Source organism: Atopobium sp. oral taxon 416 (assembly GCF_018128285.1).
GTDB lineage: Bacteria > Actinomycetota > Coriobacteriia > Coriobacteriales > Atopobiaceae > Olsenella_L.
Genome location: NZ_CP072380.1, coordinates 792618 through 1715363 on the forward strand (window position 1 = coordinate 792618; position 922746 = coordinate 1715363).

Annotated in this window: 927 protein-coding genes, 18 tRNA genes, 3 rRNA genes, 1 other RNA gene, 31 pseudogenes and 3 riboswitches (2 of these 983 running past the window's edge); of the genes and pseudogenes, 633 read left to right on the forward strand and 347 right to left on the reverse strand. The window is 55.5% G+C overall.

Annotated elements, in window-relative coordinates; translation table 11 throughout:
• A protein-coding gene (locus J4859_RS04285; RefSeq protein WP_212333170.1) for a hypothetical protein crosses the window boundary here: on the reverse strand, positions 1-614 show its beginning. The gene continues 775 nt to the left of window position 1, outside the view; 614 of the gene's 1389 nt are visible here — the first part of the coding sequence; it begins with the start codon at positions 612-614; its stop codon lies beyond the left edge, outside the window.
• A gap of 233 nt (positions 615-847) precedes the next feature.
• On the opposite strand from J4859_RS04285, the gene J4859_RS04290 reads away from it, so the two are divergent.
• On the forward strand, positions 848-1453 hold the full coding sequence (locus J4859_RS04290) for an MBL fold metallo-hydrolase (RefSeq protein ID WP_212333178.1): 606 nt from the start codon (positions 848-850) through the stop codon (positions 1451-1453).
• An 82-nt stretch (positions 1454-1535) separates the two neighbouring features.
• Here the strand turns inward: J4859_RS04290 and J4859_RS04295 are convergent, their stop codons facing one another.
• From J4859_RS04295 to J4859_RS04305, 3 genes are all read right to left on the reverse strand, one after another.
• Positions 1536-2759 (reverse strand): aryl-sulfate sulfotransferase, encoded by a 1224-nt coding sequence (locus J4859_RS04295; RefSeq protein WP_212333180.1) that lies wholly within the window; start codon positions 2757-2759, stop codon positions 1536-1538.
• 63 nt (positions 2760-2822) lie between these two features.
• Complete coding sequence (locus J4859_RS04300) at positions 2823-3074, reverse strand: hypothetical protein (RefSeq protein WP_212333182.1); 252 nt, start codon at positions 3072-3074, stop codon at positions 2823-2825.
• A 198-nt stretch (positions 3075-3272) separates the two neighbouring features.
• A complete protein-coding gene (locus tag J4859_RS04305) occupies positions 3273-3530 on the reverse strand; it encodes a hypothetical protein (RefSeq protein ID WP_212333184.1) in 258 nt (85 codons plus the stop codon).
• 234 nt (positions 3531-3764) lie between these two features.
• On the opposite strand from J4859_RS04305, the gene J4859_RS04310 reads away from it, so the two are divergent.
• Entirely contained in the window at positions 3765-4121 is a 357-nt protein-coding gene (locus tag J4859_RS04310) for an ABC transporter substrate-binding protein (RefSeq protein ID WP_212335131.1), read from the forward strand.
• Positions 4122-4257: 136 nt separating this feature from the next.
• Here J4859_RS04310 and J4859_RS16060 read toward each other — a convergent pair whose 3' ends face one another.
• Both J4859_RS16060 and J4859_RS04320 read right to left on the reverse strand, forming a co-directional pair.
• Complete coding sequence (locus tag J4859_RS16060; protein ID WP_249113756.1) at positions 4258-4434, reverse strand: integrase core domain-containing protein; 177 nt, start codon at positions 4432-4434, stop codon at positions 4258-4260.
• A 449-nt stretch (positions 4435-4883) separates the two neighbouring features.
• Positions 4884-5060 carry a helix-turn-helix domain-containing protein gene (locus J4859_RS04320; protein WP_212333188.1) on the reverse strand — a complete coding sequence of 59 codons (177 nt, stop codon included), beginning with the start codon at positions 5058-5060 and terminating at the stop codon, positions 4884-4886.
• A 489-nt stretch (positions 5061-5549) separates the two neighbouring features.
• Here J4859_RS04320 and J4859_RS04325 point away from each other — a divergent pair, with 489 nt between their 5' ends.
• The 13 genes from J4859_RS04325 to J4859_RS04385 all read left to right on the forward strand — a co-directional run bounded on the left by J4859_RS04325 (position 5550) and on the right by J4859_RS04385 (position 15181).
• Positions 5550-5813, forward strand: a complete 264-nt coding sequence (locus tag J4859_RS04325; RefSeq protein ID WP_212333190.1) for a hypothetical protein — start codon at positions 5550-5552, stop codon at positions 5811-5813.
• Positions 5814-5815: 2 nt separating this feature from the next.
• On the forward strand, positions 5816-6589 hold the full coding sequence (locus J4859_RS04330) for an ABC transporter permease (protein WP_212333192.1): 774 nt from the start codon (positions 5816-5818) through the stop codon (positions 6587-6589).
• A gap of 16 nt (positions 6590-6605) precedes the next feature.
• The gene (locus tag J4859_RS04335; protein WP_212333200.1) at positions 6606-7349 is read left to right on the forward strand and encodes an ABC transporter ATP-binding protein; all 744 of its coding nucleotides are present in this window, start codon (positions 6606-6608) and stop codon (positions 7347-7349) included.
• Positions 7350-7661: 312 nt separating this feature from the next.
• Positions 7662-8594 (forward strand): 4Fe-4S binding protein, encoded by a 933-nt coding sequence (locus J4859_RS04340; RefSeq protein WP_212333202.1) that lies wholly within the window; start codon positions 7662-7664, stop codon positions 8592-8594.
• Positions 8595-8604: 10 nt separating this feature from the next.
• Positions 8605-8859, forward strand: coding sequence for a sulfurtransferase TusA family protein (locus tag J4859_RS04345; RefSeq protein ID WP_212333204.1), 255 nt, complete (start codon positions 8605-8607; stop codon positions 8857-8859).
• A gap of 37 nt (positions 8860-8896) precedes the next feature.
• Positions 8897-9103, forward strand: coding sequence for a sulfur carrier protein ThiS (thiS, locus tag J4859_RS04350; RefSeq protein WP_212333206.1), 207 nt, complete (start codon positions 8897-8899; stop codon positions 9101-9103).
• Between the two features lies 1 nt (position 9104).
• Positions 9105-9932, forward strand: a complete 828-nt coding sequence (thiF, locus tag J4859_RS04355) for a thiazole biosynthesis adenylyltransferase ThiF (RefSeq protein ID WP_212333207.1) — start codon at positions 9105-9107, stop codon at positions 9930-9932.
• A 10-nt stretch (positions 9933-9942) separates the two neighbouring features.
• Positions 9943-10362 (forward strand): M67 family metallopeptidase, encoded by a 420-nt coding sequence (locus J4859_RS04360; protein ID WP_212333209.1) that lies wholly within the window; start codon positions 9943-9945, stop codon positions 10360-10362.
• Positions 10352-11134 (forward strand): sirohydrochlorin cobaltochelatase, encoded by a 783-nt coding sequence (locus J4859_RS04365; RefSeq protein WP_212333216.1) that lies wholly within the window; start codon positions 10352-10354, stop codon positions 11132-11134. Before J4859_RS04360 ends, J4859_RS04365 begins: the two co-directional genes overlap by 11 nt.
• A 55-nt stretch (positions 11135-11189) precedes the next feature.
• Positions 11190-12200, forward strand: coding sequence for an ABC transporter substrate-binding protein (locus J4859_RS04370; protein WP_212333218.1), 1011 nt, complete (start codon positions 11190-11192; stop codon positions 12198-12200).
• A 56-nt stretch (positions 12201-12256) separates the two neighbouring features.
• Positions 12257-13252 (forward strand): iron ABC transporter permease, encoded by a 996-nt coding sequence (locus J4859_RS04375; protein WP_212333220.1) that lies wholly within the window; start codon positions 12257-12259, stop codon positions 13250-13252.
• The gene (locus J4859_RS04380) at positions 13245-14039 is read left to right on the forward strand and encodes an ABC transporter ATP-binding protein (protein ID WP_212333222.1); all 795 of its coding nucleotides are present in this window, start codon (positions 13245-13247) and stop codon (positions 14037-14039) included. Before J4859_RS04375 ends, J4859_RS04380 begins: the two co-directional genes overlap by 8 nt.
• Before the next feature lie 197 nt (positions 14040-14236).
• Positions 14237-15181 (forward strand): SPFH domain-containing protein, encoded by a 945-nt coding sequence (locus J4859_RS04385; RefSeq protein WP_249113757.1) that lies wholly within the window; start codon positions 14237-14239, stop codon positions 15179-15181.
• A gap of 271 nt (positions 15182-15452) precedes the next feature.
• On the opposite strand, the gene J4859_RS04390 is transcribed toward J4859_RS04385, so the two are convergent.
• From J4859_RS04390 to J4859_RS04405, 4 genes are all read right to left on the reverse strand, one after another.
• Positions 15453-16832 carry an ATP-binding protein gene (locus J4859_RS04390; protein WP_212333224.1) on the reverse strand — a complete coding sequence of 460 codons (1380 nt, stop codon included), beginning with the start codon at positions 16830-16832 and terminating at the stop codon, positions 15453-15455.
• A gap of 293 nt (positions 16833-17125) precedes the next feature.
• Positions 17126-17671 (reverse strand): carboxylesterase family protein, encoded by a 546-nt coding sequence (locus J4859_RS04395; protein WP_212333225.1) that lies wholly within the window; start codon positions 17669-17671, stop codon positions 17126-17128.
• Between the two features lie 8 nt (positions 17672-17679).
• A complete protein-coding gene (locus J4859_RS04400) occupies positions 17680-18846 on the reverse strand; it encodes a carboxylesterase family protein (RefSeq protein WP_212333227.1) in 1167 nt (388 codons plus the stop codon).
• Positions 18847-19232: 386 nt separating this feature from the next.
• Complete coding sequence (locus J4859_RS04405) at positions 19233-19994, reverse strand: class I SAM-dependent methyltransferase (protein WP_212333234.1); 762 nt, start codon at positions 19992-19994, stop codon at positions 19233-19235.
• 123 nt (positions 19995-20117) lie between these two features.
• A riboswitch (TPP riboswitch) is annotated at positions 20118-20223 on the forward strand.
• Between J4859_RS04405 and thiC the strand changes: the two genes are divergently transcribed.
• The 4 genes from thiC (at position 20212) to thiD (J4859_RS04425) (ending at position 23864) form a co-directional block, all read left to right on the forward strand.
• Positions 20212-21504 (forward strand): phosphomethylpyrimidine synthase ThiC, encoded by a 1293-nt coding sequence (gene thiC / locus J4859_RS04410; protein WP_212333237.1) that lies wholly within the window; start codon positions 20212-20214, stop codon positions 21502-21504. It overlaps the preceding riboswitch by 12 nt.
• 76 nt (positions 21505-21580) lie before the next feature.
• Positions 21581-22411: a hydroxyethylthiazole kinase gene (gene thiM, locus J4859_RS04415; protein ID WP_212333238.1), complete on the forward strand. Its 831-nt coding sequence runs from the start codon at positions 21581-21583 to the stop codon at positions 22409-22411.
• The gene (gene thiE, locus J4859_RS04420) at positions 22411-23100 is read left to right on the forward strand and encodes a thiamine phosphate synthase (protein ID WP_212333240.1); all 690 of its coding nucleotides are present in this window, start codon (positions 22411-22413) and stop codon (positions 23098-23100) included. Before thiM ends, thiE begins: the two co-directional genes overlap by 1 nt.
• Entirely contained in the window at positions 23097-23864 is a 768-nt protein-coding gene (gene thiD / locus J4859_RS04425) for a bifunctional hydroxymethylpyrimidine kinase/phosphomethylpyrimidine kinase (protein WP_212333242.1), read from the forward strand. Before thiE ends, thiD (J4859_RS04425) begins: the two co-directional genes overlap by 4 nt.
• A 106-nt stretch (positions 23865-23970) precedes the next feature.
• On the opposite strand, the gene J4859_RS04430 is transcribed toward thiD (J4859_RS04425), so the two are convergent.
• The 7 genes from J4859_RS04430 to J4859_RS04460 all read right to left on the reverse strand — a co-directional run bounded on the left by J4859_RS04430 (position 23971) and on the right by J4859_RS04460 (position 29318).
• Positions 23971-24246 (reverse strand): integrase core domain-containing protein, encoded by a 276-nt coding sequence (locus J4859_RS04430; RefSeq protein ID WP_212333244.1) that lies wholly within the window; start codon positions 24244-24246, stop codon positions 23971-23973.
• A 449-nt stretch (positions 24247-24695) separates the two neighbouring features.
• On the reverse strand, positions 24696-24872 hold the full coding sequence (locus J4859_RS04435) for a helix-turn-helix domain-containing protein (RefSeq protein ID WP_212331253.1): 177 nt from the start codon (positions 24870-24872) through the stop codon (positions 24696-24698).
• 452 nt (positions 24873-25324) lie between these two features.
• On the reverse strand, positions 25325-25696 hold the full coding sequence (locus J4859_RS04440; RefSeq protein WP_212333246.1) for a gamma-glutamyl-gamma-aminobutyrate hydrolase family protein: 372 nt from the start codon (positions 25694-25696) through the stop codon (positions 25325-25327).
• 184 nt (positions 25697-25880) lie between these two features.
• A complete protein-coding gene (locus J4859_RS04445) occupies positions 25881-26651 on the reverse strand; it encodes an amino acid ABC transporter ATP-binding protein (RefSeq protein ID WP_305852682.1) in 771 nt (256 codons plus the stop codon).
• Positions 26652-26675: 24 nt separating this feature from the next.
• Complete coding sequence (locus J4859_RS04450) at positions 26676-27521, reverse strand: amino acid ABC transporter permease (RefSeq protein WP_212333248.1); 846 nt, start codon at positions 27519-27521, stop codon at positions 26676-26678.
• Positions 27518-28177, reverse strand: a complete 660-nt coding sequence (locus J4859_RS04455; protein WP_212333250.1) for an amino acid ABC transporter permease — start codon at positions 28175-28177, stop codon at positions 27518-27520. Before J4859_RS04455 ends, J4859_RS04450 begins: the two co-directional genes overlap by 4 nt.
• Positions 28178-28316: 139 nt before the next feature.
• Complete coding sequence (locus tag J4859_RS04460; RefSeq protein WP_212333258.1) at positions 28317-29318, reverse strand: glutamate ABC transporter substrate-binding protein; 1002 nt, start codon at positions 29316-29318, stop codon at positions 28317-28319.
• A 363-nt stretch (positions 29319-29681) separates the two neighbouring features.
• Here J4859_RS04460 and J4859_RS04465 point away from each other — a divergent pair, with 363 nt between their 5' ends.
• The 5 genes from J4859_RS04465 (at position 29682) to J4859_RS04485 (ending at position 33304) form a co-directional block, all read left to right on the forward strand.
• Entirely contained in the window at positions 29682-30986 is a 1305-nt protein-coding gene (locus J4859_RS04465; protein ID WP_212333260.1) for a glycoside hydrolase family 3 protein, read from the forward strand.
• Positions 30987-31097: 111 nt separating this feature from the next.
• The gene (locus tag J4859_RS16735) at positions 31098-31703 is read left to right on the forward strand and encodes a DUF3825 domain-containing protein (RefSeq protein ID WP_212333262.1); all 606 of its coding nucleotides are present in this window, start codon (positions 31098-31100) and stop codon (positions 31701-31703) included.
• On the forward strand, positions 31700-31984 hold the full coding sequence (locus J4859_RS16740; RefSeq protein ID WP_212333264.1) for a DUF3825 domain-containing protein: 285 nt from the start codon (positions 31700-31702) through the stop codon (positions 31982-31984). Before J4859_RS16735 ends, J4859_RS16740 begins: the two co-directional genes overlap by 4 nt.
• Positions 31985-32021: 37 nt before the next feature.
• Positions 32022-32663, forward strand: a complete 642-nt coding sequence (locus tag J4859_RS04480; RefSeq protein WP_212333266.1) for an HAD family phosphatase — start codon at positions 32022-32024, stop codon at positions 32661-32663.
• Between the two features lie 110 nt (positions 32664-32773).
• Positions 32774-33304, forward strand: coding sequence for a nitroreductase (locus tag J4859_RS04485; protein WP_212333268.1), 531 nt, complete (start codon positions 32774-32776; stop codon positions 33302-33304).
• Between the two features lie 141 nt (positions 33305-33445).
• Here J4859_RS04485 and J4859_RS04490 read toward each other — a convergent pair whose 3' ends face one another.
• Positions 33446-33640: an iron chaperone gene (locus J4859_RS04490; RefSeq protein WP_371812219.1), complete on the reverse strand. Its 195-nt coding sequence runs from the start codon at positions 33638-33640 to the stop codon at positions 33446-33448.
• A gap of 454 nt (positions 33641-34094) precedes the next feature.
• Between J4859_RS04490 and J4859_RS04495 the strand changes: the two genes are divergently transcribed.
• From J4859_RS04495 to J4859_RS04555, 14 genes are all read left to right on the forward strand, one after another.
• On the forward strand, positions 34095-34481 hold the full coding sequence (locus tag J4859_RS04495; RefSeq protein WP_212333278.1) for a hypothetical protein: 387 nt from the start codon (positions 34095-34097) through the stop codon (positions 34479-34481).
• A gap of 333 nt (positions 34482-34814) precedes the next feature.
• Positions 34815-35309: a 5-oxoproline transporter, DUF979 family subunit gene (locus J4859_RS16745; RefSeq protein ID WP_256436820.1), complete on the forward strand. Its 495-nt coding sequence runs from the start codon at positions 34815-34817 to the stop codon at positions 35307-35309.
• A complete protein-coding gene (locus J4859_RS16750) occupies positions 35306-35455 on the forward strand; it encodes a 5-oxoproline transporter, DUF979 family subunit (RefSeq protein ID WP_256436821.1) in 150 nt (49 codons plus the stop codon). Before J4859_RS16745 ends, J4859_RS16750 begins: the two co-directional genes overlap by 4 nt.
• Before the next feature lie 77 nt (positions 35456-35532).
• Complete coding sequence (pcp, locus tag J4859_RS04505; RefSeq protein ID WP_212333280.1) at positions 35533-36180, forward strand: pyroglutamyl-peptidase I; 648 nt, start codon at positions 35533-35535, stop codon at positions 36178-36180.
• Between the two features lie 223 nt (positions 36181-36403).
• Positions 36404-37168, forward strand: a complete 765-nt coding sequence (locus J4859_RS04510; RefSeq protein ID WP_212333281.1) for a S9 family peptidase — start codon at positions 36404-36406, stop codon at positions 37166-37168.
• 357 nt (positions 37169-37525) lie between these two features.
• On the forward strand, positions 37526-37663 hold the full coding sequence (locus tag J4859_RS04515; RefSeq protein ID WP_212333283.1) for a hypothetical protein: 138 nt from the start codon (positions 37526-37528) through the stop codon (positions 37661-37663).
• Positions 37664-37675: 12 nt separating this feature from the next.
• Entirely contained in the window at positions 37676-37918 is a 243-nt protein-coding gene (locus J4859_RS04520) for a hypothetical protein (protein ID WP_212333285.1), read from the forward strand.
• 91 nt (positions 37919-38009) lie between these two features.
• On the forward strand, positions 38010-38162 hold the full coding sequence (locus tag J4859_RS04525) for a hypothetical protein (protein ID WP_212333287.1): 153 nt from the start codon (positions 38010-38012) through the stop codon (positions 38160-38162).
• A 401-nt stretch (positions 38163-38563) separates the two neighbouring features.
• Entirely contained in the window at positions 38564-38818 is a 255-nt protein-coding gene (locus J4859_RS04530) for an NAD(P)-dependent oxidoreductase (protein ID WP_212333289.1), read from the forward strand.
• 236 nt (positions 38819-39054) lie between these two features.
• A complete protein-coding gene (locus tag J4859_RS04535; RefSeq protein ID WP_212333291.1) occupies positions 39055-39351 on the forward strand; it encodes a type II toxin-antitoxin system RelB/DinJ family antitoxin in 297 nt (98 codons plus the stop codon).
• 2 nt (positions 39352-39353) lie between these two features.
• Positions 39354-39662, forward strand: coding sequence for a type II toxin-antitoxin system YafQ family toxin (locus J4859_RS04540; RefSeq protein WP_212333301.1), 309 nt, complete (start codon positions 39354-39356; stop codon positions 39660-39662).
• A gap of 549 nt (positions 39663-40211) precedes the next feature.
• Positions 40212-40394 (forward strand): hypothetical protein, encoded by a 183-nt coding sequence (locus tag J4859_RS04545; protein WP_212333303.1) that lies wholly within the window; start codon positions 40212-40214, stop codon positions 40392-40394.
• Positions 40385-40555 carry a transposase gene (locus J4859_RS04550; RefSeq protein WP_212333318.1) on the forward strand — a complete coding sequence of 57 codons (171 nt, stop codon included), beginning with the start codon at positions 40385-40387 and terminating at the stop codon, positions 40553-40555. The genes J4859_RS04545 and J4859_RS04550 overlap by 10 nt, the downstream gene beginning before the upstream one ends.
• 95 nt (positions 40556-40650) lie before the next feature.
• Positions 40651-40809 (forward strand): hypothetical protein, encoded by a 159-nt coding sequence (locus tag J4859_RS04555; protein ID WP_212333321.1) that lies wholly within the window; start codon positions 40651-40653, stop codon positions 40807-40809.
• 443 nt (positions 40810-41252) lie between these two features.
• On the opposite strand, the gene J4859_RS04560 is transcribed toward J4859_RS04555, so the two are convergent.
• A complete protein-coding gene (locus J4859_RS04560) occupies positions 41253-41486 on the reverse strand; it encodes a hypothetical protein (RefSeq protein WP_212333323.1) in 234 nt (77 codons plus the stop codon).
• Between the two features lie 289 nt (positions 41487-41775).
• On the opposite strand from J4859_RS04560, the gene J4859_RS04565 reads away from it, so the two are divergent.
• Positions 41776-42051 (forward strand): hypothetical protein, encoded by a 276-nt coding sequence (locus tag J4859_RS04565; protein ID WP_212333326.1) that lies wholly within the window; start codon positions 41776-41778, stop codon positions 42049-42051.
• A gap of 383 nt (positions 42052-42434) precedes the next feature.
• Here J4859_RS04565 and J4859_RS04570 read toward each other — a convergent pair whose 3' ends face one another.
• From J4859_RS04570 to J4859_RS04600, 7 genes are all read right to left on the reverse strand, one after another.
• A complete protein-coding gene (locus J4859_RS04570) occupies positions 42435-43229 on the reverse strand; it encodes a tyrosine-protein phosphatase (protein ID WP_212333330.1) in 795 nt (264 codons plus the stop codon).
• 54 nt (positions 43230-43283) lie between these two features.
• Positions 43284-43355, reverse strand: a tRNA-Ile gene (locus J4859_RS04575).
• Between the two features lie 48 nt (positions 43356-43403).
• A tRNA-Val gene (locus tag J4859_RS04580) sits at positions 43404-43478 on the reverse strand.
• 105 nt (positions 43479-43583) lie between these two features.
• Positions 43584-43656 (reverse strand) — tRNA-Thr (locus J4859_RS04585).
• A gap of 168 nt (positions 43657-43824) precedes the next feature.
• Positions 43825-44115 carry a transposase gene (locus J4859_RS04590; RefSeq protein ID WP_371812220.1) on the reverse strand — a complete coding sequence of 97 codons (291 nt, stop codon included), beginning with the start codon at positions 44113-44115 and terminating at the stop codon, positions 43825-43827.
• 221 nt (positions 44116-44336) lie between these two features.
• Positions 44337-44540 carry a hypothetical protein gene (locus J4859_RS04595; protein ID WP_212333335.1) on the reverse strand — a complete coding sequence of 68 codons (204 nt, stop codon included), beginning with the start codon at positions 44538-44540 and terminating at the stop codon, positions 44337-44339.
• Between the two features lie 752 nt (positions 44541-45292).
• Positions 45293-45463, reverse strand: coding sequence for a hypothetical protein (locus J4859_RS04600; RefSeq protein WP_212333338.1), 171 nt, complete (start codon positions 45461-45463; stop codon positions 45293-45295).
• 174 nt (positions 45464-45637) lie between these two features.
• On the opposite strand from J4859_RS04600, the pseudogene hcp (J4859_RS04605) reads away from it, so the two are divergent.
• From hcp (J4859_RS04605) to J4859_RS04620, 4 genes and pseudogenes are all read left to right on the forward strand, one after another.
• Positions 45638-47259: pseudogene (gene hcp, locus J4859_RS04605) on the forward strand (hydroxylamine reductase).
• Positions 47260-47332: 73 nt separating this feature from the next.
• On the forward strand, positions 47333-47911 hold the full coding sequence (locus tag J4859_RS04610) for a uracil-DNA glycosylase family protein (RefSeq protein WP_212333343.1): 579 nt from the start codon (positions 47333-47335) through the stop codon (positions 47909-47911).
• Positions 47912-48008: 97 nt separating this feature from the next.
• Complete coding sequence (locus J4859_RS04615) at positions 48009-48242, forward strand: hypothetical protein (protein ID WP_212333346.1); 234 nt, start codon at positions 48009-48011, stop codon at positions 48240-48242.
• A gap of 118 nt (positions 48243-48360) precedes the next feature.
• Positions 48361-49095 (forward strand): carboxymuconolactone decarboxylase family protein, encoded by a 735-nt coding sequence (locus J4859_RS04620; protein ID WP_212333349.1) that lies wholly within the window; start codon positions 48361-48363, stop codon positions 49093-49095.
• Positions 49096-49343: 248 nt separating this feature from the next.
• Here the strand turns inward: J4859_RS04620 and J4859_RS04625 are convergent, their stop codons facing one another.
• The 4 genes from J4859_RS04625 to J4859_RS04640 all read right to left on the reverse strand — a co-directional run bounded on the left by J4859_RS04625 (position 49344) and on the right by J4859_RS04640 (position 52422).
• Entirely contained in the window at positions 49344-49559 is a 216-nt protein-coding gene (locus J4859_RS04625; protein ID WP_212333352.1) for a hypothetical protein, read from the reverse strand.
• A gap of 12 nt (positions 49560-49571) precedes the next feature.
• A complete protein-coding gene (locus tag J4859_RS04630; protein WP_212333354.1) occupies positions 49572-51425 on the reverse strand; it encodes a DUF6273 domain-containing protein in 1854 nt (617 codons plus the stop codon).
• Entirely contained in the window at positions 51406-51924 is a 519-nt protein-coding gene (locus tag J4859_RS04635) for an FHA domain-containing protein (RefSeq protein ID WP_212333357.1), read from the reverse strand. The genes J4859_RS04630 and J4859_RS04635 overlap by 20 nt, the downstream gene beginning before the upstream one ends.
• A 96-nt stretch (positions 51925-52020) precedes the next feature.
• Entirely contained in the window at positions 52021-52422 is a 402-nt protein-coding gene (locus J4859_RS04640; RefSeq protein WP_212333360.1) for a hypothetical protein, read from the reverse strand.
• 494 nt (positions 52423-52916) lie between these two features.
• Here J4859_RS04640 and J4859_RS04645 point away from each other — a divergent pair, with 494 nt between their 5' ends.
• Both J4859_RS04645 and J4859_RS04650 read left to right on the forward strand, forming a co-directional pair.
• Positions 52917-53132: a hypothetical protein gene (locus J4859_RS04645; protein ID WP_212333363.1), complete on the forward strand. Its 216-nt coding sequence runs from the start codon at positions 52917-52919 to the stop codon at positions 53130-53132.
• On the forward strand, positions 53123-53293 hold the full coding sequence (locus J4859_RS04650; protein ID WP_212333318.1) for a transposase: 171 nt from the start codon (positions 53123-53125) through the stop codon (positions 53291-53293). Before J4859_RS04645 ends, J4859_RS04650 begins: the two co-directional genes overlap by 10 nt.
• 629 nt (positions 53294-53922) lie before the next feature.
• Here the strand turns inward: J4859_RS04650 and J4859_RS16070 are convergent.
• The 3 genes and pseudogenes from J4859_RS16070 to J4859_RS04670 all read right to left on the reverse strand — a co-directional run bounded on the left by J4859_RS16070 (position 53923) and on the right by J4859_RS04670 (position 55701).
• A pseudogene (locus J4859_RS16070) lies at positions 53923-54801 on the reverse strand (LysR family transcriptional regulator).
• A gap of 328 nt (positions 54802-55129) precedes the next feature.
• Positions 55130-55402, reverse strand: coding sequence for a type II toxin-antitoxin system YafQ family toxin (locus J4859_RS04665; RefSeq protein ID WP_212333368.1), 273 nt, complete (start codon positions 55400-55402; stop codon positions 55130-55132).
• 23 nt (positions 55403-55425) lie between these two features.
• Positions 55426-55701, reverse strand: coding sequence for a type II toxin-antitoxin system RelB/DinJ family antitoxin (locus J4859_RS04670; protein WP_212333371.1), 276 nt, complete (start codon positions 55699-55701; stop codon positions 55426-55428).
• A gap of 571 nt (positions 55702-56272) precedes the next feature.
• On the opposite strand from J4859_RS04670, the gene J4859_RS04675 reads away from it, so the two are divergent.
• The 3 genes from J4859_RS04675 to J4859_RS04685 all read left to right on the forward strand — a co-directional run bounded on the left by J4859_RS04675 (position 56273) and on the right by J4859_RS04685 (position 57819).
• On the forward strand, positions 56273-56746 hold the full coding sequence (locus J4859_RS04675; protein WP_212333374.1) for a flavodoxin: 474 nt from the start codon (positions 56273-56275) through the stop codon (positions 56744-56746).
• A 66-nt stretch (positions 56747-56812) separates the two neighbouring features.
• A complete protein-coding gene (locus J4859_RS04680; protein ID WP_212333377.1) occupies positions 56813-57301 on the forward strand; it encodes a hypothetical protein in 489 nt (162 codons plus the stop codon).
• Entirely contained in the window at positions 57298-57819 is a 522-nt protein-coding gene (locus tag J4859_RS04685; RefSeq protein WP_212333380.1) for a DUF362 domain-containing protein, read from the forward strand. The genes J4859_RS04680 and J4859_RS04685 overlap by 4 nt, the downstream gene beginning before the upstream one ends.
• A 90-nt stretch (positions 57820-57909) precedes the next feature.
• Here J4859_RS04685 and J4859_RS04690 read toward each other — a convergent pair whose 3' ends face one another.
• The 4 genes from J4859_RS04690 to J4859_RS04705 all read right to left on the reverse strand — a co-directional run bounded on the left by J4859_RS04690 (position 57910) and on the right by J4859_RS04705 (position 59745).
• Positions 57910-58269, reverse strand: a complete 360-nt coding sequence (locus J4859_RS04690; RefSeq protein ID WP_212333383.1) for a DUF2252 family protein — start codon at positions 58267-58269, stop codon at positions 57910-57912.
• 119 nt (positions 58270-58388) lie between these two features.
• Complete coding sequence (locus J4859_RS04695; RefSeq protein WP_212333385.1) at positions 58389-58793, reverse strand: transposase; 405 nt, start codon at positions 58791-58793, stop codon at positions 58389-58391.
• Between the two features lie 147 nt (positions 58794-58940).
• On the reverse strand, positions 58941-59117 hold the full coding sequence (locus J4859_RS16075; RefSeq protein ID WP_249113758.1) for a hypothetical protein: 177 nt from the start codon (positions 59115-59117) through the stop codon (positions 58941-58943).
• A gap of 490 nt (positions 59118-59607) precedes the next feature.
• Complete coding sequence (locus J4859_RS04705; protein ID WP_212329948.1) at positions 59608-59745, reverse strand: hypothetical protein; 138 nt, start codon at positions 59743-59745, stop codon at positions 59608-59610.
• Between the two features lie 439 nt (positions 59746-60184).
• Here J4859_RS04705 and J4859_RS04710 point away from each other — a divergent pair, with 439 nt between their 5' ends.
• From J4859_RS04710 to J4859_RS04720, 3 genes are all read left to right on the forward strand, one after another.
• Positions 60185-60418, forward strand: coding sequence for a transposase (locus J4859_RS04710; protein ID WP_371812221.1), 234 nt, complete (start codon positions 60185-60187; stop codon positions 60416-60418).
• A gap of 80 nt (positions 60419-60498) precedes the next feature.
• Positions 60499-60654: a hypothetical protein gene (locus J4859_RS04715; protein ID WP_212333393.1), complete on the forward strand. Its 156-nt coding sequence runs from the start codon at positions 60499-60501 to the stop codon at positions 60652-60654.
• 36 nt (positions 60655-60690) lie between these two features.
• A complete protein-coding gene (locus J4859_RS04720; protein WP_212333396.1) occupies positions 60691-60879 on the forward strand; it encodes a hypothetical protein in 189 nt (62 codons plus the stop codon).
• A gap of 89 nt (positions 60880-60968) precedes the next feature.
• Here J4859_RS04720 and J4859_RS16755 read toward each other — a convergent pair whose 3' ends face one another.
• Positions 60969-61253 carry a type II toxin-antitoxin system RelB/DinJ family antitoxin gene (locus J4859_RS16755; RefSeq protein ID WP_212333398.1) on the reverse strand — a complete coding sequence of 95 codons (285 nt, stop codon included), beginning with the start codon at positions 61251-61253 and terminating at the stop codon, positions 60969-60971.
• Between the two features lie 403 nt (positions 61254-61656).
• On the opposite strand from J4859_RS16755, the pseudogene J4859_RS17500 reads away from it, so the two are divergent.
• The 3 genes and pseudogenes from J4859_RS17500 to J4859_RS17505 all read left to right on the forward strand — a co-directional run.
• Positions 61657-62247 (forward strand): annotated as a pseudogene (locus J4859_RS17500) (DNA helicase); the annotation flags it as partial.
• Positions 62240-62815, forward strand: coding sequence for a hypothetical protein (locus J4859_RS04730; protein ID WP_212333403.1), 576 nt, complete (start codon positions 62240-62242; stop codon positions 62813-62815). The pseudogene J4859_RS17500 and the gene J4859_RS04730, both read left to right, overlap by 8 nt.
• A 21-nt stretch (positions 62816-62836) precedes the next feature.
• Entirely contained in the window at positions 62837-62974 is a 138-nt protein-coding gene (locus tag J4859_RS17505) for a DEAD/DEAH box helicase family protein (RefSeq protein ID WP_212333406.1), read from the forward strand.
• Positions 62975-63378: 404 nt separating this feature from the next.
• Here the strand turns inward: J4859_RS17505 and J4859_RS04740 are convergent, their stop codons facing one another.
• A complete protein-coding gene (locus J4859_RS04740; protein ID WP_212333409.1) occupies positions 63379-63549 on the reverse strand; it encodes a hypothetical protein in 171 nt (56 codons plus the stop codon).
• On the opposite strand from J4859_RS04740, the gene J4859_RS16760 reads away from it, so the two are divergent.
• Both J4859_RS16760 and J4859_RS04750 read left to right on the forward strand, forming a co-directional pair.
• Positions 63536-64006, forward strand: a complete 471-nt coding sequence (locus tag J4859_RS16760; protein WP_212333411.1) for a hypothetical protein — start codon at positions 63536-63538, stop codon at positions 64004-64006. The genes J4859_RS04740 and J4859_RS16760 overlap by 14 nt on opposite strands.
• Positions 63966-64505, forward strand: coding sequence for a hypothetical protein (locus J4859_RS04750; RefSeq protein WP_256436822.1), 540 nt, complete (start codon positions 63966-63968; stop codon positions 64503-64505). The genes J4859_RS16760 and J4859_RS04750 overlap by 41 nt, the downstream gene beginning before the upstream one ends.
• Before the next feature lie 122 nt (positions 64506-64627).
• Here the strand turns inward: J4859_RS04750 and J4859_RS04755 are convergent, their stop codons facing one another.
• Positions 64628-65002, reverse strand: a complete 375-nt coding sequence (locus J4859_RS04755) for a bacterioferritin-associated ferredoxin (protein ID WP_212333416.1) — start codon at positions 65000-65002, stop codon at positions 64628-64630.
• 310 nt (positions 65003-65312) lie between these two features.
• Between J4859_RS04755 and J4859_RS04760 the strand changes: the two genes are divergently transcribed.
• On the forward strand, positions 65313-65597 hold the full coding sequence (locus J4859_RS04760; protein WP_212333420.1) for a type II toxin-antitoxin system RelB/DinJ family antitoxin: 285 nt from the start codon (positions 65313-65315) through the stop codon (positions 65595-65597).
• On the forward strand, positions 65590-65862 hold the full coding sequence (locus tag J4859_RS04765) for a type II toxin-antitoxin system YafQ family toxin (RefSeq protein WP_212335137.1): 273 nt from the start codon (positions 65590-65592) through the stop codon (positions 65860-65862). The genes J4859_RS04760 and J4859_RS04765 overlap by 8 nt, the downstream gene beginning before the upstream one ends.
• 93 nt (positions 65863-65955) lie before the next feature.
• On the opposite strand, the gene J4859_RS04770 is transcribed toward J4859_RS04765, so the two are convergent.
• From J4859_RS04770 to J4859_RS04790, 6 genes are all read right to left on the reverse strand, one after another.
• On the reverse strand, positions 65956-66330 hold the full coding sequence (locus J4859_RS04770) for a bacterioferritin-associated ferredoxin (RefSeq protein ID WP_212333416.1): 375 nt from the start codon (positions 66328-66330) through the stop codon (positions 65956-65958).
• 314 nt (positions 66331-66644) lie between these two features.
• Entirely contained in the window at positions 66645-66791 is a 147-nt protein-coding gene (locus tag J4859_RS04775) for a hypothetical protein (RefSeq protein WP_212333422.1), read from the reverse strand.
• Positions 66792-66800: 9 nt separating this feature from the next.
• The gene (locus J4859_RS04780; protein WP_212332887.1) at positions 66801-67049 is read right to left on the reverse strand and encodes a transposase; all 249 of its coding nucleotides are present in this window, start codon (positions 67047-67049) and stop codon (positions 66801-66803) included.
• Positions 67015-67521 (reverse strand): transposase, encoded by a 507-nt coding sequence (locus J4859_RS04785; RefSeq protein ID WP_249113801.1) that lies wholly within the window; start codon positions 67519-67521, stop codon positions 67015-67017. The genes J4859_RS04780 and J4859_RS04785 overlap by 35 nt, the downstream gene beginning before the upstream one ends.
• 314 nt (positions 67522-67835) lie before the next feature.
• Positions 67836-67964, reverse strand: a complete 129-nt coding sequence (locus tag J4859_RS16765) for a hypothetical protein (protein WP_256436823.1) — start codon at positions 67962-67964, stop codon at positions 67836-67838.
• Positions 67965-68364: 400 nt separating this feature from the next.
• A complete protein-coding gene (locus tag J4859_RS04790; RefSeq protein WP_256436824.1) occupies positions 68365-68496 on the reverse strand; it encodes a LysR family transcriptional regulator in 132 nt (43 codons plus the stop codon).
• A 537-nt stretch (positions 68497-69033) separates the two neighbouring features.
• Between J4859_RS04790 and J4859_RS04795 the strand changes: the two genes are divergently transcribed.
• The 3 genes from J4859_RS04795 (at position 69034) to J4859_RS04805 (ending at position 70363) form a co-directional block, all read left to right on the forward strand.
• On the forward strand, positions 69034-69198 hold the full coding sequence (locus J4859_RS04795) for a hypothetical protein (RefSeq protein WP_212333428.1): 165 nt from the start codon (positions 69034-69036) through the stop codon (positions 69196-69198).
• Between the two features lie 255 nt (positions 69199-69453).
• Positions 69454-69801, forward strand: a complete 348-nt coding sequence (locus J4859_RS04800) for a hypothetical protein (protein WP_212333431.1) — start codon at positions 69454-69456, stop codon at positions 69799-69801.
• A 373-nt stretch (positions 69802-70174) separates the two neighbouring features.
• Positions 70175-70363 (forward strand): DUF2304 domain-containing protein, encoded by a 189-nt coding sequence (locus J4859_RS04805; protein WP_256436857.1) that lies wholly within the window; start codon positions 70175-70177, stop codon positions 70361-70363.
• A gap of 83 nt (positions 70364-70446) precedes the next feature.
• Here the strand turns inward: J4859_RS04805 and J4859_RS04810 are convergent, their stop codons facing one another.
• On the reverse strand, positions 70447-72354 hold the full coding sequence (locus J4859_RS04810; protein ID WP_212333434.1) for a glycosyltransferase: 1908 nt from the start codon (positions 72352-72354) through the stop codon (positions 70447-70449).
• Positions 72355-72768: 414 nt separating this feature from the next.
• Here J4859_RS04810 and J4859_RS04815 point away from each other — a divergent pair, with 414 nt between their 5' ends.
• Both J4859_RS04815 and J4859_RS04820 read left to right on the forward strand, forming a co-directional pair.
• On the forward strand, positions 72769-73146 hold the full coding sequence (locus tag J4859_RS04815) for a hypothetical protein (RefSeq protein ID WP_212333437.1): 378 nt from the start codon (positions 72769-72771) through the stop codon (positions 73144-73146).
• 47 nt (positions 73147-73193) lie between these two features.
• Positions 73194-73475 carry a hypothetical protein gene (locus tag J4859_RS04820; RefSeq protein ID WP_212333440.1) on the forward strand — a complete coding sequence of 94 codons (282 nt, stop codon included), beginning with the start codon at positions 73194-73196 and terminating at the stop codon, positions 73473-73475.
• 735 nt (positions 73476-74210) lie between these two features.
• On the opposite strand, the gene J4859_RS04825 is transcribed toward J4859_RS04820, so the two are convergent.
• Positions 74211-74879 carry a transcriptional regulator gene (locus tag J4859_RS04825; protein ID WP_212333443.1) on the reverse strand — a complete coding sequence of 223 codons (669 nt, stop codon included), beginning with the start codon at positions 74877-74879 and terminating at the stop codon, positions 74211-74213.
• Positions 74880-75408: 529 nt separating this feature from the next.
• Here J4859_RS04825 and ssnA point away from each other — a divergent pair.
• From ssnA to xdhC, 6 genes are all read left to right on the forward strand, one after another.
• The gene (gene ssnA, locus J4859_RS04830) at positions 75409-76752 is read left to right on the forward strand and encodes a putative aminohydrolase SsnA (protein WP_212333445.1); all 1344 of its coding nucleotides are present in this window, start codon (positions 75409-75411) and stop codon (positions 76750-76752) included.
• A 135-nt stretch (positions 76753-76887) separates the two neighbouring features.
• Positions 76888-79896 (forward strand): putative selenate reductase subunit YgfK, encoded by a 3009-nt coding sequence (gene ygfK / locus J4859_RS04835; protein ID WP_212333448.1) that lies wholly within the window; start codon positions 76888-76890, stop codon positions 79894-79896.
• A gap of 108 nt (positions 79897-80004) precedes the next feature.
• Positions 80005-82773: a selenium-dependent xanthine dehydrogenase gene (gene xdh, locus J4859_RS04840; protein ID WP_212333451.1), complete on the forward strand. Its 2769-nt coding sequence runs from the start codon at positions 80005-80007 to the stop codon at positions 82771-82773.
• Positions 82774-83023: 250 nt separating this feature from the next.
• Complete coding sequence (xdhA, locus tag J4859_RS04845; protein WP_212333467.1) at positions 83024-85369, forward strand: xanthine dehydrogenase subunit XdhA; 2346 nt, start codon at positions 83024-83026, stop codon at positions 85367-85369.
• Positions 85369-86247, forward strand: a complete 879-nt coding sequence (xdhB, locus tag J4859_RS04850) for a xanthine dehydrogenase subunit XdhB (RefSeq protein ID WP_212333470.1) — start codon at positions 85369-85371, stop codon at positions 86245-86247. The genes xdhA and xdhB overlap by 1 nt, the downstream gene beginning before the upstream one ends.
• Positions 86248-86249: 2 nt before the next feature.
• Positions 86250-86747 carry a xanthine dehydrogenase subunit XdhC gene (gene xdhC, locus J4859_RS04855; RefSeq protein ID WP_212333473.1) on the forward strand — a complete coding sequence of 166 codons (498 nt, stop codon included), beginning with the start codon at positions 86250-86252 and terminating at the stop codon, positions 86745-86747.
• An 83-nt stretch (positions 86748-86830) separates the two neighbouring features.
• On the opposite strand, the gene J4859_RS04860 is transcribed toward xdhC, so the two are convergent.
• The gene (locus J4859_RS04860; protein WP_212333475.1) at positions 86831-87598 is read right to left on the reverse strand and encodes an IclR family transcriptional regulator; all 768 of its coding nucleotides are present in this window, start codon (positions 87596-87598) and stop codon (positions 86831-86833) included.
• A gap of 183 nt (positions 87599-87781) precedes the next feature.
• Here J4859_RS04860 and J4859_RS04865 point away from each other — a divergent pair, with 183 nt between their 5' ends.
• The 6 genes from J4859_RS04865 to J4859_RS04890 all read left to right on the forward strand — a co-directional run bounded on the left by J4859_RS04865 (position 87782) and on the right by J4859_RS04890 (position 93217).
• Positions 87782-88084, forward strand: coding sequence for a UxaA family hydrolase (locus J4859_RS04865; protein ID WP_212333478.1), 303 nt, complete (start codon positions 87782-87784; stop codon positions 88082-88084).
• Positions 88081-89256: a UxaA family hydrolase gene (locus J4859_RS04870; RefSeq protein WP_212333480.1), complete on the forward strand. Its 1176-nt coding sequence runs from the start codon at positions 88081-88083 to the stop codon at positions 89254-89256. The genes J4859_RS04865 and J4859_RS04870 overlap by 4 nt, the downstream gene beginning before the upstream one ends.
• A 79-nt stretch (positions 89257-89335) precedes the next feature.
• Positions 89336-90127: an SDR family oxidoreductase gene (locus J4859_RS04875; RefSeq protein ID WP_212333483.1), complete on the forward strand. Its 792-nt coding sequence runs from the start codon at positions 89336-89338 to the stop codon at positions 90125-90127.
• Between the two features lie 10 nt (positions 90128-90137).
• On the forward strand, positions 90138-91409 hold the full coding sequence (locus tag J4859_RS04880; protein WP_212333486.1) for an MFS transporter: 1272 nt from the start codon (positions 90138-90140) through the stop codon (positions 91407-91409).
• 8 nt (positions 91410-91417) lie between these two features.
• Positions 91418-92218, forward strand: coding sequence for an amidohydrolase (locus J4859_RS04885; protein WP_212333489.1), 801 nt, complete (start codon positions 91418-91420; stop codon positions 92216-92218).
• A gap of 114 nt (positions 92219-92332) precedes the next feature.
• Positions 92333-93217, forward strand: coding sequence for a dihydrodipicolinate synthase family protein (locus tag J4859_RS04890; RefSeq protein ID WP_212333492.1), 885 nt, complete (start codon positions 92333-92335; stop codon positions 93215-93217).
• Positions 93218-93740: 523 nt separating this feature from the next.
• Here the strand turns inward: J4859_RS04890 and J4859_RS17510 are convergent.
• Positions 93741-93941: pseudogene (locus tag J4859_RS17510) on the reverse strand (transposase); the annotation flags it as partial.
• A gap of 1035 nt (positions 93942-94976) precedes the next feature.
• Here J4859_RS17510 and dpaL (J4859_RS04900) point away from each other — a divergent pair.
• A complete protein-coding gene (gene dpaL, locus J4859_RS04900; RefSeq protein ID WP_212333498.1) occupies positions 94977-96203 on the forward strand; it encodes a diaminopropionate ammonia-lyase in 1227 nt (408 codons plus the stop codon).
• 100 nt (positions 96204-96303) lie between these two features.
• Here the strand turns inward: dpaL (J4859_RS04900) and J4859_RS04905 are convergent, their stop codons facing one another.
• Positions 96304-96606: a hypothetical protein gene (locus J4859_RS04905; RefSeq protein WP_212333501.1), complete on the reverse strand. Its 303-nt coding sequence runs from the start codon at positions 96604-96606 to the stop codon at positions 96304-96306.
• An 86-nt stretch (positions 96607-96692) separates the two neighbouring features.
• On the opposite strand from J4859_RS04905, the gene J4859_RS04910 reads away from it, so the two are divergent.
• From J4859_RS04910 to J4859_RS17515, 3 genes are all read left to right on the forward strand, one after another.
• Complete coding sequence (locus tag J4859_RS04910) at positions 96693-96848, forward strand: hypothetical protein (RefSeq protein ID WP_212333504.1); 156 nt, start codon at positions 96693-96695, stop codon at positions 96846-96848.
• 404 nt (positions 96849-97252) lie between these two features.
• Positions 97253-97948: an IS3 family transposase gene (locus J4859_RS04915; RefSeq protein ID WP_256436858.1), complete on the forward strand. Its 696-nt coding sequence runs from the start codon at positions 97253-97255 to the stop codon at positions 97946-97948.
• A 133-nt stretch (positions 97949-98081) separates the two neighbouring features.
• A complete protein-coding gene (locus J4859_RS17515; protein WP_371812222.1) occupies positions 98082-98738 on the forward strand; it encodes a transposase in 657 nt (218 codons plus the stop codon).
• Between the two features lie 417 nt (positions 98739-99155).
• On the opposite strand, the gene J4859_RS04925 is transcribed toward J4859_RS17515, so the two are convergent.
• Positions 99156-99464, reverse strand: coding sequence for a transposase (locus tag J4859_RS04925; protein WP_212333511.1), 309 nt, complete (start codon positions 99462-99464; stop codon positions 99156-99158).
• Between the two features lie 150 nt (positions 99465-99614).
• On the opposite strand from J4859_RS04925, the gene J4859_RS04930 reads away from it, so the two are divergent.
• The 11 genes from J4859_RS04930 to dpaL (J4859_RS04975) all read left to right on the forward strand — a co-directional run bounded on the left by J4859_RS04930 (position 99615) and on the right by dpaL (J4859_RS04975) (position 107240).
• Positions 99615-99752 (forward strand): hypothetical protein, encoded by a 138-nt coding sequence (locus J4859_RS04930; RefSeq protein ID WP_212333514.1) that lies wholly within the window; start codon positions 99615-99617, stop codon positions 99750-99752.
• Positions 99753-100533: 781 nt separating this feature from the next.
• Positions 100534-100809, forward strand: coding sequence for a hypothetical protein (locus J4859_RS04935; protein WP_212333326.1), 276 nt, complete (start codon positions 100534-100536; stop codon positions 100807-100809).
• Positions 100810-101374: 565 nt separating this feature from the next.
• Positions 101375-102052, forward strand: coding sequence for an ATP-binding cassette domain-containing protein (locus J4859_RS04940; protein ID WP_212333517.1), 678 nt, complete (start codon positions 101375-101377; stop codon positions 102050-102052).
• Between the two features lies 1 nt (position 102053).
• Complete coding sequence (locus J4859_RS04945; protein WP_212333520.1) at positions 102054-102719, forward strand: hypothetical protein; 666 nt, start codon at positions 102054-102056, stop codon at positions 102717-102719.
• A gap of 174 nt (positions 102720-102893) precedes the next feature.
• Complete coding sequence (locus tag J4859_RS04950; RefSeq protein WP_212333523.1) at positions 102894-103061, forward strand: hypothetical protein; 168 nt, start codon at positions 102894-102896, stop codon at positions 103059-103061.
• A 112-nt stretch (positions 103062-103173) separates the two neighbouring features.
• Positions 103174-103371, forward strand: coding sequence for a hypothetical protein (locus J4859_RS04955; protein WP_212333526.1), 198 nt, complete (start codon positions 103174-103176; stop codon positions 103369-103371).
• Between the two features lie 212 nt (positions 103372-103583).
• Positions 103584-103976 (forward strand): hypothetical protein, encoded by a 393-nt coding sequence (locus J4859_RS04960; RefSeq protein WP_212333528.1) that lies wholly within the window; start codon positions 103584-103586, stop codon positions 103974-103976.
• A 544-nt stretch (positions 103977-104520) separates the two neighbouring features.
• Positions 104521-104991: a hypothetical protein gene (locus J4859_RS04965; protein ID WP_212333531.1), complete on the forward strand. Its 471-nt coding sequence runs from the start codon at positions 104521-104523 to the stop codon at positions 104989-104991.
• A 366-nt stretch (positions 104992-105357) separates the two neighbouring features.
• Positions 105358-105576: an ATP-binding protein gene (locus J4859_RS17275; protein WP_305852684.1), complete on the forward strand. Its 219-nt coding sequence runs from the start codon at positions 105358-105360 to the stop codon at positions 105574-105576.
• 51 nt (positions 105577-105627) lie between these two features.
• A complete protein-coding gene (locus J4859_RS17280; RefSeq protein ID WP_305852691.1) occupies positions 105628-105711 on the forward strand; it encodes a hypothetical protein in 84 nt (27 codons plus the stop codon).
• 302 nt (positions 105712-106013) lie between these two features.
• Positions 106014-107240, forward strand: coding sequence for a diaminopropionate ammonia-lyase (dpaL, locus tag J4859_RS04975; RefSeq protein ID WP_212333498.1), 1227 nt, complete (start codon positions 106014-106016; stop codon positions 107238-107240).
• 100 nt (positions 107241-107340) lie between these two features.
• Here dpaL (J4859_RS04975) and J4859_RS04980 read toward each other — a convergent pair whose 3' ends face one another.
• The 4 genes from J4859_RS04980 to J4859_RS16770 all read right to left on the reverse strand — a co-directional run bounded on the left by J4859_RS04980 (position 107341) and on the right by J4859_RS16770 (position 109828).
• Complete coding sequence (locus J4859_RS04980) at positions 107341-107529, reverse strand: hypothetical protein (RefSeq protein WP_212333534.1); 189 nt, start codon at positions 107527-107529, stop codon at positions 107341-107343.
• A 408-nt stretch (positions 107530-107937) separates the two neighbouring features.
• Positions 107938-108102: an integrase core domain-containing protein gene (locus J4859_RS04985; RefSeq protein ID WP_212333549.1), complete on the reverse strand. Its 165-nt coding sequence runs from the start codon at positions 108100-108102 to the stop codon at positions 107938-107940.
• Positions 108103-108637: 535 nt separating this feature from the next.
• Positions 108638-109093, reverse strand: a complete 456-nt coding sequence (locus tag J4859_RS04990) for a hypothetical protein (RefSeq protein WP_212333551.1) — start codon at positions 109091-109093, stop codon at positions 108638-108640.
• A 327-nt stretch (positions 109094-109420) separates the two neighbouring features.
• Positions 109421-109828 (reverse strand): transposase, encoded by a 408-nt coding sequence (locus tag J4859_RS16770; RefSeq protein WP_212333554.1) that lies wholly within the window; start codon positions 109826-109828, stop codon positions 109421-109423.
• A 415-nt stretch (positions 109829-110243) separates the two neighbouring features.
• Here J4859_RS16770 and J4859_RS05000 point away from each other — a divergent pair, with 415 nt between their 5' ends.
• The 6 genes from J4859_RS05000 to J4859_RS05025 all read left to right on the forward strand — a co-directional run bounded on the left by J4859_RS05000 (position 110244) and on the right by J4859_RS05025 (position 114352).
• Complete coding sequence (locus tag J4859_RS05000; protein WP_212333570.1) at positions 110244-110528, forward strand: PTS sugar transporter subunit IIB; 285 nt, start codon at positions 110244-110246, stop codon at positions 110526-110528.
• Positions 110529-110579: 51 nt separating this feature from the next.
• Positions 110580-110906, forward strand: a complete 327-nt coding sequence (locus tag J4859_RS05005) for a hypothetical protein (protein WP_212333573.1) — start codon at positions 110580-110582, stop codon at positions 110904-110906.
• 46 nt (positions 110907-110952) lie between these two features.
• Positions 110953-111768, forward strand: a complete 816-nt coding sequence (gene rhaD / locus J4859_RS05010) for a rhamnulose-1-phosphate aldolase (protein WP_212333575.1) — start codon at positions 110953-110955, stop codon at positions 111766-111768.
• A gap of 155 nt (positions 111769-111923) precedes the next feature.
• The gene (locus J4859_RS05015) at positions 111924-113318 is read left to right on the forward strand and encodes a PTS galactitol transporter subunit IIC (RefSeq protein ID WP_212333579.1); all 1395 of its coding nucleotides are present in this window, start codon (positions 111924-111926) and stop codon (positions 113316-113318) included.
• Positions 113319-113574: 256 nt separating this feature from the next.
• Positions 113575-113826 (forward strand): PTS sugar transporter subunit IIA, encoded by a 252-nt coding sequence (locus J4859_RS05020; protein ID WP_212333582.1) that lies wholly within the window; start codon positions 113575-113577, stop codon positions 113824-113826.
• A 271-nt stretch (positions 113827-114097) separates the two neighbouring features.
• Positions 114098-114352, forward strand: coding sequence for a dihydroxyacetone kinase subunit DhaK (locus tag J4859_RS05025; RefSeq protein WP_212333585.1), 255 nt, complete (start codon positions 114098-114100; stop codon positions 114350-114352).
• Positions 114353-114383: 31 nt separating this feature from the next.
• Here J4859_RS05025 and J4859_RS05030 read toward each other — a convergent pair whose 3' ends face one another.
• The 5 genes and pseudogenes from J4859_RS05030 to amrA all read right to left on the reverse strand — a co-directional run bounded on the left by J4859_RS05030 (position 114384) and on the right by amrA (position 118682).
• A complete protein-coding gene (locus J4859_RS05030; protein ID WP_212333588.1) occupies positions 114384-114767 on the reverse strand; it encodes a hypothetical protein in 384 nt (127 codons plus the stop codon).
• Between the two features lie 129 nt (positions 114768-114896).
• Positions 114897-115019 carry a transposase gene (locus J4859_RS16775; RefSeq protein ID WP_256436825.1) on the reverse strand — a complete coding sequence of 41 codons (123 nt, stop codon included), beginning with the start codon at positions 115017-115019 and terminating at the stop codon, positions 114897-114899.
• Positions 115020-115103: 84 nt separating this feature from the next.
• Positions 115104-115289 (reverse strand): annotated as a pseudogene (locus J4859_RS17520) (transposase); the annotation flags it as partial.
• Between the two features lie 1141 nt (positions 115290-116430).
• Positions 116431-117288: an AmmeMemoRadiSam system radical SAM enzyme gene (amrS, locus tag J4859_RS05040; protein WP_212333591.1), complete on the reverse strand. Its 858-nt coding sequence runs from the start codon at positions 117286-117288 to the stop codon at positions 116431-116433.
• The gene (gene amrA, locus J4859_RS05045) at positions 117285-118682 is read right to left on the reverse strand and encodes an AmmeMemoRadiSam system protein A (RefSeq protein WP_212333594.1); all 1398 of its coding nucleotides are present in this window, start codon (positions 118680-118682) and stop codon (positions 117285-117287) included. The genes amrS and amrA overlap by 4 nt, the downstream gene beginning before the upstream one ends.
• Positions 118683-119081: 399 nt before the next feature.
• On the opposite strand from amrA, the gene J4859_RS05050 reads away from it, so the two are divergent.
• From J4859_RS05050 to J4859_RS05085, 8 genes are all read left to right on the forward strand, one after another.
• Positions 119082-120467: a YgeY family selenium metabolism-linked hydrolase gene (locus tag J4859_RS05050; RefSeq protein WP_212333610.1), complete on the forward strand. Its 1386-nt coding sequence runs from the start codon at positions 119082-119084 to the stop codon at positions 120465-120467.
• Positions 120468-120522: 55 nt separating this feature from the next.
• On the forward strand, positions 120523-121725 hold the full coding sequence (ygeW, locus tag J4859_RS05055; RefSeq protein ID WP_212333613.1) for a knotted carbamoyltransferase YgeW: 1203 nt from the start codon (positions 120523-120525) through the stop codon (positions 121723-121725).
• Positions 121726-121854: 129 nt separating this feature from the next.
• Complete coding sequence (arcC, locus tag J4859_RS05060; protein ID WP_212333631.1) at positions 121855-122796, forward strand: carbamate kinase; 942 nt, start codon at positions 121855-121857, stop codon at positions 122794-122796.
• 41 nt (positions 122797-122837) lie between these two features.
• Positions 122838-123785, forward strand: a complete 948-nt coding sequence (locus J4859_RS05065; RefSeq protein ID WP_212333634.1) for an NTP transferase domain-containing protein — start codon at positions 122838-122840, stop codon at positions 123783-123785.
• 12 nt (positions 123786-123797) lie between these two features.
• Positions 123798-125162: a dihydropyrimidinase gene (gene hydA / locus J4859_RS05070; protein ID WP_212333637.1), complete on the forward strand. Its 1365-nt coding sequence runs from the start codon at positions 123798-123800 to the stop codon at positions 125160-125162.
• 46 nt (positions 125163-125208) lie between these two features.
• Positions 125209-125592, forward strand: coding sequence for a Rid family detoxifying hydrolase (locus tag J4859_RS05075; RefSeq protein ID WP_212333640.1), 384 nt, complete (start codon positions 125209-125211; stop codon positions 125590-125592).
• A 98-nt stretch (positions 125593-125690) separates the two neighbouring features.
• Positions 125691-126980, forward strand: coding sequence for an amidohydrolase family protein (locus J4859_RS05080; protein ID WP_249113760.1), 1290 nt, complete (start codon positions 125691-125693; stop codon positions 126978-126980).
• 1095 nt (positions 126981-128075) lie between these two features.
• The gene (locus tag J4859_RS05085) at positions 128076-128234 is read left to right on the forward strand and encodes a hypothetical protein (protein WP_212333657.1); all 159 of its coding nucleotides are present in this window, start codon (positions 128076-128078) and stop codon (positions 128232-128234) included.
• A 340-nt stretch (positions 128235-128574) separates the two neighbouring features.
• Here J4859_RS05085 and J4859_RS05090 read toward each other — a convergent pair whose 3' ends face one another.
• The 3 genes and pseudogenes from J4859_RS05090 to J4859_RS16095 form a co-directional block, all read right to left on the reverse strand.
• Entirely contained in the window at positions 128575-130311 is a 1737-nt protein-coding gene (locus J4859_RS05090) for an ABC transporter ATP-binding protein (protein ID WP_212333661.1), read from the reverse strand.
• 36 nt (positions 130312-130347) lie between these two features.
• Positions 130348-130989: a helix-turn-helix domain-containing protein gene (locus tag J4859_RS05095; RefSeq protein ID WP_212333665.1), complete on the reverse strand. Its 642-nt coding sequence runs from the start codon at positions 130987-130989 to the stop codon at positions 130348-130350.
• Between the two features lie 494 nt (positions 130990-131483).
• Positions 131484-131606: pseudogene (locus J4859_RS16095) on the reverse strand (IS30 family transposase); the annotation flags it as partial.
• A 155-nt stretch (positions 131607-131761) separates the two neighbouring features.
• Between J4859_RS16095 and J4859_RS05100 the strand changes: the two are divergent.
• Entirely contained in the window at positions 131762-133504 is a 1743-nt protein-coding gene (locus J4859_RS05100; protein WP_212333681.1) for an IS1634 family transposase, read from the forward strand.
• Positions 133505-133782: 278 nt separating this feature from the next.
• On the opposite strand, the pseudogene J4859_RS05105 reads toward J4859_RS05100, so the two are convergent.
• Together J4859_RS05105 and J4859_RS05110 are read right to left on the reverse strand one after the other, a co-directional pair.
• Positions 133783-133938: pseudogene (locus J4859_RS05105) on the reverse strand (IS30 family transposase); the annotation flags it as partial.
• Positions 133939-134058: 120 nt separating this feature from the next.
• The gene (locus J4859_RS05110) at positions 134059-134436 is read right to left on the reverse strand and encodes a helix-turn-helix domain-containing protein (protein ID WP_212333687.1); all 378 of its coding nucleotides are present in this window, start codon (positions 134434-134436) and stop codon (positions 134059-134061) included.
• A 500-nt stretch (positions 134437-134936) separates the two neighbouring features.
• On the opposite strand from J4859_RS05110, the gene yedF reads away from it, so the two are divergent.
• The 8 genes from yedF to J4859_RS05155 all read left to right on the forward strand — a co-directional run bounded on the left by yedF (position 134937) and on the right by J4859_RS05155 (position 142314).
• Positions 134937-135548, forward strand: coding sequence for a sulfurtransferase-like selenium metabolism protein YedF (gene yedF, locus J4859_RS05115; RefSeq protein WP_212333690.1), 612 nt, complete (start codon positions 134937-134939; stop codon positions 135546-135548).
• Between the two features lie 23 nt (positions 135549-135571).
• Positions 135572-136432 carry a selenium-dependent molybdenum cofactor biosynthesis protein YqeB gene (gene yqeB / locus J4859_RS05120; protein ID WP_212333694.1) on the forward strand — a complete coding sequence of 287 codons (861 nt, stop codon included), beginning with the start codon at positions 135572-135574 and terminating at the stop codon, positions 136430-136432.
• Entirely contained in the window at positions 136425-137495 is a 1071-nt protein-coding gene (selD, locus tag J4859_RS05125) for a selenide, water dikinase SelD (protein ID WP_212333697.1), read from the forward strand. Before yqeB ends, selD begins: the two co-directional genes overlap by 8 nt.
• Before the next feature lie 26 nt (positions 137496-137521).
• The gene (locus J4859_RS05130; RefSeq protein ID WP_212333700.1) at positions 137522-138556 is read left to right on the forward strand and encodes an XdhC family protein; all 1035 of its coding nucleotides are present in this window, start codon (positions 137522-137524) and stop codon (positions 138554-138556) included.
• 236 nt (positions 138557-138792) lie between these two features.
• Positions 138793-139740, forward strand: a complete 948-nt coding sequence (gene moaA / locus J4859_RS05135) for a GTP 3',8-cyclase MoaA (protein ID WP_212333704.1) — start codon at positions 138793-138795, stop codon at positions 139738-139740.
• Positions 139741-139743: 3 nt separating this feature from the next.
• Positions 139744-140673 (forward strand): cyclic pyranopterin monophosphate synthase MoaC, encoded by a 930-nt coding sequence (gene moaC, locus J4859_RS17525; RefSeq protein WP_371812186.1) that lies wholly within the window; start codon positions 139744-139746, stop codon positions 140671-140673.
• Between the two features lie 27 nt (positions 140674-140700).
• Positions 140701-141777 (forward strand): molybdopterin-binding protein, encoded by a 1077-nt coding sequence (locus J4859_RS05150; protein WP_212333707.1) that lies wholly within the window; start codon positions 140701-140703, stop codon positions 141775-141777.
• Positions 141778-141789: 12 nt separating this feature from the next.
• The gene (locus tag J4859_RS05155) at positions 141790-142314 is read left to right on the forward strand and encodes a molybdenum cofactor biosynthesis protein B (protein WP_212333710.1); all 525 of its coding nucleotides are present in this window, start codon (positions 141790-141792) and stop codon (positions 142312-142314) included.
• 17 nt (positions 142315-142331) lie between these two features.
• Here the strand turns inward: J4859_RS05155 and yqeC are convergent, their stop codons facing one another.
• Positions 142332-143084: a selenium cofactor biosynthesis protein YqeC gene (gene yqeC / locus J4859_RS05160; protein ID WP_212333713.1), complete on the reverse strand. Its 753-nt coding sequence runs from the start codon at positions 143082-143084 to the stop codon at positions 142332-142334.
• 162 nt (positions 143085-143246) lie between these two features.
• Between yqeC and J4859_RS05165 the strand changes: the two genes are divergently transcribed.
• The 11 genes from J4859_RS05165 to J4859_RS05205 all read left to right on the forward strand — a co-directional run bounded on the left by J4859_RS05165 (position 143247) and on the right by J4859_RS05205 (position 150062).
• Positions 143247-143828 (forward strand): xanthine phosphoribosyltransferase, encoded by a 582-nt coding sequence (locus tag J4859_RS05165; RefSeq protein WP_212333716.1) that lies wholly within the window; start codon positions 143247-143249, stop codon positions 143826-143828.
• Between the two features lie 17 nt (positions 143829-143845).
• The gene (locus J4859_RS05170) at positions 143846-144103 is read left to right on the forward strand and encodes a hypothetical protein (protein ID WP_212333719.1); all 258 of its coding nucleotides are present in this window, start codon (positions 143846-143848) and stop codon (positions 144101-144103) included.
• A gap of 117 nt (positions 144104-144220) precedes the next feature.
• Positions 144221-145378 carry an aminotransferase class V-fold PLP-dependent enzyme gene (locus J4859_RS05175; RefSeq protein ID WP_249113761.1) on the forward strand — a complete coding sequence of 386 codons (1158 nt, stop codon included), beginning with the start codon at positions 144221-144223 and terminating at the stop codon, positions 145376-145378.
• A 288-nt stretch (positions 145379-145666) separates the two neighbouring features.
• Complete coding sequence (locus J4859_RS05180; RefSeq protein WP_212333722.1) at positions 145667-145957, forward strand: hypothetical protein; 291 nt, start codon at positions 145667-145669, stop codon at positions 145955-145957.
• Positions 145957-146214: a macro domain-containing protein gene (locus J4859_RS17530; protein WP_371812223.1), complete on the forward strand. Its 258-nt coding sequence runs from the start codon at positions 145957-145959 to the stop codon at positions 146212-146214. Before J4859_RS05180 ends, J4859_RS17530 begins: the two co-directional genes overlap by 1 nt.
• 569 nt (positions 146215-146783) lie before the next feature.
• Positions 146784-146906, forward strand: a complete 123-nt coding sequence (locus J4859_RS16780) for a hypothetical protein (RefSeq protein ID WP_256436826.1) — start codon at positions 146784-146786, stop codon at positions 146904-146906.
• Between the two features lie 143 nt (positions 146907-147049).
• Entirely contained in the window at positions 147050-147229 is a 180-nt protein-coding gene (locus J4859_RS05190; RefSeq protein ID WP_212333728.1) for a hypothetical protein, read from the forward strand.
• Positions 147230-147306: 77 nt separating this feature from the next.
• Positions 147307-147711, forward strand: coding sequence for a transposase (locus tag J4859_RS05195; protein ID WP_212333731.1), 405 nt, complete (start codon positions 147307-147309; stop codon positions 147709-147711).
• Positions 147653-147775 carry a hypothetical protein gene (locus tag J4859_RS17535; RefSeq protein WP_371812187.1) on the forward strand — a complete coding sequence of 41 codons (123 nt, stop codon included), beginning with the start codon at positions 147653-147655 and terminating at the stop codon, positions 147773-147775. Before J4859_RS05195 ends, J4859_RS17535 begins: the two co-directional genes overlap by 59 nt.
• A gap of 9 nt (positions 147776-147784) precedes the next feature.
• The gene (locus J4859_RS17540; protein WP_371812224.1) at positions 147785-148468 is read left to right on the forward strand and encodes a transposase; all 684 of its coding nucleotides are present in this window, start codon (positions 147785-147787) and stop codon (positions 148466-148468) included.
• Positions 148469-148598: 130 nt separating this feature from the next.
• The gene (locus J4859_RS05205) at positions 148599-150062 is read left to right on the forward strand and encodes a glycoside hydrolase family 25 protein (protein WP_212333737.1); all 1464 of its coding nucleotides are present in this window, start codon (positions 148599-148601) and stop codon (positions 150060-150062) included.
• A 19-nt stretch (positions 150063-150081) separates the two neighbouring features.
• Here the strand turns inward: J4859_RS05205 and J4859_RS05210 are convergent, their stop codons facing one another.
• The 3 genes from J4859_RS05210 to J4859_RS05220 all read right to left on the reverse strand — a co-directional run bounded on the left by J4859_RS05210 (position 150082) and on the right by J4859_RS05220 (position 151173).
• Entirely contained in the window at positions 150082-150429 is a 348-nt protein-coding gene (locus J4859_RS05210) for a hypothetical protein (protein WP_212333740.1), read from the reverse strand.
• A 13-nt stretch (positions 150430-150442) separates the two neighbouring features.
• The gene (locus J4859_RS05215) at positions 150443-150874 is read right to left on the reverse strand and encodes an MFS transporter (protein ID WP_212333743.1); all 432 of its coding nucleotides are present in this window, start codon (positions 150872-150874) and stop codon (positions 150443-150445) included.
• Between the two features lie 149 nt (positions 150875-151023).
• Positions 151024-151173: a hypothetical protein gene (locus J4859_RS05220; RefSeq protein WP_212333747.1), complete on the reverse strand. Its 150-nt coding sequence runs from the start codon at positions 151171-151173 to the stop codon at positions 151024-151026.
• Between the two features lie 589 nt (positions 151174-151762).
• Here J4859_RS05220 and J4859_RS05225 point away from each other — a divergent pair.
• The gene (locus J4859_RS05225; RefSeq protein ID WP_212333761.1) at positions 151763-151969 is read left to right on the forward strand and encodes a hypothetical protein; all 207 of its coding nucleotides are present in this window, start codon (positions 151763-151765) and stop codon (positions 151967-151969) included.
• A 663-nt stretch (positions 151970-152632) separates the two neighbouring features.
• The gene (locus tag J4859_RS05230) at positions 152633-153721 is read left to right on the forward strand and encodes a YdcF family protein (RefSeq protein ID WP_212333764.1); all 1089 of its coding nucleotides are present in this window, start codon (positions 152633-152635) and stop codon (positions 153719-153721) included.
• A gap of 147 nt (positions 153722-153868) precedes the next feature.
• Here J4859_RS05230 and J4859_RS05235 read toward each other — a convergent pair whose 3' ends face one another.
• Together J4859_RS05235 and J4859_RS05240 are read right to left on the reverse strand one after the other, a co-directional pair.
• Positions 153869-154162 (reverse strand): helix-turn-helix domain-containing protein, encoded by a 294-nt coding sequence (locus J4859_RS05235; protein WP_212333767.1) that lies wholly within the window; start codon positions 154160-154162, stop codon positions 153869-153871.
• 7 nt (positions 154163-154169) lie between these two features.
• Positions 154170-154796, reverse strand: coding sequence for a hypothetical protein (locus J4859_RS05240; protein ID WP_212333770.1), 627 nt, complete (start codon positions 154794-154796; stop codon positions 154170-154172).
• Between the two features lie 1644 nt (positions 154797-156440).
• Here J4859_RS05240 and J4859_RS05245 point away from each other — a divergent pair.
• The 4 genes and pseudogenes from J4859_RS05245 (at position 156441) to J4859_RS05255 (ending at position 160492) form a co-directional block, all read left to right on the forward strand.
• Complete coding sequence (locus tag J4859_RS05245) at positions 156441-156929, forward strand: MarR family winged helix-turn-helix transcriptional regulator (protein ID WP_212333772.1); 489 nt, start codon at positions 156441-156443, stop codon at positions 156927-156929.
• 64 nt (positions 156930-156993) lie between these two features.
• Positions 156994-157791, forward strand: a pseudogene (locus J4859_RS16100) (ABC transporter permease); the annotation flags it as partial.
• Positions 157792-157809: 18 nt separating this feature from the next.
• Positions 157810-158694 carry an ABC transporter ATP-binding protein gene (locus J4859_RS16105; protein WP_249113802.1) on the forward strand — a complete coding sequence of 295 codons (885 nt, stop codon included), beginning with the start codon at positions 157810-157812 and terminating at the stop codon, positions 158692-158694.
• On the forward strand, positions 158684-160492 hold the full coding sequence (locus J4859_RS05255) for an ABC transporter ATP-binding protein (RefSeq protein ID WP_212333775.1): 1809 nt from the start codon (positions 158684-158686) through the stop codon (positions 160490-160492). The genes J4859_RS16105 and J4859_RS05255 overlap by 11 nt, the downstream gene beginning before the upstream one ends.
• Positions 160493-160571: 79 nt before the next feature.
• Here J4859_RS05255 and J4859_RS05260 read toward each other — a convergent pair whose 3' ends face one another.
• Positions 160572-162506 carry a YgiQ family radical SAM protein gene (locus J4859_RS05260; RefSeq protein ID WP_249113762.1) on the reverse strand — a complete coding sequence of 645 codons (1935 nt, stop codon included), beginning with the start codon at positions 162504-162506 and terminating at the stop codon, positions 160572-160574.
• Positions 162507-163569: 1063 nt separating this feature from the next.
• Between J4859_RS05260 and nifJ the strand changes: the two genes are divergently transcribed.
• A complete protein-coding gene (gene nifJ / locus J4859_RS05265) occupies positions 163570-167130 on the forward strand; it encodes a pyruvate:ferredoxin (flavodoxin) oxidoreductase (protein ID WP_212333781.1) in 3561 nt (1186 codons plus the stop codon).
• A 164-nt stretch (positions 167131-167294) separates the two neighbouring features.
• Here the strand turns inward: nifJ and J4859_RS05270 are convergent, their stop codons facing one another.
• Positions 167295-167558: a TM1266 family iron-only hydrogenase system putative regulator gene (locus J4859_RS05270; protein ID WP_212333783.1), complete on the reverse strand. Its 264-nt coding sequence runs from the start codon at positions 167556-167558 to the stop codon at positions 167295-167297.
• Between the two features lie 132 nt (positions 167559-167690).
• Between J4859_RS05270 and J4859_RS05275 the strand changes: the two genes are divergently transcribed.
• Positions 167691-168758: an ABC transporter substrate-binding protein gene (locus tag J4859_RS05275; protein WP_212333786.1), complete on the forward strand. Its 1068-nt coding sequence runs from the start codon at positions 167691-167693 to the stop codon at positions 168756-168758.
• Between the two features lie 42 nt (positions 168759-168800).
• The gene (locus J4859_RS05280) at positions 168801-170159 is read left to right on the forward strand and encodes an ATP-binding cassette domain-containing protein (RefSeq protein WP_212333789.1); all 1359 of its coding nucleotides are present in this window, start codon (positions 168801-168803) and stop codon (positions 170157-170159) included.
• 1 nt (position 170160) lies between these two features.
• On the opposite strand, the gene yihA is transcribed toward J4859_RS05280, so the two are convergent.
• From yihA to J4859_RS05295, 3 genes are all read right to left on the reverse strand, one after another.
• Positions 170161-170751 (reverse strand): ribosome biogenesis GTP-binding protein YihA/YsxC, encoded by a 591-nt coding sequence (yihA, locus tag J4859_RS05285; protein WP_212333792.1) that lies wholly within the window; start codon positions 170749-170751, stop codon positions 170161-170163.
• Positions 170752-172929 (reverse strand): UvrD-helicase domain-containing protein, encoded by a 2178-nt coding sequence (locus J4859_RS05290; RefSeq protein ID WP_212333795.1) that lies wholly within the window; start codon positions 172927-172929, stop codon positions 170752-170754.
• Positions 172930-173169: 240 nt separating this feature from the next.
• On the reverse strand, positions 173170-173439 hold the full coding sequence (locus tag J4859_RS05295; RefSeq protein WP_371812225.1) for a transposase: 270 nt from the start codon (positions 173437-173439) through the stop codon (positions 173170-173172).
• Between the two features lie 375 nt (positions 173440-173814).
• Here J4859_RS05295 and J4859_RS17545 point away from each other — a divergent pair, with 375 nt between their 5' ends.
• From J4859_RS17545 to J4859_RS17555, 3 genes are all read left to right on the forward strand, one after another.
• Complete coding sequence (locus J4859_RS17545) at positions 173815-174099, forward strand: hypothetical protein (protein WP_371812188.1); 285 nt, start codon at positions 173815-173817, stop codon at positions 174097-174099.
• 383 nt (positions 174100-174482) lie between these two features.
• The gene (locus J4859_RS17550; RefSeq protein WP_371812226.1) at positions 174483-174887 is read left to right on the forward strand and encodes a transposase; all 405 of its coding nucleotides are present in this window, start codon (positions 174483-174485) and stop codon (positions 174885-174887) included.
• A 19-nt stretch (positions 174888-174906) separates the two neighbouring features.
• Positions 174907-175239: a transposase gene (locus tag J4859_RS17555; RefSeq protein WP_371812189.1), complete on the forward strand. Its 333-nt coding sequence runs from the start codon at positions 174907-174909 to the stop codon at positions 175237-175239.
• 786 nt (positions 175240-176025) lie between these two features.
• Here J4859_RS17555 and J4859_RS05305 read toward each other — a convergent pair.
• Genes J4859_RS05305 through J4859_RS05320 form a run of 4 tightly spaced genes read right to left on the reverse strand, consistent with a single transcriptional unit; the run spans position 176026 to position 181376 of the window.
• Entirely contained in the window at positions 176026-178962 is a 2937-nt protein-coding gene (locus J4859_RS05305; protein ID WP_212333801.1) for a GIY-YIG nuclease family protein, read from the reverse strand.
• Positions 178963-180507 (reverse strand): Eco57I restriction-modification methylase domain-containing protein, encoded by a 1545-nt coding sequence (locus J4859_RS05310; protein WP_212333804.1) that lies wholly within the window; start codon positions 180505-180507, stop codon positions 178963-178965. It lies immediately after the preceding gene.
• Positions 180500-181168: an SAM-dependent DNA methyltransferase gene (locus tag J4859_RS05315; RefSeq protein ID WP_212333807.1), complete on the reverse strand. Its 669-nt coding sequence runs from the start codon at positions 181166-181168 to the stop codon at positions 180500-180502. Before J4859_RS05315 ends, J4859_RS05310 begins: the two co-directional genes overlap by 8 nt.
• Before the next feature lies 1 nt (position 181169).
• Positions 181170-181376: a hypothetical protein gene (locus J4859_RS05320; RefSeq protein WP_249113763.1), complete on the reverse strand. Its 207-nt coding sequence runs from the start codon at positions 181374-181376 to the stop codon at positions 181170-181172.
• Between the two features lie 171 nt (positions 181377-181547).
• Between J4859_RS05320 and J4859_RS05325 the strand changes: the two genes are divergently transcribed.
• Complete coding sequence (locus J4859_RS05325; RefSeq protein ID WP_212333810.1) at positions 181548-183149, forward strand: hypothetical protein; 1602 nt, start codon at positions 181548-181550, stop codon at positions 183147-183149.
• Between the two features lie 362 nt (positions 183150-183511).
• The gene (locus J4859_RS05330) at positions 183512-183655 is read left to right on the forward strand and encodes a hypothetical protein (RefSeq protein ID WP_212333813.1); all 144 of its coding nucleotides are present in this window, start codon (positions 183512-183514) and stop codon (positions 183653-183655) included.
• A gap of 1170 nt (positions 183656-184825) precedes the next feature.
• On the opposite strand, the gene J4859_RS05335 is transcribed toward J4859_RS05330, so the two are convergent.
• Positions 184826-184900: transfer RNA gene (locus tag J4859_RS05335), tRNA-Val, on the reverse strand.
• A 278-nt stretch (positions 184901-185178) separates the two neighbouring features.
• Here J4859_RS05335 and J4859_RS17560 point away from each other — a divergent pair.
• The 4 genes and pseudogenes from J4859_RS17560 (at position 185179) to J4859_RS05350 (ending at position 187003) form a co-directional block, all read left to right on the forward strand.
• A complete protein-coding gene (locus J4859_RS17560; protein WP_371812227.1) occupies positions 185179-185559 on the forward strand; it encodes a helix-turn-helix domain-containing protein in 381 nt (126 codons plus the stop codon).
• Positions 185560-185924: 365 nt separating this feature from the next.
• A pseudogene (locus J4859_RS17565) lies at positions 185925-186188 on the forward strand (hypothetical protein); the annotation flags it as partial.
• A gap of 19 nt (positions 186189-186207) precedes the next feature.
• The gene (locus tag J4859_RS16795) at positions 186208-186435 is read left to right on the forward strand and encodes a transposase (RefSeq protein ID WP_256436827.1); all 228 of its coding nucleotides are present in this window, start codon (positions 186208-186210) and stop codon (positions 186433-186435) included.
• Positions 186436-186595: 160 nt separating this feature from the next.
• Positions 186596-187003 carry a transposase gene (locus tag J4859_RS05350; RefSeq protein WP_212333821.1) on the forward strand — a complete coding sequence of 136 codons (408 nt, stop codon included), beginning with the start codon at positions 186596-186598 and terminating at the stop codon, positions 187001-187003.
• A gap of 1371 nt (positions 187004-188374) precedes the next feature.
• Here J4859_RS05350 and J4859_RS05355 read toward each other — a convergent pair.
• The 8 genes from J4859_RS05355 to J4859_RS05390 all read right to left on the reverse strand — a co-directional run bounded on the left by J4859_RS05355 (position 188375) and on the right by J4859_RS05390 (position 195267).
• Complete coding sequence (locus J4859_RS05355) at positions 188375-188899, reverse strand: DUF1097 domain-containing protein (RefSeq protein WP_212333824.1); 525 nt, start codon at positions 188897-188899, stop codon at positions 188375-188377.
• 147 nt (positions 188900-189046) lie between these two features.
• Positions 189047-191314, reverse strand: a complete 2268-nt coding sequence (gene pflB / locus J4859_RS05360; RefSeq protein ID WP_212333841.1) for a formate C-acetyltransferase — start codon at positions 191312-191314, stop codon at positions 189047-189049.
• Positions 191315-191316: 2 nt separating this feature from the next.
• Complete coding sequence (gene pflA / locus J4859_RS05365; RefSeq protein WP_212333844.1) at positions 191317-192063, reverse strand: pyruvate formate-lyase-activating protein; 747 nt, start codon at positions 192061-192063, stop codon at positions 191317-191319.
• Positions 192064-192153: 90 nt separating this feature from the next.
• Entirely contained in the window at positions 192154-192861 is a 708-nt protein-coding gene (locus J4859_RS05370) for a Crp/Fnr family transcriptional regulator (RefSeq protein WP_212333847.1), read from the reverse strand.
• 82 nt (positions 192862-192943) lie between these two features.
• Entirely contained in the window at positions 192944-193579 is a 636-nt protein-coding gene (locus J4859_RS05375; RefSeq protein ID WP_212333850.1) for a tRNA (cytidine(34)-2'-O)-methyltransferase, read from the reverse strand.
• A 533-nt stretch (positions 193580-194112) separates the two neighbouring features.
• On the reverse strand, positions 194113-194508 hold the full coding sequence (locus tag J4859_RS17570; protein WP_212335148.1) for a transposase: 396 nt from the start codon (positions 194506-194508) through the stop codon (positions 194113-194115).
• Positions 194509-194991 (reverse strand): hypothetical protein, encoded by a 483-nt coding sequence (locus tag J4859_RS05385; protein ID WP_212333853.1) that lies wholly within the window; start codon positions 194989-194991, stop codon positions 194509-194511.
• Between the two features lie 102 nt (positions 194992-195093).
• A complete protein-coding gene (locus J4859_RS05390) occupies positions 195094-195267 on the reverse strand; it encodes a hypothetical protein (RefSeq protein ID WP_212333856.1) in 174 nt (57 codons plus the stop codon).
• A gap of 247 nt (positions 195268-195514) precedes the next feature.
• Between J4859_RS05390 and J4859_RS05395 the strand changes: the two genes are divergently transcribed.
• The 6 genes and pseudogenes from J4859_RS05395 to J4859_RS05415 all read left to right on the forward strand — a co-directional run bounded on the left by J4859_RS05395 (position 195515) and on the right by J4859_RS05415 (position 201330).
• Positions 195515-195901, forward strand: coding sequence for a hypothetical protein (locus J4859_RS05395; protein WP_212333859.1), 387 nt, complete (start codon positions 195515-195517; stop codon positions 195899-195901).
• Between the two features lie 541 nt (positions 195902-196442).
• The gene (gene thpR / locus J4859_RS05400; RefSeq protein ID WP_212333862.1) at positions 196443-197021 is read left to right on the forward strand and encodes an RNA 2',3'-cyclic phosphodiesterase; all 579 of its coding nucleotides are present in this window, start codon (positions 196443-196445) and stop codon (positions 197019-197021) included.
• Positions 197022-197191: 170 nt separating this feature from the next.
• Positions 197192-197257 (forward strand): annotated as a pseudogene (locus J4859_RS17575) (zinc-ribbon domain-containing protein); the annotation flags it as partial.
• 30 nt (positions 197258-197287) lie between these two features.
• The gene (locus J4859_RS05405; RefSeq protein ID WP_249113764.1) at positions 197288-198922 is read left to right on the forward strand and encodes a hypothetical protein; all 1635 of its coding nucleotides are present in this window, start codon (positions 197288-197290) and stop codon (positions 198920-198922) included.
• A 115-nt stretch (positions 198923-199037) separates the two neighbouring features.
• Positions 199038-200192, forward strand: coding sequence for a glycerate kinase (locus J4859_RS05410; RefSeq protein WP_212333868.1), 1155 nt, complete (start codon positions 199038-199040; stop codon positions 200190-200192).
• 862 nt (positions 200193-201054) lie between these two features.
• Positions 201055-201330, forward strand: a complete 276-nt coding sequence (locus J4859_RS05415; protein ID WP_212333870.1) for a hypothetical protein — start codon at positions 201055-201057, stop codon at positions 201328-201330.
• Between the two features lie 411 nt (positions 201331-201741).
• Here the strand turns inward: J4859_RS05415 and J4859_RS05420 are convergent, their stop codons facing one another.
• Positions 201742-201969, reverse strand: a complete 228-nt coding sequence (locus J4859_RS05420; protein WP_212333873.1) for a hypothetical protein — start codon at positions 201967-201969, stop codon at positions 201742-201744.
• Positions 201970-202875: 906 nt separating this feature from the next.
• On the opposite strand from J4859_RS05420, the gene J4859_RS05425 reads away from it, so the two are divergent.
• Complete coding sequence (locus J4859_RS05425) at positions 202876-203073, forward strand: hypothetical protein (RefSeq protein ID WP_212333875.1); 198 nt, start codon at positions 202876-202878, stop codon at positions 203071-203073.
• 103 nt (positions 203074-203176) lie between these two features.
• Positions 203177-205318 (forward strand): VWA domain-containing protein, encoded by a 2142-nt coding sequence (locus J4859_RS05430; protein ID WP_212333891.1) that lies wholly within the window; start codon positions 203177-203179, stop codon positions 205316-205318.
• Positions 205319-205388: 70 nt separating this feature from the next.
• Here the strand turns inward: J4859_RS05430 and J4859_RS05435 are convergent, their stop codons facing one another.
• Positions 205389-205550 (reverse strand): hypothetical protein, encoded by a 162-nt coding sequence (locus tag J4859_RS05435; protein ID WP_212333894.1) that lies wholly within the window; start codon positions 205548-205550, stop codon positions 205389-205391.
• Between the two features lie 83 nt (positions 205551-205633).
• On the opposite strand from J4859_RS05435, the gene lepB reads away from it, so the two are divergent.
• From lepB to J4859_RS05465, 6 genes are all read left to right on the forward strand, one after another.
• The gene (gene lepB / locus J4859_RS05440; protein WP_212333896.1) at positions 205634-206194 is read left to right on the forward strand and encodes a signal peptidase I; all 561 of its coding nucleotides are present in this window, start codon (positions 205634-205636) and stop codon (positions 206192-206194) included.
• Between the two features lie 27 nt (positions 206195-206221).
• On the forward strand, positions 206222-207304 hold the full coding sequence (locus J4859_RS05445) for a Spy0128 family protein (RefSeq protein ID WP_212333899.1): 1083 nt from the start codon (positions 206222-206224) through the stop codon (positions 207302-207304).
• A gap of 6 nt (positions 207305-207310) precedes the next feature.
• Complete coding sequence (locus tag J4859_RS05450) at positions 207311-208093, forward strand: class B sortase (RefSeq protein WP_212333901.1); 783 nt, start codon at positions 207311-207313, stop codon at positions 208091-208093.
• Between the two features lie 41 nt (positions 208094-208134).
• Complete coding sequence (locus J4859_RS05455; protein WP_212333904.1) at positions 208135-208869, forward strand: Spy0128 family protein; 735 nt, start codon at positions 208135-208137, stop codon at positions 208867-208869.
• Between the two features lie 91 nt (positions 208870-208960).
• On the forward strand, positions 208961-209395 hold the full coding sequence (locus tag J4859_RS05460; protein ID WP_212333907.1) for a helix-turn-helix domain-containing protein: 435 nt from the start codon (positions 208961-208963) through the stop codon (positions 209393-209395).
• 83 nt (positions 209396-209478) lie between these two features.
• Positions 209479-210324 (forward strand): IS3 family transposase, encoded by an 846-nt coding sequence (locus tag J4859_RS05465; protein ID WP_212333910.1) that lies wholly within the window; start codon positions 209479-209481, stop codon positions 210322-210324.
• A 167-nt stretch (positions 210325-210491) separates the two neighbouring features.
• On the opposite strand, the gene J4859_RS05470 is transcribed toward J4859_RS05465, so the two are convergent.
• From J4859_RS05470 to J4859_RS05490, 5 genes are all read right to left on the reverse strand, one after another.
• On the reverse strand, positions 210492-210803 hold the full coding sequence (locus J4859_RS05470; RefSeq protein ID WP_212333913.1) for a GTPase: 312 nt from the start codon (positions 210801-210803) through the stop codon (positions 210492-210494).
• A gap of 308 nt (positions 210804-211111) precedes the next feature.
• Complete coding sequence (locus tag J4859_RS05475) at positions 211112-211438, reverse strand: hypothetical protein (protein WP_212333916.1); 327 nt, start codon at positions 211436-211438, stop codon at positions 211112-211114.
• Between the two features lie 496 nt (positions 211439-211934).
• Complete coding sequence (locus tag J4859_RS05480) at positions 211935-212180, reverse strand: GTPase (protein WP_212333918.1); 246 nt, start codon at positions 212178-212180, stop codon at positions 211935-211937.
• Between the two features lie 3 nt (positions 212181-212183).
• Positions 212184-212393, reverse strand: a complete 210-nt coding sequence (locus J4859_RS05485) for an ATP-binding domain-containing protein (RefSeq protein ID WP_249113765.1) — start codon at positions 212391-212393, stop codon at positions 212184-212186.
• A 24-nt stretch (positions 212394-212417) separates the two neighbouring features.
• On the reverse strand, positions 212418-212693 hold the full coding sequence (locus J4859_RS05490; protein ID WP_212335474.1) for a hypothetical protein: 276 nt from the start codon (positions 212691-212693) through the stop codon (positions 212418-212420).
• Between J4859_RS05490 and J4859_RS17580 the strand changes: the two genes are divergently transcribed.
• The gene (locus tag J4859_RS17580; protein WP_371812228.1) at positions 212658-212777 is read left to right on the forward strand and encodes an IS3 family transposase; all 120 of its coding nucleotides are present in this window, start codon (positions 212658-212660) and stop codon (positions 212775-212777) included. The genes J4859_RS05490 and J4859_RS17580 overlap by 36 nt on opposite strands.
• Before the next feature lie 419 nt (positions 212778-213196).
• Positions 213197-213712, forward strand: a complete 516-nt coding sequence (locus J4859_RS05500) for a hypothetical protein (RefSeq protein ID WP_212333926.1) — start codon at positions 213197-213199, stop codon at positions 213710-213712.
• 1007 nt (positions 213713-214719) lie between these two features.
• Here J4859_RS05500 and J4859_RS05505 read toward each other — a convergent pair.
• Together J4859_RS05505 and J4859_RS05510 are read right to left on the reverse strand one after the other, a co-directional pair.
• The gene (locus tag J4859_RS05505) at positions 214720-215013 is read right to left on the reverse strand and encodes a hypothetical protein (RefSeq protein WP_212333929.1); all 294 of its coding nucleotides are present in this window, start codon (positions 215011-215013) and stop codon (positions 214720-214722) included.
• Positions 215014-215116: 103 nt separating this feature from the next.
• The gene (locus J4859_RS05510) at positions 215117-215473 is read right to left on the reverse strand and encodes a helix-turn-helix domain-containing protein (protein ID WP_212330606.1); all 357 of its coding nucleotides are present in this window, start codon (positions 215471-215473) and stop codon (positions 215117-215119) included.
• 251 nt (positions 215474-215724) lie between these two features.
• Between J4859_RS05510 and J4859_RS05515 the strand changes: the two genes are divergently transcribed.
• Both J4859_RS05515 and J4859_RS17585 read left to right on the forward strand, forming a co-directional pair.
• Positions 215725-215877, forward strand: coding sequence for a hypothetical protein (locus J4859_RS05515; RefSeq protein ID WP_212333931.1), 153 nt, complete (start codon positions 215725-215727; stop codon positions 215875-215877).
• 26 nt (positions 215878-215903) lie between these two features.
• The gene (locus J4859_RS17585) at positions 215904-216038 is read left to right on the forward strand and encodes a transposase (protein ID WP_371812229.1); all 135 of its coding nucleotides are present in this window, start codon (positions 215904-215906) and stop codon (positions 216036-216038) included.
• A 68-nt stretch (positions 216039-216106) separates the two neighbouring features.
• Here J4859_RS17585 and J4859_RS05525 read toward each other — a convergent pair whose 3' ends face one another.
• Together J4859_RS05525 and J4859_RS05530 are read right to left on the reverse strand one after the other, a co-directional pair.
• Positions 216107-218974, reverse strand: a complete 2868-nt coding sequence (locus tag J4859_RS05525) for a hypothetical protein (RefSeq protein ID WP_212333937.1) — start codon at positions 218972-218974, stop codon at positions 216107-216109.
• Between the two features lie 33 nt (positions 218975-219007).
• Positions 219008-221140, reverse strand: a complete 2133-nt coding sequence (locus J4859_RS05530) for an RND family transporter (RefSeq protein WP_212333940.1) — start codon at positions 221138-221140, stop codon at positions 219008-219010.
• A 345-nt stretch (positions 221141-221485) separates the two neighbouring features.
• On the opposite strand from J4859_RS05530, the gene J4859_RS05535 reads away from it, so the two are divergent.
• Positions 221486-222013, forward strand: a complete 528-nt coding sequence (locus tag J4859_RS05535; RefSeq protein WP_212333954.1) for a TetR/AcrR family transcriptional regulator — start codon at positions 221486-221488, stop codon at positions 222011-222013.
• Between the two features lie 99 nt (positions 222014-222112).
• Here J4859_RS05535 and J4859_RS05540 read toward each other — a convergent pair whose 3' ends face one another.
• The 8 genes from J4859_RS05540 to J4859_RS05575 all read right to left on the reverse strand — a co-directional run bounded on the left by J4859_RS05540 (position 222113) and on the right by J4859_RS05575 (position 231421).
• Complete coding sequence (locus tag J4859_RS05540) at positions 222113-222430, reverse strand: hypothetical protein (protein WP_212333956.1); 318 nt, start codon at positions 222428-222430, stop codon at positions 222113-222115.
• A gap of 221 nt (positions 222431-222651) precedes the next feature.
• Positions 222652-223170: a cation diffusion facilitator family transporter gene (locus J4859_RS05545; protein WP_256436861.1), complete on the reverse strand. Its 519-nt coding sequence runs from the start codon at positions 223168-223170 to the stop codon at positions 222652-222654.
• A gap of 287 nt (positions 223171-223457) precedes the next feature.
• The gene (locus tag J4859_RS05550; RefSeq protein WP_212333962.1) at positions 223458-223658 is read right to left on the reverse strand and encodes a hypothetical protein; all 201 of its coding nucleotides are present in this window, start codon (positions 223656-223658) and stop codon (positions 223458-223460) included.
• Complete coding sequence (locus J4859_RS05555) at positions 223658-224197, reverse strand: glutathione peroxidase (RefSeq protein ID WP_212333965.1); 540 nt, start codon at positions 224195-224197, stop codon at positions 223658-223660. Before J4859_RS05555 ends, J4859_RS05550 begins: the two co-directional genes overlap by 1 nt.
• Before the next feature lie 152 nt (positions 224198-224349).
• Positions 224350-225345: a bile acid:sodium symporter family protein gene (locus J4859_RS05560; RefSeq protein ID WP_212333969.1), complete on the reverse strand. Its 996-nt coding sequence runs from the start codon at positions 225343-225345 to the stop codon at positions 224350-224352.
• 141 nt (positions 225346-225486) lie between these two features.
• A complete protein-coding gene (locus J4859_RS05565; protein ID WP_212333971.1) occupies positions 225487-227922 on the reverse strand; it encodes a DEAD/DEAH box helicase in 2436 nt (811 codons plus the stop codon).
• Positions 227923-227930: 8 nt separating this feature from the next.
• Positions 227931-229337, reverse strand: a complete 1407-nt coding sequence (locus J4859_RS05570; protein WP_212333974.1) for an ATP-binding protein — start codon at positions 229335-229337, stop codon at positions 227931-227933.
• The gene (locus J4859_RS05575) at positions 229334-231421 is read right to left on the reverse strand and encodes a TerB N-terminal domain-containing protein (RefSeq protein WP_212333977.1); all 2088 of its coding nucleotides are present in this window, start codon (positions 231419-231421) and stop codon (positions 229334-229336) included. The genes J4859_RS05570 and J4859_RS05575 overlap by 4 nt, the downstream gene beginning before the upstream one ends.
• A 3890-nt stretch (positions 231422-235311) precedes the next feature.
• Here J4859_RS05575 and J4859_RS05580 point away from each other — a divergent pair.
• From J4859_RS05580 to J4859_RS05620, 9 genes are all read left to right on the forward strand, one after another.
• On the forward strand, positions 235312-235770 hold the full coding sequence (locus J4859_RS05580) for a PTS sugar transporter subunit IIA (protein ID WP_212333979.1): 459 nt from the start codon (positions 235312-235314) through the stop codon (positions 235768-235770).
• Between the two features lie 67 nt (positions 235771-235837).
• Positions 235838-237187, forward strand: a complete 1350-nt coding sequence (locus J4859_RS05585; protein WP_212333982.1) for a PTS galactitol transporter subunit IIC — start codon at positions 235838-235840, stop codon at positions 237185-237187.
• A 2-nt stretch (positions 237188-237189) separates the two neighbouring features.
• Positions 237190-237483, forward strand: a complete 294-nt coding sequence (locus J4859_RS05590; RefSeq protein WP_212333985.1) for a PTS sugar transporter subunit IIB — start codon at positions 237190-237192, stop codon at positions 237481-237483.
• 302 nt (positions 237484-237785) lie between these two features.
• Entirely contained in the window at positions 237786-238316 is a 531-nt protein-coding gene (locus J4859_RS05595; protein ID WP_212333988.1) for a YjbQ family protein, read from the forward strand.
• A complete protein-coding gene (locus J4859_RS05600; RefSeq protein ID WP_212334004.1) occupies positions 238297-238911 on the forward strand; it encodes an SIS domain-containing protein in 615 nt (204 codons plus the stop codon). Before J4859_RS05595 ends, J4859_RS05600 begins: the two co-directional genes overlap by 20 nt.
• Before the next feature lie 506 nt (positions 238912-239417).
• Complete coding sequence (gene hxlB / locus J4859_RS05605; protein WP_212334007.1) at positions 239418-240017, forward strand: 6-phospho-3-hexuloisomerase; 600 nt, start codon at positions 239418-239420, stop codon at positions 240015-240017.
• A 252-nt stretch (positions 240018-240269) separates the two neighbouring features.
• On the forward strand, positions 240270-240782 hold the full coding sequence (locus J4859_RS05610) for an HTH domain-containing protein (protein ID WP_212334010.1): 513 nt from the start codon (positions 240270-240272) through the stop codon (positions 240780-240782).
• Complete coding sequence (locus tag J4859_RS05615; protein ID WP_212334013.1) at positions 240779-242362, forward strand: PTS sugar transporter subunit IIA; 1584 nt, start codon at positions 240779-240781, stop codon at positions 242360-242362. Before J4859_RS05610 ends, J4859_RS05615 begins: the two co-directional genes overlap by 4 nt.
• A 152-nt stretch (positions 242363-242514) precedes the next feature.
• Positions 242515-243219: a 2-phosphosulfolactate phosphatase gene (locus tag J4859_RS05620; RefSeq protein WP_212334016.1), complete on the forward strand. Its 705-nt coding sequence runs from the start codon at positions 242515-242517 to the stop codon at positions 243217-243219.
• 37 nt (positions 243220-243256) lie between these two features.
• Here the strand turns inward: J4859_RS05620 and J4859_RS05625 are convergent, their stop codons facing one another.
• Positions 243257-243481, reverse strand: a complete 225-nt coding sequence (locus J4859_RS05625) for a hypothetical protein (protein ID WP_212334019.1) — start codon at positions 243479-243481, stop codon at positions 243257-243259.
• A 249-nt stretch (positions 243482-243730) separates the two neighbouring features.
• Between J4859_RS05625 and htpG the strand changes: the two genes are divergently transcribed.
• From htpG to deoC, 3 genes are all read left to right on the forward strand, one after another.
• Positions 243731-245716, forward strand: a complete 1986-nt coding sequence (htpG, locus tag J4859_RS05630) for a molecular chaperone HtpG (protein ID WP_212334021.1) — start codon at positions 243731-243733, stop codon at positions 245714-245716.
• A gap of 288 nt (positions 245717-246004) precedes the next feature.
• Positions 246005-246247 carry a hypothetical protein gene (locus J4859_RS05635; RefSeq protein ID WP_212334023.1) on the forward strand — a complete coding sequence of 81 codons (243 nt, stop codon included), beginning with the start codon at positions 246005-246007 and terminating at the stop codon, positions 246245-246247.
• Positions 246248-246462: 215 nt separating this feature from the next.
• The gene (deoC, locus tag J4859_RS05640; protein ID WP_212334026.1) at positions 246463-247173 is read left to right on the forward strand and encodes a deoxyribose-phosphate aldolase; all 711 of its coding nucleotides are present in this window, start codon (positions 246463-246465) and stop codon (positions 247171-247173) included.
• Between the two features lie 112 nt (positions 247174-247285).
• On the opposite strand, the gene J4859_RS05645 is transcribed toward deoC, so the two are convergent.
• The gene (locus J4859_RS05645) at positions 247286-248266 is read right to left on the reverse strand and encodes a 3'-5' exonuclease (protein ID WP_212334028.1); all 981 of its coding nucleotides are present in this window, start codon (positions 248264-248266) and stop codon (positions 247286-247288) included.
• 764 nt (positions 248267-249030) lie between these two features.
• Between J4859_RS05645 and J4859_RS05650 the strand changes: the two genes are divergently transcribed.
• Positions 249031-249525, forward strand: coding sequence for a hypothetical protein (locus tag J4859_RS05650; protein WP_212334031.1), 495 nt, complete (start codon positions 249031-249033; stop codon positions 249523-249525).
• A 388-nt stretch (positions 249526-249913) separates the two neighbouring features.
• Here J4859_RS05650 and J4859_RS05655 read toward each other — a convergent pair whose 3' ends face one another.
• Both J4859_RS05655 and J4859_RS05660 read right to left on the reverse strand, forming a co-directional pair.
• Positions 249914-251194 carry an IS1634 family transposase gene (locus J4859_RS05655; RefSeq protein WP_212334034.1) on the reverse strand — a complete coding sequence of 427 codons (1281 nt, stop codon included), beginning with the start codon at positions 251192-251194 and terminating at the stop codon, positions 249914-249916.
• Between the two features lie 60 nt (positions 251195-251254).
• On the reverse strand, positions 251255-251737 hold the full coding sequence (locus J4859_RS05660; protein WP_212334037.1) for a hypothetical protein: 483 nt from the start codon (positions 251735-251737) through the stop codon (positions 251255-251257).
• A 271-nt stretch (positions 251738-252008) separates the two neighbouring features.
• Here J4859_RS05660 and J4859_RS05665 point away from each other — a divergent pair, with 271 nt between their 5' ends.
• The 9 genes from J4859_RS05665 (at position 252009) to J4859_RS05705 (ending at position 259110) form a co-directional block, all read left to right on the forward strand.
• The gene (locus tag J4859_RS05665) at positions 252009-252635 is read left to right on the forward strand and encodes a DUF47 domain-containing protein (protein WP_212334040.1); all 627 of its coding nucleotides are present in this window, start codon (positions 252009-252011) and stop codon (positions 252633-252635) included.
• On the forward strand, positions 252628-253620 hold the full coding sequence (locus J4859_RS05670; protein WP_212334043.1) for an inorganic phosphate transporter: 993 nt from the start codon (positions 252628-252630) through the stop codon (positions 253618-253620). Before J4859_RS05665 ends, J4859_RS05670 begins: the two co-directional genes overlap by 8 nt.
• Positions 253621-253766: 146 nt before the next feature.
• A complete protein-coding gene (locus tag J4859_RS16800) occupies positions 253767-253973 on the forward strand; it encodes a hypothetical protein (protein ID WP_256436862.1) in 207 nt (68 codons plus the stop codon).
• Positions 253974-254089: 116 nt separating this feature from the next.
• Positions 254090-254713: a hypothetical protein gene (locus J4859_RS16805; protein WP_212334045.1), complete on the forward strand. Its 624-nt coding sequence runs from the start codon at positions 254090-254092 to the stop codon at positions 254711-254713.
• The gene (locus J4859_RS16810) at positions 254613-255056 is read left to right on the forward strand and encodes a hypothetical protein (protein ID WP_256436828.1); all 444 of its coding nucleotides are present in this window, start codon (positions 254613-254615) and stop codon (positions 255054-255056) included. The genes J4859_RS16805 and J4859_RS16810 overlap by 101 nt, the downstream gene beginning before the upstream one ends.
• Before the next feature lie 72 nt (positions 255057-255128).
• A complete protein-coding gene (locus J4859_RS05690) occupies positions 255129-255275 on the forward strand; it encodes a hypothetical protein (RefSeq protein ID WP_212334051.1) in 147 nt (48 codons plus the stop codon).
• A 145-nt stretch (positions 255276-255420) separates the two neighbouring features.
• On the forward strand, positions 255421-257856 hold the full coding sequence (feoB, locus tag J4859_RS05695; RefSeq protein WP_249113766.1) for a ferrous iron transport protein B: 2436 nt from the start codon (positions 255421-255423) through the stop codon (positions 257854-257856).
• A 202-nt stretch (positions 257857-258058) separates the two neighbouring features.
• Positions 258059-258292, forward strand: coding sequence for an IS3 family transposase (locus tag J4859_RS05700; protein ID WP_212334054.1), 234 nt, complete (start codon positions 258059-258061; stop codon positions 258290-258292).
• 491 nt (positions 258293-258783) lie between these two features.
• Entirely contained in the window at positions 258784-259110 is a 327-nt protein-coding gene (locus J4859_RS05705) for a hypothetical protein (RefSeq protein ID WP_212334057.1), read from the forward strand.
• 498 nt (positions 259111-259608) lie between these two features.
• Here the strand turns inward: J4859_RS05705 and J4859_RS05710 are convergent, their stop codons facing one another.
• From J4859_RS05710 to J4859_RS05730, 5 genes are all read right to left on the reverse strand, one after another.
• On the reverse strand, positions 259609-261366 hold the full coding sequence (locus J4859_RS05710) for an alpha-amylase family glycosyl hydrolase (RefSeq protein WP_212334060.1): 1758 nt from the start codon (positions 261364-261366) through the stop codon (positions 259609-259611).
• An 85-nt stretch (positions 261367-261451) separates the two neighbouring features.
• On the reverse strand, positions 261452-262213 hold the full coding sequence (locus J4859_RS05715) for an ABC transporter ATP-binding protein (protein WP_212334063.1): 762 nt from the start codon (positions 262211-262213) through the stop codon (positions 261452-261454).
• Positions 262213-263316: an iron ABC transporter permease gene (locus J4859_RS05720; protein ID WP_212334066.1), complete on the reverse strand. Its 1104-nt coding sequence runs from the start codon at positions 263314-263316 to the stop codon at positions 262213-262215. Before J4859_RS05720 ends, J4859_RS05715 begins: the two co-directional genes overlap by 1 nt.
• A 23-nt stretch (positions 263317-263339) precedes the next feature.
• Positions 263340-264482 carry an ABC transporter substrate-binding protein gene (locus J4859_RS05725; protein WP_212334069.1) on the reverse strand — a complete coding sequence of 381 codons (1143 nt, stop codon included), beginning with the start codon at positions 264480-264482 and terminating at the stop codon, positions 263340-263342.
• Positions 264483-265029: 547 nt separating this feature from the next.
• Complete coding sequence (locus tag J4859_RS05730; RefSeq protein ID WP_212334072.1) at positions 265030-265326, reverse strand: hypothetical protein; 297 nt, start codon at positions 265324-265326, stop codon at positions 265030-265032.
• Between the two features lie 137 nt (positions 265327-265463).
• On the opposite strand from J4859_RS05730, the gene J4859_RS05735 reads away from it, so the two are divergent.
• Positions 265464-265571: a transposase gene (locus J4859_RS05735; protein WP_212334075.1), complete on the forward strand. Its 108-nt coding sequence runs from the start codon at positions 265464-265466 to the stop codon at positions 265569-265571.
• 255 nt (positions 265572-265826) lie between these two features.
• Here J4859_RS05735 and pyk read toward each other — a convergent pair whose 3' ends face one another.
• Positions 265827-267266, reverse strand: coding sequence for a pyruvate kinase (pyk, locus tag J4859_RS05740; protein ID WP_212334078.1), 1440 nt, complete (start codon positions 267264-267266; stop codon positions 265827-265829).
• A gap of 349 nt (positions 267267-267615) precedes the next feature.
• Positions 267616-268635, reverse strand: a complete 1020-nt coding sequence (locus tag J4859_RS05745; protein WP_212334080.1) for a 2-hydroxyacid dehydrogenase — start codon at positions 268633-268635, stop codon at positions 267616-267618.
• A 558-nt stretch (positions 268636-269193) separates the two neighbouring features.
• Here J4859_RS05745 and J4859_RS05750 point away from each other — a divergent pair.
• From J4859_RS05750 to J4859_RS05825, 16 genes are all read left to right on the forward strand, one after another.
• Positions 269194-271932 (forward strand): calcium-translocating P-type ATPase, PMCA-type, encoded by a 2739-nt coding sequence (locus tag J4859_RS05750; protein ID WP_371812230.1) that lies wholly within the window; start codon positions 269194-269196, stop codon positions 271930-271932.
• On the forward strand, positions 271916-273100 hold the full coding sequence (gene rsgA / locus J4859_RS05755; RefSeq protein WP_249113767.1) for a ribosome small subunit-dependent GTPase A: 1185 nt from the start codon (positions 271916-271918) through the stop codon (positions 273098-273100). Before J4859_RS05750 ends, rsgA begins: the two co-directional genes overlap by 17 nt.
• 202 nt (positions 273101-273302) lie before the next feature.
• Positions 273303-273962 (forward strand): SAF domain-containing protein, encoded by a 660-nt coding sequence (locus J4859_RS05760; protein ID WP_212334089.1) that lies wholly within the window; start codon positions 273303-273305, stop codon positions 273960-273962.
• Entirely contained in the window at positions 273959-275344 is a 1386-nt protein-coding gene (locus J4859_RS05765; RefSeq protein WP_212334092.1) for a hypothetical protein, read from the forward strand. The genes J4859_RS05760 and J4859_RS05765 overlap by 4 nt, the downstream gene beginning before the upstream one ends.
• Entirely contained in the window at positions 275345-276670 is a 1326-nt protein-coding gene (locus J4859_RS05770; RefSeq protein WP_212334094.1) for a CpaF family protein, read from the forward strand.
• Complete coding sequence (locus J4859_RS05775; RefSeq protein WP_212334097.1) at positions 276646-277539, forward strand: type II secretion system F family protein; 894 nt, start codon at positions 276646-276648, stop codon at positions 277537-277539. Before J4859_RS05770 ends, J4859_RS05775 begins: the two co-directional genes overlap by 25 nt.
• The gene (locus J4859_RS05780) at positions 277540-278145 is read left to right on the forward strand and encodes a type II secretion system F family protein (RefSeq protein ID WP_212334100.1); all 606 of its coding nucleotides are present in this window, start codon (positions 277540-277542) and stop codon (positions 278143-278145) included. It begins immediately after the preceding gene.
• 9 nt (positions 278146-278154) lie between these two features.
• Positions 278155-278346, forward strand: coding sequence for a class III signal peptide-containing protein (locus J4859_RS05785; RefSeq protein ID WP_212334103.1), 192 nt, complete (start codon positions 278155-278157; stop codon positions 278344-278346).
• Entirely contained in the window at positions 278343-278786 is a 444-nt protein-coding gene (locus J4859_RS05790) for a hypothetical protein (RefSeq protein WP_212334106.1), read from the forward strand. Before J4859_RS05785 ends, J4859_RS05790 begins: the two co-directional genes overlap by 4 nt.
• A gap of 13 nt (positions 278787-278799) precedes the next feature.
• Positions 278800-278994 carry a hypothetical protein gene (locus tag J4859_RS05795; RefSeq protein ID WP_212334109.1) on the forward strand — a complete coding sequence of 65 codons (195 nt, stop codon included), beginning with the start codon at positions 278800-278802 and terminating at the stop codon, positions 278992-278994.
• The gene (locus tag J4859_RS05800) at positions 278975-279439 is read left to right on the forward strand and encodes a TadE/TadG family type IV pilus assembly protein (RefSeq protein WP_249113768.1); all 465 of its coding nucleotides are present in this window, start codon (positions 278975-278977) and stop codon (positions 279437-279439) included. Before J4859_RS05795 ends, J4859_RS05800 begins: the two co-directional genes overlap by 20 nt.
• Positions 279432-281468, forward strand: a complete 2037-nt coding sequence (locus tag J4859_RS05805) for a hypothetical protein (protein ID WP_212334115.1) — start codon at positions 279432-279434, stop codon at positions 281466-281468. Before J4859_RS05800 ends, J4859_RS05805 begins: the two co-directional genes overlap by 8 nt.
• The gene (locus J4859_RS05810) at positions 281465-281902 is read left to right on the forward strand and encodes a TadE/TadG family type IV pilus assembly protein (protein ID WP_212334118.1); all 438 of its coding nucleotides are present in this window, start codon (positions 281465-281467) and stop codon (positions 281900-281902) included. The genes J4859_RS05805 and J4859_RS05810 overlap by 4 nt, the downstream gene beginning before the upstream one ends.
• The gene (locus J4859_RS05815; protein WP_212334120.1) at positions 281899-282261 is read left to right on the forward strand and encodes a DUF192 domain-containing protein; all 363 of its coding nucleotides are present in this window, start codon (positions 281899-281901) and stop codon (positions 282259-282261) included. Before J4859_RS05810 ends, J4859_RS05815 begins: the two co-directional genes overlap by 4 nt.
• 2 nt (positions 282262-282263) lie before the next feature.
• On the forward strand, positions 282264-282893 hold the full coding sequence (locus J4859_RS05820; protein ID WP_212334123.1) for an FHA domain-containing protein: 630 nt from the start codon (positions 282264-282266) through the stop codon (positions 282891-282893).
• Positions 282894-285335: 2442 nt separating this feature from the next.
• On the forward strand, positions 285336-286127 hold the full coding sequence (locus J4859_RS05825; RefSeq protein WP_212334127.1) for a ZIP family metal transporter: 792 nt from the start codon (positions 285336-285338) through the stop codon (positions 286125-286127).
• 40 nt (positions 286128-286167) lie between these two features.
• On the opposite strand, the gene J4859_RS05830 is transcribed toward J4859_RS05825, so the two are convergent.
• Positions 286168-286398 (reverse strand): hypothetical protein, encoded by a 231-nt coding sequence (locus J4859_RS05830; protein ID WP_212334129.1) that lies wholly within the window; start codon positions 286396-286398, stop codon positions 286168-286170.
• Between the two features lie 834 nt (positions 286399-287232).
• Between J4859_RS05830 and J4859_RS16115 the strand changes: the two genes are divergently transcribed.
• Positions 287233-287436 carry an SDR family NAD(P)-dependent oxidoreductase gene (locus J4859_RS16115; protein WP_249113769.1) on the forward strand — a complete coding sequence of 68 codons (204 nt, stop codon included), beginning with the start codon at positions 287233-287235 and terminating at the stop codon, positions 287434-287436.
• Positions 287437-287671: 235 nt separating this feature from the next.
• Here the strand turns inward: J4859_RS16115 and J4859_RS17590 are convergent, their stop codons facing one another.
• A complete protein-coding gene (locus J4859_RS17590) occupies positions 287672-288106 on the reverse strand; it encodes a hypothetical protein (protein WP_371812231.1) in 435 nt (144 codons plus the stop codon).
• Here J4859_RS17590 and J4859_RS16125 point away from each other — a divergent pair.
• Complete coding sequence (locus J4859_RS16125; protein WP_249113771.1) at positions 288033-288314, forward strand: hypothetical protein; 282 nt, start codon at positions 288033-288035, stop codon at positions 288312-288314. The two genes, J4859_RS17590 and J4859_RS16125, sit on opposite strands and share 74 nt — an antisense overlap.
• A gap of 396 nt (positions 288315-288710) precedes the next feature.
• Here J4859_RS16125 and J4859_RS05845 read toward each other — a convergent pair whose 3' ends face one another.
• Positions 288711-288854 (reverse strand): hypothetical protein, encoded by a 144-nt coding sequence (locus J4859_RS05845; RefSeq protein WP_212334135.1) that lies wholly within the window; start codon positions 288852-288854, stop codon positions 288711-288713.
• A gap of 257 nt (positions 288855-289111) precedes the next feature.
• Here J4859_RS05845 and J4859_RS05850 point away from each other — a divergent pair, with 257 nt between their 5' ends.
• Positions 289112-289531, forward strand: coding sequence for an SDR family oxidoreductase (locus tag J4859_RS05850; protein WP_249113772.1), 420 nt, complete (start codon positions 289112-289114; stop codon positions 289529-289531).
• A gap of 290 nt (positions 289532-289821) precedes the next feature.
• On the opposite strand, the gene J4859_RS05855 is transcribed toward J4859_RS05850, so the two are convergent.
• From J4859_RS05855 to J4859_RS05865, 3 genes are read right to left on the reverse strand one after another with little or no spacing between them, the layout of a single operon-like run.
• Positions 289822-290934, reverse strand: a complete 1113-nt coding sequence (locus tag J4859_RS05855) for an ABC transporter substrate-binding protein (protein ID WP_212334138.1) — start codon at positions 290932-290934, stop codon at positions 289822-289824.
• Between the two features lie 46 nt (positions 290935-290980).
• The gene (locus J4859_RS05860) at positions 290981-291838 is read right to left on the reverse strand and encodes an ABC transporter ATP-binding protein (protein WP_212334140.1); all 858 of its coding nucleotides are present in this window, start codon (positions 291836-291838) and stop codon (positions 290981-290983) included.
• Between the two features lies 1 nt (position 291839).
• On the reverse strand, positions 291840-292937 hold the full coding sequence (locus J4859_RS05865) for an iron ABC transporter permease (protein WP_212334143.1): 1098 nt from the start codon (positions 292935-292937) through the stop codon (positions 291840-291842).
• Between the two features lie 452 nt (positions 292938-293389).
• Here J4859_RS05865 and J4859_RS05870 point away from each other — a divergent pair, with 452 nt between their 5' ends.
• The gene (locus J4859_RS05870; RefSeq protein ID WP_212334146.1) at positions 293390-295231 is read left to right on the forward strand and encodes a DUF2207 domain-containing protein; all 1842 of its coding nucleotides are present in this window, start codon (positions 293390-293392) and stop codon (positions 295229-295231) included.
• 22 nt (positions 295232-295253) lie between these two features.
• Here the strand turns inward: J4859_RS05870 and J4859_RS05875 are convergent, their stop codons facing one another.
• The gene (locus J4859_RS05875; protein ID WP_212334149.1) at positions 295254-295949 is read right to left on the reverse strand and encodes a hypothetical protein; all 696 of its coding nucleotides are present in this window, start codon (positions 295947-295949) and stop codon (positions 295254-295256) included.
• Positions 295950-296596: 647 nt separating this feature from the next.
• On the opposite strand from J4859_RS05875, the gene J4859_RS05880 reads away from it, so the two are divergent.
• The 3 genes from J4859_RS05880 to rrf all read left to right on the forward strand — a co-directional run bounded on the left by J4859_RS05880 (position 296597) and on the right by rrf (position 301513).
• Positions 296597-298110 (forward strand): 16S ribosomal RNA (locus tag J4859_RS05880).
• A 243-nt stretch (positions 298111-298353) separates the two neighbouring features.
• Positions 298354-301303, forward strand: a 23S ribosomal RNA gene (locus J4859_RS05885).
• Positions 301304-301398: 95 nt separating this feature from the next.
• Positions 301399-301513, forward strand: a 5S ribosomal RNA gene (gene rrf, locus J4859_RS05890).
• The 16S, 23S and 5S rRNA genes sit together here, the layout of an rRNA operon.
• A gap of 45 nt (positions 301514-301558) precedes the next feature.
• Here rrf and J4859_RS05895 read toward each other — a convergent pair.
• The 4 genes from J4859_RS05895 to J4859_RS05910 form a co-directional block, all read right to left on the reverse strand.
• Positions 301559-302044 (reverse strand): transposase, encoded by a 486-nt coding sequence (locus tag J4859_RS05895; protein WP_212334152.1) that lies wholly within the window; start codon positions 302042-302044, stop codon positions 301559-301561.
• Positions 302045-302089: 45 nt separating this feature from the next.
• The gene (locus J4859_RS05900) at positions 302090-302353 is read right to left on the reverse strand and encodes a hypothetical protein (RefSeq protein WP_212334155.1); all 264 of its coding nucleotides are present in this window, start codon (positions 302351-302353) and stop codon (positions 302090-302092) included.
• A 1068-nt stretch (positions 302354-303421) separates the two neighbouring features.
• The gene (locus J4859_RS05905) at positions 303422-303559 is read right to left on the reverse strand and encodes a hypothetical protein (protein WP_212334158.1); all 138 of its coding nucleotides are present in this window, start codon (positions 303557-303559) and stop codon (positions 303422-303424) included.
• Between the two features lie 548 nt (positions 303560-304107).
• Positions 304108-304317, reverse strand: a complete 210-nt coding sequence (locus tag J4859_RS05910; protein ID WP_212334161.1) for a hypothetical protein — start codon at positions 304315-304317, stop codon at positions 304108-304110.
• 742 nt (positions 304318-305059) lie between these two features.
• Here J4859_RS05910 and J4859_RS05915 point away from each other — a divergent pair.
• Together J4859_RS05915 and J4859_RS17595 are read left to right on the forward strand one after the other, a co-directional pair.
• Positions 305060-305410 carry a GH25 family lysozyme gene (locus J4859_RS05915; RefSeq protein ID WP_212334163.1) on the forward strand — a complete coding sequence of 117 codons (351 nt, stop codon included), beginning with the start codon at positions 305060-305062 and terminating at the stop codon, positions 305408-305410.
• 27 nt (positions 305411-305437) lie between these two features.
• Positions 305438-305548: pseudogene (locus tag J4859_RS17595) on the forward strand (hypothetical protein); the annotation flags it as partial.
• Positions 305549-305685: 137 nt separating this feature from the next.
• Here the strand turns inward: J4859_RS17595 and J4859_RS05920 are convergent.
• Positions 305686-306906 (reverse strand): glycosyltransferase, encoded by a 1221-nt coding sequence (locus J4859_RS05920; RefSeq protein ID WP_212334166.1) that lies wholly within the window; start codon positions 306904-306906, stop codon positions 305686-305688.
• Between the two features lie 101 nt (positions 306907-307007).
• Here J4859_RS05920 and J4859_RS05925 point away from each other — a divergent pair, with 101 nt between their 5' ends.
• The 5 genes and pseudogenes from J4859_RS05925 (at position 307008) to J4859_RS05945 (ending at position 311058) form a co-directional block, all read left to right on the forward strand.
• Positions 307008-307385, forward strand: a complete 378-nt coding sequence (locus J4859_RS05925; protein ID WP_212333687.1) for a helix-turn-helix domain-containing protein — start codon at positions 307008-307010, stop codon at positions 307383-307385.
• A 578-nt stretch (positions 307386-307963) separates the two neighbouring features.
• Entirely contained in the window at positions 307964-308143 is a 180-nt protein-coding gene (locus J4859_RS05930) for a hypothetical protein (protein ID WP_212334168.1), read from the forward strand.
• Between the two features lie 691 nt (positions 308144-308834).
• A pseudogene (gene rfbA, locus J4859_RS16815) lies at positions 308835-309691 on the forward strand (glucose-1-phosphate thymidylyltransferase RfbA).
• 56 nt (positions 309692-309747) lie between these two features.
• Positions 309748-310767 (forward strand): dTDP-glucose 4,6-dehydratase, encoded by a 1020-nt coding sequence (gene rfbB / locus J4859_RS05940; RefSeq protein WP_212334170.1) that lies wholly within the window; start codon positions 309748-309750, stop codon positions 310765-310767.
• A gap of 99 nt (positions 310768-310866) precedes the next feature.
• Positions 310867-311058, forward strand: a complete 192-nt coding sequence (locus J4859_RS05945; RefSeq protein ID WP_212334172.1) for a hypothetical protein — start codon at positions 310867-310869, stop codon at positions 311056-311058.
• Here J4859_RS05945 and J4859_RS05950 read toward each other — a convergent pair.
• Positions 311055-311273 carry a hypothetical protein gene (locus J4859_RS05950; RefSeq protein WP_212334174.1) on the reverse strand — a complete coding sequence of 73 codons (219 nt, stop codon included), beginning with the start codon at positions 311271-311273 and terminating at the stop codon, positions 311055-311057. The genes J4859_RS05945 and J4859_RS05950 overlap by 4 nt on opposite strands.
• A 782-nt stretch (positions 311274-312055) precedes the next feature.
• Between J4859_RS05950 and J4859_RS05955 the strand changes: the two are divergent.
• From J4859_RS05955 to J4859_RS05990, 7 genes and pseudogenes are all read left to right on the forward strand, one after another.
• Positions 312056-312406: pseudogene (locus J4859_RS05955) on the forward strand (transposase); the annotation flags it as partial.
• Between the two features lie 106 nt (positions 312407-312512).
• Positions 312513-312887, forward strand: a complete 375-nt coding sequence (locus J4859_RS16140; protein ID WP_249113773.1) for a transposase — start codon at positions 312513-312515, stop codon at positions 312885-312887.
• A gap of 457 nt (positions 312888-313344) precedes the next feature.
• The gene (locus J4859_RS05970; RefSeq protein WP_212334180.1) at positions 313345-313875 is read left to right on the forward strand and encodes a PTS transporter subunit EIIB; all 531 of its coding nucleotides are present in this window, start codon (positions 313345-313347) and stop codon (positions 313873-313875) included.
• The gene (locus tag J4859_RS05975; protein ID WP_212334182.1) at positions 313772-314836 is read left to right on the forward strand and encodes a PTS transporter subunit EIIC; all 1065 of its coding nucleotides are present in this window, start codon (positions 313772-313774) and stop codon (positions 314834-314836) included. The genes J4859_RS05970 and J4859_RS05975 overlap by 104 nt, the downstream gene beginning before the upstream one ends.
• 702 nt (positions 314837-315538) lie before the next feature.
• Positions 315539-316981, forward strand: a complete 1443-nt coding sequence (locus tag J4859_RS05980) for a glycoside hydrolase family 1 protein (protein WP_212334184.1) — start codon at positions 315539-315541, stop codon at positions 316979-316981.
• A gap of 110 nt (positions 316982-317091) precedes the next feature.
• Positions 317092-317364 carry a hypothetical protein gene (locus J4859_RS05985; protein WP_212334186.1) on the forward strand — a complete coding sequence of 91 codons (273 nt, stop codon included), beginning with the start codon at positions 317092-317094 and terminating at the stop codon, positions 317362-317364.
• A gap of 468 nt (positions 317365-317832) precedes the next feature.
• Positions 317833-317982: a hypothetical protein gene (locus J4859_RS05990; protein WP_212334188.1), complete on the forward strand. Its 150-nt coding sequence runs from the start codon at positions 317833-317835 to the stop codon at positions 317980-317982.
• Between the two features lie 206 nt (positions 317983-318188).
• Here the strand turns inward: J4859_RS05990 and J4859_RS05995 are convergent, their stop codons facing one another.
• Genes J4859_RS05995 through J4859_RS06005 form a run of 3 tightly spaced genes read right to left on the reverse strand, consistent with a single transcriptional unit; the run spans position 318189 to position 320040 of the window.
• A complete protein-coding gene (locus tag J4859_RS05995) occupies positions 318189-318734 on the reverse strand; it encodes a hypothetical protein (RefSeq protein WP_212334190.1) in 546 nt (181 codons plus the stop codon).
• 20 nt (positions 318735-318754) lie between these two features.
• The gene (locus J4859_RS06000) at positions 318755-319705 is read right to left on the reverse strand and encodes a nucleoside hydrolase (protein WP_212334198.1); all 951 of its coding nucleotides are present in this window, start codon (positions 319703-319705) and stop codon (positions 318755-318757) included.
• A gap of 5 nt (positions 319706-319710) precedes the next feature.
• Positions 319711-320040, reverse strand: a complete 330-nt coding sequence (locus tag J4859_RS06005; RefSeq protein WP_249113774.1) for an acylphosphatase — start codon at positions 320038-320040, stop codon at positions 319711-319713.
• 92 nt (positions 320041-320132) lie between these two features.
• Here J4859_RS06005 and J4859_RS06010 point away from each other — a divergent pair, with 92 nt between their 5' ends.
• The 3 genes from J4859_RS06010 (at position 320133) to J4859_RS06020 (ending at position 325522) form a co-directional block, all read left to right on the forward strand.
• Positions 320133-320834 (forward strand): ABC transporter ATP-binding protein, encoded by a 702-nt coding sequence (locus J4859_RS06010; protein WP_212334200.1) that lies wholly within the window; start codon positions 320133-320135, stop codon positions 320832-320834.
• 2 nt (positions 320835-320836) lie between these two features.
• Positions 320837-324415 carry an FtsX-like permease family protein gene (locus tag J4859_RS06015; protein ID WP_212334202.1) on the forward strand — a complete coding sequence of 1193 codons (3579 nt, stop codon included), beginning with the start codon at positions 320837-320839 and terminating at the stop codon, positions 324413-324415.
• A gap of 177 nt (positions 324416-324592) precedes the next feature.
• Positions 324593-325522, forward strand: a complete 930-nt coding sequence (locus J4859_RS06020; protein ID WP_212334204.1) for a DegV family protein — start codon at positions 324593-324595, stop codon at positions 325520-325522.
• Between the two features lie 49 nt (positions 325523-325571).
• Here J4859_RS06020 and J4859_RS06025 read toward each other — a convergent pair whose 3' ends face one another.
• Both J4859_RS06025 and J4859_RS16145 read right to left on the reverse strand, forming a co-directional pair.
• Positions 325572-325904, reverse strand: a complete 333-nt coding sequence (locus J4859_RS06025; RefSeq protein ID WP_256436863.1) for a transposase — start codon at positions 325902-325904, stop codon at positions 325572-325574.
• Positions 325905-325993: 89 nt separating this feature from the next.
• Positions 325994-326431, reverse strand: a pseudogene (locus J4859_RS16145) (transposase).
• A gap of 347 nt (positions 326432-326778) precedes the next feature.
• Between J4859_RS16145 and J4859_RS06040 the strand changes: the two are divergent.
• Genes J4859_RS06040 through J4859_RS16830 form a run of 7 tightly spaced genes read left to right on the forward strand, consistent with a single transcriptional unit; the run spans position 326779 to position 329331 of the window.
• On the forward strand, positions 326779-327060 hold the full coding sequence (locus J4859_RS06040) for a hypothetical protein (protein ID WP_212334212.1): 282 nt from the start codon (positions 326779-326781) through the stop codon (positions 327058-327060).
• 34 nt (positions 327061-327094) lie between these two features.
• Positions 327095-327343, forward strand: coding sequence for a hydroxyethylthiazole kinase (locus J4859_RS16820; RefSeq protein ID WP_212334214.1), 249 nt, complete (start codon positions 327095-327097; stop codon positions 327341-327343).
• Complete coding sequence (locus J4859_RS06050) at positions 327312-327884, forward strand: hydroxyethylthiazole kinase (protein ID WP_212334222.1); 573 nt, start codon at positions 327312-327314, stop codon at positions 327882-327884. The genes J4859_RS16820 and J4859_RS06050 overlap by 32 nt, the downstream gene beginning before the upstream one ends.
• Positions 327874-328701, forward strand: coding sequence for a bifunctional hydroxymethylpyrimidine kinase/phosphomethylpyrimidine kinase (thiD, locus tag J4859_RS06055; RefSeq protein ID WP_212334224.1), 828 nt, complete (start codon positions 327874-327876; stop codon positions 328699-328701). Before J4859_RS06050 ends, thiD (J4859_RS06055) begins: the two co-directional genes overlap by 11 nt.
• Positions 328685-328915 (forward strand): hypothetical protein, encoded by a 231-nt coding sequence (locus tag J4859_RS06060; protein WP_212334226.1) that lies wholly within the window; start codon positions 328685-328687, stop codon positions 328913-328915. Before thiD (J4859_RS06055) ends, J4859_RS06060 begins: the two co-directional genes overlap by 17 nt.
• A complete protein-coding gene (locus tag J4859_RS16825) occupies positions 328881-329123 on the forward strand; it encodes a thiamine phosphate synthase (RefSeq protein WP_212334228.1) in 243 nt (80 codons plus the stop codon). Before J4859_RS06060 ends, J4859_RS16825 begins: the two co-directional genes overlap by 35 nt.
• A 7-nt stretch (positions 329124-329130) precedes the next feature.
• On the forward strand, positions 329131-329331 hold the full coding sequence (locus tag J4859_RS16830) for a thiamine phosphate synthase (protein WP_212334230.1): 201 nt from the start codon (positions 329131-329133) through the stop codon (positions 329329-329331).
• Positions 329332-330330: 999 nt separating this feature from the next.
• Here J4859_RS16830 and J4859_RS06075 read toward each other — a convergent pair.
• Positions 330331-331113, reverse strand: coding sequence for a Fic family protein (locus J4859_RS06075; RefSeq protein WP_212334232.1), 783 nt, complete (start codon positions 331111-331113; stop codon positions 330331-330333).
• Positions 331114-331376: 263 nt separating this feature from the next.
• Between J4859_RS06075 and J4859_RS06080 the strand changes: the two genes are divergently transcribed.
• Positions 331377-331871 carry a CarD family transcriptional regulator gene (locus tag J4859_RS06080; protein ID WP_212334234.1) on the forward strand — a complete coding sequence of 165 codons (495 nt, stop codon included), beginning with the start codon at positions 331377-331379 and terminating at the stop codon, positions 331869-331871.
• A gap of 417 nt (positions 331872-332288) precedes the next feature.
• Positions 332289-332468 (forward strand): hypothetical protein, encoded by a 180-nt coding sequence (locus tag J4859_RS06085; RefSeq protein ID WP_212334236.1) that lies wholly within the window; start codon positions 332289-332291, stop codon positions 332466-332468.
• A 93-nt stretch (positions 332469-332561) separates the two neighbouring features.
• On the opposite strand, the gene J4859_RS06090 is transcribed toward J4859_RS06085, so the two are convergent.
• Together J4859_RS06090 and J4859_RS16155 are read right to left on the reverse strand one after the other, a co-directional pair.
• Entirely contained in the window at positions 332562-333326 is a 765-nt protein-coding gene (locus J4859_RS06090; protein ID WP_212334238.1) for a MarR family winged helix-turn-helix transcriptional regulator, read from the reverse strand.
• Between the two features lie 230 nt (positions 333327-333556).
• Entirely contained in the window at positions 333557-333739 is a 183-nt protein-coding gene (locus J4859_RS16155) for a hypothetical protein (RefSeq protein ID WP_249113775.1), read from the reverse strand.
• A 101-nt stretch (positions 333740-333840) separates the two neighbouring features.
• Between J4859_RS16155 and J4859_RS06100 the strand changes: the two genes are divergently transcribed.
• Together J4859_RS06100 and J4859_RS06105 are read left to right on the forward strand one after the other, a co-directional pair.
• Positions 333841-334332 (forward strand): hypothetical protein, encoded by a 492-nt coding sequence (locus J4859_RS06100; RefSeq protein WP_212334242.1) that lies wholly within the window; start codon positions 333841-333843, stop codon positions 334330-334332.
• A 102-nt stretch (positions 334333-334434) separates the two neighbouring features.
• Complete coding sequence (locus tag J4859_RS06105) at positions 334435-334590, forward strand: hypothetical protein (RefSeq protein WP_212334244.1); 156 nt, start codon at positions 334435-334437, stop codon at positions 334588-334590.
• Here the strand turns inward: J4859_RS06105 and J4859_RS06110 are convergent.
• The gene (locus J4859_RS06110) at positions 334587-335831 is read right to left on the reverse strand and encodes an L-2-amino-thiazoline-4-carboxylic acid hydrolase (RefSeq protein WP_212334246.1); all 1245 of its coding nucleotides are present in this window, start codon (positions 335829-335831) and stop codon (positions 334587-334589) included. The two genes, J4859_RS06105 and J4859_RS06110, sit on opposite strands and share 4 nt — an antisense overlap.
• Before the next feature lie 113 nt (positions 335832-335944).
• Between J4859_RS06110 and J4859_RS06115 the strand changes: the two genes are divergently transcribed.
• Positions 335945-337381, forward strand: coding sequence for a cation:proton antiporter (locus J4859_RS06115; protein ID WP_212334247.1), 1437 nt, complete (start codon positions 335945-335947; stop codon positions 337379-337381).
• A 38-nt stretch (positions 337382-337419) separates the two neighbouring features.
• Here J4859_RS06115 and J4859_RS06120 read toward each other — a convergent pair whose 3' ends face one another.
• On the reverse strand, positions 337420-337938 hold the full coding sequence (locus tag J4859_RS06120; protein ID WP_212334248.1) for a nitroreductase family protein: 519 nt from the start codon (positions 337936-337938) through the stop codon (positions 337420-337422).
• A gap of 227 nt (positions 337939-338165) precedes the next feature.
• Here J4859_RS06120 and J4859_RS06125 point away from each other — a divergent pair, with 227 nt between their 5' ends.
• The 6 genes and pseudogenes from J4859_RS06125 (at position 338166) to J4859_RS06150 (ending at position 340529) form a co-directional block, all read left to right on the forward strand.
• On the forward strand, positions 338166-338477 hold the full coding sequence (locus J4859_RS06125; protein ID WP_212333077.1) for a hypothetical protein: 312 nt from the start codon (positions 338166-338168) through the stop codon (positions 338475-338477).
• A 63-nt stretch (positions 338478-338540) separates the two neighbouring features.
• Entirely contained in the window at positions 338541-338762 is a 222-nt protein-coding gene (locus tag J4859_RS06130) for a transposase (RefSeq protein WP_212334250.1), read from the forward strand.
• A 258-nt stretch (positions 338763-339020) separates the two neighbouring features.
• A pseudogene (locus J4859_RS17600) lies at positions 339021-339134 on the forward strand (hypothetical protein); the annotation flags it as partial.
• An 18-nt stretch (positions 339135-339152) separates the two neighbouring features.
• Positions 339153-339440, forward strand: coding sequence for a transposase (locus tag J4859_RS06140; RefSeq protein WP_212330117.1), 288 nt, complete (start codon positions 339153-339155; stop codon positions 339438-339440).
• A 560-nt stretch (positions 339441-340000) separates the two neighbouring features.
• On the forward strand, positions 340001-340270 hold the full coding sequence (locus J4859_RS06145) for a type II toxin-antitoxin system RelB/DinJ family antitoxin (RefSeq protein ID WP_212334252.1): 270 nt from the start codon (positions 340001-340003) through the stop codon (positions 340268-340270).
• On the forward strand, positions 340239-340529 hold the full coding sequence (locus J4859_RS06150; RefSeq protein ID WP_249113776.1) for a Txe/YoeB family addiction module toxin: 291 nt from the start codon (positions 340239-340241) through the stop codon (positions 340527-340529). Before J4859_RS06145 ends, J4859_RS06150 begins: the two co-directional genes overlap by 32 nt.
• A 411-nt stretch (positions 340530-340940) precedes the next feature.
• Here the strand turns inward: J4859_RS06150 and J4859_RS06155 are convergent, their stop codons facing one another.
• From J4859_RS06155 to J4859_RS16840, 10 genes and pseudogenes are all read right to left on the reverse strand, one after another.
• Positions 340941-341261 carry a 2-oxoacid:acceptor oxidoreductase family protein gene (locus J4859_RS06155; RefSeq protein WP_371812232.1) on the reverse strand — a complete coding sequence of 107 codons (321 nt, stop codon included), beginning with the start codon at positions 341259-341261 and terminating at the stop codon, positions 340941-340943.
• 116 nt (positions 341262-341377) lie between these two features.
• Positions 341378-341500, reverse strand: a complete 123-nt coding sequence (locus J4859_RS17605; RefSeq protein ID WP_212335161.1) for a 4Fe-4S binding protein — start codon at positions 341498-341500, stop codon at positions 341378-341380.
• A pseudogene (locus J4859_RS06165) lies at positions 341501-341845 on the reverse strand (hypothetical protein); the annotation flags it as partial.
• A gap of 96 nt (positions 341846-341941) precedes the next feature.
• A complete protein-coding gene (locus tag J4859_RS06170) occupies positions 341942-342538 on the reverse strand; it encodes a hypothetical protein (protein WP_212334265.1) in 597 nt (198 codons plus the stop codon).
• A complete protein-coding gene (locus J4859_RS06175; RefSeq protein ID WP_212334267.1) occupies positions 342495-342740 on the reverse strand; it encodes a hypothetical protein in 246 nt (81 codons plus the stop codon). The genes J4859_RS06170 and J4859_RS06175 overlap by 44 nt, the downstream gene beginning before the upstream one ends.
• A 30-nt stretch (positions 342741-342770) precedes the next feature.
• Positions 342771-342923: a hypothetical protein gene (locus J4859_RS06180; protein ID WP_212334269.1), complete on the reverse strand. Its 153-nt coding sequence runs from the start codon at positions 342921-342923 to the stop codon at positions 342771-342773.
• A 141-nt stretch (positions 342924-343064) separates the two neighbouring features.
• Positions 343065-343229, reverse strand: a complete 165-nt coding sequence (locus J4859_RS16160) for a hypothetical protein (RefSeq protein ID WP_249113862.1) — start codon at positions 343227-343229, stop codon at positions 343065-343067.
• 22 nt (positions 343230-343251) lie between these two features.
• Positions 343252-343305: pseudogene (locus J4859_RS16165) on the reverse strand (hypothetical protein); the annotation flags it as partial.
• Positions 343280-343939: a class I adenylate-forming enzyme family protein gene (locus J4859_RS16835; RefSeq protein WP_212334273.1), complete on the reverse strand. Its 660-nt coding sequence runs from the start codon at positions 343937-343939 to the stop codon at positions 343280-343282. The pseudogene J4859_RS16165 and the gene J4859_RS16835, both read right to left, overlap by 26 nt.
• A gap of 25 nt (positions 343940-343964) precedes the next feature.
• A complete protein-coding gene (locus J4859_RS16840) occupies positions 343965-344504 on the reverse strand; it encodes an AMP-binding protein (RefSeq protein WP_212334275.1) in 540 nt (179 codons plus the stop codon).
• A gap of 494 nt (positions 344505-344998) precedes the next feature.
• Between J4859_RS16840 and J4859_RS06200 the strand changes: the two are divergent.
• A pseudogene (locus J4859_RS06200) lies at positions 344999-345893 on the forward strand (homoserine O-succinyltransferase).
• Positions 345894-345970: 77 nt separating this feature from the next.
• On the forward strand, positions 345971-347257 hold the full coding sequence (locus tag J4859_RS06205) for a class I SAM-dependent rRNA methyltransferase (protein ID WP_212334283.1): 1287 nt from the start codon (positions 345971-345973) through the stop codon (positions 347255-347257).
• 126 nt (positions 347258-347383) lie between these two features.
• Here the strand turns inward: J4859_RS06205 and J4859_RS06210 are convergent, their stop codons facing one another.
• Positions 347384-347713, reverse strand: coding sequence for a nucleoside deaminase (locus tag J4859_RS06210; RefSeq protein WP_371812198.1), 330 nt, complete (start codon positions 347711-347713; stop codon positions 347384-347386).
• A 726-nt stretch (positions 347714-348439) separates the two neighbouring features.
• Here J4859_RS06210 and J4859_RS16845 point away from each other — a divergent pair.
• On the forward strand, positions 348440-348562 hold the full coding sequence (locus J4859_RS16845) for a hypothetical protein (RefSeq protein WP_256436833.1): 123 nt from the start codon (positions 348440-348442) through the stop codon (positions 348560-348562).
• 143 nt (positions 348563-348705) lie between these two features.
• Positions 348706-348966: a hypothetical protein gene (locus J4859_RS06215; protein WP_212334285.1), complete on the forward strand. Its 261-nt coding sequence runs from the start codon at positions 348706-348708 to the stop codon at positions 348964-348966.
• A gap of 413 nt (positions 348967-349379) precedes the next feature.
• Here J4859_RS06215 and J4859_RS06220 read toward each other — a convergent pair whose 3' ends face one another.
• The 4 genes and pseudogenes from J4859_RS06220 to J4859_RS16850 form a co-directional block, all read right to left on the reverse strand.
• Entirely contained in the window at positions 349380-349526 is a 147-nt protein-coding gene (locus J4859_RS06220; RefSeq protein WP_212334286.1) for a hypothetical protein, read from the reverse strand.
• A gap of 9 nt (positions 349527-349535) precedes the next feature.
• Positions 349536-349784, reverse strand: a complete 249-nt coding sequence (locus J4859_RS06225; RefSeq protein ID WP_212334288.1) for a transposase — start codon at positions 349782-349784, stop codon at positions 349536-349538.
• An 89-nt stretch (positions 349785-349873) separates the two neighbouring features.
• A pseudogene (locus J4859_RS06230) lies at positions 349874-350236 on the reverse strand (transposase); the annotation flags it as partial.
• A gap of 333 nt (positions 350237-350569) precedes the next feature.
• Positions 350570-350698: a hypothetical protein gene (locus tag J4859_RS16850; protein ID WP_256436834.1), complete on the reverse strand. Its 129-nt coding sequence runs from the start codon at positions 350696-350698 to the stop codon at positions 350570-350572.
• A gap of 364 nt (positions 350699-351062) precedes the next feature.
• Between J4859_RS16850 and J4859_RS06235 the strand changes: the two genes are divergently transcribed.
• The 3 genes from J4859_RS06235 to J4859_RS06245 all read left to right on the forward strand — a co-directional run bounded on the left by J4859_RS06235 (position 351063) and on the right by J4859_RS06245 (position 353827).
• Entirely contained in the window at positions 351063-351347 is a 285-nt protein-coding gene (locus tag J4859_RS06235; RefSeq protein WP_256436835.1) for a LysR family transcriptional regulator, read from the forward strand.
• A 923-nt stretch (positions 351348-352270) separates the two neighbouring features.
• Positions 352271-352564, forward strand: a complete 294-nt coding sequence (locus J4859_RS06240; RefSeq protein ID WP_212334297.1) for a hypothetical protein — start codon at positions 352271-352273, stop codon at positions 352562-352564.
• Positions 352565-352666: 102 nt separating this feature from the next.
• Positions 352667-353827, forward strand: a complete 1161-nt coding sequence (locus J4859_RS06245) for a pyridoxal phosphate-dependent aminotransferase (protein ID WP_212334299.1) — start codon at positions 352667-352669, stop codon at positions 353825-353827.
• Here J4859_RS06245 and J4859_RS06250 read toward each other — a convergent pair.
• Complete coding sequence (locus J4859_RS06250) at positions 353824-354963, reverse strand: amidohydrolase (protein WP_212334301.1); 1140 nt, start codon at positions 354961-354963, stop codon at positions 353824-353826. The genes J4859_RS06245 and J4859_RS06250 overlap by 4 nt on opposite strands.
• 178 nt (positions 354964-355141) lie before the next feature.
• Here J4859_RS06250 and J4859_RS06255 point away from each other — a divergent pair, with 178 nt between their 5' ends.
• Both J4859_RS06255 and dapD read left to right on the forward strand, forming a co-directional pair.
• On the forward strand, positions 355142-356452 hold the full coding sequence (locus tag J4859_RS06255; RefSeq protein ID WP_249113778.1) for a diaminopimelate decarboxylase: 1311 nt from the start codon (positions 355142-355144) through the stop codon (positions 356450-356452).
• A 2-nt stretch (positions 356453-356454) separates the two neighbouring features.
• Positions 356455-357168, forward strand: coding sequence for a 2,3,4,5-tetrahydropyridine-2,6-dicarboxylate N-acetyltransferase (dapD, locus tag J4859_RS06260; RefSeq protein WP_249113779.1), 714 nt, complete (start codon positions 356455-356457; stop codon positions 357166-357168).
• A 145-nt stretch (positions 357169-357313) separates the two neighbouring features.
• On the opposite strand, the gene J4859_RS06265 is transcribed toward dapD, so the two are convergent.
• Positions 357314-358627: a hypothetical protein gene (locus J4859_RS06265; RefSeq protein WP_212334307.1), complete on the reverse strand. Its 1314-nt coding sequence runs from the start codon at positions 358625-358627 to the stop codon at positions 357314-357316.
• Positions 358628-358960: 333 nt separating this feature from the next.
• Between J4859_RS06265 and fba the strand changes: the two genes are divergently transcribed.
• The 4 genes from fba (at position 358961) to J4859_RS06285 (ending at position 362831) form a co-directional block, all read left to right on the forward strand.
• Entirely contained in the window at positions 358961-359833 is an 873-nt protein-coding gene (gene fba / locus J4859_RS06270; protein WP_212334309.1) for a class II fructose-1,6-bisphosphate aldolase, read from the forward strand.
• A gap of 143 nt (positions 359834-359976) precedes the next feature.
• A riboswitch (TPP riboswitch) is annotated at positions 359977-360069 on the forward strand.
• A 64-nt stretch (positions 360070-360133) separates the two neighbouring features.
• On the forward strand, positions 360134-360697 hold the full coding sequence (locus J4859_RS06275; protein WP_212334310.1) for an ECF transporter S component: 564 nt from the start codon (positions 360134-360136) through the stop codon (positions 360695-360697).
• On the forward strand, positions 360694-362103 hold the full coding sequence (locus tag J4859_RS06280) for an ATP-binding cassette domain-containing protein (protein ID WP_212334311.1): 1410 nt from the start codon (positions 360694-360696) through the stop codon (positions 362101-362103). Before J4859_RS06275 ends, J4859_RS06280 begins: the two co-directional genes overlap by 4 nt.
• Positions 362100-362831 (forward strand): energy-coupling factor transporter transmembrane protein EcfT, encoded by a 732-nt coding sequence (locus tag J4859_RS06285; RefSeq protein ID WP_212334313.1) that lies wholly within the window; start codon positions 362100-362102, stop codon positions 362829-362831. The genes J4859_RS06280 and J4859_RS06285 overlap by 4 nt, the downstream gene beginning before the upstream one ends.
• 13 nt (positions 362832-362844) lie before the next feature.
• On the opposite strand, the gene J4859_RS06290 is transcribed toward J4859_RS06285, so the two are convergent.
• Positions 362845-364065, reverse strand: a complete 1221-nt coding sequence (locus J4859_RS06290) for a hypothetical protein (RefSeq protein WP_212334315.1) — start codon at positions 364063-364065, stop codon at positions 362845-362847.
• Between the two features lie 804 nt (positions 364066-364869).
• On the opposite strand from J4859_RS06290, the gene J4859_RS06295 reads away from it, so the two are divergent.
• From J4859_RS06295 to J4859_RS06325, 7 genes are all read left to right on the forward strand, one after another.
• A complete protein-coding gene (locus J4859_RS06295; RefSeq protein ID WP_212334317.1) occupies positions 364870-365007 on the forward strand; it encodes a hypothetical protein in 138 nt (45 codons plus the stop codon).
• A gap of 407 nt (positions 365008-365414) precedes the next feature.
• Positions 365415-365741, forward strand: coding sequence for a transposase (locus tag J4859_RS06300; protein WP_256436836.1), 327 nt, complete (start codon positions 365415-365417; stop codon positions 365739-365741).
• On the forward strand, positions 365729-366802 hold the full coding sequence (locus J4859_RS06305; protein WP_212334320.1) for a LacI family DNA-binding transcriptional regulator: 1074 nt from the start codon (positions 365729-365731) through the stop codon (positions 366800-366802). Before J4859_RS06300 ends, J4859_RS06305 begins: the two co-directional genes overlap by 13 nt.
• A gap of 337 nt (positions 366803-367139) precedes the next feature.
• On the forward strand, positions 367140-368510 hold the full coding sequence (locus tag J4859_RS06310; protein ID WP_212334322.1) for an NlpC/P60 family protein: 1371 nt from the start codon (positions 367140-367142) through the stop codon (positions 368508-368510).
• A gap of 258 nt (positions 368511-368768) precedes the next feature.
• Positions 368769-368912: a hypothetical protein gene (locus J4859_RS06315; protein WP_212334324.1), complete on the forward strand. Its 144-nt coding sequence runs from the start codon at positions 368769-368771 to the stop codon at positions 368910-368912.
• A 628-nt stretch (positions 368913-369540) separates the two neighbouring features.
• Positions 369541-369828, forward strand: coding sequence for a transposase (locus J4859_RS17610; RefSeq protein ID WP_371812233.1), 288 nt, complete (start codon positions 369541-369543; stop codon positions 369826-369828).
• A gap of 1556 nt (positions 369829-371384) precedes the next feature.
• Positions 371385-371642 carry an IS3 family transposase gene (locus J4859_RS06325; RefSeq protein ID WP_212334328.1) on the forward strand — a complete coding sequence of 86 codons (258 nt, stop codon included), beginning with the start codon at positions 371385-371387 and terminating at the stop codon, positions 371640-371642.
• 263 nt (positions 371643-371905) lie between these two features.
• Here J4859_RS06325 and J4859_RS06330 read toward each other — a convergent pair whose 3' ends face one another.
• The 6 genes from J4859_RS06330 to sufC are packed head-to-tail and all read right to left on the reverse strand — an operon-like array spanning position 371906 to position 377454.
• A complete protein-coding gene (locus J4859_RS06330) occupies positions 371906-372445 on the reverse strand; it encodes an Rrf2 family transcriptional regulator (RefSeq protein WP_212334330.1) in 540 nt (179 codons plus the stop codon).
• A 2-nt stretch (positions 372446-372447) separates the two neighbouring features.
• Positions 372448-372915: a Fe-S cluster assembly sulfur transfer protein SufU gene (sufU, locus tag J4859_RS06335; RefSeq protein WP_212334332.1), complete on the reverse strand. Its 468-nt coding sequence runs from the start codon at positions 372913-372915 to the stop codon at positions 372448-372450.
• Positions 372902-374155: an aminotransferase class V-fold PLP-dependent enzyme gene (locus J4859_RS06340; protein WP_249113781.1), complete on the reverse strand. Its 1254-nt coding sequence runs from the start codon at positions 374153-374155 to the stop codon at positions 372902-372904. Before J4859_RS06340 ends, sufU begins: the two co-directional genes overlap by 14 nt.
• A 1-nt stretch (position 374156) precedes the next feature.
• Positions 374157-375257, reverse strand: coding sequence for a SufD family Fe-S cluster assembly protein (locus J4859_RS06345; RefSeq protein WP_212334341.1), 1101 nt, complete (start codon positions 375255-375257; stop codon positions 374157-374159).
• Positions 375257-376675 (reverse strand): Fe-S cluster assembly protein SufB, encoded by a 1419-nt coding sequence (gene sufB, locus J4859_RS06350; protein ID WP_212334343.1) that lies wholly within the window; start codon positions 376673-376675, stop codon positions 375257-375259. Before sufB ends, J4859_RS06345 begins: the two co-directional genes overlap by 1 nt.
• 5 nt (positions 376676-376680) lie before the next feature.
• The gene (sufC, locus tag J4859_RS06355; RefSeq protein ID WP_212334351.1) at positions 376681-377454 is read right to left on the reverse strand and encodes a Fe-S cluster assembly ATPase SufC; all 774 of its coding nucleotides are present in this window, start codon (positions 377452-377454) and stop codon (positions 376681-376683) included.
• Positions 377455-377869: 415 nt separating this feature from the next.
• Between sufC and gatC the strand changes: the two genes are divergently transcribed.
• The 3 genes from gatC to gatB are packed head-to-tail and all read left to right on the forward strand — an operon-like array spanning position 377870 to position 381214.
• A complete protein-coding gene (gene gatC / locus J4859_RS06360; protein ID WP_212334353.1) occupies positions 377870-378184 on the forward strand; it encodes an Asp-tRNA(Asn)/Glu-tRNA(Gln) amidotransferase subunit GatC in 315 nt (104 codons plus the stop codon).
• 1 nt (position 378185) lies between these two features.
• Entirely contained in the window at positions 378186-379682 is a 1497-nt protein-coding gene (gene gatA, locus J4859_RS06365) for an Asp-tRNA(Asn)/Glu-tRNA(Gln) amidotransferase subunit GatA (RefSeq protein WP_212334360.1), read from the forward strand.
• On the forward strand, positions 379679-381214 hold the full coding sequence (gene gatB / locus J4859_RS06370; protein ID WP_212334362.1) for an Asp-tRNA(Asn)/Glu-tRNA(Gln) amidotransferase subunit GatB: 1536 nt from the start codon (positions 379679-379681) through the stop codon (positions 381212-381214). Before gatA ends, gatB begins: the two co-directional genes overlap by 4 nt.
• A gap of 420 nt (positions 381215-381634) precedes the next feature.
• On the opposite strand, the gene J4859_RS06375 is transcribed toward gatB, so the two are convergent.
• Genes J4859_RS06375 through J4859_RS06385 form a run of 3 tightly spaced genes read right to left on the reverse strand, consistent with a single transcriptional unit; the run spans position 381635 to position 384617 of the window.
• Positions 381635-382492: an ABC transporter ATP-binding protein gene (locus J4859_RS06375; protein ID WP_212334364.1), complete on the reverse strand. Its 858-nt coding sequence runs from the start codon at positions 382490-382492 to the stop codon at positions 381635-381637.
• Entirely contained in the window at positions 382455-383996 is a 1542-nt protein-coding gene (locus J4859_RS06380; protein WP_212334366.1) for a glycine betaine ABC transporter substrate-binding protein, read from the reverse strand. The genes J4859_RS06375 and J4859_RS06380 overlap by 38 nt, the downstream gene beginning before the upstream one ends.
• 15 nt (positions 383997-384011) lie before the next feature.
• Positions 384012-384617, reverse strand: coding sequence for a 4Fe-4S binding protein (locus tag J4859_RS06385; RefSeq protein WP_212334368.1), 606 nt, complete (start codon positions 384615-384617; stop codon positions 384012-384014).
• Between the two features lie 343 nt (positions 384618-384960).
• Between J4859_RS06385 and J4859_RS06390 the strand changes: the two genes are divergently transcribed.
• Both J4859_RS06390 and J4859_RS06395 read left to right on the forward strand, forming a co-directional pair.
• On the forward strand, positions 384961-385311 hold the full coding sequence (locus J4859_RS06390) for an IS1 family transposase (protein WP_212334370.1): 351 nt from the start codon (positions 384961-384963) through the stop codon (positions 385309-385311).
• A gap of 15 nt (positions 385312-385326) precedes the next feature.
• Positions 385327-385695: a hypothetical protein gene (locus J4859_RS06395; protein WP_212334372.1), complete on the forward strand. Its 369-nt coding sequence runs from the start codon at positions 385327-385329 to the stop codon at positions 385693-385695.
• 1100 nt (positions 385696-386795) lie between these two features.
• Here the strand turns inward: J4859_RS06395 and J4859_RS06400 are convergent.
• Positions 386796-387365, reverse strand: a complete 570-nt coding sequence (locus J4859_RS06400; protein ID WP_212334374.1) for a MarR family winged helix-turn-helix transcriptional regulator — start codon at positions 387363-387365, stop codon at positions 386796-386798.
• Positions 387366-387660: 295 nt separating this feature from the next.
• Positions 387661-387825, forward strand: a riboswitch (Lysine riboswitch).
• Between the two features lie 74 nt (positions 387826-387899).
• On the opposite strand from J4859_RS06400, the gene dapA reads away from it, so the two are divergent.
• The 4 genes from dapA to J4859_RS16855 all read left to right on the forward strand — a co-directional run bounded on the left by dapA (position 387900) and on the right by J4859_RS16855 (position 390808).
• Positions 387900-388790 (forward strand): 4-hydroxy-tetrahydrodipicolinate synthase, encoded by an 891-nt coding sequence (gene dapA, locus J4859_RS06405; protein ID WP_212334376.1) that lies wholly within the window; start codon positions 387900-387902, stop codon positions 388788-388790.
• Positions 388783-389511, forward strand: a complete 729-nt coding sequence (gene dapB / locus J4859_RS06410) for a 4-hydroxy-tetrahydrodipicolinate reductase (protein WP_212334378.1) — start codon at positions 388783-388785, stop codon at positions 389509-389511. Before dapA ends, dapB begins: the two co-directional genes overlap by 8 nt.
• A 216-nt stretch (positions 389512-389727) precedes the next feature.
• Positions 389728-390447 (forward strand): iron-containing alcohol dehydrogenase, encoded by a 720-nt coding sequence (locus J4859_RS06415; protein WP_256436838.1) that lies wholly within the window; start codon positions 389728-389730, stop codon positions 390445-390447.
• A 25-nt stretch (positions 390448-390472) separates the two neighbouring features.
• Complete coding sequence (locus J4859_RS16855) at positions 390473-390808, forward strand: iron-containing alcohol dehydrogenase (protein WP_256436839.1); 336 nt, start codon at positions 390473-390475, stop codon at positions 390806-390808.
• 166 nt (positions 390809-390974) lie between these two features.
• Here J4859_RS16855 and J4859_RS06420 read toward each other — a convergent pair whose 3' ends face one another.
• A complete protein-coding gene (locus J4859_RS06420; RefSeq protein WP_212334381.1) occupies positions 390975-391331 on the reverse strand; it encodes a phage holin family protein in 357 nt (118 codons plus the stop codon).
• A 158-nt stretch (positions 391332-391489) separates the two neighbouring features.
• Between J4859_RS06420 and J4859_RS06425 the strand changes: the two genes are divergently transcribed.
• The 26 genes from J4859_RS06425 to J4859_RS06545 all read left to right on the forward strand — a co-directional run bounded on the left by J4859_RS06425 (position 391490) and on the right by J4859_RS06545 (position 423750).
• Positions 391490-391789: a YerC/YecD family TrpR-related protein gene (locus tag J4859_RS06425; protein ID WP_212334383.1), complete on the forward strand. Its 300-nt coding sequence runs from the start codon at positions 391490-391492 to the stop codon at positions 391787-391789.
• 149 nt (positions 391790-391938) lie between these two features.
• The gene (locus J4859_RS06430) at positions 391939-395238 is read left to right on the forward strand and encodes a PD-(D/E)XK nuclease family protein (protein ID WP_212334384.1); all 3300 of its coding nucleotides are present in this window, start codon (positions 391939-391941) and stop codon (positions 395236-395238) included.
• Positions 395235-398729, forward strand: coding sequence for a UvrD-helicase domain-containing protein (locus J4859_RS06435; RefSeq protein ID WP_212334386.1), 3495 nt, complete (start codon positions 395235-395237; stop codon positions 398727-398729). Before J4859_RS06430 ends, J4859_RS06435 begins: the two co-directional genes overlap by 4 nt.
• 79 nt (positions 398730-398808) lie before the next feature.
• Positions 398809-402711, forward strand: a complete 3903-nt coding sequence (gene dnaE / locus J4859_RS06440; protein WP_212334388.1) for a DNA polymerase III subunit alpha — start codon at positions 398809-398811, stop codon at positions 402709-402711.
• A 95-nt stretch (positions 402712-402806) separates the two neighbouring features.
• Positions 402807-403187 (forward strand): desulfoferrodoxin family protein, encoded by a 381-nt coding sequence (locus J4859_RS06445; protein ID WP_212334390.1) that lies wholly within the window; start codon positions 402807-402809, stop codon positions 403185-403187.
• Between the two features lie 88 nt (positions 403188-403275).
• Complete coding sequence (locus tag J4859_RS06450) at positions 403276-405144, forward strand: hypothetical protein (RefSeq protein WP_212334392.1); 1869 nt, start codon at positions 403276-403278, stop codon at positions 405142-405144.
• A gap of 57 nt (positions 405145-405201) precedes the next feature.
• Entirely contained in the window at positions 405202-405837 is a 636-nt protein-coding gene (gene ruvC / locus J4859_RS06455) for a crossover junction endodeoxyribonuclease RuvC (protein ID WP_212334394.1), read from the forward strand.
• Between the two features lie 20 nt (positions 405838-405857).
• Positions 405858-406472, forward strand: coding sequence for a Holliday junction branch migration protein RuvA (gene ruvA / locus J4859_RS06460; RefSeq protein ID WP_371812199.1), 615 nt, complete (start codon positions 405858-405860; stop codon positions 406470-406472).
• The gene (ruvB, locus tag J4859_RS06465; RefSeq protein ID WP_212334397.1) at positions 406473-407534 is read left to right on the forward strand and encodes a Holliday junction branch migration DNA helicase RuvB; all 1062 of its coding nucleotides are present in this window, start codon (positions 406473-406475) and stop codon (positions 407532-407534) included.
• A gap of 10 nt (positions 407535-407544) precedes the next feature.
• On the forward strand, positions 407545-407937 hold the full coding sequence (locus J4859_RS06470; RefSeq protein WP_212334399.1) for a hypothetical protein: 393 nt from the start codon (positions 407545-407547) through the stop codon (positions 407935-407937).
• 120 nt (positions 407938-408057) lie between these two features.
• Positions 408058-408849: a metallophosphoesterase gene (locus J4859_RS06475; RefSeq protein WP_212334401.1), complete on the forward strand. Its 792-nt coding sequence runs from the start codon at positions 408058-408060 to the stop codon at positions 408847-408849.
• Complete coding sequence (locus J4859_RS06480; protein WP_212334403.1) at positions 408824-409351, forward strand: DNA-deoxyinosine glycosylase; 528 nt, start codon at positions 408824-408826, stop codon at positions 409349-409351. The genes J4859_RS06475 and J4859_RS06480 overlap by 26 nt, the downstream gene beginning before the upstream one ends.
• A 54-nt stretch (positions 409352-409405) precedes the next feature.
• The gene (locus tag J4859_RS06485; protein ID WP_212334405.1) at positions 409406-411235 is read left to right on the forward strand and encodes a GNAT family N-acetyltransferase; all 1830 of its coding nucleotides are present in this window, start codon (positions 409406-409408) and stop codon (positions 411233-411235) included.
• 17 nt (positions 411236-411252) lie between these two features.
• Entirely contained in the window at positions 411253-412017 is a 765-nt protein-coding gene (locus tag J4859_RS17615; protein WP_371812201.1) for an HD domain-containing protein, read from the forward strand.
• Positions 411944-412492 carry a hypothetical protein gene (locus J4859_RS17620; protein WP_371812202.1) on the forward strand — a complete coding sequence of 183 codons (549 nt, stop codon included), beginning with the start codon at positions 411944-411946 and terminating at the stop codon, positions 412490-412492. The genes J4859_RS17615 and J4859_RS17620 overlap by 74 nt, the downstream gene beginning before the upstream one ends.
• A gap of 18 nt (positions 412493-412510) precedes the next feature.
• Positions 412511-413860: a replication-associated recombination protein A gene (locus tag J4859_RS06495; RefSeq protein WP_212334406.1), complete on the forward strand. Its 1350-nt coding sequence runs from the start codon at positions 412511-412513 to the stop codon at positions 413858-413860.
• A 55-nt stretch (positions 413861-413915) separates the two neighbouring features.
• Positions 413916-414509, forward strand: a complete 594-nt coding sequence (locus J4859_RS06500) for a DUF948 domain-containing protein (RefSeq protein WP_212334408.1) — start codon at positions 413916-413918, stop codon at positions 414507-414509.
• Positions 414510-414515: 6 nt separating this feature from the next.
• Positions 414516-414902 (forward strand): ATP-binding protein, encoded by a 387-nt coding sequence (locus tag J4859_RS06505; RefSeq protein WP_212334410.1) that lies wholly within the window; start codon positions 414516-414518, stop codon positions 414900-414902.
• A complete protein-coding gene (locus J4859_RS06510; protein WP_212334412.1) occupies positions 414895-415764 on the forward strand; it encodes an RNA polymerase sigma factor SigF in 870 nt (289 codons plus the stop codon). Before J4859_RS06505 ends, J4859_RS06510 begins: the two co-directional genes overlap by 8 nt.
• Before the next feature lie 97 nt (positions 415765-415861).
• The gene (locus tag J4859_RS06515) at positions 415862-417073 is read left to right on the forward strand and encodes an AI-2E family transporter (RefSeq protein WP_212334414.1); all 1212 of its coding nucleotides are present in this window, start codon (positions 415862-415864) and stop codon (positions 417071-417073) included.
• A 14-nt stretch (positions 417074-417087) separates the two neighbouring features.
• Positions 417088-419739, forward strand: coding sequence for an alanine--tRNA ligase (alaS, locus tag J4859_RS06520; RefSeq protein ID WP_371812234.1), 2652 nt, complete (start codon positions 417088-417090; stop codon positions 419737-419739).
• Complete coding sequence (gene ruvX, locus J4859_RS06525) at positions 419736-420152, forward strand: Holliday junction resolvase RuvX (RefSeq protein ID WP_212334421.1); 417 nt, start codon at positions 419736-419738, stop codon at positions 420150-420152. The genes alaS and ruvX overlap by 4 nt, the downstream gene beginning before the upstream one ends.
• Before the next feature lie 310 nt (positions 420153-420462).
• Positions 420463-421449, forward strand: a complete 987-nt coding sequence (locus J4859_RS06530) for a PTS sugar transporter subunit IIB (RefSeq protein ID WP_212334423.1) — start codon at positions 420463-420465, stop codon at positions 421447-421449.
• Positions 421450-421460: 11 nt separating this feature from the next.
• Complete coding sequence (locus J4859_RS06535; protein WP_212334425.1) at positions 421461-422276, forward strand: PTS mannose/fructose/sorbose transporter subunit IIC; 816 nt, start codon at positions 421461-421463, stop codon at positions 422274-422276.
• Positions 422277-422299: 23 nt separating this feature from the next.
• Positions 422300-423250 (forward strand): PTS system mannose/fructose/sorbose family transporter subunit IID, encoded by a 951-nt coding sequence (locus J4859_RS06540; RefSeq protein ID WP_212334427.1) that lies wholly within the window; start codon positions 422300-422302, stop codon positions 423248-423250.
• 86 nt (positions 423251-423336) lie between these two features.
• Complete coding sequence (locus J4859_RS06545) at positions 423337-423750, forward strand: DUF956 family protein (RefSeq protein WP_212334429.1); 414 nt, start codon at positions 423337-423339, stop codon at positions 423748-423750.
• A gap of 989 nt (positions 423751-424739) precedes the next feature.
• On the opposite strand, the gene J4859_RS16180 is transcribed toward J4859_RS06545, so the two are convergent.
• From J4859_RS16180 to J4859_RS06585, 8 genes are all read right to left on the reverse strand, one after another.
• Positions 424740-424916, reverse strand: coding sequence for an integrase core domain-containing protein (locus tag J4859_RS16180; RefSeq protein ID WP_249113783.1), 177 nt, complete (start codon positions 424914-424916; stop codon positions 424740-424742).
• 490 nt (positions 424917-425406) lie between these two features.
• Positions 425407-425544 (reverse strand): helix-turn-helix domain-containing protein, encoded by a 138-nt coding sequence (locus J4859_RS06555; protein ID WP_212334433.1) that lies wholly within the window; start codon positions 425542-425544, stop codon positions 425407-425409.
• Between the two features lie 73 nt (positions 425545-425617).
• Positions 425618-426493, reverse strand: coding sequence for a transposase (locus J4859_RS06560; protein WP_212334435.1), 876 nt, complete (start codon positions 426491-426493; stop codon positions 425618-425620).
• A gap of 101 nt (positions 426494-426594) precedes the next feature.
• Positions 426595-426858 (reverse strand): transposase family protein, encoded by a 264-nt coding sequence (locus tag J4859_RS06565; protein ID WP_212334437.1) that lies wholly within the window; start codon positions 426856-426858, stop codon positions 426595-426597.
• A gap of 84 nt (positions 426859-426942) precedes the next feature.
• Positions 426943-427236, reverse strand: coding sequence for a hypothetical protein (locus tag J4859_RS06570; protein WP_212334439.1), 294 nt, complete (start codon positions 427234-427236; stop codon positions 426943-426945).
• Positions 427237-428759: 1523 nt separating this feature from the next.
• Complete coding sequence (locus J4859_RS06575) at positions 428760-429371, reverse strand: RloB family protein (protein ID WP_212334441.1); 612 nt, start codon at positions 429369-429371, stop codon at positions 428760-428762.
• Positions 429372-430580 carry an ATP/GTP-binding protein gene (locus J4859_RS06580; protein ID WP_212334443.1) on the reverse strand — a complete coding sequence of 403 codons (1209 nt, stop codon included), beginning with the start codon at positions 430578-430580 and terminating at the stop codon, positions 429372-429374.
• A 267-nt stretch (positions 430581-430847) separates the two neighbouring features.
• Entirely contained in the window at positions 430848-431204 is a 357-nt protein-coding gene (locus J4859_RS06585) for a hypothetical protein (RefSeq protein ID WP_212334445.1), read from the reverse strand.
• A gap of 477 nt (positions 431205-431681) precedes the next feature.
• On the opposite strand from J4859_RS06585, the gene J4859_RS16860 reads away from it, so the two are divergent.
• The 5 genes from J4859_RS16860 to J4859_RS06605 all read left to right on the forward strand — a co-directional run bounded on the left by J4859_RS16860 (position 431682) and on the right by J4859_RS06605 (position 433744).
• Positions 431682-431813 (forward strand): hypothetical protein, encoded by a 132-nt coding sequence (locus J4859_RS16860; protein WP_256436840.1) that lies wholly within the window; start codon positions 431682-431684, stop codon positions 431811-431813.
• Between the two features lie 463 nt (positions 431814-432276).
• A complete protein-coding gene (locus J4859_RS06590) occupies positions 432277-432480 on the forward strand; it encodes a hypothetical protein (protein WP_212334447.1) in 204 nt (67 codons plus the stop codon).
• Positions 432481-432489: 9 nt separating this feature from the next.
• A complete protein-coding gene (locus J4859_RS06595) occupies positions 432490-432855 on the forward strand; it encodes a hypothetical protein (protein WP_212334449.1) in 366 nt (121 codons plus the stop codon).
• A 236-nt stretch (positions 432856-433091) separates the two neighbouring features.
• Positions 433092-433199 (forward strand): IS3 family transposase, encoded by a 108-nt coding sequence (locus J4859_RS17625; RefSeq protein ID WP_212335166.1) that lies wholly within the window; start codon positions 433092-433094, stop codon positions 433197-433199.
• Between the two features lie 119 nt (positions 433200-433318).
• Entirely contained in the window at positions 433319-433744 is a 426-nt protein-coding gene (locus J4859_RS06605; RefSeq protein WP_212334451.1) for a DUF362 domain-containing protein, read from the forward strand.
• An 84-nt stretch (positions 433745-433828) separates the two neighbouring features.
• On the opposite strand, the gene J4859_RS06610 is transcribed toward J4859_RS06605, so the two are convergent.
• The 4 genes from J4859_RS06610 to J4859_RS06620 all read right to left on the reverse strand — a co-directional run bounded on the left by J4859_RS06610 (position 433829) and on the right by J4859_RS06620 (position 435159).
• Positions 433829-434275, reverse strand: a complete 447-nt coding sequence (locus J4859_RS06610) for a hypothetical protein (protein WP_212334452.1) — start codon at positions 434273-434275, stop codon at positions 433829-433831.
• On the reverse strand, positions 434250-434732 hold the full coding sequence (locus tag J4859_RS06615; RefSeq protein WP_212334454.1) for a hypothetical protein: 483 nt from the start codon (positions 434730-434732) through the stop codon (positions 434250-434252). Before J4859_RS06615 ends, J4859_RS06610 begins: the two co-directional genes overlap by 26 nt.
• Before the next feature lie 12 nt (positions 434733-434744).
• The gene (locus tag J4859_RS16865; RefSeq protein ID WP_256436841.1) at positions 434745-434879 is read right to left on the reverse strand and encodes a hypothetical protein; all 135 of its coding nucleotides are present in this window, start codon (positions 434877-434879) and stop codon (positions 434745-434747) included.
• A gap of 103 nt (positions 434880-434982) precedes the next feature.
• A complete protein-coding gene (locus J4859_RS06620; RefSeq protein WP_212334456.1) occupies positions 434983-435159 on the reverse strand; it encodes a hypothetical protein in 177 nt (58 codons plus the stop codon).
• Between the two features lie 410 nt (positions 435160-435569).
• Between J4859_RS06620 and mltG the strand changes: the two genes are divergently transcribed.
• The 33 genes from mltG to J4859_RS06785 all read left to right on the forward strand — a co-directional run bounded on the left by mltG (position 435570) and on the right by J4859_RS06785 (position 467788).
• Complete coding sequence (gene mltG, locus J4859_RS06625) at positions 435570-436700, forward strand: endolytic transglycosylase MltG (RefSeq protein WP_212334458.1); 1131 nt, start codon at positions 435570-435572, stop codon at positions 436698-436700.
• Positions 436701-436705: 5 nt separating this feature from the next.
• Positions 436706-437215 (forward strand): YqeG family HAD IIIA-type phosphatase, encoded by a 510-nt coding sequence (locus tag J4859_RS06630; RefSeq protein WP_212334460.1) that lies wholly within the window; start codon positions 436706-436708, stop codon positions 437213-437215.
• The gene (locus J4859_RS06635) at positions 437212-437682 is read left to right on the forward strand and encodes a prepilin peptidase (RefSeq protein ID WP_212334461.1); all 471 of its coding nucleotides are present in this window, start codon (positions 437212-437214) and stop codon (positions 437680-437682) included. Before J4859_RS06630 ends, J4859_RS06635 begins: the two co-directional genes overlap by 4 nt.
• An 86-nt stretch (positions 437683-437768) precedes the next feature.
• Positions 437769-438320: a shikimate kinase gene (locus J4859_RS06640; protein ID WP_212334463.1), complete on the forward strand. Its 552-nt coding sequence runs from the start codon at positions 437769-437771 to the stop codon at positions 438318-438320.
• Positions 438317-439516: a hypothetical protein gene (locus J4859_RS06645; protein ID WP_212334465.1), complete on the forward strand. Its 1200-nt coding sequence runs from the start codon at positions 438317-438319 to the stop codon at positions 439514-439516. The genes J4859_RS06640 and J4859_RS06645 overlap by 4 nt, the downstream gene beginning before the upstream one ends.
• Positions 439517-439532: 16 nt before the next feature.
• Positions 439533-440666 (forward strand): Xaa-Pro peptidase family protein, encoded by a 1134-nt coding sequence (locus J4859_RS06650; protein ID WP_212334467.1) that lies wholly within the window; start codon positions 439533-439535, stop codon positions 440664-440666.
• 106 nt (positions 440667-440772) lie between these two features.
• Positions 440773-441342: an elongation factor P gene (efp, locus tag J4859_RS06655; RefSeq protein ID WP_256436843.1), complete on the forward strand. Its 570-nt coding sequence runs from the start codon at positions 440773-440775 to the stop codon at positions 441340-441342.
• Positions 441343-441486: 144 nt separating this feature from the next.
• Complete coding sequence (locus J4859_RS06660) at positions 441487-441846, forward strand: Asp23/Gls24 family envelope stress response protein (RefSeq protein WP_371812203.1); 360 nt, start codon at positions 441487-441489, stop codon at positions 441844-441846.
• 35 nt (positions 441847-441881) lie between these two features.
• Positions 441882-442367 (forward strand): transcription antitermination factor NusB, encoded by a 486-nt coding sequence (gene nusB, locus J4859_RS06665; RefSeq protein WP_249113785.1) that lies wholly within the window; start codon positions 441882-441884, stop codon positions 442365-442367.
• Complete coding sequence (locus J4859_RS06670) at positions 442354-442575, forward strand: exodeoxyribonuclease VII small subunit (protein ID WP_212334474.1); 222 nt, start codon at positions 442354-442356, stop codon at positions 442573-442575. The genes nusB and J4859_RS06670 overlap by 14 nt, the downstream gene beginning before the upstream one ends.
• A 2-nt stretch (positions 442576-442577) precedes the next feature.
• Positions 442578-443393 carry a TlyA family RNA methyltransferase gene (locus J4859_RS06675; protein ID WP_212334476.1) on the forward strand — a complete coding sequence of 272 codons (816 nt, stop codon included), beginning with the start codon at positions 442578-442580 and terminating at the stop codon, positions 443391-443393.
• A 64-nt stretch (positions 443394-443457) separates the two neighbouring features.
• Entirely contained in the window at positions 443458-444321 is an 864-nt protein-coding gene (locus J4859_RS06680; protein WP_212334478.1) for an NAD(+)/NADH kinase, read from the forward strand.
• A complete protein-coding gene (gene recN, locus J4859_RS06685) occupies positions 444311-445945 on the forward strand; it encodes a DNA repair protein RecN (RefSeq protein ID WP_212334480.1) in 1635 nt (544 codons plus the stop codon). Before J4859_RS06680 ends, recN begins: the two co-directional genes overlap by 11 nt.
• A 102-nt stretch (positions 445946-446047) precedes the next feature.
• A complete protein-coding gene (locus J4859_RS06690; RefSeq protein ID WP_212334482.1) occupies positions 446048-447694 on the forward strand; it encodes a CTP synthase in 1647 nt (548 codons plus the stop codon).
• Between the two features lie 12 nt (positions 447695-447706).
• Positions 447707-448630, forward strand: a complete 924-nt coding sequence (xerD, locus tag J4859_RS06695; RefSeq protein ID WP_212334484.1) for a site-specific tyrosine recombinase XerD — start codon at positions 447707-447709, stop codon at positions 448628-448630.
• A 231-nt stretch (positions 448631-448861) separates the two neighbouring features.
• Positions 448862-449290 carry a division/cell wall cluster transcriptional repressor MraZ gene (locus J4859_RS06700; protein WP_212334486.1) on the forward strand — a complete coding sequence of 143 codons (429 nt, stop codon included), beginning with the start codon at positions 448862-448864 and terminating at the stop codon, positions 449288-449290.
• Between the two features lie 20 nt (positions 449291-449310).
• Complete coding sequence (gene rsmH / locus J4859_RS06705; RefSeq protein WP_212334488.1) at positions 449311-450291, forward strand: 16S rRNA (cytosine(1402)-N(4))-methyltransferase RsmH; 981 nt, start codon at positions 449311-449313, stop codon at positions 450289-450291.
• 118 nt (positions 450292-450409) lie between these two features.
• Positions 450410-450901, forward strand: a complete 492-nt coding sequence (locus J4859_RS06710) for a cell division protein FtsL (protein WP_212334490.1) — start codon at positions 450410-450412, stop codon at positions 450899-450901.
• A gap of 196 nt (positions 450902-451097) precedes the next feature.
• Complete coding sequence (locus J4859_RS06715; RefSeq protein WP_249113787.1) at positions 451098-452882, forward strand: penicillin-binding protein 2; 1785 nt, start codon at positions 451098-451100, stop codon at positions 452880-452882.
• An 11-nt stretch (positions 452883-452893) separates the two neighbouring features.
• Positions 452894-454348, forward strand: a complete 1455-nt coding sequence (gene murF, locus J4859_RS06720) for a UDP-N-acetylmuramoyl-tripeptide--D-alanyl-D-alanine ligase (protein WP_212334492.1) — start codon at positions 452894-452896, stop codon at positions 454346-454348.
• On the forward strand, positions 454345-455355 hold the full coding sequence (mraY, locus tag J4859_RS06725; protein WP_212335174.1) for a phospho-N-acetylmuramoyl-pentapeptide-transferase: 1011 nt from the start codon (positions 454345-454347) through the stop codon (positions 455353-455355). The genes murF and mraY overlap by 4 nt, the downstream gene beginning before the upstream one ends.
• Positions 455356-455373: 18 nt before the next feature.
• Positions 455374-456768, forward strand: a complete 1395-nt coding sequence (murD, locus tag J4859_RS06730; protein WP_212334494.1) for a UDP-N-acetylmuramoyl-L-alanine--D-glutamate ligase — start codon at positions 455374-455376, stop codon at positions 456766-456768.
• 92 nt (positions 456769-456860) lie between these two features.
• On the forward strand, positions 456861-458321 hold the full coding sequence (locus J4859_RS06735; protein ID WP_212334496.1) for an FtsW/RodA/SpoVE family cell cycle protein: 1461 nt from the start codon (positions 456861-456863) through the stop codon (positions 458319-458321).
• 1 nt (position 458322) lies between these two features.
• On the forward strand, positions 458323-459441 hold the full coding sequence (murG, locus tag J4859_RS06740; protein WP_212334498.1) for an undecaprenyldiphospho-muramoylpentapeptide beta-N-acetylglucosaminyltransferase: 1119 nt from the start codon (positions 458323-458325) through the stop codon (positions 459439-459441).
• 44 nt (positions 459442-459485) lie between these two features.
• Positions 459486-460913: a UDP-N-acetylmuramate--L-alanine ligase gene (gene murC, locus J4859_RS06745; RefSeq protein WP_212334500.1), complete on the forward strand. Its 1428-nt coding sequence runs from the start codon at positions 459486-459488 to the stop codon at positions 460911-460913.
• Positions 460914-460950: 37 nt separating this feature from the next.
• Positions 460951-462276, forward strand: a complete 1326-nt coding sequence (locus tag J4859_RS06750) for an FtsQ-type POTRA domain-containing protein (RefSeq protein ID WP_212334502.1) — start codon at positions 460951-460953, stop codon at positions 462274-462276.
• Positions 462277-462639: 363 nt separating this feature from the next.
• Positions 462640-463776 (forward strand): cell division protein FtsZ, encoded by a 1137-nt coding sequence (ftsZ, locus tag J4859_RS06755; protein ID WP_212334510.1) that lies wholly within the window; start codon positions 462640-462642, stop codon positions 463774-463776.
• Between the two features lie 11 nt (positions 463777-463787).
• A complete protein-coding gene (locus tag J4859_RS06760; protein ID WP_212334512.1) occupies positions 463788-464612 on the forward strand; it encodes a polyphenol oxidase family protein in 825 nt (274 codons plus the stop codon).
• Between the two features lie 201 nt (positions 464613-464813).
• The gene (gene sepF, locus J4859_RS06765; protein WP_212334514.1) at positions 464814-465554 is read left to right on the forward strand and encodes a cell division protein SepF; all 741 of its coding nucleotides are present in this window, start codon (positions 464814-464816) and stop codon (positions 465552-465554) included.
• A gap of 15 nt (positions 465555-465569) precedes the next feature.
• On the forward strand, positions 465570-465830 hold the full coding sequence (locus tag J4859_RS06770; RefSeq protein ID WP_249113788.1) for a YggT family protein: 261 nt from the start codon (positions 465570-465572) through the stop codon (positions 465828-465830).
• 61 nt (positions 465831-465891) lie between these two features.
• The gene (locus J4859_RS06775) at positions 465892-466632 is read left to right on the forward strand and encodes a DivIVA domain-containing protein (protein ID WP_212334516.1); all 741 of its coding nucleotides are present in this window, start codon (positions 465892-465894) and stop codon (positions 466630-466632) included.
• A 128-nt stretch (positions 466633-466760) separates the two neighbouring features.
• An RNA gene (gene rnpB / locus J4859_RS06780) (RNase P RNA component class A) lies at positions 466761-467114 on the forward strand.
• A 47-nt stretch (positions 467115-467161) separates the two neighbouring features.
• Entirely contained in the window at positions 467162-467788 is a 627-nt protein-coding gene (locus J4859_RS06785; RefSeq protein ID WP_212334518.1) for a YigZ family protein, read from the forward strand.
• A gap of 10 nt (positions 467789-467798) precedes the next feature.
• Here the strand turns inward: J4859_RS06785 and J4859_RS17630 are convergent, their stop codons facing one another.
• From J4859_RS17630 to J4859_RS16875, 3 genes are all read right to left on the reverse strand, one after another.
• On the reverse strand, positions 467799-467939 hold the full coding sequence (locus J4859_RS17630) for a hypothetical protein (RefSeq protein WP_371812235.1): 141 nt from the start codon (positions 467937-467939) through the stop codon (positions 467799-467801).
• Between the two features lie 284 nt (positions 467940-468223).
• Positions 468224-468358, reverse strand: coding sequence for a hypothetical protein (locus J4859_RS16870; RefSeq protein ID WP_256436849.1), 135 nt, complete (start codon positions 468356-468358; stop codon positions 468224-468226).
• A gap of 193 nt (positions 468359-468551) precedes the next feature.
• Positions 468552-468677, reverse strand: a complete 126-nt coding sequence (locus tag J4859_RS16875) for a hypothetical protein (protein ID WP_256436850.1) — start codon at positions 468675-468677, stop codon at positions 468552-468554.
• 635 nt (positions 468678-469312) lie between these two features.
• On the opposite strand from J4859_RS16875, the gene J4859_RS06795 reads away from it, so the two are divergent.
• The gene (locus J4859_RS06795; RefSeq protein WP_212334520.1) at positions 469313-470206 is read left to right on the forward strand and encodes a patatin family protein; all 894 of its coding nucleotides are present in this window, start codon (positions 469313-469315) and stop codon (positions 470204-470206) included.
• A gap of 89 nt (positions 470207-470295) precedes the next feature.
• On the opposite strand, the gene J4859_RS06800 is transcribed toward J4859_RS06795, so the two are convergent.
• Entirely contained in the window at positions 470296-470445 is a 150-nt protein-coding gene (locus J4859_RS06800) for a hypothetical protein (protein ID WP_212334522.1), read from the reverse strand.
• A 1104-nt stretch (positions 470446-471549) separates the two neighbouring features.
• Here J4859_RS06800 and glmS point away from each other — a divergent pair.
• The gene (gene glmS, locus J4859_RS06805; RefSeq protein WP_212334524.1) at positions 471550-473394 is read left to right on the forward strand and encodes a glutamine--fructose-6-phosphate transaminase (isomerizing); all 1845 of its coding nucleotides are present in this window, start codon (positions 471550-471552) and stop codon (positions 473392-473394) included.
• Positions 473395-474745: 1351 nt separating this feature from the next.
• Here the strand turns inward: glmS and J4859_RS06810 are convergent.
• Complete coding sequence (locus J4859_RS06810; protein ID WP_212334526.1) at positions 474746-475147, reverse strand: hypothetical protein; 402 nt, start codon at positions 475145-475147, stop codon at positions 474746-474748.
• Between the two features lie 497 nt (positions 475148-475644).
• Here J4859_RS06810 and treP point away from each other — a divergent pair, with 497 nt between their 5' ends.
• From treP to J4859_RS16190, 7 genes are all read left to right on the forward strand, one after another.
• Positions 475645-477693, forward strand: coding sequence for a PTS system trehalose-specific EIIBC component (gene treP, locus J4859_RS06815; protein ID WP_212334534.1), 2049 nt, complete (start codon positions 475645-475647; stop codon positions 477691-477693).
• 20 nt (positions 477694-477713) lie between these two features.
• A complete protein-coding gene (locus J4859_RS06820; RefSeq protein ID WP_212334536.1) occupies positions 477714-479441 on the forward strand; it encodes an alpha,alpha-phosphotrehalase in 1728 nt (575 codons plus the stop codon).
• Positions 479442-480712: 1271 nt separating this feature from the next.
• Positions 480713-480877 carry a hypothetical protein gene (locus tag J4859_RS06825; RefSeq protein ID WP_212334538.1) on the forward strand — a complete coding sequence of 55 codons (165 nt, stop codon included), beginning with the start codon at positions 480713-480715 and terminating at the stop codon, positions 480875-480877.
• Between the two features lie 107 nt (positions 480878-480984).
• Positions 480985-481158 carry a hypothetical protein gene (locus J4859_RS06830; protein ID WP_212334540.1) on the forward strand — a complete coding sequence of 58 codons (174 nt, stop codon included), beginning with the start codon at positions 480985-480987 and terminating at the stop codon, positions 481156-481158.
• Between the two features lie 563 nt (positions 481159-481721).
• Entirely contained in the window at positions 481722-482039 is a 318-nt protein-coding gene (locus J4859_RS06835; protein WP_212334542.1) for a hypothetical protein, read from the forward strand.
• Positions 482036-482200, forward strand: a complete 165-nt coding sequence (locus J4859_RS06840) for a hypothetical protein (RefSeq protein ID WP_212334544.1) — start codon at positions 482036-482038, stop codon at positions 482198-482200. The genes J4859_RS06835 and J4859_RS06840 overlap by 4 nt, the downstream gene beginning before the upstream one ends.
• Before the next feature lie 317 nt (positions 482201-482517).
• Positions 482518-482709, forward strand: coding sequence for an ATP-binding protein (locus J4859_RS16190; RefSeq protein ID WP_249113805.1), 192 nt, complete (start codon positions 482518-482520; stop codon positions 482707-482709).
• Between the two features lie 223 nt (positions 482710-482932).
• On the opposite strand, the gene J4859_RS06850 is transcribed toward J4859_RS16190, so the two are convergent.
• On the reverse strand, positions 482933-483118 hold the full coding sequence (locus J4859_RS06850) for a hypothetical protein (protein ID WP_212334545.1): 186 nt from the start codon (positions 483116-483118) through the stop codon (positions 482933-482935).
• Positions 483119-483582: 464 nt separating this feature from the next.
• On the opposite strand from J4859_RS06850, the gene J4859_RS06855 reads away from it, so the two are divergent.
• A complete protein-coding gene (locus J4859_RS06855; RefSeq protein WP_212334547.1) occupies positions 483583-485214 on the forward strand; it encodes an ABC transporter ATP-binding protein in 1632 nt (543 codons plus the stop codon).
• 33 nt (positions 485215-485247) lie between these two features.
• Here J4859_RS06855 and J4859_RS06860 read toward each other — a convergent pair whose 3' ends face one another.
• From J4859_RS06860 to J4859_RS06890, 7 genes are all read right to left on the reverse strand, one after another.
• The gene (locus J4859_RS06860) at positions 485248-485892 is read right to left on the reverse strand and encodes a transposase (RefSeq protein WP_212334549.1); all 645 of its coding nucleotides are present in this window, start codon (positions 485890-485892) and stop codon (positions 485248-485250) included.
• Positions 485852-486451 carry a transposase gene (locus tag J4859_RS06865; protein WP_212334552.1) on the reverse strand — a complete coding sequence of 200 codons (600 nt, stop codon included), beginning with the start codon at positions 486449-486451 and terminating at the stop codon, positions 485852-485854. The genes J4859_RS06860 and J4859_RS06865 overlap by 41 nt, the downstream gene beginning before the upstream one ends.
• Before the next feature lie 524 nt (positions 486452-486975).
• Positions 486976-487392, reverse strand: a complete 417-nt coding sequence (locus J4859_RS06870; RefSeq protein ID WP_256436865.1) for a transposase — start codon at positions 487390-487392, stop codon at positions 486976-486978.
• A 344-nt stretch (positions 487393-487736) separates the two neighbouring features.
• Positions 487737-488018, reverse strand: coding sequence for a hypothetical protein (locus J4859_RS06875; RefSeq protein WP_212334556.1), 282 nt, complete (start codon positions 488016-488018; stop codon positions 487737-487739).
• A 148-nt stretch (positions 488019-488166) separates the two neighbouring features.
• The gene (locus tag J4859_RS06880; protein ID WP_212334557.1) at positions 488167-488358 is read right to left on the reverse strand and encodes a hypothetical protein; all 192 of its coding nucleotides are present in this window, start codon (positions 488356-488358) and stop codon (positions 488167-488169) included.
• Positions 488359-488547: 189 nt separating this feature from the next.
• Positions 488548-489999: a PTS transporter subunit EIIC gene (locus J4859_RS06885; protein ID WP_212334559.1), complete on the reverse strand. Its 1452-nt coding sequence runs from the start codon at positions 489997-489999 to the stop codon at positions 488548-488550.
• Between the two features lie 193 nt (positions 490000-490192).
• Complete coding sequence (locus J4859_RS06890; RefSeq protein WP_212334567.1) at positions 490193-491179, reverse strand: LacI family DNA-binding transcriptional regulator; 987 nt, start codon at positions 491177-491179, stop codon at positions 490193-490195.
• A gap of 146 nt (positions 491180-491325) precedes the next feature.
• Between J4859_RS06890 and J4859_RS06895 the strand changes: the two genes are divergently transcribed.
• The 3 genes from J4859_RS06895 to J4859_RS06905 all read left to right on the forward strand — a co-directional run bounded on the left by J4859_RS06895 (position 491326) and on the right by J4859_RS06905 (position 494289).
• Positions 491326-492777 carry a glycoside hydrolase family 32 protein gene (locus J4859_RS06895; protein ID WP_212334569.1) on the forward strand — a complete coding sequence of 484 codons (1452 nt, stop codon included), beginning with the start codon at positions 491326-491328 and terminating at the stop codon, positions 492775-492777.
• Between the two features lie 551 nt (positions 492778-493328).
• Complete coding sequence (locus J4859_RS06900; protein WP_212334570.1) at positions 493329-493520, forward strand: hypothetical protein; 192 nt, start codon at positions 493329-493331, stop codon at positions 493518-493520.
• 568 nt (positions 493521-494088) lie between these two features.
• On the forward strand, positions 494089-494289 hold the full coding sequence (locus tag J4859_RS06905; protein WP_212334572.1) for a hypothetical protein: 201 nt from the start codon (positions 494089-494091) through the stop codon (positions 494287-494289).
• Positions 494290-494340: 51 nt separating this feature from the next.
• On the opposite strand, the gene J4859_RS06910 is transcribed toward J4859_RS06905, so the two are convergent.
• Positions 494341-494580, reverse strand: a complete 240-nt coding sequence (locus J4859_RS06910) for a hypothetical protein (RefSeq protein WP_212334574.1) — start codon at positions 494578-494580, stop codon at positions 494341-494343.
• Between the two features lie 888 nt (positions 494581-495468).
• Between J4859_RS06910 and J4859_RS06915 the strand changes: the two genes are divergently transcribed.
• Positions 495469-496473, forward strand: coding sequence for a DUF362 domain-containing protein (locus tag J4859_RS06915; RefSeq protein WP_212334576.1), 1005 nt, complete (start codon positions 495469-495471; stop codon positions 496471-496473).
• A 109-nt stretch (positions 496474-496582) separates the two neighbouring features.
• Here the strand turns inward: J4859_RS06915 and J4859_RS06920 are convergent, their stop codons facing one another.
• Together J4859_RS06920 and J4859_RS06925 are read right to left on the reverse strand one after the other, a co-directional pair.
• Complete coding sequence (locus J4859_RS06920; RefSeq protein WP_212334578.1) at positions 496583-497110, reverse strand: flavin reductase family protein; 528 nt, start codon at positions 497108-497110, stop codon at positions 496583-496585.
• Between the two features lie 88 nt (positions 497111-497198).
• Positions 497199-497843 carry a DUF434 domain-containing protein gene (locus J4859_RS06925; RefSeq protein ID WP_212334580.1) on the reverse strand — a complete coding sequence of 215 codons (645 nt, stop codon included), beginning with the start codon at positions 497841-497843 and terminating at the stop codon, positions 497199-497201.
• 516 nt (positions 497844-498359) lie between these two features.
• On the opposite strand from J4859_RS06925, the gene J4859_RS06930 reads away from it, so the two are divergent.
• The 10 genes from J4859_RS06930 (at position 498360) to J4859_RS06975 (ending at position 508947) form a co-directional block, all read left to right on the forward strand.
• Complete coding sequence (locus J4859_RS06930; protein WP_212334582.1) at positions 498360-498632, forward strand: ATP-binding cassette domain-containing protein; 273 nt, start codon at positions 498360-498362, stop codon at positions 498630-498632.
• Positions 498629-499015 carry a hypothetical protein gene (locus J4859_RS06935; protein ID WP_212334584.1) on the forward strand — a complete coding sequence of 129 codons (387 nt, stop codon included), beginning with the start codon at positions 498629-498631 and terminating at the stop codon, positions 499013-499015. The genes J4859_RS06930 and J4859_RS06935 overlap by 4 nt, the downstream gene beginning before the upstream one ends.
• 8 nt (positions 499016-499023) lie before the next feature.
• Complete coding sequence (locus tag J4859_RS06940) at positions 499024-499215, forward strand: hypothetical protein (RefSeq protein ID WP_212334585.1); 192 nt, start codon at positions 499024-499026, stop codon at positions 499213-499215.
• 161 nt (positions 499216-499376) lie between these two features.
• A complete protein-coding gene (locus J4859_RS06945; RefSeq protein WP_212334587.1) occupies positions 499377-499853 on the forward strand; it encodes a hypothetical protein in 477 nt (158 codons plus the stop codon).
• 346 nt (positions 499854-500199) lie between these two features.
• A complete protein-coding gene (locus tag J4859_RS06950) occupies positions 500200-501141 on the forward strand; it encodes a 3-hydroxyacyl-CoA dehydrogenase (RefSeq protein ID WP_212334589.1) in 942 nt (313 codons plus the stop codon).
• Positions 501142-501506: 365 nt separating this feature from the next.
• Positions 501507-503576, forward strand: coding sequence for a DUF4012 domain-containing protein (locus J4859_RS06955; RefSeq protein WP_212334590.1), 2070 nt, complete (start codon positions 501507-501509; stop codon positions 503574-503576).
• A 354-nt stretch (positions 503577-503930) separates the two neighbouring features.
• Positions 503931-506906 (forward strand): ATP-binding protein, encoded by a 2976-nt coding sequence (locus tag J4859_RS06960; protein ID WP_212334593.1) that lies wholly within the window; start codon positions 503931-503933, stop codon positions 506904-506906.
• 27 nt (positions 506907-506933) lie between these two features.
• Positions 506934-507692, forward strand: coding sequence for a DUF5710 domain-containing protein (locus J4859_RS06965; protein WP_212334595.1), 759 nt, complete (start codon positions 506934-506936; stop codon positions 507690-507692).
• A 205-nt stretch (positions 507693-507897) separates the two neighbouring features.
• Positions 507898-508107 (forward strand): hypothetical protein, encoded by a 210-nt coding sequence (locus J4859_RS06970; protein ID WP_212332493.1) that lies wholly within the window; start codon positions 507898-507900, stop codon positions 508105-508107.
• A 162-nt stretch (positions 508108-508269) separates the two neighbouring features.
• Positions 508270-508947: a hypothetical protein gene (locus J4859_RS06975; RefSeq protein ID WP_212334597.1), complete on the forward strand. Its 678-nt coding sequence runs from the start codon at positions 508270-508272 to the stop codon at positions 508945-508947.
• A 197-nt stretch (positions 508948-509144) separates the two neighbouring features.
• Here J4859_RS06975 and J4859_RS06980 read toward each other — a convergent pair whose 3' ends face one another.
• The 5 genes from J4859_RS06980 to J4859_RS07000 all read right to left on the reverse strand — a co-directional run bounded on the left by J4859_RS06980 (position 509145) and on the right by J4859_RS07000 (position 516467).
• Positions 509145-509402: a hypothetical protein gene (locus J4859_RS06980; RefSeq protein WP_212334598.1), complete on the reverse strand. Its 258-nt coding sequence runs from the start codon at positions 509400-509402 to the stop codon at positions 509145-509147.
• A gap of 393 nt (positions 509403-509795) precedes the next feature.
• Entirely contained in the window at positions 509796-511556 is a 1761-nt protein-coding gene (locus J4859_RS06985) for an acyl-CoA dehydratase activase (protein ID WP_212334600.1), read from the reverse strand.
• Positions 511543-512874 (reverse strand): 2-hydroxyacyl-CoA dehydratase subunit D, encoded by a 1332-nt coding sequence (locus J4859_RS06990; RefSeq protein ID WP_212334602.1) that lies wholly within the window; start codon positions 512872-512874, stop codon positions 511543-511545. Before J4859_RS06990 ends, J4859_RS06985 begins: the two co-directional genes overlap by 14 nt.
• Before the next feature lie 2 nt (positions 512875-512876).
• Entirely contained in the window at positions 512877-515828 is a 2952-nt protein-coding gene (locus tag J4859_RS06995; protein ID WP_212334604.1) for an insulinase family protein, read from the reverse strand.
• A 189-nt stretch (positions 515829-516017) separates the two neighbouring features.
• A complete protein-coding gene (locus J4859_RS07000; RefSeq protein ID WP_212334606.1) occupies positions 516018-516467 on the reverse strand; it encodes a universal stress protein in 450 nt (149 codons plus the stop codon).
• 188 nt (positions 516468-516655) lie between these two features.
• On the opposite strand from J4859_RS07000, the gene J4859_RS07005 reads away from it, so the two are divergent.
• A complete protein-coding gene (locus tag J4859_RS07005) occupies positions 516656-517585 on the forward strand; it encodes an undecaprenyl-diphosphate phosphatase (protein WP_212334613.1) in 930 nt (309 codons plus the stop codon).
• 130 nt (positions 517586-517715) lie between these two features.
• Positions 517716-518843, forward strand: coding sequence for a peptidase U32 family protein (locus J4859_RS07010; protein WP_212334615.1), 1128 nt, complete (start codon positions 517716-517718; stop codon positions 518841-518843).
• 145 nt (positions 518844-518988) lie between these two features.
• Here J4859_RS07010 and J4859_RS07015 read toward each other — a convergent pair whose 3' ends face one another.
• Both J4859_RS07015 and J4859_RS07020 read right to left on the reverse strand, forming a co-directional pair.
• On the reverse strand, positions 518989-520668 hold the full coding sequence (locus tag J4859_RS07015; protein ID WP_212334617.1) for an IS1634 family transposase: 1680 nt from the start codon (positions 520666-520668) through the stop codon (positions 518989-518991).
• Positions 520669-520728: 60 nt separating this feature from the next.
• Entirely contained in the window at positions 520729-521241 is a 513-nt protein-coding gene (locus J4859_RS07020; RefSeq protein ID WP_212334618.1) for a hypothetical protein, read from the reverse strand.
• A 398-nt stretch (positions 521242-521639) separates the two neighbouring features.
• Between J4859_RS07020 and J4859_RS07025 the strand changes: the two genes are divergently transcribed.
• The 4 genes from J4859_RS07025 to J4859_RS07040 are packed head-to-tail and all read left to right on the forward strand — an operon-like array spanning position 521640 to position 526175.
• Positions 521640-524129, forward strand: coding sequence for an ATP-dependent helicase (locus J4859_RS07025; protein WP_212334620.1), 2490 nt, complete (start codon positions 521640-521642; stop codon positions 524127-524129).
• Between the two features lies 1 nt (position 524130).
• Entirely contained in the window at positions 524131-524940 is an 810-nt protein-coding gene (locus J4859_RS07030) for a mechanosensitive ion channel family protein (RefSeq protein ID WP_212334629.1), read from the forward strand.
• A 14-nt stretch (positions 524941-524954) separates the two neighbouring features.
• On the forward strand, positions 524955-525443 hold the full coding sequence (locus J4859_RS07035; RefSeq protein ID WP_212334631.1) for an S-ribosylhomocysteine lyase: 489 nt from the start codon (positions 524955-524957) through the stop codon (positions 525441-525443).
• Positions 525444-525464: 21 nt separating this feature from the next.
• Positions 525465-526175 (forward strand): 5'-methylthioadenosine/adenosylhomocysteine nucleosidase, encoded by a 711-nt coding sequence (locus tag J4859_RS07040; protein WP_212334633.1) that lies wholly within the window; start codon positions 525465-525467, stop codon positions 526173-526175.
• Positions 526176-526238: 63 nt separating this feature from the next.
• Here J4859_RS07040 and J4859_RS07045 read toward each other — a convergent pair whose 3' ends face one another.
• The gene (locus J4859_RS07045) at positions 526239-527081 is read right to left on the reverse strand and encodes a carbon-nitrogen hydrolase family protein (RefSeq protein WP_256436851.1); all 843 of its coding nucleotides are present in this window, start codon (positions 527079-527081) and stop codon (positions 526239-526241) included.
• Between the two features lie 40 nt (positions 527082-527121).
• Entirely contained in the window at positions 527122-528372 is a 1251-nt protein-coding gene (locus tag J4859_RS07050) for a DUF349 domain-containing protein (protein WP_212334637.1), read from the reverse strand.
• A gap of 440 nt (positions 528373-528812) precedes the next feature.
• Between J4859_RS07050 and J4859_RS07055 the strand changes: the two genes are divergently transcribed.
• Both J4859_RS07055 and J4859_RS07060 read left to right on the forward strand, forming a co-directional pair.
• Complete coding sequence (locus tag J4859_RS07055) at positions 528813-529151, forward strand: hypothetical protein (RefSeq protein WP_212334639.1); 339 nt, start codon at positions 528813-528815, stop codon at positions 529149-529151.
• A 9-nt stretch (positions 529152-529160) separates the two neighbouring features.
• Complete coding sequence (locus tag J4859_RS07060) at positions 529161-529526, forward strand: hypothetical protein (protein ID WP_212334641.1); 366 nt, start codon at positions 529161-529163, stop codon at positions 529524-529526.
• A 1133-nt stretch (positions 529527-530659) separates the two neighbouring features.
• Here J4859_RS07060 and J4859_RS07065 read toward each other — a convergent pair.
• Positions 530660-530908, reverse strand: coding sequence for a hypothetical protein (locus J4859_RS07065; protein WP_212334643.1), 249 nt, complete (start codon positions 530906-530908; stop codon positions 530660-530662).
• 470 nt (positions 530909-531378) lie between these two features.
• On the opposite strand from J4859_RS07065, the gene J4859_RS07070 reads away from it, so the two are divergent.
• Positions 531379-531849, forward strand: a complete 471-nt coding sequence (locus J4859_RS07070; protein WP_212334645.1) for a hypothetical protein — start codon at positions 531379-531381, stop codon at positions 531847-531849.
• On the opposite strand, the gene J4859_RS07075 is transcribed toward J4859_RS07070, so the two are convergent.
• Positions 531846-532316, reverse strand: coding sequence for a hypothetical protein (locus tag J4859_RS07075; RefSeq protein ID WP_212334647.1), 471 nt, complete (start codon positions 532314-532316; stop codon positions 531846-531848). The two genes, J4859_RS07070 and J4859_RS07075, sit on opposite strands and share 4 nt — an antisense overlap.
• Positions 532317-532470: 154 nt before the next feature.
• On the opposite strand from J4859_RS07075, the gene J4859_RS07080 reads away from it, so the two are divergent.
• The gene (locus J4859_RS07080) at positions 532471-533151 is read left to right on the forward strand and encodes a YdcF family protein (protein ID WP_212334649.1); all 681 of its coding nucleotides are present in this window, start codon (positions 532471-532473) and stop codon (positions 533149-533151) included.
• On the opposite strand, the gene J4859_RS07085 is transcribed toward J4859_RS07080, so the two are convergent.
• Positions 533125-534090 (reverse strand): DMT family transporter, encoded by a 966-nt coding sequence (locus J4859_RS07085; RefSeq protein ID WP_212334651.1) that lies wholly within the window; start codon positions 534088-534090, stop codon positions 533125-533127. The two genes, J4859_RS07080 and J4859_RS07085, sit on opposite strands and share 27 nt — an antisense overlap.
• A 118-nt stretch (positions 534091-534208) precedes the next feature.
• Here J4859_RS07085 and J4859_RS07090 point away from each other — a divergent pair, with 118 nt between their 5' ends.
• On the forward strand, positions 534209-535087 hold the full coding sequence (locus J4859_RS07090; RefSeq protein WP_212334653.1) for a LysR family transcriptional regulator: 879 nt from the start codon (positions 534209-534211) through the stop codon (positions 535085-535087).
• Here J4859_RS07090 and J4859_RS07095 read toward each other — a convergent pair.
• The gene (locus J4859_RS07095; protein ID WP_212334655.1) at positions 535068-535625 is read right to left on the reverse strand and encodes a macro domain-containing protein; all 558 of its coding nucleotides are present in this window, start codon (positions 535623-535625) and stop codon (positions 535068-535070) included. The genes J4859_RS07090 and J4859_RS07095 overlap by 20 nt on opposite strands.
• Before the next feature lie 230 nt (positions 535626-535855).
• On the opposite strand from J4859_RS07095, the gene murI reads away from it, so the two are divergent.
• The 7 genes from murI to J4859_RS07130 all read left to right on the forward strand — a co-directional run bounded on the left by murI (position 535856) and on the right by J4859_RS07130 (position 541523).
• Positions 535856-536635: a glutamate racemase gene (gene murI / locus J4859_RS07100; RefSeq protein WP_212334657.1), complete on the forward strand. Its 780-nt coding sequence runs from the start codon at positions 535856-535858 to the stop codon at positions 536633-536635.
• Positions 536636-536638: 3 nt separating this feature from the next.
• On the forward strand, positions 536639-537313 hold the full coding sequence (locus tag J4859_RS07105; RefSeq protein WP_212334659.1) for an HAD family phosphatase: 675 nt from the start codon (positions 536639-536641) through the stop codon (positions 537311-537313).
• Between the two features lie 32 nt (positions 537314-537345).
• Positions 537346-537798: a hypothetical protein gene (locus tag J4859_RS07110; protein ID WP_212334661.1), complete on the forward strand. Its 453-nt coding sequence runs from the start codon at positions 537346-537348 to the stop codon at positions 537796-537798.
• A 196-nt stretch (positions 537799-537994) separates the two neighbouring features.
• Positions 537995-538909: a cysteine synthase A gene (gene cysK / locus J4859_RS07115; protein ID WP_371812236.1), complete on the forward strand. Its 915-nt coding sequence runs from the start codon at positions 537995-537997 to the stop codon at positions 538907-538909.
• 287 nt (positions 538910-539196) lie between these two features.
• The gene (gene cysE / locus J4859_RS07120; RefSeq protein ID WP_249113790.1) at positions 539197-539826 is read left to right on the forward strand and encodes a serine O-acetyltransferase; all 630 of its coding nucleotides are present in this window, start codon (positions 539197-539199) and stop codon (positions 539824-539826) included.
• Positions 539827-539939: 113 nt separating this feature from the next.
• A complete protein-coding gene (locus tag J4859_RS07125; RefSeq protein ID WP_212334674.1) occupies positions 539940-540971 on the forward strand; it encodes a 3-deoxy-7-phosphoheptulonate synthase in 1032 nt (343 codons plus the stop codon).
• Between the two features lie 135 nt (positions 540972-541106).
• Positions 541107-541523, forward strand: a complete 417-nt coding sequence (locus tag J4859_RS07130) for a GtrA family protein (protein WP_212334676.1) — start codon at positions 541107-541109, stop codon at positions 541521-541523.
• Between the two features lie 7 nt (positions 541524-541530).
• On the opposite strand, the gene J4859_RS07135 is transcribed toward J4859_RS07130, so the two are convergent.
• Positions 541531-542349, reverse strand: a complete 819-nt coding sequence (locus J4859_RS07135; protein WP_256436852.1) for a Cof-type HAD-IIB family hydrolase — start codon at positions 542347-542349, stop codon at positions 541531-541533.
• Between the two features lie 137 nt (positions 542350-542486).
• Between J4859_RS07135 and J4859_RS07140 the strand changes: the two genes are divergently transcribed.
• Together J4859_RS07140 and J4859_RS07145 are read left to right on the forward strand one after the other, a co-directional pair.
• Complete coding sequence (locus J4859_RS07140) at positions 542487-543983, forward strand: C69 family dipeptidase (protein WP_212334680.1); 1497 nt, start codon at positions 542487-542489, stop codon at positions 543981-543983.
• A gap of 272 nt (positions 543984-544255) precedes the next feature.
• Complete coding sequence (locus tag J4859_RS07145; protein WP_212334682.1) at positions 544256-544771, forward strand: YbjN domain-containing protein; 516 nt, start codon at positions 544256-544258, stop codon at positions 544769-544771.
• A gap of 57 nt (positions 544772-544828) precedes the next feature.
• Here J4859_RS07145 and J4859_RS17635 read toward each other — a convergent pair whose 3' ends face one another.
• The 3 genes from J4859_RS17635 to J4859_RS07170 form a co-directional block, all read right to left on the reverse strand.
• Positions 544829-545065, reverse strand: coding sequence for a transposase (locus tag J4859_RS17635; RefSeq protein ID WP_212335178.1), 237 nt, complete (start codon positions 545063-545065; stop codon positions 544829-544831).
• A gap of 200 nt (positions 545066-545265) precedes the next feature.
• Positions 545266-545499: a hypothetical protein gene (locus J4859_RS07155; protein WP_212335476.1), complete on the reverse strand. Its 234-nt coding sequence runs from the start codon at positions 545497-545499 to the stop codon at positions 545266-545268.
• Between the two features lie 835 nt (positions 545500-546334).
• Positions 546335-546814, reverse strand: coding sequence for a hypothetical protein (locus J4859_RS07170; RefSeq protein WP_212334686.1), 480 nt, complete (start codon positions 546812-546814; stop codon positions 546335-546337).
• Positions 546815-547862: 1048 nt separating this feature from the next.
• Between J4859_RS07170 and J4859_RS07175 the strand changes: the two genes are divergently transcribed.
• From J4859_RS07175 to J4859_RS07215, 9 genes are all read left to right on the forward strand, one after another.
• Positions 547863-548015 carry a hypothetical protein gene (locus tag J4859_RS07175; protein ID WP_212334688.1) on the forward strand — a complete coding sequence of 51 codons (153 nt, stop codon included), beginning with the start codon at positions 547863-547865 and terminating at the stop codon, positions 548013-548015.
• 1759 nt (positions 548016-549774) lie between these two features.
• Entirely contained in the window at positions 549775-550962 is a 1188-nt protein-coding gene (locus J4859_RS07180) for an ABC transporter substrate-binding protein (protein ID WP_212334690.1), read from the forward strand.
• A 77-nt stretch (positions 550963-551039) separates the two neighbouring features.
• Positions 551040-551915 (forward strand): branched-chain amino acid ABC transporter permease, encoded by an 876-nt coding sequence (locus J4859_RS07185; RefSeq protein WP_212335182.1) that lies wholly within the window; start codon positions 551040-551042, stop codon positions 551913-551915.
• 15 nt (positions 551916-551930) lie between these two features.
• Positions 551931-553100, forward strand: coding sequence for a branched-chain amino acid ABC transporter permease (locus J4859_RS07190; RefSeq protein ID WP_212334691.1), 1170 nt, complete (start codon positions 551931-551933; stop codon positions 553098-553100).
• Positions 553084-553986, forward strand: a complete 903-nt coding sequence (locus J4859_RS07195) for an ABC transporter ATP-binding protein (RefSeq protein ID WP_212334692.1) — start codon at positions 553084-553086, stop codon at positions 553984-553986. The genes J4859_RS07190 and J4859_RS07195 overlap by 17 nt, the downstream gene beginning before the upstream one ends.
• On the forward strand, positions 553983-554690 hold the full coding sequence (locus tag J4859_RS07200) for an ABC transporter ATP-binding protein (RefSeq protein ID WP_212334693.1): 708 nt from the start codon (positions 553983-553985) through the stop codon (positions 554688-554690). Before J4859_RS07195 ends, J4859_RS07200 begins: the two co-directional genes overlap by 4 nt.
• 355 nt (positions 554691-555045) lie before the next feature.
• The gene (locus J4859_RS07205) at positions 555046-555318 is read left to right on the forward strand and encodes a hypothetical protein (RefSeq protein ID WP_212334695.1); all 273 of its coding nucleotides are present in this window, start codon (positions 555046-555048) and stop codon (positions 555316-555318) included.
• Between the two features lies 1 nt (position 555319).
• Positions 555320-555511: a hypothetical protein gene (locus tag J4859_RS07210; protein ID WP_212334696.1), complete on the forward strand. Its 192-nt coding sequence runs from the start codon at positions 555320-555322 to the stop codon at positions 555509-555511.
• Between the two features lie 470 nt (positions 555512-555981).
• Positions 555982-556347 carry a hypothetical protein gene (locus J4859_RS07215; protein ID WP_212334698.1) on the forward strand — a complete coding sequence of 122 codons (366 nt, stop codon included), beginning with the start codon at positions 555982-555984 and terminating at the stop codon, positions 556345-556347.
• Positions 556348-556402: 55 nt separating this feature from the next.
• Here the strand turns inward: J4859_RS07215 and dtd are convergent, their stop codons facing one another.
• From dtd to J4859_RS07240, 5 genes are all read right to left on the reverse strand, one after another.
• Positions 556403-556855, reverse strand: coding sequence for a D-aminoacyl-tRNA deacylase (gene dtd, locus J4859_RS07220; RefSeq protein ID WP_212334700.1), 453 nt, complete (start codon positions 556853-556855; stop codon positions 556403-556405).
• Between the two features lie 6 nt (positions 556856-556861).
• Positions 556862-558577 carry a carboxypeptidase M32 gene (locus J4859_RS07225; protein WP_212334702.1) on the reverse strand — a complete coding sequence of 572 codons (1716 nt, stop codon included), beginning with the start codon at positions 558575-558577 and terminating at the stop codon, positions 556862-556864.
• Between the two features lie 1107 nt (positions 558578-559684).
• Positions 559685-559846, reverse strand: coding sequence for a hypothetical protein (locus J4859_RS07230; protein ID WP_212334703.1), 162 nt, complete (start codon positions 559844-559846; stop codon positions 559685-559687).
• Between the two features lie 1172 nt (positions 559847-561018).
• Positions 561019-562224, reverse strand: a complete 1206-nt coding sequence (locus J4859_RS07235; protein WP_212334705.1) for a hypothetical protein — start codon at positions 562222-562224, stop codon at positions 561019-561021.
• Between the two features lie 91 nt (positions 562225-562315).
• Positions 562316-562636, reverse strand: a complete 321-nt coding sequence (locus J4859_RS07240) for a hypothetical protein (protein WP_212334707.1) — start codon at positions 562634-562636, stop codon at positions 562316-562318.
• A 149-nt stretch (positions 562637-562785) separates the two neighbouring features.
• On the opposite strand from J4859_RS07240, the gene J4859_RS07245 reads away from it, so the two are divergent.
• Both J4859_RS07245 and hcp (J4859_RS07250) read left to right on the forward strand, forming a co-directional pair.
• Positions 562786-563049 carry a GNAT family N-acetyltransferase gene (locus tag J4859_RS07245; RefSeq protein WP_212334709.1) on the forward strand — a complete coding sequence of 88 codons (264 nt, stop codon included), beginning with the start codon at positions 562786-562788 and terminating at the stop codon, positions 563047-563049.
• A gap of 13 nt (positions 563050-563062) precedes the next feature.
• Positions 563063-564634 carry a hydroxylamine reductase gene (gene hcp / locus J4859_RS07250; RefSeq protein WP_212334711.1) on the forward strand — a complete coding sequence of 524 codons (1572 nt, stop codon included), beginning with the start codon at positions 563063-563065 and terminating at the stop codon, positions 564632-564634.
• A gap of 300 nt (positions 564635-564934) precedes the next feature.
• Here hcp (J4859_RS07250) and J4859_RS17640 read toward each other — a convergent pair.
• Positions 564935-565024: pseudogene (locus J4859_RS17640) on the reverse strand (hypothetical protein); the annotation flags it as partial.
• A 304-nt stretch (positions 565025-565328) separates the two neighbouring features.
• Here J4859_RS17640 and J4859_RS07260 point away from each other — a divergent pair.
• Genes J4859_RS07260 through J4859_RS17645 form a run of 4 tightly spaced genes read left to right on the forward strand, consistent with a single transcriptional unit; the run spans position 565329 to position 566536 of the window.
• Positions 565329-565586, forward strand: coding sequence for a hypothetical protein (locus J4859_RS07260; protein WP_212334713.1), 258 nt, complete (start codon positions 565329-565331; stop codon positions 565584-565586).
• Positions 565552-565818 carry an IS110 family transposase gene (locus J4859_RS07265; protein WP_249113807.1) on the forward strand — a complete coding sequence of 89 codons (267 nt, stop codon included), beginning with the start codon at positions 565552-565554 and terminating at the stop codon, positions 565816-565818. The genes J4859_RS07260 and J4859_RS07265 overlap by 35 nt, the downstream gene beginning before the upstream one ends.
• 12 nt (positions 565819-565830) lie before the next feature.
• On the forward strand, positions 565831-566250 hold the full coding sequence (locus tag J4859_RS07270) for a hypothetical protein (RefSeq protein WP_212335477.1): 420 nt from the start codon (positions 565831-565833) through the stop codon (positions 566248-566250).
• Complete coding sequence (locus tag J4859_RS17645) at positions 566156-566536, forward strand: transposase (RefSeq protein WP_212334717.1); 381 nt, start codon at positions 566156-566158, stop codon at positions 566534-566536. The genes J4859_RS07270 and J4859_RS17645 overlap by 95 nt, the downstream gene beginning before the upstream one ends.
• 250 nt (positions 566537-566786) lie before the next feature.
• Here the strand turns inward: J4859_RS17645 and J4859_RS07280 are convergent, their stop codons facing one another.
• Together J4859_RS07280 and J4859_RS07285 are read right to left on the reverse strand one after the other, a co-directional pair.
• On the reverse strand, positions 566787-568232 hold the full coding sequence (locus J4859_RS07280) for an aminopeptidase C (protein ID WP_212334719.1): 1446 nt from the start codon (positions 568230-568232) through the stop codon (positions 566787-566789).
• A 48-nt stretch (positions 568233-568280) separates the two neighbouring features.
• On the reverse strand, positions 568281-569639 hold the full coding sequence (locus tag J4859_RS07285) for an aminopeptidase C (RefSeq protein WP_212334721.1): 1359 nt from the start codon (positions 569637-569639) through the stop codon (positions 568281-568283).
• 131 nt (positions 569640-569770) lie between these two features.
• Here J4859_RS07285 and J4859_RS07290 point away from each other — a divergent pair, with 131 nt between their 5' ends.
• The gene (locus J4859_RS07290) at positions 569771-571102 is read left to right on the forward strand and encodes a CCA tRNA nucleotidyltransferase (RefSeq protein ID WP_212334723.1); all 1332 of its coding nucleotides are present in this window, start codon (positions 569771-569773) and stop codon (positions 571100-571102) included.
• On the opposite strand, the gene J4859_RS07295 is transcribed toward J4859_RS07290, so the two are convergent.
• The 3 genes from J4859_RS07295 to J4859_RS07305 form a co-directional block, all read right to left on the reverse strand.
• Positions 571099-571527 carry a GNAT family N-acetyltransferase gene (locus J4859_RS07295; protein ID WP_212334726.1) on the reverse strand — a complete coding sequence of 143 codons (429 nt, stop codon included), beginning with the start codon at positions 571525-571527 and terminating at the stop codon, positions 571099-571101. The genes J4859_RS07290 and J4859_RS07295 overlap by 4 nt on opposite strands.
• 152 nt (positions 571528-571679) lie before the next feature.
• Positions 571680-571756: transfer RNA gene (locus J4859_RS07300), tRNA-Glu, on the reverse strand.
• 3 nt (positions 571757-571759) lie between these two features.
• Positions 571760-571833 (reverse strand) — tRNA-Gln (locus J4859_RS07305).
• Positions 571834-572088: 255 nt separating this feature from the next.
• Between J4859_RS07305 and J4859_RS07310 the strand changes: the two genes are divergently transcribed.
• From J4859_RS07310 to J4859_RS07320, 4 genes are all read left to right on the forward strand, one after another.
• On the forward strand, positions 572089-573249 hold the full coding sequence (locus tag J4859_RS07310) for a lysylphosphatidylglycerol synthase transmembrane domain-containing protein (RefSeq protein ID WP_212334728.1): 1161 nt from the start codon (positions 572089-572091) through the stop codon (positions 573247-573249).
• A 461-nt stretch (positions 573250-573710) separates the two neighbouring features.
• Positions 573711-573875, forward strand: coding sequence for a hypothetical protein (locus J4859_RS07315; protein WP_212334729.1), 165 nt, complete (start codon positions 573711-573713; stop codon positions 573873-573875).
• Complete coding sequence (locus J4859_RS16200; RefSeq protein ID WP_371812237.1) at positions 573833-573988, forward strand: transposase; 156 nt, start codon at positions 573833-573835, stop codon at positions 573986-573988. The genes J4859_RS07315 and J4859_RS16200 overlap by 43 nt, the downstream gene beginning before the upstream one ends.
• 187 nt (positions 573989-574175) lie before the next feature.
• Complete coding sequence (locus tag J4859_RS07320) at positions 574176-574391, forward strand: hypothetical protein (protein WP_212334731.1); 216 nt, start codon at positions 574176-574178, stop codon at positions 574389-574391.
• Between the two features lie 166 nt (positions 574392-574557).
• Here J4859_RS07320 and J4859_RS16205 read toward each other — a convergent pair whose 3' ends face one another.
• The 3 genes from J4859_RS16205 to gltX all read right to left on the reverse strand — a co-directional run bounded on the left by J4859_RS16205 (position 574558) and on the right by gltX (position 577772).
• A complete protein-coding gene (locus J4859_RS16205; protein WP_249113792.1) occupies positions 574558-575142 on the reverse strand; it encodes an L-serine ammonia-lyase, iron-sulfur-dependent, subunit beta in 585 nt (194 codons plus the stop codon).
• Positions 575106-576023: an ACT domain-containing protein gene (locus J4859_RS16210; protein WP_249113793.1), complete on the reverse strand. Its 918-nt coding sequence runs from the start codon at positions 576021-576023 to the stop codon at positions 575106-575108. Before J4859_RS16210 ends, J4859_RS16205 begins: the two co-directional genes overlap by 37 nt.
• Positions 576024-576281: 258 nt before the next feature.
• On the reverse strand, positions 576282-577772 hold the full coding sequence (gene gltX / locus J4859_RS07330) for a glutamate--tRNA ligase (RefSeq protein ID WP_212334733.1): 1491 nt from the start codon (positions 577770-577772) through the stop codon (positions 576282-576284).
• 391 nt (positions 577773-578163) lie between these two features.
• Here gltX and J4859_RS07335 point away from each other — a divergent pair, with 391 nt between their 5' ends.
• From J4859_RS07335 to J4859_RS17660, 14 genes are all read left to right on the forward strand, one after another.
• Positions 578164-578910, forward strand: coding sequence for a TetR/AcrR family transcriptional regulator (locus J4859_RS07335; protein WP_212334735.1), 747 nt, complete (start codon positions 578164-578166; stop codon positions 578908-578910).
• Between the two features lie 361 nt (positions 578911-579271).
• The gene (metK, locus tag J4859_RS07340; RefSeq protein ID WP_212334737.1) at positions 579272-580519 is read left to right on the forward strand and encodes a methionine adenosyltransferase; all 1248 of its coding nucleotides are present in this window, start codon (positions 579272-579274) and stop codon (positions 580517-580519) included.
• Positions 580520-580610: 91 nt separating this feature from the next.
• Positions 580611-582935 carry a primosomal protein N' gene (gene priA / locus J4859_RS07345; protein WP_212334739.1) on the forward strand — a complete coding sequence of 775 codons (2325 nt, stop codon included), beginning with the start codon at positions 580611-580613 and terminating at the stop codon, positions 582933-582935.
• Positions 582936-582990: 55 nt separating this feature from the next.
• The gene (gene def / locus J4859_RS07350) at positions 582991-583542 is read left to right on the forward strand and encodes a peptide deformylase (RefSeq protein WP_212334741.1); all 552 of its coding nucleotides are present in this window, start codon (positions 582991-582993) and stop codon (positions 583540-583542) included.
• On the forward strand, positions 583543-584463 hold the full coding sequence (gene fmt / locus J4859_RS07355; RefSeq protein WP_212334743.1) for a methionyl-tRNA formyltransferase: 921 nt from the start codon (positions 583543-583545) through the stop codon (positions 584461-584463).
• Positions 584460-585944 (forward strand): RsmB/NOP family class I SAM-dependent RNA methyltransferase, encoded by a 1485-nt coding sequence (locus tag J4859_RS07360; RefSeq protein ID WP_212334745.1) that lies wholly within the window; start codon positions 584460-584462, stop codon positions 585942-585944. Before fmt ends, J4859_RS07360 begins: the two co-directional genes overlap by 4 nt.
• 249 nt (positions 585945-586193) lie before the next feature.
• Positions 586194-586385 (forward strand): helix-turn-helix domain-containing protein, encoded by a 192-nt coding sequence (locus tag J4859_RS07365; RefSeq protein WP_212334752.1) that lies wholly within the window; start codon positions 586194-586196, stop codon positions 586383-586385.
• Positions 586386-586458: 73 nt separating this feature from the next.
• Positions 586459-586827, forward strand: a complete 369-nt coding sequence (locus J4859_RS07370) for a hypothetical protein (protein ID WP_212334754.1) — start codon at positions 586459-586461, stop codon at positions 586825-586827.
• Entirely contained in the window at positions 586785-587021 is a 237-nt protein-coding gene (locus tag J4859_RS07375) for a hypothetical protein (protein WP_212334756.1), read from the forward strand. Before J4859_RS07370 ends, J4859_RS07375 begins: the two co-directional genes overlap by 43 nt.
• 1260 nt (positions 587022-588281) lie before the next feature.
• Positions 588282-588566, forward strand: a complete 285-nt coding sequence (locus J4859_RS17650) for a transposase (protein WP_371812238.1) — start codon at positions 588282-588284, stop codon at positions 588564-588566.
• Between the two features lie 212 nt (positions 588567-588778).
• Positions 588779-589111: a transposase gene (locus J4859_RS17655; RefSeq protein WP_371812211.1), complete on the forward strand. Its 333-nt coding sequence runs from the start codon at positions 588779-588781 to the stop codon at positions 589109-589111.
• A 595-nt stretch (positions 589112-589706) separates the two neighbouring features.
• Positions 589707-589874: a hypothetical protein gene (locus tag J4859_RS07385; RefSeq protein WP_212334758.1), complete on the forward strand. Its 168-nt coding sequence runs from the start codon at positions 589707-589709 to the stop codon at positions 589872-589874.
• Positions 589875-589961: 87 nt separating this feature from the next.
• Complete coding sequence (locus J4859_RS07390; protein WP_212334767.1) at positions 589962-590144, forward strand: hypothetical protein; 183 nt, start codon at positions 589962-589964, stop codon at positions 590142-590144.
• Between the two features lie 90 nt (positions 590145-590234).
• Positions 590235-590414 carry a transposase gene (locus tag J4859_RS17660; RefSeq protein WP_212334769.1) on the forward strand — a complete coding sequence of 60 codons (180 nt, stop codon included), beginning with the start codon at positions 590235-590237 and terminating at the stop codon, positions 590412-590414.
• Between the two features lie 33 nt (positions 590415-590447).
• On the opposite strand, the gene J4859_RS07400 is transcribed toward J4859_RS17660, so the two are convergent.
• The gene (locus tag J4859_RS07400; protein ID WP_212334771.1) at positions 590448-590630 is read right to left on the reverse strand and encodes an FmdB family zinc ribbon protein; all 183 of its coding nucleotides are present in this window, start codon (positions 590628-590630) and stop codon (positions 590448-590450) included.
• A 1338-nt stretch (positions 590631-591968) separates the two neighbouring features.
• Between J4859_RS07400 and J4859_RS07405 the strand changes: the two genes are divergently transcribed.
• Entirely contained in the window at positions 591969-592664 is a 696-nt protein-coding gene (locus J4859_RS07405; RefSeq protein WP_212334773.1) for a thiamine diphosphokinase, read from the forward strand.
• 90 nt (positions 592665-592754) lie between these two features.
• On the opposite strand, the gene rpmB is transcribed toward J4859_RS07405, so the two are convergent.
• Positions 592755-592943, reverse strand: a complete 189-nt coding sequence (rpmB, locus tag J4859_RS07410; protein ID WP_212334775.1) for a 50S ribosomal protein L28 — start codon at positions 592941-592943, stop codon at positions 592755-592757.
• 967 nt (positions 592944-593910) lie between these two features.
• Here rpmB and J4859_RS07415 point away from each other — a divergent pair.
• The 19 genes from J4859_RS07415 (at position 593911) to J4859_RS07505 (ending at position 611061) form a co-directional block, all read left to right on the forward strand.
• The gene (locus J4859_RS07415) at positions 593911-594255 is read left to right on the forward strand and encodes an Asp23/Gls24 family envelope stress response protein (RefSeq protein WP_212334777.1); all 345 of its coding nucleotides are present in this window, start codon (positions 593911-593913) and stop codon (positions 594253-594255) included.
• Between the two features lie 62 nt (positions 594256-594317).
• On the forward strand, positions 594318-596021 hold the full coding sequence (locus tag J4859_RS07420) for a DAK2 domain-containing protein (RefSeq protein WP_212334791.1): 1704 nt from the start codon (positions 594318-594320) through the stop codon (positions 596019-596021).
• 24 nt (positions 596022-596045) lie between these two features.
• Positions 596046-598208: an ATP-dependent DNA helicase RecG gene (gene recG / locus J4859_RS07425; RefSeq protein ID WP_212334793.1), complete on the forward strand. Its 2163-nt coding sequence runs from the start codon at positions 596046-596048 to the stop codon at positions 598206-598208.
• A complete protein-coding gene (rsmD, locus tag J4859_RS07430) occupies positions 598205-598783 on the forward strand; it encodes a 16S rRNA (guanine(966)-N(2))-methyltransferase RsmD (protein ID WP_212334802.1) in 579 nt (192 codons plus the stop codon). Before recG ends, rsmD begins: the two co-directional genes overlap by 4 nt.
• Before the next feature lie 12 nt (positions 598784-598795).
• The gene (gene coaD, locus J4859_RS07435) at positions 598796-599311 is read left to right on the forward strand and encodes a pantetheine-phosphate adenylyltransferase (RefSeq protein ID WP_212334804.1); all 516 of its coding nucleotides are present in this window, start codon (positions 598796-598798) and stop codon (positions 599309-599311) included.
• A gap of 97 nt (positions 599312-599408) precedes the next feature.
• Complete coding sequence (locus tag J4859_RS07440) at positions 599409-599906, forward strand: ATPase (protein ID WP_212334806.1); 498 nt, start codon at positions 599409-599411, stop codon at positions 599904-599906.
• Between the two features lie 5 nt (positions 599907-599911).
• Positions 599912-600490, forward strand: coding sequence for a DUF177 domain-containing protein (locus tag J4859_RS07445; protein WP_212334807.1), 579 nt, complete (start codon positions 599912-599914; stop codon positions 600488-600490).
• 138 nt (positions 600491-600628) lie between these two features.
• Positions 600629-600808 (forward strand): 50S ribosomal protein L32, encoded by a 180-nt coding sequence (rpmF, locus tag J4859_RS07450; protein ID WP_212334809.1) that lies wholly within the window; start codon positions 600629-600631, stop codon positions 600806-600808.
• A 79-nt stretch (positions 600809-600887) separates the two neighbouring features.
• Positions 600888-601889, forward strand: coding sequence for a phosphate acyltransferase PlsX (gene plsX / locus J4859_RS07455; protein ID WP_212334811.1), 1002 nt, complete (start codon positions 600888-600890; stop codon positions 601887-601889).
• 123 nt (positions 601890-602012) lie between these two features.
• Positions 602013-602672, forward strand: a complete 660-nt coding sequence (gene rnc, locus J4859_RS07460; protein WP_249113808.1) for a ribonuclease III — start codon at positions 602013-602015, stop codon at positions 602670-602672.
• A gap of 34 nt (positions 602673-602706) precedes the next feature.
• Positions 602707-606252, forward strand: a complete 3546-nt coding sequence (gene smc, locus J4859_RS07465; protein WP_212334815.1) for a chromosome segregation protein SMC — start codon at positions 602707-602709, stop codon at positions 606250-606252.
• Between the two features lies 1 nt (position 606253).
• Positions 606254-607177, forward strand: a complete 924-nt coding sequence (gene ftsY / locus J4859_RS07470) for a signal recognition particle-docking protein FtsY (protein ID WP_212334823.1) — start codon at positions 606254-606256, stop codon at positions 607175-607177.
• The gene (ffh, locus tag J4859_RS07475; RefSeq protein WP_212334825.1) at positions 607178-608635 is read left to right on the forward strand and encodes a signal recognition particle protein; all 1458 of its coding nucleotides are present in this window, start codon (positions 607178-607180) and stop codon (positions 608633-608635) included.
• A gap of 245 nt (positions 608636-608880) precedes the next feature.
• The gene (locus J4859_RS07480) at positions 608881-609114 is read left to right on the forward strand and encodes a hypothetical protein (RefSeq protein WP_212334827.1); all 234 of its coding nucleotides are present in this window, start codon (positions 608881-608883) and stop codon (positions 609112-609114) included.
• A gap of 314 nt (positions 609115-609428) precedes the next feature.
• Entirely contained in the window at positions 609429-609677 is a 249-nt protein-coding gene (locus J4859_RS07485) for a hypothetical protein (protein ID WP_212334829.1), read from the forward strand.
• Positions 609678-610004: 327 nt separating this feature from the next.
• A tRNA-His gene (locus J4859_RS07490) sits at positions 610005-610080 on the forward strand.
• 16 nt (positions 610081-610096) lie between these two features.
• Positions 610097-610173, forward strand: a tRNA-Lys gene (locus J4859_RS07495).
• A gap of 33 nt (positions 610174-610206) precedes the next feature.
• Positions 610207-610283 (forward strand) — tRNA-Lys (locus J4859_RS07500).
• A gap of 187 nt (positions 610284-610470) precedes the next feature.
• A complete protein-coding gene (locus J4859_RS07505; RefSeq protein WP_212334831.1) occupies positions 610471-611061 on the forward strand; it encodes an NUDIX hydrolase in 591 nt (196 codons plus the stop codon).
• Between the two features lie 51 nt (positions 611062-611112).
• Here J4859_RS07505 and J4859_RS07510 read toward each other — a convergent pair.
• The 3 genes from J4859_RS07510 to J4859_RS07520 form a co-directional block, all read right to left on the reverse strand.
• Positions 611113-611189, reverse strand: a tRNA-Arg gene (locus tag J4859_RS07510).
• 163 nt (positions 611190-611352) lie between these two features.
• Positions 611353-612579: an IS1634 family transposase gene (locus J4859_RS07515; RefSeq protein ID WP_212334833.1), complete on the reverse strand. Its 1227-nt coding sequence runs from the start codon at positions 612577-612579 to the stop codon at positions 611353-611355.
• Positions 612580-612639: 60 nt separating this feature from the next.
• Positions 612640-613152 carry a hypothetical protein gene (locus J4859_RS07520; RefSeq protein WP_212334835.1) on the reverse strand — a complete coding sequence of 171 codons (513 nt, stop codon included), beginning with the start codon at positions 613150-613152 and terminating at the stop codon, positions 612640-612642.
• Between the two features lie 488 nt (positions 613153-613640).
• Here J4859_RS07520 and J4859_RS07525 point away from each other — a divergent pair, with 488 nt between their 5' ends.
• The 4 genes and pseudogenes from J4859_RS07525 (at position 613641) to J4859_RS07540 (ending at position 617988) form a co-directional block, all read left to right on the forward strand.
• Positions 613641-614099 (forward strand): PTS sugar transporter subunit IIA, encoded by a 459-nt coding sequence (locus J4859_RS07525; RefSeq protein WP_212334837.1) that lies wholly within the window; start codon positions 613641-613643, stop codon positions 614097-614099.
• Positions 614100-614178: 79 nt separating this feature from the next.
• Complete coding sequence (locus J4859_RS07530) at positions 614179-615117, forward strand: 1-phosphofructokinase family hexose kinase (protein WP_212334839.1); 939 nt, start codon at positions 614179-614181, stop codon at positions 615115-615117.
• A 107-nt stretch (positions 615118-615224) separates the two neighbouring features.
• Positions 615225-616928 (forward strand): phosphoenolpyruvate--protein phosphotransferase, encoded by a 1704-nt coding sequence (gene ptsP / locus J4859_RS07535; RefSeq protein WP_212334847.1) that lies wholly within the window; start codon positions 615225-615227, stop codon positions 616926-616928.
• A gap of 266 nt (positions 616929-617194) precedes the next feature.
• Positions 617195-617988: pseudogene (locus J4859_RS07540) on the forward strand (ATP-binding protein).
• 275 nt (positions 617989-618263) lie between these two features.
• On the opposite strand, the gene pdxT reads toward J4859_RS07540, so the two are convergent.
• Both pdxT and pdxS read right to left on the reverse strand, forming a co-directional pair.
• Positions 618264-618905: a pyridoxal 5'-phosphate synthase glutaminase subunit PdxT gene (gene pdxT / locus J4859_RS07545; protein ID WP_212334849.1), complete on the reverse strand. Its 642-nt coding sequence runs from the start codon at positions 618903-618905 to the stop codon at positions 618264-618266.
• 2 nt (positions 618906-618907) lie between these two features.
• The gene (gene pdxS, locus J4859_RS07550) at positions 618908-619807 is read right to left on the reverse strand and encodes a pyridoxal 5'-phosphate synthase lyase subunit PdxS (protein ID WP_212334851.1); all 900 of its coding nucleotides are present in this window, start codon (positions 619805-619807) and stop codon (positions 618908-618910) included.
• 139 nt (positions 619808-619946) lie between these two features.
• Here pdxS and J4859_RS07555 point away from each other — a divergent pair, with 139 nt between their 5' ends.
• The 7 genes from J4859_RS07555 to J4859_RS07580 all read left to right on the forward strand — a co-directional run bounded on the left by J4859_RS07555 (position 619947) and on the right by J4859_RS07580 (position 625031).
• The gene (locus J4859_RS07555) at positions 619947-621443 is read left to right on the forward strand and encodes a PLP-dependent aminotransferase family protein (protein ID WP_212334853.1); all 1497 of its coding nucleotides are present in this window, start codon (positions 619947-619949) and stop codon (positions 621441-621443) included.
• 1013 nt (positions 621444-622456) lie between these two features.
• The gene (locus tag J4859_RS07560) at positions 622457-622684 is read left to right on the forward strand and encodes a helix-turn-helix domain-containing protein (protein ID WP_212334855.1); all 228 of its coding nucleotides are present in this window, start codon (positions 622457-622459) and stop codon (positions 622682-622684) included.
• 218 nt (positions 622685-622902) lie between these two features.
• On the forward strand, positions 622903-623250 hold the full coding sequence (locus tag J4859_RS07565; RefSeq protein WP_212334857.1) for a hypothetical protein: 348 nt from the start codon (positions 622903-622905) through the stop codon (positions 623248-623250).
• 535 nt (positions 623251-623785) lie between these two features.
• Positions 623786-623929 (forward strand): hypothetical protein, encoded by a 144-nt coding sequence (locus tag J4859_RS07570; RefSeq protein WP_212334858.1) that lies wholly within the window; start codon positions 623786-623788, stop codon positions 623927-623929.
• Positions 623930-623957: 28 nt separating this feature from the next.
• A complete protein-coding gene (locus J4859_RS16885; protein WP_256436854.1) occupies positions 623958-624080 on the forward strand; it encodes a hypothetical protein in 123 nt (40 codons plus the stop codon).
• Between the two features lie 142 nt (positions 624081-624222).
• Positions 624223-624375, forward strand: coding sequence for a hypothetical protein (locus tag J4859_RS07575; protein ID WP_212334860.1), 153 nt, complete (start codon positions 624223-624225; stop codon positions 624373-624375).
• A gap of 284 nt (positions 624376-624659) precedes the next feature.
• Entirely contained in the window at positions 624660-625031 is a 372-nt protein-coding gene (locus J4859_RS07580; RefSeq protein ID WP_212334862.1) for a hypothetical protein, read from the forward strand.
• A 137-nt stretch (positions 625032-625168) separates the two neighbouring features.
• On the opposite strand, the gene J4859_RS07585 is transcribed toward J4859_RS07580, so the two are convergent.
• From J4859_RS07585 to J4859_RS07595, 3 genes are all read right to left on the reverse strand, one after another.
• Positions 625169-625244 (reverse strand) — tRNA-Gly (locus J4859_RS07585).
• Positions 625245-625249: 5 nt separating this feature from the next.
• Positions 625250-625326 (reverse strand) — tRNA-Pro (locus J4859_RS07590).
• A gap of 49 nt (positions 625327-625375) precedes the next feature.
• A complete protein-coding gene (locus J4859_RS07595) occupies positions 625376-626179 on the reverse strand; it encodes a hypothetical protein (RefSeq protein ID WP_212334864.1) in 804 nt (267 codons plus the stop codon).
• Between the two features lie 667 nt (positions 626180-626846).
• Between J4859_RS07595 and J4859_RS07600 the strand changes: the two genes are divergently transcribed.
• The 12 genes from J4859_RS07600 to clpX all read left to right on the forward strand — a co-directional run bounded on the left by J4859_RS07600 (position 626847) and on the right by clpX (position 639364).
• Positions 626847-627005 carry a hypothetical protein gene (locus tag J4859_RS07600; RefSeq protein ID WP_212334865.1) on the forward strand — a complete coding sequence of 53 codons (159 nt, stop codon included), beginning with the start codon at positions 626847-626849 and terminating at the stop codon, positions 627003-627005.
• Between the two features lie 582 nt (positions 627006-627587).
• On the forward strand, positions 627588-627761 hold the full coding sequence (locus tag J4859_RS17665; protein WP_212335186.1) for a helix-turn-helix domain-containing protein: 174 nt from the start codon (positions 627588-627590) through the stop codon (positions 627759-627761).
• A gap of 73 nt (positions 627762-627834) precedes the next feature.
• Entirely contained in the window at positions 627835-628011 is a 177-nt protein-coding gene (locus J4859_RS07610; protein ID WP_212334867.1) for a hypothetical protein, read from the forward strand.
• A gap of 296 nt (positions 628012-628307) precedes the next feature.
• Positions 628308-628433 carry a hypothetical protein gene (locus J4859_RS16890; RefSeq protein WP_256436855.1) on the forward strand — a complete coding sequence of 42 codons (126 nt, stop codon included), beginning with the start codon at positions 628308-628310 and terminating at the stop codon, positions 628431-628433.
• Positions 628434-628695: 262 nt separating this feature from the next.
• Entirely contained in the window at positions 628696-628929 is a 234-nt protein-coding gene (locus J4859_RS07615) for a hypothetical protein (protein WP_212334869.1), read from the forward strand.
• 299 nt (positions 628930-629228) lie between these two features.
• Positions 629229-630560, forward strand: coding sequence for an NADP-specific glutamate dehydrogenase (gdhA, locus tag J4859_RS07620; RefSeq protein WP_212334871.1), 1332 nt, complete (start codon positions 629229-629231; stop codon positions 630558-630560).
• Positions 630561-631114: 554 nt separating this feature from the next.
• Positions 631115-632377: a glutamine-hydrolyzing carbamoyl-phosphate synthase small subunit gene (gene carA / locus J4859_RS07625; protein ID WP_249113794.1), complete on the forward strand. Its 1263-nt coding sequence runs from the start codon at positions 631115-631117 to the stop codon at positions 632375-632377.
• Positions 632377-635595, forward strand: coding sequence for a carbamoyl-phosphate synthase large subunit (carB, locus tag J4859_RS07630; RefSeq protein WP_212334878.1), 3219 nt, complete (start codon positions 632377-632379; stop codon positions 635593-635595). The genes carA and carB overlap by 1 nt, the downstream gene beginning before the upstream one ends.
• A gap of 142 nt (positions 635596-635737) precedes the next feature.
• Positions 635738-635824: transfer RNA gene (locus J4859_RS07635), tRNA-Leu, on the forward strand.
• A gap of 70 nt (positions 635825-635894) precedes the next feature.
• Entirely contained in the window at positions 635895-637304 is a 1410-nt protein-coding gene (gene tig / locus J4859_RS07640; protein ID WP_212334880.1) for a trigger factor, read from the forward strand.
• 113 nt (positions 637305-637417) lie between these two features.
• Positions 637418-638038, forward strand: coding sequence for an ATP-dependent Clp protease proteolytic subunit (locus J4859_RS07645; RefSeq protein ID WP_305852688.1), 621 nt, complete (start codon positions 637418-637420; stop codon positions 638036-638038).
• A 3-nt stretch (positions 638039-638041) separates the two neighbouring features.
• The gene (clpX, locus tag J4859_RS07650) at positions 638042-639364 is read left to right on the forward strand and encodes an ATP-dependent Clp protease ATP-binding subunit ClpX (protein WP_212334883.1); all 1323 of its coding nucleotides are present in this window, start codon (positions 638042-638044) and stop codon (positions 639362-639364) included.
• Positions 639365-639441: 77 nt separating this feature from the next.
• Here the strand turns inward: clpX and J4859_RS07655 are convergent, their stop codons facing one another.
• A complete protein-coding gene (locus J4859_RS07655) occupies positions 639442-639711 on the reverse strand; it encodes a hypothetical protein (protein ID WP_212334885.1) in 270 nt (89 codons plus the stop codon).
• A gap of 218 nt (positions 639712-639929) precedes the next feature.
• Positions 639930-640124 (reverse strand): hypothetical protein, encoded by a 195-nt coding sequence (locus tag J4859_RS07660; protein ID WP_212334886.1) that lies wholly within the window; start codon positions 640122-640124, stop codon positions 639930-639932.
• Positions 640125-640247: 123 nt separating this feature from the next.
• Here J4859_RS07660 and J4859_RS07665 point away from each other — a divergent pair, with 123 nt between their 5' ends.
• The 8 genes from J4859_RS07665 (at position 640248) to J4859_RS07700 (ending at position 650807) form a co-directional block, all read left to right on the forward strand.
• Positions 640248-640421, forward strand: a complete 174-nt coding sequence (locus tag J4859_RS07665; protein WP_212334888.1) for a hypothetical protein — start codon at positions 640248-640250, stop codon at positions 640419-640421.
• Between the two features lie 410 nt (positions 640422-640831).
• On the forward strand, positions 640832-643522 hold the full coding sequence (locus J4859_RS07670; RefSeq protein ID WP_212334897.1) for a valine--tRNA ligase: 2691 nt from the start codon (positions 640832-640834) through the stop codon (positions 643520-643522).
• A 608-nt stretch (positions 643523-644130) separates the two neighbouring features.
• Complete coding sequence (locus tag J4859_RS07675; RefSeq protein WP_212334899.1) at positions 644131-644316, forward strand: hypothetical protein; 186 nt, start codon at positions 644131-644133, stop codon at positions 644314-644316.
• Positions 644317-645425: 1109 nt separating this feature from the next.
• Complete coding sequence (locus J4859_RS07680) at positions 645426-647093, forward strand: formate--tetrahydrofolate ligase (RefSeq protein ID WP_212334901.1); 1668 nt, start codon at positions 645426-645428, stop codon at positions 647091-647093.
• A 114-nt stretch (positions 647094-647207) separates the two neighbouring features.
• Positions 647208-647858, forward strand: a complete 651-nt coding sequence (locus J4859_RS07685; protein WP_212334903.1) for a cyclodeaminase/cyclohydrolase family protein — start codon at positions 647208-647210, stop codon at positions 647856-647858.
• Positions 647843-648697, forward strand: a complete 855-nt coding sequence (locus J4859_RS07690) for a bifunctional 5,10-methylenetetrahydrofolate dehydrogenase/5,10-methenyltetrahydrofolate cyclohydrolase (protein WP_212334905.1) — start codon at positions 647843-647845, stop codon at positions 648695-648697. The genes J4859_RS07685 and J4859_RS07690 overlap by 16 nt, the downstream gene beginning before the upstream one ends.
• Positions 648698-648701: 4 nt before the next feature.
• Positions 648702-649367, forward strand: coding sequence for a GTP cyclohydrolase I FolE (gene folE / locus J4859_RS07695; protein ID WP_212334907.1), 666 nt, complete (start codon positions 648702-648704; stop codon positions 649365-649367).
• A gap of 12 nt (positions 649368-649379) precedes the next feature.
• Entirely contained in the window at positions 649380-650807 is a 1428-nt protein-coding gene (locus tag J4859_RS07700; RefSeq protein WP_212334909.1) for a folylpolyglutamate synthase/dihydrofolate synthase family protein, read from the forward strand.
• On the opposite strand, the gene J4859_RS07705 is transcribed toward J4859_RS07700, so the two are convergent.
• The gene (locus J4859_RS07705; RefSeq protein ID WP_212334911.1) at positions 650804-651130 is read right to left on the reverse strand and encodes a transposase; all 327 of its coding nucleotides are present in this window, start codon (positions 651128-651130) and stop codon (positions 650804-650806) included. The genes J4859_RS07700 and J4859_RS07705 overlap by 4 nt on opposite strands.
• Positions 651131-652702: 1572 nt before the next feature.
• On the opposite strand from J4859_RS07705, the gene J4859_RS07710 reads away from it, so the two are divergent.
• From J4859_RS07710 to J4859_RS07730, 5 genes are all read left to right on the forward strand, one after another.
• Positions 652703-653134 carry a zinc ribbon domain-containing protein gene (locus J4859_RS07710; protein ID WP_212334914.1) on the forward strand — a complete coding sequence of 144 codons (432 nt, stop codon included), beginning with the start codon at positions 652703-652705 and terminating at the stop codon, positions 653132-653134.
• A 152-nt stretch (positions 653135-653286) separates the two neighbouring features.
• Positions 653287-653526 carry a hypothetical protein gene (locus J4859_RS07715; RefSeq protein WP_212334916.1) on the forward strand — a complete coding sequence of 80 codons (240 nt, stop codon included), beginning with the start codon at positions 653287-653289 and terminating at the stop codon, positions 653524-653526.
• Positions 653527-654036: 510 nt separating this feature from the next.
• The gene (locus J4859_RS07720; protein WP_212334918.1) at positions 654037-654174 is read left to right on the forward strand and encodes a hypothetical protein; all 138 of its coding nucleotides are present in this window, start codon (positions 654037-654039) and stop codon (positions 654172-654174) included.
• A 12-nt stretch (positions 654175-654186) separates the two neighbouring features.
• Complete coding sequence (locus tag J4859_RS07725) at positions 654187-654342, forward strand: hypothetical protein (protein WP_212334925.1); 156 nt, start codon at positions 654187-654189, stop codon at positions 654340-654342.
• An 82-nt stretch (positions 654343-654424) separates the two neighbouring features.
• Entirely contained in the window at positions 654425-654718 is a 294-nt protein-coding gene (locus tag J4859_RS07730; protein ID WP_212334927.1) for a hypothetical protein, read from the forward strand.
• A gap of 248 nt (positions 654719-654966) precedes the next feature.
• Here J4859_RS07730 and J4859_RS16215 read toward each other — a convergent pair whose 3' ends face one another.
• From J4859_RS16215 to J4859_RS16900, 4 genes are all read right to left on the reverse strand, one after another.
• On the reverse strand, positions 654967-655143 hold the full coding sequence (locus tag J4859_RS16215; protein WP_249113796.1) for a hypothetical protein: 177 nt from the start codon (positions 655141-655143) through the stop codon (positions 654967-654969).
• 446 nt (positions 655144-655589) lie between these two features.
• Positions 655590-655766, reverse strand: a complete 177-nt coding sequence (locus tag J4859_RS07740) for a hypothetical protein (RefSeq protein WP_212328833.1) — start codon at positions 655764-655766, stop codon at positions 655590-655592.
• Between the two features lie 460 nt (positions 655767-656226).
• Positions 656227-656544, reverse strand: a complete 318-nt coding sequence (locus tag J4859_RS16895; RefSeq protein ID WP_256436866.1) for a transposase — start codon at positions 656542-656544, stop codon at positions 656227-656229.
• 17 nt (positions 656545-656561) lie between these two features.
• Positions 656562-656909, reverse strand: coding sequence for a transposase (locus tag J4859_RS16900; protein ID WP_212334933.1), 348 nt, complete (start codon positions 656907-656909; stop codon positions 656562-656564).
• A 145-nt stretch (positions 656910-657054) separates the two neighbouring features.
• Here J4859_RS16900 and J4859_RS16225 point away from each other — a divergent pair.
• Positions 657055-657178: pseudogene (locus tag J4859_RS16225) on the forward strand (fructose-6-phosphate aldolase); the annotation flags it as partial.
• Positions 657179-657292: 114 nt separating this feature from the next.
• On the opposite strand, the gene J4859_RS07755 reads toward J4859_RS16225, so the two are convergent.
• The 6 genes from J4859_RS07755 to J4859_RS07780 all read right to left on the reverse strand — a co-directional run bounded on the left by J4859_RS07755 (position 657293) and on the right by J4859_RS07780 (position 663975).
• A complete protein-coding gene (locus J4859_RS07755; RefSeq protein WP_212334935.1) occupies positions 657293-658120 on the reverse strand; it encodes a MetQ/NlpA family ABC transporter substrate-binding protein in 828 nt (275 codons plus the stop codon).
• Between the two features lie 87 nt (positions 658121-658207).
• Entirely contained in the window at positions 658208-658882 is a 675-nt protein-coding gene (locus tag J4859_RS07760) for a methionine ABC transporter permease (protein ID WP_249113797.1), read from the reverse strand.
• Positions 658875-659615 (reverse strand): methionine ABC transporter ATP-binding protein, encoded by a 741-nt coding sequence (locus tag J4859_RS07765; protein WP_212334937.1) that lies wholly within the window; start codon positions 659613-659615, stop codon positions 658875-658877. The genes J4859_RS07760 and J4859_RS07765 overlap by 8 nt, the downstream gene beginning before the upstream one ends.
• 468 nt (positions 659616-660083) lie before the next feature.
• The gene (locus J4859_RS07770) at positions 660084-661664 is read right to left on the reverse strand and encodes a UDP-glucose--hexose-1-phosphate uridylyltransferase (RefSeq protein ID WP_212334939.1); all 1581 of its coding nucleotides are present in this window, start codon (positions 661662-661664) and stop codon (positions 660084-660086) included.
• Positions 661655-662869, reverse strand: a complete 1215-nt coding sequence (locus J4859_RS07775; protein ID WP_212334941.1) for a galactokinase family protein — start codon at positions 662867-662869, stop codon at positions 661655-661657. Before J4859_RS07775 ends, J4859_RS07770 begins: the two co-directional genes overlap by 10 nt.
• A gap of 26 nt (positions 662870-662895) precedes the next feature.
• Positions 662896-663975, reverse strand: coding sequence for an aldose epimerase family protein (locus tag J4859_RS07780; protein ID WP_212334943.1), 1080 nt, complete (start codon positions 663973-663975; stop codon positions 662896-662898).
• Between the two features lie 202 nt (positions 663976-664177).
• Between J4859_RS07780 and J4859_RS07785 the strand changes: the two genes are divergently transcribed.
• The 5 genes from J4859_RS07785 to thrS all read left to right on the forward strand — a co-directional run bounded on the left by J4859_RS07785 (position 664178) and on the right by thrS (position 672311).
• The gene (locus J4859_RS07785; protein WP_249113798.1) at positions 664178-665197 is read left to right on the forward strand and encodes a LacI family DNA-binding transcriptional regulator; all 1020 of its coding nucleotides are present in this window, start codon (positions 664178-664180) and stop codon (positions 665195-665197) included.
• A 309-nt stretch (positions 665198-665506) separates the two neighbouring features.
• Positions 665507-666772, forward strand: coding sequence for a substrate-binding domain-containing protein (locus J4859_RS07790; RefSeq protein ID WP_212334945.1), 1266 nt, complete (start codon positions 665507-665509; stop codon positions 666770-666772).
• A gap of 128 nt (positions 666773-666900) precedes the next feature.
• Positions 666901-668412, forward strand: a complete 1512-nt coding sequence (locus J4859_RS07795) for a sugar ABC transporter ATP-binding protein (protein ID WP_212334947.1) — start codon at positions 666901-666903, stop codon at positions 668410-668412.
• Between the two features lie 15 nt (positions 668413-668427).
• Positions 668428-670077, forward strand: coding sequence for a galactoside ABC transporter permease (locus tag J4859_RS07800; protein WP_212334948.1), 1650 nt, complete (start codon positions 668428-668430; stop codon positions 670075-670077).
• Between the two features lie 467 nt (positions 670078-670544).
• On the forward strand, positions 670545-672311 hold the full coding sequence (gene thrS, locus J4859_RS07805) for a threonine--tRNA ligase (RefSeq protein WP_212334950.1): 1767 nt from the start codon (positions 670545-670547) through the stop codon (positions 672309-672311).
• An 87-nt stretch (positions 672312-672398) separates the two neighbouring features.
• On the opposite strand, the gene J4859_RS07810 is transcribed toward thrS, so the two are convergent.
• A complete protein-coding gene (locus J4859_RS07810) occupies positions 672399-674678 on the reverse strand; it encodes a DUF3825 domain-containing protein (protein ID WP_212334952.1) in 2280 nt (759 codons plus the stop codon).
• A 420-nt stretch (positions 674679-675098) separates the two neighbouring features.
• On the opposite strand from J4859_RS07810, the gene J4859_RS07815 reads away from it, so the two are divergent.
• The 9 genes and pseudogenes from J4859_RS07815 to J4859_RS07855 all read left to right on the forward strand — a co-directional run bounded on the left by J4859_RS07815 (position 675099) and on the right by J4859_RS07855 (position 683135).
• Positions 675099-675608, forward strand: coding sequence for a hypothetical protein (locus J4859_RS07815; protein ID WP_212334954.1), 510 nt, complete (start codon positions 675099-675101; stop codon positions 675606-675608).
• Between the two features lie 83 nt (positions 675609-675691).
• A pseudogene (locus J4859_RS17670) lies at positions 675692-675826 on the forward strand (hypothetical protein); the annotation flags it as partial.
• Positions 675827-676117: 291 nt separating this feature from the next.
• Positions 676118-676429: an FAD-dependent oxidoreductase gene (locus J4859_RS07825; protein ID WP_212334958.1), complete on the forward strand. Its 312-nt coding sequence runs from the start codon at positions 676118-676120 to the stop codon at positions 676427-676429.
• Positions 676417-676599 (forward strand): hypothetical protein, encoded by a 183-nt coding sequence (locus J4859_RS07830; RefSeq protein ID WP_212334960.1) that lies wholly within the window; start codon positions 676417-676419, stop codon positions 676597-676599. The genes J4859_RS07825 and J4859_RS07830 overlap by 13 nt, the downstream gene beginning before the upstream one ends.
• Positions 676600-677211: 612 nt before the next feature.
• Positions 677212-677499: a serpin family protein gene (locus J4859_RS07835; RefSeq protein WP_256436867.1), complete on the forward strand. Its 288-nt coding sequence runs from the start codon at positions 677212-677214 to the stop codon at positions 677497-677499.
• Positions 677500-677702: 203 nt separating this feature from the next.
• The gene (locus J4859_RS07840) at positions 677703-678599 is read left to right on the forward strand and encodes a tetratricopeptide repeat protein (RefSeq protein ID WP_212334964.1); all 897 of its coding nucleotides are present in this window, start codon (positions 677703-677705) and stop codon (positions 678597-678599) included.
• A gap of 99 nt (positions 678600-678698) precedes the next feature.
• Positions 678699-679496 carry a PLP-dependent transferase gene (locus J4859_RS07845; RefSeq protein WP_212334966.1) on the forward strand — a complete coding sequence of 266 codons (798 nt, stop codon included), beginning with the start codon at positions 678699-678701 and terminating at the stop codon, positions 679494-679496.
• Positions 679497-679636: 140 nt separating this feature from the next.
• On the forward strand, positions 679637-682258 hold the full coding sequence (adhE, locus tag J4859_RS07850) for a bifunctional acetaldehyde-CoA/alcohol dehydrogenase (RefSeq protein ID WP_212334968.1): 2622 nt from the start codon (positions 679637-679639) through the stop codon (positions 682256-682258).
• Between the two features lie 97 nt (positions 682259-682355).
• Positions 682356-683135 carry a phosphotransferase family protein gene (locus J4859_RS07855; RefSeq protein ID WP_212334976.1) on the forward strand — a complete coding sequence of 260 codons (780 nt, stop codon included), beginning with the start codon at positions 682356-682358 and terminating at the stop codon, positions 683133-683135.
• A gap of 180 nt (positions 683136-683315) precedes the next feature.
• On the opposite strand, the gene J4859_RS07860 is transcribed toward J4859_RS07855, so the two are convergent.
• From J4859_RS07860 to J4859_RS07885, 6 genes are read right to left on the reverse strand one after another with little or no spacing between them, the layout of a single operon-like run.
• A complete protein-coding gene (locus J4859_RS07860; protein ID WP_212334978.1) occupies positions 683316-683825 on the reverse strand; it encodes a dihydrofolate reductase in 510 nt (169 codons plus the stop codon).
• Positions 683826-683833: 8 nt separating this feature from the next.
• Positions 683834-684682, reverse strand: a complete 849-nt coding sequence (gene thyA / locus J4859_RS07865; RefSeq protein WP_212334980.1) for a thymidylate synthase — start codon at positions 684680-684682, stop codon at positions 683834-683836.
• 24 nt (positions 684683-684706) lie between these two features.
• Positions 684707-685051: a hypothetical protein gene (locus J4859_RS07870; protein WP_212334982.1), complete on the reverse strand. Its 345-nt coding sequence runs from the start codon at positions 685049-685051 to the stop codon at positions 684707-684709.
• Between the two features lie 8 nt (positions 685052-685059).
• A complete protein-coding gene (locus tag J4859_RS07875) occupies positions 685060-685488 on the reverse strand; it encodes a (deoxy)nucleoside triphosphate pyrophosphohydrolase (RefSeq protein WP_212334984.1) in 429 nt (142 codons plus the stop codon).
• Between the two features lie 2 nt (positions 685489-685490).
• Complete coding sequence (locus tag J4859_RS07880; protein WP_212334986.1) at positions 685491-686210, reverse strand: acyl-[acyl-carrier-protein] thioesterase; 720 nt, start codon at positions 686208-686210, stop codon at positions 685491-685493.
• Positions 686211-686229: 19 nt separating this feature from the next.
• The gene (locus tag J4859_RS07885) at positions 686230-687201 is read right to left on the reverse strand and encodes a diacylglycerol kinase family protein (RefSeq protein ID WP_212334988.1); all 972 of its coding nucleotides are present in this window, start codon (positions 687199-687201) and stop codon (positions 686230-686232) included.
• A 120-nt stretch (positions 687202-687321) separates the two neighbouring features.
• Between J4859_RS07885 and rnd the strand changes: the two genes are divergently transcribed.
• The 5 genes from rnd to J4859_RS07910 all read left to right on the forward strand — a co-directional run bounded on the left by rnd (position 687322) and on the right by J4859_RS07910 (position 691250).
• On the forward strand, positions 687322-688455 hold the full coding sequence (gene rnd / locus J4859_RS07890; protein ID WP_212334990.1) for a ribonuclease D: 1134 nt from the start codon (positions 687322-687324) through the stop codon (positions 688453-688455).
• Between the two features lie 67 nt (positions 688456-688522).
• On the forward strand, positions 688523-689221 hold the full coding sequence (locus J4859_RS07895; protein ID WP_212334992.1) for a zinc metallopeptidase: 699 nt from the start codon (positions 688523-688525) through the stop codon (positions 689219-689221).
• 3 nt (positions 689222-689224) lie between these two features.
• Positions 689225-690574, forward strand: coding sequence for an exodeoxyribonuclease VII large subunit (gene xseA / locus J4859_RS07900; RefSeq protein WP_212334994.1), 1350 nt, complete (start codon positions 689225-689227; stop codon positions 690572-690574).
• Positions 690575-690580: 6 nt separating this feature from the next.
• Positions 690581-690853: an exodeoxyribonuclease VII small subunit gene (xseB, locus tag J4859_RS07905; RefSeq protein ID WP_212334996.1), complete on the forward strand. Its 273-nt coding sequence runs from the start codon at positions 690581-690583 to the stop codon at positions 690851-690853.
• Between the two features lie 43 nt (positions 690854-690896).
• Positions 690897-691250, forward strand: coding sequence for a histidine triad nucleotide-binding protein (locus J4859_RS07910; protein WP_212334998.1), 354 nt, complete (start codon positions 690897-690899; stop codon positions 691248-691250).
• Positions 691251-691331: 81 nt separating this feature from the next.
• On the opposite strand, the gene J4859_RS07915 is transcribed toward J4859_RS07910, so the two are convergent.
• Positions 691332-691568 (reverse strand): transposase, encoded by a 237-nt coding sequence (locus J4859_RS07915; protein WP_212335000.1) that lies wholly within the window; start codon positions 691566-691568, stop codon positions 691332-691334.
• A 1322-nt stretch (positions 691569-692890) separates the two neighbouring features.
• A pseudogene (locus J4859_RS17675) lies at positions 692891-693091 on the reverse strand (transposase); the annotation flags it as partial.
• A gap of 1040 nt (positions 693092-694131) precedes the next feature.
• Here J4859_RS17675 and J4859_RS07925 point away from each other — a divergent pair.
• Together J4859_RS07925 and J4859_RS07930 are read left to right on the forward strand one after the other, a co-directional pair.
• The gene (locus J4859_RS07925; protein WP_212335004.1) at positions 694132-694491 is read left to right on the forward strand and encodes a hypothetical protein; all 360 of its coding nucleotides are present in this window, start codon (positions 694132-694134) and stop codon (positions 694489-694491) included.
• 2 nt (positions 694492-694493) lie between these two features.
• Complete coding sequence (locus tag J4859_RS07930; protein WP_249113799.1) at positions 694494-696254, forward strand: AarF/ABC1/UbiB kinase family protein; 1761 nt, start codon at positions 694494-694496, stop codon at positions 696252-696254.
• Positions 696255-696343: 89 nt separating this feature from the next.
• On the opposite strand, the gene J4859_RS07935 is transcribed toward J4859_RS07930, so the two are convergent.
• The 3 genes from J4859_RS07935 to J4859_RS07945 form a co-directional block, all read right to left on the reverse strand.
• Positions 696344-697390, reverse strand: coding sequence for an RlpA-like double-psi beta-barrel domain-containing protein (locus J4859_RS07935; RefSeq protein WP_212335006.1), 1047 nt, complete (start codon positions 697388-697390; stop codon positions 696344-696346).
• Positions 697391-697623: 233 nt separating this feature from the next.
• A complete protein-coding gene (locus J4859_RS07940) occupies positions 697624-697779 on the reverse strand; it encodes a hypothetical protein (protein ID WP_212335008.1) in 156 nt (51 codons plus the stop codon).
• A gap of 219 nt (positions 697780-697998) precedes the next feature.
• The gene (locus tag J4859_RS07945; RefSeq protein ID WP_212335010.1) at positions 697999-698202 is read right to left on the reverse strand and encodes a hypothetical protein; all 204 of its coding nucleotides are present in this window, start codon (positions 698200-698202) and stop codon (positions 697999-698001) included.
• A 320-nt stretch (positions 698203-698522) separates the two neighbouring features.
• Between J4859_RS07945 and J4859_RS07950 the strand changes: the two genes are divergently transcribed.
• Together J4859_RS07950 and preA are read left to right on the forward strand one after the other, a co-directional pair.
• Positions 698523-699770: an FAD-dependent oxidoreductase gene (locus J4859_RS07950; RefSeq protein ID WP_249113800.1), complete on the forward strand. Its 1248-nt coding sequence runs from the start codon at positions 698523-698525 to the stop codon at positions 699768-699770.
• 1 nt (position 699771) lies between these two features.
• Positions 699772-701049 carry an NAD-dependent dihydropyrimidine dehydrogenase subunit PreA gene (gene preA, locus J4859_RS07955; RefSeq protein ID WP_212335012.1) on the forward strand — a complete coding sequence of 426 codons (1278 nt, stop codon included), beginning with the start codon at positions 699772-699774 and terminating at the stop codon, positions 701047-701049.
• A 353-nt stretch (positions 701050-701402) separates the two neighbouring features.
• Here preA and J4859_RS07960 read toward each other — a convergent pair whose 3' ends face one another.
• The 8 genes from J4859_RS07960 to J4859_RS08000 all read right to left on the reverse strand — a co-directional run bounded on the left by J4859_RS07960 (position 701403) and on the right by J4859_RS08000 (position 710241).
• Positions 701403-701903, reverse strand: a complete 501-nt coding sequence (locus tag J4859_RS07960; RefSeq protein WP_212335014.1) for a hypothetical protein — start codon at positions 701901-701903, stop codon at positions 701403-701405.
• Complete coding sequence (locus J4859_RS07965; protein ID WP_212335016.1) at positions 701900-702202, reverse strand: carboxylesterase family protein; 303 nt, start codon at positions 702200-702202, stop codon at positions 701900-701902. Before J4859_RS07965 ends, J4859_RS07960 begins: the two co-directional genes overlap by 4 nt.
• On the reverse strand, positions 702165-702383 hold the full coding sequence (locus J4859_RS07970) for a hypothetical protein (protein ID WP_212335018.1): 219 nt from the start codon (positions 702381-702383) through the stop codon (positions 702165-702167). Before J4859_RS07970 ends, J4859_RS07965 begins: the two co-directional genes overlap by 38 nt.
• A gap of 471 nt (positions 702384-702854) precedes the next feature.
• The gene (locus J4859_RS07980; protein WP_212335022.1) at positions 702855-704774 is read right to left on the reverse strand and encodes an ABC transporter ATP-binding protein; all 1920 of its coding nucleotides are present in this window, start codon (positions 704772-704774) and stop codon (positions 702855-702857) included.
• Positions 704775-704777: 3 nt separating this feature from the next.
• Positions 704778-706586, reverse strand: coding sequence for an ABC transporter ATP-binding protein (locus tag J4859_RS07985; RefSeq protein ID WP_212335206.1), 1809 nt, complete (start codon positions 706584-706586; stop codon positions 704778-704780).
• Between the two features lie 84 nt (positions 706587-706670).
• Positions 706671-707156 carry a MarR family winged helix-turn-helix transcriptional regulator gene (locus J4859_RS07990; protein WP_212335024.1) on the reverse strand — a complete coding sequence of 162 codons (486 nt, stop codon included), beginning with the start codon at positions 707154-707156 and terminating at the stop codon, positions 706671-706673.
• 136 nt (positions 707157-707292) lie between these two features.
• Positions 707293-708141, reverse strand: coding sequence for an alpha/beta fold hydrolase (locus tag J4859_RS07995; RefSeq protein ID WP_212335026.1), 849 nt, complete (start codon positions 708139-708141; stop codon positions 707293-707295).
• A 78-nt stretch (positions 708142-708219) separates the two neighbouring features.
• A complete protein-coding gene (locus J4859_RS08000; RefSeq protein WP_212335028.1) occupies positions 708220-710241 on the reverse strand; it encodes a class I tRNA ligase family protein in 2022 nt (673 codons plus the stop codon).
• A gap of 108 nt (positions 710242-710349) precedes the next feature.
• On the opposite strand from J4859_RS08000, the gene J4859_RS08005 reads away from it, so the two are divergent.
• From J4859_RS08005 to J4859_RS08050, 9 genes and pseudogenes are all read left to right on the forward strand, one after another.
• A complete protein-coding gene (locus J4859_RS08005; RefSeq protein ID WP_212328751.1) occupies positions 710350-710913 on the forward strand; it encodes a DUF3267 domain-containing protein in 564 nt (187 codons plus the stop codon).
• 44 nt (positions 710914-710957) lie between these two features.
• Positions 710958-711548 (forward strand): epoxyqueuosine reductase QueH, encoded by a 591-nt coding sequence (locus J4859_RS08010; protein WP_212328753.1) that lies wholly within the window; start codon positions 710958-710960, stop codon positions 711546-711548.
• An 87-nt stretch (positions 711549-711635) separates the two neighbouring features.
• Positions 711636-712799 (forward strand): tRNA preQ1(34) S-adenosylmethionine ribosyltransferase-isomerase QueA, encoded by a 1164-nt coding sequence (gene queA, locus J4859_RS08015; protein WP_212328755.1) that lies wholly within the window; start codon positions 711636-711638, stop codon positions 712797-712799.
• Between the two features lie 904 nt (positions 712800-713703).
• Positions 713704-713916: a hypothetical protein gene (locus J4859_RS08020; RefSeq protein WP_212328763.1), complete on the forward strand. Its 213-nt coding sequence runs from the start codon at positions 713704-713706 to the stop codon at positions 713914-713916.
• Positions 713917-714459: 543 nt separating this feature from the next.
• Positions 714460-714609: a hypothetical protein gene (locus J4859_RS08025; protein ID WP_212328765.1), complete on the forward strand. Its 150-nt coding sequence runs from the start codon at positions 714460-714462 to the stop codon at positions 714607-714609.
• Between the two features lie 324 nt (positions 714610-714933).
• Positions 714934-715206, forward strand: a pseudogene (locus tag J4859_RS16905) (transposase); the annotation flags it as partial.
• Positions 715207-715367: 161 nt separating this feature from the next.
• On the forward strand, positions 715368-715526 hold the full coding sequence (locus J4859_RS16910) for a hypothetical protein (protein WP_256436691.1): 159 nt from the start codon (positions 715368-715370) through the stop codon (positions 715524-715526).
• A 361-nt stretch (positions 715527-715887) separates the two neighbouring features.
• On the forward strand, positions 715888-716028 hold the full coding sequence (locus J4859_RS08045) for a hypothetical protein (RefSeq protein ID WP_212328772.1): 141 nt from the start codon (positions 715888-715890) through the stop codon (positions 716026-716028).
• Positions 716016-716186 (forward strand): hypothetical protein, encoded by a 171-nt coding sequence (locus tag J4859_RS08050; protein ID WP_212328774.1) that lies wholly within the window; start codon positions 716016-716018, stop codon positions 716184-716186. Before J4859_RS08045 ends, J4859_RS08050 begins: the two co-directional genes overlap by 13 nt.
• A gap of 567 nt (positions 716187-716753) precedes the next feature.
• Here J4859_RS08050 and J4859_RS08055 read toward each other — a convergent pair.
• Complete coding sequence (locus tag J4859_RS08055; protein WP_212328776.1) at positions 716754-718025, reverse strand: hypothetical protein; 1272 nt, start codon at positions 718023-718025, stop codon at positions 716754-716756.
• Positions 718026-718270: 245 nt separating this feature from the next.
• Here J4859_RS08055 and J4859_RS08060 point away from each other — a divergent pair, with 245 nt between their 5' ends.
• From J4859_RS08060 to J4859_RS08100, 9 genes are all read left to right on the forward strand, one after another.
• Complete coding sequence (locus tag J4859_RS08060) at positions 718271-718546, forward strand: HPr family phosphocarrier protein (RefSeq protein WP_212328778.1); 276 nt, start codon at positions 718271-718273, stop codon at positions 718544-718546.
• A 211-nt stretch (positions 718547-718757) separates the two neighbouring features.
• On the forward strand, positions 718758-719900 hold the full coding sequence (tgt, locus tag J4859_RS08065) for a tRNA guanosine(34) transglycosylase Tgt (protein ID WP_371812008.1): 1143 nt from the start codon (positions 718758-718760) through the stop codon (positions 719898-719900).
• 103 nt (positions 719901-720003) lie between these two features.
• Entirely contained in the window at positions 720004-721500 is a 1497-nt protein-coding gene (secD, locus tag J4859_RS08070) for a protein translocase subunit SecD (RefSeq protein ID WP_212328781.1), read from the forward strand.
• Positions 721493-722440 carry a protein translocase subunit SecF gene (secF, locus tag J4859_RS08075; protein WP_212328794.1) on the forward strand — a complete coding sequence of 316 codons (948 nt, stop codon included), beginning with the start codon at positions 721493-721495 and terminating at the stop codon, positions 722438-722440. Before secD ends, secF begins: the two co-directional genes overlap by 8 nt.
• A gap of 6 nt (positions 722441-722446) precedes the next feature.
• Positions 722447-726049 (forward strand): single-stranded-DNA-specific exonuclease RecJ, encoded by a 3603-nt coding sequence (gene recJ, locus J4859_RS08080; protein WP_212328796.1) that lies wholly within the window; start codon positions 722447-722449, stop codon positions 726047-726049.
• 10 nt (positions 726050-726059) lie between these two features.
• Positions 726060-728369 (forward strand): bifunctional (p)ppGpp synthetase/guanosine-3',5'-bis(diphosphate) 3'-pyrophosphohydrolase, encoded by a 2310-nt coding sequence (locus J4859_RS08085; protein WP_212328798.1) that lies wholly within the window; start codon positions 726060-726062, stop codon positions 728367-728369.
• A 4-nt stretch (positions 728370-728373) separates the two neighbouring features.
• Positions 728374-729003 (forward strand): MBL fold metallo-hydrolase, encoded by a 630-nt coding sequence (locus tag J4859_RS08090; RefSeq protein WP_212328800.1) that lies wholly within the window; start codon positions 728374-728376, stop codon positions 729001-729003.
• Between the two features lie 155 nt (positions 729004-729158).
• Positions 729159-729249, forward strand: a tRNA-Leu gene (locus J4859_RS08095).
• A gap of 2 nt (positions 729250-729251) precedes the next feature.
• Positions 729252-729338, forward strand: a tRNA-Leu gene (locus J4859_RS08100).
• Between the two features lie 89 nt (positions 729339-729427).
• Here J4859_RS08100 and J4859_RS08105 read toward each other — a convergent pair.
• Positions 729428-730177 (reverse strand): hypothetical protein, encoded by a 750-nt coding sequence (locus tag J4859_RS08105; RefSeq protein WP_212328802.1) that lies wholly within the window; start codon positions 730175-730177, stop codon positions 729428-729430.
• 454 nt (positions 730178-730631) lie between these two features.
• Between J4859_RS08105 and infC the strand changes: the two genes are divergently transcribed.
• The 3 genes from infC to rplT are packed head-to-tail and all read left to right on the forward strand — an operon-like array spanning position 730632 to position 731858.
• Positions 730632-731261 (forward strand): translation initiation factor IF-3, encoded by a 630-nt coding sequence (gene infC / locus J4859_RS08110; RefSeq protein ID WP_212328804.1) that lies wholly within the window; start codon positions 730632-730634, stop codon positions 731259-731261.
• A 1-nt stretch (position 731262) separates the two neighbouring features.
• Positions 731263-731460 (forward strand): 50S ribosomal protein L35, encoded by a 198-nt coding sequence (rpmI, locus tag J4859_RS08115; protein WP_212328806.1) that lies wholly within the window; start codon positions 731263-731265, stop codon positions 731458-731460.
• Positions 731461-731498: 38 nt separating this feature from the next.
• Positions 731499-731858 (forward strand): 50S ribosomal protein L20, encoded by a 360-nt coding sequence (rplT, locus tag J4859_RS08120; protein WP_212328814.1) that lies wholly within the window; start codon positions 731499-731501, stop codon positions 731856-731858.
• Between the two features lie 121 nt (positions 731859-731979).
• Here the strand turns inward: rplT and J4859_RS08125 are convergent, their stop codons facing one another.
• From J4859_RS08125 to J4859_RS16915, 3 genes are all read right to left on the reverse strand, one after another.
• Entirely contained in the window at positions 731980-733167 is a 1188-nt protein-coding gene (locus J4859_RS08125) for a glycosyltransferase family 4 protein (RefSeq protein WP_371812009.1), read from the reverse strand.
• Between the two features lie 507 nt (positions 733168-733674).
• On the reverse strand, positions 733675-733989 hold the full coding sequence (locus tag J4859_RS08130; protein WP_212328816.1) for a hypothetical protein: 315 nt from the start codon (positions 733987-733989) through the stop codon (positions 733675-733677).
• A gap of 249 nt (positions 733990-734238) precedes the next feature.
• Positions 734239-734367 (reverse strand): hypothetical protein, encoded by a 129-nt coding sequence (locus J4859_RS16915; RefSeq protein ID WP_256436692.1) that lies wholly within the window; start codon positions 734365-734367, stop codon positions 734239-734241.
• A gap of 668 nt (positions 734368-735035) precedes the next feature.
• On the opposite strand from J4859_RS16915, the gene J4859_RS08135 reads away from it, so the two are divergent.
• The 8 genes from J4859_RS08135 to J4859_RS08165 all read left to right on the forward strand — a co-directional run bounded on the left by J4859_RS08135 (position 735036) and on the right by J4859_RS08165 (position 742752).
• On the forward strand, positions 735036-736016 hold the full coding sequence (locus J4859_RS08135; RefSeq protein ID WP_256436868.1) for a DUF5131 family protein: 981 nt from the start codon (positions 735036-735038) through the stop codon (positions 736014-736016).
• Between the two features lie 252 nt (positions 736017-736268).
• A complete protein-coding gene (locus J4859_RS08140) occupies positions 736269-738182 on the forward strand; it encodes a BglG family transcription antiterminator (protein WP_212328820.1) in 1914 nt (637 codons plus the stop codon).
• Between the two features lie 229 nt (positions 738183-738411).
• Positions 738412-738720: a PTS sugar transporter subunit IIB gene (locus tag J4859_RS08145; protein WP_256436693.1), complete on the forward strand. Its 309-nt coding sequence runs from the start codon at positions 738412-738414 to the stop codon at positions 738718-738720.
• A gap of 46 nt (positions 738721-738766) precedes the next feature.
• Entirely contained in the window at positions 738767-740086 is a 1320-nt protein-coding gene (locus tag J4859_RS08150; RefSeq protein WP_212328822.1) for a PTS sugar transporter subunit IIC, read from the forward strand.
• Between the two features lie 92 nt (positions 740087-740178).
• Positions 740179-740532: a PTS lactose/cellobiose transporter subunit IIA gene (locus J4859_RS08155; RefSeq protein WP_212328827.1), complete on the forward strand. Its 354-nt coding sequence runs from the start codon at positions 740179-740181 to the stop codon at positions 740530-740532.
• An 87-nt stretch (positions 740533-740619) separates the two neighbouring features.
• On the forward strand, positions 740620-740865 hold the full coding sequence (locus J4859_RS17285; RefSeq protein WP_305852651.1) for a family 1 glycosylhydrolase: 246 nt from the start codon (positions 740620-740622) through the stop codon (positions 740863-740865).
• Between the two features lie 127 nt (positions 740866-740992).
• Positions 740993-741943: a family 1 glycosylhydrolase gene (locus tag J4859_RS08160; RefSeq protein ID WP_305852652.1), complete on the forward strand. Its 951-nt coding sequence runs from the start codon at positions 740993-740995 to the stop codon at positions 741941-741943.
• 161 nt (positions 741944-742104) lie between these two features.
• Positions 742105-742752, forward strand: coding sequence for an HAD family hydrolase (locus J4859_RS08165; RefSeq protein ID WP_212328829.1), 648 nt, complete (start codon positions 742105-742107; stop codon positions 742750-742752).
• A gap of 472 nt (positions 742753-743224) precedes the next feature.
• Here J4859_RS08165 and J4859_RS08170 read toward each other — a convergent pair whose 3' ends face one another.
• On the reverse strand, positions 743225-743401 hold the full coding sequence (locus J4859_RS08170) for a hypothetical protein (protein ID WP_212328831.1): 177 nt from the start codon (positions 743399-743401) through the stop codon (positions 743225-743227).
• 451 nt (positions 743402-743852) lie between these two features.
• Positions 743853-744029 (reverse strand): hypothetical protein, encoded by a 177-nt coding sequence (locus J4859_RS08175; protein ID WP_212328833.1) that lies wholly within the window; start codon positions 744027-744029, stop codon positions 743853-743855.
• Positions 744030-744375: 346 nt separating this feature from the next.
• Here J4859_RS08175 and J4859_RS08180 point away from each other — a divergent pair, with 346 nt between their 5' ends.
• The 11 genes from J4859_RS08180 (at position 744376) to rho (ending at position 756066) form a co-directional block, all read left to right on the forward strand.
• Complete coding sequence (locus J4859_RS08180; protein ID WP_212328835.1) at positions 744376-745161, forward strand: ATP-binding protein; 786 nt, start codon at positions 744376-744378, stop codon at positions 745159-745161.
• A gap of 268 nt (positions 745162-745429) precedes the next feature.
• Positions 745430-745645, forward strand: coding sequence for a hypothetical protein (locus tag J4859_RS08185; protein ID WP_212328837.1), 216 nt, complete (start codon positions 745430-745432; stop codon positions 745643-745645).
• A 407-nt stretch (positions 745646-746052) separates the two neighbouring features.
• Entirely contained in the window at positions 746053-746181 is a 129-nt protein-coding gene (locus tag J4859_RS16920; protein ID WP_256436692.1) for a hypothetical protein, read from the forward strand.
• A gap of 249 nt (positions 746182-746430) precedes the next feature.
• Positions 746431-746583 (forward strand): hypothetical protein, encoded by a 153-nt coding sequence (locus J4859_RS08190; RefSeq protein WP_212328839.1) that lies wholly within the window; start codon positions 746431-746433, stop codon positions 746581-746583.
• Between the two features lie 338 nt (positions 746584-746921).
• Positions 746922-746997, forward strand: a tRNA-Ala gene (locus J4859_RS08195).
• 76 nt (positions 746998-747073) lie between these two features.
• Positions 747074-748018: a radical SAM protein gene (locus tag J4859_RS08200; RefSeq protein ID WP_249113564.1), complete on the forward strand. Its 945-nt coding sequence runs from the start codon at positions 747074-747076 to the stop codon at positions 748016-748018.
• Between the two features lie 41 nt (positions 748019-748059).
• Positions 748060-748380, forward strand: coding sequence for a hypothetical protein (locus J4859_RS08205; RefSeq protein ID WP_212328843.1), 321 nt, complete (start codon positions 748060-748062; stop codon positions 748378-748380).
• A 105-nt stretch (positions 748381-748485) separates the two neighbouring features.
• Positions 748486-749967 (forward strand): nicotinate phosphoribosyltransferase, encoded by a 1482-nt coding sequence (locus J4859_RS08210; protein WP_212328845.1) that lies wholly within the window; start codon positions 748486-748488, stop codon positions 749965-749967.
• 130 nt (positions 749968-750097) lie between these two features.
• Positions 750098-751942: an arginine--tRNA ligase gene (argS, locus tag J4859_RS08215; RefSeq protein ID WP_212328852.1), complete on the forward strand. Its 1845-nt coding sequence runs from the start codon at positions 750098-750100 to the stop codon at positions 751940-751942.
• Positions 751943-753368: 1426 nt separating this feature from the next.
• Positions 753369-753506: a hypothetical protein gene (locus J4859_RS08220; protein ID WP_212328854.1), complete on the forward strand. Its 138-nt coding sequence runs from the start codon at positions 753369-753371 to the stop codon at positions 753504-753506.
• A 652-nt stretch (positions 753507-754158) separates the two neighbouring features.
• Positions 754159-756066, forward strand: coding sequence for a transcription termination factor Rho (rho, locus tag J4859_RS08225; protein ID WP_249113565.1), 1908 nt, complete (start codon positions 754159-754161; stop codon positions 756064-756066).
• Between the two features lie 65 nt (positions 756067-756131).
• On the opposite strand, the gene J4859_RS08230 is transcribed toward rho, so the two are convergent.
• Positions 756132-756416 carry an IS3 family transposase gene (locus J4859_RS08230; RefSeq protein WP_371812239.1) on the reverse strand — a complete coding sequence of 95 codons (285 nt, stop codon included), beginning with the start codon at positions 756414-756416 and terminating at the stop codon, positions 756132-756134.
• A gap of 328 nt (positions 756417-756744) precedes the next feature.
• Between J4859_RS08230 and J4859_RS08235 the strand changes: the two genes are divergently transcribed.
• The 6 genes from J4859_RS08235 to J4859_RS08260 all read left to right on the forward strand — a co-directional run bounded on the left by J4859_RS08235 (position 756745) and on the right by J4859_RS08260 (position 762284).
• Positions 756745-757062, forward strand: coding sequence for a hypothetical protein (locus J4859_RS08235; RefSeq protein WP_212328858.1), 318 nt, complete (start codon positions 756745-756747; stop codon positions 757060-757062).
• 31 nt (positions 757063-757093) lie between these two features.
• Positions 757094-757684 carry a tyrosine-type recombinase/integrase gene (locus J4859_RS08240; protein ID WP_212328860.1) on the forward strand — a complete coding sequence of 197 codons (591 nt, stop codon included), beginning with the start codon at positions 757094-757096 and terminating at the stop codon, positions 757682-757684.
• Positions 757681-758361 (forward strand): hypothetical protein, encoded by a 681-nt coding sequence (locus J4859_RS08245; protein ID WP_212328862.1) that lies wholly within the window; start codon positions 757681-757683, stop codon positions 758359-758361. Before J4859_RS08240 ends, J4859_RS08245 begins: the two co-directional genes overlap by 4 nt.
• Positions 758362-758597: 236 nt before the next feature.
• Positions 758598-758879 (forward strand): site-specific integrase, encoded by a 282-nt coding sequence (locus J4859_RS08250; protein WP_212328865.1) that lies wholly within the window; start codon positions 758598-758600, stop codon positions 758877-758879.
• A gap of 834 nt (positions 758880-759713) precedes the next feature.
• Entirely contained in the window at positions 759714-761804 is a 2091-nt protein-coding gene (locus J4859_RS08255; protein ID WP_212328867.1) for a hypothetical protein, read from the forward strand.
• Positions 761805-761813: 9 nt separating this feature from the next.
• Positions 761814-762284 (forward strand): VanZ family protein, encoded by a 471-nt coding sequence (locus J4859_RS08260; RefSeq protein ID WP_212328874.1) that lies wholly within the window; start codon positions 761814-761816, stop codon positions 762282-762284.
• Positions 762285-762291: 7 nt separating this feature from the next.
• Here the strand turns inward: J4859_RS08260 and thrB are convergent, their stop codons facing one another.
• A complete protein-coding gene (thrB, locus tag J4859_RS08265; protein ID WP_249113566.1) occupies positions 762292-763176 on the reverse strand; it encodes a homoserine kinase in 885 nt (294 codons plus the stop codon).
• 11 nt (positions 763177-763187) lie between these two features.
• Positions 763188-764672 (reverse strand): threonine synthase, encoded by a 1485-nt coding sequence (gene thrC / locus J4859_RS08270; RefSeq protein ID WP_212328878.1) that lies wholly within the window; start codon positions 764670-764672, stop codon positions 763188-763190.
• A 44-nt stretch (positions 764673-764716) separates the two neighbouring features.
• Here thrC and J4859_RS08275 point away from each other — a divergent pair, with 44 nt between their 5' ends.
• The 7 genes from J4859_RS08275 (at position 764717) to J4859_RS08305 (ending at position 770793) form a co-directional block, all read left to right on the forward strand.
• A complete protein-coding gene (locus tag J4859_RS08275) occupies positions 764717-765928 on the forward strand; it encodes a homoserine dehydrogenase (protein WP_249113567.1) in 1212 nt (403 codons plus the stop codon).
• Entirely contained in the window at positions 765921-767264 is a 1344-nt protein-coding gene (locus tag J4859_RS08280) for an aspartate kinase (RefSeq protein ID WP_212328881.1), read from the forward strand. The genes J4859_RS08275 and J4859_RS08280 overlap by 8 nt, the downstream gene beginning before the upstream one ends.
• Positions 767254-768267 carry an aspartate-semialdehyde dehydrogenase gene (locus tag J4859_RS08285; protein WP_212328896.1) on the forward strand — a complete coding sequence of 338 codons (1014 nt, stop codon included), beginning with the start codon at positions 767254-767256 and terminating at the stop codon, positions 768265-768267. The genes J4859_RS08280 and J4859_RS08285 overlap by 11 nt, the downstream gene beginning before the upstream one ends.
• Before the next feature lie 173 nt (positions 768268-768440).
• Positions 768441-769010: a hypothetical protein gene (locus tag J4859_RS08290; RefSeq protein WP_212328898.1), complete on the forward strand. Its 570-nt coding sequence runs from the start codon at positions 768441-768443 to the stop codon at positions 769008-769010.
• Positions 769011-769064: 54 nt separating this feature from the next.
• A complete protein-coding gene (locus J4859_RS08295) occupies positions 769065-769319 on the forward strand; it encodes a hypothetical protein (protein ID WP_212328900.1) in 255 nt (84 codons plus the stop codon).
• Positions 769288-769512: a hypothetical protein gene (locus J4859_RS08300; protein WP_212328902.1), complete on the forward strand. Its 225-nt coding sequence runs from the start codon at positions 769288-769290 to the stop codon at positions 769510-769512. The genes J4859_RS08295 and J4859_RS08300 overlap by 32 nt, the downstream gene beginning before the upstream one ends.
• A gap of 450 nt (positions 769513-769962) precedes the next feature.
• Positions 769963-770793, forward strand: coding sequence for an RNA methyltransferase (locus J4859_RS08305; protein ID WP_212328904.1), 831 nt, complete (start codon positions 769963-769965; stop codon positions 770791-770793).
• Between the two features lie 61 nt (positions 770794-770854).
• Here J4859_RS08305 and ftsH read toward each other — a convergent pair whose 3' ends face one another.
• Positions 770855-772744 (reverse strand): ATP-dependent zinc metalloprotease FtsH, encoded by a 1890-nt coding sequence (gene ftsH / locus J4859_RS08310; protein WP_212328907.1) that lies wholly within the window; start codon positions 772742-772744, stop codon positions 770855-770857.
• Between the two features lie 163 nt (positions 772745-772907).
• A complete protein-coding gene (locus J4859_RS08315; RefSeq protein ID WP_212328909.1) occupies positions 772908-774809 on the reverse strand; it encodes a fructose-1,6-bisphosphatase in 1902 nt (633 codons plus the stop codon).
• Between the two features lie 220 nt (positions 774810-775029).
• Here J4859_RS08315 and J4859_RS16925 point away from each other — a divergent pair, with 220 nt between their 5' ends.
• From J4859_RS16925 to J4859_RS08325, 3 genes are all read left to right on the forward strand, one after another.
• Entirely contained in the window at positions 775030-775164 is a 135-nt protein-coding gene (locus tag J4859_RS16925; RefSeq protein WP_256436694.1) for a hypothetical protein, read from the forward strand.
• Positions 775165-775607: 443 nt separating this feature from the next.
• Complete coding sequence (locus J4859_RS08320; protein ID WP_212328911.1) at positions 775608-775811, forward strand: hypothetical protein; 204 nt, start codon at positions 775608-775610, stop codon at positions 775809-775811.
• Between the two features lie 218 nt (positions 775812-776029).
• Positions 776030-776185: a hypothetical protein gene (locus J4859_RS08325; RefSeq protein ID WP_212328913.1), complete on the forward strand. Its 156-nt coding sequence runs from the start codon at positions 776030-776032 to the stop codon at positions 776183-776185.
• A gap of 85 nt (positions 776186-776270) precedes the next feature.
• Here the strand turns inward: J4859_RS08325 and J4859_RS08330 are convergent, their stop codons facing one another.
• Positions 776271-776777: a hypothetical protein gene (locus tag J4859_RS08330; protein WP_212328914.1), complete on the reverse strand. Its 507-nt coding sequence runs from the start codon at positions 776775-776777 to the stop codon at positions 776271-776273.
• Positions 776778-777278: 501 nt separating this feature from the next.
• On the opposite strand from J4859_RS08330, the gene ileS reads away from it, so the two are divergent.
• The 6 genes from ileS to leuS all read left to right on the forward strand — a co-directional run bounded on the left by ileS (position 777279) and on the right by leuS (position 787302).
• A complete protein-coding gene (ileS, locus tag J4859_RS08335) occupies positions 777279-780098 on the forward strand; it encodes an isoleucine--tRNA ligase (protein ID WP_212328952.1) in 2820 nt (939 codons plus the stop codon).
• Between the two features lie 90 nt (positions 780099-780188).
• A complete protein-coding gene (gene lspA, locus J4859_RS08340; protein WP_212328954.1) occupies positions 780189-780674 on the forward strand; it encodes a signal peptidase II in 486 nt (161 codons plus the stop codon).
• The gene (locus tag J4859_RS08345) at positions 780664-781683 is read left to right on the forward strand and encodes an RluA family pseudouridine synthase (protein WP_212328957.1); all 1020 of its coding nucleotides are present in this window, start codon (positions 780664-780666) and stop codon (positions 781681-781683) included. The genes lspA and J4859_RS08345 overlap by 11 nt, the downstream gene beginning before the upstream one ends.
• A gap of 55 nt (positions 781684-781738) precedes the next feature.
• On the forward strand, positions 781739-783025 hold the full coding sequence (locus J4859_RS08350) for a glycosyltransferase family 2 protein (RefSeq protein WP_212335224.1): 1287 nt from the start codon (positions 781739-781741) through the stop codon (positions 783023-783025).
• Positions 783026-783122: 97 nt separating this feature from the next.
• Positions 783123-784637 (forward strand): IMP dehydrogenase, encoded by a 1515-nt coding sequence (locus J4859_RS08355; RefSeq protein WP_212328959.1) that lies wholly within the window; start codon positions 783123-783125, stop codon positions 784635-784637.
• Positions 784638-784725: 88 nt separating this feature from the next.
• Entirely contained in the window at positions 784726-787302 is a 2577-nt protein-coding gene (gene leuS, locus J4859_RS08360) for a leucine--tRNA ligase (RefSeq protein WP_212328961.1), read from the forward strand.
• Positions 787303-787396: 94 nt separating this feature from the next.
• On the opposite strand, the gene J4859_RS08365 is transcribed toward leuS, so the two are convergent.
• The 3 genes from J4859_RS08365 to J4859_RS08375 all read right to left on the reverse strand — a co-directional run bounded on the left by J4859_RS08365 (position 787397) and on the right by J4859_RS08375 (position 789921).
• The gene (locus tag J4859_RS08365; RefSeq protein WP_256436695.1) at positions 787397-787585 is read right to left on the reverse strand and encodes an IS3 family transposase; all 189 of its coding nucleotides are present in this window, start codon (positions 787583-787585) and stop codon (positions 787397-787399) included.
• A 98-nt stretch (positions 787586-787683) separates the two neighbouring features.
• On the reverse strand, positions 787684-787953 hold the full coding sequence (locus tag J4859_RS08370; protein ID WP_212328965.1) for a hypothetical protein: 270 nt from the start codon (positions 787951-787953) through the stop codon (positions 787684-787686).
• A gap of 1017 nt (positions 787954-788970) precedes the next feature.
• Entirely contained in the window at positions 788971-789921 is a 951-nt protein-coding gene (locus J4859_RS08375) for a LysR family transcriptional regulator (protein WP_212328967.1), read from the reverse strand.
• 147 nt (positions 789922-790068) lie between these two features.
• On the opposite strand from J4859_RS08375, the gene rimP reads away from it, so the two are divergent.
• The 9 genes from rimP to rpoD all read left to right on the forward strand — a co-directional run bounded on the left by rimP (position 790069) and on the right by rpoD (position 801450).
• Positions 790069-790590, forward strand: coding sequence for a ribosome maturation factor RimP (gene rimP / locus J4859_RS08380; protein ID WP_212328969.1), 522 nt, complete (start codon positions 790069-790071; stop codon positions 790588-790590).
• Positions 790591-790610: 20 nt separating this feature from the next.
• Positions 790611-791882 carry a transcription termination factor NusA gene (nusA, locus tag J4859_RS08385; RefSeq protein WP_212328971.1) on the forward strand — a complete coding sequence of 424 codons (1272 nt, stop codon included), beginning with the start codon at positions 790611-790613 and terminating at the stop codon, positions 791880-791882.
• 58 nt (positions 791883-791940) lie between these two features.
• Positions 791941-794667 carry a translation initiation factor IF-2 gene (gene infB / locus J4859_RS08390; protein WP_212328973.1) on the forward strand — a complete coding sequence of 909 codons (2727 nt, stop codon included), beginning with the start codon at positions 791941-791943 and terminating at the stop codon, positions 794665-794667.
• Positions 794668-794673: 6 nt separating this feature from the next.
• Positions 794674-795078 carry a 30S ribosome-binding factor RbfA gene (gene rbfA, locus J4859_RS08395; protein WP_212328974.1) on the forward strand — a complete coding sequence of 135 codons (405 nt, stop codon included), beginning with the start codon at positions 794674-794676 and terminating at the stop codon, positions 795076-795078.
• Positions 795071-796126, forward strand: a complete 1056-nt coding sequence (locus tag J4859_RS08400; RefSeq protein WP_212328976.1) for a bifunctional oligoribonuclease/PAP phosphatase NrnA — start codon at positions 795071-795073, stop codon at positions 796124-796126. The genes rbfA and J4859_RS08400 overlap by 8 nt, the downstream gene beginning before the upstream one ends.
• Positions 796123-797049: a tRNA pseudouridine(55) synthase TruB gene (truB, locus tag J4859_RS08405; RefSeq protein WP_212328978.1), complete on the forward strand. Its 927-nt coding sequence runs from the start codon at positions 796123-796125 to the stop codon at positions 797047-797049. The genes J4859_RS08400 and truB overlap by 4 nt, the downstream gene beginning before the upstream one ends.
• Before the next feature lie 131 nt (positions 797050-797180).
• Entirely contained in the window at positions 797181-798104 is a 924-nt protein-coding gene (gene ribF / locus J4859_RS08410; RefSeq protein WP_212328980.1) for a riboflavin biosynthesis protein RibF, read from the forward strand.
• A gap of 15 nt (positions 798105-798119) precedes the next feature.
• Entirely contained in the window at positions 798120-800045 is a 1926-nt protein-coding gene (gene dnaG, locus J4859_RS08415; protein ID WP_212328983.1) for a DNA primase, read from the forward strand.
• 49 nt (positions 800046-800094) lie between these two features.
• On the forward strand, positions 800095-801450 hold the full coding sequence (gene rpoD / locus J4859_RS08420; protein ID WP_212328990.1) for an RNA polymerase sigma factor RpoD: 1356 nt from the start codon (positions 800095-800097) through the stop codon (positions 801448-801450).
• Positions 801451-801565: 115 nt separating this feature from the next.
• On the opposite strand, the gene J4859_RS08425 is transcribed toward rpoD, so the two are convergent.
• From J4859_RS08425 to J4859_RS08455, 6 genes and pseudogenes are all read right to left on the reverse strand, one after another.
• Positions 801566-802213, reverse strand: a complete 648-nt coding sequence (locus J4859_RS08425; protein ID WP_212328992.1) for an HAD family phosphatase — start codon at positions 802211-802213, stop codon at positions 801566-801568.
• Positions 802214-803271: 1058 nt separating this feature from the next.
• The gene (locus tag J4859_RS17680) at positions 803272-803487 is read right to left on the reverse strand and encodes a hypothetical protein (protein WP_371812240.1); all 216 of its coding nucleotides are present in this window, start codon (positions 803485-803487) and stop codon (positions 803272-803274) included.
• Between the two features lie 82 nt (positions 803488-803569).
• Positions 803570-804554: pseudogene (locus tag J4859_RS16235) on the reverse strand (RNA-guided endonuclease TnpB family protein); the annotation flags it as partial.
• Complete coding sequence (locus J4859_RS08445) at positions 804547-805131, reverse strand: IS607 family transposase (RefSeq protein WP_212328994.1); 585 nt, start codon at positions 805129-805131, stop codon at positions 804547-804549. The pseudogene J4859_RS16235 and the gene J4859_RS08445, both read right to left, overlap by 8 nt.
• Positions 805132-805345: 214 nt before the next feature.
• Positions 805346-805789 (reverse strand): DUF1893 domain-containing protein, encoded by a 444-nt coding sequence (locus J4859_RS08450; RefSeq protein ID WP_212328996.1) that lies wholly within the window; start codon positions 805787-805789, stop codon positions 805346-805348.
• 68 nt (positions 805790-805857) lie between these two features.
• Positions 805858-805932 (reverse strand) — tRNA-Asn (locus J4859_RS08455).
• A gap of 216 nt (positions 805933-806148) precedes the next feature.
• Here J4859_RS08455 and J4859_RS08460 point away from each other — a divergent pair.
• The 16 genes from J4859_RS08460 to holA all read left to right on the forward strand — a co-directional run bounded on the left by J4859_RS08460 (position 806149) and on the right by holA (position 822191).
• Complete coding sequence (locus tag J4859_RS08460; protein ID WP_212329004.1) at positions 806149-806982, forward strand: ABC transporter permease; 834 nt, start codon at positions 806149-806151, stop codon at positions 806980-806982.
• An 88-nt stretch (positions 806983-807070) separates the two neighbouring features.
• Positions 807071-807835, forward strand: coding sequence for an ABC transporter ATP-binding protein (locus J4859_RS08465; protein WP_212329005.1), 765 nt, complete (start codon positions 807071-807073; stop codon positions 807833-807835).
• A 31-nt stretch (positions 807836-807866) separates the two neighbouring features.
• Positions 807867-809729, forward strand: a complete 1863-nt coding sequence (locus J4859_RS08470) for a glycosyltransferase (protein WP_212329006.1) — start codon at positions 807867-807869, stop codon at positions 809727-809729.
• A 371-nt stretch (positions 809730-810100) separates the two neighbouring features.
• Positions 810101-810646 (forward strand): bifunctional pyr operon transcriptional regulator/uracil phosphoribosyltransferase PyrR, encoded by a 546-nt coding sequence (gene pyrR / locus J4859_RS08475; protein WP_212329007.1) that lies wholly within the window; start codon positions 810101-810103, stop codon positions 810644-810646.
• A gap of 16 nt (positions 810647-810662) precedes the next feature.
• Positions 810663-811601, forward strand: a complete 939-nt coding sequence (locus J4859_RS08480; RefSeq protein ID WP_212329008.1) for an aspartate carbamoyltransferase catalytic subunit — start codon at positions 810663-810665, stop codon at positions 811599-811601.
• The gene (locus tag J4859_RS08485; RefSeq protein WP_212329010.1) at positions 811585-812880 is read left to right on the forward strand and encodes a dihydroorotase; all 1296 of its coding nucleotides are present in this window, start codon (positions 811585-811587) and stop codon (positions 812878-812880) included. Before J4859_RS08480 ends, J4859_RS08485 begins: the two co-directional genes overlap by 17 nt.
• Entirely contained in the window at positions 812877-813692 is an 816-nt protein-coding gene (locus tag J4859_RS08490; RefSeq protein ID WP_212329013.1) for a dihydroorotate dehydrogenase electron transfer subunit, read from the forward strand. Before J4859_RS08485 ends, J4859_RS08490 begins: the two co-directional genes overlap by 4 nt.
• Complete coding sequence (locus tag J4859_RS08495) at positions 813692-814615, forward strand: dihydroorotate dehydrogenase (protein ID WP_212329015.1); 924 nt, start codon at positions 813692-813694, stop codon at positions 814613-814615. The genes J4859_RS08490 and J4859_RS08495 overlap by 1 nt, the downstream gene beginning before the upstream one ends.
• Positions 814612-815325 carry an orotidine-5'-phosphate decarboxylase gene (gene pyrF / locus J4859_RS08500; RefSeq protein WP_212329017.1) on the forward strand — a complete coding sequence of 238 codons (714 nt, stop codon included), beginning with the start codon at positions 814612-814614 and terminating at the stop codon, positions 815323-815325. Before J4859_RS08495 ends, pyrF begins: the two co-directional genes overlap by 4 nt.
• Positions 815326-815511: 186 nt before the next feature.
• Positions 815512-815820, forward strand: coding sequence for an integration host factor, actinobacterial type (mihF, locus tag J4859_RS08505; RefSeq protein WP_212329019.1), 309 nt, complete (start codon positions 815512-815514; stop codon positions 815818-815820).
• Positions 815820-816395 carry a guanylate kinase gene (gene gmk, locus J4859_RS08510; RefSeq protein ID WP_212329021.1) on the forward strand — a complete coding sequence of 192 codons (576 nt, stop codon included), beginning with the start codon at positions 815820-815822 and terminating at the stop codon, positions 816393-816395. The genes mihF and gmk overlap by 1 nt, the downstream gene beginning before the upstream one ends.
• A 3-nt stretch (positions 816396-816398) precedes the next feature.
• Entirely contained in the window at positions 816399-816671 is a 273-nt protein-coding gene (locus J4859_RS08515) for a DNA-directed RNA polymerase subunit omega (protein ID WP_212329022.1), read from the forward strand.
• Positions 816672-816688: 17 nt separating this feature from the next.
• Positions 816689-817948, forward strand: coding sequence for a tRNA uracil 4-sulfurtransferase ThiI (thiI, locus tag J4859_RS08520; RefSeq protein ID WP_212329023.1), 1260 nt, complete (start codon positions 816689-816691; stop codon positions 817946-817948).
• A gap of 99 nt (positions 817949-818047) precedes the next feature.
• Positions 818048-818797, forward strand: coding sequence for a ComEA family DNA-binding protein (locus tag J4859_RS08525; protein WP_212329024.1), 750 nt, complete (start codon positions 818048-818050; stop codon positions 818795-818797).
• Complete coding sequence (locus J4859_RS08530; RefSeq protein WP_212329025.1) at positions 818790-821132, forward strand: DNA internalization-related competence protein ComEC/Rec2; 2343 nt, start codon at positions 818790-818792, stop codon at positions 821130-821132. The genes J4859_RS08525 and J4859_RS08530 overlap by 8 nt, the downstream gene beginning before the upstream one ends.
• A 75-nt stretch (positions 821133-821207) precedes the next feature.
• Entirely contained in the window at positions 821208-822191 is a 984-nt protein-coding gene (holA, locus tag J4859_RS08535; protein ID WP_212329029.1) for a DNA polymerase III subunit delta, read from the forward strand.
• A gap of 989 nt (positions 822192-823180) precedes the next feature.
• Here the strand turns inward: holA and rpsT are convergent.
• Positions 823181-823447, reverse strand: coding sequence for a 30S ribosomal protein S20 (rpsT, locus tag J4859_RS08540; RefSeq protein WP_212329031.1), 267 nt, complete (start codon positions 823445-823447; stop codon positions 823181-823183).
• Positions 823448-823668: 221 nt separating this feature from the next.
• Between rpsT and lepA the strand changes: the two genes are divergently transcribed.
• From lepA to hflX, 27 genes are all read left to right on the forward strand, one after another.
• Positions 823669-825483: a translation elongation factor 4 gene (gene lepA / locus J4859_RS08545; protein ID WP_212329035.1), complete on the forward strand. Its 1815-nt coding sequence runs from the start codon at positions 823669-823671 to the stop codon at positions 825481-825483.
• Complete coding sequence (locus J4859_RS08550) at positions 825480-826529, forward strand: tRNA-dihydrouridine synthase (RefSeq protein ID WP_249113569.1); 1050 nt, start codon at positions 825480-825482, stop codon at positions 826527-826529. The genes lepA and J4859_RS08550 overlap by 4 nt, the downstream gene beginning before the upstream one ends.
• Positions 826510-827778 carry a coproporphyrinogen-III oxidase family protein gene (locus tag J4859_RS08555; protein ID WP_212329037.1) on the forward strand — a complete coding sequence of 423 codons (1269 nt, stop codon included), beginning with the start codon at positions 826510-826512 and terminating at the stop codon, positions 827776-827778. Before J4859_RS08550 ends, J4859_RS08555 begins: the two co-directional genes overlap by 20 nt.
• Before the next feature lie 111 nt (positions 827779-827889).
• A complete protein-coding gene (locus J4859_RS08560) occupies positions 827890-829017 on the forward strand; it encodes a DnaJ domain-containing protein (protein ID WP_212329039.1) in 1128 nt (375 codons plus the stop codon).
• 111 nt (positions 829018-829128) lie between these two features.
• Positions 829129-830271 (forward strand): molecular chaperone DnaJ, encoded by a 1143-nt coding sequence (gene dnaJ, locus J4859_RS08565; protein ID WP_249113570.1) that lies wholly within the window; start codon positions 829129-829131, stop codon positions 830269-830271.
• Positions 830271-831548, forward strand: a complete 1278-nt coding sequence (mtaB, locus tag J4859_RS08570; protein ID WP_212329043.1) for a tRNA (N(6)-L-threonylcarbamoyladenosine(37)-C(2))-methylthiotransferase MtaB — start codon at positions 830271-830273, stop codon at positions 831546-831548. The genes dnaJ and mtaB overlap by 1 nt, the downstream gene beginning before the upstream one ends.
• A 111-nt stretch (positions 831549-831659) precedes the next feature.
• The gene (locus J4859_RS08575; protein ID WP_212329045.1) at positions 831660-832625 is read left to right on the forward strand and encodes a PhoH family protein; all 966 of its coding nucleotides are present in this window, start codon (positions 831660-831662) and stop codon (positions 832623-832625) included.
• Positions 832615-833118, forward strand: coding sequence for an rRNA maturation RNase YbeY (gene ybeY, locus J4859_RS08580; RefSeq protein WP_212329048.1), 504 nt, complete (start codon positions 832615-832617; stop codon positions 833116-833118). The genes J4859_RS08575 and ybeY overlap by 11 nt, the downstream gene beginning before the upstream one ends.
• Positions 833115-833492, forward strand: coding sequence for a diacylglycerol kinase family protein (locus J4859_RS08585; protein WP_212329050.1), 378 nt, complete (start codon positions 833115-833117; stop codon positions 833490-833492). The genes ybeY and J4859_RS08585 overlap by 4 nt, the downstream gene beginning before the upstream one ends.
• A gap of 9 nt (positions 833493-833501) precedes the next feature.
• A complete protein-coding gene (gene era / locus J4859_RS08590; RefSeq protein WP_212329052.1) occupies positions 833502-834422 on the forward strand; it encodes a GTPase Era in 921 nt (306 codons plus the stop codon).
• Between the two features lie 2 nt (positions 834423-834424).
• A complete protein-coding gene (gene recO / locus J4859_RS08595; protein ID WP_212329054.1) occupies positions 834425-835174 on the forward strand; it encodes a DNA repair protein RecO in 750 nt (249 codons plus the stop codon).
• A gap of 149 nt (positions 835175-835323) precedes the next feature.
• A complete protein-coding gene (rpsO, locus tag J4859_RS08600) occupies positions 835324-835602 on the forward strand; it encodes a 30S ribosomal protein S15 (protein WP_212329056.1) in 279 nt (92 codons plus the stop codon).
• A 139-nt stretch (positions 835603-835741) separates the two neighbouring features.
• A complete protein-coding gene (locus tag J4859_RS08605; protein ID WP_212329058.1) occupies positions 835742-837985 on the forward strand; it encodes a polyribonucleotide nucleotidyltransferase in 2244 nt (747 codons plus the stop codon).
• A gap of 408 nt (positions 837986-838393) precedes the next feature.
• On the forward strand, positions 838394-840055 hold the full coding sequence (locus tag J4859_RS08610) for a ribonuclease J (RefSeq protein ID WP_212329059.1): 1662 nt from the start codon (positions 838394-838396) through the stop codon (positions 840053-840055).
• Complete coding sequence (locus J4859_RS08615; protein WP_212329060.1) at positions 840056-842722, forward strand: DNA translocase FtsK; 2667 nt, start codon at positions 840056-840058, stop codon at positions 842720-842722.
• Position 842723: 1 nt separating this feature from the next.
• Positions 842724-844010 carry a RodZ domain-containing protein gene (locus J4859_RS08620; RefSeq protein WP_212329061.1) on the forward strand — a complete coding sequence of 429 codons (1287 nt, stop codon included), beginning with the start codon at positions 842724-842726 and terminating at the stop codon, positions 844008-844010.
• Positions 844011-844104: 94 nt separating this feature from the next.
• Complete coding sequence (gene rimO, locus J4859_RS08625; protein WP_212329062.1) at positions 844105-845472, forward strand: 30S ribosomal protein S12 methylthiotransferase RimO; 1368 nt, start codon at positions 844105-844107, stop codon at positions 845470-845472.
• A 12-nt stretch (positions 845473-845484) separates the two neighbouring features.
• On the forward strand, positions 845485-846126 hold the full coding sequence (gene pgsA / locus J4859_RS08630) for a CDP-diacylglycerol--glycerol-3-phosphate 3-phosphatidyltransferase (protein ID WP_212329063.1): 642 nt from the start codon (positions 845485-845487) through the stop codon (positions 846124-846126).
• A 14-nt stretch (positions 846127-846140) separates the two neighbouring features.
• Positions 846141-846671 (forward strand): CinA family protein, encoded by a 531-nt coding sequence (locus J4859_RS08635; protein WP_212329065.1) that lies wholly within the window; start codon positions 846141-846143, stop codon positions 846669-846671.
• A 162-nt stretch (positions 846672-846833) separates the two neighbouring features.
• Positions 846834-847943 (forward strand): recombinase RecA, encoded by a 1110-nt coding sequence (gene recA / locus J4859_RS08640; protein WP_212329067.1) that lies wholly within the window; start codon positions 846834-846836, stop codon positions 847941-847943.
• Positions 847944-847948: 5 nt separating this feature from the next.
• Positions 847949-848647, forward strand: coding sequence for a regulatory protein RecX (locus J4859_RS08645; protein WP_212329069.1), 699 nt, complete (start codon positions 847949-847951; stop codon positions 848645-848647).
• 298 nt (positions 848648-848945) lie between these two features.
• Positions 848946-850496 carry a ribonuclease Y gene (gene rny, locus J4859_RS08650; RefSeq protein ID WP_212329071.1) on the forward strand — a complete coding sequence of 517 codons (1551 nt, stop codon included), beginning with the start codon at positions 848946-848948 and terminating at the stop codon, positions 850494-850496.
• 3 nt (positions 850497-850499) lie between these two features.
• A complete protein-coding gene (locus J4859_RS08655) occupies positions 850500-851609 on the forward strand; it encodes an ATP-binding protein (protein ID WP_212329073.1) in 1110 nt (369 codons plus the stop codon).
• Between the two features lie 106 nt (positions 851610-851715).
• On the forward strand, positions 851716-852027 hold the full coding sequence (locus J4859_RS08660) for a stage V sporulation protein S (protein WP_212329075.1): 312 nt from the start codon (positions 851716-851718) through the stop codon (positions 852025-852027).
• A 5-nt stretch (positions 852028-852032) separates the two neighbouring features.
• On the forward strand, positions 852033-853406 hold the full coding sequence (miaB, locus tag J4859_RS08665) for a tRNA (N6-isopentenyl adenosine(37)-C2)-methylthiotransferase MiaB (RefSeq protein WP_212329077.1): 1374 nt from the start codon (positions 852033-852035) through the stop codon (positions 853404-853406).
• Positions 853403-854329, forward strand: a complete 927-nt coding sequence (gene miaA / locus J4859_RS08670) for a tRNA (adenosine(37)-N6)-dimethylallyltransferase MiaA (protein WP_212329079.1) — start codon at positions 853403-853405, stop codon at positions 854327-854329. Before miaB ends, miaA begins: the two co-directional genes overlap by 4 nt.
• Before the next feature lie 3 nt (positions 854330-854332).
• Positions 854333-855652 carry a GTPase HflX gene (hflX, locus tag J4859_RS08675; protein ID WP_212329081.1) on the forward strand — a complete coding sequence of 440 codons (1320 nt, stop codon included), beginning with the start codon at positions 854333-854335 and terminating at the stop codon, positions 855650-855652.
• Between the two features lie 1348 nt (positions 855653-857000).
• Here the strand turns inward: hflX and lexA are convergent.
• The gene (gene lexA / locus J4859_RS08680; RefSeq protein WP_212329082.1) at positions 857001-857669 is read right to left on the reverse strand and encodes a transcriptional repressor LexA; all 669 of its coding nucleotides are present in this window, start codon (positions 857667-857669) and stop codon (positions 857001-857003) included.
• 1766 nt (positions 857670-859435) lie between these two features.
• Here lexA and J4859_RS16930 point away from each other — a divergent pair.
• The 8 genes and pseudogenes from J4859_RS16930 to J4859_RS08720 all read left to right on the forward strand — a co-directional run bounded on the left by J4859_RS16930 (position 859436) and on the right by J4859_RS08720 (position 864876).
• Positions 859436-859567 carry a hypothetical protein gene (locus J4859_RS16930; RefSeq protein ID WP_256436696.1) on the forward strand — a complete coding sequence of 44 codons (132 nt, stop codon included), beginning with the start codon at positions 859436-859438 and terminating at the stop codon, positions 859565-859567.
• A gap of 77 nt (positions 859568-859644) precedes the next feature.
• Positions 859645-859860, forward strand: coding sequence for a transposase (locus J4859_RS08685; RefSeq protein ID WP_256436870.1), 216 nt, complete (start codon positions 859645-859647; stop codon positions 859858-859860).
• A 116-nt stretch (positions 859861-859976) separates the two neighbouring features.
• Positions 859977-860423 carry a transcriptional regulator NrdR gene (gene nrdR / locus J4859_RS08690; protein ID WP_212329086.1) on the forward strand — a complete coding sequence of 149 codons (447 nt, stop codon included), beginning with the start codon at positions 859977-859979 and terminating at the stop codon, positions 860421-860423.
• On the forward strand, positions 860420-860869 hold the full coding sequence (gene dut, locus J4859_RS08695) for a dUTP diphosphatase (RefSeq protein WP_212329088.1): 450 nt from the start codon (positions 860420-860422) through the stop codon (positions 860867-860869). The genes nrdR and dut overlap by 4 nt, the downstream gene beginning before the upstream one ends.
• 101 nt (positions 860870-860970) lie before the next feature.
• Positions 860971-862284 carry an NCS2 family permease gene (locus tag J4859_RS08700; protein WP_212329090.1) on the forward strand — a complete coding sequence of 438 codons (1314 nt, stop codon included), beginning with the start codon at positions 860971-860973 and terminating at the stop codon, positions 862282-862284.
• Positions 862285-862507: 223 nt separating this feature from the next.
• A complete protein-coding gene (locus tag J4859_RS08705; RefSeq protein WP_212329092.1) occupies positions 862508-862771 on the forward strand; it encodes a transposase family protein in 264 nt (87 codons plus the stop codon).
• 239 nt (positions 862772-863010) lie between these two features.
• Positions 863011-863702, forward strand: a pseudogene (locus J4859_RS16240) (transposase).
• Positions 863703-863922: 220 nt separating this feature from the next.
• Complete coding sequence (locus J4859_RS08720) at positions 863923-864876, forward strand: NAD(P)/FAD-dependent oxidoreductase (protein WP_212329098.1); 954 nt, start codon at positions 863923-863925, stop codon at positions 864874-864876.
• A 120-nt stretch (positions 864877-864996) separates the two neighbouring features.
• On the opposite strand, the gene J4859_RS08725 is transcribed toward J4859_RS08720, so the two are convergent.
• The 9 genes from J4859_RS08725 to J4859_RS08765 form a co-directional block, all read right to left on the reverse strand.
• Positions 864997-866634: a ClC family H(+)/Cl(-) exchange transporter gene (locus J4859_RS08725; protein WP_212329100.1), complete on the reverse strand. Its 1638-nt coding sequence runs from the start codon at positions 866632-866634 to the stop codon at positions 864997-864999.
• Between the two features lie 93 nt (positions 866635-866727).
• On the reverse strand, positions 866728-867264 hold the full coding sequence (locus tag J4859_RS08730; RefSeq protein ID WP_212329102.1) for an adenine phosphoribosyltransferase: 537 nt from the start codon (positions 867262-867264) through the stop codon (positions 866728-866730).
• A 20-nt stretch (positions 867265-867284) separates the two neighbouring features.
• Positions 867285-868061, reverse strand: coding sequence for a MerR family transcriptional regulator (locus J4859_RS08735; RefSeq protein WP_212329104.1), 777 nt, complete (start codon positions 868059-868061; stop codon positions 867285-867287).
• 7 nt (positions 868062-868068) lie between these two features.
• Positions 868069-868503: an FHA domain-containing protein gene (locus tag J4859_RS08740; RefSeq protein WP_212329107.1), complete on the reverse strand. Its 435-nt coding sequence runs from the start codon at positions 868501-868503 to the stop codon at positions 868069-868071.
• Between the two features lie 43 nt (positions 868504-868546).
• A complete protein-coding gene (locus tag J4859_RS08745) occupies positions 868547-868927 on the reverse strand; it encodes a RidA family protein (protein ID WP_212329109.1) in 381 nt (126 codons plus the stop codon).
• A 25-nt stretch (positions 868928-868952) separates the two neighbouring features.
• Positions 868953-869834, reverse strand: coding sequence for a hypothetical protein (locus J4859_RS08750; protein WP_212329111.1), 882 nt, complete (start codon positions 869832-869834; stop codon positions 868953-868955).
• Positions 869818-871014, reverse strand: a complete 1197-nt coding sequence (locus J4859_RS08755) for a D-alanyl-D-alanine carboxypeptidase family protein (protein WP_212329113.1) — start codon at positions 871012-871014, stop codon at positions 869818-869820. Before J4859_RS08755 ends, J4859_RS08750 begins: the two co-directional genes overlap by 17 nt.
• An 82-nt stretch (positions 871015-871096) precedes the next feature.
• Positions 871097-871834, reverse strand: a complete 738-nt coding sequence (locus tag J4859_RS08760; protein ID WP_212329115.1) for a CDP-alcohol phosphatidyltransferase family protein — start codon at positions 871832-871834, stop codon at positions 871097-871099.
• A gap of 228 nt (positions 871835-872062) precedes the next feature.
• Positions 872063-872707 (reverse strand): 3-hydroxyacyl-CoA dehydrogenase NAD-binding domain-containing protein, encoded by a 645-nt coding sequence (locus J4859_RS08765; protein WP_256436871.1) that lies wholly within the window; start codon positions 872705-872707, stop codon positions 872063-872065.
• Positions 872708-872948: 241 nt separating this feature from the next.
• Here J4859_RS08765 and J4859_RS08770 point away from each other — a divergent pair, with 241 nt between their 5' ends.
• Positions 872949-873890 (forward strand): patatin-like phospholipase family protein, encoded by a 942-nt coding sequence (locus J4859_RS08770; protein ID WP_212329118.1) that lies wholly within the window; start codon positions 872949-872951, stop codon positions 873888-873890.
• Between the two features lie 125 nt (positions 873891-874015).
• On the opposite strand, the gene glgP is transcribed toward J4859_RS08770, so the two are convergent.
• From glgP to J4859_RS08800, 6 genes are all read right to left on the reverse strand, one after another.
• Positions 874016-876277, reverse strand: a complete 2262-nt coding sequence (gene glgP, locus J4859_RS08775) for a glycogen/starch/alpha-glucan family phosphorylase (RefSeq protein WP_249113571.1) — start codon at positions 876275-876277, stop codon at positions 874016-874018.
• Positions 876278-876354: 77 nt separating this feature from the next.
• A complete protein-coding gene (malQ, locus tag J4859_RS08780) occupies positions 876355-877980 on the reverse strand; it encodes a 4-alpha-glucanotransferase (RefSeq protein ID WP_371812241.1) in 1626 nt (541 codons plus the stop codon).
• A gap of 41 nt (positions 877981-878021) precedes the next feature.
• Positions 878022-879224 (reverse strand): ABC transporter ATP-binding protein, encoded by a 1203-nt coding sequence (locus tag J4859_RS08785; protein ID WP_212329120.1) that lies wholly within the window; start codon positions 879222-879224, stop codon positions 878022-878024.
• A 151-nt stretch (positions 879225-879375) separates the two neighbouring features.
• On the reverse strand, positions 879376-880242 hold the full coding sequence (locus J4859_RS08790) for a carbohydrate ABC transporter permease (RefSeq protein ID WP_212329121.1): 867 nt from the start codon (positions 880240-880242) through the stop codon (positions 879376-879378).
• A complete protein-coding gene (locus tag J4859_RS08795) occupies positions 880242-881150 on the reverse strand; it encodes a carbohydrate ABC transporter permease (protein WP_212329123.1) in 909 nt (302 codons plus the stop codon). Before J4859_RS08795 ends, J4859_RS08790 begins: the two co-directional genes overlap by 1 nt.
• 79 nt (positions 881151-881229) lie before the next feature.
• Positions 881230-882552, reverse strand: a complete 1323-nt coding sequence (locus J4859_RS08800; protein ID WP_212329130.1) for an ABC transporter substrate-binding protein — start codon at positions 882550-882552, stop codon at positions 881230-881232.
• A 368-nt stretch (positions 882553-882920) separates the two neighbouring features.
• Between J4859_RS08800 and J4859_RS08805 the strand changes: the two genes are divergently transcribed.
• The 3 genes from J4859_RS08805 to J4859_RS08815 all read left to right on the forward strand — a co-directional run bounded on the left by J4859_RS08805 (position 882921) and on the right by J4859_RS08815 (position 885263).
• The gene (locus tag J4859_RS08805; protein WP_212329131.1) at positions 882921-883640 is read left to right on the forward strand and encodes a GntR family transcriptional regulator; all 720 of its coding nucleotides are present in this window, start codon (positions 882921-882923) and stop codon (positions 883638-883640) included.
• 457 nt (positions 883641-884097) lie between these two features.
• Entirely contained in the window at positions 884098-884550 is a 453-nt protein-coding gene (locus J4859_RS08810) for a hypothetical protein (RefSeq protein WP_212329132.1), read from the forward strand.
• Between the two features lie 281 nt (positions 884551-884831).
• Positions 884832-885263 carry a hypothetical protein gene (locus J4859_RS08815; protein WP_212329133.1) on the forward strand — a complete coding sequence of 144 codons (432 nt, stop codon included), beginning with the start codon at positions 884832-884834 and terminating at the stop codon, positions 885261-885263.
• A gap of 791 nt (positions 885264-886054) precedes the next feature.
• On the opposite strand, the gene J4859_RS08820 is transcribed toward J4859_RS08815, so the two are convergent.
• From J4859_RS08820 to J4859_RS08870, 12 genes and pseudogenes are all read right to left on the reverse strand, one after another.
• Complete coding sequence (locus J4859_RS08820; RefSeq protein WP_212329134.1) at positions 886055-886249, reverse strand: hypothetical protein; 195 nt, start codon at positions 886247-886249, stop codon at positions 886055-886057.
• Between the two features lie 91 nt (positions 886250-886340).
• On the reverse strand, positions 886341-886565 hold the full coding sequence (locus tag J4859_RS08825; RefSeq protein ID WP_212329135.1) for a hypothetical protein: 225 nt from the start codon (positions 886563-886565) through the stop codon (positions 886341-886343).
• 404 nt (positions 886566-886969) lie between these two features.
• Complete coding sequence (locus J4859_RS08830) at positions 886970-888472, reverse strand: radical SAM protein (RefSeq protein ID WP_212329136.1); 1503 nt, start codon at positions 888470-888472, stop codon at positions 886970-886972.
• Positions 888473-888728: 256 nt separating this feature from the next.
• Positions 888729-889130 (reverse strand): annotated as a pseudogene (locus J4859_RS08835) (transposase); the annotation flags it as partial.
• A gap of 112 nt (positions 889131-889242) precedes the next feature.
• Positions 889243-889437: a transposase gene (locus J4859_RS08840; protein WP_371812242.1), complete on the reverse strand. Its 195-nt coding sequence runs from the start codon at positions 889435-889437 to the stop codon at positions 889243-889245.
• 26 nt (positions 889438-889463) lie between these two features.
• On the reverse strand, positions 889464-889607 hold the full coding sequence (locus J4859_RS08845; protein ID WP_212329140.1) for a hypothetical protein: 144 nt from the start codon (positions 889605-889607) through the stop codon (positions 889464-889466).
• Positions 889608-889623: 16 nt separating this feature from the next.
• Positions 889624-889947, reverse strand: a complete 324-nt coding sequence (locus J4859_RS17685; protein WP_212329142.1) for a transposase — start codon at positions 889945-889947, stop codon at positions 889624-889626.
• 615 nt (positions 889948-890562) lie between these two features.
• Entirely contained in the window at positions 890563-891396 is an 834-nt protein-coding gene (locus J4859_RS08855) for a histidinol-phosphatase HisJ family protein (RefSeq protein ID WP_212329145.1), read from the reverse strand.
• Positions 891383-892471, reverse strand: a complete 1089-nt coding sequence (locus J4859_RS08860) for a DUF4236 domain-containing protein (protein ID WP_371812014.1) — start codon at positions 892469-892471, stop codon at positions 891383-891385. Before J4859_RS08860 ends, J4859_RS08855 begins: the two co-directional genes overlap by 14 nt.
• A gap of 226 nt (positions 892472-892697) precedes the next feature.
• A pseudogene (locus tag J4859_RS17690) lies at positions 892698-892829 on the reverse strand (hypothetical protein); the annotation flags it as partial.
• A 318-nt stretch (positions 892830-893147) separates the two neighbouring features.
• A pseudogene (locus J4859_RS08865) lies at positions 893148-893642 on the reverse strand (transposase); the annotation flags it as partial.
• A gap of 135 nt (positions 893643-893777) precedes the next feature.
• Positions 893778-894155, reverse strand: a complete 378-nt coding sequence (locus J4859_RS08870; protein WP_212329149.1) for a transposase — start codon at positions 894153-894155, stop codon at positions 893778-893780.
• Between the two features lie 47 nt (positions 894156-894202).
• On the opposite strand from J4859_RS08870, the gene J4859_RS08875 reads away from it, so the two are divergent.
• On the forward strand, positions 894203-894367 hold the full coding sequence (locus J4859_RS08875; RefSeq protein ID WP_212329151.1) for a hypothetical protein: 165 nt from the start codon (positions 894203-894205) through the stop codon (positions 894365-894367).
• A 197-nt stretch (positions 894368-894564) separates the two neighbouring features.
• Positions 894565-894641 (forward strand) — tRNA-Pro (locus J4859_RS08880).
• Between the two features lie 465 nt (positions 894642-895106).
• On the opposite strand, the gene J4859_RS08885 is transcribed toward J4859_RS08880, so the two are convergent.
• The 3 genes from J4859_RS08885 to J4859_RS08895 all read right to left on the reverse strand — a co-directional run bounded on the left by J4859_RS08885 (position 895107) and on the right by J4859_RS08895 (position 896075).
• Positions 895107-895580: a hypothetical protein gene (locus J4859_RS08885; protein WP_212329152.1), complete on the reverse strand. Its 474-nt coding sequence runs from the start codon at positions 895578-895580 to the stop codon at positions 895107-895109.
• 73 nt (positions 895581-895653) lie between these two features.
• Positions 895654-895845, reverse strand: a complete 192-nt coding sequence (locus tag J4859_RS08890; RefSeq protein WP_212329154.1) for a hypothetical protein — start codon at positions 895843-895845, stop codon at positions 895654-895656.
• A 5-nt stretch (positions 895846-895850) separates the two neighbouring features.
• Positions 895851-896075: a hypothetical protein gene (locus J4859_RS08895; RefSeq protein WP_212329155.1), complete on the reverse strand. Its 225-nt coding sequence runs from the start codon at positions 896073-896075 to the stop codon at positions 895851-895853.
• Positions 896076-896545: 470 nt separating this feature from the next.
• On the opposite strand from J4859_RS08895, the gene J4859_RS08900 reads away from it, so the two are divergent.
• The 3 genes from J4859_RS08900 (at position 896546) to J4859_RS08910 (ending at position 897794) form a co-directional block, all read left to right on the forward strand.
• Complete coding sequence (locus J4859_RS08900) at positions 896546-896728, forward strand: hypothetical protein (protein ID WP_212329156.1); 183 nt, start codon at positions 896546-896548, stop codon at positions 896726-896728.
• A 445-nt stretch (positions 896729-897173) separates the two neighbouring features.
• On the forward strand, positions 897174-897449 hold the full coding sequence (locus J4859_RS08905; protein WP_212329157.1) for an integrase core domain-containing protein: 276 nt from the start codon (positions 897174-897176) through the stop codon (positions 897447-897449).
• Positions 897450-897506: 57 nt separating this feature from the next.
• Positions 897507-897794, forward strand: coding sequence for a transposase (locus J4859_RS08910; RefSeq protein WP_256436699.1), 288 nt, complete (start codon positions 897507-897509; stop codon positions 897792-897794).
• Positions 897795-897896: 102 nt separating this feature from the next.
• Here J4859_RS08910 and J4859_RS08915 read toward each other — a convergent pair whose 3' ends face one another.
• Together J4859_RS08915 and J4859_RS08925 are read right to left on the reverse strand one after the other, a co-directional pair.
• Complete coding sequence (locus J4859_RS08915; RefSeq protein ID WP_212329159.1) at positions 897897-898220, reverse strand: hypothetical protein; 324 nt, start codon at positions 898218-898220, stop codon at positions 897897-897899.
• A gap of 189 nt (positions 898221-898409) precedes the next feature.
• Complete coding sequence (locus J4859_RS08925) at positions 898410-898613, reverse strand: transposase (RefSeq protein ID WP_212329162.1); 204 nt, start codon at positions 898611-898613, stop codon at positions 898410-898412.
• Positions 898614-899203: 590 nt separating this feature from the next.
• Between J4859_RS08925 and J4859_RS08930 the strand changes: the two genes are divergently transcribed.
• Together J4859_RS08930 and J4859_RS08935 are read left to right on the forward strand one after the other, a co-directional pair.
• On the forward strand, positions 899204-899476 hold the full coding sequence (locus J4859_RS08930; protein ID WP_212329164.1) for a helix-turn-helix domain-containing protein: 273 nt from the start codon (positions 899204-899206) through the stop codon (positions 899474-899476).
• A 655-nt stretch (positions 899477-900131) separates the two neighbouring features.
• Positions 900132-901268 (forward strand): FMN-binding protein, encoded by a 1137-nt coding sequence (locus J4859_RS08935; protein ID WP_212329165.1) that lies wholly within the window; start codon positions 900132-900134, stop codon positions 901266-901268.
• A gap of 61 nt (positions 901269-901329) precedes the next feature.
• On the opposite strand, the gene asrC is transcribed toward J4859_RS08935, so the two are convergent.
• The 5 genes from asrC to J4859_RS08960 form a co-directional block, all read right to left on the reverse strand.
• Entirely contained in the window at positions 901330-902319 is a 990-nt protein-coding gene (asrC, locus tag J4859_RS08940; RefSeq protein ID WP_212329166.1) for a sulfite reductase subunit C, read from the reverse strand.
• A gap of 10 nt (positions 902320-902329) precedes the next feature.
• Positions 902330-903163: an anaerobic sulfite reductase subunit AsrB gene (gene asrB, locus J4859_RS08945; protein WP_212329167.1), complete on the reverse strand. Its 834-nt coding sequence runs from the start codon at positions 903161-903163 to the stop codon at positions 902330-902332.
• Entirely contained in the window at positions 903156-904196 is a 1041-nt protein-coding gene (gene asrA, locus J4859_RS08950; protein WP_212329168.1) for an anaerobic sulfite reductase subunit AsrA, read from the reverse strand. The genes asrB and asrA overlap by 8 nt, the downstream gene beginning before the upstream one ends.
• Before the next feature lie 305 nt (positions 904197-904501).
• On the reverse strand, positions 904502-905095 hold the full coding sequence (locus J4859_RS08955; RefSeq protein WP_212329169.1) for a LysR family transcriptional regulator substrate-binding protein: 594 nt from the start codon (positions 905093-905095) through the stop codon (positions 904502-904504).
• 28 nt (positions 905096-905123) lie between these two features.
• A complete protein-coding gene (locus J4859_RS08960; protein WP_212329171.1) occupies positions 905124-905351 on the reverse strand; it encodes a LysR family transcriptional regulator in 228 nt (75 codons plus the stop codon).
• Between the two features lie 159 nt (positions 905352-905510).
• Between J4859_RS08960 and J4859_RS08965 the strand changes: the two genes are divergently transcribed.
• Positions 905511-905843, forward strand: a complete 333-nt coding sequence (locus tag J4859_RS08965) for a beta-eliminating lyase-related protein (protein ID WP_212329173.1) — start codon at positions 905511-905513, stop codon at positions 905841-905843.
• 408 nt (positions 905844-906251) lie between these two features.
• Entirely contained in the window at positions 906252-906401 is a 150-nt protein-coding gene (locus J4859_RS08970; RefSeq protein WP_212329178.1) for a hypothetical protein, read from the forward strand.
• Between the two features lie 74 nt (positions 906402-906475).
• On the opposite strand, the gene J4859_RS08975 is transcribed toward J4859_RS08970, so the two are convergent.
• Together J4859_RS08975 and J4859_RS08980 are read right to left on the reverse strand one after the other, a co-directional pair.
• Positions 906476-907858, reverse strand: coding sequence for an FAD-dependent oxidoreductase (locus tag J4859_RS08975; RefSeq protein WP_212329181.1), 1383 nt, complete (start codon positions 907856-907858; stop codon positions 906476-906478).
• A gap of 112 nt (positions 907859-907970) precedes the next feature.
• A complete protein-coding gene (locus J4859_RS08980) occupies positions 907971-908525 on the reverse strand; it encodes a cysteine hydrolase family protein (RefSeq protein WP_212329183.1) in 555 nt (184 codons plus the stop codon).
• 327 nt (positions 908526-908852) lie between these two features.
• On the opposite strand from J4859_RS08980, the pseudogene J4859_RS08985 reads away from it, so the two are divergent.
• A pseudogene (locus tag J4859_RS08985) lies at positions 908853-909197 on the forward strand (hypothetical protein); the annotation flags it as partial.
• Positions 909198-909404: 207 nt separating this feature from the next.
• Here the strand turns inward: J4859_RS08985 and J4859_RS08990 are convergent.
• Entirely contained in the window at positions 909405-909551 is a 147-nt protein-coding gene (locus tag J4859_RS08990) for a hypothetical protein (RefSeq protein ID WP_212329185.1), read from the reverse strand.
• A gap of 329 nt (positions 909552-909880) precedes the next feature.
• Here J4859_RS08990 and J4859_RS08995 point away from each other — a divergent pair, with 329 nt between their 5' ends.
• The 4 genes from J4859_RS08995 to J4859_RS09010 all read left to right on the forward strand — a co-directional run bounded on the left by J4859_RS08995 (position 909881) and on the right by J4859_RS09010 (position 911472).
• The gene (locus tag J4859_RS08995; RefSeq protein ID WP_212329187.1) at positions 909881-910048 is read left to right on the forward strand and encodes a hypothetical protein; all 168 of its coding nucleotides are present in this window, start codon (positions 909881-909883) and stop codon (positions 910046-910048) included.
• Positions 910049-910182: 134 nt separating this feature from the next.
• Positions 910183-910332, forward strand: a complete 150-nt coding sequence (locus tag J4859_RS17695; RefSeq protein ID WP_212329189.1) for a transposase — start codon at positions 910183-910185, stop codon at positions 910330-910332.
• A gap of 324 nt (positions 910333-910656) precedes the next feature.
• A complete protein-coding gene (locus J4859_RS09005; RefSeq protein ID WP_212329191.1) occupies positions 910657-910908 on the forward strand; it encodes a hypothetical protein in 252 nt (83 codons plus the stop codon).
• A 342-nt stretch (positions 910909-911250) separates the two neighbouring features.
• A complete protein-coding gene (locus J4859_RS09010) occupies positions 911251-911472 on the forward strand; it encodes a transposase (protein WP_212329195.1) in 222 nt (73 codons plus the stop codon).
• Positions 911473-911881: 409 nt separating this feature from the next.
• Here the strand turns inward: J4859_RS09010 and J4859_RS09015 are convergent, their stop codons facing one another.
• The 9 genes in view from J4859_RS09015 to plsY are tightly spaced (at most 36 nt apart) and all read right to left on the reverse strand, a layout consistent with a single transcriptional unit that may run on beyond the window.
• The gene (locus J4859_RS09015; RefSeq protein ID WP_212329196.1) at positions 911882-913768 is read right to left on the reverse strand and encodes an ABC transporter ATP-binding protein; all 1887 of its coding nucleotides are present in this window, start codon (positions 913766-913768) and stop codon (positions 911882-911884) included.
• Positions 913761-915497, reverse strand: a complete 1737-nt coding sequence (locus tag J4859_RS09020) for an ABC transporter ATP-binding protein (RefSeq protein WP_212329198.1) — start codon at positions 915495-915497, stop codon at positions 913761-913763. Before J4859_RS09020 ends, J4859_RS09015 begins: the two co-directional genes overlap by 8 nt.
• Positions 915498-915504: 7 nt before the next feature.
• A complete protein-coding gene (locus J4859_RS09025) occupies positions 915505-917313 on the reverse strand; it encodes an ABC-F family ATP-binding cassette domain-containing protein (protein WP_212329200.1) in 1809 nt (602 codons plus the stop codon).
• Positions 917314-917349: 36 nt separating this feature from the next.
• Entirely contained in the window at positions 917350-918564 is a 1215-nt protein-coding gene (gene coaBC / locus J4859_RS09030; protein ID WP_249113577.1) for a bifunctional phosphopantothenoylcysteine decarboxylase/phosphopantothenate--cysteine ligase CoaBC, read from the reverse strand.
• Positions 918557-919285, reverse strand: a complete 729-nt coding sequence (locus tag J4859_RS09035; RefSeq protein ID WP_212329202.1) for a zinc ribbon domain-containing protein — start codon at positions 919283-919285, stop codon at positions 918557-918559. The genes coaBC and J4859_RS09035 overlap by 8 nt, the downstream gene beginning before the upstream one ends.
• 15 nt (positions 919286-919300) lie before the next feature.
• On the reverse strand, positions 919301-920470 hold the full coding sequence (locus J4859_RS09040) for a cysteine desulfurase family protein (RefSeq protein WP_212329211.1): 1170 nt from the start codon (positions 920468-920470) through the stop codon (positions 919301-919303).
• A 17-nt stretch (positions 920471-920487) separates the two neighbouring features.
• Positions 920488-921207: a ribulose-phosphate 3-epimerase gene (gene rpe / locus J4859_RS09045; RefSeq protein WP_371812016.1), complete on the reverse strand. Its 720-nt coding sequence runs from the start codon at positions 921205-921207 to the stop codon at positions 920488-920490.
• Complete coding sequence (locus J4859_RS09050) at positions 921173-922186, reverse strand: NAD(P)H-dependent glycerol-3-phosphate dehydrogenase (protein WP_212329213.1); 1014 nt, start codon at positions 922184-922186, stop codon at positions 921173-921175. Before J4859_RS09050 ends, rpe begins: the two co-directional genes overlap by 35 nt.
• Positions 922183-922746 carry the 3' portion of a glycerol-3-phosphate 1-O-acyltransferase PlsY gene (gene plsY / locus J4859_RS09055; protein WP_212329214.1) on the reverse strand. Its footprint extends 117 nt past the window's final position, so only the last 564 of its 681 coding nucleotides appear in the window; its start codon lies beyond the right edge, outside the window — the gene reads right to left on this strand; it ends in the stop codon at positions 922183-922185. Before plsY ends, J4859_RS09050 begins: the two co-directional genes overlap by 4 nt.

Here is a 922746-nt window from a genome sequence, read left to right on the forward strand (position 1 = left end):
CGCCAAGGCTTTCCTGTGTACTCGTCGAGAAGCGTCGCGTGCAGCGTAAGCGTCGGCACCATGAGACCGGCAACCTCGCTCTGTGCCTTCGCATGTGTCACCTCGAGTGGTATGACATAGCCACCCTTGGCAGTCTTGTCGCTCACCAGATAGGAGGCAATCACCCAGGAGTCATGGTAATCGACGAGCTCGTTCGTGCGGTCAAGGATCCTGTCCGCCTGAAGGCACGCAAGATGTTCACGCGCCATATTGAGGGCGGACGTCGCCTTTCTGTTGCCGTTGGGGACAAGAATGACAGATGAGTCAGCAGAGCCGTCAAGGGCTTCATAGCTGAGCTTCAGGTCCTTGCGCATCTGGTACATGGTCTCGAAGCAGCGCTTGAGATGGAGGTCGATAGCCTCGGGCACGATGCTGAGCTCGCCCCACATTCCGCGGATGAAGGAGCCGAAGGTCTTGTTCAGATCGAGGAAGTCCTGCGGCGCCAGCCCTTGTGCTATCACTATCGATCTCATCGCTGCGTTGTAGAGATAGGCCGTGCGGTAGGTATTCGTCAGTGCGGGCTTGCCGGCATGGAGCGGCAAGGAATCCATATCGAGGTTCCAGAGATAGGGCACACGCTCGGGGTGCTCGTCGCACCAGGCCCGAACGCGCTTGATATCTTCCTTGCTATCGACGATGGCAGGGAAGAAGCGATCCTTGCCGATCTCCTAAGCAAGGGCTTCCTTGATAAGTGTCAGGGATCTGGCAGAGCAGAAAACGATCATGGGTGCTCCTTCGGCTGTAGTTATCTGTCCCTTCAGTATATCTTCTCATGGTGAATGGCGCAGCATGAAGGGAGGAGCCTTCGATGGGAAAGAGCGAAAGAGTTGTCCATATCCAGTATGGACGCACTGCGACCTATCTTCTGGAAGGCGCAGAAGGCTCCGCGCTTGTAGATACAGACTGGGCTGGAGCGCTTGGCTCCTTCTTCAAGGCTCTGAAGACTCAGGTGCTTGCGGTTGAAGACATCGGGTACGTGCTCTGCACACACTGGCATCCGGACCACAGGGGCATCGTCGGCGACCTTGAACGCCTCGGCGTTGTCTCTGTCACCTTCGATGTGCAGCTGCCCTATCTCCACACGTCTGACGCGGTCTTTGCAACGGATGCAAAGCATCGCTTCACTTCTGTGGATGATACGGGCATCAAGGTCATGCCGCTCTCTCAGAGCCGTGCGTTCTTTGCCTCTTTGGGCATTGCCGGCGAGGCCGTCTCTACGCCGAGCTATTCTTTGGACAGCATCTCTGTTCTGCTTGATTCCGGGACCTTCTTCGTCGGTGACCTCGCAACGCCCGATATGGTGGCAGCCTATGGAGAAAGCACACCAGAGCAGCTTCTTGCTGACTGGGAGCCTCTGCGTTCCCGCCATCCCCATCGCACCTGCTTTGCGCATGCAGGAGAGCTTGCTTGCTGAGGTTAGATTCTCTTGCTGAAGAGCCGGACAAGGAAAGGGAGCGGAACCATATGGCTCCACTCCCGTGCATCCAGGTGTCTGCCTAAAGCCTGAACTGGGCGCTCTTCCAGCGCGCTGCTTCGCGCTCGTCGATGTCTACTCTTGCCATGCAGAAGTCGGCATATCTCGCTTCGGCGCTGCTGCCTTCGGGTATGCTGTTGCCGTCTGGATCGATGCCTTCCACTGCCGTGGGGCTACAGGTCTCGCTCGAGGCGCCGGGCACGCGGAAGGTGTTCATGTTCAGAGGCTCAATGCTTGTCTCTTCTGGCTTCTCGAGCTGCGGCACCCAGGAGTAGGGGATGCGGTAGGTGCGGTAGACCATGTTCGTCGAGAAGCCAGGCGCGAATTCCCTCGTATAGGGATTGATGAATTCCCAGACGATCTCATGGTTCGGCGTGACCTCGATGATGCGGCCATCGGAGCCTTCGGTGATGAGGGTATTGCCGCTCTCGAGGCGCTGGGCGCTTGAGATATAGGAGGAATAGAATTTCGATCCGTCGGAGAAGGGCATGAACCCTGCTTTGACCGGCGTGTATTCCCATACGACGTCGAAGGTCACGGGGTCGAATTCGAGGACACGCGAATAGTCTCGCCTCACCGCGCTCACGCCGTCGGGAGACATCGCGTTGGGTGCATCGTAGCCGGCCGTGCCGCCATTGTCGAAGACGAGGAGATTGCCGGCACCGGGAAGTCTCTCAGGAATCATGTGCAGGTGGTGCTGGCCGATGATGCAGCCGAGCTTCTTTGCGCCTTCGCTGGCATTCGGTCTAGCGTAGTCGGGGCCGACCTGCCAGACAATCTTTCCAGTCTTCTTCGAGATGATCGCAAGGATATTGGCATTGCGGGAATCGAAGATGATGTTCTTTGGGTCGAAGCGCTCGTCCCCTGCATCGAAGAAGCGGTTCGGTCCGAGGTAAGAGATGCTGTTCACGTGCAGCCAGTCGCCGCCTGCCGTGCCCCTCATGGCAGGATTGGCACGCAGTGCCTTCTTGGCAGCCTCGGAGAATCCAAATTCCTCGAAGTGGTCTGCGCAGCGCCACTCCCAGAGGATCTTGCCGTCCCAGCTGACCTCGACGATCTTGTCGTCGATCAGGAGCTTGTCCGAGATCTCGGGCTTCAGCGTGTTCTCGTGGGTCAGGATGAGAGTCCTGTCGTTGAAAGCGCTTGGCTCCTGGCCAGGTGCATAGTAGCCGACAGGCGACCCTTCGAGCTGGAAGTCATGGTGCTGCCGTACCATCCATCTCGGCTCTGTGCCCTCATCCTCCACGAGCTCGGTATGGTCCCACTTCCAGACGATCTTCCCATGCCAGTCGACTTCGATAAGGTCGAGCTAGTCCTGGTAGGCAGCCTCTCCTGTGTGCCTGCCCGAGCTGCCGAAGACATAGCCGCCTGGTGTCATCTTTGCTGGGAAGCCCTGGAGGCCTGCCCAGCAGCGGACCTCGCGCCCGTTCATATCGATGAGGAGGACACCCTTGGAGATGGGGAAGAGCGTATAGCCGCTCCAGGCATGGTCCTTATCGAAGATGGTGACGCCGGTCGGATAGATGGATGGGTATCCCATGGCTGCTCCTGTTCTCTGCATGTATTGGGGGGATGCTCAGCCTGGCTGCCCTGAAAGCAGAAACCTGCTGAATGTCATTGTCGGCATTCTATATCCAGAACAATCAATTCAGTTGTCCAAGATATAGGTAACTAACCATCGGAAAGAGGTAGAAAGGGAAGCTTCCTGCTGAGCCTAGGCTGAATCCTATGCCCGGACAGAGAGCTGGATAGCAGCATTTCAGCCTTGCCGACGGAAGGAGAGAAGATGCTGGGACGCAATGTGCATACAGCACAGCGGACATTCACGCGCAGAGAGGCCCTCGAGGGCATGGGAGCCTGTGCCATGATGCTGGCTCTCCGGATGCGGCGCCGGTGCACTTGCCGAAGCGGCATCCTCTGGCAGCAGCGCCTCCGCCTCCTCCTCTGCAGGCGGGACCGTCAGGATTGGCTTCCCTTCGAGCGGACAGAGCTTCGATGCGGCAACGCCGCTTGGCATAGCGGAAAGCAAAGGACACTTTGCGACCTACCTCGAACCTCTGGGCTATACGGTCGAGACGTCGAGCTTCGTGGGGCAGCTCCTGCGCTTCATGAGGCACTGATTTCGGGGGACCTCGACCTGGTGGACTATGCCGGCTTTGCCGGCATCCTCGGCAAGTCGAAGGGCATCGATACGACAGCTATCGCCGTCACGCAGTGGGGCTCGGGCTAGTCGCTTGCCGCGGCTCCGGATATCGCCTCCATCGCAGACCTCAAAGGAAAGAAGGTTGCCTATCAGCGCGGAGCGACACCACAGATGTTCCTCATCAAGGTCCTCGCAGAAGGCGGCCTCACGTCTGACGATGTGGAGGCCGTGAATGCGACCGGGCCTGATGGACTCTCGTCGCTTTCGGCCGGTGCTGTCGCGTCCACCGTCTGCTCGTCGGGACAGGAGCAGAGCCTTGTCTCCCAGGGCCTTGCCGAGGCGCTTTTCCATGGCAGGGATGGAAATCCTTCCATCTACTTTGAGCCGTTCACGCTCGTGGCCAGGACCCTGTGGCTGAAGGAGAACGCAGACGCTGCCGTTGCGGTGCTCAAGGCCTATCTCTGAGCCCTGTCAATATAATGGACAGAGAAATCTCAGATTCTATGCGGTCTGCATCGCCTTTGGATCGTATGCAAGGCCTCTCTCGAAACGCTCGAAGAACTCCTGCATCACCTCTTCCGGCACGCGATCTCCTATGGACTTATGCGGGCGGAAGCGGTTGTAGTACGACTCGATTAAACTCGTGTGCCTTGTGCTTGGTCGTGGATGCATCGAAGAGGCGCTTATGGTAGTACCACTCGTTCTTGAGCGTGGCGAAAAGCGATTCGGCGAGCGCATTGTCGTGGCAGCTTCCGGTTCTCCCCACGGAGAGCCTCACGTCGTGCGCGGCTGAGCAGGCGGCTAGCTTTGAGCTTATGTACTGGCTGCCTGGGCTGCTTAGAATATGGCCCCTCCGGCCACGTATCCGCGCGAATATGCCATCTTCAGGGCAAAGACGACAAGCCCTGCCCTCATGTTGTCCTGTATGCTTCAGCCCACCACCATGTGTGTGCACAGATCGTGTGCGACGGTAAGATATATAAAGCCTGCCGTGGTCCTGCGATAGGTTGTGTCTCCCACGAGCTTGGCTGTCGGCACAAGACACGAGAAGCCGCGCCGGGTGAGGTCGGGGCGCTCGGGGGTATCAGGTGCGGGCAGTATCGTTCTCTTGGAGGCATTGGATCAGATGCCGCCTATCCCAGTTCAGCCATGCACCTGCGCACGCGGTAGCGGGTCGTGCCTGTAAATTTTGCGTAACTTTGGATCTCCTGTGAGCTTGGATCAGACCTAGCAAAAGCTAAAGCGCCTGTCGCTTTCCTCCCATATCGCGCAGATGGCTTCCTTGATAGGACCCCATAGGTCCTCACCGCCTTTGGCCTTGAGCCATCTGTAGAAGTGAGCCCTGCTCACCTCCAGTACGCGCGCCATCATCGAGACGCTGTAGGTTGCCCTCTTTGCCAGCATGAGCTAAAACCTGTCCTTCAACAGAGGCTTCCGGCGAAGAAGGCTGCCTCTTTTTTAGGAACTTATTTTCGCTTTCGAGCTCGTGTATGCGCCTGTTGGCCCTGTCGAGCTGCTTGTGCACCTCGGTCCTTGCCTGGGTCACCCTTTTGGTCTTTGAGTGCTTGATGATCCAGTCGTTTAAGGTCTTGTCGTTGGCCTCAAGCTTCGCGGCGCATCCTTTGATGCTCTTCTTCGGGTTGGCCTTACGTGCCTTCCTGTAGTAGTCGATAGCCTCGAGGCAATACTTCCTCAGTGTAGTGTTTGGGTGTTTCCGGCTTCGTGCGGGACTTTGCCTTCTCTATCTCGCTTGCGCTCACCGACATCTCATCTCTTCAATCTGCTGGTGTTGGTAGGTGGGTATCTGGACAGAGCATATCTGTTGCCAGTCCCTGAATCCCACTGTCCACCAAAAGATTACAGCTCAAGGCCTATCTCGCCGCCAAGGCAGAGATGGTGGCAGACCCTGATGCCTTCATCTCCTACGCTGCCGCACAGTCGGGACAGAGCGAGGATATGGTCAGGTCCTGGCAGGACTTCGACGACTTCGGCGCGAACTATCCGCTGAGCTTCGATGGCACCTATCTCGATGCGCTCTCGAGCATCCAGGACTTCGAAGTGGAAAACGACATCATCGCCGAGGAGATCGACATCGCTTCCTGGACAGATTCCTCCTACCTCGAGCGTGCCCAGCAGGAATTTGGAAATGGGGACTAGCTGTGAAAAAGAAGGTCCTTCATTTCCTCGAGATGCTGATTCTGCCTGCCCTGATCCTCGTGCTGTGGCAGTGGGCAACTGTCTTGGGGGCCGTGCCTGCAATCGTGTTGCCGACTCCTGCTGCCGTCGTATCCTCCATCGTCTCGCAGCTTGCCTTGGGCAGGCTCGAGAACGATGTTGCAATCAGCGTCTCGCGCATCCTCAAAGGCTATGCGCTTGCGGTCGTCTTCGGTCTTGCCTTCGGTGTCACGATGGGCATGAGCGAGCACGTAAACCGCTTCTTTGGAGGCCTCTTCAAGGCAATCCGCCAGATCCCGATGATTGCCTGGGTGCCTCTTCTTGTCATGTGGTTCGGTATCGGCGAGGAGTCGAAGGTGGCTGTGATCTTTATCGCTGCCTTCTTCCAGATTCTGCTCAATACGATCAGCGGTATCCAGCGCACGGACAAGAAGCTCGTCGAAGTCGGAAAGATGTACCAGCTCTCGAAATGGCATCTGTTTCGCGAGATCTATCTGCCAAGTGCGCTTCCTTCGATTTTCGTCGGCCTTAAGTTTGGCCTTTCTGTCTCGTGGATGGCTGTCGTCGGCGCAGAGATGATTGCAGCGAGCTCCGGCATCGGCTTCCGCATCAACGACGCGAGAGCGCTGCTTAACTATCCGGTCGTCTTCTCCGGCATGATCGCGATTGCCGTCGCCGGTGTCCTCATGGACCTGATTCTTTCTGCCATCGCAAAGGGCTGCATGCCCTGGGAAAGGGGCGAGAAGCATGCCTCATAAGCTGAGCATCCGAGGTGTGAGCAAGTCGTTTGCTGCCTCGTCGGGCACGCTTTCCGTGCTCGAGGATATCGACCTTTCCGTGGCAGACGGCGAGCTCCTCGTGATCGTCGGCCACAGCGGCTGCGGCAAGTCGACGCTTCTGAAGAACATCGCTGGCTTCGAGGAACCGACGAAAGGCGAGATCCTGCTCGACGGGAAGAAGATCACAGGCCCCGGCCCTGACAGGACCATGATCTTCCAGGAGCACAGGCTCTTCCCGTGGATGACGATAGAGGAGAACGTCGCGTTTGGGCTCCATGACCGTCCGAAGGCAGAGCGCGGGGACCTTGTTCGGAGCTACCTTTCGCTCGTACAGCTCGAAGGCTTCGAGGAATCCTATCCCCATGAGCTCTCGGGCGGCATGAGCCAGCACGCTGCGATCGCACGGGCGCTTGCAACGAAGCCTGAGGTGCTGCTGCTCGACGAGCCGTTCGGCGCCCTCGATGCGCTCACGAAGATGGGCCTCCAGGACGAGCTCCTTTCCATCCGCGACCGCGAGAAGACGACCATGGTCATGGTCACGCACGATATCGAGGAGGCGGTCTATCTCGCTGATCGCATCGTCGTAATGACCGAACGTCCCGGAAAGATCGCGGAGATCGTGCCGATTGAGCTCGGGCGTCCGCGCGACCGTGGCAGCGCCGACTTCGCCTGGTACCAGAAGCGGATTCTTTCCCACTTCGTGAAGCCGAAGGAGAAGCAGCTCGACTACGTGATCTAGGAGCACATCATGAAGTGGGATGCATCTTCGGGCCGGAGGCTCTAGTCTTCCTCTCTGTCGGCCCATCTCTTGCCGCTGACCTCATGGCGCCCGCCATAGCGGCGGCATATGGAGCATGCATGCCATTGCATCCGATCTGCATCTGTTCCTTCCGATGGGGGTTGCTGACCATCAGCCTTCTATATAGGAAACGATGAATTCAGCAATCTGTCGAAGCGATAGCCAAGCATAGGAAAGAGGTAGTAGAGGCAGTCCCTTCAGGCGCATATACTGAACTTTATGACCAGCTCTGGGTTGGAGAGGAGCAAGGACATGGCAAAGATCGACAATGCCGCGCTCAAGAAGGGCGGCTTCATGGCACAGAAGCAGAAGGGGCTCTACTCGCTGCGCCTCCATATCACGGCAGGGCATCTGACGTCGCGTCAGCTTATCGGCATCTCCAAGGTGGCAGACACCTTTGGCCACGGCTACGTCCATCTGACAAGCCGTCAGGCCATCGAGATTCCCTTCATCAAGGTCGAGGACGCAGACGCCGTGAAGGCGATGCTGGCTGAGTACGGCGTCGAGCCAGGCTGCTGCGGTGCCCGTGTGCGTACGGTCACAGGCTGTCAGGGATCGGCTGTCTGCCCCTCGGGCAACATCGACTCCTATCGGGTAGCCACGATGCTCGACGAGCGCTACTTCGGACGCGACCTTCCCGGCAAGTTCAAGTTCGGTGTCACGGGCTGCCAGAACAACTGCCTGAAGGCCGAAGAGAACGACTTCGGCATCAAGGGCGGGCGCAAGGTCCAATGGAAGCCTGATGCCTGCATACACTGCGGCATCTGCTCGAAGGTTTGTAAGTCCCAGGCCATTACGGATGATGGGGAGAAGATCGTCGTCGACTATGCGAAGTGTGTCTCCTGCGGCAAGTGCTCGCAGAAGTGCCCGGTCGACTCGTGGGACTACCAGACGGTCTACAACCTCACATTCGGCGGCCTCTTCGGCAACCACATAACGAAGGGCAGGAAGATCCTACCGCCGGTCGAGTCCGATGAGCAGCTGCTCGCTGTCGCCGATGCGACGGTCCAATGGTACGACGACCACGCGATTGCAAGCGACCGCTTCAAGTTCTGTCTTGACCGCGAGGGATGGGAGAGCTTCGTCCCTGTGGTCAGGAAGGCCTACGACGAGGCAGCACCTGAGGGCTGTCCCAAGGCGGATTCCGTAGAGGTCGAGCCGCCGACACCGACGGCACAGCAGTAAGGAGAGAGCAATGGCACAGGAGCCATATGAAGTCGCAGATACCGTCGATATCACGAATCTGGTGTGCCCGATGACCTTCGTGACGGCGAAGGCAGCGCTCGCCGAACTCGAGATAGGCGAAGTGCTGCGGGTGCATCTCGCGGCAGGCGAGCCGATGGAAAACGTGCCGAGGAGCTTTGCTGACGACGGGCAGAAGGTGCTTGCCCTGAAGGAAGCAGACGATGGCGCCTACGATCTCGATGTGAAGAAGCTCGAAGACGAATAGCGCATATCGGTACCTTGGATAGGCAGGAAGGATAGCCATGAACATCACAGTGGGCGGAGAGAAGAGGAGCGTGCCCGAAGGGGAGACCATAGGTGCGCTCATCAAGGACGAGAAGGTGGAGAACGCGGACTATGTGACCGTAGCCGTGAATGAGGTCTTCATCGACCACAAGGACTTCGCAGCGACCAAGCTCTCCGAAGGCGATACGGTCGAGTTCCTCTATTTCATGGGTGGAGGCCGCTGAGATGGCATTCTCACCTGACGAGCTCGAGCGCTATTCCCGCCATATTATCTTGAAGGAGGTTGGCGTCAAGGGCCAGAAGAAGCTCTGTGCTGCCAAGGTCCTCATCATCGGTGCTGGCGGCCTCGGCGCTCCGGCTGCACTCTATCTGGCTGCAGCAGGCGTCGGCACCCTGGGCATCGTCGATGCAGACGAGGTCGAGCTCTCGAACCTCCAGCGCCAGATCATCCACGGCACCTCGGATATCGGCAAGCCGAAGGTGGAAAGCGCCGCAGAGACCCTGCACGATATCAACCCCGGCGTGAATGTCGTGACGTACCGCGAGTTCGTCGACTCCTCGAACATCGCTGACCTCATCGCCGACTATGACTTCGTTATCGACGGCGTCGACAACTTCCCGACGAAGTTTCTGATCAATGATACCTGCGTGATGGGGAAGAAGCCGTTCGTGCATGCGGGCATCATACGCTTCAAGGGCCAGCTCATGACCTACGTGCCGGGAGAGGGACCGTGCTATCGCTGCGTGTTCCGCGATATGCCTCCTGCGGATGCCGTGCCGACCTGCAAGCAGGCCGGCGTCATCGGCGCTCTTGCTGGCGTCATAGGCTGCCTCGAGGCGCTTGAGGCCATAAAATATATCTGCGGCATAGGCGAGCTTCTGACGGGAGGGCTCCTTACGTTCGATGCGCTCAAGGGAGACTTCCACACGATCAAGCTGCCACCACGAGATTCGAACTGCCCGGTCTGCGGCGACCATCCGACCGTGACTGAGCTCATCGACTACGAGCAGCCGTCCTGCGTGCTTGCGCAGCATGGCACGGCGCTCACCTGAGAGGAGAGGCATGCTCCATCTGAGCGGAGACGATTTCCACAAGATGGCAGAGTGGGCACGAGAGCATATGCCCGAGGAAGCCTGCGGCCTTCTGGCCGGCTATCGCGACGAGGAAGGAGATGCCTTCGTCGAGCGTGTCTTCATCTGCGAGAATGCCGACCACACCTCAGAGCACTTCACGATTTCGCCCCAGGAGCAGTTGAAGGCTCTGAAGGAAGCTCGCAGCTCCGGCATGGAGATCTTGGGCAACTGGCATTCGCATCCGGAGACTCCGGCACGTCCTTCTGCGGAAGACCTGAGGCTTGCCCAGGACCCTTCTGCCCTCTACTGCATCCTCTCGCTCGAAGATCCTGCCTGGCCGGCACTCGTCGCCTATCGCAAGGATGCGGACGGAAATGTTGCAAGGGTGCTGGTGAGCCATGACGCGTGAGGGACTCGTCTTTGCAAGCTACGGGACGCTCGTAGATGAGGCGAGGCAGAGCGACATTGCCCCGGTCGCCGAAGCGCTGAAGGGCGCCTTTCCGGAGGATGCCTTTGCTGAGGTCTATACAAGCGCCTGGGTAAGGGAGCATCTCGCGAAGCGTGGCATTGCCTCCACAAGCCTCGGTGAGGCGCTTGTCTCTCTTGCTGATGAAGGCGTCATGCATGCCACGGTCCAGCCAGGGCTCATCGTCTGCGGCGATGCGTGGGACAAGCTTGCAGCGGAGGCAGCAGCGCTCGCTGGACGCTTTCCGGAAGGGCTTTCTCTCGGACGTCCGCTTCTGGCAGATGATAGAGACCAGAAAGAGGTCGCTTTCGTCATCGCCGAGGCATTCCCTGCACGTCCTTCCCATGCATTCGTGCTTGTAGGACATGGGACAAGAGAGGCGGCAGATGCCGCCTACACAGGCGTCGTCTGGGCGCTCCACGAGGCAGGACGCATCGACTTTGCCCTTGGCCCCATGGAGGGCGCGCCCGATCCGGACGAGGCAGCGAATAAGCTCGTACGCAATGACACGCATTCGGTTACAATTGTCCCGCTCATGCTCACGGCAGGAAGCCATGTGCGCCGCCAGCTTGCGGGAGAGGGCGCGGCAAGCTGGACATCGCGCCTGAGCGCGGCCGGCATTGCCACGGATTGCACGCTGGCGGGCCTTGGCTCCCTGCCGGGTGTGAGTGCCATCTTTGTCCGCCATGCACGGGAAGCCGAAGCTATCCGCTGAGACAGACAGCCTGCATTTCATAGACATCGATATCGACAGAAAAGAGAGCATTCCTATGCTGAATGACAGCCGTCTTGTGCGTCCTGCTGCGGTGGCAGCCACGCTTCTGCTCGCCTCGAGCCTTGTGGCGCTTCCTGCCTGCAGCCAGACCACGTCTTCCACATCCTCGACGGACACTGCCTCGTCGAGTGCATCCACGGCAGAGGCCGACAGCGTCACGTTCACGGACGACCTGGGACGCGAAGTCACGGTCTCGAATCCGCAGCGCGTCGTTGCCTGCATGGGTTCCTTTGCCGGAGCCTGGCAGCTTGCAGGCGGCACGCTCGTCGGCGCTTCCGATGATGCCTTTGCGCACTACGGCGTCGATTCCTCGGCCGTTTCTGGTGTCGGCAGGTCGACCGCGCTCAATCTTGAGTCCATCCTCGACCTCGATCCCGATTTTGTCATCATGACCGGCATCTCTGACGGCAAGCACTCGACGGGCGTCTCGCAGGAGGACATGGAGTCCTCGCTCGACGAGGCAGGTGTGCCGCTTGCCTTCTTCAAGGTCACGACGTTTGCCGACTACGAGCGCATGATGGGGATCTTCTGCCAGATCACGGGCAGGGACGACCTCTACCAGAAGAACGTGACCGATGTGAAGAGCCAGATCGACGAGGACATCAAGACCTACTCTGTTGCCGACAAGGCACCGACCGTGCTCGTCGTGAGCGCCTACTCGAAGGGCCTTGTTGTGCAGAATTCTACGGGCATGACAGGAGCGATCGTGAAGGATCTTGGCGGCGTGAATATCGCAGACGAGAATCCGAGCCTTCTTTCCGACTTCAGCCTCGAGGCAGCGGTCGAGGCGGACCCTGACTACATCCTTGTGCTCGCCGCATCCGACGACGAAGCGACAGCGCAGAAGTACTATGAGGATGCGGTCGGCTCCGATTCTGCCTGGGCAGACATGACCGCCGTGAAGGAAGGGCGTGTCACGATGCTCGATGCAGCGCACTTCCTCTACAAGCCGCTCGACAAATGGGCCGAGTCCTATGAGATCGTGGGCCAGGCGCTCAGCAAGTAGGGATGGCTGTGGGCATAACGCATCAGCATGAGAAGAAGGCAGCAGGGGCAAGAAGCATGCGCTTCGGTGCCCTTGCTGCCATCTCTTTTGCCGTTCTCCTTCTTGCCATGCTTCTGGGCCTTGTCTTCGGTGCTTCCGGCGTCGGTGTGGGTGACGTCTGGACGCTTGTAGCAGGAGGAGACCCACCTGCGAAGGCGAGAAACATCCTCGTCTCGATCCGCATTCCCCGCGTACTGGCAGGTGTCCTGGCAGGCGCTGCCTTCGCGGTATCCGGTGCCCTCATCCAGGAGGTGCTCGACAACCCGCTTGCAAGTCCGAACATCATTGGTGCGAACTCGGGCGCAGGACTCGCCATGCTCACCGTGAGCGCGCTGGCAACGGTCGGTATCACGGTGCCGCTGCCGCTTCCGGCGGCAGCCTTTCTGGGTGCCCTTCTTGCGTCGGCGCTGATCCTTCTTGTTTCGGCCCGTACCGGAGTCTCGCGGTTCACGGTCGTCCTTGCCGGCGTCGCCGTGAATGCGGTCTTCGGGGCCGGCATGAATGCGGTCTTGATCATCGCACCGAATTCCTATGTCGGCTCCTCATCCTATCTCGTGGGCGGACTTTCCGGCATCGTGCTTTTCGATCTCGGGCTTCCTGCCCTCTTCATCGCGCTCGGCCTTGCTTTGGCCCTCATCCTGGCGCCCCGGCTCAACGTGCTTGCCCTTGGCAGCCAGACGGCGCATGCGCTCGGCGTGCCCGTGCGGCTCCTGCGGGTAGCAGGCCTGACCGTTGCCTCGCTTCTGGCGGGTGCTGCCGTGAGCTTCTCGGGCCTCATCGGCTTCATCGGCCTCATGGTACCCCATGTGGCAAGACGCTTTGTCGGGCGTGACCTGAAGCGCGTCATTCCGATCTCTGCTGTCTGGGGTGCGGCATTCACGGTGCTCTCCGACCTTCTGGCACGCACGCTCTTTGCGCCTTATGAGCTGCCGGTGGGGATACTCATGGCGCTTGTCGGCGGGCCCTTCTTCGTCTTTCTGCTCATGAAGGGAAAGGGATACCGCGATGAGTGAAAACGTGCTCGCGTTCAGGGACATCTCGTTCGGCTATGGGGAGCGGAAGCTCTTCGAGGGCTTCTCTCTTGCCATTCCCGAAGGCGGTATCACGGCCGTGCTCGGCCCGAATGGCTGCGGCAAGTCGACGCTCTTTTCCCTGGCAGAGGGGATGCTGAAGCCCTCTTGCGGCACAGTCCTGCTCTCGGGTACCGATACGCATGCGCTCTCTCCGAAGGAGCGGGCGGGACTCATCGCGATGCTGCCGCAGGTGCACAGAACCCCGTCCATGAAGGTAAGAGACCTGGTAGCCTGCGGCCGCTATGTGCACATGGGACCTTTCGGCCAGCTCGATAAGGCTGACTGGGACAAGGTCGACGAGGCCATCTACTTGATGGGCCTGGACTCTCTGGCAGAGAGGAATGCGAGAAAGCTCTCGGGCGGCGAGCGCCAGCGGGCGTTTCTTGCAATGACGGTCGCTCAGGGAGCGCGCACGCTTCTGCTCGACGAACCGACGACCTATCTCGATGTGAGGGCAGCGCACGACCTCATGGCGCTCGTGAGAAAGCTGGCTGGGGATAAGGGCATCACCGTCATCTGCGTGATCCACGATGTGGATCTGGCTCTGCGCTTCTCGGATAGTATCGTCGTTCTGGGAAGCGAGCGGCCGACCTGCCTTCTTTCCACAGGGACACCGGATGCAATTGCAGAAAGCACGGTACTCGCTTCTTCTCTCGGTGTGCGGGCGAAGCGCTTCAGCGATGGCGGGGAGACAGCCTATGGTATATTTCCTGCCAACAGGGCATAAAGGCATTTTGACCTGCTGATTCTTCAATCTGTAAGGACTTCATCAGGCTGAGATCCCAGGCATTGACCTAAGATCAATGTGATATCACAATGCAACCAGATTCAGAGGGCGGGCTGCCAGGTAGGCAGACCCTCTGAGAGAAAGGATGCTCAGCCATGAGTGTCGAGAAGAAGGCCCATGCCGCAAGCGGCTAGCTCATGTTTTTTGTTGTTCTTGCGATGTTCGTGCTCTCTGTCGCACTCTTCATCTTCGATATCACGGCTCTTGTAGGAGCAGATGAAGCAATGCGTCCCGAGCCTGCCTTCGGTATGCCCCTCATGATCATTCTTTTCGTAGCCGCTTGTTTCCTCTCGAACAGCTTCTTCTCGCTCCAGTCGGGACAGGCCCGTGTCTGTGTGCTCTTTGGCAAGTACGTCGACACCGTGAACGATGAAGGACTGAGGTGGGCCAATCCGCTCTACGCAAAGAATCTGGGCCTCGTTGAGGCAGGACTCGACAGCGAGAAGCCGGAGCATGCCGCCATTGCCTCCAAGAGCGTGCGTGGCTCTGTCATCTCGATGCGTCTTCGGACCTTGAACGGTGAGCGCCTCAAGGTCAATGACAAGATGGGCAACCCGATCGAGATTGCTACCGTCGTCTCCTGGCGTGTCGCCGATACGGCCAAGGCTATTTTCGATGTGGACGACTATGAGTCCTATGTCTCCATGCAGACCGAGACCGTCCTTCGCCATGTCGCCTCCGTCTATGCCTATGACCACATGGAGGATGAGTCTACCTCTTCGATCACGCTGCGCTCCAACATCGAAGAGGTGAGCGATGCCCTGAAGGCAGAGCTCGACAGAAGATTTGCGCCGGCAGGTGTCGCTGTCGAGGATGCCCGCCTCACACACCTTGCCTATGCTCCTGAGATTGCCCAGGCAATGCTTCGTCTCCAGCAGGCCGACGCTATCCTTGCAGCACGCAAGAAGATCGTCGAAGGCGCTGTCTCCATGGTGGAGATGGCGGCCGATCGTCTTGCCGAAGGCGGTGCCATCGAGCTCGACGACGAGCGCAAGGCAGCTATGGCACAGAACCTCATGGTCGTGCTCTGCGGCGAGTCCGATGCACAGCTAGTGCTCAATGTAGGAAGCCTCTATGCATAGGGGAAAGAGGGCTCAGGTGTAAGCCACAAGCAGTATCCGCTCCGCACCGATCCGGACATCTGGGATGCCATACAAAGGTGGGCAGCCGATGACATGAGGAGTGTAAACGGATAGGTCGAGTATCTTCTGCGTGATGCCCTGAAGCGGGCAGGACGGCTGCCGAAGAAGAGCAGCCCGAAGGACAGGAGAGGAGAGCAGTAGCAGCAGGGAGGCACCCATGCCAGGTGCCTCCCTGTGCTTGTCTCATTGAGCTCGGTGCGGCTGTCCTGCATCAGAAGACGCTATCGTCTGCTTTCATGAGAGACCACTTCCAGGCAGGGATGGCGCGGATGTGTCCAGCATCGCTCGGAATCTCTGCCTCTTCCCTGAGCGTGATGATGAGGCCGTCTTTGAGATGGGCGATATTCATGGCGCGTTCGAGTGAGGACACCTCTCGCTTGCGGGTCTTGGGACGCGACATGTCCGCCGTGACCTGTATGGGCAGATAGGGCTCTGCGGCGAGCGAGTCGCCCACCAGGAAGTCGACCTTCTCTGTCGTAGGCGCTGTGTAGGAAGTGACCACGTCTGGCCTTGTGCCTCTTGCGCGCCGCATGAGCTCGACATAGATAGCGGTTTCGAGTCTCTTTCCGACATCCTGCTGGCTTGCGCGCGAAACAGCATATGCCATGCCCTGATCGCATGCGTAGACTTTAGGAATGGCGGTCGTCTTTTCTGCAAGCGCGACAGAGTATTCCTTGAGCATGCTGATGAGGTAGGACTGTTCGAGCAGATGCACTCCTTCATTGACGGTATCCCAGGAGGTGTGGTAGCCGACACGGCGCAGCATATCGAGAAGTCGGTTGACTGAGAAATCGCAGGCGGTGTCCCTCAGGGCAAAGAGCGCCATCTGGGTCGCTATTGTCACGTCGAGACGGGTGCTGCGTTCCACGACGTCGCGCGCTATCACATCGCGTACGTAGGACTGGAGCATCAGGGTGCGGGTCGGAGCATCGAGTGCCTGCACACCCGGAAAGCCTCCCTCGATGAGATAGCGGTCATAGGCAGACTCAAGAGATGTCTTCATCTGGGGAGAAACCGAACCCGCATCCTCGAGCTGTCCATCTTCGGGAAGCTCGATGCTGTGGAACCTGCAGTACTCGGCAAATGAAAGCGGGAGCATATGGCATTCGAGGGAACGTCCGCGGAATGTACTCGCAATCTGGTCTGAAGACAGCTTCGAAGATGAGCCGGTGATGACAAGTGTAACCTTCTCATGCTCGGCTACACGCTGGCAGAAGCCCTGCCATCCATCTGACTCCTGCACCTCATCGAGGAAGAGATAGGCACCTTCCTTGCGGGCTTCAGGTACCTGCCGCCAATACTCGTCGAGCACGTCGTTCAGAAGTGTGGTCGAGGCGGGCTTCAGGCGGTCGTCTGCGAAGTTGAAATAGAAGATGCGGTCTCGTGGTACACCAGCAGCGAGAAGACGGTGTATGAGCTGGAACTCGTAGAATGTCTTGCCCGAGCGGCGAACGCCCGTGATGATATGGACAAGATTGAAGAGTGCGGGCTCGGGCAGGCTCGAGATGATGCCCTGACGTGGCCTCACCTTGGGGAATGGGAATTCGAGCGACTCACGTACGAGTGCTCCATAGCCAGGTGTTGTTTCCATGATTCCTCCCGCGCTGTTCCAGATTTCTCTGCTACGTGCTGCTGATGAGCTGGAAGTGCACAGAACTTCTCGCTGTCAATGATAAGTTTAACTCTTAATTTCTCACCAACAACGAGAAGTTATAGATAAAACTTATCTCTGATGACGAGAAGTTCTAACTATATCTTCATTCCATCGGAGAGAAGTATAGGGAAATCTCCCAAGTCCCATTGAGGCCTCTGTAAATGGAGAACGTGCACCTCTCCGGCTCCAGAGAGATGCACGCCAGGTACCAAGAATGGTGAACGCCTCAGCTATGCCTCATAAGCCGTGAGCCACAGATTGGGCGCTTCGCAATGGGCATCATTGGCAGCTGAGAACCAGCGGCCAGCCATATCGTTCTGCTCGACGAGAAGCTTCACGTCGTCGGAGACCGTCGTGTCAGTATCCATAGCAGCAAGGATATCGTCGTAAGTCGTGCTGACATCCTTCTGAGCGATGACTGCGTCGCTCTCGGTTGCGTCGAAGACCATGCTCTCCTTGGTGCTGTTGTCCCAGGCGCCCCACTTGTCGAGTCCGTCGCCATTCGGGCTGCCGGTCTCGAGGAAGTTCTTGAGGTAGGCGTTGAATACCTTTGCCATTGCTTCATATCCAGGCTGGTCGAAGGTATTGGGAATGAGCTTTGCATAGTTGTTCTCGGTGGAGAGCATCGGCACGAAAATGCCGTGGAATGCACCGTAGGTATCAATCTTAACCTGGGAATTGTCGCTGCCGAAGTCGACCTGGCAGACATAGATGTCCTTGTCGTAGGAGCCAGACATCTGCTCGGCAGAGCATTCAGCATTGAAGATGCGGTACATGTCGCAGCCTACTTGATGGCAAATGCCTGGGCAGCCTTGAGCTTGTCTTCTGAGAGCGCGGCCATGGGATCGGACTTCCAGAACGCATCGAAGGCGCTGAACATGCTGAACTCCGTGGAGCCGGTCAACATGATGAGCGGCACAGCGTGATAGGAGGCATTCGCGAAGCCACCCTTGGGAAGCGCGATGTCGTCCTCGTAGAGGTGCGGGAAGACGCTCATGCGGATGGAGGCATTGCCCATAAGGGGTGCAAGCCTCTCGCCGGAGACCGAATAGAGCCAGTCACGCACTGCACTGTCATCAGAGAGGAGCCACTGATAGGCGCTCTCTTCGTCTGCAGCCTTGCCATCCTCCATAGCAAGCGGCACAAGAGCAGCTGCAATCTTTTTCTGGGAAGGCTCGAGCTCTGCTGTCGTCATTCCGCCCGAGAATGCGATGGCCTTGTCGAACTTGCCCTCGAACAGCGGGCTCATGAGCATGGCCATGACATCGCGGCCGCCAGCAGAGAAGCCGGATACCGTGACATTCTCGGGGTCTCCGCCGAATGCCTCGATGTTGCTGCGTACCCAGTCGAGTGCCGCTGCGATGTCGAGGAGCGTGAAGTTGCCGGTATCATTCCCGAGGGCAGGGAGGCAGTTGAATCCGAAGAGGCCCAGGCGGTAGCTCAGCGAGACGTAGACACATGAGTTATTCACGACAAGATCCTTGCCGGGAATCTCCTGCGCATTTCCGGTCTGGTTGTTTCCGCCGTGGATATAGACGAGGACCGGGAGCTTGCTTGCGCCTTCTGTAGCATAGACATCGAGGTTGAGGCAGTCCTCTGTGCCAGTGACCTCGTTGTTCGTATACTGCAGCGCTGGCTGTGCTGGCTGGGTGCAGTCACGCTCTTCCGTCCAGGATTCGGGCTCTTCTGGCGCCTGCCAGCGGAGCTCTCCCTCTGGAGACTTGCCGTAAGGCACGCCGTACCAGATGTTCACGCCGCCCTCGTTCGTGCCCTTGACGGGACCGTATGCAGTCTTTGCGACCAAGCTATCGCTCTTCGCGGCATCTGTCTGATTGGATGAGCCGCTCTGCTGCTGTGTGGTTCCGCAGCCAGCAAGCAGCATCCCCAGTGCTGCTGCCGAAAGGCTGCCTGCTCCGACGAAGCTCCTCCGCGATATCGTTCTCTTGCCCATCTCTGTTTCCTTTCTCCCCTGTATTCCGTTCTTCCGATATCTTTCGCCTGGATGGCCAGACGCTATCGGCATAAAAAACTCCCCGGTGGCATAGCTGCATACATCTGGCATGAGATGTACGAGTAATGCCTCCCGGGGAGTAACAAGCTCGTGTAGAGAGCAATCTATCATCCAAGGCACGATAGCCGGCATAAGAATCCCAACGTCAGCGGCGAGTGGCATCCATTTTGTTTCTGAATGGTATCTGGAATGCGATACAAGCCAGCTTGCCTGTGGTAGGGCGCAGGATGGCAGGTACGACATTGAACCCCAGCAGTGCGCATTCATCTCTCGTTGACGGCAAGGATTCGGGACACAGCGGATGGAGAGAAGTCTTCCGCTATTCTCTATGCCTTGTGCGCCTTCACAGCGAGCATGGTTGGGATATTGAACTCATGAAGCCTGCCCTCGCCGTTCGTGTCATCAGACACATCGTCGATCACGAGGCCGGCATGGAGCATGCCGCCCAGGATCTCTTCGGGAGAATGGGAGAACTGCATGCCGGCATCCTGTGCCGCGAGCTCGTCTGCAAGGGAAGGATCTGCGACGGGGTCGAACGGCAGGCTGTGGATGATGCGCTCTTCTGCTTCATCGACGACGTAGTTGAAGCCACCAAAATCGAAGCCTGCGAGAAAGGCGCCACCCGGTACGAGTACGCGTGTGACTTCTTGGAAGATGGGTGCGCATTCACGCACGTAGCAGAGGCTCACAGGATTCAGGACCATATCGAAGCTTGCGTCCTGAAACGGCAGCGCTTCCGTCATGTCTGTCTTCACGATCTCGATGCTATAGCCTTCACGCTCGGCGACGAGATGCTCGCTTGCAAGCTGTGCCTCCGACTGGTCGAGCACGGTGCATCTGGCTCCTGCGGCAGCAAGAACCGGCATCTGCTGGCCTCCTCCTGCAGCAAGGCCGAGGACTCGTGTCCCTTGAAGAGGCGGGAACCAGCTTCTCGGCACCGGTTTTGTCGGCGTGAGCACGATCTGCCATCTGCCTTCTGTGGCGGCCTTATAGGTTTCATGGTCGATGGGCTTGCCCCATTCCCAGTCCTCGCTGACCCAGCGGTTAATCGTCTCGGCGTTGATGTCCTGATAGCGCTTGGATTCCATGGCTCCTGCGTCCTTCCGTCGGATTTCTCATCGAGTATATCAGCCGCCTCTGCCGTTTTGCTATCTGGCTTTCAGGTGCTACAATCCGGCTTGCAGCTGCAGACGAATTTCTGGAGCATGCAGACATAGAGGGGAGCTGGTGCATAGCCGGCTGAGAGGGGACAGATGGTCCCGACCCTTTGAACCTGATGTGGATAATGCCAACGAAGGGAGCGCCATGACGCAGATGGATGCTGCGCGTGCCGGTACAGTGACCGACGAGATGCACGCGGTAGCAGTGGCAGAACACAGATCCGACGAATTCATCAGAGACAGTGTCGCAAAGGGAACGATCGCGATTCCTGTCAACCCGGCACACAAGAAGCTTCGTCCCTGCGGGGTAGGAGCAGGCCTGCGCACGAAGGTCAACGTGAATCTCGGCATCTCCGGAGACATCCAGAATGCACCGGAGGAGTGGGAGAAGGTAAGGATTGCCGAGCAGTTTGGCGGCGATGCGATCATGGACCTCTCGAACTTCGGCAAGACCCGTCCGTTCCGCAGAGAACTTATAGCCAAGACGCCGCTGATGGTCGGCACGGTGCCCATCTACGACGTGATCGGCTACAAGGACAAGCCGCTCGTCGAACTTACGGCCCAGGACTTCCTGGATGTCGTGGAAGCACATGCAGAAGACGGCGTCGACTTCATGACCATCCATGCAGGCTTCAACCGTTCTGTCCTGAATACGTTGCTCGAGACGAAGCGCCTCACGAATGTCGTGTCGCGCGGAGGATCGCTCCTCTTTGCATGGATGATGACAACAGGGGAGGAGAATCCCTTCTACGAGCACTTCGATGAGGTGCTCGAGATCCTGCATGACCACGACGTGACGATCAGCCTGGGCGATGCGATGCGTGGCGGCTCCACCTACGATGCAACGGATGCCTGCGAGGTGTCGGAGCTTGTCGAGCTCGGCAAGCTCACGACGCGTGCCTGGGAGAAGGGCGTCCAGGTCGTCGTCGAAGGGCCGGGACACATGGCCCTGGATGAGATCCAGGCAAACATGAAGCTCCAGAAGCGTCTCTGCCATGGTGCGCCGTTCTATGTGCTCGGACCCCTCGTGACCGATATCGCACCGGGCTACGACCACATTACGGCTGCCATCGGCGGCGCCGTGGCGGCATCCACTGGTGCTGACTGGCTCTGCTATGTGACGCCGGCAGAGCATCTGAAGCTCCCGAATGCCAAGGAAGTACGCGAAGGCCTCATCGTCACGCGCATCGCAGCGCATGCGGCAGATATCGCGAAGGGCATCCCTGGAGCACGCGACATCGACAACAAGATGAGCGATGCCCGCCGCCGTGTGGACTGGGATGGCATGTTCGAGTGCGCTATCGACCCCGACCGTGCAAAGGAGATCATCGCAAAGGCGCCGCCTGAGGAGGATGGCACCTGCACGATGTGCGGCAAGATGTGCGCTGCCCGTACCGTGAACAGGATCATGGCAGGACTGACGGTCGATCTCGGCTAGAAGCGAAGAGAAGCATAGAAAGCAGCCTGGAGCAGATGGCAGCATCTGCCTTAAGGCTGCATGGAGGAGCATAGTTATGAATACGGAAGGGCTCGGTACCTGTCTCGACAATGTGCGCAAGGCATCGCCCCTTGTGCACTGCATCACGAACTACGTCACGGTGAACGACTGCGCGAATGCGGTCCTCGCAATCGGCGCATCCCCGATCATGAGCGACGAGCCGGACGATGTGGAAGACATCACGTCGATCTGCGCAGGGCTCGACCTCAACATCGGCACCCTGAACCATAGAAGCATCGATGGCATGGACCATGCTGCAGCAAAGGCAGCATCTCTCGGACATGCAATCGTGCTCGACCCTGTCGGTGCCGGTGCTTCGAAGCTCCGCACCGAGACGGCGAAGCATCTCCTCGACACGTACCATCCCCAGCTGGTCCGCGGCAACATGAGCGAGATCCGTGCTCTCGGCGGCGCCTCTGCTTCGACCCGTGGCGTCGATGTGTCTGCTGCCGATGCAGCGACTGAGGAGAACCTCTCCGAGGCAGCAGCATTCGTGGCTGGCCTTGCCAAGGCATGGAAGTGCACGGTCGCCGTCACCGGTGCCATCGATATCGTGAGCGACGGCAAAAGGACCTCAGCTATCAGGAACGGCGTCTCCCTGATGGGACGCATCACGGGCACGGGCTGCATGCTTTCGGCGATGCTTCCGGCCTTCTTGGCAGCAAACGATGATGTGTATGTGGCAAGCGTAGCCGGCATCTCGATGATGGGCATCTGCGGCGAGAAGGCACGCTCCCGTATGGCAGGGGAGGACGGCACCGGATCTTTCCGCACCTACCTGATCGATGCGCTCTCGAATATCCAAGGCAAAGAGCTCGTGGCATCTGCAAAGGTGGCCGATCTCTGATGGCGGCAGATGCAAAGCTCGGACCCTGCCAGCGCGGTCCCTGGTCTGCTGACGCTATCAGGCAGAGCATGCTCTGCTATGCCGTGACGGATAGGGCTTGGCTCCGCGGCAGGACGCTTGCCTCCTGTGTCGAGGCGGCAATTCAAGGCGGAGCCACGTTCATCCAGCTCCGCGAGAAGAAGGCAACGGAGGCGGAGACAGAGAAGCTTGCTCTGGAGCTCAAGGCGATCTGCGCTCGTGCCCACGTTCCCTTCGTGCTCGACGACGCTGTCGAGCTTGCAAAGAAGCTAGGTGCCGACGGCGTGCATGTCGGCCAGGAAGACCTTGCCTGCAGCCAGGCACGCAAGATTCTGGGCGAGGATGCGATCATCGGTGTCTCGGCGCAGACCGTGGGTGAAGCCGTGGCTGCCTGGAAGGCAGGCGCCGACTATCTCGGTGTCGGTGCGCTCCATCCGACGCCGACAAAACCCGATGCAGTCGATGTGTCCTACGAGGAGCTCACGCGCATCTGCGCCGCGGTCCCCATCCCTGTTATCGGTATCGGCGGCGTCGATGCGAAGACGGCTCATGAGCTTGCCGGCACAGGCGTTACCGGAGGAGCGGTCGTCTCTGCCATCTTTGCAGCGGATGACTGCCGGAAAGCTACTGAGGAGCTCAAGGCAGAGCTCGCAAAGGTCGTCTCCGCATGAAGGCGGTCCTCGCTATAGCAGGGCTTGACAGCTCGGGCGGCGCAGGGCTTGCCCAGGATGTGGCTACCATCTCTGGGATGGGTCTTCATCCCAAGGTGGCGGCCACGGCCGTGACGGCGCAGTCGCTTGCAGTGGTACATGCTGTTACGCCGCTTGCGCCCGAGCTTGTGCAGCAGCAGATCTGTGCGGCATTCGAAGACCTGGTGCCCTCTGTCGTGAAGATCGGCATGCTCGGGACGGGCAAGATTGTTGCTGCCGTGGCCAAGAGCCTGGATGAGCTCCATGCGCAGAATATCGTCGTCGATCCGGTGCTTGCCTCGACGACAGGGGCGCTACTTCTCGAGGAGGGTGCACAGGATGCGCTCTTCTCGCTCTTCCGCCTGGCTGCGGTCATGACGCCAAACGTGCCTGAGGCAGAGAAGCTCTTGGGACAGGAGATCTCTGGCCGTCAGGGCATGGAGGAGGCAGCACGGTCGCTCAGACAGCGCTTCGACTGCGCCGTCCTCATCAAAGGCGGACATCTCGGCCTCACAGAGGACTGCCTTGTATGGGACGAAGGCACAGCGTGGATCGGTGTCCCTGCTGTTTCCGGAGGCTCTGCCCATGGCACAGGCTGCATGCTCTCCTCTGCCATCGCATCTGAGCTGGCACTTGGGAGAAGCCTCCCCGATGCGGTACATGAGGCAAAGCTCGTGCTCAGGCACGGGCTCGAGACGAAAACAGCTCTTCCTGAAGGGGCCTATCTCGGGCTGCCTCGCTCCTAGCGGGCAGCGCCGAGGTTGGCTTTCTGTGTGCGGTCCCAGACATCCTCGGGTGCGAGGTCGATGCCTGAGCCCTGTCAATATAATGGACAGAGGAATCTCAGATTTTTTATGCGGTCTGCATCACCTTTGGATCGTATGCAAGGCCTCTCTCGAGGCGCTCGAAGAACTCCTGCATCACCTCTGCGGGCACGCGATCTCCTATGGACTTATACGGGCGGAAGCGGTTGTAGTACGACTCGATAAACTCGTGTGCCTTGTGCTTGGTCGTGGATGCGTCCGAGAGGCGCTTGTGGTAGTACCACTCGTTCTTGAGCGTGGCGAAAAACGATTCGGCGAGCGCATTGTCGTGGCAGCTTCCGGTTCTCCCCACGGAGAGCCTCACGTCGTGTGTAGCTGAGCAGGCGGCGAGCTTTGAGCTTATGTACTGGCTGCCTGGGCTGCTTAGAATATGGCCCCTCCAGCCACGTATCCGTGCGAATATGCCATCTTCAGGGCAAAGACGACAAGGCCTGCCCTCATGTTGTCCTGTATGCTTCAGCCCACCACCATGTGTGTGCACAGATCGTGTGCGACGGCGAGATATATAAAGCCTGCCGTGGTCCTGCGATAGGTTGTATCGCCCACGAGCTTGGCTGTCGGCACAAGACACGAAAAGCCGCGCCGGGTGAGGTCGGGGCGCTCGGGGGTATCAGGTGCGGGCAGTATCGTTCTCTTGGAGGCATTGGATCAGATGCCGCCTATCCCAGTTCAGCCATGCACCTGCGCACGCGGTAGCGGGTCGTGCCTGTAAATTTTGCGTAACTTTGGATCTCCTGTGAGCTTGGATCAGACCTAGCAAAAGCTAAAGCGCCTGTCGCTTTCCTCCCATATCGCGCAGATGGCTTCCTTGAGGGGACCCCATAGGTCCTCACCGCCTTTGGCCTTGAGCCATCTGTAGAAGTGAGCCCTGCTCACCTCCAGTACGCGCGCCATCATCGAGACGCTGTAGGTTGCCCTCTTCTCCAGCATGAGCTAAAACCTGTCCTTCAACAGAGGCTTCCGGCGAAGAAGGCTGCCTCTTTTTAGGAACTTATTTTCGCTTTCGAGCTCGTGTATGCGCCTGTTCACTGCGTCGAGCTGCTTGTGCTCGTCGGTCCTTTCCTGGGTGACCCTTTTGGTCTTTGAGTGCTTGATGATCCAGTCGTTTAAGGTCTTGTCGTTGGCTTCAAGCTTCGCGGCGCATCCTTTGATGCTCTTCTTCGGGTTGGCCTTACGTGCCTTCCTGTAGTAGTCGATAGCCTCAAGGTGATACTTCTTCAGTGTAGTGTTTGGGTGTTTCCGGCTTCGTGCGGGACTTTGCCTTCTCTATCTCGCTTGCGCTTAGCGACATCTCATCTCTTCAATCTGCTGGTGTTGGTAGGTGGGTATCTGGACAGAGCATATCTGTTGCCAGTCCCTGAATCCCACTGTCCACCAAAAGATTACAGCTCAGTGTGGCGCCAGAGCTGCATGCCAGGACGCGGTGTCCTGCTGGGCACATCCATGCAGAGCGTGCCGCCAAGCGCCACGTTCAGAAGCTGGGTGCCGCGGCAGGTCGTGAAGAGCGGCTTGTCGGTGGCAAGGATCTTCTGCACGAGTGGAAGCTCGAACGCATCGCGCTCGGGGCAGAGCGGCGCCTTGTCGTAGGGTGTGGTGTCGCCGAAGCGTGCCGGATCCACATCGGGGCCACCCTGCAGGGCAAAGTCGTCGCAGAGCTCCACGAGCTCATCCATTGCCTCCTCGTTGTCTGTAAGCGGCAGCAGGATCGGCGTGCCTCCGGCATCGATGATTACGTCGGGAAAGCAGCTTGCCATCCCCTCTGTCGGGGCCAGCTGTCGGGGACCTGTGCTGTGGGTTGCTTCTCCTCCCAGCGGGGAGCGATGCCTATGAGCGGACGCTTGGACGTGTGGGACATAAGAGTTCCTTCCAGATGATGAGGCCCCGCATCAGATGCGCGATGTGGGGCCTCTGAAGTGCTGAAACGTATCGGGTACCCTGCTAGTGCCCCATGATGGAGTCGAGGAAGTTGCGGGCACGCTGGCTCTGGGGATGCTCGAAGAACGCATTGGGCGTGCCTTCCTCGACAATCTGGCCATCTGCCATGAAGACGATGCGGTTGGCGACGCGGCGGGCAAAGCCCATCTCGTGCGTCACGACAATCATGGTCATACCCTGCTTTGCAAGCTCGACCATGACATCGAGGACCTCGTTGATCATCTCAGGGTCGAGGGCGCTTGTCGGCTCGTCGAAGAGCATGGCCTTCGGGTGCATAGCCAGGGAGCGGGCAATAGCGACACGCTGCTGCTGGCCGCCGGAGAGCTGTGCGGGGACCTTGTTCGCCTGCTCGGCCACACCGACACGGGAAAGCAGGTCCATTGCTTCCTTCTTCGCCTGCTCCTTCGGCTCATGCAGCACATCGATCGGACCCAAGGTCACGTTGTCGAGGATCGTCATGTGCGCGAAGAGGTTGAACTGCTGAAAGACCATGCCAAGGTCGGCACGCATCGCAGCAAGCTCCTTGCCCTCCTGGGGAAGCGGCTTTCCCTCGATCAGGATCTCGCCCGAGTCGATGGTCTCGAGGCGGTTGATTGTGCGGCACAGCGTCGACTTGCCCGAGCCAGAAGGGCCGACGATCACAAGGACCTCGCCCTTGTGGACGGAGAGGTTGATGTCCTTCAGAACATGGAGGTCTCCGTAGTGCTTCTCGACATGTCTGAGCTCGATGACGGGCGTGGAGGCTGCCTGTGTATCCATATGGCTCCTATCCATTGCCAGTATGCCTTCCTCTGCCTGCTAGACAGGATTCTCGTTCGTGCGTGCGACGATTCCAGAACCCTGCCTTCTGGCGAGATAGACGGCGAGCTGGTTGATGCCGTAATTGATGAGGATATAGATGATTGCGACTACGAAGTAGGTGGAGACGAGTGCGTCGTAGTTTGTGATGAGGACGCGAGCATTCTGCAGAAGGTCTGGGAACGATACGACGTAGGCGACGGTCGTATCCTTCACGACGACGACAAGCTGCGAGATGAGCGATGGGATGACCATGCGGATGGCTTGCGGGAACACGATCTTGAGCTTCACGTGCAGCGGGCTCATGCCGAGAGAAAGTGCCGCTTCGGTCTGGCCCTTCGGGACGGCATACATGCCGGCACGGAAGACTTCGGCTAGGACGCCAGAAGCTGCCAAAGCGACCGGCAGCGTGATCATCCAGAACGAGGACATCTTGATGCCGTACTGGGGGATGACAAGGAAGAAGAAATAGATCAGAAGCAGGCTCGGGACGCCACGGAAGAAGTTGATGATCACGTGGCAGATGTCAGCAAGGATCTTGTTCTCGCTGATGCGGCCCATCATGAGGAGGAGGCCCAGGGCAAGAGCGATGATGCCTGCCGTGACAGCGACCTCGACCGTGCCGGCAAAACCCTCAAGAAGGAAGCGCCAGGTCGTCCAGCGGGCGAAGAAGTCCCAGTATTTCGGGGCGAGCTGGCCTGTGACATAGAAGCGCTGGACAATCGCGAAGATGCCCAGAGCGACAAGCACGAGTGAGATTGCGGTCCAGATATGGATGCGGCGGCGGGTCTTGGGGCCGGGTGCCTCGTAGAGGGCGTCGCGCATGGAAGCAGTCGTGGCACTCATCTCAGGATCCTCGCTTTCTTGTCGATCGCGTTGCCGACAAATCCGATAGCAAGAGCCGTTAAGGCATAGCCAAGAGCGGAGATGAAGAACGTCGCGATACCGCCGGCAACCTGGGTGTTGATTGTCGAGACGATGCCGGTGAGCTCATTTGGATCGAGCGGCACCTGGGAGCCCAGGGCGGTCGTCAGCATGACGGCGATGAGCAGGTTCGTCATCGGCAGCACGGACGAGCGCAGAGCCTGGGGGATAACGATGCGGCGCAGGATCTGCGTGAACGTGAGGCCGATGGAACGCGCCGCCTCGATCTGACCGACGCCGATCGTATTGATGCCGCTCATGAAGTTCTCCGATCCGAAGGCAGAACCTAGAAGGATCGTCGTGATGATCACGCAGTCGCGGTAGGACAGGAGAACCTTGAGATATGGTAGGGCATAGATGCAGATGATCAGAAGCGAGATGCCGGGTATATTGCGGAAGATCTGCACATAGAGGTCACCCACGACGCGCAGGGGCTTTATCAGGCAGACGCGCATGATCGTGACGATGACAGAGAGCAGCATCACGAAGACGAACGAGATGGCAGTCAGCTGCCAGGTCGTGAGAAGGGCTGTGATGTAGTCCGAGCCATAGGCGCTCCAGAGCTCAGCGAAGCTCATACATCCTCTCCTTCCTTTTTATGAAGTGCCTTCCTGGAAGAAGACGTGTGTATCTCTAGAGAAGTATGAGGTTTCCGCCTGGGTGCAGCGGAAACCTCATAGTGTGTTAACAGCTAGGAAATATGCTGGAGATGGGGTGCTATGCGCCGATAGCAGGAGGCTCGGGGGCGTTTGAGAGACCTGTGCGGTCGCCGATAGCGATCCTCCAGAGTTGCTCCCACGTTCCGTCGTCTTCGATGCTCTTGAGCCAGGCGTTCACGAACTCGACGCCGTCGGAGTTGAGCGGAAGGCCGATGCCGTAGGGGTCCTCGGGGCCGAACGGATCGCCTGCGATGCGGTACTTGCCGGGGTTCTTGACGACAGAGCCCATCTGGAGCGTCTCGTCGATCACGTAGGCATCGACACGGCCCTGCTCGAGTGCCTGGCGTGCCTCCTCGTCAGTGCTGAACTCTTGCTGCTTGGCATCAGGAGCAAGCTCGCTCACGATGCTCGGACCCGTGGAGCCAGACTGGACAGCCACATTCTTGCCGGGGAGGTCGTCGACGCTGTTGATGTCCGTGTTGTCGGCGAGGACCAGGATGGCCTGTTGCGAGACAAAGTAGGGGCCTGCGAAGGAGATGACTTTCTTGCGGCTGTCCGTGATGGAGTAGGTGGCGAACACGGCGTCGACCTGGTCATTCTGGAGTACGGACTCACGGGTGTCGGACGTGACCTGTGTGAGGTCGAGCTTCGTCTCGTCGCCCAGGATGTAGCGGGCAAGAAGCTGGTAGAGGCCGGCATCGAAGCCGCGGACTTTGTTGTCCTGCTCGTTCAAGAGGCTGAAGAGGGTGGAGGTGCGGGTGCTGCCGACGCGGAAGGTACCGGCGTCCTTAACTTTCTTGGCCCAGGCATTTGTGGAGATCGTGCTGTCGTCGGCGACGGTGCCGCCTGCAATCAGAGAGTCATAGGCGTCGATATCGAGGTCGGTCGAAGCACTCGACGTATCGGGCGAGCTTGAGGACGAGGATGAAGACGCAGTGCTCGAAGAGGTATCGGAGGAGTCGCAGGCTGCAAGGCCGAAGAGGCTGGCAGCTGCAAGGGTACCGGCACCTGCTGTGAGCGCCTGGCGCCTGGTGAGAAGGAGATTCTCGATCTTGCTCATGTCAGTGCCTTCCTTTCATTGTTCCGGCTTCCGAGACAGGGAAGCCGTGGTAAAAGAGATGACGCTCTAAATTATACCGTCGGGGTGGCAATAAATATTCATCCGCTGGCTGAACGAGTGCCGCTCTGCAATGAATCTTTCAGGCTTCTAGCTATCTCTAACCTAGATATCCTGCTTCTCTTATAGATGTATAGGTAGTGTGGATAAAGCGCAGAGTCTTTGGCTGAAGTCTTATTTTCATTAAATCTGAATAGCGTCTGCCGAAAATGAGCTCCATCATGCTACAAAAGCTGTATGAGCGGGTAACAGGAAAAAGACCTGATAGCGGCAGAACGGGTACGCTGTCTGTACAGGGAGGCGGCAATGGAACCCGGGAACAGCAAAGAAGATATCTGGAAGGTCGGCAGGGGACGTGCGGTGACAAGGAGAGAAGCGCTTGGCCTCGTGGCAGGCATAGCGATGCTCGGCGTTGCCGGATGTACGGGCTGCGGAAAGTCGGACGACACATCTGATGCTGCAGTGGATGCGCAGAATACCTCCGCAGCTGCGGCAGACAGCACAGACACCGATACGCAGGAGCAGGCTGCTCCTGAGCCGACGGCAGAGGAGCTTGCAGCGCAGCATGTGGAGGAGCTTCTGTCCGGACTTACGACGGAGCAGAAGGTAAGCCAGCTCTTCTTCATCCGTCCTGAGAGTATCGTTTCCGACACGATGACCCAGGCGGGAACAGAGGTACAGCAGGCGCTTGCTGCCTACCCCGTAGGTGGCATGTGCTTTTTCGGCAAGAATCTCGAGGATACGGATCAGACGGTTCAGATGCTCTCTGCCCTGAAGACGTATTCGAAAGAGGCCTGCGGCGTCCCGCTCCTGTGCTCTACAGACGAGGAAGGCGGCACGGTCTCGCGCATAGGCGGCACGCCCGGTTTCGGTATCGCCAATGTCGGCGACATGCGCGCTATCGGCGATGCTGGCGATGTCTCGGCTGCCCGCGATGTGGCTGAGACCATTGCAGGCTACCTCCTGCCGCTCGGCTTCAATCTCGACTTCGCGCCGGATGCTGACATCTGCAACAACCCGGACAGCAATACGATGGCGCAGAGGTCGTTCGGAACCACGGCATCTGTCGTCGCACCTATGGTGGCGGCGCAGGTCGAAGGCTTTGTCTCTTCCGGAATCGGGTGCTGCACAAAGCACTTCCCGGGCATAGGAGGAGCGGTAGGTGACTCCGAGACAGAGCCAATCGTCTCAGAGAAGACGGCAGACGAGATGGCAGAAGAGGAGCTCAAGCCCTTCCAGGCAGCCATTGCAGCCGGTGTCCCCATGATCATGGTTGGGCATCTCTCCTGCCCCAATATCACAGGCACGTATGCTCCGGCTTCCATCTCGAAGGAAGTCGTCACAGACATGCTGCGCGACTCTCTCGGCTTCGACGGTGTCATCATCACTGACTCGCTCGAGATGGGTGCAATCGTTCAGGACTATACGATCGAGACTATCGTGCTCTCTGCTCTCGATGCCGGCGTCGATATGCTGCTCATGCCGAGCGATTTTGATAGGGCCTATACGGCAGTGCTCAGTGCCGTGGAGGCAGGAGACATCACAAAGGATCGTATCGACGATTCCTGCCGCCGCATCCTCAAGATGAAGGTCGGCTTGGGGCTCGTGTAGGGACTCCATTTCATCGGCTGCTCTGTCAGGCGTATGATGCAGGAGAAGGCTGATGGCGCAGAGAGGAGCAGCCGATGAAGAAGGGTCGGGAAGAGGTCTCGCTTTTCGATTTTGCCTATCTCGGCGAGGGGGGAGACCTATGCGCGTCTGGCGGGGATGGCTTTGCCCGAGCGGTGGGACTTCGTCGGGACAGAGGTTCGTTGCTACGAGATTCTGAGCGACTACCTGCGCTTCATGTTCTTGTGCCTCGAGCGCAAGAACAAGGTCCTTGTGAGCGATGCAGGGGATTTCTGTGCCTTCAATACGGGCTTTGTCGACGAATCGTTTGAGGACATCTTTGCCTGCTTCACGCCGAATAAGGTGCCGGACAAGCAGCCGTGGTTCCTCGAAGGCTTTGCTGCAGCGGGAGCGGACCGGTTCGGCGACAGACTGCTCAGGAGCTTCCACAACCTGCCCCAGCGTGCATGCTATCTCTTCAAGGCAGAGGACGTGCGCTGCGACGTGGACCAGGTGCCGACACCCGACTATAGCCATATCCTGATCGACGATATCGACCGGCTGCCTGAAGCCTTCCTTGAGTGTGAGCTTGCGGACAGCGATGAGGAGTTTGCTGTCGTGAAGCGCGCCTTTGGCATGCAGGAGAAGGATGTACGCAACGATGCTTTCGATGCACTCGCAAAGCTCCTGGATGCCGACCAGCGCGTTTTCAGCGCTTGAAGGATAGGATCGATGCCATTATCCGGCTCTCGGTCAAGAAGGTCTCCTGGAGCTGGCGCTGGGCCGTGCCCATCTACTATCCCGGCAGGGACTGCGTGAGCCTGCTTCTGCCGCTTGACCTTACGGAAGGCGAGCAGCCCAATATCGCGCTTGTGCTTGAGCGGACGCAGTCGGGCCGCTATATCGGGCAGACGATACTGACGGCTGAGATGGCATACAAGGATGCACGCCTGATCGCGCGCCCAGGAGCCGAGTGGCTCGATGCTTGCTTCGTGCAGTAAGATCTAAGATTGAGATGAGAAGACAGGAGAGAGGCTGATGATAAAGCCGGATACGCCCGCATGCGTCCTCTTCGATTTCGACGGCGTCTGTGCCGATACCGAGAGGTATGGCATAGAGCTTGACAGGGAAGTGTATGAGCTTTACGGCATCAACCCCACGAGAGAGGAGATGCAGTCGCTGGTCGGCACGACCGGGCTCGAGTCTATCCCGGCACTCTTCAGGAAATATGGCCTCACAGTCACGGCGCAGGAGTTCTTTGCAAAGAGACGCGACAATACCTGCATCTACCGCGATTTCCCGCTCGAGGCAGAGCCTGGCCTCATAGGAGTCCTGGCAGATCTCCGTGCCCGCTGCATACCGATTGGCCTCGTCTCCACGACGGCTGCCTCTTCTATCTTCTTTGCGCTCGATCGGCTCCACTTGGCATCTTCCTTTGATGTCATTGTCACAGGAGATATGTGCGAGCGGCACAAGCCAGAGCCCGACCCCTACCTTCTGGCGCTCAGGCTCTTGAACAAGGATGCGAAAGACTCCATTGCTGTCGAGGATTCTCCCGTTGGTATTCATGCTGCCAAGGCAGCAGGGCTCTATGTGATGGGGTATCGAGGTGCGAGCATCAAGCAGGATACCTCCGAGGCAGACGAGCAGCTCGAAGGATTTGTTGCGTTTCGCGTGTAGTGCTCCATTTCTTTCAGGTTCAGCTCGCAGGGCATCTGCGTGCAAGTGGAGAAGCGTTTAGGGTATGAGTCCTATTGAACGATGTTGGTTTTCTCTTTGAGGAGGTATCCATGGAAGATGTGCTTGAAGCGATTCATAACCGCCGCAGTGTCCGTGCCTATGAGGATAAGGCTGTGCCGAAGGACCTTATAGACAAGGTTATCGATGCCGGACTCTGGGCACCGAGCGGCATGGGCAGGCAGTCTGCCATCATAGTCGCCGTCACGGACAAGGAGAAGATTGCCTGGCTCTCCGAGCTCAACAGGAAGATCGGCGGCTGGAAAGAGGGGTTTGACCCCTTCTATGGAGCGCCGGTCGTGCTTCTGGTCCTTGGCAAGAAGGACATGCCGACCTATGTCTGCGATGGTTCTCTCATGATCGGGACCATGGGGCTTGCTGCTGAGGGCTTGGGCCTTGGCAGTTGCTGGATCCACCGCGCCAAGGAAGAGTCGGAAATGCCTGAAGTCCAGGAGTGGCTCTCTTCGCTCGGCGTGCCAGAAGGTTATGAGGGGGTAGGACATCTGATCCTCGGCTATCCCGTGAAGGACAAGGTGTCTGCTCCGCAGACACACAAGGACAGCCGCGTGTTCTGGGCAGAGTAGCCACAAGCTGCATCAGTATGAGTTCGGGCTCTGCATTCTTGCGGGGTCCGGATTTTTTTCTGTGCCGCAAAGCTATCTGTTCTCGAGGCACCAGCGGACGATGCTGCAGACAAGCTTCCCATGGATGTCGCTATACGGCACTTAGAGCGTACCTTTCGATGTCTTGAGACCGGCAGCCGATATCTCGTTTGCAAAATGTTCGAGCGCCTCAGGTCTTGGATAGATGCCGATATGCTTCTTCCAAGCAGCGAGCTGGATGATGATCCTGCCGTCCACCTTGTATGTCGGCATGCTCCAGGAGATGCAGGTTTCAGAGCCTGGCAGGTATATTTCGATGCCAGAGCAGAGGCTTTTGAATGCTGTCTGCTACTTTGGAGCCAAAGCCTCGATATACGTGTTGACGCTTTCGGTCCTGCCGCTGTCTGCCATGCTGCTCCTATCTCCGGTGGGTGGTAACGCAAGTCCGTACCGAGCATCACCGTTTGGTACGGATTTGCGTTACCACCCCATTACAATGAGAGATCTCCTCTTGGGGACTTCTTCGAGCTTTGGGGTTTTCGACAATGAAGTGCCTGCGGATTCCCTAACCTTGTAGATGGCCCTGAAAGGGGCTGCTGGCCGACCTTCCCCGGATAGCCGTGTACCCCTGTCTCTTGCGAAGGCCCGGGGGGTGTTGCTGCTAAGGGATGGTGGTCTGTCTGAGAACGGCTGATAGGGATGTGCCACACGATAAGCAGGGCAGTGTGGATGTCGTCCCTCAGACACGCGGGACAGTAAGGAAAGTACCATCATGGAACACAAGCAGAAAGACTGGTTCGGGCCGCAGCGCTTCTATCTCGGGATAGATGTCAGGAGGCCATTCCTCCGGGCAGTGGGCCTGAAACCGGGTGGCACCATCGCGATCAGCTACAGGCAGGACAGGTGCCAGGAGAACATCGAGGCTCTGCTCGACGAGGCGGAAGAGGGCGCCCTGGTCAATTGTGGACCAGAAGAACAACATAGGCTCGCTTATCGTGTACAGGTGGCGCGCGAAAAGGATCGATGTCGGATACCTTCCGGGGAAGTCCATGAAGCATGCCCGGGAGATGTTTCCCCGGGACGGCGAAGAGTGACCGAACAGATACCGAGGCCATCGCGCAGGCGGGGATCGGGATCAGGACGGCCATCAGGCCCATAGCCGAGACCGACGAGCTGGACGCCTGCGTCTCGCTGGTTGACCTGTATCGTTTTTTCAGACAGTGCAGCTTGAGGAATTATGAGGCTCCTCTTAACTGCAAGACAAGCCGACCGAAAAGACTACAGGTGGCAAACAATCTTGCTACCAAATACAGCGATGAGTAGCGCCTGAAAACAGCTGAGTGTGCTATCTCCACCGGCAAGCCTAAAAGCCACCTTACCACCGAGTTAGGGCTAAAGTCCCAAAACACAGATCCGCTGGGTAAAAGATCGTAGAGATAGGCTATCAGCTGCTTAAGCGCAGCGAGGCTAACGAGGCAGATTGTCAAGCTGAATGCAACATCTCCCTAAAGACTTCGTTGGCTGTCCTGTATTTCAGGACCTTCCTCGCTCTGTCACAGATCAGCTCCCTGTTGGTATCACGGTCGGCGTCTTTGTCGGCATAATCGTCCTGCACTTCATGCGGCCGAAGCAGAACACGATGAGGGTTTATCTCGAGAACTCCCGCCGCATGCTCGATATCGTGGGTAAGCTTATCGTGCTCCTGACGCTTCTTGCCATCCTGGGCTCCGTCTTCATAGCCACAGGCATCGGCACCGTCATCTCCGATATCGTGGGCGCCATCATCCCGCAGGGTAACATGGTCGTCGGTATCGTTGTCTACTGCGTCGGCATGGCCCTCTTCACGGTGATCATGGGCAATGCCTTTGCTGCCATCACGGTCATGACGGTCGGCATTGGGGCTCCATTCGCGATGCCCCTCGGTGTAGATCCTGTCATTGTCGGCTCCCTCGCCCTTACACCTGCGGCTACTGTGGCACGCTCATGACGCCAATGGCAGCCAACTTCAACATCGTCCCTGTCGCAATCCTCGAGATGGACGACGAGTACGGTGCCATCAAGAAGCAGATCGTCCCCGCCCTCATCATGCTTGCCTTCCAGATTCTCCTCATGATCTGCCTCGTCGCGCTGTAGCTGGGTAGAGACCATCTAGACGTATACAACGAGAGCCTGCCTTCGGGCAGGCTCTTCTGGGAGAGAGAAGGATTGCTATGAAGAAGATTCTCGTGACTGGCTTCCAGCCGTTCGGCAGTGAGACCATGAACCCGGCCTGGGAGGCTGTTCGCAGGCTTCCCGACACGATTGCCGGCGCCTCCGTCACGAAGGTCGAAATCCCGGTTGTCTTTGGCAAGGGACCCGAGGCTGTGGACAAGGCAATTGACGAGGTCCAGCCGAACCTCGTGCTCTGCGTCGGCCAGGCAGGTGGCCGCGCGAAGATCACGCCTGAGTTTGTCGGTATCAACTACGCTGATGCCCGCATTCCGGACAACGACGGCAACCAGCCGGTGGCAGAGAAGATCTCGGCTGATGGCCCCGATGCCTACTTCGCGACGCTTCCCGTCAAGTCAATGGTCCAGGCCATGACCGGAGCAGGCATCCCGGCAGAGGTCTCCTATACGGCCGGCACCTACGTCTGCAACGACGTGATGTATTCGTTGCTGCACACGCTGGCAACGAAGCATCCGGGCGTCCGTGGTGGCTTCCTCCATGTCCCGTATGCGACGGAGCAGGCCTGCCATCTGCCATCCTTGACGCCGAGCATGTCGCTCGATATGATGACGCGCGGCATCGAGCTCGGACTCGCAGCTGCCGTCGAGCACGAGGATGATGTGAAGACGGCTACGGGTACAACGCACTAGCACCTCATCTGTGGAGCATCTGTGGGAAGCCCCGGAGATTCGCTCTTCCGGAGCCTCCTTCGTCTTCCGGGCTCTGCATCACCCCTGCTCAGAGCTTCAAACAGACAGCTGTCTCGTCTGGGACAGGCGTCCCAATCATGGGAGATGGGCAAGGGATTGCACATGCATCAGGTAGAATGAATTTGAAAAATCCATCTGACAAGAGACTCTCCAGGAGGCTGCTGTGGGCTATACGGAACGCGAGCATTGGTGCCAGCGCGATGACAAGAAGATCTACGGGAAGCTCTTCCTACCGGATGGCTGGGATGACGGAAGGCCGCGCGCTACTGCCATCTTTGCCCATGGGCTCTCGACGAACCATGGGGACATGGAGCCGTATGCAAGGTGTGCCGCCGAGCGGGGCATGGTGACGTATGTCTTCGACTTCTGCGGTGGTGGCAGCTACTCAAGGAGCAGCTGGCAGGACAATATGTCGCTCTTCACGGAGCAGCATGACCTCGAGGCGGTTGCCTGGGAGCTCTCGCGGGAGTCCTATGTGGACGAGCACAACCTCTTCCTCTGTGGCGCCTCCTTGGGTGCCACGATCGCGCTCATGGCAGCGAGGGCGAACGTACAGCTCGTGAAGGGTTGCCTTCTGCTCTATCCTGCCTTCAACCTGTACGATGCGGTGCACAGTGCCTGTGCGCGGAGGGAGGATCTGCCTGAGCGCTTCCACGTTATGAGCATGGATGTGTCAGGAGATTTCCTGCGCTCCTGCTGGGACTACGACTTCTTCGAGCACATCCCGGCCTTTCCGCAGGATGTGATCATCTTCCATGGGGACGCAGATCAGGTCGTGCCGCTCTCGTACTCCCAGCGCGCCCAGTCGCTCTTCCCGCACTGTGAGCTCCATGTGATTCCGGGCGGCGGCCATGGTTTCGTCGACCCCTACTACTGGCAGGTCGTGAACGAGGCAGCGGAGTGGCTCCGCGCCCATATCTGGCGCTAGGGAAACGATGATTAATTCGGCTCGATGAAATCGCTGGGGCCGCACGCTGTATGCCACCTGCTCAAAATGTCTCGAACCACACAGTGCCCATATCCACATAGATACCTATATGTCTTCTGGATATGGTATAGCTACATCCACACATTCCAGCATATCCAAAAGGAAGATATGGACAGATAGATGAGCTTTGAAGACCGGCGGATTAGCATCCTGAGTGCAACAGGATAGCCCGCTGAATGGAGGTGTGGCACACTCCGGAAGGCTACGATGTTGGTTGGCTCATCAACGTCGAAAGCTGGAAGGAATGTGCCACTACACACATCTTAGCCCTCAGGAGAGGGATTGCATAGCCGAGCTGTGTGGCACAAGGGAAGGCCAATCGGCTATATCGCGGCAGAGATCGGCAAGGACAGCTCCAGCGTCTGCCACAAGCTCAAGAGGAATGGCCGCTACGGCCGCTTTAGGGCATGTGCTGCCCAAAAGGAGGGCGGATGAGCGCTGCAGGAGATGCAGGGCGAAAAGGCGGCTTTCAGACCCTGCGCTTACGCAGAAGGTGCGCTTACTCATCATGGACAGACACTGGTCCCTGGAGGAGATAGACGACATCTCAGGCTCGAGGGTGGCGGCAGGTGCACCGTTGAGCCTGCCGACTACTCTGCAGGCAGGTCCAAGCCATCGCCCTCGACCTGCCGGGATCCGGCCCGCAAGGCCAGGTGCGGCGCCACCTGCGCAGCAAGAGGCCTAAGATGAGGGGTAAGATCGAGATCTTACACACCGTGGAGGAGAGGCCCAAAAGGCCGATGAGAGGTCTCGTCTCAGCGAGTGGGCAGACGACACGCTCGTGGCAGCGGGACCTATGTGCCTGCTCGTGCTTGCCGACAGGGCAGTGAGGCTGCTTCTCGCAAAGAGATGCCACCACGACAGCGAGAGCGTCTCTAAGGCCGAGGTCGGACTACTACAGGGACGTCCCCTCGAGACGCTCACTTCCGGATAGGGGCAAGCAGTTCACAGGGCATGCAGATGTCACAGATGCCCTTTGAAGCGTGCAGTTCTACTTCTGCGACCCCCACCATCTATGGCAGAAGCTAACAGTTAAGAACACTAACGGGCTCCTGCGCAAGTTCTTCCCCTAAGGGCACCGACTTCAGCAAGGTCACAAACGAGGAGGTGCAGCATGCGGTAGAGCTGATCTGTGACAGGCCGAGGAAGGTCCTGAAGTACAGGACAGCCAACGAAGTCTTTAAGGAGATGTTACACTCAGCTTGACAATCTGCCGTCCGAAATATTGACACAGGGCGCACATCGCGCAGCGGCTCGCTGAGATCGTGGAGGCTGCCTTCCGCATGGAGGTGCGCCGCTACAATCCAAGAGAGGATGTAGCTGCGCTTCAAGAAGATGGACACGCTTGAGGAGCTCTTTGGCGCCTGCGATTTCGTGAGCATCCACGTGCCGCTGGTCGACGAGACGAGAGGCATGGTAGGACACAAGGCCCTTGCCAAGTCTGGCCTTATACTCATCAACATGGTACGTGGTGGCATCGTGGACGAGGGGTACTCCTGGATCCTCTTGAGGACGGAATTGTGGCAGGGGCTGGCTTCGATGTCTTCGAAGAGAAGATTCCCTCAGTATGGGATCCCTGCTCCACCTTGACAACTTCATCGGCACTCTTCACATAGGTGGCAGCACAGAGGAAGCGTTCGGGCGGGTCAGCGAAACTGCGGTGGACCACGTCCTGGAGGCGCTTGCAGGCTAAGTCGTGTCTCGAGTTGACTCATCGCTATCTGTGGCAGGATGCCATCTTGTCCTCGTTTCTTGTGGGTATGATAATGCTATGATGCAATATAATGTCACTATGAATTCAACGCAATCAGATGGAGGTGTTCTTTATGGCAACAGTCACTCAGACGACAACGGTACGCTTTGACCGGCGTGACAAGGAAGAGGCAACCTCTATTCTCGAGTCCATCGGTCTCAGCTTTAACAGTTACCTCAACCTGGCTGTGAAACAGCTCATCAACCAGCGGCGGGTTCCCTTCGACCTGGAGCCATCTCCCGCGACACCTAACGAGGAGACGAGGCGGGCTATGGTGGAAGCTGAGGCCAAGGAACTGGGGATCATCCCTGATGATTCGCCGGCCTTCTCTGATAGTGCAAGCCTCATGGCCTACCTAGACAGAAAGTAGCCATGTTCGAAATCAGGGTTGAACATAGGTTCAAGCTGGACTACCAGAGGGTTATACGGGTCCATCCACAGCTCAAGGCAGACTTTGCCGAAGCTGTGGAAGAGCTCATGCAGACCGGCAGGGTGCCTAAAGAGTACCGGCCACATGTCTTAGATAATCCGGGCGGTAATTACAACGGCCACATTGACTTCCATCTGTCGGATGGCAAGATCGATGTCATTGTGCTCTACCTTCCCCATAAGACGAATCCCATCATCCGCCTCGTGCGTATGGGCATGCACGAGGAGCTCTTCCAGGGACCCACACTATGAATTTGGCTGCTGGCACAATCAGATCTTTACAAGGAAGAAGAATTCTGAGAAGAGTCTTTCTTCGTCGCTAGGGAAACGATGATTAATTCGCCTCGATGAGGTAGCTGGGGCCACACGCTGTATGACATCGGCTCAAAATGTCTCGAACCACGCAGTGCCCATACCCACATAGATGCCTATCTGTCTTTCTGGATATGGTATAGCTACATCCACGTATTCCTGCATATCCAAAAGGAAGATATGGGCAGCCAGATGAGCTTTTAGGACCTTAAATCCTAAGGTCCTAGGAAGAAGACCCGGCGAGAGGCATTCCTGGAGCGGATGGATACAATCGTTGTGTGGGATAGCTGGATTGTTCTGGTAGATACCAGCTACCACTGACAGGCTCTTGTCAGGCATGTGCGCGCTGCAAAGACGAAGCTTTAGGATGTAGCCTGCTTTAGGTCATGTTTGCTCTCTTAAGACGAGGGAACTTAAAGATGCTATCCTGGATTACCGCTCCTGGCAGCGCTTCTGTGCACGTAGACCTCATGCAAGCGCAGGTACCAGATGCGACGACACTTGCGAAGATGCGCCATAGCCTTAAAGCGAGAGGAGTTCGGCAAGGCTTGTGCTTTGCGCCTGAACTTAGGACTCGAGAAGGCAGGGATCACGGCGCGGGGCGGCTCTATTGTGGATGCGACCTTCACCTGGGCCTTAAAGCTCCACGAAGAACAAGGACCATGCGCGTAACCCTTAAGGCGCACCAGTCCAAGAAAGGGGGGTCCTGGCGTATCGGATACAAGGCGCATAGCGGCGTGGATGCCGCAGGTGGCCTTGTGCATGCTGTAGAGACGATCGCTGCGAATGTGTCTGACATATCCTGTGGCACATGCACTCGTAAGGGAAGATGACAGGTTCTGCTGCGCAGACTTTAGGCTATATAGGTATAGCGAAGCGCCCTTAAGGACGCATAAAGACCCACACCTCTCATCTGTGCGCTAAAGCGTTGCTAAGAAAGCCTTCGACTACAGAGGGCCTTGCCTGTGCACTCTTGTCCGAGAAGGGTATCGAGTCCAGGAAGGCATCCATCCGCTCAAAGGCAGAAGCACCCTTCCTTATCGTGAAGCGGCGCTTCGGCCCCTTAAGGAAGCGCTACAGGGGATAGAGAAGACCTCCTGTATGCTCGATGTCTTTCTCGCCCTTGCAAACCTTACCCATTTGCATCTTTTACCGGCAGGCTGCACCTCCCGGCTCCCAGCGTCGCTTGATCCGTCTTGGAGCCTCCTTGCGGTGCATGGGGCAGGAGGATGTAAGGATAGCGGCTCCTGCACGTGCTGGATGAGCATCCTTCCCTGCCTTTCCCGCATACCGGACGCGAAAAGTCGTGTGGTCGGTCCCCTCTGACACGTTATGGGGCATTAATCATCGTTTCCCTAGCGTTTGCATTGCTTTGCCAATGAAGTGACTGTTGCATCGATATTCTTCAATGAGACACTTCTTCTAATCTTCTTGATATCTGACAGTCAAGTAAATGGGGGCCGGTTCAGGCTGTCCTGATAGTCCAGGTGATACAATTCCACATGCCAAATGGAGAATGTGCCCTGGAGCTCACCCGGCTCTGTGTTTGGCGACGGTTTTGCCGGGTGCCCTCCAGGGCGAAGCGGGATCGTCAGGATCATGGTATGGGAGAATCCCTCCTGTACCCGCATCGCAGAGGCCGAAGAGCAGAAGATCCGCCAGCTGGAGGAGGCCATAGCCGGTCGCCGCTGCCGTAAGCAGACGGGCTTTGACACCTTCGCCGAGGCCGCATTCCTGCTGCCCGCCATGCGAGTCCGCGCGCACGAAGCGCGACGGCCTCGCGCCGAGTGGCGCACAGAGATTGAGAGTGCCCCGCATGCGGGAGCAAGTATAGCTCGCTTACAGGGACCGTCTTCGAGCATGCCCGCTGCAGGCTGGGTATCGCCCATCCGGCTCATGCGCTACAGCATGCCCCTGGACTGCATCGCTAAATCCCTCCAGATATCTCACCAGAGCGTCTGGGAGTGGGGGTACCGGGTGTTTACCACCGTGGGACGGCTATCAGGACAGGATCGTCCTTAAGAAGCGCGTCTGGATCGGTAAGACCTACATAGTGGATACGGACCTTCCGCACGGATACGGGCAGGCGAGGAAGCGGGGGCTCTCCTCGCAGCAGCTCTGCATAGCGGTTGGGATAGACATCTTCAAGAACCCATACGCCGTGGTCTGCGGACACGGCAAGCCGTCCACGAGAAGGATCAGGGACGCATTCGGCGGCCACATAGCCAAAGGCGCGCTCGTCGTGCACGAGCGGGAGTGCGCCCACAGCGGGGTCATACGCGATGCCGGAGCAGTCTCCAAATCATACCCGAGACCCGGAATACCTTGAGAGCATGGAGCTCGCTAACAACCTCTGCTCCTGGCTTAAGAGATACCTCTGGCGCTTCACGGGCATGTCCCATGTCCGACATGCAAAAGCTACCTCAACTGGTACGTCTACCTGTTCGGTGTCAACCAGGCAAGGGACAGGTGACCCGAGACTGCAAGGGTGGTCCGCCATATGATGATGTCCGATGCGAGTTTCTACAGCTCGACGTAGGTCTGGTGGCCTTCATTTACTTGATTGTTAGATCTTGATACATCTGATACTCCAATCTTCGAGTCAGATGTACGGATTTTTTTATCGGCACCTCCGGGGACGCAAAGCCCATCTGCGAAAACGCCACGCGAAGTACAGGGAAGCGCCTCGAGCTGAGGCTTTGCGCACAGGGCTCAGCTCTCGAGATGCTCCCTTACGGCTCGCCTCGTCTCGGGCATGATGCCGCAGGAGTCGAGATAGGTATCGGCCGAGCCATAGCCTGCTATCAGGAGATCCCAGGTCTCCGATATGGCCTTGATACGGCTCTTGAGCTCCGAACGCACATGCATCTTCTCGGGCGGCTTCCCGGACATGACAGCCTTGTCGACCTCGCGTACGTCGCCGAAGGAATAGGAATAGTCGCAGATGATGTGCGCCCGGTCGACGCCGCAGAGTCCGAGCAGGAGCATCGACGTCACGCCGGTCCTGTCCATGCCGGCTGCGCAGTGGAAGAGGATGCAGTCATCCGCTTCAGCTTCGGCGAAGAACTCGAAAATCTCCTTCATGGCAGGCTTGTTCGCAAGTATCGTGCAGTAGCTCTCGGCAAGGTATCCTGTCGTCCCGGTGCGAGGCATGAGGTAAGGGTCGCTCATGTTGTAGTCGAAGAGCGGCACGTTTATCCAGGCGATATTGGGGTCCTGTGCGAGCAGCCCGTCGCCGTGTGCAAGCTCGGCCGTGCCTCGAAGGTCCACGACACGGCACACGCCGTAGTCCTTGAGGAAAGCGCAATCGGCCTCTGTCGCAGCGTCAAGGGCACCGGAGCGCAGGAACCGGTGCGGAAGCGTGGGGCCAGCCTCTCCCGGATATCCAGCAAGCTCGCGGAGATTGAAGATCGAGGTTGCGCCCTCGAGGCCATACGGATCTTTGCTCTTCGGCTCCATCTCTAAGTCCCTTCCGAGCTTCTTGAAGAAACCGAACATGGCCCTCATGTCCTTCCTACGAAAAGAGATCAGCAGCGCGTGTCGCCGGCCTCGAGCGTCTAGTGGGCCCAGCAGGACTCGAACCTGCACCCAGGGATTATGAGCCCCCTGCGCTAACCGTTGCGCCATGAGTCCTTACATAGAGAAAAAGGCGACGGCCTGAGCCGCCGCCCTCATATTTCCTGGTGGGCAATGCTGGATTCGAATCAGCGGCCTCTTCCGTGTGAAGGAAGTGCTCTACCCTTGAGCCAATCACTCGTGCGGGAGTATGTTAGCAGATTCCGCTTCTCCCGTCTATCAGAAGAAGCCTGTCTGCGCCCCCAAAGCAAGCAGGCCACCTAGTGGCCTGCGGAGTAATCATAGTGGAGAATAGGGGATTCGAACTCCTGACCACATGACTACCAGTCATGTGGTCTCCCAACTGAGCTAATTCCCCATGCGGTGCGGAAATTACTATAACAGAAGCAAGATTTCGGTCACGTATGAATTTGGCAAGTTCCGGCCTTCACGCTAGTTAAGTCCAAATCTGTGTGTAAATTAGCTCATAAGCAACCGCTACCTGCAAGCCATCACGAATTAAGCCTCATCTGCCGCTGCGCGCGGGCTATCTTTGCGAGCGCCTCCTTTTTCCTCTCATAGCTCTTCGACCGCCGGCAGGCAAGTACTGCTTGCTCTTTGCTGCCCATCTGTCGTTCTCCTCGATAAGGTAGGTCCCCACGAGCCTGATGAGTAAGTCCTCGCTCGGGAATATAGCGATGAGCTTCTGGGAGCGCTTCACCTCGGCGTTGAGCCTTCGAGGTCCTGGTGCACCTGCACCTGCGGGAGGGCCATGACTTCCAATTGTGTCCTTAAACCCGGCGACCAGACACTCCAGTGCCTTGGGACACCCCCTCAGTGAGCTTGCAGCACAGGAGGGAGGCGCGCAGCCGCTTTAAGGCGGCAGCAGAGACGTTGTGCGAGAAGTGCGCCTGAAAGCGCTGCCAGGCTACGTTAGGGTAGACCTGCTGCAGCGCACCTGCGAGCCTCCTCGTGGGCATCTAAGGCAAACATGCTCATGCCCGGCTGCCTACAGGCACGCAGCGAGGAGAGGAATCTCTTCCAGGTCTCGTGTGACGCTCACTTCTTGAGCCTAAACCCTATGAGCTCCTTCATCGCGTCCCTGCTAAGTCCCATCGGGTAGATCTTGTAGTTGACCCTGACCTTCAGGTAGGTCGTTCCCACCATGAAAACCAGGTAGTCGTCCTCAATGCGGTACGTACGAAGCTCCTCTACGGCAGCGTCGTACTGTGCGAGTGCCTCGAACACTACCGACTTCGACAACTCCTCTGTTACAGATCGTCTCCATGAGCGTGCTCATCTTCGCCCTCGATGTACCGGCGACGACCATCTCGGCCATAATGGCCACACCGGCAGGCTCGCTTGCGCTTGTAGGTCTAGAAGGGCACATTGCTATGCCTTAGGACAAAGAGATCTATCGTGGTGAAGCGCAGCGTGAGGAAGCGCCTCCTCTATCGCTGCGGCTGTCGCTGCGCTCGCAAGTACCCCGCACCCAGCTGACCCTCCGACTTTGCGTACAGTTGGGCGTTGAGCGACCTTTAGAGCATGAGCTTGAGTGCCTCTTTGCTGGAGTCTTCGAGCAGATGCATTATCTCGTCCTGGTTAAGAGTAAGTTTGATCTGAGCCATGGTTGAACCTTCAAGTCTCTTTGACTTTTGGCAATTGCAAATGATACTTGAAGCTCGAACCTCTGGTTTGTTTCTCTGTATATACCACTTTGCGGAGGTGACCACGCGGCAGCATACTCCAAAGAGGTCAACTATGCTAGGTGCTGCTGGCCCATGAGATTGTTGTAGCAGTAGATGTAGTCATCAACTCTTGCTATGAGCCCATCTATAGTGAGGCTCGATGTCGGTCCCATCTGTTCTTTATGTGTCTCCAGAAGCTCTCGATGCAGGTGTTGTCCCAACGCCGTGCCCTTCTTGACATGGATCAGTTGATCTTAAGTTTCCTTGAGGTTGTCCCGATAGGCGCATGCTGTGTAGGGGGTGCCTTAATCTGAGCAGACCCATATGTCATCCGGCAAGTGCGATGTCTAGAGATTTCGTAAATGCACCGGCTCTCAGGATGAGCTCATCTTTCTGGAAGCACTCCTCATGCATCAGGAGCTCCTGTACTATCTCTTTCAGCCCCTGGGCATCGATGTCCTTGAAGAGTGGGATATCCGTGAGGGCGGCCAGATCCATTGCACCCCCTTACCGGAAAAGCTCAGAATGTGGTCTTGGCAACATACAGTAGCAGGGGAGAGACCAACAATGAAGAGGAAATGATGTCAGATAGGAAACCTATTCGGTGGATGGAGAGGCCTATAGGCCCCGATGCCTGCAGGAACAGAAAGGACCAATAGCATGGATACGCCGATGTTCTGCTTCCAGTGCCAGGAGACTGCCGGTTGCAAGGGTTACACGCCTTCCAGCGTCTGTGGCAAGACCCCCGATGTGGCAGCAATGCAGGACCTGCTCATCTACGTGACGAAGGGCATCTCACAGGTGACATCGGCATTCCGTGCCAAGGGCAAGAAGATCACGAAGGACACGAACCACCTCGTGACGACGAATCTCTTCGCAACGATCACGAACGCGAACTTCGACAAGGAAGCCATCATCAAGCGTATCGAGGACACGCTCGCTGCCAAGAAGCAGCTTTTCGCAGAGTTTTTTCCCACCGACGGACTGTCTGAGACAGCGCTCTGGGAGGGTCCGCACGACAGCTTCGAGGAGAAGGCACGCATGGTCAGCGTCTTTGCCACGGAGAACGAGGACATCAGGTCTCTTCGCGAGCTTATCACCTACGGTTTCAAGGGCCTCGCTGCCTACTCGAAGCACGCGAACGTGCTTAGTCACGATGCAGACGAGATTGATGTCCTCATCCAGCAGGCGCTGGCCAAGGTCACGAACGACAGTCTTACAGTTGACGGCCTCGTGCTGCTGACGCTTGAGACCGGCCCCTTCGACGTCAAGGGCACGGCAATGCTCGATGTCGCCAGCACCAGGAGTTATATCAACCTGGAGGCGACCAAAGTCGAGATCGGCGTCCGCAAGAATCCCACCATCCTGATCTCCGGCCACGATCTCAAGATCCTTGAGATGTTGCTCGAGCAGACGGCTGGCATCGGCGTGGACGTTTACACGCACTCCGAGATGCTCCCTGTTCACTATTATCCTACCTTCAAGGAGTACTCGCACTTCACCGGCAACTACGGCAATGCCTGGTGGCAGCAGAAGACCGAGTTCGAGAAGTTTAACGGCCTTATCCTTATGACGACGAACTGCATTGTGCCGCTGAAGGACAGTTATAAGGGCCGCATGTGGACGACGGCTGCAGCAGGCTATCCTGGCTGCGGTCACATCGAGGCAGACGAGAGCGGCTACAAGGACTTCGCACCGATCATCGAGCAGGCAAAGACGCTGCCTTCTCCGACCGAGATCGAGACAGGTAAGATTGTCGGCGGCTTTGTGCATGAGCAGGTCTTCGCGCTTGCTGACAAGGTCGTTGCCGCCGTCAAGTCCGGCGCCATCCGCGAGTTCGTCGTTATGGCAGGCTGCGATGGCCGCCAGAAGATGAGAGACTACTACACGGAGTTCGCCGAGAAGCTGCCGAAGGACGTCGTGATCCTCACTGCTGGCTGCGCGAAGTACCGCTACAACAAGCTCAACCTCGGCGACATCGATGGCATTCCCTGCGTGCTCGACGCTGGCCAGTGCAACGACTCCTACTCGCTTGCTCTGATCACACTTAAGCTCAAGGAGATCTTCGGCCTCGACGATATCGACGGCCTGCCGCTTGCTTTTAACATCGCCTGGTATGAGCAGAAGGCCGTCATCGTCCTGCTTGCCTGTTTTCCCTCAGCGTCAAGAATATCCACCTCGGTCCTACGCTTCCGGCATTCCTCTCGTCGAACGTCACGAAGGTTCTCGTGGACAACTTCGGTATCGCCGGCATCACGACGGTCGATGAGGGCCTTAAGCTCCTCATTGGCTAGGATCTAGAAAGCAGACAGCTTGCAAGGGAGCTTCCGGCATCTGTCGGGAGCTCCCTTTTCGGGAGGGTACGATATGGATTTCGCAGATATCTTCGAAGCCATCAGGCAGGATGAGCAGAATGCGTCCTATACGGAGCGCGGTATTGACCCGCTCTACACGGCCTCTACCACCTCCCGCATCGTAATCATCGGACAGGCGCCCGGACGCATTGCAGAGGCGACGCATATTCCCTGGAACGACAGGAGCGGAGAGCGCCTGAGAAGCTGGCTCGGGATGGCGGCAGAGACCTTCTACGATCCTGCGAAGGTCGCAATCCTTCCTATGGACTTCTATTTCCCCGGCAAGGGAAAGTCAGGCGACCTGCCGCCGAGGCCCGGCTTTGCCGAGAAGTGGCATCCACTCCTGCTCTCCCAGATGCCGCAGGTCAGGCTCCTCGTGCTTGTCGGGACCTACGCCGTGCACCACTATCTGGAGCTACCGGCAAAGGTGAAGCTCACGGATATCGTGCGCGGCTATGAGGGATACCTGCCCAAGAGCTTCCCGCTCGTCCATCCCTCTCCTAGAAACCAGATCTGGATGAAGAGGAACCCCTGGTTCGAGACAGATGTCGTGCCTGCGCTTCAGAGCGAAGTGGCGCGTGCGCTCTCCTGACATAGCAAACGCTCATTGCAGAGACTGCACAATAGGCATTTCACATCATGATCCTTCCGCCGTACCCTTGTATCAGCAAGAAGGAAGGGGAGCGGCAATGGAAGCGTACACGTCGATCAGGCTCGAGGATGCAGGGCTCGATGCCTCTGGGGCAGCAGCCTTCGCAGAGCTTGATAGCATGGTGGCACGCATCGCTTTTCTGAGCCGCTGCCGGAAAGAGCGGCTCTGCGCGCTTCACGCGGAGCAGGAAAGGCTCAAACATCTGGATTATCTGATCTTCATGCTCAGAAAGCAGGGGATAGAAGAGGTGCAAGGCTTCCTGGATATCTAGGGAAACGATGATTAATGCCTATGCTGGCCGCGAAAGGCCACGTGGCTAGTCCTTTCTGGCACATCATTGGGAATTAATCATCGTTTCCCTAGGAAGGCGAGAGGGGAAAGGGATTGCGATGAAGCAGACAGCAGGACGCGACCAGCTCGGGAACTTCGCTCCGGAGTTCGCCCATCTGAATGACGATATCCTCTTCGGGGAGGTGTGGGATCAAAAGGCGCTGTCCACGAAGACGAAGTGCATGCTCACGGTCACGACCCTCATGGCACAGGGCGTCACGGGCTCCTCGCTGCTCTACCATCTCCAGAATGTAAAGAAGCACGGCGTGACCCGCGCCGAGATCGCTGCCCTCATCACCCACGTCACGATGTATGCCGGTTGGCCGAAGGGCTGGGCTGTGTTCAACCTTGCCAAGCAGGTCTGGACCGAGGACGAGGAAGGCGCTGTGACCTCTCCTGAGGGCCTCCCCGAGGATTTCCCGATGGGAGATCCGAGCACGGCCTATGCGAAGTACTTCATCGGCAACAGCTATCTTGCGCCTCTCGGAGATGTTCAGCTCGGTGCCTGCAACATGACGTTCGAGCCAGGCTGCCGCAGCAACTGGCACGTGCACCACAAGGGCGGCCAGGTCCTCATCTGCATCGCAGGCGAGGGCTGGTACCAGGAGTGGGGCAAGCCTGCCCAGAAGCTCGTGCCCGGCGATGTCGTGAGCATCGAGCCTGAGGTCAAGCACTGGCATGGGGCCCAGAAGGACTCCTGGTTCCAGCATATTGTCCTTGCCGTGCCGGCAGAGGGCGCTACGAACGAGTGGCTCGAGCCGGTCGAGGACAAGGACTATCTGGCACTTGCCTGAGCTGCAGCATGACGGAGACCTGGAAGCAGTGCAGCTTCCAGGCCCCTTGCCTTCTGGGAGAATTTCTCGCCGAGAATTTGTTGCGCAACTTATTAATCTTCGAGTGGTCTATGCTTTCAAGGGCGGACAGAGGAAGGGCTGTCCGTTCAGCCGGCAGAAGTCGGGAATCGATATCCGCCAGGAGACGAGAACGGGGAGAGAGCGCAGAAGCTCTTTCCCCGTTCTTTGTATCTCCGTTTCTGCAGCACTCAGATGCAGAAGCCGGGCAGCATGCATGAAGTGTACTCGTCGCCTGTCGTCACCGTCGCGAAGTCGAAGGCATCGCCGTTCGGGCCGATGCGGTTGAACCAGATCTCGCCGCCGTCTTCCGAGCAGTCGGGGCTCGGCGAGCGTGTCCACCAGTAGCAGTCCTTGCCCTGCCACTTCCGCTGTGTCGCTTCGTTCAGGTGTGCCGTGATGCTCACGCCCTGGTCCTTCTAGCACCCATACTGCGTGTCTTCGGCATTCACGATGTCGGCAAGATAGCCATAACCGGATGCGAACGTCTCGGCCGTGCGCGTGCCGTCAAGCTCTGCCATCGAGAAGAGCCAGATTGCGTCGGTCGTGGATGTGATAGAGCTGGCAGTGCGTGTGGATCTGGCATTGTTCGTGAGCTTCACGGCGGGGACGATGATACCGGATAGCTCGTCCGGAAGGCTGTCCATGAAGTCCTCTGCGAGCCAGCTCCTCATGTTGCACTGCTCCCAGCCGCCTTCGGGCATGGACGCATCTGCCATTGCGCGGGCTGCAATCGGGTTCGTGAAGGCAAATGTGAGGCCTGCCTTTCCGCCATCCTCCGTATCGTCGTGCCAGTAGCCGACGACCTGGGCTGCGGTGGTCGTGCCATCTGCGAGTGCGATGCTCTTCGTGAGGCCGTCTGTGACAGAGCCATCCTCGTCGGCGATTCCCCTGTCATGCGCAATCGAGGCGGCTTCGTCCAGGCTTCCGGCAGAGGCAATGGTGGAAGCGATGTCTGAGATCTCGCTCCAGCTCTTCGGACGCAGCGCCACATAGGCACCGAATCCGGTTACAGCAGCAGCGGCGACGACACCGGCACTGATCAAAAGGCTTCTTCTTGTAATGACAGGATGCCTTGTGGAAGCCTGCGAGGCCACAGCAGAGCTTCCTGCCATTTCTGTCTGGATCTTCTGGAAGCGCTTCTGAGTCTCCTGATGCTCTGAGGTCCAGAGGCGCGTGCCGCTCCTGCGCGATGGAATCTCCTCATGGTGAAGAGTCGAGGCTCTGTCGGTCGTCTCCTTCTGCCAGACAGCAATCTCGCGGAAGAGGATACGGGCATTCGGACGCTCTGCCTGGGATACCTTGATGCAGGACATGATGGCATCCGTGAGGCCACGATCTTCCGGCCCACGCGGCTTCAGGGGAATGGGCTCTGGCTGCGTCTTTATGAGGCAGGCATCCTCGCCGGGATGGCCGGCAAGGCGGAACGGCGTCGTCCCTGCGTACAGCTCATAGAGCACGCTTGCAAGGGCGTAGATGTCGATCGAGGGAGAGCGCCTTGCAAGGATTTGGCTCCTGTCGTTCAGGGCCAGTATCTCGGGCGGTGCGTATTCCGGCGTCGCGGTACGCCACACATCCATCATCGTCGTGAAGCTCGCGTCGTCCCTGCGCATGAAGATAGAGCTGCCGAGGTCGATGAGGCAGCACTCGGGCTCCTTTCCATCTTTGAACGGCACTCCATCGTCTATCTGGATCATGATGTTTTTCGGAGAGATGTCGCGGTGCACGAACGTGCCCTCGAGATATTCGGTCGAGATGAGCGTCTGGAGGATGGAAAGTGCGATGGCGGCAACGGCCGTGCCTGGCGCGTCGCCACCCTTCCCTCGGGGGGGGGTGAGGTCGCTTGCGGCTGCGTCCCTGAGCGTCTGGCCCGCGATCCATTCCATCAGGATGCCGGGGTCGCCGGCATGCGTCACGCCGTAACCGAAGACATCGGGAAATCCCTTGAGCTGCGAGACAGCGAGCTGGTTTCGGTATTCTTCGAAGAGCGCAGCCTCGCGGCCGCGTCGTGCGAACGGATCTGCATCCTGCGGCACGGGGTAGAGGCGCTTCAGCACAAACGATGCGCCCTCCGTGTTCTGCACATGGAGCAGCTGCACGTCGCTCAGGCGCGTTTTCTGGCTGCGCTCTCCTTCTGACTCTGCGAGGAGCGTCATATAGCGGCGCCTTGTCTTCCCCTCATCGGTGGGGCTCACGGCAAACGAGGTATCGAACTGCTCGAACTCGATTATCTCGAGCCCGTCCGTGCCGGGCTTATCGCTCGTTTCCTGCATCGTGCACCTTCCGCGTATCCCTGTCCGATCCTGCAAGGTCCATCACCAAGAACCGTATCGTCGTGCCAAGACAGAGCGTGTCGCTCATGGAGATCTCGACAGGGCCATAGTCCTTGCCCGGCTCTCGCTGTGCGCGGGGAGGCTCGATCGTATAGATCTTCCTGCTGTCGCCCGAGATGGGGGTCGTGCCATTCGTGGAGCTGAGCCCCTTCACCCACCAGGTCCCGTTCTCGCGCCAGATGCGCAGGTAGTTTCGAGATACGTCGAAGCCCACGTTCGTTATTGCATGCGGGCCGGTGGCAAGAGCGCCGATGACCGTGCCGGCAGGATCGCATGTGAGCTCCTCGATTGGGGGCTGTGCCTTGCCATTGACGATGCGCATGAGGCCAAGCTGTGCATCGCTTTCCTGGTCGCTTTCTGCCTTCGGGAAGGCTGGACCGAAATTGGTCTCGGTCGTATTGATCGTGAGCTCGAGGACATTCGATGCATAGTCCTGCACGAACGATATCGATGGCGGCATCAGGCTTGCCGAGGCAGCCGCAGACGATGAAGAGCATGAAGCAGAGCTGGGCTTTCGCGTTGTCGGAAAGCTGGCCTACGAAGGCAATCTTCTGGAGCGCATTCCATAGAGGTTGCTGTCCTCGCCGGCAGCATTGAGCGACTGGCACATCGCATCGGCAGCAGGACCGGCGTAGTGCTCATGGAGCTGCTGATAGGAGCTGTCTTCTCCGCCGAGATGCGACAGGATGACAGCCTCGAGCTCCTGTGTCGCATGGGCGAAATCGGCAAAATCGTCTGTCTGGTATCTGCCTGGCATCGCATGCACGATATCTCTCGAGAGAAAGGTCCTGCCGTTCATGGCACGGGAACGAAGGGGAAACCCCTTCGTGCGCGAGTTCGGACTCAGAAGCACGAGTGCCGCATCGCGGTTCGATATGCGGCCGAATGCCTTGAGATCTGCATAGAGTGTGTAGCTGAGCAGGTCCATCGCAGGCATCAGTCTTTCATCCGGAATTGCAGAGCAGCTTCAGAGGTGAAGCAAAGCCTAGGGAAACAATGATTAATTCGCCTCGATGAGGTAGCTGGGGCTGCACGCTGTATGACATCGGCTTAAAATGTCTCGAATCACGCAGTGCCCATACCCACATAAATGCCTATCTGCCTGCGGATATGTTATAATTACAGCAACGTATTCCAGCATATCCAAAAGGAAGATATGGACAGCCTGATGAGCTTTGGGGACCTTAAATCCTAAGGTCTTAGGAGAAAGACCGGGCGAGAGGCATTCCTGGAGCGGATGGATACAATCGTTGTGTAGGACAGCTGGATTGCACTGGTAGATACCAGCTACCACGGACAGGCGCGTGGCAGGTATGTGCGCGCTGCAAAGACGATGCTTTAGGATGTATCCTGCTTTAGGTCATGTTTGCTCTCTTAAGACGAGGGAACTTAAAGATGCTATCCTGGATTGTCGGTCCTGGCAGCGCTTCTGTGCACGTAGACCTCATGCAAGCGCAGGTACCAGATGCGACGACACTTGCGAAGATGCGCCATAGCCTTAAGCGGCAGGGACTCGGCAAAGCTTGTGCTTTGCGCCTGAACTTAGGACTCGAGAAGGCAGGGATCACGGCGCGGGGCGGCTCTATTGTGGATGCGACCTTCACCTGGGCCTTAAAGCTCCACGAAGAACAAGGACCATGCGCGTAACCCTTAAGGCGCACCAGTCCAAGAAAGGGGGGTCCTGGCGTATCGGATACAAGGCGCATAGCGGCGTGGATGCCGCAGGTGGCCTTGTGCATGCTGTAGAGACGATCGCTGCGAATGTGTCTGACATATCCTGTGGCACATGCACTCGTAAGGGAAGATGACAGGTTCTGCTGCGCAGACTTTAGGCTATATAGGTATAGCGAAGCGCCCTTAAGGACGCATAAAGACCCACACCTCTCATCTATGCGCTAAAGCGTTGCAAGGAAGCCTTCGACCATAAAGGACCTTGCCTGTGCGCTTTCAGCCGAGAAGGGCATCGAGTCCAGGAAGGCCTCCATCCGCTTAAAGGTAGAGCATCCCTTCCTTATCGTGAAGCGGCGCTTCGACCCCTTAAGGAAGCGCTACAGAAGGATAGAGAAGAACTCCTGTATGCTCAATGTCTGCTTCGCCCTTGCAAACCTTGCCATGTGCATCTTTTGCCGGCAGGCTGCACCTCCCGGCTCCCAGAGTCGCTTGATCTATCTTGGAGCCTTATTGCGGTGCATGGGGCAGGACAGATGTAAGGATAGCGGCTCCTGCACGTGCTGGATGAGCATCTTTCCCTGCCTTTCCTGCATGCCGGCCTAGAAAAGTCGTGTGGTCGGTCCCCTCTGACACGTTATGGGGCATTAATCATCGTTTCCCTAGGATAGCGCATGCCATGAGCTTCGCTGTTGTGGCAACTGAACGGCAACGACTCCTTCAGACAACTTTGCAGAACTCTTCAGGTACAGCTGCGGCGCGGAGCGCATCAGGCCCCGTCTGCGACATGGCGGAGCTCGTCGAGGAATGCCTCTCCTGGCTTCGAAAGCAGGCGGAACTTCTTCCAGATCAGGTAAGCACCTGCCGTGAGCGCAGACTCCAGGGGCACAAAGGCTAGATCGGCGTGGCAGACGCTTTCGATCGAGAGGGCCAAGGCAAGGTCTTCGCGCACAAGCAGCAGAGCATTGCCGATCATATCGTGGCGTCCGACGATATAATAGCTTCCCTCCTGGAGCATGCCCTGGGACCAGGTACCGAGGTTGAACGACTTATGCGTCGTGCGGGACGAGACCATGAGGTCGAGACCCTCGAAATCTTCGGGACGGACGCATGCCTTCTGGGTAAGCGGATGGTCAGTCGGGACGATGAGACTGACACGCTCTTCTTACGGCAGCTTCAGATGGTCGTACTTCTCTACCTTGAACGGCTCGAGCACGACGGCGAAATCCACGACGCCACGCTCGAGGCGCTCCTCAATTGCATCGGCATTGCCGGTCGAGAGCTCTATCTGGACCTTTGGATGGAGTGCATGGACCCTGCGGAATGCCTCGACGGCCGATTTCATGGCGCGGGTCTCGGCGGCGCCGATGCGGACCGTGCCCTGGAGCTCGGCTCCCGGCCCTACTTCGGACTCGGTCTGCTCGACCAGTGCCAGGATCTCCTCTGCGCGCTGGCGGAGCCTCATGCCATCCTCGGTGAGCGTCGTCGCGCGGTTCGTTCGCACGAAGAGCGTGCAGCCAAGCTCATTCTCGAGCTCGGCAATCTGGCGCGAGAGTGTCGGCTGCGTCACATGCAGGACGTTGGCTGCCTCTGTCATGTTCTCTTCGCGAGCGACCGCCAAGAAGTATCTGAGGGTCCTTATCTCCATATCGCACCCCGCTCTTTAGCTATGGATGGCAGATTCTGCAGGAAGCATGCTGCTATTGGTTCAGGAGTCTGGATAGCTTCATGATGGCACAAGCTGGTTTGCGGAAGCCCCTTGGACTTTGCCTGAATTGGCAGCGCGTGTTGCGGGGAGATCAAGTGCTTAAAATGCACCATCATTCTTGTGCTGTCTCCTTTTTTTTGCAAAGCAGAGGACATCCAGGAGCGACGTGAGATCTTGTTCAGAACTCAAGCTCTTGGCTGCAATGCCCAATGTCTCGAGCGCTTCGCCTGATATAGAGTCTGATCGGCGGCCGAGATGGGGATTGCCCTCAGCGAAAAAGCTCATCATGTGTGCCAGTGCGCTCCATAAGGGCTATTTCCTCATCCGAAGTCCAGATAAGTAGCCAGTCTCCGGCGTTCGCTGCATGGCATTCTCTGCTTCCTGCCCAGTTGCCGGCGAGTGCGTGCATACGGTGATGCCTGCGCAGCTCTTCCAGAGCCTCTGGGGTATTTTCCGCAATGAGATTGATGACTTCGGAAAGGGGAGCATCATCGAAATGCTTCTTGTCCAGGCGCTTGATATCCTTTCTGAAGGATGGCAAGTACTCGATCCGAAGGTGTCCTATCAGCGTTCCGCTCGTATCGCGGCAAGCATGTCTTCGGCTGTCTCGTATGATTTGCCGGTCCCGCCTCTGGACATGATCTCAGCGCCTTCACGGAGAGCGGCGCTGGTCCCATCATTCGGAATCTCATTGCCCAGATTGAGCGGGATGGTGTGGGTGCGTGCCATCTGCTTCCAGAACGCCCGGGTTACCGAGGAAAGGTCGAACCCGTAGTACTCTGCTACCTCCTGAGCTGCTTTTTTGTCGTTTTCATCGCAGCGGATGGTCATTGTTGTCATTTTAACCTCCTAATATACATCTTATGTATGTACATTGTACTATACCCAATTCATGGGCGTAGACCACATGGTGACGGAAGATTTAAGAACCCTTGTACTAAGAGCGCTTGCATGAACTGTCTCTGTTGCCGAGGGTAACCGGAGAAGCTGCACCTCAATGTCAGAGAAAGCTTTGAGGGGGGGGAAGATCGAGAATGCTTCAGATTGGGCTTTTTCCCAATCAGCATCTTCATCTTGCAATGGAAGAGTCTCGTGCTGTCTGCATGGCTGGCAGATACTCCGTGAGCCGAGGAGGGCTGATGCGCGCCGTAGCCAAGAAATGTAGCTGCGGTGCAGAAGCAAGCGGCACCAATAGATGAGAGCTTTCCGAACACGAAAGATGCGTTGTCTTTGATATGTTCCTCCATGGAGAGCGAATGGCAGAGATTCATTGCAGAAGGACGTCGAGGGTTTCGAGGGCATCTGTATCCTTCTTTCCTGCTATGCCCGCACGTATGGCAAGCTTCCTCACTAGGCGGGCTGGCTGACGGACCTACGCTTGATGCGGGAATCAGGAGAGAAAGGACTTCTCATGGCAAAGGCATTGGTTGCATATTTCAGCGCTTCAGGTACAACGAAGCGCGTGGCAAAGCGTCTGGCCAAGACGGCAGGAGCTGACCTCTTCAGGATCGAGCCTGAAGTGCCCTACACGTCGGCAGATCTCAACTGGCGAGACCGCCAGTCACGTACGACGAAGGAGAAGAACGACCACAGCATCCGTCTGGCCTTGAAGGGTGCGGTGCTCGATGTGTCCGGCTACGACGTTGTCTATGTAGGCTTTCCCATCTGGTGGTACACATCGCCGAACATCGTGAACACGTTCCTCGAGTCTGCCGATTTCTCGGGTAAGACAATCGTGCCGTTCGCGACTTCGGGTGGAAGCAATGCTGCAGCCTCCTCGTGCGATCTGGCTCCCTCTGCGCCAGGCGCCCAGGGAGAGCCCGGCGTGTTCTTGAACGGTGCCACGGACGCCCGTCTGGTGAAGCTTGTACAGCAATATGCCTAATCGGACGAATGGACGTGCAGCTCTCCCTATGATGGGGGCAATGGATTCCGGAGAAAGAGGTGCTTCATGGAAGAGAAGCCAAGACCAGGCACAGGCGGAGACATCTACGTTCCCTATGAGGAGCGCCAGGGCAACGAGTCGATCGTCTACTTCACGCGAGACTTCTCTGCACAAGGGCTTGCCCGTGTCTACGAGCAGGTAAACGGCAATATACATGGGAAGGTCGGCCTCAAGCTTCATACGGGCGAGCAGCACGGCCCCAACATCCTTCCGAGGGACTGGGTCAAGTCTCTTCGAGATAAGGAGTCTGAGCTCAGGGACTCCAACATCGTCGAGACGAACACGTACTACGAGGGCGACCGCTACACGACAGAGCTGTACCGGAAGACGCTCGAGGTCAATGGCTGGACGTTCTGCCCTGTCGACATTATGGACGAGGATGGCATCGCAGACCTGCCCGTTGCGGGCGGCAAATGGTTCGACACGATCGGTGTCGGCGACCATATGCTGAGCTACGACTCGCTCGTCGTGCTCACCACTTCAAGGGCCATATGATGGACGGTTTCGGCGGCTCGAACAAGAACATCGGCATCGGATGCGCTGACGGCCGCCGCGGCAAGGCACAGATCCACACGACGCCCGGTTCCTCCAACATGTGGGATATCGCCGAAGAGGAGCTCATGGAGCGTATCAGCGAGTCCGCGAAGGCGACCGTGGGCTTCTTCTCCTCCGATGGACGCGCGATCACGTTCGTGAACGTGCTCCGCAACATGTCGGTCTCCTGCGACTGCCAAGGCATCCATGCAGCGTCGGCCGTGCCGCCGAATGTCGGCATCCTCGCCTCGACCGACATGCTTGCAGCAGACCAGGCTTCGGTCGATATGGTCTTCGCTATGAAGCCGGAGGAGAACCACGAACCTGACAGAGCGCATGCTAACACGGCATGGCATGAGGCAGCTTTCATACATGAAGGAGCTCGGCGTCGGCAACAACCGCTATGTGCTGATCGACCTCGATCACGATGGCAGGCGCATGAGCGTCGAGGAGGCAGTCGCGAATCTTATGCCGTTTAAAGGCTAGCGGCACAGCTCATAGAGAAGAGGAGCGGAAGGAGCGCCGAGATGGGCTCCTTCCGCTCTCTGTGTCTTCAGGCCTTGTATCTCTCAGCAGAATCTGCCCTGCTTCCTTGCGGCAAGGAAGGTATTGAAGTCTTTCTCCGTCTGGTCGGCATAGGTATGGGCGAACGTGCAGGATGCCTCATCCATAGCATTGTCGTCTCCGAGATAGGAGGCAATCGCGAAGCGGTTACCGGTCCGTGCATGCGCACGGGCAAGCGTCCAGCTGCAGAGGGCAGCCAGATGTGTGAGGCGGTGGGCATCGATCTTCGTGAGGTCGGGTGCACCCTTGCCGTCCCAGAGCTGGCGCACGTAGTAGTCATGCAGACGCCCATCTTCGCCAGGAAGCCTTGTCCAGCCGAGCAGCAGGTCTGAGGAGACCTGGATGGCACGCTGGCCTTCGGCCAAGTCCGAATCCGTGTGTAAAATCGCTGCCGCGTTCCCTGCCTTACGCCTTTGCCATGTCCCTTTGGTTGCGCGCTATCTTTGCGAGCTCGTCTTCCACCTGCAGGAGCTGCACGTAAGTCCTATCCGTAGTAGCTTTTCCTCTGCATCGAGCTGCACTCGTTCTCTTCGGTAAGGACCGACCCGATCATCTTGATCGCCGCCGCCTTACTCGGGAAGACCCCGACAAAGCAGGCGTGCCTCTCTATCTCCCTGTTCAGCCTCTCCAGGTAGTTGGACGTCCTCATGTACAGACGCATCGCGGCGATCAGCACCTTCGCCGCCCTTGAGGCAACGTCGCGCAAGTCCGCCAGTATCTCGTCCCGTGTGCGCCTCGCCTCCGGTGCGCTTGGCAGTTGAGCCTCTCGACCAGCTCCCCCCTTAAGGCCGGCGCACACTCCCTTGGGGGCGGCCTTACACACGTTGCGCAAGTGGGCCTGGCAGCGCTGCCAGGCGGCGCCGGGCAGCACCTCCCTTACGGCCGCCACGAGCCCTGACCCCTGTCAATATAATGGACAGAGGAATCTCAGATTTTTTATGCGGTCTGCATCACCTTTGGATCGTATGCAAGGCCTCTCTCGAGGCGCTCGAAGAACTCCTGCATCACCTCTGCGGGCACGCGATCTCCTATGGACTTATGCGGGCGGAAGCGGTTGTAGTACGACTCGATTAAACTCGTGTGCCTTGTGCTTGGTCGTGGATGCGTCTAAGAGGCGCTTATGGTAGTACCACACGTTCTTGAGCGTGGCGAAAAACGATTCGGCGAGCGCATTGTCGTGGCAGCTTCCGGTTCTCCCCACGGAGAGCCTCACGTCGTGTGTAGCTGAGCAGGCGGCGAGCTTTGAGCTTATGTACTGGCTGCCTGGGCTGCTTAGAATATGGCCCCTCCAGCCACGTATCCGCGCGAATATGCCATCTTCAGGGCAAAGACGACAAGCCCTGCCCTCATGTTGTCCTGTATGCTTCAGCCCACCACCATGTGTGTGCACAGATCGTGTGCGACGGCGAGATATATAAAGCCTGCCGTGGTCCTGCGATAGGTTGTATCGCCCACGAGCTTGGCTGTCGGCACAAGACACGAAAAGTCGCGCCGGGTGAGGGCAGCGCGCTCGGGGGTATCAGGTGCGGGCAGCGTCGTTCTCTTGGAGGCATTGGATCAGATGCCGCAGATGCCCAAGCTTAGCCATGCACCTGCGCACGCGGTAGCGGGTCGTGCCTGTAAATTTTGCGTAACTTTGGATCTCCTGTGAGCTTGGTCCATACCTTGCAAAAGCTAAAGCGCCTGTCGCTTTCCTCCCATATCTAGATGATGGCTTCCTTGATAGGACCCCACGGGTCCTCACCGCCTTTGGCCTTGAGCCATCTGTAGAAGTGAGCCCTGCTCACCTCCAGTACGCGCTCCATCATCGAGACGCTGTAGGTTGCCCTCTTCTCCAGCATGAGCTAAAACCTGTCCTTCAACAAAGGCTTCCGGCGAAGAAGGCTGCCTCTTTTTTAGGAACTTATTCTCGCTTGCGAGCTCGTGTATACGCCTGTTCACTGCGTCGAGCTGCTTGTGCTCGTCGGTCCTTTCCTGGGTCACCCTTTTGGTCTTTGAGTGCTTGATGATCCAGTCGTTTAGGGTCTTGTCGTTGATCCTTAAGCTTTGCGGCGCACTCCCTGATGCTCTTCTTCGGGTTGGCCTTACGTGCCTTCCTGTAGTGGTCGATAGCCTCGAGGCAATACTCCTTCAGTGTAGTGTTTGGGCATCCCTGGCTTCGTGCGGGACTTTGCCTTCTCTATCTCGCTTGCGCTTAGCGACATCTCATCTCTTCAATCTGCTGGTGTTGGTAGGTGGGTATCTGGACAGAGCATATCTGTTGCCAGTCCCTGAATCCCACTGTCCACCAAAAGATTACAGCTCACTCTTCCACCGGCGATGCGCAGGTGCACCAGGACGTCGAACTGCCTCGAGAGGCTCAACGCTAAGGTGAAGCGCCGGGCGAAGGTCATCGGCGTGTTCCCGAGTAAGGGCTCGCTAATAAGGCTTGTCGGGACCTACCTCATCGAGGAGAACGACAGGTGGGCCGCCAAGAGCAAGCAGTACTGGCTGCCGGCGGTCGAGGGGCTATGAGAGGAGGAAGGGGGATCTCGAGGAGATAGCCCGCACGCAGCGGCGGATGAGACTCGCTTCGTGACGGCTCGCAGGGGCGTTTGCTTACGAGGCAATTTACACACGATTTCGGACTTGACCTGGGTGTGAGCGTCCTGCAGACAAGCCTGCAGGACACGCCTGCCGAGGAGGTCTTCGCGCTCTACAAGAAGCGCTGGGCGATTAAGACCTACTTCGACTACTTCAAGAACGGCTAAGACGCGCATACCCTGTGCCAGCAGGACTACCACAGGATGCAGGGGCTGGCGTTCATCCTGCTCGTGAGCGCCCTCGTCCACCAGGAGGTCTCGGAGGCGCTCGAGGCCCGTAAGGTCAAGGCTGCCAAGCGGCATGGTGTCTGGATGGCCTGCAACTGCAAGAAGAGGCGTGTCGAGCTCTTCGAGAAGCTCAACACGCCATTGGAAGTACTCCCCAAATGCTGACTGTCTACCTAGAAATCCTGGTTGCTGTGACTAGATGATCGGCGAAATGAAGATATGCCAGCCAAATCTCCCAAACAGAGGGACTGTCTCTATTCCTTGAGGTGGTCATAGAGCCCATCCTCCTCGTCGTTCATGTCGGCGGGTAGGATGGTAGCTCCGTATCTTGGGTCGGCACGCATGACTCTAGTTGCATCATAGCGTGGGGACTCGTTTGGTCGCATATCAAATGGCAGTCCGCCCACGTCAATTGACTTGATTAAAAAAGTGTTCACTGCGTCCGAAAGGCTCATTCCCCAGTGAGAGTAAATCTCTGTGGCTTTGGCCTTCACGTCGGGAGACACATACGATTTGATTTCGGCAGTTCTGGATACCATAATGAACCTCCTTAATCTATACCTTATCTAGACACAGTATTCTCCCATTTGTCCTATCATATCGAAGGATAATGGTGCTTCTTCGTCAGAGGCACATTAATGTGGTTCGGTGAAGACGGATGAGTAACATGCAGGGGAGGGCTTTAATCATGGCCGAGCCGGGCGACTTGAAGCTTAACGACCGTCCCTTTGCCTTGTAAGCAGTTTTGGACGGCGTAACGCTGCGGTTTGGTCGGGCCGTGCATGGTGCTGGCGGGGTGAAGGACGTCGTTCTGTGCACTGCGGAGGATGGTAGGGAGTTTGCAGTCCTGGCAAGTGAGTGGCCAAGTCAGTTGGACCAGATTGCTACGCGAAAGAGCTCGGCAGCGCATAAGATTACCCTCTTCAGGTCGCTTTTTGTGGAAGGCCGGATGCATTTGCTACTGGCTATCTGCGCAGAGATGGGCGCATGGAATATAGTCCCGCGTGCTCGAATTTGTGGAAGCCCGGTCTATGCGATTGCCGCCATGTGAAGTGCAGCGAATGTCCGAATCGCAACTTGCATGCAATTGGCGACCGTACTCTGATTAGGCATTTCGTGGGCTCGGACTTTCGGCGGAAGGATGTGCTGGGTCTGTATCCCATGACCAAGGACTCTACATGCTGGCTGCTGGTGACGGACTTTGATGACGATGGGTGGCAGAAGGCTGCTGGTGCGTATCGTGATGCATGTCGGCGTCGCGGTCTTTTCTGTGCGATCGAGAGGTCGTGGTCTGGCTGTGGTGCGCATGTTTGGTTGTTCTTTCAGGCAGAAGTTCCTGCGGCGAAGGCGCATTTGTTGGGCACGCTCCTGCTGGACGATGCGCGGCGACACTACTCCAGGATAGGACTCGATTCGTATGACCGACTTTTCCCAACTCAAGATGCTATAACGTCGGATGGCCTGGGCAACCTCATAGCTCTATCCCTGCGGGGTGTCGCTGTTCGGGGAGGGCAACAGCGTATTTGTGGATGATGCGTTTGAGCCATATGACAATCAGTGGGTGTTCCTCTCAACTGTCAAAAAGGTGCCGGCTGTGGTGGCGCATGGGCTGGCGGATGGCTATGTTGTCCCTGGAATAGGAGGAGGTAAATCTCGCTGGAGTAGCGAGAAAAATACGGTAATCCAGAATGACTTGGCCACCCAGAATGGCGCGACTGTTGCCGATAGCGCGGCGCCCGAAACCGCTGCAGCCCAGTGCCTTACGTCGTTACAAGTTGATGTCACGTTGGATGGTATGGTTCAGCTGAGAAAGTACCAGCTGTCGCAACCCTTGCTGGCAGACTTGTCGCAGATGGCGGCTATGGCGAACTCTGAGCTCTTCTTAAAACAGTGTATGCATCAGAGGATTTACGCAAAGACTACCCCTCGCTTCTTGTGGTTTGGTGAGGAGAATGACGATACGTTGTGCCTGCCTCGCGGATGCCAGGGTGCGGCTGTGCCCTACTTGTGTGAATGTGACTGCGAGGTCGATTTGCACGACGAGTGGACTTTTGGGCACATGATTCATTCCAGCTTTGTCGGGACCCTGCGTGAGGGGTAGGACGATGCGATCAATTCGCTTGTGCAGCGCGACGATGGCATGCTGGTGGCTCCCACCGGATTTGGAAAGACCGTGGTTGCTGCAAATCTTATAGCCAGTAAAGGTGTCACCATACTGGTGCTGATACCTAGGGAAACGATGATTAATTCGCCTCGATGAGGTAGCTGGGGCCACACGCTGTATGACATCGGCTCAAAATGTCTCGAACCACACAGCTCCCATGCCCACATAGATGCCTATCTGTCTTCTGGATATAGTATAGCTACATCCACACATTCCAGCGACAGATTGTCAAGCTGAGTGCAACATCTCCCTAAAGACCTCGTTGGCTGTCCTGTATTTCAGGACCTTCCTCGCCCTGTCACAGATCAGCTCCACCGCATGCTGCACCTCCTCGTTTGTGACCTTTCCGAAGTCTGTGCCCTTAGGGGAAGAACTTGCGCAGGAGCCCGTTGGTGTTCTTAACTGTCGGCTTTTGCCATAGATGGTGGGGGTCGCAGAAGTAGAACTGCACGCCTCAAAGGGCATCTGTGAGCCCTGTATGCCCTGCGAACTGCTTGCCCCTATCCGGAAGTGAGTGTCTTAAGGGGACGTCCCTGCAAAAGCCCGACCTCGGCCTTGAAGACGCTCCCGTTATCGTGGTGGCATCTTCTCGCGAAAAGCAGCCTCACTGCCCTGTCGGCAAGCACAAGCAGGCACATGGGTCCCGCTGCCACGAGCGTGTCGTCTGCCAAGTCGCCTTCGGGCTTCGAGGACGAGACGGTCGCTGTGATAAAGGAGTTCTGCTCCGGCTGGGCCGACGTAAAGATGAACTCATTGATGGATGCTCTGATCTATCCGAAGGATTTCAGCGGCATGAAGCCGGCGCTTATGCTCGATGCCCATGGAGACGAGGTCGGCAGCATGGTCCGCTCGATCCACTCGAACGAGACCATGGGCTTCGTCGAGTTCGAACGCTTTTCTCCCCATGTGCTTGCAGGGCAGGATGTCTATGTGCGCACGACAGAAGGACAATGGGTCCTTGCCGTCATCGGCGTGAAGCTGTCACACTTCATGAGCGAAGCAGAGAGGGCTTCCGGCACAGAGGAGCTCATCCTCGACTTGCGGTGCCACCTCGAAGGAAGAGGTTGTCGAGTGCTTCCATATGGGCATGGGCGAGCCGTTCGTGCCGGCGACACAGTCTGTCTATGATGCGGAGTACGGCATCGCCTTCGGCAAAGCCTTCGACTGCAAGGCAGGCGTCACGGTGCTGCTCCTGGCGTTGAGAGAGCTTACAAAGAAGGACCTGCCTTTCGATGTAATGGCCTCGATCGTGTCGATGGAGGAGGTAGGGGAGCGCGGCGTTGCAGCTGCTGTCAGGACCTTCCAACCGAAGCTTACCTTCATGTTCGAAAGGTGTCCGGCAGATGATGCATTCCTTCCGTCCGACGATATCCAGGCGGCGCTCTACAAAGGCCCGATATTTCGCTACTTCGACTGCTGTATGATAACGAACCCGAGATATCAGCGCTATGCGCTTGCCACAGCGAGAGAGCATAGCCTCAGGGTGCAGACAAACGTGCGTGAAGGCGGCAGCGCTGACGGAGAATCTGCGCACATGCTCGATGTGCCGAGCGTCGTGGTAGGAGTCCCGTGCCGCTACGTCCATGCAGGGTGTGGATCTGCGCCCTCGATGATATCGAGGAAGTAGCAAAGGTCTGTGTGGCCGTGGCCGAGTCGCTCACGCTGGAAGAGGCAGAGTACTTCTGACAAGAAGAAGGAGGCAGAGCCTGAGCCCTGTCTCCTTCAGAGTTCTTTACTATTCGTTGAGATCTATGCTGTCTGAGCCAATGCCTCTTTGACCATGACAGCGACTACAACACGGCAGCGTCCGTAGCGGGTGTCTGCTCCGGTTGCGCACTCGACGTCCTCGACGCTTTGTGCTCCTGCCGCCACTGTCTGGAAGACCTCGTCCCTCGTCGTTCCCATGCAGGGGCAGACGAGCCCTTCCTCATCGGCGCTGTAGCCGCCTCCGTGGTGCCCGCGTCTTCCTTCTGCATCGTCGCCGTGGCGATGGCCGTGGGCCTCTTCGTCATTGGCGTGATGATGGTAATGGCGGTGCTCATGCTCATCTCCGGTTGCATCTCCATGATGGTGGTAGCGATGGCGGTCATTTCGCCTTCTCCATCGTGGTGATGGTGGTGGCAATGATGCCCGGCTTTCTCGGCGTCTTCACCGTGATGGTGTCCGTGAGGATGGCAGTCTTCTCCACAGCCATGTTTGTGGCGGGAAGCTTATGCCATCTCGGCAGCTTCGGGGGTGCTCTTCGTGGCTGCATCGCCTGCAGCGAGGTTCTTGATCTCTTCGTTCGTCTTGTTCGTATCCATAAGGTAGATTCCTTCCTTGAATGGGAATTCTCACTTTGTAGTATTGCTATAGTAAAATAATGTTTTGCATTGTGATTACAATACATTGCGAAGGGTATACAAATATAGAAAATAGTGGGGAAGGGGTATCAATGTCGACAGCAAATATCAACGTTCGGGTAGATGCCGATTTGAAGCGGTCTGCCGAGGATTTGTTCAACGATTTGGGATTGAACATGACAGCTGCAATTACCATGTTTCTGAAAAGCGCAGTCAGTCACGATGGCATACCGTTCGAAGTGAAGCGTGTCATTCCCAATGCAGAAACAAAGGCTGCGCTTGCCGAGTATGATGCGATGAAGAATCATCCGGAGAGCTATAAGCGATACAGCTCTTTTGATGCGATGGCTGATGAGGTGCTGGGCAATGATGCTTGAGGTAGTGCCTTCTAATCAGTTTAGAAAGGATTTGAAACTTGCTAAGAAGCGTGGTCTAAGAATCTCAAGACTCAAAGAGGTAGTCGATACCTTGGCGTCGGGGCAGAAGCTTGATGAAAGATACCGAGACCACAATCTGACGGGCGATTTTCGCGGATTTCGTGAATGCCATATCGAACCAGACTGGCTGCTTGTCTACCGCATTGGGGAAGAAGAACTCGAACTCTTTCTGTTCCGTACAGGATCGCATTCAGACTTGTTCTAATCCTTTCTCGAAGCTGCTATCCATCTACCTACTCTCTTCGATGGATTGCTATAGAACCTATCTGGTATGGTGTCATTGTTTATTCGTTGAGATCTATGCTGTCTGAGCCAATGCCTCTTTGACCATGACAGCGACTACAACACGGCAGCGTCCGTAGCGGGTGTCTGCTCCGGTTGCGCACTCGACGTCCTCGACGCTTTGTGCTCCTGCCGCCACTGTCTGGAAGACCTCGTCCCTCGTCGTTCCCATGCAGGGGCAGACGAGCCCTTCCTCATCGGCGCTGTAGCCGCCTCCGTGGTGCCCGCGTCTTCCTTCTGCATCGTCGCCGTGGCGATGGCCGTGGGCCTCTTCGTCATTGGCGTGATGATGGTAATGGCGGTGCTCATGCTCATCTCCGGTTGCATCTCCATGATGGTGGTAGCGATGGCGGTCATTTCGCCTTCTCCATCGTGGTGATGGTGGTGGCAATGATGCCCGGCTTTCTCGGCGTCTTCACCGTGATGGTGTCCGTGAGGATGGCAGTCTTCTCCACAGCCATGTTTGTGGCGGGAAGCTTATGCCATCTCGGCAGCTTCGGGGGTGCTCTTCGTGGCTGCATCGCCTGCAGCGAGGTTCTTGATCTCTTCGTTCGTCTTGTTCGTATCCATAAGGTAGATTCCATTCGGTGATGTCGTGTGATCGCAGCGGTGCTCCTTGGTTCTCAGTACCCGCTGTCTGATTGCATTGTACCTTGCTAATAGGTTTAAAAGAGTCTTCGGTAGTTTGTGTGGCCCGGAGCTCGGCTAGGCAGCCTTCGCCTTGCCTGCCTTCTCCTTCCTCCTCTTCCTGTCGCGTTCCCGGTCCTTCCGCTTGCGCTCGTCCCTCTTCCGCTTCTCCTCCGCCCTGCCCTCCCAGGGCAGCGCAGGCTGCTTATCGGAGCAGCGCAGCATGATCAGCGCTCAGAGGTTGTCAGTGTTGCAAAATCCGTATCCGCTGGCTATGGTGACCTTGATCTTGTTGTTGATGCTCTCGACGCGCCCGTTGCCGGTTCCGAGCTCGACGGCGGCTATCACGTCAGCACGCCTGCGCCTCACCTTCTTCTCGACTGCGACGACGGGCGCGATCCTGCAGTATGCGGTGGCCTTCAGCCAGCTGTCGTGCAGCCCTTGTGCCTCATGCGCATCCTTTGCGCGGAAGATAGCCCTCAAGATCCTCCTTGAGCGTCCATGCACGTGCAAGATGGCCCTCTGCGCGCTTCAGCTCTAAGAGCCGCTCCCTCTGCCGCGCGCTCAGGTCCTTAGGGGTTCTTCGCGAGCGCATAGCTGCTCCCCTTAATGCGAAAGGCATCCGCCGAGAGGCTGCGCGCACGCTCCCTGAGCTCCCCGGTACGTGCTGCGCCCTGGGCTCGGCGGCCCTCGCCTGCCTGTCTGCCTGGCGCGCTGCCTGCCATTCGTCGCGCCTCACCCGCTCGAGCACATCGTTTATCCATTCGACCACATGGAAGGGGTCCATGACCCATCTTGCATTGGGGCAGCGACGCCAGAGTAGCTCTTCTATCCACTTCGCTGCGTCTGCCGTGACGACCTCGATCGAGCTTTTCTGCTCGCGCGTAAGCCCGTCCAGGAAAAGCGACAGCACCTCCTTGCCGTATCCCTCCTGTGCCCAAACGAGGCATCCCAGATCATGGTCGACAACGGCCGTGAGGTATCTGTGGCCCTTCTTGTAGCTCGTCTTGTCTTATGCCTTTGTGCCTCAGGCCGTCGATGTGGCCCTGTCCGCGTGCAGCCTCGATCTCCTCCTACACCCGCCTGCAGATGCCGCCCACGCTCTTCCACTCGATCCTGGCCAGCCTTGCAGTCCATAAGAGCGGGCTGTGAACAGCGAGGCACGCCACCCACTCCTTAAAGTCACGCGTGACCCTCGACCCCGCCCTTGCCCCACAACACCCTCTCCTCATGCACGCCGTGCTCGGGGCAGCTCACGCGTGCGGGGCGCTACTTAAGGTAGCACCTCGAGGAGGCGAGCTCCATCGCCCTCCACCGCCTCGCCGGCACGTGGTCGTGGCAGCTGCAGCAACGCCCACACACCGGGCACCTCAGCTGCTCGCGCCTGTGCGGCCTCACCCGCACGACTATCGAGTCCCCCTTATCGCGGCTCCCACCACGACAGTCTTCACAAGCGACAGGACGTAGTGCAGAATCGTTCCCATGTGCGGTCCTCCCTTCGGATCGGATGCATTTGACGAAGTGAAATCCTTCGGGAAAACGGCGCGGGGCGGCCCCTCGCGGGGCCGTTCGTCTTGAGACTGCGTGTTTTCTGCATGCGAGCTGCGCAAAGCCATGGCGGGCTACCCACACAAACTACCGAAGAGCCAAAAGCATTCAATATTCGGCTGTCAAAGTGTAAAATCCAATAAAACTTACTTACCTAAAACTTCTCCTACAATCTTTTAATCAGGTCTTGACTTCATATAACTGATCTCCTCTGCGTGCTGGCGGAGCCTCATGCCGTCCTCGGTGAACGTCAGCGGTTCGTGTGCCTGAAGAGAGCGCAGCCAAGCTCGGTCTCGAGCTCTACGATCTGACGCGAGAGCGCCAGCTGCATCACATGCAGGACATTTGCCGCCTCTGTCATGTTCTCTTCGCGGGCGACCACCTAAAAGTATCGAAGAGTTCTTATCCACATGTCGTGCTCTATCCTATAGTGCCGAATGGCTGGCTTTGCAGGGAAGATGCAGTTTTGCCCCTAGGGAACCGATGATTAATTCAGCTCGATGAGGTAGCTGGGGCCACACGCTGTATGCCACCTGCTCAAAATGTCTCGAACCACGCAGTGCCTATACCCACATAGATGCCTATCTGTCTTCTGGATATGGTATAGCTACATCCACACATTCCTGCATATCCAAAAGGCAGATATGGACAGATAGATGAGCTTTTAGGACCTTAAATCCTAAGGTCTAAGGAGAAAGACCAGACGAGAGGCACTCTTAGAGCGGATGGATGCGATCGTTGTGTGGGACAGCTGGATTGCACTGGTAGATACCAGCTACCACGGACAGGCTCTTGTCAGGCATGTGCGCGCTGCAAAGACAAAGCTTTAGGATGTATCCTGCTTTAGGTTATGTTTGCTCTCTTAAGACGAGGGAACTTAAAGATGCTATCCTGGATTGCCACTCCTGGCAGCGCTTCTGTGCACGCAGACCTCATGTCTGAGCAGGTGCTAGATGCTACGACACTTGCGAAGATGCGCCATAGCCTTAAAGCGGCAGGGATCACGGCGCGGGGCGGCTCCATGGTGGATGTGACCTTCACCTGGGCCCTAAAGCTCCACGAAGAACAAGGACCACACACGTAACCCTTAAAGCGCACCAGTCCAAGAAAAGGGGAGCCTGGCGTATCGGATACAAGGTGATATTGGCGTGGATGCCGAAGGCGGCTTTGTGCATGGTATGGAGACGATCGCTTAGAATGTGTCCGACATATCCTGTGGCACACGCACTCGTAAGGGAAGATGACAGGTTCTGCTGCGCAGACTTTAGGCTATATAGGTATAGCGAAGCGCCCTTAAGGACGCATAAAGACCCACACCTCTCATCTATGCGCTAAAGCGTTGCTAAGGAAGCCTTCGACTAGAGAGGACCTTGCCTGTGCACTCTTGTCCGAGAAGGGCATCGAGTCCAGGAAGGCATCCGGCCGCTTAAAGGTAGAGCATCCCTTCCTTATCGTGAAGCGGCGCTTCGGCCCCTTAAGGAAGCGCTACAGGAGGATAGAGAAGATACCTGCACACTCGAGTCTCTCTCGCCCTTGCAAACCTTGCCATGTGCATCTTTTGCCGGCAGGCTGCACCTCCCGGCTCCCAGCGTCGCTTGATCTATCTTGGAGCCTTATTGCGGTGCATGGGGCATTAATCATCGTTTCCCTAAAGCTCTTTGGTACACGCCCTGATGTTTCTCTTTAGGTCTACCTGCCGGGCCTTGCCGCAGTACTGGTAACCTTTAAGCGCTACTCATCTATATACTGTCTGGGAAGCTTCGAATTCAACTTGGACTTTGCCTTCTTCTGCCTTACTTGCACTCACTGACAGCTCATGGCTTAAGTCTACAGGTGGTGTTGGGTGGGCATCTGAGCAAAGGATACTTGCCACTAGCTGCTGGTGTCCTCCTGTTCACCAAAAGATTACAGCTTACTGTCTCGCCACGGTGCCTGGCTTGGGGCGTGTCCATCTTCGCGAGGACCCCCCCTCATCTTAGCTTCCTTCCCACGGCAGGCCGCCTGCCCGATGCGCCTGTAGTCTGTGTTGTACTGATGATTCTGTTCGCTATTTTTCCGGAATCGCCTCTTTCTTTGAGGAACTGCTTGGTCTTTTCTTGCCGAGTAACTTTGTCTTCTACAGGATCATCCTCATGTTTGTGAAGCTGCTCAGCATGGCCTGCGACATGTCCAAGTTGACTGACAAGGTGGAGCAGCTGGCACAGGAGTTTGCGATTCATGAGAAGGAGAATGAAGACAAGGGAATGTAGTAGCTGCAGCATAGAACAGAAAAAGAGCGCCTCGAATGCATTTAGCCCGAGGCGCTTGCTTATGCGCTGTGTCTGTTCTGGCGCTAGTCGAGGCCAAGATAGCCCTTCCAGAAGTCGATGGAGGTCAGATATCCCTTCGAGCTCTGGTATTCCTTCTTGAGTCTATCCTTGTTCTGGTTGTAGTACTTGAGGTCGTTCTGGTAGCGGCTCCAGATTTGCTTGGCTCTGTCTGCGTTCTTGTGGCGGATGATGCCCTTCTTGTTGTAGTTGTCGATTGCGATGAGCGTATCGGTACCGAAGAGCTTGCCTTCCTGATAGGACCAGCCTACACCATGGATGACAGGTACGGAATCAGTGAACGGCTTGAGGTTACCCCAGAGCTGGCCGTTCAGAGATTTTCGCTCGAGCGCGCGGAGCGCTATGTTCTCGACACGGCCGACGCTGGCCCTCTTCATCGGAATATCGTCGGTAATAGCGTTAGGGGAGAGGCCGTGGATATCGACCTTACATTCCTTCAGAGCCTGTTCACGGAGCTCGTCGAACGGGAGGAGCTTCTCTTTCTTCTTGTTGGCAGCCATGAAGGTCTTCTCGCCGATACCCTTCTGTGCAATGAACTTTGGACCCTTGAAGAAATCTTCGAGGCCTTCGAGGACAAGTTCTGCGTCGTCGTAGTTGAACTTGCAGAGTTCGATCATGACCTCATGATCGATTTCCTTGAAGAAGTTCGTGAGTGGCGCGACGCCGGTCGTGAACTGGCCGATGAGGCCATTGCGGGTGACCTGGTATCTCTCGACTGCTGCGCTGTAGCGCATGAAGAAGACGAGGTGCCAGACGCAGATACCGTTCATGGACATGAACCTTGGCTTGGCCCTGAGCGCATATTCTGCATCGTCGAAGCGCACGAAGAAGGGGAGAGGAAGCCCAACCTTCTTGATGGTGGAGACAGGAATACAGCAGTACCACCAGCCGGCGTAGCGCTGCTTGAGATCGGCAAAGATCTCCTTTTCATAGGAGAACGTCTCACATGCAATGGCTTCGTTCAAGGCGCTGACGCGCATGGGCGGCTTGTCGGGAAGATAGTTTCCTCGTACCGTCATGTGTCCGGTATCTTCCCAATGCTGATCCGGCTCGTCGTAGTTCATCATGGAGCCGGAGACAAAGGCTTCAAAGTACCTGTCATTCGTGATGGACAGCAGGTTGAACGTACGGATGATGCTCTCTGGGGAGACTTCCACATCGTCGTCCATAAGGAGGATGTTCGTGACATCTCCCGACTCGAGGGCCTTGACCATGCCGAACGTGAAGCCACCCGATCCGCCCACGTTGTCATTCGGGAAGACGGTGATGCTCTTCGAGCTCAGCTTCTCTGCATCCAGGGTGCGTCCATTGTCTACAACGTACATACGGAAATGCTTCGCGATGAGCTCGTCGGTCTCCACGATCTTCGTGCGGACAAGCTCGATGTTGTGGGTGATGAAGTCTTCCTTCTTGAAGGTCGTGGTCGACAGGGCAAGCTCAATGGGACGTACGCTGTTATCGGGAATCTGGGCGGTGTAGTAGGAATTCCTGAGTTCGATCTCTCCCGCCGCATCGATCACGAAAGAATCCATAACATCAGTGTCATGAAGGACAAGTGGCATCTCGATGATCTGCCACTCCTGCGAAGCCTCGATTGCCTTTGTTGTATCGGGAAGCTTGTGGGGGTAATAGTCTAATGGATCAGTGCGGGTCTGCGTGACGGTGCAGGCAGCGCCACGAAGCTCGAGATGCAGTCTGAAGCCCTTGGCGACTGTATATTCCCTCCATTTGTTGATGGAGAGCGCATTGAAGAAGGTCGTGAAGTCGAACGAACCGGGGCCCACAAGCCTCCAGGCACTATCTTCCTTATCGGACGGGAAAATGGCCCTTGCAGAGCGATAGTAGAGAAGCGGCGTCGTATAAAATTGCCGCGACTCATCGAGCAGAATGTTGGCTATCTTGAAGTCTTTCATTGGTACCTCTGACAAGCAACGGGGAACAGCAGCGGTGAGCAGTGTTCCTGCCTCGTTAATAACGGATACAAGTATACCGAGAACCGACAAACCCACAAAGGGCGTACATTCTTCAGGCACATTCTTTTCTCTGGGGTTGCTAGGAATTGTATCCAGCGTTTTGTATGCATGGGCCGTCTGCACGAGACAGTAGCGATATCTGCTTCAGGATTGGAACAATGGTTCTGAAGCGCCATGCATATGCAGACAGCAATCATCAACGTAGGCAATATGTGGATGGGATTTCAGGGGCATCAATTATTGTGGCGGCTTTAAGTTCGTAGCGCCAATAATATGAGAGAGCTTGCATCCAAAGATGGAATTGTCCGACGGAAGAAAGTAGAAGAAGGTAAAGATTTCTGACTGAGGAGCTGCATGAAGATCGAGCTTGCCAACTTTCTTCTGGAGGAATCCCGCGCGTTTTTCGCGGCTTTGCAGCTTTATGTACATGCGGGGGGGCGGATGGACAAGGAGCGAGATGGATGGCATCTGGCTTCGAGCAGCAAATATGACTTCACCGCATTTTTCGATGTCCTCTCGGTTAAGAGATACAGCGAATACACCTCTGCTCATAGCTACCTGCTTCATCTTGAGATAAATGGCAAGACAGCTATCTTCCAGACAGCTGTCAATGCCTGTGACTATGTGCTACAAAGAGATGGCAGGATCATTGAAGCCAATGGAGATAGCTGGGGGCTATCGATATTCTCCTCGCCTATGATCCCTCGGATATCCCCTGTGACTTCGTTATAGCTGCTGCTTCCCCTGTCATCCTGCGGAACAGCTATCGCTGTGCAGAGGTGGCAGACGAAGGCATCCACCCGGTGGAGCTTGTGCTCTTGGCCACGACCTTCAAGAAGGAATCCTATATCATCCATAACAGCGGCCTCGTAAGCAAGGCCATCCTCGGATCGGATGAGGATATTGCCAAGCATTCCCGCGTGTATGCCGTAGATAACGGCAGGATGTTGGGTGCGCAGAAACTCTCTGGTGGAAAAGTGACGGTATCTCCAAACAGGAATATCGACGGTGCCAGTGGCTTTGCCTGTGGCAGGCAGGGCGCACCACTTACCTGGCCCTGACGTGTACCACCCTCACAGGGAGGATGCCCTGCACCCATCTGCGCTCCTTAAACCAGATGCCGAAGAGCTCCATTCGACCCTAAGCCCCATAGGACCTCTTAAAGAGCCTTGCCAGCATGCCTGCCTTAAGCATCCATATCCTACCTTAGGATCGAAGCCTTCCGTCACCAAAATCTTGGCTGTCCGGGTGCCACGTGCTCAAGGGGATGCAGGAGTGCTACCTACCATAAGTAGCGAAGAGCCTGTTTTACCGATGGATGGCAGTATTGCCCTTACATAGTTGTCGACTGTGTAGGCGCCGTCGGTATAGCCTGACTTATGGACCTGCTCGTAGATCTCACGTATCGTGTTATGTCGCTTTCCAAATTCCTGTAGGTCATGTTTCAGGAACTCATCGATCCCTGGCTTGTAGGAGGGTCGAATTTGGTGGCTCTTCTTGGTGGTGGAAACTTAGGTGAGAAGTTCATCTCATTCGGATACTTGAAAAATGTCTTTCGATCGTGTCCGGTTATCTGCGCTATTTCGGTGATGTTCATACTCTATATCTGTCGAGGCCCACTATGAGGTCGACATCGTCCATGCTTATCCTGTACCTTGCTTCGCTACCTTCTTTCGGTTTGCTCGGTGTGTCTGTGTCTTCGATGAACAGCAGCCAAGTATTGATTGAGATCCATGATATAAAAAGTGCCTTCATCCCGCAGGATAAAGGCACAGTATTGTATCGAATATTGTTCGTCAGTTTGCTTTGTCTGGCTTGGGATTGTTCGCGTGTTTTGCTTCATCCATGTAGCTGTAGAGTGTGTATTTGGAGATCCCGAAGTAGTTGCAGACCTTGGGGCCGGACTTGGTGATCAGGAAGGCACCGGCGTCATTCAGGAAGCCGATCGCGCGGACCTTGTCCTCTTTTGTCATGAGCAGCACCGGCTTGCCGACGAGGCGGACGCTCTCGTCGATGAGCTCATCGAGTAGATCGTTTACATTGCGCGGGATGATCTCGGGATTGGACTTGTTGTTGCCCTTCACTTCAGTGAAGTCCTTCAGCTCTTCCGTCATGGTCAAAAACAGGGTGATATCGTAGTTGATCGCGAAGATCGCATAGGGGATGCCTTTTTGGTCACGCAGAAAGATCGTCGTCGACTTCAGGATCTTCCCGTCTTCGGTGCGTGTCAGATATGCCAATTTGTCATGCAGCTTTTTTGGGTCGGTGTCGAGGGCTTTGATTACGACATTGGATGGCCCGTCGCCGATAGAGCGGCCAGAGATGTGGCCGTTTTCGATTGCCACGATCGTATGGTTCAAGTCCTTGGTTGTGAGGTCGTGCACAGCGACCTCACAGTTCTTACCAAACTGTACAGCGATACCCTCCGCGAGACGCTTGAGGAAGTCTAATTGATCTTCATGCATGTTTGGGAACTCCTGGATGCTCATATACCATAGTTCAAACTATATGCTATTCAATTATGCTGCGAAAATCTGCGATATCAAACAAATTTTTATCTGTATTAATAACAAAAAGTTTGAAGACCACAAGTTGCAGTGTGACTGGAACCTGTCGATGGATACAACGGGGCATGATGGTTGAGAAGCTCAGGTATCTCTACGTTGTAGTTTCACTTATATAACGTGATTTGAAACCCCCTTCACTTCTTCCATGCTTCATAACCATTCACACCCAGAATCTGCCCGATGGGCTAAGCGATGCCTTGATCCGGGAAGGGATATGGGATAGTAAAGACAAACATACCTGAAAAAAAGTTAGGTACAATAACGGTAAGTCTGCTTAAGCAAGTTGTCAGCTTGGGCACAGTGATAAACAGTGAGCTTGTCGGACTCTCACTCAAAACGTTCGGCCGGCACGGTCGGAGAGGGCTGCGCCCGTAACGGGAACCATCGTAGCTGAGCTGCGACACTTTGAATCTGGGAGAGGAAAACTATGCTGCTGGTAACAAACGGTAGAGTTATCACCCGCGACGATGCAATGCCTTTTATTCAGGATGGAGCGGTCGCAATTGATGGCGGCACGATCGCTGCGGTCGGACCCCGTGAAGAGTTGGAGCGGACCTATCCGAAGGCGGAACGCCTGGATGCCCAGGGCGGTATCATTATGCCTGGCCTGATTAACTGCCATACCCACATCTATTCCGGGTTAGCCCGCGGCCTCGCAATCAAGGGCTGCAACCCCACGAACTTCCTGGAGAACCTGGAGCAGCAGTGGTGGGCGATCGACCGGCATCTCTACATGGATGAGACCAAGGCGAGCGCCTATGTCACGATCATGGAGTCCCTGCGCAACGGCGTGACGGCGATCTTCGACCACCATGCAAGCTACGCTGAGATCCCGGGATCCCTGTTCACGATCAAGGATGCCTGCCAGGAGCTCGGCATCCGTGCATGCCTCTGCTATGAAGTCTCCGAGCGCGACGGCCAGGAGAAGTGCGACCAGGCAATCGCTGAGAACGCAGATTTTGCGCGTTGGGCAGCCAAGCAGGATTCCGGCATGATCGTCGCAATGTTCGGCGGACACGCCACATTCACGCTCTCCGATGAGACAATGGACAAGATGCGTGAGGCCAACGACGGTCTGACTGGCTTCCATATCCATGTCTCCGAGGGCTTAAACGACGTCGAGGATTCGATGGAGAACCACTATGGCGTCCGCCCGGTGGAGCGCCTCTACAACCATGGACTTCTGGGGCCGGACACGATGCTCGGCCACTGCATCCATGTGACCCCGACTGAACTCGACCTGATCAAGGAAACCGGCACCTGGCTTGTGAACAACCCCGAGTCCAACATGAACAACGCCGTGGGTACCGCTCCGGTGCTCGAGTTCTTCCGCCGTGGCATCCCGGTGTGCATGGGTACCGATGCCTACACCCACGATATGCTCGACTCCCTCAAGGCCTTCATCTGCGTGCAGCGCCTCGAGAGTGGCAGGCCGAACGTGGGCTGGGATGAGGACATGACGATGCTGTTCAAGAGCAATCCGGCGATGGCAAGCAAGTACTTCAAGCGCGACTTGGGCGTCCTGCGTGAAGGCGCAGGCGCGGACCTCGCAATCTTCGATTACAACACCTTCACCCCGCTCTCTGAAGAGAACATCGACGGTCACATTCTCTTCGGCCTGGAGGGCAGACAGTGCCGTACCACGATCGTGAACGGCAAGGTCCTCTACAAGGACCGCAAGTTTGTCGCTTTCGACGAGGAGAAGATCAACGCCTTCTGCAATGAGCAGGCAAAGCGTCTTTGGGGCGACCTGAATGGACGTCAGTACTAAGTAAGTACTACAACTGAGGCTGAGCAGAGATTTGAGAAGGACATGAGAGGGGCCTTCTGTTCAGCGCGTATGGACTGCCCGCGGCGCCATATGCATGCGTGTTCCCGCGGGAGGTACATCTGGAGAGGAACAACCATGAGCGATATTATGCGCCCAATCTCATTTGCACACCTGATGGACTGGATCCTGAACGAGTATGAGAACCAGGGCACCATCTTCGGTGAGGACAAGCTCGTCTTCCACAAGGGCGGAGCCCGCCCGATCTTCAAGGAGAAGATTGAGACCCCGTTCGGCACCGCCGCTGGACCGAACACCCAACTGGCACAGAACCTTATCGCGGCCTATGTGACTGGGGCACGCTTCTTCGAGCTCAAGACGGTCCAACAGATGGATGGCCGTGAGCTTTCCAAGTGCGTGAACAAGCCCTGCATTCTGGCAAACGATGAGGGCTATAACTGCGAGTGGTCCACCGAGCTCACCGTGATTGAGGCGCAGGATGAGTACATCAAAGCTTGGGTCGTCTGCAAGGTACTGGCCAAGGAATTCGGTTTTGGCGATCCGGACGGCTTCGTCTTCAATATGTCCGTGGGCTATGACCTGAAGGGAATTAAGACTCCCAAGGTTGACGGCTTCATCGACAACCTGATGGATGCCTCTAACACCGAGGCCTTCAAGGGCGCGATCGAGTGGCTTGAGGATAACCTCGACCGTTTCAAGCACGTCGATAAGGCCTTCGTTGAGTCCATCACGCCGTACGTCTCAGACTCCATCACTGAATCCACCCTGCACGGCTGCCCGCCTGAGGAGATCGAGCGTATCGCCACACACTTGATCGAGAATAAGCACCTTAACACCTTTATCAAGTGCAACCCGACGCTTGTAGGCTACAAGAAGGCCCGCAAGCTCCTCGACTCGCTCGGCTTTGACTACATCATCTTCGATTCGCATCACTTCGACGAGGACCTGCAGTGGAAGGATGCAATTCCGATGTTCAAGCGCCTGCAGAAGCTCGCCGACGAGCAGGGCCTCGACTTCGGTGTCAAGCTGACCAACACCTTCCCAGTCGATGTGACGCGCAGAGAGCTCCCGAGCGAAGAGATGTACATGTCCGGCTGCGCGCTCTATCCGCTGTCCTTGACCCTGGCGGATATGCTCTCAAACGAGTTTGGCGGAAAGCTGCGCATCTCCTACTGCGGTGGCGCGGATGTCACCAACATTTACGGTCTCATCGATGCTGGCATCTGGCCAGTGACAATGGCAACAAACTTGCTGAAGCCGGGCGGATACGGCAGACAGCAGCAGATCGCCAAGATCCTCGAGGACGTCGACGACAAGCCGTTCAGTGGCGTCGACGTGAAAGCCCTCGACAAACTGGTTGACCAGATCCCATACACTCCACAGTTGCGGCATTCAATCAAATTGTTCCCGGAGCGCCACATCGACAAGCCGCTCCCGCTGCTTGACTGCTTCATAGCGCCGTGCCGCGAGCAGTGCCCGATCCATCAGGATATCCCGGGGTATCTGATGGCTTGCAATAGGGGAGACTACGCGGAGGCGCTGCACATCATCCTCGAGAGCAACGCGCTACCGTTCATGACCGGTACGCTGTGCCCGCATGGCTGCTGCAACGTCTGCATGCGCAACTATTACGAAGAGTTTGTCCATATCCGTGACTACAAACTTCTGGCTGCTCAGAAGGGCTTTGACACCGTAATCAAGGAACTCGCACCGCGCGGTGAGCAGGAGGACAAAAACGTCGCCGTAATCGGTGGCGGCCCGGCTGGCTTGGCCGTCGCTTCCTTCCTCTCCCGTGTCGGCGTCTCCGTCACCGTCTTCGAGCGCGCTATGGTCCTAGGTGGCGTTCCACGCCGTGTAATCCCTGGCTTCCGTATCAGCGACGGCGCAATCGCCCACGATGTGGAGCTCTGCCGTGCCTACGGTGCCCGCTTCGAGACTGGCAAGAACATCAAGAGCGCAGATGAGCTGCTCGACCAGGGTTACACCGATGTCGTAATCGCCGTGGGTGCCTGGGCTAAGGGCAGGGGCGTCCTCTCTGAGGATCAGACCGATGGCTCCGCCAAGCTCCTGGATGCCCTTGAATTCCTGGAGGCCTTCAGAGCGGATCCGTCCTCCGTCGAGCTTGGCACTGACATCGTCGTGGTTGGCGGCGGTAACACCGCAATGGATGTCGCCCGCGCTGCAAAGCGCGTCTTTGGCGTCAAGAATGTCCGTCTGGTCTACCGTCGTAACCGCCGCTATATGCCGGCAGATGAGGAAGAGTTGCAGGAGGCCATCGACGAAGGCGTCGAGTTCCTCGAGCTACTCGCTCCGAAATCCCAGAAGGCCGGCATCCTCACCTGTGAGGTTATGGAGCTCGGTGAGCCTGATGAGTCCGGACGCCGTCGCCCGGTTCCGACCGGCAAGACCCAAGATGTTCCGGCAACCGCGATCATCTCCGCAATCGGCGAGCGCGTCGAACAGGATGTCTTCACTGCTTCCAACATCGAGGTCGACCGTAAGGGTCGCCCGGTGGTCGATGAGAACCTCAAGACTTCCCGTGACCATGTCTACGCAATCGGCGATGCCCGCCGTGGACCGTCCGTGATTGTGAAGGTTGAGGCTGACGCCCAGACCGTCGCACACGTACTCTCCGGCGCCACCTTCGACGGACAGGCTGCGAAGAACATCAATCCTAACTACGACGAGCCACTTGCCTCCCGTGGACACCTGTTTGACAAGTGCACGATAGCAGAGGGACCGCGCTGCTTGGGCTGTCCGACCGTCTGCGAGACCTGCGTTGAGGTCTGCCCGAATCGCGCTAACGTCGCTGTCCGCGTTCCGGGTATGCGCGAGCGCCAGATCATCCATATGGATGGCATGTGCAACGAGTGCGGCAACTGCGCTGTGTTCTGCCCTTATGCGGGCCGTCCGTACAAGGACAAGCTCACCCTGTTCTGGAGCCGTGAGGACTTTGATGACTCTGACAACGAGGGCTTCCTGAAGACCGAGGATGGCATGCTCGTCCGCTTCGATGGAAAGGCCGCTGTCTACAACATCGACGACGAGAGCTGTGGCCTTCCTGAGAACGTGCGCAAGATGATCCAGACTGTCCGTGATTCTTACGGCTATCTGCTTGAGCGCTAAGCGCTGGTCAGGCGAACCCAATGTTCCCTTAACTTTTTCTTTGGTTCTTTTAACTGAGGTAGATTGGTGTGACGAGCGCGCTGATCTACCGCTGAAAGAGGTGTGACTATGGCAGATGAGTACCGTTTTGTGGTAAACGGCGTCGAGCATACGACCACAGAGCAAAAATCGATGCTGCGCTATCTGCGCGATGATCTGGGCCTCCTCTCCGTAAAGGATGGCTGCTCTGAGGGCGCCTGCGGCGCGTGCACCGTGCTCGTGGATGGCAAAGCCATGAAGAGCTGCGTGCTGAACACGAAGCGCGCCAACGGTAAAGAGATCACCACCGTCGAGGGTCTGACCCATGAAGAGAAGGAAGCTTTCGTCTATGCCTTCGGTGCCCGTGGCGCTGTTCAGTGCGGCTTCTGTACGCCAGGCATGGTGATGAGCGGTGTGGCGCTGCTGAGAAAGAATTCGAACCCGACCGAGCAGGACATCAAGAAAGCCATCAACGGTAATATCTGCCGTTGCACCGGCTACAAGAAGATCATCGAGGGTATCGACCTTGCAGGTAAGGTCCTGCGCGGTGAGGAAAAGCTCGACTACGAGCTCGAAAAGGGCGACAAGTACGGCGTTGGTGTCCCGGCCTTCAGAAATGATGTCCGTGAGAAGGTCTTGGGCTACGGCAAGTTCCCCGACGATGTCACCGTGAAGGATTATCCGGACATGGCATACGGCTCCTGCGTGCGTACGAAGTATCCGCGCGCCAAGGTCTTAAAGATTGACACCACTGAGGCAGAAGCGCTGTCGGGTGTGGTCGGCGTCCTTAGGGCTGAGGATGTGCCAGTAAACCAGGTGGGCCACCTGATCCGCGACTGGGATGTCTTTATCGCTGAAGGCGACATCACCCGCTCGATGGGCGATGCGCTGTGCATGGTCGTCGCTGAGACTCCGGAGATCCTGGAGCGGGCCAAGAAGCTCGTCGATGTCGAGTACGAAGAGCTTGATCCGGTCCGCAACATCGATGAGGCGGCAAAGCCGGATGCCCCATTGATCCACACAAGCTTCAATGCTTTTGGCAACCATGTGGTCCTGCACAACAACATCTGCCAGCAGCGCCACATTACTCGTGGTGATACGAAGGAGGCGCTGAGGAACTCCGCCTACACCGTGACCGGGACTTTTGAGACCCCGTTCACCGAGCACGCTTTCCTCGAGCCGGAGTGCGCAGTCGCTTTCCCGTACAAGAATGGTGTCAAGATCCTCTCCACCGACCAGGGTGCCTACGATACCCGCCAAGAGGTCGCCCACATGTTCGGGTGGGACAAGACCCCGGAGCGTGTCGTCGTTCAGACGATGCTCGTCGGCGGTGGCTACGGCGGCAAGGAGGACGTCTCCGTCCAGCACCTCGCGGCCTTGGCAGCCTTCCACTTCAATCGTACGGTGAAGGTGAAACTGACCCGTCAGGAGTCCATCAACTTTCACCCGAAGCGCCATGCGATGCGCTGCACCTATACGCTCGGCTGCGATAAGGCGGGCCTCTTCACCGGCCTCGATGCAGACATCCACTTTGATACGGGCGCCTATGCGAGTCTGTGTGGCCCGGTCCTCGAGCGTGCCTGCACCCACTCGGTTGGTCCATACAAGTACCAAAACACCGATATCCGTGGCTATGGCTACTACACAAACAACCCGCCTGCGGGTGCCTTCCGTGGCTTCGGCGTATGCCAGACTGAGTTTGCGCTGGAATCTCTGATCGACGAGCTGGCGGATAAAGCCGGTATTGACCGCTGGAAGATCCGCTATAACAACGCAATTGAGCCGGGCGCTGTCCTCCCGAACGGCCAGATCGCTGACCGTTCCACCGCGCTCAAGGAGACCCTGCTCGCAATCAGAGATGAATACGAGAAGAACAAAGACCATGCGGGTCTCGCCTGCGCAATGAAGAACTCCGGCGTCGGCGTCGGACTTCCGGATGCAGGCCGTGCGAACATCCACGTAGAGAACGGCAAGGCTGTCATCTACTCCGCCACCTCCGATATCGGCCAGGGTTGCAATACGATCTTTATGCAGGATCTCTCTGAGGCAACCGGCCTTCCGCGTGAGGCGATCCGCAACGGTGAGTGTTCCACTGAAGCCGCTCCGGACTCTGGTACCACCTCCGGATCCCGGCAAACCGTTATCACTGGCGAGGCAGTCCGTGGTGCGGCATTCTTGCTGCGCGACGCAATGGAGAAGGTCGAACGCGGTGAGGAAGTGCCGAAGGGCAAGGTAAGCGCCAAGGGCGACGGCATCCACATGACCTTTGCGGACGGCACCACGTATACGATCAGTGATCCGAAGACCTTGAAAGCGGGTCACACTCAGACCGTGAAGGACCCTGAAGGCGCGCTCAAGAAGCTTGAGGGCTGCCAGTTCGCCTATGAGTACTTTGAGCCGACCGACAAGCTCGGTGCCCACAAGAAGTATCCAAAGAGCCACATCTGCTACGCCTACTCCACGACGCTTGCGGTGCTCGACGAGAACCGTAAGGTCTCCAATATCTATGCTGCGCACGACTCCGGTAAAGTTATCAACCCGATCGCAATCCAAGGACAGATCGAGGGCGGTGTGCTCATGTCGATGGGCTATGCGCTAACTGAGAACTTTGTCCTGAAGGACTGCGTTCCAAAGGTCAAATACGGCATCTTAGGATTGCCGCACGCGACACAGATCCCGAACATCCACGCGATCTATGTGGAGAAGGATGAGCTGCTCCCGGTCGCCTATGGCGGCAAGGGCATCGGTGAGATCTCCTCGATCGGCGCGGCGCCTGCTATCCGCAACGCCTACCGTCAGGTGGACGGCGTCGGGCAGAACAAATTACCGCTCGACGGAACGCCCTATAAGCACCGTTAACGCTTGCCTGTTCCAAAGCAACACACAGTGTGTTGACTTCTAAAGCCCGCTTGTTCCCAATCAGGGGATGAGCGGGCCTTTTGTCAGCAATCGATTTTTGCTTATCGTATCCAGTAAATATTGAGAATAGTAACTTACTAAACAAGCGTTCTCGTTAGCACCGAAGGAAAAGAGCGGTCCCCCTTGCATCTCTGCAAAACTGTGAGCTGTCAAGATAAGTTTATTGCTCATCAGAAAGGAGCGGTAAGCAATGGAGAAGTATCGGGAGGTCGGAAGGTCCCTCAAGCGTGTTGACGCCTACGATAAGGTGACAGGACGCGCGATGTTCACTGACGATCTGTGCCCCAAACCCTGCCTCGATGCAAAGCTTCTGCATTCGACCATCGGCAATGGGCTGGTAAAGTCGATCGATACCTCAGCGGCTGAGAAGGTCTGCGGGGTCGTGAAGATCTTTACCTGCTTCGATGTCCCTGACTGGACCTATCCGGTTGCGGGACACCCCTGGTATGCGGACTCCGCCGCCAGCAAGCGCGATATGGCGGACCGCAAGCTGCTCGATTCCCGCATCCATATCTACGGAGACAACATCGCCGTCGTAGTGGCGCAGAACACGGTCGCCTGCGATCAGGCGCTGCGCAAGATCAAGGTCGAGTACGAAGAGTGGCCGGTGGTCTACGACGCGAAGGAATCGATGAAGGGCACCGAGCACCCCGTTCAGGGCCTTAAGCCGGACAACATCGTCGGCCACTCACTGGCAGTGACGAGTGAAGAGGATCTGGCCAAACATGGCTACAAGGCCGTTGAGGATGCGATCAATGACCCGAAGTACCACTACATCAGGATCCATCCTTCAACCGGTGAGCAGTCCCAGGTGCACCTCGAAACCTGCGTCTCTTACTGCTATGGGGAAGGCGACAAAATCGTCTGCGTGGCTTCTACCCAGATCCCGCACATTATGCGCCGTGTTATCGGTCAAGCTTTGGGTATACCCTGGGGCAACGTCCGCGTGATCAAGCCCTACATCGGCGGCGGCTTCGGCACCAAACAGGATGTCAACTACGAGCCGCTGAATGCCTGGATCTGCCAGCAGCTCGGTGGGCGCTGCGTCCGTATGGAGATCTCTCGCGAGGAGCTCTTCTGGGATACCTCTGGCAGGCAGCCGAAGGAGTTCGACATCGAAGCCTCTTACGACGATGATATGAATCTCCATGCCCGTAAGATCGAAGCGATCTCCAACACCGGCGGCTATGTCCACCACGGTCATGCGCTGGTTTTGAACTCGGTCAACTCCTTCCGGTGGCTCTACCACCGTCAGGAAGTGGCGACGCGCTCTGAGGCCTGGACCGTCTATACTAACGGCCCCCACACCGGTGCTATGCGCGCCTACGGCGTGCCAGAGGGTATCTGGGCGGCGGAGTGCCTGATGGGGGATATCGCCTACGACAATGGCTGGGACGGCGTCGAATTCCGCCTTAAGAACGCTGTCCGCCAAGGCTTCGTCGATGAGTTCATCCCGAATGGTGTGATGGCGGCGCACACCTTTGCGCTCCCGCAGTGCGTGGAGAAGGGCAAAGCGTACATCGAGTGGGATAAGAAAAAGAAAGAGTACACGAACGAGATTGGTCCTATCCGCCACGGTGTCGGCGTCGCCTTCTTCATCTACAAGACCGCCGTTGCCCCCTTTGCGCTTGAGACCGCAACCTCCCGTATCACCCTTAACCAGGATGGTACCTTCCAGCTGCAGATGGGCGCCACCGAGATCGGTCAGGGAGCCGACACCGTCTTCACCCAGATGGCCGCAGAGACGATTGGTGTCAAGTCTGAAAGTATCCACATCGTGTCTTTCCAGGATACCGATGTGACACCGTATGACCCCGGCGCCTTCGCCTCCCGTCAGACCTATGTCTCCGGCACTGCTGTCAAGCAGGCCGGGCAGAAGATGCGCACAAAGATTCTCGGCTTCGCACACCGCATCTATCCGAGTGCGGGGCTCCCGCTCGATCTGCGCGACGACAACAAAATCTATGATTCGACCGGTGCGGTGGTCACCACGCTGCCGTCACTTGCCCTCGAGTGCTACTACAACCTCGACCAGAACGATCAGCTGAGCACCTATGCCACAGTCAATATTCACACCCAGGCACTCGCTACCGGCTGCTCTTTTGCCGACATTACGGTCGATATGCCGCTTGGCAAAGTTACCGTCAACAAGATCATCAGTGTGCAGGACAACGGCCGTGTGATCAACCCGAAGCTCGTCGAGCAGCAAATCCACGGCGGCATGGGACAGTCCATCGGCTGGGCGCTCTCTGAGGAGGTCCAAGTCGACCCGAAGACCGCCCGCGTGCTCAATAACACGCTGTTGGACTACAAGGTCCCGACCTTTATGGACCTGCCTGATCTGAAGGCAGAGAACGTCGAGTGCGATGAGCCGACCGGCCCGTACGGCAACAAGGCGGTCGGTGAGACGCCGATCATCTCCCCGGCGCCAGCGATCCGTGACGCAATCCTGGATGCCACAGGCGTCAAGTTCTATCACATGCCAATGACTCCGCAGCGCCTCGCTGAGGGCTTCAAAAAGGAGGGGTTAATCTAATGTACGATATCGCATCGCTCTATGAAGCAACAAGCGTTGAGGACGCTGTGCGCACCCTGGCAGCCGACGAGCAGTCTGAGGTTATCGCCGGCGGCACCGACGTCCTGGTCAAGATCCGTTCCGGCAAAGATGCCGGAGCGCACTTGGTCTCAATCCACGAGCTGCAGGACGAGCTGACCGGCGTTACCTTGGCGGACGATGGCGCCGTGGAGATCGGGCCACTCTCCATCTTCCATTCGCTCACGGTTAACCCGATCATTCAGAAGACCGTGCCGACGTTAGGGCAGGCCTGTGACACCCCGGGTGGTCCGCAGTTGCGTGTCTCCGGCACGATAGGCGGCAACGTCTGTACTGCTGCAACCTCTGCGGATACCGGTTCGACGTTGTTGGCATACGGCGCAAAGCTCGATCTCGTGAGCGCTTCCGGCAAGCGTACTGTGCCGATCGAAGAGTGGTACACGGGTCCGGGCCGCTGCGTCAGAAAGCACGATGAACTGCTCTATAAGATCTGTATCCCGAAGAAGAACTACGAGGGATGGAGTGGCTATTACTTCAAGTACGGCAAACGCCAAGCGCTTGAGATCGCGACGATGGGATGCTGCTGTCTGGTGAAGTTGGGCACAGACAAAGAAACCATCGATGATATCCGCCTCGCCTTTGGCGTGGCAGCTCCAACCCCGATCCGTGCCCACAGTACGGAAGATAAGGTGCGCGGCATGAAGGTGAAGGATGCCGCAGAGATTATCGGTGAGCTTGCGCAGAAGGATACGCATCCGCGTGATTCCTGGCGCGCTTCAAAGGACTTTCGCTACCAACTCATTAAGGAAATGGCGAAGCGCTCGCTCGTGAAAGCGGCTCAGAATGGAGGGGCTGAATAGCTATGGATATGCGTATTTTGGAGTGCACGATCAACGGGAAGCCCGTCCAGGTCGGCTACGACCCACGTGAATCCCTCTTGGATACCCTGCGTGATCGCCTCCATCTCACTGGCACCAAACGCGGGTGCGAGGTCGGCGAGTGCGGCGCCTGCACTGTGCTGATTAACGGTGTCGCAACGGACTCCTGCCTCTATCTAACCGATTGGGCACAGGGGAAGGATATCGTGACGATCGAAGGTCTGGCAGGGGAGGATGGTACCTTGAATCCGGTTCAGCAGGCCTTTGTAGATGAGTTTGCAGTTCAGTGCGGTTTCTGCATCCCTGGCATCATCATGTCCGCGATGGAGATGTACAACGCTGGCAAGACTTATACGAGGGATGAGATCAGAAAGCAGCTCTCGGGTCACCTTTGTCGCTGTACTGGCTACCAAAACATCGTGAACGCGGTTGAGAAGGCGGTCGATGTGACCCATGATCTCGTCGGAAAGAAAGACGAATGACTGTCACTTCACAGAGTGAAAGCGAAACGCTCTCGGATTGAGTCCGGGGGCGTTTCTCATGCCGCGTCGATGGTGGCCAATCCTCAGGTGTTGAGCGCAGCCTCGAGTTTGGTGCGGGCCTGATCGAGGAGCTTGATCACGGTCTGCTTCTTTTCATCGTCGAACCGATACGCCGGAACTGAGACACCCAGTGCATACTGTATGATGTGATCGACGCGAATGGGTGTAGCGACACAGCGGACCGAAGCGAGTGCCTCTCCATGCTCTGAGGTGATGCGCCGCTCGCGGCAGCTCCGAAGCTGCGCATACAATATGTCGATATCCGAGATGCTGTCCTCCGTGAGAGCCTTCATGCCATGTTTGAAGATCGCCTGGAGCTCTTCTTTTGTGCAATCGAGCAAGAGTGATTTGCCAATCGCGGTGCACTGCAAAGGAAGGCGTCTGCCCACATCGGAGATCAGGCGGATCGGTTGGGGAGAATCAACCTTTGCAATATAGAGGACTCTGTCGTTCTCCCGTATCCCAACTTGACAGGTCTCCAGGCAGCCTTCCTCCACTGCATGCATCTGTGTTCTTAAGAGTTTGATCGTCGCATCGTGCTGATAGAAGGAGTGGCTGATCAGGTACGCCTTGAGTCCGATGCTGTAGGTGTGTGATCTGGGGTCCAACTGAAGGAAGTCTCGCTCAGCGAGGGTGTGGACAATCGGGCTCAATGAGCCCTTTGCGATCTTTGTCGCCCGTGAGAGTTCACTCAACGTCATTCCCTGCTTGGAATTCGCAAGTGTCTCAAGGATATCGAGTATCCGCTTCGTTGGGCGGTGGGGCACAAATGCGGTCTTTACGGTATCCATAAGCGATCCTCCATTTACAGAGAGATTACAGCCGCTCAGTGAGTATTGGGCGTCGAGCTCTTCCATAGGCTGATTTATTCTTATGATTATACTAGTTCGTAAATGAGTATACAGTTCAGATATACGAACAACAATGATAAAAGAAAGGCCAATAAATGCAACACATTGCATATAGGAGGACTTGTGAGAGACGCTCTTGTGATTGAGGATAGAGACAATGTAGCGGTGGCAATCCATCCTCTGAAACAGGGTTCAATTGTACAGTTTGTGTATCCCTCCGGAAAGGCCAGGAAGCTCAAAGTCAACCAGGGTATCCCATTGTTCCACAAGTTTGCTTTAGCCGATATCCCGAAAGGCTCCCAGGTCACCAAGTACGGTGAGTATATCGGAATTGCTACCCAAGACATCAAGGCAGGGGATTGGGTCCACACGCACAATCTTGCAAGCACCGATTCGCTTAAAGGTTCGGCAGGTGAATCCATGTGAGTAAGCACTATCAATTTTTAGGCTACAAGCGTAGTGATGGCTCTGTGGGGATCAGAAACCATGTTTTGATCCTTCCAACGAGCATCTGCGCCTCTGATCTGGCAGAGCGGATCGCACATACGGTGGGAGGCTGTGTGTCTTTTCACAACCAGAACGGCTGTTCTCAGGTTGATGCGGATCGAGATCTGACCTTGAGAACCATCGCAGGCTACGCCGCAAACCCCAATGTCTACGGCGTGCTTGTCCTCTCACTGGGATGCGAGGGCTGCCAGAACGATATGGTCGTCGACGAGATCAGGAAGCGCTGCGACAAACCGCTCAAGACCCTGATTATCCAGCAGGTGGGCGGCACGCTGCACGCGATGGATGAGGGAACGCGCATGGCGCGTGAGCTCGTGGCTGAAGCTGAGCTCTGCAAGCGTGAGCCCTGCGATATCTCGGATCTGATCTTGGGCACTAACTGTGGCGGCTCTGACTCCTCAAGCGGGTTGGGCTCCAACCCGCTGATCGGTGCAGTTTCTGACAAGTTTGTCGAGTCAGGGGCGACTTCGGTCTTATGTGAGACCCCGGAGTTCTTTGGGGCGGAATATGTACTAGCACGTCGCGCTGCAACCCCTGAGATCGGAAAACAGATCCTCAAGATTGTCAAAGACTACGAGACCTATGTAGAGAGCTTTGGCGCTGAGATGCGCGAGGGTAATCCGTCTCCGGGCAACAAAGCCGGTGGCCTTACAACCCTCGAGGAGAAATCCTTAGGCTGCATCCACAAAGGAGGTCACTCTCCGATTAAAGCGGTGTATTCCTATGCAGCCCCGCTGAAGCACCATCAGGGGCTTGTGATCATGGACACCCCTGGCAACGATCCTTCCTCCGTGGGTGGTCTTATCGCCGGCGGTTGCCAGCTGGTCGTGTTCTCGACTGGCTTGGGCACCCCGACGGGTAACGCCTTGGTGCCAGTCTATCGGCTTACCGCGAACCCCAAGACCGCAAAGGCGATGGCGGACAACACTGACTTCGATGCGACCGCCACGATCTACGGACCGGAGACGATGGATGAGCTCAGAGATCGGATGATCGACGAGTTGATGGAAGTGTGCTGCGGCAAGGAGACCTGTGCTGAGTCGCTCGGCTTTACCGAGACTGCGCTGCCACACCTCTGCAACTATATGTAAGTTTTTCTCTTTAGGCACTAGTCCGCGGTATGAGGCAACACCGGGTTGCCAGTTGCGGTGAAAGAAAGGAAGTTTGGTTATGGATTTGCATCTTCAAGGCAAGGTCATCTTCGTTACCGGTGGTTTCAAAGGTATCGGCCGCGCAATCGCTCTGCAGCTCGCGCGCGAAGGCGCGATCCCCATTGCTCTGAACCGCAAAGACGGTGCTGAGGATGCTTTCAAAGAGGATATGGAGAAGATCACCAAGACCTATGAGATCCACTTTATCGACCTCAACAACACCGACGAGATCAAGCCGATCATCGATGATGTCCATGAGCGCTATGGTCACATCGACGGCGTCGTAAACAACGCCGGCAGAAACGACAACCTCGACCTCGAGTCCACCTCCTGGAGAGACTTCGAGAAGTCCCTACACGGGAACCTCACCCACTACTATGAGATGGCCCACGAAGCCTGCCCGTATCTGAAGGAGTCCAAGGGCTCCATCGTTAATATCACCTCAAAAGTCGCCTTCACCGGCCAGGGCAAGACGAGCGCATATGCAGCCGCTAAGGGCGGCATTGCAGCCCTTACCCGTGAGTGGGCGGCCGCACTCGTCGGCGACGATATCCGCGTGAACGCCGTGGTTGTCGCAGAGGCTTGGACTCCGCTCTATGCCAATTGGATCAAGACCTTCGGTGACAAGGCGCACCAGGAAGCACGCCTGCGCCTGATTACCGACAAGATCCCTCTAGAGCACAGAATGACCAAGCCGGAGGAGATTGCAAACGCCGTAGCCTTCCTGCTGAGCGATCGCTCCTCCCACACCACCGGCCAGTGGTGCTTCGTCGACGGCGGATATGCTCATCTCGACCGTGCGCTGAGCTAGGAGTGAGACCATGGCACAAAACGCTTCGGATAGGAGAAGGTCCTCGAAGACAACCTTAGCCATTGTTCTCGTAACCTTCTTATTCTTTGCCTGGGGTTTAACGATGAACCTCGTCAATGCTCTTGATAACCCTATGGCAAACTACCTTGAACTCAACTCCACCGAGTCCTCGCTGTTGCAGGTTGCATACTACGGCGCCTACTTCATTATGGCAATTCCAGCCTCACTTGTCGCGCGTCGTTTCGGCTACAAGGGCGGTATCCTGATGGGATTGATCCTCTTTGTGATCGGCTCCCTGATCACGATCCCCGCGACCAACGTTTTGAGTTACAGCCTGTTCCTTTTTGCGATGTTTGTGATCGCTGCTGGCGCCGCGACGCTCGAGACGAATTGCAACCCGTACATCACCAAGCTGGGCGATGAGAAACACGAGTCAACGCGTCTGAACCTTTCGCAGAGCTTCAATGGTATCGGCAACATCGTCGGTCCTCTGATTCTGGGCCAGATCGTGGGCGAAGCAGTAGCCCCGGGAAACCCGGGCTTTGAAGCGGCACGGGCAGCCTTCATGAGCTCGACACAGCACCTTTACATCTGGATCGCCGTGGTCATGTTCATCGTCCTCATGATCTTCACCTTTGTTCATCTCCCGGAGCCTCCGGGAGATGTGGCTGAGCGTGAGTCCGGCAAGAAGAGTGACACCCCGGTCTCCAAACAGCTGTTCTCAAAGCGTCACTTCGTCCTGGGTGTGATCGCTGAGTGTATCTTTATCGGCCTGCAGGTCGGTGGCATGGCACTGTTCTCGGGTTTCGCAATGAGGCACTGGGACGGTATGAGCGCCGGTACGGCAGCATCACTACTAGCTTTGCTCTCTCTGCTCTTCACCTTGGGCCGCTTTATCACTACCCCATTGATGAATCGCTTTGAGCCCTCAAAGATCTTGGGCGTGTATATGGTCCTGTCTGCGGTATTGATGGCAATCACCGCTATGGGCATTGACTATGTGTCGGTCATCACCTTCCTAATCGCCTACCTCTTTATCTCCATTGGATACCCGACGATCTACTCTCTGGCGCTCAAGGGAATCCAAGGTGACGCTGCGAAAGCCGGCGGCAGTGCACTGACGATGTCTATCATCGGCGCGGCGCTGATCCCGCTTCTGATGAGCGTGATCGCAGACACTGCTGGTATTGAGATCGCCCTGTTGATTGCAGTTCCTGGCTTTCTGTTTGACGCTTGGTACGGATTCAAGAGCTCCAGAGTTGTCCCTGAGAAGGAGGCATAACAAACGATATGGCTAATCTGAAAGTCATTGACGCTCACTTTCACCTGTGGGATTTAAGTAAGCAGAACTTACCGTGGCTTGAGACCACCGACGGCTCCATCACGAAGACTTATACGCTTGACGACTATCTGAGCCAGTATAAAGGATTGTCTAATGTCGACTTCCTGGGTGGCGTGTACGTCGAGGTGGACTGCGACAATTCGATCCAGGAAGACAAAATCGCCTACGACCGTGGATGTGACCACATCCTCGCGTACATGATGCGCTCTGAGGTTTCTCCTTGGATGCGGATCCCGGTCTATGCTACCGGTATCCGTGAGCCGCTCCACGTTCCAAGTCAGCCTAAGGGGCACTGCCTGCGTCCGACCTTTATCCAGGGGCTGAAGGCAATGGCACAGGCAAACAAACCCTTTGATGCTTGCATGCGTGTCAGTGAGCTCGACGACCTCTATCAGGCACTGATTCAGGTTCCGGAGGAGGTCGTGATCCTCGATCACCTCGGCAATCCGGAGAAGCTCGATCAGGGCTATATGGACGCTATGAAGAAGCTCGCTACGCTGCCGAACCTCTACGTGAAGGTCTCGGGATTTCCAACGGCTGACGAGCAGTTTGTCTGCGACCTGCTGTCCTTTGTGCAGGATACCTTCCCGCCCTACAAGCTCATGTACGCGTCGAACTGGCCCGTCGTTGAGACCTACTCGACGTTCGTGGAGAACTTCAGTGTGTTGCGTGATGCCTTCAGCGACGATGAAGGGTTCTTCTGCCAGAATGCCGCACGTGCCTATCAGATTCAATTGCCTGCAGAATAAGCGCGTGTAAGGTTTCAAAAGAAAGGTTAGAGAGGTTAAGCGTCGTTTCGCTACGCCCCCGCGTAGCTGAGCGGCGCTTTGTATGTACGGAAGGAAATAAACGGAAGGAACACTATGAACGTACAGGGAGTGTATTGCCCTGCGATAACCGTCTTCAACGACGATGGGACGATTGACTATAAGCTGTGGGGCAAACAGCTTGACCGGGTGGCGGATGCCGGCATCAGCGGGGTACTCATCTTCGGTAGCATCGGGGAGTTCTATGCGATACCGATCGAGGAGCGTCTCAGGGCAGTGCCGTTTGCGGTGAAGCGCCTGAAGGGGAAATGTAAGGCCTTTATCGGCGTGGGAGATTGCGTCCCCAACGATGTGCGGCGCATGGTTGAAGCTGCCAACAAAGCCGGCGCCGATGCGGTCGTCGCGGTGTGTCCCTATTACTTTGGGCCTTCAGCGGATACTGCAGTTGCCTACTTTAAGGGCATCGCGGCGCTGACCGACCTGCCGATCATCCTCTACAACTTCCCGGACCGGACGGGCTCCGATATTTCGCCAAAGCTGGCGGCGCGGATTGTGCGGGAGGTGCCTTCGGTCGTCGGGATTAAGGATACCGTGGACAGTGCAAGCCACACCCGCCATGTAGTGCAGGCCGTGAAAGCGGTACGTCCCAGCGTGGGAGTGCTCTCCGGTTTTGATGAGTACTATCTGCCGACCCGTACCTGTGGAGGCGACGGTGTACTGTGCGGAATGACGAACGTCGAGCCTGAAACCTTTGTGGCGCTGCACCGAGCCTATGAGGCAGAAGATATGGCAACCGCGGTAGAGAAGGCAAAGCGCATTGTACATTTGGTGCAGGTCTACGATGTGTGCGACCTCTTTATCTCCGGCGTCAAGTGCGCCGTAAAGGCCAAGGGTTTGCCAATCTCAACCAAGATTCAGAACCCGGCCTGTCAAGCGAGTGAGGAGCAGTACGAACACATTAAACAGATCCTCGAATCATAGAGGTACCGATGGGTTGCATTGGGCAAGTGCAGCCCCATTTTTTGTGATGTCTGCGGAGAAGACGTGCCCTTCAGCAAATCAGTTTGCTTAAAGAGTTGCAAAGAAATCAATTCGTGGTGTAATAAGAGCCGCCTACCAAACATATAGTTTGTTATACAAACTATATGTACGGTACTGACAGTTGGGAAATAAGAAAGCGATGGCCACAGGCAGGTGGCTATCGCACAAGAAGGAGACCAGCTATATGAAGTCAAGTAAAAAACCATGATCTTTTGGAGAGATGTCTAACGATTGTTTTTGTAAGTGTTGGATTAGTTGCACTTTGACAGTCGAATATCGAATGCTTTTAGGCGCAATAGATGAAGCAGCTGTGAAACATAGGCACAGCAGCAAACAAAAGTATGCAGTTTTTGATTGATACAAAACAGTTCGGGTTGTAGGCCACCTTGTCTCGCATCACGGCAAAGATGATGAGACAGAGCTTTCTTGCCACGGCAGCTACAGCCACCCTATAGGGTTTGTCTCAATAATCGCTTCTTTCTACAGAACTCTTTGAGCTTAGGAATATAGCTGCTGCAGCAAGCCACAGAGCGCGTCTCAGATAGGAAGACCCTGCTTTGGTGATAGGCAACCCTTTAGCCTCAAGCTTGCCGGATCGATTCGCTCTGTGGTTCAGCCCGGCGTAGTTTACGATCTGAGAGCTGCTCTTAGGCCGAGACACATCACCTGTCTTTGTAGCTGTGTGAACCCTACCTGTGACAAGACTCCAAGGATAGTGATGATGAGGGGCTCCACCTTACATAGCAGCTCTTCTATCATTGCTTTGTCGGTGTCTTTGATGTTGCCTTCCAAATATTCGATCTCAAAGATACAGTGCTTGATCTTAAAACCCACAGCCTTCTTCCCAAGGTGCGCCCCACAGGAGTTTTTGGCGGCCTCTTTGTTATTGCTTTAGCCTCACCAAGGCGCCCCGTTCTTTGTGGGCAGTGAGTCATCTGTGAGAAGCGCCAAGGAAGGGACGCTGAAGATGTTAGTGAAAAGCGGCTCGCACTTCGGGAAATGAGAACCTAAAAGGCAGATAGCCTGTACCTCTTTTAGGGACTGACAAAAACGCATTAAGAATCGCAGAGCCTGTAGAGTATCATCTGCAAGCTTCGTTGGCTTTACCTCACCTACACGGCAGGGTCTTTGCGATGAGAGAGCTGTCGGCTGTATCATTTTTGACCCTGCGAAGCCCTTGAGTTTGCGTAGAGCCTCTACATGCACAGGATCAAGGACACACACTGCCTATCCCTTTTCCACAAGATATGAGTGGCAGGCCATCCAATTCTGGTTCTGCCAGACTTTCTAGCCCACGAGGAGCACCTATCCAAACCTTCGCTGGTACTTCTGAAAGAGATTAGGCACCTATCTTTCCCTTTGTTGTCGATGGTTCCGATTAGGTGGTCTACCTTTGCGATATCCACACCTGCAAAGAGCATAGGTGTATCTCCTTACAAAGCCAGTCTGGCAGACTCCCCGCTATAGCCATTTAGATCTGCACGCTTCTAAAAGAGATGCGAAGCCCAAGCCAAAAGCTTGCCTTCGCCCAGCTTATCTGCGATCTACTCCAGATGGGACAGGATACCAATCTCCTTTACGAGCCGCATAGCTCTTCAGGCAGTATGAAGACATTCCTGCCACCGGAGATTCTCTATTGCATCTAAAAGCATCCGATATGAGGCCAATAAATGCAACGCAGTGAATATAGGAGGGGCGTGTGGATCCAAAGTTCAAGTGGGTTTTAAACCGCATGCCAGAGGATGAGGATAAGAATCTGCAAATCATGAGCCTGGAAAATGTCGCAAAGGCTCGCGCTTTCCACAAGAGCTTCCCGCAGTACAGCGTCACGCCATTGGCTGACCTGAAGGGAATGGCTGAGCACCTTGGCCTGGGTGGCCTCTACGTAAAGGACGAAAGCTACCGTTTTGGTCTCAACGCCTTTAAGGTTCTCGGTGGCTCGTTTGCAATTGCGCGCTACATCGCTGAGCAGACCGGCCGCGATGTTTCCGGCTGCGACTTTAACTACCTCACGTCTGAGCAACTCGAGAAGGATTTCGGTCATGCAACCTTCTTCACTGCCACCGATGGTAACCACGGCCGCGGCGTCGCTTGGGCGGCAAAGCGCCTGCACCAGAAGGCAGTTGTTCATATGCCGAGGGGTTCCACGAAGACCCGCTACGACAACATCGCTAAAGAGGGTGCGCAGGTCACCATCGAGGATCTCAACTACGACGATTGCGTGCGTCTAGCCGCCAAAGAGGCTGAGAACACCGAGCACGGCGTAATCGTTCAGGACACCGCTTGGGACGGTTATACCAAGATCCCGTCCTGGATCATGCAGGGCTATGGCACCATGGCATCTGAGGCTGCAGATCAGCTCCGTCAGCTCGAGATCAACCGTCCGACTCACGTCTTCGTACAGGCCGGTGTCGGATCCCTCGCTTCCTCCATGGTCGGCTTCTTCGCCAACTTGTTCCCCTCCAATCCTCCCAAGTTCATCATTATGGAAGCAGGCGCTGCTGCATGCCTGTACAAGAGTGCAAAAGCTGCTGACGGTGAACCCCGCATCGTTACCGGTGACCTTCAGACCATCATGGCCGGCCTTGCCTGCGGCGAGCCGAACACGATCGGTTGGGATATCCTGAGAAACCACGCGGACGCTTTCATTAGCTGCCCGGATTGGGTGAGCGCACGCGGTATGCGTATGCTTGCAGCTCCAGTCAAGGGAGACCCGGCAGTCACCTCTGGTGAGTCTGGTGCTGTTGGTATGGGCGTCGTGTCTTCCCTGATGACAGATCCAGCCTATAAGGATCTCCGTGACGCGTTGGAGATCGGTTCTGACTCACAGGTCCTGCTCTTCTCAACTGAGGGTGACACCGATCCGGTTCGTTACCGTGAGATCGTCTGGGATGGTGCTTGGGAGTCCATCAAGGACGCAAAGTAGGCCCAATACCCGCATCCTTTGAGATGGAGTAAAAGCAAATCCTCTGCTTCGGTGTGTCCGAGACAGAGGATTTTTTCGTTAGTTTGATAGCGTCGTTTGATCATTGCTGTATCGGTACCGGACAGATCTTATTTACGAAGTCCAGCATGTCGCCGAAGACCTTCTGGAACTCCTTTTCGCGGAGGATCTCATGGTGCAGTCCGAGATAAAGGATGCCGAAGACACCGGTGTAACCGCGCTCCCTGAGGAAGTCCTGTGAGTGGTGCCAGGAATCAACGCCGAGGGTGATGGGATCCTCTTTGCCGGCGAGCAAAAGAATCGGGAGGTCCTTATTCTGCATCGCCCATCCCCCTTTGGTATAAGCCCGCTTCATAAGCAGCAGATTCTTATAATCATTGAGCATAAAGGGGTGGTGCTAGCATATAAATAGGACGTCTTAAATATGACCTTTTCATACAGCATAATATATAAGAGATGGAGGAAAGAGTCATGGCAAAGGGTAAAAGGTATTCTCAACAGTTCAAAAATGATGCTGTCCAGTACAGAAAGGATCATCCAGAGATGACGCTCATCGATACGGCTAATCATCTGGGTGTTAAGCAAATCAGCCCTCAAACACTGGAGTGCATCCGCAAAGCAAAATGATGGAGACGTCATTTCCTGTGGATCCGGTAATTATTCAAGTGATGAGGCAAAAGAGATTGTCCGGCTACGCCGGCAGCTGCGGGATACGAAGGATGCCCTTGAAATCCTAAAAAAGCAATCACTATCCTGGGAAAATGACCGTTACTGTTTATTCTGAGACTCAAAGATATACCGATGAGATCAGACAGAACAATCCGAAACGCCATGTTTTGGTCAGCGGGATACTGTATTATCTCGGCGTTTCCAAATCTGGTTACTATGCCTGGAGGAGCCATACTCCCTCCAGGACAGAAGATACACAGAAATAATAAAATGAAAGGCAAAATTCAGGAAATTTATCAGCAGTCACATCAGATTTATGGCGCTCCGAAAATAGCGGCAGTTCTTCATAAGGGGGGGATCCAATTAGCGAACGGACTACAGGAAAATATATGCGAAAGATGGGGATTTGCGCCCTGTGGGTGCGTCATTGGACGCATACAACAACAGATTCAGACTTTGATCTGAGACTGCAAAATATCCTGGATGAGCAGTTTAGCCCGGATATGCAAAATGCTGTATGGGTATCGGATATCACATATATTTGGACTGAAAAGGGCTTTGTTTACCTCACCAGCGTCATGGATCTGTTCTCCCGTAAGATTTTGGCATGGGTGTTGAGCCGCACACTGGAGGCAAAAAATGTCGTAGAAACAGTACAGAAGGCTGTCGGAGAACGTAATGGAGTGAAACCAAAGGTATTCCATAATGATCGTGAATGCCAGTATGTATCAGATGAATTCCTTGAGGCAACCAGGGAAATGACAAACAGTTATTCAAAGAAAGGCTATCTGTGGGATAACGCATGCATCGAGTCTTTTCATTCACTCATCAAGAGAGAATGGCTGAACAGATTCAAAATCGAGAATTATGACCAGGCATATCGCTATGTATTCGAATATATCAATACGTTTTATAATACGGTTCGGATTCACAGCCATTGTAAATATCAATCTCCAGATGAATATGAAGCAGCATATTCGAAGCGATTGTCTGAGCTCAAGCAGGGACTGGCAGGAGAGGGTGAAAAAAAGTTATGTTTAACCTGCCCGAAAACTTGACATAGGACCAAATCCTTAAAGACTCTCACGAGATACCAGCAGTCGCTCAAAGAACAGGTGTTCGCCATAAAGACTCATGTCATATGTCTCATGGGACACCTACTTTCCCGAATACGACGCTATCTTTTCCAACATGTTCGGGAAAGCATCGCTAACAGTACTTTCAAAGTGCCCACTGCCAGAAGACATCGCACATCTGTGTCAGTCGACACTAGAGAAGGTTATCGTAGAGGCATCCCACGGCAGATCCGCTAGCAATCAGGCTAGCGAGATCAAGCAAAAAGCCAAGACATCTATAGGCTTTTGCCTTGGCTCAGCAGCGGCATCCTTTGAGATCAAGTCCTGCATATCGCAGATAGAGTTCCTGCTCGCCCGCGCTTGTGAGGCAGATGACAAAATAGCCAAGCTGTTAGATTCAATCGAACCTTCAATCCTCACAGTGCCAGGGATTTCTCACACAACAGAAGCTCAGATTGTCGCCGAGATAGGCGATGTCTCTCGATTTAAAAACGTTGCTGCTATCGTAAGCTATGCTAACATCAACCCCTCTATCAACCAATCCGCTAAGTTTGAGCTTAAAGGAGGTTCTATCACAAAGAGAGGATCGCCGTATTTGAGACGTGCTCTTTGCTTTGCTGCCCAAGGGGCCTGCAGGCTCGACCCTGGGCTTCGTGCTTTCTACGATAAAAAAACGAAGCGAAGGCAAGCGCCACAGAGTTGCTGCCATGGCTGTCGCAAGAAAGCTCTGCCATATCATCTATACAATTCTTCAGGACCAGGTTCCATTTGAATCACAGGGCTAGATAACGTAGGTATTCCCATATCCGGGATTCCAATAGCCTTAAGCTCATTGCGCCTAAAAGCATTCAATATTCAGCTGTCAAAGTGCAAAATCCAATACAACTTACTTACCTAAAACTTCTTCTACAATCTTTTAATCAGGTCTTGACTTCATATAACTGGTCTCCTTACAGCCGATGACCTCGCACTATCCCTTTTGGTTGACGCCTATGGCCACACCCTCGCAGGTGCCTGCCTAGTTTCTCTTCACGTATGTGCCGTCCAGCTAGACGTAGGGGGTACTTGCCCGTGAGGGGACGGCACCGAAGGCCTTGCGGTTGAGCTTGGAGACGGTGGCGGGCGAGACGCTTAAGCCCCAGAAGATCTCTGAGACCTCCTGTATCCTTTTGGTGGAGACGCCCGCCAGCTACATCTCCATCAGCGCCTGCTCGAGGAAGCTCTCCTGCCTGTGGTAGCGCTCGATCACCTTCGACGCGAAGGTCGCACCCCCTAAAGCTTCTAGATGCTTAAGCGTCACGTCCCTTAAGGTCGTGGTGAGGTTTTGCCTGTAGTGGCCGAAGCAGCAGGCCTGCCGCTCGTAGCGGCCTGCGTTGACGATCTGGTTTGCCTGCGCGTCCAGCAGCGCGTTCAGTGAGTCCTGAACGGTTTTTCTGACGAGCTCCCCGAGGTAGTCCTGAAGCTTCGGCTCGTCGAATGATACTGTCTCGTGTGGCATGGTTTTCACTTCCTTTGGTCCGTTGGTTTGCTTGGTCGCTTCCAATCGTAGCGAGACGGGGCCATATTTCTCTATGCGGCTATCCGGTTTTCAAAAGTGCGAAAGAAACTGTACGTCATCTCGCTTGGGGTCTTCAAGCACACAGCGAGCGTGGCGAAGAAGGCCGTGCACGGCGAGCTTAGCCTCGTCAATGCGATGCAGCGAAGGCTGCGCGAGTTCCTGCTTTTCTTCCATGGGGTCTTCTACGAAGTGGCTGGGGCACTTGTCTTGCCTGCTTTCTGTGGATAGAGCAGGTAAGGCATTCTGAGCGGGAGAAGAAGGATATGCTCTCAGGCAAGCTTGCAGGAGGCAGATATGTCCATACCAGGCGTGCGCTCATAGACATAGAGCAGCCCTTCTGGAGCTATTGGAAGGACAGGGGCGCCAGGTCAATCATGGTCTAACAGCGAGAGAAGAATATTCTGACAGTCAAGTAAATGAGGGCCGGTTCAGGCTGTCCTGACAGCCCAGGTGATACAATTCCACACGCCAAATGGAGAATGTGCCCTGGAGCCCACCCGGCTCTGTGTTTGGCGACGGTTTTGCCAGGTGGCCTCCAGGGCGAAGCGGAATCGTCAGGATCATGGTACGGGAGAATCCCTTTTGTACCCGCATCGCAGAGGCCGAAGAGCAGAAGATCCACCGGAGGCCATAGCCGGTCGCCGCTGCCGTAAGCAGACGGGCTTTGACACCTTCGCCGAGGCCGCATTCCTGCTGCCCGCCATGCGAGTCCGCGCGCACGAAGCGCGACGGCCTCGCGCCGAGTGGCGCACAGAGATTGAGAGTGCCCCGCATGCGGGAGCAAGTATAGCTCGCTTACAGGGACCGTCTTCGAGCATGCCCGCTGCAGGCTGGGTATCGCCCATCCGGCTCATGCGCTACAGCATGCCCCTGGACTGCATCGCTAAATCCCTCCAGATATCTCACCAGAGCGTCTGGGAGTGGGGGTACCGGGTGTTTACCACCGTGGGACGGCTATCAGGACAGGATCGTCCTTAAGAAGCGCGTCTGGATCGGTAAGACCTACATAGTGGATACGGACCTTCCGCACGGATACGGGCAGGCGAGGAAGCGGGGGCTCTCCTCGCAGCAGCTCTGCATAGCGGTTGGGATAGACATCTTCAAGAACCCATACGCCGTGGTCTGCGGACACGGCAAGCCGTCCACGAGAAGGATCAGGGACGCATTCGGCGGCCACATAGCCAAAGGCGCGCTCGTCGTGCACGAGCGGGAGTGCGCCCACAGCGGGGTCATACGCGATGCCGGAGCAGTCTCCAAATCATACCCGAGACCCGGAATACCTTGAGAGCATGGAGCTCGTGAACAACCTCTGCTCCTGGCTTAAGAGATACCTCTGGCGCTTCACGGGCATGTCCCATGTCCGACATGCAAAAGCTACCTCAACTGGTACGTCTATCGGTTCGGTGTCAACCAGGCAAGGGACAGGTGACCCGAGACTGCAAGGGTGGTCCGCCATATGATGATGTCCGATGCAAGTCTCCGCAGCTCGACGTAGGTCTGGTGGCCTTCATTTACTTGATTGTTAGATCTTGATTCAATGATTCAGTGCGTCGAGGAGTATGGGCTATATATCCCTTGCGCCTGGATTTGCCGTCCCGCACAGTTCTTCTGAGAACGGAAGATAAAGATGGGCATGTTCTTTATCCGTTTGAAACATCCTATTCTATTTGGCTGAGAGGAAAATGATCCAATTCGATTTGTCATTACCCTGAGTGATGTGGCTGCCGGTTTTGAGACACGGATTTGACCATCCTTCCGAATCCCGCAAAGATGTGTTCAGAGTACATAATAATAAGAAAAAGGCTTCACGCGTAAGCGTGATTTGGTTAAAATAAATGACGGAGGATGTTATGGAGTTAGTAAAATTTGATTTGGTTAATAAAGATATTGATGGGAAAAGAATTCTTCAAGATATTAGTTTTTCGATACGCACCGGAGAAATCATAGGGTTAATCGGACCAAATGGAGCCGGCAAGACAACGACTATGAGACTTGTTTCAGGCATCTATAGACCAACGTCTGGTCACATTAGTAGAACATATAAGGAATCTGGTGTAGTTCTAGATCGAGATGGAATGTATGAAAATTTAACTATGAGAGAACAGTTAAATTATATTTCACTGCTAAAAACAGGAAAGACTATAACTGATGAAGAGTACAATACTATAACAAATACTATTGCTTTAGATACGGGATCGAAACGGATCAGTAAATTCTCTAAAGGGATGAAAAGAAGGCTCTCTATAGGATGCCTTTTGATTTCCAAACCGGATTTAATACTTTTAGATGAGCCTTTTATTGGATTAGACCCACAGGGGCAAAAGAGTATGCAAAAGCTGCTTAAGGAGTTGTCTAAAAGTTCTTCATTATTTATTTCATCTCACAATCTCGATTTACTAGAAGGCGTAATTAACAAAGTGATTCTTATAAATAAAACAATACTACTTGAGAAAGAAGCTGTTAATGGGGAATCGCTGAAGCCTATGTATTTTAAGGTGTTTGAAGATATAAATATTGAGAAGGAATAGCATGTCGAATTTTGTCAAGGCCACTTTCTTTAAAGAATTTCATATTTTGAAAAACCGGGGTCGATCCTTTGTGTTCTCAGTGGCTATGTTTTTCATTTTCATAACAGGAATAACTGTCTTTATGAATCGAGAACAAGGCTTTAACATTACAAATGAAGTAGTATACATACAGTTATACATGGGCATTGTTGGTTTCCTTTATTCAATGAGTTTTTGGTCTGAAAAAGTCACTGGGACGCTTGAATACACTTTATCAAATGGAGTTCGGCTTCGTTCTTTTGTGATTTGTAAAATTATGTTTAATCTTATTATCGGATTATGTACATCTATATCCAGTTGGCTTTTAATAATGGCCATTTTCAAACACATTGATTATGTTAGCACTATTATGGCTCTTTGCGCATATATGGTTATTGCTTTTCCATACGGAATCATAAATAGCATTGCCATGACTTGTTATAGAAAAGGAATTGCTTTAATCTTTCAATATATTAGTCTTGCGATAATATTTTCTTCGATTTTATCCATAAAGTTCATTTCAAATAATTTGAACAATATTTATTTTATTTATACCACCATTGCCATCGTAATTATTTTATGGGTAATTAGTTTAGTAATGCTATTATCCTCAAACGAAGAGAAAGCAATTTTAACCGAAATAGAATAACTAATTGAATAGTCAACCAGAGTGCGGATAGAGACGGCCCGATCGGTCTGGCCGCCAGGCACGCCTGATGGTATGATCGCATCGCCAAACACGAGATCGCCAGCGGGCCCATCCGTCTTCGTGTTTGGCGACATCCTGGGCGGATGGGCCCGCTGGCGAACAGGTTGAGTGATCATGCCGTACCGCGAGAACCCCTGCGGCGCCATGGTGGAGGGGCTGTCGGCTGCCCAGTTCGCCGAGCTCACCTCCCATTCGACGAGGCAGCCGATGCCTGAAAGCCCGCTCCCAGATGCCCCTGGTGCCACCACGAGCACAACTGCCACGATTCGTCCACCCCCTTAGGAAGCAGGCGCTGGGTGTACGCCGGATGCGGCAGACCTTCTCGGCGCTTACCGGCACGATCTTCTAGGGGTCCAAGAAGGATTTCCCCACCTGGGTGCTTCTCGTCCGGCTCATGTGCTACAACGCCCAGCTCGGCCTCGCTGCTAAAGGCTGGATAGACGAGATGTACATAGAGGAGTCGACCCTCAAGGACACCGCCGGATACCACGCGATGCGGGAGGGCTGTCGCGCAACCTCATATGCGTCTCCGTGGCGATCGACGTGCATTGCGGTCGTGTTGTATTTGATAGCCTCTGAGTTGGGGTTCTGAGCGCCGGAAGGCTACAGCTTTCATCACGAAGATTTTTCGGGTTTGTGCATGGGCACGCCGGCCATCCCCCAGGATGCCCCTTTCTGTCGCTACTTCGGTATCGACAGAAAGGGGCAGAAGGAAATGATCGGCGTGGACAAGATTTAAGATATACGAGAGATGTACAGGAACAAAGAGCCTGATCGCCAGGATCGCGAAGAAGGCCGGAGTGTGTGAGCCCACTGCGAGGAAGTACGCGAAGATGGAGGACCTCTCGCCAAAGATGCCTAAGGAACAGGGAGGCGAGGCACTCCTCCCTCGAGGCGCTCGGTCGCTTCATCGATAAGATGCTCGGGCAGGAGCGCAGCTGCTGGCGCAAGCAGCACCACACCGGCGTGCGGATCCTCGACAGGCTGAGGAACGATCACAGCTTTAAGGGCTCCTGTCCCACCGTGCAGCGCTACGTGAAGGAGAAGCGCTATGAGATGGCACCCGACAGGGACGCGGAGGGGCCTTGCTGGCTTTTTGCCCTCGAATGGCTACCCGGTAAGTGCCAGGTCGACTTCGGTAAGGCCGACTTCACGGTGAGGGGCGTAACGTTTAAAGGGGGAGATACCTCACCGTGAGCTTCCCCCACTCCAACGTGAGCCTGACGCAGATGTTGTGGGGCGAGACGGCCAAGTGCGTGTGCGAGGGGCTTACCGATGTGTTCGAGTTCATAGGCGACCTGCCCAAGCGCGCGGTCTTCGACAACGCGCTCGGCATAGGAAGGATGGTCGGCGACGAGATCCGCCTGAAGCGAGCTCTTCCGCCTGTTTTGCGCCCACTGTGGCCTCTCGTGCTCCTTCACGAACCCCTATTTAGGCAACGAGAAGGGCAATGTGGAGAACAAGGTAGGCACCCATTGCCGGAACATGTTCGTGCCCATGCCGGCCGTGGGCGACATGGAGGCCCTCAACAGCAGGCTTCTCGAGCAGAGCCTCGCCCTCTCGTAGGGCAAGCCCCACTGGAAGAAGGGCACACCGAAAGGACAAGGCGGCCCTCTCGGCGCTCGCGCCGCAGAGGTTCTCCTGCAGGAGGTGGGAGACGAGGAAGTGCAGCAAGCAGGACACGTTCACACTCGGCGGCATACAGCGCTACTGCGCAGGCTCCGCCTGGGCGGGAAAGGAGGTGGCGGTCTTCTTCGGCGCCTTCCGTGTGGAGCTCTTCGATCCGAAGACAGGAGATAAGATCGCCAGCTACGAGAGGGAATGGGGCCAGGTCCCGACGGACAGCGCGGATCCCGTGGCGCAGCTGTGTCTGAGGCCGGGCGGCTGGAGGGACTGCGTCGTGAGGAAGTCGCTTCCCGAGGAGCTCGTCAGCTTCCTCAACGCTAAGCCGAAGGAGTCGCTCCCCGAATCGCTGAGGATGCTGAGGGACGAGAGCGGCGAGCATGGCTGGAAGGCTGCCGTCGAGGGCATGCAGTACGCGCTCGGGGCGACAGGAGGCCACAGCCAGGCATCGGTGTCGCTGTGCGCGGAGAGCGCCACATCGGGCGATGCGAGGATCGACTACGGGAAGGATGCTCCCGACCTCGGCATGTACGACGTGGCCCAGGGCATCCAGAAGGGAGGCGCTGCAGATGCCGCAGTCGAGCTCTGAGCGCGGGGCAGCGCATTTTGCCTTCAGGGAGGCGGCGCGCTCCCTCTTCATATCGTGCGACACGATAGATACCTTCCTTACCACGGCCACGCCGGGGCAGCTATCGGCCTGCACGTCGATGCTGGAGGGCAAGCTCGCCCACAGGCAGCGCCTGCTCAGGCAGGCCCGCTTCCCCGTGCCGAAGTCAGCAGATGGCTTCGACTGGACGAACGTCTCCTTCCTTGACGGCTGGGGCAGAAAGGGCATGCTCTTACTCGGCTTCGTCGGCGCGGCGCAGGACCTCGTCTTCTTACGGGCAGACGGGCAGGGGCAAGACCCACATGGCCACGGCGGTCGCCATGATGGCCATGGGCCCAGGGCGTCCCCGTGCGCTTCTGCCAGACGGCCCAGCTCGTCTGCGCCAAGCGCGAGGGCACGCTCGACAGGGTCTTCGCCGACATCTTAAAGGCGCGCCTGCTCATACTCGACGAGTTCGGATACGTCCCGTTCGACGTCGATGGGGCAAGGCTGCTCTTCCAGGTCATATCGGAAAGCTACGAGAGGAGAAGCATCATCTTCACGATAAACATCGAGTTCTCGAGATAAGACACGCTCTTCGCTAACGACAAGCTCGCTGCGGCCATCGTCGAGCGCGTCGTGCACCACGGAAGGCTCGTGGAGTTCGGCGGGCCCAGCCACAGGCTTAAGCAGAGCCTCATGCTCGGCAAGTCCGGCAGGTAGAAAGAGATGCGGCGCGCCCGTGACGGAACCCGAAAATATTTCGTGATGAGACCCGAAAGGAGAATCTGCCTAGGACCCAAACTCAGGCTTGACTAAACACAACTCAACGTCTGCGGATAAGCCGTGTCCTTTCAGCAAAACAAGGTGGTATGGGGCTTGCAAAGTAAGCCATTCGTGGTGTAATAGTAGCCGTCTACCAAACAAAAAGTTAGTTGAACAGACTATGTGTGCGATACTAACTGATGGGAATTTTGGAAGTAGCGGCGATCGACAGACGGCTGTCAGAGATGAAGGAGGGGCGTGTGGATCCAAAGTTCAAGTGGGTTTTAAACCGCATGCCAGAGGATGAGGATAAGAATCTGCAAATCATGAGCCTGGAAAATGTCGCAAAGGCTCGCGCTTTCCACAAGAGCTTCCCGCAGTACAGCGTCACGCCATTGGCTGACCTGAAGGGAATGGCTGAGCACCTTGGCCTGGGTGGCCTCTACGTAAAGGACGAAAGCTACCGTTTTGGTCTCAACGCCTTTAAGGTTCTCGGTGGCTCGTTTGCAATTGCGCGCTACATCGCTGAGCAGACCGGCCGCGATGTTTCCGGCTGCGACTTTAACTACCTCACGTCTGAGCAACTCGAGAAGGATTTCGGTCATGCAACCTTCTTCACTGCCACCGATGGTAACCACGGCCGCGGCGTCGCTTGGGCGGCAAAGCGCCTGCACCAGAAGGCAGTTGTTCATATGCCGAGGGGTTCCACGAAGACCCGCTACGACAACATCGCTAAAGAGGGTGCGCAGGTCACCATCGAGGATCTCAACTACGACGATTGCGTGCGTCTAGCCGCCAAAGAGGCTGAGAACACCGAGCACGGCGTAATCGTTCAGGACACCGCTTGGGACGGTTATACCAAGATCCCGTCCTGGATCATGCAGGGCTATGGCACCATGGCATCTGAGGCTGCAGATCAGCTCCGTCAGCTCGAGATCAACCGTCCGACTCACGTCTTCGTACAGGCCGGTGTCGGATCCCTCGCTTCCTCCATGGTCGGCTTCTTCGCCAACTTGTTCCCCTCCAATCCTCCCAAGTTCATCATTATGGAAGCAGGCGCTGCTGCATGCCTGTACAAGAGTGCAAAAGCTGCTGACGGTGAACCCCGCATCGTTACCGGTGACCTTCAGACCATCATGGCCGGCCTTGCCTGCGGCGAGCCGAACACGATCGGTTGGGATATCCTGAGAAACCACGCGGACGCTTTCATTAGCTGCCCGGATTGGGTGAGCGCACGCGGTATGCGTATGCTTGCAGCTCCAGTCAAGGGAGACCCGGCAGTCACCTCTGGTGAGTCTGGTGCTGTTGGTATGGGCGTCGTGTCTTCCCTGATGACAGATCCAGCCTATAAGGATCTCCGTGACGCGTTGGAGATCGGTTCTGACTCACAGGTCCTGCTCTTCTCAACTGAGGGTGACACCGATCCGGTTCGTTACCGTGAGATCGTCTGGGACGGTGCTTGGGAGTCCATCAAGGACGCAAAGTAGGCCCAATACCCGCATCCTTTGAGATGGAGTAAAAGCAAATCCTCTGCTTCGGTGTGTCCGAGACAGAGGATTTTTTCGTTAGTTTGATAGCGTCGTTTGATCATTGCTGTATCGGTACCGGACAGATCTTGTTTACGAAGTCCAGCATGTCGCCGAAGACCTTCTGGAACTCCTTTTCGCGGAGGATCTCATGGTGCAGTCTGAGCACTGTAACCTCAAATTTTACATAACCTAACAGTCTAGATAACGGGTGGATCTGGCACCTCACAGGCATATCCACGGTCAACATGCAAAAGCTACCTCAACTGGTAGGTCTACCTCCTCCAGGTCAACCAAGCCCGTGATAGGTGGCCTGAAGCTGCAAGGGTGATTCGCCATATGGTGATGGTCGATGCAAGCCTCCGCAGCTCGACGTAGGTATACTATCACCCGTTATCTAGACTGTTAGATTACGTAATAAGTCGACGCCGAGCTTATCCAGCATGTTCTTTGTCTTCTTCTGGATTGCGGATACCTTGAACCCCTGCTTGTCTCCGTTATCCACATGGTAAATGTTTGAGCCCTGTCAATATAATGGACAGAGGAATCTCAGATTTTTTATGCGGTCTGCATCGCCTTTGGATCGTATGCAAGGCCTCTCTCGAAACGCTCGAAGAACTCCTGCATCACCTCTGCGGGCACGCGATCTCCTATGGACTTATGCGGGCGGAAGCGGTTGTAGTACGACTCGATTAAACTCGTGTGCCTTGTGCTTGGTCGTGGATGCGTCCGAGAGGCGCTTATGGTAGTACCACTCGTTCTTGAGCGTGGCGAAAAGCGATTCGGCGAGCGCATTGTCGTGGCAGCTTCCGGTTCTCCCCACGGAAGAGCCTCACGTCGGGTACGGCTGAGCAGGCGGCCAGCTCTGAGCTTATGTACTGGCTGCCTGGGCTGCTTAGAATATGGCCCCTTTGGCCACGTATCCGCGCGAATATGCCATCTTCAGGGCAAAGACGACAAGGCCTGCCCTCATGTTGTCCTGTATGCTTCAGCCCACCACCATGTGTGTGCACAGATCGTGTGCGACGGCGAGATATATAAAGCCTGCCGTGGTCCTGCGATAGGTTGTATCGCCCACGAGCTTGGCTGTCGGCACAAGACACGAAAAGCCGCGCCGGGTGAGGTCGGGGCGCTCGGGGGCGTGCGGGCAGCGTCGTCCTCTTCGATGCATTGGATCAGATGCCGCAGATGCCCAAGCTTAGCCATGCACCTCCGTACGCGGTAGCGGGTCGTGCCTGTAAATTTTGCGTAACTTTGGATCTCCTGTGAGCTTGGATCAGACCTAGCAAAAGCTAAAGCGCCTGTCGCTTTCCTCCCATATCGCACAGATGGCCTCCTTGAGGGGACCCCATAGGTCCTCACCGCCTTTGGCCTTGAGCCATCTGTAGAAGTGAGCCCTGCTCAGCTCCAGTACGCGTGCCATCATCGAGACGCTGTAGGTTGCCCTCTTCTCCAGCATGAGCTAAAACCTGTCCTTCAACAGAGGCTTCCGGCGAAGAAGGCTGCCTCTTTTTTAGGAACTTATTCTCGCTTTCGAGCTCGTGTATGCGCCTGTTCACTGCGTCGAGCTGCTTGTGCTCGTCGGTCCTTGCCTGGGTCACCCTTCCGGTCTTGTTGTGCTTGATGATCCAGTCGTTTAAGGTCTTGTCGTTGGCCTCAAGCTTCGCGGCGCATCCTTTGATGCTCTTCTTCGGGTTGGCCTTACGTGCCTTCCTGTAGTACTCGATGGCCTCAAGGCAATACTCCTTCAGTGTATGCCTGGGTGTTTCCGGCTTCGTGCGGGACTTTGCCTTCTCTATCTCGCTTGCGCTCACTGACATCTCATCTCTTCAATCTGCTGGTGTTGGTAGGTGGGTATCTGGACAGAGCATATCTGTTGCCAGTCCCTGAATCCCACTGTCCACCAAAAGATTACAGCTCAGCGCACGTTGCGCACCCAGCGCTCCTGCAAAACCCGTACCAGGAGGTGTAGCTCCTCAAATTCACACACGTGAACCCCACGAAGTGGCGCTGATCGTCGTCGCCGACGCCGATCGCCACAATGAAGGCCTCGCGCCATGCGCCAGCTCACATAGGTGGCGTTAAGGAACAGCTAGGCGAAGCGGAGCGGCGAGCACCCCCTCGCCAGCAACGCGTCCACCTTATCCTCTACCACCGCGTACAGGCACAAGACCTGGTCCTGGGACAGGGAGTCCACCTTCTCGACCTTGCGCGTGGAGGTGGCGGTGACATACATCTCGGCCAGCGCGCACTCGGTGCGCGATGCAGTGCTTGAAGAGCTCGGTCGGGAAGTACGAGCCGCAGCGTTGCTTGGGCACCATCAGCGGGAGCGTTCCGACTGCGGTCTTTAGCTTGCGCTCGCGATAGCCGCAGCGGGTGGCGCCCTCGGCCCCGCACACCTCGTTTGCCTGGATGGACATGATCTCGTTGAGTATGGCGGCCATGGTGGTGTTCATCATGTCGCACAGGCTCGAGGCGCTGTCTAAGAAACCGAGCAGGACCTCCTTCAGCTGCGGGTCCCCACGCTGTATTCTGTTTGAGCTGACCATTGTCGTTCCCTTGTGTCGTCATCGATGCAACCGACATTCTAGGACCGGAGATGGTCTTCTCGTAGCTTCCCTCTCATACACCACTTTTTTCGACACAAACCTCAGGCGATACAATAAGCAAATCTTATGCCCCTGTCAGTTCCCGGCTGACGGGGGGCATTGCCTTGAATCTTGCAATCACTGTTGTAAAGAGCCGATTCTGCCAACGTTAGTGCAGGTATTAGCACTTGGTTTGCAGTCGCTTACACCAGCATACTTCAGTACGAAACATTGTGAAAACAGTTCAACTTGTTTGCCATAACTGACCCCTCATAGAATGCACTTAGGGTCAAAAGAGAGCCCAGACAAAACAATCTGGACTACGTAATGGCCACAGGTAATCGGGCAGCATACCCGTCAAGCAAAGGAGATTCATATGCCTAAGGTAATTTGCGCGTGTGGTTCTGGAGTTGCAACTTCGCAGCTGGTCGCTTCCAAGGTCACTCGTATGCTGAAGGATCGTGGCGTCCAGGCTGATGTTGAGGCCGTTGATCTGAAGTCGCTTCGTCATTACATCAAGGATGCAGATGCGTACATCTCCATCGTCAAGGGCGAGAGCTTTGACATTCCAACGTTTGACGGAATCAAGTTCCTGACTGGCATGGGTGCAGATCAGGAGGCCGACGAGCTGGCGGATCTTCTGAAGTCGCTCAAGAAGTAGTAGCAACTATCCAACGCTATTCGAAGCGGGTGAGTCAGGTTGAGCAGAGGATTGTTTCCAAAGCCAGTATGGGTGTTTCTCGTAATAATCGATTTTTGTCTGCTGCTGTTGGGCTTTATGGCGATGGACTTACCGACGTCTATCCTAGCTCTCTTGCTTGCATTTTTGATTCATCGCTGTGGGCTGGAGACGCTCTTTGAACCGGGCCGGGGAGAGAACATCAATCTTCACGACAAGGCCAAGATAACTCCCGAGCAGCGCAAGGAAATCATAGAAGTCCTGCGTGCTGAGCGTATAGAAAAACGACAAGAGAGACAGCGCGCGAGGAGGTGTGCTTCCAAGCGTTGCAAGCGATCAGTTCGTAGCGAATCTCAGTAGGTGGAGTAGTAATAGCTAAGAACAATAGAAAAGGGGAGGGTTGAGCATGGGAGATTGGAAAGGCCTCCAGGCAGTGAAGGATGTCTCAAAGCTCAGCTACCAAATGTGGCAAAAGGGCTGGGATGAGGCCAATGGAGGCAACATCAGCTATTTGCTCACTGATGATGAAGCTAGGAGTCTGAAGTACGTTCCTGGAACGGGTCGGAAGCTGACTCTTGTTGAGGGTATACCTGATGCAATACGTGGGAAGTACATCCTTGTAACGGCTACGGGTTCCTACTTCCGTGAAATAAAGGACGATGTCGAGCACCTTCTGGGCGTGATTTATCTTCCCGAACAGGGCAATGATTATGAGATTGTTGCTGGACTCGTGGACAACCGTCCAACGTCAGAGCTGGGCTCGCACATTACTACGCATGCCGTACGCCTGGCTGTAGATCCGGACCAGCGCGTCGTTATGCATAATCATGCAACCCATGTGTTAGCCATGACGCATACTGGCCCGACCAATGAGCGCGACTTCACGGTTGCCCTCTGGAGGATGATTACCGAGGGCGTAGTTGTTTTCCCTGATGGTGTTGGCTTGATCCCCTGGTGCGTAGCCGGTACACCGCAGATTGCTAAGGAGACGAATGAGCGCATGAAAACTCGTCGCTGCGTTGTCTGGCAGTATCACGGTGTGTTCACCGCCGGTGATTCTATGCATGATGCATTTGGCCTTCTTGAGACAGTGGATAAGTGCGCTGAGGTTTGGCTGCTGTCTCAGAGCGCAGGTGGAAAGAACCCTGGCATCTCAGATCAGGGGCTTATTGATACTGCAAAGTGGTATGGCACCACCTTGCACGAGGGATACATTTCGTAGGGTCTGTAAAAAGGCCTTGCAAAATGGTCGAGCACTCCTGAGAGCTTTAGTGGGAACAGGCCCGGCAGTCAACCCAAAAAAGCTTTGAATAATTCAAATTTCTCAGAAGTGCTCCCTTCCAGTCTAATACGAAGACTTAGATAGAAAGGCACGCAATGGACGTTCTCTACAACGTAGTCCAATATATTTTGGGCTTTGGAGCAGCTGTTTTTGTCCCGCTGATTATGCTAATTATCGGCATGATTTGCAAGATGAAGTTTAGCGATGCATTTCTGGCGGCACTGACGCTGGGCATTGGCTTCACAGGCATGAATGTTTTGATTAACTTCATGACCGGTGCCATTACCCCTGCAGCACAGGGACTCGCAACGGCAACGGGCATCAGCTTGCCGGCCGTCGATGTGGGATGGCCCGCACTTTCCGCTATCGCATGGGCGTGGCCGTATGGAACGCTTTGCTTCCCGCTGTTGATCGTCATCAACATCATTATGCTGAAGGCAAAGCTCACGAACGTGCTCAACGTTGACCTTTGGAACTGCTGGACCAAACTCTGCACCTGCGTTATCACGTACTATCTCTGCGTTTCTGTTGGCTTCCCCGACGGCACCGCTGTCATCCTGGGCTTCGTTGCTGCTTCGATTCAGATCGTCCTCGAACTCAAGATTGGCGATGCGATTCAGCCGACCATCCAGAAGGTCACTGGTATTCCTGGCGTCACTGTTCCGCATGCTCTGATGCTGTCCTGCGCCATGATTCTGCCCTTTGAGAAGCTCCTGGAGAAGGTTCCTGCCATCGAGAACAACCACGTTGACGCAAAGTGGCTACGCGACAAGATTGGCATCTTTGGCGAGAACTGCGTCATGGGCTTCATCATCGGCACGGTGCTGGGTGCCGTCGCTTATCGCGACCCCCAGAAGGCACTGACGTTGGGCATCCAGGCCGGTACTGCAATGCAGCTGTTCCCGACCGTTTCAAAGCTGTTCATGCAAGCTCTGGCTCCTATTTCTGATGCTGTTGGCTCCTTCATGAAGCAGCGTTTCCAGGGCCGTGAGCTTATCATCGGCCTTGACTGGCCTATCGTTGCCGGTTCGGACGAGCTCTGGGTCTCTATGATTCTTCTGATTCCGTTTGAGTTGATTTGGGCGTTTATCCTTGCTCCTGTGGGCAATGTGGTCCTGCCCTTCGCTGGTATCGTCAACATCTGCCTTGGCCCCTGCCTGCTTATGCTTTCTGGTGGCAACCTCATCAAGATGCTCATCGAGGGCATCATCGTGACCCCCGTGTATCTGCTAGCCTCCAGCTCTTTCGCGCCGTATCTGACGGAGCTTGCCCGCACCTATTCTCCGGATTCTCTCGCTGGCGTTGGGAACAACGCCATGATTACCTGGTCCACGCTTGAGACTCCCGACTTCAGGTGGTCCATCGCTAACGCGCTGTCTGGTCATCCGTCCGGAATCGTTGCCCTCATCGTTTGGCTTGCGCTGTTCGTCTGGATGCTCAAGGAGTTCAAGAAGCGCAACGCAGAGCTGAAGGCAGAGCAGCAGGCATAGGCTTCTAATTCCAAAGGCCTGGATGCAGCTACTGATGCAATAGTTCGCCGCTCCTCGAGGAAAGTAATCGAGGGGTGGCGCTTCTATTCCTTGTAACGATAATTCGCTGCAATTATCGATACCTTACGACGACAATTGGAGACTATATTGCTTGGGAAAGAAACAATAAAGCGCGACCTCACTAGGATTGACGTGTCCGCTTCGAACTGCAACGAGCTCTTTGAGAAGATGAACCAAGTCTTTCTCAGGGGTGGACGTGAACAAGAAGTATCTGCGTACTATCGAAGAGCGCGAGAGCAAGTATCCTACGGCACTTCCTGTAGAGCCTGATCCCATAGCCATTCCTCGCACCGAGGCAGATGCCATCATCATGCCTTTCTTTGCACCTGTGCGGCTGGCAACTGTCATTCCCTGGGGTGACATGTCTGACCCAGCCAATACATTACAGATAAAGCTGGTATTCATATTGGGTTTCAATGAGCCTGGTGTTCACGTTGAGCTTCTGTAGATTCTGGTGCATAACTTCAGCAGATCGGACTGGTTCAACACTCTACATTCGGCAAAGACTGAGGATGCGTTCTATCAGGCTGTCATGGATATGGACTGGAACCACGATTAGCCGATGGCTTTACGCTGATACAAATGCTTCCACTTGAGAGACCTGCCTTAGCTGGAAGGTGGTTATTCGATGCTTTACAATGATCCTAAGTCGTTTCGGGAAGATATGCTGAGCGGCTATGTTGCCCAAGTCCCAGGCGGTTGTCGTTCGTGCCTCTGAAATGCCAGAGAATAAAGTCGTTGTAATCAACAGAGGAGGCTCTGGGCATTACCCTGCGTTTTATGGCTACATTGGCGATGGGCTTATGGATGCCACTGTAGTTGGCAATGTGCTCACGTCTCCGTCGTCGGAAGATGCTCTCAGCGTTGCAAGTTCCGTAAATCAGGGAACAGGGATACTCATCATCGGAGGAAATTACGCCAGCGACAAGAAGAACTTCGATATTGCTAGGGAAACGATGATTAATGCCCCATAACGTGTCAGAGGGGACCGACCACACGGCCTTTCTAGGCCGGTATGCGGGAAAGGCAGGGAAGGATGCTCATCCAGCACGTGCAGGAGCCGCCATCCTTACATCTGTCCTGCCCCATGCACCGCAAGAAGGCTCCAAGACGGATCAAGCGACGCTGAGAGCCGGGAAGTGCAGCCTGCCGGCAAAAGATGCACATGGGTAAGGTTTGCAAGGGCGAGGCAGACTCGAGCATACAGGAGGTCTTCTCTATCCTTCTGTAGCGCTTCCTTAAGGGGTCGAAGCGCCGCTTCACGATAAGGAAGGGATGCTCTACCTTTAAGCGGCCGGATGCCTTCCTGGACTCGATGCCTTTTTCGGAGAAGAGTGCACAGTTAAGGCCCTCTCTAGTCGAAGGTTTCCTTGCGACACTCCAGCGCATAGATGAGAGGTGTGGGTCTTTATGCGTCCTTAAGGGCGCTTCGCTATACCTATATAGCCTAAAGTCTGCGCAGCAGAACCTGTCATCTTCCCTTACGAGTGCATGTGCCTGGGATATGTCAGATACATTCTAAGCGGTCGTCTCCACGGCATGCACAAGGCCGCTACCGGCGTCTACGCCGATATGCGCCTTGTATCCGATACGCCAGTTCTTCCCTTTCTTGGACTGGTGCGCTTTAAGGGTCGCGCGCATGGTCCTTGTTCTTCGTGGAGCTTTAGGGCCCAGGTGAAGGTCGCATCCACCATGGAGCCGCCCCGTGCCGTGATCCCTGCCTTCTTAAGTTCTGAATTCAGGTCGTGAAGCATAGCTTTGCCGAACTCCTCTCGCTTTAAGGCTATGGCGCATCTTCGCAAGTGTCGTAGCATCTGGCACCTGCTCAGACATGAGGTCCAAGTGCATGAAGCGCTGCCAGGAGTGGCAATCCAGGATAGCATCTTTAAGTTCCCTCGTCTTAAGAGAGCAAACATGACCTAAAGCAGGCTACATCCTAAAGCTTTGTCTCCGCACCGCGCACATGCCTGCCACGCGCCTGTCAGTGGTAGCTGGTATCTACCAGTGCAATCCAGCTATCCCACACAACGATTGCATCCATCCGCTCCAGGAATGCCTCCCGCCGGGTCTTCTTCCTTAGACCTTAGGATTTAAGGTCCTAAAAGCTCATCTGGCTGTCCATATCTGTCTTTTGGATATGTAGGAATACGTGGATGTAGCTATACCATATCCAGAAGACAGATAGGCATCTATGTGGGTATGGGCACTGCGTGGTTCGAGACATTTTAAGCCGATGTCATACAGCGTGTGGCCCCAGCTACCTCATCGAGGCGAATTAATCATCGTTTCCCTAGAGGCACTCGTAGTGGAGCTTGTGCAGGACAATGCACCTTCCCTGCTAAAGATATAGGGCTGCGGCCCGCTGCCCTCGGTATCACTGTGCTGCGCGCAGCGGCACCAATCGAGCGGCAAGCCTGTCAGATACCGACTCAACCGACAGGCTTTCCGGGCGCTGTATACCATCGCGCTCAGCTGCATGCGCTACGACAAACGGATGCTGACCTACATCTTCAAAAGGACAGCCGAAGGCACATCGAAGCGCGAGATCACAAGATGTTTGAAGAGATACATAGCTAGACAGGTCTTCCGTGCTCTTTTGAATCCAGGTACCAAAAAGCACGAGTGCGAAAAGAGCCTTAAAGTCGAAGCGGCTGTCGGCACACCTCACCCACAGGGATGCCGCTTTAAGGCTTTAACACCGAGCCCGTCAGGATCAGCGAGATCGAGCGCGAAGCGAGGAAGCACTGCGAGCTTTAGGACAGATACTCGATGCTCCTATCCGAAATATGCAAGAGCCGTGAGATGACTCTTGATACACCATAGGGGCGTCCTTAGGGGGCACTACCGCATGTCTCATATGCAGGACGTGTCCGCAGCGGCATTTGCCGAATATCCCTCATTTATCGGTTCAGGAAAGCCTTGTGGGCGCCTGTTCCGCGATAGCATTGCCACTTGATAAGGGTTTGGGGTCATATGAAAAACGCCGAAGAGCCGAAAAAGAGCCAGGGATCAGATCTCTGGCTCTGTTAGAATCAGCGTGAGCTGATCAACCTCAGATATTGCCGAGCTCGACGTGGTCAAGATATTTGCGTGCGACCTCTGCCAGTGAGTAGAGCGTCTGCTTGGGTGTAGGAGGACGATCTTGCATCCTCCACTGCGGGAAGAAGCGGGTGATGTGCAGGGTGATAGGGTCTCCCTTGACGGGGAGCGCTGCGATCCACTGCGCAATGTCTTCCATATCCGCTGTTGTGTCGTTCATGCCCGGAATAATGAGTGTGGTGAGTTCCAGATGGCAGGTAGGTGTGGCGGCCAGAATCTTGATCGTCTGCTCTACGGTTTGGATATCGCCAGCGCACTGTTTGTAGAAGTCCTGGTTGGAGCCCTTAAAATCGATGTTGGCGGCATCGATCACAGGAGCGATTTCCCATATGACTGCTTCTGTCGCATAGCCGTTTGAGACAAGGATATTGTCGAGGTTGTGCTGATGTGCGAGCTTACTGCAGTCGCGCACATATTCCCAGCCGATCAGGGGTTCGTTGTAGGTGTAGGCGATACCGATGGTGTTGGTATAGACCTTCTGCTCGTTGAGCGTGATCTGTACCAGTTGCTCAGGGGAAACGGTCTTCCAGGGGACCTGATGCTCGTTGGCTTGGGAGATCTCCCAGTTCTGGCAGAAGGGGCAGCGCAGGTTGCATCCGTAGCTGCCCACGCTCACGACATAGCTCCCCGGCTTGTAGTTCGCTAGGGGCTTCTTCTCGATGGGGTCTAAGGCCAGTGAGGTGAGGCGACCGTAGTTCTGGTCGATAACCTTGTCACCTCTACGGATACGTGCCCGGCAGAAGCCGACCTGTCCCTCAGCGAGCTTGCAGGCATGGGGACAGACCGGACAGGTGATCTTCGTGTCACTCAATGGTGCCTCACCACTTCAAAACGCTCGAGGTATATATCGGGATCGTGCGGATTGATGTTGCCCTTTCTGGCAGCGATTGAGATCTGCTGTTCGGCGGTGTCAACGCCATCGAGGTCAGGCAGCAACAGTCCGCGTCTGCCGTCAGGGGTAGAGACAATGACGCCGTATTTCTTTGGATCGAGCTCCTGGGCACTTTCGATGCGCTCCGGGGTCTGCAAGACATCGACGCTGTAGACGAGCTCAGGCAGCTCTTCGGGTCTCACGCTCGGGAAGCGGGGATCGCGGGTGCCGGCAGAGACGGCATTGGAGCAGATTTCTTCGGCGAGGTTGTCCCGGGTCGGCGCGATGGTGCCGATGCAGCCCCTGAGCTCTCCATCCTCCTTAAGGGAGACAAAGCAGCCTGCCCTTGTCTGAGTGAGTTCAGAGGGAAGGTCTGCGGGAAGCCGGACACCTCGGTGCGTAGTTACGTATGTCTCCAGTGCCTTACGAGCCAGAGCAACGAGTGGGTCCTCCCTCGCTTTGAAGCCTTCGAGCTTCTGTTCGTGAAACCGCTCGTAGGTCTTGAGGAACTGGCGGGATTCATCCGGCCCCTTCCCAGTGGGGATGAAAGAGGCGACGCCGTAGCCCACGCCGAACGGCCCCTCATGGGACATCAGTGTGGCTTTGACCGGGATGCCGTCCAAGGCGCCTGCCATGATTTGGAAGCTCCGGAGGCCACACTCTGCGGCGCGATCTGCGAAGCTCCGATCCATCGTCAGCAGGTCGAGGAAGTTACCGGTAGAGAAGATCTCTTCGATCTTCTTGTCGAACTCAGGCCCTTCCGGGGCATAGCCATAGGGTCCGGAGCTCTTCAGCTTGTGGGAGAGGTCGCCGGAGGCCACATAGACGGTGCGTCGTCCTAGTTGATTGGATACCGCTTGTACCGCCATGCCCAGCTTGTAGTGCTCGGCCGGGGAAAGACCGGAGAGTCCGATGCGGACCGCCTTGAAATCGGTATAGTACTTCTGAATGAAGTACAGCGGGATCATCGTCGCATGGTCGAGCGCCGGTTCCCGCTCATAGGCTGTACCCGCAGAGAGCTGATGCTTGTGTGCGTAGGCGTTGAGGGCTGTGGTGAACTCTTCGTCGTAGTTGACCCAGAAGGAGGCTTCAGGCGCCCCAAACTGGGAGAAGGACCCGTGGGCATCCTTGCCGGGGGAGATGTGGTTGTAGTCGCGATACATCGTCGTGTGCGGAGAGGAGATCACGATCGTCTCAGGTTTCAGCTCCGCAATCTGCTTGCCTACCTTGTTGTAGGCTTTAACGGTTTCGGAAATCCCCTTCTCCTCACCACGACCGACCGCCGGGATGATCAGGGGTGGATGGGGGACTGCAAATGCTGCAATGATACTCATATATGATGCACCTTCTTTTTCCAGATTGCTCACACACGGGATCACTTACAGTCTATATACCCATGTCTTCTTCCTGGGGCAAAACTGGGTGAACGTGCAGTAGGAGGTATCGTGTGGGATAGATGCCAAACAAATTTTTAGGTATAGATGACAAGCTGTATGGATCAAAGCATCTGCAGAGGTGAATACGTGGACAAGCTATGCAGAGATAGGCAGCAACAAGTCACCGTTTATCTGCATATTTATACCGCTGACGACAAATCTAACAATCCTTTAGAATTCCTCTTGATTCCTCAGGGATAGCTGCTTTAATAAAGATTGACCAAACAAAAAGTTAGGTTAACGTACAAATTGTCTAGTGTGTTTTAGCATAAAAGATTTCATGCAAGGAGGAACTAAATGAAGAAGCTCAATTACGACAGGATCAAGAAGGTCGCAAACGACTATAACGCTGATATGACTGCTTTTCTGCGTAAGATGATCTCATACCCTAGCGAGTCTTGCCACGAGGGTGAGGTTGTTGCTTGCATCAAAGCTGAGATGGGAAAGCTTGGCTTTGATGAGGTCAAGGTCGATGGCCTAGGCAACGTAATGGGCTTCATGGGCAACGGGGACAAGATCATAGCAATCGATGGCCATATCGACACCGTCGGCATCGGCAACCGCGACAACTGGAAGTTCGACCCGTACAGGGGCTTCGAGGATGACCAGCTGATCGGCGGCCGCGGTAGCTCCGACCAGGAGGGCGGTATCGCCTCCGCAGTCTATGCTGCAAAGATGATGAAGGATATGGACCTCATCCCTCAGGGCTACAAGATCATGGTCGTCGGCTCCGTCCAGGAAGAGGACTGCGACGGCATGTGCTGGCAGTACATCTACAATAAGGACAACATCAAGCCAGAGTTCGTTATCTCCACTGAGCCAACCGACGGTGGCATCTACCGTGGTCACCGTGGCCGTATGGAGATCCGCGTCGACGTTAAAGGCACCTCTTGCCATGGCTCCGCTCCTGAGCGCGGCGACAACGCAATCTACAAGATGGCTGATATTATCAACGATGTCCGTGCTCTCAACAACGACGGCGCTTCCGAGTCCACCCAGATCCGTGGCCTCGTGAAGATGCTCGACTCGAAGTACAACCCGAATCACTACAAGGACGCACGCTTCCTGGGCCGTGGAACCTGCACCGTCTCCCAGATCTTCTACACCAGTCCAAGCCGCTGCGCGGTTGCTGACTCCTGCGCCATCTCTATCGACCGCCGCATGACCGCAGGCGAGACCTATCAGAGCTGCCTCAAGGAGATTGAGGACCTTCCGGCCGTCAAGAGATACGGTGACGACGTGAAGGTCTCCATGTATATGTACAACCGTCCGAGCTGGAAGGGCGCTGTCTACGAGACCGAGGCCTACTTCCCGACCTGGATCAACAAAGAGAGCGCTCCGCACGTCAAGGCGCTCGTCGACGCCCACAAGGCACTCTTCGGCGACAAGCGTATCGGCTGCCCGAAGTCCATGGACAAGCGTGAAGGCAGACCTCTCTGCGACAAGTGGACCTTCTCCACGAACTGTGTCTCCATCCAGGGCCGCTACGGTATCCCCTGCGTCGGCTTCGGCCCGGGCGCGGAGTCTCAGGCACATGCGCCTAACGAGGTCACCTACAAGCAGGACCTTTCCTCCTGCGCAGCCCTCTACGTGGCAGCGGTCAACCTGTACGACCCAAGCAAGGCTAATGTGGACGACGCCACTGAGTACCGTGGAACCCTCACCGGCAACGATATCAAATAGTCAAATCATTCCCTGAAACCAACAATCGGTGTTCATATATAAGGAGAGGAACTACATGGACGCACAGTTAAAGAAGCTTCTCGATCAGCTTCAGACGCTTGATTACTCAAAGATGTACAACGACGACTTCCTGCACACGTGGGACAAAACCACCGACGAGCTCAAGGCGCTCTATCTCGTGGCTGACGCGCTGCGTAACCTCCGTGAGCGTAACATCTCCACGCGCATCTTCCAGTCAGGCCTCGCGGTCTCCAACTTCCGCGACAACTCCACCCGTACCCGATTCTCCTTCGCTTCCGGCTCCAACCTGTTGGGCCTCCAGCTTCAGGACCTCGACGAGGCTAAGTCCCAGATCGCCCACGGCGAGACCGTCCGTGAGACCGCTACCATGATCTCCTTCATGGCTGACGTTATCGGCATCCGCGATGACAAGTTCATCGGCGAGGGCGACGAGTACATGCAGAAGGTCGCCGACTCCGTCGACCAGTCCTGGAGAGGCGGTATCCTGGATCACCGTCCTACGCTTGTGAGCCTGCAGTCTGACTCTGATCATCCGACGCAGTCTTCCGCCGACATTTTGCACCTCATTCATGAGTTCGGCGGCATTGAGAACCTGAAGGGCAAGAAGGTCGCGGTCACCTGGGCCTACTCTCCTTCCTACGGAAAACCCCTTTCCTGCCCACAGTCCCTCATCACCTTGCTTCCGCGCTTCGGCATGGATGTCACCCTCGCCTATCCTGAGGGCTATGATCTGATGCCGGACCTGGTCCAGAAGGGTAAGGACTACTCCGCCGAGACCGCCTCCACCTTCAAGATCTCCCACGATATGGGCGAGGCTTTCGAGGGCGCCGACGTCGTAATCCCAAAGTCTTGGGCAGCCTATGCCGGCATGGAGCAGCGCACTGAGCTCTACTCTGAGGGTGACACCAAGGGCATCGACGAGCTCGAGAAGAAGCTTCTGGCTGAGAATGCCGCCCACAAGGATTGGTGCTGCACCACTGATCTTATGAAGAAGACCGCCCACGGTAGCGACACGATCTATATGCATCCGCTGCCGGCAGACATCAACGTTGTCTCCTGCGAACACGGTGAGGTCGAGAACGATGTCTTCGATAGCCATCGAGTCGGTCTGTACCAGGAGGCTTCCAACAAGCCATATGCTGTCGCCGCGATGATCTTCCTGCAGAAGGTCAAGGATCCAGTTGCCACCCTTGCAGCACTCGAAGAGGCTGACACCCGCCGCTGGTATCAGCTCTAATCAGCGCGATGTGAGCGTCAACACCTAACCAGTCTGATCCGCGCGGGGCTCGTCACTCAACGGGGTGGGTCCCGCGCTTTGTTTTTGTTTGTTCCCCATGTTGTGTATTGAGCGTGATGAGAGGTAACTATGGGAAAGAAAATTGTGATTGCCCTCGGGGGCAACGCTTTGGGCAAGAACCTGCCGGAGCAGATGGTGGCGGTCAAGCACACCGCTAAGGCGATCGTCGACCTGATCGAAGAGGGCAACGAGGTCGTCGTGGCCCATGGCAACGGCCCGCAGGTGGGCATGATCCAGGAGGCCATGACTCAGCTCACCCGTTCCAACCCTGAGAAATACATCCCCTGCCCACTGTCGGTGTGCGTCGCAATGAGCCAGGGCTATATCGGCTACGACCTGCAGAACGCGCTGCGCGAGGAGATGCTCGACCGCGGCATCGATCGCGGCGCTGCAACCGTGCTGACCCAGGTTGAGGTCGACGAGAACGATCCGGCCTTTGAGCATCCCACGAAGCCGATCGGAGCATTCATGACAGAAGAGGAGGCTCAACAGCTCGTCCACGACCGTGGCTACAACGTCGTCGAGGACGCCGGCCGTGGTTGGCGCCGTGTGGTCGCAAGCCCGAAACCTCAGAATATCGTCGAGATCGATACGATCCGTTCCCTCGTGCAGACGAACCATGTGGTTATCGCCTGCGGTGGCGGCGGCATCCCGGTCTACACCACCCAGGGCCATCACCTCAAGGGCGCCGCCGCCGTGATCGATAAGGACTTCGCGGCAGCCCGTTTGGCCGAACAGCTCGACGCGGATGCCCTGATCATCCTGACCGCCGTTGAAAAGGTTGCGCTACACTTTGGGAAGCCGAACCAGCAGTGGCTCGATGAGCTCACCCCTGAGACGGCTGCGAAATACATCAGAGACGGAGAGTTCGCTCCCGGCTCCATGCTGCCGAAGGTCCAGGCCGCGCTGCAGTTTGCGCAGTCCGGGGAAGGCAGAACCTCCCTCATCACATTGCTCGACAAGGCGTCCGAGGGTATTCAGAGCAAGACCGGAACGGTGGTGCACGCTTAAGGCTCCACTGCACCGACGACGCAGTAAGGAGACTTTACGCTATGACTCCATCCTCACACGTTTGGTTGGCGGACGATCTCAATCAGCGCTTCTTTGGCCCCGGCCCCTATGAGCTGCTGATGCGCGTCAAACGGACGCACAGCCTGAATGCTGCTTCCAAGGAGATGGGGATGGCCTACACCAAAGCTTGCCACCTGATCGACCATGCGGAGGAAGGGCTTGGTATCAAACTGCTCAACCGCCGGGCCGGCGGCGTCAGCGGCGGCGGATCCGTTCTTACCCCGGAGGGTGAGGATATCCTCGAGCGTTACGATGCTTGGAGCCAGACGATCCAGCGGGATATGGAAGCGAGCTTCTATACCTGCTTTGCGGGCATCAGGAATGTGAAGCCCTTGGGCTGTGTGGTCATGGCATCAGGGGTGGCGCATCGGTTCGGTCGGCAGAAGCTCCTGGAGCCCTTCCAGGGCGTTCCGGTCCTCAAACGTGTTGTGCAAGCGGCGCAGGCCAGTGTGTTTGACGTGGTCGTCGCCTCTCGGTGGGATGAGGTGAGGGCGCTCGCTCAGCAGAGTGGGGTTGCCGTAACCACCCCGCAAGGCAATGAGATCTCTAGCACGGTCCGTGCCGGCATCGAGGCCTTGGGGAAGCGTGCGGGGTACCTTTTCTTGGCGGGGGATCAGCCCCTCATCACCACCGAGAGCCTCAATGCCCTTGCATCTGCGCTTGAGCGCCATCCCAAGAACGTCGTTCGGCTCTCCTGGGAGGGTAGTGTTGCGGCACCGGTCCTGTTCCCGGGCTACCTGGCGCAGGACTTGAGCAACCTCAAAGGGGATGTGGGTGGCTCCGCGCTGTTGAAGGCAAGGCCGGACTTGCGGCGGTCGACCGTACTCGTGGAGGCCGCCTCTGCGTTGGAAGTGAAAGATATTGATACCCCTCAGGCGCTGAGTGAGCTTGAGCAGGCGTTTGATTCTGAAACAGAGGAAAACAAGTAAAGGGGTAGCGCTATGCAGGTTATTCGAGGTGGCGTGCTCGTCACGCCCAAGGGTTTGCGGTGCGGGGACGTAGTCCTCGACGGGGACCAGATCGTACAGGTCGGTGGCACCTATGCGCAGGCCGCAGACGATCAGGTATTTGATGCCACCGGATGCTACGTGTATCCGGGCTTTATCGATGCCCACACACATATGCAGTGCTGGACGGGCATGGACTGGACGGCGGATTCCTTTGAGACTGGAACGCGTGCGGCCGCCTGTGGTGGCACCACGACGATCGTGGACTACTGCACGCAGGACAAGGGTATGACGCTGCATCAGGCACTGGACGAGTGGCACAAGCGCGCCGACGGTACCTGTATCGCTAACTATGCGTTCCACATGGCGATCGCGGACTGGAACGAGACCACCCGTGAGGAGCTGCCCGACATCTACGAGAAGGGCATCACCTCCTTCAAGTCCTACTTCGCCTATGACCACCTGAAGCTCGACGACGCACAGACGATGGAGCTGCTTGAAGAGATCGGAAAGTTTGAAGGAATCCTCTGCGTCCACTGCGAAAACGGTGCCCTCGTCGATGCGCTGCAGAAGCGCGTCCTCGATGCTGGGATTGTCGGCCCTGAAGGCCATCCGCTGTCCCGCCCCAGCATCGTTGAGGCGGAGGCCATCTCGCGCCTGATGTACCTCTCTGAGCTCACCGGTACCCGCGTGAACGTTGTACACTGCTCCACCAAGGAAGGCTTGGAGCAGGTCCGCATGGCGCGTAAGCGCGGTGTGAGGGTCAACCTGGAGACCTGTCCGCAGTACTTGCTGCTCGACGATACCCGCTACTTCGAGCAGGGGGACGACGGGTTTGCCGGCGCCAAGTACGTGATGAGCCCACCGTTGAGAAAGCCGATGGATATCGCGGCGCTGCGTGAAGCGGTCGAGGACGGTGAGATCGATCAGATCTCAACCGACCACTGCTCCTTCAATCTACATGGACAGAAGGACCGCAGCCGCGGCGACTTCACCAAGATCCCGAACGGTGGTCCGGGCGTTGAGCACCGCCCGGCGCTGATCATGACGAGCTTCGCGGAGAAGCTGGGACCCATGGACTTCCTCAAGCTCTTGAGCGAGGGCCAGGCGAAGGTCTTCAGCATGTATCCGAAGAAGGGTGCGTTGGCCGTGGGATCCGATGCAGATATCTGCGTGTGGAACCCGAACGTTGAGTGGACCATCAGCACAAAGAACCAGCATCAAAACGTTGACTACACTCCCTATGAGGACTTTGAGGTCAACGGCAAACCTAGATATGTCTTCATTAACGGCGAGCTTGCAGTCAGGGATGGGGAGCCTCTGGACAACAAACCCGGCCGGTATGTAGCTCGTTCATGATGGGTAAGTAATAATTTTGACTAGCGAGGACAAAGGAGCGTTATTCATGAGCAAGAAAGCAATCGTTACCGACAAAGCACCTGCAGCACTGGGCCCCTATTCCGCCGCCGTTGAAGCTGGCAACACCATCCATGTCTCCGGCCAGCTCGGCATCGACCCAGTTACCAACAAGCTCGCAGGTGACGATGTGGACAGCCAGACCCGTCAGAGTCTGACGAACATCGAGAACATCCTCGAGGCTGCCGGCTCTTCCATGGCAGACGTTGTTGAGTCCGAGGTCCTCCTCACCGATATCAACGACTTTGACGCAATGAACAAGGTCTATGGTGAGTTTTTCGAGGCTCCCTATCCTTCCCGCTGCGCTTTCCAGGTTGTTGCACTTCCGGGCAATAGCAAAGTCGAGATCAAGGTTATCGCTGTTAAGGGGTAGTTCTCCTACCGAAAAGGGTTATTGTTATGAGAGCTTACCAGCGCGTCTGGTAGGTTCTTTTCATGTGTCGAGCTTTATACGGAAAGGCACGTGCCATCGTGAGTTGTCCTGATTTCGTCCTTAAAGGTGACATCGTTTGGGCCAGATATCCCGATGAACTGAAGTGTTTTCCGGACGGGTATCTGATCGTGAAAGGCGGTGTCACACAGGGCGTGTTCAATGACATACCGTGGGAGTACCGTGATTATCCGCTGATCGACTACACCGGCATGCTCGTTGTTCCCGGTTTGAACGATATCCACCTGCATGCACCCCAGTACAACTTCCGTGGTATCGGTATGGACCTCGAGCTCCTCGATTGGCTCAACATCCATGCTTTCCCGGAGGAAACTAAGTTCGCAGACCTCGACTATGCGAAGCGCTCCTACAAGAACTTTGTACGCAACCTCAGACGCTCCTACACGACCCGCGCCACGATCTTTGCGACGATGCATATGGACGCCACTCTCGAGCTGATGGATTTGCTTGAAACCTCAGGGCTCAAGACGATGGTAGGCAAAGTCAGTATGGACCGCAACAGCCCCGACTATCTGAGGGAGCAGGATGCTCAAACCAGCCTCAAGGAGACTGTACGCTGGCTCAACGCAGTCAATGAGCGAAACTATCTCAATACCCAGCCGATCCTGACGCCACGGTTTACCCCATCGTGCACTGATGAGCTGATGAAAGGATTGGGAAACCTGAGGCACGACTGGCAGCTTCCCCTCCAGTCACATCTGTCAGAGAACCTCTCTGAGATCGATTGGGTCAAAGAGCTCTGCCCTTGGTCGAGCTGCTACGGTGAGACCTACGAACACTTTGGTGAGTTAGCTGGGGAGGAGCCGGTGATCATGGCGCACTGCAACTGGTCCTCCGACGAGGAGATTGAGATCCTAAAGCGCAATGACGTCACGATCGCCCACTGTCCTCAGTCCAATGCACAGCTCGCCTCCGGCATCGCGCCGATCCGCCGCTACCTGAACGAAGACATGCAAGTGGGCCTCGGAACCGATATTGCCGGTGGCGCGTCCTTGAATATGTTCCGTGCCTGTGCGGATGCGGTTATGGTATCAAAGCTGCGCTGGCGTATGGTGGATCAAGATCTTTCGCCGCTCACAACCACTGAAGCCTTCTACCTGGCTACCCAAGGTGGCGGGCAGGTCTATGGGAAGGTCGGCTCCTTTGATTGGGGATACGACGCCGACATCCTTGTGCTGGACGATTCGGCACTTGCGACACCGCTTGAGCTCACCTTGTCGCAGCGTTTTGAACGTTATATGTATCTGGCAGATGAGGGCGGCCATCTCGTTGATAAATTCGTTGCCGGACAGAGGATCGATCTCTCGTAGCATATTGGTCATCGAACGCGATCTGCAGGCTCCGCGAGCGAGAACGGAGCCTGCATGCTTTTGAGAGAGAAGATAGATAGCACCGTACTTTGCAGAGGCGGTCGGGTTTAACGTTCTAAGAAGATAGAATATCAAGTGTGATTTCTCATCAGGGGGCCTGGATATTTTTCCGGATCTAGGGAAACGATGATTAATTCGCCTCGATGAGGTAGCTGGAGCCACACGCTGTATGACATCGGCTCAAAATGTCTCGAACCACGCAGCTCCCATATCCACATAGATGCCTATCTGTCTTCTGGATATGGTATAGCTACATCCACGTATTCCTGCATATCCAAAAGACAGATATGGGTAGCCTGATGAGCTTTCAAGACCTTAAATCCTAAGGTAAAAGGAGAAAGATCAGGCAAGAGGCACACCTGGAGCGGATGGATACAATCGTTGTGTGGGATAGCTGGATTGCACTGGTAGATACCAGCTACCACGGACAGGCTCCTGTCAGGCATGTGCGCGCTGCAAAGGCGAAGCTTAGGATGTATCCTGCTTTAGGTTATGTTTGCTCTCTTAAGACGAGAGAACCTAAGGATGCTATCCTGGATTGTCGGTCCTATCAGCGCTTCTGTGCACGCAGACCTCATGCAAGCGCAGGTACCAGATGCGACGACACTTGCGAAATTCCGCCATAGCCTTAAAGCGAGAGGAGTTCGGTAAAGCTTGTGCTTCACGCCTGAACTTAGAAGCTCGAAAAGGCAGGGATCACGGCGCGGGGTGGCTCCATGGTGGATGTGACCTTCACCTGGGCCCTAAAGCTCCACGAAGAACAAGGACCATGCGCGTAACCCTTAAAGCGCACCAGTCCAAGAAAGGGAAGACCTGGCGTATCTGATACAAGGCGCATATCGGCGTGGATGCCGCAGGTGGCCTTGTGCATGGTGTGGAGACGATCGCCTAGAATGTATCCGACATATCCTGTGGCACACGCACTCGTAAGGGAGTATGACAGGTTCTGCTGCGCAGACTTTAGGCTATATAGGTATAGCGAAGCGCCCTTAAGGACGCATAAAGACCCACACCTCTCATCTATGCGCTAAAGCGTTGCTAAGGAAGCCTTTGACTAGAGAGGGCCTTGCCTGTGCGCTCTTGTCCGAAAAAGGCATCGAGTCCAGGAAGGCATCCGGCCGCTTAAAGGTAGAGCATCCCTTCCTTATCGTGAAGCGGCGCTTCGGCCCCTTAAGGAAGCGCTACAGGGGATAGAGAAGACCTCCTGTATGCTCAAGTCTTTCTTGCCCTTGCAAACCTTACCCATGTGCATCTTTTGCCGGCAGGCTGCACCTCCCGGTTCCCAGAGTCGCTTGATCCGTCTTGGAGCCTTATTGCGGTGCATGGGGCAGGACGGATGTAAGGATGGCGGCTCCTGTACGTGCTGGATGAGCATCCTTTCCCGCCTTTCCCGCATGCCGGCCTAGAAAGGCTGTGTGGCCGGTCCTCTCTGACACGTTATGGGGCATTAATCATCGTTTCCCTAGAGAACATACAGAAGAAGCGCTACCGGATTGTCTTCGATGGTGCTTCTGTCTTTGCTTTGCTCCTACAGTCACATGCTAATGGTATAGAGGGCATGGAAGTAGCCCTCAGGCTCTGCTATGAGCTCGTCGAAGGTGCCTTCTTCGCAGACCTTGCCGTCTTTCAGAACTGTGATGCTGTCAAAACTCTTGAGGAGTCCTGCATCGAGCCTATGTGTCACCATGATCCTCGTCGTGCCGGAAAGCCCCAGGACCGCTCGTGTGACCTGATCTGCGGTCCTCTGGTCGAGGGCACTTGTTGCCTCGTCGAAGAGAAGCGTCCTTGCTCCATGGAGCAGAGCTCTTGCTATGCAGACACGCTGGCGCTCGCCGCCCGAGAGGTTGGCTCCTTCCTCGCCGCACTGGTAGTCGAGCCCATGTGCTGCTACGAAGTCGGCGAGCCCCGCGCGCTCGATAGCGGAGGAGAGGGCATCCTCGTCTGCATCGCCGAACATCGTGATGTTGTCCTTCAAGCTGGTATCGAAGAGGAAAGTATTCTGGCTCACGAGCGACTCTGTCCCGTAGAGGGAGTCGAGGCTGATATCATGGAGCTCGGACCCATCGAAGGCGACCTTGCCTTCATAGCTCCTGTGTGCACCCATGAGGAGCGAAAGGAGCGTCGATTTTCCTGAACCCGATGCTCCTACCACGGCATAGCACTTTCCAGCCTCAAACTCTGCCGTGATGCCTTTGAGGACGGGGTTTCCTTCCTCGTAGCCGAAGGAGACATCCTGAAGCGTGATGTCCTGCGGAAGCTCTGGTGTGAGTGCAAGAGTTCCCTCTTCTGTCTGGGCATGCTCGAGTTCTTGGGCAAGCTTTTCGCAGAGCGCCTTGGAGGCCTTTCTGGCTGCAAAGATGGACGGAAGGTCGGCAATGGGGATGTGGATATAGTTCATGAGTTGCGTCACCATCATGATGCCGCCGATCGTTATCGCCTGCTGCGTCACGCAGAGCCAGGCGCCGAAGAAGAGAACTGATATCTGGGAGATAGAGCCTGTCGTCTCTGCCACAGCCATGATTGCCTTCTCGCAGCGGCGCTTTGCCTGTTTGGCATCTTCGAGCTCAGTGTTGGCAGCAAGGAAGCGTCTCTCTGTGGGCTTTTCTGCCTTGAAGCTCTTGATCTGCGCAAAGCCTGCGATTATGTCATGAACTGCTGCGACGAAATGTCCCATCTCATCCGAGATGGCCTTCTGGCGCGGAGCCAGGCGCTTGCCAGAGACGACAGAGATCCAAAGCGACAGCACGGCGCAGACGATGGCCCAGGTAGCCAGAGGCACGCTCTCCACGAAGAGGAGAATCACAGCAGAGATGAACATCGGGATGTCTGTTGCTAAGGTCTCGATCTTCTCGAGATAGGTCGTCTCGATCGTCGTGATGTCGTTCGTGAAAGCAGATTCGTAGATAGAGGCTCCGCCTTGGTCGAAGGCGCCGATGCCCTTGTCGAGCAGCTTTGCGAAGGAGTGCGTGCGCAAGTTCATGACAGCACGCCTCAAAGATGCCGGTTCGGCCTGCCTCAGAAGGAGCGTATCGACAAGTTCGAAGCCTATCGAGAGGGCTGCAAGGATGGCGGAGAACCTGAGCTGCTCCAGGGAGTTCGAGGCGATAGCATCGAGGATGAGCTTCACGACCCAGGAGAAGAAGCTCCCGATGAGGCCTTCGAAGATGCCAAGCGCTATGACGGCAGCAAGGAGCAGATGGTTGTGCTCGAGCATCGATGCCCAAAGCTCGCTCTCCAGCCCGTCATCTGTGGCAGAGGCTGCTTGTTTCATGGCTATGCCTTTCTTGTGGAATGATATGAAGCGTCGCTAGTCGATCCAGATGCGGACGTGGTCTCCGCCATCCTCCATATCAACGAGCGTGCCTGCCTCGGAGAAGTCCATGGCGGAAGCGGCGCTGGAAAGATCGACGCCGAGGCCTTCAAGGCCTGAGATGCTCGAGACGCCGCTCTTGAGGAGACCTTTTGCGAGGAAGAGCGGGATATTGAGGTTCACGACCTCGTCGGGGTCGTCGCCGTCGATGCACTGGATATGCATGGTCTTTGGTCTCTCGGGGGGCGTGTGTACCTCTTCGCTGTCATCTGCATCCTTGCCAGAAAGGATGAGAGAGATCGGTCCCCTGCGCTTCTTCGGGGATGGCTGGACCTCGACGTTTCCTGGCTCAGACTCGGGTTCTGCCTCCTCTGTGGCAGACACAGAAGGAGTCTCTTCCTCTTTCTTGTTCTCTGCCGGCGCCGTAGTAGGTCCTGCCCCGAGGAGCTCGTCGGTCGTTGTGCCGAGGAATTTTGCCAAAGGCACGAGCAAGCTGATGTCAGGGTAGTTCTGGTCATGCTCCCATTTGCTCACAGCCTGGGCGCTCACGCCCATCTCACGGGCGAGATGTTCCTGTGTCATGCCGTGCTCGATGCGCAGTCTCGCGATGCGCCTTCCCATGGTCTCTTTCTCAGACATTGCTCTCTCCCTCTATATGGCCCGCTGCGGCACCTGCCGCATGGGTTCTGGTTTCATCTTCTTGGGCGACGTCCTTTTCATGTTCCATTCTGACGGGTTGGCAGGATGGTGCAATGACGGAAGGGTTGATGTGGCTCGAGACGCTCTCAACCATGGCTCAACTCTCGGTTGAATGAGCAGCTCATAGGCTCCAAATGTCCAATCTGCTGCAAAATCAGCCGATGCAACAAGTAACCAAGGTTTCGTCCGTGCCATACGCATGTGTGCGCAGGTGCAAGGAAGCTCTGATAGTATGGAAGAAGTAGAGCCGGCTTGGGTGGAGCAAAGCTGGGCTGCGCATGAGGGCAGGTCTTTGCGCTTAGAATTCCCAAGCTCGCAGGGTCAGGCTCGCTGCTGCTTGGACTGCAGCCTTCATGAGCTATCCGGAATCTTTCTGGGGCGAATCTTCAGAGCAAGTACAACGTGACCCCGCAGAAGACCTCCAGCAGGCACTTTCAGCCTAGGCGCTTGCGAGGCCTGCGGTTGAGGGTATCGTGCACCTCCTGGACCTCTTCGCCGCTCACGTCGTCCAGGGATCTGCCCTTCGAGAAGAAGTCGCGAAGGAGCCCGTTGGTGTTCCACAGTTTTGCAGTTTGAATAGCTAACGATTCCGTCGCGTGCCCAGGTAACTGGGCAATTTTTTATATCAAACTTCAAGTATTTTACTTGTTATGTACGGTAATTTACCCTACAATAAGGAAGCAATGTTGCCGCAGGCGGGAGGCGCTTTCACATGTTCCTCAAGAAGACGAAGAGGCCCAACGGCCGGATCACGCTGTCGGCCGTGCAGGGCTATCGCGACCCGAAGACCGGCAGGCCCAAGCAAAGGAGCGTCGAGACGTTCGGCTACGTCGACGAGCTCGAGAAGGAATTCAAGGACCCGCTCGCCCACTTCGCCGAGGTCGTGAAGGCCATGGACGAGGAGCGCCTCGCCGCCGAGGGGCCCCAGACCATCACGATCCACCCGCTCCAGAAGGTGGACAAGCGCGCGGCCAACCGCAAGTGCGTCGGGGACGCGGTGCCTATGGCCTACTACGACGCCTTGGGCATAGAGGGCTCGATCCGCTCCAACATGCGCGGGCGCAAGGTGGCCTTCGACGTCAACTCCCTCCTGCGCCTTCTGGTCTCCGAGAGGCTGCTCTCGCTAGGGTCTGAGCATGCCGCCTGGCAACGCGCCGACAGGCACCTCCTCAAGGCCGACCTCGGCGAGGCGGACGTGTACTGGGGGCTGGGCGAGCTCTCCCGCATGAAGGGGGCGATCGTCTCCAAGATGAACGCCTCCATCGCCGCCGCGGGGATAAGGGACCTCTCCAACGGCTACTACGACTGCACGAACTACTTCTTCGAGAGCGACGGGGACGACTTGCGCCGCCGCGGCGCGGGCAAGGAGCACAGGCCGGTGCCGATCGTGCAGATGGGACTCATGCAGGACGGCAACGGGGTGCCGGTGGACTTCAACCTCTTCTTGGGGAACACCCACGACGACGCCACGCTGATCGACGCCCTCCCGGAGGCGAAGCGCGCCGCGGGCATGGGGCGCGTGGTCACGGTCGCCGACAAGGGCATGAACTGCGCGTGCAACATAATAGCCACCGTGGCCCGAGGGGACGGGTTCGTGTTCTCGCAGTCGATACGCGGCGCCAAGTCGCGCCGCGAGCTCAGGGAGTGGGTCCTTTCCGACGGGGGCTACGACGTGCGGGGGGACGGCGAGTTCAAGATGAAGTCGCGCCAGGACGTGAAGCTCGTCAAGGTCCCAAGGGAGGACTCGCGCGACGGCAAGGCCCACGAGGTCGAGGTCCCGGTCCTCGTGGTGGCGTTTTGGTCGCGCAAGTACGCCGAGCGCGCCCGCCATGAGAGGGAAAAAGTGCTCCAGAAATCCGAGCAGCTTGTCAAATCTCCCGGCAAATACACCAAGGCCACCCACCTCGGCGCCGCCAAGTACGTGCGCAACGTCGAGTTCGACGCCGACACGGGAGAGGTGATCGACAATCCCAAGAAGCCCGAGCTCGACCTGAAGGCGATAGACGAGGATGCGGCATGCGACGGCTACTACTGCATCGTCACCTCCGAGACCTCCTGGGAGCCCGGGCACGTCATCGACACCTACCGGGAGCTTTGGAGGATCGAGGAGTCGTTCAAGGTCACGAAGTCGCACCTGAGGGCGCGTCTTGTGTTCGTGTGGACGAGGGAGCACATCCAGGCCCACTTCCTCACCTGCTACATAGCGCTTACCATCGAGCGCGTCATCGAGCACGCGCTCGGGCACAGGTACTCGGCGGGGGAAATCCTGGACGACCTTCGCGCGCAGGAATGCGTGCACGCGGAGGGCGAGTGGTGGCTCCTGAGCCACCGCACGGACCTCACCGACGAGCTTTTCTCCCTGATAGGGGAAGAGGCCCCGCGCAAGTGGATGACCATGTCCTCGCTCAAGGCCTTGTTCAGAAAGGGCAAGGAAGTTCGCTGGAAGCCCGCGTAACACTACAGAAAATATACAAGGAAAAAAGGCTGTTTTACCAGTTCAGAATAGGTAAAACAGCCTTTTTAACTGCAAAAGTCAGGAAGTAGAGCCGGCTTGGGTGGAGCAAAGCTGGGCTGCGCATGAGGGCAGGTCTTTGCGCTTAGAATTCCCAAGCTCGCAGGGTCAGGCTCGCTGCTGCTTGGACTGCAGCCTTCATGAGCTATCCGGAATCTTTCTGGGGCGAATCTTCAGAGCAAGTACAACGTGACCCCGCAGAAGACCTCCAGCAGGCACTTTCAGCCTAGGCGCTTGCGAGGCCTGCGGTTGAGGGTATCGTGCACCTCCTGGACCTCTTCGCCGCTCACGTCGTCCAGGGATCTGCCCTTCGAGAAGAAGTCGCGAAGGAGCCCGTTGGTGTTCTCATTGGTGTCCCGCTCCCAGGGGATAGCAGGCAGAAGAAGACCAAGCACTGAGAGCCTCCTGAAGCCCCTCGGTGTACGCGAACTGCCTGCCGCGCTCCAGCGTGAGCGTCTCCATCGGCTTGCCGCAAGGCGCCCCTTCGATTGCTGGCTTCACCTGCGCGCACATCTTGCCTTTGGCGAGGATCCCGCTCTTGCAGTCCCGTGACCAGGCACGCGCCACCCTGGGTGAGCAGCGCTGCTCGAAGATCTTCTCGCAGACGATGCGTACGCTTCGGGGTCGCCAGCAGCTTTTTGTGCCTGTACCTCCTGCTTTTGCGCCGTGTGCTCGATAGCGTAGGCGACGCTGTAGCGGCTGCGCTTCCTCACGTGCCATAAGTTGCGCTTGATCTTCCCGGAGACAATCGACTTATCGCAGCCGATGGTGTCTGGGCTGTCTTTGTCGTGGAGCATGATAGCGATGGTCTCGCGCTGGTAGATGCTAAGATGGTAGTAGCGGCTCATGAGATCCTCCCAGTCGGTTTCTTTCACAAGCACCCTTCTAGGAGCCCGCAGGCTGTGGTCTTTTCAGGAGCGTTGCACTAGCAGTGAATAATCACCATCTGTACTCTTTAAAGCTTCTGTGGGGCTTATGCTCACGCCGCCTTCTTGCAACAGAGGGCATAATCCACATCGTGTCCCTGCGAGAACTCGCACGCTGTTTTTCTATCACGTGGGTACCTAGGGAAACGATGATTAATGCCTATGCCGGCTACGAAAGGCCACGTGGGTGGTCCTTTCTGACACATCATTGGGAATTAATCATCGTTTCCCTAGCGTTTGCATTGCTTTGCCAATGAAGTGACCGTTGCACCGATATTCTTCAATGAAGCAGTTCTTTTGGTCTTCTTGATACCTCTGACACTCCAATCTTTGAGTCAGATGTACAGATTTTTGTCGGCCCCTCCTTTGGTACACTAACCGATGCGCATATACTTATCAGTGATCAGTTTAAACACATTTCTTTGACACCACGTGATAAGGAGAGTGCTGTGCGTGTTGATGCAAGAAATCAGACCTGTCCGAAACCGGTTGTTATGGCCCTTGGAGCCTTGCCGAAGCTGCAAAAAGGTGAGAGCCTCGAGGTCATCGTAAATAACGAGGCCGCCGTCCACAACTTGGCCCGCCTGGCGCAGGAGAAAGACTGCGACCTTAAGACCGAGGCGAATGGTGACGAGACGATATTGACGTTGACGCCGCGCGGTGTGATCACCTCTGACCGCTCCGCTCAGGATGAAGCTGCTGATTTCTGCGAGATCCCGGACGTCAATTCCTCCGTTATCGCAATTGGTAAGGACCACATGGGCGAGGGCAACGACGAGCTCGGTAAGATCCTGATTGAAGGCTTGATCTATGCATTCGCTCACCAGGCGAAGGTCCCCAAGAAGATGATCTTCTTCAACGGCGGTGCCTACCTCACCTGCAAAGGCTCTGAGAGCCTCGAGGACCTGAAGGAGCTTGAGAAGCGCGGCACCACGATCCTGACCTGTGGCACCTGCCTTGACTACTACAAGATGCGTGACCAGCTCGCAATCGGCGGCGTCACGAATCTCTATGAGATCGCACAGACCTTCTCCTCCAATCCGGGTGTCACGCTGATCTAAGTCCGAGGTTTATAAGGAACACTATGCTCGTTGTTATCCGTGGCGCAGGGGATATCGCCACCGGGGTGGCGCTTCGGCTTTTTCGGAGCGGTATGCAGATCGTGATGTGCGATCTACCCATCTCAACCTCAATCCGTCGTACCGTCTGCTTCAGTGAAGCGATCCGTTTGGGAAGCTACTCCGTCGAGGGTGTGGAAGCGGTCAAGGCCACCGATCCTCAGGAGGCGCTCAAGCTTGCTCAAAGCCACAAGATCGCCGTTCTGGCAGATCCTGAAGCGAACTGCATCAAAGAGCTCAAGCCACAGGTTGTGGTCGATGCGATCTTAGCTAAGAAGAACCTGGGCACCACAAAGGATATGGCGCCCGTGGTTATCGCCTGCGGCCCGGGCTTTGAGGCTCAGAAGGACTGCGACGCGGTGATTGAGACGATGCGCGGCCACTATCTGGGTCGTGTCTGGTACTTTGGAAAGCCGATTCCCAACACGGCGGTGCCGGGCTTGATCGGCGGCTATGCCGGTGAGCGCGTGATGCGCGCCCCTGCAGATGGCACCTTTGAGGGTGTGGCCTCGATCGGCGATATGGTCCACCAAGGGGATGTGTGTGGCACCGTGGCGGGTAAGCCGATGCTCGCAACGCTTGGCGGCGTGGTCCGTGGCCTGATCCAGACCGGGGCACACGTGCATAAAGGCATGAAGTCAGGCGACGTGGACCCCAGAGGGGTCGTTGCCTATTCTCGCTGTGCCTCGGATAAGGCAATCGCCGTCGGCGGCGGTGTTCTGGAAGCGATTTTGAATCTTTCGGGTGCTCTGGCGGACAGTAAGCCGCTGGTTACCGAACAGGGAGAGCGTCCGGTTCGAGACGACGAGGAGCAAAACCATGAGTGAAGCGAAGGACGACGTAAAACTTACCAAACTCGCTGAGTGTGCCGGCTGTGCCGCGAAGGTGGGCGCCGGAGAATTAGTGGAGCTCTTGACTGGGCTTCCCACACGCCGTGATCCCAACCTGATCGTGGGGTACGACAAGGCTGACGATGCGGCGGTCTATAAGCTGAGCGACGACCTGGCCTTTGTGACGACGCTCGATTTCTTCCCGCCGATTGTGGACGACCCATATACTTACGGCGCCATCGCCGCAGCCAATGCGCTCTCCGACATTTTCGCAATGGGCGGAGAGGCCAAAGTCGCCCTGAACATTATGGCAATACCGGAGGATATGCCCTCTGATATCGTGCACGATATCCTCCGTGGCGGTTACGAGAAAGTCTACGAAGCCGGAGCCTCCATCGCGGGTGGACACTCCATCTACGACAAAGAGCCGAAGTATGGCCTGGCCGTGGTCGGCCTCGTCAACCCCAAGAAGCTCTTAACTAATGCGGGTGCCAAGGTCGGGGACGTCTTGATCTACACCAAGCCGTTGGGTATCGGTCCTACCGTCACCGCCGATAGAGAGGGACTCGCAAAGCCTGAGAGTGAGCAGATGGCGCTCGATGCGATGCTCACGCTCAATCGGGCTGCGTGCGATACGATGGTCCAGTATAAGGTGCACGCAGTAACGGATGTCACCGGTTTTGGTATGATGGGCCACCTGTTGGAGATGGCGCAGGGTGCCGATGTTGACATCAATATCGACGCCGATAACATCCAATTGATCCCGGGTGTCCGCGACATTGCAAAACTCGGCCTGCTTCCCGCTGGTGAGTACCGTAACCGCCATTTTGCGGAGACGGAGGTGGATGCCCCGGGCGTGCCGCTTGATCTGATGGATGTGCTTTTCTGTCCGGAGACCTCCGGCGGTCTGATGATTGCGGTCGATCCTCAGGATGCCCCGGCTTTGCTTGATGCGCTGAAGGCAAATGATAAGGTGATGTACGTGAGCGAAGTGGGCAGCGTTGCCGAGCATACGGCAGGTAAACGCATCCATGTCCACAGCAGTGAGACAACGGCATAACCCACCTGAGAAAGAAAGTTAGATATATGAGTGATTCACACGAGACCCTGCGCGACGAGCAGTTTGTAGGAAAGCTGGCCGCCGAGGTCGAGGCCGGCCATCCGTTTGTTATGTCCTCCATCTTAGCGACGCAGGGCTCAATGCCCCGGCACGCCTCTGCGCGTATGGTGCTGCTCGCAGACGGTTCCTTTATCGGTACGATCGGCGGTGGTCGCATCGAGATGATGGCACAGGAGCGCTCCCAGAAGGTAATGAGCGGAGAAAGGGGTAACTCGATCGAGTGGCTGACCCACGCAAAGACAAAGATGGCCTGCGGGGGCGACGCATTGGTCTCGGTGCGCCATTCGTTCCCGGCGAAGCAGGAGCTCCATATCCTGAAGGATGAGATCTTAGGCTGCCTCAAGGAGGGCAAGCCCTTCCTGCTGGAAGAGGACTGGTCTGATCCTGCAGATGTGAAGATCACGACAGTAGAGTTGGATGAGCTGCCCGCAGATGACAAGCGCGCTAGTGCGGATGTCCCAGTCTGGGATGAGACCACCAAGCTCTACAGTGAGCCCATGGGGGCAGACCCGAAGGCCTTTATCTTCGGTGCGGGCCATGTCGGGCATGCGTTGACCCCGGTGCTCGCGAGCGTCGGCTTCAAGGTGATCATAATGGACGATCGCCCCGACCTCTCCAAGTCGGAGGATTTCCCCCAGGCTGAGAAGGTCCTGGTCGGAGACTTCAAGAAGCTCAACGACTATGTGCACATCACTCCGCGTGACTATGTGGTGGTGCTGACCCACGGCCATAAAGGGGATATCGATGTGCTCGAGCAGGCTCTGAAGAACCACCCCGCATATGTGGGCTGCATCGGGAGCCGTAGCAAAGCCGCGTTTGCGCGTCAGACATTGATTGAGCGGGGGTGCGACCCAACCGATGTGCAGAACATCCATCTGCCAATTGGTGAGGATATCTTGGCGGTAACGCCGTCGGAGATTGCAATCTCGATTGCCGCCCAGATGATTGAGTGCCGTGCAGAGTATCGTCCCGACTGTCCCCATCAGCACATCAAGAACTAGCCAGAGAACACTAGAGACATGAATACCAACGCTTGGGTAGCGGAATCACTCCGTTACCCTGGCGTTTTTGCTTTCAGTTAGCCCAGTATCAGAGATTGCTCCAGTGTGGTGGATCTGACCGTTTAGTGCGTGTTTATTGTTCCAGTGACCGGTCCTGCTCTGGTGCGATAGAGTCAATGGAGTATAACGAAAAGGATGATAGTATACCTTACAAAAAGTAAGAAAGAGTTTGCCTGATGCATGACACTGAAGGAAGACACATTGAATATCTGCGTCTTTCAATCACAGATCGGTGCAACTGTCGCTGTCAGTACTGTATGCCGGCAGAGGGGGTACCCAAGCTCAGGCATCAGGATATCTGCTCATTTGAGGAGTTGGCACACATCACCCAGGTGATGACAGAAATGGGTGTGCATAAAGTGAGGATCACCGGGGGAGACCCGCTGGTGCGGCGTGGGGTCGTCGACTTTGTCGCAATGCTCCACGCAATCCCCGGGATCGACGAGCTCACGATGACTACCAATGGCCTGGGGCTTCCCCGCCTTGCAAAGCCCTTGAAGGAAGCGGGGTTGGATCGGCTCAATATCTCGCTGGATACGCTCAATCCTGAGCTCTATCACCGGATCACTCGGACTGGGACGCTCGATCAGGCATTGGCTGGTATTCAGGCTGCCCGTGAGGCAGGTTTTACCCATACCAAGTTCAATGCGGTGCTGATGGGCGGCATCAATGATACTGAGGTGCCTGAGCTGGTGAAACTCACGAAAGATGGATCCTACGAGATGCGCTTTATTGAGTTGATGCCAATGGGGCCTTGCGCCGTCTGGCCCCGGGAGCGGTTTATCCCAGCTGATACGGTGCTGAGGTTGGTACCGGACCTGAAACCTATAGACCACGAAGGTGTGGCAGAGCTCTACCAGGTGCCGGGCTGGAAAGGCAAGGTAGGCCTGATACGGCCGCTGAGCAACAGGTTCTGTGCCGGGTGTACCCGGGTGCGGGTGACTGCAGACGGAAAGCTGAAACCCTGTCTGCATACCGCCAATGAGATCAATCTGAGGGGACTCAACGACGATGAACTGCGTGCCACAATTCAACGAGGGATTGCACTGAAACCCCTCCACCACGAATTGCTTGAGCACCATCGCTCAGATGCACTGCGCGACATGAACGAAATTGGAGGATAGAGCGTGGATTTGACGCACATCAATGAACAGGGGCGTGCCCGGATGGTCGACGTGTCAGCAAAGGACAAGACTTACCGTATTGCACGCGCTGCTGGAAAGATCCTGATGAATCCGGAGACTCTGAATCTGGTGCGCACTGGTGGCGTCAAAAAGGGAGATGTGCTGGCGGTGGCTCAAGTGGCGGGGATCATGGCAGCAAAGAAGTGCTGGGAGCTTATCCCGATGTGCCATCCGATTCAGCTTACGGGCTGCGACATCGACTTCCAGTTTGAGCCGGATGGGATCTCTTTTGTCGCGGCCACCAAGTGTACTGGGGAGACCGGTGTCGAGATGGAAGCGTTGACCGCTGCGAGCGTCGCAGGCCTCACGATCTATGACATGTGCAAGGCCCTGCAGCGTGACATGGTGATTGAGCAGGTATGCCTACTTGAGAAGGACGGTGGTAAGTCGGGTCACTTCGTTCGGAAAGACGAGAAAAACGACGATATCGCTTCACAGGGCACGGTCGTAGCAACCTGCATCTCGGAGAAGAGAGGGACCCGCAAACACCTGGTGGATGCGATTGAGCTCAAAGTCGGCAAAGGTATCGTGAACGATGCCCACGCCGGCAACTGGCATCGCCAGGTGAGCCTGTTGGGCAATGAGTCGGTGGATAAAATGCGTGCCAAAGGTTTGGACTTACATCCCGGTGACTTTGCGGAGAACATCCTGACTGAGGGTATCGATCTCCCGAAGATCCCGACAGGCTCAATTATTGATGTCGGTCCGGTTCGGATGGTCGTGACGCAGATCGGAAAGACCTGCCACAGCGACTGCGAGATTAAGCGGTTGACAGGCATGTGCGTGATGCCGACCGACGGTATCTTTTGCGTCGTGACGCAGTCAGGTACCGTGAAGGCAGGAGACACAATTTACGTCCACCACACGCATTAAGCGCATTGAATAGTGGAGAGGCAATGTATGAAACTCATTCGCACTGAAGACGCGGTAGGGCAAGTCCTCTGCCAGGATATGACCCAGATCGTGATGGGTGGTACCGACAAGGATGGCAAACCCCAGAAGTCCTTTAAGGGTCCACGCTTCCGTAAGGGGCATGTAGTGCAACCGGAGGACATCCCGGTACTGCTAAGCATGGGCAAAGAGCATCTCTATGTATGGGAGATACAGGAAGGGATGCTCCACGAAGATGATGCCGCAAGGCGCATGGCGGCGCTGTGTCTCGGCAGCAACACCTGCGCTTCAGGGGAACCGAAAGAAGGCAAGATCGGGATCAATGCGGCCTGTGACGGCGTATTCCTCGTCGATACGAAGCGCCTGAATGCGGTCAACAGTGTCGACCAGGTGATGATTGCTACCTGTCACGGTGACTTCCCGGTCAACAAGGGCGACTCACTGGCGGGGACCCGCGTGATCCCGTTGGTGATCGACGAAAAACTTGTCGAGCGGGCAGAGCAGGCCGCAGATGTGGCACACCAAGGTGCGCTCATGCGCGTAGCACCGTACAAGGTAAAGACTGCCGCAATGATCGCGACCGGCTCTGAGATTAAGAAAGGCCTGATCGAGGACAAATTCACTCCGGTGGTGGAGCGAAAGCTTGCAGAGTATGGAGTCAAGACCGTGAGCGTCGTGAAACCCGGAGACAATATGGATGACCTCGTGCGGGTAATCGCGGATGCTCGTCACCTCAAGGTTGATATGATCGTCTGCACCGGCGGTATGAGTGTGGATCCGGATGACAATACACCGGGTGCTATCAAGCACGCTGGGGCTCGCATCGTGACGTATGGCGCACCGGTGTTGCCCGGAGCGATGCTCTGCCTTGGGTACTTCGATACACAAGACGGCGGTGACCCCACCCCAATCATCGGCTTGCCGGGCTGTGTCATGTACAACAAGGCAACGGTCTTCGACCTTGTCTTGCCGCGCCTTGCGGCACGCGTTCCCCTCATGAAGCAGGACTTCGTGACAATAGGTGAAGGTGGCCTGTGCCTCCACTGCGAGCCCTGCACCTATCCGGTGTGCCCCTTTGGCAAATAAGGTGATAGCTCTATGGGCGATGCAGATAACAAAAAAGCGGCTTCTAGCGCTCGGGTGATCACGGTGAGTGACCGCTCTTCACAAGGGGCACGCGAAGACGCTTCCGGTCCCGCGTTAGTGAAGTTGCTGCAGGATGAGGGCTATGCGGTTGAGTCTGAGGTCGTGCTCGTACCCGACAAGCAGGATCAAATTAGAGCAGTGCTCGAGCAGGCGGTACAGGATAAAGTAGCGCTGGTTTTGACGACCGGTGGCACTGGCTTTGCACCGCGCGATGTGACGCCGGAGGCGACCTTGCAGGTCATTCAACGTCGTTGTCCAGGTATTCCGGAAGCGATGCGTGCAGCTTCGCTCGCGATCACCCCACATGGGTGCCTCTCCCGTGAGGAGGCGGGCATCGCCGACCGGACCCTCATTATCAATCTCCCCGGGAGTCCAAAGGCCGCCCGAGAGAATCTACAGGCGGTGCTGCCGGCGCTGCCGCATGGGCTTGCACTGATCAATGCCACCGGACCCACGGACTGCGCTCCTCAGCACTAACAACTGAATAGGTTGCTTCAATCGGCGCGGGTGCAGGTCTTAGCCCGCGCTGATCCGTAATAGATGGGCATATCGGGAAGCGTAGCGTGTAGAGTCTCGGCAAAGAGCTGCACCGCTTCGATGTAGAGGTCTGACACGTCGCACTGGTTCACGAAGACCACGTCGAAGGTGAGATGTTCCTTCTGATGCTCTTGGCCCATCTCCTGGGCGATGAGCTCGGGGGTTGCCTTTGCGTGGGAGCTTAATTTCATGCGGCGGCAAAAGAGCTCCGGGCGGTGGACTACTTCAATCACCGGTTCATTGAAGCCGGAAGCCCCGATGACTGCGATCGTGAAGCAGGGGAGGTCCGGATAGGCGGGCTCCCAGGAGGCATGTGCCTTGAGGGGACGTTCGTGGGATCCATCCGCTTCGATCAGAATAAAATCTGCCAGCGTGGCGAGTTTCTCGACGCCCCAGGAGGGCGCTTCAATCTTTTTGAGGCCCCTGACTTCGCAGTACTCTCCGATATAGGCGAGTCTATCTTCTTTGAGCTCCTCAACCGCTTTGTCTGTGTCATCCTCCGTGATCAGAGGAAGTACCTTAGGCGGCCACACCTTGGTTGTTGTGGTCAGTGCCACGGTTTTTGCAGGAAATGCGCGGTGGAGCTCTTCTCCCAATTCCTCCATCAGCGTCGTCTTGCCACCGCCCCCGATGAAGGCAAGATAACCTCCGCCGGAGGCACAAGAGGTGAGTAATGGGGCAAAGGGCGAGTCTTTTAATGAATAGGTCATACTTCTAAATTCCGTATTGGTCTAAGGGGTTTGTTTCACTATAGCGATTTTTGGTATGCGTACCCCCAAACCACCGTGGAGTATGCTTAAATCTTGAGGTGCTGCTAACAATAAATAAGTAAGTATCGTTCAGATGCTGCATATGCCATACTGGGAGGATGCATGAAAGAGCTGGAAGAGCGTATTCTGCGCGATGGGGACGTAAAGCCGGGAGATGTTCTTAAGGTTGATTCCTTCTTGAACCATCAGATGGACACCAAGCTCTTTGCGGATATGGCCAAGCAGTGGCACAAAGATTTTGCCGATGCTCCGATCAACAAGATCCTCACGATTGAAGCCTCCGGTATCGGTATCGCCGCAATGGTAGCCAACGAGTTCGGGGTTCCGGCAGTGTTCGCCAAGAAGTCAAAAAGTATCAACCTGGATGGGGCGGTCTACACCTCAAAGGTGAAGTCCTATACCCACAAACGGGTCTATGACATTATCGTTGCGCAACGCTTCTTAGGTCTGGATGACCATGTGCTGATCGTTGACGACTTCCTTGCGAATGGCTGTGCAATGGACGGCCTTCTGCAGATCTGCACGCAGGCCGGTGCTACCGTTGAAGGCATTGGTATCGCAATCGAAAAGGGCTTCCAGCCGGGAGGTAAACGCCTGCGCTCTGAGGGCTATAGGCTGGATTCACTCGCAATCGTCGAATCTATGGACTCAGAGACGAACAACGTGACGTTCCGCGAACAATGAGGAAAAAGCTCGACCGCGTGCATAACTTATCCGAAGCAGGTTCCCGCAAGAACCGGAGATCTTCCGGCTACGGGATGGCCGGACAGCAGCGTGGGGAAGACATCCTGGAATACCGGACCTGTGCTCGTAAACGCCGCTTTGCGACGAAGTTTGAAGCGAAGAAAGCCGCAGCCCGCGCTTCCGCAAAGAAAGACGCGCCCAAAATCACCTACTATCACTGCCCCTATTGTGATGGGTGGCATCTGACACATAAACACACTACCAAACGTCGGTAGCGATACATCGCTTCATTGAACGTCCGCTTATATCGGTGAGTGGGGGTAGCTAAGAGGTATGTGTGAGCCGCTCTTTCGAGACTGGTATCCTGAAGATGACCAGTAAGAACGATGTGATTGGAACCATACTCATTGATCTATCTTGACAATGCGGCGACGACCATGCAGAAGCCTCAGGTCGTTGTGGATGCTGTGACGAAGGCCCTAACCACGATGGGGAACGCTTCTCGAGGTTCCCACGCTGAATCGCTGAAAGCCACCCGCGTTGACTTCGTCTGTCGCGCCCAGTTGGCGCAGCTCTTTAACTGCAAACCTGACCACGTCTGCTTTGCGCCGAATTCCACCGGTGCACTCAATATCGCCCTGATGGGGCTGATCAACCCGGGTGACCATGTGATCTCTACGGTGACCGAGCACAATTCAGTGCTCCGCCCGCTCTACCGGCTGCGAGCTGAACACAATGTCGAGGTCAGCTTTGTGGGGACCGACGAGGTGGGGAGGCTCAAGACTGAGGAGTTTGAGTCTTTCCTCAAGTCCAACACCAAGCTCATCGTGGTCAACCATGCCTCCAATGTGACCGGGAACATGGCGGATATCGCCGCGATCGGGAAGTTTGCCCACAAGCATGGGCTGCTCTTTGTAGTCGATGCTTCGCAGACGGCGGGTGTTATTCCGATCGATATGGAAAAGGACAATATCGACGTCCTATGCTTCACCGGGCACAAATCGCTGATGGGCCCACAGGGGATCGGTGGACTGTGCATCAGAGAGGGTGTTGATATTAGGCCGTGGGCTGTGGGCGGCACCGGGGTGCAGTCCTATTTGAAGACACAACCCTCTGACTACCCGACTCGTCTGGAAGCTGGAACGCTGAATTCCCATGGAATCGCAGGCCTCTCGGCAGCATTGAATTACCTGAAGGACACCGGTCTTGACACGATCGAACATCACGAGGATGAGCTGATGAAGAACTTCTACGAGCAGGTGAAGGATATCCCCAGCGTCAGAGTCTATGGGGACATCACGGTGGAAGAGAATGTGGAGCGCGCTGCGATCGTCTCGCTTAATGTGGGCGACTACGATTCCGGTGCGGTCTCTGACCACCTTGCCGAAGATTACGGTATCGCCACCCGCCCCGGCGCACACTGCGCACCGCTCATGCACAAAGCCCTGGGTACAGTGGAGCAGGGTGTTGTGCGCTTCAGCTTCGGTTGGTTCAACACACAGGAAGAGGTCGACACTGCCGCAAAGGCCATCATGGAGATTGCCCGGTGATTCAAACCTATATACATAGGGATGGAACAAGTCCCACGCAGTCTGTTTGAAGGTTGTGTGGGGCTTCTTGTGTAGTGACCAAATTGTGGTGATACTCATCGATAAAGATGTAAAAGGATACATTACAACAAGATAAGGGAGCGATCATGACAGACGATGAGGAGGCAACTTGGCTGATTAGTTACCTGCTGCACGATTCCGCCTACACCTATGCGACCGAAGGGGAAGGCAAGGGGGTTCCATATCCTTCAGGGTCGGGGAAGTCGGCGTCTCCTCTTGCGGGCACTGATGAACGTACGGATGCCCCAGCCGGTGAGCGATCAGTTCCTGGAGATCCAGGATGACTATTTGGCATGTTGCCTGCAGGAGTGCGGCGTGCAGAAACCTTCCGCGGTACCCCTCAATGCAGAAAATCTCGGAGTGTCGCGGGGTGATATCACCACGCTTGAGACTGACGCAATCGTGAATGCCGCCAATGACCAGATGCTCGGGTGCTTCATTCTCAATCGTCACTGTATATCGACAATGCGATTCAAACCTATGCAGGCGTGGGGCTCAGGCACAAATGCCACAAGCTGATGGAAGCGCAGGGACATCCTGAGCCGACCGGACAGGCGAAGGTCACACCGGGCTACAACCTGCCAGCTTCCCGTGTACTACACGCTGTGGGACCGATCATCGAGACCGGACAGCCGAGTAAAGCGAAGTGTAAGCAGCTTGCCTCCTGCTATCGCTCCTCCCTCGAACTGGCCTTACAGAATGGAATTGAGAGTATCATCTTCTGCTGTATCTCAACCGGAGACTCTAGGGAAACGATGATTAATTCGCCTCGATGAGGTTACTGGGGCCACACGCTGTATGCCGTCGGCTCAAAATGTCTCGAACCACGCAGTGCCCATACCCACATAGATACCTATCTGCCTGCGGATATGTTATAGCTACATCCACACATTCCAGCATATCCAAAAGACAGATATGGACAGACAGATGAGCTTTTAGGACCTTAAATCCTAAGGTCTGAAGAGAAAGACCAGACGAGAGGCACTCCTGGAGCGGGTGGATACAATCGTTGTGTGGGATAGCTGGATTGTTCTGGTAGATACCAGCTACCACGGACATGCTCTTGTCAGGCATGTGCGTGCTGCAAAGACGAAGCGTAAGGATGTATCCTGCTTTAGGTCATGTTTGGGCTCTTAAGACGAGAGAACCTAAGGATGCTATCCTGGATTGTCGCTCCTGGTAGCACTTCTGTGCACGTAGACCTCATGTCTGAGCAGGTGCCAGATGCAACGACACTTGCGAAGAGGTGCCATAGCCTTAAAGCGGCAGGGATCACGGCGCGGGGTGGCTCCATGGTGAATGTGACCTTCACCTGGGCCTTAAAGCTTCACGAAGAACCAAGACCATGCACGCGACCCTTAAAGCGCACCAGTCCAAGAAAGGGAAGGGGTGGCGTATCGGATACAAGGCGCATATCGGCGTGGATGCCGCAGGTGGCCTTGTGCATGGTGTGAAGACAAGCGCCTAGAATGTATCTGACATATCCTGTGGCACATGCACTCGTAAGGGAAGATGATAGGTTCTGCTATGCAGACTTTAGGCTATATAGGTATAGCGAAGCGCCCTTAAGGACGCATAAAGACCCACACCTCTCATCTATGCGCTAAAGCGTTGCTAAGGAAGCCTTCGACTAGAGAGGGCCTTGCCTGTGCGCTCTTCTCCGAGAAAGGCATCGAGTCCAGGAAGGCATCCGGCCGCTCAAAGGTAGAGCATCCCTTCCTTACCTCGCCAAAAGCATCAAAATGTGCTACCCAACGCGCGGATATCGGTCGTGTCCGTAAAGTGGTGTAAAAGGTGGGCGAGCCAGAGGCCCGCCGCCAAGGTGTGCTCGCAGTCACCAAACAGCGAGGACACCCAAGAGGACGGACATGGCTCGAATCAATCTTACACTGGACCAAGACGAGGTACTGGGGCTGCTTACCGACGGGGGCGGGGACGCCTTCAGGCTGCTGCTCCAGGAGACGCTCAACGGGGTACTGAGGGCGAAGTCAGCCGAGCAGCTGTGCGCTCAGCCCTACGAGCAAACGCAGCAGCGCACCGACAGCCGCAACGAGACGAAGGTAAGGCCCCTCACGACCAGGGTCGCCACCATCGAGCTGAAGGTGTCAAGGCAGCGCACCACCCCGTTTGAGGCCCTCGTGTTCGACAACTACAAGCGCAAGCGAGGCTGCCCTTATGACCGAGATGGTCGTCGCGGGCGTCTTTACAGTGAAGGTGGGCAGGGTCATAGAGGAGGTCTGCGAAAGGTCGTTCTCCAAGCACTCCGTCTTTGAGGCTCACGCCGAGCTGGACCCCGCCGTCAGGGCGTTTTGTGATTGGCCCCTTAAGGGCGAGTAGCCGTTCGTGATGGCAAACGCCACCTACCTCAAGGTCAGGGTCGACCACCGCGTGAGGTCAAAGGCGCTGCTAAGGTCATCGGGGTCTCGCTTGCCGAGTCGCACACGGGACGCTCCTGGGCGGACTTCCTGCGCTCCCTCGTGGACGCCAGAGAGGGGCTCGTGGCGGCCACAAGGGAGGTGCCCCCCGGCGCCGCCTGGGCAGCGCTGCCAGGCCCACTTCTCGTACAACGTGTGCAAGGCCACCCCCAAGGGCGTGCACGCCGGCCTTAAGGGGGGAGCTGGTCGAGAGGCTCAACTGCCAAGCGCACCGGAGGCGAGGCGCAGGTGCGACGAGATACTGGCGCACTTGCGCGATGTTGCCCCAAGGGTGGCGAGGGTGCTGATCGCCGCGATGCGTCTGTACATGAGGACGTCTAACTACCTGGAGAGGCTGAACAGGGAGATAGAGAGGCGCGCCTGCTTTGTCGGGGTCTTCCCGAGTAAGGTGTCGGCGATCAGGCTGATCGGGTCGGTCCTTACCGAGGAGAACGAGTGTAGCTCGACGCAGAGGAACAGCTACTACGGATTAGACTTACGCGCAGCTCCTGCAGGTGGAAGACGAGCTCGCAAAGATAGCGTGCAACCAAAGGGACATGGCAAAGGCGTAAGGCAGGGAACGCGACAGCGATTTTACACACGAAGTCGGACTTGACCATAAGTAGCGAAGAGCCCAAAAGGGTTCCGACCTCGGTTTTGAAGAAACTTGTGAAGAGATATCGTGGGAGGGTCTGAGACCCTCTATCATAGAGGAATGAATTATCGTCACTCTATGAGGAGTTGATATGCCGACAAGCGATTCATCCTCCACAGACAAACAACCGACAGCACAGGATGGCTATGTGCCGAAGCATTTTGCCAACATTGACCAGGAAAAAGATGGGGAACACGAGAAGGCACCTCAACACGTAGCGGCAGCTTCAGGCAGTGCAAAGCCGGCGACCGAGGCACCGAAGGCCGCTGAGGAGTCAGACGAGGGCGCGAACACCACAGTGGGGAAACATATGGCGAAACCTGCGGCAAAGCATGTGGAGCCGCCCTCTGAGAGCTCCGTAGCTCCTGAGGAATTCGCGGCTCAGCCTGCAAAAGCTGCTCTGGCGGCTGTGCCTGCCAAACCTTCCGGAAAGCCTGCTCAAGCTAGGTCTTTCCCGGAGAAGCCCACTGAGAAGGCATCTGAACCTGAGAACAAGGACGCTGACACGAAAAAGACTTCCAAAACCTCTACAACAACGAAGACCACGAAAGCTACTAAGACGACGAAGCAAACGTCGAAGGCTCCGAAGAGCACGAAAGCCAGCAAGAGCACCAAGACTAGCAAGTCGACCAAGCAGACGTCCAAGAAGAAAAAGGGCTCCAAGAAGAAGCGGGGCCTGATCGTACGCCGCGTGCTCATTATCGTAATCTGCGCGCTCGTCGCTGCGATCGTGATTCTCTTTGCAAACGGTATCTACTGGGAGCCAAAAGTTTCCGGTCAGTACTACGGCTCCGGCCTGAGCCAACAGAATGACTCCTATGTCAATCCGTACCAGTGGCAGAACCTGAACCGGGATGCCTTAGGCAGGCTGCACTATACGGTTGACGGTCAGGAGATGAGCCGTACCGGTATCGATGTCTCCGAATTCCAGGGCGACATCAACTGGCACCAGGTGAGAAATGACGGCATCTCCTTCGCGATGATCCGTGCAGGCTATCGCGGTAGCGATAACGGACAGATTGTCGGGGATTCCAACTTCCGCAAGAACCTGATTGGCGCCCAGATGGCTGGACTCGATGTGGGGGTCTACTTCTACTCACAGGCGACCTCGGTCGATGAGGCGGTTGAGGAAGCCAACTTTGTGCTGGGTCAGTTGGGACCGGCCTCGATCGAGTATCCGGTTGCCTTCGACTGGGAGCCGGCCAGCGGTGCGGATTCGCGCATCTCGGATCTGAACGTGGAGAGCTCACAGCAGATTGCAGAGGCCTTCTGCCAGGAGATTCAGAACAAGGGCAAGACTGCTGTCGTTTACGGCAACATCTACGATCTGGAATCCCTGAACTATCCGACGCTGTACTCGTACGGATATTGGCTGGCCTCCTACACGGATCAGCCGCTGATGGCGATCCCATGTGGCCTGTGGCAGTATTCCTCCTATGGCACAGTCTCCGGTATCGACGGCAAGGTTGATATGGATATCGACCTGACGCAGGCACTCAATCAGTACTACAGCAATGCGGATACGTCAGACAGTGCCAGTAGCTCCAACGATTAATGCAAACTCTGAGAGTGGTTCAGGAAATCCTGAACCATTCGTCACCTGCATCGTCTGAATTCCCATCATTGTCATTGTCCTTATCCTCGTCTTCGCGGGGACGGTTAACGAAGGCGTTGTAGGTCTGCTGCGCGTGCTCTGAGCGCTGTATATCGATCCAAGTGGAGCGTTCCTGCACAATTGTCACGGCTTCGTCGGCGGCCTCTTCCAGGGTGTGGGGTCGGTCGGTGACAAGGTAGTGCGCCATGTCATTCATCGCGGCGGCGCTTCCCAGATACTGGGCAAGCGCCTGACCGAACTCCTGCGGAAAACCGATACGCATGCAGGCTTCTTCCAAGTAGTAACGAGCTTGATCTTGTTCATCCATATATAGTCAAAACCTATTTCTCGTGTGAAAGTTGTGGGGTTGGCTTCTTGAGCGTCGCACGCTCAATGCGGGCTGTGAGGTAGGACAGCTGAGCTGCGATGCACGACAGAGCCGCTGCGATTGATCCTACCGAAGTGATACCCCAAGTGGTGACACTCCATCCTCCGATTGTGCTGTCCAATGAAATTCCGATGTTCATAGCAGAAGGATCCAGGGAGCTTGCCAGCGTCAGCACTTTCGGGTGCTTTAGACGCGAGGCTTTCATAAAGAGGGATACACAGAGGACTGAGACCGTATACATTAGAAGCGCGATCACACACATGAGTATGAGCGAGATGACGGTATTGCTGCCCGCCACAGCGAGGCCGATCATAACGGCGGCATTCAAGAGGTAGTTGACCGCGGCTCCCGCAACGCCAAAGTGTTTGTCGACGACGCCACCCAAAAGTTGGAGAAAAAGTAGAAGATTCCGTAAAGTACGAGGGTACTGCTGATCTGCGCCGTATCGAGGGCGAATACTTGTTTAAAGTGGCCCAGCTAATTCGACACTGAAATCAACCCCGAAAGAGTGCTCGCCTCCTTCGATCCGGGGCCTTACGCCGCCATCAGCCCTAAGCGATACCAGTTTGAGGAGCGTCTCGTAGCTAAGTAGCTGGTGGAGCCGCTCGTTGTTGTACTGCTTAGCGTAAGCCCGCGCTGAGCCTTCTTGAGCTCGGTGGGCGCTTTGTACTCGTTGATCCTCACGCACTCACTCTTGAGGCTTCTAGATCATCTCTTTTACGATAGTGTTGTCGACCCACTTGGCCTTGCCGTCCATGCTCTGGCAGATGTTTCAGCAAGCCAGCAGACCCTTATACGTTGCAGCGGAGAAGGGCGATCCCTGGTCGAAGTTGGCGCAGGAGGGTCTTTGTGCTCCTCCAGTGTCTGGCACATGCACTCGCACACGCCTGCGGCGCCCATGTCGGATGAGTCCTTCCGGCCCGCGACGCAGCGGAAGAACCAGCCGATCACACAGATCAGATACAGGTACAAGCCCCCTATCGGAATGTAGGTGATCTCGACGCTACCTGGTTGGGAAAGCGTATCGCCTTGTTCTTCAGCAGGCAGGGGTGCTTTACCGAGCTCTTGGCCGGCTTGGGACAGGTTGGGTGCACACCCATCTTCTCCATGAGCCTTCGCGCCCAGCACCTCGATGCCTCGAGTGTACGGCTTATCTTCCTCGCACCTGCGTAAGGGCTGCTTCAGGTGGACGTTATCCACGATGCGCATGGCGCGCTTGCGATTAGATCCCTCAAAAGAGCGCCAGTGAGGGCCCTTGGCCTTGTAGTAGTAGGTGAACCTGGGGATCTACAGCTACTGGAGCTGTCTGACCACGTTGATATCAGCGTTTCTTGGATCGACCAGGAATGTCTTTTATGTCGATGCTGTAGCGCTTAAGCAGGCAGTGTTGAAGATGGTCGTGCTCGCCGACCTCCTCCCGGTGCTCGTCGCACTCCCGCTCGTCCTCGGACGCTGTGAACACACGCTATCTCAAAGGTAGCCTTTGAGACCTAGGGAAACGATGATTAATGCCCATGCCGACTGCGAAAGGCCACGTGGCTGATCCTCTTTGGCACATTATTGGGAATTAATCATCGTTTCCCTAGTTCTTGACCAGGTTGGGGTTTTAGGTCGTGCTCAAAGGCGAGCTCGTTGGCAGTCTTCTTTGCGTGCTTGTACGCATTGTGCGGGTTCTCTTCTGAACGTCAAATCACTGTCCAGATATTGCGAGCCACACTGCATACAGCACAAGCTGTAACTAAGACAGGAAAGCTTGCTGTATCTGGTTGTCCTGTCAAGACCAGCACACCAAAGAGAGACAAAGAGATCTGCACAGCACAGAGATGTCGCACAGACACTGAAAGCTGAGCTTCTCTTCTGTCTGCCTTATCACCCGTGGCAAAAAGCGAGCGTTGAAAGACAGCTATGGCCCTATCTAAGAGTACCTCCCAAAGTGTACAAGCTTTCGTGATGCCACCTTATCTGAAGTCAGACAGCTCTATACGAATGCTACCAACCTAAGACTGAACAGATGCCTCGCTAACAAGACACCCTGGGAAGTCTTTCACTTTCAGACATTGCAGTTGGTAGGAGAATTCAAGTAGGATAGTGTCCATAAAGTTTGTAATCAGTTCGGCGATGGGGCCCAATGGAGAGGCCTGGTATGGATTCACAGACATTGATTGGTATCGGGGCGGCTATCCTGACTACCCTGTTGCAGCTATGGTTCTGGAGACTGCGAACTCACGAAGAGCGGAGCCTGTGGCTTGGATTTACCGGTATTTTGGCTGCCGGATCCTTGCTTGCATTTGTGACTATCGCGATACCGGCGATGCTTCAAGCAGAGGGGTTTGAGACCTACCGCAACGTCGGTGCTGTAATCGATATGGTCTTTTTGATCCTGCTGATGATCTTCCCGGTCGCTCTGGTTATTACCCTCATCGTCTCGGGGATCAAACTGATCCGTCGGGAAGGTGCCAGCTTCCGCAATGTCCTGTCCTTAGGACTCGGACTTGGGATGATTGCCTACCTGATCATCTGGTCAGTTGTGAGGAATGCGCTCTCAAACGTGCCGGTGGCAGGAGGAGTCTTCGACTTTATCTTTGGTTTTATCGCAGTTCTTTTCTTTATCTTCGGTATCGCCTTCACGCTTTACACGGTCTCCGCCATGATCGCTCAGATCCCCCATTACCACCGTCACTACGTCGCAATCATCGTCCATGGAGCGGGGCTCATGCCCGATGGGTCACCGACTCCCTTGCTTGCCAAGCGGGTCGACAAGGGGATTGAGCAGCTGCATAAGCATCCGGAGGCGATGCTCATCCTCTCAGGGGGCCAGGGTGCTGACGAGGTTCAGTCCGAGGCAAGCTCCATGAAGACCTATGCACTGGCGCAGGGGGTTCCTGAGAACAAGATCCTGTTGGAGAATCACTCCGCGACGACCAAGGAGAATCTGCAGTATTCTGATGTCGTGTGGGCGCAGTATCGAATAGATCATCCTTCAAAAGAGCATCAGGAGACGCGTTTTCTGGTTGTGTCAGATAACTACCATGTGTTTCGCGCGCTGCTGCTGGCCCGTGAGCTCAATATTCAGGCGGACGGCGTCGGATCCCATGTAAGCCTCTACTTTGCACTCAATGCACTGGTGCGCGAATGGGTGGCTTATATGGTGCTACGTAAGCAGTTCTATAACACATTTACAATCGTGCTTCTGGTTATTTACACGATGGGGGCGTTGCTGATCTTAGGCTAAGCCTCGTAGCAAGGTTGCTTAAATTGATGTCGCATATGCCGGTTGAGTATCCATGCGGGGAGCTCAATCGACATTTTTCTGTTGGTGGTGCGGCTGATGTACTGGCTCGCTGTAGCATTTCTATGAAAATGGACGCTCCTATAGATGTCAAGAGCCTGGGCCTTCGACATCTATCGGCATGCTCTCGAGCGCCCAGGCGGAATACCTCTTCGCGAACATCCAACTCTCGCACCTTCCGGACTCAAATCCGCTCACCGTGGAAGGCGACACCTCGAGGGCATGCGCGACCTTGGCCTGGTTCAGGCCGGCGCTCTTGCGCGCTTCCCTGAGTGAAAACCTGTCGACCCGCTCACCCACGTCCCTGAGTGCATGAGCATATGGTAGACCTCGCGCGATGTATCCTTGACACACACCCTTCGAGAGGGCGTGCGGCCCCGACATGCGCCGCTTAACGTAGCCTTTTGTCCTTGGGGTCGTATCTCATGCGCCTCGCCGTGACGGTGTGCAGCGCCTTGTTGGCACGCCGGTCAACGCCCTTGTTGAGGTATATGCAGCCCGATGTCTTGCCAGACGATGCCGGGATGGACGACGTTTTGCACAGCATCGCGAATGTGGCCTTGCTCCTTGAGCCTTTCGGGGTTGTCGTCTGCGGCGACAGCGAGCTCGGAGGTGCCCAGGGTCTTGAGGCACTAGATTGTAAGCAGCGACGGTGCTCAGCGACCACGCCCCTCATGAGGGACTCGAGGGTGTCTGCCTCATCCCTGGCGCCCTTCCCAGCGCGTCGGCTGCGCCCTCGTCGATCTTCAGGGCAGATTCCATCATCCTCTCCTGGGACATACCCTCCCAGCTGCTGCGAACATCGTCGGGGGCTGTCCTGGTAAGCGAAAGCGTGGCCGCATGAACCTCGAGCGCGCAGGACACACAAGCGCTTGCGCGCCACAAGCAGCGACCTGAGCTCATCGAGCCTGCCGCCGCGCAGCTTGGGGATGGACGTCCCGTCGGCGTCGGTCTCGTCGTCCTTGCCCTCGCCGCACCTCCTTCTTTGGTCCTTCTTCTTGTTGAGGACCTCCAGCACCCTGAGTGTCCGTGAGGTCAGCTCCGTAGGAGCACATACCCTCGAAGCCGTTCGGTGTGGACAGAAACTCGCACGACAGCGCAACCCTGTGCCTCTCGTCCAAGACGCACAGCCAGTGTGTGTCGATGCCGGCGACGACCTTCCCCTCGAGCTTTCTGTCCGTGAGCTCTATACCTTTCGACATCTTCCTGCTATCCCTTCCTCGCGCCTTGCCTGCCGGCCTAGGTAGGCAAGACAAAGCAGCGAAGGGAGCGCTAACATAGGGTTGTGTGAGTCTCAGGCCTGCGCTTAGGCTCCTATCAGGTCATCGCCAGGCCTTAGCTTCGACTCGTGGCACAGGACAGGTCCATTTGAGTGCAGCCCCTCGGGGCGCAAGCTGCAAAGATGAGTCGCCGCACCACGGGCCAATTATCCGACCTGCCTACGTGGGCAGGCCAACTTTGAATTCTCGGTGCTGAGGACTTTAAGCACAGTTAGGTCTGCCAAACTGCAAGCGGCTTAGGCAACTTCGGCTGCAGTGTGGCTGTCGCAGCGATGCCGGAGAGCGGAACGTGCACAAGGTATATCCCATGCAGGAGCTCCATACATGCATCGTTGTAGCCCCTGTGGCTGTACCTCTAGCTGAAGAAGTCCGCATACGACTGCGTGTGCGTCTTCGGAAGGCTATGGAACGTGCTACAGACATATGCCTTGATATTCGAGATGAGCCTGCAGCCCTCAGGGAAAGCGATGCACCACCGTCGAAGCTGTCACACTCCTTCTGGGCGAGCCTGCAGAAGGAGGAGAGCCCGACCGATATCCCCTTCAGACATCCGCTCCTATCCTCGACCTGCCAAAAGTCCCCCGAGCAGTCCTTAGCCCAGCGGATTGACGCAGGCGCCCTGTCCATCGCAGCGAGCATGGGCTGCTGCTTTGTGCCGTATCCCCCTGTGCCTTTTGCCCTGGCTTCTATATAGGAGACGTCCACCTCGAGTGTGTCAGCTGAGAGGACATCGAGTACACTTCAATCTCGCTATAGCACAACAGCAAGGACGCTGTCCTGTAGCTGTGGCCTATCTGGCGCTTGAGCGCACATGTGCTCGTGTTCAACTTTTTTGGTGTGCCATGAGGCAGAAGGCCACAAACCACGTCCTGAAGGCAGGTGGGTGTTTTCCATCATCGTGTCTGCAGTGAGGCTAAAGCCAGTGTTAAATATCTCGTGCACTACCATAGGTGTGTGCATGCCCATACACCTTCTGAGCAGCTGGCCCCTTTGCAGGCCGGGCAGGCAAAGCTTCAGGGGGACTTCTTTCCCTAAAAGCCTTTTTTTCGCACGACTCCTCTCCTTGATACCTCTCTGTGAGGTTCATAAGCGTTTCTCCCTACGCTTGCATTCCTTCAGGCTCAAGCCCGCCTGTATGCCCTTTGGCTATGTCTTTCTCTGCTTTGCCGGATGTATCACTTTGCATCTATATCGTACAGTGCAGGGGTGACCAGAAGCGTTGGGAGTGTGCTGGAAGTGCTTAGCCATTTCTATGAAAATGCAGTGAGGGATGTGTCTAAGATCCCTAATCGGTTTAATGTTTGCGCTGAAAATTAGTTGGCATATCAAGTGTTGATATATCAACTCTTTAGAACGTGAATGAAAGGTAGGAAGGTGGTTCTGTGGAACAATGCCCAGAACAGACGGGTGGGCCCGGTCGCTCCCTGTTCGATATACACACTCTGCTTTCCCAGGCCCACCATGCGCAGCAGAACTATTTCTATCCGTGCATGAAACCGATCAAGTTAGGTCCGGGGCAGCCTAAGCTCTTGAGCTACCTGCAGGCCTTCGGCCCCTCGACGCAGTCGAGTACGGCTGAATGCTTCGGGCTCGATGCCGCGGCAGTCTCACGTATGCTGAACGCACTCAGAGAGAACGGATTTGTAACGATCCGCAAGGGTACCGACTGCCGAACCAAGCTGGTCTCCCTGATTGAGGTGGGAAAACAGATACTTGCCAAATGGGAGCAGGTCTGCGACGACGAGGTGCGCGCCATGCTCAAGGGGCTGAGCGACCAGGACATTGCTTGCTTTAAGCGCTGTCTTCAGACCGCCCACCACAACCTGATTAACGCTGACCAGGGAGGAGGTAGCCGTGAAAGCAAACGATAAGCAAACAGAACTGAGTGACCTTGCGATTGTCGGGTCAGCCTTTGGACCCTACAAGCAGTCCTTTGTGCTCGCGGCGATCTGTGCCTGCATCGAGGCGACGATGGAGCTCGTTATCCCGTTTACGATGGCACAGATGGTCGATGCTGCGATCCCTTCAGGCGATGCAGAGCTGATCGTGCAGATCGGAATCAGGATGCTTTTGCTGGCGCTTGTCGCGGGTGTCTCCGGGATGGGGTATGCTCATTTCGCAGCGGAAGCTGCGATGGGCTTTGGGACAAACTTGCGCCGTAGCGCCTATGCGCATGTACAGCGGCTCTCCTTCTCCAACCTCGACCACTTTGACTCCTCCTCACTCGTGACACGCCTCACGAGTGACGTCACAGTCATTCAGGACGCTCTGGTGCAAGGCTTCCGCCCGCTTCTGCGTGGTCCCATCATGCTCGTTATGGGGCTCATTTTGTCGTTTACGATGAGTCCACAGCTCACGCTGGTCTTTGCGGTCATCCTACCTTGCCTGGCGCTGGCACTCTTTCTGATCGTGCACCACGTGGCACCGTACTTCTCAGTGTTGCAGTAGGCGATGGATCGCCTGAATGCAGTGCTGCAGGAGAATCTCGTTGCGATCCATGCAGTCAAAGCCTACGTGCGTGAACCCTGGGCTGCGGAGCGCTTTGAGGGAGTTAACAGGAAGCAGGCCGATATCGCGACCACAACCTTCTTGACAAGCGTGCTCAACATGCCGATCTTCCAGGCCTCGATGAACGTCACGAGCGTGTGCCTGCTGTGGTTCGGTGGGCAGATGATCCTGAATGGGACTCTCGGTATCGGTGCCCTGACGGGCTTTATGAGCTACGTGCTTCTGATCAACAACTCACTGCGTATGATCTCCAATGTATTCCTGCTGCTTGTGCGCTCGCTTACCAGTATCCACCGCGTGGGAGATGTCCTGCGCGAGGAGCCGGAGCTCAAAGAGCCTTCCGCGAAGCAGGCAATCAAGCACGTGAAGACCAGCTCCTTCAGCTACGACCACGTCAGCTTCCAATATACGAAGCACGCAGAGAAACCGGTCTTGAGCGACATCACGCTTTCAGTTCCCGCAGGTAGCACGCTGGGGATCCTCGGCGGAACCGGTTCAGGCAAGAGCTCAATGGTGCAACTCTTGGCTCGGCTCTACGACGTGAGCAAAGGCTCCGTGGTGGTTTCTGGCCACGATGTCAGGGACTACGATATCGAGTCTCTGCGTGAAGCGGTGGGCATTGTCCTGCAGAAGAACGTGCTCTTTACCGGCACAGTCCGGCAGAACCTGGCATGGGGTAATCCCCATGCCAACAATACCAAAGAACTCACCTGGGCCTGCTACGTTGCCTGCGTCGATGAGTTTCTGGACTGCATCGGTGGGTTGGATGCGGACTTAGGTCACGGGGGAGCCAACCTCTCCGGCGGCCAACGCCAGCGGCTCTGCATCGCCCGCGCGCTCCTCAAGCATCCCAAGATCCTCATCTTCGACGACGCGACGAGTGCCTGCGATATGAAGACGGATGCCTTGATCCGCTCGCGGCTGTCCAAACTGACTGACGTGACGAAAGTGATCGTCGCACAGCGTGTGACTTCCGTACAGGATGCGGATCAGATCGTGATCTTGGACGACGGAAAGATCGAAGGGATCGGGACGCACCAAGAGCTCCTGGCCCACGATCCGATCTACCGGGAGCTCTGCGTCTCACAGAACGTCGTTGATGCAAAGGCGGTCGAAGATGCCCGCTAAAGGGGAAGCTGCGAACCGCCCTCAGAATTTGTGGCACACCGTACGGCGGTTCCTCACGTACTTGGGCCATGCGCGTTGGCAGCTCTTGCTCGTTGCGATCCTAGTCACGATTGCCGGCGTCGGAAACCTCATCGGTACCTACATGATTCGGCCGGTAGTCAACGCCGTCGGTACCGGGGATATCCCGCGCTTTGTGCATCTGGTTGCCCTGACCGCACTCATTTATGCGATCGCGATCACCTCTTGTATCGGCTATACGCAGATGATGGTGAGGGCGGCGCAGAAGATCGTCTTCGATATCCGCCACGACCTTTTCTCCCACATGGAGCATCTGCCGCTCTCCTGGTTTGATAAGACGCGCACCGGCGACGCAATGAGTTACTTCACCAACGACGTGGATACGATCTCCGAGGCGCTCAACAACAGCTTTGCGAATATCATACAGTCGATCATCCAAACGATTGGCACCTTGATACTGCTCGTTGTGCTGAACTGGCGCCTGACGCTTATCACCGTTGCCTGCGACTTCGTGATCGTGCTCTATGTGCGCTATTCCGGAGCTCGTTCCCAGCAGCTCTTCTCCGGGCAGCAAAAGATCCTGGGTGCCTTGGACGGCTATATCGAAGAGATGGTCGCCGGCCAGAAAGTCGTCAAAGTTTTCAATCACGAGAAGCAGAACCTGCACGGGTTTGATCACCTCAACAGGAGATTGCAGAAGACCGGCACCTATGCAACCTCCTATGCTCTCTCGATGGTGCCGGTGACAGTTGCGATGAGCTACCTTAACTACGCGGTGGTAGCCGTCGTCGGTTCCCTCTTGACGCTGAACAATATGGCAGATGTCGGAGCGCTTGCGAGCTACCTTGTCCTCGTACGTCAATCAGCCATGCCGATCAACCAAATCACGCAGCTCGGCAGCTTCATTCTGACCGCCTTGGCAGGAGCGGAGCGCATCTTTTCAGTGATGGAGATACCGGTTGAGAAGGATGAGGGGAAGGTGCAGCTGATCCGCACCGGTAAGAATACCTGGGCGTGGAACAAGCCTGACGGATTCCGGACTCCGCTGGCGGGCGATGTGCGCCTCGACGATGTGACCTTTGGCTACGTGCCGGGCACCACGGTGCTCAAAGATCTGACGCTCTACGCCAAACCCGGTCAGAAGATCGCCTTTGTTGGTTCGACCGGTGCAGGTAAGACGACGATTACCAACCTGATCAACCGTTTCTATGAGATCGATTCAGGTGAGATCACCTACGACGGGATTAACATCGAAGAGATCGGCCTTAAGGATCTGCGAGGATCGTTGGGTATGGTCCTGCAGGAAACACACCTCTTTGAGGGGACGGTGGCGGATAACATCCGTTTCGGCAAGTTGGATGCCACTGATGAAGAAGTGAGGAAGGCGGCATCGATCGCAAACGCCGACTCCTTCATCTCTAGGTTGCCTGAAGGCTACAACACACGGATTATCGCGGATGGATCAAACCTAAGCCAGGGGCAACGGCAGCTCTTAGCGATCGCCCGTGCTGCCGTTGCCGACCCGCCGGTGCTGATCCTGGATGAGGCGACCTCTTCCGTTGATACCCGTACTGAGGCTCTGATCGAGCGCGGTATGGATGCACTGATGAGAGGGAGGACCGTCTTTGTGATCGCTCATCGGCTCTCAACGGTACAGAACGCGGATGCGATCATGGTGCTGGAACACGGACGCATCGTGGAGCGCGGTACGCGTGAGGAGCTCATGGCGCAGAAGGGTGTGTACTGGGAGCTCGAGACCGGCGAGTTGGAGCTCGAATAGATATCACTGCGCTATCTGACAGAAAAGCGGAAGAGGATCGATTGTGGTCTTCTTCCGCTGTACCTTTACGGTTGTAGCGTCATTTGCTGTGCTTCCGATAAGGATTGGTGTGGCGTCGCTTCCCTTGATGGGAGTGGGGACACACCGGCCGTACGAGGCACTTGGGTCCGTAGCCGATCAGGTTCTCCCGGTGTGCCCGATGGAGCGCTTCAACGACTAGATCATACTTCTTGGGATCGCGGTATTGAATTAGGGCGCGCTGCATTGCTTTCTCATGTGGGTTGGTGGGACAGTAGACGTGCTTCATCGTCCTGGGGTCTAACCCGGTATAGAAGATACAGGTGGAAATGGTAGACGGGGTGGGATAGAAGTCAGAGACTTGCTCTGGCATGTAACCCAGATCGCGGCAGAACTCTGCAAGCTTGGCCGCAACCTCCATTGTGGAGCCTGGGTGGCTGCTCATCAGGTAGGGGACCACGTACTGCTCTTTACCTGCCTCTTTGCTGTAACGCTCAAACTCTTTACAGAACTTCTCATAGAGCCTGTGGGGTGGTTTGCCCATGACGTTTAAGACCTCAGGGCAGACATGCTCTGGCGCCAGGCGGAGCTGCCCGGAGGTGTGGTATTCTGCGAGCTCCTTGATAAAGGTGTGGTCGGAGTCGAGCATCGCATAGTCGAAGCGGATGCCTGAGCGGATGAAGACTTTCTTTACGCCGGGGATCTGACGGAGCCTGCGTAAGAGATGCACATACTTCGTGTGGTCTACTCTCAGGCTCTTGCAGGGGGTTGGGGCAAGGCAGCGCTTGTTTGTGCAGGCGCCCAGTGTCTCCTGCTTTGCGCAGGCTGGGATTATGAATTGGGCAGTCGGCCCGCCGACGTCGTTGATGTAACCCTTGAAGTCCGGATCGTGCGTCATCGCTGTCGCCTCACGCACCAAGCTCTCCTCGCTTCTGGCCTGGATGATGCGGCCCTGGTGGAAGTTCAGCGCGCAGAAAGCGCACTCACCTAAGCACCCACGGTTGCTCGTAAGGGAGAACTTGACCTCAGAAAGTGCAGGGATACCACCTTGGTTTTCATACATCGGGTGATAGGTACGAGTGTAGGGCAGCTCGTACACCTCATCGAGGTCCGGGGTGGAGAGCGGCTTTGCAGGAGGATTCTGAATCACGTAAAGATGGTCGTCAGGATAGGGCTCGACTAGTGAGTGGCTCAGGTATGGATTCAGGTTTCGACACTGCAGCCCGAAGCTTTCAGCGTAGGTACGCTTACTTCTCTGAAGTTCATTCCAGGAGGGAAGCGTCACCGGGTGGTCGCACTGCTCGGTGCTCTTTGCTCGGTAGACTGTCCCTTGGATCCAGGTGATATCGTGGACATCGATGCCGGAGTTGAGGGCATCGGCGATCTCGACGATGGAGCGCTCACCCATGCCATAGGAGATGAGGTCGGCGCCGGAATCCAGAAGGATCGAGCGCTTGAGCGAGTCGGACCAGTAGTCGTAGTGGGCGAGGCGTCTCAAGGAGGCTTCGATACCGCCGATAATGATCGGGGTGTGCTTGTAGGTCCGCCTGATTAAGTTTCCGTAGACGGTGGTCGCGTGATCCGGGCGCAGATTGGTCTTACCGCCCGGAGAATAGAAGTCCTTGGAGCGGCGATGCTTTGCTACGGTGTAGTGCAACACCATCGAGTCCATGTTGCCGCCGCACACCAAGAATGCCAGACGCGGTTCACCCAAGGCCGTGATACTCTTGGGATCGTGCCAGTCCGGTTGGGGAATGATGCCGACCTTGTAGCCCCGGGACTCCAGGACCCGGCTGATGATCGCAGGCCCGAAGGAGGGGTGGTCGACATAGGCGTCGCCGATAACATAGACGAAATCGCACTGGTCCCAACTGCGATGCTTCATATCTTCTTTGTTGACTGGCAGAAAGTGATCGCGCGTTGGACGTGGGGTGATCGGCTCAACCGCCTTGCTGTGGTGTTTCTTTGTATGGGTATGCGCGGTGTGCGGATACATTGGTTGCTGAGAATGTGGCATAGAGAGATCCCTTTGCAGTTATGTTCGCTCATAACCTAGCATAAACGCTCGGTCGGACATGGTGGAGCTCTGTGGTATCCATAAAGTTGGGATGGGCTGTGGCAGTGATTGCAAAGGCAAAGCCATCTGTCTCCATAGTGGACACAACGAAGCGTTCTGTCTCAGGGCTCTCACAGCTACGGGGATACCTGAGCAGGCGATGAGCAGTACCTCTAAAAAGCGTTTCTTGTTGAGAGTGGCATTGCTCACTTCTGTGGCAGTGTCACTGCGTGCAGAAGCTTGAAGCGGATAGATGACTCCCATGACAGATATCAGCGTGAACGCTGCTACACAGTGTCCCAATATCATATCGATAAGGTAGAGGAGCCACAGCGCATCGCAGAGTATAGATAACGTTGTGTCCATGGCTCGCCTCGCCGGTATGAGACAGATGTCTTAAGAACCATACTTCAGGATGAATTGCGGTGGCACTTCATTCAATAAGTAAACCAATACTTACTCTCATACAGAGAAGTCTAGGTTATCGGTCGTCGCAGTTGAGCTGTTCGGGCAGCGGAGCAGAAGCGCCCGCGAAAGGATGGCCTGCCGGGAGAGAATCGATACCGAAAAAGCGTTGCCCCGCTGTAGGGGATGCTGTTGAGTTCAGGGAGGATGCGAGGCATATCTGTCCTGGACTCAGAACGTGAGGAACTTGTGTTCCCTTTTTGAACGTTGGCTCTCGGTCGTGTTCAGATCTTTCAGTATCACAATTGATGTCTACCGAGGTGCATCTCGACAGATATGGAACACTAACAGGAGTTTCATTATTGAGTCCGATAGAGGCCCTCACCATAGGTTGCAAAATGTTTAAATACTAAAGGTTTTCTGTTGGTGGTAATATGTGGAATTACGTTTCAGATGCGTTACTATATGAGCAGTATGTATTGTGACGCAGGGGAAATTGTGTCACGAACGTGCTCTGTGACTTCGCTTATTGTGGGCGAAAGAGCAGGTTCATTTCCGTCCAATATGGGACGGACCGTATCACTTCAAAGGAGAGGATATGGCAAGAAAGTTCAAGTCGATGGATGGTAACGAGGCCGCTGCTTGGGTCTCCTACGCATTCACCGAGGTGGCGGGCATTTACCCGATCACTCCTTCCAGCCCTATGGCAGACCACGTCGATCAGTGGGCGGCACAAGGCCTGAAGAATGTGTTCGGAACGCCTGTCAAGGTAATTGAGATGGAGTCTGAGGGCGGTGCTTCTGGCACTGTTCACGGTTCTCTGGGCGCTGGTGCACTCACCACGACGTACACCGCTTCACAGGGCCTGCTCCTCATGATCCCGAATATGTACAAGATCGCTGCTGAGGGTCTTCCTGGCGTCTTCCACGTCAGCGCACGTACCGTCGCAACGCAGGCGCTCAACATCTTCGGTGACCACTCCGACGTTATGGCATGCCGTCAGACCGGCTTTGCTATGCTCGCTGAGGGCAACGTACAGGAAGTTATGGACCTCGCACCGGTTGCGCACCTCGCTGCAATCGAGGGCAGCACTCCGTTCCTGAACTTCTTCGACGGTTTCCGCACCTCACACGAGATCCAGAAAGTTGCTACCTGGGACTTCGATGATCTGAAGGATATGCTCGACATGGGTGCTGTCCAGCGCTTCCGTGACCACGCACTGAACCCAGAGCATCCGCACGCCCGTGGCTCTCACGAGAACGGCGACATCTTCTTCCAGCACCGTGAGGCTTGCAACGAGCGTTACAACAAGATCCCTGAGATCGTCCAGAGCTACATGGACAAGATCAATGCGAAGATCGGTACCCACTATCATCTGTTTGATTACTACGGCGCCGACGATGCAGACCGCGTCGTCGTCTGCATGGGTTCCTTCTGTGATACTCTCGAAGAGGTCATCGACTACCTCAATGCACATGGCGAGAAGGTCGGCCTGGTCAAGGTCCGCCTGTATCGTCCGTTCGACGTCGGCGCCTTCGTCAAGGCACTTCCGTCCACGGTCAACAAGATCGCTGTCCTCGACCGTACCAAGGAGCCGGGTTCCATCGGTGAGCCGCTCTACGAGGATGTTGTGGCTGCCCTCTATGAGGCAGGCCGCTCTGACCTCGTTGTCACCGGTGGCCGTTACGGCTTAGGTTCCAAAGACGAGCCTCCTGCGGCAGCCTTCGCAGTATATGAGGAACTCAAGAAGGATCAGCCGAAGCGTGAGTTCACGATCGGCATCGACGACGATGTTACGCACCTGTCCCTTCCGATGGATCCGGATGCTCCGAACACTGCAGACCCGAGCACCATCGAGTGTAAATTCTGGGGTCTCGGCGGCGACGGTACTGTCGGCGCAAACAAGAACTCCATCAAGATCATTGGCGACCACACCGACAAGTACGTTCAGGCCTACTTCCAGTACGACTCCAAGAAGACCGGCGGTGTGACGATCTCTCACCTTCGCTTCGGCGATGCCCCGATCCGCTCACCGTACTATGTGACCAAGGCCGACTTCGTCGCTTGCCACAACCCGAGCTACATCGTCAAGGGCTTCAAGATGGTTCGCGACGTCAAGCCGGGTGGCACCTATCTGGTGAACTGCCAGTGGAGCGATGAGGAATTCGCAGACCGTATGCCTGCGGAAGCCAAGCGCTACGTCGCAAAGAACAACATCAAGGTCTACCTGATCGACGCTATCGACCTTGCACAGAAGGTCGGTATGGGCAAGCGCACCAACACTGTGCTTCAGTCCGCGTTCTTCGCACTGGCAAAGATCCTGCCGCTGGATGACGCGAAGAAGTTTATGAAGGACGCTGCACAGAAGTCCTATGCAAAGAAGGGCCAGAATATCGTTGAGGCCAACTGGAAGGCTATCGACGCCGGCGCTTCTGCATTCCGTGAGTTCAAGGTTCCTGCCTGCTGGGTGAACGCTCAGGACGAAGAGCACGAGATTACCCTTGAGGGCCGTGAAGAGATCGTCAAGCAGGTCAAGGAGATCATGCAGCCGATCAACCGCATGGAGGGTGACTCCCTGCCTGTCTCCTCATTCAAGGACAACCCAGATGGCCAGTGGGAGCTCGGTGCTTCCCAGTACGAGAAGCGCGGTACCGCAGTCATGGTTCCTCGTTGGAATCCTGACGAGTGCATCCAGTGCAACAGCTGCGCCTTCATCTGCCCGCACGCCACGATCCGCCCGATTGTGATGGATCAGCAGGAAGCAGACAACGCACCGGCTGCTATGAAGAAGTCTGACCTCAAGCTTCCGAAGAACACCGGTTACACCTACACGATCGCGGTATCCCCGCTTGACTGCATGGGCTGCTACAACTGCCTGTACGTCTGCCCGAAGTCCGACGTTCAGAATGGCGGCGCGCTGACCATGGTTCCTCAGGAAGAGGAAGCTGCGCAGGCTGAGGTTTGGAACTACGCGGTCAACAAGGTCACCGAGAAGTCTGAGCTCATCGACTTCAAGACCCCGAGAAACACGCAGTTCAAGAAGCCACTGCTTGAGTTCTCCGGCTCCTGTGCCGGCTGTGCTGAGACTGTCTACGGCCGTCTGGCTGCGCAGCTCTTCGGTGACAACATGTTCATCTCCAACGCAACTGGCTGCTCCTCCATTTGGGGCAATCCGGCAGGCATCAGCCCGTTTGCAACTGACGCAGCTGGCCACGGCCCCGCTTGGAACAACTCGCTCTTTGAGGACAACGCAGAGCATGGTCTGGGTCTCGAGATCGGCTATCAGGCAGAGCAGAACCGCCTGGTCGCACTGACCCGGCAGCTGATCGCAATGGACGACGTTGATGACAGCCTCAACGATGCTGCAACTGCATGGCTCGAGAGCCGCAACGACGGCGCAAAGTCCCGTGCAGCTTCTGATGCCTACATCGCACAGCTCGAGGCGAACGACATCAACAGCATCACTGAGGAGATCCTCAAGAATAAGAGCTTCCTGTCCAAGAAGTCCTTCTGGATCTTCGGCGGCGACGGCTGGGCCTACGATATTGGCTACGGCGGGCTCGACCACGTCCTTGCTTCTGGCAACAACGTGAACGTCCTCGTCTTCGATACTGAGGTCTATTCCAACACCGGTGGACAAGCATCCAAGGCTTCTAACTTGGGCCAGGTCGCACAGTTTGCAGCTGCCGGTAAGGCCACCAAGAAGAAGTCCCTGGCTGAGATGCAGATGGACTACGGCTACGTCTACGTCGCACAGATCGCTGTCGGCGCTAACCCGGTCCAGACGCTCAGAGCTCTCACTGAAGCTGAGGCCTATGACGGGCCGTCTCTGGTCATCGGCTACTGCCCGTGCGAGATGCACTCCATCAAGAAGGGTGGTCTCATGCACTGCATGGAGGAAATGAAGCGTGCGGTCGACTGTGGCTACTGGAACCTCTTCCGTTACAATCCGGCGAAGCCGGCTGGCAAGAGATTCAGCCTCGACTCCAAGGAGCCGAAGGGCGGCTATCAGGAATTCCTGATGAACGAGTCCCGCTACGCATCCCTGAAGAGCTTCTTCCCGGATCGTGCGGATACCCTGTTCGCTGAGAACGAGGAAGCCGCAATGGAGCGCTATGCTCACCTTGTCCAGCTCAAGGAAATGTATGCCAAGGCGTAACGATACCTCAGCGAGCGACTAGCTTCGCACAGACAGTGAGGGCCGGAAGCCATCCGTGGCTTCCGGCCTTTTTCGGTAGCTAGGTACGAACGGTACAAAAAAAGACTCCGCAGGTGGTCCCTCCGAAGTCCTTTAACTTATCCAGGTAAGTTGTTCTGACAGTGTCAGTCCTCTTCTCCTGTGAAGGCGCTCGAGTAGGCAGCCTTGGCGCTGATCCCGTTGAGGGCGCCGATCTTGCCGGCGAGTGAGGAGATCGTATTGTCGGTTGCGTCCAGGACGATCGAGATTACGTCCATGTGGTGCTGACGGTAGGGGATGCCCATCCTGCCGATAATGTATTGAGAGTACTCGTGCAAGATTTTATTGAGAGGATCGACCGAGTCCGGATTTTCCACAATGATACCGATCACGGCGACGCGTGTTTTCATGGCGCTCCTAACTGCTGAACGATCGTTGGTTTGTGTGCATAGCTTAAAGCGTATGCGCCACATATAATGGTTATACCCGATTACAAGGCGCCCCTAAGCTCCATAGGCGCATGACAGGAAGGGATAAGTATCATGAGTGTCAATCTCACCCGGCGTGAAGCGCTTGCTACCTTGGCAGGCCTCGGATTTTCAAGTGTTCTTGTCGCGTGCGGAAATTCACAATCTCCCGACAATCAGAATAATCGACAGCAGCAAATCGAAGACGTAGTGGTTAGGGTGGCGACACTTAGAGGTCCCTCCTCGATCGGTTTGGTCAACATGATGAACGACACTTCCGGTATCCCTGGGGATGGGGGAGATTTGAGCTCTGTAGGGAATCCTGAGGAAGGCTCCGGTATCACCTATGCCTATCAGATCTCGAGCGCACCGGACGAGGTGACGCCGATGGTGGCACAGGGGACCTGCGATATCTGCTTTGTCCCTTCCAACGCAGCCTCGATCCTCTACGACCGTACCGAAGGGAATGTTGAGCTTATCGATATCAACACGCTCGGCGTGCTCTCGGTCGTGACCGGTGACTCTTCGATCCAGCAGTGGGAAGACCTGGCGGGGCACACTGTAGTGACCTCAGGCCAAGGCTCCACCCCTGAGTACGTGATTGAGTACCTGCTCGATCAGGCGGGCATCGCTGACCGTGTTGAGGTTACCTACGAGAGTGAGCACCAGCAGGTAGCGACTGAACTCGCCTCTGATCCTGCGGTGATCGCAATCTTGCCGCAGCCTTTCACGACTGTGGTGGAGACTCAGAACAGTGGCGTCCACTCCGTGATCAACCTGAACGATGTTTGGGATCGCTATGCCGGCGACTCCGGATCCAAGTTTGTGCTCGGCTCTACAATTGCCCGCAAGGACTTTGTCGAGCAGCATCCTCAGGCCGTGGCGGACTTCCTCCAGAAGCATCAGGAGTCAGTGCAGAAGTGCAATGACGACCCGGACGGCACCGCAGATCTGGTCGTCCAGGCGGGCATCATCGCAAAGAAACCGATTGCGCAAGCCGCGATCCCCAAGTGCAATGTGGTGTGCATCACGGGCGATGAGATGGAGGATGCCCAACGCGGCTTCCTGCAGGTGATGAGTGATGCGAATCCGGACTCCGTCGGTGGTGCCCTCCCCGGCGATGATTTTTACTACAAGGGATAGGGATAGATGCGGAGAGCTTCGCAGAAATCGCATATAAAAACAGTGCTGGCTGCACTCATCTGGATTGGTGTGTGGCAGTTGGCGAGCATGGCAGTGGGAAACCATCTGCTGCTCGCAAGTCCAGTTGATACCGCGGTGACACTGGCGTCACAGATCGTGACGCCAGTGTTTTGGACTGCTGTCCTGCGTTCCTTCTGCCATATCGCGGTGGGGTTTCTGATCGGCTTCGCCTTGGCAGTGGTGCTCGGGTTTGCCGCCTATCGCCTCCCTTGGCTGCGACGGCTCTTGGAGCCTGCCATGGACGCGCTGAAGTCCATCCCGGTAGTCTGCTTCATAATGTTGCTGCTCATGTGGGTCGGACCCAAACGGGTGAGCATTATCACCGTGATGATCCTCATCTTTCCGGCGCTCTATTTTTCGGTGCTGGAGGGGCTGGACTCACAGGATCATGAGGTGATCGACGAGCTCAAAGTGATGGGCGTCAAGCCCCATGTACGCTTCCAGGTGGATACCTACCAGCAATTGTTGCCTTTCCTGGTTGCGACTTGCCGCAATATGTGCGGAATGGCGTGGAAGGCAGGCGTGGCTGCCGAGGTATTGGCTTCCCCACGGGGCACGATTGGGGAGGGGGTCTACCAAGCGCGGCTCTTGCTCAACACTGCGAACCTCTTCTCCTGGACTATCACGATCGTCCTACTTTCCTGGGTGTGTGAGCGACTCTTTCTGAAGGCGCTTACTGCTACGGGTCCCTGGGCACTCAAGCGTGCCTTGCGCAACCAGAACCGACTGCGGCCACAGACCTCGAATGTCCCCGGTACCATACGTTTTGTGCATACCGTGCTAGGTTATTCGGCAACCTCAGACCATGCGGCACCGGTCACGGTCTCTAAGGAATTGACGGGGGAGTTAGAGGGAGGCTCCTGGATCCTCCAGGACGCTTCAGGTTCGGGGAAGACCACCTGCCTCATGACCATCTGCGGACTTCTGAGACCTCTCCAGGGCAGGATCGAGGCCCCGGTAGATATCGCTCTAGTGTGCCAGGAGCCGCGCCTGGTAAGCGCGCTCACTGCCCCAGAGAATGTTCAATTGACCTCGGTACTGACTGAACAGGGGGCTAAGGAACTCCTGTGTGAACTGTTGTCCGAAGACGTTTTGTCCCGTCCGGTCTCAGAGCTCTCCGGGGGACAGAAGCGGCGTGTCGAGTTGGTGCGGGCCCTCGCACATCCCTCGGCACTGGTGTTGCTCGATGAGCCCTTTGCTTCGCTCGACGTGCAGAGCCACTATGCTGCGGCAGCCTTTATCAGAAAACATCTGCAGGGGAGAACACTGATCGTCTCCTCGCATGTGCCTGGAGATCAGGAGCTGTTGCACGCGCAACTGCTCAATATCTTGAAGCACTGATTTACTCGAAGCAGGCTCGCTCAATGTAGCGGGCAAGGGTGTCGATGCCCTGTTTCTTTTCAGCAGAGGTGACCACACAGGCGAGGGGATCGAGTCCGAAGGCATTCGAGAGCTTCGTGAGACTCGCCTGCTGTTTAGTGCGGCTTTTCAACTTATCGGCCTTGGTTAAGGCGACGATGAAGGGTAGCTTAGCGCTCTTGAGATAGTCGATCATCCGTGCATCGAGCGTCTGCGGATCGAGACGGATATCGATCAGGGAAATGACTAAGTTGTGGGAGCGCTCGCTTTCAAAGTAGGCAGAGATCAGATCTGCCCAACGCTGCCTCTCCTGCTTACTGCGATGGGCAAAGCCATAGCCCGGCAGATCGACGAAATGGATCCCACTCGCTTCGAAGAAGTTGATCGTCTGGGTCTTGCCGGGTTTTCCGGAGACCTTTGCGAGCGCCTTTCTGCCGAGCAGTGCGTTGATCAGTGAAGACTTGCCCACATTGGAGCGCCCGACGAAGGAGACTTCCGGCTCCGTCGAGGGTGGCAACTGTTCCACAGTGCCGAACGAGGCGACAAATTGAGCGTTCTTGAAGGGGTTGGCCATCTACAGGTTCTCTTTCTCAACGGGGGAGCCTTCGAGCATCGAGGTGGGCTCACCTTGGCTCACCAGCACTACTTTGTGCATCGCACGGCTGATCGCGGTATAGAGGCGACGACGATATCTCGGCGTAGCCTCATAGACACTTGCCTGGACGTCCGGCACAATCACCGTGTCGAACTCCAACCCTTTCGCCATTGCCAAATCCATTACGACCACCCCGGAGAGTGGGAGGATATCTTTGTCCTCCAGGACGCGTACTGATTTGCCAAGCTGCTTGCCGATCCAGTGTGCGCGGGCGCGGTCATCAGTCACGATTGCGGTGAGGCCGTCTTCCTCGCGCTGCTCCTCGACAAGCTTGCGCAGACGGTCGAGGTAGGTATCAGCGTCCTTGGTTACCAAGAGCTTGGCGGCGACACCTTTACACTGCACTGAGTGGGTCTGAATGGCTTCGTTGCGCTCGTAGAGGCTCATAAAGAGGTTGGTGATCTCCGGGGTGGAGCGGTAGCTCGTGAGCAATTTCAGGCGCTTTATGTCGGCGTCCTTCTTTGTGATACCTGCATCCTTGAGGATTTGCTCTAACTGGTCAAAGGATACGGAACCTTCGAAGATTGACTGGCGGGCGTCACCTAAGAGCATAAAGTGGGCGTTGCTGAAGTATCTCGCCATCACCATGAGTTGAGCGGGTGAGTAATCCTGTACCTCATCGACCATAACGTAACGGGCGTTGCGGTCGCCGGCGCCGGTGATCAAGGACCTCAGGTAGAGGTACTCTGCGGCATTGAGCTGGTGGCCAAGCAGGCGCTGTCCGATGCGGTCGATTCTGAGCCAGCCTGCAGTTTCAATCAGATCGTGGACGTCTGAATACTTGTGGTCCACGTAGAGCTTGGCTAAGCGAGTGGTGTCTGCCTCATCGACGGGGTTGATCGGTTCACCGAAGACTGCAATCTGGTCCTCGATATCAGCTCCCAGCATCTCTTCGTGGACGCCTTCGTCGCGTGAGAGGTTGGTGAGCCGGGTTTCAAGACGTTCGTGCAGCACGTCCTTCACCATCGCAATCAGCCTCGGTCCCAACGGGGTGCGTGGGAACTTCGCAAAGGCGTTCTTTACCTGTGATGCTTTGATCAGCTGTACGTCACCCACACTGATACCGCGCAGATCATCTGGTTCAAGCGTGAGGCCTTTGACTGTGGTTTCCATCTTCTTAAGTTCTGCCGGGTCAGTGTCCCGGCCGTTCGCACGGTCAGCGATGCCTTGCGACTCTATAAAGTTGCGCCAGGTGAAGCTCTGCGGGTTGGACTCACCCAACGAGGGGAGCACCGTGTCGATGTAGCTTTGGAACACGTTGTTCGGCGTAAAGAGGTAGACCTGGTCCGCCTTCAGCGTCTCACGCTGCTGGTAGAAGAGGTAGGCGATGCGCTGCAGCATCACGGAGGTTTTGCCGGAGCCGGCGATTCCGTCAACGATCAAGGCCGGAATGTCGCTGTGGCGCACGACCGCATTCTGCTCTTTCTGAATTGTGGCGGTGATCGCCTGCAGCTTCTCGGTGTGAGGGGACTTGAGTGCCTTGAGCAGAAGGGCATCTTCAATTGCGACCGTCGTGTCGAAGTACATATTGAGCTTATCTTCGGTGAGATCGAACTGTCGGCGCAGTAGCAGCTCCACATCGTGGCGCTTCCCGTTGACCTTATAGCTCGTCTTGCCGTTCTCCTGGTTGTAGTAGGTCTCTGCAACCGGTGAGCGCCAATCGACGATCAGCGGATGGGAGTCCTTGTCCATCACGCCGGCGACCCCGATGTAGATGTCGCGTGGGGGATGGTTGGGATGCATCTTGAGTGTGACCTTCGCAAAGTAGGGCTGACGCAAGAGTACCATCACGCGGCGCAGCTTCTCGACATCGAAATCGTGAGCCTGGTTGTAGGAGTCGATAACAGAGTTCAAAGTCTCGATTGCGGCCAAGGTCTCCATCGTCTCATCGTCTGAACCGTAGTCTTGGGTGATTTCCTCAGACATATCGTGCAGGTCCTTGGCAGCCTCTTTGTGGGTCACCTCAAGGCGATGATTCAACTCATCCCTGAGCTCCAGTAGCTTCTTGTAGGTTTCGGAGAGCTTCTCCTGTTCCTCCCGGAATACCGGATCATTTTGCAACGCTTTCTGCTGCTTGTTTGTTAGGGCCTCACTCATGAATATCTTTTATATCCTTCCGCGGTGCACTGAATTTATCAGTGCACGAATATACAAACTCAAAAACACACAATATTATATTGTGCCCTAAAGCCGTCAACCTATTGCACGGCAATGCGTCAACGGTACAGCCCTCTGAATCTGTGCATTTAATTGTGCAGATGACTCGTAAATTAGCTCATAAGCAACCGCTACCTGCAAGCCATCACGAATTAAGCCTCATCTGTCGCTGCGTGCGGGCTATCTTTGCGAGCACCTCCTTCTTCCTCTCATAGCTCCTCGACCGCCGGCAGGCAAGTACTGCTTGCTCTTTGCCGCCCATCTGTCGTTCTCCTCGATAAGGTAGGTCCCCACGAGCTTGATGAGTAAGTCCTCGCTCGGGAATATAGCGATGAGCTTCTGGGAGCGCTTCACCTCGGCGTTGAGCCTTCGAGGTCCTGGTGCACCTGCACTTGCGGGAGGGCCATGACTTCCAATTGTGTCTTTAAACCCGGCGCCCAGGCACTCCAGTGCCTTGGGGCACCCCCGCGGTGGGCATTGACCTGTATCATTTTTTCGGACAGTGCGGCTTGAGGAATTATGAGGCTCCTCTTAACTGCAAGACAAGCCGACCGAAAGGACTACAGGTAACAAACAATCTTGCTACCAAATACAGCGATGAGTAGTGCCTGAAAACAGCTGAGTGTGCTATCTCCACCGGCAAGCCTAAAAGCCACCTTACCACCGAGTTAGGGCTTGGGTCCCAAAACACAGATCCACTGGGTAAAGATGGCTCAATCCCAAAACCTGTTGATATGACGCCATGTGGGACGAAGATATAGTACGAATATAAAAATGGATCTCGTATAGTTGTGTGTGAGCAAACATACAAAATAAGAGATCCATATGCATGTTAACACACAGCCGCTTATTCAGGGAGAATTGCTTGATACAAGATCAGAAGATCTTCGTGCTGATACCTATGATCTGACTGATTCAATTTCTGATATACAGCTCCTGAGTGGCATCTTAACATTCTCATCAGGTCTGCCCTCCTTTACCCAGGTTGGTATGACGCAAACGGCCGTTAAAGAGATCTCTGTGGGCACATCATCTAGACCTGCCAAGCGCAAAGTCACTGAATACTTCTTTAAGGGAAAGCTGAATCGTCTGAACGGACAGCCGATCTAGTGCAGCTTCTGTGGCCAGGAGACGGTGTATAACGGCACAGCCGAGGTTGACTTGAAACACATTGCTATGGGAGGTATCTATACTCACATCGTTGTATCCAAGCAGCGAGCACTCTGCCAGAATAAGAACTGTGCGGCTAGCACTTATACAGAACCCGTAGATTTCAAGGCTCAGGGACATCTGATTAGAGCTGCTCTTGAGAACTATACATGCGATCTGCTTTACTTTTAACTGACAGTGAAGGAAATATCCATCATTGTCGGTTTTAAGCAAGAATAGCGTCAAGGGAATCGATAAGAAGCGTCTTTGGGAACTGTATACCGTTAACGGTAAAGGTAAGCAACTGAAGAAGCCTACAGAATACTCAAAGTATCTTGGCATTGATGAATTCCTTCTTCATAAAGGCCATAGATGCGCTTACGTTGATCATGGACATGAAGAGCGGAGATGTGCTGTGGCTTGCCTGTGGCAAGAAGAAACAGACTGTATATGACTTTATTGACTGGATCGGCATCGACTGGATGAAAAACGTCAAGGCTGTGGCCTGTGATATGAACAGTGACTTTGAAGAAGCTTTCAAGAAACGCTGTGAATGGCTAGATATTGTCTGTGACCATTCCCATCTGATCAAAAACTTCAATGACAAGGTGGTATCAAAAGTCCGTAAAGAGGAACAGAAACGCCTGATAGAAGAAGGCAATACAGAAGCTGCTAAAGCGGGCAAAATCATTGCCAAAGGAAGCGATCTGTTCAAAAAGCCAAAGGTGAAGCAAAAAAGCAGGAATTGAAGAAGAATACAAGAAGCTGTTGGATGAAAACAAGCTGTTCTTCACCATGGATCTGGTAGAAGAACAGCTTAATAAAGCATACAAAGCAAATACCGAAAGAGGCATGAAGATTCATAGTAACCGGATCATACGCACCTGCAAAGCAACCAAGAACAAGCATTTCATGTGGTTTGCCAAGCTGCTTAAGAACCACATGAAAGGAATTATCTCTCATGCACGAGTTCATATCTCATCTGGCAAAGTTGAAGGAACCAACCAGATGATCAAGACACTGAGACACAAAGGATACGGCTATCCGGATGATGAATATTTCTTCCTGAAGATCATTGATGCCAGCAGGAAATTCTCATGACCTCTGAGGTTATCTATCAACAGGAATTATGACTGAACCAAAGATAATAGGTTCTGCTATGCAGACTTTAGGCTATATAGGTATAGCGAAGCGCCCTTAAGGTCACATAAGACCCACACCTCTCATCTATGCGCTAAAGCGTTGCAAGGAAGCCTTCGACCATAAAGGGCCTTGCCTGTGCACTTTCAGCTGAAAAGGACATCGAGTCCAGGAAGGAATCCGACCGCTCAAAGGTAGAGCATCCCTTCCTTATCGTGAAGCGGCGCTTCTGCCCCTTAAGGAAGCGCTACAGGGGGATAGAGAAGATGCCTGCACACTCGAGTCTTTTTCGCCCTTGCAAACCTTACCCATGTGCATCTTTTGCCAGCAGGCTGCACTTCCCGGCTCCCAGAGTCGCTTGATCCGTCTTGAGGCCTTCTTGCGGTGCATGGGGCAGGATGGCGGCTCCTGCACGTGCTGGATGAGCATCCTTCCCTGCTTTCCCGCATGCCGGCCTAGAAAGGCCGATGACCGATCATTTCTGGCGCGTCATGGGGCATTAATCATCGTTTCCCTAGGACGTCAAGAACGTAAAGCCGCTCACGGTCGGAAAGGGGCCGCTCGGGGAAGTCCCGAGCGGCCCCGATTCCCTCCCGCCGCGGCCGCAGCCAAACCCTCCCGCGGCCGCCCTCCCCGCCGTCAGGAACACCTAACGACGGCGGGGAGGGAAATGAAGTTCGTCGTTTCTCGCAAGGAAGTTTGTACGCTCGTAGTTGCCTCAGAAAACCAACATCCGTTGTTACCATCCTACTGATGCTCACGCTCGATTTTCAAGAATCCCTGGTAGAAGGCATCTGGAAAAGCGAATGTCCTGTCACGTCCTCCAAGCCTGACGACGATGCGGGTTCCCTCGATGCTTTTGATCCTGCCGTTTCCGAAAGCCTTGCTGCCGATAACGTCCCCCGCGCCAAGCGAGTCGATTTTCGCTTCGAGGTCCCGGCGGGCTTCCTCCCGCGCCTTTCGCTGGGCACGTTCCCGTTCGGCCTTCTCACTCTCCGTCTCGACGGGACTCGCGGGAACCGAGGAGACCGCGAACGTCACCTTTGAAGGTTTCCCATCCTTTGAGGAGCGCTCCTCGGTGATGCTCTGCACAACGTAAGTGTCAGCTCCTCCAGTCGGCCTCGCCTTGCCGTCAGATCCGAGGCGCTCGTCCTGGAGCCGCATCTGCTGGTAGTCCGTCTGGGTCAGCTCGGTGTCAAAGAGGCCCACCTTCCGGTCGTACTGGTGACGCTCGATGCCCGTGTAGGAGAGACTCGCGTCCTCGTATCTGCGGAACTTGTACACCGCGTCGTTCATGAGGGCGTCGTTGAAGACACCGAGCGAGACCAGGAGCTCGAAGTCCTTCACCTCGAGTCCCGTGACCTTCTTGAATAGGCCGGGCTCGAGCTGCGTGATCACGTCCTTCAGGCACTGCTCGCGGAAATCGGTGAGGTACATGAAGACCGGAATTCTCGTGGCGAACTTGATGAGCTTCTCCTGGACCTCGCGGCGCTTGGTCTTGTACTCCTTCTCCTCGTCGGAGAGCTCCTTCTTCTGCTTCGTGGTGAGCTCGCCGCCCTTACGCTTCGCCTTCTTCACGGCCTCCGACTTATTGATGATGGTCTTGATGTCGTCGTTGAGGCTCCTGAATCCCTCGATGCTCATGAGGGCCCTCATCGCGTCCTCGTTGGCGAGGAGCCTTCGGAGCGTGTCATTGTCAACGTTGACGAGGAGGGCACTCTCCCAGCGACGTGCGAGGAGCGTCGCCGACGTGCCGGCCATCGCCATGTCGAGGATGTCGGCGGCGTCGACCTCGCGCATCGCGCTGCCGTCGTAGGCGAGCACGGGCAGGAAGTTGATGAACTCGTCCACCTTCTGCTCGGGACTCTCGTCGTTCACAGACAGGCGGCAGCTGTAGTCGCACACCATGGTGAGCGCCCGGTCGAGGGCGAAGTCGAAAACGTAGCACTCCTCCTTGAGGTCCTGGACGTGTCCCTCGTCGTCCCTGGTGGTCCAGGGGCTCTGGACGCGGAACGCAGTCTGGAAGTACGTCTCGGGGCTCCTGAGGTTACGCAGCATGAGTACTCCGGACCAGGGGCGTACCGTGACGCCTGTAGTGAGCTTGCCGCATGAGAGCGTGATGGTCTTTGTGCGAAGCGGGTCACCCATGGCCTCGCGGACCGGTTTTATCGCCTCGACGCCCATGCCGGCACCGGGTCCGGCCGCGACGATTACCTCGTAGTCGTGGAAGAAGGTGTTCTGCCTCTGGGCAAGCAGGTTGGCCATTGCCTCGCACGAGGAGACGTTCGGAAGGAACCACAGGGTGTGCGTAAGCGTCGAGAGCAGCCTCGTGTCGCTGAACGGCATGGGCGGCTTCTCGGCTCCGAGCCTAAGGTCGTCTGCCGCCGTCTCCTGCGACGACCCACGGATCAGGTCGAGCCACTTCTGGACGTACTCCTCGTACACGAAACGTGCCTCGCTGCCATGCCCCTTGGCGGAGAAGAACAGGTTGAGGTCGAACTCGTTGAACTGACCCTGACGGGCTATCCGGGTGATGGAGTCAGGCACCTTGTAGGTCATAAGCACCATACGCGGGAGATTGGCGTAGGGGTTGTGCGGCCCCTTCCAGTCCCTCTTTGCCTCCTGCTCGTCGGAGTAGGTCCAGTTGAACACCTGGTCCTCGATGAACTCCCCGGAGTTGAGCGCCCGGAACGGGGTCCCCGATAGGTAGAGGTAGAAGCGGGACTGGATTGGCAGCCAGGTCTCGTCGAGCTGGTTGCCCGACGACGCCTCCCGTGCCGCCCTCGAGTCGTCGTCAGCAGATGGGACATAGTCGTCGAAGTCGTCTCCCATATCTTTAGCGCTCTCGAAGAGCCGCTTGGCGGAGTCCTTCCAGGCGCCGAAGTGATACTCGTCGAACACGACGAGGTCCCAGTCCTCCAAGTGAACCCACTCGTTCCTCGGCTTGATTCCGCCATCATTGCCCGGCTGTAGGAAGTCCTGGAAGGAACCGAAGCAGACGATGGGCCTGGAGGAGTCGCAGTCCTCGTACCGACCAGCGTTTCTCGCGACGAACTGCCATCCCTCAAAGTCGACATGGCTCTCCAGGTCGTCCTGCCAGGCGTCCTCCACCGCGGGCTTGAAGGTGAGAACGAGAACCCTCTTCATGTCCATGCTCTTCGCGAGCTCGTAGGTGGCGAAGGTCTTTCCAAACCTCATCTTCGCGTTCCAGAGGAACCGCGGGACTCTCTGGGACCCCTCCTGCTCGCAGCGCTCGAAGTAACCTCGCGTCATGTCGACCGCGCGCCTCTGCTCGGGGCGCATCTTGAAGTCCTCGGTCCTCTGCGACTCGTAGTCCTTGCGGTCCCTTACCTCTAGCCATGCGTTGCGCACGTCGTCGACGGTGCATTCGTACCACTCGCCGCCGACGCAGCGGAAGCCGTTTCGCTCGAGGCGGCGGTGGACGTCGTGATCCATGAAGGTGCTGCCGTCGTCCCTCACAGCGCTCTCGTTGAAGACAATCGTATAGGGCTTCCCTTTCCCCGGCTGTATCACGGGGTGCTGCTCGGCGACGCGCTCCTCGGCGGTGCGCGTCGTGTAGCCGACCTTTAGAAAGCCCTTGTATTTTGGATTGTGTTCCTCATAGGCGTAGATTACTGGCTTAATTTCTGGGCGCTGAGGAAAGAGCACCTGTGGCATCCTCATCTACTCCATCTCTGGTATCGAACTTTCTATTGTCTCGATTTCCTTTTCATCCAACCCGTACTTCTCATACAACTGGGCGTCCGTCCATTTGTGAGATATGTCCGGATCAGGAACAAATTCGAATGCCTTCGGAGCCATATCTTGTGTTGCGGTTCGTGTCGCAATCATGTACCGAACAAATTTAGTCTTGAGATATGAGACTAAGTTCTCTGCCTCATCAAGCTCATCGCCCAAAATTATGACGTTGTAGGTATTTGAGCTGCACGACCCAGGCTCGCTGATCCTCAGCTTTCCGAGAATCGAGCTACCGGGATTGCCCGCACGAGGAATCAATACCTTATATTTTCCGACATCCTCGGAATGGCGGGTAACGTTTTCAGGAGATATCCAACACTCACCATGTGACACATAAACTTTCACGTTGAATTTTTCGGACTGGGTCTTGCGCACCGGATACGTCGAGGCACCGTCGGCCGTCTGCAACTTACCGACATTCCCATTCCATGTTACGCGAGTGTGGAATCCGAAATACCGACCGGCATTCAACCTCTTTGAGAGAGGGACTTCTCGACGCGAGCGAACCTTCTCGAGAATCGACAGCTGTTGAGTTGTTCTTATGAATGTTTCCATTCCCTCTTCAAGAAGTGGCCTTATAGACTCGCTTGTGTTCACTCCATCATGACTCACGACCTTACAGAGGCCATGACTATCTCGAGTCCACAGGAAGTAACAGACACCACCCTTTATCTCCACTCCCGGGAAGCAGTCAGAAGCAGACGGGAAATCATGGAGCACTCGAATCCTGTCGTCATGCAACATCGTGGATCGGAATTCATCAAGACCACGGCCGCCCATATACCAGCGAGCCGGAATGATCATTGTCAAAAACCTGGGATTTAGCCTCTTAGCTTGCTCTACAAACTTCTGATAAATGGGCATAGCGCTAGCGCTGTTTCCACCGTCACTCAACTGGTACGGCGGGTTGCCTACTATCACATCAAACTTCATCTTGAAGATGTCCTCTGGTCTCTTGGTATGGATGAACTCATACGCATGACTCTCTAGGTCCGCTGAGCGCCGGTACTCCTTCTCCGATGCCCCACAGTAGACGCACTTGCCATCCTTCCAGGTGTGTCGGATGCCGCGGAACCGGACGTTACCTTCTTCATGGTCGAATAGGGAGACCGAGAACCTGCCGTTTGCATACTTGGAGCAATAGAGGCTCCTCCTGCTCATGAGGGAAGTCATCTCGGTGATTGCGATTCCGAAGAGCTGCTCGTGCATTATGTGGTCGACTCGCTCCTGGAGGTCCGGGTAGATAGGCGCGAGCCCCTCTATGAACCTTTTCGCCGCCTCCCGGAGAAACACGCCCGACTTGCAGCACGGATCGAGAATCCGGACGTTAGGGTCCTCCCACAACTCCTTCGGGAGCATGTCGAGGACACGGTTCGCGAGCTCCGGTGGGGTGAACACCTCGTCGTTGCTGAGGTTGGCGAGACACGTTAGGACATCGGGGTTATATGTCCTCTCGAGAAGGCTAGCCATTCTTCGAAACCTCCCTGTAGTCAACAGGCGGATACTCTCGAATCGAGGCGGGGATGAGCCCGTCAATCTCAGAGTCGTATTCCCATCCGGTTTGAAAAAGGCCGAGCTGGTCGCCCTGCTTCGTGTCACCGCCAGCCATTAGCTCGTCGAGCCGATAGTCCTTCCTCTTCACGAGGTCCCCGGTCACCATCGACCACTCTGAGAAGATAATTGGAGAGCCGTCGTCCTGCACCATCGTGAGGGCGTCCCCGCACAGGACATTCTTTTCGAGGACGTAACGGATGGCGTCAAGGAACGCCTGCTCCGCCTGCTTGCCAATCGCGTCCCGGGCGGCAGCCTCAACGATGCGTAAGAGCCTCTGCCGGCACTCCGCCACGTTGTCGGTCATGATGTCCACACCATAGATGCTCGAGACCGCAACGAACACGTAGCGCATGTACTCCTGGGGGCTCCGTGAGTATCGCTTTGCCACAACCGCAAGCTTCCGCCTTAGCACCTCGGCGAGGAAGTTACCGTCACCGCAAGCCGGCTCGAGGAACCGGGAGTCGATGCGCTCGGTCTCTTGCTTCACCAGGTCGAGCATGGCGTTGACCTCGCGCTCGTTGGTGAAGACCTCGCCGTGTTCCTGTACACGCTCGCGCGACTTTACCTGCCCTGCCACGTTAGCGCCTCCCGGAGGTGAGCTCGTTGATAACGCACGAGCGCAGGAAGGCCGAGAAGCTTACCCCACGTAGACGCGCCGTCTCAGTCGCCGCCTCCTTGAGGTTCTTGGGCACACGAAAGGTGACGGCGGTCTGGTCGCCCTCGGCTAAGAAACCCTGAATCTGGGTCTCGCTAGCCCCGCCCTCGACAAGCTCGGAGTAATTCATCTGTCTCCTCAGGGTATAATCAACAAAATGCAATAATTATGCAGTAATCATACCACGAGCGACAAGCGCGTCGCTCACGAGGTGTCATCGGCTGGCCCAGAGAGAGGGATGACTTGGTAAAGACCGCGCAAATGGACAGAAAAAAAGATCGAGAAAGCCGCCGTGAACCGCGTGTGCGACCTTATCCAGCAGTGCGATACTATCGATGATAAGCTAAAAGAGGGTGATAAGAACATCCTCATAGACGGTTTCCTCGATCTGTACAGCTCACCGGAGCAGAGGGTCGAGAACCTGCGTGCGGAGATTCCCGTTCAGGTCAAAGGTACGATGGGGAAGCTGAAGCCCAACAAGCACGGTGTGGTGAAGTTCATGGCACGCGCCAAGGCACTCAAACGCTACAGGGACGTGTACTACGGCGTACTTCTTTTCGTTGTCGGCGTGAACAAGAACTCCCGTCTTGGCGAGGATGTCTTCTTCGCGCAGCTCTTGCCCTACAACATCAACTGTGCGCTGTCAAAGACATGCCCAAATCAGGAGAAGACGTCGGTACCTATCAAGCCATTCCCGACAAACCCGAAAGAGATGACAAGGATCATCACGGCGCTCAACGCCAACCGGAAAAAGCAGATGAAGGCTAAGGTCGTCGCATACGACTTCGATGGAGATACAAAAACCCTGCCAGAAGATATCAACTCTATATCAGTCTCGACCCAGTTGTACAAAGGCGAACGTGTGACAACGATAGCCGGTTTGGAAAACGCCTACGTCTACGGCAAGGACATGGAGGGCCAGCTCGTCGTGCTCGGGAAAATTGAGGACGTGGCAATGTTCGCCAGAGGTGCTGAAGTCAATGTTGCGTCCGGGGACTTCGAGCTGACGACGCTGCTGATGCTGGGCGACCATCGTGAGGGCACCTACATTGAGTTCGAGGGCGTGAGCATGATCCTGCGCGATGACCACAGGGTCACGCTGAGCTTCGGCATCAAGGGCCCGATCCGCAGGAGGTACAACACGGCCCGGTTCGTCCACGAGTTCATGCGCACGGGCGAACTAAGGGTCGAAGGGAAGACGTTATTGCGGACCAAGATCGAGAGTGACCCGGATCTCGAGATGCGCCTGGACGAGGACGTGTGTGCATGCGGCGAGTTTGTCGAGACGCTGGGCGCGCTCAGTATCGCCGTCGACTGGGATTCTGCTGACATGACGACAAAGGAGCTAAACGATCTCGCCCTCATGCACCGCCTGCTGGTGGAAGGAAAGCCATGGGCCGGCCAAGATATAGAGTCGCCGATTGTCCACTTCGACATCCAGGGATGTAGGGTCTATGCGCTCGTCCGGAAATGTGGGGATGGCAGCTACGCCTTCACGGGCCTCGACTCCGACCAGCTGTGCTTCTCCTTCTCTTCGCCAGATGAGAAGGAGCCGGAGGTGAGGGGGCCGTTCGAGCCGGTTCCCGCTGCGATGGTGCTTGGCAAGGACGACCTTCAGAAGGCTGTGAACCTAGACCTGGGGAAGTTCGATGCGCAGTTCGACCGTTTCCCGGTGACCGTGGGCAACCAGACGCCGCTCAACCAGAAGCTCCTGGACATGCTCACGGCCTATGACGAGGGTGCCAGGCAGCCGCAGGGCCTGCTCGCATGCGCGGCGGTACTAGCGCGAAGACTGCACGAGTTCGACCAGAAAAGCCAGACCTACCTGCTCAACCTGTTGCAGACGATAGGGCGCAAGCGTGAGTTCAACGAGGAGGAGAAGTCCGCGCTAGGGAAACGATGATTAATTCGCCTCGATGAGGTAGCTGGGGCCACACGCTGTATGACATCGGCTCAAAATGTCTCGAACCACACAGTGCCCATATCCACATAGATGCCTATCTGCCTTCTGGATATGGTATAGCTACATCCACGTATTCCAGCATATCCAAAAGGAAGATATGGACAGATAGATGAGCTTTGAAGACCTTAAATCCTAAGGTCTAAGGAGAAAGACTGGGCGAGAGGCACTCCTGGAGCGGATGGATGCAATCGTTGTGTGGGATAGCTGGGCTCTCAGACGAGGGAACTTAAAGATGCTATCCTGGATTGTCACTCCTGGTAGCGCTTCTGTGCACGCAGACCTCATGCAAGCGCAGGTGCCAGATGCGACGACACTTGCGAAGATGCGCCATAGCCTTAAAGCGAGAGGAGTTCGGCAAAGCTTGTGCTTTGCGCCTGAACTTAGAGCTCGAGAAGGCAGGGATCACGGCGCGGGGTGGCTCCATGGTGGATGTGACCTTCACCTGAGCCTTAAAGCTCCACAAAGAGCAAGGACCACGCACGTAACCCTTAAGGCGCACCAGTCCAAGAAAGGGGGAGCCTGGCGTATCGGATACAAGGCGCATATCGGCGTGGATGCCGCAGGTGGCCTTGTGCATGGTGTGGAGACGATCGCTTAGAATGTATCCGACATATCCTGTGGCACATGCACTCGTTAAGGGAAGATGATAGGTTCTGCTGCGCAGACTTTAGGCTATATAGGTATAGTGAAGCGCCCTTAAGGTCACAGCAGACCCACACCTCTCATCTATGCGCTAAAGCGTCGCTTAAGGAAGCCTTCGACTAGAGAGGGCCTTGCCTGTGCACTCTTCTCCGAAAAGGGTATCGAGTCCAGGAAGGCATCCGGCCGCTTAAAGGTAGAAGCATCCCTTCCTTATCGTGAAGCGGCGCTTCTGCCCCTTAAGGACACGCTACTAGGGGATAGAGAAGATGCCTGCACACTCAAGTCTTTCTCGCCCTTGCAAACCTTACCCATGTGCATCTTTTGCCGGCAGGCTGCACCTCCCGGCTCTCAGCGTCGCTTGATCCGTCTTGGAGCCTTATTGCGGTGCATGTGGCAGGACAAATGTAAGGATGGCGACTTCTGCACGTGCTGGATGAGCATCCTTCCCTGCCTTTCCCGCATTCCGGCCTAGAAAAGTCGTGTGGTCGGTCCCCTTTAACACGTTATGGGGCATTAATCATCGTTTCCCTAGAGGACATTGCTCTCGAAGCCCCCGAGCTATACACGAAAGCTGCGGCCTATGCGCTCATGGGCTATTCGGAAATGGCGCAGGTTTGCCTCAGTCGATGCTCGGAATCCGAGCGCAGGCAGATAGAGGGCTATCCGATCTCGCGGTTCTTCGTGAGCGAAAGGCCACGGAACTAGCTAACCGTTTGGGAACCTTTTCCAACCCACTCACCACTGCTCCGCTCCGGGCTTTTGCCGGACCGGGTCTTGCCACGGGGCTACACGCGCCCTGGAAGTTAACCTGGGCAGGCCGGGGTCCGCCCCCTTCTCAACGGCAAGGCAATACGTGACGAACATATGAAGAGACCCGACAGTCAAAATGCGCAAAAAGCGTGTACCAAAATCGCGTACCAAATGTGTACCAAAAGAAAACAGGCCACCAACTATGCTGATGACCTGGTCTTTTATGGTGGGCGTTAGAAGATTTGAACTTCTGACCTCTTCCGTGTCAGGGAAGCGCTCTCCCCCTGAGCTAAACGCCCATCTCCATTGTGCTACACCTGCGTAGCAGGTAATAGATTACGTGAACAGCAGCAAAATTACAAGTAGAAAATTGAAAGTGTTTTAATTACATATATTGAGCAGGTATTTTGAAAGAAGCGGTAGATTTCTGTCCCTCGTGCACTACCATAGCCCGGCTATTCTGACTCATCGCACTGTATTGTGCTGAGTCTTGCGTCAACTAAGGTATCTTCACAGCTGTAGCTGTAAAGACACGGTTGTGAGAAGAGCCATGAGACTTATGGCTGACAAGTACGAAATGCACAAGCGATATGACAGATCGAGCCTTGCGAAAAGAAGATCCATTGAGCATGGGCTAGATTCAAAACACTCTATCTGTTCCATCGCAAAAGACTTTGATAGAGTACCCTCTACAGTGAAGAGAGAGGTTAGACACCACGTGGTCTACATAGTACCTAAGGGAGAGCCCGGAGAGCCAAAAGACAAAGACTGTCAAAGAGACCACTTGTGGCAGCCACCGCAGTGTTGCTGCGGGTGTATGAGATACACAACAGAGGTATGCCACTACCGCATCCATGTAGCCTATATGGTGAAATACGCACAAACGCTTGCAGATGAAATGCGGCATCGATATGAGCGAAGAGGATACAGCGCACACAGTTGCCCACATACAAGATAAGCTCGCTTGTGGGCTTTCCCCTCAGCAGATAGCAACTGCCTCTCCTGTTCCAGTATCTGCCTTCACTATCTATCGCTGGGTCCACAGACGGTATGGCGATTATGTCTGCCGTGGACTTTAAGGCGATCTGTGGGCTATAGGTCCTAACAACACGCCTTTGTGCCCCGTATAACCACCCGTCCGAGCGCTTATAGTCGTTTCTGTCCTTAGGAGAGCCTGTGTTGGTGCCTGGGAGATAAATACAGCAGAAGGTCTTCAATCTGACAGCGAATGTATCCTTACACCTTTGTACAGACTATCGAAGTTTCGGTCGCGCCCGTAAAGTGGTGTAAAAGGTGGGCGAGCCAGAGGCTCGCCGCCAAGGTGTGCTCGCAGTCACCAAACAACGAGGACACCCAAGAGGACGGACATGGCTCGAATCAATCTTGCACTGGACCAAGACGAGGTACTGGGGCTGCTTACCGACGGGGGGCGGGGACGCCTTCAGGCTGCTGCTCCAGGAGACGCTCAACGGGGTACTGAGGGCGAAGTCAGCCGAGCAGCTGTGCGCCCAGCCCTACGAGCGCGCCGACAGCCGCAACGAGACGAAGGCAAGGCCCCTCACGACCAGGGTCGCCACCATCGAGCTGAAGGTGTCAAGGCAGCGCAATGCCCCGTTTGAGACCCTCGTGTTCGACAACTACAAGCGCAAGCGAGGCTGCCCTTATGACCGAGATGGCCGAGATGGCCGTCGCGGGCGTCTTTACAGTGAAGGTGGGCAGGGTCGTAGAGGAGGTCTGCGAAAGGTCGTTCTCCAAGCACTCCGTCTTTGAGGCTCACGCCGAGCTGGACCCCGCTATCAGGGCGTTTTGTGATTGGCCCCTTAAGGGCGAGTAGCCGTTCGTGATGGCAAACGCCACCTACCTCAAGGTCAGGGTCGACCACCGCGTGAGGTCAAAGGCACTGCTAAGTCATCGGGGTCTCGCTTGCCGAGTCGCACACGGGACGCTCCTGGGTGGACTTCCTGCGCTCCCTCGTGGACGCCAGAGAGGGGCTCGTGGCGGCCACAAGGGAGGTGCTGCCCGGTGCCGCCTGGGCAGCGCTGCCAGGCCCACTGCTCGCGCAACGTGTGCAAGGCCACCCCCAAGGGAGTGTGCGCCGGCCTAAGGGGGAAGCTGGTCGAGAGGCTCAACTGCCAAGCGCACCGGAGGAGAGGCACAGGTGCGACGAGATACTGGCAGACTTGCGCGACGTTGCCTCAAGGGCGGTGAGGGTACTGATCGCCGCGATGCGCCTGTACATGAGGACGTCCAACTACCTGGAGAGGCTGAACAGGGAGATAGAGAGGCACGCCTGCTTTGTCGGGGTCTTCCCGAGTAAGGCGTCAGCGATCAGGCTGATCGAGTCGGTCCTTACCGAGGAGAACGAGTGCAGCTCGACGCAGAGGAAGAGCTACTACGGATAGGACTTACACACAGCTCCTGCAGGTGGAAGACGAGCTCGCAAAGATAGCGCGCAACCAGAAGGACATGGCGAAGGCGTAAGGCAGGGAACGCGACAGCGATTTTACACACGGATTCGGACTTGACCGAAGTTTCAGCTCATATCTTTGAGGGACCACAAAGACTGCGACAATACCAAGCGAACACTTGAGATGTTCTTTGAGTCTGTCGGAGAGCCGAGTTCTCAGATGAAGAGGTGCCAGGACACCTTTTCGAAGGAGAGGCTCAAGCAATCAGGCTCTACTGCTGCGACCCTAGGGAAACGATGATCAATTCACCTCGATGAGGTCACTGGGGCCGCACGCTGTATGACATCGGCTCAAAATGTCTCGAACCACGCAACTCCCATACCCACATAGATGCCTATCTGCCTGCGGATATGTTATAATTACAGCAACGTATTCCAGCATATCCAAAAGGCAGATATGGATAGCCTGATGAGCTTTTAAGACCTTAAATCCTAAGGTAAAAGGAGAAAGATCAGGCAAGAGGCACACCTGGAGCGGATGGATACAATCGTTGTGTGGGACAGCTGGATTGCACTGGTAGATACCAGCTACCACTGACAGGCTCTTGTCAGGCATGTGCGCGCTGCAAAGACAAAGCTTAGGATGTATCTGCTACAGGTTATGTTTGGGCTCTTAAGACGAGGGAACCTAAAGATGCTATCCTGGACTGCCACTCCTGGCAGCGCTTCTGTGCACGTAGACCTCATGCAAGCGCAGGTGCCAGATGCGACGACACTTGCGAAGATGCGCCATAGCCTTAAAGCGAGAGGAGTTCGGTAAAGCTTGTGCTTCATGACCTGGACTTAGAAGCTTGAAAAGGCAGGGATCACAGGGCGGGGCGGCTCTATGGTGGATGCGACCTTCACCTGGGCCTTAAAGCTTAACGAAGAACAAGGACCACGCACGCGACCCTGAAGCTCATCTGGCTGCCCACATCTTCCTTTTGGATATGCTGGAATACGTTGCTGTAATTATAACATATACGCAGGCAGATAGGCATTTATGTGGATATGGGCACTGTGTGGCTCGAGACATTTTGAGCCGATGTCATACAGCGTGCGGCTTCGCCGACCTCATTGAGCCGAATTAATCATCGTTTCCTTAGATGAGTTGGTTTCAAAACTTATTGCAACACCGAAAAGGACGATAGCTTCCTGCGCAAACACTGAGGACCGATTGTTTCCATGAAAGATCTGTTGTCGAGAAGTCTTGCGCTAAGTGCAAATACACTTTCTAGCTGCTAGATATTGCGCTAACTTCAAGAATCAACCACTTCGAAGAAAGCGAATTTCGTTGGGACCTGTATAGATTAAATGGATAGGTCCATTACTTACAGATGCTGTTGGCGAGCTTCTGTCCGCACATGTCACAGGCGAGACCAAGCAAGACACCGATAACAAGTGAAGGGATGATCATCGGATTGCCGCCTGCGGCAAAGGTAGAGAAGGAGCCGAAGAAGGTACCCGGCACGTAAGAGAGGTACTTGAAATGGGCATCCGCGCACATGAAGTAGGTCGTCACGCATGTCATCACCAACGACACTGCCTGCGAGACTCTCGGATCGAGGAAGAGGCCTCCCACAAAGAGCGAGATAAAGGCAAAGGCACTGCCGCACAGAACACAGCACAAGATCAGCGGTAAGGCCTTGGGACCGCTTTTGGGGTACGCAAAATAAGAGGTGCAGCCGGCGAATCCTGCCCAACCAATTAAGCCCACAGCGGGTCCGAGAAGCATCCAGATGGTGCAGAGAACAGCAGTGGCGAGGGAGGTAACAACAAGACGGGATTTCACTTCGGAGGTCCTTTCTATGGTTGCTATCACCAAGAAAGTGATAGAGGATCGGTGACGCATTTATGGTACCATCTGCTTCAATTGTTGATGCTGCTCTGAAAGTTAATTATCGTTTTGGGGCTGAGACATGATGGGGCGGCATAAAAAGCGTGACCAGCCCATATAAGAGTTGGTCACGCGCGCTCAAGGTATCAACGTGATGTTTGATTATACGTGGTCGTGGCAGGTGCGGGCGAGGACATCGAGCTGCTGCTCACGGGTGAGGTCGATAAACTTCACCGCATAGCCTGAGACACGGATCGTGAAGTTGGCATACTCAGGCTTCTCGGGGTGCTCCATTGCGTCACGGAGCTTCTCAGTGCCGAAGACGTTGACATTGAGGTGGTGGGCGCCCTGCTTGAAGTATCCGTCGAGGACGTGGACGAGGTTCTCTTGACGCTGATGCAAGTCATTGCCCAGAGCGAAGGGATTGATCGTCTGCGTGTTGGAGATACCGTCTAAGGCGTACTCGTAGGGGAGCTTGGCGACTGAGTTGAGTGAAGCAAGCAGGCCGTTTTTCTCTGCGCCGTAGGAGGGATTGGCACCCGGGGCAAATGGTGTGAAGGCTTTTCTGCCGTCAGGGAGTGCGCCAGTCGCTTTGCCGTACACCACGTTCGAGGTGATGGTCAGGATGGATGTCGTAGGCTTAGAATTGCGGTAGGTGTGGTGCTTTTTCACCTTTGTCATGAACGTCTTCAAGAGCCACACGGCGATATCGTCAGCTCTGTCATCGTCGTTGCCGTAGCGCGGGAAGTCCCCCTCGACTTTGTAGTCGACGACCGCGCCGCTCTCATCGCGGATTGTCTTCACGTGGGCGTACTTGATGGCAGATAGGGAGTCTACGACATGGGAGAAGCCGGCGATGCCGGTAGCGAAGGTACGGCGGACGTTTGTGTCGATCAGCGCCATCTCTGCAGACTCGTAGTAGTACTTGTCGTGCATATACTGAATGAGGTTCAAGGTATTGACATAGAGATCGACCAACCAGTCCATCATCAGATCGAACTTGTGCATGACCTCATCGTAGTCTAGATACTCTGAGGTGATCGGGGCGTACTCGGGGCCGACCTGCAGGTGGTTGCCATTCTTATCGTCGAACTTGACGTCCTTGCCGCCGTTGATCGCATAGTTGAGGCACTTGGCGAGGTTGGCGCGGGCGCCGAAGAACTGCATCTCTTTGCCAGTCTCTGTGGCGGAGACGCAGCAGCAGATGCTGTAGTCGTCGCCCCAGACCGGACGCATGACATCGTCGTTTTCATACTGGATCGAGGAGGTTTGGATCGAAATCTTGGCAGCGTACTTGCGGAAGGCGATGGGTAGCCGGTCAGAGTAAAGGACCGTGAGGTTGGGCTCCGGGGCAGGCCCCATGTTCTCAAGGGTGTGCAGGAACCTGAAGTCGGTCTTGGTAACCTGGGAGCGGCCGTCCTGACCCATGCCGGCAACCTCCAGGGTGGCCCAGACGGGGTCGCCGGAGAAGAGCTCATTGTAGGAGGGGATGCGAGCGAACTTCACCATTCTAAACTTCATGGTCAGATGGTCGATTAGCTCCTGGGCATCTGCCTCACTGATGCGGCCGGCCTTGAGGTCACGGTCGAGATAGATATCGAGGAAGGTTGAGATTCTGCCGACGGACATGGCGGCGCCGTTCTGAGTCTTGATCGCGGCGAGGTACCCGAAGTAGAGCCACTGCACTGCTTCCTGGGCGTTGGTAGCGGGCTTGGAGATATCGAAGCCGTAGATCTTTGCCATCTCCTTCATGCCCTTGAGGGCGCGGATCTGCTCGGCGATCTCCTCACGCAAGCGGATCACGTCGTCCGTCATTGTTCCGTCCCCGCAGTTCGCAAGGTCGTGCTGTTTCTGGGAGATGAGGAAATCGATACCGTAGAGGGCGACGCGTCGATAGTCACCGACGATACGGCCACGGCCATACGTGTCGGGGAGTCCAGTGATTACGTGGGAGTGACGGGCCAAACGCATTTCGGGGGTATAGGCGTCAAAGACTGCCTGGTTGTGGGTCTTGCGGTACTCGTTGAAGATCTTGTGGTACTTCTCGTTGATCTTATAGCCGTAGGATTTAGCAGCTTCCTCAGCCATTCTGATGCCGCCGTAGGGCATAAAGGCACGCTTCAGAGGTTTGTCGGTTTGGAGGCCGACGATGCGCTCGAGGTCCTTGGCCTTAGGATCTATGTAGCCCGGGCCGTAGGCGGTGAGGCCGCTCACGACTTCAGTCTCGCAGTCGAGGACACCACTGCGTTTGCGCTCCTCTTTCTGCAGATCCTGTACCTTGTTCCACAGGGTCATCGTCGCCTCAGTCGGGCCTGCGAGGAAACTCTCATCGCCGTCATACGGCGTATAGTTCCTCTGGATGAAGTCGCGGACATTGACCTCGTCGGTCCAAAGCCCCGGGGCAAAGCCCTTCCATGCTGCTGTTTCCATTGCTAATCCTCCTCGATAGTGGATGGTTTATCGGATAAGATGCGCTGCGCCCGCTCAACCCGTTGCGGGGAGGGAGGTTTCACGTCGCGTAAGGTATAGGGGATATGGAGCGCATCCCACTTGTAGATGCCGAGGGTGTGATAGGGGAGCACTTCGACGCGTTTCACATTGTGCAGGGTGGCGATAAAGTCACGGGTACGCTCAAGGTACTTATCGACGTCCGTGATACCCGGGACCAAGACCTGACGGATCCAGACCGGTACGTCGTGGTCAGAGAGCCACCGCAGTGCTTCAAGAATGTTTGTGTTGGGATGTCCGGTAAGCTTTTGGTGCTCGACCGGATCGATATGTTTGATATCTGCGAGGACCAGATTGGTTGAGTGCATCAGGTTCTGGAACTCGCTGTAGAACGGCTCCTTGGTGGTAAAGGGAGCAAGTGAAGTGTCGAGGCAGGTATTAATGCCGAGTACATGGGCCTTCTCAAAGAGCTCACGGACAAAGCTGACCTGTGAGAGGGCTTCGCCGCCTGAGACAGTGATGCCGCCTTCCGGTCCCCAATAGGCACGGTAACGTTTAGCTTTATCGAGCAGCTCATCGGCGCTCATATCGGTACCACCGGTGAAGCTCCAGATGTCCGGATTGTGGCAGTAGCGGCAACGCATGGGACAGCCCTGCAGAAAGATCAGGTACCGGACCCCGGGGCCATCGGCCGAACCAAACGATTCAACGGAATGTATATGACCGATCATTTACACTCCCCACATCTACGTATTCATTACACCTTTAAGGTTACGAAGAAGGGGAAGTGCATTCCATGATTAAAATCAAGTAACGAAAAATTATTCTTTGCTGACTTGGGCTAAGGCAGCTCGGTTGATCACTTTCAGATGCCCGCGTCCGATGCGTTTGACTAACCCATCCTTCTCAAAGGCGGAGAGGATACGGGAGACGGTCTCAGGGCGTAGGTTGACTGAGGCAGCGATCTCATCGAGCCTCAGATGGATCTCCTGGTGGAGACAACGGTCATTTCTGTGGAGCAGATAGCGCGCTAGGCGGCTCTTGGGGGAGTGGATGCTTAAGATCGTGATCTTTTCCTCCGCATCGTCGAGCTCGGTGCTCAGCGTCTCGACGAGGTGCATCGCGACCTCGGGATGTGCGGAGATGAATGACTCAAAGTCCGTTCTGCGGATGCTGCACACACTGACCTCAGTCAGGCAGGCAGCGCTGTAGTGGTAGGTGTGATCCTGTAAAAACATTCCGTGCCATAGAGCCTGTCCGTCGTGTAGGATATCGAGGATGTATTCTTCGCCGTCTTCGCTTAGGCGGTAGGTCTTGATGCGGCCCTTTCGGATGATGAAGATCGACTCGATCGGATCGCTCTCATGCACGATCACGGAGCCTTTGGGGTAGTCGCTCTGGTGGGCGCAGCGCATCAGCTCACGCTTAGCTCCGCTGTCCAGATGGGAGAAAAGTCGGATGTGGTTCATGCAACAGTCACCGGTGGCACGGTACGAGCAGGACTGGTAGGGACAAAGGGGAGTTCCCATACTCGTGTGTCGCTCTGCCATCGTACTCCTTTCCCCCTGTGCCGGTGTGGTGTAGATACCCCACTTTGCTTTCTCTGTACCCTCAATTGTAGAGTTGTATGTCGCACCCCTGGAAACCAGTCTGCCTCAGCGCTTCGTAGAGCACGATTGCGGCAGAGTTGGAGAGGTTGAGGGACGTGACGACACTCGCTCGGGGATCTACGAAGTTGCCTGCGATATCACGTTGGAGATCAGGGTGGAGATTGTCGAAGGTCTCATGCCACGTATCCGCATTCTTGAGCGCATCGTCCCCACGCATTGGGATGCGCTCACACAGGGAGGGATGCGCTGAAAGCAAGTCTCTCGAAAGCCCGGCACTCTCTTTACCGAAGATCAGGTAGTCCCCCTCGTGATAGGTGGAAGAGGAATACACACGCTTGCCCGCCTTAGTCAGTAAGTGGACATGTATATCCTCAACATCCTGCGCAGTAGTGGCGGTATTCTCCTGCAGTGCCTGTTCCACGACTGGGTTCTTCTGTACGAATTCATCCCAGTCATTATAGACGGCCAGATTCAAGCTTTCCCAGTAGGCGAGGCCGGCACGCCGCAGCGCTTTTTCTTGAAGGGAAAAGCCTAAAGGTCCAGCCAGGTGGAGTCGTGCACCTGCTAAAACACAGGTACGGCCGATATTCCCCGTATTAGCGGGGATCTCCGGTTCTACGAGCACAACGTTGAACATGGCTATCCTTTCAAGCCCTCTATACTGAAGGACGGATGATTAAAAGACACTGTTCTTCAGTATAGGGTTCTCATTGGATAGGAGGCGGACCCAAAAAGTTGGAGAATCTAGGTCGCTAGACCCAGTGACAGGCGCTATTCCAAAGGACTCATCCGGCTGAGTGATTCCTTTGGTCTTTCGTTGCAATACTACGTGATGTAGCCACTAAACTGATTCATAAATTCGTTGCGTATGGTGTGGCTCCAATCCAGGTAGTAAAAGAATTCATGCTTGAGTCTACCGAAGATATCATCTAATGCACCACATGCGATTATGCGCTGAACGGGCGCCGGACAGCAGGCAAAGGGGCATGTCCATGCTCTAATGAGCGCATAACGCTGTAACGTCTTCCCTGTCGGGACTGCATCCTCAGGAATACCTGTTATTTAAAGTCAAGGGGTAAACCCAAGATTTTCGATAGGAACCTTGAGAAGTGAATATGGGATAAAGAGCAGACATACTGACGCGCGCCCCGCTGGGAGCACAAGCGCGATTCAGATGTAGAAAAGGCTACTTGCCGCCCTCCTGAAGATGTTCGGGTTGATGGTGCCCAGGGGCGCTGCTCCTTCATGAGGGCTAGACACACGCCCATGAGCTTGCAAGCAACACCTGCGAGGGCTAGGCAGTGGTGCTTTTTTTGTCTTCGCCTTCCCTGTTGGCGTAGTAGTCGCCGAAGTTATGGGTCGTATCTGCGCACACAGTCTGTAGCCTGCATGAGGGCCCACCTGAGATCTGCCGCAGCGCGCTTGGACATGGCTTTTACCCGATGCCACACTCTTACCGGACTTACTTTTGGTAGGGTCCATGCCAACATAGGCCATGAGCTGGTAGGCACCATCGAAGCGCTTATCGTCTCCAATCTCGCCTGCGATAATTAAGGCCAGCGCGATTCAGATGCCAGGGACGCTGAGCAGCCACCTACCGCTTGCCTTGTCGAGCAAGCGGGTAAGTTCAAATTCCACCTCGTCGATCTGGCTGCAGACGAGCTCAGACTCCTTATGGAAGAGTCTGAGCTCGAAGGTGAGCGTCTTTGAACCGAAGCCGACTGCAACCGACGCTTTCGTGGCGGCCTTCAGCTCCTCGGCCTTCTTTTGGCCGCAGTTGGAGCAGAAAGCTTCCTTCAGTGTGCACTCGAGCGTGCACCTGTCGCTTAAGTGTGTCTGCTGCGGCGTGGCACATTGTTCGAGCAGCGTCCGCTTGGCGGGCCTAAACGAGCCGCTGAACAGGCCATCGAGGATGGCTGTGGTGCGGTTTTTGAGCATAGTCGAGCGCTTCGACGAGCGAGGTGCAGTAGCGCGCCAAGCGCGAGCAGCTCCCCGCTCGCTCAGTGCGCAGGGCTCATAGCGCTTGTAGCGCATAAGCTCTGCGATCATGGGCTGCGCCGATCGCATCGGTCTTGACCGTGCGCAGCGTCATAGCCATGAGCGGCCATGAAGTTAAACAGGACAACCCAGTAGTGCCCTGTGGCCTCAATACTAGACAGGCTGCCCTCTGGACCGATACCGGCCTTCTTCAGCCGATCGAGCAGCTTTTTGAAGCCTGCCGGCGGTGTTGGCAAATCTGAGTGACTCGATGAGGGTCCCTCCATCCTCACCCACGGCTGACAGCACATAGAAGCGCTTAGCGATGTCTATGCCGATGTAGACCATGCAGCTACCTCCTACCTCTTACTTGACTGAGGGGCTAAGGTTTTCCTCTGGTCTTTGCAGGCGCAACCTCATGGGACATCCATCGCCTAACGACATCTTGCCTAATTCGCGTCCAGCTGCGGGCCAAAGGCACCAGCTTCTGCTCGAGCCAAACTCCAGCAGAACATGCCAAGTGCCCTGCGTCCCATGCACGCCCTTTATCCCATACTCGCGTCTACAGGAAAAGAGCGCGGCCACTGCGCGAGAAGTGGCAGAAAGAATATATGAGGAGGATGCGCTGACGAAGGGCCTTGCCACAGCCGGCAGGAATCCGGGTGCAGGCGCTACAGAGCGCAGGGGGATATCCTCGACTTCCTTGAATCCCTTCAGAGAAACACGTTATATGCTGGACGCCGGATGGTCAAACTTCCCCGCCTGCTGTCCGGCACCCGTTCAGCACATAATCGCATGCGACGCATTAGAAGGCTTCTTCGGCACGCCCAAGGGCGGCTTCTTTTCCGGCATGGACTGGACGGACAGCATGTTCGAGGAGTTCAAGAGCTGTCTTGACAGCTACATCGAGTGGTATCGTTTGGCTAAGCTCAAGCGTGACTTGTGGGTGGAGGACGCTCAGGGAGCACAGGAGGGACCTTAGCTGCGCATATGCAGCCTAGATCCGGAAAAATGTCCGAGATCCCCTATGGGTATTGGGGAGAGCGCCTGCGCTGGCCCGCCACATTGACCTTATCGTCGGTCTGCCATCATAAGAATATTCAAAGGCTGTGTGGTCGTTTGCAAGGAAGTATGGCACTCCCCTTATCGTCTGCCTCTTTGGGGAAATCAGAGCGGATGGGAAGTTCATCCAAAAGGCAACTGAAGCGGAGGCTGCCCTCGGAACCTTCGTGTGGTGGTGCGCAGAGAATTAGCTTGAGGATCTAAAAGAGTCTATCAATTTTACTGAGCGTGGTTATGCGATCGACCATTGGCGCTCAATGCAGCATCTGTTGATCTTTTGCCGTCCGTCAAAATGACAGGTCATTGTGTATGAGCTGAGCTTTTGTGGTAACGGAGGATAATAGAGCCAGCTCAGAAGAATCTGGGTTGAAGGGAAGCTAGAAGGATAGTTGTCATGGTCACTGAAAAGATCAGCGGCAAGGCATACTTGTAATATTCTATAGCGAGGGAGGGTGACTCACATGGATGAACCCGTACCGAAGCGTCGACTCTTTATCGCGTTGCGTTTTCCTGAGACGACACGGCAGACCTTAGTTAAGGCGGAAGATACCGTCGTAGCTTTTGCGGACAAAGCCCGTCCGATGCTTCCACAGAATCTGCATCTGACGCTTGCCTTCTTGGGGATGCAGGATGAGCAGGGATATAACCGGGCATGTGAGGCGCTCAAAGCGACGGCCGCGCAGTGCCACACCGTGAAGAGTACGCTGGGAGAACCTGGTGTCTTTCCCTGTCACCATCAACTGATCGTCTGGGAAGGCCTTGAGAAGAACGAGAATCTGAAACATCTGCAGAGTCACCTTACCGAGGAACTCACCCAGCGTGGATTTGTGTTGGAACAGCGGCCCTTTGTGCCACACATCACTCTCGCTCGGAGTGTCAGACTGAAGAAGGATCAGAGCGTCGAGGAGCTGAAACAGCGGATTTCAGCAGTGCTAAAGCCTGATCAAAGTACGCACACGCACCTGTACTTGATGCTTTCCCATCGGGTTGACAACGTGCTCACGTATACACCGTTAGTCTCAGAACCGCTGCTTGATTAAGAGTAAGTAAAAGTTCGTGTACTTTTTTGTAGCTCGGCGGCAAAAACGTTTGAGCAGGTTTTGAGCGTGTAGAATATGGGAAGGCAGATAGGCGCACCATCGAAATATATAAGTGTGGTGTATTCTACAACAGATACATACTGGGCAGAGAGGATTGGAGGAGCGACCACATGCTTTGTCCGCATTGCGGTGCCTCAATTCCTGACGATTCAAAGTTTTGTCCTTCCTGTGGAGCACGCATAGAGCGAAATCCCTTGCCTCAAACGATGGGTCAGTCAGAGGAAGGACAGGCTCAGACGCCTGACGATACAAAACCGAAAGAGGACGCTGAAGCGGTACCCGAGGAGCCTTCACAGATCGATGAGGTGAAGGCGGAAGATACTCCTCAGGATGCTGGAGAGAACGAGCCAGCTGATACCGAGCCGGCAGAGGACAACGCAGAGCCTGGAACCAGCGCTGCGGATTCCTCAACTCCCGAGCCAGCGGAATCCGATAATGCAGAGGCTTCACCGGAAGAGCCTGCAGCAGAACCGGGGGCAGAGCCTGTACCTCAAGCTGAGAAGCAGGGGCAGCCGGCGTCTGAAGATACTGGTGAGAACATAGAAAACGTAGATGAGAAAGATGAAGGTGCCGAGGAGGCATCGGAGCCAAAGCATGTGCATATGTCAGACGGCTCTCAGTCGCCCCGCCTGCGTGCCCTTACGCACCGTCGTCCCCGTACCCCGAGCTCCGCGCAGGTCCCTTCCCCCAACGATCAGCCGATGACGGCAGATCAGTTGGGTCACAATGCAGCAGGGACACCTGAGGCGATGGAGCATACGGTGGTGCGCCCGCCGCTTCCCTATAACGGAGTAGGGCAACAGCCGGTTCCGACCGTCAACCCCTCGTTGGCCCATGGCGCTACGCCGATTCTGCAGGTGCCGATTGAATCGCACCAGTCGATCGACAAACGTTACGCCCGCCGGCACAAGCATCGTGAAGGCAGCGGAAAGCATGCCCAAAGGACGTACACTACGGCAGTCTCCCGTGCTGACTATGAAGCCAACATGAACGAAGTGGGCTACAAACAGCAGGAACGGGATGTAGAGCACAACGTTGCGCGCCGTCCTGCCATGATCAATCGGGATGCGGCCAACCGTCCAATCAGTGCTGCTCCGGAGAACTCAACGCTCGACGAGCACGCACGGCTTGCGGAGGGCGCGGTCCACGAAGGCGAGCCCGGTGCCGGATATTACGACGACGTTGACCGCTACGGCCAAGCCCGTACCCATCTCTATCAGTACCGCAACCGTATTATCGCAATTATCTGCATTGTGGCGGTCGTTGCGATCGGTGTCAGCGTCTATGTTTATCAGAATATGAATGGGGCTTCCCAGACAGAGGAACAGACCCAAGAGCAGGATGCGACATCCCAGGATAATGCCGCAAGCACTGATGATACGACCGATCAGCAAGAAACCGATCAGCCGGCTTCGACCGACGACGTGACCTACGACACGAACACCGGAGCGCTCTCCATCGCAAACTATGGTTTCAGCGCAACCTTGCCGACCGGTATGACCTCTGAGGTCAATTCAGACAAGACGGGATTGACCATGACAGACCCGACCACCTCGATGCAGATTGACGCTTGGGTGAGACCCAATACCGATGGATCGACGCTGGAGGGGTTGTTTGATCAGGCGCAGGTCGGGCACCAGATCACCTATACCTATATCTCGACGCTCAATAACTGGTTCGTGGTCAGTTACTGGCAGGGGGATACCGGATACTACATCCGTGAGTATGTGAACAATAGTCGGTTGATGGCAATTGAGTTCACCTGGCCGAGAAGTCAAGCGAATGCCGGTACGCAGATCATCAATACGGTTACTGACTCGATGAGCATGATGCAGCAATAGAGATGCTGACATAGGGCGCATAAGGTCCCATCTCTCAGTGTTGTTGAGGGGTGGGGCTTTCTGTATCTATACTGGCATAAAGAAACTCTTGTTACACAAGACAGGTGGATGGGCAATGAGGAACTATACGGTCTTGCTTGCTTCGGATTCCTTCAAAGGCTCTGCGATGAGCCGTGAGGTGGAAGACTACCTCGAAGAGGGAATCCGCCGGGTTGTGCCCCAAGCCCATATTCTCAAATACCTGATTGCCGATGGGGGAGAAGGGACGTTGGAAGCCCTGCTCACCGCCTGTAAGGGGACACGCTATACCGAGAAGGTGCACGGACCGCTGGGCGATTCCGTTCAGGCTCCCTATGCGCTTCTGGGTGACGGGAAGACTGCGGTGATCGAGATGGCGCAGGCTTCGGGAATAACTCTGATGCCTAAATCGAATGAGAATGCGCTTAAAGCTTCTACCTATGGTACCGGTGAGCTGATCGAAGCAGCACTTGAACAGGGGGCAAGAAAGTTCCTTATTGGACTTGGCGGCAGCGCGACAAGTGACGGCGGATGGGGAATGGCACAAGCCTTAGGCGTAAAGTTCCTCGATGCTGAAGGACAACCGATCCGGCCCGGTCTCAGAGGGCTTAAGGATCTGCGCCAGATTGATACTTCCGGATTAGATCCCCGTATCCGGGAAAGTGAGTTTACCGCACTCAGTGATGTCACCAATCCCCTCACTGGTTCGGAGGGAGCTGTCTTCGTGTACGGTCCACAGAAGGGGATTGCACCGGAAGAGCTGCATGAGGTAGACGTGTGGATGGCTTCGTATGCCCGCCTCATCGAACAGGAACTGACAGGCGTATCGACTGATGTTCCCGGTGCCGGTGCTGCGGGTGGCTTAGGCGCAGGCCTGCATGTATTTTGCGGCGCTCGTATCGTGTCCGGTATTGACACGATCCTTGACCTGATCGGCATCGAATCGAAGATGGATACTGTCGATCTTGTCGTCACCGGTGAAGGCCATATGGACAACCAATCAGTCAAAGGAAAAGCGCCGATCGGAGTAGCTAAGCGTGCAAAGAAGCATAACCTTCCCGTGATAGCTGTGGTGGGAGGTAGAGAAGATGACCTCTCTTCTGTCTACAGTGCGGGGATCGACTGTGTGCTCACGACGGTTGAAGGTCCCTGTACGTTGGAAGATTGCATGAAACGTGTGGCGATTGAGATCCCCAATGCTGGAGAGACCACAATGCGGGCCTTTCTATTGGGCCGCTCTCGTGCACAGTAGCCTGTTCTGAGGAGAGGCCTGGTATCTCAACTCTGGTGTGGCAGACGCTCAAAGAGACCTGAGCATGCAGTGTTTCACACCTCTGCCGAATTCCACCGTATGCCGTATGAAAAAACTCTTCGGTAGTTCATGTGGGTACCTATTCGGCATAACGCCAGCTACGGTACAGAAAGTATTCAGATATGGGAAGGGCGACTCCGCGAGGGGTTGCCAGCGCTTTTTTCCTCTAGGGAAACGATGATTAATTCGCCTCGATGAGGCCGCTGGGGCTGTACGCTGTATGACATCGGCTTAAAATGTCTCGAACCACACAGTGCCCATATCCACATAGATGCCTATCTGTCTTCTGGATATGGTATAGCTACATCCACACATTCCAGCATATCCAAAAGGCAGATATGGATAGCCTGATGAGCTTTTAGGACCTTACATCCTAAGGTCTGAAGAGAAAGATCAGGCGAGAGGCATTCCTGGAGCGGGTGGATACAATCGTTGTGTGGGATAGCTGGATTGTTCTGGTAGATACCAGCTACCACTGACAGGCTCCTGTCAGGCATGTGCGTGCTGCAAAGGCGAAGCTTAGGATGTATCTGCTGCAGGTAATGTTTGCTCTCTTAAGACGAGGGGACTTAAAGATGCTATCCTGGATTGTCGGTCCTATCAGCGCTTCTGTGCACGTAGACCTCATGTCTGAGCAGGTACCAGATGCGACGACACTTGCGAAATTCCGCCATAGCCTTAAAGCGAGAGGAGTTCGGCAAGGTTTGTGCTTCACGACCTAGATTCGACTTCACCAAAAGTATCTCGGACCGCAGAAAGGACTGCGCATGGAGCAGATTCTACGCTGGGCACTGAGGTGAAGATGGTCGTGACCGGGGCCCGCATGGGGGGATGTGGCATCGTGGTCTTCGCGAGGCCGTACAGTAAGGAGGCGCTGCGCTGCCCCGTATGTGGCAGGAGATGCGCCTGCCATGTCCATATAGAGCCGCGGCGCTGGCGCGTCATGGACCTCGGCAGGGCGAAATGCTGGATCGAATACCGCCCTGCGCGCATGAACTGCTCCGAGCATGGCGTGCATGCAAACGGGATCGAGGTTCACGTACGGCTTCGAGTAGACGAGCGATCCTGCCCTGACTGAGGTGGACCCTGAACTCTGCACAGATAGGCAGTGAGCCTTCCTGCATACTCTAAAGGGGTCAGCCAGCCCAGGCGTCCCTGTCTCCCGAGATTGTTGTGGTAGCTGACGTATTTGTCGACCCTTTCCATGATCTTCTCTGTCAGGAGATGGGCTGTCTCTCCCATCTGCTCCCAGAAGCTCTCGATGCAGGCACTGTCCCAGCAATGTCCGCCTCGATATCGACTGGCGGGCCCCAAGCTGCCTGAGCTTGTCGCTGTAGGCCCTTGCGGTATAGTGGACGCCCTGGTTTGAGTATGCCCAGATGTCGTCGGGAAGCTCGAACCTTTTGAATTGATCGGTATGTATCGAACACCAGCTTCTCCTCCATCGAGGTTAAGCACTTGTAGGCAAGAAGAACGATCGCTCTTACAGTTAAGGATGTCGGACATGTAGAGGGAGCTCTCGTCCCTGTATAGGAGGTAGGTGTTTGTCGGTAGAGGCGACCTTCAAGGGATCTTCGCTCCTGAAGTTTCTGTCCACGGCACTGGGTGCTACCTGGGGCTTGCTGTCCTGCCCGATCGGGTGGTAGGGCCTCCTGCGCTTCCTGCTCCACACGATGCTGAACTTGCCCATGATGCTCTGCACCTTCTTGCACCTCATCCTGACCTTTTGCTCGGAACAAGGCTGTCGGTGATCTGGCGCGAGCCCTTCCTGAAGCCATGGGCGGAGAAGGCCGCCTGCACCTGCTTTTTCGCTGTGAGGTCGCCATCCTCGCGCTCGGCCCGCTTCAGGGCTGTGACCACCCACTCGTAAGTAGCCGCGCCTCGAGACCTCGAGCGCCTTATAGGCTGCGCTCACGTTAAAGAACGGGTCCTGCTCGCCGGTGTGTCAAGAGCCTCTAAAGCCTTCACCTGCGCCTTAAAGGGCCTTCCTCTCGGCCTTCTCACGCGGCATGGAGGTCCTCTGCCTTGTCACGACGTCCTACTTCTTCTGCCTGATGGTCTTTACCTTGTCGCGGTGCCTGGCCTGGGGTGTATCCATCTTCGTGAGGGTGCCCTTCATGCTGGCTTTCTTCCAGCGCTAGATCGCCCACTCGATGCGCTTGTAGCTGGCAAGGAAGGTAGAGATCCCCACCTGACCTCTCACCTTCCCGCTAGTGTCTCATACACTCTTCCTTCGTGAACTTGCTATCGATCATATACAAAACCCCTATCTCCTTGAAAGCCCGTTGCCATGTGATCAAAAAATTTCTCCCTCAATATGCGAGATTTAGCTTGCGTTTTCGGGGGGGGGGGGGGGGGGGGGTAGACTCAGGGCATCTCAACAAGGAAATGTGCGTTCGCAATATACGCAAATAGGAACAGCAACTCGCTGAGTTTGGGCTGGCGGCATCTAGGCAGAAATGGGTCACCATGAGTAGTAGGCAGAAACAAACGAGACATCCTGTATGGTTCAGGTTCGTAGACGAGCTCTCTGCCGAATACAACGATTCCGCTGTCCATTATATTGACAGGGTTCACCGACGAAATCTTCGTTCTCGCAAGCGAGGAGGCTCCGAGGAAATGGATGCGCGCCTCGGACATCAAGGTGCTCTACAGGAAGGCAAGGCAGATCTTTTGGGCAAGGGTGCCGTCGGGGAAAATTCATCTGCACAGAGATATTTCTGCAGGCAGATGGCCTATTTCTGGCAGAAAAGCTGCGGAAAACGGGTTTAAAGGTTATCTGAAAGCATTGATTCATTCGGGTTCTTTTAATCCGCTTTGAGAAGTCATTCGGGCCAAAGTGGCTTTCAAGAAACAGTTTACTGTTAGAAGTAGTTCCAGTTCGGTCCACACACAGGCAATAACGAAAGCATATGAGGCTGCTCATGAAGAAGACGCTTGAATGGACACATCCAGCATTGCATCTCGTTCAGAAGGCACTTATGGCTGCTGTCGCCATCATCGTGGCAGTAGGTCTGTTCGTCTCGCCTGTGACAGCGTTTGCTGAGAATGCCTCAACGACAGACCTTACGGCTCCGACTCATGAGAAGACTGTCACGGATAATGGTGATGGTACCTATAAGATCACGCTCAGCGTGACCGGTAACTCTGTCCAGAGCTCAACGACTACACATGCTGATGTCATTGTTGTCATGGATCTCTCGCGTTCTATGAACTACGGTCAGTGGGGTGATTACTATACCAGACCGTCGCGCCTGTCAGTTGCGAAGAGTGCAGTTAACTCTCTTGCCGATGAACTGCTGTCGAACAATACCATCGATAATCCAGACGCCGTTCGTCTTTCGCTTGTCACCTTTAGCGATTATGCAACTGTGAATAAAGAATTTACTACCGATCTTGACGATTTCCAGGATACTGTTGATGGACTGAGCGCAACTGGCGGAACCAACTGGGAAGATGCCCTGACAGTTGCCAATAGCATGCAAACGCGTGATGCAAGCCATACTTACATCATCTTCGTCTCTGACGGCAATCCGACATTCAGAAATACTCTTGGTGGTTATACCGATTACCGCGAAGATCGTGAGAGTACCTCCGGCAGCCATACCTACTATGGATCGGGCAACTCTGACGACAATGGGAAGAACTACTACTATGCATCACAGGTAGCATCCTCGATTACTGACGCAGACAAGATTCTGTTCTCTGTTGGCGTTTTCGGCAACGTCTCGAGGATGCAGCAGCTTGCTTCTGATGCGGGACAGGCGGGCAACTACTACAGTGCAAGCGATCAGACTTCCCTGAATCAGGCCTTTCAGAATATCGCCAACACCATTACGACCAATATTTCCTATACGAACGTGAAGATTGAGGACACTCTTAACTCAACGTATGTGGATTACGCCCTGCCGACAAACGCATCGGTCCCCGAATTCACCTACAGCTACAAGAAGAATGGCGTTGACTATACGCCGACGTCTCCCATTCCTTCCGCATCTTTTACAGATGGCAAGGTGAGCTGGGATCTCGGGAGCATTGAGCTTGAGAAGGGTGTTACCTATGCCGTGAGCTTCAATGTAAAGCTGAACCAGAAGGCGTATGACGACGCAGCAAACGCTGAAGATATCTTCAAGGTCTATACGAATAGTACTGGCACGCTCTCATACAGAAAGATTACGAGGGTGACTGGTCAGGAACCAAAGTACTCCGATCAAGAGACCCTCGAGTATGACAACCCGCAGGTGACGGTTCCAGTCTCCAAGCTCACTGTCTCCAAGAGCTGGAAGAACAGCGATGGCACTGATGCTGATTCATCTCTTCTTCCAGATGCCCTTGTAGTTACCGTTAAGCAGACGAATGCTAAGGGTGAGACCAACTATACTTACAGAACTGTCACGCTGAATGCAGCGAACAATTGGACATCGACTGTCAATGTCTCTGCTGGTCCTGGTGGCAACACCTATAGCGTGACTGAGAATACGACTGATGCGTGGGCGCAGGGTCTTCCTAATGCAGTGAAGCTTACTGGTCTTACCGCACAGACTGGTACTCAGGCAATCACCAATATCTACAGGACGGGCACACTAACTCTCAAGAAGATGACTAAGGGTAATGCTGCTAACACAAGTGATTCGTTTAAGTTTGAGTTGAATTGTGCTGGCCTCGAGAACAAGACATTCACAAGCGAGGACAAGACTATTGCATTCGATGGAACTGGTAAAGCTGAAGTTGAACTGTCGAATGACGAGACTATCACGCTGACCAACGTTCCTGCTGACACGACCATTGTCATTACGGAGACATCCACTACTCCTAATGCTAAGACAACGACGACCGCGAAGGTCGGCGATACCACTACGACCTTTACCAGGGATGAACCCAAGACTGTCAATGCGACGGTTACAGATGGCGGGACCACTGATGTGGTCTACACGAACCAGGCTGAGATTGTTCCTGACACTGGTCTTGATATCTTCACTGCATCTCAAGGTGTGCTTCTCGGTGTAGCTGTAGCAGGTGCAGCAACGCTCGCAGCAGCGGCCATAAGGAAGAACCATGGCGAGTGAAAGGAGAAGTAGACGGCAAAGCACTGGGCGTCAGGGCCAGACAGCACAAGAGCCCCAAGATCCGCAGGAGCTATCCCTGGAGCTCATAGCGCAGAAGCTCGACCAGCTTACATGGCGGCACAGCCTCATGGGGGTGGACGAACGGGAAGTATGGCACGTAATAGGGAGGCTGGACGAGATGTACCGGCAGCTCTATCGCGAACAGGAAGTCCGCTACGAGGCTCTTCTCCAAGAAGCCAGACAGTAGCACCTGACGCCATCCCCCGCAGACGATACGAAACTTCTCGTAGCCAGATATCTGCAAAGGATTCGTGGTTGGAAGCTTTCCACTCAGAGCTCCTCCAAGCTCCGACGAAAGCTGCTATCGAGAAACGCAGAGGTCGCTTCGAGACGCAGAGGTCAGTAGCGGGTACCCTGCTCAAGCTCCTGATCTTCATTGGAGCGCTCTACTTGGTCTTCACCACAGCCTTCGGGCTCTTCCGTGTTGTAGGAAATGCAATGCGGCCGACGGCGGGGGATGGGGATCTGGCACTGACGACGAGGATCTTCGACTCGCTCGAGACGAACGATCTGGTGGTGTACGAGCACGGAGGAGCCCTTCAGCTCGGACGTGTGGTTGCACAGCCAGGAGATACCGTCGAGATTGACGATGACGGAGATTTACTAGTCAATGGCAACCTGCAGGCTTCGGTCACGCAAGGAACCACGGTGAAAGGTTCGGGTTCCTTCAAATACCCGATCGCCCTAAGGGATGGACAATACTTCATCCTCAACGACGACAGAAGTTCTACCCAAGACTCGAGAGAGCTTGGTCCGGTTGGGCTTAACGAGGTCAGGGGAAAGCTCATAGCGCTCCTCAGGCTCCGTGAGATATAGGTAAATTCTTAGAGGAAGGGATCCATCATGAAGTTCAGCTCGAAGAAGTTTGGGAGCATCGCTACTGCTGCGGTGCTCGCAGGAACCATGGCATTTATGCCAGCAACTGCGTTTGCAACAACCGTAACGTCTACCAACAACCTCGTCAGTAAGACGTGGGTTGCAGCTTCCAATGCCCAGCTCAACGATGCCGAGAAGTTTACCTTCGATCTCACCTTCGATAGTGCGAAGACACAGCAGCAGGGCACCAACACCCTGACCGATTTCTCTGACTTCGGTACCAAGAAAGTTGACGTCACCACAACTTGGAAGAAAGATGCTAATGGCAAAACCTCTGCAACTGCTAATCTCTCAGCAGCTGATCTCTTTGGTACGACTGATTTCACGACCCCGGGAACCTATGTATTCCATCTGAAGGAGGAGAAAGGCTCTAACCCCAATATCACTTATAGTGATGTTGAGTATGACATCTACGTGACTGTCGCCTGGCCCGATGACTATCCAACCAGCAAGACGCCGGTTATCAAGAGCATTAAGGTTCATGACAAGGACAACAACAAGACCGAAACCGCATCCTTCACCAATTCTGCTGCCGCAAACGACAACCTGACCGTCTCCAAGAACGTCTCCGGTTCTGCAGCCAACATCGCAGATACCTTCAGCTATACCCTCGATGTCAAAGGTGCTACTGGACAATACACTGTCAAGAAGTCGGATGGTACTTCTGACACGCTTACTGCTGGAACGACATATACCTTCACTCTGCAGGATGGTCAGCATATCGTCGTGAACAACCTCCCTGACGGCGCTACCTATACCGTCACGGAGACGGATACAAAGTCCTATGACAGCACTGATGTCACGGACGAGGATGATACGACGGCAGATAACGTCACCTTGGCAGATGTGAAGGGAGGCAACGCCCCGATCGGCAAGGGTACCATCAGCAAGGGTGGTGACGCTGTTGCCTTCAAGAACAAGAAGGGCTTCGCTTCCGATACCGGCATTACGATGAACACCCTCCCGTTCATTGCGGTCGCTATGGTTGCTGTCGCTGGCGGTGTAGCCCTCGTTATCTCCCGTCGTCGTCATGCCGGCGAGGACTTCTAAAGATTGATGCGTGCGGTAGCAGACACCTTCGGATGCTATGGAAGGTACGGGCACCAGACAGCTGGTGCCCGTGCTGCCCGTATCTTTGACCATGTCGTTACGTGGGTGATGGTCATCGTCCTGCTCCTGATTGGGGGCCTTGCAGGATATTCCCTTTGGGATTCCTATCAGGTGGTAGAAGGTACCGATCTCACGCAGTATCGTCCAGGGGGCTATGGTTTCGGCGAGCTTCTCGCGATGAATCCCGATGTAGTTGCCTGGCTCACGGTAGACAACACGGGCATCGACTATCCGGTGGTCCAGGGATCGGATGATTTCGAGTACCTCGACAAGGATGCGACGGGAGCAAGCTCTGCGTCAGGATCTCTCTTCCTAGACTCTGCCTGTGACCGGAACTTCACCGAACCCTATGAGGTCATCATGGGACACCACATGGTATCCCACAAGATGTTCGGAGATCTCGACCTCTTTCTGGATCATAGCTTCTTCGATTCGAACAAGTCGGCCAAGCTCTATCTGCCACACGAGACGCTCGAGCTTGAAGTGGATGCGGTGCTTACGGAGAATGCCTACGATCAGGTCATCTTCGGGACGCCTGCAGAAACAGGACAGGTGGCGGAGGTAGTCCAGAAGGCTGAGAGTTCGGCTGTGCACTACCGACAAGGCAGTCTCTCTTCGGAAGTTCAGATCATCTCTCTTTCGACCTGCTCTTCCAATGCGACGGATGCGAGGACTATCGTGCTCTGCAAGGTGGTCGACCGGTACGACGAGGACAATGCAGGAGACTAGCGATTCTGTGCTTGCTCATCTGCAGGCATGAGTCATACAGGATGCCGGAACTCAAAGTGCCCGGCTACAACAGAGAAGGACACAAGGATATGATCAGGCAGAGCAAAGTTGGATCGTTCCGCACGAAAGGTGTTCGCGGATTCAGCTTGTTCGTGGCAGCTCTGGGTCTCATCTGCGCCGTTATCGCTGACACGGCTGTCCCTGCATTCGCTTACGACAAGGCTGAAGCCGATATCCCTGTCGAGGTCACACTCTCCGGAGACAAGGCCGAGTCTGTTCCTGGCTTCACTGTCACGGCAAAGCCTCAGAACGATGCAAGTTACAAGGCACTGGCCGAAGGCACGCTCTTCTTCAATGGAGCAGGCAAAGCCTCTTTCGCTGTGACGGCTTCTGAGCCAGTCGAGTACTCCTACAAGGTCACCCAGACCGTAGGAAACGCCGAGAACTGGACCTATGACTCCCGCATTTACCAGGTGACGGTGCAGTTTTGGAATGATAACTCCGAGAAGCTGACGCCCAAGGTCTTCGTCTACGAGATTGATACCTCCGGCAAAAAGGTCGGTAAGGCTGAGCTCTGCTCCTTCGATAACAGCTACACTGCCCCTGCCGCGCCTGAGCCTCCTGCAAAGCAGAAGCCTGAGCAGAGGAAGGAGATGAACCCGGATATGTCCGATACCGCCTCCATCGCGACGATCCAGGCACTCTCTGCTCTGGGTATTGCCTTCATCGGCATTGCCGTCTGCATGCGCTTCGGGAAGTGCAGGAACGACAAGTAGTCTCTCGTATAGCTGATAGACAAAAGGAAGGCTCTCCCGGGATAATGAACTGCCTCCCATTTCCTGGACATAGGAAATGGGAGGCATATTCATGCATACCGATCTGAGGGTCAAGCACGACATCGAGGCAAGGAAGAAGGCGGCAGAGCTCTTCGGGAAAGGACGTGGATACAAGAGCGTGGCGAAGGAGCTCTCCATGTCGCGCAGCACCGTGAGAAAATGGCAGCAGATATGGAAGGCGTTCGGAAGCGAGGCGCTGCTGTCGATGGACGGGAAGCCGGCAAGGTATACATACGGACAGAAGGTCGTGGCCGCGAAGGCCGTCGTCGAGGATGGCATGTCCAAGGGCGATGCGATGGCTAGGTATGGCATCATGTCGCTGGCCCCGCTCGACAGGTGGTGCAGGGCATACCGCAAGGGCGGCGCCGAGGCGCTGAGGCCGAAGCCCAAGGGACGCCCGAAGGGATCGGGGGCCGCAGCGAGGCCGCTCACGCGCGAGCAGCAGCTCGAGCGCAGGGTTCAGTAGCTCGAGGCCGAGGTGGCGTACCTAAAAAAACTGCGGTCCTTGGCCGGAAGGGGAAGGATCTGACCAGGGCGAAGGCAGAGGCCGTGCATGCGCTCGCGCAGGAGGGCTACAGGCTCGACGACCTGCTGGCGGCAGCGGGCCTCGCGAGGTCGACGTACCACTATGCGCTCTCCCATCCCGCCAGACCCACCAGGCCAAAGCTCTGGAAGCGCGTGACGGAGATATTCTCGCGCTGCCCCAACGGATGCGGCCACAGGGAGATAGCCATGTGCCTGCGCAGCGAGGACGGAGCGCGCATAGCCGACAAGACGGTGCTCAAGATCATGCACGAGATGGGGATATCCTGCGGCATCAGGCGCGAGACCGACTACCACAGATACAACTCGTACAAGGGGGTCGTGGGCAGCACCTTCGAGAACCTGCTGGGACGCGACTTCGCGGCCGAAGGGTCATGGGAGAAGATGGGGACAGACGTGACGGAATTCAGGTGCTCGTTCGGCAAGGCATACCTCGCGCCGCTCTACGACTTCTCGAGCAGGGAGATCGTCGCATGGTCCATATCGGAGCACCCCGACATGGCGCAGCAGATGGACATGCTCTGCATGCTCATAGAGAAGCTCCCCGCATGGAAGCATCCGCTGCTCCACAGCGACATGGGATGGCAGTACCAGCATGAGGCCTATTGTTCCAAGCTCGAGGGGGCAGGGATCGTGCAGAGCATGTCCAGGAAGGGCAACTGCCTCGACAATGCCTGCACCGAGGGCCTCTTCGGCCATATGAAGGACGAGTTCTTCCGCGGGAATGACTGGGACACGTTCGGGGTGTTCAAGGCAGACCTTGAGGCATATATAATCTTCTGGAACACCCGCAGGCGCCAGAAGGCGCTTGGCGGCCTGACCCCGGAGGAATTCCGGAACCAGGCCGTCTAGGTTCAGTCTCTATTAGGGCGTCCAGGATTTGGGGCACAGTTCAATAACCGGGAGAGCCTCCTTGCTTAGCTTTGGGTGTTTGCTTTAGCAGGCCTGTTCGATGAAGTGCTTCAGGGTATAGATGCCCAAGCCTATCTGTGTTGAGGTGATGATGCAGACTATCTCGTTTACACCGAATTCCTCAGCTGGACCTGCTGTTTCTGGTGGGCACGCTTGTCTGTCTTCGTGAGGGCAATGATGAAGGGAAGGCCAGCCCCTTTCAGGTAGTCGATCATCTGGAGATCGAGTGCCTGGGCATCGTGCCTGATGTCCACAAGTGCAATCACAAGATTGTGGCTGCGTTCGCTCGTGAAGTAAGCATCGATTAAATCAGCCCAACGCTGCTTCTCTGTCTGGGAACGCTGCGCAAAGCCATAGCCGGGAAGACCCACGAAGTAGATGTCGTCAGCCTCGGCAAGGACGCCCCTATGGTGTGTCAAGAGTCATCTCACGGCTCTTGCATATTTCGGATAGGAGCATCGAGTATCTGTCCTAAAGCTCGCAGTGTTTCCTCGCTTCGCGCTCGATCTCGCTGATCCTGATGGGCTCGGTGTTAAAGCCTTAAAGCAGCATCCCTGTGGGTGAGGTGTGCCGACAGCCGTTTCGACTTTAAGGCCCTCTTCGCACTCGTGCTTTTTGGCACCCGGGTTCAAAAGAGCACGGAAGACCTGTCTAGCTATGTATCTCTTCAAACATCTTGTGATCTCGCGCTTCGATGTGCCTTTAGCTATCCTTTTGAAGACGTAGGTCAGCCTCCGTTTGTCGTAGCGCATGCAGCTGAGCGCGATGGTATACAGCGCCCGGAAAGCCTGTCGGTTGAGTCGGTATCTGACAGGCTTGCCGCTCGATGGGTGCCGCTGCGCGCAGCGCTGTAAATGCCGAGGGCAGCGGGCCGCAGCCCCCTTACCTTTAGCAGGGCAGGCGCATTGTCCTGCACAAGCTCCACTGTGAGTGCCTCCAGCTTGTCTGCCTTGTTCTTCGCAAGCGCCTGGAGCATAAGTAGCGAGTCGACAACCAGCTCAGCACCCTTTGGCCTCTTCCTGGCAAGCGACCTCATCATTTCGGAAGTTCCCATCCTGCCGTACTTCGAGCGGATCTCCTCCGGAGCCGCTGCACCTCTTGTCTCGCTTGGGCCGCAGGACCTCCATGACAGCGACACTGCACGATTCCGCATCCCCGAATCGCCTCTACGAGCGATTCGTATCCGGCCCTGTCTGCCGGATACTCTCCGCTGAAGGCCACTTCTGCCCATGGCATCCAACACACACAGTACATGGTTGTCCTTGTGTGTGTCGACGCTAGTGCAGAGCGTCCCGGAACCAGACATGCAAGGCCTCCATCCGTCATGGGGCATCTTATCGGCAGGCCAGACACAACACTGACAGAAGCGCTAGAAGCAGGAGAGTCCGGCCTGCTGGCAGTGCCCATGCTCCTGTGAAGTCATGACAGGCCTTCGGGATGCCCACGGCAGGGCGCGACAGGGCAGCTGCAGGCCGGCCTGCACGACGGCGGTTGGTGTATGGGCCAGCGTCCTGTTACAAGCCAATGTTCCCAAGGCGTATGCCCTACAGCTAACTCTGCAGGAAATCCCCTGTCGAATCAACTGTGGTGTCATTATCAGTGTTGGTGTAAGCGGTCTTGCCGGGCTTGCTTGAGACCTTGATAAGAGACTTCCTGTTGAAGAGCCTGTTGATGAGGGAAGATTTGCCGACATTGGAGTGGCCGACGAAGGAGGCCTCGGGAGCCTTCGGCTGCGGCAGCTGCTCGACCGTGCCATACGAGGCAAGGTAGTGGACTTGTTCATAGCGAATTCCCATGGATCAGACCTCCTGTATCTGGGTAGCGAGGGGAGCAAGAAGCTCGGTGATGGTTCCCTGGCCGACGACCGTGACCTTGTGCATGACGCGGGAGATAGCGGTATAGAGGCAACATCTCACAAGCAGCGTTGCAGGATAGACCTCTGTCTGTGCGTCGGGGACGATGACCGTATCGAATTCCAGCCCCTTGGCGAGAGAGATCGAGGACGACAACACCCCTCAGAGGCAGGATATTGTCTACCCCATGACGCGGGACGATTTCCTAAGTTGCGTTCCGAGCCAGTGAGCACGGGCAGACGTATCGCAGACAAGCGCCGTGAGACCATCTGTATCGTGCGCTTCGTCCGCGGGCTCCTTGAGCTTTGCGAGAGAACCTTCGGTATCCTTTTCCTTCCTTGAAAATCTGTACCTTCGCGCTAGACCGAGGTAGCGCAGATATTCCGCAAGCGCAAGTGAGACGGCATCATCTTGGGCAAATTGGAGGGTCGTATCGATCGCTACATCGTCAGACACAACACGGTCAGGCGCAAGCGCTCGCTCAAAGGCGTGAGCCCGATGGAGTTCAGGAAGGCTTTGGGCTTGGCCCTGGCAGCTTAGGATTATCGATGGAAATGGTACGGAAAATCGTTATCACCCTCTGAAGGCCAATTTCAACAGGCATTAACATATATTGCAAGGGAGGAAAGAAAGGAATATATTTATTTTTTAACAAGCCTGAGTCCACAAGATGTTCCTGATGAATTATTTGGACAAGTTGCTACTCTTTTAGTTCATAGGCTGACGCATAAAAATGAATTTGACGTAATACAGAATCATCTGAGCGTTGGCTCTTTAAAACAGGTGCCTAAATTAAATAGAGGGAAAGCGATTCTTACCAGTATAAATCTACTGAGAGAATTACAATTGAGCATCACAAAATACAACAGAGCTTATGATAGTTTAGCTTTTAAACTTTAAAAAATAAATGGCTATATCTCTCAGCGCCCTGGTTGATAATATTTATACGAGGAGATACTGTGAGCAAGAAGAAGAGAGAATATATTACGATCCAACAGACTAAAGGGCAGGCTCGGCTGTTTCCTACAGTGGTTGTGCAGATAGTCATTGCATCCATCAGTATCATCTATTTCATTATGACTCTCTTGGCGTTGAATAACCCTGATGTACAGAGTGCTGTGGTTAATGCTGGAGCCGCTGAAGCTATGGGAATACAGCCTGAACAGGCGATAACGTATTTGAGGATCATGCTGGTGGTCGAGCTTATCGTTAACATTGCTGCCCTAATCTCAGGCTTCATGGGGATCACGATCATCTCGGATGCCCGCTCGATCAATACCTTCTGGAACATGACGGTCTTTACGTTGGTAATGACGAGCATCGGACTAATCATCGCAGGTATCATCGGCAGCATGCTGACCAGCACGGTCGTCTTCGTGACCAGTTTACTGATGGTGATCTTTACACGCCAGGCGCGCAAAGAGATTGATGAGGTGCTTGCGACAAAGCTGCACCACAAGAAGGGACATCGCTAATATAGAACGCAATAATTCAGAGGGGGGGAACATGCCAGACGGTGTGCTCCCTCATTTCATAGAGGGAAGTGTACCAGTAGGGTTACACCTGATGTGGTGAGTGATAGCAGAGATGCGGGGTAGCGATGCGAGCAGTGGCAGGCGTCCCAAGTGGGATGCCTGCCGCTTTGAAGGAGGGGATGAGTTGGTGGTTAGAGATCGTGACGTGTGGTGCGCAGCGCTCCAGTCACTACTCTTCTTGCCATCCCGTAAGCCAAGAGCGGATACCCGCCGTAGTGAATATTGTGCCTCGAATTCCCCTACCAACTGCAACGTCTGAAAGTGAAAGACGTCCCAGGGTGTCTTGTTAGCGAGGCATCTATTCGGTCTTAGGTTGATAGCATTCGTATAGAGCTGTCTGACTTCAGATAAGGTGGCATCAGGAAAGCTTGTACACTTTGGGAGGTACTCTTAGATAGGGCCATAGCTGTCTTTCAATGCTCACTTTTTGTCACAGGTGATAAGGCAGACAGAAGAGAAACTCAGCTTTCAGTGTCTGTGTGACATCTCTGTGCTGTGCAGATCTCTTTGTCTCTCTTTGGTGTGCTGGTCTTGACAGGACAACCAGATACAGCAAGCTTTCCTGTCTTAGCTACAGCTTGTGCTGTATGTGTCTGTGCAAAAGGTAGCGCTTAGGTATCTTGTGCTTCCTGCTGACAAGTGTGAGGCCCCTTATCTTTCTCACAGCGCTATCTGCCTTCTCAGTCTTTGATCCGGCAGATTGTCAAGCTGAGTGCAACATCTTCCTAAAGACCTCGTTGGCTGTCCTGTATTTCAGGACCTTCCTCGCCCTGTCACAGATTAGCTCCACTACATGCTGCACCTCCTCGTTTGTGACCTTACCGAAGTCGCTGCTCTTAGGGGAAGAACTTGCGCAGGAGCCCGTTGGTGTTCTTAACTGTCGGCTTCTGCCATAGATGGTGGGGGTCGCAGAGATGGTGGGGGTCGCAGAAGTAGAACTGCACGCCTCAAAGGGCATCTGTGACATCTGCATGCCCTGCGAACTGCTTGCCCCACTTAGGCGTGAGCGTCTTAAGGGGACGTCCCTGCAGCAGCCCGACCTCGGCCTTAGAGACGCTCCCGCTGTCGTGGTGGCATCTCTTTGCGAGAAGCAGCCTCACTGCCCTGTCGGCAAGCACGAGCAGGCACACGGGTCCCGCTGCCACGAGCGTGTCGTCTGCCCAGTCTCCGAGGTAAGACCTCTCATCGGCCTGCTTTGGCCTCTCATCCATGGTGTGCGAGATCCTGATCTTGCCCCTCATCTTAGGCCTCTTGCTGCGATCCTCTTCCCCTTCCTGCGCAGGTGGTGCCGTACCTGGCCTTCGGGGCCGGTTTCCGGCAGCTCGAGGGCGGCGGCTAAGGACCTCACGGTAGAATAGTCGGCAGGCTCAACGACGCCGCTGCCGCCACCCTCGAGCCTGAGATGTCGTCTATCTCCTCCAGGGACCAGTGTCTGTCCATGATGAGTAAGCGCACCTTCTGTGCGAGCGCAGGGTCTGAAAGCCGCCTTTTCGCCCTGCATCTCCTGCGGCGCTCATCCGCCCTCCTTTGGGCAGTACATGCCCTAAAGTGTCCGTGGTGGCCGTTCCTCTTGAGCTTGTGGCAGACGCTGGAGCTGTCCCTGCCGATCTCTGCCGCGATATAGGCAATTGACCTTCCCTCTGCATGCAGCGTGGCTATGCAGTCCCTCTCCTGAGGGCTAAGATGTGTGTAGTGGCACATTCCTTCTAGCTTTCGACGCTGACTAGCCAACCAACATCGTAGCCTTCCGGAGTGTGCCACGCTTGCATTCAGCGGGTCATCCTGTTGCACTTAGAATGCTAATCCGCCGCCTTACTTGCACTCACTGACATCTCATGGCTTAAAGCTACAGGTGGTGTTGGGTGGGCATCTGGACAAAGGATACTTGCCTCCAGCTGCTGGCGCCCAGCTGTCCACCAAAAGATTACAGCTCACTTCTCAGGGAGGCACAGATGGCAGAGGCGATACAGGATGTCTATGGCTGCCCTGACAGAAAATCTACAGCCAAAGCCCCAGACCGGCTCTGCTCGTGGATGATGCACTCTGCCGTGGCTAAGATCAAGAGGGTGGCAGGTACCCTTAGGAAGAGCGTGAGGGGATCTTGAACTGGTGGGAGAGGAGTTTGACCAATTTGTTTCTCGAAGGGCTGAACTCGATCGTCCAGTCAGCAAAAAGCGCTGCCAGGGGCTTCAGGAACGTCGCCTACTTTAAGACAAGGATCTTTCTCAGACTGAGAAACTCAACTTCTCAGTCCAGAGACAGCTAGCCTGTGCTACCCACTAGGGACGTCGAAGAGCCGAAAAAGGGGGGAAGACAAAGTTATCGAAAAGTCTCTTAGTCATCCTGATTCTTGGAGAAGAGCGCTGCCAGACGATCGAGGAAGTCCTGGTTCTGGTCGTCGTTCTGATCAGAGCTATTGGAGTTCTTGTTGTCCTCAGGCTCTTCGATACCGTCGACAACGTAGACGAACTCAACCTCACGGACATTGGTGTTGGACGGGGCGACGAAGGAGTGCAGCTGGTAGTTGCGCCCCAGCTTATCGTCGATTGTATCCTGTACCTGATCCAAGACCTTCTGGTCTAAGCCGCTTACACGGTCACGTAGTTCGTTCAAGCCATCAGCAAGGGTGTGGGAGCCATCGTCTGCCTGAGCAGAACCGTCAGCAAGCTGGCCTAAGCCACTGTTGAGCTCTCCAGTACCGGCAGCAAGCTGGTCAGCACCGTCATTCAGTTGCGTAGCACCAGAGTAGAGCGTATCAACACCAGCTCTCAGTTCGTTAGCGCCACCTGCGGCGGTTGCAGTTGCTGCATGCAGGGTGTTGAGACCGTCGCTCAGCGAATGGCTACCAGACTGTAGCTGTGTAGCCCCGTTATCAAGCTGTGTTGCACCGGAACTCAGCGTATTGAGGCCTGCGCTCAGAGTATTCGCGCCCTGCGCGAGTTTTACTGATCCATCAAGAGCACTACCTGCTCCATCATCAAGCTTGGCACTGTTTTCAATCAGGGCATCGGCACCTTTTGTTAATTGATCGGCAAGATCCTTGATACCATTGTTAAGTCGTGAAGCCCCATTGGCGAGTTGTGCAATACTAGCCAATTTGTTCTCAGTAGGAAGTTGATTCTTGAGTCTATCTACATACTCTGAAGAACTCTGAGTGAGATCATTGGCAGCAGTTAATGCATCTTGAGACTTCTGTAAGACTGAGCCGATGCCGTTATCACCGTTAAGTGAATCGAGCGTATTCTGAAGTGCATCTGCATCGGCATTCAACTGTTGAGCAGTTTGCATCAGCTTCTGTGCTGATTGCAGAGATTGGCTAACTTGCTGCGCTGTTTGAGCGGAGGTTGTAGCTCTCTGTGCGGAGGAAGTAGCAGAGATTGCAGCAGCGGCTGCATGATCTTTGGCAGAGGTTGCAGCGTTGGTGGAATTTTTCAGAGAACCCTGTGTCGCTTTTACCTGAGCCTTTTGATCCTCAGTCAGGTTGTCTGCATTGAGAAGGCTGTTCAAGGAATCGGATACAGAAGTGTCAGATGCAGCAGCTGTGCCTGCTTCCTGTGCAGCTTGCGTAGCAGCCCCCGCCGCAGTACCTGCATCTTGCGCAGCGCCTGCAGAAGCATTTCCGATCGCAGCCAAAGCATCAGGCAATTGCGATACGCTGGAAACCTCCCTTTGAATCGTTTTCAGATCGGTTTTAACTGTATTCGCCTGATTTTGTGCGGTTATTGCGCCTGTTTTGAGCTGGTCTGAAGAGGTCTTGACGTCGTTTAATCTACCTTGGATGCCAGTCAGAGAGTTCTTTGCCGCGGTGATTTGATTATTAACTGCAGCTACCTGATCTTTTAAACCAGAAGCCATCCGATTGACCTGAGCAGCACCATCAGCAACTTGCTGAGAACCACGAGTAAGGGCATCGAGATCACCGTTCTGCGCCTTAAGCTGTTCTTTTAAGTCTTGTGCACCTTTGCTTAAGCGACCAGTACCACTCTTGAGTTGGCCTAAACCATTCTGAAGATCGCTAGAGCCCTGTGCTACGCCAATACCACCTGCTGCAGCATTTGCAGCTCCAGTTTTTGCAGCGTCAGTGCCTACCTTCAGCTGATCAGTGCCTGAAGCGAGGGTTGCGCTGCCGTCAGCAGCAGTACCTGTGCCGTCGTTGATCTGGTTGAGGCCGGAGGAGAGCTGGTTCGCACCGCTGGAGAGCCGTGCGGTGCCGCTGGCTGCGGCACTGGTGCCGGCTGCCAAGGTGTTTGCACCTGAGGCGAGGGTAGAGGAACCCGTGAAGGCAGAGCTTGCACCATTACTGATCTGATCGAGGGCATCTCTCAGAGCATTGCCGCCATCAGAGAGCTGGTTTGCGCCATCCTCGAGTTCGTTTGCGGCATCAGTGATGTCGCTGGTGTCGTAGTCATCGACATTGAGGTCGAGGTTGATCGGCATAGCTGCAATCTGCCAGCCGCTGTAGATGAAGCTCTTTGCATTGCCACGGATGTGCCAGTCACCGTTCTGTCCCGGAAGCAGGATGTAGGTGAGGATGGTGTTATTGCCGGCCTGGGTGATCGTTGCGTCGTTGGCCTCCTCGAGGGAGAAGTTCGCATTTGCGAAAGTACCCTGTGCCTGGAGCATGAAGCTCTTGGCGAAGTCGGCTTCCTTAGAGTCATCATCCAGCCCGTCGATCTTCAGGTCGATATCGAGCTCGCCGTCTTTGCCTGCCAGCTCATCCGGGTCGATCTGCTGACCGTCCAGGGTGTAGGCGATCGAAACTCTCCAGGGGAGAGTGGTGTTTTCGTTCAGATCGCCCTGATAGTAGGTCGGTTCTTTGGCGAGCGTCGTCAGATCAGTCCGATCGTCGGTATTGTTCAGTTGCTGGTTGGTGGACAGGTTCTCGACGCTCTCATAGGTGCCTGGGTCGGAGACGTCAGTTGCCTCATCGGTATCGAAGGTGTTGACGACGAAGATGCCGTCAGTGGCGCCGGCGGCGTCGTGCTTGGAGTAGACGACCTCAGTCTTCTTGGTGCTGTTGTTGTTTTGAGTATCTTGCGTATCTTGTGACTCAGAAGATTCGTCTGAGTTGTTGTCCTGATTGTTGTCCTCAGCGAGTGCTTGCACGGCCGCGGTAGGCCACGTGCTCATGACGAGGGCGGTACCCACAGCACCCACGGCGATACGTTTGCCGGCTGATACCGTTGCTGTCTGTTTTTTCATAGCCTAAAACTCCTAACTGGGAAAATGCTTACATTAGCGGGACTTTAACTGTTGGGGCTTACGGGTTGGACGGGGCTCTTTAACTTTCTTCTGTCCCGGCATATAGAACCCGGCGTGCCACGTGGTGTGACGGACAAACCCGTCGAAGATTCTGAAGAGTAGCGGCAGCACGAAAAAGATCTCAATGACAGAGATCAGTGCGCCACGGGCGATCAGCATACCGACCTGCTGGATCATCGGGCTTGAGACCGAGAAATAGATACCCAGGCAGGCGACGATCAGAATCGAGCTTGATGTCATGATCGGCTGGGCTGTGTGCTCCACGGAATCGATGCTTGCGGTTGTCTTGTCCGTGATCTTTCTGCGCTTCAGGTAATCCTCGGTGTAGATGATCGCGTAGTCGACGGCAGCGCCGAGCTGGACTGCATCGATGACCAGGAAAGCCACGAAGTTGATGGTCTCTCCGGTAAAGTACGGGACCGCTTCATTGATCCAGATGGAGAGCTCGATCGCGGTAACCAACAGAATAGGGATCGAGATCGAGCGGAACATGATCAAAAGTACTGCACCGATTGCGAGGATGGAAGCCATACGTACGACCATGGAGTCGGAGGAGGTGACCGAGCGGATATCGTAGTAGCTCACGTTATTGCCGACCAGGTGCGTATCCCCGTCGTAGTGCTGAGACAGGAGGTCACGGACATGTTCAACGAGGTCGAAGCCTTCCTTGGACTCATCTGGGATCTTGGAAGTCAAGACGATGCGGGAGTAGCCGCCATTCAGGAGCTGGCTTACCTGAGGGGAAGGGCCAACGCCGGCTGGCATTGCGGTACCTGCGATCGTGGACCAGGAGAGGATGGACTTGGTGGTCGGGAGATCCTCAAGGTTGTCGATCAAGTCCTCTTCCTCGGCCCAGTGTCCCTCAGGGACCATGATGGCCCAGGTCTGGGACTCGCCGAAGGCTTTATTGATAAGGTCAGAGTCGATCTTCACCTGTGAGGTCGGAGCCAAGTTGGAGGACTCTCCGTAGGTGAAGCTTACGGAGTCGGATGCCAGATAGGCAGGGATGGCCAGAACGGTTGCGATGATGAGGGCAGGGATTGCGCCTGCATGGCAGACCTTGGACATGCCCTTGAAGGATTTGAAGAACGGTTTGTGAGTGGTCTTCTCCACGGCGTTTCTCATGTCGTAGAGGATGCACGGCATAAACAGTGTGATTGAGAAGAAGGAACACACGATACCTTTGGCAAGCGCGATTCCCATATCGGCACCGATCAAAAACTGCATGGCAGCAAGGGACAGGAAGCCGAAGAAGGTGACGGCAGCGGAGGACAGGATGACCGGAAAGGATACAGCCATTGCCTGGACCATAGCCTCAAACTGATCCGGATTTTTTTCTCGCTGTTTGCCGAAGTTGGTCAAAAGGACAATGGAGTAGTCCATCGACACAGCTAGCTGCAGGACCGAAGCTACCAACTGGGTGATAGAGGAGATTGTCCCCCTGAAGATGTTAGTGCCCATATTCAGGACAATTGCGATACCGATGGTGATCAGCATCACGATCGGGTGTAGGTAGCTCGTAGTGTTGAGCATCACAATCACGAGGACCGTGATCACTGCGATCAACATGATGCGGCTCATATCGGTGTTGATGTCTGCCAAGCTGGCAGCGTTGGATACAGCAGAGCCATCCATTGCCACAGTCTGGGCGCCCGGGATCTGGTGGGCAAGGGCGCGGATGTGGTCTATCTGGCTCTGGTCGACATCTTCACTGAAGACTGCTTGGAAGAGATAGCCCTTCCCGTCATACCAGCCATCGACCGTGTCTTGATCCTGCACTTCAAGGGGCAGAGCAATATTGGCTTGATCGCCCAGCCAGGTAACAGAGATAACGCCCGCTTGCTTCTCGAGTTGGTTCTTGAAGTTGTTGGCATCGGGCAGTGAGATACCGGTGACATAGATACGCGCATCGGGGATATCATTGCCGTATACGTCCTTCATCAGCTGTAAGTCCTGAGAGGAGGGGGCCGATGCAGGAAGGTAATCGGACATGTCTGCATCGATCTTCACCTGTGGGATCAACGTCAGACATATCGCGGTCACAATCAGAAATACGGTAATGACAATCCTTCTGTGCTTGAGTACACCACGGAAGAATTTTTCCATGTATGGGCTCCTCCTCAATACTGTTGCGTCCTACCGTTCGCGTGTTCAATGAGGCAAGTGACCGAAATTGAACACATGTTGGGTTTTTACCACAATTTAAAAATGTATATCTAGAAGAGCGGGGAATTTATACAGATTGTAAGGACTTGTTTAAATAACCTTTTACTTGTGAAGATATAGTGAACCATAACGGTTGGTGTCAAAAGCGTGCGGTTGCCGAAGGGAGCAAGAAGGATGGAAGACATGGAGCCCACAAAGACTGTCTCAAAGCGTAGTCCAGAGGGCAGCAACAGGAATTCTTTGCGTTCTTTGCACCTTTTGGAGGAAGCGTTTCTGACGCTTGTTATGAAAACGCCAGTAGACAAGATCACCGTGTCAGATATCACTCGGGAGGCCTGTCTCAACCGGGGGACCTTCTATGCGCACTTTGCTTCGATGTCAGATCTTGAAAAGTATGTATTAGAACATCTAGCCGACCGCTTTATTGACTTTGCCTCTAACTGGTACGATATCTCCTTTTTAAAGAATCCCCGTCCCATGTTGGTTCAGTTGGGTAGCTTCGTGCAGATGCACCGGAAGCTGATTACCTCGATCACCCGTTCCACCTCATTTAATCCCTTCATGGTGGCGCTGGAGCAAAGCATAGAAAAGCGTCTCTACGACTCAATCGAGAAAACCTATGCGGACAGAGAACCACACCGCCTCGCCCTCATTGTGATCACCGTCGACTACGTTGTCCACGGAATACTTTCCTCCTACAGCTCCTGGATTCAAGGGGAGTACGGCACCTTGAGTTTAGAACAGGTCAACGACGCGTTAGAACGCCTGATCAAAGCGACCGGTCTCACGCTGCTCGACGAGGATATGGACTAACAAAAAACAATAGAGCCCGCGTATGTGGGCTCTATTGTACTTAGAGAGCAAGTATTGATAACCCTAACCACGTACATCCGAGTCCATCGTGAGGTGGATCTAATAGGCAGGGAAGCGCTTCTCGCGGTTGGTGAGGACCTTCTGGTGTACTGCCTCACGGTTAGGGGTCTCAAAATTGACCACGATGTGTAAGTTCATGGACTGCCACTCCTCATCGATGTAAAATCCATGAGCCTGTAGTACATGGGGCTCTTCGGTAGCGATATGCATCGCAATACCGTGGGCATGGGCAGCCGTCTTGCCACCTTGGTTTTGGGCATAGATGCCCACTGTGGCCAGGATCACTTTGCCGTTGGTGGCGTGCTGGAACTTCTGTTGAACCCTGCGCATCATAGTGTCAATTTCTTCTACTCTCATTGAGTCTTTAACTTTCACATGGATGCTGCCAACAAGAAGCTCGGGCTGTAGGAGCTCAGAAGCAGATCGTACGCGCCTAAAACATCCAGGTCTTCCTTGACCAGCGCTTTGACTCGCTCTGCCAGATCAGGATCGATGTGCTCACCTAAGATCTGTGTTAAGGCGTCATGGAGCATATCGATGCCACCTTAGCAGATAACAGCAGAGATCATGGTACCGACCTAAGCCTCGAGGCTGATACCGAAAGCGATATAGATGAACGCCGTCGCCAAGGTAGAGATGGAAAGGGTAGCATCGAAAAGGGCATCTGAGCCGGAGGCCACCAAAGCGTCAGAGCCTATTTTCTCACTGGTCGCTTTGACAAAACGATCCAAGAAGATCTTTACGGAAATCGTCACCGCGGTCAGAGTCAAACTCACTGTAGTATAGCTGGGTGCTTCCGGCGCAGTAATCGTTTGGATAGAGTCGATCAATGAGGTGATACCTGCATACAAAACGATCATAGAGACGGCCGAGGCAGTGAGGCACTCGATGCGGCCATAGCCGAGCGGGTGTTTCTTATCCGGAGGCAGATGGGCTAGCTTGGTGCTTACGATCGTGATTGTAGACAACAGGGTGTCGGAGAGGGTATTGATTGCATCGAATATGATTGCGATTGAATTGGTGAGGATACTGATGATAGCCTTCATGATTGTAAGGCCCGCATTGGCGCAGAGACCGGTGGCGGAGGTCCGAACAATTACGGACTCACGGCTCTATATGCGCTCTAACATTGAGTGTCGAAACCCTCCAACATTTTGTGTGCAACAGATCTTTCAGCTCCCCGCGTCTCTTTAGGAGCCAGGTGAACCATACATGCGAGACTTTTGGGTATCTGACGGGCGCGTTCTTGTAAGACTTCGCCCGTTTGGGTCAGTGTAACGATTACCTCGTGCATATCTTCCTCAGGGCGGGATCGCTTGATATAGCCCATTGCTCGAGCTTGTGCAAAACCGGGGCGAGCGTCCCGGAATCTAAGAAGAGGCGCTCACCGATCCAGGATATCGTAGCCTGCTTCTCCCCCCCACATCACCATCATGCAGATATATTGCATGTAGGTGAGCCCCAAGGGGTCTAGAAGGTAGTGCCTGGCGACGTTTGAGGCCGCATAGAGGGAGAAGCAGCGCCAGTTTTGAAGCAAAAGCTCAGGGTAGCGTGACTTATCCGTGCTGGGTGGTTGCGTTGCCACTACAGCTGCTCCTTGATTGCGGCTTCTACATTCTTCATGTCTTCCGTGGGCTCAAAGCGCTTCACAAGCTTACCGTTGCGGTCGATCAGGAATTTGGTGAAGTTCCAGCGGATATAGGCCTTGTCCCCGAACTGCTTGGCGTTCTCGTTGGAGAAGGGACGCAGAGAGGCTGCCTTAGCGCCGGTGAAGCCCTTGAACGGTGCCTCGAGGGAGAGATCCCGGAAGAGGGGCTCTGCGTGATCCCCATCGACATCGATCTTCTTGAAACGCGGGAATGTGGTGTCGTACTTGAGGGTGCAGAAGTTGTTGATTTCATCATCGCTGCCCGGGGCTTGACCCATGAACTGGTTGCAGGGGAAGTCAAGGATCTCAAAGCCCTGATCGTGGTACTCCCTGTAGATGCGCTCCAAGTCTTTGTACTGCGGGGTGAAGCCACAACCGGTAGCGGTGTTGACAATCAGGAGGACCTTGCCCTTGTACTGGTCGAGTTTGGTCTGCGTACCGTCCTGTTTGGTGACGGTGTAGTCGTAGTAGCTCATGTGTCATCCTTTCATCGTGTGGTACTTTTTACTGATACTTAGTGCTATAGCCTCCTGAGTAAATATATTGCGCACAATTAAGCTGTACACAATATATTCACATATAAGAAATTGATATCGATAAGAAAGGGGTATGCGGTAGGGAAGGTGGGTCAACGCCGAGTAGCCTCGTGCTGCGCGGCAGCTTCCCGTACCTCCGCTACCTGCATCTGCTCAAAGTGGGGGCCTAAGAGCTTACCGAAGAGTGCTGCAAAGAACTGGTTGAAGAGTGTGCCGGTCTGCACCGGGAAGACCGTGATAGGCGGGAAGTAGGTTTGGGCGATGATAGCGCCGGCGGCGATATTGCGCAGTGCTGAACAGAAGATGATGCTGACCGCCTGCGCGCGACGCACGTGCAGAGCACCAGCCGCCAGATATCCCCACAGATAGCCTGAGGCGGCCATAGCGGCGATAAAGAAGAGGATGCCGACCAACTCCGGGGTGAGGTTGAAGAAGAAGGTCGAAAGGCTCGTGGAGTTGGTAGTGATAACCAGGACCGTAAGAATACGGGCGGCAGGCATCAATCGTGGGGAGAGATAGGTCCTTGCTGCTCCCTTGGTGCGGTCATTGAGCCAGGTAGCAAGCAGGGCCGGGATTGCCACCATAAAAAGCATCTGTAGGATCATAGCTCGGGCGTCCACGGTGACGGTGGCACCGAGTAAGAGCTGTAAAGTGGCCGGGATCGTAAAGGGGGCAATGCAGGTGGAGATTAAGAGAATCCCTAAGGTCAGTGCCATATCCCCGGCATAGATCGACACCCACATCGTGGAGGTGACCGCTATCGGTACACAGTACTCCAGGACGATACCGCAGACTACATTGGGGTCAGAGAAGAAGAGCGATCCTACAAGCCAAGCAAGCAACGGCATTGCAAGCTGTGAGATGCCGATAGCCACAAACATCGGCAGCGGATGGGTGAAGGTATTCTTCAGATTCGAGAAGTCGTTGGTCAGTGACCCCTGGAAGGTGATGAAGGCAAAGATCGGGGAGACAAAGGGGACAAAGCCCTGAAAGAGCCAGGGAAAGCAGATGCCACACACAAGGCAGGCAGGGACAATTACGATCATGTGGCGGGCAATAAAGCTCCCAAAGGCCATCCAGCGATCCATGACATCCTTCCTTGTGTACTAGGTGCTCCTGGCTTAAACTCCCTGCAATTATAGGGTTGGCTCAAACTGTGGGGAGTGTAGCAGTCGCGATCTCCTCAGGATCATTGCACGATCGAAATACTGCAGCGCCCTGTGTGCCCCTCATGCCAGGGTCCCAGAGTAGCCGTGTGGTAGTGCCTGAGATTCGTCGGGATTCGGTCCCGGCCACGAGCGGATCCGCTCGAGCATTCCATCCACGTCCAAGACGCCGAGGACAAAGCCTTTACGAATCAGCTCTTCCGGGACAAACTCATCGTACTTGTCAAAGTAGGGAACTTCGCCCGGATAGAGCAGATCTATCGGATCGAGTGGCTTTGCAGCTTCTTCCTTCACGATTTTGAAGAACTCATAGCCGTCCACCTTCATCGTAAACTGCAGGAAGTAGGGACGGGAGGAGTCGAGGCCTTTGAGGCCTAAGCGCTCTGCACATTTGATCTTGAGGAAACGCTCTAGTGCCAAGAAGGCATAGGTACCGAGCCAGGGAAAGAGACAGTAGGTCCTGCCACCCACGTTGATCAGTGGTTGGTCAGTGATGTGGGCGTTGCGGCACACGTGGCGCGCCTGTGCCAGTCTAAAGCGGGCATTTCTTCTAAGGTAGGGGTAGACCGTATCCTCCTGCAACACCTTTTTCATGTGTTCCAGGATATGGGTGTTGATGTCCCCTGCGACCATACCGAAATAGGCGGGCACTTTGCCCTTGACTTTAGTGCATTCAATCAGGTGGCGCTTGTAGTCGATCTCCTCGATCACCCATACGGCACCGGCAATTGCGATACGTTCTCCGACCGGCGGTGGCTGCACGATCGTACCTAACTCCTGCGATTCACTGCGGACCGTGAATTCTTCATCGGTTGAAAAGACTGCATAGAAGCGGAAGTCATTGATCTGCCGCTCTCCGGCAAGACCCACAATAAGGCCACCTTCAGGAGTGCGGTGGATATGCTCGATCTCAATTAGATGCCGCAATAATACCTTGTAATCTTCCTGGCTCACCCGGTGGAAGGGGGTCAGAGTCAGTACCTGTCGTGCCAGCTCAGAAGGAGCCATCTCACCAGTGCTTGCCAGTGTTGCCATCGTCTGATGGTAAAGCAAAGAGTAGGGAATCCGGTTGAAGCGCGGAGGCTCTACCCAGCGCTCCTCGATATAGAGCTGTACCAGAGAGATTCCCTGCAACAGTTTCCAGGGTACGGTCTCAGGGAGTAAGGCTCTGGCCTCTGGCTGCTCCTCGCGCATCACAAACCACATCTCAGAGGGGTTACCCCGTCTGCCGGTTCTACCCATACGCTGTAGGAAGCTAGAGACCGTAAAGGGGGCATCGATTTGGAAAGCGCGCTCGAGGCGGCCGATATCGATACCAAGCTCGAGGGTGGCGGTCGTCACCGTGGTGAGCTTGCTGTCCTCGTCGCGCATCATATCTTCAGCGGACTCACGGAAGCTCGCCGAGAGGTTGCCGTGGTGGATGAGGAAGCGGTCCGGTTCCCCGTTTGCCTCAGCGTATTGGCGCAGGGATGTGGTGACTGCCTCGCACTCCTCACGGGAGTTACAGAAGACAAGGCACTTGTGTCCCCGAGTGTGCTCAAAGATGTAGCCGATGCCAGGATCCGCAAAGACCGGGGCGGTATCTGAGGCGGGTTCCGGGGTATCATCTCCTTTGTCGGGAGATTGTGCCTGTGGTGTAGCGTCAGTGACGTCTGTGACATCTTCTGTGCGCTGATCGCGTGGTGGGATATGCTCTGAGCGTGGATGCTCGTTGTAGGGCATCTCGTAGGCGACGTCATTCTCAACGGTTTGAGTGGAACCACCGAGTCCATCTTCACCGCGCTCGGGTGCCTGAGGACCTGAGATGTAGAAGTGCTCCATGGAGAGACGCCAGCGCTCTTTAGGGGCCTCAAACTTAGGGATCGCACACTTACGGCCACTGCCCCAGGAGAGGTAGACACCGGTTTCTTCAGGTTCACCGATCGTCGCAGAAAGGCCGATACGGCGGGGATTGACGTGCGCGAGTCGGCTGATACGCTGGATACAGCAGAGCGTCTGGTCACCGCGGTCCCCTCTGAGCAGCGAGTGTACCTCGTCGATCACCACATAGCGCAGATCTGCAAAGAGGCGAGGTATCGCACTGTGGCGGTGCAGCAGCATAGCCTCCAGGGATTCCGGTGTGATCTGCAGGATCCCCGAGGGATGCTTTAGCATCTTGTGCTTATGGGACTGTGAGACATCCCCGTGCCAGTGCCACACCGGGATATTCCCCTCGTTGCACAGGGGTTCCAAGCGCAAGAATTGGTCATTGATCAGAGCCTTTAAGGGCCCGATATAGATGCAGCCCACGCTCGTGGGTGGGTCCTCATAGAACTGGGTCAGGATCGGGAAAAAGGCCGCCTCAGTCTTTCCTGAGGCGGTCGAGGCGGTAAGCAGGAGGTTGTCGTCGGTGTTGAAGATCACATCAGCCGCAGCGACCTGGACGGCGCGTAAATCTTTCCAGTTGTGGGAATAGATGAAGTCCTGAACAAAGGGGGCATAACGGTCAAAAGTATCCATCGGCATCCCTAGATATCAAATTCGGCAAACTCATCGGTGCCGTTGTCACCTGTCTGAGCTGTAGTAGAGCTCGTGGCATTTGTCTTCTTGGAACGTAGGGCTGCCTGCTCCTCTACGGGCGTCTCGACGGGCTTCTTAAAGGTGTCGCCCTGCAGCAGGTCCTCGATCTTCATCGTTGGATTCTGGTAGAGGATATCGAGCATCTCAATAAAGTCACGGATAACCTCACGCGGGGTCAGGTGTGAATCTGCACCCACACGATCAAACTCCGCAGATAAGAAGGCCACTAACTCCTGTTGAGTGATGGTGCGCTTATAGCCAAAGAGTTCGGCATGGATATCGGCTAGCTTTTCGATCAGGACGAGGAGCTCCTCGTGGGTTAAAGGCTCCAAGTGGATGACCGGGGCGAGCATATCTGCCAAGCCTTCCTGGGCAAAGCGACCCTGGGTAAGGCGGCTTCTCAGTGCCTCGTAGGAGTAGAGGCCCCGGCGTCTGTCTTCGATAGTCTGTGGGGTGCCACCCATAATGATACCGAGATAGTGGGCCTTGCCCTGCAGGGTGTCGTTGTACATCGTGAGGATCTTCTCGTAGTTGTACTGACGGCTGATTGCATTGGGGATCTTGTACAGGTTGACCAGCTCATCGATCAGGATAATGAGGCCATTGTAGCCTGCGGCATGGAAGAACGTGGCTAGAACCTTCAGGTATTCGTACCAATCTGCATCATCGATAATGATGTTTACCCCGAGCTCTTGGCGAGCTCCGGTCTTGGTGCGGTACTCACCGCGGAACCACTTGGTGACATTGGCTTTGGTCTCGGCGTCGCCCTCGAGGCTGGCGTGCCAGTACATCGTAAGCAGACGGGCAAAGTCATAGCCATGCACGAGCTCCTGTACCTGTGAGGTGATCTTCATGATCTGGCGCTCCATGGCATCTGTGAAGGTAGGATCGTCTGGCTTGATGCCGTCCTCTACGGTGACCTTTGTTTGGATACCGGAAACCCAGCGGTCCAGAACTAAGTTCAAAGCGCCACCGTCCGGGCGGGTCTTGGTGGAGAGGTTACGGATCAACTCACGATAGGTAGCCAGTCCCTGTCCATTAGTGCCTTGGAAACGGCGCTCGGGAGAGAGGTCTGCATCGCAGACCACAAAGTTGTTGCCCATTGCGTGGTTACGGATGGTCTGCAGTAAGAAGGATTTACCGGAACCGTAGCGGCCCACAAGGAAACGGAAGCTTGCGCCGCCGTCTTGTACCAAGCTCAGGTCATGGAGCAGTGCAGCAATCTCACGCTCACGGCCGACCGTGATGTAGGGGAGACCGATTCTGGGAACAACGCCACCTTTGAGAGAGTTGATAATGACAGAAGCAATGCGCTTAGGGACGCGCGCGGGCTGATTTGACTGTTGTTGGCTCATAGGTTCAAGGCCTTTCTTATATCATCCGTGTAGTCTTCAATAAGGCAGGGCTGGTCATTCTCGTCCATCTCAAGTGAGACGTCACCTGTTATATCAAAGAGTTTTTCGTTGATCGAGTCCACCAACATATCCGGTGTGGTGGGGGTGTGTTTAAGGATATCCTGAATCGGTTTGCCTGCAAGGAGTGCACGCAACAGCGAGAACTCAGTGTCGTCCAGGCTGTAGGGGTGTCCCTCATCTGTTTGTGTTTCAGTACTCTCCTGAGCGACCGGTGTACTCGCAGGTACTGCTTGCGATTTATTCTCGGGGGCTGTGGACGTAACGGTGACAACAGGCGCTACCGGCTCCGGTTCATCTTGGCGCTCTTCATCGACCAAAAGTGCATCGCGGGTAACCACAGAGGCATCCCTGATTGCATGGAGTTGGGAGAGATCGACGGTGAAGCGCCGCTCCTCCTTCTCTTTGCGGATTCGTTCTGCTTCTGCCTGCTTGACTTTAAAGTTGTCGATTGCCGTGACAATGAACTTTGTCTCGTATCTTGCCACCTTCTTCTGTGGCTTCAAGGGATGCTTGAAATTCCAGGCCTCGCGCATGTGGCGGTCAATCTCGCGATAGATCTTTCCCAGGGCTGGATTCGTGTGGTCATACCCGAAGGGGAACGTCTCACTGAAGTTATTGGCTGCATAGGGGAATGCCTCAGGGTTAGGTTTGTGTTCAAGAGTGATCCCATCACCTAAGTCATAGAGGATTTGGTCTTTGCCAAAATCTACCCTGACCGGTGTGGTGTCAAAGGCAGGCATCCAGATATTACCCCGATACCCTACAAGGAAGTTCACAAAGTTAACCTGGCGCCGTTTATGGAAGTGCTCCACAAAGTCACGGAATACTTCCGCGGTGATTGCGATGCGTTCTTTCTCGTGTTTTTTGAAGAAGGCGGAACGCTTGGGGTCTACCGAAGAGAAGATATCTAAAGCCTCAACCACATCCTTGTTGGAAACCGGATCAGTTCCATACTTGGGATCCGGGATCTCCCATTTCTTGTGCTGGGAAAAGATATAGTTCTGTGCCTTACGCAGGATGAAGGCAGCATGGGCGTATCTGCGATGATAGGGGCCTACCAGGAGCTTGGGATTATCGCCGGAGAAGATACGGTAATCCTGAATGATCGTTTCGAGAGCTTCACGAACGAAGTTGTCTTCCTGATCCTCGGGATAACTATCCAACAGGCACTCAAGCTCGTCTAAAGTCTCCTTGGGGTTGTGGAGAATGTCGCCGAGTGCCAAAAGTTCATAGGCGTAGAGCAACCCGGTGAAACCGGGTGCTGTGTCGACTCTCCTATGTCTCCACTGCGTTCTCCAGTAGAAGTACGCTCGTAGCTCTTTGTCGGTCAGATCGGTATACATCGGGCGGTAGAGTGTCTTCCACTTGACAGAGAACTTTGTATTCTCTTCGTAGTCCTTTGCGAGCTTGGTTTCCTTCATAAAGAGATCGGTGTGTTGGCGAAAGCCGTAGTAGGTAAAGCTGTCTTTGCGGTCCTCATCTTCGAGCCTGCGCATCTCCCTGAGCGTTTTTGGGAGGTTAGTGTGGGGGTTTCTTTTGGAGTGGCTGGTAATTCGTCTGGTGCCGACATTTGCCCACCTGCCGGGGCAGTTGTTCCAGGACCCGCCATAGACATTCTCGCCGAATTCATCCTCGGTAAGCGTGTCGTCAGAGTTGAGAAGGCCGTTAGCGTCCTCATCGGTAGACGGATTCGAGTGAGAATAGAGACGGGCAAGGAGCAGTTTTCTTCTCAGCTCATTGTCATCGATCAGATATGCTCGTCCATCACTGGTCCTGAACCCCACAGCATACTCATCGTCGTCGACGTATCTCGATCTGCGGTGATCTTCGCGATGATCGATGTGCGCCGGTGAGGACGTGCCATGCTGTTGGTTATAGCGTTTTGCATAGTCAGAACCGGTCTGGATCAGAGGCTCATCGCAGTATGTCCCCTGCTCCTCAATGATATCTCTGATTAACTCTCGCATTACGGCTTGAAGCTGTGCTTTTGCAGCGGGATCAGGCTGGTGAGGTTGGTGGATCAAAATAATTGTTCCCTTTTTTCTAGTAGTCACACAAAGATAATTATACACGCGTTAACTACATAAGCGCGAACGTGTGTATGTCCATTAAAAGCTATAGAATTAGCCGGCCGCCGTGCTGTGCGGTGCGTAACGTTGTGGGGATCTGTCCTGTCACTGAGCCTTCATATTGTGACCTGTGTCAATATTTCGGACACAAAAACTTGAGATCTTTAAGCTGCATTGGATGGTGATATCTGGTCCTCTTCTGATATAGGTTTCGTTCTTTCAAAGAAAGCATCTACTACCTTCGCTGGAATTTTGTTGTTGATCGTTGAGTGGGGACGTTTTCTGTTGTAGTAGCCCTCAATGAATTCAGCTAGCGCATGTATGGCATCCTTTCTTGTTGCAAAGCCTTCTCGCTAGTACATCTCGCCTTTAAGAGTGGAAAGAAAGACCTCTCTACGGCACTATCGTGGTAGTTACCCCAGCGGCTGCAGGAGAGCCTCACATCGTTTATCTTAAGCCCACAGAGCAGACAAACCTAAGAGGTGTATTGGACACCTTTGTCTGAATGAAAGGCTGCATTTTCTGCCACATATCCTCGACACCTAGCCACTTGCAGTGTATCTAGCACACTATCGGCTCCCGTTCTATCCAACAGCGATCAAGCCTACCACCATGTAGGTGTTTAAGTCTCACACAGCAAGAAAGATAGAACCAGCCCTTTTCTGTGAAGAGATAGGTAATATCTCCAACAAGCTTATAGGTGGAGTCAGGGCTTTATGAGGTCACAATGTATAAGATCAGGCTTTGGTTTGGCATATCTGTCAGGGACAGTGGTTCTCTTCTGATCTGTAAAGGGAGTGAGCCCTTTATTCTTAAGCTCGCGCATGCATTTTCCTACCCTGTAGAGGGTAGTGTTGGAAAACTCATCAGCTAGATAGCAGTGGGTGTAAACCTAGCCCCAAAACCTCTGTCAGACTCTGCCCACACCCGCCAGATAGCCTCTGTAAGCTCACTGCACCCGTTTTCTGGTGCTCCTAAAGAACACCCATGAATAAAAGCTTGAGTGTAATGCCTTAAGGAGTAAAGCCTGTATCTTGATCGGGAAGTTTTCCTTCTCCTTAAGCATCTGCTTGTAACAATCTATTGCACTTAAGATCCTTTGCGAAGAAGGCCGTGGCTGCCTTTAAGAAGGCATGTTCCATCTCAAGCTCTTTGCTGCGCTTGGCATAAGGCTTTTGAGCTTTTCCTCTTTAGCCTCGCTGCGCTTAAGCAGCTGATAGCCTATCTCTGTGCTCTTTTACCCAGCGGATCTGTGTTTTGGGATTAAGCCCTAACTCGGTGGCGAGATGGGCTATCGACTTGCCAGTGGAGATAGCGTAGTCAGCTGTTTTCAGGCGCTACTCATCGCTGTATTTGGTAGCAAGATTGTTTATTACCTGTCGTCCTTTCGGTCGGCTTGTCTTGCAGTTAAGAGGAACCTCATAATTCCTCGAGCTGCACTGTCCGAAAAAACGATACAGGTCACAGCAACCTATGCTTACTGCGCTGGACAGGGCTGCTGCGTCCTGCGCTGCGTGGATTCCTGGCGGTAGTTCGAACACGACCACCTCTGTCATATGTCCAAGATCTGTGCCGATGCCTGGAGTAGGATATCGGCAGGGCTGGATTGCTTTCTGCGAGCTCGTCTAGAAAAAGTACGACAGCTCATACGATGACACCTCGCTTCCCCAGGGCCCACAGGATTATCTCGAATATCAAGGTATATGTCGAAGGAGTGTTCCACAGCCTTCCGAAGGCCCATATACAAGTCGTATGCCGACTCGTTCAACTAAAGATACAGCCACAGGGATTCTTTTGATGCTTGGTGCCGATCTCCTCCACGGGATGTGCCTCATGTGTATCCCGCTTGCAGGCATCGCGGCCACACTGCAGCCAAAGTTGTCTAAGCAGCTTACAGTTCATGGAGCCTAACTGTGCCGCAAGTCCCTAGCCATTTATGCCAAATGGATTCGATGTCTCCGATTAGGCCATGTCAGACTCATGATATAGCTGGTGGTTCTGAGACATCGATTTGACCATCCTTTTGAATCCCGCAAAGATGTGTCCAAGGGACACGGATTGCGAGGCAAGGATATCGAAGACCACGAAGAAGATATACACAGCGCGAGCTTCAAGATGGCAGTCGCGCTGGGGGTGGCGAAGGAGCAGGGGACGCTCTTGCAGGTTGCCGTAAAGCACGGCGTGAGCCCATCGCTTACGCCATCATGGAGAGATGAGCTGCCTACACCATATGGATTGGCTACACTTAGCTGGATGCTTTCATGAGGGACATAAGATACGAGAGAAAGGCATCCCCGATCCCCGCAATGGCAAACCCCCAAGCATCCAAGAAAGTTCCACGAGAAGTTCAAGCACCAGATGGTTAAGCTCTACGACAACGGCAAGTCGACGTCTTAAGATACTTGAGAGGTACGGGTTGCGTCGCTCGACTCTGCACCTCCGGGTGAAGGCGATCCATAAGAGCGGCTCTACCAGAGCCACCTGCAAGTAGGACCCCTGAAGAGCAAGAGCTCATCGAGCTTGCAAGGGAAAACAGACAGCGCTGATATACGCACTAAGATAGCCGTGATAGAGGAAAGCTCCGATCACTACCTGATATCTGTGCAATGTTAAGATCCTAGGCGTGAAGAAGCTGCCCTACTGCTCGATTGCACTGCCGTAAGAAGGCCGCCCGATCCCTTAAGCGGAAACGTAGTCGCTGTGCAGACACGACAGTCGCAGGCGCTGTGGCGCCAGGAAGGGCAAGCTCGCCTCTCGAAGGCGCAGACGCGATAACGTAGAGGGTACACGCCTATGCACCCAACGAATCCGGGCTGACCTGCATCCTTAAGCGTGTCTTCGACGCTCACGTACCGCACACCCACCTTACAGGCGAGCTGACCTACGTGTACGTGCTTTGCATCTGGCACCTGAGTCTGTCTGCACCTTGAGCTGGACATCTGCCATATCGGCGATCACATATCCGGCGCAAGGAAGCTTATGAAGTCAGCCTTTGTAAGCGTGACGTTTTTGCTCTTCGGCAAAGACGTGTCCCACACCAAGTGCGGCTTTAAGTTTGACAGTGCGGCGATAGGCGAGCTCTTTAGGATCATGCAGTCGAGGTACAAGAAGGGCTGCCCTGTGACAGCGCTATCGTCGAGTCCACCAACACGATACAAAAAGCCGAGTTTGTCTACCACAAGAGCTTTGAGAGCCTCTATGAGCTGCAAGCTGAGCGCTTAGGTGTGGTGGTACAGCTACGAGCGGATGCACTTAAAGCTAAGTTAGATGAGCCCGGTCGCGCTCAGGGAAGAGTCCCTCGCGAAGTAACAAAACTATATTCTACCATCATACACGAAACGACTGTATAAATCTATGCCACTGCACTTATGCACATATTGGTCTGTAAGACAAATTTTTATTAAACCATACTAGTAACTAGAAAAGGAGGAGTCATAGAAGAAAGGAGCTGTTAGAGAGAGCCAGGTCAATTTTTTATCAGTAATAATGGTTGTTTAATTCGCTATTTAATAAGAGGAGATGAAGTTATTTTTAAATGCGATGGTAATCAAGCTTTGTTATTGAGCTGAACGGCAGATGAATCATGTCGACAGCCCAATAAAATTTGGCAAATTTAAAAATATATGTTCTGGTCGGAGTGTAAACCCATCGGCAGGGTGAGATATTCCTTACCGGCAAGTAATAATGAAAATTACTCCTCTTATTCAAATAATATTGAGTGTTTTCCACTGTAGTAAAAACTACTTTCGCTTGAGAATATGTGTATCAAATAACCTATGTGCAAGGTCAAACTATTCTATATAGAAAACCATGTGGTCGCAAAATAATAGTAAAAAAGGTGAAAATTGTTCTTCGATGAAAAAATAATAGAAATAAGATTAGATCTTGATACAAGTGAAGAAGTTATTTCATATCTGTCCGATATTCTATTTCAACGGGGCATTGTAAAAAAGAATTTTTGTAGTCATGTTATTGCAAGGGAAAAGCAATTCCCAACAGGGCTAGCTATTAATGGCGATTTCAGTATCGCCATACCGCATACGGATTCTATATATGTAAATAGGCCACAAATTGCTCTAGCAACGTTATCTCATCCAATAGTTTTTAAGGATATGGTTGATGCCTCAAAAAATGTGAACGTGAGTTTAGTGTTCTTGATAGCAATGAGCAATCCGCATGAACAACCTCAGCTTCTTAACAATTTGCTGACGATGTGCCAGCAACCAAATGTGGTGAAAGAAATATTAAAGGCAAAGACGAGCTATGCAGTTTACAAAATTTTGCAGATACACAACTTGAAATGATTGTCTGTAAAGATAGCTAGTTGTATTTATAAAACTTCATAAATAAATTGATATGTTAGGAGTGACCATGGCTATTATGGATGCAATCCAATGGTTTTTGGGATTGGGTTCTACAGTAGGCGTTCCATTGATAATTATTGTGCTAGGTCTGATATTTGGGCTTAAACCTAGTAAGGCTATTATTTCTGGCCTAACTCTCGGTGCAGGATTCATCGGCTTAAACATGGTAATTAACATGATGGCCGCAGACCTTCAGCCTGCTATCACTCAAATGGTCAATAGATTCGGTCTTTCGTTAAGCATTATGGATGTAGGATGCGGAGTAGGTGGCCCGCTTGCTTTCGCTAGTTCGTTGGGCGCATTAGCCATTCCTATTACTATCATCATTAATTTGATATTAATCTGGCTCGGTATGACAAGAATTCTAAACGTTGATATTTGGAATTTATGGCAGCCAACTTTTATCGGCCTGTTAGTTTGGGCTGTAACAGGGAACTATGGTTATGGCATTATTGCAATCTGCGCTGCATTCCTCCTTGAGCTGTTTATGGGTGACTTAATGCAGCCTATTACCGGAAAATTCTTTAAATTACCAGGGATTGCTGTCACTCATATGATGGCTCTGTCGGCTACCTTCCTGGCTGTTCCTTTGAATTGGCTTTTTGATAGGATTCCTGGTTTCAATAAATTAAATACTAGTCCTGAACAGATCCAAAAGCGGTTTGGTGTACTGGGCGACCCACTGGTAGTAGGATTCATTGTTGGTCTCATTATTGCATTACTTGCTGGTTCCGATGTTGCTGAGAGTTTACAGTTGGGCGTTGAGATGGGAGCAGTTTTAAAGATCCTGCCTAAAATGATTTCGATGTTTATGGAGAGCTTAACTCCTATTTCTGAAGCTGCACAATCTTTCTCTGAGAAACGTCTGCACGGGAAAAAGGTCAACATTGGTATGGATGCAGCTTTAACTGTCGGTCATCCTGCTGTTGTTGCTACGAGTGTCCTTATGATCCCCATCTCGTTACTGTTGGCAGTGATCCTTCCAGGTAATAAAGTTTTACCTTTAGGTGATTTAACTCTTTATGTATATGTATTTACGCTGCTTGTTGGTGCTTTTGGCGGGAACATTGTAAGAAGCATCATCGGTGCGACACTTTATTCTATCCCCATGCTCTATCTGTCTACATGGATGTCCCCTCTAGTAATGAAAACATTTGTATTGGCAAACTACAGTATTCAAACGACAGGTGCTTTTTCATTTGAGCTTGCTGGATTATGGACAAATGCGATTTTCGTGTGGGCATCACAAAATTTAAGACTAGTGGGATTAATTATCATCATCGTTATTCTTCTAGGATTGATGTTCTATATGAATGTCGTTAAAAAGTACAACTCTGGTCTTGAAGAAGGAAAGTAAAAATGAAAAAAATGTTGATTATGTGCGGAGCTGGGCATGCAACATCCACCATCGTGCATTCAAAAGTTAATGATTGGTTAGCTAAAAATAATCTGACGGGCCAAATTGAAATAAAACAATCTGCTGTTACTGAAGAGATCGATAATATTAAAAACGGAGATTACGATATTGTAATCAGCACAACAATAGTTCCAGAAGAAATCCAGTCTAAAGTGATAAATGGTGTAGGTTTATTAACAGGTGTGGGTGCTGATAAAGTTTGGGAACAAATAAAAGAGCAGCTTTCACAGCAGTGAAACAGGATTTTAATCGGTGTTGAATCGATAGCTACTTATATATAGTTGTCTCTGGCAGTTTTTATAGGAATCAGCTGCATGTTTCTAATAGCATTTCAATATGAAAGATGCAGCTGATGTTTCTAAATATAAGCAAAATCTATTTCTCTCAGCCACTCAATAGAACGTAGTACGCAACTGAGGATAGTAATCAATAATATTATTTTAAAAATATATCGTTAACTGCAACTCCATTAATAAAAGCTTTGCAGATATTAATGACGCAGAGATAATATCTTTAATTAAAGGAACTGAGGATTACTTTGTCATTTTATTTTCAGGAAATTGAGATCAGCACTGTTTCAGGACGGCCATCCTACTACTTGATTACCCAGGATATAGATAAAATAATTGAACGTAGTGGGGTTGAGAATGGGATATGCCTGGTCCAGACTTACCACACAACTTGCTCTGTATATTTTGATGAATATATGCATGATAAAAATTATTACGGAGATGATTATCTTCAGGTAGATCTGAACCATATTCTCGATAGACTAGTCCCTAAACAGTCTACTGAAAATTATCCATATTTAAGCCCGGGTCCTAAACATATTGCCTACGGTATGAAGAAGATAGACCCTAATTACCCTGCAGTTAAGTGGACCATGTTGAATACCGATGCTCATTTAAGATCGGACTTTCTTGGCTCGAGCGTGACGCTTGGAGTAAAAGGTGGCCAGTTACTTACTGGTCCAGTTGGACAGATATTCTTCGTTGATTTTGATCAGACTCGTGAGCGCGATAGAAAAATTCAGGTTATTGTTTTAGGAGATGAAGAAGATGACGGCTGAATACCAAAAACTTTTTGAGCGTGAAGGCAAAGAAATAGAAAATCTATCCGATACTATTTCTGGCAAAGAAGTTGAGGAGCTAAAAGACCTAATAGTTAATGCATCAAATAATATATTTTTTACAGGGTGCGGAACCTCTGCTATGGATGCCAAAAAGATTGTGCATACTTTACGGGTAGTAGAGTTAAAGACCTTTTTCTTAAATCCTTCTGATGCTGTACATGGTGCTCTTGGTGTAATTTCACCTGGTGACATCGTTGTATTCATCTCTAAAAGTGGCTCAACTAAAGAACTGACCTCTTTTTTACCGAATTTGAAAGAGAAGAATGTAAAGATCGTTACAGTAACTGAAAATCCTAAGTCAGAGATTGCTCTTCAGTCAGATCTCGTTACTATTGTAAAAATAAACAATGAGTTGGATGAATTTGGTTTGCTCGCTACAACCAGCTCTTTGGCTGTTATCTCTTTGTTTGATGTGATTGCCTGCTTGATAATGAAAGAAAGCAAATTTACTAAAAAACAATTCCTAATCAATCATCCATCTGGCGCTGTTGGAGAAAAATTGAAGAATAGCTCAAACAGAGATAGATATTAAAATATATTTTTATTAACTCTACTATTGAATCTGTGAAGGAGTGATATGAAGATAGTGTCCCAAACGACGCCAGCGCAGAGTGTACCGGAACCAGACATGCAAGACCTTCATCCGTCATGGGGCATCTTATCGGCAGGCCAGACACAACACTGGCGAGAGCGCTAGAAGCAGGGGAGCCCGGTCTGCTGGCAGTGCCCATACTCCTGTGAAGTCATGGCGGGCCTTCGGGATGTCCGCGGCAGGGCAGCTGCAGGCCAGTCTGCACGACGGCGGTTGGTGTATGGGTCGGTGTCGTGGTGCAAGCCAATGTTCCCAGGGCGTATGCCCTACAGCCAACTCTGCAGGAAATCCCCTGCCGAATCAACTGTGGTGTCATTATCAGTGTTGGTGTAAGCAGTCGGACTAGTTAATCAATCAAACAAGTTGCCGACACAATTTAGTTAACGATATACAGTCTCATGTACATTCTCTTCATGAGGCTTTACTTCGAAATACTACTACAATAATTGATTTTCAAAATAGCCGTAAAGCTTGTGGATATTTTCACTAGAAAAAGTAAAAAAATGAATGAATTTGATACCGTTATTAATGAAATCGTAGGCGCTGAATCCTATGTCGACGAGAACTCTATAGACAAATTAATAAAGATTATTACTGAACATAATAGGATTTTTGTATTCGGTACCGGACGATCTGGTTTGATGTTAAAGGCATTCGCAATGCGACTTATGCAAATTGGAAAGGTTGTCTATGTCGTGGGAGAAACAATAACTCCGAGTATACAAGAGGGTGATCTCTTGATTGTTGCGTCTGCCTCAGGAGAAACGGGCAGTGTTGTGCTTATGGCTAGATCGGCTTTAAAGTCAGATGTTGATCTTTTTGTAGTGTCAGCGAGCACAGAGTCTACTCTGGCGAAAATTCATACGCCTGACATAGTTATTCCTTCGGGTACAAAATACTCCACTGCATCAAATAGCGTTCAGCCACTAGGCAGTCTATTTGAGCAAATGCTCTTACTTCTATTTGATTCCTCGGTGATGAGACTCGTAAACGGTGAACAAAATTTGGATCAAGAGATGGCATCACGTCATGCCAGTCTCGAATGACTTTAAATCTAACAGTCTAGATAACAGGTGATAGTATACCTACGTCGGGCTGCGGAGACCTACGTTGGCCATCATCATATGGCGAACCACCTTTGCAGCTTCAGGCTACCTATCACGGGCCTGGTTGACCTGGTAGAGGTAGACCTACCAGTTGAGGTAGCTTTTGCATGTTGGCCATGGACATGCCCGTGAAGCGCCAGATTCACTCGTTATCTAGACTGTTAGAACTTTAAAAAATCTGGTGGTGGCATTATGAAGAAGAGAAGCACTGAAATATTACAGCGTCTTTTGGATACACCTACACACTTACTACCAGAAGAGGTGATTCTTTCTGATTACGACATGTCGGACAAAACACTTCGTCTAGATATTAGGGAAGCAAATGCGTTCACTCAAAGCGTGGACGTTTCTTCTAAGATCTCACTTGCAGATGGTTCCATTTATCTCGAGGCTGGCTTTGATTACAGTCAGATAACCGATGCGCTCAGTACTATGGATCTATTTGAATACAAGTTATCGTCTGAAGAAAGAAAGATATACATCACCGTTGAGCTGCTCTTGCAGGAGGGATATATCTCATTGCAGGCCCTTGCTGATTCTATGTTCGTTTCCCGCAATACTGTTGTACAGGACATCAAATTAGTTCGTTACTGGTTGAGCAAGTACGATATTGAAGTGATCACTAAGGGCAAATATGGTGTAGAGATCAATTCGTCCGAAGAAAAACAGCGTGTTCTACTGGTAGATATTTTTTTGACTTATTGAGTAGCAGATACCATGCTCATGACTATTTTTCTGGGTTACTTGAACGTAAACTTGGCTTTAGCTATTCGATTGATGATATTTTAGGCTCTGTTCGGATGTTTGAAACAAAATTCAATACCTTCCTAACTGTAGAGTCAGAGTACAGAATATCTGCCTCTTTGTTAATATCATTTAATCAGCTTAAGAATAAAAATGATGTTGATATCCAAACAGTGACTCAGGATTCATCATTTAATTCCTTGGATTTCGTCGGGCAGCTTATTGTTTTTGTAGCAAAGAAAATTAACAATTTAGGTGCATTAAATTCTGAACGTATCGGACAGATAGAGCAATTCATTTTTAATCAGAGCCACTATCCCCAAGTGGAACATGTAAACGATTTTGATTTTTATTGTACGGTATCCCACTTCCTTACCCTTATAGGCATAGATTTGGGGATTGATCTGCAAAACGACGAATTGCTTATTGATCTATTAGTCTCGCATTTAAAGAGCCTGATAAACTGGGATTCTGATTCATTTAATGCGAATATCGCAGGACCTCTAGGACCTCAGGTTAAATTAATCCGACAGGCAACAACTCGCAGTTTAAATGTTATAGAAAATTTTTTACATAGACCACTGTCCGATAGTATGGTTTCTTCTATTGTCATACACATTGCTGCTGCCGTTTTACGTAATGAAAATAAGAAAACTCCATCTAGAATTGCTATAGTCTGTCCGGGCTCTAGGGCCATGAGTGAGTACCTTCAAGAGCAAATAAAAAACTACTTCAATTTTTATGTCGCTTGTTCAATACAGAAAAACGATTTCAACTTTAATGATTTAGAGACGCAGCACCTAGACTTTGTAGTTACTACGGTAGATTTACCTCAGTTAACTGTTCCATCTGTCAAAGTGTCTCCGATGCTTACGATTAGTGACATCAATAATATCCAAGCTATAGCGTTTAAAATACAGCATGATTCTAAGCAGAATAGGAAAGATAATGATGCCTTGATCCAATTGGTTAGTCCAATCGTGAAATCAGGAAACATAAGGAAAATGGAGATAATTTATAATCAAACAGTTAGACTACTGAAGGAATTTGAGAATTCTGAATACCAGACAGCTATGAGCTCAGAAATTCTAAAAATAATGCCTATGCAGTTCATACGAATTGAATCTAGGTCCTTAAGCTGGAAAGATGGAATAAAAGCCGGATTTACTGATCTTGTTGAGAATAATCTGGTAGGGCCTTCTTATGTTGACCATGCTATTGACAACGTAGAGAAATACGGGCCATATATTATTATCAATAGAGGTATCGCCCTTCCTCATGCAGAGTCAAAAGATGATGTACTGGAGGATTGCTTGAGCCTATTGATATCGCAAAAAGGCATCGAATTTGATAATAATGAACGCGTTTTCTTGCTTTTTTGTTTCGCTCAGAACAGTGATATAGAGTACTTAAGGCTGTTCAAAGAGATTATGTCTCTTGGAAATAGGCAAACCGAAATCAATAGATTGATAAAATCTCAAACAAGTGAACAAGCCCAGCGTATTCTGATTGAGATGCTTACCAATTATAAGAATAAGTAATAAATCAATCAACCTTTTGGATCGTCATCTCTACTGAGGTTAAGAGGCTCTATGCATGCAAGAATGCGTGAGGATAATGAAATTGCATTAGCATATGAGTTAGCTATCAGTACCAGATTTATTGATACGTATATTGGGAGCATGTATAGACCATGAATGTTCGGATATTGGAATTGATTGAGGGCGCTAAGCAGGCCCGAGGACTTACGGTAATCATCGATGTCTACCGTGCGTTCTCGCTTGAGAGCTATCTCTTTGGACAGGGAGCCAAAGCGATCTTCCCGATCGGTTCAATTGAGGAAGCGCTGGCATACAGAAAGGAGCACCCTGACTACATCACCTTTGGTGAGCGCTACGGTGCACAGGTTGAAGGGTTTGAATACGGGAACTCTCCCTCACAGGTGGTAGGGAAGGACCTAACCGGTAAATACTGCATCCACACCACGAGTGCCGGCACCCAGGGTATTGTCAACGCTACAGGAGCCACCGAGATTGTGGCGGCAAGTCTTGTAAATGCCGGTGCCATTGCCCGCTATATCCAATGCAAGGACCCCGAGGAAGTCTCTATCGTTGCGATGGGAAATCAAGGGGTGAGTACTGCAGATGAGGATGTACTGTGTGCTCACTATATCAAAGCCTTACTTGAAGGTGCTGATTACGAACAAACATGCACCCTCGTACAGCAGAAAGCAGAAGACCTGCGCACAAGCGCAGGAAAGAAGTTCTTTGATCCGAAGCAACCGGCGTTTCCTGAAGGTGACTTTGAGCTCTGCTCTGCCGTCGATCGATTTGCCTTTGCGATTCGCGTGGGGCACGACGAGACAGGACGTCTCGTCAATACCCGCTTTGATTGCTAAACCTCGATACGTGATAGATAGGAACAAGGGCGTCGCATCAACCGCCTAACGTGTAGTGGTCTGCGGCGTTCATCATATTGACCTCTGCTAACTCCATCTCGCCGTCGATATAGGGCTGATACATTGTGTCGATAGAACCTACACCCATTGAGCAGCCACTGCAGTTCTCGCAGCTGCCGTCACCGCAGAATGCGAGTCCCTTTCTCACGATTTCAATGCGCTCTTCCCGTGTAGTGTCTTTGATCAAAATTGAATGAGCCATGATAAGCCTCCTGGTATTTTACTGTAGTTTTTCCCTTTCTGTTGTGATGTATACCCCGGCAGGTCTTGTGCGTAGCAGAGCATAGATGATTCCTACTAATATTTATTGTTGGTAGTCTCTTGGTTCTCCAAGACCTAAGCGCTGATAGCTGAGATTTTATAGTTCTTAGTTGTATAGGTTGGGGAGGGGCGGGTACATCGATCAAGGTATGCAACAAATAACTAAACCGTTTGGTTGGAAGGACTGTACATGAAACAATTTAAGACAGAGAGTAAAAAGCTTCTTGATCTGATGATCAACTCTATCTACACCAACAAGGAGATCTTCCTTCGTGAGCTTATATCAAATGCCTCCGACGCAATTGACAAGCTCAGCTTCAAGAGCCTGACTGACCCTTCCGTGAAGATCGACCAGAAGAGCCTGCCGATCAGTGTGTCGTTTGACAAGGATGTCAGGACCATTACGGTATCTGATAACGGAATCGGTATGACCGAAGACGAGCTGGACAAGAACCTGGGCACGATCGCTCATTCCGGGTCCCAACAGTTCAAAGACGAGATTGAGAAGGCCTCCGACAATAAGGATGATGCGGACTCAATCGATATCATTGGCCAGTTTGGCGTCGGCTTCTACTCTGCCTTTATGGTCGCCAAGAAGGTCCGTGTTGTAAGCCGTGCCCTGGGTGCGGAGAAAGCCTACGCCTGGGAATCTGACGGTATCACCGGATACACGATCGATCCGGCAAAGCCGGACGAGCGCCCGAATGCGGAGGACCACGGCACTGACGTAATCGTCTACCTGAAGGATTCCACGAAGGACGAGGATACCGATAAGTATTTGAATGAGTACACACTGCAGGGGCTCATTAAGAAGTACTCCAACTACGTGCGCCACCCGATTCAGATGATGGTGACCAAGAGTAGACAGAAGCCAAAGCCGAAGGATGCAGGTGACGACTACAAGCCAGAGTATGAGGACTACCAGGAGCTTGACACCATTAACTCGATGACCCCGATCTGGAAGAAGCAGAAGAGCGAGGTCGAGCAGAAGGACTACGACGAGTTCTACGAGTCCACGTTCCACGATTGGGCAAAACCACTCAAGACCTTAAGCTTCCACACTGAGGGCACTGTGAGCTATGATGCATTGCTCTTTATCCCTTCACAGGCTCCGTTTGATCTGTATAGTAAGGACTACCAGAAAGGCCTGGCGCTCTACTCCAACAACGTACTGATCCAGGAGAAGTGCGCAGATCTGCTCCCGGACTATTACAACTTCGTCCACGGCGTCGTAGATTCCCCGGATATCCAGCTCAATATCAGCCGTGAGACACTACAGCAGAGCGCACAGTTACGTGCGATCGCCCGTCGCGTGGAGAAGAAGATCACCCAGACCTTACAGGATATGCGCGACAACGACCGTGAGAACTACATCAAATTCTTCAACAACTTCGGTCGTGGCCTCAAGTTCGGTATCTACAACTCCTACGGCTCCAAAGCCTCAGAGCTCGCTGACCTCCTGCTCTTCTGGTCCGCAAAAGAGAAGAAGTTCGTAACCTTCAAAGAGTACGTGAAGGCGATGCCGAAGGATCAGGACAAGATCTACTACGCCGCAGGCGAGTCTCAGGACCGCCTGGCCAAGATGCCGGTAGTGGGCTCTGCAATCAAACACGGTTACGACGTGCTCCTGTGTACGCAGGACGTCGATGAGTTCATGTTCCAGATCATGAGGAGCTACCACATTGACGCGGTAGCCGGTGACTCTGAGCACAAGGGCACCGATGCCCGTGACCTCGAGTTCCAAAACATATCCAAGTCCGATGTTGACTTCGCAACGAAGGATGAAAAGGACGAGGCCAAGAAGGCGACCGACGAGAACAAGGATCTGTTTGACGCAATGAAGAAGGCGCTGGGCGACAAGGTTACCGACGTGACCGTCACCGCGGGGCTCACAGATACCCCGGCTCGCATCACCGCGACCGGCCCGGTCTCCCTTGAGATGGAGCGTGTTATCGCGCAGGGTCCAGAGGCTGACAATACCCCGAAAGCCCAGCGTGTACTCGAGCTCAACCCCACACATCCGGTGTTCGCCAAACTGGTACAGTCTCAAAAGGACGGCGATGAGGACAAGCTGAAGCTCTACAGCAACATCCTCTATAACCAGGCTTTGCTGGTCGAAGGTCTCCCGATCGATGACCCGGTTCAATTTGCCGCTGAGGTCACTAAATTGATGTAGAGTTGCATGTCGAGATAAATGGGCGCCAGCTGCTCTATTTGGGCAGCTGGCGTTTTTCATATCGAGATAACCGGCTCAGTGACTCGTAGAACTCAACTTCTGGTAAGACGTTGTGAGCAGGTGGGATGCGGTATTAAATTGAACGAACTTGACACTGTTGAATTTGTGCAAACTGTGAATTAGTTGTTAAATCGACACTTTGAAACGAACTCGACATGTCGAGTTCACTATGATACTAACCGAATATACGTTCCCGGAAAAAGCGTTGACAAACCTAAGGAGAATGGTATGCGCAGAACAATGACTTTTGAAGGCAAGCGTCACAGCTATGACACCGAGAAATCCACTAAGCTTGCTCACAAGACCTTCGGTGAGTTCGGTGATCCGGCAGGTTACGAAGAGACCCTGTATCGTAACCGTTCAGGCTTCTATTTCCTCTATGGTCAGGGTGGCGAGGACTCTCCGTATAAGGGTGGAGAGGATCTCAAGCCGATCTCTGAGTCTCAGGCACGTTCTTGGGAGAAGGAGTAGTTGTACTGCCATAACAGCCAACTAACTAATTCATTATTTTGAGAAAGCTCGGAGAACGAGGGAGTGGTTCTCCGAGCTTTCTATGTCGACACATACCTCAACAGGGAAGTACGAATGGATTTAAGGAGGATACGTTTGGGGATCGGTCTCTGGTTAAGTCTGGCGATCCAAGTAATATTGAGGTGTGTATTTGGTCCCAAGGAAAGGACGCCTGCATGAAACGGTATACCATCGATGACTTCTGCCGGCTGATTGACCACACCAATCTCCGGCCTGATGCGACACATGAGGATCTCAAGAAACTGTGCGACGAGGCGAAGCAATATCACTTCAAGATGGTTGCGATCAACTCAGCGCAGTCAAAATTCTGTTCAGAGCAGCTGAAGGGGACCGATATAGACACCGGTGCGGCCATCAGCTTCCCATTGGGGCAGACCAGCATAGTTACAAAGGTGTTCGAGACAAAGGATGCGTTGGCCAATGGCGCCAATGAGATCGACTACGTTGTCAACTTGACCGAAGTCAAAGCCGCAAACTGGAACTATGTGAAAGACGAGATGCGGCAGATCGTTGATGCGTGCAACGAAGCACAGGTTCCTTCAAAGGTGATCTTTGAGAACTGCTTCCTGTCGCAGGGTGAGAAGATCAAACTGTGTGAGATTGCGAGCGAGGTTAAGCCGACCTTCATTAAGACGAGCACCGGCTTTGCAAAAGGTGGGGCTACGCTCGAGGATGTTCGCTTGATGCGCAAGTATGCTGATCCTGCAGTGAGGATCAAAGCTGCCGGCGGTATCCGCACAGCAGACGCCTTCCTCGACTTTGTGCATGCTGGTGCTGAACGTATCGGCTGCAGTAAGGGTATTCCCATCATCGAGGAGCTGCACCGCCGTATGGAGGCAAAGGGTGTCGATTATCTTGAGGTGTGAAGGACACGTACACCGTTTATCGTGAAATAGATCCCGTTCTACAGAAGAGTCCCTGTGTCGTATAGGTCTACGGCAGGGGGACTCATTGTGATTCTCTAAAAGATTGTGAGCATCACTTAGCTACCGATTCGGCAAACATATTGCGCTCTTTGAATTCCGCCTGGACGGTCTTGAACATGAGGTCCACGTCCTCAAGGCCTAAGTGCCGCTCTTTTTGACTCTTTTTGAGGACATGGCGACGACGGGCCCAGGTCTCCAATGCTGCGGGGTGTGATTCACGCCTCAGTGAGGCTACCTCTGGATCACACCGCCTGCAGATGTCACGGGTGTCGATCGGGATGATCTCGCCCGCCTTCCGTGCCTCTGCATAGCCGTTCAGGTGGATGGTGAGCCAGGAATCCTCAAAGGCGGCGTTGTGTGCCATGTAGGGATAAGTTTCCAAGATCTTCAGCAGGGCTTTTTGAACGGGGATGTTCTCACGGAAGGGGGTCTTTCCGTCGAGATCCTTCCAGGTGATATGATGGATGTTGGAGAGGGGTACGCCTTTCTCCTTATACATCTCAGGGATACCGAAGTAAGCGGTGTGGCCGTTATTGGGTTTTGACTTCGGCTCGAGCAGCATGAATTCAAAGCCGACATTGATAATGTAGCCACGAGAGGGCTCTGTGCCGGTGGTTTCCAGATCGATCCCTAAGATCATGCCGGAGACCGGCGCTTCCTGATAGGCGACATTCAAGTCACGCAGGTCGGGATGCGCGGTTATCTCCACTTCCCTGTCGGTCCTTCCTTGCATCACCGCTACTGAGTGGATCAGATCCTTATTGGAGAGGTTACGGGTGAGGGTCACTGGGCTTTCACGGCGCAGGCGCTTGGTACCAAACATATCACAGATGGTTCTGTTGTTGTCAGCCAAGCCACGGATCAGATCAAAGGAAAAGGGAAGCTTGTCAGCAGGGGAGTTTCTCCAGGTGTCCATCAGCATCGACAGTGCTTCTTCATTTTTCCGGCGTTCCTGGTTGAGTGCCTCATCCCCGGAGAGGAATCCGGGGAAGATCGCTGAGGTTGCCTGATCAATTGCTTGTGAAAGATTCATTGAGTAAAAACCTGAATTCTTACGGTAGATCGTGTTGTAGAAATAGAAAGATTAGCACGTTACGGTATCTATCACGTATCTGCACAAAGGCAGGATATACCATTCATATACAAAGTAGTTCCTACCCGTTTTGCCGCTGACACGCGGACAGATTCCATTTCCCATAGTACCATGACGCTGCGACAGGTCTGTTTTGCCTAACGCTGCAAGGGTAGCAGGGTACTGAACAGTGTAATACTGGAATGTTTAAAATTCGATCAGTTCAAGGTCGTTTAGTTGTCCGCACCTTAATATGGCACATTAAAACTGGACACCGATTTGACTTGACGAAGTGAACTCGCACAATGTGCTCATAGAGCGCGGAAAGTGAGGTTCGAGAATGCCGAAGGGAAAGCCACACCCGGCCGAGCTCAAGGCCAAGGTGACGCTGGAGGCGCTGCAGGGCGCCGAGACTGTCAACGAGATAGCGAAGAAATACGACCTCAACCCAACCTGGTGAGGAACTAGAAGGCTAAGGCCGAAAGCGACCTGTCCAGGGTCTTCTCCGTTGCGCAGGACGAGCGAGCAGCGAGCGCGACTATCTTCAACGCCGTGTGCTTGTACATTACGGAATCGACCTCGATTCCAAGGAAGGATCTGATCGACCCGGGATGGTGGGTTAGCGTGGTCAGGCAGCTCCAGCAGCTGTAGATCCCCAGGCTCACCTACTACAAGGCCAAGGGCCGCGCAGGCGCTCTTTTGAGGGATCGAATCGCAAGCGCGCCATGCGCATCGTGGATAACGTCCACCTGAAGCAGCCCTTACGCAGGTGCGAGGAAGATAAGCCGTACACTCGAGGCATCGAGGTGCTGGGCGCGAAGGCTCATGGAGAAGATGGGTGTGTGCTCGATCTGCCCCAAGCCGGCCAAAAGCTCGGTAAAGCATTCCTGCCTGCTGAAGAACAAGGCGATACGCTTTCCCAACCAGGTAGCGTCGAGATCACCTACATTCCGATAGGGGGCTTGCACCTGTGTCTGATCTGTGTGATCGGCTGGTTCTCCCACTGCGTCGTGGGCCGGAAGGACTCATCCGACATGGGTGCCGCAGGTGTATGCGAGTGCATGTGCCAGGCACTGGAGGAGCACAAAGACCCTCCAGTGCCAACTTCAACCAGGGATCGCTCCTCTCCGCTGCAACGTATAAGGGTCTGCTGGCTTGCTGAAACATCTGCCAGAGCATGGAAGTGGGTCGACAACACTATCGTAAAAGAGATGATCTAGAAGCCTCAAGAGTGAGTGCGTGAGGATCAACGAGTACAAAGCGCTCGGCGAGCTAAAGAAGGCTCAGCGCGGGCTTACGCTAAGCAGTACAATAACGAGTGGCTCCACCAGCTACTTAGCTACGAGACGCTCCTCAAACTGGTATCGCTTAGGGCTGATGGCGGCGTAAGGCCGCCAGGAAAAAAGGTACCGGGTTCACTTCTGAAGCCGATTTCGTTGTCCAAACGGGCGTGCCACTTTACCTGTATATATACGTGCATATATTCACAAGGGCGAAATGCTTTGGCGTACGTTAGAAAGCCCCCGATAAAGTAACAATCACAATACAATTTTTGGTTTTTGATGGTCTATCAGGGCACTTTTATGTGGCGGCTCTGCATCTGTACCTTTATACTTCCGGACTTTGGTTTTTCGATCCCCGATATGGTGCTATGGGTCCCTTCAGCCGCGCTTCCTGCCGGCAGAAGGGCCCTTCCCTTCGCCGCGCAGCATGGGCGAGCGTGCAGGAGGAGATCGCCTTCACGTCGCCTTCGGTGAGGTTGAAGTGAAGCAGCGGCAGCCCCGTCCTTGACGCCAGCTCCTCGATGATGGGGCTTCTCCTGGATATGTTGGCATACCTCCTCTCCGAGGTGCGGCACACATCGAGGCCGCGACAGAGCCCCATGATGTCCTTGGAGGAGAAGCTATCTCCCAGCACCTTCACCTGCAGGAGCCTCATGAGCAGCACCGCGATGTAGCAGACGAGGAAGTGGCCCGTGATTGTGCTCTGCCTCTGAAGATAGACAGGCCTCGCATCGAGCTTAGACTTCATCACCCTGAAGCTCTCCTCGATCCTCCAGAGCCTGTGGTAGGTGCTGTATATGGCCAGGGGGTCCATCCTGGTCTCCGAGGTCACGATCATGTTGTAGCCCACAAGGGCCCTGGCCTTCCTGATCGCCTCGTGGTTGAGCATGGCCGCGACCTTCATGTCCTCCCTGACCTCGCCCTCGCCGTCGACGGGGGAGAACGTGACATACTTCGCGCTGTCGCCGTACTCGGACCTTTTCGCGGCTGCCGCCTTAAGCGCCCTCGCCTTCTCCACCTGCCGGTCTATCTCGTATTTCTGCTTCCTGGCAAGCGAGGGGCTGTACGTGACGACGCGCCTCTCGGGGAGCTCGACCTTCCTCTTCCTTCCGTCCTCTCCCTCTACCGTGTACTCGAAGTCGCCGTCCGCCATCTTGTAGCGAAACGATGTCTCGCCCTTCCCGTCGGCGACGTCCGTCCAGCCATCTCCCGAGAGCGCCCACGTGCGCTCCTTGGCGGGAAGCGCCTTCACCGACTTCGAGAATATGTAGCCGTCCCCTGCAAGCACCGCCTCCGCGATGTTGGCTGCGCAGTTCAGCCCCTTGTCGGCGACCCTCACGGTCCTGCCGGATATGGAGCCCCTCTCCTTCATCTGGGCGATGCACCTTCCGAGCTGCGGCCTGTCGCTCTCGTTGCCGGGAAACAGGCTCATCGCCACCGGGATGCAGTTGGCGTCGAGGAGAAGGCCCATCGCGACTGTCGGCTTTGGCCTGTGCTCCTTCGAGGGGCCCTTCCTCCTGAAATCGTCCTTGCGGTCGATCTCGAAGTAGAAGTTCGTGCAATCGAAGTAGGCCAAGGACATGTCGTGGCCGAAGGCCTCCTCCACGTGCGCATTGTAGATCTCGACGACCTTGTCGTACTCATCGCCCAGATAGGCGAGCCCGTCTCAGAGCTGGTCCAGCGTGAACTGCGCATCGATGCCCTCCATCTGGGGCAGCACGCCCTCGAATGTCCTGAGCTTGGAGCAGGGGGCGACGGCCCTCGCATAGACGAGCGAGGAGAGGAGATCGTGCAGCGAGAAGCGCAAGCCCGAGGGGGTCTGGAGCAGCGCCATGTCCTCCGCCGTGCCGAGGGCCGTGTCCACCGCCTTGAGCGCGAAGTGGCCGAGATGCCTCGTCGCCGGGACATCGGAGATCTCCCGCACCCTCTCCCTCTCCATGCCGGCCTTGCGCTCGGCATTCATGCGGGCCACCTCGCGCTTGTAATGGGAGACGGGATCGGCGATGCCCTTCTCCATCAGCGCGTCGGCATAGTCCAGCGCCTTCACGGACCTGTGCGCGGTATGCCTTCGCTTGGGGTCCCAGTGGCTCTCGTAGATCTGGAGATAAAGCCCCTTCTTGTTGCGCGTCTGCTTGAGGAAGTAGGCCATCGCAGCCTCCCTGTCAACGTAAAGCACCATAGCACCATGTATATATTCTATCAGGGAGCGATTTCCGGATCAAGCATACAGGCATGAAAAAAGCCAGCTCAGGGCTGGCTTTTGCGGTTCCGGGCCATGTCCCGGGTCCTGAAGAATCGTGGTGCTAAACGCTAAAGACGGGTCTATCAGGGCACTTTTATGTGGCGGCTCTGCATCTGTACCTTTATACTTGATTACGTATTGATTTCGTAATCTGAACTGAGCGTAGATAGGAAGCCATATGTCTCGTGTAAGCAAGAAGGAAGATCAGTTCTACGTATTATTTCAGGAGCTTGCAGACAAGATGGTCGTCGCAGCAGATTGCTACTATGACATTGTTTCCACATATCCGAAACATGCAAATCGCATCACTGAAATGAAAGACTACGAGATCGATTGCGATAGAGAAATCAGCAAGATCTTTGATCTTCTCAATAATTCGTTCGTGACGCCGTTTGATCGCGAGGATATCTCCGCGTTGATCCTAAAGATGGATGACGTTGTCGATGATATGGAAAACGTCTCAAGGCGCTACGAGCTCTTCCATGTGAACGCGACCTATCCCGAGGCTGAGCAGATGGCGGCGCTGGGCCGCGATGCCGTCCACGATATACAGGTCCTCTTCCAGCATTTCTCCAACTTCCGCAAGGACAAAGAAGTCCAGAAGCAGGCTGGCATGATCCACGATATTGAGGACCAGGGGGATCATGTCTACCACAGCGCCTTGGCGAAGCTCTTTGACGAGGAGAACGTAACCGCGACCCACCTGCTCAAATGGGACACAATCTTTGGCAAGATGGAGGACATTCTTGACGACTGTAAGACAGTCGCGACGCTCGTGGCGAATGTGGTGCTGAAGAATGCTTAGCTCACTTCTTGTGGGGGTGCTGATCGCCGCCTTCCTCTTCGAGTTGATCAACGGGTTCCACGATGCGGCCAATGCAATCGCTACGACCGTCTACACCCGTGCCTTACCGCCCAGAGCCGCGATCATCATGTCCGCGTGCATGAACTTTTTGGGCGCCCTCACGCACGAGAGTGTGGCTATGACCATCGCCGAGGGCATCGTCTCGATCACGCCGGATCTCTACGTGATCTTCTCTGCGCTCGTGGGCGCAATCATTTGGGACCTGTTCACCTGGTGGAAGGCGGTCCCTTCCAGCTCCTCCCACGCGCTGATCGGCAGCCTCATCGGCGCCACAATCGTCTATACGCACTCGCTCGGCTACGTGCAGTGGGACGGGGTCTTAAATAAGGTCATCATCCCGCTCTTCACTTCACCGCTGATTGGCTTTGCGCTTGGCTTTACACTCATGCGCTTCATCTTTGAGCTCTTTGCGAGCTGGACACCGCATCGCGCGAACACCTTGTTCCATCGGCTGCAGATCGTCTCTTCGATGTTTATGGCGTACAGCCACGGCTCCAACGACGCCCAAAAAACGATGGGCATCATCACGATCGCCCTGGTCTCTCAGGGGCTCGTCGCAGCTGGTACCGGCATTCCTCTGTGGGTCAAGATCTTTTGCGCGACGACAATGGCAATCGGCACCTCCGTTGGCGGCCAGCGCATCATGAAGACTGTTGGATCCGGCGTCACCAAGCTGGAACCGGTCATGGGCTTTGTCTCTGAGACTTCCTCCGCCATTGCGATTCAGATCATGACGGCAATCGGTGCGCCGGTCTCCACCACCCAGGTCATCACCACCGCAATCATGGGCTCCGGTTCCGCGAAGGGACTGCGTAAGGTCCACTGGGGCGTCGCAGCCGACATCGTGCAAGCATGGTTTGTAACCCTGCCGGTTACGATCGTCTTAGGCGGCTTGGTCTGCTGGATTATCGGAATGATCGTATAGAGGGTAGGGTGTTTCTTCGTGTCAGAGACTGACTATCTCACTGCCTCACAAGGGTTATACACATTTATCGAGGAAGTCCCTCGTGTACCTTCTTCACGGTAGCAGCGCTCCGCAAGCGGCTTGAGGCTGTTGTTGGGACAACCTATCTGCCGGAAGGTGATTCCTGGAAGATGGAGCCAGGACAGCGCTACTACGCCATCTGCAATAACTCGTCCCTGATCACCTGGAAGGTAGGGGATAAGCTTGATTCCTATCACTTCCAGCTCACCACCTCCTATGTGGATCCCCCGACCTACAAGCTGAAGAGCGTGCCGGAGCTTCAAGGCCCTGACAGTTATGATACCGAAGCCTAGGACGGCATGATGGACTATATCTGGTTTGATCGTCCGCTGAGCCTGGCAGGCGAGGTGTACATGCGTACCCCCCAAAGGGACTTGAGGAGAAGCCCGTCTCCTTTGATAAGAATCTCTTGACCATCCCGAGCCTCGCAATTCATATGAACCGTGAGGTCAATGAATCCTTTGGGCCAGACCGAACAGTCGATCTCTGCCCTTTGTTCTCTGCAGGGGAACCTAAACAGGGACCTCTCGACAAATTGATCGCCGAGGAGCTCAGCTGTGAGCTGGATGCAATCCTCGCGCGTGACCTCTACCTCGTCAACCGTCAAAAGCCGACAGTGTGGGGTGCAGTCCAGGAGTTTGTGAGCGCACCGCACCTGGACGATCTGCAGTCCGCCTATGCGGGTTTGCAAGCCTTCCTGGGATCGGATAACGAGCACGGCGTGTCCGTCTATGTCTGCTTTGATAACGAAGAAGTGGGCTCAAGCACCAAACAGGGAGCGCTTTTCGCCTTCCTGCATGACACCTTGGTACGCATCAACAAGACACTCGGCAAAACCGAGGAGAAAGTACTACCGCTCGGCGGCGCAGTCTTTCCTCGTAAGTTCTGTGGCAATCCCCATGCCAAGCATCCCAACCACCCTGAGGTGGCAGATGCCACCAACACCTGCATCCCCCAACAAGGGCCTGGTGATCAAAGAGGCGGCCAACCAGCTCTATACGGCCGACGCGTTCAGCCGGGCAGTGCTGAGTGAGATACTCAACCGCAACGACGTCCCCTATCAGACCTTTGCGAACCGCTCCGATATGCGGAGAGGCTCCACACTTGGCAACCTGAACAACGTGCAGGTCTCCGTCCACGCGGTGGATGTAGGCGCGCAGTTTGCGGTGCGCTCCGCCTATGAGATAGCAGGAGCCAAGAATACCTGTCTGGGCGTTGAGACACTCAAAGTCTTCCATCAGATCACACTTCAGATTACCGGAGTCGATCGGCTTCATCCGCATAAATCCTCTGTGAATATCCGCACTGTCTCAAACCTAAGGACTGTAATGGACGTGAGAGAGACAGCATCCAGGTTATTGGGGTTTGTATGCTGAAGTGACACCGGAGCTCTCAGTGTGGCATCCTTGTGCCATACCAAAAAGGGCTGATAAGGGAGAACTATAACTATGAGTTCAATGAGTGTCGTCGTTATTATCTTCGCTGTGGTGATCGGCTGTGCGATCGGAATAGGGGTCTCCGCTATCTCTGACAGACGACGAGCTCGCAAAGAGCATCGATCGCACGATAAGGACTCTGATTTTATGGATTGGTAGATATTCGGCCTGTGCATCAGAAATCTGAAAACGAGGGCATTGCACTAAATTAAGTGTTATAGGATAAAAACATATGAGAGAGGTATGGTAACCTTCTTTTTGTAGTGAGAGGCTACCGAAAACAACATATTGAAGGTTGATGAGCATGAGTCAACACCAGACGCCGTCTGTAAAGGGAACAGATGACCAAATGACCGTGCGGGATCTCGAAATCGGAGAGACCGCGCAGATTGATACGGTCGGTGGAACGGGTGCGCTGAGACAGCATTTTCTGGACATGGGTGTCATCCCCGGAGCGGACATCACACTGATCAAGTACGCTCCGATGAGCGATCCGATGGAATTCACCATCAGCGGCTATGAGCTGTCGCTTCGTCTAGCGGATGCAGCAAAGATCACCTGCCACCTGGTCACCCGCAAAGAAGCGAAACAGGCTCAGGATGCGGTACAGGCGCAGGCTGACAGCCTGATGGAGGCGCCGCAGGTAAGGCACCCCGGCCTCGGTGAGGAATCTGAGGGCGCCTATATCGATGCCCGTACGAAGGACCACTCACATCCGCTTCCGGACGATGCCACCTTAAGTTTCGCGCTTGCCGGCAACGAGAACTGCGGAAAGACAACGCTCTTCAACAAGCTGACCGGCGCCAACCAACACGTCGGCAACTTTCCGGGCGTCACGGTGGATCGTAAGGAAGGCTCCATTCTGGGGCATCCCAACACGAAGGTCACCGACCTGCCAGGCATCTATTCGATGAGTCCGTATTCTTCAGAGGAGTTGGTCTCCCGGCAGTTCATCCTGCAGGAGCATCCCGCAATCATTGATATTGTCGATGCCACCAACATCGAGCGTAACCTCTATCTGACGATGCAGCTGATGGAGTTGAACCGCCCGATGGTATTGGCGCTCAACATGATGGACGAAGTCCAGAACAACGGCGGTTCCATTGACGTGAACCGTATGGAGGATATCTTAGGCCTCCCGGTCGTCCCGATTGCCGCAGTCAACGGTGAGGGTGTCGACGAGCTCGTCGAGCACGCGGTCCACGTCGCCCACTATCAGGAGCTTCCGGGCAGACAGGACTTCTGCGATGAGAACGACCACGGCGGCGCGGTACACCGCTGCCTGCATGCCGTCATGCACCTGATCGAGGATCACGCGAAGCGTGCGGATATCCCGCTGCGCTTTGCCGCCACGAAACTGGTCGAGGGTGACAAGCGCGTCCAGGATGCGCTCAAGCTCGACCAAAATGAACTCGATGCGGTAGAGCACATTGTGCACCAGATGGAAAAGGAACGCGGGCTCGACCGTGCTGCAGCAATCGCAGATATGCGCTTTACCTTCATCCACAAAGTGGTCTCCGCCTGTGTGATCAAGCCGCTGGAGAGCAAAGAGACGATCCGCAGCCGCAAGATCGATGCGGTGCTGACTGGTAAATACTCCGCAATCCCCATGTTTATCTTGATCATGGCGGCGATCTTTATCCTCACCTTCAATGTGATCGGTCCGTTCTTTGGGGACCTGATCACGATGTTCGTTGATTGGGTGACGGGTATCGTAGATGGGGCGCTGACGGCCGGCAATGCCAGCCTGGTCATCCATTCCCTGATCGTCGACGGCGTCTTTAACGCAGTCGGTACGGTGCTCCCGATTCTGCCAAACATCGTGGGCATGTACTTCTTCCTGTCACTTTTGGAGGATACCGGCTATATGGCTCGTGTCGCCTTTGTGATGGACAAACTGTTGCGTAAGATAGGACTCTCCGGCCGCTCCATCGTCCCGATGCTGATGGGCTTTGGCTGCTCGGTGCCGGCAGTTATGGCTACGAGAACGCTACCTTCTGAGCGTGACCGTAAACTCACCGTCGCATTGATTCCGTTCATGAGCTGCTCGACCAAGCTGACGATCTACGGCTTCTTCACCGCAGCCTTCTTCCCTGGGCAGGGCGGTCTGATCATGATCTGCCTTTACCTGTTGGGCATCCTGATAGCTATTCTGTTCGGTCGTATCGCGCACCTGACCGTCGCGAAAGGCGAGGCGGTTCCGTTCGTAATGGAGCTGCCGAACTACCGTATGCCAGGCTTGCGAAGCGTTGGTCAGCTGCTGTGGGAGAAGACCAAGGACTTCCTAACCCGTGCCTTCACCACGGTCTTTGCTGCTGCCGTTATCATCTGGTTGCTGCAGACCTTCAGCCCGACCTTTGATATGGTCACCGATCCTGCTGACTCAATGCTTGCAGCCGTTGCAACCTGGATCAGCCCGATCTTCCGTCCACTCGGCTTCGGCGATTGGCGTATCACCACAGCTCTTATCGCTGGCTTCATGGCAAAAGAGGTTGTCGTCGCAACCCTGTCTGTGCTGTTTGGTTCCATGGCAGAGCTCACTGTAGCCCTTACACCGCTGGCGGTTATTACGCTGCTGGTTTTCTGCCTGCTCTATACGCCCTGCGTCGCGGCAATCTCCGCAATCCAGCGTGAGCTCGGCGGCAAGTGGGCCTGGGGTATCGTTGCCTTCCAGTGCATCGTGGCCTATGTGGTCGCACTTCTCGTCCACAGCGTCGGCTTGCTCTTAGGATTTGTATAACATTTTGAGTGGTAGGTACCATCAATAGTCTTGCGCACTTTCAGTCAGCCTGCCCATCACCCGTTAGGTGTGATTGAGTATCTCTTACGCTTCTTGGAGTAGGAGCAGCGCAGGCATCGTATAATCCACTCAGATTGCGGCTGCCACTATCGCTAGCCAGAAGTGGATATCTATCTGCGAAGAGGTAGGCATCGAGAGGTCGATGTCGCGCAAGAGCTGTACTTTCGACAACCAGTGCATCAGAAGGCTTTCCTCGGAGCTTCTGAAGACGGAGGTGTTCAGGAAGTGCAAGTGGGACGGCGTGACCCTTAAGGAGCTGGAGGAGCGCATCAACCACTACATCGTCTGGTACAACACAAAGAGGCGCAAGCGCTCACTCAAAGGAGTGAGCCCGATGGAGTTCAGGCAGAGCCTCGGCCTCGCACTGACAGCTTAGGTTTGTAGGTGGAATGGTACGGAAAACCGCTACCACCCTCAATCGGTAAGTCTGGGGTTGACTTTAACAACTGGCCTGCAGCTGCCCTGTCACGTCCTGCCGCGGGCATCCCGAAGGCCCGCCATGACCTTATAGGAGCATGGGCACTGCCAGCAGACCGGACTCTCCTGCTTCTAGCGCTTCTGTCAGTGTTGTGTCTAACCTGCCGATAGGATGCCCATGATGGATGGAGGGCTTGCATGTCTGGTTCCGGGACGCTCTGCGCTAGCGTCGACACACACAAGGACAACCATGTACTGTGTGTGTTGGATGCCATGGGCAGAAGTGGCCTTCAGCGGAGAGTATCCGGCAGACAGGGCCGGATACGAATCGCTCGTAGAGGCGATTCGGGGATGCGGAATCGTGCAGTGTCGCTGTCATGGAGGTCCTGCGGCCCAAGCGAGACAAGAGGTGCAGCGGCTCCGGAGGAGATCCGCTCGAAGTACGGCAGGATGGGAACTTCCGAAATGATGAGGTCGCTTGCCAGGAAGAGGCCAAAGGGTGCTGAGCTGGTTGTCGACTCACTGCTTATGCTCCAGGCGCTTGCGAAGAACAAGGCAGACAAGCTGGAGGCACTCACAGTGGAGCTTGTGCAGGACAATGCGCCTGCCCTGCTAAAGGTAAGGGGGCTGCGGCTCGCTGCCCTCGGCATTTACAGCGCTGCGCGCAGCGGCACCCATCGAGCGGCAAGCCTGTCAGATACCGACTCAACCGACAGGCTTTCCGGGCGCTGTATACCATCGCGCTCAGCTGCATGCGCTACGACAAACGGAGGCTGACCTACGTCTTCAAAAGGATAGCTAAAGGCACATCGAAGCGCGAGATCACAAGATGTTTGAAGAGATACATAGCTAGACAGGTCTTCCGTGCTCTTTTGAACCCGGGTGCCAAAAAGCACGAGTGCGAAGAGGGCCTTAAAGTCGAAACGGCTGTCGGCACACCTCACTTAGAGGGAGGCCGCTTTAAGGCTTTAACACCGAGCCCGTCAGGATCAACGAGATCGAGCGCGAAGCGAGGAAACACTGCGAGCTTTAGGACAGATACTCGATGCTCCTATCCGAAATATGCAAAAGACGTGAGATGACTCTTAATACACCATAGGGGCGTCCTTGGGGACACTACCGAGTTTCGTTGCCTTGCATCGTTGTCTTCCATCCGCATAGCGGGTGGATTTTCATGCCGAGCATTCCGCGCGGCACAGGCTAAAGCCTTTCATAAAAAATGGGCCGGAGGATTGAGTTCCTCTGGCCCACTACTCTATATGGTTCAGTGTGAGATTATTTCTCGCAGAGCCAGTAGGCGGTGTCGTACGCGCCCAGATCAGAGCCACCACCGAAGTCGTGCTGCTCACCGGTGATCAGATTGGTTCCCTGCCCACATTGGGCGTTGAAGTCAAGGTGTGCCGGTTTTGAATCCGCGTTGATTGCGACGATGACACGGCCGCTCTCGCAAGCACGCTGGAAGACTAATTGTTTCGGCTGGCACAGGAGCTCGTGATAGTCTCCCTCGCATAGCGCTTCGGCTCCGGCGGTCGTGAGGCGGGCCTTGGTGAGAGTTTGGATCCAGTCGGTGAGGTCGTTCCACTCGGGCTTGTCAAGTGACGGACGCTGCTCGTGGTCGCCGAACTTCTTCTCGCCCTCGATGCCCCATTCGCTGCCGTAGTAGACCGCAGGCACGCCCGGCATGCCAAAGAGCAGGCCGTAGAGCGGCTTCAGCTGCTTCTTATCGTTCAGCGTTGAGGCGATACGGCTGGTGTCGTGGTTATCGAGGAAGTTGAACAGGTGCTTACCAGTGTATAGGTCCCACGGCTTGTCGCCACTCTGGCGCTCCAGACTGTAGGCGATCTCATGCATGTTGGAGGAGTTCATTGAGCCCCACAGGCCTTTGTAGGCCTCGTAGTTGTAGACGGTGTCGCAGGCGTCGTCGCCCATCCACTGGTTGTAGTCACCGAACATCGTTTCACCCATTAGTAGGAACTTCTGATGGCGTTTTTCAGTGAGTTGGTTGGCCGTCTGACGGAGATACTTCAGGTATCCCGGATCCAGGCAGTAAGCGACGTCCAGTCTCAGTCCGTCGATATCGAACTCCTTTTCCCATCGCAGGATTACATCGTTGAGGTAGTTGTTGAGCTCGAGGTTGTTGTGGTTGAGCTGCACAAGCTCACTGACGCCCTGCCAGGACTCGTAGCTGAAGCCGTCATTGTAAGGGGAGTTGCTGTTCCAGTCGATGTTGAACCAGCCGACGTACTTGCTGTCTTGTCTGTTCTTGATAACATCTTGGAAAGCCCAGAAGCCACGGCCGACGTGGTTGAGTACGGCGTCGAGAATGACCTTGATGCCCTGCTGGTGCGCGGCATCGACGACCGCCCTAAGGTCCTCATTGGTGCCCAAGCGGCTGTCAACCTTCGTATAGTCGCGGGTGTCATAGCCGTGTGAATCGCTCTCGAAAACTGGGTTCAGCATAATGCAGGTGGCGCCGAGTTTCTTGGCCTGGACGATCCAGCCGTCATCGATGATCTTCAAAAGACGGTGCGGATCGTCGTTGGTAGCACCTTCAGCGCTGCCGTCGTTTCTCCAAGGTGCGCCGGTGAGGCCCAACGGATAGATCTGATAGACCATTGAGCCGTCGTACCAGTTTGCCTCGGTGAGCCAAGGCTGCTCCACAGCAGGTGCAGGTTGCGGTTGTGGCTTGTCCTGCTGTTTGGGTTGAACTTCTTCTTGAGCGTTGCCTTCTTGCGCTTCAGGTTCCAGCGTGTTCGTGGACGCTTCGGTCTGCTCCTCCTGCTGTTCGACAGGTGCTGCTTCAAGTGCCGCAAAAGCCTGCTTAAGCTTCTCAAGCAGCCCCAAGGTCTGTGCAACCTTCAGGACATCGTCGATTCTCATCCAGGAGTCTCCCTGCTCAATCTGTGAGACGACCTCACTAGAGACGCCGCTCTCCTGAGCCACTTGGTCAATTGATTTATGGGAGACTTCTCTCCACTGTTTCAGCGAGGTACCGATTTGGGCGGTGAAGTCGCTGTTCTTGTTCTCAGTCATTGTTCACCTCTGTCAAGGTAGTGTTCGTATAGAACATGTAACCAATCATTACATATTTGGCCATCATATAGTTGCGATATTGATGCTATTTCAACGTGTGTGGGATAACTACCCTGGTCCCATTATGGGTGATTACGTCGACTTTCATCCCGTAGATATCGCGAATGGTTGCCTCGGTGATAACTGAGGAGTCGCCAACGGTCTTGATGCTCCCTTCCTTCATCAGGATAAACCGGTCACAATACTGGAGGGCTAAGTTGATGTCGTGCATCACGGCAAGTACGCCGATCCCGCGATCGTTCACCTCGTGGTGCACCAACTGCATGATCTCTTGCTGATTGTAGGGGTCTAGGTTGTTGGTCGGCTCATCCAAGAGAAGATAGTCGGTCTGCTGGACAAAGGCGCGTGCCAAGGTTGCGACTTGTCGTTCACCGCCGGAGAGCTCATCCATATAGGAGAGGGCATGGTGGGAGAGATTGAGCCGTGCCAGGATGTCTGCGACCGCATCGAAGTCTTCCTGTCGGGGAGCACTTTCAATGTAGGGTTTTCTGCCCATCAGCACTGCGTCGAAGACTGTAGTGTGGGTAGCCTCCTCACGCTGGGCGACCATGCAGATCTTTTTGGCGCGCAGGCCCCGCTCCATATGCGGCAAGTCTTCGCCGTCGAGTGTGATGGTGCCGGAAGCGGGATGCAGGATCCCCATGATCAGAGAGAGTAAGGTCGATTTCCCGCAGCCGTTTTTCCCCAACAGGGCCGTGAAGCAGGCAGGTTTCACAGAGAGTGAGACGTCATGTAACAGGGCATTGCCGTGGGGATAGGCAAAGTTGATGTGATCGAGCTCAAGCATCAGTGACGAACCCCCTTGAAGAGTAGATAGATGAAGATGGGGGCACCGATGAGGGAGGTGATTGCAGAGACCGGCAGGATAGTCGGGGGGATCAGGAGGTTGCAGAGCATATCCGCAACGATCAAGACGCAGGACCCACACAGCGCGCTGGCAGGGAGCAGATAGCGGTAATCCGCACCCAAGATGCGGCGCATAATGTGGGGAGCGATCAACCCGACAAAGTTGATGATGCCGGCGCAGGCGATGACCGAAGAAGCAAGCAACGATGCGATAATCGTGTTGGAGAGCCTGACCCCCTTGACGGAGATGCCCAACCCATAGGCGAGGGTGTCGCCAGTCTCAAGGGCGTTGTAGTTCCACCGGTTGCAGAAGATGAAGATCGCACCGGCTGCTGTAATGATGCTGAGCAGCCGTAGCTGTTGGGTTGAGACGCGGGTCAGATCCCCGAAGGTCCAAAAGATGACGGTAGCGACCTGGTCGTCGGAGGCGAAGTATTGGATCAAGGTGGTGCCTGCGGTGAAGACCGCCGAGAGGGCGACGCCGAGCAGGACGATGCTCTCGGAGCTCATGTCACGCAAGCTCGAGAGTCCGAGAATAATAACAGTGGAGAGTATCGCGCCGATAAAGGCGCAGATGCCGGTGAGGTAGGGGTTAGCAGTGGAGGAACCCACCGTAGCAACCGCTGAGGTGGCGGTGCTGTCCGCAAAGAGGATGATCGCGACGGAGGCTCCGAATGCGGCGCCTTGGGAGATACCGAGGGTACTTGCAGAAGCCAGGGGATTTCTCAGCGTCGCCTGATAGGTGCAGCCGGCAAGTGCGAGCGCAATGCCGGAGACAATCGCGCTGAGGACCCTAGGCAGGCGAATGTTTTGGATGATTGCATCAACAGTGGGATCTGGGGATGCGTTGAACATACCCTGGACGATCTGCGCAAGGGAGAGCGTATAGGCTCCCAGTCCCATCGAGATCATTGCGAGCACAAACGTTATGAGTGCCATTATGACAATCACACGGCGTTTGTGTTTAATATAGCCGCCGTAGGCAGTATAGCTTGCCACGGCGGCGGTTACTTTAGATGTTTTGTAGGGATGCGTTTGTGTCATAGGACCTTATTTAAGCCTCGCAGTTACGACAGCGGCGGGAACGTCGAGAAGGTCTCACCGTTCTGCTGCATGTCGGTGTAGAAATCATACCCATCAAGCATCGTCGTATAGATCTCGCGGTATTTGTCGTCGAGGTTGACATCTGAGAAGGCATCTGGGTAGATAGTGGCGCCGATGAAGTAGGTGTCACAGATGCCGGTCCCGACATTGGTACCGTTAAAGTTATATGAAGGCTGCGTGTACAGGTTACCAGATCTGGTCGCGCTGAGGTTGCTGAAGAAGTCCGGGTTGTTCTCGTAGTCCTGGTCAATCACATCGCTGTTGGCGGCGTCGAGGAAGATGTAGTCTGGATCCCACTGGCCAATCTGCTCAAGGGAGACGTCGATCGCGCCATCCTGCCCTGTAGAGTCTGCGACGTTGTTCGCCTGCAGAATATCGGTGGGAGTGTAGTGGGCGTAGGTGCCGGTCCAGCTCTTCTTGCCGCGGTAGTTGATTGCGCCGACATACACGGAGGGTTTCGAATCCTGCGGAACAGAGGCGATGCGGTTGTCCAGATCCTGCTTCCACTCCTTCATCTTGGAGATGACGGACTGAGCATGGTCTTGGGTGTCCAAGGCCTCGCCAACACAGGAGATTGAGTCATAGATCCCATTGCTGAAGAGTTGGTTTTGGTAGGAGACGCCGATGACCGGAATGCCGGTCGTCTGCTGGAGTTGATCGCACTCGTCGGCGCTTCTGCTCGAGATGATCGTATCCGGCTTGAGCTGCATCAGCTGCTCGGCGTTTACATTTGTCTGATTCAGGTGGTTGCCGTTGCTCGTGGAGGGAAGATCGGCGAAGAGGTCCTTGTACGCCATTGCGTATGGGCGGTTCATGCCCGGGTTGGTCTCCATATCGGTGACGGCAATGAGCTTGTACTTGCCACCGGCGTAGACGACCAGCCGAGCGCCAGATCCTACAGTCGCGGCCGTGTTGACCTGCGTGGGGACCTCTACCTGTCTGCCATAGGCATCGGTGATGGTCTTCGTGTCGCTTTGCTGTTCTTGCTGGGTGTCGTCAGAATCGGACGAATTTGAAGTATCGCTCTGTGCGCAGCCCCCGCAGAGGGTGAGCGCCAGGAGCGCCACGATCATAAAGAGCACAGGGGTGTGTTTTCTGAGCGTCATGAGACTTCCTTTGTGTTGTGGAGTGGATAAGAAAATTTTGGTCCCATCCTAAAAGCTGTGGGCCGAGGCCTGCAGCATAGTGCCTGCAAAGACAGAAAAGCGGCCATCCTCTAGAATCTTGCATCGCAACAAGAAGATCCCGAACAAGGATGGAGCACGCTGACAAGTGTAGCATCGCCATCAGCCCAGCTGCCCGCCATTTCCCATGTCAAAGAAGCTCCTGCCTTCTTCCGGATCCCCTCCCATCTCGTGGGCTTCGTGCAGGCAGAAGAGCCTAAGGAGAGCGCACGCACAGAGGAGTTCGGGACGTCATCCAGAGGATGCCGGACACCACCTTGCATACTCTCCGTGCCGAGCAGGCTCGAAGTAAAGGACGCACCGTCGTGTCCCTGCCGCGGAAGGCCGATGGAGAAAAAAACAGGAAGGCTCCCATCGCACTTTGGCATCTCCCTCTCGGGATGGAGAGGCAAGGATAGAGGTGTCCCGGTCAAGATAGGCATGCAGGGAGTGCGGGGCCTCCTGCATCGAGGATGTGCCCTTCAGGGCTTCAGGCCAGCGCATCACGCTGTTGCTGCTTGCCTTCGTGTGTGACCTGCTTGCATTGGGGCAGACCCTCAAGGCGGTGTCGCCCACGGCAGGCTTCGACAGAAACGTCGTGAAAAAGATCGAGCGCGCGAGGCTCTCTGGGCTCTACACGGAAGGGGAAGGCAGCAAGCGAAAGCTGCGCAAGTCTGAGCGGCAGGGAAGGTATCTGGGTGCAGATACGTTCAAGCTTCACGGCGGGCACCGCTGCGCCACCGTGATCGTCGACCTCAAGACGGGATATGTGCTGTGGCTTGTCCATTCGAAGGGAAAGAAGGTCGTCCATGCCTTCTGCGACCACGTGGGCGAGGAGTGGATGTTTGCATGTAGAGGCCATAGCCTGCGACAATCGCGGATGAGATGCTCTTTGAGGCCTACTTGTGCACGCAGGAGCAGGACATGCGCGCAGCGATGGAGGGGATCGTCGCCTATGCCCGCCACCATATCAGCAGCGGCAGGGTCGAAGGGACCAACTGCATGATCAAGACGCTCAGGAGGGCAGGCTAGGGATACCCTAACGATGGATGCTTCTTCTTCAAGATATTCGATTGCCACCAGGCGCTACTCGAAGGCTTCCGGGGCTGGTGCGTGATGGGTCTGCACACAGGTTTTAGGACTGAGCCAAAATTATTAGTGCACGGTACAGCAGCGGGTTTTTATATCTATCTAAGATTGGGCTTTTTCTGACACCGTGACAAAAAGGGCTCCACCTCGTTGAGAGCTGGAGCCTTGTATGCCTTACGAGCTGTGATGCTCAGGAATCTATTGGACCTGTGCCACCATCAACATGTTAGTAGACGTGATATAGTCGCCCTGTGACGGTGAGGTCTGAGGATCGCCTGCGGTCAGCACGACAATGTCGCCCGAGTCGATGAACTTGTGCTCCTTAGTGACATCGAGGGATTCATAGAGCGTCGCGGAGAGCGAACCCTGCTCGACGGACTTAATTGCCTCAACACCCCAATAGAAGCAGCACTTGCGGATTGTGTGGTCAGAGGGGGACAGCGCGATGATCGGAAGATGCGGACGGAAGTTTGAGATCAGGCGTGCGGTTCTGCCAGAGTGTGTCGGAGCGATGATGCACTTGGCGTTGACGCGCTGCGCGGTCGTGACAGCGGCGAATCCGATGGAGCTGTTCACGTTGCGTAGGCCTTCACGCTCGTGGTAGGTCTCACGCTGCTGCAGGTACTTCTCGGTCTCCATGCAGATTGATGCCATTGTCTTCACAGCCTCAACTGGATAGTGGCCTGCTGCGGTCTCACCGGAGAGCATGACGCAGTCGGTGCCGTCATAGACGGCGTTTGCGACATCGTTGGCTTCAGCGCGGGTCGGGCGTGGGTTTCTGATCATGGAGTCAAGCATCTGGGTTGCGGTGATGACCGGCTTATAGACTAGGTTGCACTTTCTGATAATGGTCTTCTGGATGTGTGGGACTTTTTCGGTCGGAACCTCAACGCCCAGGTCACCACGGGCGACCATGCAGCCGTTGGAAGCTGCGAGGATCTCGTCGAAGTTTTTGACACCCAGGGCGCTCTCGATCTTCGGGAAGATGTCGATGTGGCGCTGGCCGTTCTCATAGCAGATCTGGCGGATCTCCTTGACGGCGTTCGCATCGCGGATGAAGGAGGCAGCGATTGCGTCGATACCGAGCTTGCAGCCGAAGGTGATATCAGAGCGGTCCTGCTCGGTGACGGAGGGGAGGTTGAGGAAGAGGTTCGGGACGTTGACGCCCTTGCGCTCGCCCAACTCGCCGCCAGACTCGACGACGCAGTGGACCTCTTCTCCCTCGACGGACTCGACCTTGAGGCCGATGAGTCCGTCGTCGATCAGAAGCTTAGTGCCTGGCTTGACCTCGTGGGCCAGATTCTTGTAGTCCAGCGAGATGAGGTCGTGGGTGCCCACGATCGTGTTGTCGGTCGTGACCGTGGTGTGCTCACCGACGTTGAATTGGATGGGCTTGTGATCCTTCAGCAGGCCGGTACGGATCTCAGGGCCTTTGGTGTCGAGCATAATGGCAACAGGGATGCCAAGCTTCTTTGACATTGCGCGAACGCGCTCAATATTCTTACGGTGATACTCATGTGTGCCATGGCTGAAGTTAAACCGTGCGACATTCATACCGTTGAGGATGAGCTGCTCCAGTACTTTGTCGTCGTCCGTTGCAGGTCCCATGGTGCAAACGATCTTCGTCCGCTTCTGCATGTCTTACTCTCCTTGTCTTGGCATGGGCCAGGCTATAAAAACACGGGATATCCCTTTGATATCCCTTTGTTTGCATTGTTGGCAGTTCCGCGTCCATAACCGATGAGCATTATACTAATTTGATTCGTGAAGGTAAGAAAAAAGAGGTTCAGAAGAAACGAAAGGCAACAAAAAGTCTGGGGTCATATGTGTGTCGCTTATGACCACGCTACCACACAATGGGTCTTTTACGTGGATATATGTATGCAGATTATGCAAACGAGCGCAATTGTGTCGTAAACGTTAAATAAAAACCGCCCACAGCGGTGACGCTGTGGGCGGAGATGTACAAGCCTTCGAATCTGTAAGACTAATCGACGCCAGGAGCGGTAACGACGCTCTTCGGGATGTAGTCCTCGTGCTTCGTGTAGTGCTCAGCGTTCTCAATCGTGCACTTTGCAATCTGCTCGAGTGCTTCCTTGGTGAAGAAGGCCTGATGTGAGGTCATAACAACGTTCGGGAAGGAGCAGAGACGTGCGGTTACAGAGTGACGCAGAATGTCGGACTCACGGTCCTTGTAGACGTTTGCGTTCTCTTCCTCGTAGACATCGAGGCCCACAGCGCCGAGTTTTCCAGAACGGATGCCACGAATCAGAGCGTTCGTATCAACAAGTGCACCACGAGCGGTGTTAACGAAGACGACACCGTCCTTCATCTCTGCGATGGAGTTGTCGTTGATCAGGTGGTAGGAATCCTTGTTGAGGAAGGCATGCAGGGAGATGAAGTCAGCGCGTTGATAGAGCTCGTCGTAGTCGACGTACTCATCGACGATGCCCTCGTCAACGAGCTTCTGGTTCGGGTAGAGGTCAGCGCCCAGGACGTGCATGCTGAAGCCCTTGCAGATATGGGCCAGTGCGGCACCGATACGGCCGGTGCCGATGATGCCGGCAGTCTTGTGATAGAAGTTCTCGCCGACGAGGCCCTCAAGGGAGAAGTTGTTTTCGCGAACACGGATGTAACCCTTGTGGATGTGACGGTTAGCGCACAGAGCCAAGCCCATTGCGTGCTCTGCGATCGCCTGCGGTGAATAGGCTGGAACGCGGACGACAGTCATGCCGAGCTTCTTTGCCATAGGTACGTTGACCGCATCGAAGCCGGCACAGCGCATAAGGACGAGCTTTACGTTCAGGCCAGCGAGCGCCTCGAGCGTTAGAGCGGACACATCAGCGTTTACGAAGGCGCAGACACCGTCATACCCTTTAGCCAAACCGGCGGTCATAGGATCGAGGTTTGCTCTGATGAAGTCGCATTGGACATCAGGATAGTCCGGTAACACTTTCGTAAAGGAATCTCTGTCATAGCTCTTGGTTTCGTAAAACAGGAATTTCATAGTGTTCCTCCAACACATTGGTCGTCACCGAAATCCGGTGATACTCCTACCTGTAACCTAACCGAAACGGCTTATCCAAATAGTAGCTTGAAAACTTGGCATTTGTCACCGTCATCTTAAAATTATTAGTCCCTCTGAACGATTTTTCTTGCCTGTTGTGCAATTCCTCTGTGATCTGCAAGAAAAACCGTCTTAACGGTTGGAATTCAAACAAATTGGTATGGTTGCAAACAATTTGGCTTATCTAATTGTGGGTTTCATCTTGCTTGGATATCGCTAAGTTCCTCTCATACACATATGGCTGTCTCAAAATGCTTGTCGGTCTGAGCGTGGGGACGGCATCGCTCACTGTAATGGCAGGGGTTGAAATAGCGTGGGTGGGGTGGCGAGTGTTTCACATTTGAACGCCTTGAGCAGAGACTGGCGTAATCGGAGCTCACAGTATCGAAATATTCTTTATTTTTGTTACTATAAGAATCGAGTTAGGTAGATTGCGCCATGTATGGCAACCTTGATGGGCCCTTGCCCCAACTCCTGGGGAATTATGATCGGGCATCAATCTACTGGCGCACGAGACAACCCCAGGAGGAACACAAATTGAAAGAGTATCTGCAAAAATCCGAAGATGTGGTGCAAGCTGTCAAAAGTGATACCAAAAACGGTCTGAGCGAAAAAGAGGCTCAGAGACGTCTCGACCAAAACGGTCTAAACAAACTTGCCGAAGCGAAGAAGACCCCAGGCTGGATCCGGTTCTTCCAACAGATGGCAGACCCGATGATCATCATGCTGATCGTCGCGGCCATCATCTCGGCGCTCACGAGCGTCGCTTCGGGAGACGGCGACTTTGCCGACGTTGTTATCATCGTCTTCGTTGTCGTGGTGAACTCTATTTTGGGCGTCGTGCAGGAGACCCGTGCAGAAGAGGCCCTGAAATCCCTGCAGGAGATGTCGGCGGCTCAATCAAAAGTTGTTCGTGACGGTTCAGTGCTGGAGGTTCCCTCCTCGCAGCTGGTCGTCGGCGATATCGTCAACCTCGAGGCCGGCGATGCAGTCCCGGCAGATTGCCGCGTCATTGAGAATGTGTCGATGAAGATCGACGAGTCAGCGCTGACCGGCGAATCGGTACCGGTGGAGAAAGCCGTGGCTGAGATGCAGCTGGCTAAAGATGTGGACGACGTGCCCCTTGCTGACCGCAAGAATATGTGCTATATGGGCTCCACAGTCGTCTATGGCCGTGGCAAGGCTGTGGTTGTCGCTACCGGCATGAATACCGAGATGGGCAAGATCGCTGACGCCCTGAATGAGGCTGAGAATGAGACGACCCCACTTCAGAAGAAGCTGGCGGAGCTCTCAAAGATCCTGTCGGTTCTGTGCATCGTCGTCTGCGCGCTCGTCTTCGTTATCACCTGGATAAAGCACGGCATGGGCTTCTTCAATAACCTGCAGCTCGTCCTCAACACCTTTATGATCGCCGTGTCTTTGGCCGTTGCCGCCATTCCTGAAGGCTTGGTAGCCGTCGTGACGATCGTGCTTTCCATTGGTGTCACGAAGATGAGCCAGCACAACGCAATTATCCGTAAGCTCTCCGCAGTCGAGACCTTGGGCTGCACCCAGATCATCTGCTCTGATAAGACCGGTACCCTGACCCAGAATAAGATGACGGTTGTCCGTCACTTCACTGAGGATCAGGATCGACTGATGCGCTGCATGGCAATGTGCTCTGATGCAACCTGGGACGTCGAGGGACACAAAGCGATCGGTGAGCCGACTGAGGCCGCACTGGTTGCGGATGCCGCCAAGCTCGGCTTCACCACGGGCGACCTGAACGCGGCGAATCCCCGTATCGGTGAGGCCCCATTTGATTCTTCAAGAAAGATGATGTCCGTCGTCAATGCGGCGCCGGACGGTAACTACATCCAGCACACCAAGGGCGCCCCGGACGTAATTCTGGCGCACTGCACGAAGGTCCATACGCAGGCAGGGGATGTGCCCCTTACCGACGAGTGGAGAAAGCGCATCATGGAGGCCAACAAGGGTATGGCCGACCAGGCGCTGCGTGTCATGGCAGGTGCACGTGTCAACTACCATCACAACAAACCGACTGATTTTTCCCCTGAAGCCCTCGAGCGCGATATGGTCTTTCTGGGCCTTGCGGGTATGATCGACCCGATCAGACCTGAGGTCAAAGACGCAGTGGCTGAGGCTCACCACGCCGGTATGCGTGTCGTTATGATCACCGGCGACCACATCGATACCGCAGTTGCAATCGCTAAGGAACTCGGCATCATCAAGCACCGCTCTGAGGCCATCACCGGTGCTGAGCTCGACAAGATGAGCGATGAGGCATTCTACAACAACATCGAGAAATACTCCGTCTACGCGCGTGTCCAGCCTGAGCACAAGAGCCGTATCGTCAACACCTGGAGAAAGAAGGATAAGGTCGTCGCAATGACCGGCGACGGCGTCAACGACGCTCCTTCCATCAAGCGTGCTGATATCGGTATCGGCATGGGTATCACGGGCACCGACGTCACCAAGAACGTGGCTGACATGGTTCTGGCCGACGACAACTTCGCGACGATCATCGAAGCCTGCGAAGAGGGCCGCCGCATCTACGACAACATCCGTAAGGCAATCGCCTTCCTACTTTCCTCCAACCTGGCTGAGGTCATCTCCGTCTTCGTTGCATCCCTCATTGGCTTTACGATCTTGGAACCGACGCACCTGCTCTGGCTGAACCTGATCACCGACTGCTTCCCCGCACTGGCAATGGCCATGGAAGAGGCAGAGCCAGGTATCATGGACAGAAAGCCGAGAGGCACCGAGGATAGCATCTTCGCCAACGGTATGGGCCTCGACTGCATCGTCCAGGGCTTCATGGTCTCGGCGCTGACCCTGATCTCCTACTTCGTGGGCCTCTCGCTTGAGAATGTCCCGCTGGACGCGGTCCTGTCCGGTCATAACGCAGGGTTGGACGGCATGACGATGGCATTCCTGACACTCTCTATGGTCGAGATGTTCCACTCCTTCAACATGCGCAGCCGCCGTCAGTCGATCTTCAAACTTCCGACCCAGAACAAGTGGCTCTGGTACGCGTTTGCAGGCTCTCTGGTTCTCACCTTTATCGTTATCGAGACCCCGCTCTCGGTGGCCTTCGGCTTTGCTGAGATCAGCGCCGGTGAATACGGTATCGCAATGTTGCTTGCATTTGCTATCATTCCTCTGGTAGAGCTTTATAAACTCATCATGAGGGCATATGACAGGAGCAAGGCAAAAAAGAGTGAGCAGAGCGAGTAGAACAAACCACAAACGTTCACACAAAGGTGCCGGCAAGAGCTCTCGGGCTCTGCCGGCCCTCTCTTCGTTACAGGCACTGCCTACGTGGGCAGACCTCACACCTACCGAGGGACAGCAGCAGGCTTTCCAGAAGGCAGCGAACACCTTATCAGAGCGTGAGGGGGCAGACCCTACCGAATACGAGCTGGGCTGCGTCGTGAGGCTTGACCGGAGCTTTCCTGCGATCCTGACAGAACAGCGCCTCTGTCGTGCAGAATTCTCTGCAGCGCTCACCAAGTGGGGTGACTCAAAGGTCGCCGTGGGGGATTGGGTGTGTCTGAGGGTACCCGTTCAGTATGAAGAGATGTTGATTGAGGAAATCCTCCCGAGGAAGAGCGCCCTGGAGCGCTGGCGGGGTGGCTCCCGCGGTGAGAAACAGGTGCTGACTGCCAATGGCGATCTCGTGTTGGTAGCGCAGGCGATTGGCCCTCACGGAATCGACTACAACCGCCTGGTCCGCTCCTGCGTCATTGCCCGTGACTGTGGCTGTGATACGGCAATCATCCTGACAAAAGCGGACCGCTGTAAAAGCGAACAGGAGCTTGCAGCCATCGTGCGGAAAGTCATCACGTCGGTCGGAGGGGATACTCCTATCTGCGTAACCACGACGAAGACGGCCGGGCTTGAAGAGCCACTTCACCACCTCGAAGACAAATTCAAGGTGGGGATTGGCTCACAGGCGGTGGAGAACCTTGTCGGAAGGGGTACGGTAGCGCTCGTTCTCGGTGAGTCTGGAGTGGGGAAGTCCACCCTCCTCAATAGTCTGATGGGCCACGACGTCCTCAAGACCGGTTCGGTCAGACGCTCCGACGATGCAGGGAGGCACACGACGGTTGCGCGTCAGATGGTGCGCCTTCCTACCGGTGCCATCATTATCGATATGCCTGGTCTGCGTACACTTCCCCTGGTGGGACATGAGCGGGGGCTGGCAAAGGTCTTTCCGGATATCGCTGCCTATGCGGCACAGTGCCGTTTTCGGGATTGCACGCACACTACTGAACCAGGCTGTGCGGTAAAGCAGGCCTTGGACGAAGGAAAATTCGCCTGTGCCCGTTACGAGGCCTATGTGGCACTCGCCCAGGAGATGCGCGACAGTGCACAGAGTCTGGATCCGGACGTAACGCTGTAGCTTGAGCTTTATAGAGATGTTGTAGATGTCTTGGAGAGGCCTTCCACTCACGGAGTGGGAGGTCCTTTCTGTTAGATCGCTCACCGGTGCGTTCTATCTTGCGTGGAAGATGCTTGTTCGATACCGGTAGGGAGCTGTTTATATTCCCAGGTTGTCAGATGCCTTTCTCCCTACAGTGGATTTCAAACGAAGGAGGGAAGGCGTGTCCAAACGGTTTAGGGTGATCTTTTCTGTTGCCTGTGCGGTGCTTGCATTTCTGCTGAGCTACCTCTACGTCCAGCAGGTGCAGGCGCAAGCTTCAGCGCAACGCTCAGAGGCGCTTGAACGCTACGGCGGTGAAGTTGTCGATCTGGTCGTCACTACGAGAGATCTGTCCCAGGGCGAAGTTGTTCGGGCTTCCGATGTCACGACCAAAGAGTGGATCTCTGATCTGGCACCCTCGGGCGCCCAGACCGAGAAGGACGCGGTCGTGGGCAAGCGGCTGACGAGCACGGTACCCAAAGGTAACCCCGTGTGTGAAGTGCATTTCGATCGGGACAGCGCGGATCTGGATATTCCGGAAGGCTATGTAGCGGTGACATTGCTGCAGACCGACAATCTGGGGATCCCTGCAAACCTGAGCTCCAACACCAGGCTCATCGCCTACTCGGTCGGAAAGGATTCGACCAAAGAGCTGGCGAACGATCTGCAACTGCTTTCACAGAGCGGCAAAGACGATAACCAGCTGGGCTCGCAGAGCGTCACGATCGCAGCCCGGCCGGAACAGGTAGCTGGCGTGCTCTCTGCCAACGCCGCTGGGAATCTTCGACTCGCCGTCCCTTCGGCACAGAATGCTCAAACCCAAGGAGAAGATGCTTCATGAGATGGATCGGAATTGCCGCACAGCCCTATCGCAGACCGCTGGAAGAGTTGCTGAACACCTACACCGTGGCCGAAAGCTTCCTCTGGGTTGAAAGGCCTGAAGAGATACGGCGCATCTTCCTGCAGGCGATGCCGGGAGAGTGCAACGCCCTGGTCGGTCCCGACGCGACGAATGGCGTCCCGATCAATCTTGCGGCGGCGCTTGCCGAGGATGGACATGCCAATGCGGTGGTTGTAGCTCAGCCTGAGCCTTCCGGTTCCTTCCGCTCACGTGCCAAGCAGGCAGGCATCGCCTCGGTGATCGATATCACCTCGATCAAAAACCAACTGGAGGCGGGCGCTGACCGGCAGCCAACCGGAGCCTTTCGGGTGTACGAGCCGCAACCGCCTCAGCGTCCTGTATCGAGCAATACTGGATCGATCAACAATACCACTCAATCAGTCAATAATACCGGTCAGTTCGCGCAGCAACAGGCAATGGCTCCGGTGGGAAACAGGGCTGTCCCCAGTGACAGTGCAGTGCTGAACTGTGATACCGTCTATGCGCGACGACCCAATCCCTGCCCCATTCTGGTCGCAGCCTCAGGCAGGGGAGGCGTAGGAAAAAGTGCGCTTTCCTGTGTGATGGCGTGCGTGGCGGCACGGTGGGGGCTGAAGGTCTCACTGTGTGATTTTGATCTAGCCTGTGGCAATGATTTTGCATACTTAGGACTTTCGGGGCCAGCGGCCCTGGATAGCTTGGGGGATGTGGAAGCCGTTGGGGAGCAGGCAGTCGCGCAGTGCGGCAAGATGGCAACGGAAGGGGTATCGCTCTGGGGTCCGTGTGAGCGGCCCGAGAATGCGGAGCTCGTGGCGCCGTATGCTGGGACACTCCTGTCGCTCGTTGCAGCACGGTCCGATCTTGTAATTGTAGATGTGGGGACTGCCTGGAATGATGCTGCCGCCCAGGCTGCGCAGATGTGCGATCGACTGCTCTTGATCTGTCCTGAATTCAACGGGATGGCAGCCTCGCTTTCACGGGTAGGAGGTCTTGCGGTGCGTCTCGGCGTCGCGCGAACCCGCATCATCCGGGTTATCAATCTCTGCAACCCCAAGAAGGTGCAGGAGACCTTCGTGAACCGAGCCGATCAGGGCCTAGAGGCTGCCCGCACGATCCGGGTGATCGATGGAGGCTTGGAAGCCGATGAGCTGATACAAGCGGGACACGTACCTGAACTGGTCAAACAGAACCCCGAGATGATCAGGAGCGCAGAGCATCTGTTAGCCTCTGTGCTACAGGAGATGGGGCATCTACCCTCAGTACAAGCGGCGCACAAAGCGCTGCAGTACAAGCAGAAGGGGACCAAACATCACTTCTTTGGCCGCAAGAAAGAGGCGGTCTAGATGAGTATTCTTGAGCGCGTGCAGCATCAGTACCATACGGGGGATACCGCGGTTGAACTAGACGGTATCACCGCCGAGATGCGTCAGCACCTAAAGAATGCGCTGGTGCAGGAGTTGGGGCTGACAACGGTGGCGGACCTTGCCAGCGGATCTGATGTGAAACGGGCACGCACAGAGCTGAGAGTAGCCTGCGAGTCGCTGATCAATACCGAAGAGTTTGATCGGCTCAGCTATGAGCAGAAACAGTCCTTAAGTGAACAAGTGGTCGATGAGATCTGTGGGCTCGGCCCACTGCAGCCACTGTTGGACAACGAACAGGTGAGCGAGATTATGGTCAACGGCGCCGGTTCACTCTTCTTTGAGGAGAATGGAAAACTCAAACGGGCCCAACGGGTCTTTGAAAACGATGAGCAGATCCTGACCGTAATCGATAGGATTTTGGCCCCCTTGGGGCGTCGCTTAGATGACAGCAACCCGATCGTGAATGCCCGACTTCCCAATGGCTACCGCGTCAATGCAGTCTCCTCAGCATTAGCGATTGACGGGACCGCCGTGACGATCCGGAAGTTTTCTGACCGTATTGTGGATCTCGCGCAGCTCATTGCTCTGGGATCAATTCCTCCCTGGTTTGCGCGGCTGTTGCGTTGGGCCGTGAAGCTCCGCTGCGACATTGCAGTGGCAGGAGGCACCGGCTCTGGAAAGACCACCTTGCTCAACGCCCTCTCCCGTGAGATTGGGGAAGACGAGCGGATTATCACTATTGAGGACTCTGCGGAACTTCGGTTTGAACGGTCGAGGAATCTGGTGCGGCTGGAAGTCCGTAACGAGTCGCTGGAAGGTTCGGGCGCAGTCTCAATTCGTGAACTTGTGAAGAATGCCCTCCGGATGCGTCCGGATCGCATCATCGTCGGTGAAGTCCGTGGGTCAGAGACGATCGATATGCTTCAGGCGATGAATACCGGCCACGATGGGTCGCTCACGACCCTGCATGCGGGGACCGCGGATGAAGCGATTCTGCGGTTGGTGCTGATGGCACGCTTCGGTATGGATCTGCCGGCAGAGCTCATCGAAGAGCAGATCGCTACGGCGCTCGATCTGATCGTAATGTCGCAACGCATGCCAGATGGATCGAGGTTTATCACATCGCTGCATGAGGTATTGCGCGCGGAGAATGGTGGTGTCTCACTACATGAATGTATCCATTTTGACCGGGCGAAGCGGACGTGGTCGCTGGTCGCAGTTCCACGCTTTTTGGGACAAGCAATTGAGGATGGAGCGTTAAGCAAAGGGGAGGTGAGCGCATGGCAGGCTTCCTGTACTGCGTAAGCATCGCGGCGCTTGCGACCCTTTTTGGGTCTGTAGTCACCAAGAACGAAGCCCCCTATCAACTTCGTACGAAGCGGGAAGGCCTGTTCAAGCTGCTGGCCGGAACGAAGCTTGCGCAGGCACTGTCTCAGTGGTCTGCCTGGCAGACGACGATGCGATGGCTCCAGAAGTATTACGCTGTTGCCTATCCCTCAGGGATGCTGCTGGCAGTTCTGATTCTCATCGGTCTGGTGGGGTTTGTGCTGACGCTCTCACCCTTAGGTGTGTTCATCTTGATTGGACTCTACTTTGGAGGTATCAGCTTGCTTGCCAGTCGCATCAGACATCTTGAGCGTCTGCAATTGGTACGCGATATCCCCGATGCCTTCAGAACGCTGGCGACGGCACTGAGCGCAGGCAAAACTTTACGGCAGGCGGTCGAATACATTGGAACCACGATGCAGGGAACACTGGGGGAAGGCTTCAGCCACGCAGCACTCAGGCTTGAAGCCGGAGCCTCACTGCAGGATGCCCTGGAAGGGATCGAGCAAGAAGTGGATGGTCCGGGGATGAATTTGATGGTCTGCGCTTTGGAGATCGCGCAGCGGACCGGCAGCCCGCTCAAAGATCTATTTTCGGATTCGGCACGCTACGTCGAGAAAGCGAGTGAGCTCAAACGGGAGCTTTCGGTCAAGACCGCACAGGTTAGGCTCTCGGCGCGGGTAGTCTGTACACTCCCGATCCTGATCGTCGCATTGCTTGCACTGATCTCACCGGATTTCAAAGCCGGACTGCTCACTACTCAGGGGCTCACCTGTATTGCTCTAGCAGCACTGATGGACGCGGTCGCGATCCTCATTATCAAGCGGCTCGCGCAGAGCGTGATGTAGATGGAGGCATTGGGGCTCTATTTTACGTCGGGTATGAGCGCACTTGCGTTCGTGGCTGTCTGGGTTCTCTCCGTCGGGCATCGTTCGGTACAGGTACAGAAGACGTCCCGCATTCAGTTTCCTACGAGAAAGGGCAGACGAAATGACGCACAGCTTCAGACAGAGTGCCTGAGGGAAATGCCGACCTTTCTGGATATTCTCTCGCTCGGTCTCTCTGTTGGGCTCTCCTTTGACGCATCGCTTGAACTCTACTGCCAGCGCGGCCACAACGGACTGTCGCGCGAGCTGCAAAGCGCTCTTTTCCAGTGGAGATGCGGATTGAAAAGTCGCGATGAGGCGCTGCATGAACTGGCGGTAAAGCTCAGAAGTCCTACATTCAAGCGGTTTGCCGATGCAGTCAGTGAGGCGCTTATGCTCGGGACGCCCTTGGGGGAGACGCTGCAGTCACAACGTTCTGCCCTTAGGGAAGAGCAGCGTCTGGCTGCGGAGGAGCGTATCGAAAAGGTCCCGATCAAGATGTTGATTCCGCTGGGGACGCTCGTCGTCCCGGCAATGATGCTCGCAATTTTGGGTCCACTCTTGGGATCCTCGTTGAGTCTAGGTTAGGAGTTTGCTATGGAGAAGCTTGCTGCGAAGGTTACCTTAGCCCTGAGACAGGTTGTCCTCGAGAAGAAGGGGCAGGGGACCACTGAGTACGCCATCCTTGTCGGCGTCATCGTCGTAATTGCAATCGTTTCGATCCTTGCATTCAAGGATCGTCTGACCCAGCTCTGGAACGATATCGCTAACGGGATCAACTCACTATGAGCGGACATAAAGAAACTTCCAACAGGAGAAAGCTGTTGTTCATAGGAATCGCCGCGGTGGTGGCGCTCGTCTTCTTCGTACGCGTAAATCATCCGTTGCCTGAAGTGGGTAAGCAGCAGGCTGCAGAACAGGACGCCCAGGAGGAGGCACTCGAAGAGCGTGTCGATGAGGTACTCGACCACCAAACCACTGAGGCCGATAGTGCAGAAGGGCAGGAAGTTGAACGCTACACAGTCAATAAATCCCTGAAGGCCACTGGAACAGAGCTCCTGCGTCACTACCAGAATCAGCGCAACTGCATTCTCCTGCGCGCAGGCTATCTCGATCTGCTGGGACATACCTGGGGCTTTGCGGTCCACGGGGCTGGCTGGGCGGATGTCTGCATCATTGAGACCGCGCCCCATAACGCAACCGACGTGAGGATCGTGCATCTGACCTGAGAGGAGGGCTTCGATGCCAGTGGTACAGGAACAGTCAGGGCAGTCGACCGTTGAGTATGCGGTCCTGCTCAGCGTCGCCCTAGCCGTGATTCTCGCCCTTTCGGCGTTGTGGCACTACGCGGCGAAAGGCTCCCTCATCCAAGACGTGCTCGATGCCTGCTCTCACCTGGTTCAAGGAGGGGATGTCCTTGAACTCCTGCTCTACTGAAGTCGGGCAGGCAAGTGTCGAGGCGGCCTTTCTGATCCCAATCTTCTCTCTGGCGCTGTTGCTGCTTCTGCAGCCGCTGTGCCTTCTATACACGAAAACCGTGATGTGGAATGCCGCCGCCGAGACGGCACGGCTCGCGGAGACCAATGACAGCAGTGAGGACTGCACGGAGTTTGCCAAACGGAGGCTGGCAGCGCTGCCTGAGCTTCCACTCTTTCATGAAGGGGAGTGGGAGATCGAGATCGATGGGGCGCAGGAGCAGCAGGTGACGGTTACGATCACCGGGTATGCTAAACCATTGCCATTCCTGGGACTGGTGGCGGCGATGCAGAACGCAGGTGACACTGATCGCTTTGAGTTGAAGACACAGGTTACGGAGCAATTGAGGCCGGAGTGGCTTGAAGGCGACTATGCGGAATGGATTGAAGCGTGGGACGATGTCTGAACATAAAACACAGAGACAGGACTTTGCTCCCGTGAGCCTTAACTGCTTTATCGACGAGGAAGGGGGTTACACCACAATTGCTGCAGCAGTGGCACTGATCTTGAGCGTCACGCTGATCGCGAGTTTGGCCACTGCGGGATGGGCGTTAGCACGCAGTGCGGATACTCAGGCGGTCGCGGATAGCGCTGCTATCAGCGCGACTCAGGTGGTGGGCTCCTACACGGTGATCGTGCAGGTTTTGAACGCCTGCGTCCAAACCCTCGGTATCGCTGGCATGCTCTTAGTCGGTGTTGGAATGGTCGCTGCAGCGGTGCCGGGATCCGCCGCAGTGGGTACTGCTGCCACGGATGCCGGTATCAAAGTGCTTCAGGCAAGAAGGACATTGGCACAGAGTGCAGCGCAGGGGCTCTCGAAGTTGGAGAAAATACTGCCGCTGTTGTGCATGCACGCCGCTACTCAGACTATCGAGGCGCAGTCGACGGACTCTCTTACCTATCGTGGGAGTGCCTTGCCCTTTCCGATGCAGAGCGAATCTGATTTTTCGAGTGTCAATCAGGAGATCGACGAGGAAGGGCTTGAAGAGACCAATGCGGATCTGGCGGGGGCCTCTGAGAAGAAGGAACAGTACCAGCAACAGGAAGAGAGCTCTAAGGAAGAAGCCTGGAAGGCGGACTGTGTCCCTGACTCCTACTGTATGCGCGAGCGTGCAGGCAAGTTGGGGCATCTCAATTCCGTGCAGAATCCCGAATGTCCCTCAGTTGCAAGCTGGAATTTTGGTATCGCGCTTGACCGAGCCCGCGCGTATTACGCACAGCGCCTGGCCAACGAGAAACAGACCGATCCGGGCATTGAAGGGGAAACGGACTCGGCCGTGCGCAAAACCTTCTACGCCTATGCGGAACAGAAGATGCAGGATGGGTACTACCGGGAGCTTCCCGATGGCACGCTTGAGATGGATCTCCCGGCACTTCCCCGTGATACCGACCAAATGAAAGAGACCACGCTCTATACGCAAAGTGTGTGGCCGACCACCGATGAGGGAGGAACGAGGGTGATCCACAGCGTGAAAGATTGTCCCGGTGCCACCGGAGCGCCTTCAGGAACCGCTTCGCTTTCCCAACTCGATGCCGGTGAAGTGCAGGAATGCGAGGTTTGTCGCCTGACAGCTTCGGCGCAAGGGAATGTTGCGTCAGCAACGACGAATACCCAAAGCGGCTTTGAACACTACTGGCGCATCATTGAGGAGGCTTCCAAGACCTATCAGCAGGCATGTGAAAAGGAAGAGCAGGCCGATTCTGAGGTACGGAATCTGGCAGAAGAAGGCTCCGATCGGTTTGATCAAGCGCTGCAGATACTCAAGACTTCGAAAGCAAGTCTCTGCCCGCCGGGAGCCTGGGGATGTGTGGCGTTTGCGCAGCGACCCCAAGCAACCAAACTCCCATTCACGGTGGGTGAAGTGCACGAATTGCCGCCGGGGATCGCGATATCTGCTGCAGTGCTGGCAGAGGATAACGACGAGGAACATGGGTCAGTGCTGACGCACTTTGCCGATGGGTGGCTGGAGACCTTTGGGGAGACCGGCTCCTTCACCCAGACAACCCTGTCGCTTTGGGACAGCCTGCTTGGTAGCTACCGGAGTGGCTATAACGATCTCACCTCCGTTGCAGATAACCTCTTCGATGGGATTGGCGGTGTTCTGGGGAACGATAGCGCCCAGTGGCTCAAGGATCAGCTAACCTCACTGCTGCGCGACCTGGACCTCCAACCCGCAGATACCAGGATGAGAAAACCGGTGTTGACACAGAGTGGCAACGTGTTGACCCAGGCAGGCATCGAACGCTCAGGGTTCCGGGATCGGCTTATTGAGCTGGCTCAGTCCGGCGTGGAAATGCCGGAAGGTGTTGCAGATGCCTTTGGGATTGTGATTGGCGCCGCAGTTTCAGATGTCCCGTTTGAGCTTGCCCGCTTTACGGTACCCGGCTCCGGTAAGGAGATCCCGCTCACGATCGATCTGGGAGGCCTGTTATGAGGGGAAGTTCAGGGCAGATGAGTGTTGAGTTGGCTGTTGTGTTGCCCGTGGTGATCGTGATGGGGTTTCTGGTGTGGAACCTGGGGCGTTTCATCAGTGCCTGCACACTCTTTGACCGTAGCGCGCGAGATATTGTGCTTGCTCAGGGTGTGGCACCCTCCGGAGATCAGACGCAGCTGCGGCGGGTGGATGAGATTCAAAGTGCCTTGCAGCGTGTCTTTGCCGATTGGAAGAGCTGTGAGATCAGCGTCAGCGCGGACTACGACGAGGGGGATGCGAGTGATGCGGTGCTGAGCCTGAATCCTCACCACATCTACTTTCACTGTACGCTCTCGTATCATCCCTGGCCTTCGGCACTCTCTATCGCCGGTGTATCACTACAGACGCCGGTAGTGTTGGATCACAGTGTGGAGGTTGTGACGGGTTACGTATGACCTGGGGTGGTGAGGTAGCTACGGGAACTTTTCTGTATCTGACCATTGCACCATACGGGACCTTCCATCTGTTGTGGACCTTGTCTCAACGGTTTAAAGGGTTACTTGGCAGTAAGAGCGATGCCCCGTCGGTACTCTTGTGGCCCTGTGCCTCCATCCACACCTTCGGTATGCACTATCCCATCGATATTGCCTTTGCGGATGCTTCGGGGACTGTCCTGCTTTCGAAGAAGTCGATGTTTCCGAATCATCTGGTTTCAAGCAAAGGCTCCCTGTTTGTCCTTGAGAGGCCGGCATCTCCCGATGCATGGCCTCAGGAATTGGAACAGTTGAGTATCACGTTTGGAAAGGATGTATGAACATGTCACATACACAGGAAGCGTTTAGCGCAACCTTTGCGAAAGTCTGTCCGCGTTGTGGGGCGACCCTCTTTACCGATATGAACGTCTGCTACGGGTGCCTGTATGACTTTAGTCATACGCAGCCATCCGACAGCGGAAACTTACCGCCGCTGCAAGAAGAGGAGGAAAAGAGGCTGGAGGAAACACACCCCACCGCACCCTTGCCGCAAGCTATGGTTAACACGGTTCATGAACAGACTGCTCCTACTCCTGAACCGGAAGAAGACGATGAGACGGATACGACCCTCGATCTTTCAGCTGCACAGAAGGCGCTGCGGGAGGAAGAAGAGCAAAAAAAGTATTACCTGAAGATTCACGGAGATGCCTTCGATACCCATGTGCCGATTCCGGAGGACGGGTTGGATATTGGCCGTGCCCCAGACAACGATGTGGTGATCCATCAACGTTCCGTCTCACGGCACCATCTACACATCGTGCCAGCAGGCGAGATGTTGGAGGTCGAGGATCGCCATTCTACCAATCCGGCGACCCTGGAAGGACGACCGATCAAAGACAGTGTTCAGATCAGCGTGGGGGACATTGTAGAACTTGGCAGTATTCAATTGCAACCGGAGGAAGCTGTCCAATAGAGAAGAGTGCATCTTCTGAAGTATTGACAGACAATTAGCTAACTTTCATATTGCTACGGATATATTGTCACAACGCGCAGTGTGCATCAGGTCTGATGTGTACCGCGCGCACTTGTTTCTGAAGGGGCGCTGCTGACAAATATCCGTACATCAGACGTAAAGATTGGAGTACCTGATGGGGGTGCACCCATACTCCTAGAGAGTTATCACTCGAGGAGGTTGGAATGGCGACCCTATTCCGGACTCCGAGTTAAGTACTCTTGAGCGTTATTACGCTCGTAATCATGAGGTGACATATATCCCAATGTTGAGTGCATTCCTTCTGTATATAGTAACAAGCCCAATCTGCATAGCTGTGCTCGACAGGCCCACTGTAGGGTATCCCATTGAGGTATAGCTGACAGCTAAACACATCTGAAAGATCTTCTCCCGGCGAGGCGTTGCATTCCTTACGTTGTGGTAGTTTCCCGCCGACACGACCTACCGAGGTGATAGTGAACTACCACATGACATACGCCGACAGCTTTATGGCTGCCACCTTGAGGCTAGCAGGGGATACGTGCAGTTTAGCACCTGCCGGATACCGTCCTTTTCTGTCCTGGGACTTCGATACGTATCCGCCAAAGACCTGCCTATGGTGCAGATCTGTGCGCTTCAGGTGTGACGGGTGCAACCGCGACAGTGCCCGAAGATAGCTCTGTCTTGCCTGCGGCAGAATCTTTACCCCTGCAGTTAGGCACTGTCTTCTATTCAAGGCAACTGCCTGTCTTAGAAGGGGCGATGGTTTTGCCGAAGATCCTTAGGCAGCAAGAGCAAGGCGGCATGCACCTGTGACACCAGACCCCTTTGTAGTAGAGGGCACCATGCTCTCACATAAGGTGTGGCTCGACGAGACCTCACTGTCCGCTCGATCCTACCGAGCGTGTCGGTTCTCCAAAAACAAAGATCTGCATAGGTGCTACCGCAGACGTGCACAGGGTCACAGAAAGAGGGGTGCAACAAGACGAGCCGAGAAAAGGGACATAGGATACCCTCTTGAGGTCATAGCGCAAAAGGATCCGTGCTCGTGTACGACACCCTGGGCCTTAGGAGTAAGGTGCACGGCGCTAAGGCATGCTGCCGGGCAGTGACGATCCCTAAGACATAGTCAGCTAGGAGTGCAACCCGCTCAAGAGTCTGTTCGCACAGCGTCTTGTGCAACATCAAAGACTCAATAGAGGATAAGCTCGCCTGGGTGCTGGGGCGTGCCATGCGCTGCTAAAAAAGGCTCAGATACTAAGACTTCTTTGCAAAAGAAGACCAGCTGGCAGGTCATGCAGCCAGCACAGCTATGTAAATTGGGCTAATGGCTAAGCACTTCCAGCACACTCCCAACGCTTCTGATCACCCCTGCACTGTACGATATGGATGCAAAGTGATACATCCGTCAAAGCAGAGAAAGACATAGCCAAAGGGCATACAGGCGGGCTTGAGCCTGAAGGAATGCAAGCGCAGGGAGAAACGCTCATGAACCTCACAGAGAGGTATCAAGGAGAGGAGTCGTGCGAAAAAGGCTTTTGGGAAAGAAGTCCCCCCTGAAGCTTTGCCTGTCCGGCCTGCAAAGGGGCCAGCTGCTCAGAAGGTGTATGGGCATGCACACACCTATGGTAGTGCACGAGATATTTAACACCGGCTTTAGCCTCACTGCAGACACGATGATGGAAAAACACCCACCTGCCTTCAGGACGTGGTTTGTAGCCTTCTGGCTCATGGCACACCAAAGCGGCTGAACACGAGCACATGTGCGCTCGAATACCAGATAGGCCACAGCTACAGGACAGCGTCCTTGCTGCTGTGCCATAGTAAGATCAAAGTGTACTCGATGTCCTCTCAGCTGACACACTCGAGGTGGACGTCTCCTATATAGAAGCCAGGGCAAAAGGCACAGGGGGATGCAACACAAAGCAGCAGCCCATGCTCGCTGCGATGGACAGGTGGACGCTAGTAACTGGTCGCAAGTATTCTTTGCCCAGACGCCCATCCAACACTACCAGCGGATTTAAGCTATGAGATGTCAGTGGGTGCAAGCGGGATAGAAAAGGCAAAGTCCAGGTCGAAGTCGAAGCGAGCCCTATCCATTATATTGGCAGGGCTCACCTTGGGCTAGCTGTCTAACATGTACGGAAAAATGTCAGTAGGCCCAGGCTACCGCAAACACCGCGTTAATTCTGGGCGTCGTAGAATTTGTTGTTCGTGCTTTCTCTGTCAAACCTGCGATAGGACTACATTGAACGTAATAGAACTGTATAGTCACCTATGGTTAACATTTAGACAGGACGCCTATCGGATTTTACCTATGGACTGTACCTATGAAAGAGCGTGGTTCAGCCTGACTGCCTAAAACTTCGATAGAGCGCACCGCTGCACCAAGAACGATTGGTGTAGCGGTTGGATGAAAGGAAAATGCCAGTGAATCAAGTTATACAGGGCATTGCGATACCATTTGCAGGCACTACGCTGGGCGCCTGCTTGGTCTTCTTTATGAAAAACGAGCTCAACCGTATGGTCCAACGTTGCCTAACCGGGTTTGCCGCGGGGGTAATGGTCGCAGCCTCTATCTGGAGCCTGATTATTCCCTCGATTGACCAGTCTTCCTCCTTGGGGCAGTTTGCGTTTGTGCCGGCGTTCATTGGTTTTTGGATCGGCATTGCTTTTCTGCTCATTCTGGACCACGCGGTGCCGCACCTCCATTTGGGAGAGGAGGACACCAAACCGGAAGGCCCACACTCCAATCTGGACCGTACGACGCTCATGGTTCTTGCTGTGACCATTCACAACATTCCTGAGGGGATGGCGGTCGGTGTGGTATGGGCCGGTTGGCTGGCCGGTAATGTCGGTATCTCTGCCGCAGGTGCACTCGCTCTCTCCCTCGGTATCGCGATTCAGAATTTTCCTGAGGGTGCTATTGTCTCCATGCCGCTCCATGCTCAGGGGGTAAGCCGTGGGAAATCATTCCTGGGAGGGTTTCTCTCCGGTGCTGTGGAGCCGGTCGGCGCGATCATCACGCTGATAGCGGCATCACAGGTCACGACGATCTTGCCCTACCTCTTGAGCTTTGCGGCAGGAGCAATGATGTACGTGGTGGTGGAGGAGTTGATTCCGGAGATGAGTGAGGGAAAGCACTCTGATGAGGGAGTGCTGATGTTTGCCCTCGGTTTCACTATCATGATGGCACTTGACGTCGCGTTGGGATAAGCGCTTTTATACGAGGGTCTACGAGTTGGGTGATGAATTTTCACCAGCGCCGCAGGTAGGTCCTGCTTGAGAGGGCGAGATAGCGTACGACCCTTTCCCGGACAGACCAGCGCTTCTCGTCCCTGTACACCCGGTGGAGATAGTTGAACCACTCGAGATAGTAGGCCTGGAGGTTCTCCGACTTCATGCAGACGAAGCGCTCGGCATATCTTTGGACCCAGGAGCCCGGGTTGGCCTTGTAACGCTCATCTGCGAGCTTCAGATCCCTCACGAGGGCATTGTGCGCCTTCCTACAGTCGTGGACTAGCGCCGAGCCCTCCTCGATATGGGCGAGCCTTGCTGATGCGCTTGGCCGGTGGCTTGCCGTTCTACAGCCCCACGAGTCGATAGCCACAATGATGCAGACCTTGTCCTTGGGACAGACCCCGCCTTCCTCGCGCTCGGCCCTGGTGTTGAAGAACTACATCTCGTCTATCCATACACGTCCCGAAAGGATCACCCAGTCCTTCCAGTCGCTGACGGCGCAAAAGATCTTGTGGGGCCAGAAGGAAGGTTGTCGAATGGCTGACCTTACAGGTCAGCTCGATGAGCCTGGGCGATGCGCTGTGCCACATCACCTCGACGATCTTTATGATCTTGTAGAGCGTCAGCTTCGCGTTCGTAAAGACCGTCCCGGCGAGTGCTCCATATCTCAGATGGGCACTTTGGGCATCTGTGTGCGCTCGGTGCTGGAAGTTTCGTCCAGCCAGGTATTCTGCATCGCGGGCACGAAGGCTCCCACCCCCATTTGGCAAGCAGGCCCTCCAGTGTGTTTGCACCGTAGTTCTTACGGCATAGCCGCACGACGAGTGCGCCCCTGAGCTCGGCGAGCTCCTCTTCCGGGAGGCTGTCGACAAAGGAGCGCAGGTCGTTGGCTGCGCAGTCCATGCGCCCTCCGACATCTTGGTTTTGCCTGGTCGGCCATCTTCCTAAGATGTCGCCAAACAAAGTAGAAGATAGCCTTTCAGGCGACTTTGTTTGGCGGGGGCAATCATATCATAGATACATCTGCGGATGGCCTTCGACCATCACCCAATTCGTAGACCCTCGTAAAAGGGCTTTACTGTTGATCACCGGTGCCGCAATGGGACTGGGCGAAGGTATCGCTATGGTGTATGCCAAATATGGTGCCAAGCTCTGCTTGGTTGATATGTCGAAGGATGTTGAGAAGACTGCTGACAAGCTTCGCAAACAATACAATGCTCATATGTCTCAAACCCCTGTCAAGTGGCAATGCTATCGCGAAACAGGCGCCCACAAGGCTTCCTGAACTGCAGGGATGAGGGATATTCGACGAATACCGCTGCGGACGCGTCCTGCAACATGAGACATGCGGGCATCCCTGCCTATTCTCATATCCTTAGATAGCGTGCATATGCACGGTCCCAACATCGGTGTTCCAACATGGCGGCTAAGGGACGCTCTAAGCGCGTACGTGTTGGCATGGCCGGTGCACATAGGAATCGACGTCCCTGCTGTCTTGAGTCTCGCGCACACAGCGGCATTCATGGCTTTCGTGGAGATTGACAGCAAAAGGCAATAGAGGGAGTGGGTGGATGGCGGCGTGGCGCTATGCAGCCTGGGTCGGGTCCCGCTCCGGTACCTGCTGGCCGATGAAGAGCATGAACCTTCCCAGCTCGGCTGCTGTGGTGACATTGGCCTTGCAGGGTAAGACGCCCTTCTCGAGCAGCTGCCTCCTCCGAGAGCAGCCGTGCACGCTCCCTGATGTGTAGATCCACCGACGCGGGACACCTCTTCGAAAGAGTAGGCCTCGCCCTTGCGCACGCCCAGGCACATCCCATAAGAAGCGTCCTAGCAGCCTGGGTCTGTATTTCGATATGCCTAGCCTGCGCGAGGTGGCGCTTGATGACTGTGACGGGGACGAGCCCCAGCCAGGATGTGACCTTCCTCCCTGAACAGAGCCTGGAGAAGTCACACATCTTTGCGCAGAAGGTAAAGGCGCACCTGAAGCCGACGCCCGAAAGGCATAGGAGCACCTTAATGGCAAGGGCGAGCGTGCACGTGGATGCAAGGGAATGTATCCTTTCCAGCATCGCAGCGCAGCGGGCATCTGCTGACTCTGTCGCCTGTAAGCCTGGATTGACAAGGGCGCAGGTACGCAGCCATGCCCAGAAGTCGACTCCCTAAAGCTTCTTTTTGCCTGTCTGCGGGCGTCCTCTCCTCCCAGACAATCCCGTGGCGGCAAGCAGGGTGGGCACGCGCTGGTGTACCTTCTTCTGCTGCCTTAAGGTCGTCGAGGGCACACACCGCGTCCCTTTAGCCTTGCTATCTCCTTGGTGGGTACCCACATCCTGTGGAGCTTGTCTGCATCTGCCATGCCTTGCGAGCCTCATGGAGTCGTTCCTGTCGTTTTTCCTCGTGCGGGAGTAGGCAGAAGGTGGACATCCTCGAGGGCGCTATGGGCACGACCTTTACATCCTTGGTCGTTGAGCATCCGTGCAGGGACAAAGCCCGTGCAGCCTGCCTCGCAAGACGCCGATGGCAGGCTTTCAGAAGCACTCCTGCGCCATCCATGCCCTGATGTCAGACTACGGGTTTGTTGCGGAAGGAGCACAGCGCAGTCTCTCCCGCCTTAAGGATGAGGGCGCACAGCATCGTCATCCTCGAATGGCTGTCGATCCTAAATGCCGTCCCCATGTCTGCCTTGTTGATGGTAGTCTTGTCCATAGGGGCCTTCCGGTTCTCGTTGCTGCAGCAGCAATCATTCTGGGCCTTGAGAGGCCCTGCTTCAACTCAGGCGGCAGGCCTCCCTTGTTCATAGGTTCGGGCCATATCGTCTAAGATTATCACCCATGTCGTGAACGTCTCCGACAAGGAGTAGATGAAGGATGCCGTGGCCCATACCGTGGAGGAGTTCGGTGAGATCAATATCCTCTGCTGCAACGCAGGCGTCTGCAGGCTCGCTCCCTTTGAGAAAATGTCGGATGAGGTGCGCTAACCTGCATATCGACATAAACATCAAGGGCACCTGGAACTGTTGCCAGGTGGCGATCCCCTATATGCTGAAGCAAGGCGATGGCAGCATTGTGGTCGCCTCTTCAGTTACGGGTAACATTGTGGCTGATGCCGGTGAAGTTGCCTGCGCGATGCCCAAAGCAGCGCTCGTAGGTTTAATCAAGTGTTTAGCGGTTGAGTATGTGAGCTGCTGCATTCGCGTCAACTGTACGCAGCTTGGCTATACCCGCACGCCGATGGTCGAGAAAATGGCTCGTGAGTTCAACCCGGATGATCCTGAGAGCGCCATTGACAGTATCGCGGTCGGCGTCCCGATGGGCAGACTGGCTAAGCCGACCGAGAGGGTGAGCTCTTTGCCTTCCTGGGCAGTGATGAGTCTGGCTATCTGACCGGCATTCAGGTCGTTATCGACAGTGGCAGCGCCCTGCCTGAGACGAGAAGCATCAGAACAAACTAAAGCTCAATTGAACAAGGTACGCTCAAGATAGTAAGAGTAGTACCGGGAAGAGCAAATTGACGATTGCAGGTTGGCCACAGCGAGAAGGTGTTCAAAGTAACGGCCAACATGTTTATTTCTTAATTTTTCATGTATCGAATCATAGAGCATGGCAGAGAAAACCGCCGTGTACTGAACGGTACACGGCGGTGTGGGAGGGTGATGGGAAATTCTACCGTTTTGTTACTCGTTCGGATCTTGGGCGTTCATAATGAGCTCCACCTCATGGTCTGACAGATCGTAGTTGAGATAGTTGTGGTAGAAGTCCTTCACCTTCTGGTTGATATCCGTATCGTCGAACATATCCGGATGCAGCAGGTGAGAAGCCCAGCTCAACTGCAGAAGGGACTCGACACCGTAACGGTCCCAACCGAAGACGCCTTTGGGGTTGACGTAGACATTCTTGTTCTGTATAGCGGTTATGGATTGCCAGTTGGGGTCCTGGAGGATCTGGTCAACCTCATCCGGTTTGCCGGTGATGATGTAATCGGGGTTCCAAGCCGTAATTTGCTCCAGCGAGAACGTCTGGGTCGCATCGTTGGTTTTCTCGGTTACCGCATTCTTGCCGCCGCAAGCCTCAATCCAGGTGCTGATCATGGTACCGGTACCGTCGAGGTTTAAGGTGTAGACGCTGTTGCCATGCATGACGGAGGGCTTCTCATTGTCGCTCAAGTTGTCCGTCTTACCTTTGATATCGCTCAAGGTTGAGTCGAGCTCTGCGTTGTAGGTATTTGCGATGTCGGAAGCATCCCCGCCGAGGACTGAGGAAGTCAAATTGATAGATCGCTTCATCTGGTCATAGGTATTGAATCGACAATTCACCAAAGGGATGCCGGCTTCGGTGCACTTGTCACGGAGGGTGTCTGAAGAGTCAAAGATCACCTGCGGATTGGGGGAGGCTAAGTTCTCGAAGTTGAAGTCCTTGCCAAACGTAGCGGTCGCATTATTCATCTCCGGACAGACCTTGTACATCCACTTGAAAACGTCGGGTGCGCAATGGGTGGCGACCATACCCTTGGCACCGTTGAGCATGATGGAGATCTCGTTGTGGGCGAACCAACCGTCAGCATAGGCGTCGACGTGGTTTGGAACTTCGACGTCGGTGTCGCCCATATCGGTGATGGTATGGGTATCGTTGCTAGAGTTGCTGGAAGGGCCAGCATTGTTATTGGTTGTCTGTATCGTATTGCTTGAGCAAGCACTCAGGACACCTGCGGCTCCGAGTGCCGCGCCAAGGCTACCGGAGAGCTTGAGGAAGTTGCGGCGCGAGAGTGAATGTTGATTCTTTTCTGCCATGGTCTGCCCATCCTTTCATGTGACAGAAAATAAAGCCTGTTGCCGGTTAACAAAGCAGGGGGATACAGGTCTTGATGGGATCCCCGTGCAGATTCGTCGTCTGTGTGACGCGGATTGGTACTCCATAAACTTTCGAGAGGTTCTCTTCGGTAACGACCTTATCGACTGAGCCTGCGACTATGTGGTTTTTGTCGACGATCAGGAGGGCCTTCGTGCTGCAGAGAAAAGCCTGATCAGGGTTGTGTGAGGTCATTACGATCGCATGGCCGTCTTGTGCCATCCCTTCAATCGTGGAGAGCACACGCACTTGGTTCCCGAGGTCAAGCGCGGCAGTCGGCTCGTCCATCACCAGGATGTTGGAGTTCTGCATGAGGGAGCGGGCAATGAGGCCCATCTGCTGCTCCCCGCCGGAGAGGTGGGTGAAGCTGCGCTGCGCGAGGTGCGAGATCCCAAGATCTTCAAGGATGCGATCCGCTCGTGCATAGTCCTGCTCTTTGGGCGCCTCAAAGGCGGCGAGGTGGGCTGCTGCTCCTGTGAGGACTACATCCAACAAGGTGAAATCGAAGGGTGTGGTGTGGAGCTGCGGGACGTAGGCAACTTTCTGTGCTAACTGTTTTCTCGTCAGCGTCTCACGGTTTACGCCGTCGACAATCACGGTGCCTGACATGGGTTTCAGAAAACCGAGCAGGGTCTTGAAAAGCGTGGTCTTACCGATACCGTTGGGGCCCAGAAGGCAGATCACGTCGCCGGAAGCGACTTTTAAGGAGACATGCTTCAGCACCGGTTTATCATACCCGCAGGTAATATCGCGCGCTTCCAGGTAGTGGGTGCCTCTGTGTTCCTGTATCTGTTCATCGCTGAACTCACCATGGGCAGTCTTCACTTTTGCTTGCACGTTAGCCATACTATTCCTCTCCTTTCAGATCTCTCTGGGTTCTGAAGAGGATGAAGAAGAAAAATGGGGCACCGATAATAGCCGTGAGAATGCCAAGGGGAATCTCTGAAGCTGAGATGCTGCGGCAGACCGTATCGACCAGGATCATGAAGCCTGCCCCGACAAAGAGCGACATCGGAAGGACCACCTGGTTGTTCGGTCCGAAGATGAAGCGGACAAGGTGGGGGATAATGAGGCCTACCCAGCCGATGACGCCCGCGATCGCGACAACTGCAGAGGTAAGCAGGGTTGAACAGAGGATAAAGATGCCTCGCAGGAGAGTCACATTGACTCCCAGCGAAGCTGCTTCAGGGTCACCGAAGGAGAGGGAATTGAGCCTCCAACGCAGTAGGATCAGAGGGGTGATACCGATCAGGTAGGGGACCATAAAGACTCTGAGATCCTCCCAGGTCACTTTAGCGATTGACCCCATAAGCCAATAGGTGATCTCCGGTAACTTGGATTCCGGATCGGCGGTGTATTTGATAATGGAGACAAGGGCCTGGAAGAGCGTACCGACGATGAGGCCACACAACACCAAGAGCAGAATCTGGTTGCTGCCACGGCCGATGCTGCGGACAGAGACGTAGGTGATCGTGACAGCGATGAAGCCCATCACGAAGGCCATAATCTGTATCCCGCGGGAGCTGAAGTTCCAAAGCAGGGTGAGCGTGGCACCAAAGGAGGCGCCGGCACTGGCTCCTAAAATGTCCGGGGAAACCATAGGATTGCGGAAGAGTCCCTGATAGGAAGCACCTGAGATTGCCAAAGCTGAGCCGACGAGCACCGCAGCGATAAGACGGGGAAGCCTGATCTTACAGACGATATTGGTCGCAGCCTGTGTCCAGTTCCCCGCAGCGCCGAAGAAGTGGGTGGCGAGGATGCCGACCACATCCTGGGGGATAATGTTCACGCGTCCGATCCCCAGACAGACCACAAAGAGGGCAATGACGATCAGGATACAGATTGTGCCATGCACCATGTTTTTGTGATGCTGTACCTCAAATGAGTGGGAATGGGCACTATTGTCCTCTGTGACGGTCCCTTCCGTATGGGTTTGGTTCCGCATCGCAAACTTCCTTTTCGAACGTCAAAGTGAGAGACGCATGTAGGTCTACATAAATAATCAGAGTACTGGTATGCGGCATCGGCATGTTGGATGGTTATATTCAATTGAGTATAACGGTCGAATCTTAACAACCTAACATCGTATGTAAAAATACAGAAATAAAGTTAGATAACCTAACTTATTGATTTGTGTGGTATGAACATGTCTATTGTTAGCGCTTAATTTGAAAAAAGAAATTAACCCCATTTTTTTGTGATGTGTGTCCCTAGGAATTATTGTCAGCATGTCTTTGGTAAACTTGATCTAGTTTTTTCGATACTAAAGGGGATTTATCTATGGTGCACGGGAGAATACGCTGCTCCGTAAAAACTGTGATCTCAGTCCTGATGGCTCTGATATTCGTTCTTGTTATAAGCCCGAAGACTGCTTCGGCAGAAGCCTCGATTGACAAGGTGGATATCAACGCGACCGTTGAAGCCGATGGATCCGTCGATGTGAGTGAAGCCCGCACCTTTACGGGTACCTTTCACGGGGTGTATTGGAGAATTCCAGAAGGGTCAAACGGCAGCGTCTCGGTCGTGCCGCAGATCGAGGGGGTCTACCTCGAGGAGAGTGGCCAGGAAGTGCCACTTACCGAAAGCAGCTCATACAGTGATGGGACCTACAGTATCAGGGATAACGGAACGGTGCAGACGCTGACAATCTATTCGGCTCACGATGATGAATCCGTAACCTTCCGGATTGTCTACCGTAATCCCAATCTCGCACTCCGCTACCAAGATGCCTCTGAGCTCTATTGGAAATTCGTCTCAGATGGCTGGGACACCGAATCAAAGAACGTGACCTGCACGATCAACCTGCCGGTGCCTTCCGGAGAGTCGGTGCAGCCAGGGAAGAATGTGCGGGCATGGGGCCACGGGCCCCTCGATGGGTCACTCAATTTTAATGGCAACAGTGTCGTGTATACGGCTCCCGGCGTCGGGGGAGGTGAGTTCGCTGAGGCGAGGATTCTCTTTCCGGCAGAATGGCTCTCTGCGGCGAGTCCCGATGCGATTCAGCAGTCCAGCATTACTCAAACGGTGCTCTCAGAGGAACAGACTTGGGCAGATCAGGCAAATGCCCAGCGTAGGCGGGCACAGATTGAGCAAGTGGTTGCGGTTGTGGTCCCCATCGGACTGTCTGTTTTCGCTATCGTTTTCTCTATTCTTGCGTATCGGGATTGGAAAAAGAAGAGCAAAGTCCTCTTCGACGATGAATACTTCCGCGACGTACCGAGCAAGGATCACCCGGCGGTACTCAATGCGGTGCTCAACAATGCTGAAGCGGACGGTAACGCGTTTTCTGCCTCAGTGCTGAGATTGAGCGATATGGGTTATATCAGGCTCGATCATGACCAGCCTGTTAAAAAGAGACTCTTCCATAAGCCGGAGAAGGATTGGTATGTCGAGTTTGTTAAATGGCCTGAGAAGGAGAATGATCCGCAGGGACTTGATCAGAAGACTATGGGGTTCCTGTTCCAGGATATGGCTCCGCTGATCAAACAGAAAGGGGATGAAGAGGCCAACAGCGAACATCCGCGTGTCTACTTCTATGGGATCAAGAAAGCCGCAGATAATCATGCACGGGCCTACAATGATGCCTATGAGAACTGGACTTCTGCCGTTATGGAAGCCACGCTCAACGCCGGCTATTTCGTCGGCCACAACAAGAGCAAGGGGGTCCCGCACCTCGGTGTCTTCTTCGGCGTTGTCGCAGCCGCAGTCTCTCTGTGGGGGCTCTTCGTGCTTTCAAACCCTGCTCTGATGGGGGCGTTTCTTATCCTCTCCATCGTTGCGAGCGTTGTCAGTGGTATCTGTGCTGGTCTGATGGATACCTATACACCTGAGGGACGCGAGATAGCAGTAAAGCTGAGGGCACTCAGGCACTGGCTTGAGGACTTCACGAATCTCGATGAGGCAGTGCCCCACGACGTCATACTGTGGAACCGGTTGCTGGTGATGGCAGTCACCTTTGGTATCTCTCAGAAAGTTATTGCCGCACTGAAGGTCGCTGAGCCGGAGCTCTATAACGAGCTGATAAGTGATACACACTCACCATTCTTCTGGTATGCCGTGGGAGGATATGACAAATCGCCCTTTGTCTATTTCACCAACAGTTTGCCGTCCGGTATGCATGCAGTTGACACATCCACTCTTGCTTCTTCAACCTTCAGTTCCGGAGACGGATTTGGTGGAGGCTTCTCCGGTGGAGGCGGTGGCGGCTTCGGCGGAGGCGGCGGGGGAGGATCCTTCTAGGAGGATATCGAACTTCCCGCCTTCAGTTGACAAATACGTTGAGGCGGTGGTAGACGCCGCTTGTCTGCCGTCTCAACGTTTCTGCAGTCGCCGCAAGGATATGGTCTGGGTATTCTCGTATCAGCCGCTGAAACGCATAGAACTTGTTAGGGACCGAGGCGACGATGTGGTCGGCTGAATAGAAGTTCATGCGGAAACCCTCCGGCCCGCAGGATGTATCACGGACTACGGTTACGTCGAGGGGCTCCAGTACATGAAGGCGGTCACTTCTGTATCCCCAATCCCGTTTCGTGAGATAGGCACGGATAACAGAAACATTCGGTGGAAGATCGTACAGGTGAGCCCGTGCGGCTTCAAACCAGGAGTCGCTCGGAAGCGCAGCGACAACCCTCCCATATTCTTTGATACAAGTGATCCGGATTGTCCGATACCGTTTGAGGAGAGGAATAAGCTTTTTGCAGTTCAACAGGCCGCATGGTCTGATACCGACCAGCACGCATGAGCCAGTACAATCCCGGCTTTGAACATCGATTTTGTGCACATTGTCACGGATGATGCAATCTGAAATAGTGACTGTCGCAGTAAACCGTCTCGGGCGTCGCGCTAACGGACGCCTGTCAATCATTGTGGTCAACTGTTTGTTGGGGCCTTCTGGCAGCGTGAAGATATGATCATCATGAAGGTGAACGCGTGTCTGCATTTGCTCAATGAGCCCCATTGTGTGTCCTTCCCCCCAAGAAACGATTGCGTGTTTCTCTATCCTAGAGGGCATTGTCGAGGTTTTTAGGAGTACCGTCTTGAACCATATGAATGCCATATCTGGTTTGGCATAAAGAGAGTACCTCATGGTTATCCCTGGTAGAACCCAGGATACTAAGGGATGACGCATAGGGATGAATAGGATGACTAAGGGATGACGCATAGGGATGAATAGGATGATAAGGCACATCGCTACAGTGTCTGTGGTGGGATCTCTTCAAAAGATACCAGCGGTGATTTACCGTTTACAGAATTCTTTCAGCAAAACCCCAGTTGAGTTGTGTCCATTCTGTGAACATGACAAATCCCACATGTTTGGGGTCGGTGGGCGTGTAGGGTTAATGCTCGCGCTTCGGGGCACTGGTCTTCAAAGTGCGCTGAACCTTGAAAACCGGATACTGTGTGACAAACACTAAAAGACAGTGATTTGTGTACTAACGGTTGTATTTGGTAGTTAAACACCATGTACTTCCGTCAATTCTTTCTTTTTCCTTAAAAAAAGAGAACTACATGATGAATCCGCTTTTTTATTTGGCGAGCGTGATCATTCGATACAGGACACACACTCTTTCATTTCATCTTCTATTTGCTTGATTGCAAATGGTTTGAACGGAGAGTTCGATCCTGGCTCAGGATGAACGCTGGCGGCGCGCCTAACACATGCAAGTCGAACGGTTAAAGCACCTTCGGGTGTGTATAGAGTGGCGAACGGCTGAGTAACACGTGGGCAACCTGCCCTTTGCATCGGGACAGCCTCGGGAAACCGTGGTTAATACCGGATACTCCATCTTTCTCACATGAAAAAGATGGGAAAGTGTTTAGCGGCAAGGGATGGGCCCGCGCCCTGTTAGCTTGTTGGTGGGGTAAAAGCCTACCAAGGCAATGATGGGTAGCCGGGTTGAGAGACCGACCGGCCAGATTGGGACTGAGACACGGCCCAGACTCCTACGGGAGGCAGCAGTGGGGAATCTTGCACAATGGGCGAAAGCCTGATGCAGCGACGCCGCGTGCGGGATGAAGGCCTTCGGGTTGTAAACCGCTTTCAGCAGGGACGAGGCGAAAGTGACGGTACCTGCAGAAGAAGCCCCGGCTAACTACGTGCCAGCAGCCGCGGTAATACGTAGGGGGCAAGCGTTATCCGGATTCATTGGGCGTAAAGCGCGCGTAGGCTGCCCAGTAGGTCGAGAGTTAAATCCGGGGGCTCAACCCCCGTCCGCTCCCGATACCGCTGGGCTTCGAGTCTGGTAGGGGAAGGTGGAATTCCCAGTGTAGCGGTGGAATGCGCAGATATTGGGAAGAACACCGGTGGCGAAGGCGGCCTTCTGGGCCATGACTGACGCTGAGGCGCGAAAGCTAGGGGAGCGAACAGGATTAGATACCCTGGTAGTCCTAGCCGTAAACGATGGGCACTAGGTGTGGGGAGGCTTTACTTTCCGTGCCGACGCTAACGCATTAAGTGCCCCGCCTGGGGAGTACGGCCGCAAGGCTAAAACTCAAAGGAATTGACGGGGGCCCGCACAAGCAGCGGAGCATGTGGCTTAATTCGAAGCAACGCGAAGAACCTTACCAGGGCTTGACACTCAGATGAAGCGGCGGAAACGCCGTGGCCGAAAGGAGTCTGAACAGGTGGTGCATGGCTGTCGTCAGCTCGTGTCGTGAGATGTTGGGTTAAGTCCCGCAACGAGCGCAACCCTCGTCGCATGTTGCCAGCGGTTCGGCCGGGCACCCATGCGAGACCGCCGGCGTTAAGCCGGAGGAAGGTGGGGACGACGTCAAGTCATCATGCCCTCTATGTCCTGGGCTGCACACGTGCTACAATGGCCGGCACAGCGGGGTGCCACTGCGCGAGCACAAGCGAATCCCTAAAGCCGGTCCCAGTTCGGACTGGAGGCTGCAACCCGCCTCCACGAAGTCGGAGTTGCTAGTAATCGCGGATCAGCACGCCGCGGTGAATGCGTTCCCGGGCCTTGTACACACCGCCCGTCACACCACCCGAGTCGTCTGCACCCGAAGTCGTCGGCCTAACCTTTTGGAGGGAGGCGCCGAAGGTGTGGAAGGTAAGGGGGGTGAAGTCGTAACAAGGTATCCGTACGAGAACGTGCGGATGGATCACCTCCTTTCTAGGGAGTACTTAGAAAGCTTTACTGTATAGGTGTGTGTCTTTTCACTTCACTTCTTTGACAGGTGAGTCACAAGTATCCGGTTTTGAGGGTTTACCCCTCGTGTACCTTGAGAGCCGCATAGCACAACAAAAGCAACAATTTTTCTTTTCTAGCAAAAGATAATCGCATCTGATCGCATCAATGCAAAGACATTGATGGTAGTGATATCCCAACCATTGAAAGACAAGGTTTTAAGCAAAAAAAGAAGATGGTAAGGGCACACGGTGGATGCCTAGGCACGGAAAGCCGATGAAGGACGTGACAAGCTGCGATAAGCTGCGGTGAGAGGCACATGCTCGCTGACCCGCAGATATCCGAATGGGCAAACCCGCCAGAACTCATTTTCTGGCACGCCTTAGAAGAACACATATTCTTAGGCGAGGCAACCCGGAGAACTGAAACATCTCAGTAGCCGGAGGAAGAGAAATCAACCGAGATTCCCCAAGTAGTGGCGAGCGAACGGGGATGAGGCCAAACCGCCTGTAGGGAAACCGCAGACGGGGTTGTAGGGCAGGCAATAAAGTGCAGCGCTTGCGGAAGCAGAACAGCATGAAAAGGCTGACTGAAAAGGGTTAGAGTCCCGTACGCGAATCCAACACAGAGCGCATGAGCCTGTTCCTGAGTACTGCCGGACACGTGAAACCCGGTGGGAAGCAGGGGGGACCACCCTCCAAGCCTAAATACTCTTCCGTGACCGATAGTGGACAAGTACCGTGAGGGAAAGGTGAAAAGCACCCCGGGAGGGGAGTGAAATAGTACCTGAAACCGTGTGCTTACAAGCAGTCGGAGCGCTTACCTTGCGTAAGTGTGACGGCGTGCCTTTTGTAGAATGAGCCAGCGAGTTACGGTGTGTGGCAAGGTCAAAGTCAGAAACTGAGCCGAAGCGAAAGCGAGTCTGAATAGGGCGATTGAGTCGCATGCTGTAGACGCGAAGCCAGGTGAGCTATCCTGGGGCAGGCTGAAGCGGGGGTAAGACCCCGTGGAGGGCCGAACCCACTTAGGTTGAAAACTGAGGGGATGACCTCAGGATAGGAGTGAAAGGCTAAACAAACCTGGAGATATCTCGTTCTCCCCGAAATAGCTTTAGGGCTAGCCTCAGGCGTTCAACACTGGAGGTAGAGCACTGAATGGTAGAGGGGGCCTCACCGCCTGCCGACACCAATCAAACTCCGAATGCCAGCGTTTCAGAGCCTGGGAGTCAGAATATGTGGGCTAAGCCGTGTATTCGAAAGGGAAACAGCCCAGACCGTCCGCTAAGGTCCCTAAATTCATGCTGAGTGGCAAAGGATGTGCGTTTGCTCAGACAACCAGGATGTTGGCTCAGAAGCAGCCATTCATTTAAAGAGTGCGTAATAGCTCACTGGTCGAGTGGACATGCGCCGACAATATACGGGGCTAAGCATGGTACCGAAGCGACGGATTGTATCTTTATAGATACTTTGGTAGGGGAGCTTTCTTGTATGGGGTGAAGCGCAAGGATAACCTTGCGTGGACTTGCAAGAAGTGAGAATGCTGGCATGAGTAACGAGAAAGGCGTGAGAAACGCCTGCGCCGTAAACCTAAGGTTTCCTGGGCAAGGCTAATCCTCCCAGGGTCAGTCGGGAGCTAAGGCGAGGCCGGAAGGCGTAGTCGATGCACAGCAGGTAGATATTCCTGCACCTCCAACGTATCGTTTTTACCAATGGGGTGACAAAGCAGGGTAGCTCAAGCGGGGTTCTGGACGTCCCCGTGGAGCCACGTAGGTAGGCGGGTCAGTGAAATGCGGCCTGCCGCTATAAACTGAGGTGGCGCCCGAAACGATTGAGCGAAGTGAGCAAGCCCATACTTTCAAGAAAAACCTCTCGGGAGATACTCGGAGCCCGTACCAAAACCGACACAGGTGGGTGGGTAGAATATACCAAGGCGATCGGGAGAACCATGGTTAAGGAACTCGGCAAAATAACCCCGTAACTTCGGAAGAAGGGGTGCCACAGCGTGTGAGTGCACGTGCTGCACAAGCTGGATGTGGCCGCAGTGAAAAGGTCCAAACGACTGTTTATCAAAAACACAGGACTCTGCTGAAGTCGTAAGACGACGTATAGGGTCTGACGCCTGCCCGGTGCCGGAAGGTCACGAGGAGCTGTCAGCGCAAGCAAAGCAGCAAATCTAAGCCCCGGTAAACGGCGGCCGTAACTATAACGGTCCTAAGGTAGCGAAATTCCTTGTCGGGTAAGTTCCGACCTGCACGAAAGGCGTAACGATTTGGACGCTGTCTCAACCATGGACCCGGTGAAATTGCACTAGTCGTGAAGATGCGACTTACCCGCGGAAGGACGGAAAGACCCCGTGAACCTTTACTGCAGCTAGACATTGGCTGCCGGTCCGTCGTGTAGAGGATAGGTGGGAGACTGAGATATTGAGACGCCAGTCTCAGTGGAGTCACCCTTGGAATACCACCCTCGACGTTCTGGCATCCTAACCCGTGGCCGTGATCCGGCACGGGGAACGTGTCTGGTGGGTAGTTTGACTGGGGCGGTCGCCTCCTAAAGAGTAACGGAGGCGCGCGTAAGGTCTGCTCAGGATGGTCGGCAATCATCCTTTTGAGTGCAAGAGCACAAGCAGGCTTGACTGCGAGGCAAACAAGCCGAGCAGATGGGAAACCAGGCTCTAGTGATCCGGCGGCTTCTGAGTGGAAGGGCCGTCGCTCAACGGATAAAAGGTACTCCGGGGATAACAGGCTGATCTTCCCCAAGAGTCCACATCGACGGGAAGGTTTGGCACCTCGATGTCGGCTCATCGCATCCTGGGGCTGGAGCAGGTCCCAAGGGTATGGCCGTTCGCCATTTAAAGCGGTACGCGAGCTGGGTTCAGAACGTCGTGAGACAGTTCGGTCCCTATCCTCCGTGGGCGTAGGAAAATTGAGGGAGGCTGCCCCTAGTACGAGAGGACCGGGGTGGACGGACCTACGGTGTACGGGTTGTCTACCACAGGCACTGCCCGGTAGCTGAGTCCGGTTGGGATAACCGCTGAAAGCATCTAAGCGGGAAGCCCGTCCCAAGATGAGTTTTCCTTTCGGTAAGGCCCCTCGTAGACCACGAGGTTGATAGACCGCAGGTGTACGTGCAGCAATGCATTGAGCCGAGCGGCACTAATCGGCCGAGCTCTTCTTTTTACGATATCACGTATGCGATATATCTTTTGCCTTATATGTGTGCTATGCGGCCCTGAAGGTACACGTTTCCCTTCACAAGAGAATATCCCTCGTTGGTCAGCGATTATGGCAGGGGAGGTACACCTGGTCCCATTCCGAACCCAGAAGTTAAGCCCCCGAGCGCCGAGAGTACTGCGGTGTAGTCCGTGGGAGGGTAGGTCGTCGCTGACCAACGAGGGATATTTTTGAGCCTTCGTTGGTCCCTGTGGCTGAAAGCTAGGCGGCAGCAGAGAAGCGCTCCTTCCGCCGTCTTCTTGACCGCTCACAGTCGCGTCTTCTGCTGGCCTCGACCTTCCTTGCCTCCTCGGCCCTGTCCTCCCAGGACATCACAGGCTGCAGGTCTAAGCAGCGCAGCACGAGCAGCGATACCAGATTGTCCGTGTTCTTGAAGCTATAGCCCATAGGCAGCACCACCTTGATCTTGTTGTTGATCGACTCCACGCGCCCACTGCCGATTCCGAGCTCGACGGCTGCCACGATGTCGGTACGTCTGTGCCTGACCTTCTTCTCGATACCGCCTACAGGCGCGATCCTGCAGTATGCGGCAGCCCTCATCCAGGTGCTGCACATCCTCCGTGCTTTAAGACGGCCCTGAAGGTCCTCCTTGAGCGTCCATGCGTGGGCGAGGTTGCCCTTGGGATTGGCAACATCTATTTGAACGGAATCGTGAGGGACTTCTTCCTTGAACTTGACTGGGCTCATCTAACTTAGCTTTAAGTGCATCTGCTCGTAGCTGTACCACCACACCTAAGCGCTCAGCTTGCAGCTCATAGAGGCTCTCAAAGCTCTTGTGGTAGACAAACTCGGCTTTTTGTATCGTGTTGGTGGACTTGACGATAGTGCTGTCACGGGAGAGCCCTTCTTGTACCTCGACTGCATGATCTCGAAGAGCTCACCTATCGCTGCACTGTCAAACTTAAAACCGCACTTGGTGTGGGACACGTCTTTGCCGAAGAGCAAAAACGTCACGCTTACAAAGGCTGACTTCATAAGCTTCCTTGCGCCGGGCATGTGATCGCCGATATGGCAGATGTCCAGCTCAAGGTGCAGACAGACTCAGGTGCCAGATGCAAAGCACGCACACGTAGGCCAGCTCGCCTGTAAGGTGGGTGTGCGGTACGTGAGCGTCGAAGACACGCTTAAGGATGCAGGTCAGCTTGGATTCGTTGGGTGCATAGGCGTGTACCCTCTACGTTATCGCGTCTGCGCCCTCAGAAGGCGAGCTTGCCCTTCCTGGCGCCACAGCGCCTGCGACTGTCGTGTCTGCGCAGCGACTACGTTTCCACTTAAGGGATCTGACTCGAGGGCAGCCTTCTTGCAGCAGCACAATCGAGCAGTAGGGTAGCTTCTTCACGCCTAGGATCTTACCATTGCGCAGATATCGGGTAGTGATCGGTACTTTCCTCTATCACGGCTACCTTAGTGCGTATATCAGCGCTGTCTGTTTCCCCTTGCAAGCTCGATGAGCCCTTGCTCTTCAGGGGTCCTGCTTGCGGCGGCTCTGGTAGAGCCGCTCTTATGGATCGCCTTCACCCGAAGGTGCAGAGTCGAGCGGCGCAGCTCGTACTCCTCAAGTATCTTAAGACGTCGGCTTGCCGTTGTCGTAGAGCTTAACCATCTGGTGCTTGAACTTCTCGCTGAACTTTCTTGGATGCTTGGGGATCTGCCATTGCGGGCCTTCTTTCCCAAGCGCCTCAGTCCCTCATGGGATTGTTTCATTCATTGTAGCTACTCCTCCGTATCGATGTACGGGCCGTGCGCGTGCACGGTATCCGAGAATATGAGAATGGGCAAGGTTCCGAGACTGCATTGCCGCTTAACAGGGGTTTGGGTCATATGAGCAATCAGAAGGAGTTCACGACAGGGCTAGTGAATCTCGTTGCCGAGACGCCGCCTTGAGGGACTTCTATGCCAAACTCGCTGTTAGACCATGATCGACCTGACGCCCCTGTCCTTCCAATAGCTCCAGAAGGGCTGCTCTATGTCTATGAGCGCACACCTGGTATGGAACATACCTGCCTCCTGCAAGCTTGCCTGAGAGTATATCCTTCTTCTCCCGCTCAGAATGCCTCACCTGCTCTATCCACAGGAAGCAGGCAAGACAAGTGCCCCAGCCACTTCGTAGAAGACCCCATGGAAGAAAAGCAGGAACTCGTACAGCCTTCGCTGCATCGCATTGACGAGGTCGAACTCGCCGTGCACGGCCTTCTTCGCCACGCTCGCTGTGTGCTTGAAGACCCCAAGCGAAGGGGAGCCACGTGCGCATATCCTGTATGGTCGTCGCTGGCGACCCATAAGCTGTCGACGATACCTGAAAGGGTATCTGTCAGCTTTTCGTCCTCGGGCCTGCCCCTGCCGCAGAGGATGGCATATTCGTCGCTTAAGTCATACGCGCAGCACTCCACGCAGACCTTCTTGTTCGATATGCCACAGCAATGCACTACATGGCCGTGCGTGTGCGCCTTTCTCAGCATCTGGATGGCCGACCTTGCCCTGTTGTTTGCAAGCGACTCGTCGATGTAGATCCCGATCTTTTGGCAGGAGACGGTGGGTCCATACCTGAAGGCGCCAAGCGCTGCCTGCAGCAGCTCGAAGGGCCTCATGCGCATAAAACCACAATGTCCTTAAGGCTCACATGGCAGCTCTTCGCAAGCTTCTTCAAGCGTCATGCCTGCAAGCGTGCCCTTTGCATATGCGGCCCATGTGGTGGCCGTGAGCTTTGACATAGCCAGGACAGATCTTGTCTTTACGAAGAAGGTCTTGCCTCACGAGCAACACTTCCATCTCTTAAGGCCACACGCGTCGTGGCCCTTGCAATAGAAACTGAGTGATTTGCACCTCGAACACCTCTTGGGTGTTCCCGCAAGGGCAGAGCCTGCCATCTTCTTGGCTATGAGCGCCTTCAGCCTCTCTAAGAGCTCGCGCTTATCGGCGATCCCCATCTTTTCGATCTGCTGCAGTATCATTGGATCCATCCGGGGCCTCTGCTCCTCGATGTCTTTGTTTGACGACATGCATTGTAGGCAAAGGCCCGGACACTTTTGGGCCCTTCTTAGGTCAATTATGGTCTAACAGCGAGTTATGAGACTGACCCGACGGTCATTCTTTACCCTTGCTGCCGCTGTGCCGATACCTGCCATTCCGGCTGCAGTCCAGGCGGAAGAGGCAGAAGAGACGGGTAGCTCAGTGGAGAATATCGTTTACCGCATGAAGGTCGATCTGCCTGAGAGCTTCCGGTATGACATGGGCGAAGCGGTAAGCCAGCCAGATACGAATGCAGCAGAATAGGAGGAGCGGATGCCTTCTTCGACGGGTGACTGGTCCAAGATAAGCGAAGGCTATATCTCGAGCAGCGGACCTGTGATCCGGAATGCCGCGGCAAAGGGAATTGATGTCTCCTCACATCAAGGGTCGATAGTTTGAGAAGCGGTCGCTGCCGATGGGATAGACTTTGCCATCATCCGTAGCAGCTACGGCTGGCTCGACGACACGACGGATGCAAGCCAGCATGACAGCTATCTGAAGCGCAATGCTTCTGCATGTGAGAGCCTGGGCATCCATTACGGAATCTATCACTACCCCTACGCAAACCTCAGCATCTCTTCTGATGCTGGCTCTTGCGAGGCGGAATATGGGCTCAATGCCATCTCTGACCTGCATTCAACGCTTCCTGTCTATTAGGACTTGGAGGATATCTCCCTGCTGAAGAGCGCTTCTGTGCTTGCGACGATTACAGCCCAGTTTTGCGAGAAGATTGCCGATGCAGGATATACGTCAGGCGTCTATGCTAATCTCAACTGGTGGAACAACTATCTGACGGATTCCTGCTTCGAGAGCTGGTCTCGCTGGGTAACACAGTACAACTACCAGTGCGCCTATACAGGAGACTATTGGTTCTGGCAGTGCACTTCCAAAGGAAGCGTCGATGGGATAACAGGCAATGTGGGTCTCGATTTCAGGTTCAGACGACCATCTATAGAGGTCTATCGCCTGTACAACCCGTATTCTGGAGAGCATCTCTATACCCTCTCCTCAAACGAGAGAGACAACCTGAGGTCAATCGGATGAAATTACGAGGGGGTAGGCTGGTATGTACTGACCTCTGGAAGTGGGGTCTACCGTCTCTATAATCCCTATACAGGTGGCTATCTCTATACGACGAGCTCTTCTGAATACGCATCGCTTCAGATCATAGGCTGGAACGGGGAAGGGATGGCACGGCATATAGCTCCCCGCCTGATACGGTGCACAAAGTACTGTCCTGAAGGGCCAGTCGGATGCAAGAGGTCCGGCTGGCCCTTCAGCATATGGGTATGCAATCTGGCCGAGGGCCAGGAACATGCCTATGGTCGCTTCTGCATCCTGTCGCGCAGTCCGCGAACAGGGGCTGTGATGCAACGGCTTATCTTAAATGATATGGAATGCTCGAAGCCCTCTATTGCTTTATCCTTGAGTTCCACCTCATGCTCCAGTCCGGTGATTCGGTTCTTGAGCTGCTTCACCTCGGTGTGAAGATCTGCATTCTCCATCCGTACACGCGAAGCATGGTCCTCGCATCCGTTGCGCCTGATCTTGAGATCTGCATAGTGGACAAAGATAAGATCGGTCAGAGGAAGATGGAGGATATCCTGGATGCGCTGCTGATGCCAGGGGCTTTCGAGAGACGAGATATCTGTCTTTGCCAGATCAAGCGCTTCGAGCCCTCCCTGCTTCATCCTGTCAGCTATGGCGGTAAAGCCGTCGACGGAGCGGGCTGTCTCCAGGTTGGCGATGACACTGATAGCCGCCCAGCTGATATAGGAATCGTGGTAGAGATCCCATGTCCCCTGTTCTTTCAGGGTATCCCTCAGGGCTATGAGTGCCTCATAGAAGTCAAGAGGATAGCTGTCGCTTGTTGCCATTGTGCTGCTTGCGTTGTTGATTCGGTACTTGTGCAGGAACTCATCGAGTAGTGCGATGCAGTGCGCCTCTGTCAGGGCACGGCAGGTGAAGAGGAGGTCTGCTGTCCTGTGGAGTGGCTGGAAGGACAGGCCATGTTCATGGACAAAGGATGCTCTGAACAGCTTGTTGTGCACCCAGTTCTGGAAGGAGTTGAGGATGTACTTTGGCCATTCGTGCGGGTCGAAGACATCCATATTCCCGGGCAGCCAATCGCGCAGATATGAATAGCTGATAGGAATGACCTCTCCCGTGACGTCATTCAGGGTATACGTGCGGAAGATTATGAGGTCGGCGTTCTTGCTTTCGCCCATTGCCATGGCCCGCTCAAGAAGCTGCGGTTCCATAAGATCGTCTGCATCGAGGAAATAGAGCCATTCACCTGTGGCAGTAGCAAAGCCAGCCTGCCGTGCTGGGCCTTCTCCTGGCACTGCCTCTTCGAGGATGCGGATACGGCTATCTTTCTGGGCTGCTTTGTCCAGGATATCTCGGGTTGAATCGGTCGAATTGTTGTCGACGCAGACGATCTCGATATCGCGCTCTGTCTGGTTCTGAGCGCTCGCAAGCGTGTCAGCAAGATATTTCTCGGCGTTATAGCAGGGGATAATGATTGAGGCTTTGGGCATGCTGACTCCTCCACTCAAAACGACGTTCCAGAGGTGATTATTCACTGCTAGTGCAACGCTCCTGAAAAGACCACAGCCTGCGGGCTCCTAGAAGGGTGCTTGTGAAAGAAACCGACTGGGAGGATCTCATGAGCCGCTACTACCATCTTAGCATCTACCAGCGCGAGACCATCGCTATCATGCTCCACGACAAGGACAGCCCAGACACCATCGGCTGCGATAAGTCGATTGTCTCCGGGAAGATCAAGCGCAACTTATGGCACGTGAGGAAGCGCAGCCGCTACAGCGTCGCCTACGCTATCGAGCACACGGCGCAAAAGCAGGAGGTACAGGCACAAAAAGCTGCTGGCGACCCCGAAGCGTACGCATCGTCTGCGAGAAGATCTTCGAGCAGCGCTGCTCACCCAGGGTGGCGCGTGCCTGGTCACGGGACTGCAAGAGCGGGATCCTCGCCAAAGGCAAGATGTGCGCGCAGGTGAAGCCAGCAATCGAAGGGGCGCCTTGCGGCAAGCCGATGGAGACGCTCACGCTGGAGCGCGGCAGGCAGTTCGCGTACACCGAGGGGCTTCAGGAGGCTCTCAGTGCTTGGTCTTCTTCTGCCTGCTATCCCCTGGGAGCGGGACATCAATGAGAACACCAACGGGCTCCTTCGCGACTTCTTCTCGAAGGGCAGATCCCTGGACGACGTGAGCGGCGAGTAGGCCCAGGAGGTGTACGATACCCTCAACCGCAGGCCTTGCAAGCGCCTGGGCTGGAAGTGCCTGCTGGAGGTCTTCTGCGGGGTCACGTTGTACTTACTCTGAAGATTCACCCTACCGAATAAAGCGTTTGCCATAGGGTTTGCTGTCTGCTTTGTTTGGCGACAAGTCTCGGGCGGTAGCCTTATGGCAGATGGGGCAGCCGAATATGGAGAGGTGGGAGAATTCCTTTACAGAAGCGGGCCGGCGCCCTGTCTGCCGACAACTTCAAGCTTCTTGTCCAAGCCGTAGGAGAACGCAGCCGCTAAGATGCGATTTGGCATGAGGCACGCTCAGCGAAGCGAAAGGAAAGCTTCAGGATGCATCCGAAGTGCCCTGCGTGCGGTTGCAGCTACAGCTCGCTTACGGGAGCTGTCTTTAAGCACACCTGCTATGAGCTAGCGAGATGGGTCTTCTTCATCCACCTCATGCGCTACAGCCTGCCTTTGGGCTCACAGCCGAGGAAGTCGGACATCACCCACCAGACAACCTGGGAGTAAAGGCAGAGGGTTTTCTAGGCAGTCGATGGCTACCAAGACAGAATCATCCTCAGCAAGCGCGCCTGCCTCAATGAGACCTAACATCGCTGACACCGATCTTCCCCACATCTTCAGACAGGCGAGCAAGCGCAGCTTGTCGGCGCAGCTCCTCTGCATCGCTTTAGCGATAGATGCCCACAAAGACCCGGTCACTGTAGCATGTAGCCATGGCAAGCCATCCACGAAAAGAACTAAAGGATGCCCTTAGAACCCTCAGAAGGGAGCCACGATCCTCTACGGCAAGGCGCGCGCTCACAGTGGCTTCTTAAGGTCTACAGGGCCGATGCGGTAGAGCGTATCTGTCTTGAGAACATGGGCTTTCCTGAACAATCTTTTGCTTGTGGCTCAAACGCTACCTCTGGTACCTCACAGACATATCCAAGGCCACCATGCAAAAGCTACCTTAACTGGTAGGTCTAGCTCTTCTGGATCAACAAAGCTCGTGATAGGTGGCCTGGGACTGCAAGAGTGGTTCGCCATATGATGGTGGCCGATGCAAGCCTTCGCAGCTCAACGTAGGTCTATCGCCCCTCATTTACTTGGCTGTTAGAATAATAGACGGTTGGTGAATGAAGGCTTCCTTCGAAAGGAAATGGAACGCCCTATGAAAGGCATCATTCTCGCTAGAGGCTCCGGAATGTGTCTCTAGTCTTTGACGCGGGTCATCTCGAAGCAGCTCCTGCCGGTCTACGATAAGCCGATGATCTATTATCTGCTGTCCACGCTCATGCTGGCAGGCATACAGGATATCCTCATCATCTCGATGCTTGCAGACCTGCCGTGCTTCGAGGCCCTTCTGGGGAATGGCTCCCAGTACGGTATCTTGCTGAGCTATGCAGAGCAGCCATCCCCGATGGCCTCGCACAGGCTTTCATCATCGGCGAGGACTTCATAGGTGGCGACCCCTGAGCCCTCATCCTGGGAGATAACATCTTCTACGGTAACGGCTTCTCGAGGCATCTGCACCACACCGTGGACAAAGCGGAGCAGTCAGGTGGCGGCACAGTTTTCGGCTACTATGTGGACGACCTCGAGCGCTTTGGTGTCGTGGAGTTCGACAGGACGCCCATGTTGTCTCTATCGAGGAGAAGCTGGGGTGCCCGAAGTCAAGCTCCGCCGTTACGGGCCTCTACTTCTATGACTCCAGAGTGTGCGATATGGCGAAGGAAGTGAAGCCCTCGGTGAGAGGCGAGCTCGAGATTACGTCGCTCAACGAGATGTACCTCAGGGCGGAGGATCCCGATGTCGTGACATTGGGGTGCGGTTATGCCTGGCTCGATACCGGCACGATGGAGTCGCTCTACGAGGCATCAAACTTCGTGCGGACCATCGAGATACCCCAGGGCATCATGATCTCCGTCATCGAGGATCGAGGAGATCGTATATGAGTGCGACTAGATATCGGAAGAGCAGCTTGAGGCTGCAGCCGAAGAGTACGGCAACAACCCCTATGGCCAGCATCTCCGGAAGGTGCTCGACCGCCGTATCCAGTTCACGAGGGACGACTAGATGCCCTTGTTCGTCAGCTATCATCAGTCATGCAACCTGTGGGATGTGATGTATCAATGCCAGATATCTTCGAGCCGACAAATATCGTCGTCACGGGCGGCTGCGGCTTCATAGGCTCCAACTTTGTGCGCTGGGTGGTGAAGAACCACCCCGAGTGCCACATCACAGTTTTGGACAAGCTCACCTATGCAGGGAACCCTGCAAACATTGCGGGACTTCCTAAATCGCAGGTGGAGCTCGTCGTGGGCGACATCTGCGACGCGGAGCTGTTGGACCAGCTGGTCCCCGGACACGATGCGATCGTCCACTATGCGGCGGAGTCCCACAACGACAACTCAATAGCAGACCCTGAGCCCTTCGTGCAGACAAATGTCGTGGGGACCTATAGGCTGCTGCAGGCGGCAAGGAAATACGATGTTCGCTACCACCACATCAGCACGGACGAGGTGTATGGGGATTTGGCACTCGATGAGCCGCGCCGCTTCGAGCCGGACGATCCGTACAGGCCGAGCTCGCCGTATTCCTCTACAAAGGCATCCTCCGACCTCTTGGTCCGTGCCTGGGAGAGGACCTACGGGATCCGCGCTACAATCTCTAACTGCTCCAACAACTACGGACCCTACCAGCATGTGGAGAAGTTCATACCGCGCCAGGTCACAAACATCCTCTGCGGGATACGCCCCAAGCTCTACGGCACGGGCGAGAACGTACGCGACTGGATACATACCGAGGACCACTCCCGTGCCGTCTGGGATATCCTCACGAAGGGCACCATCGGCGAGACCTACCTCATAGGTGCCAACGGCGAGAAGAGCAACATAGAGGTCCTGCACGAGATCCTCTCCCTCATGGGCCAGCCGGAGGATGCCTTCGACTGGGTGCGTGACCGCCCTGGCCACGACAGGAGATACGCTATCGACCCGACGAAGCTGGAGCGAGAGCTCGGCTGGAGGCCTGTCCACACTGACTTTGCGGAAGGCCTTGCCCAGACCATAGAGTGGTACCGCACGCATGAGAGCTGGTGGCGCCCTGCCAAGGAGGCCACCGAGCGTAAGTACTCCGAGCAAGGGCAGTAGGGAGACAGGTACATGTCTGAGTTCGCATTCAAGTGGAGTGGCTACAATGAAAGGGACAATCCTATGAGGGACTGGGGCGCTTGGGAAAGAAGGCCTGCGATGGCGGACCCTAAGCACCCCAGGAAGTTCTCAGGAGAGTTCAAGCGCCAGATCGTTGAGCCTAACAACGACAACAAGAGTCCGGACAGAGATACGCGCCGACAACGATATCGCCAGCTCGACCCTGCACCAATAGATAAAGGCGATCCACGAGAGCGGCTCCACCCGTGCCTCAAACAGCTGTACACCTAAGCATGCACAAGGCCGCCTGCGGCATCCACGCCGATATGCGCCTTGTATCTGATACACCAGGCTCCCCCCTTCTTGGACTGGTGCGCTTTAAGGGTTACGTGTGGTCCTTGTTCTTCGTGAAGCTTTAAGACCCAGGTGAAGGTCACATCCACCATGGAGCCGCCCCGTGCCGTGATCCCTGCCTTTTCAAGTTCTGAATTCAGGTCGTGAAGCACAAGCTTTACCGAGTCCCTGCTGCTTTAAGGCTATGGCGCATCTTCGCAAGTGTCGTTGCATCTGGCACCTGCGCCTGCATGAGGTCTGCGTGCATAGAAGCGCCACCAGGAGTGACAATCCAGGATAGCATCCTTAGGTTTCCTTGTCTTAAGAGAGCAAACATAACCTAAAGCAGGATACATCCTAAAGCATCGTCTTTGCAGCGCGCACATGCCTGACAAGAGCCTGTCAGTGGTAGCTGGTATCTACCAGAACAATCCAGCTATCCCACACAACGATTGCATCCATCCGCTCCAGGAATGCCTCTCGTCTAGTCTTTCTCCTAAGACCTTAGGATTTAAGGTCCTAAAAGCTCACCTGGCTGTCCATATCTTCCTTTTGGATATGCTGGAATGTATGGATGTAGCTATACCATATCCAGAAGACAGATAGGCATCTATGTGGGTATAGGCACTGCGTGGTTCGAGACATTTTAAGCCGTCGGCATACAGCGTGCGGGTCACGTCCGTAAAGTGGTGTAAATAGAGGAATGAGCCAGAGGCTCGGGTTCCAAGTATCATTTGCAATCGTCAGAGAACAAGAAGACTTGGAGGCCCGAACATGGCTCAGATCAATAGTACACTTAACCAGGACGAGATAATGCGGCTGCTCGAAGATTCCAGCGGGGAGGCGTTCAAGCTCATGCTGCAAAAGTCGCTCAACGCCGATCTGAGGGCGGAGTCGGCCGAGCAGATCGGCGCGGGGCGCTTGCGAGCGCGCCCTCACGCTGCGCGTCGCCACGATAGACCTCACCGTCTCAAGGCGGTGCAGTGTGCCCTTCAAGACCATGGTGTTCGACAACTACAAGCGCAGCGAGGCCGCCCTTGTGACCACCATGGCGAAGATGGTCTTGGGCGGCGCTTCGACGGCGAAGGTGGGCAAACTCATGGAGACGATCTGCGACAGGGGCTTGCCCGACTCGACGGTCGCCGAGGCCTGCGCCGAGCTCGACGGGGCCGTCGAGGAGTTCCGCACGCGGCGCATCGAGGGCGACTAGCTGTTCGTCATGGTGGACGCGACCTACCTCAAGGTCAGAGTCGACCACAGGATCTGCCCGATGGCGCTCATGATCGCGATGAGGATGACCAGGGACAAGATGAAGGAGCTCATAGGGTTTAGGCTTAAGGCCTGCGAGTCGCGTAAGACCTGGGGGGAGGTTCCTCTCCTCGCTGCGCGCCCGAGGGCTTTCGGGCTCAAGCATGTTCTTCTCCGACGCCCACGAGGGGCTCGTGCTCGCACTGCAGAAGGTCTACCCCGACGTGCCCTGGCAGCGCTTTCAGGCGCACTTCTCGCGCAACGTCTCCGACGCGGCCCCCAAGCGGCTGCGGGCGTGCCTTTGCTTAGAGCTCATGGAGATGTTCAACTGCGCCACGCTTAAGGAGGCCAGGGCACACCGCGACGAGATCGCCGCGGAGGCGCCCGAGGCGCTGGCGCGCCTGGACGCCGGGTTTAAGGACGCGATGACGCTCATGGCCCTCCCGCAGGCGACACGCAGCTGCACCAGGACGTCGAACTGCCTCGAGAGGCTCAACACAGAGGGGATGCGCTGGGCGAAGGCTTCGGCGTGTTCTTGAGTAAGGGCTCGCTAATAAGGCTTGTCGGGACCTACCTCATCGAGGGAAACGACAGGTGGGCCGCCAAGAGCAAGCAGTACTGGCTGCTGGTGGTAGAGGAGCTATGAGAGGAGAAAGGGGGATCTCGAGGAGATAGCCCGCACGCAGCGGCGGATGAGGCTCGCTTCGTGACGGCTCGCAGGGGCGTTTGCTTATGAGGCAATTTACACACGATTTCGGACTTGACTCAGCGTGCGGCTCCGCCGACCTCATCGAGCCGAATTAATCATCGTTTCCCTAGGTCAATCGTGGTCTAACATAGAGAGAAATAATCATAGGATCTGTGAGAATAAAGATTGTTCGTATCCGTTGATGTATATCAGTCGCCTTACACTGTCTTTGTAATGGTCCAAGCGTCCCTGGTGTTAGGGCATGCAGATAGTAGGAAGGACTAGTTTTTTACGTGGAAGGGAAGCTCATGACAGGCAAATACGATGATCTGGCGAAAACTATCATCCAAAACGTGGGTGGAAAGGACAACATTATCTCCGCCGCTCACTGTGTTACACGACTACGTTTTAAGCTTAAGGACGAGTCGAAGGCCAACACAGACGTTTTGAAGGACACCAAAGGCGTTCTTACAATTATGCAGGCTGGCGGCCAATATCAGGTCGTCATCGGCCCGGACGTGGGCGATGTTTATGAAGCTGTACTCAGAATAGGTGGTATTCAAGGCGCTGGCGAGGTGCCGGAAGATTATAGAGAAGGGGATAAGGGTGTCGATACCGTTAAAGGTGGCGCCATTGGTGTCCTGATTGATTTGATCTCCGGCATCATCCAGCCCTGCCTAGGAGTACTGGCAGCTGCCGGCCTCATTCAGGGCTTGCTCTCCCTGTGTACCTTCCTTGGATTTATTCACCCAGGATTCCGGCACCTACCAGGTGCTCTATTCAGTCGGCAAAGGCTTTTTCTACTTCTTCCCGATTATCTTGGGTTACACTTCCGCTAAAAAATTCGGGTGCAACGAGTTCATCGGCATCGCAATTGGTGCCTCTCTGTGCTATCCGAATATGGTCAACTCCAACCCGTCTATGGTTGGTGCAACCGCACGGACACTGGGCTATGTCTTCCAGGGAACCCCGTTTGAGATGGCATACTCGATGACGTTTCTCGGTATCCCGATCATTATGCCAGCTTCCGGTTACACGAGCTCCGTCGTGCCGATCATTTTGGCCGTATGGGTTGCCTCCAAGATCGAGAAGCCGCTGCGCAAGAATATTCCGGCAATGATTCGCTTCTTCACCGTCCCACTGGTGACCCTTGTTATCAGTGTCCCTCTGACCTACCTGGTCATCGGCCCGATCGCAAGCATACTGACGAGCCTCGTTACACTTATGTTCAATACATTGTATGGCATCCCGCAGGTCGGTGGCCTTATCACCGGTACCGTTCTGGGTGCCCTTTGGCAGGTGCTTGTTATCTTCGGTCTTCACTGGGCTCTGGTTCCTATTACGCTTGCCAACCTGGCAACACAGGGTTATGACCTAATTCTGGCTCCTCAGTTCTGCTGTACATTCGGGCAGATCGCAGTTGTCCTTGCTATCTCTATCAAGACCAAGGATCAGAGTCTCAAAGATATGTGCCTGCCTGCGTTCATTACCGGTCTCTTCGGTACGACTGAGCCCGCTATCTACGGTGTCACGCTGCCGAGAAGAAAGCCCTTCGTTATCTCATGCATCGCAGGCGCTATCGGCGGTGCCTTCATCGGCGCTACGGGTACTACCATGTTCAGCATGGGTTATTCAGGCGTCATCGGTTTCGCGTCGTTTATTGATACCATCGGCAGCACAGGACTGAGAAGTGTCCTCACTGCGGCAATCGGCTGCGTGATCGCAATGGTCATCGGCTTTGCGGCAACGATGGCGACGTACAAGGACAACGTGCCGGAGCCCGCACCAGCGGCTGCATAAGTTCTTAATGTTTAACTCTCTGTTAGACCACCATTGACATCGGCCCTTGTCCTCCACCAGTCCCAGAGAGACTGGGGCATGTCGACAAGCACACCTCGTATGGACATAGCTGCCTTCTGTGAGCTGTCCTGAGAGTATCTCCTTGCCGTCCTGCTTCAAATGCTTCGCCTGTTTTGTCCACAGGAAGCGGGCGAGGCAGTGGCCGAGCCACTGCCTCGCCACCTGCAAACGACTCGTCGAGGGAGAGCCCATCTGCCTGGCAGCAGACAGAAAGGGATGTGCCTGGGTGGCCTCAGGGCCGATCCCATCTTCTCCAAGAAGATCCTGCCGCAGAAGCAACACTTCCCTCTGTGATGGCCTTGTGCAGAGTGCCCCTTACAGAAGAGGTCTGCAGATCTGCACCTTAAGCATCTCTTGGGTTTACTTGTGAGGGTAGATCCTGCTATCTTCTTAGCGATGAAGGCCTTGAGCCTTTCCAGGATCTCGCACTTCTCTGCGATGCCTATCTTCTCGATCCGCTGCAGTATCATTGAGTTTATCCGGATCTTTCCGTTTCTCGATGTCTTTGTTTGGCGACATGCATTGTAGGCAAAGGCCCGGACAACATTGGGCCCTTCTCGGGTCAATTGTGGCCTAATAGAGGGATGTTTAAATGTTGCGGGGTCCACACAGGGTAGGCCCCGCCTTCGAGAAAGGACAAACATGAGCAAACAGTTTCCCGACGGTTTCTTCTGGGGCGGTGCCCTGGCAGCAAATCAGTGCGAAGGTGCTTGGGATGCTGATGGGCGAGGACCCTCGATCGATGACCACCTAACGGGTGGTAGTTTCAAGCTTTCCCGTATGCTTACACAAGATATCAAGCCCGGTGTGTTCTATCCGAACCACGATGGCATTGACTTTTATCATCACTATGCAGATGACATTGCCCTTTTTGCCGAGATGGGCTTCAATATGCTCAGGGTCTCCATCTCCTGGAGCCGTATCTTCCCGAATGGCGATGAGAAGGAGCCGAACAAAGCTGGCCTTGCCTTCTATGATTCTCTCTTCGATTGTATGCATCAGCACAATATCGAACCTTTGGTGACGCTGAGTCACTACGAGATGCCTTGGGGCTTAGTCGAGAAGTACAACGGTTGGGAATCACGTGAGACCATTGACTGCTTCGTGCATTACTGTGAAACGGTCTTTAAGTGCTACAAGGATAAGGTACATTGGTGGCTTACTTTCAATGAGATTAACACCGGCACTACTGATATGGGCACCCTGCTCTCCACTAGCATGGTGAAAGGTTATAATGGTCCGATTTCAGGACTCAAGACTACCCCACAGCAGCGCTTCCAGGCGCTGCATCACCAGTTTGTCGCTTCAGGCCGTGTGGTTCAGCTTGCCCATGAGAAGTATCCTGACTTCAAGGTCGGCAATATGGACTGCTTCATCTTGAGCTATCCTGCCACCTGCGATCCGAAGGATATCCTCGCGAACGAAGCGCAGATGCGCTTGTCCAACTGGTTCTGCTCCGACGTCCAGGTCCGTGGCTACTATCCTGCCTATGCGCGTCGGTACTTCAAAGAAAACAATGTCGAACTCAAGATGGAGCCGGGCGACCTCGACGATATCGCTGGGGGCAAAGTGGACTTTTACACCTTCAGCTACTATATGTCCAACGTAGTAGGCACGCATAAGGATCTCCAAAAGGCTCAGGGTAATATGACCATAGGTGGCAAGAATCCTTATCTGCCTTCCACTGACTGGGGCTGGCAGATCGACCCTGATGGTCTGCGTTATGCTTTGAACGAGATCTATGACCGTTATGAAATCCCGATTATGGTCGTCGAGAACGGTATGGGTGCGCGAGACAAGGTGGAAGCAGACGGTTCCATCCACGATACGTACCGTATCGACTATCTGAGAAAGCACGTCGCTGCTATGCGTGAGGCGGTGGTAGACGGTGTCAATCTTATCGGTTACACCTGGTGGGGACCGATTGATATCGTCTCCGCTGGCACCGGTGAGTTTGCAAAGCGGTATGGCTTTATCTACGTCGACAAACACGACGACGGCACGGGTACCCTCAACCGTAGTCGCAAAGACAGCTTCTACGCTTATCAGAAGATCATCAAGAGCAACGGAGCTGACCTTTCCTAGGGCGGAATTAGCATTCTGAGTGCAACAGAATAGCGCCAGACAAAGGTCATGGCACACGTCCGAAGGCTACGATGTTGGTTGTCTCAATCAACGTCGCAGGTCAAGGAGCAATGCGCCACTACACACATCTTAGCGCTGAGCAGCGCGACAGGATAGCCGAGCTGCACGCCGAGGGCAAGGCGGTCAGCGACATCGGCAGGGACAGCTCCGCGCTCAGCTGTAAGCTGAAAAGGAACGGCAGGCACACAAGGTGCAAACCGCACAAGAGGCTCTCGGGCCCAGCGTTGGCCGAAAAGGTGAGGGAGCACATCGCAGACGAGCGGTGGTCGCCCGAGCACATAGACAAAAGGCTTTGTCTTGGGCCCGGCGGCTCGTCTATCTAGCGCGCCGTCGGCTCAGGCGAGCTCGATATCCTTGATGCGCCCCACAGGACCAGCTCCGCCGCCATCTGTGCGGGAAGGGGAAGCAAACACACAGGGGGCACAAGGAGAGGAGAGGCAAGATCAAAGTCTCCTGCGGCATCTCAGAGAGGCCCAAGCAGGCACACGAGCGCTTAAGGCTCGGTGACGGGGCAGACGACACACTCGTCGGCAAGCCGGAAGGGCCCTGCCTGGTGACAATCGCAGATCGCTGAGTCGCGGCTACTCGTAGGTGGCAAGGCCGCCGCGCACACGAGGTCGAGGCCACGGCTCTGTTAGGCCGTGACCGCAAGACCACCACCCCTGAGCGCGGCAAGCAGGTCGCCACCTGCGCGGAGGTGAGCGAGAGGCTCGGCGGTGTCCAGTTCTACTTCTGCCATCCCCACCACCTATAGCAGAAGCCCACTGCTAAGAACACCGATATCCTCATCTGTGAGTTCTTCCCCTAAGGGCACGGACTTCTCCAAGCTCACCGATGATGAGGTACAGCGCGTATTCGGCATGATCAACGACAGGCCGAGGAAGGTCCTGAAATACAGGACGGCCAGCGAGGTCTTTAGGGAGATGTTGCACTCAGCTTGACAATCCGCCAGGTCTTAAAAGCTCATCTGTCTGTCCATATCTGTCTTTTGGATATGCAGGAATGTGTGGATGTAGCTATACCATATCCAGAAGACAGATAGGCATCTATGTGGGTATGAGCACTGCGTGGTTCGAGACATTTTGAGCCGGCGACATACAGTGTGTGGCTCCAGCGACCTCATCGAGGCGAATTAATCATCATTTCCCTAGAGGACGAGCCCCATAACCAGACTGATCACACCGATCGCGGCGAGCGGTAAGCACCCATCGATAAAGGAAGGCTTTGGGTCTAAGTGGTAGTAGAGGACGTAGCACATGAGGCTAATCACAAAGCCGGCGAGTGCGAGGATGATCAACAGGACTGCCTGACCGGCGAGGCCGGCTGCCTGAAGCCCATAGGCACAAAAGAGCTCCAGAACGATCCACGCGACAAACAGGACCAGCTCCGTAGTGAGGTTGCGTTGAAAGAGGCGATGGGTGATAAAGAGCAACAAGATATAGAGCGCTATACCGCTGACGAGCGTCGCGACACCAGCGACGGGCGTATTCAGTTTACCTGCGCCTGAAGCGATACCGACTGCGCCGAGCAGACCGAAGACAACCGCCCCGATAATGGAGATGATCCCAAAGACCCTAGGAGCGCCCGTGGCAACCCGATGGTAGATTTTGGGCCAAAAGAAGATGATCCACCAGATCAGGTAGAACGCGCAGCATACTGCCATCTCAAGATGCCCGGCCTTAATCTGTGCCAAAGCTTGTGCATTCATACCGATCATGCTCCATGCGTTGACCAGCGCGCGAGGGTCTCCCTGATCCAAGCTTTGAATTTCCCAACGTCCACGCTATATGCGACATTGATAGGGGGTTTATCCATCTGGGGCTCCCGTTTCTCTCCCTGATAGATCACCGTGGCACCCTGGGTATAGGTGCCCTCACATTCGACCTCGACGTGGTACGAATCAGTCTTGAAGAACTCCGGGTGGATCAGATAGGCGATCGTCGAAGGGTCAAAGAGCGGTTTGGTCGCTTCGGGGGCCTGGCCCTTCGGACTCGACATGAGCTCTGAGGCAGCTTTGCCGACTCTGTTGAGCTGGCTCAGTTCGTTGAGGTCATCGAGCGTCAGGAGCGCCATGTTCGCAGCCTCAAGCGGGAGCAGCGTGATCGGCAGCCCTGAGGAAAATACGGTAGCCGCAGCTTTCGGATCACATCCGATATTGAATTCGGTGTAGGGGGCGATATTGCCGCGCCCGAAGGCGCCACCCATGATAATGAGACGAGAGATGTGGGGGCGGACCTCGTTGCCGTAGTCCCTGAGCAGTACCGCGAGGTTGGTAAGAGGGCCGAGCGCTACAATCGTGACCTTTTTCTGTGCCTGCATCAGGAGATCTACCTGTGCCTGCACGGCGGTCTCCGGTAGGAGCAATCCATCGCCGGTGACGTCGATATCACACTGAAACGCCCCAAGGCCGGTGGCGCCGTGGTGGTAGTCGTCATAGCCGTCTTCAGTGACGCTCATGGCGGAAAAGCCTTTAGCGATCGGGACCTTGGTTCCGAGAAAGTCCTCGATGAGACGGGCATTGTGAGTCGTGAGTCCGATGGGGACGTTGCCTGCCGTGGAGGTGATGAGCTGGATGTCCAACTCAGGCGAGGCGAGGGCAAGCATCAGCGCGAGCGCATCGTCGCAACCCGGGTCGGTGTCGATAATGACGGGAGTTGTTTCCATGGCAGCTACTCTACTCCGTGCAGGCGCACGATAAAGTCGTGATCGTCCGGATCGACCGGGATATCGTCGATGTTTGCGATCCTATAGTCAATGTGCCAGCGGCTGTACTGGTTCTGCAGCAGTCCGAAAAACTGTTTGATCCTCTCGTTGAGGCCCTGCAGCTCCATCTTGACGGTGCCATCCCACTCGTTGTGCACCCAGCCGGCGAGCCCGAGCTGTGTTGCTAACCTTTGTGAAGTCCATCTGAAACCGACACCCTGAACCTGTCCGGTGAAATGGACTTTGATACGGCGAAGACCACCAGTATCGGAGGTTCCCCGATTGTTCTCAGCCACTTCTCCCTCATCTCCTGGAATTCGTGTCCGTTTTTGAATGTGTATAATGACAAGTTATCTATACTTCATATTATTCTATAAGCGAGTGAGGCATGGCATTCGTTGAATTTTCCGGCGTGAATAAAATCTATAACATGGGCGGAAAGGATGTCGCTGCGGTCAAAGATATGAATTTTACCTGTGAGCGTGGCGAATTTGTCGTAATTATTGGCCCCTCCGGAGCAGGCAAGACGACGGTCCTGAACATGCTCGGTGGGATGGACTCCTGCACCTTGGGTACCATCACAGTCGGTGATAGGGTTGTCTCCTCGATGAACGAACGGGAGCTGACGCTCTATCGACGCTACGATGTCGGCTTTGTGTTCCAGTTCTACAACCTGATCCAGAACCTCACCGCGCTTGAAAACGTGGAGTTAGCCTCACAGATCTGCAAACATCCGCTTGATCCGGCGGAAGTCCTGAAGGATGTCGGGCTGGGAAAGCGTCTGAACAACTTCCCGGCGCAACTCTCCGGCGGCGAGCAGCAGCGCGTCTCCATTGCGCGCGCGATCGCTAAAAATCCGAAGCTGTTGCTGTGCGATGAGCCGACCGGCGCCCTGGACTATCAGACCGGTAAGGCGATTCTGAAACTGCTGCAGGATACCTGCCGCAACAGCGGCCGTACCGTGATCGTAATCACCCACAATGCGGCCTTTAAGGACATCGCCGACCGCGTGATTTCGATCCATGATGGGCATGCGACGGGCAATGAAATCAACGAGCATCCGGTCGACGCCTCGACCTTGGTTTGGTAGTCATGAGAAGTGCATTCGCAAAGGATCTCTTCCACTCGATCACCGGTTCGATGGGGCGCTTTCTGGCCATCTTGGGCATCGTCGCCCTCGGCTGCGGCTTCTTCGTCGGCCTCAATATGACCGGCCGGGATATGCGCTATAGTGCGGATAACTACTACGATGCCACCCAACTTTACGATATCCGCCTGATCTCCTCGATGGGGTTAACCCAGGATCAGGTTGATATGATTCAAGACGTAGAGGGCGTCAAGGACGTGATGCCCACCTATTCTACTGATGCGATGGCATCCCTGAACTCCGACCAATATGTGGTGCGCATCAGCGCACTGCCCGAAGCTGCACCCCTGGGGAGAAATCCGAATGCGAAAGGCTACCTCAACCAGATCGATCTGATCGAGGGTAGGTGGCCACAGGCCCCCAATGAGTGCGTGATGTCTTACGACCGCGTGATGCGAGAAGACTTACACATCGGGGACACGATCGCGATCCTCTATGGCAGTACCGATCTGGACAATGTTCTGACCCAGAAGACCTTCACGGTAGTCGGTCTCGTCCGTGATGCGGACTATGTGGACCAGACCGTACTCGGTACTACCACACTCGGCGGTGGCTCCCTGGAGCAGTACCTCTATGTCCCGCGTGAGGCATTCTCTGACTCGATGCCCTATACCCAGGTCTATGTGACTGTGGAGGGGGCAGACCAGCAGCAGGCGTACTCGGATGGCTACGACAAGGCAGTCGAGGAGGTTGAAGACCGTCTCAGGGCAGAGTCCCCGGAGCTTGCAGCCTCAAGGCTTTCAGAGATCCAAGCCGAAGCGCAGAAGCAGGTCGATGATGCGAGGAATACGTATAACGAGCAGGCGCAAAGTGTGCAGGATCAGCTGGATCAAGGCCAGCAGCAGCTCGACCAGGCGCTCGATACCCTGAGCCAGAGCAGTGATCAGCTGCGCTCAAGCGAGGATCAGTTGGCGCAGGGACGCCAAGAGCTTGAGCAGCGCCGCGCCGAAGCGCTGGCACAGCTCGATCAAACCCGCCAACAGTTAAGCGATGCCCAGGCTCAGCTCGATGCGGCGCAGGCACAGGTTGGAATCACCCAGGACGATGTCACCTCCTATGAACAGCAGGTGGCGCAGGGCAGAGCGCAGACTGCTCAGGCACGTGCGACAATTGAGCGGGCTCGGGCTGATCTCGGTGTGATCGAGGCGAGCCGGGATGCCTTCTCCGGCTTCCTGCAGCAGACCGGAATCCCCACTGAGGAAGAGCTCGAACAACTGCGGAGCACCGCGCAGAGCGCCCTTAGGGCAGCCGATGACCTCTATAGAACTGACTTGATCGATCCGACCTCACAGGACGTACAGAACCAGGTGAGACAGGTCGCCCAACAGGTGCGCACAGCCCTCGGCGACATTGACCTTTCAGGCAGTGGTGATGGCCTTGTTGAAGAGCTACGTCAGGCAGCCCAGACCATCGTGGATGAGATCATCCCGGGAACCTTAAATCAGCTCGACGACGGACTGGCACAGGGAACCTCACAGCTCGACTCCGCTGAGGCAGAGCTTAGAGTAAGGCAAGATCAACTGGATCAGGCACAGTCCGCCCTCAATCAGATCAACCAGGGGAGAATACAGCTCGCACAGGGCTGGGAGCAGTACACGCAGCAGAGCATGGAAGCCTCCCGGCAGCTCGCCGCCGCAGAGCAGCAGCTGTCAGACTCAACGCAACAGCTCCTGGACGGTTCCAATCAGATAACGCAGGGCTATGCGGATACGGTTACAGGCTTGACCACCCTGGCCGATCAACGGCTGAATGCCGCCCAGCAGCTCGCCGATGGGGCACAACAACTGCAGAATGCCCAAAACGCGGTGAACTCCATCCAGGCGCCGAATATCTATGTGCTCGACCGGAATCAGGGCGTGGGACAGCTGAGCTATGGGAATGACGCTTCCCGCATGGACCGCATCGCGGGCGTGTTCCCGCTCTTCTTCTTTTTGGTGGCGGCTCTCGTCGCGTTGACGACGATGACGAGAATGGTGGAGAGCGACCGGGTGGAGCTCGGCACCCTCAAGGCGCTCGGCTATTCGACGATGAAGATCGCAAGCAAGTACCTGATCTATGCGCTGCTCGCTTCCACGACCGGTGCCGTTATCGGCATCCTCTTCCTCTCGCAGTTCCTGCCCTACGTTATTATGAACGCCTACGGCATCATGTACGTAGTACCACTGCCCTCGTTGCCCTTACCGATCGATCCGGGGCTCGGGTTCGGCGCGGGTGCCGCAGGTGTCGGTATCACCCTGATTGCGACGCTCGTCGCGGTGTGGGTGGAGATGAAGCAGACTCCGGCTTCACTGATGGTGCCGGAGGCCCCGAAGCCGGGCAAGCGCATCTTGCTCGAGCGCATCAAGCCCCTATGGGCACATGTCAGCTTCCTGTGGAAAGTGACGCTCAGGAATATTTTCCGCTACAAGCGCCGACTCGTGATGACCATCGTCGGTATCGCTGGCTGCACTGCGCTCTTGCTCACCGGTTTGAGCGTACGCAACGCTGTGCAGGACATTATCAACAACCAGTTCGGTGACATCATGCACTACAACCTGACTCTCGGGTTCAGAAGCGATGCGACCGACGAGGACAAACAGAACGCGATCCAGTACCTCGAGGACACGGGGCACTACAATAGCTCCGCTTGGGGCACGAGCTACAACATGCAGGCGGGCACCGATGGGCACGACCCTGAACAGATGCAGATGATCGTGCCGGAGGATACCTCCGAGATGTCAAAGCAGATCACGATGCGCGAGCGCGTGAGCAAACGCCCAGTTGAATTCGATGACAATTCCGTGTTGGTAACGGAGAAGATGGCGACAAACTTAGGGCTGCACGTGGGGGACACCGTACAGGTCTATCAACAGGATGAGATCGGCAATGCCACGGGCGATGGGACGCCGCTTAAGGTGACCGGGATCGTCGAGAACTACATCTACAACTACGTCTATGTCGGCAAAGATGCCTATAAGGCTGCCTTCAGCCAGGATCCGACTTTCGACCACCTCTACGCCAATGTCGGTGGGGGTGAAAGCGAGCATCAGGCCATCATGGAGGATCTCCATGGGCGTGACGGCACTGACACGGTGGTCTTCAACGATGAGACGATCAAGAGCTATCGGTCGATGATGTCGACGGTGGATCAGGTGATGATGATCCTCGTTATCTCCGCCGCTATGCTTGCCTTCATCGTGCTGTACAACCTGACCAACATCAACATCTCCGAGCGTGTGCGGGAGATCGCTAGCCTGCGTGTCTTAGGCTTTACACATCGGGAAGTCGAGATCTACGTTTTCCGTGAGACGCTGCTGCTGACGCTGTTGGGGGCCTTAATCGGCTTGGTTGGGGGCTACTTTATGGAACAGTTCGTCATCGTGACCGTTGAGGTCGACCTTGTGATGTTCGGCCGCACGATCCATACGATTTCCTACTTCCAGGCGCTTGGTATCACGATGGTCTTTGCCCTGATCGTAATGGCTGCCCTCACCCCAAAGCTGCGCCGTATCGATATGGTCGAGTCCTTGAAGTCGGTGGACTAGGGAAGCAAATCGTGTGACGGTGGGTGCCCCGGATAGCTTCTTAAGAACTGTCTCTGGGAACTGCACGGCGTATGTTCAGCAGGGAAGCGCTATTTGTGGCACACTTAACAGTGTTTGAGAACAACAGTAGCTTGCTGAAGGAAAGGATGAATCTTGGCAGAAGCTAAGTTTTACTTAATGACTGATTCCCCTTGTGACTTCTCGCCCGAGATGGTGAAGGAAACCGGGATCGGGATATTTCACTTTACCTACACTGAGGCCGGCAAGGCCGATGGGGGCTTCCACGGGGTCGATGACCTCTTTGTCTCCCGTACGCCGCATGAGTTCTACGAGGCAATTCGACATGGGGCGCAGCCGATGACATCACAGCCTTCCCAGATGGAGTTTGAGAAGGCCTTTAAGGAGCGCGCAAAGGCGGATCTGCCGACGGTGTACCTTGCGTTCAGCTCCGGCATCTCAGGATGCTATGAGGGCGCCTGCACCGCGCTTGAGCGCGTTAAGGATGAGCTCGGGGAGCCGCACCTGCCGATCTACATTGTGGACTGCAAGATCGGCTCAACCTCCCAGTATCTCTTTATCGTCGAAGCCATCCGGCAGCGCGACAAGGGGCTCACAGCGCAGGAGATGGTCGCCTGGGCTGAGGAAGCACGCTACTACGTACACACGATCTTTATGGTCGATAACCTGGATACCCTGCACCGGGGCGGCAGAATTCCGAAGAGCGTCGCCGTAGTCGGCGGTGCCCTGGACGTGAAGCCACTTTTGACCTTTGATCTGGACGGTGCACTGAGCATCATCGCCGTCTCTCGGGGACGCAAGAAGGGCATCAAACGGATGGCTAACTTCTATCGGAAGCTGCACAGCACCGATATGCTCTCCTCCGCGGTGGCGATTGGCAATGCGGACTGTCCTAAGGATGCGGAGCGCATGGCTAATGAGGTAACGAAGATTAACGACTCGGCGATCCCGATGATCTCCACGATCGGGCCGACGATCGGCTGCCATGTCGGTCCTGGCATGCTGTCCTGTTGCTTCTGGGGACCAGATCGGCGTAAGAGCGTCTCGGTATCAGACCGTATCGCGCACAGTGTGCGTTCCTCCAAGTAAAACCAACAAAAAGGGAGCCTTCGGCAGTTTCTGTGGGTGAGAAGTTCATCTAAGCAGCCTTCTTCTTCGTGCTTTCCTCGGCCCTTCCCGGAAGCGTCGGCCTGCTGTCGGAGCACCTCAATATGAGCACTCCGATGAGGTTGTCGGTGTTGCGGAAGCCATAGCCCATCCTGATTGTCACCTTGATCTTGTTGTTGATCGCCTCGACGCGGCCGTTGCCGATTCCGAGCTCGACTACCGCCGCGATGTCGACCTTGTGTCTTCGCACCTTCTTCTCGATGGCGACGAGCGGCTTGATCCTACAATACATCGCATCGCACATCCACTCCTCGAGCAGCGTCGCGGCCTTATCGGCCGTCCTTGCCCTGAACACGGTCCGCAGGTCCTCTTTTTAGCTCCCAGGCCCTGAACAGGCGCGAAGCTGCCTTCTTCAGGGAGTAGAGCTTGGCGCGCTGGGTAGCGGTGAGATCCTCAGGGGTTCTTGACGAGCGCGAAACGGCTGCCCTTGATCGCGTCGGTGGCCTTCTTCGCAACCTGCCATTCCTTACAGCGCACCTCGTCGAGCGCGTCGGTTATCCCTTGCACGACATGAAACGGGTCCATGACCCACCTCGCACTGTCGGTAGTGACGACTTCGATGGCGCGCCTCTGCTCTCAGGTGAGCTCGTCGAAAAACAGGTTCAACACGTCCTTGCCGTACTCCTCGTGGACCCATATCAGACATCCCCGGTCGTAGTCGACGACGACAATCAGGTACTTGTGGCCCTTCTTGTAGGAGGTCTTATCGATCCCGATGCGCCTTGCGCCCTCGAAGACCCCTGCCGCGTGCGGCCTCCAGATCGGCGCAGACGCACGCGAGCGCCGCGACGGTGCTGGCCGGATCCGCGCAGCACCAGCCACACCACCCACTCTCGAAGTCGTACGTAAAGCGCGCTTTGCGCCTCGCCCAGGGCATTGACTCTACCAGCACGCCGTGCTCTGGCCACCTTACCCTGTGCAGCGCGTATTCCAGATAAGCACATCGACCGAGCCAGGTCCATCGCCCCCCTGCGAGCTGAGGGCCTCGACGATCTGTCGTAGCAATCGCATTTCCTGTTGCAGATCGGGCAGCGCAGGCCTCACCCTAATCACGACTCGATCGCCTTCGATGCGTACGTATTCGATCACTGTGTGTGCCAGTGTAAGCACACAGCGTAGTACCCTGTTCATGCGTCAGGGCCTTTCCGCTAGGTTGTTGTAGCAGACGTAGCCCTACCTTGCCCGATGCGGTAACGACCCCTGATGGGGCCATTCTTCTTTATTTGCCTTGTCACCGTGCTCCCATCTGGGCGCTTGGGCGGATTCCGCCCATAGAAACTACCGAAGAGCTGAAGAAACTCTTCGGCATTCTCGATAACTTAACCGAAGAAGCAAACACTGTGCAGAAGAAAGAAACACAGCAGTACTTCCTCAAATCCTGCGAGATGGAGTGGAGATTCTGGGAGCAGGCCTTGAAGCAGGAGGACTGGAAGTTCAACGATGTGATTCTCCTGAAGTAATCAGAAGGTAGCGAGTGATCGAAGGGGGAGCACAATGAAGATCGATTGGGGCATTGCAGATAGAATCCGTGAAAAGCAGCCCATTGTTTTAAACTTGTCCAACGTCGTAACGATCGGAAAGGTGGCCAATGCGCTGAGCGCGATCGGCGCTTCACTGATCACGTCAAAGGACATTGACGAGGCCAAAGAGATGGTGAGCATCGCCGACGCTGTGGTGATCAACACCGGTACCTGGATCCCGGGACGAATTTGTGTGTGCGCAAGTCGTAGTCGGCTTTGCTAATGAGCTCCACAAACCGTCGGTGCTCGACCCGGTGGTGGTAGGCTCGCCGAGCAGAAAGAAGATTAACCTCACGCTGCTCATTAAGTATCAGTTCAGTGCAATCCACGTCGATGCAGGTGAGATCGCTGCGATCGTCGGTGCGGAATGGGAGAGCCGTGGCATCGACGCAGACACCGGTTCGGTGGATGTGGAAGCGCTCGCCCAGACGGTGGCTCAGAAGTATCACGCGTTGGTGATGCTCTCGGGGGCAATCGATTACGTGAGCGACGGCGTAAACCTGTTGAAGAATGAGCAGAGTGAACCTATGCTCACGGTCAACGTGGGATCCGGCGACATTCTCTCGAGCACTCTGGGAGCCTGTTTAGCCGTAAGTAGCGATTCCTGTTCTGCAGGCATTGTGACAGCACGGATCCTGACCTGTGCCAGGGCGAAGGCTGTACAGTATTCTCACAGCTTAGGGAGCTGGATGGTGTGGTTCTTTGATGAGCTGACGACGATTGACAGCGCAGCGATTCAGGAGGGATACAACAATGATCAATGATTTTCCTCAGACCTTAACGATCGCGGGGACAGATTCCGGTGGCGGTGCCGGGATCCCTGCGGATGTCAAGACTATGCAGATGCGCCACACTTTTGGGACGATGGTGGTCGTAGCAGTTACCGCGCAGAATACCTACGGGGTACAGATGGCGCAACCGATGCCGACCGAGCTGATCGACCAGCAGTTTGCCTCGATTGCAGATGACTTCAACATTAAAGCCTGCAAGACCGGCATGCTGGCGGATACCGCCCGTGTCAAAGTGGTTGTGAAGAACCTCAAGAAGTATGACTTCGGGTATGTGACGGTTGACCCCGTGATGATCGCTAAGGGCGGTGCCAAGCTCTTGAGTGACGATGCAATCGCGGTCGTCCACGATAAACTGCTACCTCTGGCGGATCTGGTCACCCCGAACTTGCCTGAAGCTGAGCAGCTCACCGGCATACACATCGAGACACGTGAGGATATGAAGGCCGCCGGAGAGCAGCTGCAGGAGCTCGGCTCCAAGAACGTGTTGGTCAAAGGTGGGCATCTGAGAGGTGCAAATCAGGCGGCTGACTTTGTACTGCTTGAAGATCACAGCAGCTTCTGGATGGTGTCAGAGCGCATCGATACCAAGCGTACTCACGGGACCGGAGACACGATCTCTGCCTGCATCACCTCAGAGCTCGCAAAAGGTCACACAATGGAAGAGGCGATCAAGATCGGCAAAGCCTACGTCGAGGGGACGATCAAGCATTCGATCAACGTCGGCCACGGCCATGGACCACTCAACCACTGGGCTCCGCTGGAAGAGGGGAATTATGAGATTCAGAAGTGAGATGCTGCACGTCTATCTGACCGGCGGCACACAGGATACCGATCATGATCCGGGCCTGTTTCCGAAAAAGGTTACTGAGGCTATGTGCGCCGGTATTATCGTCTTCCAGTACCGTGAGAAGGGGTCCACAACGCTCTCTGAGGCTCAGAGGCTGAATATGACACAGCAGATGAGGAAACTTGACACAGGACCATGGGATCCCGTACTTTATTGACTACGACGTCGATCTGGCGCTTCAGGTACATGTAGACGGTGTGCACGTCGGACAGAAAGACGAAGGGATTCAGTCGGTCCTTGATCAAGCTGCTGGCAAATTGATCGTGGGGTACTCCTGCAATACCCCTGAGGAGGTTGTAGAGGCTCATAAGCTCTCCGGAGTCGACTGTCTGGGCCGTGGGACCGGTCTTCCCAACGAATTCTAAGGATGATGTGGACCCGGCGTTGGGGTTCGACCAACTGAAGGCGCTGAGGCAACAGAGTGTCCACCCGATCGTAGCGATCGGCGGCATTACAGAACAGAATATAAAATCCGTGCTTGCAACCGGCGCTGATGGAATCTCTTCCATATCGATGATCCTGGGTAGCAACAACATTATCCGCACTGTGCAGGCGGTACGCGCACTTTATTAGAGATTCTGACAGTCAAGTAATGAGGGCTGATGCAAGCTGGTCGGCTAGCCTTCAAGGAGAAAGTGGAACCGTCAGGATCCATGGTACGCAAAAGTCCCTTCTACACCCTCAGTGCCAAGGCCGAAGATACCAAGATCTGCCGACCTAAGAAGGCCACAGCTGAGTGTTGCTGCTGTAAGCACATAGGCTTTGCTATCTTCGCTAAGCTAAGTGCCAAGATGGGAGTGCCCTGACTGCAGGCACACGTACAGCTCGCTTACAGGGACAGTCTTTAAGCACACCAGGCACACACCCTGCCGAAGTGGGTATCACCCATCAGGCTCATGCGCTACAGTGTGCCCCTTAACTGCAATAGGCGAAGCGCTCAGATATCGCATCAAAAGCGCCTGGGGATGGTGGCATTGGGTCTTTCGTCCTCAAAGCAGTGCCTCTGGATCGATAAGGCCTACATCGCTGATGCGCACCTCTCCTGCGCCTTCGGGCAGGCGAGCAAGTATGCCCTGTCAGCAGGTTGGCACAGACGTCCACAAGAGTCCCTATGCCGTAGTCTGTGGCCACAAGCCGTCCACGGAAAGGATCAGAAGACCTTGCGGCCACTGAGCTGAAGGCACAAGCGCGCCCACAGTAGGGCTGATGAGGGATTCGGGGGCTGTCGCTAAATCCTACAAGGCCAGTTGTGCGCGATCCGCACTATCTGGACAGCATGGCGCTTGTGGACAATCTCTGCTTTTGGCTCAAGAGATACCTGTGGCACCTCACAGGGATGTCCAAGACCAACATGCAAAAGCTACCTCAACTGGTAGGTCTAGCTGTTTTGTGCCAGAGGGGCAAGACACAGATGGGTTGAAACTGAAAGGGCACCATATGCTTGTGGCCGATGCAGGCTGCTACAGCTTGGCATGGGTCTAGCGGCCCTCATTTGCTTGACTGTTAGGGAGAAAGAAAATAGAGAAACTAATCCCCATCGCTTGTTGGAGACAAAGGGGATTTTTGGGCTGATTATTTGTTCCTGTTCTCGGATTCGTAGGCTTCGGTCACCGTTGCCCGCCAGGTCTTGATGGTCTCTGCCTGGACGAAGGAGCGGAAGGGTTTGAGGTCTCCCTTTTCGTCGAAGGCCTGCAAAGCTTCAAAGTAGGCTTTGCGGTCTGTAGCGAAGATCGTGCAGGGAGGGTTGCCACCTGCGAGCAGTACGTAGTTCATCAGAAGGCGGCCGGAGATACCGTTGCCGTCTGCAAACGGGTGGATCGTCTCATAGCTCGCATGCATGAAACTTGCGGCGGTCAGGACGCGCTTAGCGGTCGGGTCCTGCAGGGCGTCACGCACCTGCTCGCAGAGGTCGTTGACAAGGCCGGGTACCCTATCTGCAGCAGCTCCCACCTCGTTGGAGTCGGGGATAATGTAGTCGCCGAGACGATAGGTTCCCGGACGCTCTCCGTCGGCAAATAGGCGCTCTGAATAGGTTGCGGCGCACAGGGTCTGGTGGAGATCCATAACGAGGGATTTATCGACCGGACGCTGGTCTTGAAGGTATTGTCGGGCGCGCACCCAGGCACGGCGTTGGTTGAAGACCTGTACGAGCGGTTTCAGGGCACCGGTGTAGTTCTTCACAGCGTTGTGATCGAAGATCTGCTGTGCCACCTCTTTGGTGGCGTGTCCCTTTTCGATCTGCGCTGAATTGAGTGAGAAGTTCAGTGCGAAGTCATCGAGCATAGCATCCTGCACGGCAGGATGCTGATCGTGCCACCAGTCATATATTCCGGCATAGAGCTGATCGAGATTCATGATTGTTACCCCTTTGCCACATAAGAGTCGTGGAATTCGCGCGCCTTCATCTTACCCAATAGCGTAGGGCATACAAGGGATCACTGCGGTGGAATTGCAGCTAAAACGGTAAAAGCAGGTGTAGAGTTGATGGACTCTACAGTGACAAACAATTCAAAATAGTAGACATAAAAATAAAATGCAAGATATTTTCGTCAGAATGCACAATAATTCGAGGAAATGTGTTAATATGAAGTTACTTTTTAAAAGGAGGATTGTTGCGCATGTATAAGGTTGGAGAATATGTTGTACATCCGGGTCAAGGCGTCTGCGAAATCAAGAAGATATCGGAGGGTGACCGGCCTTTTTACATGCTTATGCCAGTAGGACAGTGTAATCCGATGCTGATCAGCTTCCCGGTAGCGTCACAGGACCGGCTTCGTCCGGTACTCTCCCGCCAAGAGGCAGAGAATCTGATCGCCGAGTATCCCACCATGCCGGTTGAGCACTATAAGGACAGAAGCACCGCACTTGAGGAAGAGCACTTCAAGCGTGAAATCAGAAACGGCAGCTGCGAGGATACTGTTAGAATTGTAAAGACTTTCAGAAAGCGTATCGCGGATGTGAAGGCCCGCAACAAGAAGCCCCCTGTTGTCTTTGAGCGGATCTTGAAGAAGGCTTCTGAACGTTCACTGTGTGAGATGGCAGTGGCTCTGGATACGACGTCCGACGCTGTGGAGGAACAGTTCAAGGAGAGCGTCGACAACGCCCAAAACTGATAAGAAAGATCCTAGAGCATGAAACTGTGGCAGTTGGAATACTTCGTGACAATCGCTGAAGAATACCAGGCCATCGCTGCAGCCAAACGGTTTTATATTAGATAGCTCCCTCTTTCTTACGAGCTTCCAGTTCTTGAGAAAGAACTGAGGTGCAAACTTATAGAATGAGGCCCCAGAAATGTTGAGCTGACGGAAGTGGGCAAGCTCATGTGAGGGCGGAGTGCATTCTATCACCCACCAATACGATTGAACGTGAACTGCAGAGCTTCGGGCAGGGGATGAACGGGATTCTGACTGTAGGAAGTGTCTTTTTTGCCTGTGGGCTCTGCCCGACTCCCTCGATGTAGTAGCTGTGCTGCAACTATCCCCCGCTGCACATAGAGGTGCACAAAGGGGGACCCCGCTGAGATCATCTCTATGCTCAAACAGGGAGAAGTCGATATCGACGTAGTGCGGATGCCCTTCTCTGAGGATGGCTTGGATGGGTGCTATGCGCCGGCAGATCCGATGGCAGCCTTGATCCCTGCGGTTATCCACTGTGACAGAGAAAAGACGACGCTGACGCTCTCAGAGCTTTCCAGACAGTCTCTCGTGTAATACCGAAGCTACGAGGAGATACTGAAGCAGATCTTTGAGATTCACAAACTGAACTTCCTCTGTGCCTGTGTCGCGGATACCGTGAACCGAGCCCTACCTATCGTTGTTTGTTATAGGGTAGCGATCATCGGAATGGTGCCCGTTGTCGGGACCGTATCCGCCCTCAGAACGGTATCCACCGCGATTGGGTCCACGGTGTGGACCACGGTCAGATCCATGATGCGGTCCTCTATAACTGCCACGGTTTGAACTGTGATAACCCCCTCGTCCATGGAAGTGGTCATCGCGACCATGGTAGCCGCTGCCACGACGGTCCTCATGGCCGTTGCGCTCATGGGGGTGTGCCTTCTTGATCGGGGCGTCCGGATCATCACCGAGCGCCAAGAGCTTGCTCCTAAGGTCGTCTGAGACGGTGTCGACCATATTTTCAAAGGAGATACACTCATCTTCGGTGAGTGAGCTGAAGACCTCTTCGTCGGGGTCCATCTCATCGAGGTCGGGAACCGCTGCTGTGCCTTCCGGGGTCAGTGTCACATTGATCACGCGGCCGTCCTCTTCTGACTTTTTACGGGTGATGTAGCCCTTCTCTTCCAGCTTGCGCAGGAGTTCGGAGAGGGATTGCTGACGCATGCCGAGTAGGAAGCAGAGTTCCTTCTGGGTGATCTGAGGCTTTGCGGCGAGCATTGCGAGTACGCGGCCCTGACCTCGGAGCGGGTCACCCAACCCACCGTGAGCTTCGGCGGTGTGCTTGACGTAGCGGTGCATGAGGCGTGTCATGCGCCCCGTCTTCTCAACTAAACTCATCTCCTCGGGGGTAGCGGTAGCCGGCTGGTCCTGTTCATATGATTCATTGTCCATCCTGTTTTCCTTTCACTAGGTGGATAGCGTATGTCCTGTATGGCATAGACCTTACTGTAAAGGTGAAAAATACTGAACCCCTGCGTAGGTATCTTCACCAAGCGACCACAATATACAGGTACCTGTACATTACTGTGTATATCCGATGCAGCGCTGCGGTATCCTTACCACTTGTGACACTCACAACTGAGATAAGACGGTACCTGATGTTGACGTGCAATCACACAGCCCTACATATCTTTGATTTTGATACGACGATCAACTACGAGAGCACCCACGAACTTGATTTCGATAACAAAGCGGTACGCTCTTATGTGACACGCATCGTGAGAAAAGCGCTCTCCTCTACGGATAACCAGAGCGATCAGTTCACTGGCAATAGCGCCGTTGCCGAGTTGATCAAACTTTATCATCAATCGCAGCTCGACTTTGCTGCCTTCTCCTGTGAGATCGCTGACTTCTTCTTCGGGAGCTCAGACTCAGCGAGGATAAGGCTCCCTACGATTTACTTGTCGTGGACGCCACCGACTCAGGCAAACCCAAGAAAGAAGAAGCGGAAGCGGAGGACCTAGCGGTGGACCATAAGGCACCGGCGGACCATCTGTTTGCGATCATCTTACTCGTGAGAAAGCAGGGCTATGTACGCGAGGTGCTGCTTGGCAACGTGAACAACGTCGAGAAAACCGATGTACTGCTGCCGGACCCTACGCAGAAACTCGGCACCTACGCAATCATTTACCTCTCTGGTCTCTCAATCATCTTTGCGGATAGGAGGCGTACGATTGCAGGGCAGGAGTCGATGATCATTCCGGATGGACTGCTGCAGTGCTCCAAGGTCGCATCTCCCAAGGAGGTTATCGGAATGGTGACGATGATGGTGGAAGATGTAGCAGAGGAATACGGATTGACCCTAGCGGTCGAGGTCTCAAAGCCAAGGCCTGCGTGTCCGGGCAGGCGGATGAGACACGAAGTGTGGGCCCCTCGATGTGGGCAAGAAGATCTTTGAAAACCATCCTGAGGCGCAGGGGCGCTACGGGGAGAAGATTGAGCATGCAGTCCGGTGGTGGTTTCCCGTGAAGTGGCCGTGAAGCCTTCAGCGGTACATAGAATGGCGAAGAATCACTGGATCTGTGTCGATACCGGCGTCGAGATCATTTTCCCGAGTGAGTACACCAACAACGGCCAACATATAGAGTTCACAAATCTGCTCGATCGCCATATCGCAATCACGATCAAAAGGGTCGAGTATATCGAAAACCGTTAATCGTCGTGTTCGGTCTCCTGATTGTCCTGTTCAGCGTCTTCTTCCTGGGTCTCAGGGGAGGGCGCTGTTTCTGTATCTGAGGTATCGGAAGCTTCTTTGCTCTCGTCTTCGGATTCCTGGTCGGCTGACTCGTCAGCTCCTGCAGGCACGTTGTCGTTCTCCTCTGGTTCAGCGTCTTCGCTATCCGAAGTTCCCTCAGTCTTATCGGAGGTCTCAGAGTCCTCTGTGAATTCTGAAACAGCTGCCTCAGTATCCTGAGTGTCTGTTTCAGTTGCATCAGACTTGGACTCTGCTGTACCTGAGGTATCGCTCTGCTCCTCGGATGTCTTGTTGCCATCAGAGGTTTGTGGCTGCTCTTCGGAGCGCGCAGTGTCAGTTGACTCGGCAGCGTTGTCTCCCGCTTTGTCCGTGTCCCCTGACTTAGATTCCCTGTCAGAAGATTTGTCTGCATCGGGTTCAGATGCCGCAGCGTCCTCAGGCTTTGCTTTCGGTTTGGGGGCTAATGATTTGGCCCAATTAACAAAGAGGGCAAAGAAAGGCTGCTTGTTTATATCCTTCTGTTTGTCTTCCTGCTCATCCGTCGGTTCATCTTCCGGTTTGGGGAGCATCGTGAAGTGGAAACGGCAGGCGGGATCGCCTGTCCCGAGGCACATGGACTGCTTAACCTTGATGCCGCCGAGCTCTCCCCAGATATTCGGGAATCGGCACACCGCATACATGAGCTCCGGGATGCCCATCTCCTGATAGAGGCGCAGGATTCCGCAGCGTCTGACGGTGAGGCGGAAATCATCGTGCCCGTCACCGGCCATATATGTGTAAGCCCAACCATAGGTGGGGATGGGGCTTCTCATATTTGAGCGCAGTGCACTGTGCTCCACCGTCGCTTGTCCTTCAGGTGTGAAGAAACGGCGCATACGTGGGGCGCGGGAGCGCATGAAGGCGTTGTTTCGTGTGGCGTCTGCAAAGAGTGCCGCAATCTCTGCAGGGCTGGGAGTGAAATCCTTTCCTAAAACTTTTGATCCGAGATAGATGGCGGCCAGCAGGCTTGCCCTGAGCAGTGCGTAATCAAACATTGGCCCCTGTTCGGGGCTTTTGATGCTGGCAATGGTTTGCCGATAGTATGAATGGCTTGCACGTAATACGAGGTCCGCCTGGGTTTTCCCGTAGCGGCGTGTGAGTTCTTGTTTAAGGGTGGGGTGATAGATGCCCCAGTATAGATGGGGAACAATACCGTAATGCATTATGGGTTCTTGGCTCCTTGAGTTTATCTGAAGTGCTTTAAGGATACTATGTCTTAGGCTTCTTAAAGCGTACAAAATATGAAGACCATCTCACTAACAAGGAGGGTAAGGCTGTGAGCGCAACCTTTATCAATCTTGCGATTGTCATGGCAATCGCAGGTATATCCCCCTACATTGCCTCGCTGATCCCTGGCAGGGCGATTCCGGAAGTCGTCTTTCTGGTTTTTGCAGGAGCCTTGCTCGGTCCCAATATGGCGGGAGCCCTCACCGTTTCGGGGGATGCGGTCCAGTTTTTAGCCCAGTTGGGCATGGCATTCCTGTTCTTAAACGCTGGATATCAGATCGATATAGACGATCTGAAGGGGAGGTCCGGCGGCTTTGCGATCGGCGCCTGGTTCGTCTCCTTTGCGCTCGCGATGCTCGTGACCACAACGCTTGTAGCTCAGGAGTTTGCCGGACAGGCAGAGCTTGCTTTTGCGATCTGCTTGACGACCACCGCCTACGGTACGCTCGCCCCGATTATGGAGGACAGAAACCTGACGGGGACCCGGGTCGGCAAGGCGACCACGGTCTACGCAGCCTACGGTGAGCTACTGCCAGTGATTGCGCTCTCGCTGTTGCTTTCAGCCCGTGGGGCGCACACGACGCTCCTTGCTTTCTTTGTTTTTATCGCTGTAATTCTCTTGATCATCGCACTACCGAAGCTTGCTCCTCGTACCGTGAAACAACTGCAGACTTACTTACAGAAGAATGCCTGGGGCGGTTCAAGGCCGATGCTCAGGGTCGCGATCTTCCTCTTGGTGCTAATGGCTATGGTGGCCTCGGTGCTGGATTTGGATGTTGTGCTGGGTGCGTTTGTAGCAGGTTTCTTACTCGATAAGTTTGCCCCGGACAATAAGGTGCTCAAAGAGAAGCTCTCCGATATCGGGGATGGCTTTCTGACCCCGATCTACTTTGTGGTGTCCGGCGCCCAGATTTCGTTGTGGGCGGCGGCCAGCAATGCCGGCTTGCTCCTCTTCTTTATCCTGCTTCTTATCGTTATCCGTGGTGGTGTGGTTGCCCTCTCACTCAAGTTCAACCCCGACACCCGTGACCTGCCTCCCCAGGAGACCTATGTAGTCTCGGCGTATTGCACTATGGCACTGCCGCTCATTGTGGCAGTGACCTCTACGGCGGTCTCCTCGCACATCATGAGTACAACGACGGCTTCGGTGCTGGTCTGCGGCGGTGCGATCACCGTGCTGCTGATTCCGATCGTCACGAGCTTTGTGCGTATCTCGACTGAGGCCCACCCGGTGGAAGCGGTGAGGGAATATGCGGATGCCCGAGGTGAGAAGAGTTGGGAGAGCGTTTGGGCACCGCACCGGCAGCATCTGCGTATCTCGGAGCGGCTCTTCAATCAGGCGGTGCGGCAGCAGCGCCAATACGGGCACAAACTCGACTCGGTTGAGTACATCGTGAAGCACGATGCGCGGCTCCGCGAGAATCAAGAGCAACCACATAGCCAAGGTTCTGAGGACATACGTATAAAGAAAACAAACACCCGCTAGGGGATGCCCGTCGACTTCTTGATTGCGGGCTGTTGCCTTTATGCGAACTCCGTGTGGATGCGGGAGCGTTCAAAGTGTTTCGGTCCGGTGGCTGCCTGTTGGTGTGCGGGGTGGCCGGCTGCGATGAGGGAGAAGGGGACCAGGTTGTCTGAGTTGGTCAGCCTGATTGCGGAGGCAACTTTTCCCATCCGTTTCGCATCAGGATACGTCGCCTGCCACACAGCGCCCAAGCCGAGGCGAGTCGCTTCGAGTAGGATGTTCTCACAGCAGGCTCCCATGTCCTGTGGCGCCATCTCCGGCATGCGTATGTTGGCGGTCTTCATACAGGTGACGATTACGAGGGGAGCACGCCCGCAGGGTTGCGCGTAGGGGGAGCTGTTGGCGAGCAAGGCTCTGCGCTCAGGGTCTCTGACAACCCAAAACTCCCACGGCTGTTGGTTCATTGCGGATGGGGCGGCCATCCCTGCAGCGAGGATATCCCTCACGTCTGATTCCGACACATCCTCGTCAGTATAATTTCGCACGCTTGTGCGCGCAAAAATGATGTCGCTGTCCATCTTGAGAGCTCCTTTGTCCATATATAGTGACTTTATTGTATTCCACCGGGATAAAGATACACAATATGGCTCTTCGGTAGTTTCTATGGGCGGAATCCGCCCAAGCGCCCAGATGGAAGCGCGGTGACAAGGCAAATAAAGGAGAACGGCCCCGTCTGGGGCCGTTCCCGCGTCGGGCAGGGTAGGGCTACGTCTGCTACAACAACCTAGCGGAAAGGCCCTGACGCATGAACAGGATACTACGCTGCGCGCTCGCGCTGGCGCACACCGTGATCGAATACGTACGCATCGACGACGACCGAGTCGTCGTCGGGGTGAGGCCGTGGAGGAAGGACGGCCTGCGCTGCCCCGTCTGCGGCAAGAGATGCGGCTGCTACGACAGGTCGCCGAGCCCGCGATCGTGGAGGGCGATGGACCTGGCCCGCTCGACGTGCTTATCTGGAGTACGCGACGAGGCGGGTCGCCTGCCCGGAGCACGGCGTTCTGGTCGAGGCGGTGCCCTGGGCGAGGCCCAGGTCGCGCTTCACGCGCGACTTTAAGGAGTAGGTGGCGTGGCCTGGCACGGCGCGGATCCGGCCAGCGCCGTCGCGGAGCTCTCGCGCGTGGAGTGGCACACGCTCGGCGAGGTCTACGCCGACCTGCAGGCCGCGCGCGGCAAGGGGCGCTTCGAGGGTGTAAGGCGCATCGGGATCGATAAGACCTCCTACAAGAAGGGCCACAAGTACCTGATTGTCGTCGTCGGCCACGACCGGGGATGTCTGATATGGGCCCACGAGGGGTACGGCAAAGACGTGCTGGGCCTTTTCCTGGACGAGCTCACCTGAGAGCAGAGACGCGCCATCGAGGTCGTCACCGCCGACGGCGCGAAGTGGATAAAGACGCTACTCCGGCACCGCTGCCCACACCGCGCGCTGGGTCATGGACCCCTTCCACGTCGTGCAGTGGATGAACGACGCCCCCGCGAGACCGGCCGGGGCGGCCGCGCAAGGGCGAGGAGACCCCGGCGGAGGCCAGGGCGCTCAAGGAGGCCGCCGACGCGATCAAGGGCAGCCGCTTCGCCCTCGTGAAGAACCCCTGAGGATCTCACCGACGCGCAGCGCGCCAAGCTCGACGCGCTGAAGAAGAAGGCAGCTTCGCGCCTATTCAGGGCATGGGAGTTGAAGGAGGACCTGCGGGCGGTGTTCAGGGCCGGGTGAGCCAGCGAGGCCGCGGCGTTGCTCGACGCGTGGCTGCGCGCCGCCGCGTACTGCAGGATCAAGCCCATCGTCGCCGTCGAGAAGAAGGTGCGCAGGCGCAGGGCCGACGTGGTCGCGGCGGTTGAGCTCGGAACCGGCAACGGCCGCGTCGAGTCGATCAACAACAAGATCAAGGTGACAATCAAGATGGGCTATGGGTTTCGCAACGCGGACAACCTGATCGGGCTGCTCATGCTGAGGTGCTCGGACAGCAAGCCGCAGCTTCCGGAAAGGTCAGGGAAAAGCGCGAGAAGGAGGGCCGCCTAGACGGGACTGCCTCCCATAGAAACTACCGAAGGCTCCTTTTTCTTCCTTTTGGATATGCTGGAATGTGTGGATGTAGCTATACCATATCCAGAAGGCAGATAGGCATCTATGTGGGTATGGGCACTGTGTGGTTCAAGACATTTTAAGCCGGCGGCATACAGCGTGCAGCCCCGCTGGCCTCATCGAGCCGAATTGATCATCGTTTCCCTAGCGTACCCAGTTTCCGAGATTTCAGCAAGATAATATGCGGGTGTCGGCCCTGGCGACTTCTTACATGTGGCGCAGGCTGTCCTGAACTCCTTTTCGCTGGGTTGCTCCAGGTGCTCAGAGAAGGGTTGCGGGGGAGCTCCAGGCGCACTGACAGCAAAGAGTTCAATCAGGATGCACCTGGGATAGATGATGATCCGATAATTTCTGGTCTCCGGAACCGCTCGCCTGAAGTCTGAAATTTAGCACGGAGATTAACGCCAAACTACAGAGCAACATTACCACTATGTTGGCATTTGTATGGGTACACTATAGCATATGTAAAGCATTATGCTCTATTTGGGGGTGAGAATATGGCGTCTACAGTAATGGTAAATATCCGTATGGATCCAGAGACCAAAAAGGGTATGGAAGAGACTTGCCGTGATCTGGGCATGAGCATGACCACAGCGTTCGTGATCTATGCGAGAAAGGTGGCACGTGAGCACCGCATCCCTTTTGAGGTATCGGTAGATCCCTTCTACTCGGATGAGAACCAGGCACACCTTCGCCAGGCAAAGGCAGACCTCGATGCAGGCCACAGCATCGTCCATGAACTGGCAGCAGACGATGGCGCTGAATAAAGTCTGGGCCCCAGAAGCCTGGGATGACTACATATGGTGGCAGACGCAGGACAAGAAGACGCTCAGGCGGATAAACGCTCTCGTGAAGGATATCGAACGCAATGGCGTGTCCTCGGGCACAGGAAAGCCTGAACAGCTACGAGGCGATCTTTCTGGGTTCTGGTCAAGACGCATCGACTCACAAAACCGCCTGGTCTATCGCGTCGTCGGCGCTAATCTTGAGATTGCCCAGTGCCGTTCGCACTACGGAGATCGCTAAGCAAATCATTTTTACGATGATCTCGTATCCAGATAAAACCTTATCGAGCTAATCCGTATTGGGCGCCTTCTTGAGCTGTTAGTCAGAAGCCGGAAATTTGCGAAAGCGTGGCGCTGGCAGCACCAAGCGTCTTGTCAACTAGGGGCGACATGCAGACGTGGTAAACTAGTATCAATTGTGGCGTGTGACTTCGGCCCACACCTGGAAGAGCCCGATGTGTCGGGCTCTTCTTATGTCGAGACATGGTGCATAAGCGCATGGCATGACAAGGCGCTCAAGGCGGTTGCTCGCAAGAGGCTCCGAGTCATCTATGCGGTGATGCGCGACCGGGTACCGTATGTGGAGCCGCCGGCGGAAGATGTAGAAAAGTCACCTGCTACGGCTTGACAGAACTATAGGGACACCCCCCTGCTACACGTGCGATGGCGCCAGCACATCGTCCAGCATCTTGAACGCGCCGATGGCCACAGAGACCAGCACAATTGTCTCGTCGTTCACGATCACGGTGCCGCCCTCTTTCAAGTACTGCTGGGCACGAAGTACCTCTATTGCCTCGAAGTCAACTATTGCGTCAGCGTAACCCGGATCTGCGACCATCGAGTCTACATGGCTTCCCATGCGGATGACCGTGGAGACGGAGCCGCCTCTCTGGCTCATGCCATGAATCTCGGAGATCTTCACGTCGAGGTCAGCCTCTGCTGCTGTCATGGCCAATATGTTTCCAGCCAGGATCGTGCCCTAGCCGCCGACACCGACGAGAAGCACGGTGCGGGTGCCTTCCAGCTCAATCTGCTTTCCGGCAAGCCCGACAGAGGAGCTCTTTGTGGATGCTGTTGCGTGCGGCATAGCTACTCTCCTTCCTTGATGCAGCCGAAGGGGCAGGACTGGATGCACTGGCCGCAGCCGATGCACTGATTCGGATCGATGACGGCAGGGCCGTCCTCAGCCCTGCCGAGTACCAGGCAGTCTATCTAGATGCAGGTCCCGCACTTGCTGCAGTCGACGATATGATGCTGCGGGTGTGTGGAGCGGTCGATGAGGTGGCAGGGCGAGCGGAATACGAACGTGGAGAGCTTGTCCTCATGCTTCACCGCTGTCCTCAGTACCTTCCTGATGCTTGCTGCATCCTGGGCATCGATGGTCTCGACCTCGTCTGCCCCCATGGCACGGCACAGTACCTCGATATCGAGGTACTGTGCCGTGGAGACAGAGAGCGGAGAGACGCCTTGAGCCTGCTCGGAAAGCGTGACGCCGTTGCACGGATCTCCCCGTACTCCCGTCATGGCCATCATCCTGTTGTCGAGGATGCAGAGCGTCCCCTTGCCGTCGTGATCGTGCCTGGCAAGCTCGTGATGCCCGAGTGTGCAAACTTCGAGTCGACGATGATGCCGACGACAGGGTGCTTCGTTCTCTTACCAGAACGAGCCAGCTCCATGCCGTGTGCCATTGAGAGCGATGCTCCCATATCGATGACGGAAGCGACAGCCTTGTAGGGCGCGACGGTACCGAGCATATAGCAGCCAATGTCTCCTGTGACGAGGACACACATCTTGTGGAGACCGACGTACACAAGGCGGTGCGGGCAGCCCCTGTGCAGGGGCAGGGTGGGGCGGCTCGCCGATGCCGAAGGCGGCCTTGATGTGGGCAGGCAGGACCTCGCCACCACGCGGAAGCGGGCCCTGGGGCGGCACAGACACCTCGATGTCCAGTACCTTCACGTGGTTTGCGAAGTAGGTGCAGGTCTCCTCAACGACGTAGAGCTTATTCACGGACAAGGCGAAGTCGCAGAGTTTCTTTGGCGGCAAAGGCCAGGTGACGCTGAACTTCGGTGTGGACGCTTCAGGCAGCACCTCCCTTACATTGTTGTAGAGAGCACCGGCGCAGGTGATACCGATCTCGGGATCGTGCATCTCGACACCGTTGAGCGGCGTCGCTTCGACCCATGCCACGAGTGCATCCTCGCGCTTATCCATCGCGATGCGGCGCTTCACGGCGAAGGCCGGCATCATGACATACTTTTTCCGGGTGGGACTCGTAGGTACGAGGTTCAACCTCTTTGCACTCGCCTTCCACCTCGACCATCGTCCTCGTGTGGGCGATGCGCAACATCTCATGGTGCATCACGGAAGTATCGAGGCGCTCCGAGATATCGAAAGCCTCCTTCGCGAAGTTATACATCTCCTCGGAGTCGGAAGGATCCAGGCATGGCACGGGCGCGAAGGCAGCGTAGTTTCTCGGATCCTACTCGTTCTGCGAGCTGTAGCACAAAGGATCGTCTGCCATAGAGAGCACGAAGCCGCCATTCACGCTCATGTCCGCAACGGACATGAAGGGATCTGCAGCGACGTTCAAGCCCACATGCTTCATCGCGGCGCAGGAGTGCACGCCTCCCATGGGACGCCGATCGCGACCTCCAAGGCTACCTTCTCGTTCGGTGCCCACTTGCAGGTGGGCCATCCTTCTTCACAAGGTTCTCGGGCATCTCGGCCGAGGGCGTGCACGGGTATACTGCACCCACGGCGACGCCTGTCTCCTCTAAGACTGGTTCTCGTAGTCCACAAGCCCCTGCGCGCCGTAGCGGTGTCGAAGGAGCGACTTCTCGATCTTGCTTGTCGCATTGCGCGACACATCCGCGAAGATGATCCTGCGCGGCTGCCTGTAGTGCGCGACAGAACTTGTTGATATCGTCTTCCGTGGCATGAGAGCCCGGCTTCAGCTCCACGACAGCGCAGGCAATCTCTCCCAGGCACTTATCGGATAGTCCTATCACGGCCACATCCTGGATATCCGGATCTCCTGACATGAAGTCCTCGATCTGGACCAGATAGAGGTTCTTTCCGTCCGTGATGATGGCATCCTTCTTGCGGTCCACAAGCCAGTAGAACCCGTCCTCGTCCTGACGAGCCATGTCCTCCGGTATGGAGCCATTCATCCTGGAGCACCTCCGCCGTAGCGACAGGGTCCTTGTAGTAGCACTCCATGAGGCCCAGACCCTTGACACAGAGCTCGCCGACAGCGCCCTGCTCTACCTTGCAGCCGCTCTCGTCCACGATCTTGTCCGCCCAGCGGTAGCCGGGCATGCCGATAGCACCCACATGGTCGATGTTCCCGAGCCCCAGATGCACACATCTTGAACCCGTCGATTCTGAGAGGCCATAGTTCGTGTCGTACTGGTGGCTCAAGAAGACCTCTTTCCAGCGCTTGATGAGGTTCTTCGGCACCGGCTGGGCGCCGATATGCATGGGGTGCCACTGATCGAGGTGGTAATCAGAGAGCGTGACCGTCCACTTCTCGGTGGCAGTAAGTATGTCCTGTGCCCAGGGCACGAGGAGCCACACAATCGCACAACTCTCGGAAGAGGGGGTCGACTCCGACGATATGCCGCAAAGGAGCACGTCCTTGCCGCCCACAAGACGGCTTCCCACCAATAATGCATCATGGCACCGGCATGGTAAACAGGAACACGTCCTCATGCACGGTCTTATGGCGCACTGTTTCCGTCGCTGCTACCTGCGTGAGCGAGCGGTGATGGTGAAGGATCGCCTTCGGGAAGCCGGCCATGCCAGAGGAGTAGTAGATGGTGGCATCCTCATCCTCCGAGAGCGGGATCAAGGGGTTCGTAGAGGTACAGAGCGCCGCAAGCTCCCAGTAGTTCTCTGCCCAGGTCGGGCAGTCGTCTCCCACATAGAAGAGAAAGCGTCCCTTCTTGATCTTGGGCACAATGGCCTCAGCCCTGCCCATGAACTCGGGACCGAAGACAAGGATCGTCGCATCCGACTTTTCGAAGCAGTACTCGATCTCGTCTGAGGCACAGTGGAAATTGAGCGGCACGGCCGTGGCGCCGGTCTCGAGGATTCCAAAGTAGAGCGGCAGCCACTCGATGCGGTTATAGAGCAGAAGGGCCACTCTGTCGTCTTTGTGGACGCCACAGGAGAGCAGGAGATTCGCGAGGCGGTTCGACTTCTCGTCGGACACCTTCCAAGTCGTCTCTTCTGTACGGACTGTCCTCTGTCGTCTCTACAAGCTCATACTCGCGCCACGTGACCTGGCGGTCGTTCTGCATCTCTGGATTCACCTCGACAAGAGCGCACTCGTTGAGGTATGCCGTGGCATTGTGCCGCAACATGTCTACGACGGTCACAGCTGCTCCGCTCCCTCGATGGACGTTTCAGCCTCTTTGGAGCGCAAGCTCCAAACTTCATCAGCGTAGCGTATTGAAGAAGCCGCCTATCCCTTGATGCGGCCAGCGGCAACCGAGCTGTAGCATTGACGTGGGCTTGCCGTACCTCAACGCCAACTCATCCTTCAATCCGTGTTACGCTAGCCGCATATACGCAATTGGACTTCAGAAGGGATGCGCGCAATGGGAAGCTTCCCGAAGACGCTCTTCTACCGAATGCAGGGCTTCTAGCCCCTTGGGCGCATGGAGCGCTGCCGCACATCCCTGAAAAAGAAATCTGGGGATACCTATGCCTATCAACATCCCTGACGGCCTGCCTACAAAGAAGATACCGCACAACGAGTACTTCTTTGCCCTCGAAGAGGAAGTGGCTGCCTCCCAGCAGATCCGCCCACTTCGTGTCATGCCCCTGAACCTTATGCCGACAACGATCGAGACCGAGACGCAGATCCTGCGCCTCATCTCGAAATCCCCTCTGCAGGTAAGCCTCGACTTCATGCGCGTCTCAAGCCATGAGGTTACGCACTCGAGAGACCACCTCGTGAAGTTCTATGAGACGTTCGCTACCTTGAAGGCCAACAACTACGATGGCCTTATCGCCACAAGCACACCCGTCGAGCAGATGCCCTTCGAAGATATGGACTACTGGCAAGAGTTCACTCGACTGGGCAGATACCCCTGTGCTCTCGATGATGCGTCTCTGCTGGGGCGCGATGACAAAGCTCTGTACAAGTACGGCATCCACGAAATCGATCTACCGGAGAAGCTCTTCGGCGTCTTCTCACAGAGGCTCTGCGACGAGTACAACTTCCTGGCGAACGGCTTCGACGAGCTCCTCTACATGCCGTACTCCCGGCACGCGATGCTCGACGAGGTAGAGCTCAGGCTCCATCCCAAGCTCCAGGTACTCTCAGAGGGCATCACGAGCGGACCTGCAATCATTGCGACGCTCGACTTCCACGAAATCTACCTCACGGGGCACTTCGAATACGGCAGGGGTATACTGGCGTGATACGAATGCAGGAAAGCCGCTCAAGCTGCCCGTGAACTACTTCCCGGGAGGCGATCCTACCTACCAACCACGCCCCACCTGGAAAGCCCATGCCAACTTCCTCCACTGGAACTGGCTCAACCGGGTCTACCAGATGACGCCATACCGCTTCAAGGACACCCCGCTACTGTAAAGCAGCTCCACGCCCACGCCACCAGCACCGTGGACAAGTTCGAGTGCTGATCTGAAGTATATAAGGAGCACCACCCCATGAAACAGGCACGACCCTATCCAAAGGCATATATCACGAGAAAGGCCGCACGCATGCTCTCCCAGGGCTATCTCTGGGTCTTCGAGGGAGAGGTCAAATCTCTCGAGCCCGCAACTGACGGGCGTGCAGTTAAAAATGGCGATATCGTCGACCTCTTCGAGGAGAACGGTACCTGGCAAGGGGCTGGCCTTCTTTCCGAAGAGTCCAAGATCCGCGTACGCGTACTTTCGAGGAACGCGAACGACCACTTCGACGAGGACTTCTGGAGGCGGCGCATCCTCTGGGCCTGGGAACACAGGAAAGCTGTCATGGGGAGCAGGTCCTTGCCAGGCGTCGAGCCTGACACAAACTGCTGCCGCATCCTCTTTAGCGAGGCTGACGGAGTCCCAGGCCTCATCGTCGACCGCTACGAGGATGTGCTCGTGGCACAGGTGGGGACGTATGGCATGGAGATGAGGAAGGGGATGCTCTTCCCCCTCATCCTCGATGTAGTACGTTCTGATGGTCAGAAGATCCGCGGCATCTACGAGCGTGCAGATTCTCCTGCAAGGAGGCTCGAGGGGCTCAGCCTCCACAAGGGCTGGTGGCCAGAGCCGGGACAGCCTGCCCCCGAGAGCACACGGGTCATAGCACAGGAGAACGGCCTTCTCTTCGACCTCGATATAGAGAACAGCCAGAAGACCGGCTTCTTCCTCGACCAAAAGTACAACCGCAGGGCTGTGAGGGAGCTCGCACAGGGCAGGCGTGTCCTCGACTGCTTCAGCCATGTAGGCCCCTTCGGGCTCAATGCTGCAGCAGGAGGAGCAGAGTTCGTACGCTGCATCGATATCTCCGACACTGCCATCTCGCTTGCCCGCGAGAATGCAAAGCTCAACCACCTCGAGGATAAAATGGACTTCACCTGCGCGAACGTCATGGAGTACCTGCCCGAGCTTGTGAAGAGCAAGGCGCGCCTCAAGGAGGAGGGAGGTCCCTTCGACCTCATCATCCTTGATCCTCCTGCCTTCACGAAGAGCCGCTCTGCCGTGGCACACGCAAAGAAGGGCTACCGCGAGATCAACGAGTGGGCCATGCGCCTCCTTCCCCGCGGAGGATACCTTGCCACCTGCTCATGCTCGAGGTTCATGACAACAAGGCTCTTGGAAGAGGCAGTTGCTGAAGCAGCGCGCAATGCGAATGTGCAGCTCAAGCAGATCGAGCTCAGACAGCAGGCTCCGGACCATCCGATTCTCTGGGGGATGCCGGACACCCACTATCTGGACTTCCTGACGTTACAGGTCGTGTAGCTGCACGCTTTTCTGCCTTCCTAACAGCACGCCTGGTCTGGAAGAACTCCTTGGGAAGTGCAGCCGACTCATCTGCCAAGACCCCTGGCGTGGCCTCGAACTCATGGTTCAAGCGCAGATCGTGACTCACATCAAAGAGCGTTCCCGGAGCCCCGCTTTGGGGTCCGATACCCCATAGACGCAGCGATCGATGCGAGAGTTCACCATAAGCCCTGCACACATGAGGCAGGACTCAAGCGTCACATAGACCACGCAGTCCGAAAGGTACCAGCACCCGAGCTTTCCAACCGCTTCTACCATCGCACAGAACTCCGCATGGACAGAGGGATCATGGTCAAGCTCACAGCGGTTATGTACGGAAGCTACAGCTTCTCCATCGCAGACGACGGTGACACCCTGCCGGAACCCCCCCCGGCAGCACAGCCGGCCCCTGAAGCGCTTGTCAGCCTCGCGCACATCTTTCTCCTTGGAGCCCCATGCCATCCTCTCTATGCAGAACCCGTATGGCACCTGTCTATGATTCCAAGCCTAGGGAAACGATGATTAATTCGCTTCGATGAGGTCGCTGGGGTCACACGCTGTATGCCGTCGGCTCAAAATGTCTCGAACCATACAGTGCCCATATCCACATAGATGCCTATCTGTCTTCTGGATATGGTATAGCTACATCCACACATTCCAGTATATCCAAAAGGAAGATATGAGCAGCCAGATGAGCTTTCAAGACCTTAAATCCTAAGGTAAAAGGAGAAAGACTAGGCAAGAGGCACTCTTAGAGCGGATGGATGTAATCGTTGTGTGGGATAGCCGGATTGCACTGGTAGATACCAGCTACCACTGACAGGCGCGTGTCAGGCATGTGCGCGCTGCAAAGACGAAGCTTAAGGATGTATCTTGCTTTAGGTCATGTTTGCTCTCTTAAGACGAGAGAACCTAAAGATGCTATCCTGGATTGCCACTCCTGGCAGCGCTTCTGTGCACGTAGACCTCATGCAAGCACAGGTGCCAGATGCGACGACACTCGCGAAGATGTGCCATAGCCTTAAAGCGAGAGGAGTTCGGCAAAGCTTGTGCTTTACGCCTGAACTTAGAGCTCGAAAAGGCAGGGATCACGGCGCGGGGCGGCTCCATGGTGGATGTGACCTTCACCTGGGCTCTTAAGCTTAACGAAGAACAAAGACCTTGCACGCGACCCTTAAAGCGCACCAGTCCAAGAAAGGGGGAGCCTGGCGTATCGGATACAAGGCGCATAGCGGCGTGGATACCGCAGGTGGCCTTGTGCATGGTGTGGAGACGATCGCCTAGAATGTATCTGACATATCCTGTGGCACACACACTCGTAAGGGAAGATGATAGGTTCTGCTGCGCAGACTTTAGGCTATATAGGTATAGCGAAGCGCCCTTAAGGACGCATAAAGACCCACACCTCTCATCTATGCGCTAAAGTGTTGCTAAGGAAGCCTTCGACCATAGAGGGCCTTGCCTGTGCGCTCTTCTCCGAGAAAGGCATCGAGTCCAGGAAGGTATCCGGCCGCTTAAAGGTAGAGCATCCCTTCCTTATCGTGAAGCGGCGCTTCGACCCCTTAAGGAAGCGCTACAGAAGGATAGAGAAGATGTCTGCACACTCAAGTCTTTCTCGCCCTTGCAAACCTTATCCATGTGCATCTTTTGCCGGCAGGCTGCACCTCCCGGCTCCCAGAGTCGCTTGATCCGTCTTGGAGCCTTCTTGCGGTGCATGGGACAGGACAAATGTAAGGATAGCGGCTTCTGCACGTGCTGGATGAGTATCTTTCCCTGCCTTTCCTGCATGCCGGCCTAGAAAAGTCGTGTGGTCGGTCCTCTCTGACACGTTATGGGGCATTAATCATCGTTTCCCTAGGATCGCCACGCAGCAGTAAATGCCCTGTACTGTCTTTCTCCACATTCATACGAATCTCGGTTTCGTAGGCATACGATAGCTACGATAAAGCGCATCGTAGCTATCGTATGCTATGATTCTCTACGATGCTATCCCCAGTAGATAGGAGCATCCATGAACCGTGAGGGACCGAGTCTTGAATACAAAGCTGCCATCACATCATCATTTCTGAGTCTTCGGTAGTTTGTGTGGCCCGGAGCTCGGCTAGGCAGCCTTCGCCTTGTCTGCCCTCTCCTTGCTCCTCTTCCTGTCGCGTTCCCGGTCCTTCCGCTTGCGCTCGTCCCTCTTCCGCTTCTCCTCCGCCCTGCCCTCCCAGGGCAGCGCAGGCTGCTCGTCGAAGCAGTGCAGCATGATCAGCGCTCAGAGGTTGTCGGCGTTGCAGAATCCATATCCGCTGGCTATGGTGACCTTGATCTTGTTGTTGATGCTCTCGACGCGCCCGTTGCCGGTTCCGAGATTCACGGCGGCTATCACGTCGGCACGCCTGCGCCTCACCTTCTTCTCGACTGCGACGACGGGCGCGATCCTGCAGTATGCGGTGGCCTTCAGCCAGGCATCGAGCAGCCCTTGTGCCTTATGCGCATCCTTTGCGCGGAAGACAGCTCTCAAGATCCTCCTTGAGCGTCCATGCACGTGCAAGATGGCCCTCTGCGCGCTTCAGCTCTAAGAGCCGCTCCCTCTGCCGCGCGCTCAGGTCCTTAAGGGTTCTTCGCGAGCGCATAGCTGCTCCCCTTGATGCGAAAGGCCTCCGCCGAGAGGCTGCGTGCACGCTCCCTGAGCTTCCCGGCACGTGCTGCGCCCTGGGCCTTTGCGGCCCTCGCCTGCCTGTCTGCCTGGTGCGCTGTCTGCCATTCGTCGCGCCTCACCTGGTCGAGCGCATCGTTTATCCATTCGACCACATGGAAGGGGTCCATGACCCATCTTGCATTGGAGCAGCGCTTCCTGACCAGCTCTTCTATCCACCTCGCTGCGTCTGCCGTGACGACCTCGATCGAGCTTTTCTGCTCGCGCGTGAGCCCGTCCAGGAAAAGCGACAGCACCTCCTTGTTGTATCCCTCCTGTGCCCAAACGAGGCATCCCGATCATGGTCGACAACGGCCGTGAGGTATCTGTGGCCCTTCTTGTAGCTCGTCTCGTCTTATGCCTTTGCGCCTCAGGCCGTCGATGTGGCCCTGTCCGCGTGCAGCCTCGATCTCCTCCTACACCCGTCTGCAGATGCCGCCCACGCTCTTCCACTCGATCCTGGCCAGCCTTGCAGTCCATAAGATCGGGCTGTGAACAGCAAGGCACGCCACCTAGTCCTTAAAGTCACGGGTGAACCTCGATGCCGCCCTTGCCCATGGCACGCACTCGACGAGCACTGCGTGCTCGGGGCAGCTCACGCGTGCGGGGCGCTACTTAAGGTAGCACCTCGAGGAGGCGAGCTCCATCGCCCTCCACCGCCTCGCCGGCACGTGGTCGTGGCAGCTGCAGCGGTGCCCACACACCGGGCACCTCAGCTGCTCGCGCCTGTGCGGCCTCACCCGCACGACTATCGAGTCCCCCTTATCGCGGCCCCCACCACGACAGTCTTCACAAGCGACAGGACGTAACGCAGAATCGTTCCCATGCGCGGTCCTCCCGTCGGATCGGATGCATTTGACGAAGTGAAATACTGCGGGAAAACAGCGCCGAACGGCCCCTCGCGGGGCTGTTCGTCTTGAGACTGCGTGTTTTCTGCATGCGAGCTGCGCAAAGCCATGGCGGGCTACCCACACAAACTACCGAAGAGCCCACAATATCGATTTTCTTACCGGAGTTTCTCGGGGTGAAGTGTATAGGAGGATGGGATGACCCTTCAGCAGCTTCGCTAGTGATAGAGATTGCTAGCGTCGGTTTCATGTCGGCGTGGCGGCCCATCTCTATGTGGTGCAGTCTTCACTTTCTAAGGCAGTGGTTGAGCTGGAAGCAGAGATGGGTACTGCGATCTTTGAACGCTCCCAGCGCAGCGTCACCCTGACTGAAGAGGGGACTCGGTTTCTCTCCTATGGCCGGCAGGTGGTGGAGCTCGTGGTCCTGTTGGAGAGACAGTACCAGCCTGGGGCAAAGCCGCTGTGTCGGGTCTTTGCAGTGTCTGCACAGCGCTACGCCTTTGTCGTGAATACCTTTGTAGTTCTGGTCAAAGAGTACTGACATTCCCGCCTCGAATTCCCCTATCAACTGCAACGTCTGAAAGTGAAAGACTTCTCAGGGTGTCTTGTTAGCGAGGCATCTATTCGGTCTTAGGTTGGTAGCATTCGTATAGAGCTGTCTGACTTCAGATAAGGTGGTATCAGGAAAGCTTGTACACTTTGGGAGGTACTCTTAGATAGGGCCATGAGTGTTTTTCAACGCTCGCTTTTTGCCACAGGTGATAAGGCAGGCAGAAGAGAAACTTAGCTTTCAGTGTCTGTGTGACATCTCTGTGCTGTGCAGATCTCTTTGTCTTTCTTTGGTGTGCTGGTCTTGACAGGACAACCAGATACAGCAAGCTTTCCTGTCTTAGTTACAGCTCGTGCTGTATGTGTCTGTGCAAGAGGTAGCGCTTAGGTATCTTGTGCTTCCTGCTGACAAGTGTGAGGCCCTTATCTTTCCCCACAGTGTGCTATCTGCCTTCTCAGTCTTTGATCCTTAAAGCGCTCATCTGCCTTATCGGGTCTGTCGGCGATATCGTGGGGAACTCGATACGTATAAGACCAAGCTATCTTTAAGTGTGCGATCACTGATAGCTCTGCAGAGCGTGGCACAGGCTACAGGAGATGATCCCTTCTTTAGTGTGGGCCTTCCTGTGATCTGTTGTGGTGATAGCTGACAGTTGACAGTCTTGTCCTGCACACAGGCATAGAAGCTCTTTGAGACTTCACTGCCTGCATCTGTTGCAGCGCCCCTGTGCAACAGATGCCTCTGTATCGCATATCGGATACTTCCCGGTTGCATGAGCTTGCTGCAGACTTACAAGCTATGGTCGACTTGTCGCAATGTAGCTTTCTGACAATCTTGGGATATGTCTTTGCCTTCCCCGATTCATCTACGATCAGGGCATCAAAAACTCCTTCTCCTTTGCGGAGGAGCCTCATGTGACTGAGCCGGTTGAGAAGGCGATCATCGTGAGCGACTGGGCAAACCTCTTCAATCTGCTGATCGGGCTCTCTGGTTACGCGATCTCCTCGGGGATTCTGAGTGCAGATCTAGATGGGGGAAATATTGTAGCGGTGCCGTTTATTCCGGGCGGGACCACGGAGATCGGCTACATCCACCAGGCGTATCTGCCTTTGACGCCGTTAGCGCAGCGCTACCTTGCAATGCTCAGGTCCTACATTGACTTTTATTTCTCTGAGCATGATATCGGTGGCGAGGCGATCGAACAGTAGTGTTGCAACCTGTTTTCGCTTTTCGGCGTGTATACCGCCTTGAGGATGCAGTAACCTACAACAGGTATATCCAATGTTGCGTTTTAGAAGAAGGGATCACTTATGCCACTCAGCCTCAATCACAGTCTTTCGGCGCTTGAACCCTCTGAGATCCGGGTGTTCAACAGGATGGCGGCACAGACGCCAGGGTGTATCGCATTGACCTTGGGAGAGCCGGGTGAAACGACCCCTGAGCCGATTCGAGCTGAGGTCACATGCTCTTTGCAGGAGGGAAAGACCCACTACCCACCCAACAATGGGACGCAGGAGCTCAAAGAAGCGATCAGCAAGTATATGGCAGATGAGGGAATTGGTTATGACCCGGATCAGATCATTGTGACTTCAGGCGCTACTGAAGCCTGTTTTGCGGCACTCATGACGATCGTAAATCCAGGGGATGAGGTGATCGTACCGGTCCCGAACTTCTTACTCTACGGTGCCATCACCACGATCGCCCGGGGAAAGTTCGTATCCCTCGATACCACTCCGGACCATTTCCAGATCGATAAAGAGAGATTGGAGGCAACGATCACCCCGCGCACTAAGGCGTTTGTCTTAGCGTCGCCGACCAATCCGACGGGCTGTATCCTGAGTAAGGAGAGCCTCGCCGCGATTGCAGAGGCTGCCGGAGCGCATGACTTCTACGTGTTGGTGGATAGCGTGTATGAGAAGCTGGTCTACACCGATGAGTATATGAGCTTCGCAGCAGCCTACCCTCAGCTCAAAGACCGCACGATTGTGGTGAACAGCTTCTCCAAACCCTATGCGATGACCGGATGGAGGCTGGGATGGCTTGCGGCGCCTAAGGAGCTGATGGGTCCACTCTCGATGGTCCACATGTACACAATCTCTTCAGTGGTCTCTTTCACGCAGGATGCCGCCGTGAAAGCGTTAGCCAGCGATGTGGAGCCGTTCCGGCAGAGCTATCAGAAGCGTCGGGATATTGTGATCAAGGCCCTCAAAGAGATGGGGCTTGAGGTCACCGTTCCAGAAGGGGCTTTCTATGCCTTTCCCTCAATCAAAGGTTTGTGCGACGAAGAAGGTAGGCAGCTGAGTGCCCGGGAGTTCTGCATGCGGAGCATAAAAGAAGTCGGAGTTGCCCTCGTCCCCGGAAACTGCTTCGGGGCAGAAGGCTTCGTCCGGCTGAGTTACGCGACTGATGAGGATACCTTACGTGAAGGTCTCAAGCGTCTTGCCACTTTTGTGAAAAAGCTGCGTTGCTAAGGAATGCGGATCAGTTTCTCGTAGGTATGCAAACCGACGAGCAGGATCTCCTCATCGAAGTTGAAGGTCGATGAATGTAGCGGGATGTGGGTGCCCGTCCCCAGGAGCAGGAAGACGCCCGGGAGCACCTTCTGATACCAGGCGAAGTCGTCGGAGATCAAAAGTGGCTTGTCGATGGTATGCAGCTCGTCGCCGAGCGCCGTCTTGGTCTGCTTAAAGAGGGCAGGATCATTGAGGACTGGGGGATACCCCTCGTTGAAGTAGGTCTCCTGAGTGCACCCCTGAATCTGTGCGACATTCTCCGCGATAGCAGGGACCTGCTGTCTGATCCGCCCATCCATCTCGTTTGAGAAGGTCCGTAGGCTGCCTTCGAGTACAGCCCGTCCGGCGATCTGGTTTCTCACTTCTCCGGCCTGCATGTGGCCAAACTTGAGCAGGCAGGGTTCCTGTGTGGCGCATCGATTGAGGTAGGCTGCGCAGTCGTTGTAGAACATGGCAGCGCTCGCCAGGGCGTCACAGCCCTGCTCTGACTTTGCGATATGGGAGGCTTTTCCTATGAAGGTGACCGTAGTTTCGTGGGAGGCTGCTAAGAGCGCTCCCGGGCGTGAGGCGAGCATTCCCTTAGGGAGATCGGGCCACAGGTGAAACCCGAAGATCCGGTCGACATGCAGATCGTCGAAGATCTTGGACTGCACGATGTTCTTTGCGCCGCCGGTGGTCTCCTCCGCAGGCTCAAAGACGAGGAGCACTGAGCGGGGGAGTTCATCGGCGTGCTCCGCCACGTGGTGCGCCAACCCGATGAGCATCGCCATGTGCCCGTCGTGGCCACAGGCGTGCATGCGTCCTGTGTGTTTTGAGGCAAAGGGGAGGTCGGTCTTCTCGGTTACCGGGAGCGCGTCCATATCGGAGCGCAGGGCTGTGGCATGTTCTGAGCCTCGGTCGACAAAGAGGCACAGTGCCGATTTACAGGGTTTTAAGATCTGAGCTTTTTGTCCGTTGTCGTGGAGGGTGTCGATGACCTCAGCGAGCTCATGTTCCACATAGGCGATCGTCTCAGGGAGATCGAAGTCGGTCTCGGGTATTTGATGCAGGTCGCGCCGCCAGCGGCGCAGGTCTGCTACAGTTGGTTCTGCCATAGGTACAGCCCGCCCTTCGTGTTGAAATAAACGGCTCTATCCTTTCATTATAGGGTGGAGAAGTGCTGCTCAACGTTTTCCCCATGCATCAAATCTGTTACGGATCTGTGGAGCCTTGTGCCATACTTTCGTATAATGGCTACGTTCTGTGCAAACGCGACAACGGATGGAGGGCTACATGACAGCCATCAGACGGCCATTTTGCACGAAAGAGCAGCTGGAGACGATCGCGAAGAAGTATCCGACACCCTTTTATCTCTACGACGAGAAGGGGATCAGGGATACTGCGCTCAAAGTCAAAGCCGCATTCTCCTGGAACAAAGGATTCAAAGAGTATTTTGCCGTGAAGGCGACCCCGAATCCCATAATCCTCGCGATCATGCGCGAATACGGCTTTGGGTTTGACTGCTCCAGTGAAGCGGAGCTCATGCTGATGGAAGCGATGGGTGTCCCCGGCGAGGATATCATGTTCAGTTCCAACGATACCGCTGCCGCAGACTTTGCCTATGCGCATCGGCTGTACGCCCAGATCAATCTCGACGATATCACCCATATCAAGACTTTGGAGTCGGTGATCGACAAGCTTCCGGACTTCATCAGTCTGCGCTTCAACCCGGGTGGGGCCTTCAAATTCGCCAATGGGATCTTCGGAAGTCCCCAGGATGCAAAATTCGGTTTCACCGAGGATCAGGTTATCGAGGCAGTCCGCTACTTGCAGAGCAAGGGGGTCAAGCGCTTTGGACTCCATGCGCTACTTGCCTCGGCAACGCTCAGCGATGACTACTATCCGACGGTAGCGAAGTTCCTGTGCCGGCTGGCGGTGAGACTCAAACAGGAGCTCAGCGCCGACGTGACCCTGATCAACCTCTCCGGAGGCGTGGGTATTCCCTATAAGCCTACTGATCCCGCCAACAACATCGAGGTGATCGGCGAGAAAGTACATCAGGTCTTCGATGAGATCTTGAAGCCTGCTGGGATGCAGGATGTTGCGCTCGCGACCGAGATGGGCCGCTTCATGTTAGGGCCTTACGGCGCACTCGTGACCCGCGTTATCAACCTGAAGCACACCTACGACGACTATGTGGGCGTCGATGCCTGTGCGGCAGACCTGATGCGCCCGATGCTCTACGGCGCCTACCACTACATTACGGTGATAGGAAAAGAGGATGAACCTAAAAACCACACCTACTCGGTGACGGGTGGGCTCTGCGAAAACTCAGATAGGTTTGCGACGCATCGACCACTGCCTGAGGTTGAGACCGGTGATCTTCTTTTCATTCACGACTGCGGCGCCCACGGGCATGCGATGGGCTATAACTACAACGGTAAGCTGCGTTCGGCGGAGATCCTTCTGCGGGAAGACGGCAGCACGATGCTCATGCGTCGGCGTGAGACACCGATGGACTACTTTGTAACGCTTGACTGCCTGCCGATCTACAGGACACTACAGGCGATCTACGACAGAAAACTCGAAAGGGGAGAACACTGACCATGCGTGAAGAAATGGATGCTCAGCACATTATCGACTACATCGCGACGGCTCCGAAGAAGACTCCGGTGAAACTCTTTTTGAATCTGAAGGAAGGCTCCAAGATCGACTGGGGAGATGCCCATGTCTTCGGCGACGGGCCTTCGCACATCGTCTTCGGGGATTGGTCTGAGCTGCAGCCGATCCTGGCGGCGCACGAGGATGAGATCCAAGACCTCGAGATCGAGAATGACCGCCGGAACTCCGGTGTCACGCTGCTTGACCTGAAGAACATCAATGCCCGTATTGAACCGGGCGCTATTATCCGCGAGAAGGTCTCCATTGGAGACAACGCGGTCATTATGATGGGTGCCGTGATCAACATCGGCGCCGTGATCGGTGAGGGCACGATGATCGATATGGGTGCCGTCCTCGGCGGCCGCGCGATCGTAGGCAAACACTGCCACATCGGGGCGGGCACCGTCCTCGCAGGTGTCGTGGAGCCCGCAAGCGCTAAGCCGGTCACGATCGACGACGATGTGATGATCGGCGCTAACGCGGTCGTGATCGAAGGCGTCCACGTGGGCAAAGGCGCGGTCGTGGCTGCCGGCGCCGTCGTAATCTCCGATGTGCCGGAGAATGCTGTCGTAGCCGGATGCCCTGCAAAGGTTGTCAAGATGAGGGATGCCGAAACCGAGAGCAAGACGGCTCTGATTGACGCCCTGCGCAATCTGTAAGGTGCTTGCTTCCTGTCGAGCTCAGGATAGATGAACTCGACAGGGACAGGTGTCAACAGACACACATATATACAAAAAGTGACGGCCCCCACACCTGAGGTGTGAAGGCCGTTGCCTGAATGCCCTTGTTCTGAACCTGAGCCGGTTAATTCGTGCTGCTCATTGTTGAGTTTGAGGAACCACTCCCGGCTGAGGAGGAAGTGTTGTTGCCCTTGTTCGAAGAGCTGTTGCCATTCTGTGAACCGGAGGTTGAAGAACCGGTGCCGCTGGTGCCCGTGGAGGAGCTGGAACTGCTCTGTCCTGAGGTGTTGGAGCCGGTGTTTCCACTCGTTGTAGAGCTGCTGTTCGATCCGGTGCTACTCTGGGAGCTGCCGCTTGTGCTGTTCGGGGTAGAGCCACTCTTGTTGGTTGTGGCACCCGTGGAGCTGCTTGAGCCGGTGTTGCCCGATGCCGTGTTGTCGGTGCTGGACGTCGTGCCACTGGTGGTATCACTGGTCGTGCCCGTATCAGTGCCGGTTGTGTTCTCCTGGTCGACTGCGGATGCGTTCTCATTGGCGGTCTCGTCGTTGGTGTCGCTCTCATTCGCACGGTTTCTTCTGTCAGCTGTCTGATTGCCGGTATCCTTGTTGAGGCCAGAGCCGGTGGTCTCCTCCTGCGGTGCGGGATTGAGGATCGCGGTCTTCTGGCCTAAGCCTTCACCGGCGGTGACGGTGTTGATAATGACAGCCGTGATGATAACCGCGACGACAGCCGCGATCGTCGTGACGATCGCGATATTGCGCTTCGTCTTACTCTGGCGCTGTTTCTCCTTGTTCAGGAGTTTCTTGGAAGCGATGCGGGTGCCGTCCGGGCCGATCTCGTAGTTGTCGAGTTCGGAGGAATCCATCACGCCTTGGACTTGCTCATTGCCGTGGTTGGAGAGGTTCTCTTTGATCTTGCTTGCGGAGCGGGACAGGATGTTCTTGTAAACGCTCGTGACAATCGCAGAGATACCGGCGCCGAGACCGACACCGATGAGTGAGCCTGCGATACCGATACGGCCGGAGAGCAGGGTTGAGGTGACTGCTGAGAGCCCGGTTGCCAGGACCTGGGCGAAGGAGATATCGGAGAAGATGCCCTTGTCCTTTTTCTCAGGCTGCGCCGCAACCGCCTGGCTGTTGCTGACCGCCTGGTAGGGATTGGTCTGCGGCTGGTAGTAAGGATTGTCGGCGTCCTGATAGAAACGGGTGGTGGCTTGTTTTTTGAAATAGGTTGAGCGCCGCTGTGTCGGGACGCGCTGGGCGCGCCTATCTGTCATGCCGGGCTCGACGACCGTTCGGTCAGCCTCGCCTTCGGTGGCAACGCGGGCACGCTTAGCCATGTCCGGGTCGGCTACGGTTTTGTCCGCATCCTCTTTGAAGTGTGCGGCATCATTTCTTTGTTCGGGCGAAAAGTACTGCGTCTTATCGCTGTCTGTCACAGGAGATTCCCCCTTGAGTATGTATCAGACGTATATATCGGTGAAATCGAATCTTACAGTATAGAAGTTAGGTATGGCTCTGATGTGTGTCGCAGAGATTGATTTTTGATCCTTCACATCTGTGTGGAAATACTGAAAGCAGGCATATGGAGGCGGAAGGATCGCTCGGTTGCTCTACTCAATTCTACACATTTTAGGCATCTAACGGCGCAGAGGGCCACGTTTGCCGAAAAAATCTCTGTTCTGCCTGGTTCAGATAGTGAAATAATCCGGTAAAAGTGTAATACTTAGCTGAGTACGTGCTTGTCAAAACCGTCAGACGGAGGTTTTAAGATGCTCGTTAATGCAACACACATGCTTCAGTCAGCTGAGAAGGGCCACTATGGTCTGGGTGCATTCAACACCAACAACCTTGAGTGGGCTCAGGCAATCCTTACGGCAGCTGAAGAGGAGCAGTCACCGTTGATTGTTCAGTGCTCCATGGGCGCTGCAAAGTATCAGGGTGGCTACAACGTCGTTTACAACATTGTCAATACCCTCGTTAAGAACATGAACATCACGGTACCGGTAGCCCTACACCTCGACCACGGCAACTATGAGGCATGCTTCGAGGCTATGGACGCAGGCTTCACCTCGATCATGTATGATGGCTCTCACGAGAAGAGCTTCGACATCAACGTCGAGCACACCAAGGAGCTCGTCGGCATCGCTCATAAGAAGGGCATTTCCGTAGAGGCTGAGGTCGGCGGTATCGGCGGCACCGAGGACGGCGTCACCGGCATGGGTGAGATCGCAGACCCGAAAGAGTGCAAGACCATCGCTGATCTCGGCGTTGACTTTCTCGCCTGTGGCATCGGTAATATCCACGGCCTGTATCCGAAGAACTGGAAGGGCCTGCAGTTTGATGTCCTCGGCAACATCAAGAAGGAAGTTGGAGACCTCCCGCTTGTCCTTCATGGCGGCACCGGCATTCCTGTTGACCAGGTCAAGAGGGCAATTTCCCTTGGTATCTCCAAGATCAACGTCAACACCGACCTGCAGGTTGTCTTCTCCGCAGCAACCAAGAAGTACTATGAGGAGAAGAAGGACGAGCTCGAGAAGGGCTACGATCCTCGTAAGGTCTTAAAGCCGGGAAAAGAGGCTATCGTTGTCCGCACCAAGGAGCTTATGGAAGAGTTCGGCTCCGTCGGCAAAGGCTGGGAGTAGTCACTAATAACTACCTATAGTCTGAGCTAGGTTGTGTCCTCCGTTTCCGTAAGGAAGTGGGGGACACTGCATTGTAACGGGCGTTTGTACGTTGTGTCCTGCTCATTGACAGCATGCGTACCCTTTGGTATCCCTGAAAGTGCACTGAGAGGCTGGGGTGCCACGAACGTGGCTGAGAAAACCCATGGAACCTGATCTGGACAATACCAGCGCAAGGGAGCTTCCATTTGGATGCAGGCGTTGCTGAACGCCGCCGATGCATTCTGACAGCCCCTCGAACAATAGAGGGAGTGATCAAACGTGCAGACCATCGACCAACAAAAACGAGGGTTCACGATCCGCGAAGTGGTGTTCCTCGCGATCATCGCGATCTTTTTCGGGATCATCTATCAGCTCTGGAGCTATGTCTACTATCTTCTAGCCGCAACCCCGCTTGAGCCCTTTGCAAACGATATCACCTTAGGTGTCTGGGTTATGGCAGGCCCGCTGGCGGGAATCCTGCTCAAGCGCCGTGGTGTCTCAATTATCAGTGAGTTCCTGGCTGCCGCAGTCGAGATGCTTCTCTTCTCGAGTTGGGGCGTCGGCGACCTGATCAACGGAGCAGTCCAAGGTTTGGGCTCTGAGCTGGGCTTCGCTACCTGCCGCTACAGGAACTGGGACAAAGCTGGACTCTTCTGGGGTGCCCTGTGGACGACGATCATCACTTTCGCTTGGGACCTGCTGAGAAGTGGTTATGCGGAGTACGGCGTAGGCATGTGCATTGCCCTCTTTATCATCCGCTTCGCCTCAATCGGCCTCTTCTCCGGCGTGCTGGTCTATAAGATCGCCGAACTTGTCAACAAGACGGGCTTGCTTGACAAATGACGCTTTCCCTTAAAACACAAGACCTGAGTTTTCGCTACCGCGACATCCTGATCTTTTCCCATCAGAACTTCGAGGTGCCGCTGGGCGAATTCTCAGTCCTGAGCGGCCCTTCCGGCAGTGGCAAGTCGACGCTGCTGAAGTTGCTCGCCGGCCTCTATCCACGCTACGGCGGCACCATCACCTCCGGCAACGTCTATCTGGAAGGACAGGTGGCCGGGATCTGTATGCCTTTTGAGCGTGCTCAGCGGGTTTCGATGCTCTTCCAGCATCCCGCCCGGCAATTCAGTATGCGCACGGTCGCACAGCAGATCGACTTTGCTTGCGCGAACCTGCAGGTACCTAAAGAGGAAGTTGCAGAGCGTCGACAGGAAGTCCTGAAGCGTCTCAATTTGGAGCACCTGGCTCAGCACATTGTGACCACCCTCTCCGGTGGTGAGCAGCAGTGCGTGGCGCTCGCTTGCGTGCTCGCGATGCGCTCCAAGATCATCCTGCTCGACGAGCCCTTCGCCAATGTAGACGTGCATGGACGTGCCTATATTCTGAAAGTTTTAAAAGGGCTACAGACACGGGAAGGCACGACCATATTTTTGGCTGACCACGAGCTGGAAGGCTACCGGGGGATTGCGACTAAGCTCTTTTCGCTTTCCGGGGAAACCCACGAGCTCACCGAGAAGCCGCTCGACATGCTGCCGGAGGGGAAGTCCGGTGAGGAGCATAGGGTTACCCCGCATCCCCTGAAATCGGGGTTGTTCTCCTGGTCTGATCTCAGCTATGGGGCGGGGGAGCGGACCCTTGTGAAGGACAGCCGCTTCACCCTTCCCAAAGGGCAGGTCGGACTTTTGTCCGGAGACAACGGGGTGGGAAAGTCTACCCTGTTCAAAGTGCTCTCCTGCCAACATGACTACACAGGGACGCTCACCTTTGAGGGGCAGGATGCCCAGAACTTTAAGCCCAAGGAGTGGGCCATGAAGGTAGGGCTGACCTTTCAGTCGAGTGAGGATCAGTTCGTCACGCTCACGATGGAAGACGAGCTTTCCCTCTCTGCACAGCACTCGCTGCAGCCTAAGTATTGGGACAAGAAACGCATCGCCAGCGCCGTTGAGGAATTAGGTCTCACCGGACTTGAGAGACATGTGGTGTACCGGCTCTCGGGAGGGCAACAGAAGAAGCTGCAGCTCTTGAGCATGCTGATTATGGGACAGCCGACCTTGCTGGCTGACGAGCCCTTTGCAGGGCTCGACGCCGCCTCGGTCCGGGTGGTCCTGAATCTCCTTTGCCAGACGGTTGAGGCTCTGGAGCCTGCGGTGCTCGTGGCCTCCCATCAGCGTGCGCAGGTCGCAGAGGCCTGTGACTACGAGCTCAGGCTTGAGGATCAACACCTGAATCTGTTGGGGGAGGAGCAATGAGCAACAACCGCGCAGACCGTCTCACGGACCGTATGGGATCGGGACAGCAGGGCTCTGAGCTGCGGGGGCTCAATGCCTCCGTCCTCTTTGTGTCAATGCTGGGGGTGGGGATCCTGATCGGCTTTTCCCAGTCAATCATCCTCAACCTGATTGTGATAGCCTTCGGATTCATCTACCTCGCAGCGATGCGTGCACGTCTCAAGACCGCGCTGATCGCGCTAGCAGTGGCCTTTCCGTTGGCGTTGGGTACCTGGTCCTCATTCATGTTCTTTGCGGTCAATCATGCGCCGCACACCGCCTGGCTCTATGGGACGCGTGTGTATGCCTATCTGGCGTTAGGCATGATGGTGACGATGACAAAAGGGGCAGAGGAGGTCTTAACCAGCCTCCACCAGCACTTGCACCTCTCCAATACCTTTGTGTTTGGCTTGCTCGGCTCCTTTAATCTGGTGAAGAGCATCCATGACCAGTACAAGCGGATTATGTATTCCGCGATGCTGCGCGGGGATGAGTACCACCTCTGGCAGCCGCGGCTCTATCTGCGCTTCATTATCACCGCGCTCAACTGGTCGGGGGATTTGGCGCAGGGGATGACGTCTGAGGGGTTCAGCGAAGGGGCCCCGCGCACCGAGCTTGTTGAGGACGTGTGTCCCATCTGGCAGTGGGTCTTAGCAGTTGTACTCATCGCGCTCTTCGCGGTGGGCGCTTTCGTGATCCGGCCCTGGTAGGGCTCCCAACTCTTTACATATCGGTGTCGTTTTGTGTCACACTCTCAGATGCGGAGGGAATTGCAGTGGAGGGGTTCCACAGCGGCGCAGAGTTTCCACCGGTGAGCTGCCCGTGGCAACAGTTGAGGTCGTTGACGATGCGGTTCACGAGGTTGGAGTCTGAAGCGGAATCGGTGCAGACGGCGATCACGTAGGGACCGGTGTCGGAGAAGACGATGCCGGCGTCGTTCATCGTGGGCGAAGCGTCCTCTGTCTCATCGGAGAACCAACCTGCCTTCGACCAGACTTGGTAGGTGTTGCCCAGCACCATATGCAGGGGTGAGTTCGGAGTCGTTAAGAAGAGCTGTGAGAGTTCCTTAGCGTCGTCGGTGCCTGAGGTGAGGTAGCGGTAGCCCTGCTTCCAGGCGAGGACAAACTCGCGGGCGGACATGTCCGCGTACCAGTTGTAGTCAAAGGGGATATCGTGGCTGTCGGTGTCGATGCCGGCGTCGGCGAGCCACGCTGACCAGCCGGACTCCTCTGACATCGTTCTCAGGCTTGCATAGTCGCTGTTGGAGGATTGGTTGATTACGTTCTTGACGAACGGATACACTGTATCGTGGTTGAGCTTGCCTGTCTCCACCAAGTCCTGATAGACAAAGATACTGTAGGGGCCTTTGATAGCGGAGGCGGAGTAGACACGGTCTTCGGGTTGATAGGTGATTCGACTTCCGTTCTCTTTATCGATATCGTGTAGATCGATCGAGACAGTGATGTCGTTGTCCCTGCACTGCTGCAGGGCCTCTTCCAGGTCCTCAAGCGCGGGGCTGCCGTCTAAGGAGGCCTGCCCGGAATAGGCGATACCGGAGTCGGTCACTGTCTCTTCGCTTGAAGTCCCGTCCTGGTTGTCCCGCTCCTCTTCAGAGATTTTTTCCTGATCTTCACTCTGCTCCTGGGCTTCACCGGGATCGCCTTCGCCTGAGGCGGTGACGAGTGAGTGGATCTGAACTGTGAGAACGACTGCGAGAATGATGACGGCGATCGCGACAAACGCACGCAGCTGGGTCGCGGTGGTGTACCGTGGAGCGGGGGCAGTACTGCGTTTCTGTGCTTGTGCCTGCAGATGCCACCGACGGCCCCAGGGGTGCTTCGAACTTGTACTGTGTGTTGGTCTTTTCCAAGGAGGACGAGCAATATGTCTGTACGGTTGGGGGCTGGCTGGTCGCCTGGAACCTGTGTGTCTGTCTTCTGCCAAGAAGCGCTGCCCTCCCACCATATAGATTGCATCCAGCGTTATCGCTCTATATATAGTACACCACGTATCATATGCAACATTCTTCCTGAAAGATAAGACATTAACCTCAAAAGTGTGGTGTCGGGTGTGTATGGAGGCATGGGTCCTGCATATACCGTTTACCAATCCGCTTCCATTCAGCCGATGCGTGGATAAAGTTTTTACCCAACGTGCTACGCTTTTTAAAAGGCACTTCGCTACTTATGGTGGGTAGCACTTCTGCATCCCCTTGAGCACGTAGTACCTGGACAGCCAAGATTTTGGCGACGGATGCGGTCCTAAGGTGCGATATGGATGCTTAAAGCAGGTATGCTGGCAAGGCTTTTTAAGAAGCCCCCTGGGGCTTAGAGACGAATGGAGGTTACAGACGTCTGGTTCGAAAAGCGCAGATGAATGCAGGAAATCCTCCCTGTGAGGGTGGCACACGTCAGGGACAGGTAAGTGGTGAGCCCTGCCTGCCACAGGCGCTGCGGCACCTACGACGCGCGAGAAGACCTTGTGGCATCTCGACATCTGGCAATACGAGACGACCGTGCACGGCGCAGTGTTGAGGGCCCAAGGACGGCGTGCATGCCGCAAGGATACCCTGAAAGATCCGTCCAAAGACGCATCACGGCGCTGTTTGAGGCCCAGCTGATACGTGATAGCGCTCTTCGACATGAGCGTTGTAGCGATAACCTCTGCACGAGACAGCCCACGCGCATATGGAGACTGCTTGGGAAGGCGACATCGAAGGCGAGGGATGCAGCAGACTATTCCAGAGTCGTGCGTGTGGGTACAGGCGACACCGCCAAAAGGTGCGACCAAAGCTGTATCAGCATCATGGCCGATCTCAACCGCCAGCGCACCCACGCCATCACGGAAGGCAAAGGACAAGGGAGCGGTGTAAAGGTTTTGAGATGAGCTTAAGGAGCACACAGGGACCAGACGAAGGGCTTAGAGGTCATGCGCGACATGGCAAAGACATAACTTCCTGAGAGTCACCGCAGTGATGCCCCAGGCCGCCCAAATCCTGGACAGCTTCCATGTGGTGGCAGCTCTTCACAAAGGCGACAGACCCTGTGAGGGGGATGGAGAGGCGCGAGTCGGCAGAGAAGCACAAGGATACTTACCCAGACGAACTACGTATGGCTAAAGAGGTGGGAGAGCCTCACAAAGTGCCAGCTTGCGAAGAGAGAGGAGCTCGACCCTGCGAAGACACATCTCAGGGAGGCGCGTGCCTGCCAGACGGCAAAGCGATGCAGGACGTCTATGGCTGCCCCGACAGAAAATCTACAACCAAAGCCTCAGACCGGCTCTGCTCGTAGACGATGCACTCTGCCGTAGCTAAGATCAAGAGGATGGCAGGTACCTTTAGGCAGGAGCGTAAGGGAATCTTGAACTGGTGGGAGAAGGGATCCACCAATTCGTTCCTCAAAGGGCTCAACTCCCTCGTCCAGTCAGCAGAAAGTGCTGCTAGGGGCTTCAGGAACATGTCCTACTTCAAGACGATGATCTTCCTCAGACTGGAAAACTCAACTTCTCGGCCCAGAGACAGCTGGCCTGTACTACCCACTAGAGACGTCGAAGAGCCGAAAAACGGGTGGCACACGCAGGCGTGCCACCCGAAAAAGGGGGAAGCGGTATGGCAAAGGTAACGCTGAAGGATATAGCGCGGGCAGTAGGAGTCTCTCCGACGACAGTTTCGTTGGTGCTTAATGGCAGACCCTGTCGGGTGAGCCAACCGGTTCGGCAGAAGATCAAAGACGTGGCATTGCAGAAGCACTATGTGCCGAACCAGATTGCCCGGAGCCTGGTCTCTCAGTGCTCCCACAGCTTCGGTTTGGTGATTCCGAACATTGAGAGTCGTTTCTTCGCTTCATTAGCACACAACATTGAGACTCTGTGCCGCAAGCAGGGCTATATGCTTCTGATCACGAACTCTGACGGCACCGCTAAAAACGATGCAGAGTTGGTGCGTCTTCTCGTCAACCGCGGCGCTGACGGGATCTTCTTTGTTGCCTCAGAGGAATCCGAGGCGGACCAGAACTTGGTCGATACCTTAGAGCAGCTGCCCTGCCCCTATGTAATGGTCGACCGTTTTATCGAAGGACTCACCTGTGATTCGGTACGCTACGACAATGAGATGGGTGCCTCCATGGCAGTCAACTATCTGATCGAACAGGGGCACGACCACATCGCGGCGATGCTCAACCTGAATTCGAATACCGGCCGTGACCGCTTGATCGGCTATAAGCAGGCCCTGGAGGACCATGGACTCACATACGACGGCTCACTCGTCTTCGAGACTGATTACTTCATCCCAGATGCCTATACGGCGGCGCATGATGTTCTGAAGAGCGGGGTCTCCGCAGTGTTTGCCAGCTCCGACAACATTGCCTTAGGGCTCTTAAAGAGGATCACTGAGGAAAGGCTCTCAGTACCGAAGGACATCTCGGTCGTTAGCTACGACAACAGCGCTGCGGACTCCATCTTTGAGCCAGCCCTGACTTCGATTGAGCAGAATGTGCCAGAACTCTCGAGAAATGCCGTGGAGCTCCTGATGGCGCGCGTAAACGCCGGCAAGGATGCTCCGGTGCAGGGGGATATTACCCAGCGGGTTCTGAAGCCCCGTTTGGTGATCAAGGATTCCGTCAAGAACATCAATCCGGCTTCTGCTCATGTCACTGACAGCGAGGCGAATATCGCGCTGCTGTAGTGTCGGGCGAGGGAAAGCCTATTCAGTAAACATAAAATATGTATCCAAAAACAGGCGTCGGTCGCAGTTGCGTGCCAGCATCTGTTAGTGAATGTGTCATAATTGTTACACAAGCTGTAGTAGTATAACAGGTTTTAGATACTACTTCTTGTATGTTTGTGATGTATCTATGAGATTTGGTAGCGGTTAGAGAAGACCCGCAGGAAATGTGGGTTATTTATCTACTCAATATTTGCTCATCAACTCAGGACTGGTAAACTATACAAAAGTATAGCAAGGCTGCGACATAAATAGCAGTTTCAGGTAACAAAAAATATGTGATACTGAAAGGAGCTTTATGACCGGTAAAAGAACAGTTGCATTTGCAATTGCTTCTGTACTTGCATTCGGCGGTACCTTTGGGGCAGTCTCAGTTCCCGCTCTTGCCGAGGATTCAAGCTCACTGCAGCAGCAGCTTGATGACGCAAACACGCAATTGACGAATATGGGATATCAGCTCGCTGCATCCCAGGAACAGCTCAATGGTACGGCAATTCAGCTGAGCGATACGCAGAGCAAGATTGATTCTCTGAATGACGATATCGTCCAAAAGCAGAGTGAGCTTGAGGGGCAACAGGCAACGCTCAGTAAGCGCGTCTCCTCGAACTACAAGACAGGCGGCGTGAGCCTTCTTTCCATTGTGTTGGATTCCGAAAGCTTCGATGACTTCGTCGGGCGTGTCTACTACGCGGACAAGGTTGCGGAGTCCGATAAGGCGCAGATTGATTCGATCAAGGAGCTTGAGGATAACCTCAATTCCCAAAAGAATGAACTTGAGAATCAGAAATCCCAGGAAGAGTCCCTCTACAACCAGCAGACCAACCAGACAGCTACGATGCAGTCACAGATCGACAGACAGAAGGACTTTATCAATGGGCTTTCTGACGACGTGAAGAACGCCGTGGTGGAAGAGACCACCCGTCAGGCTGAGGCCAGCGGCGAAGAGGCGCCTGCTTCTACGGATGATCTGACGCTGAGCGACTATGTGAGCTCCCTGCGGACCCTCACTGGTTCCGATTCCGGCAATAACGATCAGGGTGGAGCAACCGCTGACAGCGATACTATCAGACAGGCAAATGATGCCAACCAGCATCCGAACAATGGCGGCGGCGTCAACTCTGGCAGCGGTAACAATCAGTCGAGTCAATCCTGGTCTGCGCCGATAACGTCGGACAACAGCACTCCGCCTCAGTCAACCCAATCGACGCAATCCACGCAGCCGCCTCAATCAACTCGGCCGACGCAATCCACGCAGCCGCCTCAATCAACTCGGCCGACGCAATCCGCGCCGCAGCCTCGGCCTTCACAGCCGGTGAGCAGCGGTGTCAACCTCGGTACTGTGGTCGCCACCGCTCAGAGCTATCTTGGTGTGCCGTATATCTACGGTGGTGCTAGCCGCTCCGGTATCGACTGCTCTGGCTTAACGATGAATGCCTACGCTGCAGCCGGAGTTTTCCTGCCGCACAACGATGCTGCACAGCGCGCACTGTTCACGCCGGTCTCCCTTGCACAGGCACAGCCGGGCGATCTGGTCTTCTTCAATGGCCATGTCGGCGTCTATGTTGGCGGTGGCCAGATGATTCACGCACCGCAGCCGGGCATGACTGTTGAGTACTGCACGATCTACATCATGGGTGGCCCGATCATGATCGGTCACTATAACGGCTAATTGAGTCCGCTATATAGAATGAGCTAACAGTTCCCTGGATGACGCAAAAAATCATCCAGGGAATTTTTTAGTTCGATTCAAAAAAATTGTGGGCCGATGCCCGAAGCGCAGTGCGCACAAAGACAGAGGGGCGCGGCCCTCCTCTAGACGATATGACCCGAACCCACAGAGCAGGGAGGGCCTGCCGCCTGAGTTGAAGCAGGGCCTCTCAAGGCCCAGAATGATTGCTGCTGCAGCAACGAGAACCGGAAGGCCCCTATGGACAAGACTACCATCAGCAAGGCAGGCATGGGGACGGCATTTAGGATCGACAGCCATTCGAGGATGACGATGCTGTGCGCCCTCATCCTTAAGGCGGGAGAGACTGCGCTGTGCTCCTTCCGCAACAAACCCGTAGTCTGACATCAGGGCATGGATGGCGCAGGAGTGCTTCTGAAAGCCTGCCATCGGCGTCTTGCGAGGCAGGCTGCACGGGCTTTGTCCCTGCACGGATGCTCAACGACCAAGGATGTAAAGGTCGTGCCCATAGCGCCCTCGAGGATGTCCACCTTCTGCCTACTCCCGCACGAGGAAAAACGACAGGAACGACTCCATGAGGCTCGCAAGGCATGGCAGATGCAGACAAGCTCCACAGGATGTGGGTACCCACCAAGGAGATAGCAAGGCTAAAGGGACGCGGTGTGTGCCCTCGACGACCTTAAGGCAGCAGAAGAAGGTACACCAGCGCGTGCCCACCCTGCTTGCCGCCACGGGATTGTCTGGGAGGAGAGGACGCCCGCAGACAGGCAAAAAGAAGCTTTAGGGAGTCGACTTCTGGGCATGGCTGCGTGCCTGCGCCCTTGTCAATCCAGGCTCGCAAGCGACGCTTCTTGCCGACATTCGGGCTGCGAAGTCCACAGACGAGCAGTACGGCGCGATGATGGAGAGGGCGCATCCCCTTGCATCCTCATGCACGCTCGCCCCTGCCCTTAAGGTGCTCCTATGCCTTTCGGGCGTCGGCTTCAGGTGCGCCTTTACCTTCTGCGCAAAGATGTGTGACTTCTCCAGGCTCTGTTCGGGGAGGAAGGCCACATCCTGGCTGGGGCTCTCCCCGTCGCAGTCGTCAAGCGCCGCCTCCCACAGGATGGCAGGCATATCGAAATGCGGCCCCAGGCTGCTGAGGGCGCTCCTTATGGGATGTGCCTGGGCGTGCGCAAGGGCAAGACCTACTTTTTCGAAGAGGTGTCCCGCGTCGGTGGATCTACACATCAGGGAACGTGCACGGCTGCTCTCGGAGGAGGCAGTTGCTCGAGAGGGACGTCTTACCCTGCAAGGCTAATGCCGCCACGGCAGCCGAGCTGGGAAGGTTCATGCTCTTCATCGGCCAGCAGGTACCGGAGCGGGCCTCAACCCAGGCTGCATAGTGCCACGCCGCCATCCACCCACTCCCTCCACTGCCTTTTGCTGCCAATCTCCACGAAAGCCCTGAATGCCGCTGTGTGCGCGAGACTCAAGGCGGCAGGGACGCCCGATTCTATGTGCACCGGCCATGCCAACACGTACGCGCTTAGAGCGTCCCTTAGCCGCCATGTTGGAACACCGATGTTGGGACCGTGCATATGCACGCTATCTAAGGATATGAGAGTAGGCAGGGATGTCCGCATGTCTCTCATGTTGCAGGACGCGTCCGCAGCGGTATTCGTCGAATATCCTTCATCCCTGCAGTTCAGGAAAGCCTTGTGGGCGCCTGTTTCGCGATAGCATTGCCACTTGACAGGGGTTTGAGTCATATGAGAATCTTACATCGCAACAAGAAGATCCCGAACAAGGATGGAGCGCGCTGATAAGTGTAGCATCGCCAGCAGCCCAGCTGCCGCCCGCTTGCCATGCCAAAGAAGCTCCTGCCTTCCTTTCGATCCCCTCGCATCTCGAAGGATTTGTACAGACGGGAGAGCCCAGAGAAGCTGTCCGTACCGAGGAGGTCGAAACGTCGTCCAAAAGATACCCAACGCCGCCTCGCATCCTGTCCGTTCCAGGCAGGCCGGCAGTGTCAGATGCACCGTCGTGCCCCTGCTGCGGAAGGCCGATGGGGGGAAATGGCAGGGCCCCATCGCGCTTTGGTATCCCCCTCTCGGGGTGGAGAGGCAAGGATAGAGGTGTCCCGGCCAAGATGGGCATGCAGGGAGTGCGGGGTCCAGATCAGCCTTCATCTGAGCCGAGCCTTAAAGTCGGCTTTCTGGGAGACTATGAGCTTCTCCTTGCAGCTCTTGGAGCACTTCTTCTGCTTGGGCTAGCTTCTCCTCTATCGTAGCTTTCTCCTTTTTCACGTGCCCTGATGGCCCTTTGCCTTGCGAGGACAATCGCATTTCACGGTCTCAACCTTGTTACGACGTCTTTTCTGCGGGGGTTTCGCTCTTGGTTAGGGTGTCCTTTTTTCTCGGCTTCCTCCCAGCGCTAGGTTGCTCGCTCGATACGCTTGTAGCCGATAAGGCCTTAGGGGAAGGCCGATGCTTGTGAAGATCTTAGCTGTCCTTTCGTCCCGCTGGTAGGGACCCCGGACAAAAAGTCGGATCAACTGGTCCAGAATCGGAGCCTGGGATGTATACCAAAGAAGAGCGTGAGGGAATTACGCTGGGAGTTCCACGAGAACGTACCCCTCAGGCAGGGATGGCACCCACAACTTCCACGCAGGGGAGCTAGGGCTGCTCGTGGTCAACGCTGAGGCGAAGTTCGCCCTGGATGGCTACAAGGCCTATCTCTCTTCCGCCATCGACTGCTTCAACGGCTGGCTTGTATGCTGGAAGGTATCGATGCATCCCGACTGTGAGCTTGCGGTCGACATACTCGAGGATCTGGTGGGCAAGATTAAAGCTCTTCGAGGGAAGGCTCCTCGTCGTGCATACGGACACCGGTGCGCTCTATATGACAGACGAACGGGCAGATGCCTGCAGCAGAGGGCAACGCCGCCCACTCGATGTCGCCCAAGGACAAAAGTCCCCTGACAATGCCCGTGTCAAAGGCTTTTTCGGCACGCTCAAGTCTGACCTCTTTTCCGGCATGGATTGGGCTGACAGCACATTCGAGGAGTTCAAGAGCTGTCTTGACAGCTACATCGAGTGGTATTGTTTGACCAAGCTCAAGCGTGCCTTGTAGGTGGAGGACGCTCAGGGAGCACAGGAGGGGCTTTAGCTGCGCATATGCAGCCTAGATCCGGGAAAATGTCCGGGGTCCCGTCCGTATCAGGCGATATGGAATCATAGCGTGTTTTGGAGACTCCTCGAGATGTCACAGAGGCGGCTGTGAGTATCTCTAAGCCCTAGCTGCACGTCGGAGACCCGCCGATACGGTAGCTACAAAAAACGACCTGAGTCGAAACTCAGGTCGTTGGAATGCGCCTTGAGGTATTGAGTGTAGCGTTACTTTGAAGCGGTGTGCTTCTTTTTGCTCTTCGCCCTCTGTTTGGCGGCTTTCTCTTCCTGCTCCTCGCGTTCCTCCTTTTCCTCTTTCTCTTCGAGCTGCTCTTTGGTGAGCTTCGTGAAGCCTGAGGAGAGGGTCACATCGCGCAGCGTCTTGGAGTCGAGATACTGTGAGGTCACTTTGCCCAGATCACGGTAGATCATCACGGTGGGGCAGGATTGAATGCGTGGACAGATGTCGCCGGTCAAGCAGTCAAGGCAGGCGACCGGGGCCAAGGAAGAGCCCTCAGCAGCCCGCATGATCTCGCCCAAGGTATAATCTTCAGGCTTGCGAGTCAACCGATAACCGCCGCCCTTGCCACGCTGGCTCTCGACGAAGCCGACCTTGTGCATTACGGCAATCACCTGTTCCAGGTACTTACGGGAGATACCCTGCCGCTTGGATACGTCTCCCAGAGAGACCCACCCGCTGTGCATTGCCAGGTCTGCCATAGCACGCAGGGCATAGCGGCCCTTGGTTGAAAACATGCTGGCAGCCATGGTTATCCTTCCTGATCTTCAGTCGTTGAGGCTTTCTCAGTATTGCCTTTGAGCATCTCCTTGAGCGTTCTCCAGGAGAGCTCAGCGCATTTAACACGCGCCGGCATGTGGGAGACGCCCTCGAGTGAGGCAGCTTCCTCAAGCTGGTCAAGCTTACTTTCGTCCTTCTCTTTGCCAGTGACCATATCGGTAAAGAGGTCACAGAGCTTGATGGCTTCCTCAGGGGTCTTGCCGACCATCAGGTCACTCATCATGTCCGCAGAAGCCTGGCTGACCGCACAGCCGTGGCCGGTGTAGGCGGCCTCGGCGATCTTTCCATCTCTGTCAAGTTTCACGGACAGCTCCAAATCATCGCCACAGGAGGGGTTGATACCCTCGTGCTTCATCGTCGGGTCTTTCATCTCATACTTGTAATCCGGATGTGCTATATGGTCGATGAACTCAGCACTGTACAAATCATTTTGTTCCATGGAATACCTGCCAAACATAGTTGAGGCCATCTACAAGCTGGTCGATATCCTTTTTGTCGTTGTAGAAAGCCACAGATGCCCTACAACTACTAGATATACCCATTGAGGTCATGAGCGGTTGCGCGCAGTGGTGACCGGCGCGGATCGCCACATCCTTCATATCAAGCAGGGATGCGACGTCATGCGGGTGGATGTCCTTTACGTTGAAGGAGACCACGCTGAGGTGGCGGTCAGGATCTCTCGGTCCCACGATCTGGATGAAGGGCAGCGCTTCGAGCTGCTCCACCAGGTAGTGGGTGAGGGCATGCTCACGCGCTTCAAGTTTCGTGAAGTCCTGATCAGTGAGGTACTTGATTGCGGCGTCGGTAGCATAGATGCCTGCGGCATCCTGGGTGCCAGCCTCAAACTTCTGCGGTACCGGTGCCCATACGGCGTCCTGCTCGGTGACGGAGTCGATCATCTCACCGCCGGTCAGGAACGGCGGCATAGAGTTCAGCAGATCTATCTTGCCCCAGAGCACACCGATGCCCATCGGGCCCTCCAGCTTGTGCGGGGAAAAGGCGAGGTAGTCGATCCCGAGATCGCGGACGTTGACTTGCGTATGAGGTACTGACTGCGCGCCGTCGACGCCTACGTAAGCTCCAACTTCGTGTGCACGCTTGGCGATAGCCTTGATGTCAGGGGAGACACCCAACACGTTGGAGAGTTGGGTTACGGAGACGATCTTGGTTTTGCCGGTGATCTTCTTCTCAATCTCTTCAGGAGTGATTCTGAAATCCTTATCCAAGCGCAGGTAGACGAGCTTAGCGCCGGTCTCCTTGCAGATCTGCTGCCAGGGGATCAAGTTGGAGTGGTGCTCCATAATGGAGATTACAACTTCGTCTCCCGGTTTCAGGATCTTCTTCCCTAAGGTGTGTGCAACCAGGTTCAACGATTCTGATGCGTTGCGCGTGAAGACGATCTCATTGCCCTGCGGCTTACCCTTCTCATCGGTCGCCCCGATGAAGGCAGCGATGTCCTTACGGGTCTTATCGATTGCTTCGGTTGCCTCAACCGAGAGCTTGTAAAGGCCACGCAAGGGGTTGGCGTTCATCGTCTCGTAGAAGTGACGCTGGGCGTCCAACACAGCTTTCGGACGCTGTGTGGTTGCAGCGCTGTCGAGAAATGCGAGGTTGGGTTGTTGCACGAGCAATGGAAAGTCTTTCCTGTATGGATTGGCGGCAATATCTATGGCTGCCACATCACTCACCCTCTTTCTCTAGAGCGAGGCCCTCACGGGAATCCTCAAAGGCCCGCTCACCTAAAACATCAGAAGCGCGGACGCCGACGGCTTTCTGTGAAGCGGCTCCTGGGGCGTGGATCAGTGCGTCGTCGAAGAGTGCAGTCGCAAAGAGCTGGGAGACCTGCTTGCCCGCGAGGCCGCGAGTAGCCAAGTACTCAGTCTGCTCAGGCCCGATGGAGCCGATGGAGGCGCCGTGGTTGCCCTGGACGTCTTCCTCGTCGCACAGGATGACCGGCAGGGTCTTGTTCACGATGTGGTCGCCCTCGACGAGTACCGTCTCCAGCTCGTTGCCCTTGGAGCCTTTGCCCCCGTGGATCAGATCGATCGTCTCACGCAGGGTCTTTTGTGCGGAGTCGGTCAGCAGGCCGGAGGCGCTCATCTCGACCTTGGTGTCACAACCGCGCTGGCGAGCGACATGGTTCAAGTCGAGCTTCTCATGGCCGCGCACAAAGTAGCGGCTCACAAGATCGAGACGGGCGTGGTCTTGGGCCAGATTGGTCGCCAGGCCTGTGACGACGTTGCCGCCACCGAGCGCGTACTGGCGCACCTCAATTCTGGAATTCTGCTGGGCGTCGATCGCGAGGCCTTCGATGTGCTGCTGCTCTTCCGGCAGCGCCATGATCTCCACCACAGAGACGTGGGCGTCGTGTTCCGCATAGATGCGCAGCAGGTTGGCGGAGGTATCCTTGCTACCCTGTTTTCCGTGGGAGAGCATCACGATCGTGGCATTAGCGTGATTTCTCACTATGATCCCGGTATCCTTGATATCGGTCTTGTCTGCGTCGCAGTCCACGACGATCGGCCTGTCGGTCGGGCGGTGTGCGGGGACCTCGATGTAGTGGGAGTCGCCCGCCATGTTCTCGATCCACTTCACGGCCTCAGGACCGATGCCGGACTCAATGCGTCCGAACATCTCCGGCAGGCGGGCAAAGACCTCACCCTGCTCCTTCGGCTTGATCACCGTGAGGCTGGTGTCGTTGATCTTCAGATAGTTCCACGTCTGCTTGGGCGGTACATTAAGATGTTTGAGCGTGGTGGTTTCGGTCATTGCTGCTGCCATCAGCCAATCGCCCCTTCCATTTCAAGCTTGATCAGATTGTTCATCTCAACGGCGTACTCAAGCGGCAGCTCCTTTGAGACCGGGTTTGCAAAGCCGTTCACGACGAGTGTTCTGGCTTCCTGCTCAGAGCAGCCGCGGCTCATCAGGTACATGATCGTGTCATCCGAGATTGCGCCGATCGTGGCCTCGTGGCCTACGGATGCGGTGCGGTTGCGGACATCCATCGCCGGGATTGTGTCAGAGCGGGAGATATCGTCGAGCATCAGTGACTGGCAGGAAACCGTGGCACGGGCGTTGTCCGCCTTCGGGCCTACGACGACGGAGCTCCTGAAGGTGTTGGCGCCGCCGTCCTTAGAGATGGACTTGGTATCCACTGAAGCAGTGGTGTCCTTACCGTTGAGGATGACTTTGCAACCCGTATCGAGGTCCTGCGTGGCGCCCGCGAAGGTGATGCCAGTGAACTCGCAGTGCGAGTTGTCACCTGCCAGGATCGTGGTGGGATAGAGGTAGCTCACGTGTGAGCCGAAGGAACCGGACACCCATTCCATGGTGGCATCTTTGCCGATCGTGGCGCGCTTGGTGTTCAGGTTGTACATGTTCTTCGACCAGTTCTCGATCGTGGAATAGCGCAGACGCGCGCCGCCTTTCACGAAGAGCTCGACTGCGCCGGCGTGCAGGTTGGCGGCGTAGTACTTCGGGGCCGAGCAGCCTTCGATAAAGTGCAGGTTGGCGCCGGGCTCGACGATGATCAGCGTGTGCTCAAACTGGCCTGCGCCCGCGGCGTTCAAGCGGAAGTAGCTCTGCAGCGGGTACTCAACGGTGACACCGGCCGGGACATAGACAAAGGAGCCACCCGACCAGACTGCGTAGTGCAGTGCTGCGAACTTGTGGTCCGTGGGTGGAATCAGGGTACCGAAGTACTGCTTCACAATCGGCTCGAGCTTCGGGTCGTGGATCGCATCCTCGATCGTCGTGTAGACGACGCCGTACTTGGCGACCTCCTCACGCATGTTGTGGTAGACAATCTCTGAGTCGTACTGGGCGCCGACGCCGGCTAAGCTCTCACGCTCCGCCTGTGGGATGCCCAGACGTTCAAAGGTGTCCTTGATGTCCTTGGGGACGTCGTCCCAATCGTTGGTCTGCTTGGTCTTCGGGTTCACATACGTAGAGATGTGGTCCATGTCCAAGTGCTCGATGGAGGGGCCCCAGTTGCCCGGCATCGGGGTGTCCTGGAAGATCTCCAGCGCCTCGAGTCGCTTGTTGAGCATCCACTCAGGCTCGTCCTTCTTCTTGGAGATGGCACGCACAATATCCGGGGTGAGGCCGTTTTTGTAGCGCTCATAGCCCACCTCCGGCTTCACGAAGTCATACAGGGAGCGGTCAATATCCGCGACCTGTGTCTTTTTCTTCTCACTCACAGCTATTAAGCCTCCTGCTTTGTTTCGGCTTCGAGCTCATCCTCATACTTGCCAAAGCCCTCACGGTCGATCTCGTTGATCATTGAGGCGTCGCCTTCAGCGACCAGATGTCCTTTCACCATCACATGAGTGGTGTCGACAGAGAGCTTCTCCAGGATGCGCGTGTTGTGGGTGATCATCAGAAGCGCGCCCTGACAGTCACGGCGATACGCCTCAATACCCTTGGACACCACGGAGAGCGCGTCAACGTCGAGGCCGGAGTCAGTCTCGTCGAGGATGGCCAGTTTCGGTCTCAAGAGCAAAAGCTGGAGCATCTCGATCTTCTTCTTCTCGCCGCCGGAGAAGCCCACGTTGAGCTCACGGGTGAGGAAGGAGTCGTCCATATCGAGCTCCTGTGCGACCTCATTCACGCGCTTCCTGAAGTTGCGCGCAGTCATCTTGAGCTCCGGGCGCATCTGCGTAATGGTGCGCAGGAAGGTGTACAGCGGCACACCCGGTACCTCGACGGGGGATTGGTAGGACAGGAAGATGCCGGCGAGTGAGCGCTTATCGGTCGTGAGATCGGTGATATCTTTTCCGTCGAAATGGATTGAACCTTCACGCACGATGTATTGCGGATCGCCCATGATCACATGGCCGAGTGTGGACTTGCCTGCGCCGTTCGGCCCCATCAGCACGTGAGTCTTACCCTCGCTGACCTCGATATTGATGTGGTGCAAGATGGGTTTGTCCTCTGTGCCGGCCGAGAGGTTCGAAACCTCAAGCAATGTATCTGCCATATCGTCTCCCAAAACTCGTGTGATCCGCACTTTGTGTAGACCACGATGGTCGTGCGCACCGGTATACTAAAAAGGCAGTTCGGTGCATAGCATATGAACTAATTCATAGTAGCGTTAGGGGTATTTAAGAGAAAGTCCTGAACGCAACGCTTTAGAAAGCGGCCACATTCAGAAGGCATAAGGTACTCTTAATTCCTACTAGCTAGTAGGTATTTTACCGAAATCGCGTCTTTTATTCCCGCAGGCAGAGTAAATGTGATGAAACAATAGAGACACAGTCGGCTTTCAGGAGGGGGCCGATACTTGTTTCATTGCGGGAGAGTTGCGAGCGCCTAACACCGCATGCTTTTGTCCTAAAATGCCTCTATGGTATTGATTGTTAAATAATGGCAGAGTTGGGAGGATGGTTAGACCCATGCCGTTAAGTAAAGAAGATGTGGCAGCCATCGCGGAATATGCTCGGTTCCATTTGACAGACAAAGAGCTGGATGAGATGACCGACTATATGAATGAGGCGGTCCGGTTACTCCAGCCGATCCGTGAGTATGATCTGGAGGGAGTGAAGCCCACCTATCAGCCGATCGGGGATCTCTCCAATGTGATGCGTGAAGACGTGGTCGACGACCATGACCGTGCGCTCGATCTGAAGGACGCTATGCACAACGCGGGGAGTACCCACGACCGCTACTTCAGAGTGCCGTCCATCCTCGGCGATGAGGAGGAAGCTTAAAATGGGTTCATTCGATAAGCTTTACGCCTCAGATATCGTTGAGGGCGTCAGGAGGGGGGACTTCAGCGCTACGGAGGTCGCGAAGGCTTCGCTCGACGCAATCGACAACCGTGAGAAAGATGTTCAGGCTTTTCTGCAGGTGGTGCCGGAGCTAGCACTTGATGCTGCCAAAGCAATCGACGAGAAGAAGGCAAAGGGTGAGGACTTGCCGATGTTGGCGGGGGTCCCTATCGCCTTCAAGGACAACATGCACCTCAAGGGGACCAGGACTACCTGCGCCTCCAAGATGCTTGAGAACTACGATTCGATGTTCACTGCCACCTGCGTGCAGCGCATGCTCGATGCGGGCGTGCTTCCGGTTGGCAAGACTAACATGGATGAGTTCGCTTTTGGCTCCTCAACCGAGTCTTCCGCCTTCCATCCGACGCACAATCCCTGGGACCTGGAGCGCGTTCCGGGTGGCTCCTCCGGTGGCAGCGCCGCCGCGGTGTCCTCCGGCGAGGTTACAATAGCGCTCGGCTCCGATACCGGCGGCTCCATCAGACAGCCGGCAAGTCTCTGCGGTGTTGTCGGTATGAAGCCCACCTACGGCGCGGTGAGCCGGTACGGCGTCGTCGCCTTCGGCTCCTCACTGGACCAGGTGGGACCTTTTGGGCGCTGCGTCAAGGATATCGCTTTAGCACTCAATGCGCTGACCACCCAGGGTCGGGACTCCTATGATTCGACGAGCCAGGACTGCGCGATCGATTACACCAAGCACCTCGAAGATCCGATTGAGGGCAAGAAGGTCGGTATCGTTCCGGAATTGATGGATGTAAAAGGCCTCACCCCTGAGGTCAAGGCTGCCGTCGGGGGAGCCGTGAAAGCTCTGCAAGATCAGAGCGCGCAGATCGTTGAGGTCACGCTGCCGAACATCGCCTCCGCAATTGCGGCGTACTACGTGATCGCCCCCTGTGAGGCGTTCTCGAACCTCGCCCGTTTTGACGGCGTCCGCTACGGATACCAGGAGCCCAACTGCCAGACCTTGGCAGAGCAGACCTCAAAGAGCCGCTCACACGGCTTTGGCTTGGAGGCGAAGCGCCGTCAGATGCTCGGCGCTTACTTACTGTCCTCCGGCGTCTACGACAAGTACTACTATCCCGCGCAGCAGGTCAGAACGTTGATCACCGATGATTACGTCCAGGCTTACAAGAGGTGCGATGTGATCCTGATGCCCGCTACGCCGCGCACTGCCTTTAAATTCGGGGAAATCTCAGATCCGACGCAGATGTACGCTTCTGACCTGTTCACGATCTCCAACAACATCGTGGGCAACTGCGGTATCTCAGTGCCGCTCGGTCTGGGGACCGAAAGCAAACTGCCGGTTTCCGTACAGCTGCAGGGTCCTGCCTTTGCAGACAGCCGACTGCTGCAGTTTGCGCGTGCGGTTGAGCGGAGTTATCAGGCAGCCGGTGTCGTCGCACCTGCCTTTGCAGGTAAGGGAGGTGAGCTCAAATGAAGAGACTGAATGAGGTCCTCAAAGATTGGGAGGCGGTCATCGGGCTGGAGATTCACACCGAGCTTACGACCCTGGACACCAAGATGTTCTGCAACTGCAAGCTGAGCCACGACGATCCGCCTAACACCAATGTATGCCCGGTCTGCTTGGGTATGCCGGGAGCGCTGCCGGTCCCAAACAAGAAGGCTATCCAGTCTATTGTGATGGCCGGCCTCGCCACGAACTGCGAGATCCAGAAGCACTCGACCTTCTACCGCAAGCACTACTTCTATCCGGATATGTCAAAGAACTTCCAGACCACCCAGGGCTCGGTTGCCTTCTGCATGCACGGACACCTGCGCCTCAATGTGACCGGCGACGGCGCTAAGGAGCGCCCTGTTTGGGAGGACATGTCCTCCGATGGATCAGAGGAGATCAAACGTGAGAAGGACGGCTCCTATCAGGTGCCGATCCGCATCCAGCGTATCCACATGGAAGAGGATGCTGCAAAGATGGTGCATGAGGGCGGCGAAGAGGGTCGTATCAGTGGCGCCTCTGAGTCCTTTATCGATTACAACCGTTGTGGTACCCCACTGATCGAGCTAGTCACTGAGCCGGATCTCCGTACACCGGAAGAGGCACGGCTGTTCATGGAGGAGCTGCAGCAGACCTTCAAGACTTTGGGGATCTCGGACTGCTCCATGGAATCAGGCTCGATGCGCTGCGATGGAAACATCTCACTGCGTCGCCGAGGTACCAAAGAGCTCGGCACCAAGACCGAGATGAAGAATATCAACTCCTTCAAGAGCCTGCATGACGCTCTCGAGTTTGAGATCTGCCGTCAGGCTGAGGTGCTTGAGGAAGGTGGCGTGATCTATCAGGAGACCAGGCACTGGGAGCCCTCCCGCAAATGCACGATTGTAATGCGTGTCAAGGAGACCGCAGACGACTATCGGCTGATGCCGGACCCGGACCTGGCTCCGTTTGATCTGACCGATGACTTCATCGAGGAGTGTCACTCAAAGATCCCGGAGCTCCCGGATGCCAAGTGCAAGCGCTATGAGAAGGACTACGGGCTGAAGTCCGCTGATGCCCAACAGCTTGCAGGTGATCCTGAGGTCTCCGCATTCTTCGAGGAGGCGCTCGACGGTGCCAAAAAGAAGGTTATCCCCACCATTGCCAACGTAATGGTCAACTTGGTCCCGAGCTACAACAAATTGAGGGCCAAACAGGTCCGCACGATCTCTGAGCTACTTGCCGCCGACCAGATCACCTTCGCGCAGGCGCGTGAAGTACTCGCTGACATCGATGGAACCGACAAGGATCCGGAGAAGGTTGTCGACGCACAGGGTATGCGCCAGGTGAGCGATGACTCCGCACTGGAGCCGATCGTGGAGGAGGTCCTCGGCCGCTGTACCGGCCAGGTGAACCAGTACCACGACGGTAACAAGAAAGTTATCGGCTATCTGGTCGGTCAGTGCATGAAGGCCTCAAAAGGCAGGGGAAACCCGAAGCGCTTCAATGAGCTGTTGAGGTCCCATCTCGAGGCGTAGGGCACGGCATAATAAATAAGAGGGGAGCAAGCGCTCCTCTCTGAGTAGGGGGAGGCAAATCCGTGACTGGGCGGGTTTGCCCCTCTCTTTTTATGTGAACACAATGTGGGTCATCTACGAGACGGCTTCATGAAGACATTGCGAAAATGTCGCTTATTGAGTAGTGGTTTAACATTTTGCCGCTCACGTAAGCTCTCAAGATTTACATGTATAGAACCGTTCGGATTGGGAATGGAGCCCCGTCGGTGCGGTTCCCAGGGATCGTCCACAGGTCAGACGGGCTCTTCGGTCATCATAGTAGATAAGGGCAGACCCTGCGAATGATAAAGGTACTCGGATCTTTATACAGTGGTCAAGAGCTCGAAAAGTGGGGGTCCCGTGGGTTTGTCCGGGACCCTCGTCAAGTTTATAGGGATTACATTATTTCTTATCAGTGTACGCTTCGCTGTATTTGCAATCTGCCACATGGTCATCATCCAAGAGACAGGTGTGCCGCTCACGCTGCACCAAGCGGCCCACAAACTCGTTCGCCGGGTGGCTCACGATATCCTTTGGCGTGTCGTATTGCTGGATAATGCCGTTATCGATCACCATGACCTTTGTGGCGAGCTTCAATGCCTCCTGGATATCGTGGGTGACAAACACGATCGTGATGTGTGTCTCACGATGGATCCGCTTGATCTCATCTTGAAGGCTCGCACGGGTGATCTCATCGACGGCGCCGAAGGGCTCATCCATAAGGAGAATGTCCGGAGAGGCAGCGAGTGCCCGGGCGATACCGACGCGCTGCTGCTGACCTCCTGAGAGCTCATCGGGGTAGCGGTCGAGCATGGATTCCTCTAACCCTACGATCTTCATCCACTTGCGTACGGTACGGGCGGTGCGCTGCTTGTCTCGTCTATTCAGGAGCGTCGGGACATAGGCGATGTTCTGCTCCACGGTCATGTTGGGGAAGAGCACGCTTCCCTGGATCGCATAGCCGATGTTGCGGCGCAGTTGCACCGGGTCAAGATCCCCGATGTTCTTCCCATCGACAAAGATATCGCCGGAGGTTGGGGTCAGAAGCGCATTGATCATCTTGAGTGTGGTGGTCTTGCCGCCACCCGAGGATCCCACCATCGTGACGAAGTCACCCCGTTTGACAGTGAAGCTCATGTCCTTGATCACGGGAGTGTCCCCGTAGGCTTTTGATACGTGGCGGAACTCGATTGCGGTATCACTCGTAGGTTGCTGCCCTGAATTAGTTGTTGAGTAAGCCTCTTGATTTGAGGAACTCATAGGCCACCTCCCTTGGTTCTTTCTTCTCTACGTCCACCTCATGGTTCATCTGAACCATATCGTCATTCGATATCTGCCCGGTCAACCTGTCGAAGACGCCCTGTAGCTCCGGATGGTCCTGCAACACCTGCTGGCGTACAATCATGCCGCACATGTAGGAGGGGAAGAAGTGTCTATCGTCTTCCAACACTCTGGCGTTTGCGTCGGCGAGCTGCCCGTCGGTTGTGAAGACCACCATCACGTCGATCTGGTTCTCGGCTAAGGCTTGATACTTAAGGCCGATGTCCAGATCCATCGTATTACCGAAATTAAGGCCGTAGGTGTTGCACAGCGCGTCGTAGCCGTCTTCACGCTCGAAGAAGTCGTACTCCGCGCCGAAAGTGAGCTGTGGGGCCACCCGTGCCAGATCTGAGTAGGTCTTGATGTCGTATTGGTTGGCAATATCGTTACGGACGGCCAAGCCGTAGGTGTTGCCAAAGCCGAACATTGAGGTCCAGGTCATACCCATATCGTTGTAGGCGGCTCTCAGCTGATCGAACTTATCTTCGGAGTAGACATCCTGGTTCTTTAAGACCATGTTCCACGCGGTGCCGGTGTATTCCGGATACATATCGAACTCGCCGTTCTCCATAGCAGGCTCGATGTTGGAGGTACCGCCGCCGACACCTTGGGTGAGGTTCACTTTGAGATCGGTGTCCTGCTCAATTAGGATATCGAGCATCTCTCCCAGGATATACTGTTCCGTCATGGGTTTTGTCGCGATATTGATCGTGGCTTGAGGCATAAGTTGGGGAACCACAGCGGCGACCACAAGGGCACCGACGACGCCCAGAGCAGTGAAGCCCATAACTTTGTTCTGGTGCTTAGCTTTCTTAGAGCGCTTCTGCATGCGTTTCTCGACAAAGCCCAGGATCGCGTCGATCACTAAAGCAAGGAGTGCGGTGAGCAAGGATCCTGCCAGCGTCATGGCCGCATTATTGGTAGTGATGCCGCGATAGATTGCAACACCTAAGCCACCGGCTCCAATAAAGGAAGCGATGCCGGCCAGAGCAATGGTCATCGTCACCATGTTCCTGATGCCGGACATAATGACGGGCATGGCTAAGGGGAGCTTGATGTGGAAGAGGATCTGCCAGCGGGTGGAGCCCATGCCTTTGGCAGCTTCGATAGTGTCGGGATCCACATTGGTGAGTCCGGTGTGGGTGGACCTCACCATTGGCAGCAGTGCATAGATCGTAAGCGCGATGATTGCGGTGGTGTCACCGACACCGGAGAAGGGGATCAAAAAGCCGAGCATGGAGATGGAGGGGATCGTGTAGACGAAGTTGATGACTCCGAGTGTCCACTTGGCTGATTTCTGATATTCGCTGATAAGGATACCGACGATACCGCCAAAGACAATCGCGATTGCGATTGCAATGAAGGAGATCTCAATGTGCTCCAACAGCAGGTTGGAGAAGAAATCCCATCGGGTTACCAGCAGGGAAAACATGTCTTGGATCATGGGCAAAGCCTACTTTCAGCGTCGTACGATCGCCTTGACCGGGCACTTCTCAAAGCAGGAGCCACAGTGCAGGCAATGGTCTTGACGGATTACGAAAGGTTTCCCTATCTCAATGCAGTTCTGGGGGCAGTTTCTCCTACAGGTGCCGCAGCCGATGCAGCTGTCGGTGATCAGAAAACCATATCCAGGGATCTTCGCGCCGCCGAAGGGGAAACGCTCGCGATAGATGGGCTCTTTCCCGAGATCGAAGAACTCAGTCGCCCCTGAGGAGATCACAAAGGGCTCGAGGATGTAGCGGGTGTCTTTTGGATACACGTTCTTCATTGAAGGATTCTCGTTGAAGATGCGATCGATCCATTTCTTTTGGTCATCGAGATGCTGAACCGTACCTGTGAGACGGATCATCTGCCAATTCCTGTTGAGCCCGACAACCGCAACATGAGGGTTGTGCATAAGCTGCTGATAGAAATCTTTGCCACGTGCCGTGCAGAAGTACAGTTTGTTGTCTCCTACAATCATGATGTCGATGATGCGGCTGTGAGGAAGACCTTGCTCATCGACGGTTGAGAAGGACACATCTTTGATTGATCTGAGCTCGTCCAAACAATCCTGTGCATTCATGTGATAGGTCCGCCCCCTAAGCAGCACTGCTTATTGCATCTCAACAGTGTAACAGAGATATTGAAATGATATAATAATATATATTACATCTAAATAAATTGATGCTACCATTCATATTTCAACAACAAGTAGGGTGGGCTTTGGGACCAGGAGATCTCCGTCATGCAGTGGCTCGACCCTAGTAGGGGAGAAACATATCAAAAGATGGGTGAGGTATAAAAATCAGCGTAAAAACACAGCTCGCTGTTAGACCATAATTGACCTGAGAAGGGCCCAATAGTGTCCGGGCCTTTGCCTACAATGCATATCATCAAACAAAGTCATCGTGGAGCAGAGGGCCCGGATGGATCCAATGATACTGCAGCAGATCGAAAAGATGGGGATCTCTGAGAAGCGCGAGCTCCTGGAGAGGCTGAAGGCACTCATAGCCAAGAAGATGGCAGGCTCTGCACTTGCGGGGGCGCCCAAGAGGTGCCCGAGGTGCAAATCACTCAGTTTCTATTGCAAGGGCCACGACGCGTGTGGCCTTAAGAGATGGAAGTGTTGCTCGTGCGGCAGGACCTTCTCCGCCAGGACCAGATCCGTGCTCGCGATGTCCAAGCCCACGGCCGCCACATGGGCCGCATATGCAAAGGGCACGCTTGCAGGCATGACGCTTGAAGAAGCTTACGGAAAGCTGCCATGTGAGCCTTAAGGACATTGTGGTTTTATGCGCATGAGGCCCTTCGAGCTGCTGCAGGCAGCGCTTGGCGCCTTCAGGTATGGACCCACCGTCTCCTGCCAAAAGATCGGGATCTACATCGACGAGTCGCTTGCAAACAACAGGGCAAGGTCGGCCATCCAGATGCTGAGAAAGGCGCACACGCACGGCCATGTAGTGCATTGCTGTGGCATATCGAACAAGAAGGTCTGCGTGGAGTGCTGCGCGTATGACTTAAGCGACGAATATGCCATCCTCTGCGGCAGGGGCAGGCCCGAGGACGGGAAGCTCACAGATGCCCTTTCAGGTATCGTCGACAGCTTATGGGTCGCCACCGACGACCATGCAGGATATGCGCGCGTGGCTCTCCTCGCTTAGGGTCTTCAAGCACACAGCGAGCGTGGCGAAGAAGGCCGTACACGGCGAGCTCGGGCTCGTCAATGCGATGCAGCGAAGGCTGCGCGAGTTCCTGCTTTTTCCCATGGGGTCTTCTACGAAGTGGTTGGGGCACTTGTCTTGTCTGCTTCCTGTGGATAGAGCAGGTAAGGCATTCTGAGCGGGAGAAGAAGGATATACTCTCAGGCCAGCTTGCAGGAGGCAGGTATGTCCATACCAGGCGTGCGCTCATAGACATAGAGCAGCCCTTCTGGAGCTATTGGAAGGACAGGGGCGTCAGGTCGATCATGGTCTAACAGCGAGATTCTCAAAAGGATCCTCCCCAGGAGCGTAGATCCCATCAATAAAGACATACAGAGGTAGTGCCTCATTGGTAGTCTTGTCCTTCAAGCTTCTGTCTTTCTACATACGCTCTTTTCAGTCAGGCTAGATACGGTAGCAGAAGAGCCTGCTGTGTCCCACAAGGCATCGGGTATGTTTTGGGTACCTCTGGTAGAAACAACGCCTAGATACATATCCACCGGCGCCTTCTCGATGGATTCTTCTCTTCTGCTAAAGCGCCCCTATAGCCACAGAGACAAACCCTACACCTTTAGGCTTTGGCATTGTGGGCGTGACAGTGCCCAAGTGGCGTAAGCTTCGCTTATAGTGGCCGGCACGATACCTTGCCCTTATCGTTGAAGCGCTCATACGTTTTAGCCCCAAGCAGCTGATCTGCTTCTTCATCGAGTCTGTTGTCGAGCATCTCCTCAACGCTTTTTCTGATCCGCTTGCCTAAGTCCTTCTGTGATACTCATCAGGTATGGCTCTCACTGTCCTTTCGCTAGCTAGATATGGTTACGTGACACTTCACGCCGTAACGGGATCGGTAAGAACCTACCTTTCTTCATATACTGGCTAGCTGTGTGCTGCTGCCAAAGTGCGCAAGATATTGTACGCTGCCAAAACGTGCCAATAAAGAACAGCGGGAGAAGCTTGTGTTCTTCCCGCTGTAACTGCAATCCTCTATACAGCATGTGCTCTGCCCATTGTTCAATGCAACGCTGACAAATCACAGCTCTTCATTAGAGACCTGAGTGTGATCACTCACTTTCCTGCTCTTGATCCTCCTGGCCTTCTTGATTGGGATCGGCTCCACTAAAGACCGAGACAGCCTTGTCCAAGAGCCTCGTCAGCTCCTGGGCATCCTCAGAGCCCAGGACTACCTGCATGTTCTTCATAATATCGAGGAAGAAGGTGCGGGTGGAACGGACACGGTTCTTGCCTTTGCGGGTGATAATGACACGGATCTTCCTGGCATCATGTGAATCCTTCACACGCGTAGCGAGCCCGTCGCTCTCTAACTTGTCGATGATCTGTGTGATACGCGGACGTGTCAGTCCGACTTCATCCGCAATTTTCACCGCAGAGGTATCGTTGTGGTGCGTGTCGAGGTAGAGGAGCACTGTTGCGCTTCCCTGTGAAAGGGCGCGTAACAGGGGAATCGTCTGGGAGTAGAGGCCCTCAAAGGCATCGAGGCACTGGGTGGCCTCATCCTCGTTGACTTTCACGTCGCTGTTCTTTTTTATTTTGCCTGCCTTTTTGGCAATCTCTTTTGCATGTAATACGTCTTCCGCTACTGCCTTAATAGACGTTGTGCTGTTATATCTCATCGTTCTTCATCTCTTCGTATTTAATATATAACCAGATTTTACGGCATTATGGCGTACAATTATTATTTAACTTATGTATATGCTTTCTAAAGAAATCCCAGCTATTCGTGGTGCGGATGGATCTTTTTTACCATAAATAAAGTCCTAGTAAATTACTTCCCAATAAACCATGTCCAACTCTAAAAATGCGTCACAAAGATATAAAACGGACAGGTGTCTATAAAATAGAGGTCTTCATTGCCGGTATATTTCCATTACAGATATATACCCCGCAAGGCAGAAAAATGAGTATTATAAATTCAATAGAGGCGCCGAGAGATGAACGATCAGGGAACCGGCGGACTGAGATCCTTTCGGGAGGCAGAATCCGCCGAGCAGATAGGTGGGGCACCGGCTATCTGTGGGCTTCGGCGAAAGACGCCGGAGACTGTCTGCAGCATGCAGGAGTGCTATGACTTGTGAATGGAATGGTCGCCGACAGATGCTGCCGACGACCTTTTGCGTATAGATGGGCCTAAAGAAAGAAGGCAATCCATGGACTTGAAGAACTTGACCGGTTCTATCGTGGCACTTGTCACGCCGTTTAATGATGACGGATCGATTGACTATGCCTCACTCGATAAGATCCTGGAATTCCAGGTGAACAATGGTACGGACGGTATCCTGATCCTCGGCACCTCAGGGGAATCGGCGACGATGACGAACGCAGAGGATCTGGCTGTCGCAAAGTTTGCGGTTGAGCACGTGAACGGTGCGGCGCCGATTATCGGCGGCGCCGGCTCCAATTGTACCCGTGAGAGCTACAACAAGTCCCTCGCCCTGCAGCAGATCGGGGTCGACGGCCTGTTGATCATCACCCCGTACTACAACAAGACCAACGAAGAGGGTATGTACCGCCACTTCAAGACTGTGCTCGACGCAGTTGATCTGCCTTGCATCCTCTACAACATCCCGGGAAGGACCGGTTGTTCCATCTCTGTGAGAAACGTAGAGCGCCTCTCCAGGCATCCGAATGCCCTGGCGATCAAGGAGGCTTCCGGCTCGCTTGAGTACGTCTCCGATATCGCGCACTGTCTGAACAAAGATTTCGGCATGTTCTCCGGCAGCGATGACCTCGTGATTCCGCTCATGTCCTTAGGCGCTCGTGGCGTCATCTCTGTATGGGCGAACATTATGCCGAAGGAAGTCCACGAGATGTGCAAGAACTTTCTAGCGGGTAACCTCGAGGAGGCCCGCGCCACCCAGATCAGATGCATGGACTTGATCCACGCACTCTTCTGTGAGGTCAACCCGATCCCGGTGAAACAGGCATTAGCTGATATGGACTTCTTAAAGCCGAACTATCGTCTGCCGCTCTATCCAATGAAGGAAGAGAATCACGCGAAGCTCAAGCGCGCAATGCAGGAGGTGGGTCTTCTTGACTAAGGTTGTACTCTCCGGTACCGGAAAAATGGGGAATGTGGTCAAAGAGTTGCTCGATGAGGCGTCCGACTTTGAGGTTGTGGGCCAGGTCGGGATCGAGAATAAGGGCGATCTCGAGACCCTTCCCACCGCTGATCTCGTAATGGATTTCTCCCATCCGGGCATGCTTCCTGGCATTATCGACTACACCAAACGCACTCAGGCCGATGTGCTCTGTGGCACTACCGGTCTTACCGATGCGGATATAGGTCAGCTCAAGAGCTTGAGCGACAAGGTCGCCGTGCTGTGGAGCGGCAACTTCTCACTGGGTATCGCAGTTCTGCGGCGCATGTGCGAGGAGGTGGGCAAGTACCTCGGCGATTGGGACGAAGAGATCGTCGAGATCCACCACAATCAGAAGCAGGATGCCCCGTCAGGCACCGCGCTGATGCTGGCACACGCGCTTGACCCCAAGGGGGGGAAGCATCTGGTCCACGGCCGTGAAGGCATGGTGGGGCCACGCCCGAAGGACGAGATCGGTATACACAGCTTGCGCGGCGGCACCGTCGCCGGGACCCACGAGGTCTATTTCTTTGGGACCGACGAGGAGCTGACGTTGACGCATCGAGCTTCCAGCCGGGTGATCTTTGCGGAGGGAGCCCTTACGGCAGCGCGCAAGCTTGTGGACAAAAAGCCGGGTTGGTACACCTTCGATTCGTTGATATTTGGTGAAGACGGGAAGTAGCTTCCTCCGTTTACCGAAAAGTATTTTTATCTGAAAGAGTTTATATAAAAATTATTTCTGTACCTTGAGGTGCATGAATGGGGCTTCGTGTCCCGTTCATGCACTTTTTCTGTGTATGCCCTTAGACCCAATTTGGTCTCACTGGGTACGCGTTGCTGTGGAAAACTACCCTGCGGCCTACAGATCAGTACCAGCGGCATTAGACAGGGGGTACAGATGGTTAACCGTTTCGTTCTGAACACAATTTCCTATCATGGCTCCAGCGCGATCAAAGAGATCCCGGGCGAGATCCAGCACCACGGTTACACGAAGGAGTTTGTCTGCTCTGACTTGGACCTCGTGAAGCTCGGCATCACTGACAAGGTCATCAATTTGCTCGATGAGGCGAAGATCCTCTGGAGTCTCTACTCTGAGGATAAGCCGAACCCGATGATCCACAACGTCCAGGACGGCGTCGTTGCCTTCAAGAAGTCCGGTGCAGACATGATCGTCGCAATCGGCGGCTCCGCAAGGGCGGCTGACGTGATCGCTGAGAACTCTGAGTTCTCCGACGTCGTCTCCCTGGAGGGCATTGCCCCGACCAAGAAGCACGCGACCCTCGCACTCGCAGCTCCGATCACCGCAGGTACCGAGGCTGAGGTCACGATCAACTATGTAATCGCTGACCCAAAGGAGGTCCGCAAGTTTGTCTGCGTCGACACCAACGATATCCCTGAGATCACCGTCGTTGATCCGGATATGATGGCATTGGTGCTCGCAGGGCTCACTGCCGCGACCGGTATGGATACGCCGACCCATGCAATCGAGGGCTATACCACCACGGCTGCTTTGGAGCTCTCCGATATGTTTCGCTACAAGGCTACTGAGACCATCTCCCACAACCTGCGCGATGCCTACGCTGAGGCGAAGCGCGGCAAGCCGGCTCAAGAGCCGTGAGGAAATGGCGCTTGGTTAGTGCATCGTGGGCAGGGGCTTCTCGAACACCGGCCTGGGCATCGACCACGCAAGGGCGCATGCCCTCTTCGCACACTATGACACCCCGCACGGCGTTGCCTGCGCAATGCTCTTGCCGATCGCAATGGGGTTCGACAAGCCAGCCGTGGCTGACCGCCTGGCAAAGATCGCCGTTGCTATGGGCGTCAACACTGACGGTATGTCCACCGACGCTGCCGCAGACGCCGCAATCTGTCAGCTCAAGAGCGACGTGAACATCCCGACCACCTGCAAGGGCTTGATCGAGGAGGATCTGGACCAGCTCGCCACCGACGCAATGCACGATGCCGCTCAACCCGTGTGATGCAAGTCACGACGAGATTGTGGAGCTCTTCCGTAAGGTTATGCCGCAAGCGTACTGCTGATAAGCCTCTGATATGAAAAATCCCGTGTGGTTTTCAAAGCCACACAGGATTTGCAGTTTACAGCGCAATCGCTGTTCCGTTCTCGTTTTGTCCAGTTGCTCTTACTCACTGAATCAGCATATCGAGGAACCAGGAGAAGATCGATATCAGGAGCGCTGCCCACATAGCCGTGCCAAAATCAGGGACGATGATGCCGACCTGGAAGATCCCCTGGGTGATCGTGGAGGCAATTTCCAAGGCAAAGGCATTGACGAAGAGCGAAAAGAGCCCCAGGGTCAAAATCGTCAGCGGAAGTGCCAGGATCTGGAGCAAAGGTTTGATGGAGATGTTGACCAGGGCCAGGACCAGTGCGGTGAAGATAACAGCGGCATAGGTGTTTCCAACTGTCCGGATGGTGGGAACGAAAAAGATTACAAGCGCGATAGCAATGGTTGTGGCAAGCCATTGTTCTACGAAACGCATCGAGGTACACCTTCTTAAAGAACTGTGGGAAATATATCAGGGGTTTATTGTACCCTAATGGGCCAGCTTGCCTTCAGGTGCTTGCGCGATGCGCTGCACTTTAGTAAGCTACAGTAGTTTAGCAGCCTACAGTGGAACGCAGCTATGTGGGAGGGACCATGGCGGAAAGCCAACACAGAACAGAGGAAGAGACACGGTTGTTCGAAGCCTTCTGTACTCTGCAGGCCCCACAGGAGGTGCGGGCATTCCTCCTTGACCTCTGCAGCAAGAAAGAGATACAGGATCTGGCCCAGCGATTAGAAATGGCACGCCTGCTGGATACCGGAGCTTCCTATCTGGAAGTCTCAAAGGCCACCGGGGCTTCCTCAACCACGGTGAGCCGTGTCTCAAAGTGCCTGAATGGTCCCATCGGGGGCTACCGCGTGGTACTCAAACGGTTGAAGGAACAATCAGACTAAACTGCATTGTTTCAGAAGTACAGGTACTGACTCGATGGGCATTTTATTGCCCATAGGTGCGTACACTCGTCGATGTGCCTTTTTGTTGTGCACGCTGTTTGCTAGATTTATATACGCATGCCTAAATCAATCAACGAAATGGGAGCCTTATGGCTGAACATATCATCGTGACCAATGCTGAGGGAATCGCCTCCGAACCGGTTCGGAAGGCGCTCAAGGAAGCACAGAGAGCCGGTGGGCGCCCCACCCTGTTTGTGCCGGGGTTACCCCAGCAAGATGAAGCCCAACGCGTGTTTGCGCAGGAAGGTCCCGATTTCTTCGGCGTCGATGTGACCAGCATGTCGAGCTGGCTCGAAGAGCGTTGGGAAGCCTGGGGAGATGGCACACACCTCGTGAGCCCGCCCGAGCGGACTCTGATCTTTCAGCAACTGCTCTCCGGTGGAGAGACGGCGAGCCTAACTCCCAATCCGGGTACCCTGAGGGTACTTGGACAGCTTGCGCGCTCCGCGCTTCCATATTTGCCACTCAATAGCGATGGGAATGTCGAGGGTGAACAGGCAAAACAGGCGAATCTCACGAGTGCAGAGATTGAAGCGATTGAGTGGGTCGCCCGCTATAGCAAAGAACTTTGTGCCCGTAACCTCACCGAAGGCTGTGTAGCGGCAGGCACTATAATCCAGCGCCTGCTTAAGGCTCAGGTTACGCTGCCGGCTGTCGTCGTCAGTGGCTTTGCGACGATGCGGCGTCCGCAGCGTGAACTCTTGGTTCAGCTTGCTCAGCACAGCCACGTCTGGATTGTCTTTGAGACGGGAAATGAGGTGGCGACTGCGCAGACTGCTCAGCTCATAGAACAGTTGAAACAGGAAGCCGCTGCAGCTGACGTTGTGTGTGAGGTAGAGGAAGACCACTACAAACCACAAGCGGTACGCACTACGGGATTGACTGCCTTGAAGAATGCGATTTTCCAGGGTAGAAACGACCTCACCGCAGATGGCTCGGTAGAGCTCTTGTACCCCGCCGGCTCCCATGCAGAAGCAGAATTGATCGCGCGTCGTATTGAGGATCTGGTCAAACAGGGAGAAAGACAGATCGTAGTTGCGGCCCCCTCTGCGGAGCGGGCGTGGAGAGAGCTGGCCCCAAAACTGGTAGCTCGGGGTATCTCGGTTGAAGGGTCGATCAGTAAGAATCTGCTGTCCTGTGACGCAGGAAGGGCATTTCTGGAGTTTGCACAGAAGGTAGCAACGCTCAACCAGCTTGCCGAGAGTTGGCCTGAGCCCACACAGACTAAAGAGGGGGAGACAGCAATTCGACTCGGCGATATGAGCTGGTGGCCACCTGAAGAGCTGATTGACTTCTTCGAAAACGATATTGCCCAGATGAGTGTCTATCGAGCGCAGCGGCTCGATAAGCGCTGGAGAGGAGATCGGCTCCTCACCCCACAGGAAGTCCTGGGTACCCTGCAGAAGCAGAACAGCTGCTCTCCGATAGTCGCTGCAGCGACGAGAGAGCTGCTCAAAGGCCACATCGGTGGTGCTGCCATGAAGCTGGCAGAGCCCTATCTCAATCACACCGAAAATCGAGCGATCGATGACTATGCGATCGATGCGGAAGGTGAGCAGGTGAATTTGCACAAGCGACCGCATGATCCCTATGCCGACGCAGAGGCACAGGGTGTTCTGCGTGGCGTGGTGAACGCTTCTGCAGTACTGAGAAGTCAGGGCTTGCATTACGATCCCAAGAACGATTCCGCGGACAAACTGTGTGAGGTGGTCGAGTACTTAAAACAGCCTTTAGGGGAGACCACCGTATCCCTGCACCCCGCCGTTGAGGCTGGGGGATCACGAGGACGGGTGCTGATTGTCAGCAAATCGGAAGCTGCAACGATGGAGCCTGCGAGCGCCGATGTTCTGATCAGCTGCGCAGAGACCTCGACAGAGTCTGCGGTGGATGACGGAGATGATGTGGTGAGCTCGCTCTTTGAGCGGCTCAATATCGACCCTGCTCAAGATCCCATGATGTCAGCGCGTGCACGGTTCTACCGGATGCTGTGCGTGCCCATCCACAAATTCATCTGTGAGCGGACGCAGTTCGGTGCAGATTCAAAACAGTGTTTTCCCTCGGTCATGGTGCAGGAACTCTTAGGAGCCTATGGGATGAGCGATGAGAAACCGAAGCAGGTCAAGGCCTGCATTGACAACCATATTCTGGTAACTGAATTGAGTGAATATGATGCGGCGCGCAATATCTCTGCCGAAGGTAAGAAATCTGAGGTCACCTCACATGAGAAAATCGGACCAACCGGTTCGATCAGCAAGGCTTCACGTCCCTACATCTCGTTTCCTTCTCCAACGAAGGTGGAGCTCTATCATGGAAAGCCGGTTCTGTCCGCCTCTCAGATAGAGTCCTATCTCGAGTGCCCCTATAAGTGGTTCAGTATGAGAAGACTCAATTTAACAAACAGCGATGCTGAATTCGGCAACATGGAGATGGGAACCTTCGTACATCGCGTGCTCCAGGTGACTGGCGAGCGAATGCTCACACAGGCGCTTGCGGGAGGTGGCATCTCCGAAGAGGATCTCAAACGTGAGCCGTGGACTGAGGTAGCAGGATCTCGGGTATCGGATCCGAAGAGCTTAGAGGTCGCTCAGAAGCTTTTGAATGAGGAGTTCGATGAGCATCTAGCGCACCAATATATAGTGAAGGGGAAGAATAGCCGTCCACAGGCCTTTGTACCCCATACTGAGGAGGATCAGGGAAAGCTAATGGCATTGCGGCAGGATCTGCTCTCTGCCCTGAAGTATCAAGGCGAACTCTTTGATGGGTTTGAGCCACGATTCTTTGAGTGGAATTTCGGTAAAGAGGAGCCGGTTGAATATGCTGGCGTCTACATGGTAGGCACCATTGACCGTATCGACGTCAATGCCCACAAGCAGGCGCTTGTGATCGATTACAAGCATCGTTCCGCGAATAGCTTCTTTAGCGACTACGCAGTTTTCCCTCCGAAGCAGACGAAGAAAAACGGGAGCAAAAAAGCGGAGCTAGAACCAGAAGGGGAAGAGGACCGACCCTTTGTGCTACCCAAGCATATCCAGACGCTTGCATATGCGCAGATCCTCCGCAGGCTTACCGGCCTTAAGGTCTGCGGTGGCGTGTATCTGTGCACAAGGAGAGATCATGGGCTGTCAGGCGCAGTGAGCGAGCATATGGCCGACATTGTCTACGGTGACCATCAGCTCAGCTCACGCTCACTGAACCGCATTGCGGTGCCCCCTGGCTTCACCGGTACCTCCTCTGAGGAAAGCGGCTTCAATGCCCTGCTCGACACGACGGAGGACCTGATCGCGGAGAAGATTGAAGAGCTGTTGGACGGCAATATTGAAGCGAATCCGCGTGACAAAGACGCCTGTAAATTTTGTCCGGTTTTGAACTGTGAGAAGAGACAACCATGAGCACCCTTGACCTGTCAGGATTAAACGACAATCAGCGAGCCATCGTACAGACGCTCGATAAGCCTCTCTTCGTCGCAGCGGGCGCAGGCTCCGGCAAGACTTTTACGCTGACGCAGCGGATCGCCTGGGCTCTATCACCGGGCTCCGGTACAGATGGAAAGCCCTTTCTGGACGATATCTCTCAGATCCTGGTGATTACTTTCACCAATGCGGCCGCGCGTGAAATTAGAGAGCGCGTTCGTCCCACGTTGCGCCAGTGTGGCCTGAGGGAGCAGGCGCTCAACGTCGACAGCGCCTGGATTTCCACGATCCATGGGATGTGCTCCCGTATCCTTAAGAGACATGCCCTCGATCTGAACATCGATCCGGAGTTCTCTATCGCCTCAGAAAATGAAGTGAATGAGCTGAGAGGCAATGCCTTACAGCACGTTGTCGGTGACGTCCAAAAGAAGCAGAATAAAACACCCCAGGAACAGCTGCTCTTTGAACGCATGAATTTTGGTTCTCTGGAAGGGGTGGGCAGCAACGAGGTATCGATCCTCAATTCAGTGTCTAAGGTCATGACGATCGCGGCCCAGACCCCGGGAGGCTACAAAAGCCTTTGGGTTCCTAAGAGTGGAGATATCGCAAGTGCGATGGAGAGCTTTGCGAATCACTACGACGGGGTGCGGACGTATCCCCTATCGGCAAAAGATAGACCTAAGGTGGAAGCTTCCTGTGAGGCGCTCCAAGAGTTCCTTGCGCTTGCTCCGGGCAAACGTACGCCCCAGGCAGCTCTCGATACGCTCAATCAGGTAAGCATGCCTCGGAGTTCAAGAGGTGGCCTCAAGGAATATAAAGCTCCCCTCGAGGAAGAGTTCGCTCTGTTGAAGATCGACATCCTGCTTGGCGGATTTCGCCCTGGCATGGAGGAGATCATCGAACTCGCGCAGAAGACAACAGCGTACTATCAGAACTTGAAGCGCGATGGTTCGCTGCTCGACGACGACGATCTGATCGCACAGGCACTGCAGGCACTCGAGACCTCCCCTGAGGTACAGGCAGACTATCGGGGACGCTTCAAGCTGGTGATGATCGACGAGTTCCAGGATACCGACGCGCAGCAGTTAGAGCTCATCAGCTATCTGAGTGGAACCGATGTGGAGCACCTCACAACTGTCGGTGATGCGCAGCAGTCGATCTATCGGTTCCGTGGAGCCGATGTCGGAGTCTTCCGGAGCCGTGGAGCGGGGTTGCCCGAAGACAATAGAGTGCAGCTTGATATGAACTACCGCAGCCATGCGGACATTCTGTCTTTTGTTGACAAGGTCTGTGGGGGAGATCAGGGAGTCCTCAAGGACTTTATGCGCCTGAAAGCCAATCCTGCCCACAGCAGCGATTTCCCGGACTCGTTGCCCCGCATTGATATCGAACTCACCTGTGGACAGAAAAACGTCTCCAAAATTCAGGGAGCCGTCGCAGCTCAGGGAATTGCAGCCCAATTCAAGAAGTATGCCGATGCCGGGGTGTCTGCGGGCAACATGGCGCTCTTGCTGAGGGCTATGACAAACGCCGACCAATATGTCCAAGCGATCCGGGATGTGGGACTTGAGTGTGTGGTGAGTGGTGGATCTGGTTTCACCACGACGATAGAGGCGCAGACTATGGGCGCGCTGCTGCACTATCTTGCAAACGATCACGACAGTGAAACGGGGCTCTTCCCCGTACTAGCCTCCCAGATGTTTGGGTTGGGTGCCGATGACTTCGTTAGTCTCGGTACCGGGACCCATGTGAATACCGGCAATCCGATCAAACGGGCGATTGAATGCGGCCTGGAGACCATGGAGTTCAGAGAGGACGCTTCGGTCTCGCCCCGGCTCGTGCGGGCACACAATATTCTCATGGAAGCCCGCTCTGAGATGCGCAGAAAGCCGGTGGCTGAGGTGTGCCGGGAAGTCGTGGTAGCTTCCGGCTGGCTCAATCGGTTGGAGGAAGAAGGGGTAACCGGACAGAGCAAAGAGGCAAACGTGTTAGCCTCCATCGACTACATCCGTGACCTCACCGAAGAGATGGGGCTTGGTCCCGCACGTGCTGCTTCTGAATTTGACACGTGGCTCAGGGTCTCTAAGATCTCTCCGTCCCGATTGAACGGTATCGGATCCAATGCTGTACAGGTTATGACTGTTCACGCGTCCAAAGGGCTGGAGTTCCAAGTCGTTGCCGTAGCAGGATGGGATGGAACCTCGAGAGTAGACCAGATCCTCCATGGGCATGCACAGAGCAGCGAGGGCACCGAGGCCCTGATCATTCGGGCTGATAAAATTGACCAGAGGGTGCTTGATAAGCTCAAAGAGATTCCCGACAATCCACAGACGTTGGGGGAGTGGTATCCCTATCTGCGCGATAGCGAGAAGCAGGCTGATGCCGAAGAAGCGACGCGGCTGCTCTATGTAGCCCTCACGCGTGCCGAGGATGCCCTGATCTTTGATATTGACGGCTATACAATCAAGAGCAGTCCTTCGCTCAGTCCTGATCTGACCGGTAGGGTGATGGGGGCGCTCTTCGGTGGTGCAGTCCCGCAGGCAGGGACCAGTGAGCTCGATTTTGGTGGATCGATGCCAGCAGTGGTTCACACCTATATTGAAACGAAAGGTAAGGGAAAGACATCGTCACTGGACACCGGTGGGCTGCTCCCGGAGCTTGAGGGACAGCCATTACAGGATCCTGCAGATGTTGCACGGCTGCTGCATGGCTCTTCTGAAGATACCGCTGAGCAAACGCCGACTAGCTTTGACCTCTTTGCGATCGAGCCGGATCCCCTGACGGCACAGGTTGAGATGGAGAAGAACCGCTTTGATGTCTTCAGCTTCTCTGCGGCTCATGAGAAGATGGCGCACATGGTGCACCAGCCGTATCACATGAAGAGCGCGATCCCGGTAGGTTGGCAGGCCGCGCAGGAGTCGCAGGATGAGACTGCAGATCCCGACAGGGCTACCAATATCGGCTCGGCCTTCCACCTGCTGGCGCAGACCATCGTGGAGTCAGGGTACTATCCGACTGATGAGCACATCCGCGAGGTGGAAGATTACTGGGGGCTGGGTGAGCGCGCTCGGAAACGCGTTGAGGCGGCCCTCAAGCGGTGGTTTGGGTCCTCTATCCGCAAGGAAGTGCTTCAGTATCAGAACTTGCAGGCAGAGCTTCCATTCTTCAGCAAGGCCCACTCTGAATTGGGATCCTATGCGACCGGCGCCTTTGATGTGGTCGCCTACAACGATAAGGATGAAGTGCTGCTGGTCGACTACAAAACCGGTGACACCAAGTTGGATATCGATCGGATCCGGGAGAACCACAGCCTGCAGGCAGACCTGTACGCGCGGGTACTGATGGATATAGGCTTTGAGCGTGTTCGCGCACGGTTTGTGTGTGTTGAGCGCGAGGATCCTAATGAGGCGGGCGAGCCGCTCGTGGTGGCGTATGATTTCGATCAGAAGAATGCGCCCTATGCGTGGTAGTACACTTGTTCGCTTGTAATCTGCTATGCTAGACTGCTCAGTAACAAACTGTCTGATATAAGCACAGGAGTTTTCATCCATGAGCTTTGTTCATCTTCACAATCACTCTGACTTTTCGCTGCTCGACGGCGCTTGCCGTATTCCTGATATGGTAAAGAGAGCTGTTGAGTTTCATATGCCGGCGGTGGCCTTAACGGATCACGGCTACATGTTCGGTATCCCCAATCTGGACCTGGAGTGCCGCAAGTACAATGACGTCCAGGAGAATATGAAGCAGTGGCGCCACGACATCGAATGCTTCAGCAAAGGTTGGGACCTGGAAGAGCCCAAGCCTGATGCCCCGGATGCGGACTACTTCCATGCGGTGCACGCCCAGTGGGAGCGGGACAACCAGCTGTGGGAATCCTCAGGCCATAATGTGGACGCGGTCAAAGCGAAGAAGCCGCGTGAACTGATCAAGCCGATCTTCGGCTGTGAGGCCTACTTTATTCAGGACAACTGCATTCCGCACGGTACCAAGCAGGTCCGCTATCACCTGATCCTTCTGGCGAAGAACGAGACCGGCTACAAGAACCTGATTAAGTGCATGTCGAAAGCGGCGGGGCACGAGATGATGTACTACAAGCCCCGTATCACCTTTGCGATGCTCGAGCAGTACCACGAGGGGCTGATCTGCCTCTCCGCCTGCGTGCAAGGCATCATCCCGCAGATGATTATGGCCGGCGAGTTCGACGAAGCCCGGGAATGGACCAAGAAGTTCAAGGACCTCTTCGGTGAGGACTTCTACATCGAGATCCAGGACCACGGGCTCAAGTTCTCTCGCGGCTGGAACGACCGTAGCCTCGACGAGCGCTTGGTGAAGCTCGCCCATGAGCTCGATATCAAAGTCGTTGCCACCAACGATATCCACTACCTGACACGTGAGGATGCCTCCACTCAGGACATCCTCTCCTGCATTGGGAAGAACACCACGATCAACGACTCCTCCCGCATGCGGATGGAGGGCGCTGAGTTCTACCTCAAGAGTGAAGAGGAGATGCGTAAGCTCTTCGATTGGGTACCGCAGGCCTGCGACAATACGCTCGAGGTTGCCGACAAGTGCAACTATGAGCTCGACTGGACGCACATGTACCTGCCACAGTTCCCAGGTCTGAAGCCAGGGGAGACCGCCGAGCAGCGCTTCCGTGCGGAGTGCGAGAAGGGTCTGGCACGCCGTTACGGCAAAGACTGGAAGCACGTCACGATCAATGGCATCAACGTCGAGGACCGCTACGAGCACGAAGCCGGCATCATTATCGACAAAGGCTTTGCGAACTACTTCCTGATCGTTCAGGACTATGTCCAGTGGGCCAAGGACCATGGGATCGGTGTCGGGCCAGGCCGTGGCTCTGCCGCCGGCGCTATCGTCGCCTACGCGATGAACATCACGAACTTCGATCCGTTGGAGAACGGTCTGATGTTCGAGCGGTTCCTATCCCCGCAGCGTACCGAGATGCCCGATATCGATATGGACTTCGACGATGAGCACCTGCAGGATGTCCTGCAGCACGTGCGTGACGTCTACGGCGAGGACCGCGTCTGTAAGGTCATCACCTACTCCACCATCAAGGCGAAGCAGGCTATCAACGATGCGGCCCGTGTATTGGGCTTCCCGGTCTACGTGGGACAGCGACTCTCAAAGATGCTCTCCAACGACGCGAGCCTGAAGCTCAAGAATGCGCTGCACAAGAATCCGGATAGGCCGGACCAATACTCTCCGGACTTTGAGGAAGCCTACAACAAGGATGCGGACGCCAAGTCCATTATCGACGCTGCCATGTCCATCGAGGGCCTGACTCGTGGCGAGGGTGTGCACGCTTGCGCAACCCTGATCGCTCCGACCCCGGTCACCGACCATGTGCCTACCAAGCTGGATACCAAGGGCAACGTCACGATCACCCAGTACGAAGGCCATTCGGTCGCAGACATGGGCCTGCTGAAGATGGACTTCCTGGGCTTGAGAACCCTCACCGTTATCAACAAAGCCCTACAGAATATCAAGTGCAGCTATCCGAACGCCTCCGATATCGCGCGGATGCCTGAGCAGGTGAAAAAGACCATTAAACTAGGCGCCGCCTGTGTCGATATCGATATGGACAAAGTCGACTTTACGGACCCTGCGATCTATAGGCTCTTAAGTGAAGGCAAGACCGCCGGCGTCTTCCAGGTCGAGTCCGCGGGCATGACCGCCACGATCAAGCAGATGCAGCCGACCGAATACAAGCACATCGTCGCACTGATCGCCCTCTACCGTCCGGGTCCTCTAGGCGCCGGTATGGTCACGAGCTACATCAAGCGTATGCACGGCGAAGAGCCGGTTGTCTACTACGATGACCGCCTCAAAGACATCCTGGAAGAGACTTACGGAACCATGGTCTACCAGGAACAGGTCATGCAGATCTCGATGAAGATGTGCGGCTTTACCCCGGGCGAGTCAGATAGCCGTATCCGTAAGCCGGTGGCTAAGAAAAAGATCAAGATGCTCACGAGCCAGGTCTTCCACTGGGAGGCCACAGGCGCCGATGAGACCATATACGACCACTGGATGAACGGCGCGGTCAAGAACGGCTACAAGAAGGAGATTGCCCAGAAGATCTGGGACGATGTCTTGGAGTTCGCCTCCTACGCCTTCAACAAGTCGCACTCTGCCGGTTACGCCATTCTCGTTATGCAGACCGCCTGGCTCAAGGCCCACTTCCCGAAGGAGTACATGGCCTCCGTCCTCTCCTCCTACATGGGGAAGACCGATAAGATCGTGCACTATGTCTCTGCCTGTCGCCACGAGGGCATCAACATCCTACCTCCGGATATCAACGAGTCCGGCCGTGACTTCACCGCCACCAAGGACGGTATCCGCTTCGGCTTCGCGGGCATCCGCGGCGTGGGCGAGTCAGTGGGCGAGACCATCATGGCTGAACGTACAAAGAGCGGTCCCTTCAAGACGGTCCACGACTTCGTGGACCGCGTGGACGCCTCACAGGCGAACCGCCGCGTCGTCGAGGCGCTGATCAAGAGCGGGGCCTTCGATTTCACGGGCTACACGAGAAAACAGATGATGCACTTCGTGGACAAGAACAATGCGCGCAACATTATCGAGTCCGCTGCCAAGCGCCAGAGGGACCGTGCCCAGGGGCAAGTCTCCTTCTTCGACCTCTTGGGTGACGTCTCGGATTCCGGCTTTGAGGATAAGATCCCCGCACCGGACGGTATCGAGTGGGATCGGCGTACCAAGCTCGCCCAGGAGCATGAGGTGCTTGGCATCTACGTCTCCGACCACCCACTGCGTCCGTATGAATACGCGCTCTCCAAGGCTCGGGACTACAAGATCTCCGATATCTCAGCGACCGAGGATGCCGTCGATCCGGTGAGCGGCGCGACCGTCGCCCGACACGTTATCCCGGACGGCAAAGTGGTCCGGCTGGCGGGCATGATGAGCGGGATCGATAAGAAGACCACCAAGACCGGCAAGGCAATGGCAATCGTGCAGCTTGCGGACATGGAAGGGGAGACCACTGTCGTGGTATTCCCGAAGCTCTATGAAACGTGTCAGGCTGCGCTGTGTGGCGAGATCGACGAGCAGACCGGTGAGACTATCGGCGATGTCTTTCTGAAGGTTCGGGGCAAGCTTGAGCGCTCCGATCGCGGCGACCAGATCATCGCGGAGAGCGTGGAGCCTCTGATCCTCAACAGTGAGACCAATACGCCAAAGGTGCTGGAGGTCAATCTTGCCTCTGATATGCTCAGCGCAGGGCACATGGAGCAACTGGGTTCCGTCTTCAACCGCTATCCCGGCCTCGACTACGTCGAGCTTAGGATTGAGGGAGCCAACTCAGGCGACCTGACCTGCTTCGAGCTGCCGACTAAAGTCGACGCGCACAACATGGTGTTGATCGCGGAAGTCAGCGACGTCGTGGGTAAGCACGGGAAAGTCGTTGTAGCCTAACTGATAAAACTTAGTTTTGATTGATACGGAGACACCTCAAACGGGTACAGAAAATATTGGACGGAGAAAACCCGTTTGAGAGAGAGGTATGGATTATGAGCGAGACAACATTTTATCTGTGTAAGGACTGCGGTAACCTGGTAGCGCTGCTGCATCGCGGAAGCTGCACCCCGCAGTGCTGCGGCAAGCCGATGGTTGAGCTTAAAGCCAACAGTACCGACGCGGCACAGGAGAAGCATGTTCCGATCTGCACCCGCAAGGGTGACACCGTCGAGGTTCAGGTCGGCAGCACTCTCCATCCGATGGAGGAGAAGCACCACATCATGTGGATCGCGCTCTCACAGCGCGGACGTCTCGATGTTCGGTTCCTCCATCCGGGCGAAGAGCCGAAGGCGGTCTTTGAGCATGTTGCAGACAGCGGCGCGACCGTTTATGCTTATTGCAATTTGCACGGACTTTGGAAAGCCGAACTGTAACGTTGTCTGACAACCACAGCAAGTAGCATGTATGCGAGACTCGACCAAATGCAAAGCGGGTCTCGCTCTTTTTGTGAAGTGGAGCAGGATGAAAGTATCAATCGCGCAGATCGCCACGGTGGCGGGGGATTTTGAGGATACGGTCGGCAAGATGGTCCGCTATGCAAAGCAGGCTTGCGCACAGGGCAGCAAGCTGATCGTCTACCCCTATGCGACTCTGACCGGCTCACAGTCACAGTTCTTCGATGAAGCAGTCTCGGAGCACTTCCTGGACGATGCGGTGCACGCACTTTACGATTTCTCCCAACAGATCAAGCACTTAGAGATCGCCGCTTTGGTGCCGCTCAGCTATCAGACTGAGAGCAGCCTGATCACCGACGCAGTGCTGGTACACCACGGAGATCTGACCCCGATCCGCTCAGCCTGCCTGGCGCGTGCTATGCAGCAGCTGACTGAGGACAAGGACAGCGACAGTGAGGATGACTACTATCTCTCGGATAACGGGGTCGCGATCTTTACGGTCGACGGTGCGCGCTGCGGGGTTGTCTTCACTGTCGATGAGATGGATCAGCATCTGGATACCGATGAGAAACTCGATATGCTCATCTTTATCCCGTTTGACAGCTTTATCTATTCGGATGCCAACGCGCAGCTCGCGGTAGGTCTCGGCGCAAATGATTACTTTGAGGAGGTGGATACCCTTGGGTACCCCATGGTCTGTGCCTCCGGCGTGGGCGGCTATGGGGAGGATATCTTCCCGGGCTCCTCGTTCATCATCGCTCCACACCAGACCGTGATCAGCATCGGTCCCTTCTTAGAGGAGGCGCTCGTCACCGGTGAGACCGCGCAGACAGAGTCGTTGCCGTCCCACCTGACCTGGGAGATCGGGGCTCCGGTTGAGCCGATGCTCTACGATGCGCTCGTCACGGGGACCACTGACCTGGTGCGTCAGCAGGGCTTTGAGACCGTCGCCGTGCGTGTGGATGGCTCTTTGGCCTCGCTTCTGCTGGTGTGTCTGGCGGTGGACGCGGTCGGGCCCCTAAACGTGCGGGCACTCGTCTGCAGCGATGACCCTGAGACTAAATCGGTGATCACAAATCTGCGGGTGGATACCCGGACTCCCGACTTCAGACTGCCGATTCCGCAGCCCCATGCTTGGGCACGCTACACCGACGAGCTCCTGCAGTCAGTGCAGGAGGCGTTTCTGGCGGAGTTGGCGCGTGAGAATGACTCCCTGATCCTGCTGGCTGACGATAAGACCTCGCTGGCACTCGGTAAAGGCTCGACGCTGCGTTACCCCTACCTGTGGGCCCCCTTCGGTGATCTCTTTATGAATGAGGTGCTCAACCTCGCTCAGACCAGAAACGAGATGTCCCCGGTGATCCCGCAGGCGTGCTTTGGACGCTATGGCTGTCCGTGGCTCGATAGGTTCGAGTCACTCGGGGCGAATGACCGGGAGCGGCTGGAGCAATTTGACTCGATCCTGCTTATGAGGGTTGAATTGGGTATGGACTTCGAGGAGATCTCCTCCTACTTTGAGGATCCCTCCGTGGTGCGAGGAGTCCTCGACCTGCTTGATCAGGCAACGATGGCGCACTTCACGGTGCCGCCGACCTTTGCGCTATCTGACCGGATGCTGCGCGACTATGCGAGCTCGCTGGGGGTCGCCTGGCACGACCACGCCCGTAAGAACCAGGGTACACTCGATATCCAGTCCCTGTTGAAGAAGGTTATCGACGCGATCAATGAGGATGACTCTGGCAGACAGAGACCACTCAACGAGATGAAGGCCTTCCAGGATGCCCTCGATATGATCCGTGACATGTCCGAGCGCCAGGACGACGAGAGGGAAGATCAGGACAACGGGAATGACAACGGCGTAAATATCGATCTGGGCAACGGACTCAATTTCCGCACCGGGCTCTCCGGTTGGGAGAATCCCTTCTCTGAAAATTAGTTGTCAGATCCGGTGTGTGCTAGTATGGGTAACCTAGAACGATTGTTCGGGGGATCTATGGTCATCATCGGAATCGATCCCGGCCTGGCGCACACCGGCTGGGGCATCATTGAGACGCGGGGATCAGAGTACCATGCACGGGCCTATGGCTGCATCATAACGAAGGCGGATACGCCCTTGGTCGAGCGCCTCGGCAAAATCTATCAGGACCTCAACGATGTGATCATCCAGTTTGAGCCATCGGAGCTCTCGATCGAGAAGATCTTCTTCGGTGAGAATTCTCGCTCCGCGATCGTCACCGCGCACTCCCGTGGAGCGGCGCTCGTTGCCGCAGCGGAGAAGAACCTGAAGGTCGGGGAGTACACCCCGATGCAGATCAAGCAGGCGGTCGTGGGGACCGGCTCCGCAGATAAGCACCAGGTGATATTCATGGTGAGGAATATTCTGCACATGGACCATGACCCGCACCCGGACCACTGTGCCGATGCGCTTGCGGCAGCGATCTGCCATGCGAACCTGAGGCGCACCCAGAACAGTTCCCGCTACGCGAACGGCAATCGCAAGACCGCAGCGGCGGTGCGGGCAGCGGAGCTTGCACAGGAAGAGTGGCGGCGCAAGCAGAAGGCGAGCGAGACCGCGCCTGCGACGGCAGCGCGCCTTGAGAAGATGAAGAGAGAGCGGTATATACGATGATCGTACAGCTCACAGGAACCTTGATAGAGGGTACATCGACCCATATCGTGCTTGACGTCGGGGGCGTCGGCTATGAGCTCGGGGTCTCCTCGAATACCGCTGCCGAGCTCCCGCAGGTGGGGGAAGCCGGCGTCACCGTCTACGCCCGCCTGATTACGGGACAGGATTCGCTTCGGCTATACGGCTTTGCGACGACTGAGGAGCGGGCGCTCTTTGATCACCTGATCATGATCCCCAAGGTGGGGCCGAAGGTTGCACTCTCGGTACTCTCCACCTATACCCCGGAGGCGCTCGCCACGATTGTGGCGGATGAGGACACCAAGCGGATGTCGCGGGTGCCAGGGGTCGGCAGCAAGACCGCACAGCGCATGGTGCTCGAGCTGCAGGGCGTCTTTGCGAAGGATGCGGAGTTGAGCCACCTGGGTAAACAGCTCCATGGCTCAGGCTCCGATGCCGAACAGCCCACCCAGGGCAGCACTGCCGCGGTGATGGACGAGGTGAAACAGGCACTTTTGTCTATGGGGTTCACCTCACGGGAAATCGAGCTTGTGCTCAATGGATACGATACGAACGGAGAGGCGTCCGCCAAAGATGCCCTTTCCTATGCGCTAAAGAGATTGGGAGGACATATCTAAATGTGGCAAGCACCTGAAGACGATCTTTTTAGTGACAACCCTGAGGCGGATTACGCCAAACGTGCGCGTGAAGTGGGCGGTGAGCTCACTGAGGATGACCTCGACGTCGACCGTACCTTGAGGCCGAAGGCCCTTGATGACTATATCGGGCAGGAACGCGTCTGTGACAACTTGCGCGTGCTGATTGCCGCTGCGAAGAAGCGCGGTGAACCTTTGGACCATGTGATCTTCTCCGGTCCTCCGGGACTGGGCAAAACCACCCTGGCCAACGTCTTGGCTAACGAGATGGGTGCCAAGATCCATACGACGAGCGGACCCGCGATTGAGCGCACCGGCGATCTGGCAGCCGTCCTCACGAATCTGGAAGAGGGTGACATCCTCTTCGTCGATGAGATCCACCGGCTCAACCACCAAGTGGAAGAGGTGCTCTATCCTGCGATGGAGGACTTCTTCCTGGATATTGTAATCGGCAAGGGCCCGGCTGCCCGCTCCATCCGTCTCGATATTCCCAAATTCACGCTGGTAGGCGCAACGACGCGTACCGGCCTGCTGACCGGCCCATTGCGTGACCGCTTCGGTATCTCCTACCGGCTCGATTACTACACGATTCCGGAGCTCACGCAGATCGTCAAACGCTCCGCCTCTATTCTGGGTGTTGAATGTGACGACCAAGCCGCTGCGGAGATCGCCTCACGCAGCCGCGGTACGCCGCGTCTGGCAAACCGCCTGCTCAAGCGCGTGAGGGATTACGCTGAGGTGAAATCGACCGGCGTGATTACGGTCGACGTCGCACAGAGAGCGCTCTCCTTCTTTGAGATCGATGAGCTGGGGCTTGACTGGATGGACGTGAAGATCCTGAAGGCTCTGACCCAGACCTTTAGGGGCCGTCCGGTGGGCCTCACCACGATTGCGAGCGCGGTCAGCGAAGATCCGGAGACTATCGAGGATGTCTATGAGCCATATTTGCTACAGTGTGGTTTGATGATTCGGACACCCCAGGGCAGAAAAGCGACCCGTGCCGCCTTTGATCACCTGGGACTCGTCCCACCGAGCGACTCTTAGGGGAGACACAATGCTTCAGCACGACTATATCTTGATGCTGGTTACCCAGTTTGTGCAAGCGATTTCCGATGCGATGATCCACGCCTACCAACACCAGGACATGAGATCGATCAAGCAGGTGGAGCAAGCCATCGGAGACCTGCTACAGCTTGACCCGGACACCGCCCTGATGCTCACCCCGGAATCATTGGTGACGATGATGAATCTGTCTGGGATCGGGGACACGGTGGCAGGCTATGCGGCTTATGCTCTGAACAAGCTTTCGAGTCTCTATGAGCGCCGTGGGGATACGGGCCTGGCGGATACCCGTATCCGCCAGGCCCGTGCCGTGGCCGTGGCCTTCGGCTGGGACCTGTCTGAGGTTCCTGAGGCCCTGAAGGATCTGGACAAACAGATCTCCTAAATACTGCGCTCTGCAGACGCTGAAATACAATTTCTCACCGCTGACAGGGTGCGGATATATTTTCCTGAGGGAAGGGCATAGTAATTAAGATACCGACACGAGAAGGAGGGAAAGGCACCGATGGCAACATACGTTGTTTCTGATATCCACGGGCGCCTGAAAACCTTCGATCGGCTTCTTGATAAGGTTTCGCCCGCTGAGGAAGATAAGATCTTTGTGTTAGGTGACATGGTCGACCGTGGACCGGATCCGGCTGGCGTCATGCGGCTGTGCCGCTCATTTTCCAATGCGACCGTGCTCGTGGGCAACCACGAAATGCTGATGCTCGATTTCTTCCAGCATCCGCGCAATCCTACCTCGACGCTCAACTGGGCGATCAATGGGGGGCTGACGACCGCAAAGGATCTGGCGAAGCTCCCGCAAGATGAGAGGACTGAGCTCCTTGAATGGGTTGAGAACCTCCCGCGGTTTGCGCTCACCAAGATCGGGGACCAGCAGTATGTCTTGGTACACGCCGGTATCTACTCCGATCTGCTGCCGGAAAATGCGCGTGACAACCTGCAGCTGGCTATGATGCAACAGGATCAGGAAGAACTTGTGTGGGTTCGTGAGGGCTACCTCGACCGTCCGACCGGTTTGGTGGACAAAGAGGGGAAGGGCCCTATTATCGTCGCAGGCCACACCCCGACGGTCTTGGCGGCGACCCTGGCGGATGTCTGTGACCGTGAGGCGCTCAATGAGGATCAGCGCTGCCAGATGCTTTCGCTTGGTGCTACCCCTGAAACCGGTATGGTGGCAGACCGGTGGGTCATCGACTGCGGGGCAGGATCCGTTCCTGATCATGGCAGGCTCCTGATGCTGCGCTTGGACGACAAGCACGAGGTCTATGAGAATGTACTTGAAGAAGACTGAGCGGGTCATCCATCCGCTTGATCCCATTGTCGACACTGACTCGCGTATCCTGATCCTAGGAAGCCTTCCCTCACCGAGATCTCGCGAACAGAAGATGTATTACGGCAATCTTCGCAATCGGTTTTGGGCGGTATTGGCGGCACTGTGGAATGAACCATTACCTACTGACAATGACGCAAAAATTGCCTTCTGCTATACCCATCACGTAGCGCTCTGGGATGTGATCCATTCCTGCCAAATCCATGGGGCCTCAGATGCAAGCATCAAGGATGTTGAACCCAACGATGTCGCAGCGCTGCTGAAGCAGGCACCGATCACTACGATCTTCACGACTGGCGGAGCCGCACAGCGTCTCTACCATCGTTACCTTGAGAGGAGCTGTGGTATGAAAGCGGTTGCGCTTCCTTCTACCAGTCCCGCCAATGCGCGCTACCGGCTCGATGATCTTATTGCGGCATATCGGCCGGTTCGCTCAGCTGCAGAGGCAGACACGGTACTATAGAGCAATCAGGCAGAGGAGTTTCACAACGTCTACGTGCGGAAAAGGAGATGAGCGATGAGCCTTCAAGAGATGTTGAACGACGCAGAGGCCCGCCCATTACTTTTGTCGGTTGACGCAGAAAACTTTCTCAAAGGTACACTGCGGACAGAGCAGGAAACGCAGGGCTATGTCCGTCCCTGGCGTATGAGCGATCGGCAATACCGCTCACTGGGAAGTGTGGGCGCCTGGCACCCGGGATTCTACCGGCAGGTGGCACAGTGTACCTGTGGGATCGCTCTAGCCTTTACAACCGATGCGACCCGTATCGGACTCGAGGTGCGCTTCGACGAGGAGCCTTTAGCGACTCGGACAATGTTGCGTGAGACTGATGGGGAGAGCCCACAACCACCCGACGGAATCAGCTGCATCGTCGACGGGAAGCGCCTTGTCTGCGCTCCGGCACAGGCGGGCGAGCAGTTTGTCGAGTGGTACATCGATAACGATCCCAAACATCCGACCTGGCAGCGCTTGCCCGGTTTCGGGCCGACCCACACGGTGTGGCTCTGGTTGCCTTGCCTGCGCGGCTGTGCGGTGCGGAGGCTTTGGGGCACCGCTACCTTTTTCAAACCGCTGAAGCAGCAAGACTTGCTGCTCGTGGTGGGCGATGAAGCCTCACAGGGCTTTGGGGGTGAAGAGCCAGCGGATGGCTGGCCGGTCGCCTATGCGACGCATAACCACCTCGATCTCGTGAACCAAAGTATTGCGCGACAGGTCTTCCAGTCGGATTTTCTGCTGGATACCGCAGGCCTGCGCGATCCGGCAATGATTGTGGTGGCGGTAGGAGAACAATACCGCAAGGAGGCCTATTCTACAGAGCGGCTCAGACAGGATGGGCGACAGTTCTTCGGCGTGGTGCAGAGACGTTGGCCTGGTGCCCAGACACTGTTGATCGTACCGCACACGGCAGGCAATGAGAACTATCCGGTAGCACCCCGCAGTCCCTTCCCGAAGCTTGAGTCCATTTACCACAGCGTTGCCCGTGAGTTCGGCGTACGCTGCATCGAGGGACGTCAGCTCGTGGATCCTCATGTCGGTGTCCAACAGGGGATCGAGGAGTATCCGAATGCGGAAGGCTTCTCGCAGATCGCGCGGCGGTTGGCACTTGTAGTGCAGCCGCGTGAGGATCAGGCCGTCTTGCGCCAACGTGCCAAGAAGCTGCTGCGGCAGGTGCCTGATTACGCGTTCCCGCTGAAGGCAGCGACCAAGATAGAGCGTGCCCAGTGGCTCTTTGTGAAAAAGGGAGCCTGCCTGGCGAAGTTCTCCTCAGGGCTTCAGATGCTCTATGCTCCGGATCATGAACAGGGACAGGATGTAGCTGCGCTGTTCTCAAACCGCAGAGCACTAGCGGTACAGGGTGAAGCGATGAAAGAGTGGGTGAGCACCGAGCTGGGCCTCACTCACGCGCAACCCTATCATGTGGCGATCTACAAAGGGAAACGCAAGATTTCGGTCCCGGAGCGCTACCACATCGAAACGCTGCCGGCAGCAACGCTCGACGAGCTTCTGAAGCGTTATCCCAATATGGATACCTCCACGGTAGACGATCTGGACACCCAAAACGAGGTGGGCACCTTCTTTGGGGGCTTTGTCTGTGACAAACTGGTCGGCTTCATCGGAACGCATGAGGAAGGCTGCATCGGCTCTCTTGAAGTGATGCCGGCGTACCGGCGCCGTGGGTGGGCGTTTGCGCTCGAGGCGACCCTGGTCAACCATCTGATCGATAAGGGTATCGAGCCCTGGTGTCCGGTCTATCCTGAATCGACCGCGACGCTGCGGCTGCTTTCGAAACTGGGCTTTGAAATTACCCCTGCGACACAGGAGTGTTACCTGTGCACGCGAGATTGAGACGTGAGGGAGGATCGATGAGCGATCATATCAACCGCTTGGCTCCTGACATACCACAGACCTTGACTCCTGAGGTGGAGGAGGGTGTGCGCGAGATGCTGCGCACACATCAGATGAACCCGTATGCCACCCGTGACGGGGACTGCATTCGCCGGGTGGATTCCCCACAGGACAAAGGGACGCCGCTGCGTCCGGCATTCCTGCACGACATCGAGAAGATCATCCATCTGCCGGCTTACAACCGGATGAACGGCAAGACGCAGGTGTTTGCTTTTGTGGAAAACGACGACCTGACGCGCCGGGGCCTGCACGTGCAGCTGGTTGCGCGCACCGCTCGCGATATCGGGCGGGCGTTGGGTCTCAACTTGGATCTGATTGAAGCGATCGGGCTTTCCCACGACCTCGGACATACCCCCTTCGGTCACGCCGGTGAGCACTTCTTGAACGATATCTACCACGAGCGGACCGGACGCTGGTTCATGCACAATGTCCAGAGTGTGCGGGTCATGGACGTCCTCTATGGACGCAACCTTGCCCTGCAGACCCTCGATGGGGCGCTCTGCCACAACGGGGAGTTCGAGCGACAGAAGCTCAAGATGAGCGGGCTCACTTCGTTCGAGGAGTTCGATGAAATTGTCGAACGCTGCTGGAACGAAGGGCCGAAGCTCGTGAAGACGTTGCGGCCGATGACGGCAGAGGGGGTGTGTCGTGCGCCTCTCGGATATTATCGCCTACGTCGGCAAGGATCGACAGGACGCGATCCGGGTCGGACTGGTCAATGAGGACACCTTCGACGACGGGCTGGGGAGCGCCTACAATGCCTGGGCGCTACGGACCTTTATCGCGGATATCGTGAACAACAGCTTCGGTAAGCCCCAGATCTGCATGAGTGAAGAGGGCTTCCATGAGCTCTCACGGGCTAAGTCGGAGAACCTTCAGAAGATCGAGATGCGGCGTGAGGTTGACGGGCGCTTCTCCGATCAGGTCCGTGACCTGTTCCACAAGCTCTATATGCAGGAGCTGGATGTGCTGCAGCGTGGGGATACGAGTGGCTCGATCTTCAGACACCACATCGAGCCACTCATCCGGGAGCTCTCCTTCTATGGGAGGACCTACGACTGGCAGCGTGACTTTGACCAAACCGTCGTGGACTACATCAGCTCCATGACCGACAACTACTTTATTGCAAGCTGCGAGCGCCTCTTCCCAGAGACAACGGAGCTCTTCCAGCGCCGCAGCTACTTCCATGATCTGTAAGGCTTCGAGAAGGTGGAGATGGACACACTGTTTTCCGCGCAGGAGCGGGAAAGGAATTTCAAACGCTTACCCTTGGCGGTCCGCATGCGGCCGCGCACACTCGAGGAGTATGCCGGACAGCAGGAGGCCGTCGGTGAGGGCTCGTGGCTGCGGATGGCGATCGAGCACGATGTGCTGACCTCCGTGATACTCTACGGGCCTGCGGGTACTGGTAAGACGAGCCTCGCTCACGTTATCGCCCACACCACTCACGCGGAGTTCGTGGAGGTCTCCGCGGTGAGCGGCACCGTCAAAGACTTGCGTCACGAAATTGAGGAAGCCAAGCGCCGCTGGCTCACCCAGGAGAGACGCACTATCCTCTTTGTCGACGAGATCCACCGTTTCTCCCGCTCCCAGCAGGATGCCTTATTACATGCCGTTGAAGACAGGACCGTAGTCCTGATCGGAGCCACCACGGAGAACCCGTACTTCGAAGTGAACTCTGCGCTGCTCTCACGCTCACGGGTCGTGGAGCTGCATCCGCTGGAGGACAAAGACATCGAGCAGATCATTGATCGGGCGTTGACTGTCTCCTATGGGCTTGACCACAAGTACCAGGTGGATGAGGAAGCCGAGAAGGAGATTGTGACCCTGGCGGGCGGGGATGCTCGCAGCGCCCTGACGACGTTGGAGCTTGCAGCCCAGATCGCCCAGACGGGGCATGAGAAGGCAAAGGACGAGACCCAGGAACCCTTAACCATCACGAAGCAGATGGTTAAGGAAGCCAACCCACGCCCGGGCCTTGCCTACGACAAGGCGGGGGACATGCACTACGACATTATCTCCGCCTTCATCAAGTCAATGCGCGGGTCTGACCCGGATGCCACGATCTACTGGCTAGCCCGAATGGTTGACGCAGGGGAGGACCCTAAATTCATCGCTCGACGTATCATGATCTGTGCCTCAGAGGATATCGGGAATGCGGATCCGAATGCGATCCTCGTGGCAGCAGCTGCCTTTCGGGCGGTGGAGGTGATCGGCTATCCGGAGTGCCAGATCAACCTCGCACAGGCAGCACTCTACAACGCCTTGGCCCCCAAGTCGAATGCCGCAGTGTCGGCGATCTATTCAGCCGTGCACGAAGTGAGGGAAGGGCCACGGCGGGAAGTGCCCAACCACCTGCGGGATCGGCACCGTCCGGGGTCGGAAAACTATGGGGAGTATAAGTATCCCCACGATTACCCCACAGGCTGGGTACACCAACAGTATCTGCCGGATGGGCTCAAGAAGGGTGACTTCTATCGTCCCCGCCGGGGTTGGGAGAGCTGGATCGTCGAAGCGAATGCGCGAGACCGCAGCGAGGGACCCTCTACCAAACCTGATAAATAGGTTAAACTGGCAGAAGTAGTGTTGGTATCTATCTCCTGAAATGCGGAGGGCACAAATGAGTGTGACACAGGTTTTGGTTGCGATCCTGATCGCTGTCGCTATATGGGCAGTCGCTGAGCTCGCTATTATGTTCAGAAAGACGCGCAAGTCGATCGACGAGGTGACGCGTTCGGCCAATGAGGCGATCGACCAAGTGAAGCCGATCATCACGAAGGCTGACGGCATCGTCGACGATCTGCAGCCGTCAGTCAAGCAGGTCGATCCCATTCTGCGGAAGGCTCAGGTGACTGTCGATGAGGCTAACCAGAGCCTGCAGAAAGTGAACGGCATCCTGGATGATGTCTCAAGCGTGTCCGACACCGCAGCCAATGTGACCGGCGCAGTCTCCACAGGTGTCGCAAAGGTCGCCGAAGGGGCGGCAAGCGCCACCGCACGTTTAGCCTCACGCATCTCTGGAAAGCCGGCACCGCAGGCCCGCGAGCTGGAGGACGGTACTGCAAAGGAGACTGAGTCAAAGCTTGAGGATACTCCTTCAGACGGTTACGTCGTGTACTCCGGAACCAAGGCTGAGGAGAAACCGGCTGACAGTAAGGCTGAGGAGAAACCAGCCAAGAGCGATGCTGACGATACTGAGAAAAGGGGAGCGTAGGATCTCATGCAAGAAGAATCAGTCGTGATCTGCGTGCCGCCCAAGGCGGACTTCGCACGCTCAGTCAGAATGCTCGCCGCAAACCTGGGCGTCGTATGTGCGCTCAGTGTCGACGATATCGAGGACCTGAGAATGGCCGCCGAGGAAGGCTTCGTCTATACCTGCGCTACCAACCCCGAAACCGTCACCGTGTATTTCACGCTCTCCGACGGCGAAGTCGCAATCGACTACAGCCTAGGCAGCACGAAGGTAGGCGTGCCCGATCAGGACGAGGACGATAACTCGTTGGCGTATGCCGATCTGCTGCTCTCCGCGATCTGTGATGAGCACCATATCGATGAAACAAACAACACTCTGCACCTCGTAAAACATGTTGGGGCTACAAATGCCTAAAGAAGGAAATGAATCATCAACGAAAGAGGCCGCGCCGAAGAAGGATACCGCGAAGGAGGCCCGCAAAGCCGCGCGTTCAAAGTCACGCGGACGCGGGAAACTTGCATGGGACAAACGGCGTACCCGTGAGCTGTTTCACCGCTATAAGGATCTGGGCGACATGGACGCCCGCCAGCAGCTCATCGTCTCCCACCTCAATCTGGTGGGATTTCTGGCCTCACGCTTTAAGAACCGCGGAGAACCGCTTGACGATCTGATCCAGGTCGGTACGATCGGCTTGATCAAAGCGATCGACCGCTTCGACCCGAGCCGCGGGCTTGAGTTCACGACCTATGCGACGCCGACGATCTTAGGCGAGATCAAGCGTCACTTTCGCGATAAGGGATGGTCCGTCAGGGTTCCGAGAAGGCTTCAGGAGCTCTCCGCTAAGGTGAACAAAACAACTGACGAGCTCACCAATGAGCTGCAGCGCAGCCCCTCGGTGGAGGAAATTGCCAAGCGCCTCAATGTCTCGGTCGACGAGGTCTTGGAGGCCATGGAGTCAAGCAGCGCTTACAGCTCAATTCCACTGGAGGCCGGTGGCTTCAATGGGGACGACGATGCGCCTTCCGTGCTTGATCACTACGCCTCAGAAGATGAAAATCTTGCGTTTTCTGATGACCGTATGGTGATCGAGGATGCGATCAAGGACTTTTCGCCGCGTGAGCAGCAGGTCATCTGCATGCGCTTCCTCGATGGATTGACGCAGGTAGAGATCGCCCACAAGCTGGGGATCTCACAGGTTCAGGTGTCACGTCTGCTGCGTCGGACCCTCAAGAAGATTCAGGAAAAGATAGATCCGAATAGCGTGAAGCGCTCATAGGCGCTAGACCCTGCTACTATCAGAGGGTCTTCAATAACGCTTTTGGGGGATCGTGACAGATCAGGATTCAACATATAGAAGCGCCCGCAAGGCGGCGATGGCAGCGGGGGCGACCGTTGCCTGCTGTGTCGCGCTTATCCCTGTGGTGCGCGTGTTGGGCTTAACTGAGCTCGCCTTAGAACTGTCATTGGCCGGTGTGGTGATAGGGTTCTTGTGCAGTCCGATCGCCAACTGGCTTGAGGACCATGGGATGGGCCGGGCCTTAGCGGCTTTTGCCGTCTTCGTGGCCCTTCTTGCCACCCTTATCCTTGTTGGGGTGCGGATCATCCCGCCCCTCCTGAAGCAGTTGATCCACTTGCTCCAGAGCATCCCGGGCCATATCTTTAGGGTCCAGACCGACTGCACCAATCTCGCTGAGCAGGCAGGGCTTGCCGACAATGGGCACGCAGAGGATGCGCTCAATCAGATCATTTCGGGCTTGTTCTCATCCGGGAATGCGATGGATAAGATCTCATCGGATTTGTTCAATAACGCTGCCGACTTTGTAAACAACACTGTGGCCTTTCCCCTAGGGTTGGTTCTGGTCTATTGGTTTGCCAAGGACTATCCGGCCATAGCGCAGGAGGCGGTCACGCTCGTGGGGGAGAAGCAGAGAGATTCCGCATCCCTCATGCTGGCAGTAATGTCGCGCTCGATGCTCATCACTTCAGAGGGCGACGGCGTGCTCTGTGGCGTGGGTCTTGCGCTCTTCGGACATCCCTATGCGGGTTTTGTCGGGGCCTTCTGTGGATTGGTGCACTTCGTGCCGGTGATCGGGTCTCTGGTTTCCCGCGTCATCGCAGTACCCTTGGCGCTTTTTGAGTCGCCCGCGCTTGCAATCTGGTTCATCACTGTGGTCGTTGCGCAGAATGTAACCGATAACCTGGTGTCGCCATTGGTGATGCAGTCGGCGGTCAAGGTACATCCGGTGCTTTCCCTCGTCGGCATCATTGTCGACAACGCCTTGGGCGGTATCGTGGGGATGATACTGGCGATTCCGTTAACGGCTGCAGTCGTCTATTATGTTGAGACGCGGACCGGACAGCAGCCCGTCTCCTATGACGGGGCGATCTTCAAAGGGACGCCGTATCACGACCCGGAGGGCAATATTGTGCCTTCCTTCGATGTATTGGACGACGATAAATTCTTCCAGACTACCTGGCTGATACAGATCGACAACGTGAATGCGCATTCCGTGCACCGGCACACGCTGGCGCAGGCGGGGCATGCGCTGAGAGAGACTGGCTTCCTGCGGAGGGAAGAAGCATGAACGTTTGGAGTGTCATGGCACAGAGCGACTATAAGACGATGACAACGTCGGAGATCCGCGAGGATTTCCTCACCTTTTTTGAGAGCAAGGGCTGCAAGCTCTACCCTTCATCCTCATTGATTCCGGATGATCCTTCGCTACTTCTGGCCAACGCTGGCATGAACCAGTTCAAGGAATACTATCAGGGCATCAAGACGATGAAGGAAATCGGTGCCTGCTCCTGCCAGAAGTGCCTGCGCACCAACGATATCGACAACATCGGCGATGCCCGCCATCTCTCTTTCTTTGAGATGCTGGGCAACTTCTCCTTCGGCGGCTACACCAAGGCCGACGCAATTGCGTGGGCCTATGAGTTCATCACCGCGCCGGAGCACCTGGGACTCCCTAAGGACCGTCTCTACATGACTGTCTATAAGGACGATGAGGAGGCCGTCAGGCTCTGGGAAAAGCAGGGCGTGGCACCTGACCACATCTCCCGCCTGGGCGCTGGGGACAACTTCTGGGCAGCCGGTCCGACCGGCCCATGCGGCCCCTGCTCTGAGATCTATTTCGATCAGGGCCCGGAGTTTGAGGGCGAGAAGCCGGGTGATGATGGGGACCGCTACCTTGAGTTCTGGAACCTCGTCTTCACGCAGTATGACCGCCAGCCGGACGGCTCGATGCCCGACCTGCCGCACCGCAACATCGATACCGGCATGGGTCTCGAGCGTATCGCCGCGATCATGCAGCACAAGAGCTCAAACTACGAGGGCGACGTGATGCGTTCGCTCATCGCTCTGGGCGAGAAACTCTCCGGCGTGGAATACAAGGAAAGCTCACACCTGGCGAGTGACAAGAGTCTGCGTATCTTGGCAGACCACTCCCGCGCGGTGACCTTTATGATCGCCGACGGCATCCTGCCCTCCAACGAGGGACGTGGCTACGTGCTGCGCCGTCTGCTACGCCGTGCGGTCTACCATGGCCGCCTGCTGGGCATCAAGAATGGTTTCCTGACCACCTACGCCCACGAGGTTGAGCGTATTATGGGCGGGGTCTACCCGGAGCTCGACGAGAACAAAGCCCTGATCGACGGTATCATCTCCGCCGAGGAGTTCCGGTTTGGCAATACCCTTGAGGCTGGGCAGAGCATGCTCGAAGACGAGCTGGACAAGCTCTCTGAGGACGAGAAACTCTCCGGTGAGGTCGCTTTCAAGCTCCATGACACCTATGGCTTCCCAATCGATCTGACCCGCGAGATCGCTGAGCAGAAGGGCCATGTTGTCGATATGGGCGCCTTCCAGAAGGCGATGGATGCCCAGAAAGAGCGTGCCCGCAAGAGTGCAAACCGCAATGCCTGGGGCCACGCGAATAATGTCTGGATCGCGCTCTCTGATAAACTGGAGAAGACTGAATTTACCGGCTACGAGGATGACACCCTCAAGGGCGCCAAGGTCGTGGCGCTCGTCGCTGGCGGTCAGGAAGTCAAGTCGGTCGAGGCTGGGGAGGACGTTGAGGTTGTCCTCGACAAGACCCCGTTTTACGCCGAGATGGGCGGCCAGGTCGGTGATAGCGGAGAGCTGCAGGGCATGACCGCAAAGCTGCGCGTCACCGATACGAGGGGGCACCACGGCATCGTCGCTCATGTGGCGAAAGTCATCGAAGGTGCGCTCAGCGTCGGGGATACTCTTGACGCAGCTGTCGACCACGGACGCCGTGAGCTGATCCGGCGCAACCACACCGCGACACACCTTCTCGATGCCGCACTGAAGCAGGTCCTGGGTGACCATGTGAACCAGGCCGGCTCCCTCGTTGAGCCGAACCGCCTGCGCTTTGACTTCGCGCACTTTGAGCCGCTCACGAAAGATCAGATCGAGCGCGTCGAAGGCCTCGTCAATGCGGAGATCTTTGCGGCGGAACCGATCGTGACCGAAGAGATGGGCCTCGAAGAGGCAAAGGCCTGCGGCGCTGTGGCGCTCTTCGGTGAGAAGTACGGCAAGGTCGTCCGTGTCGTTTCAACCGGCACCTTAGACAAGCCGTTCTCCCGTGAGCTGTGCGGTGGCACCCATGCGCGCAACACCTCAGAGCTTGGCTTCTTTAAGATTGTCTCCGAGAGCTCTGTGGGTTCCAATGTTCGTCGTATTGAGGCGGTTACCTCCGCAGGTGCGCTCGAGTACGTCGACGAGCATCTGGATGCTCTGGATGAGGTCACCTCTGAGCTCAAGTGCCGTCCGGAAGAGGCTTCGGAGCGTGTTCAAACACTGCAGGGCGAGCTTCGAGATGCAAAGAACCGCATCGAAGATCTGATGTATGGCAGCTCCTCCGATCAGGTTGAGGCGGCGGTCAAGAATGCGGTGTCCCTCAACGGCTACCAGTGCGTCTTTGCTAAGCTGCGGAACCTGAGCGGCAGAGAGCTGCGCTCCGCCTGGGATGCGATCCGCGATTCCTTCGGTGGCAAACCCTGCGCCTGCGTAGTGGCTTGTGCCGGTGCAAACGGAAAGGTGAGCCTGCTTGCGGCCGGTAGTGAGACTGCCGTCAAGAACGGCTTCAATGCCGGTGCGGTGATCAAGCAGATCGCCGGCAAGGTCGACGGCCGTGGAGGTGGCAGACCGGCGATGGCACAGGCAGGCGGTAAGGATGCTTCCGGCATCGATGACGCCCTGAAGGCGGCACAGGAGTTCTTGGCGTGAGGGCGATGGCGCTCGATATCGGAGAAGTGAGAATCGGGGTAGCCCTGAGCGATACGACAGGGTCACTTGCCTCTCCGCTCACGGTTCTGCCTGTCCAGGAAGTGCTGAGCAACGCTAAGAGTTTTCGGCGGATCCTCGAGGATTGGGAGCCTGACATCCTGGTCATCGGGCGCCCGAAGACGATGGCAGGGGAGGATGGTCCCCAAGCACAGCGAATTATGGAGCAGGCGCGTCAGATCGCCGACGCGTGTCAGCTCCCGTTGACTTTTCAGGACGAACGGTTGTCCTCACAGGAGGCGAAACGGATTCTGCGCAAGCAGGGACTGTCCGAGAAGAAAATGCGCGGCAAGGTCGACGCAGTTGCAGCGTCACTTTTCCTGCAGACCTGGCTCGACCGTCAAAAAATGAAGTAAATAAATAAAAATGAATTTAAAACATAATATTTGAATTTTGTCAACCAATATTAGGCGAGCGCTTATCGTACAGAAATATTTTACCGAGCACTATTTTTGTGAGATCCCACATAGGAGCTAATAAAATAGAGTTCTTGTCGACTAAATGGACGAACTTGTGAATCCGTCAAAGGTTTGCAGGTTCGTTTTTTATGTTAAGGATTTATAATGTCTTGATGTAAATAGCATGGTGGTTTTGTCATGAATGTAGACAGACGCTGTGGTTTTACGGTTCTGTCGGCAGCGTGAAGAAGAGTTAGGAGGAAGTTGAATGGTTGGAATCATCCTAGCAAGCCATGGCAAATTTGCCGAGGGCATCAAACAGTCGGGACAGATGATCTTCGGCCCGCAGAAAGATGTAGCGGCCGTCGTTCTGACCCCCGATATGGGCCCAGATGACATGCACAAAAAATTGCTTGATGCCATTGCCACCTTCAGCGATCAAGAGCACGTCCTGTTCTTGGTTGACCTGTGGGGTGGCACACCGTTCAATCAGGTTTCCCACATCCTCGACGAGGAGAAGCATGACGATTGGGTTGCTATCACCGGCCTCAATTTGCCGATGCTTGTCAGTGCGTATGGTTCCCGCATGGGCGCTGATACGGCCGTCGACGTGATGAAGGAAATCTTCCAAGAGTCCAAAGACGGGATCAAGGTTAAGCCCGAGTCCTTAGAGCCCAAGAAGAGCGAGAAGGCTGCACCTAAGCAGGCAGTAGTGGCACCGCGGGGCGCTATCCCTGAAGGCACCGTCCTGGGCACCGGTCACATCAACTACGCCTATGTGCGTATCGATACCCGTCTGCTCCATGGGCAGGTCGCAACGGCTTGGACCAAGGAGGTCAGCCCGGACCGCATCATTGTCGTTTCTGACAACGTCGCTCACGATGAGCTCAGAAAGACGATGATCGTTCAGGCAGCGCCTCCAGGAGTTCACGTCCATGTCATCCCAACCAAGAAGCTCATTGAGGTTGACAAGGATCCGCGCTTTGGTGCCACCAAGGCAATGCTTCTCTTCGAGAATCCTCAGGATCTGCTCGAGGTAGAGAAGGGCGGTGTGAAGTTCCCTGAGGTGTGTATCGGCTCTATGGCGCACTCCGCAGGCAAGACGGTCATCAATGAGGCCATCGCCTGTGATGAGAACGACGTGAAGACCCTCGAGGCAATTCGGGACAATGGCACGCACCTGTACTGCCAGAAAGTTCCGACTGATCATGTCGAAGATATTTGGAAACTACTCGCCGAGAAGAACATGGTGTAAGGAGGATCTTTATGTCGCCTATTACGATATTACTTATTTTTATCGTGGCCTTCTTTGCAGGCATGGAAGGTATCTTGGATGAATGGGAATTCCATCAACCACTGATCGCCTGCACCCTGATCGGCCTCGTATCCGGGCACCTCGACGCCGGCATTATGCTGGGCGGCTCACTGCAGATGATCGCCCTTGGCTGGGCAAACATCGGCGCCGCAGTCGCACCTGATGCTGCACTCGCATCCGTCGCATCCGCAATCATCATGGTGATCGCACTGAACGGCGGTACCAATCAGCAGACCGCAATCACGACCTCCATTGCCGTGGCTGTGCCTCTGTCCGTCGCAGGCCTGTTCCTGACCATGATCGTCCGTACGATCGCGACCGCTATCGTCCACGCAATGGACGCCTGTGCGGAGCGCGACGATATGAACGGCATCGACCGTTGGCAGATCTTCGCTATCTGCCTGCAGGGCCTTCGTATCGCAATCCCGGCACTTGCCCTGTGCTTCATTCCTTCCGAGGCAGTCACCGCAGCATTGGACGCAATGCCTGCTTGGCTGACCGGTGGTATGGCAGTCGGCGGCGGCATGGTCGCTGCAGTCGGCTACTGCATGGTTATCAACATGATGGCTACCAAAGAGGTCTGGCCGTTCTTTGCTCTGGGCTTCGTCCTTGCAGCACTGTCTGAGCTGACCCTGATCGCTCTCGGTATCATCGGCCTGTCCCTGGCGCTTATCTACCTGGGTCTCAAGCAGTATGCCAGGGAGCAGGGTGGCTCCGCAGCCGCAGGCTCCGGCGATCCACTCGGTGACATCCTGGACAACTACTAAGGGAAGAAGGAGTGTGAAAATCTATGGCAGAAACAACTGATACCCAGCAGGCAAAGGATACCAACAAGATTAAGCTTTCGCTTAAGACCCGTCGTCAGGTATTCAACCGCCACCAGTACCTGCAGGGCTCTTGGAACTACGAACGTATGCAGAACGGTGGTTGGTGCTACGCAATGATCCCGGCGATCAAAGCGCTCTACAAGGATCCTGAGGATCAGAAGGCAGCGCTGAAGCGCCACCTCGAGTTTTATAACACCCACCCGTACCTCTCCGCTCCTGTCATCGGCGTCACCCTCGCAATGGAGGAGGAGCGCGCTAACGGTGCTCCGATCGACGATGTCGCTATTCAGGGCGTTAAGGTCGGTATGATGGGACCTCTGGCCGGCGTCGGTGACCCAGTCTTCTGGTACACCGTTCGTCCTATTCTGGGCGCTCTCGGTGCATCGCTCGCACTGTCCGGCTCCATCATGGGCCCGATCCTGTTCTTCGTGCTCTGGAACGTCATTCGCCTGCTGTTCCTCTGGTACACGCAGGAGTTCGGTTATAACCTGGGCACTTCAATCACGAAGGATCTCTCGGGCGGTATGCTCGGTCGTATCACTGAAGGTGCTTCCATCCTCGGTATGTTCATCATCGGTGCCCTGGTCGAGCGTTGGGTTACCATCAACTTCACCCCGGTCGTCGCGCAGATCCCGCAGTCCGCAGGCGCCTACATCGATTGGAATACGCTTCCTGCCGGAGCTGAAGGTATCAAGCAGGCGCTCACTATGTATGATTCCATCGGATCCACGGCACTGTCTCCGGTTAGAACCGTCACTCTGCAGCAGAACCTCGATCAGTTGATCCCGGGCCTTGCTGCAGTTGGCCTGACGCTTCTGTGCTGCCAGTTGCTGAAGAAGAAGGTTTCTCCGATCGTTATCATCCTCTGCCTCTTCGGCGTTGGTGTTCTCGGTCGTTTCTTCGGATTCATGTAAGCGAATCAGATCGGCACATTGAGTACAATAAGGTCGTGTCCCAGGCGGGGCGCGGCCTTATTTTCGATATGAAAGTGTTTGTAAGCATGGCAGAATCACAGAACTCAGAGGTGGACTACGCCTGCAAGGCGACTTCGATGATGGGGTTGTCGACCTATGGGGACATCATGGTGGGCGACAGAGCCCTCGAGTTTTACAACGAGCGTAACCCGGAGGACTTTATCCAGATCCCCTGGGATCAGATCGACTACATCTCCGCTTCGGTCATCTTTAAGAAGCATATTTCCCGCTGGGCGGTGTTCACGAAAGAGAACGGCCACTACACCTTCTCGACGCGGGACAACAAAGCGACCCTGCGGGCAATCCGTGAGCACTTTGACGCTAACAAGATGCTCAGATCCCCAAGTTTCTTCGACGTGGTGAAGGAAGGCCTCATCTTTATCATCCAAGCCATCTCAAAGCCGTTTAGGCACACAAAGCAGGATTCCCAGCAGGATTGATATTTCGGAGAATGTAAATCCGATATTCAACTTGCCTTAAGCTATGTGCTCAGTCTCCACTATTTTGCATAACGCGGAGGAAACCTTCGTCTTTTGATAAAGATGAGGGCTGTATTTTAGATAACTGACATGGTGTCAATCACGAGAAGATAAGGTCGTGATCTGACAGTCAAGTAAATGAGGGCCGGTTCAGGCTGTCCTGACAGTCCAGGTGATACAATTCCACATGTCAAATGGAGAATGTGCTCTGGAGGCCACCCGGCTCTGTGTTTGGCGACGGTTTTGCCGGGTGGCCTCCAGGGCGAAGTGGAATCGTCAGGATCATGGTACGGGAGAATCCCTCCTGTACCCGCATCGTAGAGGCCGAAGAGCAAAAGATTCGCCAGCTGGAGAAGGCCACAGCCGGTCGCTGCTGCCGTAAGCAGACGGGCTTCGCCACCTTCGCCGAGGCCACATCCCTGCTGCCTGTCATGCGGGTCCGCGTACACCAAGCGCGATAGCCTCGCGCCGAGCGGCGCACAGAGATTGAGAGTGCCTTGGCTGTGGGCGCAGATACAGCTCGCTTACAGGGACCGTCTTCGAGCATGCCCGCTACGGGCTGTCGAAATGGGTTCCGTCAATAGTCTTTCGCACTTTCTCCAGCCGCTGCCCCGCCCCGGTCGTCGAAGCTAGCCTTTCTGCTGGCTCTTGAGCACCTCCCTGTCGTCCCATCCGTCCAGCAGGCCGGTGTCGAGGTAGTGTCTGGAGCCCTAGCCGCCCTCGGCTACGTACTTGCACCGGGCGGCCGCCAGCATCACGGCGGCATCCCCGGCGGGGAAGCTGCCCACGGCGTCGGTGCGCCTCTTGATTGAGCCCTGTCAATATAATGGACAGAGAAATCTCAGATTTTTTATGTGGTCTGCATCACCTTTGGATCGTATGCAAGGCCTCTCTCGAAACGCTCGAAGAACTCCTGCATCACCTCTGCCGGTACGCGATCTCCTATGGACTTATGCGGGCGGAAGCGGTTGTAGTACGACTCGATTAAACTCGTGTGCCTTGTGCTTGGTCGTGGATGCATCTAAGAGGCGCTTATGGTAGTACCATTCGTTCTTGAGCGTGGCGAAAAACGATTCGGCGAGCGCATTGTCGTGGCAGCTTCCGGTTCTCCCCACGGAGAGCCTCACGTCGTGTGCAGCTGAGCAGGCGGCCAGCTTTGAGCTTATGTACTGGCTGCCTGGGCTGCTTAGAATATGGCCCCTTTGGCCACGTATCCGCGCGAATATGCCATCTTCAGGGCAAAGACGACAAGGCCTGCCCTCATGTTGTCCTGTATGCTTCAGCCCACCACCATGTGTGTGCACAGATCGTGTGCGACGGTAAGATATATAAAGCCTGCCGTGGTCCTGCGATAGGTTATATCGCCCACGAGCTTGGCTGTCGGAACGGGACACGAAAAGCCGCGCCGGGTGAGGTCGGGACACTCGGGGGTATCAGGTGCGGGCAGCGTCGTCCTCTTCGAGGCATTGGATCAGATGCCGCAGATGCCCAAGCTTAGCCATGCACCTGCGCACGCGGTAGCGAGTCGTGCCTGTAAATTTTGCGTAACTTTGGGTCTCCTGTGAGCTTGGTCCATACCTTGCGGAAGCTAAAGCGCCTGTCGCTTTCCTCCCATATCTAGATGATGGCTTCCTTGATAGGACCCCACGGGTCCTCGCCGCCTTTGGCCTTGAGCCATCGGTAGAAGTGAGCCCTGCTCACCCCCAACACGCGCGCCATCATCGAGACGCTGTAGGTTGCCCTCTTTGCCAGCATGAGCTAAAACCTGTCCTTCAACAGAGGCTTCCGGCGAAGAAGGCTGCCTCTTTTTTTAGGCTCTTCGCTGTTTCTAGTGGGTAGCGCATGCGAGCTTCTTCTGGGCCGTGAAGTCCAGACGGCCTAGCCTGAGGAAGATCATCGTCTTGAAGTAGTCGATGCTCCTGAAGCCCCTGGCAGCGCTGCGGACTGACTGCACGACGGAGTTGAGGCCTTCCAGGAACGAGTTGGTAGAACCTCTCTTCCACCAGTTCAGGATCCCCTCCCGCTCCTTCCTGAGGGTCCTCGCCACGCTCTTCATCTCGGCCACGGCAGAGTGCATCATCCACGAGCAGAGGCGCTCTGGGGCCCTGCCTGCCGATTTTCTGTCTGCGCATGAGTAGACGTCCTGCAGCGCCTCTCCCATCTGGCAGGCGCGTGCCTCCCTGAGATGGGTCTTCGCAGGGTCGAGCTCTTCCCTCTTCGCGAGCTGGCGCTTTGTGAGGCTCTCCCTCCTCTTGAGCCATACGTACTTCGTCCCTGCGAGCTGCCGGCGCTTCTCCGCCGACTCGCGCCTCTCTTGGCACCTCACAGGGTCTGTCGCCCTCATCAGGAGCTGCACCACATGGAAGCTATCCACGCTCTGTGTGGCCTGGGGCATCTTGGCGCCGCCCCCCAGCGAGTATGCCTTAAAGCCATGTCGCGCGTGACCTCTAAGACCTTCGTGCGGTCCCCTCCTGTGCTCCTTAAGCTCGCTGCAGAGCCTGCCTAAGGCGCCCTTGTCCCTGCCTTGCGTGATGGCTATGGCACGCTGACAGTCGAGGTTGGCCATGATGCTGATGTAGCTCTGGCCGCGCCTTTTGGCGGTGTCGGCTATGCCCACACGCACGACATCCGAGTAGTCGGCGGCATCCCTCGCCTCGTCGACGGCCTTGCCCAGCAGCCTCCATATGCGTGTGGGCTGTATCATGCACCAGATGCGCTATTGCCGTCACGGTCATTCCCGAGAGCGCCATCACTTATCACCTGCGCCTCAAAGAGCGCTGTGAAGTGCGTCTTCGGCCGCACCTTTCAGGGTATCCTTGTGGCATGCACGCCGTCTTTGGGGCAGTCGGCCCTAGGCAGCGCGCAGTGCACGATGGTCTCGTATTGCCAGATGTCGAGGTGTCTCCAGGTCCTCTCGCGCGTGTCGTAGGTGCCGCACTTCCTGTGGCAGACGGGGCACTCGAGCGCCTGGCCCCTCCTGTGCGCGACCCTCACATGGAGCTCGTCTTGCGCTTCCTCGCGCTCCTTAAACCAGATGCCCGTGACCTCCCACTCGTCGCTGAGTCCCATCGACCTCTTAAAGAGCCTTGCTAGCATCCCTGCCTGAATATCCATATCGCACCTTAAGAACGCAGCCTCCTGTCGGGGAAAATCCTACCGTTCAAAGACCACGTCCTCAAGGGGATGCAGATATGCTACCCACCATAAGTAGCGAAGAGCCTTTTTTAGGAATTCGTTTTCGCTCTCGAGCTCGTGTATGCGCCTGTTGGCCCTGTCGAGCTCCTTGTGCTCCTCGGTCCTTGCCTGGGTCACCCTTTTGGTCTTTGAGTGCTTGATGATCCAGTCGTTTAAGGTCTTGTCGTTGACCTCAAGCTTCGCGGCGCATCCTCTGATGCCTCTTCTTAGGGTTGGCCTTACGTGCCTTCCTGTAGTACTCGATGGCCTCAAGGCAATACTTCTTCAGTGTAGTGCCTGGGTGTTTCCGGCTTCGTGCGGGACTTTGCCTTCTCTATCTCGCTTGCGCTTACCGACATCTCATCTCTCCAATCTGCTGGTGTTGGTAGGTGGACATCTAGGGAAACGATGATTAATGCCCCATAACGTGTTAAAGGGGACCGACCACACGGCTTTTCTAGGCCGGAATGTAGGAAAAGCAGGGAAGGATGCTCATCCAGCACGTGCAGGAGCCGCTATCCTTACATTTGTCCTGCCCCATGCACCGCAAGAAGGCTCCAAGATAGATCAAGCGACGCTGGGAGCCGGGAGGTGCAGCCTGCCGGCAAAAGATGCACATGGTAAGGTTTGCAAGGGCGAGAAAGACTTGAGTGTGCAGGCATCTTCTCTATCCTTCTGTAGCGCTTCCTTAAGGGGTCGAAGCGCCGCTTCACGATAAGGAAGGGATGCTTCTGCCTTTGAGCGGCCGGATGCCTTCCTGGACTCGATACCCTTCTCGGACAAGAGTGCACAGGCAAGGCCCTCTGTAGTCGAAGGCTTCCTTGCGACACTTTAGCGCATAGATGAGAGGTGTGGGTCTTTATGCGTCCTTAAGGGCGCTTCGCTATACCTATATAGCCTAAAGTCTGCGCAGCAGAACCTGTCATCTTCCCTTACGAGTGCATGTGCCACAGGATATGTCAGATACATTCTAAGCGATCGTCTCCACACCATGCACAAGGACACCTGCGGCATCCACGCCGATATGCGCCTTGTATCAGATACGCCAGGATCCCCCTTTCTTGGACTGGTGCGCTTTAAGGGTCGCGCGTGTGATCCTTGTTCTTCGTTAAGCTTTAAGGCCCAGGTGAAGGTCACATCCACCATGGAGCCGCCCCGCACCGTGATCCCTGCCTTTTCAAGCTTCTAAGTCCGGGTCGTGAAGCACAAGCTTTGCCGAACTCCTCTCGCTTTAAGGCTATGGCGCCTCTTCGCAAGTGTCGTCGCATCTGGTACCTGCTCAGACATGAGGTCTGCGTGCACAGAAGCGCCACCAGGAGTGACAATCCAGGATAGCATCCTTAGGTTTCCTCATCTTAAGAGAGCAAACATTACCTAAAGCAGGATAATCCTAAGCATCGTCTTTGCAGCGCGCACATGCCTGCCACGCGCCTGTCAGTGGTAGCTGGTATCTACCAGTGCAATCCAGCTATCCCACACAACGATTGCATCCATTTGCTCCAGGTGTGCCTCTCGCCTGGTCTTTCTCCTCAGACCTTAGGATGTAAGGTCCTAAAAGCTCATCTATCTGTCCATATCTGCCTTTTGGATATGCTGGAATGTGTGGATGTAGCTATACCATATCCAGAAGACAGATAGGCATCTATGTGGGTATGGGCACTGCGTGGTTCGAGACATTTTGAGCCGATGTCATACAGTGTGTGGTCCCACTGACCTCATCGAGGCGAATTAATCATCGTTTCCCTAGAATGACGCGACAACTTCCTGAGACATTACGATGATTAGGGTCTTCCCAATCACCAGTTCGATAGCTCAAGTATGCGTTTAGATAGCTCCTGAACTGTGAAGAACGGTCTCTTTGTTGAGCGGCTCCGAATGTCAGAGTTTGTGATTGCGGTCTTGACAATCTTTGGAGTGTTATCGATCGCTTTTGCCATCCAGGTGAGGTCCGACTTCGTTTCGTCGCAGTAGTCCCCCTCGCCTCCGTATTGATTTCGATAGTGGGTAAGCTGGCGGAACACGTCCGCTCTGTCAACGGAGCCGGACTGCACGAAATGCTGAAGCAGGTACATCTCGAACTGGGGGGCGGAGAAGGCCAGCCGGACTTCAAGCGATTCCGCGTAGTGCTCTAGCTTAGAATAGCTGCAGGACATTTGGTCTTCATCACATACGGCCCAGCACTCCACCTCCTCCTCTGGTCGCTCCAACTCCTTACACAGTTCGCCCCGCTGGGTGACGGCATTGTCGATGAGAGCCAGATGCTGTCCCTGCTGACCATAGACAACGACTTTGACGAATCGTGGGGATCGAAAAATGTCGCTGAGAATGTCGAAGTACGCCTTCTCGGTCTTTCCCTCACAGACAATTAGTAGGATGCGCGGCAACCTCCGCCGCTTCTTCGGCGTCATCTACCTGGTCCTGACTCGCGGAACTGAACCGTACAACCCCCGGAGGTATCGGTCTTCCAATGGTTCTGTCGTGCGTGCCCCCCGGTCCTTGAGCGAGGCGACGCGCGACTCCTCCGCCATGTTCTTGTCAACGAGGAGAATGTCGTCACGTTTGGCGACGTCCCCCATGAGCGATGTATCTTGCGTGTTCACGATGAGGCAGGCGCCCCTCTTGTTCTCCGTGCTCTTGAAAAGGGCGACAAGCGCTTTCGCGAGGCTGGGATGGAGATAGCTGCCGTATTCGTCGAGATACAGCGTGTATCCATTGTCGAGTGCGTCAACGATGGGGACGGCCATCTCGAAGAATTTCCTCGTGCCGTTTGACTCGAGCGACCAGAAGTCCATCGCTCCCATCCCCACGATGCTCAGCTCGTCATCGCGAACCGCATGGAGCGTGCTGAAGGTCGTGTACCCCTTAACGGCAAGCGCCTGCCGGATTTCTGCTGGGAGAGGAAGCGCCGACAAGTCGTCTTCGGAGAACCTTGTCTCGCCAATCGCGATGTCGCGTATTGTGAAGTCGCAATCCCTAAGGAGCTTGAGAATCTTTCCGCGAAGGTCCTCGTTTCCCTTGAGCATGTCGACGAATTGTGGCGTGCGATCTAGACCCCGATCTAGCATTATTGGGGTGGATTCGACAAGGGAGAAGACAGCAGCTGAGAAGGGGTTATTGTCTTCGTGGGCCTTTGTGACAAGGAGCGTCTCGGGCCTTGTCCTCTCCTGCAGTGCCTTTCCAAAGCCGTTCTTGCTTGCCGACTTCGAGTCAACGCCCCTGTCTCCACGATGGAACACGAGGTTCATGCGGCCTGTCTTGAGGGACTCTGCTCTCAGGGTCTCTTCGGTTATGCGCTTGGAAACGTATGCAAAGGAGTAGCTGTAGCGTCTCCCTTCGAAAGTGAATATTGCCTCGAACTCGGTCGGCTTGCCCGTTGCCCCCTGACGCAGCATGAACGGGATGTATGGGGGATGCCAGTTGGCGCTTGATGAGTTCACTATGCACGCCCTAAAGTCTTGCAGGGCATACGCGCTGTTCGATTTCCCGCTGGAGTTTGGGCCATAGATCACGGTCAGTGGTCTTGGCCGACCGTCCCTATCTGCGAAGTTGAAGGATTGCGGCGTGTAGAAAGACCGATAGTTGGCAATCCTGAACGATAACAGCTTTGCGTTTCCCATTATCGCTCCCTCCTTCTAGTTGCACGGACCTAGGTCAATAGTGTTCTCAGATATGACCATTTTAGTCTAATTTCGTTGTCTTTCTACGAAATCGTCAAAAAAATGGGTTCTGTCAACGAACAATTTGACAGCGCTGAGCAATCGGTGGCGAATACGGGAGACCTGTGACTTAGACCCAGAACAGTACTACCCTGCAGAGCCAGCGGAAGAACGAGAAGACGAGCCTAAGCAGTCTCCTTGCCATGTTTGCCCCCTCTTCTCGGGCGGCTACCTCACCTCATCTGGGACGATAGCATCGTAGCGGGACGGGAATCCGCAGCTCGCGCGCATCATGCCCATGAGAGCAAGCGCACCATCCATGTCGCATGACCTCACGCGGGCGAGTTCATCCTCCGAGAGCAAGTGCGTCCTACAGTCGGCACGCCTGGGGGCGAGCTGATCGTCCGCGCTGCCGCTGCACGCGGAGTCGTACCAGCTGAGTTTCGCCCATATGCCGTCGCCCTCCACGAGGCGGACGGCCACGTCAGTCATCGCGTCGGGAGCCCCGAGTGCCCTGGCGGTGATGAGCGCCGTCGTGTCGAACTCCTCGAGGCCGCTGTCCTCGTACCAGACCGTGATCCTCATCTCGCATCGCCCCTCTCCCTGCGGTCGACCCTCCGGACTTCCTGTTGTCTCTGCCCCGTGCCGTCCTTGTTACGGGTGCTACGGGTGCCGCCTGTGCCGGCGGACCTGCGCTTGGTCGCGTGGTGCTTCGAGGCCCTCATGTTTCCGCTGGCGCGTGGCATCGTCTTGGGTAGGAGCCCGTACTCCTCGCAGCATTCCTGCACGTCCGAGAGGGTCCTGGCGTCCTGGGTGCGCCCCTCGGCTTCCGCCCGCGCGATCGCTGCGTCGACGCCGTGCAGGCTCCTGAGGCCTCTCGACCTCGACGGCGGAGGCTTGACCTGTGTCAATATTTCGGACGGAGGATTAGCATTCTGAGTGCAACAGGATGGACCGCTGTTAAAGTCAACCCCAGACTTACCGATTTGGGCAATATATCTACACCAGATGGGGGTGGTATTGAAAATCCATACCGAACAGATGTATGGAAGGATTCTGCAGATGTTCAGCTACGAAGACAATAAAAGTGCGATCGAGCTCTACTACAAGTGTGGCAGGAGGGTCACCCCACTGATCAACGAGCTCGGCTATCCCGACAGGCACACCTCTGTACAATTGGGTCAAAGACTATAAGGCGTCAGGTGCCATCCCAAAGGACGGCTACAGCAAGGGCATATACACCGAAGAGCAGAAGCGCACTGCGGTGGAGCACTACCTCGGCTACGGCAGATGGCAGGCCTTCACGCGCCGCGAGCTGGGCTACCCCTTAAAGGGGCTGCTGTCCTAATGGATCGACGAGCTCGCCTTCGGCGAGTGCAGGCCGGCAAGCCTGCAGCCATGCTGCCCCATGGAGGTAAAGCAGGAGGCACTGGTGAGGCTCGCTGCAGGAAAGGGCTGCGCCAAGGAAGTGGCGCAGGAGCTCAAGGGTCAGCCGTAAGGCACTCTGCTCGTGGAAGCACAAGCTGCCCGGAGAAGAGCCGATCGCAATGAGCGGATCAGAAATGGAGGGTGCCAAAGCCGCCCGCGGTAGCATGGCGCCCGGAGAAGCCTTATCAGCTGCAGAGGCGACACACGAGGAGGTCAGAAGGTCAGCCTGATGCGGGAACCCGACATGCTCGAGCTGATGTGCAAACTCATGCAGGGCGCGATTGAGCTTCCAGGAAAAGGGACGGAAGGCGACTTGGCAGGAGGCCTCACCAATAGGAACAAGACGATTGTGGGTGACGCTCTCAGGGAGGGATACTCACTCACCAGCCTGCTGTGCGCTGTCGACATGAGGAAGTCCAGTTACTTCTACTAGCTTGGTGCCATGAAGGCCGACAGGGATCCGGTATTTGGCATATTCGACGACAACGAGGGAGCCTATAGAAGGCGGTGCATCCACGACGAGATCGGAATGGTCGTCAGTAAGCGCAGGATTGCCTTTGGCAGCAAGAGCCGCAAGAAGAACAAGCGCTACGATTCCTATAAGAAAGAGCTCTTTGAGCATCCGAACAACAAGGTCAAGCAGGCCTTCCCAACTTCCTTGTGGCTCTTAGGCGTCACGCACTTTGAGATACCCACAGGCAAGCTCTACCTGAGCCCTATCCTCGGCTGCTTCGACAGCGCGATCGTGAGCTGGACGGTATCGAAGACGCCAAAATGGCGAGCTCAATGCTGCGTGTTGCGATCTTAACCATCACCGAAAAGCAGCGCAGCCATCCTATGATCCACTCAGATTGTAGCTGCCACTGCTGCTGGCCAGAAGTGGATATCGATCTGTAAAGAGGCCGGCATCGAAAGGTCGATGTCGCGCAAGGGCTGCTCTTCCGACCACCAGCGCATCAGAAGGCTTTCTTCGGAGCTTCTGGAGACGGAGGTGTTCAGGAAGCACAAGTGGGGTGGCGTGACCCTTAAGGAGCTGAAAAACGCATCGACCACTACATTGTCTGGTACAACACGACAAGGCGCAAGCGCTCGCTTAAAGGAGTGAGCCTAATGGAGTTCAGGCAGAGCCTCGGCCTCGCGCTGGCAACTTAGGTTTGTAGGTGGAATGGTACGGAAAACCGTTACCACCCTCATCTGGCGCATTCCTTTGCCTTGATTGGCAGCTTCTAGATTGCTATTAAGATGCGCCAACTCAATGCTACGATCGTCGAGTGCAATACCGCCTACGGCGGTCAGCGCAGCACAACCGAAAGCATCCGCGTATCACGGCGGATCATAGCGTCACTTCGATCGCCGATGTTGATATGATGGACGCGGACGACTCGATGAACCTGCCCGTCACCAGAGGCCCCCACCTCACAGAGGGCCTGGTGGGATTGCATCTGGCCAACTATGACTATGTGGTATCGCTTGCGCACTTTAAGGGCCACACGATGGACGACTTTGGCGGAGCGGTCAAGAACTGCTCAATCGAGATCGCCTCCCGTGTAGGGGAGATGCTGATCCACTCAGCGGGTGCCTCGAGCACAAGCTGGGGCAACCCTTCACAGGACGATTTTCTGGAATCGATGGCGGAAGTGGCCAAGGCGGTGAGCGAACACTTTGGGGCGGCGGCTCCATGTCCTATGCCAACGTAGCGAATCAGGGTTATGTTTCAAAAAGTGTGTCCGGATTGATTATTCACCGCCTGCAATTCGTGGGCATGTGAAACTCGCTCCAGACTATCCCCGTGTCGTATTCTTCGGGCGCGCCGTCGTTGTGTCTCTTGTCCGATGATACTGTCGCGAACAGGCCGTAGGCCGTCGACCTCGTCGTCGGTCGGCATGACGCGGATGATATCTGCCGGCGGAAGCGGGCTTTCCGTGTGCATGTAGCACCACCAAAAGATCGCCTTGACGCGGTGCAGGAGCAAAAAGCCCGCGGTGGTGCCTGAACACGTCTTGGAGCCTGGCGTTCACGCTCTCGACCGCGTTGTTGGTCGAAGGCCACTCGCCGCCGTATTCCTGCTGCATCTCGACGAACGTGAACAGCGTCTCGTCCTTGACGAGCTTGTTCAGGATCCTCCTCGCCTCGCACAGGCGCTCGTGGGTGTAGACCCTCCTGCCGTCCTTGACGGTGAACTCCTTCAGAAACGTCGCCCATTTAGTGCACCATGCGCTGTACTCCAAGAGCCACGCCGTGGCGAAGCCGACGTCCTTGAGACTGTTGGCGGACCCCCGCCTCGAGCTTGGGTTTCAGGGTCGTGCAGTGCTTGACCTGGTTGGCCACATGGAAGGTGCATCGCTGCACGTTCGTGCCGGGCCACACCTCCCTTACCGCCGCGAAGAGCGGCGAGATGCCACAGATCGCCATCCTGGGAGCGGAGATGCACAGCATCAGCGCCGCCCAGGCGGACCCGCACACGCTTTGCGCCAGGTGCCAGCCGACGATATGGCCGCCCGCCACGGTGACCAGCACGACGGCCTTCCTGCGAAGCCATATGCCGTCCAGGAACACAACGTTGTGAATCTCGCCGCTGCCAGACACTATCGGCCATATCCTCCAGGCCCACACTGTCTTGTGCCAAAACGTCGATCTGCTGGTCTTCAGATCCACTATCGCGTCCTTTGAGAGCAGCCACCTCAAGAAGGCCGCGAGCTACTTTGCGGCCTTATCGTGCCTGCGCACGAACGAGGCACCGTAGCCGCTGCAGCGCCATCTCTGCGTGCCCGCCTTTGTCGCCTTGTTCTTCTTCATCTTGGCTTTGCACGAGGGGCATTTTGGATTGCTCACGGCCCGCTCCTGTCTCTAGGCATTTTTCCCGCATAGGAACAGCCTGTCTGAGCAGGCGTGTCAAGGGCAAGCCGGACACACTTTTTGAAACATAACCCGCGAATCAGCTCTCCGTTGACTGCGACTCAAATCCCGCAGAGCCCGAGATGGCCGATATCGGGATCCTCGCTTCGCTTGATCCGGTGACTGGGTTTGCGTCGATCTGGTCTATCAGGCTCTGGACGGCTCGGCGCTTCAGCAGCGTATTGAAAGCCGTGACGGTACCCACACGCTCGGCCACGCAGAGGAGATCGGGCTGGGACCCAGCACTACAACTTGGTGGAGCTCGACTAACTTTCAGGGTATCGGTACTGTCTCAGTAGTATCGGTATCCATACGATCTCGGGAAATGCAGATAGTTGAAGAACAAGCACGTCAGATACCTAGATTTTAGAGATCGTGAGAAGAATGCGCCCTGAGGGTGCACGGGTGAGCTGTGCCGGTTTATCCTTATATAGCTGTAAACGTCAATCGATACGTATTTATATGTACGCGTATCTGTCACAAAGGACGGGCATGACAGGAAGACACTATCCGCGCTCCTCAAGCACGACCGCCCCCCGCCATTCTGCGCATTCTCAGAAGCTGGCAGGTGGAAGCCATTTTCCTTCTCAAGAACATCAGGCAGCCGGGCGTGGGAGGCACATGTCAGTGCCCGAGCCTGAGCCCAAGCACAAAACCGGGCTCTATATGCTCCTGTTGATCCTGGGCCTTATCGTCTGTCTTGTCCTCTGCGCCGCGGTGATCCCTGCGGCAGTTCAGAAGGCACGCGACCATGAGGCGATGACCCTTGTTGCTCCGGGCACGACCGTCGACGTTGAGATCCCTGAAGGGGCTGACGGCCAGTCGATCTTCGGTGCGCTCGTGGATGCCGGCTTGCTCACCAATGATCAGTCGAGCGACTTTATGCACGCGGCGCTCGCGCAGGGCAACAACGCCCAGAATATGCAGGCGGGCACCTATACCTTTACCGGCGGCATGACACCGGAGGAGTTGGCCCAAGCCCTCGTAGCGGGTCCTCAGTACAATGCGGCCTATACGTTAACGATCCCGGAGGGATACACCGTCCAAGCGATCGCCAACGCGATCGAGAAGAACATCCCCACGATCTCTGCGGATGACTTCATGGCACAGGCGAAAGCCTCCAACTATGTGAGCGACTATCCGTTCTTAGCCGATGCGGCGGACAACTCCCTGGAAGGGTTCCTCTTCCCGAGGACCTACAACTTCCACAAGGACGTCGATGCGGATACGGTCATCCGCGCGATGCTCGACCAGTACCAAAGCGAGATCGGCGCACTTGATTTTGAGACTGCGCGGCAGAATATCGCCACCACCTACGGGCTCGACTTCAGTGACTATGACTTCCTGAAGCTCGCTTCCATCATCGAGCGTGAGGCGGCAAGCGACGATGACAGACCGACGATTGCTTCAGTTTTCTACAACCGCATGCGTGACGGTATGCCGCTGCAGTCAGACGCCACGAGCGAATATTACAAGGGTGACGCGGTGACACCGGATGATCTGCAGCAGAACAATCCGTACAACACCTATCTGAACGAAGGATTGCCCCTCACTCCGATCTGCTCTCCCGGTGAAGCTTCCTTGCAAGCTGCACTCAATCCCGCCCAGACCGACTACTACTTCTTCTACATCATCAAAGATGGTGACGATTCCCACAGCTGGTATGCTGAGGACTACGATCAGCACCTGGCCAACATTGCGGCTGCGCAGGAGCAGTACCCGGATGCCCAGACGCAGGACGAAGAACAGGGCCAGTAGTCTCTATGTCGCTGCTGACAGCCTCTGCTTATATTGAGTGCGTGGATCTGATCGATCTCGACGCGCTCAAAGCATATGGGTATCGGTTCCTCTTGATGGACCGTGACAATACCTGCATGCCGCTGAATACCTTTACAGTCCCTCCCGATATCGAGCGCTGGTTTGCCAAAGCACAAGCCATGGGCTTTGAGACCTGCCTTGTCTCCAACAACATCTTCGGGGATTCTGTGAAAGCTTCCGCAGACAAGCTTAACTCGTCTGCGATCTATGCGGCGATGAAACCCTCACCTTTTGCGCTCCTCAATGCGATGCGTGAGCGGGACTATACCAAAGACGAGACAGTGCTCGTGGGGGATCAAGTTTACACCGATGTGGTGGCGGGAAATTTAGCCGGAATAGCGACGATCTTGGTCAAACCGCAGTCAGATACGGATCTGTTCTACACTAAGGTGTTAAGAAAGCTTGAGGTGCCGGTACTGAAAGATCACCGGTACCGGAAAGGCCCGCATCGGTGATTTGCCTTCTCGCGATAGCCATCGGCGTGAGCGTGCGCGATGCCCGAACGAGAATCATTGATAACGCATCTTGCATTTTTATAACCGTGATCGGGCTGGCGTTTCAAAGCCTGAGAGCTCTCCATCCTGAAGCGGTACTGTCCGTTCCCGGATGGGGTCGGTTTGCTGAGCGGCTCAACACTCCCGCGTTCTGCATCCTGTTTTCGATGCTCTTTTTAACATGCGCAGTTGCGATCGAGTTCCTCTATCGCCGGTTCACTCAGCAGGCCGGCTTTGGTTTGGGCGATGTGAAGTATGCAAGCGCCTGGGCGCCTCTTCTGGGAGAGTGGATCCTGCCAGCGCTGTGCACTGCACTGCTTGCCGGAGCGCTCGTCGCCTGGTTGCGGCATCAGGAGACCTTTGCTGCAGGTCCCTGGCTTTCAGTTGGATTTTATAGTGTCCTGCTTGCTTTAATGCTCGCTCCCTGATGTGGAGTACCAAAGCCGCTCCGTGAGCCTTGTGTGTAACGTGGTAAACTTATCATTTGGATATTTGTGTACATGGAGGTTGCACGTTGGGTTCGCTCGGGGAAGGATATGTTCATCACCAGGGATGTGACCATATCTTTTTTATCGGTTTTCTTGGAGCAGGGAAGTCGACACTCGCGCGCAACTTAGGCAGGCTCTTCTGTCGCGGCTATGTCGATACCGACCGTCTGGTCGAACGCAACTTCGGCAAGTGTGTCTGCGATATCTTCGAACAGGACGGCGAAGAGGCTTTCCGCGATGCGGAGACCGAAGTCCTGCGCAGCCTGAAGGGCCGCAAGTCCCTGCTCGTGAGCTGTGGGGGAGGCATCGTGGAGCGCCCCGGCAACGCACAGCTGATGCACGAGATGGGGAAAGTGGTCTATCTGGATGGGGATCTTGAGGATTCCCTGAAAAAGATCCGCCACACCGAAGGCAGACCCGATCTAGGCTGCTGTATGAAAGACACAAAGGCGTGCTACGAACGGCGCCGCCCGCTGTATGAGAAGACCGCGGATTATACGTTGGATATCCATAACAAGAGTTTTCAAGAGGTGGCCGATGCGGCCGTGCAGCTCCTCTGGGAGAAAGGTTTGCTATGAGTGACAAAGAACACAACCCCACCGCTCCCGAAGAGCCAGTACAGCCAAAGGATGCCGACCCGAAGCTGGAAGCGACCCGCCAGTGGGTTTCGATCCCCCAGAATTCCTGCAATGTCCGTATCGGGCATGGGAATCTGCAACGGTTCGGCTCAGACCTGATCACCTTTGTGGGCAAGCCCCACAAAGCGATGCTCCTGAGCGGTGAGAATGCTTCCGCTGAGTTAGTTGAACATATCTTTACAGAGATGACGAGCGAGGGTTTCTCGGTGAAGCGGGGCTCAATCCCGGATGGGGAGGAAGCCCTCAAGATTGAGAGCGCGCCTGCTATCTACCGTAAGCTCGATGAGGCGGGGATCACAAGCGACGATGCGATCGTGGTTGTCGGTGACGCCGCTCAGCTTGACCTGGTCTCTTTTGTGGCAGGCGGCTGGTGCGGAGGTACTCCGGTTGCAGCGATCCCGCTCGATGTGGAAGCGCTCATGTGTGCGACGGTTACGCCGGCAGGACTCACGGTAGGGGGCCATCCGGGTATGGTTCAGGGGCGCAACAGCATTAGGAATGTGTTTGCGGACTTCGCGGTGATGAGCCTGGAGGAGTCAGAGCAGCGCAGTCGAGCGCTTGTGACGATGGTGGCTACGGCGGTTTCAGATACCCAGAATGCCTTCGAACTGCTCTACAACAGACGGCAGGATCTGGCAGACAACAATGAGATCGTGTGGCGTGACCAGTTCAACGAGAGCCTCAGGAGCCGCGGACGGATCGTCTCCTCAACTTCGATTGCAGTGAGACAGTCGCTGGAGTATGGGCAGACCTTCGCGCGGGCCCTCAAGGAACTCACCGGCGATGAGTTCCCTAACTCAACCCTCTTTGCGGAAGGGCTGCGGTTCATGGCACGGCTCGCCTGTGTCGAGGAGGGGTTCTCGATCGACGATATGCTCGCCCAGGATGAGGTGCTTGAGACCTTTGGATTGGGTACCGTTCAGGCAACGATCGATCCGGACGACCTCTTCCGCGTGATGCACCGTATTGCCTTCATGCGGTCAGATCGCTTTATGGTGGCGCTGCCGAGGGGCTTTGGCCGCGTGAGGCTCGCTACGCTCGATCCGGAGAGCCTGAAAGAAAACCTTGCGGCCTGGTGTGCCCAGCATGCCAAACTGCAGACTGATAGCGAACAACAGACAGATACAATTAGATGAGGAGTGAGTGATCACAGTGGTTGATGCAAAAGCGTGCGCTCAGCGTGTGGAGCGACTGAGAGGGGTCATGGCGGCAAAGGGCTACGATGCGGTAGTTCTGCGCAACAACGCTGACCTGCGCTGGCTCACTGGCGCGCAGCGTACCTTCGACGACGAAGTGGCGCACACTGCATTCGTTGCAAAAGATGGGCAGTGGCTCCATACGGATTCCCGCTACTACGGTACCTTCATCGACCGCCTGGGGAAGGATACTCCTTGGGTGATCGACCAGAAATATATCGGCGCCGCTGACTGGGTGGCGCAGCGCGTACTGGAGACCCACGCCCGCGTGGTCGCGCTTGAGGACACCCAGGATCTAGCCTTCGCTGAGGCGCTCACCGAGGCGCTTAACCATGCTTCACTCGGGTGCTTGCTGCCTCACATGCACGGGGATGTCTCAGCCCTGCGTATTGTCAAGGACGCCGAAGAAGTCTCCCTGATCAAGCACGCGCAGTCCATCACCGATGCGGCCTTCGAACATATCTGTGGCTTCATCAAGCCGGGCATGACTGAGCTCCAGGTACGCACCGAGCTTGAGGGCTACATGTTCAGCCACGGTGCAGATGCGCTTTCCTTTGACTCGCTCATCGCTTCCGGTCCGAATGGTGCCAACCCGCACGCCCAGCCGGGCAGCCGCGTGATTCAGGAGGGTGACATGATCGTTATGGACTACGGCGCCGGCTACCACGACTATCACTCCGATATGACCCGCACGGTCTGCGTGGGTGAGGCTTCCGAGGAGCAGAAGAAGGTCTATGCGGTTGTCCGTAAGGCCAACGAGACCTGTGAAGCTGCAATCCACGAGGGTGTCACCGGCAACGAAATCCACAACCTCGCCGTCAAGGTGATCACAGACGCTGGCTACGGTAAGTACTTCAACCACGGCCTGGGCCACGGTGTCGGCCTTCAGATCCACGAGCTCCCACTCTTCACCCGTGCCGCCGTTGGCGCAAAGAAGACCTCCGCTGGTGCGGTCGTCACGGTCGAGCCGGGCATCTATCTGCCGGACAAGTTCGGAATCCGCCTCGAGGACTTCGGACAGGTCACCAAAGATGGGTATGAAGTCTTTACGCAGTCTCCGCACGAGCTGCAGGAGCTTCCGGTGAAATAAGTTTTCTATACCTTGTGTGCTGAATGGGATACAGCGCCTCCAAGCGCCAAGGGAGCGTCGTATACTATCGTTCACACAACAGTTTTTTGGTGAAGGAGAGTTATTTGTGGCAACGCAGACTATCAGCACCGCTGATTTTAAGAATGGCATGGGTCTCAAGATCGGCAACAAGTACTACACGATCGTTGAGTTTCAGCACGTCAAGCCCGGCAAAGGTGGCGCCTTTGTCCGCTATAAGATCAAGAACCTGAAGGACGGCCGCACGATCGAACAAACCTGCAACGCAGGCACCAAGTTCGAGAGCGTCCAGCTTATTACCCGTGAGATGCAGTATCTCTACAACGACGGTGACTCCTATTACTTTATGGACAACGACACCTACGAGCAGATCCCAGTCTCCAAAGACTTTATCGGCGACAATGCCAAGTGGTTGGTGGAGAACGACAACTGCTCGCTGCTCTACGCCGACGACGAGCTTTTAGGCGTGACACCTCCGATGTTCATCACCGTTGAGATCACGCAGACCGATCCCGGCTTCAAGGGTGATACAGTCCAGGGCGGCACCAAGCCCGCGACGATTTCCACCGGTGCGCAGATCCAGGTCCCGCTCTATCTGAACCAGGGCGACAAGATCAAGGTCGACACCCGTGACGGCAAGTTCGTCCAGCGTGTCTAGGTTTTACTGCATGCGGTGAATGTTTCAGTGTCTTATCGTTTCGGTGAGGCGCTTTCGTTGTGTTGAGTACACAGCACATCAGTTTTGCGTATACTTAAGTACATACAGTGTGCTTTTGTTTTAGTTTTAATGGAAGGACTGTCCATGGACGAGCTCTCAATCGCGGGCATCGGCATCTCACGCCAGGTTGTCGCAAGTGTCGTGGCACTGGCAGCGGAAAAAGTAGAGGGGGTTGCCTCTGTGGGAGGTAACGGGAACATCACCTCGAGCCTGATCCGCATCTTTACGCAGAAACAGTTGAACACCACCGACGCGGTCGAGGCTGAGGTCGAAGGCGGTAAGCTCAAACTCACCGTCCATCTGGCTGCGTTCTATGGGTATCCGTTCCGTGAGCTTGCCGATGCGGTACGCAATGAAGTTGCCCGTGCGGTCAGCGAGCAGATCGGTGTCGAGGTTGCTTCGATCGATATCGCAATCGACAGCCTTGTGTTTCCCAAGGAGTAAGTGTTTTGGCTCATCATCGTTTTGGTGGAAGAACTTTGGCGCGCAGCCAGGCCCTTCAGCTCGTCTTTCAGGCTGAGGCAACCGGCCGCAGCGTCGATGAGGTGCTGGCGGGTGACTATGTGATCTCCGACGGACCGCTCGACCCCTTTGGCGAGAGGCTCTCCCGCGGGTGCTGGGACTACATCCCCGAACTCGACCGCATCATCGAGGCGGTCTCCACAAACTGGTCCCTGAGCCGGATGCCGGCGGTGGACCGCAACCTACTCCGCTTGGCGCTCTATGAGATCCTGGAGGTCGACGACGTCGCGTTGCCGGTCACGATCGACGAGTGCGTGGAGCTCGCAAAGGCCTTCGGCACCGACGAGTCCTCCCGCTTTATCAACGGCGTCTTAGGGCACATCGCCCGTGAGCTTGACCAAGGCAAGGACCTGGAAGGTCAAGTTGAGCGCGAACGCGCCGCGCGTCTCAACGCTACACCGGCCACGCAAGCATCTCAGGGTGGCGGGCATGGCGAAGATTGATGCCGCAGACTATACCTCATTTCAGGCGATCTCGGATCGGCTGGATGAACTGGTCGCAGAGGTAAAAAATAAAGATACGTCACTTGAGCGTTCTCTCGATATCTACGACGAAGCGATTGCACTAGGGTCAAAGGCGATCAATCTGGTGGATACGCCGGACCCCCCTTCAATGGCAGGCAGTACCAACAATGCAAAGTCAGGCGAATAGGCGTGGCAAAACGCAGGCGCCTCGACGAAGAACTGGTCGCACAAGGCTATTTTTCTACGAAGGATAAGGCCTACCGCGCAGTTCTGGCGGGGGAGGTCTCCGCTTCAGGTGAACGCCTCGACCATCCGGGTGAGGCGGTCAAACCGGGCTTAGCGTTGCACGTCAGAGGAACAAGACCCTATGTGAGCCGCGGTGGGCTGAAGCTCGCCGGGGCTCTCGATGCATTTAAGGTAGACCCGAAAGGATTGCGCTGCCTCGATGTGGGCTGCTCCACCGGGGGCTTTACCGATGTGCTGCTGCGACGCGGAGCGAAGAGCGTACTGGCGGTCGACGTGGGCTACGCCCAGTTTGCCTGGGAGTTGAGGAATGATTGCCGCGTCGAACTCTTGGAGCGCACCAACATGGTGGATGTGCCGACCCCGGAGCGGCAAGGCACGATCGATCTGGCGGTGTGTGACGTCTCTTTTACCTCAGTACTCACCGTATTGCCTGCGGTTCTGGAATTGTTGACCGATACAGGTAGCCTTCTTACCTTAGTCAAACCGCAGTTTGAAGCGCCCCGCGATCAGGTGGGCGAAGGCGGTGTCGTTCGCGATCCAAACGTGCGCCTGCAAGCGCTCAAGAGAGTGGCCTTTGCGTTTCAGGAGGCGGGGCTCACACCGGTCGGTGCCTGTCCGAGCCCCATCAAGGGGACCAAAGGAAATCAGGAATATCTGTTGTTGGGTGACCGGAAGACGGCTGTCACAGGCACGTTGGATCTGGAGTCGGTGGTGAGGTCTTCAACGTCGATTTTACCCAAAACAGAACACATGTACTAGTAATCGATCCCGGTGGCTGATATACTGCCTGAATGGTTGCAAGAAAGGCTGTGAGGTGCGCGGCATGAAAGTGCTTATAGTTCCCAATTATTCCCGTCCGGGAGCGGTAAAGGGGGCAAACACACTCGATGCCTGGCTCAAGAGCCAAGGCCACGAAGCAGTGTGGACACCGGATATGACAAGCAAAGAATATAACCATGTCACCGCGCAGGGGTGCAATCTGGTGGTATCCCTGGGCGGTGATGGCACCTTGTTGCGTGCCGCACGTATCGTGGGCTACGCAGAGATCCCGCTGATCGGCTTCTCCTATGGGCACCTGGGCTTTTTGACGACTGGGAGGCCCTCCAATTTAATCCGGACCGTCAGTGAAGCGCTCGAAGGTGAGATGCACGCTTCACACCGAGCGACCCTCTCCATTGAAGCCGACTATTACTTCCCCGATGGGACGAGCTACACGGAGCGCAGATTCGCTCTCAATGATATGGCCCTCACCCGAGGGAGCTTGGGCGATGTGATCTCGTTTGACGTTGGAGTTTCCGGGAACCACATCGACCAAATCCAGGGTGACGGATTCGTCGTGTCGACTGCGACCGGTTCGACCGGCTATGCGCTGGCTGCCGGCGGCCCAATTGTGACCCCTGAGTTCAACGGAATGGTCTGCGTCCCGATTGCTCCACACACGATTCTGGCGCGGGCGTTTTTGACCTCTGAGTCGGAAATCGTTGAGATCGATATGTCTCAGGAGCGCCCTGTGGAGCGGACCGTGCTGGCGGATGGTCAGCCGATGGGTCAGCGCGGTGGACGAGCGATGCACATCAGAGTGCGCCGCGGCCCCGGTGACATTATCCTGCTCGACCGCTCCTCACAGAGCTTCTATGAATCGGTTTCCAGAGTCTTCTACGGGAAAGTGGCTACCGATGATCGATGAGATTAAAGCGGACAATGTCGCTTTGATCAGAGAGGCAACGCTTGAATTTTCTCCGAAGCTGACCGTGTTGACCGGTGAGACCGGTACCGGCAAATCCGCGTTGCTCTCCTCACTGAAGCTGTTGATCGGAGACCGTGCGAACACTTCTTCGATCCGGGAAGGCTCATCCGAGCTGGAAGTTGAAGGCCGCTTCTTTTTGGGAGATAAGGAAGAGGACGGACATATCGTCCGCAGAAGGCTCTCCCAAGACGGGCACGGTCGGGTTGAGATCGACGGCCATCTCGCTACGGTCCATGAATTGGCAGACACGCTCGGAGCGAGCGTTGATCTGTGTGGACAGCACGAACACCAGCGGCTGATGGACACTTCGACCCATGCGGAGCTCCTCGATGCCTACGCGGGTGAGGCGACCCTGAGCGCACTTGAGCACTATAGAAGCGCTTTCAAAGAGGCTCAGGCGGCACACCGTGCCTTGAAGCGGATCCAGAAGGCTCGCGCCGACAGCCAGGAGAATGCCGAGCAGGCCGCCTTTGTCTTGAATCAGATTGAGCAGGTCGATCCCTCTCAGGAAGATTACGAGGAGCTTCAAGAGGAGCTGCCGCGTGCAGAGCACGCAGAGATGCTGATGAGCGCCGCGGATGCCGCACACCGGGCAGTGACCGAGGACGGTGGCGTCTCCGATATTTTAAGCGGTGTGATCCAACAGCTGCAGGATGCTGCGCGCTACGATGAGAAGCTCAAAACCTATGCGGACAATCTGGAAAGCTCCCTGATCGAGGCGGAGGACGCCGCCTCAGAACTGCGTGACTACCGCGATTCGGTGGAGCTTGATCCGGAGGAGCTGCAGCAGCTTGAAGAGCGCAACTCTCAGTATCAGGGTCTGCTGCGCAGCTACGGCCCTGACCTAGAACATGTCCTGAAGCGTCGGGATGAGGCCGAAGAGTTGGTCGCTGTAATCCAGGACGGCGATGAGCGTGAGCGGGAAGCACAGAAAAAGATCGCTGAGGCAGAGGATAAGCTCAAAGCTGCTGCCGCAGCTTTACAGAAGCTGCGCCATGCCGCAGCACCGAAGCTCACCAAGGCCATCACCGCGGTGATGGGACAGCTCGAGATGGATGGAGCTGCAGTCACCTTCTCGATCGAGGATCTGCCCCGTAAGGAGTGGGCTCAGGAAGGTCCCTCTGCGATCGAGCTCATGTACCGTCCGGGCGCCGGACTCTCCCTGCGTCCGCTGCGCAGGATCGCTTCAGGCGGTGAGCTTTCCCGCGTGATGCTCGCCTCGAAGGTAGTACTTGGCAACGCCGACGCGATCGACACCTTGGTCTTCGACGAGGTGGATGCGGGCGTCGGCGGGGCAACTGCCGTGGCTCTGGCACAGGTGTTGGCGCAACTCGCGCAGACCCATCAGGTGATCGTCGTGACCCACCTGGCGCAGGTCGCCGTCGTCGCGGATACCCAGTACGTGGTCGATAAGACCGAGGGCGATGTTCCGGAAACCAAGATCCATAAGGTGGAAGGGGAGAAGCGCGTGCGCGAAATTGCACGGATGCTCTCCGGCGACCAATCTGAAGCCTCGCTCAACCATGCACGGGAGATGCTCGAGCATGCACATGTTAACAATTAAATAAGTAGGGTGATGAAGGTAGGAAATCGGCCTTTTAGACCGGTTTTAGGATTAGAATATAATCCCGTGTAGAAGATCGCGTTTTTATTTGGAAGGGTCTACATGACCAAGCATATCTTTGTAACGGGCGGCGTTGTGTCTTCGCTGGGTAAAGGAATCACGGCAGCATCGCTGGGGCGTCTTTTAAAATCACGGGGCTATAAGGTGATGATGCAGAAGGCAGACCCCTATCTGAATGTCGATCCGGGTACGATGTCACCCTTCCAGCACGGTGAAGTCTTTGTGACCGAAGACGGCTATGAGTCCGATCTGGACCTGGGCCACTATGAGCGCTTCATCGATGAGAACCTTACGCGCAATTCCAACTTCACGACCGGTGCGATCTACTCTTCGCTGATCAAGCGCGAGCGCCGCGGTGATTTTCTCGGCGGTACCGTACAGGTCATTCCCCATGTCACCAACGCAATCAAAGAGCGCTTCCGCCGTATCGAGGAGCAATCGGGTGCCGATGTCGTGATCACCGAGCTCGGCGGTACGATCGGCGATATTGAGGGGCAGCCTTTCGTTGAGGCTATCCGTCAGTTCAGACGTGAAGATGGCCCAGGCAACACCCTCGTGATCCATGTGAGCCTGGTGCCTTATATCGCAGCGGCCCACGAGGTCAAGACAAAGCCGACGCAGCATTCCGTAAAGGAGCTGCGCTCGATGGGCATTCAGCCGGACTTCATTGTGTGCCGCTCCGACCACGAGGTAGAGGCTCCGATCCGCGCCAAGATTGCGCACTTCTGCGACGTCGATGAGGATTGCGTCTTCGAGAACTCCGATTGCCCGTCCATCTACGACGTGCCGGTGCACCTCGCGGCGCAGGGCTTCGACGCAAAGGTCTGCGAGAAGCTCGGGCTCGATCCACGTACCTCGGATATGTCTGACTGGAACGACTACACGACCGCGATGCATGCCGCAAAGGCAAAGCCGGACAAGACGAAGATCCGCATCGTCGGCAAGTACACACAGCTGCCGGATGCCTACCTCTCCGTGATTGAGGCTTGCGGACATGCAGGTGTCTACTTCGGCCGCAATCTCGATGTCAAGCTGATCGACGGTGAGGAACTCACCAAGGACAACGTCGAGGATGTGCTCTCCGACGCTGACGGTATCCTCGTTCCGGGTGGCTTCGGTCAGCGAGGCGTTGAGGGCAAGATCCTGGCAGCGCACTTCGCACGTACCAAGAAGATCCCGTATCTCGGCATCTGCTTAGGCCTGCAGGTTGCAGTCAGTGAATTTGCACGCTTTGTCGCCGGTATGCCGGGCGCCAACTCCACCGAGTTCGCGCCGGATTGCTCCTACCCAGTGATCGATATCATGCCCGACCAGCAGGACATCACCGAGAAAGGCGGTACGATGCGCCTCGGTGCCTACCCGTGCAAGATCGTGCCAGGTACGCTTGCGGATGAGGCCTACGGTGAGCCTTTGATCTACGAGCGTCATCGCCATCGCTATGAGGTCAACAACGCCTACCGCAACAAGTTGCAGGAGGCCGGTCTTGTGATCGGTGGTCTCTCCCCGGACGAGCGTTTAGTCGAGATGATCGAGCTGCCGCCAGACGTGCACCCTTGGTTTGTCGCCTCACAGGCACACCCTGAGTTCAAGAGCCGTCCGACCAAGCCGGCGCCGCTGTTCCGTGAGTTTGTCCGCGCCGCGATCGGCCAGCACGAGGGTGTTGATCGCCACGACGTTACGCCGGATTAGAACCGAATCGCTGTGAACCTACAACAAGCGCTTGAAGAGTATCTGGGCTACCTTGCGATTGAGCGGGGTAGCTCTCCTCATACCCAGGAAGCGTATCGCCACGATCTTCAGGGCTATCTCGCTTTCTTGAAGAAGCGCGACATCGAGGAGCCCGACCAGATCAAGCGTGAGGACATCGAAGCCTATGAGAGGCACTTGGAAGGGGAGGGGCTTGCCACCACATCGGTCAAGCGGGCCTTGAGCGCGATCAAGAGCTTCCATCGGTTTATGGTGGCCGAGCAGATCGCTGCGACCCATCCCGCCGCGGGGGTTCCACTCCCAAAGAAGGAACAGAGACTGCCGGAAGTCTTAAGCGTCGAGCAGATGCTCAAGATCCTCGACCAACCCTATCCCCAAACTCCTATCGGGCAGCGGGACCGTACGATCATTGAGGTGCTCTATGGGTGCGGACTTCGGGTCTCAGAACTCTGTGGACTCGATCTCTCCGCAGTGCTGCTCGACGACGAGCTGCTTCGGGTCTTTGGAAAGGGGTCCAAGGAGCGCATGGTGCCCCTTTTGGGGACCGCGCAGGAGGCGATGCAGGACTATCTCACGCACTGGCGCGCTGAGCTCGTATCGAGCCACTCACACGATGCGGTCTTCTTAAATGTCCGCGGGGGCAGGCTCACTCGGCAGAGCGTCTATACGATCGTGGAGCGCGCCGGTCGCACTGTCGGTATCAGCGGGCTCCATCCCCACACCCTGCGGCACTCCTTCGCGACTCACCTTCTGGAGGGTGGAGCAGACGTCAGGGTTGTCCAAGAGCTTTTGGGCCACGCCTCCATCACTACCACGCAGCTCTATACACACCTTGACCGCGGCCACATCCGGATGACCTACCTTTCGGCCCACCCCCGAGCCAACAGCCGTCCAATGCGTCACAAATCCAACAAATGAGTGGGTGCACGTTGAGAATCAATCTCCCACATTGAACAGAATATTTGTGGTCGAGTTGGATCTCTACCCCTATATATAGTGGTCAAACAATATTCTGTGTCACACCCCACTTGAGCTGGGTGGATATAAAAAGGTGGGAGAAAGTGTAGGAAAGTGTTGGAAAATGGGTTCGTGTGAAGGTATAGTTGAATACACGCTCTAGGAGGCATCACAAACGTCGGGAGGTGGCAGATGTACCTGACTGGCGAAAAGCAACAGAGGTTGGACGCAAAACTGCGTTTGACCTTGCCAGCAGACTTTCGTCACCAATTTGGCGAGCGCGTTTGTTTGGTGCCTCTGAAGGACGCTGTGTGGGGCTTTACCCCCGAAGGCCATCAGGCTTGGACAGCATCCTATTTCCCCAACGGGTTTAATCCCCGCGATCGGGAACAGGATACGTTGCAAAGAACACTCATGAGAAGAACCGTAACGGTCGAGATCGACTCGGCGGGACGCGTTGCGCTGAGCAAGCTTCCCAAGGATAAGCTTGAGCGTCTCGGTATTTCCCGCGATGTGGAGGTCCTCGGTAACAGGGATCATTTTGAGGTGTGGGACCTCGATCACTTCAATGAACTCAACACCGAAGACGACGACGAACTCGACAACCTGATGTTTGATTAAGCTGACGGAGGAATGTTTCTTTGAAAGTCGAATATCGGCATACCCCTGTGATGCTCAAGATGGTGCTCTCTCACCTGGATCCCCAACCGGGGGAGACAGTGTGTGACTGCACGCTCGGAGGAGCGGGCCACTCGGTCGAGCTCGCCAAACGGATTGCCCCGACGGGGCTGTCTCTTGGGATCGACCAGGACGATATGGCTCTCACTGCTGCGCGCGAGCGCTTTGCGCGTGAGGTGCCTGAGGCCCGGCACAAGTTTTTGAAGGGCAACTTCGGTCAACTCGATAAGCTGCTCGTTGAAGCCCAAGTGCCTGGTGTGGACTGCTTTCTCTTCGATTTGGGTGTCTCATCGCCGCAACTTGATATACCAGCGCGGGGGTTCTCATACCATGAGGACGCACCGTTGGATATGCGAATGGATCCGAGGAACAATACCTTAACCGCATGCGAGGTCGTAAACACCTACAACGAAGCAGACCTCACTCGGATTCTTCACACGTATGGGGACGAGAAGTTCGCCTCCTCCATCGCGAGACAGATGGTCCGTCGTCGTGCCAAGAGTCCAATCAATACGACGCTCGAGCTTGTCGATGTGATCAAGGCAGGCATCCCTGCCAAGGCACGTCGAGCAGGTCAGCATCCCGCGCGCAAAACATTCCAAGCTTTGCGCATCGAAGTCAACGGTGAACTCGACGCTCTGAACGACGGGCTACGTCAAGCCATGCACTGGTTGAATCCGGGCGGCAGGCTCTGCGCGATCTCGTACCACTCGCTTGAGGACCGACTCGTGAAGCACATCTTCCACGAGTTTTCGCAGGGGTGCATCTGTCCACCGGACTTTCCGGTCTGTGTGTGCGGACACGTGCCGATAATCGAAGTGGTCACCAGAAAGCCTCTGGTGGCAACCGAAGAAGAAGTGGAGGCAAACCCACGTGCACGAAGCGCTTTGATGCGGGTCGCTCGTAGGCTTGATACGACCGGTGCACCGAAGATGCGCAATTGATGTGATCAACTCGACAGAGTTGTTTGCATATGACGCACTACCTATGTACTACCAACGCACGTTAAACACACTACATTTGCATCTGCAACGCAGCTTAAAAAATGAGGGGAAATAAGGTATGAGGTACGATTTCTCTGAGGCGTACAGCCTCGATGATTTTGGTGACAGCTCCCAGAGGTACGCTACCTCTACCTCTCCCTCCTTCGACGTAATCGAGGGCGCAGGCTTGGACCAGCAGGCCCGCCAAGGCGTCTCCGCACAATTTCTGCAACACGTGAGGCTTGCAATCGCGATCGCCTGCGCTGTTCTTACAATCGGCTTTGCCCGCATCACGCTCTCTGCCGCGACGGTCTCTTCACTTCAGGCGAACTATGCCTTGGAAGACCAAGTCACCACGGCGCAGGATCTGAACAATGACCTTCGGGTCTGTCGCTCAGTGCTTTCAAACGGCAGCCGGATCGAGCGTCTGGCGACCCAGCAGTACGGCATGTACCTTGCCGCCCCTGAGGTGCTGATCGCCTCTACGGATACGGATGATACAGATATGAGCGCGATTGTGAATGCTGGCCCATCCGCAGGTACTACGGATTGTGCCAACACCCAAAACTGATCACCTACGTAAGGTGTAAGCTTTTCCCATGAGACATTCGGGAAGAAGACATCACACACGGGCACAGCGCCCCCCATACGATAGAGGGCGCAGTGATCCATACCGCTCCTCGTTTGACGAGAAGCGCTCCTGTGCGTCTCGATCATATCGTTCTTCTTACAGTGAGAGGAGCACCGATACCCCCCACAGGCACCGCTTGGCCTATGGCAATAAACGCACAGATACGCGCCGCTCTTCATACGATGAGGGGCGTACCCATTCCTCACGTCCAAAGCGCAAGCAGGGTGGCTCTCCCATGGCGCTATGGGCAAAGCGCTTGGGGGTGGATCGACGTTTAGTCGTCCTCTTTACCGTCTTGATCGTTTTGTGCCTCTGTGTCGTGGGGAGACTAGTCTATCTGCAGATCTTACGAGGGCCGGCGCTCGCTGAAGAAGCCTCAAACAACCGGACCAACGAGATCGTGCTGCCCGCCAAGCGCGGGACAATCTACGATCGCAACGGGAATGTGCTCGCGATGAGCCAAGCAGCCACGACGATCTATGCCAATCCCAACCAGGTCTCCGATAAAAACCAGGCTGCACAGATTCTGTATGACGTACTGGGTGGCAACAAGCAGGACTATCTCGATATCCTGAACCAGGATACGACCTTTGCCTATGTGAAGCGCAAGGTGGATCCTGACCAGGCTGACCAGGTACGTGAAAAGCTGTCAGACAGCGACATCGCGGGTATCTACTACCTGGACGACTCCAAGCGGGTCTACCCGTATGGCGCTCTCGCGGGGCAGATCTTAGGCATGCTCGGCACAGACAATGAGGGGCTTACGGGTCTCGAGCTCTACTACAACGATGTGCTCTCAGGCACGGATGGGTCAATGACGCTGGAAACCGGTGCGGACGGAACCCCGATTGCCGGTGGAATCTCCGAGACCAACAAGGCCACTGACGGGTCGGATATCGTCCTGTCACTCGATATCGACGTGCAGACTGTGATGGAGAATACCCTGCGCAATGCCCCGAAGACCTACGACTCCGACTCCGCTTCGGCGATGGTGACCAACCCCAAGACCGGGGAGATCCTGGCGACCTGCTCGACGCCCTTTGCAGACCTCACCGATCCGGATAGTCTCACCAACGACGAACTGAAGCTGAGGATGGTTTCGGATATCTATGAGCCGGGCTCAATCTTCAAGATCATTACCGCCGCCTCAGGCTTTATGAACAATACCTTCACTGCGGACACTACCTACGATGTCCCGGTGCAGATCAAGGTCGGCGACGACTACGTGACCGACTCCGTGAAGCGCAATGCGATGCGGATGAGCGTCAGGACCGTGATGGAGCGCTCCTCAAACGTCGGTGCCATCCTGATGGCGCGCGATGTGGGGGCCGAGCAGTTCTCCTCGACGGTCAAATCCTTAGGCCTCGGGCAGCGCACCGGCATCGACTACCCAGGTGAACTTGCGGGCGATGTGGCTGACTACGACGACTATACGTCGATGACGCTGTCGGACATGGCATTCGGGCAGGGCCTCGCAGTCCCGCAGGTGCAGATGGTGCAGGCGGTCGGCGCGATCGCCAACGGCGGTACGCTCGCGACCCCGCACTTCCTAATCCAAAAAGATGGGCAGGATGTGACCTGGGCAGCCAAGGGGCAGGTGTGTACCCCGGAGGTGTCGCAGCAGATCTCAGATCTGTTGCAGGACGTCGTGGCGAAGGGCACCGCCAAGCAGGCGAGCGTGGCAGGCTACAAGGTAGCCGCCAAGACCGGTACCGCACAGATGTCTTCGCAGGATTCTGGGTATGCGAAAGGAATCTATATGAGTTCACTGATCGGCTACGCGAACGCCGATGATCCGGATATATTGGTTTATGTGGGCCTCAACGGGACGCCACATTTTGCGGAAAGTTCATCGTCCTATATGTTCTCGAGTATCATGAGTGAGGCATTAAAAGATGAGGGAGTTCCGCGAGCATCCTAGGAGTAGGAACCATGTTGCATATATCAGTCAATGAACTTTTACAGGTGACCGGAGCGCAGCTGATCGCCGGCTCCCCGGAGCACGCCGTGACCGGCTGTGTGATCGATTCGCGTGAGGTCAAGCCGGGCGCGCTCTTTGTCGCCTTCCCAGGTGAGCATGTGGACGGAAACACCTATGTGGCCAAGGCGCTTCAGGCCGGCGCCGCCTGTGCGGTTGTCACACGCAAGCCGAATCAGGATGCGCTCGATATCGCCCGTCGGGGCGGCTGTGCGATTGTCCACGCTGCGAACGGCGACCCCGAAGAGTTCATGCTGCGTCTCGCAACCTGGTGGAGAAACCAGCACCCCGATTGGTTGGTGTGCGGTGTGACCGGGTCGGTGGGGAAGACCACGACCAAGAACATGACTGCTGCCGCGCTCGGGGCGAAGTTCCATACCCACGCTACCAAAGGTAACTTCAATAACCTGATCGGCGTGCCGCTGACGCTCTTTGCGGCGCCCGATGACGCCCAGGCGCTTGTCGTCGAGATGGGGATGAACCACAAGGGCGAGATCAGACGGCTCGCTGCCGCAGTCCGCCCGACCGTTGCGATCATCACTAATATCGGGACGAGCCACATCGGCAATCTGGGGTCACGTGAGAATATCGCGTGCGCCAAGGGGGAGATTCTTTCGGGTATGCGCCCGACAGCGCAGGCATTCCACAAGATTGCACCCTGTCTGGTCCTCAACGCGACCGATGACTACGCTGACTTCATCGCAAAGACCTTTGCGCGTCCCGCTGGCGTTGAGGTGGTCTACGTCGATGGAGACAAGGGCTGCGTGCAGGCTCACGATATCACCCTCAATAACCAAGGCTACGCGCGGTTCACGCTTGAGTTTGCTGACGGCTGGAAGCGGCAGGTCTCCCTGCACATCCCCGGACGCCATGCGGTAGCCGACGCGCTCTGCGTGCTCGCGATCTCTGAGCGCTGTCACGTCGACCGTGAGGAAGCGGTCCTGGCGATCACACAGCTCCAAGGAGAGCAGATGCGCCTGCAGGTCAAGACCGCACCCGGCAAGGCGCAGGTGATCGACGATACCTATAATGCCTCGCCGGCTTCCGAGGCGGAAGCGCTCGATGTGCTGAACCACATGAGCTGCTCAGGCAGAAAGATCGTTGTCCTGGGTGAGATGGGGGAGTTGGGTTCCGAAGCCCGGAAACTTCACGGCTACGTAGGCGCCTATGCCGCCGCGATCCACCCCGCCATGCTCGTGACGATCGGCCACGATCTGGCGCACTGCATCGCTGAGGCGGCCGAGACGATGGGACTCTCCGAAGACAGCATCGTCTCGTTTGACGATGTAGACTCCGCACTCAAAGTGATCAAACCGATCCTCAAACCTGAGGATCTCGTCCTGGTGAAGGCGTCGAGGGCAGAGCGTCTCGACCGATTCGTAGAAGGGGTGCTCCAGCAATGCCGCTGATTGGAAGTACGTCCTACCCGAGCGCGTTGGTATTGGTTGCCGCGGCGATCGCGGCGGTCGTCACCGGTATTGCGCTCGTGCCCTATATCCGCTTCATGCGGCGTGAGCACGTGGGACAGCAGGTCCGTGCGGACGGCCCGAAGCGCCACCTTCAGAAGCAGGGTACCCCGACCATGGGCGGCATCGTGATCCTCGCCGTTGCTCTCGTCGTGACACTGATCATGGCGCCCAAGACCCCCTACTTAGGTCTCGCGATCTTCGGCATGCTCACCACTGGCGCGTTAGGTTCGCTCGATGATATCGAATCCGTCGCACATGGCAGATCCCTAGGGCTTACCCCTTCGCAGAAGATGGTGGGGCTGACGCTCATCTGCGTAATCTTTACCCTCGTAGCGGTCAACGTCTGCGGCATCGCGCCGACGATTCGCTTCCCGGGTGGCGCCGTCGTCAATCTTGGAGTTCTCACCACCGCGATCGGTGGGGTTCAGATCCCCTGGCTCTACATGCTCTTTGACTTCCTGTTGCTCGCCGGCTTCTCCAATGCAGTGAACCTAACCGACGGGCTCGATGGCTTGGCAGCCGGGACCGTGACGGTCGCGCTGTCCGCTTTCTCACTCATCGCGGCTACCCAGAGCAAGGCAGATCTCGCGGTTCTGTGCGCCGCACTCGTCGGCGCCTGCATCGGCTTTCTGTGGCACAACTGCAACCCTGCAGCGGTCTTTATGGGCGACACGGGCTCGCTCGCGTTAGGCGGTGCCTTCGCGTCGGTCGCGATCCTCACTAAGACTGAGATCTTTTCCCTCATTATGGGTGGCCTCTTCATTATCGAAGCCGTTTCCGTCATTATCCAAGTCGTCAGCTACAAGACCACGGGCAAGCGCGTCTTTCTGATGGCGCCGTTGCACCATCACTTCGAGAAGAAGGGCTGGCCTGAGCAGAAGGTCGTCGTCCGCTTCTGGATCGTCTCTGCGGCCTTTGTCGTCCTGGGAGCTGCCCTGTACTTTTAGCACCTGAAGGGTCTTCTTATGCCTGTACAGAAATCAATTGTCATACTAGGATTAGGCTTGACCGGAGGGGCAGTGGCGAAGTACTGCGCCGAACGGCTCGGCACCACTGTTTCATCTGTCACGGTGATCGGCGGGGCGGCCTCAAAGCCGGGGAAGCTCTCTTGTGAGCTTGAGAACCTAGGCTGCACCGTGAAGCTCGGCACCGAGCAGATCGAGGGGCACTTTGATCTGGCAGTGGTCTCGCCGGGCATCTCTGAGTTCTCTGGTTTCTTTGCTGAGGCAGAGGCGCACGCCGATGAGGTGATCGGGGAGCCTGAGTTTGCCTACCGGCAGAGCCCGGAGCACTGGGTCGCAATCACCGGCACCAACGGCAAGACGACTACGACGAGCCTCTCTACTGCGTTGCTGCACGCTGCCGGCATGAAGGCTGAAGCGGTTGGCAACATTGGCACGATCATTACAGGCAGACTCGACGAGCGTCCGGCAGACTCCTGGTTTGTGGCAGAGCTCTCGAGCTTCCAGTTGGCTACGACCAAGAAGCTGCACCCCCATGTGGCGGTGCTGCTCAACATCACCCCCGACCACCTCGAGTGGCACAAGACACTCGAGAACTACGCGGCAGCCAAAGAGAAGATCTTCCAGAACCTGACGAAAGATGATCTGGCGATCATCTCGGTCGACGACGACTACTCCCGGGCCATCTGTGAGCGCGTTGCGGCGCGTGGTATCCGGGTATGTGAGCTCACGGTCCAGACCGAGCCTGATACCCCCTACGCGGCCTTTTTGAGAGGCTCTGAGCTGATCGTGCGGCGTGCCGGGGAAGAGCAACACATCTGCACGCAGGATGAGCTTTCGATCAGAGGTCTCCACAACGTAGAGAATGCGTTAGCGGCTTCTGCGCTCGCACTTGAGCTGCACGTGGGCTTAGATGCAATCAGATCCGGTCTTTCCACCTTCAAGCCGCTCGAACACCGTATCGAACCCTGCGGCGAGGTTAACGGGGTCCACTTTGTGAATGACTCAAAAGCTACCAACACCGATTCGGTCCAGAAGGCGCTGACCGCCTTCAAGCCGGGCCACATCATTTTGCTGTTAGGTGGGCACGATAAGGAGACGCCCTTGACCGATCTAGCCTGCGACGTCGCGAAGGACGTCCGCGTGGCGGTGTGCTATGGCGCAGCGGGGCCCCGTATCGCTGAGGCGCTGCAAAACGAGCATTCAGATACGCTTACGGTGGTGGAGAAGCCCCACATGCACGAGGCGTTCGATAAGGCAGTAGCCGTAGCCAAAAGCGGTGACACGGTACTGCTGTCCCCTGCCTGCTCCTCCTTTGATGAGTTCCACAACATGGCAGAGCGCGGACGGGCCTTTAAGTCCTATGTAGCTGACCTTATTGCAAAGACGAGGGAATAGAAGGAATGGCGTACGCGAGCCAACAGGCACACTCACAGACACAAGCCAGATCAAGAATACGGAGCAGAAGAGAGAGGCGTGAGCGTACCATCATGGGTAGGCCCGCGCGTTTTATGCGGCCGATGATCCTTGTGATCCTGGTCGCGGGAATTCTTGCAGCCTTCGGGCTCATGATGATCTATTCGTCCTCCTCGATCGTGGCGATGTCGTCGGCGGACTACAACAACGATCCGGCGTTCTTCCTGAAGAGCCAGGCGCGCAACTTGGTGCTCGGCGTCCTGATCGCGTCTGTGATTGCACGGATCGAATACCACGACTTGGCCCGGCGGTTTACGTTCTGGTTCTGGCTGCTGATGATGGTCCTGCTTGTTATCATACAGACCCCGATTGCCGGCAGCGATATGTACGGCGCAACCCGCTGGATCTCGATCGGCGGCTTCTCGCTGCAGCCTTCTGAGTTCGTGAAGCCGCTTCTGATCGTGACCTCCGGCATGATCTTTGAGCAGTACTTTGAGGAGCGCTCGACCAACTCAAAGGAGTTTTTGATCCAGCTCGCGATCTTTGTCGCCCTGCCGCTCTTCTTCGTCGTGATCCAGCCGGATAAGGGCACGACCCTGATTATTATCATGACGATCATCTGTATGCTCTATCTGGCAGGGGTGCGCGGTAAAACGATCGGCGTCCTGATCGCAATTGGCTTTGCGCTCTTCCTGCTCCTGTCGCTGCGTGATTCCTACTCTCTGGCGCGTATCCAGACGCTTCTCAACCCCTGGGGCGACCGCTACCGTTCGAGCTATCAGATGATCGAAGGCTGGTACGCCTTTGGGTCCGGTGGCCTCTTCGGCACTGGCATCGGCTCCTCGCATCAGAAGTACGCGTATCTGCCGATGGCGTACAATGACTTTATCCTCGCAATCGTAGGCGAGGAGTGTGGCTTTGTCGGCTGCGTCGGTGTTCTTGTGGGCTTTGTAATTTTGCTGATCCAAAGCTTCAAGATCGGCAATCAGGCTCCGGATCTGCTGGGACGCCTGATCGCCTGTGGCAGTGCCTCGATGCTTGTGATCCAGCTGCTGGTCAATATCTGCGGTGTGCTGGGCATGATCCCGCTGAGCGGCAAGCCGGTCCCGTTTCTGTCCTACGGCGGATCCTCCATCATCTCCACCTGCATGCTGGTGGGTCTGATCATCTCGGTGTCGCGCTCCTCAATGATTGCGAGAGACGAGCACGACCGTGCCCGGGAGACCTTCCACGTGACTGATGGCCCGGGAGCAGGCCGTGGGGCTGAGGCGCAGAAGGGCTACCGCGTCTCAAGTGCCTCCTTTATGGTGCTCCCCGGCGGAGCCTCTAATCAGCTGCACAGCCGCCGTGCCTCTTCATCTGACGTCCGTAACAGCGCAGGACAGGGGTACTATAGTGGAGGGAGTGGGGTGTCTGCGCCGACAGAAAGGCGTGAGCGCCCTGCGCGACCGAGGCTGAACTCTAAGGTAGATGCTGGGTACAACCGCCGCAGGAGGGACGCGCGCGATCCCCGTCGGCACACAAGGAGGAGATAACATGGCGCTCAAGGTTGCCATCGCTGCTGGAGGTACCGCGGGGCACATCAATCCCGCGCTCGCGCTTGCGGAGGAGCTGAAAGACAGAGGGGACGAGGTCAGCTTCTTCGGCCAGCCGAACCGCCTCGAAGCCACCCTGGTTCCTCAGGCTGGTTTCCCCTTCTTTGAGACCCACATCACCGGCTTTGACCGTGCCCGCCCCTGGACGCTGGTCTTCGCACTCGTACGTATGGAGCATGCGGAGAAGCAGATCGCAGAGTACTTCGAGAAGGTTGGCAAGCCGAACGTCGCGGTCGGTTTCGGGGCTTACGTGGAGATGCCGCTCTTGCGGTGGTGTCACGCGAACAACGTGCCGGTCGTGATCCACGAACAGAACTCCGTGCCAGGCCTTGCGAACAAGAGCTGCGCGCACTTTGCGGCAATCGTATGCCTCTCACTTCCGGCAGCGAAGGACGCCTTTCGAAAGGACATCGGGCCGGAGACGACGGTGATGGTGACGGGGAACCCGGTGAGGAGGTCCGTGATCAATGCCTCCCGTGAAAAGGGACGGGACGACTTCCAGGTACCGCAGGACGCGGAGATGCTCTTGGTCTTTGGAGGCTCGCTCGGGGCGCGCCATCTGAACAGTGCGGTTGCGAATATGAAAGACGAGCTTTTGAGCCGCAAGAACCTCTACGTGATCCACTCCACCGGCAGGCAGGACTTCGACGCGGTGAAGGAGCACCTGAACCTCACTGCGCAGGAGCAGAAGCGCTACCACATTATGCCCTACATCGACTCGATGGGTGAGGCGCTGGCAGCAGCTGATGCGGTGATCTCCCGTGCAGGGGCGTCCTCGATCGCAGAGATCGCGGCGCTCTGCGTCCCGAGCATCCTGGTCCCGTATCCGAAAGCGACTGCAGATCACCAGACGATCAATGCGCGCTACCTTGTGGACCACGGGGCCGCGAAGCTGACCCCCGACAGCGAGATCGACGGCGAGGGATTCAAGCAGGAAGTCCTGCACCTGATCGACCACCAAGAGGAGCGCGAAAAGATGAGAAAAGCGGCCCATGGATTGGGTCAGGCCCATGCTGCCTGCGCACTTGCTGATGCGGTGGAGATGGCGCAAAGCAGCTAAAATGGAGAATCGGCAAAAACGCTGGTTTGAGGGAAGGACGAACGATGGCAGAAAAGATGCCCAAGTTTCATAGTGCTCACTTCATCGGCATTGGCGGCGCAGGTATGAGCGGTATCGCGTTGGTGCTGCATGAGCGTGGCTGTAGGGTAACGGGGTCGGACTTGAAGGCTTCGCGCTACGTGCGAGAGCTTGAGAATGCTGGCATCCATGTCTATGTGGGGCATCACGCCGACACGATCGACAAAGAGAACCCGGATGTGGTCGTTGTGTCCTCCGCAATTCCGGAGACGAACCCGGAGCTGGTCCATGCCAGACAGCTTTCGATTCCGGTGTGGAGGCGCGCGCAGATGCTCTCTGCCCTCTCAGATGGGGCCAAAACCATCGCGGTCGCGGGTACCCACGGCAAGACCACGACCTCCTCGATGATCGCCACGATGCTCGACAAGATCGGGATGGACCCCTCGTTTTTGATCGGCGGAATCGTCGAAGATTACGACACCAACGGTAAGAACGGCAACGGTGGCTACTTCGTCTGTGAGGCGGATGAGTCCGATGGGTCGTTTCTCTATCTGCACCCCAACATCTGTGTGATTACCAACATCGAGGCGGACCACCTCGACCACTATGGTACCTTGGCCAACATCGAGAAGACCTTCTGCGAGTTTATGAACCTCGTGGGCGATGCTGGCACGATCATTATCTTCGGAGACATCCAACACCTGGTTGACCTCGCGCACTCGACCGGTCGCCGCGTGATGACCTACGGCTTCAAGGACACGAACGACTACGTCTGCACCCCGCAGGGCAGCCACCATCAGCTGGAGTCTCACTTCATTGTCAAAGCTCCAGGCGGAAAGAGCGAGCACATCTCGCTACATGCCAACCCAGGTTGCCACAACATGTTGAATGCGACCGCGGCGATGGCAGTAGCGGATGTGATCGGGGCAGACCTCGATAAGGCTGCGACTGCGCTCTCCGCGTTCAAGGGAGTCCGCCGCCGTTTCACCCATGTGGGGGATATTGACGGTGTGACGGTGATCGACGACTACGGCCACCATCCCACTGAGATCAAGGCGACGCTGTCTGCGGCAGCCGATCTCGAGTTTAAGCGGATCATTGTGGTGTTCCAGCCGCACCGCTACAGCAGGACCCAGGCGCTCAAGGATCTCTTCGCGCAGGCCTTTGACAAGGCGGACACCCTGCTTGTGATGGATGTCTTCTCTGCCGGGGAGATGCCAATTCCGGGCATCTCAGGCAAGACGGTAGCGACTGAGGTCCAGGAGCACGGCGACGTCGATCAGGTTGAGTACATCCCCAACCGCAAGAAGCTGATCGCACGGCTCGTCGAGATAGTGAAGCCGGGTGATATGGTGATCACCCAGGGCGCCGGCGACGTCACCGCTATGGGCCCCGCCTTTATCAAGGCGATGAGAGAGCGTGACGAAGCGAAGAACGAGCCAAAGACTGACTGAGCAGTGAGCGTATGAGAAGGAGCTGAGGGAGCGCACAATGACGCAACGGAGAAAATCAGAGAAGCGCAAGCCGACTCCGCGCGGGGTGTCGCCACTCCCTCAGTCTGAACGCGTGGCCAAGCGCAGAGCCCAGGAGGCCGCCCCGGGTCGCACAGCCAGAAAACCGAATACCACAAGTGCAAAAAAGCCGGCTCAGCGACCGGCAGTCCAGTCCCGTAAGGCTCAGGCACAGAAGCCTCAGGCCCCTAAATCTGAAGCGGTTCGTAGAGTTGCTAGCAAGACCAGCGATAGTGATAAGACCACCTATATCCCAAAACATGAGCGTACGCTGCAGCATGCGCGCACAGGGAGCAGGCAGAGTGCCCCCAACCGCAAGGAGACCGCCTCACAGATCGGCCATGGGATCAAGATCGTCATCTCTGTCGCTGTCATTGTCTTCATTGTCTATCTCATCCTCAGAGTGAGCCCTACCTTTACCATTACACAGGTGGTTGCGGATCCTACGGACCATATCTCTCAGGAAGAGATCTCAGACCTTACGCAGGTTCCGTCAGGTTCTACCTTGCTGAATTTCGATGAGGACAAAGTGACCTCGGAGCTAAAACAGAATCCCTGGGTGGATTCTGTCGACTATGAACGGGACTTTCCACATACCTTAACGATTCACATTAATGAACGCCACATCGGAGCACTTGCCGTCCTGAATTCGGGATCTGCAGCCTGGTATATTGCCGATGACGGAACCTGGATTGAACCGGCGCAGCTCGATAAGTCCCAGGGACAGACGAGCGAACAGGCGGCTTTGGCGCTGGCAAGCTCTCAACAGTGTGTCGTGATCAAGAATCTACCGGCCTCGGTACAGCCCCGGTCGGGCTCACAGGCGAATGATGAGACGATCGATGCAGTCTCCACCTTCCAACACGATTTTTCCTCTGATTTCGCCGCACAGGTCGTGAGCTACTCGGCCAATTCGACGGCGAGCCTGTCCTGTGTGCTGTCCAATGGGGTAGAGGTGTCGCTTGGGTCAGCCAACAATATCTCAGAGAAGGAAACCGCGATCGAGACCATCCTGGCTAGTCATGCCGGCAAGGTTACCTATATCAATGTGCGGATCCCGTCCAACCCTTCATATAGAAGTGTGGACTCTGATCAAATCGGACAAGGTAGCGGTACGCTGGGAGGCCAATCGCAGAGCACTACGAATGCGGCAAAGCCCAACAACAGTAGCTCCGATTCCTCTGCTTCAGCGTCACAGAGCTCAGGGGATTCATCGTCCTCCTCATCCGGATCAGGCACGCAGAGTGGTTCCAGCACTGCACGTGGCTCCTCCGATGCCTCTGCATCCCAGGGATCTCAGGCGTAGCAACTGTTGCACTGTTTGGGTGAGGGTAGAGCAAAGCCTCAGGGTACTTGAAGGTTCTTAAACCTTCTATTGACAATGTACAAAACTTTAAGCTTCAAGAAGAGCCTTAAACTTTTTAATGAGCATAAAAATAGACGTTTACCTGGGCGATTCACATTTTTTACAAAAGGGTTGACGAGAGTGGCCGAAATGTGCAAGTATACGTCGCTTTAGATAACACGTTGAGCTGAACTTGAGGTTTAGGGTTGTTGAAGCCTCGAACTTGAGGATTTGCCCTGACGCAGGCATAAGCGATACGGCAAACATGGGCACTACCGGATATGGCGGATACGTCAACCGTCGCCTAGCAAGGAGGAACATTCTATGACCGACAATGACATCTCATCCAACTACCTTGCAGTGATTAAGGTTGTGGGAGTTGGCGGCGGTGGCACCAACGCTGTCAACCGGATGATCGAGGAGGGGATCAGAGGCGTTGAGTTCGTCGCAATCAACACTGACGCACAGGCGCTTGCGATCTCTGACGCAGATATCAAGGTTCACATCGGCACCGATATCACCAAGGGCTTGGGAGCAGGTGCTGACCCAGAGGTTGGTGAGCAGGCTGCCCAGGAGAGCAAAGACGATATCAAGGCCGCACTCGCAGGCGCTGATATGGTCTTCATTACGGCTGGGGAAGGCGGCGGCACCGGCACTGGCGCAGCCCCGGTTGTCGCGGACATCGCAAAGAACGACGTGGGCGCTCTGACTGTCGCAATCGTCACGAAGCCGTTCACCTTCGAGGGACGCCGTCGTGCGACTTCTGCTGCCAGCGGCATCGAGAAGCTCGCTGAGAACGTCGACACCTTGGTTGTCATCCCAAACGACCGTCTGCTCGACCTCTCCGAGAAGAAGACCACGATGCTCGAGGCGTTCAGCATGGCCGATGAGGTCCTGGCTCAAGGCACCCAGGGTATCACTGATCTGATCACGGTCCCGGGTCTCATCAACGTCGACTTTGCAGACGTCACGACTATCATGAAGGACTCCGGCTCCGCAATGATGGGCATCGGTATCGCCTCCGGCGACACTCGCGCAGCAGACGCTGCCGAGGAGGCGATCTCCTCACCGCTGCTTGAGACCTCCATTGATGGCGCGACGAGGGTCCTGCTCTCCATCGCCGGCAACAAGGATCTGGGCATCCAGGAGGTCAACGACGCCGCAGATATCGTCGCTAAGAACGTCGACCCTGACGCCAACATCATCTTCGGCACCGTCGTCGACGAGTCGCTGGGCGATCAGGTCCGCGTCACTGTTATCGCAACCGGCCTCGACGACGCGAAGAACAACCCGGCAGGCTCCCACGATGTGGCACCGGCCTCGACGTCTCGTCGCTCGGGTTCCTCCCGTACCGCAAACCGCGGTGCCGCTGCCCGCTCTACCGGCGCAGCCAACCGCACGCCTGCTCCGAAGAACCAGGGTTTTGATATCCCTGACTTCCTGAAGAACAGCCGCATTTAGGATTGTTCGCAATGGATACGCCTACGCTTGAACAGGTCACACACCGTGGGGTGAGCTACCTCACAGCGCCAACGCTTTCGGGCTCGGTGCGCTTCGGCTTTACCGAACGTACCGGAGGCGTATCCCAAGGCGCCTTCCGTTCCTTGAATCTGGGAGAGCGCTGCGGAGATGCGCAGACTGCGGTCACTGAGAACCGCCGCCGTGCGCTTGCGGCACTGGGCGCCGAGGACCTGCTCCCACGCCTGGTCAATCCGAAGCAGGTGCATGGCTCGAGGATCTTGGTGGTCGATTCAGCTGAGCCTCAACAACTCCGTGCGGTGAGGTCGCAGGCGCGGAAGGGGGCAGACGGAATCGTCTGCACCGCCCCCGAAGTGCCGGTGCTTCTGTGCTACGCGGACTGCGTTCCGGTGGTATTAGTGGCGCCCCACGCGTTTGCAGCCCTCCATTCAGGATGGAGAGGGACGAAGGCCCGCATCTCCCAGGTGGGTCTCACGACGCTCTGCCGTGCGGCGCGCGTAGAGGTCAGCGAGGTCCGCGCCTATATCGGGCCGCACATAGGCGGTGCCGATTACCAGGTTTCCCAGGGGCTGCTCGATGGCTTTGTGGCGGATTTCGGGGAGTCGGTACGTCGCGAAAACCGGTGCTTGGATCTGGGAGCGGCTATTACGGTAACGCTTCTGGAAGCAGGGATGAAACGTGATCAGATCGTCGACGCGGGTATCTCGACCGCAACCAACACTGACCGGTTCTACTCCTATCGGGCCGAGCACGGGACCTGCGGTCGCCATGGTGCGCTTGCCTATATCCAGGCAGGGGGGCACTGTGCGATGGGATAGCAACAAGAACAATTCAGGAAGTTTTCCTGTTCTTGTCCGAACAGTGAAATTTTCTAAAGGATTTTCTAAGAAGGTTCATTCCTTCTTTAAGTTCTAAAGGATTTTCTAAGAAGGTTCATTCCTTCTTTAAGATGGGCACGAAAATATAGTGCCTGTATTTTGGCGAACAACCCTCAGGCATGCTACTAGGAGGACACACAGATGAGCTTTCTCGATAAGTTCCGCAATCGCTTTTCTCATGATGATGACTACTATGAGGACGACGATGCGTACGATGATGACGAATATTTAGACGAGGTCGACGATGAGCCGGAGCCGCGCCGCCACGCTGCACATACCAACAACGCAGGCCGTGAGGGGAGCGGTGTCTTAGGCAACACCCCGCGCCCGGAGGCAGAGTCGGTTTCGGTCTACACGCGATCCGGACGCCCGGTCGGCTCCAACGAGCGTGCCGGCTATACCCCGCGCCAGGCGCAGCAGAGCGCTCCTACCCCAAGCTCATCGAGCTATACGTCGGCGGCCTCTGCCCCTGTCTACAACAACGACACGGCCCCGGCCACCTCGTATGCCAACAACGCGAACTACTCCGCTCAGTCTCAGAGCTATGGGGGACCGGCACAGCAGGAGCCGGTCCCCGAACCACAGGAGCAGCGCGTCAACTCCGGACAGCTTCCGCCTTACGTGCTGAAGCCGCAGGAGTATGAGGACGTACAGATGGTGATCCGCCGCGTCCGTACCAACCAGCCCGTGATCCTGGTGCTGAACGATACCGAGGGTGCGGTTGCACAGCGCATTCTGGACTTCAGCCTTGGCCTTGCCTGTGGCATCAAGGGCAAAGTGCAGGCGCTCTCCAATGAAGTCTTTGCGGTGCTGCCGGCGAGCCTGAGCCTGTCCGATGCGGATATCGAAAAGCTGATTTCCACCGGAGACCTGAAGAGATAGCAGGAGTTCATAGAAGTGCGCATTGCTAACGTTATCGATTCCCTGTTTTATTTCTATGAGATTCTGATCATCGTGTGGTGTCTGATAAGCTGGATCCCGAGAAGGTCGGGCAGCGTCATTGACGATATCGCCTCGGTGCTCGACAGGATCGTAGGACCCTACCTGAGGGTCTTCCAGCGCATCATTCCTCCCGTCGGCGGTATCGATTTTTCGCCGATTATCGCGGTCTTGGTCTTAGGGCTGATCAAAAGGCTTATTGTAAGGGTATTGGTATAGTTGCTAGTGTTGTTAATAACGGCTAAGGTGCGTACACTGACGCACATAGAAAGGTATTGAGATGGCTATCACACCCGCAGACATCGAACAGTTGACATTCTCCCCGTCCAAGCACGGCTATGACACTGAGGAGGTTGACTCTTTCCTAGAGCAGCTTTCCAGCGAAGTTGACGCGATGCTTCAGAAAATCGCCGACCTCAAGAGCAGACTCAACAGCGCAGAGCATGAGCTCTCCGCTACCCAGTCACAGGTCCAGAACCTGGAGCAGCAACATCAGCGGGATCTCAACCAAGCGAAGTCTGCACAGCTGCCGCAGGCGACGGCTTCTGCCGACCAGATCTCCCGCGTCATGATCGTGGCTCAGCAGAGCGCTGACAAGATCGTCGCTGACGCTAAGGAGTACGGCGAGCAGGTTAAGGATGAGGCAGACCAGAAGGCCCGCGACATTATCCGCCAGGCACTTAATGAAAAGCAAAGCGAGATCGACGAGACCGAGCGTCTCAAGAAGTCCCTCGAGGACTTCCGTAAGTCCTACAAAGAGCTGATCCAGCACTTTATGGACGACGCCGACGCAGTCTTCCCGTCTTCAGATGATGATCACGCATCCTCGAGTGCCAGCGTCTCTGAAGCAGCTGACAACAGCTACAGCGCGCCTGCGGCTTCTGCTGATGTAGATAACAGCCAAGACAACGATCAGGCGGACGACAATGTGGGTGCAGACGACAATGCTAACCCCGATGAGACCGTCCTCACTGACCAGCCTGCCTACCATGCAGGCATCAACGTCGACGACCTCGACTAATCGCATCTAACATATATAAGCGATCTAAAGGGCCTTACAAGTGTATGGCCCTTCTGTTGTATGGCCCTTCTGTTTTAGCTTGGCAGTTTCTGTGTGTGCTGGGCGATCATGGTACAATGGATAGGAGCGAAGTGGGCCGGACAATCGCGGAACCTACATGTGAGGTTATGAGGAAAGTCCGGGCTCCACAGGGTGAGAAGCTGGCTAACGGCCAGGCGGGGTGACCCGACGGAGAGCGCCGCAGAAAAGAAGACTCCCACTGCCTCTTTGAGGTCAGAGAAAAGCTGAAACGGTGGTGTAAGAGACCACCAGCGTCGTGGCGACACGGCGGCTTGGTAAGCCCCTTCTGGAGCAAACACAAATAGGGATGCGATCGTGTGACCCGCACGGCATCCGGGTTGTGCGCTTGAGGGCACCGGTAACGGTGCTCCTAGATAGATGATTGTCCTCGACAGAACCCGGCTCATAGGCCCACTTCGTGCAACTCTGAAAATAAGGATTACGAGCCGTGGTAACTCAACAATCTTTTATGACATCGAAGGCCGGTACCAATCCAACCGCAGAGTACCGTGAGAAGAAGTCACGCTTCATCGCAAAGCTCGCGCACGTCGAGACACTCGACGAGGCGAATGCTTTTATTGCGTCAGTAAAAGCGGAGCACCCCGCTGCCCGCCATCACGTGCCTGCCTGGGTCCTCTCCGGCGGGCAGACCCACTCTTCGGACGATGGGGAACCACATGGGACGGCAGGCATGCCGATACTGCAGGTGCTGCATGACAGTGGCCTGCGTGACGTCTGCTGCGTCGTGACGCGGTACTTCGGGGGTATTCTGCTCGGGATCGGAGGCTTGGTTCGGGCGTATGCCACAAGCACTCAGGAAGCGATTGAGCAGGCGCGAGAAGATAACCTGTTGGTCGAAATGACAGAGGTTGTCGACGTGACACTCACCGTTCCGTATGCCAAACATGACATGGTAATTCATCTGCTGGAGATGGGCGGCGGATTGATACAGAACCAGGACTACGCCACTGAGGTGACCGTAGCCGCGCGTTTTCGGGCGGGGACCCAAGACCCAACCCTGCAATCCATCACTGAACTGATGCAGGGAAAGAAGATCTACATAGTAGGAAAGCCACACTTTGCCTTGCTTGGATAAGTGGTAGGGATCAGAACTGCACATCCTGTTGGTGCAGCCAGTCGGTCAAATTCCGGGAATCGGTGTAGCGGTGGGCAGCCATGCCGGCGGCTTTGGCGCCCACGATGTTGTCCTCTTTGTCGTCGATAAAGGCGCACTCTTCCGGTTTCAGATAGAAGCGCTCACAGAAGTAGGTACAGAAGGCCGGATCCGCTTCACCATCTTATTGAACGCGGACGCCATCCACCCATCGATGTTCTTAGAGCAGAAGATCTATGCCATGATCCTAGGGAAACGATGATTAATGCCCTATGACGTGCCAGAGGGGACCGACCACACGACTTTTCGCGGCCGGAATGCGGGAAAGGCAGGGAAGGATGCTCATCCAGCACGTGCAGGAGCCGCTATCCTGGCATTTGTCCTGTCCCATGCACCGCAAGAAAGCTCCAAGACAGATCAAGCGACGCTGAGAGCCGGGATAAGGAAGGGATGCTCTACCTTTGAGCGGATGGATGCCTTCCTGAACTCGATGCCCTTCTCGGACAAGAGTGCACAGTCAAGGCCCTCTCTAGTCGAAGGCTTTCTTAGCAACGCTTTAGCGCATAGATGAGAGGCGTGGGTCTTTATGCGTCCTTAAGGGCGCTTCGCTATACCTATATAGCCTAAAGTCTGCATAGCAGAACCTGTCATCCTCCCTTACGAGTGCATGTGCCACAGGATATGTCGGTTCCGTCAATAGTCTTTCGTACTTTCTCCAGCTGGGGTCCCGTCCCGGTAGTCGAAGCTAGCCTTTTTGTTTCTTGAGCACCTCCCTCTCGTCCCATCCGTTCAACAGGTCGGTGTCGAGGTAGCGCCTGGAGCCCCAGCCGCCCTCGGCCACGTACTTGCACCTCGCCGCCGCCAGCATCACGGCGGCGTCCCCCGCGGGGAAGCTCCCGCATCCTTAAGTTCCCTCGTCTTAAGAGAGCGAACATGACCTAAAGCAGGCTACATCCTAAGCTTTGTCTTTGCACCGCGCACATGCCTGACAAGAGCCTGTCAGTGGTAGCTGGGTTTCACCAGTGCAATCCAGCTATCCCACACAACGATTGCATCCATTTGCTCCAGGTGTGCCTCTCGCCTGGTCTTTCTCCTCAGACCTTAGGATGTAAGGTCCTAAAAGCTCATCTATCTGCCCATATCTTCCTTTTGGATATGCAGGAATGCGTGGATGTAGCTATACCATATCCAGAAGACAGATAGGCATCTATGTGGGTATGGGCACTGCGTGGTTCGAGACATTTTGAGCCGGTGGCATACAGCGTGTGGTCCCACTGACCTCATCGAGGCGAATCAATCATCGTTTCCCTAGCAATGAGAATTCACTAATGAGAGTTGATGGGTTAACAGGCCTTGGGTATCGGTGTTAAGGTGAGGGAAATGGCGCACAAGGCGTAAGGCCTCATGCACATAGAAATATCAGTAGGCATGACTGTGGACAGACCCTGTTCATGGTCATTGTTTGTGTATGTGAGGGTCCTGTGGCATGCGTCCGGAGGTGGATTGATGGAAAGCAATAAGAGAGCCGCTCTCGTGCTTGAGGGCGGAGGTTATAAGAGCATCTTTGAGGCCGGTGTCCTCGATGTCTTTATGGAAAACAACATCTATACCGATTCCTTTGCAAGTATTTGGGGTGTCTCGGCGGGCTCCCTCATGTCCGTGAGCTATCGCTCACGGCAGATCGGCCGCTCGATGCGTATCATGCTTGCGCTGCGCGATGACCCGAGAATGATGTCGATGAAGACCTTCTTTGAGACCGGCAACTATTTTGGTACGGACTTCATGTACAATGTGGTCCAAAACCAGATCGATCCCTGTGATCTGGATACCTTTGTGAAGGACACGACGCCCATGTACTTCGTGGCCACCGATGTGTCATTTGGGACTCCAGCATACTTACGCAGCAAAGCAGAGATGTCGGATACCGATAAAGCACGGGCCTCGGCCTCGATGCCCGTCCTCTCGACGATGGTTGAGGTTGACGGCCATCGCTACCTCGACGGTGGATGCTCAGATGAAATCCCTTTTGCTGCCGCATTGGGACTCGAAGGGGCCTCGAAGGTGCCGAACAGAGTGCCTGCAGAGAAGGCTGTGGTGGTGCTTACCTCAGACAAAACGTATGTCCATGAGGGAACGCTTGAAGATTTTGCCCTGAAGACCCACCAATACGATGGGTATCCCTACTTTGAACAGGATCTTGCTACACGGGCGGATCGTATCAATGCCCAACGGAAACAGCTCAAAGAGCTTGCAGATACAGGCAAGGTGATTGTTCTGATGCCACCCGAGCCGGTGAATGTAAAGACCGCTGAGCATGAGGGGCTGCCGTTGCTGAATCTCTACCTGGAGGGACGTCGAGAGACTGAGAGGCACCTCGAGGAGATCCGTGAAATTCTGTAGCGGTTGCATACAGAAACAGAGGTAGGCTGCACTAACCGGTGCTTCCGGTTATAGAATCTCGACAGAAGGGTGTCTGAGAAGGCAGATTGTCAAGCTGAGTGCAACAGTTCCCTAAAGACCTCGTTGGCCGTCCTGTATTTCAGGACCTTCCTCGGCCTGTCGTTGATCATGCCGAATACGCGCTGTACCTCATCATCGGTGAGCTTGGAGAAGTCCGTGCCCTTAGGGGAAGAACTCACAGATGAGGATATCGGTGTTCTTAGCAGTGGGCTTCTGCGGTGGTGGGGATGGCAGAAGTAGAACTGGACACCGCCGAGCCTGTCGCTCACCTCCGCACAGGGGGCAAACTACTTGCCGCGCTCAGGGGTGATGGTCTTGCGGTCACGGCCTAACAGAGCCGTGAGCTCGACCTCGTGTGCGCGGCGGCCTTGCCACCTACGAGTAGCCGCGACTCAGCGATCCGCGATTGTCACCAGGCAGGGCCCTCCCGGCTTGCCGACGAGCGTGTCGTCTGCCCCGTCACCGAGCCTTAAGCGCTCGTGTGCCTGCTTGGGCCTCTCTGAGATGCCGCAGGAGACCTTGATCTTGCCTCTCCTCTCCTTGTGTTCCCTGTGCGTGCACTTCCCCTTCCTGTACAGATGGCGGCGGAGCTGGTCCTGTGGGGGCGCACCGGGGATATCGAGCTCGCCTGAGCCGACGAAGCGCTAAGATGTGTGTAGTGGCGCATTGCTCCCTGACTTGCGACGTTGATTGAGACAACCAACATCGTAGCCTTCGGAGGTGCGCCATGACCTTTGCCTGGCGCTATTCTGTTGCACTCAGAATGCTAATCTGCCCACGGAAAACCCTCCAGTGCCAACTTCGACCAGGGATCGCTCCTCTCCGCCGCAACGTATAAGGGCCTGCTGGCTTGTTGAAACATCTGCCAGAGCATGGAAGTGGGTCGACAACGCTATCGTAAAAGAGATGATCTAGAAGCCTCAAGAGTGAGTGCGTGAGGATCAACGAGTACAAAACGCTCGGCGAGCTCAAGAAGGCTCATCGCGGGCTACAGTAAGCAGTACAACAACGAGCGGCTCCACCAGCTACTTAGCTACGAGACGCCCCTCAAACTGGTATCGCTTAGGGCTGATGGCGGCTTAAGGCCCCGGATCGAAGGAGGCGAGCACTCTTTCGGGGTTGATTTCAGTGTACAATCAACTGGGCCACTCTATTAGGACTGGATTAGACAGTGTGGTATTTTTTTATTTTCGGAAAAATACCAATGACAATCTTCTTAGATATCACAAAGATAGGTCTAAGCATAACAGGTGTAAATGACTACTGAAGCCGGAGGCGCTTATATGTGCGGAATTGTAGGATGTACCGGAACCGACAAAGCTGTTAACTTTCTTTTGAATGGTCTCGCAACGCTTGAGTATCGTGGCTATGACTCGGCGGGCATTGCGACGATTTCCCCTGACCACAATCTTCATGTGGTCAAGTGTCAGGGCCGTGTAGCAACCCTTCGTGATCGTGTAAAGAACGCAAATCTTGTCGGTACCTGCGGTATCGGCCACACCCGTTGGGCTACCCACGGTGTCCCCTCCGACAGAAACGCACATCCCCATACCGACTGCTCCGGCAAGATCGCAGTCGTCCACAATGGCATTATCGAGAACTATGAGGATCTGCGTGCACAGCTTAAAGAGGCAGGTCACGAGTTCAAGAGCGACACCGACAGTGAGGTCGTAGCACACCTGTTTGAAGATGCCTGGAACGGCCCTGCCAAGGGCAACCTGATCGCGGCTCTGCGCAATGCCGTGGCACGTCTCGAGGGATCCTGGGCCCTGGCGGTTGTGTGCACCGATGAGCCAGACTCTGTTGTCGTAACTCGTCATGGCAGCCCCCTGGTTGTCGCTTCTACCCCGGAGGGTGCCTACGCCGCTTCTGACGTTATGCCCTTAGCTGCGATCACCAAGCACGTAATCCAGCTCGCAGATGACGATATCGCCCTGCTCCAGAAAGACGGTACTATCACGATCTATGACGCTAACGGCGACGAGGTTAAGGATCCTGCAACGCTTGATATCGACTGGGATGCCTCCGCTGCAACCCTGGGTGGCTACCCTGACTTTATGAGCAAGGAGATCAGCGAGCAGCCTGAGGCGATTGAGCGTCTGCTCAAGGGACGCCTTACCGATAAGGGCATCAGGCTCGACGAGCTTGATATGAGTAACGAGGAGCTCGCACAGGTCGACCGTGTCTACATTATTGGCTGCGGCACCTCCTACCACGTAGGACTCATCGCAAGGAATATGATCCAGCACTGGGCAAAGATTCCGGTTGACATCGAATATGCCTCTGAGTTCCTTTACTCTGATGCGCTGGTCACCGACCACACTCTCTGCCTGATCATCACTCAGTCCGGTGAGACCGCCGATACCTTTGCGGCAGCACGCAGACTCAAGAGCATGGGCTGCAGGATCTTTGCCATCACCAACGTGTTAGGCAGCTCTGCCGCGCGTGAATCCGACGGTACGATTTACGTCCAGGCAGGACCTGAGGTCTCCGTCTCTTCAACCAAAGCCTACACGGCACAGATGGTCGCTGCGACGCTTGTAGCGCTGCGCTTGGCACAGGCGAATGGTAATATGACGCTCGACGAGGTCAAGAAGGTCTACTGTGAGCTTCTGACCGTACCTGACGCGATCCGCAAGATCTTTAAGCGAACCTGGCAGGACAAGCAGCTAGTCAAAAAATTGAAGCATGCGCAGAGCATGCTCTACCTCGGCCGTGGCTCCAGTTCTGCGACCGCCTACGAAGGCGCCCTGAAGATGAAGGAGATCTCCTACATTCACGCAGAAGCCTATCCGGCAGGTGAGATGAAGCATGGCCCGATTGCCCTGGTTGAATCCGGGTTTCCGGTGGTCGCGATTGTGCCGCAGGACCACGTACACGACAAGACTCTCTCCAACATTATGGAAGCAAAGTCCCGTGGCGGTTACATTATTGCGGTGGCAACTGACGGTGATGAAGAGGTTGCCAACCTGGCTGACCATGTGCTGTGGGTCCCGCCGATGAGCGAATACATCATTCCTATCGTCTCCATCGTACACCTGCAGATCCTTGCGCTCTATGTAGCACGTGCCAAGGGTCTCGATGTGGATAAGCCGCGTAACCTGGCCAAGTCCGTCACGGTTGAGTAGTCCCGTATATCAGGAGTAGTCCAGCAATACGCTGGCTGCCGAGAGACGGTATGCGGATGATGGCTCGGCGTCGTATGCGCGCTTGTTGAACAGCCACAAGTAAGCCCCGCTCTGTGTTTTCTCACGATTGGATGAGATGACACGGGCGGGAATTTTTGTATCCTGTGAGGTCAATCGAATAGAAACTACATGGAGCGTGGCCAAGGCTGAATCTGTAAACGGCAATAGAGCTGCTCAGGCCGTCTTACCCATAGAAAAAAACTTCTCTCTGTAAGACCACTATTGACCTCGGCCTTCGCCTTCCACCAGTCCCAGGGAGACTGGGTATGTCGACAAGCGCGCCTCGTGTGTATGTAGCTGCCTTCTGCCAGCTGTCCTGAGAGCATCTCTTTGCTGTCCTGCTTCGAATGCTTTGCCTGCTTTGTCCAAAGGAAGCACGAGCGACAGTGGCCGAGCCACTTTGTTGCCACCTTGTAGAAGAAAAGCAAGAACTTGCCTGAGCCTTCGCTGCATCGCATTGACAAGACCGCTTCTCGCTGTCCCTGGACTTCTTTACCACACTTGGTGCGTGCTCAACGACGCTGAGTAAGGAAAGGATGTGCGCCATATCCTGCATGATTGTCTGTTGCGACCCAGGAGCTGTCGGCGATGCCTGAAAGGGCAACTTTTAACTTTGAATTGGTGGGCCTTCCCTTCCCGCGAAGTGTCCTTTACAGAAGGAGTCTACAGATCTACACCTCGGGCATCTTTTGAGCTTACCTGTGAGGGTAGATCCTGCCATCTTTTTAGTGATGAGGGTCTTGAGCCTCTTCAGGAGCTTGCGCTTTTTCTGTGATGCTCATCTTCTCGATCTGCTGCAGTATCATTGAGTCCGGCCCTTCCGTTTCTCGGTGTCTTTGTTTGGCGACATGCATTGTAGGCAAAGGTTCGGACAACATTGGATCCTTCTCAGGTCAATAGTGGTCTAACAGAGAGAAAAACGTTTGACTCTATTAGACCACTGTGGATATGAGACCATGTCGCCTGCTCCCAGTACTGAGGGAACGCAATCGGCATGCCCATATAGCCTCTCTGGGTGGTGTGGTAGACACCGTCTCACTTGTGCTTGTAGATCTGCCTGCGCTTATCGCCGTTCGATCTTCGGAACTGCTCCTTGTAGCAGAACTACTCTGGGTAGTGTTAGAGATGCTTGGTCGAGACCTTGCGGATGCGATCCATGAAGTGCTTAAGCTGCAAGTGCATGGAGTTGACCTGTGACGTGCGCTACACCGAGGTTGACCAGGCCGCTTGCATATTGGCCCTTACCGTCGCGCCGAGCTTGTCTACGCCGTAGACAACGCAGAGCTGTAGGTTAGAGAGCCCCCGCACACAGATGTTGTGGGCACTGCGCTGCTTGGGGGAACACCATCTCGAATGAGCCTGCCCCATGGTTGTCGGCCAGGCTCTTTGCGAAGTGTTTGCCGACGGCGCGCAACAACTTAAGCCTTAACGCTATCGCCTCACATGCGCGCTGGCACATGAACCAGGCGCTGTACAGACACACGCCGCATCTCTTTGCACACCTGCGTAGTGTGAGCCTGCCAGCCAGGCACTGGGTAAGCTTCATCCACTGGGATACTGCTAACTTCGACTGCGCGAGCAGCTTGCCTGTCCCTGCTGTAAGCGAGCACTCATGCTTGGTGGACTCAGGGCATCCGCAGTGCGGACATGTGGCGGACTTGTCGGCCTGCGATGCCAGCTTCTCGGCTATCATCTGCTTGAGATCGGCGGTGAGTGCGACCTTCTCCTCGTAGGTCAGCTACTTTGCTAGTTGTCGTATCATGTCGAGCATGCAGGGCCTTCTTCAGGTCGGTTTCTTGGTCGAACCCGATTGTAGGGTGACCCCGTGACATCTTTTCGCTTCCCTATATCCACAGTGGTCTAACAGAGTCAAACGTTTAGAATGGTGCATGTCTCTGCGAGCATCATCATAGGTCGTGCCTGGACGGTTGGCTCGTATCTCCCTGTTACACTCGAAGTGTGGATTCGCCGCTAAAAAGATCATTCCAGCTTCGGAGTTACGGATGTGTTAGCCGCTGGTAGTGAAGGAGATGCCGTTCGCCCCTGAATCTGACGCCCCTTCACCAACGTATTCATAAATCCATCATAATTTAAGCCGGTTACTCAAGTTTTTTATATCTCGACACCACACAGAGCTGGTGCCGATGGAAAACTGTGTTCATCTGATTCAGAACGAAGGAAAAGGGCGCTATGGGAAAGTACGCGGTGGACGCGAAGAAACTCCTTGACCTTGTAGGTGGTAAGGAGAATATCTCTGCTGTATCGCACTGTATGACGCGCATGCGCTTTGTCTTGGCTGATCCGGATGAAGCTAACGTTGAGGCGATTGAGGATCTGCCTTCTGTGAAAGGTACCTTTACTCAGGCGGGGCAATTCCAGATCATCATCGGTAACGATGTTGCCTCATTCTACGATGACTTCACTGAGATCTCAGGCATTGAAGGTGTCTCGAAATCGGAGGCGAAGGAAGCCGCCGGCGCCAACCAAAACTGGCTACAGCGTGCACTCGGTGTCTTGGGTGAGATTTTTGCGCCAATCATTCCCGCCCTTATCTGCGGCGGCCTTATTCTCGGCTTCCGTAACATTATCGGCGATATCAACTTCTTTGATGCTGCCGGTAACTTCGATGTCGCTAACGGGACACAGTCACTCGCAGACCTCTCACAGTTCTGGGCCGGCACCTATAGCTTCCTATGGTTGATTGGTGAGGCGGTCTTCCATATGCTGCCGGTTGGCATCTGCTGGTCTGTCACTAAGAAGATGGGTACCACCGAGATCCTGGGCATCATCCTCGGCTTGACCATGGTATCAAGTCAGCTGCTCAACGGCTTTCTGGTCCCGACCACCCCGGCCGACCAGATCCCGGTATGGAACTTTGGCTTTGCACAAGTCAGAATGATCGGCTACCAGGGCCAGGTTATTGCAGCGCTGATGGGTGCGTTTGTCCTGGTTGAACTCGAGAAGTTCTTCAAGAAGGTCACGCCTGAAGTCGTATCCATGATTGTCGTGCCGTTCTGCTCGCTGGTGCCTGCGGTTATTATTACCCACGCTTTCGTTGGACCGATCGGCTGGGCTATCGGTACCGCAGTCGCAGATGCGGTCAACTGGGGCCTCTCTTCCGACTTCAGACTGCTCTTCGCAGCAGGCTTTGGCTTAATCTATGCCCCGCTCGTTATGACCGGCTTGCACCACATGACCAACGCAATCGATACCCAGATGGTCGCAGCCCTTGGCTACACCACCCTGTGGCCGATGATCGCACTCTCCAACATCGCTCAGGGCTCCGCTGTCCTCGGTATGAGTGTTCTACAGAAGCACAATGAGCGCGCTCAGCAGGTTAACATCCCAGCTTGCATCTCCTGCTACCTCGGCGTTACTGAGCCGGCGCTCTTCGGTGTCAACGTCAAATACAAGTTCCCGCTGCTCTGCGGTATGATTGGCTCCGCCTGTGCGGCTATGATCTGTACCGGCAACGGCGTCCAGGCGCTCTCCATCGGCGTCGGTGGCTTGCCGGGCATCCTCTCCATCCGCTTTCAGTACTGGGGCATCTTTGCATTGAGTATGCTCGTCGCCGTCGTGATTCCATTCCTGCTTACGCTTGCTGCGGGCAAGAAAAGCCTGACTGAGAGGGATCTTTACGACAAGAAGCCCGCGCTCAAGGCTGAGGCCACTACCGCAGAAGTTGCTCCTGCTGAGGAAACTGTGCCTGCGGCAACTGAGACCGTAGCGTCTGAGACTGTTCCTGAAGCTGCGACCGACGAGACAGGGATTGTCCACGCACTGATTGCTCCAATTGAGGGAACCGTGCATCCGATCTCCGATATGGCTGACCCTGTCTTTGCTAGCAAAACTATGGGCGACGGCGTCATGATCGAGCCAGCTCCGGCTGTTTCCCGTGTAGTTGCTCCGGCTGATGCAACCGTCTCCGCTATCATGCCGAACACCTACCACGCTATAGGCCTCACGCTCGATAACGGTATCGAAGTCCTCATCCATGTCGGTATTGACACCGTCGATATGAACGGCGACGGTTTTACCTGCCCCGTGAAACAGGAGCAGCACGTGAAGGCAGGCGATCTGCTGCTCACCTTCGACCAGGCAAAGATCAAGGCAGCGGGGCACTCCGCACAGACCGCAGTGATCCTGACTGAGCCGGACGACGCCAAAGATATCGCATACTTCTTGGGCGCCCACGCCCTGGCCGGTGAGACTGAGATCGTAACGTATTTGGCACACTAACGAGACGAAAGGGGAGAGCAATGGCGGACTTTGTTCCACGCGACAAGAAACATGCCGTCGTGTATCAGATCTATATCCGCAGCTTCTGCGACTCTAATGGGGACGGTATTGGAGACCTTCCGGGTATTACCTCCAAGCTTGATTACTTGGCTAAGCTCGGGATCGACTACCTCTGGATCACCCCGTTCTATCCTTCACCCATGAGGGATAACGGCTACGATATCTCTGACTACACCGCGGTCGATCCCACCTATGGGACGATGGATGACTTTGATGAACTGGTGGCTGAAGCCAAAAAACGCCATATCGGCATCATGCTCGATATGGTCTTATGCCACACTTCCTGTGATCATCCCTGGTTCCAGAAAGCGATTGCGGGTGACAAGGAGTATCAGCAGTACTACTTCCTGAAAGACGGCTGTAACTCCAAAGGCCCGGGGGATCCGGGAGAGCCGCCCACCAACTGGAAGGCTGCCTTCGGTGGCAGCGCCTGGGAGTGGGAGCCGCACATCGGCAAGTGGTACCTGCACCTGCACGATGTATCACAGCCGGACTTGAACTGGGATAACTCCAAGGTCCGCAAAGAAGTTGAGAATGTCGTGCTGTTCTGGAAGAAGCGCGGCGTCGCCGGCTTCCGTTTCGACGTGATCAACTTCGTTTCCAAACCCGCGAAGTTCGTGGACGACACCGAAGGGGCAGGACGGCCGCTCTTTGCCGATGGCCCGCACATCCACGAGTACCTGCAGGAGCTCGTTTCCACCACCGGTATTGACGGTATGCTCACGGTGGGGGAGATGGCGTCAACGACGCTCGACAACTGCATCAAGTATTCCAATCCTGACAACCATGAGCTGGCTGAGACCTTCAGCTTCCACCATCTGAAGGTGGACTATGCCAACGGGGACAAGTGGGCGTTGAAAGAGGCTGACATCGCAAAGTTGCGCGGGATCCTCTACACCTGGCAGCGGGGTATGCAGGAAGGCGGCGGTTGGAATGCCCTCTTCTGGGACAACCACGACCAGCCACGGGCGGTCACCCGCTTCGGCGGCCGCGCCGGTGAAGGAGAGCCCAACTCTGATTGGGAGCACGTGGGTAAGATGTTGGCTACTACGTCCTTCTTCCTGGAAGGCACGCCCTATATCTATGAGGGCGACGAGTTGGGAATGACGAACGCACACTACGCGAAGATTGACCAATACAACGACGTCGAGTCACTTAACTTCTATCAGATCTTGCTCAAGAAAGGTGAAACTGAGGACGAAGCTCTTCACGTTCTCTCAGAGCGCTCCCGTGATAACGGGCGTACGCCGATGCAGTGGTCAGATGGGCATGCCGCAGGCTTCACTACCGGAAAGCCCTGGCTTGCTTCACCTGCGAACTACACGAGCATCAATGCCGAAGCTGAGGTCGATAAACCTGGCTCAATCTTTGAGTACTACCGTAACCTCGTCCATTTACGTCACGAACTCGAAGTGTTGGCAACCGGTAAGGTTACCTGCTATGAGCCAGGAGATGAGGCTCCGAAGGTGCTGCTCTTTGAGCGTCAAATCGGCGATATACGCGTTGTAGTGACCACTTCATTCGACCAGAAGCCATGCACGGTTGATGCCTCTAAGCTCAACGTAGGTGAGCTGGAGCCGTTAGTCTTCAATTACAAGGAAGCACCGCAGATCCAGGGGGATGGTACAATAGCGTTGAAGCCCTATGAGGCATGTGCCTGGATCACCAAAGGTGCGCTGAACAAATAGGAAAGTTAGTGAAAGAGTCGCTGAGATAGGGGTCATGGGATGCAGTATGTGTCCCATGGCCTTTTCGGCTAGCGCTGCATGAGCAGCGCTATATAAACGGCGACTAAACAGCATGGCCCTCTGGCAGGTCCGAGTTTATATCCTAGGGAAACGATGATTAATTCGCCTCGATGAGGTAGCTGGGGCTGTACGCTGTATGCCGTCGGCTCAAAATGTCTCGAACCACGCAGTGTCCATACCCACATAAATGCCTATCTGCCTGCGGATATGTTATAATTACAGCAACGTATTCCAGCATATCCAGGGGGCAGATATGGGCAGATAGATGAGCTTTTAAGACCTTAAATTCTAAGGTCTTAGGAAGAAGACTCGGCGGGAGGCATTCCTGGAGCGGATGGATGCAATCGTTGTGTGGGATAGCTGGATTGCACTGGTAGATACCAGCTACCACTGACAGGCGCGTGGCAGGCATGTGCGCGGTGCAAAGACGATGCTTTAGGAGATCGTGAAAGCACTCATCCGTAAGAATCATCTGAAAAGCCGGAGACAGATGTACAAGGAAGAACTAGATAAAACAAAGATATAGGACTTGTAGGAGCAAATGACATGGTGGATTATGAGTATATTACAGACACAGAAATATTGTTAGAGAAAGTTGGCTGTTTAGGTATTGAAGAAGTAGACAAGTATAATGAATGCTATTTGAATAGTCAACCAGAGTGCGGATGCTTGTGCTTCCTTGAACTGCGGTAAGGCGCTTCGGTGAGCATCAGATGGCGGAGGACCCCTGCAGTCTTCGGCCACCTCTCGTCGGCCTGCTTGACCCGGAAGAGATATACGTTTCAGTTGAGATACTCCTGGAGGTTCGAGGCTTCATGCCCACATAGCCCTCCACGAAGCACCTTATCCAGGCGCACAGGCTGTTGACCATCTTCATGTCTTCAAGATAGTCCGGATCCTCGGTGTCGGCCTTGTATGCGACGCTGGTCCCCTTCAGCGCCCTGACGAGGGAGCTGTGGGCGCGTTGTTATGTATGATCGTGGTCCTTTCGGCTATGTGACCCTCCAGCGTCTCTCTGACCTGTATTTGATAGCCTCTGAGTTGGGGTTCTGAGCGCCGGAAGGCTACGGCTTTCATCACGAAGATTTTTCGGGTTTGCGCATGGGCACGCTGCCCATCCCCAGGATGCTCCAGAATGTCGCTGCTTCGGTATCGACAGAAAGGGGCAGAAGGAAATGATCGGTGTGGACAAGATTTAAGATATACGAGAGATGTACAGGAACAAAGAGCCAATCGCCAGGATCGCGAAGAAGGTCGGGGTGTGTGAGCCCACTGCGAGGAAGTACGCGAAGATGGAGGACCTCTCGCCAAAGATGCCTAAGGAACAGGGAGGCGAGGCACTCCTCCCTCAAAGGGTTCGGTCGCTTCATCGATAAGATGCTCGGGCAGGAGCGCAGCTGCTGGCGCAAGCAGCGCCACACCGGCGTGCGCATCCTCGACAGGCTGAGGAACGATCACAGCTTTAAGGGCTCCTTGTCCCACCGTGCAGCGCTACGTGAAGGAGAAGCGCTATGAGATGGCGGCTGACAGGGACGCGGAGGGGCCTTGCCGGCTTTTTGCCCTCGAATGGCTACCCGGTAAGTGCCAGGTCGACTTCGGTAAGGCCGACTTCACGGTGAAGGGCGCAACGTCTAAAGGGGGAGGTACCTCACCGTGAGCTTCCCCCCACTCCAACGTGGGCCTGACGCAGGTGTTGTGGGGCGAGACGGTGGAATGCGTGTGCGAGGAGCTTACCGATGTGTTCGAGTTCATAGGCGACCTGCCGGAAGCGCGCGGTCTTTGACAACGCGCTCGGCATAGGAAGGATGGTCGGCGACGAGATCCGCCTGAAGCGAGCTCTTCCGCCTGTTTTGCGCCCGCTATGGCCTCTCGTGCTCCTTCACGAACCCCTATTTAGGCAACGAGAAGGGCAATGTGGAGAACAAGGTAGGCACCCATTGCCGGAACATGTTCGTGCCCATGCCGGCCGTGGGCGACGTGGAGGCCTTCAACAGCAGGCTTCTCGAGCAGAGCCTTAGCCTCTCGTAGGGCAAGCCCCACTGGAAGAAGGGCACACCGCAGCTCGACCTGTTCGGAAAGGACAAGGCAGCCCTCTTAGCGCTCGCGCCGCAGAGGTTCTCCTGCAGGAGGTGGGAGACGAGGAAGTGCAGCAAGCAAGGCACGTTCACGCTCGGCGGCATACAGCGCTACTGCGCAGGCCCCGCCTGGGCGGGAAAGGAGGTGGCGGTCTTCTTCGGCGCCTTCCGTGTGGAGCTCTTCGATCCCAAGACGGGAGATAAGATCGCCAGCTACGAAAGGGAATGGGGGCAGGTCCCGACGGACAGCGCGGATCCCGTGGCGCAGCTGCGTCTGCTGTGCATAAGGCCAGGCGGCTGGAGGGACTGCGTCGTGAGGAAGTCGCTTCCCGAGGAGCTCGTCAGCTTCCTCAACGCTAAGCCGAAGGAGTCGCTCTTTGAATCGCTGAGGACGCTGAGAGACGAGAGCGCCGAGCATGGCTGGGAAGGCTGCCGTCGAGGGCATGCAGCGCGCGCGGGGTGACAGGAGGCCACAGCCGGGCATCGGTGTCGCTGTGCGCGGAGAGCGCCACATCGGGCGACGCGAGGATCGACTACGGGAAGGATGCTTCCGACCTCGGCATGTACGACGTGGCCCAGGGCATCCAGAAGGGAGGCGCTGCAGATGCCGCAGTCGAGCTCTGAGCGCGGGGCGGTACGCTCCCTCTTCATATCGTGCGACACGATAGATACCTTTCTCGCCACGGCCACGCCGGGGCAGCTCTCGGCCTGCACGTCGATGCTGGAGGGCGAGCTCGCCCACAGGCAGCGCCTGCTCAGGCAGGCCCGCTTCCCCGTGCCAAAGTCGGCAGATGGCTTCGACTGGACGAATGTCTCCTTCCTTGACGGCTGGGGCAGAAAGGACATGCTCTTACTCGGCTCCGTCGGCGCGGCGCAGGACCTCGTCCTCTTACGGGCAGACGGGCAGGGGCAAGACCCACATGGCCACGGCGGTCGCCATGATGGCCGTGGCCCAGCTCGTCTGCGAGCTCGGCCGCGCCAAACGCGAGGGCACGCTCGACAGGGTCTTCGCCGACATCTTAAAGGCGCGCCTGCTCATACTCGACGAGTTCGGATCGACGTCGACGGGGCAAGGCTGCTCTTCCAGGTCATATCGGAAAGCTACGAGAGGAGGAGCATCATCTTCACGATAAACATCGAGTTCTCGAGATGAGGCACGCTCTTCGCTAACGACAAGCTCACCGCAGCCATCGTCGAGCGCGTCGTGCACCACGGAAGGCTCGTGGAGTTCGGGGGCCCAGCCACAGGCTTAAGTAGAGCCTCATGCTCGGCAAGTCCGGCAGGTAGAGAGAGATGCGGCGCGCCCGTGACGGAACCTGAAAATATTTCGTGATGAGACCCGAAAGGAGAAGCTGCCTAGGACCCAAACTCAGGCTTGACTAAACACACCAGGTCCTCGTGCTCGACGAATGGCTGCTCAGCAGGCCGGACGACGGCTTTTGCCGCTTCCTGCTCGAGATCTTCGAGCTGCGCTACGACGAGAGGTCGACGATCTTTTTGCACGCAGTAGCGCCAGAAGGACTGGCATGTCCGTCTCGGCACCGATGTCACAGCTGAGGCGATCATGGACCGCATCGTCCACAAGACGGCGTGGGTCGACATGGGAGAGATGAATATGCGTGCCTCCGCCAGGACGGCAGCACCCTCTGGATCGAGGCAGTGATGTAGGAGCCAGGGGCCATGGGGCGGTGCTGCGCGGCGCCGCCCCCGGTGCCGATTCGCGACACAGCCGGTGCCGAGCCGCAATAATCGCTGGTGCCTACACGCGCAAATACTCATTTACAGCTTGTTCCATATGTTACTCTCATTGCATTTCATGGGACAAACTAGGCATTTCCACGGACACTTGCGAACATAGAAAATATAATTTCAGACATAAAATTGAAGTGATACAAAAAATATTACAAAAGTGTCCAGAATTTTTTAACGATAGGATAAAGGAATCTGCAACCGCAGCATTTCAATTAAATCTTATGAATAAAAAACTCGGAACATGAAGGATGAATATGAGACCGTTGAGAAAAATAATATACACACTGATAAGAAATAAACTGGGAAAATTTATTTTGGCGATTTCTTTATATGTTTTCTCTGCGTTTCTTGCAATGGCACCAGCCAAAATATTGCAAATTATTATTGATGACGCCTTCCTGAAATATAGGATAGACAGACTTCTGATATATTTGGCAATATTGTTGCTTGTATATTTCCTAAAAACTATTTGCTCTTACTCATCAAATAAAAGAATGATATCTCTTGGAAATGAATTATTAAAGAATATCAAGAAGGCAATATATAACAAACTGATGTATATGGATCTATCTTTTTATACAAACAATGATTTGGGATATATTAATTCAAGAATAGAAGAGATTGACAAAATTGACGTGTTATTTTCATCACAAACACTTACACTAGGATCTTCAATCTTAGAATTTGTGTTTGCAATAATTATGCTGTCAAGTATTAACTTTAAGATGCTTATTATATTTTCTATCCCAATTCCGGTCTTATGCTGGTATGCGTATTCGTCATCAAAAAGAATAAGTCATCAGATTCAACATACGTTGGAAAGTGCGGCGGAATATTCGGGAAAAATGCAGGACACTCTGCACGGAATGGAAGAGATTAAATCACAAGGAACTGAAGAAAAAGAAAGCAGAAGAATAGACAAATTCAACCGTAAAGCACTAGACACTCAAAAACAGCAATCTCTCTTTGTTAATAAGTTTGGTTCTGGAATAGGGATGATTGGAAATGTTGTAACAGTACTTGTTTACCTAATTGGAGGCTTGTTTTTTATAAATAAAGAGCTATCAATGGGTACTTTCATTTCGATATCTACATACGTAGGGAAACTTTATTCTCCAATCTTAAGTTATGCAAGTATATCAGTTTTAATACAGCCGGCATTTCTATCGTTAAAGAGAGTATCTGAGTTTTTTTTCAAAGAAAATGCAGTAACTGAAGATGGCCAAGAAATCACTGGGATTTATAAGATTGAATTCCAAGGCGTTTCTTTTCAATACAAGAAAGAAAGCGCACTATTGAAGAATATTAATCTAACTATTCATAAAGGTGACAAAATGCAACTTACTGGAGAAAATGGCTCCGGAAAAAGTACCTTGTTGCGACTGATTGTTAAAACAATTAAACCGATAGAGGGAAAAATATTGGTCAATGATATTGACTTAAATAATATAAATAAAGAGTCATTTCTTAAACAGATATCATATATTCCGCAGAAGAAATATTTGTTTAATGAAAGCGTATTTTATAATGTGACATATGGAATTGAAGATGTCGACAAAATCCAATACAACAATATTGTGAATGAGTTAGGATTGCGCCCTATTGTAGATCAATTGGAGCGTTCTGGTAATAATAAAATTGGTGAAAATGGATCAAGACTTTCGGGAGGCGAGATTCAAAAAATTTGCATTGCAAGGGCATTATTGCAAGAACGCTCAGTGGTTATTCTAGATGAAGCAACTACTAGCCTAGATAAAAAAGCGTATGCCTATATTCAGGAGAAAATCAAGAACTCAGCATCAACATGGATAATAATTGATCATCAACATGATTTGTCTAATTATGGATTTAAATGTGTAGATATATTCAGTTTACAAGGAGTATGAAGATCGTGTCGGAACCGACGCTCCTATGCTGTGTCAAGTCATTTTCAGGTTCGCTAACTTGCTCTTCATGAATGCGGAGTACCTATCGCGAATCTCGTAATGCTTGCTGGCCTCGCGCTCGATCTCGCTTATGCGGATGTGGTCGGTGCCGAGTGCGGCGGCGACCTCTTCCTGCGTCATCGCGGCTTCGGCCCTTTTCGCCCTGAGCGACCTTTCGTCCTCGTGGGTTTTAGCTGTTGGGTTCATCAGCGCGCAGCAGACTTCCCGGGCGATGTATCTCTTGAGGCATCTGATTGCCTCGCGCTTCGATGTGCCCTCGGCCATCCGCTTCGCGACATACTCCTGCGTGCGCCCATCGTACTTCATCCGGTTGAGAGCGATGGTGTGCAGGGCCCTGTTGGCCTGCCTGTTACCTCCCCGGTTGAGCCTGCGCCTGACGATCTTGCCGCTCGACGCCTCTATCGGCAAGGCGCCGCAAGGCGAGGCGAGTACTGCTTTTGAGCGGAGCCTTTCGGGGTTGTCGCCCGCGGCGTTGCCGAGCGCCGCAGCCGTCGATCTCCAGCAGGGCCGGCGCGTTGTCGCGCACCAGGTCGGATATGAGCGCCTCGAGCTCGTCGGCCCGTTGCTTGGCGTCGATTCACGTCTTCGCGAGAACATGGAGCGAAGTGTGCAGCGCATCCGTGACGGCACTGCCGGTTGCGAACCTTTTCTTGGCAAGCGACTTCATCATCGCCGAAACGCTTATCTTCCCGTACTTCGACCTTATGGGCTCCGGCGCGATGTTGTCCAGGGACTTCGCGGCGCTGGATGCCGCCGTCGAAGTCCTCACGCATAGCTCTCTTAAGTCCAGCAGCGCCCTGACGGCTTCGGACCACCCGTCCCTCGACTTTAGGGGACACAGGTGCCGTGCCCCGCCGCTGTGTTCCGCGTCTATGGCGTCGTTTTTGCTGGAGCCCCTGCGCCTCTTGTCGCGCTTGGGCCGCAGGATCTCCATGACAGTGTAGCCGCGCTCACGCAGGTAAGAGCAGATCCCAGCGCCGTATAAGGCTGTACCCTCGATACCGACAAGCGCGCAGCGGCCGGCGTCGCTGATGGTGTGGGCAAGCGATCGATATCCGGCGCCGTCGGCGGCGAACCCGCCCTCGTAGACGAGCCTGCCGAGCGCGCCCAGCACACACAGCACGTACGCCTCCTTGTGCGTGTCGATGCCGGCGTAAACGACAGACGTGCCTTCCATGCAGCCTCCCTGTCTTCACCGGGCACTCCGCCGGTGAGCCAGACACAACACTGAAAGGGGCGCTATAATCAGGAGAGTCCGGCCTGCTGGCAGCGCCTATGCTCCTATAAGGTCATGGCGGGCCTTCGGGATGCCCGCGGCAGGGCGCGGCAAGTCATTTCAAGGTCAGTCCTTGCGACGACGGTTGGTGTATGGGCCAGCGCCCTGTCGCAAGCCACTACGATGGGAGCATACGCTCCCACGGTCGACTTTGCGCGAGTGTCGGCGCAATCACAACCGCGATATCATTATCAGTGTTGGTGTAGGTCCGATTCTGCCTGGGGTGAGGAGGCCGTCCTGGATCTGGAATCCCTGGGACTATCCTATGCTGTCTCCATCCCATCTGCAAGCTCAAGGCTGACATCTATCACCTTCCTGGCAAGACCCCTGAGCTCTGTCAGCCTCTCCGGCGTGAGAGGTAGCGTAGGTCTGCGCTTCTCGAAGAGCTCTGCGATGACCTTCTCAGAGAAGTAGCGCTCGCCTGCCTATATCTCGTCCTGCTCTGCGAGGACCGATCCCACGAGCCTCATGAGCGACCTCTGTGAGGGGAACACCTGCACGACCTTCGTGCGTCGCTTGATCTTGTGGTTGGTGCGCTCTTGTAGGTTGTTGGTGCGCAGGCGCTTCCAGTGGGATGCAGGGAAGTCCAGACAGGCAAGGGCATCCGCCTCGGCGTCCTCCCAGATCTCTGCCGCCTTGGGGCAACACTTCTCAAGCATCTTAGCTGCGAGGTGGAAAAGGGCGCACACCTGGTTGGTGTCCTTGGCACGAAAGACTGGCTCCATGATCCTTGCCACCCGCTTCTTCAGGCTCCTGGAGCCTGCGGCGGCTATGCAGTTCCTCATGAGATGGACGACGCACCTCTGCCACGTGAGCTCCCAGGAATACTGACCTGTGTCAATATTTCGGACGGCAGATTGTCAAGCTGAGTGCAACATCTCCCTAAAGACCTCGTTGGCTGTCCTGTATTTCAAGACCTTCCTCGCTCTGTCGCAGATCAGCTCCACTACATGCTACACCTCCTCGTTTGTGACCTTGCTGAAGTCGCTGCCCTTAGGGGAAGAACTTTCGCAGGAGCCCGTTGGTGTTCTTAACTGTTAGCTTTTGCCATAGATGGTGGGGGTCGCAGAAGTAGAACTGCACGCCTCAAAGGGTATCTGTGACATCTGCATGCCCTGCGAACTGCTTGCCCCACTTAGGCGTGAGCGTTTCGAGGGGACGTCCCTGTAGCAGTCCGACCTCGGCCTTAGAGACGCTTCCGCTGTCGTGGTGGCATCTCTTCTGCGAGAAGCAGCCTCACTGCCCTGTCGGCAAGCACGAGCAGGCACATGGGCCCGGCTGCCACGAGCGTGTCGTCTGCCCACTCGCCGAGGCAAGACCTCGCATCGGCCTGCTTTGGCCTCTCCTTTACGGTATGTAAGATCTCGATCTTGCCCCTCGTCTTAGGCCCCTTCCTGCGCAGGTGGTGCCGCACCTGGCCTTCGGGGCCGGATCCCGACAGGTCGAGGGTGGCGGCTACGGACCTCACGGTAGAATAGTCGAGAGGCTCAACGACGTACCTGCCGCCACCCTCGAGCCTGAGATGTCGTCTATCTTATCTGGGGACCAGTGTCTGTCCATGATGAGAGAGTGCACGGTCTGAAAGCCGCCTTTTCGGCCTGCATCTCCTGCGGCGCTCATCCGCCCTCTTTTTGAGCAGTACAGGCCCTAAAGTGTCCGTGGCGTGCGTTCCTCTTGAGCTTGTGGCAGACGCTGGAGCTGTCCCTGCCGATCTCTGCCGCGATATAGGCAATTGACCTTCCCTTGTGCCACACAGCTCGGCTATGCAGTCCCTCTCCTGTAGGCTTACGATACTTGTAGTGGCACATTCCTTTTAGCTTTCGACGTTGATTGAGACAACCAACATCGTAGCCTTCCGGAGTGTGCTACGCTTGCATTCAGCGGGCTATCCTGTTGCACTCAGAATGCTAATCCTCCAGACCTTGCTATTTTGACACATGGAAAAGCGGCACTGGTGAATCCGATGCCGCTTTACCTCAAACTCTAGCGTTTGTTACTTATGCGGCTGCTGCTGCGGTAGCCGGAGCTTTCTCTTTATCCTCATCCTTATAGATTGCAGAGGTGATACCGAAGGCTACGCCGAAGGCGACGGCGAACATAATGATGTATTGGATCGGCTGCGTGATGCAAAGGAGAATGCCGAAGATGCCGGTGACGCCGGTGCCGGAAGCGCCAAGGTGGAAGATGTAGCAGCACAGAGCACCACAAGCAGAACCGATCATACCGGCAACGAACGGCTTGATCTTAGGCAGGTTGACGCCGAAGATTGCAGGCTCGGTGATGCCGAGGAGGCAGGAGACGCCGGAGGGAACAGCCAGGGACTTGGTTTTCTCGGACTTGGTGCGAAGAGCTACAGCCAGGCAGGCGCCGCCCTGGGAAATGTTTGCTGCGGAAGCGATCGGCAGCCAATAAGTCACGCCGTACTGAGCGAGCATGGAGACATCGATTGCGGTGTACATCTGGTGTAGACCGGTGACGACGGACGGGGAGTAGATAAGGCCGATTGCGATATAGCCGATACCGAACGGGACAGAGAGTAGGAACATCAGGAGATTAAGGATTGCGTTCTCAAGCCAGACGAAGATTGGGCCGATGAAGAGGATCGTGATGTAGGCAGCTGCGGACACGGAGACCAACGGAGTGACGAACAGATCAAACATCTCGGGGACGACCTTGTGGAGGCGTTTCTCAAAGAAGCACAGGATCCAGACGCCGACCAGAATAGGAATGACGTGGCCCTGATAGCCGACCCAGTCGATGGAGTAAACACCGGGGATAACGTCGAGCGTGATCATCGTGCCGTTTGCGATTGCCGCGCTTGCATCATAGGAGTTGATGAAGTCAGAGCTGATGAGCAATGCGCCCAGCGATGCACCCAGGTAAGGGTTGCCACCGAAGACCGTTGCGGCGGAGAAGCCTAAGAGGATCTGCAGGTTGCCCAATGCGCAGCCGTTGATCAGGGCAGCGATTCTCCACCATACGGTTGTGGTGTCGAGGTTGAACATCCCCGCGCCGCCGTCTGCAACAGGGGTCCCCATAAACTGAATAGCGGACATGACGCCCATCAGCATGCCGGAAGCGACGATTGCCGGAATGATCGGAACAAAGACGTCTGAAAGGACTTTAATTGCGCGTTGGAAGGCGTTGCCTTTTTGAGCGGCCTCCTGTTTGGCCTCGTCTTTGCTGACTGCGGAGACACCAGACTGCTTGATGAACTCGTCGTACACCTTGTTGACAGTGCCGGTGCCGTAGATGATCTGCAGCTGGCCGGCGTTGTTGAAGTTGCCTTTGGCGCCGACTGCATTGGCCAGTTTGTCCTTGTCCACCTTGGAATCATCGGCAATGACTAGGCGTAGACGCGTCGCGCAGTGTGCTGCGGAAACTACGTTGTCCGCTCCGCCGATAGCCTCAAGGGCCTCTTTGGCAGCTTGTGCGTAATCAAGAGCCATACTTTGCTTCTCTCCTTATCCTGCTGAATAGATCGGTCTGTACATGAGAGTGATTGTGGAATCGATCTCACATCAGAATTAAAGGGCAATAAGGTTATTTACTCCATAGCACCTCCGTCCTTTGGATGTGAGCGGTAGAAATATATTGGTGAACGGTAGATAGTGGTTCAGGGAAATTGCCGAGATGCTCCATTCAGATGCGCGTGGAGGAGCGGATCTGCAGTTCGTATCCCATACAGATCTCCCGGGGGATGTGGGTATTCAACTGCAGGGCATCTGACAAAAGCTCAGCGGCCTGTCTCCCCGCAGTCTTGTAGTGGAAGTGCACGGTCGTGAGTGACGGGGTGACCACCTGTGTGAGTTCAGTGTCTCCGACACCGGTGATCTGGATATCTTCGGGGATACGCCGTCCGTATTCTCGTGCGCAGGTCATTGCCCCAAACGCAATCGTGTCAGACGCGCACATGATGGTGTCTGTTTCTGGATGGGCCTCTAAGATCTCTTCTGCGCAGAGGTATCCTGAATCCAACGTAAAGGCAGATATTCTCTGGGCATCCCTCTTGGGCTTGAGGCCGCAGTCTTTGCAGGCATTAAGAAACGCACGGTGGCGGTCATGACCAGCGCTTTTGTCCTCTTCGATCACGCCGATATAGGCAGGATTTTTCGAATGCTGTAGCACCCGGCAGGCCAGGTCATACATCGAGGAGTAATCGTCGTTAAAGACGGAGTTGTAGCCTTTGAGATCCTGGCCTAATACGACGATCGGACAACGCAGGGCCCGTATCGTTTTGCGATGCTTTGCATCGAGTACCGTAGCGATCAGGATAATTCCATCAACCCGATTTTTCCGGGAAAAGAGGTTAAGGTAGATGATCTCGGCGTTCTTATCATTGGCAGTGTTGCCCAACAGCATCTGGTAGTCGGTCGCGGAGAACCCTTGGGTGATGCCGGAGAGCATACGTGAGACGGAAAATGAGTTCACCTTCGGCAAGATGACGCCGATGAGGCCGGTCTTTCCCGTCCGCAGTGTCTGAGCTTGCTGAGAGGGGGTGTAGCCGGTCTTCGCGACTGCCTGAGCGATTGCCTGGCGCTTTTCATCTGACACATATCCATCATTGAAGTACCGCGAGACGGTAGCCCGTGACACTCCCGCTATCTTTGCAACCGTATTGATGTCCATAATCCGCCCGTAACTTTCCTGTTTCGTCTCTTACAGCGGACACGTTGTATCTACCGATTTCACCGAAGTTCCCACTAGAATGTGAAATCGATACCACTTACTATAAGCATATCACCATATCGCGCTTTCGTGAAAGGAGTCTTACGGTGTCCACTGCACTCACGAACGATCTCGACAGCCTGCGCAAAGAGAAAGAAGCAGGCGCACAACACGGACGGTTTTCCCAAGCTTTCCACCTGATGCCTCCGGTAGGTTGGCTCAACGATCCGAATGGGCTGTCCCAATTCAAGGGGCTCTATCACGTGTACTTCCAATATGCCCCCTTCAATGTCAATGGTGGCGTCAAGATGTGGGGGCTCTATACCTCTGAGAACCTGCTCGACTGGGAGTATCAGGGCGTCCCACTCTTCCCGGACCAGCCCTTTGATGTCAGCGGCGTCTACTCAGGCAGCGCGCTGGTCGAGGGTGACAAGCTCCATATCTTCTATACTGGCAACGTGAAGCGCTTGGACAGCGGACAGTACGACTACATCCATACGGGACGTGAGGCCAATACGGTTCACTGCGTTTCGGCGGATGGTCGCTCCTTCCCGGTCAAACGTTGCGTGATGACGAACGCGGATTATCCTGAAGACGACACCTGCCACGTGCGTGACCCGAAAGTCTGGAAGGACGACAAAGGTTGGTGGATGGTACAAGGTGCCCGCAAGAATAATGACACCGGTGAGATTTTGCTCTTCCATGCGCAGGATCCAGACCATTGGGAACTCCTCCGGCGTCTGACCACCGATGAGCCTTTTGGCTTTATGTGGGAATGTCCGGACTACTTTGTCCTGCAGGAGGGAGATAGTACTAAGCAGGTGCTCTCCTTCAGTCCGCAGGGGCTTCATGGCGGAAAGTGGGATGAGCGTAATGTCTATGCCTCAGGCTTCTGCATGCTGACCGGATCGATCGAAGAGGTATACAGCCCGATTGAGTTCTCTGACTTCTCAATCTGGGATGGCGGTTTTGACTTCTATGCCCCGCAGAGCTTCCTGGCAGATGACGGACGCCGCATCCTGATCGGCTGGATGGGGATTGGTGATACGCCGACGCAGACCAACAAGACGATCGCGGACGGCTGGCAGCACTGCTTTACGTTGCCACGTGAGCTCTATCTGAAGGATGGGGCAGTGTGCCAGTGGCCGGTGCGTGAGCTCGAGCAGAAGCGGGGAGCGTACCATACTTCCGATGCAGGACACCTGAAGCTTCAGGGTATTCCCTGCTTTGACGCACTGATTACCCCTCAGGGAAAACCGTTTACTGTAATGCTCGCCGATCAGTTCACCATCAATTGGGATACGAATACTCTATCTCTGGAGTTCAACAATACGGATAAAGAAGGGGCCGGCGCGGGTCGTACCAAGCGGTCTGAAGTGGTGAGCGACCTCGAAGAGCTCCATATAGTCGCCGATTATTCTTCAGTTGAAATCTTTATTAAGGACAGTTCCCTGAGCTTCACGACCCGCTATTATCCTGATCAATACTGGGTAGACTTTGTAGGCGACCCTACATCAGTCCTTAAACTTTGGGAGCTCAATTGCACACAACCTCAATAATTTGGCTCTTCGCTACTTATGGTGGGTAGCACGTCTGCATCCCCTTGAAGGCGTGGCCTTTGAACGGTAGGATTTTCGGAAAGGAAAGGCTTCGGTCCTAAGGCGCGCGATGGATGCTTAAGGCAGGCATGCTGGCAAGGCTCTTTAAGAGATCCCATGGGGCTTAGGGACGAATGGGAGCTCTTCGATGTCTGGTTTAAGGAGCGCGAGGGGGCGCAAGACGAGCTCCCGAGGTACTCCCGCAGCTTCGGCTCGTCGAATGATACTGTCTCGTGTGGCATGGTCCCGCTTCCTCGTCTCGAGTGGTGCTTGGTCGCTTCCAATCGTAGCGAGACGGGGCCATACCTCTTTATGCGGCTATTCGGTTTTCAAAAGTGCAAAAGAAACTGTACGTCATCAAACCTAAGTTAGAAGAGGACCAGATATCACCATCCACTGCTCCGGCGGATTAGCATTCTGAGTGCAACAGGATAGCCCGCTGAATGCAGGTGTGGCACACTCCGGAAGGCTACGATGTTGGTTGTCTCAATCAACGTCGAAAGCTAAAAGGAATGTGCCACTACAAGCATCGTAAGCCTACAGGAGAGGGACTGCATAGCCGAGCTGCGTGGCACAAGGGAAGGTCAATTGCCTATATCGCGGCAGAGATCGGCAGGGACAGCTCCAGCGTCTGCCACAAGCTCAAGAGAAACGCACGCCACGGACACTTTAGGGCATGTACTGCTCAAAAGGAGGGCGGATGAGCGCCGCAGGAGATGCAGGGCGAAAAGGCGGCTTTCAGACCCTGCGCTTACGCAGAAGGTGCGCTTGCTCATCATGGACAGACACTGGTCCCTGGAGCAGATAGACTATATCTCAGGCTCGAGGGTGGCGGCAGGTGCACCGTTGAGCCTGCCGACTATTCTACCGTGAGGTCCTTAGCCGCCGCCCTCGACCTGCCGGGATCCGGCCCCGAAGGCCAGCTGCGGTGCCACCTGCGTAGGAAGGGAAAGCAAATCCGCAGGAAGAGGCCCGAGACGAGGGGCAAGATCAGGATCTTACACAGCGTAAAGGAGAGGCCCAAGAGGCCGATGAGAGGTCTTGCCTCGAAGACTGGGCAGACGACACACTCGTGGCAGCGGGACCCGTGTGCCTGCTCGTGCTTGCTGACAGGGCATTCAGGCTGCTTGCCGCGAAGAGAGCCAGCACGTCAGCGGGAGCGTCTCCAAAGCCGAGGTCGGGCTGCTACAGGGACGCCCGCTCGAGACGCTCACCCCGGATAGGGGCAAGGAGTTCGCAGGGCATGCAGATGTCACAAAGGCCTTGGGAGGCGTGCAGTTCTACTTCTGCGACCCCCACCATCTATGGCAGAAGCTAACAGTTAAGAACACCAACGGGCTCCTGCGGGAGTTCTTCCCCCAAGGGCAGCGACTTCGGCAAGGTCACAAACGAGGAGGTGCAGCATGCAGTGGAGCTGATCTGCGACAGGGCGAGGAAGGTCCTGAAATACAGGACAGCCAACGAGGTCTTTAGGGAGATGTTGCACTCAGTTTGACAATCTGCCGCCCGAAATATTGACACAGGTCACTCTACAGTGAGGCTTTGTATTATAGCAAGGCTTTGTATCAAACAAGGCAGCATCTCTTCATTGCAGACGGGCTTTTCAGCTGAAAGACCAACTATCATCTGTGCAAAACCAACGATACCTACAAGATGCTGCAAGCCTAAGGGGCCACACACACGATAAAGGTTGTCGCCTATAGCTTGAAAGCTTCCCTTGCAGTATTGAGAAGATGCAAGAGTGGCAACTACAGCTGCTCTCAAGTGTTGATCTCACACTACAGGGCAAAAGGCGGCGTGTTTTTGCTGATACTTCCCACGAACGGGTTGTAGAGACTGCCCAAAAGCAGGTAGCTTCTACAAACCTATCCTAGCCATGTCGAACGTTTGGATGGGCGGTGTATCAAGGGCATCCTCTCTAAACAGCCAGCAGCCCCTTAGCTTGAATGAGTGCTGTGTTATGGGAGTGGATATAGAAGCTGACAATCTCGCCGTGCATGTCACCCCAGAGCATGGGCGCTTGGTTGGCAGGCGACAACTCAAGTCAGCCAACCACTATTGCAACAGGCACTTGGCGTATCTGAAAAGCCGACTAGACACAGACAAGTTCCGACAGGTAGCCGACAAAGGGGGTCGGCGTGTGCAAGACTGCATGCTCAAAGCGGCACGCACCATCACCAACCTGTGCATAGAGAAGAACACAGACACCCTGATTGTTGGATCCACCATGGGATGCAAGCAGGGAGCAGCCACGGCAGAAAGAATGATCAAGCGTTCATACAGATTCCCTGTAGGCTACTCGAACGCTAGCTTACATATCGATACATGCAGCAGAAAGAGACCTACACGTCCAAAGCATCCTGTATGGGTGGGGATCGAATACAAGCCTGCTGACAAGTAAGCACACCTTTTCTTAGACAAGCGCATCTGAGGCGGCCTATAGCGAACCCAAAGGTAGCATCTTGGTGAAGTGCAGACATCAACGCTGCCGCAAACATTACACACAAGCAAAAGCCAGCAGAGCGGCAACTGTGTGTTGTGGCAACACCTCAGCAAATTCACGTCGATTAAGACATGGGTCACGCCAAAATCCCGTAAACTGTAGTTTACGGGAATATCAATTTCCCATTAGCAAGAAAGAGAGGGATATGTATGGCAAGCAAGCCTATACCTGGTACAGATGGTGACAACTACGTACCATATGATCAACGTTCCAGTCAGGAGTCAGCAGTTTACTTTACCCGTGACCTTTCTGCAGAGGGATTGATCAAAGCCTTCAATACAGTCGGTGGCCATCTTACAGGAAAGACTGGTGTCAAGCTTCACACCGGTGAGCCGCACGGACCCAACATTATCCCGCGTCCATGGGTCAAGCAGTTGATCAGCGAGAAGTTGCCTGACGCCAATATCGTCGAGACGAACACCTTCTATGTGGGCGGTCGGCATACCACCGCTCAGCACCGTAAGACCCTTCAGATTAACGGTTGGACGTTCTGTCCCGTTGACATTATGGACGAAGACGGCACCACGGACCTCCCGGTTCGCGGCGGCAAGTGGTTTGACCACATGACTGTGGGTTCTCACATGCTCGACTACGATTCCATGCTGGTACTGACACACTTCAAGGGCCACGTCCAGGGCGGCTTTGGCGGTTCCAACAAGAATATCGGTATCGGCTGCGCAGATGGCCGTATCGGCAAAAAGATGATCCACCAGGGTCGGCATCCGGGTCAGTGGGATATCGCCAAAGAGGAGTTCATGGAGCGCATAGTCGAGTCCTCCAAGGCGACCATCGATTACTTCGGTGACAGAATCGTCTATATCAATGTGATGCGCAACATGTCCGTGTCCTGCGACTGCGAGGGTGTTGCTGCACAGCCGGTCGTAACTCCGAACGTAGGTATCCTGGCCTCCACGGATATCCTGGCAATCGACCAGGCCTGCGTCGATCTGGTTTACGCTATGAAGCCGGAGGAGCATCACGATCTGGTTGAGCGTATGACGTCCCGTCACGGCCTGCGTCAGCTCTCCTACATGAAAGAGATGCACATGGGCAATGACCTGTATAAGCTGATCGATCTGGACCACGATACCAAGCGCATTGTTGCAGCGGATGCGGTACAGGACCTGATCCCATTTGGCGAGGATAATCGATAACCCATAGACATTGATCGATAGTATGAGCGGTGCTCCCGAATAAGACCGAGGGCGCCGCTTTGACTATCTATCGGCTAGAACCTTGGGCATTGCACTGAGTATGAATAACTCACTGGGCATCCGGATCCTTGAGGGTGTGGGTGATTTCACCGATATACACGGTGTGGTAGTTCATGTTAAGCTCACCCTTGCTGTACCACTTCTTTTTTGCCTCAGGATCAGTGAAAGATTGCGGGGATAGGAACTGGACCAAGGCTTTGTCGGCGGTGAAGGCAAGCTTGGCTTCCTTGAGCACTGGAGTTCCGTCCACGAAGAGCGGGGTGAGGCCGGTTGCCTTGAACTTGTCGATATTACGGCCTGACTTGGTGCCGATCAGATTCATCTCTTTGCGGTAGGAAGCCGGGAGTACACTGATACCGAAGGTGTCATTGTTGTCCAGGAACTCTTTGGTGTAGCGGGACTCACGCACATAAATCGTAACGGAAGGCTTTGTCCAGATATTGCCAAAAGCTCCCCAGGCGGCGACCATCATATTGACTTTCTTTGGGGTGCCAGCAGAGACAATGAGCCAATCACTGTAGACTGTGGTGAAAGGGTTCATTGTGGCGTCTTTGATTGAGATTTCCTTAAGTGGCATCAGTGCTCGCATCCTTTATCGTTGAGTTATGATAAACAGTTAAGTCTATACCCGACGTTTGTCTGCTTTAACAATAAGCGTGAGGGTCTCAACAGTTGCGCACATCGAGGGACCACAGCGGTTTGGCATACTGAACTGCATACGCGTCGAGCGAAATCCAACTGACGGCATGGTCGATCACGGCGCTGTCGTTGGAGGCGACATAGGATAGCCCCTTCAGAGCCCTATCGGCACTCGGCACCAATTCAGCGTTGACCGTAAAAGAATATCGATCACCTATCTCGGTGATCAGATGGGCGAGTCGTCCCGAATTCGACACTGGTGCATCGAGATAGAAGTGCATGCCCTTCACGTGTCCTTGGTTTCCGATTCTGAGCAACAGCTCGATCGCGCGTGGCGTCTCCTCGATCGGATGGTAGGTGCCTGAAAGGCCCGCGAGATCCCGGATGGCTCCGTCTTGCGCGAAGATGATAAGGGCACGGTTCAGGGCTACCTCTAGTGGGATAATCTCGTTGAATCCGTCAATTAAGAGCGTTTGTCCGGCGAGCTTTGAGAACTCAATCTTTTTGAAACGCCGTGCGGCAGCCTTACTATGCCCCGAGATCCCTCGGGCCAGGAGCAACCGCTGCCGTTCGGTGAACTGGTAGTGGTTCGACACGAAGGTGATGGAAGAGTCACGAGGATAACCATGATCGAGCAGAAAGCTGAGCTCTGTACCCGCCTTCAGAAGCATCTGAAATCGGGACTTGCTGAAATCGTGTTGGTCGCTGTTTTGAAATCCGCGACATGTATGCCGCAATTCACCGTCATCCATATCCATTCCTGACTCCCACTGTTTAGCCTCTATATACCACACATTCATATGAGAGAGCGGGATGGGGCACAGAACTACTCCTGAGAGGGTGATATAGCCGCTCCCCTCCGTATGCCAGGAATAATGCCAGGTAACAATACAATCGGGTATTTTCTCCCAGTCTTACTGCGCACTGAGTGTGAGTTTGTTGCAGTGGGAATCCTGCGCTGTGGGTTGGGAGACCCCTGATTCTGGTCACATTCCCGCATGTGTGGAGGAACTGCGCTGATCGGATTATCTTCAAGCACATATACCTATGGGGGGTATATTGATGCCGGTAAAGGGATACCCCATCTGGGTATCAAATACAAATAATCCTATGCTAAGGGAGGATAAGCACAGCTGACAATATCTTGGAGGTGCGCAACCTGAAGAAGACCTACCGCACGAGGTTCGGTGGTTTCGAAGTGGTCGAAGGAATCAGCTTCGATGCTCCCCGTGGTGAGGTGTATGGTTTTTGGCCCCAACGGTGCAGACAAATCGATGGCCATTTCAATGCTGACCACACAGCTGGAAGCAACCGGTGGTGAGATCTACCCGGATGGCCACTCAGTGATTGGCGATTCGGTCAGGGCATATGCAGAGATCGGTGTGGTTGCACAGCACAATGTAGGTTGGCTGCCCATGAGAACCTTTCGTCTCACGCTCGTTACTTCGGGATGGACATGAAGGAAATCAGTGAGAAGGCAGACCAGTACCTGGAGAGCTTCGGTCTCGTAGACTGTCAGAATGACTATGTCTCTACCTATTCCGGCGGTATGGCTCAGCGCCTGAAGATCGCGCGCAATGATGCACACACCGAAGATCCTGTTTTGAATGAGCCGACCACCGGCTTTGATCCGACCTACTGTGAGATCCTTTGGAAGGAGATACTCAACCACGAGGCCGGGACCACGATCTTCCTCACGACGCACTACATAGACGAGCCGGAGCGGTTCTGCAAGCACATCACGATCGTCAACCACGGTCAGATCGTGGCGCAGGGGACTGTACCTGCGCTGAAGGCCCTGGTGCCGACGGACACGGTCGTGAATATCCGGATGTCCGGATAGACAAGGATGTGGTATTCTCCGCGGAGAAGCTCTCGGACGTCTCACAAGCGAAGCTGCAGGCAGGGGCGCTCTCGCTCTACATCAACCAGCACCAGTCGAACTTCGATGAGATCTTCCGTTGGGCTGAGCGACTTCGCGAGACGATCTTCGATATCAGCCTCGAACAGACCACACACTCGACGATGTATTCGTGTGCTTGACTGGGGAGGGAATGAATAACAATGACAACTGAGGTAGTGGAACAGCAGAACTACAAGAAGCAGGAGAGTTAGATTACCCGCTCCGCGCTCTGGGCTATGGTACAGCGTGATCTGTTGATCCAGGGGGGGGTAACATCTGGGAGTTCGTCTTCCGTGTCGCGATGCTTCCGTCTGTATTGATTCTGACCTATGGCTATATTCTGCCGACACTGAACATGGTACCGGAGTCTTTCCCATCTCAGATGTTTGCAGGCATGGTTGGTATGTCTATGGTGATCACGGGCATCCACGGGACAGCGGTGCCGATGATGATGGACTTCCACAATCTGCATGAGGTTGAGGGTAGGCTGCTCGCCCTGATTTCGACCCGCATGGTGGCCTTCTCCAAGATGTTTGTCAGCAGTTTGATCGTTCTGTTGATCTCGCTCATCTTCATGGGTGGCAAACTGAATGCGTCGATCATCCTGCGGGACATTCCGCTCTTCATCCTGATCCTCATCTCGCTTGTCTCGGCTTCGCTTGGCTTTCTGGCCGGTACCATCGTCGAGTACTCCCAGATCGCGCAATGTTCCCGGGCTTCCTGGGCGTTATCTTCTTCACCTGGGAGAGCCTTTCCGCGATCCCTGTGCTGCAGGTGATCGTCTCGGTCAACCCGCTGGTCTATGCCAATGGGACCCTGCGTGCGATCATGTTCTCCTGAATCCCCATATGGCTCTGGGCTGGAGCCTGACCGGGCTCATCGCTGCGATCCTCATCGTGGACGGTTTCGGTATGAAGCGCTTCATCCGGATGGCGACTGGCGCTGAGAAGTAGGCTCAATACCGTATAGGTATCAAAGCGTCTTAGGGAGAGGTGCTCCTTAAGGTGCTTTTTGCTTAGTTGTCGGGCCCCTAGTACAATTGCCTGATTTAAGATCCTGCTTTGAGGTGATGCCATCGCAGTGTATCGTTGAAGCTACGCAGATACCGAGGAGAGGGTTTTCATATGGATATCAAGAAGGTCACGGTTGCCGGCGGCGGTGTGTTGGGGAGCCAGATTGCGTTTCAGAGCGCCTACTGCGGCTACGATGCCACGATCTGGTTACGTTCCGAAGCTTCCATCGGGCGGTGCCAGCCGAAGCTGGACCGACTCTGTGAAATCTATCTGCAGACGCTGGAAGCGATGAAGAAGGATCCGGAAGCCTATGCCTACGGCCTGTGCGCAAAGGACGAGGTAGAGGCTGGCCACCTGGACGAACTCAAGCAGCAGGTCCGCCACGCTTATTCTTTAATCAACCTTACGACCTCCTATGAGGAAGCCTTTGGGGATGCCGACTTTGTGATTGAGGCCATCGCAGAGAATGCGGAGCAGAAAACTGCTTTCTATACAACGGTGGTACCGTACCTGTCCCAGAAAGTGATCGTTGTAACAAACTCGAGCACGCTGTTGCCGGGTCAGTTCGCGGACCTGCTGCCGCAGCCAAAGCAGTATCTGGCCCTCCACTTTGCCAACGAGATCTGGAAAAATCCGACCGCCGAGGTGATGCGTCAGGCGAAGACCTCCGATAAGGCCTTTGAGGCTACGGTTGCCTTTGCAAAGTCGATCCGCATGGTGCCGCTGAAAGTCATGAAGGAGCAGCCGGGATATCTACTGAACTCTATGCTCGTCCCGCTCCTCAATGCGGCGCTGAGCCTGTGGGCCGGCGGCGTGGGAAGCGTCGAGGATATTGATGCCGCCTGGACCATGTCGACCGGAGCACCGGCAGGTCCCTTCCGTATGCTCGATATCATCGGTCTCACCACCGCCTATAATATTATGGTGATGAACCCCAAAGCTAAGGATCCTGCTTCACTTGAGGCACTGATTGTGAAGAAGCTCAAAGCGAAGATCGATGCGGGAGAAACCGGCGTGAGCGCCGGTAAGGGCTTCTATACCTATAGCGAGTAAGATTCAGCTCTAATATCTGCAGACCTCCTGACACGCTGTTTCATATGTGTCGGGAGGTCTTATGCTACACAAAAGACAACATATCTTGACCTGATGTCGAGTTTGCGCGGGGTGTCGAGTTACTGTGGAGGTACCTGTGCATCAAAGCGGTAAAAAAGTGCATAAATACGCAGGATACCTGTAGATTTATGAATTGTGTTAGCTGTCGAGTTTATGTCAAATTAAAGAACTTTTTTCCACGAAGTAGCCTAATATAAAATCAGCATGCGTCCAGAAAAAGCGTTGTTTCAAAGCGGGCCGTGCCTGATCAATATTTCAACTACATGGCACACCATGTGTTTTGTTTATATATGGAGCGAAAACATATGCCTAGTCGTAAAGACAGCGGTAAACATTTCAGGGATGCCAAAGCGCACAAACAAGCGCGGCACTCCTCAAGGCAAGAGCAGAGACAGAAACGGAATAGTAAAAGGCAGCAACAGCAGTATGCAGACGATGGGGAAGACTTCGACGACAGTGGCAAAACCAAGGATGAGAATTTAGATGGCCTCGATGTGATGGCCTCCTATGTGGATTCCGAATCCGCGCATGAAGGGGATGACCCCTACGATCTGATGCCGGATCTTTCGATGGATGCCTACGAGCAGACCGAAAAGGACGAAGAGCGGGCTTGGGAACATAAGCGGCAGAACCATCCGCACCATCGCGTCCGCAATACCTTCCTGGTTATCTTTATTGTCTTCGTTGTCGTACTCGGCGGTTTTACAGCCGTGTTTTATGTCAGTGCGCGCAATGTCTATAACTCGAGCCTGAACGCAGTGTCGCTTTCAAAAGACATTGCAACGAGCTTCGGGGAAGGCAACACCAAGAACATCGTCTCAGATGCGCAGTCCTTCTCCCGGTGCCTACAATCCATGAAGGATGAGACGGACAAACCGATCTGGAAAATTGCCCAGCACGTGCCCTTTATCTCAGGGGATGTGCAGAAGGCGATCGATCTGGTCGATATCGGGCAGCAGGTCTCGGTCAATGTGGTGACGCCGGTGGCGCAGGATATGGACGGCGTGTCCGTGCAGTCGATCCTATCCAACCAGAAGATTGACCTGGACTCCCTCAATCAGCTGTGCAAGGTCTTCAGCGATGTGCAGCCTGCGATCGGCGATGCAGATCAACAGATCAACGCCTTAGGCGATGCGCAGTTCGAATATCTCAACGATCCTCTGCAGGCCTCGAAGGCGCGCCTCAATGAGCTCAATACCGCCGCAGTGAATCTGAGCAACATTGCTCCGCAGCTGCCGGCGATGCTTGGAAGCGAGGGGACAAGGACCTACCTGGTCGTCGCCCAAAACAACGCACAGCTGCGCTCAACGGGCGGATCTCCCGCGGCGCAGATGTTGATAAGCATCAACCAGGGAAAGTTTACCCTGAGCACCTTCAAGATTGCGGATGAGGACTATCGGGAAGGCCAGATCCCGCTGACCGATGAGGAGCGGCAGATTGTCGTCGATCTGATGGGTACCGACGCGGATACCGAGCAACAGGATGTCAATGTCGTACCGAGCTTTCCGAGAGCAGCCCAGCTCCTCGAGTGGTGCTCAGAGAAGAACACCGGAGAGAGTGTCGATGGTGTGATCGCGATCGACCCGATCTTCCTGCAGGACCTACTCGATCTGATCGGCGGTGTCAGGGCCTCAAATGGCACGCAGATCGACGGTGAGAATGCGGCGCAGCTCATGATGAACGGCGTATACCTCAACCAAAGTAGCGAGAGCAAGCATGGTAACAGCGACTTCGCACAGCTCGCAGGGCTGTCCTTGAGCTCTGTCGTGAATAACATGGGGCGCGTCAGTATCACGGACTTCGTGCGCTGCGTCTGGGATGCGACGCAGACAAATCACTTCACCATCTATATGGATAAGGAAGATGAGGAAGCCGCAATCGAGAGGATCAATGCGGCGGGCGAAGTCAATCAGGACGGTACCCAGCCGGTGGCAGCGCTGTACTTGAACGATGCCTGCGACTCCAAGCTCGATTGGTACCTGAAGGCACAGCAGCGGATCACCGGCGTGCAGTACAACGACGACAGCAGCGTGACTTATACGGTCGATGCGACGCTGGAGAATACCGCTACGGCCACCGCGATGCAGAACAATGCGCCGGAAGAGTTAGTGGGCGATAATCCGGAGGGCCGTAACTATGGGATCGTGCTCAGTTGCCTGATCATGGCTCCGACCGGCGGATCCATCAGCGATGTGGATGCCCGCCTGACGACGGATAAGGATCAGAGCAATGTAAGCCTCTACGGCAACAACGTCGTCACGGGTTCCCTGGAGATCGACCCGGGGGAGACGATCGATGTGTCGTATAAGATAACGACACAAAGGGGGGCAACGGCGCCGCTGCAGCTGTACATGACGCCGGTCGCACAGAGCTGAGCGTCCTGCCTCTCATACATACAGGAGGGCCATCGTGCGGTAACAAGAGCGGTGGTGGCTTTTTCTTTGCCGATAGGCTGCACCACAGGGTTTGTATGGGAGCATGCTGAGGGGAGTGTTGGTATTCCACTATAGAAGTTTGGACTCACCGAGGGGGCCTGTCCCGGAAAAGTCAGTGCGGAATGCTGTGAGATACCGTAAGCTTTACTACCGTAAAACGATAGTACTGATTGTTAAGCTCGAAGCCTCTTGAGGGGTATGAGCATGAAACGTCGCGCGTGCTTCGTTGAGCGATATCCAATATCGGGGGCTTTGAGTGCAACAAACTACGGTCGGTCACAGAAGGGAACACACATGGCAGGGTCTGACTTAAAGAACCGTGTATTAGATGCCTGGACGATGGTTGAGCATCTGTCCGAAGGAGATTTTAATCCGAGGGATACCGCAAATCACAAACTGACGCTCAACGCTCAGGACTTCTATGGCCTTTTCGGTGAGGCAATGAGGAAGAAGGGATCAGGCAAGAAAGGCGGTATCGTTTTATTCCTCAACACCTTTCCCTTTGAGCGCGTCATCAGAATGCTGCATGAAAAGTTCCAGCTTGAGGATACCGATGAGGATATCTCGTACGGGACTAAGTTCTCGCTGTCACTGAGTTTTGATCGGGAATTGAATCTGCTGCCTGACAATACCTTCCTGACCGAGAGTGCCTATTTCCTAGAGGTCAATAGCATTCTGGATGAGGATAAGTTCCAGCAATACGAGGAAGAGCAAAAAGAAACGATTGAAAAGCTGTTCCATGCTGAAGAAGAGGATAGACAAGAAGAGGATGAACACAGGGACACCCATACTTCGAAAGCAACCCCACGGAAATTCTTCAACAGGGCTATGCATAAGTTCATCACACACTATAACCTGCAGGGCGGCCAATGCTATTACCGGGCCGTGAAGAACCTTGATTCGGATGTCACGAATCTGCATTCATTTTTCGTGGACGACCTTCAGAGGGCCAAAGAGACCAGCACCAAAAACCTCGATGCGTACCTCTACCAACAGGTACACAATGACCGTGTGGACCTTGATGCAAACCAAAAGTCTCCGAATTTCAACCCCTTACCGTTTTACGATATCCTCCAGCCGAAATACTATCAGTTGGGACGCTTCCCGAGCCATCCAGAGTATGCGCTCTCCCTGATGCAGCAGGTTGCGGTAAACCTTTCGACGCATTGCGGTGACGAACAGATCCGCAGTGTCAATGGGCCTCCGGGAACCGGTAAAACAACGTTACTGAAGGATATATTCGCTGAGCTGATCGTGCAGCAGTCCTATGAGATAGCATTACTGCAGGGTAAGAATTTCGATGTTCCGGGGAGCAATGGCCCTGACGGCATTGGCGAACTTCCTGATTCCATTGCGGACAAGGGCATTGTGGTAGCTAGCTCCAACAATGGCGCGGTACAGAATATCGTCAATGAATTACCGCTCACCAAGGAGGTCGATCATTCTTTTCAAGAGGCCCTAATCAAAGCCGATTACTTTACTGAGATTGCCAACTCCGATGCCAAAGAGGAGTGGGTACAAGGCGAGGAAAGCAAAAAGCATAAGAGCTTCGTTGTGAAGCCCACTAACAGCGAGGACCCGAATAAATTCTGGGGCTTATTCTCACTTGAAGGCGGCAGAAAAGCCAACGTCGAAAAGATTACGACCGATATCGACCGGATCGTCAAGTACTTTGACGAGCACGTGCCGAATGACGGAGTGTATGCCGAGTTCTTAGATGCGTATAAGAAGCAGGAACAAGAACGGGACAAACGCCAGAGCGCGGTCGATACCCTGAACCAGGTGTCCGTTCTGGAATCCCAACTAAACAGCCACAAGACAGACTTTACCCGTGAGTACCAGGAGCGGGAAGCTAATCTTAAACAGCTGCCGGCACAGGTTGAGAGGACCATTCGGCAGATTCAGAGTAGGATCGGTCTACTCCAGGCACAGAAGCAACAGATCCATCAGTCCCGGGTGGAGAATGCCGATCGGGAAGCGACACTCAACCAACAGATTGATGCCCTAAAGCTGCAAAAACCGGGAGTGCTCCAGCTCTCTAAGAAACGGGAGTATGACCAAAAAATGGCTGGCTATTCAACTGCGCTGCAAGACGTGATCGGGAAAAAGCAGGAACTCAAGGAAGCTGAGGTAAAGCAAGATCGGCTCATTGCGCAGAAGCAGGCAGCCGGACAACAGGCACAAACTCAGCTGAAACAGGAACAGGCTGACTTTGAGGCTTGGAAATACGAGCAGCTCTACAACATGCAGCAAGAGGAACAGCAGCTTGCCCAGCGGAAGCAGGAGAACGCCGAATTCTCCTATCCGCGCCTCAATCTCAATGAGGACTACGACAAGCTTGAGATCTCAAATCCTTGGTTTGATAAGGAGTACCGGATACAGCAGTCAAAGCTCTTCATCTTGGCCCTTCGAGTCCGAAAGCAGTTCCTGTATGACAACAGAAAGAGTTTGTCCAAAGCCACCTGGATCTGGGGTGATCAACAGAAATTCATGAATGAAAATCCTGACCTTATCGTGAAAGCATGGCATTGGATCAACCTGGCGATCCCGGTCATCAGCACCACCTTTGCTAGTTCCAGCAGGATGTTCAAGAATCTGCCGCCGGAGACGATTGGGAGGCTCTTTGTCGATGAGGCAGGGCAGGCACTGCCTCAGGCGAGTGTCGGTGCGATCATGCGGAGTCGTAACGTAATGGTGGTCGGTGACCCGGCACAGATTAAACCGGTCCTGACGCTTGATTCAAAGGTGTTGGGATTGCTTGGACGGCACTACTTTGAAGGCCTGAGAAATCCGGATGATCTTGCAGAGACCTATATCTCGGAAAATTCCTCAACGCAGACCTTGATTGATGCAATTGGAAAATACGGGTTCTATAAGGATAAGGAAAAGACAGACTGGATCGGCATCCCGCTTTGGGTACACAGGCGGTGCCAGTACCCTATGTTCGATATCTCCAACGACGTTTCCTACAATGGCAACATGGTTCAGGGTAACAAGGGGGATGGCGCAGCAAAGTGGTTCGATATCGGAGGCTCTGCCAACAATAAATATGTGTCAGAGCAAGGGCAGCTTCTGCACTATCTGATCAAGAAGATGGCCCAGAAGAATCACGATATTCTCGACCCGAACAAGAAGGATGTCGCTTACGTTATCTCACCCTTCAAGAATGTCGCAGATCGGCTGAAGAAGGAACTCAACAGTCCTGACCTGAAGTTCACGCGAAGAGATCATGGCAAAGTGACCAACATTGGCACAGTCCATACGTTCTAGGGGAAGGAAGCGCCGATTGTCTTCTTGGTGCTTGGCGCTGATGAAAAAAGCAAGGGTGCCGCTAATTGGGCCATGGGTTCGAGCAATCCGAACATCATGAACGTTGCGGCAACCCGTGCCAAAAAGCAGTTCTATGTGATTGGCGACCTGAAGCTTTACCGTGGCTTAGGCAGTGACGCTATTAAGAAGACACTTGAAGCGATCGATCAATTCAATCAACGGATACAGAAATCCAATACCAATGCGGATCAGAAAGAAGACTTCACAGCGCAGTACGAAGAAGGGGAGCCGGGTGTCGTCGATGGAAAGGCTTTGCTTGATACTCTGGAGAAGGAATTCTCGTCTGCATTACCGAATGCACCGCAGAACGCTGAGGCTGGGACACCGAATAAACCACAAGAACAGCGGCAACAACAAAGGAACGTGCTCCCTGTTACACAGAACCAACAGCGTCAACCGCAGCAGGATTTGCGACCTGTACGGAATTATCAACGGCAGCCGCAACAGAATACACGCCCTGCGCAGAATTACTGGGGAAACCATCGGGGACAGTCGCGGCAGAATGCATATCTGGCACAGAATCGACAGCAGCGACCTCAATATCAGCAGTCGCAGCGAAACTCACATCCGACGCCGCAGATAATCAAGAGGCGGGTGGATCTGAATGTCCCCTATGAGGAAAAAGACGAAGCTAAGAAGTTAGGCGCCAGGTGGGACTATAAACGCAAAACATGGTATGTGCGGCCAGGCTCTGACCTGAACGAGTTTAGAAGATGGCTGAAGTAAGGCGCGTCGATCGGAGGAGTGGCTGTATATCTAAGGTGCATTCACTTCACCTTTCATTCGTTATGGAACTAACTTAAGGAGTGACGGATATCAATATATTTCTCGCTGTTAGACCAGGATTGACCTGAGAAGGGCCCAAAAGTGTCCGGGCCTTTGCCTACAATGTATGTCGTCAAACAAAGACATCGAGGATCAAAGGACCCGGATGGGTCCAATGATACTGCAGCAGATCAAAAAGATGGGGATCGCCGAGAAGCGCGAGCTCTTAGAGAGACTGGAGGCGCTCATAGCCAAGAAGATGGCAGGCTCTGCACTTGCGGGAACACCCAAGAGGTGCCCGAGGTGCAAATCGCTCAGCTTCTATTGCAAGGGCCACGACGCGTGTGGCCTTAAGAGATGGAAGTGTTGCTCGTGAGGCAAGACCTTCTTTGTAAAGACAAGATCTGTCCTGGCTATGTCAAAGCCCACGGCCGCCACATGGGCCGCATATGCAAAGGGCACGCTTGCAGGCATGACGCTTGAAGGAGCTTGCCGAAAGCTGCCATGTGAGCCTTAAGGACATTGTGGTTTTATGCACATGAGGCTCTTCGAGGTGATGCAGGCAGCGCTTGGCGCCTTCAGGTATGGACCCACCGTCTCCTGCCAAAAGATTGGGATCTACATCGGCGAGTCGCTTACAGGCAACAGGGCAAGGCCCAACATCCAGATGCTGAGAAAGGCGCACACGCACGGCCATGTTGTGCATTGCTGTGGCATATCGAACGAGAAGGTCTGCGTGGAGTGCTGCGCAAATGACCTAGGAGACGAATATGCCATCCTCTGCGGCAGGGGCAGGCCCGAGGACGGGAAGCTGACAGATGCCCTTTCAGGTATCGTCGACAGCTTATGGGTCGCCACCGGCGACCATACAGGATATGCGCGCGTGGCTCTCCTCGCTTGGGGTCTTCAAGCACACAGCGAGCGTGGCGAAGAAGGCCGTGCACGGCGAGCTCGGGCTCGTCAATGCGATGCATCAGAGGCTGTACGAGTTCCTGCTTTTCTTCCATGGGGTCTTCTGCGAAGTGGCTGGGGCACTTGTCTTGCCTGCTTTTTGTGGATAGAGCAGGTAAGGCATTCTGAGCGGGAGAAGAAGGATATACTCTCAGGCAAGCTTGCAGGAGGCAGGTATGTCTATACCAGGCGTGCGCTCATAGACATCGAGCAGCCCTTCTGGAGCTATTGGAAGGACAGGGGCGACAGGTCAATCATGGTCTAACAGCGAGATAGTAAAATGGCTGAGGACTTTAAGCACAAGCCCAACAATTCCTGTCGGTCTCGAGCTGCATACTATAGATGAAGGGTTGATGCATCTAAAAGATCGGGAAAAGACATGGCCAAGGGGCATGAAGGCGGACTTAAGCATGAAGGAATGTGAGAGCAGGGGGACCTTTGATGGAGCTTCTGGAGAGGTTCTCAGACGAGCAAGCAAAGGCTTATCGAGGAGAAGTTCCCGCAAGGGTTCGTATGCCCTATCTGCGGCCCCACGAGCTGCTCGCACCAGTTCAGCGTGAGCGCGAAGACGATGATGGAGGGCACCCATCTTGCCCTGAGGGAGTAGTTCGTCGCGATGTGGTTCATAGGATGCGGCACAAAGCAGCAGCCTATGCTCGCTGCGATGGACAGGGCTGCTGCGTCCTGTGCTGCGTAGATTCCTGGTAACAGTTCGAACACGACCACCTCTGTCATATGTCCAAGATCTGTGCCGATGCCTGGAAGCGGGATATCGGCAGGGTTGGATTGCTTCTGCGGGCTCGTCCAGAAAAAGTACGACAGCTCAGACGATGACGCCTCGCTTCCCCATGGCCCACAGGATCCTCTCGAATATCAAGGCATATGTCGAAGGAGCGTTCCACGACCTTCCGAAGGCCCATATACAAGTCGTATGCCGACTCGTTCAGCTAAAGATACAGCCACAGGGATTCTTTTGATGCTTGGTGCCGATCTCCTCCACGGGATGTGCCTCACACGCATCCCGCTTGCAGGCATCGCAACCACATCCACGGTGCAGCCAAAGCAGCTTACAGTTCATGGAGCCTAACTGTGCCGCAAGTCCTTAGCCATTATCTATGATTCAAGTCCGAGCAGGGCGGCGCCGATCGCTCCGCACAGCTGCGAATCCTTATGGGTGGTGACCTCGGATTTCAGAGCGTCGGAGAGCGCGTGGACGGCACCGATATTGTGTGCCACTCCTCCGGTCATCACATAGGGTGGCTCTGCATGGACGCGGCGGGCGAGCATCACGGTTTTCCGGGCGACTGAATTATTGAGTCCGTGGATAATATCAGGGATCGGAGTGTCCTTGGCCACAAGAGAGACAACTTCAGACTCTGCAAAGACCGTACACATGGAGCTGATACGGACGGGGTGTTTCCACTCAAGCCCAGCCTTGCAGAAGTCAGACAAGGGCATCTCCAAGGTGCGCGCCATCATCTCCAGGAATCTGCCGGTTCCGGCGGCGCATTTGTCATTCATAACGAAGGATAAGACCTCACCGTTGTCCCCGATATGGATGACTTTGGAGTCCTGTCCTCCGATATCGATAATGGTATGGGCCTTCGGGAAGAGGTAGTGCGCGCCTTTAGCGTGGCAGGTGATCTCGGTGATCGTGCTGTCTACGCCCTCGACCATATCTCTGCCATAGCCGGTAGCGACGGTGCAGCTGATCTGGCCAGGAGTGAGTTTGGCTTGCTCCAGTACACTCTGGATAGCCTTGGCTGATGCCGTTCCGGCTTTCGCGCCGGTCGGGATAATCACCGAGGAGAGGAGGTGCTTGTCTGAGTCCATCACCACAGCATCGGTCGAGGTGGACCCACAGTCGATGCCGATCACGTAGCGCTTTCCAGGGGAGCCTGGCTGTGACGGGGTCTGAACTTTAGGCTCTGTTCTCGGTTCAGTCTTCACAGTTTGAACATCTAGGGTCTCTCCGAAGGCTTCGAGGCGGGTGCGCAGCTGTCCGGTGCTCTGCGTCGTGGGGTCTGTCTCAATTTTCACGAGCGGGAAGCTCTGGTGAGCGGCGATGCGCGCATACTCGAAGCCGTAGTAGTCGCAGAACTTCATCGTGTGATAGACTACGCCTTTTTGGTGGGGATCTGCGAAGAGTTCCTTGCGCCTTGAGACATCCTCCATACGCATGCAGGGCATCTGTTTAAGGAGTGCCGGTGCATACCAATCGAGGAAGGTATCGAGCGGATCCTGCCCACCAGTATCTGCCTGATCACACCCTACGCAGTCGTAGGGCGACTTGAGGCGTGCCAGATCATTGGGGACCGGTGTATCGATGTGGCGGGCGGTGCAGGTCTCATTGGCCACCGGAAGTGGGAGGCTCGCCTGCACTTCCTCGAGCAGTTCAGGATAACCATGGGCTCCGATCAGGGAGACATGGTCAGCTGTGGTCGGAACTGAAGGAGAAAGCGCGCCGATCGCACGGGTGATATCGAAGGTGGCGCTGGAATAGGCGGCATATGCCTGTGCGAGATCCTTCAGCTGCTTCTTGAAGAACTCAACTTCCTTTGGTCCCGTCTTATGCGGAATATCCAATAAGAACAGAAACATGTCAGGGTCTGCACGGTCCTGCACGATATCGAATACTCTTCTCACTGTATCGCAGCAGGTGGTGAGGACTGCGGCATGGACATCCGGTTTGAGGAGCCGCTCCAGCAGCCCCTTACCGAAGCCGCAGATATTCTTAGAGGCAAGCAGGTTGGTTGCCTCAGCGTTGTTTGAGGGATGGACCTCACACAGCTTAGGGTTTACCCCGTAGCCTGCCAAGAGCTCGAGGGGCGTATACTTGCACGCGTAGAAGACTGTATTGTCAGTGGTTGACACGTTTCGCCTCCAATTGCTCCAGGAAGGCATCGAATCTTGTTTTCATCTGACCCGCCATGCAGTTTGCGCGGTCACAGCCGTCACCGGCCAGGATCAGGGTGGGGAATCCCGCTTCCTCTGCCCGTGCCTGGATGATCCCTGAGGCGCCTTCAGTCTGCCGGCAGCCCCAGTGGGTGAAGACTACGACGCCGTCGGCGTGGGTTGCCTTGGCCAGTCTCACGACGGTGTCGGCGCGGCGCTCAGAGGAGCCGTTGAAGCAGTTACGCACGACCCTTTCCGCCATGAACTCATAGGGTTTGCCCGGATCGAAGAGCCAGCCGTTCTCATGGGCTCCGGGAAGCTTCGCTTCGGCGCCCGTCGGAGGCAGGCAATCATACATCATATCTGAGGCGATGATCTGTGCGCGCTGAGAGAAGTTGATCTGCTCACCTAAGACCGACAGGAAGAAAGGCTGTACATGGACCCAGACTAAATTGAGGCCATGGTACGGCTCTGCCTGGGCAAAATCACGGTCCATCGTCTGAGCGAGGTGGAGGGCACCTTTGGTGCCGAGCAGCAAGTGAAAGTTGAGCATCTCCATCTGGTCTACGGTCATTTCATTGTGCAGGTTGTGCCCTGCTCTGTGCCTCAGGGCTTTGAGGAGCGTCTCTTGCGTCTGTTTGGAGAGGGCACAGGACTCTTTTAGCTTTTGCTCATACAGTTTGGCGTGGAAGGCATCCTCTGCCATATCCCTCATGCCGCGCAGCTCGTCGGCTACGTATTCAATTGAGTCCCGTGAGACTTCAAAGGGGACCTCAACATAGTAGAAGGGGATTCGCCACTTGTCGGCCAAGGTCTTGAAGGTCAGATTGTTTGCATCGCAGGCTACTGAGGTTGCCGCAAGCATGCGGGGCGGGTCGGCTACGCCTGAGAGGCTTAGGCCCAACAGTGTCTTGTGATAGCTACAGTAGGTCTCCGGAATGCCCATGCCCTCTGCGGCGTTGATTGTCCAATGCTCCGCCTGGGCGCCGCTCACGAAGGCGGCAACCGCTTCAGCAGTGAGCGGAAGAACACCCATGTTGTGGAAGATCTCGTTGGGCGTAAAGATAGAGGTGATGACCGAACGGTTAGGATGGGCCTGTCCCTTTACGATTTGGTCCATAAAGAGGGCATAGCCTTCATTGCCGGAGGGGAGGTAGCGTTTGTCGGCGTTGATCTGGGTCTTTTTTGCCATGAGCTCATAGCCCATCATCAACCAGTTATGGGTAAAGCGCGGATGCGCGACGAGATTGGTTCCTGCCACGCGTCCGTACCAAGCAACAATGTCGTCAGGACTCAAGTTTATTTCTTCTCTTCCATAAGTTCGTGGATCTCGAAGTCATGCTTCGAGGCTTTGATAGCCTCAGCAGAGCCGAATACGCAGGTTACATGGTGCTTATTCGCGTAGTCCAGAAAAGGCGCCAGAGCGCGGATGTCTTCCTCGGTGGTATTGAGCACTTGGCGGCGCAGCTTTTGGATATAGTCTGCGGGGCGTCCCTGGAAACGCAACGCATCCTGGAGACGGGCTTTGGCTTTCGGTTTCTTCGGGGCATCGAGACCGGCGACGGTGGAGACAATATAGCCATCCAACTCATTGGGTCTCGCCTTCCAGTTTGCAAGCCAAGTCCCCTCTTGTTCATAGCGTCGCATCGTGGCATCGATGGAAGGGTCGCGGAAGGAGGTATTTTCCGTCATGCCGTTTGCCTGGTGCCTGATGTCTACGCCGTAGGCTCCACCCTTCACACGCACTTCATTCCATAGGTAACTATAGGTAAGTGGACGGGTGGCTACCTGCCAGGTTCCCGGCACAGTTGAATCATGGGGAGCAGGAAGAGAAACCTCGGCGACGTAGTTGACCTTGGAGGGGATAATGAAAGCCTGATCCTTGGGGGCGACCTCAGGGATCTTAAGGCGTGTGGCAGAGATGTAGTCGGTGCCTTTCTCTTTCAGGTTGAGGTCGCCGGCGGCCTTCCAGAAGCGGCTGCAGTCCTCTTTGGAGCCGGTGAAGCTCACGATCGTGCCTTCCTTCGTAAAGATGCGGGATGCGAGGTTGTAGAGGACTTCGGTGGTCGGCTGCTTGCGGTACCGCCAGCGGTCGAGGAGCTTCTTCAGGAATTCGTAGAACTCTACGCCGCTCAGTTTGGCGTTGAGACGGGCGCCTGGGGTGAGCTGCGCCACGGCTGCGTTCACCGCAGCCGTGTGTCCGGAGTTCACGAAGCCCCGCTCCAGCGAGATGCGGCGCTGCTGCAGGATCTCATAGATTCTATCGAGGTTTGCGTCGAAGAGGGTCTCTCTCCAGATCTCCTCGGGGATTGAAGCTAAGGACTCGACGTTGTCGCTCAAAGCTGAGGCGGCGACCACAAGCTTCGGATTGACGACCGTGAGATCGTTGTCCTGGCCGTAGTTGTCGTAGAACACGTCGAAGCTGCCGAGCTTGGTCTCGGTCAGGGTGTCGAGTTCAGAGGCGGTGTGGTGCTGGGTTCTGAGGTTGCCCAACAGATCGGTCAAGAGCGAGACGTACGGCATCTCCTCGAAGCCGATACGCTTCAGATCGAAATAGTAATAGACGTAGCCGATCCCGTGGGTATCCATCTCATGGAACCAGCAGGGGATCGGGGTTGAAAGATCCGTGGTGGTCGGCTCTGCCGGAGCATCGGTGATATCGGAGACATGGAGCTGCGGCAGTTTTGCGAGGTCTTCCGGGGAATCGGGGGTTGCTTGCTCCTGGTGAAGCGCCTGCGCCTCCTGGATCACCTTGTTGATCTCCTCGTCGCTCAGCTGGGCTTTACGCTCTGCGAGTACTTTGGTCTCCTCGGACTGCGTACCGGCCTCAGTCGGAATCAGCTCGACGGCGGCGGTGTGTTTGGAATCCAGGATCAGCTCCCGGAGCAGATCCTCAAAGTAACCGTTGTCGAGGCCTTCACGCATATGCTTCAGGGCGTCGGCATAGTGCAGATAGAGCGTTGCGTCATCCTCGTTGTAAAGCCAGCCGGACAGTGCTTGGATGGAGAGGGCTACGCCGTCGGAGATACTCCAATCACCTTCGCGCAGGTTGAACTCTGCCTGTGCGAGGGAGGCCTTCAGTTTGTCGTGATCCAGACCTTGCTCAACGAGCTTTGTGCACTGCTCCTCCAGGAACGGACGGAACTTCGCTGCGGCGCCCTCCTGCAAGCCTTTGAGCTCAAAGAAGGCGAGCGGCTGCTGGATACCGTCAAGGAGCTGTGCCTGGAAGTCATCAGCCAAATCCGCGTCCATCACTGCACGCTTGAGCGGTGCTTCATTGGAGCCCGCAAGGGTGTCGAGCAGTACGTCGACGGCGAGGACCTTCTCACGGTCGCGGGAGCTGCCGATCACATAGCTGAGGGCTGCGGAGGCATTCTTCTGTGCGGTCGCCATCTCTACCTTAACTGGATCCTTCACAACCAAGGGTTTCTGCAGCTTGAGCGGGTTGGGGTCGCCGGCCTTGCGGTCGGTCGCCTCGTCGAAGCGCTTGCCGATGAAGGCGAGCTCACGCTCGATATCGATGGCGCCGTAGAGGATCGTGTAGGAGTTGGAGAGCTGATAGTGACGGGCATGGGTGTTCAGGAACTGCTGGTAGGTGAGGGTCGGGATGACCTTCGGATCGCCGCCGGAGACGTAGGCGTAGCCGTTGTCCGGGAAAAGCGTCGACTGCAGTTTCTGATAGAGCACCTCATCCGGGTCGGAGAGCGCACCCTTCATCTCATTGAAGACCACGCCGTTGTAGGTAAGTGGTGCGTCCTTATCCGCCATCTCATAGTGCCAGCCCTCCTGCTCGAAGATCCTCGGGCGATGGTAGATAGCCGGATGCAGCACGGCGTCCAGGTAGACGTCCATCAGGTTCTCGAGGTCCTTCTCATTGGTGGAGGAGACCGGGTAAACGGTCTTGTCCGGGAAAGTTAGGGCATTCAGGAAGGTCTGCATAGAGGTCTTGAGCAGATTGACGAAGGGCTCTTTGACCGGATACTTGTCGGACCCATCGAGGACAGAGTGCTCCAAGATGTGGAAGACGCCGGTTGAGTCCTTGGGCGGGGTTTTAAAACCGATTGCGAAGGACTTGTTGGTGTCAGCAGTGGCCAACCACATGAGTCGAGCCCCGGTTGCATCGTGCTTGAAGATATATGCCGTCCCGGAGAGCTCCTGGATTGGCTCTATGCTCTGCACGGTGAAGCCGGCATGGGTGCTGCCGACGCTTAAGGTTGGATCGGGCTCAAGATAGCTTTTGGTTGAAGACATGAACTCTAAACTCTCTTTTCTCTACGGGTGCAAAGACAAATTGTTAAGCCTCTGCTTATATTCCCAAATATGTGGGGATCCATAAGGGAAGCATATCGGGAATGGAACCTCACTTCATGGTATCAGGGCTAAGAAGAAAGCCTTTGCATCAACACAAAGGCTTTTCCTCACACTTCTGTAGAGTGGCCGTTACTTCACGACCAAGACGTCGCATTTGGATGCGCGTACCAGGTAGCTTGAGATGGATCCCAGAAGCGCATACTTAATGGAGGACAGGCCGCGGGCGCCGCAGATCACGATATCCGGCTCGATCTTGTCGAGCATCTCTTCCTTTAAGGTCTCACGGATGCGTCCGGCCCGGATGATAACCTTAACCTCTTGGATATCTTTGTTGCCTTCAGCCTGTTTCAGCAGGGCTGCAATGGAATCCCTGAACTGCGCTTCCAGTGTCGGGATCAGCTCCAAAGGATAGTTACCGGCGGTTTCCAGCGCGGTGGAGTCGATTACGTGACCGATATAGAGCCTTGCATAGTTGGTTGCCGCGATGCTTATGGCACGTTTCAGTACTTTATCCTGCTGTTCGGTTCCATCGAGCGAGACGAATACTTTGTCATAGTCGAGAAGATTGTTATCTGCCATACGTGCCTCCCTGATCTGTCCGTGTCCTCACATGAATTGTGGGCACTTTCTACCTGTATATCCTAGCAAACGTGCACTTTACGAGGAAGCCTGCAGGTCCGGCTTTTCCAAGAGCGGTCGGTGAATATCATAGAACGTTAGGTTATTTGAGAGAGTTTCAAAAGATCAATGCGAATGTGGGAGGCATCGTGAATCTAGTAGAGCTCATCATTTCCGCGATCTATGGTGTTGTCGAAGGTATCACCGAATGGCTGCCGATCTCATCAACGGGCCACATGCTCCTGTTGAACGAGTTCCTGCCGCTTCAGGTTTCGGCGGATTTCTGGGATATGTTCCTCGTTGTTATCCAACTCGGGGCAATCCTCGCCGTCGTTGTACTCTTCTTCTATCAGCTGAATCCGTTTTCACCCAGCAAAGGGAAGGCGGGACGCAGACGCACCTGGCGTATGTGGGGGCAGATCATTGTCGCCTGCCTGCCGGCAGCGATTATCGGCGTTCCCTTCAATGACTGGATGACCGATCACCTGTCCAGCCCCTTTGTGATTGCGGCAGCACTTATCGTCTACGGTGTTCTATTCATCATTATCGAAAACGTCCGCGAGAGCAAAGTGAAGAGGATCCTCGAAGGAGGAGGCGCACGCCCCCAACATATGGCAGCGCCTGAGGTGGAAGATACGAACAACCTTTCCGAGCTCGCAGACAGCGAAGCCGCGGTCCAGCGGGTGCAGGATATGCCTTGGAAAACCGCGTTCGGTATCGGCTGCTTCCAGGTCCTGTCCCTCGTCCCGGGCACTTCACGCTCCGGCTCCACCATTATCGGTGGCCTGCTGCTCAACTGCTCCCGCAGCGTCGCGGCTGAGTTCACCTTCTATCTGGCAGTGCCGGTGATGATCGGCGCTTCAGGGCTGAAACTATTCCGCTTCTTCTCTAAGGGCAATGTCTCTACAAGCGAGGAAGCCGCGATTCTGGGTGTTGGCTGCATCGTAGCTTTCCTGGTCTCGCTGATTGCGATCCGCTTCTTGATGAATTTTGTGAAGAAGCACGACTTCAAGCCGTTCGGTTGGTACCGCATCATCCTCGGTATCGTTGTTATCGCTTACTTCGCCCTGACGGCTTAACACGTTCATGACCGAGAGAACCAACACTGCAAAACCTGAATTACTAGCACCAGCGGGTGGCTCCGAGCAATTGCGCGAGGCTATCCATTTTGGTGCGGATGCAGTTTACTTAGCAGGAAAGCGCTGGAGTATGCGTGCCGCAGCGGACAACTTCTTCCCAGAGGAGTTGGAGCGGGCGGTCTCCTATGCACATGCACATAACGTGCAGATACATCTCACACTCAATACCATGATGAGCGACGAGGACATCGCAGAGCTGCCTGGATATCTGCGCTGGATCCAGTCGGTCGGGGTGGATGCGATCATCGTCGCCGACCTCGGCGTAATGCGCCTGTGGAAGAAATATGCCCCGCAGGTTGAACTGCACGTCTCAACGCAGGATTCCGTAATGAATGCAGAGGCCGCACGGGCCTATGCCGCGCTTGGAGCTTCGCGAATTGTCGTGGCACGCGAGTTGAGCATCGAGGCAATCAAACGCATGAAGGCCGCCTTGCCCCCGACGCTCACCTTGGAGACCTTTGTGCACGGCTCGATGTGCATGGCGTACTCGGGAAGATGTCTGCTGTCCGCAGCATTGGTCGGGCCTGAACGCTCTGCAAACAGAGGCGCCTGCACGCAACCCTGCCGTTGGAACTGGAGGATCGCCGAGGGCGACGATCCCCAGCGGGCTCTGCCGGTTGAGGAGGAAGGTGGTAGGTCCTATGTCTTGTCCGCCAGCGATCTGTGCATGCTCGACCATCTCGAAGAGCTGCAGGATGCTGGTATCGATTCCTTCAAGATCGAGGGACGCAACAAGGGCGCCTACTACGTGGGCTGCGTCACGAATGCCTATCGCCATGTTCTTGACGGGGAAGATCCTGAACTGTGGCGTTCTGAATTGGACAAGGTGAGCCATCGACCCTACAGCACCGGCTTCTACTTCGGGCAACCCAAACAGGTGGGAGCGTTTGGAAGAGGGGAAGACTACATCCGCGACCGTCTCTTTATTGGATCGATCACCAAGACGTATGCAGACGATGGGGGAAATCGGTGGACAGAGTTTGTATCGCGCAACAAGGCGGATATGACAGAGCCGTTGGTGGTGCTTTCTCCTCATCATCCAATCAGAGCCATCTCGCTCACTGATCTTGAACAGTGGGACGAGAAAACACAGGGGTGGGTACCGTGTGTGGCAGTTCATGCTACCTCTGCCCGGTACCGTTTCACCAGTGAGCTGTCACTTGAGACACTGGACATGCTGGCGCAGGATGTTGAGTAGGACGCTCAAGGTACTACTTTGATTTGCGTTGTTAACAACAAAGCTACCGCGAAGATGGCTTCGTTTGACTATACCGTCCTGATCGAGACAGAGTCTTTTCACACCGCATGGAGTGCACCATATATAGGGCACGGTGACGTGAAAGCTATGATTCCCTATAGTCAACCAGCAGGCTTGAAAGTATCCAGAATACGACGGAAATTGAGGCAATCGACGAAGAGACGATCGCGAAGAAGAGCGAAACCGTCGCAGCGAACTGTGCCTGTGCTATCGGGGCCGTAAGATTTTGCACTGAGGAAGAGTAGGTTGCCTGTGCTGATGGGGTGACTGACTCAATGCCTCCATATACCAGCATGCAGAGTGCGATGGTTGCGACAATAATACTGATGATCGCAATGACTATGGCTCTCAGTTTGAATGACTGTAATTTTGAGCGCTTGGCGTCGGCCTTGACGATAGATTCCTGTCCGGTTTGATCATCTGTTTGACTCTTCATGGCTCTCTCCATTCTTATTGGTACAGTTCGCCCATTGAGACGATGCAGGTAGTATACCGGACTTTGGTTTTTCGATCCCCGATATGGTGCTATGAGGCCCTTCAGTCGCGCTTCCTGCCGGCAGAGGGGCCTTTCCCTTCGCCGCGCAGCATGGGCGAGCGTGCAGGAGGAGATCGCCTTCACGTCGCCCTCGGTGAGGTTGAAGTGAAGCAGCGGCAGCCCTGTCCTTGACGCCAGCTCCTCGATGATGGGGCTTCTCCTGGATATGTTGGCATACCTCCTCTCCGAGGTGCGGCACACATCGAGGCCGCGACAGAGCCCCATGATGTCTCTGGAGGAGAACTTATCTCCCAGCACCTTCATCTGCAGGAGCCTCATGAGCAGGACCGCGATGTAGCAGACGAGGAAGTGGCCCGATATCGTGCTCTGCCTCTGAAGGTAGACAGGCCTCGCATCGAGCTCGGACTTCATCACCCTGAAGCTCTCCTCGATCCTCCAGAGCCTGTGGTAGGTGCTGTATATGGCCAGGGGCTCCATCCTGGTCTCCGAGGTCACGATCATGCTGTAGCCGGCAAGGGCCCTGGCCTTCCTGATCGCCTCGTGGTTTAAGGTGGCCGCGACCTTCATGTCCTCCCTGAGCTCGCCCTCGGCGTCGACGGGGGAGAACGTGACATACTTCGCGCTGTCGCCGTAGTCGGACCTCTTCGCGGCTGCGGCCTTAAGCGACCTCGCCTTCTCCACCTGCCGGTCTATCTCGTATTTCTGCTTCCTGGCAAGAGATGGGCTGTACGTGACGACGCGCCTCTCGGGGAGGCTGACCTTCCTCTTCCTTCCGTCCTCTCCCTCTACCGTGTACTCGAAGTCGCCGTCCGCCATCTTGTAGCGAAACGATGTCTCGCCCTTCCCGTCGGCGACGTCCGTCCAGCCATCTCCCGAGAGCGCCCACGTGCGCTCCTTGGCAGGGAGCGCCTTCACCGACTTCGAGAATATGTAGCCGTCCCCTGCAAGCACCGCCTCCGCGATGTTGGCTGCGCAGCTGAGCCCCTTGTCGGCGACCCTCACGGTCCTGCCGGATATGGAGCCCCTCTCCTTCATCTGGGCGATGCATCTCCCCAGCTGCGGCCTGTCGCTCTCGTTGCCGGGAAACAGGCTCATCGCCACCGGGATGCAGTTGGCGTCGAGGAGAAGACCCATCGCGACTGTCGGCTTCGGCCTGTGCTCCTTCGAGGGGCCCTTCCTCCTGAAGGAGTCCTTGCGGTCGATCTCGAAGTAGAAGTTCGTGCAATCGAAGTAGGCCAAGGACATGTCGTGGCCGAAGGCCTCCTCCACGTGCGCATTGTAGATCTCGACGACCTTGTCGTACTCATCGCCCAGATAGGCGAGTCCGTCTCAGAGCTGGTCCAGCGTGAACTGCGCATCGATGCCCTCCATCTGGGGCAGCACGCCCTCGAATGTCCTGAGCTTCGAGCAGGGGGCGACGGCCCTCGCATAGACGAGCGAGGAGAGGAGATCGTGCAGCGAGAAGCGCAAGCCCGAGGGGGTTTGGAGCAGCGCCATGTCGCCTGCAGCTACAAGCGCCGTGTCCTCTGCCTTCAGGGCGAAGTGGCCGAGATGCCTCGTCGCCGGGACATCGGAGATCTCCCGCACCCTCTCCCTCTCCATGCCGGCCTTGCGCTCGGCATTCATGCGGGCCACCTCGCGCTTGTAATGGGAGACGGGATCGGCGATGCCCTTCTCCATCAGCGCGTCGGCATAGCCCAGCGCCTTCACGGACCTGTGCGCGGTATGCCTTCGCTCGGGGTCCCAGTGGCTCTCGTAGATCTGGAGATAAAGCCCCTTCTTGTTGCGCGTCTGCTTGAGGAAGTAGGCCATCTGCCACTCCCTGTCAACGTAAAGCACCATAGCACCATGTATATATTCTATCAGGGAGCGATTTCCGGATCAAGCATACAGGCATGAAAAAAGCCAGCTCAGGGCTGGCTTTTGCGGTTCCGGGCCATGTCCCGGGTCCTGAAGAATCGTGGTGCTAAACGCTAAAGACGGGCCCATTGAGACGATGCAGGTAGTATACGATGCAGGTAGTATAGAGTGGAGTGTAGCGGCTACAGTATTGATGCAACTTTCTTGCTTTCACCTGGGCGATGGGTATTTATGCTTGGATGGTCAGCAGGGGTCCTGCATGAGTGATGCTTGGATGTGCGCCTTTTGCTTGAAGCCTGGCCGTTTTCCTTTTTTTCGTCGGTTCTGCCCGCTACACTTAACCTTCGGGAATATGACTTGTTTTTCAGGAGTTAGAGGACATGCTACTGACAGCGCATAATTATTATTCAAGCGACGATGTGAATGAATCCGAAGGTGGACAGAACAAACCAGCCATCGACCTTTCGAGCCTGAACCCACAGCAGCGTGAAGCGGTGCTATGCACCAAGGGGCCGCTGCTGGTTCTTGCCGGGGCAGGCTCAGGTAAGACGCGGGTGCTGACGACTCGCATTGCACACGTGATTGCTGATGAGGGCGTCCGCCCCTGGCAGATCTTGGCCATCACCTTCACCAACAAGGCTGCCAATGAGATGCGGGAACGTCTGCAGGCATTGGTTCCCGGTGGTATCCGTGGCATGTGGGTTTGCACCTTCCATGCAATGTGCGTCCGGATGCTGCGTGAGGACGGGGATCGGCTTGGCTATACGAGTCAGTTCTCTATCTACGATGACAGCGATTCAAAGCGCTTGATTACGGCGATCATGGACCGGATGGATATCGATAAGAAGCGCTATCCGGTCAATGCGATCCGTTCCAGGATCTCCAATGCGAAGAATGCACTGAGAAGCCCTGATGAGCTCTCTGCAAGCGACAATCCGCTCGATCAGAAAGCGGGTCGTGTCTACCGCGCCCTGGATCAGGAGCTTTCCCGCTCCAATGCGATGGACTTCGACGATCTGCTGCTCAACGCTTTGAAGCTGTTGCGGAACAATCCGGATGTCTTACAGCGCTATCAGCGCCGCTTCATCCAGATCAGCGTGGATGAGTATCAGGACACCAACGCGGTGCAGTATGCCCTGACCAATCTGCTTGCCTCGGCGCACTGCAACCTGATGGTCGTGGGCGACGATGACCAGAGCATCTACTCCTGGAGAGGCGCCGATATCAGAAACATCCTCTCCTTCAAGAAGGACTATCCGGATGCCAAGATCGTCAAGCTGGAACAGAACTACCGTTCTACTGGGCATATCCTGCATGCTGCGAATGCGGTGGTGGCCCACAACTCACACCGCACCGCAAAGAAGCTGTTTACCGACCGGGGAGATGGCGAGAAGGTCAGAGTTTACCAGGCTGCCGATGAGCGTGACGAAGGGCGTTGGGTCGGCGCAGAGATCGAGAAGCTCCATGACAAGGGGACGAGCTACAACGATGTGGCGGTCTTCTACCGCACCAATGCACAGTCCCGTGTACACGAGGATATGCTGCTGCGCGCCGGCGTTCCCTATAAGATCGTCGGAGGCACCCGCTTCTTTGACCGTGCGGAAATTAGAGATGTGATGGCATACCTGAAGCTGGTTGTCAATCCCAACGACGATGTCAGCTGCGGCCGTGTGATCAATACTCCGCGCCGCGGTATCGGCTCCACCTCGATTGCCAAGATTCAGGGGTACGCCACCAAGCAGGGCATCTCCTTCTTCAGCGCCTGTGAGGCCTGTGCGGGTGATGCTGGGGTCTTAGGCGCCCGTGCCCGCAATTCCCTTGCGAGCTTCGTCAATATCATCCACGAAGCACGCACCTATTCAGGCGAACTGGTCCAGGTCGTGCAGATGATCATCGATAAGACCGGACTGATCCAATCTTTGGAGGCAGAGCATACCGACGAGGCGGACAGTCGTATCGAAAACATCAAAGAGTTTTTCAGCGTAGCGAGTGACTTCGACGAGACGCACGATGACGCAGAGGCTACACTTGAGAGCCTGAAGCAATTGGAAGAAGCCGGAGCGATCGACGCAGCGGAGGCAGGTACCCCTGATCAGCAGGAACCTGCAGCGCAGCCTTCGTCGACGAATCCCGCAGCGCAGCCGCCGGCATCCGAACAGCTTCCTGCCTTCATGGAGTGGTTGGCACTTAGAAGCGATCTGGATGCGCTCTCCGGCTCCACAAGCGCGGTGACGCTCATGACCATACACTCGGCAAAAGGTCTGGAGTTCCCGGTCGTCTTTGTCGTGGGTATGGAGGAAGGCATCTTCCCGCACTCCGGCCATGAGCAGGATCCGGCTGGATTGGAAGAGGAGCGCAGACTTGCCTATGTCGCGATCACCCGTGCACAGAAGCGGCTTTACCTTACCTATGCGGTGACGAGACGCCAGTATGGTACGATGACCGCAAATCCGAAGAGTCGCTTTATCGATGAGATCCCGCGTGAGGATGTGGAGAATGTCGGTGTCGGATCACAAGGCTTCGGTGGCGTTGGTTGGGAGAAACGGGGAGACCGGCGTGGCACCTACGGTAGCGGACGAGGCTCCGAGGTCTACGGCGGGCATGTCTTTGGCTCCTATACGCGTTCCACCAATGCCGGCAATGCACAGACGCAAGGCCAGTACCTTGAATCCCAGCGTCTGGCTGACCAAACTAAGCGTAAGCGGGTAGCCTCAGAGCTCAAAAAGGGAGACAAGGTCACACACAAGATCTTTGGGCCCGGGGTGGTCCTCGCGGCTGACCAGGATACGGTGAGCGTGCACTTTGAACGGACCGGCAAGACCAAGAAGTTGATGAAAGGGTTTGCCCCCTTAGTGAAGATTGAGGGTTGAGATGAATTTTAGTGATATTGGTCAATTCTTTGCCCCGGGGAGCATCGGGGGACGATGTTTCTATTTGGCTTGTGCGATTGCGATCGCTTACCTGATCCAGACGATTGTTGTCAAAGCCCTGAACAAGGCATTTGATTCGACGCGTATTCCGGCAGCCTCGATCTTTATCAACATTATCAAAGGCCTGATTTGGATCTTTGCGTTGCTGGCAGTCCTACAGCCGGTCTTCGGCGTTGAACCTACCGCCTTTGTCGCCGCCCTAGGCGTCACCTCTGTGGTAATCTCCTTCGGCCTGCAGGATACGATCTCTAACATCATCAGCGGTCTTGGCCTCATGCTCGGCCAGGTTATCAAGCCGGGTGACCACATCCAAGTAGGGGACCTGGTCGGGGTCGTGCTCGATGTGACGTGGAGGCATACGCAGGTGTGTGACGTCTCAGGGTCAGTACAACTCATCCCTAACTCTGTCTTGAATAAGACGGCAGTGACGATTCTCTCTGACTCTGCGGTGAGCCAGTGTACGGTACCGCTGTCCCTTACGGCGACCGGGGATATCGATCACATCACCCAGGAGATTGTGAAGCGGGGACAGAGAGCCTTAGAGAGCTGGGAAGCCGAAGATGATAAGCCCTCAGTGCTGCTCAAAGGTTCCTCAGCCCTGGGCATAGAAGCGCAGGCAATATTCCATATCAAACAAAATAAGAGCGTCGATCAGGCACGGGATCGCGTCCTGCGCTCCCTGATCGGGGCTCCCTGGCTTATGAATCTCTCTGTTGAGGATACCGGTGCAGCCGCACCATCTAAAATCTAAGGATGCGAGGTCCTATGGAAACCGTTCAAAGCTTTACGATCAATCACCTGTTGCTGGAGCCCGGTGTCTACCTGTCACGCAGAGACAAGGACCCGGACACCGGCTGCATTGTCTCAACCTTTGACTTAAGGATGACTGCCCCGAACCGTGAGCCGGTCATGAATACCGCAGGCGTTCACGCGATCGAGCACTTAGGTGCGACATTTCTGAGAAACGACAATGAGTGGGGCTCCCGCATCATCTACTTCGGGCCGATGGGATGCCGGACCGGCTTCTACCTCGTCGTCTTTGGGGACTATGAGTCCAAGGATATGGTGGACTTAGTGAAACGGCTCTTCGAGTTTATCGTAAACTTTGAAGGGGACATCCCAGGAGCGACGCCGAAGGACTGCGGTAACTGGCATGACTCTGACCTCAATGAGGCCAAATGGTGGTCAAAGCGCTATCTTGAGAAGACGCTTGATACCATTGATAGCAAACACCTCACCTATCCTGCGGCGTAAGGAGAAGGAAGACACACGCATATGGCACAGGCAAAAGTCGGCATCATTGGGGCTATGGGCATTGAGGTCAACTACCTCAAAGGGCAGCTCAAGGATGCGAAAACCACCACGATCTCACAGCGCGATTTCTATGAGGGCAAGCTTGGAAGCACGGACGTCGTAGTTGTCGAGTGCGGCGTCGGTAAGGTAAATGCCGCTATGGTGGCGCAGACGCTCTGCGAGCGCTATAGGGTCACGCATCTGATCAACACCGGTGTCGCGGGCTCCCTCAACAACGCAATCAACATCGGTGATATCGTCGTAGCGAAGGACGCTGTCCATCACGATATGGACGTCACCAACTTAGGCTATAAGCCGGGTGAGGTCCCGGGCATCGGCTCTGTCGCGTTCCCGGCTGATAAGCACCTGCAGGAGTTGGCGCTCGAGGCGGTCAAGAACGTGGCCCCTGACATCGAGGGCTTCTCCGGCAGAGTTGCCTCAGGAGAGTTCTTCGTGAGATCCGATGAGAAGAAGCAGCGCATCATCGATACCTTCCATGCGGACTGCACCGAAATGGAAGGTGCTCCGATCGCGCAGGTTGCCTTCCTCAACAAGGTTCCGTTTGTGATTGTCCGTGCAATCTCCGATAAGGCAGACGGTTCCTCCTCGATGGACTACAGGACCTTTGAGAACAAGGCCGCTGAGCACTGTGCACAGATCGTCGAGTACCTGGTATCCCATCTGACTGACTAACTTTAAAACACCTGGTTCGAAAACAGGGAGTTCAGCTCATATGTGAGCTGAACTCCCTGCGTCTCACTGTTCGTAGTGATCGGGTCGCCGTTGCTGCAAATAGGGCCGCTTGGCGCGGGCAGCATCTGACTGCGCAAGATCGATCGTGGCCACAAAGAGGCTCTCTGCATCCTCCGCTTTGCCGATGATTTCACCGTCGGGGTTAATAACGAGAGATTGGCCTGCAAAGGTCGGCCCCTCGGTGCTTTCCTGCGGGACCTCTTTGCCGCAACGGTTGCACAGCGCGATATAGCAGCCATTCTGGTAGGTGGCAGCACGTAGCTCCGCTTCGAAGATCCCGAGTGGCTCATCGGTCCGGTTGACCGCTGGTATGAGCACTAACTGGGCTCCTTGGAGTGCGACGCTGCGGATACTTTCCGGGAAGTGGCGGTCATAGCAGATTACAACTGCGATTTTTCCCCACGGCAGATCATAGGTGATAAAGCCGGAGGGGGAAGGGGCATAGTAGTCTCCCTCGAAAAAACCTTTATTCTGCGCCACGTGCACCATACGCGCGGGCTCTCCCGCGAGGGTACCGGTGTGATCGACAGTGATTGAGGTGTCGTAGGCGTTGCCATCGGGCCAGCGCATCCACAGGTTAAAGGAAGCAGCGATATCTTGAGAGTGGCATATCCCCAAAAGTTGAGCCACCTGAGGTGACTGAAACTCGAGGCACCATTGGTCAAGGCCGTCTCGATAGGGGGAATCCTCTCTGCGATAGGTCGGAAAAAACGGCGTGAGCTGAACCTCGGGGAACATGATCATGTCCGCGTCTGCGGCTTTTGCCTGGCGGATATAGGCTTCGGTGGTCTCCATGTTGTCGTTGAGTGAGGGGGATATATTCATCTGTGCAAGAGCAAGATGCATGGGTGTTCCTTAACAATATTGGTAGTCGTGTAATTGTGGCCTATGAGAGCTTCTTGGTGATGTCGGCAATCTGATCATTGAGCTCATTGATGCGGTCCTGCTTCTCCTGGATCCAGGTTCGCATGTTGACGAGGTAATCCTCGCTGATCGTGTCGTCGTTCATCTGCGCATTGAGATGATCGATCTGTTGCTGCAAGTGGGCGATCTGGTCTTTACGCCGATCAATCGCGGCTTCGGACCTCTCCTTGCGGATCTTGTTGCGCTCTTCGAAGTATGCCTTCTTCTCAATCCAGAATTTTTCCTTTGCATCGCGGAAGGCTTCCCACAGCTCGTTGTCGGTATGGGCACCTGCGAAGCCGATCTGCTTCCATTGGATATCGAGGTCACGCATGGTCTGCGTATTCTGTGGGCTGAAATCCATCGTGGCGGAGATCGTCTTGGCAGTTTCGATCAGCTTACGCTTTGCCTTCGCATTGTTCTCGTAGACCTGATCGAGTCTCTCAAAGTGGGCGTGCTGAGCCTCAAAAAAGGCCTGGCGGGAAGCATTGAATGCCTCCCACAGCTTATCGTTATCTTTACGATTCGCCTGCCCGGCAGCCCTCCACTGTGTCATCAGGTCATGGATCTTGTTAGACTGCTCTCTCCACTGCTGCGTCTTCCAGCTGTCGTTGGGCACAGGCAGATTCTGGATCTCCTTGATAAGCTCTTCTTTTTTCTCTTTGGCCCGCTCGTGCTCCTGGTTGATCTTCTCAAAGTGGGCGCTGCGTGCGGCAAAGAACTTCTGACGGGAGCCGTTGAAGTCTGCCCAGAGGCGTTCATTTGCCTCACGTCCAACCGTGCCAACCGCTTTCCACTCATCCATCAACTGGTGGAACCGCTCGCTGGTCTCTTTCCAGTTCTGGGAGTTAGCGAGGGTTCGCGCTTCCTGGCAGATCTTCTCCTTGGCAGCCTCAGCAGCCTTGCACTCTTTTCCGCACTCGACATAGATTGTATGTCTAAGCTCCTGGAAAGCGCTCCAGAGCTGATCCTCTTCCGGTATGTGCCAGGTATGGATTGACTTCCATTCGTTCATGGTCGGGTGCAAGAGGGATGAGCCACCGCGCCAATCCTTTGCGTCGACTGCTTGCTTTAGTTTATTAATAAGGTCCTGTTTATGGTTAAGATCCGCATCCTTCAACGGGTTGGGTGCAGGTTGAGCGGCAGCGGTTGGCTGTGAGATAGGTTCTGCAGGTGTTTCCTCTCCGGTCGCCTGATCGGCGGTAGCCTCACTTGCATGTTCGGACGAAAGCATACGATCTCCTGTAGCTTGAAACGCGTACTGATCTTGAGCACAGAATACCACGGAAAGTAGTCTTTATGTGGTCGTGAGCCGTCCGCGTACCGCTTTTCGTAGCAATTATTTAAGTGAAAGGAAGCTGTCTAATCAGGAACTGACAGGTTTATGGCATAAGCGCGGATTGTACAATGTAGGGACTGCAGGTGCTGATAGGTGCTAGGCGATAAGGACATACCGTAAGGTTGTGCGATAAGGAGAGCGACTGAGCACATCACGCGCCCTTAAGCGGTTCAGTTTAATAACAAGCAATTACGAGAGTCTACGAGTTAGGTGATAAAACGTCGAACCATCCGTCTCATGCTACGATATCTGTGCCAAACAGAGCCGCCTGAGAGGCCACCTTCTTCTTTGTTTGGCGACATCCCGGGAGGTGGCCGCCCAGGCGGGAATCCAGGATGTCGGAGGAGCGCATGGAGCGCGGTTCCCTCGACTTGCGCTTTCTCTTCGACGGCCTGGATGCCGATGGGCTCGACGAGCTGAGGGACGCAGTCGCCTCGCGGCTGTGCCGCGAGAAGTACGGCGCGGACACGATAGAGGGCCTGCTGGCCAAATGGGGCCATGAGGTCCGCTGCCCGTCCTGCGGCGCCAGGTTCAGCCTGCTCTCCGGGACCATATTCGCGAACTCGAAGCTGGCGCTGCACAAGATCATGAAGATCGTCGAGATCATGTGCTGCAAGGTCTTCTCCACACTCGGCGGTTGGCAGGACTGTGTCATGCTGTCGGGACGTGTGTGAGTCGACGAGATGTACTTCGAGGACATGCGGGCCGAGCACGAGGATGGAAAGCCCAGGAAAAGGGACTCTCCAAGGACAAGGTTTGCGTCATCGTCGCGATCGACTCATAACAAGCAGGCCCTGGCAATCGTCAGTGAGAACGGGAAGCCTTCCACCAAGCAGATCAACGAGGCACTCAAGGAGCATATCAGGGAGGGCTCGACCATCGTCCACGACTGCGAGAAGGCCCACAATGCGCTCGTCAGAGACCTCAGGCTCGTGGACGAGTGCTACAAGGCCGTCACTACCGACCCCGTCTACCTTCGAGCAGATGGCCCTCGTAAACCACCTGTGCTTATAGATCCACCGGATATGTCGAGCACTTCGCCTGCATGAAGCTCGAGAGCCTGCAGGCATATCTGGACTGGTTTGTCTACCTGCACCGGGTCCACCGGGACGAGGGCAGATAGCCTGTGGAGAAAAGGGTCGTCTGCCATCTGGCGCTGTCGAATGGCACGTACCTGCGCAAATGGTGAGAATCAATCACCTAACTCGTAGACCCTCGTAACAAGTAATAAAACGAGGCCTTCTACCTAGTACTTTACCGTTGGTCGCCAAAAGACGACCGCTGACCTGAGGTGATGATAATACGGTAGGACTTGGGTACGCTATAAGCGAAGACAAAAAGCGTCGCAGACAGAGCCAGCGACAGAAACAAGGAGGTGAGTCCGATGGGCATAGATGATTGCTTTACGGTACGTCTGCCCGAGGATCACTGATTTATTTGGGTGGGCTCGGTTGTTGCCACCACAAGTTGATTGTCCGAGACAGTTAAAGTCTGGTAGACGATCGAGCAGATGTAGATTCTTTAAGCCGGGTAAGCTCCGGTATCTCTCAGAAGTAAAAATCACGTGAAGTGTTTGAGATAGAGCATCGGTGACCCGAAGACGGTTCCAAAGCTTTCAATTGGAGTTCTGAGAGGTAATGTGGGTCGAGAATTTATCTGATATCTGATCTGCTTTGTATTTGCAACGGAGTCGCGTGTTCAGAAATGAGTTGAGTCCGTTGGACAGCTAAACGTTGCAAAGGGTTTTGTTCCAGTTGGGACTTTCACACTTCACGAGAAGGTGGAAGAACTAAAGGAGGAGAGTCCAAAGTATTAGGTAAGGTCTAAGGGAGTGCCCCTAGACGATAGAGATGAGTAAAGGAGAGGCAAGCAGACTTCCGCTGCTTGCCTCTCTTTCTTCTATCCTAACAGTCTAGGGAAACGATGATTAATTCGGCTCGATGAGGTAGCTGGAGCTGCACGCTGTGTGCTGCCTGCTCAAAATGTTTGACTCTGTTAGACCACTGTGGATATGAGGTCATGTCGCCTGCTCCCAGTACTTAAGGAACGCAATCGGCATGCCCACGTAGCCTCTCTGGGTGGTGTGGTAGACACCGTCTCACTTGTGCCTGTAGATCTGCTCGCGCTTATCGCCGTCCGATTTGCGAAACTGCTCCTTGTAGCAGAACTACTCTGGGTAGTGTTAGAGATGCTTGGTCGAGACCTTGCGGATGCGATCCATGAAGTGCTTAAGCTGCAAGTGCATGGAGTTGACCTGTGACGTGCGCTGCGCCGAGGTTGACCAGGCCGCTTGCATAGTGGCTCTTACCGTCGCGCCGAGCTCGTCTACGCCGTAGACAACGCAGAGCTGTAGGTTAGAGAGCCCCCGCACACAGATGTTGTGGGCACTGCGCTGCTTGAGGGAACACCATCTTGAATGAGCCTGCCCCATCGTGGCTGGCTAGGCTCTTTGTGAAGTGTTTGCCGACGGCGCGCAACAACTTAAGCCTTAACGCTATCGCCTCACATGCGTGCTGGCGCATGAACTAGACGCTGTACAGACACCCGCCGCATCTCTTCTCACACCTGTACAGTGTGAGCCTGCCAGCTAGGCATACACTGCAGATCAGAAGTAGGTCACTTCCGACGATTCCTTTGTGATTGTGCCAGGCCATCTGGCAAATGAAGAGGGTACACTGGTGGCGACGCCGGTTGCTCCCGCTTTCCGCCATGCCACACTGATTGAAATAGATACGGCGGATGGATGAGGTGCCTTCGGAACGGTTACACAGCCTCAAGCCAAGGGAGACTGTGCACATTGAACTTCGCTACCCCTACCAGCACCTGTAGAGAATAGAGCTGCACATGGGTATGAGTGGTATCGTTACGACTGAAAGCTGCAAACGATTGAGAGACTGAACCATGGACGACGATAAGAACTACCAAAACGACGATAGCTACGACGAGGACGACGGTATCTACAGCTATCCTGATGAGGTACAGATAGCAGAAGCCCGTGAGGCGGGAAACCAGGCGCTTGCAAGCCTTCAGGTGGCGCGCGAGAGCCTTACAAAGGCGAGCGGCTGGGGAATGGTCGATCTCTTCGGCGGTAACATTATCTCTGGAGCAATGAAGTATGCCCGCATCAACGATGCGAAGAAACAGATTGCGCAGGCCAAGTTGGATGTGCAGGTTCTCTCGGAGAAGCTGGGCAATCTCCCGGGCGTAGATTCAATCCACCTGAATGTGGACGGGTTCCTCACGTTTGCAGATTTCTTCCTGGATGGTGCAGTCGCGGATATCTTGGTCCAGGCTAAGATTGAACGGGCGCGGGGCTCGGTGGATACTGCAATCGCTTCAATTAAAGACGCCTTGAATAACCTACCCGCTTAGGAAGCCTTGGTAATCTGCAGTGCTTTGAGCACTTCCTGCATGGTATCTGATCCGTTGTAGCCGACCAGACGGATATGCGTTGACGCGTCAGGCACGCTGATCAGCGCTTCGTAGATGTCGTCCTCGTGCACCACACACACCTGGTAGTTGTTAATGGTCTGTTCTTCATACGTCTCACTATCCTGGAAGTTAGTCTTGAACTCTTCAAAGGTGGCTTCCGATTGCAGGGTACCCCGTGCCACGGTGTCGTCGCCGCGAGTGACGATAAAGTTGACACCTTGCTGCAGGAGGTTAAGGCCCGAGGAAGAGTCGAGGGTCACAATCAGAGATTCGTTGCATTGAATGTTGAGCGTCAGTGTTTCGAGCGAGGAATCTTCGGTATCGTCCTCCTGCCCGCAGGCAGTCAGTCCGAAGAGGGCAAGGGCACAACTCAAGATGGTTATAAGGCACAGGCGCCAGACGCTCATGGATAATCCTTTCATTCGGTGAGCCTTCATTATCCTCTTGCCGTGGAAGCGAAGCTTAAAGGCCATGAGGATTCAATAATTTTTTACCGTTGCGATATTGGCACGCGGTAGCCTTGTTTGCATGAATCTTATCGGTGCGGAAAGGATATGTGCGATGGATAGCGCTGAGGTCGATAGGTTGGCGCAGCTGCTCTTTGAGTATCAGATCTCCTCTAACAAACTTGAACACTGCGCCGCAATGCTAGTGTTTGGCAGCCACGATGAGCGGGTCGCACACTATGCTGCAAAGCTCTGTCGGCAGGGCTGGTCATCGAAGATCGTCTTCACCGGAGGCTTGGGACGCATCACCAAGCGCCTCTGGCATGAGTCGGAAGCGGATCGGTTTGCCCGAATTGCAGAGCAAGAGCAGGTACCGGCTTCGGCAATACTCAGGGAAAACAAGTCCCGCAATACCGCAGAGAACATCCGAAATACCCAGAAACTTTTAAAGCAGGAGGGCCTCGAGGAGAAGAAACTGCTGGTAATCGAGCGCCCCTATCGCGCATTACGTACCCGCGTCACCCTCACCTGCCAGTGGCCGGAGCTTGACTTTATTATCTCGTCTTTGCCTCTTACCTACGAGGAGTATGCTCACTGGTATGAAAGCGGACGAGCACCGATTTCAAAGCATGAGTTTATCTCGATATTGGTAGGAGACACCCAACGTAACCTCATCTATCCGAGCCGGGGATGGCAGGATCCTGTGGAGATCCCAGAGGTGGTACTTTCCGCAGCCCATGAGCTGGCACGGCAGGGCTATACTGAACAGTTACTGAGCGATGTGAGCTCTTGGTAATGCCTGCGTATTACCGGCTTTGAGCACGGTCTGGGCCCGCGCAGAAAATCTTCTGTGATGGATTTTGTGGCCTGACAGGTGGTCGGAGAGCTCTGGGAAGGCGGCTCCGGAAAGGATCAGCACAGCGCCGAAGGCCTGCAAGAGCGATATCGGCTCATGTAGGGCGATCACGGAGAGGACGACAGCGGAAAGCGGCTCGAGGTAGCCGCAGACCGAAACCGTCTGGACGCTCAGTGCATTCATTGCGGAAAAGTAGAGGTAGCATCCGAGGCCGGTGTTCACGAGGCCGAGGATCAGGATCGGGGCAATATCGTTCAGCTCAAGCTGAGGAGCTGCTTGGCCGGTTGCCAGAGCGTAGAGCAGGGCGGTGAAGAAGGCCCCGAAGAGCTGGATTGCGGCGTTCTCCAATCCTTTGATGTGGGTGACCTTCTTGTCGGCGATCACCATCGTCGCATACATGATGGCACTCATGAAGCTCCTTGCGAGACCGAAGGAATTGAGGGAGCCTGAGGCGTTTTGGCCCATCACCAAGAGGGTGCCGGCGACCACTGCGGCAAACCCTAACAGTTTCTTGGTGCCGAGATGGGAATGGAAGAGCAGCGGGCTGACTAACATGACCAGCACCGGTCCTATGTAGTAGACCAGTGAGGCGATCCCGACGCCGACTAAGGTATAGGCCTGAAAGAGGAAGATCCAACCGCCACCCAGGCCTGCTCCGCCAAGCAGCAGGAAGAGGGCTTCTTTGAGGTGGGCGGGGGAGGCGAACTCAGTGTCGTTGCGGTGCGCCTGTAGAAGCAGAATCAACGCGAGAAGAGAACTGCCGAGGAAGGTGCGGCACAGGACGATCTGTGCGGAAGGCAGGAAAATGTGAGTTGCGACAATACCGTTCGAACCGAATAACAGCAGCGCCAATACGTACCGAATCAGAGGCTTCCGCATCCTGATTGCTCCCTTCCCCTCGCTTGAGCGACCCTATTGTGCACGCCATAGCGCTACTTGAAAAGCGCATATAATGCAAGTGTAGTATGAATATTCCTCATAGATAAAGGACTTGCCGATGGATCCTACGATTCAGAAATATCGGGCCTTGCTCGAGGTCGTTGACCAAGGGAGTTTTTCAAGAGCGGCGGAGGTGTGTCAGTACTCCCAGTCGGGTATCTCGCGCATGATTGCCGATTTGGAGCAGGGGTGGGGCGTGCGGATCGTTGAGCGGAGCCGCCGCGGCGTCAAGCTCACCGCCGAGGGCGAGCGGATCGTACCTTTGGTGCGGGACGTGGTGGAAAAGGACCGGACGCTGCAGGCGAAAGTCCATGAGGTATGCGGACTCAAGGTGGGGACCATCCGGATTGGGTGCTTCTCGAGCGTGGCGACGCACTGGATGCCCTGCATCATCGCGCAATTCAGGGTGCACTATCCGAGCGTCGACTATGAGCTGATGATGGGGGACTTTGAGGAGATTGAGCGCTGGACCCAGGAGGGCAGGGTCGATCTCGGGCTCATCGCTGACAAACCGAAGCACTCTGTGCGCTCGCGCCGCTTGGCCTCTGATGAGATGCTCGCGGTAGTGCCCCAAAACCATCCGCTTGCACAGGTAGATTGCGTTTCACTTAAGGACCTATGTCAGGACCCCTTTATGCTTCTGCAGCAGAGCGGGGACAGTGAGGTCTCTGGCATCTTTGCTGCAGCAGGGCTCAAGCCCAACGTCAAATTCGTCACCTGGGATGACTATGCGATCATGGCAATGGTGGAAACAGGGCTTGGGGTCTCACTCTTACCGTCCCTGATTCTGCAGCGTAATCCCTACCACCTTATAGCGAAACACCTGGTAAAACCGCAGTACCGTGAAATCTACCTGTTGGTTCGGCCACACCTGTCGCGCATGGCAGAAGTCTTTACCACGTTTCTGGAGGAGCAGCTCACTTCACTGCATCGATAATAAGGCGGTCTCCCTCTTGGTGGGTGGTTGCGACGCAGTTGATAATGGAAACGCCGCGACGGTATTCGCTTGCCGTGTAGAGGCAGAAGAGCAGCGGATCGAAGGAGTCCGCATACTCAAATAAGGTGCTGATCGCGATGGGGAGTGCATCCTCCGCCGGATATCCGTAGACTCCGGTGGAGATGGAACAGAAGGCGAGGCTTGTATCGTTTGATTCGAGCGCCATCTCACAGGAATTGCGGTAGCAGGCCTCCAGCAGTTCCGCATTGCGCTTGCGGCTATAGCGTGCATAGATCGGGCCTACAGTGTGGATAATGTGGCGGGCGCCGGTGGCACGCTGCAGGTTGAAGGAAGGGGTGATCACAGCCTCACTGGTGTTGCAGTGGCCGATCGCCCGACAGGCGAGATCGAGTTCGGGGCCTGCAGCATCGTGGATTGCGGCATCTACACCTCCGCCCCCGGCGAGCGCCGCGTTAGCGGCATTGACGATCGCATCGACGGGTTGATCCACAACTGAGGCGTGAATGACGGCAAGCATGTGAGGCTCCCTCCCTGGTATTCCTTCATCTCTCACCTTACTCCAACACTCTTCCGTTAGTGCCGCGCCACACGTCAATGGGGCAGATAGCCGATTGAGCGCAGGGTTTTGTAAGGATCTCCGGTGCTCAGGTGTGTGGCCGCCTACAATGGATAAAGTGCGTACGTATTCGGTCAGGTTTGGGTACGATACGTTGCAGTGACAATACCACCAGGGTAGAAAGCGATAGCATGACTCAGCGTTCTCTCAAAGGTTGGATCGGCGTCTTTGATTCGGGCGTCGGTGGGATATCGGTGCTGAAAGCACTGGTGGCTGAGCTCCCGCATGAGAACTTCTATTTCTTTGGGGACTCTGCGAATGCCCCCTATGGGGAGAAGACGGATGGGGAAGTCTATCAGCTCTCCTCCCGCATCGTGGAGAACTTTCTGGAGCGTGGCTGCAAAGCTATCATTATCGCCTGCAACACCGCCAGCGCGGTCGCAGCGGCGCCCCTGCGCCACCGATTCCCTGATGTGCCGATCATAGCGGTGGAGCCCGCACTCAAACCGGCGACCTTGGCGCCGAAGCACGATCGGATTTTGGTGATGGCGACACCGGTGACGCTGAGGCTTGTGAAGTATCACAAGCTAGCGCAGCGGTGGGGCTCCCGCTCCCACGTAATCTCTCTGCCCTGTCCGGGGCTTGCAGGCAGGATCGAGAAAGGTAACCTCGACGCGCCGGACCTGAAAGCGCTCGTCGAGAAACTCGTGGGGTCCTATGCGGGTACTGTCGATTCCGTAGTGCTTGGGTGCACGCACTATCCCTTTATCAAGGGGACAATCCGTGAGGTTGTGGGGGATGTGCCGTTCTTTGATGGGGGAAAGGGTACTGCCCGGGAGCTCAAGCGGAAGCTCGCCCAGCACGGCCTTCTGTCCTTCTCGTCCGGGCCGGGACAGGTGGTGTTTGACTCCTCAATTAAAACTGATCAAGAGCTGAAACTGTATGGGTGGTTCTTCCGCCAGGAGGTTTAAACGATGATTGGAGCCGTTATCTTTGATATGGATGGGCTGCTCGTCGACTCAGAACGTCTCTATCTGCATTTTTTGCCGGAGGCATTGAAACGATTCGGCCTGCCCTTTCGTGAGGAAGTCGCCGATAGAACCCGTGGGGTTACCAACGAAGAAGGAGGGCCCATCGTTGAGGAGATCTACAGTGACTATCCGGGTACCGACGGCTATGCCGTACTGAGCACGCTACAGAAAATCGTCGATGATTATAGCTTTGAGCATGGGGTACCTGCGAAAGACGGCGCGGTTGAGCTCCTCAACTTCTTGGGTGGAAGACAGGTGCCTCGTGCGCTCGCCTCTTCCTCCGGCATGGACATCATACGCAATAATTTGGATCACCTGCATTTGACGGAGGCATTCAATGTCTTGGTGAGTGGGAGAGACCCCAGTATCAAGAACAGTAAACCCGCTCCTGATATCTTCCTCGCTGCTGCCATGCAGCTGGGAATCGATCCTCAGAACACTCTCGTGTTGGAGGATTCCTATGCGGGTGTCAAAGCCGGAGCTGCCGGTAACTTCAAGACAATCATGATCCCCGACCTTTCTCCGGTAACCGACGAGATGCGCCACCTTGCGTATGGGATCTATCCTTCACTCAACGACGTGACGGATCTCCTTGAGATGACGGATATGGATATTTAACCTGAGCAATACAGACAGAGGTTTGTTGACCTATGGGCAAAAAGAAACTGATGGGAAGCCTGCTTGCGGCAGGGATCGTAAGCGCGGCAAGTATTGTCATGTATTTTGTGTCACAGAGTGTGGGCGCTTCCAATGAGGCGGTGTTGACCGCCTCAAGCCCGCGACTCTACGCTTACATCGTGAGCCTGCCGATGCTTTTGTGGGCCATGGGGTTCGCGGGAGGCATCGTCCTCGACCGCACGCTACACCTGTACACCCTCAACGTGATCAAGCTGATCTGTCTGGTATTCGGATGGGTCGCCGTTGGTCTCGTGGTTGGTTCCGCGTGGATCGCGCCGCTGATTCCGTCAATGGGACAGCTGGTGCTGGGCGCCGGACTCTTTCTCGCAGCCTGCCATCCCCTCATTATGCTGGTCATGGGCTTTGTCTTAGGAATCGGGTTTGCCCCTCCCAAGGAACCCTTCTTGGTCAAGAAATCTGAGTAGCTCAGCTCTATGGTCGGATCATGAAGACGAAGGGCATTCTGTTTTAATCTAAATTCCTACTTGCATGGTGGGAATATAAGTGACATAGTAGTTGACAACGAGCTTGCATTTGCCACACGCTCACCGGTACAGAAGCATGCACTGCATCGGTTGTGGTGACACCCTCGTTTCCAGTCAACGAATGAGAAAGGTCTTACTGATGAAATTTGCGCAACAGATTGAGGGACTTATCGGTACTACCCCGCTGGTGGATCTCTCCGTCCTCGCAGACAACAAAGCGACAATTTACGGTAAGTACGAAGCAACCAACCCCGGTGGATCCATAAAGGACCGTATCGCTCAGGCGATGGTCGATGCCGCTGAGGCAGATGGATCTCTGAAGCCGGGTGGTACGATCATCGAGCCGACCTCCGGCAACACCGGCGTCGGTCTCGCAATGGTCGGAGCGGCGCGCGGCTACCATGTGATTCTGGTTATGCCTGAGACTATGTCCATCGAGCGCCGCAAGCTTGCTGCCGCCTATGGCGCAGAGATTGTTCTGACGTCCGGCGAGGGTGGTATGAAGGGTGCAATCGCGAAGGCAGACGAGCTGAAGGCGCGGACCCCGGGTGCGATCATCGCAGGTCAGTTTACAAATCCTGCCAACCCGAAGGCTCACTATCAGACCACCGGTCCTGAGATCTGGAAAGACACTGAGGGTACCGTCGACGCGGTTGTCGCAGGCGTCGGCACCGGCGGCACCATCTCCGGCACCGCCAAATTCCTGAAAGAGGAGAAGCCTTCCGTCAGGGGCATCGCTGTTGAGCCGTATGAGTCCCGCGTCCTTGAGGGTGAGCCCGCTGGCCCGCACAAGATTCCGGGCATCGGCACAGGCTTCATTCCGAAGACCTATGACGCTTCTGTTGTCGATGAGGTTGTCGCAATCACCTCACAGGATGCTATCGACACGAAGAAGAAGCTCTCCGATGGCTACGGCCTTCTGGTCGGTATCTCCTCCGGTGCGGCGGTCGCGGCAGCCGTTGAGCTTGCCAAGCGTCCTGAGTATGCAGGCAAGGTCATCGTCGCAGTCCTTCCGGATACCGGCGAACGTTACCTGTCCCTTGACCTCTAAGCCAGAGAACCTGTTTATTGAATGCTGAGGCGGTTCCTTTCTGTAAGGGCCGCCTTACTGCATACCGGGATCAATATGTGCTTCTGGAATGCAGAGACATTCCATTTCTAAATACCTACTCATTGGTATGAATTTGATGAACACGGATTCTTTTAGGGCCTGTATGGCATACACTGTGTAGTATGGGATGTACTAAAAAGGGAGAGGCAGTTATGGGTCAAACACAGACGGTACAGCGGGTATGCGAGGTGAAGCAGCCCTCGCAACGTGTCGGTCTTTTCCAAGTGATGCGTGAAGATGCAGAAGCCGTCGTGAACCGCGATCCTTCTGTCTCATCTGTGCATGAAGTGGTATTCTTTGCGGCGGGACTCAGAGCTGTGTGGGCCTACCGTCGCCAGCACTGGCTGTGGACCCACGGGATGCATGGGCTCGCGATGTGGTCGCAGAGCCACACCCGCAAGAAGTATGCGATAGACATCCATCCGGCTGCCCAGATCGGCCGCCGCTTTGTCATCGATCACGGTATCGGTATCGTCGTCGGCGAAACCGCAGTGATCGGGGATGACTGCATGCTCTACCAGGGCGTCACGCTCGGTATGACCGGACACCACGGCGGTAAACGCCACCCAACCCTCGGTAACAACGTTATGGTCGGAGCCCGCGCCACCGTGCTGGGCAACATCCATATCGGTGACGGAGTGAGGATCGGCGCCAATGCAGTGGTACTGCACGATGTGCCGTCCAATGTGACCGTGGCGGGTATTCCGGCCCACATCGTTAAGGACCGTCGCTGTTGGCAGAACCCGAAATTCTCCCTTGTCGACGGCGAGAGCGTGGAACACGCTGATCCGCTGGAAGGTCAGAGAGGGACGCACCTCAATGAGGAGGAGAACGAACGGTGGTCCTGCGGCCTCTGAGGTGCGCACTTAGTTTCAAATTGTTTACAAATTTTAATATGTTGTTTCTTGTCCCCCTCTTTACTTTAGGATTGAACCATATATGACACATCTAAACGTTGAGGGGGAGACATATGTCTGCAACGTTTAAACGGCGGTTGCCGATTCCAAAAGAGATCAAAGCCGAGATGCCGCTCTCCGTGGCCTCTGCGGAGCGTAAAAAGGCAGTCGACGAAGAGGTTGCCGCCATTATCAAAGGTGAGAGCCCCAAGAAGCTCCTGATCGTCGGTCCGTGCTCTGCGGACAATGAGGATGCAGTGCTCGAGTACGCGAGCCGTCTCGCAAAAGCGCAGGATGAGGTAAAGGACAAAATCCAGATCGTCATGCGCGTCTACACCAACAAGCCGCGCACCAAGGGTACCGGTTACAAGGGCCTGCTCCACCAGCCGGATCCGGAAGGGGCGCCTGACCTGCTTGCAGGCCTCAAGGCAATCCGTCACATGCACCTGCGCGTGGTTGAGGAGACCGGCCTCTTCACCGCCGATGAGATGCTCTATCCGGAGAATGACCGCTTCCTGAACGATATGCTCGCCTATGTGGCGGTCGGTGCACGCTCGGTAGAGGACCAGCAGCACCGCCTCGTCGCCTCCGGCATTGAAGTACCGGTAGGCATGAAGAACCCGACCGGCGGCAGTATGTCCGTAATGCTCAACTCCGTCTATGCGGCACAGCATCCGCAGACCTTCATTTACCGTAACTGGGAAGTGGAGACCACCGGCAATCCGCTCGCTCACTGCATCCTGCGTGGTTACAAGGGTCTCGACGATATCAACTACCCGAACTACCACTACGAGTACCTGGAGCGTCTGGCAGCAGCCTACGAGGACGATAAGAACTACCAGAACCCTGCTGTGATCATTGACACGAACCACGACAACTCCGGCAAGCGTCCGCTCGAGCAGATCCGTATCTGCAGCGAGGTACTCGATTCCGTTGCGCGCAATAAGGATATCGCAAAGCTGTTCCGTGGCTTCATGATTGAGTCCTACCTCGAGGACGGTAACCAACCGATCGGTGGTGGCGTCTTCGGTAGGTCCATCACCGACCCTTGCCTCGGCTGGGACAAGACGAACAGGCTGATCCACGATATGGCAGATCGTCTCTAAGCTTCAGGACGTTAGACATACAGCTGGCAGACAGTAATGTGAGAAGGCCGAAAGGAATATCCCTTTCGGCCTTCTGTTGTTCTATGGTGAGAACGTATTGGACTGTATAGGGCAGGTTGGTGAGGTTGATTCGGCGTGAAACTGATCGAGCAGCTTCGTGATAAGAATTCTTGGCTTCACAACCTCATTATGTACGCACTGATCGGCATAATCTCCTCAGGGCTCGATTTCACAATCTTCACTCTTGGCAGTACCGTCCTCGGATTTCCCTGGCTGTTCGTGAATATCGTATCGGTGACCTGTGGCATCACGGTCAGCTTCTTCTTGAACCGGCGCTACAACTTCCGGGTGTTTGACCATCCCGCCATCCGTGCAGTTCTGTTCTTCGCGGTCGGGTTTACGGGGCTCATACTCTCAGAGCTCGTCCTTTTCTGGCTCACATCGCTGGCGCTGCCGCTACTTTGGGCCAAATTTCTGTCTTTGATTATGGTCGGATTCGTCCAGTTCTGCCTGAACCGGCTGCTCTCGTTCGGTATTCACTTTGACAGCTGAGGGCCAGCTAGTTAATGAACTGCTCGACGACCTCTTTGAGCACACCGTCGTCGCAGCTTGCCTTTGCGACGTAGTCTGCATCTGCTTTGACATCGTCGTCCGCATTGCTGACGCAGACACCGACGCCGGCTACTTCCATCATCGGCATATCGTTTTGGGCGTCGCCGCAGGCGATGCTGTCCTGCGGGTCGATATGGAGGAGCTCAAGCAGCTGCTTCAAACCGGTGCCTTTGTCAACCCCGAGCGGATTGAACTCAAAGTAACGGTTTGAGCTGAAGGTATAGGTGACCTGGTCTTTGAGGTCTTTCGGCATTATGTCGCACATGTGGCGCAGGTAGGGCATACCGTCAGGCTTCACGACGAGCATCTTGGCCAGTGGCACATCCTTCAGGAAAGAAAGCGAGTCGTCAGTGAAATCAGTGTACGGCATGTGGCCGCGCAGGTAGTCGATCTCGGACTGCTGCAGGTGGCTTCCCCACACTTTGCCTGTGGTCTCATAGATGTGAAAACCCACATCGAACTGCATGGCCCAGTCATAGATCGCTTTGACGAGATCGAAGGGCAGCTGATGCGAGGTAATCGGGGTATCGTCGCTGATCTTATTGATGCAGCCGCCGTTGTAGGAGATCACATAGGAGCCTTCGAGGAGCTCTTTCGGGATCGCCGCGCAGCTCTGCAGCACCGAATGGTAAGCACGTCCAGAGGCGGGGACAAAAAGGACGCCCTTGGAGCGCATCTCAGCGATTGCGTCGATGTTCGCCTGGGGGATCTTGTGTTCCTGATTGAGAAAGGTCTCATCCATGTCTGAAGCAACAAGGCGGTACATACGGTGTTTCAGCCCCCTCTATCTGTAATCTTCACGTCGCCTCTTAGTGTACTCTTATGTTCGCGCTAGGATAAGAACTGCCTGAAAGTGCAGTTTGGGTCCGTATCGAACTGTTAGAGATAAGGAAGTGTTAAAGCATGCCGTGCACAACATTATTGGTCGGTAAAGACGCGAGCTTCGATGGGTCGACCATTATCGCACGCAACGAGGATTCCGGGAACGGGACCTTCAATCCCAAACGGTTTGTCGTCGTGAATCCTGAGGATCAGCCACACACCTACAAGAGCGTTCTGGCCCACCTCACGATTGATCTGCCGGACAACCCACTACGTTATACCGCGGTCCCGAATGCGATCACCAATGAAGGCATCTGGGCTGAGGCCGGCGTCAACGAGGAGAACATCTCGATGAGCGCAACTGAGACCCTGACCACCAACGAGCGCGTCTTGGGTGCCGACCCGTTTGTCACCTATGAGCCGGAGAAAGGAAAACCCGGCGACGATGGGTACGAGCCGGAGCTGATCGGCGGCATCGGCGAGGAGGATATGGTCACGATCGTGCTGCCCTACATCCACTCTGCCCGTGAGGGCGTCCTTCGTTTAGGCAAGCTCTTGGAGCAGTATGGCACCTACGAGATGAACGGAATCGCCTTCAACGACGTCAACGAGATCTGGTGGCTTGAGACCGTGGGCGGCCACCATTGGATCGCCAAGCGCGTGCCGGATAACATGTACGTGACGATGCCCAATCAGCTCGGCATCGATTCCTTTGACTTCGAGGATGCCTTTGGTGAGCGGGAAAACTATATGTGCTCCGTGGACATGAAGCAGTTTGTGGCAGATAATCACCTGGATCTGACGCTTGAGGGCCACGCCTTCAACTCGCGTGAGGCCTTCGGCTCCCATTCCGATTCTGACCACGTCTACAACACCCCGCGCGCCTGGGCGATGCAGCGCTTCCTGAACCCGCATGCGATCCAGTGGGACGCGTCTGACGCGCTGCTCACCCCTGCGTCTGATGATATCCCCTGGGGCAGGGTCCCGGAGCGCAAGGTCACGATCGAGGACGTCAAGTACGCCCTGTCACTGCACTACCAGGGCACCAGGTATGATCCCTACGGCCGTGATGGGGCGGCGACACGCGGCATGTACCGCCCGATCGGTATCAACCGCAACTCACAGCTTTCCGTGGTGGAGATCCGCCCGGATGTAGACGATCGCTACGCCGCGATCCAGTGGCTGGCCTTCGGCAGCAACGTCTTCAACGCGCTCGTACCCTTTTACGCGAATGTGACCACGACGCCGGAGTACCTCTCCAATACGACCGCACAGGTGACCACTGAAAGCTTCTATTGGGCAAATCGCATCATTGCAGGGCTGGCGGATGCGCACTTCCACGAGTGCCAGGCGGGTATCGAGCGCTATCAGGAAAAAATGGGCGGCATCGGTCACCAAATCATCCACGAGACCGATGCGGCGGCCGACCAGCAGGTGGCTGATGTGAAGCCACTCTTGGAAGCCGGGAATCAGAAGGTAGCGGATTACCTCAAGCGTGAGACTGATTCCTTACTTTCAAAGGTGCTCTATGAGGCTTCGATGGGGATGAAAAACGGGTTCTCTAAAGACGATATGTAAGGCATACCGCTCAGATTTTCTCAGGCGGCAGGTACCAGGAAGTAGTATACCTGCCGCTTGTTTATTAAGAGCATGTTTCGTGTTTGTGCAGGTGACAGAGCATAAAATCAAAAAATAAAGTGGTTAGAACCACTTACGACAAAAGACCACACGTTTACAGAGAAATATGCGAAAACCCTCCTGTTCGGGAATAATAACCATCAAACGAGGAGGAGAAGAGAAAAAGAAAGAGGTTCTCGATTTTCAACGATCAGCCGAAGGAGGGAACCACTATGTCATCTGCACAGAAACTATTCAGAGCATTTATCAGAGCACTTGAAAATAACGATTATCGTTACGATGTCGTGCGGCAAGGGACATCGCCGGTTGTGGCTGTTTCGTTTGATCACCGTGCACGTCCGGGACGCTTCAATGCGTTTATGCATGTTGGTACCGAGGAACTGCCGCAAATGTCCGTCTATACAGTTTTTGACGCGAACGGAGAGGAAGCTCATTTCCAGACATCTCCGCTCGTTTCAGTAAACCAGGATATGCGACAACGCGCAATCAACGTCTGCAACGAGATCAATACCCAGCAGCGTTGGGTCAAGTTCGATCTCGATGAGACTGGCGCGATTGTCGGGCACTACGATCTCTTGCTCCCCGATAGTGGGGCAGGGGATATGTACATGCGGGTTATGCGTCGCATCGCAAAGGTCGTCGATGATGCAGTGCCGAAGCTCGTTGAGTGTCTGGCTCCTGAGGCTGTTGAGGGTGAAGATTCCGCAGACGATGATTCGGTAGCGTAGGGTACCTGAGACGTCTCAAAGGCAGCCTGGAGTATATGAGCCTGCCAACCTAGTTGATCATATCGATATGAAAAAAGGATCCAGGGGAGAGTGAACTGCCTCCCATTCCCTGGACATAGGAAATGGGAGGCAGTTCAGAGGGCCATTGGACCCTTTTCTTGTAATTCGGGAATTGCCGACCCAGGAGAGGAAAGAATCAGCTAAAACTCTGTTCTGTATATTCCGAAATCCATACACCTTGCGAACAATCAGCTTGATCTTGTTGTTGGTTGCCTCAACCCTGGCATTGCTCAGCCCTCCAGTCGGATCGTATTCAGGATATGATCCTTATGGCGCCTGATCTTCTCATACAGGTCGTAGAGTGCCGCTATTCTGCTGTAGCTCTCCCACCTGAGCCAGTATTTTCAGACTCGGCTTCAATCTGCGTGATATCGGTTGATTTCAAAAGCAGATGCAAAGATTCTTTCAGACACTATGCCTGCTACAGCTTCAAATCATTTGCCTAAATCATATCCAGACGGATCTTTTTGTTCTGCGTCAGGGGATTTGGCACTTTGCCAGAAAAATAGACTGATCGCTGTGGCTTTCTTGCGAGCTGCCTGTACCCTGGAGAAAGCCTGATCATTTGCCTTGGGGCGAGCGTGCTTCTGCGGGTTTTCTTTGGCTAGCCGTTTTTCCTTGTCATAAAGCAGCACGCCAGCAGTCTTTGCGGACTTCATCCAGCACATCTGTGGCCCACTCAGCGACATGGAATGAATCGACACAGCGCTTGCAGAGTGCGCAGGCTCGTTTGCGCACTCTGTGATCTAGCGTGTAGCGTCGCCGCTGACAGTCCGGATGCTGGCAAGCTGCTCCTTACTGAGACCTTTGTAGAACTGCTCCAGGACAGATTTGTCGTAGCCGTCAGCAACCCAGACAACGATAGTGGTGTCGCGGTTTGCGACAACCGTAATGTATTTTGTGTCCCTTTGCGCTAGTTGGTCTTATCGATACCGATGCAAACAAGGTCGTTCGGGCTTTTTGAATATGCAGTTTAACCGTCTGCCAGCCGATGCGCATGGATGTTGCCACGCCACTTCTGGGCAGCTATTCTGCAAGCCAGCTGACGGTAAGGTCAAACTTCCTTGGTAGAGCATCTTTCTGGGTAAGCCCAGAGGCACGCCAGCAGTTACCACATTGTGTTTCGGACAGAAAAGCCTGTGGGTAGGACATTCAAACTCTGCCAGGATGGCGCCCCAGTCCAGAGCACGTCAGACTTTGGGATTTACCGATGCGCTATCATAGCCAGATCAGTGCCTGTCGCACTACGAACACTCATCCATGCGGATGTGGATTGTGCCCCATTCTGGTCATTGTAGATGTCGTGAGACTCTACAGCAGTATTTTTGATGTCGAGCAGTTTTTTACATGAAGTATCAAAGAAGGCCACCCTGTCTTCTGTTTGTTGCAGTTTTGACGCTGATACTTTACAGGAGCCAGGGTGGCTTTTGCAATATGTAGTTGTAGTCATAGGCGGGGTGTGTTACACACAATCCTGCCCCAAGCCTCAACTATCTGCATTCATTATTTATTATTTGTTGAAGAATCAAAAAGTTCACCGACAGTAATGCCCATCTCTTTCAACTCATCCATAACTTCCTGCTTACCTTCTTTATAGTGTACTCCTTCAGAAGGATCCAGATATTTCAACAGAGTTAAAAGCTCACCCATGTGAGCCCTTTCCTCATCGCGAATATCAGACAGGACTGCCTTCGCTACCGGGTCGTCTGTGGCCTGCACGTGTGCATCGTAGCCGTAAATGGCCTCCAGCTCTCCAGAAAGATCTGCACGGATTGCTTGTACCAGCTCTTCTTTCGTCATTTTTCTTTCCACATTAGCAGAAAAAGGATTTCCGAACATCAAATAATACCTCCTTGATATTTTGTAATTATTTACATTCTTATCATACCAGACAGAAAATGAAATTCCAAATGAAATTGCATGTCTGACTGCTAAGGAAACGATGATTAATGCCCCCTGACATGCAGAGAGGACCGACCACACGGCCTTTCGCAGCCGGCATGTGGGTCACGTCCGTAAGATGGTATAAATGGAGAAACGAGCTAGGGGCTCGAGCTTCAAGTATCATTTGCAATTACCAAAAGCCAACTCTATGTTAGACCACGATTGACCTAGGGAAACGATGATTAATTCGCCTCGATGAGGTAGCTGGGGCTGTACGCTGTATGACATCGGCTTAAAATGTCTCGAACCACGCAGTGCCCATACCCACATAGATGCCTATCTGTCTTCTGGATATGGTATAGCTACATCCACGTATTCCAACATATCCAGAAGACAGATATGGATAGCCTGATGAGCTTTTAGGACCTTAAATTCTAAGGTCTAAGGAGAAAAACTCGGCGGGAGGCACTCCTGGAGCGGATGGATACAATCGTTGTGTGGGATAGCTGGATTGCACTGGTAGATACCAGCTACCACTGACAGGCTCTGGTCAGGCATGTGCGTGCTGCAAAGACAAAGCTTTAGGATGTATCTGTTGCAGGTCATGTTTGCTCTCTTAAGACGAGGGAACTTAAAGATGCTATCCTGGATTGCCGCTCCTGGTAGCGCTTCTGTGCACGTAGACCTCATGCAGGCGCAGGTGCCAGATGCGACGACACTTGCGAAGATGCGCCATAGCCTTAAAGCGAGAGGAGTTCGGCAAAGCTTGTGCTTCACGACCTGAACTTAGAGCTCGAAAAGGCAGGGATCACAGCGCGGGGTGGCTCCATAGTGGATGCGACCTTCATCTGGGCCCTTAAGCTTAACGAAGAACCAAGACCTTGCACGTAACCCTTAAAGCGCACCAGTCCAAGAAGGGGGAGCCTGGCGTATCGGATACAAGGCGCATATTGGCGTGGATGCCGCAGGTGGCCTTGTGCATGGTGTGGAGACGAACCGCTTAGAATGTATCCGACATATCCTGTGGCACACACACTCGTAAGGGAAGATGACAGGTTCTGCTGCGCAGACTTTAGGCTATATAGGTATAGCGAAGCGCCCTTAAGGACGCATAAAGACCCACACCTCTCATCTATGCGCTAAAGCGTTGCTAAGAAAGCCTTCGACTAGAGAGGGCCTTGCCTGTGCGCTCTTGTCCGAGAAGGGCATCGAGTCCAGGAAGGCATGCGTTCGCTCAAAGGCAGAAGCACCCTTCCTTATCGTGAAGCGGCGCTTCGACCCCTTAAGGAAGCGCTACTAGGGGATAGAGAAGACCTCCTGTATGCTCAAGTCTTTCTTGCCCTTGCAAACCTTACCCATGTGCATCTTTTGCCGGCAGGCTGCACCTCCCGGCTCCCAGAGTCGCTTGATCCGTCTTGGAGCCTTATTGCGGTGCATGGGGCAGAACGGATGTAAGGATGGCGGCTCCTGTACGTGCTGGATGAGCAACCTTTCCCGCCTTTCCCGCATACCGGCTTAGAAAGGCCGTGTGGCCGGTCCTCTCTGACACGTTATGGGGCATTAATCATCGTTTCCCTAGGTCCTCCTTGCTTTCCATCAGTCCCAGAGAGGGCTGGGACCTGTCGACAAGCGCGCCTCGTGTGTACATAGCTGCCTTCCGCAAGCTGGCCGGAAAGGATCGCCTTGCTGTCCTGTGCAGCATGCCTCGCCTGCTTTGTCCACAGGAAGCAGGCGAGGCATGCTGCAGCCACTTTGTCGACACCCCATGGAATGGGAGCAAGAACTTGTCTGAGCCTTCGCTGCATGGCATTGGTAAGGCTGCTCTCACCGTCTCTGGACGTGGCCGCAGGCTGCGTGATCCCGAGTGAGGAAAGGATACGCACATATTCTGCATGGTTGTCGGCTACGACCTAGGAGCTGTCAGTGATGCCTGAAAGGGCAACCTTTAGCTTTACGCATCGGGTGGGCCTTCCCCTCCCGTGAAGCGTTGTATATTCGTCTCTAAGGTCATCTGCGGCACACGCTGCGCAGACCTTCTCGCTCGATGTCGCGCACGAATACACAACATGGCCGTGGCCTGTGTGCCTTTAGGGTATCTGCACATGCGACCTTTCCCTGTTGCCCGCAAGCGACTCGCCGAGATAGAGCCTGCCTGGCAACAGCAGATGGCATGGGCGCTCCTGGGTGACTGAAGCGGCGCCTGCATCACCTCAAAGAGCCTGATGCACATGGAACCTACGAGGTCCTTAAGGCTCACATGGCAGACAAAGGAAAGCTCCTTAAGTGTCATGCCTGCAAGGGTGCCTTTTGCATACGTTGTCCCTGTGGTGGCGAAGGGCTTCGACGCCGAGATGGCGGATTCTGTCTTGGCTAAGAAGGTCCTTCCGCACGACCTGCACTTCTATCTTTGGAGGCTATATCAAACGTACCTCTTGCAGCAGAAGTCAGCCGATTCGCATCTTAGGCACCCCTTGGGTTTACCTGCAAGCGCAGACCCCGCCCATCTCCTTAGCGATGAGGGCCTTGAGCTTCTCTGAGAGTTCGCGCTTCTTTGCGATGCCTATCTCTTCTACGCGCTGCAGTATCATTGAGTCCGGCCCTTTCGCTTCTCGATGCCCTTGTTTGGCGACATGCATTGTAGGCAAAGGTCCGGACACTTTTGGGCCCTTCTCAGGTCAATCGTGGTCTAACGGAGTGTAAGAAAAATATGGGCGTTTAACCTGCGCGTGTTTCAGAGTTGAAAATATATCGCCCATCTGATGTTGTATAGAATTTTGTGTACTAAAGTAATCGAATATACAAAATAAAAAGCTGGGACCGATCAGGCCCCACACAGCGTCTGAGAGGGGACGAACATGAACTACGTACATGCATGCATAGACCCGGTCCTCGACGTTGTAGTGCTACGAATTATTTAGGCCAAAGCGGCCCTTTTTCGGTTCGGCATTACTGCCGATTCATAGTCTTTTGTGTTTTTTCCAGTACAATTAGTTGAGCAATTTATTGAATGTGCAGCAGGGCAGACGCTCTGTTACATAGCTAGGGACAAAGGAGAAGGTATGACTAGCGTTACACGTCGTTCATTTATTAAAGCATCAGGCGTCTCTGCCCTCGCAGTCGGGATGGCCTCTGCACTGGCAGCCTGCGGCAATGGTGGCGGCTCGGGTGACTCGAGTACCATCAGCCTCGGCGTCTTAGGGCCGTATTCCGGCAACGTCGCGCAGTACGGCTTAGCGGTCCGCAACGGCGTCGAGCTCTACTTCGACCAGAATCCTCAGATCAACGGTAAGGATGTCCACTTAGACGAGATGGACGAGAAGGGCGACGCCACTGAGGCCGTCAACGCCTACAACAAGATGGTGGAGAATGGGGATGTCGCAATCCTCGGCGACGTCACGTCAACCCCGTCGGTGGCTGTGGCGCAAGCTTCCGTCAACGACAACATGCCGCTTGTTTCCGCGTCTGCAACGGTCTCCAACTTTATCGATTACGGCAAGAACGCCTTCCGTGCTTGCATCACTGACCCGTATCAGGGCAAGCTGATGGCGGACTTCGCGGCAGATCAGGGCTACAGCAACATCGGCACCATCTTCAACTCTGGCGGCGATTACGAGAAGGGCGTCAACGACGCTTTCGTCGAGGAGGCCGGCAACCGTGGCCTTACGATCACTACACAGCAGGGCTATGCCGACGGCGACGTCGACTTCAACAGCCAGCTGACCACGATCATCGCCACCAACCCTGACGCGATCTTCTGTCCGAACTACTACCAAGACGACGGCAAGATCGTCACCCAGGCCCGTCAGCAGGGCTACACGGGCGTTTTCCTGGGTGCTGACGGTTGGTCCAACATTGTGGGTGGCGACGAGGAGTACGCCTCCATGGAGGATCTGGAAGGCTGCTACTACGACTGCTCCTTTGTGACTGAGAATACAGATCCGAAGGTCCAGCAGTTCATCACCGATTACCAAAACAAGTTCAACGATTCACCGTCTAACTTCTGCGCCCTGGGCTACGATGCCGCAATGGTGCTCGCCCACGCAATCGACACTGTCGAGAAGGATGGTCAGGCACAGCCTGGAACCCCGGACTACAGCCAGGCGATCATCGACGCGATCGCTTCCGGCCAGGTCGACGGTGTGACCGGTTCGATCAGCTACGCGGGCACCGGTGACCCAGTGAAGCCGACTCTGGTCATCACCTTCCATAATGGCGCACAGGAAGTCTTCGACACGATCGAGGCGTAACAAGCTGTTATTTCGGTATACGCCCATGCGGCGTATACCGGTGCTTTTGCACATTTGGTTTAAAGGAGTTGATGGGAATGACGTTTCTCACGCAAGTCGTCAACGGCTTGCAGTTGGGCAGTATTTATGCCCTCGTCGCCCTGGGTTACACGATGGTGTACGGCATCATTCTACTGCTCAACTTCGCACACGGTGACATCATTATGGTCGGCTGCTACATCTCCTGGATTGTGATGGCGCAACTCGGGTGGCCACCGTTTGCGGCAGTGATTCTGTCGATCGCAGGCTGCACCCTTCTGGGTGTCCTGATCGATAAGGTAGCTTACCAGCCGTTGCGTGACGCGCCGCGTATGTCGCTGCTGATCACCGCAATCGGCGTATCCTACTTCCTCGAGAACGGCGCGCAGCTGGTCTTCGGCGCGGATGCAAAGGTCGTCCCTCCTTTTATTGATGCAACGCAGATCAATGTCGGTGCAGCGCAGATCTCCTCGGTGGCACTGCTTACGATCGGCGTGACGCTCATCGCGACGATCGGTACGACGCTTTTGGTCAACAAGACCAAGCTGGGCAAGGCTATGCGTGCGGTGTCTGAGGACATGGGCGCAGCGCGCCTCATGGGCATCAACGTGAACCACACCATTTCCTTCACCTTCGCTCTGGGCTCCGGTTTGGCCGGCATCGGCGCGGTGCTGTACTCGATGGCGTACTCACAGGCTACCCCGACTATGGGCATCATGTTGGGCACCAAGGCCTTCGTCGCCGCGGTCTTAGGCGGTATTGGATCGCTTCCGGGCGCCGTGCTCGGCGGCTTTTTGGTCGGCTTTGCAGAGGTCTTTGTCTCCGCAATCGGCCTCTCCGTGTGGCGTGACGCAATCGTGTTCTTGTTGATGATTATCGTGCTGGTCGTGCGGCCGACGGGTATCCTTGGCCGTCCGGTGATTGAGAAAGTGTAAGGAGGGCTCAAACATATGGCTGACGCAATAAGTAGCACCTATCGCAAGCTCTCCACCAAGCAGCGCTACATCATCAACTCAATCCTGGTTGTGGCGTTTCTGGCGATCGGCGAAGCGATGATTTCCGGCGGAGTCATCTCCCGCTACCAGACGACCGTCCTCGAACAGGTCGGCATCTACATCATTATGGCCGTGTCCCTGAACATCGCGACCGGCTACCTGGGTCAGCTGCCCTTAGGCCATGCAGGCTTCATGTCCGTAGGCGGCTATGCGTGCGCAATCTTTATCATGCGCATGAGCTCTGTCATGGGTGTCGGCGCCCGTGACTTTGTGACGGGGTCTCCGGCGGCAGCGCTCCTGTTCGTGCTTGGCTTGATCTTCGGCGGTCTCTGTGCAGGCCTCGCTGGCCTTATCATCGGTATCCCAGCCCTGCGCCTCAAAGGCGACTACCTCGCAATCGTGACCTTGGGCTTCGCTGAGATCATCCGCGTCATTATGCAGAACATCGACGGCGTCCTGGGCTTTGAGCTCACCGGTGGCGCGAAGGGCCTGACAGGCATTCCGGCCTATACGAACTTCCTCAATACCTTTATCGTCGTCGCGATCTCGCTCTTCTTGATCCATACGATGATGAAGAGCCATCACGGACGCTGCATCCTCTCCATTCGTGACAATGAGATCGCGAGCGAGTCCGTGGGCATCAACGTGACCTATTACAAGACGCTCGCCTTCGTGGTGTCCGCTTTCTTTGCCGGCGTCGGCGGCGGCCTCTACGCAGGCTGCATCGGCGTTATGATGCCGGCACGCTTTGGCTTCATGCGTTCGATCGAGATTCTGGTCATGGTCGTCCTCGGCGGCATGGGCTCCATGCTCGGTTCCGTGATCTCTGCAACCGTCCTCACGATCCTGCCTGAGGTGCTGCGTGCCTTCGCAGACTACCGTATGGTCGTCTACGCGGTCGTCCTGATCGTCGTTATGATCTTCCGTCCGCAAGGACTACTCGGTACCTACGACTTCTCGATGGGTGATACGATCGAGAACATCATGAACCACCGTCCTCCGTTCATGAAGCACACCGATGTGGAGCTTGAGGAAGAGGATGCACAGGATACCACCGCTGCGGGTACTTCGGTAGCAGCAGCAACGAGTGAGCAGGAAGGAGCGAGCGATGCCAAAGAAGAATGAGACAGCGGCTGACATCAACCGTAAGCGCAAGCGTGAAGTGCTGTTGCCGGTGCCCTCACCCAACTTGGTGACCGAGCGTGACTTCGGCAAGCCCCTTGTCCTGGAAGTGCAGCACTTAGGCATTGACTTCGGCGGCCTTAAGGCAGTCGATGACTTCAATATCGCAATGGGCCCCACTGAGATCGCCGGTATCATCGGCCCGAACGGCGCAGGCAAGACCACAGTCTTCAACCTGCTCACAAAGGTCTATGAGCCAACGCGCGGCACGATCATGCTCAACGGGATTGACACCGCCGGCATGAACACGATGCAGGTCGCCCGTTTGGGTATCGCCCGTACTTTTCAGAACATCCGTCTGTTCGACCAGATGTCCGTGATCGACAATATCTTGGTGGGCATGACGAATCACATGAGCACTTCACTGGCCACAGATATGCTCCGTCTGCCCAAGCACTGGAAGCAGGAGAAAGGGTTTCATGACCAGGCGATGGACCTCCTGAAGTTCTTCAATATGGAGCGCTTTGCCGAGGAGAAGGCTAGCAACCTGCCCTACGGCGGACAGAGAAGGCTTGAGATCCTGCGTGCCCTGGGCACCCATCCGAAGCTGCTGTTGCTCGATGAGCCGGCAGCAGGCATGAATCCGAACGAGACCGATGAGCTGATGGAAAACATCCAGAAGATCCGCGATGAGTTCCATATCGCGATTCTGCTGATTGAGCACGATATGTCACTGGTTATGCGCATCTGCGAGATTGTGGGCGTTCTCGACTATGGCAAGATCATCTGCAAGGGCACTCCGGAGGAGGTCCAGCAGGATCCGCGTGTTATCGAGGCGTACCTGGGCAAGCAGGGCGCGCGTGCCGCAAAGGAGGCGCTGAAGAAATGAGCATGCTGAGTGTTTCGAACCTTCAGGTCTACTACGGTGCGATCCATGCGGTGAAGGGTATTTCGTTTGAGGTCAACGAAGCGGAGATCGTTTCGCTGATCGGCGCCAACGGCGCGGGCAAGTCCACGACGATGAACACGATCGCAGGATTGATCAAGCCGAAGTCCGGCACCATCAAGTACAAGGGTGAGGATATCACCGGCGTTCCAGCGCACAAGATCGTCGTCAAAGGCTTGGCACTCTGCCCGGAGGGCCGCCGTGTCTTTACTCACCTGACGGTCGAAGAGAACCTGGAGATGGGCGGCTATCTCAGGAGCAACGCTGAGAACGACGAGACCATCGAGCGGGTCTTCAAGGACTTCCCACGTCTGAAGGAGCGCCGCAGCCAGGTGGCAGGCACGCTTTCCGGCGGCGAGCAGCAGATGCTGGCTATGGGCAGAGCACTGATGTCACACCCTTCGCTGCTGATGCTCGATGAGCCCTCTATGGGTCTGGCCCCGATTCTGGTCGACGAGATTTTCGAGATCATCCAGAACCTCAACAAGCAGGGCACTACAATCCTGCTGGTTGAGCAGAACGCACAGATGGCCCTCTCGATTGCAGACCGAGGCTATGTGCTTGAAGTTGGCAACATCGTCCTGGAAGGCACCGGCAAAGAGCTGCTCAACAATAATGCTGTGAAGAGCGCGTACTTGGGCGGCTGATAAAGCCGACTTTATATAGTAGATAGGAAAATGGGTGGTCTCGCATCGGTGTGAGGTCACCCGTTTTTACTAGTCACAACAATTCGGCTTCTTAGGTAACCGAATACAGCATGCCCAGCCGCACCGAGGGAGGAATGCCCCATCTATCAGGCATTCCTCCCTCTTCCTGTCTTGGTTTCCTGCCTTTCCGCCGCTGTGGTATAGGTATGCTGTAAGGCTCCATGGGAAGGTATTCCGTGCCAGCAAAGATCCGCGCGATGAAGCCGAAGGGCACGATGGTCAAGGCGATATCGAGCCACTACTGTGTCTGCGAGTACTGAAGCATACGAGAGGGCGCGGAAGGCGCAGGACAAAGATGGGCCGCTGCATCGGCAGGATCACCGAGGCGGAGGGCTACCTCAGCAATGCGGGGACGAAGGTCGCAAACAGCGAGCTTGCCTGCGTCGAGTTCGGCCAGTATGCAATCGCGCTTGCCTGCTTACAGGGGACCCTTACCCTGCTCAGGAAGCATTTTACACGTGCCGATGCCGACAGGATATATGCCTGCGCGCTCATCCACTTCGTCGAAGGCTTCCAGCGCATGGGGGCGCTCGCGAGGCTCTACGAGATGAGCGTGCTCTCGCTTTAGGATGCCCAGGCTGAAGATGGGATACGATGCGCTCTCGGGCCTCTACGGGGGCCTCAGCAGGAGGCAGGGGCTGCTCATCTCCTTCGAGCAGGACCTTGTCGAGCCGTGCTCGGGCGAGGTGGCCACAGACGGTCACGTGATAGGCTCGCGCTCCTGCGCCAACTCGCTTACCGAGAAGGGGTACAGGCTCTAAAAGCTCGGGGAGCCACAGGCCAGCATGCTCATGGCCTACGACGTGCGCACCGGCATGCCGTTGCTGTCGCGCATGTATAAGGGAGGGGATACAGACGCCGTCTTTGTGAGGGAACTCTTTTGGCAGGCACATCTTGCGGGCATACTCTTCCTCGCGGATAAGGGCTTTCTCAGCGAGGAGAACATAGCCCTCTTCACGTCGGACAGCCAACCAGTACGTGATCCCGCTCCCCAAGAGCGACAGGCGCTGCAGGGCATCCGTCGCCCTCGAGGCGAAGGAGGGCTCCCAGGGGCGCTTCGTCTGGACGCGCTACAGGAAGGCATGCGTCGTCGAGTGGCGCGACGACATGCTCGCAGGCAGGCGCGCTCTGCACTTTTGCGACCTCTTACAGCAGGCGCAGATCCAGGAGAGCTACCTGAGACACATGGAGATGGGCACGTCCGGATACACACAAGGAGGGGCTCGATGCGATGCTTCCCTACATGGGTGTGACGCTGCTGCAGGCAAGCCTCGGCGCCGGCCGCCCCGCCCAGGACATATGGGCGCTCTACAAGAGGCGCTGGTCCATCGAGACTCTCTTCGACTACTGCCACAAGCAGGGACTGACGTTCGTCCTGCTCGTGAGCGCCCTCATCATGCGGGAGGTCTCTGACGCCGCTCAGGCATCGGGGCAGGAGATGTCTGTCGGGGACATCCTGCTCGATGCCAGGATGGTCAAGGCATGCAGGCGCTTCGGGCAGTGGGAGGCGCTCAACTGCAAGAAGAAGCGGCTCGAGCTCTTCTCGAAGATGAAGACGGGCCTGGAGGTCGTCCCCAGGCCCGAGCAGCATACCTAGCAATCCGGATTGTTGTGGCTAACGATGATTTGAATCCATCGATGTGAGCTTGTGCTTACAGCTGGTCCGTGTCGATCCAGATCGTGCAAGGGCCTTCGTTAGCGAGCTCTACGCTCATATCCGCCCCAAAGACACCGGTGCCGACGTTCCCAGCTCCGAGATCTTTACGGGCCAATTCGCACACATAGTCGTAGAGCTCGGTTGCCTGCGTGTGTCCGGCTGCCTCAGTAAAGGAAGGTCGGTTGCCGTGTTTGACCGAGGCATAGAGTGTAAATTGGCTGATGATCAGCACTTGGCCCTCAATATCGTGGAGGGAGCGGTTCAACTTGCCTGTCTCATCGGGGAAGACTCGAAGGTTACTGATCTTATGCCAGAGCTTGTCTGCGGTTGCTTTGGTATCAGCGGGTTCGACGCCGAGAAAGATACAGAAGCCACACGAACAAGCGCCGACCACCCGGTGATTGACGCTAACCTGTGCCTTGCTGACTACTTGAAGAAGTGCACGCATGGCTGCCTATTTCAGATCGTAGAGATCGGTGAACTTGTCAGTCAGGTAATTGGTGTAGTAAGTGGCCGAGAAACCCTCACCGCAGGCATTCTCGATCAGGTCCTGCGGGGAGTAGATGTGGCCCCACTGCCAGATGTTCTTGCGCAACCACTCACAGATTGGGGTAATGTCTCCGGTCGCGAGGACGCCGTCGAAGTCCATCCCGTCCTTGATCATCTGGTTATGTAGCTGCGCGCCGTAGGCGCCGCCCAAGGCATAGGTGGGGAAGTAACCGATCATACCGTTGGCCCAGTGCATATCCTGCAGGGCTCCGTGGGTGTAGTCCTTGACAGTGACGCCGAGATACTTCTTGTATCGGTCGGCCCACTCTCTTGGTACGTCGTGCGCTCTGATCTCACCGGCCATCAGCAGCTGCTCGATCTCGTAACGAATGATAATGTGGAGGGGATAGGTAAGCTCGTCGGCCTCCGTGCGCAGCAATCTCGGCTCGACGCGGTTTGCCGCCTGATAGAACTGACGTGCGGAAACCCTCACAAACTGTCCCGGGAAGTTCTTACGGAGCAGCTCCAACAGCGTCGGGGCGAAGGCCTCTGCTCTGCCGACATGGTTCTCGAAGAAGCGGGATTGCCCCTCGTGCATGCCCATGGAAACCCCACCCTTAAGGGAAGTGTAGTTGAGTTTCGGATCGACACCGGTCTCGTAGAGGCAGTGGCCTCCCTCGTGTAGCATCGTGTAGAGGTTGGAGAGCACATTGTCCTCATAGACATGCGCGGCGATGATCGCATAGTTGGTCGTAAGACCGTCGGAGAAGGGATGCTCGGTGCTGGTTAAGACCATAGCATCGGGATCGAGCCCCTCGAGAACCATCAGGTCACGGGCAAGGTGCCACTGGCGGTTCGCCTCAAAGTGACCCTCCACACAGGCGCGTGAAAGCTGGGGGCGCTGCTTGATCTCATCCAAGAGTGGGACAACGGTCTCCTTGACCTGTGAGAAGAACGAATCGTAGAACGTGCGGTCCGTACCTTCCTCGAAATAGTCGAGCCACATATCGTAGGGGTCGTTGCCGGAATCGATTTCCTGCGCGATCGAGCGCATTGCTTCCACGATCTGGTCGAGGTAGGGCTCAAAGCTTTCCCAGTCGTTAGCATGCTTCGCTGCTCGCCAAACGGCGTCAGCCTTGGTGAGCAGCCGTGTGAAGGCTGCCTGATCTTTGATCGGGATCGGAAGCTGTTGGGCGCGCTTGCGCTTCAGGACTCTGACCTGTGCCTTTTGGACCTGATCGAGTGAGTCGGCATCCGCATCGAGGCGGTTGAACAGTCTGCCCGTGCTTCTCCTGCAGAGTAATTCCTGGTCCTCCCGCTCGAGCATCGACAGAGCTTCGCCGCGGTCCTCCGTCGCATTCTTTGGGTCGATAGAGGGGCCGTAGCAACTCATCATCGTCTCACTGTAGCGGTGGGCATAGAGGCGCATCTCAAGCGCATTGAGCGAAGCGATGTCCCGCTTCGGGTCAGGCCTCCGCTCTTTGGGATACTCGGCGCCGTTCTTGACCTCTTTGATGCCTTCTGGCTCGTCTAAGGGGATATCGTCCAAGCCGGCATACTCGCGCTCAAATGCTAGACTCTTGACATCAAGGTTAACTTGCTCCTCTGGAGTGGAAGCAGTCTCCTTGGTTTCGTTGTCCCCAACAGTAGTATTCTTCTCGCTCGCGGTACTTTCTTTCATTGATTTGAGCCTTTCTTAAATCTACATGTTCTTCAATATTATACAGTTTGGGTTTCTGAAATCCTGCTGCATGGGGGACATGAGATAAGGGATTGCTGACAAATATCCGCACATCAGACGAAAAGATTGGAACATCTGATGTATACGGAAGAGATAAAGAGACGTTTCGGTGAAGGACATGAACACAATGTTCACTTCATCACGAGAGTAATGAGAATGCTTGGTTAGTCTCTCAGTAGATCTATAACACTTTCATTTTGACTCTGTTAGACCACTGTGGATATAGGGAAGCGAAAAGATGTCACGGGGTCACCCTACAATCGGGTTCGACCAAGAAACCGACCTGAAGAAGGCCCCGCATGCTCGACATGATACGACAGCTAGCAACGTAGCTGACCCGCAAGGAGAAGGTGTCGCACTTACCGCCGACCTCAAGCAGATGATAGCCGAGAAGCTAACATTGCAGGCCGACAAGTCCGCCACATGCCCGCACTGCGGATGCCCTGAGTTCACCAGGTGTGACGCTAGGGGTTCGCAGCGCTATCTCTGCAAGGGATGTTGTTAATGGCAATCTAGGGAAACGATGATTAATGCCCCATAACGTGTTAGAGGGGACCGGCCACACGACTTTTCTAGGCCGGAATGCGGGAAAGGCAGGGAAGGATGCCTATCCAGCACGTGCAGGAGCCGCCATCCTTACATTTGTCCTGCCCCATGCACCGCAAGAAGGCTCCAAGATGGATCAAGCGACTCTGGGAGCCGGGAGGTGCAGCCTGCCGGCAAAGATGCACATGGGTAAGGTTTGCAAGGGCGAGAAAGACTTGAGTGTGCAGGCATCTTCTCTATCCTCCTGTAGCGCTTCCTTAAGGGGTCGAAGCGCCGCTTCACGATAAGGAAGGGTGCTTCTGCCTTTGAGCGGATAGATGCCTTCCTGGACTCGATACCCTTCTCGGACAAGAGCGCACAGGCAAGGCCCTCTCTAGTCGAAGGCTTCCTTAGCAACGCTTTAGCGCATAGATGAGAGGTGTGGGTCTTTATGCGTCCTTAAGGGCGCTTCGCTATACCTATATAGCCTAAAGTCTGCGCAGCAGAACCTGTCATCTTCCCTTACGAGTGCATGTGCCACAGGATATGTCGGATACATTCTAGGCGCTTGGTCTTTACACCGTGCACAAGGCCGCTACCGGCGTCTACGCCGATATGCGCCTTGTATCCGATACGCCAGGCTCCCCCTTTCTTGGACTGGTGCGCCTTAAGGGTCGCGTGCATGGTCCTTGTTCTTCGTGGAGCTTTAAGGCCCAGGTGAAGGTCGCATCCACAATGGAGCCACCCCGCGCCGTGATCCCTGCCTTTTTGAGCTCTAAGTTCAGGCGCAAAGCACAAGCTTTGCCGAGTCCCTGCCGCTTTAAGGCTATGGCGCATCTTCGCGCTCGTCGTTGCATCTGGCACCTGCGCCCGCATGAGGTCTGCGTGCACAGAAGCGCTGCCAGGACCGGGAATCCAGGATAGCATCTTTAAGTTCCCTCGTCTTAAGAGAGCAAACATAACCTAAAGCAGGATACAGCCTTATGCTTCGTCTTTACAGCGCGCACATGCCTGACAAGAGCCTGTCTGTGGTAGCTGGTATCTACCAGTGCAATCCAGCGATCCCACACAACGATCGCACCCATCTGCTCCAGGAATGCCTCTCGCCGGGTCTTTCTCCTCAGACCTTAGGATTTAAGGTCTTGAAAGCTCATCTGGCTGTCCATATCTGTCTTTTGGATATGCTGGAATGTGTGGATGTAGCTATACCATATCCAGAAGACAGATAGGCATCTATGTGGGTATGGGCAACTGCGTGGTTCGAGACATTTTGAGTCGATGTCATACAGCGTGCAGCCCCATTGGCCTCATCGAGGCGAATTAATCATCGTTTCCTTAGGGAGATGTTGCACTCAGTTTGACAATCTGCCGTCCGAAATATTGACACAGGTCACTCGAGGGACACTCCAAGCTCGAGGCGATCTGATGCATCAAGCGATACATTGCACGCGAGCTCTATTACGACATTATCACTCAGAATCGCATGCTGAAAACAACTTGACAATTAGAAGGGCATCACAGGGGTACTTCCCGAAGGGTGCCGACCTGTCGGGTGTCAGTGGCGCGGAGGTCCAGGTGGCGTATGATGGACTCAATCACAGGCCACGCAAGTGGCTCGGGTGGAAGTGCCCCCTGGGAAGTCTATCATAACCAGTCGTTGTACTTGCTCTGAACAAAGTCATAAACGAATAAGAACTAGGCAGGCTGGCCTCCTAATTGTTCTGCTCTACTTTTCTCTTTACTCACTGGGATTCTCCTGGAACCATGTATATTCCAAACGTACAGATGAAGATTTAATTACTTAATATTCATCCCATTATGACATCCTTATAAGGTACCTTGAATGAGCTGTCGGATCACTTCGATGTTTTTGTTACCAGGAAGTCAGTCAAGCGGGTGAGAGGCCAGGACAGTGGTTCCCCGTCCATAGCATCGGCGATAAGCTGACTGAGTGCAAGCTCCTTTGCGGCATGATCGAAATAGCGCTGCAAGGTCTCTTCATCGCCCCTCATGCTGATCTTTGGCAAGGCACTGACATAGTTGACGTTTCGGACAACTTCGTTCGTCCAGGTTTTGTCAAAACTCAAGATAATCTGGAACCCTTCAGGATGCTTCCTTGTTGGAATTCGCATGGTCATGCCATTCTGGCCCGTAGTCATGTTCGAGGAAACGCTGTCAAACAGGAAGAAGCGCTCTGGGCATTGGAAGTGGAGAAGCTTGCTGCTGAAGGAGATGCAGATGGATTGTTTCCCTTCCTGGATCGTGTCCCTCCAGTCGTTGAGGACCTCTTTCCAATTAGTGAGATCAGCTGATATCTGGGCTCTCTGAATAGGGTCTTTCAGGATGATCGAGGATTCTTTGAGAATCGCGGCATCTCGCAGGAGCCGGGCGCTCATAATCAGCTGGGTGAACTGGGCAATCAGCTTTGTTGTCTGTGCCGTTGCGTCGATCAGTGACTTTTGAGACGTAACCCATGGGTTCTCACCATAGAGCTTATAAAACCGCAAGAAGAAAGATTTCCGATATTCCTTCCTCAATAGGTAGCAGGCATTCCTGACCGACTGCATACGCAGATAGTCGAAAAAATCCCCGTCATATAGCACATCTCTGTCCTCAGTGAGCGGTACCGCACAATCTCTGAGGTACCCCACGGGAATACTTCCGTCCTTTTCTGGGCCCCTCATTAACAAGAGTGCGATGTCACCATAGAACGAGCCATGCTCCTTGTCTGGAAGATATTGTTCTGTCGGTCTCACAAAGGAATTCCGATAGTGATAGCGCTGCACTGGAGGTGGGCATCTTCTTCCGATGAGCCACAACTGATCTGCGAGGGTGACCTCTTGGCTTGTCGGTCTGACACGGGAAATGTGCTGCTCCGCCTGCTCATAGGGAGACGTAGACTCACTCTCGAATGCAGGGTTGTCGAGGTCTTCGGGCTGGGGAAACGCATACCTTTCGTATGCGTCATAGAGCGCCTGATAGCCGGGATCATAGCTGCTGACGGAGGTCTCGATATACGATCTGATAGCCTTCAGCGCCAAGCGGTATTCTCCATCGGTCATGAAGGGATACGATTTAGACAATGTGATTCTCCTCAGCTGCTCTAACCCACTGTCGTATTATATTTCTTGTGTTCTAGTTTAGTCCGTTTCTCTATGGGATCGGCTTGGGGATTGACACCAATAGAAGCGTCAGGAGCATCGCCGTCAGCTCGTTTGTCTCAGGGATTGGCGTGCAGTAGAGGTCCCAGTCGGCTAGCGCGGTGTTGGCTGCCTTCCACAGTCGCTTGAGGAGATGGGCGTGAGCGATCACCAGGGCGCCGTGCTCGGTAAGTGTACCGGTGTCCATGAACTGCAAGTTGACGTGGTGGAAGAGAATCTGATCGATCGCATGGGCATCCCTCTCATTGCCGGTCAGCATTCGGCACAATTCCATCGCGTCGAGCTTCATCAGTACGTCGCCCACATCGAACACGATAGTTTTGATTATTCCCGCTTCCTGGTTTTCCCTTATCTCGGTTATAGGCTTTCTGGTATGCGAAAGCCCGACTAAATGTTGTCTGTACAACATATCTTGGACGTGATATTGCTAGCCTAATAAAGGAGCACGGCGAGAGGGGCACAATGGATACTTTGACATGGATGGCGACTGAGGACGGTATCAAAGTGATCGATGAAACGGGCACAACGGTCGCGCGCCTCGATATGAAGCGTGTTGACTCAACCACCGTGGCAATCACGCACACATATGTGTGCGAACAACGGCGGGGCCAAGGCATTGCTGGAAAGCTCATGAGCCGTGCGGTGGATCTGATCCATACAAGTGGCTCGCGCGTGAGACCTGACTGCTTGTACGCGAAGCACTGGCTCGAGAAACACGGATGTTGATTGGAGAGATCTAATGTTTTGTTTTCAATGTGAACAGACACTCGCCTGCAAAGGATGCATGGGTAAGGCTGGCGTCTGCGGAAAAAGTGCACAGGTAGCGCAGGACCAGGATGAGCTAGTTGGAGCGCTTGTCGCCTTTGCGCAGATGGTGCCGCAAGACGCACAGCTTAAGCCTGCAGCCTGGGATTCGCTGATCGATTCGCTGTTCATGACGCTGACGAATGTGAACTTCGACGACGAGTCGATCAAGAACGAGTTGAACGCGATTCATGCTCTCAAGGATTGCCTCATCAAGGAGCGCATCACTGACAAGCTACTCGACGACTTCGATATGAATACAGTCTGGAATGCGGATGAGGATACCCGTTCACTCAAGTCCCTCATCCTCTTCGGTATGAAAGGCATCGCCGCCTATGCGCACCATGCCGCGCTGCTCGGCTACCGTGACCGCGAAGTGGATAACTTCTTTCTAGAGGGCCTGCGCGCCCTGGCAAGCGATATGAGTACCGATGAGCTGCTGCAGACCGCACTCAACGCAGGCAAGGCAAACCTCGCCTGCATGAAGCTGCTTGACCAGGCCAATACCGAGACTTACGGCGATCCTGAGCCGACGCAGGTGCCGCTCGATATCGAGCCTGGCCCCTTCATCGTCGTCTCCGGTCATGACCTAAGCGATCTGAAGCTGTTGCTTGAGCAGACCAAAGGCACCGGCGTCAACGTCTACACTCATGGCGAGATGCTGCCGGCGCACGCTTATCCAGAGCTCAAGAAATACCCGCAGCTCAAGGGCAACTTCGGCACTGCGTGGCAGAACCAGCAGAAGGAGTTTGCAGATATCCCGGCTCCGGTGCTCTTTACCACCAACTGTCTGATGCCGCCCCGTCCCTCTTATGCGGATCGCGTCTATACGACTGATGTAGTGAGCTTCCCGGGTCTGGTCCATATCGGAAAGGATAAGGACTTCACGCCGATTATCGAGAAGGCAAAAGTGCTTGGCGGCTATCCGAAGAAGCACGAAATGACCGGCATCAACGGTGGTCACCAGGTAACGACTGGCTTCGGTCGCGCGGCTGTTCTCTCCCACGCAGGAGATATTGTACAGGCAGTCAAAGACGGCAAGATCTCTCACTTCTTCCTGGTTGGTGGCTGCGACGGTGCACGTCCGGGCAGAAACTACTACACCGAGTTCGTGAAGCAGACTCCGAAGGATTCCATCGTCCTGACGCTGGCCTGTGGCAAATACCGCTTCAATGATCTTGACCTGGGTACGGTTGCAGGCTTCCCACGTATCCTCGACGTAGGTCAGTGCAACGACGCCTACGGTGCGGTTCAGATCGCCCTTGCGCTTGCTCAGGCCTTTAACTGCAGTGTCAATGAGCTGCCGCTCTCCTTCAACATCTCCTGGTACGAGCAGAAGGCCGTCGCGATTCTCCTGACACTTCTGTATCTGGGTATCGAGAATATCCATCTGGGACCCACGCTTCCGGCTTTCATCTCACCAAATGTCCTCAAGATCTTGGTCGACAAGTATCACATCGCCCCGATTTCTACGCCTGAGAAGGATCTTCAGGAGATGCTCGCATAGGAGTAGCTTCACCGATCAATCAACTGATACGCGTACATCTTCCCTCTGTGTGGAGCCAGATCAGCACACTACAAGCGCTGGTCTGGCTCCTTTTTGTACTTCTTTTTGGCTGGAGGGTTGCATGCCTGTATTTCAGGCTTACAGAATGTGCAATACACTCGGTAGAGGAAGCTAATGTTGTACAGCAGGGGTGGTAACGGGAATTCGTACCTGTATCTCCTAAGCCGCAAGCCCCAAGCTGTGCCTGTATTGGAGCGGGCTTATGCTTGCGAGTGACATTTTCTGGCACTTCTCGTTGCATCAGACGATATATTTGTCTATCTTTGCCTCCAGCTCATCCAGCGTGGCGGCTGACCAGCCCCTTCCATAGAGCATCTCGCTCTTCATGGTCCCAAAGAACCCATTACAGTGGGAGAGCCAGCCCCTGGGGGACTTCTTAAAGCTTTAGGGTTTTCGACAATGAAGTACCTGCGGATTCCCTAACCTTATAGATGGCCCTGAAAGGGGCTGCTGGCTAACCTTCCCCGGATAGCCGTGTACCCCTGCCTCTTACGAAGGCCCGGGGAGTGTTGCTGCTAAGGGATGGTGGTCTGTCTGAGAACGGCTGATAGGGATGTGCCTCACGATAAGCAGGGTAGTGTGGATGCTGCCCCTCAGACACGCTGGCCTGCCGGCAAAAGAGGAGATGACCACCATGGAGCGCAAGCAGAAAGACTGGTTCGGGCCGCAGCGCTTCTATCTCGGAATAGATGTGGGAAGGCCATTTCACTGGGCAGTGGGCCTGAAACTGGGTGGCACCATCGCGATCAGCCGCAGGCAGGACAGGTGCCAGGAGAACATCGAGGCTCTGCTCGACGAGGCGGGAGAGGGTGCCCTGGTCAATTGTGGACCAGAAGAACAACATCGGCTCGCTTATCGTGTACAGGTGGTGCGCGAAAAGGATCGATGTTAGATACCTTCCGAGGAAGGCGATGAAGTACGCCTGGGAGATGTTTCCCGGGACGGCCAAGAGTGACCGAACAGATACCGAGGCCATCGCGCAGATGGGCATAGGCGGCAGGACGGCCATCAGGCCCATAGCCGAGACCGACGACCTCAGCACCTGCGTATCGCTGCTGTCCTTACAGCTCTTATATGCCACGAGGCGCTCCGGCCTGCAACAGGCTCCATGCGGTGCTGCTTAAGTCCGAGCCGCCGTGCAGCTCTCGAGCGCATGGCAGCTCGCGGCCATAGCCGACGGAGGGGCGACAGGGCTTGCCGCTGCAGGCAGGAGACACTACTGCACGCTGTGCGCGAGGCATGGCGTCTCCGCCCGGGCAAGGGATGCCTTCTGGAAGCTGTCCCACGCTCCCCCCACGTCCTTCCATCCCGATGCGAAGGACATGCTGGCAAGCAGCCTTGCCAGGGAGATCCTTGCGGCCGATTCCGAGAGGGCGGAGTTCTCCGCCGAGCTGGGCCGCCTGCTCCAGGACGATAAGACCTACCGCTGCCTGCTCACCATCCCGGGGATAGGCCCCAAGAGTGCCTCGGCGCTCGCCACTTCGATCGCCACCTCGCTCTTTCCTAAGAGACAGCAAGCTCGCCGCATACTGCGGCCTTACTCCCGCAGACCATGACTGCAGGTCCTCCATCAGGTCGCAGAAGAGCGCCCATAAAGGCAACAAGGCCCTCAAGAACCTCTTTATACTCAGCTGCAACTCCCTTGTGGGGACGAAGAACCGCTTCGGGAAGCACTACGATGCTTGGCATCGCAAGGGGCATGAGGCACAGCAAGGCGCTCAAGGCAGTGGCCCGCAAGAGGCTTTGCGTGATCTATGCGGTGATGCGCGATGGGGTGCTGTATGTGGATCCGCCGGCAGGCGATGTAGAAAAGTCACCTGCTACGGCTTGACAGAACTATAGGGACACCCCCCCCAGCAAACCATAATGTCCTCGCGCTTCTCGATGCTAAGATGGCTGTAGCGGTCCCTGCCTGCCTCCAAGATGGTATCTTCGCAAGTACCATCTTAGGTCGTGCATGGGTCGCTACCTCGTAATTAGTTGTTGCACTTAGAATGTGGATTCGCCCTGTAAAGAGATATGGTTAGCAGAAGGCCTCCCGCGCTCAGCGTGGGAGGCCTTTGTAATAGCTCGGTTCTACGTCTGGGTGGAACTACTGGCGGTTGCGACCATAGGCTTGGGCCATGCCGCTCCAGGGAGTGACGTCCTCAACAGGGGTCTCATCCCAGGCTTTGAGGATCTCAGGATCTACGAACTCGCGGCGTACGATAACCTCGCCGCCGTAAAGGTGGAACCAGTCGGCGGAGGCGATCAGATAACCGTCTTTTCCCTGATCCTTGCCCCAGGAGTTTTCGATCCTCCAGGCTTTCGGAGCGCCGTTCTCGTTGAGTTCAACGCCCTCAAATGTCATTGCATGTGTGAGAGAGGTCTCACGCATATCGATCATTGAGGCGCGGTCCATCTTGAACTCGACGTTGAAGAGGCCATCGAGGTCTATACCGTCAGTGGAGAGGATGTACTTGTAGTCCTCGATGTGGCGCGGGAACTGCTGCATTACGTCGCAGGAGAAGCTGACCGGCACACCGGCCTTGAGCGATGCGATGGCTGTCTTGTCGAGCTCCTCTGACTTCACATTGAGCAGGTGGTTCGGCTTGCCGTCGACGACGGAGTCGGTAAGCGTCAGGTGGTAGGCGTGGCCGTAGGGGCGGGCGTCTCCCGGCATGGAGACCAGGTCGACATAGTCGTTTGGGTCAAACGGGGCGTAGTGGCTCGCGAACTCGAGTGGGGTGATATCGAAATCACGCAGGATGCGCTTGGGCTTGCTATCTTTGGCGTCCTCGTGCTCAGGCTTTGGGGTGACCTCCTGGATCTTGGATTCTTCAGCCTTGCAGTTGGGTCCTACCTCGACCTCGAGGTCGAATTTCGCAGGGGGCTCGCCTAAGCAGATAGCGAGGACACGGTAGACCTCGTCCAGCATGTCGCCCTTTTGGGACTCGAGGAGCTCTTCGCTGGCACCGTCTTTGTAAGCTTTGCGCAGGATCCCGGCGTCACGGTGAAGTAGACGGTTGAGCTGTGCGTCCATCTCAGAGGAGTTCTTGGAGGCTGCAGTCTCGGGCATTGCGGATTTTGGGACCAAGCCCCACTTGGAGATTAAGTTCATCGCGAAGCTGTAGTAGCCGCCATCGGACATCCCATTGTCTAAGATCTCGCAGACGCTGCGGTCGTCGTAGGGGAGGTCTTTGGTCTCAATGATGCGTTCGAGCATCGCGTTGGCTTTCTCAAGCTTGTCATAGAACATGCCATAGGCCTGGCTGAACTCGAAGGTGTCGACGTCTAGATAGTCCATCGCGGCGTGGCGGGCGACGTTGAAGGCGCTGAACATCCAGCAGCGGCCACTCTGGCGCTGGTTGGTGATGTCGCCGGTCTTAGAGATGGAAATCCCGTAAGTGTCGTGGTAGGTGCGCATCACGGAGGTGTCACGGGCGGCCTGCATAACGTTGGTGGCGGTCACCGCGTTGCGGGCGATGTGGTTGGCACGGCTCTCCTGAAACTCTTGGTTCTGTTGCGCCGCCCAGTCGGGATCAAGTGCTTTCCCCATAGTTCTTCGCTCAAATCCTTTCGTATGCCGAATGTTTTGTTGTTGTGCTTAATCTGAAAGCGCCAGTGAGCCCATCGGATCCCACGGCTGTAGCACTGTCGGTTTCTCAGTCTCAAAAATATGGCGCTCTTCCTCGGTCAGGTATTTCTTATCGATGACGACCTGATAAACGTACTCGTCAAACCAGGGGTTGGTCAGGGTATCGAAGCCGTTGCGGCCGTGGTCCTTGCCCCAGGAGTTCTCGATCTTCCACAGAGTCGGCTGACCGTCCGAATCGAATCTCACGCCTTCGATCACCATCGCGTGGGTCATCAGACTCTCGCCGTAGTCAAGGCGCGCGGCCTTGTCGAGGCAGGTCTCCACCGGGAAGCCGAAGAGGGAATCAACGTCCACCGCGGCGGTGTCCATGATACCGTCAGTGGTAAGATAGCTCTGCATAACGTCAGAGCCGAACCAGACCGGCAGGTTGTCCTTGAGCTGGGCGATCGCGACGCGCTTGAGCTCTTCGGCCTCGAGGTTCAGATACTTGACGCCGCCGGCTTCCACGACGTTGCCGAGTCTGCTCACCGTATAGGTGTGCATGAAAGGCTTGTCTTTGGTAGGGGCAGAGATGAGCGAGATATAGTCGTCGAGGTTCATGCCGACGGCCTTGTCAAAGAACTCCTGCGGGGTGAAGGTACCACTCAGGACAAGCTTGTCGTCCTTGTCGTGCAGGCGCACCTCAAAGGACGCAGGAGGCTCACCTAAACAGGTGACGAGAATGTGGTAGACATCCTCGAGCATGGCCTTCTTCTGAGCGCGGAGATCGTCCGCTGATTTGCCCTGCTCGGCTGCGTCGCGTAGCTGCTTGGCGGTGCCGCGCAGGTAGCGGGTGAGGTACATGTCGAGCTCACGGGTGTTCTTGGAGCAGGCAGTCTCAGGCATAGCCTCTTTGGGGACGACGCCGTACTTCTTTACCAAAGCCTTGAACATGTCCCACTGGCCACCGTCGCCGATCGGGTCGGTAAGGAGGTAGGAGACTAAGCGACCGTTGAGGGGCTCCTTAACGGTGTCGATAATGTTCTCTAAGAACCAATTGCTCTTCTCGAGCTTGTCCCAGAAGAGAGGATAGGCCTGTGAGAGCTCAAAGGTCTTGAGGTTGAACTTCTTGATGGAGCGATAGCGCATGGTGTTTAGTGATGCGAACATCCAACAGCGGCCGGAGTGCATCTGGTCGGTGCGCTCGCCCTGGGTGAGGTCGATATCGAAGTCAAGGGAGTTCTTTGCCACAGCCTCCGGGACGCGTGCGGCGGAACGGATACCTTGTGAGGTTACGGCATTCTTCGCCACGATATCGGCGCGCTCGGAGAAGAAGCTGTCTTTCGACCTCTCCAGATCCTGCGCGCTGATTGACGTATCAGGTGTCATAGTGATCCTTTCTATAATTGACCTCTACAAGCATATCAGACAAGAGCCTTAAAATACCGGTGAGTCAACAAGCCCACAGCTTGCGGTATGCTTAAGAGTCCGCTTTGATTGTTGCTGTAAGGATCTGTCCTATGACTATGCCGAAAACGCTTTCCCCTGGCCTGTTGCCTGCCTATGCCATGCGGGTGCTCTCCGCTCTTGAAGATGCAGGCTGGGAAGCCTGGATTGTCGGTGGTTGGGTCAGGGATGCCCTGCGAGGGGACCCGGCGCACGATGTGGACATGGCATCAAACGCACCCTGGAAGAAAAGCGAACAAGCACTACGTGAAGCAGGCATCGACGTGCATGAAACCGGGACTGCCCACGGAACCATCACCGCGGTGGTCGACGATAAACCGATCGAGATCACGACCTACCGCACTGAAAGCACCTACTCAGACTTCCGGCATCCGGATTCGGTCACTTTTGTCGACACGATCGAGCAAGACCTCTCAAGGCGTGATTTTACGATTAACGCGATGGCCTGGCATCCGATACGGGGACTCAAAGACCCCTTTGGGGGGAGAAAAGACCTTGCAGCGGGGATTATCCGTGCCGTGGGGGATCCACAGAAGCGGTTCCACGAGGATGCCCTCAGAATCCTTAGGGCGGTACGGTTTGCCGCTCGCTACAGCTTTGTGATCGATCCGGAGACGCAGCAAGCCCTTGAGAAATGCTCCGGTGAGCTTGCCCTCATCGCCTCAGAACGTATCGGACAGGAACTGAACAGGATCCTTGAGAGCAAACGGTTGGGATGGGCCCTGAAGTACGAGCGCATCGTGCTGCGTGCGGCAGTGTCTGAGCTTGCCAAACTCTCGAAACAGCAGTGGGAGGAGCTCTGTGAAGAGGCCTCCCTCATAGAAGCTCTCGCAGGAGGGCTCTGCCCTCAGACGCTTCGTTGGGCTGCCCTGTTCTCTCAGAATACGGTCAAGGAGGCGCAGAATGCGCTCAAGCGGATGGCACAGCGGACTGAAGTGGTGGCGGGTGTCGAGGCACTCCTCATGGAGAATGAAGCTGCTGCAGACCTGCTTGAAAGAAAATCAGTGACGCGTGAGAAGGTGCTCAACCTGGTCAGTGAGCTTGAACGGATGTCAAAGGGATCCGGCTTCCCGCTGAGTTTTCAACTGGTTGAGCTGTGGCAGGCGCGCTCGATTGTGGAGCGCTGGACGGATGAACGCCGAAGAAATATTGCCACCATAAAGACACTGCTCACTGAGCTGTGTGCAGAGAAGCTTCCGCTGAAGCCGGCTGAGCTTGTCCTCTCTGGGTGTGAAGCGATGGAGCTCCTGAAGCTTGAACCCGGACCTAAGGTCGGTAATGTTATGAATGAGATTCTCCATCAGGTGACGGCCGGAGCTGTTTCGAACAATCACGACGAACTGGTCAGCTTCGTTCGCAATCATGCTGCAGAGCTGACAGATTAGTTGAGATACTTGATCAGCAGGTAGTCGATCTGAGGGTCGTCTCCCACCTGGTAAATATGCTGGCTGATGCGCTTAAAGCCTTTTTTGCGATAGAAGTGTTGGGCAGGGATATTGTGCTCGTAGACGCCGAGCCACATGGCGGATTTGTATTTTGCGCGGGCAATGGACTCGGCTTTATCGTAGAGCAGGTTCCCCAAGCCCTGGTGTTGATAGGGGGCATCCAGATAGATACGTTCCAACTCTAGTGCATTCCTGGCGATGTGCTCTGTTTGGGCCGATCCCACATTCACTTTGAGGTAGCCGGCAACGGCACTATTGACGAGCAGAAAGAAAAATTTGCTCTCCGGATTTTCAATTTCCTTACGCAAGACGTTGGTATCGTATTTGGTATCGAGGAAGCGGGCCATATCATCCGGAGCGATCACCGCATCGAAGGTCCTCTTGAAGGTGACGCGGGAGATCCTCCGAAGCGGTGCAATATCGTCAGCCGTGACCGCTCTGATCTCCGTCTTCGTGACTTAAGCCCCCTAAGTCTCAAGGTTTAAAAGAAACCCCGCTTTGAGCGGGGTTGTACGTTTGGTAGCCCGTAGCAGGTTCGAACTGCTGATCTCCGCCTTGAGAGGGCGGCGTCCTAGACCGCTAGACGAACGGGCCATATGGCTGAGATAGAGAGAGTCGAACTCCCATTGACGGAACCAGAATCCGCTGTCCTACCATTAGACGATATCTCAATGCACTACTCATGCGCCTTTTCAGGTGCGGCTTAGTAATATAACTGAGGGGGGAGATTTGTGCAAGCGACGATTTGTATAATATCGAAAATTCTGCGCAAGAGCCGTCCTTCATCACATTCTCCCCATAGTCTCACCCGAAGTTTTCGGTCTTTTCTGATTTTTATCCGATGGAAACCCCTACGGGTCATAATTTAAGACACTTACAGTGTGCTTGATAGCAAGAGCACCACGATATGAGAGGAGTCGTGACCGATGCCGAACGCGCGCAAGCGGGCACACGTCAATCAAAGGCCGAGAGGAAATACGTACAGATCCCCATCCCCTCAGAAGATCGGTGCGGATGAGAACAAGAGCCGTGCCGCCAAAGGCATGCTCTTTATCATTGCAGTCGTGGGCATCTATGTCCTCTACCTTGTGATTAGCGGGCAGATGGGCACGTTTCTCGATTCGATGCACCACGTCTCAACCCCGTGGATCATTGGGGCAATCATCTGCTACTGCCTCTACTACGTGGCAGGCGTCTCTTCCTATGCGGTGGCGGTATGGCTCGACCATGACTCTCCGGTTGGCATCCGTGACCTGATGAGCGTGGAGGCCTCCGGTGCTTTCTTCGGCAACCTGACCCCAGCGCAGATCGGATCGGCTCCTGCACAGATCCTGCGTCTCACCAATGCGGGCTTGGATGCAGGTGAGGCGACGGGTACCCAGCTGACCCGTGCGCTTATGCTCCAAATAGCTTCAGTTACCTACAGCCTCATCGTCCTGCTGATCGGATTCATTTCATTCCGCGCCATCTACGGCAATCTGATCTTCCTGGCGCTCGTCGCCTGGGTGATCGGCTTCCTGATGATCTTTGCTCAGATCGCAGTGTGCGTCTTTCCGAACCAAGTGATGAAATTCGGTAACGCTGCAGTGAAGACCTTAAGCAAGCGGGGTTGGCTCAAGAACTACTCGACTGCCTACAACTTCGTGAACAATGAGGTAGGGGAGCTCTCTGCAGCCTTCCAGCGCGCGACGCAGTCCCACCAGGGTCTCTTCGTTACACTCGTTATCGACTTCATTCAGCTGACTCTGCTCTACATGATTCCTTGGTTCATCGCGAATGCTTTTGGATGTGACATCAATCCGATCGTCTCCCTCGAGCTCTGTGCCCTGGTCCAGATGGTCGGTGCGGCAGTGCCCCTGCCGGGCGGTACCGGCGGCGTCGACTTGGCCTGGAACATCTTCTTTGGTCCTACCTTTGGGAGCCTGACGATGGCAGGATTCATCATGTGGCGTTTCATAGCCTACATCGGTCCGATCTTCTTGGCGATCCCGTTTCTCAACCTGCATTCCCACTCAACCCAGTCGCTCTATCAGCGCTGGAACGACATCACACACGGCGTGAAGTCAAAGGAATCCCCATTTAAGTAGTCTGAGTGGTGCAGACTAGGGAAACGATGATTAATTCGGCTCGATGAGATCGCTGGGGCCACACGCTGTATGCCATCGGCTTAAAATGTCTTGAACCACACAGTGCCCATACCCACATAGATACCTATCTGTCTTCTGGATATGGTATAGCTACATCCACGTATTCCTGCATATCCAAAAGGAAGATATGAGCAGCCAGATGAGCTGTTAAGACCTTAAATCCTAAGGTCTAAGGAGAAAGACCAGACGAGAGGCACACCTGGAGCGGATGGATGCGATCGTTGTGTGGGATAGCTGGATTGCACTGGTAGATACCAGCTACCATAGACAGGCTCTTGTCAGGCATGTGCGCGCTGCAAAGACGATGCTTTAGGATGTATCTGCTGCAGGCTATGTTTGCTCTCTTAAGACGAGGGAACTTAAAGATGCTATCCTGGATTGCCACTCCTGGCAGCGCTTCTGTGCACGTAGACCTCATGCAGGCGCAGGTGCCAGATGCGACGACACTTGCGAAGATGCGCCATAGCCTTAAAGCGGCAGGGATCACGGCGCGGGGTGGCTCCATGGTGGATGTGACCTTCACCTGGGCCCTAAAGCTCCACGAAGAACAAGGACCACACACGTAACCCTTAAAGCGCACCAGTCCAAGAAAAGGGGAGCCTGGCGTATCGGATACAAGGCACATATTGGCGTAGACGCTGGCAGCGGCCTTGTGCATGCTGTAGAGACGACCGCTTAGAATGTATCCGACATATCCTGTGGCACATGCACTCGTTAAGGGAAGATGACAGGTTCTGCTGCGCAGACTTTAGGCTATAGAGGTATAGCGAAGCGCCCTTAAGGTCACAGCAGACCCACACCTCTCATCTATGCGCTAAAGTGTTGCAAGGAAGCCTTCGACTAGAGAGGGCCTTGCCTGTGCACTCTTGTCCAAGAAGGGTATCGAGTCCAGGAAGGCATCCGGCCGCTCAAAGGCAGAAGCACCCTTCCTTATCGTGAAGCGGCGCTTCGACCCCTTAAGGAAGCGCTACAGGAGGATAGAGAAGATGCCTGCACACTCAAGTCTGCCTCGCCCGTACAAACCTTACCCATGTGCATCTTTTGCCGGCAGGCTGCACCTCCCGGCTCCCAGCGTCGCTTGATCTGTCTTGGAGCCTTATTGCGGTGCATGGGGCAGGACAAATGCCAGGATAGCGGCTCTTGCACGTGCTGGATGAGCATTCTTCCCTGCCTTCCCCGCATACCGGCCTAGAAAAGTCGTGTGGTCGGTCCCCTCTAACACGTTATGGGGCATTAATCATCGTTTCCCTAGAAATGCAGTCTGTATTTGTGGCAGAGCTGACAGGCGGTGGGGGTGGCGGCGAGGCCACCCCGGGCGGTTTCCCTCAGGGATTCCGGTAAGGATTGTCCTGTCTCACGCATTGCGTCGACTACCTCGTCGAAGGGGATAGGGCCACACACGTTTGCCTGAGCGAGCTGCGCGGCATTGAAGGCGATTGCGATGCCGGCGGCATTACGCTGCTGGCAGGGATATTCCACTAGGCCCATCACGGGGTCACAGACTAACCCCTCCAAATTCGTGATCGCGATCGAGGCGGCGTTCAAAGCTTGCTGAGGGGTTCCACCTTGGAGCTCAATGAGTCCCGCAGCTGCCATTGCGGCAGCGGTACCCACCTCAGCCTGACAGCCTCCTTCGGCACCTGCGATCGAGGCATTCTGAGCGATCAGAAGGCCGATAGCAGCGGCACACCAGAGCGCACGGGCAAGTGCTCCGTCATCAACTTCAAGCGTCTCCTGAGCCGCAAGCAGGACGCCGGGGACGACCCCGGCGGCACCCGCAGTCGGAGCCGCAACAATCACGCCCATCGAGGCAGAGCGTTCAATCGTTGCCATGCGTATGCCATCGAGCGCCTCTGTGTCGCGCTGATGAACGGCGTAGGGGTTTCCGCGACGCGCTTGGCTTCCCCGTAGAGAAAGCCTCCCAGGGAATGCTCAGGCTGCTCAAGGGCCTCATGGGTTTCGGCGCGCATCGTATCGATGATGTTCTTCATCAGCTGATCGGGGATTTTCTTGCTAGAGCGCAGCTTCTGTTCCCGCAGCCGCATCATTCCGGCGATGCTCATCTGTTTGTTGCGGCAAAGCTCCATAAGCCGATCGGCGCTTGCAAAGTCATATTTGAGGTTGACCCTAAGCTTGAGGGGCATTGCGCCAGGAATATTGACGAGGCTTGCGAACTGTACATGAAGCACCTCTTCACAGGCAGCCACCACCTCCTGCGAAGCCGGTTCATCGGTCTCAAAGATGGTATACGCCTCACCTCCGGGCTGCTTTCTGAAGGTGCGCATTGTCGCGATGTTGAGGTGCTCCTTTGCCAAGATTGCCGTCAAAGCAGAGAGTACGCCTGGGGTATCGGTGTGCGCCACGAAGAGGGTCGGGTAGTCCCCGGTGATCTTCACGACGACCCCATTGATTTCAGAGATCGAGATGCGGCCCCCGCCTAGGGATTCGCCGCACACTTCCAGGTTCCTGCCGGTAGTAGTATGCATCGCGAGGGACACCGTGTTGGGGTGGGGTTTGGCCCCGTCTCGTCCTTCGTGGATCTTAAAGGTGAGGCCTGCTCGTATCGCCAAGTCCAGCGAATCCTTCACCCGGGTATCGTCCGGTGCAAGACCCAACAGCCCTGCAATGAGCGCTCTTACGGTGCCGTGCCCGAGATGCGTTCTGGCGAAGGAGTTGTAGAGGATGATATCGACTGACTGTAAGTAAGGGAGCACCTGCCAGTGAGCGGGCGGTTAGGGCGATACGCACCGCCCCTGCGGTATGGGAAGAGGAGGGGCCGACCATAGTGGGGCCGACGATCTCAAATGCAGAGGTGTGCATAACTCAGTGTCCTTTCATGTGTGTTGAATTCCTTCCAAGCCTATGGGACAGTGTGTGCCTTGTCTAGGATTGTTCGGCCAACATAAGATCGCTATGAAAAAGCCCGGTACACCGAGGTATACCAGGCTTTAAAACAATGCTGTAGTCGTTGCTTATTGGGCAAGCGGCATCGCATTGTCGATGCGGGCAAGGGCACAGGGCTTGCCGAGCAGCTCCAGGGACTCACCCATCGGAGGGGAGACCTGGTTGCCGCAGACCGCGACACGAAGTGCTCCGTAGAACTTGCGCTTGGAGGTGTCGAGTTGGTCAGGGAGCGGCGCCAATGCAGCGTTGATCTGCTCTGCGTGCCAGTTCTCCTCGCTTACGCTCTCGAGCGCCCGCTTTGCGGCGGTCAGATAGGACTTGGTGTTGGGCTTCACGATGTTTCTCTTGACGGACTTTTCGTCCAACTCAATAACGTTGCCGACATAGAGGAAGCGGCTCTTGTCGATTACATCGGGCATCACGACAGTGCGGGGCTTAAGGACGCTCGCTAAGATCTCATACCACGTGTGCTCGTGCAGGGTGGAATTCTCAGGCTCGAGCTTGGCGCTCCTGAGCTCCGGAATCAGGATCTTGTCGGCGAATTCACTATCGCTCATTGCCATAATATAGGTCTGGTTGATCGAGTTGAGCTTCTTGATATCGAACGTGGCAGGATTCTTGCTCACGTGGTCAAGCGAGAACTCTGAGGCTAAGGTCTTGCGTGGCACGATCGTGGTCGAGCCGTCCGGGGACCAACCGAGCAGTGCCAGGTAGTTCACGAAGGCGTCGGAGAGGTAGCCCGCATCGCGGTACTCCTCTACCGAGGTAGCGCCGTGGCGCTTGGAGAGCTTCTTGCCGTCCGGGCCTAAGATCATCGAGATGTGCGCAAAGGTGGGCACCGGCCTGTCGAGCGCCTCGTACACCATCATCTGTCTGGGGGTATTGGAGAGGTGGTCGTCGCCGCGGATCACATGGGTGATCCCCATCATCGAGTCGTCCACCACCGTAGCGAAGTTGTAGGTTGGGGTCCCGTCAGAGCGAAAGATGATAAAGTCGTCGAGCTCATTGGCCTTGAAGACCACGTCGCCGTGGATTACGTCGTGGGCCACAACGTCCCCGCGGTCCAGCGGTACCTTGATGCGGATCGTGTGTGACTCTCCGTTATCGACGCGCGCCTGGGCAACCTCAGGCGGAATGTTCCGGCAGGTTCTGGGATAGCCCTGGAAGGGGTCGTGGCGCTCCTGGGCAGCTTTTTTATCAGCTGCCAATTTCTCAGGAGAGCAGAAGCAGTAGTAGGCTTTGCCCTCTTTTACAAGCTGATGGGCGGCCTTCTTATAGATCTCGAGCCGGTCGGTCTGCTTGTAGGGGCCAAAGTCGCCGCCGACCTCGGGTCCCTCGTCCCAGTCGAGCCCGAGCCACCTCATCGCGCGCAGAATGACCCGCGTATTCTCTTCAGTGGAGCGAGTGGGGTCAGTGTCGTCGATTCTCAGGATGAAGGTGCCGTGGTTGGCACGGGCAAAAGCCCAGTTGAAAATCGCGGTACGGGCGCCGCCCACATGGAGTTTTCCCGTTGGGGACGGGGCAAAGCGGACGCGTACCAAACGCTTGTCATCACTCACGAACGAGGCTGCCTTTCTTACAAGGGTGATGCACACAGGATCTGTGCATCAGTGTGGACAATGAATTCATTGTGCCAGTATAGATAAACGCGGAGGCACTGCCCAATCGGTAGCTACAGTTTGTTCACATAAGAAGGCCTGAGATCATGCGTGCCCTGAGCAGTTTTCCCGGCCTACAGAGCATGGACTGACCTGCAGATATGTATGTAAGTTACTTACAATATTTGGGAAAATTGACTTCGGTTCAAAAGATAAATGCCGGTTAAATATGCAAACAACTGCATAGATGTAAATTTCGATATTTTCAGTCAAAATTATAGTTCAGCATGCTATAGTGGAAAACACAGCTGGTGCCTCCTGGCACCATATATCTTTAAGGGGTCTTTCACATATGGCAGAATTGGCGCACAGTGCGACCGGAGACGTGGCCGTCGGCGTGATGATGGAGATGCACAACGCATTGCAGGCCAGAATAAAACAGAGAAAAGAGTCAAATACGGCCGGCTCCCGCATGAAAACGCGCAAAAGTACCCGGACCCGGCAGCGGATCATTGAGGCAGCTCGTGAGATCATCTACGAGCGCGGCAGCATCGATTTCCAGATGAGCGAGGTGGCGGAGCGCTGCAACATGTCAAAGGGCGCCCTCTACTACTACTTCAAGGACCGCTCTCAGATCGTGAGCGTAATCGATGATTCGATCGGCGATGATATAATTAACTGTCTCGAGGAGGCCGTGGTCCACAATGATACAACGATCAAAGCCTTAAAAGAGCTCTGTGACGCCTTCTCCGATGCCCTAACCAAGAATACGACCGGGTTCTCGGCGCTGCTCTCTGAGTTCTTCCACAAGGGCTATCAGATGATTGACGATGTCGACTCCCGCTACAGCCAGATGATCTTCTTCACGAACTACCTGATCGAGCAAGGCAAGGATCAGGGTGTGATCGAGAAGAGCCTCGACTCATCGCTCATCGCCAACTCCGTGATCGGCGTCTTCATGTTCGCCGCTATGTCATACTTGAACGACCGCGGCAAGATGGACCGTGAGGAATTCTCCCGACAGCTGATGCACATCATCTTGCAAGGGGTCTCCCTGAAAGATGTGGATGTCGACAGGGAACTCCAACAGAATTCCTGATTCTGTCGTGGGGAAGCCCTCTATTGTCGTGATGCTGTGAAGACTGAGTAAAAGCCTTCACAGCTTATTTTTTTGAACTACATTTAAAAAAGTGTCTGCGCGGTGGTGTAATGTATTACCGCACAAATCGCTCGTCGAGAGGCACCGCATGCAAAGGTGCAGTGCTTAAGAGCCGAGGGACCGAGCCCGATGACGCTCCGGCAACCCGCCTCATACGCGTAGAGGAAGGGTGCCAATTCTCGGCAGGCTTAGAGCCTGGAAGACGGGGACAATATGTGTGTCGCTCATAAAGTCCCCTGGAAAGAAGGGGGCTTTTTTCATGAAGCTCCGAACATAGGATCGAGGGAAAGCGAGGAGTGTAATGTCGCACAAGAATTACCTATTCACCTCTGAGTCCGTGACTGAGGGCCATCCTGACAAGATGTGCGACCAGATCTCGGATGCAATCGTCGACGCGATTTTCGCAAAAGAGGCTGAGCTGCAGAAGCAGGGCTATGTGGATGCTCAGGGCCACAGGGCTGACGTGAACAACGTCCGCTGCGCTATTGAGACCTTCACCACGACCGGTACCATTGTCGTTATGGGCGAAGTCAGAACCGAGGCCTACGTCGACGTACAGCAGATCGTCCGTGACACGGTAGCCAAGATCGGCTACACCCGCGCCAAGTACGGCTTCGACGCTGAGACCTGCGGTGTGATGAACCTGATCCACTCCCAGTCCCCGGATATCGCCCAGGGCGTTGATGGTACTTTTGCTCGCGCCAATGAGGACGAGATCGACAAGATTGGCGCCGGCGATCAGGGCATGATGTTCGGCTACGCTTCCGACGAGACTGACGTGCTGATGCCAATGCCGATCTACTTGGCACATCGTCTGGCAGAGCGCCTGGCCTTCATGAGAAAGAGCGGCTCCCTCACATACCTACGTCCGGATGGCAAGACCCAGGTCACCGTCCGCTACGAGGATGACAAGCCGGTTGAGGTAACCGCAATCGTCGTCTCCACGCAGCATGCGGCAGATGTCGCGCTCTCACAGGTGCGTGAGGATATGATCGAGCACGTGATCCGTCCGGTCTTGGACGAGGTTGGCATCAAGTGGGATGACGCTACCATCTACGTGAACCCGACCGGCCGCTTTGTTGTCGGCGGACCTATGGGCGATACCGGCCTGACCGGCCGCAAGATCATCGTCGACACCTACGGCGGCATGGGCCGTCACGGCGGTGGCTGCTTCTCCGGCAAGGATCCTACCAAGGTTGATCGCTCCGCTGCCTATGCAGCACGTTGGGTCGCTAAGAACGTCGTGGCTGCCGGCTTGGCACACCGCTGCGAGATCGAGCTTGCCTACGCAATCGGCATTCCGCAGCCGCTGTCCATCATGGCTGACACCTTCGGTACCGCTGAGGTGGACGACGATATCATCGAGAAGGCCGTCGAGAAGGTCTTCGACCTGCGTCCGGGTGCGATCATCCGCGACCTCAAGCTGCGCCGCCCGATCTACCAGAAGACCGCGGCCTATGGCCACTTCGGTCGTAAGGATCCGGACTTCACCTGGGAGAACACTGACAGAGTCGATGAGCTCAAGAAGGCTGTCGCTGAGCTTCAGTAAGCCTGTTTGCTCGAATAGAGTGGTACTGTAATAAAGCCAGTGGGGATACGATGTCCTCACTGGCTTTGATTGTGTTGAGAGGGGAGCGTATATGATCTTTGTGAGTGTCGTCGTCGATATCCCCACCCGTGCGCTCTTAGCCCCCTTTGACTATGCAGTGGAGGATCGGCTGCTCACGACCGAGAAGGTGCGGCAGGATCCTGCGCGCTATCTGATTGGCATGACAGTTCTCGTACCGTTCTCAAGGCGGCGTGCCGTGGGCTATGTGATGGACGTACACAGAGAACCTCCTGAGGGGCTTGCCCTCAACAAGATCAAATCGATCGACGCAATCTTGGCGCCCTCCGCCTTCGATGAAAGGTCCGCTCAATTAGCGTTCTGGATTGCGGAAAAGTATGCCTGTCCGGTGTGTGAGGCGGTTCGCCTCTTTTTGGCTCCGGGGCAGACCGTAAAAGTGAAGAAGGTGGAGGATGGTTCGTGGGAGTTGGTCCAGCGCTCTGCGGGGCCGCTCGATGTCCGTTGGGTCGGGCTCACCGATCAGGCTGTCTCTTTCAAGCCCCGTCCGCAGGCTTCCAAGCAGCGTGGGGTGCTGTGGGCACTCTCTGACGGCGCGGTGCGCCTCGTGGAGCTCAATGCTCTTCTGCCGGGGGCTTCACAGGCCGTGAAGACCTTGGAAAAATATGGGGTGGTACGGGTTTGGAACCGGCGTGAGTTCAGAAGCCTCGAGACCACGACCTTAAGCTCTGCACGCTCGGTTAGACCTGAGCATTTGACTCAGGGACAGCAGCAGGCACTGAAGGCGATTCAGGAAGCTTGCGCTGCAGCCCAGGGAGATGTCGTGCTGCTCGACGGAGTCACCAGCTCCGGCAAGACTGAGGTATATCTTGAGGCGATCGAACAGGCCCTCAGGGAAGGCAAAGGGGCGATTGTACTCGTCCCGGAGATCGCGCTGACCGCGCAGACGGTGGGGCGGTTCCGCTCCCGTTTTGGGGAGCAGGTGGCACTGTTGCATTCGCGCCTCTCGGTCGGTGAGCGCTTCGACCAGTGGGACCTCGTGAGACAGGGGAAGGCTCGGGTCGTCGTGGGCGCCCGCTCTGCGCTCTTTGCTCCGGTTCACAACCTCGGGCTTGTAATCATCGACGAGGAGCATGAGACTTCCTACAAACAGGATTCAGCGCCTCGCTACCACGCGCGTGAGGTGGCGGCGCAGTTGGTCAAGCTCAACCATGCCGCACTTGTCTTAGGTTCGGCGACGCCTTCGCTGGAGAGCCTCACCCGCTGTGAGCAAGGTACGTTCAATGGCGTCCGCTGGACGCGTGTTCCGATGCCCGAGCGTCCGGGCAGGGCTACCTTGCCCGAGGTTCATATTGTCGATATGCGCCAGGAATTCACCAGTGGCCATCGCTCAATCTTTTCGAAGCGTCTGCAGGATGCGCTGCTCTCAACGGTGGAGCACCACCACAAGGCAGTGCTGCTGTTGAACCGCCGCGGCTTTGCGAACTTCCTGATGTGTCGGGAGTGCGGCTGCGTCCCACAGTGCCCACACTGCAATACTGCGCTGACCTATCATGAGCGCACCCATTCACTTGTGTGCCACAGCTGTGGAAGAAGCTGGCCTATCAGGGCCTATCCGGATCCTACGACGCGATGTCCCAACTGTGGGAGCAGGTATCTGGCGCAGTTCGGTGTAGGAACCCAACGGGTGGAGGATGAGCTCAAGAACCTGCTGCCTGATACCTTGATCATCCGCATGGATGCGGATACTACCAAAGGCAAGGGAGACCACCGGCGGCTCCTGGAGGAATTCGATGCAGCCCCTACCGCAGTGCTGATCGGTACCCAGATGATTGCAAAGGGGCTCGACTTCCCGGAAGTGACGCTCGTCGGTGTAATCAATGCGGACACGACACTGAAGCTGCCGGATTTCCGGGCCTCTGAGCGGACCTACGATCTGCTGGAACAGGTGGCGGGCCGGGCAGGCCGTGGAGAGGAAGCCGGTCAAGTCATTATCCAAACCTACTGGGCCACGGATCCGGCGATCCAGGCGGTCAAGACCCACGACCGCAGGTCCTATGTCGCCTCAGAGCTCGAGGAGCGCAGAGAGGCCAACTATCCGCCCTATACTCGTCTCACCAACGTCCTTGTGTGGGGGAAGTATAAGAATCAGATCACGCAGGTGATCAACGCGATTGCCTCAGAAGTCAGAAAGAAACTCTCTGGCCGATCCGGATGGTATGTCCTGGGACCCGCGGGCTGTGTGAAGTCAAAGATCCAGGACCGCTACCGCATGCATATCATTGTCAAATCCCCGCTCGATGCGGAGGTGGGACAATTGATCGCCCCGATTGTGAACGACCTGAAGAAACCCCGTGGGGTTAACGTGGCGATCGATGTGGACGCCTATGACCTGATGTAGCGGTTTGGGTACGATATAGAGGATACCCCTGAAGGATCTATGAATGAGAGGTTCTATGCCCTGCAAGGAAAAACTCTTGAACGATATTGTCGTATCTCCCGATGAGCGCCTGCAGCAGGAGTGCAGCCTGATCGATGTCGCTAACATCGGCAGGGAGACAAAAAAAGTTGCCAAGCGCATGCTGGACGATATGTATGCGGCGGACGGCTGTGGCCTGGCAGGCCCACAGGTTGGCGTAATGAAGCAGATTGTCGTTATCGACGTCACGCTCGAGCAGAACAAGCCCTACGTGTTGATCAACCCGAAGGTTATCACTGCGGACGGCCCGGTGCGCACCACCGGAGAAGGCTGCCTCTCTTTCCCAGGCATCACGGTCGATGTGGAGCGGCCGAGCCACGTGATCGTACATGCCTACGACCTCAAGGGGAACCTGATGCAGTATGAGGCTACGGAGGATCTCATGGCGGTATGCCTGCAGCATGAGATCGATCATCTGCACGGGATTACGATGCTCGACCATCTGACCCCTGCCAACAAGATTAAGGCGCTACAGGAGTACCAGATCGCTCTGGCAAACGGCGCCCGTCCGGGAGAGATTGGGGAATAGATGCGTGTTGTCTTTATGGGAACCCCAGATTTCGCGGTTCCCTCACTAGTGGCGCTCAGCCATGCTTTCGATGTAGTGCTGACATTAACCAGACCGGACACGGTGCGTTCCCGCGGCAAGAAGCTGGAGCCCTCACCGGTTAAAGCAGAGGCCCTCAAAGAGAACATTCCGGTGCTCGAGACCAGAAGGATTACGCCGCAGGTACTGGATCAGTTCAAAGGTGCGAAACCAGATGTGATCTGCGTCGCAGCGTTCGGCGCGATCCTGCCGGACGCAATCTTCCCGATCGCACGGTTGGGTTGCCTCAACGTGCATGCCTCCCTGTTGCCGCGCTGGCGTGGGGCTGCCCCGATTCAGCGGGCCATCCTCGCGGGGGATGAACGTGCGGGCGTCTCCATCATGCGCATCGCTCATGACCTGGATGCCGGAGCCTACTGCAGGCAGGTGTCCACGGTGATCGGAGAGAAATCCGACGCGGTGCTCACCCAGGAGTTGGCATGCCTCGGTGCCTGTGAGTTAGTCAGCGCAATCAACGATCTCGACGAGGGGAAGGCGACCTGGACTGAGCAGGATGCCTCAAAGGTGACGCTTGCCACGAAGATCAAGAAGCAGGAGATGCACCTCAACCCTAAGGACAATGCAATAACCAATGCACGGAAGGTGCAGGCTTCCAGCGATGCGGCTCCCGCCCGGATGTTGCTTGCCGGAAAAGGTACCCGTATCACGAAAGTTCATGTCTCTGACAAAACGATTGCTGCAGGCACGGTGCGTGTGGAAGACGACCAACTCTATCTCGGCTGTAGGAATGAAACCAGCCTTGAAGTCTTGAACCTGAAGAGCGATGGAAAAAAGGAACTGGAGACGAAGGTTTGGCTGCAGGGGCAGCATCAGCTTCCGACTGAATGGGCAAGTCTTTCGTGAGCGGTAAGAAGAGATCCTCTGCGATAGCACCGGCACGTAGGGCCGCACTTGAGGCAATCCGTGAGCAACGGCTCAGGTCCGCACATATGCGCGATCTGTTGCGGTCTTCCAAGGCCTTTGCGGCACTGTCTGCACGGGATAGAGCGCTTGCTACACGGCTTGCACTCGGCGTTGTCGCTACCAAAGGGGAACTGCAGCGGGTCCTGAAGTCCCATCTCAGATCCAAATCCCATATAGAGCCTAAGGTGGGCGATGCGCTTGAACTCGCAACCTATGAACTGTTGTTTCTCGATACTCCGGTGCCGGTTGCGGTGAGTCAGGGCGTCGAGCTGGTGGGCAGTGTGAGCCCCCGTGCACGGGGGCTGGCTAATGCTGTGTTGTACAAGGTTACCCAGATCGATAGGCCACAGCATAAAGAGCTCCAAGAGAAGCTCCTGAACACGCAGAGTACCCTGAGCGATCAAGAGCTCGGTTGGGCGATCGGTTGCCCCACCTGGCTTGTCGCGCGTATCAGAAGTGCTCATGGAGATCAGGCTGTGAGGAACTTTATGCAGGCACAGATGGAACCTGCGCCGGTCTTTGTGGCAGGCAATCTGGGGCTCCATACAGTACAGGAGACAGAAAATCTTCTTTCTCAAGCTAAGCTGATGCCTCACGTGTGCGAACTACCCAACTGCTATGCTCTTGGGCGCCCTCAGAGACTCTCTACAAGCGGTTTAGTGCAGACAGGAGAGATCATCCCATGCGACGCCTCAGCACAGTGTGTAGCGCTCCTCTGCGCCCCTCAGTCCGGAGTATCCTTTCTCGAAGTCGGACAGGGGAGAGGCACCAAGACGGAGCTCTTCCTCAATGATCGGCTGATGCTACAGACGAACCAATCCCTGGCATCAGAATCAGATATCCCATTCATCGGAATTGATTCCGAAGCATTCAAAGTCAAGGTTTCCCGAGAGCGCTTAAAGTACGGCTGGGAGGGGCAGACGAAGAGCTTTGCCGTCGATGGACTGAAGCTTGTAGATACAGAAGACTGCCCTAAAGAGCTGCAGGGGAAGTTCGACGAAGTGTTCGTGGATGCCCCTTGCTCAGGAACCGGAACTTTGCGCAGACACCCTGAAATCGTGTGGGGGCTTGATCCTAAGTCGCTTGATCGCAAACAGACAGATTCTCTGCCACAGTTACAGATTGCTTTATTGAATGTGGCTGCTACACGTGTCAAGTGCGGTGGGCTCCTGTGTTACGCCACGTGCTCGGTATTCAAGGAAGAAGACGAAGCGATTGTCAAAGAGTTCCTTGCAAGCGATGTGGGAAAGCACTTTGAAGTCGAGTCAGTGCTGAAGGCGCCGGGCGTGGTACTGCTCGATGAGGCAGGGAAGCAAGAGCTGAATAAATGGGTCACACCGGAAGGTTGCTTTGCCTGCTTGCCGTCGTTCAATGGTCCCGACGGGCATTTCTGCATACGCCTGAGGAACGTGCAGAACTAATAATCAATCTAACAGTCAACAATTCTGTTGATGCTGAAATCGATTAATGCTGAGCTTCTCGCTTGTATTGAATGTCACTCAGCACTAAATGTCGCAAAATCCGGTTCATCTTAGGCCATCTATCTACATTTCCTTTCACCCGGCGGATTAGCATTCTAAGTGCAACAGGATGACCCGCTGGATGCAGGTGTGGCACACTCCGGAAGGCTACGATGTTGGTTGTCTCGTCAACGTCGCAAGCTAGAAGGAATGTGCCACTACAAGCATCTCAAGCCTACAGGAGAGGGACTGCATAGCCAAGCTGTGTGGCACAAGGGAAGGTCAATTGCCTATATCGCGGCAGAGATCGGCAGGGACAGCTCCAGCATCTGCCACAAGCTCAAGAGGAACGGCCGCTACGGACGCTTTAGGGCATGTACTGCCCAAAAGGAGGGCGGATGAGCGCCACAGGAAATGCAGGGCGAAAAGGCGGCTTTCAGACCCTGCGCTTACGCAGAAGGTGCGCTTACTCATCATGGACAGACACTGGTCCCTGGAGGAGATAGACGACATCTCAGGCTCGAGGGTGGCGGCAGGTGCACCGTTGAGCCTGCCGACTATTCTTACCGGCAGGTCCATAGCCGCCCTCGACCTGTCGGGATCCGGCCCGCAAGGCAAGATGCGGCGCCACCTGCGCAGGAAGGGGCCTAAGATCAGGGGCAAGATCGAGATCTTACACACCGTAAAGGAAAGGCCCAAGAGGCCGATGCGAGGTCTCGCCTCGGAGAGGGGGCAGACGACACGCTCGTGGCAGCGGACCCGTGTGCCTGCTCGTGCTTGCCGACAGGGCAGTGAGGCTGCTTGCCGCGAGAAGATGCCATCACGACAGCGGAAGCGTCTCTAAGGCCGCCTTCGGGCTTTTGCAGGGACGTCCCCTTAAGACGCTCACTTCCGGATAGGGGCAAGCAGTTCGCAGGGCATGCAGGGTTCACAAAGGCCTTGGGAGGTGTACAGTTCTACTTCTGCGACCCTCACCATCTATGGCAGAAGCTAACAGTTAAGAACACCAACGGGCTCCTGCGCAAGTTCTTCCCCTAAGAGCACAGACTTCAGCAAGGTCACAAACGAGGAGGTCCGGTATGCGGTGGAGCTGATCTGCGACAGGACGAGGAAGGTCCTGAAATATAGGACAGCCAACGAGGTCTTTAGGGAGATGGTGCACTCAGCTTGACAATCTGCCCCCTGAAAAGATACACGAGCCAATTTAGATATGACTGCAGGTTGTCCATTCTCATGCCGATGAAACGATAGATGTATCTCTTAAGCCAGGAACACATGTTATTGATCAGTGCCATATTCTCCAGATAGTTCTTATCCTTCTCATTAGCAATGTATGATTCGCTATGAAGATGGAGCTTCTCAATGAGAAGATTATGGGCATTTTCACCATCATGAACTAACACTGATCCAGGAGCAATATGGTCCTTGAGCGCATGATAGATTCTTGTGCTTGAGGGCTTTCCATGACGTGTGGCTCTATCAACAGAATTGTTTACTGTTAGAACTAATAAAAAAGGCTCAATCCCAAAACCTGTTGATATGACGCCATGTGGGACGGAGATATAGTACGAATATAAAAATGGATCTCGTATAGTTGTGTGTGAGCAAACATACAAAATAGGAGATCCATATCAATGTTAACACACAGCCGCTTATTCAGGGAGAATTGCTTGATACAAGATCAGAAGATCTTCGTGCTGATACCTATGATCTGACTGATTCAATTTCTGATATACAGCTCCTGAGTGGCATCTTAACATTCTCATCAGGTCTGCCCTCCTTTACCCAGGTTGGTATGACGCAAACGGCCGTTAAAGAGATCTCTGTGGGCACATCATCTAGACCTGCCAAGCGCAAAGTCACTGAATACTTCTTTAAGGGAAAGCTGAATCGTCTGAACGGACAGCCGATCTAGTGCAGCTTGTGTGGCCAGGAGACGGTGTATAACGGCACAGTCGAGGTTGACTTGAAACACATTGCTATGGGAGGTATCTATACTCACATCGTTGTATCCAAGCAGCGAGCACTCTGCCAGAATAAGAACTGTGCGGCTAGCACTTATACAGAACCTGTAGATTTCAAGGCTCAGGGACATCTGATTAGAGCTGCTCTTGAGAACTATACATGCGATCTGCTTTACTTTTAACTGACAGTGAAGGAAATATCCATCATTGTCGGTTTTAAGCAAGAATAGCGTCAAGGGAATCGATAAGAAGCGTCTTTGGGAACTGTATACCGTTAACGGTAAAGGTAAGCAACTGAAGAAGCCTACAGAATACTCAAAGTATCTTGGCATTGATGAATTCCTTCTTCATAAAGGCCATAGATGCGCTTACGTTGATCATGGACATGAAGAGCGGAGATGTGCTGTGGCTTGCCTGTGGCAAGAAGAAACAGACTGTATATGACTTTATTGACTGGATCGGCATCGACTGGATGAAAAACGTCAAGGCTGTGGCCTGTGATATGAACAGTGACTTTGAAGAAGCTTTCAAGAAACGCTGTGGGTGGCTAGATATTGTCTATGACCATTTCCATCTGATCAAAAACTTCAATGACAAGGTGGTATCAAAAGGTCCGTAAAGAGGAACAGAGATGCCTGATAGAAGAAGGCAATACAGAAGCTGCCAAAGCTCTCAAAGGCTCCAAATATGTCCTGATGACAAATACTGAGACCAGCAAGCAGAAACAGAAAGCTGCCAAAGCGGGCAAAATCATTGCCAAAGGAAGCGATCTGTTCAAAAAGCCAAAGGTGAAGCAAAAAAGCAGGAATTGAAGAAGAATACAAGAAGCTGTTGGATGAAAACAAGCTGTTCTTCACCATGGATCTGGTAGAAGAACAGCTTAGTAAAGCATACAAAGCAAATACCGAAAGAGGCATGAAGATTCATAGTAGCCGGATCATACGCACCTGCAAAGCAACCAAGAACAAGCATTTCATGTGGTTTGCCAAGCTGCTTAAGAACCACATGAAAGGAATTATCTCTCATGCACGAGTTCATATCTCATCTGGCAAAGTTGAAGGAACCAACCAGATGATCAAGACACTGAGACGCAAAGGATACGGCTATCCGGATGATGAATATTTCTTCCTGAAGATCATTGATGCCAGCAGGAAATTCTCATGACCTCTGAGGTTATCTATCAACAGGAATTATGACTGAACCATAAAAAAGGCTCTTCGCTACTTATGGTGGGTAGCACTCCTGCATCCCCTTGAGCACGTAGTACCTGGACAGCCAAGATTTTGGCGACGGATGTGGTCCTAAGGTGCGATATGGATGTTCAAGGTAGGTATGCTGGCAAGGCTTTTTAAGAGGTCCCAGGGGGCTTAGAGACGAATGGAGCTCTTCGATGTCTGGTTTAAGGAGCGCAGATGAATGCAGGAAATCCTCCCTGTGAGGGTGGCACACGTCAGGGACAGGTAAGTGGTGAGCCCTGCCTGCCACAGGCGCTGCGGCACCTACGACGCGCGAGAAGACCTTGTGGCATCTCGACATCTGGCAATACGAGACGACCGTACACGGCGCAGTATTGAGGGCCCCAAGGACGGCGTGCATGCCGCAAGGATACCCTGAAAGATCCGTCCAAAGACGCATCACGGCGCTGTTTGAGGCCCAGCTGATACGTGATAGCGCTCTTCGACATGAGCGTTGTAGCGATAACCTCTGCACGAGACAGCCCACGCGCATATGGAGACTGCTTGGGAAGGCGACATCGAAGGTGAGGGATGCAGCAGACTATTCCAGAGTCGTGCGTGTGGGTACAGGCGACACCGCCAAAAGGTGCGACCAAAGCTGTATCAGCATCATGGCCGACCTCGACCGCCAGCGTGCCCACGCCATCACGGAAGGCAAAGGACAAGGGAGCAGTGTGAAGGCTTTGAGATGAGCTTAAGGAGCACACAGGGACCAGACGAAGGGCTTAGAGGTCATACGCGACATAGCAAAGGCATACTCGCTCGGCGTAGCGGCAGCGATGCCCCAGGCCGCCCAGATCCTGGACAGCGTCCATGTGGTGGCAGCTTTTCACAAAGACGACAGACCCTGTGAGGGGTATGGAGAGGCGCGTGCCTGTCAGATGGCAGAGGCGATGTGCGACGTGTACTCGTGCACCGACAGGGAATCGGCTGCTGCAGCCCCAGATTGCCTCTGCTTGTAGATGATGCACTCTGTCGTGGCTAAGGTGAAGAGGGTAGCAGGTACCCTTAGGAAGGAGCGGGAGGGGATCTTGAACTAGTGGAAGAGGAGTTTGACCAATTCGTTCCTCGAAGGGCTCAACTCCCTCGTCCAGTCAGCAGAAAGTGCTGCCAGGGGCTTCAGGAACATGTCCTACTTCAAGACGATGATCTTGCTCAGACTGGGAAACTCAACTTCTCGGCCCAGAGACAGCTGGCCTGTGCTACCCACTAGAGATGTCGAAGAGCCATAAAAAAGGTGCGGCATGCTGCACCTTTTCAACTCTTCATTTGTCTTTCATATCGGTGTTGTAGAAACCGGAGCCTTTCAGCTCGATACCGTAGGGTTCAAATACCTGATTGGCAGTGTGGCCACATTTTGGGCATTTGACGACTGGAGTTTCTCCCATCGGGTGCTTCACCTCAAAGACGTTGCCACATGAGGCGCACTTGTAGTCGTAACGTGCCATATCGTTTTGCCTCCGAATACTATGTGTACAGAATTGATTTTATTGACCTTAATTCCGAAAGTACTCTACCCAGAAATGGGGCCTTTCACCCGCGCAATATCGAAAAGCTCAAAGTTCGGATACCGTTTAGTAACCTTTTGCAATGATCCTTCAGTTCCTACCTTGCAGGAGTACCTTGAACACTCCTAATCAGGCTGTCTGATAGAGGCAATCTAGCTCTGATTCGGAATAGTTCACCCGGTATGTGGTAGTCCAACATCTCTCTTGGCAACGAGCTACACCAGGCTTCGACATGATGTCTTGAAAAGAGCAGGTGACACTGTGGTCCCCTTAAGGGATGAGCCTGTAGGCTACGCAGTTGTGCCGCTCAGTAGTTCCCTTGTTACAGGAAGTGTAGGAGGTGGACACAGCAGATGAGTATCTCTGAGATGTCCTTTAGCTGTAAGAGCCTACAAACTCAGGAGCCCCTGTCAGCCGTGATGGTTTTGAAAGATAGCGTAGCGGTGCTTGCTGCAGTGGCCCTGTAGCTTTCTGAAAGCCTGTATGGTGCTTGGCAGCTGTTGTATCCAGGACAGGGATGGATGAGACACTCACGGCTCAAACACTCAGACAAGGTTAGGTGTGCCTTATCGCCTTTGGTCTTGTGGCTTAAGACCAAATCACTCCCTGTGCCTAACCTCAGACGTGCGCATTGTGTCTTTAGGGGCGCTTTTCAAGCTTGTGGCGAGCTCTTCTTTGTTCTGGCGGACAGGCAGGCCTGAGCTTTTAAGCTTTTCAGGCAGGCTATAGTTGTGGATACCCAGCAAGCTTTGGTCAGTGTAGGTATAAAGTGTCCTTCTACACAAACTCCCCTGCAGCTCCTGAGCGGTTGCAGCACGCCTCAGGTGGCCAGCCACCTTCGAAGAGGTAGCCCTCTACACAGTGTGTGAGCTAAGGCCTCTTCAGAAGATTCTGTTCTGTGACAACAGCTCTTGCGTCTTTCCTTACAGATGCCCTGCCCTTGTTTGGCTCTTTGGCGCACTGCCTTAACCGTGGCAGAGCTCGACCCTGCCACGTAGCTGATGGAGCATACAGGCTAACTGAGCTCTTAGGCAGATGCTTTTCAGCGAAGCCATCCTTCCAGGCAGCTCTGTAGTGTGACCCACTCTTCAAATGTAGAGCTTCTGATGCGCCTCAATGGTAGAATGTGGGCAGTCCATCTGCTACCTTAGATAGATTGTTGTCGTGTGGTGATCCACATACTATCAGACAGGTTCAGCTGGACTTTTCCCCTTAGGTGTTCAAGTTGATAGTATAGTCGGCAATGATCCTTTAGTTGCTATAGAAGGAAGTGTATTCATGCGTGTTGTAATCGTCGCCGGATCACCGGAACCGAGCAGCCCCCGGTTCGTCGAGAAGCTCTGCAGCACCGCTGATTATCTGATTGCGGCAGACTCAGGGGCGAATATGCTCTTCAAGCTCGATCGAGTACCGGATTTGCTGTGTGGGGACGAGGACTCACTCAATGCGGAGACGCTTGTCTGGTTGGATGAAAACAATGTGGCTGTAGAGAAGGTTTCGTGGTACAAGGACGACACCGACCTGGGTTTGGCGCTCAAAATGGGTATGAAGCATGCCGCTGAGCAAAACCGGCAGGCCAACTTCACCGTTACCTGTGCGAGCGGCGGCCGGGTAGACCACATGCTCGGGGTCTTTGGGGTTCTGGCACAGCTGGCTCGAACGACTACGGAGCAACAGTGCACGCTGCATCTGCAGGAAGACAATTTCCTCTGCAGGCTTCTGCGCCCTGGAGAGCGTTGGGTATTGCCTTTAGACGCATCGGGCCATGTTCTTTCGGCGATCTCGCTTGACACAAAGACCGTTTTAACCGAACAGGGGATGCTATGGTGCCCCACACATTCCGAGTTTGGGGTACTCGATGATCGGGGAGTATCCAATCAGGTACAGAACAAGGATGCTTCCATTGTCTGTGAGCAGGGACTTGTCGCAGCAATCCTGCTCAGGCAGAAGGCAGAGGCTATGAAGCAGCAGTGAGTGTCACCACAACACAATTGCTTTAGATAGTGAGAAGGTCACCACCTCTTGGGGGTGGTGACCTTCCGACGATTCAGTAAAAGTGCGTAGTTACGAACGGGCAACCTTGCCGGACTTCAGGCAGGTTGAACAAACGTTCATCTTACGTTTCTTGCCGTCTACCACAACGGTGACACGCTGAATATTGGGCTTAAACTTGCGGTTGACGGTACGGTGTGAGTGGCTGACAGAACGGCCGGCCACAGCATGTTTACCACAGATCTCACAGACTTTAGACATTCTAGAAACCTCCCATGAGTGGGTATCTCACTTGAGTTCGTATAGCTGTACAACTATAGCATAGGTATACAAAAATACCCACATACAGACGAATTCTTGGTGTATCTATGAAGAGAACCCTCGTTTTGCGGAGCAGGGCAGCCATAGGGCGACTCTCTTACACGCTAAGCTATTATAGCGAATTTATCTGATTTTTCTAAAGGCACGCGCACGTTTTCAGACATCTCATAAACTGAAAGCTGTGTTTGGGCGCTGCACATGGCACCTATTTCGATAGTTGGGACACACAATTGTGCTGAATATAAGATAAGCGACAAGTGTTGATGCGGATCAGATAGACCACATCTATGCTCATCCGCGTCACTATATGTGTGAGATGGGAAATCTTGATCAGTGGAAGGATGGGTATACTGACCGAGTACAGATTGAGCATGACATAGAGGCAGGGGTGCTCTATGTGTGAAGACTCAGAGCAGCACTTTGCAGGCTGTTTGGTATTGACCCAAGGTCCGGACCAGAGCTATACCACGATCTATCAGGGAGAGTAGAAGGATTCCGGTCTCTACTGCGTGATCCATCAGTTCGCAGTGCTCACCCCGCGACGCGGTGTCGGATCGTTTATGCTCCAATGGTCCTGCAGGCGTGCACAGACTGAGGGCCGAGGCGTGCGGATTGATACCTGATTGGTACCTATAAGAAGCATGCGCATGCTTCTTTCCCGTAATGGATTTGTCTTTTGCGGAACTATCCGGCTTGAGCGCTCCCACGATAGACGCTGTGCTTATCGTCTTGCGCAAGAGCACCGAAATGATGGAGATCCTATACGCTCAGAGCCTGAGGTATCCGGTTCTCCCATTTCAAGTGTGAAGCACCGATAGGTCTTTAAGAAATTCAGGCAAAAGTTATATACTTACAAAGATACGTTACGGATTACGCATTCCCTGTCGAATGCGTGAGGGGAGTGAAGATGGCAAAGTCTGTACCAGGAGGCTTAAGAGTTTCGAACGACTGTATAGCCGACCTCGCTGGCTATGCTGCGTTGGAGTGTTACGGCGTTGTAGGGATGGCGCAGACGAGTAAAGAGAATGGTGCCATTCAGCTTCTCTCGATTGACAGGCTGAGAAAAGGCATCGGCGTCTCAGCGAAAAACGGCCGTGTCGTAATCGATCTGCACGTAATCGTCGAACAGGGCGTGAATATGGGCTCTGTCTCCCAGAATCTGATCAGCTCGGTCAAGTTCCTGCTGAAGAAGATCGCCGAATTGGACGATGTGGATGTGCACGTACATATTGACGGTATGCGCATACACTAGCATCCACGAGGTCTTTGTCTGTCATACAAATCTGATCGAGAAGGAATATAAGGGATTCAACCATGATTTCCACCGCTGTACGCACATGCTTCCCTGTCGCCGCCCAGGCGTTAGCCGCCAAGGCAGAGGAGATCAACAAGCTTAATGTCTTTCCGGTACCCGATGGGGACACCGGAACGAATATGTCGCTGACGCTCAACACCGTCGTAAAAGAAGTTGAGGCGCTGCCCGCTGACGCTTCCATGCGGGATATCACTAAAGCGATCACGCATGGCTCGCTGATGGGGGCACGTGGCAACTCCGGCGTTATCACCTCACAGATCCTACATGGTGTCGCGGAGGGGCTGTGCGATGCAAAGGGTGAGAATGCCACGACTGCGGATATCGCACGCGCACTGCGTCGCGGCGTCAAGGTTGCCTTCAAAGCGGTCAGAAAGCCGGTTGAAGGCACAATTCTGACGGTGCTTAAAGATGTCTCCGCAAAGGCAGATCAGTGTGAGTTGAGACGTGCAAGCGTGGGAGACACCCTTGACGCAATCGTGACCGAAGCCTATGAGTCCGTTGCGCGTACCCCGGAGCTTCTGCCGGTTCTGAAAGAGAACGGCGTTGTCGACTCCGGTGCCTTTGGCCTGGCAACTTTTATTGAGGGCTTTGTGAACGCCCTTAAGGGTGAAGGCGGTAAGGTCCGTGATTTTAACGGTGAAGTCGGCACTGGCAAGAAGGAAGAGGCCAGCGCCACTGATCAGGCAAAGGCCCGCGTCGCTGACGAGATGGACTTCGTGGTGAACGATGACTGGGCAGGCTCCCAGTACCGCTACTGCATTGAGTTCCTGTTCAAGGCCGACAGCCCTGACTTCGACGAGGAAGCAAACCTGAAGTTCTTGACCTCCATGGGAGACTGTGAGCTTCTGGTCGGCTCCAATCCTGACTATAAGATCCACGTCCACTCAAACCATCCTGACCAGGTATTCAAGCACATGCTTGAGGAAGGCCAGATCTACAACGTCTTTGTCCACAACATGGATATTGAGGCCCAGGAGCGGACCCAGAAGATCGTTGCAGACAAACAGAGTCAGGCCAAGGAAGCTCCAGAAGAGAAGAGGGAGCTCGGCTTTGTGGCCGTCGCTGCAGGTTCTGGTGAGGAAGACATCTTGAAGTCCCTTGGCGTCGACGTAGTCGTCTCCGGTGGGCAGACGATGAACCCCTCTACCGCAGATATCTTGGCTGCCATTGAGAAAGTCAACGCACGTAACGTCGTCGTGCTGCCGAACAACGGTAACATTCGCATGGCTGCAGAGGCTGCCGCCTCTGCTTGTGATACCGCAAAGGTCTACGTCGTGCCAACCAAGACCGTACTGCAGGCCTTCTCTGCGATGTTCGTAGTCGATTCTGAGGCCTCTGTAGAGGACAACGTGCAGGCGATGACCGCCGCCCTCGACGATATCCGTGACGGCGAGGTCACTACTGCGATCCGAGATTCCTCCACGAAGGACGGCACCCCGATCCACAAGGGCGACATGATAGGCATCGAGAACGGTGACATCGTCGTGGTCGGCAAGTCCGTGCAGCAGGTTACCGTTGACCTTATCAACCGCATGCAGGACGAAGAAGAGGGTGACACCCTCACGATCCTTGCGGGCAAGGATGAGGACGACGAGACCTTCCAGAAACTGCAGGACGCAATCGCTGAGGCTCAGCCGGATCTGGAGCTTGACGCCCACCGTGGAGAGCAACCGCTCTATCCGGTGATCTTCTCGATCGAATAAAACTTCATTTGAATCAGTGATAGTGTGACGAGTCGCATTGGTATACCCTACGCATCCGACCGCATTCTGCGTAGTCTGGCACAAGACGATGGTATAGGTCGGCTCCGGTATGCCAAGGGTACACGCCGGGATGCCCTGGAACACCTGGGCATCTATACGGTGCGCGATATCCTGCTCCATCTGCCGTCCCGCTATCTCGATCTTACGACCTTAACTCCGATCGAGCAGACGGAGATCGGGAACCTCGCTACGGTCAGAGCGACTGTGGACAGGATCAACTTCAAGCAGCCGCGTCCCCGCCTCACGATTGTCGAAGTCTACGTGGTTGACGAGACCGGCGTGATGCGGGTCTCCTTTTTCAGACAACCCTGGATCAAAGACCAATTGAAGAAAGGTGACACCCTTCTCCTGCAGGGGAAAGTCACCTTCAACTATGGCTTCAAACAGATGAATGGCCCCTTCTTTGAGAACCTCGGTGCCGAGGAGGCAGCTGCCCAGCCGACAAAGATTCTGCCGGTCTACCCGGTCGGTGAGGGGGTCACAGTCGCCTGGATGCGCCGCATCATCAGCTCAGCGATCATGGACTACGGAGACGTCGTCGACTTTATGCCCGCCTCCTATGTCGCAAAACACAAACTGATGAGCGAAGGCAGGGCCCTGCGCGAAGTCCATTTCCCTGAGAGCCTCTACAGTGCGCAGCAAGCACGGCGTCGTCTAGCCTACGACGAGCTGCTGCTGTGGCAGCTGACGCTGCTCACGCGGCGCTCGCTGGAGCTTAAAGGCATCAGGCCGACGCAGCATGTAATCGACGGACTCAAACTCAAAGCCTTACGGAAAGCCTTGCCCTTCAAGCTCACCGATGAGCAGGAGGAGGCTGGTAAGGAAATCCTCACTGATATGGCTTCTTCTACGGTGATGAACCGGCTTTTGCTGGGTGATGTCGGCACCGGCAAGACCGCGGTAGCCGCACTCGCACTCGGTGCAGTGGCGGACAGCGGTACCCAGGCGGCGGTCATGGCACCGACGTCGGTATTGGCCCACCAGTATGCGGAGAAGCTCGGTCCTGTTCTGGACAAAGCGAAGATTTCCTGGGTTCTGATCACGGGAGCGACCCCGCAGGCAGAGCGCGCGGAGAGCACACAGGGTATCGCGGAGGGGGCAATCACCGTCGTCTTCGGTACGGCTGCGATCCTCTCGGAGAATCTTGAGTTTGACCATCTGACACTTGAGATAGTCGACGAACAGCACCGCTTCGGCGTGGGACAGCGCGTTCTGCTGCGTTCAAAAGGCGTGGGCGTGGATATGCTGACCATGAGTGCAACGCCGATACCGAGAACCTTAGCGTTGTCGGTGTACGGTGATCTCTCCGTCTCCCGCATCACCAAGCGCCCGGTCAGAGGCGCAGGTATCAAGACGAAAGTGATCACCCCCGAGAATGCCGATATCGCCTTTGGGGCGATCCGCGCCGCGGTGGCCAAAGGACAGCAGGCCTACGTGGTGTGCCCGCTGGTTGATGAGAGCGACGAAGGGGATGCCCTCGACGAGGTGCCGGAGAACGTGAAGTCCAAAGTCACGAAGCCCCACGCTGCGATCCCGACCTATCAGCGTCTGAAGACCGAGGTCTTCCCGAACATGCGCATCGGCCTTCTCTATGGCCGCATGAGCGCGCAGCAAAAGGATGAGGTGATGGAGCAATTCCGCACCAGGCAGTTGGACGTGATCGTCTCCACCACGGTGATCGAAGTCGGCGTCGATGTCCCCAATGCCACGGTGATGCTCGTGCTCGATGCAGATCGCTTCGGTCTGGCAACCCTGCACCAGCTGCGGGGTCGGGTCGGCCGAGGCTCAGTCACAGGAAAAGTCTACCTGGAAGCGGCCGCTAAGAAGGGAACTCTGGCACGCAAGCGCCTGAGCGTCTTGGAGAAAACTTCCGACGGTTATGAGTTGGCGAACATGGACCTGAAACTCAGGCATGAGGGAGATCTCCTGGGTTATCGGCAGTCTGGCGGGGTCACCTTGAAGGTGGCGGATCTGGAAAACGACGAGGATCTGATCAAGTACGCCTACGTGGATGCCCGCGAGATCGCGGCGCACGACCAGGCGTTGAGTGAGCCTCTGCATGCGCTTCTGGGCTTTGAGATGCGCTCACGTTTTGGGGCCTACTTCAAGGAGGTTGAGCATGTGTGAGAGTGATCGGTGGGAAATGGCGGGGACAGCCGCTTGAAGCTCCGGAAGGCAGGGCGGTGACACGCCCGACGACCGGTCGGGTGCGTGAGTCGATCGTCTCAATGGTGAGCTCGGCCTTCAACTTGGATCTTTCCTCCTGCTCAGTGCTGGATGCCTTTGCGGGCTCCGGTGCGGTTGGGATAGAGCTCTTGAGCCGGGGAGCTCGGCACGTGACCTTTATCGATCAGGACCGCGAAGCGGTCAGGCGTATCAGGCGTAACCTGAATAAGGTCCGGGCAGACAAGGAAAACTATACGGTGCTTGCAGGTTCGACGGGGCGGCTGATGGGTACTGAAAGCCCTGCCGGGGCACCCTTTGACGCAGTCTTTCTGGATCCGCCCTACAGAATGGAAGCTGCCCAGGTTGCCCAGATTGTAGATACAGCTCGAAAAAACTATGTACTTACACCGCGCTGCGTTGTAGTGTACGAGCGGGCGGGAAAAGGCGCGCCCTTACCGCTTGAAAACGCTCAATGCGAGAAATCCAAACGATACGGCTCGACCGTGGTTGAGCTGTGGCGTCTTGAGGAGTCGTAGATGCAAGAAGACATGAATTCGATCACACACCTCGTGGTGCCAGGGACCTTTGACCCGATCACCTACGGGCACATCGATGTGATCCGCCACGCGGTGCGTATCTGCCCGCGCGTCACGGTGGGCGTGGCCGCCTCATGTAACAAGCGCGGAGTGGGCACAATGTTTACGCTCGAGGAGCGTGTCAAGCTCACACAAGATGCGCTGGCCTCTGATGAGCGCACCAAGGATGTGGATGTCCTGCCGCTGACCGGGCTTCTGGTCGATTTCTGTCACCAGGTCGGTGCGGAAGGCGTCGTTAAGGGCCTGCGGGCGATGACGGACTTTGAATACGAGCTGCAGCAGGCCAGCTTGAACTCGAAGCTGGCTCCGGACATCGAGTCCATCTACATCATGTCCACACCCGAATACAGCTACCTTTCCTCTTCAATCGTGCGCGAGATCGCCTCGTTCGGTGCAGATGTGCGTCAGCTGGTACCATCCAATGTGGCTGCTGCTCTGGAGGTGCACTTCGGCGGTAAACGTTCATGAACAAACCATGGAGAGCAGGCATGGTTTGCTAGTATGATAGAGATTGTGAACATGATGGGGCATGGTGCCCTTTTGCTTACCACGAAAGGAGCTTTGAATGGAGCCAGGTGCTGAAATCATGGATCTGCTCGATGAACTTGAGCAGACCGTCACCGAGGCTAAGTCTTCCTTTGGAAGTGGCAATAAAGTGATAGATCCGGAAGAGATCTATGCGATTATCGACGATATCCGGCGTATCTTTCCGCAGGAGTTTTCCGATGCCCGCCGCATCGTGAAAGAGCGGGACCAGACCCTGAGGAACGCCCAAAATCAGGCGGATGCGATCATCGCGGATGCCCGACAGCAGGCGGCGATCCTGGCAGGGGATCAGGAGATCGTCAGGCTTGCACAGCAGCAGGCTGATAGTATCCGCCAGAAAGCCGATCAGTATCAGCAGGATACCCGCTACAACGCTGAGGAGTATGCCGATACCGTGCTGCAGCATTTAGAAGACAACTTAAAGTCTCTGACTCAAACCGTTACCCGTACGCGACAGACGCTCAATGAGAATGTCTCTTCGCACGGCGATGATTCAGCCAACAACGGCTCCTGGTAGATGCTATGACCACAGATTTTCAGTTAGTTGTCGAACTCGATGAGCGCCTGGCAAACCCGGGTGACTCGCTGCCGCTCAAGGGGCACATCGCACTTGGGGGCTACTCAGTAGGTGGCCGGGACTTCACCCTTCCCAACGGTATGGATTACGACCTGATCCTCACGAATGCCGGAGAAGGTATCCTGGTGACCGGGTTGGTGCGCGCCCATGTCGAGGGGCTGTGCGACCGCTGCCTCGATAAGGCGGCCTTTGAGATCGCAAGCGAGGTCAACGAGTACTTTCTCTTTGAGGCGCCCCAAGAGGACCCTCAAGAAGAGGACGAGGGCGACGAGGAAGACGTCGACTACGCGCTCGTGTCGGACGACAAGACGATCGATCTGACCGATGCACTGAGCGCGGCGCTCGTAATAGACACCCCTTTTGTCGTGCTCTGCAAGCCCGACTGCAAAGGGTTGTGCCCCTACTGCGGTCACAACCTCAACGAGGGGGACTGCGGCTGCGCCACCAAGTACGCGGAAGGTCGTCTTGAGGATTCGCCCTTCGCGGTGCTCAAGAACCTTCATTTGGACGGCAACAAGCAGTGATGCGTGCATAGATGGAGAAATACTGATCTTCAGTCCAACACTGGTTGTGAGCGTGGTATAATTTCTATCTGTGTGATTCGAGGTAAATCCGTCTCACTGGCAAGTTCGTGGGACTAAAAGCAGGTAAGAGAGGTCAAGATGGCAGTACCTAAGCAGAAAAAAGGCCGCGGTGCTACGCATACACGTCGTTCGGCTAATAGTAAGCTCGCTGCACCGGCACGCTCCGTATGTCCGCATTGTGGCGCGCCTAAGCTTCCACATCATGTATGCCCTAACTGTGGCTACTACAAGGACCGTGAGGTCATTGTCACTGAGTAGTCAGGCGGTTGAATAGATGTGGCCTGGGAGGCCGGCCTTCTGGGTCGGCCTCCCTTCATGTATAAGGAGGAGAAGAACTATGACTACCATTTGCGTCGATGCAATGAGTTCTGACGGTGGTCCTGAAGTAGTGCAGCAGGGCATCGCGCAGGCCCTCGAAGAAGATTCAAATCTCTCGGTCCTCGTGGCAGGGTCAAGCGAGTATGTCACACCCTTCTGTGAGCGGCACGAGGGGGCTATGCCGCTAATTTCCTCCGAAGTCATCCATATGGATGAGCACCCAGCTACTGCGGTACGCAAGAAGAAGGACGCTTCGATCGTCCGCGCGGCCCGCGCGGTGCGCGAAGGCAAAGCGGAGGGGCTTTTCTCTGCCGGCTCGACCGGCGCAGTGCTTACCGCCTCCACATTCATTATCGGCCGCATCAGAGGAATCAAGCGACCCGCAATCGCGCTGCCGATCCCCGGACCGAACGGCAAGCGGACGATCTTTTTGGATATGGGCGCCAATGCGGATGTCAGGCCCGATATGCTCGTGCAGTTCGCGCAGATGGGGCGAGCTTACTCGCGCATCGTTACCGGTACGCAGAACCCCACGGTAGGGCTTTTGAGCAATGGTTCTGAGGGCACGAAGGGCTCCCAGCTGGCGCTTGAGTATCACAAGGCACTGGCAGAGGCTGACTGTAACTTTAAGGGGAACGCGGAGGGTACCGACCTCCTGTCAGGTTCCTTTGACGTTGTAGTTACCGACGGCTTTACCGGCAATGTGGCCTTAAAGAGCGTGGAGGGCACCGCGAAGTTCATCGTGGGGGCGCTCAAGGATTCCATCGAAGGCTCACCACGGCTTGCCCTGGGCGCACTGATGTTGAAGCCCGCCCTCAAGAAGGTGGCTTCAGAGCTCTCCGGTGACAAGTACGGAGGGGCGATCCTCATAGGCCTCAAGGCACCCGTCCTCAAAGGTCATGGTGCAAGCAGCGTGGATGCGGTCACAGCTGGCACACTGCACTGCGCTGAGATCGTGCGGGCCCATTTGGTCGACGAGGTCACCAAGACCATCCAAGCGCATGAGGCACAAGATCAATAGAGTTGAGAGTTTTACACCGTCTCCGTCCCGATGCGTAATCGGGACAGAGACGGCAGAGTTACGAAAAGAAGGATAACGTTGTCGAAAAACGACACACAGGCAAAGATCAAAGAGGCGGAGGAGATGCTCGGCTATCACTTCAAGAACAGGCAGCTGATCACCTCAGCCTTGACCCACCCCTCCGCGGTAGAGAACAAGCCGGTCTACTACTCCTACGAGCGGCTGGAATTTTTGGGGGACTCGATTTTGGGGGCGATGGTCGCCACCGATGTCTTTGAGAAGTTCCCTGAGATGGATGAGGGGCAGCTGACCCGGCTCAAGATCTCGCTCGTCTCGGGGGAGACGCTCTCTGAGGTCTCAGACAAGCTCGGTATCGGCGACATGATCATCTTCGGGGAATCCGAGAAGGGGACCGGTTCTCGTGGATTGCACTCTGCTTTGGAGAACGTCTACGAGTCGATCGTAGGTGCCCTCTATCTGGATGCAGGGGCGGAGGTTACCCACACGTTCATCAAGAAGACCCTGACCCCGTACATGGTGGCGGAGCGCGCAGAGCGTCCGATCTCACCGAAGAGCCGCCTTCAGGAAGTGGCACAGCACGATCTGCACTGCGCCCCAGTCTATAAGTTGACCGACGAGGAAGGGCCTGCCCACCATCCCACCTTCACGAGCGTAGTGGAGTTGCAGGGACGCAGAATCGGGCGCGGGGTCGGCTCCTCAAAGAAGGAAGCCGAGACCGCCGCGGCAAAAAACGCCCTCGAATATCTTAAATCAGAACACTAGCTCCATCTTTTTGTGTGACTGAAAGGTTTCGCGCGTGTATCTCAAGTCATTGACACTCAAAGGATTCAAATCGTTTGCGGATAAGACGCAGATGACGTTCGATCCTGGCCTCAACGTGGTGGTCGGGCTGAACGGCTCCGGCAAGTCAAACATCTCTGACGCAATCCTTTGGGTCTTAGGCGAGCAGTCTGCCAAGATGCTGCGCGGACAGGCGATGCAGGATGTGATCTTCTCCGGGTCCTCGGTGCGTCCCGCGGTGGGACTGGCTGAGGTTACGATGGTGCTCGATAACCATGACCACACATTGCCGATTGACTTCGACGAAGTCGGGATTACCCGCCGCATGTACCGTTCCGGGGAGTCAGAGTATCTGATCAACGGGTCTCCCGCCCGCTTGATGGACATCCAGGACATCCTGCACGATTCCGGCTTGGGCAAGGATACCCACTCCATCATCAGCCAGGGCAAGCTCGACTCAGTGCTCGCGAGCCGTCCGGAAGACCGCCGTGAGCTCATTGAGGAAGCGGCAGGGATCTCCAAGCACCGGAAGCGTAAAGAGCGCTCCGAGCGCAAGATCAAATCGATGGACCAAAGTCTCACGCGCGCTAAGGATGTACAGCGGGAGATCAACCGCCAGCTGCGCCCTTTGGAGCGCCAGGTCGGTAAGGCGCAGAAGAGCCATGCGCTCAATGCAGAGCTGAAAGAGATCACCACAATCTTAGCCACGGACGATCTGCGCCAGTTGCAGCTGCGCTCCGAGCGGCTGGACAAACGCAAACAGGGAGCTTCTGCCGCGATCGATGCTGCCTCCCATAAGCTCGACCAGAAGAGGCAAGAGCTTGAGAAGCTCCAGAGCCTCCTGGGACAGAAGGGGCTCTTGGTGGGGAATCTGGGGGAGCAGCGCTCCCGCATGCGTGAGATCCAGTCCCGCATGAGTGCAGACCTCAGGCTCATCAATGAAAAAGAGGCCCACACCCAATCCCGCGTCGAGGAACTGACGCGCTCCCATGACGCGATGCGTGAGCAGTATGCTCAGACTGATAAAGCCTTGCGAGAGGCCCAGCAGGAGCAGGAGACGGTCGAAGAGAAGAAGGCCGCCCTCACTAAGCAGATCGATGAACTGAGTCCGAGAGCCAACCAGGCTGCCCAGAAGCGCCGAGAGCTCTCACAGCAAATCTCAAAACTGAACAATGAGGTCCGCGCCGTCCAGAAGATCCGTGATCAGGAATCGTTGACTTACGCACAGCTCGAGGAGCGCCTCAAGAACGCGCATATCGAAGCAAAGATGTTCGAAGGCCGCCTTAAAGGCATCAAGGAGACCTTAGGTACTGCTCAGGAAGTGCTGACCGAGCGTAAGGGACGGCAGGAGGGGCTCAACGAGGCGCAGGCTAAAGCGCAGCAGGAAAGCGACGAGGCTGCTCAGAAAATCAAAGATGCTGAGGCTGCCTCTAAGCAGGCGCATGCCGATCGAGACGATGCCCAGAAGAAGCTCAACCAGGCACAGGCTACCCTGCGTGCTTTGCGTTCGGTCGATTCCTCACAGCAGGATGCGAACCTCTTAAGTGTTTCACTTGCCAAAAACGAGGATGTCCGAAGTGCGGTTCAGTGTCGCCTCGCAGATGTTCTGGAGGTTCCACAGGAACTTGACTCGCTCGTTGAACGGCTTCTCGGTGACGATATGCGGGCGCTTGTGGTCACGGATACGGATAAAGCTAAAGACATCGCAAAGACCGCTCTCTCACTCGGCGACACCAAAGGGCAGGCTACGATCCTCTCGGAGGATCTGAAGGCGCAGCCTTTAGAGTTTGATAATGCTCCCGGCGAGGCGCTGCTCGACTCAATATATGCGGTAAAGGGAAGCGAGCAGCTCCTACAGGCACTCTTGGGGGATGTGCGGATTGTCGACAGCGTTGAAGAGGCCCTCACAGCGCACCAAAGTGTGCCTGCGGCGACCTATGCCACCCGTGACGGGGCAGTACTGATGGGTGATGGCCGCCTGATCGTCGGGGCTACCTCCGCCTGTGAACGAGGGCTTCTGGAGCGCAATCGCCGTATCTACGCGCTTGAGGCAAGCATGGACGACTTCGAAGATGCCTTCCACAACGCGAATGAGGCGCTCTCCAAGCGGGACCGTGAACTCGTACATGCCCGTGAGGCACAGACCAAGGCAAAGGGACAGCTTGCCTCCCTGCAGGCAGAGATCAACTCTGTCGGCTCAGAGATCGCCCGACTCGAGGCACAGCAGAGAAGGCTCAACGCTGAGCAGGTGACAGTCGAGAAGCAGCGTAAGGAGTCCGAGGAAGCCCATGCAAAGGATATGAGCGAAGTCTCTGCGCACAAGCGGAGAGCTGATGAGGCGGAGAAGCAGGTTGAGAAGCTCACCCAGGACTTAAATGAAGCCGTACAGCAGGGTGGAGATGCCTCACACGAGGAGAATCAGGTGCAGCGCAATCTGGCAGATGCCAAACTGCAGCTTGCTACAGTGACCGAACACCTGAAGCACGTGCACATCCAGGTACAGGAACAGACCTCGCGCCGCATCAACTTGAAAAAGAATATCGAGAGGGCTGAACACTCACTTAAAGAATCGCAGGGGTGCCTCAAACGGTTTGAACCCCTGAAGCACCACGCGCAGGCTTTGATCGACTCTGCAGAAGAGTGGGCCAAGAAGCTGCGTGACCGTGCAAGCCTCGCAGAGGCAGATACTGCGTCCTTAAAGAAGACGATCACCGATGCGAAGCAGGCAGTGAGCTACGCGACTGATACGCTGGAGAAAGAGAGGAAGACCGCACAGGAACTGGAAGTCGAACAGGGTAAGCTTGAAGTGCAGGTGAGCAACGCGGTGGCCGCAATCACCGACACCGGTGCTGTACTCGAGGAAGCCTTAAAGCTCCCGGAGCCTGAGAACCGTCCTGAGATGGAAGTCAGGGCCCGAGATATCAAACAGCAGCTTGCCGAGATTGGGCCGGTGAACGAAGTCGCAATGGATGAGTACTCAAAGCTCAAGGAACGCGCGGACTACATCCACGATCAGGTGCAGGATCTCCAGAAAGCGCGTGAAGCGCTGAAGAAGATCACTGCGGCGATCGAGCGGAAGATGAAGAACCGGTTCCTCACGATCTTTGAGCAGGTCAACGCGAACTTCCAGCAGATCTTCGGGATGCTCTTCCCGGGTGGGCACGCCTACCTTGAGATGAGCGATCCAGATCATCTTGCGGAGACCGGTATCGAAGTCGTCGCACAGCCGGTGGGCAAGAAGATCACGAAGATGACGCTGATGTCCGGCGGTGAGAAGTCACTGACGGCGCTCGCGCTGCTCTTCGCGGTGTACAAGACGCGCACGGTTCCGTTTTATCTGTTTGATGAGGTGGAAGCTGCACTTGATGAATCAAATTTGGGTAAGTTGTTGATGGCAATAGATATGCTGAAAGAGAATACACAGTTGATCGTGATCTCTCACCAACGCCGGACGATGGAACAGGCGGATGTCCTCTACGGGGTGTCTATGCAGGCTGACGGCGTCAGCCACGTGGTTTCGCAGCGCCTGGACAGAAGAGATGGAAAGGTGGTTGAAGCCTGAGATGGCAAAAAAGAAGAAAAATTTCTTTGGTCGCCTCAAATCCGGCCTTTCACGCTCGCGTGAGGCATTAAACGAGCTCTTCTACATGGGCGGCGAAGTCGATGAGAGCTTCTGGGAGGACCTTGAGGATACCCTCGTGATGGGGGACATGGGCGCCGAAGTCTCGATGCAGGTGAGCGATGACCTGCATGAGCAGGCCGCCAAAGAGAACCTGAAGACTGCCCCACAGCTGAGGGAGGCGCTCGCAAAGCGCCTAGCTGAGGTATTCCCGCAGGTCGAGTACGACCCCTTTGAGGAGAGCCCGTCGGTCGTCCTCTTTGTGGGTATCAACGGCGCGGGCAAGACCACCACGGTGGGCAAACTTGCGGCTGCTGCCAAGCAGGAGGGTAAGTCGGTTTTGATCGGTGGTGCGGATACCTTCAGAGCTGCCGCTATCGAGCAGCTCGATGTGTGGGGCAGACGTGCGGATGTGCCGATCGTGACCCGTGAGCGCGGGGCGGACCCGGCCGCGGTGTGTTACGACATCTGTGACCGTGCGAAGAAAGAGGGCACCGACCTCACGCTGATCGATACCGCCGGGCGTCTGCACACGAGCCCGGAGCTCATGCGTGAGCTGCAGAAGATCGCGCGCGTCACCAGAAAACGGAGCTCAGTGCCGGTGTCAGTCGTGCTCGTGATCGATGCGACAACCGGACAGAACGGCCTGCTTCAGGCGAAGGAGTTTAACGATGCCCTCGATGTCGACGGGCTGATCGTAACGAAGCTGGACGGCACGGCTAAAGGTGGCATCGCTGTCGCTATCGCCCATGAACTGAAACTTCCGATTTACTGTATCGGCGTAGGTGAGGGTATCGACGACTTCCAACCGTTCGATGCACTCGATTTCTGCCGTGCGCTCGTAGGAGAAAACGAAGGGAAAGTGTAAATGTTTGACTCTCTCTCAGACCGCCTGCAAAACACGATTGACAAATTGCGTGGCAAGGGCAGGCTCACCGAAGATGACATCAACGTCGCGATGCGTGAGATCCGCATGGCGCTGCTTGAGGCGGATGTCAACTACAAGGTCGTGAAGGACTTTGTGGCGAAATGCAAGGAGAAGTGCCTGACCTCTGAGGTCTTGGACTCCCTCACACCCTCTCAGAACGTCGTGAGAATCGTTCTGGATCAACTGACCGAGCTCTTAGGTACCACCGAGTCTAAGCTCACCCTGGCGCCCAACAGGACCCCGAATGTGATCATGCTCGTGGGCCTTCAGGGCTCCGGTAAGACGACCGCCGCCTCAAAACTGGCTTATCTCTTAAAGGGCCAGGAGCATAAGCCACTGCTTGCGGCCTGCGATACCCACAGACCGGCGGCAGCTGACCAGTTGGAGACGCTGGGCAAGGAGATCGGCGTGCCGGTCTATCGCGGTGACGGTAAGGACGCCGTGAAAGTCGCCAAGGAGTCGATCCAGTATGCGGTCGACTGTATGAACGATATCGTAATCGTCGATACCGCAGGACGTCTGCAGATCGACGAGGAGATGATGCAGGAGGCCGTCAACATCCGCGACGCGGTCAGGCCGGATCAGATCTTGATGGTCGTCGATGCGATGACCGGCCAGGACATCGTGAACGTTGTACAGACCTTCTCAGAGCGCGTCAACTTCGACGGCGTCATCATGTCCAAGCTTGACGGCGATGCCCGTGGCGGCGGCGCACTGTCCGTACGTGCGGTCACCGGCAAGCCGATTAAGTTCGTCTCGATGGGCGAGAAGCCTGATTCGCTTGAGGTCTTCCATCCGGACCGTATGGCTAAGCGTATCCTCGGTATGGGCGATGTGATTGGTATTATCGAGCAGGCTGAGAAGACTGCTGACGAGCAGTCCCTGGAAGACGCGCAGCGCATGTTACGTGAGGGCTTCACGATGGACGACATGCTCACCGAGATGCAGCAGATCAGGAAGATGGGTGGCGTCAAGAAGATAATCAGTTCACTGCCGGGCGGCGATAAGATGCTCAAGCAGGTGGGCAACATCGAGGATGAGAAGGGACTCAAGAAAGTTGAGTCAATGATTTACTCGATGACAAAAGAGGAGCGCGCTCGGCCTAAGCTCATCAACGGGCAGAGGAGGAAGCGCATTGCGGCAGGCTCCGGTCATACGGTCCAGGAAGTCAATCAGCTTCTGAAACAGTGGAGTGAGATGAACAAGATGATGGGCAAGATGCGCCAGATGTCCCAGAACGTGGGAGGTGGCGGCAAGCGCCATGGCAAAGGCAAGAATCGGAACAACTCCAAAGCCCAGGTGCGTCAATTGCAGGCAATGATGAGACAGGCGCAGATGGGCGGCATGGGTGGAGCCCCGCAAGGCGGCAACCGAGCAGCTCGTAGACATCGCTACTAATCCCTTGAGAATAGCTACCGATTTAAACACTCCGGTACAGTTGATTTATTCCGGTACAGTTGATTTATAGGAATCGGTGGCGTGAACTGTGAACTTTAGTTCGCGGGATGAAACGCCGTCCAATCGCGTTTGCCTTGTTTTTCAATGGCGAATCCTCAGAGCAAGTGCAACAGGGGAATACGAGCTAGTCATCCAGGCGCGACCTATGATGGTGCTTGCAAAGACATGCATCCATTGCAGGCACCATGGACGGCTACAGCCATCTTAGCATCGAGAAGCGCGAGGACATCATGGTTTGCTGGAAGGGCCATGAGGGCATCAGCCAGATACGAGAGAGCTCGGACGGGACAAGTCGACCATATCCCACAAGATCAGGCACAATGGGTGGGAAGGCCCTACCGCGCATCGAGCGCGCAAAGGCGTGCGGACGTAAGGCGGCTGCGCTGCAGGCCCCTGAATCTCATGGACGATCCGCATAGGCGCTTTCTGGTCCGTGAGGCTCATGCGGAACGAGCACTGGTCTTCGAAGGGGATATCAGGGCTGCATCGCGATGCAGTACTCAGACCTTGCCGCAAGCGACGCTAGCATCCTAGCATCTAGTGTGCTGTATGGTCGTGATCGCTTGACTGCGAGCTTTCAGGGCGCAGGCACAGCAAGGGCAGCCAGCAGCGCACAGGCAAGCTGCGCATCACCCACGACATCTCGAAGCAGCTTCCAGCAGGAGCCGGATAGACGACTGGGAGGGCGATACCGTGGTAGGGAGGTACCTGCCTTATCACCCAGGTGGACCAGGTGGATCGCATGAGCGGATATCTTGCCAGTGGCAAGGCGGCCAGGAAGGCCAGGGCCGAGGTCAACGAAGCCACGAAGAAGGCGCTTGCCGGCGAGGTCGTGCTGACCGTCACGCTCGACAGGGGCAAGGAGTTCTTAGATGCAGAAGGGCTGCAGCAGGCGCTGGGGGCTCCCGTATGCTTCTGCCCTCCCCACCATCTTTGGGAGAGGGGGACCAACGAGAACGCCAACGGGCTTCTCAGGGACTGATTTTCGAAGGGCAAGAGCCTAGACGATGTCACCGACGAAGTGCAGAGGGTATACGATTCGCTCAACCAAAGACCGCGCAAGCGCCTGAAATGGAAGTGTCCCTGGGAGGTCTACCATCACCAGTCGTTGCACTTGCTCTGAGGATTCGCCATAAAAAGTCATTGAATGGTATCTGTTTTGAAGATTTCTTGTATGGACACACTGGTCCGCCTCGCTTTAAACAGGGTGGGATGTCAGGCTCCTGCGAAAAAAATGAGATTACCTCTTGTATTAAAGGTATATCTCGTTAATAATAGATAAACGCTGTCTGAAAAGGCAGGATGGATGGTGGGCGTAGCTCAGTTGGTAGAGCGACGGACCGTGGCTCCGTAGGTCGAGGGTTCGAGACCCTTCACCCACCCCATTTCTTTGAATTCTAGGCGCCGTTAGCTCAGCTGGCCAGAGCAGGGGACTCTTAATCCCAAGGTCCAGGGTTCGAATCCCTGACGGCGCACCAATTCAAACTTGAGCGTGTTTCTTCTACACAGTCGCGCCGTTAGCTCAGCTGGCCAGAGCAGGGGACTCTTAATCCCAAGGTCCAGGGTTCGAATCCCTGACGGCGCACCAGATTGAATCTAACCGGGATTTGTCCCGGTTTTTCATAACTTGAAGTATCATAGGGTTTACGAGCCTCCATTCGCTTATGGTGACCTGGCTGTACGCACCGGCCACGATCCATGGAAACCGAATGAGAGGCTCCCTTAATGTGTAGGGGAAGCATTCAGAGCATCTCAGTAGCTCGGAGGTACGGCATATGGGATATACAGCAAAGCATGAAGGAAATCTCGACCATATCCGAGAGTTGCTGAAGCCGGATCCCGTCCTTATCGAACGAGTCACTGCGCATCACCCTCAGTGGAAGGGGAGAATCTTCTCCGTTGATATCCTGGATGTCGCGTTGAGTGACGGTACCACGGGCGAGCGGGAGGTTGCCTATCATCACGGTGGCTGTGGGGTGGCGCTCTATAAGGACAGTAAGCTGTGCCTTGTGAGACAGTATCGGGTGGCAATTCAAGCGATGACACTGGAGATCCCTGCGGGAAAGTTAGAGCTGGACGAAACTTCGGAGGAGTGCGCTGCGCGCGAGCTCAAGGAAGAGACAGGCTATACCGCCGACAGCTTGGAATTTATCGCCTCTGCAGCCGGCTCCATCGGATTTACTGATGAGAAGACCCGGATCTTTCTCGCGCACGGGCCCCATCCCGGCAAGTCTCATCCGGACCAGGGAGAGCTCCTCACCTGCGCCTGGGTTCCCCTCGAGGATGTGCTGGCTGCGGTCCACGCTGGTCTCATCGAGGACAGCAAAACCATCATTGCGGCACAGGCCATTGCACTCAGGCTCTAAGAGAAAAGACGAAAGAGACAGTGAATATCTTTTCCGTCCTTAACGTTTAAGTGGTGCGCCCTATGCGACTCGAACGCATGACCTTGGGATTAGAAGTCCCCTGCTCTATCCAGCTGGGCTAAGGGCGCATAGCTCACTCAGTATAGCCTAAAATTATGGAGCAACCCAGAAAGAGTCCATTTTTCTTATGGTGCCGATCGCCGATGATTGAACGTTTTTCCTAAACAAATATTTGAGATAAGCGTACCGGACTTTGGTTTTTCGATCCCCGATATGGTGCTATGAGGTCCCTCAGCCGCGCTTCCTGCCGGCAGAGGGGCCTTTCCCTTCGCCGCGGAGCATGGAGAGCGTGCAGGAGGAGATCGCCTTCACGTCGCCCTCGGTGAGGTTGAAGTGAAGCAGCGGCAGCCCTGTCCTTGACGCCAGCTCCTCGATGATGGGGCTTCTCCTGGATATGTTGGCATATCTCCTGTCGGAGGTGCGGCACACATCGAGGCCGCGACAGAGCCCCATGATGTCTCTGGAGGAGAACTTATCTCCCAGCACCTTCATCTGCAGGAGCCTCATGAGCAGGACCGCGATGTAGCAGACGAGGAAGTGGCCCGATATCGTGCTCTGCCTCTGAAGGTAGACGGGCCTAGCATCGAGCTTAGACTTCATCACCCTGAAGCTCTCCTCGATCCTCCAGAGCCTGTGGTAGGTGCTGTATATGGCGCGGGGGTCCATCCTGCTCTCCGAGGTCACGATCATGTTGTAGCCGGCAAGGGCCCTGGCCTTCCTGATCGCCTCGTGGTTGAGCATGGCCGCGACCTTCATGTCCTCCCTGACCTCGCCCTCGCCGTCGACGGGGGAGAACGTGACATACTTCGCGCTGTCGCCGTACTCGGACCTTTTCGCGGCTGCGGCCTTAAGCGACCTCGCCTTCTCCACCTGCCGGTCTATCTCGTATTTCTGCTTCCTGGCAAGCGAGGGGCTGTACGTGACGACGCGCCTCTCGGGGAGGCTGACCTTCCTCTTCCTTCCGTCCTCTCCCTCTACCGTGTACTCGAAGTCGCCGTCCGCCATCTTGTAGCGAAACGATGTCTCGCCCTTCCCGTCGGCGACGTCCGTCCAGCCATCTCCCGAGAGCGCCCACGTGCGCTCCTTGGCAGGGAGCGCCTTCACCGACTTCGAGAATATGTAGCCGTCCCCTGCAAGCACCGCCTCCGCGATGTTGGCTGCGCAGCTGAGCCCCTTGTCGGCGACCCTCACGGTCCTGCCGGATATGGAGCCCCTCTCCTTCATCTGGGCGATGCATCTCCCCAGCTGCGGCCTGTCGCTCTCGTTGCCGGGAAACAGGCTCATCGCCACCGGGATGCAGTTGGCGTCGAGAAGAAGGCCCATCGCGACTGTCGGCTCCGGCCTGTGCTCCTTCGAGGGGCCCTTCCTCCTGAAATCGTCCTCCCGGTCGATCTCGAAGTAGAAGTTCGTGCAATCGAAGTAGGCCAAGGACATGTCGTGGCCGAAGGCCTCCTCCACGTGCGCATTGTAGATCTCGACGACCTTGTCGTACTCATCGCCCAGATAGGCGAGTCCGTCTCAGAGCTGGTCCAGCGTGAACTGCGCATCGATGCCCTCCATCTGGGGCAGCACGCCCTCGAATGTCCTGAGCTTCGAGCAGGGGGCGACGGCCCTCGCATAGACGAGCGAGGAGAGGAGATCGTGCAGCGAGAAGCGCAAGCCCGAGGGGGTCTGGAGCAGCGCCATGTCCTCCGCCGTGCCGAGGGCCGTGTCCACCGCCTTGAGCGCGAAGTGGCCGAGATGCCTCGTCGCCGGGACATCGGAGATCTCCCGCACCCTCTCCCTCTCCATGCCGGCCTTGCGCTCGGCATTCATGCGGGCCACCTCGCGCTTGTAATGGGAGACGGGATCGGCGATGCCCTTCTCCATCAGCGCGTCGGCATAGCCCAGCGCCTTCACGGACCTGTGCGCGGTATGGCCGCGCTTGGGGTCCCAGTGGCTCTCGTAGATCTGGAGATAAAGCCCCTTCTTGTTGCGCGTCTGCTTGAGGAAGTAGGCCACCGCAGCCTCCCTGTCAACGTAAAGCACCATAGCACCATGTATATATTCTATCAGGGAGCGATTTCCGGATCAAGCATACAGGCATGAAAAAAGCCAGCTCAGGGCTGGCTTTTGCGGTTCCGGGCCATGTCCCGGGTCCTGAAGAATCGTGGTGCTAAACGCTAAAGACGGGCCTAAAATTATGGAGCAACCCAGAAAGAGTCCATTTTTCTTATGATGCCGATCGCCGATGATTGAACGTTTTTCCTAAACAAATATTTGAGATAAGCGTATAAACAATAGAGGAGCCTGTGGAGTGAGGGGATGGGATGGGATCCGTGTGCCAAGCCGTCATATACTGAGGCCTTTTGTGACACTGCATGTGAACATGGTGGTGTCTTCATGCTCTAAATGTGGTAAAAGGGCTAATTTGACCCGGCATTCGGGAGTTTTAGTAAAGATATTGTTGTATCCTTATTACCAGTAGGTATCCAGCTGATATCCAACACATATCTGTTGCGGAAGAGAAAGGATCTGTCATGAGCCGGTTAATTACTGCCAAGAACGTCTTCTTGCATGTGAAGGCACAGAACGTGGACGAGGTGTTGGCTTTTCTTTCCCAGAAGGCCAAGGAGCTCGGTTATGCTTCAGACGATCAGGAAGTGCTGAGGTCCTTCAAGGAGCGTGAGGCGCTCGACTCAACTGGTATGGCAGATGGTTTTGCTCTACCGCACGCTAAGACCGATGCAATCTCTGAAGAGGCTGTACTCGTCGCAAAGCTCGACAACGATGTTGACTGGAAGACTAGAGACAAGGTACCCATCAGAGTTGCTATCGCTATTCTGACCCCGGGTAAATTCATCGGCACCAAGCATCTGGTTGTTCTCTCCAAGATCGCAAGCATGCTGATGGGCAAGTCTACCCGTGACCAGATCATCAATTCTGGGGACCCTGATGAGATCGCTAAGATTATCTCGAATGTGATTGATGAGAGCTAACGTTTATTAACGCTTTAGGTGGACGGTCTTTGCAAGGCTTAACCCAAGCTGTTATTTCTTCTCGGTGAAAGGAGCCGCGTTGATCTACACAGTTACGCTGAACCCAGCGATTGACTATGTCATGCATCCATTATCTTTGGATATGGGCTATACCAACCGCTCGTCTTCGGAAGAGCTCCATGTCGGTGGCAACGGCCTGAACATCTGCCAGCTGCTGAACGAGCTCGATACGCCCAACGTTGCGTTGGGAATCGTCGCTGGCTTCACTGGCGACTACATTATTAAGCGGCTTCAGGAGAAGGGAGTGAGCTCTAACTTCGTTCGCCTAGATCATGGCAATACGCGTATCAATGTCAAACTCAAGGGTATTGTTATGACCATGGTCAACGGTATGGGCCCGAGAATTCCACAGTCCAAAGTAGACGAGCTCCTGGACCGTATCGACTATCTGGGAAGTGGCGACACGATCGTGCTGACCGGTTCGATTCCTAAGTCACTACCGAGAGACATATATTCGATCATTATGGAGCGGCTCTCTGGCCGTGGCATCCGCTTTGTCGTCGATGCTCCGGGTGAGCTTCTGGTCAATGCGCTGAAGTCAAAGCCGTTCCTGATTAAGCCGAACAACCATGAGATCGGCCGCATCTTCAACATGAAGCCATTACCGGAGATGCCGGAAGATGTGCTGCCGCTTGCGCATAAGACGCGTGAAATGGGCGCCCAGAATGTTCTGGTTTCCTGTGGCGCACGCGGTGCGGCGCTGGTTGACCAAAACGATCAGGAGCACATCGTCCCGAGCGCAAAGATCAAGCTGATCAATGCGACCGGTGCTGGTGACTCGATGGTTGCAGGATTCTTGGCTACCTATGACAAGACTCACGACTTTGATCGCTCTTTGGTTGTCGCTTCTGCCTGTGGTACCGCTACCGCTGCAAGCCGTGGCATCGCTAAGCGTGCCACGATCGAAAAGACGGTTGCCAACCTCGAGCAGATCATCGCAAAGCAAAATAATAAATAGGTAATCAAAGAGACAAGGGACGGAGACTCTATACACGTTGACTTGTCTCTTTTTTGTACAGTGCACAAGGCTTTCGAGCCTTGAATAAAGTAGGAACGGAGGAGCACATGTACAAGGGAGTCAATGCATCAGAGGGCATTGGTATTGGTGTTGCTCGCGTAGCGGTGGAACCGGATCTTTCCTTTGTACCGCACAGCCCGGAGGACACCGATGCTGAGAAGCAGCGCTATGTCAACGCGCGTGAGAAGTTCGTGAAACAGACCCAGGCTCAGATTGAGCGTATGAAGAAGACGGTGGGCGAAGGCACCGCCGCCATCATGCAGGCGCACATCGACTTTGCTCAGGATGATGGCATTATCGATATGGTCAACAACTCCATCACTGACGGTATGTGCGCTGAACAGGCAGTCCAGAACGCCTATGATATGTACTACAACATGTTTGCAAATATGGATGACGAGTTGTTCCGTGAGCGTTCTGCCGACGTCGCAGACGTGAGAAACGGTCTTCTGGCTGACCTTCTAGGCGTCGAGCTCATCAACCTCTCAGCCCTCCCTGAGAACTCTGTTGTGGTTGTGCATGAGCTGACCCCGTCTATGACGGCAGATATTGACAAGTCAGATATTGTCGGCATCATCACCGAGACCGGTGGCAGAACCTCACACTCCGCAATCATCGCGCGTCAGCTTGAGATTCCGGCAGTCCTCTCTGTCGAGAATGCTACCCAAAACATCAAGAACGGCGATATGTGCGTCGTCGATGGTGACAAGGGCGAAGTCCATGTCAACCCGGATGACAAGTCACTGGAGAAGTACCGTGACAAGGCTAAGAAACTGGCTGAGGAGAAGGCGGCACTTGAGGCCTATCGTGGCAAGCCTACGATGACCGCTGACGGCATTAAGATTCAGCTTGTCGCTAACATCGGCAACACAAACGATGCAGCCAATGCAGTCGAGCACGACGCAGAGGGCATCGGCCTGTTCCGCTCTGAGTTCCTGTTCATGGACTCTGACGAGCTTCCGAGCGAGGACGAGCAGTTCGCAGCCTATCAGAAGGTAGCGCTGGCGATGAAGGGTAAGCCTGTCATCATCCGCACGCTCGACGTCGGCGGCGACAAGGACATCCCGTACCTCAATATGCAGAAAGAGGACAACCCGTTCATGGGCTTCCGTGCTGTCCGTTATTGTCTGAACAATCCGGATCAGTACAAGGTACAGCTGCGCGCACTGTTGCGTGCTTCCGCCTTCGGTGATGTTAAGATCATGCTACCGTTGGTCACGGCTCTCGACGAGGTGCGTCAGGCCAAAGAACTGATCGAGACCTGTAAGCATGAGCTGGACGAAGAGGGTGTCGACTACAACAAGGATATCCAGGTCGGCACGATGATCGAGACCCCGTCTGCCTCCCTGATCGCTGATCTTTTGGCTAAGGAGTGCGACTTCTTCTCCATCGGCACGAACGACCTGATTGGCTACACGATGTGCGCTGACCGTGGCAACGAGCGTGTTGCATACCTCTACAATGTCTACCAGCCGTCAGTCCTGCGTTCGCTCAAGCGCATCATCTCTGAGGGCAATAAGGCCGGCATTATGGTCGGTATGTGCGGTGAGGTTGCAGCTGACCCGCTGATGGTACCGGTGCTGATCTCCTTCGGCCTCAATGAATTCTCTGTCTCCGCGGGCTCAATCCTGAGAACGCGTAAGACCATCTCTCAGTGGACTAAGAAAGAGGCTGACGCACTGACTGAGAAGGTTATGCAGCTTGAGACTTCCAACGAAGTCCGTGCAATGCTCCAGTCGGCAGTGAAGTAAACAATCGCTTGCCACAAAGCGGATGAATAGGAGAGCACCTCGCATTAACAGCGGGGCGCTCTCTTTGTATTAAGTAGAGGGAGACAATAGTCGAAGAGAATCCTGTATGCCTATACAATAATTGTGAAGAGGGGTGACCTGTGTCAATATTTCGGACGGCAGATTAGCATTCTGAGTGCAACAGGATGGCTCGCTGCATGCAGGCGTGGTGCACTCTGGAAGGCTACGATGTTGGTTGTCTCAATCAACGTCGAAAGCTGGAAGGAATGTGCCACTACAAGTATCGTAAGCCCACAGGAGAGGGACTGCATAGCCATGCTGCGTGGTACAAGGGAAGCTCCATCGGCTGCATCGCACGCAAGATCGGCAGGGACAGGTCAGGCGAGTCCGAGATCGCCGCAGCCGGCACGCTCTTCTCCTATCTCGCCGAGCGGAAGAGGCAGAAGACGGTGGACACGCTGCTGCGCCTCAGCAGGCTGTCGTCGAAGGAGCCGAAGACGTTCGCAGGCTTTGACTTCACAAGGATACAGAGACGCGATGCGGACATGCTCTACAGGCTCCCTGCGCACAGGAACATCGCCTTCATAGGCCCCGAGGGCATCGGCAAGACACACCTCGCACAGGCATATGAGCGCGAATGCTGCATGAAGGGGCTGAAGACCTACTGTCTCAAGGCAAGCGAGCTGCGCGACAGGCTCTCCAGGGCAGCCGGGCGCGGGTCCGTCCAGCGGGAGGTGGCGGCCCTCGTCAAGTCGTCGTGCCTCATCGTGGATGAGATTGGCAGGTGCACATTCGACAGGGCATGCACCGACATGTTCTTCGCGTCGAGCGCCGCTACGAGAAGAATGGCCCGAGCACGATGATACTCACCAGCAACATGTCCCCGGGCGACTGGAAGGGCTCATTCACGGGCGAGGATGCGCTGCTGTGCGCCTTCGACCGGCTCTTCGACGATGCCTCGGTCTTCATGATGCGGGGCCCCAGCTACAGGGGATACGGGCTCGACACCTATTCTGTGGAGGCAGTGAGGCAGAGGGGCTCCGGTACGACGGGGCTCTAGGGAAATGATGATTAATGCCTATGCCAGCCGCGAAAGGCCACGTGGCTGGCCCTTTCTAGCACATCATTGGGAATTAATCATCGTTTCCCTAGCGCAGAGGCTTCGAGGCCCCTTGCGCAGTCATAGATAGCATTTCCGGTTGCCGGCACATTGGAGAATATCGTCCGGCTGGAAACGGCCAGAATCGCCCGGCGCTAGGTGGCGATCATCGCCCGGCGTTAACAACGCCTATGAGTAGAAGAGAACTCATGGGTTATAGGTGCTACTTCATAAACTTATGTCATGTTTATCAGTAGCTCGTGGATCCGCGTGTCTTCATCGAGTTCCGGATGGAAGGAGACGCCGATTTGATTGCCGTCACGGACCGCTACGATGTGATTGTTGACGCGGACGAGAACCCTTGCTGTTCTATACACTTCAGTGATGAAAGGTGCCCGAATGAACGTCAGCGGTATCTCATCATTCTTTCCATCCTTGGAGGGTAACCCTGCACAGGGTGCTGTGGTGTGGAAGCTTCCCAACTGGCGACCATAGGCGTTGCGCCTGACGGTTACAGGGAGGGTAGCGAGCGCCCCGGGAGCGGTGGCTCCCGATGTCACATGTTCGCTGTCTCCGGGCACCGGTATGCCTTCCTCCACGTTCTCAGCCAACAGGATGAGTCCTGCGCAGGTGCCGAGCACTGGCAGACCTTCCTGTATACGGGAACGCAATGTGTCGAGCATTCCGAGCTCACGCAACAGTTTTGATTGTACGGTGCTTTCACCACCGGGCAGCACCAAAAGGTCGAACGGTTGATTGAGATCGGCAGCCTGACGGAGTTCGATGTAGGTACAGCCGAGGCGCTCTAGCATATGCTCGTGCTCGATAAAGGCTCCCTGCACTGCAAGTACTGCGGCGGTCTTTTGCCGCTGTGCCATGGTTATTTCCCTCGATCTGCCATGAGCAGATCGATCTCATCTGCATTGATACCGACCATAGCTTCTCCCAGATCCTCAGAGAGTTTGGCAATAAGCTTTGCGTCGGCGTAGTTTGCCGTTGCTTTGACGATCGCCTGGGCACGCTTGGCGGGATTGCCTGACTTGAAGATACCTGAGCCTACAAAAACACCCTCGGCTCCCAGCTGCATCATCAGGGCTGCATCAGCCGGGGTAGCGATGCCACCGGCAGCAAAGTTGACCACTGGGAGCCTTCCGTGATCGTGTACGTAGAGCACTAAGTCATAGGGTGCCTGTAATTGTTTGGCAGCTTCAAAGAGCTCATCGGTCCGTAAGCTCTGTACTCTTCTGATCTCTGCGTTCATGGTGCGCATGTGGTGCACCGCCTGCACCACATCACCGGTACCCGGCTCTCCTTTGGTGCGGATCATCGTGGCGCCTTCCGCAATACGGCGTAGGGCTTCTCCTAAGTTTTGTGCTCCACAGACAAAGGGGACGTCGAACTTCGTCTTGTCAATGTGATACACGTCATCGGCCGGGGTCAACACCTCTGACTCGTCGATATAGTCGATATCGATTGACTGCAGTACTTGAGCTTCAACAAAGTGGCCGATACGACACTTAGCCATCACCGGGATACTCACTGCTGCCTGGATGCTCTTGATCATCTTGGGGTCGCTCATACGACTTACGCCGCCTGCAGCACGGATGTCGGCGGGGATCCGTTCCAAGGCCATTACGGCGCAGGCACCGGCATCTTCTGCGATATGAGCCTGTTCGGGAGTGGTAACGTCCATAATGACACCGCCTTTAAGCATCTGTGCCAACTGGCGGTTCAGCTTGGCGCGCTCGGCGTGATTCTCAGTGGTTTGTTTATCTGGCATTTTTAATTCCTTCCTGTTACTAGGAGATGAGCGATAGAATAGGGCAAGTCTGGATATACGCCTATAGTCAAAAAGAGTTTATTTTGTAAGGTCAGATTGAAGAGTTGGCATTCTGAATAATGGTTAGGGGGAGATCAGCATGCTCACCTATGATATGACTCAGCGCGGATCACATAGCCTCTATGAGTACCTGTACCTATGTATCCGCCATGATATTGCCCATGGCACCATTGCTCCCCATGAAAAACTTCCCTCAAAGCGAGCCTTGGCAGATCACTTGGGGATCAGTGTAATCACGGTTGAGGCTGCCTACAGTCAGTTGGTGGCTGAGGGATACGTACTTGCAGAACCGCGGCGTGGGTACTTTGCCTGTGAACTCGCGCCAGCGCTGCAGGCGAAAGAGGTGACACATCAAGAGTCGAGATGTGCTGCAGTGACAAAAAACTATGGTAGAGATGCGGGTGAGAGCCGACAGAGTGGAATACCCCTGCTGGCAGATTTCACTATGCAGGCAACTGAGACCGATCTGTTTCCCTATGATGCGTGGGCCAAGACAATGCGCCGTACCCTTGCGGAAGAATCAGCGGCTTCACTGGTAAGCGAACAAGCACCGGCAGGATCCTGGCGGCTGCGGCGTGCCATTGCCCACTATCTGCAGGGATCACGGGGTATGGAGCTGGCGCCTGAACGCATCGTGGTAGGTGCGAGCACTCAGGCGCTCTATTCCTATATCGTGCGTTTAATAGGACATGATCGAACCTTTGCGGTTGAGGATCCCGGGTATCCATATTTGGTGGGTACGTATCGGGCATTGGGCGTCACAGTGAAGCCTGTTCCACTCGATAAAGAGGGCATGAACATAGAGGCGTTGCGTGTGAGTGGCGCAGATATCGCACAGCTGATGCCAGCGCACCAGTTTCCTACCGGTATAGTCACTTCTGCCCAAAGGAGACGTGATCTTCTGAACTGGGCGCGTGAGGATAGGGCTGATCGCTACCTGATTGAGGATGACTACGACGGAAAGTTTCGCTTTGCTGGATATCCTATATCGACGCTCTATACCATCGATGCGGCAGACCGTACGATCTATATTGGTGCGCTTGAGAAGGGCCTGGCGGCAGCCTTCTGTATCGGGTATATGGTATTACCTGTGAATCTTGCGGACCGCTTTGATCAGGACGCTGAAGTCTATGCCAATACGGTGAGCCCGTTAGACCAAGTGGCGCTTGCATGGTTCCTCGAGACAGGCGCATATGAGCGGTATATCAATCGGCTGAGAGTCCATGCTCGAAAAGCCCAACATGCGTTTGTGAAAGCTCTTCGGAAAAGCAGGGTGGGTTCCCGTCTTTTCTTTGAGGGTCTTGAGGGAGGCATGCATTTTATGATGCGGGTCCATTGCGATAGCGATTGCAGAGTTGCTCCCGATAAAAGAGAGCGTGCTATTGCCAATGAAGCCTGTCGGCACGGCGTTGCCTTGATGCCCTTGAGTGACTGCTATGTGTCTCACACTCATACCGGTGATTCCGCCTTTGTTATGAACTACAGCGCTCTGGACCTCACTCGCCTCGATGAGATCGCTGATGTCATTGCCGATGCGATTGCATGTGTTGTAGGGGAGTCTTGTAGCCAGAAGTGACGCAGCGTTTCCTTATAGTTTTATTGTTAGTCCTCATTGTTGGTAGTGCCTACAGGTATAGTGAAAGTAACTCAAAGGATACTTCCTTGATAAAGGTCTTTGTACGGGGGCCGACGAGCTGTGAGGGGATCGCAGCGAAGATGGAAATAACGATAATCGCATCAGGTATGGTTATGCTCGCGTATTTTCTTCCCCTCTATGGTGGAGCAGGTTTATCCAGGATGATTCTAACGGTCTAGATAACGGGTGAATCTGGCGCTTCACGGGCATGTCCGTGGCCAACATGCAAAAGCTACCTCAACTGGTAGGTCTACTTCTTCCGGGTCAACCAAGCTCGTGATAGGTGACCTGAAACTGCAAGAGTGGTTCGTCATATGATGAAGGCCAACGCAAGTTTCCACAGCTTGACGTAGGTACACTATCACCCGTAATCTAGACTGGTAGATCCAGGATAAGCGGTTTTTCACTTCGACGTCTCAAGCTATTCTTGTGGTAATCCCTGATAAGAAAGAGTGATTTCACGGAGATCACCTTATCGGGTGGGCCATCATCGCTTGTGCCTGTCTGTTATTTGCAGAAACAATCATTTTAAGCATAGCGGATAGCATATGCATGAAGTTTGGCTTTCTTCAATTCTTTGTCCAGTTTATGATCGTGCTGTACAGCATGGAGATCTTTGACATTCAGCGAATCCACACTCTAAGTGCAACAGCTACCTACGAGGTAGCGACCCATGCGCGATCTAGGGAAACGATGATTAATTCGCCTCGATGAGGCCAGTGGAGCCACACGCTGTATGACATCGGCTTAAAATGTCTCGAACCACGCAGTGCCCATACCCACATAGATGCCTATCTGTCTTCTGGATATGGTATAGCTACATCCACACATTCCAGCATATCCAAAAGACAGATATGGACAGCCAGATGAGCTTTTAGGACCGGCAGATTAGCATTCTGAATGCAACAGGATGGCCCGCTGAATGCAAGCGTGGCACACTCCGGAAGGCTACGATGTTGGTTGTCTCAATCAACGTCGAAAGCTGGAAGGAATGTGCCACTACAAGCATCTCAAGCCTACAGGAGAGGGACTGCATAGCCACGCTGCATGCAGAGGGAAGGTCAATTGCCTATATCGCGGCAGAGATCGGCAAGGACAGCTCCAGCGTCTGCCACAAGCTCAAGAGGAACGCACGGCACGGGCGCTTTAGGGCATGTGCTGCCCAAAAGGAGGGCGGATGAGCGCCACAGGAGATGCAGGGCGAAAAGGCGGCTTTCAGACCCTGCGCTTGCGCAGAAGGTGCGCTCTCTCATCATGGACAGACACTGGTCCCTGGAGGAGATAGACGACATCTCAGGCTCGAGGGTGGCGGCAGCGGCGTCGTTGAGCCTGCCGACTATTCTACCGTGAGGTCCAAGCCATCACCCTCAAGCTGCCGGAAACCGGCCCCGAAGGCAAGATGCGGCGCCACCTGCGCAGGAAGGGGAAGCAGGTCCGCAGCAAGAGGCTTAAGACGAGGGGTAAGATCAGGATCTCGCACAGCATGGAGGAGAGGCCAAAGCAGGCCGATGAGAGGTCTCGCCTCGGAGAGGGGGGAGGACGACACGGTCGTGGCAGCGGGGCCCATGTGCCTGCTTGTGCTTGCCGACAGGGCAGTGAGGCTGCTTGCCGCGGAAAGAGCCACCACGACAGCGGGAGCGTCTCTAAGGCCGAGGTCGGGCTTTTGCAGGGACGTCCCCTCGAGACGCTCACTCCGGATAGGGGCAAGCAGTTCGCAGGGCATACAGGGCTCACAGATGCCCTTTGAGGCGTGCAGTTCTACTTCTGCGACCCCCACCATCTCTGCGACCCCCACCATCTATGGCAGAAGCCGACAGTTAAGAACACCAACGGGCTCCTGCGCAAGTTCTTCCCCTAAGAGCAGCGACTTCGGTAAGGTCACAAACGAGGAGGTGCAGCATGCGGTGGAGCTAATCTGCGACAGAGCGAGGAAGGTCCTGAAATACAGGACAGCCAACGAGGTCTTTAGGAAGATGTCGCACTCAGCTTGACAATCTGCCACCTTAAATCCTAAGGTCTGAGGAGAAAGACCCAGCGAGAGGCATTCCTGGAGCAGATGGATGCAATCGTTGTGTAGGACAGCTGGATTGCACTGGTAGATACCAGCTACCACTGACAGGCTCTTGTCAGGCATGTGCGCGCTGCAAAGACGATGCATAAGGATGTATCTGCTACAGGTTATGTTTGCTCTCTTAAGACGAGAGAACCGAAGATGCTATCCTGGATTGCCACTCCTGGCAGCGCTTCTGTGCACGCAGACCTCATGCAGGCGCAGGTGCCAGATGCAACGACACTTGCGAAGATGCGCCATAGCCTTAAAGCGAGAGGGACTCGGCAAAGCTTGTGCTTTGCACCTGGACTCAGAACTTAAGAAGGCAGGGATCACGGCGCGGGGTGGCTCCATTGTGGATGTGACTTTCACCTAAGCCTTAAGTTTCACGAAGAACCACGACCATGCGCGCGACCCTTAAAGCGCACCAGTCCAAGAAAGGGGGAGCCTGGCGTATCGGATACAAGGCGCATATCGGCGTGGATGCCGCAGGCGGCCTTGTGCATGGTGTGGAGACGATCGCCTAGAATGTATCCGACATATCCTGTGGCACACGCACTCGTAAGGGAAGATGATAGGTTCTGCTGCGCAGACTTTAGGCTATATAGGTATAGCGAAGCGCCCTTAAGGTCACAGCTGACCCACACCTCTCATCTATGCGCTAAAGCGTTGCTAAGAAAGCCTTCGACTAGAGAGGGCCTTGCCTGTGCACTCTTGACCGAGAAGGGCATCGAGTCCAGGAAGGCATCCGGCTGCTCAAAGGCAGAAGCACCCTTCCTCATCGTGAAGCGGCGCTTCGACCCCTTAAGGAAGCGCTACTAGGGGATAGAGAAGATGCCTGCACACTCGAGTCTGCCTCGCCCTTGCAAACCTTATCCATGTGCATCTTTTGCCAGCAGGCTGCACCTCCCGGCTCACAGCGTCGTTTGATCTGTCTTGGAGCCTTCTTGCGGTGCATGCGGCAGGACAAATGTAAGGATAGCGGCTCCTGTACATGCTGGATGAGCAACCTTTTCTGCCTTTCCCGCATGCCGGCCGCGAAAAGTCGTGTGGTCGGTCCCCTCTAACACGTTATGGGGCATTAATCATCGTTTCCCTAGCGGGCTGTGGAGTCGGGCTCACTCGGCTGCGAGCTTGCCGACCACCTCAAGACTGCAAGGCTGCTTAAGCACCATGGCAAGCGCAGGTGCAGGAAGGGTTTTGAGGAGAGGCAGGGTAAGGTCAAGATCACCCACGTGCTCGCCGAGCTTTTCCTTATGCTCGACGGCGGAGTTGTGAGAAGTGCCACCCTGGATCGGGGCATCAACGAGAATACTAACGGACTCCTCAGGGACTGGCTCCCCAAGGGCAAAAGCCTCGATGACGCCACAGGTGCCGAGGTCCAGAAGGCCTACGATTCACTCAACCGAAGGCCTCAAGCGTCTGGGTTGGAAGTGCCTTGGGAGGTCCACTACCACAAGACACTGCACTTGCTCTGAGGATTCGTCGTGGAAATGGTAGGGAAAACCGTTACCACCCTCGTAAGAGGGGATTGAAACGCGCCTTTCGGTACCATACGTATATAATGGAATGGAAAAAACCAGCCAATCTTGCGATCGACTGGTTTCATATTCTATGGAGCGGCGAACGGGACTCGAACCCGCAACAATTAGCTTGGAAGGCTAAGGCTCTACCAATTGAACTATCGCCGCATTCCTGGTCGGGGTGACTGGATTCGAACCAGCGACCCACTGCTCCCAAAGCAGTTGCGCTACCAAGCTGCGCTACACCCCGTGACGCGTTGTTTAGTATAGAGAACTACGCGCTTTCTTGCAATTGAAAACTAGAATGAGTAAGTATCTTCAACAATCTGAGCGACTTGGTTAACCGTATCAGATGGGGCCTCAGCGGCAACATAGCGGATCACGCCGTTGTCGTCTTCAAGTACCCAGCAGATCACGCGGGTACCGTCACCGTAGTTGATGGTGAGCTGGGTGGCAGGATGGTTGATGAGCTTGGAGCTCTCCTGGATGATGTTGTCGTCTGTCACATCCAGAGATTTGGCATGTCGGATAACGGCCTTTACTGCATCGTCGACCGTAATCGGTCCTGACTCTTCGGAAGCGTTTCCGTTGTTGTTTTGGTTGGCGTTGTTGTCAGATGAGGAAGAGGAGCTGTTCTGTGTACTGTTACTACTGTTATTGCTGTTGCTATTTGAGTCAGCGTTGGAGTTAGAGGAGCTCTGGCCGTTCTGATCTGATGTAGAAGGAGCATTAGAGGAACTATTTGAAGCAGCGGCATTCTCTGCTGCTTTAGAGCTTCTGACGTCGGAATCGTTTGAATCCATGATCTTCATCGTAATGATCTGGGTTGCAGAGAGATCGCAGAACTCGACATCCCCGCTGCCGCTCTTGGTAGCAAGAGAGATCCAGTCAGAGGGGACGGATACATAGCCGACACCGGCCTTCCCGACGCGCTTCGTCTGAGACTCATTGGAATCGGTCTGATTGGTTGCCTGAGAGTTTTCAGATGGGGAATCATTTGAATTTGACGCTGAACCTGTTTGAGCCTGGCAAGCAGGTAGGGTAGTAACAATGCATGCTGCGACAGCGAGAGGCATAACTAGTTTCGCGATAGATTTACGCATTGCGTCTCCTTGAGCTTCTTGTATAGGTGTCCGGCGTTACAGGTATATATAGTTTATCGCAGCACAGATACTTCTGGGCATTATTACTTATTTTACGGCATATAGAACACAAAAGAATTATCCGAGAGTAAGGAAGCGTGTGGATAGGATCGCTCACCTGTAACCCTGTGGTGCTACCATTGGCGTTGCCAAGCATAGATTTGCTCAAGTGGCCATCTGGCCCTATGTTTGGCGACATTCCTGAGCGGATGGCCACCTGCGTGGATAGGAAATCCACCATGGTTGCTATCAAACCCCTACAAGGACACGGTGTCGTCCTTCGGCGCTGCGGTTGTAGAACGCAGATGTCGCAAGACAGATAGGCGCAGAAACGCTCAGAGAGGCAGCCGAGCTGTGATGACTCCATCCTGTTTGCCACATTTGTAGGTTTGCCGAAAGCTGGAAAGACAAGCAGACACCGCCGGGGCGTCAAAGGTACACAGCCTAGCTCTTAGCGCTGAAATATGCTAAGAAGGAACTTTTGAGCTGGGAGTGCCCCATCACCTGTATGTGCTACACCACATCCTTCGACCTCATCTTTGAGATGTGTGACCTCACCCACACGAGTGCCTTCGTGTGGCACCACAGCGGCGCTGCCACCGCCGACGGCTACTAGAACCGGCTCGTGTTGTGCGGCCACATCTGGACAGACAAGCCCTACCTCACCGACTCCGACATCGTGCAGAAGAGTGGGCCCTCCAAGAACAAGATCTGCACTGCGGCAGGCCTCGACGCACTCAAGAGCGTCGGCGTGATCTTAGGGCATGGAAAGCCTTCTTCCAAGTGAATCGAAGACACACTGCTTTCGCATAGAGCAGAAGGTTCAATAGTTATGCACACCATGGGATAGGTCTCATCTCTCACTTGTGAAGGCAACCAAATGCACTGACGAGGCCTATAGGGCAGACATCGCTGACCTGACATACCTGCACAAGGCCATGGGGCTTGCAAACAAGCTGTGCTGCTCTACCTATTCAGGTTCCCAGACACGAAGAAATCCAGCCTCCAGTCTTGCCTGAATAGGTTTGTGTCGCTGTTCTGTGTTTGTCAGGACGCAAAGAGGTGGCCCAAAGCTGCGAGGGTGCTTCGCCATTTTTATGGATGACGCACATTTCCGCAGCTGGCGGACCTATCTTTATCCACACACTTTTCTATTCTCGGAAAGAACTATCGAAGATTGTCTATTCCGCAATGCGATCTGCCATCTCAAGGGATGTACTGTTGACGTCGGGAGATTTTCAGCTGGCGGATTAGCATTCTGAATGCAACAGGATGGCCCGCTGAATGCAAGCGTGGCACACTCCGGAAGGCTACGATGTTGGTTGTCTCAATCAACGTCGCAAGCTAGAAGGAATGTGCCACTACAAGCATCTCAAGCCTACAGGAGAGGGACTGCATAGCCACGCTGCATGCAGAGGGAAGGTCAATTGCCTATATCGCGGCAGAGATCGGCAGGGACAGCTCCAGCGTCTGCCACAAGCTCAAGAGGAACGGCCGGCACGGACACTATGGGGCACGTGCTGCCCAAAAGGAGGGCGGATGAGCGCCACAGGAGATGCAGGGCGAAAAGGCGGCTTTCAGACCCTGCGCTTGCGCAGAAGGTGCGCTCTCTCATCATGGACAGACACTGGTCCCTGGAGGAGATAGACTATATCTCAGGCTCGAGGGTGGCGGCAGGTGCACCGTTGAGCCTGCCGACTATTCTACCGGCAGGTCCAGGCCGCCACGCTCGAGCTGCCGGGATCCGGCCCGCAAGGCCAGATGCGGCGCCACCTGCGCAGCAAGAGGCCTAAGATCAGGGGTAAGATCGAGATCTTACACAGCGTAAAGGAGAGGCCTAAGAGGCCGATGCGAGGTCTTGCCTCGGAGAGTGGGTAGACGACACGCTCGTGGCAGCGGGACCCGTGTGCCTGCTCGTGCTTGCCGACAGGGCAGTGAGGCTGCTTGCCGCGGAAAGAGCCACCACGACAGCGGGAGCGTCTCTAAGGCCGAGGTCGGACTGCTACAAGGACGTTCCCTTAAGACGCTCACTCCGGATAGGAGCAAGCAGTTCGCAGGGCATACAGATGTCACAGATGCCCTTTGAGGCGTGCAGTTCTACTTCTGCGACCCCCACCATCTCTGCGACCCCCACCATCTCTGCGACCCCCACCATCTATGGCAGAAGCCGACAGTTAAGAACACCAACGGGCTCCTGCTAGAGTTCTTCCCCTAAGGGCAGCGACTTCGGAAAGGTCATAGACGAGGAGGTGCAGCATGCGGTGGAGCTGATCTGCGACAGGCCGAGGAAGGTCCTGAAATACAGGACAGCCAACGAGGTCTTTAAGGAGATGTTGCACTCAGCTTGACAATCTGCCATCACAAATAGTCGAAACACAATAGCCAATCGCAGCTGGAAGAAAATGGCCACCGTACCGCTGCATCTCTCCTATGCTGGATGTGCTAATGTGCCGGCGATAGGAGGAATATAGGGAAAGATGGACAGCAGATACGATGGCCTACAGAAGATTATAGACGAGGCGCTCTCGGCAATGGTGGCCGAGGGCACCGTCTCCAGGATCGCATGCTTCGCGATGGTCTGTCACCACTGTACCACGCTCTACATCGAGTTCTTCCCGAGCGTGCGGCAGGAGAACCTCTTTCTCGGGATGCTCCACAGCTTCATGGAGCTCGGCATCTCGGACGGGGTGCTGACGGACAACATGAAGTGAGATGGACCCAATCTCCGCACAGCTAGGCAATGAGCCTTGGGAGACTTCTCTTCCAGTAGCTACTTTGGCTGATATTACGGGCTATCTGAGGCTTATTTCGGCACTGTGAGACACGAGCTTAACAGGGCTTTCAGTTGACTTATAGAGTATGTAAGCTGAAAAAGAACATTTGTGAACGAAAACGTTACAGCTCGTTTTCTTCTTGTTTGAGGCCTTGTGTATAAGGATACAGTTATTCACGGTTCCAGAAGAAGGAACAAGAGGCTTACAGAGCTTCCTACAAGAAGAAAGGGCTAATGATGAACTATTCACAACGCGTCATTAAACAGCTCCAAGAGCGCTATAAGGATGAGTCCGAATTTATTCAAGCCGCAAGTGAGATTCTAACAACGATTCAACCGGCGCTCGATGCCCACCCAGAGTATGAGAGGGCAGGCTTGGTTGAACGGTTGGTCGAGCCTGAGCGCATCATCATCTTCCGTGTGCCTTGGGTTGACGATGAAGGCAAGGTTCAGGTCAACCGTGGTTACCGTGTTCAGTTCAACTCTGCGCTTGGACCCTACAAGGGCGGCATCCGTCTGCATCCGTCTGTGAACCTCTCAATTTTGAAGTTCTTGGGCCTTGAGCAGACCCTGAAGAACTCTCTTACGACGCTTCCGATGGGCGGCGCGAAGGGTGGCTCTGACTTCGATCCGAAGGGCAAGTCCGACAGCGAGGTCATGCGCTTTTGCCAGTCATTTATGGCTGAGCTCGTCCGCCACATCGGACCGGATACGGATGTTCCTGCCGGTGATATCGGAACCGGTGCCCGTGAGATCGGCTACCTTTTCGGTGCTTATAAGAAGTTCACGAACAAGTGGCAATCAGTACTCACCGGCAAAGGTCTCTCCTATGGTGGTTCTCTTGCCAGAACTGAGGCAACCGGCTTTGGTGCGGTCTACTTCCTGGAGAACATGCTCCACCAGAAGAATGAGGACATCAAGGGCAAGACCATTGCAATCTCCGGTGCCGGCAACGTTGCTCAGTATGCGGTCAAGAAGGCTGAGGAACTCGGTGCTCATGTTGTAACCGTCTCAGACTCAAACGGTTATGTTTATGATCCGAACGGCGTTGACTTTGACGCACTTGTTCAGATCAAGCAGGTTGAGCGTGGCCGCATCAAGGAATATGTCAAGGACCACAGAGATGCTCAGTACCACGAGAACGAGCGTCCTTGGGGTGAGAAGTGCGACATCGCAATGCCGTGCGCAACCCAGAACGAGCTCGATCTCGACGATGCTAGGAAGCTTGTCGCTAACGGCGCCAAGTACGTAGTTGAGGGCGCTAACATGCCGACCACGACCGACGCAACTGAGTATCTGCAGAAGAACGGCGTGTTCTTCGCACCGGGCAAGGCAGCTAACGCCGGCGGTGTTGCAACCTCTGGTCTTGAGATGTCTCAGAACCATGAGCACCTCTCCTGGAGCTTCGAGGAGGTTGATGATAAGCTTCATGACATCATGAATAACATCTACAAGTCCGCTTGGGATGCTGCTAAGCAGTATGGCCATGAGGGTGACCTGGTCTTCGGCGCTAACATCGCAGGTTTCCTCAAGGTTGCTGACGCAATGATGGCTCAAGGCATCTGTTAGAGACTGGCTTTATAGTTTTTATCTTTGTATCGTTATCGACTCCTGCTGGGTGGTTGATCCGCACAGCAGGAGTTTTCTATATAAAAATCTAACAGTTTAGATAACGGGTGAACCCGGCACCTCACAGGCATGTCCAAGGTCAACATACAAAAGCTACCTCAACTGGTAGGTCTACCTCTTCCAGGTCAACCAAACCCTTGATAGGTGACCTGAAGCTGCAAGGGTGGTTCGCCATATGGTGATGGCCGATGTAAGCCTCCGCAGCTCGACGTAGTACACTATCACCCATTATCTAGACTGTTAGATACAGAAGAACGTTCAAATGCTACTTCTTGGATAAAGATTCTCATCATGGGCTCTTCACACTATCTATCAGGACAAAAGGTTTGATTACCTTAATTATTTTCTAGTCACTACACTTATAAAAAGCCTTTAAAACAGCACGGGATGCTGGTAAGGAGAAAATCGGTGAAATCTATAGTTTAAGATGGTAGAAGCATGTCGCGAGACGTGCTTCTTTTTTATAACTATAGGGCAAGCCTAAGACGAAAGGTGTGATTGTGAACCTTCTGGTGGATGATGGCAAACATCCTGAAGCGCTATTAGCTCTCGAGCATGGGATGGTCTTTCGAGGACGATCCTGCGGAGCTGAGGGAGAGATGTTCGGCGAAATCGTCTTCAATACCTCGATGACGGGATATCAAGAGATCGTGACTGATCCTTCCTATGCGGGCCAAATTGTCGCGCTGACCTACCCACAGATCGGAAACTATGGAATCACGAAGATCGATATGCAGGCTGACCGACCGAACCTGCGAGGGCTTGTCGTACACGATATGTGCTATGAACCGAGCAACTGGCAGAGCGTCGAGAGCCTCCCTGATTTCCTGAAGCGCAACAACGTTGTAGCTATCGAGGACGTCGATGTACGTGCTCTGACTCTGAATATCCGTGAGAAGGGTGCGATGCGCGCTGCGATCTCGACAAAGGACTTAGATCCTGAGCACCTTATAGAACGTGTGCAGGCGTCACCCCACATTGCAGAACATAACTTCGTGGCGGATGTGTCCCACGAAGATCGCTTCACCGTGAAGCCTGAAGGACGGAAGGTTCGGCACCAGATCGTCGTGGTTGACTGTGGTATCAAGCAGGGCATCCTCGACTGGTTGGCCAAGGTAGGCTGTGAGGTCACGGTTGTTCCCTGGAATACGCCGTTCTCTGCAATCGATGAGCTATATCCTGACGGAGTCTTCTTCTCCAATGGACCGGGTGACCCTTCGAGCGTCCCTGAGACCGTGGAGACTGTGAAGGCAACGCTCGGCAAATACCCTATCTTCGGTATCTGCCTTGGCAACCAGATGCTGTCAATGGCAGCGGGAGCTGAGATTGAGAAACTGAAATATGGGCATCACGGCGCCAATGAGCCGGTTATGAACCTGCTTACGGGCAAGGTGGAGATCACCGCCCAGAACCACAACTACGGGCCGGTCTTCTCGAGCTTTGGGCCGCTGATCCCGGAGCTCTCCGGTGGGGTGAAAGAGCACCCCACAGATCTTCGCTATTGGTCTCAGCATCACATCGCGCCGGTTGCACAGACAAAAAAATTCGGACGCGTGCGTCTCACGCACGTGAACCTCAATGACGGATCTTGCGAGGGTATTCAGTTCCTGGATATCCCAGCTTTCTCGATGCAGTATCACCCGGAGGGAAAACCAGGACCAAACGATTCTACCTATGCCTTTGAGGCCTTTGTACGGCTGATGGACGGCAACAAGGACTACTTGGATATCGATGTACGCGAGGGGAGAAACCACTAATGCCAAACAGAACAGACATCAAGAGGATCTTGATCATCGGCTCTGGTCCCATCGTAATCGGACAGGCGTGTGAGTTTGATTACTCGGGTACGCAGGCCTGCAAGGCTCTTCGCCAAGAGGGCTACGAGGTAGTGCTTGTAAACTCGAACCCTGCGACGATCATGACGGATCCGGAGACCGCAGACAAAACCTACATTGAGCCGATCACGATATCTTCCGTAACCAAGATCATCGAGAAGGAGCGTCCGGATGCCCTGCTGGCGAACATGGGCGGCCAGACCGGTCTTAACTGTGCTGTTGCACTGGCCGAAGCTGGCGTCCTGGCGAAATACCACGTTGAGGTTATCGGCTGCGACATTGACTCCATCAAAGTCGGCGAGGACCGCGAGCTCTTTGCTAACGCGATGAAGGAGATCGGCCTTGAGGTTGCCAAATCCCAGGTAGCCCACACCCTGAAAGAATGCGAACAGATTGCCGACAGACTCGGATATCCGGTTGTCGTGCGCCCCGCCTTTACGCTCGGTGGCGCTGGCGGCGGCATGGCGTACGACCATGAGAGTCTGATGAGGATCGCGCGCGAAGGCCTGGCCCTTTCGCCTGAGACTGAGGTCCTGATCGAGCAGTCCGTCGAGGGCTGGAAAGAGATTGAGATGGAGGTCATGCGCGACGTCGCCGGCAACGGAATCGTCGTCTGCTCAATTGAGAATATGGACCCGATGGGCGTCCACACCGGCGACTCAATCACGGTGGCCCCGGTACAGACCTTGACCGATAAGGAATACCAGCGCCTGCGTGACTACGCGCTGGCAGTAATGGAGAAAGTCGGCGTCGCCTGCGGTGGCTCCAATGTACAGTTCGCAGTGAACCCCAAGGATGGACGCGTGCTCGTGGTCGAGATGAACCCGCGCGTGAGCCGCTCATCCGCGTTAGCTTCCAAAGCTACCGGCTTCCCGATCGCGAAGATGGCGGCACTGCTCTCGGTGGGCTATACGCTCGATGAGATCACGAACGATATCACCGGCACCACGCCTGCTTCCTTTGAGCCGGCGCTTGACTACTGCGTCGTGAAGATCCCACGTTTTGCCTTTGAGAAGTTTGAAGGCGCCTCAGAGACTCTGACCACCCGTATGAAGTCCGTGGGTGAGGTCATGGCGATCGGCTCCACCTTTGAGGAAGCGCTGCAGAAGGCATTGCGTTCGCTCGAGGAGGGACACTTCGGTCTGGACTTCGATGGCTCTATGGAGTTCGACGAGGAGAATTTTGAGGACAACATTCGCCGGGCGACTCCGAAGCGGATCCTCTATATCGGTGAGGCAATGAGACGGGGCTGGGGCGTGGAGAAGATCCACAAGCTTACTGGCATCGACAACTGGTTCCTCTATCGTATCCAGGACATCGTAGAGGCTGCTAAGGCGATCCAGAAACGCGGACTTTCCGGTTTGGATGCCAAACACCTGCTGGCGGCTAAGCAGCTTGGCTTCAGTGATGCCCAGATCGGCTACCTGACCAACCAGCCTGAGGCGGTCATCAGGGCGCTGCGAGAAGTCCTCCATGTGAAGCCACAACTGAAGACCGTCGATACGTGCGCAGGGGAGTTTGCTTCCCGCACCAACTACCACTACTTCACCTATGAGCAAGGTGGTAAAAGTGAGTTCTGTGAGGCTAAAAAGCCGCGTGTCGTGATCCTCTCTGCCGGCCCCAACAGAATTGGGCAGGGCATTGAGTTTGACTACTGCTGTGTCCATGCGGCGTATGCCTTGGAGAACCGAGGCTTTGAGACCGTAATGGTCAATTGCAACCCGGAGACCGTCTCCACCGACTATGACACCTCAGACAGGCTCTACTTTGAGCCCTTGACCTTTGAAGATGTTATGAATGTCGTCGAGATGGAGAAGCCCCAGGGCGTGATTGTGACCTTGGGCGGCCAGACCCCGATCAACCTCTCGAGCAGGCTCAAGAAGGCTGGCGTGCCGATTATGGGTACGCAGCCGGAGTCAATCGACCTGGCTGAGGATAGAGATAGATTCTCCTCTCTGCTTGACTCTCTCGATATTGCCTATCCGCTCTCGAGTGTGGCGAAGACCTTTGAAGAGGCCAAGAAGGTTGCAAGGCACATCGGCTATCCGCTGATCGTGCGGCCGAGCTACGTGCTTGGTGGCAGAGGTATGGCAATCGTCTACGACGACAACGACCTGAAGAAGTACATGGCTGAGGCGACTCAGGTTTCCCCGGACCACCCGGTGTATCTGGACTCCTTCCTGGAGGATGCAATCGAGCTCGATGTGGATGCGCTGTGTGACGGCAATGAGTGCTATGTGGGCTCAGTGCTTGAACACATCGAGGAGTGCGGTATCCACTCCGGTGACTCTGCCTGCTGCTTCCCGCCCTTCAGCCTCTCTGACACGATTGTGTCGAGGATCCGGTCGATCACGACCAAACTGGCATTAGCCTGCCATATCCATGGCCTCTTAAATGTTCAGTTTGCCGTAAAGGATGAACAGATCTTCGTTATTGAGCTCAACCCGCGTGCGAGCCGCACGGTGCCCTTCAGCTCCAAGGCAAGCGGAATACCTTTGGCCAAGTATGCGGCGCTCATTATGAGCGGGGAGAGCATCGACTCCTTCCATCTGCCGGATCCAGCGCGTGACTTCGGCTACTTTGCGGTGAAGGAGGCGGTGATGCCGTGGAGCAGGTTCCCGGGCGCTGAGGTCATCCTGGGGCCTGAGATGAAATCCACCGGTGAGGTCATGGGTCTTGATACGACCTTTCCGAGGGCCTATGCGAAGACTCGTGAGGCCATCGACTACGATCTGCCGATGTCCGACAACGTGTTTGTGAGTGTCTGTGACCGTGACAAGCGCTCGATTGCACCGGTTGCGATGTCACTGAGGCACTTAGGCTACAACCTGGTTGCGACGAAGGGCACCGCAAAGACGCTGCGTGCGGCGGGCATCGATTGCGCGATCGTGAAACCGATCCGTGAGGGGCATCCGAATGTGTTGGACCTGATGAGAAACGGTGAGGTCGCGTTTTTGATCAACACCCCGCACGGGCACAACTCCCGCGGCGACGGCACCAAGATCAGAAGCGAGGCCGTGGAGCGCGGTATCGATATGGCCACCACGATGTCCGCAGCGACGGCGCTGGTACAGTCGATCGAGACGCTGCGTGAGACTACTCTTGGTGTCTATGCCCTGCAGGATCTGTCGGACCGGTAAGGAACTGATCGTAGACGACGGCTCAGTGTGAACATGATATGGTGGGTGCGTACAAATTCGCGTACAGAGAGGGAAAAATTTAGCTTCAGGTGCACGCAAATCCCTGAAATTTGCTATTATTCTTAGTCTGTGCGTGTATGTTGCGGGCGTGGCGGAACTGGTAGACGCGCTGGATTTAGGTTCCAGTGAGATTTATCTCATGAAGGTTCAAGTCCTTTCGCCCGCACCACTCAATACAGGATAAATGTGAGAAACTGCGTCAGGAAACACAGCTTGCAGAACGAGTTCATGGAGGAACCTTGAAGATTACCGTCACAGCAGATGAGCGTAAAGACAACGAGCTCTCCGCTCAACTCACCATCTCCAAAGAGGATGTCAACAAAGCGATCAAAGATACGTATAGGACCATTGCTAACCGCTACAACTTCAAAGGATTCCGCCGTGGCCATACCCCGCGCCCTGTTATTGACTCTCTTATAGGCAGAGATGCCGTCCTGGCAGACGCCACCAACCAGCTCCTCAACGACGTTGAGCCGCAGATGCTCAACGAGCTGGACATCGTCCCGGTTGAGCAGGTGAGCTTCGGCAAAGATCCGAAGATCGCTAAGGAGGGCGAAGAGTACGACTGCACCGTCGCGATCCCGGTCCGTCCTGAGGTTGAGCTTGACTCCTACGACGCGCCGTCCATCCAGATGCCGCCTGAGGAGGCCACTGAAGCCGAGATCGATCAGCAGCTCGACCAGCTGATGAGCTATCACGAGACCGTTGAGTCCATCAAAGAAGACCGCGGTGTGCAGAAGGGCGACATTATCGCTGCCGACATCACCGACAAAGAGAACGCGTCTGACCTTGTCGGCAAGGGCAAGATCCTGAACACCGACTCTTCCACCTATTCCTCTGACTTCATTGATGGCCTCATGGGCATGAAAAAGGGCGACACCAAGGACATCTCCTGGACCACGACCGAGAAGAAGGAAGACGGTGACGTTGTCACCAAACACACTGCCACGGTCAAGCTCACAGATATCCGTGAGCAGGTTACTCCTGAGCTCACCGATGAGTTCTCTAAGAAGAACTTCGGCTTCGACACGATCAAAGAGCTCCGTGACGCCGTGAAGGACGACATTGAGTCTGACAAAAAGACGTCACTTCCGAGCCTCAAGGAAGACCGTCTGGTCGAGAAGCTCGGTGAGCGCGTCAAGCTCGATCCGATCCCTGAGAACTATGTCAATCAGGTCCTGAACGAGATCGCCCAGCAGTTCCTGACCCAGCTGCAGCGTCAGGGCCTCACGCTGGACATCTACCTGAAGGCCCGTGGCATCTCTTCCGATGAGTTCATGAAGGATCTGCGCGAGCAGGCAGACGAGCGTGCCCGTCAGTCGCTGGCTCTCGATGCCCTCGCAAAGCACCTCAATGAGGATGTCACTGAGGACGATATCGAGGACGAGTTCAAGCGCTCTGGTGCTCAGGACATCAAGGCCCAGATCAAGACCTTCACGGACAATGGACAGATGCCCGCAATCAGAGAGTCCATCCGCCGCGAGAAGGCACTGAAGTGGATGGTGGACAACGCTGAGGTCAATATCGTCGACGAGATCGCTGAGAAGGACAAGAAGGACGATGACGACTCTGACAAGGCTGATGACTCCGACAAGGCCGACGAGAAAGCTGAGGACGCCAAGCCGGCTGACGAGGACGACAACAAGTAGTTTTTAGTTCCACTATTTGGACACATCTTAAAAAATTTGCTATCCCCAGTAATGCGTAGGCATCTGCTGGGGATATTCTTAGAGGCCTATCATATTTGCAAAAGGAGTTTTGTATGCACAATCCGAAGGATATCCCTCTGATTCCATATGTCGTAGAGCAAACCCCACGTGGTGAACGCAGCTACGACATCTATTCACGCCTGTTGAATGACCGTATCGTCTTCTTGGGCGAGGAAGTTACGAAAGAATCTGCAAACCTGGTTATCGCCCAGTTGCTCCATTTGGAGAGCCAGGATTCTGACAAGGACATCTCCCTCTATATTGATTCGCCTGGCGGAGATGTTTATGCTGGATTAGGTATTATCGATACGATGAACTTCATCAAGCCGGATGTTTCCACGATCTGCGTCGGTATGGCAGCTTCGATGGGCGCCGCTATTCTGGCTTCCGGTCAGAAGGGCAAGCGCTATTCGCTGCCGAACTCTATGATCCTGATTCACCAGCCGAGCTCTGGCGTCCAGGGTCAGGAGACCGACATTGAGATTGTCGCGAACGAGACCAAGTGGATCCGCCAGCGTCTCAATGAGATGTTGAGCCAGGCCACCGGTCAGCCGATCGAGAAGATCAACAAGGACACTGAGCGTGACAACTACATGCGTCCTCAGGAAGCACTTGACTATGGCTTGATCGACAAGATCGTCCAGTCGCGTAAGGAATCAGCAAGCGAGGAGTAGTGAATGCCGAACAACGATGAAATACGCTGTTCGTTCTGCGGTAAAACCCGCGATCAAGTGCGTAAGATGATCCAGGGCCCGAACAACATCTTCATCTGTGATGAGTGTGTGAGGACCTGCGCCGACGTTATCCGTGAATCGGATGAGCTCTCCGGTATGAGTATGCCGGATCTGGAAGCAGGGGAGGAGATCTTAAATCCGGGTCTTCCCCTGAAAGAGCTTCCGACGCCGCATGAGATCTACAATGAGCTGTCCCAGTACGTTATGGGGCAGGAAGAGGTCAAGAAAACGATGTCGGTTGCGGTCTACAACCACTACCGGCGCATCATGGCGCCCACTGAGGAAGACGATGCGGACGACAGCGATGTGGAGCTCGCAAAGAGCAACATCCTGCTTCTGGGCCCCACTGGCACCGGTAAGACGCTGCTAGCTCAGACGCTCGCGCGCTTCCTGGAAGTCCCGTTTGCGATTGCGGATGCCACGACACTCACGGAGGCCGGCTACGTGGGTGAGGATGTGGAGAACATCCTCCTCAAGCTTATCAATGCCGCTGACGGGGACGTCAAGCGCGCAGAGGTGGGTATCGTCTACATTGACGAAATCGACAAGATCGCCCGCAAGGCGGAGAATCTCTCGATCACCCGTGACGTCTCGGGTGAAGGTGTGCAGCAGGCGCTGCTCAAGATCCTCGAGGGCACCATTGCCTCGGTTCCTCCCCAGGGAGGCAGAAAGCATCCTCAGCAGCAACTGATCCGCATCGACACCACCAACATCCTCTTTATCTGTGGCGGTGCGTTTGTCGGCCTCGATAAGATCGTGGCGGACCGCATCGGTAAGAAAGGCATCGGCTTCAATGCGGAGCTTACTCAGGATGTGGATGAGGACGAAGATTCGCTGATGTCACAGGTCATGTCTCAGGACTTGGTGAAGTTCGGTATGATCCCGGAATTCATCGGCCGTATCCCAGTCATCACCTCGACCCACGAGCTGAAGGAGAATGACTTAGTCAGGATCCTCACTGAGCCCAAGAATGCCATCATTAAGCAGTATCACCGTATGTTTGAGCTTGAGGGAGTCGACCTTGAGTTTGAACCGGATGCGCTGCAGGAGATCGCTCACTTGGCAATTCAGCGTGGCACGGGCGCCCGTGGCCTCAGGGCGATCTGTGAGTCCACGCTGCAGGATACGATGTTTGATATCCCATCTGATCTGGATATCAAGCGCGTTGTTGTGACGAAAGAAGCGGTTCAGGGCAAAGAGGGCCCGAAGCTGATTCATTCCTCACAATCCAAGAAGGTGCATAAGAGGATGCCGAAGAGCGCATAGCTCTGATTGCATCATTACAATGAACAAGACCCAGGAGATCAAATGTCTTCTGGGCCTTGTATCATATCGGGATAGTGTTAATGCTGTTTGTTGAGCCGTACCTTGAAGAGTTCCCTGAGCTGATCGTAGTCGGTGGAGTCGTTCAACTGAGATCTCCGCCCCAGTCTGAAGAGCCCTGGCAGCAGGTGCTCACAGGAAGTGGCCTCCTCCGGATGCTTTGAGTCCAGGGTAAAGAGGGTGACAAGCGAGATGGTATGGTCGTTTCCCCAGGAGATACCCTTCTTCAGCATCAATACAGAATCAAACGGTTGATGTTTGATGGGACGGATGGGTTTCAGGATCGCCACCCTATTTCAAAGTAATCAGTAAAGAGCTGCCCTCCGTTCTGCTACGAGCTTCGAGAGGATCTCAGTTTTGAGCCAGGCATCTGTTTTTTTGACGACAAGTAATCGATTGCAGCCTCTCTGATATCTGTATCAGAGACATACCAGCGCGTGCGATCAAAGAGCTTAAGCACAGTCTCTGCAGAGATACCAGTGACTCGTGCTGAGTGCTTCTACAGAGTCTATCCATCGGGTGGGTTGGAAGGGTAACCGATACGGGGATCCTCCTCACTGATGCTGTGATCGGTGGTGAACACAATATCGGTATCCGGATTGAGAGCCTGTTGGCCAAGCGACATGAATCTGATGGAGAACGCTACGCCCACAAACTGATCGGCGATCTCTTTGCTGAGGGCTTCCTGATCCGCTTGATCCAAGGTGCTCAGGATTACAATACGCCTGGGTTGCGGCTTTCGGCGCTGCAACGATTCCTGTAGTCAATCTGCTACATGGTTCACTCCACCGGCGGTAAAGGTAAGACTGTACCGGTTGCCTAAAAGATGGGAAAGATAGACTGCCACATCCATCGTGAAGCTGTAGTTGTTGAGACAGACATTGGAGCTTTCATGCGGCTCCAACAGATTTTCTTGAATCCTGATCAGTACTTTGGGCAGATAGGGCGTCAGCTGCTCAACCAGTTTGTAATTACCGGAGAAGTACGGCTTGACACGTGAGCTTTAACGCGGTGTTTTCTGCAGGATTATGCAATGCCCAAAGTCGGGATGACAGGATGGATTGAACTAGACACAAGCCTGTGCAACCCACACAATGCTCTGATGGGATTGCTCCTTGTTCCCATTGGTACGAAAGTAGGGCACCGTGTGGCTGTCCGTTAATTGGTGATCCGCAGCAGCACCGCGATGGGCATAGGCAGAATCTGAATCCACTGTAGGTACTGCTCATAGAGGAGCTGTACATACATGTAAGGGCTTTAACCTCAATTTCCAGGCTCTGTGCGTGCGTGGTATGCTACTCTTTGGCTCTTTTGCAAGAGTCTTCTACACACAAGGTTTCTGTTTAAGGCGCGCGCCCATGACACGAGTGCCTCCACCGTTAAACGGAGCATGTCGAAAGGTTTTGTATCGTGGAAGAAATGCCTAAGACCTATGACCCAAGCACCAATGAGCCACGCTTGATTAAAGCGTGGATGGACGCGGGCTGCTATCAGCGTAACAAGGGCACCGGGGACTGCACCGTGGTGATACCGCCTCCCAATGTTACCGGTATCCTGCACATGGGCCATGCAATGGATGATTCTACTCAGGATACGTTTATCCGCTACAACCGTATGCGCGGCCGTTCGACCCGCTGGATCCTGGGAACGGACCACGCCGGTATCGCGACGCAGACCAAGGTCGATAAAGCGCTGAAGGATCAGGGCAAAAATCGCCTCGAGATGGGTCGCGACAAGTTCATTGACGCCTGCTGGGACTGGACCCGCAAATACGGTGGCACCATTATCAACCAGATCAAGCGTATGGGCTGCTCCATCGACTTCTCCGATCCGCAGTTTACGATGAGCCCACAATTCAGCAAGGCGGTCCGCAAGGTCTTTGTGGACTGGTATCACGCCAGGCTGATCTACCGCGGCAAGCGTATCGTCAACTGGTGCCCCCATTGCCACACCGCTATCTCCGACGATGAGGTGGAGTACAAGGACGAGAAGGGCCATCTGTGGTTCATGAAGTACCCGCTGACTGAGCCGGTTGACGGAATCAAATACATCACGATTGCGACGACTCGTCCGGAGACGATGCTGGGCGATACCGGCATCGCCGTGAGCCCGAAAGACCCCGACAAGCAGAAGTTCGTGGGCAAGACCGTGATACTTCCGATCGTGAACCGTAAGATCCCGATCTTCTCCGATTGGCATGTCGATCCTAAGTTTGGTACCGGCTTTGTGAAAGTGACGCCGGCCCACGATCCAAACGACTATGTGATGGGCCAGACACACAACCTGCCGCAGATCAATATCTTTGACGAGACTGCACATGTGGTTGACGGCTACGGCGAGTTCTCCGGGATGGACCGCGATGAGGCGCGTGAGGCTATCTGCGACTGGTTTGAGAAGCACGATCTGATGGACCACATCGAAGAGCTCGACCACTCCGTGATGCACTGCTACCGCTGCGGCACCGCGTTGGAGCCTTGGCTCTCCGAGCAGTGGTTCGTGGCCGTCGATAAGCTCAAGGACCGTGCCTACAAGGCCGTTAAGGATGGGGAGGTCAAGTTCCACCCCGCACGCTGGTCTCAGACCTACTTCACCTGGATGGACAACCTGAAGGACTGGTGCATCTCCCGGCAGCTGTGGTGGGGCCACCGCATCCCGGTCTTCTATTGTAAGGACTGCGGCTGGGAAGATGCCCTGATGGAGGATCCGACCGAGTGCCCGAAGTGCCACAGCAGGCATATCCACCAGGATCCGGATGTTCTGGACACCTGGTTCTCCTCGCAGCTGTGGCCTTTTGCCACGCAGGGCTGGCCGGATTGCACCGACCAGATGGAAGGCCACTACCCGACGAAGGTGTTAGTCACCGCCCGTGATATTATCGCCCTCTGGGTCGCCCGCATGATCATGAGCTCACTCTACTTCACCGATCAGGTGCCGTTCTACGACGTCTACATCTACGCGACGATACTCGCAAAAGATGGTAGCCGCATGTCCAAGTCTAAGGGCAACGGCGTTGACCCGATGGATCTGATTCAAAAGTATGGCGCCGACGCGATGCGTTACAACCTGCTAACCTTGATCACCAACAACCAGGACGTGAAGTTCGACGCGCAGATCGACAAGAAGACCAAAAAACTGATCAAGTCTCCGCGCACCGAACAGGCACGCTCCTTTGTGACGAAGATTTGGAACGCCTCCCGCTTCGTGCAGATGAACCTGGACGGCTATACACCGGGAGCCCCGAAGGCAGAGACCGCCGAGGATGCCTGGATGCTCTCCCGCCTGGCCAAGACCGTGAAGAACGCAACCGACCAACTCGAGACCTACAACTTCGGCGACTATGCGCGTGATCTCCAGAACTTCTTCTGGGGTGAGGTCTGTGACTGGTATATCGAGCTGTGCAAGCCGAGGCTGCTCCACGGTACTCCTGAGGAAAAGCTGCAGGTGCAGCGCAACCTGGTCTTCGTACTCGACGTTTCGATGCGCCTTCTGCATCCGGTCATGCCATTCGTGACCGAGAGCGTCTGGGATGCCCTGCCGGCTTCCGGCTTAGATGACCACTCCGCCCAGTTCCTGATGGTGGCACAGTGGCCAGAACCTGAGCGCTTCACCCAGTTCATCAACGAGCAGGCAGAGCACGACTTTGAACTCGCGACCCGTGTCATCTCCGCGGTACGTTCAGTCCGTGCCCGCTATCGCCTCTCCCCGAAAGCACAGCTCGACGTGGCTGTGAAGTCCACGCCGGAAGATGCAGCCGTCCTCGAGTCCCAGCGTGGGTTTATATGCAGCGTCGGCTACATTGATCAGCTGGCGCTGGGCCAGGAGCAGGAGAAGCCGAGGGGCTCCGTCTCTGTCACTGACATCGGTCTCGAGATCTTTGTTGTGGTCGGCGGCCTGGTTGACTTCGAGGCAGAGACTAAGCGTCTGCACAAGGAGCTGGATGCCGCCAAGAAGAACCTTGCCGGTGTTGAACGCATACTCAACAACAAGGGATTCATGGCAAAAGCCGCACCTGCCATCATCGAGAAGAAACAGAACCAGAAGAAGGAATTCGAGACCACGATTGCCCAGTTGCAGGAGCAACTTACGGACTTTGAAGACTAAGCGCGACGGTTACAACCGAATACCGTATGAGCAGAGGGCTGGTTCACAGAACCAGCCCTTCTCACAAGGAAGTTGCCTGTTCTTCTCTTATCTGTACACAGAGATTTCTCATGCTGTTGATTATTTTGGTTCGATCCTAAAAGCTGTGGGCCGGTGCCCGAAGCGTAGTGCCCGCAAAGACAGAAAAGCGGCCATCCTCTAGAATCTTGCATCGCAACATATAGACCCGAACAAGGATGGAGCGCGCTGACAAGTGTAGCATCGCCAGCAGCCCAGCTGCCGCCCGCTTGCCATGCCAAAGAAGCTCCTACCTTCCTTTCAATCCCCTCGCATCTCGAGGGCTTCGTGCAGACGGGAGAGCTCAGAGAAGCTGTCCGCACCGAGGAGGTCGAAACGTCGTCCAAAAGATACCCGACGCCGCCCCGCATACTCTCCGTACCGGGCAGGCTCGAAGTAAAGGACACACCGTCGTGCTCCTGCTGCGGGCAGCCGATGGAGAAAAACGGCAGGACTCCCATCGCGCTTTGGCATCTCCTGCTCGAGATGGAGAGGCAAGGATAGAGGTGTCCCGGCCAAGATGGGCATGCAGGGAGTGCGGGGCCTCCTGCATGGAGGATGTGCCCTTCAGGGCTTCAGGCCAGCGCATCACGCTGTTGCTGCTTGTCTTCGTGTGCGACCTGCTCGCCCTGGGGCAGACCCTCAAGGCGGTGTCGCTCACGGCAGGCTTCAACAGAAACGTCGTGAAAAAGATCGAGCGCACAGGCAAGGCCCTCTCTAGTCGAAGGCTTCCTTAGCAACGCTTTAGCACATAGATGAGAGGTGTGGGTCTTTATGCGTCCTTAAGGGCGCTTCGCTATACCTCTATAGCCTAAAGTCTGCATAGCAGAACCTGTCATCTTCCCTTACGAGTGCATGTGCCACAGGATATGTCAGATACATTCTAAGCGATCGTCTCCACACCATGCACAAGGCCACCTGCGGCATCCACGCCGATATGCGCCTTGTATCAGATACGCCAGGCTCCCCTTTCTTGGGCTGGTGCGCTTTAAGGGTTACGCGTATGGTCCTTGTTCTTCGTGAAGCTTTAGGGCCCAGGTGAAGGTCGCATCCACCATGGAGCCGCCTCGCACCGTGATCCCTGCCTTTTCAAGCTTTTAAGTCCAGGCGCAAAGCACAAGCCTTGCCGAACTCCTCTCGCTTTAAGGCTATGGCGCATCTTCGCGCTCGTCGTCGCGTCTGGCACCTGCGCCTGCATGAGGTCTACGTGCACAGAAGCGCTGCCAGGAGTGGCAATCCAGGATAGCATCCTTAGGTTCTCTCGTCTTAAGAGAGCAAACATGACCTAAAGCAGGCTACATCCTTACGCTTCGTCTTTGCAGCGCGCACATGCCTGACAAGAGCCTGTCTGTGGTAGCTGGTATCTACCAGTGCAATCCAGCTATCCCACACAACGATTACATCCATTTGCTCCAGGCGTGCCTCCCGCCCAGTCTTTCTCCTCAGACCTTAGGATTTAAGGTCTTAAAAGCTCATCTGTCTGTCCATATCTGTCTTTTGGATATGCTGGAATGCGTGGATGTAGCTATACCATATCCAGAAGACAGATAGGCATCTATGTGGATATGGGCACTGCGTGGTTCGAGACATTTTGAGCCGATGTCATACAGCGTGCGGCTCCACTGGCCTCATCGAGGCGAATTAATCATCGTTTCCTTAGGGCTTTTCATCTTGGGTAACGCTCGCGTTACCGTATGCTGTGGCGTTTTCAAGGAATACAGAAAAACGCCTATACTTTACGGTGCTGTGATGTTCATCCACAGTAGATAGTACGTATTGGTCAGATCGCCCCGTGAAACCCGGTAACCATTGGCCACGGCAGCCAAGAAGCGAAAGGAAGCCTTACATGGCAAAATCGGATATTGAAATCGCCCAAGAAATACCCATGCTTCCGATTACGGAAGTCGCTAAAAAAGCTGGTCTATCAGCTGATCAGCTTGAACTCTACGGTAACCACAAAGCCAAAGTCGATATTCGTTCCTTAAAGGATAAGCCACGTAAGGGTAAGGTCATCCTCGTCACCGCAATTAACCCCACGCCTGCCGGCGAGGGCAAGACCACAACTTCAGTCGGTCTGGAAGATGCGCTGTGTAAGCTCGGCAAAAACGCACTCCTGTGTTTGCGTGAGCCCTCCCTGGGCCCAGTCTTCGGTATCAAAGGTGGCGCCGCGGGTGGCGGCTATGCACAGGTCGTGCCGATGGAAGACATCAACCTGCATTTCACCGGGGACTTTCATGCAATCGGGGCTGCAAACAACCTGTGTGCTGCGATGCTCGACAACCACATCAAGCAGGGCAATGAGCTCAATATCGACCCACGTCGGATCGTCTGGAAGCGCTGTGTCGATATGAACGACCGCCAGCTCAGAAATATCGTTGACGGTTTGGGCGGCGCCGCCAACGGCGAGCCACGTGAGGACGGCTTCGATATCACTGTCGCCTCTGAGGTGATGGCAGCATTCTGCCTCGCCACCGATCTGATGGATCTGAAGGCACGCTTGGGCCGCATGGTGATCGCCTATACCTTCGACAGAAAGCCGGTCACGGTCCACGATATCCACGCTGAGGGTGCAATGACTGCACTTCTGAAAGACGCAATCAAGCCGAACCTGGTACAGACGCTCGAGCACAACCCCGCGTTTGTCCATGGCGGTCCGTTTGCCAATATCGCCCACGGCTGTAACTCCGTTGAGGCCACGACGACCGCGATGAAGCTCGCCGACTATGTGGTGACAGAAGCCGGTTTCGGTGCTGACTTGGGAGCAGAGAAATTCTTAGACATCAAGTGCCGCTACACGGGCATCAAACCGTTCGCAGTCGTAATGGTCGCTACGGTGCGGGCGCTTAAGTACAACGGCGGCGTGAAGAAAGAGAACCTCGGCAAAGAGAACATCGAAGCGCTCAAGCAAGGTATCCCGAACCTGATCCGTCACGTCTCCAACATCCGGGACATCTACGACCTGCCATGCGTCGTCGCAATCAACGCCTTCCCGACGGACACCAAAGCTGAGCTCGATGCGGTGGCAGAGGAGTGCCACAAAATCGGCGTCGAGTGTGCGCTCTCTGAGGTGTGGGCAAAAGGCAGCGAGGGTGGCATCGCCCTAGCTAAGGAAGTCCTCAAGCTCTGCGAGCAGCCTTCTGAGCTGCACTATGCCTACGACTTGGATGAGTCCATTGAGCAGAAGATCACCGATATCGCGCAGAAGGTCTACCACGCTGATGGTGTTGAGTTCACCCCGAAGGCTAGAAGACAGATGCAGCAGCTCGACGATCAAGGCTTTGGCGACCTCCCGATCTGCATCGCAAAGACGCAGTACTCCTTCACCGACGACCAGTACAAGCTGGGTGCCCCGACTGGATTCACCATCACCGTCCGCAACCTCAAGGTCTCCGCAGGCGCCGGCTTTATCGTTGCCTTGACAGGGAATATAATGACGATGCCGGGATTGCCGAAGCGGCCTGCAGCAGAGAAGATCGACGTCACCGAAGACGGCAGAATCGTCGGTCTGTTCTAAATTACCTAGGCAAAAATAGCGGATTGACACGCTGAGGGGTAGCATGCTCACGTTTGAGATGAGTGTGCTCTCTAGGTGTGGGTTGTCCGATTGACGAGAAAAAGAAACAATACTGTGTCACACGATTCATTTCAGGAACACTCGGTTACCGAGCTCACGGATGCGTTGGCCTCCCGAGAGCCGACACCGGGCGGTGGTGTTGCGAGCGCCACAGCGGCGGCGGTAGCAGTCGCCTTGGGTGAGATGGTAACAAGGCTCACGGCCAACAAAAAGGGCTATGAAAACGCCCAGGAGGCGCTCAGGGAGTACCTTCCGAAGCTCGAAGCTATCCGTGCCCGTCTCTTAGAGCTGGCGGATGAGGATGGGAAAGCTTTTATCCCGCTTTCCAAAGCGTACAAGCTGCCACGTAAAACCGAAGAGGAAAAAGCCTATCGGAACTCGGTGCTCGAGGAAGCTCTCAGGCGCGCCTGCGAGCCACCGGAGTACATGATGGAGACGATCTGCGAAGCCATAGATATAGTCGATGACCTGACACGGATTGGCTCAACCATGCTCATGAGCGATGTAGGCGCTGCGGCGACACTGCTCTCCTCGGCACTGCGTGCCGCCTGCCTCAATGTTTTTATCAATGCGCGGTCTATGAAAGACACTGACTACGCAACTGGATTGGTTTCACGTACGCAGTCGATGCTCGAAGACGGTTGCAATAAAGCGGATGCTGCATATACACGGGTAGAGAGAGGGATCAGATGGCGGAAAAACTAAAGGGCACGACGGTCAGTCGCAGTCTGATAGAGGATCTCTCTGCACGTATGGGAAAGTTAAGCCAGCAGAGCATTGTCCCAAAGCTTGCCTTTATCCGTGTGGGGGAGCGTCCGGAGGATCTCACCTATCAGAAGATGGTGACCAAACGCTGCGCAAAGCTCGGTATCCAAACCGAACTGCATGCCTTTGCAGAAGATGCCTCCCAGGAAGCCATCGCGCAGGCGATTGAGGAGATCAATCACGATGATACGGTCAGCGGCTGCCTGATGTTTCGGCCGTTGCCGAAACGCTTCGATGAGGAAGCACTGATCAAGCTCCTCGACCCCAAGAAGGATATGGATGGAATCACACCAGCTTCACTCTATGGTGTCGTGACAGGACAGCAGGTGGGCTTTTCGCCTTGCACCGCAGAAGGTATCACCACGCTGCTCGATTATTACCACGTTCCTATCTGTGGTGCCCGCGTTGTGGTTGTAGGCAGATCGTTGGTGATCGGCAAGCCGGTGGCGAATCTGCTCCTGAGCCGTGACGCAACGGTGACCATCTGCCACAGCAGAACACGTGACCTCAATGTATTGACGCGTCAGGCGGATATTTTGATTGTGGCCACGGGGCATCCGAAGATGATTGGGACTGCAGGGCTTGCTGCGGGCCAGGTGGTTATCGATGTCGGAATGAACTGGGACGAACAAACCAAACGGTTCGTCGGGGATGTCGATGAGGAAGCCGCAGAACAGATTGTGAAAGCCTACACGCCGGTCCCCGGTGGGGTCGGTGCAACAACCACGGCGATTCTGATGAAGCATGTGGTCGAGGCAGCAGAGAGAGGGATTGCATAGATACATGAGCGAATCTTCTACAACGAGGCCATCTCCTGAGACGGACAAGCGCGACCGGTACGGCCGTCCGCTAAATGATCAGGGCTTTGCGGCGCTCGATAAACAAGGCGTCGAGAATGCGGTCCATGATTTCCTCTTTGCGATCGGAGAAGACCCCGAGCGTGAGGGATTGAAAGGGACTCCAGAGCGCGTTGCCCGGGCTACCCAGGAACTCATGTCCGGTATGTATGAGGTGCCGCAGGCTCACTTAGAGAGACAGTTTGACGAGGAGGATGACGGACTTGTCGTCGTGAGGGACATTCCCTTCACCTCTTTCTGCGAGCATCACATTCTGCCCTTTGTGGGAGCTGCCAGCATTGTCTATCTGCCCCGCGGTGGGAAGATCGTAGGACTCTCCAAGATGGGGCGCCTGGTCGAAGGCTACGCTCATCGCCTGCAGGTCCAAGAGCGCTTGACCCATCAGATTGCGGATGCAGTGATGGAGGAGCTGAACCCACAGGGTGTCCTCGTAGTACTGCGGGCTACCCACAGCTGCATGGTACTGCGCGGCATCAAATCAACCGGATCGACGACCGTGACCTCTGCTGTCAAAGGCTGCCTTGCCAAGGATCCGGACTTACGGCAGCAGGCCTTGTTACTGATCAGTCTTCCGAAGAGTCACACAATCTAGGGGGTTTGTTCTATGCCATACCGTGTACCATTTGAGGTGCCACATCTTTCCTATACTGAGGCAATCGAAACCCTGAATGCCACGAAGCGCTTTGGGATCCAACCTTTGCTTGAGTCAGTTTCGGACATGCTGATTGAAGCCGGGAATCCTGATCTTGCCTATGACAACGTGCAGATTGCAGGGACCAATGGGAAAACCTCTACAGCTCGCTACACCGCTGCTTTGCTGATGGGGGAAGGGAAGAGGACCGCCCTTTATACTTCACCTGAGCTTGTACACATGCCTGAACGAATGGAGATCCAAGGGAAGCCGATCTCACAAGATCTCTTTGCCTGGGGCATCTCAGTAGCGACGACTGCAGCGCGGCGCGTCAATGCACGGCGCTGCGAGGCACACCAGCACCCTTACGATGTCACCGAGTTTGACCTTCTGACTGTTGGAGCTCTTGCAACCTTCGCCCATGAAGGCGTCGAGGGCGCGGTGCTGGAATGCGGCATGGGTGGCCGCTGGGATGCTACAAGCGCTTCTAAGTCAATCAAGTCAGTTGGAATCACCGGCATCGGGATGGACCACATGGCGATCCTGGGAGATACCCTCGAGAAGATTGCGGGTGAGAAAGCCACAATCATCAAACCTGGGAGAAGCTGTGTTTTAGGTGTCGGTACTGCGACCCCTGACAGCGTTGAGGATGTCTTCTTAAATCAAGCGCGTGCTGCCCACGTGACGCCGCTGCTGTTGCGTCCTGAGAAGCTCTCAGACGCGGCAGGGGAGATGCATCCGGGTACTCCACGCCCCCACAAAGACCTCCCTCATGCAAGTTACCGCATCGTAGATAGGCCTGACCGCTTAGGCGGCCCCCTCATTCTCAACGTCGATACCCCGCGGGCACACTATCAGGAATTGGGTGCGCTCAAACCTGCCTATCAGGCAGCAAATATCGCTGAGGCGATCTGCCTTGCAGAGAACTATCTTGATCGTGCCCTCGACCCCGACAAAGCCTATGACTCAATCGTGAGCTGCCCCACACCGGGCCGGTTAGATCTCGTGAAGTCCACGCCGGTAGTGCTCGTCGATGCCTGCCACAACCCTCAGTCAGTCGATACTTTCCTGACCGCAATGGATGGGATGGAGCCCGATGTGGACAGACGGCCCCAGCTGCTCTGCGCAGTGCTGAAGGATAAGGATGTAGAGGGTATCGTCAGGCGTCTAGCCCCTGCGTTCCCCTCAGTGAGCGTCACCCAGACTTCCTCACCGCGTGCACTGCCAGCAGAAGAGCTTGGTAAGGTCTTCGAGGAGAATGGGATGAAGCCGAAGCATGTCTTTGTCTCGGTGCCTGAAGCCGTGAAAGCACTGAGTAACGAGAGCTATGTCGCCTGTGGATCAATTACGACGGCAGGCGAGGTGGCGGGGCTCGTGTGCCCAAAGCGTTACGAACCCTAAATGGGCTCCTCGCGGTCTCTAGTGGGTAGCGCATGCAAGCTGACTCTGGGCCGTAAAGTTGAGTTTCCCAGTCTGAGGAAGATCATCGTCCTGAAGTAGACCGTGTTCCTGAAGCCCCTGGCAGCGCTTTCCGCTGACTGGATGAGGGAGTTGAGCCCTTCGAGAAACGAGTTGGTGGAGCCCTTCCTCTGCCAGTTGAGGATTCCCTCCTGTTCCTTCCTGAGGGTCTTGGCTACCCTCTTCATCTCGACTGAGCTGTAAGCCTTTGGTGGACAGGAGGACGCCAGCAACTGGTGGCAAGTATCCTTTGCCCAGATGCTCACCCAACACCACCTATAGATTTAAGCCATGAGATGTCAGTGAGTGCAAGTAAGGCAGAAGAAGGCAAAGTCGAAGTCGAAGCTTCCCAGGCAGTATATAGATGAGTAGCGCTTAAAGGCTACCAGTGCTGCGGCAAAGCCAGGCAGGCAGACCTAAAGAGAAGCATCAGGGCGTGCGCCAAGAAGCTTGAGGTCAGTGACAAGACCTTAGATGAGTGGGTTATCAAGTACGAAAAGATCAGGAAAGCTCACCTAAGCCAGGGCCAAAGAGCAAAAGAAGCCAGATGAGGCGTTAAGACGCATCAGGGAGTTTGCAGGCGGCACCGAGCCCCTAAAGAAGCGGCAGGCCTCTTCTCCAGGAGCTTGGGCAAAGGACAGCTTGTGGCTCACGTTAGAAAGAGGCGCCCTACAGTATCTCGGCGATGGCCCACGCGCGTTTGGCGCAGAGCAGCTCTAGGGAAACGATGATTAATGCCCCATAACGTGTTAAAGGGGACCGACCACACAGCCTTTCTAGGCCGGTATGTGGGAAAGGCAGGGAAGGATGCTCATCCAGCATGTACAGGAGCCGCCATCCTGGCATTTATCCTGCCGCATGCACCGCAATAAGGCTCCATGATAGATCAAGCGGCTCTGGGAGCCGGGAGGTGCAGCCTGCCGGCAAAAGATGCACATGGGTAAGGTTTGCAAGGGCGAGAGAGACTCGAGTGTGCAGGTATCTTCTCTATCCCCCTGTAGCGCTTCCTTAAGGGGTCGAAGCGCCGCTTCACGATAAGGAAGGGATGCTCTACCTTTGAGCGGCCGGATGCCTTCCTGGACTCGATACCTTTCTCGGACAAGAGTGCGCAGGCAAGGCCCTCTATGGTCGAAGGCTTCCTTGCAACGCTTTAGGGAAACGAATGCCCATGCCGGCTGCGAAAGGCCACGTGGCTGATCCTCTTTGGCACATTATTGGGAATTAATCATCGTTTCCCTAGACTGTCCCTTAGCCGCCATGTTGGAACACCGATGTTGGGACCGTGCATATGCACGCTATCTAAGGATATGAGAATGGGCAGGGATGCCCGCATGTCTCTCATGTTGCAGGACGCGTCCACAGCAGTATTCGCCGAATATCCTTCATCCCTGCAGTTTAGGGAGCCTTGTGGGCGCCTGTTTCGCGACCGCATTGCCACTTGACAGGGGTTTGGGACATATGAGAATCTTGCTGTCCCTTACATTGATGGGGCTTAGACCTCCCATTCGTCCCTAAGCCCCAGGGGACCTCTTAGAGAGCCTTGCCAGCATACCTGCCTTAAGCATCCATATCGCGCCTTAGAACCGAAGCCTTCCGTCGCCAAAACCCTGCTGTCCGGGCACCACGTGCTCAGGAATGCAGGAGTGCTACCCATCATAAGTAGCGAAGAGCCCTTAAATCGGTGTTCGGGTTTATGAATTTGCCTAGTAAATGTTGCTGCTAACGAAGGGTCAAGGTGTATGACCATACAAAAGTTATATGATTGACTGCAATATTGCCTTTACAGTAATATCTTGTTTTAGGTTATTTAAACATCATTAAAGAAGGAGCACTGTAACATGCAAGAGCTTCTCGATCAGATCATTACCCCTGAGGTACGCATGGTGTTGTACTTAATGGTCGCCTGCGTCGTTATCCTCTACATCCTCTCAATCGTCTATGTTATCCGTGACGCACAGCGGCGTGGCGCTGAGCCCTGGTGGCTCTGGGCCATCATCTCGGTCATCCCGATCGTCGGCTTGCTTGCATACGTAATTCTGCGTCCGAGCTCCTATCTGGTTGACCGTGAGGAGCAGGATCTAGACATCGCCCTTCGTGAGCATCAGCTCTCTCACTACGGTGTGTGTCCGAAGTGTGGAACTCCGATCGACCGTGACTTCGTTGTGTGTCCCGTCTGCAATACGCAGGTCAGAAACGTGTGCCCGACTTGCCACCGTCCTCTGAACGCAGAGTGGAAGGTGTGCCCGTACTGCAGAACCCGTATCCAGTAGGAACAGTTTTTACATATGGTTGTTGAGCCTGTGTCCTTAAGGATGCGGGTTTTTTCTTAGATCAATCGTGCATCTAAATCGTTTCTTCTTACTGGCGTATCCTCACTCCGAGTGCAACAGGGAAATACAAGCTAGCCGCCCAGGCGCGACCTATGATGGTGCTTGCAAAGACATGCATCATTGCAGGCACCATGGACGGCTACAGCCATCTTAGCATCGAGAAGCGCGAGGACATCATGGTTTGCTGGAAGGGCCATGAGGGGGTCAGCCAGATACGAGGGAGCTCGGACGGGACAAGTCGACCATATCCCACAAGATCAGGCGCAACGGATGGCAGGGACTTTCCGGACGGCCCTGCCGCGCATCGAGCGCGCAAAGGCGTGCAGACGTAAAGCGGCTGTGCTGCAGGCGCCCCAGACTCATGGACGATCCAGAAGAGGCGCTTTCTGGTCGTGGGGCTCATGCGGGACGAGCACTGGTCTTCGAAGGAGATAGCGGGCCGCATCGCGATAGAGCGCCCGGACCTTGCCGCAAGCGACGACAGCATCTAGCGTGTCGTGGAGTCGGGACCCCTCGACTGCGAGCTTTCGGGGCGCAGGAAGGCCACAAGGCTGCTCAGCCGTCACGGCAAGCGCAGGCACAGCAAGGGTGGCCAAAAGCGCAGGGGGCAAGCTGCGCATCACCCACGACATCTCGGAGCGGCCGGAAGCAGCTTCCTGACCTGTGTCAATATTTCGGACGGCGGATTAGCATTCTAAGTGCAACAGGATGACCCGCTGGATGCAGGTGTGGCACACTCCGGAAGGCTACGATGTTGGTTATCCAAGTCAACGTCGAAAGCTAAAAGGAATGTGCCACTACACACATCTTAGCCTACAGGAGAGGGACTGCATAGCCACGCTGTGTGGCACAAGGGAAGCTCCATCGGCTATATCGCGGCAGAGATCGGCAGGGACAGCTCCAGCATCTGCCACAAGCTCAAGAAGAACGCACGGCACGGACGCTTTAGGGCATGTGCTGCCCAAAAGGAGGGCGGATGAGCGCCGCAGGAGATGCAGGGCGAAAAGGCGGCTTTCAGACCCTGCGCTTGCACAGAAGGTGCGCTTACTCATCATGGACAGACACTGGTCCCCCGAGCAGATAGACGACATCTCAGGCTCGAGGGTGGCGGCAGGTGCGTCGTGAGCCTCTCGACTATTCTACCGTGAGGCCCAGGCCGCCGCCCTCGACCTGCCGGAAGCCGGCCCACAGGGCCAGGTGCGGCGCCACCTGCGCAGCAAGAGGCCTAAGATGAGGGGCAAGATCGAGATCTTACACAGCATGGAGGAGAGGCCAAAGCAGGCCGATGAGAGGTCTTACCTCGGAGACTGGGCAGACGACACGCTCGTGGCAGCGGGACCCGTGTGCCTGCTTGTGCTTGCCGACAGGGCAGTGAGGCTGCTTCTCGCAAAGAGATGCCACCACGACAGCGGGAGCGTCTCTAAGGCCGAGGTCGGGCTGCTGCAGGGACGTCCCCTCGAGACGCTCACTCCGGATAGGGGCAAGCAGTTCGCAGGGCATACAGGGCTCACAGATGCCCTTTGAGGCGTGCAGTTCTACTTCTGCGACCCTCACCATCTATGGCAGAAGCTAACAGTTAAGAACACCAACGGGCTCCTGCGGGAGTTCGGTCAAGTCCGAATTCGTGTGTAAATGAGCCCTGTCAATATAATGGACAGAGAAATCTCAGATTCTATGCGGTCTGCATCACCTTTGGATCGTATGCAAGGCCTCTCTCGAAGCGTTCGAAGAACTCCTGCATCACTTCTGCCGGCACGCGATCTCCTATGGACTTATGCGGGCGGAAGCGGTTGTAGTACGACTCGATTAAACTCGTGTGCCTTGTGCTTGGTCGTGGATGCATCGAAGAGGCGCTTATGGTAGTACCACACGTTCTTGAGCGTGGCGAAAAACGATTCGGCGAGCGCATTGTCGTGGCAGCTTCCGGTTCTCCCCACGGAGAGCCTCACGTCGTGTGCAGCTGAGCAGGCGGCCAGCTCTGAGCTTATGTACTGGCTGCCTGGGCTGCTTAGAATATGGCCCCTCCAGCCACGTATCCGTGCGAATATGCCATCTTCAGGGCAAAGACGACAAGGCCTGCCCTCATGTTGTCCTGTATGCTTCAGCCCACCACCATGTGTGTGCACAGATCGTGTGCGACGGCGAGATATATAAAGCCTGCCGTGGTCCTGCGATAGGTTGTATCGCCCACGAGCTTGGCTGTCGGCACAAGACACGAAAAGCCGCGCCGGGTGAGGGCGGGGCGCTCGGGGGCGTGCGGGCAGCGTCGTCCTCTTGGAGGTATTGGATCAGATGCCGCAGATGCCCAAGCTTAGCCATGCACCTCCGTACGCGGTAGCGGGTCGTGCCTGTAAATTTTGCGTAACTTCGGATCTCCTGTGAGCTTGGATCAGACCTAGCAAAAGCTAAAGCGCCTGTCGCTTTCCTCCCATATCGCGCAGATGGCTTCCTTGATAGGACCCCATAGGTCCTCACCGCCTTTGGCCTTGAGCCATCTGTAGAAGTGAGCCCTGCTCACCTCCAGTACGCGCTCCATCATCGAGACGCTGTAGGTTGCCCTCTTCTCCAGCATGAGCTAAAACCTGTCCTTCAACAGAGGCTTCCGGCGAAGAAGGCTGCCTCTTTTTAGGAACTTATTCTCGCTTTCGAGCTCGTGCATGCGCCTGTTCACTGCGTCGAGCTGCTTGTGCTCCTCGGTCCTTTCCTGGGTCACCCTTTTGGTCTTTGAGTGCTTGATGATCCAGTCGTTTAAGGTCTTGTCGTTGATCCTTAAGCTTCGCGGCGCATCCTCTGATGCTCTTTTTCGGGTTGGCCTTACGTGCCTTCCTGTAGTACTCGATAGCCTCGAGGCAATACTCCTTCAGTGTAGTGTTTGGGTGTTTCCGGCTTCGTGCGGGACTTTGCCTTCTCTATCTCGCTTGCGCTTAGCGACGTCTCATCTCTTCAATCTGCTGGTGTTGGTAGGTGGGTATCTGGACAGAGCATATCTGTTGTTAGTCCCTGAATCCCACTGTCCACCAAAAGATTACAGCTCACATCTCGGCGAGCTTACTGCGCAGCCCGGCCCTGAGCCCCTTCGGGGCGGCCTCGGCCACGTTAATCTCGCCGTCGGCGAGCTCGACGCCGAGCACCTCCTTGCCGCCCGTCGGCGTCAGCCCGATGGCCACGAGCAGCGCCTTCGGCTTGACGCGGTCGTCCTTGCGCGCCTTGAGGTAGGTCGCGTCGACCATAACGAAGGGGTGGGCGCCCTCTATGGGGCGGTTGCGAAACCTCTCGAGCGCCTCGTCGAGCTCGGAGCAGGCCTGCGAGACGGCCTGCTTGGAGAAGCCCCTGCCGCAGATCTCCTCCATCACGCGGCCGACCTTGGCTATCGAGCGCCACCGACGACCATCTCGGCCATCGCGAGGACCAGGGCAGCCTCGGCGCGCCTGTAGTTGTCGAACACGAGCGTCCTGAATGAGATGTTGCGGTGGCGCGAGACGGCGAGCTCGACCGTGCCGACCCTGGTGACGAGGGACCTCTTGCGGGTGCCGTTGTGGAAGTCAGTCCGCTCCTGCGTTTGCTCGTAGGGCTCGGCGCGCAGCTGCTCGGCGGAGTTTGCCGACAGGATCGCGTTGAGAAACTGCTGCAAGAGGAGCCGAAACGCGTCCCCTCTGGAATCCGCGAGGACCTGCGCTATCTTGTCGCTTTCGAGGGTAATATTGATTCGAGCCATGCTAAGCCTCCGATTCTCTGTGCCTTTTGGTGATTGCAAGTTTACTTGGAAGACGGGCCTCTGGCTCGCTCCCGTTTTTACACCACTTTACGGACGTAACCCAACTATGCCGCGTTCTATTCGGATTATGTCTGTGACCTAAAAGATAGGCGCAGACATCGCGACAGTGTCCTTCAAAGCCCTCAAGAAGTGTGTCCGTCATCCGCTTACCGACCAAGGGCCTCGAGAAGTTCGCGCGGGACTGGGAAAAGGTTACCGGTGAGGCTTAAGGCTTACTCTCATATCTGAATATAACCAGCAGCTATAGAATAGGCAGCAGCCACGTGAAGTGACCGCTGCCTGTCTAGGTTAGCCATGCGTTGAAGTACTGGGGAAGCGCAGGATTAGAATGCGGGGAGTACGTCCTGGTCGTAGGTGTCCTTCAGGTACTGTCGGAAATCATCGGAGGTGAGGACACTCACAAGGGCCTTGATGCGGTCGTCATCCTGCTTGTCCGGCGTCGTGACGATGTAGTTAGCGTACTGCTGGACGGCGGTGCCGTCTGCAGCCTCAACGGCGAGGGCGTCGGAAACGTGCATACCGGCTTCGATTGCGTAGTTGCCGTTAATAACCGCGAAGTCAACGTCCTGAAGTTGACGGGGAACGGCTGCAGCCTCGACCTCTGAGAACCGAATATTGTGCGGATTGGAAGCGATATCGTTCGGGGTGGCATTCAGATTGTTCGAATCCTGCAGCTGAATTAGGTTCTCCTGTTGGAGCAAAAGGAGAGCGCGGCCCTCGTTGGTCGGGTCATTCGGAACTGCGATCTGGGCGCCATCTTGGATGTTATTGAGGTCAGAGGACTGGCCGGCATAAATGCCGAAGGGCTCGTAGTGGATCGCGGCGACGCCGACGAGGTCTGTGCCGTTCTCCTGGTTGTAGTTGTTGAGGTAGTTGATGTGCTGGAAGTAGTTGGCATCGACTTCACCGGAGGAAGTTACTTGGTTCGGAATGATGTAGTCGGTATATTCCTTAACCTGCAGGTCAATGTTTTGGTCCTTCAACCTCGGTGCGGCAAAATCATTCAGAATCTTTGCATGTGGGGAAGGGGAGGCTGCGACCGTTAAGGTCTGAGCCTGTGCCTGGCCGCCATTATTGGAGCTGCAGGCACCAAGGGCGAGTGAGGTGAAGAGAGCGGCAGAACCTGAGAGAAATGCTTTTCTGGTCAACATAGGGATAGTCCTTTCTCTATACGGGTATCGAAGATGCCCGCAATTATTTGTAATGCTGTATTGAAGCTGTGCAAAAAAGATGAGCGATTACGCGCGGTGGTCAATCCGCTTGGCGAGTGCGTCGTCGACGCTCTGGATAACCTGCACCAGGATGATCATGAGGATTACAGTGACGATCATCACGGAGTCTTCGTAACGGTAGTAGCCGTAGCGGATTGCGATATCTCCCAAGCCACCGGCGCCGACCGCACCTGCGATTGCAGTGTAGCCCAGGGCAGTGATCAAGGTGATTGAGATACCGCGGACGATGGAAGGCAGCGCCTCTGGGAGCAACGCAGATTTCACGATACGGGGGACCGTAGCGCCACAAGAGATAGCGGCTTCGATTGACTCATGCGGAACCTCTGCCAAGGATTGCTGCACCATGCGGGCAACGAAGGGAGCTGTTGAGAGGACCAACGGTGGGATGACGCCCCTGACGCCCGTAGTGGTTCCCACAAGTGCACGCGTTGTCGGCATCACGGCAACTAGCAGAATGATGAATGGGATGGAACGTCCCATGTTGATGACCCAACCCAGGACTGCGTTGAGGACGCGGTGGGGGCGCAGGCTTCCCGAAGCGGTGACGTAGAGGACAATACCGAGGAAGAGGCCGATCACGTAGGCGAGTGCCGTAGAGATGAAGAGCATCAGGAGCGTGTCGATGATGCCCTGACCAATCAGACCGCCAAACGAGGCGAAGAACTCAGAAATATTAGTCAACCCATTGCTCCTTTCCAAGCAGGCGGCGTGTTTCGTGATGCTGAGGATTGGCGAAGACGTCCTTCACGCTTCCCTCTTCCACGACTTTGCCCTTAACGAGGACGGCGACGTGCTTACAGATTTTCTCGACGACCTCCATCGAGTGGGTGATTACGAGGATTGTGATTCCATTTTCCTGGTTGATCTCATTTAAGAGCTTCAGAACCGAAGCGGTGCTTGCCGGGTCGAGCGCTGACGTCGCCTCATCGCAGAGGATGTATTTGGGGTGGCAGGCTAAGGCACGTGCGATTGCAACACGCTGCTTCTGGCCGCCGGAGAGCTGTGCAGGATAGGAGTCGACCTTGTCGGCAAGTCCGACCCGCTCGAGGAACCCCTTTGCCTCTTCCCGATCAGCGTCAGTGATCTTGTTGTTGGCCGCAAGGTAGGGGAAGCAGACATTCTGCAGCGTGGTGCGTTGGGACAGCAGGCCGAAGTTCTGAAAGATCATGGCCATATGGTGGCGGTAGTCGCGCAGAGCTTGTCCACTCAGTTCTTCGATGTTCTGACCGTCGACCTCAATGGTGCCTGAGGTGGGATGCTCAAGGAGGTTCACACAGCGGACGAGCGTGGACTTGCCGGCACCGGACATGCCGATGATGCCAAAGATATCTCCATCGGGGATCGTGAGCGACACGCCGTTCAGTGCGTGCTCATCGTCGGTATAGTCTTTCGTAAGATGGCTTAATACAATCACAAAAACTCCGAATCAAAAAACGTTGGTTGATGATTTCCTGCCAGAAATCATCGTGCGGTGGCGCCCGGTTCTAAGCGCATGTTTCAAGACATGCAACACTCAGGTGACCGGGCTTGGGCATCTCCATCATCCTCGCCATCTGTGTCAAACCGTAAGTATTCATACAATTAACCCTATAAGCTGAAAACCGATGGCGCAAGATACTGGATCCTCTCAATTGTTGTCAGTTGGATATCAGAATTAGTGATACCAGCAGTGTACTATAGTGCACGGTCTGTTCTGACCTGCGGTATCTCATCTTTAATCTTTAACGAAAATTGAGCATTATGAGCACAAATAAGTCCGCTCTGAACGCCTGAAGAGGGCATTTGGCACCAGTTTTGTTGCAATATGGTGAACCCGTACACAAAAAGAGGGATGAACCACAGCGTGGCTCATCCCCCAAGGCACGAGGTCTATATATGTGTATTACAGCTTGTCGACAAAGCGGCTGAGCGCAGAGCGTCCTTGCTCGTCCCACTTGAAGACGCCGGCATCCAACAGGACCTGTACGAAGACTTCACTTACTTCCTTGTGGATAATATCGGTCGTAACGTGGTCGTACTTCTGGGTGATCTTTTCGGCCCACTCTGCATGGGAGACCGTCAGCGGGTTGTCATGCAGCTGATGCTTCAGCTCATCTGCATCGTTGTGATAGGCATTGATCGTCTGCTGGACTGCAGCAAGCTCGTTCTTGAGACGGGGCGGCAGGATTGCGAGACCCATGACCTCAATGAGCCCGATGTTCTCTTTCTTAATGTGGTGCAGCTTCTGGTGAGGATGGAAGACCCCGAGCGGATAGTCAAGCGTCGTGATGTTGCATCGCAGCGCCAGATAGAGGGTGTAGGTGTCGCCTTGTTTCCGTGCGACCGGCGTCACTGTATTGTGGCGGGTGCCGTCGGGATCCTGCGCCACAATTGAGACACTCGGATCGCTGTAGGTTTTCCACACCTCGTGGATGTGGGTTGCCGCATCCAGGAGGTGTGCGCGGTTCGTTGAGGTGAGCCGAATGACTGTCATCGGCCACTTCAGGATATCGAACTGAACATCCTTGTATTGGTCGAGTGAGAAGCTCTTACTGACCTCAGCTTTCATCATTGCGAACACATGGGCGCCGCCCTGGAAGTGATCGTGAGAGAGGATGGAGCCGCCGACGATCGGCAGGTCGGCATTAGAGCCGATAAAGTAGTGGGGGAAGAGGTCGACGAAGTCGAGCAGCTTTCCCATGTTCTCCCTGTCGACATGCATCACCCTGTGGATTGGGCTCATCGCGATGCAGTGCTCGTTGAAGTAGGCATAGGGGCTGTACTGCAGACCCCAGGACTCGCCACCGAGTGGGATGCGGATGATACGGAGGTTCTGACGCTCCGGATGGGGCCCTGCGGGGTCCTGAGCGCTTCTGCCGGCATACCCCTCGTTCGTCATGCACAACTGGCAGGCAGGATAGCTCTCCTGTGTGTGGGGCTTTACAGCCGCGGTGATGTCACGGGGATCTTTCTCAGGCTTGGAGAGGTTGATCGTTATCTCGATCGTGCCCCAGTCAGTGTCAGTCGACCAGGCGATGTTTTTGGCGATTGCGGTGCGCTGCACATAGGCGTTGTCACAGGAGAGCTTGTAGAACCAGTCGGTTGCGGCCTTGGGGCCACCTTCTGTGACGAACTCGTTGAAGTGGCGGTTCATCTCAGAGGGGCGAGGGGTCAGGATTCCCATCAACCCTGCCTGTGCGCGGGCGCGTCCTGCGGTGCTGTCCTCGACGCAGTTGTTTGCGACTGCGGTGTCGATCAGGGGTGTGAGGCTGTCTTGCAGGTCCTCTTCGGGCTTCGGGTCCGCATTTTCCCAGACGGCGCTGCAGCCGGGTTCGGTCAGGTGTAGGTAGGACAGGAGCTGGTTGTAAGCCCAGCGCCGGTCGGTGACCTCGATCAGCCGATGCTTTACCCCATAGTCCACCAGGCGCTGCAGGGAGCGCTGGATCAGGTCGGTATCTGCTGTCTTCTCGTCGCTTACAGCCATTGTGCGTATGCCCCTCTCTGGGTGATTGTGTAGCGTTTGCTGGAGCCAGCTCCGAGCCAGGCGTCCATCTGTGCGCAGAACCGGTCAGTCTCCTCGGTCGGGACGAAGCACTGGATCGTGCCGCCGAAACCGCCGCCGTGGATGCGTGTGGCGCCCTTACCGTTGAGAGTGAGCTCTGCCAGGCCTAAGGCCACCATTGCAGGCTGGTTCTTTACATCGGTATTTGACGGAGAGACATTCTGCAGGAACATGGCGGAGGAGGCGCCGGAGGCGCGGGTGAGTTCGAGGAAGCGATCGATATCGTTAGCTTGCAGGGCTTCCCAACGCTTGTCGACCGAGGCGTTCTCCATGTAGTAGTGGATTGCTCTCAGCACGGCGCGGTCGCCGAGTTTTTTTCTCAAGGCTGGCACCTGCGCTTCGAAGTCAGCCTGTGGGACCTCACAGAGGCGGGTCTTGCCGAACTCATGGGCCACTGCTTGTATCTCTGCGGGCAGTGCCGCATAGTCAGCGGTGAGGTCCGCGTGGCTGCTGCCGACCTTAACGAGGCAGAGGCTGTAGCCGTTGGCTTCAAAGTCATAGTTGAGTTTCTGGAAGTACACGTGCCCTTTGTCATGGAAGTCCATAAAGGAGAGGCTTCCCAAGCACACGGCAGCCTGATCCATCAGTCCGCAGGGCTTGCCGAAGTAATTGTTCTCGGTGCGCTGGCTCATCTGCGCGAGTGCGATCGGTTCGATCGCCTCGCCGGGCCACAGGGTCTCCATCGCGCGGCCGTAGGCGGCTTCCACTGCCGCAGAGCTGGAGAGTCCGCCGCCGGAGGGGATGCTGCAGACACTCGCGAGGTCAAAGCCCTTGGCTTCGCGTCCGGTCTTAACCATCTCGTGTGCCGTGCCACGCACAAGCGCCTGTGAGGTTTCCTTCTCGTCTTCCTGAACCGAGAGGTCATTGAGACTCACCTCGAAGAGGGGGAAGGCGGCATCCTTGATGCGGACCGTGTTGGTGTTGTTGAGGCGCGCGATTGCGTCGATCGATACATCGAGGGAGCCGGCGATAATGTGGCCGCCCTCGTGATCGGTGTGGTTGCCTGCGATCTCACTGCGTCCGGGAGCGTACACATAGACTAAGGAATCTTTATCAGAGACCTCGCCGAATGTCTGTTTAAAGAGGTCGAGCGCTTTAGCGCCTTCCGGAGGGAGCGTGTGTGCCATGGTTGGAATCCTTTCTTGGACACTAGTTAGGCTTGCGTTGTATGGCCAAGTCGCCAGATGATCTGCTCTGAGTAGGGGCAGCCTGGCTTACAGATAGGTTGTGGCCAGTCAGGGTGGTGTGAGCAGTCCGGGTAGTATTCCGCTTCAAAGGCAAAGCCGGACTGTGGATGGTAGTCGACGCCGCCCTTTGCATCCTTATCTCCCAACCAGTTGCCTGTGTAGAGGTGGGCACCGGGTGCGGTAAGGAGCATATCGAGGGTGCGCCCGCTTCGGGTGTCCTTTGCGTGCAGCGCCGGGCGCGGTGCGGCTCCTGCCTTCCAACCGTCGATTACAAAGCAGTGGTCATAGCCGTGGGCGATCTTGAGCTGCGGGTCATCAGCATTGATATCTTTCAGCAATGATTTGGGCTGCGTGAAGTCGAAGGGAGTGCCGGCAACCGGGGCAATATCGCCGCGGGAGACTGAGTCTTCCCGCAGAGGGATATACAAGTGTGCCTTGAGCTGTACGGTAGCCTCGCCACCTCCAGGCTGCGTTGCGCCGCGCAGGTTAAAGTAGGCGTGGTTGGACATATTGACGAAAGTGGGGGTATCGGTGGTGACCGTGTGGGTGCACTTCAGCTCTGCACCATCCTCGATCTCTGTGAGGGTATAGCGCACAGTGAAGTGTCGGTTTCCCGGCAGCCCGAAGACGCCGTCAGCAAGGTCGAGCGAGAAGATAACGGAGTTGTTCTCCTCGTCGAGCGCGGTGCCCCAGACCCGCTTGTGCAGCCCTGAATTGAGGTCGGTGTGCAAGTTGTTCCGGTTGTTGGGTCCCTCGTTTTTAGGAAGCTGGTAGGTCTTCCCATCCACCACGACCTCAGCTTTATTGGATCTGTTGGCACTTGGGCCGATCGTTGCGCCGAAGCAGGCCGGGTTGTCGAAGTAATCTTCGGTACGGTCGAAACCTAAGACGATGTCAGCAGGGATGCCGTGGGCATCGGGGGCAATGATCTTTAAAATAGTGGCACCGAAGTTCATTACGCGGACGGCGTAGTCGTCGCATTTGAGCTCGTAGGCATCGATCTGTTCGTGGGTGGGGGAGGTTCCGATCGGGAACTGGGTAACCATAGGCACCCTTTCTGTCGTGAGTGAGCGCGATAAGGTACACGAAAGCGTGGTGATTCGTTACATATATAGTATATGTTAACGTACTCATAGAGTATATCAACCTGTCCTATACGGTACAACTGGTATGATTTATTCCGCTAACGGTAATTGCTTAAAGAGGAGAGCTATGGCGGACGAGTCCGATTCTCAGACAGCGAGACATATGAACGTTGTACAAAATCCCAAACGGACTGTCTCGATGTCTGATGTGGCGCAAGCCGCCGGCGTCTCACAGCAGACGGTCTCCAGGGTAGCCAATGGAAAGACCAATGTGAGCCCTGATACCCGTAAGCGGGTCCTGAAAGCGATGCATACACTGGGGTTTCGCCCCAACTATGCGGGCAGATCGCTGCGTCAGGGAAGCTACCATGCAGTCGGCCTCTACGTGTATGACATCACCGAGATCGGCAATTTCAATATGCTGAAAGGCATCCTGGAGGCTACCCGGGAACCGGGGTACGCGGTCACAATGCTCGAGCGGCCGGAGGGTTCCGCCTTTTCGCTCTCTGAGGTTTCACAGCGGATGGCGGCGCTGCCGGTAGACGGTATGGTCATCGGTATGAGCCGGATGGCAACGGACTTCAATGAGTTTGTGCCGCAGCCTGGGATGAATACCGTGATCGTCACGATGTATTCCCACCCACGCTGCACCACCGTGGATTCAGATCAATACGGCTGCTCTTACCTGGTTATGAATCACCTCTATGGGTATGGACATCGCCAAATTCGCTTTGTAGCGGGACCTGTACACTCCATCGACAGCCAGTTCAGAGAGCGGGGGTGGAGGGACTTTATGCGTGACCACAACCTGGAGCTGCATGAGCCTATCCACGGAGATTGGACCGCAAATGGGGGCTATGAGATCGGAGCTAAGTTAGCGCAGGATAAGCAGATGACCGCTATCTATGTGGCGAATGACCAGATGGCTATGGGTGTCATAGCGGCACTGCGCGATGCAGGTCTGAGGGTCCCCGAAGACATCAGTGTGGTCGGAGTCGATGACGCACTGGAGAAGACGGTTCCCAATGTCGGGCTCACCACGGTCCGCTTTGACCTAGTGGAGCGCGGCCGGGTTGTGTTTGAGAATGTGGTGAACGGCCCCACTGGGCATCCGCTTGCGATCCGCATTCCTGGCAAGCTGATCAAGCGACGTTCAGTAGCTCCGGCACATCCGCGGACGTAAGACTGTTCATAGCTGCTAGCGTTGACATTTAAATGAGTACGTTGCATCGTTCATTGAGGCATTTCCTCACCTAAGGGATGTGTTCTTTCCCGCTGTTATCTACCGTTCAGCGTCAAAATATAACCATTTGCTAGAAAGAGAATAACAGTAGATTTCACTCTGCGGTCTATATGTTAACGTAACCATCAAGAACCAAAGTTGAGATCCACCGTATCCTCTGATGGCTCACTTGGCATGAGGTAAGGCTTTGCGATCGCATACGACGAAGGATTTCAGACTATGCACAATGGGAGGAAAGGGGCCGATCTTATGGCAGTGTCACGTCGTCAGTTTCTGCAGCTCTGCGGGCTGTGTGCTGCAGGAGTCGTAGGAACAAATCTTGCGGGCTGCGGCGGGGAATCCGCCTCGAGCGTGGTCCCGAATACTGAAAAGCCGGTCGTCTTCTTTAATCGCCAACCGTCCAATGGTTCTACCGGCGAGATCGATATGACAACGCTCACATTCAACAAGGACACCTATTACGTCGGCTTCGATGCGCAGCAAGGTGGCGAGCTTGAGGGCCAGATGGTCGTCGACTACATCAAGAACCATATCGACACGGTCGACCGCAACGGAGACGGAACCATCGGTTACATTCTGGCAATCGGCGACGTGGGCCACAACGACTCCATCGCCCGTACTCGCGGCGTCCGTAAAGCACTCGGCACTGCCGTTGAGGAGAATGGTGTAATCAACACCGGTGCTACCGGCACCAACGCTGACGGTTCTTCAGACATCGTGCAGGACGGCGAGATCGAGGTCGCCGGCAAGACCTTCAAGATCCGTGAACTGGCAAGCCAGGAGATGAAGACCACTGCAGGCGCTACCTGGGATGCCCCGACCGCAGGTAACGCAATCGGCACCTGGGCAGCCTCCTTCGGCGATCAGATCGACCTGGTTGTCTCCAACAATGACGGTATGGGAATGGCGATGTTCAATTCCTGGTCCTACTCAAACCACGTTCCGACTTTCGGCTACGACGCAAACGCCGACGCGGTCGCCGCAATCCCGAATGGCTACGGCGGGACGATCTCTCAGAACCCGGCCGTGCAGGCCTACATCAATCTCCGCCTGTCCCGAAATTCCCTTGACGGGGTGGACTTCCAGACCGGCATCTCTACGCCGGATGACAAGGGCAACATCATCTCCCCGGATGACTACCGCTACAGCGAGGACGAGCGTTCCTTCTATGCGATGAACCTGATGGTCAACGCCGATACCTACGAGAACTTCCTGGATTCGACCAAGCTCTATGAGACCGCACAGACCGCGCTCGATGAGTCTACCAGCCCCACAAAGAAAGTTTGGGCTTCCATCTACAACGCGGCGGATAACTTCCTGTCCTCCACCTATCGGCCGCTGCTCCAGAAGTATCAGGAACTCATGAACTTCAAGATCGACTTCGTCGCCGGTGACGGACAGAGTGAGTCTTCGGTCTCCAACAGACTGGCGAACCCGAGCGACTACGACGCCTTTGCAATCAACATGGTCAAGACCGATAACGGGGCTTCCTACACTGGAATCTTAAGGCAGTAACCACTATACATCAGCGTTTCTTCTGAACGTAGTCCTCTGTTTTTCGAGCGGGGGAGGAGTGAGTGTTCTCCGCGCTCTCAGCGCATACCGATCGAGTTTTTACAGGATGGGAATAGAGGGGTGGACATATGACGGAATCGACACCAGACGGCATCGTCCTTTCGATCAGAGGGATGAGCAAGACGTTCGGCCGCAACCGCGTGCTTGACCACATCGATCTCGACGTACGCCGCGGTACCGTGATGGGGCTGATGGGTGAGAACGGCGCCGGTAAGTCAACGATGATGAACTGCCTGTTCGGCACCTATCAGAAGGATGAGGGCACGATCATCCTCGACGGCAAAGAGGTCAACTTTTCAGGTCCGAAAGATGCCCTGGAAAACGGCGTCTCTATGGTGCACCAGGAGCTCAACCAGTGCCTGGACAGAAGCGTGGTGGATAACCTCTACCTGGGGCGCTATCCGACTAACGGCGCGGGTGTTGTGGATGAGGGCCGCATGAAACGTGGGGCAAGCGACCTCTTCCGCAGGCTGGACATGATGGTGAACCTGACGCAACCGATGCGGAACATGTCCGTCTCACAGCGCCAGATGTGCGAGATCGCCAAAGCCATCTCCTACAATGCGAAGGTCATCGTGCTCGACGAGCCTACCTCGTCGCTTATGGACAACGAAGTGGACAAGCTCTTCGATATGATGCGCAAGCTGCGCGACTCCGGGATCTCGCTCATCTACATCTCCCACAGGATGGATGAGATCTTTGAGATCTGCGACGACGTGTCAGTCCTTCGTGACGGCAAGCTCGTTATGACCAAGCCGACCAACGAGACCAACATGAACGAGCTTATTTCCGCAATGGTCGGCCGTTCGCTCTCCCAGCGCTTCCCACCGGTAGACAACCATCCGGGCGAGCCGATCCTCAAGATCCAGCACCTCTCCACCAAGTACGCGCCGCATCTGCGTGACATCTCCTTCGAGGTGCGCAAAGGCGAGATCTTCGGGCTCTACGGCCTGGTCGGTGCGGGCAGAACCGAGCTTTTGGAGACGGTCTTCGGGATCCGTACCCGTGCGGCAGGGCGTGTGTACTTCAGAGACAAGCTGATGAACTTCCACAGCGCCCGCGACGCAATGAACAGCGGTTTCGCGATGATCACCGAGGAGCGCAAGGCCAACGGCCTCTTCCTTAAAGGGGACCTCACCTTCAACACCACGATCGCCAACCTCGACCACTACAAGAACGGGCCTGCTCTCTCCAACCAGAAGATGCTCGACGCCACCAACAAGGAGATCAAAACGATGCGCATCAAGTGCATGGGGCCAAACGATCTGATCCCAAGCCTTTCCGGTGGCAACCAGCAGAAGGTCATCTTCGGCAAGTGGCTCGAGCGTCACCCCCAGGTCTTCATGATGGATGAGCCGACCCGCGGCATCGACGTCGGTGCCAAGTACGAGATCTATCAACTCATTATTGAGATGGCCAAACACGGCACCACGATCGTCGTCGTCTCCTCGGAGATGCCGGAGATCTTGGGCATCACGAACCGCATCGGGGTTATGTCAAACGGGCGCCTGTCCAGCATTGTCAATACGAAAGATACCAGCCAAGAAGAACTTCTACGTTTGAGCACCAAATACCTGTAGATGAGGAGGAGGACCATGGCATCAAATAGTATCCTTACGGCGAAACAGCAAAAACAGCTGCTTCAGCCCATACAAGACTACGTCGGCGGCATCCAGAAACAAGTCGATGCGCTGCGCGCCGACGGCACCACCAAAATCGTGTCCTTGCAGTCAGATATCGACGCGACGAAGCGGGACAACGTGCTCACCGGCGAAGAGCGTGAGCGTGTCCTTTCCGGCCTCCAGAGCGAGATGGACAAGGCCAAGCAAGTCGAGGCAGCCAACAGAGATAAGGTTGCAAGCCTGATCGGCGACGCCGAGGACTACCTGAAAGAGCACTACGACACCGAGTACTTAAATCCGGTCAAAGCAAGCTGCGCCCAACAGCGTGAGATCGAGGACTCCAAATATAAGCAACAGTTGGAGAAGCTCGCGCAGGAGCACGAGAACAACCTCTCCGGGCTCTCCGACAAGCAGGAGATTAAGGAAGAGAACTACGTCTACAAGAACAAACAGTTTGACGCAAAGGCAACCTACCAGCAGCGCCTGCAGCAGATCAAAGACTGTGAGCACGAGGCGTTCACCTATTGCTACCACCTGATCGATATGCTACGCATGGGCCGTTTCACCGCCTCTGAGAGATTCTCCCAGCGCTGGGAAAACTACAAGTACAACTTCAACCTGCGCACCTTCCTGCTCAACAACGGCCTCTATATCGCAATCATCATCGTCTTCGCGATCCTCTGTGCGATCACCCCGGCAATCAAGGGTACCTACCTGCTCACCTGGCAGAACGTCCTCAATATTCTGCAGCAGGCGGCACCGCGAATGTTTCTGGCTCTCGGCGTCGCAGGCCTGATCCTGCAGACCGGCACTGACCTTTCAATCGGACGTATGGTCGGCATGTCCATGGTTGCCGCGACCATCATTATGCACCAAGGTCCCAACACCGGCACCGTTTTCGGCTATGTCTTTGACTTCTCCGGTATGCCGATCCCTGCACGCATCTTCCTCGCGCTGGTTGTCTGCGTAGCACTCTGCACCCTCTTCTCCGCAATCGCCGGCTTCTTTACCGCGCGCTTCAAGATGCACTGGTTCGTGTCCACAATGGCCAACATGCTGATCATCTTCGGCCTCACGACCTATGCAACTAAGGGTGTTTCCTTCGGCGCTATCGATCCGATCATTCCTGAAATTGTCACCCCGAAATGGGGACCTTTCCCGACGATCATCCTCTGGACTGTCGGCGCAATTGCAGTCGTGTGGTTCATCTGGAACAAGACCACCTTCGGTAAGGATATGTACGCAGTCGGTGGCAACCCTGACGCCGCAGCAGTCTCCGGCATCAACGTTTTTGCTGTCTCCATCGGTGCCTTCATCCTCGCAGGGATCCTCTACGGCTTCGGCTCCTGGCTCGAGTGCATCCGTATGTTCGGCTCCGGCTCCGCAGCTTACGGTCAAGGTTGGGAAATGGACGCAATCGCAGCCTGTGTGGTCGGTGGCATCTCCTTCACCGGCGGCATCGGTAAGATCTCCGGCGTGGTTGTCGGCGTCCTGATCTTCACCGCCCTGACCTATTCCCTGACGATCCTGGGCATCGATACCAATCTGCAGTTCGTCTTCTCCGGCATCATCATCCTGATCGCGGTCACGCTTGACTGCCTGAAGTACGTTCAGAAGAAGTGACTTCCTCTCCCTCTTAGCGTAGGTATTGTACTCCTCTCATCGTCCCCCCGGCGTCTCAAACAGATGCTGGGGGTTTGTTCTGAATGAATGGGTCCCTGAATGCTCCGTAGCTGCTCTGATCAGACGTATAACCTGCAGGAGGGAGGCAAAGCAGCCCTATCAGTAGCAACTCGTGCGTGGACTTTTAGAAATTATCGGGATATTGGGGTTCTCAGCTGCCCCGAATTTACCAAGGAGCGGTGTTTGTGGTAGAACTAACTCACGACAAGACAAAGCAAGCAGAAGGTTGCCGCGTGAGTGTTTCAAGTGTTTCGACGCAAACTAAATAGGCGTCTGTCCCGTACCAGGCGAGAGACTATGTCAAGTTGACAGGCGCCATGTAGATGCTCGCTCCTAGCAAACAAGCTAGCTAGGAGCAATTTTTATGGTTCGATGTTGTTGTTTTGTATACCTACAGGAGAGAATAGATGAAGATTCTGTACAACGACGGCCATGTAGCAGACTGCCCCAAAGACCAAGAGCTGCAGGTAATCCGTCACTCGGCGGCACACATTATGGCTCAGGCTATCAGCCACCTCTATCCGGGGACTGACTTCGCCTTCGGTCCCGCGACCGACAACGGTTTCTACTACGATATCGAGCTTCCTAAGGGGGAGAAGATCACCGAGGAGGACTTCCCCAAGATCGAAGACGAGATGAAGAAGATCACGAAGGAGAATCTCAAATTTGAGGTCTTTGAGCTCCCGCGTGAAGAAGCCATCAAGTATATGCAGGACCGCCACGAGAAGTACAAGGTCGAGCACATCCACGACCTGCCCGAGGATGCCCGTATCACCTTCTACAAGCAGGGCGACTACGTCGATATGTGCGTTGGTCCTCACATCACCTATACCAAGGCACTCAAGGCCTTTAAGCTCACCGGCGTCTCCGGCGCCTACTGGGGGGGTGACAAGAACAACAAGATGCTCACCCGTATCAACGGGATCGCCTTCCCGACCAAGGAGGAGCTTGAGGACTACCTGGAGCTGCGCCGCCAGGCAGCGCTTCGCGACCACCGCAAGATCGGTCAGGAGATGGGGATCTTCATGATGTCAGAGGCGGGCCCTGGCTTTCCGTTCTGGCTGCCCAACGGCATGAGGATCAAGAATGCCCTGACGCAGTATTGGCAGGACATGCAGGACAAGTACGGCTATGAGCAGGTACAGACCCCGCTGATCCTCTCCCGTAAGCTCTGGGAGACCTCCGGTCACTGGGAGCACTATAAAGAGAATATGTATACGATCAAGATCGATGGTGAGGACTTTGCAATCAAGCCGATGAACTGTCCGGGTGCCTGCCTCATCTATAAGAGCCGTCCGCGCTCTTACCGCGATCTACCGCTGAAGCTCGCTGAGGCCGGCCTCGATCACCGCCATGAGCTCAAAGGCACCCTGCACGGCCTCTTCCGTGTCCGTGAGTTCACGCAGGATGACGCACACCTCTTTATCCGTCCTGACCAGATCACTGAGCAGGTGATCGACGTCACACACCTGATCACTGCGTACTACGCGCAGTTTGGCTTCCCATACCGTGTTGAGCTCTCCACCCGTCCGGAGAACTCTATGGGTTCCGATGAGGATTGGGAGGGTGCAGAGAAAGGCCTGCGCGACGCTCTTGAGGCCATGCACCTCGACTACAAGGTCAACCCGGGCGACGGCGCCTTCTATGGCCCCAAGATCGATTTCCACCTGCAGGATTGCCTTGGCCGTGAGTGGCAGTGCGGCACCATTCAGCTTGACTTCCAGCTTCCGCATAACTTCCATCTTGAGTACACCGACAAGGATGGCTCCAAGAAGCAGCCGATCATGATCCACCGCGCTGGCTTCGGCTCCTTTGAGCGCTTCATCGGTATGCTGATCGAGCAGTACGCCGGCAAGTTCCCGACCTGGCTCTCACCGCTGCAGGTCAAGATCCTCCCGGTTTCCGAGAAGTACCGTGATTACGCACACGAGGTGGAGGAGAAGCTGCGTGAGTACAAGATCCGCGTCAAGGTCGACGACCGTGATGAGAAGATCGGCTACAAGATCCGTGAGGCCCGCTCCATCGACCGTGTCCCGTATATGCTGATCCTAGGCGAGAAGGAGGAGCAGGCGCACAACATCTCCGTGCGTGACCGCTCTAACAAGACCGTCGCTCGTGAGCTCGATGACTTTATTGCTGACATCACTGAGGAGATCAAAGAGCGCCGCGGATAGCTCTAAAGCCCAAAGCGACTAACAAAATGGGGAATGGTGCATAAGCGCCATTTCCCCTACTTTTAGGATTTGATTGACTGTTCCCAGTCACTTGAGCCAGGCGGGAAGCTCTGGGTTGACGATGCGGCCCAGGCAGGCTGCTTCAGGAAGGCTGACGATACCCGTTGCCTGATAGGTGGTGCTGCCCTTCTTCTCGATGTGGACACAGGTGGCAACTTTCGTGTTGTCTTCCAAAGATACCGGCAGGAGCATCTCAACCGTGTTGGCGATCGGGTCGTAGACCGGAAGTACGAGACGGTAGTTCCGCTTTGCACGGTGCCAGCTCTTCTTCATCGGGTCTGCCAATGCATCACGGAGCTGGTTGAAGACATCCGGCGTGTCACAGATATACTCTCTGACTGTCTGAACATCCTGGGCACGCTGTTGTCCTGAGATACCTGCGGCGCAGGATTCCTCAAGCGCCAGACTTACTTTTTCATCCCTGAGGAAGGGTGCGACAAAGTCCTGAGGGAGTCTGTCAAGCTCTGCTAACAGCAACGTGCGGTAGTTGACCGTGAGATGTGCATCCGAACGAGGCTGGACCTCCTCAATGGCTCTGAGGTAGGAAGCCTGCTCGGGGAGGGGATTGAGGGTACGTACGAACTTCTTGCCGAGCTCGCCTTCATCTGCCGTGCAGAAGCCGCTCAGCTGGTAAGGGTCGGGCCCTGCGCCGCCTGCCGTGAAGCAGGCATAGATCGGCTCTTCCTGATCAGTCACCAAGCCGGTATTGAAGGCGGCAAAGTCGTGGTCAGGGTTCTCCAAGACCTTGTGCTCTGCCATCAGGCGGACAAAGGTTGTGGTGAGGTATTCCCGGAGCATCGGATAAACCGTGTCAGGCGTTTTGAGCGCAGTGGCATACCAGCTCTCATCCTCTGCCATATCTGAGAGGTTGCTGAGCATCGTGTCCCAGCCTTCAAAGGAGGCAAACTCAGTGAATCGCTGTTGTGGGCTCTTCGCGTGGGGATTGGGGGTGGTCTGCAAGGCTGTCCAGGCTCCCTGGTTGGACTCAGGCATCCCTTCGAGGCCGAAGTCCTGCTTGAGCGGATGAGTTCCGTCGTTTCCGTCCACCAAAGCCAGGTACCAATGCTTTCCGGAGATTGGCTGCACGCTCCTCTGGATCGTGAGGCGGATCTGGGTTGTCCCGTCCTCGTGGAGGAAGCGGAGCGGGAAGCTAACGCGGCTCCGGGTTCCCTCTATTGTCCCTGCGGCGCGTGCCGCCTGCCAGTCCTCCTCGAGGACCTGCAACAGATTGCAGTCGATCGGCATCAGCTGGCTCACCATGTTCAGTAATTCGTCCTTGCAGTGGACGCCCCGCAGAAATGACGTGGGGAGACTGGAAGATACCCGAGGCTCAGCCGTGGTGGGGGCTTTCTCAATACGTTTCTGTTCCTTCAGATCCTGCTCTTTGAGGGAATGAGAAGTCGGCGCTTTGTGCACTATATAGTCAGGTACCTCAGCGGGCAGCGCGTCCTTGCCTTCCTCTGATGCTTCCTCCTGGCTCTCAGCAGGTCCTTCCTCCGGTTTCTTCTGAGATTCCGAAGGCATAGCAAGGATCTCGTCGAGGGTAAAGACACGATCCTTGCCGAGCTTCTGCGTCTGGGAAGTCTCCTCCTCTTTTTCCTTGTCGGCGGCCTCAGCCTTAACCGGCTCAGATTTAGCCTCTGGTTCCGGTTTGGGTTCAGGTTCTTGCTCCGATTGCTCGCTTGCTTCAGTGGCAGGCTCTGACTGAGGTTTCGTTATCTCAGCGGTTACCTGTACACCCTCAACCTCAGCAGTCTCTGCAGCAGGAGCCTCCGGGGCTTCTGACTTCGGCTCAGTTTCTTGGGGTTCTGGTTCGGTCGGCTGGGATTCTTCTGACTGCTGGGGGATTTCGGCTTTTGTCTCTGGCTGCTTTGACGCTTCAGCCTTAGCTGGTTTTGGCTGCTCCTCAAGTTTTGCTTCGGATTTCTTCTCAGCCGTCTTCTTCTGACGGGCTTGCTTCGGCTTCTGCGGTTTGAGGATGGCGGCCTTCCGGTGTTTCCAGGGCTTGCCCCCGCCCTTAGCTGGGGTGGAGTCAGACTGAGCCTGTGCCAAGGCGTCGTCGAAGCGTTGGTCTTGCACCAACGTCGCATAGGAGCGGTTCCCCTTGAAATCGGTGAGGTTGATAATGTCGGAACAGGCTTCGAGGAGCGCTCTGAAATCATCGAAGCCTAAGTCTTCCGGGAAGATATTGTCCTCTTTGAAGAGCTCTTCTATCTTGGGTAGGAATACCTGTTTCCCTATCCCGTAGTGGGTGGCAATAAGCTGGTAGAAGTACAGCTTATTTTCCTCGCTGAGTTTACGTGCCATAGATATCATCCTTCAAGATACGTATCTAGCTGCTATATGTATTTCTTGTATACCTATCAATAAACAAACTACCCAATCACACCCCTAAATGTGGTGGGATCCATAAAAGACTTTGTGAAAAGAAAACAAGCTGTAATGCCTGCACATTGTGTTATAGGGCACAGGTCAGCAGCTCGGAGTACTTCGGATAGTTATTTAATGATCTAGAGCTATGGCGCGTACGGTGCCTGGCGCGTATTTGCGTCTCGCCGTAGGTGCCCTCCCTATTGTTTCATGGCACCTGATCCGTATCTCAGAGCACTTTCACTACACCGCTGTTTCTCCACAATTGCTGCGTTGATCGCTTGACCCCACAGTTACTGAAGGCTTTACCGTTTTCACCTGAAGGGAAAAGAAAACCGCATGTCTGGAGGGGTATCCATGAACCTTGAGAAGATGCTAGAGCTGCTGTCCATCGGCTCCTACACCTTGAAGAATCGCTTTGTCGTCGCTGCAATGGTCACCAGTATGTGCGATGAGCAAGGGTATGCGACAGATCGCTACATCGCCTACCGCGAGGCAAAGGCCAAGGGCAGCTATGGTCCCAGTATCGCTGAGGACTATGTGGTCAATGCCCATGCAGGCGGCTACCAGAACGTGGCGCGCATCTACGATGAGTCCATGATCCCCGGCCACCATCGTCTGACCGATGCGGTACACAAGTACGGCGCCAGGATCTTTGCACAGATTTACCATGCTGGCCGTCAGACCAACAGCAAGGTCAACGGTGGGGTGCCGGTCAAGAGTGCCTCCCATTTTGCTTACACCTGGAACCGCCAGATGCTTGAGGAGCCCACCAAGGAGGCGATCAAGGGCATCGTGCACGAACGTCGACGTCACTGCGAAGAACGTGAAGACCGACAGCTTCGACGGCGTGGAGATCCACGTTAGCAACGGCTACCTGATCGCAGGCTTCCTTCTTCCAGAACAAGCGCACCGACGAGTACAGTGGCTGCTTTCAGAACCGCTGCCGCTTTTTGAAGGAAGTCTACGACAAGGTCTGCAAGAACATCGGTCCGGATTTCCCAATCATAGCCGCTTCTCCGCGGTTGTGGACAGCGTGGACGGCGGAGGCATTGCAGAGTCTTGTATGCTTGCTAAAACCTTAGAGGGGTGGGTCATCGACGCAATCAACTGCTCCAACGGCGTGTATGGCTCCTACAACCGGGCGCAGGTGTCCACCCTTTATGCCGGCATGCCTGGACCTCCAAGTTTGCCGCAGAGCTCAAGTAGGTCGTCCACATCCCGGCCATATCTTCCAATAGTATCGATGACCCGCTGATGGCAGAGTCTCTGGTTGAGTGCGGTATGTGCGACTCTGCCGGTATGACCCACTGTTCTTTGGCTGCCCTGAATATGCCACGTAAGGGTATGGAAGGCCGCTTCGATGAGATTCGTCCGTGCGCTGCGTGCAGGGTTGCACCGGCCCCATCATCAAGCAGATCCCGATGTACTGCGCCATCAACCCAGAATTCGGTCACGAGCATGAGTACACCTTCGCAGATAAGCCTCAAAAGAAGCGTGTCCTCATTATCGGCGGTGGCTCGGACGGCATGGAGGCTGCGGTGGTAGCTGTGCGCCGCGGCCACGATGTGACGCTGTGGGACAAGAACCAAAAACTCGGCGGTGAACTCTTGGCTGCTATCTCCCTCCCGGGCAAGGGTGAGTTCGCGACTTTTGCCGCCTGCCTTACGACCAGATGGATCTCTTAGGGGTCCACGCTGAGCTCGGCCATGAGGCAACGGCGGAGGAAATCCGCAACTTCGGCGCCGACAAAGTCATTATCGCGACCGGGTCGATGCTGAACTGTCTGAAGAGCGTCTTGGGTATCAATCGTCCGAACCTCGTCTTCGCGCGTGATGCTCTTATGGGCAACACCTAGGGCGAAGGCAATATCGTCGTCGCCTGCGCGCAGGGCGCCTTTTGCGAGCACGCCGCGCCCCCCATAATGAACTCCGATCAGGGGTCGGCCTTTGGCTCCAACGCCTACGTCTCGCTTCTCGTCTCCAACCACGTGACACAGAGCATGGACGGTCGCGCCTCACCAGTCGCTGAGCTGCGACACGCCGTAAAGCTGGTACTACACGGAAATCAACTAGAGGGTGGCGCAGGAGGATGCAGGAGGGCTAGGATGGGGACACCATCGGACGCGAGCTCGGCAGCAAGAGCCAATCCGTATCGAACAGACTCAGCCAGTTCATTGCAAAGGCAACCGATGGCTTCTTCGCGCAAGTTCCCCGTTTGATGCGGATACATGCATTGCCATCCTCGGCTCCATGCACTTGAGGGACGCTTGGATTGATGTCTTCGGTTCTGAAAAGGAACGATTATTTGAGTGTGGTGACGGAATCACTGTGATGATGCCCTTTATGGTTGGATCAGGACAATACGATCTGTTCGAATAGGATGGAGCCATCACGCTGGGGAAGCGACTGACCTCAAGGGCACAGATGGCGACTGCAATGCCAAAGGAACACTGTCGCTTGAAGACTACATCACAAGTGGACAAGCCTGGGCTGATCTTACAGCGTATGTATCGGGCACCTTCTCTGTTCAACGGGGCAGATGCAAAGTCTATATGCCGCCTATGAGCATCACTACGGAAGGTGTTGATCTCAACGAACTCCTGCAGCATCTGGGAATCGAGAACGTCTTTGAGAACTCACAGGACTGTGATCCGTTAGTAAAGGATGCAGTTGGTATCTCACAGGTGATTCAGAGTATTCGGCTCGATGTAGGAAAGAAGGGGATTGAGGGTGCTTCGTATATGGCGATGACGTAGGTTGCGGGATTCCTTCATGGTTTATGAATCCATCTCGAGAAATCGTGTTCGATAGACCGTTTATCGTTTCGATCTTCTCGTCTAACAGGCTTCCGCTCTTTGTCGGTTACTATGTGAAGCAGAAAAGGTCCAATCATGTAACAATGGCTAATGAGTATACCTACCGAAGCTCTCCTATCAGTTCCACATGAGAGGACACCCATATGAGCAAGAAACAGGACATCGATAAACCGACTGGCGAAGACATGGTCGACCTCCTCGTCGCGGCGGGGATTGACCCTGATGAAATTGCCGATGCCTTCGGAGAAGAAGGGATTGGGGATTGGGACGAGGAAGAAGAGGATGAGGATTATCTGGATGAGATCGATACCGATAAAATGATCCGGGCGATCAGCACGACAGCCCTGAGGGAAGGCCCAGATGATTTCTGTGAGTTCGTGTCCGCAAACTTCGATGAAATTGTCGAAGGCAATAAGATGGATGAGCGTGTCGGCGACATCCTCCTCATCGGGTACAAAATTGGGTTAGCCCAGGAAAACGGACGCTCTGCCAACGATCTAGGCGTTCTGTTTTACATGGGTCAAATCTTTAAGCAGGATTACAAACAGGCGACCAGGCTCTACAAGAAAGCCTACAGGTGGGGACACTATCAGGGGCTCATCAATCTGGGCTACGTCTATGAATACGGTCGAACCGGCGAGAAAGACTATGCAAAAGCCTATCAGTGTTACTCGGTTGCTGCGGCGCTGACCGAAAACTATGAGGCCATCTATAAGCTCGGTGACGTCTATGCCCGAGGCTATCTCGGCAAACCGGATATGGATACGGCCATGGAGCTCTGGGAGAAGAGCTATGACATTGCACAGAGGCCACCCCAGACCGCACAGCCTGCGTTCCGTATAGCGCAGCAGTATTTGAAACCGGGCAAGTACTTTGACCCAGAATTCGATCCGCTCCACGCGCTGCGGCTCTTCCAGGAAGCTGAGACCGGTCTGCGCATCAGTGTCGCTCTTGGGCACCCGTACTATAAGGAACGTCTGCAAGAGGCTATCGAGGGACAACGGCAGGCACGCAAGGTGCTCGACAGCACGTCAAAATAGTTGTGATACTGGCATCAAACATGTGGCAATGATGAGTGTCATGAGGAAACAGGAGCTAAACGTTACTTGAAGAGAAGATAGGACCGTTCGGCACAGCATATGGATGAGCAGAACAGTGAGCTGAATGACATAGCGCAGGCATGGTCAAAACGCATCGGGGCACGGGCTACCTGGTTTGTGGGCGCCGGCGCAATTCAGCAGCTCCATGAGATGTTAGGCGATAAGGGGATCTATATCGAAAGCCTCGGCGGCGTGCCGATCACGGTGACAGACATCAAGGCCGCGGCCCAGGAGAAGGATCCTGACGCCTGTCTCGTATGCGACAACACGCTCGCGACCTCATTTGGGTGCCCTGCTGCACAGCTGGGTGCCACCCTCACCATCGAGCCGCTCGATGCGGTTGTGAGTTGGCCGGGATGTGGCTTCTTTGCTGTCAGCATGGGGCGTGCACTCCCTGAGATTGTAAAGTCGTATCTTGCGTTTCTCGATCGTGAGGCGGCGCTACCCAAGCGGGTTGTGACAGATCTGAGCGCAGGGATAGATCGTTTTGATGAGCGGAGACAGGCGTGTTGGGACAACACCCAAGCGCTCGCCGCCTATCTGGTCTGCCATCCTAAAGTCCGAGAAGTCAGGTATCCGGGGATAAAGACGGATCCCAGTTTCCAGGTGGCCGCAACAACCTTGCAGCATGGATTCGGTCCATGTGTAGACTTTGTGATGGAACCGCCTGCGGTGCATAGCATCCACCGCATTCTGGCCAGCCCATCAAATAGTTGGTCTCCTTTAGGAATCGGTTTCAGAATCGACACTGTTCATGGGGATAAAACTTGGTTTCGACTCACCTGTGGACACGGAAAAATCGATGCGTTAATCGAGGTGCTCGAGCTGTTGAATTGACCATAGTTTTCTATACAATCGCAGGTCATCGGCCTACTTTCGCAAAATTATCTCCTGTTCCATATAGGTTTTTAGACATGTATCAGGTATGATAAACACGTCATGTGTACGTAAGTTCTAGCGGAAGCAGGAGGTAATACATGGCCGATAAACTTGAGCCTATCGACAGTGTCGATAGCCTAAAGGAACACATTGCTGTGATGCGGAAGGCACAAGCAGAGTTTGCAACCTTCTCTCAGGAGCAAGTGGACAAGATCTTTTATCAGGCTGCGTTGGCTGCGAATAAAGCCCGTATTCCACTGGCGAAACTCGCAGTCGAAGAGACGGGAATGGGTCTTGTTGAGGACAAGGTGATCAAGAACCACTTTGCCGCAGAGTACATCTATAACGCCTATCGTCACACCAAGACCTGTGGCGTCATAGAGGAGGACAAGGCCGGCGGTATGAAGAAGATCGTCGAGCCGTTGGGCATCATCACGGCGGTCATTCCGACCACGAACCCGACCTCGACTGCAATCTTCAAGTCCCTGATCTGCCTGAAGACCAGAAACGCAATCATCATCTCCCCGCATCCGCGTGCGCGTAAGTGCACGATCGAGGCGGCACGCATTGTCCGTGATGCTGCGGAGAAGGCAGGACTCCCTAAGCACATTATCGACTGGGTCCCGAGCCCGACCATCGACCTCACTAACGAGCTGATGCACTCCGCAGACTGCATCCTCGCAACCGGCGGTCCTGGTATGGTTACCGCAGCCTACAGCTCCGGCAAACCGGCTCTGGGCGTCGGCCCGGGCAACAACCCCGCTATCATCGACGACACCGCAGATATCAATGTGGCTGTCAACTCGATCATCCACTCAAAGATCTTTGACTACGGTATGATCTGTGCCACTGAGAACAACGTAATCGTCCTCGATAAGGTCTATGACAGGGTCAAAGAGGAGTTCATCCGCCGTGGATGCTACTTCCTCGAGGGCGACGATAAGGAGAAGGTCGGCCACACTGTCATCGTCAGTGGCTCCGTCAACGCAAAGGTCGTCGGTAAGCCGGCTGCCACCATCGCAAAGATGGCTGGCGTCACGGTTCCCGCTAACACCAAGGTTCTCTTGGCTGAGGTTGAGTCTGTTGATCCTTCCGAGCCGTGGGCTCACGAGAAACTGTGCCCGATCCTCGGTATGTATCGCGCCAGGGACTTTGAGGATGCCCTTGCAAAGGCTGAGCGCCTGATCCACGATGGCGGCTATGGCCACACGAGCTCGATCTTCATCGACACCCGTGAGACCAAGAAGCTCGACGAGTACGAGAACCGTATGAAGACCTGCCGTATCCTGATCAACACTCCTTCTTCACAAGGTGGCATCGGCGACCTCTATAACTTCAGGCTCACGCCGTCACTGACGTTGGGTTGCGGCTCCTGGGGCGGAAACTCCTTCAGTGGCAACTTAACCATTGACAAACTGCTGAACATCAAGTTGGTTGCTGAAAGGCGTGAAAATATGCTGTGGCTTCGTACTCCTGAGAAGATCTACTTCAAGAAGGGCTGCATGCCGACAGCCCTCGACGAGCTTGGCACGGTCATGCACAAGAAGCGCGCTTTCATCGTCACCGATAAGTTCCTGTATGAGTCCGGCTTCACCAGAAGGATTGAGGATAAGCTCGATCAAATGGGTATCGTCCACTCCAGCTTCTGGAATATCTCACCTGACCCGAAGCTGCAGGATGCTGAGAAGGGCCTTGAGCAGCTCAATGCCTTCAAGCCTGACGTGGTCATCGCAATCGGTGGCGGCTCCGCAATGGACGCCGGCAAGATCATGTGGTTCATGTATGAGAACCCGGACGAGGACTTCTCCGATATGTCCATGGACTTCATGGATATCAGAAAGCGTATTTATCGCTTCCCGAAGATGGGCAAGAAGGCCTACTTCGTCGCAATCCCGACCTCTTCTGGCACCGGCTCCGAGGTTACCCCGTTTGCAATCATCACCGATGTGGAGACTGGCATCAAGTGGCCTGTCACTGACTATCAGCTGATGCCGAACATGGCAATCGTGGATACCGACAACATGATGACACAGCCGAAGGGCCTGACCTCCGCATCCGGCGTCGATGTGCTGACCCACTGCCTGGAAGCCTATGTCTCCATGTACCAGTCCGACTTCACTGATTCCTTCGCACTCGAGGGTATGAAGCTCGTCTTCAAGTATCTGCCGCGTGCATACGATGACGGAACTGATGTTGAGGCACGTGACCACATGGCCAATGCTTCCACCCTGGGCGGTCTCGCCTTCGCAAATGCATTCCTGGGCCTCAACCACTCAATGGCGCACAAGCTCGGCGCGTTCCACCACATCCCGCACGGCCTTGCAAACGCAGCCATCCTGACGCGTGTCATGCGTTACAACGCTGCTGAGAAGCCGACCCGTATGGGCACCTTCCCGCAGTACTCATATCCTCACACCAAGGCCCGCTATGCTCAGGCAGCCCGCTTCTGCGGCGTCACTGGCAAGGACGACGATGAGGTATTCGAGAACTTCCTGGCGAAGATCACCAAGCTCTTTGATTACGTGGGCGTCAAGCACACGATCGCTGAGTACGGAGTCGACGAGAAGTACTTCCTCGATACGCTGGATGATATGACTGAGCAGGCATTCGACGACCAGTGCACCGGTACCAATCCGCGTTATCCGCTCATGAGCGAGATCAAGAACCTGTACCTGGATGCCTACTATGGCCGTCCAGCTAGTGCCTATGAGGCTGAGTAGCGCGTATCGCTTGAAACAATAGGGAATGGGGGAGCAACATCCTCCTTCCTTCACAAGTAAGGACGTTCGTACATGACCTATATTAAGGAGTGGTTGTATGAAGCTATCCGATAGTAAGGTTGAGATCGTTCGCCGGCACAATAAGGTTGTCTATCAAGATGGAAATAGTCTCGTCAAGGTCTTCAACTCTGAGAAGCCGGGCTCTGATGTCTTCAATGAGGCACTCAACGTAGCTCGTGTCGAGGAAACTGGCGTTCGCGTCCCCGGCATCAAGGAAGTCTCACAGGTTGAGGACGGAGAGTGGAAGGGCAGTTGGGCGCTCGCCACTGCGTTCATTCCGGGTACCGATCTTGCAACGATCATGAAGAATGATCCTGGTAACAACAAGGAGTATCTCTCTGAGTTCGTAGACCTGCAGATCAAGGTTCAACACGTTAAGGCTCCGGCACTTAACCGCCAGAAGGATAAACTGCAGCGCATGGTCAGAGCCGCGAAGGACATCGATCCGTCTGCCCGTTATGACCTCGAGATGCGTATTCATGGTATGAGACCGGGCTTCATGATCTGCCACGGCGACTTCAACCCGTCTAACGTTATTCTTCCGGATGACGGCTCTGATCCGGCTATCTGCGACTGGGCACATGTCACCGCAGGTCTGCCAGAGGTTGATGCTGCAACGACCTATCTGTTGATGTCAATCGACAATCGGGACATGGCAAAGCAGTATCTGGATGTTTTCTCCAAGAAGGCAGATATCGCCAAGCAGGTCATCATGTACTGGGTGCCGGTTGTCGCAGCTGCTGAGCTCTCCCGTAACCGTAAGGAGAACCAGGACTTCCTGCGCAACACGATCAATACGACGACTGACTTCGAGTAATCACGAAGTACTAATGCTACATTGATAGAGAGAGGGGCGTGGTTCACTATGAACTGCGCCCCTCAAATTGTCTCGACGGGAAAATATGCTAGGGAAATGATGATTAATGCCTATGCCAGCCGCGAAAGGCCACGTGACTGGCCCTTTCTGGCACATCATTGGGAATTAATCATCGTTTCCCTAGAGGGTTTTGATCTGCAGGTTTCTGTACGTAGCGAATGAGAATGCGATATCTTCGGGAGTCATGCCGCCCGGTTCACACTGTATGAGGATCCAGCCTGGATCCTCATCGAGATTCAGAAAGTACGTATCTGCTGGACGGACACATTCGTCCTTGGTAACTACGGCTTCGCTGCAGTAGGGGAGCAGCTCCTGATAGACTGAGGCTCCACCGATGACCCAGACATGCTCCGGATCGTCCCCCTGTACAGCTTGAAGCGCTTCTTTCACGGAGTGGACGATCTCAATGCCGCTTTGCAGATCTGCTCTGTCTCCATGGGTCAGCACAATGTTGCGGCGGCCCTTTAGAGGACGTCCACCTGGGAAGGTGAGGAGCGTCTTTCTTCCCATAATGACGGTACCCGGTTTGGTGCACTGCACAAAGTGGTGCATGTCCTCACGGTTTTTGACGAGGAGTTTTCCCTGATAGCCGATACCCCAGTCCTGACATACTGCAACGATTGCTTTCATGGGTGATCCTAAATCGCGATCGGGATGTGTGTGACTTTCGGGCCGTACTGATAGTCTTCGACGATCAGGTCATCGGTCGTGAAGTCATAGAAATTGTGGATATCCGGGTTGAGATGGACCTTCGGCGCCGGATAGGTCGGGCGAGAGATGAGCTCTTTGATGATGGGGACATGCCGATCGTAGATATGAGCATCCGCGATCACATGGACTAACTCGCCTACATACATGTCGCTGACCTGTGCCACCATCATGAGTAGTATCGCGTACTGGCACACATTCCAATTGTTAGCAGCAAGCATATCCTGGCTGCGCTGTACAAGCATTATGTTGAGAGTTGGCTTATCTCTGTTAGGATCCTGCGTCACGTTGTAGATCGCATTGTAGGCGCAGGGGTAGAGGTGCATCTCATTGAGATCGTGTACGTTGTACAGTTGTGTCATGATCCTTCTGGAATAGGGGTTGTGCTTTAAGTCGTAGAGCACCTTATCCATCTGGTCGAAGTCACCCTCGGGGTAGTGGGAGACCTGTGCGACCTGGTAGCCGTAGGCTTTGCCGATGGAGCCGGTTGCATCCGCCCAGGAATCCCAGATGTGAGAGTGCAGATCGTGGACGTTGTTCGACTTTCTCTGGTAGATCCACAGGACCTCGTCCATGCAGGACTTCAGTGCAGTGCGTCGCAGGGTGATCGCCGGAAACTCTTTGGAGAGATCGTAGCGGTCACAGACACCGAAGGTCTTGATCGTATAAGCGGGGGTACCGTCCTCCCAGTGGGGACGGACCTTCTGCCCTTCGGTCGTGGTGCCATGCTCTAGGATGCGCTTGCAGAGCGCGATAAACAGCTCATCAGCTTTGCTCATGAAATTCCTCTCATAGAATCTGATTTAGTGGATCGGCGTCCAGTACTCATAGTCCTGTCCTGAATTACTGCCTGGCAGTCCCTGGTTATGTTGATCAAAGGGGTTCTGCTGGCCGTAATAGTCATCGTAGGGGCTATTGAGCGAGGGCGGCATCACCGGGGAGTAAGGTGAGGAATAGCTCATCGCTGTCGCCAGTGCGAGTACTCCTGTTATGATCGCCCCCGCCAGCGCCATGAGTGCCGCCAGTGAGACGACCGTGATTACGATTGCAGCCGGCCCTGATTTTTCATTGTGGGGATCGTTGGTCGAGGCAAACCCCTCTATATAGTGAGGGGTCGGTGCCAGTTCCTGCTTTGTGGTCTCTTCCATCTGAACTCCTAAAATTCATCCTGAATCATAAATAAGTCGCTCCAATATTGCCCGAGGTTTTGGGCAAGCGTGATATCGGCAGGCAGCCAATCGACGGACATCAGGTCTGCTCTGCCCAGCCATTTGCTGTCAGAGCAGATGTGAACATTGAGCGTCGGCGTCTGTCCTTTGGGCAGGGGCGCCACAAAGCAGTCCATCGAGAGCGTGAAGTCTTCGTAGTCGTAGGTCACAGTGTCCATAAACCACATGGTCTGCAGATCGATGCCGAGCTCTTCCTTGATCTCCCTACGGCAGGCCTGCTCAGCGGTTTCGCCCTCTTCGACTTTGCCGCCGGGGAACTCCCACCTGCCTGTCATGGAGCCTTCGGCGCGCTGTACCACAAATATTTTATCGTTGTTGTAGATGATCGCTGCTGCAACATGCACGGTATTTGCCATAGTTAGAGCGCTTCCTCTCGTTCGAAATGGATAACGGCGTAGGTAGTCCCATACGGATCTCTGAGATCGACGATGTGGCCTCCCTGCGGGGTGTTATAGATATCCGGCACCATCGTATCGTCGAGCGTGGCGGCCCGTCGATACTGCACCTCAATCACATGGGGGAGGCGGTTCGGCAGCGCAGCCTGTGCCAAGCTGATGTAGTAGGCATTGTTCATATGGTCATTCGTGTCGAGCAGCGCCTCGCTCACGACGATCGGTCTGCCCTGGGTTGGGATGCCCTTTGGCTTGATGGTGCGGGGTAGGGGCGGCAGATCGAGGCGGGGCGTCTCAGGGTCTAGGTAGGCGAGATCCGACTTGGGGACATGGATGACCTTCTGAGCCTTCAGATCGAAGGGGAACCATAGGGAATCCGCTTTGAGGAAGGCGTGCCCGTCCTTGTCTTTAATCGTGAAGTTACGCTTACCGGAGAAGCCTTTGACCTCATAGGCCCACGTGGAGATCGTGATCGGTTCCCCGAAGAGCGGGGTCTGGTCAATCTCGATGTGCCAGGTCCCGACGATCCAGCCGTAGTGGAACTTGTGCATATGGTCGAGGCCGATGCCTAGGTGTTCCGCCTGAAAGGTCCCACAGTCCTGCAGATAGTTCATGCAGCCCAACAAAGAGAGATGGGCGTCCTTATCGATCTCACTGTATCGGATACGGCTTGTAAATGAATACATTCCAGTGCTTTCTTGGTTGCTATTCCGGATAGGCGATCTCATCGGTGCCGGAGAAGCGCGGGGTTTTATCGCCGTCCTTGTGGTAGCGCGACATTTCGTCGACGATCATCAGGTTTGCCTTGGGGAAGACTTGCGCCGCATAGGACATAATCGTCCCCTCCGTTGTCTCCCCGTCGATCTCGAGCGGGATCGCCTCTGAGGAGGTGATGTGGATGTGCTTGCCCTTGAAGGTCTCAATCTGGGGGCGGCCGATATTTTTGCCTGTCTTATCGAATATGCCCGCAAAGAGCGGCCGTAACGCCTCAATCGGCTGATTCACTGCAAGCACAATCACGTTGAGCAACCCGTCATCCATCCGGCAGTCCGGGACAACTTCAATGTCCCCCTGCATCATTGCGTTATTCGCAACCATACAGGTGATTCCATCACACTCGTGAATCTCACCGTCCACATCGATCGTGAAGTGGGAGACGATGGGGTTGGGGTTCTGCAGCACCGCGGTGAAGTACGCCATCTCTCCCATTGACCGTTTGTTGGGCAGCGCCGTGATCATGAGCTGCGCATCGAAACCCATGCCGCACATGAGGCCGAAGCCGCGGACATGTTTTTCTCCCTGCTCGTTGGTCCAGGTGACGTTTCCGATATCGGTGGCGGCGGTATGGCCGACTCTGCAGGCACGCGCGAGCCCTGCAGGCTCATTCGCGTTGCCGATATTGGCAAAGAGGAGGTTGGCAGTGCCGGACGGGAAGATGCAGGTCGGGATATTGCGGTAGCGCAGCGCATAGAGCAGGCTTGTCGCGGTGCCGTCGCCGCCTGAGATCACTACCACGTCGTAGTGGTCGGCATTCTTGACCAGCGATTCTGCCGTATCATCCTCGGACATTACGTGCATCGTGCACTCATCCCCTTCACGGACGAGGTTCCGCTCGAATTCAAAAATAGAGTCCGAGCCGAATCCCGATTTCAGGTTATGGATGATAAGACTCCGCATTTTACCTCCAGACCGGCTGACATTTTCGGATTGCAGCTATGATAGATGGGAATCAGGTCGTCTATACAATCGCTCTTTCATATATTATTAACTACTATATCTGAGCGCTGAAGGGATTCCGTGTACATAACAGATACCGACCAACTCAAAACATTTCTTGGCTCGATTGCCGATACCTCGCTTTTGGCGGTCGACACCGAATTTTTACGGGAACGCAGCTACTATCCCAAGCTCTGTCTGATCCAATTAGCCACCGATAGTGTCTCTGCGGTGGTGGACCCGATCTTGATTGAGGACCTCTCACCTTTAGCGGGCATACTCGGCGACCCCGATGTCACGAAGATCCTCCACGCCTGTGGGCAAGATCTGGAAGTGCTCTACCATGCCTTGGGTGGGGTCGTCGTGACCCCAATCTTCGACACGCAGATCGGTGCCGCCTTTTTGGGACAAAAGATGCAGATTGGCTACGGGAATCTCGTGGAAGCCTACACCGGTGTGCATCTGGCGAAGGTGGAGTCACTCACTGACTGGTCAAAGCGCCCGCTGCGCGAAGAGCAGCTGCGCTACGCCGAGGAGGACGTGGCATATCTGCCCGGAATTTATAGAACGATGATGAAAAAGTTCACAGAGCAAAACAGGCTCATGTGGGTGAAACCGGAGATGGACAAGCTGAGCGATCCTTCACGCTTCAAGGATTCCCCGGAGTCAGCCTACCTGCACCTTAGACGCTCTAACTCCCTAAGCCGACGGCAGTTGGCGGTAGCGCGCAACGTCTGTGCCTGGAGGGAGACAATCGCCTCAAAGCGAGATATCCCGAAGCGCTGGGTCCTTGCCGACGAGGTGATTGTTGAGTGCTGCAAGCGCGCTCCCACGACTGTGGAGAAGCTGCTGCAGATCCGGGGGACCGAGCACTTAAAGCAGCCGATGCTCGAAGGGCTCCTTACCGCAATCAAAGAGGGTAAGGATTGTCCACCTGCGCAGTATCCGGAGATCCACCACCACTCCCACCCTTCGCCTGAGGCGGAAAGCGTTGTGGACCTGATGAATGCGCTGCTGCGTGTACAGGCGGAGAAAGTTAACGTTGCCCCACAGATGATTGCGACGCATAATGACCTGTCGCAGTTTTTGAACCACGAGAAGGGGTCACCCCTGCACGCCACCTGGCGGGAGGATGTGATCGGTTCCTACCTGCACCGTTTGCTGGTCGGAGAGATCGGTCTCACGGTCAAAGATGGGCATATTGAGATTCTCTAAAGGTCTTTTAAACTGTCAGACTTAGGGTAGAAATAATCACTATTGAAACCGTACAAAGGAGGATTCTATGTCCTTTTGGTTTTACTACGGCTATGGGGCCGATATGAACTATTGGCTCTTAGTTTTGATCTCCCTTGTGTTGGGTTTGGCCACACAGGGCTATATCAGACACACTTACAGAAAATGGTCGAAAGTTGATTCCCGTACTGGCAAGACCGGGGCAGACGTTGCGGAAGAGATGCTGCGAGCCGGTGGTGCCGGCGATGTAGGGATCACCCGCGTTGACGGTACGCTTACCGACTACTATGATCCCCGTGACAATATGTTGCACCTCTCCAACGAGAATTTTACGCAAGGCTCCGTGGCGTCAGTAGCGGTCGCCTGCCACGAGGCAGGCCACGCGGTCCAGCGCGCCCAGGGTTATGCGCCGATGAAGGTGAGAAGCGCACTCACGCCGGTGGTGAACTTCGCGTCCAACGCCTGGATGGTGCTTTTCTTCCTCGGTGTCTTCATGGACGTCACCGGCCTAGTCCAATTTGCTATCCTTTTGTTCGCGATTTCGGTTATCTTTGAGTTGGTAACCTTGCCCGTTGAGATCAACGCTTCTCAACGTGCGGTAATCTATCTTTCCCAGAATGGCGGGGCCATCGACGAGCGGGGAGCTCGTCAGGTCTTGACTGCAGCGGCGCTCACCTACGTGGCAGCGGCGCTCGTCTCGATCTTGCAGTTGCTCTACCTTACCGGAACGACGAATGATGAGAGGTAAGTCATGCCAATGGAAGCAACCCCTATAAGCGTATCCGATGCAGTGCTGCTGGCGAAGAATGCCGCAGCCGGCATCGGCAACCTGGTGGTGACAGGGGAGGTCTCAGGCTTCCGTGGTCCCAATGCTAGGTCTGGTCACTGCTATTTTCAGGTGAAGGACGAGCAATCCTCGATGTCCGTGATCGTGTGGAGATCGATCTATGCTTCCTCCGGCATCCAGCTCAAAGACGGCCTGAAGCTCATTATGCAGGGCAAGTTCGACGTCTATCAGGGCTCAGGACGGCTCTCTTTTATCGCCTGTAAGGTCTGTGTCTCAGGCGAGGGTCTGCTGCGCCAACAGGTGGCTCAGTTAGCCAAAAAGCTGGAGCGGGAAGGCCTCATGGCCCCGGAACGTAAGCGGGAGATCCCGCGGTTCTGCACTCGTGTGGCCGTGGTGACTTCACTTTCCGGTTCGGTCATCGAGGACGTGAAGCGGACCTTGAGACGCCGCAATCCCTTGGTTGCGATCCAGGAAGTGGGTGCCTCGGTGCAGGGCACTGAGGCACCCACTTCGATGATCAGGGCCCTCAAAGTCGCCGCAGCAGCAAAGCCGGACGCGATCCTGCTGGTGCGTGGCGGCGGATCCTTTGAGGATCTGATGGCATTCAACGATGAGGCACTCGCCCGTGCTGTAGCCGCCTGCTCGGTTCCGGTGATCACCGGAATTGGCCATGAGCCCGATACCTCAATCTGCGATATGGTGGCGGACCGCCGCTGCTCGACCCCGACCGCTGCGGCAGAGTCAGTCGCCCCGGCGCTCGATGAGATCGTGCAGACGATCAACGGCCGGCAGGTGCGCTTGGGACAAGCCTTCTCCGCAATCCTTAAGCGCAACGCGCAGCAGGTTGAGGATGCGGGGAAGATCATAACACGCTCGCTGGAAAATCAGATCCAGCGTGAGTCAGTGCTTGTGGAGAGCTTAGCGAACCATCGCTGCATGCAGGAGCCACGCTCGATGATTGAGGACCGCAAGAGTCAGTTGGCAATGACGGAACAGCGACTGCAGGATGCGATTCCGCGCTCGATCGATACGCGCAAGCGGAATTTGGAAAACGATTCCGAGCGGTTGGTCAGTATCGGGGGCAGGCTATTGAATCCCTACACACAGTTGACTGACAGGCTTGGGCAGGCGCTCACTGCGCTGTCTCCGCTTAATGTTGTCAAGCGCGGCTATGCGATTGTGCAGGACAGCAAGGGTCATGTGGTGAGCCAGGCAAGCGATGTCAGTGTCAACGACCAGATCAAGATACGATTAGGCCACGGTGGCCTGACGGCTCAGGTTGAGAGCGTCCAGACGGAAGAGAATGAGGAGTAAAAGACCATGGCAGAAGAATCAGAGCAGAAAAAGATTGAAGACATGAGCTTCAAAGAGGCTTCTATCGAGCTGGAGAAGATTGTCCGTTCCCTGGAGAGTGGAGATCTGGAGCTCGAGGATTCCCTCAAGTGCTACGAGCGCGGAGTCGCGCTGATTAAGAGCCTTCGCGAGCGCCTGGCGCACGCAGAGCAGAAGGTACAGGTGCTCCTCGACGATACGAAGGATGAGCAGGCGCCAGATACCACCTCGGCACCCTCTACCGCCTATCTGGACGAGTAAAATTAGGGGTATCCACACATCGTTGCGCTCAAGGAGGTCACACATGAGTGAGAATTGTATTTTCTGCAAGATCGCTGCCGGCAAGGTTCCGAGCAAGATGGTCTACCAGGACGACCTGGTTGCCGCCTTTCAAGATGCCAATCCACTGACGCCGGTCCATATTTTGGTGGTACCGAAGAAGCACTACGAGAACATTCTCGACGATATCCCGTCTGAGGTACTTGAGGCCATGGTCCACGCTGTGAGCGTCATCGTAAAGCAGACCGGCATTGACAAGACCGGATTCAGGCTCATCACCAATACCGGTGACGATGCGGGGCAGACAGTCCACCACTTCCACATCCATATTATGGGTGGTCGCAAGCTCGATCCGAGCGCAGGCGAGAAGCGCGACTAGTACGTCACAATAACAGCTGAGCATTAATCTGAAGAGCCGAACCGATGGGTCCGACTCTTGTTTTTAAGCTCTTCGACGTTTCTAGTGGGTAGCACAGGCCAGCTGCCTCTGGGCCGAGAAGTCCATCTTCCCCAGTCTGAGGGAGACCATCGCCTCGAAGTAGGATATGTTCCTGAAGCCCCTGGCAGTGTTCCGGACAGACTGAGCGGGGGAGTTAAGCCCTTCGAGAAATGAATTGGTTAAACTCCTCTTCCACCAGTTCAAGATCCCTTCCCGCTCCTTCCTAAGGGTACCTGCCACCCTCTTCATCTTAGCCACAGCAGAGTGCATCATCTACAAGTAAAGGCGGTCTGGGGCTGCAGCAGCCGATTCCCTGTCGGTGCACGAGTACACGTCGCACATCGCCTCTGCTATCTGACAGACACGCGCTTCCTGAGACGTGTCTTCGCAGGATCGAGCTCCTCTCTCTTCGCAAGCTGACACTCTGTGAGGCTCTCCCTCATATATTCTTTCTGCCACTTCTCGCACAGTGGCCGCGCTCTTTTCCTGTAGACGCGAATATGGGATAAAGGGCGTGCATGGGGCGCAGGGCGCTGGCGGTCCAGGTCGGCCATGATGCTGATACAGCTTTGGTTGCACCTTTTGGCGGTGTCACCTGTACCCACACGCACGACTCCGGAATAGTCTGCTGCATCCCTCGCCTTCGATGTCGCCTTCCCAAGCAGCCTCCATATGCACGTGGGCTGTCTCGTGCAGAGGCTTATGACCACAACGCTCATGACAAACGATCAGCTGGGCCTCAAAGAGCGCCGTGATGCGTCTTCGGCTGGACCCCCAGGGTATCCTTGCAGCATGCACGCTGTCCTTAGGGGCACTCAACACTGCGCCGCGTACAATCGTCTCGTATTGCCAGATGTCGAGATGCCACAAGGTCCTCCCGCGTCTGTCGTAGGTGCTACAGCGCCTGTGGAAGGCAGGACTCACCACTGCCTGGCCCTGACGTGTACCACCTCACATGCAGGATGTCCTGCACCCATCTGAGTTCCTCAAACCAGACACCGAAGAGCTCCATTCGCCCCTAAGCCCCCTGGGGCTTCTTAAAGAGCCTTGCCAGCATACCTGCCTTAAGCATCCATATCGCACCTTAGAACCGAAGCCTTCCACCGGCGAAACCCTGCTGTCCAGGCGTCCCACGCTCAAGGGGATGCAGGAGTGCTACCCACCATAAGTAGCGAAGAGCCTTTTCTAGGGGTAATACGTAACCTTTGCGTTAACAGGTTGTACGCATTTGAGAATTGCTATGATAGGTATATGTGGTGTATTAGGGGAGAGGCCCCTCGTATTTAAGGAGACCAGCTATATGAAGTCAAGTAAAAAACCATGATCTTTTGGAGAGATGTCTGAAGATTGTTTTTGTAAGTGTTGGATTAGTTGCACTTTGACAGTCGAATATCGAATGCTTTTAGGCGCAATAGATGAAGCAGCTGTGAAACATAAGTACAGCAGCAAACAAAAGTATGCAGTTTTTTGATTGATACAAATCAGTTCGGGTTGTAGGCTACCTTGTCTCTCATCACAGCAAAGATGATGAGACAGAGCTTTCTTGCCATGGCAGCTACAGCCACCCTATAGGGTTTGCCTCAGTAATCGCTTCTTTCTACAGAACTCTTTGAGCTTAGGAATATAGCTGCTGCAGCAAGCCACAGAGCGCGTCTCAGATAGGAAGACCCTGCTTTGGTGATAGGCAACCCTTTAGCCTCAAGCTTGCCGGATCGATTCGCTCTGTGGTTCAGCCCGGCGTAGTTTACGATCTGAGAGCTGCCCTTAGGCCGAGACACATCACCTGTCTTTGTAGCTGTGTGAACCCTACCTGTGACAAGACTCCAAGGATAGTGATGATGAGGGCTCCACCTTACATAGCAGCTCTTCTATCATTGCTTTGTCGGTGTCTTTGATGTCGCCTTCCAAATATTCGATCTCAAAGATACAGTGCTTGATCTCAAAACCCACAGCCTTCTTCCCAAGGTGCGCCCCACAGGAGTTTTTGGCGGCCTCGCTGTTATTGCTTTATGCTTTAGCCTCACCAAGGCGCCCCGTTCTTTGTGGGCAGCGGGCCATCTGTGAGAAGTGCCAAGGAAGGGACGCTGAAGATGTTAGTGAAAAGCGGCTCGCACTTCGGGAAATGAGAACCCAAAAGGCAGATAGCCCGCGCCTCTTTTAGGGACTGACAAAAACGCATTAAGAATCGCAGAGCCTATAGAGTATCATCTGCAAGCTTCGTTGGCTTTACCTCACCTACACGGCAGGGTCTTTGCGATGAGAGAGCTGTCGGCTGTATCATTTTTGACCCTGCGAAGCCCTTGAGTTTGCGTAGAGCCTCTACATGCACAGGATCAAGGACACACACTGCCTATCCCTTTTCCACAAGATACGAGTGGCAGGCCATCCAATTCTGGTTCTGCCAGACTTTCTAGCCCACGAGGAGCACCTATCCAAACCTTCGCTGGTACTTCTGAAAGAGATTAGGCACCTATCTTTCCCTTTGTTGTCGATGGTTCCGATTAGGTGGTCTACCTTTGCGATATCCACACCTGCAAAGAGCATAGGTGTATCTCCTTACAAAGCCAGTCTGGCGGACTCCCCGCTATAGCCATTTAGATCTGCACGCTTCTAAAAGAGATGCGAAGCCCAAGCCAAAAGCTTGCCTTCACCCAGCTTATCTGCGATCTACTCCAGATGGGACAGGATACCAATCTCCTTTACGAGCCGCATAGCTCTTCAGGCAGTATGAAGACATTCCTGCCACCGGAGATTCTCTATTGCATCTAAAAGCATCCGATATGAGGCCAATAAATGCAACGCAGTGAATATAGGAGGCAGTATGGCTGACTTAAATCCGTTCGACGCAGCAGAGAAGATGTTTTTGGCAAGCGTCGGGGCAATGGCAACGGTGGGCGACAAGAGCTCGGAGGCGTTTGACAACCTTGTCAAGCGTGGCCAGACAGCAGTGCAGCAGGGCCAGAATCTGAATGAGGAGCTCAAGCACACGACCTCAAACGCGGCGCACAACTTCTCTGAGAGCGCCCTCAAGACCTGGATGCAGACCATGAAGGACGATGAGCTCAAGGACTTCGTTAAAAAGGTCGAGACGATGGCAAGCGAGATCGAGGCAAACCGCGTCACCGTAGACGTCGAAGACGTAGAAGATGCTTCCGATAAGGATCAGGACAAAGCGGAGTAGGCGTGGAACGAAGCGAACCTTCGGACAACACAGATACGACATCACGGGCGTCCGTTGACTCTCAGGAGGAGACGGACGCCTATGACAACATGTTTCAGGCGATCGAGAACGAGGAGTACGACCAGACGATCGGCCTGAGGGGTGGCCGCTATACCACCTATCGGACCGGTGCCTGGCAGGGCCGCCTGAAACGTATGCATGAGATCTTCTCGGTGGTGCGTAAGTACGACATTATGCACGGGATGACGCCGGTGACGCTGCGTCGGATGCTCGAGGAGCTGGGCCCTACCTTTGTGAAGGCCGGACAGATCCTCTCGATGCGCTCAGAGATCCTGCCGGAACCTTTCTGTCAAGAGCTCTCGAAGCTGCAAGCGAATGTGATCCCGATGGATCGCGAGACCGTCCTCTCAAGCCTCAGGGCAGAGTATGCGATCCCGATTGAGGACCTCTTCGACGCAATCGACGACGTGCCCCTGGGATCGGCTTCCATCGCCCAGGTACACCGGGCGCGCCTGATCACCGGCGAGGATGTCGCAATCAAGATCCAACGCCCTCATGTGCAGGAAACGATGGCGCAGGATATCGATATTATGCGCCGGCTTGCCCGCTACGCTGACCGCTTCTTCCCGGATACTCAGGTACTTGATCTCGGCTCCGTTATCGAGGAGCTCTGGCACTCCTTTCGTGAGGAAACCGATTTTCTCGTCGAGGCAAGGAATCTGGCGGAGTTTCGACGCGACAATGCCAATATCAGATACGTCGGCTGTCCTAAGCCGTATTTGAAACTTTGTACCCTCCACGTGGTCGTGATGGACTACATCGAGGGGATCCCCATCTCACACACCGCTCAGCTCATCGCCGAGGGCTATGACCTGAATGAAATCGGGACGAAGCTCGTCGACAACTACACTCAACAGATGCTCGACAGCGGGTTCTTCCATGCGGATCCGCACCCCGGCAACCTCATTATCAAGGGTGGGAAGATCTACTTTATCGACCTCGGAATGATGGGAAGGCTGTCCTCAACGGACCGGGCAGCGCTTCGGGACATGGTCACAGCAGTGGCACTCAGGGACTCCGCAGACCTTAAAGACGGATTGCTCGAATTTGCAGTGTCCGGGGCCGATGAGGTGGACCACGCGCAGCTTTTAAGCTCACTTGATGAGATTATCGAGAAGTTCGGCAACGCCGACCTCAAAGATTTCGATATGGGCGCCTTCGTCAATGCACTGTTCACGATGGCACGAAGGTGCGGTATCGAGCTGCCGAGCAATGTCACGATGCTCGCACGCTCACTGGTGACCCTTGAAGGCACTGTCAATGATTTTCTGTCGGATACCTCGATCATCCAGATCATCCGAACCCATATTCGGACGCAAGGATCGCTTGGAGACTTAACCAAGCAGGAAGCGAAGACCTATGCGCAGGAGCTCGAGCGTGCGTCACATGGATTGCTTCAAGCAGCCGGGGATGCCGGCCTTGCTTCCAAGATGCTGACCCGCGGACAGCTGCGCATGATCCTGGACCTCTCAGGAACCAAGAGCCCGATTGCGGATCTTTCCCATGCAGCGGACCGGCTAACTATGGGTATCGTCGCGGCAGGCCTCTTCATCGGCTCCTCGATTATCTACTATGCGCGCATTCAACCTGTTATCTTCGGCATCCCTATCATCGGCTTTGTAGGGTTCTTCATCGCCCTCTTCTTGGGGCTCTGGATCGTCTTTAATATTATCAAAGAGCACAAACGGGACCATCATTCCTAAGGCGTGTTCCAACAAAGTAGTGGTACACAAGAAACCAGCGGGCACGTACGTGTCCACTGGTTTCCCTTTAAGCTTAGAATGATGGACTGTTAGCTCACGACACGGTAGCCAACGGTACCGACGCCACTGAAGCCCAACGCAGAGGCGACTGCGGGCTGAAGGTCGATCTGACGGTTTCCTGCATAGGGACCACGGTCATTCACGATTGCACGGCAGGTTCTGCCACTGTAGGTGAGCTCCACGATGGTGCCAAGTGGCATGGTTTTCATTGCGATGCCCATGGAGGTCGGGGTCAAGGTATCACCGTTTGCGGTGCGGTTGCCCATGAGGCCATCGCCGCTGCCGTACATAGAGGCCTCGACGTACGTAAAGCCCCCGGAGGCAGAGCCGGAATTCATTGCGCTGTTGTCTGCGTTGTTGCCTGCACTGTTGCCTGTGCTGTTGCCAGAGGACTGCTGATTTGAGTTGTTGGGATTCGAGTCGTTGGAATTTTTGGTAGCCTGATCAATCTGCGTGATGGTCTGATCCTGCTGGCCGGCAGCCTGTGCCGCCTCATAGGCAGCCTCGCGCTCAGCCTTGCCCTCTGCGGCTTTCTGGAGAGCCGCATCAACGGCGGCCTGTGCCTGATCTGAAGCATCCTTAGCGACTTTGACCTGCTGCTCCTCGTCGGTCTTTTCCTGTGTAAGCTCCGCCTGTTTGGTCTGCAGTTCCTGCTCAACATTGACTAGATTGTTGATGTCCTGGGTGCTACTTGCCATAACGCGGTTGAGGCTGTTGATCAAGTTTAGGACCTCATTGAAGTCTTTCGATGAGAAGATCATCGAAAGCAGGGAGTTTGAGTTCTGATGGAGCTTGTAGGACGTGGAAATTGCGGAAGCAGCGTTCTGACGCAACTGCGGCAGCTTGTCCTCGATCTCCTGCACCTGCTGGTTATTTTCATCGATCTGAGATTGCAGGGCATCCAACTTCTGTTGCTCCTCGTCGAGTTTCTCATTCGCTTCAATAGCGGTGTTCTGAAGTGATTCCAGATCGCTTGTATCATCAGCGAGCGCGGCAGTAGGAACTCCCGATCCGATGAGTGCAGCTGAGATCAATGCAACGGCGGCATAACGAAAGTAATGTGAAGGTGTTCGCATCTCTCCTAACCCATAATCGTCGATGACAGCATAGGGCTGTCGTGTACAGATTTGGAATTGGCTGATTGCGGTTAAGCTTCTTTTATCGTCAATTCGACTATTAATATTAATCCCTGCGTATCAGGGGCACAAAATATACACTTCTATGCCATAACTGAATTGGCTAAAGCAGTGAGACACAGAAGCCCTATTCCTTCCGAATCCCTGGCTTTTACAGCGCCACCTCTGTAGGCCTATTCAGCCTCGGCTATACCGCTCATGTACCATTCTTCCGGCGTGTCGCAGCTAAGCGTATGATGGATCCGCCTGCTGTTGTAGAACTCAACGAACTTTGCGATGGTGTCCTTGAGCTCTGGCAGGCGTGCTGTATTTTGTCTGCCTTTAGGCATTCGCTCTTGAGGGTCTGAAACCATCTCTCTACCAAAGCGTTGTCCTTCTATCTCACCCTTTCGTCCATGCTCTGGGATATCCCTTTGGATGCGAGCAGAAAGACGTACTCCTTAGAGCCGAAGAACGCTCCCCTGCTCGAAGTTCATGGTAAAGGGCATCCCCATGCTCCCTGAAAGTCTGCTTGGCGCGTGTAGCGATCTCCTGTGCTCTGCATGGTGTCAAAGAGCCTTCCAGCAGACGATACAGCGGCTAAACCAGTCGATGAGCGAGCTTAAGATACAAGGTGCTTCCCTTCGATCTGGACACAGGTGGATGTCGGTGGACCACACCTGGTTGGGGAACAGGATGCCTTGCCCTTCAAGAGATAGGGGGACCTTCTGGATGCCCAGGAGGGTACCGGAGGAGACGGCAGCGTACAGCATGGGCTGGATGCCTGCAAGCTCCATCAGCCTTAAGACACCCTGTAGCGGGTGGCATGTGCCTCTCCTTGCTTTTGCAGCATCTTCTATATCTTCCTTGCCTCATAGGGCGTGGCAGGTTGTGTCCTGTCGAGTACAGATAGTGCGCTATTCAGTCCATTGTTGAGCGCGTGTATGCACGCGGTGTGGCTGAACCTCGAGGATTTGCCCTTTACCGAAGACGTTTCTTCATCTATGGGGCAAGTGGATACAAACGGTTTTGGTTGGCTCATAATGTGAAGAAACATGTATGAAATATTCCATGCACTAGGAGAGGAGTCGACGTGGATGATACATACGAGCAGGAGTGGCGGGAGGGCTATACCCCTGCTACCGCTATGGAGGAGGCAAGCCGTTGCCTGCTGTGCCAAGACGCGCCGTGCAGCCAGGATTGCCCCACCTCGACCGATCCGGCTAAGTTCATCCGCAGCATTCGTTTCTTAAACGAAGAGGGGGCTGTAGAGACGATCTTTGAGAACAATGCGCTGGGCGATATCTGCGCACGCGTATGCCCCACAGAGCGTTACTGTCAGAAAGGCTGCAGCCGTACCGATATCGATCACCCGATCGATATCAAAGGCCTACAGCGCTATGCGACCGACTATGCCTACGACATCTCGATGAAGGTGCTGGAAGCCGGCCCAGATACCGGGCACTCTATCGCAATCGTCGGCTCCGGTCCGGCAGCGCTTCAGGCTGCGGCATCTCTGCGCTGTTTCGGCCACGCAGTCGATATCTATGAGCGCCAACCGACCCCGGGCGGCATGCTGGTACACGGCATCCCGGCCTACCGTCTGCCGGACGATATCGTGAACCGTGCGATCTCCCGCGTCAAAGAGCTCGGCGCAACGATCCACTGCGATGTATCCATCGGTACGGGTCCCAACGACGATATCACGATCGGACAGCTCTTAGGTAAGCACGATGCGGTACTTCTGGATCCGGGCCTATCAGAGGGCAAGATGCTGCCGATCTTTAAGGACAACGACAACGTCAAACTCGCGGTGGACTTCCTCGACGAGGTACGCTCCTCAAAGGGCACGATGAAAGTTTCGGACAATGTCCTCGTAATCGGTGGTGGCGACGTTGCAATGGACGTCTCAACGACGCTCAAGAAGCTCGGAGTTCCTACGGTTACCGATGTGATCTGGGAGCGCTCCTGCGAATTCCTGGCTTCTAAAGAGGAGCTCGATGGCGCCCGTGAGATGGGCGTAACCCTGATCGACGGGTATGAACCGAAAGAGGCTTCCGGCCATCAGGTAACCTTTAAGCATCGTGTGATAGACTCGACCCTCACGATCTCTGCAGATCTGATTATTCTGGCAGTTGGCCAGCGTCCTGATCTCGATCACCTCGGCGTTGATCTCGATCTCAAGGGCGTAGAGATGGCACAGGAAGGCCCGGCAACCTCTGACCCGCACATCTTTGTGACCGGCGATATCGCCCAGGGCGATAAGACCGTCGTGTGGGCAGTGCGGCGCGGTAAGGAAGCCGCTGGAGCAATCGATGCTTCCCTGAAAGGAGGCGAGTGAGATGAAACAGATGGATCTCTCCATTGATTTTTTGGGTGTCCACTTTGAAAACCCCTTCTGCCTGTCATCCTCGCCAGTAGGCAACTGCTATGAGATGTGCGCCAAAGCCTTCGATACCGGCTGGGGTGGTATCGTATACAAGACCCTGCACACCGATGACTTTGTCGTCGATGAGGTATCTCCGCGCTTTGATGAGCTCACCAAGGAGGCCACGCCTTTTGTAGCCTTCAAGAACATGGAGCAGATCGCTGAGCATCCGCTCGCGCAGGACCTCGCTGATATCACGCGGATCAAGAAGGAACATCCGAACAAGATCATCATCGCTTCCATCATGGGACAGAATGAGAGCAACTGGACTGAACTCGCTAAAAAGGTTGAAGAGGCCGGTGCGGATATGATCGAGATGAACCTCTCCTGCCCCCAGATGACAAGCCATACGATGGGCTCCGACGTCGGTGAGAACCCAGACCTCTGCTGCACCTGCTGCACCGCTGTAAAACGCGGCTCAAAGCTGCCGGTGCTCGCAAAGATGACACCGAACATCACCGATATGACTGAGGTCGCCAAGGCCTGTATGGAAGGCGGCGCTGACGGTATCTCTGCGATCAATACGGTCAAATCCATCGCAAATGTCGACCTTGATCGCCATATCGGAATGCCGATCGTCAATGGCAAGAGTGCAGTCTCCGGACTTTCCGGCAAAGCCGTAAAGCCGATCTCCCTGCGGTTCATCCAGCAGATGCGCGCGGATCCAGATCTGAAAGATCTCCCGATCTCTGGTATCGGTGGCATTGAGACCTGGCGTGATGCCGCTGAGTACATCCTGATGGGTGCAACGACCCTGCAGGTCACTACGGCGGTCATGCAGTATGGCTACCGCATCGTCGAGGATATGAAGGATGGGCTTTCCCACTATATGCGCTCCCAGGGTGTCAAGTCGCTCTTCGAGCTCGTCGGCCTTGCGGTGCCGAATACCCTGCCGGCTGATAGCCTCGACCGTGACTTTAAGGTCTATCCGGTGATCGATACGGATAAGTGCATCCACTGTGGACGCTGCTATATCTCCTGCTATGACGGTGCCCACCAGGCAATCCAGTGGGATCCTGAGGAGCGTAAGGTCTCCATCGATAAGGACAAGTGCGTCGGTTGCCATCTGTGCCGTCTCGTCTGCCCGGTCCACGCAATCAGTATGGACAAGCCGGAAATGAAGCCTGGCCGCAAGGGCGATCCGGATAAGATCGTGATCGAGCCGAAAGACGTCATGTACAACCTGAAGTAGCATTTGGCTCATAAGCGTCAACATTCAGTCCCTGGCTTTTTAAGAAGCTGGGGCTGTTTGTGTTTGGCATCAACGATTATTGGATTACTGAGGACCAGCAGAAGGCTGAATCAGACCGAATCTATAAATTGTGCCGCTTCAAAATCTCATAAAGTTCTTCGCCGAACCCCTCTTTCTGCTGGGAGCCCCGATCGAAGACAAAGGTCGCATGGTGGTCGGTGGCATAGGGATCTCACTGGATTGCGTCATATGAGGGGTCATTGGTGCGTGCAAAAGTGGTAAGCGAGTCGGACATGGTCTGCACGACAGTGTGGGTCATATCGTCGTCATCAGCAAAAAGGTATGGCACACAGTCAGGCGAGGCGAACCAGTAGGGTAGATCTTCGCAGTGCGCCATCGTTACACTCCCGAAAACCCGACGGCTGTAGTAGCCACATAGTTGTATACGGGAAGTCCCTGCCGGCTGAAGTAGGGATCATCCCGGTGTCAGGCTCGGTGAGCGTCGTATGGGAGACAAAGCTCGTAGTCTTCGCCAGCCAGAGTGACTCCACGGGCGGATGGGTGAGATAGGCGTTGCGGAAGGCCTGCTCAAACACGCTAGCATCATCGCCGTACCGACTGTGTAGTCCGTCCCGTACCTGAGAATCGGTGATGTTCTGAAAGTCGACGAAGGCGGGAGCGTCGGGCATCGAGTGCATCGCCAGGGGAGAGGCAGTGCCATCAAGTTCTGAAAACGTTGTCTCCCTTATCCAGGTGCGTTGGGCCGCGAGGTTGTTGACGGTACCGGTATCGGGGTCAATAAACGGTGTGGGGAAGAGGTCTGCACCATAGGAAGCGTCTGCGAAGAAGTTCACGGTGGCCGGGACCCGGAACAGATCCTCGCGATCGGGTTGTCTGCGACCGAATAGTGTTGCAGTAAATAGTCAACGATCTGGTGGGTCGCCTGTTGCGATTGCTGCTGCGTCGTGTCGAAGATATAGCCGCTCTGGATGACCCCTTTGGAGAAGAGTCCCTGTGTGCGCTCCATGCAGGCCAGGGTCATGATCTTCGTTCTGCCGTCGGACTGCCCGACGATTGTGACATTGACGGGATCGCCACCGAAGCGGCTGATATTGTCACGGTCTAGCAAAGACGCGGCCCTGGGTCTTGGCAAAGTCGGCCTCCTCGTAGAGCCCTATCTCGCCGGAAGCACCAGCAATAAGGCCTCCACCGTGGAAGAAGACCACAGGCAGCGCTCCGTTACCGGCCAGATCGCTGCGGGAAGGGGTGCTGAAGCCGTTGCGGTCCGGCTCTACGATAGAACTAAACGTGCGGGGCTGTTGGGCATACCGCACTGAAGCTCATCGCGGTGCAGAAGCCCTGACCGTAGCTCGTGATTGGCTGCGGATCTTGAAAGCGGTTTGCGGTCGCATAGGGAATCCCCAAGAAAGTGTACACTCCATCGGCACAGTATCCCATAAGCCTACTTGAAACGATATCGACAAAGGCGCGGGTGGTGACTTGAGAGAAATTTGGAGCGCTCTGTGACTGTACTCGCTGTTCTGTCGGTGCTGCTTTCGCAGATGAGCTGCACGCAGCAAGATCGAGTGCAGCTGCCCCGAGCCCGATGCCTTTGATACCGTGAAAAAACTGCGTCTGTTGATCGAATTGTTGTCTATGGAATACCTGTCTTTCGATTTTTTTCTCACCATAGTTCCCAACGCAGAGGGTAGCTGCAACCTGAAAGATACGGGATGACCTGAAGACAAAAAAGTCCGCCTCTTGGTGAGACGGACCGTACACAAAGTCGTAAAGGCTCTGGATAACTATTCGAGCTCGAAGGCTCCGGTGTAGAGCTGGTAGTAGGTACCTTTCTTAGCGATCAGCTCATCGTGGGTGCCTTGCTCGATGATACGGCCATGATCGAGAACAATAATCACGTCGGAGTTTCTAACTGTAGAGAGGCGGTGGGCGATAACGAAGGTGGTACGGCCTTCCATCAATGCGTCCATACCTTTCTGGACGATCTGCTCGGTACGGGTATCGATGGAGGAGGTTGCCTCATCGAGGATCATGACCGGTGGGTCTGCGACCGCGGCGCGGGCGATCGAGAGCAGCTGACGCTGGCCCTGTGAGATCGTCTCTGCGTTGTCGTGCAGCATCGTGTTGTAGCCGTCAGGCAGACGTCCGATGAAGGAGTCCGCACCCGCGAGCTTTGCCGCGGCGATGCATTCCTCATCGGTTGCGTTCAGGCGGCCGTAGCGGATGTTGTCCATAACGGTACCGGTGAAGAGGTTGGTGTCCTGCAAGACCATACCCAGTGAGCGGCGCAGGTCCGCCTTCTTGATCTTGTTGATGTTGATATAGTCGTAGCGAATCTTGCCGTCATCGATATCGTAGAATCGGTTGATCAGGTTGGTGATCGTCGTCTTGCCTGCACCGGTGGAGCCGACGAAAGCGACCTTTTGGCCTGGCTTCGCGTGGATCGTGATGTTGTGCAGGACTAAGTGATTCGGCTCATAACCAAAGTCCACATCGTAGAGGTCCACTTTGCCCTTCAGGGCGCGGTAGTCGATCGTGCCGTTGTCATGGGGGTGCTTCCAGGCCCAGGAGTCGGTGTGCTCTTTGCTCTCGACGAGCTTGTCGTCCTTGCCCTTCTTGGTGTTAACCAAGGTGACGTAACCGTTATCCTGCTCAGGCTCTTCGTCCTCAAGGGCAAAGATACGCTCGGCGCCCGCAAGGCCCATAACCACGAAGTTGATCTGGTGGGAGATCTGGCCCAGGGAGCCGGAGAAGCGCCTCGTGAGGTTCAAGAAGGAGACGACGATCGAGATGTTGAGCGCCATGCCGGAAATGGAGGGGTTCGCGATGCCAGCCTCCAGGAACATGGAGCCGAAGATCGCGACGACCACGTAGGCGAGGTTGCCGACGTTCATGAGAACCGGGCCTAAGGTGTTGCCGTACATGTTTGCGGTCTTTGCAGCTTGGAAGAGCTGCTCGTTAACCTTATCGAAATCCTTTTCGATAGCGTCCTCATGGGTGAAGACCTTGACGACCTTCTGGCCGTTCATGGACTCTTCGGCGAAGCCCTCGACGTCTGCGATTGAGCGCTGCTGCTCCAGATAGTAGCGGGCAGAACGGCTGCCGAGCACATCGGTGAGCCACATCATGAGCCCCACGAGGACCAACACGACGATGGTCAGGGGCACAGAGTACCAGAGCATGATGAAGAGGACCGATATCATCGCTACGACCGTCATCAATATACTCGGCAGCGCTTGGCCGATGAACTGGCGCAGCGTATCGACGTCGTTGGTGTAGTGGGACATGATGTCGCCGTGCTTGTTCGTGTCGAAATAGCGGATCGGCAGGGACTCCATGTGGCTGAACATCTGTTGCCTCACTTTATCCAAGGTGCCCTGGTTAACGATAGCGCCGAGCTGGGTGTAGGTGATGTTGCAGACCAAAGCCACCAGGTAGCACAAGATGAGCGTGATTACGACACGGGCGATCTGCGGCTGCGCCGTGCTCCAATCACCGGTTTTGACAAACTGCTCGATGATGTTGATGGCCTGCTGCAGAAAGACCGAGGGCAGCGAGGAGATCAGCGAGGTTGCAATGATGCAGATAACGATGATGGTCGTATAAGCAGGGTAGTAGTGGAAGATCATGCTGAGCACTCTTCTCAGGGTGTGGTGACGTTTTGTGTGTTTGGCGGTATCTTTTGCATTTTGTGTCTCAGCCATGTCCTAGTCCTCCTCTCCTGTGTGTTGTTCGGTCTGTTTGGTATGGGCGACTGCTTCTTTGAGCGCCGCGCGGTTCTGATCGTGGGACTGCTTGTTCTGCGTCAGATAGACCTCGCGGTAGATCTTGTTCCGTCTCAACAGCTGCTCGTGGGTCCCGATGTCGTTGATGTGCCCCTCGTCCATCACCACGATGCGGTCCGCATCCTCGATGGAGGAGGTGCGCTGGGCGATGATGATCTTGGTCGTTGAGGGGATGTAATGCTTGAAGCCCTCACGGATCAAACGGTCGGTCTTGGTGTCGACGGCGCTCGTGGAATCATCCATGATCAGGATCTTGGGGTTCTTCAGGAGTGTGCGGGCGATACAGAGGCGCTGCTTCTGACCGCCGGAGACGTTGGTGCCGCCCTGCTCGATGTAGGTGTCATACTTATCCGGGAAGCGCCGGATGAACTCGTCTGCCTGTGCTGTCTTGCAGGCTTGAAGCATCTGCTCGTCGGTCGCGTTCGGATTGCCCCATCTGAGATTGTCCTTGATGGTACCTGAGAAGAGGACATTCCTCTGCAGCACGACTGCCACTTGGTTACGAAGGGATTTGATATCGTAGTCCTTCACGTTGTGGCCGCCGACGAAGACGGAGCCTTCGGTCGCATCGTAGAGGCGGCTGATCAGCTGGATTAGCGTGGACTTTGAGGAGCCGGTACCGCCGATGATGCCGATGAACTCACCGCTGTTGATGTGCAGATCGATATCCTTTAAGGCCATGCGGTCCGCCTTCTTGGAATAGGCGAAGCTGACATGGTTGAAGTCGACAGAGCCGTTGGGCACCTCATAGATCGCCTTCTTAGGGTTAGCCAGATCAGGCTGCTCCTTCAGGACCTCGCAGAGGCGCCGTGAGCTCTCTTCTGCCATCACGATCATCACGAAGACCATCGAGAGCATCATGAGGGATATGAGCATCGAGAAGCCGTAGGTGATCAGCGATGAAAGCTGCCCCACGCCCATCGCCTGTGCCTGGCTGGAGACGATCGCCTGGGAGCCGAAGTAGACGACGAAGCAGTAGATCACATCGATAGAGATAGTCATAATCGGGCTGGTCCACGCCATGATCCGCTCGACATGGACGAAGTCGTTGTACAGGTTGTGCGAAGCGGTACCGAATTTCTTGCGCTCGTAGTCCTCACGGACGTAGGACTTGACGACGCGGATGCCGGAGACATTCTCTTCGACGGAATCATTCAGCGCATCGTATTTTCTGAACAGGCGCCTGAAGATAGGCGTGGTGATGAGGATCAGCCTGAAGAGGACGTAGCCCAGAAAGATTGCGACAAAGACATAGATGACCGCCACGGGGCCACCGGTCAGAAATGCCATCACGATCGAAAAGATCGCGAGGAGCGGGCAACGCACGGCGGTCCTGATGATTGTCATGAACGCAAACTGCACGTTGGTGATATCGGTTGTGAGACGCGTCACTAAGGAACTCGTCGAGAACTTATCGATGTTTGAGAATGAGAATGTCTGAATCTTGTGAAAGATATCGTGGCGCAAGTTCCTGGCGAAACCCGTTGAGGCAATGGAGCAGGTGATGCCGGCTCCGGTGCCGAAGGCCAGCGACGCCAGTGCCATAATCACCAGGATCAGCCCATAGTGGGCGATGGTCGACATAGGCGCCCCCGCCTCAATCCGGTCGATCAGGGTAGCGGTGACAAAAGGGATAGCACACTCCATCGCAACCTCGCCTGTGACGATGATGGGGGTCGCAAGTGAGGTCTTCTTGAATTCCCGCAGTGATTTGCCCAGCGTGGAGAAAATATCTCTATAGGAGTATTCAGGCACACTCGAGTCAGTGCCGGCACTGACCGCTTCGTGAATCCTGTCTTTTACTTTCACGTCTGTTTACACCTTCTCTCGTTTCTGTGCCTGTGCTAAATCCATCCAATGAAGTCTCACCCGTGTGAGGAGTGCAAGCAACACTTTCTTTTCCTGGTCGCTCAAAACCGAAAATGCTTCTCTTTCGAACGCTGTTTTACGCTTGACCCACCGTTTTGCCTCTTCCCGTCCGCTTTCTGTCAGTGACACGTTGATCTGGCGTCGGTCTTTCTCAGAGCGCTCCCTCTTGACAAGCCCGCACGCTTCCAGCTTTGAGAGGGTTTCAGAGAGCGCTGCGGAGCTGATGGGAACCTCTCCGCTCTGCAGATCTTTCTGAGTCATCGTTCCGCCGTTAGCAAGCAGCCTGAGGAGCGCATGGGGCTGTCCAGACCTGCTTGTGAACGATGCGTGCATTATCGCGTTAATCAAACCGAATGTATCAAGCAACTGACGTTCAACGGGGCCTGTATTAAAGAAGTCCCGAGCCGTTTTCTCATACTGTGAATCCTGCATATTCCGCCTCATATGACTCTCGCCGTTTATTGTACGGAGAAAACTATAGGTACCTAATAATCAGATGTCTAGGTACCTAACGAATTATTCAAATATCCTAGAAAAAGTGAAGTTCAATACTAGAGGAAGTGCCGGATTACAGCATCCGTTTGACCGTTTTGAGGACAACTTCAATCACGTCGTCCGGTGCCTCTTTGGGCAGCGTGTGGCCATGACCCTCCGAGATGAAGAGCTGCGCTTGGGAGATTGCCCCGACAATGCGTTTCGTCTCTTCAGGCTTGATAACGTCATACTGCCCGGCCATCACCGTTGTAGGGCAGGAGATTGACTTCAAGCTCTCCGGATCAATGTGCGGCTCGATCTCCATCAGGTTCAAAAGCTCTGCCTGTTGGCGTGCCTCCTGCGCAGTGGGGGACATCAAGGTGGGGTCAATTGCGCCATCTTTCGGAAGGTTCTCGACCCACTCAGCCCAATCGAGCAGACGTTGGATGGTGGCTTGAGGATCCCATCCCTCGTTGTTGACACCTTCAGGGGTAAGGTTTGCTCCGATCGAGGTGAGGGAGGCGACAAGCTCCGGATGCTTTGAGACGATGAGGAGCGCCTCGATCGCTCCGTCGGAGAAGCCGACCAAGTGGCAGCGTTTGAGGTCGAGTGCCTCCATCACCCCTATAGCATCGTTCGCCATCACCTCATACGTCAATTTCGCGGTACCGCGCGTCGACTGACCCTGAGCACGTGAATCCGGCGCGTAGACCGGATAGCCCACTTCCACGCAGGCGTCGATGATGGGACCGAAGATCTCATGGTCCTCCCCATTGCCATGCAGGAACAGGATCGGGGTTTGAGCAGCGCTTTCAGTGTTGTAGCCGAACGTTGCAATAAAAGCTCCGTCTGGACGCTCGATACGTTGCGCGAAGGAGAGCGGCGTGTGCGGGCGCTCATAGGGGGAGGGGAAATGGATTTGGGGAGGTTCCGGAATCTGCATCGGTACTCCTTTTGCTGATAAATATGGCCTCAGCTCAAAGCCCAACTGAGACCAGAGGATTTTCAGGATATAAGTGAGCTAGCGTTGGCTTTCGTGGCGCTCGAAGAAGTCAAAACGTGGCGGCAGTGGGGTGATCTCGTGCTGCTCCACATTCTCACCGGTGTACTGAACGAGCTCCGGTAGACCTTCCTCGGCGTGCTTCCAGCTGAAGAAGACCTCTGTGGGGATGTTGAGGTGCTCTGCGATAGCTTCGCAGCCCTTCGGGACTACCGGATGCATAAGAAGGGTCACAGTTCTGAGTGCTCTGAAGGCGTTGGAGAGGGCCTGTTCATACCCTTTCGGGTCTTCCTTGGCGGTTTTTGATTCCTTCGTCCAGCGCTTGTTGGCCTCACGGCAGAAGTCTTCCGCTATGGTCAGCGCCTTCGTGGAATTGAAGTAATAGCAGGCTTTCTCAAAGTCTTCAGTGACTTTATTGCAGCGCTTGACGACTTCAGGCTCAGGATCCACGGACGGGAGATGGTTGTCCAACGCTCTCGTTGCGCCGTAGAAGCAGCTGCGGGCCAGCCGGTTGAAGATGTTTGTGAGGAAAGCGCTTTCTTTGAGCACCGGATCCGCGACGCGTGGGTCATCTTTGGTCAGGATCTGCTCGCCGGTCTTCTTGTCCGTGTGGCTCACGGAGGTGTCGTAGGGCTTCGGGCTGAAACTCACGGCCTTTTGGTCGAGCGCGAGGCTCAACCAGTGAGTGCGAAGCTGCTCCGCGGTGTAGTGGTTGAGCAGATCATCTGCCATCGGCGGCTTGATCTTGCCAGAGCTTGAGGCTTTCTTATTCATAAATAAGATGTGGTAGTCCGCAATCGGAGTGTCTTGAATGAGACCCCAGTCGAGCGCCTCCCACAGAGCCGGCTGTGTAACACAGTAGAAGTTGATGTTGTCCTGTCCCATAAACTGGAAGACCTTGGTGTCCTTGGAGCACCACCAGTCGTGCCAGTCAGTTGAGCTGTAGCGCCCGGTCGCTGCGGTTGCCAACAGCGTCTGCGTGAAGGAGATTGGGGCCCACAGGCTTTCCGGCCAGCACCACAGGGTCAGCCCTCTCAGATCTTCCAGATCGGGTGCGGGGACACCCCAGGAGATGTTGCCTGTGAGACGGAAAGGGAGCAAGGTTTTACCAGTACGGAAGCGGATATCGGCATCCTCCAGGATGGTGCGCGCGTCGTCACGCTCCTGCCAGGAGTTGAACACGATCGAGAAGGACTTCTGATTCCCTTCAGGGGCAAAGTACTTGAAGGGTGGCAGCTTGTCCTTGATTGTGTCAAAAGTCTCCTGGTAGTGCTCCTGGATATAGATGCGGGGTGGCTCGAGGCTCTCGCGCACGGTCTTCGTGACGAGCGGACGGATCTGCGGGTCACTATCCCACTTATCGACCAATTTCTTCAGATCGTCGGCAAAGGCAGGCAGATTAAAGTACCAGTTCTCGACCGGCCTCAGTTCAGGAGTGGTGCCAGTGAGTTGACTCACCGGCGTGATAAGCTCCTCCGGGTCAAACTGGTGACCCAAATCGCACTCATCCGCATAGGCCTTCTCAGACTTGCAGCCTTTGACCGGGCAGCGTCCTACGACCTGACGGCCATTCAGGAACTGGTGGGCTTTCGTATCGTAGAACTGCTTGGTGGAGCACTTCATGAGGTAGCCGCGTTGGTAAAGGCGCTCGATCACTTCACGGGAGAGCTTTGCGTGGAAGGGCTTTGCAGGCTCCAGCCCTGAGCCGGAGAAGAGGTCGAGGGAGATCCCGTAGTCCTTTAAGGTCTGCGCCTGTGACCTGTGGTTTTCCTCTACATAGTCCTCGATGCTGCCGGTATAGCCTGCCTCTTTGCGCCCGCGATAGCCCTCCATAATGGGGGAGCCGTAGCAATCGGTGCCAGAGACAAAGATCACATTCTCATCGCCGATGCGGTCACGGTAGAACCGGGCAAAGAAATCCGCTTCGACGAACATTCCGCCGACATGGCCAAAGTGCAGATGCTTGTTGCCGTAGGGCATGCCGCCGGTGATCACAACACGCTTGGGGAAGGAAACCTGCGTGTCATTTGAATTGTTTGCCATGTATGGATCCTCAACGCATAATCTGTAACTGATACAACATGCCCATTGTAAGGCATAACAAAGTTTGATTATAACGGCGGATAGACAAAGCGGGAGCCGGCGATATTTGTGAGTGAACTACAGGGCTACAGTGTGGTCGAGAAGTTTGACCTCTTGCATGACCGGCATATTCTCGAGCGGCTTTCACGTGCCTCGCAGTTCCTGTTGGTCGCCTCTGTTCTAGCCGCGATTCTGATCTGTGCGATCACCCACACCGCCCTGATACAGGGATGGATCGGCTTTATCTGGTTCGCGGTGGTGATGTGCGTGAGCCTGACTGCCCACGAGGGAATCCACGCGCTGGGCTTCCTGATCGCCTCACAAGGGCATGCGCACATCTCCTTTGGAATCACCTGGGCCTTCCTCTACACCAAAACCGACGATGCAATCCTGCCCAAAGGAGCTTTCTCTGCAGTCCTGATGGCCCCGACGATCGTTTTGGCCATTGCGTTGCCTACACTTGGCGCTTCCTTCGGCTTTCTGGGAGAGAGCCTGCTCGTCGATGCGCTGCACCTCACCGGATGCGTAGGGGATTGGATGATGGTGGAAGCGATTGCGAAACACAACGAGTGCACGCACGTGCGGGATACCTCCTATGGGTGCTGCCTGCTTAAGAAAAACGATGCGGCGTAGGGTGTGCTACGGTTGTTATAGAAACGAAGTGTTGAAAGGTTTCGATGAGAACGTCTATTCTTCTCCATGCCTGCTGCGGGCCCTGCTCGATCGAGCCGGTGAAATACCTATGCAAAGAGGGCTTTGAGCCGACGATCTGCTGGACCAACCCGAATATCCAGCCTGTGGCAGAACACGACAAACGACTTGCTGTGCTTCAGAAGTGGGCCCGTGAGGTAGCGCATGTCGAGGTGATCGTCGCGGGTGATGATCGTGAGGCCTGGGAAAAGTTTGTGGCGCCGAACCTGATGAACCGGCCTCAGCGCTGCCGCGCCTGCTACGCGCTGCGCTTGAGTGAAGCCTGCCGGGTTGCCAAAGAGCGGGGTTTTCGCTACATCTCTACCACGCTAGCGGTCTCACCCTACCAACTCTTCGATACCTGCCATGAAGTGCTTGATGCGACCGCAAAGAAGGCGGGGCTCATCAGCGTCTGGAGGGACTTCCGTCCCTACTATTCTGATTCGGTTACGGATTCACGGGCACTCGGCATGTATCGACAGAACTACTGCGGCTGCCGCTTTTCCGTGGTGGAGGCCTGCGTTTCTCGCCACGAGCTCAGGGATACGCGGAAAACCAAAAAGCACGTGCACGTGTGATGCACGTGAGTTCTTAAGCAGAATCTGGCACGATCGCTGCACCATTGTAGGATAGATGGGCACTTATTGCTGAAGGAGCACAACTATATGAGAACTGACGATTTTGATTACGATCTGCCACAGGGGCTGATCGCACAGGAACCCACGGACCAACGCGATTCCTGCCGCCTCTTTGTGCTGCACCGCGATACAGGCAAGCATGACTATAAAGTCTTCACTGACATTATCGACTACCTCAACCCCGGCGATCTGCTGGTAGCCAACAAGACCCGCGTCATGCCCGCACGACTGGTCGGCCACAAACAGAAGACCGGTGGCGTCTCTGAGACGTTGCTCTTGAAGCGCCGTGAGGACAAGGATCCGATGGGCCATGTGTGGGAGTGCCTGGTCAATCCGGGTAAACGTCTCAAGCCCGGTACTGTAATCGAGTATCGCGCCGGCGAGACTCAGGCACCGATGAGCGCCCCGGTCGTCCTGACTGCAGAGATCATCGATTACGTCGAGGATAGCCGCGGAGGACGTCTAGTCAGGTTTGATCCGGCTGGGGGGCTGACCCTCGATGAGGCGATGCACAAAGCCGGCCATGTGCCTCTGCCGCCCTATATCACCCAGTACGACGGGGATCCGGAAAAATATCAGACCGTCTACGCGATGCACGAGGAGCACTCCGCTGCTGCTCCGACCGCGGGCCTGCATTTCACCCCTGAGCTGATCAAGCGTATTGAGGACAAAGGCGTCCAGTGGAAGACAGTAGAGCTCGAGGTCGGCATCGATACCTTTCGCCTGGTTGAGGAGGACGACCCGACCAAGCACATGATGCACACTGAGCGCTACCACGTGAACCAGGATGTGGTGGATGCCGTGCATGCGACGAAGGAAGCCGGCCACCGCGTGATTGCGGTTGGTACCACCTCGGTGCGCTCGCTCGAGTCAGCCTTCGATCCGGAGGTTCCGGTCTCCGATCCGCCGGTGGTCGCCCGCTACTTTGAGGATGCCAAGGACTCCGCCAAGGTCACCGGCAAGGGTGACATCGTGGTCCGCAAGAATGCCACCACATCGCTCTACCTGATGCCGGGTTCCACCTACCACGTAGTGGATGGGCTTATCACTAACTTCCATGTGCCGAGATCGACCCTCATGATGTTGGTAAGCGCCTTTGCGAGCAGAGACCAGATCATGGACGCATACCAGGACGCGATCCAACGTAAGTTCAGAATGCTGAGCTTCGGTGACGCGATGTTTATCGAGTAGCGTCTCTGTACATATGAAGTGACGAAGTGGCCCTCGGGATGCTGATGCATTCGGAGGGTTTCGTTATATAGAGCCTCTTGCGAAATTACGAAAGCATGGTTGTTGCATACATGTAAGGAGTATGAAGTTGCTAACTTTATATCAATTCGGAGGGAATATCCATAGAGTAGGAAGAAAGTTAGATATAAGTGACTATTCACTATGTTCTGCGAGGAACGATAGTCGGATAGGGACACGCCCACATGCCCGAACGTTGTATCACAGGCGCTCAGAGCAGTAACCATACGTTCGTTGTAGTGCTATGTGCGATCACCCTCCAGAGTATCGGCGCATAGGTACCACAGGGAGAAAGAGAGACGCATGAAGCATAAGCTGCCCCCAGGCACAAAAGATGGCTCTTCGCTACTTATGGCGGGTAGCACTCCTGCATCCCCTTGAGCACGTGGTGTTCGGACAGCAGGATTTTGGCGACGGAAGGCTTCGGTTCTAAGGCGCAAGATGGATGCTTAAGGCAGGTATGCTGGCGGCAAGGCTCTTTAAATAAAAGATCCCATGGAGCTTAAGGACGAATGGGAGCTCTTCAATGTCTGGTACAAGAAGTGCAGATGAGCGTAGGACAAGCTCCCTGTAAGGGTGGCACACGTCAGGGCTAGGCGGTGGAATGCTCCGTCTGCTACAGGAAGTGCGGCACCTGTGACACGCGTGAGAGGACCTAAAAACATCCCAACATCTGGCAGTACGATGCCATCGTGCACTGCGTGGTGTTGAGGACCGAGTGCCCCAATGAGCTGTAATCTTTTGATGAACAGCTGGACACCAGCAACTGGAGCAGTGCACCTACAGCTGAAAATAATAAGCAAGACACAACGGCTGAGCAAAAAATACAGAAGACCTGGCGACTGCTATGAACCGGATAGACAACGGCACTGAGACTCCAGTCTCTGATACTGTCGATTCCTGGATAGTAGAAGGCATCCCTGTGACGCTGACCGCGACCGTATCCCGTAGCGTGAATGGAACCAAACAGATCCGCTTTGTCCAGTCCCTTTCCGGACGGCACGGTGACACTTCTGACCGATCGGACCGATGCAGGCGAGCAAGGGAATGTGGCTTATAGCTGGACCCTAGCTCAAACGCCTTGACTCCGTGCGCTGAGGCTAGGGATGTTACCTTGCTCACCGCGGTGGGTACCTTGGGCTTTAACTCACTGCCTGAGATCAACTTCAACCTGGGTGAGAGTCATATCACCGTGGACTAAAACACAGACGGCCTGACCTTTACCGTCAACACAGCAGCTTCTGAAGGCATAACCGTTCCCTATCAGTGGTACCAAGACGATACGGTGATTGAGGGAGCAACAAGCTCTAGCTTCACGGCTCTGACAGGCGATGCCGGAACGCATAGCTACCATGTGGCTGTGCCCTATACCAAAGGTTCCGTTGCTACGATGGTCTCAAGCAGCAGTGTGACCGTCGAGGTCAAAGCTCCGGGGCCTACAATTGATACTGGTGCGCTTGATAGTGCAATTGCCTCAGCTGAAACGCTCAACGAACCTGATTGCACCCACGCAAGCTGGGCAGTATCTCCGATGCGCTTGCAAGTGCGAAACAGGTGCGCATATCCCACCACGTAGACAGCGGTCGATATCGCAGCCGCAGCGTTGACGAGTGCACAACAGGCGCTTGTCAAACAACCTGAGGTACCGGCAGTACCTGATACGGCACAGCTTGGAGAGGTTATCAGCATAGCTGAGAGCCTCGTTGAGACTGATTACACCCCTGCAAGCGGTCACGTCCGTAAAGTGGTGTAAATAGAGGAACGAGCCAGAGGCTCGGGTTACAAGTATCATTTGTAATCACCAGAGAACAAGAAGACTTGGAGGCCCGAACATGGCTCAGATCAATAGTACACTTAACCAGGACGAGATAATGCGGCTGCTCGAAGATTCCAGCGGGGAGGAGTTCAAGCTCATGCTGCAAAAGTCGCTCAACGCCGATCTGAGGGCGGAGTCGACCGAGCAGATCGGTGCGGGGCGCTTGCGAGCGCGCCGACAGCCGCAACGGCACGAGGGCGGCGCAGTGTGCCCTTCAAGACCAGGGTGTTCGACAACTACAAGCGCAGCGAGGCCGCCCTTGTGACCACCATGGCGAAGATGGTCTTGGGCGGCGTATCGACGGCGAAGGTGGGCAAGCTCATGGAGACGATCTGCGACAGGGGCTTGCCCGACTCGACGGTCGCCGAGGCCTGCGCCACGCTCGACGGGGCCGTCGAGGAGTTCCGCATACGGCACATCGAGGGCGACTAGCTGTTCGTCATGGTGGACGCGACCCACCTCAAGGTCAGGGTCGACCACAGGATCTGCCCGATGGCGCTCATGATCGCGATGGGGATGACCAGGGACAAGATGAAGGAGCTCATAGGGTTTAGGCTTAAGGCCTGCGAGTCGCGTAAGACCTGGGGGGAGGTTCCTCTCCTCGCTGCGCGCCCGAGGGCTTTCGGGCTCAAGCATGTCCACCTCCGACGCCTACGAGGGGCTCGTGTTCTGAGCTGCAGGAGGTCTACCCCGACGTGCCCTGGCAGCGCTTTCAGGCGCACTTCTCGCGCAACGTCTCCGACGCGGCCCCCAAGCGGCTGCGGGCGTGCCTTTGCTTAGAGCTCGTGGAGATGTTCAACTGCGCCACGCTTAAGGAGGCCAGGGCACACCGCGACGAGATCACCGCAGACTGAGCCGAGGAGGCGCCCGAGGCGCTGGCGCGCCTGGACGCCGGGTTTAAGGACGCGATGACGCTCATGGCCCTCCCGCAGGCGACACGCAGCTGCACCAGGACGTCGAACTACCTCGAGAGGCTCAACGCAGAGGGGATACGTCGGGCGAAGGCTTCGGCGTGTTCTTGAGTAAGGGCTCGCTAATAAGGCTCGTCGGGACCTACCTCATCGAGGGAAACGACAGGTGGGCCGCCAAGAGCAAACAGTATTACCTGCCGGCGGTCAAGGAGCTATGAGAGGAGGAAGGGGGATCTCGAGGAGATAGCCCGCACGCAGCGGCGGATGAGGCTCGCTTCGTGACGGCTCGCAGGGGCGTTTGCTTATGAGGCAATTTACACACGATTTCGGATTTGACTCTGCAAGCTGGAAGGTGTTCTCAGTCGTCCTCAATCGGGCACGCTCTGTCGCCGAAAGCCCTGCCTCCCAGGAGGTTGTGGATACGCAGCTCAGATGGTGCAGGTAGCGCAGAAAACACTTGTCCGTGCAGACAGCCCCGATGAAACAATCAACACCTCGGTGCTCTCCCCGGTCATTGAACTTGCAGAGAAGCTTGATGCGGACAAGTACACTGCTGAGAGATGGTCTGAGTTTGGGGTGGCGCTGAACGCCGCTCAGGCTTAGCTTGCAAATCCTTCAAGAGATAACCACGGTGGTTCTAACAGCGGGGAGACCCTGCTGACGAACACAGCAATGGTGACACTATGAATGACACAGATACCACCAATGACTCAACTCATGCCTCCGACACAACGGGCAACCATGGTTAAGCTACGGGTAACAACGGTACGGCCGCTCAGGCTACCGGTTCCGCTCAAGCCCCTGTGGCCTCGTAGTTTCAAGGCTCTCAGAGTGTCAGGTCCGCCTCAGGCGTACCTACGACCAGTGACACCTCTGCGCCCGCGCAAGCGCTCCTCGTGATCGCGCTTGTCGGCGCCGTAGCTGTGGTAGAAGCCCTCAGAGTCCATGGACAAGCGTGTAATGGCAGCCCAAGAGTAATACAAAACATGAGCGACAGGAGGCCATGAGAGTCGATCGAGCAACCAGCAAAGGAGGAAGACAGCGTCTGAAAACTATGTAGCGAATATGTTTTGTTCTGTCCGCAGATACGGTGCTTATAAGCACTGAGCATGAGGGGGACTGAGAATATAATCTCAGTCCCCCTCAATACTTCGATCTCAATGCTCCACGTTAGTGGGTGAAGAACCAGACAACTAGGAGAATGATTGCGATGATAATGATTATGAGGGCGATAAAGACAAAGCGCTGCTTTCTTGTGCTCGTACGCAGCTGACGCTCGGTGCGGGACAGCTGTCCTACTTCGGCTTTCTGTGCCTTGATCGCTGCGCGTTGCTGCGCGATGGACTCAGCCAACGCCTGCGTCTGCTCCGGAGTGTTGTGGATGTCGGTGGCCTCGTCGATCAGTCCCTGAGCTGTTTTGATGCGCTTCTCGGCTTCCCCTTTGTCCTTCTTCGCGTTACGCACCTGCATTTCCTGCTCCACGACTGCGTTGTCGAGAGTAGCCTCTTCGGTTTGGAACTTCTGGTAGTGTTTATCGTATTCCTGTTTGCGCAGCCGGGCTTCTTGCTTCGCGTTGTCAGCGTTCTTTTGTGCAGTGTCATAGATCTGCTGCAGGCTCCAGACATGCTTCTCCGCCTCGTCGACGCTCTTCTGCGCCTCATCCGTCACGCGAGAGATGTCATCCTTGGCATTCTTCACATGGGTACGCTCGGCCTCGAGCTCCTGTGACATTTTGGCGATGGCGCCTTTTTCGGCGTCAGGTCTGCCCTTAAGCGTCTCTAAGTCGGATTCAAGCTTTCTCACGCGTGCTTGTGCGTTGTCCAGCGCTTCATCGGCGGTCTGGATGCGCTGCGACCGCCGATTCTGAGCGTCTTTGGAGGCGTCCTGGGCCGCCTTGAGATTCTTCTTCGCTTCGTTGAAGGTACGGGCGGCGTCATCCGCGCGGCTCTTGGTCGTATCCATCATATTTTTGTACGGCTCAAGGGCCTTCGCATGCTCCTGCTTCATCTCATCGAGCTGCTGTGCCAGCTTGTCGTGCTCTTTGGTGATGTCTTCCATCTTCTTGTCGAGCGCTTTGGTGATCTTCTCCGCTTCCTCACGCTCATCGGTCTGCTCGTCGATGATAGCGTCGAAGTTCTTGTCGATATTCTGGCGGTGATCGAGTACCTTCTGGTCTTTCTCAAGCGCCTCCTGGGCCTTCTTGAGCTCGCTTCTGGCATTGGCGTGGGCCTTGGAAGCCTCCCGCACTTTGAGCATGGCAGAGTAGCCACCGAAGATCGAAGACTTCCTCTTCGGTTTCTTGGCCTTCTTGCTGTTCTTCTCGCCTCTGTCCTTGGTATGGTTGTTGGCAGGAGCCTGGTGCTTCTGGGTGTTTTGTGGTGTGTCTGAAGTATGGTTAGTTGTATGGTCAGCATTTTTATGCTTGTTTGAAGCAGTGAACATGCGTGTGCTCCTCGGGTGTATCTATACACTAGCATTCTCTATTCTTGCACAGAAAATCTGTTGTAGGGGCGCTCAGATCCCCATCTCACACGCAAAAGCAAGAATTAGACAAAATAATTACGCATCTTCTTTAAACCTTCTTGAAATGCCAGCCATATTTGCTGCACAATTTGCTACAGTAATAGAAAATTCATATTGCAGTCACGCGTCTGCAATATAGAGGAATCGTTACCAAAGGAGAGATTATGGTTTCCAAGAGTACGACCATCGTCAATGCAACCGGTTTGCATGCTCGTCCGGCTTCTCAGTTTGTGGCAGCTGCGAAAAAGTTCCCTTGCAATGTGACGATTAAGGATCTCACGAAGGACTCCGCTCCAGTCAACGCGAAATCAATCATGATGATCTTGGCTGCAGGCCTTCAGTCTGGCACAAAGGTAGAGGTTTCTTGTGACGGTGAACAGGAGCAGGAGGCACTCGATACCCTCGTCACTTTGATCGACGATGGCTTCGGCGAGAAGTAATCGAGACTTCTGCAGCACTCTTAGGGCAGTCAGTACAAACAACTCGGTGCTTGTAGGAGCATCGAGCTGTTTCTTTTTGCCGTGTTTTTGCCTTACCGTCTCGAAACTGTGGGAGATACGAATGTTTTAGGAATTGGTTGGGATGCGGTGGCACAATGGATGGGATACAGCGAATTCTACACATCCTAATCTAAGGGGCCTTTGAACCATCGTGGCGAGCAACAAGAATTTTACCTTTACGATTCAAGCCGAAGATCCCAACACCTATGCCCGAGCTGGCCTTATCCATACCGAGCACGGAGATATCCCCACACCGATCTTTATGCCGGTGGGGACCAAAGCCACGGTCAAGGGGGTCTTACCCTCCACCCTCGAGCACCTGGGTGCCAAGATCATCCTGGCCAACACCTACCACCTGGCAAACCGGCCGGGGGCGGATCTGATCGAGGAGATGGGCGGACTCCATGAATTCATGCACTGGAGACGTCCCACACTCACCGACTCCGGTGGCTTTCAGGTCTTCTCCCACGGCCAGTTCACGAAGCTCTCCGATAACGGAGTGAGGTTCCGCGCGGTCGACTACGATGGACGCTACATCGAGTGGACGCCGGAGGAGAACATGCACATCGCCGAGCAGCTCGGCGCGGACATCGTGATGCAGCTCGATCAGTGCACGCCCTATCCCGCGGAGCGCTCCTTTGTCGAGCGCGCGGTGGAGCTCTCGAGCAGCTGGGCGGAGCGTTGTTACAGGGCGCACACCCGTCCGGATCAGGCTCTCTTCGGAATTGTCCAGGGCGGCATGGACATGGACCTGCGCCTGCGTTCCCTCAAACATCTGGAGGAGTGCGGCGACTTTGGCGGCTACGGGATCGGGGGCTACTCGGTTGGGGAGAGCCACGAAGTGATGTATGAGAGCCTGGATCCGCTTGTTTCTGAGTACATGCCGAAGGATAAGCCCCGTTATCTGATGGGGGTCGGCAACCCTACGACGCTTGTACACGAGGTAGGCTGCGGTGTCGATATGTTTGACTGCGTGCTGCCGACTAGGATTGCCCGTATGGGTACGGCTTTTAACCATGAGGGGCGCATGAACATGAAGAACGCCAAGTTCACGCACGATAAGAGCCCGCTGGACCCCTTATGTGAGTGTCCGGTCTGCATCCAAGGTTTCACCCGTGCCTATATCCACCACTTGGTGAAGCAGCAGGAGATGCTCGGGTCAATCCTTCTATCTATGCATAATCTGTACTTTTTGCTGCAGCTGATGCGACAGGCACGGACGGCTATCTTTGCAGGTAGATACAAAGAATTTGAAGACGAGTGGATGTCGTGCACGGCAGCGAAGGACTACTAGACACAATTGGGTTTTCGTCTAAAAACGCAGTTTTCCTATAATAGAGTGTTGGAAAAAAGACTTAAGGCTGTATACACCCAGCCACACAAGAGAAACTTACTATATGAGCAACAAAGGATCCAACAGCGCTCATTTTGGTATTGACCGCTGGAACCAGAGAGAAGCGGGATCGGCCGGAAGCGCAAAGCACGCGCGATCTTCTAACCGTCCGAAAAAGCACCATGAAAAAATGCCGGCGCAGGTCCGTCGGTGGGTCTCCACCTTAGTTGTCTTGGCGGCGGTCTGTGTCGCCTGCATTATCGGCTTTACGCCTTTAAGTGAAACGATCACCCAGGGCCTCGATATCAAAGGTGGCGTCTCGATCATCTTAAGCGCCTCCAAAAGCGACGGCTCGCAGCCTTCCTCCGACGAGATGCAGGCGGCGACCACGATCGTGCAGAACCGTGTGAATTCACTCGGGGCCTCTGAGGCGACGGTGCAGCAGCAGGGTTCCAACTCCATCCTGGTGCAGATCCCAGGCGCGACGGACGCAGAGTCCGCGGCCCACACGATCGGGCAGGCCGGACACCTGGAATTTGTCCGCCTCGACGATATCGGCGATGCGGATGCGCTGTTAAAGCTGCGCTCCGGACAGCGGGAGGTTGCGCTGCAGCCGGGGAGCTATACCCCCTTTATGGACGGTTCCTACATTGGCAGCACCTCGGTACAACAGACCCAAAATGGTCAATATGTGGTCAATATCTCTTTCAACTCCAACGGTGCTCAGATCTTCGGGGACGTTACCCGTGAGCTCGCTCCGACCCATGGCCAGATCGCAATCGTGCTCGATGGCACGATTGAGTCCGCCCCGGTGGTCCAGTCTGAGATCACCGACGGAAATGTCTCCATCTCCGGCAATTTCTCCCTCGACGATGCACGCAACTTAAAGACCGTATTGGACTCCGGCTCACTGCCGGTGAATCTCACCTTCTCCGAGAGCCGTGTGGTCGGCCCGACCCTAGGCCAGGATTCGCTTACGCAGGGCATTGTGGCGCTCGTCGTCGGCGTGGCCCTCGTGGTGGTCTATCTCTTTATCTTCTACCGCGGCTTAGGCCTCCTGACGCTGGGCTCCCTGGCCTGCTTTGCAGTGCTCTACTTAGGGTTGCTTGCAATCCTTTCACGCAACGGAATGTTCTCACTCACGCTGCCTGGCCTTGCCGGCATGGTCCTCACAACCGGCTCTGCGGCTGACTCCTCGATCTTGGTCTTAGAGCGTTTCCACGAAGAGATCCGCATGGGAAGGACCGTACGGAATGCATCCATCTCCGGCGCTAAGCACGGCATCCGCACCTCGCTAGACGCGGACATCGTGACGCTCGTGTCTGCGATATCCCTGTTTGCCCTTGCAATCGGCACGGTCAAAGGTTTCGGCTTGACCCTGGCTTTGGGCGTCGCCTGCGACATCGTGACGATGTTCTGCTTCAAGGCACCGGCCTTGAGGCTGCTCGCGCGCGGTACGATCCAGAAGAATCCGAAGTTCTGGGGTATCGCGGAGGACCTCGAAGAGGCTGAAATGAAAGCACACGCACGGGGTGTGAAGGGAGGTGTCGCCCATGCGTAGCCATTTCAAGCATGAGATCCGATTTATGGCACACCGGAAGGCCTTCTTCATTATCTCCGGCGTACTGATTGCGCTGGCAATCGTCGGGATGATCGTCCGGGGTCTTGTCTTCGGTATCGAATTCATAGGCGGTACCGAGATTGACTTCAGAGATACCGGTTCCATCACGATCGAGCAGATGCGCGACGCTCTGTCACAGTCCGATGAGGGGGAGGCGACCGTACAGACCACGGTCACCGACGGCAGCGCCGGCTTCCTCGTGCGTTCCGGCACCACCGATCCCGAGACCGCCGCAGGCCATGCTTCAAAGGCAGCGCAGATCCTCAATCTGAGCGACAATTCCTACCAGGTCACGACGATCGGCCCGGACTGGGGCGCGGATGTGACCCGTTCGAGCACCTTAGCCTTCGGCGTCGCGATTGCCGCCATTATCGTCTATGTCTCGATCCGCTATGAGTTCAAGATGTCCATTGCAGCCGTCATTGCCCTGTTGCATGACCTGGTGATCACGCTGGGGGTCTACGCCTGGACACAGCTTCCGATCACCCCGAACGTGGTGGCAGCCCTCCTTACGATCATGGGTTACTCGCTCTACGATACGGTGGTTGAGTTCAACCGAATCGACGAGAACGCTAAACGACTGAACGACGGCGTGCACCACACCTATGCTCAAATTGCGAACTTTTCGATCAATGAGGTCATTGTCCGTACGATCAACACGACGATCACTTCGATTGTCCCGGTCGTTGCGATGCTGATCCTCGGTGGTGCAACGCTGCGCGACTTCGCCTTCGCAATGCTGATCGGTGAGCTCACGGGTACCTATTCGAGCTTCGCAATCGCCTCACAGATCCTGGTGGTGTGGAAGGCCAAGGAGCCCAAGTGGCACAAGCTTGAGGAGCGCTACGGGCACCAAAAGCCTGCCGGTGTGGGAGCCTAACGACCCATGGCAGGATTAAACGGCAGCAAACACTGGGAGGTCCTCTCCCAGGATCAAAAAAGTCAACAGAAGCTTACACAGGAGCTCAAGCTTCCGTCGCTCGTAACCCGCACGCTTGTGGCGCGCGGGTACACCACTCCTGAGGCCGCAAAGCGGTTTCTGACCCCCTCACTGGAACGGGACTGGGAGGATCCTGCCCTGATCCCGGGACTCGAGGAGGTCGCAGACCTGGTGGAGCAGGCACTTAAAAATAACGAACACATCGCGATCTTTGGCGACTTCGACGTCGATGGGATGAGTGCCACCTGCCTTCTAACGCTAGGGCTGCGTGCGCTTGGCGCCGAGGTCTACCCCTTCATCCCAAACCGGTTCGGAGAGGGGTATGGGCTTTCCCATGAGGCGCTGCAGCGGCTGATGAAAGCCACAACGCCGGATCTGATCATCACGGTCGATAACGGGATCGCCGCCGCGCAGAAGGTAGAAGCCCTGAAAGCTGAGGGGATCGATGTCGCAATCACCGATCACCATGAGCCGGGTGATGAGGTACCGAACGGTGTGCCCGTCGCAGATCCCAAACTCTCAGAGGGCTGCCCTTCACGGGATCTGGCGGGAGCCGGCGTAGCCCTGAAACTCGTACAGATGCTGGGGGAGCGTGTCGGGAAACCGGAGCTGTGGCGTCACTACACGATGCTTGCGACCTTAGGTACTATCTCCGATATGATGGACCTCTCGCCTGAAAACCGGGCATTGGTCGCAGATGGAATCAAGCGTCTTCCTGAGACCGACCGTCCGGGCATTGTCGCACTCGCAGAGCAGTGCAAAGTGCCGCTCACGGAGCTCACCGCAGACGACCTGCCCTTCACCCTGATCCCGCGCCTCAACGCGGCGGGACGTATGGGGGCACCGGATACCGCCTTCCAGCTGTTGCTCACCGATGATCCGGCGGAAGCCACCAAACTGGCGGAGCAGATTGAGCAGATCAACCAGGACCGGCGGCAGATCGAGGCACAGCTGACCGACGAGGCGCTCGAAAAGGTCAAGGAGACCTACCACGGGGAGCGCATTATCGTCGTCGGGGGAGAAGGCTGGCACGAAGGTGTCAAAGGCATCGTGGCTTCCCGTTTGACCGCCCGCTACCATGTGCCTACGATCCTCTTCACGATCCAGGATGGGGTAGCCCTGGGCTCAGGCCGTTCGGTCGGCAGCGTGGACCTGTTTCACGCGGTTGAACAGTGCGCGGACATGCTGATCCGCTTCGGCGGGCATGCCGGCGCGGTCGGCGTAACGCTGGATGCCTCACGGTTCGACGAATTCCGCAGTCGCATGCAAAAGATCATGGACGCCCTGCCTGAAGACCAATTTGAAGACGAGGGCGAAATCACTGCCGTCATTCGCCTCTCTGAGGCGAACCAGGCCGGCATCGAAGCCTTGGAGATGCTCCAGCCGTTCGGTATGGGAAACAAGCGGCCCCTCTTCGCGGCGCGGGGCGTGACAATGAAGGCGAGAGCCCGCGTCGGCAACAATGGGGACCACCTGAGGTTTGTAGCGACCGACGGGACCAACTCGATACCTGCCATCATGTTCCACGCGCCCCACGTCGAAGAGTTGGCGTGCTATGAGGGAGCGGTGGATCTGGTCTTCGACGCGATCAACGAGACCTGGCAGGGCCGGACGAAGCCGAAACTGATGGTGAAAGACATTGTCGTCCGCATCCCGAAAGCGCCTGTAGGGCTCACTGAAGCGCAGCAGAAACTGCAGGGGATCCAGAAACATGCTGGTATGATTCTCGTGCGTCCGACAGTCGCGGTATCGGGCGCCGAAACCTTTGTGACGAAGCTCTATACCAGAAATATTCAGGCGGCCTCGGTAGCCTTGGACTCAGGCGAGCTCTTGCAGGTCGTCGACAACCACAGCAAGAAGTTGGAGGTTGTCACCGACGACGGGCAAGTCGCCGGGCACCTCCATGAATCGATTACCTCGATGCTCGTATCCCGGATGCATAAGGGAGCACAGTTCCAGGCGCAGGTGAAGGGGATCAGCCACGACGAAAAGAAGACTGTCCGCGTGCAGATTGCACCGCGCGTCCGGACACAGGCTGTGGATATACGCAAACAGCTTGAAGCCCTCTCAGAGGAGAAGTTGACTCAAGCGCTCGTCCACACCGCAATCGGGGATAACGAACTGCTGCCGGCCCAGAAGCAGGCGCTTGAGATGCTCTCGCGAGGGCAGTCCGCGCTGTGCGTGATAGCTACCGGCAGAGGTAAGAGCCTGATTTTTACTGTGCATGCTGCACGGCTCGCGCTCAAGCAGCACAGAGCTTCAGTCTTTGTATATCCGCTGCGGGCGCTCGTCAACGATCAGTTCTACCACCTCGACGAGGAACTGGGAAAGCTCGGGATCGGCATTGCAGTCCTGAGTGGCGCGACCCCCACAAAGCAGCGCAGACATATCTTTGAGCAGCTGCAGGCTGGCTCCCTCGATATCATCCTCACGACCCCAGAGTTCTTAGCCCTACACAGTAAGGGCTTCTGCCGCTCACACCGCATCGGCTTTGTCGTGGTGGATGAGGCGCACCATATGCAGGAGGCCAAATCAGGCCAGCGCAGCGCCTATGGGGACTTCCCGAAGATCCTCACGAGCTTTGGGCATCCGACCTGCCTGGCGACGACCGCTACAGCGCCTGACCCGGTGGCCAAGGAGATCGCGAAGCTGCTTTCACTCGAACGCAAACAGATTCTGATCGACAAGACCGCCCGCACCAACTTCACCATTCAAGATCTCAGGGAGACCCGGGAGAAGAAAGCGGCTCTCGTCAATATCGTGGCAAGCGGCCAGAAGAGCGTTGTCTATGTGAACTCGCGCGACCAGACTGTCCAATTGGTCCGCTATCTGCGTCACGCTATTTCTGACCTCGCCGGTCAGATTGCCTACTACAACGCAGGTCTGCTGCGTGGGGAGCGCACGCAGGTGGAACAGGCCTTCCGTAAGGGGGATCTCACCTGCATCGTGGCGACCTCTGCCTTCGGTGAGGGTGTCAATATCCCGGATATCCGCCACGTGGTGCTCTACCACCTGCCCTTCTCTGAGGTGGAATTCAACCAGATGTGCGGGCGTGCCGGCCGCGACGGGAAACCTGCGGAGATCGACCTGCTGTTCTCGACCCGCGATGCGCGCCTGAACGATCAGATCATCGCTGCAGAGACCCCGGAACGCTCTGATCTCGTCGACCTTTACAAGGTCCTGTTGGGCCAGTGGCGCGCCACCGGTGGAGAGCCGATTGAGGCAAGCGATGAAGAGCTCCTGTATCAGGTACGCCTCATCAACCAAAAAACACGCCTTACCAGTCAGGGAATTGCCGCCGGGTTGGGTATATTTCAAGAGTTCGGATTCTTGGATGTGAGGGGTTTTGTCGAGAATCGTCATATACTCATGACAGAGGCCCCCAGACACACCGATCTTTCCTGCTCGGTCCGTCTGCAGGAGGGGATGCGTGCGCGGGAAGACTTTGTCTCATTCAGGGACAGAATACTGACGGCTCCTGCACAGGAGCTGCTCTATAAGCTCTGTCGCCCCATTGTTCCGCATATGGGATGCGTGGTCGACGGATAAGGAGTTGACGATGGCTCAAGAGACGATACCGGACGCTGACAACTGGCGCCTTCTGGAAGTAACGTGTTCAAGGTACCTGAGCAAAGAGGCTGTTGTCAAGATCCACCAGGCCTACCGCTTCGCCCGTGCCTACCACAAAGATCAGCGCAGACGCTCCGGTGAACCCTACATCAACCACCCGGTTGAGGTGGCGTTGATCTTAGCGGACAAACTCCACATGGATGAGGACTCTATCTGCGCGGCGCTCCTGCACGACACCGTGGAGGATACGCCTGCCACGCTGGAGGATATCTCAAACAGATTCGGCCCCAGCGTGGCTGAGCTTGTCGACGGCGTCACGAAATTGACCAACATCAATGCTGACTCCCGCGATGAAAAGCAGGCCCTGAATCTGCGTAAGATGTTTCTTGCGATGTCCAAGGACATCCGTGTCATCATCATCAAACTCGCCGACCGCCTGCACAATATGAGGACGCTCGCGGCGCTGCCGCCGGACCGCCGCCTTGTGAAGGCTCACGAGACGATGGATGTTTACGCGCCTCTGGCGGACCGTCTCGGTATCAGCTCCATCAAGTGGGAGCTTGAGGATTTGGCCTTCTACTACCTGGAGCCCGAAGAGTACCAGCGGGTCGCCCGCATGGTGCAGGACTCCCGTGCCCAGCGTGAGCAGAATACCGATGAGGCGATCAAGATCCTAAACGACGAGCTCAAACGCGCCGGAATCCAGGATTTCATCATCACCGGACGTCCCAAGCACCTCTGGAGTATCTACCAGAAGATGCAGCGCAAGGACCTCGAGTTCTCCGATATCTACGATCTGATCGCGCTGCGTGTGATCGTGAATACAGTTGGGGAGTGCTATTCGGTCTTAGGCGCGGTACACTCGCTCTGGCACCCACTGCCAGGACGCTTTAAGGACTACATCGCTACTCCGAAGCCCAACATGTACCGATCTTTGCATACGACAGTGATTGGCCCAAATGCACGCCCTATCGAAATTCAGATCCGTACGAAGAAAATGCACGAACAGGCTGAGTACGGCATCGCCGCCCACTGGCTCTACAAGCGCTCAGGTAACTCCAACGGGCAGATGTCCGCCGACGACAAGTCCATCAACTCCACGATCAACTACATCCGGAAGAACCTGGAGTGGACAACTGAGGGGGATATCGACGACGCACACGAGTTCCTGAACAACCTGCGCGTGGACCTCTTCGAGGACGAGATCTTTGTCTTTACCCCCAAGAGTGAGGTTATGAGCTTGCGTAGGGACTCCACCCCACTCGACTTTGCCTATGCGATCCACACCGAGGTGGGCAACCACTGCGTGGGCGCCAAGGTGAACGGCAACGTCGTCCCCTTGACGTATCACCTGAAGATGGGGGACCGTGTTGAGATCCTCACGAACAACAACGCAAAGCCCTCCCGTGATTGGGTCAACATTGTGGTGACCCCGTCGGCTAGGGCCAAGATCAGAAAGTACTTCTCGTCGGTCACTAAAGCTGACGATATGGAGTCCGGCCGCACAGAATTGGCCCGCGAGCTGAGAAAGCGCGACTTGGGGATCAACAGTCAGCGGGTCGCGAAAGCCGCCGAAAAGATCCTACCGACCTTCGACGTGCACTCAACGGATGATCTGCTGGCCTCTATCGGCTCAGGTAAGATCACCGCAAAGATCGTCGTGAACCGCATCAAGGACGAGCTCGGAGACAAGACCACCGAGCACGCCGCGCAGATGGCGGCCCACGAGGAGCGTCAGGAGGAGATGCAGCGAGCGATCGCCGAAGACAAGCCGCTCATGCGGGCAAAGCCTACCCGGGAACAGCGCAAGCGGCGTAATAACACTGGCGTCGTCGTAGAGGGCGGCCCGAACCTGATGGTCCATTTAGCGCACTGCTGCAACCCGGTTGCTGGTGACAAGATCGTCGGCTTTGTGACGCGCGGACGCGGGGTCTCAGTCCACCGTGCCAACTGCCCCAACGTGAAGAACCTGATGAAGCATCCGGAGCGTATGATCGACGTGAAGTGGGACACCTCAGGCGCCACAGAGTTTCAGGTGGAGATCGTGGTCGAAGGCGGGGACCGCATGGGCCTTCTGAAGGATGTCACTGAGGCAATCGGATCCTCCGGTGCCAACATCCTCTCGGCCGCGACGCAAACTACCACTGAGGGCGCCGCACGGCTGCGCTTCCTGATTACGATCTCGGACGCCAGCCTGCTGATGCCACTGTTAGCGAATGTCAGTCGCGTGCCTTCAGTTTACGATGCCCGCAGAATTCTGCCGGGCGAAGGTTCCTCTCAGATGAAACGGAGGGTTTAGATAGATGGCTGAATTGAGACGCTTTATAGTCAGTCCGTTTCAGACAAACTGCTATGCGCTGATCTCCGGTGGTCAGTGCATGGTGATCGACCCAGGTGATCGGGGTAAGGATATCGCCGATCAGCTGCTGAATACCAACGTGACGCTGATTGCTGCTACGCACGGGCACAACGACCATGTGTCAGGGGTAGCCGCACTCAAAGCCGCTACCGGGGCACAATTTGTGATGAGCAAAGCGGACTATCCCTGGGCAAAGGAGCATGCCGGCAAGGCGGACAGCTCCGGCCAAGCCTACGGGGATCCGATTCCTGAGCCGGACCGGCTTGTAGAAGACGGGGATACCGTACAGTTCGACGGGATCGCCTTTAAGGTAATCGCCACGCCGGGGCACACACCCGGCGGCGTGGTCTACGTGGGGCCCGGCTTTGCCTTTGTAGGGGATACTCTCTTCAAGGGCTCCTGCGGCAGGACTGACCTGCCCAATGGGAATGCGCAGGATCTGGCGAAATCGCTTCAGAAGCTCAAACAGGTGGTCCCTCCGGACACCACGATCTTTTGCGGTCACGGTCCCGAGACGACGATGGAATACGAGCTGCAGCACAATCCCTATCTGAAGGATCAGCCGACTGATTAAACGTGCGGTATCTGGCCAGAGCTAATCATTCGGTGGTACATTTTGTGCTATCTGAGGCTGGATGCTCCGAACTGTTTTCTGTAATCTGACATTGTTTCGATAATCTGCGTTCAGTCAGGCACGAAGTATGGTACAGTACCGTGTGCACAAACTGCGTCGGAGTGGCGGAATTGGCAGACGCGCTAGCTTGAGGTGCTAGTGATTAACTAAACGGTCATGCGGGTTCAAGTCCCGCCTCCGACACCATTGCCCGAGTGGTGGAATTGGTAGACGCGATGGACTCAAAATCCATTGCTGGCGACAGCGTGTGAGTTCGAGTCTCACCTCGGGCACCATTCAGATACTAAAAAGGGGAAGCCGGCTGATGCCGGTTTCCCCTTTGCCATACGCTGCGATTCAGCTGTTCCCGTTATGCTTCTTCAGCCTAAGCCGGCTTTCTAACCATCAGGTGATTGATACCGGATTGCTCAAGCGTGACTGCCGGATTGAGGCGGTTTGAAAGCACCCTTCTGATATTCGGCTCATACTTGTCCGTATAGTTGATCTCTGCTTGGGATTTGGCGATACCGTGCTGGGATTCATACTTGAGGACACGGCTCTTGAGCTCTGAGGGCGTGACATCCAGGAACACTGAGTCGTTGCAGTAGGCGGAGAGCCCACGCCAACCCGGCTCATCCAGCAGCAGATAGCTGCCTTCGACGAGGACGATGTGATCTTTGAGCACCTTGCCGGACATGTTCACCTCATGGTCTCTCTCAGAGTAGACTGGGATCTGGACCTGGCGCTTGTTTCTGAGCTCGATCAACTTTGAACGCAGGCGGTTGAGGTCGTAGGTCTCAGGCGCCCCTTTGATTTGGGAAAGTCTGAGCTCTTCGACGCCCCGGATGAGGGCGTGATGTTTAAGGTAGTCGTTGGAGTAGAAGAAGCCATCCAGGCTCATCGCGATGAGGGAGACCAGCCCGCTCTCTTCGTGGCTCAGCTCCTGCAGGGATAGTGCGAGGTTGGATTTGCCGACGCATGGGGGTCCTGCCAAGAAGATCACCATCTTGCGGTGGAGGCCACGGGCGAGCTCTGACCAACGTCTAAGGAGTGGGATTAAGACTTCATTGATTGTCTGAGAATCATAGGTAGCCGTCTCCTCAACGCCGTTCACCTCGTGCGTAAATTCTCTCATGCCGCATAACTCCTTTAACATGTGCATTACTGTTCATTGAGTTAGTGTAGCAATTACTAGGGTCTCCGTGTCCGATTTATTTTTCTATCTCTTTGTAGGAAGCTTCCTTTATGCGGGTAACTCCTGTGGGGAGTTCGCCGGAACTCAACTCTCACGGCATGCTCCACCGTAAGTATGTTTCCTCAGCCGGGATGCGGCCTCATGTCACCCATCCTGGGGTGTAGCATGGAGTGGACAGCCTGTGTGCCGGGACATATCTGTTATCCCTGGACGCTTGCAATATACAGAGTGTCTTGGTACTATAAACAATTGTGTTTCAAAGCGGGAGCTCTCAAGTTCCCCACCTTGCGGCGCTTATCTGTTGCTGTCTGGTTAGACAATCTGGATGGGTGATCCTGAAGAGGTCCAGGATCTGTGTCTGTCGGACGCAACAAGTAGTGCGTCCGGTATTTTTATGTACGCAGGCAAGGTTTCATATCAGAGAGGAAGGTGTCCAGTCATAGCTAAGTCCGAAGGACCCCATGTGAATGAAGAGATCAATGCTCGTACCTGCCGCCTTATCGGCGTCGATGGTTCTCAGCTTGGCCTGTTTGGCGTGCGTGACGCACTGCGTATCGCCCAGGAGCAGCATCTCGATCTGGTCGAGATCGCTCCGAATGCGAAGCCACCTGTGTGCCGTGTGATGAACTACAGCAAGTACAAGTATGATCAGGCACGTAAAGCGAAACAGGCCCGTAAGAAGCAGGCAAAGATTGAGGTCAAGGAAATGAAGTTCCGCCCCAAAATCGATGTCGGTGACTACGAGACCAAGAAGAACCACGTCCTGCGTTTCTTGAAAAAGGGTGCCCGTGTCAAAGTCACGATCATGTTCCGTGGCCGTGAGATGGCACATCCGGAGCAGGGGCTCAATGTACTTGAGCGTCTTGCCGCCGATCTGAAACCCTATGCGACTGTCGACCAACCGCCGAAGATGGAAGGCCGCAATATGCATATGCAGCTCTCTCCGATCAAGGGTGCGTTCGATGAGAAGAAGCCCGCGAAGAACGAGAAGAAGAGCTCAAGCAAACCAGAGAAGGAGAATTAAGATGCCAAAGATGAAGACACATAAGGGTACGGCGAAGCGCTTCCGTCGCACCGGTACCGGCAAAATTATGCGTGCCAAGGCGTTCAAGAGCCATATCCTGTCCAAGAAGTCCCAGAAGCGTATCCGTGGCTTCCGTAAAGAGACTGAGGTCAATCCTGCAGACGTAAAGGTTGTTTCCTCACGGATGGGCAGCAAGTAACTGATTTACGATTGCAGAATTCAAGGAGTTGATAGCATATGGCACGTGTAAAGCGCGCAGTTTCCGGTCGCAAAAAGCGCCAGACACTCAAGAAACTTTCCAAAGGATACTACGGCACCTCCTCTCGCACCTTCCGCGGTATGAAGGAGCAGGTCTCCCATTCCTTCGAGTACCAGTATCGTGATCGCCGCAACAAGAAACGTGATATGCGCGCACTGTGGATCCAGCGTATCAACGCAGCGGCTCGTCAGAACGATATGAGCTACTCCACCTTTATCCACGGCCTAAAGCTCGCCGGCGTTGAGCTCGACCGTAAGACCCTCTCTCAGATCGCCTATGAGGATCCTGAGGGCTTTAAGGGCCTCGCGCAGGTCGCGAAGAAAGCTTTGACAGCCTAAACGCTCTCTTTCTTTAAAGCGTACGAAACCAATGCCCGTTTCGGTCAGGGAGCCGAAGTGGGCATTGTCGTATATCGGTCGTGTGTAGTGGGCGGTATTTACCGTTTTAGTATCGCTTATTTTAGTGGTGCAGCGGGGTCTCGTGCTCAATCTTTTCCTCTTCCTCCTTGAAAGCGGGGTCGTCCGGCGTGATCAGCTTGTCGGTGCCGGTCTTGGGGTCCTGGTGGTGGAGGAGCACCGGCTCAAAGAGGCGCAGGTGTTTCCCGAAGAAGAAAGAGACGATGATCAGGACGATAAAGATCACGATACGGGGTCTCATCTCCACTTGTGTCATCACGTACGCTCCGATGCACAAGACGATCGTCCAGGCGTACATCACAAGGACCGCCTGCCGCTGATCGTAGCCTTCCGCGATGAGGCGGTGGTGGATATGCCCACGATCCGCTTGTGAGATACTCACGTGGCCTCTGAGGCGGCGGATGATCGCAGAGAAGGTGTCCATGATCGGGATCCCCGCCACCACAAGCGGGATAATGATCGTCGTGAGGCCCGCGATACGCGTGACGTTCAGAAGCGAGATGGTGCCCAGCATAAAGCCGATGAGCATCGAGCCCGAATCACCTAAGAAAATCGAGGCCGGATGGAAATTGTAGCGCAGGAAGCCCAGGCAGGCACCCGCTAGCGAGATTGCCAAAGCCGCCGCATCGAAGCGCCGCGCGCCAAAGGCGAGGATGAACATTGTGAGGGACGAGATCATGCCGATGCCGGAGGCGAGACCGTCTAAACCGTCGATGAGGTTGATGATGTTAGTGTAGGCGACCAAATAGAGCACCGTGATCGGATAGGTCCAGAGCCCCAAACTCATGATCTTACCCGTGAAGGGGTTGATGATGGAACCGAGGACGAGGCCGGAGGCGGCAGCGATGATGCCGGCCAGAATCTGGCCGATCAGCTTCTGGTGGGGTTTCAAGGTAAATTTGTCGTCGAGGAGGCCCGTTACGAAGATCACCACGACCGCAAGCCCCAAGATCTGATAGTCGACGGAGAATTGCCGTGGCGGCATCAGCGTTAAGGGGAGCTGAAAAGACTTCAGGCCCGAGAAAAGCATGATGTAGGTGACGAGGAGCGCCACGAAGATCGCGATACCACCCATGCGGGGGATCGGCTTGGTGTTGATTCGACGCGCTTCAGGGCGATCAACCGCATCGACTTTCCAGGCGATTTTGCTTGCGAGCGGGGTAACCAGAAGTGCGGTGATACATGCGGCAGCAAAGAGGATAAAGTACGGTAGCCAATGTTGAATGTGCACGTATATCCTCCAGCGTTTTTATCTACAATTCATCACACACAGTCAGATTAAATAATAACGAAAAGTAAGGCAAAAGAAAAATAAGGTGGAAAGGCGGTGTAGAGTGTACACATACATACTCCCACCTGTCCAAAAACAGCCTCTAACATTCAATTGTGCGGCATCTTTACAGCAAGTCAAGACTGTATTTTGTGGGCAGTACTTCCTATATTGGAGGTGCCGACCTCCTGCGACACAAACTGGGTGAACCGACAAGCATTTATAGGGAGTCCATATCTCGTACCTAGTACAGGTATCCTTCGGTGTTAAGGAAGCTGGAACAGGCGTCGAGGACACCCACCTTAGGAAGGTGGGTTCATGAACGTCTCGTAGGGGGCGGCATTCTAGGGAAACGATGATTAATGTCCCATAACGTGTTAGAGGGGACCGACCACACGATTTTTCGCAGCCGGTATGCGGGAAAGGCAGGGAAGGATGCTCATCCAGCACGTGCAGGAGTCGCCATCCTTACATCTGTCCTGCCCCATGCACCGCATTCGGCAAAAAGGCTCCAAGACAGATCAAGCGACGCTGGGAGCCGGGAGGTGCAGCCTGCCGGCAGAGATGCACATGGGTAAGGTTTGCAAGGGCGAGGCAGACATTGAGCATACAGGAGGTCTTCTCTATCCCCCTGTAGCGTTTCCTTAAGGGGTCGAAGCGCCGCTTCACGATGAGGAAGGGATGCTCTACCTTTGAGCGGCCGCATGCCTTCCTGGACTCGATGCCCTTATCGGAGAAGAGTGCACAGGCAAGGCCCTCTCTAGTCGAAGGTTTCCTTAGCAATGCTTTAGCGCATAGATGGGAGGTGTGGGTCTTTATGCGTCCTTAAGGGCGCTTCGCTATACCTATATAGCCTAAAGTCTGCGCAGAAAAACCTGTCATCTTCCCTTACGAGTGCATGTGCCACAGGATATGTCAGATACATTCTAAGCGATCGTCTCCACACCATGCACAAGGCTACCTCCGACGTCTACGCCGATATGCGCCTTGTATCCGATACGCCAGGCTCCCCCTTTCTTGGACTGGTGCGCTTTAAGGGTTACGTGCGTGGTCCTTGTTCTTCGTTAAGCTTAAGGCCCAGGTGAAGGTCGCATCCACCATGGAGCCGCCCCGCGCCGTGGTCCCTGCCTTCTCGAGCTTCTGAGTCCAGGTGCAAAGCACAAGCTTTGCCGAACTCCTCTCGCTTTAAGGCTATGACGGAATTTCGCAAGTGTCGTTGCATCTGGCACCTGCGCCTGCATGAGGTCTACGTGCACAGAAGTGCTACCAGGAGTGGCAATCCAGGATAGCATCTTTAAGTTCCCTCATCTTAAGAGAGCAAACATAACCTAAAGCAGGATACATCCTAAAGCATCGTCTTTACAGCGCGCACATGCCTGACAAGAGCCTGTCTGTGGTAGCTGGTATCTACCAGAACAATCCAGCTGTCCCACACAACGATTACATCCATCTGCTCCAGGTGTGCCTCTCGCCGGGTCTTTCTCCTCAGACCTTAGGATTTAAGGTCTTCAAAGCTCATCTGGCTGTCCATATCTGCCTTTTGGATATGCAGGAATGTGTGGATGTAGCTATACCATATCCAGAAGACAGATAGGCATCTATGTGGGTATGGGAACTGTATGGTTCGAGACATTTTGAGCCGATGTCATACAGCGTGTGGCTCCAGCTACCTCATCGAGGCGAATTAATCATCGTTTCCCTAGCGTTCAAAAAAAGCGAACATACGTTTGCATTAGTGTATCCCTATTGCTAAGATTGGTCCTCGTACAACCCCACAACACAAAGACGAAAATGCACGACATCTGGAACCCTGACATGGCTACACTAAGATTAGCGAGGGCTGCGCGCGATGCTACATGTTCTCCATGGACAAGGCCCGCGGTCTGGATGGCGGCGTGGTGCGGCGCAACAAGACTACGTTCGACTATCCACTGCAGCGCGACCGCTCGGGCGCGTACAAGGTGCGCAACGGTGAACTCATCCGCGTGTGCATGAGCTCCGACTTCTTCGTCCCGGAGGCCGACCCATGGCGAGAGGAAGCGTGGAACGTCATCCACGCGCACGCCGACGTGAAGTTCTTCCTGCTGACCAAGCGGCCTGAGTGCATGGTGGAGTGTCTGCTCGCCGACTGGGACCAAGGCTGGGACAACGTGATGCTCAACGTCACCTGCAAGAACCCGCGTCGTGCCGACAAGCGCATCCCGCTGCTCCTGGCTACACCGGCCGCCCACAAGGGCATCATGTGTGCACCGTTCATCGGGTCGGTAGACATCGAGCGCTACCTTTACGCTGGCAACCAGGCCAGAGACACAAGCGCAGCTGGCTGTTCATACAAGACTCTCGACGGGCTTACGGTGCGCCGCTGTGGTATCGAGGGGGTCAAGTGCGGGGGCGAGAACTACGATGACTCGCGCCCGTGCCACTTCTCCTGGGTGCAGTGGCTTTCCGCGCAGTGCCGCACGCACGACGTCACATTCGCCTTCATCGAGACAGGCGCTCGCCTTGTCGTTGGAGAGCGCGAGTACCGCATCCCCAGGAAATCCGTGCAGGCCCAGCAGGCGTATCGCTCAGGTGTCGAGCGCACGGGCGCACCCCTGAGGTGGCACCTAACCGATCCTCTGGGTCTTTCGATCTCAGCTGAGTATCTGTATCAGCCACGCTATAGAAGCAGGTGCATGTCCTGTGGGAGCCATCTCATCTGCAATGGCTGCTGCAACTGCGGACTCTGCGGTGAGCTACCTCAGGCGCTACGTCCCCGGAGCGGTGCCTCAGGAGGATGCCGCTGTTCCGTCATGGGGCAGCGGCGTTGAACTGGCAAGCCGTTTTTATAGGTGCAGCGTGGCATCTCTGCCTTGGAGCGAAAGGTTGCGCGGCCTGTACGCGCATACAGGGGCCAGCCGGAAAGTCCTGTGGAATGCAGTGAGAAGGTTTCATGCCTGGGCCACCGCAGAGTCCGCGTACCTTCCTGCTCGTCCTTCTGCTTGACGCTCGGGAGACTTCTTCATATTTCAGGTGCATTTCATTTAGACTGAGGGCGCAGGAATTCATGGGGGTGAGGATGCATGAGCAGTATTCGTTTGCGCCACCTTCTCGGACTGCTCAAGACAGATGAGTGGTCAACAGCGCAGCAGCTTGCTGTCCAGATAGGCCGCTCGGAGAAGACGGTGCGCACGTATATCCATGAGCTGAACGGCATGCTTGAAGGGCATGGAGCCCGCATAGTGTCGCAGCCGCGCTGCGGCTACCGGCTGCATGTGGACGACAAAGATGCTTTCGATGCCTATCTGGCAAAGTCTGCCCTTGCAGGTGACAGCGCCCCGCAGAGCGCACGTGAACGCACGGACTATCTGATTGTGGGCATGCTCTATCTCATGGACTACGTGAAGGCCCAGGACCTCTGCAATGTCTTCTATATCTCGGGTTCCACGCTTTCCTCGTGTCTCAGGGCGGCGGAGGAGATATACGCCCAGTATGACTTGAAGCTCGGCCGCAGGCCCAATCACGGCATGCGCGTGATAGGCGACGAGACGAACATGCGCCGGCTTATTGCCGAACGCTATGTGCGTGAGCAGATCTATCCAGCCGAGCTGGGGCATGATGTCCGGACGTTTCTGGCACGCCTGGTACGGACGGCGAGGGGTCTTCTTGCTGAGTACGATCTGCCGCTCACGGAGTTCTCTTTCGAGAGCCTGATGGACTACTGTGTCGTTGCCAGGAGCCGGGTGCTCGCAGGCTTCACGCTCAAGCTGGAGAACGACGATATTCCGGAAGTCGATGGACGTGTGCACGAAGTCGCAGGACGGCTCCTGGATGCGATGGACCTCACAGACGCCCTCTGCGGAGAGCGGGTCCTCTCAGACGAGAGGCGCTATCTCGAGCTTTATCTCGAAGGCTCCCGCATTGCCAGCTTCGGCGGCAGGAACGGCTCGAACTTCGTTATCAACGAGCGTTGCGACCGGCTCACCGTGGAGATACTCCGCCTGCTCACGGATGAGTGCGGCATCAACCTGCTCGACAACTTCGACCTGAGGATGCAGCTGAATCAGCATCTGGCACCAATGGCGATAAGGCTGAGGTATGGCATACGTGCCCACAACCCGCTCCTGGGCGAGATCAAGCGGAACTATCCGCTAGCGTGCCAGATGGCAATCATTGCCGGCGAGGTGCTGCGCCGCCACTTCGGAGGCGAGTCCATTCCCGAGGACGAGCTGGGCTACATTGCCATCATCCTACAACTGGGACTGGAGCGTGGCAGGCTTATTAAGAAGCATGATGTCCTCATCGTATCTGATCTGGGAAGAAGTTCGTCAGCGCTGCTCAGGAGCCGCCTCGAGCAATGCCTTGGCAGCCATATCGGCAAGATCTATCTCTGCGATCGGTTCGGCCTCGAGACGTATGACTTCAGCAAGGTCGACTTCGTCTTCACGACGTTTCCCATCATGGTCCCCGTGCCCAAGCCGGTTCTGCAGATAGGGCCGTTTCTCGACGATGTCGATGCCCATCGCGTGGAGGATATGCTGAGAGGCGATGTCACGCTCGATGTCGTGGATGCATTCGTCGGGCCAGAGCGCTTCCTGACGGACGTCTTTGCCACCACACGGGAGGGCGTTCTCGAGGAGATGTGCCGCCGTATCTGCGCCCATGAGAGTGTTGATGAGGACTTCACCGAGCTTGTCTTTGCCCGCGAGAAGGTTATTCAGGTATCTCTTGGCACAGGAGTTGCCCTGCCGCACCCCTATGGCATTGCGAGCGACGCGACCTTTGCCTATGTGGCAGTGTTGCCCTGTCCTGTCGAGTGGCACAATGATAGTATCAGAGTTGCCATTCTGGTATCGATGGGACGTACTGACGAAGGGGATGACCGCCGCCGCGTACTAAACGAGACGCTTGCCCGCTTTGCCTTCGACGCAAAGGCCATAGGGCACCTTGCCCAGAATCCGACATACGAGATGTTCCGCACACTTCTGGGTTCCTGAGGCTATCAAATCTGGCTATCATCCAAATCCGGTAACTTACAGCGTTGCGACCGCCTAGCGGCAGTGCAGAAACCGCGAGCGGCGGGTTCTGCCTGCCGCATTTCCGTCTATTTCCGGAAGTTGCCGGAAATAGACGCGATGGAGTTCACGACTCTCTCTTCCTAATCTTAAGACAGTGACGGAAAGGTGCCGCAGGTGCAGGGCCTACGGACAAGGAAAGGAGATTGCTGTGCTTCGTATTCGTCTCTTCTGTAACCAGGGAATGTCAACAAGCCTTCTCGTGAACAAAATGCGCGAGGCGGCCGTGTCGCAGGGAATCGGCGTCGATATCGTGGCCTATCCGGTCAGCGAATTCGACCAGAGGATCAAGGGCGTCGATGTCGCGCTCCTCGGACCCCAGGTGGCATACATGAAGGCTCAGCTTGCGAAGGTCGCACAGGCCGAAGGCGTTCCCATGGATGTCGTGCCCATGCATGACTACGGTATCTGCAACGGCGAAGGGGTCCTAAAGTTCGCACGCAGGCTCGCGAAGAAATAGCTGTAAGAACGTGCGGATTGGGTCCAACAATAGGGGAGATCGGACAATGGGAGAGTTTCTCAACGAAAAGGTAGTGCCAGGCATCATGCGCTTCGTCAATACGAAGGCGATGCGGGCACTCAAAGACGGCATCATGTACGCGATGCCCATGATCATGGTCGGCGCTCTGTTTATGCTCATCGGCAACTTCCCAGTCGCATCTGTGACAGACTGGCTCAAGGCCACAGGCATTGCAGCGGTCTGCTCCCAGCTGAGCGATTCCACGTTCGGCGTCATCGGCATCATCGCTGCTGTCGGCATTGCCTATACCTACGTCAAGAATGAGGGATATGCCGGCCTTCCTGCAGGCATCATCTCTGCCTGCACCTTCTTCGTCCTGCAGCCCGGCTCGGTCGATTCTGCGCTGCTTGTCAACCCCACCAAGTCGGTCGGTGTGATCCTCAAAGGCTGGACAGGCGGCAAAGGCATGATCGGTGCCATCGTTGCCGGCCTACTCGTCGGCTGGATCTATTCCTTCTTCATGAAGAAGGACATCACCATCAAGATGCCCGCAGGCGTCCCTGAAGGCGTTGCCAATGCCTTCACCTCCCTCATCCCCGGCTTCGTCATCATCACCGGTGCCGGCGTCATCTATGCCCTGTGCGTGGGTCTGCTCGGCGGCACTCCTATCCAGATGATCTATACGTATCTCTCCATGCCGCTTCAGGGCATGACCGATTCGCTGGGCGGCGTCATCACGATGGGCGTCATGATTCCGTTCTTCTGGCTCTTCGGCATCCATGGCGCCACTATCATCGGCGACGGCATCATGGGTCCCATGCTTCTTGCAAACTCTGCAGAGAACCAGGCCATCATCGATTCCGGCATGGCGCTCACCATTGCAAATGGCGGCCATATCGTGACAAAGCAGTTCCTCGACCAGTTCATGACCGTCACCGGCTCTGGCATCACCATCGGACTTGTAGTTTTCATGCTCGTCTTTGCCAAGTCCAAGCAGATGAAGGACCTCGGAAGGCTTGCTATCGTCCCTGGCATCTTCAACGTGAACGAGCCTGTCCTCTTCGGTCTGCCCATAGTTCTTAACCCGCTCATGGCAGTGCCCTTCATCGTGACTCCGGTCCTGTCCGGCCTCATCGAGTATGCTGCTCTCGCTTCCGGACTGTGCCCGCTCTATAGTGGCGTCATCGTTCCGTGGACAACACCTGCCATCATCTCGGGCTTCCTCGTAGGCGGCTGGAGGACAGCGCTGCTTCAAACTGCAGTCCTCGTGATGAGCTTCTTCACTTACCTTCCCTTCGCGAAGCTCATGGACAAGCAGTGCCTTGCACAGGAGCAGGCAGGCGAGGAGGAGCAGGCTGCAGAATAGCGAGGCAGCTGGCATGAACGCCGCGGGGCTGCCTGGTGTGCTGGCAGCCCCGCCTTCGACACGCAACACGGAACAAGACGGGAATCTCGCATATGACAGACGAGGAAATGGAGCTCACGTGCTTCTCGCTCATCACAGCTGCAGGAGCCGCGAAATCCCTATACATGCAGGCAGTACAGGAGGCAAGTAACGGCAACTTCGACGCTGCGGAGAAGTGCATCAAGGATGCAGACGAGGCTCTCATCAAAGGCCATGCACCCCACACGGAGATGATCCAGAAGGAGGCAGCTGGCGAGCATACCCCTATCTCGATCCTTCTGGTGCATGCTGAGGATCAGATGGTTTCCACTGAGACGTTTAAGGTCATGGCCCAGCAAGCCATAGCCCTGTACCGCCGCATCCATGCCCTGGAGGCAAAGCTGGGGGAGGACGGCAGCCCATGCTGAGGGATGGCTTCCTGTAGGAAGGCGCCGTCGCCGTCCACCAACTCGAGGGTGCCTAGCGCGAGGGTGGCAAGGGCCCGAGCATCATGGATGCAGAGACGGCAGGGGATGCGCATACGCTTTACTGGCACGGTCCTGGAAGGGGAGAGCTATCCCAACCACGATGGTATAGATCTCTATCATCGCTACCGTGAGGACATCGAGCTCTTTGCCGAGATGGGCTTCAAGTGTTTCCACACATCGATTGCATGGTCGAGAATCTTTCCTGCAGGAGACGATGCTGTTCCCAATGAGGAGGGCCTTACATTCTACAACGACCTGTTTGACTGCTGCTAGGCTTATGGCATACAACCCGTCGTGACGTTCTCGCACTTCGGGATGCCGCTTGCCCTTGTCGAAAGATATGGGGGGTAGCGTAGTCGCAAGCTCATAGACCTCTTCGTGCGCTTTGCCACGGTATGCTTTGAGCGCTACCGCGACAAGGTCACCTACCGGATCGACCTTCAACGAGATCAACAACCAGGCAAACTACCATGATGAGTTTGCGCTGCTCACCGATTCGGGCATCGTGGCGAAGGATGGGGAGGACTCTGAGCGCCTGATGTACCAGGCTGCCCACTACGAGCTCGTCGCCTCTGCGAAGGCCGTGGCGATAGGCCACGCCATCAATCCGCGCTTCCAGATCGGCTGCATGATCGCAATGGTTCCCATCTATCCTGCCAGCTGCCGTCCGCAGGACATCCTTCTTGCCCACAAGGCGATGGAGAAGCGTTTCTATTACGCCGATGTCCATGCGCTGGGCGCCTATCCGTCCAATATCCGCGCTCTGTGGCAGCGCCGTGGCTGGGAGATGGATGTGACCGATGACGACCTGAAGCATCTGACAGAGGGAACCGTAGACTACATCGGCCTGTCCTACCACATGAGCAAGGCAATCAAGTGGGATGAGGACAACTCGCACTACGACTTCCGCGAGTGGAAGGACGTGGTCCGCAATCCCTATCTCAGCGCTTCCGACCGGGGCTGGGAGGTCGATCCCGTGGGGCTTCGCTACTCGCTCAGCTGGCTCACGGACCGCTATGGCCTTCCGCTCTTCGTGGTCGAGAATGGATTGGGTGCCTACGACAAAGTCGAGGCTGACGGCGAAATTCACGAACAGTACCGAATTGACTACCTACGCGAGCACATCGAACAGCTGAAGCTTGCTGTGGACGAGGACGGTGTGGACGTGCTCGGCTACACGCCCTGGGGCTGCATCGACCTTGTCTCCGCGAGAACGGGCGAGATGGACAAGCGCTATGGCTTTGTGTACGCCAACAAGAACAACAGGGGCGAGGGGAACCTCCACCGCTCGTGCAAGGACAGCTTCTTTTGGTACAAGCACGTAATCGAGACGAATGGGGAGGAACTCTAGAGATCCTGCGACGGGACTGCCTCCTCTGGCGGGCGATGTCGGGGCGCAGGGGCACGCATCCCCGCGCTCGCGCGTTGCGCCAGTGCGGGTAAAGGCGGGTACGCCTAAGATAGGGTCGGACAGGCGACCGACGTCGCCACGGGGAAACGGAGGAGGGCCCGATGGACACCGCAGATAGGCGATACAGGCACGTCGTGTTCGACGTGGACGGGACGCTCGTGGACACGGAGCGTGCGAACCTCGTGTCACTGCAGCGCCTGATGCTCGAGCTCACGGGCAGGCGTTACGACCTGGATGACCTGCGCTTCTCCCTTGGCATACCGGGGGTCGACGCGCTGCGGCGGCTTGGGGCGGACCACTCAGACGCCGTCTGCAGGCGCTGGGAGCAGCTCGAGACGATGGAGTCTGGCTCGAGCAGGCCGTTTCCCGGCATGGTCGACACCATAAGGGAGCTGCGGCGCCGTGGCGTGCACGCCGGTGTAGTGAGCTCGCGCGCCCGCGGGGAGTACGCCCAGCAGATATCGCCGTTCGGCATGGACGCCCTGTTTGACCAGATCATCCTGGTGGAGGATACGCGGCGCCACAAGCCCGACCCCGACCCGCTGCTCGAGTACCTGCGCCGCACCGGCGCCGCGCGCGGCGAGGCCCTGTACGTTGGCGACTCTGAGTACGACCTGCGATGCGCCACGGCTGCCGGTGTCGACTTTGCCTTGGCGAGTTGGGGTGCCCAGCATCCCTACGGGGGCGAGAAGTACGTGCTCAGCCAGCCATCGGACCTCCTGGGCATTGCTCCATTGCCGACTCGATGAGGCTATGGGCGTCCGCAAAGCGTCCCGGCTTTCCGGACGCCAGGAACGCGTTGCCCTCCGCGATGGCGGTGGCACTTTCGGCGTTCGGCTCGTCGTTGGCCTGCGACGGCCTCTGCAGCCGCATGCGGAGCAGCGGGAACGGCTCACCGGCACCGTCGGTCCGGCTGCGACCGAACGTCACGAACCCCACGTGCTCGTAGAATCTCACGGCCTGCGGGTTCTACTCGTTCACCGTGAGCTCGCGCACGCCCCAGGCGCCCGTCGCGTGGCGCAGCAGCGCCGAGCCGATGCCGATGCCGGTGCCGCGCGCGTCGGCATCCACAAACAGCATTGAGCCCTGTCAATATAATGGACAGAGGAATCCCAGATTTTTTATGCGGTCTGCATCACCTTTGGATCGTACGCAAGGCCTCTCTCGAAACGCTCGAAGAACTCCTGCATCACCTCTGCGGGCACGCGATCTCCTATGGACTTATGCGGGCGGAAGCGGTTGTAGTATGACTCGATTAAACTCGTGTGCCTTGTGCTTGGTCGTGGATGCATCTAAGAGGCGCTTATGGTAGTACCACTCGTTTTTGAGCGTGGCGAAAAGCGATTCGGCGACCGTATTGTCGTGGCAGCTTCCGGTTCTTCCCACGAAGAGCCTCACGTCGTGTGCGGCTGAGCAGGCGGTCAGCTTTGAGCTTATGTACTGGCTGCCTGGGCTGCTTAGAATATGGCCCCTCCGGCCACGTATCCGCGCGAATATGCCATCTTCAGGGCAAAGACGACAAGCCCTGCTCTCATGTTGTCCTGTATGCTTCAGCCCACCACCATGTGTGTGCACAGATCGTGTGCGACGGCGAGATATATAAAGCCTGCCGTGGTCCTGCGATAGGTTATATCGCCCACGAGCTTGGCTGTCGGAACAGGACACGAAAAGCCGCGCCGGGTGAGGTCGGGGCGCTCGGGGGTATGCGGGTCGGGCAGCGTCGTTCTCTTGGAGGCATTGGATCAGATGCCGCAGATGCCCAAGCTTAGCCATGCACCTTCGCACGCGGTAGCGGGTCGTGCCTGTAAATTTTGCGTAACTTTGGATCTCCTGTGAGCTTGGATCAGACCTAGCAAAAGCTAAAGCGCCTGTCGCTTTCCTCCCATATCGCGCAGATGGCTTCCTTGATAGGACCCCATAGGTCCTCACCGCCTTTGGCCTTGAGCCATCTGTAGAAGTGAGCCCTGCTCACCTCCAGTACGCGCTCCATCATCGAGACGCTGTAGGTTGCCCTCTTCTCCAGCATGAGCTAAAACCTGTCCTTCAACAGAGGCTTCCGGCGAAGAAGGCTGCCTCTTTTTAGGAACTTATTTTCGCTTTCGAGCTCGTGCATGCGCCTGTTCACTGCGTCGAGCTGCTTGTGCTCCTCGGTCCTTTCCTGGGTCACCCTTTTGGTCTTTGAGTGCTTGATGATCCAGTCGTTTAGGGTCTTGTCGTTGATCCTTAAGCTTCGCGGTGCATCCTCTGATGCTCTTTTTCGGGTTGGCCTTACGTGCCTTCCTGTAGTAGTCGATAGCCTCGAGGCAATACTCCTTCAGTGTAGTGCCTGGGTGTTTCCGGCTTCGTGCGGGACTTTGCCTTCTCTATCTCGCTTGCGCTTAGCGACATCTCATCTCTTCAATCTGCTGGTGTTGGTAGGTGGGTATCTGGACAGAGCATATCTGTTGTTAGTCCCTGAATCCCACTGTCCACCAAAAGATTACAGCTCATCGATCCTGGACGCCATCGCGGCTGGGGCGAACAAGCCGCAGGAGATTGCCAACCGCATAGGCGAGAAGCGCACATCCCTCGCCAAGTACCTGCGGACGCTCGTCTCGATGCGCCTCGTGGAGAAGCGCGTGCCGTTTGGGGAGGACCTCTCGAGGTCAAGGCGGGGTATCTACCGCATCTGCGAGCCGGCATTCGCGTTCTGGTATCGCTTCGTACAGCCCGAGGTCGCGTCCGTCGAGATGGACGCCGGCGAGCTTGTGGCTCGCGAGCTGCCCCAGAGCGACGACATTCCCACCTACGTGGGCCACTGGTTCGAGGACATCTGCCTCAAGTGGGTCGTGTGGCAGGCAAAGCACGGCGCGCTACCGCTGCGGCCCGTCCGCTTTGGCTCGTGGTGGGGCACGGACCCGTCCGCGCGGGAGCAGACCGACATAGACGTCGTGGCGTCGAGCGATCGCCGCAGCGAGCTGCTGGTGGGGGAGTGCAAGTGGCGCAGGAAGTTCGACGAGGCGCGCGCCGCGCAGAACCTCGTGCACCGGGCAGGCCTGCTGGGGGATTACGATTCCACCACGTACTGCCTCTTCTCGCGCAACCCTGTGGACGCCGGGCTTCGCGACGGCCTTGGCGCGGGCTGGCTCTTCGTGGACGCCGACGATCTGTACCGGTAGCATTCCAACCACGGCGCGCTGCTCTTCTCGCCTGGACAGGCAGGCCCCGCGGAGAAGAGCCGCATACCGGTCTGCATCGCTGGCGGGAAGGCAGTTTTCCGCAACCCTTCTGGGAGGTTGGTTGCCTAACCCACTCTTGCGGGAACACCGACCATTTCCGGCTGGTCCGGTCCCGTCTATACTTAAGTCACGAAAGGCAACGCGAGTTGCTTAAGAACACGATGGGCGATTTTCAGGAGGGGTAGATCGTGGCACAGACATTCGTGACGTGGAGTGCTACCTGTACTGGCAGCAGACGGAGCTGAGGCAGCGCATCGCGCCCTACGGCACGGTGACCGAGTCGTGGTATCCGCTCGGCCACGGCGCAAGCGACCTGATAGGCGAGGACACTTTCACAAAGCTGGGGGAGAAGTACGGCAAGACCAACGTGCAGGTCATCCTGCGCTGGCACATCCATGCCTATCTGCCTGCGGATATGTTATAATTACAGCAACGTATTCCAGCATATCCAAAAGACAGATATGAGCGGCCAGATGAGCTTTGAAGACCTTACATCCTAAGGTCTTAGGAGAAAGACCCGGCGAGAGGCACACCTGGAGCAGATGGATACAATCGTTGTGTGGGATAGCTGGATTGCACTGGTAGATACCAGCTACCACAGACAGGCTCTTGTCAGGCATGTGCGCGCTGCAAAGACGATGCTTTAGGATGTATCCTGCTTTAGGTTATGTTTGCTCTCTTAAGATGAGGGAACTTAAAGATGCTATCCTGGATTGTCACTCCTGGTAGCACTTCTGTGCACGCAGATCTCATGCAGGCGCAGGTGCCAGATGCAACGACACTTGCGAAATTCCGTCATAGCCTTAAAGCGAGAGGAGTTCGGCAAAGCTTGTGCTTTGCACCTGGACTCAGAAGCTCGAGAAGGCAGGGACCACGGCGCGGGGCGGCTCCATGGTGGATGCGACCTTCACCTGGGCCTTAAGCTTAACGAAGAACAAGGACCACGCACGTAACCCTTAAAGCGCACCAGTCCAAGAAAGGGGGAGCCTGGCGTATCGGATACAAGGCGCATATCGGCGTAGACGTCGGAGGTAGCCTTGTGCATGGTGTGGAGACGATCGCTTAGAATGTATCTGACATATCCTGTGGCACACACACTCGTAAGGGAAGATGATAGGTTTTGCTGCGCAGACTTTAGGCTATATAGGTATAGCGAAGCGCCCTTAAGGACGCATAAAGACCCACACCTCTCATCTATGCGCTAAAGCGTTGCTAAGGAAGCCTTCGACTAGAGAGGGCCTTGCCTGTGCACTCTTTACCGAGAAGGGCATAGAGTCCAGGAAGGCATGCGGCCGCTCAAAGGTAGAGCATCCCTTCCTTATCGTGAAGCGGCGCTTCTACCCCTTAAGGAAGCGCTACTAGGGGATAGAGAAGACCTCCTGTATGCTCGAGTCTTTCTCGCCCTTGCAAACCTCGCCATGTGCATCTCTGCCGGCAGGCTGCACCTCCCGGCTCTCAGCGTCGTTTGATCTGTCTTGGAGCCTTCTTGCGGTGCATGGGGCAGGACGGTGGCTTCTGCACGTGCTGGATGAGCATCCTTCCCTGCCTTTCCCACATGCCGGCCGCGAAAAGTCGTGTGGTCAGTCCCCTCTGACACGTTATGGGGCATTAATCATCGTTTCCCTAGATAAATGGTGCAATGGATATCAGGAGTTGACAGCTTCCGCCATTCTTGCAAAAATATATGCTGTTGTTCCAACGGGGATGTAGCTCAGCTGGGAGAGCGCTGCCTTCGCAAGGCAGAGGCCGAGGGTTCGAATCCCTTCATCTCCACCATAGAATCTTTGATGCCCGAATGCTTGTATTTGAGCGTTCGGGCATTGATATATAGACGGATATGAGGCAAGTGAGCGTGAAGATCAGCGAGAAACTCTATCGAGCCTGTGAGCTATGCCCAAGACGATGCAAGGCAGATCGGCTCTCAGGGCAGCGGGGCTTCTGTGGGGAGACCGGTCAGCTCTATGTAGCCCGCGCCGCGCTGCACTTTTGGGAGGAACCTCCGCTTTCTGGGACCAAAGGCTCCGGGGCGATCTTTTTCAGTGGCTGCCCGCTGCGCTGCGTCTTCTGCCAAAACGACAACATTTCCCACGGGAACTTAGGCCATCCGATCACGGTCAGACGCCTGGCCAAGATCATGCTCGAGCTCAAGGACCAAGGGGCGCTCAATATCAATCTGGTGACGCCCTTCCACTTTGCTCCGCAGGTACATGAAGCGCTTATGTTAGCCAAAGAAGCCGGACTCAAGCTGCCAATCGTTGCCAATACCTCAGGCTACGAGCTGCCGGAGCTCGTCGATGCGATGGCCCCGGATATCGATATCTGGCTCACCGATTTCAAATACGCTTCCCCAGAGCTGGCACAGAAGCTCTCCGGTGCGCGTAACTATCCTGCAGTTGCGCTTGAGGCGTTGAAGCACATGTATGCGGCAACCGAGGCCAAAGGCGTCAGAAAGCTCGAGGACTCGGGCCGGATGCTCCGAGGCATCATCGTGCGCCACCTCGTGTTACCCACACACATCGATGACTCTATGAGAGTCCTCGATACCGTCTTTCAGGTGTGTGGCAACAAAGTTGACTATTCCATTATGAACCAATACACCCCCAATGAGCGCTGCAGAAAGCGCGGCGGCGCTCTGAGCCATGCACTGGGTTCGGAAGAGTATGAAAAAGTACTCGATCACGCCGACGATTTAGGGATTGACCGTATGTGGTGGCAGCAAGGGGGTACCGTGTCAGAGAGCTTCATTCCAGCTTTTGACGCTACCGGCGTCGACGGGCCGGAACTGAAGATCAAATAAGATAAACTCAGCGATACCACGAGAGGCTAGGGATGCAATCTATGGCTGACAACAAAGATCAAGGGGGTCTGAGCCCCGACGAACGCGCCGAGCTTGAAGAGCTGAGGCGTGAGAAGGCACAGGCACAGCAGAAGCAGCAAGCTCAGCAAGAGCGCGCGGAGCTCAACCGGCTGCGTGAAGAGAAAGTCGACGCCGAGCGCAATGTGGAGCTCGACAAGCGTATCGCAGAGGAGAAAGAGCGCGGACGTAAGCTGATGGAGCCTGACGAGGACGACCTCAAGATGCCGCCCGGTCAGAAAATGGTCATTGCCGCGGTCATCATTATCGCAGTCGTCTTTATTCTCTCGACTATTTTCAGCTAAGACGTATAAATAGAGCAAATCCTTTCAGGTTTAACGTTTTACATGTTATTATGGTCTAAGTGTGTAGATTTTGCACACCCACCTACCAGAAAAGAGGTAGCTCACATGGCACTGACGGACAGGACAGATCCGCAGGACGTAGCACTCAACACCGATCTTTACGAATTGACGATGGCACAGGGATTCTGGGAATCCGGACTCAAGGATACCTGGGCCTGCTTCAATGTCTTCTTCAGAAAGAACCCATTTAACGGTGGTTATGCGATCGCCTGCGGTATGGGTCAGATCGCTGATCTGGTAAAGAATTTCCGTTTCAGCAAGGATTCTATCGCGTATCTGCGCTCCATTAAGGCGCCGGGCGGGGGTTCGATGTTTAAAAAGGAGTTTATCGACTACCTTGAGGACTTCTCACTGGATGTCGATATCTGGGCAGTGCCTGAAGGCGATATCATCTTTCCGCGTGAGCCGATGGTGAGGGTTGAGGGCCCGATTATCGACTGTCAGCTGCTTGAGACGGCGCTTTTGAACCTCGTGAACTTCCAGACGTTGGTCGCTACCAAGACCGCCCGCGTCGTACAGGCAGCAGAGGGTCACACGATTTCTGACTTCGGCTTGCGTCGCGCACAGGGCCCGGATGGTGGCCTTGCGGTAGCGCGTGCCTCCTATATTGCCGGCGTGGCTTCAACCTCCAATGTTTTGGCCGGTAAGATCTACGGGATCCCGGTCTTCGGCACCCATGCCCATTCGTGGGTCATGGCATTCCCGTCTGAGCTTGAGGCGTTCCGCGCCTTCGCAAAGTCGAGCCCGAAGAACTGTGTACTGCTTGTCGACACCTACGACGTAAAGAAGGGTGTTGCTAATGCAGTCACCGTCGCCAAAGAGATGGAGGCGCGCGGCGAGAAGCTCGCCGCAATCCGCATCGACTCCGGCGACTTGGCAAAGCTCTCCAAGTATGCCCGCAAGCAGTTTGACAACGCAGGACTTCCATATGTGAAGATCTCCGCCTCCAACGACCTCGACGAGTACACGATCCAGTCGCTCTTTGCCCAGGGTGCTCCGCTCGATTCCTTCGGCGTTGGCACCAAGCTCGCGACCTGCGATCCGCAGCCCTCACTCGGCGGCGTCTACAAGCTTTCCGCGACAAAGGCGAAGGGTGATGCTGCCTGGACGCCGGTCATTAAGCTGTCTGAGATGACGTACAAGCGCACGATCCCGGGCATCCAGCACATTCTGCGCTTCACGAATACAGAAGGCGTACCCTATGGTGACATGATCCTGGACGACTCCGTGGACACTGGCGACCGGACCACCCTTGTCGATATCCTCGATCACGATATCACGTATGATGTATCCGGCTTGCAGTCCCACGAGCTGATGCAGCAGATTATTGCGGATGGTGAGGAAGTCCCGGAGGGACAGACCACGATCGAGCAGTCTAAGCAGCACTGCCATGAGGCACTGATGCACCTCGATCCGTCCATCAAGCGTTTCTTGAATCCGCAGCTCTATCCGGTGGGCATGGAGCGTGGGCTTGCGACCCTGCGCAGCAACCTCGCGAAGAGGGAGAAGCGGGATTCTGGACGCTAAGATGATTCGGTGAGTTCGTGTTAAATCCATCTGATATCACCCCATGTGCATATGGGGTGATATTTTTGTAGAGCTGCTACAGTAGTACAGATATGAAATATGAGACAGGAGCTTTAAAGGAGCTACGTGTATGAGTGAGTCTCTATCGGAAATCGTATTGAATGCCCTGAAAGCGGCACAGACAGTGGGGGAGCTTCCGGCGTTTGAAGCGTCTGACGCCTGCTTAGAGCGTCCGAATGAGACTGCTCACGGCGATTGGACCTCCACGATTGCGCTGAAGTCCGCCCGCTCAGCGCATATGAACCCCCGCGCGATCGCCCAAGCGATCGTAAATCACCTCGAGAACGATACCTCAGTTAAGAAAGTCGAAATTGCGGGCCCGGGCTTCATCAACTTCTACCTATCCACCGGAGCCCAAAACGAGGTCTTCCGCCAGGTGCTTGAGCAGGGGAATGACTTCGGAAAGAGCGATGTGGGCCACGGTCAGAAAGTGCAGGTGGAGTTTGTATCCGCCAACCCGGTAGGACCTTTGCATGTGGGACACGGCCGCTGGGTCGCCCTGGGGGATTCCCTGTGCCGGGTGTTGGAACACGCCAACTACCAGGTGGAGCGTGAGTACTACATTAACGACCACGGTTCCCAGATGGACGTGTTCGGGCGCTCGCTTTCCAAGCGTTATCTGCAGCTCTTCCAGATTGAGAAAGATCACAACACTGATCTGGACGGGACTTACACAATCCTCTGTGCTGACCGCGACAAATTCGTTGAGGACGAAGAGGATGAGCACCCTGAGACCCATCCCTACATGGATGACTTCAATAAAACCTTAGGCGAGAACGCCTATGGCGGCACGTACATCATTGATATCGCTCGCGAATTCGCGCAGGAAGACGGCGATAAGTGGGTGAATGCCCCGAGCGACAAGCGTGTCGTGGAATTCCGTGAGCGCGGCTACAAGAAGATGCTCGCAATCATCAAGCACACCTGCGAGGAAGCCCACTGCACCTTCGATGTGTGGTTCTCTGAGCGTAGCCTCTACAAAAAGGATGCAAACGGTACCAATGCGGTTGAGCGTGCTTTTGCCGCGCTCGATAAGATGGGCTGCCTCTATAGGACCGACGACGGGGCACTGTGGTTCCGTTCCACCAAGTATGGAGACGATAAGGACCGCGTCCTGATTAAGTCAAACGGAGACTATACCTACTTCGCTTCTGATATTGCCTACCACTACAACAAGTTCCAGCGTGTGGACCATGTGATCGATGTCTGGGGCGCTGATCACCACGGCTATATCGCACGTGTCAACGCTGTCTGTGAGGCCCTGGGATATTCTGGTGAGTTCGAGGTGCTCCTGGGCCAGCTCGTAAACCTGCTGCGTGATGGAATACCGGTCAGGATGTCAAAGCGCAAAGGCGTGATGATCACCCTGCAGGAGCTCTTGGACGAGGTAGGCCCGGATGCAGTGCGCTACACTTTGATCTCAAAGAGCTCAAATCAGACCATCGACTTTGATATTGAAGCCGTCAAACGGCACAGCAATGACAATCCAGTGTACTACGTACAGTATGCGCATGCCCGCATCTGCTCCATCCTGCGCCGTGCGTGCAACCTCTCACTTGAAGAGGCACAGAAGCCGGGCATGGATGAAGTGGGAAAGCGTGCTATCGGCAGCGATTACGACCTGTCGCTTCTGACTGACCCCGCTGAACTGGCCTTGTCGCGTAAGGTCTCCGAGTTTCCCGGCCTTGTGGCTTCCTGTGCACGTGAGCGTGCCCCATTCAAGCTCACACACTACGCTGAAGAGCTAGCTGCTGCCTTCCACGCCTTCTACAACGTGTGCCAGGTGCTGCCGAGCCCGGGACGCCCGGTAGATTCGGAGCTCTCCCGTGCACGTCTCGCAGCCTGCGATGCGGTGCGTCATGTCTTGGCACTGACCCTGCATCTGATCGGCGTTTCAGCCCCTGAGCATATGTAATTGCAAAATGATTTTTACAGATGAGGGTGGTGACGGAAATCCGTACCATTTCCATCGATAATCCTAAGCTGCCAGGGCCAAGCCCAAAGCCTTCCTGAACTCCATTGGGCTCACGCCTTTAAGCGAGCACTTGTGCCTTGGCGTGTTGTGCCTGACGATACAGCGATCGATGTACTCCTTCAAACCTGTCTAAGTGGTGCCGTTCCACTTGCGCTTGCAAAACATCTTTGTCCTTGTCGGCTGGCGTGGCGCCAATCTGACAAAAAGTAGCTGAACTTCTTCAGGCAGGCAGCGCGCAGCAGGCTGGCGGAAAAGCGCCCTTCTTCTTCTCCGAGCACGCCTTGCCGTCACCCAGCTTCAAGAAAGGGTCTTATCAGGCGGTGAACAACCTTAGAGCGTAAACAGGACGTCGTGGGGAGCCGCAAAAAGGTACAGCGCATCATGCACAAGTTCGGCATCGTGTGGGGCAAGAAGTGCAAGAGGTCCTGCAAGCCGCATGTCACAGACGGCAAGCCCAAGGTGGCGAAGAACGTGGTGGAGTGCAGCTTCAGGTGCAGCGCACCCTTGAAGGTAATCTCCACGGTCAAACACCTACCTGCCCTGCAAAGACGAAGGTTTCGTTTATCTCTCGGGCATTATTGACTGCAAGACCAACGTCATGCTCGCTCACTGAAGCTCAACCTCGATGGAGGAGATGTTCGTGCTCGACACTTGAGACCAGTTCAAGGGGCTCGATCTACCGGATGACATATGAGTCTGCTCAGATTAAGGCACCCCCTACACAGCACGCGCCTATCGGGACAACCTCAAGGAAGTATAAGATCAACTGATCCATGTCAAGAAGGGCACGGCGTTGGGACAACACCTGCATCGAGAGCTTCTGGAGACACATAAAGAACAGATGGGACCGACATCGAGCCTCACTACAGATGGGCTCATAGCAAGAGTTGATGACAACATCTACTGCTACAACAATCTCATGGGCCAGCAGCACCTAGACAGGAACGGATAGAACCCCAAGGCGTGAGGCAACAGGAGAGCTTCCGGAAGGCCTCTTTAAGCAGCTCTCCTGCAAGCTATCCGGTGTGAGCAGGGTAAGTGCCTAGCGCGACATAGCAGGGAAAGAAGGCAGCGGCGCAAATGCCTGGTCTGCAAAGGACGAACAGCTCGCGGCCGAGATAGACCGTATCCATATCGTGAGCCCCACATTCGGCACGAGGATGCTAAAGAGGCAGGGTGAGGCATGTGCCACCTGCTTACAGGCTGAGAAAGCTCATAGGTATCTGCCCCTGCTGCCCGCTCTCGGCACCCAGCAGGGAGTCGAGGTGGGTCTCGTACCTGCTGAAGAGCAAGAAGGTCCTCCTCTCCAACCAGGTCTGTTCCACAGACATCACCTATATCCAGACAGGGGAAAGGCACACCTACCTTGGCGACCGTCATCGATCGGTTCAGCCGCTACATCGTCTGCTGGAAGCCCTTTGACACCATGTGTGACAAGGAGGTCGCCACCTGCGCCGGGCAGGCTTTCGCAAAACACGGGTTGCTCTTCCATCATGAACTTTGAGCAGAGAGGTGTGTTTGGCTTCTATAAGTACGTAGTCGCTGCTCGCCTCCATGCATGTGGAGCAGAGCCTGAACAGGAAGGGTAAGATGAAGGGACGACGCCCTCATGAAAAGATGGCTCAAGACGCTCAAGAGCAAATGTCTGCGGCAGGAGGAGTACAGTACACCCGCCAGAGCTTAAGGGTGACCGCCGAGAAGTTCGTCGCGTGGTACAGCGAGGAGCAGACCCCCGGTCGCTTAGCTGCGGCACGCCGGTACAATGGTACAGGAGTATCGTCTGCGAGGCTGCATGCCCTACAATGGTACTGTCTGTATGGGAAGGGGTTCAGAAAGGATCAGGCTTTCCCTATCTTACAGGTTCGGACACTTCAATCAGATGCTCCGATCTGTATGCCTGATGTACAGATATTTTTCGGCAGCCCCTTTTTTCGCCGTTTAATGCATAAGAAGGAAATAGTGTGTTATAGTCCTTTGTAAGGAAATACATTGGATCCTGAAGAAAACCCATTGATGAAATAGGTACATCTTGTGAAAGAAACAGACGTCCTTTCACAATGTTATATTTCTACAGTCAGATATGCTGCTTAAATACACTTGTGTTCTGCCTGTAGAAAGTGTTTGTTTGATACAAAGTATAAGAAAGTAGGATTACTTTGTCGGAAAATCCAACGACAAGTGACACAACGCTGTCACTGATTTCTTCGCCAACTGCACAAACGCCGGAAACTGCTGAGACTAAAAAGCCACGGCGCAGACGGGTATCACGCAAGAAGGCTGAAGCTAGCAGTGATGAAGCTACCGTCGAAACAGGTGTCGAGGCTAAAAAGCCCGCACGGCGTGGACGTCCCCGTAAGGTAAAAGCGCAGGCCGAAGAGGCTGAGGGCACGTCTCAAAGTGAAGACACGCCTACAGAGGGAAAAGCCCCGGTCCGTCGCCGCCGTGCCCGTAAAGCTACTGCTGAGAAAGAGCCCCAGGGGCAGGAAAACGGTGAGAATACCGAGGGAAAAGGCGCTCCAGCTGCCCATAAGGGCGAAAAAGAGCCACAGGAGTCTGTGCAGGATACAAAAGCAGCCCACGAAAAGGAATCAGGCTCAAAGGCTAAGGAACCTGCTCATAATGCTCCGGAGCGTGCGCATCGCACCCACAATCAGAGCAGGCGTTTTGAACACAACGAACGGAATAACCGTTTCAATAACCAACACAATCAGAACAATAATCACAACAGAAGCAATCGCCGGCGCAATAGCCGCCATAATCAGCCGGACACGAACACTGAGCCTTCGCTCACGCGTGACATGTTGAAATCGATGAAAGTAGCAGAACTCAGAAGCAGGGCGGCTGAGCTGGGCGTCAACTATGTAGGTGTCCGTAAAGCAGAACTGATCGAGCCAATTTACCAGGCTGCCGCAAAAGCGGAAGGGTTCCATCCCATTTCCGGTATTTTGGACGTCCAACCTGAAGGGTACGGGTTTATCCGTACCGGCAATTACATGCAGGGGGACAACGACGGGTTTGTTTACCAGCAGGTCATCAGACAAAATGGCCTGCGCTCCGGCGATAAGATCGAAGGGGTCGTCGGCCCCAACCACAGCAATTCTAAATTCCCGCCTTTAATCTCAATCAAGAGCGTGAACGGCAAGAGCCTCGAAGAGACAAAACACCGTCCACGGTTCCGCGATCTGACCCCGATCTATCCTAATGAACGCCTGAAGATGGAGCACGGTAAGGACTCAATCACTGGCCGCGCCATTGATATAGTTGCTCCGATCGGCAAAGGCCAGCGTGGTCTGATTGTTTCGCCTCCTAAGGCCGGCAAAACGACTGTACTTAAAAAGGTCTGTGAATCGATCGCCGCAAATAACCCCGAAGTCCATCTGATCTGCTTGCTTGTGGATGAGCGCCCTGAGGAAGTTACCGATATGCAGCGCTCCATCAAGGGCGAAGTTGTGGCTTCCACCTTTGATATGCCTGCCTCCAACCACACCGAGGTCTCTGAACTCGTAATCGAGCACGCCAAACGCCTGGTTGAGATGGGGGAGGACGTTGTCGTAGTCCTGGATTCAATCACCCGTCTGGCGCGTGCCTACAACCTGGCTATGCCGGCCTCGGGCCGTATCCTTTCCGGCGGCGTTGACTCCGCGGCATTGTATCCGCCCAAGAAGTTCTTAGGTGCTGCCCGTAACATCGAGAACGGTGGGTCGCTCACCATCCTGGCATCGGCCCTCGTTGATACAGGCTCTAAAATGGATGAAGTGATCTTTGAGGAGTTCAAAGGTACCGGTAATATGGAGCTCAAGCTCGACCGTGACCTGGCGGATAAGCGTATCTTCCCGGCAATCGACCCGGTTGCTTCCGGTACCCGTAACGAAGAACTGCTGCTTGATCCGGAGGAGCGGCCCTTTATCTGGGGCATCCGCCGCGTGCTCGCAAACATGAATAACACTGAGCGCGCCGAAACTGCCTTGGTGAAGAGCCTTAAAGCGACCGATTCCAATGAAGAGTTCCTGATCCGCTCAGCTAAAAAAGCGGCGCAGCAATCAAACTACATTGAAGCGCTCTGATAAATTAGTTAGAAGACTAATATATTCACAATGGTCCCCTCCGGGGCCATTGTGCGTTTACACTTTCAGGTATGTAGAAAGGGCTCGCTGCTGCGTTGTATAGAGATCAGTGGTGGTAACGGGAATCCATACCTGTCTCCCCTAAGCCACAAGCCCCAGGCTGCACCTGTATTGTGGAGCGAGCTCATGCTCCCGAGTGACCTCTTCTGGCGCTTCTCGTTGTGCCAGACGATATATTCGTCCATCTTTGCCTCCAGCTCATCCAGCGTGGCGTTCGTATAGTCCCTTCCATAGAACATCTCGTTTTTCATCGTCCCGAAGATATCCTCTAATGCGCCGGATGCGGTTATGTGCCGAGCGGGCGCCGCACAGCAGGCAGAGGAACACGTTCATGCTCCGATGAGCGTATAACGCTGTAGTGTCTTCCCTGTCGGGACTGCATCCTGCAGAGAGGAGACAAAATGGACAGGATACAGCAGCTTGAAGGCTTCCACAGGCATCTGCTTGACAGCGGCTACTCAAAGACCGCATCGCAGAACTACCTCTTTTGGGTCAACACGTTCCTGAAGAGCAGGCCGGAAGCGCTCGGAGCTGACCGAGGGCGAGGCAAAGGAGATCGTCGAGGACTACATCTCGCAGCTGCCGTGCAACACGGCGCCGACCATCCCTGCAGCAGCCGTGAGCAGATGGTGGACCTACAGGTTCGAAAAGCCCTACCGCGAGTACATCGTCCCTTCAAAGCTCCAGCCGGATGCGACGATCGATGCAAAGCTTGCGGAATTCAGGGAGTATCTCTCCGTCCACGGCAACATAAAGCCCGTGACCATCCGCAGCAGGATCGCCTCGGTAAAGCTGTTCCTGCACGCCGTCTTCCCCGGTGGCACCTTCGCGCGCAGGACAATCACCCTGCATGACTTCGTCGACTACCATACGGCTGCAGCCACGGACGAAGGCGCGTGCGTGCGTGCCCTTAAGGGATACGACCTGAGATCCTAACATCCGCTCCCTGAGATGGAAGGGCACAAGAGTGCGTGCCGCTCGATGCGGTGTCCCCGTACGGCTGTCCGAAGGGGAACGGGAGGCGCTGCTAGCATCCTGCGATTCCAACACGCTGCGCGGGGCAAGGGACGCAGCGATGGCCCTGTGCATGGGTGTCTTCAGGCTCAGGGCGGCGTGCGATGTCGCGAACCTTTCGCTGGATGACATCTCGTGGGCGCACGGCACACTTGCCGTGCACGGATCGAAGAGCCGGACAGGGAGGGTGCTGCCCCTGGACGGCCGCACGAAAGCGGCGCTGAAGCGCTATACCACGATGCACAGGAAGGCCGAAGGCACCTGCTCCCTCTTCCTGAGCACAGCCGGAACACCCATGCGGCCACACCAGGTCCACACGGCGATGTCGCTGGCTGGTGGCCGTGCAAGGATCGAGGCATACCACAAGACGCATGGGCTGCGCAGGATGGTGGCCACGAACATGGCCAATGCGGGGATCGACGCGAAGACCATCGCGGACGTGCTGGGGCACGAGCGCGTGGATACGACGATGGGATACGTGAAGGTCAGCATGGAGAACCTGTGCAGGGTCGCGTCGCCGTGGCCCAAAGAGGGGCTGCTGTGAGCGGGAGTGAGGAGATGGCCGACAGATGCATAGCATACAAGCGAGCGCTCGGGTTCGACTTTGCCGGCGAGGCCCGAGGGCTGTGCTCCTTTGCAGCCTTCCTGCGTAGCTGCGACACCACGAAGGAGGCGGCACTTGCCTGGGCATGCAGCAGAGCGGGCCACCCAAGAGCGTATCAGGCACAAAGATACGAGACGGTCAGGCGCTTCTCAAGATTCGCCCATGCGCTCGACCCTGCCTTCCCCACGATGCACCCTGGGCTCCTCAAAAGCACGTCCGAGCGGATCGTCCCATACATCTACAGCGAGGAGGATACCTGCCTGCTCATGCGTAAAGCGCTCTCGGCAGGCTCGTCTGACAGCCTTAAGGGCGAGGGCCTCGCGTTTCTGATAGGGCTCATGGGATCATGCGGGCTGCGCGCAGGCGGTCGCTCGGCCTTAAGGATGCCGACTTCGATGCGCATGCTAAGACCCTTGGCGACAAGGGATTCGAAGTTCGACGCACCCAGGACGATTCCGGTCTCGCCGATCACCGCAGAGCGCATCGCAGGGCGGAGCAGGAAGAAAGGCAGCGGGGCGCCGGATAGCATGATCGTGTCGGGCGGTGAGGCCCCTCAGCAGGGACTCTGCGGAAGGCATGTTCTCAAAGAGACGCTGGACGCTTCTGGGCAGAGGTGAGGCCTTCGCAGGAAGCAGGCCGCACCCGTACGACCTGCGCCACTCGTTCTGCGTGGTGGCGCTGCTGCACTGGCATGCGAAAGGCGAGGACGTGAGTGCGATGATGCCCTACCTTTCGGCCTATATCGGCACAGGAAGCTCTTCGATACCTACTGGTAGCTGACAGGCATCCCGAATCTTATGGCAGTGGCGGCGGACTCGTTTTGCCGCGCGATGCGGATGGAGACACAGCAGCCATGATAGACAGCTTCTTCCAACTCCTGAAAGGATTCTTCCTCCAGCGGATGGCTGCCGGAAGGAAGCTGTCACCGCAGAGCGTCTCTTCGTATCGCGATGTGTTCTCGCTTATGCTCAGATGGTTGTGCGACGAGAGGGGCACCGATGCATCGGAGGTGGGCATGGGCGAGCTCACGGCAGAGAACATCGAGGAATTCCTGCTGTTCCTGGCCGAGAGGCGCAACAATTCGGCGCAGACCGTAGACTGCAGGCTCGCGGCCATAAAGGCATTCTGCTCCTAGGCGGCATACAGGGTCCCGAAGCGGCTTAGCGAGATGAAGCGAACATCGGACATTCCCTAGTGCATAGAGAAGAGATGCGAGGTTAACTATCTGACACGCGAAGAGATCGGCTGGCTCCTGTATGCATGGCGACGCTTCTTCCGCATGCCAGCTCCCGCCTCCACCTGTACAGTAAGGCACGGGCCCGATCCGGCCGCTTCGGCTGCCTCTTCCCGACGCTGAACGATCTTGCCGCTGTCGTCTTGCGCTCCACAGGCGCGAGCTCGTCAATCCAGCCGACAAGGACCTGCGAACATCCTGGGTAGCCAAGCTCACGGTGGGTGAAGGATTGTATCTGCCATGGGAGAGATAGTGCTTTACAGCGGAGCGCTTCTGCCAAGCTGCCTTTGCCTGCCTCCCATTCCTTATACCATGCCACAAGTTGGACGCGACTCGGATATCCCAGCTCGCGTGGTGCGGCACCCACCTTCTCGCGTACCTGACATAGAACTCTTTAGCTCTCGTCCTCTCCTGGAGGTGTATATCTGTCCTCCAGACCAGCTGCTCGGTACGGATTTCCGCTACCACCCCCGATCCGTCCGAAGTGTTTGAGATTATGCAGGTTAATGAATTTGAATGGCATTTGCTTGCAATGCTTCGCTATATCAGTAAAGTAAGAAAGTAGTTTCTGTGAGCGTGGTTCCAGATTCCATAAATGCAGTATTAAAACGAAGTATTCATTGCAACGAACGGGCTTCAGACGCAGGACACCGCTGCTGAGACAGAACGGTATCCGAGGGGCACGTTCGCTGTTTGCTTATATTTCATATTCTTAAAGGCCATGGAGGTCGATACATGAAGGCAAAGAGAGTCAATCCAGCAGTGTATGCAGGCTTATTGACTACCGCGATGGGCGTACTTCCTTTGCCTGCACAGGCGCTCACTGAGTCTGATGGCTCGATCAATTGGGGACCGTTTGCCATGGGTGTGGGCACCGGTGTCGCAATCACCGGCATCGTCAGCGCGATCGCCTGGCACAACGCCAAACGTAACCTGGTCAATGAGCTGAAGGCCTCTGAAGAAAATGAAGAGCTCAATCAGACCGACGCCTATATGCCGCAGCACCTTTGTGAACCCGGAGATAGGCCGAAGACCTATGTCTACGACGCGGATGATCCGGAGCTTGAGGTGGACGACGGGCCCCAAAGCGAGAGCGTGCATGGTGCACATCATAAGACGCCTGAAAGCGATCCGGACGGCCAGGATGCGACTGTCCTGGAGACGACTCCAGAGCAGAAGAGCGTTTCCGCTGACTATCACGGCGCCCACTTCAATGCCGAGGCTGTCGCTAGCTCTGAGGCCGAGTCTTCTAGGGAAGAAGAACCTCAGAGCCAGCAGGACAGCACTGGAAACAAATCACAGGTGGATGTGCTCAATGACAGGATCCCGCAAATGGAGCAGGTGGATGACTGGGTGAAAAGCGCCAGCACGGATGAAACCACCGATTTCCTGCGTGCCGCACAGATGCGTTCTTCCTATGTAAAGCAGCATCCAAAACCGAAATCGGCTGGTCATGGTGCTCACTCCTCCGATGACTACGGCGATATCGCCACGAACTATGTCAAACGGCGTACCTGGTCACAGCGTATGCAGGAGCGCGCCCACGGCGTCGCGGAAGTTCTAGCGGATCGATTAGGCCATGACCCGATGGAGGATGTGCCGGTTATCACCCGTGCAGATGGCACGGTCGGCGATATCGGAACTGGATGGTGGCATAAGGCCATGGGCAACGATATTTCAGGCCCCATGGACATAGATATCGACGACAACTATTCCGTGATCCAGCAGAAAGTCGACGATATCCCATTCCAGGATTCTGTAGCTTCTGCCCAACAGACATTTGCGCAGGCAGATACAGAAGCGGCAGAGCCTTCACCACAGCACTTCCAGCATCAGGAGCCTGAGGAAGGGGTTCCCAACGAAGAGACCGTTGTGGAGCCAGGAGGCGCCCATACTGTCGCTACGCCTGAGGTGACTCCAATTAAAACTGAGAAGGTTGAGACGACAGAAACAGCTAGCGTTGAAACTTCTGAGCCTGAGTCGATAACGGAGATTGGAACCTCTGAGGTTGAAACAAAAACCGAAGCGGAGCCTGCTGAGGCTGGGGAGACCCTGGAGCAAACGCCGGAGGTAGCCGCTGAGGCAAATGTCGAGGAAGAGGAGCCAAGCGGAGTAACGCCGGAGCAAGAGGCAGGACCCACTGCTGAAGAGCACGTCAAAGAAGAAACTGAAGAGACTTCTGAGCCGGTTGCCGAAGCAGAGGTAGAACCTGCTGGAGAAGAGGTTCAGAGCGAGGTGGAAGCCGCTGAAGAGATGCCTGAGGTAGCTGCTGAAGAACAAGCGGAGCCTATCGAAGAAGCGAGCAGCGGCGAGAAGCAGCCCAGAGACGAGCAGGAAGAGGACGAGAAAGAGTTCGACGAGGATATGTGGCAGTCTGCTCTGGATTCCATCGACAAGCGCGATCGCCAAGAGCAGCAGGATATCCTGGATAGCCAAATCTTCCCGTATGTTGTCACCTCATCCAACTCCCTGGATGACACCGAAGGTGATCTGTTCAACGCCGGAGCTTTATCGCCCGTAGGCAATAACCTCGATCAGGCCAAACCGATCGATACTGAGGAGCATGCAGCAAAACACTTCAAGCAGAGTGCCAAACATGCCCAGCATACGGATCAGAACGATGGAACCTCTGAAAGCGAAAAGCCTGAGAAGAAGGTCTCTCAGGATACCCGCGACCTCCTGACGGTGATTGATGGTGGAAGCCAGCGTATCCAACCGGTCGATACCCACCGTGTGCACAAGAAGACCCACCGCCCGACGCGCCTCAAGCATCTGACTTCACGCTATGAGCATGAACGCGAGCAGCATGAATCGCAGGAGGCTTAAGAGGCTTCGGTGACGGAACAGCATCGGCGATACATAGATTCCTTAATCTGGGTCATACTGTGGATCTGTATGATCTGGGGCCATTCCTTTATGAATGGTTTTGTCTCGGGCAATGAATCCGGCGCGATCGTCAGGCTTGTGACGCCACTGGCCCAGTCGTTGCAGGTCTACGACACCGACCTTGTGACCTTTATTGTGCGCAAGTGCGCCCACTTTACCGAGTATCTGATTTTAGGCTTGTTTGTCAGCCATGCTGCACGGCTTAGGTGGCACCAGGTGAAAGCAGCCGTGTTCAAGACGGCCCTCACGATCGTTGCGGTGTCGCTCGTGGATGAATTTGTGATACAGGCAAATACAGTCGGGAGATCCCCCTCGTTTCGCGATGTCCTGATTGACTGTGCAGGCGCCTGTGCCGGTCTGCTCATACTATATCTGCGTGCACGCCACCGTCGACGTACACGCAGCAAAGATACAGCGTAAAGATCATTTATTCCAAATAGTAGGCCCCAGTTGCAGAGGCAGCACAGATGCGCACCTGCAGCCCCTCAACCATGCCCTTTACGGCGCTCACCACATCCTGGGCGACATCCTCATTGCCGCAGATCGCAAGCATCGTGGATCCGGAGCCGGAGATAATGAAGGAACAGGCGCCGGCTTCCAGCGAGCGTTCCCGCAGTTGTTCATAGTCAGGAATCAGCTTCGAACGGTACGGCTCATGGAGGCGATCCTGGTTGACTTCTTCCAGAAGACCTTCGTCGCCGGTCTCCAACGCTCTAATCGTGGCGACGATGCGACCCATCTGCCAAACTGCAAGCTCCGTCGGAACCGACATGGGTACTACCTGTCGGGCATCAGCGGTCCTCACCTCATAGTGCGGCGATAAGGCCACAAAACGCCAGGAATCTGCGATATCGAAGCGCAGTGAGGTTGTCGTGGTGCCGTTTACAAAGCTGGAGACCAAACCGCCGAGGATTGCGGGGGCGACATTGTCCGGATGTCCCTCCATAGTGGTGGCGATATCCAGGCAGAGCTGTTTATTGTGAGGACGCCCTGCCAGGCGCTCTGCACCCATGATGCCCGCAACGACGCAGGCGGAGCTCGATCCCAATCCTCCGGAGAGGGGAATCGAGGAGTCGATATTGATGTGCACGGGTACCGGTTTAACGTCCATACGCCGACAGGCGCCCCTATAGCTGGTGAGGACTAAGTTATCCTCACCCCGAAAACGCTCTTCGCAGCCCGTGATCTCAGAGTGATCCGCGGGTGTGAACGAGAAAACTGCTTCCCAATTCAGCGCAATGCCCAACGTGTCGAAGCCGACACCCACATTGGCGCTCGTGGCTGGGACCGCTACTGTGACGGTTTTCTCCATGCTTCCCATTTCTATCTGAAGATACGCGTGCAGGAGTTCTCCACGAACGCTGGCATCTGGTCGAGATCTTCCACATCCTTGTGCAGTTGCGGAGCGCTTCTGAGCTCTGAGAGCTGCTTGGGTGCGGCAAGGCCGGCAAGCTTTGCCAGCTCATCCATGCATTCAAAGCCGTCTTTGCCTGCGGTGTCTTTGCCGAGCGCGGAGAGTACGTCGGCAGAGAACTTGAAGGGGCTCGCCGTTGAGAGACAGACGCGCTGCACGCCGTCGGACTCGATACTGTCAAGGACGGTCTTCGCGACAGCGGTATGCGGATCGACCAGGCGACCTTCATTTTCAAAGGTCTCTTTGATCGTTTTCTTGGTGACAGCATCGTCCGCATAGCCTGCCAGGAAGGTCTTCTGGATCCGCTCTTTGACAGATTTGGTGACCTCGTAGTAGCCCTCGTCGTTGAGCTGCTGCATGAGGGAAGCGACGTAGTCTGCATCCCCATCGGATTCGTAGTAGAGCAGGCGCTCCAGGTTGGAGGAGACCAGGATATCCATCGAGGGGGAGATCGTCTTGATAAACGGACGGCGGCGGTCATAGCGGCCGGTGGTGATAAAATTAGTCAGAACGTTGTTCGCATTGGAGGCGACGATCAAATGGCGGATGGGGAGGTCGAGCTTCTTAGCCAGATAGCCCGCCAACACATCGCCGAAATTGCCCGTCGGGACACAGAAGTCCACCTTGTCGCCTGCCTTGATCGCTTCACGCTCCACGAGCTTGGAGTAGACGAAGAAGTAGTAGGTGACCTGCGGGACCAGGCGGCCGATATTGATTGAGTTAGCGCTGGACAGTTTGATATGGCGTTGAGCCAACCGTGCGTTGAGCTCAGGGTCGGAGAAGATCTCCTTGACGCCGGTTTGGGTGTCATCGAAGGTACCACGCACACCGCAGACCGCGACGTTGCTGCCCTTCTGGCACACCATCTGTAGGTGCTGGATATCCGAGACCTTGCCAGCGGGGTAGAAGACCGTAACGCCGCAGCCTGGCACGTCCGCAAAGCCTTCCAACGCAGCCTTGCCGGTGTCGCCGGAAGTTGCGGTTACGATCATCACGGAGTCTTCGCTCTCACCGCGTGCCACACTCATCAGCTGCGGCAGCATCTGCAGCGCGATGTCTTTGAAGGCACAGGTGGGACCGTGGAAGAGCTCGAGCAGCCAGTCATCGCCGATTTTTGTGACCGGCGTGATGTCAGGATTGTCGAACTGGTTGGAGTAGGCTTTTTTGACGCAGCGGCCGATTTCCTCGTCGGTATAATCACCGAGGAGCGTCGAGAGCACGACGCATGCCTGATCCTGATAGTTTTTGGAGAGTAGAGATTTATAGTCAAGCTCCATCTGATCGACGGCATCGGTGACAAAAAGCCCTCCATCTGGAGCTAAACCTTGCAGTATAGCTTGCTTACTTGTTACAGTTGTCGCAGACGAACGCGTACTGTGGTAGAACGTTCTCATTATCGTGTTTCCTCACTTGGTAGGCATCAGTACCTGTGAGGTACATGATAGCGGGAATACACAAGAGCTGTGAGTCACGTCACACAAATGAAAAAGATTGGATGGACATGATGAACATCGCTTTGCTGGGACACGGCACCGTAGGCCGTGGCGTTGAAGAGATCATCGAAAAACATGTGCCGTCGTTGACGGTTAAGAGAATCCTCGAGCTACCGGGCCGTTTGACGGATGAGCGGATGACCTCCAACTTCGACGATATCGTAAGTGACAGCTCCATCGAGGTCGTCGTCGAGGCGATGGGTGGCCTCGAACCGGCGCACACCTATATTGAGGCGGCGCTTGATGCAGGCAAAGCTGTCGTCACGTCCAACAAGGCTGTGGTGGCCGCCTATTTTGCAGAATTTGTGGAGCACGCGAAGGCACACCAAGCACAGCTCTTTATTGAAGCGACCTCCGGTGGCGGCATGCCTTGGATCGCCGGGATCCAGAAGGCGAAGCGTATCGACACGATCGACTCCTTCTCCGGCATCCTGAACGGCACCACAAACTTTATTATTGACAACATGCGCAAAGATGCCGTTGATTTTGACGTGGCCCTCAAAGAGGCCCAGAAGCTGGGATACGCGGAGCGCGATCCCACTGCGGATATCGACGGCATCGACGTTAAGAACAAAGTCATCATCTCCGCCTCCGTGGCCTTCGATGTGGCCTGCACCAAGGATCTCCCGGTTATGGGCATCCGCAACGTTCACATCGCGGACCTTACCTTCCTGGAGAGCCGTGGTCTCGTCGTGAAGCTCTTGGGCCGCGGCGTGCAAAAAGACGGACGCTACGCGGTCTCCGTCGAGCCGACCGTCGTGCCACTGCACTCGCTTGAGGCGGATGTACCCTCCAACTTCAACTTGGCGACGTTGCACGGTGAGACGATCGACACCCTAAAGTTCTATGGCCAGGGCGCCGGCAGCCTGCCGACTGGCAATGCGATGGTGCAAGACCTGTTGGACTACCAGGCAGGCGTCAAGCCGGAGTACAAACTTTCAGATGATAAGACCTATGACTCGAGCCTGCTGACGCAGGACTATCTGGTCAGGACCACGAGCAAGCTCCCGAAAGAGGCCAAGCCCTACCTCGAGGGATACCACGTCCTTAAGAACCTGACGTCCGTCCAGGCGCGTGAGGTGCTCGACCAGCTGCTTGTCGGCGATCCCAAAGCGCTTATGGTGGCGGTATCCAAGGAGGTTTCGGTCAGTGATTAAAGTCGCTAAGTTCGGTGGCTCAAGCGTTGCAGATGCCGAGCAATTCAAGAAAGTCAAGCAGATCGTCCAGTCCGACCCGGCACGCAAGTTTATCGTGGTCTCTGCGGCCGGCAGGCGTAACCCTGCAGACAATAAGATCACAGACCTGCTCTATCTGGTCTGTGCACACCTGCAGTACCACGTGGACGAGATCCCGCTGCTCGAGGATGTGAAGCAGCGCTTCGTCTCGATCGCCCACGAGCTCAACCTTAAGTACCCCATCGAGGAGAAATTCAACGAGTTCGAGAACAATATCAAGAACTATTCCCCCGAATATATCGTCTCGCGTGGTGAGTACTTCACAGGACAGCTCCTCGCGGAGTATTTGGGCCTGTCCTTTGTCGATGCAGCGGAGGTCATCCGCTTTCACCGCTCCGGTACCGTGAGCAAGACTAAAACTTTGCACAATATTCACGAGCTAGCAAAGAAGACCGGCCCCTTCCTGCTTCCGGGCTTCTACGGTGCGACGCCGGACAAGGAGATCCGCCTCTTTGACCGCGGCGGCGGTGACATTACAGGATCCCTGGTGGCTCGTGCCATCGGCGTCGACCTCTATGAGAACTGGACCGACGTCTCCGGCTTCCTCTCTGCGGATCCGCGTATCGTGGACAATCCACGTCCGATCCTGCGCATCACCTTCGACGAGATGCGTGAGCTCTCCTATATGGGAGCCTCCGTGTTGCACGAAGAGTCGATCTTCCCGGTGCGTGAAGTGGGCATCCCGATCGTAATCAAGAATACAAACGATCCCTTTGCCCCGGGCACCATCATCTCCGACGATCCGATGAACGCCTCGATGGAGCACTTGATCACCGGCATTGCCGGCAAGAAGAACTTCCTTTCCGTCAACGTGAAGAAGAACCACATGTCCACCGCGGTGGGCACCGTGCGAAAAGTCCTCTCGATCTTTGAGCTCTACGGCGTCTCGGTCGAGCACATCCCGACCGGCATCGACTCCTTTGGCATCGTGGTCCATGCCTCTGACGTGCATGACTGCCTCTACGATATCGTGGGCGACATCCAGGATGAGGTACAGCCGGACGAGGTCAAAGTTGTCGACAAGTTCGCGCTTGTCTCGATTGTGGGCCGTAACATCTCCCGCCATGTCGGTACCTCAGGTAGAATCTTTACCGCCCTCGGCAGAGCGGGGATCAACATCCGTCTGATCATGCAGAACTCCGAGGAGATCTCCATTATCGTCGGTGTGGACGATAGCGACTTCGAGAATGCGATCCGCACGATCTACAACGCATTTGCAAACGAACTGGTGGAAGATGAGGCAAGCGATGAGCGATAAAAAAGTAGCGATTCTAGGGGCCACCGGCGTGGTCGGCACCCAGATGATACAGTGTCTAGAGGAGCGCAACTTCCCGATATCCGAGCTGATTCCGCTCGCCTCGGCGCGTTCAGCAGGCAAGAAACTGACATTCAAGGGTGAGACCGTGACGGTCCAGGAGGCCACCCCTGAGGCGTTCAAGGGCGTAGATATCGTCCTGGGCGCTGCCAGTGACGGTATCGCTAAGGAATTCCTTCCCAAAGCGGCTGAGCAAGGCGCGATCTGTGTCGACAACTCACATGCTTTTAGGCTTGATGAAGATGTCCCGCTTGTGATCCCTGAGATCAATCCGCAGGACATCCAAAATCACCCCCGTAATATTATCGCCAACCCTAACTGCGCTACGATCATCGGCCTGGTGCCGACCTATCCACTGCATCAGGTCGCAGGATTGACGCGCATGATCGTCTCCACCTATCAGTCCGCCTCCGGCGCCGGTATGCCCGGCTTGTGTGAGCTGGAGCGTGAGACGAAGGCGATCGCGAATAATCAGCCGGTCGGGGATACCGCTCCCTTCCAATATCAGCTGGCTGAGAACCTGATCCCACAGATTGGAAGCTTCAAAGAGGAGGACTACACCTCCGAGGAGTGGAAAATGCAGAATGAGGGCAGCAAGATCATGCATCTGCCGAAGGTCCGCATCAACTGCACCTGCGTACGTGTACCGGTGATGCGCTCCCACTCTGAGTCCATCACCTGTGAGTTTGAGCGTCCGATCACCCCGGAACACGCGCGTGAGGCACTGAGCCATGCTCCCGGTGTCAAGGTAGTGGACAGCCCTGCCAAGCTTGAGTACCCGATGCCGCTTGACACTTCCGATCAGGATCTCGTTTATGTGGGCCGTATCCGTAAGGATATCTCCGCCCCGGACGGGGTTAACGCGCTCACCTTCTTCTGCTGCGGCGATCAGATCCGCAAGGGTGCTGCAACCAACGCGGTACAGATCGCAGAGCAACTCGTGTAAGGCGAAAACTTTTCAAATTTATTTCATCAAAACCTGTTGCTTCGTGTGGCAGTTTTTTATGGTGGCGGATTAGCATTTCGAGTGCAACAGGATAGTCTCGCTCTACAGAGACGTGGTGCACTCTGGAAGGCTACGATGTTGGTTGTCTCAATCAACGTCGAAAGCTGGAAGGAATGTGCCACTATAAGCATCTCAAGCCCACAGGAGAGGGACTGCATAGCCAAGCTGTGTGGCAGAAGGGATACTCTATCGGATGCATCGCACACAAGATCGGCGAAGACAGATCCAGCGGCTGCCACAAGATCGCTAGGACCGCACGGCACAAACGCTTTAGCGCCTGCGCGGGCCAGATGTGCCGCCATCTGCGCAGGAAGGGGAAGAGGGTACGCAGCAAGAGGCCTAAGACCAAAGGCAAGGTCGAGATCTCACACAGCGTAAAGGATAGGCCCAAGCAGGCAGATGTAGGCTCGTACCTTGGCGGCTGGGCAGACGATACGCTCGTGGCAGCAGGGCCTGTATGCCTGCTTGCGCTTGCAGGCAGAGCGTCCAGGCTCCTCGCCGCGAGAAGATGCCACCACGACAGCGTCGATGTCTTGAAGCTCGAACTTTCGCTGGGCCGCCCTCTTAAGACAATCACCCCCCCGAGCGGGGCAAGCAGTTCGCAAGGCATGGTGAAGGTCACGAAAGCCTTGGGGGCGTGCAGTTCTTCTTCTGCGAGCCGCACCACCTATGGCAGAAGCTGACCGTGGAGAACACCGACGGCCTCATCCGCGAGTTCCTCTCGAGGGGGACGGACTGTGGCAGGGCAGCAGACGAGGAAGCCCGAGCGGCAGGGAAGGTATCTGGGCGCAGATACGTTCAAACTGCACGGCGGGCACTGCTGCGCCATTGTGATCATCGACCTTAAGATGGGACATGTGCTGTGGCTTGTCCATTCGAAGGGAAAGGAGGTTGTCTATGCCTTCTGCGACCACGCCAGCAAGGAGTGGATGTTTGCATGTGGAGGCCATAACCTGCGACATGAACGCCGACTTCGAGCGCGCCTCCCTTAAGAGATGCCCGCACATCGTCTACGAGTACTTCCACCTCGTGAAGAACTTCAATGAGAAGGTGATCTCGGATGTCAGAAAGGACGAGCAGGCAAGGCTTAAGGGACGAGGGCGACGGCGAGGCTGCCAGGGCCCTCAAGCACTCCAAGTACATCCTCATGTCCTGCGCGGACACCAGGGACAGAGAAGAGCGTGACGCCCTCGAGGGCAGGCTCGTCTCCAGGGGAAGCGCCCCTTCGGCAGGGAGGAGGTTGTGCAGAAGGGCGACTCCCAAGGGCCTCATATCCAAAAAATGAGCTGCCCTCCGCCTGCGACAATCGCCGATGAGATGCTCTTTGAGGCCTACTTGTGCACGCGGGAGCAGGACATGCGTGCAGCGATGGAGCGGATCGTGGAGGTCTGCCTCGACACGCAAGACAGGCACTTCGCTAGAAAGGGATTGCCGCCCCTGCCCGCCGCTATATCAGCAGCGACAGGGTCGAAGGCACCAACCAGATGATCAAGACGCTCCCGGAGGGCAGGCTAGGGATATCCCGACGACGAATACTTCTTCCTCAAGATATCCGATTGTCAGCAGGCGCTATTCGAGGACTGCCGGCAATGCTAGGCTATGAGAGATGGAACTGAGAACAGAGATAAGGGATTTATGGCATTGGTTAGGATGACCGATCTGACGGATCAACGGCTGAATCCCTATCTCAAGCTCACCGACCATCAGCTCCGCAATGCGCTGGAGTCTGAGAGGGGCATCTGCATCTGCGAATCTGAGGTTGCGATCAGGGTAGCGCTCGCAGAGGGTGTACAGCCCTTGTCGTTACTTGTAGAAGAGCAGCGCCTTGAGGGCATTCAGGACCTGCTGGCTGTGTGGCCAAAGGATGTAGATGTTCTGGTGTTGTCAGAAGGTACCTCAGAGCAGGTATGTGGTTATAAGCTCTACCGTGGGGTGCTGAGTGCGATGAGGAGACCGGAACCTTTGAACATCACACAGCTCCTGGATAAAGTTACAGACAAACTGGGGAACATACGCCTCGCTGTGATGGACAACCTGGTTGATGTCTCAAACGTGGGGGCTCTCTTCCGCAGTGCGGCAGCTCTGGGGATCGACGGGATCATTGTAGCGCCGACTTGTGCAGACCCGCTCAACCGACGATCAATCCGTGTGTCAGTAGGTACCGTGTTTCAGGTGCCTTGGGCACGGGCAGGCGATAACTACCCCCAGGGACTGATCAAGGAGCTCAAAACGGATGACGTCACACTGGTGAGCATGGCGCTGAGTGACTCAGCGATCTCACTCAGGGATCCTCAGCTGAAACAGCACAAGCGAGAAGCAATTTTCTTCGGGAACGAGCGCTTCGGGCTCTCACAAGAGATCCTGAAGGCCTCTGACTACCTCGTTGAGATCCCGATGGAGCACGGGGTCGATTCACTCAATGTCGCGGCGAGCAGCGCGGTCACCTTCTGGGAACTGTGCCAATAGATGCAAAACAAGCCCCTTCGTACGAAGGGGCTTGTCAAACGTTCGTAGGTTGTACCTGACTTTATGACTGTGGATTGGCCGCTGCCACGCTCTTCGGAGCGAAGCCATCGTCGCGGGTGAACATAGCCATGAACTCCTTGCCTGTGATGGTCTCCTTCTTCTGTAGGTAGCGCGCAATTTCATGGAGCTTGAAGCGGTTCTCCTGCAGCGTCTTGAGGGCGCTCTGATGGCCCTGCTCGACGATCTTCTGCACGAGCTCGTCGACCTTCTCCTGTGTTCCCTCAGAGCAGACCAACTCTTCGCCGCCGCCAAGGTAGCGGTTGGTCTGACGGCCAAGTTGGACCATGCCGAGATCGTTGGTCATACCGTACTGGGTGACCATGGCGCGAGCGATCTGGGTCGCCTTCTCAATATCGTTGGAGGCGCCGTTGGTCATATCGTGGAAGATGAGCTCCTCCGCCGCACGGCCACCGCAGAGCACTGCGATCTGCTCCTCCATTTCCTTACGGGTCATCAGGTAGTGCTCGCCTTGGTCAACCTGCATCGTGAAGCCCAAGGCACCAGAGGTACGCGGTACGATCGTGATCTTCTCGACCGGAGCGTCCTTACGCTGCACAGCGCCGACGATTGCGTGGCCGACCTCATGGTAGGAAACGACCTGTTTCTCGTGTTCGGAGAGGACGGTGCTCTTCCGCTTTTCGCCGGCGATAACCACATCGACGGACTCTTGGATATCGTCCTGAGAGACGCGGCTGCGACCTATACGAACGGCACGCAGGGCTGCCTCGTTGATGATGTTAGCGAGGTCAGCGCCGGAGGCACCTGGGGTGGAACGAGCGATAACGCCGAGGTCGATGCCCGGCTCCATCTTCACGTCGTTTGCATGGAGCTTGAGGATTGCCTTACGGCCGGCGAGGTCCGGCAGCTCGACGTGGATTCTGCGGTCGAAACGGCCTGGGCGAAGCAGTGCCGGGTCCAGGATCTCCGGGCGGTTGGTGGCGGCCAAAACGACGATGCCCTTTTGGTTATCAAAGCCATCCATCTCGGAAAGCAGCTGGTTCAATGTCTGCTCGCGCTCATCGTTGGAGTTGATGGAGCTGTCACGGCGTTTGCCGATTGCATCGATCTCATCGATAAAGACGATGCAGGGGGCCTTCTTTTTGGCCTCTTTGAAGAGGTCACGCACCCTTGCAGCGCCGCGGCCGACGAACATCTCGACGAACTCAGAGCCGGAGATCTGGAAGAAGGTGACGCCTGCCTCGCCAGCGACAGCGCGGGCGAGCAAGGTTTTACCGGTTCCCGGAGGGCCTACGAGCAGCGCACCACGCGGGCAGCGTGCTCCGATCGCGGCGTACTTCTGTGGGTGGCGCAGGAAGTCGACGATCTCCTGCAGGGATTCCTTCGCCTCATCCTGGCCGGCGACGTCCTTGAAGGTGGTGTGGACCTCTTGGCCTTTGACCTCACGCGCAGAGGAGCGCGAAAGGTTTCCACCGCCGAAGCCCCCCGAGCCGCTAAGGTCCATCGTGTCGCCCATCGATTTGCGCAGCCGTCGATTCAAGAGCCAGCCGAAGAAGAAGATGAGGGCGAGTGGGATGATGTAGCTCAGCAGCATGTACGTCATCAGATTCGAATTCTCATTCGGAATGCTGGCGGACATATCCACGTTGTGGTCCTGCAGGCGCTGCACCAAGGTAGAGTCGTCTGGGAATGCTGTAGCCTGATAGGTGATGTTGTTTTTGCCGACAAACGTGATCTCATTGTTTGAGGTATCGATCTGCGCCTTTGAGACCTGGTTGTCGTCCACCATATTCAGGAACTGTGAATAGCTGACGCTTTGGGTCTCCTGATAGCCTGCCGGGTGAATGTAGGAATTCAGGGCAAACAGGAGCGCAATTGCGATGATCAGATATAAGATCACCGATTGCCGCGGCCTCTTATCGTTGTCTTCCATATTGTTCTCCCTCGTTAACATATGTGGAGATGTAGTTATACTAAAGCCTATGCCTTAAGCCTACCCCATAGGCATACACTACAGACAGGCTATTTTTCAAAACAGCCTGCCAACACTCCATATAGAGTGTACAGAGAATTGTTCGCGTGATCAGGTACCACCGCTAGTTTGTGGGATGCTCCACGATCACGCCGGTCCTATAGGCGTCCAAAAGCGCCCGTAGATCAGCAATCTGTTGTCGCAGCTCTGTTCCGGTATCGGTGTCCTTGATCAGCAGCGGCTTTTCCTCGTATTCGAACTTGTCATTGTCTGAGACGATGTCCTCGTTCAAATCCAAGACGTCTTTAATGCTGGTAAAAGGACGGTGTGCCTTGATGCGCATGCCGGTCGCCTCCGCAATCAGGGTGTAGCCTGCGATGCCGGTCTTGCTGTGGTAAGCGCGGCAGAAGCCACCGTCGATAACGAGGACTTTGCCTCCGGCACGGATCGGGCTTTCCCCGGAGCTTGCGTGGACCGGGGTGTGGCCGTTGATAATGTGGGAGTGGGGATCGGTGAGGCCGAATTCCCTCAGCACTTTGTCGGCGATCTCAGGGTTGTCGATCAGGCTGAAGTAGGGGTCGCGTGGTTCTTTCCAGGTGGACTTGTCAAGCACGTAGGTACGCTCAAAGGTCCTGACCTCACGGCCGGAGAGGGGCGAGAAACGCCCACACCACAGGTACCACATCCAGTCGAGTGAGATCTGGTCGTGGGTGTGCCAAGCGGTGCGCGCAACACGCTCCGCGTAGTCGAAGTACTCTTTGCCCGCCAGGAGCTTGTCCTGGTGGCGCACCGGGTTGAAGCTTCCGTCCTTCTTCATGGGCAGACAGGCGTGGAAGAGCACGTTTCTGTTGTGGACCAGATACATCGAGCCATGGTCGTAGAGGAAGCCGATGTCGCGCTGTAGACGCTCGGAGTTGCGGGCAGCCTCCACGAGGTTGTCCATCACATGAGACTCCTCGTCGGTGAGCTCATAGGGCTGCATGGGGTCCACGGTGGGAAAGTCGGTGGTTCTGAGCTCGTACTCCTTGCCCTGGATTGTCACGGTGCCCTTCTTCAGATCCATCTTATCCAACAGCAGACGACCGTCCATCTGCCAGTTAGGGTGACGCAGGATCGTCTGGCCTTCCAGCTTGAACATGATGACCGAGATGGCTTTCTCAAAGGGTGTAAGCTTCTCACCCTCCTTATAGGTGCGCTCCGCAAAGAGGGCCAGCTCACGCAGGGAGATTCCATAGGAGTTCTCCACAATCTCCAGTGAGTCATAGTGGATGTTATTGCGGATGATCGCCGCTAAGCAGACCGGGGAGCCGCAGGCTGCCCCCATCCAGAGAATATCATGGTTGCCCCATTGGATATCGACACGGTGGTAGTGCATGAGGCGCTCAATGATGCGATCGGCGTGGGGGCCGCGGTCGTAGATGTCGCCTACGACGTGGAGGCGGTCCACTGCCAGACGCTTGATCAGAGCGGAGAGGGAACTGATAAAGTCATCAGCGGAGCCGGTATCGATGATGGATTTGATGATCGACTGGTGATAGGTCTGCCGAGATTTGCGCTCTTCAGGGGTGTAATGCAGAAGCTCGTCGATAATGTAGGCGTAGGCGACAGGTATCGCCTTCCTGACCTTTGAGCGGGTGTAGTTGCCGGAGAGGTAGCGGGCTAAGCGTACCAGGCGGGTCAGGGTGATCGCATACCACTCTGAGGTCGTCTTGCCAGCATCATGGAGGCGGCGCAGCTTTTCGGTCGGATAGTAGATGAGGGTGCAGAGGTCCTGCTGCTCCTCACGGGTGAGCTCCATCGCGAAGGTCTTCCTGACGCGTTCGCGGATGACGCCGGAGCAGTTGTTCAGGATGTGCTCGAAGGCCTCGTATTCGCCGTGGATGTCGCTGACGTAGTGCTCGGTAGCCTTTGGCAGGTTGAGGATCGCTTCGAGGTTGATGATTTCAGTGAAGGCGGTCTGTGCAGTGGGGAACTTCTCTGAGAGCAGCTCCAGGTAGCGCTTGTCCGCTTTTTGGATTTCTTGCATGAGTGGTCTTTTCTTTGCTCATCAGACTTTATAAAAGATGTTGAGTCTATTTTCACACTGCAACTATAGACCCATGCAGGGGCGTTCTGTGAATGGAGGAAATACACACAGAGTCCTTAAGCGGTGGTGTAATGTGGCTGTCGGTTTTGAGATACGGATTTGACCGTCCATCTAAACCTTGCGAAGATGTGTCTGGAAGACACGGATTGTAAGAGTGGCAATGTCAAAGATGACAAGGAAGACCTACAGCCCGCAGTTCAAGATGAAGGTGGCGCTTGAGGTCGAAAAGGAGCAGGAGACGCTCTCCCCGGTAGCAGCGAAGCACGGCGAGAGTCCGTCGCTAGCGGCCAGCTGAAAAGACGAGCTGCTGGCGGGCTCCGACGACATATTCGGCAAGGCAAGAACGGAGTGCGCAAGCAAGGAGCAGGCGAAGGTATGACGATGCCCTCGAGACGATCGGGCAGCTTTAGCGTTAAGTGCGACTTCCTCTAGCAGTTTTGCGACGACAACGCATATAGCTCCAAGGCGTAAGGCAGCTGCAGGTAAGCTTTTGGGCATGAGCAGGGCCATAGCATAGCGGCGACATCGCCAGAGGTCCCGCAGAGGGGTCTATGGAGGATGGGCAGATCTGGTTGGGCGAGGACGAGAGGCTTCCCCGCACTGATCGATGCCATACACATCGACTGCCCCGCCCTATGGGGCAAGGAAGATATAGAGGATGCTGCGAAAGCAAGGAGAGGCACATGCCACCCGCTACAGGGTGTCTTAAGGCTGATGGAGCTTGCAGGCATCCAGCCCATGCTGTACGCTGCCGTCTCCTCCGGTACCCTCCTGGGCATCCAGAAGGTTCCCCTATCTCTTGAAGGGCAAGGCATCCTGTTCCCCAACCAGGTGTGGTCCGCCGACATCCGCCTATGTCCAGATCGAAGGGAAGCACCTTGTATCTTAAGCTCGCTCATCGACTGGTTTAGCCGCTACATCGTCTGCTGGAAGGCTCTTTGACACCATGCAGAGCACAGGAGATCGCTACACGCGCCAAGCAGGCTTTCAGGGAGCATGGGAACACCCTTTACCATGAACTTCGAGCAGGGGAGTGCTTTTGGCTCTAAGGAGTACGTCTTTCTGCTCGCATCCAAAGGGATATCCCAGAGCATGGACGAAAGGGTGAGATAGAAGGACAACGCTTTGGTAGAGAGATGGTTTCAGACCCTCAAGAGCGAATGCCTAAAGGCAGACAAAATACAGCACGCCTGCCAGAGCTTAGGGATACCATCGCAAAGTTCGTTGAGTTCTACAACAGCAGGCGAATCTACCATACGCTTAGCTACGACATGTCGGAAGAATGGTACATGAGCGGCATAGCCGAGGCTGAATAGGCCTACAGAGGTGCCACTGCAAAAGCCAAGGATTCTGTCTCACGACTTCAGCCAATTCACTCACCCACAAGGGTGAGTGAGGAGTCTAAAACTTTTTCTTTTTGGCAGCCATCACAATGATGACTAAAAGAATACTGATGCCGACGCTGACCATGATATATACCCCATTATAAAATGAAAGGTACTGATTTAATAGCAGGGCCAACTTTCCTTCCGTATGCATGGTCTTCAGCCCTTTTAATAAAACTTTTTCAATACAGCAAGGGATGATCAATGCTGAAACGTAGAAGATTCCACTATATCTTTCTGGCGACATAATGAGATATACTGCACATGCAAGATACGGAATAACCGATAAACAAACTCCCAATATAGTGGTGTTCAAAAAGCCAAACGTAATAAAGATCACCCCAATAAGAAGATACATTAAAAGAATGATTATCCAGCCCATAAGCATTTTCTTGAGATGATTCTGTTCTGCGGTTGTTCCTTCCATACACACTCTCCTCTCTGGTAGCATTTTTTGATTTCTGGAAAAGATACAGTGAGCAGTGGAAAGCGCTTGCAGGAGATAGAGATTATCGATAATCATATCGGCTCTTTTGACAAGTCAAATATAACATTATGGCGTGGAAAAGCAGTACAGCCACAGAATAAACTGTACTGCTTACCATTGAATCGGAAGTGTCCTTATAAAAGCCTAGCATTCGTCTCGTTTGTTGTTTGTTAAGACCTGGTTGTGAGTTGTCCTGACCTGGTGCGGCGTGCTAGGATAAGCCACAGCAGCGATGAAGGAGACAAGTACGTCGCGTACCGGACGCACTGAGCGAGCAGGGACGGTGAGAGCCTGTGGCGGATCCGTGCGGCGGAAGATCACTCTAGAGCTTCGGGCTGAACAAACATACAGATTTAAGTAAGCCTCGACGGGATGGCCACCGTGATAGGCCAGCCGAGTAAGGCGGAATTCCGCTCGCTGGGTGGTTGAACAGGGCTTATTGTGTGTGCCTTGTCCCAGCAAGAGGGACGGGGCGCATTTTTTATGGTGCATCCCGGATCGAATGAGTAGGCATTGAGTGTGAAAGCGAGGTCAGGGATGGCAAACAAGTTCGGAAAAACCATGAATTTGCCCCATACCAAATTTCCGATGCGCGCAAGGCTCGCACAGAGAGAGCCAAAGCGCCTCAAAGATTGGGAAGCCAATGACGTCTTTGGTCAGCTCCTCAAGAAAAATGAAGGGCACGACAAGTTCGTGCTGCACGACGGGCCTCCGTACGCGAACGGCCCGATCCATCTGGGTCACGCACAGAACAAGATCTCCAAGGACATCATCAACCGTTACTGGTCAATGAAGGGCAAGCAAACCCCGTACGTCCCGGGTTGGGACTGCCACGGCCAGCCGATCGAGCACAAAGTCGAGGAGCAGCTCGGAACCGACAAGTTCAACTCCCTCTCCACTGAGAAGATCCGTGAGATCTGCCGTGAGATGGCAGTCGAGCAGGTCGACACGCAGCGTCAGGGTTTCAAGCGCCTGGGCGTGTTGGCGATGTGGGACAAACCGTACCTCACCTATACGCACAACTACGACGCAACCGATGTGGAGATCTTCAAGAGGATTTACGACAAGGGCGCTATCTACCGCGGCCGCAAGCCGGTGCACTGGTGCACCCACTGCCATACCGCACTCGCTGAGGCGGAGATCGAATACAGCGACGAGGTTTCACCCGCAATCTTTGTCCGCTTTAAGATGACCACCGTACCAAAGGGGCTGGAAGCCTATAAGGACAACCTGTGGGTCGACATCTGGACCACAACGCCGTGGACCCTGCCGGCAGACGACTGCGTCATCCTACACCCGAAGGCGAACTACGTGGCGGTCGTCGTCGACGGACGTACCGAGATCATGGCGGAGGCGCTCTATCAGAAGTGCACCGAGAAGTTCGGCTACGCCGACTACACGCTCGCGAGGACCCCTGACGGCGAGGTTTGGAGAGCCACCGGCAAGGAGCTCGTCCACAACAAGTACTTACAGCCGATCTTCGCGGATCAGGGTGTCGAGGGCGAGTTCATCTATGCGGATTACGTTACGCTTGAAGACGGCACCGGTATCGTCCACTCCGCGCCTGGTCACGGTGTCGACGACTACAATGCTGGCATGCGCTTCAATATCCCGGTCGTGATGCCGGTCGACGACGACGGTGTGTTCTACAAGGGCACGGCCTTAGGTACCGGCGGCCCTTTCTCCGGTATGGAAGTCAATGCTGCGAACCCGAAGATCATCGAGTGGCTCGACAAGCGCGGTACATTGATCCTGCACGAGGACATCACGCACAGCTATCCACACTGCTGGAGATGCAAGAAGCCGGTCATCTTCCGCGCAACCGATCAGTGGTTTGTCTCGATGGATGACACCGGACTGCGCAAGCAGGCCTTGGAGGCGCTCAAGAACGTCGAGTTCTACCCCACGCACTCCGTCAAACGCATCACCGCAATGGTGCAGGATAGACCGGATTGGTGCATCTCCCGTCAGCGTAAGTGGGGCGTGCCCATCCCGGCCTTCACCTGCCAGGACTGCGGTGAAACTGTAATTAACGACGACACTCTCGACAAGGTAATCGAGCTCTTCAAGAAGAAGGGCTCCGACGCTTGGTTCACCGACGATCCGAAGGAATATCTCGGCGACGTCTGCGTCTGCCCGAAGTGTGGCGGCCACAACCTGAAGGCCAACTCCGACATTTTCGACGTCTGGTGGGACTCCGGCGTCTCGCATACCGCCGTGTGCAAGCATCGCCCATATTTGAAGTTCCCCGCGGATATGTACCTCGAGGGGTCAGATCAGCACCGTGGTTGGTTTATGAGCTCCCTTATGACCTCTGTGGGCGCCTACGGCGTGGCACCGTATAAGTCCGTGGTAACCCAGGGCTTCACGATGGATGGCAAGGGGCGCAAGATGTCTAAGTCCTTAGGGAACGTAATTGACCCGAACGAGGTCTGCAAGAGCCGCGGTGCGGACATCATCCGCCTGTGGGTCGCCTCAGTCGATACCTCGACCGACGTCCCCTGCGACGATCAGATCCTGGACCACGTGGGCGACGCCTACCGCAAGATCAGAAACACCTTCCGCTTCCTGTTGGGTGAGCTCGACGGCCAGTTCGATATGGATATCGATGGCCTCCCGCTCGACCAGCTCACAGCGTATGACAAGCTGACCCTGGCCCACATGTGCGAGGTGCACGATAAGGTGGACGAGGCGTACCAGAACTACCGCTTCAATGTGGTATATCGCTACCTCTACGAGTTTGTGACGGAGCTCTCCAACGGCTATCTGAATGCCACGAAGGACCGTATGTACTGCGGCTCAAAGGATTCTCTAGAGCGCAGAAGCGCGCAGACCACCTGGGCGTACCTCTTGAGTATGCTCGTGCATGACTTCCAACCGATCCTAGTTTATACGACCGACGAGATGACGGCGTACATGCCAGCATGCTGTAGGGACGACCAGGAATATGCTGCGCTATTCGATTGGTTCAACAATCCGATGGCCAAAGAGCAGTACGAGAGCTTGCTACCCACCTACGAGGCACTCAGCGAGGCCCGCAACACCTTCACCAAGGCCTACGAGAAGGCTCAGGAAGCAGGTACGATTCCGGAAAAGACCACCCAGGCTTCCCGTGCAGAGCTGACCGCTCCGAAGGAGCTCTTTGAGCTCTTGAACGGTGAGCACGGCTGCGATCTGGCGGAGCCCTTCGTGTGCTCTGAGGCCACCTTGAAGCAGGGCGACGAGCTTTCCTGCGACGTCCTGCCTGCGCACGGTGAGCGCTGCCCGCGCTGCTGGAACTACCGTGAGCTCGGCGAGGACGGGCTGTGCCCACGCTGCCATGAGGCGGTCGAGAAAGTACAGCAGGGTCAGGCGTAGATGGATTCACGTCTGACACAGCGTTTAAGATGATCAAAGCGGCCGTGTCTGGTGGCATGGCCGCTTATTTTGAGAAAAGGGAGGCAGAAGATGGTGGCAACGCTCAAGCGGGGGAAGCGTGTAGCGCTGTTCTGTGTCATCGCGGTCGCGATTGTGATAGCTGACCAGCTTGCAAAGGTATGGATCCGCGCCCAGCTGCCCCGCGTAGGTGACACCGCTCCGCTAATCCCGGGGATCATCAGGCTCCAGCGCGTCGAGAATACCGGCGCCGCCTTCTCTTTCGGAGAGGGGAGCGGCTGGGTCTTTGTAGCGGTCGCCCTGGCAGTGTGTATCGTGGCGCTCGTGTGGATTGTACGCAGCAACCTCGAAGTCCCCTTGGCCATCTCGCTTGCCGCGGTCACAGGTGGCGGTTTCTCCAACATGCTCGACCGGATCTATCAGGGCTCCGTTACGGACTTCTTTGCGATAGTCTTCATGAAGTTCCCGGTGTTTAATGTTGCGGACATATTTGTTACGGTGGGAGTGATCGCAACATTGATCTGTATATTTGCAGGCGAGGGCGACAATGCAGACTAAGGTAGTTTCATATCTGGTGGGACCTCAAGGCGATCGGCAGCGCCTAGATACTTTCTTAGCCGCCCGGGAGGAGATGCCTTCCCGCAGTGCCTGCGCCTACCTGATTGAGCATGGAAATGTCACGATCAACGACACCTTAGCTGACAGTAAGAGCGAACGCGTCGCCTTGGGAGACCGGATTCAAGCTCGCCTGATTGTGAAGGACGAAGGAGCCGGACCGTTGGCGGCCAATCCGAACATCCCACTCGATATCCGCTTTGAAGACCAGTATCTGATTGTGCTCTCCAAACAGGCGGGGCTCGTCTGCCATCCTGCGCCCGGCCACACCAATGACACCCTCGCCAATGCGCTTGTGGAGCACTGTGGCTATGACCACCTGGGGAAGCTGCAGGGGGAGGACCGGCCCGGCATCGTCCACCGGCTCGATAAAGATACCTCCGGCCTCATGGTCGCTGCCAAAGATGATGCGACACAGAAAGCGCTTCAAGATTTGATACGGCTGCGCGTGCTTGACCGACGCTATGTGACGTTGGTACAGGGCTACGTGGCACCCAACTCCGGGACTATCCAGACCGGCATCACCCGTTCAAAACGTGACCGGCTGAAGATGGCAGTGAGTGAGGCTCCGAGTGCACGGCAGGCGATTACGACCTTCACGACGCTGGAACGCTTTGAGGCAGGGCCACGCGATGAAGGATATTCGCTGCTTGAGTGTCACCTCTACACCGGCAGGACCCATCAGATCAGAGTGCACATGTGCTACATCGGGCATCCGGTCGTGGGAGATCCGCTCTACGGGCACGGGTCTGAGGCGGTCAACCTGGGGCTGACAAGGCAGTTTCTTCACTCCTGGTACATCAAGTTCGACCACCCTGTCACGGGACAAACTATAGAGTTAGCTGATCGGTTGCCCCAAGATCTGTTGGATGTATTAGAATCATTGAAATGCACCTCAATGGGAAGGACCCGACGCGGCGAGGAGATCATTCCGCGATTAAGGGTGCATTGAGCGTTTCACGCAGCCGAAAGGCAGAATCGCGAGAGGGGAAATATCAGTGTATTTCATGAGAGTAGGCTTAACGCCAATCGTCATCTTCAACGTGATCATTTTCCTCTTCTACACCATTTGCTATTTCTATCAGGGAGTCTATCTCTTCTATGGACTGCGGCACGGGAACGTGACACTCCCGAAAGCCAAAAAACAGCACACCTTTGCCTACGTGATCGCGGCGCACAATGAGGAGCCCGTCATCGGAAATCTCGTGCACTCGATTCTTAGTCAAGACTATCCCCAAGATAAAATGGATGTCTACGTGGTGGCGGATGCCTGTACTGACAACACCTACAGAGAAGCAATCGATGCCGGGGCTATCACTTGGGAGCGCAACGACCTGGTCCGTAAAGGCAAGAGCTGGGTCTTGGATTACGCCTTTAACCGCATCCTCAATGAGACCGGGGACAAGTACGACGGCTTTTTCGTATTCGATGCGGACAACATCGTCTCCCCGAACTATACCTCGATCATGAACGATGGGTTTGACCAGGGCTATCTGGTACTCACGAGCTACCGCAACTCGAAGAACTTCGACTCTTCCTGGGTCAGTTCCGCCTATACGACCTGGTTTCTGCGTGAGGCAAAGTTTTTGAATAATGTCCGTATGATGCTCGGTACGAGCGCCGCAATCTCCGGTTCCGGCTGGTTGGTATCCCGCTCGATCGTCGAAGGCATGCACGGCTGGGATTTCCACCTGCTCACCGAGGACATTCAGTTCTCCACCTTCTGCGCGTCGAACAACATCCAGATCGGCTATGCGCCGGCGGAGTTCTTCGACGAGCAGCCGGTGACCTTCAAGGCTTCCTGGATTCAGCGTATGCGCTGGACGAAAGGCTTCTACCAAGTCTTCTTCAGCTATGTGCGCGATCTGATGCACGGCATCCACAGAAAGCAGTTCGCCGCGTATGACATGATGATGACAATCGCGCCGGGCATGATCCTGACGCTTGTCTCCGCCTTCGTGAACCTGACTTATCTCATTGTCGGAGGACTGTCACACGGTTTCTTAGCGACGCAGGGTGAGCTTTTGATGTGCGCCGGGTCGCTGATCATGACGTTCGGATCGATGTATGTGGTCTTCTTTATCCTTGCAATCATCACGACAGTCTCCGAACGCAAGCACATCCACTGCCGTAAGGACCGCCGGTGGAGGATCTTCACGAACTTCTTCACCTTCCCGATCTTTATGATAAGCTACATCCCCATTACCGTGGTAGCCCTCTTCAAGAAGGTCGAGTGGGTGCCGACGAAACATGATATCTCCGTCAGTTTCCAGGATGTTATGAATGAAGGTTAGCTTCGCGAACCGTTTCCTTTGAGGCGTCGGCTCGAGGCGCCACGATCTATTCCAACCGATATAGGCTCAAACAACAAAGATTGGGGACCAAAACTACATGGCGACGTTTTTCCCGGGCGAATCCCATACGTTTTCTGAGTATCTGCTGATACCAAGCTACTCTTCTTCGAAGTGCATTCCCGACAATGTCTCGCTGAAGACACCGCTGGTGAAATTCAAGAGGGGCGAGGAACCTGCGCTCACGCTCAATATCCCCATGGTATCCGCAATTATGCAATCCGTCTCGGGTCCCCGTCTGGCCATTGCATTGGCCCAGCAGGGCGGCATGAGCTTTATCTACGGCTCCCAGAGCGTTGAGGCCGAGGCGGCGATGGTCACTCAGGTCAAGAGTTACAAGGCAGGCTTCGTTGAGTCTGACTCCACGCTCACCCCGGACATGACGCTGCAGCAGGTGATGGATTTGAAAAAGAAGACCGGCCACTCCTGCATGCCGGTGACCGAGGATGGCACCCCGCACGGCAAGCTCCTGGGTATCGTGACCTCCCGTGACTACCGTCCGTCCCGTGACGACCGTTCCAAGAAGGTCCATGAGTTCATGACACCGTTCGATCAGATGATCGTGGCGTCGCAGGACACAACCTTGAAGACCGCCAACGATAGCATCTGGGAGCACAAGCTGAACCAGCTCCCAATCGTCGATGAGAGCCAGCATCTGGTCTCCCTGGTCTTCCGTAAGGACTATGACTCCCACAAATCTAACCCTGACGAGCTCCTTGATCCTCAGAAGCGCTACATGGTCGGTGCTGGCATCAATACCCGTGACTACGCAGAGCGCGTTCCGGTGCTCGTGAATGCCGGGGCAGACTGTCTGTGCATCGACTCCTCTGAGGGCTTCAGTGAGTGGCAAAAGCTCACCCTTGAGTGGATCCGCAAGCACTACGGTGACTCTGTGAAGGTCGGTGCCGGCAACGTCGTCGACGCAGATGGCTTTAGGTTCCTCGCAGACTGCGGCGCGGACTTCGTAAAGGTCGGCATCGGCGGCGGCTCCATCTGCATCACCCGTGAGCAAAAGGGCATCGGTCGTGGCCAGGCATCAGCCTTGATCGATGTATGCGAGGCGCGTGACCAGTACTACAAGGAGACCGGCGTCTACGTGCCGGTGTGCTCCGACGGCGGCATCGTCTACGACTACCACATGGCGTTGGCGCTTGCGATGGGTGCTGACTTCATGATGCTCGGTCGCTACTTTGCCCGCTTCGACGAGTCCCCGACCCGCCGTGTCAACGTGAATGGTTCCTACATGAAGGAGTACTGGGGCGAGGGTTCTGCGCGTGCCCGCAACTGGCAGCGCTACGACCTCGGCGGCGAGAAGAAGCTCTCATTCGTTGAGGGCGTCGACTCCTATGTCCCATATGCAGGACCGTTGAAGGAAAACGTTGAGGCGTCTTTGTTGAAAGTTCGCGCCACGATGTGCAACTGCGGCGCGCTCGATCTCAAAGAGCTACGCGATAAGGCTAAACTAACCTTAGTCAGTGCAACCTCGCTCGTCGAAGGTGGCGCTCACGACGTTGTGCTCAAAGATCAAGACCACGATGTGAACTTCCGCTCATAGAAGTATGTCGCTGACAAGTAAACGAGATCTTTGAAGCAAGCCCCACGGTTTGTGGGGCTGCTTTTATGTCTATAAAAGGAGGAACGAGATGGCCGATACCTCTCACGATACACCCGAGGAAAACATTCCTGTCTACGATGCCCGCAAGATCGAAGAAAAGTGGCAGAAGATCTGGGACAACGAACAGCTCTACAAGACGGACACCGATCCGAACAAACCGAAGAAGTATGTCCTCGAGATGTTCCCATATCCCTCCGGCGACCTGCACATGGGCCATGCCCGCAACTATTCGATCGGCGATGCAATGGCACGCCAGGCCCGTATGCGCGGCTACGATGTCCTGCATCCGATGGGCTTTGATGCCTTCGGCCTGCCAGCGGAGAACGCCGCAATCAAGCACCACACCCAGGCGGCCAAGTGGACCTATGAGAACATCCACAATGCGGTAACAACGATGCATCGCATGGGCTTCAGTTATGACTACAACCGCATGTTCAACACCTGCGACCCTGAGTACTACAAGTGGGGTCAGTGGATGTTCATCGAGATGTGGAAGCGCGGGCTTGCCTACCGTAAGACCTCCCCGGTGAACTGGTGCCCCCACTGCAAGACCGTCCTTGCAAACGAGCAGGTCGTCGACGGCCGGTGCTGGCGCTGCGGCTCCATCCCCGAGAAGCACAATCTGAGCCAGTGGTACCTGAAGATCACTGACTATGCACAGGAGCTCTTGGACGATCTGGACAAGCTCAAAGGTTGGCCTGAGAACGTCAAAGCACAGCAGAGAAACTGGATCGGCCGCTCTGAAGGTGCAGAGATCGATTTCACCCTGATTGACAAAGATGGGAAGACCCCAACTGACCGTAAGATTACGGTTTACACAACCCGTGCGGATACCCTGTTCGGTGTCAGCTTCATGGTACTGCCGCCGGAGAGTGACTTTGCGCTCGAGCTTGTCAAAGGGACCCTGTACGAGGAGGACTATCAGAAGTTGAGAAAGGCGACTGAGCAGGTTTCCTCTGTCGACCGTCAGGGCACCAACCGTGAGAAGCACGGCGTCTTTACCGGCCGCTACACGCAGAACCCGGTCACCGGCACCAATGTCCCCATCTGGGTGGCGGACTACGTCCTGCTCGACTACGGCACCGGCGCGGTTATGGGCGTACCCTGCGGCGACCAGCGTGACTTCGACTTTGCCCGCAAGTACCATCTGCCGATTCCTCCGATCATCCTGCAGAAGAACGATAAGCTCTACGACCAGCTGAAGGATCAGAAGGAGATGAAGGTCACTGACGTCGATTGGGATCAGGCAATGGCGGCAGAGGGCTATCTCGTGCAATCCGGTGAGTTCACCGGCATGAAGGGCGGCAAGCGCTCTGAGGCGGTCAAGGCCGTCACCAAGTGGCTCGAAGATCACCACTGCGGACGCGCAAAGGTCCAATACCGCCTGCGTGACTGGCTGATCAGTCGTCAGCGCTACTGGGGCAACCCGATCCCGATGATCCACTGCGACCACTGCGGTGATGTGCCGGTCCCGGAGGATCAGCTTCCGGTGAAGCTCCCGGAGAACCTGAACCTGGGTGCAGGCGATACCCTGGCTGAGTGCAAGGAATTCTACGAGACGACCTGTCCCAAGTGTGGGCATCCCGCGAAGCGCATCACCGATACGATGGATACCTTCACGGATTCCAGCTGGTATTTCCTGCGCTACTGCGATCCACACAACGACAAGGAGCCATTCGACAAGAAGAAAGTCCAGCGCTGGATGCCGGTCGATAACTATATCGGTGGCATTGAACACGCGATTCTGCACCTGCTCTACTCACGTTTCTGGACCAAGGTTCTGCGCGATATGGGTCTTGTCGATTTCGATGAGCCGTTCACGAATCTGCTGTGCCAAGGCATGGTTAAGGACTCCAATGGCGAGACGATGTCCAAGTCTAAGGGCAATGTCGTACCGCCTTCGAGCGTGGTCGATCCGTACGGTGCTGACACGATGCGCCTCGCAATCCTCTTTATCGCCCCACCTGAGAAGGACTTCAGCTGGGATGAGGATGCCGTGGCAGGCTGCAACCGCTTCCTCAAGCGTGCCTGGAGAATCGTGTGGCTGCTGTGTGACCAGCGCGATACCGCAAACCCAGGTACTGTAAATCCGGATACCTTGGACAAACAGGAGAAGGTCCTCAACCAGGAGCTCAACCGCCTCGGCATCAAGTGCACCAACGAGTTTGACCACACGCAGTTCAACACCGCTATCTCCTCTATCATGGAGCTGGTCAACGCGGCTTCGAGGTACGTGAACGCTACCAAGGCAGCAGAGCGTAACAATGCGCTGTGCCTGACAGTTGCCCGCACGATAGTGCTGATGATGGCACCGATTGCGCCGCACTGGTCAGAGGAGCTTTGGCATGAGGCACTGCAGCAGACCGGTTCTGTGTACAACGAGCCCTGGCCAACCCTCGACGAGAAGCAGGCACAGAGCGACACGATCGAGATCGCGGTTCAGGTTATGGGTAAGCTTCGCGGCCATGCTCAGGTCGCCAAGGATGCTTCCAAAGGTGTGGTTGAGGAGACTGCCAAGAAGGCAGTTGCCCACTATATCGAGGGAAAGACGATCCACAAGGTCATCGTCGTTCCGGGGCGTCTGGTCAACATCGTGGCTAACTAATGCGTTAGGGAAACGCTGATCAATGCCCGTGATTTCTCATATCAAATGCAACTTTTCAGAAGGGGGTGGCAACGGGAATCCATACCTGTCTTCCCTAAGCCGCAAGCCCCAGGCTGCGCCTGTATTGGAGCGAGCCCATGCTCCCAAGCGACCTCTTCTGGAACTTCTCGTTGTGCCAGACGATATGTCCGTCCATCTTTGCCTTCAGCTCATTCAGCGTGGCGTTCGTACAGCCCCTTCCATAGAATATATCGTTCTTCATGGTCCCGAAGATGCCCTCCATGCGTAAGCTGTCCGGGCTGTAGCCCTTACGCGACTAGGAGCGTGTCATGCCCGCCTGTCTGCAGATGGCTCGCCACTTCTGGCCAGCGCTAGTGGCAGCTACAGTCCGAGTGGATCACCAGATGCCCGCGCTCTTGCTTGGTGGTGGTAAGCGCTGCTCTGGGCATGGAGTTGGCTATCTCGGCGCTCGGAGACCTTTAAGGGCCTCCAGCTCACGATCGCGCTGTCGAAGCAGTCGAGGATAGGGCTCAGGCAGAGCTTGCCGGCAGGTATCTCAAACTGCGTGACGCCCGAGAGCCACAAGGAAGTTGGGAAGGCCTGCCGTAAAGTCGCACCCCACGAGATTTCCGGGATGCGCCGATATCTCACCCTCCTACGAGCTGTAGCCGCACTTCTTCTTGGGCATCCTGCGGGGCACCAGGCCTTCCTCGCGCATGGTGCGCGCTACCGTGCGCTCCCTGATACGAGCTCGTCCTTCATGCGTCTTTTGCCATACACGCTATCATTGGTATCGAACACGGCACAGATGCTCTCACGCAGCTTGGCATCCGGATCTCCCATTGCAATGGCGCCGGCTTGGTAGTGGTAGCTCAGCCTTAGGCAGAAAGAGTACGAACAGAAGCTCAAAAGAGCTTCCACTTCGGACGCAGGCTATCGCTTAGCAGCGTCTTCTTCCTGTTCGTCAGCTCGTTTTCCGAGGCGGCGCCCTTCCCTTTTCCCAAAAGCTCGCCTGTGCCCTGCATGGTATCTGAGCCTAAGCTCCGGCGACCGTATCTCGGCCTTAAGCTCGGCCTTGCGGATCTTAAGCTCCCCGATCGTGGTGCCCTCTCCTGCGGATCCGTCCTCCCACGCGACGCTCCTTTTGCATGCCAGCTCCCGCCTTCACCTGTACAGTAAGGCACGGGCCCGATCCGGCCGCTTCGGCTGCCTCTTCCCGACGCTGAACGATCTTGCCGCTGTCGTCTTGCGCTCCACAGGCGCGAGCTCGTCAATCCAGCCGACAAGGACCTGAGAGCATCCTGGGTAGCCAAGCTCACGGTGGGTGAAGGATTGTATCTGCCATGGGAGAGATAGTGCTTTACAGCGGAGCGCTTCTGCCAAGCTGCCTTTGCCTGCCTCCCATTCCTTATACCATGCCACAAGTTGGACGCGACTCGGATATCCCAGCTCGCGTGGTGCGGCACCCACCTTCTCGCGTACCTGACATAGAACTCTTTAGCTCTCGTCCTCTCCTGGAAGGTGTACATCTGTCCTCCAAACGTCACCATCTGGTACGGATTTCCGCTACCACCCCCGTCTGTGCTAATAGAATCGTTCCCCGTATCTGCGGTCATAAACGATTCATTACGATTGTTTGCCGTTGTGCTCTTTTGAGCAGCCTTCGTCTCAGTCTTCTGTGAGTTGTTTGTCATCTTCTATATAGGTGCAGTCACTCGGATTCTCTTTGATGATCTGTCGCAAACGGGTGATGTAGCGCTTGAGGATCTCCGAGGGTTTACGGTCACGGCGGATAATGTAGCCAACCCGCATGGTAGGGGCATCCACCAAAGGAATCGAGACGATGCCTGACTGCATCTCGTTGGAGAGCACGCCGGTTGAGAGGGTATAGCCGTCAAAGTGTGTAAGCAGACTCGTTAAGGTCCCCCGGTCAGAGTAACGAATCGTCTTCTTGTGTGGGAGCTGGGCTAAGGGTTCCTCCGCATAGTAGAAGGAGTTCTGGTTGCCCTGCTCGAAGGAATAGCGGGGATAGCTCTCGAGGTCCCCCGGTTTGATCAGCTTCTTGGAAGCCAAAGGATGCTGCTCACCCACAAAGACGTGCACATCTGCATCGAAGAGCGGGTGGAAATCGCACTGCGCATCCTGGAAGGCTTTGGTGAGCACAAGCTTGTTGAAGTCATCGAGGAAGAGGATGCCGATCTCGGCGCGGAAGTCGCGCACGTCGGAGATGATCTGGCCGGTCGCGGTTTCCCGCATCACCATATCGTAATCGTCCTGCTTGCACTCCTTCACTACGTCCACAAAGGCCTGGACAGAGAAGGCGTAGTGCTGGGCGGAAACTGCGAGATGCACATTGGGGGTAGAGCCTGGGGTAAGGCGGCGGATCAACATGTCTGCTTGCTCGACCACCTGCCGGGCATAGCCCAAAAGCTCAGTCCCTTCAGATGTCAGGTGTACACCGCGGTTAGAACGGGTAAAGATCTGTATAGAGAATTCTTCTTCGAGATCATGGATTGCGGTCGAAACATTGGATTGGACGGTGTAGAGATTGTGAGCGGCAGCGTTGATGGAGCCGCATTCCGCTACTTCAATCAGGTAGCGCAGTTGTTGTATGGTCATCGATTTATAGCTTTCTTCGTGCAGGTTTGACGATACATAGGGTTATGTATTAGACTACTACTGCTAAAGTTTAATCGTAGAAGGAAGTGGGGTGGAGTTGTTTCGCCCCGCTTCCTTTGTTATGTAGTGCAAAAAGGAGGGGAGTATATGCTGACCAGTCCTCAGGAGCAAAGGATCATCGATGCTCTCGAGCCAGAGGCTCACGCCCATGGGATTGATATTGTCGATGTCTCGATCGTAGGTTCCAAAGGGGCTCCGATCGTGGATATCAGGATCGACCACGCCGATGAGGCTACGCCGACGATCACACTCGACGAGATAAGCGCCCAAAGCGATTGGATCAACACTGTGATCGATGCGCTGGACCCCTTCCCAAGCTCCTACACGCTTGAGATCTCTTCGCCTGGCATGGAGCGCCCCCTGCGCACCCCGCATGACTTTGAGCGGTTTGCCGGCGAGCAGGTTGCGATCCAGACCACGAACACCGAAGGTCGCAGGCGTTGGAGCGGCACACTCAAAGGTTTCGTGGATGAGCACGTGGTGATCGTAAGCGACGAGGGTGAGAAGTCATTTACGCTCGAGGAGCTCAAAAGCTGCACCATCAAACCCGACTTCGACGCACACAAAGGCAAAAAGGATTCGAATACCAAGAAGAACAAGAAGAAATAGCTGAAGGGGAGGCAAGCGCTATGGCGTCTGAAATGATGGAAGCGTTGAGCGAGCTGTGCGAAGAGAAGCACCTCGATCAGTTGGAACTATTGGATAATCTGGAAAAATCGTTAGCGAAGAGCTACACGGACATCATGCACCTCGACTGGGGCGCCCGCGTCACGATCGACAAGCAGACGGGTAAGATCTACGTCTACAAGCTTGAGCCGATCGATGACTCCTGGAACGATGAGACGGGTGAGTTCGAGGACTTCGAGGAGATCGACGTCACGCCGAAGGACACGAGCCGCTTTGCGGCGCAGCAGGCCAAGGCGGAGATCAACAACATGGTGAGAAAGCGGGCTCGCGAGGACATCTACGAGGAGTTCTCCGGCCGTATCGGTGACATTATCACCGGCACCGTGATCCAGACCACCCCGAGCTTCACGATCGTCAAGATCCGTGACGGGGTTGAGGCGGAGCTGCCGTACTTCGACACCCGCCGGTTCCCGGGCGAGCGCAACGAGCGCCCGTTTGGGGAGCACTATGCGCACAACCAGCGTATCAAGGCGATCATCGTCGACGTGCGTGACCCGAACTCGACGCAGCCACCCGTTCGCGGTGAGCGTCAGCGTCCACCCATTGTCATCTCCCGTACGCACCCCAATCTGATCGCAAAGCTCTTTGAGCTTGAAGTGCCGGAGGTCTACGAGAAGACCGTTGTCGTGAACTCAGTTGCACGTGACCCGGGCATCCGCTCAAAGGTCGCGGTCTCGAGCAACGATGAATATCTGGACGCTGTGGGCGCCTGCGTGGGACCTCAGGGCAGCCGTGTGCGCGCGGTGGTCTCTGAACTTAGGGGCGAGCGCGTCGATGTGGTCCTGTGGGACGACGATCCAGCCAAGCGCGTCGCCAATGCCCTGTCACCGGCCAAAGTGTCAAAGGCACTTGTTGATCCGAATCCGGACTCCAACTACTGCACGGTGATCGTTCCAGATGACCAGCTTTCGCTCGCTATCGGCAAAGAAGGGCAGAATGCCCGCCTAGCTGCACGGCTCACCGGCTACCACATTGATATCAAGAATGAGACCCTCGCTAAGAACATCATCGCCGAAGCGCACGCAAAGCAGCATGAGGAAGCGCCGACGCTGACAGACGAAGAGGCAGACACCGAGAAGGCCCACCGTTGTGAGTATGTGGGGCCCAATGGTGTCAGATGCCGCAACATGGCGCGCCCCGGCTCTCACTACTGCGGGATTCACGAGAAGTTGATGAACGCCGAGGTATCGGATGACCCTGACTCGCTGATCTAAGGGGTGTGGGCAGCAGATCATTTGGTACCATCTTGAATAGGCTAAGAAAGGTGTTTTAATGGCAAAAACCCGTGTGCACGATTTAGCAAAAGAGTTCGGTATGACCAGCAAGGAGATGCTGGCTTACCTGAAGAAGGAGAAGATTCCCGCCAAGTCTGCTTCCTCCACACTCCAAGATGTCTACGTGAACCTTGTCCGCAAGAAGCTGAAGCCGGTCGCTGAGGCCCATGCGAAGGAGATTGCGGCGGAAAAGAAGGAGGAGAAGCAGGTAGAAGCTGCCAAAGAGGCAGAGGAAAAGAAGAGGGCTGAGGCTGAGCGCATCGCTGCCGAGAAGCGCCGTGCCCACGAGCGCGCGATCGAGAAGAAGCGCAAGGAGCAGGCCGCCAAGAAGAAGGCCGAGGAAGAGCGCGTCGCCGAGGAGAAGGCAAAAGCCGAAGAGGCCAAGAAGAAGGCCGAGGATAATGCTCCGAAGTCTATCCCGTCCTTCACGAGCCTGCTTGACCAGATCGCCCAGCAGGAAAAGGTCCTGGAGAAGAAGCAGGAGGAGAAGAAGGCCAAGGAGTCCCAGGAGCACGAGCGTTCGAACGGTAGGCACCGTTCGACCCGCTCTGAGCGCTCAGAGCGCAATGACCGCGGCAACAACCGCGGCGGGCGCAACAACGAGGAGCGCAATGATCACTCCCACTCAAGAGGTCGTCAGGGCTTCTCGATGGACGAGATCCGCCGCCAGGCCAACGCGACGCCCTACAGCAACGACGAGCGTCCGGGCAGCCGTGGCGAGAGCAGACGTCGCTCCAAGCGCAATAAGCGCCGCAACAACGACGAGAGTGAAGATCGCTACGCACGTATGGCACGCGCTGCGGAGGAGTACAACCGCGAGCACGTCCTCGAGGAGGCCCGTGAGGCCGTGGAGGAAGCTACGCGTGAGTCCACCGGTCGCCGTAAGCGCCGTAAGGAGCGCCGCGTCAAGCAGAAGAAGGAGGCTGAGAAGGAGAAGAAGATCGAAGAGGCCAGGAAGAACGACCAGGACCTCTCTCAGATCGACACGATCAAGGTACCTTCCGGTGCGACCGTCGCTCAGCTTGCCGACCTCCTGAAGGTCCCCGCCAACGATATTATCAAGCGCCTGTTCCTGTTGGGGACGCCGCTGACGATGACGCAAAGTATGACGGACGATCAGATCGAACTGATCGCCGACGACTTGGGCCGCGATGTGAAGGTCATGACGAAAGAGGAGGAGAACTCCTTCACCTTCTACGACGATCCGAAGGATCTGAAACCCAGACCGCCCGTGGTCACCGTGATGGGCCACGTCGACCACGGCAAGACCTCGCTTTTGGATGCGATCCGCCACACCGGCGTCGCTGAGGAGGAGGCTGGCGGCATCACACAGGCGATCGGGGCTTCACAGGTCAAGATTCACGGCCGTACTATCACCTTCATCGATACCCCGGGCCACGCAACCTTTACCGCAATGCGTGCCCGTGGCGCGAAGGTCACCGATATCGTTATTCTGATCGTCGCTGCCGACGACGGCGTGATGCCCCAGACCATTGAGTCCATCCACCACGCACAGGCCGCCAAGGTGCCGATCATCGTCGCAGTCAACAAGATCGATAAGCCGGGCGCAGACCCGCAGCGGGTCCGCCAGCAGCTCACCGAGTATGGTCTCGTACCAGAAGAGTGGGGCGGCGATACGATGTTCTGCGACATCTCTGCAAAGAAGCGCATCGGTATCGACAACCTGCTCGAGTCCATCCTGCTTGAGGCGGATGTCCTCGAGCTCAAAGCCAACCCAGATACCTTCGCCTCCGGCTATGTGCTCGAGGCAAAGCTCGATAAGGGCCGTGGCTCCGTCGCAACCCTCTTGATCAACCGCGGCACCCTGCATGTGGGTGACTACATGGTCGCAGGCTTGGCCTACGGCCGCGTCCGCGCGATGCTCGACCAACACGGCAACCCGGTCAAGGCTGCGATGCCTTCTGACCCAGTTGAGGTATTGGGCCTGCAGCAGGTACCGGACGCCGGTGACGAGTTCCGCATCTTCGACGATGAGCGCGATGCACGCGGCTTGGCTGAGCAACGTCAGCTCAAGGCTCGCATCGAAGAGCAGAACAAGGCAAAGCACGTCACCCTTGAGAACCTCTTCGACACGATGGAGGAGTCCGAGGTGAAAGAACTCAACCTGATCGTGAAGGCTGACGTCCAGGGCTCCATCGAGGCGCTGGTTGACGGCCTCTCTAAGCTCGATCAGTCTGAGGTGCGCATCAACGTGATCCACTCCGCGGTCGGCGCGATCAACGAGACCGATGTGTTGCTGGCTGACGCCTCCAACGCGATCATCATCGGCTTCGGTGTCCGCCCGGATGCGAAGGCGCGCCAGGCAGCTGAGAAGGCCGGCGTCGAGATCCGTACCTACAAGGTCATCTATCAGGCTCTCGAGGATATCGACAAGGCCCGTATCGGTATGCTGAAACCGACCGAGAAGGAAATCCAGACTGCAACGATCGAAGTCCGTCAGACCTATAAGGTTCCGAAGGTCGGTGTCGCTGCAGGCTGCATGGTACAGGAAGGTGAGGTTGCCGCCACTGACCAAGTTCGTTTAGTGAGAGATGGCATCGTGGTGTATGATGGCACGATCGCATCCCTTCGTCGGTATAAGGATGAGGTCAAGAGCGTCAAGGCCGGCTTCGAATGCGGTATCTCGCTCCAGGACTTCCAGGACATCCATATCGGCGATACACTCGAGAGTTACAAGATCGTGGAAGTCAAATGCAGCAAGTAGGTTTGTATGAAGCAGAACAGAAATTCTCGCCGTATCAACGAGCAGGCGCGCGAGAAGTTGGCAAATATTCTGTTGCTTGATATCGTCGACCCTGACCTCGCGCTCGTCACGGTGACGGGCGCTGAGGTCGCGACCGACAAGTCCTTCATGCGCGTGTATGTAAGTTGCGCCGCTGACCGCTATGAGAGGGTTATGGCAGCGCTTAACCGCGCAAAGGGAAGAATCCGTACGCTCTTCAGTCACTCCGTCAACTGGAGACGGACCCCAGAGATCGAATTCGTGATCGATACCTCAGCAGATCAAGCGGAAGAAATTGCTCGTGCCCTCAAGAACATACCCCCGACCCTGAGCGTTGAGAAGGATGAGGATGGGTACCCCATTGAGGAGAGCTCGTCTTCTGACGATGAATAGGGACATTGTGGAAGAAGCACTCGAAGCACAGAAAGTGGCTTTCGCTCAGATAACCTCCGCTATCGAGCAGGCCCAGACCATCGCAATCTGTGCCCATACCAGCCCGGATGGGGATGCAATCGGCTCAGGGTTAGCTTTAGCGGCGATCCTCAGGCAGAAATATCCCCAGAAAGCAGTCACCAACCTGTTGGCTGACCCCGATCCGGTACCCAGGATCTATCAGTTTTTGCCGGGAACGGATCAGATGAAGCATGCGGATGAGTATCAGGAGAACCCTGATCTCTTTATCAGCGTCGATCTACCCTGCGCCAAGCGTCTGGCGCAGGCGGAAGCGGTCTTTGACCGCTCAAAGCACTCGGTGGAGTTTGATCACCATCCTGCAGACGAGGCGTTTGCGGAGTATCACTGCATCCGCCCGGATGCGGCAGCGACCGGCGTGGTGATTGCGGAGTTCGGCCAATATCTGGGCATCACATTTACTTCTGAGGTCGCCAATGATCTCTTTTGCGCGATTATGACCGATACCGGCCGGTTTCAGTACCAAAACACCAACCCTGAGGTCTTTGATATCGCCTCACTCTTGGTCGATAATGGGGCAGACCCCGCCAATGTTTCCCTGCATGTCTACCAGAGCTTCAGGCTTGAGTACCTGCACCTTGAGTCGATCGTCTTAGGCCGTATCGTGACTTTCTTAAACGGGAGGATCGCGTACTCCTATGCCACCGCGGATGATCTGAAGCGCACCGGCGCTCACCTCGATGAGTGTGATGGGCTGATTGATGCGGTGAGGACCGTCGACGGGGCAGAGGTAGCGCTCTTCCTGAAGGAGCTGCCTGACGGCAAAGGGGTACGGGGCAATCTGCGCTCCAAAGGTAGCCTCGATATCTCAGTCGTTGCGCGTGAGCTCGGCGGAGGTGGACACAGAGCTGCTGCGGGCTTCACGGTGGATGGAGACCTCGATGAGGCGCTCTCTGCCTGCCTGCCGCGCCTGAAGGCACTGATGACGAACGATGCCTTCTCCGCTCGTACAGGCGGTGTAAGTGAGTGAAACGGGAACAAAATGGATTGAATCTTCTGCTTGCCGTTGACAAGCCGGGGGGCATATCCTCGCACGATGTGGTGAATGCCGTGCGCAGAAGCCTGGGGGAGCGGCGTGTCGGCCATGCCGGAACGTTGGATCCTTTAGCCTCGGGCCTTATGATCGTGGGCGTCGGACAGGCGACCCGACTGATGGGCCTGATTACCGCAACCACAAAGACCTATATCGCGCAGATCAAGTTTGGCAGCGCTACTTCAACCGATGATCGGGAAGGTGAGGTTATCCGGACTGCTCGGGTACCTGAGGTACTGAATAAAACTGCCTTTGCACGACAGGTGTTAGCAAATCTTAAGGGAACACACGAACAGGTTCCACCGGCGTATTCCGCCATCTCAGTCAACGGGAAGCGCGCCTATGCGTTGGCCCGCGAAGGCAAACAGGTTGAGCTGAGACCCCGCACGATAGAGATCATCGATGCAAAGCTGCTCTCATTGGAGCCCGATGAGAGAGGGCCCTTTTGGGACTGTCTCTTCACAGTCTCAAAAGGGACCTATATCCGCAGCATCGCACGTGATCTGGGGGAGAGCCTCAACACCGCAGCTTGCCTCAGTGGCCTCAGACGCACGTCAGTCGGTCCAATCACGCTGCGGGATGCTCACACTTTGAAAGATATCGAACAGGCAGGTGCCCTCAGAATCGAAAGCTTCGCCCTCGACCCGGTCAGCGCACTACAGATACCTGCCGTGGAGCTTTCAGACCAACAGATCGAGTATCTGTTACAGGGTAAGGCACCTCAGATAGATACTGCTGTTGCTGACGGTAGCCGTATCGCCTTTGCCGGAAAGCATAAGCTGTGGGGCGTGTGGGAATGCAAAGGGACTTCATTGAAGTGTGTAGCAAACTTTATGCAGGGAATCGTAGGTGTGGCATGAACCAAGATACGTTGCCAAAAAGCCTGCTAGGCTACCCCTTGCCGCTGAGTGCTCAGGCACAACACGAGCTCGTGCGAAGCTCCCTGTTTGGCTCGGAGACGCTTCCAACCTGTGAAAAGCACGAGTCAGTTATGCTCTACGCGTCTGACCTTTCAATCTTTAATATTCCTTGTGTATGCACCATCGGGGCCTTTGACGGACTTCATAAAGGACACCGAGCGTTGATTGCGGGTGCCCGTACCGATGCACAGAAACGTAATCTTCCCTGTATCACCGTGATGTTTGATCCGGACCCCTCTGAGGTTCTGGACCCTCAACGTCCCGAACCACGACTTCTCTCAGTTACCGACAGAATCAGGGGCCTCCTTGACCTCGGTGTAGACGGAGTAGTCCTGGTGAGCTTCACTGCTGAACTGGCGGCGCAGACCCCGGCGGCGTTTGTCGATCACCTTCATCAACAGCTCCAGCCGGTAGCGCTCCATGTGGGAGCCAACTTCAGCTTCGGCCAGTATGGCAAAGGCACCGTTGGGACGCTGCGTGAGTTGGAGGCGCCGAAGAATGTCTCAGTGGTGGTCCAACCACTCTTGCAGGAGCAGGGCCACACTGTTAGTGCTACGACGATCCGTACCTTATTGGCACAGGGAGACCTGAGCAGTGCGGAAGGACTGCTCAGTCGCTGCCACTTCATTCGGGGCCATGTGGAGCATGGACGCAGTGAAGGCAGGTCGATGGGTTTCCCGACCGCCAATGTTGTCTGTGAGCCGCTGAGCGCACTGCCAAAAGCAGGGGTGATCGGAGGCTATGTCGTATCCGACGAAGGATGTTGGGCGTCCGCGATCAATGTTGGGGCACCAGTGAGCTTCACGGACAAAGCTATGCCGCTCTTTCTGGAAGCCAACCTTCTCAATTTCTCGGGGGATCTCTACGGAAAAGAGGTGGCAGTTCTCTTCTGCGTGTGGCTGCGCGCGGAGAGGAAATTCCAGGATATCCGGGAACTTAAGCGTACGGTTCAAGGCAATATTTCCTGGGTACAAAATAACTTAGTCTGTTCATAGTGGGGAGGTCTGACGTTGATTACTGATGAAGACAAAGAATGCGTCCGGCAAGCAACGGATTTCCTTTCCCTCGTGAGTGAAACGGTCGTCCTCAAACAGCGAGGGCAGGACTTCTGGGGATGCTGCCCCTTCCACCACGAGAAGACCCCCTCATTTAAGATCAACCCTACGACCGGCCTGTGGCACTGCTTTGGCTGCGGCGCCGGTGGGGATATGTTCACCTACGTAATGAAGCGCGAAAACCTCTCATTTCCCGATGCGATCCGCTATCTGGCAGATCGGGCGGGAATTGAGCTCAAGGAGGAGCAGAACGTCCACCATGGCCCGAAACGCAGCCGCCTGCTGGAGTGCCTCGCGGAAACCGAACGATTCTACGAGATGATGCTCTTCCGCGGCAAAGGGGAAGGACCAGCTGCTGCCCGTAAATACTTTGCGAGCCGTGGCTTCAATTCCCCGGTGTGCAAGCGCTGGAACTTAGGCTACGCCCCGGGACACTCTGCCCTGGTGCGTGACCTCAAAGCAAAGGGCTTCACGACACCGGAGATGGTGAAGGCGGACGTGGCGCGCGAGCGTAACGGACACGTGTATGACCGCTTCTTTGACCGAGTAATGTTCCCGATCCACGACGAGCAGGGGAGAACCATCGCCTTCGGCGGCAGAATCCTGCAGGCGGCAAAACACGACGGGATCGCCAAGTATATCAATACCGGCGATACCCCGGTCTTCAACAAGCGCAAGCACCTCTTTGCGATCGATAAAGCTCGTGACACCATTGTCAAAACCTCTACGGCGATCGTCTGCGAGGGTTACACCGACGTGATTGCAATGCACGAAGCGGGCTTTACTGATGTAGTTGCGGCATTGGGCACCGCTTTCTCCCTCGATCACATCAAGGCACTGGAGCGTCTCCGGGTGCAGAAGATCATCTGCATGTTCGACGGTGACGCTGCAGGGCAGCGGGCCGCAGAGCGTGCGATCCAATACATCGATAAGACCACCGCAGACCTCGTCTGCGTCGTGCTGCCGAACGGGCAGGACCCCAAGGAGTTCCTCTCCTCGCATACCGCTGAGGAGATGCAGCGTGAGCTCGACGGGGCACAGCCGCTCATGAGCTTCGTGTTCCAGAAGCGCCTTCAAGGCTACAACCTGAGCATTCCGGGGCAGCGCGTCAAAGCCCTCGACGATATGGCGACGCTTTTGTCCCCGCTCAAGAACTCTCCGCTCCTCGATGGATACGCCAATGATCTGGCGGACGCCTTGGGAATGGATACGAAGGAAACCAAGCGCCACATTCAGATGAAGCCGGCGCCAAAACAGAATAACTACCAGCAGTGGCAGCAGAGACCGAAACATCCGCCGCTTCCTGCGAATGGGCCGCTCTACGAGGATGCGGACTACTACCAGGAAGATGAGTATGAGGAACCCGCGATTGAGGTGACGCAGACGGTCGAGCAAAACACTATGCGCGCCCTCTCTGCAGATGACCGCCAACAGATCGCTGCAGAGCGGGAATTGCTCGCGATGATCGCGCAGCGGCCTGACCTGGCCCGTGCCTATGCGGACACAATCGGTGATTTCAGCTGGGCGGATGAGCGCAACCAAAAGCTCGCTTGGGCAATGCTTGCGACTCCTGAAGGCTCCACGCCACAGCAGGTGGTGGACGCCGCGGAAGCAGTAGATCCCCAGGCACCAAAGATCCTCTCGGGCGGCTCAATCGCCGCGCAAGAGGGTTGGGACGGTGAAACCAAGATGGGCTTTCTGGTCAATAGCTGCGATCTGTACTCCGTCAAACGGCAGCTCCGGCAGATCCGCTCGCAACTGAGACGGACACAGGATAACCTCACGGACGCGACCAGGAATCTCATGAACCGGGCGCAGCAGCTGTCACAGCGGGAATCGGAGATTTCTCAGCAACTTTTGAAGACTCAACAGTCTCAGTAAGCGATATTCGGGTATAAAATTAAAGTTCTGTCTAAAGGGAAGGAACTACGTGGCTACGAAGAAATCTAAAGAAGATATCCAGTTGTCAGATGAACTTTCTCAGGTTGTCGACAACTTAGTCGCCCAGGCAAATAAGAACGACAACACAATCAGTGAAGACGATATTCAGATTGCAACCCGCGATATCGATGTGGACAGCGATGAGCTGTCTGATCTGTATGACGTATTGCGCTCCAAAGGTGTTGATATTACCGCTGATGAGTCCGAGGTGCCTTCTGATGAGGATACTGATGAGGAGGAGGACGAGGAGGAAGAAGAGGAGGACGAGCTCGAAGATGAGGAGAGCGCGGAGGAAGCCAATCGCCATAAGGAAGCCAAACAGGTAAATGCCGCCCTGCGTGCGACCGCACCGAAAGGCAAGACCAAAAAGAAGCGTTCGACCAGAAGCCGTAACCGCAGGACTGACTCTTCAACCGTGATGCTCACCGGCGATCCGGTCCGTATGTACTTGAAGGAAATCGGTAAGGTTGATCTTTTGACCGCCGACGAAGAGGTCCATCTGGCCATGAAGATCGAGGCGGGCACTGATGCAACCGAGAAGCTCGAGGCTGCAGAGGACGGCGATATCGAGCTGACCCGTACCGAGCAGCGCCGCCTGATGCGCATTGAGCAGGTCGGCCTTGAAGCGAAGCAACAGCTGATCAGCGCAAACCTGCGTCTGGTTGTTTCAATCGCTAAGCGCTACGTCGGCCGTGGCATGCTCTTCTTGGATCTGATTCAGGAAGGCAACTTGGGCTTGATCCGTGCCGTTGAGAAATTCGACTACACCAAGGGCTTCAAGTTCTCTACCTATGCAACCTGGTGGATCCGTCAGGCAATTACGCGTGCTATCGCAGACCAAGCCCGTACGATCCGCATTCCGGTTCACATGGTCGAGACGATCAACAAACTCGTCCGTGTCCAGCGTCAGCTTCTGCAGGAGCTGGGGCGCGATCCTACGCCGGAGGAAATCGGCGAAGAGATGGGCATGACCGCTGACCGTGTCCGCGAGATTCAGAAGATCTCTCAGGAGCCGGTATCCCTTGAAACGCCAATCGGTGAGGAAGAGGACTCCCAGCTCGGTGACTTCATCGAGGATTCCGGAGCAGTCGCACCTCCTGTGGCTGCAAGTGATTCGATGCTGCGTGAGCAGCTCGATCAGGTGCTCGATGGGCTTGCCGACCGTGAGCGCAAAGTCATCAAGCTTCGCTTTGGCCTGGAAGATGGGCACCCGCGTACGCTCGAAGAAGTTGGTCGTGAATTCGGCGTCACCCGTGAGCGTATCCGTCAGATCGAGAGCAAGACGTTGGCAAAGCTTCGTCACCCCTCTCGCTCCGGCCGCCTGAAGGACTATATGGAGGAGTAGTGATTACTCGTTCACTCTACTGGTGACACAGAGTGTGGGGCTGTCGTTGAAAGCAGTCCCACGCTTTTTTTTACGTTATAGGCGCTGCCATCAGTGTGATAAGGGGCAACGCTCTCTAGATCTTGAGATTCACATTGTAGGTGCTCTCGGCCCAGGAAACAAACGTATCAGCGTCCCCATCGTAGTGATAGGACTTCATACCCGCTGCCTCAGCGCCTGCGCAGTTGTCAGCGTTGTCGTCTACGAAGATGCAGCTGACAGGATCAAGCTGGTAGCGCTTGCACAGTGTCGTATAGATCAGGGGATCGGGTTTCATCATATGCTCAAAGGCGGAGACCACAAAGCCGTCCATTACCTTCATGGATGGGATGCGGTCCTTCTGGCGCCACCAGCGTACCCCGGCGTTGGAGAGCAGATAGCAGCCGCAACCTGCATCGTGCAGCGCTACGACTACATCGTTCATGTGTTGCAGGACCGGCTGATGCTGTTCCCACTCCAAGAAGCCCTTGTGCATCGGCTTCCACAGGCGCTCAGGGACCTTGGTGCGCGCCAGAGCCTCCATTGTGTGCTCTGAGATGACTCCGGCATCGAGGAGCGGCCAGGAGGGGGATTTATAGAGGGCGGCTTCAATCAGTCTGGTGTCATCCGGTGAGTCGACGTATAAGTTCGAGAACAGCCTGGTATCGAACTTCATGAGGACGCCACCCATATCGAAGACAAAGTTGAATTTATCTGAAGAGGTTTTTTGAGAATCTGTGGCCATATGCAATCCGCTTTCTCATCGAGAGGTTTATACAATTCATAGTAGTGTTGTCCGCAATGGATACAGTGAAGTGGACCCCACATTTCGCACATCACAACTCAAATCCCAAATAAGCATGATTTGAGTAGGTGAATTAGCATTCTGAGTACAACAGGATAGCGCCAGGCAGAGGTCGTGGCGCACTCCCGAAGGCTGCGATGTTGGTTGTATAAGCCATCATCGAACGTCGAGGAGAAATGCATCACTACACTCATCTTAGCGCCGCTGAGCACAACAAGATCGCAAAGATACACGTCAGGCACTACTCACCCAGCAGCATCGCAAAGGCATCAGACAAAAGACAGCTCCAGTGTGAGCCGCAAGCTTGAAAGGAACAGTCCACAGGAGAGGCTATGGTGCCTGCGCGGCCCCAAAGGAGGGCAAGTGCGCATCGCAATGCCTGCAGGGCGCACAAGAGGCTGGCTGCACAGGTGAGGCCGCTTCTTCGTAGATGAGCATTGGTCGCCCGAGCAGGTGGCAGGCAGGATCTTGGCGTCGTGAGCTTTGTGACCATCTAGCGCGCGACTTTGGCGCTCTGGACTTTCCCGCACCAAGCCAAACGAGCGACTGGAAGGGGAAGCGCCCGCGAAAAGGAGGGGCAAGATCTAGGTCTCCCAGAAGCTCTTAGAAAGGCTAAGGGAGGCCTTCTGAGCGCTTCTGTCTGGGTAAGTGGGCAAACCGACACTGTCATGGGGCCAACCTCTGCGTGCCTGTAGGTCTGCCCGAGTGCTCCTTGTGGCTGCTCGTGGGCAGCAAGGGCGTGTGCGCTACCCAGCTCAGCGTCCTTGAGGGGTCCCCACTCAAGACACTCACGCCTGGTTGCGCCAAGCAGCTCTCCCGGCAGGGCTAAGGTCGCAAAAGCCCTGGGAGGCTACAGGGCGGCCAACGAGGTCTTTAGGGAGATGGTGCACTCAGCTTGACAATTCGCCATGGTTTTGTCATCCATATGGGGAGGCCGCATCAGACCAAACCCAAATTTTAGAGTGCCGTCCCCAAAATAGTGCTCATACCGTAGCAAGCTAGTTTGTTCTAGCTTGCATGTCCCCGTTGCCAGGGACAGCTCCAGGTCTCGCATCGGTCTCCCGAACGCCTGGTTCGCGTTTCATTGGATTGCGCCTAGCGCCCGCGCGGGCGGGCGCCCCGGCGGAGGACCCTCCGCGCGCGTTTAGCGTCTCCGGGGCACTCCCGGCGACGAGTATGTTGATTGCCGCGTTCAAATCCCTGTCGATGGTCAGTCCGCATTCCTCGCATCGGTACGTGCGCTTCTGACAGGGGCAGCTTGGCTTTCACTGCCCCGCATCGCGAGCACGTCTTGCTGCTTGGGAAGAAGCGGTCCACCACCGCCACCTGGACGCCGTTGCGCTCCGCCTTGTATTCGAGCTGCCGGCGGAACTCGCCGAAGGAGGCGTCGGCGACCGCCTGGGCGAGGTAGTGATTGCGCATCATCCCGGACACGTTCAGATCCTCGATCGCCACCAGGCCGTACGTCCGCACGAGCCCGGCGGTGAGCTTGTGCGTCGCATCCGAGCGTGAGTCGGCTATGCGTGCGTTCGCCCGCGCCACCTTGAGGCGCGCGCTCGCGCCTCGCCGATCCCTTGCGCTTGCGCGAGAGCTCCCGCTGGGCTCGCTTGAGCCCGCTGAAGCGGGCTTTGTACGCGTGCGGGTTCGGCACGACCGTGCCGTCGGACAACGTGGCGAGCTTCCTGACGCCGAGGTCGACGCCGACCGACGGTCTGCCCCGAACGGGGGACGGGACGCCACCCGGCCTCTCGACCGAAAGCGAGGCGTACCACCGTCCCGCCCTCCGGGAGATCGTCATGCGCGTGACCTTCGCGTCGCCGACGCGCCGCGCGACGTCCTCGAAGCAGTGGACGCGCCCGACGCGCGGGAGCTTGAGCGCCTTGGGGTCGCCGTCGATCGGGCCGAAGGAGCCTGTGGTGTACGAGTAGGAGGGCGCAGCCCCGTCCTTGGTCTTGAACCTTGGGAAGCCCGCGCGCCGCCCCTTGCGCTCGCCCGCCTTGGACGCGGAGTAGTTCTTGAGGGCGCGGCCGAGTGATTCCAGGCCGGCGTTGTAGGCCTCTTTGCTGTTCTCGCGCCACCAGGGGGCAAGCCCGTCCTTGCCGGCGTTCCACCACCTGCGCAGGGAGCAATAGGACCAATCGGGCCTCTTTCCGGCCTCGATCTGGGATTTCACGTGAGCGAGGGCCGCGTTGTACGCGAACCGCGCAGCGCCGGCGTGGGACAGCAGCGCCCTCTCCTGGCGCGGCGTGGGGTCGAGGGCCACCTTCATGGCCTCAAGCATCGTCGGCCGCCTTCATGGCCGCCTGGGCCTTGTGCTTGGCCACCCGCCTTCCGTAGAGCCGGGCGCAGAAGGACGTGAGCACCTCGGTCATGTCGCGCACCAGGTCGTCGTCGAGCTCGGTGTCGTCCACCACCACGACGCGGCGGCCCTGCGCCGAAAGGGCGCTCTCGATCAGGCCCGCGTTCATCCGCGCCAGGCGGTCGCGGTGCTCGACGATGATCGTCCCCACGGTCGGGTCCGCGAGAAGGCGGTTCAGCTTGCGCCTGCGCTCGTTCATGCCGCTTCCGGTCTCCTTGACGACCTCGGGGTGCTCGACTCCCATGCCGATTGCGAACGCCTTGAGTCGGTCCGCCTGCCTCTGCAGGTCGTCCTTTTGGTCGCCCGACGAGACGCGGGCGTAGCAGACCGTCCTACCCGACGGGGCTTTCGCTTCGTTCCTCTCGTATTTGGGGTCGTGTATGAGGATGATCCCCGTCGAGGTCTTCTCGAAGGGCACGGGCATCCGCCCCTCACGGCACCACTTCCATACTGTCTGGACGTTCAATCCTTCTCTTTTTGCCCATTCGCTTGCTCTCATGGATAAATCATACCATACGATAACAAGCTATTACAAGCATTTACCTATACTGCTGGTAGCGCTCTCCCCAATACGCAGTCGCTCATATACGGGCATTTGTGCCTGTATATACAAAGAACCCGCCTGACGGTGGATTCTTGTATCGCTAAACACGATAAGCAGTGTGTTCAATTCTACTGCACTGTCCGAACAGCAACCTGAATATAACGGCTAATCAATTCTTTTTCGCCTTGAGCGCCTGAATGGTCGCTTTGAGCACCGCGGGTGCCTGTGCAGGATCCCTAAGGTCACGCACCGCTTTGTCCATCGGGCACACGTCGGTGCCGTCACGGTTTCGGATCTCCTCTACGAGTGTGTCATAGGTCGCATCGACCTGGTAGTCAGCCAGGATCTGCTTGCCGCCTTCGCCCATTACATCGCTGTGGATCGCTTTGACCTTGAGGTCGATATAGAGCATCGAGGCCGCCTTGCCGGCGATCTTGTCAGCAGCGGAATATCCCTCATAGCTCTTCCCGCTGTATAAGAGCTGCAGAAGGGGAGCGACGCCCGGTCTATCGGATTTGACGACGTCGTCGCCCTTTACCAGGACACAGCTGACGCCGGCGCTGTGCAGAATCTGGATGGCCTGTTTGAGATCCTGATTGTCAGTGGTACCCATGTGATCTCCTTTGCCAAGGCATAAAAAAGGAACTCAAAGCCTGCTGCTTTAAGTTCCCAGATGTCTAATGGCTCCCCAGGTAGGGTTCGAACCTACGACACACTGATTAACAGTCAGTTGCGCTACCACTGCGCCACTGGGGAATGCAATGCATCACTTAGTATACGAAAAGTCCTGGAGGTTGCAAGGAAAAAGTTGGGGAGAAGTGATTTGAGGGGTATGAATTTATATGTTGGAAACATTCAGGCTTTCCTGTTGAGTCTTTGGACATACGTATCAACCTTTTTGCGCTGTGTTAGCATAAAGCGCAGCCAGTTATAATTTTAAGAATCTGATACATACATGGTACGGAGGTCCCTTTGAGTAAGAGCGCTGGTAAAAGCTCTGGCGAAGCTGCCATTTCTGCGAAAGATGCCTGGTATCCACCACGCAAACGAGATCGTTTTATTATTCAACAGCTGGTCTCCAAAGATTTTAAGCTCCGGTACCGCCGTTCGGTTCTGGGCGTGGCCTGGTCTGTCTTGAACCCGCTGCTGATGATGATCGTTATGTCCGCGGTCTTCTCGACGTTCATGCGCTACGCGGACGACTCCATCAGCTGCTATCCGCTGTACTTGATCATCGGTAACACCGCCTTCCAGCTGATGAGCGATGCCACGAGCACCGGTCTGCGCTCGATTATCGATGCGGCAGGCTTACTCAAGAAGGTAAAGATCAACCGTTATATCTTTCCGATCCAGAAGGTGCTCTCCGCGACGGTGAATTACCTGTTCTCGCTGATCGCCGTCTTCTGCGTTATGCTCTGGTTTCACATCCCGTTCACCCCGCTGCTGCTATTGATGCCGGTGGGCGTCGCGTTTCTGGTGGTCTTCTGCATTGGGATGTCCCTGCTCCTGTGCACCTTAGCGACATTCTTCCGCGATGTCATTCACCTGTGGGGTGTTGTCCTGACTGCCTGGACCTACGCGACCCCGTTGTTCTATCCTGAGTCCATTTTGCCGCCGGGCATGAAGATCTTTGAGGCTGCCAATCCGATGTATTGCTACGTGGAGTGGCTTCGTGACACGATGCTCTGGGCGCGCATGCCGACGCTCAGCCTGTTTCTGCGCTGCCTTATCTTCGCGGTGCTTGCCTGCGTTATCGGCTATGCGGCCTTCCACAAGCACGAGCATAACTTTATTCTCTACATCTAGTGGAGAGAGCCTGGTGTATCTGATTTTGTTTGATTTCTGCTAACGACGGTTGCCTGACGATAAGCAATCAGAAAGCATTGTGGGGCATATGGCTAAAAGAGTGACGTTGCCGGATGATGTGTGTATCCGCGTCGACGATGTATCGATGATCTTCAATGTAGCCAACGAGAAGTTCAATTCCCTGAAGGAGTACTTCATCGCGGCAATGCACCATGAGATCGCCTTCAAGGAATTCAGGGCTTTGGACCACATCTCATTCGATGTCCATAAGGGCGAAGCCTTTGGGCTTGTGGGCACCAACGGCTCCGGCAAATCGACGATGCTCAAGATCATCGCCGGCGTGCTCGAAGCCTCTGAAGGCACCTGCACCGTGCAGGGCACGATCGCCCCACTGATCGAGTTGGGCGCCGGCTTCGATATGGAGCTCACCGCAGAGGAGAACATCTATCTGAACGGAGCGTTGCTCGGCTACTCCAAGGAGTTCATCGATCAGAACTTCCAAAAGATCGTGGACTTCGCAGAGCTCCAGGACTTCATGGAGATGCCGCTTAAGAACTACTCCTCCGGTATGGTCGCGCGTATCGCGTTCGCAATCGCGACGATCACCGAACCTGATATCCTGATCGTCGATGAGACGCTGTCCGTCGGCGACTTCCTCTTCCAGAAGAAGTGTGAGAAGCGTATTCAGGAATTGGTCGAGAACGACAACACGACAGTCCTTTTGGTCTCCCACAGTATCGAGTTGGTAAGGCGGGTCTGCTCGCGCGTTCTGTGGATCGAAAAAGGAAAACAGCGGATGCTGGGACCCTGCGGGGAAGTATGCAAGGCCTACAGTGAGCTCGCTGACAAGTAATAGGTATGGCGTTTTTTAAGGAACTGACTGTATGGTTAATTACAAACTTGCGAATATTCTGATTGCCCCCGACGAGCTTGTAGCTCACTATACAGGACTGTATTGGCACGATAAGGAGGGTTCTGCCCGCTACGATGCCACAGACAATGAATTAGTACTCACCGGAATTGTGGACTTTACGACCTACTTCAATGGCCTTTCAATCGAGAAGTGGCGTCATTACGCGTCCGTCGACGATATCATCCTGGAACTCACGCTTTCAGGAGATGCCTGCCAGATCTATGCGACTTCCCTTTTTGCGGACTCAGAGTATCCGGTTTTCACCAAACAGCCTCTTATGAGCTATGGTAAATCCGATATGCCACAGAAGATCCGCATCCCGCTCCCAAAGAGCACCGCGGAGATCGAAGGTTTTGCGATCATCTCCTCGGGCACCACAAAGCTCTTGGGTGGCGCTTACCACACGATGGTCGACGAGAACCGAATCCGCCCCATCAAGTTGGCGATAGCCACTACGACCTTTAAAAAAGAGGAGTACATCACCCGCAACATTGAGGTGATCCAGGAGCACGTACTGGGCTTAGACGACCCAATTGCCAAAAACTTCCACATGTTTGTGATCGACAACGGCAGAACGCTCGATGTGGAGAAGCTTTCGAGCCCTGGGATCAGCGTGATCCCGAATGCCAACGTAGGAGGCTCTGGCGGCTTTGCACGCGGCATGATGGAGGCGCTCGATTGGAAAGCGACCCACGTCCTTCTGATGGACGACGACGTGCGGGTGCTGCCCGAGAGCTTCAAACGCACCTTTGCACTACTTTCACTTACGAATGATCGCTACAAGGATGCGTTTATCAATGGGGCGATGCTCTCCCGTGAGGAGCCGAACCGCCAGTTTGAGGACGTCGCGGTGGTGCGCAACGGGCACTACAACGGGATCAAGGACAACAACCTTCGGGTCGATACCTATAAGGGTATTGAGGAGAATGAATCGGTCAGTGTGGAGGTGCCACACGCCTATGGTGCCTGGTGGTACTCCTGTATCCCGGTCACGGCGATCCACAAGCACGGCTTGCCGCTGCCCTTCTTTGTGCGGTGTGACGATGTAGAATACGGCATGCGCTGCAAGCCGACCTACATGTGCATGGACGGAATTTGCGTGTGGCACGAGCCCTTCGAGGGGAGATTCCGTGGCACGGTTGACCGCTATCAGTACGTCCGCAATTTCTTGATCATGAATGCGATGGATGACACTGGGGACAATGGGCAGTTCATGCTCTGGCTCGAGCGGACCTTCCACATCTACCTGAGGGCGATGAACTACGACGTCTGCGATCTGATACTCGACGGTCTTGAGGACTACCTCAAGGGTCCGAAGTTCCTGGAGAGCGTCTCCGGTGAGCGCCTGATGAAGGAGAAGGGCAAGGAGAACGAGAAGCTCCTGCCTTTAAATGAGCTCAGTCCGGAAGATCAGGAGATGTGCCGAAAGGCTCCGGCCTCACAGAATCCCTGGGTCCGCACGTCAGGTAAGCGCAGCAGCCTGCCGGCACGGCTCTTTGAAATTGTGCCGTATGACCGGCATCTGATCCCGAATTGGCTCCTCGACCGGCAGCCGGTGGCGGTGAACTATGCACGCGGCGCCTATCCCGCTTCCCTCACCGCAGGCCACTCAGTGTTGGTCGCCTATAACCAGGACGCCACCCAGGCACACGTGCGGCGGATGAACAAACGACGCTGGCAGGCGCTCAATGACCGTTACCACAACTTGGTGAAGGACTTCCAGATCCGTAACGCTGCAGTCGTGCAGTCCTATCTGGATGCCAAGGCCCACCTCACGAGCCGGGTGTTCTGGGAGCACTATCTGGGGCTCGAGGGGCAGGATCAGACAAAATAAACTTACTGAATGAGTCAGGGCTTCAAAACAGTCTCCAAAGCCCTTGGCGCATGTCCTCGATACGACGGAGTTGGGGAACCGGCGAGGGTGCTCTAGCAGCTTCAAATATTATCTGTACACTTACATATTGCCTGTTCACGTCCGCTATCGCTCCGCAGATCCTCCGTCGAAATTTTTCTGAAATAATCGATTCTATCATTGAGATTTTTGACTTCGTGTCGTACAGTTAGGCCAGCCTTTAAAGCGTAGTACGAGATACCCGAAAGGTGAATATGCTCAAGTTTGAGTGAAGTCTCTCACGAAAACCTTCTCGGGTGCCCTGTGCCGCGTTTGCGTGGTTCGGCACCTTATTTTTTAGGAAGGGGAGACCCATGAAGCAACCCAAAGCGGTCATTATGGACGCGCAGGCAATAGAGCGTGCACTCACGCGTATCGCCCATGAGATTATTGAGCACAATGAGGGCGCTCAAAATCTGGTTGTAGTCGGGATCATCCGGCGCGGTGAGATCCTGGCCAAGGAACTGGCACAAAAGATCGATGAGATTGAGGGGGTTAAGCTCCCAATCGGCTCGCTCGATATCAGCTTCTACCGCGATGATTTCGGTATCAACAACTCACCGGTCGTGCACGCGACCAATATCCCATTCTCAATTGAGGGGGTCAATGTGATCCTCGTCGACGACGTGCTCTACACCGGGCGCACGGTCCGTTCCGCGCTCAACGCGCTGATGGACTACGGTCGCCCTAAGACCGTACAGCTCGCCGTAATGGTTGACCGTGGCCACCGTGAGCTTCCGATCCGCGCAGACTATGTCGGAAAGAATGTCCCCTCCTCCCACGAGGAAGACGTACGGATGAGCATCGAGCCGCTCGACGATCACACCGCCGTGGAGATTTGGAACAAGAAGGACGAGTAGGCCGGAGGAGTCACCCATGTTATCAATAAAAAATTTGATTGATACCTACAGCCTCACGGCCGACGATATCACCCAGATCTTGGATACCGCTCAAGCCTTTGAGTCTGTCAACAATGCCCGCATGATCAAGAAGGTCCCTGCGCTGCGCGGCCGCACGATCGTCAACCTCTTCCTGGAGCCCTCTACCAGGACCAAGAGCTCCTTTGAGCTCGCTGAGAAGCGCCTCTCCGCAGACTCGCTGTCTGCCGGTGGATCCACCTCCTCAGTCGTCAAAGGTGAGTCACTTGCGGATACGATTCAGACGATCTCCGCGATGAACGTCGATATGTTCGTCTGCCGTGCCCGCCTAGCCGGCACTCCGCAGCGCATCACTGAGAACACCGACGCTGTCGTAATCAACGCCGGCGATGGCAAGCATCAGCACCCGACGCAGGCGCTGCTCGACCTCTACACGATCAGAAAGCACTTTGGGCATTTGGACGGCCTCAAGGTCGCTATCGTCGGTGACCTAGCGCACTCTCGCGTGTGCGGATCTTTGGCGCCGGCACTCAAGACGATGGGCGCAAAGGTGACACTCGTCGGACCCCCGACCTTCCAGGTCGATGACCCGGACTGGTTCGGCTGCCCCCAGACCGCCCACTTCGACGACGTGATCGAGGACATGGATGTGATCTACATGCTCCGCGTACAGCTGGAGCGTATGGAGGGCGCGGTCATTCCGTCACGGCGTGAATACAACCGCCTCTACGGCCTCGATATGACCCGCGTCAACCGGATGAAGGACAACGCAATCATCTGCCACCCGGGTCCCGTGAACCGCGGTATGGAGATCAATGCGGATGTCGTGGAGTGCAGCCGTTCGCGCATCCTGAACCAGGTCAACGCCGGTGTGCTGACCCGTATGGCCGAGATGTACTTACTTCTAGGAGGAGACAAAGATGGCCTATCTGCTTAAAGGTGCTCATGTGGTCGACCCGCAGGTGGGTCTCGACGATGTTGTGGACGTGCTGATCGACGGCACGACAATCGCGGAGGTGGGGGAGAACCTCGAGCCTCCTGCGGACGCCGAGATCATCGATGCAACCGGCAAGTATCTGGTCCCGGGTCTTGTGGACATGCACGTGCACTTCCGTGATCCGGGCTTCGAGTACAAAGAGACGATCGACACTGGCAGCCGTGCCGCGGCGCACGGTGGCTTCACCGATGTGGCGACGATGCCGAACACGGACCCGGTGACGGACACCGGCGCAGAGATCCGCTATCAGATCGACCGTGGCCGCCACGCTGGCTTGGTCCACATCCGCCCGATCGGCGCACTTACCCGTGACGAGAAAGGCAAAGCCTTGGCAGAGATCGGGGACATGGTGATGGAGGGGGCCTGCGCCTTCTCCGACGATGGACATGGCGTGCAGAGTGCGGGGATAATGAGGACATGCATGGAGTACGTCTCGCAGTTCAACCGCACGGTGCTTGCACACTGCGAGATTGAGTCCTTGACCGCCAACGGCGTCATCAATGAGGGTAAGGCCTCCACCCGCCTTGGCATGTTCGGTATTCCGGCTCTGGGCGAAGAGCTTGAGATCTACCGCGACATCGAGCTCGTCCGCCTCACCAATTGCCGCTACCACGTGTGCCACATCTCCACCCGTAAGGGCCTGAACCTCGTGCGCCACGCGAAGCTGCAGGGGATGCCGGTCACCTGTGAGGTCACGCCGCACCATCTGTTCCTCAACGAGGACGATATCACCGATGCCTACAATACCAACCTCAAAATGAACCCGCCGCTGAGGCCAAAGAGCGATATGCAAGCCATGCAGGAAGGGCTGATCGATGGCTCCATCGACTGCGTCGTCACCGATCACGCCCCGCACGCGCCCCACGAGAAGGACTGCGAGTGGGAGATCGCCTATCCAGGTACTGTGGGTCTCGAAACGAGTCTGCCCTTGATCCTCACGCACCTCGTGCTGCCAGGCAAGATGAGCTGGAATCGGATGGTTGAGGTCATGGCGGTGAACCCGAGAGAGATCCTGACGCTTTCAGAAGTCAAGATCCAGGCAGGCGGCAAAGCCGACCTCACCCTGATCGACCCGAGAAAGGAGATCGAGGCCACCCCGGACTACCTGCAGGGTAAGGCGAAAAATTCCGCCTTCCTGGGCCAGATGCTGACTGGCGCAGCCTCAGATGTCTTCTGTTCAGGCAAACGAACACTGACCGATGGGGTGGTGACAAAATGAGTACCCAGGATATGCCTCACCTTGCCCCCTATACCGTGCGCGAGCGCCACCATGTAGGGGAGCATGTGTGGGAGATCTGGATCAGCACCGACGAGGCGATCCTCGCCGCCTTAAAGCCAGGTATGTTCGTCGATGTCGCGGTGCCGGGCGACCCCCGTCACTTGGTGAGGATCCCCTTGTCCTACTACGATATGGACCTGCACCGCAGCTACCTCAAGCTCTATGTAGTGAATGTGGGTGAAGGTACCAAGCGCTTCTGCCACCAGAAGGTCGGCTCTGGCGCCACCCTGATCGGCCCTCTGGGCCACGGGTGGGAACTGCCAAAGGATACAGAGCATCCCGCGCTTCTTGTCGCCGGTGGCTCCGGCGCGGCTCCGATCTACGCTGCTGCGCGAATGTTTGTAACAGGAGGCATCGACTGCGATGTCGTGATGGGCGCGCAGAGCGGCACCCGCTTCTGGCACGAGGGCGCCGCACAGCTGGCGACACTCGATAGCAGCGCTGATGTACAGGTGTTCCCGGCGACTGATGACGGGAGCTACGGCTTCCACGGGTTCCCGACCCAGTTGATGGAGCGTCTGGTCGAAAAGAAGATCTACGGGTCGGTTCTGTGCTGCGGCCCGAACTCCCTGATGGGGGGCGTCGCGACAATCGCTGCCCGTGAGCACATCCCGTGCCAGGTGTCGCTGGAGAGGGTGATGGCGTGCGGGTTCGGGGCCTGCAATACCTGCTCGGTCGCGATGAAGGACGGCTCGGTGGCCTCCTGCTGCCAGGATGGTCCGGTCTTTGACGCCGAGGAGGTGGAGTGGTGATGCCACGCGTGAATATGGCCGTCAATCTGGGCGGTATAGCTATGCAAAACCCGATCTGCACCGCTTCAGGCACTTTCGGCGCCGGCAAACAGTTCGAGAGCTTCTTCGACGTGAGTACCCTGGGTGCAATCACCTGCAAGGGTGCCTCTGCGAAACCCTGGCGCGGCAATGCTCAGCCGAGGATGACAGAGACGACCTCCGGCATCATGAACTCGGTGGGACTCCAGAACCCTGGCGTCGAAGCCTTTGTGAAGGAGTATGGAGACTACCTCACCGATCTCGATAAGCGCGGCTGCCGCGTGATCTGTCAGGTGGTAGGCCACTCGATTGAGGAGTATGAGGAAGCCCTTGATCTCTTTGAGTCCCTGGCACCCTTTGCCGCGGGCTTTGAGCTCAACATCAGCTGCCCCAACGTCTCAAAGGGTGGCGCCTCGGTGGGGGCGACTCCCGAGAGCGCCGCAGAGGTTGTGAAAGCCTGCCGGCCACGCACAAAGCGTCCGCTGCTCGTGAAGCTTGCCCCGCACAATGTAGCAAAGATCGCGCGCGCCTGTGAGGATGCAGGCGCAGACGCCCTCACCCTGATCAATGCGATCCCGGCAATGGCAATCGACGTCAATACTCATAAGGGCAAACTCTCCCGTGCGACTGCCGGACTTTCCGGCCCGGCGATCCACCCGATCGCAGTGCGTATGGTGTGGGAAGCCGCCCAGGCGGTCGATATTGCGATCAACGGGGTTGGTGGAGTGTCTTCAGGTGCGGATGCCGCGGAGATGATCCTTGCGGGAGCGACCACAGTTTCAGTTGGCTCTGCAAGCCTAGTTGATCCGTTGGCTGCCCAGCGGGTACTTACCGAGCTTACGCAGTGGGCGCAGCGCCAAGGCGTCACCGATATCACAGAATTGATAGGAGCTGTACAGGCATGAACGAAGCGCAAGCTCGAAATTCCATAATTATCGCCCTCGATATGGAGCCGAAAGAGGCGGTTAGACTCACCGAAAAGCTGCGCGGACGTGCCCAGTGGGTCAAGGTGGGTATGACGCTCTACTATTCGGCTGGTCCTTCCATCGTGCACGAGCTGCACCAGATGGGGCTCAAGGTCTTTCTCGACCTCAAGCTCTTCGATATCCCGCACCAGGTACGCCTGGCAGCGCAGGCTGCCTCTGAAGCCGGGGCGGATCTGCTCTCCATCCACGCGTTGGGCGGCACAGAGATGGTGAAGGCAGCACGTGCCGGCGTCGAGGCGGCGGCCCACGGTGGTGAGCGCACCGAGATCCTCGCAATTTCGATCCTCACGAGCATGGATCAGGACACCCTATCCTCAATCGGAATTGACCATGAACTGACCGACGAGGTGCGGCGCTTAGCGAAACTGGCTACTGGTGCCGGCGCCGACGGGATGGTCTGCTCACCCAAGGAAGTCCACATGCTGCGTGAGCTTCTGGGCGAGGATGTGCTGCTCGTCACGCCCGGTGTCAGACCGAAGGGTGCGGCCAAGGGAGACCAGAAGCGTGTCGCGACTCCGCAGCAGGCGATCGCGGACGGTGCCTCGAAGTTGGTGATCGGGCGCCCAATCACCCAGGCCCCTGATCCGGCGCAGGCGTATGAGGATATCGTGGGCAATTTGGCTCGCTAACAGGGAGTATAGCCCAGTTAGACGAATAGGCGCGCCAATTGTGGGCATATCGTATGTATCTTTATGGATTGATTGCGAACGGTCTTGAAAAAACGCAGGTAGATTGCCAAACTTGAACTGTCTACTGTTGGACTTGATAGCTTATAGGTACATTCCTGTATAAGCTCTCTCATGTTTGGAGGATGTATGGCTCTCCCACAACTTACCGATGAGCAACGCAAAGCAGCACTCGAGAAAGCAGCGGCAGCACGGCACGCACGCGCTGAGTTGCGTGAAAAGATTAAAAAGGGCGAGGTTACGCTGCAGGAGGTTCTCGACTCCGATGATCCTATCGCCAATCGCTTAAAGGTGAGCGCGCTCATTGAATCTCTTCCAGGCTACGGCAAAGCAAAGGCGCAGAAGATTATGGATGAGCTCGGCATCTCTTCGACGCGTCGCGTGAAGGGTTTGGGAGCCCGTCAGCGTGAGCAGCTCGTCGAGACGCTATCAAAGTAGTGACGAGACAATCACGACTGTTTGTAATCTCGGGACCGTCAGGTGCAGGCAAAGGAACGCTCGTAGCGCAGCTGCGCAAAGAGCATCCGGAGCTAGGCCTGGCGGTTTCGGCGACTACAAGAAGTCCACGGCCCGGCGAGGTTGACGGAAAAGACTATTATTTCTTAAGCGAGGGTGAATTCAAGCGCAGGGTTGCTGCAGGTGAGTTTGTCGAATGGGCATATGTACATGGGCACATGTACGGCACCCTCGTGAAGGAAGTAGAGCGGCTTCTCGCTCAAGGCAAATCCCTGATTCTTGAAATCGATATACAGGGTGCACTCAATGTCAAAAAGGTCTGGCCGGATGCGGTCCTCATCTTTATCGAGCCGCCGTCGCTTGAGGAGCTGGAACGGCGCCTGTGTGGACGGGGTACTGAGGACGAGCAATCGATTGAGCTTCGGCTCAAGAACGCTAAACACGAGATGACGCTTGCGGATGACTACGATGTCTGCATCGTGAATGACACCGTCGACCGCGCAGTACGGGAACTTTCTGATACCATTGAGCGGTATGAGACTGAGGGAGGCAAGTGATACATGTCAGTTATAAAACCTGAGATTGATAGTCTGCTTGAGAAAACTGAGCACAACCCGTTCCTGTTATGCTCTGTCGCTTCAAAGCGTGCCTGTGACATCAACAATATGATCCACAGCCAGCATGTGCGTGTGAATGAGATCCGTGACTTTGACGATATCACCACCGGCGTGTCCGGTAAGGACACCGTCTCCTGTGCAATGGAGGAGATCGACAACGGTACGCTCAGCTATGTCAAAGAGGACTTCGATAACGCAATCAAGAAGCAAGAGTAAGCCAGGTTTTTAGATACATGGCTACAACAAAACGTGTTTGCTTGGTTCACTACCATGAGATCGGTTTGAAAGGTAAGAACCGCGGTTTCTTTGAAAACCAGCTCGTGATGAACCTGAAGTTTGCGCTGAAGGATACCCCGGTCACAACGGTGCGCCGCATCTCGGGGTATCTTTTGGTTACATTCAGGGGCGATGCAACCAAAGCGGAAGCGAATTTAATCGCTCAGGTGCCCGGCGTCGCCCGGGTATCGGTGGCACACGAGTGCCCACGCGAAGAGGATGCCTACTGCCAGGCGGCAATCGATGCACTCGGCGAGGCGCAGGACTTCAAGACCTTTAAGGTCCACGCTCATAAGTCCTCAACCGATTACGAGATGCACACCCTTGATATCAATCGTCTCGTGGGCAGCAAGCTCTGCGAGGCTTTCCCGGATAAGAAGGTTGACGTCCATCATCCGGATGTGACGGTTCATGTCAACGTCGTTCAGGGCGTCGTCTTTGTTTACGCGCTCTCGGAGCGTGCGGTCGGTGGACTGCCCGTCGGTACTGCCGGTAAAGTCGTGACGCTGCTCTCCTCAGGGTTCGATTCCCCAGTTGCCACCTGGAAGGTCGGGCGCCGCGGTGCAATCTGTGTCCCGATCCATTTTTCGGGGAGACCCCTAACGTCAGATACCTCAGAGTGGCTCACGCAGGACATCGTGAGAGCCCTAGCCCCTGCCGGAATGATCGGAAGACTCTATGTCGTTGCGTTCGGTGCCAGACAGCGCGAGATCTCCCTCAAGGTCGACCAGAAACTGCGCATCATCACCTATCGGCGTGTGATGTTTGCGGTCGCACAGCGCTTAGCCAAGATCGAAGGCGCCAAAGCCCTCGTCACGGGCGAATCGCTCGGGCAGGTCGCTTCCCAGACGCTTGAGAATATCGCGGCTGTCGATGAGATCGCGACAATCCCGGTGCTGCGTCCTCTGATCGGGTCCGACAAGCAGGAGATCATCGAGCGCTCACGTCAGATCAACACCTACGATATCTCCTCAACGACCGTACCGGACTGTTGCACGCTGTTTATGCCGCGCAGACCTGAAACTCATGCAAAGATGGATCAGGTGCATGAGGCCTGGGACTCCTTTGACCACGACGGGATGATCGACGATCTGATCGATAACATCGAATACATCGATGCGGACCAATGCGTCTCCTACCGTCCTCCTAAGCAGTTTCGTGAACATCATGTGGAGCTCGCTCCTGCCAGAGCAATGCCGTCAGATCAAAACGAGTGAGCATCCTCGAGCAAGTTTGAGTGCTGTTTAGATCCTGAGCGAATCCTAATTCTGTCAGATAATCTCCCCGTTCACACTGGTGAGCAGGGAGGTATTTGTATGGAGAGAAGAGATATATCGCACACCTCACCACTGCTGAACAAGCTCAGTCTCAAAGGGCGCCGCTCTCCGGTTCTGGTCCTGATTGCGGTCTGTGCCGTACTGGTAGGCTTTGGGGCCGTTCGGTTCCTTTCGCGGCCGGCGCTCACAGTTGAGCAACCGGTACAAGCCGAACAGAGCGAAAGCGATACAACATCCAAGCAGGATGAGCAGAAAGGGCAGCCACAGACCTCTCGGATCGTAGTGGATGTCGATGGGGCGGTGAACCAGCCAGGGGTCTTCGACGTGGAAGGCTCAGACATCCGAGTGCGAGATGCGATTGAGGCTGCCGGTGGCCTCACTGGGGATGCGGATACCGCGCAGATCAACTTGGCTGCTACCATCACTGACGGGACAAAGATCCATATCCCGACAAAAGGGGAAAACACTGCGACTTCTGCCACTGCACAGACAACTCAGAGCGATACCGCTTCTCCATCATCTGGGAGTAGCGCCTCGCCGTCTGCTCCTGCGGCTTCTTCTGTTTCTTCCCCATCCTCCTCGGGCTCTGTGAACACCGCCGTGGTTAATATAAACACCGCCACTGCTGAAGAATTGGAGACCTTGCCCGGCGTTGGGGCTTCGACAGCACAGAAGATCGTCCAGAACAGGACGGAGCAAGGACCCTTCACCTCAAAAGAGGATCTGATGCGGGTCTCCGGCATCGGCAAAAAGAAGTACGCAAAGCTCGAAAGCCGAATCTGTGTCTGAGGAAGTGCACAAGCCGGCGCGACCCTACATCCCTGAAACCCTCTATGCTCTCATCGTTGTTATCACCACCGAGCGCATCTGTCTTCGGTATCAAAGTGAACTGCTGAGTGTGCCTCGCTGGATCATCGTCTCAGCTACTATAGGGCTAGTACTACTCGCTGCACTGAGCTGGAGGTACCACCAGCATCTGGTCACGCTGCTCTTAGTCTCTGGTATCGCCTCCCTCTCTGCTGCGTACTTGCTCGTTGCTTCAGTGGCTGATTTTTCGAGTGCGCTTGCGGCTAAGGCACCTTCGGCCTGGACCTTCGAAATCACCCGTGACTCGACCAAGGGGACCTATGGGTATCGTTGTCGGGCTCGTGCACGTTCGGAAGGTTCTCCGGATGGGGAAGTTTGGCTCACCTCGGACATGCCCTTTGAAAACGGAGAGACTGTTCATCTGATCGGTCGAACCAAATTCTTTGAGGATGACGACTACGGACGGCGGAGCCGCGCCCAGGGCGTTGCGGCGACAGTCCGCTGCGTGAACGTCACGGATCGAGAGCGACCCCACGGACTCAGAGGGCTCGTCTTTGGATTCCGTAAGCGGGTGGTCTCTGCCTTTGAAAAGTCAGATACCCCTGAGCGTTCACTGGTGATCGGATCGGTCGCGGGCATTGAAATACCGCTTGAACGCAATGGTCTGGACGAGCTCTTTGCGGCCTGCGGCGTCTCTCACCTGGTGGCCGTCTCCGGAGGGCACCTCGTGGTTGTTGCAGGAGTTATCGCGGCATTGCTCGAAGACGCACGGCTCTCGAAGGTCCACAAGATGGTGATCGGCCTGATAGCCAGTGGCCTCTTTGTACTGTTCTGTGGAGCGCCGGTGTCTGCACTCAGGGCATGGTGCATGAGTGCGATAGCCTTGATGGGTGAGATCTTAGGGAGAAGAAGCCACAGCCTCAGCTCGGTGAGTTTTGTCGCACTGTGCTTTGCTTTGGTCGACTCGGGGGTAACCGCTCAGCTAGGTTATCTTCTGAGTGTCTCTGCGGTGGTGGGCTTGTGCCTCTTCAGCAGCTACAGCCTCTATCTGCTCGATAGGTTGGTGCCACGTATCGGGTATATCCGAAGGTTTTCACCCCGGTTTAACCGTTCATTGAGATGGATTGAGAGCGAGGTGCGTGCAACGTTGGCTTCGACGCTGACCGCGCAGGCAGTGACCGTTCCGATCTGTCTCGAGACTTTCGGGACACTTTCGCTGATCGCTCCGGTGGCCAACATCCTGATTACCTTGCCCTTTACGGTCCTGATTGCCTTGGGTATGCTCGCGGCCTGCTTCGTCCCGTTTCCAGCGCTTTCCTCACTGGCACTGAGGGGAGCCGATGGGGCTGCGGGTTTTGCAGTGTGGGTGCTCGATGGCCTCAAACGCGTTCCCTATGCGAGCCTCGAGATCCAAGGTGTAGGTGTATGGATTGAGCTCGTCGCACTTGCAGCCTTTATACTTCTGATTGTGCTGTGGCCGACGATGCATGCGCACGTGTGGCGCAGAGTCGTGCCTGCGCTTTGCCTGATTGTCCTCGCGGTGATGATCCGCTACCGCTGGTTCGCTCCGGCGCGGCTCGTGGTGCTCGATGTGGGACAGGGGGATGCGATCTTGGTGCAGGAAGGTCCCTCGGCAATTCTGATCGATGCGGGTCCGCAGGAATCACTCTTGGCCCCGTTGGAACGGCTGCATGTCGAACATCTCGATGCGGTGATCCTGACGCATCTGCATGAGGACCATACCGGTGGACTGGCAGAGTTGAAAGGAAGCATCGGGGTGGATCAGGTCTATGTGGCCAACGGGGTGAAAAATCACATGAGCCGACAGCTGCAGGAGACCGTCCAGGCGGTGAGCGGCAGAGAGGCACAGGAGCTTACGACAGGAGCAAACCTGACTGAGCAGCACTTTCACCTCAAGATGGTCTGGCCTAAACAACCGGTTGCCGGTGATGAGAATGGAGATTCGATCGAACTGCTGCTGGAATATCAAAACGGCGCTGCCCATTATCGGGGGCTTCTGACCGGGGATGCGGAGGAAGAGCAGCTGGCGCAGATAGAGCAACAGGTAGGTGACATCGACGTGCTGAAAGTCGGGCACCATGGCTCTGAGGTCTCCATCAACGAGGAAGAAGCGCACCGACTCTCTCCGGAACTCGCGCTGGATTCTGCCGGAGAAGGGAACAAGTATGGGCATCCCGCGCAGGAATGTGTTGATACACTCGAGAGCGCCGGGGCGAAGTTTTTGTGCACCAAGGATGTGGGCTCAATTACGGTAAAGGCAAACAAAGACAGTATTGCGGTGTACACCGAGCGCTAAAACAGGGACAATGGATCCCAGAGATTTGAGGAGTGAAGAATGCCGAGAAGCAGCAATCTGTTACGTGCATACATCGTGTTAGGCAATAACGAGATCAAGCGCTCTGATACAGTGAGCCACCTTAAAAAATATGTGAAAGACTCTCTTGCAGCCTTCAACCTGGACGAGATGGATGCCCGTGGCGATTTGGAGCCGCAGACCCTCAAGACGAGCCTCGAAGCGCTGCCGGTGGGTGACAAATATCGGTTGGTGATCGTCCACGACGCGCAGAAGCTCTCCTCACGGGTACAGAAGATGCTCCTTGATTATCTCGATAACCCCAATGAGGGCAGTGTCCTGTTGCTTGACGCCTCAGTTCCCTGTGAGGAGGAGAGCCGTAAGAAGGATGCCTTTGTAAAGTCCAAGCTCTACAGCAAAATCAAGAAGATGGGCCCTGAGGCTACTATCAATTGTCCGACACCGAAGCCTTGGGAGATGCCAAAGGCGGTCCAAACCAAGTTGGCCCGTAAGGCCAAAACAACGATCGATCCCGATGCAGCGCAGGAGCTGGTCAAACGGCTGGGGACCAATATGTCGCTGTTAAGCAGCGAGCTTGAGACGCTTAAGAACCTCGCACAGGAACCGGGCCACATCCGTCTGCAGGACGTCACTGATAATGTCGTGAGAATCGTGGAACCCACGCCGTGGGATCTGGCGGATGCGATGTGTGAGCGCAATCTTAAGAAGTCACTTGAGCTGTTGGCGCAGATGAAGACCTCAGTGGGACCGGGAACCATAGCCTATCTGACGGGACGCGTGAAAGAGCTCATCTGCGCAAAGAGCCTGGAGGAGCGCGGTGAGAGTAGCGCTCTGGCCAGCGAGCTGCATAAGCAGTCCTGGCAGGTGAAAAACTATACGCGGTGGGCACGGAAGTTCTCCCGTGAGGAGCTGGTGGCAGCCCTGAAAGCTTGCGCTCAAACAGACCGCGCAATCAAGAGCGGATCAGATGTCCGCAATACCCTGATCACTTTGCTTGCGAGTATCTGCAGAGAACCGAGCCAGACTACCTACAATTGCTAAAAAGGTGCTCTTCGCTACTTATGGTGGTTAGCACTCCTGCATCCCCTTGAGCACGTGGCACCCGGACAGCCCAGATTCTGCCGACGGGAGGCTTCGGCTCTAAGGTGCGATATGGATGCTTAAAGCAGGTATGCTGGCAAGGCTCTTTAAGAGGTCCCAGGGGGCTTAGAGACGAAAGGGGGCTCTTCGATGTCTGGTTTGAGGGGCGCAGATGAGCGCAGGACGTGCTGCATGTAAGGGTGGCACACAGGAAGGGCCAGGCAAGTGGTGAGCCCGGTCTGCCACAGGCGCTGTAGCACCTGTGGCAGATACGAGAGGACCTCGTGGCATCTCGACATCTGGCAATACGAGACGACCGTACACTGCACAGTGCTAAGTGCCCCTAAGGACAGTGTGCCTGCCGCAAGGATACCCTGAAAGGTCCGTCCAAAGACGCATCACGGCGCTCTTTGAGGCCCAGCTGATAAGGGATGGTACTCTTTGGCATGAGCGTTGTGACCATAAGCCTCTGCACGAGACAGCCCACGCGCATATGGAGGCTGCTTAGCAGAGCCGTCGCCGAGGTAAGGGATGCAGCAGACTACTCCGTAGTCGTGCGTGTGGGTACAGATGACACCGCCAAAAAGTGCGACCAAAGCTGTATCAGCATCATGGCTGACCTGGACCGCCAGCGCGCCATCACGGAAGACAAAGGACAAAGGTGGCACAGGCAGGCTTTGAGATGAGCTTAAAGGAGCACGCAGGGGGACAAGACGGGAGTCTTAGAGGTCATACGCGATATGGCTTAAGGCATGGCCCAGCCAGCAAAAAGCGCTGCCAGGGGCTTCAGGAACACCAGATACTTCAGGACGAGGATCTTCCACTGGAAAACTCAACTTCTCGGCCCAGAGACAGCTGGCCTGTGCTACCCACGAGAGACGTCGAAGAGCCAAAAGAAAGGTACCGCCAGCACGCGATGCCCTCTAACCTGTTCGTCTGAAGCGATATACTTACTTCTGAAGGGTATTCACAAGCTTTTGGACACCAGATTTGCGCTCAGCAGCTTGGTTCTTGTGGATGATGCCCTTGGAAGCTGCCTTGTCGAGCTTGCGGTTTGCAATGCGAGCAACCTTCTGAGCTTCCTCAGCGTCACCGTTCTCGACAGCGACACGGACCTTCTTTACATAGGTCTTGAGCTCGGATCTGACTGCTTGATTGCGGACGCGTGCCTTCTCGGCAGTCTTGATACGCTTCTTCTGAGACTTGATGTTTGCCACGACGAAGTTCCTTTCAGTGCAAAACTATGAGACCTCTTCTGGGCTTGAAGTGGGGTTCAAAACCCGGACACGGCGAGGTCAGACAATCAGTATAGCAGATTCAATTTGGGTATTTTATAGGTACTTTGGTAAGATAGAGGCCATCAAACAAAATTTCATAGGCCGTCCGTATATGGGCGGCCTAACTTTCGGTAGTTCAGAACGACTGAGTAAGATGACGTATGACGAAAAAAATTGACACTTCGCATATCAGAAACTTTTCCATTATCGCCCACATCGACCACGGCAAATCGACGATCTCCGACCGTATCCTGGAGCAGACTCACACGGTAGCCGAGCGGGACATGACAAACCAGATCCTGGACTCAATGGCGATCGAGCAGGAGCGCGGCATCACAATCAAGTCGAATGCCGTGCGCGTCATGTACGATGCGGACGATGGGGAGCAGTACCTCCTCAACCTGATCGACACGCCGGGACACGTGGACTTCAGCTATGAGGTGTCACGCTCCCTTTCTGCCTGTGAAGGGGCGTTGCTGGTCGTTGACGCGACGCAGGGCGTTGAAGCGCAGACTGTCTCCAATGCGAACCTCGCGATGAATGCGAATCTCGATATCATCCCGGTCATCAACAAGATCGACCTGCCTTCCGCACACCCCGAGGAAGTCAAACAGGAGATTGAGGATGAGCTCGCGATTCCGGCGGATGACGCCGTGCTTGTCTCCGGCAAAACCGGGGAGGGTATCCACGACCTGCTGGAGTCAATTGTCTATCTGATTTCACCGCCCAAGGGAGACCCAGATGCTCCGCTCAGGGCCCTCATTCTGGACTCATACTTCGATGAGTACCGCGGCGTGGTGGCGACGGTGCGCGTCTTCGATGGTACGATCAAAAAGGGTGACAAGTTGAAGATGATGGCACTGGGGGACACGTTTCTGTGTGACGGTGTCGGCTGCAAGCGCCCAAAGGAGACCCCACTTGACGAACTCGACGTGGGTGATGTGGGCTACGTGGTGACCGGCCTCAAGGATCCGGAGATGGTCCGTACGGGCGACACGATCACCGACGAGGAGCGCCCGACGGCGAAGGCCTGCCCAGGTTACCGTGAGGCAAAGCCGATGGTGTTTGTCGGCCTCTTCCCGATCGATACGAAGGGCTTTGAGAACCTGCGCGACGCACTGGAGAAGCTCAAGGTCAATGATCCGTCGCTCGTGTGGACTCCGGAGAACTCTGTAGCGTTAGGCTTCGGCTTCCGTGTCGGTTTCCTCGGTATCCTACACATGGAGGTCGTCAAGGAGCGCCTCGAGCGGGAGTTTGGACTCGATCTGATCGCAACGAGCCCCTCAGTGGAATACCACGTATATAAGACCGATAAATCGATGGTTTCGATCACCTCACCGCAGGATCTGCCAGGTCCGACGCAGATCGACCACATCGAGGAGCCGTATCTCCACGCAAAGGTGATTGTTCCGCCTGACTATATGGGCGCAGTGATGCAGCTGATCGTTGATCACCGCGGTGAGACGACCGACATGATCTATCCCTCTTCGAAGACCGTCGAGCTGCACTTCGATATCCCGCTGGCAGAGCTGATCCTCGATTTCTTCGATCAGCTGAAGAGCCGCACCAAAGGCTACGCCTCGCTCGACTACGATATGGGGGAATATACTACCTCTGACCTGGTACGGCTGGATATCCTGCTTGCCGGTGAGCCGGTCGACGCCCTCTCCTTCATCATTCACCGGGATAAGGCGTATACAATGGCGAGAAGCTTGTGCGACAAGTTGAAGGAGATGATCCCACGCCAGCAGTTTGACGTCGCAATCCAAGGTGCCATCGGCAACAAGATCATCGCCCGATCCACTGTGAAGGCAGTCCGTAAAGATGTTCTGGCGAAGTGCTACGGCGGCGATATCACCCGTAAGCGTAAGCTCCTAGAGAAGCAGAAAGAGGGCAAGAAACGCATGAAGGCAATCGGTAAGGTCGATGTGCCGCAGGAGGCCTTTCTGGCTGTGCTAAAGGTGGATGGCCAGTGACAACAAAAGAACTTCTTGCAACCTATGCTGAAGGTGCCGGCCTCTCGCCGCTGCCCCGACCTTTTCCGTGCAAAGGCAGCCTGAAAGAGCGGCTAGCTCAAGCCGGGTACCTGATGGCGCCGATGGCGGGCGTCAGCAACAGCGCTTATCGACTGATAGCGAGATGCGGAGGGGCAGGCCTTGCCTATACAGAGATGGTCTCCGTGGCAGGACTGCACTTCAACAGTCAGAAGACCTGGGATCTGGTGCTGCCCGACGAGGCCGAGCCTGACATTGCAGTGCAGCTCTTCGGCTCCAAGCCCGAACAATTTAGAGAAGCTGCTGCGACGGTCAGCGAACATCTCGGCAACAGGCTTGTCCTGATAGATATCAATATGGCCTGCCCAGCCCCCAAAGTCACCCGCAAAGGGGAGGGCTCTGCGTTGATGGAGAATCCTGAGCTTGCACAGGAGCTTGTACGTGCCTGCCGTGAGGAAACGGATGCACCGGTGACCGCAAAGATCCGCAAAGGGTTTGCCAAAGGTGAAGAGACTGCGCCGGAGTTTGCCCGGGCACTTGAGCAGGCGGGCGTCTCCGCAATCGCAGCCCATGGACGGACCGCACACCAGCTCTATCGAGGTCAAGCCTCCTGGGAGGCAATCAAACATGTCGTCGAGGCGATCTCGGTGCCGGTGATCGGCTCCGGCGATGTGATGAGTGGCGAGACTGCACGCACAATGCGAGAGCAGACCGGCGTCACCGCAGTGATGGTCGCACGGGGCAGCTATGGCGACCCCTGGATCTTCCACGATGCGCAAACAGGTAACAACAGAACCCCCAGCGTGGAGGAGCGACTCAACGCCTTTGCGCTGCAGCTACGCCTGCTGCAGGCGACCGGAGCGCATCTCGCACGGGCTCGGTCCTTAGCAGGTTGGTATATCAAAGGGTTTCCCCATGCCGGAGCTTGGCGGGAGCGTGCGATGCACTGTGAATCGCTCGATGACTATCTGGACTACATCGATCAGCTGAAAGCCTCCTATGGCGCCTATGGCGAAGAGGTTGACTGAGGTGGCCCACAGTTGGGAGGAGCGCTACCACCTGTCGGACGCTCAGGCACTCTACCTCCATATCCCGTTCTGTGCCCGCAGGTGCTTCTACTGCGACTTCTGCTCAGCGGCGAGCCACACTGACAACCCTGCACTTGAGCGCTATATAACTGTCGCGCTGAGTGAGCTGCAAGCCCTTGAGCACGAAGGCCTACTCGATTCATGCGCAACCGCCTATATCGGTGGGGGCACTCCCAGTCTGATGGGGGAAAGACTCATCCCGCTGATTCAGGAAGTCCGGGCATGCTGCACCGGTGAATTCACCAGTGAAGCCAACCCCGATTTTGTGACGCCTGAACTTCTACAGGAATACCGAAAAGCCGGGCTCACCCGCATCTCCTTTGGGGTGCAAAGTACCAGTGACCAGGAATTGCACGATCTGGGACGTATCCACGATGAGCGAACCGCGCTTCAGGCTCTGAAGTGGGGCCAAGAGGTAGGCCTCACTGTTTCAGCAGACCTCATGTGCGCCATTCCGGATCAGACCAGCAAAAGCTGGCAGACGAGCCTTAAGCAGGTCCTCTCAACCGGCATTGAGCACCTGAGTGTCTATCCCCTGATGATCGAGGAGGGGACGGCCTTCGGGCGCCGGTATGGGGTCGAGGATTATCCCTCCTGGAATAACCCGGATGTCCAGGCGATGCGGATGGAGGAGGCTGCCAAGGTGGCAGGCCCTTTCGGCTTTCATCGCTACGAAGTCGCCTCCTACGCCAAGCCAAGATATGAGTGTGCGCACAACAAGATCTATTGGACCGGATTGCCCTATCTTGGAGTGGGATGCGCGGCGTCTGGCATGGTGACAAGAAAGGGGTATGCACGGCTGCGCCGCGTTTACCCGCAGCTGCCTCAGCTGGAAAACGACGCATTCCGTATCCGCCTGACCAATACGACAAAGATCGAGGATTACCTTCACCTCACCCAAGCGTGTGATCTCCACTTCGATATTGAAGCCCTCACGGCGCGTCAGACACTCGCCGAAGATTTGATGCTCGCCTGTCGCATGCAGAAGCCACTCGACCCTATATTGGTCTCATATGCCCGAGACGAGTTGGGCGATACCTTTGATACTGCCGTGCATAGAGAGCAGGCAGAAGGGCTTCTGAATGAGAGGTTGAAGCCGACCCATCAAGGGTGGCTTTTGGGCAATGAGCTCTTCAGCCACATGTGGGATTTGGCCGGAGATAGGCAAACACAGCTCATTTCCGTGTAATTATTTAGGTTTTCTGACGTGAAGCGGTATTGTTAAGAGTAACTGTGGTGAGTCTATCTACTGTAAAGAACAGTAGATTTTCTGATATGTGAACATGAGGCAGGAGACTGTATGCCTTCGATGAACGACAAAGACTACTACAAAATACTCGGAGTCTCGAGCGACGCATCGACGGACGAGATCCGCAAAGCGTTCCAGCAGAAAGCCCGCAAGTATCACCCTGACGTAAACAAGGCGCCTGACGCGGAGCAGAGGTTCAAGGAGATCTCTGAGGCCTATGCAGTGCTCTCGGATCCCGATAAACGTCGCCGCTACGATGCGATGCACTCCGGTAGCGTGTTTGCCTCCCAGGGAGCTTCCGCTCCGGGAGCCGGCTACGGTGGACCTCAAGGCCAGGATCCGTTCTGGGACTTTGAGCAGTCCTACTGGGGTTGGCCCTTCGGTGGTATGGGCCAGCGCAGGCAGCAGAAACGATCGCGCTCCTTTAACCCAAAAGCGGGCTCAGACTTTGTCTATCACATCGATTTGGATGCGGCGACTGCAAAAAAGGGCACCAAGCGGGGCATCACCTACCAACACTACGTGCAGTGCCAGAATTGCCACGGCCACGGCTCAGTAGTTTCCGATCACCCCGAAACTTGCCCGACCTGCGGTGGCACCGGCCATATCAGCGTCGACCTGGACAGCCTCTTTGGGTTCGGTGAGATGGACATGGTGTGCCCGGAGTGCGAAGGCACTGGCAGAGTCGTCGTCGACCCCTGCCCCGCTTGCGGCGGCACCGGCCGTGTGCTTGCGGCTTCCGAGGTCGTTGTGATGATTCCACCGAAGTCCCACGACGGCGACGAAGTGCGGATCAAAGGCATGGGCAATGCGGGAACCAACGGAGAGGCCTCCGGTGACTTCGTCCTGAGAGTCGGAGTCCCGACCGAGCGTCTCGCCCCGCGTCAGGCTGTGGGCTTTCAGTTCCTGGGCTTTGACATACCCTTCCTGATTCTCTCGTTGATCGCAGACGTGTTTGCCGCGCTTGCCCCCTTCATTATTGTGCTTGCTGCAGTCGGCTTCCTGTTGATTCTGACCGGAGGCTCACGTCCGCACAACTCGAAATGGTGGAACAATGCGGGCACTGCCACGATGAACGGAGTGCTGAAGGGACTCTTTGTGGCGATCTTGATTGTGGCGATGGTGTCATGCACCTCGAGCTTCGGTTCAACGGGTTATAGTACAAGAGTGCATATTTAGAGAATTGAGCAGCTCAAAGCTGGGTACATTTGAAAAGGATGTCTCTTTTTCAAAATCATGAGGGGCGCGGGGGTGCGTCCCTTTTCGTTTGTGTGTGGGAGAAGGTTGTTCGTGAGCGCGAAGAAAGATTATTACGAGGTTTTGGGCGTAGACAAAAACGCTGATGCGAAGACCATCAAGCGGGCGTTTCTGAAGAAGGCGCGAACCTTACACCCTGATGTGAACAAGGCCCCCGATGCAGAGGAGCGCTTCAAGGAGGTCAACGAGGCCTATGCGGTGCTCTCCGATGAGCGGAAGCGCGCCAACTATGACCGCTACGGCACTGCGGACGGGCCAAATGGGTTTGGCTCCGACTACGTCGATATGTCCGATATCTTCAACGGTTTCGGTATGGATGATATCTTCTCTTCGTTCTTCGGCGGAAATCCCGGGCACGGTACTACCCGTACGCGCGACATGCGCGGCCGCGATATGAGTGTGACATTGCACATCAGCCTGGCTGAGGCAGCGCGCGGCACCCATAAGACGATCTCCTATGAGCGTATGGCCCCCTGCGATGACTGCCACGGCACCGGCACCGGTCCTGGTGGCAAGGTGGTTGACTGCCCGACATGCCACGGCACCGGCCACGTCACGACGGTTCAGCGTACGATCCTAGGACAGATGCAGTCGACGATGGCCTGCCCTAAGTGCAGTGGCACCGGCAAAATCGTCAGCAATCCCTGCGAGACCTGCAACGGCACTGGCCGTACTCCATCACATGAGTCGGTCCGCATCGATATCCCTGCCGGTGTGCACTCCGGCCAGACTATCACGGCCAAAGACAAGGGCGAAGCCGGTATCAGAGGTGCCGCGTGTGGCAACCTACTGATCCAGATCCAGGTCGATAAGGACGAACGGTTCGAGCGCCAGGGTGATGACCTCTACACGGTCGTGGAGATCGACGCCCTCGATGCAATCCTGGGCTGTGAGAAGACCCTCGACGGTATTCTGCCCGATGAAAAAGTCACCCTTAAGATCCCAGCTGGTACGCAGCACAGCGACCAGATCAGGATCGATCGCTGCGGGATGCCGAGAATGAACTCGAATGCCCGCGGCACTATGGTTGCGGTTGTCCGCATTAAGGTGCCAGACAATCTGAATAAAGAACAGATGGATGCAATCAGAGAGATTGTGAAAGACCGCGAAGGCACAGCTGCCAAGAAGACGGCGAAGAGCAAACGTGGCAGCAAGCATCCGTTTGGTAAGCGGTAATGGCAGCGTCTGTGGTCCCCAAGGTAGCCTTCGTCAATCTCGGTTGCCGCGTCAACCGCGTCGAGATCGACTCAATCGCCGCACACCTGGAGAAAGCCGGGTGCGCGATCACGGCTCCCAAAGCGGCCCAAGCCATCGTCGTCAATACCTGTGCGGTCACCGGAGAAGCGGAAGCCAAGACCAGAAAACAGCTGCGCCGCGCTGCTCGACTCGCGCAGCACCCCCAGGTCTTTGCGACCGGCTGCGTTGCCAACCTCTTCTCTGATGAACTGTCTTCACTTGCGGAAAATATTGAAGTTATACAGCAGAAGGATACGGTGGCGCAGCGCGTCCTCGACTATCTAGGTGTGCCTGATGTCGAAACGCATCGGGTAGCAGATACCTCAGTGACGCCGACGGGCAGAGCCCGCCCCGGCATCAAAGTGCAGGACGGCTGTGACAACCGCTGCAGCTTCTGTATCGTGTGGAAAGCCCGCGGTAAGGGACGCTCGGCCGATGTCCAAAAAGTACTCAATCAGGTGAATGACGAACTGGCACGCGGTGCTCAGGAAATAGTGCTCACCGGCATTAACCTCGGCCGTTACCACAGCGTGGATGGACAGGGACACGAGCTTTTCCTACCGGATCTGATGGAGCTGATCCTTCAAGAGACGCCGATCGCCCGCCTCAGGCTCTCCTCGATTGAGCCACCTGATGTGGACGAGCGGCTCATCTCCGTTATGAGAGAACACCCAAGCCGTATTGCGCCTTTCCTGCATATCTGCCTGCAGTCAGGCTGTGATGCCGTCCTGCGCCGCATGAAGCGCCCATATAGCGCCGGACAGTATCGGGAGCGCGTCGAGATGCTGCGGGCGCAGGTGCCCTCACTCGCACTCGGCTGTGATCTGATCGTGGGATTCCCCGGGGAAACTGACGAGGAATTCGAGGAGTCCTATGAGTTCTGCCGTGAGATGCACTTCGCTAAGATGCACATCTTCCGTTACTCAGAACGCCCCGGCACCATCGCTGCGGAGCTTCCTGACCAGGTACCGCCCCAGGTGATGAGCGCACGGGCAGCGAAGATGAAAGAGCTTGCAAACTCAATGCGGCATGCGGAAGCAGAGAAGCTGGTAGGCACTCAGCAGGACCTTCTGATCGAGGGCGCTGGCCAAGGCATTACTGCTGGCTTGTTCGAGGTGAAGGTCCCAGACAGCTGGGGCGCTGATCGCTTCGTGAGGGCCACGATACAGGCGGTGGAGGATGACGGTGCGCTCGTCGCGGCGAGAGCACCGCACTGAGGTCACCGGTGCTGTATCCAATGAAATGTCAGAGCGGGGTTTGAGGTTGCGGGCACAGCGTAACCCGGTATCCTTAGATATACAAATTTGAAACATCAACCGAGGAGGAGCATGGAGCCGACGTACGTTCGTCTCACAATCCCTGATTCCTGCGATCCCACGTTGGTTATGGGTCCACAAGATTCTCTGCTGCGTTTAATCGAGCAGTCAAGCGATGCAGTCATCACGGTGCGAGGGAATGTGGTGAACCTCGAGGGAACCCCTGAGGAGGTCGACCGCCTGACCGCGATCTTTACGCATCTGATCGAGTTGGTGGAAGCAGGACAGCTACCGGATGAGGCTGATGTCAACTACGCGATGTCGGGCGACCATGCAACCACCACGCTTCCCAAAGTCAATGCCAGCCCACTTCTGGTGACTGCAACCGGCAAGACCATACGGCCGAAGACCAAAGGACAGCAGGCCTACTGCGCCATCGCGGAAAATCACCCGATTATCTTTGCATTGGGTCCCGCCGGTACCGGCAAGACGTATCTGGCGATGGCAATGGCGGTCGCAGCATTGCGGCACCACGAAATCGAGCGTCTTGTGCTGACGCGCCCGGTGGTTGAGGCAGGGGAGTCCCTCGGCTATCTGCCCGGCACCCTGGAGGAGAAGATCGACCCCTACGTGCGCCCGCTCTACGATGCGCTCTTTGAGATGGTGGGCCATGAGACGGCGCTGCGGCTGATCGAAGAGGGCGTTGTCGAAGTCTCACCCTTGGCCTTCATGCGTGGGCGAACCTTCAACGATTCCTTTGTGATCCTCGACGAGGCGCAGAACACAACCCCAGGACAGATGAAGATGTTCCTCACGCGCTTAGGCTTCAACTCCCGCTTAATCATCACCGGCGACCTCTCACAGCGCGATGTTCCCGGCTTCGGCGGCATCGAATCCGCGGAGCACATCCTGAAGGGCATCCCTGAGATTGCCTTTGTCCACCTCAAGACCGAAGATGTAGTGCGGCACTCGTTTGTTGCGAAGATCGTCGCAGCCTACGATAGGGCAGAGGCAAAGGAGCGCGTCCGTGAAGCATGAGTTTGACATAGGCTGCGACGAGGGTACCTCGCTCGCGTTGGATCAACCCGAGATTGAGCGGATCGGCACCGTTGTGCTCGACCAGCAGGGGGTGAAGCGCCCCTGTTTCGTCTCGCTTTCTGTCGTCACCGACAAGCACATGCAGAGGCTGAACCATGAGTGGCGCCAGGTGGATGCCCCCACCGACGTCTTGTCACTCGAGTGCGAGCGCCCCGATGATCCTGATTTAGGTGAAGGGGAACCCTGCGAGCTCGGGGACATCGTGTTGGCGCCCGCCTATATCGAGCGTCAGGCACGCAGATTCTACACCACACCGGCGGATGAGACCCGTCTGCTGTTTGTCCACGGTATGCTTCACCTGTTAGGGTATGACCATATACAGGAGGCAGATGCACACAGGATGCAGGCGTGTGAGGATGTGCTACTTGCACAGCTTCCCACTGACCACACGCTCAGCCATGTTGTGCTCGCGAGGCATCGGGAGGACGCATGATACCCGGTCAGAAGAACAATCATCCAACGTTTCGGAGAAGCTTTCTGTTCGCGATACAGGGGTTTGTATATACCCTCAAGACTGAGCGCAACATCAAGGTAATGCTCGCTGCCGCTATCGCGGTAGTGATCTTAGGGTTTGTGTTCCACCTCGACGTTGCGAGTTGGGCGATTGTCCTTTTGTGCTGCGGCTGCGTGACCTGCGCCGAGCTTATGAACACCTCTATCGAGACCGTCGTCGACCTGGTCTCACCGGAGTACCACCCCCTAGCCGGACACGCGAAGGATATCGCAGCGGCAGGGGTCTACATCATGTCAGTCTTTGCCGCTATCGTCGGCCTCATCGTCTTTATCCACGCTATTTTCTTTGCCTGAGGGGGCTCAATGCCAGAGGAACAAGGACACACCAAACCCTTCAGGAGCGGATTCGTCTCCCTGATCGGGCGTCCCTCAGTAGGGAAGTCCACGCTCGTCAATGCCTGTATGGGTGAAAAGCTCGCAATTACGTCCCCGGTGGCCCAGACCACAAGAAAGCGGTTACGTGCGGTGATCACCCGAAAGGATTTCCAGCTGGTCCTCGTGGATACCCCGGGATTGCATAAACCAAAAGACGCGCTCGGTAAAGAGCTCAACAAGGTTGCCTTGGGTGAGCTTGCCGACATCGACGCGATCGCGTTCCTGATCGACGCCACCAAGCCAGTCGGAAGAGGCGATGCCTGGATCGCCGAGCACATTGAAGCCTCCCACACTCCCTTCAAACTTCTCGTTATCACCAAGGCGGATAAGGCCAGCCAAAAGATCATCGAGAAACAGATCGAGTCTGCCAAAAAGTTGGCGCACTTCGACGATGTGCTTGTCGTGAGCGCCCAGGAAAACTTCAATGTTGACGCTTTCATCGACACGCTTGCGGCGCATCTGCCGGAGGGACCGCACTGGTTCCTTGAGAATATGGATAGCGACGCCTCGGATGAGGATCTCATAGCGGAGTTCATCCGTGAGAAAGTGCTCCTCAATACGCGGCAGGAAGTGCCCCATGCGGTGGCCATCAAGGTCGACGATATCGAATGGCCGAAGAGCAACCGTATGAACATCACAGCGACGATCTTAGTAGAGCGTAAGGGTCAAAAAGCGATTCTGATCGGACGCGGGGGGTCCATGATCAAAAAGATCGGGACCGATGCCCGGTACGATCTGGAGAAGCTCTTCCATGCAAAGGTTTTCCTCTCGCTACGCGTGAAGGTTCAGCCTGACTGGCGGCGCGATCAGACAGAGATCCGGGAACTCGGCCTTGAGGCGGAAGAGTAGCCATGGCCGGCAGGCGCACCCTCCACACGGAGGTGATGGTCTTAAGGAAGACGAAGCTCTCAGAGTCTGATCTGATTCTGACATTGATGGCAGCCGATGGGGAACAGATCCGTGCAGTAGCCAAAGGAGCCCGCAAGCCGGGCAACCGCTTTGCCTCCCGACTCGATATGTTCTGCGACTCTGATGCGCTTATCGCCAAGGGCAGGAACTTGGATATCGTAACGGAAGCCTCGCTCATCGATCCCCACGTGAAGCTGCGTGAGGATCTGGACCTGATGGCCGGTGCCAGTGCCTTGGCAGAGCTCGGGGAATACACCTGCTACGAGAACGTGGAGGATCCCTTCGTCTTTGCGATCCTCAAGGCAGCTTTCTCAACCTTGGAAGGTCTTACAGGCCTATCACAGATCGATCTTTTGGTTGCAGCCTTCACCTTCAAAGTGCTCGCGCACCAAGGCTGGAGGCCGGAGCTTGAGCGCTGCACCTCCTGCGGGGAGCCCGATGTGAGCTTCTTTTCAGCCCGAATGGGCGGGACGCTGTGCGCTTCCTGTGCCCGTGAGATCTCAGGAGCTCATGAGCTTACCCCACAGCAGTTGGGGAGGCTCAAAGCCCTGCTCACCGAAAGATTTTCCACGTTGCTGGTAACACCGATCGACAAGGGGACCGCACGTTTCCTGTTCTCCCTGGCCCATGAATGGGCTACGGCGCACCTCGATACAAGGCTGCGCAGCTTTGAGTTTATGCGCGGGTTATGATGGTCTACAGATTTTGGCTACGTCGCTGCTCGTAGGTCTATCGCATGTGCTAAACTATCTGACTTGTCAGTACCTCGTACTTAGCCAGCCGTTCATGCCAGACGCCGGTCCCAGTTCGAGGCGAATCAAATATTTTGAAAGGTGGTTGTATGGCAGTCAGCAAAGAGCGTAAAGCAGAGCTCATCAAGCAGTACGGCAAGAATGAGCACGACTCCGGTTCTGCAGAGGTGCAGGTAGCGCTTCTCACTGAGCGCATCAAGGGTTTGACCGCTCACATGAAAACCCATCAGAAGGATTACCACACCCGCCGTGGTCTGCTGATGCTCGTAGGTAAGCGTCGTCGCCTTCTAGGTTACATCAAGAACAAGGATGTTGAGAACTATCGTTCCCTCATCAAGAACCTGGGCATCCGCGACAACGTTCAGTAAGGTAAGGTAAGTATCTAGGAGGGCACCTAAGAGTGAGGTGCCCTTTCGTATGTGTGCACGCCTGAAAGCGTGCGGTGTGTTACAAGAAACACACCTCGACGGCCCACCTGCGATGGGGCAGGTGGAGATAAGGGGAACTATGAAAGTAACCCATGAATTCGACCTGTATGGCAAGCACTACGCGCTGGAGACAGGAGAACTGGCGAAACAGGCAACCGGCGCTGTGCTCGTGAAGGCGGGGGATTCGACCGTACTCGTAACCGCGGTCGTCTCAAAGGAGCGCAAAGACTACGACTTCTTCCCGCTGACCGTCGATTTCATAGAGAGAATGTACTCCGTGGGCAGAATCCCCGGAGGCTATCTGAAGCGCGAAGGACGCCCGAGTGAGAAGGCGACGCTCACGGCCCGTATGATCGACCGTCCGCTGCGCCCGTCCTTCCCGGAAGGCTTCAGAAACGAAGTTCAGATCGTGGCAATGCCGCTCGTTGCGGATCAGATCGATCCGGTTGACACGATCTGCGTGATGGCCGCTTCTGCGGCGCTGACCGTCGGTGGCGTGCCCTTCGAGGGACCGCTGGCCTGCGTCAGAATCGGCCGCAATAAGGAGACCGGCGAGTTTATCGTGAACCCGACCTATGCGCAGCGCAAGAACTCCGATCTCGATCTCGAGCTCGGTGGCTCTTCGACCTACATCTCCATGTTGGAGGCCGGCGCCGACGAGATCTCTGAGGACGATATGCTGGCAGCCATGGCCTTCGGCCAGGAAGCCATCGCCGCCTTCTGCGAGCAGGAGAAGATCTTCTTCAAGAAGGTTCAAGACGCTAACGGCCCATTCCCGGAGCACGACTATGAGCTCGACGGGCCGATTCCCGAGGTCCACGACCGCGTCTTTGCCCACTACGACGAGATGAGCGCCGCACTCAGAGATGTCGACAAGGCTTCCCGCCTGGAGAAGGTGGAGGCGCTCAAGGACTCCATCACTGCAGAGTTCACCGAGGACGAGCAGGAAGAGTGGAGCCGGGCAATCCCGGTCGAACTCAAGGGCCTCGAGAAGCACGCAATGCGCCGCATGGTCGTCGAGACCGGCGAGCGTGTCGATGGCCGTACCGCGACTGAGGTCAGACCTCTTATGATCAAGCCGGATTACCTGCCGCGTGTCCACGGCTCCGGCCTCTTTCAACGTGGTCAGACTCAGGTGCTCTCTGTCTGTACCCTGGGCATGCTCAACGAGTGGCAGCGCCTCGACACGATCGAGCCGGTTGAGGGCAAACGCTACATCCACCACTACAACTTCCCGCCGTACTGCACCGGTGAGACCGGCCGTATCGGTTCCCCGAAGCGCCGTGAGATCGGCCATGGCAACTTGGCTGAGCGCGCGCTCAAGCCGGTTATCCCCTCTGCGGAGGAGTTCCCGTATACGATCCGCGTCGTTTCCGACGTAATGGAGTCCAACGGTTCCTCGTCGATGGCATCGGCCTGCGGCTCTACGCTCGCACTGATGGACGCCGGTGTCCCCATTAAGCGCCCGGTCTCCGGTGTCGCTATGGGTCTCATCCAAGAAGAGGGCAAGACCGTCGTTTTGACCGACATCCAGGGTCTCGAAGACTTCCTGGGCGACATGGACTTCAAGGTCACCGGCACCACCAAGGGTATCACTGCGATGCAGATGGACAACAAGGCCACCGGCCTCACACCGGAGATCCTGCGTAAGGCACTGATGCGGGCGCACGAGGGCCGTATGTTCATCCTGGACGCGATGACCGACGCAATCCCGGCACCGCGCGAGCACTTAAAGCCCAGCGCGCCGCAGATCATCAGCCTGCACATCCCAACGGATAAGATCCATGATGTTATCGGCTCCGGCGGCAAAGTCATCCGCAGCATCCAGGAGGATACCGGCGCTACCGTCGACGTCGAGGAGGACGGCACCGTCCTCATCTCTGGCCTCAATGGAGCGGGGGAGGCAGCCGCTGAGCGTGTCGAGCAGATCGTGAAGGTTCCGGAGGTCGGCGAAGAGTACACCGGACGCGTTGTGGGCATCCAGCCCTTCGGCGCTTTCGTTGAGCTGCTCCCGGGCAAAGACGGCCTGCTGCACATCTCCCGCGTTGCTAAGGGTAGAGTCGGTAAGGTTGAGGACGTCCTGAACATCGGCGACGAGGTCAAAGTTAAGGTCATCGACGTTGACGAGCACGGCAAGATCAGCCTGGACCGTCTGGACAAGCCTGGGACTTTGCACCAAGCCCGCTCCGGCCAGAGCTATGATCATCGCGAACATGAGGGACATGAGCGCTGCCGCCACACCCGTCACCCAGGCGACAACGGCCACCGCACCCCTGAAGGCAGGATCCACGGCCATCAGCCCCGCCGTCACCACGAGGCGTAAAGAACAGGACATGCGATAAGCGTGTCTCTAGGTGCGTACTGACAGAAGAGCCAGAAGGCGAACGTTAAGCTTTTCGGCTCTTCTTTATATGCCGCCCTTACGTGTTGTGGTACCGAAACGAGTGCGGGCACACTTTTCGATTGAGTACACTCAAGATCAGTACTTGAACGAAAGCTGTGCCAATACAGCAGTGTTTCGGCGCTACGGTTTTTGAGTGGCACTTTGTCTCAGCGGTACCTCTCGTATGTGATGTGGGTACTATAGAATATATAAGAAATATATTGAGCTGTTTTATCCGTCATCTCTATCTTCTTTTCAGAAGGGTACGTGGCCTGGCAGATAAACCGATGTTGACCACGAAGTTGTATGACCATCACTGGACACGTTGAAAGGAGCTTGTAAGTCTCTATGGCAAAAACGAAAAGCCAGCCCCTCAGGATCATTCCGCTCGGGGGCTTAGATGGTATTGGCAAAAATATGACCGCATTCGAATACGGTGGCGACATGGTCCTGGTGGATGCGGGCATTATGTTCCCGGATGACGATATGCCCGGCGTCGACTTGGTGCTTCCGGACTACACGTATGTGCTGGAGCACGAGGACGAGCTGCGCGGCATTATCGTGACCCATGGCCACGAGGATCACACCGGTGCGTTGCCGTATCTTCTGAAGGACCTGAACCACAAAGCCCCGATCTTCTCGAGCAAGCTGACCCTCAAACTGATCGAAAGCAAGCTCGAAGAGCACAATCTCGCTAAACAAGATTACCGTGAGGTGCACGATGGAACCAAGATCGAGCTCGGAGCCTTTGAGATTCATTTCTTCTCGATGACGCACTCGATCCCGGCAACCTTAGGGTTATACCTGCGTACGCCTGCAGGCTCAGTCCTGCACACCGGTGATTTCAAGCTGGATCAGACCCCGATCGACGGGGTCCGTCCGGACTATGCCGCGATCAACCGTTTCGCGACGCGTGGGGTAGACCTGTTGCTCTCTGACTCCACAAATGCGACCGTTCCGGGCTTCACGCAGTCTGAGGCTGCGGTAGGACCGGCGCTGCGCCATATCATTAAGAATGCCCCCGGTCGTGTCTTTGTGGCGTCCTTCTCAAGCCACATCCACCGGCTGCAGCAGATCTGTGATGCCGCAGTAGCTGTCGGCCGCAAAGTCGTCGTGACCGGCCGCTCGATGGTGCACAATACGCAGATCGCCCGTGACCTCGGCTACCTTAAGATCCCGGATGAGGACATCATCGACGCCTACGATGTGGACGAGATCCCCGACGAGAAGATCGTCGTGATGTGTACGGGCTCACAGGGAGAACCACTCTCCGCACTGTCCCGGATGGCGAACGGGGAGCACAAGTCGCTTTCGATCCACGAGGGCGACACAGTGATCATCTCCGCTAAGCCGGTCCCGGGCAACGAGAAATCCGTCCAGGGTGTCATCAATTCGCTCTCCAAGATCGGCTGCCATATCTTTGATAGAAACAATGCGCTGGTCCACGTCTCCGGCCACGCCTCTCAGGAAGAGCTCAAGCTGATGCTCGCGATGGTGCATCCGCGCTACTTTATGCCGGTCCACGGCGAGGCCGTGCACCTGAGAACGCATGCGAAACTGGCGCGTCAGATGGGCATCCCTGAGGACCACATCTTTATCCTCGATAATGGGGACACGCTCGAGATGCGCCGCCACCGCGTGAAGCGTGGACCTTCGGTCGACTCCGGCGTGATCTACGTCGACGGGGGTTCTGTCTCCGATGCGGACCCAGTGGTCCTGCGCGACCGCAAGCGCCTCGCCTCTGACGGTATCGTCACCTGCGTCATCACAGCCTCGAGCCGGAACCACAAAGTGGAAGATGTTAATCTTTCGAGCCGCGGGTTCTCGGCTGCGAATGACGATAAACTGGTAGAAGGCGCCTTGGATGCGGTACGTACCGCGGTCAATAAAATCTCAGACCATGCCGCGCTCGACGCGATGCGCAAGGCGGCCAGAAATGGTCTTTCTAACTATCTGTGGAACAAGACGCACACGAGACCCATGGTCATCCCGGTAGTGTTGGAGGTATAAATGCCCGCGCGGCGCAAAAGTCAAACTGTAAAGAAAAATGCCGAACGCGCTGCCAAACCGCAAGTCCAACATCTGGAGCCTTCCGTCATCGAGCCTTCGGTCAAAGAGGATATCTTGGCCGTCGTGCTCTGTGTCGTAGCGGTGATGATGGTGGTGTCGCTGGTCTCTCCAACCAGCGCATATCTGACCGCTACCGTGGGGCACGTCCTAGACCTCCTCTTTGGGGTCGGGGCAATACTCTGCCCGGTAGCCCTTGTGGCCTATACCGTGATGCACTTTGTGACGCACGACCAAGTGAAGTCCCGCCGCATTGCCTTAAGCCTTATCCTGGTGGTGCTGGCGGTGCTCTCACTTCTCTCCGTCAATATGGGCGTGCGGGAGACCCAGCCGATGCTCGTCTTTGAGGAGACCTATGCCACCCATGCGGGCGGCTACGTCGGGGGCGCCCTCGCATGGTTTCTCCTGACCTTTGTGGGCCGCATTGTCGCCAATGTGGTGCTGACCGGTCTGCTCGTGACCGCAGCTCTGATCGGTGGCCTCTCCTTCAGAAAGATCGGGAAAGGTGTCGCCACACAGGTGAGCAAGGCAAAGGAGCGCCGCAGCCAATCCACTCCCACCTATGCGGCTGGCGGTGCCTCCGACGATCCGATCGACGAGCTCTTTGCGGATGGGGAGGACCCCGAGTCGGTCGCTCCGACCCAGCTGTTCCCGACAAACGCTGAGGGCAAGACCACCTATCTCGGCAGCCGAAAGACCACAGTCCTCAAGCGTGACAAGAAGATGGATGAGCCTACAATTGAGATGCAAAAGCCTGCCCAGAAGCAGAAGCGCCATCCCCGTCTCTCGTTGCTGCACCGTGAGCCGGCGCATGAGGTAGAGGATACGAATACAGCTGAAGCTCAACCTGACGGGGGCCTCAACGCGACGGTTACGGTTCCCACAGACAAGGACGGCGAGGTGACCGAAACCTACAATGCGGTTCCGGCCTTTCTGCGCAATGCTGCAAGACAGGATACTGATCAGCCTACACCGGCAAAGACGCTCAAGCGGGGCGCCAAAGCCCCCAAGCCGCACAAGCGGGGAGCTGTTGCTGCAGGCGTCGCTCCGATAGAGCCGATTGTGAAGGCTCCCTCGGGAATTCAGCCGGCTTCTGCAGGCTCTAAGGGCATCACGCCTGCGAGCAAGAGCACCGATAAAGAGGAGCTGCCTCCGCTCTCACTTCTGGAATCAAACCCGGATTCTGCAACGTCAATGAGCTCAAGCGAGGAGTTGAGGGAGACAGCGCAGAAGCTGCAGGAGACCTTAGCCGAGTTCAAGCTCAAATCAAAGGTGGTCGGCTGGGTCTCAGGGCCTCTGGTCACAACCTTCAAGATCTCAATGGGCGAAGGCGAGCGCGTCAATAAGATCACGAACCTGGAGGACGATATCGCCCTCGCATTAGCGACGACTTCAGTGCGTATCTTTGCGCCGATCCCGAAGACCTCGCTGGTTGGTATCGAAATCCCGAACAAGAAGCGCCAGAGCGTCTGCTTGGGCGACGTGCTACCCTATGCGAAGGGCAAATCTCCGCTTGAGGTTGCCTTCGGCCGCAATACGGAAGGGCGCCCGATCACCGTCGATATCGCCAAACTGCCGCACCTACTGGTCGCCGGCACCACCGGTTCCGGCAAGTCAGTGCTTCTGAATTCCATCATCGTCTCGATGCTGATGCGCGCGACGCCGCAGCAGGTCCGCATGATCATGATCGACCCCAAGCGCGTGGAGTTCACCGGCTATAACGGATTGCCGCACCTCTATGTCCCAGTCGTGACTGATGCGCACCAGGCCGCAGGGGCACTGCAATGGGCGGTCTCCGAGATGGAGCGGCGCCTTCGGGTCTTCGAGCACTACAAGGTGCGTGACATCAAGAGCTTCAACCGCAACCTCGAGTTGGGCAAATGGGCGGATATGGAGCATCCCCCTGAGCACATGCCCTATTTCGTGATCGTAATCGATGAGCTGTCCGATCTGATGATCATCGCCCGCAAGGAAGTCGAAGCTTCAATCGTTCGTATCGCTCAGTTGGGCCGTGCAGCGGGCATCCACCTGATCGTGGCGACGCAGCGTCCCTCTGCGGATGTCGTAACGGGCCTTATCAAGGCCAACATCGACAACCGTGTGGCACTGGCGGTCGACTCTGCGGTCAACTCCCGCATCATTTTGGATTCCACCGGCGCAGAGCGTCTGCTCGGCGCAGGCGATATGCTCTATAAGCTCAGAGGCCGCTGTGCGAAACGTGCCCTTGGTTGCTACGTCTCCGACGACGAGATCGAGGCGGTCGTGAGCTTCGTGAAAGAGCACTTCGATGCGGATCTGCACTCGGAGATCCTTTCTGCCGTGACCCCGGGCCAGATGACTGACCAGGACGGCGCAGGAGTGCATGAGGACGATGACCCGCTCATGTGGGAAGCCGCACAGCTCGTGGTGGACTCCCAATTGGGCTCCACCTCAGGTCTGCAGCGCCACCTCAAAGTGGGCTATGCCCGTGCCGGCAGAATTATGGATATGCTTGAAGACAAGGGGATTGTGGGTCCTCCTGACGGTTCAAAGCCCCGTGAGGTGCTGATGGACCAGGCAGAGCTAGAGGAACTACGTATTGCTGAAGAGAAGTATCAGGAGGTAGAGTAGCATGCCACGTCCGCGTTTCAGCGAAATGCTGTCCCAGCGTCGTCACCAGTTAGGCCTCACCACGGCACAGGCTGCAGATGATCTGAAGTTCAAAGAGCGGGTGCTGGTCGCCCTCGAGGCGGGTGATTTTGACTCGATCCCTAAGGGAGGCTATGCCCAGGGATTGGTGGCGACCTATGCGCGCTACCTCGGCCTCGATGAGCAGGAGGTCGTGTACGAGTTCAACCACGACCAGCGGGTGTACCGCCACAGCCAGCAACTTGCCCGCAGCAGGCGTGCCCACTATCCGCAGGGGAGACTGTATACCTCCCGGGTGCCGCAGCATGCCCGTCGCAGCGCTTCCTCCTATGACCGGCAGCGTCAGGATTCCTTCTATGACCCTTCCGCAACTATCCAGATGCGTCCGGTCTCGCACAGCTATCAGGACGATATGCGCTACGACCAACAGGCACAGCCGTACCGCGCGGCCAGCACCGAGTCTGCCCGTGATTATTCCCGCAATGTCGCAGCCCGTATGCGGCCTGCGATGGACCAGCTGGATCAGGACCGGCGTACACGCCAGAGACGCACCCAACATAGGAAGCGTCCGAAACAGTCCCTGTCGGAGACACTGGCCCAGCAGAATACCTTCTGGATCGTCATTATCGTCGGCTTACTTCTCACCATCCTCATTATTTACAGCGTCAGCTCCTGCGTGAGCCGCACCGCCGGAGGTGATGACAACACAAGGCAGACCGTGCCGGTGACTAAGACCGAGGTTGACAACAGCAACGACCAGTCACAGGACAACAGCGCGCAGGTTGCACAGGATACGTCTTCGAATGACCAGAACAAGGACAACGGCGACGATGCCCACCCGAGCGTCGTAGTAAGCGTCAAAGGCGGCGGAAGGTCCTGGGTCGAGGTTACGGTCGACGGGTCAAGTCAGGTGGCGCAGACCGTCAGTGGTCCTTGGTCTCAGACCTATAACCCGAGCGAGTCGATGACCATCCAGGTGGGGAATGCCTCTGCCGTGACGGTCACGAAGAACGGTCAGACGCAGAACTTTGATGCGAAGGCCTCCGGCGTGGGGACGATGACCATCAAGGCGGAAGTATCAGGCGACAGCAATTCAAGCTCTGACCAAAACAAGCAGAGCAACAACTCATCGAGCAGCGCCGCGAATGCGACATCGCCGACCAAACAACAGTCGGCACAGAACACCCAGAGCAACGCTGCTGTGACGACCACAACCCAGAATGGGACAGCAAACTCTACTGCGAGTACCTCGAACGGACGCAGCCAATAGCAGAGCGATGAGCCGCAACAAAGATAATCAATCGGACCCCGCACGCAGCGCGTGCGGGGTGCTGTGCGATAGGTGATTGAGAGAATAGTTGAGTATGGACAGCAGTGCCACAACGCCAACCACAGTACAGGCACCACAGGGCCGCGTACTGTTTATTACCTTGGGTTGTGCGAAGAATGAGGTGGATACCGACCGCATGCGGTCGCTTTTGGAACGCGCAGGGTTTGAGGAGACCGACGAGGCAGACGACGCCGACGTCGCGCTGATCAATACCTGTTCATTTCTGGCTTCTGCCACCTCAGAGTCGATCGAGACGACCCTGGAGTTGGCACAGGAAGCGACCGATGCCCAAACTCTCAAGCTCCCGATCATCATGTGCGGCTGTGTCCCCTCCCGCTACGGGGCGGATCTGCCCGATCAACTGCCTGAAGTGGCAGCCTTTGTGCGGGCAGAGGATGAGGATTCGATTGTGAGCACCGTTTGCAAGATACTGGATAAGCCGCAGCCGAAGACTGCCAATGTGCTCGATGCGAGTGCGCTGCGTACGGTTGAGGGTACGAGCGCCTATGTGAAGATCTCAGAGGGCTGCGATCGCTACTGCGCCTTCTGCGCGATCCCCTATATCAGAGGGCACTACCACTCCAGACCGGAAGGCGAAATTGTAGGCGAAGTCAAATCCTTACTAGAAGGCGGCGTGCGTGAGATCGTCTTGATCGGACAGGACACTGGTATCTGGGGCAGCGACTTCGATGATCCAAAGAAGACCTTAGCCTGGCTGGTGCGTCAGGTGGCAGAGGTTGTGCGTCCCTATCACGGCTGGGTCAGAGTCCTCTACCTGCAGCCGGAGGGCATAACCGACGAGCTGATCTCTACGATCAGGGATACCCCGGAAGTGTTGCCCTACATCGATATCCCAATCCAGCACTGCTGCGCAACCGTGCTGCATCGCATGGGCAGAAAAGGTTCCGCAGAAGAGTTCAAGAGACTCTTTGCGAGGGTGCGCCGTGAGATCCCAGGCATGGTCTTGAGGACCACCGCACTCACCGGTTTTCCAGGGGAGACGGATGAGGAAGGGGAGGAGATGCTCGACTTCCTGCAAGAGGAGGAGTTTGACTACACCTCGGTCTTCCCATACTCCCGTGAAGAAGGAACCAAAGCCTACGATATGCCCAATCAGGTACCCGAGGAAGTCAAGCAGGAACGTGCGCAGCGTCTGATCGATTTGGCTGAGCAGATGGGATTTTCTGCCACTGCAAGCCATATCGGGGAGACCGCAGACGTTATCATTGACGGTATCGAACAGACCGATAAGGGGCCTGAACTGATCGGCCACACCTGGTTCCAGGCGCCGGACTCCGACGGTGCGGTGCACATCGAATCCGGTGAAGCTACGGTCGGAGACATTGTGAAGGTGAAGCTGACGGACAGCTTTGCCTATGAGATGGTAGGAGAGCTCATTTAAGGAGACTATAGGATGCCCACAGAGCAGCAGAACAAGCAGCAGGACAAAGAGCTTGAACGCAAGGAGCCAAAGCCGCACCGCAGGTGGACCGCGGCAAACATCGTGACGGTGATCAGGATCTTCCTGATCCCAGTGTGGTACGCAGTCGCAATGATGAATCCGATCTCAGTGCAGGGTGAGTTTTCTCCCTCACTTCTGGGGGTCGCTATCTTCTACATCGTGCTTGCCCTGACCGATAAGCTGGACGGCTATCTGGCCCGCAGCCGCAACGAGGTCACGACCTTTGGCAAGTTTTTGGACCCGATCGCGGACAAGCTCGTCGTGGTCTTTGCTCTGGTCTTCCTCTTGCAGATCAATCTGACCGATGCGCTGCTGCTCCTGATCGTCATTGCCCGTGAGTTCTTGGTTGCCGGCCTCAGGATGGTCACCGCCTCCAAAGGCGTCGTGGTCGCTGCAAGTAACCTCGGCAAGGCCAAGACCTTCACGACGATGGCCGGCATCTCGGGCATGCTCTTAGTGCGTTGCCTGCCGCCTGAGGTAGGCCTCACGGTGGTCCTGCCCCTGAGCCTGACCCTTTTGGTTGTGGCAATGATACTCACCCTCTGGTCGGGTATAGATTACTTTGTCAAGTGCTGGAAATACTTAGCGGATTAGGTGAGTGATGATATATGGCTAAATCCTTAGGTGATATGAAACTTCCTTCCTGCCAGGAGCAGTATTCGCTGGCAGAGGAGTTGGTACACACGGCGACTGACAGGCACGTAACCGTGGGCACCGCGGAGTCCTGCACCGGTGGCCTTGTCGCAGGCGCTATCACGGACGTCCCCGGCTCCTCTGAGATGCTGCGCGGTGGCGTCGTGAGTTACGCGATTCCCGTGAAGCATGCGGTTTTGGGCGTCTCGAACGAGATCCTCAACAAACCGGGTGTGGGCGCCATCTCCTCTGAGTGCGCCGAGCAGATGGCGGAAGGCGCCAGAAAGGTGCTGGAACCTACCTATGCGGTCTCCATTACCGGGATCGCGGGCCCGGGTGGCGAAGAGCCGGGCAAGCCGGTGGGCACTGTATGGTTCGGCCTTGCCGGAGACAGGATTGAGACCACAACCGAGCTGCACACCTTCTCGGGTACCCGTCCCGAGGTGCGCAACAAGGCGGTCTATGTAGCCTTGCAGCTGTTGCTTAAGGCCGTCAAAAACGCCTGATAATCACCTCATTTGAGGCACATAGCACCTCCTCTGTCAGATCGGTGACAGAAGGGGTGAGCTCGTTGTCAGTTTCTTGTGCTAGCGTAGCAGGGAGGAATTGACAACGAACGTTTGTTCGTATAGGATAGCTGCGACACAACCATTCAGAGGAGCTTGTTCATGGCAAAGAGGCATGGGAACTACGAGGCCCACGAGAAAACCTATGGCGCAGAGCGCGACAAGATGGTTGAGGCTACGACCGCAGAGATCGAAAAGCGGTTCGGCAAGGGCTCAATCATGCGCTATGGGGATGGCGGACCTGACTTAGAGATCGGAGCGATTCCGACCGGCTCCCTTGCGCTCGATGCAGCCTTGGGCATCGGCGGCGTCCCCCGTGGACGTATCGTCGAGATCTACGGCCCTGAATCCTCCGGCAAAACGACGCTGTCCCTGGAAATCCTCGCTGAGGCCCAGGCGATGGGCGGTGTCGTGGCATTTATCGACGCGGAGCACGCGCTCGATCCAGGCTATGCAGCCCACATCGGTGTAGATATTGACGATATGCTGATCTCTCAGCCGGATACCGGTGAGCAGGCGCTTGAGATCTGCGATATGCTCGTGCGCTCCGGTGCGATCGACGTCGTGGTTATCGACTCCGTCGCTGCGCTGGTCCCGCGTGCAGAGATCGAAGGTGAGATCGGTGACGCCACGGTCGGCGCACAGGCACGGCTTATGAGCCAGGCGCTACGTAAACTTACAGGCTCTCTGGCAAAATCCAAGACCACCTGCATCTTCATCAACCAGTTACGCGAGAAGATCGGTGTGATGTTTGGCAACCCGGAGACGACCCCGGGCGGCAGAGCCCTCAAGTTCTTCGCCTCGGTGCGTATGGACATCCGCCGTATCGACACGATCAAGCAGAACGGTAACATTATCGGCAACCGTGTCCGCGTGAAGGTCGTTAAGAACAAAGTTGCCGCCCCGTTCAAGCAGGCTGAGTTTGACATTATGTACGGCACCGGTATCTCCAAGGAAGGCTCCATTCTGGATATGGGCGTCGACTATGGGATTGTCAACAAATCCGGCGCTTGGTTTACCTATGAGACCGAACGGTTGGGACAGGGCAGGGAAGCTGCCAAGCGTTTCCTGCGCGAGCATCCCGATCTGGCCAAGGAGATCGACCACAAGGTGCGCGTCGCCTGTGGGCTGATCAAGGACGACGATGAACCGGTCGGCGAGCCTGTCGTGGATGAGAAGGAAGACAAGAGCAAGACCACAGAGAGCGCGTAGCTGCTATGCGCAAGCAATCCCATCAGTCCCATACGCATGCAGCGGGCGATTTTACCTGGGAGGTGAGCTACCCCTCTAAACAGGCTTCCGGATTTTCCCAGCGTAAACCGACCGCCACAATCGAGGTGGATGAGCGCAAGCTCTATGTCCCGGTTGAGGTGGCGCGCCGGCTGGAAAAGTATGAGAAGAAAGTCTCATTCCCCATATCTTCACTCGCTGAGCTGGTCGAGGTTATCGATCAAGCTGAGCACACCTGCGCCTGGGAAAAGATCATCTCGCTCGTGAACCGGCGCGACTATACGAGCTTTGAGCTAGAGAAGCGCCTGCACCTCAGAGGGTACACCGAGGCTGTTGTGCATGAGAGCGTGGAGAAGGCTTCGAAGACTCATCTGGTGGATGACAGACGCTTTGGGCGTCTCTTCGTGGAATCCAAAATCCGCCTCGGTTGGGGCAAACGGAAGATCGCCTTAGAGCTCAAGAAGCGCGGATTGGTGCCAGAAGAGATCGAGGGCTGGCCGGAGGCGTTCTTCCCAGAAGACGATCAGTATACACACGCGTGCCAGCTGCTGGAGCACAAAACCCTGCGTCCCCCTCATCGGTATCAGAAGGCGGTGCGTTTCCTGGTAGGGCGTGGTTTTTCCTATGGCACCGCGATGCGGGCCGCAGCCACGGCAGCTGAGAATGATTCCGACAGTGAGCTCTGATTCTGTCGCAGTATTTGTTTCCGTACTGGTGCGGATGTTTTGGGCAATTTTAGGCCCGTATGCCCGTTAGAGTTTGACAGTCAATCGTGCACAACATACGATTAAAAGACCATCTGTGGTTTTTCACGTCTGCGGAAGCGATTCTGTCAGGTGTTTTAATAAATATTTTTATTTGAAAAATTATTGGATTGGCGTCTGGCTCGAAGACGTAGCCGAGTGGTCGTGACATACCTCTTGGATGGTAGCACCTGTGTACCTTTCCTTCATTAAATTGATCATGTGCTATTGAGGAGTCACAATGGGGATTGTTTTACTGATCGTTGGATTGGCGGTGGGAGCTGCCATCTGTTATATTGTCGTCACCAATCAGAGCAATGATCGGGTACAGGACGCAAAGCGACAGATTGAGAGCGCCAAAAGCCAAGCAAAGCAGATAACAGATGAGGCCAAAAAGGCTGCAGACACTTCCAAGAAGGAAGCGATCCTCGAGGCGAAGGAGAAGATTCTCCAGCTTCGGCAGACCTCAGAGGCCCAAGACAAGCAGCGTAAAGACGAGATCCATATGCTCGAAAATCGCCTGGTACAGCGTGAGGAGTCCCTCGACAGGCGCAACGATTCACTCGATCACCGCGAGCATCAGCTTTCTTCCTTCCAGGGACAGTTGGACCGCAGAAAGAACGATCTGGATAAACTTGAATCCAAGAAGACCGCAGAGCTGGAGCGTATCGCCTCTCTCACGAAGGATCAGGCACACGACGAGCTCTTGAACAAGGTGCGTAAGGAGAGCGTCGGCGAAGAAGCCAAGATCCTGCGTGACTCTGAGCAGCGCGTACGCGCCCAGGCTGACAAGACCGCCCGTGAGATTGTCTCCACCGCTATTCAGCGCTGCGCGGCAGACCAGGCCGGTGAGATCACCGTCGCCACGGTTCACATCCCTTCTGATGACCTGAAAGGCCGCATCATCGGCCGTGAAGGCAGAAACATCCGTACCTTCGAGCAAGTCTCCGGGGTCTCCTTGGTTATCGACGACACCCCGGAAACGGTTGTCCTCTCGAGTTTTGACCCGGTCCGCCGTGAGACGGCACGCGTAGCACTCGAGAACCTGATCGCTGACGGCCGTATCCACCCCGCCCGCATCGAGGAGATGTACAAGAAGGCAGAGTCCCTGGTGCAGGAACGCGTCCGCGAGGCAGGCGAGCAGGCGGCCTTCGATACCGGCATTCACGACCTGCACCCGGAGCTGATCAAGACCTTAGGGGCCCTGCGCTACCGTACCTCCTATGGCCAAAATGTCCTGCAGCACTCTATTCAGGTGGCGGCGCTCTGCGGCGTTATGGCATCCGAGCTCGGTATGGATCCGGCCCCTGCAAAGCGTGCCGGTCTCCTGCATGATATCGGCAAGGCCATCGACCACCAGGTTGAGGGGCCGCATGCAGTGATCGGTGCAGACTTAGCGAGACGTTACGGCGAGAAGCCGGAGATCGTCCACGCAATTGAGGCACACCACGCTGACATTGAGCCCAACACAGTGCTCGATGTGCTCGTACAGGCCGCTGACGCGATCTCCGCCGCCCGCCCGGGTGCCCGCCGTGAATCTGCGGAGAACTACATCAAGCGCCTGGAGAAGCTTGAGGAGATCGCCAATGCCCACGAGGGCGTCGAGCGTACCTACGCGATGCAAGCCGGCCGTGAGCTCCACGTGATGGTCGAGCCGGAGAAGATCTCCGACGCGCAGGCTACCGTCCTCGCACACGATATCGCCAAGCAGATCGAGGACGAGATGGAGTATCCGGGGCAGGTCCGCGTCGTGGTGATCCGTGAGTCCCGTGCGATCGATACCGCAAAGTAGACGATGAGCAAAAATACCCATGAAGATTTGGCTGCTTTCCTTGTCCGCAGCGGGCAGGGAGAGCAGTTAAGCGTTGAAGAGAATTTAGGTGAAGGCTTTGTACGCCTGAGGGTCGCCGAAGCGGAGCGTCGGCAGGCAAAGGATGATATCCGCTGCGTTGAGGATGCGGAAATCGAGCTGCTGCGCAACGCCTACGACGCCAGGGCTTCCACAATACTCATCGCCACGAATCTGTCTGACGGCAAGCGCAGTCTCACCGTGGTGGACGACGGGGACGGGATTCCCCAGGACATGTGGGAGCGGGTCTTTGAGGCGCGCGTCACCGGCAAGCTCAAGAGCGTGCACGTGGATACCTATGGGATCCACGGAAGAGGCATGGCGCTCTATTCGATCCGTGAGAATGTGGAGCAAGCCCGGGTAGTTAACTCCGGTACAAGCTTGGGTACTTCAATACAAGTGGTCTTCGACACGCAGAAGATCCCCGAGAAGAAAGACCAATCGAGCTGGCCGGAGCTTGCCCCCAATGAGGGCGGGAAGGTCCACATTGTGCGTGGCCCCCACAACCTGATCCGGTGCGCCTGTGACTTTTGCCTTGCGGCTTCACGGCGCTGCTCGATCTTTATCGGCTCTGCCGCAGAGGTCATTGCCGCAGCGATTCGCTATACGCCCTTGCCCCAAGGCTCTGCCTCTGAGCTCATGGGCGTGAAGCTCAACGAGCTGCCCCTGTTGACCCGATTGAAGCTCGCGAGTAACGCCCACGAGCTCGCCGAGGTCGCAAACTCGCTCGGTCTTACGATCTCCGAACGTAGCGCACAGCGTATCCTTACCGGGCAGATCGAGCCGGCACCGGATGTCTATACGTACTGTACACACGCAAAACCAGCCATTGAGACACCCTCACCACTCAATCCACCTCGCCGGAGCGCCAACCTTGAAAAAGATCGACGTGGACTCAAGCTCAGCCCCGAGGATCGGGAGGCCTTCGAGAAACTGATGGAGAAAGACTTCGCCTATTTGGAGGAGCGCTATTACCTCCATCTGAACGGAACGCCGACGGTTCAGCTCACATCAGGTAAAGTTACGGTCACGTTCCCGTATCGTAAGGAAGATTAGGGGATGCGTGATCCGTATTGAGGGTACTTTGTGGTAAAACCATATAAGGTATGTAGGGGCGCCTGAGTCCACTACATAGTGTTGAAACTCAACAGGAGTTAAAAACATGGATTTTCTTAAAGTCTCTAGCAAGTCGTCTCCGGCATCCGTCGCAGGTGCTATCGCAGGCATGGTTAAAGATGGAGCTTCCGTCACGATGCAGTGTGTCGGTGCCGGCGCGGTGAACCAAGCCGTGAAGGCGGTCGCGATTGCTCGGGGCTTTCTGATCCCCACAGGCGTGGATATCTCCTGCGTGCCAACCTTCTCCGAGATCGAGATCTCGGGTCAAAGCCGCACCGCGATCCGTATCGCGGTCTGTGTGCACAAGTTGGACCCACCCCAGCTTTCTCAAGATATGCCCTCTGATACAAGGAAATAGGTAGTATGCAACAGTATCGAGAACTGGTAGGGAAGACCTATCAGGTGACAACTTTCGGTTGCCAGATGAATTTTGCCGACTCAGAGCGCGTCTCGGGCCTTCTGGACAGCTGTGGCTGCATCCAGGTAGATTCTATCGATCAGGCCGACATCGCAGTGTACATGACGTGCTCAGTGCGTGAGGGGGCCGATACCCGGCTCTATGGGGTCGCCTCCGGAGCCGTGAGCGCTCCGACGCCGCCCTCAGGCAGGCGCGTGATCGCCGTGGGAGGCTGCGTAGCACAGCGCGAAGGAGCCGAGCTGAAAAAGCATATCCACGCAGTCGATGTGGTCTTCGGTACCGCAGCGCTAGCTTCCTTACCCACGTTGCTCTGTGAGGCATTCGATAAGGACGACAACGACAAGCACGTGCTCGTGGATACCGAAGAGGACCCCTCCTACTCTCCAACCGATCTACCCTCACACCGTGCAAGCCGCTTCCACGCCTGGGTGCCGATCATGTCCGGCTGTGACAACTTCTGTACCTACTGCATCGTCCCGTATGTGCGTGGGCGTGAGCGCTCCCGCACCATGGAGTCCATTATCACCGAATGTGAGTTTCTGGTAGCCGACGGGGTCCGTGAGATCACCCTACTGGGCCAGAATGTCAATTCCTACGGTAAAAATATCTACGGGAAGCCCTGCTTTGCGCAGCTGTTGCGTGAAGTCGGGAAGACCGGGGTCGAGCGTATCCGTTTCACCTCCTCAAATCCGAAGGATCTGAGCGACGAGGTGATTGCAGCCATGGCAGAAACGCCGGCAGTGATGCCGCACCTGCACCTGGCGGTGCAGAGCGGTTCCACCCGTATCCTCAAAGCGATGAATAGAAAGTATACGAGAGAGCAGTACCTCGCCCTCGCACGGCGCCTGCGTACGGCGATGCCCGATCTGGCCCTCTCCACTGACATTATCGTCGGCTTCCCCGGAGAGACCGCAGGGGACTTTGAACAGACGCTCTCTCTGGTCAAAGAGGTGGGTTTTGACTCCGCCTTCACCTTCATCTATTCTAGACGTCCGGAAACTCCGGCAGCCAAACTCAAGGATAATACGCCTCACAGCGTGATTCAGGAACGGTTTAACCGGTTGGCGAAGCTGGTCACCGATCTCTCCCATGCATCCAACGAGAAGGACTTTGGGAAGCTCTCAGAGGTGCTTGTGGAGGGTCCCTCCAAGAAGAATCCGAAGGTGCTCGTAGGTCACAGTCAGAAGAACCAGACAGTGCTCTTTGATGGGGTAGCAGGGTGGAGCAGCGCTGATCTGATCGGCAAGATCGTGGATGTACGGGTCAATGAGGTGAAGTCCTGGTACCTCAAGGGCTCTGTCGAAGGTGAGCCTCGGTGAAAGGGGGCAAGGTCCTTGCAATCGTTGGACCGACCGCCTCAGGGAAAAGCGCATTAGCTGACAAAGTCGCTGCCCAGCTTCACACCAGTGAGATCTCTATTGACGCAATGCAGGTCTATCGCGGCATGGACATCGGGACCGCTAAGACCCCAGTCGCTGAGCGGGTCTGCCCACTGCTGATGGTGGATATGGCGGATATCGTCGACAACTATTCGGTGCAGCTCTTTCAGACACAGGCAAGAGAATACATCGACAAATTGCAGGCGGATGATCAGCTGCCGGTACTCTGCGGAGGGACCGGGCTCTATCTCGATGCGGTGATTGACGATATGCGCTTCCCCAAAGGGCAAACCGACTCAGCAGCACGCAAAAAGTATGAGGCCCTCGCAGAAAAAGAGGACGTAGAAGCGCTCTACACACTCTTACAGGAGCGCGATCCGGATTCCGCTGACATAATCCACCCCCACAACATCAGACGCGTTATACGCGCTCTGGAGATGCTCGATGAGGGGAAGAGCTACGCCACCCAACACAAGGGGTTGTACAAACGCGCTTCGTGGTACCAAACGCAGATCTATGGGATCGCAATGGAGCGCGAGCGACTCTACAGAAGAATCGATACGCGCGTCGACGCTATGTTCGATGAAGGTTTAGTTAAAGAGGTTAAAGGCTTAATGGATCAAGGGCTCGCCTCAGCGCTGACGGCGCTCCAGGCGATTGGCTATAAAGAAATCGTAAGCGCACTGAACGGTGAGATTACATTGGATGAGGCACGCAAATTGATTAAAAAGAATACCCGGCATCTGGCGAAACGCCAGCTTTCCTGGTTCCACCGCGATCCCCGCGTGAATTGGCTCGATCTTGACAAAATGACAAGCGATGAGGCAGCTGAGCAAATCATCGCAGCCGTAGGGGAGTGGTGAGCCATGGCTGAGCGCTGCACACCGACCAGCACCAAGCCAGAACCTGAGAAAGCGATCATCGTAGGCGTCGATACCCACACCTCTGAGTGGTCAGTGGATGAATCTCTGGCTGAGCTTGAACGTTTGGTTCAAACCGACGGAGGTGTGGTTGTCGCCCGGATCACGCAGCGTTTGGAGACTCCGAATCCCTGTACGTTTGTCGGCGCCGGAAAAGCGGAGGAAATTACGCAAACGGCCCAGGCACTCCAAGCGCAATTGGTGGTCTTCGACGACGAGTTAACGCCTTCACAGCAATCAAACCTCGAGCATGTGGTCGGTTCCAAGATCAAGGTGATCGACCGTACTGCGCTCATCCTCGATATCTTCGCAGCACACGCTACGACCAAAGAAGGACGCCTCCAGGTGAACCTCGCGCAGGCGGAGTATCTGTTACCGAGACTGCGCGGTATGTGGAGCCACTTGGTGCGTGAGCAGACGCGCGGCGGTATCGGAGGCCGGTTCGGTATGGGCGAATCTCAGCTTGAGGTCGATAGACGTTTAGTCAGAAAACGCATCTCTCACCTTAAACAAGAGCTCAAGACTTTGGATAAGCAACGCAAAACGCAGTCGAAGGCGCGCTGGAAATCCGGTATCTATCGGGTCGCTCTGGTGGGCTATACGAATGCCGGAAAGTCGACATTGCTGAATGCTCTGTGTGGTTCGGACGTCTATGTACGCGATGAGCTCTTTGCGACGCTTGACCCGACGACACGCACGATTGAGTTACAAGAGAGCAGAAAGATCACGATCACTGACACGGTCGGCTTCATTCAGAAGCTGCCGACGCTGTTGGTTGATGCTTTCCGGACGACCTTGCAGGAAGCCATGAATGCGGATCTGCTGCTTGAGGTCGCTGACGCCTCAGATCCCCATGCCCTGAAAGAACTGAATGTCGTTAACCAGACCTTGAAAGAGATCGATGCTGATAAGATCCCACGGCTCGTTGTCCTGAACAAATGTGATCTGGTAAGCGATACAGATCTGCACAATCTGTTGTGCCACTATCCACAGGCTGTCTGCATCTCAGCCCTTCAAAAGAAGGGGTTGCGTGGCTTGCTCTACCACATTGCTCAGGAGGCTTCCAGAGGCGATGTGAGCATGACGGTTGGAGTGCCGTATAACAAGGGAATCCTGATGAGCATGCTGCATGAGCGCTGCCAGGTGATCCATGAGGAATATAAGGATAAGGGCCTACAAGCAACAGCAAAGATCCCGATAAGGCTCAAGAAGGTCTTTGAGCCTTATCAGGTAGACGCAGGTTCAATAGCAAGCGCTGAGCCTTAGAAATCTAAAACAGGAGCTGCTATAAGATCAACGACCGAGCAACCAAGATAATGGGCTGGTGCACGATGTAGAAAAAACAACGTGTACCGGTCCATAAATTGTAACGGTCGACATTTATTAAGCTCAACCTTAAAGTTAGCCGAGATGTTCCTGAGGGGATAGGCCAAACAGGGCGAGAAACACTACCACAAAGATGATTGCGGCGGAATAAACCCTGAAGATGAATGTGAAAGCGCTCTAAGAGGGCGCGGAGCAGCGTACAGGCGCCGATACAGAACATGATCCCGAAGCTAATCGGATATCTAACAGTCTAGATAACGGGTGATAGTGTACCTACGTCGAGCTGCGAAGGCTTGTATCGGCCACCATCGTATGGCGAACCACTCCTGCAGTTCCAGGCCACCTATCACGGGCTTGGTTGACCCAAAAGAGCTAGACCTACCAGTTAAGGTAGCTTTTGCATGTTGACCTTGGATATGTCGGTGAGGTACCAGAGGTAGCATTTGAGCCACAAGCAAAAGATTGTTCAGGAAAGCCCATGTTCTCGAGGCAGATACGCTCTACCGCATCAGCCCTGTAGGGCTTAAGAAGCCACTGTGAGCGCGCGCCTTGCCGTAGAGGATCGTGGCACCCTTCTGAGGGTTCTAAGGGCATCCTTTAGTTCTTTTCGTGGATGGCTTGCCATGGCTACATGCTACAGTGACCGGGTTTTTGTGGGCATCTATCGCTAAAGCGATGCAGAGGAGCTGCGCCGACAAGCTGCGCTTGCTCGCCTGTCTGAAGGTGTGGGGAAGATCGGTGTCAGCGATGTTAGGTCTCATTGAGGCAGGCGCGCTTGCTGAGGATGATTCTGTCTTGGTAGCCATCGACTGCCTAGAAAACCCTCTGCCTTTACTCCCAGGTTGTCTGGTGGGTGATGACTTCCTCGGCTATGAGCCCAAAGGCATGCTGTAGCGCATGAGGTGGATGAAGAAGACCCATCTCGCTAGCTCATAGCAGGTGTGCTTAAAGACAGCTCCCGTAAGCGAGCTGTAGCTGCAACCGCACGCAGGGCAACTTCTCCTCTAGACAGCAGTTCTGTTAGAAAAAGGCTACAAGCAGGTAGTGCAGAGACCGGTGAGAGTTATTGCGTGAACAGGCGCACATCACACCGGCGATAAAGAGGAACGCCCAGAAGATGCTCACATGCCAAATATCGATGAGGGGGGGAACCAGGGGAGCAACAACCCGAAGATGTATCTCAGGTCATAGGTGTCGCGGAAGCACATCATCGATATCACAGAGACACCCCGCAAGGTATTGAACAGGCTGAGACGGTTCTGTCTCTTAGTTTTTGTGTTCATACGGACTAATTATTGAATGAGCGGATCAGCGCGGTAACTTTGCCCAGAATGCGGGGATTGTCAGCATAGACAGGCTCCATGGTGTCGTTTTCTGGCTGCAAACGGATCCGTTCCTTCTCACAGTAGAAGGTTTTGACCGTAGCACTGTCATCGATCAGAGCAACGACGATCTCCCCGTTGTGAGCCTCCTGCTCTTCCTTAACGACAATGTAGTCCCCATCAAAGATCCCGACGTTGATCATCGACTCACCGTGAACCTTCAAGATAAAGGAACTGGAATCCCCGACGATACTTGTCGGCAGTGTCATGTGCTCTTCGACATTCTGCTCTGCGAGGATTGGCCGACCTGCGGCGACGCGTCCCACGACCGGCAGGCTCATCATGTTGCGATCGGGATCCTCGACCACCTGTGCCAGGGGCTGGCTTTCCTGTTGCGCAGCTGATTTCTGTTCGGATTCATCGGGGACAACCTCGATTGCGCGAGGCTTCTTGGACTCACGTTTGATGTAGCCGCGGTCCTGCAACACAGTCAAGTACATGTGGACGGTGGACGGGGAAGCAAGCCCAACCGCTTTCCCGATCTCTCTGACTGAGGGCGGGTAGCCATGGTTCTGGGTGTAGGAGCAAATGAAATCGTATATTTGCTGCTGACGTTTGCTTAGCTTGTCTCTCATAGCTGCTCCTCGCCTACTTTTTCCATATCATACGGGAAAATATGGCTCATTGCAAACAAATGTTCTATTTGAGTTGACACAAACATATGCTCGTCCATACTAAATACAAACATTTGTTCGAATCGACTTTTCGTGTGACAACACTTTGATATAACGATTATCGCGAAACACAAGGGAAGGTGAACACATGATGAGATGTGGCGAGTATGAATTATCCCTAGCAAGCCCAATCTGCATAGCTGTGCTCGACAGGCCCACTGTAGGGCATCCCATTGAGGTATAGCTGACAGCTAAACACATCTGAAAGATCTTCTCCCGGCGAGGCGTTGCGTTCCTTACGTTGTGGTAGTTTCCCGCCGACACGACCTACCGAGGCGATAGTGAACTACCACATGACATATGCCGACAGCTTTATGGCTGCCACCTTGAGGCTAGCAGGGGATACGCGCAGCTTAGCACCTGCCGAGTACCGTCCTTTTCTGTCCCGGGACTTCGCTACGTATCCGCCAAAGGTTTGCCTATGGTGCAGATCTGTGCGCTTCAGGTGTGACGGGTGCAACCGCGACGGCGTCCAAAGATAGCTCTGTCTTGCCTGCGGCAGAATCTTTACCCCTGCAGTCGGGCACTGTCTTCTATTCAAGGCAACTGCCTGTCTTAGAAGGGGCGATGGTTTTGCTGAAGATCCTTAAGCAGTAAGAGCAAGGCGGCATGCACCTGTGACACCAGACTCCTTTGTAGTAGAGGGCACCATGCTCTCACATAAGGTGTGGCTCGACGAGACCTCACTGTCCGCTCGATTCTGCCGAGCGTGTCGGTTCTCCAAAAACAAAGATCTGCATAGGTGCTACCGCAGACGTGCACAGGGTCACAGAAGGAGGGGTGCAACAAGACGAGCTGGAAAAGGACATAGGATACCCTCTGAGGTCATAGCACAAAAGGGTCCGTGCTCGTGTACGACACCCTGGGCCTTAGGGAAGCGATGATTAATTCCCAATAATGTGCCAAAGAGGATCAGCCACGTGGCCTTTCGCAGCCGGCATGGGCATTAATCATCGTTTCCTTAGGAGTAAAGTGCACGGCGCTAAGGCATGCTGCTGAACAGCGACGATCCCTAAGGCATGGTCAGCTAGGAGTGCAACCTACTCAAGAGTCTCCCGAGGTCTCACAGCAAATTTAGGGCTCTTCGCTACTTATGGTGGGTAGCACTCCTGTATCCCCTTGAACACGTGGCGCCCGGACGGAAGGATTTTGCCGGCGGAAGGCTTCGGTCCTAAGGCGCGATATGGATGCTTAAGGCAGGTATGCTGGCAAGGCTCTTTAAGAGGCCCCATGGGGCTTAGGGACGAATGGGAGCTCTTCGATGTCTGGTTTAAGGAGCGCAGATAAGCACAGGGTATCCTGCATGTGGGGGTCGCGTACTGGGAGGGCCAGGTGGTGGTGAGCCCCTGTATGCCATAGGAAGTGCGGCACCTGTGACACGTGCGAGAGGACCTTGTGGCATCTTAGCATCTGGCAATACGATACGATCGTGCACTGCGCGCTGCTAAGGGCCGACTGCCCCAAAGACGGCGTGCATGCTTGCAGGATGTCCTGGGAGGTGCGGCCGAAGACGCACTTCTCGAGGCGCAGCTGATAAGTGATGGCGCTCTTTGGCATGAGCGTGGCGGCAATAGCGTATCTGGTGCACGAGACAGCCCACGCGCATATGGTGCCTGCTGAGCAAGGCGGTATCGCAGGCAAGGGATGCCGCCGACTACTCCGGCATCGTGCGCGTGAGCATAGACGACACCGCCAAAAGGCGCAACCAAAGCTACATCAGCATCATGGCCAACCTCGACCACCAGCGCGCCGTGGCCGTCACGCAGGGCAGGGACAAGGGGGCCTTAGGCAGGCTCTGAGACGAGCTTAAGGAGCACGCAGGGGACAGGGAGAAGGTCCAGAAAGTCACGCGCGACATGGCTTTAAGGCATACTCGCTGGGAGTCTCCGAGATGCCCCAGGCCGCACAGATTGTGGACAGCTTCCATGTGGTGCAGCTCCTGAACGTGAGGTGCGCAGAGAAGCGCGAGTCCGCCAAGAAGCACAAGACAGCTTGCGCAGACGAAATACATATGGCTCAAGAAGAGGGAGGTGCTCGATTCACACAACTCCATATCGGCCAGAAATTGGTGATTCCGGTCACAAATAAGTAAAGTGTATGAACATATTTTTAAGGCAGCGTTAATTTTTCTTGGATAGCGCGCCAAAACGCCTCCATGTGGCCTCCATGTGATATGTTTAATGAGCTGTAAGAGCACAGGGAGGCACTATGCGCTGTCCAAGGTGCGGATGCGAGGACTCTAAAGTTATCGATTCTCGACCTTCGGAAAATGATGCGATTAGGCGTCGGCGTGAATGCGTTCGTTGCCACTATCGCTATACAACCTATGAGCGTCTTGAAGAAACACCGCTGATGGTTGCAAAAAAGGATGGTACTAAAGAGACCTTCGACCGGACGAAACTGCGACGGGGTTTAATTCGCGCAACCGTGAAACGCAATATCCCCGTGGAAAAACTTGATGTGTTGATTGATGATATCGTGTCGGAATTGCGCGACAAAGGAGTATCTGAGGTTCCCTCCAAGGAAATCGGCGAAATGGTCTTAAAGCGGCTTCTGAAGCTTGATAAAGTAGCCTATGTGCGGTTCGCTTCAGTGTACCGAGACTTTAAAGATATCGATGAATTCAGCGAAGAATTGAGGAGTCTTTCTCAATGAACCAAGAGCACATAAAACTGCCGATCGTTCGCCTCGATAGGTCTGTATCGCTTCCACAGTATGCCTATGAGGGAGATGCCGGGCTTGACCTCCACTCTGCGGAGGATGTCACGCTGCGCCCCTTTGAACGCTGCCTTATCTCGACAGGATTAGCGGTTGCGGTCCCGGAGGGCTATGCGGGCTTTGTACAACCAAGAAGCGGCCTTTCCTTAAGAACCGGGCTATCCATGGTGAACACTCCCGGCCTCGTGGATTCACACTACCGCGGCGAGCTCAAGATCTGTGCGATCAATCTTGATCCCAACAATGATATTGAAATTACTAAAGGCGAGCGCATTGCGCAGCTCGTAATCCAGCGCGTTGCCGCTGTTGACCTTATCGAGGTGCAGGAACTCGATGAAACCGACCGCGGCGAAGGTGGCTTCGGATCCTCAGGTACAAATTAATATTCGTTATCTCAACGGCTATATGGTAATGATCGATCATATAGCCGTTGAGTATAGTTAGGCCTTGTTGTCTATTAGAAGAAAGGGAGGGGATTTTTTCGATGGAAGAGTTTTTTAAACTCAAAGAGCGCGACTCTTCAGTTGCTCAAGAAGCACGCGCAGGTCTTACGACATTCCTTGCAATGGCCTATATTATCGTCGTCAACCCAGGACTGATGGTGATTGCAGGCGTTCCAGTTAACGCGGCAGTAACTGCTACGTGCATCGGTGCAGGCATCATGACCATCCTCATGGGCCTCTTTGCGAACCGCCCGGTCGCTTGTGCTTCCGGCATGGGCATCAACGCAGTGGTTGCGTTCACCCTGACCGCTATGACTGACGGTGACTGGCACGCCTCAATGGCTGTCGTCTTCGTCGAGGGCGTCGCAATTCTGCTGCTCGTCCTGTGTGGTCTCAGAGAGGCGATCATGGATGCAATTCCGATTCCGCTTCGTCACGCTATCTCTGTCGGCTTAGGTCTCTTCATCGCAATGATCGGCCTCAAAGACGGTGGCATCATCGTCGCCAATGACTCCACGATGGTGGCGCTCGGTCAGGTCATGAGCCCAACCTTCGTCGTAGGCGTCATCTCCATTGTCGCAACGCTGATCCTCTATGTGGCTGAGGTCCCTGGTTCTCTGCTCCTCGGTATCCTGATTGCCGTTATCGCCGGTATTCCTTTGGGTGTCACCCAGGCCCCAACCGGTGTTGTCTCTCCGCTTGACTTCTCCAGCTTCGGTGCACCGTTCCAGACTGATGCAAACGGCATCGCAGGCATCGTAAAGGTCCTCACCACACCAGTGCTTCTGGTCTTCGCGTTCTCGCTCATGATGTCCGACTTCTTTGACACGATGGGTACTGCAATGGCCGTTGCTAAGCAGGGCGACTTTCTGAATAAGGATGGCTCCGTTGAGAACATCAAGGAGATCCTGATCGTCGACTCTGCAGCAGCAGCTGTGGGTGGTTTCATCGGTGCTTCCTCCATCACGACGTTCGTTGAGTCTTCCTCCGGCGCCGCTGACGGTGGCCGTTCCGGTCTGACTTCTGTCTTCACCGGCATCCTCTTTATCATCGCGGCTTTCTTTGCACCGCTGATCAGCGTTGTAAGTTCTGCGGCAACCTGCGGCGCACTGGTTATGGTTGGCTACCTGATGATGAACGATGTTGTCGACATCAACTGGACCGACATCACCGAGGCATTCCCGGCATTCATGATCATTGCCGGCATCCCAATGACCTACTCCATCTCCAATGGTATTGGCTTTGGCTTCATCACCTATGTGATTGTTTCCCTGATCGCTGGCAAGGCCAAGGACATCAAGCCCCTGATGTGGATCTCCGCCATTGCCTTCCTGATCTACTTCTTGATCGTCTAATGGTGTGGCAACTGATTCCATCGATCGTGAGCAAAGCAGCTTCCTGGTTATATCGGGAAGCCGCTTTTTTTGGGCTCTTCGCTACTTATGGTAGGTAGCATATCTGCATCCCCTTGAGGGCGTGGCCTTTAAACGGCAGTATTTTCCCCAACAGGAGGCTGTGTTCTGGAGGTGCGATATGGATATTCAGGCAGGGATGCTAGCAAGGCTCTTCGAGAGGTCGATGGGACTCAGCGACGAATGGGAGGTCTCCGACGTCTGGTTTAAGAAGCGCGAGGAAGCGCAGAGCGAGCTCCATGTGAGGGTCGCGCACAGGAAGGGCCAGGCAGTGGAATGCCCTGTCTGCCATAGGATGTGCAGCACCTACGACACGCGCGAGAGGACCTTGTGGCATCTCGACATCTGGCAGTACGAGACCATCGTGCACTGCGCCGTGCCCAGGGCCGACTGCCCCAAGGACGGCGTGCATGCCACAAGGATGCCCTGAAAGGTGCGCCCGAAGACGCACTTCACAGCGCTCTTCGAGGCGCAGGTGATAAGTGATGGCGCTCTTTGGCATGAGCGTGACGCCGGTCGCGCAGCAGCTGCACGAGACAGCCCACGCGCATATGGCGGCTGCTGGGCAAGGCCGTCGACGAGGCGAGGGATGCCGCCGACTACTCGGATGTCGTGCGCGTGGGCATAGACGACACCGCCAAAAGGCGCAACCAGAGCTACATCAGCATCATGGCCAACCTCGACGGCCAGCGCGCCGTGGCCGTCACGCAGGGCAGAGACAAGGGCGCCTTAGGCAGGCTCTGCGCCGGGCTCGAGGAGCACGGAGGGGACCGGGCGAAGATCCAGGAGGTCACGCGCGACATGGCCGAGGCATACTCGCTTGGCGTAGCTGCAGAGATGCCCCAGGCCACACAGAGCGTGGACAGGTTCCATGTGGTGCAGCTCCTGATGAGGGCGATCGACCCTGTGAGGTGCCAAGAGCGGCGCGAGTCCGCCTCGAAGCGCCGGCAGCTCGCAGGGACGAAGTACCTGTGGCTGAAGAAGAAGGAGTCGCTCACAAAGCGCCAGCGGAGGCACGCGCCTGCCAGATGGGAGAGGCGCTGCAGGACGTCTACTCATGCGCAGACAGACAATCGGCGGCCAGGGCCCCAGAGCGCCTCTGCTCGTGGATGGCGCACTCTGCCGTGGCCGAGATGAAGAGTGTGGCGAAGACCCTCAGGAAGGAGCGGGAGGGGGTCCTGAACTGGTGGAAGAGGGGATCTATCAACTCCTTCCTGGAAGGGCTCAACTCCGTCGTCCAGTCGGTCCGCAGCATCGCCAGGGGCTTCAGAAGCATCGCCTACTTCAGGACAATGATCTTCCTCAGGCTAGGCCGTCTGGACTTCACGGCCCAGAAGAAGCTGGCATGCGCTACCCACTAGAAACGTCGAAGAGCCTTTTTTGGTACCTATAAAGAGATCATTTGCGCAGGTAAATACCCTTTTTTCTTACGTGTACTGTAGGAGAGAAGGCGCCTCTCTTGAGGGGAATTCCATATCGACACTTTATGGAGACAAAATAATTGTCTGTCGTCTGAAAATAATACCGGTTTACTGGGAAAAAGTTTTACTAATAGAACTTATCAGCAGGGGAGAAGAGATAATGGCAGATACGCAGAAAGTACTCGACACGGTAATCATCGGTGCAGGCCCGGCAGGCTTAACCGCAGGGATCTATGCGCAGCGCGCACTGTTGTCAAATGTAATCCTGGAGCAGGAGGCTGTTGGCGGACAGATCGTTTTGACTGACACGGTCGATAACTATCCGGGCATCCCACACGCCAATGGCTATACGCTTGCAGATTCCATGCGCAAACAGGCGGAGGACTTAGGGGCAAAAATCGTCTCTGAACAGGCCGTTTCCATTACCAGGGATCCTGAGACAAACCTTTTTACCACGAAAACGGCTGAGAAAACCTATGTCTCAAAAATTTTGATTGTAGCTGGGGGAGCCACGCCCCGGAAAGCAGGTTTTGAGGGTGAGGATCAGTTCGCAGGCCATGGTGTATCCTACTGCGCAACCTGTGACGCGATGTTTTACCGCAACAAGCCGGTCTATGTGGTCGGTGGCGGCAACTCAGCGGCTGAGGAAGCCCTGTTCCTAACTAAGTTCGCCTCTAAGGTCATCATAGTCATCAGAAAGGACCATATGCGCGCTCAGGCCTCCGTACAGCGTCAGCTTGAGGAGAACGACAAGGTTGAGATCAGATACCTCACGAGCGTCGTTAAACTCGAGGGTAACCAGTTGGCGACTGAGATCACGCTCAAGCACAACGATACACAGGAGACCTATAGTGAGAGTTATGAGGAAGGTGGATTCGGCGTCTTCGTCTTTGTCGGTAGAGTACCAGCGACCAACCTGATCAAGGATATGGTCGATGTGGATGACCACGGCTATGTGAAGAGTGATGAGGCGATGAGCACGAAGACACCGGGACTGTTTGTCGCCGGAGACATCCGTCAGAAGATGCTGCGTCAGATTGTAACTGCAACCGCAGACGGCGCCATCGCCGCAACATCAGCGGCCGCATACTTGGGACAGCACATCGCATCATGAAATAGTTGTGGGAGGGACTGAATTAACCGGTCTCCCCCGCCGTTTTTATAGATGTACGATAATATATGTTATGTAAAGTAAGACGTTATGAGCGATACTGAGCCCTCTCCTTCTGCTTACCTATTTAGACTTGTCAGAGGGGCTCTCAGAGCCTGAGTCAGGTGATACAGCATCAGTTGTAACAAAGGCTTGCGGCCGACAGAGATCAGTGAGCTCCTGTTCGGCGCTTGCCAGATTGGAACGGTTAATCAACACGGTGATCGTGTCCGTCGGTTCCAGAACCGTGCCGCCCTGTGGAGCGATCTTGGCACCGGCGCGCTCAACCAAAATCACGTGCGTGTTGTTCGGCCATGGAATATCTCTGATAGCCTTACCGGCGGCTAGGCTGTTCAGTGTCACGTTGTAGGTACGCATTGACACGCCGTGCAGCTTCTTCAGCTCTGCATCTCCTGGCAAGGTTCCCAAAAGGTTCTTTAAGAGGTGCTCGTAGAACGGATCCACATCGAGCAGGTTGGCAGTCACGAAGGCCAACATGGAGACGATGCTGACGGACAAGAGCGTATCCAAGCTGCCGGTCAGCTCAAAGACGAGGACAATTGCGGTAACCGGAGCCCGCACCACACCCGCAAACAGGCCTGCGATACCCAGGTAGATGAAGTTCATCATATACATCTCAGAGACCCCGAAGAAGCCTAAAATGCGACAGAACAGGGCTCCTGAGAGCGAACCCATAACAACAAGTGGGAACAGCGTGCCGCCCGGGGCGCCTGAGGCAAAGGAAATCGTCGTAAAGAGGTACTTCCCCACCAGCAGGAAAATAATTGTACCGATTGACAAGGCATAAGGATTCTGGAGGCGCTCGATGATTGCATCGCCGCCGCACATGAGGTCCGGCGCAGTAAACGCGATAATACCGGCCAGTGCGAATGGGATCGCGATTCTGGTATACGGCACATAGCTGTGGATCTTACCGTAGAGTTTCTGGCACCCGAACATCCCCTTGTTGTGCAGGGCTCCCAAGAAGCCACAGTAAATGCCCATGAGAATAACGAGAACATAGTTTGGGGTGTGCGGCAGATTGTTCACGATCAGCTGGAAGTTGAGGGTTGGCCGCATACCCAAGACCTGTGAAACTAAAAAGTCTGACACCACGGCAGATGACATGGCGGTCATAACGAGAGAAGCTGAAAAGACCTTATGGATCTCCTCGACCGCGAAGAGCACACCGGTAAGCGGCGCATGAAAGGCTGCGGCCATACCTGCGGCGGCGCCGCAGGTCACAAAGAGACTTTCGATGTCCCGATCCTTGTGGAAGAGCTTTGAGACCGCTTTACCGGACATACCGCCGAGCATAACCGAGGGACCCTCACGCCCCAAGGAAAGGCCGCCGAAGCAGCACAGGGTCCCCTCCACGAACTTGGTCCACATGACCTTATACCAGGGCATATCGAGGCGTCCGATCGCTTCGGCGTCGGTCTGTGGAATGCCGGAGCCTTGGGTATAGGGCTCGTAGAGCATGAGCTTACCGACGATGAAGACCAAGGCAGCCAACACGACAAACCAGAGGACGATGAAGAAGAGGTTGCTCTGTGCCCACGACGTAATCGCACGCATGGCGCCTTCCGCCCACGAGAGCACCCGACGGTACAGGACAACCGCGGCTCCCCCGGTCAGACCGACCAGGGCGCCTTCAAAAACGAGCTTTGCCTGTGCGCTGCGAGAAAATCGCTCAGTTAAGGGCTGCTGCTTCATGCTCATACCACTTCAATATCTTGTATCGAGTTGGATGTTTTTTGGATCTCTATAGAGCATACGCCTCTAGGCGTCAGGATTTAATGCTGTCGATCAGGTCTAGTCTACCTTGACCAAGGTGTAGACCTCTTTGTTGCCGCAGGCCTTCGCGATAGTCTCACGTGGATGGAGATACGTAAGCTCGAGCATGAAGGAGAAGCCCTCGACGCGTGCGCCGGATTGCTTGACGAGCTCAGAGGTTGCTACTGCGGTGCCGCCGGTTGCCACTAGGTCATCGACGATCAGGACGCGGTCGTCCTTGTTGAGCGCGTCCTTGTGGATCTGCAGCTCATCGGTGCCGTACTCGAGTGCATAGGTCTGAGAGTAGACCTCACGCGGAAGCTTGCCTGGCTTACGAGCCGGCACAAAGCCTGCGCCCAGGCGATATGCGACCGGAGCTCCGACCAAGAAGCCACGTGCCTCAGCGCCGACGACCTTGGTGATACCCTTGCTGATAAAGTGGTCAGTCATATCATCAATGGCGGCAGACATACCCTGCGCATCAGCAAAGAGCGGCGTGATGTCCTTGAAGATGACTCCTCGCTCCGGGTAGTCGGGGATGCTTACGATCAGCTTCTCATAATCGATCTTGGACACAGTGGATCCTTTCTTCTTGGTTAGGACTTGCTCTCATGAGACATGGGTTTTCCGGCATCGTCCACATCCATATCCTTAAACGCAGCTTGAAGCATACGTCTTATCAACGTATCACGAATCGTATCTGTGAGCGCCAACATCTCATTAACAGCATCAGCAAACTCCCGCTGCTGTGAGGCGGAAGGCTCGTTGCCCTTCTTCGCGTAGAGCGTGCCTAAAGACTGCTCGAACATGCCTTCCTCACGGTTGGCGGCAAACGCGTACATACGCAGATTGCGCGGGCCGATGCCATAGTGACGCAGGCGTGACGCACATCTGATTATTTTAAAATCTTTCCCGTCTACCAGGTCACGGCCATGGGGGGATTTTTTCAAAACAATAATACCGGCGTCAGCGAGCTGCCTCACAAAACTTACAGGGGCGCCCGTTAACTCCGGCATCTTATCGATCGGGTGTAATTTATTAATTGTCTCCTGATCATCTTGGGGGATCGCAACCTGCGTGGCTCCCGGCTCCGCAAAGCTTCGCTCGGGGCTCACGCTCTCCCCTCTGTCCTGCCGCTCCAGCTCCTCTTTTATCACACTCAAGGGTAAAAAGCGCGTCTTCTGTAGATAGAGGATCGTCTCAAGCCGCTTGACATCCCGCGGTGAGTAGAGACGGTATCCGCCCGGTGTACGGGCAGGATTCAGGAGTCCTTCGTCCTCAAGGTAACGTACCTTTGAGACCGAGAGATCGGGGTACCGATTTTGTAGGCGTTTCACTACCTTGCCGATAGTAAGATATCCTGCATCGGTCATACAGTGCTTACGCTCCGGTCTCGATACGGGAAGTAATCCGGTTCGTATGGAAGACGAGGCGAAAGGTACCGATCTGTACCGTGGACCCATCCTTCAAGAAGGTTTTGTTGATGATTGCGCCGTCAACCCAGGTGCCGTTGAGTGAGCCCAGGTCAGTGATGATCACGACGTCAGATTTGAGAGCGGTCAAGTCGATCACTGCATGATGGCGCGAGACGGTCATATCGTTCAAACAGATGTCATTTGAGGGATCACGCCCCAGCGTGATCTTGTCCTTATCAAGCTCAAATGTCTCCCCTGTCTGAGGGCCTTTGACTATGGTTAAGGAAGGGTTGGTGTACGGGGATCCGCCCATCAAGTCCGGAATGGTGGCGTCATTGTCTGGCATACGGAAGATTTGAGTCTGATCGGGGGCCTCGTTATTGTTGTGAGGTTGTTGCATACCTATCCCTTCAAAGCAATTTCGTATTATCCCTATTCTAACGCTAACGACACGCAATGCAGGCAATCTCAACGCGCGCATTTAGAGGAAGTTTTTGCACCTCCACCACCGAGCGCGCCGGCGCGGGTCTGCCAAAGCGCTTTGCATAGACTCTGTCCATTGCCTCAAAATCATTCAGATCGGTGAGATATACCGTGGTCTGGGCCACATCGGTGAGAGTCAAATCAATTGTGGAAAGGATGTTGGCAGTGATATCGAGCTCTCGCTCAACCTGCTGCGCCACATCGTCGGACACGAGCTTCTCGTTGTCGTGCTCTTCGACCGGGAGCTGCCCTGAGACGAAGATAAAGCGACCAGCGGTCGTTCCCTGGGAGGAGGATCCGAGGGCTTCCGGGACATGCCGGGCATTGACAGCATATTTCATAGGGAGATCACTTTCTCTTGGGCATCTATTCTTGGACGGTCAGGGCACGGGCCCCGATGTAGTCGTTCTCGTGACGCAACAATCCCTGACGCATCAGATCGTGTTTGGAGGCCTCATGGGGCTTTGCCTCGCTGAGCGGCGCCAGATACTCCAGGTTCTCCGCGGCAACCTGTGCGGCAGCAGTGAGACCCACTGGCGTCAGGGTATTGAAGGAGAGCAGTGAGCAGAACATCACGGGTGCCGACTGTGGGGGTACCAATAGTATCAGACTCGGCCGATCGTTGATGCGCATGTTGATAATGAGGGCCGGGATGTGGTTATCGAGCAAGGCGTCGTGTACCTGGTTCGTCTCCGGTACGGCAGAACCGTCCTTTAGATAGTCTGAGAGGATCTCTGAGGCCGCCTCACCCCACAAGAGGAGCGGCGTCAGGCTCTGACTCACCTCTTCCATCTCAAGCCCCTGATAGGGCGCGAAGCCGTTCTGATTGATGTTTGCAACAAAGTTGAGCCAAGCCGCGAGAATATCCCCGGAAGCGCTGATATCCCACAGCACGTACTCCTGATCCCCGGTGCGAGCAACGAGCGGGATTGAGGCGATCCTGCTGTCCCCCAGAAGAACCGGCTCAAAGGCGCACTCCCCGACTCCGAGCTTCTGACCTGCGCAGGTCGCTTCGATAAAGCTCTGAGCGACCGGTCCGGAGAGACGCACGGAATAGCACCCGGACAGGTCGGTGAGTCCAGTCCCGTGTCTCAGCGCGGTGTATTCTTCACCCTGATTCTTGTAGGCAAGGGCCACTTTGGTGCCCTCTTTCACAAAACCGCCGAGTGTCGCGCCCAGTGCCAGCTCTTCATAAGCCAACACAGAGAGGTTGTCAGACATCTCTGTGTTCTTAGTATCTCCACTCATGGACAACATTCCTTTCGATAGGGAAACAGATGGGGATACCGGTATCAGCAGCGGTTTTGGGGTGCGGGTTGGTCGTAATAAAGAGTATCTCGGCAGCCTGCCGGTCCCCTTGCTTCCACTGTGTTGTTTGATATAAGCTCCCCGGCACCGCGATCGAGACATCGACCGCATGGGATTTTTCGGATGTGATATCCCCGTGGTTGGGCCATACATAGCCTGATGCCGGAGCAACAGCTACAACATCTTGTATCCAACCTACAATATTTGCATCACGAACCGTGGCAATACGGACGCCGGGGACGATGAAGGTTCGCTGGTGATCGGTACTATAGGTCCAATCGATCAGAGTTTTAGTGTCATTGAAGCGGCCTTGGCGGGTCTTGCAGCCCATCACGCAGGTATAGATACGGGTAGAGCCCCGCTGACAGGCCCCCAAGAATGTTGTCTCATCTTCTACCGCGCCGGTTTTGATACCAAGCATACCGGGGACGCTATTTAAGAGCGTATCGCTTGACCTTAACGTCCTGGTCTGTTTTGTCTTTTTGTGCCCGCGTGTGGTGGTCACCGTGACTTTTACGGAGGCCTGTTTCACAGTCTGCGCTATCAGCGGATAGTTTGTGAGCGCGTAGCGTCCCATCGTCACCAGATCGCGAGCAGAGGAATAGTGGTTGTCCTCTTTGAGCCCAGTGGGATTGACGAAGTGGGTGTTGTCCATTCCCAGCTCCTGGGCCTTCTGGTTCATTGCATCGACAAAGGCATCCCGGGAGCCATAGGTGGCCAGCGCGAGCTCTTCGGCGGCATCGTTTGCGGAATAGACGAGCATTGCGGAGAAGAGCTCTCTGAGGGTCGGGGTATCCCCTTCCTGGTATCCCGCAATCGAAGCTCCACTCTCCAACGTAATCTTTTGGCAAGTGAACGTAGAGTCCATGTCGGGATTCGTGTCGAGCACCACCATCGCGGTCATGACCTTCGTAATGGAGGCGGAAGCCAGGTGGTCGTCCTCATTGGTCCCCCAGATCTCCTGTCCTTCTGAATCGACGATGATCGCAGAGCGGGCCTCACTCAGGCTCGGGGCATCCTTCGTCTCTGCCGCCTGCGCCTGAGTGCTACCCGGGAGCGCGAGCAGGGCACACACGAGACAGGCGATGAGACAGATAAGTAAACGTGGTTTGCGGATCACCGATCCCCCCCAGCACGAGACGAGTGGAATAGAGCACCTGTGGTTGTAGATAGTATTGGCGCGACAGGTGCAGAGATGCTGCCTACTGATTCTTCTGGTCCTTCTTTTCGGCTAATACCTCATTGCGGATACCGATACCGATCTTGGTATAGGAGATCGCGGTGATCGTCGAGAAGATGATGCCGATATAGACGCAGTAGATACCCGGCGCCATCGGAGTGCTGTTCAAGCCGGGAAGCCAGGAGACTGTTACCCAGCCCAAGCCCGGGAGGACCGGGAAGTTGACCAGCAGATCGACGAAGCCGAACATCAGAAAGGCCGTTGCGACCTTACCGGAGAAGATAACGTCAACCGGGCGCTTCCTGAAGCGCTGCAGATAGATGATACCAGCAGCGAGGTAGGCATCACGGCCGATAATGAAGACTGCGATCCACACAGGGATGTCGCCGGCGATCACAAGGCCAAGGACACCCGCAAACAACAGTACACGGTCCATCACCGGGTCTGCGATCTTACCGACCCAGCTCACGGTCTGGGTGCGGCGGGCGACTTGTCCATCCAGGAAGTCGGTAACGCAGGCGATTGCATAGCAGACGAGACCGACAACGCGGTTCCCATGGGACGCAAAGATACACAGGAACACGATGGTCAAAATAAGGCGGCACAGAGTGATCAGGTTTGCGACCGTGAATACCTTATCGGAAGGATTGTTAGGGGTTCCGACCGGGTCAGTCGTGGTACCTGCGCTCTGTTTTGCAAAGGTTTCCGGCGCAAGGTGCGCTTTTGCTTTTTCAGCTAGTGTAAGTTTCTTCTTCGACACTTGATCCGCCCTCTTAGAGTTTCCAGATTTATAAGTATCCCTTCCATACTAACGAATGGCCCGATTTTTATAAAAAATTATGCAAAACTCTTCAAGATTATTCGTAACAGTAGATGGGCGGTAGAGGGTAGCGCATAAACGGTAAGGTGTAACCTTCACCGAAGAGTCTCTTGATCCGCCGGTGCAGCTTATATGGCACCCCAGGGGACACCTGTCTAATCATTCGCTCTATCGGATTCTGGGTTCGATGCCCTGAGCTATTCCTGCCGCTCCGCTTGGCTCTAGCGGTTTTCTGAGCCATTCAAACAGCTCATGGCCCTGATACGCTACGATGCTTTTGCCTTCGTCGCCCTTCCCAGTCATAAGAAGCCTTACCCGGTCTCCAAGCCATGCTGGTTGGCATTGACTTTCTTTGCGAGGACAGGTCCTCTTCGGTCGTGTTGGCCAAATCTTGGTAGAGGTACTTAGATAAGGTGTCAAAGAATATCCAAGCCGTCCGGACCGACGCTTGCAATGGGTTCGACGAGCGGCATCAGCTGAGGTGTTGGTGGCTATAGCTACTCCGTCGCCGACGCTTTCCTCAACCTCAGCAAAGATCGCCCTCCTTGCGGCTAGATCCTCTGTGGTAGACTCAAGAACAAAGTCGACACCTTGAAACACTGTGAGATTGTCCCTCGAAGGGGTAATACGGGCTATGATATCCTCTTTGGGCTCACGGAGCATACTGTTGGCCTCAAAGGTCTCCAGATCGTGTGTGAGCGCTTTCACACCAATGTCTAGGCCCAGCGCTTGGGTCCTTCCCAGAAGGTGCACCTCATAGCCACACAGAGCAAACTGCAGGGCTGTTGCATGTCCCATCGTTCCCGCGCCGATTACCTATACATTTTCAACATTCATGTATGTTTGCCTTCCACAATTTGACCGTCAGCTTATAGGTGATACATGTAGGTCCGCTGTACAGACAGCGGAACTGCCTATGCTTGTCTGTTACTATCCTCTCAGGCATACTCAATCAAAATAATATGGAAACTCCTCACGGCAACTGATAGCGAAGATGGGTGGCATAGAGTACCGTACTAGCGAGAGTGTTTAAACCCTTCAATAAGGAGTGTCTATGGGCAGAATTGATGGCGTCGGTGTCGCCTTTTGTGGCGGTGGATTTCGTGCGTTTGCGGAGGTTGCCGCACAGGAAGATATGGAGAAGCACAAGATCCCGATCGGGGCCGTCGCAGGCACCTCGATGGGGGCTTTGGTCGCGGCGCTTGTAGCTGCCGGCCTTCCCTCAGAGCGTGTGGCAGAGCTTCTGATCGAACTCGACAAGATGGTGGTCGATCAGCAGGTCTTGAAGGTCGGCCTTCGCAACGTTGCCTCTATCATCGGTACCCACGGCATGATCGACTCAGACACGTTGGAGCCACTCGCCATGCATATTCTGGATGAGGTGGGAATCCATACCTTTGCGGACTTTAAGCTCCCGATCGCAATCTGCGCGGTGGACGTCGTCGGCGGAGACCTCTTCATCTTTACTAATGACGCAGAGCTGTTCAAGAGCGAAGAGGAAAACTCCTGGCACGTGATCTGCAATGATCAGCTCGATGCCGCCAAGTGCGTGATGTGCTCCGCGTCCTATCCACTCGTGATCTCCCCCACCACCTATGTAGGCCACACCTTTATAGACGGTGGCTGCCGCATGAACCTCCCTACACCGCTCTTTGACCGCTCTCAGGTCGATGCGGTGGTCGGGGTCGGTATGATCCGCAAGAGCCGCTCCATCAAGGACATGCAGCCGCTTACAATCGCACAGCAGACGATCAATATCGGCGCCAACCAGCTGGACCGTATCTATGCCCAGATCGCGGATATCTACATCAACCTGCCCGTGCTGGGCGATGACGCTTTCCAGGCAGGCACCGGCAAAGAGGTTATCGAGCAAGCCCGCCAGATGATCGCGGACCACCCGATCGATTGGTCGGTGGCGCAGCCGTCGACCTGGACCGCAATGCGCAGAGCCGCCATCGATACGCTCTCGAAAATCGTGCGTAGAACGCAGGGCTAAGTTCTACAACGCCTCTATAACCTGATGTATGGCGTGGATTACAGCATAAACCATACGGGCCCCGGAGTGTTCGTGCTCCGGGGCCCGTACGTCGTACAGTGGGCTTCAGTTAGAGACAGTGTGTCTTAGAGATGCCAGATATCCTTGTTATACTGGCGGATGGTGCGATCAGAGGAGAAGTCACCGGCCTGTGCGATGTTGACCAGGGATTTCTTGAGCCAGGACTCACGGTCTTCGAAATCTCTCAAGACCAGCTCCTTCTTCTGGATGTACTCTTCGATATCGAGCAGCGCCATGAACCAGTCCTTGTTCGCCATATCGTCGTGCAGGCGCTGCAGGCGTCCCGCATTGCCGAGAGCCATGAAGGACGGGTTGGTGATAAAGTCAACGAGCAGCTTGATGCCCGGCTTCTCGTAGTAGTCATGCGCGTGGTAGGCATTCTCAGCGTATAGGTGCTCGACCTCCTTGGAGGAGGTACCGAAGGTGTAAATGTTGCCATCACCGACAAGGTCCGCGATCTCGACGTTAGCACCGTCAAGGGTGCACAGCGTTACGGCGCCGTTGAGCATGAATTTCATGTTTGAGGTGCCGGAAGCCTCTTTGGAGGCCAGGGAGATCTGCTCGGAAATATCCGCTGCCGGGATCACACGCTCTGCGGCGCTCACGTTGTAGTTCTCGATCATGATGACCTGCAGGTGCGGGGACACGACCGGGTCCGCCGCGATCCAGCGGGAGAGCATGAGGATCAGGTGGATGATGTCCTGAGCGATCGTGTAGGCAGGAGCTGCCTTGCCACCGAAGATGATCGTGATCGGATGGGGCGGAATGTTGCCGTTCTTGATGTCAAGGTACTTCCAGATGATGTAGAGCGCGAGCATCTGCTGACGCTTGTACTCGTGAATACGCTTCACCTGGACGTCGATGATCGCGTCCTCAGGGATGTGGACACCCTGGTTCTTCCAAATGAAGTCACGCATGCTGATCTTGGCCTTGTCCTTTGCATCGTCCAGACGCTGCAGGACGGAGTCATCGTCCTTATAGGCCATAAGCCCGGTGAGGTCGCAGGTGGTGCGCCAGTCGGTGCCGATCACGTCGTCGAGCACGCTTGAGAGCGCAGGGTTGCAATCCATAATCCAGCGGCGGAAGGTGATGCCGTTAGTCTTGTTGGAGAACTTCTCCGGATACATCTCATAGAACGGATGCAGCTCGGTGTCCTCGAGGATCTTGGTGTGCAGTGCGGCAACGCCGTTGATCGAGAAGCCATAGTGGATCGCCATGTGTGCCATGTGGACAGCGCCGTCGCGGATGATTGCGACATCCGGGTTGTCACCGTATTCCTTCTTCTCGAGCTCGTCGAGCTTTTCGATGATCTCAGCGATGCGCGGGGAGACCGTCTGCAGGCTCTTGAGCGGCCATTTCTCCAGGGCTTCGGCCAGAATCGTGTGGTTCGTGTAGGCGACCATATTCTTAACGATGGAGACAGCCTCATCGAAGTCAAAGCTGTGCTCGTCGACGAGCAGGCGGATGAGCTCCGGGATAACCATCGAGGGGTGCGTATCGTTGATGTGGACAACTGCGTAGTCAGGTAGATCGTGCAGGTTGCTGCCGCGCTCTTGCGCCTCATCGATGATGAGCTGCGCAGCGTTGGAGACCATGAAGTACTCCTGATAGACGCGCAGGAGTCTGCCGGCATCATCGGAGTCATCCGGATAGAGGAAGAGTGTGAGGTTCTTCTTGATCGCGGTCTTGTCAAAATCGATTGAGTTGGGCGGAACCAGGGAATCGTCGACGCTCTCCAAATCGAAGAGGCGCAGACGATTCTTGGTGGTGCGCTGATAGCCCAGGACGTCGATATCGTACAGGCAGGACTTCACAGAAAAGCCACCGAACTGGACGGTATAGAATTTCTCGTCCTTCACGAGCCAATCCTGACGATCGAGCCAGGTATCCGGCTCTGCCGCCTGCTGCAGGTCGATGAATTTCTGGTGGAACAGGCCGTAGTGCCAATTGAGGCCGATACCGTCACCCGGAAGACCGAGCGTAGCGATAGAGTCGAGGAAGCAGGCTGCAAGGCGACCGAGGCCACCATTGCCAAGCGAAGGTTCGACTTCACATTCCTCTACGGCGCCCAGGTCGTGGCCCGCTGCAGCGAGTTGTGACTTCACGTCGTCGTAGATACCGAGCTCCAAGAGATTGTTGGTGAGGAGCCGGCCAATCAAAAACTCTGCGGAGAGGTAATACAGACGGCGCTTGCCATCATTTAAAGGCATCACCGCGGCGTGCTCACGAACGAGATCCTCGAGCATCGTACAGATGGTCGGATTGTCAAGTTCGGCGAGCGGACGGCCAAACTTCTCCTGAGAGCGTGCTTCAAGATCGATCTTCATGCGAAACCGAACCTCCAATAGTCGTAGGTGTCAGGAAGACTAAAAGATGGGGACCAATATGCGCGGCTTCCAAAATCTTATTGAGGAAGCTCGGGACCCTTCGCGTCAGGAATCCGGAAGTAGGTGTAAGTCAGATCGGTGAGCTCCTGCTCGATAGCCGGTGTAATTGCACCCGGGAGCATGCGCCAACGCCAGTTGGCACCGACGGTTGAGGGCACATTGATGCGGGCGGAGTTGTCCAGTCCGAGCAGGTCCTGCATGCGGTAAATGCAGGTATCACTGACGGAGGCTGCGACCGCACGGTCGATCGCCTGCGCGATATTCTCGTCCTCGCTCATGTGCAGGTAGTGTGCAGCCGCCTTGCGGACCTTCGGTGTGGCGGAATCCTTGAACCAACCCACCACTGTCTCGTTGTCGTGCGTCCCTGCATAGGCAACGGTGTTCTCGGAGTAGTGATGCGGCAGATCGAAGGAATCGCTGTCAGAATCCAGAGAGTCAAACCCGAACTGCAGGATCTTCATACCCGGGAACCCAGTGTGCTCACGCAGCGCGATAACATCCGGCGTCATAAAGCCCAGGTCCTCTGCAATGATTGGCAGATCACCGAGCTTCTCTTTTGCGGCGTCAAAGATCGCCTCTCCAGGGCCTTTGACCCATTTACCGTAGCTCGAATCAGGTGAGCCAAACGGAACCGCCCAATAGGCGGCAAATCCGCGGAAGTGGTCGATGCGCAGGATGTCATACAGTGACAGGCTTGCTTGCAGGCGCTCAATCCACCAGCTGAAGCCATCCTTCTTCATCTGCTTCCAGTCATAGATGGGGTTGCCCCAGTATTGGCCGGTGTCAGAGAAGACATCGGGCGGGGTGCCTGCAACGCAGGTCGGCGTCCCGTCCTTATCGGTGCAGAACATCTCAGGAGCTGACCACATTTCGACGGAGTCACGGGATACATAGATGGGGATGTCACCGATAATGAGGATACCGTGGTCGTTGGCGTACTTTTTGAGGCGCTTCCAGTCCCGATAGAAGAAGTACTGAGTCATGCGGTGGTACTGCATGTCGTCTTCATGCTTGGCGCAGAGCTTTGCGCTCTTTTTGCCGCGCTTGCGGTACTCTTTAGGCCACTCATAGTACGCGTGGAGCTCAAATTGCTCTTTGATGGTCATGAACTCGCAGTAGGGTTCAAGCCAGGAAGCGTTCTGCTTGCAGAACTCCTCATAGTCCTCAGGCGGATCGGCGATAAAGCGCGGCAGTGCACGCTCGAGGATGGCGCGATGCTTCTGAAACAGCTCACCGTAGTCGACTGTATCCATACCCATGTGGCCGATCGGTAAGGCTTCGAGATCCTTCTTCGTCAGATACCCCGAATCCAGGAGATCCTCAAGATCGATGAAGTATGGGTTACCCGCGAAGGCGGAGAATGATTGATAGGGAGAATCACCAAAGCTCGTTGTGGTCAGTGGCAGGACTTGCCAATAGCGCTGATGGGTACGAGCGAGAAAATCAATGAATTCGTAAGCCTCACGTCCGAACGTGCCGATCCCCACAAAGCCCGGAAGCGACGAGACGGGCATGAGTACGCCACTTGCTCTCACCATAGTGACCTCCCCCTTTTGTGTATTTGCGCATCTACGAGTTGGCATAATTACACGATTCCGTGATGTTACATATAAGAATCCCCTGCCCCATTCGCAAATGCGAATGGGGCTTACATCTTGTTGGTATTACAAAAAAGGGATTAAACTTAGTTGATAAGGCTGTTCGTGGTCGTCTTATCGAAGAAGTGGATGGCATTCGGCTCAAACTTGAAGGAGATCTTTGCACCGTCCGCAAAGGATCTGCCACTGCCGCTTTCGAAGTCGATGGTCGGGATGACTAAAATGAAGTCATAACCCTCGACGCTGGCATGGACATGGACGGTGGAGCCCATCAGCTCGGACACGTCGATGGTAGCGGTAAGGGTACCTGGATCGCCTGCATCAGCAAGCTGCATCTGCTCAGGACGGACACCTGCAGTGACATCCATGGTGTTGATGCCATTTGCAGCAAGCGCCTGGCAGGTCTCAGGAGAGACCTGGATCGTGCTTCCCAAAGCATCAAGCTCATAAGAAGAACCATTCTTTACAAGATGACCGTCGAAGAAGTTCATCTGAGGGACGCCAATGAAACCTGCGACAAAGAGATTCTTCGGCTTATTAAAGACCTCCTGCGGGGTACCGATCTGCTGTACTACGCCGTCCTTCATAATGACGATACGGTCGCCAAGCGTCATAGCTTCAGTCTGGTCGTGCGTGACATAGACGAAGGTTGCATTGATGCGCTTACGAAGCTTGATGATCTCAGCACGCATCTGATTTCTGAGCTTTGCGTCCAGGTTGGAGAGCGGCTCGTCCATCAGCAGGACCTTAGGATCCCGGACAATGGCGCGGCCGATTGCGACACGCTGACGTTGACCACCGGAAAGCGCCTTCGGCTTACGGTCGAGATACTGGGTGATGCCCAGGATCTTTGCAGCATCGCGGACCTTCTTGTCGATCTCGTTCTCAGAAACCTTGCGGAGCTTCAGCGGGAACGCCATATTATCGTAGACAGTCATATGAGGATAAAGAGCATAGCTCTGAAAGACCATAGCGATATCGCGGTCCTTCGGGGCAACCTCATTCATAACCTTGCCGTCGATCTTGAGAGTACCTTTTGAGATGCTCTCGAGGCCAGCGACCATACGCAGAGTCGTGGATTTGCCACAGCCAGATGGGCCGACCAGAACGACAAACTCGCGGTCTTTGATATCGACGTTGAAGTCATCTACTGCGACGACGCCCTCATCGGTAATCTTGAGGTTATTCTTCTTCTCTGGCGCTTCGTCTTTTTTCTTACCGCGATGCTTCTTCTCCTTCTCCGTATTCGGATAAATTTTTGTAATATGCTCCAGGGTGACTTCTGCCATGGTTATTGAATCCTTCCATAAGTGCAGCCGGAATCTTGTTTCATTCGCGGCTGCATATCCTTGGTAAAGTCTCTCCGTAAAGGTTGTAGATCTAAACGGAGAGAGTTGAAGCAAAAACAAGTCGTACCGTTAGTCGTACAGAGTTGATGGCTTAACCCTTAACAGCACCAGCTGCAACACCCTTGATGATGTACTTCTGGCAAGAGAGGTAGAACACAATGACCGGGATGATAGCCATGAGGATGATTGCCATCGTGGCGCCCAGATCGACCGTGCCGTAGCTGCCCTTCAGGTATTGGATCTGAATTGGAATCGTACGGTACTTGTTGATGTCGAGCACCAAGTACGGAAGCAGGTAGTCGTTCCAGACCCACATAATCTCAAGGATACCCACAGAGATCATCGTAGGCTTGAGCATGGGCATTACCACCTGGAAGAAGGTGCGGACCGGACCGCAGCCGTCGATAGAGGCAGCTTCCTCAATCTCCAACGGGATGGAATGTACAAAGCCAACGAACATGAAGATTGCAAGGCCAGCGCCAAAGCCCAGATAGACGATAGGAATCGTCCACGGGGTGTTGAGTCCCAAGGTATCCGCGGTCTTGGAGAGCGTGAACATGACCATCTGGAACGGGACAACCATTGAGAAGATGCAGAGTGCATAGATTATCTTGCAGAATGGGGAGTTAACGCGTGCAATGTACCACGCAGCCATGGAGCAGCAGATCAGGATCAGCGCGACGGAGAGTACCGTGATCAAGGCACTGTAACCGAAGGCCGCCCAGAACGGATAGTTACCGAAGGTCATACCGGTGACAAAGTTCGACCAACCAGCAAAGCTCTCTGCGGTAGGAAGTGCGAAGGTTTCAGTCTTAACATAGGTGTTCAACTTGAAGGAGTTGATGGTTACGCATACGATCGGCAGAACCCAAATGATACAAATAATGGTGAAGACGACCGTAAGGATATTCATGTGACGCTGCTCTGATTGGAGCGTCTCTGGTTGACTCGCTGCCATTATTGCTGCACCTCCCGACTACGGGTGTAACGAAGCTGAGCAAGGCCAAGTGCCGCGACCAGGATGAAGAAGATAACAGCCTTCGCCTGTGCAACGCCACGCAGAGCTCCCGTGCCTGAATAGAACGTGTTGTAAATGTTCAGTGCCATCATCTCAGTGGTGTTGATGGTCGTGCCATCTGCCAGCTGCTCATACGGCAGACCACCGGTCAAAGCAAGGTTTTGATCGAAGAGCTTGAAGCCGTTAGTCAGGGACAGGAACAGACAGATCGTGATGGAAGGCATAACGTTCGGGATGATGACCTTGAAGAGGGTCTGGCTTCTCGTTGCGCCGTCGATCTTTGCTGCCTCGATCATGTCCTCCGGCACTGCCTGAAGACCGGCGATGTAAATAATCATCATGTAGCCGATCTGCTGCCAGCACATCAGGATGATGAGACCCCAGAAACCGTAGGTGGTATTCAGAACGATTGAGGTGCCATACTGCTGCAGGATACCGTCGAAGATCATCGACCAGATGTAGCCCAGAACGATGCCGCCGATCAGGTTCGGTGCGAAGAAGACCGTACGGAAGATGTTTGAGCCCTTGATGCCTTGGGTCAGCGCATACGCAACTGCAAATGCAATCACATTGATAAACACCAACGAGACGATTGCAGTCAGCGCAGTATACCAGAATGAATGCTGAAATGAGATATCCGAAAAAGCCGCCGCATAGTTTCCGAAACCGATGAGCTTTGCGCCCGAAATAGTTCTGAACTGGCAAAAAGAAAGATAGATGCCTTGAATGAACGGCCAGACAAAGCCAATGATAAACGCAATGGTTACCGGTAAAAGAAAGAGCCACCAGAAGTGTCGCGTAGACCTGATCTGGGAACTCGGTTTAAAGGCTACACTTTTACTTTTCATATTCTTCACTCCCTGTGAGAAGGAGAACGGAATCGGGTGCGGGCTGCGCCCGATTCCGCAAATATTCAGAAGCTAACTATTAACCATTCTCAATCTGATAGTTGTTAGCCCAGCCCTCAACGAATGCAGTCCGGAAGTTATCCCAGTTAGCGCCAGACTGATCTGCCGTGTAAGCGTTGAGTGCAGAGACGAGACCATTACGGTATTGGTCAACGTTCGGCTCGAAGTTGGTAACCCAGTCCATGTTGTAGCAACCATTGTCGGTGTACTCGGTTGCCTTGGTCAGGAACTTGTTGGTGCCCTCAGGAGCATCAGTGTACGGTAGCGCGCCGAGTGCATCAACCATCTTCTGGCCGGCGTCAGGATCGGTGACCATCCAGAGCCAGAAGTCCATGGTGGCCTTTTTGTCCTCATCGGAAGCGTTATCGCTGATTGCGAGGCGGTTCTCAGTGCCACAGTTCAGGCCGGCTTTGTCTTCACCTTCGACACCGCCGTAGTACGGAATGACCGTTGCGTTCGGCTGTGCCGCGATGATGTCCTTATAGTCGAAGGAGCCGGAGAAGATGAAGGCAGCTTTGCCGTCAAGGAACTCGTTCTTAGGATCGTGTCCGCCCGTGGAGAGCGTAGACGGATCCTCAGCTGCATTGTTGATAGCAAGGTCAAAGAGGTTCTTGTAGTTCGGCAGATAGGTGCCTTTGATCGTGGCAGGGCACTCTTTCCAGCCACCGTCGTCTCTGGACTCATAGAACAGCGGGAAGTTGGCAAGGTGGCCGGTGACACGCCAAGAAGCGGAGCTGTCAAGGTCGGTTGCAACGAAGGCATCAAAGCCAAGTTCGCTCGCCCTGCTGTGGATGTCCTCTACGACCGTCTTCAGGGAGTCAAAGTCCTTGATGTCGTCCATGTTGTGGCCAGCCCGCTTGATGAGGTCAGCATTTACAACGATGCCGTAGTCCTCGTAGCACAGACCTGCACAGACCATCTTTCCATCATCGTCGTAGTAGGTGTAGTCCTGCGTGGAGAGTGCATTGTCAATCTCAGTGCCCTTAAGATCCATAGCATAGGGGCTCCACTCTTTGACGCCAGCCATGGTACCGATGTTGAAGAGAGTTGGTGCCTCGGACTTATCCATCTCGGAGGTCAAGGTCTGCTCATAGGTGCCGGATGCTGCGGTCTGAACCTTAACCTTGACATCAGGGTACTTGTCCATGTAATCCCGGGCGAGCTGCTGTGCGGTGTCATCGAGCTCAGGCTTGAAGTTCAGCCAATAAACGCTGCCGGAACGATTCTTGTCAGGCTGCTGATTGTTGCTCGAAGAGCCGCCACCTCCGCAGCCGGCCAAACCTAGGCCAAGTGCTGAGACTGCACCCAATTTTAGGAAGTTCTTTCTTGAAATGTTACTCATCGTCGTCCTCCCACTGCCGTCTATTAGGTGGCGCTATTACCACCTAATTTTGTTTGCAGAGACAGCAGACGTGGATCTCTCGCGGGTGCCATCTCAGTTTCTAGCTTAGAAGAATCTACCTTAGAAGAACAGAAAAGAAGGACTTGTTTAAACAACTTTTCACCGAGCGGTGTCCCTTTTCAGGTGAACGGTAAAAATGTAAGAAAGTAATATACTGGTAATCAGGCTCAGTTGCTGTATACATTCCTAAAATCGCTCAAGTTTTTGCCAACACGATTCAGAGGGGTTATGGCATATCCGGGGCCTCAGGCACACGGAGCTTTTGTCATATCTAGAGTAGCGACGAGCTCTAGCAAAAGAAGGCGATCATGCCAAAAAAGATTTTCGAGAGCATCTACCACGACCTGAAGGACAAAATTCAGCAAGGGACGTATTCGTATCAGGAACTGCTCCCTACTGAAGGTGAGCTGACAGAAATGTACGATTGCTCTCGAAACACCATACGTCGTGCGATTTCAGAGCTTGCAGATGATGGCTATGTACAGCCTATGCATGGCCGAGGCGTACGCGTTATATGGCAAAAGGAAAACCATAGGGCACAAGGATTACTTGAGGGCACTGAATCCTTTCAAGAGTATGCGAAGAGAAATGGATTCGTCCCAAGCACAGAGGTCATATCCTTTGATGAGATAACGTGCAGCCCAGGCCTCGCACAGCGCTCCGGTTTTGCTAAAGGCATCAAGCTCATCCGCGTTGTCCGTGTGCGCTCACTGGACGGTATTGCTCGCCAGGTTGATACCGGATATTTTCTCGCTTCCGCTGTGCCGGGCTTAACCCCTGAATATGCCACAGAGTCTGTCTATGGATACCTTGAGCACAACTTGGGAATGCACATTCTTACGAGCAGACGCCGTATCACCGTGCAGCTTGCAACGGATCTTGACCGCCAGAACATGGATCTTGGACCCTATAATTGCGTGGCTGTCGTTGAAAGTCAGTCTTATAACTCAAAAGGCGTCATGTTCGAATACACTCAAGTTCATCATCACCCTGATACATTCAGTTTTATCAGTGTGTCAAGAAGATAAGGCCTCAAGAACCATCAAGTGAACCTATAGTACGCCCTTAGCTTTCCATTTGGATCTTGAAGCAAGAGTGCCGATCTACAGCAGTAATCTGGGTGTAAGCGAGAACAACTATGCCCACGTTTTATAGGCACTCATAATAAAAGATTCTGACAGTTTAGAAGTGTGGTGATAGGAGCATAGGGGCCGGCGTGAGTTGGTATGATTGTCCCGCCAACTTAGATTTGCCCGAGCGTCCATCTGGTCCTAAGTTTGGCGACGTCCCGACTGGATGGGCGCCTGGGCGGTGCGAGGATGCAAAGGAGAAGATCGGGCTTGAGATCTTCGAGGAGGCTGCAACACGCCACAGGTCCGCGCCGTTGTGCCCCTCGTGCGGCGAAAAGTCCTGGATGACGGGAAGAGTACCGCCGGGCACTAGTGCTTCAGATGCCCAAGCTGCACGAAGCACTACGCCGCCTTCTTGAGAGCCATATTCGACGACTCAAAGAAGGACCTGCCCACCTTAGTCTTCTTCATCGAGCTGATGTGCTACAACGTGCCTTTAGGGGGCATCGCAAAGATTTGTGGGCTGAACCACAAGATTGCCTATGAGTGGCGCCAGCGCGTGTTTGCGACCGTGGACGGCTACGGGCAGGCCCGCAAGCGCGGCCTGTCCAAGCAAAAGCTGTGCATCGCCGTGGCCATCGACGCCTGCAAGTACGCGCTCGCCATCGGGTACGGCAAGCCTTCCCGCGTATCAGGGATAGCCTGCGCTCTCACATCGCCAAGGGGGTCAACCGTGGTCGGGGACATGAAGAAGTCGCACAGGTCCCTGGTCAGGGTGGTCGAAGGCGTGCACGAGGCCTACAGGGCACACGTCAGTGACCCGCAATACCTCGAGTGCATGGCTGTCGTGAACAAGCTCTGCTTTTAGCTCAAACGCTACCTGTGGCACTTCAGCGGCATGGACCTGAAGAGACTGCAGAGCTACCTGAACAGGTAGGTGTACCTGTTCGGTGTCAACCAGTTGCGCGACAAATGGCCGAGATTGGAAAGGATGGTGCGCCATCTGATGATGGAGGATGTGACTTACCGCACGTCAGAGCCTTGCTAGGCACACCACACTTCTAAACTGTTAGATAAAAGATAATCTGACAGTCAAGTAAATGGGGGCCGGTTCAGGCTGTCCTGACAGCCCAGGTGATACAATTCCACATGCCAAATGGAGAATGTGTCCTGGAGCCCTGGACTGCATCGCTAAATCCCTGCAGATATCTTACCAGAGCGCCTGGGAATGGAGGCACCGGGTGTTTACCACCGTGGGATAGCTACCAGGACCGCATCGTCCTTAAGAGGCGCATCTGGATCGACGAGACCTACATCGTGGATACGGACCTCACACATGGATATGGCCAGGCAAGGAAGCGGGGGCTCTCCTCCCAGCAGCTCTGCATAGACATCTTCAAGAACCCCTATGCCGTGGTCTGCGGACACGGCAAGCCGTCCACGAGAAGGATCAGGGACGCCTTTGGCGGCCACATAGCCAAAGGCGCGCTCGTTGTGCACGACCGAGAGCGCGCCCACAGCGGGGTCATACGCGATGCCGGAGCAGTCTCCGAATCATACCCGAGACCCGGAATACCTTGAGAGCATGGAGCTCGTGAACAACCTCTGCTCCTGGCTCAAGAGATACCTCTGGCGCTTCATGGGCATGTCCCATGGCCAACATACAAAAGCTACCTCAACTGGTATGTCTATCTGTTCGGTGTCAACCAGGCAAGCGACAGGTGGCCCGAGACTGCAAGGGTGGTCCGCCATATGATGATGGCCGATGCGAGTTTCCACAGCTCGACATAGGTCTGGCGGCCCCCATTTACTTGACTGTTAGATTAAAGATAATGGCTAAGAACTTGCGGCACAGTTAGGCTCCATGAACTGTAAGCTGCTTAGACAACTTTGGCTGCAGTGTGGCCGCGATGCCTGCAAGCGGGATGTACATGAGGCACATCCTGTGGAGGGAATCGGCACCAAGCATCAAAAGAATCCCTGTGGCTGTATCTTTAGCTGAACGAGTTGAACGAGTCGGTATACGACTTGTATATGGGCCTTCGGAAGGCCGTGGAACGCTCCTTCGACATATGCCTTGATATTCGAGATGCGGGCCCTGGGGAAGCGAGGCGTCATCGTATGAGCTGTCGTACTTCTTCTAGACGAGCCCGCAGAAGCAATCCAGCCCTGCCGATATCTCGCTTCCAGGCATCGGCACAGATCTTGGACATATGACAGAGGTGGTCGTGTTCGAACTGTTACCAGGAATCCACGCAGCGCAGGACGCAGCAGCCCTGTCCAGCGCAGTAAGCATAGGCTGCTGCTTTGTGCCGCATCCCCTCGTGCCTTTTGATCTTGCTTCTATGTAGAAGTCGTCGACTGCTGCGCAATCAGCAGAAAGGACGCTGGAGGCACTTCAATCTTGCTATGGCACAGCGGATCCTTACCAGCACGTACCCGGCCGTCTTGTAGCTGTATCCTGCCTGGCGCTGATCCCTGCCTTTCTGGCTGGACATGAACCACATCGCGACGAACCACTCCCTCAGGGCAAGATGGGTACCCTCCATCATCGTTCCTGCGCTCACGCTGAGCTGGTGTGAGCAGCTCGTGGGGCCGCAGATAAGGCATACGAACCCTTGCGGGAACATCTCCTCGATAAGCCTTTACTCGCAGGACTTACTCGTCTGAGAACCTCTCCAGAAGCTCCATCAAGGTCCCTTTACTCTCACATTCCTTCATGCTTAAGTGCGCCTGCATGCCCCTTAGCCATGTCTTTTCCCGATCTTTTGAATGCATCAACCCTTCACCCATAGTATGCAGCTCGAAACCGACAGGAAGTGTTGGGCTTATGCTTAAAGTCGTCAGCCATTTCCAGCTATCCCACACAACGATCGCGTTCATTCGCTCCAGGAATGCCTCTCGCCAGGTCTTCTTCCTCTGACCTTAGGATTTAAGGTCCCCAAAGCTCATCTGGCTGCCCATATCTGCCTTTTGGATATGCTGGAATACGTTGCTGTAATTATAACATATCCGCAGGCAGATAGGCATTTATGTGGGTATGGGCACTGCGTGGTTCGAGACATTTTAAGCCGGCGGCATACAGCGTGCGGCCCCAGCGACCTCATCGAGCCGAATTAATCATCGTTTCCCTAGCTGACGCTTTGCTGGATCGGCGCTCACATTAACTACCGAAGAGCCCTAAAAATTGGACCTAAGAATCAAGGTAAGAGGAAACCTCGCCAACTACAATTCAGCAGTCAGCGAGGTAATCTCACAAAGGATCGTGGTTAGAGAGAACTACCTACTTATTTAGTGGCAAGCTCCTTTACGTCCATCTCATCCTCGATCTCCTCGTCGAGCTCCTTATCCTTCTTCTTTAGCATCTCAGCCTTCTGGTCAACCGGCATCATCGAGATATTATCCTCGTAGATCTTCTTTCCGGTTGGATGCTCCTCTTTCCAGATCTTGTCAGCGACAGGAGCCCACTCTTTCGCGTACCTGGAAGTACGAGCGCAGAGGTAGTCAACATTCTCAGGTGTGACATACTCAGTGGACTCTGCATGAGCCTCGTGAACCATTTCAGGTAAGATCTCAGGATTTTCAAGCATCGGGCACGGACGGAGCATGTTATCATTCCACGGCCAGTGAGCACGGTAAGCTTGGAACATAGGCTGCTGCAGGCACTCGATCAGGGGTTTGTCATGGATGTTGGCGTTTGCATAGTGGATGAAGACGCATGGCTCGACATCGCCACGAGCGGTGATGTGGCAGAAGACACGGCCACCAGCGATGCACCCACCGACAAACTCGCCATCATTCTGGAAGTCCATCGTCATGATCGGCTTACCACCCTCATAGTCACGGACCTTACGGATGCGCTTGATCATGTACTGACGCTGCTCAACGGTTGGCATCAGGTCAGCGTTTGCGCCTTCACCGACGGGCATATAGTGGAAGTACCAAGCCCACAGAGCGCCCTTCTTGATAATCAGATCGTAGTACTCATCAGAGGTGACGGACTCGACATTGTTGCGGGTATAGGCAGTTGAGGTGCCAAATGCGAGGCCATTATCACGCATAAGGTCCATAGCAGCCATAACCTTATCGAAGCAGCCCTCGCCACGACGGCCATCGTTTGCGTCCTTAAAGCCCTCAAGGGAGATGGAGAACACGATGTTGCCGAGTCGCTTGCAGTCGTCGCAGACCTTCTGGTTGACCAAGGTGCCGTTGGTAAAGAGGCTGAAGAGACAGTCATTGTGCTTCTCAGCCAGCATTGCAATGTCCTTCCAACGAACCATCGGCTCACCGCCGGTCATCATGAAGGAGTGGCAACCGAGATTCTTTGCCTGGCTGACGATACTGTCCATATCGTCGAAGCTCAGATTCAGGGACTTGGAGTAGTCGGCGGCCCAGCAACCGATGCAGTGCATGTTGCATGCGCTCGTCGGGTCGAAGATGATGATCCAAGGCACGTTGCACTGATACCTCTCAGCGGACTGAGTAGTCTCACGAAGGCCACGAAATGCTGCCTCATAGGCACCGTTCAAGGTCGCAGTCTTCAGAATATTGGGGTCAACTCTGTTGACGAGGTTGAGCAGGAAGGTCTCCCACTTGGAGCCAGGGTAAAATGCATTACGGAGTGACAGAGCCATGTCAGGTGCGGTGTCAGAAAGAAGCTTCACACCCATATCAAGGAACTTCTCGAGTGCCTCCTCAGGATGATCTCCGTTTCTTACACCGTTAATAGCACGATCCAGAGCGAAGCCGAAAGCTTTACGCTCAGCTGCATGGGCAATCTTTGATTGCATGTAGTATCGTCCTCTCCTTATAACTAGACTGGATGCACTTGAACACCATGCATCATCGTTTCCGTTATCGATTGAATACTATAATTGAATCTGGTTCAAAAATCTTGCGATTTTCAAAAATTTCTACTCAAATTTAAAAATTTTTCACGTTTCATCACAATTGAAGTCACAGTTGATACGATTGTGTCGAGTTTTGTGGTGTAAGAGTAGGGCCGCGCCAGTCTCGATATCGGCAGCCTCCTGCGTTGGCGTAACTTTATACCGCTCTCTCGTACTTATCAATCACCAGCTTCATGATCACCCTCGCTTCGGAGTGCGCCTCCTCGTCCGCCTCCAGCTCCTTGATGCGCATCTTTGCCCTCTTAAGGAAGAAAACGGGCTCTAGTGACTCCTTCGACATGAACAGCCTTCTGCACTCCCACTCGGCGTTGAGCTTGCCGATAATGCCGGCGAGCAGCCGCATGATCGACCCCGTCGACGGGAACACCTGTACGGCCCGGCCCCTGCGCTTGAGCTTGCCGTTCATGCGCTGCATCACGTTGTTGGTGCAGATCTTCAGGCGCTGCTGCCTGGGGAAGGACAGATACGCGAGGGCGGCAAGCTCGGCGTCCTTGACCACCCTGGCCGCCTGCGGGGCGTCCTCCCTTAGCTCGTTGACGGCGCGGTGGTAGAGGGCGCGCCGTCAGAGGCCCTCCCCGGAGTCGATCCTGGCGCGCACGTCGCACTTGATGTACGCGAGGCCGCGCTGCCAGGCCGCCTGCGAGTAGACCTCAAAGACCTTGGCGGCGCCGCCCGCCCAGGGCGTCTGAGGTGACCAGGCGCACGTTGTGCACCCCGCGCTCCTGCAGGAACCCGCGCCAGGAGGCGTAGCTCTTCGAATTCACGCACGTGAACCCCACGAAGTGGCGCTGATCGTCGTCGCCGACGCCGATCGCCACGATGAAGGCCTCCCTCCCACGCGCCAGCTCACGTAGGTGGCGTTAAGGAACAGCTAAGCGAAGCGGAGCGGCGAGCACCCCCTCGCCAGCAACGCGTCCACCTTATCCTCTACCACCGCGCGCAGGCGCAAGAGCTGGTCCTTGGACAGGGAGTCCACCCTCTCGACCTTGCGCGTGAAGGTGGCGGTGATATACATCTCGGCCAGCGCGCACTCAGTGCGCGATGCAGCGCTTAAAGAGGTCGGTCGGGAAGTACGAGCCGCAGCGTCGCTTGGGCACCATCAGCGGGAGCGTCCCGACCGCGGTCTTCAGCTTGCGCTCGCGATAGCCACAGCGGGTGGCGCCCTCGGCCCCGCACGCCTCGTTTGCCTGGATGGACATGATCTCGTTGAGCACGGCAGCCATGATGGTGCTCATCATGTCGCACAGGCTCGAGGCGCTGTCTAAGAAACCGAGCAGGACCTCCTTCAGCTGCGGGTCCCCACGCTGTATATACTGTTTAAGCTGACCATCGTCGTTCCCTTGTGTCGTTATCAATGCAACCGACATTCTAGGGAAACGATGATTAATTCCCAATGATGTGTCAGAGAGGACCAGCCACGTGGCCTTTCGCGGCCAGCATAGGCATTAATCATCGTTTCCCTAGGACCGGCAATGGTCTTCTCGTAGCTTCCCTCTCATACACCACTTTTTTCGACACAGCCCCAGCGATCCCACGGCACGATCGCATCCATCCGCTCCAGAAATGCCTCCCGCCGGGTCTTCTTCCTAAGACCTTAGGATTTAAGGTCCTAAAAGCTCATCAGGCTGCTCATATCTGCCTTTTGGATATGCTGGAATACGTTGCTGTAATTATAACATATCCGCAGGCAGATAGGCATTTATGTGGATATGGGCACTGCATGGTTCGAGACATTTTGAGCAGGCGGCATGCAGCGTGTGGCTCCAGCGACCTCATCGAGCCGAATTAATCATCGTTTCCCTAGAACTATGGGATACAGGTGTATCTCAGAGAATAGCCTAACAACTACATTTTCACAGGCTAATGGAGGGTATGGACTGTCCCTCTAACCGAGATAGGCGTATGCGCCTATTATATAGCGTGTATGCCCAACTATTCGTGCATGAGAAAAACTAACCCGCAATGAGCCCTTAGAGCGTGTCAAGCGCCAGCTGTTTGGTTTCAACTTCGTCGGTTACAGGATTGTGCGCCAGAATATTGAGGTGTGTGAAGCCAGCCTCCAACGCAGATTGGATCGCGTAATCAAATCCGGCATTCAGCTTCTCTTTCTGGTGTGCATCGGTATTGATAAAGATTTCTCCACCGAAATCCTGGAGCACTTTCAAGAGCTCAGGGCGCGGGTACAGATATTTCTTTCGGTTGCGGTTATAGGCACCGCAGTTGATCTCAAAGGGGACACCCTCCCCTACCAAATACTCCATGGCCTCCTTAGCGGGATCGAGATACTGCTTGCTCGTCTCGTCGACGAAGTGCATCTGATCGTTGAAGCGCGTAATCAGATCAAAGTGCCCGATAAAAGTGCAGTGGGTCTTATCGTAGATTTTGGCCTCGAGCTCGTAGTAAGCTCTGCACATGCGTAGGTAGTCCCCACCGTAGAACTCATTGCAAAGCGTCTCGATGTGTTCTGTCGTGCTATCCACGCTCATCGGCGTTGGGGTTTTGACATCCATAAAATGGGTGGAGCCGATAATGTACTCAGCACCCGAGCAGGAAGCCGGATCATTATACATGTTGTCCAGCTCGACGCCCATCAGGATATCGAGCTTATCGGCATATTTTTTCTGCAGTCGTTTGATCTCTTTAGTGTAAGCATCCCAGTCCATATGGATATCGGGGTCCATATGCCCGGAGAACCCTAAGTGCTCAAAGCCTAGGTCGAGAGCCTGTTTAACCATTTCTTCGGGGGTATTGTCCCCGTCGCAGAACTTGGTGTGGGTGTGATAGTTTGCCCTAAGCATGTGCATCTCTTTCCTCACCACTATGGGTTGTGTAATATGGTTGGATCTTCTTGAAATACCCGGTAGAGCTTCTGTTTACCCGGTTCTCGAACCGCATACAGAAATCCTCTGGATCGATATTGTTCCATTTGACCTTAAGGAACTTATCTCTGACGAACTGGATCGAAAGGATATAGACGTCGTTAAGATCCCCCGCTTTGTTTCTGCGTTGTGTATAGCCGCTCAAGACGATCGTGCTACAGGAAGGGATCCGGTTGAACAGCGAGGCACTGAGATAGGTCACCAGGCTAAAGAGCGCTTGCGCATAGTGGGCATAGACTTCCCGGGCAGGGACAGCATGCATCGCCACGTGACCGGTCTCCGTCGTCTCAGCTTCCTCATCTGGTATCTCTTCGATCTCGGGGAGGTCAACATCAAGTAGAAGCATGTTCTGATCTGTCTGATACTCGAAAGAAGCGTTAAAGACGTACGGCAGTTGCTGATCCTTGAGGAATTGCTCAACCGAGACTTCTGTTTCCTCTGTGGACGCTGAAGATTCCGTTGCAGGACAAACACTCGGAGCCCTCGTATGGAGCATTGTATAGGGCTTAAGCATCTCCTCAAGGGACATCTCTATCTGGTCAGGGAACTGTTGCTTGTCAGATGCATCAGCTAGCTTCTTCTCGGAATCTTGCCCTTCTTTCTTCACATGGGCGCCTTTCTTGAAGCTGGTACCGATACCTTTGTCTGAGAGCTTGGTCCGTTTGGAAAGTCCTGTCCCAGGAAGGCCGGTATTGACATAGGTCCCATGGGCACCAGTACTGACGGAGAGCCCTTTGACACCCGGTATATGGGCACTGAAACTGATACCGGACTTGGAGAGGTTCACCTTGAACCCCGGAGCCACCCGAATCGTTCTATGGAACCGAAGACCACGCATAGAGAAAACTCCCTCCTTTGTAAAACACGTTGTAGAAACTATTGTGCACGCTTTCACCATATTCTGTCGAGAACTAACAGACCGGCGACAGGGGTTGCCCACTTGAAATAACCCTAAAAATGGCAAGTTCCCCTTGGGGAACGGCACATCCAAGGGTACCATCGATAGTCTTGTACTCTTTCAGCTAGCTTGTCCCTCACCCGTTAGGTGTGGTTGAGCGTCTCTCTTACGCTTCTTGAAGTGGTGACATATCCATATAGCGCCTATCACTTCAATAGCTCTGCTATGTATCTGAGTCTTGCACAGACTATGAATTGGCTGAAGTAGTGAGACACAGAGGCCCTATTCCTTCCGAATCCTTGGCTTTTGCAGTGGCACCTCTGTAGGCCTATTCAGCCTCGGCTATGCCGCTCATGTACCATTCTTCCGACATGTCGTAGCTAAGCGTATGGTAGATTCGCCTGCTGTTGTAGAACTCAACGAACTTTGCGATGGTATCCTTGAGCTCTTGTAGCGTGCTGTATTTTGTCTGCCTTTAGGCATTCGCTCTTGAGGGGGCGGATTGTCAAGCTGAGTGCAACAGTTCCCGATAGACCTCGCTGGCCGTCCTGTATCCAAGGACCTTCCTCGACCTGTCGTTGATCATGCCGAATACGCGCTGTACCTCATCATCGGTGAGCTTGGAGAAGTCCGTGCCCTTAGGGGAAGAACTCGGTCAAGTCCGAATCCGTGTGTAAAATCGCTGCCGCGTTCCCTGCCTTACGCCTTCGCCATGTCCTTCTGGTTGCGCGCTATCTTTGCGAGCTCGTCTTCCACCTGCAGGAGCTGTGTGTAAGTCCTATCCGTAGTAGCTCTTCCTCTGCGTCGAGCTGCACTCGTTCTCCTCGGTAAGGACCGACCCGATCAGCCTGATCACCGACACCTTACTCGGGAAGACCCCGACAAAGCAGGCGTGCCTCTCTATCTTCCTGTTCAGCCTCTCCAGGTAGTTAGACGCCCTCATGTACAGGCGCATCGCGGCGATCAGCACCCTCGCCGCCCTTGAGGCGACGTCGCGCAAGTGCGCCAGTATCTCGTCCCGTGTGCGCCTCGCCTCCGGTGCGCTTGGCAGTTGAGCCTCTCGACCAGCTCCCCCCTTAAGGCCGGCGCACACTCCCTTGGGGGCGGCCTTACACACGTTGCGCAAGTGGGCCTGGCAGCGCTGCCAGGCGGCGCCGGGCAGCACCTCCCTTACGGCCGCCACGAGCCCCTCTCTGGCGTCCACGAGGGAGCGCAGGAAGTCCGCCCAGGAGCGTCCCGTGTGCGACTCGGCAAGCGAGACCCCGATGACCTTAGCAGCGCCCTGGACCTCACGCGGTGGTCGACCCTGACCTTGAGGTAGGTGGCGTTTGCCATCACGAACGGCTACTCGCCCTTAAGGGGCCAATCGCAAAACGCCCTGACGGCGCAGTCCAGCTCGGCGCAGGCCTCAAAAGACGGAGCGCTTGGAGAACGACCTTTCGCAGACCTCCTTTATGACCCTGCCCACCTTCATTGTAAAGACGCCCGCGACGGCCATCTCGGCCATCTCGGTCACGAGGGTCTCAAACGGGGCGTTGCGCTGCCTTAACACCTTCAGCTCGATGGTGGCAACCCTGGTCGTGAGGGGCCTTACCTTCGTCTCGTTGCGGCTGTCGGTGCGCTCCTGCGTTTGCTCGTAGGGCTGAGCGCACAGCTGCTCGGCTGACTTCTCCCTCAGTACCCCGTTGAGCGTCTCCTGGAGCAGCAGCCTGAAGGCGTCCCCGCCCCCGTCGGCAAGCAGCCCCAGTACCTCGTCTTGGTCCAGTGTAAGATTGATTCGAGCCATGGCCATCCTCTTGGGTGTCCTCGTTGTTTGGTGACTGCGAGCACACCTTGGCGGCGGGCCTCTGGCTCGCCCGCCTTTTACACCACTTTACGGACGCGACTGATACCATCGCAAAGTTCGTCGAGTTCTACAACAGCAGGCGGATTCACCATACGCTTAGCTACGACATGTCGGAAGAATGGTACATGAGCGGCATAGCCGAGGCTGAATAGGCCCACAGAGGTGCCACTGTAAAAGCCAGGGATTCGGAAGGAATAGGGTTTCTGTGTCTCACTGCTTCAGCCAATTCAAAGTGCGAAAGAAACTGTATGCTACCCATCCGAAAGTTTGAATAATTAAATCAGAAGTTCCTTTATCGCCCATTTATGGTAAGATTTGGAATGTTGCACGAAGCAACTGTTTATATCGCCGGGTGGTGGCGCAGTTTGGTAGCGCACTTGACTGGGGGTCAAGGGGTCGCTGGTTCGAATCCAGTCCACCCGACCAGCTTTTGTTCTTTCTTTTAAGGCTCTTCGGTAGTTTCTATGGGTGAGATTCGCTCAAGGGCCCAGATGAGAGCGCGATATCAAGGACGAATCCTCAGAGCAAGTGCAACGACTGGTGATGGTAGACCTCTCAGAGACACTTCCATTTCAGGCGCTTGCGTGGTCTTTGGTTGAGCGAATCGTACATCCTCTGCACCTCCCTGTCGTCGACATCGTCGAGGCTTTTGCCCTGGCAGATTGTCAAGCTGAGTGCAACATCTCCCTAAAGACCTCGTTGGCTGTCCTGTATTTCAGGACCTTCCTTGGCCTGTCGCAGATCAGCTCCACCGCATGCTGCACCTCCTCGTTTGTGACCTTTCCGAAGTCGCTGCCCTTAGGGGAAGAACTTGCGCAGGAGCCCGTTGGTGTTCTTAACTGTTAGCTTCTGCCATAGATGGTGGGGGTCGCAGAAGTAGAACTGCACGCCTCAAAGGGCATCTGTGACATCTGCATGCCCTGCGAGCTGCTTGCCCCACTTAGGAGCGAGCGTCTCGAGGGGATATCCCTGCAGCAGCCCGACCTCGGCCTTGAAGACACTCCCGCTGTCGTGGTGGCTCTTTCCGCGGCAAGCAGCCTCACTGCCCTGTCGGCAAGCACGAGCAGGCACACGGGTCCCGCTGCCACGAGCGTGTCGTCCTCCCCACTCTCCGAGGCGAGACCTCTCATCGGCCTGCTTGGGCCTCTCCTTTACGCTGTGTGAGATCTCGATCTTACCTTTGGTCTTAGGCCTCTTGCTGCGCAGGTGGTGCTGCATCTGGCCTTGCGGGCCGGATCCCGGCAGCTCGAGCGGGGCGGCTACGGACCTGCCTGTAAGAATAGTCGGCAGGCTCAACGACGCACCTGCCACCACCCTCGAGCCTGAGATGTCGTCTATCTGCTCCAGGGACCAGTGTCTGTCCATGATGAGTAAGCGCACCTTCTGCGTAAGCGCAGGGTCTGAAAGCCGCCTTTTCGCCCTGCATCTCCTGCGGCGCTCATCCGCCCTCCTTTTGAGCAGTACAGGCCCTAAAGTGTCCGTGCCGTGCGTTCCTCTTGAGCTTGTGGCAGACGCTGGAGCTGTCCTTGCCGATCTCTGCCGCGATATAGGCAATTGACCTTCCCTTGTGCCATACAGCTCGGCTATGCAGTCCCTCTCCTGTAGGCTTGAGATGCTTGTAGTGGCACATTCCTTTTAGCTTTCGACGTTGACTTGGACAACCAACATCGTAGCCTTCCGGAGTGTGCCACACTTGCATGCAGCGGGCCATCCTGTTGCATTCAGAATGCTAATCCACCCCTTCGAAAACCAGTCCCTGAGAAGGCCGTTGGCGTTCTTGTTGGTCCCCCTCTCCCAAAGATGGTGGGGATGGCAGAAGTATACGGGAGCTCCCAGCGCCCCCTGCAGCCCCTTCTGCATCTAAGAATGAGTTGTAATCTTTTGGTGGACAGTAGGATTCAGGGACTGGCAACAGATATGCTCTGTCCAGATACCCACCTACCAACACCAGCAGATTGAAGAGATGAGATGTCGCTAAGCGCAAGCGAGATAGAGAAGGCAAAGTCCCGCACGAAGCCGGAAACACCCAAACACTACACTGAAGAAGTATTGCCTTGAGGCCATCGACTACTACAGGAAGGCACGTAAGGCCAACCCGAAAAAGAGCATCAAAGGATGCGCCGCGAAGCTTGAGGTCAACGACAAGACCTTAAACGACTGGATCATCAAGCACTCAAAGACCAAAAGGGTGACCCAGGAAAGGACCGACGAGCACAAGCAGCTCGACGCAGTGAACAGGCGCATACACGAGCTCGAAAGCGAGAATAAGTTCCTAAAAAAGTGGCAGCCTTCTTCGCCGGAAGCCTCTGACCAAGGACAGGTTTTAGCTCATGCTGGAGAAGAGGGCAACCTACAGCGTTTCGATGATGGAGCGCGTACTGGAGCTGAGCAGGGCTCACTTCTACAGATGGCTCAAGGCCAAAGGCGGTGAGGACCTATGGGGTCCTATCAAGGAGGCCATCTGCGCGATATGGGAGGAAAGCGACAGGCGCTTCGGTTTTCGCAAGGTCTGATCCAAGCTCACAGGAGACCCAAAGTTACGCAAAATTTACAGGCACGACCCGCTACCGCGTACGGAGGTGCATGGCTAAACTTGGGCATCTGCGGCATCTGATCCAATGCCTCCAAGAGAACGATACTGCCCGCACCTGATACCCCCGAGTGCCCCGCCCTCACCCGGCGCGACTTCTCGTGTCTTGTGCCGACAGCCAAGCTCGTGGGCGATACAACCTATCGCAGGACCACGGCAGGCTTTATATATCTCGCCGTCGCGCACCATCTGTGCACACACATGGTGGTGGGCTGAAGCATACAGGACAACATGAGGGCAGGGCTTGTCGTCTTTGCCCTGAAGATGGCATATTCGCGCGGATACGTGGCTGGAGGGGCCATATTCTAAGCAGCCCAGGCAGCCAGTACATAAGCTCAAAGTTCGCCGCCTGCTCAGCCGTACCCGACGTGAGGCTCTCCGTGGGGAGAACCGGAAGCTGCCACGACAACGCTGTAGCCAAATCCTTCTTCGCCACGCTCAAGAACGAGTGGTACTACCTTAAGCGCCTCTTAGACGCATCCACGACCAAGCACAAGGCACACGAGTTTATCGAGTCGTACTACAACCGCTTCCGCCCGCATAAGTCCATAGGAGATCGCGTACCCGCAGAGGTGATGCAGGAGTTCTTCGAGCGCCTCGAGAGGGCCCTTGCATACGATCCGGAGGCGATGCAGGCCGCATAAAAAATCTGAGATTCCTCTGTCCATTATATTGACAGGGCTCAGTATTGGGCGTACTGCATGAAGGAGTCTTTGCGGCTTCCTTTAAAATCGGGAAATGTCAAACAGGCAGAAACCGACCTTAAACACAGGCTCAAGTGGACAAGCCACAGCAGGATAGCGGCACTCTACGACCTGTATGAGAAGATCAAGCACCACAAGGATCATATCCTGAATACGATCCGACTGGGGCTGAGCAGTGCGAGGATTGAGGCAACCAACAACAAGATCAAGCTGATTGTTCGCAAGGCATATGGATTTCGGAATATACAGAAACATGATAGATATGGTATATCTCGTATGTTCTGATATCTGTGTTCCACTTCCTAACCGAAAACCTATACCAGAAAAAGCGGCTTAGTTACTGGGGAAATGGGGTTATGTTTCAAAAAGTGTGTCCGGATTGATTATTCACCGCCTGTAATTCGTGGGCATGTGGAACTCGCTCCATACTATCCCCGTGCCGTATTCTTCGGGCGCGCTGTCGTCGTGTTTCTTGTCCGATGATGCTGTCGCGAACAGGCCGTCGACCTCGTCATCAGTTGGCATGACGCGGATGATATCTGCCGGCGGCAGCGGGCTTTCCGTGTGCATGTAGCACCACCAAAAGATCGCCTTGACGCGGCCGTTGCCGGTTCCGAGCTCGACTACCACTGCGATGTCGGCCTTGCGTCTTCGTACCTTCTTCTCGATGGCGACGAGCAGCTTGATCCTGCAATACACCGCATCGCACATCCACGCTTCGAGCAGCGCCGCGGCCGGTCACGAAGAAGGCATCGCGCCGTGTGCTGCCTTCTTTGCAACCTGCCATTCCTTACAGCACACCTCGTCGAGCGTATCGGTTATCCCTTGCACGACATGGAACGGGTCCATGACCCACCGCGCGCCGTCGGCGGTGATGACCTCGATGGCGCGCCTCTGCTCTCAGGTGGGCTCGTCGAAAAACAGATTCAGCACATCCTTGCCGTACTCCTCGTGGGCCCATATCAGCCATCCCCGGTCGTGGTCGACGACGACAATCAGGTACTTGTGGTCCTTCTTGTAGGAGGTCTTATCGATCCCGATGCGCCTTGCACCCTCGAAGGCCTCTGCCGCGTGCGGCCTCAAGATCGGCGCAGATGCGCACATACCTCGCCGAGCGTATACCACTCCACGCGCGAGCGCCGCGACGGTGCTGGCCGGATCCGCGCAGCGCCAGGCACACCACCCACTCCTTAAAGTCGCGCGTGAAGCGCGCTTTGCACCTCGCCCAGGGCATTGACTCTACCAGCACGCCGTACTCCGGCCACCTTACCCTGTGCAGCGCGTATTCCAGATGAGCACATCGACCGAGCCAGGCCCATCGCCCGCCACGAGCTGAGGGCCTCGGCGATCTGTCGTAGTAATCGCATTTCCTGTTGCAGATCGGGCAGCGCAGGCCTCACCCTAATCACGACTCGATCGCCTTCGATGCGTACGTATTCGATCACTGTGTGTGCCAACGTGAGCGCGCAGCATAGTACCCCGTTCATGCGCCAGGGCCTTTCCGCTAGGTTGTTGTAGCAGACGTAGCCCTACCTTGCCCGACGCGGTAACGGCCCCTGATGGGGCCGCTACCCTTTATTTGCCTGGCGGATTAGCATTCTAAGTGCAACAGAATAGTGCCAGACAAAGGTCATGGCGCACCTCCGAAGGCTACGATGTTGGTTGTCTCAATCAACGTCGCAAGTCAGGGAGCAATGCGCCACTACACACATCTTAGCGCTGAGGAGCGCGACAGGATAGCCGAGCTACACGCCGAGGGCAAGGCGGTCAGCGACATCGGCAGGGACAGCTCCACGCTCAGCCGTAAGCTGAAAAGGAACGGCAGGCACACAAGGTGCAAACCGTACAAGAGGCTCTCGGGCCCAGCGTTGGCCGAAAAGGTGAGAGAGCACATCGCAGACGAGCGGTGGTCACCCGAGCGCATAGACAAAAGGCTTTGTCTTGGGCCCGGCGGCTCGTCTATCTAGCGCTTCGTCGGCTCAGGCGAGCTCGATATCCCCGGTGCGCCCCCACAGGACCAGCTCCGCCACCATCTGTGCGGGAAGGGGAAGTGCACGCACAGGGGGCACAAGGAGAGGAGGGGCAAGATCAAGGTCTCCTGCGGCATCTCAGAAAGGCCCAAGCAGGCACACGAGCGCTTAAGGCTCGGTGAGTGGGAGAACGACACGCTCGTCGGCAAGCCGGGAGGGCCCTGCCTGGTGACAATCGCAGATTGCTGAGTCGCGGCTACTCGTAGGTGGCAAGGCAACCGCGCACACGAGGTCGAAATCACGGCTCTGTTAGGCCGTGACCGCAAGACCACCACGCCTGAGCGCGGCAAGTAGTTTGCCCCCTGCGCGAAGGTGAGCGACAGGCTCGGCGGTGTCCAGTTCTACTTCTGCCATCCCCACCACCTATGGCAGAAGCCCACTGCTAAGAACACCGATATCCTCATCTGCGAGTTCTTCCCCTAAGGGCAGCGACTTCTCCAAGGTCCCGATGATGAGGTACAGCGCGTATTCGGCATGATCAACGACAGGCCGAGGAAGGTCTTTAGATACAGGACGGCCAGCGAGGTCTTTAGGGAGATGTTGCACTCAGCTTGACAATCTGCCCCTTGATATCGTGCTCTCATCTGGGCCCTTGAGCGAATCTCGCCCACAGAAACTACCGAAGAGCCTCATATTCTCAGCAGGAGGCGCGCTCCTGCTTGCGATAGCGATCTTTTCCCTTTTCATCGACCGTGCCTTCTGCCGCTACCTCTGGCCACTTGGTGCTGTCTTTGTGATCTCGAAGATCCGCCTCTTCCATATCAGGAAGAAAGACACCCGCTGCGGCCGCTGCCATATCTGTACCGACGCCTGCATTATGGGCATCGACACGGGCGGCTCTAGCGTTGTGACTTCGGGCGAATGCATCGACTGCTTCCGCTGCGCCGATGCCTGCCCAAGCGCCAACCTCATGGCCCCTTCCTGCGAAGCTGCAGCAGCCACGGCAGCTCCTCTTGCCCTTACCGGCATGGTATGTATCGGCACGATTGCAGCAGAGAGACCCGTGCCTGAGACGGCAGCAGAGGCAGCAGCAACCACGAGCGCTGCCTCCTCTCAAGGCCTCTATCAGGATAGTACCTACACGGGAAGCGACCAGGGCTACAAGGACACGACAAGCGTGAGCGTCACGGTCGAGAGCAGCGCCTTCTCCTCCATCGAGGTCCTCTCCTATGCAGATGACCGCCAGTTCTTCGAGAAGGCTTCCTCGACGGTCATCACCGAGATCCTCTCCCCACAAAGCACCGAGGTCGCAGCAGTATCCGGCGCGACATTCTCGAGCGAAGGCATCATGGCGGCAGTCCAGGATGCCCTCGAGAGCGGCGCTATCACCGAAAGAGCAGACACCAGGAGCAACGATGCACAGGAGAGCTCCTCTGTAAGTACCGAGAGCAGCAGTGCAGCAGGTGCCTTCGCAGACGTGGCAGACGGCACCTACACCGGTTCCGGCACGGGGTTGCGCGGCACGACGGCGGTGAGCGGCACGGTCGAAGGCGGCAGGGTCACCTCCATCACGGCCATCTCCTACGAGGATGATGCCCCCTATTTCCAGAAGGCACTCTCAGGCATGGCAGAAGAGATCGTCTCGGCGCAGAGCCTCGACGTCGACACGGTGTCCGGTGCCACGTATTCGAGCAACTCGATCCTCGAGGCCGTAGCCGATGCGACGGGACTCGACTTCACGAATCTGAATTTATCGCGCACGGCAGGCCATGGCGGAAAGCGGGCATAGGACATACGAAAAGGAGGCGCCCCGGGAGCGCCTCCTTTCATATGCAGCTATCGAGCAGATGCTACTTGAGCTCGTTGTCGCGATCGTAGTGCTCGCCGCCCCAGTAGATGCGGTGCGCCTGCTGGCACTTCTCCGGGAGCTCCACATCCTTCAGGGCCCACTTCACGAACTCATCGAAACCCGTACGGTCCACGATGTAGCCGATGTGCTCCTTGCCTTCCGGTGCCTGAGGATTGATGTACTCCTCGATGTAGGCATAGGTGTTCTGGACGATCTTGACGATGGAATCCTCGTCGACCCACCTGAGCCAGTCCTGTGCCATCCTCGGATTCTGCTTGCCGGTGCGGCCGAGGATCTTGAGACGGAAGTAGTGCTCGGGGCTCCTCGTCCAGGCACGCGTCGGGCAGTAGACGACGCAGACACCGCAGCCGATGCAGCGGTCCTCGTTGCGCACGACCTTGCCGTTCACCATCTCGAGAGCCGACACGGACCTGCGCTGGCACCACTTGACGCACTGGCCGCAGCCGATGCAGTGGGCCAGGTCGTACTGCGGCTCGGTCATGCCAATGATGCCGAAGTCGTTCAGAGCGACATGGGCGCAGTCGTTCGAGCAGCCTGTGAAGGCGACCTTCACATGACGGTTGTTCGGGAAGATCGTCTGGTCCATGCGCTGCGCGAAGGCCGTCGTATCATAGCAGCTGAAGGGGCAGAGCCTCTTTCCCGGGCAAGCAACGATATTCCTCGTGCCGGATGCCAGGTAGCCGTCTGCCGTATCTTCCTGGTTAATCTTCGTGTCCTCGATGATGGCCTGGAGCTTCTCGTTCACCTTCGGCATGTCCTCGAGCTTGATGCCGGGAATCTCGACGCCCTGCCTGTTCGTCAGAAAGATCTGGCCGTTGCCGAACTCCTCGGCAATCCCCACGATCCTTGCCATGCTCTTTGCCGAGACGAGACCACCCGGAATGCGGACACGGCTTGCCGTCTCGCCACGGACCTTGCTGTAGCGGAAGGCATTCTTCTTGAGCGCCTTGACATTCACGTCCTGAATCATGCGTTCCCTCCTAATCCAGCATGTCCTTGGACACGGTGTAGTTGAAGACCGGGCCATCGAGGCAGACATAGTGCTCGCCGATGCGGCAATGTCCGCACTTGCCAAGGCCGCAGCACATGCGCCTTTCCTGGCTGACCCAGATGTTCTCCTCGGCAAAGCCGAGCTCCAGGAGTCCCTTGATCGAGAAGCGCATCATCGGAGGAGGACCGACGACGACAGCCTGTGCCGTCTTCGGGTCCTTGAGCGGAAGATCGGGGATGTACTTCGTGACAAGGCCGATGTTGCCCTCATAGCCTTCAGGAGCACCATCGACCGTGAGCGTCAGGTTCAGCGCCTTGTCCCAGCGGGCAAGGTCGTCACGGAAGAGCATGTCGTCCGGGCTCTTAAAGCCGACGATCACATACTTGTTCTCGGAGTCGGGAGACGCGACGAGAGAATCGATGACGCCACGGACTGGAGAGACGCCCGTGCCGCCTGCCACGACGACGACCTCGCCGTTCTGATAGAGGCTCACGTCGAAGCCATTGCCGAACGGCCCACGGAGGAACAGCTTCTGGCCGACATAGTTCTCGAAGACCTCGCTCGTGACCCTGCCGACACGGCGGATCGTGAGGTCGATGGACTTGCCAGGGATGATGCCGGAGACAGAGATCGGTGCCTCGCCGTACTTCGGGACAGAGACCTCGAAGAACTGGCCCGGGCGCACCTCTCCCTCGTACGCCATCCTGAACGTGTATTCCTTCTTCGTGTGTTTAATCACATCGAGGATCTCGGACGAGAACGGAATATAGGGGTTCACGGCCGCGTCGTTCACGGCGTCGAATGTCACGGTCTGGCTAGGCATTCTTCTGCACCTCCTGTTCCTTCTCGTAGGCTTCGCAGGCATCGTTGAGCTTGTTCACGCAGGCAGCGAAGCTGATGTATTCCGGGCAGATATCGTCGCAGCGTCCGCAGCCGACGCACATGTCGTAGCCGAAGCGGCGCCTGAAGTCATAGACCTTGTGGAGCACCTTGAAGCGCATGCGCTCGCCGGCGGTCTTCCTGTACGAGCCGCCGCCTGCGATATCGGAGTAGCCGTCGATCATGCAGCTTGCCTGCACGCGGCGCCTCTCGCCGACACGGCCGTTCTCCGTGTAGAACACGTCCTGCATCGTGTAGCAGGAGCAGGTCGGGCACGCAATCGTGCAGCGGCCGCACTCGATGCAGCGGTCCGTGTACTCGTTCCACATGTCGGAGCGATAGATCGCATTCGGCACGATCTCGGGACGCGTGACGTGCACCTCGTTCTCAGTGACGGAGGCCGGCGTGACGTCTTCCTCCTTAGCTGCGCAGGCAGCGAAGAGCGGCTCGAGGTCCTTCTCTGCCACAGCAGACAGGATCATATCCCCCGCCTCTTCGACAGAGAACATCCAGCCATCAGGTGCCACATTCGTGCCCATATCGACACAGAAGCAGCTGGCGAAGCTCTTCGTGCAGCCGATGAGGGCAAAGTGCACATGGTCACGGATGCGCTTGTAGAAGTAGTCCTTCGAGGGGCCGTTGTCGAGATAGATCTGGTCAAGACGGCGGATGCCGTGGAGGTCGCAGGCACGCAGGAACACGATCACGTCGCGCGGATCGATATCCGCTTCCTTGACGGAATCCTCCGTGAAGTAGAAGAGCGTCTCCGAAAGCGGGCTCAGGATCTCCTTCGCCGGATAGTCGGACTTCTTCTCGAGCTCCATCTCGGAGCCGGACGCCGCGAAGTCATAGCGCACGACATCGACGTCGGTGAAGCGTCCCTCCCCCTTCTTGAGCACCGGAGCATAGATGCGATAGGTCTCGCCGAGCTTCGCTATGAACTCGTCAAACCCGTCCCGCGTGAGCACATATCCCACAGCAGAACCCTTCTCTCGTGGCAGGGATGGCTCCCTGCGTATGGATGGCCAGATGCCTTCCTGGCTATGCATGCAGGTCGAGGCCCCCTCAGAACGCCCTGTCTGCAACCGTCAAAATGATACGGCATGCCTCTCATATTCGCAATGCGGCATGCATATCATGAGACACCTGCCATTCTCGTAGGAAAGAATCTTATCTATGTGCAGCTTTCTGTAAGGCTCCGCGAACGGGCAGAATGGCCCCTGCATGCGGGAAGATCAGGCGCAGCCCTGGGCCAGTGCCGCAAGGCGCGGCATGAGGTCCTCTATACAGGCGATGAAGCGCTTAGCGGCAGGAGATACCTCGGCAAGCGAGGGAACGGCGATACCGAGAGAGAGATATGGCGGGGTTCCTCGAAGGGGACCTCCTTCACCCGCCCTTGCCACTTCCGGTTGATGAGGCACTGGTTGAAGCTCGCGCCGAGGCCCGCTTCGACCATGTTGTACGTCGTGAAGCCATTGCTCGTCCCGTAGCGGTCTTCTATATGGAGCTTCTCCTCGCGGATGAGGCGGTCCTGGTCCGTATCATGGTCGGCAAGGGTATGGATGAACGCTTCATGTTCGAGCTCCCGGATCGGATAGCTCGGAGCATCTGCATAGGGATGCCCCTCCGGCAGCCACATCACGATCTCGTCCTCATAGAGTGCCTTCCAGTCGCAGTACGTGCCCTGGGAAGGCTTCGCGCAGAAGCAGAGATCGACGGCACGGCTGTTGAGCCACTGCCCCATCTCCTGGTTGCCGCCTTCCTTCAGAGCCACATCGATGCCGGGGTAGCTCTTCTCGGATGTGGAGAGGAGGCATCCAGATCGCAGAGATGTTGTAGTAGGAGCCGACCGTGAGCGTGCCGGAAACGACGCCACGGATCTCGGCGCCCGACTCCTCAATCACCTACTCTGCCCTCACGATCTCGCGCAGATGCAGGAGCATGCGCCTGTCATTCTCTGTGAGCGCGACTCCCTGCTTCGTGTGGATGCAGAGCGCGAAGCCGAGCTCCGACTCGAGCGAGGCCACCATGCGCGTGATGCCGGACTGCGTGTAGCCGAGCTGGCGCGCTGCTGCCGTGAAGGAACCAATTTCTGCAGCCGCAATGAGAGCGGCACCCTTCGTTGCATCCATGGGAGCTGCCAATCATGACAAAGTGTCATTCCAAACATGATTATAAGCATCAACAATTATGGATATGCGCGACGTATAGTATCAGCTGAGCTCAGGCGTGGCCACAAGACAGACGATTTCCGCTGGCAGAGATGCCAGTATAATGCCCTCTCAGACAGGGTGAGAAAGGGTGTGGCTACAATGGAGAAGCTTGATTTCTCTTCCGATTGTCTCGAGGGCTGTGCAGACGAGATCATGGATCGCCTCGTGGCAACGAACCACGAGAAGAGCGCAGGCTATGGACTCGATGAGCACAGCATCCATGCACAGCGGCTCATCAAGGACGCGTGCAAGGCGCCTTCCGCCGAGGTCTTCTTCCTCGTCGGCGGCACGCAGACGAACGAGGTCGCGATCTCTGCCCTGCTTGCTCCCTGGGAGGGCGTCATTGCTGCCGCGTCGGGACACATCGCTGTGCACGAAGCTGGCGCTATCGAAGCAGGCGGTCAATCATGACCACCCGCGTAGCGGGTGGTTTGCTCTAAGGGTATAACCCTATAAATGCCGGTCAGGGACTCAAGTCCCCGGCCTTCGCTTCGTTCAGGCCGCATGGCCGCTTGACTCGTGGCCAGCCCGCCAAACGGACATGTGCCGGCCTACTTTCTGCCGAACGGGTCTTCGTACTCCTTGACGCTGAGCCTGCCGGAAGCAGCACATCGCAGGGTGGCAAGGCCGCCGCGCACACGAGGTCGAGGCCACGGCTCTGTTAGGCCGTGACCGCAAGACCCCCACCCCTGATCGCGGCAAGTAGTTTGCCCCCTGCGCGGAGGTGAGCGACAGGCTCGGCGATGTCCAGTTCTACTTCTGCCATCCCCACTTACCTATGACAGAAGCTAACGGTTAAGAACACCGATGTCCTCATCTGTGAGTTCTTCCCCTAAGGGCACGGACTTCTCCAAGCTCACCGATGATGAGGTACAGCGCGTATTCGGCATGATCAACGACAGGCCGAGGAAGGTCTTTGGATACAGGATGGCCAGCGAGGTCTTTAGGGAGATGTTGCACTCAGCTTGACAATCTGCCAGGCGAATTAATCATCGTTTTCCTAGCAAGTATTTGATTTCTATACTTCTGTGCAGCTCTGTCTGCTACACAAAGAAAAAGCGGCGTACCAGATCACTTGAGTACTCTACAGTCTCCTCCATGTTGCCACAGCCCATGATCTCACCGGCGTAATAGGTATTGTTCAGCCTGCCCTGCAGCTCCTCTACCTGGTCGTACCAGCCTGCACGGTAATCTTCAGCTTTGATATAAGGAAAGCAGACCCAGTCACGGACCCGATATGTCTGTGCGACCGGGAAGCCTGACCGCTCCATATCCTGTCTGATGAGACTCTCCGTTTTGTCCGGTGTAACCACCGTTTTCCCGGTATGGTTTCTCAGGGCATAGGCCACGAGTGGCTGTACAGCACAGTCTGGCCAACGCCGTACGAATCCCATCAGGTGTCCCGTGCTTTGGTCATTCATGTGTCCCGGGTAGTAGCAAGAGCTCTCCGGCATCGCGTTCTCAGGTACCCCCACTGCCATGGTCAGACACTTCTTGTAATGGATCTTCGAGAAGAGCCTACGTTCCTCCTCATTCGGATTCCCATAAGTCAAAAACTGGTCGAGCGGTGTAGTGATAATGAGCTTACCGAAGACCTCCACTTTATTGTTATTGAGCGTGAGGAAGACGTGGCCGTCCTGCCGCTTCACGGAGGTCACCTCGTTTCTCACGTGGGCAGAATGTAGGAGGTGCCGGTTGACGGATTCCCAGAGCGCTTGGGTCCCATCCTTCCAGATCCAGACGTTTGCAGGCTTCTTGAGGCGGTGGAGGACCATTGCATTAAGGTATTTCACGACGTGAGCTGCCGGTACTTCGTCGAAATAACCGTAGCCACGTGCGGTAAAGGGCACCATCAGCTCTTTGCCGGCAGCCTCGCAGTGGTTGAGCTCCAGAAATTCGTTAAAGGGCAGCGCAAGATCCTTCAGATGCGGATTGGTACCTTCCACATGGACGAGTTTGAGGTCCTCCGTAACGATATGCCCCTCATAGGCTCCCTTAGCTACGCGCCTATGTCCGTAGGTCTCGTAGCCCTTGTACTTCGTCTGCAGCAAATACTTGAGCTTTGCGATCTCAAGTGATTCTTTAAGATCTACCCAACTGGGTTCGGTGTAGGGCGTGCCATCCGGATTCAGGAGCTGATAGGAGATCTCCTCCCCATGCATATGGTCTACATGAGCAAACTGCTCACAGCGGTGGATCGCGAGGTAGCTGTCATCACCAAAGGTGGCGCCGAGATCGCAGCTGCGTTCCTCAGTCGTGCCGTCGGAAGTGGTAACCACCATCAGTGGTGAGAAACATTTGCCGCCGACCCGTGGGGTCTTCTCGTAGATCTCATAGTTGGTATAACCGTTGCCTTCAAGAAACATAGCGCAGGAGAGCCCGGCAGGCCCTGCCCCGATAATACAAATGCGGGTGTTCTTGTTCATAGCGGTCATACCTCCCGAGGAATCTCCAGATCGTGCTTTTTTATCACCATACTATAGAAGCGCCCACAGGATGCAGACGCTTCAGAATACCAATGATATGCACTGAAGTAGCTTAGCCCTTCAGCAGCTCTCCCAGGGTCTTCATATTCACGATCGTTGAGCCATAGCACTTCTGGGCACGTTCAATCGCCTGATCCTGTGTACCGACCAGGAAAGTCAGGGTCGCATCGCTTACGAGCACGGTCTTGTAGTTGCGGTAAAAGGCATCCGCCAGGGTATGGAGGACACAGATATTCGTATCTGCACCTACGGTGATCAGTGTGTCGATATTGAGCTCACGCAGGGTGAGGTCAAGATCGGTGCTAAAGAAGCCAGAATAGCGGCGCTTGGGGATAATGTAATCGGAGTCCTGTACGTTGATCTCCGGGAAGATATGGCTCTTGCCCGCGATCCCATGGTCCCCCCAGAGCTCGAGTTCGTGATCGATACCAGGGATATGCGCATCATTGCAGAAGAGGACCGGTAGGTGTGCCTCGTGGCATAGGTTAACAACCTCAGCTACATTCTGACGGTAGGTATCCTGAGCAGGATCAGGCTTATATACCGTATCGTCCGCATCAATTGCGTCAATCACCAACAGTGCCGTGCGCTTAGGATCGAATTGCATACAGAGCCTCCTTATTTGGCAATCTGAAAGCGTTGCCCTTATCCTACCTGAACGAGGCTTTCTCCAGTACTATTTCATACAAGAGGCTTCTGATCGGCGATAAACGCTTACATGCTTTCGGGCTTGTGCAGAGAGATGCTGCGTGGGTTTGAATGTGTGATGAAATAACGCTGGAAAAATAACCTGAGGGAAACCATCGATACCCTGATGGGTATTTTATGAATGGGGAAGACACCCTGGTACGCTGATGTGTACCATCTTGGAAGGACATCGCATGGACAAGCTCTCTGTGCCCGCTGATTTAGGCAACCTTCTCCCCTCTTCAAGTACCGTGAGGATGAGGTACGGGGTTCTTGGGAGAACCGTGCCCGCTTTCTAAGAGAGATCTACTATACGATCAGAGATGCAATAGGCCCTCACTTCCTGATGTGGGTCAAGATGAACTCAAGCGACGAGGTGGAGGGTGGCCTTACGGTCGAAGACTTCCTACCTGCAGCAGAGGCGCTCGCCTCAAGGGTTGATACCCCGGTGAACCTGACCGGCGGTCTCAGAAACCTATCTGGCGTGGATACCATTGTAGCCGAGTCGAAGGTCCAGTTCTTCAGCTCCTGCCGTCCCCTTATCAAGGATATCGACTTCATTCAGACGCTCAAACAGAAGCAGAACGACTAGCTGCCTACTGAAAGATGAGACCCTGTAGCGTTATCCGTAAGAAAATATTTTCCTAACAGTCTAGATAACAGGTGAATCTGGCGCTTCACAGGCATGTCGATGACCAACATGCAGAAGCTACCTCAACTGATACGTGTATCTCTTGTACACCAGACAGACCAAGGACAGATGGAATCCCACAGCAAGGGTGGTTTCGCCATATGCGGGCTAAGGCAGGCCTTTCGCCCATTCGGCGAGCTGAGCCGCATCGTAGGGGAAGGCCTTCTGGATTATCTCCCCGGTCTTAGGGATAAATGCTGTGGCGACGATGGAATGTGCGTGTACATCGAGCCCGATGCTGGCACGATAGAGCATGGCCGAGACCTCCTGCGAAATGTGGTAAGCCAATCGGACAACCGAAGCCTAACCCACAATGCCCTACAGAAGGGCCCTTGTTTCTTAAATGAGGTCCCAGCCGTCTTGCTATATATCGTCTAGCTTAGCGTCGCGATCGTGCTGTGAACACCTTATGGCCCTCGGCCAAAGCATGCAGGGACACCTTAAGGCAAGCCTTATCATCTTTGCCCTTAAAGATGGCCTATTCGCGTGTGTGGGATATATCGCCTGTGGGGCCATATCCCACAGCGAGCAGGGCAGCCAATACATAAGCGTCTAAGCTTGTCTCCCAGGTGGCCTTGCACAACGTGAAGCACACCGGGGACTGCCACGACAGTGCGCTAGTAGAATCGCTTCTCGAGGCACTCAAGGACAAGTGGTACCACCGCAAGCGCCTGCACTCACCACAAAGCACAAGGACCATCGGGCTCAATCGAGTCGTAACTACAACCGCTTTTGTCCGCACGACTCCATAGGTAGGTGCGTGTCTGCAAGAAGGTCAGACAGGAGTTCTTCGAGCGCTTCGAGAGGGCCCTTCCATCCGATCTGGCGGCCACGCAGGCCGCATAGAGATCTGGGACCCCACTGTCCTTTATATTGATGGGGCTCAATGCACGACGTCTATGGCTGCCTCGACAGGGAATCTACAGCTAAGGCCCCAGACCAGCTCTGCTCGTGGATAATGTACTCTGCCGTGGCTAAGATGGAGAGGGTGGCAGGTACCCTTAGGAAGGAGCGGGAAGAGATCTTGAACTGGTAGAAGAGAGGCTCCACCGATTCGTTCCTCGAAGGGTTCAACTTAGTTATCCAGTCCGTCCGGTGCGCGGCCAGGGACTTCAGAAGCATCGCCTACTTCAAAACGATGATCTCCCTCAGACTGGAAAAGCTGAACTTCTCGGCCCAGAGACAGCTGGCATGTACTACCCACTAGAAACGTCAAAGAACCCAAAAAGCTTGGATTGGAGAAAGGCACCGCGAACTTCGGCCACGTCCGTAAAGTGGTGTAAAAGGCGGGCGTGCCAGAGGCCCGCCGCTAAGGTGGGATCGCAGTCGGCAAACAACGAGGACACCCAAGAGGACGGACATGGCTCGAATCAATCTTACACTGCACCAGGACGAGGTACTGGGGCCGCTTACCGAGGGGGGCGGGGACGCCTTCAGGCTGCTGCTCCAGGAGATGCTCAACGGGGTACTGAGGGAGAAGTCGGCCGAGCAGCTGTGCGCCCAGCCCTACGAGCGCACCGATAGCCACAACGAGACGAAGACAAGGCCCCTCAACGACCAGGGTCGCCACCATCGAGCTGAAGGTGTTAAGGCAGCGCAATGCCCCGTTTAAAGACCCTCGTGTTCGACAACTACAAGCGCAAGCGAGGCTGCCCTTATGACCGAGATGGCCGAGGTGGTCGTCGCGGGCGTCTTTACAGTGAAGGTGGGCAGGGTCATAGAGGAGGTCTGTGAAAGGTCGTTCTCCAAGCGCTCCGTCTTTTGAGGCCTGCGCCGAGCTGGACTGCGCCGTCAGGGCGTTTTGCGATTGGCCCCTTAAGGGCGAGTAGCCGTTCGTGATGGCAAACGCCACCTACCTCAAGGTCAGGGTCGACCACCGCGTGAGGTCCAAGGCGCTGCTAAGTCATCGGGGTCTCGCTTGCCGAGTCGCACACGGGACGAGATACTGGCGGACTTGCGCGACGTCGCCTCAAGGGCGGCGAGGGTGCTGATCGCCGCGATGCGCCTGTACATGAGGGCGTCTAACTACCTGGAGAGGCTGAACAGGAAGATAGAGAGGCACGCCTGCTCCGTCGGGGTCTTCCCGAGTAAGGTGTCGGTGATCAGGCTGATCGGGTCGGTCCTTACCGAGGAGAACGAGTGCAGCTCGACGCAGAGGAAGAGCTACTACGGATAGGACTTACACACAGCTCCTGCAGGTGGAAGACGAGCTCGCAAAGATAGCGCGCAACCAGAAGGACATGGCGAAGGCGTAAGGCAGGGAACGCGGCAGCGATTTTACACACGGATTCGGACTTGACCCGAACTTCTCGATCGGTACATCGGACAAGACAAGCTGTGAAAACCAGATTGCGAAGAGGGCAAGCCCGGCCCCGAAGACCGCCGATATTAGGGACACCCTTGTTGTCTCGGGAGAAGGGCCAATTATAAAGCCACGGATGATGACTGCAAGCAGAAAGGTAGGTCGGGATGTTGCCCTCGTACATGATCTTGCCCGTCTTGGACATCAAAAAGCCGATCCCTGCAAGGATGAACACCTCGAGTACCTGCAGGGTAAGCGTGATCATCATCCGTATAGCGTGTCTTTAATACCTCACTTTTCGTTCTCGGATGCCCTTCTTTGGGAGTGTGTCCCACTGGCTCTGGTAGAGCTTCGCGTAGAACCCACCCAGCTTCAGCAGCTCGTCGTGCGTGCCGCGCTCAATTATGTGACCGTGGTTGATAACGAGAATGCAATCCGCATTGCGCACGGTGGAGAGCCGATGGGCCACCACGAGCGAGGTCCTCCCTTTCATCATCTCGTCGAAGGCATCCTGGACCTGCAGCTCAGTTCTGGTATCGATGGAGCTCGTGGCCTCATCCAGGAAGAGGATAGCCGGGTCAGTGAGCATCACGCGAGCGATGCAGAGAAGCTGGCGCTGGCCCTGTGAGATGGAGCCGCCGTCCTCAGTGATCAGGGTGTCATACCCCTGTGGGAGTTGCCCGATGAAGCCGTCCGCATGGGCACGCTCCGCGGCCTGCTTGACTTCTTCGAGCGTCGCATCCGGTTTACCGTAGGCGATATTGTCACGGATCGTGCCTTCGAAGAGCCAGGTCTCCTGCAGGACCATGCCCACGGAGCCTCTGAGGGAGGATCGGGTCACGTGCTGGGTGTTGTGCCCATCCAGAGAGATCGTGCCCTCATCCGGGTCATAGAAGCGCAGCAGCAGGTTGATCAGCGTGGTCTTCCCGCAGCCGGTAGGGCCGACAAGCGCCAGGCGCTCACCGGGCTTCACCTCGAAGCTGATGCCCTCAAGGAGTTTGGCGTCCTTACGGTAGCTGAACGTAACCTTATCGAGTTTAATTGCACCCTTCGGATGGTCAAGGACCACCGCATTGGGGGCATCCGGTTTCTCAGGCTCAGCGTCCATCAGTGCGAAGACGCGACGTGCAGAGGCGAAGGCCATCTGGACCTGCGTTACAATCGCGGAGATCTGGTTGAATGGCGTCATGTACTGCGTCGCATAGGAGAGAAAGCTCTGGACCTGCCCCACCGTCAGAGGTGAAGGCTGCCCAGTGATCACGCAGGAGATACCGACCATCGCTACTGTGGCATAGATCAGGTTGTTCACAAGGCGGGTCGAAGGGTTGGAGAGTGAGCTTACGAACTGCGCTCTGACACCTGCGGTATAGAGCTTCTCGTTGATGGCTTCAAAGTTTGCGATGTTGCGCTTCTGGCAGCCAAACGCGTAGACAAGCTTCTGGTTCGTAATCATCTCTTCCGCGTAGCCGGAAAGCTCACCTTGGAGCGCCTGCTGGGCGGCAAAGCTCTTTGCGGAACCGCGGGTGATCAACGTTGCAACCAGAATAGAGAGCGGAGTCAGAACCACGACGACCAGCGCCACCGGCACCGAGAGCGTGAACATGAAGATCAGCGTGCCGACAATCGTGATGATGCCGGTAAAGAGTTGGTTGAAGCCCTGGAGCAGGCCATCGCCGATTGCATCACAGTCGTTAATGATACGGGAGAGCAGGTCGCCGTGGGAGTGCGAATCCATAAAGGAGAGAGGCACCTCGTTGAACTTCTTGTAGGCGTCCAGACGCACATCGCAGACGACCTCGTAGGCTAAGCGGTTGTTCGCATAGCCGCTCGCCCAGGTCGCCACAGCTGAGATCGCCACAGTCACCCCAAGCTGGATCAGGATCGGGACCAAGCCTGCGAAATCGACGAGTCCCTGCCCGATAAGGCGGTCGATGCCGCGCCCGATGTAGATCGGCACGAGGATCTGTGCCAATACCGAGACGAAGGCACAGACAAAAGAGAGCACGAGCAGGCCTATGTGCGGCTTCACGTAGGTCATAAGCCGCTTCAGTACTACCGAGACAGGTGTCGTGGGGGCATCGAAATTGCGGTTCTGCGGATTCTTATCTTTTCCCGCAGCGTTATTTAAGATGTTTGAGGTGGAGACGCCGCCGACATATGGATTAGACATAGTGCACCTCCCCACCCTTGAGCTGTGAGTCACAGATCTCATGGTAAATCGGACAGCTCTCGTAGAGCTCCTGGTGTTTGCCAAGTCCCACAACTTTTCCGTGGTGGAGGACCAGGATCTCGTCAGCTCCCATCACCGCAGAGACGCGCTGTGAGATGATGACTTGGGTCAGGCGAGGACGCAAGCCCGCAAGCGCCCGTCTCAGCTTCGCATCGGTCTCAAAGTCAAGCGCAGAAGCTGCATCGTCCAGTACGATGATGCGGGGATCCCCGACGAGTGCACGCGCGATCGTGAGGCGCTGACGCTGCCCGCCGGAGAAGTTCTTGCCGCCGGATTCGGCCTCTTCGTCCAATCCGTGTTTCTTGCTTTCCACTACATCGGTTGCTTGCGCAAGCTGCACCGCTCGCATCAGTTCCTCATTGGTGGCATCTGATTTTCTCCAGGTCAGGTTGGAACGGATCGTACCACTTACCAAGTGTGCATCCTGCGGAACGCAGGAGACCGCTTGACGTAACTGCTCCTGGGGCCAGGCTTTGATCGGGGTGCCCAAGACATCGATGCTCCCCTCATCTGCGTCATAGAGGCGGGTCAGCAGGTTCACAAAGGTCGATTTGCCGGAGCCGGTGCCGCCAATGATACCCAAGGTCTGCCCTTGGCCAAGGGAAAGGTCGACGTGCGCCAAGGCGGGCTTACCTTTACCATAGGAGAAGGACACATCATGGAAGTTGGTGGCAGGAACGGTAGTCGAAAGCATCTCGAGCTCTACCGGATGGGTGCTCTCGTATTTGACCGCAGGCTCGGTGTGGAGCACTTCCCGAATACGGTGCGCCGAAACGATGCCACGGTTGATCAGGATGATCAGGTTCGCGACATAGGCGATACTCGTTAAGGTCAAGGCCATGTAGTTGACAAACGCGACGATCTCGCCCTGTTGGAGCACACCAACATCTACTTTGAAGCCGCCGGCCCAGAGTACTGCCACGACACCCAGATTCATGATCAGGTATGAGGCGGGGTTCAGAATTGATGAAAGCTTGCCGACGGTGATTGCGGTGTCCCGCTGATCCTGCGCGGCATCCTTGAAGCGGTCGTACTCGGTGTCTTCCCGCCTGAAGACACGGATCACGCGGACGCCCGAGAGCGCCTCACGGGTGACGAGTGAGATGTGGTCGAGCTTCTCCTGCATCTGAGTGTAGTACGGAATTGACTTACGCATCACGAGATAGAAGACCAATGCAACGATCAGGGTGCAGCACAGAAAAATCAATCCCAGCTGCCAGTCAATCAGGAAGGAAGCGATGATAGAGCCGATTGCCAAAAGCGGCCAGCGGACAAACTGCCTGATGCTCATCGCGATCGCCAGCTGAACTTGATTGACATCGTTGGTGATACGGGTCACAAGCGTCGGGGTAGAGAAGGTATCGACCTCCGCGGCTCCGAAGGAATTGATCTTCTTAAAGAGGGCGCGGCGCAGATCGGTGCCCACACCCTGGGACACCAGCGCCGCCATGCGCTGGCAAATTAAGGTAAAGCAGTAGCCGATCCCGGCAAAAAGAATAAGGAGGGCACCGTGCTGCAGCACATAAGGTGCATCGTGATTGGCTACTCCGACATCGATCATCTGGGCCACGATGATGGGCGTCAGGATCTCAAAGAACACCTCAACAACCTTGGTCGCCATCCCTATCAGCGTGCGGCCCTGGTACTTCCTCCACAATTCTTTTCCCATGCGCTACCTACTCTAGGTCGAGCTCATCTGAGAGTTCCAACCATACATCTTCCAGATCGGAGATCTGCTGGTTGACCTCATTTAATTCGTTTTGACACTTTTCGAGTCCCTCATAGTCGCTCGGATCGACCGACTTCATCTTTTCGCAGATCTTGTCCGGCTCCTCCTGAAGTCTCTTGAGCTTGCGATCCGTCGCGTCGAAGCGCTTCTTGAGCTCACGGCGCTCCTGGTTGGACATGGTGGCGCTCTTGCTCTGCCCACCACCATTGGCATCTGAGGCAGCTCTCTTGCTGATACCGGAGGTGTCCTGCGGCTGCGCGTCGAGCATCTTCAGGTATTCGTCGACGCCGCCCGGGACATGGCGGATGTGGCCGTCGATCAGGGCGAACTGGTCATCGGTCACGCGCTCCATCAGATACCGGTCGTGGGTTACCATGAGCAGCGTACCCGGCCAGGTGTCGAGCAGGTCCTCGAGCACCGCCAACATGTCGGTATCCAGATCGTTGCCCGGCTCGTCGAGCACGAGCACGTTCGGCTCGCTCATCAGTACACAGAGCAGCGCCAGCCGGCGCTGCTGTCCGCCAGAGAGATCCCTGATGTAGGTGGAGAGCTCTTTGCGCTCAAAGCCGAGCCGCTCAAGGAGCTGCTCCGGAGTCTGTTCTTTGCCGTCGACGGCGTAGTATTTCTTGTAGGTTGAAAGGACCTCAGAGACGCGCCAGTCATCTTTCGTATGCAGCTCATCGAGGTTCTGCGTGAGGATTCCGAAGCGCACTGACTTACCGATCTTAACATAGCCGCTCGTGGGCCTAAGTCTACCGGTCATCACTGAGAGCAAGGTGGACTTACCGACACCGTTCTCGCCTAAGATACCGTAGCGCTCACCCGGCCCGATCAGCCAGGAGATATCTTTCAGGACCGACTTGTCACCGTAGCTGAAGCCCACTTCCTCCATCGTAATTACGAGCTTGCCCAAGCGGGACACTGCCATGCGCTTCAGCTCCACCGAGTTTCTGAGCGGGGGGTCGTTGGCGATCAGGGCTTGGGCCTCCTTGATACGGAACTTTGGTTTCGAGCTGCGAGCTTTGGCGCCATGCGCGAGCCAGTTGAGCTCTTTTCTCAGGATATTCTGCCGGCGGGTCTCAGCGTTCTGTACCAGACGGGCGCGCTCCTCGCGCTGCTGGATGTAGGCGGAGTAGCCTCCCTCGAAGGGTTCGATGGTCCCATCGTGGACCTCCCACATGTGTTCACATACCTCATCCAAAAACCAGCGGTCATGCGTCACGACTAAGAGTGCGCCCGTACCTTCCGGCCAGCGGTGTTTGAGGTGGTTTGTAAGCCAGGTAATTGCGTGCATGTCGAGGTGGTTGGTGGGCTCGTCCATAAGGATGACGTCCCAGTCACCGACCAAGACGCGAGCTAAGTCGCAACGGCGGCGCTGACCGCCGGAGAGCTCCTTGACTTTTGCGCGCCAGTCGACCCCGACAAGCAGCTCGTCCAAGATGGAGCGGATCTTCGGATCAGAGGCCCACTCATATTCCGGACGATCTCCTACCACTGCGTGCGCGACACTGTCCTCATCGTCCAACTGATCGTGCTGTCCCAGATAGCCGATCGTCAGGTTATTGCGGGGAATGATGCTGCCGGAGTCCGGGGTAATCGTGCCGGAGATCAGGTCCAACAGCGTGGACTTGCCATCTCCGTTGCGGCCGACGATACCGATACGCTCGCCGGCATCGATCCCGAGGGTAACATCGTTCAATACCTGCTTGCCAGGCCACTCCTGGCTCACATGTTCCAAACCGATCAATATTGCCAAACTACATCAAACCTATCGTTGTAATGCTTCATACAATTAGTTCTGTGCTCTGAGGTTCTCAACCGCATCCAGAATATGGCAGGCCACCTCAGTCTTCGGGAGCGTGTCCAGCTGCTCGATGTGGGAGGGATAGATAAGGCTCACCCGATCCGTGTCGGAGCCGAAGGTCGAGTCCCCTCTCGAGACGTCGTTTGCGACGATGAGGGAGGCGTGCTTTCTGTTCAGCTTCTCCTCAGCATGTTCGAGCAGATCGGTGGTCTCTGCGGCAAAGCCCACCACAATGCGATCGTCCTTGGTCGCTGCCAGGCTTGCGAGGATATCCTTGTTCTCAGTGAGCTCGATCGTGTCAGGGGCGTCAATACCCTTCTTGAGCTTGTGATCTGCAGGATGCTTCGGCGAGAAATCCGCGACTGCCGCCGTGCAGAGCGCAACGTCCGCATCCTTCCACTCCTTCATCGCCGCCTCGTACATCTCTTGTGCACTCGTGACTGAGATCACAGTGACCCCGTAAGGCGCCGGAAGACTCACGGGTCCGGAGATCAGGGTGACCTGAGCTCCCCGGCGCTCAGCTTCCTGTGCTAGCGCATATCCCATCTTGCCGGAGGAGGCATTGGCGATATAGCGGACCGGATCGATCGCCTCATGGGTCGGTCCCGCAGTGATCAGGATCTTGACCCCGTTGAGTTCGTCTGAGGTATGTAACAGCTGCAGCGCCGCATCGGCGATCGTCTGCACATCCGCAAGCTTGCCCGCACCGACATCCCCACAGGCCAGACGGCCTGAGGCGGGGTTAATGATGGTGAAGCCACGGGACTGAAGTGCCTTCATATTGTGCTGCGTTGCTGGATTCTCCCACATGTACACATTCATTGCTGGGGCAATCGCCACCGGACCCGTTGCGGCAAGCACCGTGGAGGTTAGCGCGTCATCCGCTAAGCCATTGGCAATTTTCGCCACCACATTGGCAGTGCAGGGCACGATGAGCTGCAGGTCTGCCCACTCCGCTGAGTCGATATGGGGGATCTCAGTTGTGGGAAAACCAAAGAGATCATCCAGAACCGGGTAGCGGGTCAGGCCTGAGAAGGTGGCGGGGGCGATAAATTTCTCCCCTCCTGCGCTCATCATGACTCTAACCTTGCAGTCTGCTTTCTGCAGGAGTCGCACCACTTCGGCGGCTTTGTAGGCGGCGATGCAGCCGGTCACCCCGACGAGGACATGGGGCGTGTGTGTGAGCTTTGGCATCTTACTCATCCACTTCCTTGGTCGGGTTCACGATCAGGATGCGGTGGCAGTAGGGGCAACGCGTGATGGGGGCTACCTTCTGGATATCCGCATAGTCGGAGGGCTGCAGTGAAACGCGGCAGATAGAGGGTCTGTTCCCGTGCAGGGTCTCGACCGCCAGGCCCTTGAAGTGCTCGTAGGCTTTCTCATACTCCTGCTGCATCTCTGGAGAAAGGTGCGTCAGTACCCGGGTGCGCTCCTCCACGAGATCCTTGGTCTTGCCTGTAATCTCTTGAGTGGCATCCGTGAAGGATTTCTTCAGAGTGATCTCTTCGGCTTCCAGACGCTCCACCAGCTCACCGGAGTTTTCCTCGGCATCCAGCAACTTCTCTAGGTTCTCTTGCAGCGGCTTGTGGGTAAAGGCCAGCTTCTCGCGGCGCTTTGCCAGATTTGAGAGCTGCTCCTCAAGGACCTGGATCTGCCGGTGAGTGTGGCCGTTTTGGTTGGCCTCCTCTTTGAGTTCATCCTCACGTTTCTTCAAGCGCTGCTGCATATCCTCATTGTCCTTGAGCTCGAGCTCGGCGTCTTTGCGCTGTCCGGTGATTGAGATCCGATCCCGTTCGATTTTCTTTCGTGCCAATGGTATTGCCTCAAGACGCTTAACCTCGGGGCGCTTGTGCACCTCAGCCCTGAGGCGTATGAGGGAGAGGTCGATCTCTTGGAGACGCTGGAGCGCCTGTGCTTCGTTCATATCTGTACGCGTCCTTTAACGTTTGTGCTCGGCGACGACCTTCAGGAGTGCGTCAGCAAACCTGTCCAGATCATCCTCGCTCACTCTGTAATCAAATGAGATACGCAGCGAACCCTGCGCATCGCTTCTCTTCACACCCATTGCCATCAGCACATGGCTGGGATCGAGTGACCCTGAGGAGCAGGCAGAGCCTGCAGAGATCTCAAAGCCTGCCTGATCCAATTGTAAGAGTAGGGTCTCTGAGTCGAGGGTCGGAACATAAACGCTCACAATACCCGGGAGCTTATGCCCATCGATTGTCGTGTTGGTCGTCGGGAAGACACCGGTCCCCGGGGCGCAGATTGTGTCGTAGAGCCTCTGTGCCGCGTGGGCGGTCTTCTCCTGCCGCTCCTTCAGGTGTGCCCTACAGGCCTTAAACGCTGCCGCAAAGGCAAGGGCACCCCGCACATCCTGGGTGCCAGGCCGTTTGCCCTGCTGCTGGCCTCCCCCAAAGGTCTGGGGGCGATAGGGACAGCGCATTCTCAACGCCAAGGCACCGATACTCACGGGCCCGCCGATCTTGTGCGCCGCCATACTCACCGCATCGACATGGTCCAGCTGTAGGGGCATGCGTCCAAAGGCAGCCACCGCATCGGTATGGAACCGCGCACCCGCCTTGTGGGCGATCTCAGCCAGCTCCTCGATCGGCTGCACGACACCGGTCTCGTTGTTGGCGGTCATAACCGACACGAGGGCAGTTTTATTGCTGGCCAGAGCCTGTAGCGCTTCCGGCGTAATCACGCCCTCTCGGTTTGGCTGAACGATATCCACATCGAAGCCTTTATCCTTGAGGGAGGGCACCACATCGAGCACGGAGTCGTGCTCGATTGCGGAGACGATGATCTGTGTCCGGTTGCGCTGGCGCATCCGGACCGCCTGCGCGATCCCCTGTAACGCTAAGTTATTGGCTTCAGTCCCACCGGAGGTCAACACGATCTCTGCGGGGCGGAAGTGACCGCCCAGGCAGCGGGCGATATCACATCTGGCACCCTCGAGTGCCTGTGCCGCCTCTCTACCTAAGGTGTGCAGCGATTCAGGATTGGCCCCCGCATAGGGTGTTTTCTCATATGTGGCAATAGCCTCTGCAGCCTCTGGCGCCTGCGGTGCCGAGGCAGCGTAGTCCAAATATACAAATTTTTTTGCCATACAATTAGTGCACTTTCTTATGCTTGTTCAGATAACCCCAAGCGCGCGGCATCCTTCAGCTGTCTGATCGCCTTAGCGCGGTCAGGGCACTTGAAGACTCCGGAGCCAGCGACCAGAAGCCGTGCCCCTGCCCGGGCGACGGTTGCGGCGGTGTCGTTGTTGATGCCGCCATCGACCTCTATGGTCGGGTTCGCGTGGTGTTTGCGGCAGAGCTCCCGCACCGCTTTGATCTTGTCGGCGCTCGAAGGGAGGTAACTTTGTCCTCCAAATCCCGGGTCCACGGTCATAACAAGAATGACATCGGCACAGTCAACGAGCGAATCGAGTTCATAGATTGACGTGCCAGGATTGAGCGCGACACCTGCCAAAGCCTGGGCCGTGTGGATCTGCTGAATGATGCGGTGGGCGTGGGTGGCAGCTTCCACATGGAAGGTCACAATGTTCGCACCGGCCTCGAGATAGGAAGCGACCGTCTCATCGGGGTTCTCGACCATCAGGTGGACATCGATGGGTACGTCGGTCATCTTCTTGACGGCTTTGAGCACCGGATGCCCAAAGGAGAGTTGTGGGACAAACTCACCGTCCATCACGTCGAAGTGGACGTAGTCAGCAGTCTTGATAGAGTCGATCTCCTCACCCAGCTTTGCCATGTCTGCCGACAAGATGGAGGGTGCAATCCCGATATGATCCAACATCGCTTCTCTATTCTCTTGTTCTGATTCCGTAGAACTCCACATGGGGGCTTCTCCCCAACAGGGTGTTGATCGCACCGTCAACTGAGGAGTGCTCATATAGGATAGCGTGAACGGCACTCGTAATAGGCGCCTCGATACCCTTTTCACAACACACATCATAGACCGAGCGGGCGGCGTGCGCCCCCTCGACGACCATGTGGGTCTTCTGCTCGTACTCCTTCAGGCCAATACCTGAGACGAGTGCCTGCCCGTAGCTGCGGTTGCGGGAATACCGTGAGGTACAGGTGGCGATGAGGTCACCCATACCAGCAAGGCCCATGCAGGTCATTGCATCCCCACCCAAGGCAACAACGATACGGCTGATCTCTGCGAGCCCGCGGGTCATCAGGACGGCGATCGCATTGTCGCCGACGTCCAGTTTAGCAGCTGCACCGCAGGCGATTGCGATAATGTTCTTGACCGCCCCGCAGACCTCGACACCGGTCATATCCTGGGTGACATAGACCCTGAAGGTAGGGCTCAAGACCAACTGCTGCAACTTAGAGGCGAGCTCCATCGTCGGAGCCGCCACAACCGCTGCAGAGATTTTCCCCTGGCAGATCTCCTCGGCGTGGTTCGGACCGGAGAGACAAGCGATGCGCTCGGGGTTTCCGACGGCGTCTCCAACCACCTGGGTCATGAGGCAACCTGTGACATCTTCGATGCCCTTGGTGAGGACCAGGATGGGGGTTGTCGCAGAGATATATGGTGCGAGCTCAGCTGAGACCTGCGCTAGATTGGGTGAGGGTACTACCAAGAAAACCGCCTCCGCGCCCTCAATTGCCTCTTTGAGTGAGGTGGTCGCCTCGACGGTGTCTGCCATCCGATAATCCTTCAGATAGCGGGGGTTGTGGTGGGTTTCGTTGACCCCCTGGGCAACCTCTCCAGAGTGCGCCCAAGCTCCGACACAATCCACATGGGGCGCTACGAGTCCGGTGACTGCAGTGCCCCATGATCCTAGGCCTATAACCGCTACCTTCATGCGTTCTTATCCTTGTCGCCTGAGTGGTGGAACGAGAAATGCTTCTCCTGATGGTGGGCAAGCTTTTTGATGTTCTCCCGGTGCGCCCAGACAACGATCAGGGTGATGATGATCAAGGGGTAGATCGTCGTGGGAGCATAACCGAAGATCGCCGCCCAGATCGGAAGCGAGATCGCGGTGGAGATAGAACCGACCGAAACATAGCGCGAAGGGACGGCACCCACCAAGAAGACGAGTAACAATCCCATTGCCACAGCAGGGATATAGCCCAACGCCGCACCGAAGCCAACCGCAATGCCTTTGCCGCCCTTGAATTTTAGATACGGGGAGAAGACGTGACCGATGATTGCAAACAGGAAAATGATCGAGGGCATCCATCCGAAATCCGCGGTTGGGGCCATGCGCTCAAAGTTCCCCATAAAGAGGACATTGGCAAAAACATGCGACCAAATCAGTGTGGAGAGAAATCCTTTCAGCGCATCGAGGAGCAGTGTCAAGCCGGCAGCTTTGGCACCGACTGAGCGGGCCACATTGGTAGTCCCGATGTTGCCAGAGCCGAC

What these genes read in the sequence shown, in the direction of transcription:
- J4859_RS04290 (WP_212333178.1), top strand. Translation starts at nt 848, where the DNA reads ATGGGAAAGAGCGAAAGAGTTGTCCATATCCAGTATGGACGCACTGCG.
- J4859_RS04300 (WP_212333182.1), bottom strand. Translation starts at nt 3,074, where the DNA reads ATGCAGAGAACAGGAGCAGCCATGGGATACCCATCCATCTATCCGACC.
- J4859_RS04305 (WP_212333184.1), bottom strand. Translation starts at nt 3,530, where the DNA reads ATGCCAAGCGGCGTTGCCGCATCGAAGCTCTGTCCGCTCGAAGGGAAG.
- J4859_RS04320 (WP_212333188.1), bottom strand. Translation starts at nt 5,060, where the DNA reads ATGCTGGCAAAGAGGGCAACCTACAGCGTCTCGATGATGGCGCGCGTA.
- J4859_RS04325 (WP_212333190.1), top strand. Translation starts at nt 5,550, where the DNA reads ATGGTGGCAGACCCTGATGCCTTCATCTCCTACGCTGCCGCACAGTCG.
- J4859_RS04340 (WP_212333202.1), top strand. Translation starts at nt 7,662, where the DNA reads ATGGCAAAGATCGACAATGCCGCGCTCAAGAAGGGCGGCTTCATGGCA.
- J4859_RS04345 (WP_212333204.1), top strand. Translation starts at nt 8,605, where the DNA reads ATGGCACAGGAGCCATATGAAGTCGCAGATACCGTCGATATCACGAAT.
- thiS (WP_212333206.1), top strand. Translation starts at nt 8,897, where the DNA reads ATGAACATCACAGTGGGCGGAGAGAAGAGGAGCGTGCCCGAAGGGGAG.
- thiF (WP_212333207.1), top strand. Translation starts at nt 9,105, where the DNA reads ATGGCATTCTCACCTGACGAGCTCGAGCGCTATTCCCGCCATATTATC.
- J4859_RS04360 (WP_212333209.1), top strand. Translation starts at nt 9,943, where the DNA reads ATGCTCCATCTGAGCGGAGACGATTTCCACAAGATGGCAGAGTGGGCA.
- J4859_RS04365 (WP_212333216.1), top strand. Translation starts at nt 10,352, where the DNA reads ATGACGCGTGAGGGACTCGTCTTTGCAAGCTACGGGACGCTCGTAGAT.
- J4859_RS04370 (WP_212333218.1), top strand. Translation starts at nt 11,190, where the DNA reads ATGCTGAATGACAGCCGTCTTGTGCGTCCTGCTGCGGTGGCAGCCACG.
- J4859_RS04375 (WP_212333220.1), top strand. Translation starts at nt 12,257, where the DNA reads ATGCGCTTCGGTGCCCTTGCTGCCATCTCTTTTGCCGTTCTCCTTCTT.
- J4859_RS04380 (WP_212333222.1), top strand. Translation starts at nt 13,245, where the DNA reads ATGAGTGAAAACGTGCTCGCGTTCAGGGACATCTCGTTCGGCTATGGG.
- J4859_RS04385 (WP_249113757.1), top strand. Translation starts at nt 14,237, where the DNA reads ATGTTTTTTGTTGTTCTTGCGATGTTCGTGCTCTCTGTCGCACTCTTC.
- J4859_RS04390 (WP_212333224.1), bottom strand. Translation starts at nt 16,832, where the DNA reads ATGGAAACAACACCTGGCTATGGAGCACTCGTACGTGAGTCGCTCGAA.
- J4859_RS04395 (WP_212333225.1), bottom strand. Translation starts at nt 17,671, where the DNA reads ATGTACCGCATCTTCAATGCTGAATGCTCTGCCGAGCAGATGTCTGGC.
- J4859_RS04400 (WP_212333227.1), bottom strand. Translation starts at nt 18,846, where the DNA reads ATGGGCAAGAGAACGATATCGCGGAGGAGCTTCGTCGGAGCAGGCAGC.
- J4859_RS04405 (WP_212333234.1), bottom strand. Translation starts at nt 19,994, where the DNA reads ATGGAATCCAAGCGCTATCAGGACATCAACGCCGAGACGATTAACCGC.
- thiC (WP_212333237.1), top strand. Translation starts at nt 20,212, where the DNA reads ATGACGCAGATGGATGCTGCGCGTGCCGGTACAGTGACCGACGAGATG.
- thiM (WP_212333238.1), top strand. Translation starts at nt 21,581, where the DNA reads ATGAATACGGAAGGGCTCGGTACCTGTCTCGACAATGTGCGCAAGGCA.
- thiE (WP_212333240.1), top strand. Translation starts at nt 22,411, where the DNA reads ATGGCGGCAGATGCAAAGCTCGGACCCTGCCAGCGCGGTCCCTGGTCT.
- thiD (WP_212333242.1), top strand. Translation starts at nt 23,097, where the DNA reads ATGAAGGCGGTCCTCGCTATAGCAGGGCTTGACAGCTCGGGCGGCGCA.
- J4859_RS04435 (WP_212331253.1), bottom strand. Translation starts at nt 24,872, where the DNA reads ATGCTGGAGAAGAGGGCAACCTACAGCGTCTCGATGATGGCGCGCGTA.
- J4859_RS04440 (WP_212333246.1), bottom strand. Translation starts at nt 25,696, where the DNA reads ATGGCAAGCTGCTTTCCCGACGTAATCATCGATGCCGGAGGCACGCCG.
- J4859_RS04445 (WP_305852682.1), bottom strand. Translation starts at nt 26,651, where the DNA reads ATGGATAGGAGCCATATGGATACACAGGCAGCCTCCACGCCCGTCATC.
- J4859_RS04450 (WP_212333248.1), bottom strand. Translation starts at nt 27,521, where the DNA reads ATGAGTGCCACGACTGCTTCCATGCGCGACGCCCTCTACGAGGCACCC.
- J4859_RS04455 (WP_212333250.1), bottom strand. Translation starts at nt 28,177, where the DNA reads ATGAGCTTCGCTGAGCTCTGGAGCGCCTATGGCTCGGACTACATCACA.
- J4859_RS04460 (WP_212333258.1), bottom strand. Translation starts at nt 29,318, where the DNA reads ATGAGCAAGATCGAGAATCTCCTTCTCACCAGGCGCCAGGCGCTCACA.
- J4859_RS04465 (WP_212333260.1), top strand. Translation starts at nt 29,682, where the DNA reads ATGGAACCCGGGAACAGCAAAGAAGATATCTGGAAGGTCGGCAGGGGA.
- J4859_RS04480 (WP_212333266.1), top strand. Translation starts at nt 32,022, where the DNA reads ATGATAAAGCCGGATACGCCCGCATGCGTCCTCTTCGATTTCGACGGC.
- J4859_RS04485 (WP_212333268.1), top strand. Translation starts at nt 32,774, where the DNA reads ATGGAAGATGTGCTTGAAGCGATTCATAACCGCCGCAGTGTCCGTGCC.
- J4859_RS04495 (WP_212333278.1), top strand. Translation starts at nt 34,095, where the DNA reads ATGGAACACAAGCAGAAAGACTGGTTCGGGCCGCAGCGCTTCTATCTC.
- J4859_RS16745 (WP_256436820.1), top strand. Translation starts at nt 34,815, where the DNA reads ATGCAACATCTCCCTAAAGACTTCGTTGGCTGTCCTGTATTTCAGGAC.
- J4859_RS16750 (WP_256436821.1), top strand. Translation starts at nt 35,306, where the DNA reads ATGACGCCAATGGCAGCCAACTTCAACATCGTCCCTGTCGCAATCCTC.
- pcp (WP_212333280.1), top strand. Translation starts at nt 35,533, where the DNA reads ATGAAGAAGATTCTCGTGACTGGCTTCCAGCCGTTCGGCAGTGAGACC.
- J4859_RS04520 (WP_212333285.1), top strand. Translation starts at nt 37,676, where the DNA reads ATGCAGGGCGAAAAGGCGGCTTTCAGACCCTGCGCTTACGCAGAAGGT.
- J4859_RS04530 (WP_212333289.1), top strand. Translation starts at nt 38,564, where the DNA reads ATGGACACGCTTGAGGAGCTCTTTGGCGCCTGCGATTTCGTGAGCATC.
- J4859_RS04535 (WP_212333291.1), top strand. Translation starts at nt 39,055, where the DNA reads ATGGCAACAGTCACTCAGACGACAACGGTACGCTTTGACCGGCGTGAC.
- J4859_RS04540 (WP_212333301.1), top strand. Translation starts at nt 39,354, where the DNA reads ATGTTCGAAATCAGGGTTGAACATAGGTTCAAGCTGGACTACCAGAGG.
- J4859_RS04545 (WP_212333303.1), top strand. Translation starts at nt 40,212, where the DNA reads ATGCGACGACACTTGCGAAGATGCGCCATAGCCTTAAAGCGAGAGGAG.
- J4859_RS04550 (WP_212333318.1), top strand. Translation starts at nt 40,385, where the DNA reads ATGCGCGTAACCCTTAAGGCGCACCAGTCCAAGAAAGGGGGGTCCTGG.
- J4859_RS04570 (WP_212333330.1), bottom strand. Translation starts at nt 43,229, where the DNA reads ATGAGGGCCATGTTCGGTTTCTTCAAGAAGCTCGGAAGGGACTTAGAG.
- J4859_RS04600 (WP_212333338.1), bottom strand. Translation starts at nt 45,463, where the DNA reads ATGGATCTGGCCGCCCTCACGGATATCCCACTCTTCAAGGACATCGAT.
- J4859_RS04610 (WP_212333343.1), top strand. Translation starts at nt 47,333, where the DNA reads ATGGATTTCGCAGATATCTTCGAAGCCATCAGGCAGGATGAGCAGAAT.
- J4859_RS04615 (WP_212333346.1), top strand. Translation starts at nt 48,009, where the DNA reads ATGGAAGCGTACACGTCGATCAGGCTCGAGGATGCAGGGCTCGATGCC.
- J4859_RS04620 (WP_212333349.1), top strand. Translation starts at nt 48,361, where the DNA reads ATGAAGCAGACAGCAGGACGCGACCAGCTCGGGAACTTCGCTCCGGAG.
- J4859_RS04630 (WP_212333354.1), bottom strand. Translation starts at nt 51,425, where the DNA reads ATGCAGGAAACGAGCGATAAGCCCGGCACGGACGGGCTCGAGATAATC.
- J4859_RS04640 (WP_212333360.1), bottom strand. Translation starts at nt 52,422, where the DNA reads ATGCCTGCGATGGACCTGCTCAGCTACACACTCTATGCAGATCTCAAG.
- J4859_RS04650 (WP_212333318.1), top strand. Translation starts at nt 53,123, where the DNA reads ATGCGCGTAACCCTTAAGGCGCACCAGTCCAAGAAAGGGGGGTCCTGG.
- J4859_RS04670 (WP_212333371.1), bottom strand. Translation starts at nt 55,701, where the DNA reads ATGACAACAATGACCATCCGCTGCGATGAAAACGACAAAAAAGCAGCT.
- J4859_RS04675 (WP_212333374.1), top strand. Translation starts at nt 56,273, where the DNA reads ATGGCAAAGGCATTGGTTGCATATTTCAGCGCTTCAGGTACAACGAAG.
- J4859_RS04680 (WP_212333377.1), top strand. Translation starts at nt 56,813, where the DNA reads ATGGAAGAGAAGCCAAGACCAGGCACAGGCGGAGACATCTACGTTCCC.
- J4859_RS04685 (WP_212333380.1), top strand. Translation starts at nt 57,298, where the DNA reads ATGATGGACGGTTTCGGCGGCTCGAACAAGAACATCGGCATCGGATGC.
- J4859_RS04705 (WP_212329948.1), bottom strand. Translation starts at nt 59,745, where the DNA reads ATGCTGGAGAAGAGGGCAACCTACAGCGTCTCGATGATGGAGCGCGTA.
- J4859_RS04720 (WP_212333396.1), top strand. Translation starts at nt 60,691, where the DNA reads ATGCAGGGGCTGGCGTTCATCCTGCTCGTGAGCGCCCTCGTCCACCAG.
- J4859_RS16755 (WP_212333398.1), bottom strand. Translation starts at nt 61,253, where the DNA reads ATGGTATCCAGAACTGCCGAAATCAAATCGTATGTGTCTCCCGACGTG.
- J4859_RS04750 (WP_256436822.1), top strand. Translation starts at nt 63,966, where the DNA reads ATGGGCGAGCCGTTCGTGCCGGCGACACAGTCTGTCTATGATGCGGAG.
- J4859_RS04760 (WP_212333420.1), top strand. Translation starts at nt 65,313, where the DNA reads ATGTCGACAGCAAATATCAACGTTCGGGTAGATGCCGATTTGAAGCGG.
- J4859_RS04765 (WP_212335137.1), top strand. Translation starts at nt 65,590, where the DNA reads ATGCTTGAGGTAGTGCCTTCTAATCAGTTTAGAAAGGATTTGAAACTT.
- J4859_RS04775 (WP_212333422.1), bottom strand. Translation starts at nt 66,791, where the DNA reads ATGCTGCGCTGCTCCGATAAGCAGCCTGCGCTGCCCTGGGAGGGCAGG.
- J4859_RS04810 (WP_212333434.1), bottom strand. Translation starts at nt 72,354, where the DNA reads ATGAAAGACTTCAAGATAGCCAACATTCTGCTCGATGAGTCGCGGCAA.
- J4859_RS04815 (WP_212333437.1), top strand. Translation starts at nt 72,769, where the DNA reads ATGAAGATCGAGCTTGCCAACTTTCTTCTGGAGGAATCCCGCGCGTTT.
- J4859_RS04825 (WP_212333443.1), bottom strand. Translation starts at nt 74,879, where the DNA reads ATGCATGAAGATCAATTAGACTTCCTCAAGCGTCTCGCGGAGGGTATC.
- ssnA (WP_212333445.1), top strand. Translation starts at nt 75,409, where the DNA reads ATGCTGCTGGTAACAAACGGTAGAGTTATCACCCGCGACGATGCAATG.
- ygfK (WP_212333448.1), top strand. Translation starts at nt 76,888, where the DNA reads ATGAGCGATATTATGCGCCCAATCTCATTTGCACACCTGATGGACTGG.
- xdh (WP_212333451.1), top strand. Translation starts at nt 80,005, where the DNA reads ATGGCAGATGAGTACCGTTTTGTGGTAAACGGCGTCGAGCATACGACC.
- xdhA (WP_212333467.1), top strand. Translation starts at nt 83,024, where the DNA reads ATGGAGAAGTATCGGGAGGTCGGAAGGTCCCTCAAGCGTGTTGACGCC.
- xdhB (WP_212333470.1), top strand. Translation starts at nt 85,369, where the DNA reads ATGTACGATATCGCATCGCTCTATGAAGCAACAAGCGTTGAGGACGCT.
- xdhC (WP_212333473.1), top strand. Translation starts at nt 86,250, where the DNA reads ATGGATATGCGTATTTTGGAGTGCACGATCAACGGGAAGCCCGTCCAG.
- J4859_RS04860 (WP_212333475.1), bottom strand. Translation starts at nt 87,598, where the DNA reads ATGGATACCGTAAAGACCGCATTTGTGCCCCACCGCCCAACGAAGCGG.
- J4859_RS04875 (WP_212333483.1), top strand. Translation starts at nt 89,336, where the DNA reads ATGGATTTGCATCTTCAAGGCAAGGTCATCTTCGTTACCGGTGGTTTC.
- J4859_RS04880 (WP_212333486.1), top strand. Translation starts at nt 90,138, where the DNA reads ATGGCACAAAACGCTTCGGATAGGAGAAGGTCCTCGAAGACAACCTTA.
- J4859_RS04885 (WP_212333489.1), top strand. Translation starts at nt 91,418, where the DNA reads ATGGCTAATCTGAAAGTCATTGACGCTCACTTTCACCTGTGGGATTTA.
- J4859_RS04890 (WP_212333492.1), top strand. Translation starts at nt 92,333, where the DNA reads ATGAACGTACAGGGAGTGTATTGCCCTGCGATAACCGTCTTCAACGAC.
- J4859_RS04905 (WP_212333501.1), bottom strand. Translation starts at nt 96,606, where the DNA reads ATGCTCAATGATTATAAGAATCTGCTGCTTATGAAGCGGGCTTATACC.
- J4859_RS04910 (WP_212333504.1), top strand. Translation starts at nt 96,693, where the DNA reads ATGGCAAAGGGTAAAAGGTATTCTCAACAGTTCAAAAATGATGCTGTC.
- J4859_RS17515 (WP_371812222.1), top strand. Translation starts at nt 98,082, where the DNA reads ATGTTCGGGAAAGCATCGCTAACAGTACTTTCAAAGTGCCCACTGCCA.
- J4859_RS04925 (WP_212333511.1), bottom strand. Translation starts at nt 99,464, where the DNA reads ATGCCACACGAGACAGTATCATTCGACGAGCCGAAGCTTCAGGACTAC.
- J4859_RS04940 (WP_212333517.1), top strand. Translation starts at nt 101,375, where the DNA reads ATGGAGTTAGTAAAATTTGATTTGGTTAATAAAGATATTGATGGGAAA.
- J4859_RS04945 (WP_212333520.1), top strand. Translation starts at nt 102,054, where the DNA reads ATGTCGAATTTTGTCAAGGCCACTTTCTTTAAAGAATTTCATATTTTG.
- J4859_RS04950 (WP_212333523.1), top strand. Translation starts at nt 102,894, where the DNA reads ATGCCGTACCGCGAGAACCCCTGCGGCGCCATGGTGGAGGGGCTGTCG.
- J4859_RS04955 (WP_212333526.1), top strand. Translation starts at nt 103,174, where the DNA reads ATGTGCTACAACGCCCAGCTCGGCCTCGCTGCTAAAGGCTGGATAGAC.
- J4859_RS04980 (WP_212333534.1), bottom strand. Translation starts at nt 107,529, where the DNA reads ATGTTGACCGTGGATATGCCTGTGAGGTGCCAGATCCACCCGTTATCT.
- J4859_RS16770 (WP_212333554.1), bottom strand. Translation starts at nt 109,828, where the DNA reads ATGGTCAGCTCAAACAGAATACAGCGTGGGGACCCGCAGCTGAAGGAG.
- J4859_RS05000 (WP_212333570.1), top strand. Translation starts at nt 110,244, where the DNA reads ATGCCTAAGGTAATTTGCGCGTGTGGTTCTGGAGTTGCAACTTCGCAG.
- rhaD (WP_212333575.1), top strand. Translation starts at nt 110,953, where the DNA reads ATGGGAGATTGGAAAGGCCTCCAGGCAGTGAAGGATGTCTCAAAGCTC.
- J4859_RS05015 (WP_212333579.1), top strand. Translation starts at nt 111,924, where the DNA reads ATGGACGTTCTCTACAACGTAGTCCAATATATTTTGGGCTTTGGAGCA.
- J4859_RS05025 (WP_212333585.1), top strand. Translation starts at nt 114,098, where the DNA reads ATGCCAGAGAATAAAGTCGTTGTAATCAACAGAGGAGGCTCTGGGCAT.
- J4859_RS05030 (WP_212333588.1), bottom strand. Translation starts at nt 114,767, where the DNA reads ATGCGCTGGAGTGTCGCAAGGAAACCTTCGACTAGAGAGGGCCTTAAC.
- J4859_RS16775 (WP_256436825.1), bottom strand. Translation starts at nt 115,019, where the DNA reads ATGCGCGCGACCCTTAAAGCGCACCAGTCCAAGAAAGGGAAGAACTGG.
- amrA (WP_212333594.1), bottom strand. Translation starts at nt 118,682, where the DNA reads ATGAGTATCATTGCAGCATTTGCAGTCCCCCATCCACCCCTGATCATC.
- J4859_RS05050 (WP_212333610.1), top strand. Translation starts at nt 119,082, where the DNA reads ATGAAGAAGCTCAATTACGACAGGATCAAGAAGGTCGCAAACGACTAT.
- ygeW (WP_212333613.1), top strand. Translation starts at nt 120,523, where the DNA reads ATGGACGCACAGTTAAAGAAGCTTCTCGATCAGCTTCAGACGCTTGAT.
- arcC (WP_212333631.1), top strand. Translation starts at nt 121,855, where the DNA reads ATGGGAAAGAAAATTGTGATTGCCCTCGGGGGCAACGCTTTGGGCAAG.
- J4859_RS05065 (WP_212333634.1), top strand. Translation starts at nt 122,838, where the DNA reads ATGACTCCATCCTCACACGTTTGGTTGGCGGACGATCTCAATCAGCGC.
- hydA (WP_212333637.1), top strand. Translation starts at nt 123,798, where the DNA reads ATGCAGGTTATTCGAGGTGGCGTGCTCGTCACGCCCAAGGGTTTGCGG.
- J4859_RS05075 (WP_212333640.1), top strand. Translation starts at nt 125,209, where the DNA reads ATGAGCAAGAAAGCAATCGTTACCGACAAAGCACCTGCAGCACTGGGC.
- J4859_RS05090 (WP_212333661.1), bottom strand. Translation starts at nt 130,311, where the DNA reads ATGAAACAAGCAGCCTCTGCCACAGATGACGGGCTGGAGAGCGAGCTT.
- J4859_RS05095 (WP_212333665.1), bottom strand. Translation starts at nt 130,989, where the DNA reads ATGTCTGAGAAAGAGACCATGGGAAGGCGCATCGCGAGACTGCGCATC.
- J4859_RS05100 (WP_212333681.1), top strand. Translation starts at nt 131,762, where the DNA reads ATGTTCCTCAAGAAGACGAAGAGGCCCAACGGCCGGATCACGCTGTCG.
- yqeB (WP_212333694.1), top strand. Translation starts at nt 135,572, where the DNA reads ATGCTCGTTGTTATCCGTGGCGCAGGGGATATCGCCACCGGGGTGGCG.
- selD (WP_212333697.1), top strand. Translation starts at nt 136,425, where the DNA reads ATGAGTGAAGCGAAGGACGACGTAAAACTTACCAAACTCGCTGAGTGT.
- J4859_RS05130 (WP_212333700.1), top strand. Translation starts at nt 137,522, where the DNA reads ATGAGTGATTCACACGAGACCCTGCGCGACGAGCAGTTTGTAGGAAAG.
- moaA (WP_212333704.1), top strand. Translation starts at nt 138,793, where the DNA reads ATGCATGACACTGAAGGAAGACACATTGAATATCTGCGTCTTTCAATC.
- J4859_RS05150 (WP_212333707.1), top strand. Translation starts at nt 140,701, where the DNA reads ATGAAACTCATTCGCACTGAAGACGCGGTAGGGCAAGTCCTCTGCCAG.
- J4859_RS05155 (WP_212333710.1), top strand. Translation starts at nt 141,790, where the DNA reads ATGGGCGATGCAGATAACAAAAAAGCGGCTTCTAGCGCTCGGGTGATC.
- yqeC (WP_212333713.1), bottom strand. Translation starts at nt 143,084, where the DNA reads ATGACCTATTCATTAAAAGACTCGCCCTTTGCCCCATTACTCACCTCT.
- J4859_RS05165 (WP_212333716.1), top strand. Translation starts at nt 143,247, where the DNA reads ATGAAAGAGCTGGAAGAGCGTATTCTGCGCGATGGGGACGTAAAGCCG.
- J4859_RS05180 (WP_212333722.1), top strand. Translation starts at nt 145,667, where the DNA reads ATGAACGTACGGATGCCCCAGCCGGTGAGCGATCAGTTCCTGGAGATC.
- J4859_RS17530 (WP_371812223.1), top strand. Translation starts at nt 145,957, where the DNA reads ATGGAAGCGCAGGGACATCCTGAGCCGACCGGACAGGCGAAGGTCACA.
- J4859_RS16780 (WP_256436826.1), top strand. Translation starts at nt 146,784, where the DNA reads ATGCACGCGACCCTTAAAGCGCACCAGTCCAAGAAAGGGAAGGGGTGG.
- J4859_RS05195 (WP_212333731.1), top strand. Translation starts at nt 147,307, where the DNA reads ATGGCTCGAATCAATCTTACACTGGACCAAGACGAGGTACTGGGGCTG.
- J4859_RS17540 (WP_371812224.1), top strand. Translation starts at nt 147,785, where the DNA reads ATGGCAAACGCCACCTACCTCAAGGTCAGGGTCGACCACCGCGTGAGG.
- J4859_RS05205 (WP_212333737.1), top strand. Translation starts at nt 148,599, where the DNA reads ATGCCGACAAGCGATTCATCCTCCACAGACAAACAACCGACAGCACAG.
- J4859_RS05210 (WP_212333740.1), bottom strand. Translation starts at nt 150,429, where the DNA reads ATGGATGAACAAGATCAAGCTCGTTACTACTTGGAAGAAGCCTGCATG.
- J4859_RS05230 (WP_212333764.1), top strand. Translation starts at nt 152,633, where the DNA reads ATGGATTCACAGACATTGATTGGTATCGGGGCGGCTATCCTGACTACC.
- J4859_RS05235 (WP_212333767.1), bottom strand. Translation starts at nt 154,162, where the DNA reads ATGTCGGGGCCGCACGCCCTCTCGAAGGGTGTGTGTCAAGGATACATC.
- J4859_RS16105 (WP_249113802.1), top strand. Translation starts at nt 157,810, where the DNA reads ATGATCTCCAATGTATTCCTGCTGCTTGTGCGCTCGCTTACCAGTATC.
- J4859_RS05255 (WP_212333775.1), top strand. Translation starts at nt 158,684, where the DNA reads ATGCCCGCTAAAGGGGAAGCTGCGAACCGCCCTCAGAATTTGTGGCAC.
- J4859_RS05260 (WP_249113762.1), bottom strand. Translation starts at nt 162,506, where the DNA reads ATGTATCCGCACACCGCGCATACCCATACAAAGAAACACCACAGCAAG.
- nifJ (WP_212333781.1), top strand. Translation starts at nt 163,570, where the DNA reads ATGGCAAGAAAGTTCAAGTCGATGGATGGTAACGAGGCCGCTGCTTGG.
- J4859_RS05270 (WP_212333783.1), bottom strand. Translation starts at nt 167,558, where the DNA reads ATGAAAACACGCGTCGCCGTGATCGGTATCATTGTGGAAAATCCGGAC.
- J4859_RS05275 (WP_212333786.1), top strand. Translation starts at nt 167,691, where the DNA reads ATGAGTGTCAATCTCACCCGGCGTGAAGCGCTTGCTACCTTGGCAGGC.
- yihA (WP_212333792.1), bottom strand. Translation starts at nt 170,751, where the DNA reads ATGGCCAACCCCTTCAAGAACGCTCAATTTGTCGCCTCGTTCGGCACT.
- J4859_RS05290 (WP_212333795.1), bottom strand. Translation starts at nt 172,929, where the DNA reads ATGAGTGAGGCCCTAACAAACAAGCAGCAGAAAGCGTTGCAAAATGAT.
- J4859_RS17545 (WP_371812188.1), top strand. Translation starts at nt 173,815, where the DNA reads ATGCATGTTAACACACAGCCGCTTATTCAGGGAGAATTGCTTGATACA.
- J4859_RS17550 (WP_371812226.1), top strand. Translation starts at nt 174,483, where the DNA reads ATGAATTCCTTCTTCATAAAGGCCATAGATGCGCTTACGTTGATCATG.
- J4859_RS05305 (WP_212333801.1), bottom strand. Translation starts at nt 178,962, where the DNA reads ATGAGGATGCCACAGGTGCTCTTTCCTCAGCGCCCAGAAATTAAGCCA.
- J4859_RS05310 (WP_212333804.1), bottom strand. Translation starts at nt 180,507, where the DNA reads ATGGCTAGCCTTCTCGAGAGGACATATAACCCCGATGTCCTAACGTGT.
- J4859_RS05320 (WP_249113763.1), bottom strand. Translation starts at nt 181,376, where the DNA reads ATGAATTACTCCGAGCTTGTCGAGGGCGGGGCTAGCGAGACCCAGATT.
- J4859_RS05330 (WP_212333813.1), top strand. Translation starts at nt 183,512, where the DNA reads ATGCGACGACACTTGCGAAGATGCGCCATAGCCTTAAAGCGAGAGGAG.
- J4859_RS17560 (WP_371812227.1), top strand. Translation starts at nt 185,179, where the DNA reads ATGCACAAGCGATATGACAGATCGAGCCTTGCGAAAAGAAGATCCATT.
- J4859_RS16795 (WP_256436827.1), top strand. Translation starts at nt 186,208, where the DNA reads ATGCCCCGTTTGAGACCCTCGTGTTCGACAACTACAAGCGCAAGCGAG.
- J4859_RS05355 (WP_212333824.1), bottom strand. Translation starts at nt 188,899, where the DNA reads ATGCGTCACCGATCCTCTATCACTTTCTTGGTGATAGCAACCATAGAA.
- pflB (WP_212333841.1), bottom strand. Translation starts at nt 191,314, where the DNA reads ATGGAAACAGCAGCATGGAAGGGCTTTGCCCCGGGGCTTTGGACCGAC.
- pflA (WP_212333844.1), bottom strand. Translation starts at nt 192,063, where the DNA reads ATGATCGGTCATATACATTCCGTTGAATCGTTTGGTTCGGCCGATGGC.
- J4859_RS05370 (WP_212333847.1), bottom strand. Translation starts at nt 192,861, where the DNA reads ATGGGAACTCCCCTTTGTCCCTACCAGTCCTGCTCGTACCGTGCCACC.
- J4859_RS05375 (WP_212333850.1), bottom strand. Translation starts at nt 193,579, where the DNA reads ATGTTCAACGTTGTGCTCGTAGAACCGGAGATCCCCGCTAATACGGGG.
- J4859_RS05385 (WP_212333853.1), bottom strand. Translation starts at nt 194,991, where the DNA reads ATGATCGCAGAGCTTATGCGCTACAAGCGCTATGAGCCCTGCGCACTG.
- J4859_RS05390 (WP_212333856.1), bottom strand. Translation starts at nt 195,267, where the DNA reads ATGGTCTACATCGGCATAGACATCGCTAAGCGCTTCTATGTGCTGTCA.
- thpR (WP_212333862.1), top strand. Translation starts at nt 196,443, where the DNA reads ATGGATGAACCCGTACCGAAGCGTCGACTCTTTATCGCGTTGCGTTTT.
- J4859_RS05405 (WP_249113764.1), top strand. Translation starts at nt 197,288, where the DNA reads ATGGGTCAGTCAGAGGAAGGACAGGCTCAGACGCCTGACGATACAAAA.
- J4859_RS05410 (WP_212333868.1), top strand. Translation starts at nt 199,038, where the DNA reads ATGAGGAACTATACGGTCTTGCTTGCTTCGGATTCCTTCAAAGGCTCT.
- J4859_RS05415 (WP_212333870.1), top strand. Translation starts at nt 201,055, where the DNA reads ATGGTCGTGACCGGGGCCCGCATGGGGGGATGTGGCATCGTGGTCTTC.
- J4859_RS05420 (WP_212333873.1), bottom strand. Translation starts at nt 201,969, where the DNA reads ATGAGGTGCAAGAAGGTGCAGAGCATCATGGGCAAGTTCAGCATCGTG.
- J4859_RS05425 (WP_212333875.1), top strand. Translation starts at nt 202,876, where the DNA reads ATGCGCGCCTCGGACATCAAGGTGCTCTACAGGAAGGCAAGGCAGATC.
- J4859_RS05430 (WP_212333891.1), top strand. Translation starts at nt 203,177, where the DNA reads ATGAAGAAGACGCTTGAATGGACACATCCAGCATTGCATCTCGTTCAG.
- J4859_RS05445 (WP_212333899.1), top strand. Translation starts at nt 206,222, where the DNA reads ATGAAGTTCAGCTCGAAGAAGTTTGGGAGCATCGCTACTGCTGCGGTG.
- J4859_RS05450 (WP_212333901.1), top strand. Translation starts at nt 207,311, where the DNA reads ATGCGTGCGGTAGCAGACACCTTCGGATGCTATGGAAGGTACGGGCAC.
- J4859_RS05455 (WP_212333904.1), top strand. Translation starts at nt 208,135, where the DNA reads ATGCCGGAACTCAAAGTGCCCGGCTACAACAGAGAAGGACACAAGGAT.
- J4859_RS05460 (WP_212333907.1), top strand. Translation starts at nt 208,961, where the DNA reads ATGCATACCGATCTGAGGGTCAAGCACGACATCGAGGCAAGGAAGAAG.
- J4859_RS05475 (WP_212333916.1), bottom strand. Translation starts at nt 211,438, where the DNA reads ATGGGAACTTCCGAAATGATGAGGTCGCTTGCCAGGAAGAGGCCAAAG.
- J4859_RS05480 (WP_212333918.1), bottom strand. Translation starts at nt 212,180, where the DNA reads ATGGGAATTCGCTATGAACAAGTCCACTACCTTGCCTCGTATGGCACG.
- J4859_RS05505 (WP_212333929.1), bottom strand. Translation starts at nt 215,013, where the DNA reads ATGAGGGGCAAGATCAGGATCTCGCACACCATGGATGAGAGGCCAAAG.
- J4859_RS05510 (WP_212330606.1), bottom strand. Translation starts at nt 215,473, where the DNA reads ATGTGCCACTACACACATCTTAGCCCTCAGGAGAGGGACTGCATAGCC.
- J4859_RS05515 (WP_212333931.1), top strand. Translation starts at nt 215,725, where the DNA reads ATGGCAGAGGCGATACAGGATGTCTATGGCTGCCCTGACAGAAAATCT.
- J4859_RS05525 (WP_212333937.1), bottom strand. Translation starts at nt 218,974, where the DNA reads ATGAAAAAACAGACAGCAACGGTATCAGCCGGCAAACGTATCGCCGTG.
- J4859_RS05530 (WP_212333940.1), bottom strand. Translation starts at nt 221,140, where the DNA reads ATGGAAAAATTCTTCCGTGGTGTACTCAAGCACAGAAGGATTGTCATT.
- J4859_RS05535 (WP_212333954.1), top strand. Translation starts at nt 221,486, where the DNA reads ATGAAAACGCCAGTAGACAAGATCACCGTGTCAGATATCACTCGGGAG.
- J4859_RS05540 (WP_212333956.1), bottom strand. Translation starts at nt 222,430, where the DNA reads ATGAGAGTAGAAGAAATTGACACTATGATGCGCAGGGTTCAACAGAAG.
- J4859_RS05555 (WP_212333965.1), bottom strand. Translation starts at nt 224,197, where the DNA reads ATGAGCTACTACGACTACACCGTCACCAAACAGGACGGTACGCAGACC.
- J4859_RS05560 (WP_212333969.1), bottom strand. Translation starts at nt 225,345, where the DNA reads ATGGATCGCTGGATGGCCTTTGGGAGCTTTATTGCCCGCCACATGATC.
- J4859_RS05565 (WP_212333971.1), bottom strand. Translation starts at nt 227,922, where the DNA reads ATGGATACTTTTGACCGTTATGCCCCCTTTGTTCAGGACTTCATCTAT.
- J4859_RS05570 (WP_212333974.1), bottom strand. Translation starts at nt 229,337, where the DNA reads ATGAGCCAACAACAGTCAAATCAGCCCGCGCGCGTCCCTAAGCGCATT.
- J4859_RS05585 (WP_212333982.1), top strand. Translation starts at nt 235,838, where the DNA reads ATGGCTATTATGGATGCAATCCAATGGTTTTTGGGATTGGGTTCTACA.
- J4859_RS05590 (WP_212333985.1), top strand. Translation starts at nt 237,190, where the DNA reads ATGAAAAAAATGTTGATTATGTGCGGAGCTGGGCATGCAACATCCACC.
- J4859_RS05600 (WP_212334004.1), top strand. Translation starts at nt 238,297, where the DNA reads ATGAAGAAGATGACGGCTGAATACCAAAAACTTTTTGAGCGTGAAGGC.
- J4859_RS05610 (WP_212334010.1), top strand. Translation starts at nt 240,270, where the DNA reads ATGAAGAAGAGAAGCACTGAAATATTACAGCGTCTTTTGGATACACCT.
- J4859_RS05620 (WP_212334016.1), top strand. Translation starts at nt 242,515, where the DNA reads ATGAATGTTCGGATATTGGAATTGATTGAGGGCGCTAAGCAGGCCCGA.
- J4859_RS05625 (WP_212334019.1), bottom strand. Translation starts at nt 243,481, where the DNA reads ATGGCTCATTCAATTTTGATCAAAGACACTACACGGGAAGAGCGCATT.
- htpG (WP_212334021.1), top strand. Translation starts at nt 243,731, where the DNA reads ATGAAACAATTTAAGACAGAGAGTAAAAAGCTTCTTGATCTGATGATC.
- J4859_RS05635 (WP_212334023.1), top strand. Translation starts at nt 246,005, where the DNA reads ATGCGCAGAACAATGACTTTTGAAGGCAAGCGTCACAGCTATGACACC.
- deoC (WP_212334026.1), top strand. Translation starts at nt 246,463, where the DNA reads ATGAAACGGTATACCATCGATGACTTCTGCCGGCTGATTGACCACACC.
- J4859_RS05645 (WP_212334028.1), bottom strand. Translation starts at nt 248,266, where the DNA reads ATGAATCTTTCACAAGCAATTGATCAGGCAACCTCAGCGATCTTCCCC.
- J4859_RS05650 (WP_212334031.1), top strand. Translation starts at nt 249,031, where the DNA reads ATGCGCATCGTGGATAACGTCCACCTGAAGCAGCCCTTACGCAGGTGC.
- J4859_RS05660 (WP_212334037.1), bottom strand. Translation starts at nt 251,737, where the DNA reads ATGGCCTACTTCCTCAAGCAGACGCGCAACAAGAAGGGGCTTTATCTC.
- J4859_RS05665 (WP_212334040.1), top strand. Translation starts at nt 252,009, where the DNA reads ATGTCTCGTGTAAGCAAGAAGGAAGATCAGTTCTACGTATTATTTCAG.
- J4859_RS05670 (WP_212334043.1), top strand. Translation starts at nt 252,628, where the DNA reads ATGCTTAGCTCACTTCTTGTGGGGGTGCTGATCGCCGCCTTCCTCTTC.
- J4859_RS16810 (WP_256436828.1), top strand. Translation starts at nt 254,613, where the DNA reads ATGCCACCAACACCTGCATCCCCCAACAAGGGCCTGGTGATCAAAGAG.
- J4859_RS05690 (WP_212334051.1), top strand. Translation starts at nt 255,129, where the DNA reads ATGAGTTCAATGAGTGTCGTCGTTATTATCTTCGCTGTGGTGATCGGC.
- feoB (WP_249113766.1), top strand. Translation starts at nt 255,421, where the DNA reads ATGAGTCAACACCAGACGCCGTCTGTAAAGGGAACAGATGACCAAATG.
- J4859_RS05700 (WP_212334054.1), top strand. Translation starts at nt 258,059, where the DNA reads ATGTCGCGCAAGAGCTGTACTTTCGACAACCAGTGCATCAGAAGGCTT.
- J4859_RS05705 (WP_212334057.1), top strand. Translation starts at nt 258,784, where the DNA reads ATGGGAACTTCCGAAATGATGAGGTCGCTTGCCAGGAAGAGGCCAAAG.
- J4859_RS05710 (WP_212334060.1), bottom strand. Translation starts at nt 261,366, where the DNA reads ATGACTGAGAACAAGAACAGCGACTTCACCGCCCAAATCGGTACCTCG.
- J4859_RS05715 (WP_212334063.1), bottom strand. Translation starts at nt 262,213, where the DNA reads ATGCTTGAGCTCGATCACATCAACTTTGCCTATCCCCACGGCAATGCC.
- J4859_RS05720 (WP_212334066.1), bottom strand. Translation starts at nt 263,316, where the DNA reads ATGACACAAACGCATCCCTACAAAACATCTAAAGTAACCGCCGCCGTG.
- J4859_RS05725 (WP_212334069.1), bottom strand. Translation starts at nt 264,482, where the DNA reads ATGACGCTCAGAAAACACACCCCTGTGCTCTTTATGATCGTGGCGCTC.
- J4859_RS05730 (WP_212334072.1), bottom strand. Translation starts at nt 265,326, where the DNA reads ATGGACAAGCCACAGCACATATCCCGTCTTGAGGTCGACGATCACGGT.
- J4859_RS05735 (WP_212334075.1), top strand. Translation starts at nt 265,464, where the DNA reads ATGCGCGCAGCGATGGAGGGGATCGTCGCCTATGCCCGCCACCATATC.
- pyk (WP_212334078.1), bottom strand. Translation starts at nt 267,266, where the DNA reads ATGCAGAAGCGGACGAAGATCGTTTGCACCATGGGACCTGCAACGGAC.
- J4859_RS05745 (WP_212334080.1), bottom strand. Translation starts at nt 268,635, where the DNA reads ATGAAATTCCTGTTTTACGAAACCAAGAGCTATGACAGAGATTCCTTT.
- J4859_RS05765 (WP_212334092.1), top strand. Translation starts at nt 273,959, where the DNA reads ATGAGATGGATCGGAATTGCCGCACAGCCCTATCGCAGACCGCTGGAA.
- J4859_RS05770 (WP_212334094.1), top strand. Translation starts at nt 275,345, where the DNA reads ATGAGTATTCTTGAGCGCGTGCAGCATCAGTACCATACGGGGGATACC.
- J4859_RS05775 (WP_212334097.1), top strand. Translation starts at nt 276,646, where the DNA reads ATGGCAGGCTTCCTGTACTGCGTAAGCATCGCGGCGCTTGCGACCCTT.
- J4859_RS05780 (WP_212334100.1), top strand. Translation starts at nt 277,540, where the DNA reads ATGGAGGCATTGGGGCTCTATTTTACGTCGGGTATGAGCGCACTTGCG.
- J4859_RS05785 (WP_212334103.1), top strand. Translation starts at nt 278,155, where the DNA reads ATGGAGAAGCTTGCTGCGAAGGTTACCTTAGCCCTGAGACAGGTTGTC.
- J4859_RS05790 (WP_212334106.1), top strand. Translation starts at nt 278,343, where the DNA reads ATGAGCGGACATAAAGAAACTTCCAACAGGAGAAAGCTGTTGTTCATA.
- J4859_RS05795 (WP_212334109.1), top strand. Translation starts at nt 278,800, where the DNA reads ATGCCAGTGGTACAGGAACAGTCAGGGCAGTCGACCGTTGAGTATGCG.
- J4859_RS05805 (WP_212334115.1), top strand. Translation starts at nt 279,432, where the DNA reads ATGTCTGAACATAAAACACAGAGACAGGACTTTGCTCCCGTGAGCCTT.
- J4859_RS05810 (WP_212334118.1), top strand. Translation starts at nt 281,465, where the DNA reads ATGAGGGGAAGTTCAGGGCAGATGAGTGTTGAGTTGGCTGTTGTGTTG.
- J4859_RS05815 (WP_212334120.1), top strand. Translation starts at nt 281,899, where the DNA reads ATGACCTGGGGTGGTGAGGTAGCTACGGGAACTTTTCTGTATCTGACC.
- J4859_RS05820 (WP_212334123.1), top strand. Translation starts at nt 282,264, where the DNA reads ATGTCACATACACAGGAAGCGTTTAGCGCAACCTTTGCGAAAGTCTGT.
- J4859_RS05825 (WP_212334127.1), top strand. Translation starts at nt 285,336, where the DNA reads ATGCCAGTGAATCAAGTTATACAGGGCATTGCGATACCATTTGCAGGC.
- J4859_RS16125 (WP_249113771.1), top strand. Translation starts at nt 288,033, where the DNA reads ATGACTGTGACGGGGACGAGCCCCAGCCAGGATGTGACCTTCCTCCCT.
- J4859_RS17590 (WP_371812231.1), bottom strand. Translation starts at nt 288,106, where the DNA reads ATGTGTGACTTCTCCAGGCTCTGTTCAGGGAGGAAGGTCACATCCTGG.
- J4859_RS05845 (WP_212334135.1), bottom strand. Translation starts at nt 288,854, where the DNA reads ATGGACAAGACTACCATCAACAAGGCAGACATGGGGACGGCATTTAGG.
- J4859_RS05850 (WP_249113772.1), top strand. Translation starts at nt 289,112, where the DNA reads ATGAGGTGCGCTAACCTGCATATCGACATAAACATCAAGGGCACCTGG.
- J4859_RS05855 (WP_212334138.1), bottom strand. Translation starts at nt 290,934, where the DNA reads ATGGCAGAAAAGAATCAACATTCACTCTCGCGCCGCAACTTCCTCAAG.
- J4859_RS05860 (WP_212334140.1), bottom strand. Translation starts at nt 291,838, where the DNA reads ATGGCTAACGTGCAAGCAAAAGTGAAGACTGCCCATGGTGAGTTCAGC.
- J4859_RS05865 (WP_212334143.1), bottom strand. Translation starts at nt 292,937, where the DNA reads ATGCGGAACCAAACCCATACGGAAGGGACCGTCACAGAGGACAATAGT.
- J4859_RS05875 (WP_212334149.1), bottom strand. Translation starts at nt 295,949, where the DNA reads ATGGGGCTCATTGAGCAAATGCAGACACGCGTTCACCTTCATGATGAT.
- J4859_RS05895 (WP_212334152.1), bottom strand. Translation starts at nt 302,044, where the DNA reads ATGAGCCCAGTCAAGTTCAAGGAAGAAGTCCCTCACGATTCCGTTCAA.
- J4859_RS05900 (WP_212334155.1), bottom strand. Translation starts at nt 302,353, where the DNA reads ATGCCCGGCGCAAGGAAGCTTATGAAGTCAGCCTTTGTAAGCGTGACG.
- J4859_RS05910 (WP_212334161.1), bottom strand. Translation starts at nt 304,317, where the DNA reads ATGGATCCAATGATACTGCAGCAGATCGAAAAGATGGGGATCGCCGAT.
- J4859_RS05920 (WP_212334166.1), bottom strand. Translation starts at nt 306,906, where the DNA reads ATGCCCAAAGCCTCAATCATTATCCCCTGCTATAACGCCGAGAAATAT.
- J4859_RS05930 (WP_212334168.1), top strand. Translation starts at nt 307,964, where the DNA reads ATGCATCCGAAGTGCCCTGCGTGCGGTTGCAGCTACAGCTCGCTTACG.
- rfbB (WP_212334170.1), top strand. Translation starts at nt 309,748, where the DNA reads ATGCCAGATATCTTCGAGCCGACAAATATCGTCGTCACGGGCGGCTGC.
- J4859_RS05945 (WP_212334172.1), top strand. Translation starts at nt 310,867, where the DNA reads ATGGCGGACCCTAAGCACCCCAGGAAGTTCTCAGGAGAGTTCAAGCGC.
- J4859_RS16140 (WP_249113773.1), top strand. Translation starts at nt 312,513, where the DNA reads ATGTTCTTCTCCGACGCCCACGAGGGGCTCGTGCTCGCACTGCAGAAG.
- J4859_RS05970 (WP_212334180.1), top strand. Translation starts at nt 313,345, where the DNA reads ATGACAGGCAAATACGATGATCTGGCGAAAACTATCATCCAAAACGTG.
- J4859_RS05980 (WP_212334184.1), top strand. Translation starts at nt 315,539, where the DNA reads ATGAGCAAACAGTTTCCCGACGGTTTCTTCTGGGGCGGTGCCCTGGCA.
- J4859_RS05985 (WP_212334186.1), top strand. Translation starts at nt 317,092, where the DNA reads ATGCGCCACTACACACATCTTAGCGCTGAGCAGCGCGACAGGATAGCC.
- J4859_RS06000 (WP_212334198.1), bottom strand. Translation starts at nt 319,705, where the DNA reads ATGGAAACAACTCCCGTCATTATCGACACCGACCCGGGTTGCGACGAT.
- J4859_RS06010 (WP_212334200.1), top strand. Translation starts at nt 320,133, where the DNA reads ATGGCATTCGTTGAATTTTCCGGCGTGAATAAAATCTATAACATGGGC.
- J4859_RS06015 (WP_212334202.1), top strand. Translation starts at nt 320,837, where the DNA reads ATGAGAAGTGCATTCGCAAAGGATCTCTTCCACTCGATCACCGGTTCG.
- J4859_RS06020 (WP_212334204.1), top strand. Translation starts at nt 324,593, where the DNA reads ATGACTGATTCCCCTTGTGACTTCTCGCCCGAGATGGTGAAGGAAACC.
- J4859_RS16820 (WP_212334214.1), top strand. Translation starts at nt 327,095, where the DNA reads ATGAAGATCGATTGGGGCATTGCAGATAGAATCCGTGAAAAGCAGCCC.
- thiD (WP_212334224.1), top strand. Translation starts at nt 327,874, where the DNA reads ATGATCAATGATTTTCCTCAGACCTTAACGATCGCGGGGACAGATTCC.
- J4859_RS06060 (WP_212334226.1), top strand. Translation starts at nt 328,685, where the DNA reads ATGAGATTCAGAAGTGAGATGCTGCACGTCTATCTGACCGGCGGCACA.
- J4859_RS06075 (WP_212334232.1), bottom strand. Translation starts at nt 331,113, where the DNA reads ATGAATCTCGATCAGCTCTATGCCGGAATATATGACTGGTGGCACGAT.
- J4859_RS06080 (WP_212334234.1), top strand. Translation starts at nt 331,377, where the DNA reads ATGTATAAGGTTGGAGAATATGTTGTACATCCGGGTCAAGGCGTCTGC.
- J4859_RS06085 (WP_212334236.1), top strand. Translation starts at nt 332,289, where the DNA reads ATGCTCAAACAGGGAGAAGTCGATATCGACGTAGTGCGGATGCCCTTC.
- J4859_RS06090 (WP_212334238.1), bottom strand. Translation starts at nt 333,326, where the DNA reads ATGGACAATGAATCATATGAACAGGACCAGCCGGCTACCGCTACCCCC.
- J4859_RS16155 (WP_249113775.1), bottom strand. Translation starts at nt 333,739, where the DNA reads ATGATAAAGTTTGATCAACTCGGCAACGGCGCTATTGCCAGTGAACTG.
- J4859_RS06105 (WP_212334244.1), top strand. Translation starts at nt 334,435, where the DNA reads ATGGCGAAGAATCACTGGATCTGTGTCGATACCGGCGTCGAGATCATT.
- J4859_RS06110 (WP_212334246.1), bottom strand. Translation starts at nt 335,831, where the DNA reads ATGCATTACGGTATTGTTCCCCATCTATACTGGGGCATCTATCACCCC.
- J4859_RS06120 (WP_212334248.1), bottom strand. Translation starts at nt 337,938, where the DNA reads ATGGACAGCGACATCATTTTTGCGCGCACAAGCGTGCGAAATTATACT.
- J4859_RS06125 (WP_212333077.1), top strand. Translation starts at nt 338,166, where the DNA reads ATGAACAGGATACTACGCTGCGCGCTCGCGCTGGCGCACACCGTGATC.
- J4859_RS06145 (WP_212334252.1), top strand. Translation starts at nt 340,001, where the DNA reads ATGGCGTCTACAGTAATGGTAAATATCCGTATGGATCCAGAGACCAAA.
- J4859_RS06150 (WP_249113776.1), top strand. Translation starts at nt 340,239, where the DNA reads ATGAACTGGCAGCAGACGATGGCGCTGAATAAAGTCTGGGCCCCAGAA.
- J4859_RS06170 (WP_212334265.1), bottom strand. Translation starts at nt 342,538, where the DNA reads ATGATGCCGGCCTTCGCCGTGAAGCGCCGCATCGCGATGGATAAGCGC.
- J4859_RS06180 (WP_212334269.1), bottom strand. Translation starts at nt 342,923, where the DNA reads ATGGGAGGCGTGCACTCCTGCGCCGCGATGAAGCATGTGGGCTTGAAC.
- J4859_RS16160 (WP_249113862.1), bottom strand. Translation starts at nt 343,229, where the DNA reads ATGCCACGGAAGACGATATCAACAAGTTCTGTCGCGCACTACAGGCAG.
- J4859_RS06205 (WP_212334283.1), top strand. Translation starts at nt 345,971, where the DNA reads ATGAAACAGGCACGACCCTATCCAAAGGCATATATCACGAGAAAGGCC.
- J4859_RS06220 (WP_212334286.1), bottom strand. Translation starts at nt 349,526, where the DNA reads ATGCTGCACTGCTTCGACGAGCAGCCTGCGCTGCCCTGGGAGGGCAGG.
- J4859_RS06245 (WP_212334299.1), top strand. Translation starts at nt 352,667, where the DNA reads ATGCCACTCAGCCTCAATCACAGTCTTTCGGCGCTTGAACCCTCTGAG.
- J4859_RS06250 (WP_212334301.1), bottom strand. Translation starts at nt 354,963, where the DNA reads ATGGCAGAACCAACTGTAGCAGACCTGCGCCGCTGGCGGCGCGACCTG.
- J4859_RS06255 (WP_249113778.1), top strand. Translation starts at nt 355,142, where the DNA reads ATGACAGCCATCAGACGGCCATTTTGCACGAAAGAGCAGCTGGAGACG.
- dapD (WP_249113779.1), top strand. Translation starts at nt 356,455, where the DNA reads ATGCGTGAAGAAATGGATGCTCAGCACATTATCGACTACATCGCGACG.
- fba (WP_212334309.1), top strand. Translation starts at nt 358,961, where the DNA reads ATGCTCGTTAATGCAACACACATGCTTCAGTCAGCTGAGAAGGGCCAC.
- J4859_RS06280 (WP_212334311.1), top strand. Translation starts at nt 360,694, where the DNA reads ATGACGCTTTCCCTTAAAACACAAGACCTGAGTTTTCGCTACCGCGAC.
- J4859_RS06285 (WP_212334313.1), top strand. Translation starts at nt 362,100, where the DNA reads ATGAGCAACAACCGCGCAGACCGTCTCACGGACCGTATGGGATCGGGA.
- J4859_RS06300 (WP_256436836.1), top strand. Translation starts at nt 365,415, where the DNA reads ATGCACTCTGCCGTAGCTAAGATCAAGAGGATGGCAGGTACCTTTAGG.
- J4859_RS06305 (WP_212334320.1), top strand. Translation starts at nt 365,729, where the DNA reads ATGGCAAAGGTAACGCTGAAGGATATAGCGCGGGCAGTAGGAGTCTCT.
- J4859_RS06310 (WP_212334322.1), top strand. Translation starts at nt 367,140, where the DNA reads ATGACCGGTAAAAGAACAGTTGCATTTGCAATTGCTTCTGTACTTGCA.
- J4859_RS06315 (WP_212334324.1), top strand. Translation starts at nt 368,769, where the DNA reads ATGGACAAGACTACCATCAGCAAGGCAGGCATGGGGACGGCATTTAGG.
- J4859_RS17610 (WP_371812233.1), top strand. Translation starts at nt 369,541, where the DNA reads ATGTGTGACTTCTCCAGGCTCTGTTCGGGGAGGAAGGCCACATCCTGG.
- J4859_RS06330 (WP_212334330.1), bottom strand. Translation starts at nt 372,445, where the DNA reads ATGGCTGCCAGCATGTTTTCAACCAAGGGCCGCTATGCCCTGCGTGCT.
- sufU (WP_212334332.1), bottom strand. Translation starts at nt 372,915, where the DNA reads ATGGAACAAAATGATTTGTACAGTGCTGAGTTCATCGACCATATAGCA.
- J4859_RS06345 (WP_212334341.1), bottom strand. Translation starts at nt 375,257, where the DNA reads ATGGCAGCAGCAATGACCGAAACCACCACGCTCAAACATCTTAATGTA.
- sufC (WP_212334351.1), bottom strand. Translation starts at nt 377,454, where the DNA reads ATGGCAGATACATTGCTTGAGGTTTCGAACCTCTCGGCCGGCACAGAG.
- gatC (WP_212334353.1), top strand. Translation starts at nt 377,870, where the DNA reads ATGCCGTTAAGTAAAGAAGATGTGGCAGCCATCGCGGAATATGCTCGG.
- gatA (WP_212334360.1), top strand. Translation starts at nt 378,186, where the DNA reads ATGGGTTCATTCGATAAGCTTTACGCCTCAGATATCGTTGAGGGCGTC.
- gatB (WP_212334362.1), top strand. Translation starts at nt 379,679, where the DNA reads ATGAAGAGACTGAATGAGGTCCTCAAAGATTGGGAGGCGGTCATCGGG.
- J4859_RS06375 (WP_212334364.1), bottom strand. Translation starts at nt 382,492, where the DNA reads ATGAGTTCCTCAAATCAAGAGGCTTACTCAACAACTAATTCAGGGCAG.
- J4859_RS06380 (WP_212334366.1), bottom strand. Translation starts at nt 383,996, where the DNA reads ATGATCCAAGACATGTTTTCCCTGCTGGTAACCCGATGGGATTTCTTC.
- J4859_RS06385 (WP_212334368.1), bottom strand. Translation starts at nt 384,617, where the DNA reads ATGAATGCACAGGATTGTTTGGACGAGCTCAGATCAATCAAAGATGTG.
- J4859_RS06390 (WP_212334370.1), top strand. Translation starts at nt 384,961, where the DNA reads ATGGATCCAATGATACTGCAGCAGATCGAAAAGATGGGGATCTCTGAG.
- J4859_RS06395 (WP_212334372.1), top strand. Translation starts at nt 385,327, where the DNA reads ATGCGCATGAGGCCCTTCGAGCTGCTGCAGGCAGCGCTTGGCGCCTTC.
- J4859_RS06400 (WP_212334374.1), bottom strand. Translation starts at nt 387,365, where the DNA reads ATGAGATATAACAGCACAACGTCTATTAAGGCAGTAGCGGAAGACGTA.
- dapA (WP_212334376.1), top strand. Translation starts at nt 387,900, where the DNA reads ATGGACTTGAAGAACTTGACCGGTTCTATCGTGGCACTTGTCACGCCG.
- J4859_RS06415 (WP_256436838.1), top strand. Translation starts at nt 389,728, where the DNA reads ATGGTTAACCGTTTCGTTCTGAACACAATTTCCTATCATGGCTCCAGC.
- J4859_RS06420 (WP_212334381.1), bottom strand. Translation starts at nt 391,331, where the DNA reads ATGCGTTTCGTAGAACAATGGCTTGCCACAACCATTGCTATCGCGCTT.
- J4859_RS06425 (WP_212334383.1), top strand. Translation starts at nt 391,490, where the DNA reads ATGGCGGAAAGCCAACACAGAACAGAGGAAGAGACACGGTTGTTCGAA.
- J4859_RS06430 (WP_212334384.1), top strand. Translation starts at nt 391,939, where the DNA reads ATGGCTGAACATATCATCGTGACCAATGCTGAGGGAATCGCCTCCGAA.
- J4859_RS06435 (WP_212334386.1), top strand. Translation starts at nt 395,235, where the DNA reads ATGAGCACCCTTGACCTGTCAGGATTAAACGACAATCAGCGAGCCATC.
- dnaE (WP_212334388.1), top strand. Translation starts at nt 398,809, where the DNA reads ATGAGCTTTGTTCATCTTCACAATCACTCTGACTTTTCGCTGCTCGAC.
- J4859_RS06445 (WP_212334390.1), top strand. Translation starts at nt 402,807, where the DNA reads ATGAGCGAGACAACATTTTATCTGTGTAAGGACTGCGGTAACCTGGTA.
- J4859_RS06450 (WP_212334392.1), top strand. Translation starts at nt 403,276, where the DNA reads ATGAAAGTATCAATCGCGCAGATCGCCACGGTGGCGGGGGATTTTGAG.
- ruvC (WP_212334394.1), top strand. Translation starts at nt 405,202, where the DNA reads ATGGTCATCATCGGAATCGATCCCGGCCTGGCGCACACCGGCTGGGGC.
- ruvB (WP_212334397.1), top strand. Translation starts at nt 406,473, where the DNA reads ATGTGGCAAGCACCTGAAGACGATCTTTTTAGTGACAACCCTGAGGCG.
- J4859_RS06470 (WP_212334399.1), top strand. Translation starts at nt 407,545, where the DNA reads ATGCTTCAGCACGACTATATCTTGATGCTGGTTACCCAGTTTGTGCAA.
- J4859_RS06475 (WP_212334401.1), top strand. Translation starts at nt 408,058, where the DNA reads ATGGCAACATACGTTGTTTCTGATATCCACGGGCGCCTGAAAACCTTC.
- J4859_RS06480 (WP_212334403.1), top strand. Translation starts at nt 408,824, where the DNA reads ATGAGAATGTACTTGAAGAAGACTGAGCGGGTCATCCATCCGCTTGAT.
- J4859_RS06485 (WP_212334405.1), top strand. Translation starts at nt 409,406, where the DNA reads ATGAGCCTTCAAGAGATGTTGAACGACGCAGAGGCCCGCCCATTACTT.
- J4859_RS17615 (WP_371812201.1), top strand. Translation starts at nt 411,253, where the DNA reads ATGAGCGATCATATCAACCGCTTGGCTCCTGACATACCACAGACCTTG.
- J4859_RS06495 (WP_212334406.1), top strand. Translation starts at nt 412,511, where the DNA reads ATGGACACACTGTTTTCCGCGCAGGAGCGGGAAAGGAATTTCAAACGC.
- J4859_RS06500 (WP_212334408.1), top strand. Translation starts at nt 413,916, where the DNA reads ATGAGTGTGACACAGGTTTTGGTTGCGATCCTGATCGCTGTCGCTATA.
- J4859_RS06505 (WP_212334410.1), top strand. Translation starts at nt 414,516, where the DNA reads ATGCAAGAAGAATCAGTCGTGATCTGCGTGCCGCCCAAGGCGGACTTC.
- J4859_RS06510 (WP_212334412.1), top strand. Translation starts at nt 414,895, where the DNA reads ATGCCTAAAGAAGGAAATGAATCATCAACGAAAGAGGCCGCGCCGAAG.
- J4859_RS06515 (WP_212334414.1), top strand. Translation starts at nt 415,862, where the DNA reads ATGGCAGCGGGGGCGACCGTTGCCTGCTGTGTCGCGCTTATCCCTGTG.
- alaS (WP_371812234.1), top strand. Translation starts at nt 417,088, where the DNA reads ATGGCACAGAGCGACTATAAGACGATGACAACGTCGGAGATCCGCGAG.
- J4859_RS06530 (WP_212334423.1), top strand. Translation starts at nt 420,463, where the DNA reads ATGGTTGGAATCATCCTAGCAAGCCATGGCAAATTTGCCGAGGGCATC.
- J4859_RS06535 (WP_212334425.1), top strand. Translation starts at nt 421,461, where the DNA reads ATGTCGCCTATTACGATATTACTTATTTTTATCGTGGCCTTCTTTGCA.
- J4859_RS06540 (WP_212334427.1), top strand. Translation starts at nt 422,300, where the DNA reads ATGGCAGAAACAACTGATACCCAGCAGGCAAAGGATACCAACAAGATT.
- J4859_RS06545 (WP_212334429.1), top strand. Translation starts at nt 423,337, where the DNA reads ATGGCAGAATCACAGAACTCAGAGGTGGACTACGCCTGCAAGGCGACT.
- J4859_RS06555 (WP_212334433.1), bottom strand. Translation starts at nt 425,544, where the DNA reads ATGCTGGCAAAGAGGGCAACCTACAGCGTCTCGATGATGGCGCGCGTG.
- J4859_RS06560 (WP_212334435.1), bottom strand. Translation starts at nt 426,493, where the DNA reads ATGATACAGCCCACACGCATATGGAGGCTGCTGGGCAAGGCCGTCGAC.
- J4859_RS06565 (WP_212334437.1), bottom strand. Translation starts at nt 426,858, where the DNA reads ATGGGACTCAGCGACGAGTGGGAGGTCACGGGCATCTGGTTTAAGGAG.
- J4859_RS06575 (WP_212334441.1), bottom strand. Translation starts at nt 429,371, where the DNA reads ATGACGCCGAAGAAGCGGCGGAGGTTGCCGCGCATCCTACTAATTGTC.
- J4859_RS06580 (WP_212334443.1), bottom strand. Translation starts at nt 430,580, where the DNA reads ATGGGAAACGCAAAGCTGTTATCGTTCAGGATTGCCAACTATCGGTCT.
- J4859_RS06585 (WP_212334445.1), bottom strand. Translation starts at nt 431,204, where the DNA reads ATGAGGATCACGGTCTGGTACGAGGACAGCGGCCTCGAGGAGTTCGAC.
- J4859_RS16860 (WP_256436840.1), top strand. Translation starts at nt 431,682, where the DNA reads ATGTTCAGCTACGAAGACAATAAAAGTGCGATCGAGCTCTACTACAAG.
- J4859_RS06590 (WP_212334447.1), top strand. Translation starts at nt 432,277, where the DNA reads ATGCGGGAACCCGACATGCTCGAGCTGATGTGCAAACTCATGCAGGGC.
- J4859_RS06595 (WP_212334449.1), top strand. Translation starts at nt 432,490, where the DNA reads ATGAAGGCCGACAGGGATCCGGTATTTGGCATATTCGACGACAACGAG.
- J4859_RS06630 (WP_212334460.1), top strand. Translation starts at nt 436,706, where the DNA reads ATGTCGCTGCTGACAGCCTCTGCTTATATTGAGTGCGTGGATCTGATC.
- J4859_RS06645 (WP_212334465.1), top strand. Translation starts at nt 438,317, where the DNA reads ATGAGTGACAAAGAACACAACCCCACCGCTCCCGAAGAGCCAGTACAG.
- J4859_RS06660 (WP_371812203.1), top strand. Translation starts at nt 441,487, where the DNA reads ATGGACGAGCTCTCAATCGCGGGCATCGGCATCTCACGCCAGGTTGTC.
- J4859_RS06670 (WP_212334474.1), top strand. Translation starts at nt 442,354, where the DNA reads ATGGCGAAGATTGATGCCGCAGACTATACCTCATTTCAGGCGATCTCG.
- J4859_RS06680 (WP_212334478.1), top strand. Translation starts at nt 443,458, where the DNA reads ATGAAAGTGCTTATAGTTCCCAATTATTCCCGTCCGGGAGCGGTAAAG.
- recN (WP_212334480.1), top strand. Translation starts at nt 444,311, where the DNA reads ATGATCGATGAGATTAAAGCGGACAATGTCGCTTTGATCAGAGAGGCA.
- J4859_RS06690 (WP_212334482.1), top strand. Translation starts at nt 446,048, where the DNA reads ATGACCAAGCATATCTTTGTAACGGGCGGCGTTGTGTCTTCGCTGGGT.
- J4859_RS06700 (WP_212334486.1), top strand. Translation starts at nt 448,862, where the DNA reads ATGTACCTGACTGGCGAAAAGCAACAGAGGTTGGACGCAAAACTGCGT.
- J4859_RS06710 (WP_212334490.1), top strand. Translation starts at nt 450,410, where the DNA reads ATGAGGTACGATTTCTCTGAGGCGTACAGCCTCGATGATTTTGGTGAC.
- murF (WP_212334492.1), top strand. Translation starts at nt 452,894, where the DNA reads ATGTTGCATATATCAGTCAATGAACTTTTACAGGTGACCGGAGCGCAG.
- murD (WP_212334494.1), top strand. Translation starts at nt 455,374, where the DNA reads ATGCCTGTACAGAAATCAATTGTCATACTAGGATTAGGCTTGACCGGA.
- J4859_RS06735 (WP_212334496.1), top strand. Translation starts at nt 456,861, where the DNA reads ATGGGTAGGCCCGCGCGTTTTATGCGGCCGATGATCCTTGTGATCCTG.
- murG (WP_212334498.1), top strand. Translation starts at nt 458,323, where the DNA reads ATGGCGCTCAAGGTTGCCATCGCTGCTGGAGGTACCGCGGGGCACATC.
- murC (WP_212334500.1), top strand. Translation starts at nt 459,486, where the DNA reads ATGGCAGAAAAGATGCCCAAGTTTCATAGTGCTCACTTCATCGGCATT.
- J4859_RS06750 (WP_212334502.1), top strand. Translation starts at nt 460,951, where the DNA reads ATGACGCAACGGAGAAAATCAGAGAAGCGCAAGCCGACTCCGCGCGGG.
- ftsZ (WP_212334510.1), top strand. Translation starts at nt 462,640, where the DNA reads ATGACCGACAATGACATCTCATCCAACTACCTTGCAGTGATTAAGGTT.
- J4859_RS06760 (WP_212334512.1), top strand. Translation starts at nt 463,788, where the DNA reads ATGGATACGCCTACGCTTGAACAGGTCACACACCGTGGGGTGAGCTAC.
- sepF (WP_212334514.1), top strand. Translation starts at nt 464,814, where the DNA reads ATGAGCTTTCTCGATAAGTTCCGCAATCGCTTTTCTCATGATGATGAC.
- J4859_RS06775 (WP_212334516.1), top strand. Translation starts at nt 465,892, where the DNA reads ATGGCTATCACACCCGCAGACATCGAACAGTTGACATTCTCCCCGTCC.
- J4859_RS06785 (WP_212334518.1), top strand. Translation starts at nt 467,162, where the DNA reads ATGACATCGAAGGCCGGTACCAATCCAACCGCAGAGTACCGTGAGAAG.
- J4859_RS06795 (WP_212334520.1), top strand. Translation starts at nt 469,313, where the DNA reads ATGGAAAGCAATAAGAGAGCCGCTCTCGTGCTTGAGGGCGGAGGTTAT.
- glmS (WP_212334524.1), top strand. Translation starts at nt 471,550, where the DNA reads ATGTGCGGAATTGTAGGATGTACCGGAACCGACAAAGCTGTTAACTTT.
- J4859_RS06810 (WP_212334526.1), bottom strand. Translation starts at nt 475,147, where the DNA reads ATGATAGCCGAGAAGCTGGCATCGCAGGCCGACAAGTCCGCCACATGT.
- treP (WP_212334534.1), top strand. Translation starts at nt 475,645, where the DNA reads ATGGGAAAGTACGCGGTGGACGCGAAGAAACTCCTTGACCTTGTAGGT.
- J4859_RS06820 (WP_212334536.1), top strand. Translation starts at nt 477,714, where the DNA reads ATGGCGGACTTTGTTCCACGCGACAAGAAACATGCCGTCGTGTATCAG.
- J4859_RS06825 (WP_212334538.1), top strand. Translation starts at nt 480,713, where the DNA reads ATGTACAGGAACAAAGAGCCAATCGCCAGGATCGCGAAGAAGGTCGGG.
- J4859_RS16190 (WP_249113805.1), top strand. Translation starts at nt 482,518, where the DNA reads ATGGCCGTGGCCCAGCTCGTCTGCGAGCTCGGCCGCGCCAAACGCGAG.
- J4859_RS06855 (WP_212334547.1), top strand. Translation starts at nt 483,583, where the DNA reads ATGAGACCGTTGAGAAAAATAATATACACACTGATAAGAAATAAACTG.
- J4859_RS06860 (WP_212334549.1), bottom strand. Translation starts at nt 485,892, where the DNA reads ATGCGCTGCACACTTCGCTCCATGTTCTCGCGAAGACGTGAATCGACG.
- J4859_RS06865 (WP_212334552.1), bottom strand. Translation starts at nt 486,451, where the DNA reads ATGGAAGGCACGTCTGTCGTTTACGCCGGCATCGACACGCACAAGGAG.
- J4859_RS06880 (WP_212334557.1), bottom strand. Translation starts at nt 488,358, where the DNA reads ATGTGCCACTACAAGTATCGTAAGCCTACAGGAGAGGGACTGCATAGC.
- J4859_RS06885 (WP_212334559.1), bottom strand. Translation starts at nt 489,999, where the DNA reads ATGGCTCTTGATTACGCACAAGCTGCCAAAGAGGCCCTTGAGGCTATC.
- J4859_RS06890 (WP_212334567.1), bottom strand. Translation starts at nt 491,179, where the DNA reads ATGGACATCAATACGGTTGCAAAGATAGCGGGAGTGTCACGGGCTACC.
- J4859_RS06900 (WP_212334570.1), top strand. Translation starts at nt 493,329, where the DNA reads ATGTGCCACTACAAGCATCGTAAGCCTACAGGAGAGGGACTGCATAGC.
- J4859_RS06915 (WP_212334576.1), top strand. Translation starts at nt 495,469, where the DNA reads ATGGCAAGCAAGCCTATACCTGGTACAGATGGTGACAACTACGTACCA.
- J4859_RS06920 (WP_212334578.1), bottom strand. Translation starts at nt 497,110, where the DNA reads ATGCCACTTAAGGAAATCTCAATCAAAGACGCCACAATGAACCCTTTC.
- J4859_RS06925 (WP_212334580.1), bottom strand. Translation starts at nt 497,843, where the DNA reads ATGCTTCTGAAGGCGGGTACAGAGCTCAGCTTTCTGCTCGATCATGGT.
- J4859_RS06935 (WP_212334584.1), top strand. Translation starts at nt 498,629, where the DNA reads ATGAAGGAAATCAGTGAGAAGGCAGACCAGTACCTGGAGAGCTTCGGT.
- J4859_RS06945 (WP_212334587.1), top strand. Translation starts at nt 499,377, where the DNA reads ATGCTTCCGTCTGTATTGATTCTGACCTATGGCTATATTCTGCCGACA.
- J4859_RS06950 (WP_212334589.1), top strand. Translation starts at nt 500,200, where the DNA reads ATGGATATCAAGAAGGTCACGGTTGCCGGCGGCGGTGTGTTGGGGAGC.
- J4859_RS06955 (WP_212334590.1), top strand. Translation starts at nt 501,507, where the DNA reads ATGCCTAGTCGTAAAGACAGCGGTAAACATTTCAGGGATGCCAAAGCG.
- J4859_RS06960 (WP_212334593.1), top strand. Translation starts at nt 503,931, where the DNA reads ATGGCAGGGTCTGACTTAAAGAACCGTGTATTAGATGCCTGGACGATG.
- J4859_RS06970 (WP_212332493.1), top strand. Translation starts at nt 507,898, where the DNA reads ATGGGTCCAATGATACTGCAGCAGATCAAAAAGATGGGGATCGCCGAG.
- J4859_RS06975 (WP_212334597.1), top strand. Translation starts at nt 508,270, where the DNA reads ATGAGGCTCTTCGAGGTGATGCAGGCAGCGCTTGGCGCCTTCAGGTAT.
- J4859_RS06995 (WP_212334604.1), bottom strand. Translation starts at nt 515,828, where the DNA reads ATGTCTTCAACCAAAAGCTATCTTGAGCCCGATCCAACCTTAAGCGTC.
- J4859_RS07000 (WP_212334606.1), bottom strand. Translation starts at nt 516,467, where the DNA reads ATGGCAGATAACAATCTTCTCGACTATGACAAAGTATTCGTCTCGCTC.
- J4859_RS07010 (WP_212334615.1), top strand. Translation starts at nt 517,716, where the DNA reads ATGCGTGCCGCAGCGGACAACTTCTTCCCAGAGGAGTTGGAGCGGGCG.
- J4859_RS07020 (WP_212334618.1), bottom strand. Translation starts at nt 521,241, where the DNA reads ATGGTGCTTTACGTTGACAGGGAGTGGCAGATGGCCTACTTCCTCAAG.
- J4859_RS07025 (WP_212334620.1), top strand. Translation starts at nt 521,640, where the DNA reads ATGCTACTGACAGCGCATAATTATTATTCAAGCGACGATGTGAATGAA.
- J4859_RS07030 (WP_212334629.1), top strand. Translation starts at nt 524,131, where the DNA reads ATGAATTTTAGTGATATTGGTCAATTCTTTGCCCCGGGGAGCATCGGG.
- J4859_RS07035 (WP_212334631.1), top strand. Translation starts at nt 524,955, where the DNA reads ATGGAAACCGTTCAAAGCTTTACGATCAATCACCTGTTGCTGGAGCCC.
- J4859_RS07040 (WP_212334633.1), top strand. Translation starts at nt 525,465, where the DNA reads ATGGCACAGGCAAAAGTCGGCATCATTGGGGCTATGGGCATTGAGGTC.
- J4859_RS07045 (WP_256436851.1), bottom strand. Translation starts at nt 527,081, where the DNA reads ATGCATCTTGCTCTTGCACAGATGAATATATCCCCCTCACTCAACGAC.
- J4859_RS07050 (WP_212334637.1), bottom strand. Translation starts at nt 528,372, where the DNA reads ATGCTTTCGTCCGAACATGCAAGTGAGGCTACCGCCGATCAGGCGACC.
- J4859_RS07055 (WP_212334639.1), top strand. Translation starts at nt 528,813, where the DNA reads ATGTCGGAGGAGCGCATGGAGCGCGGTTCCCTCGACTTGCGCTTTCTC.
- J4859_RS07060 (WP_212334641.1), top strand. Translation starts at nt 529,161, where the DNA reads ATGTACTTCGAGGACATGCGGGCCGAGCACGAGGATGGAAAGCCCAGG.
- J4859_RS07065 (WP_212334643.1), bottom strand. Translation starts at nt 530,908, where the DNA reads ATGGGGCAGGCTCATTCAAGATGGTGTTCCCTCAAGCAGCGCAGTGCC.
- J4859_RS07070 (WP_212334645.1), top strand. Translation starts at nt 531,379, where the DNA reads ATGGACGACGATAAGAACTACCAAAACGACGATAGCTACGACGAGGAC.
- J4859_RS07075 (WP_212334647.1), bottom strand. Translation starts at nt 532,316, where the DNA reads ATGAGCGTCTGGCGCCTGTGCCTTATAACCATCTTGAGTTGTGCCCTT.
- J4859_RS07080 (WP_212334649.1), top strand. Translation starts at nt 532,471, where the DNA reads ATGGATAGCGCTGAGGTCGATAGGTTGGCGCAGCTGCTCTTTGAGTAT.
- J4859_RS07085 (WP_212334651.1), bottom strand. Translation starts at nt 534,090, where the DNA reads ATGCGGAAGCCTCTGATTCGGTACGTATTGGCGCTGCTGTTATTCGGT.
- J4859_RS07090 (WP_212334653.1), top strand. Translation starts at nt 534,209, where the DNA reads ATGGATCCTACGATTCAGAAATATCGGGCCTTGCTCGAGGTCGTTGAC.
- J4859_RS07095 (WP_212334655.1), bottom strand. Translation starts at nt 535,625, where the DNA reads ATGCTTGCCGTCATTCACGCCTCAGTTGTGGATCAACCCGTCGATGCG.
- murI (WP_212334657.1), top strand. Translation starts at nt 535,856, where the DNA reads ATGACTCAGCGTTCTCTCAAAGGTTGGATCGGCGTCTTTGATTCGGGC.
- J4859_RS07105 (WP_212334659.1), top strand. Translation starts at nt 536,639, where the DNA reads ATGATTGGAGCCGTTATCTTTGATATGGATGGGCTGCTCGTCGACTCA.
- J4859_RS07110 (WP_212334661.1), top strand. Translation starts at nt 537,346, where the DNA reads ATGGGCAAAAAGAAACTGATGGGAAGCCTGCTTGCGGCAGGGATCGTA.
- cysE (WP_249113790.1), top strand. Translation starts at nt 539,197, where the DNA reads ATGCGTGAAGATGCAGAAGCCGTCGTGAACCGCGATCCTTCTGTCTCA.
- J4859_RS07125 (WP_212334674.1), top strand. Translation starts at nt 539,940, where the DNA reads ATGTCTGCAACGTTTAAACGGCGGTTGCCGATTCCAAAAGAGATCAAA.
- J4859_RS07135 (WP_256436852.1), bottom strand. Translation starts at nt 542,349, where the DNA reads ATGTACCGCCTTGTTGCTTCAGACATGGATGAGACCTTTCTCAATCAG.
- J4859_RS07140 (WP_212334680.1), top strand. Translation starts at nt 542,487, where the DNA reads ATGCCGTGCACAACATTATTGGTCGGTAAAGACGCGAGCTTCGATGGG.
- J4859_RS07145 (WP_212334682.1), top strand. Translation starts at nt 544,256, where the DNA reads ATGTCATCTGCACAGAAACTATTCAGAGCATTTATCAGAGCACTTGAA.
- J4859_RS07155 (WP_212335476.1), bottom strand. Translation starts at nt 545,499, where the DNA reads ATGTGCTGGATGAAGTCCGCAAAGACTGCTGGCGTGCTGCTTTATGAC.
- J4859_RS07180 (WP_212334690.1), top strand. Translation starts at nt 549,775, where the DNA reads ATGACTAGCGTTACACGTCGTTCATTTATTAAAGCATCAGGCGTCTCT.
- J4859_RS07185 (WP_212335182.1), top strand. Translation starts at nt 551,040, where the DNA reads ATGACGTTTCTCACGCAAGTCGTCAACGGCTTGCAGTTGGGCAGTATT.
- J4859_RS07190 (WP_212334691.1), top strand. Translation starts at nt 551,931, where the DNA reads ATGGCTGACGCAATAAGTAGCACCTATCGCAAGCTCTCCACCAAGCAG.
- J4859_RS07195 (WP_212334692.1), top strand. Translation starts at nt 553,084, where the DNA reads ATGCCAAAGAAGAATGAGACAGCGGCTGACATCAACCGTAAGCGCAAG.
- J4859_RS07200 (WP_212334693.1), top strand. Translation starts at nt 553,983, where the DNA reads ATGAGCATGCTGAGTGTTTCGAACCTTCAGGTCTACTACGGTGCGATC.
- J4859_RS07205 (WP_212334695.1), top strand. Translation starts at nt 555,046, where the DNA reads ATGGGCCGCTGCATCGGCAGGATCACCGAGGCGGAGGGCTACCTCAGC.
- J4859_RS07210 (WP_212334696.1), top strand. Translation starts at nt 555,320, where the DNA reads ATGCCCAGGCTGAAGATGGGATACGATGCGCTCTCGGGCCTCTACGGG.
- J4859_RS07215 (WP_212334698.1), top strand. Translation starts at nt 555,982, where the DNA reads ATGCTTCCCTACATGGGTGTGACGCTGCTGCAGGCAAGCCTCGGCGCC.
- dtd (WP_212334700.1), bottom strand. Translation starts at nt 556,855, where the DNA reads ATGCGTGCACTTCTTCAAGTAGTCAGCAAGGCACAGGTTAGCGTCAAT.
- J4859_RS07225 (WP_212334702.1), bottom strand. Translation starts at nt 558,577, where the DNA reads ATGAAAGAAAGTACCGCGAGCGAGAAGAATACTACTGTTGGGGACAAC.
- J4859_RS07230 (WP_212334703.1), bottom strand. Translation starts at nt 559,846, where the DNA reads ATGCACGCGACCCTTAAGGCGCACCAGTCCAAGAAAGGGGGAGCCTGG.
- J4859_RS07235 (WP_212334705.1), bottom strand. Translation starts at nt 562,224, where the DNA reads ATGACCGATGGAGAATACCGCTTGGCGCTGAAGGCTATCAGATCGTAT.
- J4859_RS07245 (WP_212334709.1), top strand. Translation starts at nt 562,786, where the DNA reads ATGGATACTTTGACATGGATGGCGACTGAGGACGGTATCAAAGTGATC.
- hcp (WP_212334711.1), top strand. Translation starts at nt 563,063, where the DNA reads ATGTTTTGTTTTCAATGTGAACAGACACTCGCCTGCAAAGGATGCATG.
- J4859_RS07260 (WP_212334713.1), top strand. Translation starts at nt 565,329, where the DNA reads ATGGAGCGCAAGCAGAAAGACTGGTTCGGGCCGCAGCGCTTCTATCTC.
- J4859_RS07280 (WP_212334719.1), bottom strand. Translation starts at nt 568,232, where the DNA reads ATGGGGAAAGCACTTGATCCCGACTGGGCGGCGCAACAGAACCAAGAG.
- J4859_RS07285 (WP_212334721.1), bottom strand. Translation starts at nt 569,639, where the DNA reads ATGACACCTGATACGTCAATCAGCGCGCAGGATCTGGAGAGGTCGAAA.
- J4859_RS07290 (WP_212334723.1), top strand. Translation starts at nt 569,771, where the DNA reads ATGACTATGCCGAAAACGCTTTCCCCTGGCCTGTTGCCTGCCTATGCC.
- J4859_RS07310 (WP_212334728.1), top strand. Translation starts at nt 572,089, where the DNA reads ATGCCGAACGCGCGCAAGCGGGCACACGTCAATCAAAGGCCGAGAGGA.
- J4859_RS16205 (WP_249113792.1), bottom strand. Translation starts at nt 575,142, where the DNA reads ATGGCAACGATTGAACGCTCTGCCTCGATGGGCGTGATTGTTGCGGCT.
- J4859_RS07335 (WP_212334735.1), top strand. Translation starts at nt 578,164, where the DNA reads ATGGCAGAATTGGCGCACAGTGCGACCGGAGACGTGGCCGTCGGCGTG.
- metK (WP_212334737.1), top strand. Translation starts at nt 579,272, where the DNA reads ATGTCGCACAAGAATTACCTATTCACCTCTGAGTCCGTGACTGAGGGC.
- priA (WP_212334739.1), top strand. Translation starts at nt 580,611, where the DNA reads ATGATCTTTGTGAGTGTCGTCGTCGATATCCCCACCCGTGCGCTCTTA.
- def (WP_212334741.1), top strand. Translation starts at nt 582,991, where the DNA reads ATGCCCTGCAAGGAAAAACTCTTGAACGATATTGTCGTATCTCCCGAT.
- fmt (WP_212334743.1), top strand. Translation starts at nt 583,543, where the DNA reads ATGCGTGTTGTCTTTATGGGAACCCCAGATTTCGCGGTTCCCTCACTA.
- J4859_RS07365 (WP_212334752.1), top strand. Translation starts at nt 586,194, where the DNA reads ATGTGCCACTACAAGCATCTCAAGCCTACAGGAGAGGGACTGCATAGC.
- J4859_RS07370 (WP_212334754.1), top strand. Translation starts at nt 586,459, where the DNA reads ATGGACAGACACTGGTCCCTGGAGGAGATAGACGACATCTCAGGCTCG.
- J4859_RS17650 (WP_371812238.1), top strand. Translation starts at nt 588,282, where the DNA reads ATGAATTCCTTCTTCATAAAGGCCATAGATGCGCTTACGTTGATCATG.
- J4859_RS07390 (WP_212334767.1), top strand. Translation starts at nt 589,962, where the DNA reads ATGCCCCAGGCCGCCCAGATCCTGGACAGCGTCCATGTGGTGGCAGCT.
- J4859_RS07400 (WP_212334771.1), bottom strand. Translation starts at nt 590,630, where the DNA reads ATGGCACGTTACGACTACAAGTGCGCCTCATGTGGCAACGTCTTTGAG.
- J4859_RS07405 (WP_212334773.1), top strand. Translation starts at nt 591,969, where the DNA reads ATGCGTGTTGTAATCGTCGCCGGATCACCGGAACCGAGCAGCCCCCGG.
- rpmB (WP_212334775.1), bottom strand. Translation starts at nt 592,943, where the DNA reads ATGTCTAAAGTCTGTGAGATCTGTGGTAAACATGCTGTGGCCGGCCGT.
- J4859_RS07415 (WP_212334777.1), top strand. Translation starts at nt 593,911, where the DNA reads ATGGCAAAGTCTGTACCAGGAGGCTTAAGAGTTTCGAACGACTGTATA.
- J4859_RS07420 (WP_212334791.1), top strand. Translation starts at nt 594,318, where the DNA reads ATGATTTCCACCGCTGTACGCACATGCTTCCCTGTCGCCGCCCAGGCG.
- coaD (WP_212334804.1), top strand. Translation starts at nt 598,796, where the DNA reads ATGAATTCGATCACACACCTCGTGGTGCCAGGGACCTTTGACCCGATC.
- J4859_RS07440 (WP_212334806.1), top strand. Translation starts at nt 599,409, where the DNA reads ATGGAGCCAGGTGCTGAAATCATGGATCTGCTCGATGAACTTGAGCAG.
- J4859_RS07445 (WP_212334807.1), top strand. Translation starts at nt 599,912, where the DNA reads ATGACCACAGATTTTCAGTTAGTTGTCGAACTCGATGAGCGCCTGGCA.
- rpmF (WP_212334809.1), top strand. Translation starts at nt 600,629, where the DNA reads ATGGCAGTACCTAAGCAGAAAAAAGGCCGCGGTGCTACGCATACACGT.
- plsX (WP_212334811.1), top strand. Translation starts at nt 600,888, where the DNA reads ATGACTACCATTTGCGTCGATGCAATGAGTTCTGACGGTGGTCCTGAA.
- rnc (WP_249113808.1), top strand. Translation starts at nt 602,013, where the DNA reads ATGCTCGGCTATCACTTCAAGAACAGGCAGCTGATCACCTCAGCCTTG.
- ftsY (WP_212334823.1), top strand. Translation starts at nt 606,254, where the DNA reads ATGGCAAAAAAGAAGAAAAATTTCTTTGGTCGCCTCAAATCCGGCCTT.
- ffh (WP_212334825.1), top strand. Translation starts at nt 607,178, where the DNA reads ATGTTTGACTCTCTCTCAGACCGCCTGCAAAACACGATTGACAAATTG.
- J4859_RS07480 (WP_212334827.1), top strand. Translation starts at nt 608,881, where the DNA reads ATGGACGGCTACAGCCATCTTAGCATCGAGAAGCGCGAGGACATCATG.
- J4859_RS07505 (WP_212334831.1), top strand. Translation starts at nt 610,471, where the DNA reads ATGGGATATACAGCAAAGCATGAAGGAAATCTCGACCATATCCGAGAG.
- J4859_RS07520 (WP_212334835.1), bottom strand. Translation starts at nt 613,152, where the DNA reads ATGGTGCTTTACGTTGACAGGGAGGCTGCGGTGGCCTACTTCCTCAAG.
- J4859_RS07525 (WP_212334837.1), top strand. Translation starts at nt 613,641, where the DNA reads ATGAGCCGGTTAATTACTGCCAAGAACGTCTTCTTGCATGTGAAGGCA.
- ptsP (WP_212334847.1), top strand. Translation starts at nt 615,225, where the DNA reads ATGTACAAGGGAGTCAATGCATCAGAGGGCATTGGTATTGGTGTTGCT.
- pdxT (WP_212334849.1), bottom strand. Translation starts at nt 618,905, where the DNA reads ATGGCACAGCGGCAAAAGACCGCCGCAGTACTTGCAGTGCAGGGAGCC.
- pdxS (WP_212334851.1), bottom strand. Translation starts at nt 619,807, where the DNA reads ATGCCAGATAAACAAACCACTGAGAATCACGCCGAGCGCGCCAAGCTG.
- J4859_RS07555 (WP_212334853.1), top strand. Translation starts at nt 619,947, where the DNA reads ATGCTCACCTATGATATGACTCAGCGCGGATCACATAGCCTCTATGAG.
- J4859_RS07560 (WP_212334855.1), top strand. Translation starts at nt 622,457, where the DNA reads ATGTTGGTTGTCTCAATCAACGTCGAAAGCTGGAAGGAATGTGCCACT.
- J4859_RS07565 (WP_212334857.1), top strand. Translation starts at nt 622,903, where the DNA reads ATGCGGCGCCACCTGCGCAGGAAGGGGAAGCAGGTCCGCAGCAAGAGG.
- J4859_RS07570 (WP_212334858.1), top strand. Translation starts at nt 623,786, where the DNA reads ATGCAACGACACTTGCGAAGATGCGCCATAGCCTTAAAGCGAGAGGGA.
- J4859_RS16885 (WP_256436854.1), top strand. Translation starts at nt 623,958, where the DNA reads ATGCGCGCGACCCTTAAAGCGCACCAGTCCAAGAAAGGGGGAGCCTGG.
- J4859_RS07595 (WP_212334864.1), bottom strand. Translation starts at nt 626,179, where the DNA reads ATGCGTAAATCTATCGCGAAACTAGTTATGCCTCTCGCTGTCGCAGCA.
- J4859_RS07610 (WP_212334867.1), top strand. Translation starts at nt 627,835, where the DNA reads ATGGACAGACACTGGTCCCTGGAGGAGATAGACTATATCTCAGGCTCG.
- J4859_RS07615 (WP_212334869.1), top strand. Translation starts at nt 628,696, where the DNA reads ATGGACAGCAGATACGATGGCCTACAGAAGATTATAGACGAGGCGCTC.
- gdhA (WP_212334871.1), top strand. Translation starts at nt 629,229, where the DNA reads ATGAACTATTCACAACGCGTCATTAAACAGCTCCAAGAGCGCTATAAG.
- carB (WP_212334878.1), top strand. Translation starts at nt 632,377, where the DNA reads ATGCCAAACAGAACAGACATCAAGAGGATCTTGATCATCGGCTCTGGT.
- J4859_RS07645 (WP_305852688.1), top strand. Translation starts at nt 637,418, where the DNA reads ATGCACAATCCGAAGGATATCCCTCTGATTCCATATGTCGTAGAGCAA.
- clpX (WP_212334883.1), top strand. Translation starts at nt 638,042, where the DNA reads ATGCCGAACAACGATGAAATACGCTGTTCGTTCTGCGGTAAAACCCGC.
- J4859_RS07665 (WP_212334888.1), top strand. Translation starts at nt 640,248, where the DNA reads ATGGGAAAGATAGACTGCCACATCCATCGTGAAGCTGTAGTTGTTGAG.
- J4859_RS07675 (WP_212334899.1), top strand. Translation starts at nt 644,131, where the DNA reads ATGGAGGATGTGCCCTTCAGGGCTTCAGGCCAGCGCATCACGCTGTTG.
- J4859_RS07680 (WP_212334901.1), top strand. Translation starts at nt 645,426, where the DNA reads ATGGCAAAATCGGATATTGAAATCGCCCAAGAAATACCCATGCTTCCG.
- J4859_RS07690 (WP_212334905.1), top strand. Translation starts at nt 647,843, where the DNA reads ATGGCGGAAAAACTAAAGGGCACGACGGTCAGTCGCAGTCTGATAGAG.
- folE (WP_212334907.1), top strand. Translation starts at nt 648,702, where the DNA reads ATGAGCGAATCTTCTACAACGAGGCCATCTCCTGAGACGGACAAGCGC.
- J4859_RS07700 (WP_212334909.1), top strand. Translation starts at nt 649,380, where the DNA reads ATGCCATACCGTGTACCATTTGAGGTGCCACATCTTTCCTATACTGAG.
- J4859_RS07710 (WP_212334914.1), top strand. Translation starts at nt 652,703, where the DNA reads ATGCAAGAGCTTCTCGATCAGATCATTACCCCTGAGGTACGCATGGTG.
- J4859_RS07715 (WP_212334916.1), top strand. Translation starts at nt 653,287, where the DNA reads ATGATGGTGCTTGCAAAGACATGCATCATTGCAGGCACCATGGACGGC.
- J4859_RS07725 (WP_212334925.1), top strand. Translation starts at nt 654,187, where the DNA reads ATGCAGGGCGAAAAGGCGGCTTTCAGACCCTGCGCTTGCACAGAAGGT.
- J4859_RS07730 (WP_212334927.1), top strand. Translation starts at nt 654,425, where the DNA reads ATGAGGGGCAAGATCGAGATCTTACACAGCATGGAGGAGAGGCCAAAG.
- J4859_RS07740 (WP_212328833.1), bottom strand. Translation starts at nt 655,766, where the DNA reads ATGCTGGAGAAGAGGGCAACCTACAGCGTCTCGATGATGGAGCGCGTA.
- J4859_RS16895 (WP_256436866.1), bottom strand. Translation starts at nt 656,544, where the DNA reads ATGGAGGAGATCTGCGGCAGGGGCTTCTCCAAGCAGGCCGTCTCGCAG.
- J4859_RS16900 (WP_212334933.1), bottom strand. Translation starts at nt 656,909, where the DNA reads ATGGCTCGAATCAATATTACCCTCGAAAGCGACAAGATAGCGCAGGTC.
- J4859_RS07755 (WP_212334935.1), bottom strand. Translation starts at nt 658,120, where the DNA reads ATGTTGACCAGAAAAGCATTTCTCTCAGGTTCTGCCGCTCTCTTCACC.
- J4859_RS07770 (WP_212334939.1), bottom strand. Translation starts at nt 661,664, where the DNA reads ATGGCTGTAAGCGACGAGAAGACAGCAGATACCGACCTGATCCAGCGC.
- J4859_RS07775 (WP_212334941.1), bottom strand. Translation starts at nt 662,869, where the DNA reads ATGGCACACACGCTCCCTCCGGAAGGCGCTAAAGCGCTCGACCTCTTT.
- J4859_RS07780 (WP_212334943.1), bottom strand. Translation starts at nt 663,975, where the DNA reads ATGGTTACCCAGTTCCCGATCGGAACCTCCCCCACCCACGAACAGATC.
- J4859_RS07785 (WP_249113798.1), top strand. Translation starts at nt 664,178, where the DNA reads ATGAACGTTGTACAAAATCCCAAACGGACTGTCTCGATGTCTGATGTG.
- J4859_RS07790 (WP_212334945.1), top strand. Translation starts at nt 665,507, where the DNA reads ATGGCAGTGTCACGTCGTCAGTTTCTGCAGCTCTGCGGGCTGTGTGCT.
- J4859_RS07795 (WP_212334947.1), top strand. Translation starts at nt 666,901, where the DNA reads ATGACGGAATCGACACCAGACGGCATCGTCCTTTCGATCAGAGGGATG.
- J4859_RS07800 (WP_212334948.1), top strand. Translation starts at nt 668,428, where the DNA reads ATGGCATCAAATAGTATCCTTACGGCGAAACAGCAAAAACAGCTGCTT.
- thrS (WP_212334950.1), top strand. Translation starts at nt 670,545, where the DNA reads ATGAAGATTCTGTACAACGACGGCCATGTAGCAGACTGCCCCAAAGAC.
- J4859_RS07810 (WP_212334952.1), bottom strand. Translation starts at nt 674,678, where the DNA reads ATGGCACGTAAACTCAGCGAGGAAAATAAGCTGTACTTCTACCAGCTT.
- J4859_RS07815 (WP_212334954.1), top strand. Translation starts at nt 675,099, where the DNA reads ATGAACCTTGAGAAGATGCTAGAGCTGCTGTCCATCGGCTCCTACACC.
- J4859_RS07830 (WP_212334960.1), top strand. Translation starts at nt 676,417, where the DNA reads ATGGATCTCTTAGGGGTCCACGCTGAGCTCGGCCATGAGGCAACGGCG.
- J4859_RS07840 (WP_212334964.1), top strand. Translation starts at nt 677,703, where the DNA reads ATGAGCAAGAAACAGGACATCGATAAACCGACTGGCGAAGACATGGTC.
- J4859_RS07845 (WP_212334966.1), top strand. Translation starts at nt 678,699, where the DNA reads ATGGATGAGCAGAACAGTGAGCTGAATGACATAGCGCAGGCATGGTCA.
- adhE (WP_212334968.1), top strand. Translation starts at nt 679,637, where the DNA reads ATGGCCGATAAACTTGAGCCTATCGACAGTGTCGATAGCCTAAAGGAA.
- J4859_RS07855 (WP_212334976.1), top strand. Translation starts at nt 682,356, where the DNA reads ATGAAGCTATCCGATAGTAAGGTTGAGATCGTTCGCCGGCACAATAAG.
- J4859_RS07860 (WP_212334978.1), bottom strand. Translation starts at nt 683,825, where the DNA reads ATGAAAGCAATCGTTGCAGTATGTCAGGACTGGGGTATCGGCTATCAG.
- thyA (WP_212334980.1), bottom strand. Translation starts at nt 684,682, where the DNA reads ATGAGCAAAGCTGATGAGCTGTTTATCGCGCTCTGCAAGCGCATCCTA.
- J4859_RS07870 (WP_212334982.1), bottom strand. Translation starts at nt 685,051, where the DNA reads ATGGAAGAGACCACAAAGCAGGAACTGGCACCGACCCCTCACTATATA.
- J4859_RS07875 (WP_212334984.1), bottom strand. Translation starts at nt 685,488, where the DNA reads ATGGCAAATACCGTGCATGTTGCAGCAGCGATCATCTACAACAACGAT.
- J4859_RS07880 (WP_212334986.1), bottom strand. Translation starts at nt 686,210, where the DNA reads ATGTATTCATTTACAAGCCGTATCCGATACAGTGAGATCGATAAGGAC.
- J4859_RS07885 (WP_212334988.1), bottom strand. Translation starts at nt 687,201, where the DNA reads ATGCGGAGTCTTATCATCCATAACCTGAAATCGGGATTCGGCTCGGAC.
- J4859_RS07895 (WP_212334992.1), top strand. Translation starts at nt 688,523, where the DNA reads ATGTCCTTTTGGTTTTACTACGGCTATGGGGCCGATATGAACTATTGG.
- xseA (WP_212334994.1), top strand. Translation starts at nt 689,225, where the DNA reads ATGCCAATGGAAGCAACCCCTATAAGCGTATCCGATGCAGTGCTGCTG.
- xseB (WP_212334996.1), top strand. Translation starts at nt 690,581, where the DNA reads ATGGCAGAAGAATCAGAGCAGAAAAAGATTGAAGACATGAGCTTCAAA.
- J4859_RS07910 (WP_212334998.1), top strand. Translation starts at nt 690,897, where the DNA reads ATGAGTGAGAATTGTATTTTCTGCAAGATCGCTGCCGGCAAGGTTCCG.
- J4859_RS07925 (WP_212335004.1), top strand. Translation starts at nt 694,132, where the DNA reads ATGGCTGACTTAAATCCGTTCGACGCAGCAGAGAAGATGTTTTTGGCA.
- J4859_RS07935 (WP_212335006.1), bottom strand. Translation starts at nt 697,390, where the DNA reads ATGCGAACACCTTCACATTACTTTCGTTATGCCGCCGTTGCATTGATC.
- J4859_RS07940 (WP_212335008.1), bottom strand. Translation starts at nt 697,779, where the DNA reads ATGCCTAAAGGCAGACAAAATACAGCACGCCTGCCAGAGCTCAAGGAC.
- J4859_RS07945 (WP_212335010.1), bottom strand. Translation starts at nt 698,202, where the DNA reads ATGCTGTACGCTGCCGTCTCCTCCGGTACCCTCCTGGGCATCCAGAAG.
- preA (WP_212335012.1), top strand. Translation starts at nt 699,772, where the DNA reads ATGAAACAGATGGATCTCTCCATTGATTTTTTGGGTGTCCACTTTGAA.
- J4859_RS07980 (WP_212335022.1), bottom strand. Translation starts at nt 704,774, where the DNA reads ATGGCTGAGACACAAAATGCAAAAGATACCGCCAAACACACAAAACGT.
- J4859_RS07990 (WP_212335024.1), bottom strand. Translation starts at nt 707,156, where the DNA reads ATGCAGGATTCACAGTATGAGAAAACGGCTCGGGACTTCTTTAATACA.
- J4859_RS07995 (WP_212335026.1), bottom strand. Translation starts at nt 708,141, where the DNA reads ATGCAGATTCCGGAACCTCCCCAAATCCATTTCCCCTCCCCCTATGAG.
- J4859_RS08000 (WP_212335028.1), bottom strand. Translation starts at nt 710,241, where the DNA reads ATGGCAAACAATTCAAATGACACGCAGGTTTCCTTCCCCAAGCGTGTT.
- J4859_RS08010 (WP_212328753.1), top strand. Translation starts at nt 710,958, where the DNA reads ATGAGAACGTCTATTCTTCTCCATGCCTGCTGCGGGCCCTGCTCGATC.
- queA (WP_212328755.1), top strand. Translation starts at nt 711,636, where the DNA reads ATGAGAACTGACGATTTTGATTACGATCTGCCACAGGGGCTGATCGCA.
- J4859_RS08020 (WP_212328763.1), top strand. Translation starts at nt 713,704, where the DNA reads ATGAACCGGATAGACAACGGCACTGAGACTCCAGTCTCTGATACTGTC.
- J4859_RS08045 (WP_212328772.1), top strand. Translation starts at nt 715,888, where the DNA reads ATGAGGCAATTTACACACGATTTCGGATTTGACTCTGCAAGCTGGAAG.
- J4859_RS08050 (WP_212328774.1), top strand. Translation starts at nt 716,016, where the DNA reads ATGGTGCAGGTAGCGCAGAAAACACTTGTCCGTGCAGACAGCCCCGAT.
- J4859_RS08055 (WP_212328776.1), bottom strand. Translation starts at nt 718,025, where the DNA reads ATGTTCACTGCTTCAAACAAGCATAAAAATGCTGACCATACAACTAAC.
- J4859_RS08060 (WP_212328778.1), top strand. Translation starts at nt 718,271, where the DNA reads ATGGTTTCCAAGAGTACGACCATCGTCAATGCAACCGGTTTGCATGCT.
- secD (WP_212328781.1), top strand. Translation starts at nt 720,004, where the DNA reads ATGAGCAACAAAGGATCCAACAGCGCTCATTTTGGTATTGACCGCTGG.
- secF (WP_212328794.1), top strand. Translation starts at nt 721,493, where the DNA reads ATGCGTAGCCATTTCAAGCATGAGATCCGATTTATGGCACACCGGAAG.
- recJ (WP_212328796.1), top strand. Translation starts at nt 722,447, where the DNA reads ATGGCAGGATTAAACGGCAGCAAACACTGGGAGGTCCTCTCCCAGGAT.
- J4859_RS08085 (WP_212328798.1), top strand. Translation starts at nt 726,060, where the DNA reads ATGGCTCAAGAGACGATACCGGACGCTGACAACTGGCGCCTTCTGGAA.
- J4859_RS08090 (WP_212328800.1), top strand. Translation starts at nt 728,374, where the DNA reads ATGGCTGAATTGAGACGCTTTATAGTCAGTCCGTTTCAGACAAACTGC.
- J4859_RS08105 (WP_212328802.1), bottom strand. Translation starts at nt 730,177, where the DNA reads ATGAGAGAATTTACGCACGAGGTGAACGGCGTTGAGGAGACGGCTACC.
- infC (WP_212328804.1), top strand. Translation starts at nt 730,632, where the DNA reads ATGTACGCAGGCAAGGTTTCATATCAGAGAGGAAGGTGTCCAGTCATA.
- rpmI (WP_212328806.1), top strand. Translation starts at nt 731,263, where the DNA reads ATGCCAAAGATGAAGACACATAAGGGTACGGCGAAGCGCTTCCGTCGC.
- rplT (WP_212328814.1), top strand. Translation starts at nt 731,499, where the DNA reads ATGGCACGTGTAAAGCGCGCAGTTTCCGGTCGCAAAAAGCGCCAGACA.
- J4859_RS08140 (WP_212328820.1), top strand. Translation starts at nt 736,269, where the DNA reads ATGAGCAGTATTCGTTTGCGCCACCTTCTCGGACTGCTCAAGACAGAT.
- J4859_RS08150 (WP_212328822.1), top strand. Translation starts at nt 738,767, where the DNA reads ATGGGAGAGTTTCTCAACGAAAAGGTAGTGCCAGGCATCATGCGCTTC.
- J4859_RS08155 (WP_212328827.1), top strand. Translation starts at nt 740,179, where the DNA reads ATGACAGACGAGGAAATGGAGCTCACGTGCTTCTCGCTCATCACAGCT.
- J4859_RS17285 (WP_305852651.1), top strand. Translation starts at nt 740,620, where the DNA reads ATGCAGAGACGGCAGGGGATGCGCATACGCTTTACTGGCACGGTCCTG.
- J4859_RS08165 (WP_212328829.1), top strand. Translation starts at nt 742,105, where the DNA reads ATGGACACCGCAGATAGGCGATACAGGCACGTCGTGTTCGACGTGGAC.
- J4859_RS08175 (WP_212328833.1), bottom strand. Translation starts at nt 744,029, where the DNA reads ATGCTGGAGAAGAGGGCAACCTACAGCGTCTCGATGATGGAGCGCGTA.
- J4859_RS08205 (WP_212328843.1), top strand. Translation starts at nt 748,060, where the DNA reads ATGGCTGACAACAAAGATCAAGGGGGTCTGAGCCCCGACGAACGCGCC.
- J4859_RS08210 (WP_212328845.1), top strand. Translation starts at nt 748,486, where the DNA reads ATGGCACTGACGGACAGGACAGATCCGCAGGACGTAGCACTCAACACC.
- argS (WP_212328852.1), top strand. Translation starts at nt 750,098, where the DNA reads ATGAGTGAGTCTCTATCGGAAATCGTATTGAATGCCCTGAAAGCGGCA.
- J4859_RS08250 (WP_212328865.1), top strand. Translation starts at nt 758,598, where the DNA reads ATGATAGACAGCTTCTTCCAACTCCTGAAAGGATTCTTCCTCCAGCGG.
- J4859_RS08255 (WP_212328867.1), top strand. Translation starts at nt 759,714, where the DNA reads ATGAAGGCAAAGAGAGTCAATCCAGCAGTGTATGCAGGCTTATTGACT.
- thrB (WP_249113566.1), bottom strand. Translation starts at nt 763,176, where the DNA reads ATGGAGAAAACCGTCACAGTAGCGGTCCCAGCCACGAGCGCCAATGTG.
- thrC (WP_212328878.1), bottom strand. Translation starts at nt 764,672, where the DNA reads ATGAGAACGTTCTACCACAGTACGCGTTCGTCTGCGACAACTGTAACA.
- J4859_RS08275 (WP_249113567.1), top strand. Translation starts at nt 764,717, where the DNA reads ATGATAGCGGGAATACACAAGAGCTGTGAGTCACGTCACACAAATGAA.
- J4859_RS08285 (WP_212328896.1), top strand. Translation starts at nt 767,254, where the DNA reads ATGAGCGATAAAAAAGTAGCGATTCTAGGGGCCACCGGCGTGGTCGGC.
- J4859_RS08290 (WP_212328898.1), top strand. Translation starts at nt 768,441, where the DNA reads ATGTGCCACTATAAGCATCTCAAGCCCACAGGAGAGGGACTGCATAGC.
- J4859_RS08300 (WP_212328902.1), top strand. Translation starts at nt 769,288, where the DNA reads ATGAACGCCGACTTCGAGCGCGCCTCCCTTAAGAGATGCCCGCACATC.
- J4859_RS08305 (WP_212328904.1), top strand. Translation starts at nt 769,963, where the DNA reads ATGGCATTGGTTAGGATGACCGATCTGACGGATCAACGGCTGAATCCC.
- ftsH (WP_212328907.1), bottom strand. Translation starts at nt 772,744, where the DNA reads ATGGAAGACAACGATAAGAGGCCGCGGCAATCGGTGATCTTATATCTG.
- J4859_RS08315 (WP_212328909.1), bottom strand. Translation starts at nt 774,809, where the DNA reads ATGCAAGAAATCCAAAAAGCGGACAAGCGCTACCTGGAGCTGCTCTCA.
- J4859_RS16925 (WP_256436694.1), top strand. Translation starts at nt 775,030, where the DNA reads ATGTCAAAGATGACAAGGAAGACCTACAGCCCGCAGTTCAAGATGAAG.
- J4859_RS08320 (WP_212328911.1), top strand. Translation starts at nt 775,608, where the DNA reads ATGCTGTACGCTGCCGTCTCCTCCGGTACCCTCCTGGGCATCCAGAAG.
- J4859_RS08325 (WP_212328913.1), top strand. Translation starts at nt 776,030, where the DNA reads ATGCCTAAAGGCAGACAAAATACAGCACGCCTGCCAGAGCTTAGGGAT.
- J4859_RS08330 (WP_212328914.1), bottom strand. Translation starts at nt 776,777, where the DNA reads ATGATTATCGATAATCTCTATCTCCTGCAAGCGCTTTCCACTGCTCAC.
- ileS (WP_212328952.1), top strand. Translation starts at nt 777,279, where the DNA reads ATGGCAAACAAGTTCGGAAAAACCATGAATTTGCCCCATACCAAATTT.
- lspA (WP_212328954.1), top strand. Translation starts at nt 780,189, where the DNA reads ATGGTGGCAACGCTCAAGCGGGGGAAGCGTGTAGCGCTGTTCTGTGTC.
- J4859_RS08345 (WP_212328957.1), top strand. Translation starts at nt 780,664, where the DNA reads ATGCAGACTAAGGTAGTTTCATATCTGGTGGGACCTCAAGGCGATCGG.
- J4859_RS08350 (WP_212335224.1), top strand. Translation starts at nt 781,739, where the DNA reads ATGAGAGTAGGCTTAACGCCAATCGTCATCTTCAACGTGATCATTTTC.
- J4859_RS08355 (WP_212328959.1), top strand. Translation starts at nt 783,123, where the DNA reads ATGGCGACGTTTTTCCCGGGCGAATCCCATACGTTTTCTGAGTATCTG.
- leuS (WP_212328961.1), top strand. Translation starts at nt 784,726, where the DNA reads ATGGCCGATACCTCTCACGATACACCCGAGGAAAACATTCCTGTCTAC.
- J4859_RS08365 (WP_256436695.1), bottom strand. Translation starts at nt 787,585, where the DNA reads ATGGAGGGCATCTTCGGGACCATGAAGAACGATATATTCTATGGAAGG.
- J4859_RS08375 (WP_212328967.1), bottom strand. Translation starts at nt 789,921, where the DNA reads ATGACCATACAACAACTGCGCTACCTGATTGAAGTAGCGGAATGCGGC.
- rimP (WP_212328969.1), top strand. Translation starts at nt 790,069, where the DNA reads ATGCTGACCAGTCCTCAGGAGCAAAGGATCATCGATGCTCTCGAGCCA.
- nusA (WP_212328971.1), top strand. Translation starts at nt 790,611, where the DNA reads ATGGCGTCTGAAATGATGGAAGCGTTGAGCGAGCTGTGCGAAGAGAAG.
- infB (WP_212328973.1), top strand. Translation starts at nt 791,941, where the DNA reads ATGGCAAAAACCCGTGTGCACGATTTAGCAAAAGAGTTCGGTATGACC.
- rbfA (WP_212328974.1), top strand. Translation starts at nt 794,674, where the DNA reads ATGAAGCAGAACAGAAATTCTCGCCGTATCAACGAGCAGGCGCGCGAG.
- J4859_RS08400 (WP_212328976.1), top strand. Translation starts at nt 795,071, where the DNA reads ATGAATAGGGACATTGTGGAAGAAGCACTCGAAGCACAGAAAGTGGCT.
- ribF (WP_212328980.1), top strand. Translation starts at nt 797,181, where the DNA reads ATGCTCTACGCGTCTGACCTTTCAATCTTTAATATTCCTTGTGTATGC.
- J4859_RS08425 (WP_212328992.1), bottom strand. Translation starts at nt 802,213, where the DNA reads ATGGCCACAGATTCTCAAAAAACCTCTTCAGATAAATTCAACTTTGTC.
- J4859_RS08445 (WP_212328994.1), bottom strand. Translation starts at nt 805,131, where the DNA reads ATGAGAGCAAGCGAATGGGCAAAAAGAGAAGGATTGAACGTCCAGACA.
- J4859_RS08450 (WP_212328996.1), bottom strand. Translation starts at nt 805,789, where the DNA reads ATGGGTACCACTGACAATCAGGATCTCAAACAGGCCATCCAGATTCTG.
- J4859_RS08465 (WP_212329005.1), top strand. Translation starts at nt 807,071, where the DNA reads ATGGCTAAAAGAGTGACGTTGCCGGATGATGTGTGTATCCGCGTCGAC.
- J4859_RS08470 (WP_212329006.1), top strand. Translation starts at nt 807,867, where the DNA reads ATGGTTAATTACAAACTTGCGAATATTCTGATTGCCCCCGACGAGCTT.
- pyrR (WP_212329007.1), top strand. Translation starts at nt 810,101, where the DNA reads ATGAAGCAACCCAAAGCGGTCATTATGGACGCGCAGGCAATAGAGCGT.
- J4859_RS08480 (WP_212329008.1), top strand. Translation starts at nt 810,663, where the DNA reads ATGTTATCAATAAAAAATTTGATTGATACCTACAGCCTCACGGCCGAC.
- J4859_RS08485 (WP_212329010.1), top strand. Translation starts at nt 811,585, where the DNA reads ATGGCCTATCTGCTTAAAGGTGCTCATGTGGTCGACCCGCAGGTGGGT.
- J4859_RS08490 (WP_212329013.1), top strand. Translation starts at nt 812,877, where the DNA reads ATGAGTACCCAGGATATGCCTCACCTTGCCCCCTATACCGTGCGCGAG.
- J4859_RS08495 (WP_212329015.1), top strand. Translation starts at nt 813,692, where the DNA reads ATGCCACGCGTGAATATGGCCGTCAATCTGGGCGGTATAGCTATGCAA.
- pyrF (WP_212329017.1), top strand. Translation starts at nt 814,612, where the DNA reads ATGAACGAAGCGCAAGCTCGAAATTCCATAATTATCGCCCTCGATATG.
- mihF (WP_212329019.1), top strand. Translation starts at nt 815,512, where the DNA reads ATGGCTCTCCCACAACTTACCGATGAGCAACGCAAAGCAGCACTCGAG.
- J4859_RS08515 (WP_212329022.1), top strand. Translation starts at nt 816,399, where the DNA reads ATGTCAGTTATAAAACCTGAGATTGATAGTCTGCTTGAGAAAACTGAG.
- thiI (WP_212329023.1), top strand. Translation starts at nt 816,689, where the DNA reads ATGGCTACAACAAAACGTGTTTGCTTGGTTCACTACCATGAGATCGGT.
- J4859_RS08525 (WP_212329024.1), top strand. Translation starts at nt 818,048, where the DNA reads ATGGAGAGAAGAGATATATCGCACACCTCACCACTGCTGAACAAGCTC.
- lepA (WP_212329035.1), top strand. Translation starts at nt 823,669, where the DNA reads ATGACGAAAAAAATTGACACTTCGCATATCAGAAACTTTTCCATTATC.
- J4859_RS08555 (WP_212329037.1), top strand. Translation starts at nt 826,510, where the DNA reads ATGGCGAAGAGGTTGACTGAGGTGGCCCACAGTTGGGAGGAGCGCTAC.
- J4859_RS08560 (WP_212329039.1), top strand. Translation starts at nt 827,890, where the DNA reads ATGCCTTCGATGAACGACAAAGACTACTACAAAATACTCGGAGTCTCG.
- mtaB (WP_212329043.1), top strand. Translation starts at nt 830,271, where the DNA reads ATGGCAGCGTCTGTGGTCCCCAAGGTAGCCTTCGTCAATCTCGGTTGC.
- J4859_RS08575 (WP_212329045.1), top strand. Translation starts at nt 831,660, where the DNA reads ATGGAGCCGACGTACGTTCGTCTCACAATCCCTGATTCCTGCGATCCC.
- J4859_RS08585 (WP_212329050.1), top strand. Translation starts at nt 833,115, where the DNA reads ATGATACCCGGTCAGAAGAACAATCATCCAACGTTTCGGAGAAGCTTT.
- era (WP_212329052.1), top strand. Translation starts at nt 833,502, where the DNA reads ATGCCAGAGGAACAAGGACACACCAAACCCTTCAGGAGCGGATTCGTC.
- recO (WP_212329054.1), top strand. Translation starts at nt 834,425, where the DNA reads ATGGCCGGCAGGCGCACCCTCCACACGGAGGTGATGGTCTTAAGGAAG.
- rpsO (WP_212329056.1), top strand. Translation starts at nt 835,324, where the DNA reads ATGGCAGTCAGCAAAGAGCGTAAAGCAGAGCTCATCAAGCAGTACGGC.
- J4859_RS08605 (WP_212329058.1), top strand. Translation starts at nt 835,742, where the DNA reads ATGAAAGTAACCCATGAATTCGACCTGTATGGCAAGCACTACGCGCTG.
- J4859_RS08610 (WP_212329059.1), top strand. Translation starts at nt 838,394, where the DNA reads ATGGCAAAAACGAAAAGCCAGCCCCTCAGGATCATTCCGCTCGGGGGC.
- J4859_RS08615 (WP_212329060.1), top strand. Translation starts at nt 840,056, where the DNA reads ATGCCCGCGCGGCGCAAAAGTCAAACTGTAAAGAAAAATGCCGAACGC.
- J4859_RS08620 (WP_212329061.1), top strand. Translation starts at nt 842,724, where the DNA reads ATGCCACGTCCGCGTTTCAGCGAAATGCTGTCCCAGCGTCGTCACCAG.
- rimO (WP_212329062.1), top strand. Translation starts at nt 844,105, where the DNA reads ATGGACAGCAGTGCCACAACGCCAACCACAGTACAGGCACCACAGGGC.
- pgsA (WP_212329063.1), top strand. Translation starts at nt 845,485, where the DNA reads ATGCCCACAGAGCAGCAGAACAAGCAGCAGGACAAAGAGCTTGAACGC.
- J4859_RS08635 (WP_212329065.1), top strand. Translation starts at nt 846,141, where the DNA reads ATGGCTAAATCCTTAGGTGATATGAAACTTCCTTCCTGCCAGGAGCAG.
- recA (WP_212329067.1), top strand. Translation starts at nt 846,834, where the DNA reads ATGGCAAAGAGGCATGGGAACTACGAGGCCCACGAGAAAACCTATGGC.
- J4859_RS08645 (WP_212329069.1), top strand. Translation starts at nt 847,949, where the DNA reads ATGCGCAAGCAATCCCATCAGTCCCATACGCATGCAGCGGGCGATTTT.
- rny (WP_212329071.1), top strand. Translation starts at nt 848,946, where the DNA reads ATGGGGATTGTTTTACTGATCGTTGGATTGGCGGTGGGAGCTGCCATC.
- J4859_RS08655 (WP_212329073.1), top strand. Translation starts at nt 850,500, where the DNA reads ATGAGCAAAAATACCCATGAAGATTTGGCTGCTTTCCTTGTCCGCAGC.
- J4859_RS08660 (WP_212329075.1), top strand. Translation starts at nt 851,716, where the DNA reads ATGGATTTTCTTAAAGTCTCTAGCAAGTCGTCTCCGGCATCCGTCGCA.
- miaB (WP_212329077.1), top strand. Translation starts at nt 852,033, where the DNA reads ATGCAACAGTATCGAGAACTGGTAGGGAAGACCTATCAGGTGACAACT.
- hflX (WP_212329081.1), top strand. Translation starts at nt 854,333, where the DNA reads ATGGCTGAGCGCTGCACACCGACCAGCACCAAGCCAGAACCTGAGAAA.
- lexA (WP_212329082.1), bottom strand. Translation starts at nt 857,669, where the DNA reads ATGAGAGACAAGCTAAGCAAACGTCAGCAGCAAATATACGATTTCATT.
- nrdR (WP_212329086.1), top strand. Translation starts at nt 859,977, where the DNA reads ATGCGCTGTCCAAGGTGCGGATGCGAGGACTCTAAAGTTATCGATTCT.
- dut (WP_212329088.1), top strand. Translation starts at nt 860,420, where the DNA reads ATGAACCAAGAGCACATAAAACTGCCGATCGTTCGCCTCGATAGGTCT.
- J4859_RS08700 (WP_212329090.1), top strand. Translation starts at nt 860,971, where the DNA reads ATGGAAGAGTTTTTTAAACTCAAAGAGCGCGACTCTTCAGTTGCTCAA.
- J4859_RS08705 (WP_212329092.1), top strand. Translation starts at nt 862,508, where the DNA reads ATGGGACTCAGCGACGAATGGGAGGTCTCCGACGTCTGGTTTAAGAAG.
- J4859_RS08720 (WP_212329098.1), top strand. Translation starts at nt 863,923, where the DNA reads ATGGCAGATACGCAGAAAGTACTCGACACGGTAATCATCGGTGCAGGC.
- J4859_RS08725 (WP_212329100.1), bottom strand. Translation starts at nt 866,634, where the DNA reads ATGAGCATGAAGCAGCAGCCCTTAACTGAGCGATTTTCTCGCAGCGCA.
- J4859_RS08735 (WP_212329104.1), bottom strand. Translation starts at nt 868,061, where the DNA reads ATGACCGATGCAGGATATCTTACTATCGGCAAGGTAGTGAAACGCCTA.
- J4859_RS08740 (WP_212329107.1), bottom strand. Translation starts at nt 868,503, where the DNA reads ATGCAACAACCTCACAACAATAACGAGGCCCCCGATCAGACTCAAATC.
- J4859_RS08745 (WP_212329109.1), bottom strand. Translation starts at nt 868,927, where the DNA reads ATGAAATATGCTGTCAATGCCCGGCATGTCCCGGAAGCCCTCGGATCC.
- J4859_RS08750 (WP_212329111.1), bottom strand. Translation starts at nt 869,834, where the DNA reads ATGAGTGGAGATACTAAGAACACAGAGATGTCTGACAACCTCTCTGTG.
- J4859_RS08770 (WP_212329118.1), top strand. Translation starts at nt 872,949, where the DNA reads ATGGGCAGAATTGATGGCGTCGGTGTCGCCTTTTGTGGCGGTGGATTT.
- glgP (WP_249113571.1), bottom strand. Translation starts at nt 876,277, where the DNA reads ATGAAGATCGATCTTGAAGCACGCTCTCAGGAGAAGTTTGGCCGTCCG.
- J4859_RS08785 (WP_212329120.1), bottom strand. Translation starts at nt 879,224, where the DNA reads ATGGCAGAAGTCACCCTGGAGCATATTACAAAAATTTATCCGAATACG.
- J4859_RS08790 (WP_212329121.1), bottom strand. Translation starts at nt 880,242, where the DNA reads ATGGCAGCGAGTCAACCAGAGACGCTCCAATCAGAGCAGCGTCACATG.
- J4859_RS08795 (WP_212329123.1), bottom strand. Translation starts at nt 881,150, where the DNA reads ATGAAAAGTAAAAGTGTAGCCTTTAAACCGAGTTCCCAGATCAGGTCT.
- J4859_RS08800 (WP_212329130.1), bottom strand. Translation starts at nt 882,552, where the DNA reads ATGAGTAACATTTCAAGAAAGAACTTCCTAAAATTGGGTGCAGTCTCA.
- J4859_RS08805 (WP_212329131.1), top strand. Translation starts at nt 882,921, where the DNA reads ATGCCAAAAAAGATTTTCGAGAGCATCTACCACGACCTGAAGGACAAA.
- J4859_RS08815 (WP_212329133.1), top strand. Translation starts at nt 884,832, where the DNA reads ATGCCAAATGGAGAATGTGTCCTGGAGCCCTGGACTGCATCGCTAAAT.
- J4859_RS08825 (WP_212329135.1), bottom strand. Translation starts at nt 886,565, where the DNA reads ATGAACGCGATCGTTGTGTGGGATAGCTGGAAATGGCTGACGACTTTA.
- J4859_RS08830 (WP_212329136.1), bottom strand. Translation starts at nt 888,472, where the DNA reads ATGCAATCAAAGATTGCCCATGCAGCTGAGCGTAAAGCTTTCGGCTTC.
- J4859_RS08845 (WP_212329140.1), bottom strand. Translation starts at nt 889,607, where the DNA reads ATGTATATCACCGCCACCTTCACGCGCAAGGTCGAGAGGGTGGACTCC.
- J4859_RS08855 (WP_212329145.1), bottom strand. Translation starts at nt 891,396, where the DNA reads ATGCACATGCTTAGGGCAAACTATCACACCCACACCAAGTTCTGCGAC.
- J4859_RS08860 (WP_371812014.1), bottom strand. Translation starts at nt 892,471, where the DNA reads ATGGTACCCTTGGATGTGCCGTTCCCCAAGGGGAACTTGCCATTTTTA.
- J4859_RS08870 (WP_212329149.1), bottom strand. Translation starts at nt 894,155, where the DNA reads ATGGCTCGAATCAATCTTACACTGGACCAAGACGAGGTACTGGGGCTG.
- J4859_RS08885 (WP_212329152.1), bottom strand. Translation starts at nt 895,580, where the DNA reads ATGGACAGACACTGGTCCCTGGAGCAGATAGACGACATCTCAGGCTCG.
- J4859_RS08890 (WP_212329154.1), bottom strand. Translation starts at nt 895,845, where the DNA reads ATGTGCCACTACAAGCATCTCAAGCCTACAGGAGAGGGACTGCATAGC.
- J4859_RS08895 (WP_212329155.1), bottom strand. Translation starts at nt 896,075, where the DNA reads ATGCAGAAGGGGCTGCAGGGGGCGCTGGGAGCTCCCGTATACTTCTGC.
- J4859_RS08900 (WP_212329156.1), top strand. Translation starts at nt 896,546, where the DNA reads ATGCTGGAGAAGAGGGCAACCTACAGCGTTTCGATGATGGAGCGCGTA.
- J4859_RS08910 (WP_256436699.1), top strand. Translation starts at nt 897,507, where the DNA reads ATGAAGGAGTCTTTGCGGCTTCCTTTAAAATCGGGAAATGTCAAACAG.
- J4859_RS08915 (WP_212329159.1), bottom strand. Translation starts at nt 898,220, where the DNA reads ATGTGCGATGCGGTGTATTGCAGGATCAAGCTGCTCGTCGCCATCGAG.
- J4859_RS08925 (WP_212329162.1), bottom strand. Translation starts at nt 898,613, where the DNA reads ATGTGCGCATCTGCGCCGATCTTGAGGCCGCACGCGGCAGAGGCCTTC.
- J4859_RS08930 (WP_212329164.1), top strand. Translation starts at nt 899,204, where the DNA reads ATGCGCCACTACACACATCTTAGCGCTGAGGAGCGCGACAGGATAGCC.
- asrC (WP_212329166.1), bottom strand. Translation starts at nt 902,319, where the DNA reads ATGATTCAGGACGTGAATGTCAAGGCGCTCAAGAAGAATGCCTTCCGC.
- asrB (WP_212329167.1), bottom strand. Translation starts at nt 903,163, where the DNA reads ATGCCTAGCCAGACCGTGACATTCGACGCCGTGAACGACGCGGCCGTG.
- J4859_RS08960 (WP_212329171.1), bottom strand. Translation starts at nt 905,351, where the DNA reads ATGGATGCAACGAAGGGTGCCGCTCTCATTGCGGCTGCAGAAATTGGT.
- J4859_RS08975 (WP_212329181.1), bottom strand. Translation starts at nt 907,858, where the DNA reads ATGAACAAGAACACCCGCATTTGTATTATCGGGGCAGGGCCTGCCGGG.
- J4859_RS08980 (WP_212329183.1), bottom strand. Translation starts at nt 908,525, where the DNA reads ATGCAATTCGATCCTAAGCGCACGGCACTGTTGGTGATTGACGCAATT.
- J4859_RS08990 (WP_212329185.1), bottom strand. Translation starts at nt 909,551, where the DNA reads ATGCTCTATCGTGCCAGCATCGGGCTCGATGTACACGCACATTCCATC.
- J4859_RS17695 (WP_212329189.1), top strand. Translation starts at nt 910,183, where the DNA reads ATGCACGACGTCTATGGCTGCCTCGACAGGGAATCTACAGCTAAGGCC.
- J4859_RS09005 (WP_212329191.1), top strand. Translation starts at nt 910,657, where the DNA reads ATGGCTCGAATCAATCTTACACTGCACCAGGACGAGGTACTGGGGCCG.
- J4859_RS09015 (WP_212329196.1), bottom strand. Translation starts at nt 913,768, where the DNA reads ATGTCTAATCCATATGTCGGCGGCGTCTCCACCTCAAACATCTTAAAT.
- J4859_RS09020 (WP_212329198.1), bottom strand. Translation starts at nt 915,497, where the DNA reads ATGGGAAAAGAATTGTGGAGGAAGTACCAGGGCCGCACGCTGATAGGG.
- coaBC (WP_249113577.1), bottom strand. Translation starts at nt 918,564, where the DNA reads ATGAGTAAGATGCCAAAGCTCACACACACGCCCCATGTCCTCGTCGGG.
- J4859_RS09035 (WP_212329202.1), bottom strand. Translation starts at nt 919,285, where the DNA reads ATGAACGAAGCACAGGCGCTCCAGCGTCTCCAAGAGATCGACCTCTCC.
- J4859_RS09040 (WP_212329211.1), bottom strand. Translation starts at nt 920,470, where the DNA reads ATGGCAAAAAAATTTGTATATTTGGACTACGCTGCCTCGGCACCGCAG.
- rpe (WP_371812016.1), bottom strand. Translation starts at nt 921,207, where the DNA reads ATGTGGAGTTCTACGGAATCAGAACAAGAGAATAGAGAAGCGATGTTG.
- J4859_RS09050 (WP_212329213.1), bottom strand. Translation starts at nt 922,186, where the DNA reads ATGAAGGTAGCGGTTATAGGCCTAGGATCATGGGGCACTGCAGTCACC.